The sequence below is a fragment of the Allorhizobium sp. nf9_anc genome (assembly GCF_056323085.1).
In genome coordinates, this window is sequence record NZ_CM150481.1 from 2,428,346 (window position 1) to 3,326,606 (window position 898,261).

878 protein-coding genes, 6 tRNA genes, 6 pseudogenes, 2 riboswitches and 1 other annotated feature (1 of these 893 only partly in view) are annotated in these 898,261 nt (G+C 62.0%); of the genes and pseudogenes, 373 read left to right on the plus strand and 517 right to left on the minus strand.

Annotated elements, in window-relative coordinates:
- Positions 1–3 precede the first annotated feature (3 nt).
- Positions 4–1,668, minus strand: a complete 1,665-nt coding sequence (locus tag AC02Y0_RS11770) for an electron transfer flavoprotein-ubiquinone oxidoreductase (RefSeq protein ID WP_476379102.1) — start codon at positions 1,666–1,668, stop codon at positions 4–6.
- 143 nt (positions 1,669–1,811) lie between these two features.
- Entirely contained in the window at positions 1,812–2,432 is a 621-nt protein-coding gene (locus AC02Y0_RS11775) for a TetR/AcrR family transcriptional regulator (protein WP_476379103.1), read from the minus strand.
- A gap of 196 nt (positions 2,433–2,628) precedes the next feature.
- Between AC02Y0_RS11775 and AC02Y0_RS11780 the strand changes: the two genes are divergently transcribed.
- From AC02Y0_RS11780 to AC02Y0_RS11805, 6 genes are all read left to right on the plus strand, one after another.
- Positions 2,629–3,507: an SDR family NAD(P)-dependent oxidoreductase gene (locus AC02Y0_RS11780; protein ID WP_476379104.1), complete on the plus strand. Its 879-nt coding sequence runs from the start codon at positions 2,629–2,631 to the stop codon at positions 3,505–3,507.
- 205 nt (positions 3,508–3,712) lie between these two features.
- Positions 3,713–4,624, plus strand: coding sequence for an NAD(P)-dependent oxidoreductase (locus AC02Y0_RS11785; RefSeq protein ID WP_476379105.1), 912 nt, complete (start codon positions 3,713–3,715; stop codon positions 4,622–4,624).
- Positions 4,625–4,714: 90 nt separating this feature from the next.
- Entirely contained in the window at positions 4,715–6,118 is a 1,404-nt protein-coding gene (locus AC02Y0_RS11790) for an FAD-binding oxidoreductase (RefSeq protein ID WP_476379106.1), read from the plus strand.
- 92 nt (positions 6,119–6,210) lie between these two features.
- A complete protein-coding gene (locus AC02Y0_RS11795) occupies positions 6,211–6,996 on the plus strand; it encodes an SDR family oxidoreductase (RefSeq protein WP_476379107.1) in 786 nt (261 codons plus the stop codon).
- Positions 6,997–7,122: 126 nt separating this feature from the next.
- Complete coding sequence (locus AC02Y0_RS11800) at positions 7,123–7,350, plus strand: hypothetical protein (RefSeq protein WP_476379108.1); 228 nt, start codon at positions 7,123–7,125, stop codon at positions 7,348–7,350.
- A gap of 116 nt (positions 7,351–7,466) precedes the next feature.
- Entirely contained in the window at positions 7,467–8,258 is a 792-nt protein-coding gene (locus tag AC02Y0_RS11805) for a hypothetical protein (RefSeq protein ID WP_476379109.1), read from the plus strand.
- A 63-nt stretch (positions 8,259–8,321) separates the two neighbouring features.
- On the opposite strand, the gene AC02Y0_RS11810 is transcribed toward AC02Y0_RS11805, so the two are convergent.
- Positions 8,322–8,519, minus strand: a complete 198-nt coding sequence (locus AC02Y0_RS11810; RefSeq protein WP_476379110.1) for a hypothetical protein — start codon at positions 8,517–8,519, stop codon at positions 8,322–8,324.
- A 261-nt stretch (positions 8,520–8,780) separates the two neighbouring features.
- Between AC02Y0_RS11810 and AC02Y0_RS11815 the strand changes: the two genes are divergently transcribed.
- The 4 genes from AC02Y0_RS11815 to AC02Y0_RS11830 all read left to right on the plus strand — a co-directional run bounded on the left by AC02Y0_RS11815 (position 8,781) and on the right by AC02Y0_RS11830 (position 11,867).
- Positions 8,781–10,073 (plus strand): Hsp70 family protein, encoded by a 1,293-nt coding sequence (locus AC02Y0_RS11815; protein WP_476379111.1) that lies wholly within the window; start codon positions 8,781–8,783, stop codon positions 10,071–10,073.
- A 257-nt stretch (positions 10,074–10,330) separates the two neighbouring features.
- On the plus strand, positions 10,331–11,221 hold the full coding sequence (locus AC02Y0_RS11820; RefSeq protein ID WP_476379112.1) for a uracil-DNA glycosylase: 891 nt from the start codon (positions 10,331–10,333) through the stop codon (positions 11,219–11,221).
- A 143-nt stretch (positions 11,222–11,364) separates the two neighbouring features.
- Entirely contained in the window at positions 11,365–11,556 is a 192-nt protein-coding gene (locus AC02Y0_RS11825) for a hypothetical protein (protein ID WP_476379113.1), read from the plus strand.
- A 152-nt stretch (positions 11,557–11,708) separates the two neighbouring features.
- Complete coding sequence (locus AC02Y0_RS11830; RefSeq protein WP_444558666.1) at positions 11,709–11,867, plus strand: hypothetical protein; 159 nt, start codon at positions 11,709–11,711, stop codon at positions 11,865–11,867.
- Positions 11,868–11,967: 100 nt separating this feature from the next.
- On the opposite strand, the gene AC02Y0_RS11835 is transcribed toward AC02Y0_RS11830, so the two are convergent.
- Positions 11,968–12,864 (minus strand): hypothetical protein, encoded by an 897-nt coding sequence (locus tag AC02Y0_RS11835; RefSeq protein WP_476379114.1) that lies wholly within the window; start codon positions 12,862–12,864, stop codon positions 11,968–11,970.
- Between the two features lie 332 nt (positions 12,865–13,196).
- Here AC02Y0_RS11835 and AC02Y0_RS11840 point away from each other — a divergent pair, with 332 nt between their 5' ends.
- The gene (locus AC02Y0_RS11840; RefSeq protein WP_476379115.1) at positions 13,197–14,432 is read left to right on the plus strand and encodes an MFS transporter; all 1,236 of its coding nucleotides are present in this window, start codon (positions 13,197–13,199) and stop codon (positions 14,430–14,432) included.
- 3 nt (positions 14,433–14,435) lie between these two features.
- Here the strand turns inward: AC02Y0_RS11840 and AC02Y0_RS11845 are convergent, their stop codons facing one another.
- On the minus strand, positions 14,436–15,374 hold the full coding sequence (locus tag AC02Y0_RS11845; RefSeq protein ID WP_476379116.1) for a DMT family transporter: 939 nt from the start codon (positions 15,372–15,374) through the stop codon (positions 14,436–14,438).
- A 288-nt stretch (positions 15,375–15,662) separates the two neighbouring features.
- Between AC02Y0_RS11845 and AC02Y0_RS11850 the strand changes: the two genes are divergently transcribed.
- The 4 genes from AC02Y0_RS11850 (at position 15,663) to AC02Y0_RS11865 (ending at position 23,915) form a co-directional block, all read left to right on the plus strand.
- Positions 15,663–16,772: a methyl-accepting chemotaxis protein gene (locus tag AC02Y0_RS11850; RefSeq protein ID WP_476379117.1), complete on the plus strand. Its 1,110-nt coding sequence runs from the start codon at positions 15,663–15,665 to the stop codon at positions 16,770–16,772.
- Positions 16,773–17,019: 247 nt separating this feature from the next.
- Positions 17,020–19,668 carry an aminopeptidase N gene (gene pepN / locus AC02Y0_RS11855; protein ID WP_476379118.1) on the plus strand — a complete coding sequence of 883 codons (2,649 nt, stop codon included), beginning with the start codon at positions 17,020–17,022 and terminating at the stop codon, positions 19,666–19,668.
- A 264-nt stretch (positions 19,669–19,932) separates the two neighbouring features.
- Entirely contained in the window at positions 19,933–22,287 is a 2,355-nt protein-coding gene (locus tag AC02Y0_RS11860) for a PAS domain-containing sensor histidine kinase (RefSeq protein ID WP_476379119.1), read from the plus strand.
- Between the two features lie 137 nt (positions 22,288–22,424).
- Positions 22,425–23,915, plus strand: coding sequence for an oligosaccharide flippase family protein (locus tag AC02Y0_RS11865; protein ID WP_476379120.1), 1,491 nt, complete (start codon positions 22,425–22,427; stop codon positions 23,913–23,915).
- 9 nt (positions 23,916–23,924) lie between these two features.
- Here the strand turns inward: AC02Y0_RS11865 and AC02Y0_RS11870 are convergent, their stop codons facing one another.
- The 4 genes from AC02Y0_RS11870 to AC02Y0_RS11885 all read right to left on the minus strand — a co-directional run bounded on the left by AC02Y0_RS11870 (position 23,925) and on the right by AC02Y0_RS11885 (position 30,758).
- Positions 23,925–26,885, minus strand: a complete 2,961-nt coding sequence (locus AC02Y0_RS11870) for a bifunctional [glutamine synthetase] adenylyltransferase/[glutamine synthetase]-adenylyl-L-tyrosine phosphorylase (RefSeq protein ID WP_476379121.1) — start codon at positions 26,883–26,885, stop codon at positions 23,925–23,927.
- A 52-nt stretch (positions 26,886–26,937) separates the two neighbouring features.
- The gene (locus AC02Y0_RS11875) at positions 26,938–28,353 is read right to left on the minus strand and encodes a sensor histidine kinase (RefSeq protein ID WP_476379122.1); all 1,416 of its coding nucleotides are present in this window, start codon (positions 28,351–28,353) and stop codon (positions 26,938–26,940) included.
- Between the two features lies 1 nt (position 28,354).
- Positions 28,355–29,113 (minus strand): response regulator transcription factor, encoded by a 759-nt coding sequence (locus AC02Y0_RS11880; protein ID WP_476379123.1) that lies wholly within the window; start codon positions 29,111–29,113, stop codon positions 28,355–28,357.
- 97 nt (positions 29,114–29,210) lie between these two features.
- Positions 29,211–30,758, minus strand: a complete 1,548-nt coding sequence (locus AC02Y0_RS11885) for a Do family serine endopeptidase (RefSeq protein WP_476379124.1) — start codon at positions 30,756–30,758, stop codon at positions 29,211–29,213.
- Positions 30,759–31,041: 283 nt separating this feature from the next.
- Between AC02Y0_RS11885 and AC02Y0_RS11890 the strand changes: the two genes are divergently transcribed.
- Both AC02Y0_RS11890 and AC02Y0_RS11895 read left to right on the plus strand, forming a co-directional pair.
- A complete protein-coding gene (locus tag AC02Y0_RS11890) occupies positions 31,042–31,212 on the plus strand; it encodes a hypothetical protein (protein WP_444558677.1) in 171 nt (56 codons plus the stop codon).
- Complete coding sequence (locus AC02Y0_RS11895) at positions 31,209–31,613, plus strand: type II toxin-antitoxin system death-on-curing family toxin (RefSeq protein ID WP_476379126.1); 405 nt, start codon at positions 31,209–31,211, stop codon at positions 31,611–31,613. The genes AC02Y0_RS11890 and AC02Y0_RS11895 overlap by 4 nt, the downstream gene beginning before the upstream one ends.
- A 40-nt stretch (positions 31,614–31,653) precedes the next feature.
- Here the strand turns inward: AC02Y0_RS11895 and AC02Y0_RS11900 are convergent, their stop codons facing one another.
- The 10 genes from AC02Y0_RS11900 to AC02Y0_RS11945 form a co-directional block, all read right to left on the minus strand.
- Positions 31,654–32,076 carry a cytochrome c-type biogenesis protein gene (locus AC02Y0_RS11900; protein WP_476379127.1) on the minus strand — a complete coding sequence of 141 codons (423 nt, stop codon included), beginning with the start codon at positions 32,074–32,076 and terminating at the stop codon, positions 31,654–31,656.
- A gap of 176 nt (positions 32,077–32,252) precedes the next feature.
- On the minus strand, positions 32,253–34,241 hold the full coding sequence (locus AC02Y0_RS11905; protein WP_476379128.1) for a heme lyase CcmF/NrfE family subunit: 1,989 nt from the start codon (positions 34,239–34,241) through the stop codon (positions 32,253–32,255).
- Positions 34,238–34,690 carry a cytochrome c maturation protein CcmE gene (gene ccmE / locus AC02Y0_RS11910; RefSeq protein WP_102021536.1) on the minus strand — a complete coding sequence of 151 codons (453 nt, stop codon included), beginning with the start codon at positions 34,688–34,690 and terminating at the stop codon, positions 34,238–34,240. Before ccmE ends, AC02Y0_RS11905 begins: the two co-directional genes overlap by 4 nt.
- Positions 34,687–35,910 (minus strand): c-type cytochrome biogenesis protein CcmI, encoded by a 1,224-nt coding sequence (ccmI, locus tag AC02Y0_RS11915; protein ID WP_476379129.1) that lies wholly within the window; start codon positions 35,908–35,910, stop codon positions 34,687–34,689. Before ccmI ends, ccmE begins: the two co-directional genes overlap by 4 nt.
- Before the next feature lie 138 nt (positions 35,911–36,048).
- Positions 36,049–36,360, minus strand: coding sequence for an addiction module antidote protein (locus AC02Y0_RS11920; protein WP_476379130.1), 312 nt, complete (start codon positions 36,358–36,360; stop codon positions 36,049–36,051).
- Entirely contained in the window at positions 36,357–36,695 is a 339-nt protein-coding gene (locus AC02Y0_RS11925; RefSeq protein WP_476379131.1) for a type II toxin-antitoxin system RelE/ParE family toxin, read from the minus strand. The genes AC02Y0_RS11920 and AC02Y0_RS11925 overlap by 4 nt, the downstream gene beginning before the upstream one ends.
- A gap of 85 nt (positions 36,696–36,780) precedes the next feature.
- The gene (locus tag AC02Y0_RS11930) at positions 36,781–37,194 is read right to left on the minus strand and encodes a hypothetical protein (protein WP_102021538.1); all 414 of its coding nucleotides are present in this window, start codon (positions 37,192–37,194) and stop codon (positions 36,781–36,783) included.
- 123 nt (positions 37,195–37,317) lie between these two features.
- On the minus strand, positions 37,318–38,712 hold the full coding sequence (locus AC02Y0_RS11935; protein ID WP_476379132.1) for an ATP-binding protein: 1,395 nt from the start codon (positions 38,710–38,712) through the stop codon (positions 37,318–37,320).
- Entirely contained in the window at positions 38,709–39,374 is a 666-nt protein-coding gene (locus tag AC02Y0_RS11940) for a response regulator transcription factor (protein WP_102021540.1), read from the minus strand. The genes AC02Y0_RS11935 and AC02Y0_RS11940 overlap by 4 nt, the downstream gene beginning before the upstream one ends.
- Before the next feature lie 46 nt (positions 39,375–39,420).
- On the minus strand, positions 39,421–39,660 hold the full coding sequence (locus AC02Y0_RS11945; protein WP_102021721.1) for a hypothetical protein: 240 nt from the start codon (positions 39,658–39,660) through the stop codon (positions 39,421–39,423).
- Positions 39,661–40,359: 699 nt separating this feature from the next.
- Between AC02Y0_RS11945 and AC02Y0_RS11950 the strand changes: the two genes are divergently transcribed.
- Together AC02Y0_RS11950 and AC02Y0_RS11955 are read left to right on the plus strand one after the other, a co-directional pair.
- Entirely contained in the window at positions 40,360–41,298 is a 939-nt protein-coding gene (locus AC02Y0_RS11950) for an IS110 family RNA-guided transposase (RefSeq protein ID WP_476384014.1), read from the plus strand.
- Between the two features lie 273 nt (positions 41,299–41,571).
- Positions 41,572–42,795: an MFS transporter gene (locus AC02Y0_RS11955; protein ID WP_476379133.1), complete on the plus strand. Its 1,224-nt coding sequence runs from the start codon at positions 41,572–41,574 to the stop codon at positions 42,793–42,795.
- Between the two features lie 116 nt (positions 42,796–42,911).
- On the opposite strand, the gene AC02Y0_RS11960 is transcribed toward AC02Y0_RS11955, so the two are convergent.
- The 7 genes and pseudogenes from AC02Y0_RS11960 to AC02Y0_RS11990 form a co-directional block, all read right to left on the minus strand.
- On the minus strand, positions 42,912–43,310 hold the full coding sequence (locus AC02Y0_RS11960) for a DUF3168 domain-containing protein (protein WP_476379134.1): 399 nt from the start codon (positions 43,308–43,310) through the stop codon (positions 42,912–42,914).
- Positions 43,307–43,504, minus strand: coding sequence for a hypothetical protein (locus AC02Y0_RS11965; RefSeq protein ID WP_476379135.1), 198 nt, complete (start codon positions 43,502–43,504; stop codon positions 43,307–43,309). The genes AC02Y0_RS11960 and AC02Y0_RS11965 overlap by 4 nt, the downstream gene beginning before the upstream one ends.
- Positions 43,501–43,836 (minus strand): phage head closure protein, encoded by a 336-nt coding sequence (locus AC02Y0_RS11970; RefSeq protein ID WP_476379137.1) that lies wholly within the window; start codon positions 43,834–43,836, stop codon positions 43,501–43,503. The genes AC02Y0_RS11965 and AC02Y0_RS11970 overlap by 4 nt, the downstream gene beginning before the upstream one ends.
- 2 nt (positions 43,837–43,838) lie before the next feature.
- Positions 43,839–44,408 carry a head-tail connector protein gene (locus AC02Y0_RS11975; protein WP_476379138.1) on the minus strand — a complete coding sequence of 190 codons (570 nt, stop codon included), beginning with the start codon at positions 44,406–44,408 and terminating at the stop codon, positions 43,839–43,841.
- 421 nt (positions 44,409–44,829) lie between these two features.
- A pseudogene (locus AC02Y0_RS11980) lies at positions 44,830–46,169 on the minus strand (phage major capsid protein).
- 5 nt (positions 46,170–46,174) lie between these two features.
- Positions 46,175–46,750 carry an HK97 family phage prohead protease gene (locus tag AC02Y0_RS11985; RefSeq protein ID WP_476379139.1) on the minus strand — a complete coding sequence of 192 codons (576 nt, stop codon included), beginning with the start codon at positions 46,748–46,750 and terminating at the stop codon, positions 46,175–46,177.
- A gap of 527 nt (positions 46,751–47,277) precedes the next feature.
- Entirely contained in the window at positions 47,278–47,598 is a 321-nt protein-coding gene (locus tag AC02Y0_RS11990; RefSeq protein WP_444558700.1) for a DUF6107 family protein, read from the minus strand.
- A 316-nt stretch (positions 47,599–47,914) separates the two neighbouring features.
- On the opposite strand from AC02Y0_RS11990, the gene AC02Y0_RS11995 reads away from it, so the two are divergent.
- The gene (locus tag AC02Y0_RS11995; RefSeq protein ID WP_476379140.1) at positions 47,915–48,778 is read left to right on the plus strand and encodes a phosphatase PAP2 family protein; all 864 of its coding nucleotides are present in this window, start codon (positions 47,915–47,917) and stop codon (positions 48,776–48,778) included.
- 66 nt (positions 48,779–48,844) lie between these two features.
- Here AC02Y0_RS11995 and AC02Y0_RS12000 read toward each other — a convergent pair whose 3' ends face one another.
- Both AC02Y0_RS12000 and AC02Y0_RS12005 read right to left on the minus strand, forming a co-directional pair.
- Positions 48,845–49,183: an alpha-ketoglutarate-dependent dioxygenase AlkB gene (locus tag AC02Y0_RS12000; protein WP_476379141.1), complete on the minus strand. Its 339-nt coding sequence runs from the start codon at positions 49,181–49,183 to the stop codon at positions 48,845–48,847.
- 27 nt (positions 49,184–49,210) lie between these two features.
- Positions 49,211–49,432: a hypothetical protein gene (locus tag AC02Y0_RS12005; RefSeq protein WP_476379142.1), complete on the minus strand. Its 222-nt coding sequence runs from the start codon at positions 49,430–49,432 to the stop codon at positions 49,211–49,213.
- 70 nt (positions 49,433–49,502) lie between these two features.
- Here AC02Y0_RS12005 and AC02Y0_RS12010 point away from each other — a divergent pair, with 70 nt between their 5' ends.
- Positions 49,503–50,597 carry an NAD(P)/FAD-dependent oxidoreductase gene (locus tag AC02Y0_RS12010; protein WP_476379143.1) on the plus strand — a complete coding sequence of 365 codons (1,095 nt, stop codon included), beginning with the start codon at positions 49,503–49,505 and terminating at the stop codon, positions 50,595–50,597.
- A 198-nt stretch (positions 50,598–50,795) separates the two neighbouring features.
- Here AC02Y0_RS12010 and AC02Y0_RS12015 read toward each other — a convergent pair whose 3' ends face one another.
- Both AC02Y0_RS12015 and AC02Y0_RS12020 read right to left on the minus strand, forming a co-directional pair.
- Positions 50,796–51,968, minus strand: a complete 1,173-nt coding sequence (locus AC02Y0_RS12015; protein WP_476379144.1) for a phage portal protein — start codon at positions 51,966–51,968, stop codon at positions 50,796–50,798.
- A 97-nt stretch (positions 51,969–52,065) separates the two neighbouring features.
- Positions 52,066–52,692 carry a TetR/AcrR family transcriptional regulator gene (locus tag AC02Y0_RS12020; RefSeq protein WP_476379145.1) on the minus strand — a complete coding sequence of 209 codons (627 nt, stop codon included), beginning with the start codon at positions 52,690–52,692 and terminating at the stop codon, positions 52,066–52,068.
- A 141-nt stretch (positions 52,693–52,833) separates the two neighbouring features.
- On the opposite strand from AC02Y0_RS12020, the gene AC02Y0_RS12025 reads away from it, so the two are divergent.
- Positions 52,834–53,808 (plus strand): alpha/beta hydrolase family protein, encoded by a 975-nt coding sequence (locus tag AC02Y0_RS12025; protein WP_476379146.1) that lies wholly within the window; start codon positions 52,834–52,836, stop codon positions 53,806–53,808.
- 161 nt (positions 53,809–53,969) lie between these two features.
- Positions 53,970–54,215: a hypothetical protein gene (locus AC02Y0_RS12030; RefSeq protein WP_476379147.1), complete on the plus strand. Its 246-nt coding sequence runs from the start codon at positions 53,970–53,972 to the stop codon at positions 54,213–54,215.
- A 113-nt stretch (positions 54,216–54,328) separates the two neighbouring features.
- On the opposite strand, the gene AC02Y0_RS12035 is transcribed toward AC02Y0_RS12030, so the two are convergent.
- Together AC02Y0_RS12035 and AC02Y0_RS12040 are read right to left on the minus strand one after the other, a co-directional pair.
- Complete coding sequence (locus tag AC02Y0_RS12035) at positions 54,329–54,634, minus strand: Dabb family protein (protein WP_476379148.1); 306 nt, start codon at positions 54,632–54,634, stop codon at positions 54,329–54,331.
- Between the two features lie 91 nt (positions 54,635–54,725).
- Positions 54,726–55,346 (minus strand): glycoside hydrolase family 19 protein, encoded by a 621-nt coding sequence (locus AC02Y0_RS12040; RefSeq protein WP_476379149.1) that lies wholly within the window; start codon positions 55,344–55,346, stop codon positions 54,726–54,728.
- Positions 55,347–55,556: 210 nt separating this feature from the next.
- Between AC02Y0_RS12040 and AC02Y0_RS12045 the strand changes: the two genes are divergently transcribed.
- Positions 55,557–55,682, plus strand: coding sequence for a hypothetical protein (locus AC02Y0_RS12045; protein WP_476379150.1), 126 nt, complete (start codon positions 55,557–55,559; stop codon positions 55,680–55,682).
- Positions 55,683–56,073: 391 nt separating this feature from the next.
- On the opposite strand, the gene AC02Y0_RS12050 is transcribed toward AC02Y0_RS12045, so the two are convergent.
- The 11 genes from AC02Y0_RS12050 to AC02Y0_RS12100 all read right to left on the minus strand — a co-directional run bounded on the left by AC02Y0_RS12050 (position 56,074) and on the right by AC02Y0_RS12100 (position 66,468).
- Positions 56,074–56,799, minus strand: a complete 726-nt coding sequence (locus tag AC02Y0_RS12050; RefSeq protein WP_476379151.1) for a hypothetical protein — start codon at positions 56,797–56,799, stop codon at positions 56,074–56,076.
- Positions 56,800–56,881: 82 nt separating this feature from the next.
- Positions 56,882–58,186 carry a DNA-packaging protein gene (locus AC02Y0_RS12055; protein WP_476384015.1) on the minus strand — a complete coding sequence of 435 codons (1,305 nt, stop codon included), beginning with the start codon at positions 58,184–58,186 and terminating at the stop codon, positions 56,882–56,884.
- A 672-nt stretch (positions 58,187–58,858) separates the two neighbouring features.
- On the minus strand, positions 58,859–59,332 hold the full coding sequence (locus tag AC02Y0_RS12060) for a hypothetical protein (RefSeq protein ID WP_476379152.1): 474 nt from the start codon (positions 59,330–59,332) through the stop codon (positions 58,859–58,861).
- Between the two features lie 175 nt (positions 59,333–59,507).
- A complete protein-coding gene (locus tag AC02Y0_RS12065; RefSeq protein WP_476379153.1) occupies positions 59,508–60,011 on the minus strand; it encodes a hypothetical protein in 504 nt (167 codons plus the stop codon).
- Positions 60,012–60,136: 125 nt separating this feature from the next.
- Complete coding sequence (locus tag AC02Y0_RS12070) at positions 60,137–61,330, minus strand: GGDEF domain-containing protein (RefSeq protein WP_476379154.1); 1,194 nt, start codon at positions 61,328–61,330, stop codon at positions 60,137–60,139.
- A gap of 195 nt (positions 61,331–61,525) precedes the next feature.
- Entirely contained in the window at positions 61,526–61,876 is a 351-nt protein-coding gene (locus AC02Y0_RS12075) for a carboxymuconolactone decarboxylase family protein (RefSeq protein ID WP_476379155.1), read from the minus strand.
- Between the two features lie 318 nt (positions 61,877–62,194).
- Positions 62,195–62,398: a heavy-metal-associated domain-containing protein gene (locus AC02Y0_RS12080; protein WP_476379156.1), complete on the minus strand. Its 204-nt coding sequence runs from the start codon at positions 62,396–62,398 to the stop codon at positions 62,195–62,197.
- A gap of 77 nt (positions 62,399–62,475) precedes the next feature.
- Complete coding sequence (gene cueR, locus AC02Y0_RS12085; RefSeq protein ID WP_476384016.1) at positions 62,476–62,919, minus strand: Cu(I)-responsive transcriptional regulator; 444 nt, start codon at positions 62,917–62,919, stop codon at positions 62,476–62,478.
- Positions 62,920–63,103: 184 nt separating this feature from the next.
- Positions 63,104–65,800 (minus strand): heavy metal translocating P-type ATPase, encoded by a 2,697-nt coding sequence (locus AC02Y0_RS12090; RefSeq protein WP_476379157.1) that lies wholly within the window; start codon positions 65,798–65,800, stop codon positions 63,104–63,106.
- An 87-nt stretch (positions 65,801–65,887) separates the two neighbouring features.
- Positions 65,888–66,172, minus strand: a complete 285-nt coding sequence (locus AC02Y0_RS12095) for a type II toxin-antitoxin system RelE/ParE family toxin (protein ID WP_476379158.1) — start codon at positions 66,170–66,172, stop codon at positions 65,888–65,890.
- A complete protein-coding gene (locus AC02Y0_RS12100; RefSeq protein ID WP_476379159.1) occupies positions 66,169–66,468 on the minus strand; it encodes a type II toxin-antitoxin system RelB/DinJ family antitoxin in 300 nt (99 codons plus the stop codon). The genes AC02Y0_RS12095 and AC02Y0_RS12100 overlap by 4 nt, the downstream gene beginning before the upstream one ends.
- A gap of 505 nt (positions 66,469–66,973) precedes the next feature.
- Between AC02Y0_RS12100 and AC02Y0_RS12105 the strand changes: the two genes are divergently transcribed.
- A complete protein-coding gene (locus tag AC02Y0_RS12105) occupies positions 66,974–67,762 on the plus strand; it encodes a hypothetical protein (protein WP_476379161.1) in 789 nt (262 codons plus the stop codon).
- Positions 67,763–67,966: 204 nt separating this feature from the next.
- Here the strand turns inward: AC02Y0_RS12105 and AC02Y0_RS12110 are convergent, their stop codons facing one another.
- Genes AC02Y0_RS12110 through AC02Y0_RS12120 form a run of 3 tightly spaced genes read right to left on the minus strand, consistent with a single transcriptional unit; the run spans position 67,967 to position 69,093 of the window.
- Positions 67,967–68,296, minus strand: a complete 330-nt coding sequence (locus AC02Y0_RS12110) for a type II toxin-antitoxin system RelE/ParE family toxin (protein ID WP_476379162.1) — start codon at positions 68,294–68,296, stop codon at positions 67,967–67,969.
- Positions 68,293–68,571: a ribbon-helix-helix protein, CopG family gene (locus AC02Y0_RS12115; RefSeq protein WP_476379163.1), complete on the minus strand. Its 279-nt coding sequence runs from the start codon at positions 68,569–68,571 to the stop codon at positions 68,293–68,295. The genes AC02Y0_RS12110 and AC02Y0_RS12115 overlap by 4 nt, the downstream gene beginning before the upstream one ends.
- A gap of 57 nt (positions 68,572–68,628) precedes the next feature.
- Entirely contained in the window at positions 68,629–69,093 is a 465-nt protein-coding gene (locus AC02Y0_RS12120) for a YcgN family cysteine cluster protein (protein ID WP_102021729.1), read from the minus strand.
- A 280-nt stretch (positions 69,094–69,373) separates the two neighbouring features.
- On the opposite strand from AC02Y0_RS12120, the gene AC02Y0_RS12125 reads away from it, so the two are divergent.
- The 4 genes from AC02Y0_RS12125 to AC02Y0_RS12140 all read left to right on the plus strand — a co-directional run bounded on the left by AC02Y0_RS12125 (position 69,374) and on the right by AC02Y0_RS12140 (position 74,563).
- Complete coding sequence (locus AC02Y0_RS12125; RefSeq protein ID WP_476379164.1) at positions 69,374–71,629, plus strand: transglycosylase domain-containing protein; 2,256 nt, start codon at positions 69,374–69,376, stop codon at positions 71,627–71,629.
- 312 nt (positions 71,630–71,941) lie between these two features.
- Positions 71,942–73,132 (plus strand): GGDEF domain-containing protein, encoded by a 1,191-nt coding sequence (locus AC02Y0_RS12130; protein ID WP_476379165.1) that lies wholly within the window; start codon positions 71,942–71,944, stop codon positions 73,130–73,132.
- Between the two features lie 178 nt (positions 73,133–73,310).
- Positions 73,311–73,892 carry a hemerythrin domain-containing protein gene (locus tag AC02Y0_RS12135; RefSeq protein ID WP_476379166.1) on the plus strand — a complete coding sequence of 194 codons (582 nt, stop codon included), beginning with the start codon at positions 73,311–73,313 and terminating at the stop codon, positions 73,890–73,892.
- A gap of 137 nt (positions 73,893–74,029) precedes the next feature.
- Positions 74,030–74,563, plus strand: a complete 534-nt coding sequence (locus tag AC02Y0_RS12140; protein ID WP_476379167.1) for a DUF4269 domain-containing protein — start codon at positions 74,030–74,032, stop codon at positions 74,561–74,563.
- A gap of 129 nt (positions 74,564–74,692) precedes the next feature.
- Here the strand turns inward: AC02Y0_RS12140 and AC02Y0_RS12145 are convergent, their stop codons facing one another.
- Entirely contained in the window at positions 74,693–75,472 is a 780-nt protein-coding gene (locus tag AC02Y0_RS12145) for a class I SAM-dependent methyltransferase (RefSeq protein ID WP_476379168.1), read from the minus strand.
- Between the two features lie 454 nt (positions 75,473–75,926).
- Here AC02Y0_RS12145 and AC02Y0_RS12150 point away from each other — a divergent pair, with 454 nt between their 5' ends.
- Positions 75,927–76,610, plus strand: coding sequence for a permease (locus AC02Y0_RS12150; protein ID WP_476379170.1), 684 nt, complete (start codon positions 75,927–75,929; stop codon positions 76,608–76,610).
- An 18-nt stretch (positions 76,611–76,628) separates the two neighbouring features.
- On the opposite strand, the gene AC02Y0_RS12155 is transcribed toward AC02Y0_RS12150, so the two are convergent.
- Positions 76,629–76,880: a hypothetical protein gene (locus AC02Y0_RS12155; RefSeq protein ID WP_476379172.1), complete on the minus strand. Its 252-nt coding sequence runs from the start codon at positions 76,878–76,880 to the stop codon at positions 76,629–76,631.
- Between the two features lie 245 nt (positions 76,881–77,125).
- On the minus strand, positions 77,126–78,019 hold the full coding sequence (locus AC02Y0_RS12160; RefSeq protein ID WP_476379173.1) for an NAD-dependent epimerase/dehydratase family protein: 894 nt from the start codon (positions 78,017–78,019) through the stop codon (positions 77,126–77,128).
- 149 nt (positions 78,020–78,168) lie between these two features.
- On the opposite strand from AC02Y0_RS12160, the gene AC02Y0_RS12165 reads away from it, so the two are divergent.
- Positions 78,169–78,648, plus strand: a complete 480-nt coding sequence (locus AC02Y0_RS12165; protein ID WP_476379174.1) for a DUF3833 family protein — start codon at positions 78,169–78,171, stop codon at positions 78,646–78,648.
- A gap of 89 nt (positions 78,649–78,737) precedes the next feature.
- On the plus strand, positions 78,738–79,115 hold the full coding sequence (locus AC02Y0_RS12170; protein ID WP_444558728.1) for a PH domain-containing protein: 378 nt from the start codon (positions 78,738–78,740) through the stop codon (positions 79,113–79,115).
- A 77-nt stretch (positions 79,116–79,192) separates the two neighbouring features.
- Here AC02Y0_RS12170 and lepB read toward each other — a convergent pair whose 3' ends face one another.
- A complete protein-coding gene (lepB, locus tag AC02Y0_RS12175; protein WP_476379175.1) occupies positions 79,193–80,146 on the minus strand; it encodes a signal peptidase I in 954 nt (317 codons plus the stop codon).
- A gap of 398 nt (positions 80,147–80,544) precedes the next feature.
- On the opposite strand from lepB, the gene AC02Y0_RS12180 reads away from it, so the two are divergent.
- From AC02Y0_RS12180 to AC02Y0_RS12190, 3 genes are all read left to right on the plus strand, one after another.
- A complete protein-coding gene (locus AC02Y0_RS12180) occupies positions 80,545–80,868 on the plus strand; it encodes a helix-turn-helix domain-containing protein (RefSeq protein ID WP_476379176.1) in 324 nt (107 codons plus the stop codon).
- A gap of 379 nt (positions 80,869–81,247) precedes the next feature.
- Entirely contained in the window at positions 81,248–81,832 is a 585-nt protein-coding gene (locus AC02Y0_RS12185) for a DUF1214 domain-containing protein (RefSeq protein ID WP_444558729.1), read from the plus strand.
- Positions 81,829–82,380 carry a DUF1254 domain-containing protein gene (locus AC02Y0_RS12190; RefSeq protein ID WP_476379177.1) on the plus strand — a complete coding sequence of 184 codons (552 nt, stop codon included), beginning with the start codon at positions 81,829–81,831 and terminating at the stop codon, positions 82,378–82,380. The genes AC02Y0_RS12185 and AC02Y0_RS12190 overlap by 4 nt, the downstream gene beginning before the upstream one ends.
- Before the next feature lie 13 nt (positions 82,381–82,393).
- On the opposite strand, the gene AC02Y0_RS12195 is transcribed toward AC02Y0_RS12190, so the two are convergent.
- Complete coding sequence (locus tag AC02Y0_RS12195) at positions 82,394–83,320, minus strand: HD-GYP domain-containing protein (protein WP_476379178.1); 927 nt, start codon at positions 83,318–83,320, stop codon at positions 82,394–82,396.
- Positions 83,321–83,598: 278 nt separating this feature from the next.
- Positions 83,599–83,811, minus strand: a complete 213-nt coding sequence (locus AC02Y0_RS12200; RefSeq protein WP_476379179.1) for a hypothetical protein — start codon at positions 83,809–83,811, stop codon at positions 83,599–83,601.
- A gap of 324 nt (positions 83,812–84,135) precedes the next feature.
- Here AC02Y0_RS12200 and AC02Y0_RS12205 point away from each other — a divergent pair, with 324 nt between their 5' ends.
- A complete protein-coding gene (locus tag AC02Y0_RS12205; RefSeq protein WP_476379180.1) occupies positions 84,136–85,275 on the plus strand; it encodes a DUF2336 domain-containing protein in 1,140 nt (379 codons plus the stop codon).
- A gap of 132 nt (positions 85,276–85,407) precedes the next feature.
- On the opposite strand, the gene AC02Y0_RS12210 is transcribed toward AC02Y0_RS12205, so the two are convergent.
- From AC02Y0_RS12210 to AC02Y0_RS12235, 6 genes are all read right to left on the minus strand, one after another.
- Positions 85,408–85,755, minus strand: coding sequence for a DUF1491 family protein (locus AC02Y0_RS12210; RefSeq protein ID WP_444558732.1), 348 nt, complete (start codon positions 85,753–85,755; stop codon positions 85,408–85,410).
- A gap of 85 nt (positions 85,756–85,840) precedes the next feature.
- The gene (locus AC02Y0_RS12215) at positions 85,841–86,167 is read right to left on the minus strand and encodes a hypothetical protein (RefSeq protein ID WP_476379181.1); all 327 of its coding nucleotides are present in this window, start codon (positions 86,165–86,167) and stop codon (positions 85,841–85,843) included.
- Between the two features lie 10 nt (positions 86,168–86,177).
- Positions 86,178–86,747 carry a hypothetical protein gene (locus AC02Y0_RS12220; RefSeq protein WP_476379182.1) on the minus strand — a complete coding sequence of 190 codons (570 nt, stop codon included), beginning with the start codon at positions 86,745–86,747 and terminating at the stop codon, positions 86,178–86,180.
- 117 nt (positions 86,748–86,864) lie between these two features.
- Positions 86,865–88,328, minus strand: a complete 1,464-nt coding sequence (locus AC02Y0_RS12225; RefSeq protein ID WP_476379184.1) for a methyl-accepting chemotaxis protein — start codon at positions 88,326–88,328, stop codon at positions 86,865–86,867.
- A 92-nt stretch (positions 88,329–88,420) separates the two neighbouring features.
- A complete protein-coding gene (locus AC02Y0_RS12230) occupies positions 88,421–89,413 on the minus strand; it encodes a peptidoglycan-binding domain-containing protein (RefSeq protein WP_476379186.1) in 993 nt (330 codons plus the stop codon).
- Positions 89,385–90,911: a sensor histidine kinase gene (locus AC02Y0_RS12235; protein ID WP_476384017.1), complete on the minus strand. Its 1,527-nt coding sequence runs from the start codon at positions 90,909–90,911 to the stop codon at positions 89,385–89,387. Before AC02Y0_RS12235 ends, AC02Y0_RS12230 begins: the two co-directional genes overlap by 29 nt.
- Positions 90,912–91,387: 476 nt before the next feature.
- Between AC02Y0_RS12235 and AC02Y0_RS12240 the strand changes: the two genes are divergently transcribed.
- The 6 genes from AC02Y0_RS12240 to AC02Y0_RS12265 all read left to right on the plus strand — a co-directional run bounded on the left by AC02Y0_RS12240 (position 91,388) and on the right by AC02Y0_RS12265 (position 93,932).
- Positions 91,388–91,852 carry a DUF5330 domain-containing protein gene (locus tag AC02Y0_RS12240; RefSeq protein WP_476379187.1) on the plus strand — a complete coding sequence of 155 codons (465 nt, stop codon included), beginning with the start codon at positions 91,388–91,390 and terminating at the stop codon, positions 91,850–91,852.
- 261 nt (positions 91,853–92,113) lie between these two features.
- Positions 92,114–92,374 (plus strand): CopG family ribbon-helix-helix protein, encoded by a 261-nt coding sequence (locus AC02Y0_RS12245; RefSeq protein WP_476379189.1) that lies wholly within the window; start codon positions 92,114–92,116, stop codon positions 92,372–92,374.
- Positions 92,371–92,691 (plus strand): type II toxin-antitoxin system RelE/ParE family toxin, encoded by a 321-nt coding sequence (locus tag AC02Y0_RS12250; RefSeq protein WP_476379190.1) that lies wholly within the window; start codon positions 92,371–92,373, stop codon positions 92,689–92,691. Before AC02Y0_RS12245 ends, AC02Y0_RS12250 begins: the two co-directional genes overlap by 4 nt.
- A gap of 109 nt (positions 92,692–92,800) precedes the next feature.
- Complete coding sequence (locus AC02Y0_RS12255; protein WP_476379191.1) at positions 92,801–93,217, plus strand: SufE family protein; 417 nt, start codon at positions 92,801–92,803, stop codon at positions 93,215–93,217.
- A 44-nt stretch (positions 93,218–93,261) separates the two neighbouring features.
- Complete coding sequence (locus AC02Y0_RS12260) at positions 93,262–93,696, plus strand: putative toxin-antitoxin system toxin component, PIN family (protein WP_476379192.1); 435 nt, start codon at positions 93,262–93,264, stop codon at positions 93,694–93,696.
- Positions 93,693–93,932: a hypothetical protein gene (locus tag AC02Y0_RS12265; RefSeq protein ID WP_476379193.1), complete on the plus strand. Its 240-nt coding sequence runs from the start codon at positions 93,693–93,695 to the stop codon at positions 93,930–93,932. Before AC02Y0_RS12260 ends, AC02Y0_RS12265 begins: the two co-directional genes overlap by 4 nt.
- Positions 93,933–93,950: 18 nt before the next feature.
- Here the strand turns inward: AC02Y0_RS12265 and AC02Y0_RS12270 are convergent, their stop codons facing one another.
- From AC02Y0_RS12270 to AC02Y0_RS12315, 10 genes are all read right to left on the minus strand, one after another.
- Entirely contained in the window at positions 93,951–94,853 is a 903-nt protein-coding gene (locus AC02Y0_RS12270; protein ID WP_476379194.1) for a DUF6456 domain-containing protein, read from the minus strand.
- Positions 94,854–94,869: 16 nt separating this feature from the next.
- Complete coding sequence (locus tag AC02Y0_RS12275) at positions 94,870–95,313, minus strand: helix-turn-helix domain-containing protein (protein ID WP_476379195.1); 444 nt, start codon at positions 95,311–95,313, stop codon at positions 94,870–94,872.
- Between the two features lie 217 nt (positions 95,314–95,530).
- The gene (locus tag AC02Y0_RS12280; RefSeq protein ID WP_102021598.1) at positions 95,531–95,959 is read right to left on the minus strand and encodes a Ros/MucR family transcriptional regulator; all 429 of its coding nucleotides are present in this window, start codon (positions 95,957–95,959) and stop codon (positions 95,531–95,533) included.
- Positions 95,960–96,373: 414 nt separating this feature from the next.
- Positions 96,374–96,703: a monovalent cation/H(+) antiporter subunit G gene (gene mnhG, locus AC02Y0_RS12285; protein WP_102021599.1), complete on the minus strand. Its 330-nt coding sequence runs from the start codon at positions 96,701–96,703 to the stop codon at positions 96,374–96,376.
- A complete protein-coding gene (locus AC02Y0_RS12290) occupies positions 96,700–97,107 on the minus strand; it encodes a cation:proton antiporter (protein ID WP_476379196.1) in 408 nt (135 codons plus the stop codon). Before AC02Y0_RS12290 ends, mnhG (AC02Y0_RS12285) begins: the two co-directional genes overlap by 4 nt.
- Complete coding sequence (locus AC02Y0_RS12295; protein ID WP_102021601.1) at positions 97,107–97,580, minus strand: Na+/H+ antiporter subunit E; 474 nt, start codon at positions 97,578–97,580, stop codon at positions 97,107–97,109. The genes AC02Y0_RS12290 and AC02Y0_RS12295 overlap by 1 nt, the downstream gene beginning before the upstream one ends.
- Entirely contained in the window at positions 97,577–99,160 is a 1,584-nt protein-coding gene (locus AC02Y0_RS12300) for a Na+/H+ antiporter subunit D (protein ID WP_476379197.1), read from the minus strand. Before AC02Y0_RS12300 ends, AC02Y0_RS12295 begins: the two co-directional genes overlap by 4 nt.
- A gap of 20 nt (positions 99,161–99,180) precedes the next feature.
- Positions 99,181–99,558, minus strand: coding sequence for a Na+/H+ antiporter subunit C (locus AC02Y0_RS12305; RefSeq protein WP_112242120.1), 378 nt, complete (start codon positions 99,556–99,558; stop codon positions 99,181–99,183).
- Positions 99,558–99,977: a Na+/H+ antiporter subunit B gene (locus AC02Y0_RS12310; RefSeq protein WP_102021604.1), complete on the minus strand. Its 420-nt coding sequence runs from the start codon at positions 99,975–99,977 to the stop codon at positions 99,558–99,560. The genes AC02Y0_RS12305 and AC02Y0_RS12310 overlap by 1 nt, the downstream gene beginning before the upstream one ends.
- Positions 99,974–102,379: a putative monovalent cation/H+ antiporter subunit A gene (locus tag AC02Y0_RS12315; RefSeq protein ID WP_476379199.1), complete on the minus strand. Its 2,406-nt coding sequence runs from the start codon at positions 102,377–102,379 to the stop codon at positions 99,974–99,976. The genes AC02Y0_RS12310 and AC02Y0_RS12315 overlap by 4 nt, the downstream gene beginning before the upstream one ends.
- A gap of 302 nt (positions 102,380–102,681) precedes the next feature.
- Here AC02Y0_RS12315 and msrB point away from each other — a divergent pair, with 302 nt between their 5' ends.
- Both msrB and AC02Y0_RS12325 read left to right on the plus strand, forming a co-directional pair.
- Positions 102,682–103,095, plus strand: coding sequence for a peptide-methionine (R)-S-oxide reductase MsrB (gene msrB, locus AC02Y0_RS12320; RefSeq protein WP_102021606.1), 414 nt, complete (start codon positions 102,682–102,684; stop codon positions 103,093–103,095).
- Positions 103,096–103,364: 269 nt separating this feature from the next.
- Positions 103,365–103,760 carry a hypothetical protein gene (locus AC02Y0_RS12325; protein ID WP_476379200.1) on the plus strand — a complete coding sequence of 132 codons (396 nt, stop codon included), beginning with the start codon at positions 103,365–103,367 and terminating at the stop codon, positions 103,758–103,760.
- 143 nt (positions 103,761–103,903) lie between these two features.
- Here AC02Y0_RS12325 and AC02Y0_RS12330 read toward each other — a convergent pair whose 3' ends face one another.
- Together AC02Y0_RS12330 and AC02Y0_RS12335 are read right to left on the minus strand one after the other, a co-directional pair.
- Positions 103,904–105,193, minus strand: a complete 1,290-nt coding sequence (locus AC02Y0_RS12330; protein WP_476379202.1) for an MFS transporter — start codon at positions 105,191–105,193, stop codon at positions 103,904–103,906.
- Positions 105,194–105,259: 66 nt separating this feature from the next.
- On the minus strand, positions 105,260–105,832 hold the full coding sequence (locus AC02Y0_RS12335) for a nucleoside 2-deoxyribosyltransferase (RefSeq protein WP_476384018.1): 573 nt from the start codon (positions 105,830–105,832) through the stop codon (positions 105,260–105,262).
- A gap of 200 nt (positions 105,833–106,032) precedes the next feature.
- On the opposite strand from AC02Y0_RS12335, the gene AC02Y0_RS12340 reads away from it, so the two are divergent.
- From AC02Y0_RS12340 to recQ, 3 genes are all read left to right on the plus strand, one after another.
- Positions 106,033–106,335, plus strand: a complete 303-nt coding sequence (locus AC02Y0_RS12340) for a type II toxin-antitoxin system MqsR family toxin (protein WP_476379203.1) — start codon at positions 106,033–106,035, stop codon at positions 106,333–106,335.
- Between the two features lie 2 nt (positions 106,336–106,337).
- A complete protein-coding gene (locus AC02Y0_RS12345; protein ID WP_476379204.1) occupies positions 106,338–106,745 on the plus strand; it encodes a type II toxin-antitoxin system MqsA family antitoxin in 408 nt (135 codons plus the stop codon).
- Positions 106,746–106,817: 72 nt separating this feature from the next.
- Positions 106,818–108,677, plus strand: coding sequence for a DNA helicase RecQ (gene recQ, locus AC02Y0_RS12350; RefSeq protein WP_476379205.1), 1,860 nt, complete (start codon positions 106,818–106,820; stop codon positions 108,675–108,677).
- Between the two features lie 131 nt (positions 108,678–108,808).
- Here the strand turns inward: recQ and AC02Y0_RS12355 are convergent, their stop codons facing one another.
- From AC02Y0_RS12355 to AC02Y0_RS12365, 3 genes are all read right to left on the minus strand, one after another.
- Entirely contained in the window at positions 108,809–109,234 is a 426-nt protein-coding gene (locus AC02Y0_RS12355) for a type II toxin-antitoxin system VapC family toxin (protein ID WP_476379206.1), read from the minus strand.
- Positions 109,234–109,476 (minus strand): type II toxin-antitoxin system VapB family antitoxin, encoded by a 243-nt coding sequence (locus AC02Y0_RS12360; RefSeq protein WP_476379207.1) that lies wholly within the window; start codon positions 109,474–109,476, stop codon positions 109,234–109,236. Before AC02Y0_RS12360 ends, AC02Y0_RS12355 begins: the two co-directional genes overlap by 1 nt.
- Before the next feature lie 139 nt (positions 109,477–109,615).
- Positions 109,616–110,824, minus strand: a complete 1,209-nt coding sequence (locus AC02Y0_RS12365; protein WP_476379208.1) for a helix-turn-helix domain-containing protein — start codon at positions 110,822–110,824, stop codon at positions 109,616–109,618.
- A 50-nt stretch (positions 110,825–110,874) separates the two neighbouring features.
- Here AC02Y0_RS12365 and AC02Y0_RS12370 point away from each other — a divergent pair, with 50 nt between their 5' ends.
- From AC02Y0_RS12370 to AC02Y0_RS12380, 3 genes are all read left to right on the plus strand, one after another.
- Positions 110,875–111,621: a hypothetical protein gene (locus AC02Y0_RS12370; RefSeq protein ID WP_476379210.1), complete on the plus strand. Its 747-nt coding sequence runs from the start codon at positions 110,875–110,877 to the stop codon at positions 111,619–111,621.
- Between the two features lie 274 nt (positions 111,622–111,895).
- Positions 111,896–112,933 (plus strand): NADP-dependent oxidoreductase, encoded by a 1,038-nt coding sequence (locus tag AC02Y0_RS12375; protein ID WP_476379212.1) that lies wholly within the window; start codon positions 111,896–111,898, stop codon positions 112,931–112,933.
- Between the two features lie 181 nt (positions 112,934–113,114).
- Entirely contained in the window at positions 113,115–113,789 is a 675-nt protein-coding gene (locus AC02Y0_RS12380) for a type 1 glutamine amidotransferase domain-containing protein (protein ID WP_476379213.1), read from the plus strand.
- A 210-nt stretch (positions 113,790–113,999) separates the two neighbouring features.
- On the opposite strand, the gene AC02Y0_RS12385 is transcribed toward AC02Y0_RS12380, so the two are convergent.
- A complete protein-coding gene (locus AC02Y0_RS12385; protein ID WP_476379215.1) occupies positions 114,000–114,503 on the minus strand; it encodes an N-acetyltransferase family protein in 504 nt (167 codons plus the stop codon).
- A gap of 134 nt (positions 114,504–114,637) precedes the next feature.
- Here AC02Y0_RS12385 and AC02Y0_RS12390 point away from each other — a divergent pair, with 134 nt between their 5' ends.
- Together AC02Y0_RS12390 and AC02Y0_RS12395 are read left to right on the plus strand one after the other, a co-directional pair.
- Entirely contained in the window at positions 114,638–115,117 is a 480-nt protein-coding gene (locus tag AC02Y0_RS12390) for an ABZJ_00895 family protein (RefSeq protein ID WP_476379216.1), read from the plus strand.
- A gap of 122 nt (positions 115,118–115,239) precedes the next feature.
- Positions 115,240–115,680 (plus strand): hypothetical protein, encoded by a 441-nt coding sequence (locus tag AC02Y0_RS12395; protein ID WP_476379217.1) that lies wholly within the window; start codon positions 115,240–115,242, stop codon positions 115,678–115,680.
- Positions 115,681–115,777: 97 nt separating this feature from the next.
- Here the strand turns inward: AC02Y0_RS12395 and trhA are convergent, their stop codons facing one another.
- Positions 115,778–116,437: a PAQR family membrane homeostasis protein TrhA gene (trhA, locus tag AC02Y0_RS12400; RefSeq protein ID WP_102021617.1), complete on the minus strand. Its 660-nt coding sequence runs from the start codon at positions 116,435–116,437 to the stop codon at positions 115,778–115,780.
- 200 nt (positions 116,438–116,637) lie between these two features.
- Between trhA and AC02Y0_RS12405 the strand changes: the two genes are divergently transcribed.
- Positions 116,638–117,021, plus strand: coding sequence for an MAPEG family protein (locus AC02Y0_RS12405; RefSeq protein ID WP_476379219.1), 384 nt, complete (start codon positions 116,638–116,640; stop codon positions 117,019–117,021).
- Between the two features lie 34 nt (positions 117,022–117,055).
- Here the strand turns inward: AC02Y0_RS12405 and AC02Y0_RS12410 are convergent, their stop codons facing one another.
- Entirely contained in the window at positions 117,056–117,499 is a 444-nt protein-coding gene (locus AC02Y0_RS12410; protein WP_102021619.1) for a MarR family winged helix-turn-helix transcriptional regulator, read from the minus strand.
- 259 nt (positions 117,500–117,758) lie between these two features.
- Between AC02Y0_RS12410 and AC02Y0_RS12415 the strand changes: the two genes are divergently transcribed.
- The 3 genes from AC02Y0_RS12415 (at position 117,759) to AC02Y0_RS12425 (ending at position 119,475) form a co-directional block, all read left to right on the plus strand.
- Entirely contained in the window at positions 117,759–118,721 is a 963-nt protein-coding gene (locus tag AC02Y0_RS12415; protein ID WP_476379221.1) for an MBL fold metallo-hydrolase, read from the plus strand.
- Between the two features lie 188 nt (positions 118,722–118,909).
- Complete coding sequence (locus tag AC02Y0_RS12420; RefSeq protein ID WP_476379222.1) at positions 118,910–119,134, plus strand: antitoxin MazE family protein; 225 nt, start codon at positions 118,910–118,912, stop codon at positions 119,132–119,134.
- Positions 119,131–119,475 carry a type II toxin-antitoxin system PemK/MazF family toxin gene (locus AC02Y0_RS12425; RefSeq protein ID WP_476379223.1) on the plus strand — a complete coding sequence of 115 codons (345 nt, stop codon included), beginning with the start codon at positions 119,131–119,133 and terminating at the stop codon, positions 119,473–119,475. Before AC02Y0_RS12420 ends, AC02Y0_RS12425 begins: the two co-directional genes overlap by 4 nt.
- Positions 119,476–119,577: 102 nt before the next feature.
- Here AC02Y0_RS12425 and AC02Y0_RS12430 read toward each other — a convergent pair whose 3' ends face one another.
- The 3 genes from AC02Y0_RS12430 to xylF form a co-directional block, all read right to left on the minus strand.
- Positions 119,578–120,363 (minus strand): ATP-binding cassette domain-containing protein, encoded by a 786-nt coding sequence (locus tag AC02Y0_RS12430; protein ID WP_102021623.1) that lies wholly within the window; start codon positions 120,361–120,363, stop codon positions 119,578–119,580.
- Between the two features lie 14 nt (positions 120,364–120,377).
- Positions 120,378–121,691 (minus strand): sugar ABC transporter permease, encoded by a 1,314-nt coding sequence (locus tag AC02Y0_RS12435; protein ID WP_476379224.1) that lies wholly within the window; start codon positions 121,689–121,691, stop codon positions 120,378–120,380.
- A gap of 245 nt (positions 121,692–121,936) precedes the next feature.
- Positions 121,937–122,977, minus strand: coding sequence for a D-xylose ABC transporter substrate-binding protein (gene xylF / locus AC02Y0_RS12440; RefSeq protein ID WP_476379225.1), 1,041 nt, complete (start codon positions 122,975–122,977; stop codon positions 121,937–121,939).
- 238 nt (positions 122,978–123,215) lie between these two features.
- Between xylF and AC02Y0_RS12445 the strand changes: the two genes are divergently transcribed.
- From AC02Y0_RS12445 to AC02Y0_RS12460, 4 genes are all read left to right on the plus strand, one after another.
- The gene (locus AC02Y0_RS12445; RefSeq protein ID WP_476384019.1) at positions 123,216–124,427 is read left to right on the plus strand and encodes an ROK family protein; all 1,212 of its coding nucleotides are present in this window, start codon (positions 123,216–123,218) and stop codon (positions 124,425–124,427) included.
- 207 nt (positions 124,428–124,634) lie between these two features.
- Positions 124,635–124,847 (plus strand): hypothetical protein, encoded by a 213-nt coding sequence (locus AC02Y0_RS12450; RefSeq protein ID WP_245408035.1) that lies wholly within the window; start codon positions 124,635–124,637, stop codon positions 124,845–124,847.
- A gap of 77 nt (positions 124,848–124,924) precedes the next feature.
- Positions 124,925–125,632, plus strand: coding sequence for a haloacid dehalogenase type II (locus AC02Y0_RS12455; protein ID WP_476379226.1), 708 nt, complete (start codon positions 124,925–124,927; stop codon positions 125,630–125,632).
- Between the two features lie 97 nt (positions 125,633–125,729).
- Positions 125,730–125,978, plus strand: coding sequence for a DUF982 domain-containing protein (locus tag AC02Y0_RS12460; protein WP_102021628.1), 249 nt, complete (start codon positions 125,730–125,732; stop codon positions 125,976–125,978).
- 31 nt (positions 125,979–126,009) lie between these two features.
- Here AC02Y0_RS12460 and AC02Y0_RS12465 read toward each other — a convergent pair whose 3' ends face one another.
- The 6 genes from AC02Y0_RS12465 to AC02Y0_RS12490 all read right to left on the minus strand — a co-directional run bounded on the left by AC02Y0_RS12465 (position 126,010) and on the right by AC02Y0_RS12490 (position 132,021).
- On the minus strand, positions 126,010–126,447 hold the full coding sequence (locus AC02Y0_RS12465; RefSeq protein ID WP_476384020.1) for a YqaA family protein: 438 nt from the start codon (positions 126,445–126,447) through the stop codon (positions 126,010–126,012).
- 196 nt (positions 126,448–126,643) lie between these two features.
- The gene (locus tag AC02Y0_RS12470) at positions 126,644–126,949 is read right to left on the minus strand and encodes a hypothetical protein (protein WP_476379227.1); all 306 of its coding nucleotides are present in this window, start codon (positions 126,947–126,949) and stop codon (positions 126,644–126,646) included.
- A 123-nt stretch (positions 126,950–127,072) separates the two neighbouring features.
- On the minus strand, positions 127,073–127,366 hold the full coding sequence (locus tag AC02Y0_RS12475; RefSeq protein WP_476379228.1) for a hypothetical protein: 294 nt from the start codon (positions 127,364–127,366) through the stop codon (positions 127,073–127,075).
- A gap of 322 nt (positions 127,367–127,688) precedes the next feature.
- Positions 127,689–129,377, minus strand: a complete 1,689-nt coding sequence (locus AC02Y0_RS12480) for a methyl-accepting chemotaxis protein (protein ID WP_476379229.1) — start codon at positions 129,375–129,377, stop codon at positions 127,689–127,691.
- A gap of 243 nt (positions 129,378–129,620) precedes the next feature.
- Complete coding sequence (locus AC02Y0_RS12485; RefSeq protein WP_476379230.1) at positions 129,621–131,396, minus strand: hypothetical protein; 1,776 nt, start codon at positions 131,394–131,396, stop codon at positions 129,621–129,623.
- Positions 131,397–131,628: 232 nt separating this feature from the next.
- On the minus strand, positions 131,629–132,021 hold the full coding sequence (locus AC02Y0_RS12490; RefSeq protein ID WP_054151115.1) for a DUF937 domain-containing protein: 393 nt from the start codon (positions 132,019–132,021) through the stop codon (positions 131,629–131,631).
- A gap of 263 nt (positions 132,022–132,284) precedes the next feature.
- On the opposite strand from AC02Y0_RS12490, the gene AC02Y0_RS12495 reads away from it, so the two are divergent.
- The 6 genes from AC02Y0_RS12495 to AC02Y0_RS12520 all read left to right on the plus strand — a co-directional run bounded on the left by AC02Y0_RS12495 (position 132,285) and on the right by AC02Y0_RS12520 (position 136,311).
- A complete protein-coding gene (locus AC02Y0_RS12495; protein ID WP_476379231.1) occupies positions 132,285–133,844 on the plus strand; it encodes a helicase HerA-like C-terminal domain-containing protein in 1,560 nt (519 codons plus the stop codon).
- Between the two features lie 154 nt (positions 133,845–133,998).
- Positions 133,999–134,805 (plus strand): EAL domain-containing protein, encoded by an 807-nt coding sequence (locus tag AC02Y0_RS12500; protein WP_245408036.1) that lies wholly within the window; start codon positions 133,999–134,001, stop codon positions 134,803–134,805.
- 55 nt (positions 134,806–134,860) lie between these two features.
- Positions 134,861–135,181, plus strand: a complete 321-nt coding sequence (locus AC02Y0_RS12505; protein ID WP_476379232.1) for a YnfA family protein — start codon at positions 134,861–134,863, stop codon at positions 135,179–135,181.
- 60 nt (positions 135,182–135,241) lie between these two features.
- A complete protein-coding gene (locus tag AC02Y0_RS12510) occupies positions 135,242–135,490 on the plus strand; it encodes a BrnT family toxin (RefSeq protein WP_476379233.1) in 249 nt (82 codons plus the stop codon).
- The gene (locus tag AC02Y0_RS12515; protein WP_476379234.1) at positions 135,487–135,795 is read left to right on the plus strand and encodes a BrnA antitoxin family protein; all 309 of its coding nucleotides are present in this window, start codon (positions 135,487–135,489) and stop codon (positions 135,793–135,795) included. The genes AC02Y0_RS12510 and AC02Y0_RS12515 overlap by 4 nt, the downstream gene beginning before the upstream one ends.
- A gap of 6 nt (positions 135,796–135,801) precedes the next feature.
- Complete coding sequence (locus AC02Y0_RS12520; protein WP_476379235.1) at positions 135,802–136,311, plus strand: GNAT family N-acetyltransferase; 510 nt, start codon at positions 135,802–135,804, stop codon at positions 136,309–136,311.
- A gap of 8 nt (positions 136,312–136,319) precedes the next feature.
- On the opposite strand, the gene AC02Y0_RS12525 is transcribed toward AC02Y0_RS12520, so the two are convergent.
- Positions 136,320–136,955 (minus strand): LysE family translocator, encoded by a 636-nt coding sequence (locus tag AC02Y0_RS12525; RefSeq protein WP_476379236.1) that lies wholly within the window; start codon positions 136,953–136,955, stop codon positions 136,320–136,322.
- Between the two features lie 122 nt (positions 136,956–137,077).
- Between AC02Y0_RS12525 and AC02Y0_RS12530 the strand changes: the two genes are divergently transcribed.
- Positions 137,078–137,782, plus strand: a complete 705-nt coding sequence (locus AC02Y0_RS12530; protein ID WP_476379237.1) for a helix-turn-helix transcriptional regulator — start codon at positions 137,078–137,080, stop codon at positions 137,780–137,782.
- Positions 137,783–137,817: 35 nt separating this feature from the next.
- Here the strand turns inward: AC02Y0_RS12530 and AC02Y0_RS12535 are convergent, their stop codons facing one another.
- A complete protein-coding gene (locus tag AC02Y0_RS12535) occupies positions 137,818–138,195 on the minus strand; it encodes a tautomerase family protein (protein ID WP_476379238.1) in 378 nt (125 codons plus the stop codon).
- Between the two features lie 95 nt (positions 138,196–138,290).
- On the opposite strand from AC02Y0_RS12535, the gene AC02Y0_RS12540 reads away from it, so the two are divergent.
- Positions 138,291–139,133, plus strand: coding sequence for a LysR family transcriptional regulator (locus AC02Y0_RS12540; protein ID WP_476379239.1), 843 nt, complete (start codon positions 138,291–138,293; stop codon positions 139,131–139,133).
- A gap of 5 nt (positions 139,134–139,138) precedes the next feature.
- Here the strand turns inward: AC02Y0_RS12540 and AC02Y0_RS12545 are convergent, their stop codons facing one another.
- Complete coding sequence (locus AC02Y0_RS12545) at positions 139,139–140,188, minus strand: fatty acid desaturase (protein WP_476379240.1); 1,050 nt, start codon at positions 140,186–140,188, stop codon at positions 139,139–139,141.
- Between the two features lie 428 nt (positions 140,189–140,616).
- Positions 140,617–141,108, minus strand: a complete 492-nt coding sequence (locus AC02Y0_RS12550; RefSeq protein WP_476379241.1) for a histidine kinase — start codon at positions 141,106–141,108, stop codon at positions 140,617–140,619.
- Between the two features lie 462 nt (positions 141,109–141,570).
- Here AC02Y0_RS12550 and AC02Y0_RS12555 point away from each other — a divergent pair, with 462 nt between their 5' ends.
- The 3 genes from AC02Y0_RS12555 to AC02Y0_RS12565 all read left to right on the plus strand — a co-directional run bounded on the left by AC02Y0_RS12555 (position 141,571) and on the right by AC02Y0_RS12565 (position 142,641).
- A complete protein-coding gene (locus AC02Y0_RS12555; RefSeq protein ID WP_054156754.1) occupies positions 141,571–141,780 on the plus strand; it encodes a cold-shock protein in 210 nt (69 codons plus the stop codon).
- Positions 141,781–142,013: 233 nt separating this feature from the next.
- Positions 142,014–142,256, plus strand: coding sequence for a 30S ribosomal protein S21 (gene rpsU, locus AC02Y0_RS12560; protein WP_102021643.1), 243 nt, complete (start codon positions 142,014–142,016; stop codon positions 142,254–142,256).
- Between the two features lie 157 nt (positions 142,257–142,413).
- On the plus strand, positions 142,414–142,641 hold the full coding sequence (locus AC02Y0_RS12565; protein ID WP_102021644.1) for a hypothetical protein: 228 nt from the start codon (positions 142,414–142,416) through the stop codon (positions 142,639–142,641).
- Between the two features lie 75 nt (positions 142,642–142,716).
- Here the strand turns inward: AC02Y0_RS12565 and AC02Y0_RS12570 are convergent, their stop codons facing one another.
- The 4 genes from AC02Y0_RS12570 to AC02Y0_RS12585 all read right to left on the minus strand — a co-directional run bounded on the left by AC02Y0_RS12570 (position 142,717) and on the right by AC02Y0_RS12585 (position 145,651).
- Positions 142,717–143,493 (minus strand): VOC family protein, encoded by a 777-nt coding sequence (locus tag AC02Y0_RS12570; RefSeq protein WP_476379242.1) that lies wholly within the window; start codon positions 143,491–143,493, stop codon positions 142,717–142,719.
- A 121-nt stretch (positions 143,494–143,614) separates the two neighbouring features.
- Positions 143,615–144,391, minus strand: a complete 777-nt coding sequence (locus AC02Y0_RS12575; protein WP_476379243.1) for a VOC family protein — start codon at positions 144,389–144,391, stop codon at positions 143,615–143,617.
- A gap of 29 nt (positions 144,392–144,420) precedes the next feature.
- Positions 144,421–144,906 carry a DUF1579 domain-containing protein gene (locus AC02Y0_RS12580; RefSeq protein WP_476379244.1) on the minus strand — a complete coding sequence of 162 codons (486 nt, stop codon included), beginning with the start codon at positions 144,904–144,906 and terminating at the stop codon, positions 144,421–144,423.
- Between the two features lie 13 nt (positions 144,907–144,919).
- Positions 144,920–145,651, minus strand: a complete 732-nt coding sequence (locus AC02Y0_RS12585) for a DUF899 domain-containing protein (RefSeq protein ID WP_476379245.1) — start codon at positions 145,649–145,651, stop codon at positions 144,920–144,922.
- Positions 145,652–145,701: 50 nt separating this feature from the next.
- On the opposite strand from AC02Y0_RS12585, the gene AC02Y0_RS12590 reads away from it, so the two are divergent.
- Complete coding sequence (locus AC02Y0_RS12590; RefSeq protein WP_476379246.1) at positions 145,702–146,148, plus strand: MarR family winged helix-turn-helix transcriptional regulator; 447 nt, start codon at positions 145,702–145,704, stop codon at positions 146,146–146,148.
- A gap of 8 nt (positions 146,149–146,156) precedes the next feature.
- On the opposite strand, the gene AC02Y0_RS12595 is transcribed toward AC02Y0_RS12590, so the two are convergent.
- Both AC02Y0_RS12595 and AC02Y0_RS12600 read right to left on the minus strand, forming a co-directional pair.
- Positions 146,157–146,372, minus strand: a complete 216-nt coding sequence (locus AC02Y0_RS12595; protein WP_476379247.1) for a hypothetical protein — start codon at positions 146,370–146,372, stop codon at positions 146,157–146,159.
- A 188-nt stretch (positions 146,373–146,560) separates the two neighbouring features.
- Entirely contained in the window at positions 146,561–146,983 is a 423-nt protein-coding gene (locus AC02Y0_RS12600; RefSeq protein WP_476379248.1) for an organic hydroperoxide resistance protein, read from the minus strand.
- Between the two features lie 145 nt (positions 146,984–147,128).
- Between AC02Y0_RS12600 and AC02Y0_RS12605 the strand changes: the two genes are divergently transcribed.
- The 4 genes from AC02Y0_RS12605 to AC02Y0_RS12620 all read left to right on the plus strand — a co-directional run bounded on the left by AC02Y0_RS12605 (position 147,129) and on the right by AC02Y0_RS12620 (position 149,551).
- Positions 147,129–147,584, plus strand: a complete 456-nt coding sequence (locus AC02Y0_RS12605; protein ID WP_476379249.1) for a MarR family winged helix-turn-helix transcriptional regulator — start codon at positions 147,129–147,131, stop codon at positions 147,582–147,584.
- A gap of 147 nt (positions 147,585–147,731) precedes the next feature.
- Complete coding sequence (bla, locus tag AC02Y0_RS12610; RefSeq protein WP_476379250.1) at positions 147,732–148,628, plus strand: class A beta-lactamase; 897 nt, start codon at positions 147,732–147,734, stop codon at positions 148,626–148,628.
- Complete coding sequence (locus tag AC02Y0_RS12615) at positions 148,625–149,017, plus strand: hypothetical protein (RefSeq protein ID WP_476379251.1); 393 nt, start codon at positions 148,625–148,627, stop codon at positions 149,015–149,017. Before bla ends, AC02Y0_RS12615 begins: the two co-directional genes overlap by 4 nt.
- Positions 149,018–149,146: 129 nt before the next feature.
- On the plus strand, positions 149,147–149,551 hold the full coding sequence (locus AC02Y0_RS12620; protein WP_476379252.1) for a host attachment family protein: 405 nt from the start codon (positions 149,147–149,149) through the stop codon (positions 149,549–149,551).
- A gap of 105 nt (positions 149,552–149,656) precedes the next feature.
- Here AC02Y0_RS12620 and AC02Y0_RS12625 read toward each other — a convergent pair whose 3' ends face one another.
- Complete coding sequence (locus tag AC02Y0_RS12625) at positions 149,657–150,364, minus strand: L,D-transpeptidase (protein WP_476379254.1); 708 nt, start codon at positions 150,362–150,364, stop codon at positions 149,657–149,659.
- Positions 150,365–150,522: 158 nt separating this feature from the next.
- Complete coding sequence (locus AC02Y0_RS12630) at positions 150,523–151,350, minus strand: L,D-transpeptidase (RefSeq protein WP_476379255.1); 828 nt, start codon at positions 151,348–151,350, stop codon at positions 150,523–150,525.
- A gap of 314 nt (positions 151,351–151,664) precedes the next feature.
- On the opposite strand from AC02Y0_RS12630, the gene AC02Y0_RS12635 reads away from it, so the two are divergent.
- Complete coding sequence (locus AC02Y0_RS12635; RefSeq protein ID WP_476379257.1) at positions 151,665–153,875, plus strand: HAMP domain-containing methyl-accepting chemotaxis protein; 2,211 nt, start codon at positions 151,665–151,667, stop codon at positions 153,873–153,875.
- A gap of 71 nt (positions 153,876–153,946) precedes the next feature.
- On the opposite strand, the gene AC02Y0_RS12640 is transcribed toward AC02Y0_RS12635, so the two are convergent.
- The gene (locus AC02Y0_RS12640) at positions 153,947–155,554 is read right to left on the minus strand and encodes an MDR family MFS transporter (RefSeq protein ID WP_476379258.1); all 1,608 of its coding nucleotides are present in this window, start codon (positions 155,552–155,554) and stop codon (positions 153,947–153,949) included.
- Positions 155,555–155,675: 121 nt separating this feature from the next.
- On the opposite strand from AC02Y0_RS12640, the gene AC02Y0_RS12645 reads away from it, so the two are divergent.
- Positions 155,676–156,227 carry a MarR family winged helix-turn-helix transcriptional regulator gene (locus tag AC02Y0_RS12645; protein ID WP_476379259.1) on the plus strand — a complete coding sequence of 184 codons (552 nt, stop codon included), beginning with the start codon at positions 155,676–155,678 and terminating at the stop codon, positions 156,225–156,227.
- A gap of 147 nt (positions 156,228–156,374) precedes the next feature.
- On the opposite strand, the gene AC02Y0_RS12650 is transcribed toward AC02Y0_RS12645, so the two are convergent.
- The gene (locus tag AC02Y0_RS12650) at positions 156,375–156,578 is read right to left on the minus strand and encodes a hypothetical protein (protein ID WP_102021659.1); all 204 of its coding nucleotides are present in this window, start codon (positions 156,576–156,578) and stop codon (positions 156,375–156,377) included.
- Between the two features lie 210 nt (positions 156,579–156,788).
- Between AC02Y0_RS12650 and AC02Y0_RS12655 the strand changes: the two genes are divergently transcribed.
- On the plus strand, positions 156,789–158,174 hold the full coding sequence (locus tag AC02Y0_RS12655) for a TIGR03808 family TAT-translocated repetitive protein (RefSeq protein ID WP_476379260.1): 1,386 nt from the start codon (positions 156,789–156,791) through the stop codon (positions 158,172–158,174).
- Positions 158,175–158,292: 118 nt separating this feature from the next.
- Positions 158,293–160,131: a bifunctional diguanylate cyclase/phosphodiesterase gene (locus tag AC02Y0_RS12660; protein WP_476379261.1), complete on the plus strand. Its 1,839-nt coding sequence runs from the start codon at positions 158,293–158,295 to the stop codon at positions 160,129–160,131.
- A 54-nt stretch (positions 160,132–160,185) separates the two neighbouring features.
- On the opposite strand, the gene AC02Y0_RS12665 is transcribed toward AC02Y0_RS12660, so the two are convergent.
- Complete coding sequence (locus AC02Y0_RS12665) at positions 160,186–160,740, minus strand: DUF2087 domain-containing protein (protein WP_476379262.1); 555 nt, start codon at positions 160,738–160,740, stop codon at positions 160,186–160,188.
- A 303-nt stretch (positions 160,741–161,043) separates the two neighbouring features.
- Here AC02Y0_RS12665 and AC02Y0_RS12670 point away from each other — a divergent pair, with 303 nt between their 5' ends.
- A complete protein-coding gene (locus AC02Y0_RS12670) occupies positions 161,044–161,703 on the plus strand; it encodes a glutathione S-transferase family protein (protein WP_476379263.1) in 660 nt (219 codons plus the stop codon).
- A gap of 23 nt (positions 161,704–161,726) precedes the next feature.
- Here the strand turns inward: AC02Y0_RS12670 and AC02Y0_RS12675 are convergent, their stop codons facing one another.
- From AC02Y0_RS12675 to AC02Y0_RS12685, 3 genes are all read right to left on the minus strand, one after another.
- Positions 161,727–162,134 (minus strand): DUF2442 domain-containing protein, encoded by a 408-nt coding sequence (locus AC02Y0_RS12675; RefSeq protein WP_476379264.1) that lies wholly within the window; start codon positions 162,132–162,134, stop codon positions 161,727–161,729.
- On the minus strand, positions 162,127–162,354 hold the full coding sequence (locus AC02Y0_RS12680) for a DUF4160 domain-containing protein (protein ID WP_476379265.1): 228 nt from the start codon (positions 162,352–162,354) through the stop codon (positions 162,127–162,129). Before AC02Y0_RS12680 ends, AC02Y0_RS12675 begins: the two co-directional genes overlap by 8 nt.
- Before the next feature lie 73 nt (positions 162,355–162,427).
- Complete coding sequence (locus AC02Y0_RS12685; RefSeq protein WP_476379266.1) at positions 162,428–162,784, minus strand: DUF4406 domain-containing protein; 357 nt, start codon at positions 162,782–162,784, stop codon at positions 162,428–162,430.
- Between the two features lie 121 nt (positions 162,785–162,905).
- On the opposite strand from AC02Y0_RS12685, the gene AC02Y0_RS12690 reads away from it, so the two are divergent.
- Positions 162,906–163,661 (plus strand): DeoR/GlpR family DNA-binding transcription regulator, encoded by a 756-nt coding sequence (locus AC02Y0_RS12690; protein WP_476379267.1) that lies wholly within the window; start codon positions 162,906–162,908, stop codon positions 163,659–163,661.
- A 3-nt stretch (positions 163,662–163,664) separates the two neighbouring features.
- On the opposite strand, the gene AC02Y0_RS12695 is transcribed toward AC02Y0_RS12690, so the two are convergent.
- From AC02Y0_RS12695 to AC02Y0_RS12705, 3 genes are all read right to left on the minus strand, one after another.
- Positions 163,665–165,014 (minus strand): oligosaccharide flippase family protein, encoded by a 1,350-nt coding sequence (locus AC02Y0_RS12695; RefSeq protein WP_476379268.1) that lies wholly within the window; start codon positions 165,012–165,014, stop codon positions 163,665–163,667.
- Positions 164,999–166,207, minus strand: a complete 1,209-nt coding sequence (locus AC02Y0_RS12700) for a GNAT family N-acetyltransferase (protein ID WP_476379269.1) — start codon at positions 166,205–166,207, stop codon at positions 164,999–165,001. Before AC02Y0_RS12700 ends, AC02Y0_RS12695 begins: the two co-directional genes overlap by 16 nt.
- Positions 166,208–166,416: 209 nt before the next feature.
- Positions 166,417–167,424 (minus strand): asparaginase, encoded by a 1,008-nt coding sequence (locus AC02Y0_RS12705; RefSeq protein WP_476379270.1) that lies wholly within the window; start codon positions 167,422–167,424, stop codon positions 166,417–166,419.
- 72 nt (positions 167,425–167,496) lie between these two features.
- Between AC02Y0_RS12705 and AC02Y0_RS12710 the strand changes: the two genes are divergently transcribed.
- A complete protein-coding gene (locus AC02Y0_RS12710; protein ID WP_476379271.1) occupies positions 167,497–168,231 on the plus strand; it encodes a DUF3750 domain-containing protein in 735 nt (244 codons plus the stop codon).
- Positions 168,232–168,649: 418 nt separating this feature from the next.
- On the opposite strand, the gene AC02Y0_RS12715 is transcribed toward AC02Y0_RS12710, so the two are convergent.
- The gene (locus tag AC02Y0_RS12715) at positions 168,650–170,431 is read right to left on the minus strand and encodes a DUF262 domain-containing protein (protein WP_476379272.1); all 1,782 of its coding nucleotides are present in this window, start codon (positions 170,429–170,431) and stop codon (positions 168,650–168,652) included.
- Between the two features lie 283 nt (positions 170,432–170,714).
- Here AC02Y0_RS12715 and AC02Y0_RS12720 point away from each other — a divergent pair, with 283 nt between their 5' ends.
- The gene (locus AC02Y0_RS12720) at positions 170,715–171,020 is read left to right on the plus strand and encodes a hypothetical protein (RefSeq protein ID WP_102021673.1); all 306 of its coding nucleotides are present in this window, start codon (positions 170,715–170,717) and stop codon (positions 171,018–171,020) included.
- A 143-nt stretch (positions 171,021–171,163) separates the two neighbouring features.
- The gene (locus AC02Y0_RS12725) at positions 171,164–171,544 is read left to right on the plus strand and encodes a VOC family protein (RefSeq protein WP_476379273.1); all 381 of its coding nucleotides are present in this window, start codon (positions 171,164–171,166) and stop codon (positions 171,542–171,544) included.
- 16 nt (positions 171,545–171,560) lie between these two features.
- Here the strand turns inward: AC02Y0_RS12725 and AC02Y0_RS12730 are convergent, their stop codons facing one another.
- Together AC02Y0_RS12730 and AC02Y0_RS12735 are read right to left on the minus strand one after the other, a co-directional pair.
- Positions 171,561–172,292, minus strand: coding sequence for a COG3904 family protein (locus tag AC02Y0_RS12730; protein WP_102021743.1), 732 nt, complete (start codon positions 172,290–172,292; stop codon positions 171,561–171,563).
- Positions 172,293–172,354: 62 nt separating this feature from the next.
- The gene (locus AC02Y0_RS12735; RefSeq protein WP_476379274.1) at positions 172,355–173,662 is read right to left on the minus strand and encodes a hypothetical protein; all 1,308 of its coding nucleotides are present in this window, start codon (positions 173,660–173,662) and stop codon (positions 172,355–172,357) included.
- Between the two features lie 1,262 nt (positions 173,663–174,924).
- On the opposite strand from AC02Y0_RS12735, the gene AC02Y0_RS12740 reads away from it, so the two are divergent.
- Together AC02Y0_RS12740 and AC02Y0_RS12745 are read left to right on the plus strand one after the other, a co-directional pair.
- Positions 174,925–176,049 carry a diguanylate cyclase domain-containing protein gene (locus AC02Y0_RS12740; protein WP_476379275.1) on the plus strand — a complete coding sequence of 375 codons (1,125 nt, stop codon included), beginning with the start codon at positions 174,925–174,927 and terminating at the stop codon, positions 176,047–176,049.
- A 76-nt stretch (positions 176,050–176,125) separates the two neighbouring features.
- Positions 176,126–177,151: a hydroxyacid dehydrogenase gene (locus AC02Y0_RS12745; RefSeq protein WP_476379276.1), complete on the plus strand. Its 1,026-nt coding sequence runs from the start codon at positions 176,126–176,128 to the stop codon at positions 177,149–177,151.
- A 58-nt stretch (positions 177,152–177,209) separates the two neighbouring features.
- Here AC02Y0_RS12745 and AC02Y0_RS12750 read toward each other — a convergent pair whose 3' ends face one another.
- On the minus strand, positions 177,210–178,211 hold the full coding sequence (locus AC02Y0_RS12750) for an NAD(P)H-quinone oxidoreductase (RefSeq protein ID WP_476379277.1): 1,002 nt from the start codon (positions 178,209–178,211) through the stop codon (positions 177,210–177,212).
- Between the two features lie 230 nt (positions 178,212–178,441).
- Here AC02Y0_RS12750 and AC02Y0_RS12755 point away from each other — a divergent pair, with 230 nt between their 5' ends.
- The gene (locus tag AC02Y0_RS12755; RefSeq protein WP_476379278.1) at positions 178,442–180,142 is read left to right on the plus strand and encodes a flagellin N-terminal helical domain-containing protein; all 1,701 of its coding nucleotides are present in this window, start codon (positions 178,442–178,444) and stop codon (positions 180,140–180,142) included.
- Between the two features lie 22 nt (positions 180,143–180,164).
- Here the strand turns inward: AC02Y0_RS12755 and AC02Y0_RS12760 are convergent, their stop codons facing one another.
- Positions 180,165–181,964: a bifunctional diguanylate cyclase/phosphodiesterase gene (locus tag AC02Y0_RS12760; protein ID WP_476379279.1), complete on the minus strand. Its 1,800-nt coding sequence runs from the start codon at positions 181,962–181,964 to the stop codon at positions 180,165–180,167.
- Between the two features lie 343 nt (positions 181,965–182,307).
- Here AC02Y0_RS12760 and betI point away from each other — a divergent pair, with 343 nt between their 5' ends.
- On the plus strand, positions 182,308–182,955 hold the full coding sequence (gene betI, locus AC02Y0_RS12765; RefSeq protein WP_476379280.1) for a transcriptional regulator BetI: 648 nt from the start codon (positions 182,308–182,310) through the stop codon (positions 182,953–182,955).
- Positions 182,956–183,061: 106 nt separating this feature from the next.
- A complete protein-coding gene (gene betB / locus AC02Y0_RS12770; RefSeq protein ID WP_476379281.1) occupies positions 183,062–184,525 on the plus strand; it encodes a betaine-aldehyde dehydrogenase in 1,464 nt (487 codons plus the stop codon).
- 214 nt (positions 184,526–184,739) lie between these two features.
- Here betB and AC02Y0_RS12775 read toward each other — a convergent pair whose 3' ends face one another.
- Together AC02Y0_RS12775 and AC02Y0_RS12780 are read right to left on the minus strand one after the other, a co-directional pair.
- Entirely contained in the window at positions 184,740–185,090 is a 351-nt protein-coding gene (locus AC02Y0_RS12775) for a helix-turn-helix domain-containing protein (RefSeq protein ID WP_476379282.1), read from the minus strand.
- Positions 185,091–185,093: 3 nt separating this feature from the next.
- Positions 185,094–185,291, minus strand: coding sequence for a type II toxin-antitoxin system RelE family toxin (locus AC02Y0_RS12780; protein ID WP_476379283.1), 198 nt, complete (start codon positions 185,289–185,291; stop codon positions 185,094–185,096).
- Between the two features lie 100 nt (positions 185,292–185,391).
- Here AC02Y0_RS12780 and betA point away from each other — a divergent pair, with 100 nt between their 5' ends.
- A complete protein-coding gene (gene betA, locus AC02Y0_RS12785) occupies positions 185,392–187,044 on the plus strand; it encodes a choline dehydrogenase (RefSeq protein ID WP_476379284.1) in 1,653 nt (550 codons plus the stop codon).
- Positions 187,045–187,047: 3 nt separating this feature from the next.
- Here betA and AC02Y0_RS12790 read toward each other — a convergent pair whose 3' ends face one another.
- The 5 genes from AC02Y0_RS12790 to AC02Y0_RS12810 all read right to left on the minus strand — a co-directional run bounded on the left by AC02Y0_RS12790 (position 187,048) and on the right by AC02Y0_RS12810 (position 191,776).
- A complete protein-coding gene (locus tag AC02Y0_RS12790) occupies positions 187,048–187,353 on the minus strand; it encodes a type II toxin-antitoxin system RelE/ParE family toxin (RefSeq protein ID WP_476379285.1) in 306 nt (101 codons plus the stop codon).
- Positions 187,350–187,628 (minus strand): prevent-host-death protein, encoded by a 279-nt coding sequence (locus AC02Y0_RS12795; RefSeq protein WP_476379286.1) that lies wholly within the window; start codon positions 187,626–187,628, stop codon positions 187,350–187,352. Before AC02Y0_RS12795 ends, AC02Y0_RS12790 begins: the two co-directional genes overlap by 4 nt.
- A 64-nt stretch (positions 187,629–187,692) precedes the next feature.
- Complete coding sequence (locus tag AC02Y0_RS12800) at positions 187,693–189,105, minus strand: virulence factor family protein (RefSeq protein WP_476379287.1); 1,413 nt, start codon at positions 189,103–189,105, stop codon at positions 187,693–187,695.
- Entirely contained in the window at positions 189,102–190,424 is a 1,323-nt protein-coding gene (locus AC02Y0_RS12805; protein ID WP_476379288.1) for a phosphatidylglycerol lysyltransferase domain-containing protein, read from the minus strand. Before AC02Y0_RS12805 ends, AC02Y0_RS12800 begins: the two co-directional genes overlap by 4 nt.
- A 209-nt stretch (positions 190,425–190,633) precedes the next feature.
- The gene (locus AC02Y0_RS12810; RefSeq protein WP_476379290.1) at positions 190,634–191,776 is read right to left on the minus strand and encodes an alpha/beta hydrolase; all 1,143 of its coding nucleotides are present in this window, start codon (positions 191,774–191,776) and stop codon (positions 190,634–190,636) included.
- Positions 191,777–192,166: 390 nt separating this feature from the next.
- Here AC02Y0_RS12810 and AC02Y0_RS12815 point away from each other — a divergent pair, with 390 nt between their 5' ends.
- The 3 genes from AC02Y0_RS12815 (at position 192,167) to AC02Y0_RS12825 (ending at position 195,120) form a co-directional block, all read left to right on the plus strand.
- Positions 192,167–193,201, plus strand: a complete 1,035-nt coding sequence (locus tag AC02Y0_RS12815; protein ID WP_476379291.1) for a TRAP transporter substrate-binding protein — start codon at positions 192,167–192,169, stop codon at positions 193,199–193,201.
- 69 nt (positions 193,202–193,270) lie between these two features.
- Positions 193,271–193,810 carry a TRAP transporter small permease gene (locus AC02Y0_RS12820; protein WP_444558831.1) on the plus strand — a complete coding sequence of 180 codons (540 nt, stop codon included), beginning with the start codon at positions 193,271–193,273 and terminating at the stop codon, positions 193,808–193,810.
- Complete coding sequence (locus AC02Y0_RS12825; protein WP_476379292.1) at positions 193,810–195,120, plus strand: TRAP transporter large permease; 1,311 nt, start codon at positions 193,810–193,812, stop codon at positions 195,118–195,120. Before AC02Y0_RS12820 ends, AC02Y0_RS12825 begins: the two co-directional genes overlap by 1 nt.
- Before the next feature lie 19 nt (positions 195,121–195,139).
- On the opposite strand, the gene AC02Y0_RS12830 is transcribed toward AC02Y0_RS12825, so the two are convergent.
- On the minus strand, positions 195,140–195,394 hold the full coding sequence (locus AC02Y0_RS12830) for an Ada metal-binding domain-containing protein (protein WP_476379294.1): 255 nt from the start codon (positions 195,392–195,394) through the stop codon (positions 195,140–195,142).
- Between the two features lie 17 nt (positions 195,395–195,411).
- A complete protein-coding gene (locus AC02Y0_RS12835; protein ID WP_476379295.1) occupies positions 195,412–195,945 on the minus strand; it encodes a phosphatidylglycerophosphatase A family protein in 534 nt (177 codons plus the stop codon).
- A gap of 104 nt (positions 195,946–196,049) precedes the next feature.
- Between AC02Y0_RS12835 and AC02Y0_RS12840 the strand changes: the two genes are divergently transcribed.
- Both AC02Y0_RS12840 and AC02Y0_RS12845 read left to right on the plus strand, forming a co-directional pair.
- Positions 196,050–196,343, plus strand: a complete 294-nt coding sequence (locus AC02Y0_RS12840; RefSeq protein ID WP_476379296.1) for a hypothetical protein — start codon at positions 196,050–196,052, stop codon at positions 196,341–196,343.
- A 145-nt stretch (positions 196,344–196,488) separates the two neighbouring features.
- A complete protein-coding gene (locus AC02Y0_RS12845; protein WP_476379297.1) occupies positions 196,489–197,151 on the plus strand; it encodes a DUF2161 domain-containing phosphodiesterase in 663 nt (220 codons plus the stop codon).
- Positions 197,152–197,385: 234 nt separating this feature from the next.
- Here the strand turns inward: AC02Y0_RS12845 and bdcA are convergent, their stop codons facing one another.
- The gene (bdcA, locus tag AC02Y0_RS12850; RefSeq protein WP_476379298.1) at positions 197,386–198,099 is read right to left on the minus strand and encodes an SDR family oxidoreductase; all 714 of its coding nucleotides are present in this window, start codon (positions 198,097–198,099) and stop codon (positions 197,386–197,388) included.
- 186 nt (positions 198,100–198,285) lie between these two features.
- Here bdcA and AC02Y0_RS12855 point away from each other — a divergent pair, with 186 nt between their 5' ends.
- Complete coding sequence (locus AC02Y0_RS12855) at positions 198,286–198,765, plus strand: TetR/AcrR family transcriptional regulator (protein WP_476379300.1); 480 nt, start codon at positions 198,286–198,288, stop codon at positions 198,763–198,765.
- A 64-nt stretch (positions 198,766–198,829) separates the two neighbouring features.
- Here the strand turns inward: AC02Y0_RS12855 and AC02Y0_RS12860 are convergent, their stop codons facing one another.
- The 5 genes from AC02Y0_RS12860 to AC02Y0_RS12880 form a co-directional block, all read right to left on the minus strand.
- Positions 198,830–199,201, minus strand: a complete 372-nt coding sequence (locus AC02Y0_RS12860; RefSeq protein ID WP_476379301.1) for a hypothetical protein — start codon at positions 199,199–199,201, stop codon at positions 198,830–198,832.
- A 115-nt stretch (positions 199,202–199,316) separates the two neighbouring features.
- Positions 199,317–199,754: a DUF6644 family protein gene (locus AC02Y0_RS12865; protein ID WP_476379302.1), complete on the minus strand. Its 438-nt coding sequence runs from the start codon at positions 199,752–199,754 to the stop codon at positions 199,317–199,319.
- Between the two features lie 38 nt (positions 199,755–199,792).
- Positions 199,793–200,170 (minus strand): DUF6152 family protein, encoded by a 378-nt coding sequence (locus AC02Y0_RS12870; RefSeq protein ID WP_476384021.1) that lies wholly within the window; start codon positions 200,168–200,170, stop codon positions 199,793–199,795.
- Positions 200,171–200,344: 174 nt separating this feature from the next.
- Positions 200,345–201,832: a SulP family inorganic anion transporter gene (locus AC02Y0_RS12875; protein ID WP_476379303.1), complete on the minus strand. Its 1,488-nt coding sequence runs from the start codon at positions 201,830–201,832 to the stop codon at positions 200,345–200,347.
- A gap of 73 nt (positions 201,833–201,905) precedes the next feature.
- Positions 201,906–201,961 (minus strand) — a sequence feature (sul1 is cis-regulatory element that is thought to sense ions involved in sulfur or methionine metabolism; They are found in Alphaproteobacteria).
- 147 nt (positions 201,962–202,108) lie between these two features.
- Entirely contained in the window at positions 202,109–203,125 is a 1,017-nt protein-coding gene (locus AC02Y0_RS12880; protein WP_476379304.1) for a sulfate ABC transporter substrate-binding protein, read from the minus strand.
- Between the two features lie 555 nt (positions 203,126–203,680).
- Between AC02Y0_RS12880 and AC02Y0_RS12885 the strand changes: the two genes are divergently transcribed.
- The 5 genes from AC02Y0_RS12885 to AC02Y0_RS12905 all read left to right on the plus strand — a co-directional run bounded on the left by AC02Y0_RS12885 (position 203,681) and on the right by AC02Y0_RS12905 (position 205,371).
- A complete protein-coding gene (locus AC02Y0_RS12885) occupies positions 203,681–203,923 on the plus strand; it encodes a hypothetical protein (RefSeq protein ID WP_102020326.1) in 243 nt (80 codons plus the stop codon).
- Between the two features lie 126 nt (positions 203,924–204,049).
- Positions 204,050–204,298, plus strand: a complete 249-nt coding sequence (locus AC02Y0_RS12890; RefSeq protein ID WP_112241935.1) for a hypothetical protein — start codon at positions 204,050–204,052, stop codon at positions 204,296–204,298.
- A gap of 103 nt (positions 204,299–204,401) precedes the next feature.
- Positions 204,402–204,650, plus strand: a complete 249-nt coding sequence (locus AC02Y0_RS12895) for a hypothetical protein (protein ID WP_444557712.1) — start codon at positions 204,402–204,404, stop codon at positions 204,648–204,650.
- Positions 204,651–204,767: 117 nt separating this feature from the next.
- Complete coding sequence (locus AC02Y0_RS12900) at positions 204,768–205,016, plus strand: hypothetical protein (protein ID WP_444557712.1); 249 nt, start codon at positions 204,768–204,770, stop codon at positions 205,014–205,016.
- 106 nt (positions 205,017–205,122) lie between these two features.
- A complete protein-coding gene (locus tag AC02Y0_RS12905; RefSeq protein WP_476379307.1) occupies positions 205,123–205,371 on the plus strand; it encodes a hypothetical protein in 249 nt (82 codons plus the stop codon).
- Positions 205,372–205,464: 93 nt separating this feature from the next.
- Here AC02Y0_RS12905 and AC02Y0_RS12910 read toward each other — a convergent pair whose 3' ends face one another.
- A complete protein-coding gene (locus tag AC02Y0_RS12910) occupies positions 205,465–205,896 on the minus strand; it encodes an RrF2 family transcriptional regulator (protein WP_444557711.1) in 432 nt (143 codons plus the stop codon).
- Positions 205,897–206,091: 195 nt separating this feature from the next.
- On the opposite strand from AC02Y0_RS12910, the gene AC02Y0_RS12915 reads away from it, so the two are divergent.
- The 5 genes from AC02Y0_RS12915 (at position 206,092) to AC02Y0_RS12935 (ending at position 212,412) form a co-directional block, all read left to right on the plus strand.
- Positions 206,092–206,865, plus strand: a complete 774-nt coding sequence (locus tag AC02Y0_RS12915; RefSeq protein WP_476379308.1) for a phosphoadenylyl-sulfate reductase — start codon at positions 206,092–206,094, stop codon at positions 206,863–206,865.
- Between the two features lie 192 nt (positions 206,866–207,057).
- Positions 207,058–208,014, plus strand: a complete 957-nt coding sequence (gene cysD, locus AC02Y0_RS12920; RefSeq protein WP_476379309.1) for a sulfate adenylyltransferase subunit CysD — start codon at positions 207,058–207,060, stop codon at positions 208,012–208,014.
- A 1-nt stretch (position 208,015) separates the two neighbouring features.
- Positions 208,016–209,494: a sulfate adenylyltransferase subunit CysN gene (gene cysN, locus AC02Y0_RS12925; RefSeq protein WP_476379310.1), complete on the plus strand. Its 1,479-nt coding sequence runs from the start codon at positions 208,016–208,018 to the stop codon at positions 209,492–209,494.
- Between the two features lie 175 nt (positions 209,495–209,669).
- A complete protein-coding gene (locus tag AC02Y0_RS12930; RefSeq protein ID WP_476379312.1) occupies positions 209,670–210,548 on the plus strand; it encodes a MerR family transcriptional regulator in 879 nt (292 codons plus the stop codon).
- A gap of 172 nt (positions 210,549–210,720) precedes the next feature.
- On the plus strand, positions 210,721–212,412 hold the full coding sequence (locus tag AC02Y0_RS12935) for a methyl-accepting chemotaxis protein (protein WP_476379313.1): 1,692 nt from the start codon (positions 210,721–210,723) through the stop codon (positions 212,410–212,412).
- A gap of 45 nt (positions 212,413–212,457) precedes the next feature.
- On the opposite strand, the gene AC02Y0_RS12940 is transcribed toward AC02Y0_RS12935, so the two are convergent.
- Together AC02Y0_RS12940 and AC02Y0_RS12945 are read right to left on the minus strand one after the other, a co-directional pair.
- A complete protein-coding gene (locus AC02Y0_RS12940) occupies positions 212,458–213,450 on the minus strand; it encodes a LacI family DNA-binding transcriptional regulator (protein WP_476379314.1) in 993 nt (330 codons plus the stop codon).
- A 346-nt stretch (positions 213,451–213,796) separates the two neighbouring features.
- A tRNA-Pro gene (locus AC02Y0_RS12945) sits at positions 213,797–213,873 on the minus strand.
- A gap of 359 nt (positions 213,874–214,232) precedes the next feature.
- On the opposite strand from AC02Y0_RS12945, the gene AC02Y0_RS12950 reads away from it, so the two are divergent.
- From AC02Y0_RS12950 to AC02Y0_RS12960, 3 genes are all read left to right on the plus strand, one after another.
- Positions 214,233–214,652, plus strand: coding sequence for a hypothetical protein (locus AC02Y0_RS12950; RefSeq protein ID WP_476379315.1), 420 nt, complete (start codon positions 214,233–214,235; stop codon positions 214,650–214,652).
- Positions 214,653–215,097: 445 nt separating this feature from the next.
- Positions 215,098–215,358: a hypothetical protein gene (locus AC02Y0_RS12955; RefSeq protein WP_102019580.1), complete on the plus strand. Its 261-nt coding sequence runs from the start codon at positions 215,098–215,100 to the stop codon at positions 215,356–215,358.
- Between the two features lie 159 nt (positions 215,359–215,517).
- Complete coding sequence (locus tag AC02Y0_RS12960) at positions 215,518–217,296, plus strand: flagellin N-terminal helical domain-containing protein (RefSeq protein WP_476379316.1); 1,779 nt, start codon at positions 215,518–215,520, stop codon at positions 217,294–217,296.
- A gap of 17 nt (positions 217,297–217,313) precedes the next feature.
- On the opposite strand, the gene AC02Y0_RS12965 is transcribed toward AC02Y0_RS12960, so the two are convergent.
- A complete protein-coding gene (locus tag AC02Y0_RS12965) occupies positions 217,314–217,997 on the minus strand; it encodes a helix-turn-helix transcriptional regulator (RefSeq protein WP_476379317.1) in 684 nt (227 codons plus the stop codon).
- Between the two features lie 258 nt (positions 217,998–218,255).
- Between AC02Y0_RS12965 and AC02Y0_RS12970 the strand changes: the two genes are divergently transcribed.
- Complete coding sequence (locus tag AC02Y0_RS12970) at positions 218,256–219,428, plus strand: GGDEF domain-containing protein (RefSeq protein WP_476379319.1); 1,173 nt, start codon at positions 218,256–218,258, stop codon at positions 219,426–219,428.
- 18 nt (positions 219,429–219,446) lie between these two features.
- On the opposite strand, the gene AC02Y0_RS12975 is transcribed toward AC02Y0_RS12970, so the two are convergent.
- Positions 219,447–220,235 (minus strand): phosphate/phosphite/phosphonate ABC transporter substrate-binding protein, encoded by a 789-nt coding sequence (locus tag AC02Y0_RS12975; protein WP_476379320.1) that lies wholly within the window; start codon positions 220,233–220,235, stop codon positions 219,447–219,449.
- A 35-nt stretch (positions 220,236–220,270) separates the two neighbouring features.
- Positions 220,271–221,194 carry a fatty acid desaturase gene (locus AC02Y0_RS12980; RefSeq protein WP_476379322.1) on the minus strand — a complete coding sequence of 308 codons (924 nt, stop codon included), beginning with the start codon at positions 221,192–221,194 and terminating at the stop codon, positions 220,271–220,273.
- Between the two features lie 23 nt (positions 221,195–221,217).
- On the opposite strand from AC02Y0_RS12980, the gene AC02Y0_RS12985 reads away from it, so the two are divergent.
- The 12 genes from AC02Y0_RS12985 (at position 221,218) to AC02Y0_RS13040 (ending at position 235,470) form a co-directional block, all read left to right on the plus strand.
- A complete protein-coding gene (locus AC02Y0_RS12985; protein ID WP_476379323.1) occupies positions 221,218–221,415 on the plus strand; it encodes a hypothetical protein in 198 nt (65 codons plus the stop codon).
- Positions 221,416–221,466: 51 nt separating this feature from the next.
- Positions 221,467–221,982, plus strand: coding sequence for a sigma-70 family RNA polymerase sigma factor (locus AC02Y0_RS12990; protein WP_102019574.1), 516 nt, complete (start codon positions 221,467–221,469; stop codon positions 221,980–221,982).
- Positions 221,983–222,136: 154 nt separating this feature from the next.
- Positions 222,137–223,144 (plus strand): FecR family protein, encoded by a 1,008-nt coding sequence (locus tag AC02Y0_RS12995; RefSeq protein WP_476379324.1) that lies wholly within the window; start codon positions 222,137–222,139, stop codon positions 223,142–223,144.
- Between the two features lie 141 nt (positions 223,145–223,285).
- On the plus strand, positions 223,286–225,586 hold the full coding sequence (locus tag AC02Y0_RS13000) for a TonB-dependent receptor (protein WP_476379325.1): 2,301 nt from the start codon (positions 223,286–223,288) through the stop codon (positions 225,584–225,586).
- A 151-nt stretch (positions 225,587–225,737) separates the two neighbouring features.
- Positions 225,738–227,552, plus strand: coding sequence for an IucA/IucC family protein (locus tag AC02Y0_RS13005; protein WP_476379327.1), 1,815 nt, complete (start codon positions 225,738–225,740; stop codon positions 227,550–227,552).
- Positions 227,536–229,260: an IucA/IucC family protein gene (locus AC02Y0_RS13010; RefSeq protein ID WP_476379329.1), complete on the plus strand. Its 1,725-nt coding sequence runs from the start codon at positions 227,536–227,538 to the stop codon at positions 229,258–229,260. The genes AC02Y0_RS13005 and AC02Y0_RS13010 overlap by 17 nt, the downstream gene beginning before the upstream one ends.
- Positions 229,257–230,525, plus strand: a complete 1,269-nt coding sequence (locus tag AC02Y0_RS13015; RefSeq protein ID WP_476379330.1) for an AMP-binding protein — start codon at positions 229,257–229,259, stop codon at positions 230,523–230,525. Before AC02Y0_RS13010 ends, AC02Y0_RS13015 begins: the two co-directional genes overlap by 4 nt.
- Positions 230,522–231,835: a DUF6005 family protein gene (locus AC02Y0_RS13020; protein WP_476379332.1), complete on the plus strand. Its 1,314-nt coding sequence runs from the start codon at positions 230,522–230,524 to the stop codon at positions 231,833–231,835. Before AC02Y0_RS13015 ends, AC02Y0_RS13020 begins: the two co-directional genes overlap by 4 nt.
- 33 nt (positions 231,836–231,868) lie before the next feature.
- The gene (locus tag AC02Y0_RS13025) at positions 231,869–232,792 is read left to right on the plus strand and encodes a siderophore ABC transporter substrate-binding protein (protein ID WP_476379333.1); all 924 of its coding nucleotides are present in this window, start codon (positions 231,869–231,871) and stop codon (positions 232,790–232,792) included.
- Positions 232,792–233,769, plus strand: a complete 978-nt coding sequence (locus AC02Y0_RS13030) for an ABC transporter permease (protein WP_476379334.1) — start codon at positions 232,792–232,794, stop codon at positions 233,767–233,769. Before AC02Y0_RS13025 ends, AC02Y0_RS13030 begins: the two co-directional genes overlap by 1 nt.
- Complete coding sequence (locus AC02Y0_RS13035) at positions 233,762–234,706, plus strand: iron chelate uptake ABC transporter family permease subunit (RefSeq protein ID WP_476379335.1); 945 nt, start codon at positions 233,762–233,764, stop codon at positions 234,704–234,706. Before AC02Y0_RS13030 ends, AC02Y0_RS13035 begins: the two co-directional genes overlap by 8 nt.
- On the plus strand, positions 234,703–235,470 hold the full coding sequence (locus AC02Y0_RS13040; protein WP_476379336.1) for an iron ABC transporter ATP-binding protein: 768 nt from the start codon (positions 234,703–234,705) through the stop codon (positions 235,468–235,470). Before AC02Y0_RS13035 ends, AC02Y0_RS13040 begins: the two co-directional genes overlap by 4 nt.
- Before the next feature lie 24 nt (positions 235,471–235,494).
- Here the strand turns inward: AC02Y0_RS13040 and AC02Y0_RS13045 are convergent.
- Positions 235,495–235,569, minus strand: a tRNA-Gln gene (locus AC02Y0_RS13045).
- Positions 235,570–235,740: 171 nt separating this feature from the next.
- On the opposite strand from AC02Y0_RS13045, the gene AC02Y0_RS13050 reads away from it, so the two are divergent.
- Positions 235,741–236,301 carry a type 1 glutamine amidotransferase domain-containing protein gene (locus AC02Y0_RS13050; RefSeq protein WP_476379337.1) on the plus strand — a complete coding sequence of 187 codons (561 nt, stop codon included), beginning with the start codon at positions 235,741–235,743 and terminating at the stop codon, positions 236,299–236,301.
- Between the two features lie 95 nt (positions 236,302–236,396).
- Here the strand turns inward: AC02Y0_RS13050 and AC02Y0_RS13055 are convergent, their stop codons facing one another.
- A complete protein-coding gene (locus tag AC02Y0_RS13055) occupies positions 236,397–236,723 on the minus strand; it encodes a hypothetical protein (RefSeq protein WP_476379338.1) in 327 nt (108 codons plus the stop codon).
- 109 nt (positions 236,724–236,832) lie between these two features.
- On the opposite strand from AC02Y0_RS13055, the gene AC02Y0_RS13060 reads away from it, so the two are divergent.
- Both AC02Y0_RS13060 and AC02Y0_RS13065 read left to right on the plus strand, forming a co-directional pair.
- Positions 236,833–237,852, plus strand: a complete 1,020-nt coding sequence (locus AC02Y0_RS13060; RefSeq protein WP_476379339.1) for a hypothetical protein — start codon at positions 236,833–236,835, stop codon at positions 237,850–237,852.
- An 86-nt stretch (positions 237,853–237,938) separates the two neighbouring features.
- The gene (locus AC02Y0_RS13065; RefSeq protein ID WP_476379340.1) at positions 237,939–238,880 is read left to right on the plus strand and encodes a DUF1499 domain-containing protein; all 942 of its coding nucleotides are present in this window, start codon (positions 237,939–237,941) and stop codon (positions 238,878–238,880) included.
- Between the two features lie 66 nt (positions 238,881–238,946).
- Here the strand turns inward: AC02Y0_RS13065 and AC02Y0_RS13070 are convergent, their stop codons facing one another.
- From AC02Y0_RS13070 to AC02Y0_RS13080, 3 genes and pseudogenes are all read right to left on the minus strand, one after another.
- On the minus strand, positions 238,947–239,873 hold the full coding sequence (locus AC02Y0_RS13070; protein WP_476379341.1) for an MBL fold metallo-hydrolase: 927 nt from the start codon (positions 239,871–239,873) through the stop codon (positions 238,947–238,949).
- A complete protein-coding gene (locus tag AC02Y0_RS13075; protein WP_476379342.1) occupies positions 239,870–240,166 on the minus strand; it encodes a cupin domain-containing protein in 297 nt (98 codons plus the stop codon). Before AC02Y0_RS13075 ends, AC02Y0_RS13070 begins: the two co-directional genes overlap by 4 nt.
- 177 nt (positions 240,167–240,343) lie before the next feature.
- A pseudogene (locus AC02Y0_RS13080) lies at positions 240,344–240,913 on the minus strand (sigma factor-like helix-turn-helix DNA-binding protein); the annotation flags it as partial.
- Positions 240,914–241,124: 211 nt separating this feature from the next.
- Between AC02Y0_RS13080 and AC02Y0_RS13085 the strand changes: the two are divergent.
- Together AC02Y0_RS13085 and AC02Y0_RS13090 are read left to right on the plus strand one after the other, a co-directional pair.
- Positions 241,125–241,436, plus strand: coding sequence for a hypothetical protein (locus tag AC02Y0_RS13085; RefSeq protein WP_476379343.1), 312 nt, complete (start codon positions 241,125–241,127; stop codon positions 241,434–241,436).
- Entirely contained in the window at positions 241,433–242,581 is a 1,149-nt protein-coding gene (locus AC02Y0_RS13090; RefSeq protein ID WP_476379345.1) for a caspase family protein, read from the plus strand. The genes AC02Y0_RS13085 and AC02Y0_RS13090 overlap by 4 nt, the downstream gene beginning before the upstream one ends.
- 253 nt (positions 242,582–242,834) lie before the next feature.
- Here AC02Y0_RS13090 and ppdK read toward each other — a convergent pair whose 3' ends face one another.
- Positions 242,835–245,501, minus strand: a complete 2,667-nt coding sequence (gene ppdK / locus AC02Y0_RS13095; RefSeq protein WP_476379346.1) for a pyruvate, phosphate dikinase — start codon at positions 245,499–245,501, stop codon at positions 242,835–242,837.
- A gap of 223 nt (positions 245,502–245,724) precedes the next feature.
- Between ppdK and AC02Y0_RS13100 the strand changes: the two genes are divergently transcribed.
- The 3 genes from AC02Y0_RS13100 (at position 245,725) to AC02Y0_RS13110 (ending at position 249,723) form a co-directional block, all read left to right on the plus strand.
- Positions 245,725–246,726, plus strand: a complete 1,002-nt coding sequence (locus AC02Y0_RS13100) for a VOC family protein (protein ID WP_476379347.1) — start codon at positions 245,725–245,727, stop codon at positions 246,724–246,726.
- A 154-nt stretch (positions 246,727–246,880) separates the two neighbouring features.
- Positions 246,881–248,194, plus strand: a complete 1,314-nt coding sequence (locus AC02Y0_RS13105; protein ID WP_476384022.1) for an enoyl ACP reductase FabMG family protein — start codon at positions 246,881–246,883, stop codon at positions 248,192–248,194.
- Between the two features lie 362 nt (positions 248,195–248,556).
- Positions 248,557–249,723, plus strand: a complete 1,167-nt coding sequence (locus AC02Y0_RS13110) for an MFS transporter (RefSeq protein ID WP_476379348.1) — start codon at positions 248,557–248,559, stop codon at positions 249,721–249,723.
- Positions 249,724–249,726: 3 nt separating this feature from the next.
- Here the strand turns inward: AC02Y0_RS13110 and AC02Y0_RS13115 are convergent, their stop codons facing one another.
- The 3 genes from AC02Y0_RS13115 to AC02Y0_RS13125 all read right to left on the minus strand — a co-directional run bounded on the left by AC02Y0_RS13115 (position 249,727) and on the right by AC02Y0_RS13125 (position 254,432).
- Positions 249,727–250,146 carry an Ivy family c-type lysozyme inhibitor gene (locus AC02Y0_RS13115; RefSeq protein ID WP_476379349.1) on the minus strand — a complete coding sequence of 140 codons (420 nt, stop codon included), beginning with the start codon at positions 250,144–250,146 and terminating at the stop codon, positions 249,727–249,729.
- Positions 250,143–253,607: a chromosome segregation SMC family protein gene (locus tag AC02Y0_RS13120; RefSeq protein ID WP_476379350.1), complete on the minus strand. Its 3,465-nt coding sequence runs from the start codon at positions 253,605–253,607 to the stop codon at positions 250,143–250,145. Before AC02Y0_RS13120 ends, AC02Y0_RS13115 begins: the two co-directional genes overlap by 4 nt.
- Before the next feature lie 78 nt (positions 253,608–253,685).
- Positions 253,686–254,432 carry a DsbA family protein gene (locus AC02Y0_RS13125; protein ID WP_476379351.1) on the minus strand — a complete coding sequence of 249 codons (747 nt, stop codon included), beginning with the start codon at positions 254,430–254,432 and terminating at the stop codon, positions 253,686–253,688.
- A 419-nt stretch (positions 254,433–254,851) separates the two neighbouring features.
- On the opposite strand from AC02Y0_RS13125, the gene AC02Y0_RS13130 reads away from it, so the two are divergent.
- Genes AC02Y0_RS13130 through AC02Y0_RS13140 form a run of 3 tightly spaced genes read left to right on the plus strand, consistent with a single transcriptional unit; the run spans position 254,852 to position 261,028 of the window.
- On the plus strand, positions 254,852–256,249 hold the full coding sequence (locus AC02Y0_RS13130) for a tetratricopeptide repeat protein (protein ID WP_476379353.1): 1,398 nt from the start codon (positions 254,852–254,854) through the stop codon (positions 256,247–256,249).
- 10 nt (positions 256,250–256,259) lie between these two features.
- Positions 256,260–258,800, plus strand: a complete 2,541-nt coding sequence (locus tag AC02Y0_RS13135; RefSeq protein ID WP_476379355.1) for a FecR family protein — start codon at positions 256,260–256,262, stop codon at positions 258,798–258,800.
- Positions 258,797–261,028, plus strand: a complete 2,232-nt coding sequence (locus AC02Y0_RS13140; RefSeq protein ID WP_476379356.1) for a CHASE2 domain-containing protein — start codon at positions 258,797–258,799, stop codon at positions 261,026–261,028. Before AC02Y0_RS13135 ends, AC02Y0_RS13140 begins: the two co-directional genes overlap by 4 nt.
- A gap of 7 nt (positions 261,029–261,035) precedes the next feature.
- On the opposite strand, the gene AC02Y0_RS13145 is transcribed toward AC02Y0_RS13140, so the two are convergent.
- The 3 genes from AC02Y0_RS13145 to AC02Y0_RS13155 all read right to left on the minus strand — a co-directional run bounded on the left by AC02Y0_RS13145 (position 261,036) and on the right by AC02Y0_RS13155 (position 266,287).
- Positions 261,036–263,309 carry an SLC26A/SulP transporter family protein gene (locus AC02Y0_RS13145; protein WP_476379358.1) on the minus strand — a complete coding sequence of 758 codons (2,274 nt, stop codon included), beginning with the start codon at positions 263,307–263,309 and terminating at the stop codon, positions 261,036–261,038.
- Positions 263,310–263,325: 16 nt separating this feature from the next.
- The gene (locus AC02Y0_RS13150) at positions 263,326–265,596 is read right to left on the minus strand and encodes a SulP family inorganic anion transporter (RefSeq protein WP_476379359.1); all 2,271 of its coding nucleotides are present in this window, start codon (positions 265,594–265,596) and stop codon (positions 263,326–263,328) included.
- Between the two features lie 199 nt (positions 265,597–265,795).
- Positions 265,796–266,287 carry a DUF721 domain-containing protein gene (locus AC02Y0_RS13155; protein ID WP_476379360.1) on the minus strand — a complete coding sequence of 164 codons (492 nt, stop codon included), beginning with the start codon at positions 266,285–266,287 and terminating at the stop codon, positions 265,796–265,798.
- 82 nt (positions 266,288–266,369) lie between these two features.
- On the opposite strand from AC02Y0_RS13155, the gene mutY reads away from it, so the two are divergent.
- Positions 266,370–267,476 carry an A/G-specific adenine glycosylase gene (gene mutY / locus AC02Y0_RS13160; RefSeq protein WP_476379361.1) on the plus strand — a complete coding sequence of 369 codons (1,107 nt, stop codon included), beginning with the start codon at positions 266,370–266,372 and terminating at the stop codon, positions 267,474–267,476.
- 3 nt (positions 267,477–267,479) lie between these two features.
- Positions 267,480–268,091, plus strand: coding sequence for an HAD family hydrolase (locus tag AC02Y0_RS13165; RefSeq protein ID WP_476379363.1), 612 nt, complete (start codon positions 267,480–267,482; stop codon positions 268,089–268,091).
- Between the two features lie 52 nt (positions 268,092–268,143).
- Here AC02Y0_RS13165 and AC02Y0_RS13170 read toward each other — a convergent pair whose 3' ends face one another.
- The 3 genes from AC02Y0_RS13170 to AC02Y0_RS13180 form a co-directional block, all read right to left on the minus strand.
- Positions 268,144–269,145, minus strand: coding sequence for an OmpA family protein (locus AC02Y0_RS13170; RefSeq protein WP_476379364.1), 1,002 nt, complete (start codon positions 269,143–269,145; stop codon positions 268,144–268,146).
- Positions 269,146–269,527: 382 nt separating this feature from the next.
- On the minus strand, positions 269,528–270,658 hold the full coding sequence (locus tag AC02Y0_RS13175) for a site-specific DNA-methyltransferase (RefSeq protein WP_102019540.1): 1,131 nt from the start codon (positions 270,656–270,658) through the stop codon (positions 269,528–269,530).
- A gap of 153 nt (positions 270,659–270,811) precedes the next feature.
- Complete coding sequence (locus tag AC02Y0_RS13180) at positions 270,812–271,024, minus strand: hypothetical protein (protein WP_476379365.1); 213 nt, start codon at positions 271,022–271,024, stop codon at positions 270,812–270,814.
- Positions 271,025–271,183: 159 nt separating this feature from the next.
- Between AC02Y0_RS13180 and AC02Y0_RS13185 the strand changes: the two genes are divergently transcribed.
- On the plus strand, positions 271,184–271,432 hold the full coding sequence (locus AC02Y0_RS13185) for a type II toxin-antitoxin system ParD family antitoxin (RefSeq protein WP_476379366.1): 249 nt from the start codon (positions 271,184–271,186) through the stop codon (positions 271,430–271,432).
- A complete protein-coding gene (locus AC02Y0_RS13190) occupies positions 271,429–271,722 on the plus strand; it encodes a type II toxin-antitoxin system RelE/ParE family toxin (protein WP_476379367.1) in 294 nt (97 codons plus the stop codon). Before AC02Y0_RS13185 ends, AC02Y0_RS13190 begins: the two co-directional genes overlap by 4 nt.
- 81 nt (positions 271,723–271,803) lie before the next feature.
- Here AC02Y0_RS13190 and AC02Y0_RS13195 read toward each other — a convergent pair whose 3' ends face one another.
- From AC02Y0_RS13195 to AC02Y0_RS13230, 8 genes are all read right to left on the minus strand, one after another.
- Complete coding sequence (locus tag AC02Y0_RS13195) at positions 271,804–272,145, minus strand: MmcQ/YjbR family DNA-binding protein (RefSeq protein WP_476379368.1); 342 nt, start codon at positions 272,143–272,145, stop codon at positions 271,804–271,806.
- 130 nt (positions 272,146–272,275) lie between these two features.
- Positions 272,276–272,698, minus strand: a complete 423-nt coding sequence (locus AC02Y0_RS13200) for a DUF1284 domain-containing protein (protein WP_476379370.1) — start codon at positions 272,696–272,698, stop codon at positions 272,276–272,278.
- Positions 272,699–272,724: 26 nt separating this feature from the next.
- A complete protein-coding gene (locus tag AC02Y0_RS13205) occupies positions 272,725–273,315 on the minus strand; it encodes a biotin transporter BioY (RefSeq protein ID WP_476379372.1) in 591 nt (196 codons plus the stop codon).
- Between the two features lie 594 nt (positions 273,316–273,909).
- Positions 273,910–274,590: a GntR family transcriptional regulator gene (locus AC02Y0_RS13210; protein WP_476379373.1), complete on the minus strand. Its 681-nt coding sequence runs from the start codon at positions 274,588–274,590 to the stop codon at positions 273,910–273,912.
- 55 nt (positions 274,591–274,645) lie between these two features.
- On the minus strand, positions 274,646–274,960 hold the full coding sequence (locus AC02Y0_RS13215; protein WP_476379374.1) for a type II toxin-antitoxin system RelE/ParE family toxin: 315 nt from the start codon (positions 274,958–274,960) through the stop codon (positions 274,646–274,648).
- Positions 274,947–275,192 carry a type II toxin-antitoxin system ParD family antitoxin gene (locus AC02Y0_RS13220; RefSeq protein ID WP_006728090.1) on the minus strand — a complete coding sequence of 82 codons (246 nt, stop codon included), beginning with the start codon at positions 275,190–275,192 and terminating at the stop codon, positions 274,947–274,949. Before AC02Y0_RS13220 ends, AC02Y0_RS13215 begins: the two co-directional genes overlap by 14 nt.
- Before the next feature lie 13 nt (positions 275,193–275,205).
- A complete protein-coding gene (locus AC02Y0_RS13225) occupies positions 275,206–275,598 on the minus strand; it encodes an antibiotic biosynthesis monooxygenase family protein (RefSeq protein WP_476379375.1) in 393 nt (130 codons plus the stop codon).
- On the minus strand, positions 275,595–275,924 hold the full coding sequence (locus AC02Y0_RS13230) for an NIPSNAP family protein (RefSeq protein WP_476379376.1): 330 nt from the start codon (positions 275,922–275,924) through the stop codon (positions 275,595–275,597). Before AC02Y0_RS13230 ends, AC02Y0_RS13225 begins: the two co-directional genes overlap by 4 nt.
- A 168-nt stretch (positions 275,925–276,092) precedes the next feature.
- Between AC02Y0_RS13230 and AC02Y0_RS13235 the strand changes: the two genes are divergently transcribed.
- Positions 276,093–276,779, plus strand: coding sequence for an ArsR/SmtB family transcription factor (locus tag AC02Y0_RS13235; RefSeq protein ID WP_476379377.1), 687 nt, complete (start codon positions 276,093–276,095; stop codon positions 276,777–276,779).
- A 60-nt stretch (positions 276,780–276,839) separates the two neighbouring features.
- On the opposite strand, the gene AC02Y0_RS13240 is transcribed toward AC02Y0_RS13235, so the two are convergent.
- Positions 276,840–277,574 carry a carbonic anhydrase gene (locus AC02Y0_RS13240; protein WP_476379378.1) on the minus strand — a complete coding sequence of 245 codons (735 nt, stop codon included), beginning with the start codon at positions 277,572–277,574 and terminating at the stop codon, positions 276,840–276,842.
- A 220-nt stretch (positions 277,575–277,794) separates the two neighbouring features.
- On the opposite strand from AC02Y0_RS13240, the gene AC02Y0_RS13245 reads away from it, so the two are divergent.
- The 3 genes from AC02Y0_RS13245 (at position 277,795) to AC02Y0_RS13255 (ending at position 279,533) form a co-directional block, all read left to right on the plus strand.
- Complete coding sequence (locus AC02Y0_RS13245) at positions 277,795–278,139, plus strand: DMT family transporter (protein WP_112241825.1); 345 nt, start codon at positions 277,795–277,797, stop codon at positions 278,137–278,139.
- Complete coding sequence (locus AC02Y0_RS13250) at positions 278,139–278,729, plus strand: TetR/AcrR family transcriptional regulator (protein ID WP_476379379.1); 591 nt, start codon at positions 278,139–278,141, stop codon at positions 278,727–278,729. The genes AC02Y0_RS13245 and AC02Y0_RS13250 overlap by 1 nt, the downstream gene beginning before the upstream one ends.
- A 114-nt stretch (positions 278,730–278,843) precedes the next feature.
- Positions 278,844–279,533: an HAD family hydrolase gene (locus AC02Y0_RS13255; protein WP_476379380.1), complete on the plus strand. Its 690-nt coding sequence runs from the start codon at positions 278,844–278,846 to the stop codon at positions 279,531–279,533.
- Positions 279,534–279,551: 18 nt separating this feature from the next.
- Here the strand turns inward: AC02Y0_RS13255 and AC02Y0_RS13260 are convergent, their stop codons facing one another.
- On the minus strand, positions 279,552–280,472 hold the full coding sequence (locus AC02Y0_RS13260; protein ID WP_476379381.1) for a diacylglycerol/lipid kinase family protein: 921 nt from the start codon (positions 280,470–280,472) through the stop codon (positions 279,552–279,554).
- Positions 280,473–280,643: 171 nt separating this feature from the next.
- Complete coding sequence (locus tag AC02Y0_RS13265) at positions 280,644–282,008, minus strand: LLM class flavin-dependent oxidoreductase (protein WP_476379382.1); 1,365 nt, start codon at positions 282,006–282,008, stop codon at positions 280,644–280,646.
- 119 nt (positions 282,009–282,127) lie between these two features.
- On the opposite strand from AC02Y0_RS13265, the gene AC02Y0_RS13270 reads away from it, so the two are divergent.
- Positions 282,128–282,721 (plus strand): helix-turn-helix domain-containing protein, encoded by a 594-nt coding sequence (locus AC02Y0_RS13270; RefSeq protein ID WP_102019525.1) that lies wholly within the window; start codon positions 282,128–282,130, stop codon positions 282,719–282,721.
- A 37-nt stretch (positions 282,722–282,758) separates the two neighbouring features.
- On the opposite strand, the gene AC02Y0_RS13275 is transcribed toward AC02Y0_RS13270, so the two are convergent.
- Entirely contained in the window at positions 282,759–283,319 is a 561-nt protein-coding gene (locus tag AC02Y0_RS13275) for a hypothetical protein (RefSeq protein ID WP_102019524.1), read from the minus strand.
- Positions 283,320–283,622: 303 nt separating this feature from the next.
- Between AC02Y0_RS13275 and thrC the strand changes: the two genes are divergently transcribed.
- The 4 genes from thrC (at position 283,623) to AC02Y0_RS13295 (ending at position 289,930) form a co-directional block, all read left to right on the plus strand.
- The gene (gene thrC, locus AC02Y0_RS13280; protein WP_476379383.1) at positions 283,623–285,029 is read left to right on the plus strand and encodes a threonine synthase; all 1,407 of its coding nucleotides are present in this window, start codon (positions 283,623–283,625) and stop codon (positions 285,027–285,029) included.
- Positions 285,030–285,049: 20 nt separating this feature from the next.
- Positions 285,050–286,348, plus strand: a complete 1,299-nt coding sequence (locus AC02Y0_RS13285) for a M16 family metallopeptidase (RefSeq protein WP_476379384.1) — start codon at positions 285,050–285,052, stop codon at positions 286,346–286,348.
- A gap of 61 nt (positions 286,349–286,409) precedes the next feature.
- The gene (locus tag AC02Y0_RS13290; protein WP_476379385.1) at positions 286,410–287,021 is read left to right on the plus strand and encodes a GNAT family N-acetyltransferase; all 612 of its coding nucleotides are present in this window, start codon (positions 286,410–286,412) and stop codon (positions 287,019–287,021) included.
- Positions 287,018–289,930, plus strand: coding sequence for an EAL domain-containing protein (locus AC02Y0_RS13295; RefSeq protein WP_476379387.1), 2,913 nt, complete (start codon positions 287,018–287,020; stop codon positions 289,928–289,930). Before AC02Y0_RS13290 ends, AC02Y0_RS13295 begins: the two co-directional genes overlap by 4 nt.
- A gap of 12 nt (positions 289,931–289,942) precedes the next feature.
- Here AC02Y0_RS13295 and AC02Y0_RS13300 read toward each other — a convergent pair whose 3' ends face one another.
- Complete coding sequence (locus tag AC02Y0_RS13300) at positions 289,943–290,578, minus strand: LysE family translocator (RefSeq protein ID WP_476379388.1); 636 nt, start codon at positions 290,576–290,578, stop codon at positions 289,943–289,945.
- Positions 290,579–290,755: 177 nt separating this feature from the next.
- Between AC02Y0_RS13300 and AC02Y0_RS13305 the strand changes: the two genes are divergently transcribed.
- Positions 290,756–291,607, plus strand: coding sequence for an AraC family transcriptional regulator (locus AC02Y0_RS13305; protein WP_476379389.1), 852 nt, complete (start codon positions 290,756–290,758; stop codon positions 291,605–291,607).
- Complete coding sequence (locus AC02Y0_RS13310; RefSeq protein WP_476379390.1) at positions 291,604–292,032, plus strand: DUF1801 domain-containing protein; 429 nt, start codon at positions 291,604–291,606, stop codon at positions 292,030–292,032. Before AC02Y0_RS13305 ends, AC02Y0_RS13310 begins: the two co-directional genes overlap by 4 nt.
- Positions 292,033–292,062: 30 nt before the next feature.
- On the opposite strand, the pseudogene AC02Y0_RS13315 reads toward AC02Y0_RS13310, so the two are convergent.
- Positions 292,063–292,269 (minus strand): annotated as a pseudogene (locus AC02Y0_RS13315) (YqgE/AlgH family protein); the annotation flags it as partial.
- 63 nt (positions 292,270–292,332) lie between these two features.
- Between AC02Y0_RS13315 and AC02Y0_RS13320 the strand changes: the two are divergent.
- Both AC02Y0_RS13320 and AC02Y0_RS13325 read left to right on the plus strand, forming a co-directional pair.
- Positions 292,333–292,641, plus strand: a complete 309-nt coding sequence (locus AC02Y0_RS13320) for an AbrB/MazE/SpoVT family DNA-binding domain-containing protein (RefSeq protein WP_476379391.1) — start codon at positions 292,333–292,335, stop codon at positions 292,639–292,641.
- Positions 292,635–293,012, plus strand: a complete 378-nt coding sequence (locus tag AC02Y0_RS13325) for a type II toxin-antitoxin system PemK/MazF family toxin (RefSeq protein ID WP_476379392.1) — start codon at positions 292,635–292,637, stop codon at positions 293,010–293,012. Before AC02Y0_RS13320 ends, AC02Y0_RS13325 begins: the two co-directional genes overlap by 7 nt.
- Before the next feature lie 35 nt (positions 293,013–293,047).
- On the opposite strand, the gene AC02Y0_RS13330 is transcribed toward AC02Y0_RS13325, so the two are convergent.
- A complete protein-coding gene (locus AC02Y0_RS13330; RefSeq protein ID WP_476384023.1) occupies positions 293,048–293,653 on the minus strand; it encodes a YqgE/AlgH family protein in 606 nt (201 codons plus the stop codon).
- Positions 293,654–293,839: 186 nt separating this feature from the next.
- Here AC02Y0_RS13330 and AC02Y0_RS13335 point away from each other — a divergent pair, with 186 nt between their 5' ends.
- Together AC02Y0_RS13335 and AC02Y0_RS13340 are read left to right on the plus strand one after the other, a co-directional pair.
- Complete coding sequence (locus AC02Y0_RS13335) at positions 293,840–294,688, plus strand: protein-disulfide reductase DsbD domain-containing protein (RefSeq protein ID WP_476379394.1); 849 nt, start codon at positions 293,840–293,842, stop codon at positions 294,686–294,688.
- Positions 294,689–294,760: 72 nt separating this feature from the next.
- A complete protein-coding gene (locus tag AC02Y0_RS13340; RefSeq protein WP_476379396.1) occupies positions 294,761–295,252 on the plus strand; it encodes a redoxin family protein in 492 nt (163 codons plus the stop codon).
- Positions 295,253–295,320: 68 nt separating this feature from the next.
- On the opposite strand, the gene AC02Y0_RS13345 is transcribed toward AC02Y0_RS13340, so the two are convergent.
- From AC02Y0_RS13345 to AC02Y0_RS13365, 5 genes are all read right to left on the minus strand, one after another.
- Positions 295,321–295,629, minus strand: coding sequence for a Dabb family protein (locus AC02Y0_RS13345; protein WP_444557638.1), 309 nt, complete (start codon positions 295,627–295,629; stop codon positions 295,321–295,323).
- Positions 295,630–295,721: 92 nt separating this feature from the next.
- The gene (rnhA, locus tag AC02Y0_RS13350; RefSeq protein WP_476379398.1) at positions 295,722–296,192 is read right to left on the minus strand and encodes a ribonuclease HI; all 471 of its coding nucleotides are present in this window, start codon (positions 296,190–296,192) and stop codon (positions 295,722–295,724) included.
- Positions 296,189–297,154: a homoserine kinase gene (locus AC02Y0_RS13355; protein WP_476379399.1), complete on the minus strand. Its 966-nt coding sequence runs from the start codon at positions 297,152–297,154 to the stop codon at positions 296,189–296,191. The genes rnhA and AC02Y0_RS13355 overlap by 4 nt, the downstream gene beginning before the upstream one ends.
- A 114-nt stretch (positions 297,155–297,268) precedes the next feature.
- Complete coding sequence (locus AC02Y0_RS13360) at positions 297,269–297,703, minus strand: type II toxin-antitoxin system HicB family antitoxin (protein WP_476379400.1); 435 nt, start codon at positions 297,701–297,703, stop codon at positions 297,269–297,271.
- 4 nt (positions 297,704–297,707) lie between these two features.
- On the minus strand, positions 297,708–297,896 hold the full coding sequence (locus AC02Y0_RS13365) for a type II toxin-antitoxin system HicA family toxin (RefSeq protein ID WP_476379401.1): 189 nt from the start codon (positions 297,894–297,896) through the stop codon (positions 297,708–297,710).
- Between the two features lie 126 nt (positions 297,897–298,022).
- On the opposite strand from AC02Y0_RS13365, the gene AC02Y0_RS13370 reads away from it, so the two are divergent.
- Positions 298,023–299,729, plus strand: a complete 1,707-nt coding sequence (locus tag AC02Y0_RS13370; RefSeq protein WP_476379402.1) for a putative bifunctional diguanylate cyclase/phosphodiesterase — start codon at positions 298,023–298,025, stop codon at positions 299,727–299,729.
- 16 nt (positions 299,730–299,745) lie between these two features.
- Here the strand turns inward: AC02Y0_RS13370 and ispH are convergent, their stop codons facing one another.
- From ispH to coxB, 11 genes are all read right to left on the minus strand, one after another.
- The gene (ispH, locus tag AC02Y0_RS13375) at positions 299,746–300,744 is read right to left on the minus strand and encodes a 4-hydroxy-3-methylbut-2-enyl diphosphate reductase (RefSeq protein ID WP_476384024.1); all 999 of its coding nucleotides are present in this window, start codon (positions 300,742–300,744) and stop codon (positions 299,746–299,748) included.
- Positions 300,745–300,754: 10 nt separating this feature from the next.
- Positions 300,755–301,120, minus strand: a complete 366-nt coding sequence (locus tag AC02Y0_RS13380; protein WP_476379403.1) for a DUF1304 domain-containing protein — start codon at positions 301,118–301,120, stop codon at positions 300,755–300,757.
- Between the two features lie 71 nt (positions 301,121–301,191).
- Positions 301,192–301,935: an SURF1 family protein gene (locus AC02Y0_RS13385; protein ID WP_476384025.1), complete on the minus strand. Its 744-nt coding sequence runs from the start codon at positions 301,933–301,935 to the stop codon at positions 301,192–301,194.
- A 19-nt stretch (positions 301,936–301,954) separates the two neighbouring features.
- Entirely contained in the window at positions 301,955–302,338 is a 384-nt protein-coding gene (locus AC02Y0_RS13390; RefSeq protein ID WP_476379404.1) for a DUF983 domain-containing protein, read from the minus strand.
- Positions 302,335–302,694, minus strand: coding sequence for a L,D-transpeptidase family protein (locus AC02Y0_RS13395; RefSeq protein WP_476384027.1), 360 nt, complete (start codon positions 302,692–302,694; stop codon positions 302,335–302,337). Before AC02Y0_RS13395 ends, AC02Y0_RS13390 begins: the two co-directional genes overlap by 4 nt.
- Before the next feature lie 277 nt (positions 302,695–302,971).
- Positions 302,972–303,847: a cytochrome c oxidase subunit 3 gene (locus AC02Y0_RS13400; RefSeq protein ID WP_444557630.1), complete on the minus strand. Its 876-nt coding sequence runs from the start codon at positions 303,845–303,847 to the stop codon at positions 302,972–302,974.
- Between the two features lie 55 nt (positions 303,848–303,902).
- Positions 303,903–304,490, minus strand: coding sequence for a cytochrome c oxidase assembly protein (locus tag AC02Y0_RS13405; RefSeq protein WP_476384028.1), 588 nt, complete (start codon positions 304,488–304,490; stop codon positions 303,903–303,905).
- 34 nt (positions 304,491–304,524) lie between these two features.
- Positions 304,525–304,662, minus strand: a complete 138-nt coding sequence (locus tag AC02Y0_RS13410) for a hypothetical protein (protein WP_162695047.1) — start codon at positions 304,660–304,662, stop codon at positions 304,525–304,527.
- Entirely contained in the window at positions 304,659–305,615 is a 957-nt protein-coding gene (locus tag AC02Y0_RS13415; protein ID WP_102019505.1) for a heme o synthase, read from the minus strand. Before AC02Y0_RS13415 ends, AC02Y0_RS13410 begins: the two co-directional genes overlap by 4 nt.
- A gap of 90 nt (positions 305,616–305,705) precedes the next feature.
- Positions 305,706–307,373 (minus strand): cytochrome c oxidase subunit I, encoded by a 1,668-nt coding sequence (gene ctaD, locus AC02Y0_RS13420; RefSeq protein WP_476379405.1) that lies wholly within the window; start codon positions 307,371–307,373, stop codon positions 305,706–305,708.
- A 14-nt stretch (positions 307,374–307,387) separates the two neighbouring features.
- Positions 307,388–308,275: a cytochrome c oxidase subunit II gene (gene coxB, locus AC02Y0_RS13425; protein WP_102019656.1), complete on the minus strand. Its 888-nt coding sequence runs from the start codon at positions 308,273–308,275 to the stop codon at positions 307,388–307,390.
- Between the two features lie 326 nt (positions 308,276–308,601).
- Between coxB and AC02Y0_RS13430 the strand changes: the two genes are divergently transcribed.
- The 4 genes from AC02Y0_RS13430 to AC02Y0_RS13445 all read left to right on the plus strand — a co-directional run bounded on the left by AC02Y0_RS13430 (position 308,602) and on the right by AC02Y0_RS13445 (position 311,696).
- The gene (locus tag AC02Y0_RS13430; protein ID WP_476379406.1) at positions 308,602–309,132 is read left to right on the plus strand and encodes an invasion associated locus B family protein; all 531 of its coding nucleotides are present in this window, start codon (positions 308,602–308,604) and stop codon (positions 309,130–309,132) included.
- 111 nt (positions 309,133–309,243) lie between these two features.
- Positions 309,244–310,659: a metalloprotease TldD gene (tldD, locus tag AC02Y0_RS13435; protein ID WP_476379407.1), complete on the plus strand. Its 1,416-nt coding sequence runs from the start codon at positions 309,244–309,246 to the stop codon at positions 310,657–310,659.
- Positions 310,660–310,734: 75 nt separating this feature from the next.
- Complete coding sequence (locus tag AC02Y0_RS13440; protein ID WP_476384029.1) at positions 310,735–311,367, plus strand: HAD family hydrolase; 633 nt, start codon at positions 310,735–310,737, stop codon at positions 311,365–311,367.
- A 77-nt stretch (positions 311,368–311,444) separates the two neighbouring features.
- Positions 311,445–311,696 (plus strand): hypothetical protein, encoded by a 252-nt coding sequence (locus tag AC02Y0_RS13445; protein ID WP_476379408.1) that lies wholly within the window; start codon positions 311,445–311,447, stop codon positions 311,694–311,696.
- A gap of 421 nt (positions 311,697–312,117) precedes the next feature.
- Here AC02Y0_RS13445 and AC02Y0_RS13450 read toward each other — a convergent pair whose 3' ends face one another.
- Entirely contained in the window at positions 312,118–313,428 is a 1,311-nt protein-coding gene (locus AC02Y0_RS13450; RefSeq protein WP_476379409.1) for a serine hydrolase, read from the minus strand.
- A 213-nt stretch (positions 313,429–313,641) separates the two neighbouring features.
- Positions 313,642–314,085, minus strand: coding sequence for a redox-sensitive transcriptional activator SoxR (gene soxR / locus AC02Y0_RS13455; protein ID WP_476379410.1), 444 nt, complete (start codon positions 314,083–314,085; stop codon positions 313,642–313,644).
- A gap of 79 nt (positions 314,086–314,164) precedes the next feature.
- Here soxR and AC02Y0_RS13460 point away from each other — a divergent pair, with 79 nt between their 5' ends.
- Together AC02Y0_RS13460 and AC02Y0_RS13465 are read left to right on the plus strand one after the other, a co-directional pair.
- Positions 314,165–315,646, plus strand: a complete 1,482-nt coding sequence (locus AC02Y0_RS13460; protein ID WP_476379411.1) for an MFS transporter — start codon at positions 314,165–314,167, stop codon at positions 315,644–315,646.
- 84 nt (positions 315,647–315,730) lie between these two features.
- Positions 315,731–316,777, plus strand: coding sequence for a polysaccharide deacetylase family protein (locus AC02Y0_RS13465; protein ID WP_476379412.1), 1,047 nt, complete (start codon positions 315,731–315,733; stop codon positions 316,775–316,777).
- Between the two features lie 15 nt (positions 316,778–316,792).
- On the opposite strand, the gene pdxH is transcribed toward AC02Y0_RS13465, so the two are convergent.
- Positions 316,793–317,407: a pyridoxamine 5'-phosphate oxidase gene (gene pdxH / locus AC02Y0_RS13470; RefSeq protein WP_476379413.1), complete on the minus strand. Its 615-nt coding sequence runs from the start codon at positions 317,405–317,407 to the stop codon at positions 316,793–316,795.
- 65 nt (positions 317,408–317,472) lie between these two features.
- On the opposite strand from pdxH, the gene AC02Y0_RS13475 reads away from it, so the two are divergent.
- The 4 genes from AC02Y0_RS13475 (at position 317,473) to AC02Y0_RS13490 (ending at position 321,027) form a co-directional block, all read left to right on the plus strand.
- Positions 317,473–317,928 carry an RT0821/Lpp0805 family surface protein gene (locus AC02Y0_RS13475; protein WP_476379414.1) on the plus strand — a complete coding sequence of 152 codons (456 nt, stop codon included), beginning with the start codon at positions 317,473–317,475 and terminating at the stop codon, positions 317,926–317,928.
- A gap of 223 nt (positions 317,929–318,151) precedes the next feature.
- A complete protein-coding gene (locus AC02Y0_RS13480) occupies positions 318,152–319,432 on the plus strand; it encodes a J domain-containing protein (protein ID WP_476379415.1) in 1,281 nt (426 codons plus the stop codon).
- Positions 319,433–319,601: 169 nt separating this feature from the next.
- A complete protein-coding gene (gene fabI / locus AC02Y0_RS13485) occupies positions 319,602–320,420 on the plus strand; it encodes an enoyl-ACP reductase FabI (RefSeq protein ID WP_476379416.1) in 819 nt (272 codons plus the stop codon).
- Between the two features lie 16 nt (positions 320,421–320,436).
- Positions 320,437–321,027 (plus strand): histidine phosphatase family protein, encoded by a 591-nt coding sequence (locus AC02Y0_RS13490; RefSeq protein WP_476379417.1) that lies wholly within the window; start codon positions 320,437–320,439, stop codon positions 321,025–321,027.
- 42 nt (positions 321,028–321,069) lie between these two features.
- Here the strand turns inward: AC02Y0_RS13490 and AC02Y0_RS13495 are convergent, their stop codons facing one another.
- Positions 321,070–321,330, minus strand: coding sequence for a DUF1344 domain-containing protein (locus AC02Y0_RS13495; RefSeq protein ID WP_102019491.1), 261 nt, complete (start codon positions 321,328–321,330; stop codon positions 321,070–321,072).
- A gap of 306 nt (positions 321,331–321,636) precedes the next feature.
- Here AC02Y0_RS13495 and AC02Y0_RS13500 point away from each other — a divergent pair, with 306 nt between their 5' ends.
- The 3 genes from AC02Y0_RS13500 (at position 321,637) to ribB (ending at position 327,071) form a co-directional block, all read left to right on the plus strand.
- Complete coding sequence (locus AC02Y0_RS13500) at positions 321,637–324,690, plus strand: bifunctional diguanylate cyclase/phosphodiesterase (RefSeq protein WP_476379418.1); 3,054 nt, start codon at positions 321,637–321,639, stop codon at positions 324,688–324,690.
- Positions 324,691–324,865: 175 nt separating this feature from the next.
- Complete coding sequence (gene aroC / locus AC02Y0_RS13505; RefSeq protein WP_476379419.1) at positions 324,866–325,960, plus strand: chorismate synthase; 1,095 nt, start codon at positions 324,866–324,868, stop codon at positions 325,958–325,960.
- 10 nt (positions 325,961–325,970) lie between these two features.
- Positions 325,971–327,071, plus strand: coding sequence for a 3,4-dihydroxy-2-butanone-4-phosphate synthase (ribB, locus tag AC02Y0_RS13510; RefSeq protein WP_102019488.1), 1,101 nt, complete (start codon positions 325,971–325,973; stop codon positions 327,069–327,071).
- A 223-nt stretch (positions 327,072–327,294) separates the two neighbouring features.
- On the opposite strand, the gene AC02Y0_RS13515 is transcribed toward ribB, so the two are convergent.
- The 4 genes from AC02Y0_RS13515 to AC02Y0_RS13530 all read right to left on the minus strand — a co-directional run bounded on the left by AC02Y0_RS13515 (position 327,295) and on the right by AC02Y0_RS13530 (position 330,151).
- On the minus strand, positions 327,295–327,993 hold the full coding sequence (locus AC02Y0_RS13515) for an RES family NAD+ phosphorylase (RefSeq protein ID WP_476379422.1): 699 nt from the start codon (positions 327,991–327,993) through the stop codon (positions 327,295–327,297).
- Positions 327,994–328,425 (minus strand): antitoxin Xre-like helix-turn-helix domain-containing protein, encoded by a 432-nt coding sequence (locus AC02Y0_RS13520; protein ID WP_476379423.1) that lies wholly within the window; start codon positions 328,423–328,425, stop codon positions 327,994–327,996.
- Positions 328,426–328,512: 87 nt separating this feature from the next.
- Positions 328,513–328,872: a GNAT family N-acetyltransferase gene (locus tag AC02Y0_RS13525; RefSeq protein ID WP_476384030.1), complete on the minus strand. Its 360-nt coding sequence runs from the start codon at positions 328,870–328,872 to the stop codon at positions 328,513–328,515.
- Positions 328,873–328,963: 91 nt separating this feature from the next.
- The gene (locus AC02Y0_RS13530; RefSeq protein ID WP_476379424.1) at positions 328,964–330,151 is read right to left on the minus strand and encodes a winged helix-turn-helix domain-containing protein; all 1,188 of its coding nucleotides are present in this window, start codon (positions 330,149–330,151) and stop codon (positions 328,964–328,966) included.
- Positions 330,152–330,332: 181 nt separating this feature from the next.
- Between AC02Y0_RS13530 and AC02Y0_RS13535 the strand changes: the two genes are divergently transcribed.
- The 6 genes from AC02Y0_RS13535 to AC02Y0_RS13560 all read left to right on the plus strand — a co-directional run bounded on the left by AC02Y0_RS13535 (position 330,333) and on the right by AC02Y0_RS13560 (position 337,564).
- Positions 330,333–331,013 carry an energy-coupling factor ABC transporter ATP-binding protein gene (locus tag AC02Y0_RS13535; RefSeq protein WP_476379426.1) on the plus strand — a complete coding sequence of 227 codons (681 nt, stop codon included), beginning with the start codon at positions 330,333–330,335 and terminating at the stop codon, positions 331,011–331,013.
- On the plus strand, positions 331,007–331,612 hold the full coding sequence (locus AC02Y0_RS13540) for an energy-coupling factor transporter transmembrane component T family protein (protein ID WP_476379427.1): 606 nt from the start codon (positions 331,007–331,009) through the stop codon (positions 331,610–331,612). Before AC02Y0_RS13535 ends, AC02Y0_RS13540 begins: the two co-directional genes overlap by 7 nt.
- A gap of 27 nt (positions 331,613–331,639) precedes the next feature.
- A complete protein-coding gene (locus AC02Y0_RS13545; RefSeq protein ID WP_444557609.1) occupies positions 331,640–332,203 on the plus strand; it encodes a biotin transporter BioY in 564 nt (187 codons plus the stop codon).
- Between the two features lie 81 nt (positions 332,204–332,284).
- A complete protein-coding gene (locus tag AC02Y0_RS13550) occupies positions 332,285–333,313 on the plus strand; it encodes a DUF4424 domain-containing protein (RefSeq protein ID WP_476379428.1) in 1,029 nt (342 codons plus the stop codon).
- A 225-nt stretch (positions 333,314–333,538) separates the two neighbouring features.
- Positions 333,539–335,545: a methyl-accepting chemotaxis protein gene (locus AC02Y0_RS13555; protein WP_476384031.1), complete on the plus strand. Its 2,007-nt coding sequence runs from the start codon at positions 333,539–333,541 to the stop codon at positions 335,543–335,545.
- A 174-nt stretch (positions 335,546–335,719) separates the two neighbouring features.
- Positions 335,720–337,564, plus strand: coding sequence for a methyl-accepting chemotaxis protein (locus tag AC02Y0_RS13560; RefSeq protein WP_476379429.1), 1,845 nt, complete (start codon positions 335,720–335,722; stop codon positions 337,562–337,564).
- Between the two features lie 89 nt (positions 337,565–337,653).
- Here the strand turns inward: AC02Y0_RS13560 and AC02Y0_RS13565 are convergent, their stop codons facing one another.
- The 3 genes from AC02Y0_RS13565 to AC02Y0_RS13575 form a co-directional block, all read right to left on the minus strand.
- The gene (locus tag AC02Y0_RS13565; protein ID WP_102019478.1) at positions 337,654–337,911 is read right to left on the minus strand and encodes a DUF2188 domain-containing protein; all 258 of its coding nucleotides are present in this window, start codon (positions 337,909–337,911) and stop codon (positions 337,654–337,656) included.
- An 8-nt stretch (positions 337,912–337,919) separates the two neighbouring features.
- Complete coding sequence (locus AC02Y0_RS13570) at positions 337,920–338,327, minus strand: hypothetical protein (protein ID WP_102019654.1); 408 nt, start codon at positions 338,325–338,327, stop codon at positions 337,920–337,922.
- 147 nt (positions 338,328–338,474) lie between these two features.
- Positions 338,475–339,077, minus strand: coding sequence for a superoxide dismutase (locus AC02Y0_RS13575; RefSeq protein WP_054148921.1), 603 nt, complete (start codon positions 339,075–339,077; stop codon positions 338,475–338,477).
- 194 nt (positions 339,078–339,271) lie between these two features.
- Between AC02Y0_RS13575 and AC02Y0_RS13580 the strand changes: the two genes are divergently transcribed.
- Positions 339,272–339,601, plus strand: a complete 330-nt coding sequence (locus AC02Y0_RS13580; protein WP_476379430.1) for a hypothetical protein — start codon at positions 339,272–339,274, stop codon at positions 339,599–339,601.
- Positions 339,602–339,605: 4 nt separating this feature from the next.
- Here the strand turns inward: AC02Y0_RS13580 and AC02Y0_RS13585 are convergent, their stop codons facing one another.
- From AC02Y0_RS13585 to AC02Y0_RS13605, 5 genes are all read right to left on the minus strand, one after another.
- The gene (locus AC02Y0_RS13585) at positions 339,606–339,947 is read right to left on the minus strand and encodes a YkgJ family cysteine cluster protein (RefSeq protein WP_476379431.1); all 342 of its coding nucleotides are present in this window, start codon (positions 339,945–339,947) and stop codon (positions 339,606–339,608) included.
- 4 nt (positions 339,948–339,951) lie between these two features.
- Positions 339,952–341,136 carry an MFS transporter gene (locus AC02Y0_RS13590; protein WP_476379432.1) on the minus strand — a complete coding sequence of 395 codons (1,185 nt, stop codon included), beginning with the start codon at positions 341,134–341,136 and terminating at the stop codon, positions 339,952–339,954.
- A gap of 340 nt (positions 341,137–341,476) precedes the next feature.
- A complete protein-coding gene (dxs, locus tag AC02Y0_RS13595; RefSeq protein ID WP_476379433.1) occupies positions 341,477–343,396 on the minus strand; it encodes a 1-deoxy-D-xylulose-5-phosphate synthase in 1,920 nt (639 codons plus the stop codon).
- A gap of 90 nt (positions 343,397–343,486) precedes the next feature.
- Positions 343,487–344,413, minus strand: a complete 927-nt coding sequence (locus tag AC02Y0_RS13600; protein ID WP_476379434.1) for a pirin family protein — start codon at positions 344,411–344,413, stop codon at positions 343,487–343,489.
- Between the two features lie 117 nt (positions 344,414–344,530).
- Positions 344,531–345,001 (minus strand): Lrp/AsnC family transcriptional regulator, encoded by a 471-nt coding sequence (locus tag AC02Y0_RS13605; protein ID WP_102019653.1) that lies wholly within the window; start codon positions 344,999–345,001, stop codon positions 344,531–344,533.
- Positions 345,002–345,183: 182 nt separating this feature from the next.
- Here AC02Y0_RS13605 and AC02Y0_RS13610 point away from each other — a divergent pair, with 182 nt between their 5' ends.
- The 7 genes from AC02Y0_RS13610 (at position 345,184) to AC02Y0_RS13640 (ending at position 351,688) form a co-directional block, all read left to right on the plus strand.
- A complete protein-coding gene (locus tag AC02Y0_RS13610) occupies positions 345,184–345,978 on the plus strand; it encodes an ABC transporter ATP-binding protein (RefSeq protein WP_476379435.1) in 795 nt (264 codons plus the stop codon).
- Positions 345,979–346,018: 40 nt separating this feature from the next.
- Positions 346,019–346,789, plus strand: a complete 771-nt coding sequence (locus tag AC02Y0_RS13615) for a transporter substrate-binding domain-containing protein (RefSeq protein WP_476379436.1) — start codon at positions 346,019–346,021, stop codon at positions 346,787–346,789.
- Positions 346,790–346,810: 21 nt separating this feature from the next.
- A complete protein-coding gene (locus AC02Y0_RS13620) occupies positions 346,811–347,536 on the plus strand; it encodes an ABC transporter permease (RefSeq protein WP_476379437.1) in 726 nt (241 codons plus the stop codon).
- Positions 347,537–347,549: 13 nt separating this feature from the next.
- Complete coding sequence (locus AC02Y0_RS13625) at positions 347,550–348,239, plus strand: ABC transporter permease (protein WP_476379438.1); 690 nt, start codon at positions 347,550–347,552, stop codon at positions 348,237–348,239.
- A 22-nt stretch (positions 348,240–348,261) separates the two neighbouring features.
- Positions 348,262–349,494 (plus strand): trans-sulfuration enzyme family protein, encoded by a 1,233-nt coding sequence (locus AC02Y0_RS13630; RefSeq protein ID WP_476379440.1) that lies wholly within the window; start codon positions 348,262–348,264, stop codon positions 349,492–349,494.
- Positions 349,495–349,517: 23 nt separating this feature from the next.
- Positions 349,518–350,429, plus strand: coding sequence for a homocysteine S-methyltransferase family protein (locus AC02Y0_RS13635; protein ID WP_476379441.1), 912 nt, complete (start codon positions 349,518–349,520; stop codon positions 350,427–350,429).
- Between the two features lie 305 nt (positions 350,430–350,734).
- A complete protein-coding gene (locus AC02Y0_RS13640; RefSeq protein ID WP_476384033.1) occupies positions 350,735–351,688 on the plus strand; it encodes a TerC family protein in 954 nt (317 codons plus the stop codon).
- Between the two features lie 104 nt (positions 351,689–351,792).
- Here the strand turns inward: AC02Y0_RS13640 and AC02Y0_RS13645 are convergent, their stop codons facing one another.
- Both AC02Y0_RS13645 and AC02Y0_RS13650 read right to left on the minus strand, forming a co-directional pair.
- Entirely contained in the window at positions 351,793–352,047 is a 255-nt protein-coding gene (locus AC02Y0_RS13645) for an exodeoxyribonuclease VII small subunit (protein WP_102019466.1), read from the minus strand.
- A 2-nt stretch (positions 352,048–352,049) separates the two neighbouring features.
- The gene (locus AC02Y0_RS13650; RefSeq protein ID WP_476379442.1) at positions 352,050–352,985 is read right to left on the minus strand and encodes a histone deacetylase family protein; all 936 of its coding nucleotides are present in this window, start codon (positions 352,983–352,985) and stop codon (positions 352,050–352,052) included.
- Positions 352,986–353,166: 181 nt separating this feature from the next.
- On the opposite strand from AC02Y0_RS13650, the gene AC02Y0_RS13655 reads away from it, so the two are divergent.
- Complete coding sequence (locus AC02Y0_RS13655; RefSeq protein WP_476379443.1) at positions 353,167–353,568, plus strand: acyl-CoA thioesterase; 402 nt, start codon at positions 353,167–353,169, stop codon at positions 353,566–353,568.
- A gap of 36 nt (positions 353,569–353,604) precedes the next feature.
- Here AC02Y0_RS13655 and AC02Y0_RS13660 read toward each other — a convergent pair whose 3' ends face one another.
- Complete coding sequence (locus AC02Y0_RS13660) at positions 353,605–355,329, minus strand: methyl-accepting chemotaxis protein (RefSeq protein ID WP_476379445.1); 1,725 nt, start codon at positions 355,327–355,329, stop codon at positions 353,605–353,607.
- Between the two features lie 566 nt (positions 355,330–355,895).
- On the opposite strand from AC02Y0_RS13660, the gene AC02Y0_RS13665 reads away from it, so the two are divergent.
- From AC02Y0_RS13665 to AC02Y0_RS13675, 3 genes are all read left to right on the plus strand, one after another.
- Positions 355,896–356,699 carry a TlyA family RNA methyltransferase gene (locus tag AC02Y0_RS13665; protein ID WP_476379446.1) on the plus strand — a complete coding sequence of 268 codons (804 nt, stop codon included), beginning with the start codon at positions 355,896–355,898 and terminating at the stop codon, positions 356,697–356,699.
- The gene (locus tag AC02Y0_RS13670) at positions 356,696–357,946 is read left to right on the plus strand and encodes a class I SAM-dependent RNA methyltransferase (RefSeq protein ID WP_444557586.1); all 1,251 of its coding nucleotides are present in this window, start codon (positions 356,696–356,698) and stop codon (positions 357,944–357,946) included. Before AC02Y0_RS13665 ends, AC02Y0_RS13670 begins: the two co-directional genes overlap by 4 nt.
- A 103-nt stretch (positions 357,947–358,049) precedes the next feature.
- The gene (locus AC02Y0_RS13675; protein ID WP_476379447.1) at positions 358,050–359,633 is read left to right on the plus strand and encodes a peroxidase family protein; all 1,584 of its coding nucleotides are present in this window, start codon (positions 358,050–358,052) and stop codon (positions 359,631–359,633) included.
- Between the two features lie 40 nt (positions 359,634–359,673).
- Here the strand turns inward: AC02Y0_RS13675 and AC02Y0_RS13680 are convergent, their stop codons facing one another.
- The 5 genes from AC02Y0_RS13680 to AC02Y0_RS13700 form a co-directional block, all read right to left on the minus strand.
- Positions 359,674–360,495, minus strand: a complete 822-nt coding sequence (locus AC02Y0_RS13680; RefSeq protein WP_476379448.1) for an alpha/beta fold hydrolase — start codon at positions 360,493–360,495, stop codon at positions 359,674–359,676.
- 106 nt (positions 360,496–360,601) lie between these two features.
- Entirely contained in the window at positions 360,602–360,907 is a 306-nt protein-coding gene (locus tag AC02Y0_RS13685) for a hypothetical protein (RefSeq protein ID WP_476379449.1), read from the minus strand.
- A gap of 194 nt (positions 360,908–361,101) precedes the next feature.
- The gene (gene mcpU, locus AC02Y0_RS13690; protein WP_476379450.1) at positions 361,102–363,192 is read right to left on the minus strand and encodes a methyl-accepting chemotaxis protein McpU; all 2,091 of its coding nucleotides are present in this window, start codon (positions 363,190–363,192) and stop codon (positions 361,102–361,104) included.
- Positions 363,193–363,378: 186 nt separating this feature from the next.
- Positions 363,379–364,140: a crotonase/enoyl-CoA hydratase family protein gene (locus AC02Y0_RS13695; protein WP_476379451.1), complete on the minus strand. Its 762-nt coding sequence runs from the start codon at positions 364,138–364,140 to the stop codon at positions 363,379–363,381.
- Positions 364,141–364,295: 155 nt separating this feature from the next.
- Complete coding sequence (locus AC02Y0_RS13700; RefSeq protein ID WP_476379452.1) at positions 364,296–366,074, minus strand: acyl-CoA dehydrogenase; 1,779 nt, start codon at positions 366,072–366,074, stop codon at positions 364,296–364,298.
- A 401-nt stretch (positions 366,075–366,475) separates the two neighbouring features.
- Here AC02Y0_RS13700 and AC02Y0_RS13705 point away from each other — a divergent pair, with 401 nt between their 5' ends.
- A complete protein-coding gene (locus AC02Y0_RS13705) occupies positions 366,476–368,386 on the plus strand; it encodes a PhoX family protein (protein ID WP_476379453.1) in 1,911 nt (636 codons plus the stop codon).
- Positions 368,387–368,495: 109 nt separating this feature from the next.
- On the opposite strand, the gene minE is transcribed toward AC02Y0_RS13705, so the two are convergent.
- The 7 genes from minE to AC02Y0_RS13740 form a co-directional block, all read right to left on the minus strand.
- Entirely contained in the window at positions 368,496–368,756 is a 261-nt protein-coding gene (minE, locus tag AC02Y0_RS13710) for a cell division topological specificity factor MinE (protein WP_006726700.1), read from the minus strand.
- Positions 368,753–369,568 carry a septum site-determining protein MinD gene (minD, locus tag AC02Y0_RS13715; protein ID WP_102019455.1) on the minus strand — a complete coding sequence of 272 codons (816 nt, stop codon included), beginning with the start codon at positions 369,566–369,568 and terminating at the stop codon, positions 368,753–368,755. The genes minE and minD overlap by 4 nt, the downstream gene beginning before the upstream one ends.
- A 29-nt stretch (positions 369,569–369,597) precedes the next feature.
- Positions 369,598–370,368, minus strand: coding sequence for a septum site-determining protein MinC (minC, locus tag AC02Y0_RS13720; protein WP_476379454.1), 771 nt, complete (start codon positions 370,366–370,368; stop codon positions 369,598–369,600).
- Between the two features lie 189 nt (positions 370,369–370,557).
- The gene (locus AC02Y0_RS13725) at positions 370,558–371,052 is read right to left on the minus strand and encodes a BA14K family protein (protein WP_476379455.1); all 495 of its coding nucleotides are present in this window, start codon (positions 371,050–371,052) and stop codon (positions 370,558–370,560) included.
- A 204-nt stretch (positions 371,053–371,256) separates the two neighbouring features.
- Positions 371,257–371,676: a BA14K family protein gene (locus tag AC02Y0_RS13730; protein WP_476379456.1), complete on the minus strand. Its 420-nt coding sequence runs from the start codon at positions 371,674–371,676 to the stop codon at positions 371,257–371,259.
- Between the two features lie 228 nt (positions 371,677–371,904).
- The gene (locus AC02Y0_RS13735; RefSeq protein WP_476379457.1) at positions 371,905–372,987 is read right to left on the minus strand and encodes an FAD-binding oxidoreductase; all 1,083 of its coding nucleotides are present in this window, start codon (positions 372,985–372,987) and stop codon (positions 371,905–371,907) included.
- A gap of 2 nt (positions 372,988–372,989) precedes the next feature.
- Positions 372,990–374,234 carry an aromatic ring-hydroxylating oxygenase subunit alpha gene (locus AC02Y0_RS13740; RefSeq protein WP_476384034.1) on the minus strand — a complete coding sequence of 415 codons (1,245 nt, stop codon included), beginning with the start codon at positions 374,232–374,234 and terminating at the stop codon, positions 372,990–372,992.
- Between the two features lie 101 nt (positions 374,235–374,335).
- A riboswitch (cobalamin riboswitch) is annotated at positions 374,336–374,538 on the minus strand.
- A 303-nt stretch (positions 374,539–374,841) separates the two neighbouring features.
- Between AC02Y0_RS13740 and AC02Y0_RS13745 the strand changes: the two genes are divergently transcribed.
- A complete protein-coding gene (locus tag AC02Y0_RS13745; RefSeq protein WP_102019449.1) occupies positions 374,842–375,447 on the plus strand; it encodes a DUF6656 family protein in 606 nt (201 codons plus the stop codon).
- A 16-nt stretch (positions 375,448–375,463) separates the two neighbouring features.
- On the opposite strand, the gene AC02Y0_RS13750 is transcribed toward AC02Y0_RS13745, so the two are convergent.
- A complete protein-coding gene (locus AC02Y0_RS13750) occupies positions 375,464–376,543 on the minus strand; it encodes a GGDEF domain-containing protein (protein WP_102019448.1) in 1,080 nt (359 codons plus the stop codon).
- 218 nt (positions 376,544–376,761) lie between these two features.
- Between AC02Y0_RS13750 and AC02Y0_RS13755 the strand changes: the two genes are divergently transcribed.
- From AC02Y0_RS13755 to AC02Y0_RS13765, 3 genes are read left to right on the plus strand one after another with little or no spacing between them, the layout of a single operon-like run.
- Positions 376,762–377,754 carry an L-threonylcarbamoyladenylate synthase gene (locus AC02Y0_RS13755; protein WP_476379458.1) on the plus strand — a complete coding sequence of 331 codons (993 nt, stop codon included), beginning with the start codon at positions 376,762–376,764 and terminating at the stop codon, positions 377,752–377,754.
- Between the two features lie 5 nt (positions 377,755–377,759).
- Positions 377,760–379,187, plus strand: a complete 1,428-nt coding sequence (locus tag AC02Y0_RS13760; protein ID WP_476384035.1) for an FAD-binding oxidoreductase — start codon at positions 377,760–377,762, stop codon at positions 379,185–379,187.
- Between the two features lie 4 nt (positions 379,188–379,191).
- A complete protein-coding gene (locus AC02Y0_RS13765) occupies positions 379,192–379,578 on the plus strand; it encodes a winged helix-turn-helix domain-containing protein (protein ID WP_476379459.1) in 387 nt (128 codons plus the stop codon).
- A 17-nt stretch (positions 379,579–379,595) separates the two neighbouring features.
- Here the strand turns inward: AC02Y0_RS13765 and modC are convergent, their stop codons facing one another.
- From modC to AC02Y0_RS13785, 4 genes are all read right to left on the minus strand, one after another.
- Positions 379,596–380,684 (minus strand): molybdenum ABC transporter ATP-binding protein, encoded by a 1,089-nt coding sequence (gene modC / locus AC02Y0_RS13770; RefSeq protein ID WP_476384036.1) that lies wholly within the window; start codon positions 380,682–380,684, stop codon positions 379,596–379,598.
- Positions 380,681–381,382 (minus strand): molybdate ABC transporter permease subunit, encoded by a 702-nt coding sequence (gene modB / locus AC02Y0_RS13775; RefSeq protein ID WP_476379460.1) that lies wholly within the window; start codon positions 381,380–381,382, stop codon positions 380,681–380,683. Before modB ends, modC begins: the two co-directional genes overlap by 4 nt.
- Before the next feature lie 24 nt (positions 381,383–381,406).
- A complete protein-coding gene (gene modA, locus AC02Y0_RS13780) occupies positions 381,407–382,204 on the minus strand; it encodes a molybdate ABC transporter substrate-binding protein (RefSeq protein WP_476379461.1) in 798 nt (265 codons plus the stop codon).
- A gap of 94 nt (positions 382,205–382,298) precedes the next feature.
- Positions 382,299–384,482 (minus strand): DUF1217 domain-containing protein, encoded by a 2,184-nt coding sequence (locus AC02Y0_RS13785; RefSeq protein ID WP_476379462.1) that lies wholly within the window; start codon positions 384,480–384,482, stop codon positions 382,299–382,301.
- Positions 384,483–384,835: 353 nt separating this feature from the next.
- Here AC02Y0_RS13785 and AC02Y0_RS13790 point away from each other — a divergent pair, with 353 nt between their 5' ends.
- The gene (locus tag AC02Y0_RS13790) at positions 384,836–385,402 is read left to right on the plus strand and encodes a DUF6101 family protein (protein ID WP_476384037.1); all 567 of its coding nucleotides are present in this window, start codon (positions 384,836–384,838) and stop codon (positions 385,400–385,402) included.
- Between the two features lie 133 nt (positions 385,403–385,535).
- Here AC02Y0_RS13790 and ubiA read toward each other — a convergent pair whose 3' ends face one another.
- Both ubiA and AC02Y0_RS13800 read right to left on the minus strand, forming a co-directional pair.
- On the minus strand, positions 385,536–386,489 hold the full coding sequence (gene ubiA / locus AC02Y0_RS13795; RefSeq protein WP_476379463.1) for a 4-hydroxybenzoate octaprenyltransferase: 954 nt from the start codon (positions 386,487–386,489) through the stop codon (positions 385,536–385,538).
- Between the two features lie 80 nt (positions 386,490–386,569).
- Positions 386,570–387,367 (minus strand): MipA/OmpV family protein, encoded by a 798-nt coding sequence (locus AC02Y0_RS13800; RefSeq protein WP_444557567.1) that lies wholly within the window; start codon positions 387,365–387,367, stop codon positions 386,570–386,572.
- A 305-nt stretch (positions 387,368–387,672) separates the two neighbouring features.
- Here AC02Y0_RS13800 and AC02Y0_RS13805 point away from each other — a divergent pair, with 305 nt between their 5' ends.
- The 3 genes from AC02Y0_RS13805 (at position 387,673) to AC02Y0_RS13815 (ending at position 391,298) form a co-directional block, all read left to right on the plus strand.
- The gene (locus AC02Y0_RS13805; RefSeq protein ID WP_102019440.1) at positions 387,673–388,560 is read left to right on the plus strand and encodes a branched-chain amino acid aminotransferase; all 888 of its coding nucleotides are present in this window, start codon (positions 387,673–387,675) and stop codon (positions 388,558–388,560) included.
- 102 nt (positions 388,561–388,662) lie between these two features.
- The gene (locus AC02Y0_RS13810; RefSeq protein WP_476379464.1) at positions 388,663–390,771 is read left to right on the plus strand and encodes a S9 family peptidase; all 2,109 of its coding nucleotides are present in this window, start codon (positions 388,663–388,665) and stop codon (positions 390,769–390,771) included.
- A 209-nt stretch (positions 390,772–390,980) separates the two neighbouring features.
- The gene (locus AC02Y0_RS13815; RefSeq protein WP_476379465.1) at positions 390,981–391,298 is read left to right on the plus strand and encodes a hypothetical protein; all 318 of its coding nucleotides are present in this window, start codon (positions 390,981–390,983) and stop codon (positions 391,296–391,298) included.
- 57 nt (positions 391,299–391,355) lie between these two features.
- On the opposite strand, the gene AC02Y0_RS13820 is transcribed toward AC02Y0_RS13815, so the two are convergent.
- Entirely contained in the window at positions 391,356–392,096 is a 741-nt protein-coding gene (locus tag AC02Y0_RS13820; RefSeq protein ID WP_476379466.1) for a cation efflux transmembrane domain-containing protein, read from the minus strand.
- A gap of 80 nt (positions 392,097–392,176) precedes the next feature.
- On the opposite strand from AC02Y0_RS13820, the gene AC02Y0_RS13825 reads away from it, so the two are divergent.
- Positions 392,177–392,590, plus strand: a complete 414-nt coding sequence (locus AC02Y0_RS13825; RefSeq protein WP_476379467.1) for a MerR family transcriptional regulator — start codon at positions 392,177–392,179, stop codon at positions 392,588–392,590.
- A gap of 44 nt (positions 392,591–392,634) precedes the next feature.
- On the opposite strand, the gene AC02Y0_RS13830 is transcribed toward AC02Y0_RS13825, so the two are convergent.
- Entirely contained in the window at positions 392,635–392,952 is a 318-nt protein-coding gene (locus AC02Y0_RS13830; RefSeq protein WP_476379468.1) for an HVO_A0114 family putative DNA-binding protein, read from the minus strand.
- A complete protein-coding gene (locus AC02Y0_RS13835; RefSeq protein ID WP_476379470.1) occupies positions 392,936–393,274 on the minus strand; it encodes a toxin-antitoxin system TumE family protein in 339 nt (112 codons plus the stop codon). The genes AC02Y0_RS13830 and AC02Y0_RS13835 overlap by 17 nt, the downstream gene beginning before the upstream one ends.
- 260 nt (positions 393,275–393,534) lie before the next feature.
- Here AC02Y0_RS13835 and AC02Y0_RS13840 point away from each other — a divergent pair, with 260 nt between their 5' ends.
- On the plus strand, positions 393,535–394,026 hold the full coding sequence (locus AC02Y0_RS13840) for an N-acetyltransferase family protein (RefSeq protein WP_476379471.1): 492 nt from the start codon (positions 393,535–393,537) through the stop codon (positions 394,024–394,026).
- A 31-nt stretch (positions 394,027–394,057) separates the two neighbouring features.
- Positions 394,058–394,627: a DJ-1/PfpI family protein gene (locus AC02Y0_RS13845; RefSeq protein ID WP_476379472.1), complete on the plus strand. Its 570-nt coding sequence runs from the start codon at positions 394,058–394,060 to the stop codon at positions 394,625–394,627.
- A 14-nt stretch (positions 394,628–394,641) separates the two neighbouring features.
- Here the strand turns inward: AC02Y0_RS13845 and AC02Y0_RS13850 are convergent, their stop codons facing one another.
- The 6 genes from AC02Y0_RS13850 to AC02Y0_RS13875 all read right to left on the minus strand — a co-directional run bounded on the left by AC02Y0_RS13850 (position 394,642) and on the right by AC02Y0_RS13875 (position 399,605).
- Positions 394,642–394,866 (minus strand): hypothetical protein, encoded by a 225-nt coding sequence (locus AC02Y0_RS13850; protein ID WP_476379473.1) that lies wholly within the window; start codon positions 394,864–394,866, stop codon positions 394,642–394,644.
- A gap of 76 nt (positions 394,867–394,942) precedes the next feature.
- Positions 394,943–395,860, minus strand: a complete 918-nt coding sequence (locus tag AC02Y0_RS13855) for a c-type cytochrome (RefSeq protein WP_476379474.1) — start codon at positions 395,858–395,860, stop codon at positions 394,943–394,945.
- Between the two features lie 88 nt (positions 395,861–395,948).
- On the minus strand, positions 395,949–396,392 hold the full coding sequence (locus AC02Y0_RS13860; RefSeq protein WP_476379475.1) for a c-type cytochrome: 444 nt from the start codon (positions 396,390–396,392) through the stop codon (positions 395,949–395,951).
- 166 nt (positions 396,393–396,558) lie between these two features.
- A complete protein-coding gene (locus tag AC02Y0_RS13865; RefSeq protein ID WP_476379476.1) occupies positions 396,559–397,434 on the minus strand; it encodes a metallophosphoesterase in 876 nt (291 codons plus the stop codon).
- Between the two features lie 63 nt (positions 397,435–397,497).
- Positions 397,498–398,574, minus strand: a complete 1,077-nt coding sequence (locus AC02Y0_RS13870; RefSeq protein ID WP_444557555.1) for an AI-2E family transporter — start codon at positions 398,572–398,574, stop codon at positions 397,498–397,500.
- Between the two features lie 149 nt (positions 398,575–398,723).
- Positions 398,724–399,605 (minus strand): VOC family protein, encoded by an 882-nt coding sequence (locus AC02Y0_RS13875; protein WP_476379478.1) that lies wholly within the window; start codon positions 399,603–399,605, stop codon positions 398,724–398,726.
- 212 nt (positions 399,606–399,817) lie between these two features.
- On the opposite strand from AC02Y0_RS13875, the gene AC02Y0_RS13880 reads away from it, so the two are divergent.
- Positions 399,818–400,228, plus strand: a complete 411-nt coding sequence (locus tag AC02Y0_RS13880) for a universal stress protein (protein ID WP_444557553.1) — start codon at positions 399,818–399,820, stop codon at positions 400,226–400,228.
- A gap of 25 nt (positions 400,229–400,253) precedes the next feature.
- Complete coding sequence (locus AC02Y0_RS13885; protein ID WP_476384038.1) at positions 400,254–400,574, plus strand: TraR/DksA family transcriptional regulator; 321 nt, start codon at positions 400,254–400,256, stop codon at positions 400,572–400,574.
- Positions 400,575–400,639: 65 nt separating this feature from the next.
- Here AC02Y0_RS13885 and AC02Y0_RS13890 read toward each other — a convergent pair whose 3' ends face one another.
- The gene (locus tag AC02Y0_RS13890; RefSeq protein ID WP_476379479.1) at positions 400,640–402,958 is read right to left on the minus strand and encodes a Tex family protein; all 2,319 of its coding nucleotides are present in this window, start codon (positions 402,956–402,958) and stop codon (positions 400,640–400,642) included.
- Between the two features lie 173 nt (positions 402,959–403,131).
- Here AC02Y0_RS13890 and purD point away from each other — a divergent pair, with 173 nt between their 5' ends.
- The 3 genes from purD to AC02Y0_RS13905 all read left to right on the plus strand — a co-directional run bounded on the left by purD (position 403,132) and on the right by AC02Y0_RS13905 (position 407,070).
- A complete protein-coding gene (gene purD / locus AC02Y0_RS13895) occupies positions 403,132–404,403 on the plus strand; it encodes a phosphoribosylamine--glycine ligase (protein ID WP_476379480.1) in 1,272 nt (423 codons plus the stop codon).
- A gap of 125 nt (positions 404,404–404,528) precedes the next feature.
- Positions 404,529–404,978: a plant virulence effector HPE1-like domain-containing protein gene (locus tag AC02Y0_RS13900; RefSeq protein ID WP_476379481.1), complete on the plus strand. Its 450-nt coding sequence runs from the start codon at positions 404,529–404,531 to the stop codon at positions 404,976–404,978.
- Between the two features lie 271 nt (positions 404,979–405,249).
- On the plus strand, positions 405,250–407,070 hold the full coding sequence (locus AC02Y0_RS13905) for a methyl-accepting chemotaxis protein (RefSeq protein WP_476379482.1): 1,821 nt from the start codon (positions 405,250–405,252) through the stop codon (positions 407,068–407,070).
- A gap of 59 nt (positions 407,071–407,129) precedes the next feature.
- On the opposite strand, the gene AC02Y0_RS13910 is transcribed toward AC02Y0_RS13905, so the two are convergent.
- From AC02Y0_RS13910 to AC02Y0_RS13950, 9 genes are all read right to left on the minus strand, one after another.
- The gene (locus tag AC02Y0_RS13910; RefSeq protein ID WP_476379483.1) at positions 407,130–407,624 is read right to left on the minus strand and encodes a 2-thiouracil desulfurase family protein; all 495 of its coding nucleotides are present in this window, start codon (positions 407,622–407,624) and stop codon (positions 407,130–407,132) included.
- Between the two features lie 5 nt (positions 407,625–407,629).
- Complete coding sequence (locus tag AC02Y0_RS13915; protein ID WP_102019420.1) at positions 407,630–407,944, minus strand: helix-turn-helix domain-containing protein; 315 nt, start codon at positions 407,942–407,944, stop codon at positions 407,630–407,632.
- A 1-nt stretch (position 407,945) separates the two neighbouring features.
- Positions 407,946–408,194 (minus strand): type II toxin-antitoxin system RelE/ParE family toxin, encoded by a 249-nt coding sequence (locus AC02Y0_RS13920; RefSeq protein WP_476379484.1) that lies wholly within the window; start codon positions 408,192–408,194, stop codon positions 407,946–407,948.
- A 141-nt stretch (positions 408,195–408,335) separates the two neighbouring features.
- Entirely contained in the window at positions 408,336–410,651 is a 2,316-nt protein-coding gene (glyS, locus tag AC02Y0_RS13925) for a glycine--tRNA ligase subunit beta (RefSeq protein WP_476379485.1), read from the minus strand.
- A gap of 97 nt (positions 410,652–410,748) precedes the next feature.
- On the minus strand, positions 410,749–411,054 hold the full coding sequence (locus AC02Y0_RS13930) for a HigA family addiction module antitoxin (protein WP_476379486.1): 306 nt from the start codon (positions 411,052–411,054) through the stop codon (positions 410,749–410,751).
- A 14-nt stretch (positions 411,055–411,068) separates the two neighbouring features.
- On the minus strand, positions 411,069–411,350 hold the full coding sequence (locus tag AC02Y0_RS13935) for a type II toxin-antitoxin system RelE/ParE family toxin (protein WP_476379487.1): 282 nt from the start codon (positions 411,348–411,350) through the stop codon (positions 411,069–411,071).
- Positions 411,351–411,402: 52 nt separating this feature from the next.
- Positions 411,403–413,337, minus strand: coding sequence for a DUF2207 domain-containing protein (locus AC02Y0_RS13940; protein ID WP_476379488.1), 1,935 nt, complete (start codon positions 413,335–413,337; stop codon positions 411,403–411,405).
- Positions 413,334–414,599, minus strand: a complete 1,266-nt coding sequence (locus AC02Y0_RS13945) for a 3-phosphoshikimate 1-carboxyvinyltransferase (RefSeq protein WP_476379489.1) — start codon at positions 414,597–414,599, stop codon at positions 413,334–413,336. The genes AC02Y0_RS13940 and AC02Y0_RS13945 overlap by 4 nt, the downstream gene beginning before the upstream one ends.
- A 124-nt stretch (positions 414,600–414,723) precedes the next feature.
- Complete coding sequence (locus tag AC02Y0_RS13950; RefSeq protein WP_102019416.1) at positions 414,724–415,275, minus strand: LemA family protein; 552 nt, start codon at positions 415,273–415,275, stop codon at positions 414,724–414,726.
- A 203-nt stretch (positions 415,276–415,478) separates the two neighbouring features.
- On the opposite strand from AC02Y0_RS13950, the gene AC02Y0_RS13955 reads away from it, so the two are divergent.
- Both AC02Y0_RS13955 and AC02Y0_RS13960 read left to right on the plus strand, forming a co-directional pair.
- The gene (locus tag AC02Y0_RS13955; protein WP_476379490.1) at positions 415,479–417,491 is read left to right on the plus strand and encodes a sensor histidine kinase; all 2,013 of its coding nucleotides are present in this window, start codon (positions 415,479–415,481) and stop codon (positions 417,489–417,491) included.
- Positions 417,492–417,518: 27 nt separating this feature from the next.
- On the plus strand, positions 417,519–417,920 hold the full coding sequence (locus tag AC02Y0_RS13960) for a response regulator (protein ID WP_102019644.1): 402 nt from the start codon (positions 417,519–417,521) through the stop codon (positions 417,918–417,920).
- Between the two features lie 16 nt (positions 417,921–417,936).
- Here AC02Y0_RS13960 and AC02Y0_RS13965 read toward each other — a convergent pair whose 3' ends face one another.
- The 7 genes from AC02Y0_RS13965 to AC02Y0_RS13995 form a co-directional block, all read right to left on the minus strand.
- Positions 417,937–418,686, minus strand: a complete 750-nt coding sequence (locus AC02Y0_RS13965) for a DUF3800 domain-containing protein (RefSeq protein ID WP_476379491.1) — start codon at positions 418,684–418,686, stop codon at positions 417,937–417,939.
- Between the two features lie 77 nt (positions 418,687–418,763).
- Positions 418,764–419,696, minus strand: a complete 933-nt coding sequence (locus tag AC02Y0_RS13970; protein WP_102019642.1) for a glycine--tRNA ligase subunit alpha — start codon at positions 419,694–419,696, stop codon at positions 418,764–418,766.
- 124 nt (positions 419,697–419,820) lie between these two features.
- Positions 419,821–420,960, minus strand: a complete 1,140-nt coding sequence (locus AC02Y0_RS13975) for a PAS domain-containing sensor histidine kinase (protein ID WP_476379492.1) — start codon at positions 420,958–420,960, stop codon at positions 419,821–419,823.
- A 105-nt stretch (positions 420,961–421,065) separates the two neighbouring features.
- Positions 421,066–421,260: a hypothetical protein gene (locus AC02Y0_RS13980; RefSeq protein ID WP_476379493.1), complete on the minus strand. Its 195-nt coding sequence runs from the start codon at positions 421,258–421,260 to the stop codon at positions 421,066–421,068.
- A 36-nt stretch (positions 421,261–421,296) separates the two neighbouring features.
- A complete protein-coding gene (locus AC02Y0_RS13985) occupies positions 421,297–422,160 on the minus strand; it encodes a S49 family peptidase (protein WP_476379495.1) in 864 nt (287 codons plus the stop codon).
- A gap of 93 nt (positions 422,161–422,253) precedes the next feature.
- Complete coding sequence (locus AC02Y0_RS13990; protein WP_476379496.1) at positions 422,254–423,060, minus strand: tRNA1(Val) (adenine(37)-N6)-methyltransferase; 807 nt, start codon at positions 423,058–423,060, stop codon at positions 422,254–422,256.
- Positions 423,061–423,067: 7 nt separating this feature from the next.
- On the minus strand, positions 423,068–423,298 hold the full coding sequence (locus AC02Y0_RS13995; protein WP_102019410.1) for a putative signal transducing protein: 231 nt from the start codon (positions 423,296–423,298) through the stop codon (positions 423,068–423,070).
- Between the two features lie 124 nt (positions 423,299–423,422).
- On the opposite strand from AC02Y0_RS13995, the gene AC02Y0_RS14000 reads away from it, so the two are divergent.
- From AC02Y0_RS14000 to moaB, 4 genes are all read left to right on the plus strand, one after another.
- Complete coding sequence (locus tag AC02Y0_RS14000; RefSeq protein ID WP_102019409.1) at positions 423,423–424,439, plus strand: polyprenyl synthetase family protein; 1,017 nt, start codon at positions 423,423–423,425, stop codon at positions 424,437–424,439.
- 120 nt (positions 424,440–424,559) lie between these two features.
- The gene (locus AC02Y0_RS14005; protein ID WP_102019408.1) at positions 424,560–426,371 is read left to right on the plus strand and encodes a tetratricopeptide repeat protein; all 1,812 of its coding nucleotides are present in this window, start codon (positions 424,560–424,562) and stop codon (positions 426,369–426,371) included.
- A gap of 5 nt (positions 426,372–426,376) precedes the next feature.
- The gene (locus AC02Y0_RS14010) at positions 426,377–427,273 is read left to right on the plus strand and encodes a 4-(cytidine 5'-diphospho)-2-C-methyl-D-erythritol kinase (protein WP_476379497.1); all 897 of its coding nucleotides are present in this window, start codon (positions 426,377–426,379) and stop codon (positions 427,271–427,273) included.
- Positions 427,273–427,824 carry a molybdenum cofactor biosynthesis protein B gene (gene moaB, locus AC02Y0_RS14015; protein WP_476379498.1) on the plus strand — a complete coding sequence of 184 codons (552 nt, stop codon included), beginning with the start codon at positions 427,273–427,275 and terminating at the stop codon, positions 427,822–427,824. Before AC02Y0_RS14010 ends, moaB begins: the two co-directional genes overlap by 1 nt.
- Here moaB and AC02Y0_RS14020 read toward each other — a convergent pair whose 3' ends face one another.
- On the minus strand, positions 427,825–428,346 hold the full coding sequence (locus tag AC02Y0_RS14020; RefSeq protein ID WP_476379499.1) for a glycosyltransferase family protein: 522 nt from the start codon (positions 428,344–428,346) through the stop codon (positions 427,825–427,827).
- A 129-nt stretch (positions 428,347–428,475) separates the two neighbouring features.
- On the opposite strand from AC02Y0_RS14020, the gene AC02Y0_RS14025 reads away from it, so the two are divergent.
- Together AC02Y0_RS14025 and AC02Y0_RS14030 are read left to right on the plus strand one after the other, a co-directional pair.
- Positions 428,476–429,633 carry a PA0069 family radical SAM protein gene (locus AC02Y0_RS14025; protein WP_476379500.1) on the plus strand — a complete coding sequence of 386 codons (1,158 nt, stop codon included), beginning with the start codon at positions 428,476–428,478 and terminating at the stop codon, positions 429,631–429,633.
- A gap of 142 nt (positions 429,634–429,775) precedes the next feature.
- Positions 429,776–430,459 (plus strand): ribonuclease HII, encoded by a 684-nt coding sequence (locus AC02Y0_RS14030; protein WP_476379501.1) that lies wholly within the window; start codon positions 429,776–429,778, stop codon positions 430,457–430,459.
- Between the two features lie 139 nt (positions 430,460–430,598).
- Here AC02Y0_RS14030 and AC02Y0_RS14035 read toward each other — a convergent pair whose 3' ends face one another.
- The 5 genes from AC02Y0_RS14035 to AC02Y0_RS14055 all read right to left on the minus strand — a co-directional run bounded on the left by AC02Y0_RS14035 (position 430,599) and on the right by AC02Y0_RS14055 (position 433,224).
- Positions 430,599–431,078, minus strand: coding sequence for a F0F1 ATP synthase subunit B (locus tag AC02Y0_RS14035; RefSeq protein ID WP_444557529.1), 480 nt, complete (start codon positions 431,076–431,078; stop codon positions 430,599–430,601).
- 5 nt (positions 431,079–431,083) lie between these two features.
- Complete coding sequence (locus AC02Y0_RS14040; protein ID WP_476379502.1) at positions 431,084–431,674, minus strand: F0F1 ATP synthase subunit B; 591 nt, start codon at positions 431,672–431,674, stop codon at positions 431,084–431,086.
- 81 nt (positions 431,675–431,755) lie between these two features.
- The gene (locus AC02Y0_RS14045; RefSeq protein WP_006726635.1) at positions 431,756–431,983 is read right to left on the minus strand and encodes a F0F1 ATP synthase subunit C; all 228 of its coding nucleotides are present in this window, start codon (positions 431,981–431,983) and stop codon (positions 431,756–431,758) included.
- Positions 431,984–432,055: 72 nt separating this feature from the next.
- Positions 432,056–432,805: a F0F1 ATP synthase subunit A gene (locus tag AC02Y0_RS14050; protein WP_102019641.1), complete on the minus strand. Its 750-nt coding sequence runs from the start codon at positions 432,803–432,805 to the stop codon at positions 432,056–432,058.
- Positions 432,806–432,861: 56 nt separating this feature from the next.
- A complete protein-coding gene (locus AC02Y0_RS14055) occupies positions 432,862–433,224 on the minus strand; it encodes an AtpZ/AtpI family protein (protein ID WP_476379503.1) in 363 nt (120 codons plus the stop codon).
- 382 nt (positions 433,225–433,606) lie between these two features.
- Here AC02Y0_RS14055 and AC02Y0_RS14060 point away from each other — a divergent pair, with 382 nt between their 5' ends.
- Positions 433,607–433,801 carry a hypothetical protein gene (locus tag AC02Y0_RS14060; RefSeq protein WP_476379505.1) on the plus strand — a complete coding sequence of 65 codons (195 nt, stop codon included), beginning with the start codon at positions 433,607–433,609 and terminating at the stop codon, positions 433,799–433,801.
- Between the two features lie 5 nt (positions 433,802–433,806).
- Here the strand turns inward: AC02Y0_RS14060 and AC02Y0_RS14065 are convergent, their stop codons facing one another.
- The 5 genes from AC02Y0_RS14065 to AC02Y0_RS14085 all read right to left on the minus strand — a co-directional run bounded on the left by AC02Y0_RS14065 (position 433,807) and on the right by AC02Y0_RS14085 (position 440,482).
- A complete protein-coding gene (locus AC02Y0_RS14065; RefSeq protein WP_476379506.1) occupies positions 433,807–435,000 on the minus strand; it encodes a cell wall hydrolase in 1,194 nt (397 codons plus the stop codon).
- Positions 435,001–435,172: 172 nt separating this feature from the next.
- Positions 435,173–437,074, minus strand: a complete 1,902-nt coding sequence (locus AC02Y0_RS14070; protein ID WP_444557526.1) for a potassium transporter Kup — start codon at positions 437,072–437,074, stop codon at positions 435,173–435,175.
- Between the two features lie 15 nt (positions 437,075–437,089).
- Entirely contained in the window at positions 437,090–438,067 is a 978-nt protein-coding gene (locus AC02Y0_RS14075; protein WP_476379507.1) for a magnesium transporter CorA family protein, read from the minus strand.
- Positions 438,068–438,223: 156 nt separating this feature from the next.
- The gene (gene apbC / locus AC02Y0_RS14080; protein WP_476379508.1) at positions 438,224–439,399 is read right to left on the minus strand and encodes an iron-sulfur cluster carrier protein ApbC; all 1,176 of its coding nucleotides are present in this window, start codon (positions 439,397–439,399) and stop codon (positions 438,224–438,226) included.
- A 345-nt stretch (positions 439,400–439,744) separates the two neighbouring features.
- Positions 439,745–440,482, minus strand: a complete 738-nt coding sequence (locus AC02Y0_RS14085; RefSeq protein ID WP_476379509.1) for a helix-turn-helix transcriptional regulator — start codon at positions 440,480–440,482, stop codon at positions 439,745–439,747.
- 384 nt (positions 440,483–440,866) lie between these two features.
- Between AC02Y0_RS14085 and AC02Y0_RS14090 the strand changes: the two genes are divergently transcribed.
- Together AC02Y0_RS14090 and AC02Y0_RS14095 are read left to right on the plus strand one after the other, a co-directional pair.
- Positions 440,867–441,721, plus strand: a complete 855-nt coding sequence (locus AC02Y0_RS14090) for an SMP-30/gluconolactonase/LRE family protein (protein WP_476384039.1) — start codon at positions 440,867–440,869, stop codon at positions 441,719–441,721.
- Between the two features lie 212 nt (positions 441,722–441,933).
- Positions 441,934–442,626 (plus strand): PRC-barrel domain-containing protein, encoded by a 693-nt coding sequence (locus tag AC02Y0_RS14095; protein ID WP_476379510.1) that lies wholly within the window; start codon positions 441,934–441,936, stop codon positions 442,624–442,626.
- A gap of 78 nt (positions 442,627–442,704) precedes the next feature.
- On the opposite strand, the gene AC02Y0_RS14100 is transcribed toward AC02Y0_RS14095, so the two are convergent.
- Positions 442,705–444,066, minus strand: a complete 1,362-nt coding sequence (locus tag AC02Y0_RS14100; protein ID WP_476379511.1) for a putative bifunctional diguanylate cyclase/phosphodiesterase — start codon at positions 444,064–444,066, stop codon at positions 442,705–442,707.
- Positions 444,067–444,177: 111 nt separating this feature from the next.
- Positions 444,178–445,923, minus strand: a complete 1,746-nt coding sequence (locus tag AC02Y0_RS14105; RefSeq protein ID WP_476379512.1) for a response regulator — start codon at positions 445,921–445,923, stop codon at positions 444,178–444,180.
- Positions 445,924–446,201: 278 nt separating this feature from the next.
- Here AC02Y0_RS14105 and mutL point away from each other — a divergent pair, with 278 nt between their 5' ends.
- Together mutL and AC02Y0_RS14115 are read left to right on the plus strand one after the other, a co-directional pair.
- Positions 446,202–448,049: a DNA mismatch repair endonuclease MutL gene (gene mutL / locus AC02Y0_RS14110; protein ID WP_476379513.1), complete on the plus strand. Its 1,848-nt coding sequence runs from the start codon at positions 446,202–446,204 to the stop codon at positions 448,047–448,049.
- 94 nt (positions 448,050–448,143) lie between these two features.
- Positions 448,144–448,374 carry a DUF2093 domain-containing protein gene (locus tag AC02Y0_RS14115; protein ID WP_006726618.1) on the plus strand — a complete coding sequence of 77 codons (231 nt, stop codon included), beginning with the start codon at positions 448,144–448,146 and terminating at the stop codon, positions 448,372–448,374.
- A 3-nt stretch (positions 448,375–448,377) separates the two neighbouring features.
- On the opposite strand, the gene lpxK is transcribed toward AC02Y0_RS14115, so the two are convergent.
- The 6 genes from lpxK to AC02Y0_RS14145 form a co-directional block, all read right to left on the minus strand.
- Positions 448,378–449,412: a tetraacyldisaccharide 4'-kinase gene (gene lpxK, locus AC02Y0_RS14120; RefSeq protein ID WP_476379514.1), complete on the minus strand. Its 1,035-nt coding sequence runs from the start codon at positions 449,410–449,412 to the stop codon at positions 448,378–448,380.
- Between the two features lie 113 nt (positions 449,413–449,525).
- Positions 449,526–450,233 carry an HAD family hydrolase gene (locus AC02Y0_RS14125; protein WP_476379515.1) on the minus strand — a complete coding sequence of 236 codons (708 nt, stop codon included), beginning with the start codon at positions 450,231–450,233 and terminating at the stop codon, positions 449,526–449,528.
- Between the two features lie 21 nt (positions 450,234–450,254).
- Positions 450,255–451,574 (minus strand): lipid IV(A) 3-deoxy-D-manno-octulosonic acid transferase, encoded by a 1,320-nt coding sequence (gene waaA / locus AC02Y0_RS14130; protein WP_476384040.1) that lies wholly within the window; start codon positions 451,572–451,574, stop codon positions 450,255–450,257.
- 155 nt (positions 451,575–451,729) lie between these two features.
- A complete protein-coding gene (locus AC02Y0_RS14135) occupies positions 451,730–451,966 on the minus strand; it encodes a DUF4170 domain-containing protein (protein WP_476379516.1) in 237 nt (78 codons plus the stop codon).
- Between the two features lie 62 nt (positions 451,967–452,028).
- On the minus strand, positions 452,029–452,859 hold the full coding sequence (locus AC02Y0_RS14140) for a 3'(2'),5'-bisphosphate nucleotidase CysQ (RefSeq protein WP_476379517.1): 831 nt from the start codon (positions 452,857–452,859) through the stop codon (positions 452,029–452,031).
- Positions 452,846–454,192, minus strand: a complete 1,347-nt coding sequence (locus AC02Y0_RS14145; RefSeq protein WP_476379518.1) for a TldD/PmbA family protein — start codon at positions 454,190–454,192, stop codon at positions 452,846–452,848. The genes AC02Y0_RS14140 and AC02Y0_RS14145 overlap by 14 nt, the downstream gene beginning before the upstream one ends.
- A gap of 135 nt (positions 454,193–454,327) precedes the next feature.
- Here AC02Y0_RS14145 and AC02Y0_RS14150 point away from each other — a divergent pair, with 135 nt between their 5' ends.
- Entirely contained in the window at positions 454,328–456,136 is a 1,809-nt protein-coding gene (locus AC02Y0_RS14150) for a monovalent cation:proton antiporter-2 (CPA2) family protein (protein WP_476379519.1), read from the plus strand.
- Between the two features lie 3 nt (positions 456,137–456,139).
- Here the strand turns inward: AC02Y0_RS14150 and AC02Y0_RS14155 are convergent, their stop codons facing one another.
- From AC02Y0_RS14155 to AC02Y0_RS14165, 3 genes are read right to left on the minus strand one after another with little or no spacing between them, the layout of a single operon-like run.
- A complete protein-coding gene (locus tag AC02Y0_RS14155; protein WP_476379520.1) occupies positions 456,140–457,015 on the minus strand; it encodes a patatin-like phospholipase family protein in 876 nt (291 codons plus the stop codon).
- Positions 457,016–457,041: 26 nt separating this feature from the next.
- A complete protein-coding gene (gene rsmD / locus AC02Y0_RS14160) occupies positions 457,042–457,602 on the minus strand; it encodes a 16S rRNA (guanine(966)-N(2))-methyltransferase RsmD (RefSeq protein ID WP_476379521.1) in 561 nt (186 codons plus the stop codon).
- A gap of 6 nt (positions 457,603–457,608) precedes the next feature.
- A complete protein-coding gene (locus tag AC02Y0_RS14165; protein ID WP_476379522.1) occupies positions 457,609–459,657 on the minus strand; it encodes a pseudouridine synthase in 2,049 nt (682 codons plus the stop codon).
- A 69-nt stretch (positions 459,658–459,726) separates the two neighbouring features.
- Between AC02Y0_RS14165 and AC02Y0_RS14170 the strand changes: the two genes are divergently transcribed.
- Positions 459,727–460,179 (plus strand): nucleoside deaminase, encoded by a 453-nt coding sequence (locus AC02Y0_RS14170; protein WP_476379523.1) that lies wholly within the window; start codon positions 459,727–459,729, stop codon positions 460,177–460,179.
- Positions 460,179–460,499 (plus strand): hypothetical protein, encoded by a 321-nt coding sequence (locus AC02Y0_RS14175; protein WP_444557512.1) that lies wholly within the window; start codon positions 460,179–460,181, stop codon positions 460,497–460,499. Before AC02Y0_RS14170 ends, AC02Y0_RS14175 begins: the two co-directional genes overlap by 1 nt.
- Before the next feature lie 21 nt (positions 460,500–460,520).
- Here AC02Y0_RS14175 and AC02Y0_RS14180 read toward each other — a convergent pair whose 3' ends face one another.
- The 3 genes from AC02Y0_RS14180 to ileS form a co-directional block, all read right to left on the minus strand.
- Entirely contained in the window at positions 460,521–461,003 is a 483-nt protein-coding gene (locus AC02Y0_RS14180) for an N-acetyltransferase family protein (RefSeq protein WP_476379524.1), read from the minus strand.
- Positions 461,004–461,071: 68 nt separating this feature from the next.
- Positions 461,072–461,704 (minus strand): hypothetical protein, encoded by a 633-nt coding sequence (locus AC02Y0_RS14185; RefSeq protein WP_476379525.1) that lies wholly within the window; start codon positions 461,702–461,704, stop codon positions 461,072–461,074.
- A 136-nt stretch (positions 461,705–461,840) separates the two neighbouring features.
- A complete protein-coding gene (gene ileS / locus AC02Y0_RS14190) occupies positions 461,841–464,744 on the minus strand; it encodes an isoleucine--tRNA ligase (protein ID WP_476379526.1) in 2,904 nt (967 codons plus the stop codon).
- A gap of 317 nt (positions 464,745–465,061) precedes the next feature.
- On the opposite strand from ileS, the gene AC02Y0_RS14195 reads away from it, so the two are divergent.
- Both AC02Y0_RS14195 and AC02Y0_RS14200 read left to right on the plus strand, forming a co-directional pair.
- Positions 465,062–465,346 (plus strand): YheU family protein, encoded by a 285-nt coding sequence (locus AC02Y0_RS14195; RefSeq protein ID WP_476379527.1) that lies wholly within the window; start codon positions 465,062–465,064, stop codon positions 465,344–465,346.
- Positions 465,343–465,630: a type II toxin-antitoxin system RelE/ParE family toxin gene (locus tag AC02Y0_RS14200; RefSeq protein ID WP_476379528.1), complete on the plus strand. Its 288-nt coding sequence runs from the start codon at positions 465,343–465,345 to the stop codon at positions 465,628–465,630. Before AC02Y0_RS14195 ends, AC02Y0_RS14200 begins: the two co-directional genes overlap by 4 nt.
- 15 nt (positions 465,631–465,645) lie before the next feature.
- On the opposite strand, the gene AC02Y0_RS14205 is transcribed toward AC02Y0_RS14200, so the two are convergent.
- The 6 genes from AC02Y0_RS14205 to chrA form a co-directional block, all read right to left on the minus strand.
- Entirely contained in the window at positions 465,646–465,885 is a 240-nt protein-coding gene (locus AC02Y0_RS14205; RefSeq protein WP_476379529.1) for a BrnA antitoxin family protein, read from the minus strand.
- Between the two features lie 102 nt (positions 465,886–465,987).
- Positions 465,988–466,431 carry a DUF6691 family protein gene (locus AC02Y0_RS14210; RefSeq protein ID WP_476379530.1) on the minus strand — a complete coding sequence of 148 codons (444 nt, stop codon included), beginning with the start codon at positions 466,429–466,431 and terminating at the stop codon, positions 465,988–465,990.
- Positions 466,431–466,859: a YeeE/YedE family protein gene (locus AC02Y0_RS14215; RefSeq protein WP_476379532.1), complete on the minus strand. Its 429-nt coding sequence runs from the start codon at positions 466,857–466,859 to the stop codon at positions 466,431–466,433. The genes AC02Y0_RS14210 and AC02Y0_RS14215 overlap by 1 nt, the downstream gene beginning before the upstream one ends.
- A gap of 112 nt (positions 466,860–466,971) precedes the next feature.
- Positions 466,972–467,952: a bifunctional riboflavin kinase/FAD synthetase gene (locus tag AC02Y0_RS14220; protein WP_476379533.1), complete on the minus strand. Its 981-nt coding sequence runs from the start codon at positions 467,950–467,952 to the stop codon at positions 466,972–466,974.
- 13 nt (positions 467,953–467,965) lie between these two features.
- Positions 467,966–468,814, minus strand: coding sequence for a TIGR01459 family HAD-type hydrolase (locus AC02Y0_RS14225; protein ID WP_476379534.1), 849 nt, complete (start codon positions 468,812–468,814; stop codon positions 467,966–467,968).
- Positions 468,815–468,922: 108 nt separating this feature from the next.
- On the minus strand, positions 468,923–470,278 hold the full coding sequence (gene chrA / locus AC02Y0_RS14230; protein WP_476379535.1) for a chromate efflux transporter: 1,356 nt from the start codon (positions 470,276–470,278) through the stop codon (positions 468,923–468,925).
- Between the two features lie 151 nt (positions 470,279–470,429).
- Here chrA and groES point away from each other — a divergent pair, with 151 nt between their 5' ends.
- The 4 genes from groES to AC02Y0_RS14250 all read left to right on the plus strand — a co-directional run bounded on the left by groES (position 470,430) and on the right by AC02Y0_RS14250 (position 474,363).
- Positions 470,430–470,726, plus strand: coding sequence for a co-chaperone GroES (gene groES / locus AC02Y0_RS14235; protein ID WP_076392581.1), 297 nt, complete (start codon positions 470,430–470,432; stop codon positions 470,724–470,726).
- Positions 470,727–470,794: 68 nt separating this feature from the next.
- Positions 470,795–472,435: a chaperonin GroEL gene (groL, locus tag AC02Y0_RS14240; protein WP_102019372.1), complete on the plus strand. Its 1,641-nt coding sequence runs from the start codon at positions 470,795–470,797 to the stop codon at positions 472,433–472,435.
- Between the two features lie 796 nt (positions 472,436–473,231).
- A complete protein-coding gene (locus AC02Y0_RS14245) occupies positions 473,232–473,672 on the plus strand; it encodes a hypothetical protein (protein ID WP_102019371.1) in 441 nt (146 codons plus the stop codon).
- A gap of 241 nt (positions 473,673–473,913) precedes the next feature.
- Positions 473,914–474,363: a DoxX family protein gene (locus tag AC02Y0_RS14250; RefSeq protein WP_444557503.1), complete on the plus strand. Its 450-nt coding sequence runs from the start codon at positions 473,914–473,916 to the stop codon at positions 474,361–474,363.
- Between the two features lie 74 nt (positions 474,364–474,437).
- Here the strand turns inward: AC02Y0_RS14250 and AC02Y0_RS14255 are convergent, their stop codons facing one another.
- From AC02Y0_RS14255 to hisS, 4 genes are read right to left on the minus strand one after another with little or no spacing between them, the layout of a single operon-like run.
- Entirely contained in the window at positions 474,438–475,037 is a 600-nt protein-coding gene (locus AC02Y0_RS14255) for a class I SAM-dependent DNA methyltransferase (RefSeq protein ID WP_476379536.1), read from the minus strand.
- A 7-nt stretch (positions 475,038–475,044) separates the two neighbouring features.
- Positions 475,045–475,740, minus strand: a complete 696-nt coding sequence (gene hisG, locus AC02Y0_RS14260) for an ATP phosphoribosyltransferase (protein WP_476379537.1) — start codon at positions 475,738–475,740, stop codon at positions 475,045–475,047.
- On the minus strand, positions 475,737–476,858 hold the full coding sequence (locus AC02Y0_RS14265) for an ATP phosphoribosyltransferase regulatory subunit (protein WP_476379538.1): 1,122 nt from the start codon (positions 476,856–476,858) through the stop codon (positions 475,737–475,739). Before AC02Y0_RS14265 ends, hisG begins: the two co-directional genes overlap by 4 nt.
- A 1-nt stretch (position 476,859) precedes the next feature.
- A complete protein-coding gene (gene hisS / locus AC02Y0_RS14270) occupies positions 476,860–478,380 on the minus strand; it encodes a histidine--tRNA ligase (protein WP_476379539.1) in 1,521 nt (506 codons plus the stop codon).
- Between the two features lie 153 nt (positions 478,381–478,533).
- Between hisS and relB the strand changes: the two genes are divergently transcribed.
- The 6 genes from relB to AC02Y0_RS14300 all read left to right on the plus strand — a co-directional run bounded on the left by relB (position 478,534) and on the right by AC02Y0_RS14300 (position 481,479).
- Positions 478,534–478,767 carry a type II toxin-antitoxin system RelB family antitoxin gene (relB, locus tag AC02Y0_RS14275; protein ID WP_476379540.1) on the plus strand — a complete coding sequence of 78 codons (234 nt, stop codon included), beginning with the start codon at positions 478,534–478,536 and terminating at the stop codon, positions 478,765–478,767.
- Positions 478,751–479,020 carry a type II toxin-antitoxin system RelE family toxin gene (locus tag AC02Y0_RS14280; RefSeq protein ID WP_476379541.1) on the plus strand — a complete coding sequence of 90 codons (270 nt, stop codon included), beginning with the start codon at positions 478,751–478,753 and terminating at the stop codon, positions 479,018–479,020. Before relB ends, AC02Y0_RS14280 begins: the two co-directional genes overlap by 17 nt.
- 3 nt (positions 479,021–479,023) lie before the next feature.
- Positions 479,024–479,770, plus strand: a complete 747-nt coding sequence (locus AC02Y0_RS14285; protein WP_476379542.1) for a hypothetical protein — start codon at positions 479,024–479,026, stop codon at positions 479,768–479,770.
- A 106-nt stretch (positions 479,771–479,876) separates the two neighbouring features.
- Positions 479,877–480,212, plus strand: coding sequence for a hypothetical protein (locus tag AC02Y0_RS14290; protein WP_476379543.1), 336 nt, complete (start codon positions 479,877–479,879; stop codon positions 480,210–480,212).
- 65 nt (positions 480,213–480,277) lie between these two features.
- Positions 480,278–480,676 carry a CopM family metallochaperone gene (gene copM / locus AC02Y0_RS14295; protein ID WP_476379544.1) on the plus strand — a complete coding sequence of 133 codons (399 nt, stop codon included), beginning with the start codon at positions 480,278–480,280 and terminating at the stop codon, positions 480,674–480,676.
- A 98-nt stretch (positions 480,677–480,774) separates the two neighbouring features.
- Positions 480,775–481,479: an HAD family hydrolase gene (locus tag AC02Y0_RS14300; RefSeq protein ID WP_476379545.1), complete on the plus strand. Its 705-nt coding sequence runs from the start codon at positions 480,775–480,777 to the stop codon at positions 481,477–481,479.
- Here AC02Y0_RS14300 and AC02Y0_RS14305 read toward each other — a convergent pair whose 3' ends face one another.
- Positions 481,480–482,109, minus strand: coding sequence for a DNA-3-methyladenine glycosylase I (locus tag AC02Y0_RS14305; protein ID WP_476384041.1), 630 nt, complete (start codon positions 482,107–482,109; stop codon positions 481,480–481,482).
- A 212-nt stretch (positions 482,110–482,321) separates the two neighbouring features.
- On the opposite strand from AC02Y0_RS14305, the gene AC02Y0_RS14310 reads away from it, so the two are divergent.
- The 3 genes from AC02Y0_RS14310 (at position 482,322) to AC02Y0_RS14320 (ending at position 484,743) form a co-directional block, all read left to right on the plus strand.
- Positions 482,322–483,149 carry a L,D-transpeptidase gene (locus AC02Y0_RS14310; protein ID WP_476379546.1) on the plus strand — a complete coding sequence of 276 codons (828 nt, stop codon included), beginning with the start codon at positions 482,322–482,324 and terminating at the stop codon, positions 483,147–483,149.
- A gap of 148 nt (positions 483,150–483,297) precedes the next feature.
- Positions 483,298–483,927, plus strand: a complete 630-nt coding sequence (locus tag AC02Y0_RS14315; protein WP_476384042.1) for a L,D-transpeptidase — start codon at positions 483,298–483,300, stop codon at positions 483,925–483,927.
- Between the two features lie 153 nt (positions 483,928–484,080).
- Positions 484,081–484,743, plus strand: a complete 663-nt coding sequence (locus tag AC02Y0_RS14320) for an outer membrane protein (protein WP_476379547.1) — start codon at positions 484,081–484,083, stop codon at positions 484,741–484,743.
- 3 nt (positions 484,744–484,746) lie between these two features.
- On the opposite strand, the gene AC02Y0_RS14325 is transcribed toward AC02Y0_RS14320, so the two are convergent.
- The 5 genes from AC02Y0_RS14325 to AC02Y0_RS14345 form a co-directional block, all read right to left on the minus strand.
- The gene (locus AC02Y0_RS14325; protein WP_102019358.1) at positions 484,747–485,220 is read right to left on the minus strand and encodes a hypothetical protein; all 474 of its coding nucleotides are present in this window, start codon (positions 485,218–485,220) and stop codon (positions 484,747–484,749) included.
- A 61-nt stretch (positions 485,221–485,281) separates the two neighbouring features.
- Positions 485,282–486,595: a glycolate oxidase subunit GlcF gene (gene glcF, locus AC02Y0_RS14330; protein ID WP_476379548.1), complete on the minus strand. Its 1,314-nt coding sequence runs from the start codon at positions 486,593–486,595 to the stop codon at positions 485,282–485,284.
- Positions 486,596–486,644: 49 nt separating this feature from the next.
- Positions 486,645–487,025: a DUF4870 family protein gene (locus AC02Y0_RS14335; protein ID WP_476379549.1), complete on the minus strand. Its 381-nt coding sequence runs from the start codon at positions 487,023–487,025 to the stop codon at positions 486,645–486,647.
- A gap of 12 nt (positions 487,026–487,037) precedes the next feature.
- The gene (gene glcE, locus AC02Y0_RS14340; RefSeq protein ID WP_476379550.1) at positions 487,038–488,231 is read right to left on the minus strand and encodes a glycolate oxidase subunit GlcE; all 1,194 of its coding nucleotides are present in this window, start codon (positions 488,229–488,231) and stop codon (positions 487,038–487,040) included.
- A gap of 8 nt (positions 488,232–488,239) precedes the next feature.
- A complete protein-coding gene (locus AC02Y0_RS14345) occupies positions 488,240–489,673 on the minus strand; it encodes an FAD-linked oxidase C-terminal domain-containing protein (RefSeq protein WP_476379551.1) in 1,434 nt (477 codons plus the stop codon).
- 139 nt (positions 489,674–489,812) lie between these two features.
- On the opposite strand from AC02Y0_RS14345, the gene AC02Y0_RS14350 reads away from it, so the two are divergent.
- Both AC02Y0_RS14350 and AC02Y0_RS14355 read left to right on the plus strand, forming a co-directional pair.
- A complete protein-coding gene (locus AC02Y0_RS14350; protein ID WP_476379552.1) occupies positions 489,813–490,709 on the plus strand; it encodes a LysR family transcriptional regulator in 897 nt (298 codons plus the stop codon).
- A gap of 39 nt (positions 490,710–490,748) precedes the next feature.
- The gene (locus tag AC02Y0_RS14355; protein ID WP_476379553.1) at positions 490,749–491,279 is read left to right on the plus strand and encodes an STM3941 family protein; all 531 of its coding nucleotides are present in this window, start codon (positions 490,749–490,751) and stop codon (positions 491,277–491,279) included.
- 6 nt (positions 491,280–491,285) lie between these two features.
- On the opposite strand, the gene AC02Y0_RS14360 is transcribed toward AC02Y0_RS14355, so the two are convergent.
- Positions 491,286–492,701 carry a DUF6880 family protein gene (locus AC02Y0_RS14360; protein ID WP_476379554.1) on the minus strand — a complete coding sequence of 472 codons (1,416 nt, stop codon included), beginning with the start codon at positions 492,699–492,701 and terminating at the stop codon, positions 491,286–491,288.
- 132 nt (positions 492,702–492,833) lie between these two features.
- On the opposite strand from AC02Y0_RS14360, the gene AC02Y0_RS14365 reads away from it, so the two are divergent.
- On the plus strand, positions 492,834–493,088 hold the full coding sequence (locus tag AC02Y0_RS14365) for a type II toxin-antitoxin system HicA family toxin (RefSeq protein WP_476379555.1): 255 nt from the start codon (positions 492,834–492,836) through the stop codon (positions 493,086–493,088).
- A complete protein-coding gene (locus tag AC02Y0_RS14370; RefSeq protein WP_476379556.1) occupies positions 493,085–493,420 on the plus strand; it encodes a type II toxin-antitoxin system HicB family antitoxin in 336 nt (111 codons plus the stop codon). The genes AC02Y0_RS14365 and AC02Y0_RS14370 overlap by 4 nt, the downstream gene beginning before the upstream one ends.
- On the opposite strand, the gene AC02Y0_RS14375 is transcribed toward AC02Y0_RS14370, so the two are convergent.
- A complete protein-coding gene (locus AC02Y0_RS14375) occupies positions 493,421–494,692 on the minus strand; it encodes a DUF3422 family protein (protein ID WP_476379557.1) in 1,272 nt (423 codons plus the stop codon).
- Between the two features lie 171 nt (positions 494,693–494,863).
- Here AC02Y0_RS14375 and AC02Y0_RS14380 point away from each other — a divergent pair, with 171 nt between their 5' ends.
- The 8 genes from AC02Y0_RS14380 to AC02Y0_RS14415 all read left to right on the plus strand — a co-directional run bounded on the left by AC02Y0_RS14380 (position 494,864) and on the right by AC02Y0_RS14415 (position 503,638).
- The gene (locus AC02Y0_RS14380; RefSeq protein WP_476379558.1) at positions 494,864–495,694 is read left to right on the plus strand and encodes a FadR/GntR family transcriptional regulator; all 831 of its coding nucleotides are present in this window, start codon (positions 494,864–494,866) and stop codon (positions 495,692–495,694) included.
- Positions 495,695–495,895: 201 nt separating this feature from the next.
- On the plus strand, positions 495,896–497,230 hold the full coding sequence (locus tag AC02Y0_RS14385) for a glycosyltransferase family 4 protein (protein WP_476379559.1): 1,335 nt from the start codon (positions 495,896–495,898) through the stop codon (positions 497,228–497,230).
- Complete coding sequence (locus tag AC02Y0_RS14390; protein ID WP_476379561.1) at positions 497,227–497,985, plus strand: HAD-IIB family hydrolase; 759 nt, start codon at positions 497,227–497,229, stop codon at positions 497,983–497,985. Before AC02Y0_RS14385 ends, AC02Y0_RS14390 begins: the two co-directional genes overlap by 4 nt.
- Before the next feature lie 175 nt (positions 497,986–498,160).
- Positions 498,161–498,670 (plus strand): NUDIX hydrolase, encoded by a 510-nt coding sequence (locus AC02Y0_RS14395; RefSeq protein WP_172450095.1) that lies wholly within the window; start codon positions 498,161–498,163, stop codon positions 498,668–498,670.
- Between the two features lie 172 nt (positions 498,671–498,842).
- Entirely contained in the window at positions 498,843–500,348 is a 1,506-nt protein-coding gene (locus tag AC02Y0_RS14400; RefSeq protein ID WP_476379563.1) for an inorganic phosphate transporter, read from the plus strand.
- A 19-nt stretch (positions 500,349–500,367) separates the two neighbouring features.
- On the plus strand, positions 500,368–501,105 hold the full coding sequence (locus AC02Y0_RS14405) for a 16S rRNA (uracil(1498)-N(3))-methyltransferase (protein ID WP_476379564.1): 738 nt from the start codon (positions 500,368–500,370) through the stop codon (positions 501,103–501,105).
- A 142-nt stretch (positions 501,106–501,247) separates the two neighbouring features.
- A complete protein-coding gene (locus AC02Y0_RS14410) occupies positions 501,248–502,621 on the plus strand; it encodes a glutamate--cysteine ligase (protein ID WP_476379565.1) in 1,374 nt (457 codons plus the stop codon).
- A 114-nt stretch (positions 502,622–502,735) separates the two neighbouring features.
- Positions 502,736–503,638: a DUF937 domain-containing protein gene (locus tag AC02Y0_RS14415; protein ID WP_476379566.1), complete on the plus strand. Its 903-nt coding sequence runs from the start codon at positions 502,736–502,738 to the stop codon at positions 503,636–503,638.
- 81 nt (positions 503,639–503,719) lie between these two features.
- Here the strand turns inward: AC02Y0_RS14415 and AC02Y0_RS14420 are convergent, their stop codons facing one another.
- Together AC02Y0_RS14420 and AC02Y0_RS14425 are read right to left on the minus strand one after the other, a co-directional pair.
- Positions 503,720–506,227: a methyl-accepting chemotaxis protein gene (locus AC02Y0_RS14420; RefSeq protein WP_476379567.1), complete on the minus strand. Its 2,508-nt coding sequence runs from the start codon at positions 506,225–506,227 to the stop codon at positions 503,720–503,722.
- Positions 506,228–506,436: 209 nt separating this feature from the next.
- Positions 506,437–506,748 (minus strand): YjiS-like domain-containing protein, encoded by a 312-nt coding sequence (locus AC02Y0_RS14425; protein ID WP_476379568.1) that lies wholly within the window; start codon positions 506,746–506,748, stop codon positions 506,437–506,439.
- Between the two features lie 192 nt (positions 506,749–506,940).
- Between AC02Y0_RS14425 and AC02Y0_RS14430 the strand changes: the two genes are divergently transcribed.
- The gene (locus AC02Y0_RS14430; protein ID WP_444557471.1) at positions 506,941–507,894 is read left to right on the plus strand and encodes a LysR substrate-binding domain-containing protein; all 954 of its coding nucleotides are present in this window, start codon (positions 506,941–506,943) and stop codon (positions 507,892–507,894) included.
- Positions 507,895–507,904: 10 nt separating this feature from the next.
- Here the strand turns inward: AC02Y0_RS14430 and AC02Y0_RS14435 are convergent, their stop codons facing one another.
- Positions 507,905–508,531: a TetR/AcrR family transcriptional regulator gene (locus tag AC02Y0_RS14435; RefSeq protein ID WP_476379570.1), complete on the minus strand. Its 627-nt coding sequence runs from the start codon at positions 508,529–508,531 to the stop codon at positions 507,905–507,907.
- A gap of 135 nt (positions 508,532–508,666) precedes the next feature.
- Positions 508,667–509,818 (minus strand): DUF3734 domain-containing protein, encoded by a 1,152-nt coding sequence (locus AC02Y0_RS14440; protein WP_476379571.1) that lies wholly within the window; start codon positions 509,816–509,818, stop codon positions 508,667–508,669.
- 153 nt (positions 509,819–509,971) lie between these two features.
- Here AC02Y0_RS14440 and AC02Y0_RS14445 point away from each other — a divergent pair, with 153 nt between their 5' ends.
- Complete coding sequence (locus AC02Y0_RS14445) at positions 509,972–510,451, plus strand: hypothetical protein (protein WP_476379572.1); 480 nt, start codon at positions 509,972–509,974, stop codon at positions 510,449–510,451.
- 66 nt (positions 510,452–510,517) lie between these two features.
- Here AC02Y0_RS14445 and adhP read toward each other — a convergent pair whose 3' ends face one another.
- The 5 genes from adhP to guaB all read right to left on the minus strand — a co-directional run bounded on the left by adhP (position 510,518) and on the right by guaB (position 515,180).
- Positions 510,518–511,546, minus strand: a complete 1,029-nt coding sequence (adhP, locus tag AC02Y0_RS14450; protein ID WP_476379573.1) for an alcohol dehydrogenase AdhP — start codon at positions 511,544–511,546, stop codon at positions 510,518–510,520.
- Between the two features lie 165 nt (positions 511,547–511,711).
- Positions 511,712–512,587: a dienelactone hydrolase family protein gene (locus AC02Y0_RS14455; protein ID WP_476379574.1), complete on the minus strand. Its 876-nt coding sequence runs from the start codon at positions 512,585–512,587 to the stop codon at positions 511,712–511,714.
- Positions 512,588–512,671: 84 nt separating this feature from the next.
- Positions 512,672–513,085, minus strand: coding sequence for an MAPEG family protein (locus tag AC02Y0_RS14460; RefSeq protein ID WP_476379575.1), 414 nt, complete (start codon positions 513,083–513,085; stop codon positions 512,672–512,674).
- A gap of 38 nt (positions 513,086–513,123) precedes the next feature.
- Positions 513,124–513,693: a hypothetical protein gene (locus AC02Y0_RS14465; protein WP_476379576.1), complete on the minus strand. Its 570-nt coding sequence runs from the start codon at positions 513,691–513,693 to the stop codon at positions 513,124–513,126.
- Entirely contained in the window at positions 513,690–515,180 is a 1,491-nt protein-coding gene (guaB, locus tag AC02Y0_RS14470; RefSeq protein ID WP_102019333.1) for an IMP dehydrogenase, read from the minus strand. Before guaB ends, AC02Y0_RS14465 begins: the two co-directional genes overlap by 4 nt.
- A 301-nt stretch (positions 515,181–515,481) precedes the next feature.
- Between guaB and AC02Y0_RS14475 the strand changes: the two genes are divergently transcribed.
- Positions 515,482–515,793: an ATPase inhibitor subunit zeta gene (locus tag AC02Y0_RS14475; protein WP_476379577.1), complete on the plus strand. Its 312-nt coding sequence runs from the start codon at positions 515,482–515,484 to the stop codon at positions 515,791–515,793.
- Positions 515,794–515,846: 53 nt separating this feature from the next.
- Here the strand turns inward: AC02Y0_RS14475 and AC02Y0_RS14480 are convergent, their stop codons facing one another.
- Positions 515,847–516,827, minus strand: a complete 981-nt coding sequence (locus tag AC02Y0_RS14480; RefSeq protein WP_476384044.1) for an MBL fold metallo-hydrolase — start codon at positions 516,825–516,827, stop codon at positions 515,847–515,849.
- Between the two features lie 241 nt (positions 516,828–517,068).
- Here AC02Y0_RS14480 and AC02Y0_RS14485 point away from each other — a divergent pair, with 241 nt between their 5' ends.
- Positions 517,069–518,475, plus strand: coding sequence for a DHA2 family efflux MFS transporter permease subunit (locus AC02Y0_RS14485; RefSeq protein ID WP_476379578.1), 1,407 nt, complete (start codon positions 517,069–517,071; stop codon positions 518,473–518,475).
- Here the strand turns inward: AC02Y0_RS14485 and AC02Y0_RS14490 are convergent, their stop codons facing one another.
- Genes AC02Y0_RS14490 through AC02Y0_RS14500 form a run of 3 tightly spaced genes read right to left on the minus strand, consistent with a single transcriptional unit; the run spans position 518,476 to position 521,396 of the window.
- A complete protein-coding gene (locus AC02Y0_RS14490) occupies positions 518,476–518,859 on the minus strand; it encodes a VOC family protein (protein ID WP_476379579.1) in 384 nt (127 codons plus the stop codon).
- 54 nt (positions 518,860–518,913) lie between these two features.
- Positions 518,914–519,696 carry an RlmE family RNA methyltransferase gene (locus tag AC02Y0_RS14495; RefSeq protein WP_102019328.1) on the minus strand — a complete coding sequence of 261 codons (783 nt, stop codon included), beginning with the start codon at positions 519,694–519,696 and terminating at the stop codon, positions 518,914–518,916.
- Between the two features lie 2 nt (positions 519,697–519,698).
- Positions 519,699–521,396, minus strand: coding sequence for a Ppx/GppA phosphatase family protein (locus tag AC02Y0_RS14500; protein WP_476379580.1), 1,698 nt, complete (start codon positions 521,394–521,396; stop codon positions 519,699–519,701).
- A gap of 287 nt (positions 521,397–521,683) precedes the next feature.
- Between AC02Y0_RS14500 and AC02Y0_RS14505 the strand changes: the two genes are divergently transcribed.
- The 4 genes and pseudogenes from AC02Y0_RS14505 (at position 521,684) to AC02Y0_RS14520 (ending at position 523,875) form a co-directional block, all read left to right on the plus strand.
- Positions 521,684–521,757 (plus strand) — tRNA-Gln (locus AC02Y0_RS14505).
- An 89-nt stretch (positions 521,758–521,846) separates the two neighbouring features.
- Positions 521,847–521,969: pseudogene (locus tag AC02Y0_RS14510) on the plus strand (DUF6538 domain-containing protein); the annotation flags it as partial.
- 54 nt (positions 521,970–522,023) lie between these two features.
- Positions 522,024–522,278 carry a hypothetical protein gene (locus AC02Y0_RS14515; RefSeq protein WP_476384115.1) on the plus strand — a complete coding sequence of 85 codons (255 nt, stop codon included), beginning with the start codon at positions 522,024–522,026 and terminating at the stop codon, positions 522,276–522,278.
- A 58-nt stretch (positions 522,279–522,336) separates the two neighbouring features.
- Positions 522,337–523,875, plus strand: coding sequence for an IS3 family transposase (locus AC02Y0_RS14520; protein ID WP_476379581.1), 1,539 nt, complete (start codon positions 522,337–522,339; stop codon positions 523,873–523,875).
- Between the two features lie 41 nt (positions 523,876–523,916).
- Here AC02Y0_RS14520 and AC02Y0_RS14525 read toward each other — a convergent pair whose 3' ends face one another.
- Positions 523,917–524,714 (minus strand): hypothetical protein, encoded by a 798-nt coding sequence (locus AC02Y0_RS14525; protein ID WP_476379583.1) that lies wholly within the window; start codon positions 524,712–524,714, stop codon positions 523,917–523,919.
- Between the two features lie 50 nt (positions 524,715–524,764).
- On the opposite strand from AC02Y0_RS14525, the gene AC02Y0_RS14530 reads away from it, so the two are divergent.
- A complete protein-coding gene (locus tag AC02Y0_RS14530; RefSeq protein WP_476379584.1) occupies positions 524,765–526,072 on the plus strand; it encodes a DNA cytosine methyltransferase in 1,308 nt (435 codons plus the stop codon).
- Here AC02Y0_RS14530 and AC02Y0_RS14535 read toward each other — a convergent pair.
- The 7 genes from AC02Y0_RS14535 to AC02Y0_RS14565 form a co-directional block, all read right to left on the minus strand.
- The gene (locus AC02Y0_RS14535; RefSeq protein WP_476379585.1) at positions 526,005–526,907 is read right to left on the minus strand and encodes a hypothetical protein; all 903 of its coding nucleotides are present in this window, start codon (positions 526,905–526,907) and stop codon (positions 526,005–526,007) included. The two genes, AC02Y0_RS14530 and AC02Y0_RS14535, sit on opposite strands and share 68 nt — an antisense overlap.
- Entirely contained in the window at positions 526,907–529,243 is a 2,337-nt protein-coding gene (locus tag AC02Y0_RS14540) for an ATP-binding protein (RefSeq protein ID WP_476379586.1), read from the minus strand. The genes AC02Y0_RS14535 and AC02Y0_RS14540 overlap by 1 nt, the downstream gene beginning before the upstream one ends.
- A gap of 884 nt (positions 529,244–530,127) precedes the next feature.
- Entirely contained in the window at positions 530,128–531,762 is a 1,635-nt protein-coding gene (locus AC02Y0_RS14545; RefSeq protein ID WP_476379587.1) for an FGGY-family carbohydrate kinase, read from the minus strand.
- Between the two features lie 55 nt (positions 531,763–531,817).
- Positions 531,818–532,546, minus strand: a complete 729-nt coding sequence (locus AC02Y0_RS14550) for an SDR family oxidoreductase (RefSeq protein WP_476379588.1) — start codon at positions 532,544–532,546, stop codon at positions 531,818–531,820.
- A gap of 21 nt (positions 532,547–532,567) precedes the next feature.
- Positions 532,568–533,830: a sugar ABC transporter permease gene (locus AC02Y0_RS14555; protein ID WP_476379589.1), complete on the minus strand. Its 1,263-nt coding sequence runs from the start codon at positions 533,828–533,830 to the stop codon at positions 532,568–532,570.
- Positions 533,827–534,648 (minus strand): ATP-binding cassette domain-containing protein, encoded by an 822-nt coding sequence (locus AC02Y0_RS14560; protein ID WP_300890342.1) that lies wholly within the window; start codon positions 534,646–534,648, stop codon positions 533,827–533,829. Before AC02Y0_RS14560 ends, AC02Y0_RS14555 begins: the two co-directional genes overlap by 4 nt.
- Before the next feature lie 72 nt (positions 534,649–534,720).
- Positions 534,721–535,767 (minus strand): ABC transporter substrate-binding protein, encoded by a 1,047-nt coding sequence (locus AC02Y0_RS14565; protein ID WP_476379590.1) that lies wholly within the window; start codon positions 535,765–535,767, stop codon positions 534,721–534,723.
- Between the two features lie 276 nt (positions 535,768–536,043).
- Here AC02Y0_RS14565 and AC02Y0_RS14570 point away from each other — a divergent pair, with 276 nt between their 5' ends.
- A complete protein-coding gene (locus tag AC02Y0_RS14570) occupies positions 536,044–537,057 on the plus strand; it encodes a LacI family DNA-binding transcriptional regulator (protein ID WP_476379591.1) in 1,014 nt (337 codons plus the stop codon).
- 574 nt (positions 537,058–537,631) lie between these two features.
- On the opposite strand, the pseudogene AC02Y0_RS14575 reads toward AC02Y0_RS14570, so the two are convergent.
- Positions 537,632–537,768: pseudogene (locus AC02Y0_RS14575) on the minus strand (IS5 family transposase); the annotation flags it as partial.
- Between the two features lie 208 nt (positions 537,769–537,976).
- On the opposite strand from AC02Y0_RS14575, the gene AC02Y0_RS14580 reads away from it, so the two are divergent.
- From AC02Y0_RS14580 to AC02Y0_RS14605, 6 genes are read left to right on the plus strand one after another with little or no spacing between them, the layout of a single operon-like run.
- A complete protein-coding gene (locus AC02Y0_RS14580) occupies positions 537,977–538,984 on the plus strand; it encodes a 3-oxoacyl-ACP synthase III family protein (protein ID WP_476379592.1) in 1,008 nt (335 codons plus the stop codon).
- A gap of 5 nt (positions 538,985–538,989) precedes the next feature.
- Positions 538,990–539,967 carry an NAD-dependent epimerase/dehydratase family protein gene (locus tag AC02Y0_RS14585; protein ID WP_476384045.1) on the plus strand — a complete coding sequence of 326 codons (978 nt, stop codon included), beginning with the start codon at positions 538,990–538,992 and terminating at the stop codon, positions 539,965–539,967.
- Positions 539,964–540,785, plus strand: coding sequence for an MBL fold metallo-hydrolase (locus AC02Y0_RS14590; RefSeq protein ID WP_476379593.1), 822 nt, complete (start codon positions 539,964–539,966; stop codon positions 540,783–540,785). The genes AC02Y0_RS14585 and AC02Y0_RS14590 overlap by 4 nt, the downstream gene beginning before the upstream one ends.
- Positions 540,782–542,053: a CoF synthetase gene (locus AC02Y0_RS14595; RefSeq protein WP_476379594.1), complete on the plus strand. Its 1,272-nt coding sequence runs from the start codon at positions 540,782–540,784 to the stop codon at positions 542,051–542,053. Before AC02Y0_RS14590 ends, AC02Y0_RS14595 begins: the two co-directional genes overlap by 4 nt.
- Positions 542,050–543,171 carry a GNAT family N-acetyltransferase gene (locus tag AC02Y0_RS14600; protein ID WP_476379595.1) on the plus strand — a complete coding sequence of 374 codons (1,122 nt, stop codon included), beginning with the start codon at positions 542,050–542,052 and terminating at the stop codon, positions 543,169–543,171. The genes AC02Y0_RS14595 and AC02Y0_RS14600 overlap by 4 nt, the downstream gene beginning before the upstream one ends.
- A 2-nt stretch (positions 543,172–543,173) precedes the next feature.
- Positions 543,174–544,157 (plus strand): Rieske 2Fe-2S domain-containing protein, encoded by a 984-nt coding sequence (locus AC02Y0_RS14605; RefSeq protein WP_476384046.1) that lies wholly within the window; start codon positions 543,174–543,176, stop codon positions 544,155–544,157.
- Here the strand turns inward: AC02Y0_RS14605 and AC02Y0_RS14610 are convergent.
- A complete protein-coding gene (locus tag AC02Y0_RS14610) occupies positions 544,127–545,263 on the minus strand; it encodes an ATP-grasp domain-containing protein (protein WP_476379596.1) in 1,137 nt (378 codons plus the stop codon). The two genes, AC02Y0_RS14605 and AC02Y0_RS14610, sit on opposite strands and share 31 nt — an antisense overlap.
- A 261-nt stretch (positions 545,264–545,524) precedes the next feature.
- On the opposite strand from AC02Y0_RS14610, the gene AC02Y0_RS14615 reads away from it, so the two are divergent.
- On the plus strand, positions 545,525–545,782 hold the full coding sequence (locus AC02Y0_RS14615; RefSeq protein WP_476379598.1) for a diguanylate cyclase domain-containing protein: 258 nt from the start codon (positions 545,525–545,527) through the stop codon (positions 545,780–545,782).
- A 313-nt stretch (positions 545,783–546,095) separates the two neighbouring features.
- Complete coding sequence (locus AC02Y0_RS14620) at positions 546,096–547,217, plus strand: trypsin-like peptidase domain-containing protein (protein ID WP_476379599.1); 1,122 nt, start codon at positions 546,096–546,098, stop codon at positions 547,215–547,217.
- Between the two features lie 637 nt (positions 547,218–547,854).
- Here AC02Y0_RS14620 and AC02Y0_RS14625 read toward each other — a convergent pair.
- Together AC02Y0_RS14625 and AC02Y0_RS14630 are read right to left on the minus strand one after the other, a co-directional pair.
- The gene (locus AC02Y0_RS14625) at positions 547,855–549,048 is read right to left on the minus strand and encodes an IS91 family transposase (protein WP_476379600.1); all 1,194 of its coding nucleotides are present in this window, start codon (positions 549,046–549,048) and stop codon (positions 547,855–547,857) included.
- Between the two features lie 3 nt (positions 549,049–549,051).
- Positions 549,052–549,954 (minus strand): site-specific integrase, encoded by a 903-nt coding sequence (locus tag AC02Y0_RS14630; protein WP_298469940.1) that lies wholly within the window; start codon positions 549,952–549,954, stop codon positions 549,052–549,054.
- A gap of 849 nt (positions 549,955–550,803) precedes the next feature.
- Here AC02Y0_RS14630 and AC02Y0_RS14635 point away from each other — a divergent pair.
- Complete coding sequence (locus AC02Y0_RS14635) at positions 550,804–551,361, plus strand: hypothetical protein (RefSeq protein WP_476379601.1); 558 nt, start codon at positions 550,804–550,806, stop codon at positions 551,359–551,361.
- A 28-nt stretch (positions 551,362–551,389) separates the two neighbouring features.
- Entirely contained in the window at positions 551,390–551,875 is a 486-nt protein-coding gene (locus AC02Y0_RS14640) for a hypothetical protein (protein WP_476379602.1), read from the plus strand.
- A 148-nt stretch (positions 551,876–552,023) separates the two neighbouring features.
- Here AC02Y0_RS14640 and AC02Y0_RS14645 read toward each other — a convergent pair whose 3' ends face one another.
- On the minus strand, positions 552,024–552,914 hold the full coding sequence (locus AC02Y0_RS14645; protein ID WP_476379603.1) for a LysR family transcriptional regulator: 891 nt from the start codon (positions 552,912–552,914) through the stop codon (positions 552,024–552,026).
- Positions 552,915–553,072: 158 nt separating this feature from the next.
- Between AC02Y0_RS14645 and AC02Y0_RS14650 the strand changes: the two genes are divergently transcribed.
- The 7 genes from AC02Y0_RS14650 to AC02Y0_RS14680 all read left to right on the plus strand — a co-directional run bounded on the left by AC02Y0_RS14650 (position 553,073) and on the right by AC02Y0_RS14680 (position 560,023).
- Positions 553,073–553,519, plus strand: coding sequence for a (2Fe-2S)-binding protein (locus tag AC02Y0_RS14650; protein WP_102019311.1), 447 nt, complete (start codon positions 553,073–553,075; stop codon positions 553,517–553,519).
- Positions 553,520–553,533: 14 nt separating this feature from the next.
- The gene (locus AC02Y0_RS14655) at positions 553,534–555,777 is read left to right on the plus strand and encodes a xanthine dehydrogenase family protein molybdopterin-binding subunit (protein ID WP_476379604.1); all 2,244 of its coding nucleotides are present in this window, start codon (positions 553,534–553,536) and stop codon (positions 555,775–555,777) included.
- Positions 555,774–556,148, plus strand: coding sequence for a c-type cytochrome (locus AC02Y0_RS14660; RefSeq protein WP_476379606.1), 375 nt, complete (start codon positions 555,774–555,776; stop codon positions 556,146–556,148). The genes AC02Y0_RS14655 and AC02Y0_RS14660 overlap by 4 nt, the downstream gene beginning before the upstream one ends.
- Positions 556,149–556,328: 180 nt before the next feature.
- A complete protein-coding gene (locus tag AC02Y0_RS14665; RefSeq protein WP_476379608.1) occupies positions 556,329–557,516 on the plus strand; it encodes an MFS transporter in 1,188 nt (395 codons plus the stop codon).
- The gene (locus AC02Y0_RS14670) at positions 557,513–557,962 is read left to right on the plus strand and encodes a cyclophilin-like fold protein (protein WP_476379610.1); all 450 of its coding nucleotides are present in this window, start codon (positions 557,513–557,515) and stop codon (positions 557,960–557,962) included. Before AC02Y0_RS14665 ends, AC02Y0_RS14670 begins: the two co-directional genes overlap by 4 nt.
- Before the next feature lie 23 nt (positions 557,963–557,985).
- Positions 557,986–559,002: a zinc-dependent alcohol dehydrogenase family protein gene (locus tag AC02Y0_RS14675; RefSeq protein ID WP_476379612.1), complete on the plus strand. Its 1,017-nt coding sequence runs from the start codon at positions 557,986–557,988 to the stop codon at positions 559,000–559,002.
- A gap of 112 nt (positions 559,003–559,114) precedes the next feature.
- The gene (locus tag AC02Y0_RS14680) at positions 559,115–560,023 is read left to right on the plus strand and encodes an XdhC family protein (RefSeq protein WP_476379613.1); all 909 of its coding nucleotides are present in this window, start codon (positions 559,115–559,117) and stop codon (positions 560,021–560,023) included.
- A gap of 132 nt (positions 560,024–560,155) precedes the next feature.
- On the opposite strand, the gene AC02Y0_RS14685 is transcribed toward AC02Y0_RS14680, so the two are convergent.
- Positions 560,156–560,560, minus strand: coding sequence for a (R)-mandelonitrile lyase (locus AC02Y0_RS14685; protein ID WP_476379614.1), 405 nt, complete (start codon positions 560,558–560,560; stop codon positions 560,156–560,158).
- A 95-nt stretch (positions 560,561–560,655) separates the two neighbouring features.
- Here AC02Y0_RS14685 and AC02Y0_RS14690 point away from each other — a divergent pair, with 95 nt between their 5' ends.
- Complete coding sequence (locus AC02Y0_RS14690) at positions 560,656–560,793, plus strand: hypothetical protein (RefSeq protein WP_476379615.1); 138 nt, start codon at positions 560,656–560,658, stop codon at positions 560,791–560,793.
- 78 nt (positions 560,794–560,871) lie between these two features.
- Positions 560,872–561,960, plus strand: coding sequence for an alpha/beta hydrolase (locus AC02Y0_RS14695; protein ID WP_476379616.1), 1,089 nt, complete (start codon positions 560,872–560,874; stop codon positions 561,958–561,960).
- A gap of 210 nt (positions 561,961–562,170) precedes the next feature.
- On the opposite strand, the gene AC02Y0_RS14700 is transcribed toward AC02Y0_RS14695, so the two are convergent.
- The 5 genes from AC02Y0_RS14700 to AC02Y0_RS14720 form a co-directional block, all read right to left on the minus strand.
- Positions 562,171–562,974 (minus strand): inositol monophosphatase family protein, encoded by an 804-nt coding sequence (locus tag AC02Y0_RS14700; RefSeq protein WP_476379617.1) that lies wholly within the window; start codon positions 562,972–562,974, stop codon positions 562,171–562,173.
- Positions 562,975–563,008: 34 nt separating this feature from the next.
- The gene (locus tag AC02Y0_RS14705; RefSeq protein WP_476379618.1) at positions 563,009–564,067 is read right to left on the minus strand and encodes an ABC transporter ATP-binding protein; all 1,059 of its coding nucleotides are present in this window, start codon (positions 564,065–564,067) and stop codon (positions 563,009–563,011) included.
- Positions 564,064–566,295 (minus strand): ABC transporter permease, encoded by a 2,232-nt coding sequence (locus AC02Y0_RS14710; protein WP_476379619.1) that lies wholly within the window; start codon positions 566,293–566,295, stop codon positions 564,064–564,066. Before AC02Y0_RS14710 ends, AC02Y0_RS14705 begins: the two co-directional genes overlap by 4 nt.
- A 77-nt stretch (positions 566,296–566,372) precedes the next feature.
- Positions 566,373–567,398, minus strand: a complete 1,026-nt coding sequence (locus AC02Y0_RS14715) for an ABC transporter substrate-binding protein (protein WP_476379620.1) — start codon at positions 567,396–567,398, stop codon at positions 566,373–566,375.
- A gap of 108 nt (positions 567,399–567,506) precedes the next feature.
- Positions 567,507–568,529, minus strand: a complete 1,023-nt coding sequence (locus AC02Y0_RS14720) for an ABC transporter substrate-binding protein (RefSeq protein ID WP_476379621.1) — start codon at positions 568,527–568,529, stop codon at positions 567,507–567,509.
- A gap of 214 nt (positions 568,530–568,743) precedes the next feature.
- On the opposite strand from AC02Y0_RS14720, the gene AC02Y0_RS14725 reads away from it, so the two are divergent.
- Entirely contained in the window at positions 568,744–569,484 is a 741-nt protein-coding gene (locus AC02Y0_RS14725; protein WP_112240679.1) for a response regulator transcription factor, read from the plus strand.
- Positions 569,481–571,631: a sensor histidine kinase gene (locus AC02Y0_RS14730; protein WP_476379622.1), complete on the plus strand. Its 2,151-nt coding sequence runs from the start codon at positions 569,481–569,483 to the stop codon at positions 571,629–571,631. The genes AC02Y0_RS14725 and AC02Y0_RS14730 overlap by 4 nt, the downstream gene beginning before the upstream one ends.
- A gap of 63 nt (positions 571,632–571,694) precedes the next feature.
- Here the strand turns inward: AC02Y0_RS14730 and mnhG (AC02Y0_RS14735) are convergent, their stop codons facing one another.
- From mnhG (AC02Y0_RS14735) to AC02Y0_RS14760, 6 genes are read right to left on the minus strand one after another with little or no spacing between them, the layout of a single operon-like run.
- Positions 571,695–572,060: a monovalent cation/H(+) antiporter subunit G gene (gene mnhG / locus AC02Y0_RS14735; protein ID WP_476379623.1), complete on the minus strand. Its 366-nt coding sequence runs from the start codon at positions 572,058–572,060 to the stop codon at positions 571,695–571,697.
- A complete protein-coding gene (locus AC02Y0_RS14740; RefSeq protein ID WP_476379624.1) occupies positions 572,057–572,338 on the minus strand; it encodes a K+/H+ antiporter subunit F in 282 nt (93 codons plus the stop codon). The genes mnhG (AC02Y0_RS14735) and AC02Y0_RS14740 overlap by 4 nt, the downstream gene beginning before the upstream one ends.
- The gene (locus tag AC02Y0_RS14745) at positions 572,335–572,811 is read right to left on the minus strand and encodes a Na+/H+ antiporter subunit E (protein WP_476379625.1); all 477 of its coding nucleotides are present in this window, start codon (positions 572,809–572,811) and stop codon (positions 572,335–572,337) included. The genes AC02Y0_RS14740 and AC02Y0_RS14745 overlap by 4 nt, the downstream gene beginning before the upstream one ends.
- Positions 572,808–574,442, minus strand: a complete 1,635-nt coding sequence (locus AC02Y0_RS14750) for a monovalent cation/H+ antiporter subunit D (protein ID WP_476379626.1) — start codon at positions 574,440–574,442, stop codon at positions 572,808–572,810. The genes AC02Y0_RS14745 and AC02Y0_RS14750 overlap by 4 nt, the downstream gene beginning before the upstream one ends.
- A 2-nt stretch (positions 574,443–574,444) precedes the next feature.
- Positions 574,445–574,777: a Na+/H+ antiporter subunit C gene (locus AC02Y0_RS14755; protein ID WP_165222373.1), complete on the minus strand. Its 333-nt coding sequence runs from the start codon at positions 574,775–574,777 to the stop codon at positions 574,445–574,447.
- Entirely contained in the window at positions 574,777–577,698 is a 2,922-nt protein-coding gene (locus AC02Y0_RS14760) for a monovalent cation/H+ antiporter subunit A (protein ID WP_476384047.1), read from the minus strand. The genes AC02Y0_RS14755 and AC02Y0_RS14760 overlap by 1 nt, the downstream gene beginning before the upstream one ends.
- 109 nt (positions 577,699–577,807) lie before the next feature.
- Between AC02Y0_RS14760 and AC02Y0_RS14765 the strand changes: the two genes are divergently transcribed.
- Positions 577,808–578,071, plus strand: a complete 264-nt coding sequence (locus AC02Y0_RS14765) for a helix-turn-helix domain-containing protein (RefSeq protein ID WP_476379628.1) — start codon at positions 577,808–577,810, stop codon at positions 578,069–578,071.
- A gap of 41 nt (positions 578,072–578,112) precedes the next feature.
- Here AC02Y0_RS14765 and secD read toward each other — a convergent pair whose 3' ends face one another.
- The 29 genes from secD to AC02Y0_RS14910 form a co-directional block, all read right to left on the minus strand.
- Positions 578,113–580,629, minus strand: coding sequence for a protein translocase subunit SecD (secD, locus tag AC02Y0_RS14770; RefSeq protein ID WP_476379629.1), 2,517 nt, complete (start codon positions 580,627–580,629; stop codon positions 578,113–578,115).
- 82 nt (positions 580,630–580,711) lie between these two features.
- Entirely contained in the window at positions 580,712–581,116 is a 405-nt protein-coding gene (locus AC02Y0_RS14775) for a hypothetical protein (protein ID WP_476379630.1), read from the minus strand.
- Between the two features lie 140 nt (positions 581,117–581,256).
- Positions 581,257–582,882, minus strand: a complete 1,626-nt coding sequence (locus AC02Y0_RS14780) for a GMC family oxidoreductase (protein ID WP_476379631.1) — start codon at positions 582,880–582,882, stop codon at positions 581,257–581,259.
- Between the two features lie 60 nt (positions 582,883–582,942).
- The gene (locus tag AC02Y0_RS14785) at positions 582,943–584,442 is read right to left on the minus strand and encodes an FGGY-family carbohydrate kinase (RefSeq protein ID WP_476379632.1); all 1,500 of its coding nucleotides are present in this window, start codon (positions 584,440–584,442) and stop codon (positions 582,943–582,945) included.
- Positions 584,435–585,277 carry a class I fructose-bisphosphate aldolase gene (locus AC02Y0_RS14790; protein WP_476384048.1) on the minus strand — a complete coding sequence of 281 codons (843 nt, stop codon included), beginning with the start codon at positions 585,275–585,277 and terminating at the stop codon, positions 584,435–584,437. The genes AC02Y0_RS14785 and AC02Y0_RS14790 overlap by 8 nt, the downstream gene beginning before the upstream one ends.
- Positions 585,277–587,004 carry a glycerol-3-phosphate dehydrogenase/oxidase gene (locus AC02Y0_RS14795; RefSeq protein WP_476379633.1) on the minus strand — a complete coding sequence of 576 codons (1,728 nt, stop codon included), beginning with the start codon at positions 587,002–587,004 and terminating at the stop codon, positions 585,277–585,279. The genes AC02Y0_RS14790 and AC02Y0_RS14795 overlap by 1 nt, the downstream gene beginning before the upstream one ends.
- Before the next feature lie 61 nt (positions 587,005–587,065).
- Complete coding sequence (locus AC02Y0_RS14800; protein ID WP_476379634.1) at positions 587,066–588,064, minus strand: aldo/keto reductase; 999 nt, start codon at positions 588,062–588,064, stop codon at positions 587,066–587,068.
- Positions 588,065–588,068: 4 nt separating this feature from the next.
- Positions 588,069–589,034: a sugar-binding transcriptional regulator gene (locus tag AC02Y0_RS14805; protein ID WP_476379636.1), complete on the minus strand. Its 966-nt coding sequence runs from the start codon at positions 589,032–589,034 to the stop codon at positions 588,069–588,071.
- 32 nt (positions 589,035–589,066) lie between these two features.
- Positions 589,067–590,068 (minus strand): ABC transporter permease, encoded by a 1,002-nt coding sequence (locus tag AC02Y0_RS14810; protein ID WP_476379637.1) that lies wholly within the window; start codon positions 590,066–590,068, stop codon positions 589,067–589,069.
- Positions 590,069–590,081: 13 nt separating this feature from the next.
- Entirely contained in the window at positions 590,082–591,638 is a 1,557-nt protein-coding gene (locus AC02Y0_RS14815) for a sugar ABC transporter ATP-binding protein (RefSeq protein WP_476379638.1), read from the minus strand.
- 75 nt (positions 591,639–591,713) lie between these two features.
- Positions 591,714–592,727, minus strand: a complete 1,014-nt coding sequence (locus AC02Y0_RS14820; RefSeq protein ID WP_476379639.1) for a substrate-binding domain-containing protein — start codon at positions 592,725–592,727, stop codon at positions 591,714–591,716.
- Positions 592,728–593,116: 389 nt separating this feature from the next.
- A complete protein-coding gene (locus AC02Y0_RS14825; protein ID WP_476379640.1) occupies positions 593,117–594,436 on the minus strand; it encodes an ABC1 kinase family protein in 1,320 nt (439 codons plus the stop codon).
- Complete coding sequence (locus AC02Y0_RS14830) at positions 594,433–595,614, minus strand: FAD-binding domain-containing protein (protein WP_476379642.1); 1,182 nt, start codon at positions 595,612–595,614, stop codon at positions 594,433–594,435. Before AC02Y0_RS14830 ends, AC02Y0_RS14825 begins: the two co-directional genes overlap by 4 nt.
- A 138-nt stretch (positions 595,615–595,752) precedes the next feature.
- Entirely contained in the window at positions 595,753–596,919 is a 1,167-nt protein-coding gene (locus tag AC02Y0_RS14835; RefSeq protein ID WP_476379643.1) for an AGE family epimerase/isomerase, read from the minus strand.
- Positions 596,920–596,953: 34 nt separating this feature from the next.
- Positions 596,954–598,267: a glycoside hydrolase family 130 protein gene (locus tag AC02Y0_RS14840; RefSeq protein ID WP_476379644.1), complete on the minus strand. Its 1,314-nt coding sequence runs from the start codon at positions 598,265–598,267 to the stop codon at positions 596,954–596,956.
- 38 nt (positions 598,268–598,305) lie between these two features.
- On the minus strand, positions 598,306–600,585 hold the full coding sequence (locus AC02Y0_RS14845; RefSeq protein WP_476379645.1) for a glycosyltransferase family 4 protein: 2,280 nt from the start codon (positions 600,583–600,585) through the stop codon (positions 598,306–598,308).
- 97 nt (positions 600,586–600,682) lie between these two features.
- Positions 600,683–600,886, minus strand: coding sequence for a hypothetical protein (locus tag AC02Y0_RS14850; RefSeq protein WP_444557423.1), 204 nt, complete (start codon positions 600,884–600,886; stop codon positions 600,683–600,685).
- A 77-nt stretch (positions 600,887–600,963) separates the two neighbouring features.
- Positions 600,964–601,227: a hypothetical protein gene (locus AC02Y0_RS14855; protein ID WP_476379646.1), complete on the minus strand. Its 264-nt coding sequence runs from the start codon at positions 601,225–601,227 to the stop codon at positions 600,964–600,966.
- Between the two features lie 669 nt (positions 601,228–601,896).
- A complete protein-coding gene (locus AC02Y0_RS14860) occupies positions 601,897–602,184 on the minus strand; it encodes a DUF1488 family protein (RefSeq protein WP_476379647.1) in 288 nt (95 codons plus the stop codon).
- 2 nt (positions 602,185–602,186) lie between these two features.
- Complete coding sequence (locus tag AC02Y0_RS14865) at positions 602,187–602,432, minus strand: hypothetical protein (RefSeq protein WP_102019245.1); 246 nt, start codon at positions 602,430–602,432, stop codon at positions 602,187–602,189.
- A 204-nt stretch (positions 602,433–602,636) separates the two neighbouring features.
- Positions 602,637–603,689 (minus strand): AI-2E family transporter, encoded by a 1,053-nt coding sequence (locus AC02Y0_RS14870; protein WP_476379648.1) that lies wholly within the window; start codon positions 603,687–603,689, stop codon positions 602,637–602,639.
- A gap of 89 nt (positions 603,690–603,778) precedes the next feature.
- The gene (locus AC02Y0_RS14875) at positions 603,779–604,585 is read right to left on the minus strand and encodes a transglutaminase-like domain-containing protein (RefSeq protein WP_476379649.1); all 807 of its coding nucleotides are present in this window, start codon (positions 604,583–604,585) and stop codon (positions 603,779–603,781) included.
- Between the two features lie 111 nt (positions 604,586–604,696).
- Positions 604,697–606,481: an SLC13 family permease gene (locus AC02Y0_RS14880; RefSeq protein WP_476379650.1), complete on the minus strand. Its 1,785-nt coding sequence runs from the start codon at positions 606,479–606,481 to the stop codon at positions 604,697–604,699.
- A gap of 99 nt (positions 606,482–606,580) precedes the next feature.
- Positions 606,581–607,684 carry an FAD-dependent oxidoreductase gene (locus AC02Y0_RS14885; RefSeq protein WP_476379651.1) on the minus strand — a complete coding sequence of 368 codons (1,104 nt, stop codon included), beginning with the start codon at positions 607,682–607,684 and terminating at the stop codon, positions 606,581–606,583.
- Complete coding sequence (locus AC02Y0_RS14890; protein WP_476384049.1) at positions 607,677–608,348, minus strand: ATP-binding cassette domain-containing protein; 672 nt, start codon at positions 608,346–608,348, stop codon at positions 607,677–607,679. Before AC02Y0_RS14890 ends, AC02Y0_RS14885 begins: the two co-directional genes overlap by 8 nt.
- A 2-nt stretch (positions 608,349–608,350) precedes the next feature.
- The gene (locus AC02Y0_RS14895; protein ID WP_476379652.1) at positions 608,351–610,039 is read right to left on the minus strand and encodes an ABC transporter permease; all 1,689 of its coding nucleotides are present in this window, start codon (positions 610,037–610,039) and stop codon (positions 608,351–608,353) included.
- Positions 610,040–610,081: 42 nt separating this feature from the next.
- A complete protein-coding gene (locus tag AC02Y0_RS14900) occupies positions 610,082–611,311 on the minus strand; it encodes an ABC transporter substrate-binding protein (RefSeq protein ID WP_476379653.1) in 1,230 nt (409 codons plus the stop codon).
- Positions 611,312–611,398: 87 nt separating this feature from the next.
- The gene (locus AC02Y0_RS14905) at positions 611,399–611,644 is read right to left on the minus strand and encodes a zf-HC2 domain-containing protein (RefSeq protein ID WP_476379654.1); all 246 of its coding nucleotides are present in this window, start codon (positions 611,642–611,644) and stop codon (positions 611,399–611,401) included.
- Between the two features lie 35 nt (positions 611,645–611,679).
- Positions 611,680–612,471, minus strand: coding sequence for a TVP38/TMEM64 family protein (locus AC02Y0_RS14910; RefSeq protein ID WP_476379655.1), 792 nt, complete (start codon positions 612,469–612,471; stop codon positions 611,680–611,682).
- A 154-nt stretch (positions 612,472–612,625) separates the two neighbouring features.
- On the opposite strand from AC02Y0_RS14910, the gene AC02Y0_RS14915 reads away from it, so the two are divergent.
- A complete protein-coding gene (locus tag AC02Y0_RS14915) occupies positions 612,626–613,234 on the plus strand; it encodes an RNA polymerase sigma factor (protein WP_476379656.1) in 609 nt (202 codons plus the stop codon).
- A gap of 17 nt (positions 613,235–613,251) precedes the next feature.
- Here AC02Y0_RS14915 and AC02Y0_RS14920 read toward each other — a convergent pair whose 3' ends face one another.
- A complete protein-coding gene (locus tag AC02Y0_RS14920; protein WP_476379657.1) occupies positions 613,252–613,869 on the minus strand; it encodes a CDP-alcohol phosphatidyltransferase family protein in 618 nt (205 codons plus the stop codon).
- On the minus strand, positions 613,866–615,377 hold the full coding sequence (locus AC02Y0_RS14925) for a dihydrolipoyl dehydrogenase family protein (RefSeq protein ID WP_476379658.1): 1,512 nt from the start codon (positions 615,375–615,377) through the stop codon (positions 613,866–613,868). The genes AC02Y0_RS14920 and AC02Y0_RS14925 overlap by 4 nt, the downstream gene beginning before the upstream one ends.
- A gap of 34 nt (positions 615,378–615,411) precedes the next feature.
- Here AC02Y0_RS14925 and AC02Y0_RS14930 point away from each other — a divergent pair, with 34 nt between their 5' ends.
- From AC02Y0_RS14930 to AC02Y0_RS14940, 3 genes are all read left to right on the plus strand, one after another.
- On the plus strand, positions 615,412–615,591 hold the full coding sequence (locus AC02Y0_RS14930) for a hypothetical protein (RefSeq protein WP_476379659.1): 180 nt from the start codon (positions 615,412–615,414) through the stop codon (positions 615,589–615,591).
- A 92-nt stretch (positions 615,592–615,683) separates the two neighbouring features.
- Complete coding sequence (locus AC02Y0_RS14935; protein WP_476379660.1) at positions 615,684–616,601, plus strand: FecR domain-containing protein; 918 nt, start codon at positions 615,684–615,686, stop codon at positions 616,599–616,601.
- Positions 616,602–616,640: 39 nt separating this feature from the next.
- A complete protein-coding gene (locus tag AC02Y0_RS14940) occupies positions 616,641–619,475 on the plus strand; it encodes an EAL domain-containing protein (protein WP_476379661.1) in 2,835 nt (944 codons plus the stop codon).
- Here AC02Y0_RS14940 and AC02Y0_RS14945 read toward each other — a convergent pair.
- Positions 619,450–619,812 carry a YbaN family protein gene (locus tag AC02Y0_RS14945; RefSeq protein ID WP_476379662.1) on the minus strand — a complete coding sequence of 121 codons (363 nt, stop codon included), beginning with the start codon at positions 619,810–619,812 and terminating at the stop codon, positions 619,450–619,452. The two genes, AC02Y0_RS14940 and AC02Y0_RS14945, sit on opposite strands and share 26 nt — an antisense overlap.
- Positions 619,813–619,977: 165 nt before the next feature.
- Here AC02Y0_RS14945 and AC02Y0_RS14950 point away from each other — a divergent pair, with 165 nt between their 5' ends.
- The 4 genes from AC02Y0_RS14950 to aguB all read left to right on the plus strand — a co-directional run bounded on the left by AC02Y0_RS14950 (position 619,978) and on the right by aguB (position 625,063).
- Positions 619,978–621,231, plus strand: a complete 1,254-nt coding sequence (locus AC02Y0_RS14950) for an NAD(P)/FAD-dependent oxidoreductase (RefSeq protein ID WP_476379663.1) — start codon at positions 619,978–619,980, stop codon at positions 621,229–621,231.
- Between the two features lie 284 nt (positions 621,232–621,515).
- Positions 621,516–622,874, plus strand: a complete 1,359-nt coding sequence (locus tag AC02Y0_RS14955) for a glutamine synthetase family protein (protein WP_307369511.1) — start codon at positions 621,516–621,518, stop codon at positions 622,872–622,874.
- A 9-nt stretch (positions 622,875–622,883) separates the two neighbouring features.
- Positions 622,884–624,182 (plus strand): NAD(P)/FAD-dependent oxidoreductase, encoded by a 1,299-nt coding sequence (locus AC02Y0_RS14960; protein WP_476379664.1) that lies wholly within the window; start codon positions 622,884–622,886, stop codon positions 624,180–624,182.
- A gap of 11 nt (positions 624,183–624,193) precedes the next feature.
- Complete coding sequence (gene aguB, locus AC02Y0_RS14965; RefSeq protein ID WP_476379666.1) at positions 624,194–625,063, plus strand: N-carbamoylputrescine amidase; 870 nt, start codon at positions 624,194–624,196, stop codon at positions 625,061–625,063.
- A gap of 3 nt (positions 625,064–625,066) precedes the next feature.
- Here the strand turns inward: aguB and AC02Y0_RS14970 are convergent, their stop codons facing one another.
- From AC02Y0_RS14970 to rirA, 3 genes are all read right to left on the minus strand, one after another.
- Positions 625,067–625,600 carry a gluconokinase gene (locus tag AC02Y0_RS14970; protein ID WP_476379668.1) on the minus strand — a complete coding sequence of 178 codons (534 nt, stop codon included), beginning with the start codon at positions 625,598–625,600 and terminating at the stop codon, positions 625,067–625,069.
- A gap of 50 nt (positions 625,601–625,650) precedes the next feature.
- Positions 625,651–627,315: a GMC family oxidoreductase gene (locus AC02Y0_RS14975; RefSeq protein WP_476379670.1), complete on the minus strand. Its 1,665-nt coding sequence runs from the start codon at positions 627,313–627,315 to the stop codon at positions 625,651–625,653.
- A gap of 183 nt (positions 627,316–627,498) precedes the next feature.
- Positions 627,499–627,975, minus strand: a complete 477-nt coding sequence (gene rirA / locus AC02Y0_RS14980; RefSeq protein WP_102019226.1) for an iron-responsive transcriptional regulator RirA — start codon at positions 627,973–627,975, stop codon at positions 627,499–627,501.
- A 170-nt stretch (positions 627,976–628,145) separates the two neighbouring features.
- Between rirA and AC02Y0_RS14985 the strand changes: the two genes are divergently transcribed.
- The gene (locus AC02Y0_RS14985; RefSeq protein WP_102019225.1) at positions 628,146–629,183 is read left to right on the plus strand and encodes a Fe(3+) ABC transporter substrate-binding protein; all 1,038 of its coding nucleotides are present in this window, start codon (positions 628,146–628,148) and stop codon (positions 629,181–629,183) included.
- 90 nt (positions 629,184–629,273) lie between these two features.
- On the opposite strand, the gene AC02Y0_RS14990 is transcribed toward AC02Y0_RS14985, so the two are convergent.
- From AC02Y0_RS14990 to AC02Y0_RS15010, 5 genes are all read right to left on the minus strand, one after another.
- Positions 629,274–630,332, minus strand: coding sequence for a M48 family metallopeptidase (locus AC02Y0_RS14990; protein ID WP_476379672.1), 1,059 nt, complete (start codon positions 630,330–630,332; stop codon positions 629,274–629,276).
- Positions 630,322–631,389: a YjgN family protein gene (locus AC02Y0_RS14995; RefSeq protein WP_476379674.1), complete on the minus strand. Its 1,068-nt coding sequence runs from the start codon at positions 631,387–631,389 to the stop codon at positions 630,322–630,324. Before AC02Y0_RS14995 ends, AC02Y0_RS14990 begins: the two co-directional genes overlap by 11 nt.
- A gap of 121 nt (positions 631,390–631,510) precedes the next feature.
- Positions 631,511–631,903 (minus strand): GFA family protein, encoded by a 393-nt coding sequence (locus AC02Y0_RS15000; RefSeq protein ID WP_476379676.1) that lies wholly within the window; start codon positions 631,901–631,903, stop codon positions 631,511–631,513.
- Positions 631,904–632,116: 213 nt separating this feature from the next.
- Complete coding sequence (locus AC02Y0_RS15005) at positions 632,117–633,613, minus strand: CoA-acylating methylmalonate-semialdehyde dehydrogenase (RefSeq protein ID WP_476379678.1); 1,497 nt, start codon at positions 633,611–633,613, stop codon at positions 632,117–632,119.
- 106 nt (positions 633,614–633,719) lie between these two features.
- A complete protein-coding gene (locus AC02Y0_RS15010; protein ID WP_476379680.1) occupies positions 633,720–634,625 on the minus strand; it encodes an NAD(P)/FAD-dependent oxidoreductase in 906 nt (301 codons plus the stop codon).
- 134 nt (positions 634,626–634,759) lie between these two features.
- Here AC02Y0_RS15010 and AC02Y0_RS15015 point away from each other — a divergent pair, with 134 nt between their 5' ends.
- The 6 genes from AC02Y0_RS15015 to AC02Y0_RS15040 all read left to right on the plus strand — a co-directional run bounded on the left by AC02Y0_RS15015 (position 634,760) and on the right by AC02Y0_RS15040 (position 639,587).
- Entirely contained in the window at positions 634,760–635,221 is a 462-nt protein-coding gene (locus tag AC02Y0_RS15015) for an Rrf2 family transcriptional regulator (protein WP_476379682.1), read from the plus strand.
- Positions 635,222–635,253: 32 nt separating this feature from the next.
- Positions 635,254–636,135 (plus strand): LysR family transcriptional regulator, encoded by an 882-nt coding sequence (locus tag AC02Y0_RS15020; protein WP_476379684.1) that lies wholly within the window; start codon positions 635,254–635,256, stop codon positions 636,133–636,135.
- Positions 636,136–636,232: 97 nt separating this feature from the next.
- Positions 636,233–636,838 (plus strand): HupE/UreJ family protein, encoded by a 606-nt coding sequence (locus AC02Y0_RS15025; RefSeq protein ID WP_476379686.1) that lies wholly within the window; start codon positions 636,233–636,235, stop codon positions 636,836–636,838.
- 158 nt (positions 636,839–636,996) lie between these two features.
- The gene (locus tag AC02Y0_RS15030) at positions 636,997–638,100 is read left to right on the plus strand and encodes a branched-chain amino acid aminotransferase (RefSeq protein ID WP_476379687.1); all 1,104 of its coding nucleotides are present in this window, start codon (positions 636,997–636,999) and stop codon (positions 638,098–638,100) included.
- Positions 638,101–638,275: 175 nt separating this feature from the next.
- Positions 638,276–639,139, plus strand: a complete 864-nt coding sequence (locus AC02Y0_RS15035; protein WP_476379689.1) for a DUF6671 family protein — start codon at positions 638,276–638,278, stop codon at positions 639,137–639,139.
- A gap of 232 nt (positions 639,140–639,371) precedes the next feature.
- A complete protein-coding gene (locus AC02Y0_RS15040; protein ID WP_476379690.1) occupies positions 639,372–639,587 on the plus strand; it encodes a DUF6074 family protein in 216 nt (71 codons plus the stop codon).
- On the opposite strand, the gene AC02Y0_RS15045 is transcribed toward AC02Y0_RS15040, so the two are convergent.
- The 3 genes from AC02Y0_RS15045 to AC02Y0_RS15055 all read right to left on the minus strand — a co-directional run bounded on the left by AC02Y0_RS15045 (position 639,574) and on the right by AC02Y0_RS15055 (position 640,743).
- Entirely contained in the window at positions 639,574–639,876 is a 303-nt protein-coding gene (locus AC02Y0_RS15045) for a PilZ domain-containing protein (RefSeq protein ID WP_476379692.1), read from the minus strand. The two genes, AC02Y0_RS15040 and AC02Y0_RS15045, sit on opposite strands and share 14 nt — an antisense overlap.
- A gap of 185 nt (positions 639,877–640,061) precedes the next feature.
- A tRNA-His gene (locus AC02Y0_RS15050) sits at positions 640,062–640,138 on the minus strand.
- Between the two features lie 164 nt (positions 640,139–640,302).
- Positions 640,303–640,743, minus strand: coding sequence for a phasin (locus AC02Y0_RS15055; RefSeq protein ID WP_102019213.1), 441 nt, complete (start codon positions 640,741–640,743; stop codon positions 640,303–640,305).
- Positions 640,744–640,991: 248 nt separating this feature from the next.
- Between AC02Y0_RS15055 and AC02Y0_RS15060 the strand changes: the two genes are divergently transcribed.
- Positions 640,992–644,681, plus strand: coding sequence for an ATP-binding protein (locus tag AC02Y0_RS15060; RefSeq protein WP_476379694.1), 3,690 nt, complete (start codon positions 640,992–640,994; stop codon positions 644,679–644,681).
- Positions 644,682–644,702: 21 nt separating this feature from the next.
- Here AC02Y0_RS15060 and AC02Y0_RS15065 read toward each other — a convergent pair whose 3' ends face one another.
- Genes AC02Y0_RS15065 through AC02Y0_RS15075 form a run of 3 tightly spaced genes read right to left on the minus strand, consistent with a single transcriptional unit; the run spans position 644,703 to position 647,945 of the window.
- On the minus strand, positions 644,703–645,722 hold the full coding sequence (locus tag AC02Y0_RS15065; protein WP_476379697.1) for a sensor histidine kinase: 1,020 nt from the start codon (positions 645,720–645,722) through the stop codon (positions 644,703–644,705).
- On the minus strand, positions 645,719–646,417 hold the full coding sequence (locus tag AC02Y0_RS15070; RefSeq protein ID WP_476379699.1) for a response regulator: 699 nt from the start codon (positions 646,415–646,417) through the stop codon (positions 645,719–645,721). The genes AC02Y0_RS15065 and AC02Y0_RS15070 overlap by 4 nt, the downstream gene beginning before the upstream one ends.
- 46 nt (positions 646,418–646,463) lie before the next feature.
- Positions 646,464–647,945 carry a DUF4153 domain-containing protein gene (locus tag AC02Y0_RS15075; protein WP_476379701.1) on the minus strand — a complete coding sequence of 494 codons (1,482 nt, stop codon included), beginning with the start codon at positions 647,943–647,945 and terminating at the stop codon, positions 646,464–646,466.
- A 337-nt stretch (positions 647,946–648,282) separates the two neighbouring features.
- Between AC02Y0_RS15075 and AC02Y0_RS15080 the strand changes: the two genes are divergently transcribed.
- Complete coding sequence (locus tag AC02Y0_RS15080; protein ID WP_476379703.1) at positions 648,283–648,924, plus strand: LysE family translocator; 642 nt, start codon at positions 648,283–648,285, stop codon at positions 648,922–648,924.
- A 202-nt stretch (positions 648,925–649,126) separates the two neighbouring features.
- On the plus strand, positions 649,127–650,701 hold the full coding sequence (locus tag AC02Y0_RS15085) for an ABC transporter permease (RefSeq protein ID WP_476384050.1): 1,575 nt from the start codon (positions 649,127–649,129) through the stop codon (positions 650,699–650,701).
- 243 nt (positions 650,702–650,944) lie between these two features.
- Here AC02Y0_RS15085 and AC02Y0_RS15090 read toward each other — a convergent pair whose 3' ends face one another.
- A complete protein-coding gene (locus tag AC02Y0_RS15090) occupies positions 650,945–652,897 on the minus strand; it encodes an acetoacetate--CoA ligase (RefSeq protein ID WP_476379705.1) in 1,953 nt (650 codons plus the stop codon).
- A gap of 149 nt (positions 652,898–653,046) precedes the next feature.
- Between AC02Y0_RS15090 and AC02Y0_RS15095 the strand changes: the two genes are divergently transcribed.
- On the plus strand, positions 653,047–654,918 hold the full coding sequence (locus AC02Y0_RS15095) for an AsmA family protein (RefSeq protein WP_476379707.1): 1,872 nt from the start codon (positions 653,047–653,049) through the stop codon (positions 654,916–654,918).
- Between the two features lie 84 nt (positions 654,919–655,002).
- Positions 655,003–655,245 carry a DUF6460 domain-containing protein gene (locus tag AC02Y0_RS15100; RefSeq protein ID WP_476379709.1) on the plus strand — a complete coding sequence of 81 codons (243 nt, stop codon included), beginning with the start codon at positions 655,003–655,005 and terminating at the stop codon, positions 655,243–655,245.
- Positions 655,246–655,266: 21 nt separating this feature from the next.
- Here AC02Y0_RS15100 and AC02Y0_RS15105 read toward each other — a convergent pair whose 3' ends face one another.
- The 5 genes from AC02Y0_RS15105 to AC02Y0_RS15125 form a co-directional block, all read right to left on the minus strand.
- Positions 655,267–656,088 carry an ABC transporter permease gene (locus AC02Y0_RS15105; RefSeq protein WP_476379711.1) on the minus strand — a complete coding sequence of 274 codons (822 nt, stop codon included), beginning with the start codon at positions 656,086–656,088 and terminating at the stop codon, positions 655,267–655,269.
- Between the two features lie 10 nt (positions 656,089–656,098).
- Positions 656,099–657,004 carry an ABC transporter permease subunit gene (locus AC02Y0_RS15110; RefSeq protein WP_476379712.1) on the minus strand — a complete coding sequence of 302 codons (906 nt, stop codon included), beginning with the start codon at positions 657,002–657,004 and terminating at the stop codon, positions 656,099–656,101.
- Between the two features lie 12 nt (positions 657,005–657,016).
- The gene (locus AC02Y0_RS15115) at positions 657,017–658,171 is read right to left on the minus strand and encodes an ABC transporter ATP-binding protein (protein ID WP_476379713.1); all 1,155 of its coding nucleotides are present in this window, start codon (positions 658,169–658,171) and stop codon (positions 657,017–657,019) included.
- Between the two features lie 84 nt (positions 658,172–658,255).
- Positions 658,256–659,356 carry a polyamine ABC transporter substrate-binding protein gene (locus tag AC02Y0_RS15120; protein WP_476379714.1) on the minus strand — a complete coding sequence of 367 codons (1,101 nt, stop codon included), beginning with the start codon at positions 659,354–659,356 and terminating at the stop codon, positions 658,256–658,258.
- Between the two features lie 138 nt (positions 659,357–659,494).
- The gene (locus AC02Y0_RS15125; protein WP_476379715.1) at positions 659,495–660,922 is read right to left on the minus strand and encodes a helix-turn-helix domain-containing protein; all 1,428 of its coding nucleotides are present in this window, start codon (positions 660,920–660,922) and stop codon (positions 659,495–659,497) included.
- Positions 660,923–661,160: 238 nt separating this feature from the next.
- On the opposite strand from AC02Y0_RS15125, the gene aceA reads away from it, so the two are divergent.
- Both aceA and AC02Y0_RS15135 read left to right on the plus strand, forming a co-directional pair.
- A complete protein-coding gene (gene aceA / locus AC02Y0_RS15130) occupies positions 661,161–662,450 on the plus strand; it encodes an isocitrate lyase (RefSeq protein ID WP_476379716.1) in 1,290 nt (429 codons plus the stop codon).
- Positions 662,451–662,631: 181 nt separating this feature from the next.
- The gene (locus AC02Y0_RS15135; RefSeq protein ID WP_136556549.1) at positions 662,632–662,880 is read left to right on the plus strand and encodes an SMc00767 family acetate metabolism repressor; all 249 of its coding nucleotides are present in this window, start codon (positions 662,632–662,634) and stop codon (positions 662,878–662,880) included.
- Positions 662,881–662,983: 103 nt separating this feature from the next.
- On the opposite strand, the gene AC02Y0_RS15140 is transcribed toward AC02Y0_RS15135, so the two are convergent.
- On the minus strand, positions 662,984–663,859 hold the full coding sequence (locus AC02Y0_RS15140; RefSeq protein WP_476379717.1) for a LysR family transcriptional regulator: 876 nt from the start codon (positions 663,857–663,859) through the stop codon (positions 662,984–662,986).
- Between the two features lie 89 nt (positions 663,860–663,948).
- Here AC02Y0_RS15140 and AC02Y0_RS15145 point away from each other — a divergent pair, with 89 nt between their 5' ends.
- Positions 663,949–664,170 carry a hypothetical protein gene (locus tag AC02Y0_RS15145; RefSeq protein WP_476379718.1) on the plus strand — a complete coding sequence of 74 codons (222 nt, stop codon included), beginning with the start codon at positions 663,949–663,951 and terminating at the stop codon, positions 664,168–664,170.
- Between the two features lie 54 nt (positions 664,171–664,224).
- On the opposite strand, the gene AC02Y0_RS15150 is transcribed toward AC02Y0_RS15145, so the two are convergent.
- The 3 genes from AC02Y0_RS15150 to AC02Y0_RS15160 all read right to left on the minus strand — a co-directional run bounded on the left by AC02Y0_RS15150 (position 664,225) and on the right by AC02Y0_RS15160 (position 668,537).
- Complete coding sequence (locus AC02Y0_RS15150; RefSeq protein ID WP_476379719.1) at positions 664,225–666,750, minus strand: methyl-accepting chemotaxis protein; 2,526 nt, start codon at positions 666,748–666,750, stop codon at positions 664,225–664,227.
- A 283-nt stretch (positions 666,751–667,033) separates the two neighbouring features.
- The gene (locus AC02Y0_RS15155; protein ID WP_172450079.1) at positions 667,034–667,183 is read right to left on the minus strand and encodes a hypothetical protein; all 150 of its coding nucleotides are present in this window, start codon (positions 667,181–667,183) and stop codon (positions 667,034–667,036) included.
- Positions 667,184–667,355: 172 nt separating this feature from the next.
- Entirely contained in the window at positions 667,356–668,537 is a 1,182-nt protein-coding gene (locus tag AC02Y0_RS15160; protein WP_476379720.1) for a BaiN/RdsA family NAD(P)/FAD-dependent oxidoreductase, read from the minus strand.
- A 121-nt stretch (positions 668,538–668,658) separates the two neighbouring features.
- Between AC02Y0_RS15160 and AC02Y0_RS15165 the strand changes: the two genes are divergently transcribed.
- The 7 genes from AC02Y0_RS15165 (at position 668,659) to AC02Y0_RS15195 (ending at position 678,072) form a co-directional block, all read left to right on the plus strand.
- Positions 668,659–670,095, plus strand: coding sequence for a glutamine synthetase family protein (locus tag AC02Y0_RS15165; RefSeq protein ID WP_444559447.1), 1,437 nt, complete (start codon positions 668,659–668,661; stop codon positions 670,093–670,095).
- Between the two features lie 13 nt (positions 670,096–670,108).
- Entirely contained in the window at positions 670,109–671,395 is a 1,287-nt protein-coding gene (locus AC02Y0_RS15170; RefSeq protein WP_476379721.1) for an NAD(P)/FAD-dependent oxidoreductase, read from the plus strand.
- 2 nt (positions 671,396–671,397) lie between these two features.
- The gene (locus AC02Y0_RS15175; protein WP_476379722.1) at positions 671,398–671,781 is read left to right on the plus strand and encodes a hypothetical protein; all 384 of its coding nucleotides are present in this window, start codon (positions 671,398–671,400) and stop codon (positions 671,779–671,781) included.
- A gap of 86 nt (positions 671,782–671,867) precedes the next feature.
- On the plus strand, positions 671,868–673,340 hold the full coding sequence (gene zwf, locus AC02Y0_RS15180; protein WP_102019190.1) for a glucose-6-phosphate dehydrogenase: 1,473 nt from the start codon (positions 671,868–671,870) through the stop codon (positions 673,338–673,340).
- An 11-nt stretch (positions 673,341–673,351) separates the two neighbouring features.
- On the plus strand, positions 673,352–674,050 hold the full coding sequence (gene pgl / locus AC02Y0_RS15185) for a 6-phosphogluconolactonase (RefSeq protein ID WP_476379724.1): 699 nt from the start codon (positions 673,352–673,354) through the stop codon (positions 674,048–674,050).
- 122 nt (positions 674,051–674,172) lie between these two features.
- Entirely contained in the window at positions 674,173–675,990 is a 1,818-nt protein-coding gene (gene edd / locus AC02Y0_RS15190) for a phosphogluconate dehydratase (protein ID WP_476379725.1), read from the plus strand.
- A gap of 276 nt (positions 675,991–676,266) precedes the next feature.
- Positions 676,267–678,072 carry a methyl-accepting chemotaxis protein gene (locus AC02Y0_RS15195; protein WP_476379726.1) on the plus strand — a complete coding sequence of 602 codons (1,806 nt, stop codon included), beginning with the start codon at positions 676,267–676,269 and terminating at the stop codon, positions 678,070–678,072.
- 43 nt (positions 678,073–678,115) lie between these two features.
- Here AC02Y0_RS15195 and AC02Y0_RS15200 read toward each other — a convergent pair whose 3' ends face one another.
- A complete protein-coding gene (locus AC02Y0_RS15200; protein ID WP_476379727.1) occupies positions 678,116–678,823 on the minus strand; it encodes an anti-sigma factor in 708 nt (235 codons plus the stop codon).
- The gene (locus AC02Y0_RS15205; protein WP_476379728.1) at positions 678,820–679,371 is read right to left on the minus strand and encodes a sigma-70 family RNA polymerase sigma factor; all 552 of its coding nucleotides are present in this window, start codon (positions 679,369–679,371) and stop codon (positions 678,820–678,822) included. The genes AC02Y0_RS15200 and AC02Y0_RS15205 overlap by 4 nt, the downstream gene beginning before the upstream one ends.
- A gap of 263 nt (positions 679,372–679,634) precedes the next feature.
- Here AC02Y0_RS15205 and AC02Y0_RS15210 point away from each other — a divergent pair, with 263 nt between their 5' ends.
- On the plus strand, positions 679,635–680,420 hold the full coding sequence (locus AC02Y0_RS15210) for a DUF4394 domain-containing protein (RefSeq protein WP_476379729.1): 786 nt from the start codon (positions 679,635–679,637) through the stop codon (positions 680,418–680,420).
- An 86-nt stretch (positions 680,421–680,506) separates the two neighbouring features.
- On the opposite strand, the gene AC02Y0_RS15215 is transcribed toward AC02Y0_RS15210, so the two are convergent.
- From AC02Y0_RS15215 to AC02Y0_RS15250, 8 genes are all read right to left on the minus strand, one after another.
- The gene (locus tag AC02Y0_RS15215; protein ID WP_476379730.1) at positions 680,507–681,838 is read right to left on the minus strand and encodes a DUF2778 domain-containing protein; all 1,332 of its coding nucleotides are present in this window, start codon (positions 681,836–681,838) and stop codon (positions 680,507–680,509) included.
- A gap of 186 nt (positions 681,839–682,024) precedes the next feature.
- Positions 682,025–682,729: an SDR family oxidoreductase gene (locus tag AC02Y0_RS15220; RefSeq protein WP_476379731.1), complete on the minus strand. Its 705-nt coding sequence runs from the start codon at positions 682,727–682,729 to the stop codon at positions 682,025–682,027.
- Between the two features lie 124 nt (positions 682,730–682,853).
- Entirely contained in the window at positions 682,854–683,261 is a 408-nt protein-coding gene (locus AC02Y0_RS15225; RefSeq protein ID WP_102019181.1) for a hypothetical protein, read from the minus strand.
- 155 nt (positions 683,262–683,416) lie between these two features.
- Positions 683,417–684,505 carry an ABC transporter ATP-binding protein gene (locus tag AC02Y0_RS15230; protein WP_476379732.1) on the minus strand — a complete coding sequence of 363 codons (1,089 nt, stop codon included), beginning with the start codon at positions 684,503–684,505 and terminating at the stop codon, positions 683,417–683,419.
- A 14-nt stretch (positions 684,506–684,519) separates the two neighbouring features.
- Positions 684,520–686,175 (minus strand): beta-galactosidase BglA, encoded by a 1,656-nt coding sequence (gene bglA, locus AC02Y0_RS15235; RefSeq protein ID WP_476379733.1) that lies wholly within the window; start codon positions 686,173–686,175, stop codon positions 684,520–684,522.
- Positions 686,176–686,212: 37 nt separating this feature from the next.
- Complete coding sequence (locus tag AC02Y0_RS15240) at positions 686,213–687,376, minus strand: carbohydrate ABC transporter permease (protein ID WP_444559437.1); 1,164 nt, start codon at positions 687,374–687,376, stop codon at positions 686,213–686,215.
- A gap of 13 nt (positions 687,377–687,389) precedes the next feature.
- The gene (locus AC02Y0_RS15245) at positions 687,390–688,631 is read right to left on the minus strand and encodes a carbohydrate ABC transporter permease (RefSeq protein WP_476379734.1); all 1,242 of its coding nucleotides are present in this window, start codon (positions 688,629–688,631) and stop codon (positions 687,390–687,392) included.
- Between the two features lie 96 nt (positions 688,632–688,727).
- Positions 688,728–690,080 (minus strand): ABC transporter substrate-binding protein, encoded by a 1,353-nt coding sequence (locus tag AC02Y0_RS15250; RefSeq protein WP_476379736.1) that lies wholly within the window; start codon positions 690,078–690,080, stop codon positions 688,728–688,730.
- A 281-nt stretch (positions 690,081–690,361) separates the two neighbouring features.
- Between AC02Y0_RS15250 and AC02Y0_RS15255 the strand changes: the two genes are divergently transcribed.
- Positions 690,362–691,387, plus strand: coding sequence for a LacI family DNA-binding transcriptional regulator (locus tag AC02Y0_RS15255; RefSeq protein ID WP_476384051.1), 1,026 nt, complete (start codon positions 690,362–690,364; stop codon positions 691,385–691,387).
- A 27-nt stretch (positions 691,388–691,414) separates the two neighbouring features.
- Here the strand turns inward: AC02Y0_RS15255 and folD are convergent, their stop codons facing one another.
- The 38 genes from folD to flgF form a co-directional block, all read right to left on the minus strand.
- Positions 691,415–692,317: a bifunctional methylenetetrahydrofolate dehydrogenase/methenyltetrahydrofolate cyclohydrolase FolD gene (gene folD, locus AC02Y0_RS15260; RefSeq protein ID WP_476379738.1), complete on the minus strand. Its 903-nt coding sequence runs from the start codon at positions 692,315–692,317 to the stop codon at positions 691,415–691,417.
- 122 nt (positions 692,318–692,439) lie between these two features.
- Positions 692,440–693,264 (minus strand): WecB/TagA/CpsF family glycosyltransferase, encoded by an 825-nt coding sequence (locus tag AC02Y0_RS15265; protein ID WP_476379740.1) that lies wholly within the window; start codon positions 693,262–693,264, stop codon positions 692,440–692,442.
- Between the two features lie 132 nt (positions 693,265–693,396).
- Positions 693,397–693,936, minus strand: a complete 540-nt coding sequence (locus AC02Y0_RS15270; RefSeq protein ID WP_444559434.1) for a flagellar basal body-associated FliL family protein — start codon at positions 693,934–693,936, stop codon at positions 693,397–693,399.
- Complete coding sequence (locus AC02Y0_RS15275) at positions 693,936–694,301, minus strand: hypothetical protein (protein WP_298466333.1); 366 nt, start codon at positions 694,299–694,301, stop codon at positions 693,936–693,938. The genes AC02Y0_RS15270 and AC02Y0_RS15275 overlap by 1 nt, the downstream gene beginning before the upstream one ends.
- Before the next feature lie 28 nt (positions 694,302–694,329).
- Entirely contained in the window at positions 694,330–694,890 is a 561-nt protein-coding gene (locus AC02Y0_RS15280; RefSeq protein ID WP_476379742.1) for a rod-binding protein, read from the minus strand.
- A 33-nt stretch (positions 694,891–694,923) separates the two neighbouring features.
- Positions 694,924–695,334, minus strand: coding sequence for a hypothetical protein (locus AC02Y0_RS15285; protein WP_102019171.1), 411 nt, complete (start codon positions 695,332–695,334; stop codon positions 694,924–694,926).
- 10 nt (positions 695,335–695,344) lie between these two features.
- A complete protein-coding gene (fliR, locus tag AC02Y0_RS15290; RefSeq protein WP_102019170.1) occupies positions 695,345–696,094 on the minus strand; it encodes a flagellar biosynthetic protein FliR in 750 nt (249 codons plus the stop codon).
- Positions 696,091–698,178, minus strand: a complete 2,088-nt coding sequence (gene flhA / locus AC02Y0_RS15295; protein ID WP_476379744.1) for a flagellar biosynthesis protein FlhA — start codon at positions 698,176–698,178, stop codon at positions 696,091–696,093. The genes fliR and flhA overlap by 4 nt, the downstream gene beginning before the upstream one ends.
- Positions 698,179–698,283: 105 nt before the next feature.
- Positions 698,284–698,550, minus strand: coding sequence for a flagellar biosynthetic protein FliQ (locus AC02Y0_RS15300; RefSeq protein WP_102019168.1), 267 nt, complete (start codon positions 698,548–698,550; stop codon positions 698,284–698,286).
- 58 nt (positions 698,551–698,608) lie between these two features.
- Positions 698,609–699,073, minus strand: a complete 465-nt coding sequence (gene flgD, locus AC02Y0_RS15305) for a flagellar hook assembly protein FlgD (protein WP_476379747.1) — start codon at positions 699,071–699,073, stop codon at positions 698,609–698,611.
- The gene (flbT, locus tag AC02Y0_RS15310) at positions 699,064–699,513 is read right to left on the minus strand and encodes a flagellar biosynthesis repressor FlbT (RefSeq protein WP_006726382.1); all 450 of its coding nucleotides are present in this window, start codon (positions 699,511–699,513) and stop codon (positions 699,064–699,066) included. The genes flgD and flbT overlap by 10 nt, the downstream gene beginning before the upstream one ends.
- Complete coding sequence (flaF, locus tag AC02Y0_RS15315) at positions 699,510–699,857, minus strand: flagellar biosynthesis regulator FlaF (protein ID WP_102019166.1); 348 nt, start codon at positions 699,855–699,857, stop codon at positions 699,510–699,512. The genes flbT and flaF overlap by 4 nt, the downstream gene beginning before the upstream one ends.
- Before the next feature lie 36 nt (positions 699,858–699,893).
- Positions 699,894–700,958 carry a flagellar hook-associated family protein gene (locus AC02Y0_RS15320; RefSeq protein ID WP_476379749.1) on the minus strand — a complete coding sequence of 355 codons (1,065 nt, stop codon included), beginning with the start codon at positions 700,956–700,958 and terminating at the stop codon, positions 699,894–699,896.
- A 6-nt stretch (positions 700,959–700,964) separates the two neighbouring features.
- Positions 700,965–702,419, minus strand: coding sequence for a flagellar hook-associated protein FlgK (gene flgK / locus AC02Y0_RS15325; RefSeq protein ID WP_444559430.1), 1,455 nt, complete (start codon positions 702,417–702,419; stop codon positions 700,965–700,967).
- A 21-nt stretch (positions 702,420–702,440) separates the two neighbouring features.
- Positions 702,441–703,649 (minus strand): flagellar hook protein FlgE, encoded by a 1,209-nt coding sequence (locus AC02Y0_RS15330; RefSeq protein ID WP_102019163.1) that lies wholly within the window; start codon positions 703,647–703,649, stop codon positions 702,441–702,443.
- A gap of 143 nt (positions 703,650–703,792) precedes the next feature.
- The gene (gene rem, locus AC02Y0_RS15335) at positions 703,793–704,464 is read right to left on the minus strand and encodes a transcriptional activator Rem (RefSeq protein WP_102019162.1); all 672 of its coding nucleotides are present in this window, start codon (positions 704,462–704,464) and stop codon (positions 703,793–703,795) included.
- A gap of 280 nt (positions 704,465–704,744) precedes the next feature.
- Positions 704,745–705,326 (minus strand): transglycosylase SLT domain-containing protein, encoded by a 582-nt coding sequence (locus tag AC02Y0_RS15340; protein ID WP_102019161.1) that lies wholly within the window; start codon positions 705,324–705,326, stop codon positions 704,745–704,747.
- On the minus strand, positions 705,250–706,647 hold the full coding sequence (locus tag AC02Y0_RS15345; protein WP_476379750.1) for a flagellar hook-length control protein FliK: 1,398 nt from the start codon (positions 706,645–706,647) through the stop codon (positions 705,250–705,252). The genes AC02Y0_RS15340 and AC02Y0_RS15345 overlap by 77 nt, the downstream gene beginning before the upstream one ends.
- A 2-nt stretch (positions 706,648–706,649) precedes the next feature.
- Positions 706,650–707,978, minus strand: a complete 1,329-nt coding sequence (gene motC / locus AC02Y0_RS15350) for a chemotaxis protein MotC (protein ID WP_476379751.1) — start codon at positions 707,976–707,978, stop codon at positions 706,650–706,652.
- 2 nt (positions 707,979–707,980) lie between these two features.
- Complete coding sequence (locus AC02Y0_RS15355) at positions 707,981–709,327, minus strand: MotB family protein (protein ID WP_476379752.1); 1,347 nt, start codon at positions 709,325–709,327, stop codon at positions 707,981–707,983.
- Positions 709,324–709,977 carry a FliH/SctL family protein gene (locus tag AC02Y0_RS15360; protein ID WP_476379753.1) on the minus strand — a complete coding sequence of 218 codons (654 nt, stop codon included), beginning with the start codon at positions 709,975–709,977 and terminating at the stop codon, positions 709,324–709,326. The genes AC02Y0_RS15355 and AC02Y0_RS15360 overlap by 4 nt, the downstream gene beginning before the upstream one ends.
- Before the next feature lie 263 nt (positions 709,978–710,240).
- On the minus strand, positions 710,241–711,200 hold the full coding sequence (locus tag AC02Y0_RS15365; protein ID WP_102019156.1) for a flagellin N-terminal helical domain-containing protein: 960 nt from the start codon (positions 711,198–711,200) through the stop codon (positions 710,241–710,243).
- A 304-nt stretch (positions 711,201–711,504) separates the two neighbouring features.
- Positions 711,505–712,503: a flagellin N-terminal helical domain-containing protein gene (locus AC02Y0_RS15370; protein ID WP_476379754.1), complete on the minus strand. Its 999-nt coding sequence runs from the start codon at positions 712,501–712,503 to the stop codon at positions 711,505–711,507.
- Between the two features lie 222 nt (positions 712,504–712,725).
- Positions 712,726–713,721 (minus strand): flagellin N-terminal helical domain-containing protein, encoded by a 996-nt coding sequence (locus AC02Y0_RS15375; RefSeq protein WP_476379755.1) that lies wholly within the window; start codon positions 713,719–713,721, stop codon positions 712,726–712,728.
- Positions 713,722–714,123: 402 nt separating this feature from the next.
- Positions 714,124–715,032 (minus strand): flagellin N-terminal helical domain-containing protein, encoded by a 909-nt coding sequence (locus AC02Y0_RS15380; protein ID WP_476379756.1) that lies wholly within the window; start codon positions 715,030–715,032, stop codon positions 714,124–714,126.
- Between the two features lie 248 nt (positions 715,033–715,280).
- Positions 715,281–716,018: a flagellar type III secretion system pore protein FliP gene (gene fliP, locus AC02Y0_RS15385; protein WP_476379757.1), complete on the minus strand. Its 738-nt coding sequence runs from the start codon at positions 716,016–716,018 to the stop codon at positions 715,281–715,283.
- Positions 716,015–716,533, minus strand: a complete 519-nt coding sequence (locus AC02Y0_RS15390; RefSeq protein ID WP_476379758.1) for a flagellar basal body-associated FliL family protein — start codon at positions 716,531–716,533, stop codon at positions 716,015–716,017. Before AC02Y0_RS15390 ends, fliP begins: the two co-directional genes overlap by 4 nt.
- A 20-nt stretch (positions 716,534–716,553) precedes the next feature.
- Positions 716,554–717,273, minus strand: a complete 720-nt coding sequence (gene flgH / locus AC02Y0_RS15395; RefSeq protein WP_102019150.1) for a flagellar basal body L-ring protein FlgH — start codon at positions 717,271–717,273, stop codon at positions 716,554–716,556.
- Complete coding sequence (locus AC02Y0_RS15400; protein ID WP_444559420.1) at positions 717,270–717,806, minus strand: MotE family protein; 537 nt, start codon at positions 717,804–717,806, stop codon at positions 717,270–717,272. Before AC02Y0_RS15400 ends, flgH begins: the two co-directional genes overlap by 4 nt.
- Complete coding sequence (locus AC02Y0_RS15405; protein ID WP_476384052.1) at positions 717,803–718,885, minus strand: flagellar basal body P-ring protein FlgI; 1,083 nt, start codon at positions 718,883–718,885, stop codon at positions 717,803–717,805. The genes AC02Y0_RS15400 and AC02Y0_RS15405 overlap by 4 nt, the downstream gene beginning before the upstream one ends.
- Positions 718,886–718,920: 35 nt before the next feature.
- On the minus strand, positions 718,921–719,397 hold the full coding sequence (flgA, locus tag AC02Y0_RS15410) for a flagellar basal body P-ring formation chaperone FlgA (protein ID WP_444559418.1): 477 nt from the start codon (positions 719,395–719,397) through the stop codon (positions 718,921–718,923).
- 17 nt (positions 719,398–719,414) lie between these two features.
- Entirely contained in the window at positions 719,415–720,203 is a 789-nt protein-coding gene (flgG, locus tag AC02Y0_RS15415) for a flagellar basal-body rod protein FlgG (protein ID WP_102019146.1), read from the minus strand.
- Between the two features lie 15 nt (positions 720,204–720,218).
- Positions 720,219–720,557 (minus strand): flagellar hook-basal body complex protein FliE, encoded by a 339-nt coding sequence (gene fliE, locus AC02Y0_RS15420; RefSeq protein ID WP_102019145.1) that lies wholly within the window; start codon positions 720,555–720,557, stop codon positions 720,219–720,221.
- On the minus strand, positions 720,554–720,976 hold the full coding sequence (gene flgC / locus AC02Y0_RS15425) for a flagellar basal body rod protein FlgC (RefSeq protein WP_102019144.1): 423 nt from the start codon (positions 720,974–720,976) through the stop codon (positions 720,554–720,556). The genes fliE and flgC overlap by 4 nt, the downstream gene beginning before the upstream one ends.
- On the minus strand, positions 720,976–721,371 hold the full coding sequence (gene flgB, locus AC02Y0_RS15430; RefSeq protein WP_102019143.1) for a flagellar basal body rod protein FlgB: 396 nt from the start codon (positions 721,369–721,371) through the stop codon (positions 720,976–720,978). Before flgB ends, flgC begins: the two co-directional genes overlap by 1 nt.
- Before the next feature lie 75 nt (positions 721,372–721,446).
- A complete protein-coding gene (locus tag AC02Y0_RS15435; protein WP_476379759.1) occupies positions 721,447–722,013 on the minus strand; it encodes a flagellar protein in 567 nt (188 codons plus the stop codon).
- A gap of 2 nt (positions 722,014–722,015) precedes the next feature.
- Positions 722,016–723,404: a flagellar protein export ATPase FliI gene (fliI, locus tag AC02Y0_RS15440; RefSeq protein WP_444559416.1), complete on the minus strand. Its 1,389-nt coding sequence runs from the start codon at positions 723,402–723,404 to the stop codon at positions 722,016–722,018.
- Between the two features lie 18 nt (positions 723,405–723,422).
- The gene (gene flgF, locus AC02Y0_RS15445; protein ID WP_476379761.1) at positions 723,423–724,157 is read right to left on the minus strand and encodes a flagellar basal-body rod protein FlgF; all 735 of its coding nucleotides are present in this window, start codon (positions 724,155–724,157) and stop codon (positions 723,423–723,425) included.
- 225 nt (positions 724,158–724,382) lie between these two features.
- On the opposite strand from flgF, the gene motA reads away from it, so the two are divergent.
- The 6 genes from motA to AC02Y0_RS15475 all read left to right on the plus strand — a co-directional run bounded on the left by motA (position 724,383) and on the right by AC02Y0_RS15475 (position 729,674).
- Positions 724,383–725,261, plus strand: a complete 879-nt coding sequence (gene motA, locus AC02Y0_RS15450; RefSeq protein ID WP_102019139.1) for a flagellar motor stator protein MotA — start codon at positions 724,383–724,385, stop codon at positions 725,259–725,261.
- A 2-nt stretch (positions 725,262–725,263) separates the two neighbouring features.
- A complete protein-coding gene (locus AC02Y0_RS15455; RefSeq protein ID WP_476379762.1) occupies positions 725,264–726,211 on the plus strand; it encodes a FliM/FliN family flagellar motor switch protein in 948 nt (315 codons plus the stop codon).
- A gap of 61 nt (positions 726,212–726,272) precedes the next feature.
- Positions 726,273–726,899, plus strand: coding sequence for a flagellar motor switch protein FliN (gene fliN / locus AC02Y0_RS15460; protein ID WP_476379763.1), 627 nt, complete (start codon positions 726,273–726,275; stop codon positions 726,897–726,899).
- A gap of 28 nt (positions 726,900–726,927) precedes the next feature.
- Positions 726,928–727,965, plus strand: coding sequence for a flagellar motor switch protein FliG (gene fliG, locus AC02Y0_RS15465; protein WP_102019136.1), 1,038 nt, complete (start codon positions 726,928–726,930; stop codon positions 727,963–727,965).
- Positions 727,966–728,145: 180 nt separating this feature from the next.
- Positions 728,146–729,228, plus strand: a complete 1,083-nt coding sequence (gene flhB, locus AC02Y0_RS15470; protein WP_476379765.1) for a flagellar biosynthesis protein FlhB — start codon at positions 728,146–728,148, stop codon at positions 729,226–729,228.
- Positions 729,229–729,233: 5 nt separating this feature from the next.
- Positions 729,234–729,674, plus strand: a complete 441-nt coding sequence (locus tag AC02Y0_RS15475; RefSeq protein WP_476379766.1) for a hypothetical protein — start codon at positions 729,234–729,236, stop codon at positions 729,672–729,674.
- A gap of 7 nt (positions 729,675–729,681) precedes the next feature.
- Here AC02Y0_RS15475 and visR read toward each other — a convergent pair whose 3' ends face one another.
- From visR to AC02Y0_RS15540, 13 genes are all read right to left on the minus strand, one after another.
- Complete coding sequence (gene visR, locus AC02Y0_RS15480) at positions 729,682–730,431, minus strand: transcriptional regulator VisR (RefSeq protein ID WP_102019133.1); 750 nt, start codon at positions 730,429–730,431, stop codon at positions 729,682–729,684.
- A 10-nt stretch (positions 730,432–730,441) separates the two neighbouring features.
- Positions 730,442–731,191, minus strand: a complete 750-nt coding sequence (visN, locus tag AC02Y0_RS15485; protein WP_476379768.1) for a transcriptional regulator VisN — start codon at positions 731,189–731,191, stop codon at positions 730,442–730,444.
- A gap of 265 nt (positions 731,192–731,456) precedes the next feature.
- Positions 731,457–733,151 carry a flagellar basal-body MS-ring/collar protein FliF gene (gene fliF / locus AC02Y0_RS15490; RefSeq protein ID WP_444559414.1) on the minus strand — a complete coding sequence of 565 codons (1,695 nt, stop codon included), beginning with the start codon at positions 733,149–733,151 and terminating at the stop codon, positions 731,457–731,459.
- A 160-nt stretch (positions 733,152–733,311) separates the two neighbouring features.
- Positions 733,312–733,701: a chemotaxis protein CheT gene (gene cheT / locus AC02Y0_RS15495; RefSeq protein ID WP_102019130.1), complete on the minus strand. Its 390-nt coding sequence runs from the start codon at positions 733,699–733,701 to the stop codon at positions 733,312–733,314.
- 13 nt (positions 733,702–733,714) lie between these two features.
- Entirely contained in the window at positions 733,715–734,269 is a 555-nt protein-coding gene (gene cheD, locus AC02Y0_RS15500; RefSeq protein WP_054150868.1) for a chemoreceptor glutamine deamidase CheD, read from the minus strand.
- Positions 734,266–734,655, minus strand: a complete 390-nt coding sequence (locus AC02Y0_RS15505; protein WP_006726293.1) for a response regulator — start codon at positions 734,653–734,655, stop codon at positions 734,266–734,268. Before AC02Y0_RS15505 ends, cheD begins: the two co-directional genes overlap by 4 nt.
- Positions 734,655–735,701: a protein-glutamate O-methylesterase CheB gene (gene cheB, locus AC02Y0_RS15510; RefSeq protein WP_476379769.1), complete on the minus strand. Its 1,047-nt coding sequence runs from the start codon at positions 735,699–735,701 to the stop codon at positions 734,655–734,657. The genes AC02Y0_RS15505 and cheB overlap by 1 nt, the downstream gene beginning before the upstream one ends.
- Positions 735,701–736,603: a protein-glutamate O-methyltransferase CheR gene (gene cheR, locus AC02Y0_RS15515; RefSeq protein WP_444559413.1), complete on the minus strand. Its 903-nt coding sequence runs from the start codon at positions 736,601–736,603 to the stop codon at positions 735,701–735,703. Before cheR ends, cheB begins: the two co-directional genes overlap by 1 nt.
- The gene (locus tag AC02Y0_RS15520; protein WP_444559412.1) at positions 736,600–737,070 is read right to left on the minus strand and encodes a chemotaxis protein CheW; all 471 of its coding nucleotides are present in this window, start codon (positions 737,068–737,070) and stop codon (positions 736,600–736,602) included. Before AC02Y0_RS15520 ends, cheR begins: the two co-directional genes overlap by 4 nt.
- Before the next feature lie 4 nt (positions 737,071–737,074).
- A complete protein-coding gene (locus AC02Y0_RS15525) occupies positions 737,075–739,333 on the minus strand; it encodes a chemotaxis protein CheA (RefSeq protein WP_476379770.1) in 2,259 nt (752 codons plus the stop codon).
- Between the two features lie 16 nt (positions 739,334–739,349).
- A complete protein-coding gene (cheY1, locus tag AC02Y0_RS15530) occupies positions 739,350–739,715 on the minus strand; it encodes a chemotaxis response regulator CheY1 (RefSeq protein WP_006726298.1) in 366 nt (121 codons plus the stop codon).
- Positions 739,712–740,011, minus strand: a complete 300-nt coding sequence (locus tag AC02Y0_RS15535; RefSeq protein ID WP_102019613.1) for an STAS domain-containing protein — start codon at positions 740,009–740,011, stop codon at positions 739,712–739,714. The genes cheY1 and AC02Y0_RS15535 overlap by 4 nt, the downstream gene beginning before the upstream one ends.
- A 135-nt stretch (positions 740,012–740,146) precedes the next feature.
- Entirely contained in the window at positions 740,147–741,784 is a 1,638-nt protein-coding gene (locus AC02Y0_RS15540) for a globin-coupled sensor protein (RefSeq protein WP_476379771.1), read from the minus strand.
- 414 nt (positions 741,785–742,198) lie between these two features.
- Here AC02Y0_RS15540 and ku (AC02Y0_RS15545) point away from each other — a divergent pair, with 414 nt between their 5' ends.
- Entirely contained in the window at positions 742,199–743,041 is an 843-nt protein-coding gene (gene ku, locus AC02Y0_RS15545; protein ID WP_476379772.1) for a non-homologous end joining protein Ku, read from the plus strand.
- A gap of 2 nt (positions 743,042–743,043) precedes the next feature.
- The gene (gene ligD, locus AC02Y0_RS15550) at positions 743,044–745,623 is read left to right on the plus strand and encodes a DNA ligase D (protein ID WP_476379773.1); all 2,580 of its coding nucleotides are present in this window, start codon (positions 743,044–743,046) and stop codon (positions 745,621–745,623) included.
- 5 nt (positions 745,624–745,628) lie between these two features.
- On the opposite strand, the gene ku (AC02Y0_RS15555) is transcribed toward ligD, so the two are convergent.
- Positions 745,629–746,438, minus strand: a complete 810-nt coding sequence (ku, locus tag AC02Y0_RS15555) for a non-homologous end joining protein Ku (RefSeq protein WP_476379774.1) — start codon at positions 746,436–746,438, stop codon at positions 745,629–745,631.
- Positions 746,439–746,724: 286 nt separating this feature from the next.
- On the opposite strand from ku (AC02Y0_RS15555), the gene AC02Y0_RS15560 reads away from it, so the two are divergent.
- Positions 746,725–746,988 (plus strand): DUF2934 domain-containing protein, encoded by a 264-nt coding sequence (locus AC02Y0_RS15560; protein ID WP_102019121.1) that lies wholly within the window; start codon positions 746,725–746,727, stop codon positions 746,986–746,988.
- A gap of 128 nt (positions 746,989–747,116) precedes the next feature.
- On the plus strand, positions 747,117–748,568 hold the full coding sequence (glgA, locus tag AC02Y0_RS15565; RefSeq protein ID WP_476384053.1) for a glycogen synthase GlgA: 1,452 nt from the start codon (positions 747,117–747,119) through the stop codon (positions 748,566–748,568).
- A gap of 115 nt (positions 748,569–748,683) precedes the next feature.
- Here glgA and AC02Y0_RS15570 read toward each other — a convergent pair whose 3' ends face one another.
- A complete protein-coding gene (locus tag AC02Y0_RS15570; RefSeq protein ID WP_476379775.1) occupies positions 748,684–748,962 on the minus strand; it encodes a hypothetical protein in 279 nt (92 codons plus the stop codon).
- 91 nt (positions 748,963–749,053) lie between these two features.
- Here AC02Y0_RS15570 and AC02Y0_RS15575 point away from each other — a divergent pair, with 91 nt between their 5' ends.
- Positions 749,054–749,374 (plus strand): hypothetical protein, encoded by a 321-nt coding sequence (locus tag AC02Y0_RS15575; RefSeq protein ID WP_476379776.1) that lies wholly within the window; start codon positions 749,054–749,056, stop codon positions 749,372–749,374.
- An 83-nt stretch (positions 749,375–749,457) separates the two neighbouring features.
- On the opposite strand, the gene AC02Y0_RS15580 is transcribed toward AC02Y0_RS15575, so the two are convergent.
- Positions 749,458–749,661, minus strand: a complete 204-nt coding sequence (locus AC02Y0_RS15580) for a hypothetical protein (RefSeq protein ID WP_476384054.1) — start codon at positions 749,659–749,661, stop codon at positions 749,458–749,460.
- Between the two features lie 87 nt (positions 749,662–749,748).
- Entirely contained in the window at positions 749,749–751,452 is a 1,704-nt protein-coding gene (locus tag AC02Y0_RS15585) for an HWE histidine kinase domain-containing protein (RefSeq protein WP_476379777.1), read from the minus strand.
- 101 nt (positions 751,453–751,553) lie between these two features.
- On the opposite strand from AC02Y0_RS15585, the gene AC02Y0_RS15590 reads away from it, so the two are divergent.
- Positions 751,554–751,829: a BON domain-containing protein gene (locus AC02Y0_RS15590; protein ID WP_476379778.1), complete on the plus strand. Its 276-nt coding sequence runs from the start codon at positions 751,554–751,556 to the stop codon at positions 751,827–751,829.
- Between the two features lie 151 nt (positions 751,830–751,980).
- Here AC02Y0_RS15590 and AC02Y0_RS15595 read toward each other — a convergent pair whose 3' ends face one another.
- Together AC02Y0_RS15595 and treZ are read right to left on the minus strand one after the other, a co-directional pair.
- Entirely contained in the window at positions 751,981–752,235 is a 255-nt protein-coding gene (locus tag AC02Y0_RS15595; RefSeq protein WP_102019115.1) for a hypothetical protein, read from the minus strand.
- 86 nt (positions 752,236–752,321) lie between these two features.
- Positions 752,322–754,172, minus strand: coding sequence for a malto-oligosyltrehalose trehalohydrolase (gene treZ, locus AC02Y0_RS15600; protein WP_476379779.1), 1,851 nt, complete (start codon positions 754,170–754,172; stop codon positions 752,322–752,324).
- A 192-nt stretch (positions 754,173–754,364) separates the two neighbouring features.
- Between treZ and AC02Y0_RS15605 the strand changes: the two genes are divergently transcribed.
- Positions 754,365–754,544 (plus strand): hypothetical protein, encoded by a 180-nt coding sequence (locus tag AC02Y0_RS15605; RefSeq protein WP_143708311.1) that lies wholly within the window; start codon positions 754,365–754,367, stop codon positions 754,542–754,544.
- An 18-nt stretch (positions 754,545–754,562) separates the two neighbouring features.
- Here AC02Y0_RS15605 and AC02Y0_RS15610 read toward each other — a convergent pair whose 3' ends face one another.
- Positions 754,563–755,651 (minus strand): glycoside hydrolase family 25 protein, encoded by a 1,089-nt coding sequence (locus AC02Y0_RS15610; protein ID WP_476379780.1) that lies wholly within the window; start codon positions 755,649–755,651, stop codon positions 754,563–754,565.
- A 234-nt stretch (positions 755,652–755,885) separates the two neighbouring features.
- Here AC02Y0_RS15610 and AC02Y0_RS15615 point away from each other — a divergent pair, with 234 nt between their 5' ends.
- The 3 genes from AC02Y0_RS15615 (at position 755,886) to AC02Y0_RS15625 (ending at position 758,189) form a co-directional block, all read left to right on the plus strand.
- Positions 755,886–756,455: a histidine phosphatase family protein gene (locus tag AC02Y0_RS15615; RefSeq protein WP_476379782.1), complete on the plus strand. Its 570-nt coding sequence runs from the start codon at positions 755,886–755,888 to the stop codon at positions 756,453–756,455.
- A gap of 284 nt (positions 756,456–756,739) precedes the next feature.
- The gene (locus tag AC02Y0_RS15620) at positions 756,740–757,588 is read left to right on the plus strand and encodes a hypothetical protein (protein WP_476379783.1); all 849 of its coding nucleotides are present in this window, start codon (positions 756,740–756,742) and stop codon (positions 757,586–757,588) included.
- A gap of 91 nt (positions 757,589–757,679) precedes the next feature.
- Entirely contained in the window at positions 757,680–758,189 is a 510-nt protein-coding gene (locus tag AC02Y0_RS15625; RefSeq protein WP_476379784.1) for an acyl-CoA thioesterase, read from the plus strand.
- 55 nt (positions 758,190–758,244) lie between these two features.
- Here AC02Y0_RS15625 and AC02Y0_RS15630 read toward each other — a convergent pair whose 3' ends face one another.
- Positions 758,245–758,895 carry a GntR family transcriptional regulator gene (locus AC02Y0_RS15630; RefSeq protein ID WP_476379785.1) on the minus strand — a complete coding sequence of 217 codons (651 nt, stop codon included), beginning with the start codon at positions 758,893–758,895 and terminating at the stop codon, positions 758,245–758,247.
- Between the two features lie 319 nt (positions 758,896–759,214).
- On the opposite strand from AC02Y0_RS15630, the gene AC02Y0_RS15635 reads away from it, so the two are divergent.
- Genes AC02Y0_RS15635 through AC02Y0_RS15655 form a run of 5 tightly spaced genes read left to right on the plus strand, consistent with a single transcriptional unit; the run spans position 759,215 to position 765,484 of the window.
- On the plus strand, positions 759,215–760,474 hold the full coding sequence (locus tag AC02Y0_RS15635) for an NRAMP family divalent metal transporter (protein WP_476379786.1): 1,260 nt from the start codon (positions 759,215–759,217) through the stop codon (positions 760,472–760,474).
- A gap of 22 nt (positions 760,475–760,496) precedes the next feature.
- A complete protein-coding gene (locus AC02Y0_RS15640; RefSeq protein WP_476379787.1) occupies positions 760,497–761,261 on the plus strand; it encodes a LamB/YcsF family protein in 765 nt (254 codons plus the stop codon).
- 21 nt (positions 761,262–761,282) lie between these two features.
- The gene (locus AC02Y0_RS15645; protein ID WP_476379789.1) at positions 761,283–762,089 is read left to right on the plus strand and encodes a putative hydro-lyase; all 807 of its coding nucleotides are present in this window, start codon (positions 761,283–761,285) and stop codon (positions 762,087–762,089) included.
- Between the two features lie 8 nt (positions 762,090–762,097).
- Entirely contained in the window at positions 762,098–763,699 is a 1,602-nt protein-coding gene (locus AC02Y0_RS15650) for a 5-oxoprolinase subunit B/C family protein (protein ID WP_476379790.1), read from the plus strand.
- A gap of 48 nt (positions 763,700–763,747) precedes the next feature.
- Positions 763,748–765,484 (plus strand): acetyl/propionyl/methylcrotonyl-CoA carboxylase subunit alpha, encoded by a 1,737-nt coding sequence (locus AC02Y0_RS15655; protein WP_476379791.1) that lies wholly within the window; start codon positions 763,748–763,750, stop codon positions 765,482–765,484.
- Positions 765,485–765,567: 83 nt separating this feature from the next.
- Here AC02Y0_RS15655 and AC02Y0_RS15660 read toward each other — a convergent pair whose 3' ends face one another.
- The 3 genes from AC02Y0_RS15660 to AC02Y0_RS15670 form a co-directional block, all read right to left on the minus strand.
- Positions 765,568–765,759: a CsbD family protein gene (locus AC02Y0_RS15660; protein ID WP_076392028.1), complete on the minus strand. Its 192-nt coding sequence runs from the start codon at positions 765,757–765,759 to the stop codon at positions 765,568–765,570.
- 176 nt (positions 765,760–765,935) lie between these two features.
- Entirely contained in the window at positions 765,936–766,763 is an 828-nt protein-coding gene (locus AC02Y0_RS15665) for a p-hydroxycinnamoyl CoA hydratase/lyase (protein ID WP_476379793.1), read from the minus strand.
- Positions 766,764–766,814: 51 nt separating this feature from the next.
- Positions 766,815–768,371: an AMP-binding protein gene (locus tag AC02Y0_RS15670; protein WP_476379794.1), complete on the minus strand. Its 1,557-nt coding sequence runs from the start codon at positions 768,369–768,371 to the stop codon at positions 766,815–766,817.
- Positions 768,372–768,533: 162 nt separating this feature from the next.
- On the opposite strand from AC02Y0_RS15670, the gene AC02Y0_RS15675 reads away from it, so the two are divergent.
- Positions 768,534–769,046 (plus strand): MarR family winged helix-turn-helix transcriptional regulator, encoded by a 513-nt coding sequence (locus AC02Y0_RS15675; RefSeq protein WP_102019099.1) that lies wholly within the window; start codon positions 768,534–768,536, stop codon positions 769,044–769,046.
- Between the two features lie 64 nt (positions 769,047–769,110).
- On the opposite strand, the gene AC02Y0_RS15680 is transcribed toward AC02Y0_RS15675, so the two are convergent.
- Positions 769,111–770,556, minus strand: coding sequence for an aldehyde dehydrogenase (locus tag AC02Y0_RS15680; RefSeq protein WP_476384055.1), 1,446 nt, complete (start codon positions 770,554–770,556; stop codon positions 769,111–769,113).
- A gap of 199 nt (positions 770,557–770,755) precedes the next feature.
- The gene (pobA, locus tag AC02Y0_RS15685; protein ID WP_476379795.1) at positions 770,756–771,928 is read right to left on the minus strand and encodes a 4-hydroxybenzoate 3-monooxygenase; all 1,173 of its coding nucleotides are present in this window, start codon (positions 771,926–771,928) and stop codon (positions 770,756–770,758) included.
- A gap of 104 nt (positions 771,929–772,032) precedes the next feature.
- Between pobA and AC02Y0_RS15690 the strand changes: the two genes are divergently transcribed.
- Positions 772,033–772,974 carry a helix-turn-helix domain-containing protein gene (locus tag AC02Y0_RS15690; RefSeq protein ID WP_476379796.1) on the plus strand — a complete coding sequence of 314 codons (942 nt, stop codon included), beginning with the start codon at positions 772,033–772,035 and terminating at the stop codon, positions 772,972–772,974.
- Here AC02Y0_RS15690 and AC02Y0_RS15695 read toward each other — a convergent pair.
- Positions 772,961–774,565: an alkaline phosphatase family protein gene (locus AC02Y0_RS15695; RefSeq protein WP_476379797.1), complete on the minus strand. Its 1,605-nt coding sequence runs from the start codon at positions 774,563–774,565 to the stop codon at positions 772,961–772,963. The two genes, AC02Y0_RS15690 and AC02Y0_RS15695, sit on opposite strands and share 14 nt — an antisense overlap.
- Positions 774,566–774,696: 131 nt before the next feature.
- On the opposite strand from AC02Y0_RS15695, the gene AC02Y0_RS15700 reads away from it, so the two are divergent.
- Positions 774,697–775,617, plus strand: a complete 921-nt coding sequence (locus tag AC02Y0_RS15700; protein ID WP_476379798.1) for a lysylphosphatidylglycerol synthase transmembrane domain-containing protein — start codon at positions 774,697–774,699, stop codon at positions 775,615–775,617.
- Between the two features lie 8 nt (positions 775,618–775,625).
- On the opposite strand, the gene AC02Y0_RS15705 is transcribed toward AC02Y0_RS15700, so the two are convergent.
- The 3 genes from AC02Y0_RS15705 to ribA are packed head-to-tail and all read right to left on the minus strand — an operon-like array spanning position 775,626 to position 778,325.
- Positions 775,626–776,384, minus strand: a complete 759-nt coding sequence (locus AC02Y0_RS15705; protein ID WP_476379799.1) for an FkbM family methyltransferase — start codon at positions 776,382–776,384, stop codon at positions 775,626–775,628.
- Positions 776,381–777,190 carry a CDP-alcohol phosphatidyltransferase family protein gene (locus AC02Y0_RS15710; RefSeq protein WP_476379801.1) on the minus strand — a complete coding sequence of 270 codons (810 nt, stop codon included), beginning with the start codon at positions 777,188–777,190 and terminating at the stop codon, positions 776,381–776,383. Before AC02Y0_RS15710 ends, AC02Y0_RS15705 begins: the two co-directional genes overlap by 4 nt.
- A gap of 28 nt (positions 777,191–777,218) precedes the next feature.
- Complete coding sequence (gene ribA / locus AC02Y0_RS15715) at positions 777,219–778,325, minus strand: GTP cyclohydrolase II RibA (RefSeq protein ID WP_476379802.1); 1,107 nt, start codon at positions 778,323–778,325, stop codon at positions 777,219–777,221.
- Positions 778,326–778,484: 159 nt separating this feature from the next.
- Here ribA and AC02Y0_RS15720 point away from each other — a divergent pair, with 159 nt between their 5' ends.
- From AC02Y0_RS15720 to AC02Y0_RS15735, 4 genes are read left to right on the plus strand one after another with little or no spacing between them, the layout of a single operon-like run.
- Positions 778,485–779,486: a zinc-dependent alcohol dehydrogenase gene (locus AC02Y0_RS15720; RefSeq protein ID WP_476379804.1), complete on the plus strand. Its 1,002-nt coding sequence runs from the start codon at positions 778,485–778,487 to the stop codon at positions 779,484–779,486.
- A gap of 13 nt (positions 779,487–779,499) precedes the next feature.
- Entirely contained in the window at positions 779,500–779,898 is a 399-nt protein-coding gene (locus AC02Y0_RS15725; RefSeq protein ID WP_476379805.1) for a 6-pyruvoyl trahydropterin synthase family protein, read from the plus strand.
- A complete protein-coding gene (locus AC02Y0_RS15730; protein ID WP_476379806.1) occupies positions 779,895–780,938 on the plus strand; it encodes a glycosyltransferase family 4 protein in 1,044 nt (347 codons plus the stop codon). Before AC02Y0_RS15725 ends, AC02Y0_RS15730 begins: the two co-directional genes overlap by 4 nt.
- A complete protein-coding gene (locus tag AC02Y0_RS15735) occupies positions 780,935–781,738 on the plus strand; it encodes a class I SAM-dependent methyltransferase (RefSeq protein ID WP_476379807.1) in 804 nt (267 codons plus the stop codon). The genes AC02Y0_RS15730 and AC02Y0_RS15735 overlap by 4 nt, the downstream gene beginning before the upstream one ends.
- Here the strand turns inward: AC02Y0_RS15735 and AC02Y0_RS15740 are convergent.
- The 3 genes from AC02Y0_RS15740 to AC02Y0_RS15750 all read right to left on the minus strand — a co-directional run bounded on the left by AC02Y0_RS15740 (position 781,685) and on the right by AC02Y0_RS15750 (position 784,370).
- Positions 781,685–782,494, minus strand: a complete 810-nt coding sequence (locus tag AC02Y0_RS15740) for a RibD family protein (RefSeq protein ID WP_476379808.1) — start codon at positions 782,492–782,494, stop codon at positions 781,685–781,687. The two genes, AC02Y0_RS15735 and AC02Y0_RS15740, sit on opposite strands and share 54 nt — an antisense overlap.
- Before the next feature lie 17 nt (positions 782,495–782,511).
- Positions 782,512–783,048: a cytochrome b gene (locus tag AC02Y0_RS15745; RefSeq protein WP_476379809.1), complete on the minus strand. Its 537-nt coding sequence runs from the start codon at positions 783,046–783,048 to the stop codon at positions 782,512–782,514.
- A 143-nt stretch (positions 783,049–783,191) separates the two neighbouring features.
- Complete coding sequence (locus tag AC02Y0_RS15750) at positions 783,192–784,370, minus strand: type 1 periplasmic-binding domain-containing protein (protein ID WP_476379810.1); 1,179 nt, start codon at positions 784,368–784,370, stop codon at positions 783,192–783,194.
- A 328-nt stretch (positions 784,371–784,698) separates the two neighbouring features.
- Between AC02Y0_RS15750 and AC02Y0_RS15755 the strand changes: the two genes are divergently transcribed.
- Complete coding sequence (locus AC02Y0_RS15755) at positions 784,699–785,661, plus strand: transglutaminase-like cysteine peptidase (RefSeq protein WP_476379811.1); 963 nt, start codon at positions 784,699–784,701, stop codon at positions 785,659–785,661.
- Positions 785,662–785,694: 33 nt separating this feature from the next.
- On the opposite strand, the gene AC02Y0_RS15760 is transcribed toward AC02Y0_RS15755, so the two are convergent.
- From AC02Y0_RS15760 to AC02Y0_RS15785, 6 genes are all read right to left on the minus strand, one after another.
- Positions 785,695–786,351: a ribbon-helix-helix domain-containing protein gene (locus tag AC02Y0_RS15760; RefSeq protein ID WP_476379812.1), complete on the minus strand. Its 657-nt coding sequence runs from the start codon at positions 786,349–786,351 to the stop codon at positions 785,695–785,697.
- 3 nt (positions 786,352–786,354) lie between these two features.
- Positions 786,355–787,647 (minus strand): HlyD family type I secretion periplasmic adaptor subunit, encoded by a 1,293-nt coding sequence (locus tag AC02Y0_RS15765; RefSeq protein ID WP_476379813.1) that lies wholly within the window; start codon positions 787,645–787,647, stop codon positions 786,355–786,357.
- On the minus strand, positions 787,644–789,797 hold the full coding sequence (locus AC02Y0_RS15770; RefSeq protein WP_476379814.1) for a type I secretion system permease/ATPase: 2,154 nt from the start codon (positions 789,795–789,797) through the stop codon (positions 787,644–787,646). The genes AC02Y0_RS15765 and AC02Y0_RS15770 overlap by 4 nt, the downstream gene beginning before the upstream one ends.
- Positions 789,798–789,818: 21 nt before the next feature.
- Positions 789,819–791,171, minus strand: a complete 1,353-nt coding sequence (locus AC02Y0_RS15775) for a TolC family outer membrane protein (RefSeq protein ID WP_476384056.1) — start codon at positions 791,169–791,171, stop codon at positions 789,819–789,821.
- A 539-nt stretch (positions 791,172–791,710) separates the two neighbouring features.
- Positions 791,711–800,719 carry a DUF5801 repeats-in-toxin domain-containing protein gene (locus tag AC02Y0_RS15780; protein WP_476379815.1) on the minus strand — a complete coding sequence of 3,003 codons (9,009 nt, stop codon included), beginning with the start codon at positions 800,717–800,719 and terminating at the stop codon, positions 791,711–791,713.
- Positions 800,720–801,048: 329 nt separating this feature from the next.
- Positions 801,049–801,846 carry an NAD-dependent epimerase/dehydratase family protein gene (locus AC02Y0_RS15785; RefSeq protein ID WP_476379816.1) on the minus strand — a complete coding sequence of 266 codons (798 nt, stop codon included), beginning with the start codon at positions 801,844–801,846 and terminating at the stop codon, positions 801,049–801,051.
- Positions 801,847–801,999: 153 nt separating this feature from the next.
- Between AC02Y0_RS15785 and AC02Y0_RS15790 the strand changes: the two genes are divergently transcribed.
- The 9 genes from AC02Y0_RS15790 to AC02Y0_RS15830 all read left to right on the plus strand — a co-directional run bounded on the left by AC02Y0_RS15790 (position 802,000) and on the right by AC02Y0_RS15830 (position 810,989).
- Positions 802,000–802,743 carry a FadR/GntR family transcriptional regulator gene (locus AC02Y0_RS15790; RefSeq protein WP_444559371.1) on the plus strand — a complete coding sequence of 248 codons (744 nt, stop codon included), beginning with the start codon at positions 802,000–802,002 and terminating at the stop codon, positions 802,741–802,743.
- A gap of 69 nt (positions 802,744–802,812) precedes the next feature.
- A complete protein-coding gene (gene kdgD, locus AC02Y0_RS15795; protein WP_476379817.1) occupies positions 802,813–803,718 on the plus strand; it encodes a 5-dehydro-4-deoxyglucarate dehydratase in 906 nt (301 codons plus the stop codon).
- A 17-nt stretch (positions 803,719–803,735) separates the two neighbouring features.
- The gene (locus AC02Y0_RS15800; protein WP_476379818.1) at positions 803,736–804,875 is read left to right on the plus strand and encodes a mandelate racemase/muconate lactonizing enzyme family protein; all 1,140 of its coding nucleotides are present in this window, start codon (positions 803,736–803,738) and stop codon (positions 804,873–804,875) included.
- Positions 804,872–805,750, plus strand: coding sequence for an amidohydrolase family protein (locus AC02Y0_RS15805; protein ID WP_476379819.1), 879 nt, complete (start codon positions 804,872–804,874; stop codon positions 805,748–805,750). Before AC02Y0_RS15800 ends, AC02Y0_RS15805 begins: the two co-directional genes overlap by 4 nt.
- 61 nt (positions 805,751–805,811) lie before the next feature.
- Positions 805,812–806,786, plus strand: coding sequence for a TRAP transporter substrate-binding protein (locus tag AC02Y0_RS15810; RefSeq protein WP_476379820.1), 975 nt, complete (start codon positions 805,812–805,814; stop codon positions 806,784–806,786).
- 65 nt (positions 806,787–806,851) lie between these two features.
- Entirely contained in the window at positions 806,852–807,379 is a 528-nt protein-coding gene (locus AC02Y0_RS15815; RefSeq protein ID WP_476379821.1) for a TRAP transporter small permease, read from the plus strand.
- Entirely contained in the window at positions 807,379–808,659 is a 1,281-nt protein-coding gene (locus AC02Y0_RS15820; RefSeq protein ID WP_476379822.1) for a TRAP transporter large permease, read from the plus strand. The genes AC02Y0_RS15815 and AC02Y0_RS15820 overlap by 1 nt, the downstream gene beginning before the upstream one ends.
- A gap of 188 nt (positions 808,660–808,847) precedes the next feature.
- The gene (locus AC02Y0_RS15825) at positions 808,848–809,900 is read left to right on the plus strand and encodes an ornithine cyclodeaminase (RefSeq protein ID WP_476379824.1); all 1,053 of its coding nucleotides are present in this window, start codon (positions 808,848–808,850) and stop codon (positions 809,898–809,900) included.
- Positions 809,901–809,990: 90 nt separating this feature from the next.
- Positions 809,991–810,989, plus strand: a complete 999-nt coding sequence (locus AC02Y0_RS15830) for a sensor domain-containing diguanylate cyclase (RefSeq protein WP_476379825.1) — start codon at positions 809,991–809,993, stop codon at positions 810,987–810,989.
- A 10-nt stretch (positions 810,990–810,999) separates the two neighbouring features.
- Here AC02Y0_RS15830 and AC02Y0_RS15835 read toward each other — a convergent pair whose 3' ends face one another.
- Genes AC02Y0_RS15835 through AC02Y0_RS15845 form a run of 3 tightly spaced genes read right to left on the minus strand, consistent with a single transcriptional unit; the run spans position 811,000 to position 813,581 of the window.
- On the minus strand, positions 811,000–811,557 hold the full coding sequence (locus AC02Y0_RS15835) for a regulatory protein RecX (protein WP_476379826.1): 558 nt from the start codon (positions 811,555–811,557) through the stop codon (positions 811,000–811,002).
- 60 nt (positions 811,558–811,617) lie between these two features.
- On the minus strand, positions 811,618–812,340 hold the full coding sequence (locus AC02Y0_RS15840; protein ID WP_054149007.1) for a response regulator transcription factor: 723 nt from the start codon (positions 812,338–812,340) through the stop codon (positions 811,618–811,620).
- Positions 812,337–813,581: a GAF domain-containing sensor histidine kinase gene (locus tag AC02Y0_RS15845; RefSeq protein WP_476379827.1), complete on the minus strand. Its 1,245-nt coding sequence runs from the start codon at positions 813,579–813,581 to the stop codon at positions 812,337–812,339. The genes AC02Y0_RS15840 and AC02Y0_RS15845 overlap by 4 nt, the downstream gene beginning before the upstream one ends.
- A gap of 257 nt (positions 813,582–813,838) precedes the next feature.
- On the opposite strand from AC02Y0_RS15845, the gene AC02Y0_RS15850 reads away from it, so the two are divergent.
- From AC02Y0_RS15850 to AC02Y0_RS15870, 5 genes are all read left to right on the plus strand, one after another.
- Positions 813,839–814,855: an ABC transporter substrate-binding protein gene (locus tag AC02Y0_RS15850; protein WP_112245892.1), complete on the plus strand. Its 1,017-nt coding sequence runs from the start codon at positions 813,839–813,841 to the stop codon at positions 814,853–814,855.
- An 86-nt stretch (positions 814,856–814,941) separates the two neighbouring features.
- Positions 814,942–816,408 (plus strand): ATP-binding cassette domain-containing protein, encoded by a 1,467-nt coding sequence (locus tag AC02Y0_RS15855; protein WP_476379828.1) that lies wholly within the window; start codon positions 814,942–814,944, stop codon positions 816,406–816,408.
- Complete coding sequence (locus AC02Y0_RS15860; RefSeq protein WP_476379829.1) at positions 816,405–817,352, plus strand: ABC transporter permease; 948 nt, start codon at positions 816,405–816,407, stop codon at positions 817,350–817,352. The genes AC02Y0_RS15855 and AC02Y0_RS15860 overlap by 4 nt, the downstream gene beginning before the upstream one ends.
- Positions 817,349–818,302: an ABC transporter permease gene (locus tag AC02Y0_RS15865; protein WP_476379830.1), complete on the plus strand. Its 954-nt coding sequence runs from the start codon at positions 817,349–817,351 to the stop codon at positions 818,300–818,302. Before AC02Y0_RS15860 ends, AC02Y0_RS15865 begins: the two co-directional genes overlap by 4 nt.
- A 20-nt stretch (positions 818,303–818,322) precedes the next feature.
- Positions 818,323–819,234 carry an SMP-30/gluconolactonase/LRE family protein gene (locus AC02Y0_RS15870; protein ID WP_476379831.1) on the plus strand — a complete coding sequence of 304 codons (912 nt, stop codon included), beginning with the start codon at positions 818,323–818,325 and terminating at the stop codon, positions 819,232–819,234.
- A 19-nt stretch (positions 819,235–819,253) separates the two neighbouring features.
- Here AC02Y0_RS15870 and vapC read toward each other — a convergent pair whose 3' ends face one another.
- The 10 genes and pseudogenes from vapC to AC02Y0_RS15920 form a co-directional block, all read right to left on the minus strand.
- Positions 819,254–819,664, minus strand: coding sequence for a type II toxin-antitoxin system tRNA(fMet)-specific endonuclease VapC (gene vapC, locus AC02Y0_RS15875; RefSeq protein ID WP_476379832.1), 411 nt, complete (start codon positions 819,662–819,664; stop codon positions 819,254–819,256).
- Positions 819,664–819,894, minus strand: coding sequence for a type II toxin-antitoxin system VapB family antitoxin (gene vapB / locus AC02Y0_RS15880; protein ID WP_476379833.1), 231 nt, complete (start codon positions 819,892–819,894; stop codon positions 819,664–819,666). The genes vapC and vapB overlap by 1 nt, the downstream gene beginning before the upstream one ends.
- A 100-nt stretch (positions 819,895–819,994) precedes the next feature.
- Complete coding sequence (atzF, locus tag AC02Y0_RS15885) at positions 819,995–821,794, minus strand: allophanate hydrolase (RefSeq protein WP_476379834.1); 1,800 nt, start codon at positions 821,792–821,794, stop codon at positions 819,995–819,997.
- Positions 821,794–825,330 (minus strand): urea carboxylase, encoded by a 3,537-nt coding sequence (uca, locus tag AC02Y0_RS15890; protein WP_476379835.1) that lies wholly within the window; start codon positions 825,328–825,330, stop codon positions 821,794–821,796. Before uca ends, atzF begins: the two co-directional genes overlap by 1 nt.
- A complete protein-coding gene (locus tag AC02Y0_RS15895) occupies positions 825,330–825,983 on the minus strand; it encodes an urea amidolyase associated protein UAAP2 (protein WP_476379836.1) in 654 nt (217 codons plus the stop codon). Before AC02Y0_RS15895 ends, uca begins: the two co-directional genes overlap by 1 nt.
- A 14-nt stretch (positions 825,984–825,997) precedes the next feature.
- Positions 825,998–826,825 carry an urea amidolyase associated protein UAAP1 gene (locus AC02Y0_RS15900; RefSeq protein ID WP_476379837.1) on the minus strand — a complete coding sequence of 276 codons (828 nt, stop codon included), beginning with the start codon at positions 826,823–826,825 and terminating at the stop codon, positions 825,998–826,000.
- Positions 826,826–826,829: 4 nt separating this feature from the next.
- Positions 826,830–827,652, minus strand: a pseudogene (locus tag AC02Y0_RS15905) (ABC transporter ATP-binding protein); the annotation flags it as partial.
- The gene (locus tag AC02Y0_RS15910; protein WP_476379838.1) at positions 827,649–828,467 is read right to left on the minus strand and encodes an ABC transporter permease; all 819 of its coding nucleotides are present in this window, start codon (positions 828,465–828,467) and stop codon (positions 827,649–827,651) included. The pseudogene AC02Y0_RS15905 and the gene AC02Y0_RS15910, both read right to left, overlap by 4 nt.
- Before the next feature lie 72 nt (positions 828,468–828,539).
- Entirely contained in the window at positions 828,540–829,613 is a 1,074-nt protein-coding gene (locus AC02Y0_RS15915; protein ID WP_476379839.1) for a putative urea ABC transporter substrate-binding protein, read from the minus strand.
- Positions 829,614–829,688: 75 nt separating this feature from the next.
- Positions 829,689–829,796: riboswitch (guanidine-I (ykkC/yxkD leader) on the minus strand.
- A 278-nt stretch (positions 829,797–830,074) separates the two neighbouring features.
- Positions 830,075–830,974: an SDR family oxidoreductase gene (locus AC02Y0_RS15920; RefSeq protein WP_476379840.1), complete on the minus strand. Its 900-nt coding sequence runs from the start codon at positions 830,972–830,974 to the stop codon at positions 830,075–830,077.
- A 128-nt stretch (positions 830,975–831,102) separates the two neighbouring features.
- Between AC02Y0_RS15920 and AC02Y0_RS15925 the strand changes: the two genes are divergently transcribed.
- On the plus strand, positions 831,103–831,564 hold the full coding sequence (locus AC02Y0_RS15925) for a winged helix-turn-helix transcriptional regulator (RefSeq protein WP_476379841.1): 462 nt from the start codon (positions 831,103–831,105) through the stop codon (positions 831,562–831,564).
- Between the two features lie 94 nt (positions 831,565–831,658).
- The gene (locus AC02Y0_RS15930) at positions 831,659–832,951 is read left to right on the plus strand and encodes a TadE/TadG family type IV pilus assembly protein (protein ID WP_476379842.1); all 1,293 of its coding nucleotides are present in this window, start codon (positions 831,659–831,661) and stop codon (positions 832,949–832,951) included.
- A 27-nt stretch (positions 832,952–832,978) separates the two neighbouring features.
- Here the strand turns inward: AC02Y0_RS15930 and AC02Y0_RS15935 are convergent, their stop codons facing one another.
- Positions 832,979–834,058, minus strand: coding sequence for a PAS domain-containing protein (locus tag AC02Y0_RS15935; RefSeq protein WP_476379843.1), 1,080 nt, complete (start codon positions 834,056–834,058; stop codon positions 832,979–832,981).
- A gap of 309 nt (positions 834,059–834,367) precedes the next feature.
- Here AC02Y0_RS15935 and AC02Y0_RS15940 point away from each other — a divergent pair, with 309 nt between their 5' ends.
- Positions 834,368–834,535 (plus strand): hypothetical protein, encoded by a 168-nt coding sequence (locus AC02Y0_RS15940; RefSeq protein ID WP_476379844.1) that lies wholly within the window; start codon positions 834,368–834,370, stop codon positions 834,533–834,535.
- Positions 834,536–834,550: 15 nt separating this feature from the next.
- Here the strand turns inward: AC02Y0_RS15940 and AC02Y0_RS15945 are convergent, their stop codons facing one another.
- From AC02Y0_RS15945 to AC02Y0_RS15960, 4 genes are all read right to left on the minus strand, one after another.
- On the minus strand, positions 834,551–835,465 hold the full coding sequence (locus AC02Y0_RS15945) for a sugar kinase (protein ID WP_476379845.1): 915 nt from the start codon (positions 835,463–835,465) through the stop codon (positions 834,551–834,553).
- A gap of 31 nt (positions 835,466–835,496) precedes the next feature.
- Positions 835,497–836,252 carry a 2-dehydro-3-deoxy-D-gluconate 5-dehydrogenase KduD gene (gene kduD, locus AC02Y0_RS15950; protein WP_476379846.1) on the minus strand — a complete coding sequence of 252 codons (756 nt, stop codon included), beginning with the start codon at positions 836,250–836,252 and terminating at the stop codon, positions 835,497–835,499.
- A gap of 36 nt (positions 836,253–836,288) precedes the next feature.
- The gene (locus AC02Y0_RS15955) at positions 836,289–837,023 is read right to left on the minus strand and encodes a GntR family transcriptional regulator (protein ID WP_476379847.1); all 735 of its coding nucleotides are present in this window, start codon (positions 837,021–837,023) and stop codon (positions 836,289–836,291) included.
- A 132-nt stretch (positions 837,024–837,155) separates the two neighbouring features.
- Positions 837,156–837,959, minus strand: coding sequence for a class I SAM-dependent methyltransferase (locus tag AC02Y0_RS15960; protein WP_476379848.1), 804 nt, complete (start codon positions 837,957–837,959; stop codon positions 837,156–837,158).
- A 125-nt stretch (positions 837,960–838,084) separates the two neighbouring features.
- Between AC02Y0_RS15960 and AC02Y0_RS15965 the strand changes: the two genes are divergently transcribed.
- The 4 genes from AC02Y0_RS15965 to AC02Y0_RS15980 all read left to right on the plus strand — a co-directional run bounded on the left by AC02Y0_RS15965 (position 838,085) and on the right by AC02Y0_RS15980 (position 842,227).
- Complete coding sequence (locus AC02Y0_RS15965) at positions 838,085–839,215, plus strand: ABC transporter substrate-binding protein (RefSeq protein WP_476384057.1); 1,131 nt, start codon at positions 838,085–838,087, stop codon at positions 839,213–839,215.
- 65 nt (positions 839,216–839,280) lie between these two features.
- Positions 839,281–840,414 carry an ABC transporter substrate-binding protein gene (locus tag AC02Y0_RS15970; RefSeq protein WP_476379850.1) on the plus strand — a complete coding sequence of 378 codons (1,134 nt, stop codon included), beginning with the start codon at positions 839,281–839,283 and terminating at the stop codon, positions 840,412–840,414.
- Positions 840,414–841,481 (plus strand): FecCD family ABC transporter permease, encoded by a 1,068-nt coding sequence (locus AC02Y0_RS15975; protein WP_476379851.1) that lies wholly within the window; start codon positions 840,414–840,416, stop codon positions 841,479–841,481. Before AC02Y0_RS15970 ends, AC02Y0_RS15975 begins: the two co-directional genes overlap by 1 nt.
- Positions 841,475–842,227, plus strand: coding sequence for an ABC transporter ATP-binding protein (locus AC02Y0_RS15980; protein ID WP_476379852.1), 753 nt, complete (start codon positions 841,475–841,477; stop codon positions 842,225–842,227). The genes AC02Y0_RS15975 and AC02Y0_RS15980 overlap by 7 nt, the downstream gene beginning before the upstream one ends.
- 15 nt (positions 842,228–842,242) lie before the next feature.
- Here the strand turns inward: AC02Y0_RS15980 and AC02Y0_RS15985 are convergent, their stop codons facing one another.
- Together AC02Y0_RS15985 and AC02Y0_RS15990 are read right to left on the minus strand one after the other, a co-directional pair.
- Positions 842,243–842,869 (minus strand): DUF6198 family protein, encoded by a 627-nt coding sequence (locus AC02Y0_RS15985; protein ID WP_476379854.1) that lies wholly within the window; start codon positions 842,867–842,869, stop codon positions 842,243–842,245.
- A 4-nt stretch (positions 842,870–842,873) separates the two neighbouring features.
- Positions 842,874–844,046 (minus strand): amino acid aminotransferase, encoded by a 1,173-nt coding sequence (locus AC02Y0_RS15990; RefSeq protein ID WP_444559338.1) that lies wholly within the window; start codon positions 844,044–844,046, stop codon positions 842,874–842,876.
- A 162-nt stretch (positions 844,047–844,208) separates the two neighbouring features.
- On the opposite strand from AC02Y0_RS15990, the gene AC02Y0_RS15995 reads away from it, so the two are divergent.
- Together AC02Y0_RS15995 and AC02Y0_RS16000 are read left to right on the plus strand one after the other, a co-directional pair.
- Positions 844,209–844,679, plus strand: a complete 471-nt coding sequence (locus AC02Y0_RS15995; RefSeq protein WP_102019049.1) for an Lrp/AsnC family transcriptional regulator — start codon at positions 844,209–844,211, stop codon at positions 844,677–844,679.
- Positions 844,680–844,884: 205 nt separating this feature from the next.
- The gene (locus AC02Y0_RS16000) at positions 844,885–846,597 is read left to right on the plus strand and encodes an alpha/beta hydrolase (RefSeq protein ID WP_476379856.1); all 1,713 of its coding nucleotides are present in this window, start codon (positions 844,885–844,887) and stop codon (positions 846,595–846,597) included.
- Positions 846,598–846,648: 51 nt separating this feature from the next.
- Here AC02Y0_RS16000 and AC02Y0_RS16005 read toward each other — a convergent pair whose 3' ends face one another.
- The 8 genes from AC02Y0_RS16005 to AC02Y0_RS16040 form a co-directional block, all read right to left on the minus strand.
- Positions 846,649–847,500: a dipeptide ABC transporter ATP-binding protein gene (locus AC02Y0_RS16005; protein WP_476379857.1), complete on the minus strand. Its 852-nt coding sequence runs from the start codon at positions 847,498–847,500 to the stop codon at positions 846,649–846,651.
- A complete protein-coding gene (locus AC02Y0_RS16010) occupies positions 847,497–848,345 on the minus strand; it encodes an ABC transporter ATP-binding protein (RefSeq protein WP_444559334.1) in 849 nt (282 codons plus the stop codon). The genes AC02Y0_RS16005 and AC02Y0_RS16010 overlap by 4 nt, the downstream gene beginning before the upstream one ends.
- A gap of 2 nt (positions 848,346–848,347) precedes the next feature.
- Positions 848,348–849,256 carry an ABC transporter permease subunit gene (locus AC02Y0_RS16015; RefSeq protein ID WP_102019045.1) on the minus strand — a complete coding sequence of 303 codons (909 nt, stop codon included), beginning with the start codon at positions 849,254–849,256 and terminating at the stop codon, positions 848,348–848,350.
- Between the two features lie 14 nt (positions 849,257–849,270).
- On the minus strand, positions 849,271–850,275 hold the full coding sequence (locus AC02Y0_RS16020; protein ID WP_102019044.1) for an ABC transporter permease subunit: 1,005 nt from the start codon (positions 850,273–850,275) through the stop codon (positions 849,271–849,273).
- 162 nt (positions 850,276–850,437) lie between these two features.
- On the minus strand, positions 850,438–852,036 hold the full coding sequence (locus AC02Y0_RS16025; protein ID WP_476379858.1) for an ABC transporter substrate-binding protein: 1,599 nt from the start codon (positions 852,034–852,036) through the stop codon (positions 850,438–850,440).
- Between the two features lie 533 nt (positions 852,037–852,569).
- Positions 852,570–855,641: an efflux RND transporter permease subunit gene (locus AC02Y0_RS16030; protein ID WP_476379859.1), complete on the minus strand. Its 3,072-nt coding sequence runs from the start codon at positions 855,639–855,641 to the stop codon at positions 852,570–852,572.
- 35 nt (positions 855,642–855,676) lie between these two features.
- On the minus strand, positions 855,677–856,828 hold the full coding sequence (locus tag AC02Y0_RS16035) for an efflux RND transporter periplasmic adaptor subunit (protein WP_476379860.1): 1,152 nt from the start codon (positions 856,826–856,828) through the stop codon (positions 855,677–855,679).
- A 22-nt stretch (positions 856,829–856,850) separates the two neighbouring features.
- Positions 856,851–857,453 (minus strand): TetR/AcrR family transcriptional regulator, encoded by a 603-nt coding sequence (locus AC02Y0_RS16040; protein ID WP_476379862.1) that lies wholly within the window; start codon positions 857,451–857,453, stop codon positions 856,851–856,853.
- Positions 857,454–857,831: 378 nt separating this feature from the next.
- On the opposite strand from AC02Y0_RS16040, the gene AC02Y0_RS16045 reads away from it, so the two are divergent.
- From AC02Y0_RS16045 to AC02Y0_RS16055, 3 genes are all read left to right on the plus strand, one after another.
- The gene (locus AC02Y0_RS16045; RefSeq protein WP_476379863.1) at positions 857,832–858,611 is read left to right on the plus strand and encodes a hypothetical protein; all 780 of its coding nucleotides are present in this window, start codon (positions 857,832–857,834) and stop codon (positions 858,609–858,611) included.
- Between the two features lie 176 nt (positions 858,612–858,787).
- Positions 858,788–859,492: a hypothetical protein gene (locus AC02Y0_RS16050; protein WP_476379864.1), complete on the plus strand. Its 705-nt coding sequence runs from the start codon at positions 858,788–858,790 to the stop codon at positions 859,490–859,492.
- 3 nt (positions 859,493–859,495) lie between these two features.
- Positions 859,496–861,343 carry a hypothetical protein gene (locus AC02Y0_RS16055; protein ID WP_476379865.1) on the plus strand — a complete coding sequence of 616 codons (1,848 nt, stop codon included), beginning with the start codon at positions 859,496–859,498 and terminating at the stop codon, positions 861,341–861,343.
- Positions 861,344–861,718: 375 nt separating this feature from the next.
- Here AC02Y0_RS16055 and AC02Y0_RS16060 read toward each other — a convergent pair.
- The 10 genes from AC02Y0_RS16060 to AC02Y0_RS16105 all read right to left on the minus strand — a co-directional run bounded on the left by AC02Y0_RS16060 (position 861,719) and on the right by AC02Y0_RS16105 (position 867,883).
- Positions 861,719–861,794 (minus strand) — tRNA-Phe (locus AC02Y0_RS16060).
- Between the two features lie 205 nt (positions 861,795–861,999).
- Positions 862,000–862,212 (minus strand): DNA gyrase inhibitor YacG, encoded by a 213-nt coding sequence (gene yacG, locus AC02Y0_RS16065; protein ID WP_476379866.1) that lies wholly within the window; start codon positions 862,210–862,212, stop codon positions 862,000–862,002.
- Positions 862,213–862,214: 2 nt separating this feature from the next.
- Complete coding sequence (locus AC02Y0_RS16070; RefSeq protein WP_102019032.1) at positions 862,215–862,835, minus strand: Maf-like protein; 621 nt, start codon at positions 862,833–862,835, stop codon at positions 862,215–862,217.
- Between the two features lie 39 nt (positions 862,836–862,874).
- Positions 862,875–863,093: a translation initiation factor IF-1 gene (gene infA / locus AC02Y0_RS16075; RefSeq protein ID WP_004435948.1), complete on the minus strand. Its 219-nt coding sequence runs from the start codon at positions 863,091–863,093 to the stop codon at positions 862,875–862,877.
- Between the two features lie 143 nt (positions 863,094–863,236).
- Positions 863,237–863,698 carry an arsenate-mycothiol transferase ArsC gene (locus AC02Y0_RS16080; RefSeq protein ID WP_102019031.1) on the minus strand — a complete coding sequence of 154 codons (462 nt, stop codon included), beginning with the start codon at positions 863,696–863,698 and terminating at the stop codon, positions 863,237–863,239.
- A gap of 5 nt (positions 863,699–863,703) precedes the next feature.
- A complete protein-coding gene (locus AC02Y0_RS16085; RefSeq protein ID WP_102019030.1) occupies positions 863,704–864,177 on the minus strand; it encodes a UPF0262 family protein in 474 nt (157 codons plus the stop codon).
- 3 nt (positions 864,178–864,180) lie between these two features.
- On the minus strand, positions 864,181–865,479 hold the full coding sequence (gene hisD, locus AC02Y0_RS16090) for a histidinol dehydrogenase (protein ID WP_476379867.1): 1,299 nt from the start codon (positions 865,477–865,479) through the stop codon (positions 864,181–864,183).
- 94 nt (positions 865,480–865,573) lie between these two features.
- Complete coding sequence (locus tag AC02Y0_RS16095; RefSeq protein ID WP_476379869.1) at positions 865,574–866,011, minus strand: DUF2948 family protein; 438 nt, start codon at positions 866,009–866,011, stop codon at positions 865,574–865,576.
- Between the two features lie 138 nt (positions 866,012–866,149).
- Positions 866,150–867,442, minus strand: a complete 1,293-nt coding sequence (murA, locus tag AC02Y0_RS16100; protein WP_102019027.1) for a UDP-N-acetylglucosamine 1-carboxyvinyltransferase — start codon at positions 867,440–867,442, stop codon at positions 866,150–866,152.
- 126 nt (positions 867,443–867,568) lie between these two features.
- Positions 867,569–867,883, minus strand: a complete 315-nt coding sequence (locus AC02Y0_RS16105) for a hypothetical protein (RefSeq protein WP_476379870.1) — start codon at positions 867,881–867,883, stop codon at positions 867,569–867,571.
- A 154-nt stretch (positions 867,884–868,037) separates the two neighbouring features.
- Here AC02Y0_RS16105 and AC02Y0_RS16110 point away from each other — a divergent pair.
- Positions 868,038–868,112, plus strand: a tRNA-Thr gene (locus AC02Y0_RS16110).
- A 109-nt stretch (positions 868,113–868,221) separates the two neighbouring features.
- Here the strand turns inward: AC02Y0_RS16110 and AC02Y0_RS16115 are convergent.
- Positions 868,222–868,848, minus strand: coding sequence for a TetR/AcrR family transcriptional regulator (locus tag AC02Y0_RS16115; protein WP_476379871.1), 627 nt, complete (start codon positions 868,846–868,848; stop codon positions 868,222–868,224).
- Positions 868,849–868,940: 92 nt separating this feature from the next.
- On the opposite strand from AC02Y0_RS16115, the gene AC02Y0_RS16120 reads away from it, so the two are divergent.
- Genes AC02Y0_RS16120 through AC02Y0_RS16130 form a run of 3 tightly spaced genes read left to right on the plus strand, consistent with a single transcriptional unit; the run spans position 868,941 to position 874,179 of the window.
- On the plus strand, positions 868,941–870,020 hold the full coding sequence (locus AC02Y0_RS16120; protein WP_476379872.1) for an efflux RND transporter periplasmic adaptor subunit: 1,080 nt from the start codon (positions 868,941–868,943) through the stop codon (positions 870,018–870,020).
- Complete coding sequence (locus tag AC02Y0_RS16125; protein ID WP_476379873.1) at positions 870,017–871,102, plus strand: efflux RND transporter periplasmic adaptor subunit; 1,086 nt, start codon at positions 870,017–870,019, stop codon at positions 871,100–871,102. Before AC02Y0_RS16120 ends, AC02Y0_RS16125 begins: the two co-directional genes overlap by 4 nt.
- Positions 871,099–874,179 (plus strand): efflux RND transporter permease subunit, encoded by a 3,081-nt coding sequence (locus tag AC02Y0_RS16130; RefSeq protein ID WP_476379874.1) that lies wholly within the window; start codon positions 871,099–871,101, stop codon positions 874,177–874,179. The genes AC02Y0_RS16125 and AC02Y0_RS16130 overlap by 4 nt, the downstream gene beginning before the upstream one ends.
- 119 nt (positions 874,180–874,298) lie before the next feature.
- On the opposite strand, the gene AC02Y0_RS16135 is transcribed toward AC02Y0_RS16130, so the two are convergent.
- Entirely contained in the window at positions 874,299–875,510 is a 1,212-nt protein-coding gene (locus tag AC02Y0_RS16135) for a serine hydrolase domain-containing protein (protein ID WP_476379875.1), read from the minus strand.
- A 46-nt stretch (positions 875,511–875,556) separates the two neighbouring features.
- Here AC02Y0_RS16135 and AC02Y0_RS16140 point away from each other — a divergent pair, with 46 nt between their 5' ends.
- Entirely contained in the window at positions 875,557–876,519 is a 963-nt protein-coding gene (locus tag AC02Y0_RS16140) for a helix-turn-helix domain-containing protein (protein ID WP_476379876.1), read from the plus strand.
- Here the strand turns inward: AC02Y0_RS16140 and AC02Y0_RS16145 are convergent.
- On the minus strand, positions 876,506–877,414 hold the full coding sequence (locus AC02Y0_RS16145) for a hydrogen peroxide-inducible genes activator (RefSeq protein ID WP_476379877.1): 909 nt from the start codon (positions 877,412–877,414) through the stop codon (positions 876,506–876,508). The two genes, AC02Y0_RS16140 and AC02Y0_RS16145, sit on opposite strands and share 14 nt — an antisense overlap.
- 262 nt (positions 877,415–877,676) lie before the next feature.
- On the opposite strand from AC02Y0_RS16145, the gene katG reads away from it, so the two are divergent.
- A complete protein-coding gene (gene katG, locus AC02Y0_RS16150) occupies positions 877,677–879,854 on the plus strand; it encodes a catalase/peroxidase HPI (RefSeq protein WP_476379878.1) in 2,178 nt (725 codons plus the stop codon).
- 227 nt (positions 879,855–880,081) lie between these two features.
- On the opposite strand, the gene galE is transcribed toward katG, so the two are convergent.
- The 3 genes from galE to mscL all read right to left on the minus strand — a co-directional run bounded on the left by galE (position 880,082) and on the right by mscL (position 883,017).
- On the minus strand, positions 880,082–881,113 hold the full coding sequence (gene galE / locus AC02Y0_RS16155; protein WP_476379879.1) for a UDP-glucose 4-epimerase GalE: 1,032 nt from the start codon (positions 881,111–881,113) through the stop codon (positions 880,082–880,084).
- Between the two features lie 177 nt (positions 881,114–881,290).
- Positions 881,291–882,460, minus strand: a complete 1,170-nt coding sequence (locus AC02Y0_RS16160; protein ID WP_476379880.1) for a pyridoxal phosphate-dependent aminotransferase — start codon at positions 882,458–882,460, stop codon at positions 881,291–881,293.
- A gap of 131 nt (positions 882,461–882,591) precedes the next feature.
- Positions 882,592–883,017 (minus strand): large conductance mechanosensitive channel protein MscL, encoded by a 426-nt coding sequence (mscL, locus tag AC02Y0_RS16165; protein ID WP_102019015.1) that lies wholly within the window; start codon positions 883,015–883,017, stop codon positions 882,592–882,594.
- A gap of 204 nt (positions 883,018–883,221) precedes the next feature.
- On the opposite strand from mscL, the gene AC02Y0_RS16170 reads away from it, so the two are divergent.
- Entirely contained in the window at positions 883,222–886,728 is a 3,507-nt protein-coding gene (locus AC02Y0_RS16170; RefSeq protein ID WP_476379881.1) for a hybrid sensor histidine kinase/response regulator, read from the plus strand.
- Between the two features lie 36 nt (positions 886,729–886,764).
- Here AC02Y0_RS16170 and AC02Y0_RS16175 read toward each other — a convergent pair whose 3' ends face one another.
- Entirely contained in the window at positions 886,765–888,237 is a 1,473-nt protein-coding gene (locus AC02Y0_RS16175) for a pyruvate kinase (RefSeq protein ID WP_476379882.1), read from the minus strand.
- 85 nt (positions 888,238–888,322) lie between these two features.
- Positions 888,323–890,038, minus strand: coding sequence for a GH32 C-terminal domain-containing protein (locus AC02Y0_RS16180; protein WP_476379884.1), 1,716 nt, complete (start codon positions 890,036–890,038; stop codon positions 888,323–888,325).
- Positions 890,039–890,195: 157 nt separating this feature from the next.
- Here AC02Y0_RS16180 and AC02Y0_RS16185 point away from each other — a divergent pair, with 157 nt between their 5' ends.
- Entirely contained in the window at positions 890,196–891,227 is a 1,032-nt protein-coding gene (locus AC02Y0_RS16185; protein ID WP_476379885.1) for a glycerophosphodiester phosphodiesterase family protein, read from the plus strand.
- A 72-nt stretch (positions 891,228–891,299) separates the two neighbouring features.
- Here the strand turns inward: AC02Y0_RS16185 and AC02Y0_RS16190 are convergent, their stop codons facing one another.
- The 5 genes from AC02Y0_RS16190 to AC02Y0_RS16210 all read right to left on the minus strand — a co-directional run bounded on the left by AC02Y0_RS16190 (position 891,300) and on the right by AC02Y0_RS16210 (position 897,159).
- On the minus strand, positions 891,300–893,513 hold the full coding sequence (locus tag AC02Y0_RS16190; protein ID WP_476379886.1) for an FAD-dependent oxidoreductase: 2,214 nt from the start codon (positions 893,511–893,513) through the stop codon (positions 891,300–891,302).
- 34 nt (positions 893,514–893,547) lie between these two features.
- Positions 893,548–893,745 (minus strand): hypothetical protein, encoded by a 198-nt coding sequence (locus AC02Y0_RS16195; RefSeq protein ID WP_476379888.1) that lies wholly within the window; start codon positions 893,743–893,745, stop codon positions 893,548–893,550.
- A gap of 10 nt (positions 893,746–893,755) precedes the next feature.
- Complete coding sequence (locus AC02Y0_RS16200) at positions 893,756–894,964, minus strand: acetyl-CoA C-acetyltransferase (protein WP_076391895.1); 1,209 nt, start codon at positions 894,962–894,964, stop codon at positions 893,756–893,758.
- A 164-nt stretch (positions 894,965–895,128) separates the two neighbouring features.
- Positions 895,129–896,922, minus strand: coding sequence for an acyl-CoA dehydrogenase C-terminal domain-containing protein (locus AC02Y0_RS16205; RefSeq protein WP_476379890.1), 1,794 nt, complete (start codon positions 896,920–896,922; stop codon positions 895,129–895,131).
- A 3-nt stretch (positions 896,923–896,925) separates the two neighbouring features.
- Entirely contained in the window at positions 896,926–897,159 is a 234-nt protein-coding gene (locus AC02Y0_RS16210; protein WP_476379892.1) for a hypothetical protein, read from the minus strand.
- A gap of 156 nt (positions 897,160–897,315) precedes the next feature.
- Between AC02Y0_RS16210 and AC02Y0_RS16215 the strand changes: the two genes are divergently transcribed.
- Positions 897,316–898,261, plus strand: partial view of a peptidoglycan-binding protein gene (locus tag AC02Y0_RS16215; protein ID WP_476379894.1) — the start only. 2,828 nt of this gene lie beyond the right edge of the window; 946 of the gene's 3,774 nt are visible here — the first part of the coding sequence; it begins with the start codon at positions 897,316–897,318; the stop codon falls past the right edge of the window.

Here is an 898,261-nt window from a genome sequence, read left to right on the forward strand (position 1 = left end):
CATTTACATGTTCGGATAGACCGGCCCTTCGCCGCCTTGGGGCGGCACCCAGGTGATGTTCTGGTTCGGGTCCTTGATGTCGCAGGTCTTGCAGTGCACGCAGTTCTGGGCGTTGATGACGAAGGTCTCTTCGCCGTCCTTCTCCACCCATTCATAAACACCCGCCGGACAGTAGCGCGTCGAAGGGCCGGCATAGATGCCGAGCTCGGAACGCTTCTGCAGGTCCATGTCCTTGACCTTCAGATGGACCGGCTGATCCTCTTCATGGTTGGTGTTGGACAGGAAGACCGAAGAGAGACGGTCGAAGGTCAGCACACCATCCGGCTTCGGATAGGCGATCGGCTTGTGATTTGCGGCCGGCTCGAGGGATTGCGCATCGGTCTTGCCATGCTTCAGCGTGCCGAAGAAGGAGAAGCCGAGGAGCTGGTTCATCCACATGTCGATGCCGCCGAGGCCAACGCCAAGCGCCGTGCCGAGCTTGGACCAGAGCGGCTTGACGTTGCGCACGCGCTTCAAGTCCGTGCCGATATCGGTCGAGCGCCATTCGTTCTCGATCTCGATCGGCTCATCATTGGCGCGGCCGGCGGCGATGGCCGCAGCGATCTTCTCAGCCGCCAGCATGCCGGAGAGCACAGCGTTGTGAGAGCCCTTGATGCGGGGCACGTTGACGAGGCCCGCGGAACAGCCGATCAGCGCGCCGCCCGGGAAGGATAGCTTCGGCACAGACTGGTATCCGCCTTCGGTAATCGCGCGCGCGCCGTAGGAGAGCCGCTTGCCACCTTCGAAGGTCTTGGCGATCGCCGGATGGGTCTTGAAGCGCTGGAATTCCTCGAAGGGATAGAGATAGGGGTTCTTGTAGTTCAGGTGCACGACGAAGCCGACGGCGACCATGTTGTCTTCGAGGTGATAGAGGAAGGATCCGCCACCGGTCTTCATGCCGAGCGGCCAGCCGAAGGAGTGCTGCACGAGGCCTTGTTTGTGATGCTCGGGCTTGACCTGCCAGAGTTCCTTCAGGCCGATGCCGTACTTCTGCACATCGCTTTCACGGGAGAGATCGAACTTGGCGATCAGCTGCTTGGCGAGCGAGCCGCGCACGCCTTCCGAGATCAGCACATATTTGCCGAGCAGTTCCATGCCGCGGGTATAGGCCGGACCCGGTTCACCGTTCTTCTCGATGCCCATGTCGCCGGTCGCGACGCCGATGACAGCACCCTCATCATTGTAGAGCACTTCCGCTGCTGCAAAGCCCGGATAGATCTCGACGCCGAGCGCTTCCGCATGGGCGCCCAGCCAACGACAGACATTGCCGAGCGAGACGATGTAGTTGCCGTGATTGCTCATCAGCGGCGGCATCAGCATGTTTGGCAGACGGATGGAGCCTGCGGGACCGAGGAAGAGGAACTGGTCGTCGGTGACTGCGGTCTTGAACGGGTGATCGGCCTCTTCGCGCCAGCCGGGGATCAGCTTGTCGACGCCGATGGGATCAACCACGGCACCGGACAGGATATGCGCACCGACTTCGGCGCCCTTTTCGAGCACGACGACGGTCAGGTCCGGATTGACCTGCTTCAGCCGGATCGCAGCCGACAGACCGGCCGGGCCTGCGCCCACGATCACGACGTCGAATTCCATGCTTTCGCGTTCAGGCAGTTCCATCTCGGTGCTCATCGGTCATTCCTCGCCAGGCGGTGCGTTCCGCCTTCCTCCTTGACAAAACCCAGCCGGATTGTCGAGCCGAAGCGCGACGCGCCAAGGCGCAAATTCCGGCAGGGCGGTGTGAAGTCGCAGAATATCTTACGTGCACGTAAGGGTCAATGCGCTGATTGGTCCTCGGTCGATGCGATCAAGGCGGAAAGGCCGTGGATCATGTGCGCGTCGCTGCGCTCGATCAGGGCGGGCGGCAGATCGAGGGTGTGGAGCACCGACGAACTCTTCACCGAAGCAAGACCATGCAGCGAAGACCAGATGACAAGAGCATCGAGCAGAATAGCGTCGTCGCTGCGCTCCGTGCCGGTCAGATCCGCCCTGCGCTTCAAGCCCGAGACGAGAAGCGAAAAGGCGTGCTTGGCCTTGGCCATCATCTCGGGAAAGGCCTCGCCATCCGGCAGCGGCGTCCCAAACATCAAGCGATATTCGAGCGGGCGCTCTTGGGCATACCGCAGATAGTCCGCGCCCATGTTCGCCATGTCCTGATCCGGATTGTCGGATTTCGGATGGGCATCTAGGAACGTTGCGAAGGCGTCGAAGGCCCGCGAAACCATCTCCGCCAGAATGTGGTCGCGGCTGGCAAAGTGCTTGTAGGGCGCCTGATGCGACACGCCGAGCCTTCGCGCCACCTCGCGCAGGCTGAGCTTCTCCAGACCGTCACTGGCGATGATCGCCATGCCCTCGGCAAGACAGGCTTCGCGCAGATCACGTCGAGTTCTCGGCATATTGGCTCCCGCATCGTGTTGACCGGCGCCCGCTGCGACACCGCTCCGTCGTCCCCAAACTGTCTCCCTGACGGCGCCCGCGCAAGGTAACACGGGAGAGCAGCCTCGATCTTGTAGAGCACCAACGTTGACAGCGTCAACTTCCATCGCTATCGGTAAAGTAGACAGTGTCAACAATGCCTGTGAGGATCGTGGAATGACCGACGCAGCGAGAGCCCTCAGCCACATTAATCGCCGGGGCAGCCTGAAATATGGACCACTGGCGCTGGTGACCGGCGCCTCGGATGGCATCGGACGGGAATTTGCCCGCGAACTGGCGCGGCGCGGTTATGGCCTCGTGCTTGTCGCCCGCAGGCTCGACCGGCTGGAGGCACTGGCCGAGGAACTGGCCAAGGCCCATGGCGTCGCGGTCGATGTCCTGCCGGTCGATCTGTCGCGAGCAGACAAGGTGGAGGAGCTGATCCGCACCACGGCGCATTACGACATCGGCCTTCTGGTGGCCGCCGCAGGCTTCGGCACCTCGGGCCCCTTCACACGCATTCCCGTCACGACCGAGCTCGACATGATAGACGTCAACTGCCGCGCGGTCGTGCAGCTCAGCCATGCCATGGCCCAGCGCTTCGTGCGACGCGGCTCGGGCGGCCTGGTGCTGATGAGTTCGCTGCTCGCCTTCCAGGGCGTGGCGCAATCCGCCAATTATGCCGCCACCAAGGCCTTTATCCAGACCTTCGCCGAGGGGCTGCGCGCCGAGCTTCGCCCGCAAGGGGTCGATGTCATCGCCTGCGCGCCCGGCCCGATCGCCAGCGGCTTTGCTGCTCGGGCCGATATGATCATGGGCATGAGCCAGCCGGCCTCGGTGGTCGCGGCTGCCACGCTCGATGCGCTCGGGCGTCGTGGCACGATCCGGCCGGGGCTGCTCGCAAAGGCGCTGGAGGCCTCGTTCACCGGCATGCCCCGCTGGGGCAGAACGCTGATCCTGTCGAAGATCATGGCCGGCATGGCGCGGCCGGATAAGCGGACCGCCGCCGGGTCTCCCCAACAAACAACCACAGTCGAGCGCAGCGACCTCACCTGAGGACGAACCGGCTTCGGCTCTAGCGGCTGCAAGACCATCGCTTTGCCGGGCGAAGATCCTCGCACCGGCCGCCCTGCCCGGCCCAGAAAAAAGCGCCGTAGACCTGTTCTCTCCGCGTCATCTCGCGTCGCTCGCCAAAATCTGCCTTTGAACCCTTTGCCGCTTTGTCGCAGTCTCTGCCAAAACGCCAGCAGGGGAACACGACATGGCACTCACATATGGTTTCATCGGGCTTGGTCATCTTGGCCGCCATCTCGCCGGCAGCTTGGTCAGGGCTGGCTTCACCGTCGTGGTCAATGATCTCGATCCCGACAATGCCAAGGAGCTGGTCGCCGCCGGTGCCCGGTTTGCCGCCGATCCTCAAGCGGTGGCCGAAGCCGTAGATGCCGTCATCACCTGCCTGCCCTCTCCGAAAGTCAGCGAACGGGTGCTGATCGGCGAGCGCGGCATTCTGAAAGGTCTGAAGCCCGGCGCCACCTGGATCGAGATGAGCACGCTCGACGAGCAGGAAGTCCTGCGTCTCGGCAAGGTCGCCGCAGAGGCCGGCGTTCGCATGCTGGAATCCCCCGTGACCGGCGGCGTGCATCTGGCGGCTTCCGGCGAGATCACCGTGATCATCGGCGGGGACAGTGATCTCTACGACTTGCATCTCCCGGCCTTCCAGGCCATGGGCAAGCAGATCTTCCGCGCAGGCCCGCTCGGCAAGGCAGCGGTGATCAAGGTGATCACCAACATGCTTGCCTTCATCCACCTGATCGCCACCGGGGAAGCCCTGATGCTGGCGAAGAAGGGCGGCATCGACCTCACCGACGCCTTCAACATCATCAAGGCCTCCTCCGGCAACAGCTTCGTGCACGAGACCGAGGGCCAGGTGATCCTGAACGGCAGCTACAACATCAATTTCACCATGGATCTCGCCGTGAAGGACCTCGGCTTCGCACTCGGCTTCGGTCGCGAGTTCGGCGTGCCGCTCGATCTCGCCGGCCATGCGCTGCAGACCTTCATCCGCGCCCGTTCTGCCTATGGCGGTGACGCCTGGTCGTCGCAGGTCGTGAAGCTCTTGGAAGACGCGACCGGCACGGACCTGCGGGCACCCGGCTTTCCGGCAGAGCTTTGAGGGCAGCCAACAGGGCGGGAAAGGCCGCTGGGTGACTTGCGGCGACAAAGCTTTACGGCGAAGAAAGCGCAAACAGATCAGGCTTGCCCCATGTCTTCGCACCCCACCCTTTCGCCCCATGACCTTGCCCGCGCGCTTGACGGCCTGCATCCGGACCTCCGGATCCTCGGCCCCGACGCTCTTGCCGGTCGGCATCCCGGTGAAGACCCGGCAAACCTCAACGCCGGCGTGATGGCGCAGCCTGCTTCAACAGAAGCGGCTGCCGCATTGATTTCCTGGTGCCGGGCGAACCATGTCGCCATCGTCCCGCAGGGAGGCTTGAGTGGTCTCGTCGGCGGTGGCGCAAGTCGGGCCGGAGAAGTTCTCCTGTCCAGCACCCGGCTCAATCGGATCATTGCCATCCATCCCGACGAAGAGACCGTCGAGGTGGAAACCGGCGTCACGCTGGAGGCCCTGCAGGCAGCGCTCGCGCCACATGGCCTCACCACCGGCATCGATCTCGGATCGCGCGGATCCGCCACCATCGGCGGCATGGTCTCCACCAATGCCGGCGGCATTCATGCCTTCCGCAATGGAGTGATGCGTCACCAGATACTCGGGCTGGAAGCTGTGCTGCCTTCGGGAGAGGTATTTTCGGATATGACCCGCGTGGTCAAGGTCTCCGCCGGCCCTGACATCAAGCAGCTTTTCATCGGCGGAGAAGGCGCCTTCGGCTTCGCCACCCGGGTAGTCATGAAGGTCGAGCCGATCCGGCCGCATCGCGCCGTCGCACTTCTCTGCGTCGAGAATGCTGCCCGTGCGCTGCAGGTCGCCGCACGGCTGCGCCGGCATCCGGCACTTCTGCTTGAAGCCGCCGAGATGATGTGGCCGCGCTATGTGCGCGATCATGCGGCCCTCAAGGGTTTCGATCTCTCCTGGCTCGAAGGTGATGCTGCCGTGCTTCTGGTCGAAGTTTCCGGTGAGACGATGGAAGCGGCAACGACATTGCTGGAAGACGAGCTTGCCGCACTCTGGGAAGAAGCAGATCTCAAGGGCGGGATCGTTGCCCAGTCCTCCGACCAGACCCGCCGCTTCTGGGATCTACGCGAGGATTCTGGCTTCTATTTCGCTGAATTCCCCAATGCGCCCTCCTTCGACGTCTCTATGCCGCCGTCGGCGCTCGACGCCTACGTGGCGGACTTCACCGCAGGCCTTGCAGCCATCGGCAATGGCCTCGATGCCTATGTCTACGGCCATATCGCCGATGGCAATCTGCATATCGCCATCGCAGCCCCGGGCCCCCTGCCCCCGGATCTGAAGGCGCTTGCGGAAGACGCCGTCTATGCCGGCATTCACGCCTCCGGCGGAAGCTTCTCCGCCGAACACGGTGTCGGCCTGGACAAACGCGCCGCCTATCTCAGCCATGTCGATCCGGTCAAACAGTCGCTTTCCCGGCAGTTCAAGGCGATGCTTGATCCGGACATGCTCTTCAACCCGGGCAAGGTCCCGTTCTAATGACGGTTCATCCACAGATGATCGGGCTTCCGATCCAGTCCCGCGCCCGATAGACTGCGCGCAAAGACATCATATCACGGAAGGATACACCCATGGATCTCGGCATTTCCGGCAAACGCGCCCTCGTGCTCGCCGCCTCGCGCGGCCTCGGCCTCGGTATTGCAAACGCGCTCGCGGCCGAAGGTTGCCATGTGCTGATCTGCGGGCGCACGGAAGAGAAGCTGAAGGCCAATGTCGAGGCGATCAAGGCTGCCGGCGGCAAGGCGGACTATGTCGTGGCTGACATCGCCGATGCCCATTTCGTCGACCAGATGCTGCACGCGGTTCATCATACGCTTGGGGGTATCGACATCCTCGTCAACAATACCGGTGGCCCGACGCCCGGCACCGTCGAGGATATGGATGCCGAAAAGCTCTATAATTTCTTCCAGTCGATGGTCGTCAGGGTCATCACGCTCACCAATGCCTTGGTGCCCTTGATGAAGACGCAAGGCTTTGGCCGCATCCTCACCGTCGCCTCCTCAGGCGTTTTCGAGCCGATCCCCAATCTCGCCCTGTCCAACACGCTGCGCGGCGCGCTGGTCGGCTGGAACAAGACGCTATCCTCGGAGCTCGCCTCCTATGGCGTGACGGCCAACATGCTCCTGCCGGGCCGCATCCATACGGACCGGATCGACGAGCTCGACGGGGCCAATGCCAAGCGCACCGGCCGCAGCCTCGACGAAGTGCGGGCCGCCTCGGTCAAGTCTATCCCCGCACAGAGGCTCGGCCGTGTCGAGGAGTTCGCTGCCGCCGGCGCCTTCCTCTGCTCGGTCCCGGCGAGCTATATCACCGGCACCATGCTGCGCGTCGACGGCGGTGCGGCCCACTCGATCTGACGATCGGGACTTGCTCTTCAGGTCGCCAAATTCGCATTGCCTAAAATGCGAATAATCGACTGAACGGGTTGGAAATCTCTTGCGTTTACTCCAAAGCGAGAAACCTGGGAGATGAGAGTTCCCGTGATGACCGATGCCGGACATGAAGACCGGATGCTGCTGGCGCTCGAGCCTGCCGCTTTCGTACCCGATCTCGAGCCAGCCGTCGAAGAGCGCCCGCGCGTCCCGCGCTCTCGAAATGCCACCTATGGCCGGATCATCGACCACTTCCTCGCCAAGCTTGAAACCTTCGACGATGAGTTAGACGGGCTGGAGACCGCGCCGATGGCCGCGCGCCTCTATCAGGACGTCTGAAACGCCCCTCAATATCGAGGGTATTTGACATAAACTGCATGAACGAAAGCGACGATCGTTCAAGAGATTGCTTGTATTAGGGCTGGCGACAATAAACCCCAACCCTATGGTCAATCATGCTCGCCCCCTTACTTCTCGGTTCAGGTTCATCCGGAACCACAACCCGTCCGTCGTCTGGCACGACCTCGGGATCCGGCAGCAGCACGTCGGGCTCGACGTCGCAGCCGCCACCGTCGGAAACCACCCAGCCGTCCTACCAGGAGCCGGAAGCGGCAGCGCCCGACGATATCGACGATGGCACCTATCAACCGACACCGGTTGCGGAAGAGCCGGCCACTGCCGAGACCGAAGCGCAGGCAGCTCCTGAAGAAGTTCCCGTTTCTGACGATGCGGCTCCTGCCGAAGAGGCAGCTGACGCTGACGACGCTGCCGCCACGGTCGAAGAACCGGCCGCCGACGCTGCCGATGCGGAAGCGCCGGCTGACGACGCCGATGCAGCGCCCGAGGCAGACGCCGCGCCTGAGGAAGATCCCGCAGCCGAGGCAAGCACGCCCGCGACCACGCCTTCACCCGTTGCGAACGACCGCCCGGTCCCAACGGCACCGGCGAGCGAGCGCATCTCGGAAGAGGACGCGATCGAGGCTGCAGCCCTGGCCGAGTATCGTGGTCCGCAGGTGGCCGCTGAAAACGAAGTTAGCAACTTCGCACAGCAGTTGACCACGCTGATCGAGCAGAGCCTGAACAGGGCGCGTGAGCGGGCACTGGAAGTCTCGCAGGCACGGATCATCGCCGGGCTGCTTTCAGGCGCCGAGACCCCGCAACCGTCCGCGACCTCTGCCCTCACCGCAGATGCCGAGCGTCAGCCCGTCGACGTCGCCGAAGCCATCCGGGCTTATCGCCAGGCCTGAGTTCGACCGCCGCAAGGTTGAAAGGGCCCGCCCAGCGGCGGGCCCTTCGCATTTCTGCCAGCCTCAGCGCCGACGCAGCATCACCAGACCGGCGACACCCACGACAGCCAGGATGGCCCCATACATGATCCACGGGCTCTGATCGATCATGAAGCTCGACGCCGGATAGGGAAAATGACCGGACCCCTGCCCTATCCATACGAAGCCCAACAGGATGGCGAGAGCGGCGAGGCAATGCAGGGCGATGCGCATGGGTGACATCTGTCGATCTCCAGGGTGAAGCCGACCATAGACCCTGTCGCGAACAACAGCCAGAGCGACCGCTTCGCTGTGGCCGTCGATGCCGTAGATCGTGTCTGCGCTCCCACCTGCGTTCCCATCACAGACGTCACAAAAAGGTCGCTTGCCCTCGCCGCCCCCCTGTGGCATCAGGCGCCCTCTTTCATGTCTCGGCATCCGCCGAGCACGACCGGCTCGCCGGTTCTCACAGACAATCAGGCATAAATAAAAGGAGCGATGGCCATGGCTGAAGCGCTTGGGCTCGATTTCGGCACGACCAATACCGTGATCGCCGTCGCGGAAAACGGAGACGACACACGTTCGGTCTCCTTCACCTCTCCCGCCGGCACCGCCGACAGCATGCGCACCGCGCTCTCCTTCCTCAAGGATCCGCAGCTCGGCGCAGGCGCCCTGAAGGTCGAGGCGGGCCAGGCCGCCATCCGCACCTTCATCGACAATCCGGGCGACTGTCGCTTTCTGCAGTCGATCAAGACCTTCGCGGCCTCCGCTCTCTTCCAGGGCACGCTTGTGCATGCCCGCCGCTTCCAGTTCGAAGACCTGATGGAGGTTTTCCTGAAGCGCCTGCAGGCCTATGGAGGCGATGGCTGGCCTGAGGGGGCGAAACGCCTCGTCGCCGGCCGCCCTGTGCATTTCGCCGGCGCGAGCCCCGATCCCGCCCTTGCCGTCACCCGCTACAACGAGGCGCTGACGCGGCTTGGTTTCCCCGAGATCCACTATGTCTATGAGCCGGTTGCGGCCGCCTTCTACTTCGCCCGCACACTGAAGCGCGATGCGACCGTCCTGGTCGCCGACTTCGGCGGCGGTACGACCGACTTTTCGCTGATCCGCTTCTCGACGGAAGCCGGCAAGCTGAAGGCAACCCCGATCGGCCAGTCCGGCGTCGGCATCGCCGGCGATCAGTTCGATGCCCGCATCATCGACCAGCTGGTTGCCCCTGAAATCGGCAAGGGCAGCCAGTTCAAGAGCTTCGGAAAGCTGCTCGATGTTCCCAGCAACTACTATCTCGCCTTCTCCCGCTGGAATCAGCTCTCGGTCTTCAAGACGCTCAAGGAATTCGCGGATCTGAAATCGCTGGTGCGCCAGGCCGAAGAGCCGGAGAAGCTGGAGCTCTTCATCGACCTCATCGACCATGACGAAGGCTATCCGCTCTACCAGGCGGTCTCGGGCACCAAGATGGCGCTTTCATCCGCCGAAGAGGCCGATTTCCGCTTCGCGCCGCTCGGCAAAGCCGGCGAAAAGCGCGTGACGCGCCGCGATTTCGAAAGCTGGATCGCCGACGATCTCGTCCGTATGGAAGAGGCGCTCGACGATGTCCTGACCAGAACCAGCACCGAGGCCGGCAGCATCGACAAGATCTTCCTCACCGGCGGCACATCCTTCGTGCCCGCCGTGCGCGACATCTTCCACCGCCGCTTCGACGCATCCCGCATTGAGACCGGCGGCGAACTCGTATCGATCGCCCACGGGCTTTCGCTGATCGGCGAACGCGACGACATCGAGCAGTGGGTGGCGTGAGGTCAGCTTCATGAGGGCGCCGAAGACGAGCGCCGTCATAGCATTCCACTGCCCCTCACCCTACCCTCTCCCCGCAAGCGGGGAGAGGGAGGAGCGCCGCGGCGGCCGTATCGGCCTTCTCCCCGCCTGCGGGGGGAAGGTGCCCGAAGGGCGGATGAGGGGCATCCCGCCCCACCGTCAAGATGAAGGCTGATCGGTACCACCTTCCCCGCGCTTTCCATTTGCCTTCCGCCTGCCGAAGGCACTAGAACGGGGCCATGATCCAAGCCCACGACATGACGCCCGCAGAGCTTGCAGCGCTTCTCGCATTCCATGCGGAAGCGGGCGTCGAATGGCTTGTGGAAGACGATCCCGTCGACCGGATTGCAGCCTTTGCGGCAGAGAAGGCGGCGCGTCAGGTGGCGCGCCCTGCAGCAGAGACATCGTCGGCGCAGGTGCCGGCGCGCGTCGCACCTTCGCGGAGTACCGCCCCCTCCGAACGCCAGCCTGCACGGGCGCAGCCGTCTCAGGGTTCGGCCCTGCCGGCGATCCCCGACGAGAATGCTGTTGCCGAGGCGCGTTTTGCAGCCGAAAGCGCCCGATCGCTCGCCGAGCTGAAGATGGCCATCGAAGGCTTTACCAGCTGCAATCTCAAAACGTCGGCGCGTTCGACGATCACGGCACAGGGCGACGGCTCTTCCGGCATCATGGTGATCGGCCCCATGCCCAATGCCGATGATGACCGCGAAGGACTGGCATTTTCCGGCCGGGCCGGTCTGCTGCTCGACCGGATGCTTTCGGCCATCGGCCAGACGCGCGAAAATGTCGTCATCTCGACCGTCATCCCCTGGCGTCCGCCGGGCGACCGCATGCCGTCGACCCCGGAGACCGCCATCTGCCGGCCGTTCATCGAGCGACAGATCGCGCTCGTCGAACCGCGCCTCGTTCTCGTGCTGGGCAATTTCGCTGCCCGCTTTTTCTTCGGCGAGACGGGCACGATCCATGCGCTGCGCGGCAAATGGCGTGAACTTGGCGCCGGCGGCCATGCGGTGCAGGCCATGGCAACGCTGCATCCACAGGAGTTGCTCGCCGCTCCCGCCAGCAAGGCGCTTGCCTGGATGGACCTGCTTGCCTTCTCCGAGCGGCTGCAGACACCGTCAAACGACTAAATTTCGGGCAATGTAAACAAATTATGAAATCTGCCATGCGCCAAACGCATGGCAGGCACGCTATCACGTCGGTTGCCGAATCTATGCTGCACTGCGATATTGAAAGGGCAAAGTGGGAGGGACACTTTACAAGGAAGACCGCCGTGAGCCTTCGGACCCGCCCCATCCACTGCAAGTTCGAGACCCTGCGTCTGGCCGGTGAACATGGCCGCAGCAGCAACCCTTACAACCGGTCGAGCCCTTCCGTTGCCGTAGAGCAGCTGAGCGCACGTTTCGCAGGCCATGCCGGTCGCATTGCCCGCCCCGCGAACAGCTTTGCCGAAAGCCGCTTCTAAGCGCCCTCTCTCGCAGCAGCACGCGGGCTTTGCGCACGCGCTTTGCTCCCCTCGCATAGCAGCCCTTCCGCATTGTGCATTGCAATAACGGTTCATCACTGAACTAATAAGGGCATCAAATTTGCCATGCGTCAAAAGCAGAGGACACGACCATGAACATTACATTTCATCCCGTCCGCAGCCTGCGTCAGGCCATGCACCAGATCGGCCATGCGGTGAACGCCTCGGCTGAGCTGTCCCAGGCCGCCCGTAAGCGCCAGCAGGCGCAGGATCGCGGCGAACAGCGGGCGCTTCAGCCGCTCGGCTTCTGATAGACTAGAGATTCACTGGACGATCTGCCAAAGCCCGCACCTGTGCGGGCTTTTGTCGTTATGCGTGTCAGAAGAGTGCGTCCTACCTTGCCCCCAGGGCTCAGGCTTCGCGCGCCACGCCGAGGCGCGGATCATGCTTTCCCAGGCGGACGGGCCCGCAGATCTTTTCGTGTGCGAAATCGACGATCGAGAACTTGATCGCCTGCCAGCCGCAATATTCGTCGAGAAAGTCACGACGCAAAATGCAGTGATTGCGGTCGCCGTCGGGCCAATGGAGACAACCGGTCTCCACCGCGCGGCGGAAGAGGCGTTGCAAGTGCGTCCGCGAAATCATGAAATGCTCGGCCATGATACGCGCATCGATGCGGCCGATATTGTAGCCCTCGCCATCGGGGGCGAGCTCCATCGCGCGGCGCACCAGTTCGTCCATGACAAGGCCGCCGGCTTCGGTCCAGAGGAAAAGCGCCACCCGCGGCGGCGGCTCCAGCCAACTCTGGTTCAGACAGGCCCGCCGCGCGATCTGCGGCTGGATCAGGCGGAAGAGATCCGGCTGGGCAAGAAGCGTGGCGGCGCGGTCGCCGCCATCGAGATGGTCAAGCAGCTCGAAATTGGTCACCAGCCACTGAAACATGGCATGTGTGGGAATCTCTGTCGCCTCGTAGCGCTTGGGCCGGCGATTGGGATCGCCGACGATGCGCACGAATTTATAGCTCAGCAACTGATCGAGAAAGTTCAGGACCGTGTTGCGGCTTGCGGCATTGTTGGAGGTGATGATCTCGCGCAGATTGGTCGTGGTCAGCCCGCTTCCCGGCTGCGACGGATCATATTCGAGCTGCAGGGCAAAGGCCGCCTGGCTGAGCAGCCAGCGCTGATGCGAGGCAAGCATGCGCGACAGGCGCGGGCTTTGGTCGAACTGACTGCGCAACTGTCCGGCATAGGCGCGGAGCGCCGGAATGAATTGCGGATGACCGGCGATGTCTGCGGACGAAAGCGTCATGACACGCCTCCGTATCCAGTCGAAGGCTGAGCCAAGGCGACGAGCGACGAGACAAGCGGGCGCATCGGCCCCCGGTCTGTCATGTATCGCTTCGCCTTTATCAGCGCCATCAGATCCCTTTGACCGGCACCTGCTCGTTCGCCGGCGCCTCTCTTTTCATGATTGTTGTCAAGGTAAACGAATTCCTTATGACGTTTCAATCCTTTATTACCGATCGGCGCGGGAAGATGCGTCTTGCACCCGCAATGCGCCGCGTCGCGTCGTATTCAACATTTCACACATCCGGCGATGCTGGCACTATTCTGGTCCAGAATGCGCCCCGGGGAGGCCCCATGCTGTCCAGTCTCGCATCGATCGCCACCCTGATGCTGTCGACTTTGTTGATGATGGCCGGCTTCGGATTGATGGGCTACATGCTGCCGATCCGGTCGCTGAACGAGGGCTGGTCGACCGTCATCATCTCGGTCATCGCCACCGGCTATACCTTTGGTTTCACAGTTTCCTGCATCGTCACCCCGATCTTCGTGCGGCGTGTCGGGCATGTGCGCGTCTTCGGCGCGTTGATAACGCTGCTGACGGTCTCCATCCTGCTGTGCGCGCTTGTCGTCGAATGGTGGGCCTGGATGATCTTCCGCGGCCTGTCGGGCTTTGCCATCGCCGGCGCTTATCTCTTGATCGAAAGCTGGCTCAACGAGCGGGTGACGAACGAAAATCGCGGCGCGCTCTTCTCGGTCTACATGGTGACCTGCCTCGTCGGCTCGATCGGCGGCCAGTATATCGTGCCGCTCGGCGACGTGAACGGGCCGGACCTGTTCATGATCTGCGCGCTGATCTTCTCGCTCGCGCTCTTCCCCGTTGCGCTCTCGACTGCCCAGTCCCCGACACCGATTGCGGAAGCCCGCTTCGACTTGAAGCGGCTCTATCGCCGCTCGCCGATCGCCTTCTTCGGGTCGCTGCTGTCAGGCGCCTTGTCCGGCACCTGGGGCAGCCTCGGTGGCGTCTATTCGCAAACTATCGGCATGAGCACGGCGCAAGGCGCGACCCTGCTTGCCGCCTTCCTTGCCGGTGGTGCGCTCTCCCAGGTGCCGATCGGTCGTATCTCGGACCGCATGGATCGTCGTCTGGTGATGATCGCGTCCGGCCTCTTTGGTGTCGGCGCCTGCGGCCTGATGATCAGTTTCGGCGCGGAAGATCCAACCGCGCTTTACGTGGCCGGCTTCTTCGTCGGCACCGTGCTTTACCCCGTCTATTCGCTCAACGTGGCGCATGCGAACGACCTGGCCGAACCGGACGAATATGTCACCCTGTCCAGCGCCATCATGATCCTCTACGGCATGGGCACGGTCACCGGGCCGATCATGGCCGGCACGCTGATGCAGTGGCTCGGGCCGAATGCGCTGATCGGGTTTCTCGGCATGGCCTTTGCGCTTTATGCCGGTTACGCCGCCTGGCGCATCACGCGACGCCCGGACAATGTCACGCCGGCCGACAAGTCAGACTTCCAGGCGACCATCCTGCCGATGCAGGGTGCCGACAATGCCTCGCCGATGGCCGACACGGACCGCTGAACCTCAGCCCTGGGGTGTCGATGCCTTGCGTGCGGCGCGGCGCTCAAGGCCGAGCTGGTGTTCGCGGTAAATGATGAAGATGCCTGCTGCAACGACAATGGCCGCCCCGATCAACGTGGTGGCTGTCGGCACCTCCGAGAACAGGATGTAGGCGGCGATCGAGCCCAGGATGATCGAAATGTATTCGAACGGGGCGATCGTCGAGACATCGGCGAAGCGATAGCTTTCGGTGAGCAGGATCTGTCCAAGGCCGCCGAGGAAGCCGGCCATGGCGAGCAGCCCGAGTGCCCGCCAGGACAGTTCGGCCCAGCCGAAGAACCAGGTGAGCGCCGATAGCAGTGCGGCCGTCAGGGAGAAGAAAAGCACGATCGTTGCAGTCTTTTCCTCGCGCACGAGCTGGCGGACCTGCAGCATCGCGCCGGCTCCCAGCATTGCCGAGATCAACACGGCCACCGCGCCGACGGCAGCCTCCGAGCCCATGCCCTCGTCGCCGAACAGGGTCAGCTTCGGCAATGAAATGATCAGCACGCCGACAAGGCCGATGAAAACCGCCGTCCAGCGATAAAGGCGCACCGTCTCCTTCAGAAAGATCGCGGCAAAGACAACGGCGATCAGCGGCATGGCATAGCCGATGGCGATCGCGTCCGGCAGCGGCAGGTGCACGAGCCCGTAAAAGCCCGCACCCATGGCGCAAACGCCGAGCAGGCCGCGCTTCACATGCCCGACCGGATTGTCGGTCTGCACCGCCATCCGCAACTCGCCGCGCCAGGCGAGATAAACGACGATCGGAACGATCGCGAAGGCGGAGCGATGAAAGCTGATCTGGCCGGGTGGGATTCCGCTGCCGGCAAGCTTGATGCAGGTCTGCATGGCGACGAAGACCGAGACCGAGCAGACTTTCAGCACGATACCGCGCAGGGGATTGGGGTCGGCAAAGGCCATGGTGACTGCTGTCTTGGATGCGGCGGGCGCCTGACGCGCCGTGAACGGGAGGGCGGCAAAGGCGATCGCCTTTGAATCATCTGGGAATAGCTTGCATGCCCACCAGGAGGGCGCAAGTCCGCAATTGCGGGCATTACCCCCAGAAATGACCGTAAAAACCCAAGCTTTCCGCCATTTTTTGTTAACCAGCCGTTTAATCGGGGAAAATATATTTCCTGCCAATAAGTCATATTTATTCGCGATCGACTGCAATTTTTAGAGGTCTCTTTTCAACCGGGGTTTGGCGCCATGCCGCAGGCCGTTTCTCAGACCAATCCGATTTCAGAGATCCGCGCCACACCCCGGTCCATGCGCCTGGTCACCGAAAGCATCGGTTCAGACCTAGAACATTTCAGCACCGACAACGCCCTTATCGTGCGCCAGATCCGCTTGCTGGCAATCAATGCCCTGATCGAGGCCGCCCGTGCCGGCGAGACCGGCAAAGGTTTTCACGTCGTTGCCAACGAGGTTCAGCGCCTGGCGCAGGGTGCCAGCGAAACCGCCGAGCGCTTCCAGCAGAACGTGCTCGGCCGGATCCGCCAGAGCCGCAGCATGGCAGACGATCTCGTCGAGCAGATGGAAGGTCTGAGGCTGATCGATCTTGCCCAGACACTCGTCCAGTTCATCGTCCGCAACCTCTTCGAGCGCACCGCCGATGTGCGCTGGTGGGCGACCGACAGCGCGCTCTGGGAAGCGCTCGAACAGCCCTCGCCCGAACGCGCCCAGCATGCAGCTGCCCGCCTCGGCGTGATCAACCGGTTCTACACCGTCTATCTCGATCTCGTCATGACCGATGCGCGGGGCGTGGTTATCGCCTCTGCCAATCCGCGCTATCAGCGCAACCTGAAGGACAAGGACCTCTCGTCCGAAGCCTGGTTCCGGACGGCGCGCAATTGCCGGAGCGGCGACGACTACATCGTCGACACCGTCAAGCGCAGCGGGTGCCACGATAACCGCGATGTCCTTATCTATGCCACCGGCATCCGCGCAGCCGGCCGCACGGATGGCGCGCTTGTCGGCACGCTCGGCGTCTATTTCGACTGGCAGGCCCAAGGCCAGGCGATCGTCGAAAAAGAGGCGAACCTTCCGCCGCAAGTGGCCGACAAGACCGAAGTGCTGTTGCTCGACGGCGCCAATATGGTGATTGCCTCCTCGCGCCCCGAGCGGATCTACACGCATTTCGCGCTCAACAATCCGCAGCAACTCGCCAAGGGCAGCTATTATGACCAGAGCGGCGCCATCGTCGCCTTCGCCAAGACGCTGGGCTACGAGGACTATGACGGGCTCGGCTGGTCCGGCGTGATCATTCAGAGCATGGATAGCGATGAAGAGCTGCGGCAGCAGCTCAGGCTGAAGTGACGAAACGCACAGCCAACACCTCTGTCTAACTCAAGATCAGTTTTGACTATTCTTGGATTTCAGCCGGCATCGGCCTGGTTTTGGCGAAGAAAATTGCAAGCCTTGCCAAGAGCATCGCCGAAACTAGCTCGCGTTTTAACAATCGTTCAGAAATTGCTGCAATCATCCCCGGCAACTTGACCCCATTCGGCTCCGAGCATTCCAGCTCGTGCCGGGGTGGCCAACCCCGCAGCGACCAGGACACACAATGCGCACAGACACGGGCCGGATCGTTCATCTGGCAGACTACCGCCCCACCGACTTCGTTCTGGAACGGGTTGATCTGACATTCGAACTGGACCCGACGGAAACCAAGGTGGAAGCCCGGCTGATCTTCCACCGGCGCGAAGGCGTCGATGTGAACGCGCCCCTGGTGCTCGACGGTGACGACCTCACCATGACGAGCCTGCTCTTCGACCAGATCGAACTGGATCCGGCGCGCTACACCGCGACGCCTGAGAGCCTTGTCATCCGCGACCTGCCGGAATCCACCCCCTTCGAGATCACCGTGGTGACGATGATCAATCCGGAAGCCAATACGCAGCTGATGGGTCTCTATCGCACCAACGGCATCTATGCGACGCAGTGCGAGGCCGAAGGCTTCCGCCGCATCACCTATTTCCCTGACCGGCCTGACGTGCTCGCCGTCTACACAATCAACATCATCGCCGACAAGGCCGCCAATCCGCTGCTGCTCTCCAACGGCAACTTCCTCGGTGGCGCCGGCTTTGGCCCGGACAAGCATTTCGCTGCCTGGTTCGACCCACATCCGAAGCCGTCCTATCTCTTTGCGCTGGTCGCCGGCGACCTCGGCATCGTTGAAGACACCTTCACCACCATGTCGGGCCGCGAAGTCGCGCTGAAGATCTATGTCGAACATGGCAAGGAGCCGCGTGCGGCCTACGCCATGGATGCGCTGAAGCGTTCGATGAAATGGGACGAAGAGGTCTTTGGCCGCGAATACGATCTAGACATCTTCATGATCGTCGCCGTCTCCGACTTCAACATGGGCGCCATGGAGAACAAGGGGCTCAACGTCTTCAACGACAAGTTCGTGCTGGCCGACCCCGAGACCGCGACCGATCAGGACTACGCGAATATCGAGGCGATCATCGCGCATGAATACTTCCACAACTGGACCGGCAACCGCATCACCTGCCGCGACTGGTTCCAGCTCTGCCTGAAGGAAGGCCTCACCGTCTATCGCGACCACGAATTCTCGGCCGACATGCGCTCGCGCTCGGTCAAGCGCATTGCCGAAGTCCGCCATCTGCGCTCCGAACAGTTCCCGGAAGATGCTGGCCCGCTTGCCCATCCGGTACGCCCGACGAAGTATCGCGAGATCAACAACTTCTACACGACGACCGTCTATGAGAAGGGTTCCGAGGTCACTCGGATGATCGCGACCATTCTTGGCCGCGATGGCTTCAAGAAGGGCATGGACCTCTACTTCGAACGTCATGACGGTGATGCCGCAACGGTCGAGGATTTCGTCAAGTGCTTCGAGGATGCGAGCGGCCGCGACCTCACCCAGTTCTCGCTCTGGTATCACCAGGCCGGCACACCGCAGATCACCGTCTCCTCGGCCTATGACGCCGGTGCCAAGACGCTGACGCTGTCGCTCGAGCAGATGATCCCGGCCACCCCCGGCCAGAGCGCCAAGGAGCCGATGCACATTCCGCTGCGCTTCTCGCTGCTGTCGGAAACAGGGGCAGAAGCCACGGCGTCTTCGATCTCCGGCGGCGAAGTCGCCGGCGACGTTCTGCATCTGACGCAGCGCGCCCAGACCTTTACCTTCTCCGGCATCACCAGCCGTCCGGTCGTCTCGCTCAACCGCGGCTTCTCCGCCCCGGTCACGCTGCATTTCGCCCAGAGCACTGAGGACCTCGGCCATATCGCCCGCCATGACAGCGACCTCTTCGCCCGCTGGCAGGCGATCACCGATCTTGCCCTTCCTGTGCTGACCGATGCTGCCAAGACTGCCCGCGACGGTGGCTCTGTCACGGCCAGTGCCGCCTTCGTCGATGTGCTGCTCGCGGTTGCCGCAGACGAGGCGCTCGAGCCCGCCTTCCGCGCCCAGGCGCTCACACTGCCGAGCGAGGCCGACATCGCGCGGGAACTCGGCGGCAATAACGATCCGGATGCCATCCATGCCGGCCGCCAGGCCGTGCTCACGGCCATCGCGACGTCGGGCGCGGACATGTTTGCCAAGCTGCACGCCACCCATGCGGCAAGCGGCCCCTTCTCGCCGGATGCCGCCGGTGCCGGCAAGCGGTCGCTGAAAAACATCGCCCTGTCCTTCCTGACGCTGGCGCAGAACACGCCTTCGCTGGCCGCTGATGCCTTTGCCAAGTCCGACAACATGACGGACATGTCCCAGGCGCTCACCATCCTTGCCCACCGCTTCCCCGATGCGACCGAAACGAAGGAGGCGCTTGCCGCCTTCGAGACACGCTTCGCCTCGAACGCTCTGGTGCTCGACAAGTGGTTCTCGATCCAGGCGACGATCCCGGGTTCCGCCGGCCTCGACCGGGTCAAGGCTCTGATGCAAAGCCCGCATTTCGCCCCGACCAACCCGAACCGCGTCCGCTCGCTGGTCGGCACCTTCGCCTTCGGCAATGCGACCGGCTTCAACCGCGCAGATGGCGCTGCTTACGCGTTCTTCGCAGAGCAGATCCTCGCGATCGACCCGCGCAATCCGCAGCTCGCTGCCCGCCTCCTGACCGCTATGCGCTCCTGGCGCCTGCTGGAACCAGGCCGCGCCGACAAGGCACAGGCAGCACTTGCGACGATCGAAGCCTCGCCTTCGCTCTCGACGGATGTCCGCGACATCGTAGACCGCATTTTGAAGGGCTGAGACGCCCCTCCGCTCTGATGCAAAAGGCGCCGGCAAAACCGGCGCCTTTTTCGTCCACAGAGGTTTTTCCGCAACCGGATCGCTGCCCATTTTTCCATGAGATTCAGCCTCTTGCCGCAGCGCCAATAAAAAAGCGGAGTCGGAGCAAGGGGTTAATATTTTCTTTACCCACCGGCTCTGGACAAGGCGAATCGGCCATGATTCCTTGGCGTCAGATTCGAGCGAGCGGCGCTTCGAATCACACGAGGGATAGAGGCAGGGACGATGTTGGACGCGCGGCGGGTCACCGCAGCCGATGAGCGGCTGCGCATCAAATTTTCGGACATGGGGACATTTTTTCGAAATCTCGGCGAGGCGCTTTTCGGCGGCACGCCAGCGCTTTCCGGTCAGGCTTCCGTTCGGTCGAGGCGCATCGAGACGATCCTGCGCCGGGCCATTCCCGTCCTGATCCTCGCCTTTCTCGCCGTCGTGGCGCTCGCCCGGACGATCGGCATCGTCAACGAGCACCAGCGCATGGAGACCGCCGTCCGGCAGTCGACGGCGCTCATCGCAGCTACGGTCAATGCCGCCCTCGGCGAGCGTCCGGAACTGTTTGAAACGCGCAACCGCACTGAGGCCGAGAAGCGCCTCTCGCTCTTTCTTGATCGCGAGCATTTCTCGAACGGCGCCTTTGTCCTGCTCGTCGATCCCACAGGCCGGGTCTTCGGATCCTCGCCCGAGGCTGCAGCCCAGGTTGGCCTGATGTTGTCCAGCCTCCTGCCCGAGGTCATGACCATTCGCCAGTCCGGCAGCCGCACCGGCGCGATCGAGACCGATCTCAACGGCGTCCTGCATCACGCGATCTTCACGCCCATCGGCACCGATGGCGCGATGATCGTCACCGCCCATTCATTGCAGGCGGTCGAAGACTTCTGGCGCCGCGAGCTCTCGCTCAACGTCACGCTCTTCACCTGCATCTCGGTGATCCTCTTCGTCATCCTCTACGCCTATTTCTACCAGGTGAAGCGAGCGCGGGATGCGGACGACACCTTCCTCGAATCCAACCTGCGCGTCGAAACGGCGCTCGCCCGTGGTCGCTGCGGTCTCTGGGACTTCGATCTGGAGAGCCGCAAGCTCGTCTGGTCGCGTTCGATGTACGAAATGCTCGGCCTTGCTCCCTCTTCGCAGCCCTTGGCCTTTGCCGATGCCGCCCGCCTCATGCATCCCGATGACGGCAATCTCTATGCGCTGGCCCGCTCCGTCGGTCGTGGCAGCTCCCGCCACATCGACCAGATCTTCCGCATGCGCCACGCCCAGGGCCATTACGTCTGGATGCGCGCCCGCGCCCAGATCATCTCGTCCAGCACCGGCGACCTGCATGTCATCGGCATTGCCATGGACGTGACCGAGCAGCACCGCCTCGCCCAGCGCTATGCCGAGGCCGACCAGCGTCTCGCGGACGCCATTGAATGCACGTCGGAAGCCTTCGTGCTCTGGGACAAGAATGACAAACTGGTCGCCTGGAACGGCCATTTCCAGAAGGTCTACAGCCTCCCCGACGCCGTGCTGGTCCCGGGCAAGGAGCGATCCCTCGTGATTGCCGCAGCCGGTAAACCGATCATCCAGCGCCGCATTGCGGACGCAGACGACGGCACCAATTCGCGCACCTCGGAAGTGCAGCTCGCCGACGAGACCTGGCTGCAGATCAACGAACGCCGCACCCGCGACGGCGGCCTCGTCTCCGTCGGCACCGACATCACGCTTCTGAAGCGCCACCAGGAGCGCCTGCGCGACCAGGAACGCCGCCTGATGAACACGATCAGCGATCTCTCCGCCTCGCAGCGCATCCTCGAGCGCCAGAAGACCGAGCTGTCCGACGCCAACGAGAAGTATCTCGCCGAAAAGCAGCGCGCCGAAGCCGCCAACAAGGCGAAGTCGGAATTCCTCGCCAATATGAGCCACGAGCTCCGCACGCCGCTCAACGCCATCCTCGGCTTCTCGGAGATCCTGCTGGCCGGCATGTTCGGCCCGGTCGGTTCGCCGAAATACGAGGAATACGCAAAAGACATCCACGAGAGCGGCAAGCACCTGCTCAACGTCATCAACGACATCCTCGACATGTCGAAGATCGAGGCAGGTCAGATGAAGATCCGTTGCGAAACGATCGATCTCTGCCCGCTGATCGAAGAGAGCATGCGCCTCACTGCGATCCCGGCCGAAGAGAAGAACATTACCGTCGAACAGCGCGTCGAGCCCGGCCTTTCCGTTGTCGCCGACCGCCGTGCGATCAAGCAGATCCTGCTCAACATCCTCTCCAATGCCGTGAAGTTCACCGATGACGGGGGCCGGATTGCGCTGCGCGCCCGCCAGGTGGAAGGGGCCGTGATCGTCTCCATCGTCGATACCGGCATCGGCATCCCGAAGAGCGCGCTTGGCAAGATCGGCAATCCCTTCGAGCAGGTGCAGAGCCAGTATGCCAAGTCGAAGGGCGGATCCGGTCTCGGCCTTGCCATCTCCCGCTCGCTGGTGGCGCTCCATGGCGGCTCGCTGAAGATACGCTCCCGCGAGGGCCATGGCACCGTGGTGTCGCTGCGCATCCCCGACGTCGTGGCAGCCCAGGGCGTCAAACGGCGGGCTTGACGCCCGCCTGCCCGTTCACCCGCCCTTAACCCTTCCCGCCGAATAGAAGCCCGGGCTTACCCATCCGTAAGGGTCGCCGGGCCATGACAGGCTCGGGACAGTCCGGTGACAAACCGGAGGGACAAACAGGGACCGCAATGGCCAGTGAAGGCAAGCCGCGCAATCGGCTCTATGTCAATTTCATCATCAACCTGATCGGCGCCCTGTTGCCGATCCCGGTGATGATCCTGACGGTCCCCGTCTATATCGATTATGTCGGCGACGCCCGCTACGGCGTCATTTCCCTGATTTGGGTGATGATCGGCTATCTCGGCTTCCTCGAGCTTGGCCTCGCCCCCGCCACCATCAATGCACTGGCCCGCCTCGACCATTCCGCCCAGCGCGAACGTGCCCGCGTCATCGTCACGTCCTTCACCATCAATGCGTCGATGACCTTCTTCGGCGCCTTTCTGCTCTATCTGCTCGGCTCCTATATCGTCGGCGGCGTGGTGCAGGTGCCGATTGAGATCGAGGATGAAGTGAAGGCGGCCATGCCCTGGATCGCGCTTCTCCTGCCGCTCGTCATCCTCAACGGCGCCGGCATCGATGCGATCGAGGCGCGCGAGAATTTCGCGCTCGCCAATGTGTTGCAGGTCTCGGGTGCGATCTTCGCGCAGATCCTGCCGCTCGCCTTTGCCGTCTTCGTCTCGCCCGATCTCGGCACAGTGATCCCGGGCGCCGTGCTCGCCCGGGTGATCCTGATGCTTGCCATCTTCGTCGCCATCAACCGGATCGAGGGCCCGATCCGGATCACCGATTTCGACATGGACCGGGCGCGCAAGCTTCTGTCCTATGGCGGCTGGGTAACGGTCTCCTCGGTGCTCACCCCCATCCTCGGCTCGCTTGACCAGTTGATGGTCGGCCGCTTCTTCGGCGTCGCCGCCGTCACCTACTACGCCGTACCACTCAACCTGATCTCCCGCAGCCAGATCATCCCCGGTGCGATCTCGCGCGCGATCTTCCCGAGGCTTGCCAGTTCGGAGGCCGAAGAGGCCAAGGCACTCAGCGCCCGTGTCCTCGTGGTGACAGCCCTCCTCTATGGCGGCATCTGCGCCTCAACGATCCTGCTCATGGATCCGCTGCTCACCCTCTGGCTGGGCGAGGCCTTCGCCGATCGTGCTGGCGTGCCGGCAACGATCCTCGTGACTTCGATTTGGCTGAATTCGATGATCTTTGCGCCCTACTGGCTGATCCACAGCCAGCACAGGCCGGATCTGATCGCCAAGCTGCATCTTGGCCTTCTCCTGCCCTTTGCCGGCGTCCTCGTCCTGCTCACCATGGAATTCGGCATCGTGGGTGCCGCAGTCGCCGCTGCCCTACGCTCGCTCTTCGACTTCGGCGGTCATCTGACCCTGAGCGGCATCCTGCGCCGCGTTGCCTTCCCGCTCGCCCTGCCCTTTGCGCTCCTGGGTGCCGCAACACTCGCCCATCTGACGATCGACGACTGGCTCACCGCCTTCATCCTCGCCTGCGCCGTCTGGCCCCTGGTGGCACTGCTCGTCTTCCTGCTCGACCGCACAACCTTCAATTTGCTGGTGGGCTTTGCGCTGAAGCCGCTCAGGCTGATCGGCAATCGGCCGGCCGAGTAGCCGGAATTCTCAGGCCGAGGCGGCCACCACCCGCGAAAACACCTTGCGCACAGCCTTGGACAGCCGTCTGATCTCGGCCTCGGCGGTCTTCATGTCAGGACTGTCGGCAGCTCGTGCAACGCGGTCGGTGAGGCCCGCCGGAACGGTCGAGGGATCGAAGGGGCCGTCGATGCAGAGGCGAATGACCTGCGAGAGATCGGTATAGAGCTTCAAGGCTGTGAGGCAGGTGTCGAGGTCGTTCGGGTCGATGAGATCCCCTAAGGCCTTCAGCGCATCTGCGGTCGAGAGTTCGTTTGTCCGCACGCGATGCCCCTTCGCCGGGGCAACCAGCGCCAGATATTGGGCGATGAACTCGATATCAACAAGGCCACCGGGAATGAGCTTCAGGTCCCAGATATCCTTCGCTGGCTTCTCCTGCTCGATCAGCGCCCGCATTTCCAGAACGTCCTTGACGGTCTTCGCCTGGTCGCTCGGCGCTGCCAGCACCTCCTCGATGATCGTCTCCGCCTCCGCGATCAGGCTCTGATCGCCGGAGAGCATGCGTGCCCTTGAGAGCGCCATATGCTCCCAGGTCCAGGCCTCCTCGCGCTGATAGCGGGCAAAAGACCTGAGCCTTGTCGCGACCGGCCCCTTGTTGCCGGAGGGGCGAAGCCGCATGTCGACTTCGTAAAGCACGCCTTCCGCCGTCGGCGCCGAAAGCGCCGCGATCAGGCGCTGCGTCAGTCTCGTGAAATAGCGCACCGGATCGAGGGGCTTCGCGCCATCCGATTCTGCCGCCTCGTCGTCATGCTCGTAGAGCAGGATCAGGTCGACATCGGATCCCGCCGTCAGCTCGTAGGAGCCGAGCTTGCCCATCCCGGCCAGTGACACCCGCCCACCGGGGATCTTGCCATGGGCGGCTTCCATTTCGGCCACCACTGCCTTCAGCGCTTCATCGATGACGAGGTCGGCGAGATCGGTGAAAGCGTGGCCGGCTTGCGCTCCGCCGATGGAGCCGGTCAGCAGGCGTATACCGATGAGGAAGCGCTGCTCGGCGGCAAAAATGCGCAGCCGGTCGAGGATTTCCTCGTAATGCCTAGCACTCGATAGGAAACTCTTCAGCCGCTTGCCGAGATAGTCACGGGTGGGAAGTTCGACCAGGAGGCCCGGGTCCAGCATGCCATCAAAGACATGCGGTCGCGCGGCGATGATCTCGGCGAGCCTTGGGGCGGCCGCCATGATGTTGACCATCAGGTCGAGAAGGGCGGGATTGTTGCCGAGCAGCGAGAAGAGCTGGATGCCGGCGGGGAGGCCTGAGAGGAAGTTGTCGAAGCGCAACAGCGCCTCGTCCGCGCGACGGCTCTCGCCGAAGGCCTTCAAGAGATCCGGCGTCATCTCGGTCAGCCGCTCCCGCGCTTCCACCGATTGCGTCGCGCGGTAGCGGCCGTAATGCCAGGTGCGGATAACGCGGGAGATATCCTCCGGTCGCTCGAAGCCGAGCCCTTTGAGGGTCTTCAGTGTATCCGGATCGTCCTTCTGCCCGGTGAAGACGAGATTGCCGGTTGCGCTCGACAGGCCCTCTTCCTTCTCGAACAGGCGGGCGTAGCGCTTCTCCACCGTCTTGAGCGCCGTTTCCAGCGCGCGCGAGAAGGCCGTCGTGTCGATGAAACCCAGCATGAAGGCGATGCGCTTCAGCTCGGCTTCCGTCTCCGGCAGCACGTGCGTCTGCTCGTCGTGTACCATCTGGATGCGGTGCTCGACATCGCGCAGGAACCAGTAGCAGTCGGTGAGTTCTTCCGCCGTCTGCTCGTCGATCCAGCGGGCGGAGGCGAGCGCCTTCAATGCCTCCTCAGTGGGACGGCAGCGCAAGTCCGGCATACGGCCGCCGGCGATCAGCTGCTGGGTCTGGGCGAAGAATTCGATCTCGCGGATGCCGCCGCGTCCGAGCTTGACGTTGTGACCCTTCACCGCGATCGCGCCGTGGCCCTTGTGCACATGGATCTGACGCTTGATCGAGTGGATGTCGGCAATCGCCGCATAATCGAGATATTTGCGAAAGACGAAGGGCACGAGTTCGCGCAGGAAGCCTTCGCCCGCCTTCAGGTCACCTGCCACCGGCCGCGCCTTGATGAAGGCAGCCCGTTCCCAGTTCTGGCCCCTGCCCTCGTAGTAGATCAGCGCCGCCTCGACCGGCACGGCAAGCGGTGTCGAGCCCGGATCGGGCCTCAGCCTCAAGTCGGTGCGGAAGACATAACCATCCGCGGTGCGCTCCTGCAGGATGCGCACGAGACGGCGCATCATCCGGCCATAGGTCTCCATGGCGTCGTCAGGATCCTTGAGGATCCCGGCTTCCGGATCGTAGAAGATCACGAGGTCGATGTCGGAGGAGTAGTTGAGTTCGCGGGCGCCGTGCTTGCCCATGCCGAGCACGATCAAACCGCTGCCTTCGGCCGGATTGTCCCGATCCTTCAGCGTCAGCTTGCCGCCGTCATGGCCCGCAAGCAGCAGATGATCAATCGCGGCTGCCACGGCCGCATCGGCGACGGCGCTCAGCCAGGCGGTCGTGTCGCGGGCGGTAAAGACACGGGCGAGATCGGCAAGCGCGGTGAGGAAGGCAACCTTGCGCTTGGCGCGCCGCAGCCGCGCCATGACTTCGGCCTCGGCGGGGACGGCACCGGATGCGTCAGGCCGCCAGGCATGGCGCGCCTCGTCGATCGCATCCAGGATCTGCGGCTCCAGCGGAGAAGCGACAGCCTCAAGCAGCAATGATGGCTTCAGGTTCGCGACATCGCGCAGATAGGGCGAAAGCGTAAAGGCCGAGAGCACGAACGTCCGAAGCGGACCGTCCGTCGATAGATGCTCGGCCAGTGCCGGCTCCTGCTTGGTGAGGTCCTTGAGCAGCGCTACCGCCGCCTTCAGCTCCGTCTGGTTCAGCGGACGGATCACTCCATCGGCCACCTCGGACAATCTGCTCGTCCTGCCGTTCCCCATCAGCATCTCCTCTCCCGGTCGAGATTTCTTGCGAATCTCAAACCGGAACAGGTTACGGCTTCATCCCGGGAAAAACCATGGTGGCCGTCAGACCCGGGTAATCGGGGTGATTGCGGGTGTCGGACAAAACCAGCCGCCCGCCATGCAGGGCCATGATCGCCTCGACGAGCGACAGGCCTAGACCGGTGCCAGGCTTGGAGCGGCTCTTGTCGAGCCGCACGAAGCGTTTGACGACCTCGGCGCGCTTGTCTTCGGCAATACCAGGCCCCTGGTCGGAGACCGCGATCTCAAGGCCGTCGGTCCCACGCGACACGCGCACCCGGATCTCGGATCCCGCATCACCCTGGCTGCCATATTTGATCGCATTGTCGATCAGATTGGCGATTGCCTGGCCGACCAGTTCGCGATTGCCCCGCGCCGAAAGTCCCGGTGCGATCTCGCAGACCATCGCCTGCCCCGCCTCTTCCGCCACCGGCTCGTAGAGTTCGGCGCTGTCAGCCGCGATCGCGGAGATGTCGATATCGGTGAGTTCGGCCGCGATCGAGCCGGCCTCGACGCGGGAGATCATCAGCAGCGCGTTGAAGGTCCGGATCAGCTGGTCGGATTCGGCAATGATCGTCTCAAGTGCCGCCTTCTTGGCCTGCGCATCGTCCTCGTTCAGCGCATCGGCCGCCTTGTTGCGCAGCCGCGTCAGTGGCGTCTTCAGGTCATGGGCAATGTTGTCGGAGACCTGCTTCAACCCCTCGTTCAACTGCTCGATACGCCCTAGCATGCCGTTCAGCGATGACGACAGCCGGTCGAACTCATCGCCGGAGCCTGAGACCGGCAGGCGCTGGGAGAGATCACCAGAGATGATCTTCTCGCTTGCCGCCGAGACCCTGTCGATGCGCTTCAAGGCATTTCGCCCGATCGCAAACCAGATGACCACCGCTCCGATCCCCATGATCAGCAGCGCCACCATCAGTGCCTGACGCACGAGAAGCCGCAGCTTGCCAGGCTCACCGAGATCCCGTCCGACAAGCACTCGAATGCCATTGTCCAGCATGAAGACGTGACCGGTCGCGAGATGGCGCTTCACGCCCCCACTGTCGGTGTATCGCTGGTAGCGGAAGGGGAAATTGGTCCAGCCCTCCTCGTCGAAGACGCCGGGCTGCAGGGAGGCGACATTGCCGGCCAGGATCTCGCCATTGGGGCTTGCGATCACATAGAGGTTTGCCCCCGGCTGGCGGGCGCGGCGCTCCATGGTCCGCAAAAGCTGGTTGATGCCGCCGCGCTCGAAGGCACCCTGGATCTCCGTCACTTCCTGGCGCAGCGCCTCGCGCGTCTGGTTGTTCAGGATACGCTCGGCGAGCCCCGTGACGTAAAAGACAAGGAAAGCGGCGCAGAGCGCGAAGAGAATGATGTAAAGGGCCGAAAGCCGGACAGCCGTCGACTTGGCGAGCACGCCCAGGCGGGACTTCAGCCGCATGTCAGCCTTCGTCCTTGATCATGTAGCCCGCACCGCGCACGGTCTTCAGAAGTGGCCGGTCGAAGTCCTTTTCGATCTTCGAGCGCAGCCGCGAGACATGCACGTCGATGACATTGGTCTGCGGGTCGAAGTGATAGTCCCAGACGTTTTCGAGCAGCATGGTGCGGGTCACCACCTGGCCTGCATTCTTCATCAAATATTCGAGCAGGCGGAATTCGCGCGGCTGCAGCAGGATCTCCTTGCCCGCGCGCTTCACCTCGTGGGAAAGCCGGTCGAGTTCGAGATCGCCGACGCGGTAGACCATGTCCTGCTCGGGCTTTCCCTTGCGCCGGCCAAGAACCTCGACACGCGCCAGCAGTTCGGAAAAGGCGTAAGGCTTCGGCAGATAGTCGTCCCCACCGGCGCGCAGGCCCGTCACGCGGTCATCGACCTGGCCAAGTGCCGACAGGATCAGCACCGGCGTGTCGATGCCGCGCTTGCGCAGCTCGCTGATGACAGAGAGGCCATCGCGGCGCGGCAGCATGCGGTCGACGACCATCACGTCATAGGTATTCTCAGTGCCCATGAAGAGGCCGCTTTCGCCATCGCTCGCATGATCGGCGACAATGCCCGCCTCGCGAAAGGCCTTGGTCATATAGGCAGCGGCTTCCAGGTCGTCTTCAATAACAAGTATCTTCATGTGCGCGACATTAGCGTCGGCGCCTGCCACCGTATAGCCGGTTTCGCCGGACTTCGGCTGTCCTTGTTCCGCGATCCCCATGCTTCGTCCTTTCCTGAGACTTGGCGGTCGACAACCGCCAGATACGACAAAGGGCGCCGCCGGTCCTCGACCGCCGGCGCCCTCCGTCAGATCACAATCAGCCCTGGGCGATCGGCAGTGCCACGAAGCGGCTACCGCTCTCCGATTCGACCTGGAAGAGCGCCCGGGTGCGGCCGTCCTTCTTGGCCTGGTCCAGGACCTTCTGGACATCGGCAGTCGAGGAGACTTCCTGGTTGTTCACCGAGGTGATCGTCTCGCCGGCCTTCAGGCCCTTGTCTGCGGCATCGCTATCCGGATCGACATCGACGATTGCCAGACCCTTGCCGCCGTCAGCAGGGCGAACCGAGAGGCCAAGGCCCGACAGTTCCTGCTCTGCTTCCGGAGCCGGGGCTGCGTTGTTCTCGGTCTCGGCGCTTGCAGCCTGATCGGCCGGCAGTTCGCCGAGCTTGACCTTGAGTTCTGTTGCCTTGCCATCACGCCAGACGGACACGTCGACCGTGGTGTCAGGGGCATAGGCTGCAATGCGGCGGGCGAGATCGCGGGGATCCTTGACCGGATCGCCGTTGACGGCGGTCACGACGTCACCCTGGCGGATGCCAGCCGCTTCACCGGGCGAACCGGCCTGCGGGGCGACAACGAGGGCGCCTGAGTCTTCGGAGAGACCGAGGCTATCGGCGATGTCCTGCGTGACGGGCTGGATCTGCACGCCGAGCCAGCCGCGCGACACGGTTCCGGTTTCCTTGAGCTTGGCGATAACGTCGGTCGCAACCGAAGCCGGGATGGCAAAGGCGATGCCGACATTGCCGCCCGAGGGCGAGAAGATCGCGGTGTTGATGCCGACCACTTCGCCGTTCAGGTTGAAGCCGGGACCACCCGAGTTGCCACGGTTCACGGCCGCGTCGATCTGCAGGTAGTCGTCATAGGGGCCGGAGCCGATGTTACGGCCGCGGGCCGAGATGATACCGGCAGTCACCGTGCCGCCGAGGCCGAAGGGGTTACCGACGGCGACAACCCAGTCACCGACGCGGACCTTCTCGTCATCTGCGAACTTCACATAGGTGAACTTGGTATCCTTGGCATCGACCTTCAGCAGGGCCAGATCGGTGCGGCTATCCTTGCCGACGAGCTTGGCATCATATTCCTTGCCGTCGTTCATCACGATGGTGAAGGCGGCACCGTCGTCGATGACGTGGTTGTTGGTGACGATATAACCGTCCTCAGAGATGAAGAAGCCGGAGCCCTGCGAGGTTGGGCGCAGACGGCCTTCGCCACGCTCGGCACGCGGGCCACGCTCACGCGGACCACCTTCCATGCCGGGGCCGCCGAATTCACGGAAGAAACGCTTCAGCGGGTGATCGTCCGGCAGGTCTTCAAAGCTGCGACCACCAAAGTTGAACGAGTAGCCGCTTTCGTCATTCGAGGCCGGCTGCACATTCGACTGGACGCGGACCGATACGACAGCGGGCAGAACCGCCTGCACGACATCGCCGAAGCTCGGGACCTGCGGCGCGTTAACTTCAACCGGGGCAGCAAACGCCGGAACTGCGGCGAAGGGAGCAGCGGTCACCAGCATCATGGCGGCGAGGCCTGCTGTGGTGGAGGTCTTCAGGATCGACTTCATCGAACGACCTTTGTTCTCGGACATTTGATCTACCTTCATCTGTTCTTCTGACTGGAGCCGCCGGACAACCCGGCGGTGGGAAGCGGTGGATGACGAGAGATATAGGAGCTGTCAGGTTACGGCGAACTGTACGGCAGATGAATTCTTCGTAATCTTTGGTGCCGTACAAGCCGGGCGCCTCAACAAGGCGATGAACCGGTTGTCCTGGGCCTCCAAGACGCCGGAAAACCCTGATCTATTTTAATGACTTACCGAGGAATGTGGAAAAGCGACCTGATCAAGGTTATGTTACTGACGAGGTGAACTGATGGACAAGACCAGCGTCGACAAAAAGCCTGCCGAACCTGTCATGCCCGCGCCGACAAAACGTCAGGCGCGCCAGCCTTCGCATGGGCAGAATGTGAGGCCAGATGCCGAGGAAGTCGCTCGGCTCGAGCACGAGCGGCACAAGCATCTCATGGATCTACTCGCCAAGTGAGCGCTCAACCCGGATGGATCGAACTGTCCGAGGTCATTGCTCTCAATCGAGCTGCAGTCGCCATAACTGGCGAGAAGCATCTTCTGACCAATCCAGTCACGCTCGAAAGCGCGGTCATGAGTCCGCGAAACCTCTTCCACTACGAAAACGAGGATGACATCGGGGTACTCGGCTGCCGGCTCATCGTGGCCCTCAGCCGTGCCCATGCGTTCATCCAGGGCAACAAGCGAACCGCCTGGTTATCCGGCATCATGTTTCTGAACATCAATGGATATGACGTCATCCTGCCGTCGGCGGAGGCGAACACGTTTATCGCGGAGCAGATCACAAAAGTCATTCAGCGAGATGTGAGTGAATCCGATTTCTTCAGGAACCTGGATACCTTCATCGTGCCTCTTTAGTTTAGAAGCCGTTGCGCTCCGCACCAATCAGACTGTGCGATCACTCCCGATCCAGCAACTTCCCCAGTCGCGCTTCTTCTTCCGGCGAAAGCTTCGCCACCGGCTGCACAGCCCGCCTGCGCGTGTAGACCACAGCCACAATCAGACCAATGATCGCGAGCGCCGCCGGCGCGCCCCAGAGCGCGATCGTGCGCATGCTGAGCCGCGGCTTCAACAGCACGAATTCCCCGTAGCGCGACACGACATAATCGAGCACCTGCTCGTCGCTATCGCCACCCACCAGCCGCTCACGCACCACCACCCGCAGGTCGCGAGCCAGCTCGGCGTTGGAATCGTCGATCGACTGGTTCTGGCAGACCATGCAGCGCAGCTCGGCCGACAGTGCCCGGGCCCGCTGTTCGAGGGCGGGATCAGCGAGCACTTCGTCGGGATTGACGGCAAAGGCGTGGATGGGGGTGAACATCAGTGTGAGAAGCAGGAAAAGGCGCTGGAATGTCCGGCGCCGTTGCCCCTCATCCGGCTGCCGCCACCTTCTCCCCGCAAGCGGGGAGAAGGACGAAGCCACAAGCGCCTGCCGTCCCCTCTCCCCGCTTGCGGGGAGAGGGTCAGGGTGAGGGGCAATCTTCTGAAACCACGCCATCACTCCGCAGCCTCCAGTGCCGGCTTCGCCGCCACCTTGGCACGCTTCGGCGCGCCGACACGCAGTCTGCGGTCCGACAGCGAGACGATACCGCCGGCCATCATCACGATCGTGCCGTACCAGATGCAGAGGATCCAGGGCTTCCACCAGACGCGCACGACAATCCCGCCATCCGCCATCGGGTCACCCAGCGAGACATAGAGCTGGCTGAAGCCGAAGGTGACGATGCCGGCTTCCGTCGTCGGCATCTGGCGGGCCGTGTAGAGCCGCTTCGACGACCAGACATCGGCCACTTCGACACCGCCCTCACGGATGGTGAAATGCCCCTGATCCTCGGTGTAGTTCGGTCCGGTCGCGGCGCGAATGCCATCGAAGGTCACGACATAACCGCCGGCCTCCGCCGTCATACCCGGCTTCATCTCGACCACGGTTTCCGTCTCGAAGGTGGTGACGGCGACGACGCCGAGCACGGTCACACCCATGCCAAAATGCGCGAGTGCCGTGCCGAAGGCCGAGCGCGGCAGGCCCTTGAGGCGGCTCCAGGCCGTCGACAGCGGGTGCTTGCCGAAGCCGGCGCGGTACCAGAGATCGGCAATTGCCCCGCCCATGACGAAGAAGGCGAGCGCAAGGCCGGCCACCGCCATGACAGGACCGCCATTCTGGGCGTACCAGAGGCCAAGTCCGAGAACGAGCGAGAGTGCAGCCGCCACGTAGAGGCGCTGCAGAGCGCCTAAGAGATCGCCGCGCTTCCAGGCGAGGAAGGGCCCGAAGGGCACAGCCAGCAGCAGCGGGATCATCAGAAGCCCGAAGGTGATGTTGAAGAAGGGCGGACCAACCGAGATCTTCTCGCCGGTCAGCGTTTCCAAGAGCAGCGGATAGAGCGTGCCGATCAGAACCGAAGCCGTAGAGACGGTGAGGATCAGGTTGTTGAGCACCAGCGCGCCCTCACGCGAGATCGGCTGGAACAGGCCGCCAGCTTTCAGCATCGGCGCACGCAGCGCAAAGAGCGTGAATGCCCCGCCGATGAAGATGACGAGAATGCCGAGGATGAAGACACCGCGCGTCGGGTCGGTGGCAAAGGCATGCACCGAGGTCAGCACGCCCGAGCGCACCAGGAAGGTACCGAGCAGCGACAGCGAGAAGGCAATGATGGCGAGCAGCACCGTCCAGATCTTCAAGGCATCGCGCTTCTCCATCACCAGCGCCGAATGCAGCAGGGCCGTGCCCGCGAGCCAAGGCATGAAGGAGGCATTTTCGACCGGATCCCAGAACCACCAGCCACCCCAGCCAAGCTCGTAATAGGCCCAGTAGGAGCCCATCGAGATGCCGGCGGTCAGGAAGACCCAGGCCGCCAGCGTCCAGGGGCGCACCCAGCGGGCCCAGGCAGCATCGATGCGGCCGTCCATCAGAGCGGCGATCGCAAAGGAGAAACAGACGGAGAAGCCGACATAGCCGAGATAGAGCAGCGGCGGATGGATCGCGAGACCGATATCCTGCAGGACCGGATTGAGGTCCTGCCCCTCCGCCGGAATGGGCGACAGGCGGATGAAGGGGTTGGAGGTCAACAGGATGAAGAGTGTGAAGGCGGTCGTGATCCAGGCCTGGACGGCCAGCACATTGGCCTTCAGCCGATCCGGCAGGTTGGTGCCGAAGAAGGCGACCATGGCGCTGAAGAAGGCGAGGATCAGCACCCAGAGCAGCATCGAGCCTTCATGGTTCCCCCAGACGCCAGAGACCTTGTAGATCATGGGTTTGAGCGAATGGGAGTTCTGATAGACGTTCTGCACCGAGAAGTCGGAAACGACGTAGCCGTAGGTGAGGACCGCAAACGAGAACGCGACGAGCAGGAACAGTGCATAGGTGCCTGTTGTCGCGACCGCCATCATCGCCGCGTCCCCGCGCCGGGCGCCGATCACGGGCAGAATGGAGACGACAAGACAGGTGGCGAGTGCCAGCACGAGAGCATAATGGCCAAGCTCGATGATCATTGGATCTCTTCCTTGCCGCTGAGTTCCACCCCTTGCGCCTTCAGACGGTCGGCCACATCCTTCGGCATATAGGTCTCATCATGCTTGGCGAGCACGGTATCGGCAACAAAGACCTTGTCGATGCCTTCGAAGCGCCCTTCCGCCACCACACCCTGCCCCTCACGGAACAGGTCAGGCAGGATGCCGGTATAGGTGACCGGCAGCTCGCTCAGCGTATCCGTGACGGTGAAGGTGATCGTCGAGCCTTCGCCCCGCACCACCGAACCCGTCTCCACCAGTCCGCCCAAACGGATGCGGGTGCCCGGCTGCAGGTCTGCCTTGGCGAGGTCGCCCGGAACGTAGAAATAGGCGATCGACTGACCGAAGGCGAACATCACCAAAAGCACCGCCGTCAGAATGAAACCCATGCCACCGGCAATCACCGCGAGGCGTTTCTGTTTGCGGGTCATTGGCTCACCTCCTCGACATCAAGGCCGAGCTCTTTTGCCATCGCAAGCAATTGCTGGCCCTCGGCGCCCGCAGCCGGGAAGGCTTTAAGGCCATCCTGCAGCGCGGCTTCCGCCTTCTGCTTATCCTTGAGCATCGCATAGGAGCGGACAAGCCGCATCCAGCCTTCGAAATTGTTGGGATCTTCCTTCAGGCGCGCATCGAGGCTCGCCACCATGCCGCGGATCATCTCGCCGCGATCGGCCTCTGACATCGCTTGCGCATTGGCAATGTCGTCTGCTGAAGGATTGCCCGGTGCTGCCGGATTGGCGGCGGCCGGTGCCTGTGGTGACGCCGCGGCAATCGCTGGCGCATTGGCGAGCGGCACACCGGTACTGTTGGCCGCAATATGCTGGTTGACCAGCTCCATCCAGGGCGCGGTCGGCGGAGAGGCGGCGGCAATTGACTGGAACGCGGCAAGCGCCTCGGTACGGCGGCCAGACTGCTCGAGCGCCAGCGCCAGATAGAAGTCGGCGCGCGGATTGTTCGGCTCGAGCTTCAGCGCTGCCTGAAAGGCCATCTGGGCATCGTCGGTGACGATCCCGTCATTGCGCACGACGATCGTTTCGCCGAGGCCATTCATGCGCTCGGCATCGGGGCCGAGAATGCGGATTGCATTGCGATAGGCAAGCTCGGCATCATCAAGGCGACCGATGCGGAAATAGACGGGCGCCAGCACGTTCCAGCCATTGCCGTCGCCGGGGTTGCCCGCCAGATGCTGCTCAACCTTGGCGACCAGCAGATCGACATCATCACCCGGATTTTCAATACGCGCGGCAAGCGGCGCGTCCGGCGTTCCGGGGCTACCGATTTCGAGATAGCCGGCAAGGCCGATGACGGGAAGACAGAGGAGAATGAAGGCCTGGGAGAAGGTATAGCGCCGGCGCTTGGAGCGCCCGCCGGCTGCGGCCTCTGATGCCAGCTCATCGCCCTCGCCCACTGATTTTTCGCGGCCGGCAATCGCCAGCAGCCGGCGTCCGATCTCGGCGCGGGCATAGTCGGCATCCTCGGCGGAGATCAGGCCTCCCGCCTTGTCCCGTTCCAGCTCCCGCAGCTGGTCGCGATAGACCGCCGCCTCGCCTTCATCATAGCGTGTCGCCCGGGCCGAAGCCCGCAGCAGGGGAGAGAGCAGGACGACGGCAACAATGACCGTCAGCAGGGCGGAGATGATCCAGAACAACATGAAACTCAATTACGTCAAGGACGGGTGCATTCCAACAGTCAAACACCCCCTGACGGAAAGTTGAGGCGTTTGGCCGCAAGAATTCTCTAGGTCGCCATAACCTGCCTAGCCTTGACCCAAGTCAAGTGGGGAAACCGTTCACGACTGTTGATGTGACGGCGTGATCGTGAACTGCAGCCCCATCGCGGCCAGAATCTTGGCCAAGGTTTCAAATTGTGGCTTGCCGTTCTTCGATAGTGATTTGTACAGGCTGCCCCTGTTTAAATCCGCTTGTTCTGCCACCCCGGCCAGTCCGCCGGCCTGTGCCTTGGCAACGTGACGGAGGGCTTCCTGAAACAGCTCCATGTCACCGCTTTCAAGAAACTCCGCCAGATAGATGGCCGCGTTCTCCGGGTCCCGCAACAGTTCTTCATAGCGGTCGAAATCGAACGGTCTGCTCGGCTTGTTCACGGTTTCATCCTCTTGCGATAGTCATCCAGATAGACCTTGGCCTTTTCGAGCGTCCGCCTCTGATCCTTCTTCGTCGCGCCCGCCAACAACAACACCACCGTATTGCCGACGAACGTGTAGAAAACGCGGTAACCGGATCCGGCATGGATACGCATCTCGAAAATCCCAGGCGCACCGGCCAATGGTTTCCAATCGCCAAAATTGCCCAAAGATGCGCGGCGGATGCGGGCGAAGATTTGGGTTCTGATTTCAGAACTGGCGATTGCATCGAGCCATGCCTGAAAAGGCGCCTCGCCATCTTCCGTCAGATACACCTCGATCTCAAAGCGCGTCATGTCTGCAGTGTACGCCAGAGCAGACACTTTGGGAAGATGCATCAGATGAGAGGGCTATTCGCTAAGGTGCGGCTCCACCCAAGCCTCAGCTGAGTGGCGTCCAGGTGCCGTTCGGGTTGCGGCAGGCCGCACCGCGGGCCTGCAATTCGCGACCACCGCTCACCACCTTGTGGGTGAACTGGCGACAATTCTGCTGGCCAACCTGATAGGGGGCCGCTGCCACGACCTCGCCGCGCACCTCGCCACCGGCCCAGGTCACGGGCTGGCCGCCAGGGGCTGCTTCCAGTGCCCGGTATTCGGCCTCAAGCGCGCGCTGGGTTTCGCTGCGCGACAGTTTCACGCCCGTGCGTGCAACGATGCCGCCCTGCAGGGCTGCGATATAGACGGCGGAATTGGCCTTGGCGGTCGCGGTGCGTCCGCCGCCCGACGTGGTGCAGCCCGCAAGCGCGAGCGACACCAGAGCGGTGGCTGCCAGTATTCCGAAGCGCTTCACACCCATAAGACCGTTCCAAGTGCCGTCAATTGTTGCCGCCGTCAGGCGCCTGTCCCGCTTTCGGAAGCGCGCATCGCCGGCGCGCCGAAATCAGTCCTATACACCTATGTAATTTCACAGGAAAATCAATCACGCAGTGTCCTTCGTCACAGCCGGTAGGATCAACTGTGCGCGAAGTCCGCCGATCCCTGCCCGCGACAGGCCGAATGCGCCCTGATATTCCCCGGAAATCTCCTTGACGATGGAGAGACCAAGGCCCGTTCCCGGCTTGCTTTCGTCGAGCCTGCGGCCGCGCTTCAGCGCCTCGCCGATCTGCTCGGGTGCAAGCCCCGGTCCGTCGTCTTCCACCACAACCTCGATCCAGCCGCGTCGCCCATCCGTGGCATCGTCCTCGCGCGTCGTCATCGTCACCTTGGTCACCACCTTGGTACGGGCAAAACGGGACGCGTTTTCCAGGAGATTGCCGACGACTTCCTCGACATCCTGCTGCTCCATGGCAAAGGTCAGATCCGGCGCGACATCGAGTTCGAAGGCCACCTCGCCGTTCAGCTTGCGCATCACGCGCACCAAACGTTCCAGCACCGGCTGGGCTTCTGTGCGGGCGAGCACGCTGTCGCGCTGGGCGGCAATTCGGGCACGGTTCAGATAAGAGGTCACCTGCGCCTGCATGGCCTCGGCCTGAGCCGCAATCACCTCGGCATGGGTCTTGTCGAGCGTGCGCGCCTCGTTGAGCAGCACGGCAATCGGCGTCTTCAGCGAATGGGCGAGATTGCCGACCTGCATGCGGGCGCGCTCGACGATACGGCGGTTGCTGTCGATCAGCGCGTTGATCTCGCTGGCAAGCGGCATGATCTCCCGCGGAAAATCGCCCTCGATCCGCTCCGCCTCGCCGCGCCGGATGCGCTCCAGCCCGCGGCGCGCGCGGTCGACCGGCTTCAGGCCGTAGAGAATGGCCAGACCGTTGACGATCAGGCCGCCGATGCCGACCACGGCAAGTGCGCCATAGAGCCGGCTGGTGAAGAAGGTGATCTCGTCCTCGATGACCTGCAGATTTCCGGAAACGCGGAAGCGTGCCGCCCGTCCCTGATCGTCGAGCACCACTTCCGTTTCCGCAATGCGGATCCGGTTGCCGACATCGTCGGTCATCTCGTAGTAGCGCTCGTAATTCTGGTCGAAGGGCGTTTCCTCGACATCGGGCACGGCGAGATTGGCAACCCCCAGCGAAGCCGACGCCAGCGGTGCCGTCGCATAATTGCCGAGCGGTTCGACCAGCCAGTACCAGCCGGTCTCGGGCTGCGAGAACCGGAGATCGCCAAGGGCCGGCGAGCCGGTCAGGCTGTCGCCATCGCCGATCGAGACGGAATTGACGACGTTGTAGAGCTGGGCTCTCAGGAGGTTGTTGAAGCCGCGCTCAACGCCTTGGCGATACAGGGCGGAGATCGCCACCGCGATCGTGACCAGACCGAGTGCAGACCAGAGGGTCGCAAGCAGCAGGACGCGCGCGGTGAGCGAGCGGATCTTCATTTCGCGGGGGCTTGGATGCGGTAGCCGAGGCCGCGGACCGTTTCGATCATGTCGACGCCGAGCTTCTTGCGCAGGCGTCCGACAAAAACCTCGATCGTGTTGGAATCGCGATCGAAATCCTGGTCGTAGAGATGCTCGACCAGCTCGGTGCGCGACACCACCTCACCCATGTGATGCATCAGATAGGAGAGCAGTCGATATTCGTGCGAGGTGAGCTTCAGCGTCACGCCCTCGACCGTCGCCTTTGAGCTCTTGGTATCGAGGCGCACGGGTCCGCAGACGATCTCGGATGAGGCATGACCGGCCGCACGACGGATGAGCGCGCGAATGCGGGCAAGCACTTCCTCGACATGAAACGGCTTGGTCACATAGTCGTCGGCGCCGGCATCGATGCCGGCCACCTTGTCCGACCAGCGATCGCGGGCCGTCAGGATTAGCACCGGCATCACCCGGCTTGCGGCACGCCATTTTTCGAGCACGGTGATGCCGTCCATTTCCGGCAGGCCGATATCGAGGATCACGGCGTCGTAAGGTTCGGTATCGCCGAGGAAGTGGCCTTCCTCGCCATCAAAGGCCTTGTCGACGACATAACCCGCTTCCTGCAGGGCCTCGACGAGCTGGCGGTTCAGATTGACATCGTCTTCGACGACGAGAATGCGCATATGGTTCACCCCTCGGTGCGGAGAGCTCTTCAGTCCCTGCGGCCGCTCACTCAGCGACCCGCATGGTGACCTTGCGCGGACGCTCGCTGCCATTGCCGGGAACGAGCACGACGATCACGCATTCACCGCCCGATTCGTGTACGGAAAGCAACTGCCCGCCGACCTCTGCCACGACGCGCGCCGCCGCCGCCCGGCAATCCGCCGCCACGGCATCGCTCCCGCCCACCGGCAAAGCCGCCACGGTCAAGGCCAGCGCCAGGCCCGTGTATTTCATGAAAGATGCCATTGCTGCTTCTTCTTGGATGACGTCCACTCTAGGCAAATTATGTACCGCAAGGCGTCTGAATGGCAAATGAATGCCTCGTAATCTTATGGGGATGGCTGTTGAGAGCCGGGAATTTAAGTCCGCCGACACCGGCCTTCACGTCTTCCTGTCCCTTTGGATTTTGGCCCTTGGACATAACGGGTAGCGCGGAGGAAATGCGGCCAGCTCACCGATCCCCTCACCAACAAAATCTGAGGTTTAGCCCTGATCGGGCTAAGCCCTCTCATCGCCTTCGCGCGGCGTCGCGCTCAGGCCTTCGTTCGCTGAAACCGATTCACTGGATCGATTTCTGGCCTTTGACCATCGCTCCGAAGCCTCTCCCAAAAGAGGAGAGGGGACCAGGCCGCTGGCCCCGCGTTCTCTCTCCCCCCTGTGTGGGGGAGGTCGCCGCAAAGCGGCGAGTAGGGGTGGCGACGGCTAGAAAGGCCACAGTCCGTAAGCGGCGCTCACCCCACCCCGGACCTGCGGTCCGACCCTCCCCCTTGTAAGCAAGCTTCGGCCGGTTTTGATAGAACTATCATAGCGGCTCCGGATGGCAGCCCGGCCCCCCTCAGGTCGTTTGAGACCGTAAGTGAGCAAGGAGCGCCATCCGGCAATCCATTGAGCCCGCACAGTCGCCGGGGCCGCAATGCGAGCCCGCTTCAGCAAGGATGCGTGATGATGGATCAGGTCGTTGTTGGTATTGATGTCTCCAAGGACAAGTTGGATGTCTGCCTGCTTCCCGGTGGACAGTTATTTGTCGTCAGCAGGAATGCCGCAGGTCTTTCGGAGTTGATCGAGCGACTGAAAGGTCTCTCGGTTGGTGTCATCGCCCTTGAGGCGACCGGCGGGTTCGAAACGGTTGTGGCCGCGTCCCTGGCTGCAGCCGGCTTGCCTGTTGCCGTCATCAATCCGGCGCAGATCCGGCACTTTGCCCAGGCGCTCGGCAAACGTGCCAAGACCGATCCGATCGATGCGTTCGTGATCGCCCGCTTTGCCGAAGCCACTAAACCAGAGGTCCGACCACTTGATGACGAGGCCACGCAGCTCCTGTCTGCGCTGATCACGAGACGGCGCCAAATCATTGATATGATTGTCGCCGAGACGCATCGTGAGCGCTCCGTCACCGACAAGACGCTGAAGAAGAGCATCGCCCAGCTGAAGATGGCACTTGAGCGTGCACTGTCCGACATCGACTCCAAGACCGATGAGCAGATACACTCCTCACCCTTGTGGAAGGCCAGGGAAGACCTTCTGTCATCGGTCCCCGGCGTCGGCCCCATCACCGCCCGTACACTGATTGCCGACCTGCCGGAACTGGGACGCCTGTCACCTAAGCAGATCGCAGCGCTCGCGGGACTGGCACCCTACACGCGGCAATCGGGAAAATGGCGAGGCAAGGCATTCACCAGCGGTGGACGCTCAACGGTTAGACGCGTCTTGTTCCTCGCGGCTATGGCCGCCTGTCGCTACAACCCAGTCCTCAACACCTTCCGCAAACGTCTTCTCGATGCCGGCAAACCTCCAAAGGTCGCCATCATCGCGATGGCCAGGAAACTCCTGACCATTCTCAACGCAATGATCCGCGAGAACCAACCATGGCAACCACAAAACACTTGACCGTCTGCACAGTCGCTCAAGGGCAGGGTGTGAGCCCACTACCCAAAGCGTCCCCTCACCCTGAGGTGCCCGGCTCTGCCGGGCCTCGAAGGGTCGAGGCCACCAACAGGACGGATGCTTCGAGGCCCGCGGGCGCGGGCATCTCAGCATGAGGACCTCTTACTGGGCACCACCCAACAGCACAGCCCAAGATTTCGCCCTATCCCGCGCCCCACAACCGGCCTAGAAGATGCACTCCCGCCGATTGCAAACGCTCCCCTCCCGAGTCTGCCCATGAACATGCCCCGCACCACCCTCGTCGCAGCACTTGCGGTTTCGCAGATCCTTGGCTGGGGCACGACCTATGAAATGCCGGCGGTCTTCGGCCGGGCCATGGCTGCCGATCTCGGGCTTGCCAATGAAATGGCCTTTGCCGGCCTCACGGTCATGATGCTGACCATGGCCTTTCTCGGTCCCTGGACCGGCCGGATGATCACCCGCCACGGCGCCGCCAAAGTGCTCGCCATGGGCTCCGTGCTGATGGCCTCAGGCCTTGTCATGCTGGCGGTCTCCACCGGCCTTCTCACCTATGCGATCGCCTGGCTGATCCTTGGTGCCGGCGGCTCCTTTGCACTGACGGTGCCGGCCTTCGCCGCCGTCGTCGAACGCGAGGGCCGCGATGCGCGCCGCGCGATCGGCATACTCATGATCTTCACCGGTCTATCCTCCGCCGTATGCTGGCCACTGCTGACGCTCGCCGGCGAGGCCTTCGGCTGGCGTGGCGCGCTTCTGACGGCCGCCGCCGCCCAGCTGCTGCTTGCTCTGCCGATCCATCTGGCGCTCGGCCGAATCGCGATCACCCGCTCGGACGAAGATCGCGCCGCCGATCAGATCGAGCCGCTCGCCATGAGCCGCCGCATGGCAACGCTGGCCTTCCTCCTGATCGCGCTGTCGACGTCGCTGGCCAGCCTCATGACCTTCGGCCTCTCGCCGCAGCTCCTGCATATCCTCGAACTCTCGGGCGCCACGCCGGCACTCGCGCTGCAGCTCGGATCCCTGCGCGCCGTCTTTGGCATCGCCGCCCGCGCCTTCGATCTCGTCCTCGGCAAGCGCTCCTCGCCTGTAACCACCGGCCTTGCCGGCATGGCCATGCTCACAGGCTCGAGCCTGCTCCTGATCTTCTCCTCCGGCACACCGTCGAGCCTGCTCGTCTTCACCGCCCTCTACGGCTTCGGCTCAGGCGTCACGACACTCGCGCGTGCCACGCTGCCGCTCTCCTTCTTCTCCGCCAGCCGCTTCGCCCGCCAGTCGGCGCGCCTGTCACTGCCACAAAACCTCGCCAATGCCACCGCCCCCGTCTTGATGACCGCCGTCATCGACCGCGCCGGCATCGACGCCGGCCTCGCCCTCGCCACCGCCTTCGCCGCCACGGGTTTTCTGGCCATCCTGGCGCTGGCTTTGATCGCAAGGCGGGGAAGCCAGGACACCGTCTCGCCCACCATCAGCCCCTCATCCTGAGGTGCCGGGCAAGGCCCGGCCTCGAAGGATCGAGGCCACACAGAAAGGGCATAGGGATCCTTCGAGGCCCGCGCGTCGCGCGGGCACCTCAAGATAAGGTCGCGATCACCTGAAGCTCACTCCACCACCGCCCGAAAACCCGCCTCGGCGACAAACAGCCCCGCCTTCACCTCGCGCCGGCTGACCGTCCGACGATGCCGGAAATTCACCAGCCGAAACCCGTCGAGCATCTCAGGCAACCCGTCTGCCACGCGCTTGAACTCCGCCACCAGCCCTTCGGCCTCGCGCCGCGACACCGCACTCCAGGCCTCAAGCGTCAACAGTATCTCCGCACCGTCCGCCTCGCCCGTCGAGAAATCCCGCGCCTCGACCGACCCGACCGCCAATGCCGGAAAACGTTGCGGCCGGACCGTCCGGTCGGAGATCCCCTGCGGCCCGAGCACCGCCATCAGCGCCGCATCCGCCTTCACCGCCTGTTGAACGGCTGCCAGCAAGGCATTGACCGCATTCGTCATGTCGGCTCTCCCTGTCGATCGGTCGAATTTGTGGCGGCGCCCTGTCTTGCGGCGTTCTCCCCCGCAACAGCAGCAGTCGACAAGACATCCATCCGCCGCGCCCGCCGATATGCCAGCGCCTGGCGCAGCATCTCGCCCAGTCGCCTGCCACTCTCCTCCAGCGGTGTCTCGTCTCGCGCTCCGCCGCCGCTCATCCCTTCACCTCGCGGCAAAGCGCCACCTGAAACCGCCCCGTCTCATCCGGATCGCGCAAAGCCAGGATGTCGAACACCCGCGCGCCCTTGCGAAACCGCTGCCGGGCCGCCAGATCCCCGCGCGCCCTCACCGTCACATGATGCGTCACGGTCGAAACCAGCCCCGGCCCCTTCTCGTCCTCGGCAAAACTCCGCGGCTCAATCAGCGCCCAGACACGGGCGAGTTCGACGAAGTCGGTCTCCGCCCCGCCCTGGGCGTCTTCGATAGCCTCCGGCCGCTCCAGCACCAGCCGCGCCGTCAGCCGGCCGGCATCGATATCGAGAAGCGCCATGGTCAAAGCCCCCTTCGGCAGAAGGGCGCAATCAACCGGTCATAACCCGGCGGCACCACCGCCGGCTGTGCGTCTGCCGCCACGACCCCACGGCAGGCATACATCGCCGCCACATGCAGCAGCATCGCCCGCTTCAGCGTCTCGGGCACATCCGCGCCGCTCTCGCCGAAGCCGGCCGAGAACTCCACCTCGATCCCGTTCATCGCCCGCCCCGGCGCCGGCGTCTCGCGCAGCCAGAGCCTTACCGGCCGCGCCTGCCCATCGAGAAGATGCCCGTCGAGATCCACCGCCTGCGGCTCGCCCTCACCGTCGTAAATCGTAACCGACGTCACCGCCTGAACCGGCCCGCGCGCAATCGTCAGGATCCCGTCTTCCGGCCAGTCGTCGAGGCACAGCCGGAACTCCCGCGCCGCCAGCACCAGCCCCGTCTCCCGCTCCAGATGCTCGCGCGCCACGGTGGCAAGCGCCACGAGAAGGACGTCCTCCTCCTCGCTATCCAGCCGCAGATGCGCCCTGATCTCGACAAGCGTCAGCGGCTCCACCGGAGGCGGAGTAAGTTCGATGATGGTCATGGGAGGTTCCTTGAAAACGAATTGCAGGTAGCCCCTCACCCTGAGGCGCCGGGCCATGCCCGGCCTCGAAGGGCGAGGCCACAGGTGGATCAGCAGAGGGATGCTTCGAGGCCCTCGCAAGGCGAGGGCACCTCAGCATGAGGGAGCTGAAGTGCTCGCGGGGGCCACCTCCCCCCACTGTGGGGGAGGACGGAAAATCGAAGGCTTAGGCGAGCGCAAGCCGCCTAAACTTCAGATTTTCCAGGTGAGGGGATCGGTTCCGATGGCACGAGATAACAGACACCCTGGCGGCCCTCCACCGAGGGGTCCGTTCTCCGTGCCACTATTACCGATCCCCTTACCAACAAAATCTGAGGTTTAGCCCTGATCGGGCTAAGCCCTCGATTTTGTATCCTCTCCCACAAAGGGGAGAGGGAGAGGGTCACACCCCAAACTTCACCAGCTTGATCGCCTCGAAGTCCTGCACGCCGCCACCGACACGTTTCGTCGTGTAGAACAGCACATACGGCTTGGCCGAATAGGGATCGCGCAGAACCCGCACGCCGACGCGATCCACCACCAGATAACCCGCCCGGAAATCACCAAAAGCGATCGCCGTCGCATTGGCCGCAATCTCCGGCATGTCCTCGGATTCGGCGACCGCAAATCCCATCAGCGAGGCGGGATCACCGGCGCGCGCCGGCGGTGCCCAGAGATAGTTGCCGTCGGCATCCTTCAGCTTGCGCACCGCGCCCTGGCTGCGGCGGCTCATGACGAAGGTGCCGTTCTGGCGGTGGCCGGCCTTCAGCGCATAGACCGTATTGATCAGCACGTCGGATGCGCCGCTTGCCGCGAAAGCCCCCGCCGCCCCGGTCGCAATCGTGCCGATCTTGCCCCATTCCCAGGCGCCATCATCCACCTGGTCGTAGGACAGAAACCCCTTGGGCTTCAGCACGCCGTCACCCGACACGAAGGCCTCGCCCTCCTGTTCGGCAAAGGCGATGTCGACTTCGGCGGCAATCCAGGCCTCGATGTCGACGGCTGCATCGTCGAGCAGCGCCTGCGTTGCCGCCGGCATGGCATAGAGCTCCATGGTCGGGAATGCGAGTCGGACAGCTCCGGCGTGCCGGTCTGGCTGCGCGCCGCCGTCTCCGCCACCCAGCCGCTGGCAAATCCGCTCGCGGCGAAAGGCTTCTTCAGCACAGAACCCGAGACCTGCCGCACGGTCGCAAGCGACCGGATCGGCGAGATGACCCGCAGCCTGCGGCCGATTTCCTCGTCCACCTGCGGCGGTACCAAATACCCGCCATCGCCAGACACACCCGCCGACAGCGCCTTCTGGTCGAGATCGCGCAGGGCCTGATCATCGCCGCGCCGCATATAGGCCTCGAAGGCCGCCTTGTGTTCGGCAAGCCCCGCCTCGTCGCGGCCGGGCCGTTCCAGCGCCGGGCGGCGCTTCTTCAGCACAAGTTCGTCGAGCAGCCGGCTCTGATCGTCGATCGCCTTGTTGATCCGCTCGACCTTGTCGCGGGTCACGACATCGCTGGAAAGCTTCTCCTCGATCTCGCCCAGCCGTTCGTCATTCGCATCCTTGAAGGCCTCGAAGGCGGTCATGAATTCGGCAAAGGCCGAGGTCACCGTGTCGGGTGCCGCCTTCACCTCGGGTGCTGCCCTTGCCGCGGCGGCGCCGCCTGTCCTCTTGCCGCTGCGCCCGCCTGGGGCAGTCGCCTCATGCCCGGCCGCATCCGTCCTGCCCTCTCCTGCCATCGTCGCGTCTTCCATGTCGCTCATCCTTTCGTGAAGTGATTTTTCGCCATCGACCGGGCCGCCCGGCGCATCAGCCGAACGAGCTCGGTTTCCCTGTCGCGGTAGAACCGCCCGTGCTTGACGTTTGAGACCCTCGCCGTCGGCAGCATGGGAAAGGTCACCACCGAGATCTCCCAGAGATCGGCCTCCAGAATCCGCCGCACCCCGGTCTTCCGGTCGCTCCTCGTCTTCACCGCCCGAAAGCCGATCGAGAGACCATCGAGTGCCCCCGCCTTCATCAGCGCATGCACCTCGCGGGCACGGGCCACATCGGTTGCGAGCTTGCCCTCGACATAAAGCCCCCGCTCGTCCTCGCGGATCACGGTCCAGCGGCCGATCACCTCGGCCGGATCATGCTGGAAAAGCATGCGGACACCGCCCGCCCCGCGTTTGCCGAGCGACGCGGCAAAGGCCCCCGGCTCGATCGCATCGCGGCCGAGATCCACCTCGCCGAACAGGCTGGCATAGCCCGAAAACCGCCCGTCGCCGGCCACCCCCTTCAGCGTCAGCCCCGCATAGCAAAACCGCGGCGCGCCTGCCGTTTCCAAAGCCTGCATGGCTCGTCTCCTCGTCATGTTGATATGTGTTGGTCGGCATCCGCCCGATGAGAGGGGAGCCCGGCGCGAGCGGCACCCGCCCTTCTCCCCGCTCACGGGGAGAAGGTGGCCCGAAGGGTCGGATGAGGGGGAGCGAAGCCAAAGCTGAGCCTTCAGCGCCTCGCCGATCCGCCCCCTCACCTCGCCTCCGCTGCGCTCGGCGATCCTCTCCCCGAGGGGAGAGGCGGTCACGCAGCCGCCGCCGCCGCCCACCTCCCCCTTGAGGGGGGAGGTCGCCGCGAAGCGGCGGGTGGGGGTGACCCTGGCTACGAGTGGAATGCTGAACTGAGAGAAAGGCGCCGCACCCATCACCCCACCCCGGAGCTTCGCTCCGACCCTCCCCCTCAAGGGGAGGGTGGATAGCCGCTCCGCCCACCCTGAGGCGCCCTCGCAAGGCGAGGGCCTCGAAGGGTCCAGGCCACCCTTTGCATCCGCACGGGATCCTTCGAAGCCCCTGCTTGCGCAGGCGCACATCAGGATGAGGGCGGTCACCCACCCACCTTGTCCCCCGCCCGCCCCGTCAGCCGCACCAGCACGCCAAGCCCCCACCAGGCGGTGAAGGAGGCGAGCGTGGCCCCTGCCAGCATGATCTCCGCTGGCGACAACCGGCCCTCCAGACCCAGCTGTCCCGCCCCCCAGACACCCGTCGGTCCGCCGAAAATCAGGCCGCAGGCAAGCCCGGTCAGGAAGCGCACCGCCGCCTCGCGGCGATGTTTGGGAAGCAGGTAGACGAGCGAGATCGCCGAGCCCGCGACAGCGCCAATCAGGCGCGCGGATGTCACTCCGCCGTCGTGTCCGAAATCAGTCATTTGTTCATCTTTCGCGATTAGCTTTTGGTCGAGCGCCGGCCGGAACGATCCCGCCCAAAAGGCTGCGGCCGGCGCCGCTTCCGCCAAACTTGCGCTCTTCACGTCCCACATGAAGTGGACGACGATTGTCGAATCGTCTGAATCGTTTGGCAGCCGATGCTCCCATCCTGATTCAGGTTCTGCGCCCCTCCATCGACGCAATCATCAACAGCGCCGACCCTCCCGATCGCACGAAAGCGCCCCCTTGCGGGCCAAGGTCATCAGGGCTTCACAGAAGACGGCTTTAGTGCCCCCGGGTGAATTTCGGGGGATTTTCATGACCTATGTATCTGATCTGTCGCGCGCGCCACGTGGCAGCGTTGAGGAGAAACCGCTTCTTCTGTCGCTCTTGGTGACGCTGACTTTGTCTGCCGTTTTCGTCTCGTTTCCGCAGATCGACATCGCGCTCAGCCGCCTCTTCTATGTCGAGGGCGAAGGCTTCCCGGCGAGCAAGATCACCGCGCTCAATACCTTCCGTGCCTTCGGCCAGTATTTTCCACTGACGCTCACCATCGTGCTCGTCTTCGGCCTGGTGCTGAAACTGATCTATCCGTCGCGCCCTTCGCTCTTTCCGCCGCGCTTCACGCTCTATTTCGCCAGCCTCTTCCTGCTCGGCCCGGCACTGCTGGTGAACGGCATCTTCAAGCCCTTCTTCGATCGCCCGCGCCCGCGCAGCACCGTCGAATTCGGCGGCCAGGATCTGTTCGTGCATGCCTGGGGCCTCGGCGGCGACTTCTTCGATGATCGATCCTTCGTCTCGGGCGAAGCCGCCGTCGTCGTCTGCCTCATCCCGCTCGCCTTCTTCGTGCCTGTTGTCTGGCGCCGCTGCGTCTTGGTTCTGCTCAGCCTGTTTGCGGCCTTGACCGCCCTCAACCGGATCGCTTTCGGCGCACATTTCCTCTCCGACGTGCTGATCGCCGCCGGCCTGATGGCGACCCTGTCGATCGCGCTCGCCTATGTCTTCTACGGCCGCTCAGGTGCTGCGGCCTGCGACATCAAGCTCGAAGCCGCCATGACCGATCTCGGCCACAGGCTGCATGCTGGGCGTCGATCCGCCATCGCTGCGATCAGCCGCCGGCTGGCTGTCGCGCCACTGTTGCTCGCGCCGGCGCCGTCAACGGGCGAAAACGACAAGGGCTGAAAGGTCTGCGATTGTCTTGCTTGATGGCATCCCTCTGTCCCGGATCGAAAGGTTCGGGACAGGCCATTAAAACCGCATGGTCCGGAACGTCAGCGACACCCGCCGTCCGCGCATCACCCGCACGCCGCCACTCACATCAGACCGCCGCGCCGGGATCGAATGCGTCCAGTCGCTCCGCGCCGGTCCGGCGAGCACCAGCAGCGAGCGCGGCGGCAGTATCACCGCCCGTGTCTCTCCGCTTTCAAGGCAAGCAAACCGCATTTCGCAGGCCGAGAGCAGACTGAGCGAGGCGACCACGTCGCCGAAACACGGCTCGCAATCGACATGCGCACTGATCCCCTGACCCGGGAGATACTCGTTGGCGATCACCTGGTCCGGCACGGCGGCAAAAAGCCCCTCCGCCACCAGCCGCTCCGCCAATGCCTGCAGCGCCTACGGCAGCGGCCCGATCCGGCTGTCCCGCGTGGCGCTCCTTGCCCGGTAGTTATAACGATAGCCGAAATGCCGCACGCGACGCTTCAGCTCGCCGCTCCATTCACCGGCATCAAGGAAGGCAGCAAGCGCGGCTTCCTGCGCAGGGGTGATCCAGTCTGGGATGAGACCGGCACCGGGTGGAAGGGTTATGCTGGATGTTTGACGTCCTGCAACCGTCATCTGTGTGTTACCCGCAAAGGCTAGCTAGCGCCCATCATTGCACGCATTCGTCGCATTTCAAGGTGCCATCATGCCATTGCAGAAACGCCGTATCGTGATCATCGGGGCTGGCATCTTCGGGACGGCGATGGCCTATCACTTGGCCTCATCACGAACGGATGTCGTCTTAGTCGAGAGCGGCCCGAAACCTGCCTGCGGTGTCACCGGTCGCGCCTTCGGCTGGATCAACACGGTGCACGGGGTGCCCGGCAGCGAAAGTCACGCCCTTTGGCGGAGGGCTGTCAGCGACTATCCAGCGCTGATCCAGGATCTCCCTGAAATGTCTGGTTTCTCAAGACATGGCTCGCTTCTCTGGCACGCCACAACGCAAGAGACCGAGCAGCTCTTCGCGACGCGACAGGATGCCGGCGAGGCTGTCGAGCTTGTAGACCGCACAACGATCGGCCGGCTGGAACCGCATCTGCGTAACGTGCCTGACGCAGCCGTCTTTTCAAGTGACGACCTTGCTATCGATCCGATCCGATTGGCCGGAACGCTTCTCGATGCGGCTCAAACCCGCGGTGCCGCAGTGCGCTTCGATGAAGCCGTCACGTCCATCGAAACGACGAATGGTCACGTCAGTGGTATCAGGACCTCGGCAGACTTGATCGAAACCGACTGCGTCATCCTCGCCGCCGGCCCGGGAACGGACATGCTGGCGAAACAGCTCGGCATCGATATCGGCATGGCTATATCCCCGGCGCTCCTGCTCCGCTATGCCTGCGACAGCCCGTTCATCCGCCATATCCTCGACGGCCCGCGTGTCGAAGTCCGTCAGAGCCTTGATAATACCGTGTTCATCGCCAAGTCCTGGTCTGCGGACAGGGAAGAAACACCCTCGATCATCGGCGAACGCGTCCTGTCCGTCCTTGCCGACGAATTCGATCTGCCATCCCCTTTGTCGCTGATCAGCGCAGAGATCGGCAATCGACCCACCTTCGCGGACAGTCTGCCGCGCCTCGGCTTTCTCCCTGACGTCGAGGGACTTTATCTCGCGACCGGCCATCCCGGCCTGATCTTAGCTCCCTATCTGGCGCGTTTGGCAGCGCGGGACATCCTGCACGGGGAGGTGCCCGCCGCACCCAAACGCGCCAATGGAACCGATCCCCTCACCAACAAAATCTGAGGCTTAGCCCCGATCGGGCTAAGCCCTCGATTTTGTAACCTCTCCCACAAAGGGGAGAGGGGCCGTTGCCGCCGACCCCGCTCTCCTTCTCCCCCCTCTGTGGGGGAGAAAGCGAAATCGAAGGCTTAGGCGAGCGCAAGCCGCCTAAACTTCAGATTTCGCCAGTGAGGGGATCAGTTCTGTTGGCACAGCGAAACCTCAATACCCCACCGCCTCGCGCTTCTCCTCGTCCGTCAGAAACCCCGCCGCGCCAACTCTCGCCCAGAGCGCATCCCGCTCCGCCGAAAGCCCCGCCACCGTGTCGAGATCCGGCACCAGCCTCAGCCCCTCCCCGGTCAACTCGCCGAGAAACACCGAAAGCGACGCCCCCGTCCGCGTCACCAGCGGCAGAACGGTCAGGCGATAGAAGGCGCGGTTGGCCTCCTGGTAATTGGCATAGGTGTTGTCGCCGGGAATGCCGAGCAGCATGGGCGGCACGCCGAAGGCGAGTGCTATATCGCGGGCAGCTCCATTCTTCGCCTCGACGAAATCCATGTCCTTCGGCGAGAGCCCCATCGACTTCCAGTCGAGCCCACCCTCAAGCAGCAGCGGTCGCCCCGCCCGCATCGGGCCGGAATAGCCCTCGTCGAGCTCGACCTTCAGCCGTTGATACTGGTCGGCGGAGAGATTGCCGCCCTCCTTCGGCTGATAGACCAGCGCGCCGGAAGGCCTTGCCGAATTGTCGAGCAGCGCCTTGTTCCAGCGCCCCGCCGCATTGTGCAGATCAAGCGCCACTTGCGCTGCCGCGAGCGGCGCAAAACCCTCGTGGTCGTCGAGCGGGTGAAACAGCTTCAGATGCAGCAGCCCCTCGAGCGCGATCCGCCTTGCCCTGGTGCCAGCGCGATAATCATAAGCCGACGGCCAGCCGTCCGCCCCGGTCACCACGCTCACCCGATCCGGCCGAAGCAAATGCAGCTCCGCCGCTCGTTCCGAACTGCGCCCGCCGGCCGCCACCGCCTCGACATATGCATTGCCCGAGAGCAGCAGCTGGCCATAAAGCGTTTCGAGAAAATCCGCTCCCGTCATCGCCCCGTTCGGCCGCGATAGCAGCGCCAGCGCCGGATGCTCCGGCCGCTCGGTCTCGCGCTGATAGGCGAGGAACGCGATGCTGGCCGCGGCTTCGGAGACCAAACGCACACAGCGATGCGCCACCGGGTTCTTCATGAAGCCTTCCCGCGAAAGCGCCGCATAGTTTCGCCCCGTCCATCGCGCCTCACCCTCGCCCGCAATCAGCGCCAGTGCCGTTCCGGGCCGAGGATGCAGCGCCTTTTCTTGAGCCACAGGGGTTCGATCCCGGGCTTCAGCCCAGGGCAGACGGAAGGGGAATTTCATGGGATCTGTTCCTCGACAGGAATGAAAACGGATCGGGCCGCCTTCAACGGTCGGCCCGGGTCTCGTCTGCGCACACTCTCAGATTGATCTGGCCGCTTCAGCCAGAAACGGCCTTGCCCGCTCCGAAGCGCAAACCATCGATCAGAAGCTCGACCATGACAGGCGTCTCGCCCTCCTGCTCCGCCCCCTTGATCGCCGATAGATTGCCGATGGCCCGCAGCAATTCGTAGGGTTCGATGCCAGCACGAACGGCGCCGACCGCCACCGCTGCGTCGAGCAAACGTCTCAGCGCCGGCTCGAAATTCTGGCGAAAGTAGTCCGGCAGCGCCTGGAAGGCCGGATCGCCGGAATGCAGGGCCTGCGCCAGCCCGCGCTTGGCTGCAATAAACCTCGTGAAACGGCGCAGCCATAGTGCCAGCGCCTCGCCCGGCGTATGTCCTGCGGCAAGCACCGCCGCCTCCGCCGTGCAGGCGTCCACCTCACGCTTGAAGACGGCGATCACCAGATCCGCACGGTTCGGAAAGCGCCGATAGAGCGTGCCAACACCGACACCCGCGCGGGACGCGATCTCGCGCGCCGGCGCATCGACGCCGCTTGCCGCAAAGATCGCCTTGGCCGCCTCCAGCAGCGCATCCTCGTTGCGCCGCGCATCGGCGCGCACCCGCGGCGTGCCTGCCTGCGGCTCGCTTTCCTGATGGTTTTCGGCCTCATCGCCCATGCGCATTCTCCTGCCGCACGCCAAAAATCCGCGCAGCCCTTGCTAAACGGAACATCGTTCCGTATATCCATCCAGCATTCGGAACAGCGTTCCGATTAATCCCTAGCCCGATCGCCCGTTTAAATCCAGAGCCCGGAGGCTCCTTCCATGAACGATCTCATCACCAAAGCCCGCGCCATCCCGACGCCACCGCCACAACCGACACTCACCATCAACCCCGTCACCCTGCCGGCGCCCGGTCGCGGTCGTCCGCTTGAGCTGCGCATCACCGCGCCGATGTCAGGCGACAACCTGCCGATCATCCTGCTCTCGCATGGCCACGGCCCCTCGCTCTATATTCCCTCAAAGGATGGTTATGGCCCACTCGTCGATTTCTACGCCGCCCATGGCTTCGTCGTCATCCAGCCGACCCATGCCAATTCCAAGGTCGCAGGCCTCAGCGCAGACACGCCCGGCTATCCCTTCTTCTGGCAATCACGCCTCGACGACATGACCTTGATCCTCGACAGCCTCGCCGCCATCGAACAGGCTGCCCCCATGCTCGCCGGCCGGCTCGATCATAGCCTCGTTGCCGCCGTCGGCCATTCGCTCGGCGGACAGACCGTCGGCATGCTGCTCGGCGCCGGCCTCACCGACACCGCCGACCCGGCCGTGACCCGTGTCCGCCGTCCGGAACCGCGCATCAAGGCCGGCGTGCTTCTCGCCGCCCCCGGCCTCGGCGGCGACAGCCTCAGCGATCACGCCCGTCAGAACTACACGACGCTCAACCCGGATTTCTCGACGCTCACCACCCGCACGCTGGTCGTCGCCGGCGACGCCGACGACAACCCACACCTGACGCCGCGCGGCGCCGACTGGCATGTCGATCCCTATCGTCACGCCCCCGGCGCGAGAGCTTTGCTTACCCTCTACGGCGGCAAACACGGCCTCGGCGGCATTGCCGGCTACGACGCCAAGGAAACCGACGACGAAGATCCCGACCGCCTCGCCGTCACTCAGCGCCTGACGCTCGCCTGGCTGAGGACCGCGCTCGACATCGACGCGCGAAGCTGGCCTGAGGCGATGGCGGCACTTCAGGCCCATGCCGCAGACGTCGGCAAAGTCGAGCAGAAGCAGGCTTAAGTGGATTGGTCCCGCTGCGGCGCGTCTCTCGTGCCGCGGCGGGACAGTCTCAGCGAACGCCTCTGCGTGAAAACTTCCGAAGCATCGGCACTTGGTTGAGCCCCGGCAATCATCTACAATCCATGACGTGCATTCCACCTCCACCGGAGAGATACCGGGCGATGACCGAACAGAAGAGCAGTCTGACGGTGCTGATCCGTAACGAAACTCAGAAGCTGACGGCAAACTTCGTGAATACCTGCGGGACGACCATGGTGGCCATTGGTGTGCTCACGCCGACGATCAATGCGATCCTGACAGATCCGAGAACGCTCAGCCCGCTTGCCGTCTTGGGATTTTCGACATTCGGCGTTATACTACATTTGTGGGCACGCACATTTCTTTTGGATCTGGAGGAAGCAGCATGATGGACATCACCGCCACCAGCGGCTTCTTCAACCAGGCCGGCCTATTCCTGCTCGGCTTATCGATCCTTGCCGGGATCTAACTTTTGCTGCGTCGACGCCAGAGCCGCTGAGGCTCACAGGCTCTCCCGCACCGCCTCCTCCACCACATAATCCGCCGCAAACCGCTCCTCGCGCAGCGGCTTCACGCGCCGGATACTCTCCTCATACAGCGGATGCGCCTTGTAAGCTGCAAGTGCCGCCTCATCCTCAAACTCACCATAGACGACGAGGTCGATGCTCCGGTGAAAGCCGTCGGTCTTCACATTCGCGCCGATCTCCAGCCGCGTCGCGCTGGGGATCTCGGTCAGGATCGACAGCCCTGCCCTGACTGCCTCGACATTCTCGGGGCTCACCGTGAAGAAGACGATGTGGCGGATCATGGGGCACCTTTGACAACCTGTTGCAGCGCAAAAGCCGATAGCATCGCGCAGGCCCCCGCTCAATCCGCCAAGCGGCCGCATCGGGCTCCGCTCACACCATAAGCCCGGCCCTGATCGCCGCATCGAAGGTTCTGGCCGTCACCGCGATCTTCGCCGCCCGGTCCCGCCCGTTGACGATTTTCCGCGCGCCCGTCCAGTCCGCCTTCGCGCCGGAGAAATGATCGGAGAGCCGCGCGCCGGAGAACAGCCCCTCGGTCATGCCGACGACGAGAATGGTCGCCGCGACATCGAGCCTAAGCGCCAGGTCCGGCTGCCCCACGAGATCGAGCCCGGTCACCCGGCTCATCTTTTCATAATTCTCGCGATGCGTGATCTGCACCAGCCCCCGGCCATAATAGCTCAAGCCATGCGCATCGCGCCGCCAATAGGGCGTCGACACCGTCGGCAGCTTGCCCGCACGCCAGGCCCGTTCGAGCCTTGCCACCGCATCCTCGTCGGTCGCAGCAAACGTCTCGCGCACCGCCTGCATGGTGCCACCAGTCTCGTGATGCGCGGTCGCCAGCATATAGGCGAGCCAGCGCGGATCGGCCCAGCCGCGCGCCGAAAAGCGCGTCAGCACCGCCTCCACGCCCTCCACCTGCCCCTGGGTCAGCCGCCCGCCGAACACGGCATTGCGCAGCCCCGCGAAGACGATTCGCCGGTCGATCCGCATGGTGAGATCCTCGATTTGGGGAGGGTGTGCCGCGTCGCGCCCATTCAAGCGCCGGGTCGGGCTCAAAAAAACTTCAGAACTAAAACGATTGAAGAAATTTCAATCGTTTAGACCGCGTTCCGTTCACATTTACAAAGCCTTAACAGTGTGGAACTTTCCGCCCATGAAGACGTTTTGGAAGCCGATACTTCCAACATGAGGAGGGAAGACATGCAGACGACCACTTCGACCAAAACCGCCGCCCCGGCAACGATCCCGGCCCATGTCCTGCAGCGCCTCGAAAACGAATGGCGCCAGGTCCGACAGCCGGCCGCGCAGCCCGCTCAGGCCAAGTGAACCGATCCACCGCATTGCGTGATCAACCGGCGTCCGAAAGGGCGCCGGTTTTTTTGTTTTTGGGGCCGAATGCCCCTCATCCGCCCTTCGGGCGCCTTCTCCCCGCCTGCGGGGAGAAGGTAGCGCCGCCGCCGATCGAACCCGCCTTCTCCCCGTTCACGGGGAGAAGGTCCCGGTAGGGGGATGAGGGGCCAAGCCTCGCACCCCATTTCCCCTCACCCTGAGGTGCCCTCGCTCTGCGAGGGCCTCGAAGGGTCAAGGCCGTCAAGATTGAAGTCGGATGCTTCGAGGTCCGCACTGCGTGCGGACACCTCAGCATGAGGGATCCAATTCATGCCAGCGATGCCGCGTGGCAATCATGGCCTGCGTTCATCACGCCTTGGTTTCATTCTTACTCGGAAGGGTTGTCCGAATTCTTAAGTGTAAAGATCTCAAGGTTCCGGAAGCTCTCCCGCTTCAGTTCCTGGGCAGTCGCTTTGGGTTTCGGCATCGAAACAGAGATTGATAGCTTATTCGTATCGGCCGACGATGCGGTCAGCCCCAAGCTGGCGGTCAGATGAGTCAAGGTCCAGGTGGGGCCAAAGGCTTTCACACCACGAGTCACCTTGAACGTCGTCGATCCTGTGAACCCGCCTGACGTATCGGGGGCGTTTTCAATCCATGGCGGCACCGATCCACCTCGCAACTGCTCCATGGTGCGATATTCGGCAAAGAGTTCGGAGATGCCGAGACTTCCTCCGACCCATTTCTCCGCCTCAGCGCCGCAATCGCTCGCCGGAACTCGCTGCACGTTAATTGCGACTTTCTGATTGTAAATGCGATCAACGTCGCGGGAGTAGTCCAGCGGAAACGCGAAGGCAAAGGTCCCATTTGAGACGCTATCCTTGCCGGTGCCGCTCCCACCAATTCCAGCGCTGGTCGCCGAAGTCAGCTGCAATTCCGCAGTTATGGCCCACCCTTCGGATACAATTGCCGAATTCCTGTCAGCCTCAGCTTTCAGCTCACAACCGAGCTTGCGGAAAATGTCCGCTGCAGAAATCGGCGTCACATTCCCCCGCGGATTGCTGACACAGCCGCTCACCCCCGCGCAAAGCGCGAGCACAATTATCTTCCGCATTCCCCTGCCCCCAGAAAGATTGACGATAACCTAGGATTGCATGAATCAACCATTTATCAACCATGTGAAAATTAGGGTATCATCACACCCCCCGGATCCGCGGCTCGCCTCCGCCCTCTAGCATCAGCGCCGTCAGCGCCCAGACCAGCGCATCGAGCCGATCCGGCGAGCGCCCGTTCGACAATCCCTCCGGCCCGAAGTCACACATCTGGTCCTCGAGCTCGACAAACCGGCCGGCATGAACCACCCGCCCCTGCTCATATAAAGCTGCCACCGGTTCCGCCCGCAAGAATTTGCCGCGCGTGGCTCGGACCGTCGTTACCGGCAGCCGCGCCTCGATGCCTTCCAGCACCGCGCGCACCATGTCGCCGCCCTGGTTCACCTCGGCCACCACCCGGTCGGCCTCGAACCGCCGGAACGCACACACCACCGCCCGCGCCCAGCCCGCCGGGCCGGCGCCTTCCACCGAACAATCCGAGAGCACCACTGCCTGGCCATTTTCCTTCAGCCCGGCAATCACGATGCCGCAGCAAGCCGAAACGCCACCTGCCGGCGGATCGACAGCCACCACGATCCTTCTCAACGGCTCAGCCAGTTTCACCACGATCTCGTCGAGCCGCGCGCGCTTCCACAAGCCATCCGCCCGGTCCTCGATCAGCTCGCCGTCGAGTTCCTGCCGCCCGAGCCTTGTCCCGCCATAGCGGGCCTGGAGCGCGCCCAGAAACCCCGGTGCCAGATGCGCCGCATTGGCCGAGGTTGCCATGCGCGTCAGCACCGTCCCCTCATCCGCCATCAATCGCTTCAGCAGCGGCACCGGCCGTGGCGTCGTCGTCACCACCTGGCGCGGATCCTCGCCCAGCCGCAGCGCAAACTGCAGCATGTCATAGGTCTCGTCGGCATGTTTCCATTTGGCGAGCTCGTCGCACCAGGCGAGGTGAAATTGCGGCCCGCGCAGGCTTTCGGGATCTTCCGAGGAGAAGATCTGCGCGATCGCCCCATTCGGCCAAACGAGCCTGCGCCTCGAAATCTCCACCTCCGGCCGCATGCGCCGCGCAATCCGCGAAAGCCCCGAGGCCCCGTCGATCATCACCTCGCGCGCATCGCCCAGCGTTTCCGCCACCAGCGCAATCCGCAAATCCGTCCGCCGTCCCGCTGCCAGCACCTGCGCCTGCACCCATTCGGCCCCAGCCCGAGTCTTGCCCGATCCCCGCCCACCCAGGATCAGCCAGCTCAGCCAGTCGCCCTCAGGCGGGAGTTGTTCGCGCCGGGCCAGAAGCCTCCAGTCGCGGGCGAGAAAGGCGAGATCGGAGGGGTTAAGTTGCGAAAGGTCGAGCCGCCCCCGATCCTGTCCAAGCTGCAAACCTCCGTGCGCTCCGACCGGGACCATCAATCCCGCCCGCGCCCGGGTTTCAGGTGCGGTAGCCTCGGTGATCGCCCCACCCAGCACTTTCGACCTGCGGATGCCGTCCGCGATCCCGCCCAGCCCCTGGTTCAGATCTCCAACAATGCCTAGCGCCGATGTCTGCGCTTTCGCCGTCCGATCCCTTTCCAGCCTGCCCAGGGATTTCGGCGTCATCGGCAGTCTCCTGAAAGCATCCGCTGGCCGTGTGGCAAGCGCGAGGCCAGCCGCGTCGACACCTCTCCCCTCTGTGGGAGAGGTTACAAAATCGAGGGCTTAGCCCGATCAGGGCTAAACCTCAGATTTTGTTGGTGAGGGGATCGGTTCAGTTGGCAATCCATCAACAAGACGTCGCGAGAAAGGGTCAACTCAGTTTCCCTCTCATCGCAGCCATCCCCCGAAGCCTCTCCCACAAAGGGCACGAGGGAAGACACCGAAACCGCGCACCCACCTCCCCCTTGAGGGGGGAGGTCGCCGCAAAGCGGCGGGTGAGGGTGATCCCGGCAGGCGTCTGACTGACCGAACTTGCCTCGACCGTCGACACGTCACCCCACCCCGGAGCTACGCTCCGACCCTCCCCCTCAAGGGGAGGGTGAAGGCCGGTTCACCAGGCAATCCATCAACAACACGTAGCGAGAAACGGTCAATTCAGTTGCCCCCTCACGGCGGCCCCCGCCCCTCGGCCAGCCCGGCAACCTGCGCCATCCGCGCCGCCAAGGCCGCATCCAGCCGCTCGGCCACCCCAACCTCGACCCGGGCCTCAATCAGCGCCTCGACCTCACCGCGCAGTGCCTCAGGATCGCGCGCCTCCAGCGCCCGCTCCTCGGCATCCACACGGTCGCGCTCCAGCTGGCGCAACAGCGCATCGATCTTTTCCAGCGTGCGCACGATCAGCGCAATCGCATCGGTCGCCGCCTTGATATCGGCGCGCGCCTGCTTGGCCAGCGCCTCGTCGGCCCCGTCGAGCACCGCCTCGGCGCCCGCCCGCAAGCGGCGACAGAGGTCGAACTGGGCGCGCATCTCGGTGGTGAATTCGTTGAGCAGCGCATCCAGCTCGCCCGCTCCCGCAGCCTTCACCTCAATGACATCAGGCAGCGCCTCGTCCAGATCCCCCCGTCGATCCTCGCCCAGCATGCCGCCCTCCGAAACGAAAAAGGGCCCGCACAGCGGACCCTCACCAAACCTTCACCGGAAGCGCCTCAGCCCTTGCGGCCACAGCTTTCCGATTATGTCAAAACCCTAGCGAATGACCGTCACGGTGTCAAGGATTATTTTCCTATCTTAATTCTTCAACTGGAGAATTTCGTTGCTATGCCTTTTCGCCGAGCAAACGTTGAGTGAGGCTTTGCCCTTGCTTTGCAAGGTCTTTGACATCTGTTCCAGCCTTAACCAGCGCAGTCCCAAGTATGCGCATATGGCCGATGACGTGTTGCCTTTTGTCCGCGGTAGTGTCGATTTTAAGGAAAACGAATGAAGCATCGGCAGGGTCGAATTCAGTGAGAACGCCATGTGCAACGTAATGTCTAGTTCGTGCTAGTTCCTCAGCCTTTTCAACAAAATAGAGTATCTCAGGTTTGAACTCTGATAGGCTTTGCAGCTCCTCGCAGCATCTTTTCAAGAATGCAGTTTTTGTCGAAAACTGCTTGGGCAGTTTTGTTGAGACAGCGTCGCCACCATGATCGTGGAACGCAATGGCGACTATCGCATCGATGGTGTTTTCGAGGAACGTCCAACTTACGATAATCATGCCTACGCACGAGAACAAATGCGGCATAATCTCCTCGGGCACTGGGCGCACATCAACTTGTGTCAATTTGAACCACTCGTCCCTTCAAATTCCAGACGCTTTGCCCTTGGAATGTACCCGACATCACTGACACAGTTTCGCCGATTATTGAAAAGTACGTAAAGAGGTATTTGCGAGGCCACCCAAAGGCCTCAGCCCGCCTTAGACCGGTTCCGCCCCGCGCTCTTCGCCTCATACAGCGCGAGATCCGCCCGCGTCACCAGATCGCGCGGGTCGCGCAGATCACCCTCCCCCGTGCCGGCATAGCCGACGGAGACGGTGACATGGCCCAGGCCATCGGCTCGGGCGGGATGGGGAATGGCCAGGTCGCGCACGCTGCGCACCAGGCGGTCGGCGAGGAAGGCCCCGCCGGTCTTCGCGTCGACGGCAAAGAGCAGGGTGAATTCCTCGCCGCCATAACGGGCGGCAAAGCCGTCATGGCGGGCGGCGAAAGTGGAGAGCGCAGTGGCGATCCGGCGCAGGCAGTCGTCGCCGGCGACATGGCCGAAGCGGTCGTTGAAGGCCTTGAAGTGGTCGACATCGACCATCAGCAGCAACACCTCCTCGCGCTCGGAAAACAAGGTCTCCAGCGTCTCGTCGAGATGCCGGCGGTTGGGGATGCCGGTCAGCATGTCGGTCAGTGTCAGGTCGCGCAGGGCCGCACCGCGGCGCTCGGCCCGGTCGGCGCGGTTTTGCGCGTCATAGCGGGCGAGATAGGTCAGACAGCGCTGTCGCTCCACATGCCAGTTGCCATAGAGCGTGAAGAAGAGACCGGTGACCACCTGCACGGTCAGCGGAAAGATCAGGTTCTCGTCCAGCCCCGGCTTGTTGTAGATGACCCAGAGCGCCGCCAGACAGGTGACGCTGGTGAAGACCAGAGCCCAGCGATAGCGCAGCACAAGCAACATGTTGCCGAAGAGCAGCACGAGCGGCAGTTCGCCCAGCGTATAGCTCGCATAGGCCGATTGCGAGATGTAGAGCAGGTAAAGCGGCAGAAGGCTCGCGACGAACATGCCCTGTAGCAGCAGCAGCTCGCGAAAGGCCGGCGGCAGGCGCGGCACGAGATAGAAGATCGCCAGCGATCCCGGGACCAGAACGAAGAGCCGCATCGCCACTGTGAAGGGCTGGATGTCCGCCATCAGGTAGAGGCTGGTCAGATTGTAGATGTTGTAGACGATCAGGCCGACGATGATGGCGTGGCGCAGGTGCTTGATGCGCTCGCCGCCGAAATCGCGCTCCTCGGCGCGTTCCACCTCGGGCGGCATGCGCAACAGCCAGTCCAGCCGGCTCTTCATGCCGGCAGCCCCGGCGCTCGCCCCGCGGGGGCTCGCTTCTGCGTCTGTCAAACCCGTCGTTCCCCGTCCGGCACCGCCCCATGGCAGGCCTTTGACAATCATCGACGAGGTTTGCGAAAATTTCGCTAATTTAGGATGGCAAAATTGTCCGATACGACAGAGATTGGCGCATCCCGCGAGCCTGGACACGGCCTGCGGGCCTTGCGGCCGCGGGCAGCTCCCGCCGCCGCCGTCGCACAGCCTGCCTTACGCCTCCGGCCCACCGAACTGCTCCCAGGCGGTCATGGCGTCGCCCGCATACATCAGCGAGGGTCCGCCGCCCATATAGACGGCCAGCCCCAGCGTCTCCTCGAATTCCGCCTTGGTGGTGCCGAGCTTGATCAGCGCCTCCGTATGGAAGCCGATGCAGCCATCGCAGCGGGTGGAAATGGCGATGCCGAGCGCCACCAGTTCCTTCACCTTCTTCGACAGCGCGCCATCTTTCGTCGCCGCCCCCGCCATGGCCGAAAAGCCTGACATCACATCGGGAATGTCCTTGCGCAGGGTCTTGATCCCGCTCGAGATGTCCCGGGTGATGGCGATGTAATCCTTGCTCATGGCAGTGTCTCCAAAAATATATACGATAGTTCATATATATTGAGGTTTGTGGAGATTGCAAGGGAGGGAGTAGGCAGTAGGCAGTAGGCAGTAGGCAGTAGGCAGTAGGCAGTAGGCAGTAGGCAGTAGGCAGTAGGCAGTAGGCAGTAGGCAGTAGGCAGTAGGCAGTAGGCAGTAGGCAGTGAGATTGGATTGATTCTCCAGCCGCGTGGCAAACTTTTAGAGTTTTCGCCCTTCACGGCGGACGAACTCCAGCCCCCTATTGCCTATTGGCTACTCCCTACTCCCTACTGCCTACTGCCTACTGCCTACCCCCACTCACCCTTGCCGCACCGGCGTATAACCCGCCTCGCGGATCGCCTGCTCGGCAAGCACCGCATCACCCTCGACAAAGGCCTTGCGGGCGGCGAGATCGATCGTCACGGCCTTGCCCGGCAGCACCTCCGCCAGCGCCTTGACCACGGTTTTTTCGCAATGCCCGCAGGTCATGTCCTCGATCTTGAAAACCGTCTGTCCGATCATGGTGTTATCCTTCCTTATCTTGGCCGACATCTGCCGGCCTTATCGTTTTCATTGTCAGCCTTCCTACAGGGGCAAGGTCAATCCCCGCAGCAGTCGCCACCCGTCGTCTCGGCGGCGGTCTTTTGCCGCAGTGGCCGGCCTTCGAGATCGGCGAGGATCGGGCAGTTGGGCCGGTCGTTGCCCTGGCAGCGTTCAGCGAGATGATAGAGCGTATCGCGCATCGCCTGCATCTCGGCGATCTTCGTCTCCAGCTCCTCGACATGATGAAGCGCGAGCGCCTTCACCTCGGCACTGGCCCGCGCCTTGTCATCCCAGAGCTTCAACAGCCGCTCGGTCTCCTCCAGCGAAAAGCCGAGCTTTCGGGACCGCCGCACGAAACGCAGCCGATTGACGCTGTCGGCGTCATAGACCCGGTAATTCGAGGCCGTCCGCCCCGCCGGTGCAATCAGCCCTATCTCCTCATAATAGCGGATCATCTTGGCCGACACGCCCGAGGCGGCGGAGGCTTCGCCGATGTTCATCGTCATGGTCGTTTCTCCTTGTTTTACCCTACCTCCCCCCATGCGGGGGAGGACGGAAAATCGAAGGCTTAGGTGAGCGCAAGCCACCTAAACTTCAGATTTTCCTGGAGAGGGGCAAGGTTCCGCTGGCACCAACCTAACTGGGCTCCTCTCTTGCAAAATCTGAGGTTTAGCCCTGACCGGGCTAAGCCCTCGATTTTGCTTTCTCCCCCGCAAGGGGGGAGATCGTTTCCGTCACCTTCGCCGTTCTCAACCGCAACGCATTTGTCAGCACAAACACGCTCGACAGCCCCATGGCCGCCGCGCCCAGCATCGGCGAGAAGGTCACGCCGAAGAGCGGATAGAGCACACCCGCCGCCACCGGGATCAGCGCCGCATTGTAACCGAAGGCCCAGAACAGGTTCTGGCGGATATTGCCCATCACCCGGTCCGAAAGCTCGATCGCATGCAGAGCGCCCATCAGATCGCCGCCGACAAGCACCACATCGGCGCTTTCGATCGCGACATCCGTGCCCGTACCAATGGCAATGCCGACATCGGCGGTGGCCAGCGCCGGCGCATCATTGATGCCGTCGCCGACAAAGGCGACCCGACCGCCCTTGGCCTGCAGCTCCTTGATCGCGCTCACCTTTCCCTCCGGCAGCACTTCGGCGACAACAGCGTCGATACCGGCCTTTTTCGCCACGGCCTCTGCGGTACGCCTGTTATCGCCGGTCACCATCATCACCTTCAGGCCCCGGGCCCTCAGCGCCGCAGTCGCCTGCGCACTCGTCTCCTTGATCGGATCGGCCACCGCGATTGCCGCAGCGAGCTTACCGTCGATGGCCACATAGAGCGGGCTTGCCCCCTCGTCGGCGAGACGGGTCACGGCGGCGGTGAGGTCAGCGGCAGAGACAGCCCCTCCCCCCTCGTTGGGGAGAGGTTCCAGCAGCACCCCGAGCTTCACCATGAAGCGATCCGCACCCGCAGCAACCCGCCGCCCCTCGACCAAGCCGGTCACGCCAAAGCCCGCCACGGCCTCGACATTCTCCACGGCCGAAAGCGCGATGCCGCGCGCTTCCGCTGCCCGTACAATGGCATCCGCCAGCGGATGCTCCGAGCGCGCCTCAAGGCTCGCCGTCAGCCGCAGCACCTCTGCGCCGTCAAAGCCCTCAGCCGTCACAATCTCACTGACTTCAGGCTTGCCCGCCGTGATCGTTCCGGTCTTGTCCATGACCACCCAGTCGATGCCAGACAGGCCCTGCAGCGCCTCGCCCTTGCGGAAGAGCACGCCCAGTTCGGCGGCCCTCCCCGTGCCGACCATGATCGAGGTCGGCGTGGCGAGCCCCATGGCACAGGGGCAGGCGATGATCAGCACCGCGACAGCCGCCACCAGACCATGGGTATAGGCCGGGTCCGGGCCGAGAAGCAGCCAGATCAGGAAAGTGACGACGGCAATGCCGATGACAGCAGGCACGAACCAGGCCGTGACCTCGTCGACCAGCTTCTGGATCGGCAGCTTCGCCCCTTGTGCCTCCTGCACCATGCGGATGATGCGCGACAGCATCATGTCGGCGCCGACACCCGTCGCCTCGAAGCGGAAGGAGCCGGAGCCATTGACCGTACCGCCGATGACGGTGGCGCCCACGCCCTTTTCGACCGGGATCGGCTCGCCCGAGATCATCGCCTCATCGACGGCGCTCGATCCATCGATCACCCGGCCATCGACCGGAATGCGCTCACCGGGCCTGACCACGACGACATCGCCGAGCCGGACTTCGGAGAGCGCCACGTCGCGCGTCGCGCCGTCGCGCTCGACCCGCGCAGTCTTCGCCTGCAGCCCCGCCAGCTTGCGGATGGCTGCCCCCGTGCGGCCCTTGGCCCGCGCCTCAAGCAACCGCCCGAGCAGGATCAGCGAGACGATGACGGTTGCGGCTTCATAATAGACATGCCGCGCATCCACTGGCAGCAGGCCTGGCGCAAAAGTCGTCACCAGCGAATAAAGATAGGCGGCCCCGGTGCCGATCGCGACCAGCGCGTTCATGTCGGGTGCGAGCCGCAAGAGCGCCGGAATGCCCTTCACATAAAAGCGCCGGCCGGGACCAACGAGCACCGCGGTCGCCAGCGCAAACTGCAGCAGATACAGCGAGTTGCCGGGGAAAACATCCATCAGGACATGATGCAGCGGCGGGTAGATATGCGCGCCCATTTCGACAATGAAGAGCGGCAGGGTGAGCACGAAGGCAATCAGGAAATCACGCTTCAGGCCTGATATCTCCTTCTCGCGCCGCGCCTCGCGGCCATCCACGGCCGCCCTTGCCGAACCCGCCCGATGGTTCGGCACAGTAGCTGCCGCAGCGCCTGCATCGCCGCCGTCGTCGGTTGCGCCTTGCGGCAGACTGAAGTCAGCAGTAGCGGCACCGCCCTCGGAAAAAGCGGTGTCCGGACCGCCTGACAGCCGGACGACATAGCCCACCTTGGAGACGGCAGCGGCGAGCGCCGGCAGCGCCTGGACGCCGCCCAGCACCTTCACCATCGCCTCGACCGTCGCAAGATTGACGCTTGCCGTCTCGACCGACGGCACGGATTTCAGCGCCTTCTCGACCCTTGAGACGCAAGAGGCACAGGTCATGTCCTCGACCTCGAGCACCAGCGTTTCGGCCTTGGCCTCGTAACCGGCCTTGTCGATCGCGGCGAGCAGTGCTGTTGCCGAAAACCCGGCAGCCGGCGTGACGCTCAGCGTCTCGGTCGCAAAATTCACCGCACTTTCGGCCACACCCGGCACGGATGCCGCAGCCTTCTCGACCCGTCGCACACAGGATGCGCAGGTCATGCCCTCGACGGGCAGAAGGATCGTCTGGTTCGTATTCTTGGCCCCATCGGGCCTGGACTGCATGTTCATGAGCGGTCACCTCCGCCACCCTACATGGACCTTCCCATAATGGGAGGGTCAAGGGGTGGGGTGACGATTTCTTTTTGGGGACTGTTTTCAAAGATTTTCCGGCCAGACCTGCGCGCCGTGCAGAACGCGCAAGACTCGGATCCGATCTGGATACACCGCATAGGCGGCGATGTAGGGCGTGCCGGTAATCACCAGTTCCCGGGTACCGGTCACCCGCCCATGCCGCCCGCTCTCTGGAAAGCTCAGGAGTTGCTTGACACTCGCCTCTATCCTTTCGTCGATCCGAATGGCGGCGGCAGGGTTTTGGTCTTCGATAAAGTCAAAGATTGCCATGCGGTCAGCAACAGCCAGAGCTGACCATGTCAGCCTCACCGGCGACCATCCCTGGATGCTGCTGCGGTCCGACGGGCGGCGAACAGCTCTGTCACCGCGTCATCGTCCGCGTCCTCCTGCGCATCCTCCAGCGCCTCGCGCACCTTGGCGCGAAACCACGCGTCGTGAACGGCAGGATCGGCGAGAAGCTCGATCGGCAGGGCGCCTTCCTGCGCGGTTCGGGTCAACAGGATCCGCACGGCATCCGACACCGTCAGGCCCATGCGTTCAAGCACGGCGGCGGCGCGGTCGCGGATTTCCGGGTCTATGCGCGTCTGGACGAGTGCGTTGGTCATGACTGTCTCCTGCGAGAAACTGTACTGCAATTGAATGACGGCGGCAATCGGCTGACAGGCGCCATTAACGGGAGCGGCCTCCACCCTCCCCTTGAGGGCAGGGCTATCGCATATGGGACACCTGTGGCGGTTCCGGGCTCCCTCTTCTCCCCTCGGGGAGAAGTGCCGAGCGTATGCGAGGCGATGAGGGGGCTACCCGGCACAGCTTTAGCGCTTCGCGCCCCCCTCATCCGGCGCTTCGCGCCACCTTCTCCCCGCTGGGGAGAAGAGGGATCCCGCTTCGTGCGCCGCTCAAAATCCATATGCAATTGCCCTCCCCCTCAAGGGGGAGGTGGGGGACTCGGGCAGCCGCATCCTTCAGCAATCCTTGATATTGTGGTTAACCGATCACTTCACCCCTGCCCTGCCGAGACAGGGCGCGGTTTTCATCGTAGCTTTCCATCCTCAAAACCCCTGTGGTTGCGGTCTTCGCGCAAGGCGGAAGACATTGAGACGGAGATTGCCAATGTCCTTGTTGCGTGCCGCGTTGTCCCCGCTCTTGGTGTTGGTTCCTTGCCGCCGCGCGCTCGCGGTCGCCATGCTGTCGCTGCTTGCCGCCTGCCAGGCGCCCCCCGCGCCGCAGATCAAGAGCGTTCTCAACCAGTTTTCGCTCGCCGAGATCACGGTCGAGTATTCCAGGCTGAACCAGCCGCTCCTGGTGTCGGATCTGGAGGGGGACATCAACCGGTCGGTTTCGTCTTCCGCGGTCGATGGGCTCGGAACGCGGCTCGGGCTGACCAACCAGGCGGCCAAGCAGGCAGCGATGCAGCAGGCGATCAATGCCCACATCACCCCGCATGTGCGCGATCAGCTGACACCACTGTTCAAGGGGACGCGCCCGGCGCGCGCCGAAATCGTTGTCTATTCCGTCTTCCTCCGCAGCCGGCTCAGCCTGCAGCAGCTGACCGGAGCGGAAGTCACGATCGATGGCGTGCGGCGACCGGACGGGCCGCAGCTGGTTGCGGGGCTTCGCATCTATGACGTCCAGACCGGTGAGCCCCTGCAGGAGATCCCGCCGATCACCAAGACCGATGACGGCTCGATCACGGTGGCCCTGAGCGGGCCCAAGGCGCCCGAATACGGCACCTCGCCCCGGCTGAACAAGCTCTCCTTCGACTTTGCCCGCGAGGCGGCCTACGCGCTTTCGAACGCGCCCCCTGCGGCCGGGTTCGGCCCCGGCTCCGGTGCCGGCTTGGGCCTTGCCCCTGGTGGGAGCGACGTGAAGACGCTGTGGTCGATGCAGAAGGTGGAGTGAGCTGAGCCAGGAACCTATCCCACTGTCTAGCACGCCCCAGGCAACGCACCTGCGGAAGCCGGGAACTGAGGCTTGACGGCGCCGAGCATGATCTCGTCGGTCGACTGGTGCTGCCGGATGCGTGGATGCGGCCGGAATTGTGGGGGTGATAGAAGGGCCCCAACGATCCTGGAAGGCTCAAGGATTGACCTCGTGTGACGGACGTCATTGATCGTCGTCCGCGCCCGGTACGTCTAAGCTTGAACCGGGATCAAATTGCTTTCCGCCATAGTAGATGCCGACAATGTCAACGGTCCCATGGCCGACCTCGAACAAGATCGTCACGCGGCGGCGGAAGCCGATTGTTCTGAGACCTGGGCGCAGATCGTCGCGCGCAGTGCCCCGAATGGGAAAGGCTGTCAAACGATCACAGTTGTCGATGATGGCATCAATGTATTTCGCGGCGCGAAGCGGAGATGACGCTTCTGCGATGTAGTCTTCTAGCTCTTCAAGCTGCTGCAATGCCTCTGGTGAAAAGCGAAGCGTGTAACTCACCTTGCGGCTCGCGCCTCGCGTCGGGCGGCCAAGCGCTCGCGGACAGTCTCCAACGCCAGCGCTCTGTCAGGGTCGGCCTTTAGCCGATCATATGCGGCAACACCGTCCGTGCGCAGCCAGTCCTCCAGGGACGCCTTTTCAAGCTCAGCTTTCTCAAGGCTCTCAAGCTGGGCTGCAATCGCCTCTTCCACAAGTGCGGCCTTGCTCTGACCGGTTGCGCGGGAGAGTTCGTCGAGACGGGCATCCAGCTCTTCGGGCAATGACAGTGCCAACATGACAGAGACCTCCTTAGAGCTTGAGCATACCATCAACAGCGACCCCTTGCGAGATCCCTACCGCCGCTCCTCACCCACATGCATGGGCCAGTCTACCACGTAATTCTCGAGATCTTCGACATCGAGGCCCTCTTCGGAAATCGTGCGGCCGCGGGCGGAGATGCCGGCCTGGTGCACGGTTTCGGGGTCGCCGGAGACAAGCGGGTGCCACCAGTAGAGGTCGAGGCCTTCGTCGATCAGGCGGTAGCCGCAGGTCGGCGGCAGCCACTGGATTTCGCGCAGGCCCTGCAGCGTCAGCTGGATGCAGTCGGGCACGGTTGCCTGACGGTTTTCGTAGTCGGAGCAACGACAGCTGTCGCCGTCGAGCAGGCGACAGGCAACCGAGGTGAAGACGACCTCGCCGGTGTCCCAGTCCTCGAGCTTGTTGAGACAACAGAGGCCGCAGCCGTCGCAGAGGCTCTCCCATTCGGCATTGCTCATCTCGGCGAGCGTCTTGGTTTTCCAGAAGGGTTGTTCGGTCATCGGCTCGTTCAACTGACTGTCGTTTCCAGGGCCATTGGCGCTTTGTGATCACAGCCCCGGCGGTTGCCCGCTTCGGGCCGGTGGCAGGGGTGCAACGCTTATCGCCAAAAGCGCGCCCTCACCTCGACCGGGTTCACCATGGCCCGTGAAACCGCTTGTTCTTTGGCGGCAAATCGCCCATCACTCATGGAAGACGACATGCCCCTTGATCCCCTGGGTCCTGATCCCAATCGGCGGGCGCGTCAAGGGAGCGGACAACAAGTTTTCGGGAAAAGCCACGGTGGCCGATAGCGACAAGCCTGACGATCTGGACCCGGTTGAGCGCCTGGGCGCTGCCGACGGAGACGATCGGCTAACCTCCGCACGGCCCGAGGCGAAGGCCCAAAAGCCGCAAAAGCTAAAGCGCCACGTCTTCCTCAAGATCGACAGCTGGCTCGATTCCACCCTGTGGAATGCCGGCTATGACCTGGCCGAGACCTGGGAGGAGATCAGCATCTTCTTCCGCCGCTTCCGCGTGCGGGGGCTGAAGAAGCTTGGCTTCGAGATTGCAGGCGAAGCGATGACACTCGGCACGGCCGGTATGGTCGTTCTGCTGGCGCTGGCCCAGCCGGCCTTCGAGGAGACGAAGAAAGACTGGCGCAACCACGACAATTTCGCCGTCACCTTCCTTGATCGCTACGGCAACACGATCGGCCATCGCGGCATCATTCATGAGAATTCCGTGCCGGTCGACGAGCTGCCGGACCATCTGGTCAAAGCCGTGCTGGCCACCGAAGACCGGCGCTTCTTCGAGCATTTCGGCATCGATTTCTTCGGCCTTGCCCGCGCCATGAGCGAGAATGCCAAGGCCGGCGAAGTGGTCCAGGGCGGCTCGACGCTGACGCAGCAGCTGGCGAAGAACCTCTTCCTCACCAATGAGCGGTCGATCGAGCGCAAGATCAAGGAAGCTTATCTGGCGCTCTGGCTTGAGGCCAACCTCTCGAAGAAAGAGATCCTGTCGCTCTATCTCGACCGCGCCTATATGGGCGGCGGCACGTTTGGCGCGGCGGCCGCGTCGCAATTCTATTTCGGCAAGAACATCACCGAGGTGACGCTGGCGGAAGCCGCGATGCTGGCCGGTCTCTTCAAGGCGCCGGCGAAATATGCGCCGCATGTCAACCTGCCGGCGGCCCGTGCGCGTGCCAATGACGTTCTCACCAACATGGTGCAGAGCGGGCTGATGACCGAGGGCCAGGTGGTGGCTGCGCGTCGCAACCCAGCCTCCGTCATCGACCGCGACGAGAAGGAAGCGCCTGACTTCTTCCTCGACTGGGCGTTTGAGGAAGTGCAGCGGATTGCCGCCCGCTTCAAGGATCATACGCTCGTGGTGCGCACCACGATCGATCTTGGCCTGCAGCAGGCGGCGGAAGAGGCGGTTGCCTCGTCGCTGCGCGAATATGGCGAGAGCTATAATGTCCGCCAGGGCGCGCTTGTCATGATCGAGGGCGGCGGCGCGGTCCGGGCCATGGTCGGCGGGCGGGACTATGGCGAAAGCCAGTTCAACCGAGCCACACGGGCGCTGCGTCAGCCGGGCTCTTCGTTCAAGATGTACACTTACGCGCTTGCCATGGAGAACGGCTATACGCCCGAGACTGTCGTGACCGACGGCCCCGTCTCCTGGGGCAACTGGAGCCCGCAGAATTACGGTCGCAGCTATTCCGGCCGGGTGACGATGGAAACGGCGCTGGCGAAATCGATCAACACGATCCCGGTCAGGCTCGCGAAGGAGAAGTTCGGCATCGATGCCATCATCCAGACCACCAAGGCCATGGGTGTGGAGACGCCGATCAAGAAGGACGTGACCATTCCGCTCGGCACCGCCGAAGTGACCGTCATGGACCAGGCAACGGCCTATGCTGTGCTGCCGGCCGGCGGCAAGGCCTCGCGCCGGCACGGCATTGCCCAGATCAGCAATTATGCCGGCGAGGTGCTCTACGACTTCGAGCGCGACGCGCCCGTGGCCGAGCAGATCCTGACCGAGCAGGCCGCGCTCTACATGAACCAGATGATGACCAAGATCCCCTATATCGGCACGGCGCGGCGCGCCGCCGTCGACGGAGTTTTGACCGCCGGCAAGACCGGCACGACGCAGGCTTACCGCGATGCCTGGTTCGTCGGTTACACCGGCAACTACACGGCGGCCGTCTGGTTCGGCAATGACGACTATACCTCGACCAACAACATGACCGGTGGCTCGCTGCCGGCAATGACCTTCAAGAAGCTGATGGATTACGCCCATCAGGGCATCGACCTGAAGCCGATCTTCGGCATCGACCAGCCCATGCCGGAGCGGGAAGAAAAGCCTGAAGTGGCCGACGCCGCCAATCCGGATGCGCTGCCGCCGATGGTGCGCCCGCGCTCGCTCTCGGCGCAATCGACTCGGCTGATCCGCGACATGGCCGCACGGCTGAAAGCAGCGGAGGCGCTTGCCGCACCCGCCGCCGGCACCGCCCAGGCGACCGTCGAGCCGCAAACGACCGGCGCAACCACACGTTAAGACAATTGCAGGTTTACGGGCGGGTAACGAGCCCGCCCCTGATTTGCGACGTCGACAGGTCTGATTCGGCTGTCCTTGCGCCCGTTATGCCCCGCCGAAGCCGCCGGACACCCAATACCATCCTGAATTGAAACAGCTTTGCGCGACGACCGCACAGATTAGCGCGCAGATTTACTTTTCATTCACCATAGGCTCTTTGTTCATCCATGATTTCTCGTATTGGCACAGGGCCTTCACCCCAAATTAAGGGGGCCGCCCCTAGCTTGGCCTCGTTTTCGAATGACCCATATTTCAATCGGTGATTGGACATCCATGATGAGATGGCTCGGACTTCCCGCACGACCCCGCCTTACGGTGGAGCAATATGCGGCCTTTCTGGAATCCCGTGCCCCACTGCGTAGCCGAATGTTGCGTGCTGCCGTGTTCTGTGTCCTCGTATTCTATCTCGGCTGTTTTCTTTTCGATCTCTGGTTGCTGGGCGACGTCACCATGCTGTCGGCGACGCTGCGCTTCGGCGTCATGCTGCCGATCGCCATCGGCCTTCTCGCCTATATCGGTGCCGACCATCCGGTGGAGAAGAAGGAGATCGCCGCGATCCTCGTGGCGCTCTTTGCCAATGTTTGCTGGTGCGTGATCCTCGTGTCGAGTTCGAGCCCGGGCGTTCTCACCTATTTCTACGCCGCGACGAGTTTCCAGATGGCGATCACCATTGCGGCCGCCTCGCCCTTCCGGCCGGCGCTGCGCGCCAGCATCTTCACCTTCTGCCTGAATTATTCGGCGATCTGGTTCATCGAGGGTGCCACGCCCTCCTATGTGATCCAGCATCTGGCAGTCTACATGCCGACCGTCATCATGACGCTACTCGTTTCCTACCAGCTCGAGGTGGAGGCGCTGACCAGCCATCTGCAGATGGAAGAAAACGAGGCGCTGAAACGCGAACTTTCCCGCCAGAACAAGGATCTGGCCCGGCTGTCCGTCACCGATCCGCTGACCCGCCTGTCAAACCGCCGCGGCACCGAGATGGAGCTCACACGGTTGATGGCCGAGACGCCGGATGCGGCGAGACGCGTGGTGCTGCTGGTGGCTGATGTCGACCACTTCAAGGCCTATAACGATGCCTATGGTCATGGCGCCGGCGACGACTGCCTGAAGCGCGTGGCGCGCGCCATGCGACGAGCGCTACCGATCGAAGCCCATCTCGCCCGCCATGGCGGCGAGGAATTCGTGGCGATCATGGCGGATGCCGATCCTGATACGGCAGCAGCGCTCGCCGAAAGCCTGCGCCGCGCCGTCCGCCAGCTTGGCGTCGCGCACGCCTATACGGGCGACCGCAATGCGCATGTCACGATCAGCGTGGGTGCGGCCTGCGGGCCGATCCAGCACGAGGGCGATTTCGAACGCCTGCTGGACGCTGCCGACCGCGCGCTCTACGCCGCCAAGGGCGACGGCCGCAACAGCTGGCGTGTGAGCGTGCCGGATGAGGAGCAGCGCGTGGTGGCGTAACCGTCGCGCGCTGGAGCGGGCCCGAGCCTGATGCATGCGTCGAGGTGACTTCGGACTGTTTGGCTTACCCGCCGGGGTCGGCAGTGCAAACGGTGAGATTGTGCGGTTTGCTGATATCCGATGCCGCCCCGAAGCGTAGGTCGTTGACTTGACTTACAACAAGCCAATATCAGCCCCCATGACCGACATATCGACCCTACCGCTGGATGACCTGAATTTGCATGAGGCAGCCCGCCCCAAGGCCCCGCCGGTGCCGGAGGCAACAACAGTACATCGCCGTCAAGGCCAACAACTCGCTGCTATCCATAGTCATTATCTCAAAGAAATGGGCCAAATCGGTGCGATCCTTCAGAGGATTGAAGCGCGGGATGCCCCGCCTGAACATCTCAAGCAGCTCGTGCTTTCACTCGATATGGCTGAGAATTTTCGCGCGTTCGGATCGCTTTGCGGCCGTGAGTGCCACGTGCTCAAGTTTCACCACGACATTGAAAGCGCCGACATGTTTCCCCGCATCGAGGCCGCGGGTGGCGGCAGGTTTCGCGAAATTGTGGCAAAGCTGAAGGAGGAGCACGAGGTCGTCCATGAGTTGATCATCCGCCTGGCTCGTGCGGCAGATGCATTGGCGGAGACGCCCTCGGAGGCAAATTTCATTCAGGCCGGAAACACATTCCGAAAACTGGAAGAGGTCGTGCGCTCCCACTTCGGCTATGAGGAAACCGAGTTGGAAGAGGCCATCGGATATTATCTCGGGTCGATCTGATGCCGCCGAATTGTTGCCGGCACAGGCAGTCTGCTGGTGTCTGGCAATCATCTCAGCCAGACATTAGACGGACCCAGCTTGATGCGCTCTACAGCCGGCAATGGGTAGCAAAGTCGATCATGTTACGGGATCCTTCAGTGTCACGGACCGATTATCAGACTGCCGTGCAACAGATCGGCATCCTCAAGACCCTTGCGGCCTATGATCCGCATATCGCGGGCACCCCGCCGCTCGGGGTTGAGGTCGAGACCAGCGACATCGACATTCTCTGCTGTGCAGCAGATGCCGAGGCCTTTGTTGCCGATGTGCTGCGGTCCTATGGCGAGATGAGCGGCTTTCGCATCTGGCAGTGGGTATCGAAGGACCGGCCTGTGATTGCGACGTTTCGAGCATGCGGGTGGGATTTCGAAATCTTCGCCAGCCCCCTGCCTGTCGCCGAGCAGTTCGGGTGGCGCCATTTCGAGATGGAACAGCGGCTGCTGGCGCTCGGCGGAGACGGGTTCAAAAGCGCCATTCAGGCGCTGCGCCGACAGAGCATTAAGACCGAACCGGCCTTCTGGACCGCGCTGGGTCAAGAGGGCGATGCCTATCTCGGCCTGCTGTCTCTGGAACAGGCGACAGAAACAGAGCTTCGCGCCATGCTGGACGCGGCCGGCTTCGGGTCAAGTTGATCCGCACTGAGGTGCCGGAAGCCGCAAACCTGAAGCGCCAACGGTGCCGCATACCGCCAAGCTTGGCGTACCCTGCCCCTCATCCGGCCTTAGGCAAGGCTACCCCGCCCGAGGCGAGAAGGCAAAACCTCATACCTCCTTCGCCTCGCCGATCGGATAAAGGAAGAGCCTTGTCTTGCGGCTGTCCGACAGTTCCCAGATCTCGTCCGGGTCGATATCCGGCACGGCAAAACTGTTGGAGACGAAGAGGCTGCCGGGTTTCATCTCGGTGGAGAGCTTTTGCCACAGCGCCGCCATGGCCGCTGGTGACAGGAAGGCGTAGACGATGTCTTCCTGTGAGACATCCGTCTTCCAGAGGTCGCCGCGGCGGATCTCGCCCTTGCCGGTGAGGACGGAGAGAAGGCGTGCGGCGAGATAGACGGCGGGGGCGTTTTCCACCCCGCGCACCCGCCTGCCCTCGCCATCAAGTGCGCGGACCACACCGCCCAGCCCGCAGCCGAGATCGAGCACGCGGGTCGAGCCTCGGTCGCGCATCATGTCCGTCAGCACCGAGGCGGTCTCGCGGTTGGTGAGGTAGAGCGGCACGCGGCCGCGCGTGGTGTTGGAAAAGACCAGCGCCAACACGAGGAAAGCAAGACCGAAAGGCCAGGCCGGCAGATTGCCGATGAGGAAGGCGGAGCCCATGGCGAGTGGAAAGAGGAAGGCGATCAGGAGCCACCACCTGGCGAGACCCAGAACCCGCGTGATGCCGGCGGCAATCAGGCCCTGCAGGACAAGGGCAATCGCGATCAGCGGCAGGCGCTCCACCGAGGTCGACAACGGCGCAGTGACGGCCGCCACCACCGGCAGGGCCACGACCTGGGCCAGAAGCGCGCCGAGGATCGGCGTCTTGCGGAAGAGTACGAGCATCGGGTCTCCGGTGGCATTGCGACCGCGCGACACTGGCAGGGGGTGGGGTGATTCTCAAGGGCCGGGTTCGCCCTCCCCTTGGAGGTGGGGGTGGGATGATCCGTGGGGGCGGACTGCGACCGGGGTCACCCCCACCCGCGCGTGCCGCGCGACCTCCCCCCTCAAGGGGGAGGTGGGTGGCCGCCGTCTGCGTCACCTTGGCGAAGATGATCGGTCGCTCGGATGGCGGGCATCCACCCTCCCCTTGAGGGGGAGGGTCGGAGCAAAGCTCCGGGGTGGGGTGACCCTTGCGGCTGGCTCGATCGGGGTCACCCCCATCCGCGCGTACCGCGCGACCTCCCCCTCAAGCGGCAGGTGGGTGGCTTGCGCCGGGCTGCCACGGCTGGCATCGTCAGAGGCTGAACCTTGCCGTGCCCGGATGTGTTGGCGGGGTGGTCCCTATCGAGGAAAACGCATGGATTTCATGAGGCTGCTGAAGTCGCTGGAGGAGTTGCTCTATGAGCTCGTCTCCTGGCTGGTCTTCTATCCCCTCACCTTCTGGCGGGCGCTGACGCGGCCGCTCAGCATGATGCGCTATGCGGATATCGAGCTCAGCGATCGGCTGGAGGACCAGTATGACGATACGGTGAGCCCGCCGCTTTTCCTGTTGATCACACTTCTCCTCTCGCAGGCCTTGTCGACGGCCTTTCCGTCGACGAGTGCGGCCTCTGCCGAGGTGGCGGCGCTGACGCATTCGACTTCCAACCTGCTGATCGCGCGCGGCGTGATCTTTGGGATCTTTCCGATGGCGATGGCGGTGATCCTGCTCAAGCAAAGGCGGGTGCCGGTCACGCGATCGACGCTCCGGCCGCCCTTCTTCAGCCAGTGCTATGTGGCCGCTCCCTTTGTCTTCCTTGTCGGATTGGCGGTTGATCTGCTCGCCATGCCAGGCGGGCGGGGGCTGGAGCTTGGCGTGTTGGCGCTCGCGATCGCCATCCTCTGGTATGGTCAGGCGCAGCTTCGCTGGTTTCGGCAAGATCTCGGGATCGGCTTTGTGAAAGCCGGCGCACTTTTTCTTCTGGCCTTCATCCTGGCGACGATCTGTTCGTTGGCCATCGCGATTGCGGTCGCCACCCAGCTGCCGCGCTGGAATGCCTGAAGGCGCGGATTGGCGGATTCAGTGACGCCGTTCGGCGTCACCAGACGGTGGCGCGCGCGGTGCGAGCACCCGGTCGACCTCCGCCTCCAGAAGGACCTTCTCGCGGCTGTCGAAATCGCGGAAGCCATGAATGGCGGCATGCGACCAGAGGATGCGGCCGGAGAGCAGCGGCGCGTCGACCGTGGCAATCAGATGCCCGTTCATCGCCACGTCGAAGGTGACGAAGTTCTGGCCGCGCATCTCACTTTGCGCGACATTGGCAATCTGCATACGGCGCTCCGCCAAGGCTCCCCCCGATCCACTGACGCACCCCCGCTAATGCAGGGGTTTCGAATGTCCTTATATACAGAAATACCCGCGCCGGTTGGGTCTTTTTGGATTTTTCCAGTCAAAAATTGCAGGCCAAACGCCGGGCGTTCTGGGGGAAGCGCGGTGAGGCCACGCCGGCTGAATTCCGCCCGGTCGGAACCGGGCGGCTGACATTCGAGTGAGCGAGACTAGATCCCCTTGAGGCCTCAGACCTTCACATATTTGCGCCAGTCGTGCTCTTCCTTGAAGCCTAGGACATCGCGGATCTTGGCGTTGGAAAGCGGGGCTGCAAAGCCGTCGAGATCGCCCGTGATCGGCGTGTTCGGCGCCCATTTGGCCAGGAATTCGCGGGTGGGTACGGTCGCCGTAATCGTGTCGTTGACGGCGTTGAAGACCTGGAAGCCGAGGCCGTCCTTCGCCACGCAGAGGTCGACGATCTGGCCGAGGTCGCGGGCGTCGATATAGGACCAGGCATTGCGCTTGCGGCATGGCGGATCGGCAAGATAGCCGGGGAAAGCGGCGTAATCTTCGGGCGCGATGACATTGCCGATGCGGAGCGCATAGACGTCGATGCCGTAGCGCATGGCGAAGGCGCGCGCCGTCTTTTCGTTGACGACCTTGGAGAGGCCGTAGCTATCCATCGGGTCGGTGTCGTAGTCTTCGGTCAGCGGAAATTCGTGGTAGTCCTTGTCGCCTTCGGCAAAGCAGACGCCATAGGTGGTTTCCGACGAGGCGATGATCACCTTCCTGATGCCGAGCTTGGCGGCCGCCTCGATGACGTTGTAGGTCGAGACGGTGTTTTCGGCGAAGGTCTTGTTGTCGGGATGCATGAGGATGCGCGGGACGGCGGCGAAATGCACGACCGCATCGACCGGGTTCGGGCCGCCCGCCTCTTCATAACCGTCATAGCCGAAATGGCAGGACAGCGCGTTGAAGACTTCGCCCGGATCCGTGACGTCGGTGAGCAGCGTGTGCACGCCCGGCACGTCGAGCACGGCGCGGTCGACGTTGAGCACTTTGTGGCCCTTGTCCAGGAGGTAAGGCACGACATGGCGCCCCGCCTTGCCGCTGCCGCCGGTAAACACGATCCGCTTGCCCATGGTGATCCTCCTCAGAGATTGGTTGTCTGACGACCAGATAGCGCGGCGCGGGGAAAAGGGTAAGGGGGAAAGCGGTGTGTTCCGGCTTCAGGGAACCTCAGCCGCAGCCCCCGTGTTTATGCCGTCACACCCAACCCAGGAGAGATGCCGTGAAACTCGAGGATTTTGCAAACAGAGAGCCCAGGTTCATTCTGGAGGAGTTCTTTTCCGGCACGCTGCGCGGCTGGGGCGTGACCATCGGCCGGCTCGGCGGCTTCCAGAACCGCTTTACCATCGACGCCCGCGGGCGTTTCGACCCGGAGGCAAACGTCCTGTCTCTGACGGAGGACTATTTCTTCGATGACGGCCATTCCGACACCCTGACCTGGACGATCCTCAAGCGCGAGGAGAACCGCTACGAGGGGCGCGAAACCCTGATCGACGGCGTGGCCGAGGGCGAACAGGCAGGCTCTGCCTTCCGCTGGCAATATGCCCGCGACGTGCCGGATGCAGACGGTGCAAAGACCCGTTTCGGCTTCGACGACTGGTTCATCCTGCATGACGACAAACATATGAGCGTGCATGCGTCGCTAACGAAGCTCGGAGTGGAAGTCGCGACGATCGAGGCGTTTTACGAGCGGGTGGGCTGAGCGGAAGGATGGGGAATGGACGGCCGAACCGGTCTTGACGGCTTCGCGCGCCCTCCCCATCTCCGCTTCGACACCACAGGAGGATGACGATGGGACTGTTCGACGGATTGCTGGGCCATGGATCGAGCGTCGACCCGGGTGATCTCGCCAAACGCCTGGACGGCGTGTTGATCGACGGCGAGCAGGTTTCGCTTGCCTTCAAGGTCATCCGCGATGTCTTCGTCTTCACCGACAAGCGGCTGATCCTGATCGACGTGCAGGGCATCACCGGCTCCAAGGTGGATTATATGTCGGTGCCCTACCGGGCGATCACCCGCTTCTCCGTCGAAACCGCTGGCACCTTCGATCTCGACAGCGAGTTGAAGATCTGGGTTTCCGGCGCGCATGATCCAGTGACCAAGACCCTCAAGAAGGGCACGGATGTGCGCGGGATCCAGCGGGCGCTGGCGGCGGGGGTTTTGCGGTAGGGCTCTCGGGGTTAAGGGTCCGCCAGGCTCCGTTTCTTGGAGGCCTTTAGCTGGATGCGTGGTAGCGCGAAGGTCTATCAGCGCACCGGCAGCCACCATCGTTGTGGGTCCGTCTTGTTGGCGACGATGACAAGTGGCCTTGCCTCGATGTTTGCCTCCGGGACGAAGCCCAAGTCAAAACGGCTGTCCAGACTGTTGTCACGGTTGTCTCCCATGACAAAGTAGTGCCCGGCAGGAACCAGCCATTCGACCGTATCGTCACCCCTCGAGACGTCATTTGTCTCGATGATCGGATAGGCCAAACCGTCGGGAAGATGTTCCATGTAGAGCGTTTCGCCAGCCTCTAACGGGATGGTCGAATTCGCAAGCGGCTGGCGATCGACCATCGCGCCGTTCAGATACAGTCTTCCGCCACGCAGTTCGACCCGGTCCCCGGGCAGGCCGATGACGCGCTTGACATAGCTGGTCGTCGGATCCGGCGGATAGGCAAAGCTGATGATCTCGCCTCTCTGCGGCAAACGACCGCCCCAACGCGGCTCCGGTCCGAGCCCGAAGATGATGGAGTATCGGCCGAGCCCATATGTCAGCTTTTCCGCGAAGAAATAATCGCCGGACTGCAGCGCGGGTCGCATGGAACCGGACTGTATGGTGACGGGCTGGAGCAGAAGATTGCGCACGAGCAAAGCGAGAAGCAGTGGGGCCAGCCAGAAGAGCAGGATCCAGTTGTAGAACCGGGCGTACCAGGGATAGCGGGCGCGCGGCGGCTGGCGTGACGCCACGACATACACATGGACGCTTGCTGCGATGCGATAAACAACCACCACAAGAACCGACATCCAGAGCGGATAGTCGATCGCCTGGTAGGAAAGCACAAAAGGCAGCGCATAGGCGAGAAGGATGCCGATTGCGCCATAGATCAAACCCAGCCAGCCTCTTGCCAGATAGAACATCCCCAATGCGGGAGACAGAAGCAGGCTGATGAATGCCGCCCAGGCGGGATGGCGACTGCGGTAAGCTGCCAATAGACGCATGAAATTACCTTACGTGAAACTTGGACAGTGGCGCTGGAACCAGCGAAATGGATTTTTCTGTTATGTCTCCAAGAAACACCATGTTCCGCGGCGTGTCATCCTCCGAGATCGAACTTCAATTGGGCGTATCGGGCGCGCCTCCTGCGCGGCGTTGGCGGCGGGGTGTTAAGCCAGCTTGCACCGAAAACGCGCTCTCATGCTCAGAAATGCCCCTCACCCTGCCCTCTCCCCGCAGGCGGGGAGAGGGTGGAACAAGCTGTCTCGATCTCGGCCTTCTCCCCGCGTGCGGGGAGAAGGTGCCGGCAGGCGGATGAGGGGCTGTTGCCAGCCCCTCGAAATCACTTATGGTTGCATTTTCGCAGGGGAACTAGCCAGCGGAGCAATAACGGAAATCTGCCATGACAGTCAGAAGAGCCTATAAGTCGGACGCTTTCGAGGCTATCCACAGCGCCGTGACCGGCATGATGGATGCCGGAACGATCGACAAGCAGACGATGCGTCGCTTTGACGAGACATGTCTCGTGTCTCCCGATCCGATGCCCCCCGAAGCGATCAAGGCTCTGCGTGAGCGCAACCATGTGAGCCAGCCGGTCTTCGCCCGCTATCTCAACATCAGCCCCTCCACCGTGCAGAAATGGGAAAACGGCTCGAAACGTCCGAGCGGCCCGGCGTTGAAGCTTCTTGCGATCGTGGAGAAGCATGGGATCGGAATACTGGGGTGAGGTTCTGGCCACGAAGTTCACTCACACTTCGCGCGACGCTTTGCCTCGTCAAAGATATAGCGTCCTGAGGTTTCGTCGGCGCAAAGGTCAATCCATTCGTTGACACCCAGTCCAGACCATATCAGCAGCGCCACGAGGCCCAGGGCCACGACCAAAAACGTCCAGAGGACCAACTGCAAAACTCTCGACAACTTCCCTCTCCAGCCTTTCCAATATGCTCGCTTGGATAGTTGCCTTTCGAAGGCTATCCGCCACGCAACCTGCGTCAAGATCCCCCTCCCCCACACCCCCAAACTTCCCTCACTCCCGAATCAGTGATACCCCTCGGGCACTGCCGCCTGGCGTCTTGCGCCCGTGTTCTCAAGGTTTCGTCCCGCCCGTGTTTCGTGTTCCGCTCATCGTCGCCACTGCGCTGATCATCGCCTTTGCCGGCGGGATCCTGTCGGCGCTTTCGATGCTGAATGCGTCGGTTGGTTTCGGGGCTATCGAGGTGGCGGGATGGCGGGCGTTTCCGGCGGCGCAGACGGCTTCGGCGGATCCTTATGCCAAGGCGCATCGGGCAAAAGGCGGGCGGCTGCTTTATGGCTCGGCGGAAGGTTTGCAGTTTACTGCCGCGCGGGATGCCCAGGGGCTGACGCTGACGGGGACCTGTTCCTACCGCATGAGCGGGCGCACGCCCGCAACCCGGCTCTGGACGCTTTACGCGGCGGATGCCGATGGAAATCGGCTCAATGCTGGTGCCGAACTGCCGACAGCGAAGAATTCGCAGACGGTTCTGCGGCGTCGCGACGGGTCCTTTGACATCGTGATCTCGCGCACGGCAAAAGCCGGGAATTGGCTTGCCATCCCCGATGCCGGGGCCTTCCAGCTGGTGCTGACGCTGCTCGATACGCCGGCTGCGGCCTCCACGGGTCTGTCGGGGCTCTCCATGCCCGTGATCGAGCAGATTGGGTGCGGCCAATGAGCAAGTTTCTCTATGCCGTTCTGACCGGTCTTTTCGGCGCCGTGCTGCTGCACATCATCATCATTCTCGGCGTCCCGCATTTCACTGGTCGCGACGCCTATACCCGGGTGACGTCGGAAGGCGTGCCCTTCGTCTTCCATCCGCTTTCGGCAGCGCCGGATACGGCCGGGCTTTCCAGCCTCGATCCGTATCTCCGGGTCGCGGTCTGCCATTTCGACATCGAGCGTCAGCCGCTGTCGCTCGTGGCGCTGGGGGGCGGCGTGGATTTCTGGTCGGTCGCGCTTTACGACCGGGATGCCAATGAGGTGTTTTCGATGAACGATCGCACCTCGGTCGCGGGCGATCTCGATGTGCTGGTGGCAACACCGGTGCAGGTGGCGCAGCTTCGAAAGACGCCGATTGCGGCACTTGCCGAGACGATCCTTGTCGAGCATCCGGGAACGGAAGGCTATGTGGTGCTGAGGGTGCTTGCCCCGCAGGAAAGCTACGAGGCGGATGCGAAAGGCTTTCTGGCGGATGCCGAATGCCTGCCGTTCACCGGGCGCTGATCAAGGCTGGAGCTTAGTGTAGCGGCGCATCGGCGATGACGCTGCCGAGGCGGATGACCATCTTGCGATCGAAGAAATGCGGTCTCGCGAACATCCAGTCCAGCGCTTCCGTCGATGTCCAGGGGCGCTTGTAGGGCCGGACTGACGTCAGTGCCTCGAAGACATCGCAGACGGTGCTGAGCCGGACCGGCACACTTAGATCCTTCTGCTTCAGACCCAGGGGATAGCCGGAGCCATCGAGCGCTTCGTGATGCAGGCGGCAGATATCGAGGACGACGGGCGGCAGGTCCGGATAGGACTGGAGCAGCCGATACCCGGCTTCGGGATGATTGCGGATGACGATGCGTTCCTGATCGGTGAGCTTGCCGGGCTTGGTCAGGATCTCGCTTGGGATGAGCAGCTTGCCGATATCGTGCAGCATGCCGGCGACACCGAGGATGCCCGTGGTTTCTTCATCCATCTCGAGCGAGCGCGCCAGAAGCGTCATCATGCCGCTCACCGCCAGCGAATGCACATAGGTCGTTTCGTCCTTGCTCTTCAGCCGTGTGACTTCGAGCGCAACGACCGTGCTATCGGACCAAATGCCGGCATTGTTTTCCGCGGCCTGGGTCAGATGCGCCATATCGACGGAGCGGCCGGCGACGAGATCGCCGAGGCTGGTCTTCAGCGCCTTGGCCGATTGGGAGATTTCGTTGCGGACCTCGGCACGGGCCCGATCGGACTTCGATTTTGATGGTCGAGCCTCGGGAGCGCGGCCGTCCGGATCGAGGCCCAGCAGCACATTGATCGACACCTCGACGGCAGAGGTTGCCATGATGTCGTTCAGCTCGGCATCGGTCTTGATGAGAAAACGGCGTTGTGCAAATTCCCGGCTGGGACAGGCAACGCTCTCAACGAACATGCCCTTGCGGATGCGGTCCTTGGCAATCTTCACCAGCATTTAGGTCAGCGGGGCTCCGCGGGATACAGGACCTGAAGCAGGGCCTGGAGGCATTGCAGCGACATACCGCAATTTCTTTGTTTATTGTATGTTATAAAAGTAATTGATACTCCGTGAATGACTTCGACGACGTCCAAAGATTGTGCTGAACGCGGGCGAGACAACCGGATTCTGCTGCGATGAGGTATGGCACGCCAAGCCTTTGACACGCGCGCGGTCTTGCTTGATCCCGCAGACGGACAGGGGTCAGACAGCGCTCGGAGCGGCATCCCAACTCTTCAGTAGGGCCGGCGTCCGGGGCCGAATAAGGGGCCTTGCGGGGCAGGCAATGCCGGCAGGGTCGGCAGTTCCACCCGTGGCCAGATGGCGTTGGGGTCCAGCCGCTCGTAGCGAATGCCGGTGAAGAAGAGGATCTCAGCCTTGTGGCCGCCCGTGCGGACCGTGCGGCGCGCGAGGTTCAGCCGGTCCGAAATCCTGATGATATCCGCCATGCTCGTCTCCTTTCGAGAAGAAAGATCGAGAGGGTCGAGAGGGTCATCTCGCCCTGCCCTCCACTTACGAGGGCCGGCACAATCCGGTTCATGCTGCGGAAAGTCTCACACGCACCGGGTCATCTGCGCCTTTCTCCGACGCGTTCCCCCTGTCGCGGTTCACCCCACGAAACGGGGTACGCATATGCCTAATATCGGAAACATGCGGCGAATCGTCTGTCTTGGCCATCCGCCTGTGCACAAGAAGCCATAGGTTAGTTAACAGCTTGCTAACAAATTCGTTCTAATCTGGCGCACATCTGTATTGCGTTGGAGTGGGTAGTCGTGAGCGAACAGTTCAGGGAGCTTGAGAGGCCGGCCGGCGCGCGGAACAAGGATGTCGTTCTGATGGCCACGGTCACGAGTTTCCAGGCGCTCTCCTTCCCCGGCAAGTCGGAGCTCCGACAATTTGCCGAGCTGTTCCAGCCGCTGTTTGCAGGGTCGTCCATGGAAGCCCGGCGCGAGGCCGTGGCGGCTCTTTCGCAGAGCCCGAGCCTGCCGCTTTCGGTCGCGGCCTTCATCGCCTCACAGCCCATTTCGATCGCCGCACCCTTCCTTGCTGCCTCGCCTGCGCTCTCGGACGACATGCTGATCATGATTGCCCGCACGCAAGGCGCCGATCATGCCCGCGCGATCGTCAAGCGTGAGCGGTTGTCGCCGACCGTGATCGATGCGCTGGTGTCGTTGCGCCATGCGCTGCCGCCGCGCCCGGAAAAGGCAAAGGCGGAAGAGGTCAAGGTCGAGCCACCGCAAAAGACTGCCCCGTCGAGCTTCGACAAGGTGATGGCGGATCTCGAGATGAGTGATCTGTCGGGTGCGTTTGCCCCCCAGAAGACCGTACCAGAGCCTGTGGCGCGGGAAGAGGCGCTGCGCCAGACCATCAAGCGCATGGCCGCTCAGCAACGCCCGGCGGCCAGCGACCGGCTTGGTCGTCGCCAGGCGACGCCGGTGCAGACGGCGCTTCTCGTTCGCTTTGCGCGGGCCCATGACGGCGGCTTCTTTGCCGCGACGCTGGCCGACATGCTGTCCTCCAGCCGTTGGCTTGCCGAGCGCATCCTGCTCGACATTTCCGGCCGGCAGCTTGCCACGACGCTTTCAGGCGTTGCCATGGACGAACGCGAGGCGATCTTCATCCTCGAACACATCTATCCGCATCTCGCACGGCGGGAGAATGATGCGAGCCGGGCGGAAAACCTGCTGTTCAGCCTGGATCCGGATCAGGCCGAGGCCCGGATCGATAGCTGGGTCCGCGCCGACCGCTACACCTTTGCTGGCGAGGAACTGCCGGTCGAGCCGCGCGATGCCGGCGGGCGCGAGACGGCCTCAGCCGTCACCCCGCTTGCTGCGGCCAACCAGGTCTCGCCCAAGCGCCAGCCGGTGGGCGACGAGCATGGGCGCCAGGTGCTGCGCGCGCGCAAGCGGTAAGGCACAGGCTTCAGGCAGTCGAGCGATGGTGGTCGACCTGGGCCGCTGTCGGCGCGGTGGCCACCCCACCCCGGCGCTTTGCGCCAACCCTCCCCCTCAAGGGGAGGGTGCATGCGATGGCCGACGCGGCCGTCAATCCTGCTGATCTGTCAGGGTGATGTAGGTCCCGAGATCCTCCACCTCGATTTCAACCAGCCAGAGATCACTGTCGAATTTCTGCTCGCGGGCAATCAGCGCCTCGACGGCCTCGGGTTCGGAGCGCGTCAGGCGCGGCTCGAAGATGCGGTCGTCGCGATCCCCCTCGCCGATCATGGCCTGCGGTGCTGGGCCATACAGCGTCTCCAGGCCATCGCGAAAGCGCTGGCGCACGAAGATGGCACCCGATGCTTCCGAGCCCTTGGCGACGATCGCCGCATAGCCGCCGTCAGAGAAGACGCGGCGGGTGAGTGCGGAGACGAAGATGTCGGAGCGGATGCGCATTGGGACGTTCTAGGGGAATGCGGGGGTGGCGTCGAGGGTGGGAAGGGGTGTTCAAAGCGCCGACATCGCAGCCGCAGTTCGCCTTTTACTCGGCCGCGTCGCGCACACGCATTTCAAGAAAAGATCGGGCAACCGCATCCGGCATGCCTGATGTGAAGGTGAGAAGCACCTCCGATGAGATCTGGCCTGCGCGTCTCATGACATCCGCGGGCTGGAGAAAGTCCCAGACCCTCGCATTGCTGAGCTGTAGACCGACGACGTAGAGCCGATCAGAATCCACACCGCCATCTGGGGCCGCACTCGCCAGATAACTGGCTAGACTCGCAAGGACTTCCTCCGCGTAGTCCGGATCGGCCAGGTTCTCATGCAACTTCCGGAGAAGGGAAGGACGCATGTTCGCGATGTCAACCATAACTACCCTGTCAGTATCGAGGTGTCTGGAAGTCTAGCCAGAAATGTAGGCCATTCTCTGCGAATTTACTAGCGACAGCCTGAAGATGCTCAATGCGTTGCCCGGGTCGCAAACCATATCGTCCGGAAGCGTTGGTGAGACAGAAGGTCCGACCGCTGCCATCCGGATCATCCGGATCTAAAACCAGCTCTCCGCCGATGCGGGCCAGCTTGAGTTGATCGCCGATCAGTGTCGGGTGTCCCAGCTTCTGCAAGTTGAGCGGACGGGCTTGGACTGACTTTGGAAGGATGCCAATGGTTGCGCCGCTTCCATCAATGACTTCCTCAACGGAAAACCACAGGTCACCGTCTTCGTCGACAATCCAAAGCAAATGGAAGATCTCTGGGAATAGGTTACTGAGGTGCAGATCTGATAGCTGCGCAAGATATTCCGCGAGGCCTACAGCAGATCTCTGGTCGAGCTTCTGACGGCTTCGCGGAGAGAAGGACATCTCGTGGGGCTGGATACCGTTTCCACCGGCAGGAAGAGCGGGCCCAAAAAGCATGTCGAGCCTTCCGCGCTCATCATCACTCCGCGACATCGCCAAGCTCCAACAGTCTCGCGGGCGCAATGTCTCACAACCCAGGGATGTAGGCAACTTATCCGAATTGCGCAAACGCGGACATACGGCACATGACACAAGGCGTGAAGCCAAGCCTCACACCTTCACGGCCAGTCGCAACCCGCCCCAATGGCGCCCTGCCACGAAGATCGGGGCGGAGATGTCTTTCATCAGGACAAAATTGCCGCCGCCCATGTCGCGGCGGTAGGTCTGGACGAGGAAGGGGGCGGTGGAGCGGCCGGCGGCGAGGCCGACGCGGTCGTTGAAGATGCGGCGGTTGCGGCAGTTGGCCGTATTCCAGACCGTGTCGCCCGGGCGCTGCGGCGCGGAGAACTTCTTGTTGTGGGTCGGCAGGTAGCCGTTTTCGTCGATGGCGGCGCAGAAGCCGATGCGGTCTGACGAGGCCGCAATCGGTTCGATGATGGCGGGCAGAACCTGATCGGTGAAATCGGTGAAGGCCGTCATCATCTGCACCGGATCGGTGCCGGGGATCGGGCGGTAGTTGCGATCGAAGAGGTCGCTGGTTCTGATGCGGCCGCTGTCGATCGCCTGCTGGAAGACCTGGGCAATGCGGGCGGCGACATCAACGGCGGTGTCGATCCAGTCGCTGTCGGCGGTGCGGATGCCGGCACTTGCGGTCAGCTGGATCAGGGTTTCGGAGAGCGCCACGACCTTGTCGACGCGGCCAGCGGTTTGCTGCAAGTGGTGGTCGGACTGGCGGACTTCCGCGGACATGTCGCTCAAGGTGGCGACGAATTCCGAGCACTGGCGGTCAACCTGGTCGGTCGTCTGGGCCATGGCCGAGGAACCGTCGAGAATGCGGGTGATGACCTGCTCCATGGCGGAGAAGGAATTGTTCATGGCCTGCGAGGTCTCGCGCACGTCGCGGGCGCTGGCGGTGGCACCCCGGCCGGCATCGGTCAGGCGAACGATCTTGACGCGAATCTGATTGAGGGTTTCCTGGATGGCGCCGGTGGCCTGGGAGGTCTGAAGTGCCAGCGCGCGCACTTCTGCGGCGACGACGGCGAAGCCCTTGCCGGCTTCCCCTGCCCTTGCCGCCTCGATGGCGGCATTCAAGGCGAGAAGGTTGGTCTGGCGGGCGATCGTGCCGATCTCCTCGGCGACCTTGTCGACCTCGGCGAGCGACTGGGAGAAGCTGCCGATCTCGGTGCCGATCTCTTCCGACGTCGAGACCATGTGGTCGATCTTGTCGACGGCGCCGGTCAGGCGCGTGGCGCTGTCGGTCAGCATGCGGCGCGCTTCGCCGGCCGTCTGGTCGGTCTCGCGAAGGGTGGAGGCTACGTCCCTATTGGTTTCGGCGATGGACAGCGCTGTCCGGGTGATGCCGTCGAAGGTGACCGCATGGCGCTTGGAAATGCCGGCGACATCCTGAATGGCGCCGGCGATATCGACGAGGTCGACGCCGAGGGTGGAGGCTTCTTCGGCCAGGCGCAGGACAATGCCCCGCAGTGTGGCGGCGTCTGCCTCCGGGCGCGGTGCTGTCACCGGCTCCCCGGAATGCCCGTCGTCGTCAAGGTGCGCGATCATCGCAGCTGTCATGGTTCATCCTCCTCCAATCGGAGAAGGATAGCATTCGTATGATTAATGAGAACTTACTTTAGGGACTGTGAAAATTCGCTTAGACAAAAGGCTCAGAGAGCCCCGATGTCCCTGAGCTTCTTGAGCACTGCGGCACTCGGCTCACCGGTCTCGGGCAGCTGGTAATGGCGCTCGAAGCGGCGGATGGCGGCGCGGGTATCCTCGCCGGGAACACCGTCGATGGTGACGTTCTTGTAGGCCATGTTGGAGAGGCCGCGCTGGATTTCCATGACGAGACCGGGATCGAAATTGGCCTGCTGCACCGGCGGTGGGGCGGCCGCTTCGACAGCGCGTGGCGGCAAGGCCTGGACGGGTACGACCGGACGGCGGGGCGCAGTGACGACCTGGGTTTCGGCGCGGCGGATGGCGGCAGCGACGGGATCTTCACCGCTGGTATTGACGTCCATCACCGGGCGCTGGGCGGGTACGGCGGCGGTGACGCCTCGGTCGAGGGTGAGCGCTGCCAGAAGCTCGGGGGTCACGAGGCCGTTTGCCTCCATGCCGACGGTCTTCTGGAAGACGGCAATCGCCGTTTCGGTGCGCGGGCCGATCACGCCATCGGCTTCGCCGTCATAGAGGCCACGGCGCAAAAGCTCGGCCTGGACCTGACGGATGAGGTCTGCGGTCTTTTCGGCGTTGGCGGGCAGGCTTGCGGGCAGTGCGGCAAGCGTCTCGGCTGCCGGCGCGGGTGCAGCCGGATCGGCAGCGGGCGTTGCCTCGGCATCCGGCTTCTCACGCTCGATGCGGAAGGTGGTGACGGTCTCCGGATCGCGCTCGCTCAGGAGCGGTGCGCGCGGCACGCCGGCAAGTGCGGTGAAATCCTCGGCGTTGCGGGTGCGCAGGAAGGGCGACGGATGCTGGCCGGGTTGATACCAGAGAGCATTGGCGGCGATGGTGCCGAAGACGAGGGTAAAGCAGAATGCGCCGCCGACGGCGCGCGGATGGCGCCCGGCCAGGCGCACAAGTGCGCCTGCGCCCTTCGACAGAACGAAGAGGGCCTTGTTGCCCGCCTTCTTCTCAGGCGATTTTCGCTTTCGCTTCGTCATGCCCCGGTGCTTTCCCACCCCTCTTGCGATCTGCTCCCGTCTCGGCCAGGCGCGGCGGGAATTCGACCATGTTCGTTTCACAGGCAGCCCTGGCGCCAGAGCCGTCGACCGGCAGCGTCACCATGACCACGGTGCCCTCGCCCGGACGGCTTTCGATCCGGAAGCTGCCGCCGTGGAGGGCCGTCAATCCCTTTACCAGCGAAAGCCCCAGGCCGGAACCCTCGTAGTTGCGATTGAGATCGTTCTGCACTTGTGCGAAGGGGCGGCCGAGCAGCGCCATCTTCTCGGGTGCGATGCCGATGCCCGTATCGCTGATGCTGATGGTCACCTCGTTGCCGCTTCTGATAGCGTCAATGGTGACGGCACCGCCGGCATCGGTAAACTTGATGGCGTTGCCGACAAGATTGATGACGATCTGGCGCAGCGCCCGGCCATCGGCCGTGACCTCGCCGAGGCCCTTGGGCAGGCGGCTCGTCAGTTTCAGCCCCTTGGTTTGGGCCTGCAGCGAGAGCATGCGTTCGCATTCCGTCAGGGTGTCGGCGAGATCGAAATCCTCAAGCATGAGTTCGTAGCGGCCGGCTTCGATCTTCGACATGTCGAGCATGGTGTTGACGACAGACAGGAGATGGGCGCCCGACTGGCGGATCAGCTGGACATATTCGCGCTGGCGATCATTCTCGAGCTTGCCGAAATACTCGCCGATGAGGATGTCGGAAAAGCCGAGAATGGCATTGAGCGGCGTGCGCATCTCGTGGCTCACGGCGGCGAGAAAGCGGCTCTTGATCTCGTGGGCGGCACTTGCCTCTTCTTCCTTGCGCACGACTACATCGCGCATCGCCATTTCACCCTCGATGTCGAGCATCTGGGCACGGACCGAGGCGAGCGTGCCGTCTTCGGCGCGCACGGCGGTCATGTCGAGGCGGACGTTGAGGAACTGGGCCTGATCGAGGCCGATCACCGGGCGGTCGAGGCGCAGATCGGTGACGACCACATCGGCGCCGAGGCGCAGCTCATCGAGCGCCTGGACGAAGGCCAGACGGTCGGAGACATGCACCTGCTCGACGAAAGGACGCGACAGAGGCTCGCGCAGGAAGGACAGGAACATCTGGCGATCGCGGCCGCCGGCCTGGCGGACGACACCCGTGGCGTCGAGGGCCAGGAACAGGCCCGGGCAATACTCGTAGGGATCACCGGCTGCATCGTCAGCCAGCAGGGGACGCGCCTCTGCGCTATCGGCGCCCAGGCGGCGACCGGCAACAAGGGCGACGGCTGCGAGCAGATAGATGGCGGTGGCAAGGGCAAAGCCGATCGGCAGGCCGGTTGCTGCGCCAAAGAAGAGCGTGAGGCCGACGGGCACGGCAATGAAAGCCGGCGACAGGGCGAATGTCAGCTTGCGCAGGGCTGCGATCTCGGCCCGTTCGGCCGGACGGCCAGCGGAATGACGCGACAGGAGCCGGGCCAGCAGCCCGTCCGTCGTTCTCGTCAGTCCATCCGACATTTTACGCAATACAACCACGCCAGAAATCCGCGACCGGTTCATCTGATTTATCGCCAGACGATAGGCCGGACGCGCTTAAGGAATAGATAAGGCAGAGCCCCGGATGGGGCCTTCAGAGGCCGATCTGATCCGAAACAGGACAGGAGAATGATGCTTTCAGCAACATGGTTAATGGGGCGTAAGCGCTGAAATCATTCAACTTTTCAGAAGGTCGTTAAGACTTGTGGTCGGCGATGCCGGCGAGAAGCGGTGGATTGTCGGGTCGCCGCCACATTTATGCTTAACGCCAACGGCTAAACTTTTAGACATGCGTCCCGAAACGGCGAGATCACTCAAATTTTAGTCAAAATCGCATCAAAACCGAGCGGCTTTCGAAAAGCGATTTTGGCGAATCAAACCTAGGGTCGTATCCATGAGTTCGGGGAGAAACCCGGACCGTTCCGGCAAAGACCGGCAACAGGGATTTGGTGAAGACCATGTGGTTTCTGATCAAGGGAACTTTCTATTGCACCGCGACGCTGGTCGCACTGTCCTTCCTCGCGGCACCGCCGGCCGAGGAGCGCGATGGCGCCGGCTTCGACATGGGTGCAGCCATGACCGCGGCGAGCGGTGCCTATGAGTATGTGACGTCGCTTTGCGTCGAGAAGCCTGAGGTTTGCGAAAAGGGTGCCGAGACATTCCAGGCACTCGGCCAGCGGGCTCGCGAAGGGGCCCTTGTCGCCTATCAGCTGCTCGACAAGCAGTTCACGGACGACGGCGCGACTGCCGTTGCGGACGAGAGTGTTGCGCCGAAGCGCGGCGTCGTCGAGATCGTCCAGCCGGCCGTCGCGACACCTGAGATCGCCAATGTCGAGGCCGAGGCGCCTGTCATCACCGGCACGGTGACACCGACCGAGCGGCCGCGGCACCTGCCGAAACCCTACCAGCCGCCGAAGCCCTGAGGGCTCAAGCGCTTCCTTCGATTGCCGTTGCGCAATCACCTAAGAATTCCGGGGCGGTTGCCCGCCCCTTCTCCACTTGCAACCGGCCCTGCCATGGACCGGATGCCTGTCTGCCTGTCCCTGACTGAATTCGGCATTTGCCGGGCCGCGTAGCGCAAGCTGCGCGGCTTTTCTTTTTGTGGGTGCGAGGTAAGGGGCTTGAGGCTGTTGAGATGGACAATGATTTGTCTTACATTGTCTTTCACACAGCAGGAGCATGCCATGGCCGAGGTAAAGCAAACAGAGTCCGTCACGCTGCGGATACCGTCTGACATCCTCTCCGACATCGATCGGATTGCAGAGGCTACGGAGCGCTCCCGGAGTTACATCATTCTTCGCGCCTTGAAGGGTTACCTTCTTCATGAGGGGGCCGATGTGCTCGCGGCCATGGAAGGGCGCACACAGCTGGGCGCGGGCGAGCATGAGGACTTCGATGCCGTGCTCGCCGAAATGGACCGTATCATCGCCGGTAAGGTGGCATGATCTCCATCCGGCTTTCCCGCAAGGCCGCAGACTATGTAAGGCGCGAGAGCACCTATCTCAGAGAGCGAAGCCCCTCCGCCGCAAAGGCTTTCGTCCAGTCGATGAAGCGGGCACGCACGCTCCTGCAGGACTTTCCGGATGCCGGCAACACTATGCACGGGCTCCAGATCGCGGGCTTTCGCACCCTCGTCGTGGGCGAATACCTGCTCGACTATCGATTTCGAGACGCTGTTATCGAGATCGTGGCGATACGCCATGGACGTATGCAGATAGCCATGCCTGAGATCGATGATCCGGACACGCTAGCGGACAAGTGACGTCTCAGTCTGTGTTGGACTGACCATCGACAGGTTTCCTTGCCGCAGGCGGTTCAAAAGCTTGTGGGTCTGGCCTATATCGGTCCGACGAAACGTATCGGTGGGCAGCATGGCGACTTTGGACGAAATGATCGACGACTTCGGCTTCCTGGATGATTGGGAGGACCGGATGCGGTACGTGATCGAGCTCGGCAAGGCGCTGCCCGACCTGCCGGATGCGGACAAGACGGCCGAGAACAAGGTGCAGGGCTGTGCAAGCCAGGTCTGGCTCTCGGTCTCCTCCGGCGAAGGTCCCGATCCCGTGATGCGTTTTCGCGGCGACAGCGATGCCTTCATCGTGCGGGGGCTCGTGGCCATCGTGCTGGAAGCTTACTCGAACAAGAAGGCCTCCGACGTGGTCGCCTTCGACGCGCTCGACCTGTTCAAGCAGATCGGACTTCTCGAACACCTGACCGCCCAGCGGGCCAATGGCCTGCGCTCGATGATCCAGCGCATCCGCGAAGAGGCAGCCCGCCGGCTGGTGTGACGTTGCGGCTTGACTGATATCTCATGTGATATCACAATCCGTAAATGATCGTCGTCGATGCGAACATCGTGCTTTCAGGTCTGCGCTCCTCGCTCGGGGCGTCGCATGTGGTGCTTCGCGCCATGATCAAGGGCGAAATCGCATTTGCAATCTCGCCCGCTGTGGCTTTCGAATACGAAGACGTTCTCACGCGTCCGGGCATTTTGGGCGCGCATTCGACAATTACAGCGAGGGATATCGATACGGTGCTGAATGCCTTGCTGAGGCAGGCAGAGCTAATCTCGCCCCGGATACGCTATCGACCTTTTCTCGATGATCCGAAGGACGATCTTTACATCGAATGCGCATTGAACGCGGGTGCCAACAGGATTGTCAGCAACGACAAACATTTCCGACATCCGGCCGTTGCCGGCTTTGGAATCCTCGTCTGCCGTGCCGCGGACATCGCATCGGAACTGCGAAGGAGACATCAGATATGAGCAGCTATCCGCTTCGCTTGCCGGACCATGTGTTGGAAGAGGCACGTCAAGCCGCGGCAGAGGACAATGTTTCTTTGAACCAACTCCTCTCCAGCCTGATCGCAGACGGCATCGGCCATCGGCGTGCAATTCTTGCGCTACGTCGACGGGCCGAGGATGGCGATCAAGGAGCAGCGCTTTCCGTGCTCGACAAGGTGCCGGCCAATGTGCCCGATCCCGGAGATGCTCTGCTCTGAGCGTGGGGCCGAGCCAGACTACCCGATACGTGGCCGGAAATCGTCGTCGCCCCAGTGGCGCGGCCGGGCGTTTGGCGGCGGGGGCGCGTAGTGGCGGGCGAGTGCGAGAAGGGCTGCGCGCAGCATCAGCTTGGCGGAGCGGGCCGGCCATTGGCGTTCGCGCTCGACGGTTTCCAGGCCCTTGCCGAAGCAGCAGATGTCGAGCGCCACGCCTGACAGTTCCGGTCCCATGGCATCCAGAGCGCGATTGATGCGGGTTCTCGCGGCGATCCTGTTGTCGGCGAGTTCGACGGCTGGGGGCGGTGCGCCCTTGGCCCGGGCAGAGAGACGCGGCTGCCAGCTGGCGGTGATCCTGGGCTGGAGGCCGGCAAAGTCGAAATCGGCGGCGAGCCGTTCGCCGGCTGCCAGCGCATCCTTCGACAGGAAGGGCCGGCCGTCCTTTTCCTTCAGGCGCAGCAGCGGGAAGAGTGGCGATTCCTGCAGGTTGCGGCGCACCGGCTGCCGGCCTTCGGGCGTGACCAGCGTCTCGACCTCGATTGCGCGATGCTGGGTGGCGTGGGCCTCGTCGGGCATATCGCAGAGGTCCCGGCGCAGCCAGGCGGCCGTCTCGGCGGTCGCGGTGTAACCTTCGGCGGATGGTGTCAGCAGGCCCTCGGAGATCAGGCGGGCGAGAAGATCTTCTGTCGGCTGGTCGCCTGTCGGATCTTGCATCGCCGCCGGCTCGATCGGGCCTGACAGCGCGCGTCGGAGGATCTGGCGGATCTGCTTGCGCTCGGTGCGCGTCACTGTGGAGGCAAGGACGCCGGCTGAGGACATGGCGGGAGATGCGGGCGCTCGGCCTCGATCCACGGCAGTATGGCTGCCGGCCAGGTTGCCCGTTTCGATGCGGTTTTCGTTGATCTGGCTGTTCTTGTTGGTCATCGCTTCCCCCTCCCCTTCACACAGGCCGGCCGGCGAGCAGATGGACAGCGCTTGCCATGCGCTCGACGATGGCGACGAAGGTGTCGTAGGCGCGGTCGTCGCGGCGGTCTTCGACCATGCGGCAGGCGTGCCTAACCGTGGAGCGATCACGGCCAAAGGCATGCGCGACCTCTCCCATCGGCATGGAGTAAGCGACGTGGCAGACATACATGGCCACCTGCCGGACATGGCTGGTGGCGCGGCGGCCGGGATCCTGGTCGTGTTCGAGGCCGGTCGCGCGCAGCAGCTCCTCCGTCAACTGGCGGACGATCATGCAGAGCAGACGCCGTTCGGGGGTGAGCGGGCGGATACCGTCAGGGTCGAGTTCATCCAAGGCGATGTCTGCCGGGTCCCATTCGACGGCGTTCGCTGCAGAGAGGGCTCCGGGTGACAAAGGGGGAGATTGGGGATCGATGGCCATAGCTCACCTCGTAATAGGATATTCTTCCTATTCAAGCTAGCAAGTCTGGCGGGTTTGAGAACCCCATGATTTTAGGGTAATGGCAATTTCTTGAGGAGTCGCGGTCAATCTGCGCAGGGGACAAAGGAGATGTAGGTATATTTTCCTTGCGCCAGATATGACAAAGGCCGGTCAAAGACCGGCCCATATCGAGATCGCCGTCTTGACGGCAGAGGGCTTACTTGGCGCGCTTGCGGCGCTGGCCGAGGCCCATTTCCTTGGCGAGGCGCGAGCGCGCTTCGGCATAGGCCGGAGCAACCATCGGATAGTCGGCCGGCAGGCCCCACTTCTCGCGATATTCTTCCGGGGTCATGTTGTAATGGGTCATCAGGTGGCGCTTCAGCGACTTGAACTTCTGACCATCCTCGAGGCAGATCAGATAGTCGTCCTCGATCGACTTGCGGATCGGAACCGGCGGCTTCGGCTTTTCAACAACAGCCGGCACCGGGGTCGGCGAGGCAGTGTTGTTCAAGGCCTGATGGACGTCGGCGATCAAGTTTGTCAGATCGCTGACCTGGACCATGTGGTTGCTGACATAGGCCGCGACGATGTCGGCTGTCAGTTCCACGAGCAGCTGCTGGCTCGGTCCCTGCTGTACTTCACTCATTCACTTCTCCTGTTCTCATCCTGCGAGGATCCGCCGTCCCTCGTAGACAACATTCCACTTTCCTGCCCAACTGCTTACGCAGACAGACAAGATCAAACTCAGCCCCACAAAGATCACCAATCGTTCCGGCACGGTCCCCAAACCGTCCGTTTTTCTGTTCGCCGGCTTTGGAGAAGATCAGCTGAGTTTCGGCACTAAAACCGGCAACTCAACTTCGCCAACAGACCGGGAACGCAACAGGTCAGCGCCCTTGAGAGTGAATTAACATCCCGAGCGCAAATGTCCACCAGTTATTTCTACTAGATTTGACGGGTATAAATCTTTTTTATTAGACGTTGGTCCATGTTTGCAGTTCAATCAGACAGTTCCGATTTCAGAAAACACGCGAACTCAACCAGCAATACCCAATAATGATTATCTAATCATATCATCACGTGCCGATTTCGACCAAAGCCTGTATCCAACCTTGTGGGCGGAGCGGGCGAGAAGATGCGCGGAGATGGGTGCTGTCAAGATAAAGAAGACAATACCGGCCAGCGCACGGCCAAAGGTCGCGATATCTGCGGCGTGCAGACCGACGGCGAGGAGCAGAAGACCGGAGCCGACAGTGCCTGCCTTTGAGGCCGCATGCATGCGCGTGTAAAGGTCCGGCAGGCGGTTGAGACCGATCGCGGCGACCAGGGAAAACAGGGCGCCGCCGATCATCAGAACAGCGATGGCGATGGCTGCGAGGAGCGAGATCATTTGGCCTCCTTGCCGAGCGACTTGCCCGATTTTACTGCTTTGGTCTTTGCGGCGGCTTTCGACGTACCCTTTGTCGGTGCAGCCTTGGATACTGGAGGGCCGGCCTGGACCTCCTCCCCTTCTCCGACATAGCCACGCGCCAGGATGAAGCGGGCGAAGGCGACAGTCGCCAGGAAGCCGACGAGGCCAAGCGCAATGGCGATGTCGATGTAGAGCGTATAGCCGGTTCTAAGCGCAATGACGGCGATGAAGCCGATGACGATGCCGACCAGCATGTCGAGTGCGATGATGCGATCCGGCAGGGTCGGGCCGATCACGGCGCGATAGACGGTAAGCAACAGGGCGACGACGAGGATCGCAATGGCAGTGACGGAGGCGTATTCGACGATGAGTTCAGGGGTCATCAGGCAAAGGCCTCCATGATCTTCTTCTCGAAGCCTTCGGCGATGTCACGACGGGCGGCCTCGACGTCCGAGCAGTCGAGGGCGTGGACATAGAGCGTCTGGCGATCCTCGGAGACATCGACCGAGAGTGTGCCTGGTGTCAGCGTGATCAGATTGGCGAGCAGCGAAATTTCCCAGTCGCTCTTGACCGTCAGTGGATAGGCGAAGATGCCGGGCTTCAGATCCATGTTCGGGCTGAGCACGAGCGTTGCGACCTTCCAGGCGGACTTGGCAAGCTCGACCAGGAAGAGCAGGACGAGCGACAGGATGCGCCGCGCGCGGCTGGTATAGCCGGCGCCGACGAAGCGCTCGCGCAGCAGATAGAGCGTCAGCAGAGACAGGACGAAGCCGAAGATCAGGTTGAGGAGCGTGAAGCTGCCCGACACGGTGGCCCAGATCACCGCCATCAGGATGCTGATTGCATAAAGGCTCATCGGGCACCTCCTTCAGGGAAGACCGAGCGGATGTAGGTCGTCGGATCGAGCAGGCCGGACGCGGCATCCTGGGTGAGGACGATCAGGCTATCCGGGAAAAGGCCGAACCAGACCACGAAGCCGGTGAGGATGAGGATCGGCGCCATGCGCCATCGCTGAGCGCCGACACCGATTGCGGGCGCCGATGTCGCGGCCACATTCCCCTCGACCGCCACAGGGCGCCAGAAGGAGAAGAGGAAGACGCGGCCGAAGGCGATCGTCGTCAGGAAGCCGGAGATCAGTACGGAAGCCGCAAGCCACCAGGCGCCGATGTCGATGGATGCCTTGACCAGCAGCGCCTTCGGCCAGAAGCCCGAGAATGGCGGCAGGCCACTTGCGGCAAAGAACAGGGCAAGCGTTACGGCACTGAAGACGGGGGCAATCGTCCAGAGACCGGCGACCCGATCGAGACGGTAATGGCCACCGATACGGGCGATCTCGCCGCCGACGAGGTAAAGGGCCGTCATCAGCAGGATCGAATGCAGGGCGTAGAAGATCGCCGCACCAACCGCGAGATTGCTGCCGATCGCAATACCGACCATCATGTTGCCGATGCCGGCCACCACAACGAAGCCGAGGAAGCGGCGGATGTCGTTCTGGGCGAGCGCACCCATGGCGCCGAGCAGCATGGTGAGGGCGGCGACCACGGCGATGACGAGGCTCAGCGCCTCACGCTCAACCGGGAACAGCATGACCACGACGCGCAGCAGCGCATAGACGCCAACCTTGGTGAGCAGGCCGGCGAACAGGGCCGACACGACGACGCGTGGCGTGTGATAGGAGGCCGGCAGCCAGAAATTGACCGGGAAGGCTGCGGCCTTCATGGAGAAGGCAAGAACGAAGAGCGCCGTCAGTGTCATCAGCGGCGCGGTGTCGGCATAGTCCCGGACCTTCATGGCGATGTCGGCCATGTTGAGCGTGCCGAAGATGGCATAGAGATAGCCGACCGTGATCAGGAAGAGCGTCGTCGCCATCAGGTTGAGGACGGCATATTTTAGCGCACCGTCGATCTGCTCGCGCTCGGATCCGAGGATCAGGAGGCCGAAGGACGAGATCAGCAGGACTTCGAACCAGACATAGAGGTTGAAGATATCGCCGGTGAGAAACGCACCGCAGACGCCGGCCATCAGCAGCATCAGGAGCGGATAGAAGCCGTAGCGGCGGCCGCTGGTACTGATCTCGACATGGGCATAAAGCGCGCCGCAGAAGGCAACGATGGCGGCCGCTAGCGCCATCAGCGCGCCGGTCAGATCGACCGTGATCGCGATTCCGAAGGGCGGCAGCCAGCGGCCCATCATCATCGTGATCGGGCCATCGGCCATGACCTGCATCAGCAGCAGCACATTGTTGAGGACGAGCAGTGCCAGACCGGCCAGCGCCACCGGCGGATGCCAGTGGGTGCGATGGCGGATCATCATCAGGATGGCACCGACGGCGATGCAGAGCGCCATGGGGGTGACCGCCAGCCAGTGGGCAGCCGTCATCGGCTCCATCACATAGGCGCTAGCGTAATCGGCAGGTGTCGTTGTGGGGGCAGCCATGAGGTCCTCGTGTCTCCTGCTCAGTAGCCGCTCGGCGGCAACGGATCGTCCAGCGGCTCGGCGACGCGCATTTCACCCGTGTCGTCGGTGCCGAGGTCCTGATAGGCGCGGTAGGTGAGCACCAGCAGGAAGCAGAAGAAGGAGAAGGAAATAACGATCGCCGTCAGGATGAGAGCCTGCGGCAGCGGATTGGCAGTGCCGGCCGGCAGCACGTCGACCCCACCGGGGATGATCGGCGGGATGGCAGGCGTCAGGCGGCCGGCTGTGAAGAGCAGCATGTTGACGGCATTGCCGAGCAGGACGATGCCGAGCAGGATCCGGATGATCTTCTTCGACAGCATCAGATAGACTGCGGCGGCAAAGAAGATGCCGACGACGAGTGAGAAGATGACTTCCATCAGCCGTCATCCCTTTCTTCAAGTGCAAGTGCGATCGAGGCAAACGTGCCGACGACCACGAGATAAACGCCGATGTCGAAGGAGATCACGGTGGCGAGCGGCACTTCGATGCCGGCAAGGCTCGGATAGATCCAGATGCCGGTCATGAAGGGGTAGCCGAGCGGCGCGGAGATCACGCCCGAGAGGGTCGAGACCAGAAGGCCGAAGCCCGCGATCGACATCGGATGAAAGACCATGGCGCGGCGCACGGCCTGGACGCCAAAGGCGATGCCATACATGGCAAAGGCTGCCGCGCCGATCAGGCCGCCGATGAAGCCGCCACCGGGCTCATTGTGGCCGCGGAGCAGCACGAAGATCGAGAAGATCAGCATCAGCGCCGTCAGAAAGGGCGCGAAAGTGCGGAAGATCAGAGTGTTCATGAGCGCTTGCCACCTTTCGTCTTGGACGGACGCACCACTTCGGCGGACGCATCGGTCGGCGCCATGACCGGTGCTGCCGGTGCGCCGCCGACGCGGATGCGGATCAGGGCGAGGATAGAGAGACCGGTGATCATCACGACCGCGATCTCACCCAGCGTATCGACGCCGCGGAAGTCGACGATGATGACGTTCACCACATTGGCGCCGTGGGCGATGATCTTGGAATGCTCGGAGAAGAAGGCCGAGAGCGAGCCATCGAACGGGCCTGCCGTCGAGGCGGCGAGCATGAGGGCAAAGCCGAGGCCGCAGGCGATCGCGAGCGAGCCATCCAGCAGGCGGGCCACCATGGGCCGGTGATCCGAGGGCGAGAGCTTGAGCCGGGTCATGGCCAGCGCCAGGATGACGACCGAGAGCGTTTCGACCATGAACTGGGTAAAGGAGAGATCCGGCGCGCCATAGAGCAGGAAGATGACGGCGACGGCGAAGCCCTGGATGCCGAGGCAGACGATTGCGGTCAGGCGATCCTTGGCGGTCAACACCGCGATCACCCCGATCACGGCAATGGCGAGGATCGCCATTTCATGGAAGTCGAATTCTGCCGGCATGGCGAGGTTCATCGGCAATTCGCCATAGAGGATGGGCGTTGCCAGAAGCACGATCGCGACGAAGATGAAGGAGAGCGTGATGTAGGTCTCGAGCTTTCCGTTCTGCACGAAGCGGGTGACGCGGGTCGAGAGCTGCACCAGGCCGCTGACAAAATGGTCGAAGCCGCGATCCGGGCTGATGCCAAGGCCAGTGACGAGACGGTCGACGGCGGCGCGCAGACGGTCGAGGCTAAGATAGAGAACGACGCCAAGGATCACTGTCAGCACGGAGAGTGCCAGAGCCGCACCGAGGGACGGGATGAGGCTGATGCTGACGGACTGCAGTTCGCCATCCACGGCGGATGCCATAGGCGAGGAGATGAAGCGATGGGCGATGCCGGAGAAGAGTGCGCCGGCAAGCGACAGGACGGCAAGCGTCAGCGGTCCGAGCCAGAGGAGCACGGGGCCTTCATGGGCGTGCTTGGGCGTATCACCCTCTTTGCCGATGAAAGGCTTGAGGCCGACGGCAAAGGCGATGACGAACATCAGCGCATTGCCGATGACGGCGACAGCCGTGAAGAGGATGGCGCGCGGACTTGTGCCCGCCAGCGCATAGTAGATCTCTTCCTTGGCGAGGAAGCCGAAGAGCGGCGGCAGGCCTGCCATCGAGATGCCCGACAGGATGGCGGCGGCAAAGGTGATCGGCATCAGCTTGCGCAGGCCGCCGAGGCGGGTGATGTCGCGGGTTCCGGCTTCATGATCGATGGCGCCGGCGACCATGAAGAGCGCGCCCTTGAAGAGCGAATGGGCGACAAGATAGAGCACCGCAGCCTCGACCGCATGTTCGGTATCGAAGCCGGTCAGCATGACGAGCAGGCCGAGCGAGGCGACCGTCGTATAGGCCAGCATCAGCTTCAGATCCGTCTGGCGCACAGCCATCACCGAGCCGACCAGAAGCGTGATGCCACCGAAGAAGGGCAGCAGGATTTCCCAGGCAGGCGTTTCGCCCATGACCGGATTGAGGCGCATCAGCAGATAGACGCCGGCCTTCACCATCGTCGCCGAATGCAGATAGGCCGAGACCGGGGTCGGCGCTTCCATCGCGTTCGGCAGCCAGAAATGGAACGGAAACTGCGCCGACTTGGTGAAGGCGCCGCCGAGCACCAGAAGAAGGGCTGCGAGATAGAAGGGGCTTTCGCGCAGCGCATCGCCGGTGGACAAGAGCAGCGAGAGCTGGCTCACACCGGTGATGTTCCAGATGAAGATCATGCCGGCGAGCAGGATGAGGCCACCGCCGCCGGTGACGACCAGCGCCTGCAGGGCCGCACGGCGCGAGGCTTCGCGGGTGTGATCGAAGCCGATCAGCAGGAAGGAAGTGATCGAGGTGAGCTCCCAGAAGACGAAGAGCATCAGGAAGCTGTCGGAGACCACGAGGCCGAGCATGGCGCCCATGAAGAGCAGGATGAAGCCGATGAAGCGGCCCTGCTGCGGATGGCCCTTCATATAACCGCCGGCATAGAGCACGATCAATGCACCGATGCCGGTGATCAACAGCGCGAAGGTGAGCGACAGACCGTCGAGGAACCAGGAGAAGGAGAGATTGAGGCTCGGCACCCAGGCGAAACCGCCGGTCACCCGCTCGCCCGCGGCGATTTCCGGCAGGAAGCCTGCGAAGTGGGCGAAGGCCAGTGCCGGTGCGAGCGCCAGCAGCCAGGCGGCATTGGCTCCTGTTCGGGCCGTGAGCCAGGGTGCCAGAAGAGCGGCGGCGAAGGGCAACAGCATCGCGACCCAGGTCAGGTCGCTCGTCAACTCAGGCATTCCATCTCCCCGTGGGCATCGGATCGGGTCTCGATCATCTGTCGATACAAGGTGCGACCGTGTTAGGACAAGCCAACCTTCGTCTCAAGCAAAAACGGACATTCGCGCCTTCACGGACGCGTCAACCCACGTTTCGGTGAAAAGGGGCCCATGTATTTCAGCTTTGCGTGAAAGGACGGGCCGCGCCAGACGACCAAAGGCATGAGAGGGACAATTGCCGCTCGGCATGGCGCACCCTATCTATAGTGCAACATCGGACGGGCTTTGCTTGTCGCCCGTCCGCCGCTCACAAGGAGAACATCATGACCGCTTCCACCACCGCTCCGAAGATCGTCAAGTCGGATGCCGAATGGCGCGACCAGCTGACGCCGGAGCAATACCGGATCCTGCGCGAGCACGGCACCGAGCGCGCCTTTACCGGCCCTTACTGGGATAACTTCCAGAAGGGCCTCTATAGCTGTGCGGCCTGCGACGAGCCGCTCTTCGTCTCCGACACCAAGTTCGACGCCGGCTGCGGCTGGCCGAGCTATTTCGAACCGGTGAAGCCGGATGCCGTCACCGAACATCGCGACACCGCCTTCGGCATGGTGCGCACCGAAATCCGCTGCGCCAATTGCGGCGGGCATCTGGGGCATGTGTTCCCGGATGGGCCGAAGCCGACGGGTCTGCGCTACTGCATCAACGGGCACTCGATGGTGTTCACGCCGATCGAGTGAGCGGGCTACCCTCGCCTTCGAGGGGGAGGGTCGGAGCGGAGCTCTGGGGTGGGGTGAACCCTGTGCGCGCCGGTCACCCCCACCCGCCGCTTTGCGGCGACCTCCCCCCTCAAGGGGGAGGTGAAGCTCTCGTCAGTTGCAGCGCAGCAATATCTCCAGCCCACTTTTGGTTGTGGACACCACAGCCGTTTGCCCAAGTCTGCGATCTTTGGCTTTGACGAAGCGCGACCAATGCGACACCCGGGATACATTCACAACTGGGGGTCAGCATGAAAAAGTCTATCGCAATCACTGTGGCAATCGCTGCAGCCTTCTCGTCTTGCGCCAGCAAACCATCCGAGATCGAGGCAGCCTATGTCTCGCCGGCACTCTACGAGAGCCTTTCCTGTGATCGACTGCGCGAAGAAGCGACGGCCGTTTCGGCCCGCGCGATCGCTGCCAGCGGCGCGCAGCAGAAGAAAGCCGACAATGATGCGGTCGCTGTCGGCGTGGGACTGGTCATCTTCTGGCCAGCGCTGTTCTTCGCCAAGGGCGACGGGGCATCGGCAGCCGAAGTGGCGCGCCTGAAGGGTGAAATGAAGGCGATCGAGATGGCGTCGATCAAGAACAATTGCGGAATCCGTTTCGAAGATCCGAGCGCGCAGCCGGCGAAGAAGAAGCCGTAACGGGGCAAACACCCTCCCCTTCAAGCGGGAGGGTCGGAGCGCAGCTCCGGGGTGGGGTGGTGGGTTGCGGCGTCTTCGCCGCCCTGCCCCTCATCCGCCCTTAGGGCACTTTCTCCCCACAGGCGGGGAGAAGGACGCACCCCTCACCGCCCGTCGAATGCGGCCAGCGCCTTTGGCGATACGCGGTTCCAGATGCCGATCAGCAGCAGGGCGGAGAGGACGGCTCCAAGCGCGAAGGGCATGGCGAGGGCCTGGGCGCGGGGGATGAAGGTCTCGGCGGCGCTGACGCTCGCGCCTGCCATCAGCATGCCGACCGGCATCGTGCCAAGCCCGAAGAAGCGGTAAACGCTGTTGACCCGGCCCAGCAGATGCGGCGGGATGAGGCGCTGGCGCAGCGATACCGTGATGATGTTCCAGACCATGCCTGTGACGGCCGACAGCGCGAGAGCCGCCCAGACCAGCACCGGCACGGGCAGGAACAGGACGACCAGCGCCCAGATCAGGCAGCCGGCAATGGTTGCGCGCAGGCAGGCCGACGCGCCCAAGCGGCGGATGATGCTCTCGCCCAGCAAGCCGCCGAGCAGCCCGCCCGCCGCAAGGCCTGTCAGGAGCAGGCCATATTCAGCCGAATTCAGGCCCATGACCTCCTGCGCATAGAGGACCAGCCCCATCAGCAGCATCACGTCGATGGCATTCAGCACGCCGAGCCCGATCGCGAGATCGCGCAATAGCGGGCGCGCGAAGAGATAGCGGGCGCCCTCACGGATCTCGGCGATCCAGGGACGCGGCTCCGGCCGGTGTGTCTTGAACGTGCCGGGGATCGACAGGATGAGCAGGCCCGCAAAGGCGAAAGCGAGGCCATAGAGACCGAAGGCCAGCGGCAAAGCGAGCCCGATCACCAGCCCGGCCAGCGGCGGGCCGATCATCATGTTCATCACGGTCTCGACGCTGCCCATGCGACCATTGGCGGTTTCGAGCCGCGCATGGGGGACAATGGATGGCAGCAGCGTGACGGCGGAATTGTCGCGCAAGACTTCGGCGAAGCCGACGACCAGAGCCGAGAGGAGCAGCAGGCCGTAAAGCAGGTCGGCTGGGAAATCCTCGACAGGCGCCTCGGGCAAGAGGCCGGGGATCAGCATTGCCGCCGCGAGTGCTGCCAGCGTGACAAAACGCAGGAGATCCATGGATATGACGAGCCGCCGCCGATCCAGCCGGTCGGTGATCACGCCCGACGGCAGGGCGAAGAGGAACCAGGGCAGTTTCTGCGCGACGCCGACCAGCGCGATCGCCAGGGGATCGCGGGTGATCAGCGAGGCAAGCCAGGGCCACGCGACGACGCCGATGCCATCGGCCAAGTTGGCAAGGCCGCTCGACAGGAGCAGGCGATGGAAGTTGCGGCCGAGGGACGGCTTCGGCGTCACATTGTGATTCAAGGGGTGTCTCCGGTCGGGCGGCACAAGCGTGACGGCAGATAAAGCAGAGGCAGCAAGCCCCTGAATTCAGACTCTTTCCGCCAGCGCCTTCAAGCATTGCTCGAAGGCCGTGAGGTCGGTGAAGAGCGTGGCTGGATCAGCCGCATGGACACAGACCGGGCCGCCGCGGCGGGCGACGCCGCCATGCAGCATGAGGTTTTCGATCATGTCGAAATCCTCCAGCGAATGGCCGTCCGGCCCGCGCATGCGGCCTTCGGCATCACGGCTGAGCGCGCCGCCATACCAGGCGAACGTGCGCTGATAATGGGTCTCTGCGACATTGGTGTAGCAGGCCACGATCTTGCCCGCGCCGCACATATAGCCGAGTTCGAAGACGGTGCCGGGATCGGCGGCGATGCCGCGAAACGGGGTCAGATTGGCAATGACGACATCGGCGCGGTTCATGAAGCTCTCGTCGATCTCGGAAATGTTGAGACCGAACTCGTGCTTGGTCGGGGCCGGCGGGATGGTGAGGTCACCGGGGCAGATCGGCTCGAAGCCATAGGTGCGGGTGAGCGCTGCCTTGGCATCAAGCACGGCGCGGGCATCGGGCAGGAAGACTTCGGGGCCGGCGAGATAGAGTTTCAGGGGCGAGGACATCAAGGGAGGATCCGGGTGGTTGGGAGTGGGTGATGAGGAGCAGCCGGAGGGCGGGCTGGCAAGGGTGGGCCAACCCAGAGACCGCGATGTGCACAGGGTTTCGGCGATGTCGCGTAGTAACGGCGATCGCAGCGGTCGGACCCTGCTCGACTGAAAAGGTACTGCCTTGTAAAATTTACCCTCAAAGGGTAATTTAAACCATGGAGAAGCGGATCGCTCATCATGACCTGGCTGCCGTGATCCTGCTGGTACGGACAAGAAAGGTCGCGGCATTCACAAAGACGGCGCTCGACGGCGGACGACAGATGGGATTGACCGTGGCCGAGATGGTAGAGGCGGTCTGTACGCTGACGGCGCGGGACTTCTTCAAATCGATGACAACCTATGCCGACAGCCGTGTGTGGCAGGACGTCTATCACGCCGACACACCGGCAGGAAAAGCCTACGTGAAGATAACGATGCGGGTAGACGGCGCACCTGTGATCCAGTTCAAGGAGTTGTAGACATGGGCACAGATTGCATCAGTTGCGGTTCTGTTGGAACGATGGTTCGCTTCGAGAACGCAACGTACCAGGTGAACTTTCGTGACTTGAAGACAGATGTCGGAGGGCTCTCGGGGTTTCGCTGTGGCACTTGCGGCGAGATCGAATTCGATGCCGACAGCGCGGAGCGCTATGCGGCCGCGGGCGACTCCTTGGTCTTGCAAGCGAGGCGAGAAGTGGGCGAGGAGCTACGCCGCATTCGCAAGAAGCTTGGGCTCAATCAGGCAGAGGCATCGGCCCTGACGGGCGGCGGACACAATGCCTTTTCGCGCTACGAAACAGGCAAGGTGGTCCCGGCTCCTGCAGTGATCAACCTCTTTCGCATGCTGGATCGGCATCCTGATGAGCTTCGCAGCCTGAAGCGCGCTTGATATCCCATCATCCGGGGAGAAGCCGGCCGCCCCCTGTGGCCATCCCCTCCCCTGTCGGCTAAACCTTGCCCCATGCCGACTCACTCCCTGACCGACCCGTTGTTTTCCGACCAGGCTCAAGAGAGCCCGCTTGCCGTCTTGAAGCGCGTCTATGGCTATCCGGCGTTTCGCGGGCGGCAGGCGGAGGTGGTCAGCCATGTCGTGTCGGGTGGCGATGCGGTGGTGCTGTTTCCGACGGGGGCTGGCAAGTCGCTGTGTTTCCAAGTGCCGGCGCTCTGCCGGCCGGGCGTCGGCGTGGTCGTTTCGCCGCTGATTGCCTTGATGCGCGACCAGGTGGAGGCGCTGAAAGGTCTGGGTGTCAGGGCCGCCGCGCTGAATTCGACGCTGTCGCGCGAGGAATATGTCGAGATCCGCCGGGCGCTCGATCGCGGCGAACTCGACTTTCTCTATGTGACGCCGGAGCGGACTGCGACACCGGGTTTCATCGAGATGATGCAAGGGGTGGAGATCGCGCTCTTTGCCATCGACGAGGCGCATTGCGTCTCGCAATGGGGGCATGACTTCAGGCCTGAGTATCGCGAACTCGGCAAGCTCACCGACCTCTTTCCCGGCGTGCCGCGCATGGCGCTGACGGCAACCGCCGATCCGCATACGCGGGAAGACATCATCGAGCGGCTGCGGCTCGACAGCGCGGAGGTCTTCACCACCTCCTTCGACCGGCCGAACATCGCCTATGAGATCGTCGAGCGCGACCAGCCGCGCCAGCAGCTCTTGCGTTTCCTGTCGCGCCACAAGGGTTCGAGCGGCATCGTCTATTGCCTGTCACGCGCCAAGGTCGAGGAGATCGCCACTTGGCTCGACGATCAGGGTATCAGGGCGCTGCCCTATCATGCCGGCATGGACCGTGCGCTGCGCGACGCTAATCAGGATGCGTTCCTGAAAGAAGAAGATCTCTGCCTCGTGGCGACCGTCGCCTTCGGCATGGGCATCGACAAGCCGAATGTGCGCTATGTCGCGCATCTCGACCTGCCGGGGTCTGTCGAGGCCTATTACCAGGAGACGGGGCGTGCGGGGCGCGACGGACTGCCATCCGAGGTGTGGATGGCCTATGGCATGGCCGATGTCATCCAGCGCGGGCGGATGATCGACGAAGGTGGCGCCGCCGACGAGATCAAGCGGGTGGAGCGGGCGAAGCTTAACGCGCTGCTAGCGATCTGCGAGACGCCGGGCTGCCGGCGGCAGGCGATCCTCAAGCATTTCGGCGAAGCGCATTCCGGCGGCTGCGGGAATTGCGACACCTGCCTGAAACCCGTCGAGACCTGGGACGGGCTGGACGCGGCGATCAAGGCACTGGCGGCGATCTACCGGACCGGCGAACGTTTCGGCACCGGGCACCTGATCGACGTGCTGCTCGGCACCGAGAACGACAAGACGCAGCGCTTCGGGCACTCTGACATGCCGGTCTTCGGGGCGGGCAAGGATCTGCCGTCGAAGACCTGGCAATCGGTGTTTCGCCAGTTGCTGGCCGCCGGATATGTCAGGGTCGACCATACGACGTTTGGCGCGCTGAAGCTTGAAGAGACGGCACGGGCCGTGTTCAAGCGGGAGGTGGAGGTGCGCTTCCGCAAGGACCGACCGACCACGGGCAAGGCAGCACGAGGTGCAGCTTCGTCCCGCACCGCCCAGGCCAAGGCCGGGCTCGACCAAGCGGATCAGGAATTGTTCGAGGCGCTGAGGGCGAGACGCATGGAGCTTGCCCGCGAACAGGCGGTGCCACCTTACGTGATCTTCCCCGATACGACGCTTGTCGCACTCGCCACGGAGCGGCCGATGGACGACGACGAAATGCTCGGCATTTCCGGCATCGGGCAGTCGAAGCTGGAACGCTATGGCGATGCGTTTCTCGAGGTGATCACGGCCTATTCGCGGTGAGTTTTTGGCCTTCCCTGGGATGGGAGGGGCGGAGTGAAGCGCCAGGGTGGGGTGAACTTCGAGGGGACGACTTTGGTCACCCCCAGCCGCGCATTCCGCGCGACCTCCCCCCTCAAGGGGGAGGTGGGAGTTTACCAACCGAGATCGGTGTGGACGAAGTCATCACCCTTGTAGGCGATCCTGGACTTCGAGGCTGCGGCACAGGCGTAGGTGAGGCAATCGCCGAGGTTCAAACGCGCCGGATGGTTGACGATCTTTCCGAACTGCTTGGCAGCGTCCAGCGCCTTCGCTCCGATGTCGCCCGTCACATCGATTTCGCGGGCTTCGAGATCCGCAATGAACTGGTCAACAAGGCGGCGTGCCGTCGCGACCATGTCCGGGGTGGCCGGCGTGTCGCTGGCCGCCAAGCGGCGCGCAATGGAAAGCGTCGCCTCAAGCCGCATGATGGCGGAGACGTAGAATGGGCCGCCCTGCCGCTCCAACTGCTCCATCAGGGCATCGGCATCGTCTTCCCGAGTGATGATCGCGACGGCGACGGAGGCATCGATGAAGAGCATCAGCCGGCCTCGTCCCAAATGTCATCTGTTTCCTGCTTGTGGTCTCCGGGATGAAAAGGACCCGCAGCCTCGGCCATGGCGAGGGTCTTGGCCAGCCGGTTACGCATCGACAATTTCGCCTTGCGGCTGGCGATCGCGTCTTTCAGTGCTTCCCTGACGGCATCGACCTTGCTCGTTTGCGTGAGGCCGATCAGTTCGGTGGCAAGCCGGTCCACTTCGGGGTCCTTAATGTAAAGCGGCATGGCAGCATATCCTCTCGAGGGCTTTATCATATCCTCGAAGAGAGATTGATTCCAGTGTGGTGAAGCTGCGGGGTGGAGTGAACCTTTCAGAGGGCGCTTTTGGTCACCCCCACCCGCGCGTGCCGCGCGACCTTCCCCCTCAAGGGGGAGGTGGGAGTGCACGTCGGCGCCAGTCGCTTGGGTTCTCGCCCGTTACGCGCAGGAATTCGCGGTTGAAGTTGGACTTGGTCATGAAGCCCGCCTCAAAGAGGATGCGGGTGACCGGCAGATCAGTGTCGGCGAGCAGGCGGCAGGCCTCGGTGATGCGGTGGTTGTTGACGTAGTGGGAGACGCTGACGCCGTGGACGCGGTTGACGGCTTCCGAGACGGCACGGGCGGGTGTGCCGAGGCGGCGGGCGAGACGGGCGAGGTTGAGGTCGGGATCGGCCCAGAGGCGTCTTTCCGTCATCAGGCGATCGAGATCGGCAGCGAGGCGGCGATGGTCGTCCGTGGCGGATTTTGTTGAGGCCGGAAGATTGGCCGGCGAATGTGGTGTTTCGAAGCCATGCCCGTCATCAGGCGCCTCTCCCTCTCCTGCTTCTTCCTCTCCCACCTCTTCCTGGCCAGCGGTCACGGCGCCGATGCCGAGCAGGAGCAGGATGAGCGTCGTGGCCGCCGAGACGACCATCGGTGAATAGCGGCCGCCGGACCAGAGCATGTCGAGACTGATCGCGACATCGGTGATGGCCGAGGCGATGAGCGCGAGGCCGGTCAGTTGCAGCGCGCGGTAGGAGCGCAAGGCACCATCGAGGCGGGCGGCGAGCAGACCGTCGGGACCGAGGCGTGCGAGCCAGAGCAGCGCCAGACCATAACCGAAGAAATTGGCGATGATGACGAGATCGACCGGCGCACGACCGATCACGAGGAAGATCAGCGTCGCCAGCATTGGCAGAAGATGCGGCCAGTCCGTCCAGGAGAGGCCCGGGCTTTCCCGGGTGAGATCGCGGAAGGCGAGGAAGGACAGCGCCGGCACCAGGCTCGCCATGACAGGCAGAACCGGCAGCACCGCCATCACCCCATAGCCCCAGCGCAGGCCGACCAGCAGGCTCTGCACGACATAAAGCGCAAGCAGCGCGAGAAAGAGGCCGTTGCGGCTCCAGCTCTCGCTGCCCTCGCGCAGCAGTCGCACGAGAAAGACGGCGAGGAACAGGGCAACGAGAAAGGAGAGCGGGACGAAGAGCATGCGGGCGTTTTCAATGTGGGGAGATCGGAATGGGATGCCGCGACCATGACCGAAAGCGCGATCCCGGTCGACCCGGATCGTGATCGAGGTCGCGGATGATGTGCCCCAGGCAGCAGATGGAGGCATCGAAACCGGCCTGCCGATGCGGCACGGCCAAAGCTCAAGAGGTGAATTCCATGCGCAAGAAGACGATCTTTCTCTCCATCCTCGGCGGCCTTGTCGGGCTCGCGATCCTTGATGGCAGCGTGCAGATGATCCAGGCCAGCGAGGCGATCTCCGGCCCTGTTGACCTTACCGGCGTGACACAGCTTTCAGTGACGGGGGCGGCCAGCGATATCAGCATCTCGACCCGGGGCGATGGCGCTCGGGAGGCGGTGCTCTCCGGCACGCGGCATGGCTGGGGCGCGATCTGGCGCTCGGGCTGGTTTGCCGGGGGCTGCGCCGGACAGGCGCGGATGACGCGTGACGGCGCGACACTGACGGTCGACATGGGCGACCGGGGCGGCTTCTTCGGCTGGAACGACTGGGACGAATGCACACTGACCTTCACGGCAGAGCTTTCGCCCGAGGCGCGGGTGTCCATCCGGCAGAATGCCGCGCGCATGCAGCTTTCGGGGGACTTTGCGGAGATCGATGTAGAGAGCGATGCGGGCGACTTTGCCTTTACAGGACATGCGGCGACTGTTGCGGTCTCCGGGGCGGCGCTGCGCGCCAAGCTCGCCTTCGAGCGGGTGATGAATACGGAGGAAATCCGGATCTCGGGCAAGATGCTCGACGCATCGCTGCGCTTCCTGACGCCAACGCCGATCAGCTACGGCGTCGATGCGGTCGCGTCCTATGTCGACAGCGCCTTGCCGAACACGCCGGGGGCAAAACCGTCAATCTCCATCCGGGGCGAGATGGTGCATGCGACGATCCGGTGACTCGGGATTAGCGGCATTCAGAGGGCGTCGGATTGCTCCGGCGCCCTCTGTGTTCTGGGCTCTCCTCGCAGGAGACATCCCGCCGGAAGGCTGGCTTCATGGCCATGGCGAAGCGTCATCACCGCGACAGGATGGCATGGAACAACGGTCGGGGCGTGCCGTTGTATGGAACATCGAGGGTGCTCTGCGGTCTTCACGCAAGAGATGACCAGCCCAAGCGCTGCAGCCGATGGCGGCAGGGCGAGAGACCCGATCCCGAATACAGGAGATATCCATGCCCCAAGCGACCACCACCAATCGCCGTTTCGTCCTGGCCGAGCGCCCGAAGGGCGAGCCGGATGAGCGGACACTGCGGCTGGAGACGGCGGATATTCCCGAGCCCGGCGACGGCCAGATGCTGCTCCGCACCGTTTTCCTCTCGCTCGACCCTTACATGCGCGGGCGGATGAGCGATGCGCCGTCTTATGCGGCACCGATCGAGATTGGCCAGACCATGGTGGGCGGCACGGTTTCGCGTGTGGTCAAATCCCGGAATGAGGGTTTCAGCGAAGGCGACTGGGTAGTCGGTTTTACCGGCTGGCAGGATTACGCGTTGTCCGACGGCAAGGGCGTGACATCGCTCGGCGCAGCCCCTTCGCATCCCTCCTGGGCGCTCGGCGTGACCGGCATGCCGGGCTTTACCGCCTGGTCGGGTCTAAAGCAGATCGGCCAGCCGAAAGCGGGCGAGACGCTGGTTGTCGGCGGTGCGACGGGGCCTGTGGGCGCGACCGTGGGCCAGATTGGCAAGATCCTCGGCCTCAAGGTCGTCGGCATTGCCGGCGGCCCGGACAAATGCGCCCATGCGGTCGAGACGCTCGGCTTTGATGCCTGTGTGGACTACAAGGCGGACGACTTTGCCGAGCGGCTGAAGGCGGCAACAGACAATGGCATCGACATCTATTTCGAGAATGTCGGCGGCAAGGTTTTCGACACAGTTGCGCCGCTCCTGAACACGGCTGCGCGCATTCCGCTCTGCGGCTTGATTGCGCAGTACAATGCGACGAGCCTACCCGATGGCCCGGACCGCCTGAGCTGGCTGATGGGCATGTTCCTGAAAAAGCGCATCACCGTGCGCGGCTTCATCGTCTTTGACGATTTCGGGCATCTCTATCCCGAATTTGCCAAGGAGATGGCCGGCTGGGTTGAGGCCGGCAAGATCAAGTATCGCGAAGAGATGATCGACGGGCTGGAAGAAGCACCCCGTGCTTTCATCGGCCTGCTGCGCGGCGAGGCTTTCGGCAAGCGGGTCATCCGCGTCGGGCCGGACGACTAATCCTGGCGACGGATCCTTCGAGGCCCTCGCTCTGCGAGGTCACCTCAGGATGAGGGCGTCTGCGGCCGGCACACATATTTCCCCTCATCCTGAGGCGCCCGGCACAGCCGGGCCTCGAAGGGCGAGGCCCCCGATCACGGACATGAACACCCGATCAACACAACACAAAGGACTGACACCCATGAAAATCCTGATGGTTCTCACCTCCCACGACCAGCTTGGCGATACCGGCAAGAAGACCGGCTTCTGGCTGGAGGAATTTGCAGCTCCCTATTACGTGCTGAAGGATGCGGGCGCCGAGATCACGCTCGCCTCGCCGAAGGGCGGCCAGCCGCCGCTTGATCCGAAGAGCGACGAACCGGATGCGCAGACCGAGGCGACCGACCGGTTCAAGGCGGACCAGATGGCGCAGCAGCTGCTCGCCTCGACCACGCCGCTCTCGCATATCGATCCCGCCGATTTCGACGCCGTCTTCTATCCCGGTGGCCATGGCCCGCTCTGGGATCTCGCCGAAGACAAGGACAGCATCGCCCTGATCGAGGCCTTCGCCGCCAAGGACCGACCGGTCGCCACCGTCTGCCACGCGCCGGGCGTTCTGCGCCACGTGAAGGGTCGGGACGGGAAGCCGCTTGTTTCGGGCAAGAAGGTGACCGGTTTCACCAATTCGGAAGAAGAGGCCGTCGGCCTGACGGAGGTCGTGCCCTTCCTGGTCGAAGATATGCTGCAGGAGCGCGGCGGACTTTATGAAAAGGGCGCCGACTGGAGCGTGCATGTCGTCACCGACGGCAAGCTGGTCACCGGCCAGAACCCGGCCTCGTCGGAAGAGGCGGCCAAGGCGCTGCTCAAGCTGCTGTAAGGCAATGGGTCCACCCTCCCCTTGAGGGGGAGGTGGGTGGTTTGGCATCCCCTCATCCTGAGGTGCCTGCGTCAGCAGGCCTCGAAGGATCGAGGCCGGGATGCCTCCACCCGCCCTCGTCCTTCTGATATCGCTTCGCTCCCACCTCAGGATGAGGGCTGAACGTTCGCGCGGAGATTCCACCCTCCCCTCAAGGGGGAGGCGGAAGCCTCAGTCGAGCTTCAGCTCCATCATCGTCAGGTCCAGCCAGCGGCCGAATTTCTGGCCGACTTCGTGGTGGGTGCCGACGAGGCGGAAGCCGAGGCTTTTGTGGAGGGCGATGGAGCCGGTGTTGCCGGCTTCGATGGCGGCGACCATGACGTGGATGTGGCCCGCCCTCGCGCGCTCGATCAGGGCCGTCATCAGCGCCTTGCCGAGGCCGCGGCCGTAAAAATCCTTCTCGACATAGACGGAATGCTCGACCGTGTGGCGGAAGCCGTCGAAGGCGCGCCAGTCGCCATAAGAGGCGTAGCCGGCGATGCGGCCGTCGATTTCGGCGACCAGGATCGGGAAGCCGCGCGTCTGGCGCAGCTCGAACCAGGCCTTTCGGTTGTCGAGGTCAACCAGGGTCTCGTTCCAGATCGCGGTGGTCTCGGCGACGGCGTGATTGTAGATGTCGAGGATGGCCGGCAGATCGGCTTGCGTTGCGTCGCGGAGGATTGGGAGCATGGTCATGATTGGACTTTTGCAGTTTGCAGCGGAAAAGGCGCCGCGCGAGACGATGATGTGACGGGCGATACTTCGCCGCGTCGACACATCGGGCAACAAGGGGCTAAAGGCAAGACCACGACAGACGGAAAACAATCATCATGACCTCACTCCTTCCCGGCCTCCTGACACGCTTCACCGTCGTCTTCATCGGCGCGCAGCTCTTCATCTATCTGCTGGTGCTGGTGCTCGATCGCTTCGGCTGGGGCGACAGCCTGTCATCGGCCGGCAATGTGGCGGTGCTGATCGCAGCAGGTTCCTCGGCCGGCAGCTTTGTTGCCGAACGGCTGAAGGCAAGGCCGAGCTGGGGGATGAGCCTCAAGCTTTCCGCCCTGCTCGCCGTCGTCGCCGTGCTGCTCGGCGGGCTCATCCTCGTCGGCGTGGTCATGATCAACGGGATCACCGGGGCAGAGCTTGAGATGCTTGCCGGCCAGATGGACATGACGCCGATCACGGCGGCACTGGTGCTGGCGGGTGTTTCGCTGGCGCTCAGTTTTCCGGTGACGCTGGCGGGCTTCCGCATCGGGGCCGGTCAGGTCGCAAAGCACCTCGAAAAGCAGGCGAAGCTGACGGAGATCTGAGTACGGTGCGGCGAGCATAGAAGTATGTAAGTCCGCTTGAGGCTACCTCTGCTTGCCGCTGACACAACCATAGGCAAATATCCGCATATTAAGCATTCGAATCGGCGGGGAGACATTCGCCAATGCCCAGCTTCATCGGATCCATGGCGATGCGGTTCTTCTTCATCAACCTTGGCTGTGCCATCGTCGTGCAGGTTGCGGTTGATCATTTCGCTTCACCGACATGGCAACAATCCATTGTTCGGAACGCGAGCCTCCTCATTCCATTCTTCATTGGGGGATATTGGTCAGGATGGTTCTTCCATCGGAGCACGGGGCGTTCGTCGGACTGGACCGAAGCGTGGACTTCAGGTGCAGTGCTCGCCTTGATCTTCGTAGCCACAATCTGGCTTTCCGCAGTTGTCTACCTAACGACGGGCCAGGAAATCGCTATCGGTAAACGTGCCTGGGCGACGGGACCAGTTGCGGGGATTTTTTACTCGCTGTTCTTCTATCCGGTGGCTTGGCTCGGTCTCTCTTCGATGCTGCATTCAGCTTCCAAGGCATTCGCGGTCAAGGCGTGATCGCTGCGAAACGCATACTCTTGTACCTGGCGGCATTGGCCTAACCGGCCTCTGCCTCAGAACTGTTTTGCTGGAAGCAAACCGCCGAATGCGCCCCTCAGCCGAGGCTGATCGCCGTAAACACAGCCGAGTAATGCACGATGGCGGCTGTTACCACGAAGGCGTGCCAGATGGCGTTCTGGAAGCGCAGGCGTTCCCAGACATGGAAGACGACGCCGGCGGAATAGATGCAGCCTCCGACGATGATCAGGGTCAGCGTGACGCCCGGGATGATTTCCGAGAGCGGGCCCATGGCGAGCGCGCCGCTCCAGCCCATGCCGAGATAGAGCAGAATGGCGAGGCGGTCATAGCGGCCGGGGAAGCGGAATTTCAGCCAGATGCCGGTAAACGCCGTGATCCAGATGCCGATGAGCAGCGCCAGGATCAGCGGGCGATCGGCGCCCTGGACGAGGAAGGGCGTGTAGGTCGAGGCGATCAGGATGAAGATCGCAGAATGATCGAAGCGGCGCAGGATCCACTTCACGCGCGAATGCGGCCACATATTGTAGGTGAAGGAGACGCCGAGCGAGATGATCAGACCAAGGCCATAGATCCAGCTGGCGGCGATATTGGCATAGTCGGAATAGACGGTCGCGTAGAAGATCAGCGCAGTCGCGCCGACCAGCGCGAAGACGACACCGATGCCATGGATGATCCCGTCGGCGACCAGCTCATGCAGGTCGTAGGCGCGGCCAAACTTGAAGTTCTCGGTATTCATCTGGTCTCTTCGTCTTTTCTCAGGGGGCGTCGGTTTCGGGTGGCGAAGCAATGCTCGGGATGATGGCGGAAATGGCCCGGTCTCACAAGCGGTGCTGACTTCACAAACGCACCGTGATCGTAACCTTCCTTGCTTGCGCAATCGTGACACGGCGCCTACCAATCAATGGTTACCATGCCAATTTGTTGCCGAGAAAAATCATGCGCTTCACCATCCTTGCGACCTTTTCCGCATTGCTCACCTATTGCTGGTTCCTGCTGAAAGTCGGCCAGGCGCGCCGCAAGTTTGGCGTAGAGGCACCGAAGACGACCGGCAATGCGGATTTCGAGCGGATCTTTCGCGTGCAGCAGAACACGGTGGAGCAGATGGTGCTCTTCCTGCCGTCGCTCTGGATCTTCGGCTTTTACGTGTCCGATATGCTGGCCGGGCTGCTCGGCCTCGGCTGGACCGCGGCGCGGGCGCTTTATGCGGCCGAGTATTACGACGATACGAAAAAGCGTGGGCCGGGGGCCGCACTCACGTTTCTGATCGGCATCGTGCTTCTCGTGGGCGGGACGATCGGGGCGCTGATCCAGGGGGCCTGAACGCCTTCAAGGCTCAGGGATCAGGGATCAGGGATCAGCGGCTGTCGCCGACAAGCACCTTGCGCAGCGACTGAAGCGTTTCGACGAGGTTTTCGTCATCGATGAAGCGCGGGCCGACCAGAGCCTTCAAATCCTCGTTCAGGCGGTCGGCGACCGGTTTCAGCGCGATGCCCTTCTCCGTCAGATGGACATTGACCTGGCGCTCGTCGATGCGCGAGCGGCAACGGGTGAGTAAGCCTGCCTGCTCCAGGCGCTTGATCAGCGGGGTGACCGTGCCGGATTCCAGCGCCAGCCGTTCGGCAAGCTGCCCGACGGTGAGGCGATCTTCGGCCCAAAGCAGCCGCATTGCCAGATATTGCGGATAGGTGAGATCAAGCTCTTCCAGCAGCGGGCGATAGGCGCGGGTGAAGGCAAGCGAGGTCGCATAGATGGCAAAGCACAGCTGGTGGTCCAGGCTCTTTTCATCCTTGTCCGCCATGCGTCCGTCTCCATCCGGGTGCCGCGCCCTTCACCGACCGGGCTGGTCACCGCCTGCACTGACAGCATCCTGTCATCGGCAGGTGGTATAGGCTGGGCGACCCGACACAGGCAACCTCAAAGCAACTTATATCACGTCAGGCGACATTTCGACTTGTGCGCAAATCTCTCGCGTGACAGATATGTTCGCGCAACCTATTGCGCGCGGTGCCCGCGCGACGGAACTGGTGCTCCGAGCTATCTCGAATGGGAGATCTACCATGCTGATCAATCGTCGTTCCCTGCTGCTGACCGGGGCTGCCGCCGGCCTTGGCGCTGCCCTTTCCACCTCGGCATTTGCCGCAGCACCGCTTGCGGGTGTCCAGGCGCCGGGCTTCTATCGCCGCAAGGTCGGAAGCCTCGAAATCACCGCCCTGCTCGATGGCTTTGCCCCGCTGTCGGTCGACAATTTCTCCGGCGCTGACAAGGCCGACCTCGTCGGCATTCTCAACCAGGCCGGCCTCACCGAAAGCCTGCCGACCTCGGTCAATGCCTTCGTCATCAATTCCGGCGAAAAGACCTATCTCGTCGATACCGGGCTTGGTGCAAACCAGATGTTCGGCCCGACGCTTGGCCGCACGGTCGCGAACCTCGCTGCCGCCGGCATCACGCCCGACCAGATCGATGCGGTGATCCTGACCCATGCGCATCCCGACCATGCCGATGGCCTGGTCGGCGCGGATGGCGCGGCAATCTTTGCCAATGCCGAACTCGTTCTGCACGAGAAGGAAGCAGGCTTCTGGCTGGATGACGGCGCCCTGTCCAGCGCCCCCGACGGCCTGAAGCCGATGTTCGATCTCGCCCGCAAGGCGCTGAAGCCCTATGAGGCGCGCACGCGTCTGGCAAAGGATGGCGAGATCTTCCCGGGCGTCGAGATGATCCTGTCTGCCGGACATACGCCCGGTCACAGCATCCTGCGCGTCGCCTCAGGCGCCGACCAGATGCTGATCGTCGGTGATACCGTGCACAATGCGGCGATCCATGCCGTGAAGCCGGATGTCGGCTTTGCCTTCGACATGGATCCCGCCGAGGCAGCCGCCAGCCGTCGCCGGATCTTCGACATGGTCTCGGCCGACAACATGCTGATCGCCGCCACCCATATCGCCTTCCCGAGCTTCGGCCGGATCTTCGTTGATGGCGACCACTACCGCTTCCAGCCGGCGGACTACGCATACACACTGTAAGGCATCGCGCTGACGCGAGTGCGAATGGCAAAACAGATGGAACCGGGCCTTGTGCCCGGTTCTTTACGTTGGGGCGGACGGTGTGCATCGTGACATGTTAGGCGGAGGGCAGAGCGTATATCGGGGCACCTTGGCGTGATTGCATGTACGTGATAGGTTACATGTAACCATGCTTGTAGGAGCCTTACATGACATCGGCATCCAAGCCTAAGTCGTCACGCATCAAGGTCGCCGAGCATCGCCAGCGGCTGCGTGCCCAGGGATTTCGTCCCATCCAGATCTGGGTGCCGGACATCCGCTCGCCTTCCTTCAAGGCGGAAGCCAGCCGGCAGTCGTTGGCTGTCGCCAAAAGCGAGCAGGCAAAAGCCGACCAAGACTTCATCGACGCGGTTTCCGACTGGACCGATGAATGAGACGCGGAGATATCTGGACGGTGGCCGGGGGCAATGACTATGCCGGAAAACCGCGCCCGGCGGTCATCGTGCAAGACGACAGTTTTGACCAGACTGGGTCGGTCACCCTATGCGCCTTCACCTACGACGAGACCGAAGCGCCTTTGTTCAGGCTCCCGGTCCTCCCGACCACCGGCAATGGCCTGCGGCAGCCCTCTCGGCTGATGGTGGACAAGATCACGACGGTTTCGAAATCCAAACTCGGTGAGTGGGTCGGGCGACTGGATGACGAGGACATCGTACGGCTTAATCAGGCAATGCTTGTCTTTCTCGGACTGGCGGGGCCTCAGCGCCAAAGGTGACCGGTTAGGCTACCGACTTCGGCGTGCGTAACAGTGGCGCCCCAAAACGAAAACGAGGGAGCTTAACGCCCCCTCGCCTGTCTCACGTCACTGTCTCTTGGCTCACGCCGTCTGCATGGCGCCCGGTCCCGGAACTGCACCCGGAGGGCACTTGCCGAGGATGATCATGCCGAGCACTTCGTCCTTGGTGACATCCTCGGTGCGGGCGTGGCCCACGACGCGGCCGTTCTTCATGACGAAGACGCGGTCCGCAAGGTCGAAGACGTCGTGGATGTCGTGGCTGATCAGGAAGATGCCGATGCCGTCCTTCTTCAGCTGCTGGATGAGCTCGCCGACCTGGGCGGTTTCCTGGGGCCCGAGGGCGGCCGTCGGTTCGTCCATGATCAGGATCTGGGCGTCGAAGAGGATCGCACGGGCGATCGCCACCGACTGGCGCTGACCACCGGACAGAGCCTTTACCGGCTCCTTGAAGCGCTGGAAGTTGGGGTTGAGACGCCCCATGACTTCGCGGGCCTTGGCTTCCATCGCGACGTCGTCGAGCGTGCCCCAGGCGGTGCGCAGCTCGCGGCCGAGATAGAGGTTGGCGGCGGCATCGACGTTATCGGCGACGGCGAGCGTCTGGTAGATCGTCTCGATGCCATACTTCTTGGCGTCGCGCGGGTTGTTGATATCGGCGAAATCGCCACGGACCAGGATGTCGCCGTTGTCGCGCTTGTAGGCGCCCGACAGGATCTTGATCAGGGTCGACTTGCCGGCACCGTTGTGGCCGAGCAGTGCCACGACTTCACCTGGGAAGAGGTCGATCGAGGCATCATCGACGGCGTGAATGCCGCCGAAGGAGATGGAAACGTTGCGCATTTCCACGAGGGGGGTACGATTTTCCGACATGAGTTCAACTCCCCTTACTTCGCACGGGCGCGGTAGACGGTGTCGAGCCAGACCGCGACGACGAGCACGATACCGATGACGATGCTCTGGAGCGGTGTGTCGAGACCGAGCAAAACCATGCCCGAATTCAGTGATTGCATGACGATGGCACCGAGCATGGCACCGGCGATGGTGCCGACGCCGCCGGCAAGCGAGGTGCCGCCGATGACGGCTGCGGCGATGGTGTAGAGCTCGTCGAGCGTGCCCTGCGCATTCGTCGCAGCGTTGAGGCGGGCGGTCGAGATGGCAGCGGCGATGGCGCAGAGTGCACCCATCAGCGCGAACATCTTGACGGTGACCCACTTGACCTTGATGCCGGCGAGTTCAGCCGCTTCCGGGTTGCCGCCGATCGCGAAGACATAGCGGCCAAAGCGGGTGCGGTTGGTGATGAAGGCCATGACCATGGCGATGCCGATGGCAATGAGAACCGGAACGGCGATGCCGAGACCGATCTGCAGACCACCTTCCGGCCAGGCAATGCCATTGGCTTCGGCATATTTGCGAGCGAGATTGACCGGCATGTAGTAGCTGTTGGCCACCCAGACGGCGCCGAGCACGGCCACGCAGCCGGAGGCGACGAGGAAGTATTCAGCCCAGATCGGACGCAGCGGGAAGCCGAAGCGGCGACGCTGACGGCGGGTGTTGAGAATGGTGAGCACGATCATCAGGCAGGCGACGAGGCCGACGATCCAGCTGGCGGTGACACCGATCGAACCATCCGCACCACCACCCATCAGGCGGTAGGTGGTGTCCATCGGGGCAACCGTCGCACCTGATGTGACCATCCAGGCCGCACCGCGCCAGACGAGCAAGCCGCCGAGCGTGACGATGAAGGCGGGCACGCCGAGGAAGGCGATGATGACGCCATGCAGGGCGCCGATTGCGGTGCCGACGAGGATACCGGCGGAGAGCGCGATGATCCACATCATCGGATGCTCAAAGCCGATGATCGGCGGCAGGATGCGGGCCTGAAGGACCGCCATGATCATGCCGACGAAACCGAGGATCGAGCCGACCGAGAGGTCGATATTGCGGGTGACGATGACCAGCACCATGCCGGTCGCCATGACCGAAACCGAAGCCGCCTGAACCGAGAGGTTCCAGAGGTTACGCGAGGTCAGGAACAGGCCGTTCGACAGGATGTCGAAGCCGACCCAGATGATCCCGAGCGCGATCACCATGCCCAGCAGGCGCGTGTCGATTTCCGTGGCTTGAAAGAAGCGTTTTACCGCTGAAACATTGGATGCCCGAGCACCATGTGCGGGCGTGGCAAGGCTGTGATCCGCCATACGAATAATTCTCCCCAGTCGTTTGTCGGCTTGCGAAGGGCTCGCGTCTCGCGCGGGCGTTCGGGCGTTCTACCCGCCATGCGAATCGAGGCATCTCATTCTTCGGCGGCTCATGGATCACGCCGGCGATGGCCCCTTGAAGCCGTCCGACACTCTCCTGCTGCCATGCTCTCGATCAGTCGAAACGCCGCAGCGCAAATGGCTGCGGCGTCCCGGCTCAAGCTCTGTGGTCAGTCACGTCAGGATCAGTTGCAGGCAGCAACGGAACCGGCGGCAACGCCCTGGCATGCTTCTTCCTTGGAGATCCAACCCGCGTCGATGACGGTGTTGAGGTTTTCCTTGGTGATCGGCAGCGGAGCGATGAAGTAGGAGTTCATTTCGACGCCCTTCGGGCCGCCGGAGAACTTCACGGTGCCTTCGACTTCGTCCATCGACTTGCCAGCGGCCAGTTCGTTGGCGATTTCAGCAGCCTTCTTGCCGAGTTCGCGGCTGTCCTTCCAGACAGACACGGTCTGGGTGCCGAGAGCAACGCGGTTCAGAGCGGCCTTGTCGCCGTCCTGACCGGAGACCGGAACGGCGCCGGCGAGACCCTGGGCTTCCAGAGCTGCGACAACACCGCCGGCCATGCCGTCGTTGGACGAAACAACGGCGTCAACGGCGTTGTTGTTGGCGGTCAGGAACTGCTCCATGTTCTTCTGGGCAGCTTCCGGCTTCCAGCCGTCGGTATAGGCTTCGCCAACGTTCTTGATCTTGCCGGCGTCGATGGCTTCCTTCAGGACTTCGATCTGACCCGAATAGAGGAAGTCAGAGTTCGGGTCGGTCGAGGCGCCCTTGATGAAGACGTAGTTGCCTTCCGGCTTCGCCTTGAACACTTCGCGAGCCTGCATGCGGCCCACTTCCTTGTTGTCGAAGGTGATGTAGTAGGCGTCCGGGTTCTCGATCAGACGGTCGTAACCGACGACCGGGATACCTTCAGCAGTGGCCTTTTCGATGGCCGGGCCGATGGCTTCCGAATCCTGGGCCAGAACGATCAGGGCGTTTGCACCCTGTGCGATCAGGCTTTCGATGTCGGTCAGCTGCTTGGCGGCAGACGTCTGGGCGTCGGCAGAGATGTACTTGTTGCCGGCGGCTTCAAGGGCTGCCTTGATCGCGGCTTCGTCTGTCTTCCAACGCTCTTCCTGGAAGTTCGACCAGGAGACGCCGACGGTCAGGCCTTCGGCATTGGCGACAGAATGCAGGCTCACGATGACGGCAGTTGCTGCCATCAGCTTCATAACGGATTTCATTTTAAACCTCCCAAGGTGATAGCGGACCGTCGGAAGACCTCCCAACCATACGACCCGCTGCGAAACTGCCCTTACCCCATGGACCCCCGTCCAATGGTTTTTCTCGACAGTCGAGAAAATAACTGTCAGAAGATTCTCACGCTGTCAACACGGCCCGGAGGAGGCTTGCAAAGACAGTGACCAAATGCTTTGGGAGGAGCATGCGGTGGATCAGACGAGAGCGGGCGACAAGCCCATCATGACAGCCAGTCCGAGGGCGAGCACGGAGGCCGTTCGCCACCAGAACAACGGATTGGTATTGAAGGTGCTCCGGCGTGAGGGGCCGCTGGCGCATACCGATCTTTCGGCAGCGACGGGGCTTTCGTCCGCCACGGTTTCTGCGATTACCGCCCATCTCGAAAAGAATGGATTGCTGGATCGGCGCGAGGTTTCCAACCCCGGACAGCGCGGGCGGCCACGCGCGCTCTTTGCCCGGCGGCGGGATGCAGCCCATGTCATTGCAGTGCGGATCTCCTCGCATGCGGTGCAGTATTCGCTGGCCGATTATCGCGGCACGATGATCGACCGGTTTGAGGAGGCGCGCGAACAGGGGCCGGAAACACCCAGACGGTTTCTCGACGGGTTTCGCGCCGCGATCGGCCGGCTTATCCAGCGCTCGCGCCTGCCGGCATCCGCCATCTCGACGATCTCGATTTCCAGCAAGGGGCTGGTCGATCGGGAAGGCGCGAAGCTCCTGTGGTCGCCGGTCTTCGGCTATGAGGAGCTCGACTTCGAGACGGCGCTTTCGGATTTCGGCAACAGCCGCATCCATCTGTTCAACGAGAGCCTGCTGGTGACCCATGCGCTGGCGCTTCGGCTGGCGAAGAACCGCGCCACGCCGCTCGCCTCGCTTGCCACGCTGTCGCTTGGCCATTCGATCGGGCTGGGGATCGCCTATCGCGACCAGCACGGCGATCTCGAAATCCGCGCGCCGAATTTCGGCCATATGCTGCATGCCGATGACGGCAAGCTCTGCCGCTGCGGGGCGATTGGCTGCATCGAGGCCTCGGCCGGTTTCTACGGCATCCTGCGCATGGCATTCGAAGTGCCGCCGGATACGATCCCGGCGAAATTCGTGCCGCTTGCCGAAATGGAAAAGATCGCCAGCCGCGCCCGCCAAGGGCATCGCGCCTCGCAATATGCCTTCCGCCAGGCGGGCCTGGCACTCGGTCAGGGATTGTCGCGCATGCTCAGCCTTGCCGAGGAGACAATGCCGATCGCGATCACCGGGCCGGGCACGCGCTTCATGGATCTCTTGACCCGCGGCCTCGACGAGGGGCTGGCGCAATCGCAGCATGTGCGCGTGCGCGGCGCGCCGGAGATCCTCATTATCACCGAGGAAGAGACGCTGGTGTTCGAGGGCCATGTGGACCGGGCGCTGACGGAGATTGACCAGGATCTGGGTGGGTAATCATTCCGGGCGGCCGTCTCAATGCCCAGTGAAGGGTGGAGCGCTCGCGAAAATTCGAATCGACGCTTGCGAAAAGCTCAGGCATAGCAGCACGCAATTCACGTTTTGACGCGCCGGCGGATATTCGCTGTGCCCGCGTCATCCGATCTGCGGCCTGGGCTCAAGACTGGGACGGCTGCGATCGACATTGTCCGGAGAGAGACCCCGATGATCAAGATCATGGTATTGCTGCATGCGGCTCAAGGCCGAGACTGGCAGACGCCGCCGAAGGGCACGAGCCTGAAGACCTTGGCCGAAGCCGAGGAACAGGGTCTGATCGAGATCCGGGGCGAGTTTCAGAAGCGCCAGTTCCGGCTGACGACGCGTGGCTTTTCGACCGTCGAACACGACCGAAAGCGGCTTGCGGCACGCCTCAGCTGATTGCGGCCTCGCGCGGGGACCTGCCCGCTTGAACGGCGGACGCCTGCGCCCTACCCTCCTTTCAAGGAGGACGCTTCATGACAGACGCAATCGCATCGCAGAATGAGGCCGGGGCCAATGCCGGGTCAGCGGCTTATGTCTTCGATGCCTATGGCACGCTCTTCGACGTGCATGCGGCCGTGCGCCGGCATGCGGAGGCGATCGGTCCGGATGCGGCGGCCTTTTCCGATCTCTGGCGGGTCAAGCAACTCGAATATACCTGGGTGACGAGCCTGATGGGGCAATACCGGGATTTCCAGGCGCTGACCGAGGATGCGCTCGACTTCTGTCTGGCCCGGTATCCGGCAGTTAATCCTGCCGTGCGGGCTGATCTCATCGAGGCCTACAAGCGGCTCGATTGTTTTGCCGAGGTGCCCGCGGTTCTCGGAGCGATCAGGGAGACCGGCGCGAAGATCGCCATCCTCTCCAATGGCACGCCCCGGATGCTGGACGAGGCGGTGGAAGCGGCCGGCATCCGGCATCTGATCGACGACATCTTCTCGGTGGATGCGCTGAAGATCTATAAGACCGCACCTTCCGCCTATGCGCTTGTCACCTCGACCTACAGGATCGCTGCACCCGACATCGCCTTCCAGTCTTCCAACCGCTGGGACATGGCCGGCGCCAAGGCCTTTGGCTTTCGCTGCCACTGGATCAATCGATCGGGCGCGCCGCAGGAATATGCGGGGTTTGCGCCGGACGAGATCTTCTCATCGCTCGACGGGCTGCTGCCGAGACGGGCTTGAGTGGATCGGCGATGGCGGAAAAGCGATTTGACCTTTATAGAGCCGCCACGAACAGGCGCTGAGGCGCCGCTTGAGACGACAAGAAAGACGCGAAGACATGAGCCAGACCTGGAGCAAACCCGTGATCCTGCACGGGATCGGCGAAGAGGGCGAAGACGTTGTGGTCGACTGCTCGCTCGGCGCGTCCTGGGCGCTGATCGAGGACTGGCCGGAGGAAGAAAGCGAGGCGCTGGACAAGGCGCTGCTGGTGCTCGGCGCTGTCGCCCAGGGCAAGGCCAAGGAAGAAGACGGACGCAAGGCGCTGATTTCGGCAGCACTCGCGGCCGGGGTGAAGATCACCGCCTGAGGTGGAAAGCGCCCGCCCCCTGCCCGTCAGGTCACATGAGGCCGAGGGTGATTGCAGCCAGCACCAGATAGCGGCCGGCCTTTGCGATGGTGACAAGGACGAGGAAGGTGAGGAAGGGCGTGCGCAGGACGCCGGCGACGACGGTCAGGGGATCGCCGATGATCGGCACCCAGGAGAGTAGCAGCGACCAGATGCCGAAGCGGCGATACCAGGCCTCGGCTTGGGCGAGCCTTGGCCGGGACACCGGAAACCAGGGCCGGTCGCGGAAACGCTCGATGAAACGGCCGAGCAGCCAGTTGACCACCGAACCCAGCACATTGCCTGTTGTTGCGACGAGCAGCAGAAGGACGAGCGAGCGATCGCCTGCGACGATCAGGCCGACAAGCACGGCTTCCGACTGCGCCGGAACGATGGTCGCGGCGAGGAAGGCAGCCAGAAACAGGGCGAGATAGGAAGCAAAAGCGGTGATCACGCAGCCGGTCTAGCGCGGGTATTCGGCGCTGGCAATTGGCGGTGAGCGGGCACCACAGATCTGCTGCTCACAATCGGGCGAGGCAAGACTGCACAAACCGGATGCCAAACATGGAATGGCCGCCATGCATCCGGGGGACGATGCATGGCGGCCGCGATGGCCCGGGGGCTGGCCATCAGTACTCTAGGGTCGGTCAGACGACGCGACGGGCGGCCTGTTCGATGCGCTCGGCAGACGACATCTCATCGGCATCGATGACACGCGTGCCTTCAACCCGGGCACCGGGCTGCAGACCGTCGAAACCAACGTCGCGAACCTGATGCGGCGAAGGCGTGGTGATCGCACCATGGTTCGGATCGTTGACATCCTGGCCTTTCACGCCGTCTTCGGTGCGCACATATTCGCCCGGGGCGTTGCGCGTCTCGCGCTCGCTGGTCGCATCGGCGATCAGCTGGTCGAGTTCGTCGGCGGTCATGGCGCTCAGATCGAAATCCTGCATGGGTCTCTCCCTTTGTTTGTCTGTTGAAAGCTTCAACGCGCGAGTTGGAAAAAGGTGCCACCGGGCCCGCACGATCCTTGTAATTGATCGACGGGCGTCGGGCGCAGGGTGCCAACCCCGTGCTCAGCGCTGCGCATTGTCGGCATTGGCGAGTGGCGAGGGACGACCGTCGGGTCCATCCGGGGCTTCGCGCTGGTCGACGTCTTCCATGTCCTGGTCCACCAGAAAGGTGTCGGTGCCGCCGAGGCGGCCTGCCTCGCGGGCGGCATCCTGGCGGGTGGCATCGATTTGCTCGTCGAGGCCGCCGTCGACCGGCTGGCGATCGTTGCCTTCGCCGGTGCGGTCGGCGGATGGGCTGGTCTGATCGGCCGGATTGCGGGGATCGTTTTCCGGGTGATTGCTGTTGTCGCTGGTCATCGATGTTCTCCGTCCCTGGGTTTGGATGTTTTCCGCTCACCCAACGACAGGCTGCCGGATTTCGTTCCGCAGGAGACGGTTGGAACTGATGGAGGGGACGGGAGATGGGTTGCCCGAGGGCATCCTGAATTCGGCCGGGCGCGCTTCGCCGCTGGCGTGATGGGATCGGCATGCCGCAGGACGCGGCGCTCCGGCCCGAGCCTGGTCGATGCCTTCTTGCGGCAGGTCAGCGGAAAACGTCCCGCCAGGTGGATGGCGGGACGCGCTATGTCAGAGGGTATGCGGTGTTAGGCTCAGCCGTCGCGGCGCTGAGAGCGCCGGGTCAGGCCGCCCGCCCCATCGATCGCGGCGCCTGGCCGCTCTTCGCTCCCGTCGTCTGGAAGCGGGAAACCATGGTGAAGAGTTCGTTCGCGCTTTCGGCAAGCGAGGCTGCCGTGGCGCTCGCCTCCTCGCCGGTCGCCGCACTCTGCTGGGTCACCTTGTCGAGCGTGGTGATTGCGCCATTGATCTCGCCGATGCCCTGCGACTGCTCACGGGCGGCGACGGCAATCGCGTCGACATTGGCATCGATTTCCTGCACCTGGTCGACGATCGACTGCAAGGCAAGGCCGGTCTTGTCGACGAGGCTGACGCCGTGCTGGACGGCATCGGAGGCTTTGGCGATCAGGCCCTTGATATCCTTGGCGGCACTGGCCGAGCGCTGGGCAAGCTCGCGGACCTCCTGGGCGACCACCGCAAAGCCCTTGCCGGCCTCGCCCGCACGGGCGGCTTCCACGCCTGCATTGAGAGCGAGAAGGTTGGTCTGGAAGGCGATCTCGTCGATCACGCCGATGATGTTCTCAATTTCCTTGGACGAGCTGGCGATTTCGCCCATGGCCGAGGTCGCCTGCTTGACGACGAGACCGGAGCCTTCGGCATTCGAGCGCATCTCGCCGACCAGCCTGGTGGTTGCCTGGGTGCGGCCCGTCGTGTCCTTGATCGTGGTGGTAATCTCGTCGAGGGCAGCGGCCGTTTCCTCCACCGTCGCCGCCTGACGCTCGCCATTGGTGGCGATACCGTTGGCGATATCATTGATGACGGTCGCATTCGCCGACAGGGCCTGGACAGCATGGACAATGCCGCTCAACGTTTCGTCCAGGGCATAGGCGGCGGTGTTGACGTCAAGTCTCGTCGCCTCCAGCACCGCGTCTACGGGATCGTTGAGGCGCACGGTCAGGTCGCCTTCGGCAAGTTTCTTGATCGCCGCGCCGATGATCTTGACGGCCTTCATGCGGCCGCTGATGTCGGTTGCGACCTTGATGACCCGATAGACCTTGCCACGGGAATTGAACACCGGCGTGTAGGCCGCCTGGATCCAGACCTCCCGGCCGCCCTTGCCATAACGCACGAAGTTCGACGAGGTGAACTTGCCGGCGCGCAGGTCGTCCCAGAAACCGGCATAGTCGGAGGTCCCGACATAGGTCGGGTCGCAGAACATCCGATGTTGCTTGCCGATGACTTCCGAGCGGTCATAGCCCATGGCCTTCAGGAAGTTGTCGTTGACCTCGACGATGGTGCCATCGGGTTCGAATTCGATGATCGCCTGCGACTGATCGATGGCGCGCAGCCGATTGTTGTCATGCAGGGCGACGATCTTGGTCGCGGTGATATCGGATGCGATCTTCAGAATACGAGTTACCCGGCCGCCAGAATAGACGGGATTGTAGGTCGCCTCGATCCAGACATCTTCACCAGCCTTGCTCTGGCGGCGGAACTGGCCACCCTGGAAACGGCCTGCGCCAAGATCGGACCAGAAGCGCTGGTAATCCGGCGACTGGCGGATGGCGTCCTCGCAAAAGATGCGGTGATGCTTGCCGACGATCTCGTCGAGACGGTAGCCGAGCGTTTTCAGAAAGTTCTCATTGGCATCCAGGATCGTGCCATCTGGCGCAAACCAGATCATGGCCTGGGTTGCTGAAAGCGCTTTCATGTCGTCGGCAAGCTTATTCGCGTTCAGGATGTTCGACAGCATTGGCAGCGCCCTCATTGCACATTGCCACAATCTAAAACACGGTCGCGTTAATGGTTACTGAATGTAATCTTGCGAATTGTTAAAAATAGCAAACGCGATGCGCGAGCACCATCAGGACTGTGCACAGAGGTTGAATCCGGGGACGCTCACTTGCCCTGATGTGCCGGGCGGGAGGGGGATTTTCGGCTTGGCGTGGCGGGTTGGGCGGGATGGGGGTTTGGTTCCGGGTTCAGGTGTGAGGTGTCAGTCATCGCGGCGGATCATGCCGGAGATGGCGGCGGCAGCGATGGCGGTGACGACCCAGCCGGCGACGATGAAGATCTTCTGGAGGTAGAAAAGGCGCTTGCCGGCATCACCGCGCGCCGGGGACGGCGCCCAGGCATCGGTCTGGCCGAGATCGAGCACAGGGACGACGACGTCGAGGGCATAGGCGAAGGAATAGAAGGTTTCGTAGTCCTTGCCGGGGGCAAGGGCGTCACTCCAGTCGGCGGCGGGGTTTTCCGAGGGGCCGTCGGCGATGGTCTTCCAGTCTTGGGATGTGAGGACGACGGCGGAGTTGGGGGCGAAGTCGCCGGCGTTCCAGGTGAGTTGCGCCATGCCCATCATGACGGCGACCAAGCCAGCGAGCCACCAGAGTGAAAGCCAGGGCTTGTAGCCATAGCCGGCCACAGATGCAGCCGCCGCATCCCAGAGCCGGACGAGAATGCCTGTCTTTCCCGCCTTGCGCTGTTCCTTTTCCTTCTCGATTAAGATTTCCCGCGCCTCTCGGCGATGGCCGGTTTCGCGGTAGAATTTGGCAAGTTGCTGGTAGGGTTGGGGGTGAAACTGGCCGTTGAATTTGGCACCTCTCAGGAGCCACTTTGTTCTAAACTCTAAATCCAAAGGACCGTATATTTCTTGATAGGTACAGCCTACTAGGCACAGATTTTCAATCTCATTCCAGCTCGACGCGTCGTCAACCAGCTGGCGAAAACGCGAGGAAGCAAACTCCGCGCGTCCTTTGATTGATTTAACGCGTCGGATGTACAATCCGCCTTCCACCTCAGCATTCTGGGCATTCAATGTATTGCCCCCAACGGAACGCATGACAGCGCCGCCAAAGGAAATGCTACCGCCGATCTGCGCTCCACTAAGGCTAACTTCGCCGCTGCTGTTTATGTGGGAAAAGTCCACTGAGCCGCCTACGCTGGCAGATTGAATGGAAAAAGCGAGCTTAAGGTTGTCCTTTAAATTGGCTCCCTGGCAATTTAGCTGCCCCCCAATCTTGGCGCTGGAAAAATTTATTTCTCCGGTACTCACGATACCACTTAGGAATACTCCGGCCCTGATGCTTGCTTGTTGCGCATTGAGTGCAAAGCCGCCAAGGCCATTCAACACCGTCTCACGACAGTTTAGCTGCCCACCAATCTCAGCCCCGGCGAGCAGCACTTGTCCGTAGACTTTGGAGCGATCCAGAAACACGCTATCGCCAATCAAGGCCTTTTGCGCATTTAAAGCGCAGTCAGTTTCGCCATGCAAAACTGCGTCCATACAAGATAGTTGACTACCGATCCGTGCGCCAGCAAACGAAACCATCGTGCCACTTTCGAGTCGATCAATCACTACATTGCCGGCCACCTGCACCCGTTCAAAATCCAACCCAGGCGTTTTACTACCCTTCATTTGCACAGACTGAACATGCGCCTGCTGCGCGTTAATCTGATCCGTGAAGTTGCAGTTTGTAAAGTTGATCGCGCCCTTCACTGTCAAATACCGAAGGTTCAACTGTCCGCGCACCCAGGCACCAACTACACGAACCCCAAGCTCATGAACCCCACAGTCCGCGCAGCCACCTAGAACCAAGTAGCGCAGCAACTCAGCGCGGATCGCCCGATCGCTACTGGATTTAACAGGAAGTAAGCCGTCGCCTAACACCGTCGGCTCGCCGATCCTGCAGTTCTCGATCAACAACCTCTCAGCCTCGCTGAGCGCATCCTCGCCTTGCAGCTTCTCGATATCAGCATAGGTTCGGATCAGCATGGTCGCCCCAGGGGTTCAAGTTGATGGCGACACTAGCTGCGGGTTTCGGCGTCCGCAACCATAGGGCGGCAAGGCGCTTGTGGCTCCCCCTCACCCGGCCTCCGCTTCGCTCGGCCACCCTCTCCCCGAGGGGAGAGGAGCAGTCGCCGGCGTTGTGGCGCCGGTGACCAAAACGCAAAAAGCCGCCAGGTTGCCCCGGCGGCTTTTGTCATTTCAAAGCCTGCTGCTCGTCTCAGACGAACTGGCTGAGGCCCGGGACGGAGGCGACGACTTCGTCGACCACGTCGGCGCCGGCGTATTCGCGGGCGACGGCCATGGTTTCCTTGGCGAGGGTGGAGATTTCGCCCATGCCGAGGCCTTGAGACATCAGCTGCTGGCCGAGGCCCATGATGCCGCCGCCGCCGATGGCGCTCATCAGGCCGCCGAGCAGACCGCCGCCGCCCGAGCCTTCGCCATTGTGCTTGGCGACGAGTTCAGCGGCACCGGGGATGGCTTCGATCATGCGGGCGACCGGGCCGTCGGCTGCTTCGCGCTGCAGGAAGCCGAGCATCATGCCAAGGGCCGTTTCAGCCTTTTCCGGGGAAATGCCGACGCTGTCGGCGATGCGGGTGACGATTTCGCTCATTCTCGAAGTCCTCCTGAGGCGATTTTGACGTTAACGTCAACGTAATGGAAGTCGTTTCCGAACTCAAGCACCCGGGGCCGCCTCCGGCGAAAATTGCCGGGGATGCGACGGCTCCCGCAGTCGATCTGCGAGGCACGACGGGGGCACCTGTGAGGGTCCTGGCCGGGCCTGTTTCAGCTTGAGACATCCAACCGTTGTCGATGTTCCACACTCCTCCTATAAGAGCAAGCTGAAGTGTTGATGACGCAGGGAGAAACGTCCGCATGCTGCAAGAAGGCTCGCTCTATCTCGGCACCAGCCGCAACCCGGACGACAGCCTGAACAAGGCCGAATATCTGGCGCTGAAATACGGCAACCGCCACGGCATCGTGACCGGGGCCACCGGCACCGGCAAGACGGTGACGCTGCAGGTGCTGGCCGAAAGCTTCTCCGAGGCCGGGGTTCCGGTGTTTGCCTCCGACATCAAGGGCGACCTTTCCGGGATTGCCGCCATGGGCGAGCCAAAGGACTGGATTACCCAGCGCGCGGAGCAGATCGGCTTTACCGATTATGCGCCGGCCGAGTTTCCCGTCATCTTCTGGGATCTCTACGGCGAGAAGGGTCACCGCGTGCGCACCACGGTGGCTGAGATGGGGCCGCTTCTGCTCTCGCGGCTGATGAATGCTTCGGAAGCGCAGGAAGGCGCGCTCAACATCGCCTTCAAGATCGCCGACGAAGGCGGGCTGCCGCTGATGGACCTCAAGGACCTGCAGGCGCTGCTCACCTATATGGCCGAGCATGCGACCGAGCTTTCGAGCCAGTTCGGGCTGATCTCCAAGGCCTCGATTGCAACGCTGCAGCGCGGGCTGTTGATCCTCGAGCAGCAGGGGGCGGAGAATTTCTTCGGCGAGCCGGCGCTCAAGGTGACCGACATCATGCGCACGACGAATGACGGGCGGGGCGCGATCTCCATTCTCGCTGCCGACAAGCTGATGATGAACCCCAGGCTTTATGCCACCTTCCTGCTCTGGCTGCTCTCGGAGTTGTTCGAGGAGCTGCCTGAGGTGGGCGATCTCGACAAGCCGAAGCTGGTGTTCTTCTTCGACGAGGCGCATCTGCTCTTCAACGACGCGCCGAAGGTGCTGATCGAGCGGGTGGAACAGGTGGTTCGCCTCATCCGCTCCAAGGGGGTGGGTGTTTACTTCGTCACGCAGAACCCGCTCGATGTGCCGGAAACCGTGCTCGCCCAGCTCGGCAACCGGGTGCAGCATGCGCTGCGCGCCTATACGCCGCGCGAGCAGAAGGCGGTGAAGACGGCGGCCGATACCTTCCGGCCCAACCCGGCCTTCGACTGTGCCGACGCCATTACCCAGCTCGGCATCGGCGAGGCGCTGGTCTCGACGCTGGAGGCCAAGGGCATTCCCTCCATGGTCGAACGCACGCTGATCCGGCCGCCATCGGGCAAGGTAGGCCCGATCGATGATGCCACACGGCAGAAGGTGATGAACCTCTCGCCGGTCGCCGGGCAATACGACATCGATCTCGATTCGGAATCGGCCTACGAAATCCTCACTGCCCGCGCCAGGAAGGCGGCGGAGGCGGAAGCGGCCAAGCGGGCTGCCGAGGAGAAGGCCGAAGGTGGCGATAGCGCGGCCGGACGCTGGACGCTGCCGGGATTTGGCGACGAGCCTGCCGACAAGGAAGGCACGCGGACGACGAAGCGCAGCTCCGGTTATCAGCGCGAGACGGTGATCGAAGCGGCGATGAAGAGTGCGGCGCGTTCGGTTGCGACCTCGGTCGGCCGGGCGCTGGTGCGCGGCATTCTGGGCAGTCTTCGGCGGTGACGTTGCGGTTTATCGGCAAAACACAAGAACTGAGTGGCGAAAGCTCGCCATTCACCCCCAGTTTTTGTTCACTTCCGTGCAACCATCCCTGATATAGAATGAAGATCACCACAATTCTCGGGCAGATGCGCCCGGGGGTTACATGGGGTTGAGCGTGGACAGCAGTCTGGATCACATCGTTCTGGTCAACAACGCGAAGCGCGCGCTTGAACGCGGCCGCTTTGAGCTCACCTATCAACCCATTTATTCCGTCGACCACCGTGAAGTGGACAGCGTCGAGACGTTGCTGCGCTGGCGCATTTCGCCCGGCCGGCTGGCCGTGGCGCAGGATTTTCGCTCGGTGTTTCGCGACCCGATGTTATCACTGTCGATCCGCGACTTCGTGCTGTCGACCACGCTGCGCCAGGCGGCGCGCTGGCGGGCGGAGGGCCATGACTTCGGGCGGATCAGCGTCAATGCCACGGCCTTTGACCTCTGCGCCGGCGATTTTGCGCTAAGACTCAGTGACATGGTGCAGGATTTCGGCCTGACGCCCGACATGCTGGAGATCGAAGTGGCGGAGCCGGCCTTCTACGGCCCGCTGTCCAAGGCAGTCGGGCTGGCGCTCGAGGCTCTGCATTACTGCGGCTTCTCGCTTGCCATGGACAATTTCGGCGCGACCCATGCCGGGCTTTCGGCGCTGCGCAATCACAGCTTCCGGCGCCTGAAGATCGACCACGGGCTGATGCGCTCAGCCTCGACCAATCCGGTCGACAAGGCGATCGTGCGCCATGTGATTGCGCTTGGCCATGATCTCGGGATGATCGTGACGGCAGCCGGTGTCGAGAGCGAGGCACAGATGGAAACCGCCGTGCAGCTTGGCTTCGACAGCGTGCAGGGCTTCTTCGTCTGCTTCCCGAAGGAAGCGGAGCTTTTGCCGCGCGTCTGCCATGTCCTGAACCTGCAGGGCCGCTCCGGCTGAGCTTGCCCGCCCCCTGCCCTTTCGCCCCTCGGCCTTACATGGCAGGATCGGCGCCATGACCCTGATCCTCTACCCGCTCGCAGCCCTTGCCGAAATCGCCGGATGTTTCGCCTTCTGGGCCTGGCTGAAGCTCGACCGTTCGCCGCTCTGGATAGCACCCGGCATCTTGTCGCTCGCGCTGTTCGCCTGGCTTCTGACGCTGGTGCCATCTGATGCCGCAGGCCGTGCCTATGCCGCCTATGGCGGGGTCTATATCGCGGCCTCGCTTGGCTGGCTCTGGCTAATCGAGGGGCAAAGGCCTGATCGGTTCGACCTCACGGGGGCCGCGATCTGCCTTGTCGGGGCAGCGGTGATCCTGTTGCCTTCAAGGGGCTGAGCGGAATTCCCCTCAAAAGGCAGGATGCCGGCTTGCAGAATTTCCGTATATACATAAACTATGGTAATCGTCTGGGATGAACCGAAGCGGCTCGCGAATATCGACAAGCATGGGTTGGATTTCACCGACCTGTCGCTTGAGTTTTTCCAGCGCGCGCTCATTCGCCCGGCGAAACGAGGCCGGCTGCAGGCGATCGGACGTCTGGCAGACGGGACGGTGGCCGTGATTTTTGTGCGGCTCGGAACAGAGGGACTCTCCGTGATTTCGATGCGTGCGGCCAATCCGGCTGAAAGGAGGGCATTGCGATGAAGAAGACAAAGCCAGTGTCGCCCGGTTTTCGCGAAGGCCGCGGCTATACCCAGGCCGATTGGGACGAAGTAGAAGACAATCCCGAACTGACCGAAGAGGAGCTGAAAGAGATGCGGCCCTTCCGAGAGGTCTTTCCCGAACTCGCAGCCTCGATCGAGCGGAAGCTTGGGCGCCCCAAGGCCGAGACGCCGAAGAAGGCGATCAGCCTGAGGCTCGACCAGGATGTGATCGAGCGGTTCAAGGCGACCGGTGACGGCTGGCAGTCGCGGATGAACGAGGCACTGCGCAAGGCGGTGGGGCTGTAAGGCCCCTTGGCTTGCTCAATTGGACTTCACGCAAACCAGGATCGTAACCTGCAGACCACGTTCGCAATCGCCCTTGAGCCACCGCGCCAGCCTGGTGTCATCCGGCTACTTGCGCTGTCGAGCGCCTATGCGGCCTCCCTCTATCCAGCGGAGAGCAACCATATGCTGCCGCTCGACGAGCTGGAGCAGGACAGCGTGTCCTTCTTCGTCGCACGATCGGGCGAAACAGTCCTGGGCTGCGGGTCGCTGGTTGGTCATGCCGACGGTACCGGTGAGATCAAGCGGATGTTCGTGGCCGAGGCTGCGCGCGGAATGAGACTTGGCAAGCGCCTGCTCGAAACGTTGGAAAAGGAAGCGGAGCAGCGCGGCATATCGATCATCCGGCTGGAAACCGGGATCTACCAGCCCGAGGCGATCGGGCTTTACCGCAAGGCGGATTATCTGGAAATCCCACCCTTCGGCGACTACAAACCCGATCCACTCAGCCTGTTCATGGAAAAGCGGCTCAGCGACTAACGCTGCATTTACAGCGCTTTCCACCCTTCCACAAGCATCAGCGCCGCCACGGCGACCAGCAGCCAGCCGGCGGCGCGGCCGATCCAGATGGTGATCTTGGGCTTCGAGACCAGCGCATCGCGCCCCTTGGCTGCAGCAAAAGCCAATCCGCCATAGACGAGCGCCTGAAGAATGAGAGTAAGCGCGCCCATGACCAGCGCCTGGCGCCAGAAGGGGCCGTATTCGGGGCGCATGAATTGCGGATAGACGGCGAGGATGAACAACCAGGCTTTCGGGTTGAGCAGGCAGGTGATGAGGCCCTGGCCGAAGATACGGGCCGTCCGGTGCAGCTTGGAGGCCTCGATGCCGTCGATGACGATGGCGCTTTTGGCCAGCGTATAGCCAATCCAGATCATGTAGGCCGAGCCGATCACCAGCATTGGGCCTGCAAGCTGAGGCACGAGCGTCGAGAGCGCTGTGACGGCGACGGTGCCGAACAGGGTATGGAAGGCGCCGCCGAGCATGATGCCTGATGTCGCGGCAATGCCTGCGCGTCGGCCGCCGGTCAGACCGTTGGCGATGACGAAGATCATGTCCATACCGGGAACGATGATGATGCCCGCCAGCAGGGCGGAAAAGAGCCAGAGGTTTTCGGCATAGGTCATGTCAGTAGGATCTCCTTGGAAAGGCCGGCACTTCGCGGGGAATGGCCTATTTTCAATGCGTTGGAGATGCTTTAGACAAGGGCTACTGACAAAGCTGTGTCAGTTGAGATCGAGGATCCCCCATGCGCAAGGCGTCCCGGCTGTTCGAGATCATCCAGATCCTGCGCCTTGCTGCCCACCCGATAACGGCGCAGCAAATCGCGGAAAAGCTGGAGGTGACGCAAAGGTCCATCTACCGGGATATCGCAGCCCTTCAGGCGATGCGTGTGCCGATCGAGGGCGAACGCGGGATCGGCTATATCCTGCGCCCCGGATTTCATCTGCCGCCGCTGATGTTCACGCCGGAGGAAACCGAGGCGATCGTGCTCGGCATGGCGCTGACCAAGCGCACGGCGGATCTAGAGCTGCGCGAGGCATCGGCCCGCGTGCTCGACAAGATCGCGGCTGCCCTTCCCGACCCTTTGCGCGACGCGATCCTGTCGCGGTCGCTCTATGCCTGGGGGCGCGTGGCGGAGGCGCCCGAGGCGATCGACTTCTCGATGATCCGCCGGGCAATCCGCGACGAGGAGAAGCTCGACATCGACTATGTCAACGAACAACAGCAGGCGACGACTCGGCGGATCAGACCGATCGCGGTGATCCATTATGCCGAGGCTGCCGTCATCGTCGGCTGGTGCGAGTTGCGGGAGGCGATCCGCAATTTCCGCGTTGATCGGGTCAGGGCGTGTCGGACAACAGGGGCGCATTTCCGGCGTGAGGGCGATCGGCTGCGCAAGCTCTGGGTGGCGGGTTGGAACACGTCCGGACAGACGGCAGCGCGCGGCTGACCGGATGCAACGACAACCGTCTGGAATGCTAAGGACTATCGTGCCGCCGCCCGGTCGGCCTGGCTTCGGCCATCATAACCCCAATCGGTGGCCGGCAGTTCATGCACCACAACATAGGTCGCGGCAGGGAGGTCCGGCCATTCGGCGCGCAGCAGGGCCATGGCGCGCTCCTGGAAGCGCCGCTTCTGCTCGACCGTGTTCGTGCCGGCGGTGACGAAGACCTCAAGATGCGCCGCTGCGGCCTCCGCCTCGCCGCCAACCGTCCAGGTCTGCGCGGGCGTCGCTTCGATCCTTACGGAGGTCAGATCGTGACGCTTGGCGAGATCGGTTGCGATGAGGTCGGTCAGGGCGCGCGCAAGATCGAGTTCACGACGTGGATGGGGCGGGTGATAGGTCAGGCGGGCAAAGGGCATAGCGGGATTCTCCGAAACAGGGTGACGGAGGCAGGATAGTCGCGCTATGCTCAATTCATATCAGCATAAAACCAAGTCTGACTTGAGGAAAACTCATGCTTCCCGATCTTCCTTCGCCACTGTTGCGCAGCTTCGTCGCCGTGGCTGATTGCGGATCGCTGGCCGCCGCCGCGATCCGGGTGAACCGCAGCGAGTCGGCGCTCAGTCTGCAGATGCAACGGCTGGAGGATCTTGTCGGGCAACCGCTTTTCGATCGGGACGGGCGGGCGCTGAAGCTCAATGGCACGGGCAGCTGGCTGCTCGCGCATAGTCGGGCGATCCTGGCACGGATCGATGCGGCGCGAGCGGAGCTCGATGCGGCATCTCGGCCACCGATCCGGCTCGGCGTGGTGCAGGATTTCGTCAGCCAGGTGTTGCAGCCGACGCTTGCCGACTTGCGCGGGGACGATGGCGCGGCGCGGTTTTCGATTGTCATCGGCAGCACCAGCGAATTGCTGCAGGCCATGAGCGAGGATCGCATCGATACGGCAGTTTGTGCCGGCGATTTGGTCGCCGGGGGGATGGGCGGGACCGCTCTTCCGATGGCGTGGTTTGGTGATGCGCGGCTGCTGGAGGACGAGGTGGTGGCGCTTGTCAGCATCACGCCGCCCTGCCCGTTTCTCTCGGCAGCAACGCGCGCGCTGGATGCGATCGGCCGGCCATGGCGGCTTTCGCTGGTCACGCCGAGCCTCGACGGGGTAAAGGTTGCTGTGGCGGCCGGACTCGGGCTTGCCTGCCGGACAGAGGCCGGGATGGGTCAGATTGCCCTGGCTGGAGCCGGATTGCCTGATCTTTCCGACATCCGTTACTCGGTGATCGAAAAACGGCCCGGAAAAACCGGGCCGTCAAAGGCAGCAGTCAGAATGGCTGCGCATCTATCGATGCTGGGCCAGGCCTGACACGTTCAGGCCACAGCCATCCGGCGCGCCTCGCGGAACGAGACGAGACGGCCGCGGGCTTCGTCCCAGAGGACGAGTTTCACGCAGGCGAAGCTTTCCTTCAGCGTGATGCGGCTGATGGTCTTCAGCTCCGGATGGTCGCGCAGGACTTCCGGCAGACGGTAGAAGGGGATCTTGCTCGACAGGTGATGCACATGGTGCACGCCGATATGGCCAGTCAGCCAGCGCAAGCCCCAGGGCAGATCGTAATGCGAGGCGCCATGGAGGGCCGCATGCTGGAACTGCCATTCCGGAGGGTTCGACCAATGAGTGTCTTCGAACTGGTGCTGGACATAGAAGAGCCAGATGCCGAGCGCGCCGGCGAGCAGGACGATCGGCAGATGCACCACGAGGAAGGCATCGAGACCGGCGAGCCAGATCATCAGCGCAGCCATGGCGACCATGCCGGCATTGGTGGCCATGGTGGAGACCCAGGGCAGAGCCCCGTCCTTCATCATGCCGAAGGGCAGACGCTGCTTGAGCAGGAAGACCCAGATCGGGCCGATGCCGAAGAGCACGATCGGATTGCGATAGAGGCGGTAGCCAAGGCGGCCGAGCGGCGAGAGCGCGCGGTATTCGGCAACGGTCAGCGTGGTGATGTCACCGACGCCGCGTTCCTCGAGATTGCCGGCGGTCGCATGATGTTCGGCATGCGCGCGGCGCCAATAGTCATAAGGGGTATAGGTAAGGACGCCGAGCAGGCGGCCGGTCCAATCGTCGACCGAGCGGCGGGCGAAGAAGGCGCCGTGGCCGCAATCGTGCTGGATGATGAAGAGGCGCAGCAGGAAGGCTGCAGCCGGCAGGACCAGAACGAGGCCCGGCCAGAAGGCGAAATGGAAGCTTGCCCAGGCGCCGGCCCAGAGCAGGATGAAGGGCACGAGCGTGATGCCGAGTTCGAAGCTGGACCGTGTCAGGTTCGGCTTGCGATAGGCATTGACGATCTTCAGCCAGGCCTTGGCATCAGGGGTCTCGTTTTCGGGGATTTGATCGTCGCGGTAGTCGAATGCAGCGCTCACAGGCCGGCCTCCGAGAGGTTGATTGGATCGGGGAAGGCGGCGGAGGGGCTCGATACGCCCAAAATCGGGGCGCGCGACACGGGGCATCCGAAGGAGAGGCCCACAGCAATGGTCATGGTCGGCTGGCTTTCGTGGCTTAGAGATCGCCCGTCACTCCAGCAACGGGTGGGCTGTCCTAGCAGATCGCAGCCGACTTGTCGCCATGGAACTCCCACACGACGGGGGCTGCGGCATTTCGTCGGGTCTGGAGAGCGGTGGCGTTCATCATGGGGGCCGGATCGTGTCGCGAGATCGGCGGACGACGCCCTGTCGCTTTGCGCTGATTCGGCGACAGGCCGGAACGAGAAAGCCCCGCGTCAGAAGACGCGGGGCCAAGAGGTATCAGCAGACCTGCGCGGCGGCCGTCAGTCGCGGACGCCTCGGGGCGATCACTCGGCCGGCTTGATCGATTCGAGGATCTTGTTGACCTCGGGGATGTTCTTTTCTTCCGTTTCGGCCGATGCCCAGTAGGTGACGATCGCGGCCTTCTCGTCCGACAGCGTGATGAAGCCGACGCCGATGGTCACCGGGCCGTCCTTGTCCGTGCCCTTCCAGGACAGCGTCTCATAGGGCATGCCATTCTGCTCGCCCTTGCTTTCGGTCTGGCTTGCCGGATCCGGCGTGACGCCGTTCTCTTCGAGGAAGGCGAAGACGTCGGTCATCACCTGGTCCATGTCATCGGCACCGGCGATGTCGAAGGAGATATAGGTGCCGGCGTCGGGCGAATTGCCTTCGATGCCGTAATCGGTCGGGGTTGGCTGCCAGTCGTCCGGAATTTCAACGGTTGCTGCCGGCTCGTCGGCCGGGAAGGTGAAGCTGCCCGCAACGGAGGCGGATGCGGTGATCAGGAAGATTGCGGTGGCGGCAAGGAACTTGTTCATCGGATGAGCCCGTGGATGAGTGATAAGGTGAGCCGGCGCGAGCGCGTGACCAACGTGCCGGGCGAGGTTTCCTAGCAAGCAGCGGTGAAGATTGTCGTACTGTTTTTGCGTGGAATCACCGCATCCTTATGAAATATTGCTGATGTTCGCGATATAGCTAAAAGAAGCCAAACAGACCTGCCATACTGGCTCCCACGGCGTTTTTTGGCTTCCCGGCGCGTGGAGATTCAAGCTTTTGAATCAGGGGCTTGAACCATACATCCCCGACATTTTACCGCGACGAAATGGCAGTTTTGCCCATTTTGGCTTGTGTCGCGGCGACCGAGCCTCTATATTGCCGCCATCGAAGATTGCGAGCGACTTTGTCTACGCGCCTCCGGCGCACGCCAGATTTCCTTCAACGTCGATATACCAGCCGTCGAATGTCTCGCCGGCAAGCCCAACGATTGAAAGGAAATCGTTATGAACACAGGTACCGTAAAGTGGTTCAACAGCACCAAGGGTTTTGGCTTCATCCAGCCGGATGAAGGCTCTGCCGACGTGTTCGTCCACATCTCTGCCGTTCAGCGCGCCGGCATGCGCGACCTGGTCGAAGGCCAGAAGATCGCATACGACATCGTTCAGGACAAGCGTTCGGGCAAGAGCTCGGCCGACAACCTGCGCGCCGCTTAATAATTTGTCGCTCGCCCTTGCTGATAACGGTATTACCGACTGCGAGGGCTGAGTGGCGAGGAAAGGTCGGGTTCCGCCCGGCCTTTTTTGTTTGCGTCGAAGGCTGCCCGCGTTCGACTTTCCATTTCTCCCGATCCGATCGGGATCTTCGCCGGGGCGTCGCGCGTTAGCTTGTCGTATCCCCTCTTTTGCAACCCAGTTAAATCGGGCTCACGCCCGGAAAGGAAACGACCGTGCAAGTTCTCGTTCGTGACAACAATGTCGACCAGGCGCTTCGTGTGCTTAAGAAGAAGATGCAGCGCGAAGGCCTCTTCCGCGAAATGAAGGCTCGCAGCGCCTTCGAAAAGCCTTCGGAAAAGCGCGTTCGCGAAAAGGCTGAAGCCATTCGCCGCCAGCGCAAGCTCGCGCGCAAGAAGATGCAGCGCGAAGGCCTGCTGCCGGCCCCGAAGAAGGCTGCAGTTCGCGGCGCTCGCTAATTTCGACCCCTCCGTGCGCCTTCGGGCGCGCGGATGTCCGACCACGAGGAAGGCGTGAAGCCTCGCCTCGGTCACCGGCCCTGGCCACCCGGCCAGGAGCGGACGGACCTCAACCCCATGCCGAGACAGGCAGCCAGGCTGCAGGAAGGACCCGGACATGACCGCGACTAAAGAGACATTTTTCAAGCCTGAAAAGGTTTCGCCGCAGGACAAGGCCGCGACAACCGACAGCGTTGCTCGTTCGCTCATCGCTCAGGAAGCAACCGCGCGCGATCGCAAGACCGAAGCGCTGAAAGCGCTACGTCTGGAGCGCGAGGCGCTTGAGGCCGAAAACGCGCCCGCACCGAAGAAGCGCGCCGTGAAAAAGGCCGTGAAGCGCGGCTGAGGCCAGCGCACACGACCGATGACTTGAGAATTCGAGAAGGCCGGAGCCGCCATGGAGCGCTCCGGCCTTTTCGCGTTATCGGGTGGCCGAGGTCAAGTTGAAGTAGGCGCCCTGCGGATCCTGGCAGGCGGCGATCCAGGAGCCACCCGGGACCTCGTGGGGACCCATCAGGACCGCGCCGCCGAGAGATTTCACCTTGTCGATCGCCGAATCGATGCCCGGCACGATGAAGTAGAAGCCCCAATAGGCCATCGGCATTTCCGGGCGCTTGGTCATCATGCCGCCGACCGGACGATCGCCGAGCTTGAAGGTCTGGTAGGTACCCATGGCATCCATGTCGACAGCGATGTCCTTTTCCCAGCCGAAGCGAGCGGCGTAGAAATCCCAGACCTTCTCCCAATCACCCGCCATCAGCTCGTTCCAGCCGACGGTGCCGGTGCTGCCGGGGATGGGCCAAGTGGCCGAGCGCCAATCTTCCTCAACTGGCGTCATGATGCTGACGATTGCGCCTTGCGGATCGGCCACAACGGCAAAACGCGCAACGCCGGGGATATCGGCAGGGGGACGGCAGATCACACCGCCGCCACGCTGAAAATCCAATGCCATCGCGTCGACATCATCAACCGCGATATAGCCGGCCCAGTGGGGCAGAACGCCCCAGCCTTTCATCTCATCCGACAACCCCATCATGCCGGCGACGCCGAAGGGATGTCCCGGCACGGCCAAGGTGGTGTACGTGTATCCGCCCATGTCGATTGTGGTCGGCTCCCAGCCGAGCAGCGCGACGTAAAAGGCGGTGGCGCCTTCGGTATCCGGCGTGATCAGCTCGTGCCATATGAAGGTACCGTGCATGGAAACCTCTCCGCTTGAAGACGGGCAATAGGCGACAGCGTGACGGGCTTGTCCCGTTACGTGACGCGGAAGGTCCAGGGAGGTTCGGAGCCACCCTGGGGCGCTCCGGCCTTTTCAGGTTTTATCGGGTGGCCGAGGTCAGGTTGAAGTAGGCACCCTGCGGATCCTGGCAGGCGGCGATCCAGGAGCCGCCGGGGACCTCGTGAGGCCCCATCAGCACTTGGCCGCCGAGCGACTTCACCGTGTCGATCGCCGAATCGATGCCCGGCACGATGAAGTAGAAGCCCCAATAGGCCATCGGCATTTCCGGACGCTTGGTCATCATGCCGCCGATGCCGCGATCGCCGAGCTTGAAGGTCTGGTAGATACCCATGGCGTCCATGTCGACGGCCATGTCCTTTTCCCAGCCGAAGCGGGCGGCGTAGAAGTCCCAGACACTCGCCCAATCACCGGCCATCAGCTCGTTCCAGCCGACGGTGCCGGCGCTGCCGGGGGTGGGCCAGTTTCCGGTTTCGCCGTCGGGCATCTGCGGCGCCATGATGCAGATAACGGCGCCTTGCGGATCGGCAACCACGGCGAAGCGGCCAATGCCGGGGATATCTTCGGGCGCGCGGTGGATCGCGCCGCCGTCACGTTCGAATTCGGCCGCCGTCTTGTCAACGTCGTCGACCTGGATATAGCCGGTCCAATTCGGCGGGATGCCCTGCTCTTTCATCTCGTCACCGAGCGCCATCATGCCCGTGACGCCCGAGGGGAAGCCGGGGATCGCAAAGGTGGTGTAGGTGAAGCCCTCCATCACCATATCGGTCGGCTCCCAGCCGAGCAGCGCGCCGTAAAAGGCCTTGGCTGCCACCGGATCGGGCGTCATCAGTTCATGCCAAATGAATGTCCCATGCATGCGCAGTCCCTCTCTTTGTTATTCGCTCGTCAGCCGATGCGTTTTGCTTCGCTGGCCATGAAGGTTTTGAAGCTGCCATCCGGCTGGCGGACGCTGCCGGAAAAGGTTCTCCTGTCATCATCGATGAAGTGGATGACATCGCGATAAAGCTCGGTGCGGGAGGGATCCTGCATACTTGGGCCTTCGGCCTCGAGGATGAGCGTCTGGCCGTCATCCTCCAGCCAGCCCTTGTAGATCCAGAACTTGTCCATCATCGAGCCGATCCAGCTGCCGACATAGTGACCTTGGCGCGGATCGTAGCCGAGCGTCATGATCATGGTGGCGGTGTCGTCGCCCATGCCGCCCTGCCCTTCGGCGATGACCCAAAGGCCGCCGATCGAGCGGACCTTTTCGGTCCAGCGCTTCAGCGGATCCTCGGGATCATAGCCCTCCATGCCCGTCGAGGTAACATAGAGCCAATCGCCAACGAGGCGGTCGAGCACGCGGTGGTGTTCGCTCGGTTTCGGGAATTCCATGACACGCCCTCCCTCAGTGGCAGCAGCCGGCCTTTTCAGCCGGCTTTGCGACATACTCGTCCTTGCGCTTGACGAAGCTCAAGGTGCCCGTCTCGTTGCGGCCGAGCGGAGCGTGGTCGAGGATCATCAGCGTGCCGAGCGCCTCTTCGCCACCGCGGGCATATTGCGAATAGGTGTGGAAGATCTCGCCCTTGTCGTTCTTGTAGAAGGCCGACAGGCCGGGCAATTCGTCATGGGCCTGTTCGCGCGGGGTTTCGCGGAAATTGTAGGTGACCGAGCCCGAGGCAAGCTGCTCCGGCGTGAAGGAGACGTTGAAGTCGTAGTTGAAATCACTGCCAAAGGACGAGATCCAGGGGAAGCGCCAGTTCATGCGGCGTTTGTAGGCATCGATCTTGTCGAGCGGCGCGCGCGAGACGGTGACGAAGGTGACGTCGTGATTGTTGAGGTGAGGCAACATGCCATCGATATGATCGGCGAAGAAGGAGCAGCCGGGGCAGCCCGCATCCCAGTCGGGTCCGAACATGAAATGGTTGATCATCAACTGGCTGCGGCCATCGAAGAGATCGGCGAGCGTCTTTTCGCCTGACGGCGTCTGGAACCGATAGTCCTTCTCCACCCTCACCCAAGGCAGCGCGAGGCGTGCGGCGTTGACCCTATCCCGCTGGCGCGTCAGTTCTTTTTCCTGCTGCAGCAAGGCCTTGCGGGCCTCTAGCCACTCCTCCCGAGAAACAGTCGAATATTCCATTTTCCCGATCCTCCTCTTGACTTTTACGTTGATATCAACATATTTGCTCGATGTCAAACATGCCCGTGATTCCCTATTCCACCACCATCCATGTGCGCGATACGTGCCTCTGCCTGCATGCCCAGCGCGCCGCACGGGCGCTTGCCCGCCGCTTCGACATGGCATTGAAGCCGACTGGCCTGACCAACCAGCAATTTTCCCTGATGATGGCGCTGAACCGGCCCGAGCCGCCGCCGATGGGGCCTGTTGCCAGACTTCTGGCCATGGATCGCACCACTTTGACAGCGGCACTCAAGCCTCTGTCGGCGCGCGGTTGGGTGGCGATCGAGCCGGATCCGAAGGACAAGCGCGGCAAGCGCCTGCGGCTTACGCCGGAAGGTTCGAATGCGCTCGCGGACGCCGTGCCGATCTGGCGGGACCTGCACCGCGTCATCGAGGCCGGCATGGAGAGCGACCCGTCAGCCCTGCGCACAGGGCTGATCGAGGTGAGCATCTGACGCTCGCGTCAGCCGCCGAAGCCGAGCGGCAGCACGGCGAGCGGGCCGATCAGCATGATCGTCGCCATGGCGAGCGCAATCCGGTCGCGACCTTCGAAAAGCGGACCGTAAAAGGCCGAGGCCGGATACTGGCGGTGGAGCTCGTGGCGGGTTTCCTCACCGACCGGCAGATCCGGCGAGAGGCGGTGGTCTTCGTGGATTTCGTTCACAGTTGTCGCGTGCATGGTTTCATCCTCTGTTGACTGGTGCGAAGTCCAACAGAGTTCGGGGGGAAGTGTTCCCCCAAGGATGACGGCAAGGATTTTCCTGCCAGTCAACGGGCCGGTAAACTACCCCCCCCTCGCCTCAACGCAAAAAGGCCGGCACGAGGCCGGCCTTCGGGCGGTGGAGCAGATGGCTCGCGGTGTGGCGATCAGATTACCGAGACCGGGACTTCGGTCGATGTGCGCATGGCGTGGCTGTAGGGGCAGACGATGTGGGCAGCGGCGACCAGCTTCTCGGCCAGCTCGCGCTCCATGCCGGGGATCTCGACGGAGAGCTTCACCTCGATGCCGAAACCGGTGCCGTCTTCGCGCGGACCGATGCCGACGTCGGCATGGACCTTTGTATCTTCCGGAATTGTGGCCTTTTCCTTGCGGGCAACGGCCTTGAGAGCGCCGAGGAAGCAGGCGGAATAACCGACGGCGAAGAGCTGCTCGGGGTTGGTGCCGGTGGCGCCGTCGCCGCCGAGTTCCTTCGGCGTCGTCAGGGTGACGTCAAGCACGCCATCATCGCTGGCGCCATGGCCGGAGCGGCCGCCGGTGGCGTGACCGTGTGCTGTGTAGAGAATTGCCATTGTCGTGTTCTCCTTGTTTGCGGGGTGGTGACTACATATATAGGACACAAATGAATTGCGCGCAATTGTTTTTTGCGCATTGAAATCCGGGCCAGTTTTGGCCACTGTAGAAACAATAGATGCCGACAGGGGTTCATCAAGGGCCATGACCGACGAAACGCTCGAAAAGGAATTGAGGCTGGACAAGCAGCTGTGCTTTGCGCTTTACGGCGCGGCGCATGCGTTTACCCGTGCCTACAAGCCGCTGCTATCGCCGCTCGGCCTCACCTATCCGCAATATGTGGTGATGATGGCCCTGTGGGAGGAAGACGATCTCTCCGTGAAGACGCTGGGCGAAAAGGTCGGCCTCGATTCGGGCACGCTGTCGCCTCTGCTGAAGCGGCTCGAGCAGATCAACTATGTCTCCCGCCGCCGCGACGCGGCCGACGAGCGCGTGGTGTTCATCACGCTGACTGCCGAAGGACGGGCCTTGAAGGCGCGCGCGCTCGAGGTGTTCTCGGCGATCGGCAACCAGACGGGCTATGAGATTTCCGAGATCGAAAGCCTGCGCGAGAGCCTGAAGCGGCTGAAGGGCCACCTCGAAGCCATTCCGGAGCCTTGAGTTCTCCCTACCGGCGGCGCATCGTCCCGCCGCCTGCGGGCGACGTCCGGAAGTCACCGGACCTGAGATACAACGCAGGATAAACGCGCTGCGCCTCGCTATCGCCTTGATCGCCTCCGATTTCAGGAGCGCATCAGGGAGAAACGCATGACCCACATTCCATCCTCCGCCCCTTCCCGGACCACCGCCCGCCTGCTGAGGCTGGTATTCCCCGCTCTTCTCATGACGGCTGGGCTTGCGCCTGCGAAGGTCGCAGCAGCCGAGCCGGTTATGGCAGCCGCACAGCGGGTCGAGACCGAGCTCGGCATGCGCGTCGGCTTTGCGGTTATCGATACCGGCAGCGGCGAGATGCGCAGCTACCGGGCGGATGAGCGTTTTGCCATGGCCAGCACCTTCAAGACACTGGCCTGCGCCACGGCCCTTTCCGCAGGCGAGGCCGTGCTCGCCAAGGAGACGAAGATCCGCAAGGCCGACCTCCGCCCCCATTCTCCGGTGACGGAAAAGCGGGTGGGCACAAGCCTCTCCACCCGCTCCCTCTGCGAGATCACGCTCAGGACCAGCGACAATGCCGCGGCCAATGCTGTCCTGAAGTCGATCGGCGGCCCCTCGGAACTGACCGCCTTCCTGCGGCGCGTCGGTGACGGCACGACCCGTCTTGACCGCTACGAGCCGGAACTCAACGCGGCGACACCCGGCGATCCGCGTGACACCACGACACCGCAGGCCATGGCCGAGACGCTGCAGCGGCTGTTGCTCGGCACTGCGCTCGAGCCTGAGGCCCGCGACCAGCTGGAAGCCTGGATGGCTGCCAATGCCGTGGCGGACGGATTGCTGCGGGCAGAGCTGCCGGAGGGCTGGAAGATCGCCGATCGCAGCGGGGCCGGAGGGCACGGCACACGCGGCGTTGTAGCCCTGCTCCACCGCCCCGTTGGCGCACCGCTCGTCGTTGCGATCTATATGGACGGGCGAAAGCACCCGCTGAAGACACGGGATGTCGCGATTGCCTCGATCGGCAAGGCGATCTTTGCGGAGTATGCGCGGTGACAGGGGATAGGAGAACGGGCTGGACGGCTGTTCGGCTTGGCCTCGCCCTCGCCTTCGTTGCAGCCGGTATTGCCTCCATCGCGGTGCCCGGCGGGTCGGCGCTGGCGCAGGAGGCGGGCGTCACGGCTGAGGAGCGCTCCGACTGGCAGCGGAAGAAATGCGACGTCTACACCAAGGCGCTCGCCGAGATCCTCGATCACGTCGGACGCGACGGTGTGTCCGAACACTTCCTCGCCCGGAACCAGGAATTCATCGACAGCGGCTGCCTTGCAGATGTTGATGCCTGCCCTGAGACCGAGGATGATATCGAGGTCGCCAACGGGCTGACCATTGCCACGATGAATGCCGGGGCGGCGAGTTCGTTCAGCCCGTTCCGCTGTCGCGGTTGAGGCCTGATACGAGATCGGTTTACCGGGCGACGGCAAGGGAACCGATGCAGCCCCGAGGGGTTGTCCTTTGGTCAACTGCGGCAGCGCCACCGATGGTGGACGCCGCGCAGAGTACCAAGGAGAATATTCATGCAAGTGCCCCAGAACACCGTGATTGCCGTCGCCGACGGCGAGAAGCTGAGCCTCTTCCAGAACGAGGGCAACGCGCTTGATATCAAGCTGAAGGCCATGCCGGCGGAAGAGATCGACAGCTCGAAGATCGCATCCGGCGCCCGCCATTCCAGCAGTGCGGCCAATCCTGACGACAGCCAGCAGGAAGAAGACGGTTTCGGCAGCGGCATCACCGACATGCTGAACCGCCAGGTGCTGGAGGGCAAGATCAAGAACCTTGTCATCATCGCCGCCCCGCGGACGCTGGGCGAAATGCGCAAGGGCTATCACAAGCAGCTCTCGGCCGTTCTGATCGGCGAACTCGACAAGGATCTCACCGGTCATTCGGTGCAGGACATCGAGAAGGCGCTCGAAGCGGCCTGATTTCAAAGCCGAGATCCCAGATGCAGAAAGGCCCCGCCATCGCCGGCGGGGCCTCTTTTGTATGTGACTGCATTCGATCGCGACGTGACCGAGATCGGTCAGCCGTTACTGGCGGACGACGATCCTGGCCTTGTTGGGCACGCGCTCGTAGAGGTCGATGATGTCCTGGTTCATCAGGCGCACGCAGCCCGACGACACGGCCTTGCCGATGGAATTCCATTCCGGCGAGCCGTGCAGGCGATAGAGCGTGTCTTCGCCGTTCTGGAAGATGTAGAGCGCGCGGGCACCGAGCGGGTTGTCGAGGCCGCCGGGCTTGCCGCCGTTGCGGACCGAATAGATCTCGAGTTCCGGCTGGCGGGCGATCATTTCGTCCGGCGGGGTCCATTTCGGCCACTTCTGGCGCCACTGGATGACGCCGGCGCCACCCCAGGCAAAGCCGTCGCGGCCAATGCCGACGCCGTAGCGCATGGCGGTGCCGCCGCGCTCGACGAGATAGAGGTAGCGGTTGGGCGTATCGACGACCACGGTGCCGGGGGCTTCGCCGGTGGGATCGACGACCTGCTGGCGATAGAAGCGGTCCGGGATCTTCCAGTAGGGAACGGCCGGAATGACGTAACCGCCGTCATAGACCTCGCCATACATGGCGTCGAGTTCGGGGGTGCGACCTGCGGGGGCAGCGGGGACGACGGGGCCATCGAGGCGTACGCCCGGCGGCAAAGGACGGGAGGTGGTGCAGCTCGCAAGCAGCGAGGCAGCGCCGAGGCCTGTCAGCGACAGGAGCGATCGGCGGGTCAGGTGAGGCGTTGAGGACATGTAATCTATAAATTTCCTGTGGCAGCGCTGCGGATGAAGACGCTGGGAGGTGCGCTTTGTTCCGCGATGATGCGATGCAAACAGGAAAGCTTCCATTAAAGCAACGCTATCCCCCTTTCACGATTTGGAGAGAGGGGCACCGTCGCAAATGAGTGTCGCTAAATGACAACAATCGGGGTGTTGTCGGGCACTCTTTCGAAGAGATCGATGACGTCCTGATTGAACATGCGCACGCAACCCGAGGAGGTCGCCTTGCCGACGGACTGCCAGTCGGGCGTGCCGTGGACGCGGTAGAGCGTGTCCTTGCCATCCTGATAGATGTAGAGGGCGCGGGCACCAAGGGGATTGTTGAGACCGGCGACGAGACCGCCGCGGGCGGCCGAGACGGGCTTGAGGTTCGGGTTGTTCTCGACCATCTCGTCGGTCGGGGTCCAGTGCGGCCACTTCGCCTTGCGCTGGATGACGCCCCTGCCCGACCAGGCATAGCCGTCGCGGCCGAGGCCGACGCCGTAGCGGATCGCCTTGCCGCCCGGCTGGACGAGATAGAGGTAATGCGCCTTGGTATCGACGACGATGGTGCCCGGGGCTTCCACCGTCTGGTAGCTCACCTCCTGGCGCAGCATGTCGGAGCGGACCCGATCGAGCGGGATCGGCGACAGCGTGTGCCCCTCATCCACGACCAGGCCGTAGATCGTCCGGTGCAGCGGGTTGGAGACCGGCAGACCATAGGTCTGGTGGAACTGGGTGCGATAGAGATCGCGCTTCTGCGGTGCTGCCTGTTCGGCGGCCGGCGGCGTGCGGGCCGGGTCGTACCAGACGGGAGCGACCTCATCCTGGAAGACATCGATGTTCATGCGGCTGGTGTCGGCCATCAGGATACAGCCCGACAGTGAGCCGACGAGTGCCGTGCCAAGCCCCAGCGACAGGAGGCGCTTCGACAGGAGGGAGGCCGTAGCGGCCTGACCGGAGGGCGAGAGCTTGGACATGCGGTACCTGATCATACTGACAGCGTTATCTGCATTCTGTCAGGCGCGGCTGGCGCGAAGCTTATGGCCGGGGGGTGATTTGCACGCGCCGTCAGACTGCGCGAGCGATTGCAGGTGCCCCGTTTTGGGACCCGCATGTGGAGCATTTTCCCGGATAGACTTGTACAAAAAGTCCTATTTCACCGTGCGACCGGCGCTTATGTATGACTTTTAGTATTAGAGATATTAGTGTTTCATAACTTTTTAAGGCGTTTCGATCACGATCCGTTCAGCATTTCACATCTGGGCAGGGACGAATTCACGTGCTTCACAACATGAAAATTGGCAGCAAGATCTATCTGGGCTTTGGGTCGGTGCTGGTCGTGCTCGGCGTCATCGCCGGGGCTGGCGTCTATTCGAACCTCACCAACAAGGCGTCGTTCGCCGACTACCGCGAGAGTGCGAAGCAGACGAATGAAGCGGGCCGTATCCAGGCCAATATGCTGGAAGCGCGCCTCGCCTTCCGCAAGTTTCGCGCCGAACCCTCAGACGAGCTGAAGCAAGATGTGACCACACGTCTCGCCACCACAAAGGCCTCCATCGACACGATGCTCGGCTACAGCCTGACGGATGCCACGAAGACGACCGTGTCGGGCTTCCACGGCAAGGTCGACACCTATGGGCAGGGCTTCGACAAGGTTGTCGCGCTGCAGACCCAGCGCGAAGAACTCGTCGACGGGACGCTCGACACACTCGGGCCGAAGATGGCCGAAGAACTGGAGGCGATCAGCGAGCCTGTCGCGGCCTCAGGGAATGCCGAAGCGGTCGCGACGCTCGAACGCGTCAAGTATGAAATCAGCAGCCTGCGGCTCGGGACCAACAAGTTCCTGCTGAACAACAGCGATGCCGCATTCGAAAACGCCAAGACGTTTGCGGAAACGGCGCGCGCGGAAGTCGAAAAATTCAAGGCGAGCTCTACGGATGCCACCGTGACGGCCGCGCTGGATACGCTTTCGACCGAACTCGCGACATACGAGACCGCCATCACGTCGGTGCATGAGGTAATCAAAAGCCGAAACCAGATTATCGACGAGTCGATGAACGTCGCCGGGAACGAGCTGTCCACGTCTGTGGAGCAGCTCAAGCTCGACCTGAAGAAGCAACAGGATACGCTGGGGCCACAGATCCAGTCGACGATGGAGACGGCCGTCGTGATCGGCAGCGCGCTGGCCGCGGTCGGCCTGGTCATGGCCGGCTTCATCGCCTTCTTTATCGCCCGCAGCATCACCGTCCCAGTCGGCCAGATCACCAGCGCGATGGGTTCGCTCGCCGACAACAAGCTCGACACCGTCATTCCGGGGCTCGACCACAAGAGCGAAATCGGCCTGATGGCCAAGGCCGTCGACGTCTTCAAGCAGAACGCCATCAAGATCCGCGATCTCGCGGCCCAGGAAGCGGCGCTGCAGGAGAAGAATGCCGATCTGCAGTCCAACATCGCGACCGTGGTCGATGCCGCCGTTGCCGGCGACTTCACCCGCCGTATCACCAAGAAGTATGACAATCCGGACCTCGACCGCTTTGCGGCCAACGTCAACACGCTGGTCCAGTCTGTCGATACCGGCATTGCCGAGACCGGCCGCGTGATTTCTGCGCTTGCCCAGGGCGACCTGACCGAGAGCATGGAAGGCCGCTACCAGGGCGTCTTTGCGAACCTGCAGACCAATGTGAACGAGACCATGGCCAGCCTGCGCAACCTGATGCAGCAGGTTCGCCAGTCGGCCGATGCGATCAATGGTGGCGCTGACGAGATCCGCCAGGCCTCGAACGACCTGTCGAAGCGCACGGAAACCCAGGCCGCCTCGCTGGAGGAAACCTCCTCGGCACTCGAGGAAATCACGGTCGCCGTGAAGACCTCGACCGAGCGGGCGCAGGATTCCAGCAAGATGGTGACGGAAGCGCGCCAGTTCGCCGAAGCCTCGTCCGGCGTCGTCGGCGAAGCGACCTCCGCCATGAGCCGGATCGAACAGGCCTCGAAGGAAATCTCGCAGATCATCAATGTGATCGATGAAATCGCCTTCCAGACGAACCTTCTGGCGCTGAATGCCGGCGTTGAAGCGGCACGCGCCGGGGAAGCGGGCAAAGGCTTTGCTGTCGTCGCGCAGGAAGTTCGCGAACTTGCCCAGCGCTCGGCAACGGCTGCCAAGGACATCAAGACGCTGATCACCAAGTCGTCACAGGAAGTGCAGACCGGCGTGGATCTCGTCAGCTCCACCGGCCAGGCGCTGAGCGACATCCAGGTGAAGGTGGTTGGCATTGCCAGCCAGGTGACCTCGATCGCGACCGCCGCCCAGGAACAGTCGACCGGCCTCCACGAGGTCAACATGGCCGTCAACCAGATGGACCAGATGACCCAGCAGAACGCCGCGATGGTGGAAGAAGCCGCCGCCAGCACCGCCAAGCTTGCCGAGGAAACGGCGCATCTGCGCTCGCTCGTCGCCCGCTTCAAGGTGCAGAAGGACGGCAACGCCCAGCGCTACGCGGCCTGACAGCGTCACTGTCTGGCAAAGAACAGCCCCCGGTCGCCCTGCGGCCGGGGGCTTTGTCGTTTTGGATTGGTTTATTCGCTGACAGGGGCCACTGACGCCTTGCCCTCGCCTTCGCGCGGCAGGCGAATATTGGGGAGCGCGAGTGCTGCAATCAGGCCGATCACCATCATGCCGGAGGCCGTGAGGAAGAGCGGCACGAAGGCGTCGGAATAGGCGTTGGCGACCAGCGCGCGGGCGGCATCCGGCAGGGCGGCTAAGCCCTCGGGAGTGAGGTTTCGGAAGTCGACGCCGCCGGGTAGCGCGATCTGGACATGGGTGAGGCCGGAGCTGACGATTGCGCCATAGATGGAGATCGCGATCGCCGCGCCGCCCATGCGGGTGAGCGTGACGGTGCCGGTGGCGGCTCCCACATCGGCCCGCGACGCGGCGTTCTGGACGCCGATCACGGGCACCTGCTGGCCGATGCCAACACCGAAGCCCTGCAGCAGCATGACCAGCGCGATGAACATCAGCGGGGTTCCGGCATGCATGAAGGAGAAGATGCCGAGACTGATGACGCCGAGCGCTGCCGAGGCGATCGAGAAGGGCTTGTAGCGGCCGGACTTCGCGATCAGGCGACCGGCGGCGATGGAGCCGATGGCGATGCCGCCTGTCGTCGCGACGAAGAGCAGGCCGGCCATGGAGGGCGAGAGGCCCGTCGTCGTCTGCAGGAAGAGTGCGATGTAATTGACCGAGCCGATGCCGATGGCGCCCGAGACGATCGAGATGATGAGCAACAGGTTGATGGTGGGCTTGGAGAAGAGCGAGAGCGGCACGACGGGTTCCGGTGCCCGGCGTTCGACGAGGACCCAGCCGACCGCGCAGAGGGCACCGAAGGCGACGACGGCGAGGCTTTGCCAGGCGATCAGCGAGCCGAAGATCTGGCCGCTATCGGCCCAGAAGACGATGGAGGCGACGGCACCGGCGAGCAGGATGGCGCCGGCGTAATCGATCTTCGGCTTGCGGTTCGGTTTGCGATAGGGGAGCAGGAAGGCGAGACCGATGAGGACGGCGATGCCGATCGGCAGGTTGACGAGGAAGATCGAGCGCCAGCCGAAGAGGTCGGACAGCGTGCCACCAAGCACGGGACCAAGCGCGCCCGAGGCCATCAGCACGAGGCTGGAATAGCTCTGGTAGCGCGCGCGTTCGCGCGGCTCGAAGAGATCGGCATTGATCGAGAAGATCGAGACCATGATGCCGCCGCCGCCGAGCGCCTGCAGGACGCGAGCGGCAATCAGCGTGTCCATGGAGACGGCGAGACCGCAGACGAGCGAGCCTGCCGTGAAGATCGCGATGGCGGCCATGATCACATATTTGCGGCCGAAGAGATCACCCAGCTTTCCATAGAGCGGCATGACGGCGCTGGTCGTGAGCAGATAGGCGGAGCCGACCCAGCCGAAGCGCTCGAGTTCGCCGAACTCGCCGACAATGGTCGGCAGCGCAGTTGAGACGATCTGGTTGTCGAGGGTCGCCATGAACATGGCGGACATCAGGAGGAGATAGACGAAGAGGCGGAGCCTGGGATCGGTGACCAGTGGCGTGTTGTCGAGATTTGCACCGCCCCTGCCCTTGGCCGGTGTCGGATGCGGTTCGAAACGGGGTTCTGGGCCGGATGGGGCGGCGGTGCTGAACTTGGTCATGGATCGGGGGCTCCTGTCTGACCTCAAAATGTGCCTCTCGCAATTATATGTCAATAGCACATATTTGCTGACAGCATGCATTTTGCTTTTCCCGGCCGAGAGGCTCTGCTATGCTTCGCTCATGACCTCTGCTTCACATCTCACGCCCGTGGCTTCCGACCACGCCCCCGAAACCTTGGACGGATCGGCCGCCAGCGGCTCGCCGCTCTCTGACATCGGCCAGGCGATGACGCGCATGCGGCTGTTGATCGGCCGCCGCTTCATCGGGCGGATGGCGCTGAAACGCATGGAGACGGGGCTTGAACTCTCCGACATCGACGCGATCGGCGTTATCAAGCGGATCGGCAGCCAGCAGGAGGTGACGGTGGGCACGATCGCCGAGCAGCTGCGGATCGACCCCTCGCGCGGCAGCCGGATCGTGGCGGATCTCGTGAAGCAGGGCCTGCTGGAGCGCGCCGCCTCGCAGGAGGACGGTCGCCGCAGCCTGGTCAGGGTGACGGCTGCAGGCCGGAAGGTGCTGGACGAGATCGAGGCGATCAAGCGCGAGACGATCACGGAGGCGACCGCCGGATGGTCGGCCGAGGACGTGGCGACCTTCGGGCGGCTCTATATGCGGTTTACCGAAGGGCTCGAGGCGCAGTTCGACCGGTTCGAACAGGATGAAAATCGCTAGCGCGCGACGGCTGTCGGCAGGAATCGACCCGACCGGCACTCCCTCCCCCGAGAAAATGCCGGTCGGTCGTCATGGGACTGGTTCTTCACCACCCTTCCCGCTCCGCCAGGACAGGAAGGGCTTGCGTCCCACGCCGAAGGGAATGGTTCAGACGGGCTTCGGCCCCTGAAGCGCGTTGTAGATCTTCTTGCCCAGTACGGCGGCGATCGGAATGGAGATCACCAGACCGGCTGCGAAGGCCGCTGCGATCTGCCAGCCCTCGCGCATGTCGAGCGACAAGACCGCGACCACCGCCGCACCCGCCACGGCGCTGGCGACGAGGATGTAGAGGACTGCGGTCAGACGAAGCATGATCAGTCTCCTTCGTGTTCATGTCTTTCGAGGATCACCATAGGCGGCCTGCCGGGGTTTTCCTTGATCTGGCTCAAGTCCTTGGCGCCTGAGGCTTAGACCAAAGGCGAAGTGGCTCATGTCCGCCGTTAACACTGTTTTAAGCCTGTTGTTGCCGGTCCAGTCCGCTTCGGCCAAGGTCGCGCATCGGATTCTGCCAGGAACGACAAGATGATTTCTCGACGCTCGGTGATTGCCGGACTGGGCGGGCTGCTCGCCACTGCGGGGCTGCCCATGGGTCTGCGCACGCCGCGCGCCCAGACGCTTGCCATGGCGGAGTTGCGTGGCGGGTTCGATGCGGCCGAAGCCGGCATTCTGCCGGGGACGGAGGACGACCAAAGCCGCAAGCTTCAGGAGCTGATCGATCGGGCAGCCGCCGTGGGCCAGCCGGTCTTCCTGCCGGCCGGGACCTATGAGGTCGCCAATCTGGAGCTGCGCGACGGCAGCCGTCTGACCGGCGTGCCGGGCCTGACGCGGCTCGTCTATCGGGGCGACGGGCATCTGATCGCGGCCCAGGACATCCGGCGTGTCAGCCTTTCCGGCATCACCTTCGATGGCGCCAATCGCTGGCTGGCCGACTACACCGAGGGACTTCTTGCATTCCGGAGCGTTGACGAGGTCTCGATCGACGCCTGCGAGATCGTTGGCAGCCGCAAATGCGGGATCTATCTCGCGCGCTCCGGCGGGCGGGTCGAGGGCTCGCGCATCTCCGGTGCTGCCGAGGCCGGGATCTGGGCGATCGAGGGCCGCGCCTTCACCATCCGCGACAATGAGGTCTTCGACTGCGGCAATGGTGGGATCCTGGTGCATCGCTGGACGAAGGGCGAGGACGGCAGTGTCATCTCGGGCAACCGGGTGGCGCGGATCGCAGCCACCCATGGCGGCACCGGGCAATATGGCAATGGCATCAATGTCTTCCGCGCCGACAATGTGCTCGTCTCCGGCAACCATGTCTCCGACTGCGCCTTCTCGGCAATCCGGGCAAATTCCGCCTCCAACATCACGATCAGCGGCAACCAGGCCTTCCGCTCGGGCGAGACGGCGATCTATGCGGAGTTCGAATTCGAGGGCGCGCTGATCGAGGGCAATGTCATTGATGGGGCGGCCATCGGCATCTCGGTCGCCAATTTCGACCATGGCGGACGGCTCTCGACGGTGAGCGGCAATATCGTGCGCGGCATCGTCGACAAGGGGCCTTACGAGCCGACCGTCAGCGGGTTCGGCTTCGGCATCTCGGTCGAAGCCGACACGCTGGTGACCGGCAATCTGGTGGATGGGGCGGAGACGGCAGCGCTCGCGATCGGCTGGGGGCCTTATCTGCGCAATGTCATCGTCAGCGACAACATCCTGCGCGGCAGCCCGGAAGGCATGCGGATCAGCGTGGTGGAAGGTGTCGGCGAGACCGTGATCCGCAACAATATCGTCGACGGCGCAGCGGATGGCGCAGTCGTCGGATATCGCTGGAACGACCGCGTCGGTGGGCCGATCGCCGATGGGGAGACCGGCTTTGCGCATCTCACGCTTTCTGGCAATCGGGCGGGTGGCGGCGGACCGTAGAGGTCCGGACTGCGAGTGTTAAGAATTCGGAAACCAACATGAGACCTTCCGAATTGTCGTAATTTCTGTTTAAGGCCGTTCTGATCTACTCTGCGATAACCAAACTATCGCGGGTCCCATGCTTCTACCCTTGCAGAACACCATCCTGGAGAAGATTGCGACTGGACAGTCGCTGGCGGAGACCGTCGATTATCTCTGTCGCGAAGTGGAGACCATGACGGACGATATCGTCTGCTCCGTCCTGCTGCTCGACGAGGAGCAGCGCCTGCGCCACCTCGCCGGCCCTTCCCTTCCGCTCGAATACACATCCGCAATCGACGGCGTCGCGATCGGCCATGGTGTCGGCTCCTGTGGGACGGCTGCCTTTCACGGGGAACCTGTTCTCGTCGAGAACATCGATACCCATGAATACTGGCAGCCCTACAAGCAGCTTGCTTTGCCGCTGGGGCTGAAGGCCTGCTGGTCGACGCCGATCATCGGCTCGGGAAAAGTGCTCGGCACCTTCGCCTTCTATTATCGCAACATTCGTGGGCCATCTGACCCCGAACGGCAGATCGTCAATGCCTGCGTGCATCTCTGCGCCATTGCCATGGAACGCGACCAGCGCATGGCAGAGCGCCGGCGGATGGCCGATACCGATGGCCTGACCGGCCTGCCGAACCGCAGCCGGTTCAACGAGGTGATTGCCGATGTCTCGCGGCGGGATGCCGATTGGGCCCTGATGCTGGTCGATCTCGACAATCTGAAGATGGTCAATGACACGTTCGGCCATGGGGCCGGAGACGATCTGATCCGGATTGTCGCCGAGCGCATGAAGCAGGAATGCACGCCGGGCATGGCCTTCCGCCTGGGCGGTGACGAATTTGCCGTGATCGTGCCCTGTCTTGCGACATCAGAACCGGCGGCACTTGCCGAAAAGCTGATCCACCGGATCAAGGAGCCTGCCGATTGTGCGGGGCACCTCATCTATCCCGCAGCGACGCTGGGCGGCGCCCGGGCCGGGCTGGAGCGAAGCCCGCAGCAGGTGCGCCAGAACGCCGACTACGCCCTCTACCACGCCAAGGAACGGGCGCGCGGTCGCTATCTCGAATATCAACCGGGTCTCGGCTCCTCGATCGTCAAGCGTTTCCGCTCGGTCCAAGAAGTCGACCAGGCCCTGCGCAACGACCGGATCGACGCGCATTACCAGCCGATCATCGAGCTCGCCAGCGGGCGGATCATGGGCTTCGAATCCCTCTGCCGGATGCGGATGCCCGACGGCCGCCTGATCGAGGCTGCGCATTTTCACGAAGCGATGAAAGACGCCCATGTGGCGATCGAGATCACCGAGCGCATGCTGGAACGCATTGCCTCGGCGGCCAGCGACTGGAAGCGCGAAGGACTGCTGTTTTCGCGGGTTGGGCTCAATCTGAGTGCGGCCGATTTTCACCGGGGCGGGTTGACGCGCCGGATTGTCGACGCCTTCGAGCGGGTTGGGCTTGCCCCAGGTACGGTTGTGGCCGAGGTGACGGAATCCGTCTATCTCGCCCAGAAGGACAACGTGATTGCCGACGAGATCCACGCGCTGCGCGAAGCCGGAATCAAGGTGGCGCTCGACGATTTCGGCACCGGCTTTGCCTCGCTCACGCATCTTCTGACCGTCCCCGTCGACATCATCAAGATCGACAAGTGCTTCGTGCGGCGTCTGGCGGATGCCGGCAGCGGCAGCGTGATCACCAAGGGCCTGCTCGATATCGCCAGGGGTCTCGGGATCTGGGTCGTGGCTGAGGGCATCGAGGAGGAAGCACAGGCAGAGCAACTGGTGTCGCTCGACTGCAAGGCCGGCCAGGGCTATTTCTTCGCCCGTCCTATAGATCGCGACAGCGTGCGCGAGATGCTGGAAGTCAGCAATTACCACGCAGACTGGATGAGGATCCTGCGCGAGCGCCAGCACCTGGCACTCGACAAGGCGAGCTGAAGTGCGGCAGCTGAATACCGCCGCGCTCCCTTCGCATTTTCCCCTAACCCTTGATCAGACGGCAGTCCGTGCGCTCGTGACCAGACGGATCAGCGCGCGCGCTTCGGGCGGTGGCCGCTTCTCCATGCGGCGATAGACACGGCAATCGGGGGTGCGGGTGAGCAGCCCCATATTTACCAGTTCGCGGCGGATGAGGACATGATCGCCGAAGCCGTTATGCCGCATCAGAACCGCGTTCACGGTCTTTTCCGGCATCTCCTCCCCTTCCGGCAGGAAGGACCAGAGCACCCAGAGCGCCAGTTGCTGCTGGTTGAGCTTGCCCGGCCAGCGGACGAGACGATCCGTGCCGGCAAAGCAGCGGGCGGTGAGCTCGACGCGGCGGAAATCGACGGCGGGCTCTGCTTCGACCACGGGCGGGTTGGCGAGGCGCTCTTCGGCGGCGCGGCTTGCCTTGAAATGCTGGTAGTTGCGGAAGCCGACCGCGCGGGTCAGCATGTTCAAAAGCTCGACATGGCCGGGCAGCTCCGCCCGGGCTTCGAGTTCGCGCTTCAGGTTTTTGGCCAGCGCCGACAGATCGGGCGCGGCATAGGCATGGGTCATCCTCGACATCGTATGTCTCCTGGTCGTGCCCGGCTGCCTCAAGCAGCCAACATGGCCGGTGGTCACCGACTTCCGACGGGGCACGGGAAAACGAGCCGACATCGACAAGAGAAAAGCAGGTTTAGCTCCCCTTATCGGGGCGGTGACGCCTGGGTGGACTGCAGACCCTGGAAGCTCAGAGATAAGCGCGGCAGACCTGTGCTGTCAATTCCGCCGGCGATCAGCAAATTTCATCGGTCCCATCAGCGCAACCGTCTTTCCCGGAGACCTGACGCGGGATAGCCTCCGCGGCAACAATCACGGGAGTTCCATATGCTGAAGATCTACGGCGTCTACAAATCGCGCGCGACACGCATTCTCTGGCTGCTGGAGGAGCTTGGCGTTCCCTTCGAGCTCGTACCGGTGCTGCAGGCCTACAAGCTCAAGGACCCGATGGCGCCGGACGCAAGGCTCAACACGCGGTCGGACGAATTCCTCAAGATCAACCCGATGGGCAGCATTCCGACGATCGAGGATGACGGGCTGGTCTTGAACGAGTCGCTCGCCCAGACGCTTTATGTGGCGCGCAAGCATGGCGGGCCGATCGGGCCGCGTGATCTCACCGAAGAGGCGCAGATGCTGCAATGGTCGCTGTTTGCCGCGACCTCGATCGAAACGGAAGCGCTGAAGATCTCGATGGCCAACAATGAGGGGCGGCTTGGCACCGAGGCCGGCGCTCTGGAAGCCAAGGCCGTCACCCGCATTCTCGCCCGTCCCTTCGGCGTGCTGGAAAAGCACTTTGCCGCCAACGACTATGCCGTCGGCGGCCGCTTCACCGTGGCCGACATCAACCTGGCCGAGATCGTGCGTTATGCGCAGGCCTATCAGCCGCTGTTCGACGCCCATCCAAAGACGGCGGCCTGGCTCGCCCATGTGCAGGCCCGCCCGGGCTTCAAGGCGATGTGGGAAAAGCGGCTGGCAGAGGTGGAGTGAGGGGGCGGGAGCTCCCTGACCACTTAGCCGACAGTTTTCCTCGGTCGTCCGCCTTTGGCGCCATTGGCGCGACTGGCGGCGACCTTGGCCGGGGAGCGTGACTGTCCACCCCGGCGCTGGGCCTCAAGAAAGGCGCGGGACCCGAAGATGCCGGCCATCAGGCCCTGGATGGTATAATCGGCATCGAGCGTTTCCCAATGCAGGCCCGTTTCGCCCAGCAATTCAACTTCAGCAAGTTCATCGGAAGTGGCATGTTCGAGGCCTTCGAGAGCTCGGGCTGGGACTAGGAATGTCGCGCCATTGGCGAAATCGACGACGATTCGCTCGGTTTCGCGATCGAAGCGTACACCAACCGGAATCGGTCGCCCTGCCCGCTCCTCTGCCCAGCGGGCCTTGGCGCTCCGCAATTCTGCGTCGGTGACCTCAACCATGATACTGCCTCCACGTTTCCAGAAAGAGCACTTGCTGTGTCTTGATCTCCTCGACGGCCTTGCGAACGTCCCGATCCGAAAGGCCGCCTTGCGTCATGACCCTCAATGTCACGATGTCTATCCGGGCTTCGCCATCGCCATAGACGTGGATATGCGGTGGCTCGTGATCTGCTGTGTAGATCACGAAGCGCATGCCATGCTTGCGAAGTACGGTGACCATGCCAAACATTAACCCATGAAGTTGGGTTTTTCAAGCATTGCCCGCGTTAGCCCCTGCCACTGCCCCCCGCCCCTCAGCCGCAGCCGGGGACGTCCTTGAGGCTGTACCAGACCGGGATGCAGCGTTCGGTGGCGATGCGGACATCGTTGTCGGCGCCCTTGGAGGCGCCGGGCAGGCGCAGGACGCCTTCGCAGAGTTGCAGCAACCGACCGGCGACCGGGTGGAAGATTTGCTCGTAGAGATCGTCGCCGACCGTCTTGCCGCCGGCCGCGTGCCAGATCGGCAGCGCCACCCATTCACCGATCATCGGCACATGGCCTGCCTTGAACAGGGCGTGCGAAGGCGCTTCCAGGACTTTCAGGTTCGCGGCCATTTTTTCAGGGTCGTCTCCGGTGCCCGAACGATAGGGACCGGCAATCAAAATCAGCATGTCATTCTCCTTAGATGTGCCCCGCCTCATGCGGCAACGTGCCCATATCCGCACGATTCTTCTGGATTGTCGAATCCATTTCGTTATTATCATGCATTAACTTGAACATTCGGGCAGAAACATGCTGACAGAACAGAGACGCCGGCAGATCCTTGATGTGCTGAAGCGCGACGGGCGGGCGGTGGCGGGCGAGCTTGCGCGGCTATGGAACGTGTCGGAGGACACGATCCGGCGGGACATGCGCGACATGGCTTCGGCGGGTTTGCTGAAGCGCGTGCACGGGGGCGCGCTGCCGGTTGCGGCGCCCCTGCCCGAGCTTTCCGTGCGGCGCGGGCTTGCAACCGAGGAAAAGCGGCGGCTGGCGGCGGCAGCGGTGCGGCTGATCGCGCCCCGGCAGGTGGTGTTCTTCGACGGCGGCACAACGACGTCGGAAATCGTGCGGCAGATCCCCCGGGATATGGAGCTCACCGTCGTCACCCATGCGCCGACGATCGCCGCCGAACTGGAATCCCATGACGCTGTGGAGGTCATCCTGATCGGTGGGCGGATCTACAAGCATTCGATGGTGGCTGTTGGCCCGACGGCGATTGCGGCGATCGAAAGGTTGCGGCCGGATGTCTTCTTTCTTGGTGCGACGGCTGTTCATCCCATGGAAGGCCTGACGACGGGTGACTTCGAGGAGGCTGCGACCAAGCGGCGGATCCTGGAGCGGAGCCTAGTCACCTATTGCCCGGTGACGCTGGACAAGCTCGACAGTGTCTCGCCGTTTGGCATCGCATCTGTCTCCGAGCTGACGGGACTGATCGTGGCCTCGGAGACGGCCCCTGAAGTGCTTGACGGCTACAGGGCGGCCGGTGCTGCGCTGATCCTCACCTGACCGTCAGCCCGCGTCTGTGACCCGCGTGAACGGCCGGACCAGTACCCAATAACCGGTCTGGCGATGGACCAGGAAGGTAACGACCGCAAGACGCAGCAGTTGCACGAGCACCATGGCGGCGGCTGCACCGTTGATGCCCCAGAGCGGCACGAGGAGGAGCATCAGCAGAATGCAGGTGGTGACCGAGATGGAGACGATCAGGAGGCTCAGGCGATAGCGGCCCTGGACCACCAGGAGCTCTGCCGCCTGGCCGGTTGCGCCGCGGATGACATAGGCAAGGCCGAGCAGGACAAGGCAGGGATAGGCGGCGACGAAGGCCGGACCGAAGAGGTGGAGCAAGGGATAGCCGGCGACCAGCGTGAGGGCGACGGAGGGGATCGTCAGCCAGAAGGTGGCATTGGTGGAGCGGGTGATGCGAGCCTGCAGCCCTGCCCTGTCGGCGGAAGCGAGCGACAGCGAAAAGCCGCGGGCGGCGACAAGCATGAAGCCATATTGCACGAAGGCTGCAAGCGAGAGCGAACGCTGGGCGGCAAAATAGAGCGAGGCCTGTTCGGGGGCGACGAGGAAAGCGAGGATGAGCACGTCGATCCAGACGAAGAGCTCTTCCGCCGTCATTGCCGGCATCATCAGGACAGAGGCCAGAAGCCAGAAGCGGCGGCGCTCGCGGTTGGTGGTCGGGCGCGCTCGTTTCGGCAGGCGGGCGCGCAGGAGAAGTGCCTGGACGAGCAGGACGATGATGGAGGCGAAGACGACGATGGCGAGAACCGTGACCGCATCGAGGGGAAAACCTGCCGCGCTTGCCAGGCCGACGCCGAGCATGATCAGCGCCGGGCGCAGGATGTAACCGGGGACGGTGGAGAGCGCATACCAGCCGAAGCCGCGGGCGATACCGGTCAGATAGGTTTCGAGCGAGAGAATGGGAAAGCCGAGGGCCAGAACCCCGAGCGGCAGGAGGAAGGCCGGATCAACAAGACCCGGCAGAACGAAGAGGAAGACGAGCGCTGCTGCCGCGAGCAGGCCGGAGCCTGTGATGACGGCGCGAAAGCCGGTCGCGAGATAGCCGGCGAGATGGTCATGGCTCTCGCGCCTGCCATAGCGGGGAATGAAGCGGGCAGCGGAATCGTAAAAGCCGAGCACGCCGATCTGGCCGACGACGCTGACCCAGGTCCAGAGGATGACATAGATGCCGTAGTCCTCGAGCGCCATCAGGCGGGCGAGCAGGATCTGCAGTCCAAGGCCGACAAAGGCTGCGGCAATACGGACGGATATACTGACGAGAGCACCGCGCAGGCCGGGATCGCTGAGGAGATCAAGGGCCTTGCGCCGCAGCTTGCCAATCATGGCATGCAGCACAGCACGAGGCTCACCGTGCCGCCGCTGCGGCCGGCGAGGCGCTGAAGTGCATCGGCAATACCCCGCACCCTCGTTCTCCAGGCCGGACCAATGCCCTGATAAAACGCGCGAAGCCGCGGACGCAGGCCCGCCTTCCAGTGGCGGCAATAGAGCTGGCCGAGACTGGTCAGCGGAATGTAGCAGGCGGTGAGCGGCTCGGTGGTGTTGGTCCAGCTCGACTTGTAGGTGGAGGGATCATTGAGGAAATCGAAGCGGCGGATGCCGGTCTCAATGGCCCAGCGCTGGGCGTTTTCCATCTGCACCTTGCCGGGCGAGTATTTCTGATAGGCAAGGTCGATGGCGCCGAGGAAGCAGTAGTAGTCCTCATGGAAGCGCATGCCGAGTTCCATGGCGATCGGGACACCGTCGAGCGTCAGGGCATGCAGATAGACGCGCCCCTGATCCGCGGCCTCTACCGCGCCCAAGTCTCGCAGGAAGGCGGCAAAGCGCGGGTCGAAGAGATCGCGACCCAGGCGGCCGGTGCCTTTCAGCCAGTCCTGCTTCATGGCGATGCAGCGGTCGATGTTTTCGGCAAAACCATCACTGCCCGGCGACCAGATCCGATAATCGAGCGCACCCAGCTTTTCCAGCTTGTTGCGGCGGCTGTTGCGCTGCAGGCGCTGCTTCTTGGGCAGTGCGCGGTGGTAGCTCTCCCAGTCGGCGATGCCGGACAGGTCGAGGATCGAGGACTGCTGCATCAGATCTGGCGCATATCCCTCGCCTTCCAACATCTGCGCCAAGAGCGCGGATTGCGGCACATGATCCAGGCAGACCGCGTCTGGCCCGCCGCCATTCCGGATCTCGTCGAAGACCATGCGGCCGAGGGTCGGATCGAAGCGGGCGGGATCATAGAGAAGGGTGGCATACTGGTTCATCGGTGCCGTCAGCGGCACCAGAACACTGATGGCGGGGCTTACCCGGCGCGTCATCAGCGGCCAGATCATCAGGCATTCGGCACCATCCCAGAGGACATAGACCTTCGGGCCCGCGCCGGAATTTGACGCATCTGAAAGGAAGGTTCTGGCCCAGTTCAGGCACCAGTCGGCGCTCTGGAAATAGGTGAAGGGTTCGGGACAGCGCCTTCCCAGGTCCCGCCAGGTTTCCTCGAGATCAGCCAGTTCGCCAGGGCTTTCGCGGCATTCCAGTTCGAGCATGCGGCCCTCGAACGCGATGCGCCCGATGGAAGAACGGAGAGCGGTTTCGCCTTGGGGCCTTTGTCGGCCTCTGGTCGAAGCATCCATGGTGATCGGGCTCGTCGGTTGCGCGCGATGGGTCGAGGCGGCAGTCTATCCGCCAAGGGTTAAACCTCCCTTGAGGCAGAGGCTTGTCCCCTTCAACCGATGGGGAGGGCAACGGTGCGCGATCAGGACAAGAGCACGTCCGTCACCCTGATGGTGCCGACATGCAATCCGTTCCAGTTGGTCATGCCATGGCGGGACAGTGCAAGCAGGGCGGATTTTTCTGCGCTGCCCTCCTCGAAATGGCGGGCAAGAAGGGCCGCGATCATGGCTTCTGCGGCACGGGTCGCACCATCCTCGGCCTTGACGGCGAGGGACAGGCCCTTGTCCGGCAGGAGCGCGCAGAAGACACCCTCGGCGCCGGTCTTGGCGAAGATCTTGCCGGGTGCGACTTCCATCAGCTTCGTGCAGAAACGCTTGGTGCCGGCGACATAGAAGGGTTCGGCCATGCAGGCATTGATCAGCCTGCGGGCGGCAGCGGCGCGGATCGGCTCGAGCCCCTTGCCCGTTGCAAGCTTGCCGAAGCCGCGGGCAAGGCCCGACAGCGGCACGGCATAGGTCGGGATCGAGCAGCCATCGGTACCGCAATTGTCGCGCGAGAGGACAGCGCCGGTCAGGTCCCCCATGATGGCGCGGATCGCCTGCTGCAGCGGATGATCGAAGCCGGCATAGCCGCGCGGATCTTCCCCGGTGTGGCAGCAGGTGCAGATGAAGCCGGAATGTTTGCCGGAGCAATTGTTGTGAAGGGCCGTCGGCTTGTCGAGTGTGCGGGCCTGGTCGATGAGCACGGACTGGTGCGACGACCAGTGGGCGCCGCATTCGAGCACGCTCTCGTCGCGACCGGCAGCCTTCAGCATGGCGGCAGCCGTTGCGACATGTTCCGGCTCGCCGGAATGGGAGGCGCAGGCGAGTGCGAGTTCGCGATTGCCGAAGCCATAGGCGTCAGCAGCGCCGCTTTCGACGAGCGGCAAGGCCTGCATGGCCTTGCACGCGGAGCGCGGGAAAACGCCGGCATCGACATCACCGGCGGAAAAGACGGTTTTACCCTCGGCATCCACCACGATCGCCAGACCCCGATGGCGGCTCTCGACGAGTTGACCGCGCGTGACTTCAACCGTGATCGGATTTTCCATGCTCTGCCTCAAAATGCCAATATTCTCGGAGACTTGTTAAAGCATGCATCGCCATCGCGTTCGAGGTCCGGATTGAAATTTCTGCTGCGCATCGTCTCCGTCATCCTGCTGGTCTTCGTGCTTCCGACCCTGGTGTCTGCCGGGCTGTGGGCTACACGGGAGCATCCGGACGGCTGGAGTTCGGCCAAATGGGGCTCGTCGGGCCTGCTGCCCTCGGCGGAAGAGAGCCCGGAAGCGGCGATCTACATCTTCTCGGCAATGACCGGTGGCCTGAAGGGCGCGATCGCCAGCCATGCCTGGATCGTCACCAAGGACGAGAACGGCGCTTATCAGCGCTATGACAAGGTGGGCTGGGGCTCGCCGATCCGCCGCAACCATAGGGCACCCGATGCCTTCTGGTATTCCAACCCGCCGCGACTGGTGGCGGAGGTGAAGGGTGAAGACGCCAAGCGGCTGATCCCGATGGTGGAAGCGGCGATTGCCGGCTACCAGTATGGTCAGCCGGGCGGCTACCGGATCTATCCGGGGCCGAACTCGAACACCTTCGTCGCGCATGTGCTGCGCGAGGTGCCGGAACTCGGCGCCGTGCTGCCGGCTGATGCCGTCGGCCGCGACTATCTGGCGGGTGGAGCCTTCTACCATCTCGACAAGGATGGGCGTGACCTGCATTTGAGCCTCGGCGGTTTTGCCGGGCTGTCCGTGGGCGTACGCAGCGGGCTGGAGGTGAATTTCCTCGGGCTGGTGGCCGGCGTGGATTTCGCAAGGCCTGGCATCAAGGTGCCGGGCTTCGGCACCATCGGGCTTTGAGCGCCCTGCCCTCGAAACAAACCCCATGAATCAAAAGAGCCACCCGCGAGGGTGGCTCCCATGAGTTTAGTCCTTTGTCTGGACCCGGACGGGGAAACCGTCCGAAGGAAGGCTGGATCAGGCCGAGGGCTGCCCCGTCAAAACCACACCCTTACCAAAGTCACACACGCAGACCGAAATCTCATTAGACATTGGATCACCTTCCTTTCGTTACGTTGCCGATAATCAGAAGGTAGGGTGGTCGAGGGGATTCGACAAGGCACGTTGTGTGACGATTTGTTGGGATAATTGTGTTGCGTTGCGGCAGGTTTCGTTCACAATTCGCGCGCTGACTTTGAAGCTGATGTTTTACAGTCCTCCGGATGGAATTTTGCCTGCGCGAGATGATGCACAACTGCCGGCTGCTTCAGCAGCTAGCTCACGCCTCATCACCCAAGGCACTGAAAATGGTACGCTGGAGGTGCCGGACGATGAGCTTTTCACGTTCCTTCACAAATTTGGGTAATTGGGTAGCTTGGTAGAGCGTCTCGTTCTCGGGAATTAAATGCCGCGCCCGGAAACCCAAGTCTCGAGTCCTGATCCATTGATCGAATGGCTGGTTGTTTTTTTCAAGGTTTTCCTGACCTCGAAGAAGCTGCAAATTCCCAATTCGGTTTACCGCCGCCTGAATGTTCGCAATTATCAATTCAGGAACGTTAGCCTGCATGAGCGCTTTTCGATCCGCTAATGATCTCGGAATTATGTGGTCGATATGATAATTTGTAAGACCCCAGGTTGTGGTGTCGTACAACATCGAAAGCGCCAAAAAGCATGTGCGCTTGCCATATGTCGTCTCTAAAAATGTATCGATATTGTTTTCATCAAACTCGGTCAGGCGCCCTCGCAGAGCCAGACCGTCCACTAGCGCACTAAATGGAAATTCTTTACTTTCACGAAGCTTCTCCTTTATTATCAGCCTCGCTTGACCAATTGTGTTGTCGGAAGTCCCTCCAAACACACCGTTAAGCAAAGCGCCAAGAAGCCATCGCTGAATTAGACGCGCGTTTCTTGCGTTTTCTGGCGTCGAAGACGCTAGGTCATCCTGATCCGTTTTGAACAAGTAGTATGCAATCGGCAGGACCGCATTACCAGACGTCAACGTATCTTGATCAATTCCAAATCTGTTAATCAGAACAAATGTCGATTCAAGACTTCTCTTGATTCCCGGCCATTTCTGCTCGATGATTTCCAGATTGCGGACGGTAAAATTCCCTACTTTGTACACGTGATCTAGATCACTAAGCACAAGGCATGCCTTCATGATAAGATCTTTGTCGATGCTATTTCTTCCAGGCAGCCCAGTATTTATTCTATTTACAAAATTGTATATCTCTTCACGCGCACTGACACCCTCCCACTTGGACGTGATCATTGAAAGCAAGAGATCGGACTTGCTGAGTTTTGTACCGCCATCATTCGCACGAATGAAGATGTCTAGAACGCGGTCGTATGATTGATCAGTTTCCGTGTAGTACGAGATGACTTCGTCTTTCCAGACCATGCGATATAGCCGATCCAGATTATCCTGGAGGATGCGCATTTCGCCTCGGGTCGCAGTTTCCGGTAGCGAGTCAAGCAATTCATTGCGAAGGCTATAAAATTGATCGTCACTGGTACAATCGAGGATGCGACCCACTCTCAACCACAACTGACCGCGTGTTTGCGGCGGGATATCGGGCGAGAACTTAAAGCCGTATGTGACACCAACCTCGACATCATCAGAATCATCTGCAGCTTCAATATTCGGGCTCCGAAGTAGGTCAATGTACAGCTTTTGTCGCAACCATTTACCGCGATTGTCCTTCCGCGCATATTTCGGCCTTGCCGTATAACTGCCTTGCAAGCCGATGACCAACGAAGTTAACCGCTGCTGGCCATCCAAGATCAGGGTAATGTCGCGACCGCTGGTTTCCGCCATTTCATTGTGAACATCCCCCTGTCTGAAGTTTTCCATGAATTTATAGATATCCCAATCTTCGCGGCGCGAAGGTTCTAGGGCCCAAAATAGAAAAGAACTGATCGGGTACCCCTTCATCAGGGAATCGAAAAGAGCAACGATCTGCTCTGGATGCCAAACATATGGCCGCTGAATTGCCGGAAGAAAGAAGCTTCTGTTAATCTGACCAATAGCGCGCGCGATTGTCGTTGATGAGTATGCCATAAGTGCCCCGATAACTTCACATTGTGATCACACGTATGCACACGTTATCGGGGCATTCAACATTTAATCGCCCGTAGAAAATAGGATTGCACAAGCAATGATGGTGACCGTTTTGCGAGGCCTTCAACGATATGCAACGAATTGCCACGTGGGATCTGGACGCAAATCCTTTGAGTTATTCTCGCGACATCCCCTCGTGCAGATCCGCTTGGCCTCAAGCATTCCATATTGACCGCCCCCGCTCCGGCGGTGACACTCCTCTCTGCAATGGGAGGAGTACATCATGGAAGAACCGATCCGCTGGCGGAACATGCTGAGCGCGCCGAGGGACGGCAGCCGCATTCTGGTGACCATCCGCGCGTCCGAACAGGGACCGGGCGCCGTCGATCTCGTCTACTGGTCCAAGGGCGACCGCTTCGGCGCCGATGGCTGGCGGTCGTCGGATTCGACGCCGGGACTGATCATCGCCTATGCGGAGCCGGAGCTGAAATGCTGGATGCCGCTGCCCGGTGTCAATATGGAAGCGATGGCCCGCCCGCCGGCCTGGGAGGGCGAGGACGAGAAGGAACTGGATGGCTCGGGGATCTGAGGGAGCCCTCCATCTCGACGCATTGCCGGCAAAGCGAAACCACCGGTGTTCAGAGGGAGCCGAGCGTCCGGAACACTTAGTGGTGCGCGGCTGTTCTCAGCGGACCGAACCATTTTTGAATACCCGCAATTCTGGAGATAGGCATGTTCACCCACATCATGATCGGCAGCAACGACCTGCAGCGCTCGAAACGCTTCTATGACGCCACCTTCGCGGCCTTGGGCGGAAAGCCCGGCGATACGGACGCGCGGGGCAGGCTGATTTATCTGCACAACGGCAGCCGCCTGATGGTCACGGCGCCGATCGACGGCAAGCCGGCGACTTCGGCGAATGGCGGGACGATCGGCATTCTGGCCGCGAGTGCGGATCATGTGCGCGCCTGGCATTCCGAAGGCGTCGCACATGGGGGCACCTCGATCGAAACCCCGCCGTCGGAGCGGCCGGACGGCTCGTTCGTCGCCTATATGCGTGACCCTGATGGCAACAAGCTGACGGTGCGCTCGCTCCCCGGGGCCACCAAATGAGCCACGACGCTCAAGCCTAATCCGCCTGCTTTGCCGTGGTGACTGGTGCGGTGATCAGCTTGAACTCCACCATCTCCTGCGGCGTCAGGTAATAGAGCCGGTCCGGGGGGGTTTCGAGCGCGTGGATCCAGAGACCGTCGCCGATGCCCATCTCGTCGAGATGCCGGGCGATGCGGGCGGTGGTGCGCTGCGCTTCCGACATCGCCTGTTCCGGCGATGGGCGTTCCTCGCCTGCATTGAAGACCTGGTGGACGCCGAGGATGGCATTCTCCTCTGCCTCGCGCGCGACGCCGCCGGCAAAAATCAACGGGCAGGATGAGGCGCAGAGCGCCTTGGTCGCCACTCTCGTATCCAGACCCTTTTCCCGGATCAGCCGGGACATGGCGAGCGCATCTTCGACGGAGCCGCCCGGCGAATTCAGCAAGACTGCCTTCACATATTCTCCGCGTGCGCCAATCTCTTCGGCGAAGCGGTCGGCAGAACCGAGATCGATTGCGCCTTCCGCCTTGAGCAGGCCACCGGGCAGCAGCTCGAAGCGCATCGGCTGGCGCAGGATCTCGCGCGAGGTTTCCGGCTCGACCGGCGGCGCCTGTGGCACACCGTCCGTCAGGGCCGGTGGAAGCACCGGCGCGTCGGTCGTCATCGGATCATGGCCCGGCAGGGCGGCGTTTGCGAGGCTCATTTCCCGCAGGTCGACGAACAGGAAAGCGCCTGCCGCCGCCAGAAGGCCGAAGAATGCGCCGCGCATCAGGAGCCCGTCATCGGCCCTGAGAAAGGCTGCCTTCAGGCGCTGGAAGAGCGAGGAGGGTTTCACGCCGGCGGACCCTTTCTGGGGGCCTTCGCCGACATGTCGAGGCTGGTGATGTTGGAGTCCGCCCGGCTTCGCTCATCGTCGGTTTCTGCGGCCTGCAAGGCCTGCTCCACATCGATGCCCTGGCGGCTGAGTGCACGCTGCACCTCAAGGGCCTCAAGCAGTTCTGCCGCCGTGATCCGCTGGGCGAAGGGCATGCGCTCTTCCTGCCGCCGGATGGCGCCATGGACGACGGCCAGAATGAAGACGAGAACGGCGGGAAGCAGGTCAATGGAGATTGCGCCGGCCCAGGCGGGGATGAAGTCGGCGGCATAGCGCAGCACGGCTTCGGCTGAAGACAGCGGTACGAAGCGGCGCTCGGCCACCGGTTCGCGGGCGAGAATGTCGTCCGCCGCCTGCGACAAAACTTGGGACTGGGCCGAGACCGAGGCGCGGATCGTTTCCATGACCTGGTCCTGGCGGTCGGCCAGATCGGCCGCCCGTCCATCGGCCACCGGGGCGATAAAGCCGAGCGAGAGGTCTTCCGCCGCCCGCTTGACGGAGGGGGCAATCGAGGTCTGCTCCAGAGAAGTGATGACGCCTGAGAGGGCGACGACTTCCGCCGAGAATTCATCGCTGCGGGGTGCGACGGCGCCCGGCGCCGAGACCAGCGTGCGCATGGTTGCCAGATGCGTCCGGCCCTGGTCGAAAAGGGTTGTGACGCGTTCACGCGAGGCGACGATGCCGGTTTCCAGCTCGTTCAGCTGCGCGGACATCTGGGTCAGAAGCTGGACGACACTGCCGGCCCCCGTCGTTCCCGTGAGCGCACCGTTCTGGCGCTCATCTTCGGCAAGCCGCGAAAATCGCTCCGAGGTTCGCTGGATATCCGGCAACAGGCTTTGGGCGGCCAGCGCGTTTTGATGCGCCTGGTCGAGGTCGGCGGTGTAGTCCTGAACCGTCTCGGCGAGATGCTGTTCGAGCGCTGCAGAGCCCGCGAGTGCTGCCGCATTCAGCCAGCTCGACATGGCGATGATCATCGCGCAGCCAAGCGCCATGACGCCGATCATCGCGCCGCGACCGGCAGCGCCTGTCACATGCGGATAAAAGCGCGCCATGTAGGACCAGAAGGCATAGATCGCGACCGAGACCGAGGCCGCATAGATGATGGCGGCGAAGAAGACCGCGGTCGCCGAGCCATCCAGGAGGCTGCGGACCCCGAGATAGGTATAGACACCGGAGGCAAGAGCGAGAACCGCAAGGGCAAAGCGGGTCATGGTTTCGACGGCCAAGACGCCGTCCTGCAAACGATGCGAAGCGCCAAGCGCCATGAAGACCTCCGACAGGATGTAAGTCTTAACAAGCTCTTAAGAAGCGGGCGAAATGAAGGCTTGGGGGGTGGTTTGTTGCCGGGGGTCCCGTGCGACGGCGAAACACGGAACGCAGCGGGCTGGGAAATGAGGACCGCTTTGCGCAAATAGCGGACATTCGCTTCGATCGAAGGACGGTTAGCCCCAAGGTCACAAGGCTGAGGATAAAATGAGTGAGCAGACGTTGAGCGCGACACTACGGCCGGCCGACACTAGGAACTCTTCCTGCTCTGGGACCTCCAAGAATAGTAAAAATTCCTGATGCGCAACATTATGCTGAGGAGGAATGCAGATGCCAGAACAAGTCCGATAAAGTCCTTTGCGAACACATGATCGTAAGAAAGAATCGGAAGAAAATTTGAGCACTTCCGATTAGGGCAAGCAAAGTCTCGGTCGCCAATCAACGATACGCTCATCGCCACTAGAAAACTGATTACGATAAGTGCAAAAAGAATTTTAGGGCCATCCGCTTTGGGTAGGGGAAAAGGCTCCGAGTGTGAGCCGCTGAACAACATGAGTGGCAAACTGGCAAGAGCGAAGCTAGCCACCGTACTGATCCCCACCGACGCTGCGCCAGATGAATAAGTTGCCCAAGCATCATGATTTAGCCACTGCAAAGCCGTAGCTACTAGATAAGAGGGAATAACCGTTGAAGTGAACCAAATGCTCTCGGAAAAAGAACGGGAGTCCCTAAACTGCTTGGCGTACAAGACCAACCCAACGAGAAACCCAAACAGAGCTAAGAGCACGGTTTATTCCTTACACGTTTGCGATTCCAAGCACATCGGTGGCGTAGATGATACACGCCGCTGCTCTTCTTGAAAGCCATTGCCCGGTTTGCGATCGCCGTCAGCTTCGTTCGGCTTGGGCCGTGCTGACAATAGAATCCCCGCAATGCGCCGAACTCGGGCAGAGGCACCGGATGCTCAGATGTCCGCTCTCGCTCTCCGTGAGCCCCACATCGGGCGGTCCCCCTCACGGCCCCACGGCAGCCCATTGAGTACGACAGGGAAGACGCCGTCGCGTTCAACGCGGAGAACCGCAGCTTGCCAAGCGCCGTCACGGGGATGCGGAGCAATCAGGCCCCTTGCAAGGAGCCGCTATCCCATCGGGGTATCAGATTTTGGTGCGCGGCCTGACCGAATGTTAAGCTCACTCGCCTCACTATGCTGGCAGCTATGGGCCCATCAAAGGGTCCGAAACCGGTGCTTGAGGGGTTTGGAGTGCGTTACAGAGAGGCAGACGATGTGTTCACGACGCTGGTGTCGGAGCTGCACTCGACGCTGACCCCGACGACGATCATGGGGATCACCATTCTTGCCGTCGGGCTGTTCGCCTATGAAAGCCTGGGCAGCACGCCGATCCTGGTTGCGACGATCGGCGGAGCCATTGCATCGCTTGGCAAGATCGCCGTTTCCCTCGCCCACAGACGCGCTGAGACCACGAAGCGCTCAACGGTTGCGGATGCCGCCCGCTGGGAGAAGGTGCAGGGCTTTTTCATCTTCCTGATTGCGGCCTGTGTGGGGACGATCGCCACGATCGCCTTCTCATACAGGGACCTGTCGGTCCACATCCTCGCCGCATCACTGACCTTTGGATACTGCGCCGGGGTGACCGTCAGGATATCGGTCCGGCCGTTTATCGCCGCGACGACCATCCTGATTGCAGCCCTGCCGACGACAGTCTCGGTCATGCTCTATGGCGATACGGTCCACTGGATCCTGGCGGCGATGTCTGCGATCTTCCTGTTCGCTGCGCTGCAGAGCGTGCTGCATGTCTATCGCACGACCACGCGGGAGATCCGCCTGCGTCTGGAGATGGAGCATCAGGCACGCCACGATGCGCTAACAGGGCTTTACAACCGGACAGCGCTGCGCGAGGCCTATTCCAGCCTTGGCCGGGCGGACGATGCCCTCACCTGCGTGCATTGCTTTGATCTTGATGGGTTCAAGGAGATCAATGATCGCTTTGGTCACGCGGTCGGAGATGCGCTGCTGGCGGGGATCGCCGAGCGGCTGCGAGAGAGCCTGGAGCCGCCTGCAATCGCGGTTCGGATCGGTGGCGACGAGTTCGTCATTCTCCAGCCTGATGTTCGCGATCCCGCCAAGGCCGAGATACTGGCACGGCGGATCCTCTCTGTGCTCGCCCTGCCCTATCCTCTTGTGGCTGAGGAGATCACCATCGGCATCAGCCTCGGCTATACGATGGCCCTATCCGGCTCTGCGGAGCTGGAGCAGATGATGGCATTGGCGGACAAGGCCTCCTACCGCGCGAAGCGAAATGGCGGCGGCATCGACCGCGAACTGCCACCCACCCTGGACCTGGGCAAGTTTTCCCTGGTCGCGTGAGATAGCGGAGGCCTGCCCAGCGAGAGGCTTTTCGAGCTAAGCTCCGATAAAGCCGAGATTCTCGAGGGAGGAAACAATGCGCCGCGATATGATTCTGGTCGATCCACTGCCGAGGACGCTTGATCTGATCATGGAGCCGTCCGTCAGGGCACGGCTGGAGGCACTCGGCGAGGTGATCGTATCGGAAGACCGAGCGATGCCCGCCGAAGACGTCGAGCGGTATCTTCCCAACACCGTGCTGATCTTCGGCCAGACCGACATGCCGAGAGAGCGGCTGGACCGGGCACCGCGGCTGAAGGCGATCATCAATGTCGAGTCGAATTTCCTGCCGAACATCGATTATCAGGCCTGCGTCGAGCGCGGGATCTGGGTGATCACGCCGGCCTCCGCCTTTGCCTCGCCGGTGGCGGAGGCAGCGCTTGCCATGGCGCTCGATCTTGCCCGGGGGATCACTGCGGCGGATCGCGACTTCCGTCAGGGTATCGAGCGCTATGGGCTGGAGGGCAATGCCAAGACCTTCCGCTTTGCCGGCGCCTCGGTCGGGATCATCGGCTTCGGTGATCTCGGCCATGCGTTTCGCGACCTCATTCGCCCGTTCAAGAACAGGGTCCGCGTCTTCGATCCCTGGCTTCCAAGTGAGATCATCAAAGGCCAGGATTGCGAACCGTCGACGCTCGACGAGGTGCTCGGCGAAAGCCAGGTGGTCTTCGTCTTTGCAAGCGTCACCAGCGAGAACGAGGGCTTCATCGGCAAACGCGAGTTCGCGATGATGAGGCCTGGGGCAGCGTTCCTGCTGATGAGCCGCGCCGCCGTCGTCGACTTCCCGGCGATGATCGAGGCTGCCCAATCCGGCCATATCCAAGTGGCGACGGATGTGTTTCCGGAGGAACCAGTCGCCGCCGACGATCCCGTGCGCCAAGCGCCTGGCATTCTGCTCTCCGCCCACAGGACCGGCGGCACGCGGGACGCCTTCTATGCGCTCGGCTCCATGGCCGTTGCCGATGCCGAACTGATCATGAAGGGCCTACCGCCCCGCCTCTGCCGCCGCGCCGACCCGGGGACGGCCAGCAAGTTGAGGTCGAAGCCGGTCAGCGTGTCGTGAAGGCTGGGCGGGGTCGTTTGGAATCCTAGGCGGGCTGCTTTTCTTCGAGGTAGCCCCCTCACCCCAGCTTCAGCACGATCTTGCCGATATGTGTGGAGCTTTCCATCAGCCGGTGCGCCTCAACGACCTGATCAAACGGCAGCACGGTGTGGATGACCGGGGCCAGTTCGCCGCGCTCCAGGCGGGGCCAGACTTCTGTCATCAGGTCGTCGCGGATGGCGCGCTTCTCTTCGGCGGTGCGCGGGCGCATGGTGGAGCCTGTCACGGTGAGGCGCTTGACCATGATCGGGGCGAGGTTGGCCTTTTCCACCATGGATCCGCCGAGGAAGGCGATGATCGAGAGACAGCCGTCCTTTGCGAGGACCTGCAGGTTGCGGTCGAAATAGGCAGCCCCGATCATGTCGAGAACGACATCGACGCCCTTGCCTTGTGTCTCTTCCTTGACGATCTCGACGAAGTCTTCGAGCTTGTAGTTGATGGCCCTTGCTGCGCCTAAATCCATGCAGGCGGCGCATTTTTCGGCTGAGCCGGCGGTCGTGTAGACGGTGGCGCCGAAGGCCTTTGCGAGCTGGATGGCGGTGGTGCCGATGCCCGAGGAGCCGCCATGGATGAGCACGGTCTCGCCTTCGGTGAGGCCCGCCATCTGGAAGAGATTGGCCCAGACGGTGAAGAAGGTTTCCGGAAGTGCGGCCGCCTTCACGGCGTCATAGCCCTTGGGGAATGGCAGGGCCTGGGTGGCGGGCACCGTGCAGTATTCGGCATAACCGCCGCCGTTTGCGAGCGCACAGATGTGGTCGCCGATCTGAAAGTCGGTGACGCCTTCCCCGAGTGCGACGATCTCGCCTGCGATCTCCAGGCCGAGGATCGGGCTTGCATCCTTCGGCGGCGGATAGGCGCCCTGGCGCTGGGCGACATCCGGCCGGTTGACGCCTGATGCCTCCACCTTCACCAGCACTTCGCCCCTGCGCGGAACCGGCAGCGGTCCCTCGACGAGGCGCATGACCTCCGGGCCGCCATGGGTGGGCAGGTCGACATGGCGCATGGTGGCGGGCAGTGACATGGGGGGGGGGGGAACTCCAATTGACTGGGATGATAGCTAACGCACGATACCGTCAGCAGAAATGTGGTGAATTGCCTCGGCTGGCAAGGTGATCATTTTTGGTTGCAAAGCCCAAAGCATGAAACCTCGCATAGACCGCGTTACGTTTCGTTAACCATGCGCGCACTTAAACAGATGTCACTTATCGACGCATGATGCGTCCCCTTCTTCTCCTTCCGAGAGTCTTTTTCATGACCAGTATTCTTACGAATCTGGGCGCGATTGCCGCGCTCCAGACACTGCGGAGCGTTGCCGCAGACCTGACGGTCTCCCAGCAGCAGGCAGCCTCCGGACTACGGGTCTCAGTCGCGGCAGACAATGCAGCCTATTGGTCGATTTCGACCACGATGCGCTCTGACAACATGGCGATTTCCGCGGTCTCCGATGCGCTTGGCCTCGGCGCCGCCAAGCTCGATACGGCCTATGCCGGCACCTCCGCGATCGTCGACGTGCTCGGGGAATTCAAGGCGAAACTGGTCGCCGCCAAGGAGCAGGGCGTCGACCGGGCGAAGGTCCAGGAAGAGCTTTCGCAGCTGAACGCACAAGCCGAATCCATCGTGGAATCGGCGAGTTTCAGCGGAGAAAACCTGCTGAAGACGAAATCCACTCTGCCCCTTCTCGAAGAGGGGCCGATGACGACGAGCGTGGTGTCTTCCTTCGTCCGCGACGCCAACAGCAATGTACAGGTCAAGACCATGGATATCGACTTGAAACATTCCAGCATGCTGAACGAAGGCGGTGGTGGCGGCATCCTGCAGAAACAGATCCACAGCGTCGGCGATATCGGCGGCTTCCGCGGCACCGGCGTCAATTCCGTTGCGCATCAAGGGCATGAGCGTCACAAGTTCACCGGTGGCGTGACCTTTGGCGCTAGCGATACCATTACCTTCGACATCAATGTCGATTCCGGAACCCATACGACGGGCACTGATTACACGCTGACGATCGACAAGGCTCTTGTGGACGCAGCCCTCGGGACCACGGACGGAAACGTGACCAATACCGCGCAGTTGCGTACCGTTCTGCAACGGGCATTCACCGACAACGGCGTTCCGGCGACGGCTTACGAAAGCCTGTTTTCCGGCACTGGTTCCACGACGCATTTCGAGATCGGATCGCTGGAAACCTCCGGTCATCCGGGATCCAGCATCACCATCTCGAACGTTGGCTCCAGTTTCGCCGGAGGCTTCGCGATGGGTCTGGAGGACGCCCCGGATCAGAACCACGACAACATGTATCCCGAGGCGTCGATCTCGTTCACCACGGGGTTTACCGTGTCTCCCCTGGCGGAGGTCTATTTCGATGTGCAGGTCGGCCCTGGGGCCGTGACGACCTATACGATCAACCGAGGGGTCGTCGATGCGGCACTCGGCACGGTCGACGGCTATATCGGCAGCGCGGCAGATCTCGCCACCGTCATCAGCCAGGCCTCCACCGGCAGCAATCTGATGGCGGTTGCGAGCGGCGATACGATCACCTTCTCCGCCGACCAGACCGTCTATCCGGAAGCCGGCAATCGCGCTGCACGCGTCTATGTCGGCAATGTTCAGTCTAACCCGCCCTATGCGCCTGATTTCGATCTGGCAGAGGTCGACATCACCCAGAACGTCCGGACCATCGACCAGTATCTGAGGGGAGTCGACCACATGGAGAAGCTGGCGATCAGCAGCGCCAGCCGGCTGGGCGCACTGCAGACGCGGATCGAGATGCAGGCGGAGTTTGCAGAGCGGCTCTCCGACAGCATCGACAGCGGCGTCGGCCGCCTTGTCGATGCAGACATGAACGAGGTTTCGACCAGGCTAAAAGCCCTGCAGACCCAGCAGCAGATCGCTACGCAGTCCCTGTCGATCGCCAACAACAACAGCGAGACATTGATGCAGCTGTTTCGCTAGCCGAGGGTGAGATGTTTCGAGCTCAGGCGCCGATCAATCCGAAGGAGAGGCCGCCTTCGTTCTCCTTCGCCTGCTTCTTCAATTCGGCGATCTCGCCGCTGATGCGGTTGACGTCGTCGATCACGAGACCGGCGGGGAGTTCAAGCACGCCGATCGAGCAGCGCATCAGGGGGAAATCGCGTTCCAGGCCCTGACGGTCGAGGCCCTTGATCTGGCCCGCCTGACGGTCGTCCTCGGAATAAAGGTCGATGACGTCGTCGTGGAAATCCGAGAGGAGACGGTCGAGGATTTCGGTCAGTTCCTCGCGGGTCCAGTCGCTGACGCCGATGAAGAAATCATCGCCACCGACATGGCCAAGGAAATCGCCTTCGGAGAAGAAATAGCGGCGGAGAAGAGCGGCAAAGAGCGAGATGGCGTGGTCGCCCTGGTGGAAGCCGTAATGGTCGTTGAACGGCTTGAAGTGGTCGAAATCGCAGTAGCAGAAGAAGCGGGAGCCATCGCCATCGAGCGCTGCAGAGCGCATGAAATCGCGGATGGCGCGGTTGCCGGGCAGGCCCGTCAGCGGGTTCTGATCCTGCGCGGTCTTCAGCTGCTTCTCACTCATGATACGGATCAGCGAAGCGGCGGAAACGACGCCGGCATAGCGCATGTTTTCCGTCAGGATGACGCAGTCCGAGCCCTCCATATTGGCAAACATCGTCATCAGCCGCTCGGCATCGGCGTCGAGGCCGACGATCGGGGCACGGTCGACAAAATGCGAGATGGAGCGCTCGTAGAGCTTGTTCTTCAACAGGTCGCGGCCGAAGGGCTGGTAGATGTATTCCTTGAGATGCCGCTCGTTGATGATGCCGCGCGGTTCGCCGTTGGCGTTCAGCACCGGGAAGAAGGACTGGCCGGGATTGCGGCGGAAGAGATCGAAGACGTGGTCGATGTTTTCGTGTTCGAAGACGGTCGGCAGCGTCTCGATCTGCTTGCGGATCAGGATCTCGTCGAGCGACTGGGTGGCGCGGCGGGCCTTGCCGACATCCTGGAGATGGGGAAAGGCGCTCTTCAGTTCGGACACGATGGTGCTGGGGCGGGCGATATACCAGCCCTGGACGAGATCGACGCCGAATTCGCGGCAAGCGAGGAACTCGCCCTCCGTCTCGATGCCTTCGGCGATGACACGCACACCCAGCACATGGCAGAAGTTGACGATGTTCTTGACGAGGTGGCGCTTGCGCGGATTGCTGTCGAGGCCGGCGATGAAATGGCGGTCGATCTTCACATAGTCGACAGGATAGTCGCAGAGAAGTTTCATCTCGCCATGGCCGACGCCGAAATCATCGATCGCGAGCTTGAAGCCGGATCGGCGCAGGCGCTCGACCAGGGCTGCGAATTCCGGAACGCGGGTATTGTCGAAGCGCTCTGACAGTTCAAAGCAGACGGAGGACGGCGGCACATGGGCCTTGCGCAGCTGGTCGAGCAGCGTATCGACGAGCGCATTGCCTTCAGGGATCAGGCGGACGTCGAGATTGAGAAAGAGAGTGGCGCCGGCGCAATCGGGAAGCGTCGCAAATTTGGCGAGCGCCCGGGTGGCGACCATCTGCTCGAGCGGCAGAAGCTGGCCGGTGGCGGCGGCCTGATCGAGCAGATCGAGCGGGCTTTCGAAGCCGATGCGGTCCTGGCCGCGCATCAGGCTTTCATGGCCGAAAACGGCGCCGGTGCCGACCTCGACGATCGGCTGGAAGGCGTTTTCGACGACGAGTTTGGCCAGCGTGACGAGCTGGTCACTGGCAAAACGCCGCAGCGCGCCCAAATCTTCCGCGACCCCCGCACCCATACGCACTACTCCAGTATGCATTTGTTTTTATGGGCGGAAATGTGGCGGACCAATCGTCAACAAAGGCTTTCCCTTGTGTGACAGCGGGATGAAAGTTTCATGGCACAACGGATGCAGAATTGGCGGCGGATCGCAGCAGTATTTGCCTGGAAAGCCCTGCGTGTCATGCTTTGTGGACGGTTTTTCGGGACACTGCGCGCCATACTTCAGCAGATCCGAATAGGCTTCACTGCACACGGTTTACGGTTAAACGGCTGGCGCTCTCGCTACGGTGCATGTCGCAGATTTTTTATTGATTGATCAGTCAATCAAAATTATCATGGGTCAAGATAGGGGATATCAGATGCCGAAGGTCGGAATGGAGCCGGTGCGCCGCAAGGCGCTTGTTGATGCCGCGTTGAAGACGATCGGTCATCACGGCTCGCTGACCGTGACCATGTCGGAGATCGCCCGCGAGGCGGGTGTGTCGGCGGCGCTTGCGCATCACTATTTCGGCTCCAAGGACCAGTTGCTGATCGAGACCATCCGTTCGCTGCTGCGCCAATTGCGCACCGATGCGGGGGCGGCACTGAGCGAGGCGGAAACACCGCGCGAGCGGATCTCGGCGGTCATCCGGATCTCCTTCCAGGCCGACCAGTTCGCGCCAGAAGTCGTCGCCGCCTGGCTCGCCTTCTATTCGGAAGCGCAGCGTTCGGAAGAGGTGCGCCGGCTGCTCGCGCTCTATGCCCGGCGGCTGCAATCGAACCTGATCTCGGGCCTGAAGCCGCTCTGTGGCCCCGCCGACGCGAGCCGCATTGCCGATGGCGCAGCCGCGATGATCGACGGGCTCTATATCCGGCAATCTCTGAAAGCTGCCCCGCTTTCCTTTGATGCGTCTGTCGCATTGGTCGAGGACTATGTGACGGGGCAGCTGCAAGCCGTGACCGCCGAAACAATTGCCCCTCACCCTACCCTCTCCCCGCAAGCGGGGAGAGGGAGAGGCGACCGCTAGCGCCGGAGAATCCTTCTCCCCGCCTGCGGGGAGAAGGTGCCCGAAGGGCGGATGAGGGGCCCTTAATAGCAAGATGCACATTCGAACACCCGTCTGGAGACAGGACATGAAAGCCCAACCGCAAGCCTCCCATTTCATCGACGGGGAGTATGTCGAGGATACCGAAGGCACCGTTATCGAGAGCATTTATCCCGCCACCGGCGAGGTGATCGCAAGGCTGCATGCCGCGACCCCTGCGATCATCGAAAAGGCGATTGCGTCCGCCAAGCGGGCGCAGAAGGAATGGGCGTCGTGGAGCCCTTCGGCACGCGGGCGCGTATTGAAGAAGGCCGCCGAAATCATGCGCGAGCGCAATCGCGAGCTTTCCGAGCTTGAGACGCTCGATACCGGCAAGCCGATCCAGGAAACGATTGTCGCTGACCCGACCTCGGGGGCTGACAGTTTCGAATTCTTCGGCGGCATCATCGCGACCGCGATGAACGGCAGCCAGATCCCGCTCGGCGGTGACTGGGCCTATACCAAGCGTGTGCCGCTCGGCGTCGTCGTCGGCATCGGCGCCTGGAACTATCCGCAGCAGATCGCCTGCTGGAAGGGCGCACCCGCTCTTGCCGCCGGCAATGCGATCGTGTTCAAGCCGTCGGAAGTGACGCCGCTCGGTGCCTTGAAGATCGCCGAGATCCTGATCGAGGCGGGCGCGCCGAAGGGCGTCTACAATGTCATTCAGGGGGACCGCGAGACCGGGCCGCTGCTCGTGTCGCATCCCGATGTCGCCAAGGTGTCGCTGACCGGCTCCGTGCCGACCGGCCGCAAGGTGGCGGGGGCGGCTGCCAGCCAGCTCAAGCATGTCACCATGGAGCTCGGCGGCAAGTCACCGATCGTCGTCTTCGACGATGCCGATATCGACAGCGCGATTTCGGGCGCGATGCTGGGCAATTTCTATTCGACCGGCCAGGTCTGCTCGAACGGCACGCGCGTCTTCGTGCACAAGGCAATCAAGGAGACGTTCCTGTCACGCCTCAAGGCCCGCACCGAGGCGATCTTGATCGGCGACCCGCAGGACGAGGCAACGCAGATGGGGCCGATGGTATCGCTTGCCCAGCGCGAGAAGGTCTTGTCCTATATCGACAAGGGCAAGGCGGAGGGTGCGACGCTCATCACCGGTGGCGGCATTCCGAACAGCGTGACCGGTGAGGGCTTCTACATCCAGCCAACGGTGTTTGCCGATGTCACCGACGACATGACCATCGCCCGCGAAGAGATCTTCGGGCCCGTCATGTGCGTACTCGATTTCGAGGATGAGGCAGAGGTGATCGCGCGGGCCAACGCCACGGAATTCGGTCTTTCTGCCGGCGTGTTCACGGCCGACTTCTCGCGCGCGCATCGCGTGGTCGATCATCTGGAGGCGGGCACTCTGTGGATCAACACCTACAATCTCTGCCCGGTCGAGATTCCCTTCGGCGGATCCAAGCAGTCCGGCTTTGGCCGCGAGAATTCGGCAGCAGCGTTGGAGCATTATTCCGAACTGAAGACGGTTTATGTCGGCATGGGCAAATGCGAGGCGCCGTATTGAGATGAGCGGGGCCGTCGCGCAAACTCACCCCCTCATACGCCCTTGGGGCACCTTCTCCCCGCTAGGGGGAAAAGAAAGCGCGCGGCGACTACGTCAGCTCCTCTCCCCTCGGGGAGAGGATGGCCAAGCGAAGCGGAGGCCAGGCGCAACGAGTTGCGCCGCGGGTGAGGGAGCCGGGCGGTTCAGGCTTCAGACATTCGGTCGTGACAAACGTTCACACCACGATATCGTCGAGATCGACCTTCAGCGCGGCTGCAATGCGCTTCAGCACATCGACGGAGCCGGTTTTCTTGCCGCTCTCGATCTCGGAGAGGTAGGGCTGGGAAATACCGGCAGCGGTCGCGAGGTCGGAGACGGACAGCTTTCGGTAATTGCGGTAGGTGCGGATACGGCTGTCGGTTTCCCAGAGCTCGTAAACGAGCTCGGCCGGCCAAGTCTCCTCGCCGGCCCTGACGCGCGCCAGGATCTTCTCGGCCTCAATGCCATCGATCAGGTCTTCGTAGTCGTCCTCGGGAACGAGAACGTAGGTCTCGCCGTCGATGACGGTCTTTCGCAGCTCGCCCATGGTTCACTCCTTGTAGATGCCGCCGCGCGGCCCGACCTCGACAACGATAACCAGCATCGTCTGCTCATCGATGATGACCCTGTCATCACCGACACGAATTCTGAGAAGTGCGCTGCCCGTCAACTTCTTCACGTCAACACGCTCGCCGCGCGCGAAGGCATCGACCTTCGACCGGATTGCATCCCGTCGCTTGGGCTGCATACGGTCCAAAACTTTGCTGGCCGCCTTGGTGTACTCCACCCTCTTCATCTTGCGATTATAGCAAATAGCTATAACTCTTCAACCACTCGGATCTGAGACCATGCACAGCGCAGATTTCGTCATCATCGGTTCCGGCTCCGCTGGGGCAGCCATGGCCTACCGTCTTTCAGAAGACGGCAAGAATACGGTCATCGTGCTGGAATTCGGCGGCTCCGATATCGGGCCCTTCGTGCAAATGCCGTCCGCCCTCGCCTATCCGATGAACATGGAGCGCTACAACTGGGGCTACATGACCGAGCCCGAGCCGCACCTCAACAATCGCCGGATGATTGCGCCGCGGGGCAAGGTGATCGGCGGGTCGTCGTCGATCAACGGCATGGTTTATGTGCGCGGGCACGCCGAGGATTTCAATCGCTGGGAAGAACTGGGCGCGACCGGTTGGGGTTATGCGGACGTGCTGCCCTATTTCAAGCGGCAGGAAACATCGCATGGCGGCGAAGAAGGCTGGCGCGGGACCGACGGGCCGCTGCATGTGCGGCGCGGCGAGGTGAAAAACCCTCTGTATCGTGCCTTCATCGAAGCCGGGCAGCAGGCCGGTTTTCCGGTCACCGAAGACTATAACGGCCGGCAACAGGAAGGCTTCGGCCTGATGGAGCAGACGAGCTGGCAGGGGCGGCGCTGGTCGACGGCGAATGCCTATCTCAAGCCGGCGCTGAAGCGGCCGAATGTCTCGCTGATCCGCTGTTATGCCCGCAAGGTCGTGATGGAGGGCACCCGTGCTGTCGGCGTCGAGGTCGAGATCGGTGGCAGAATAGAGATCGTCAGGGCGAACCGCGAGGTGATCGTTGCGGCATCGGCCTTCAACTCACCCAAAATCCTGATGCTTTCGGGCATTGGGCCGGCGGCACATCTCAAGGAGATGGGCATTCCTGTTGTCGCCGATCGCCCGGGTGTAGGCCAGAACCTGCAGGATCACCTGGAATATTACCACCAGTTCAAGTCGAAGCTACCGATCACGCTGCACTCGAAGAACAACTGGTTCTGGATGGGAATTGTCGGGGCGCAGTGGCTGTTCTTCAAGAAGGGTCTGGGCACCTCCAACCAGTTCGAGGCGGCGGCTTTCATCCGGTCGGCGGCCGGCGTCAAATGGCCCGACATCCAGTATCACTTCCTGCCGATCGCGATCTCCTATGACGGCAAGTCGGCGGTGGGTGGCCACGGTTTCCAGGCGCATGTCGGCTACAACATGTCGAAGTCGCGCGGCTCGGTAACGCTGCGTTCGCCTGACGTGAAGGACACGCCGGTCTTGCGTTTCAACTATATGAGCGACCCGGAGGACTGGGTAAAATTCCGCCATGCGGTGCGCGTCACCCGTGAGATCTTCAACCAGAAGGCCTTCGATCCCTATCGCGAGATCGAGGTGGCGCCGGGGCCGAATGTGCAGTCGGACGAAGAGATCGACGCCTATCTGCGCGAACATCTGGAAGGCGCCTATCATCCCTGCGGGACCTGCAAGATGGGCCGTGCGGACGACCCCATGGCGGTCGTCGATCCGACGACCAAGGTGATCGGCGTCGAGGGGTTGCGCGTGGCGGATAGTTCGATCTTCCCGCATGTCACGTACGGCAATCTCAACGGCCCCTCGATCATGACGGGGGAGAAGGCAGCGGATCATATCCTCGGCAAGCAGCCCCTGCCCCGCAGCAATCAGGAACCGTGGATCACCCCGCGCTGGGAGGTCAGCGACCGGTAAGGATCAGCGATAGTCGTCTTCGCGCTGGTGGCGGATGGCGAGGATCGAGAGGGTCTCGACGTCGACGATTTCAAAAAGGATGATGTAGCCAGCCTGACCGAAAGGCACGAGAACTTCGCGTAGCATGATTGTCTCGTCGTCTGTTTCAACGCGTCGCCCGATCATCGGAAAGTCGGCCAGAAGATCCAGGTGACGGGCAACCGCGTCGTAAGCCTTGTCGGCGGCGCGGGGGTTGAGGCTCGCGAGATGACGGTAGTAACGCTGCATGTCACGAAAAAAGGCTTCGGAATAATGCAGCCGCCGGCTCATCGCGATTTCACGGCCTTTGCCTTCGCCTCATCGCGGATCTCGCGCATCATGCCAAGCACCTCGTCGGTCGTGTAAGAAATGCCGGTGCGGGCCATGTGTTCGCGCGCCGCCAAGCCTCGTGCAACAAAGTCCGCCTGTTCCCGCCGATACTCCACCTCCGCCCGTGCCGAGCGGTCGATCAGATCGGCCACGGTCTCGCCTTCGCGCAGCACGCTTTCGGCGGCGGCGTGGAAGTCCTCGTCGTCGAGGACTGATGGCTTGACGGTTTCGTTCATGGGCTGGCTCCCTGATCTCACGGGATCATACCGCGAAAACGGTGGGCTGATAAGGCGGTCGGGTTCAGCGGGACACAATCCGCGCCAGGATACGGTCTGCCACCAGTTCGTAATTATCATCGAAATGGTGGCCGCCGGGGCGGGCGATGAGTTCGAGGCCGTCCTTGACGCGGCCGGCGAGCGCCGGGCAGCCGCTGTCTTGCTCGTCCAGGCCGTAGACGCACTGGACGCTGGCTGCGTCGATGGTGGCGAGATGGTCGACGGGGTCGCCGTGCTTGGCCGTGCCTGCAACGCCCACCCAGCTTCCAAGCACGATCTCGAAATCGGCCTGGTGCGAGAGCGCCAGCAGCGAGAGGACCGTGGCGGCTTTGCGGTCTGGATCCGGCAGAAGGTTGTAGACCTTGGGCAGGAGGTTGGCGCCGAAGGAGTAGCCGATCAGCACGACTTTGGAGACACCGAGGCGCTTGCGATAGTGCCCGATGATGAGTGAGAGGTCGGCGGCCGTCGCTTCCGGGGTCTTTTCGCTCCAGAAATAGCGCAGTGCGTCGACGCCGATGACGGGCACGCCTTGTTCGTTGAGCCGGGCGGAAATGCGCTGGTCGATGTCGCGCCAACCGCCATCGCCGGAATAGAAGATCGCCACTGTATCATGTGCGGGCGTGACGATGTCCTCCACCAGCGGCAGATCGAGAGCCACATCGTCGGGCTTCAGGCGGGCGACAAGGCCCGTCGCTTCAGCCGAAAGGATGCGCGCCGGGCCGCCCTCGCCGTCGGCGATCACCACATCTGGATGGCTCGCCCGAAGCGATGCCGCATGCCGGACGGCCTCCGGGTTAACGGCGACGGAGAGGGTGATGCGGACAGGATTGGGCAGCTTCCCGGGGGAAAGGCCGTAGGCCGTGCCCTCTGCAGTCTCGCGGCGCGGGGCCGGCGTGCAGAGTGGCTTCGGCAGGGCGATGGCCTCTGTCGGGTCGACGGCAACCGTCTCGCCGATCGTCTCAGCAAAGCTTCCATTCGGGGTCTGGGCGGCGATGGCGAGCGCCAAGGCCCCGCCTTCGCCGAAGCCGAGAATGCGCGGCGGGCGATAGAACTCCGCCGTATGGCTGCGATGCAATTGCCGGGTCAGGCGTTCGATATCGGCGGGCAGGAAGAGGCAGTCGCGCTCGGTCTCGCGCGAGAGTGCGGCACGCCAGGTTCGCAGATCAACGCCCACGCCAACCGCGCCTGCGAGCACCACGCTCTCCAGGGCGGCCTGCTCGACCGCGTCCCAGCCATTGGCATCGGAGAGGATCAGCACCACGCCCGTCATGCTGCCGTCATCGGGGGCGGAGATGCGGTCCTGCGGCAGGCTGACAATGCCATCGGCTGCAGAAGAGACATCCGGCACGGCCGCGACTAGGGGCAAGACGAGGCCACAAGTGGCGAGCAATCTTGCCATCCGGGTCCGGATCGGGCCCTGCCCGCGCGGGCGGGTCATTTGCGCAAGAGGCTCTTCAGGCCGCCGCCGATCAGAAGCGTCACGTCGATCAATGACAGGATGGGCAGCCCCTGGCCGGCAACAGCGAGATAACGCGGCTGCCAGTCGGGATCGAATTTCTCCTTGAAGGCGCGCACGCCGCGGAAATTGTAGAAGCGTTCGCCGTGTTCGAAGACCTGGCGGGCAACGTGGTTCCAGGCCGGCGCGCGTCTATGGCTGGAGAGTCCGGCCAGCGGCGCCATGCCGAGATTGAGCGTGCGGAACCCCTGCCCCTTCAGCGCCTCCATGATCTTCACGAAGAGCAGGTCCATCATGCCGCGATGGATGCCTGGGACATGGCGCATCAGGTCGATGAAGGCATCGCCATCGGACGAGGCGGTCATCAGGCTGGCGAATGCAACGATCCGGCCTTCAAGGCGAATGACGGCAACCGGGCCTGCGGCAACATAGGCGCGATCGAAGGTGCCGAGCGAAAAGCCCTTTTCGCCGGCCTTGTGGGCAGAGAGCCAGGTGCCGGAGACGGTTTCAAGCTCGTCGAGGACGGATGGCACGGCTTCCTGAGCCAGGAGTTCGAAGGCAAGCCCGTCGCGCTCGGCGCGGTTGATCGAGCGGCGCAGCTTCAGCCAGTCGCCGCCAGCCAGGGTGAAGGTCGTGAGATCGACGACCGCCTGCTCACCAAGCTTCAGCGCCTGGAGGCGCATGTCGACGGCGACCGGCAGAAAGTCGGCTGAGACCTGGTAGAACACCGGCCGGCTGCGGGTGCGGCGGGCCTCGGCGATGAATTTTTCGACCAGCGACGCCCAGAGATGTTTGGGACCCACGGGATCGAAGAGCGCGACCAGCGAGCGACCCTGGCGGGCATACATGATGAAGCCCTGGCCGCAGTCGGAAAAGAGGATGCGCTTGTCGCCGAGGCGCACAAGGCCGGCGCTGGCGTTCTCCTGCTGCGGCAGAAGTGCTGTGGCGCGAGCGACATCGTCGGCGGCATCGTCTTCCTCTTCTCGCTTGCGGCGCGGGTTGCGCACCAGACCGCGCGAGGCGATGACACCGAGCACCATGGAAAGGCCGAGCGTGCCCTCGGTCGCATCGATGCCATGGCGGGCGAGCACCAGACCCCAGCCGAATTTCAACAGGTTCTCTTCAACAAGAACCGGACCAAGCAGTGCCAGCATGGCAAGCGCGCCAAGCACCATGCCGGTGCGCGGCGCCCGCAGGACGAGCTTCGGAATCAGCGAGAGAGCGACGACAGACAGGGGCTTGGTGCGACCTGATGAAGGTGCAGGAGCCGCCGCCTCGGCATCGGACAGAGAAGAAGCCATGAACCGGACCACGAACAAAGGGAAACGGAACGCTTATTAGCGCCCATGCATGGACCGAAGCTTGTGACACCAACGGGTAAACGAGTCGGTAAGCCAACGCATAAATTGCGCAAGACACCGGATTTCTTCGTCGGTCAAGCTGACGAAACGCAAGACTGCCCTGCGTGGCGAGCGGACCGATGCCCCCTCGCCGCGTCAAGATCAGACTGTCAGCGCTGGCGCAGGACTGTTGCGGCGAGCGAGAAGGGGCTCGACACGGTTTGTGCCGCGGCATCGAAGACGAAGGCTCCGGCATCGCCCAGCGTTGCGACAGATGCCGGCTTGCTCAGCGTCGTTGCCAGCTGCTTCACATCGAAGAAACGGTTGTGATTGGTGGCATCGATGGATTCCAGCGAGGAGATATCGACGATGGTGATGCCGTAGCGCTTTGCCGCCTCGGCCACTTCGGGATTGCGCGCATCGAGCGCGCCGACACGCTGGGTGCCGGCACCGAGAACGCTGGACACGAGCAAGGCGCGGTCATCGGGTGCGACCAGAATGGTGATCGGGGTCTTCATGCGGCCGATGACATCGAGCTGGGCAGTGAACACATCCTCGTCGATATCGGGGGCTGCCATGATCACGCGGAGGCGGTCGAGTACATCGCCCTTGCCTTCCAGCCTGAGCTGGCGGAGCGCTTCGACAGTCAGCCACCCGCCCATGGAATGGGCGAAGACATCGACCTCGCCTTTGCGGGCGCGCACGACGTCGGTCAGCATGTCGGCCAGGGCGTCCCGCGAATAGGTGGCGGATTCCTTGTCGGCGACATAACCCGGCAATGCCGCGAGCGAGGGCCAGGAGAAGAGGATGGGCGTTCCATCGAAATTGCTGTCAGTTTTCAACTGCGCCAGCCGGAACAGCGATTCCTGGAAATTGTAGTTGTAGCCATGGACGAAGACGACAGGCGCGCCCTTCTCACGACGGCGAACGGCCTGCAGGAGGCTTTCCCGGTCAAGCACGGATTGGGACACAACTGCAAAATCGGTTTTGGGGTTGACCTTGCGACCGGGCTTTGGCCATTCGATATTGGCCGCCACATGGGTCGGCGGAATGGAGACGTCGAAGCTTGCATAATTCGGCTCACGCGTCTTGTCGGTGGTGAAGACGTTCTTGCCGGGCTCGGCGCGGTCGCGGGTGGTGACCGAATAGAGGGTTTCGACCCGTGTCGGCTTGAAGTCACCCACGGCGACGGTATCCAGCGTTTCCGGTCCGGGCCTTCCGGCGCAGGCGGTGAGGCCAGCGGTTGAGACCACGCAGAGCGCCATAAGGGCCAAACGCGACCGGCCATGGCCGCCGAGGGTCGGAAAACGCATACAGGATCATCCTTGCAGATCGACAACCGCCGCCACGCGTCCTCATGACCGGGCAGCCGCGCGAGCTATAACCGCAGAACGAATTTGCGCCAAGAGCCAAGGCCTGTGGAATGCCGGAAGTGCAGCCGACAGACACGTGTGAGACAGCGGACGAACCCGGCTTTGCACAGGTGGATACATACCAATTCGGTTATGGTTTCCGGCCACATAATTATTTGCCTGCCTGCATCCCTTCTGTAATCATAACTGACAAGGAAGAGTCTGCCGGATGGGAGTGAGGAACCGGGCGACGCGATCTTTACATGACTAGACTAGTCATGTTTTTTGATTGCTCCGTTGCCTCGAGCCGGTGGATATTCCCAGCTGAACAAAACATGGGAGGAGGAAATCATGTTGCGCCAATTTTTGATCGCCGGACTGTCCGGTGCTGCACTTTGCCTGACCGGAGCCGCAACTTTCGCTGCGGACGTTACCCTCAAGCTGCACCAGATGCTGCCGCCACAGGCGACGATCCCGGCGAAGGTGCTGCAGCCTTGGGCCGAGAAGATCCAGGCTGATTCCGGCGGCCGCATCGCCGTCGAGCTCTATCCGGCGATGCAGCTGGGCGGCAAGCCGTCCGACCTCGTCGACCAGGTCAAGGACGGCGTTGTCGACCTTACCTGGACTCTGTTCGGCTACACGCCCGGCCGTTTCCCGAAGTCGGAAGCCTTCGAGCTGCCGTTCATGGTGACGACGGCGGAAGCGACCTCGGTTGCCTTCCAGGACTATGCCGACAAGCACCTGAAGGACGAACTGGCGGAATATCACGTGCTCGCCGTCCATACGCATGGTCCGGGCCTCATCCATACCATCGCCTCCAAGCCGGTTCAGAAGCTTGAAGACATGCAGGGCCTGAAGCTGCGCGGCACCTCCAAGGTGGTCAACCAGATGCTGGAAGCCATGGGTGCCTCCGCCGTCGGCATGCCGGTCACGGCCGTGCCGGAAAGCCTGTCGAAGAGCGTCATCGACGGCTCCGTCGTGCCGTGGGAAGTGACGCCGGCGATCAAGATCGCGGAACTTGCGCCGAACCACACGGCCTTTTCGGGCGCCACCGGCCTTTACACCGGTACCTTCGTCTTTGCGATGAATAAGGACAGCTATGACGCCCTGCCCGACGACCTGAAGAAGATCATCGACGACAATTCCGGCAAGGAACTGGCTCGTCTCTTCGGCAAGGCGATGGACGAAGGCGACGTGCGCGGCAAGGACATTGCCGACAAGGCCGGCAACACGACCTATACGCTCGATGAAGCGGAAACTGCCCGCTGGAAGGCGGCCGGCGAGGCCGTGACCAAGGCCTGGATTGCCGAGATGGACGGCAAGGGGCTTGATGGCACCACGCTTTACAACGACGCTCTTGCCCTGATCCAGGCCAACAGCAAGTAACCTCCCCGACTTGTCCGGGCGCTTGTCGGAAGGCGCCCGGACCTTTTGAGCGTATCAGAGGACTTATTGATGGCACCTGCCACTTCAACCAGCTTCGACAGACTGGAGCGGGGCTGTCATGCCCTGGCCACGGGCCTTGTTCTGTTCGGCGGCTTCTGTCTTGTGGTCGCCTGCGGCCTGACCGTAGCTTCCATCGTCGGCGGCCTGACGATCCGGCCGCTGCCCGGGGAGATCGAACTTGTCGAGGCGCTGTGCGGCCTTGCCGTCTTTGCGTTTCTGCCCTTCTGCCAGCTGAAGCGCGGCCATGTGGGGGTCGACATCCTCATCTCCGCCTTCGGACCGAAAGCCATGAACTGGACCCAGCTGATCGGCGACGTTGTTATCACGCTGCTGATCGGCCTGGTCACCTGGCGCCATGCCGTCGGCACGATGGACAAGATCGGCAATGGCGAGACCACGCCCCTGCTGCTGATGCCGGTCTGGTGGGGCTTTGCCATCGCGCTTGCCATCCTGATTGCCAATGTCATCGTCTGCCTCTTCGTGATCGCTGCCGACATCCGCGACATCCGCCGTGGCAAACCAATTGTTGCTGCGATGGGAGCGCACTGATGAGCAGTATTGAAATCGGCCTCTGGTCCTTTCCCGTCCTTATTCTGTTGATTTTCCTGCGCGTACCGATCGGGGCTGCCATGCTCGGCACCGGCATTGTCGGGACCTTCCTGGTGCTCGGCAAATGGACGCCTGTTCTGGCGCAGATGAAGGTTCTCGCCTGGAACACCAATGCGAACTATTCGCTGTCGATCATTCCGCTCTTCCTGCTGATGGGCCAGTTTGCGGCGCGCGGCGGCATGAGCCAGGCCTTGTTCAATGCGGCTGCGGCGTTTCTCGGGCACCGCAAGGGCGGGGTTGCGATGGCCGCGATCGGTGCGTCTGCCGGCTTCGGCTCGATCTGTGGCTCCTCGCTGGCAACGGCTGCCACCATGGCGCAGGTCGCACTGCCGGAGCTGAAGCGCAATGGCTATGCCGGCGGGCTCGCCACGGCGTCGCTTGCCGCCGGCGGCACGCTCGGCATCCTGATCCCACCGTCTGTCGTGCTCGTCATCTATGCGATCCTTGCCGAGCAGAACATTGCCAAGCTGTTCCTCGCCGCCTTCGTGCCCGGCATCATCGCAGCAATCTCGTATCTCATCGTGATCGCCATCTATGTGCGTGTGAAGCCGGAATCGGCGGGTCATGCAGCCCGCGTTGCCTGGAAGGACCGGGTGCCGGCGCTGATCGCGGTCTGGCCGGTTGTGGCGATCTTCTTTTCCGTCGTCGGCGGCATCTATCTCGGCTGGTTCACGCCCACCCAGGCGGCGGCCGTGGGCGCGGTCGGTGCAGGCCTCGTTGCCTGGGCCAATGGCGGCCTCGACCGCAAGTCGCTGTACGACTGTTTCAAGGAGACGGCTGTTTCGACCGGCATGATCTTCTTCATCATCCTCGGCGCTACGGTGTTCAACTCCTTCCTCGCCTTTTCCCGCCTGCCGCAGATGGGCGCGGAATGGGTGACGGCGCAGGGCTATGCGCCGATGACCGTACTGATCATCATTCTGGTGCTCTACATCATCTTTGGCTGCATCATGGATTCGCTCTCCATGATCGTGCTGACGATCCCGATCTTCTTCCCGATCGTGACGGCCATGGATTTCGGCATGAGCCCGGAGCATTTCGCCATCTGGTTCGGCATTCTGGTGCTGATGGTGGCTGAGATCGGCATGATCACGCCACCCGTGGGGCTCAATCTGTTCATCATATCGGCGATGGCCCGCGATGTACCGATCCGCGAGACCTATAAGGGGATCGTGCCTTTCGTCACTGCCGACCTCTTCCGTATCATGCTGCTCACGGCCTTTCCGATCATCTCGATCTTCCTTGTGTGAGGAGGTTCGAGGTTAGCCCCTACGTTTCGGGCTGATCCGGATAACAGCGCAGACAGGCTCGGAAGCCGCCCTCACGGGCGGCTTCTGCAGTTTCATGGAAGACAACGCTTTCCGGTCGCGCCGGACGCGAGGCGCAGGACGGGCGGCAGAAGATGCCGGTGGAGAGGGTGCCGTAGACGAAGCGGCCATCCATGGCCCGGTCGCGGTCGAGGATGGCATTCCAGCGGGCATCTCCCACAGGCAGTTCGGGTGTCGTCGTGCGGTCGATTTGCATACTGTCTCCGGTGGTTTTCAAGGCGCAGGATCCGTGTGAAACCCTCGCCGCGCCACCCGTTTCCTGCCGATTTGAACACCCGCAAAGAGAACGCCGACCGCAAGCGCTGGAACGAGATCATCCAGCATCACGCCCCAGCCTGACGGCACCTGCTCGACATAGGCCATCGGCCAGGGTTTCAGCCTGTCGAGAAAGAGGAAGAGCGCGGCAAAGGGCACGAGCATCTTCCAGCCGGCCTGGCGAATGAGGGATGCACCGATCAGGAAGGCAGCCACTTCGTCGATAACAATCCGGCGATCATCCTTCACGCCCGTCGCCAGATCGATCGCTGAGGCGGCATAAACGCCGATGGCGAAGATGACGACGCCCAGCACCGGCACGACATGCCTTGGCAGTTTGATCGACAGCAGCAGGAGCGGCAGAAGGGCGAAGACCGCAAGCCCTGCCCTGAAGGGAACCACCAGTCCCGCACCGAACCAGGTGGCCAAAAGCCACTGCCAGGCTGGAACCAGACCAATGCCCGGGGGCTGCAATATCTCGATTTCGGGCATGGGCTCTTAAGGTCGAGGGTTCAAAATTCCGATTGTCCGACGGGCCGGACCGGGTATACGCGTTGCAGATATGCGTCCACAGTTGCAAATTCGAGGCAGGTAACGTGAAGTTTTTCACCGATAGGCTGGCCAGTCGGGTGTCTCTCCGGACCCTGTTCTGGCGCGACATGATCGCCGTCGGCACGACGATGAGCCTGGCCTGCCTTGCCGGAGCCCTGTTTCTGGCGGCTGCGGAGGCTCCGATCTGGCTTGTCGTCCTCGTCTTCCTGCTGCCCCTGCCCTACAACGCCTTCATGTGGCACTGCGTGTGGACCGGGGCTGAAGCCGTCGATGGCACCGCACGTATCCTTGTGCGCGCCACGGCAACCGTCTGGCTGATTATCGTCCTTTTCATCTGATCGTGGTCGCCGGGATCCGAGCGGATCGGCCGAGCCAGCCTTTGAACTCACCGTTGAATGCCGGCGTCATCAGCTATATCGGGGTCTCGGGCAGACAGAATTCGCTGTCGGTGTCACCGATTCTCTCCCAGGCGCAGTCAGACCCATGGAAACTTCACTCTACCTGCCGGTCAAAGGCTTCCTCGAACAGGCAGGCTATGCCGTGAAGGGCGAAGTCGGCGGCTGCGACGTGGTGGGCGTTCGTGATGACGAGCCACCCGTCGTGGTCGTCTGCGAACTGAAGCTCAGCTTCAACCTCGAACTCATCCTGCAGGCCGTCGACCGCGCCGCGGTCGCTGACGAGGTCTGGATTGCCGCGCGCGTCTCGGCCAAGGGCCGAGGGCGTGAGAGCGACAAACGCTACCGCGATCTCTGCCGCAGGCTCGGGATCGGCATGCTCGGCATATCCGATCGCGGCGAGGTCAGCGTGATCGTCGGCTCGGTCACGCCGATGCCACGCACCAATCCGAAACGACGCTCACGGCTGATGCGCGAACATCAGAAGCGGAAAGGTGACCCGGCCGTCGGCGGCAGCACGCGAACACCACTGATGACCGCCTACCGCCAGCAGGCGCTGGCTTGCGCCTCCGCGCTTTCCGCAGGTCCGCTCAAGGTGCGGGAGATCCGCGACCATGTGCCGGAAGCTGCCAAGATCCTGCAGGGCAATGTCTATGGCTGGTTCGAGCGCGTGGATCGCGGTATCTATGGGTTGACGCCTGTGGGGTTGGAGGCGCTTGCGCGGTGGCAGCCGCAGGCGTCACTGCCATGACCGTTGCGCCTACGTCAGCAACCGCTCCCACCGAGGGCGCGGGCGAAGCGCAGATGGAAGGGAAAGCCCCCTCCCAAACCCTCCCCACAAGGGGGAGGGCTTAACCCGGCCGCGCCCTTTTGTGGCCGGAACCGAGGGCGTGCAGCGAGTTCTCTCCCCCCTTGTGGGGGAGATGGCCGGCAGGCCAGAGGGGGTCTTGCTGCACATGCGATTGCCCTGCTCGAAGGCAGGTGTTCAGGCGCCGAAGGCCCCGTCGATCGTGTGCATTGCACCCGTTACGAAACTTGCCTCAGGGCCTGCCAGCCACGCCACCATGCCTGCGACCTCTTCCGGCCGACCGTGGCGCTTGATCGCCATGAAGCTGTGCATCAGGTCTTTCATCGGACCACCCTCAGGATTGGCATCGGTGTCGATCGGCCCAGGCTGGACGACATTGATGGTAATGCCGCGTGGACCGAAGTCGCGCGCTAGTCCCCTGGCAAGTCCTTGCAGCGCAGACTTGCTGACAGCATAGGATGCCATGCCCGGAACCGGCATGCGATCGCCGTTGACGGAGCCCATAACGATGATGCGCCCGCCTTCCGGCATCTGCCGCGCCGCTTCCACCGAGGCGTGATAGGGCGTCTGGATATTGATCTGGAACAGCCGGTCGATGGCGTCGACGTCCTGTTCCAGCGCATCGCCGAAGAGGGCGATTCCGGAGTTGACGACGAGGATGTCGAGGGGGCCGCTGTCGCGGACCCTTGCAATCACGGCATCGCGGTCCGCACTGTCGGTGACGACTGCCGTGCTTCCGGTCTCTGACGCCAGTTGTTCAGCGGCAGCCTGCGATCCGGCATAGGTGAAGGTGACGTTTGCGCCAGCGCTTGCGAACCGCTGGACAATGGCTGCTCCTATTCCACGGCTGCCGCCAAGCACCAGTACGGATTTGCCTTCAAAATTGGACATTTCTGCTCCTTGAGAGTTTACGTAACGAGCGCTACATAAATACTAGATCTCAAGCTTCAAGGTTTTTTTATAGTGATCACTACAAAAAAGATGCAAACGCGAGGCAGACCGCGTCGCTTCGATCCCGAGGAAGGTGTGGCGGTAGCGCAGCAGCTATTCCATGCTCGCGGCTATGATGCGGTTGGAGTGGCGGACATTACGGCCGCCCTCGGCATCAACCCGCCGAGCTTCTATGCCGCCTTCGGCAATAAGATGGGGCTCTATGGCCGGGTTCTGGACCGTTATGCGGCAACCGGCGCGATCCCGCTTGCCGATCTCCTGCGTCCCGACCAAGGGGTGGCCGCGTGCCTCGGTGCCGTGCTCGAGGAGGCCGCCCGCCGTTACGCTGATAATCCCGAGGCGACCGGATGCCTGGTGGTTGAAGGCGCGCGATCGGACGATCCGGAGGCACGGGCTGCAGCCTGTGTCTTTCAGCGGGGTGCCGAGGACGTGATCCGCAGCTATATCGCCGCACGCCATCCGGACAGAGCCGATGAGGTGACGGATTTTGTTGGTGCGACCATGGCCGGGATGTCGGCCAAGGCGCGGTCGGGCGTTTCCTTCGACCGGCTGATGGCTATTGCGAAGCTCGCAGAAACGGCGCTGGAACAGTCACTGCAGGAATGAACTGTTTCCAGACGGATGAACGACGGACTGGGGAGAGTGGCGGCCCGAAGGGGCCGCCCTTCCCTCAGGCCTTGCGCGTAAACAGGATCACCGCAAACAGCAGGACACCGGCGAAGGTGACCAGCGAGGAGACCGCGACGACGGGTTCGAGCGCCGGATTGCCGGTCAGCATCAGGAAGAGCGCGGGCGCCATGACCAGGATGCCGATCGTGTAGAGCATGTACTGGATCTTGGCGATGCGGCTGGCGGCCTGAACCGGGTTCAGCGCGTAGTAGATGCCGAAGATCGCCATCGTCACCCAACCGAGCAGGTTGATATGGGCATGTGCGCCGGTCGCCTCGAACTGGTGGGTGATCGACATGTAGAGGCCGACACAGATGCCGGCGATCAGGAACAGGATCGCCGTGCGGAAATAGCAGACAGATAATTGTGGCATGTTGAAATCCCCCGATACAACAAGCCCGCAGGATAACACTGGTTCAGCCGGGCGCAATCGGCTGACAATCGTCATTTTCGGCAGGATCTAGGCCCTTGTTCCGGTGCGGAAACACTCAGAGAAACCCGATCCAGCGACCGGCCAAAAGGGCGGCGGGCCAGAGGATGAGCGAGGCGAGTGCGGCCAGCCGCAGCGGTGAGGTTGAGGGCGCGCCTGCGATCAGGGCCCGCCAGGCACGGGACTGATGCACGGCAAGCGCATTGGCCGTGCCGATGAGGACGAGCAACAGCTTGATCACGAAGGCTGGGTTCGCAGCATATTCGAGCGGGCGCACGGAGAAGAGGAGCACGCCCGTTAGGACCGCAAAGCCGAGTGCTATGGCCGCGATGCGCGACAGTACGCTCAGTGTATCGGCAATCGGCAGGCGGGCGAAGGCGCCGAGCAGGCGCAGGTCGAGGATGACGCTCGCGCCGATCAGCATGGCAAGCGACAGGATATGGCCGGCATTGGCGAAGATGTAGAGCGTCGGCGAGCGGGTGAGCGCTTTTGCCACTGCGCTTTCGCCGAGAGGGGCCAGCCACTCCATGACCGTCAGTTGGTGACGATGCGGTTGGGGTAGATGTCGTAGTTCTTGCCCGAAACGATGACACGCACGGCCTTCAGCCGCTTTTCATTCGGATCGAGCGAGCGATTGCCGCGCACGGTGATTTCATCGCCGACGGCGACCACGCCTTCCACAAAGCCGGAACGCTGGGTGAGGCCGGGATTGCCGAGTTCGATGCGCCAGGCACCGTCGGCGGTGTCGAGTTCAAGGGTCGGATGCGGCGGGGCAAAGGAGATCGCGGTGAGCTTGCCGGTCAGGTTGATCTGGTCGGCTTCGGCCCAGGACCAGCCGTGATGGGCCATGGCCGCACCGGCGAGAAGGGCTGCACCGGCCAAGGCCGAGAGGGCAAGCGTGGGTTTGGTCATAGTCGGCAGGGAGAATGAGCGGGTCATGATCGTCTCCGGATTGGGTCACACCTACCATCAAGGGTAGTGCGCGGATCCGGTTTTGCGACCTCACCTTTGCTTGATCGCAAGGTGAAGTCAGCCAGGGGCGCCGGTTTATGGGCGCCCCCTGCCCTCATTTCAGTGCAAGGCAGGTCAGTGCAAGGCAGCACTGGCTGCGAGCCGCTCATCCTTGTCGTGCAGGGCGAAGCGGTCGACCATGTCGGCGCTGGCCGCGTTGAAGCCGAGGACGTCGACCTCGATGCCGGCCTTGCGGTATTTCAGCACGATCTTGTCCAGCGCGCCGACGGCGGTGATGTCCCAGAGATGGGCGGCGGTGACGTCGATGACGACCTTCTCCGCAACATCCGTGAATTCGAAGGCGTGGATGAAGCTCTCGGCCGAGGCGAAGAAGATCTGGCCGGTGACGCGATAGGTGACCGTGCCGGATGCGCCATCGGCAAGGCGGGTTACGCGGAAGAGCTTGGCCACCTTGCCGGCGAAGAAGATGCCGGAGAGCAGCACGCCGACGATGACGCCCTTGGCGAGGTCGTGGGTGGCCACGACCGTGACGACGGTTGCCAGCATGACGACCGAGGACTGCCAGGGATTGCGGCTGACATCGAGGATCGAGCGCCAGGAGAATGTGCCGATTGAGACCATGATCATGACGGCAACGAGCGCTGCCATGGGGATGATGCGGACGAGATCGTCGAGCACGACGATCAGGAACAGCAGGAAGGCGCCGGCAACGAAGGCGGACAGGCGTCCACGGCCGCCGGAGGTGACGTTGATGACCGACTGGCCGATCATGGCGCAGCCGCCCATGCCACCGATGAACGCGGAGGCGATGTTGCCCGTGCCCTGGCCGATACACTCCTGGCTTTTGTTGCTCGGCGCATCCGTCATGTCGTCAACGATCTGGGCGGTCAGCAGCGATTCCAGCAGGCCGACGGCGGCGAGCGTGATCGAATAGGGCAGAATGATCTGCAGTGTCTCCCAGGTGAGCGGCACATCCGGCAGCAGGAAGACGGGAAGCGTCGAGGGCAGTTCGCCGAGGTCACCGACTGTGCGCAGGTCCATGCCCGTCCACCAGGCAAGCGTGGTGAGCACGGCGATGGCGACCAGTGGCGATGGGATCGCCTTGGTCACATAGGGGAAGAGGTAGATGATCCCCAGGCCGGCGGCGATCATGGCATAGGTCAGGCCCGGCACGCCGATCAGCTCCGGCAGCTGCGCCATGAAGATGAGGATGGCGAGCGCGTTGACGAAGCCGGTGATCACAGAGCGGGAGACGAAGCGCATGACGCGGCCGAGCTTCAGGAAGCCGGCGAGGATCTGGATCACGCCCATCAGGATGGTGGCGGCGAAGAGATATTGCAGGCCGTGTTCCTTGACCAACGTCACCATGATCACGGCGGTGGCGGCGGTGGCCGCCGAGATCATGCCGGGACGGCCGCCGACAAAGGCGGTGACGCAGGCAATGGCGAAGGAGGCGTAAAGGCCGACCTTGGGATCGACGCCGGCGATGACGGAAAAGCCGATTGCCTCGGGGATGAGGGCAAGTGCTACGACGATGCCCGAGAGGATATCGCCACGGATGTTGGAGAACCACTCGCGGCGGTACTGATTGAGAGTTTGCATTGTTGATTTTTCACAGTTGTTGCAACGGTCCGAGAGGGTCTCGGGCCAGGAAAATACGATGGTTGCGTTGCTGTGTTGTCTGGCGGATCGGCGGCCAGAAGAGCCACCCGGATTTGCACCGGGTCCATGCGGATGAGGTTTTCTAGCGGAAAAGGTGCTGCGGCGCAACGACGGGCGACGGCTGGCCGGTGGGAGGCTATCTCTTCACTTCATCTACAAACAGAAAAGGCGGCCCTTTCGGAACCGCCTTCCTGACCCTTGGGAGGATCCGGCCCGTTAGGGGCGGTAGATCTGATCGAAGACGCCGCCTTCGCCGAAATGCTCAGGCTGTGCCTTGGCCCAGCCGCCGAAGAGCGGATCGTCGATGGTGACGAGATCGAGCTTCGGCAGTTCGGGACCGGAGCCTGCGGCGACGAGGTCCGGACGCGAGGGGCGGTAGAAGTGCTTGGCGACAAGCGCCTGGCCTTCTGCCGAGTACAGGTAGTTCAGATAGGCTTCAGCCTGTTTGCGGGTGCCTTTCTTGTCGACATTGACGTCGACAACGGCGACCGGCGGTTCGGCGAGGATCGAGAGCGAGGGCGTGACGATGTCGAAACTGTCGGCGCCAAATTCCTTGCCGGCGAGATAGGCCTCGTTCTCCCAGGAGATCAAAACGTCACCGATTTCGCGCTGGGCAAAGCTTGTCAGCGAGCCGCGGGCGCCGGTGTCGAGCACGGGTGCGCGACGATAGATCTCGGCGATGTAGTCGCGGATCTTCTGCTGGTCACCGCCAAATTCCTTGTTGGCCCAGGCCCAGGCGGCAAGATAGTTCCAGCGCGCACCGCCCGAGGTCTTCGGGTTGGGCGTGACGATCTGCACGTCACCCTTCACCAGATCGCCCCAATCCTGGATGCCCTTCGGATTGCCCTTGCGCACGAGGAAGACGATGGTCGAGGTATAGGGGGACGAATTGTTCGGCAGGCGCGTGCGCCAGTCCGGCGCGATCAGCTTTGCCCGCTCGGAGATGATGTCGATGTCGCTCTGCAAGGCGAGGGTGACGACATCGGCCTCAAGGCCCTCCATCACGGCGCGGGCCTGGCGGCCGGATCCACCATGCGACTGGCTGACCGTCACGGTCTCGCCGGCCTCGGTCTGCCAGTGTTTGGCAAAGGCGGTGTTGTATTCGGCGTAGAACTCGCGCGTCGGATCATAGGAGACGTTCAGGAGCTCCGCAGCACCCGCCGGCAGCACAAGGCCGGTGGACAGGCTCAAGCCGACGAGAAACGCCGCAAGATTTTTCCCAATGCACTTCATGTCTGTGCCTCCTCTCTGGCGTTAACGATTTAAGACTACCTGACTAGTCGTCTTAGTCAACGCAGGGGAAACAGTTCGCAAAAGCGTTTCCCCTGCCCCCGCCACAGGCGCGACGGTCATGCTGCCTGGGGGCGTGGTTTTGGTGAAAGCTTCCGCGGAAGACGGGTTCGGCAGAACGTGAGGGTGGCGATTAGGGGCGCGAAGAGGCATTTCGAATGCGGAGACGAAATGCTGTTTGGAGGGGCGCAAGCGTCGGACCGAGTGCGACGGGTAAGCCCCCGCCACCCTTAAAACTGCTCAAACGGCAGTCACAAAAGGGTGAAAAGAATAAAAAATAATCGTTGTATGTCATAGTTAAATGACAGCAAAAAGACAGCCTAAGCCTCTGATTTTCCTCACTCCATTTTTCAAGTGCCAACCGGGATACCGGGTATTTTCACCGAACCAATCAGTTCGATTGTGCGCAAAGGGGTATTGTAATCCCAAGCGTTCTGCGCCAAATACATCTCATCGAACCGAGCAGTTCGATTAGCAAGGTTCTAAAGGTACACCACAATGAAGATCATCGCAGCAGCACTCCTTACCACCCTCGCAGGCACATCGGCCGCCTTCGCGGTAGAGCCGATCCCAGGCTCGATCACCTATGGCGGTGCGCAGCCAAGGCTCGAACAGGCTCCCACCGGTTCGAACTTCTTCCATACCTTCTACGCCAATGGATCCGAGGTCCACGAGATCTATCAGGTGAATGCAGACCGGACCGTCTCCCTCGTCTCGCGTTCCGTATCAAACAGCGACTGAACGCCCCGACGACCAGAGACACATCTCTGAGACTGACGACCGAGACTACAGACTGATCATACCCACAACCACAATCCTGAGCTGAACACAAAGCGTGTCGCTCAATTCAAGATAAGGAAAACGACCATGAAGACCATCATCTCCGCAGCCCTCATCACCCTCGCAGCTGGCTCGGCCGCCTTCGCCGCCGTCCAGCCGATCCCGGGCTCGATCACCTACGACAACGCAAACGTTCAGCTGGAAAAGGCTCCGGCCGGTTCGACCTTCTTCCACACCTTCTCCAACGGTGACGGTCGCGACGTTCGCGAGATCTACAAGGTCAACGCCGACAAGTCGGTGACCCTCGTCAACCGCACTGTCTCGAACGCTTCTTAATCAACGCGCCTCCCAAGACGCACAGAAGACCCCGGCGGCTGGCTCGGCCCCTCCCCCCCGACACTGAGCCGCCGCCTACCCAAACGCACAAAGGAACACGATCATGAAGACCATCATCTCTGCAGCCCTCATCACCCTCGCAGCTGGCTCGGCCGCTTTCGCCTCCGTTCAGCCGATCCCGGGCTCGATCACCTACGACAACGCCAACGTTCAGCTGGAAAAGGCACCTGCCGGTTCGACCTTCTTCCACACCTTCTCGAACGGTGACGGCCGTGATGTTCGCGAGATCTACAAGGTCAATGCCGACAAGTCGGTGACCCTCGTCAACCGCACCGTCTCGAACGCTTCCTAATCCGAAGCGCCTGAACGAACGCGCCTCCCAAGACGCAAAAGACCCCCGGCGGCTGGCTTGGCCCCTCCCCCCTGACACTGAGCCGCCGCCAACCAAACGCACAAAGGAACTAAGATCATGAAGACCATCATCTCCGCAGCCCTCATCACCCTCGCAGCTGGCTCGGCCGCTTTCGCATCCGTTCAGCCGATCCCGGGCTCGATCACCTATGACAACGCAAACGTTCAGCTGGAAAAGGCTCCGGCCGGTTCGACCTTCTTTCACACCTTCTCCAACGGTGACGGCCGTGACGTCCGCGAGATCTACAAGGTCAATGCCGACAAGTCGGTGACCCTGGTTAACCGCACGGTTTCCAACGCTTCTTAATCAACGCGCCTCCCAAGGACGCACCCCTCGGCGGCCGGCCCGGTTCCCCTCTCCCCCTTCCCCCAACCGGGTCGCCGCCAACCCAACGCACAAAAGGAATATCACCATGAAGACCATCATCTCTGCAGCCCTCATCTCCCTCGCAGCTGGTTCGGCCGCTTTCGCCTCCGTCCAGCCGATCCCGGGCTCGATCACCTACGACAACGCCAACGTCATGCTGGAAAAGGCTCCGGCCGGTTCGACCTTCTTCCACACCTTCGCAAACGGTGACGGCCGCGACGTTCGCGAGATCTACAAGGTCAATGCCGACAAGTCGGTGACCCTGGTTAACCGCACGGTTTCCAACGCCTCCTAATTCAAGGGTGCGTGGTGGGCCTCGGGGCTTCGGCCCCGGGGCCTTTTTTTGCGTTTTAGAGGGATGGCGTGAAAGACCTTCGACAGGTCGAGTTCAGTGGGGAGGTTCGCTGACTTCGCCGGCGGCATCCGCAAGGCTCGTCGAGAGCAGCACTGCGCGAGTTTCATCTGCGACGCGGGCAAAGACCCGGCGGATCTCGCAATCGGTCTCGCCATCGCAATCCTCGCAGCGGCGATAGGCCGTCAGCGACAGGCACGGCAAGGGCGCGACGGGACCGTCGATCAGGCGCAGCACTTCGCCATAGGTGATCTCGCTTGCCGGCCGGTGCAGAAGATAGCCGCCCTGCTTGCCACGACGGCTTTCGACCATGCCGCCGCGTTTCAGGTCGAGCATGATCTGCTCGAGGAACTTCTTCGGGATCTTTTGTTTGTCGGCGATATCAGGGATCTGGATCGGCTCACCCGGCTCGGCACGGGCGAGAAGTGTCAGCGCCCTAAGCGCATATTTGGCTTTCTGTGTGATCATCGATCGTCATTGTCCGCCAGGGCCGGCCCGGAAATCGTGCCTCCGGCCATAGCGCAATTCGCCATGCCGTTCCACGTGTCATTTGAGCCCTGCGGCACGAATTGCCGCGATATCTCTCTGCGAGAGAGATATTTGCTCTTTGTTCGCGGCTCGGCGCACGTCGATTTCTGTCCGCACCCCTGCTCTTGCCGGATAATGGCGGCACTGAGCAGGGATCCTATCATGACCTTCGACACTTCCGCAGACCTGGCCAGGGCGCTGGACCAGCAGCTGGCATCCGCAAACCTCACCGACCGCTTGCGCATCGTCGCCGCCCTTGAGGGCCGTGCCGTTTTCACCACCTCGCTTGGCATCGAGGATCAGGTGATATCGGCAGCGATCGGCCTTGCCGGGCTTCCGATCGACGTCTCGACGCTGGAGACAGGACGGCTCTTCAAGGAAACGGTCGACCTGATCGCCGAGACGGAAGAGCGTTTCGCAATTTCCATCAAGCGCTTTTACCCCAAGCCTGACGATATCGATGCCTATGCAGCGAAGTATGGTCTGAACGGTTTCTATGAAAGCGTCGAAGCCCGCCATGCCTGCTGTCATGTGCGCAAGCTGGTTCCGCTGGCGGAGGCGCTGTCAGGTGCCCGCTTCTGGATCACCGGTTTGCGCCGCTCCCAGTCCGGCAACCGCGCGGCCACGCCCTTTGCCGAATATGACGCGGAGCGCGACCTGATCAAGGTGAACCCGCTGGCCGACTGGTCGCTCGACGACATCAACACTTACGTCGAAGCCGAAAGCGTGCCGATCAATCCGCTGCATGCCCGAGGCTATCCGTCGATCGGTTGCGAGCCCTGCACCCGTGCGATCAAGCCCGGCGAGCCGGAACGCGCCGGCCGCTGGTGGTGGGAAAATGACGAGAAGCGGGAATGTGGGCTGCATGTTCCGGAGGCGGCAACGTCTCTGGTGCCGACGCCGGCTTGAACTGAATTAGCCCTGCCGGTGCCCCTCATCCCCCTGCCGGGACCTTCTCCCCGCAGGCGGGGAGAAGGGGGAGCCGCCAACGGCGCCGCGAGTCTCTTCTCCCTGCTCGCGGGGAGAAGGTGGCGGCAGCCGGATGAGGGGCAACTCGAACGAGGACTGAGGGCGACAAGCCCAGTGAAAGAAAAGAAGACCATGCACACCCATACATCCGAATTCGATCCGCACTCCAAGGATCCCGTCACCAAGCCGCCGCTCGATCCGCATCTGAAGGCGCTTGAGAACGAAGCCATCTACATCTTCCGCGAAGTGGCGGCCGAGTTCGAGAAGCCGGTCATGCTCTATTCGATCGGCAAGGATAGTTCGGTACTGTTGCATCTGGCGCGCAAGGCCTTCTTCCCAGGTCGCGTGCCCTTCCCGCTGCTCCACATCGACACGGGCTGGAAATTCCCCGAGATGATCGCGTTTCGCGATGCGACGGCGGAGAAGTTCGACCTCGATCTGATCGTGCATACCAATCCGCGCGGCAAGGAAGAGGGCATCGGCCCGTTCAGCCATGGCTCGTCCTATCATACCGACGTGATGAAGACGGAAGCGCTGCGCCAGGCGCTCGACGCCGGCAAGTATGACGCGGCCTTCGGCGGCGCGCGCCGCGACGAGGAAGCCTCCCGCGCGAAGGAGCGCATCTACTCCTTCCGCACGCCCGATCACAAATGGGATCCGCGCAACCAGCGTCCAGAGCTCTGGAACATCTATAACGGCATGATCCGCCGCGGCGAGAGCGTGCGCGCCTTCCCGCTGTCGAATTGGACCGAAGTCGACATCTGGCGCTACATCCAGGCCGAAAACATCGAGCTGCCGCCGCTCTACTACGCCAAGAACCAGAAGTATGTCGAACGTGATGGCATGCTGATGTGGGCGGAAGATCCGCGCTTCGAAGCACTGCCCGGCGAGCAGGTCCAGGAAGGCATGTTGCGCTTCCGCACGCTGGGCTGCTGGCCGCTCACCGGCGGCATCCGGTCCCACGCGACCACGCTGGATGCGGTGATCGCCGAACTCGAAATCGCCACCGTCTCCGAACGCCAGGGCCGCGCCATCGACCGCGACCAGGCCGGATCGATGGAAAAGAAGAAGCGCGAAGGATATTTCTGAGATGACCGCCCAAGCCAATACCGCCCTCGCCTCCGAGGCTCCGCTCGCCGACACTGCACCGGTCATCCGTGATAGCCGCCCGCTGCGCCTCATCACCTGCGGCTCCGTCGATGACGGCAAGTCGACGCTGATCGGTCGCCTGCTGTGGGACACCAAGGCCGTCAAGGAAGACCAGGCCGCGACGCTGCGCCGTGATTCCGGCCAGCAGAACGATCTCGGCCTGCCGGATTTCGCGCTTTTGCTCGACGGTCTGCAGGCCGAGCGCGAACAGGGCATCACCATCGATGTCGCCTATCGCTATTTCGCCACCGACCGCCGCTCCTTCATCGTCGCCGACACCCCCGGCCACGAGCAGTATACCCGCAACATGGCAACCGGCGCCTCGACGGCGGATCTTGCGATCCTTCTGGTCGACGCCCGCGCCGGCCTGCTCGAACAGACCCGCCGCCACGCCACCATCGCCTCGCTGATGGGCATCAAGCAGTTCGTGCTGGCGGTCAACAAGTTCGACCTCGTAGGTTATGACCGCGCCGTGTTCGACCAGATCAGCACCGATTTCAAGGCGCTGGCGCTGTCGCTCGGCGTGCGCCAGGTGACCGCCATCCCGATGTCGGCGCTGAAGGGCGAAAACGTCGTCTATTCCGGCAAGTCTGTGATCCCGTGGTATGAAGGCCCGACACTGGTCGAGACGCTGGAGCTTGCCACGCTGCGCTCCGGCCAGTCGACCGGTTTCCGCCTGCCCGTCCAGCGCGTCTCGCGTCCGGGCGAGAGCTTTCGCGGCTATCAGGGCACGGTTGCCGGCGGTGCGGTGAAGCCCGGCGACAGCGTCGCCATCCTGCCCTCCGGCCAGGTGGCAAACGTCAAGCAGATCGTCACCTTCGACCTCGTGCGCAATGCGGCCGTTTCAGGCGATGCGATCACGCTGGTGCTCGACCGTCAGGTGGACGTGGCGCGCGGCGACATGATCGTTTCGCTCGACGCCCAGCCGCAGACGGGCCTTGCCTTCGACGCGCAGATCGTGGCGCTTCAGCCAGACGGCATCGTGCCCGGCAAGCGCTACTGGCTGAAGGCCGGCTCGCGCCGCCAGCGCGTGCAGGTGCAGCCGGTACAGCAGCTTGAGCTCAAGTCCGGCAAGTGGCAGGCGGCCGAGATGCTGCAGATGAACGCGATCGGCAAGGTGCATCTGTCCTTCGACGAAACCGCGATCTTCGACCCTTACGAGCTGAACCGTGGCACCGGCGCCTTCATCCTGATCGATCCGGATACCAACAACACGATGGCGGGCGGGATGATCACCGCCAAGCGCACCGAACTCGGCGGTCTGAACGCCCATGACGGTCGCGTCATCCTGTCGCTGCCATCCGATCTCGCCGAACAGCTGCTGGCAACCGAACTGCTCGCCAGCCGCCGTGACGAGGTGGAAACCCGCCGCGTCACCACGGCTGCTGCCCGGCAATTGCTCGACGATATCGACGGCTGATAGCCTGGCCCAGAATACACCGCCAAACGGTGTCAATCGGCCCGCCCTTGCGCGGGCCGATTGCATTTCAGCATCGGTCAAGCAAGCCCGCTTTTCTTCCTGAAATGCCACGCTAATATATGGTGCAAATCAGTTTGGGGTGGGCATGCATCGAAACAGGCATCAGGAAAGGGAAGTGCTGATTGGCCTTGCCGAAACACTCGCCACGAGCGGCGTTTCGAAGCTCCTGCTGCATGCCTGGGAGCGGCGCTACGGGATCACACCTGCCGAACGCAGCCCGACGGGACGGCGCTTCTACACCCGTGAACAGGTGGAACGCCTGAGATTGCTGAAAAGCTGCAGCGATGCAGGCCACCGGATCGGCTCTCTTGTACCGCTCTCGACAGAAATGCTGTCGCGGCTCGAATATGAGCTGGAAGCCCGCAACGCCCTCTCCGACATTCTGGAAGCCGTGAAGGCCCTGGATAGCGAACGGCTGCAGAGCCTGCTGCAGACGCGGGCGGAACGGGATGCGCCCGAGCATTTCATCCGCGCAACCGTGTTGCCGCTGATGCGGGAAATCGGCTCGCTGTGGGCGGCGGGCGATGTGACCATTGCCGCCGAGCACATGACGACGGCGCAGATCAAGCGCATACTTGGCGGGCTCTTCGATCGCTGTCCGCCGCCTGCCATCAACGCGCCACGTCTGATCGCGACGACACCGGAAAAGGAAGAGCACGACATGGGGGCGCTGGTCGCCACCCTGCTCGCACGTCTCAAGGGCTGGAATGCGCTGTTTCTGGGTGCCAACCTGCCCGCCCGCGAGATCGTCGATGCCGCCCACCGGCGCAATGTCCGCTGCGTCTGCCTGAGCGCGCTCACCGGTCGCAAGGCGCCTCTCGAGCGACATCTGGGCGAATTACGCGCGGCGCTCTTGCCAAGCATCGCGATCTGGATCGGCGGCGCCGCCTATATGGCAATGTCGGAGATGCCGGGCGTCTTGTTTCTCCAGGATCTCGATACATTCCTCGACATGCTGGCGGCAAAAGCTTCGGACCTTCGCGAAGCCGTCTAAGCGGTCCCTCCTCACCTGACCCCATTTTTTTTGCACAGACTGCCTTTTCGCCCCGAAAAGGTAGACAAGCGACGCCTGTTTTAGCGTTTCGTTTATTTATTGTATGCATTTTCACGATATCTAATTTTCGCAACGCCAGTGGGCAGGACCGCTGGCACCAGTCGGAGGGGCTATGGGACTGTCTGCTTTCGTGAATACGGGGAACGCTGCCAAGATGCTTGCGCTCGATGCGCTGCAAGCCAATGTCATGATCGCCGATGCCAAGCTCAACATCAAATACATGAACCCGGCGGTGGTGGACCTTTTGAAGGAAGCCGAGTCGGATCTGAAGAAGGAGCTGCCGAAGTTCAGCGTGGCCTCCCTGATCGGCAGCAATATCGACGTCTTTCACAAGAACCCGTCCCACCAGCGCAACATGCTGGCGTCGCTGAAGAGCCGCCACAGCGCGACGATCACCGTCGGTACCCGCGTCTTCGACCTTCTCGTCACGCCGCTGCAGCAGGGTGCAAAGACCGTCGGCTTCGTCGTCGAGTGGGCCGATGCAAAGGCACGCCTGCTGAATGTGGACTACACGGCGCAGATCGCCGCGATCAGCCGCTCTCAGGCCATCATCGAGTTCTCGGTCGACGGCAAGATCATGAGCGCCAACCAGAATTTCTTTACGCTGATGGGCTATGCGCCGGGGGAAATCATCGGACAGCATCACAGCATGTTCGTCGACAAGGGCCATTCCAATTCCGAGGAATACAAGAAGTTCTGGCAGACCCTGCGCGAAGGCCAGTACATCGCGGCAGAATTCCCGCGCCTCACCAAGAACGGCAAGGAAGTCATCATTGCCGCTTCCTATAACCCGATCCTCGATATCAACGGCAAGGTGGTGAAGGTGGTCAAGTTTGCGACCGACGTCACGGCCCGCGTGCGCACGGTAAGCTCGCTCGGCGACGCGCTGAAGCGTCTCTGTTCCGGTGATTTTGCCTTCCAGCTGACCGAACCCTTCGCGGCTGAATTCGAGTTCCTGCGCCATGATCTCAACCGCTCGGTGTCCCAGCTTTGCGACACGTTCCGCGAGATTTCGGCCAGCGTGGAGGTAATCAGCCAGGGCACGCAGGAAATCGGCCAGGGCGTGGGTGACCTTTCGCGGCGCACCGAAAGCCAGGCTGCCAATCTCGAGGAAACGGCAGCCGCCCTCGAAGAGATCACCGCAAATGTCGGCTCATCTGCCCAACGCGCCCAGGAAGCGCGCGATGTCGCGGGTTCTGCAAAGGCGAGCGCCGAGAAGTCCGGTGAAGTCGTGTCGCAGGCCGTGGACGCCATGAGCCGCATCGAGGATTCGTCGTCCAAGATTTCCAACATCATTGGGGTGATCGACGAAATCGCCTTCCAGACGAACCTGCTGGCGCTCAATGCCGGCGTCGAGGCAGCCCGCGCCGGTGAGGCCGGTCGCGGCTTTGCGGTGGTTGCCCAGGAAGTTCGCGAACTCGCCCAGCGCTCAGCCAAGGCGGCGAAGGAGATCAAGGACCTGATCCAGAACTCGGCCAGCGAGGTTTCGAGTGGCGTGAAGCTGGTCAGCGATACCGGCGGGGCGCTGAAATCGATCAGCAAGTTGATCGTCGAGATCAACGACCATGTGGTGGCCATTTCCACGGCTGCTCGCGAGCAGTCGTCGGGCCTGGTGGAAGTCAACAGCGCCGTCAACGGCATGGACCAGACGACGCAGCAGAATGCGGCCATGGTGGAAGAGAGCAGTGCTGCGGCGTCCACCCTTTCCAGCGAAACGCAGAAGCTGCGCGGCATGATCAACCAGTTCAATCTGGGCAATCACCATGGCGGCAGCGCAGTGCATCGCAGCGCCCGCGCCGCCTGATCAGCCCAAGAGAAGCAGAAGAGCATGCGCAGGGGTGGCCTTTGGTCACCCCTGCCGTGCTGTGGAGCCCCGCTGCACGAGCTGATAGCCGAGATCGACCAGCTTTGCCGGAGACGCGCCCGAGCCGGCCGCCCGGATGATCATGTCGACTGCGCGATAGCCGATCTCGTAACGCGGGACGCGCACGGAAGTGATCGCCGGGAAGGCAAAGCCCGCATAATCGAGATCATTGAAGCCGCAGATGCCGAAATCCCCGGGAATGGAGAGCCCACGCCGCTGGCATTCGAAGAGCACGCCGAGCGCGATGTCATCGTTATGGCAGAAGGCGGCATCGGCATCCGGGGCTTCGGTCTTCAGCCGGTCGAGAAGATGGCATCCCAACCCCACACTCGTATTGCCATCGATGGAAAGAACGAGGGACGGGTCGAACAGGCCGGCCTCTTCCAGCACCGCCTGAAAGCCTTCCAGACGGCGGCGGGCGCGGAAATCCCAGGCGCCGCCCAGCATGGCAATGCGCCTGTAGCCCTTTTCAATCAGATGCCGCGTTGCCGTCTCGGCCGCCAGACGGTGATCGATGCCGATCGCCATGTCCGAGGGTTGCCGGCTGACATCCATGATCTCGACGACCGGACAAGGCGCCCGCCGCAGGAGATCATCGATCGCGGCATCGCCGATCTGGCCCACATGGATGAGGCCGGCCGGGTTTTGCGAGAGAAAGAAGCGCAACTGGCGAAGCTGATCCTCGGCGTCGGTATCGGCGCTTGCATATTGGATGCGCAGATCGGAGGAGCGGACGCGATCCTCGATGCCCCGGATCAGGGCCAGGAAGGCATGGCTGGTCAATCCGGGCGACATGACGCCGACGAGACCGCTGTTCTTGCTGGCAAGCGCCCTCGCCGCGAGATCGGGCACATAACCCATCTCCTCGACAACCCTGAGGATTGTATCGCGCAAATGGGGTGAGACTTTTTCAGGATCGCGCAGGGCACGGGAAACGGTGATGGCGCTGACACCCGCCTGATGGGCGACGTCAGACAAAGTGACCTTATCCTGGCGCTGACGACGTTTTCTCGTACCTGGAATCATGCTCACCGAACCAGCCTGGATTGCAATCATTGGTGGCAATTGCAGTTATAGAGCGCCGCGAGGTCTGACGCTCCATACAATTCAAGATAGCCTAATCTACATGCCTCAGCAACGACTTGCAGGGTTTTCCCCCAAGCTTTGAGTTGAAGTGGAGATACGTGTCCACTACCACTGTTTGTAGAATATACAATGTTACGCAAACAAACTGCGAGGGCCAGGATCCAGCACAACATGCGCGCCCTCGGCCAGGCTGCGTCAAACGTCTTTTCGGTGCGGGGGATTGTTCGGGAAAGTAAGCTGGTCGGAGTGGAGTGATTCGAACACTCGACCCCCACGTCCCGAACGTGGTGCGCTACCAGACTGCGCTACACTCCGTGACCAGCGGCGCCTCTATAGACCAGCGATTTTCGTTGCACAAGCAGGGAAACGCAAAAAGCGGCGAGAAAGTTGAAATATTCGTGACAGCCTTCGGCATCCCACTGATTTCATTTCCATATGAGCGAGTGCTCGATGGCCAGCACAGCGCGGTAACCGATGCCCCGGCCCCGCCTGTTGCGCTTCGCGAGCGTGCCGTTGCTCAGAAGTCACCGGTGGAAAAATTGCGGATACACTTCCCTCTTTCCATTTCGTCTCGAAGCGTTTCGCAGTAAAGCAGTCGTGGGTCGGTTGTACTGGACGATGCGTCTTGGACGATTGTCGAGGCCGACCTTTGAGGGGTTCCAGGGACAGTGACAATGAATTTGCTGAAGAGCACGACAACGGGATTGATCGCCGCACTTTGCCTTGCCGCCGCAGGCTGCACGACGACGGGAGGCCTGCCGAAAAACGAGATCGAAACGCGGTGGAACGGCCAGCAGGCCGGCGCCTTCTTCGCCAAGTTCGGCCCGCCGGTCTCGGATGCCGCATCCGGCGCCTCGACGCTCTATATCTGGCGCGGTGGCTTCAACAACCGCGTCGTCCCGGCCACCTATGAAGATCTCGGCGATGGCAAGAAGGGCAAGCTCCTGACCCGCGCGCGCACCGAATATCTGCGCTGCGAAGTCCAGCTCACGGTCTCCTCGGATTATGTCATCCGCGGCGTGCGCACTGTTGTCGATCGTCCGGGCACGAATGGCGGCAAGAGCTATTGCGCAGAATTCCTGACGGCCGAGTGAGATCGGCTGACTGACGAGCACGACCGAAAGCCTCCCGCCTGATGGCGTGGAGGCTTTTTCGTGTCTTCAGATTGGAAGATCGGTGATTGCCGTGTCTGGAGACGGCGCTTCTCGCCCGAAGGGCCTCATGCCCTTGCGACGCCCGGTCAAGGCGGATGTGGGAGAGCGCCGTGGATGACGCTCTCCCCAATACGCAATACAGAAACCGAGCGCTTCGCGACGCATTACCTTGGTGGAAGCGACTTCTTTATAGAGAGATCAAGGTTAACAGTTGGCTTACAGACCGCAGAATTTATAGTTAATTTTCAGTGACCTAGGCAGATCGATCCGGGACGTGTGCGTCAAGCGCCAGAGCTTGCAAAAAGCCTTGGAAACCAGCGCCTGCAGCGTTTCGTGATCATCTCAGCACTTGACGATGTTCTTGTTTTGTTCAAGATCATATTCCATGACCCAGACGATCGACACGCTTGGAAAAGCACTTCGCCACAACATGCTGGTGGTGACCACCTGCCGGGAGTGCCAGAACCAGGCCCGCTTCATGGCGAAGGACCTCGCGACCTTCTACGGCCATGGCCGCGACCCCTTCTCGCTCAAGTTCCGCTGCAAGCAATGCGACACGCGCAACTGCAAGATCACGCTAATGGACAACCCTTATGACCGCACACCGGAGACGATCGTCTGGCGGCCGGTGAAGGTGAAGCTTTGAGGGTCAAACCCCGATCTAGAGGCGACGTGAAAGTGCGCCAGGTCCGTATTTCTACGGAGACACCTTCACCAAGGCGTTAAGGAATTCGAAACCATATAGATCGCGACGGTCATTTCTCGTGAATGATTTCTGAGTTCTCTTTTCAGGCGGTCTATTTCCATGACGAGCATCCTCACCAATCTTTCGGCCATTACCGCATTGCAGACGTTGAGAAGTCTTGCCTCCGATCTTCAGGGAACCCAGGACCGCGTCAGTTCCGGACTGCGCGTCGGAGCAGCGGCCGACAACGCCGCCTACTGGTCAATCTCTACCACCATGCGCTCCGACAGCATGGCCATCTCTGCGGCGGCGGATGCGCTGGGCCTTGGGGCAGCAAAGGTGGATACGGCCTATGCCGGCATGACCTCGGTGATCGACGTGCTGACCGAATTCCAGGCGCGTCTGGTGGCGGCGACCGAAGAGGGCGTCGACAAGGCGAAGGTCCAGGCAGAACTGGACCAGATGAAGGATCAGGTGAAGTCGATTGCCGAATCCGCCAGCTTTTCGGGGCAGAACTGGCTGACCACTGACATCGCCGACATGTATGACGTGGACATCAACAAGACACAGGTCGTCTCCTCCTTCGTGCGCGATGCCAGCGGCGGGGTTGCGACCAAGACCATGTCCGTCGACCTGTCGAAGATCTCGCTGTTCAACAGCACCCAGGGCGGCCTGCTGCAACGGGACGGCCGCGACATCAATACAATTGGCATGATGCGCTCCCTGGCGACCTACAGCGACGGGACGGAGGTCTGGTACCCCGAGTGGAATAGCTCCTCCAACGCAACACTTGGGGGGCAGGTATTCTCCGGCCCTCTCGACCTTAGAGGGCCCGGTGATGCCATTACCTTCGACATAACCGTTGACAAAGATGAGCCTTCGCACGGAATTTCGGCGCCTTACCACCCAGGTAAGACAACAGTCGGCGTGACAATCGACAAAGCCTTCCTCGACGCTCAGTTCCCGAGCTGGAATGGCGTGATCGACGACTACCGGGACTTTTCACAAGCCATGGACCGCGCGCTTTCGCTTGCCAATACTGGCGCATCTGCCGGCTTGTATTACGGCTCCGGCTATCCGAACGGCACCTATCCCGATCACTACTGGGTTATGACAGACGAGAACTCTGGACTCGACGGTTCCTATATCGAGATCAGCAACCTGACCTCCCAGGTTTCTTCCGGCTCACACGGTATCAGTAACGATTTCGTCCAGGCCCCGCGTGGCTCACAGATGACCATCCCTTTCACAAGCTTTGAAGTCTTCCGCGATGGTGAGGATCCTGACGGTATAGAGGTCAGTTTCGATTTTTCGGTCAACTATCAGACCCCCAAGAGCTATTCCTTCGACCGCACTTATGTGAACAACCTGCTCGGCAAGACAGACGGCACCGTGTCAGACGCCAACGAAATGGTGACGCTGCTTAGCTCGCTGCTTCAAGCTGATTGGCCGGATGTGATCATCAGCGACGCCGGATCCAGCGTTTCTATGGTCCTCGATCCTCTGGTCGACCGAAAAGCCGGCGGCGGCACGCGTATAGGCTTCAGCAATATCAACGTCAGCCACGAACCGATTCCGACGCTCAATTTCCTCGAGATCGACATCGTGCAGAACCCTGACATGGTGCGGACCTATATCGACTACATGGACAAGGCGACGGCGCGCGTGGTGGATGCGGCAGCGACGCTCGGTGCGTTGCAGACACGCATCGACATGCAGGCGGAATTTGCCGCACGGCTCGCTTCCAACATCGACAGCGGAATCGGCCGCTTGGTTGATGCCGACATGAACGAAGAATCGACAAAGCTGAAAGCCTTGCAGACTCAGCAGCAGCTCGCAGTGCAAGCATTGTCGATTTCCAACACCGCGCCGGACATGCTGGTTCAACTCTTCCGCTGAGGCAGCATGGGTTTAACTCAGCGAAGAGCGGATCGGTCGATATGCGCGGCGATCAGCATCGCCACGAGATGCACCGTGTTGCGCGCGCCATAGCGCTGTTTCATCTTGTCCAGCCGATGCTCGACCGTACGATGCGACAGGCCGAGCAGGACGGCGATCTCCTTGGCGGTGGAGCCCTCAATCAGGAGCTGGACGATCGCTTCATCGGAGGTGTCCAGCGTCTCGCGGGTCTGCGGCTGGCCGAGAAGAAATTGCGCATAGGACGACGATATCACCCATTGCGAGCCATTGGCATTCTTCTGGGGCAGCAAGATGCGATCATAACCGAGGCTGACACCGAGCAGGCGCGTCTTGACCAGCTCAGTTGCCGGCTGCTGGCGCTCGACCACTTCCCTCAGTCGCGGGATGACAGACTGCTCCATGTAGGCGCGGTCCTTGAAATCGCCGACACGACAGTCCGTGAAGAGCCCGTTGATGTTGAGGATGCGGGACGTGAAACCAGAATGGCGGACGGTACGCATGTACCAGTCGAGCGGATCCGGACCGGTGACCTCGAACAGTGTCAGGCGCATCTTGATGGACAGAAGATCGAGCACACCGCGATAGATATCGTCGGCCCGGGCGGGCCGCTCCGGTGACGTCAAGATCCAGGCGTCGAGCATGCGGCCGACTACGACAGAAAAGGGTGTTACGCGGGCCATGAACTCAATGCGGGAATCGATTGCCTCATCTTGGTACAGCCCAAAGTCGCAACTCGCAATCTTCGAATGTGTTCATCTTAAAAAATACAACCACACTCGCCGGCAGGTTGCGCAAAGGTCCCAAGCGTCGAAAACCAAGATGGATAAACGCGTGATGCCGATCACTTCTGTCGTTTATTCTCCAGCGAATTCAACAAACTTTAACCATAAGCATAAATAACGGTTTTAAATGAAACCAACCAATTTCGTGGGGAAACGGTGGGGGAAAGTTCGGTCATCGTTTATGTTCCACCGGTCCTGTTTGGCCTGGTTGCAGTGACCTTCCTCGTTCTGTGGCGACAGAAGATCGTGACCAACTGGCAGTGGGGTGCAGGCTTCGGTCAAACTGCGCTAGGCTTCTCGCTCTCGACCTTTCCAATCGAACCGATCTTCGACGCCTTTACCTCCGGCATGATCTTCATCGGTGCTGCCTATTGTTACAGCAGCGCGGTATTCGAGCATTTCCAGGCACCCTCCTTCGACCGCGAACGCCGGTGGTTCGTCGGCGCCTACACGCTTCTTCTGGTCTACTGCATCTTCATCCTGGAAAGCCTGCGCTACCAGATCTTCCTGACAGACATTGCCTTTGCCTGTCTCATCGGGCTCGCACTCACCATGGCTATCCCAAAAGCGCGGCGCAGCGTCGACAAGATCCTCCTTGCGTCGATTGGGCTCGCCTTCGTCGATACGGTGGCGCGTGCGGTCTATTTCTTCTTCTTTTACGGCGATGCCAGCGACGACTTCGCCGATTTCGTCGACTCCGCCTATAATCTGGCGGTCCATATCACGACGATCACCATCTGCATGACCTTCCCCTTCTCCGCACTGGTGGCGAGCGGCGTTTCGGCCATGGAACGCCACCGGCAGGCGGCGGAGCGGGACCCGCTGACTGGCCTGTTAAACCGCCGCGGCTTCGAGACGGCGCTGACCGAGTTCGGCGTATCCGGACTGCGTGAGGGTGCCGTTCTGGTCTGCGACATCGACCATTTCAAACAGATCAACGATACGCTTGGTCACGCCACGGGAGACGCCGTAATTTCGGCTGTTGCCGACATGCTGCGGCAGGTAACCGATGCTAGCGCCGTTACCGCACGTTTCGGCGGGGAGGAATACGTGGTGTTTCTGCCAAGCAGCTCCGTTGCCGAGGCGCGCACGTCAGGCGAGCGGATCCGGCAGACAGTGTCCGAGAAGGACTGGCGCTTCTTCGGTCTTGCCAGGCCGGTCACCCTCAGCATCGGGATCGACCGGATCCGCCTGGATGAAACCGATCCGCATGCCGCCATCGCGCGGGCTGATCGGGCGCTTTATGCTGCCAAGGCTGCCGGTCGGAACCGGGTTTTCGAGGCGGGCGATGGGGCGAATTTGCACGCATCGGGTTTGGCTTCCGCCTAAGCCACCTCACGGCTTAGATCACGGCAGATCCGGATAGCCCGCGGCGATCGCTGCCTGCTCATGGTCCAGCAGGATGTCGTAGGCGCCCTCTTCCAGCACGACTACATCCTTGAGGCCGAGGATTGTGCGGGCATCAGCGAGCGCGGGGGCGATGATGGCGGCCTTGAGGGCGGCACGGAGAGCGGCGAGTTCATCGTCCGAGGCAGACGAGCGGGTGATGAAGGGGAGATTGGGGCCGGAGGGGGTTCTGCCCAGGACTGTGAGGCCCTCCAGGCGCTCCGGGGAGTGGCGGCGCAGGAGGTCGAAGGTGACGCAATCGATGGCGGCGATATATGCCTTGCCGCTCAGCACCGCCTCCATGCTTGCCAGATGGCCACCGGTCTCGATGACGCTAGCGAAGAAGGGCTTGCCCCCGGCATGGGGGGCGACGGCGGCGCGCAGGAGATTGTAGCCGGAATTGCTGCCGCGCTCGTTGATCGCGACCTTGAGGCCAGCGGCGGCGGCGAGATCGGGCGGGGCGCCCTCCTTGCGTACCACGATCACGCTCACCATGGTCGGACCATCGCAGCCCGGCGCTTCATAGACAGGCGTCGCGACCAGGCGCACACGCCCCCTCAGATGCTTGACGAAGGGAAAGCCGCAGGTCTGGGCGAGAAGCAGGCGGGGATCGAGCCAGGCCTCGTGATGCGGGATCGCTTCATCCAGCACTTCGGGCACGCCGGACACACCCGACTGGCGGAGCTGGTCGCGGAGGAAGCTCCACAGTTGGCGCTGCGCTTCCACCACCGCCTGAGGGGCGACATACATCGAGAGGCTGGCGAGCCTCGTCTCGGACGCGCCGGTCAGGAGTGCCTCGGATGGGTCGGCCGGTCGTGCTTGCGGAAGAGGAAGCGGCGGGCGACATCGCTATAACCGCGATAGACGAGACCGCCATTCAGCCGCACGAGGAAATCACGATGCCGCTCGTAAAAGTCGGGCAGCATGTACCACGGAAGCGCCGGCACGCGGTGATGCAGGACATGCAGGTTGTTGTAGAGGAAGAGCAGGCCAAAGAGCGGGGTCTTCTCGACGATCGCCGTGCGCTCCTCATGGTCATCGGCGAAGCGGTGCTCGGCATAGGAGCGCAGGCGCGAGAGCGCCGTGCCGCAATAGATGAATCCGAAGAAGAAGAGCAGGAAAGGCATCTCGCAGACGACGAGCACCCACCAGAGCACGACGGCGACACCCAGACCATGCCATGCCCAAAGGCGCCGGCTGTCGCCTTCGCCGCGGATCACCTTGATCGCCTCATGCCAGAGGAAGGAGCCGAGGATGATGGCCGGGCCGACGGTCAGGCGGCCGGCCAGCGTCAGGTTGAACTCGCGCAGCGTGCGGCCGAACCAACCGAAGCGGTCCCAGTCCTTTGCCGTGAAGTAATAGGATTCCGGATCTTCGATCGGATCGGTGAGATGCTCGTCGCGGTGGTGGGCAAGATGGCTCTGCTTGTAGACATGATAGGGCAGCCAAAGCGAAATCGGCGGAACGCCGATCGCATCGTTGATCCAGACATGGCGGGTCGGATGATTGTGGATCACCTCGTGCTGCAGCGAGCCATGCCAAGCAATCAGCCAGGCGCCTGATGGTATCAAGATCCAAAGCGGGATGTCGCGCCAGAACCAGGTGAGGCCAAGGAAGCCTCCGTAGATCAGAGCGGCCAATGCGACGGTCGGCCATTCGATGCGCGCGATGCGCGGTATTGCGATCTCACCTTCGGCAAGATGTGCCATGCAGTCCCCGTATGAAAGTCCCCATGGAACCTGAAGCTAGCGAGTTTGCAGATGATTCGCTCCAGCAAATGCGCCACGTCGCGCCGCGAAAAGAGCAGGAAACGGCGAAAACCGACCAAAAATCAGCTCTTATCGCGGGAAAGACGCCTGATCTGGACCGGGTGAAACTGAGAACGGCATTCCATCCGGCACGGATTGCCACCCCCGGCCTAATCGGCTAGAGCGAAAGCTTCCTGCATCTCTCATATTTTAACCGGTGACGTCGACGCCCCATGGCTGCAGAACCCCAGAGCCAGCTCGAGGTTTTCCTGGAGAACAGGTCGGCCCTGGTGAGCTATGCCGCCCGGTTGCTGGGTTCGCGTGACCAGGCCGAAGACATCGTGCAGGACGCTTTCCTCCGGCTGACGCCGATCGATTCGGGCGATTATGCGCCGCGTCAGGTCTTGTCCTATCTCTACAGCATCGTGCGCAATCTGGCCCTTGATCAGTTGAAGCGCCGCAATATCGAGACGCGTGGCCGTGACACGGATCCGCCGTTCTGGATTCTGCCACAGGACCCGGGTTCGCCGGAGGAATCGGTGCTTTTCGCCGATCAGGCACGGGTTGCGTCGGAGACGCTGGATGCATTGCCGCCCGAGACCCGCCGGGCCATCGAGCTCTACCGCATCGAAGGCTGGACGCTGGAGGCGATCGCCTCCGAGCTCAACGTATCGGTCGCGACGACACACCGGATGATCCGCAGCGGCATGGTGAAGATCGCCCTGTCGCTCGATCGGGCGAGCCATTGAAAAATGTCGGGGGGCACATGAAAAAACACTTCGATCCGATCGTATATCCTGCAGGCAGAGATGAGTTCGCCGCCACGGCGGATCACACTCGCGCCTGCATCGCGCGCTGCCTCAAGGTGGTGGCGAGCCAGAGCCAACAGGGGACAGCCACGCGGTGAGTGTCACGGATCAGCCAGGACAGCAGGACGCCATGCTTCTTGAAGAGGCGATGGACTGGTTCATGTTGCTGCGTGATGCGCCAGCGGACCCTGCGCTGACTGCCGCCTGGGGAGACTGGCTGCACGCTTCGGACGCCCATGCCGCGGCCTGGGCCCGGATCTGTCGCACCTGGGCGGCGCTCGGCGAAACGCCGGTTGCGTCGCCCGAGATCGCGCCGAAGGCTTCTCGTCCTTCGCCCGCACCTCACGTCCCGATGCGGAACTCGGGATTTCTCAGCCGCGGTCTTGGCCTTGCCGGCGCAAGCCTGATGTCGCTTGCGCTGATTGCCGGTGCTTTTGGACCGGCGCTGCAGATCAGGCTGGAGGCGGATTTCCGCACGGGCGCCGGCGAGACGGAAATCATCACGCTTGCCGATGGATCGCGGGTGACGCTCGCGCCGGAAACCGCGCTGGCCGATGACTTCGACGGCACATCCCGCCATGTCCGGCTGCTCTCTGGCGAAGCCTTTTTCGAGGTGGAGCGGGATGCCGCCCGCCCCTTCGTGGTCGATGCGCAGGATGCCTCCGTGCGGGTGCTTGGCACAGCGTTCAGCGTGCGTGACACGGGCCATGGCACGCGGGTGGAACTGGCGCATGGGTCGATTGCGCTTCGACCGCAGGGTGCGCCAGACGCCGAAGAACTCGCGCTCGTGCCCGGCGATGTGGTGACCGTGGATAGGAAGGGTGGCAAGGCGGAATTGAGCCGCATCGAACCCTCCGATATCGCGCTCTGGCGCGAGGGACGGCTGGCCGTTACCGATCAGCCGCTCGGCGATGTCGTGGCACTCATCCAGCGCCAGCACCCGGCCTGGATCATGTTGCCGGAAAGCGATCTGGCATCGCTCAGGGTCACCGGTCTCTATGACCTCAGCGATCCCGACCGGGCGCTGATGGCGCTGGCTGCGGCCTTCGGCCTGCAGGTGAGGACGGCGTCTCCCTATCTCCGCATCGTCACCAGCCGCTGAAATAACGTCAATAATTCAGAAACTTAATCATCATTTCGCGAACCAGTCGCAAAAAGATGAATGTTGTCTGAAAAACTTGTCTCTTTCACTCGTATTTAACCTCGAACACGGCGTTGAGCCAGTTTGAGTATGGGGACGAGTATGACTGTGACGAGACTTTCTGCGGATCGCGACGCCTTAATCGGGGCTGCGTCGCGCCGGCTTCTGACCACAACGGCCTGCGCGCTGGCGCTTCTGGCGGGGCCATTCACGATGCCCGTCGTGGCGCAGACGGCGCCTGTGAGTGCGGCGACCCGCGCCTATGACATTCCGGCACAACCGCTTGCCAATGCGCTGAGAGCCTTCGGCCGCCAATCCGGCCTGCAGGTTTCCCTGCCGGCAGAGGCGGCCCGTGGCGCGAATTCCGCCGCCGTCTCCGGGACGCTTTCGACCGAGGCCGCGCTGTCGCAACTGTTGTCCGGCACCGGACTTTCCTATCGCATCAGCAATGGCACGGTCGTCGTCGGCGATCAGTCTTCTGCCGTCACCGGTGGCGCGCCTGCAGCCGATGGCTCAACCGTAATCGGTGAAATCAACGTCACCGGCCAGCGGGCCGAGACCAGCGTCAGCTCCGTCAACATCGGCGCCGAAGAGCTCGCGGCGCGCAATCCGACCAGCGTCGCCGACGTCTTTCGCGACGAAGCGGGGGTCAGCGTCGGAAGCTCAATCCCGACCTCGCAGAAGGTCTATGTCAACGGGTTGGAAGAAACGACGCTTGCCGTCAGCATCGACGGCAGCCGCCAGAACAACCGCGTCTTCCACCACAATGCCACCAACCTGATTGACCCGTCGCTCTTGAAGGCCGTCGACGTCGACGCCGGCATCGCGCCAGCCGATGCAGGTCCGGGCGCGCTTGCAGGCTCGATTGCCTACGAGACGAAGGACGTGAAGGACATGCTCACCGCCGACGGCTTCGGCGGCATGGTGTCGGAAACCTACAATTCGAACAGCAACACCTTCACCACCGGCCTCGGTGGCTGGGCAATGCAGGACGGCTTCGAATTCCTCGGCTTCCTGAACTATGGCAAGGGTGACAACTACGAAGCGGGCAATGGCGACGAGGTCCGCGGGACCGAGACGAACCTATTGAGCGGGCTCGGCAAGTTTGCCTATGAGGCCGAAAGCGGCGACCGGTTCGAGTTCAGCCATGAGCGGGTGCGCGACGATGCGGAGCGGCCGTTCAGGGCGAATGCGAGTGCTGTCGTAACAACCAAGACTTGGGAGCCGAAGTACCGCAACTACCTCTTGCAACGTGACAACACCGTATTCACCTATACGGACACGACGCCAGAAGGCTGGTGGGACCCGACCTTCCGTCTGGCCTACAGCGGCAGCTCTGTTGACATGCTCTACTACTACTCTCAGGGCGGCGTTCTCAGGAACTACCCAGTCTCCGGGGACAGTGGCAGTCTGAACGGCAAGTTCGAGAACAAGTTTGCGCTCGAAAACGGCGATATCGTTGCCGGCTTGGATTTCTATAGCGACGAGATCGAATTCAGTTCCTTCTTCCCGGAAGAAAACGCTTCTGAGAAGGCTCAGAACGTTGGCCTGTACGCCCAAGCGCGAATTGAACCGATCGATGCCATGCGACTGTCCTTTGGCGGTCGTGCCGACCAGCAATGGTTCGAGGGCACCACTGGCGAGAAATGGGACCATGCCGGTCTGAGCGGAAACGCGTCGATCGAATATGACCTAACAAGCTACCTCACGGCCAAGGCCGGCGCCTCCCATGTCTGGGGCGGCATTCCGCTCGCTGAGAGCTTTATCATGAACCCCGGTTGGAATTATGGGACCGAAGGACCGGAGGTCACCACCGCGAACAATATCATGGCAGGGCTTGAGTTCCACCATGATGGTTTCACGGTTGAGGGTAGTGTGTTCCGCAATAGAATTCAGGATTCCCGTGTTGCCAAATACGCAGCCGGATCAGCGAACAAGAATTCGGATGTCGATTCCGAAGGCTTCGAGGTCGGTTTGGGCTACGAATGGACGGGCGGCTTTATCAAGGCCAAATACGCCCACGTCGACGCAACGGTTGATGGCCTACCCATCAATGCGAATGACGAAGATACCGGTTACTATCTCGCCACTCCCGTGGGCGACATCATCACCGTGTCTGCGGCGCACACATTCCTTGACTGGGGTCTAACAGTCGGTGGTGACGTCGAGATCGCTCCTGAATTCAACTCTGGAGCAGCATCTTTCGACGCTTACGAAGTGGTCAATCTCTACACCGAGTGGAAGCCAGAACAGCTTTCGCACATGACCTTCCGCGCAGAGGTTCAGAACCTCTTCAACGAAACCTATGCGAGCCGCGCCACTTACGGCCAGGAGTTTGGCAACGTAACCCCCCTCTACGAGCAGGGCCGGACATTCCTGCTCTCGGTCAAGGCGACCTTCTGATCAGACAAGACAGCCCTTCGCCGGGAGACCGGCGGAGGGCTTTTCTGTATCGAGTGACGAGGACAACCTCGATGAGCGAGTTGGAACCCAATCGGGATTTCTGCCACGGGCTTCGCGGACCGGATGCTCGGCCGACGGGAGCGTGGTCGTGATGGCGCGCGCCCAAACCCCGGCACAGGCCCAAGCCCAATCTTGGCACGATCCGCATGCGATCGCAGCCGCCGCCACATTCCAGAGCTTTGCCAATTGCTATATCCGCGAGATCGATGCCGGCTGCGCGGGCTGCATGGCGCTTGATGGCTGCGAGCGGCGCTGCCTCGACTGGTATCTCACAGCACAGCGGCTGCATCTGCGCGCGGTTCTTGAGGCCGAAAGCCAGGTAGGCCCGAAGGCCTTCGGGCCGCTCTTCAGCCGCCAGCAGGGGGAAACAGGCTGGCAGCCGATCGATCCGCTCTGGGCCGTGCAATGCCTGGTGCAGGACCTTGCCGAAAAGACCAGGGGTGAAAGCCGCCCGGGCGCTGGGCTCGAGCTGATGCTCAGAACACTGCAGAGCTGCGCCCGGATCGCGACGCTGGCAGACGGTGCGCAGGATCGGCGCGACAACCAGCCAGAGGGTTTCCTAGAAAGCGAGCAATCGCTCACCTTCGGGCACTGGATGCACCCGACGCCGAAGAGCCTCACCGGCATGAGCGACTGGCAATCAGCAGTCTATGCGCCAGAAGGCGGCGGGCGTTTTGCGCTCAGCTATTTCGCCGGACCGCGCGATATGGTGCGGGCCTGCTCAGTCGCGGGCGATCTCAATGCAATCGTGGGCGCAATGGCGGGCGATCTGCTCGATGCAGGGGCGCTCAGCGACGACGAGATGCTCTTGCCGATGCATCCGCTGCAGGCCGAGGCACTGCTGCTTCAGCCACGCATCCAGGCGCTGATCGAGGTAGGCCTTCTGCGTCCCCTGGGCAGTGGCGGGGTCCTGTTCACCGCGACATCTTCCGTGCGCACCATCGCCTCCGACGACTGCGACTGGATGCTGAAATTCTCGCTGCCGGTGAAAATCACCAATTCGCTGAGACTCAACCGCCGCCACGAGCTGGAAGCGGGCGTCGTCATGGCGCGGCTGGTCGAGCTGCTCGATCTTGAGACCCGACTGCCGAAGCTCGGTTTCCTCCGCGATCCCGCCTATCTCACGCTCGATCTGCCGGGATCGAGCGAAAGCGGCTTCGAGGTGATCCTGCGGGAAAACCCCTATCGCGGCGAAAAGGGCGAGGGCGTGGTGAGCCTTGCGGCGCTGACCGCACCGGCACTTCCCGGGCGGTGCCAGCGGCTTGCAGCGCTTATCGAGCGGCAGGCCAATGAGGCCGGGATTTCCCGAAGCGAGGCAGCGCATCAGTGGTTCGACCGCTATCTCGACTGCGCCGTAACGGCCCTTGTCCGTCTCTATGATGAGACCGGCATTGCACTCGAAGCCCATCAGCAGAACATGCTGGTCGATATGTCCCAGGGCTGGCCGTCGAAGGTCGTCTATCGCGACAGCCAGGGTTTCTATCTCTCGGAGCGGCACAGGCCGGCACTGACCTCCGCCCTGCCCGAACTGGCCGAGGTCTGCGACCTCTTTTACCCCGACGCCGAGATCCGCCGGCGTTTCGGCTACTACCTTGTCGTCAACCAGGTCTTTGCCGTGATCCACCGGATGGGCGCCGAGTGCCTCGCCGACGAAACCTGCCTGCTGGCCCGGCTGCGCGGTCATCTGACGGCGCTGAGCAGGACATTGCGCGGCAGCGGGCTCGATTTCGTCCGGCATCTTCTCGACGACCGGACGATCATCACCAAGGCCAATCTGGGTGTGCGCATCGCCGGCATCGATGAGCTGGAAGGCGGGGCGGGAGCCTCACTCTATCGCGAGATGCCGAACCCGCTGCATCCCGCCAACCTCAAGACCGCGAGGCTCGACGATGCCCTTGCCTCTTGACCTGCCCGGCCAGCCGGAGGAGCGCGTGCTCCGTCAGCTTGTCTCGGCGCTCATCTTCGAAGGTGTAGCATGGGTGGACGATGCCGGTTCGAACGACGGCACGACGCGGCTTGTGATCGGCAGCGGCGAGGCCCGTGCGCGGCTGCATCAGGGGCCGTTCGGTCGCCCCCGCATGGCGCCCGGCTCGCTACAGCTGCGCTGCCCGCAGACACGCGAATGGACCGTTGGCGCTCTTGACCAATTGGTCGATCTCGTACCGGCCCCTGAGGCGTCACGGTTGACGCTGCTCAAGGAATTGCAAAGCACCATCGTCTTTCTGGAGCAGGACAGCACCCTGCCCCAACCCATTGACCGCCGGTCGCTGCCCTTCGACCGCCTGGACTGCGCGCTTTCCGAGGCGCATCCCTATCACCCCTGCTTCAAGTCGCGCACCGGCTTCAGCTTAGAAGACAATGCGCTATTTGGCCCGGAGGCTGCCCGGCCCTTCCGGCTGCATTGGCTGGCTGTGGCGCGAGACCATGTGCGCGAGGCGCTGCCCGTCGATCCGGAAACCTTCTGGTGGAAGGAGCTGGGTGAGGCGCATGCGGCCCGGCTGTTCTCGCGGATGAAGCGTAAGGGCGTCTCGCTCGACAGCCATGCGCTCGTGCCCCTGCATCCCTGGCAGTGGCGGCATCTGAAGGAGGGGTTGCTGGCCGACTGGATCGCCGATGGGCGTGTGGCGTCGCTTGGCGAAAACGGCGATCCCTACCGGGCGACGCAATCGATCCGGACGCTCATCAACCATGCCGATCCGGCCCGTGCGCATGTGAAGCTGCCGCTCGACATCGTCAACACTTCCTCGATGCGCGTGCTGGAACCGCATTCGATCGTAACCGCACCGCATCTCAGCCGCTGGCTGGCGGAGCTGGTTGCCGCTGACCCGCATTTCCGCAGCCGCTATCCGCTCGACATCCTGCAGGAATATGCCGGCATCCGCGTCGATGCGCATGGCGCGCTAGATGGCAAGCTCGGGCTGATGCTGCGCGAAAGCCCGAAACTCCTGCCCGGCGAACAGGCAGTGCCCTTTAACGCGCTGATGATGCTGGAGGCGGACGGCAAGCCGTTCATCGCGCCCTTCATCGCGCGGCATGGGCTCCTGCCCTGGCTGCACCGGATGCTGGGGGTCGCGGTTCTGCCCGTCTGGCATCTGATGGTGCATCACGGCGTGGCGCTGGAAGCGCATGGGCAGAACATGATCCTCGTGCTGCGCCATGGCTGGCCGGAACGGCTGATCCTGCGCGATTTCCACGAGAGCGTTGAATTCTGCCCGGCACTTCTGCGCCAACCGGAGGGCCTGCCGGATTTTGCCGCCATTGACCCCGTTTATGACGGGGCGCCGTCGGATGCCTATTACTGGACCGACCATGCCAACGAGCTGCGCGAGCTGGTGATGGACTGCCTGTTCATCTACTGCCTGACGGAGGTCTCGCTGTTGATCGAGACGGCCTATGGCCTTTCCGAACAGGCCTTCTGGGATCTGGTGAGCGAACTGCTCGACAGTTACGGCGAGCACTATCCCGACAAGGCGCGGCTTCAGCTCTTTGCCCATGACAGCACGGAAATTTCGACGGAATCGCTGCTGTCGCGCAAGCTTTTCCGCGACCGCAACCTCTATCGCCACCGGGTGCCCAATCCGCTTGGGCTCAAAGAAAGGAGCGACCAGCCATGATCCTGATCGACGGGACCTTCCATAGCCAGACCGAGATCGATGCCAAAGGTGAGGCCTTCCTGGCCGCAACCGGGATCGCGGACCCGCGCCTCAGCGTCGCCGTCTGCCTGCCCGAAACCATCGACTGGCTGTCCGCCTTCTTTGCCATCAAGCGGCTTGGGGCAAGCATCCTGCCGCTTCTGCCCGGCACGCCGCTTGCCACCGCCCGCAAGCTTGCCAAGGAGGCCGGCTGCCACCGGCTCTATCACGGCGGCACGACCGCCGAATGGCTGGGCGAGCCGGACGACGGGAGCCCGCGCGGGCGGCTGTTGCAAATGAGTTCGGGCACCACGGGGGCTGCAAAATGCGTGGCGCGCGGATGGGACGATATCGAGCGGGAGCTGGAAGACTATGTCGGCTTCTTCCGCGAGCCCCAGGACATGACGCCCGTCGTCGCCTGCCCGACCACCCATTCCTACGGGCTGATCTGCGGGCTTCTGGTCGGCTTGAAGCGCGGACGCGTGCCGCATGTGGTGAACACCGCCAATCCCAAGCATCTGATCCGGGTTTTGCACGAAACCGAGCGGCCGATCCTCTATTCGTCTCCAGCCATGCTGCACACGCTGGCGCGGCTTCTGCCATCCGGCGAAAAGGTGCATGCGATCATGACCTCGGGCACGCTGTTGCCGGAGAGCTGGTTTTCCACCATCCGCGCCAAGGCCGAGCGCTTCTACCAGCAATATGGCTGCTCGGAAGCCGGCTGCGTGGCGATCAACAGCGACCTTGCCCATCCCGCCGACATGGGCCGCATTCTGCCGCGTTTCTCGCTGGCTGACGGCGGCACGGCGGATGCGCCGGTCGAGATCGTGCTGACCGGGATCACCAGGATCGAGACCAGGGATCTCGGCTATCGCAGCGCCGACGGCATGCTGGTCTTCATCTCGCGGCTCGATGACACGGTGAATGTCTCGGGCCTCAACGTCTATCCCAGCGATGTCGAAGACCAGGCGATTGCCGTCGACGATGTCACCGATGCGGTGGCCTTCCGCGTGCCCGACAGTTTTGCCGGCGAGCGGGTGGCGCTGGTCTATTCGGCGAACCGGATGATGCCGTCATCCGAGCTGCGCGAGCGGCTGATCGCCGTTTTGCAGCCGCATCAGGTGCCGATGCATCTCATGCAGGTGGCCGAGGTGCCGCGCCAGGCGAATGGCAAGATCAGCCGCCGCGAGATCGCAAGGCGCTTCCTTGCCGGAGAGTTCAACGATCAGAGGGAGTGCGCCTCGTGACCCGAAGCGACATCATCGACGCCATTGCACAGGTGCTGGCCGGCCCCATGCAGCATCGGCATATGGAGGCGTTTTCGCCGATGGCACGGCTCAACCAGGACCTCTATCTCGATTCCGTCCTGATCCTGCAGATCTTCCTCAATCTCGAGCTCGAGCACGGGTTGATGGTCGATGATGCCGTGATCAGCCGAAAGGACGTGGTGACGGTCGCCGATCTCGCCGATCTCTTCCTGCCCGAGGACGACGCGGCACCCGCCGAACCGGAGCCTGTCGCAGAGCCGATGGCGGAATTCGAAGGCGGGGTGCATGGCGAGGACTATTACGACATCAAGGTCCACTGCTTTGTCAGCTGCCTTTGCGATGGCTTGAAGCGGCGCGGCATCGACCACCGGCCCTTCTATTTCGGCATCTGGGACGCGCCCTTCGGCATCAGCCCGCGCCACGAACTGCTCTATCACGACGCGACCGTCAGCCACGAGCCCTTCCGTCTCTGGTTCGAGCGGCTTTACCGCGCGCCCGTGACACCCTGGTACGACCACTCCCGCTCCAAGGACGAGAATATCGCGACCTTCCTCGACCTTCTCGAAAAGCGGCGGGAAACCGCGGGCGTGATGGTGATGCTCGACCTCTTCCATCTGCCGGAGCGGGAGAACAAGTTCAACCAGAACCCCTTCCCGCATTACCTGATGCCGGAGATGACCGAAGACCCTGATGTCTGGTTCATCCGCGACCCCGACTATCGCTGGGAAGGGCCGATCGAACGCGCGAAGGTCCTGAACGCGATTGCCCAGCCGTCCGTCGCCGGCGGCTATCATTTCGACCGCGCCGCCTTCCAGCCGGCTGCCGATGCCGATGTCGCGGCCTATCTGAATACCTGCCTGATCCGCGGCCGCAACCCGCTGATCGACGCGCTGCGATCGATCCTCGCCGCCCATGTCGAAGGGCGCGACGGGCTGACGCTTCAAGACCTTACATCAGGACTTCGCGAACTGCCGGTGCTCGGCATCCGCAAATATGCCTATGAGCATGGCTTTGCCTTCATCTGGCGGGCGGCAAAGCTTTCCAACAGCGAATTCGAGCACTGGTGCACCGAGATCGAGGCGCTGCATCAGGAGCTGAAGAACATCCATTTCGCCGCGATGAAGCTCGCCCAGACCGGCGACCGGCGGCTGATCGAGGACGTGACGCGCCGGCTCGACCGCGCCGACCGCTTCGAAACCTCCATCAAGACCCGGCTGGGCGCTGCCTTCGACGCCTGGAGTGCCGGCTTTCAAGACACAGCGGCTCCGCGCCTGAAGGCGCTGGGCTGAACCATGACCATCTGACATCTGGGAGAAACGACCATGACCATCCGCCCCTTTACCCGACCCCTCATCCGATGGGCGCTGATCGCGGCCGGCCTCACCCTTGCCGCCCTGCCGGCGCTGGCGCTCGATGTCGAGACCTATGCCGGCAAGGTTACCGTCGAGGGCACGCCGTCGAAGGTTGCCGTCTTCGACATCGCGGCGCTTGATACGCTGCTCGCCATCGGCGTGATGCCGGCGGGCATTCCGGAAAACCTCTATCTCGCCGAACTCTCGGATCTGAAGGGCAAGGCCGAGGTGGTGGGCGATATCTTCGAGCCCAATCTCGAAGCCTTGAGCGCGCTTGCCCCTGACCTGATCATCGTCGGCGGCCGCTCCTCCGGCAAGGAGAAGGAAACGGGCAAGGTCGCGCCCTCGCTCGACATGACCATGGACGGTGTCGATGTGGTCGACCAGGCGCGGGAGCGGGCAACGACCTATGGCGCGATCTTCGGGAAACAGGCGGAGGCCGAGAAGGCGGTTGCCGAATTCGACGCGGCGCTCGCCCGCGCCAAGGCCGCCGTTCAGGGCAAGGGCAATGGCCTGATCCTGATGACCAACGGGCCGAAGATCACCGCTTACGGGATCGCTTCCCGATTCGGCTGGGTGCACAAGGCGCTCGACCTGCCGCCGTCAGTCGAAGACGTCGAGGCCGCCACCCATGGCGAGCCGGTCTCCTTCGAATTCATCGCCAAGGCCAATCCCGACTGGCTGCTGGTGCTCGACCGGGCCGCCGCCATCGGCGCCAATGACCAGAATGCCAAGGCAACGCTCGACAATGCGCTGGTCGCCGAGACCAAGGCCTGGAAGAGCGGTCAGGTGATCTATCTGCCGTCGGCGGACTTCTACATCGCAGCCGGCGGATTGAAGGCCACCGAACGGGTGCTGGCCACGATCGAGGCCGGTTTCTCCGCCAGCCAGTGATGTCTGCCATCGCTGATACACCACATCGTCGCGTGATGATTGGCGCCGGGCTCTGCCTGGCGCTTCTCGTCGTGTTGAGCCTTGCCATCGGCGTGCAGGAACTGTCGCTCTCCGGCACTGGCAGTGCGATGCCCTTTGCCGATCTCATGGCCATCAGCCGGCTGCCGCGCACGCTTGCCGCCGTGCTCTGCGGTGCGGGTCTCGCCGTTGCCGGCCAGATCATGCAGACGCTCACGCGCAACCGCTTCGTCGAGCCCTCGACAGCGGGAACCGCCCAGAGTGCGGCCCTTGGCATCCTGATCGTGACGCTCTTCCTGCCGGCCGCAGGTTTGGGCGTGAAGGCACTGGTCGCCAGCGGCTGTGCGCTCGCCGGCACCGCGCTGTTCCTCGCCACCGCCCATCGCCTGCCGCCGGAACAGCCGCATCTCGTTCCGCTTTTCGGCCTTGTCTATGGCGGTGTGGTGGGGGCGGCCGTCACCTATGTCGCCTGGCAGACAGATCTGATGCAATATTTGGACATCTGGACCAATGGCGAATTCTCCGGCGTGCTGAAGGGCCGCTACGAGCTGCTGTTCGTCGCCGTGGTCATCGTCGCGGCGGCGATCCTGATTGCCGACCGGCTGACGATCATGGCGCTTGGCGAGGACCAGGCGACCAGCCTCGGCATCGACTATCGCCGGATGACGCAGATCGGGCTGGTGCTGGTCTCGGTGATGTCGGCGCTCTCGGTCGTTGTCGTCGGCCTCATCCCGTTCGTCGGCCTCGTCGTGCCCAATCTGGTGTCGCGCATCTTAGGCGACAATCTGCGCGGCACGCTGCCGCTCGTGGCGCTCGGCGGGGCGATCCTCGTTCTCGCCTCCGACATTGCCGGGCGCGTCATGCGCTTCCCCTACGAGATCCCCGTCGGCACCGTGATGGGCGTGATCGGACCGGCGGTCTTTCTCTGGTTCATCCTCAGGGAGAGAAGCGATGCGTGACCGGATCGTCATCGGCCTTCTCCTCTGTCTTGCGCTCTTAGCCATCATCGCCTTCATGACGGTCAACCTGCGCGGCAATATCGCCTTTGCGCTGGAGCTGCGCGGCATCCGGCTTGCAGCGCTGGTGACCGTCGCGGTTGCCATCGCGCTCTCGACCGTCACCTTTCAGACGATCACCGGCAACCGCATCCTCACACCGTCGATCATGGGCCTCGATGCGCTCTACCAGTTTGGTCAGGCGGCCCTCGTCTTTGCGCTTGGCGGGCTGGGTTACGTCTCGCTCTCACCGCATCTGAAGTTCGGCATGGAGGCATCCTCCCTGATGCTGCTCGCCATGCTCATCCTCTGGCCGGCGCTGAAAAGCCGGATGGACCTGACGCTGATGCTGCTGGCTGGCGTCGTCATCGGCGGGCTCTTCCGCAGCCTAACCAATCTTCTGGCGCGGCTGATCGATCCGCAGGAATTCGCCGTGGCGCAGCGGGCGATGTATGCGAATTTCTCCGCGCCGAACACCGATCTGCTCGCCATCGCAGCGCTCGTCACGATGCTGGCCGGCGGCTTCCTCTTCTCGCGCCGCCATCAGCTTGATATCGCCGCGCTCGGACGCGACACGGCAATCGGCCTCGGTCTCGACTGGAACCGGTTGGTGCTGGTGCAGCTCATCACCGTGTCACTGCTTGTTGCCGTCTCCACCGCGCTCGTCGGCCCCGTCACCTTTTTCGGCCTGTTGATCGCAGCGCTTGCCGAACGGCTCACATCCTCGCGCCGGCATGCTTCCGTCTTCGTGGTTGCCATGGCTCTCGGCGTCATCGTGCTGGTCGGCGGCCAGACGCTGTTGCAGCACGGGCTTGGCCAGGCCGGCACACTCTCTGTTGTCGTCGATTTCCTCGGCGGCCTTGTCTTCATCCTGCTTCTGTTTGCGAGGCGAACCCGATGATCGAAATCCAATCCGTCAGCCTGGATCGCCAGGGCCAGCGCGTGCTGGACGACATCGACCTCGTTCTGCCGAGGGGTGGCCTCACCGCCCTGGTCGGCCCAAACGGTGCCGGAAAATCCACCCTGCTCTCGCTTGCCGCCCGGCTGTTGCCGCTGCAGCAGGGATCCGTCACCATCGACGGGCTTCCGGTCGGCTCGACACCCGGCAAGGTGCTCGCCAAAAAGCTTGCGATCCTGAGGCAAGACTCTGGCCCGCCGCCGCGCGTCACCGTGCGCGAAATGGTCGGCTTCGGCCGCTTCCCGCATAGTGGCGGGCGGATGACGGCGGAGGACAGAGCGATGGTCGAGGAGGCGCTTGCCCGCTTCGAACTCGAAGGCCTAGCCAACCGCTCGCTCGACCGGTTGTCGGGCGGCCAGCGGCAGCGGGTGATGGTGGCGATGACCTATGCGCAAGGGACCGACTATATCCTGCTCGACGAGCCCCTGAACAATCTCGACATGTATCACGCCCGCCAGCTGATGCTGGAGCTGCGCCGCCTCGTCGACGAGACCGGCCGCACCATCGTCATCGTGCTGCACGACATCAACCACGCCTCGGCCAGCGCCGACCGGATCATCGCGATGAAAAACGGCCGGATCGCAGCCGACGGCACGCCTGACGCGATCATGCGCTCGGACGTGCTGGAGGCGATCTACGGGTTCGCCATTCCGGTTGTGGAGGCGGGCGGCATGCGGCTTGCGCTGCAATATGCGCGGGTGGGGTGAGCTGAGGTTGAGCAGATTTGACGGTGGCTGGGGCGCCAGGATTCGAACCTGGGAATGTCGGTACCAAAAACCGATGCCTTACCGCTTGGCGACGCCCCAACAGGATTGCGGGGCCGCGGGCGGCGCTGCAAATCGCGGCCTGATTATCAAAGCCTAAGCCGGGCGGCAACACCTTCACGCTGGGACTTTGCAGTTTTTCCCGGAACGATGCGGCGGGCAGGTCGTTTCTCTCACATCCCCACGAGAGAAACCCCGACGAAAGGACATCTCATGCCCTCCATTACTTCAGCCCGCATCCTGATCATCGCCACCCATGGCTATGAGCGCTCCGAGTTGCGTGTGCCGCTCGAGCAGCTGACGGCCAAGGGTGCATCGGTCAGCATCGCGTCGCTCGAAAAGGCGCCGATCAAGAGCTGGGATGCTGAAAACTGGGGCGATACTGTCGACGTCGATCTGACCCTCGACGAGGTCAAGATCGATGATTTCGACGCGCTTATCATTCCCGGAGGCCAGATCAATCCGGACCTGTTGCGCAAGGAACAGAAGGCCGTTGACCTGGTGAAGAGCTTCATTAACTCCGGCAAGACGGTTGCGGCGGTCTGCCATGGTCCGTGGCTGCTGATCGAGGCCGGCGCCGTCAAGGGCCGCAAGGCGACTTCCTTCTCGTCGATCAAGACGGACATGATCAATGCCGGTGCCGACTGGCGCGACGAGGCTGTGATCACCGACCAGGGCATCATCACCTCTCGCAATCCAGACGATCTCGATGCCTTCGTGGCGAAGATCGTCGAGGAGATCGAGGAAGGCCGCCACGAGCGCCGCGCGGCCTGATCTCTCAGGCCCGATCTTGAGAACAATGCAAAAACCCGGCGGGCGACTGCCGGGTTTTTGTCGTATCCGGGCGGCAGCACGACCGTCTGCTCGCGCTAGCCGGGGACGGCCGGTATTTCCCGTTTCAGATCCGGCTCTTCGTGAATGAAGGTGAGCTGCAGGGTCGCCATGCGCTCGGCGGCGGGATCACGGATCTCGCTCAAGCCCTCCGGCGGGTCGACGGCAATGCCCGCCTCGCTGAGGACCGTGACCAGCTCGGCAAAGGCACCGGCCGGGAGCGTCAGGCGGATCGTGTTCATCAGGTTGGAATACATGCGCGTGTCGTCGATCCAGCCGCCGAGGCGGTTGACGGTGTCGAAGACGAAGCTTGTTGCTGTCTTTCGCTCCACGCGCGTGACAGCCGACAGCATGACAATGGCCATAAGACTTCCCTTCCCTCTGATCAGAGAGTGCAGCAGGCTGCAGTGACAAATCAAGCGTGCTGTGGAATAGGCATGCACACGCCTTCCGGCGCCAGATCAGGTCACGGACATGAAGAAGCAGAAGCAGCCACACAGGAAGACGGGACGCAATGGCGCAGGCGTGGGCCATGGGCAGGCGGAGAAACCTGCGGCTGGCGCTCCCGCTTCAGTCTCTCGCGCTCTGGCGGCAGATGCTGGGCTTTCACCTCGGCCCGAGAACGGCGCGGCGCAGGGTGGGCGCGCGCGCTTCCTGGCCGGGGTCCGAACACGGGCCTTTAAGGTCGCGTTTTTCGTCTTTCTTCTCGGCGTGGCAACGGTCGCTGCCTCCCTCGTCATTCCGCATGAATTCGCCTTCTTCGAGCTCGGCTATCTCTTCACGCTCTCCATCTACGACCTCGTGCTGGCCATGCTGGGCCTATCCGTCGCCATCGGCATGGCGGAGCGTCGAGGCGAGGTCCTGGCGATCGCGCTGGCCTTCCTCGGCATCGTCGCGCCCATGCTCGTCTTCTTCGACCCGATCTTCCATGCGATCCTGCAGAGCCCGCTCGGCCACGAGCTCTTCCTGATCGCACCCGTCGCCGTGATGCTGTCGGGTGTGGTGCTCTGGCTGCCGGCATCTCTGCGGCGGTTTGTGGCGCCGGTGGCGGCGGTCGTGGTCGGCTTTTCTCTCTCACTCTTCATCGGGCTTGATGATTTCGGCATCGGCATCAAGGAGTTTGCCTTCTCCGCCGTCCTTGGAGCCTTGTGGATCCTGCTCGTGCCCGGGCTGATGCTGCGGCCCTTCCGGGGTGGGTGGCTCACAATACCGGCGCGGATCATCGGCTCCTGGCTGATGGTGATCGCCGTCATCGTCACCGTCTCGCTCTATGTGCCGCTTGCTCCGGATGCGCCGCCGCTTGCCGATCCGAGCCTGCCGGACGGCGGTGTGACGCTTGACGCCCCGGCGCTGCCGCCGCTCGATCCCGCGATCGAGGAAGGGCTGATGGAGGCGCCGGATGGTTTTGACGGCGCACCGCCAGACGGCGGCATTCCGGCACCGGAACTCGGCGACAATCCGCTTCTGGGTGGCGGGCGCAATAACCAGCCTTGAGCTTGGTCGCTCGCTTTGTCTGTCGACGCCCTTCGCGCAAGCCGTTACACCTTGGGCGAAACGCCTCCTGATTCCGGTAGATCCGCATGCTCGTCCGCTATGACCGTCCGGTGTCCCGCTCCGCCTTTCTTGCGCGGCGGCTGGCCCTGTTTGCGCTCGGCATGCTGGTTGTCGTGGTGCTGGCGCATCGCTTCGGGCCACTCGCCACGCCGGACTTCGTTTTGCTGGTGCTGGCTTGCGCGGTGCCGGCCGCCCTCTCCGTGCCGCTTGCGCTTCTGGGACTGGCGCGGCTCTGGCAGGTCGGGGCCCTGGGCGGGGTCGCGGCTGCCTGGGCGCTCATCTATGCGGCGCTCCCGCTCGGACTGCCGGCCTATGGCTACTATCTCTCCATAACCAAGCCGCCGCTCACCGAAGTGGCAACCGATCTGTCCGACCGGCCCGCCTGGGTTTCCGTGCCGACAGCGGAGCAGCATCTGCTGCCGCGCCCTGCCCTGCCCGAGAACGCCGATGCAGCCCAGCTTGCCGCCTATCCCGGTCTCAACGGTCGCCGCTACGAAGGGGCGATCGACCGCGTCTATGAGGCCGTGCGCAAGGTGGCGGCGGAAAACCGGCTGGTGGTGACGGCAAGCCGCGGCGAGGAATATGGCCTGCCGGCTCTGGAGCTGCGCCCGACAGCGGAAAGCCCTGTTGTGGCGGAGACCCCCGGTGGTGCCACGCCACCGTCCGCCGACGAGGCGCTCCCGGAAAGCGGGCCTCTGCCCACCGCGCGACCGGAGCCCAGCCTGCTTGTGCCGCTTTCCGACGGCGAACCGGAAGGCACGGCGCGCCTGCAATTTTCCACCCGCACGCTGGTGTTCGGCCTGCCATTCGATGCGGTGGTGCGCTTGCGCGAAGAGGCGGAGATGACCCTGGTCGATATGCGGGTCGCTTCGCGCTACGGGCCGCATGACCTTGGCATCAGCGACCGGATCGCCGAGGATTTCCTGCATGCGCTGGATGCGGAACTTTTGGGGATTGCGGGGAACTGAGGTTCGCCTGACGCTGTGCAAGCGCTCTCCCAAGACAAAGGTCGGCTTGAGAGCAATCTTGCATGATCAGCCCGCACGATATTCGCCCAAAAGCTTCGGCGGGCCGTCCGTGGCGACGAGGCCCTTTTCCACGAGATCCTCGATATGGGCGAGCACTGACAGAGCGGCCGCCCCATGCAGGCGCGGATCGGTGGTGGCGTAAATCACCTTGACCATGTCGGCGATCAGGCGATCGCCCTTGCGGATCCGCTCCAGCACGGCGCGTTCGCGCAGGCGACGGTGGGTGCGCAAGGCGCGGACGAAGGCGTGGGGCTCGGTGACCGGGCCGCCATGGCCCGGCAGGTAGAGACGGTCGTCGCGCTCCAGCAACCGGTCGAGCGAGGCCATGTAGTCGCTCATGGCGCCATCCGGGGGCGCGACGATCGAGGTCGCCCAGGCCATCACATGATCGGCGGAGAAGAGGATGCCGGTGTCTTCGAGGGCGAAGGCGGCGTGGTTGGCCGTATGCCCCGGCGTGTGCACGGCGGTGAGGCGCCAGCCGTCTCCTTCCAGGGCCTCGCCATCGGCAAGCGCCAGGTCGGGGACGAAATCAGTGTCGGAGCTTTCGGCGAAGGGGTTCACCTCGCCCTCGAAGAGCGGACGGGCCGGACGATGCGGGCCTTCGGCGACGATGGTGGCGCCGGTTGCGGCTTTCAGCCGGCGGGCGAGCGGGGAATGGTCGCGATGCGTATGGCTGACGGCGATGTGGGTCGCCTCCCTGCCCTCAAGGGCTGCCATCAGCGCTTCAAAATGTGAATCGCTCTCGGGGCCGGGATCGATGACGCAGACGGATTTTTTCCCGACGATATAGGTGTTGGTGCCGTGGAAGGTAAAGGGGCTGGGATTGGGCGCGGTCAGGCGCTGGACGCCCTCGGCCACGGGTACCGCCACCCCATGCTGCGGCTCGAAATCGGTGACAAATTGAGGCACTACCTGATCGTCGCCTAAGCTCATTTGTACTCGATCTCGATGAAGCTCATCGGCTGGTCGCCGCCATTAATGACATTGTGCTCGACGCCGGCATCGCGGCGATAGGCCTCGCCGGCTTTGGCAGTGACGCGGCGCTCGCCCGAGGCGTCCTCGATGAGGAAATGGCAATCAGTCATCGGCACGACGACATAGCCGAGGCCATGGCTATGATGCCCGGTCGCAGCACCGGGCTCGAAATCCCAGCGGGTTATGCGGGTGACGGCATCATCAAGCACGACGGTCGGGATGGCGGGCGGACGGGCGGAATAGCCGGGCATGGGTGTCTCCGGGTGGGTGGCGGGCACGGGTGTCCGGACGTTAGCCCCTGGCCGGCCCGGGGGCAATCGCCCCTTGGCAAAAGCGGATGGTTACGCGCAGCCCCTGCGATGTGCAGGTCGCGGGCGCGTACGGTCCAGTTCTTCCGGCTGCAGAACCGCCCTCCTCCCCACCCTTCGATGCAGATGCTTGAGCTTGTCGGGATTGCGCATGACGTAGATGGCGACAATTGCACCGTCTTCGATCTGCAGCGCCGTCGTCTGCAATTCGCCGTCCGCCTCGCGGGTGACAAAGCCCGGCAGACCGTTGATGAGGCCGACACGCAGGAGTTCCGATCCCGCAGGCCAGATCTTCTCCGCGAGATAGGTGTGAACCTTCATCACAGCGGCATGGCCGAGGATCGGCGTGATCGCCGCCTGTCGCTTGCCGCCGCCATCGGAATGCAGGCCGACATCGGCCGCCAGCATGGCGGAAAGCGCCGTCATGTCGCCGCTGCGGGAGGCGGTGAAGAAGGCCTGCGCCATCTCCAGCCCGCGCTTGGCGTCGACGGTGTAGCGGGTTCGTGCTTCCCGCACGTTGCGGCGGGCCCTTGCTGCCAATTGCCGGCAGGCGGCGACGTCGCGGTCCAAGGTTTCGGCGATCTCCTCGAAAGGTAGGCCGAAGACATCGTGGAGCAGCAGGGCTGCCCGCTCCAGCGGGGACAGCCGCTCGAGCGCCAGCATCAGCGGCAGGGTGACGTCCTCGGGCTCGATCATACCGCCCGAGAAAATTCTAATTTTGAAGCCCGTTAATTGGCGGGAGGATTACCGAATGCGATGGAAATTTATGCAAACCTGGGGAGACTAAAACCGGAAACAAATATTGCACCACCAATGCAAGAATGTATTGATTCCAACTTTAAGTAGTGTCTACTCTCGCACTGGGACTAGCGCGTCTCACATCTCATAGGGGGAATCAGATATGTCGAAGCGAATTGTCGTCACAGCCTTATGCTTGAGCCTTTCTGCCTGTACAGTAACAGAACCGGGAACTCCTCAAAGTACGCCAACAAATAATAGCAAAGAGATTGGAGATGCTCGTAGTGGAGCCGTAAAGCTTTGCAACTTTCTTCCTACTGTTGGAACTATCATCGAGATATTGGATCTGGGACTTCCTGGTTTGTCGAAGGGGGTAAAGATTGCAAATGCGATCTGCGAAAAAGTCAAAGAAGGGAAGAAGGGCGAGATACCAAAGATTAATGGCGTACGAATCAAGGGCGAATTCGTTAGATGATGTGGTTCATCCGCTCTCTGTGTCTCTCCGTTCTTCTCTCGGTCGGCTCGTCGGCTTGGGGCAGTGATAGGGTTGCTCTTGTCATCGGCGTTGGCAGCTATCCTTATTTGGGACCGCTGCAGCGTCCTCCAAATGATGCAGAAGACGTTGCAGATTTTTTGGATTCCAAAGGCTATCATGTCCACGTCGTACACAACGCGCGTACCAAAGACGAGATTCAGCAGAAAGCTGATGAATTTTTAGCGGATTTGAGAGCCAGAGCAAAAACTGGGCCCACCGATGGCTTGATATACTATTCAGGGCATGGGTTTGAAGCAGAACATAATAATTGGCTTATTGCTGGAAATTTCGATCCCACAGGCTACCGTCCTGGCGATCGCCGTGAGGTGTTCAAGAAATACGCGATTTCGCTGAATAGTCTTTTGACATCCACTTCTAAGACTGGCGCTAACGCTGTTGTTGTTGTGTTAGATGCTTGTCGCGACACGCGAGTAGAGTTTGCTGATAGCACGATGGTAAGTGTAGGTTTTGACATCGCAAATTCGGCAATCCCCTCCCGCTTTTTCACAATATTGGCCTCTTCACGAGAGCTGCCCGCATATAGCAGCTATCCTGGAGATGCTGGTCGCAACAGCGTATTTACTCACTTCTTTCTCTCAAGGCTCGAAGAAGAGAGTTATGAGCTGTCTGCATTATTGAACAAGCTGCAGGACGACGTCGAAAAAGCGACTGCATCAAAAAAACCCATTCAGTCTCCGGCTGGATTTGATGGAATTTCCGGCAACTATTTCATATACCCGCCTGTAGAAAATCAGACTGCGCCTTCCATTTCACAGCAGGGCCCGACTATTAATGTCTTTTATAATAATGGCAGGGAAAGCGACGCTCAATCTGTAACAAATGGACTAAGAGAAGCGGGCGTTTTCTATGGTGTTAGCTTTGACAACTTTAGTCAGGTGAAAGTTAAACTTCCGTCAGGTAGCTACCGAATCGTCAGATCATCAAAATTCAGTCCAGCAGATCAAATTGCGTTCGATAAGACAATTAAGGTGCTGGAATCGCAAGAAGGAAGCCCTCACGTGGTTGTTCAGGTTGTCGATCCAGCAAATATCATTAACAAGCCATTCCAAGTTCAGCTCTACTGACTGAGATCAAGCGCCACAGAGATACACTCTTGGCCAAGCATCCGACAATTTTGGGAAGCGTAAAACCGTTACAGTCTTTCGATCTGAATAACATTCTCCGCAAGCCAAAACTTCCGGGTTCGCCAATCCGGAAGGTGTTTTGGTCTGATCCAAAAACTGGACCGTTCATAAGTGGAGTTTTCCGCAGTTTTGCGCCAATAACACAATTGAGCCTGCCACGCCTGCCGCCCACCAACTCTCCAGCCCTGCGAAACTACCCCCTCGCCTTGATCGCCGCCTGGGCTGCCGACAGTCTCGCAATCGGCACACGAAACGGCGAGCAGGACACATAATCCAGCCCGACATCCTCGCAGAAATGGATCGAGGTGGGGTCGCCGCCGTGTTCGCCGCAGATGCCGAGTTTCATGTCGGGGCGCGTGCGGCGGCCGCGTTCGGCGGCGATGCGGATGAGTTCGCCGACGCCGTCGAAATCGAGCGAGACGAAGGGATCCTGCACGATAATGCCCTTCTTCTGGTAGGTCGGGATGAAGCGGGCGGCGTCGTCGCGGGACATGCCGAAGGTGGTCTGGGTCAGGTCGTTGGTGCCGAAGGAGAAAAATTCGGCGGCCTCCGCGATGATATGGGCGCGGATGGCGGCGCGCGGCAGCTCGATCATCGTGCCGACGAGATAGGAGATCTCAAGTTCGGCTTCGCCCATGACTTCCGTTGCGACGCGGTCGATCACGGCCTTCACGTAATCGAGTTCGGAGCGCAGGCCGACCAGCGGGACCATGATTTCCGGCACGACGGGGGCGCCGGTTTCGCGGGCGGCAGCAACGGCGGCCTCAAAGATGGCGCGGGCCTGCATTTCGGCGATCTCGGGATAGGAGATGGCAAGTCGGCAGCCACGATGGCCGAGCATGGGGTTGAACTCGTGCAGGGCATCGATGCGGCGGCGCATGAAGCCGGGTTCGAGGCCCATGGCGTTGGCCACTTCCTCGATTTCCTCGTCCGACTTGGGCAGGAATTCGTGCAGCGGCGGATCGAGCATGCGGATGGTCACCGGCAGACCATGCATGATGGTGAAGAGCTCGGTGAAGTCAGAGCGCTGCATGGGAAGCAGCTTGTCCAGCGCTGCGCGGCGGCCGGCCTCGTCTTCGGCGAGGATCATCTCGCGCATCACATGAATGCGCTCGCCCTCGAAGAACATGTGTTCGGTGCGGCAAAGGCCGATCCCCTCTGCCCCGAAGGACCGGGCGGCGCGGGCGTCGGCAGGCGTGTCGGCATTGGTGCGCACCGTCATGCGGCGGGTGGCGTCGGCCCATTGCATCAGCTGGGCGAAATCGCCCGAGAGTTCCGGCTGGAGCATGGGCACTTCGCCCTTCAGCACCTGACCGGAGGAGCCATCGATGGTGATGATGTCGCCCTTGGTGAGCGTAACGCCCATGCCGACCAGCTTTTCGTTGCGCAGGTCGACGCGCATGGTGCCGGCGCCGGAGACGCAAGGAATGCCCATGCCGCGGGCGACGACCGCCGCATGGCTGGTCATGCCGCCGCGGGTGGTCAGGATGCCCTGAGCGGCATGCATGCCGTGAATGTCTTCGGGGCTGGTTTCGACGCGGACGAGAATGACCTTTCGGCCTTCGCTTTCGGCTTCAACCGCCTCTTCGGCGGTAAAGACGATGGCACCGGTCGCCGCGCCCGGCGAGGCGGGAAGGCCCGAGCCGATGACATGGCGGGTAACGCGCGGGTCGATGGTCGGGTGCAGCAGCTGATCGAGCGAAGACGGCTCGATGCGCATCACCGCCTCTTCCTCCGAGATCAGGTCTTCCGCCACCATGTCGACGGCGATCTTCATTGCGGCCTTGGTCGTGCGCTTGCCTGAGCGGGCCTGCAGCATCCAGAGCTTGCCGCGCTCGATGGTGAATTCCAGATCCTGCATATCGCGATAGTGCGCTTCGAGCCGGTCGCAGATCGCGCAGAATTCGGCAAAGGCCTGCGGCATCAGCTTTTCGAGGGAAGGCTTGTCGGAACCTGAATCGATGCGGGCGGCCTCGGTGATCGATTGCGGCGTGCGGATGCCAGCAACGACGTCTTCCCCCTGCGCATTGACCAGGAATTCGCCGTAAAGCTCCTTGGCGCCGGTCGAGGGATTGCGGGTGAAGGCAACGCCGGTGGCGGAGGTGGAACCCAGATTGCCGAAGACCATGGTCTGCACGGTGACGGATGTGCCCCAGCCTTCCGGGATCGAGTGCAGCATGCGGTATGTCTGGGCGCGCGGGTTCATCCAGCTGGCAAAGACCGCGCCGATCGCCCCCCAAAGCTGGACATGCGGATCCTGCGGAAAGGGCTCGCCCAGTTCCTGCTCCAGCACTTCCTTGTAAAGTTTCACGACATGTTGCCACTCGGCAGCGGAGAGATCGGTGTCGAGTTCGTGGCCGAGCCGTGCCTTCTCGTCCTCCAGGATTTCCTCAAAGACCTCGTGATCGAGGCCCATGACGACATCGCCATACATCTGGATGAAGCGGCGATAGCTGTCCCAGGCGAAACGGGCATCGCCCGAATGCTCAGCGAGCGCCTCGACCGTGTGGTCGTTGAGGCCGAGATTGAGGACGGTGTCCATCATGCCGGGCATGGAGGTGCGGGAGCCGGAGCGAACGGACAAGAGAAGCGGCTGGCTGGTGTCGCCGAAGGCGCGGCCGGTGGCGGCCTCGATGCCGGATATCCCATGGAGAACCTGGGTCTTCAGCTCGTCGGCGAGGGTCTTGCCACTCTTGTAGAAAAGGCCACAAGCATCTGACACGATCGTGAGGCCGGGCGGAACCGGAAGGCCAAGCGCCGCCATTTCGGCGAGATTGGCACCTTTTCCTCCCAGCTGCTCGATCTCGGCCCTACTCCCCTCGGCCGCTCCTCCGCCGAAGGTGTAAACCCACTTACGCATTGCCCTCTCCACCCGAACAGGCTTGTTTTTCCACCGTTTACAGCAATTGTGACGGATTGGAAACGTTCAACAGACAAGTTTATGCTGCAATGCATCATAATTGCGGCAGATCTGACCCCGAAGGCTCACGCGGATGTGAAATTGCGTGGAGAGACGTGAAAGACGGATTTCGAAGCGACATTGTAAGCAAAGCCTACAAGTACGGGGACATTAGGGGACCAGAATGACTGTTCACTGGACGCGGCGCCAGCTTTTGCGGCTGGCTGGGACGGCAACACTGACGGGCGCGCTCACCGGGGCGCTGAAGGCCGAGGGGATCGAGATCCAGACCGAGCTTCCAGCCGCGCAGACGCCGCAGCTGCCTTTCGGCCTGACGCGACCGGTGCATGTCGGCGAGGTCTGCCTGCGGGCGAAAGATGTCGCGCGGCTGAAGGCCTATTACACCAGCATGCTGGGGCTCGACGTGCTGAAGGATGGGACGGATGCCGTGACGCTCGGGGCCGGTGGGACGCCGCTCCTGCATATCCTGGCCCGACCGGATGCGACGCCTGAGGCGCCGGGTCAGGCGGGCCTTTATCACACCGCCTTCCTGATGCCTGACCGCGCCGATCTCGCGCGCTGGCTGGTGCATGTGGCGCGCACACAGGTTCCGCTCACCGGTTTTGCGGATCACTCGGTATCGGAGGCCGTCTATCTGACGGATCCCGAGGGCAATGGCGTCGAGGTCTATAGCGACCGACCGCAGGAGACCTGGCTTTGGGCCGGCAACACGGTCACCATGGGAAGCAAGGAACTTGATATCGATGACATCTTCCTCAAGACGAAGACGCGCACGGACCGCGACGACTATACGAGCGTTCCGGCCGCGCTGCGGATCGGCCACATTCATCTGAGGGTCGGCGGGCTGGAGACGGCGCGGGCCTTTTATGCCGATGCGCTTGGCCTCGACGTGGTGGCCGGCAGCGACGAGCGCGGCGCGACCTTCCTGTCGTCGGGGCGCTATCACCACCATATCGGCGCCAACATCTGGGAAAGCCGGGATGCCGGCCCGCGGCAGGACGCCACGACCGGGCTCGACTGGTTCTCGCTGCACGCGAGTGATCAGGCGATCCTTGATGCGCGTCGCGCGGATCTTCAGGCGAAGGGGTTTGCCGTCAGCCCTATCGACGGCGGGTTCGAGGCGCTGGATCCCTGGGGAACGCGGGTTCGGCTGCTCAACGTTTGACGTGTCTCAACCGGGCAATTGTTACAGGGTCATCACGCAATGCAATAAACGGTCACGCAAAATGACCAGACAAATCAATTGAGGGTGATGCGCTCCGGGCCAGCGTTTGCTAGGTGGCATTCTAGTAAATTGTAATCCGGAATCAAAAATGACCCTGACCAGCCCGGTTTCCCTGACTGAGATCCCGCAGAACAACCTTTACCGCAAGGGCGACGTCTTCGTTCTGTTCGGCGAATTGTTCGGTCGTGGCTATGTCACGGGCCTGCTCGACCAGGCCAAGAAGGCCGGCATGGAGATCATCGGGATCACCGTTGGCCGCCGCGACGAGAACAACAAGCTGCGCCCGCTGACCGAAGATGAACTCGCCCAGGCCGAGGCCAATCTCGGTGGCCGGATCATCAACATTCCCGCCATGGCCGGCTTCGACCTCGACTCGCCTGAGGGCGAGCCGACGCCGACGGACCTTCTGTCCTCGCTGACGCTGGAAAACTGGGAAACGGAAAAGCTCGACTGGGCGCATATCGAAAAGTGCCGCCAGGTTGGCGTTGAACGTTTCCAGGATGCGGTCGCCAAGATCATGGCCGAGTTGGAAGGCATGATCGCCGATGGCAAAAACGTGCACTTCGCCCACACCATGGCCGGCGGCATTCCGAAGGCCAAGGTCTTCCTCGTTCTTGCCAACCGCATCTACAAGGGCCGCGGCGCCCGTCACATGTCCTCGCAGGTGCTGCTCGACAGCGATCTCGGCAAGCTCATCCTGCAGAACTTCGACGAAGTCTCGGCCAACACCTTCCGCCACCTGATCGAAGGCAGTGCTGCAATCCGCACCCGCATTGAAAAGAGCGGCGGCCAGGTGCGTTACTCGGCCTATGGCTATCACGGCACGGGCATCCTGATCGGCGACGAATATCGCTGGCAGACCTACACCAACTACACCCAGGGCTATGCCAAGATGAAGCTCGAGGCGATTGCCGAAGAGGCGTTTGCTTCCGGTATCAAGGCGACCGTCTTCAACTGCCCCGAGATCCGCACCAATTCGTCTGACGTCTTCGCCGGCATCGAGCTGCCGCTTCTGCCGCTTTTGAAGGCGCTGAAAAAGGAAAACGGTGGGGCGCGGGCGCAGAAGGTTTGGGCCGATTGCGAAGCGCTGCTGGTCGAGGGTGCGACCATCGACGACGTTCTGCAGAAGATCGCCGACTTCCAGGCCAGCGACGTGATGATCCCGTTCTACAACTTCAACAACTGGCCGATGCCCAACAGCCAGGGCCAGTCGGACATCACCATCGGTACCTCGGCCGAAATCGCCCAGATGCACAAGGACAGCAAGGCGCTGATCTCGGACTATCTGAGCGTGCTCGTGGTCGAGGCGACCGGCGCGCTGATCTTCGGCGAAGTGGCTGATCCGTCGGCGCCGGTGCTCTGGCTGAACCATGACATGGTTGCGCGGCATATCAATTCGGCTGGTTGAGCGAATTAGGCAGTAGCCGATAGGATTGTGCCGGGAGCCTTGCTTCCGGCATTTTCGTTTCACGAGGTCACCCTTCCTTCGTCATCCTCGGGCTTGTCCCGAGGATCTACTGCCGCTGGTATTGGCTCGACGTCTAAGGCCTTCCCTTAGGTCTCCCCTTCGTGACCACCCTTGGCAGATCCTCGGGACGAGCCCGAGGATGACGGCGGGTGTGTAGGGCAATGCCAGCCATTGACCGTGAACCGCCTCCTTGAGACAGAGCCTTTTCCGGGGGCGAACCGATCGCCGGTTTGCACGGCTGGACTTGGTTCACCATTGCTGGCAGGCAGATGACTGGTCATCAGACAAATCGAGTCTTCCCGATGCATTTTCAGCCGCAGTACCGCGTCTATATCGCCTTCTTTCTCTTCGCCATGTCGACCGGCTCGCTGTTTTCGCGCCTGCCTGACCTGCAGGTGCAGCTCTCCGTCAACAAGGCGGAGCTGGGGCTGACGTTGATCGGCATGGCGATCGGCTCGCTGATCTCGCTCACCCTCTCCTCCCCGCTGATCGTCCGGCTCGGTTCGCGCACGACGCTGGCCATCTCGCTGCTCGGCGTGATGGCGCTCTTGTCGCTCATCTCGCTTTTGCCGTCCGCCCCCTTCGTCTTTGCCACGCTCTTTGCCGTCGGACTTCTCGCCGGTGCGCTGGAGATCTGCCTCAATGTCGAGATCGGGCGGATTGAGGCGCAGGCGGGTTTCGGCATCATGAACCGCGCGCATGGCTGCTGGAGCCTCGGCTTCTTCGTCACCGCCGTGACCGCCTCTCTGGTAAGGCAGGCAGGCGTGACGATGCAGGTGCATATGCATGTGCTGCTGGGACTGATGTTCATCATCGGCGCAATCACGATCGCGGGCATGAAGAATGCGCCTGTCCTCACCACCGCCGGAGCCGAGGACAAGGCACCGCATTTTGCCCTGCCGACGCTGACTCTGCTGCCGCTCTGCATCATCGGCACCTCTGCCTTCCTGATCGAAGGTGCGGGAATCGACTGGTCGACGATCTACATGGAGGAAGTCTTCGACGTCTCGCCCTTCATCTCGGGTTCGGGACTGACACTCTTTGCCTTCTTCATGGCGCTCGCCCGCCTCACCGTCGACCCGGTGGTCGATCGCTACGGGGCACGGCTTGTCGGGCGGGTACTGCTGACGGTCGCGGCTCTCGGCATCGCCATGGCCTGGCTTGCGCCCTCCCCCTCGCTCGCACTGATCGGCTTTGCGCTGATGGGCGCCGGCTGCAGCGCGGTCTATCCGATGGCCGTCTCGGCCGCTGCCCAGCGCACGGACCGGCCGGCCGTCATCAATGTCGCGGCAATCGCGCAGATGGCCTTCGTTGTCTTCTTCCTCGGCCCGCCGCTGCTCGGCTTCGTCGCCGAGGCCTTCGGCATCCGCAACGCCTACCTCGTCTGCCTGCCACTGGTGCTCGGCTCGATCCTGGCGAGCGGCGCGCTGCCAGCGGGGCCGGCCCGGCGGGAGAAGCTGGCGGCTTGACCCTCAGCGGGTGAGGAAAGTCAGCTCTTCCGGCGTCGGATCGCCGAAGATCTTGATACCGAGCTTGGCGTCGGAGATGTAAAGCAGCGCTCGCTTGCCATCTTCGGAATAAAGCACGCGGATCCAGCTCGTTTCGCAGGTCCGGGGCTCACAGGCGCGGAAGAGCTGCATGCGCCTATCCTTGACCGCGACCTCCTCGGAAGCGAGCGCGACATAACGCGGCTGGCGAACCAGCGCGCGCACCCAGAAGGGCAGCCCGGGCTTTCCCTTGAGCATCTCCATCAGGCTGTCGCGATGGGCCGGGGACGTGGCGAGCACGCTCGGCAGGTAGTTGCCGGCGAGCGAGGTGGAGGCCGTTTGGGCGTGGAGGGGTGCGGCGCCAAAGGCCAGCAGGATGCCGATGACAAGGACGTGTTTTCTCACACCAGATCTCTCTCGCGCAACGCCTCCGCCGTCTGCAGGTCAACGGAGACGAGTTGGCTGACGCCTTGCTCCGCCATGGTGACGCCGAAGAGGCGGTTCATGCGGGCCATGGTGATGGGGTTATGGGTGATGATGACGAAGCGGGTCTCGGTGGAGGCGGCCATTTCGTCCATCAGGTTGCAGTAGCGCTCGACATTGTGGTCATCAAGCGGCGCGTCGACCTCGTCCAGCACGCAGATCGGTGCGGGGTTAGTCAAGAAGACCGCGAAGATCAGGGCCATGGCGGTCAGCGCCTGTTCGCCGCCTGACAGCAGCGTCATGGTCTGCGGCTTTTTGCCCGGCGGGCGGGCGAGGATTTCCAGGCCGGCTTCCAGCGGGTCGTCGCTTTCGATCAGCTGCAGTTCGGCCGTGCCGCCATTGAAGAGGTGGGTGAACAGGCGCTGGAACTGGGCGTTGACCACATCGAAAGCGGCGATCAGGCGTTCGCGGCCTTCGCGATTGAGGCTCTGGATCGCGCCGCGCAGCTTGCGGATGGCATCGATGATGTCGTCGCGCTCCTTGATCATGGCGGCGAGCTTGTCGGACAGTTCCTTCTGCTCTTCCTCGGCGCGCAGGTTTACGGCGCCTAAGCGCTCGCGCTCCATCTTCAGCCGGTCGACATTGCGCTCGACTTCGCGCAGGTCGCCGATCTGGGAGGGGTCTTTCAGGCCCGTCAGGCGGAAGGCCTCATGCGGGGGAACGTTGAGGGCTTCGGCAATGCGGGCCTCGGCATCGACACGCCATTCGCGGGCGGAGACGAGGCGTTCTTCAGCGCGGCCGCGCTTCTCTCTGGATTCGGCGAGTTCAGCCAAGGCGGCGGCGGCCTTCTGGTCGGCCTCGCGCTGGCGGGTCTCGGCCTCGATCAGGCGGTCAGCGGCGTCGCGGCGGTCCTTCTCGGCCTTGTCGAGTGCGGTCATCAGGTTGCGGCGCTTGTCCTCGAACTCGTCGGGCGCCATTTCGAGATCGGTGATCTCCTCGCGGGCTTCCGCCTCGCGCTCGCGCAGCGTTGCGATATGCTCCTCGGCGGATTTTGCCCGGCTCTGCCAGTTCTGCTTTTCCTGGCGGATCGAGAGAATGCGGCGGCGGCGCATCTCGTCTTCGCGGGCAAGCCCTTCGAAGCGGGCACGGGCTTCGGCGAGCAGGCCGCGGTCGCGCGCGACGACGGCTTCGGCATCGCGCAGGCGGGCGTCGAGAGCGGAGAGGTCAGGCGTCTCCTCCATCTCGATACGGGCAGTTTCCTCCTGCTCTACGATCTCCTCGATCTGGGCTTTCAGACCGTTGACCGCCTCCTCGATCACCTCGCGGCGGCGGATGAGATCGCCCGAGGCGCGTTCGGCCTGAGCGAGAGCATCGCGGGCTTCGGCGAGTGCGCGAACCGTCAGGCGGCTGCGGTCGCGGGCGTCGGTCAGGCGGGCTTCCTCCGTGCGGATGCTATCGGCGGCCTCAGCCAGGCGATCCTCGGCCTCGACCATCTGGTCGCGGGCTTCCTCGGTTTCGGTTTCGATTTCGGCAAGCCGGTTCTTCTGGGCAAGACGCAGGGCGGCGGCACTTGGGGCATCGGCGCCGGTGACATGGCCATCCCAGCGATAGACGGCGCCATCGCTAGTGACGAGGCGCTGGCCGGGGGCAAGGCTTGCCATCAGGCGGAGCGCGTCAGCTTCTTCGACCACGCCGATCTGGCGGAGTGCGCGGGTGAGGGCTGCGGGGGCGCGGACATGGGCGATAAGGGGCCTGGCTCCGGGCGGCAAGGCCGGGTCCCCTGCCCCGTCGCCATTGCCGTGCCAGTGTGCAGGAGCGGATTGGTCGAGCGCGCTGTCGAGGTCGTCGCCGAGAGCGGCACCGAGGGCGGTCTCGTAGCCGCGATCGACGGAGAGGTCATCGGCGACCGGCGGGAAGTCGCCTGTGGTCGTTGACGCCAGGATGCGGGCGATGGTGCGGGCTTCGGTCTCCAGACCGTTGACGCGGGCACGGGCTGCTTCGAGCGGCTGGCGCAGGTGGCTTTCGGTGCGGCGCGCTTCGGTCAGCGCTGCCTCGGCCTCCATGGCCGCACTCTCAGCGTCGGCCACCGCCTGTTCGGCGATCTCGACCATCTCGCGCTTTTCGTCCGGGTCGGGGAGAGCGGCGATGCGATCAGAGATCTCAGAGAGTTCGCGAGAGGCGTCTGAGACCTGGCGCTCGAGGCGGGCGCGGCGTTCGGCCAGATCGCGGATGGCACGTTCAAGCTGGTTGCGGCCGGCAGCGGCTTCGGCGCGTTCGGCAGTCAACCGGGTGAAGTCGCGTTCGCTGTCGGCAAGCGTAGCGGCAGCGGCGTCAAAGGCCTCCTTTGCCTCTTCGCCAAAACGTCCGGCATCGGCGAGGATTTCTTCGAGCTCGGCCTCTTCCTCGGCTAGGCGATTGATGACCTCGGCATTCTCCGAGACGAGACGCTCCTCACGACGGATATCCTCGTCAAGCTGGGCGAGACGGCGGGTGAGTTCGTCGCGGCGGCGGAGGATACGGCTTGCTTCCTCGTCCAGCTGGCTGCGCGCGATCTGCAGGCGTTGGAGGGCGGCGGCGCATTTCGCCTCCTCCTCGCGCAGTTCCGGCATCTTGAGGCTCGCGACGGCTTGAAGCTTGGCCGCCTCCATCTGGTGGTTGGCCTTTTCTGCAACCGTCGACATGGCCTGGTTCAGGGCGCTTTCGGCCTCGCCCTCGGCCTGCTTGGCTTGCGCCCAGCGGATATGCAGCAGCATGGCCTCGTGCGCCCGGATATCGGCAGACAATTGCTTGAAGCGGTTGGCCTGACGGGCCTGGCGCTTCAGGCTTTCGATCTGGCTTTCGAGCTGGGCGGTGATGTCTTCCAGGCGCTCCAGATTGGTTTCGGCCGCACGCAGGCGCAGTTCCGCCTCGTGGCGGCGCGAATGCAGGCCGGAAATGCCAGCGGCCTCTTCCAGCAATTGCCGGCGGGCCTGGGGCTTTGCCTGGATCAGCTCGCCGATGCGGCCCTGGCCGACCATGGAGGGCGAGCGGGCGCCGGTCGAGGCGTCGGCGAAGAGAAGTTGCACATCCTTGGCACGGGCTTCCTTGCCATTGATGCGATAGACCGAGCCATTGCCGCGCTCGATGCGGCGCGTCACCTGGATCTCGTCGGCATCGTTGAAGGCGGCGGGTGCCGTGCGGTCGGAATTGTCGAGATAGAGGCCGACTTCCGCCGAGTTGCGCGCCGGGCGATTGCCGGAGCCCGAGAAGATGACGTCGTCCATGCCGGACGCGCGCATGTTCTTGTAGGAATTCTCGCCCATCACCCAGCGGAGGGCCTCGACGAGATTGGACTTGCCGCAGCCATTCGGCCCGACAATACCGGTCAGGCCGCGCTCGATGATGAATTCGGAGGGTTCGACGAAGGACTTGAAGCCGACGAGGCGGAGGCGGTTGAATTTCATCGTACCATGCCCCGCGCCATCGCATGAAAAACGGGCGCACGGGTTTCCCCGGCGCCCGTCGTCAGAACGGAACGTCGATCAGAGCAGGCTGTCGATGAGGGCCGACATGGAGTCAACCGACATGTCCCCCGAATAGGCCTTGCCATTGATCAGGAAGGTCGGGGTCGACTGAACTCCGAATTCCTCAGCACCGCGATCGCGGACTGCCGACACATCACCGGCAAGCTGTGCGTTCGTCAAGCAGGCGTCGAAGGTCTCCTGTGTAAAACCACCGAGCTTGGAAAGCTGCAGCATGGCGCCACGGACGTCGCCATCCGTCGGTGCCGCCCAGGTGCGCTGCTGCTTGAGCAGCATGGAGACGAAGGGGAAGAACTTGTCTTCGGTGGTGCAGCGGGCCAGCATGAAGGCCGCGAGCGAGGCGGTGTCCTGCGGGAACGGGAATTCGCGGAGCACGAAATAGACCTTGCCGGTGTCGACATACTTGGTCTTGATCGCGTCGAAGGTATTTTCATGGAAATGCGCGCAGTGCGGGCAGGTCATCGACATGTATTCGATCACCTTGACCGGGGCGTTCGGATCGCCGAGCGCCATTTCCTTGAGCGAACCCGGCTTCAGCGCCGCTTCCATATCGACATCGCGGTCAGCGGTCGGGATCTCGGCAGAGGTGGTCGAGGCCGTGGTCTCGTTGCTGACGGCAGGCTTCGGTTCAGCACTGGCGGCCTTGTCTTCAGCGTCGCTGCAGGCGGTGAGCGCGATGCCGACGGCGGCGATGGCGATGCCGCCGAGCAAACGGCGCTTGGTGATCGAGAGTTCGGAAGTCGACATGGGTCAGTTACCTGCTTGCAAGGGTCTTGGATGGGTCCACCGTTATAACGGCAAAAGGCGCCAAACAAGGCAGGCACCCCCTCGAAAAATCAAAGTTCCGTGACCTTTTCACTGCCAGCCCCGGAGGAAGATGCGCGTTCTTGGCCGGGCATGGGAAAACCGCCTGCGAATTTCGCTTGCCGCCAGCGCTAAGCGTAACGGATGATGCGGGACCTTCACGGGCTGAAACCGGAGCTCTGATACTAGTGACAGACAGATCTGATCCGCCGTCAGGGCTGCGGATGGATCGCGGTCATCCTGGCTGACGAAGGCATGGGAAAAACCCAATGTTGGCCGCTGGTTTCATGTTTTACACCTTCTAACAAGAGGTTAACCTGCTTAAGGGAATTCATCCATTCATTGTCAAAGTAGCTTTTCAGATGCTGTTGCCGAAGAGCCGGGGGATCGCACCCCTCCCCGCCTATAGTTTGAGCCTCGCGCTTGCCGCGCTCTGCCTGACCGTCACGACCGTTCCAGCCGCTGCCCAGCAGTCGCAGAACGTCGCGCCACGGGCGGGAGCAACGTCGCTCGAGCAGATCGAAGCGCAGCGCCGCCAGCTCTTTGCGCGCATGATGGCGGCACCCGACGATCTCGACACGGCCTTCGAATATGCGGCTCTCTCGTCTCAGGCGGGCGATCTTGAGGGGGCAATCTCGACGCTGGAACGCATGCTGATCTATGCGCCCGGCCTGCCCCGGCTGCAGCTCGAACTTGGCGTGCTCTATTACCGGCTCGGTGCCTATGAGACGGCGCGGCAATATTTCGACGGGGCGAAGGCTGCCGGAGATGTGCCGCCGGAGGTCGCCGCCAAGGTCGACCAGTATCTTGCCGCGATCGACCAGAAGAGTGATCCCTCGCAGTTTTCTGGCATGCTGCGCGCCGGGCTGCGCTACCAGAGCAATGCCAATGCCGGACCCGGCAATTCCACGGTCACGCTGAACGGTCTTTCCTACACACTCGACAATCTGAGCGTCGCAGGAGAGGACTATAATGCCTTCGTCAACGGGGCCGTGCGCTATCGCCACGACACCGACATACAGGGGCTTGCGCTGGAAGCCGGGATTTCCGGCTATGCGGCGGGATATCGCGACCGTGACACGCTGAACACGGCGGCGGTCGAGGCCTATGCCGGACCCGTCTTCGATCTCGGCCGCTTCGGGCTGGACGACCGGTCGGTCTCCGTCATGCTCTTGACCAGCGGCGTCCTGATCGAGGGCGACCGCTATCTCGCCTCGGCCGGCATCTCGACGAATTTCGACTGGCAGGTGACGCCGGTCGACAGCCTCTCGGCGAGCCTGCAATATCGTTATGAGGACTATTCCAACACCAAGTCGCGCAAGACGGCGGAGCTGCAGAGCGGCAACCGCTTCGATGCGCAGGTCTCCTGGTCGCACAATGTGACCGCAGATTTCAGCCTGACCGGCCGGCTGCTCGCGTCACGGCGGGATGCCGAGACGGGCTATCTCTCGTCCACCGAATTGGGCGGCGCGATTTCTGGCACCTACCGCTATGCGGCGCTGATCGGCGATGGTCCGGCCTGGATCGTCGGGCTCGAAGCGGCCGTGGCAGGTCGTGGTTATGACGATCCCGACACCATGATCAATTCGGAGGAAAGCCAGCGCGACACCGAATTCAGCCTGAACTTCAAGCAGATCACGCCCTTTACCGACCGCGTGGCGCTGGTCGCCGAGGCCGGCTACCGCAAGGTCTGGTCGAATTATGACATCAAGTCCTTCGACAACATCTCGGTGTCGATCGGCATCCAGTCGGCTTTCTAGGAGCATCACGATGAAGACGAATACGCGTCATGCCCTGCTTTGCACCTCTGCCGCGCTGCTGATGCTCGCGGGGGCTCCGGCGCTGGCCGAGACCGACGTTGCCGGCGTCACCGCCGCCGTCAATCCGCAGGCAACGGCCTTTGATGCCTCGGGCAAGCCTCGCCTGATCTCGCTCGGCGACGCCGTGATCCGCAACCACCGGATCGAGACGAGCGGCGAAGGGCTGGTGCAGATCCTGCTGGCCGACGGGACATCTTTCACCGTCGGACCCAATTCCTCCGTGGTGATCGACAGCTTCGTCTACGATCCGGAGAAGAACACGGCCTCGCTGGCGGCCACCATGACCAAGGGCGCCCTGCGCTTCATCGGCGGCAAGGCCTCGAAGGCGAGCGGCAATGTGAAGATCGACACGCCGATCGGGACAGCCGGCATTCGTGGTGCCGTGGTCGACATCAATCTCAACGGCCAGACGGCGGACGGTCAGCCGCTGCCGCCGCATATGACGCTGGTCTATGGCAAGGAAGTGCAGCTCTCCGGCAATGGTTCGCCGCAGCGCCTGTTCAAACAGGGCTTCTCGATCGTCGTGGGCGACGGCCAGCCGCGTGTGCAGCGCACGCCGCCGCAATGGGTGAGCGGGCTGCAACAGACCCTCGCCGGCCGGCCCGGCCAGGGTGGTGGCACCAGCAATGCGCCGACCGACCAGACGGTCGCGGGCAGTTCGGTCAGCCAAAGCAATTCGGCGCAGCTGCCTTCGGAAAACACGATCCCGGTGCCGCAACCGCGCCCGATCGTGACGACGCCAGTGGAAGAGGTGGCGGGAGAATCGCAGAGGGATGTGGGGACGCGGCCGGAGGTGCCGGTGGATCCTGTTGACCCGGAGCCGGAGGAGCCTTGGGATGGGTCTGTGGGCATGGCCTATGAAGACCTAGATTACGGCGAACTGTACAACAGCTACGGAGAGATGACGCAGGAGACCGACGGCAGTTGGTCCGGTGTCGATGGTGATGGCGAGACCTTTGCGCTCGATGGCATCGCCGCATCGGACAGTCTGACCAGTGCGAGTGTTTCTGGCTCCAGCTCAAACCTCGGCAACCTCAGCGGAAAGGCTTATGCCGGCAGTGGCGACTTCGTGGCCTATCTGATGCACTCCGCCAGTGATGTCCGCTTCCTCGTGGTCGGTGGCAAGACGGCAAGCATGGCCTCGACGTTTACGGGGACCAAGGTGCAGCACTACGTGGTGCAGGCCGATCCGGCGACAGGGGCGGTCACCATCGGGGCCGTAGCACCCGCGCTCGCGGCGGCGCTCTCGACAACCGATACGGTCAAGAGCGACCTGCTCGTCGTGGCCGCCTCCGGAACCGACGGTGAAGACAAACCGGTTGCCGGCAAGGCGATCCAGGCCGCTCTGTCCATCACCGGTGACGCAAACAGTCAGAAGAGCGCGATCAACGTTACGGCCGGCACGTTCCTCCGGCCCGACGACGGCGGCTACGGGCTTGAGGCCCAAAGCACCGGTGGGTATCTCACGAGCGCATCCGCGACTGTGCAGAATGAGCAGTCGACCGTTCAAACCATCGGCAGCAGCACCGAGAGTGACCAGCTCTTCGGCGACGACGGCGAGTATATGGTGATCGTCGGCAGTGGGGACACCTATGACACGGGCACGCGCGTCTTTAAATCGGCCGCTAATGTCGTCAGCCGGGACGACACCCGGACGGAGACAAACGTCAAGCGTTTGTTCGCTGACCAGACGATTTCGGGCTTCGCCGCGGGTGCTGTCAACACATCAAGCGGTATGGAGCTCGACACGGGCACCATCTCCCTCGACTTCGACGGGACCAGCAACAGCTTCACCGGCGACATCGACATCGAGACCTCCGATGAAGGGGATGAGATATACCTGACCTCGTCCAATTCTCAGACGGCCTATCTCACCGATCAGCTGATCGCCGCCTCCAGTGACGTCGACGGCTCCTATATCGTCTCCAGCAGCGTCGTGCCGGTCGAAATCTTCACTAACACCAGCGGGGGGACGACGACGTCCAGCAGCCAGATCTGCTCCAATTGCGACTTCATGACCTGGGGATGGTGGGGCAAGGCGGATGGATATGAGAGCAGTTCTTCCGTTCATCTCGGCAACTGGATCATCGGTGAGAGGCCGGATGATTCAGCGCTCCAATCGCTGACCGGCACCGCCACTTATGCTGGCCATGCCGTGGGCACCGTCGTGAATGCCGGATCGCAGTACATCGCAACCGGCCTTCTGTCGGCCACGATGGATTTTGGCGCGCGGAGGGGGACAATCGAGATCAGTGACTTCGACGGAAAAGCAACTTTCGGAGCGGAAGTCAGTTTCGCGTCCGGTGCCAATGCTGTCTCGACCATGACCAGCACATCCATGATCGGGATTGCCACCAGTGTCACCGGCGCCTTCGCTTCCAATGGCACAGACCCCGTCAAAGGCATCATGGGCAACTTCACCGCCAACGATAATGCTGGCTGGTCCTCCACCGGCATCTTCGCCGGGAGCACCTCGGGCGTAACCCAGTGACAGCGGACGCGCCGGGGCGCCCGACGTCGGCCAAGGCCCCCAGCCCGCGCCATCGCCTCTCGTCCTCGCAGCGGCGCAAGCTCGGGGTGATGCTGATGGGGGTGGCCGCACTCGTCGCGGTCATCACCGCGCATGCGGCCTTTGCTCCCCAGGCCTTCCGGCTGACTTCGCTGGTGTTCGATACCTATCAGACCATCAAGCCGCGTGACGCGACCGATCCGCCGGTTGCGGTCATCGATATCGACGAAGCCTCGATCGGCACGCTCGGGCAATGGCCCTGGTCGCGCCGGACGGTGGCGGAGATCGTCACACGGGCAAGCGGGCTGGAAGCCGCGGCAATCGGCTTCGACATCGTGTTTTCCGAACCGGACAGAACGGCACCTGCGCGGCTGGTCGAGGAGATGCGGCGCCAGGGGATTGCGATCGAGGTTGGGCCTGATCTTCCGGATCCGGATGCCCAATTGGCGGATGCCGTCGCCGCGAATGCCGTGGCGCTCGGGATCGCGCTCACCAACGAGACATCGGCACCGCCCCCTGAACCGAAGGCCGGGTTCTCCTTTGTCGGGCCGGATCCGCAGGCGCGGCTCATGCCCTATTCCGGCGCGCTCTCCAATCTTCCCATGCTCAACGAGCGGGCGACGGCGATGGGCTATTTCTCCTTCCCGCCGACGCCCGACAACATCATCCGGGCCTTTCCGCTGATCTCCAAAAGCGGCGACAGGCTCTACCCGGCGCTGTCGATCGAGACGCTCCGAATTGCCCAGCAGGCGGGGTCTTTCGTGTTGCGCTCGGCCGGCACGGCCGAGGGCTCGGCGATGACGGACTTGAGGGTCGGGGCGCTCGACATTCCCGTGTCAGCCGATGGCGAGATCTGGATCTACTATTCCGGCCTGCCGAACATGCCGGTGATTTCGGCTGCCGATCTCTTCGATCCCGCCAATGCGGCGACACTCATGGGCCAGATCCAGGGGCGCATCCTGCTGGTCGGCACCAGTGCGGTGGGCCTGCGCGATATCGTGGCGACGCCCGTCGATCCGGCGATGGCGGGCGTGAAGGTGCATGCCGAGATCATCGACCAGATCGCGAGCGGCGTCTTCCTGCAGCGTCCGGACTGGATTATCGGCGCCGAGCGGGCGGCGGCAATCGCCGTCGGGCTCGTGCTGCTTCTGGTGCTGGCGACCGCCACCCCTGCCCTTTCGGTCATCGTCGCGTTGATGCTTGGCAGCCTCATTGGCGGCGGCTCGTGGCTTGCCTTCTCTCGAGCCCTGACGCTCTTCGATCCGCTGTTGCCGCTGGCGAGCCTCGGCGCGGTGCTGCTCACGGCTCTGCCGCTCCTGCTGATGCTCACCCACCGGGAAAAGCGCTTCGTGCGCGAGAGCTTCGGACGCTATCTTTCGCCAACGCTGGTCGAACGGCTCTCGGAAAACCCGGAAGGCCTGACGCTCGGCGGCGAGGACCGGGAGCTCACCATCCTGTTCTCCGACATTCGCGGCTTCACCACGCTTTCGGAAAAGCTGACCCCGACCGAGCTTACCGGGCTTCTCAACAACTTCCTGACGCCGATGACCGACGTGCTTTTGCAGCGCGAGGCGACGATCGACAAATATATCGGCGATGCGGTCATGGCTTTCTGGAACGCGCCGCTGGACATTAGCGACCATCCGCAAAAGGCCTGCCTTGCCGCGCTCGATATGATCGCAGCGCTGGAGCGGTTGAACCGCGAGAGCGGCATGGACCTCAAGATCGGCATCGGGCTCAATACCGGCATGGCCTGTGTCGGCAATCTCGGCTCCGACCAGCGCTTCAGCTATTCCTGCCTCGGCGACAGCGTCAATCTCGCCTCGCGTGTCGAGGGCATGACCAAGCTCTACGACGTCTCGATCCTAGTGACCGAAGATGTGCGGGTGCGGACGACGGGCCTGCTGTTTGCCGAAGTCGACCGAGTGCGCGTGGTCGGACGGCAGGCGCCAGTGACGCTGCATGCGCTGGTGGGGGCTTCGGGGGAAACCGCCGCAGGGCAGACCGAGCTGCTCGAACGGCACAAGAGCTTCCTCGCCGCTTGGCAGGCTGGCGATCTGGGCGTGGCCCGCGAGCATCTGCGGGTGTTACAGGCCCTGCCGCAAAATCCACTTTCCGGCACGCATAAGCTCTATCAGGAGCGCCTCGAGACGCTGCCTGAGACGGCACCGGATGGTTGGGATGGCGTGTTCACGGCAAATACCAAGTAGCTCGCCTTCACTCGTGCAGTGCCTGGACCACGCGGTTGGCGATAGCAAGGCGTTCGGCAAGCGTGGTGGCGCAGAGACGGTGAACGAGGAGCGCCAGTTCCGGGTCTGCCTGTTCGAGATAGCGCAATTGCTGGCGGGAGAGGCGATAGACCGTCGAGGGAAGTTCGGCGACGACATCGGCCGTGCGCGGGCCCCCGCGGTAGATGGCGATCTCGCCCAGCACCACGCCGGGTTTGACCGTGCGAAGACGCAGGCGTTTGCCGTTTCCGAGGACTGCCTCCACCTTGGCGCGGCCGGTCCAGAGCAGGAAGAGGTCGTCGCCGGCCTCGCCTGCGCGGATGAAACGATCGCCGGGCTGGAGGCGGATTTCCTGCATGGAGGCGACGAGATCTTTCAGCCTCGTGCTCGGGCCGATCGTCTGGGCCAGATAGTCCTCGACATCCTGCCAGGTCTCTTCGCGGGCGATTTCGCCGAGCAGTCGCTGTTCGCAGTATTTGATGGCGTGATCGAGATCAGGCTCGAACCGCGTGGTCACGTCGCCCTGCCCGTCGAGCCCGTTGCGGCGGAGCGTGGCCTCGGCTTGTGCCGTGAGGCCACTCAACAACAATTCGGCGCCATCTGCCGCAAGCAGATTGCGGATCTTGACGAAGGCGGCAGCAGCGGCAGTGTCCATGCCGCTCACCCGACGGAAATCGAGGACGGCGAAACGCAGTTTCGGGCGGTCGGTATCCTTCAGGCGGCTGCGCACAATTGCCACCACCTGTTCGGCAGTGCCGAAAAACAGAAATTCCTGGAGTTCGAGAACTTGGACCTGATCGCCTTCGGCCTCTAGGCGTTCGCTTTCGACGAGCGGACGATCGATGCTGCTGCGGCGGATGCGGAGTGATGTGTCGCTTCGGATCACCGAGAGGCGGGCATAGTTATAGACGAAAGAGAGGATGGCGAGACCAAGCCCCATCATCATCCCGGTCAGGAAGCCGAAAGCGAGCATGCCAGCGGGGATGGTCAGCACCACCAGCCACTCATTGCGCGGCAGTTGGCGGCGGGCGCCCCAGAGCCATTCCTCGGCCATGTCATAACCAAGTGTGATCATCAGACCGGCGGCAACGAAGGTCGGCATGGCACCGGCAAGCTGTCCGGCAAACGGCAACATCAGCACCAGAACCAGCGTGGTGGCAAAGCCCGGCAGGCGGCTCGCGCCGCCCATCCGGGTTGCGAGCAGGGTCATGCTCATGCTGCTGAAGCCCGGCGCGCCGCCGAAGCCACCCGCAAAGAGGTTGGCGAGGCCCGTGGTGCGCAGTTCCGAATCCGCATCGATCTCGCGACGGGTGGCGACCTCCTGGCCGCTCGTGTTGAGGAGGAGCCCGACCATGCTGAGAAGCACGACGGAGGCAATGGCCGGCGCGGCATGGGCCACGGCAGACCAGTCGGCCTGCCACAAGATCGACAAGGGAGACGGCAGTTCCAGCCCCGTCTGGAGCGGCCGCGCCGGCAGCCAGTGGAAGGCGCGTGCGGCCTCCGGATCGATGCCAAGCACGGATAGAAGCCCATAGAACAGCAGGGCTGCGGCGATCATGATGCCCGGTGCGATCAGCGGGCTGGAGGATCGCCTGAGCGAGAAGTTCAGGATGAAGGCGAAGATCAGCGCGATATGCAGATTGGCGAAGGCCTGACGACCGTCCACCGTGGCAAACATGTCTGATATCACCTGGGCTCCGAGCAGCATGTTCACCGCCCCCTGGATCATCAGGCAGCCGGAGCCGGCGAGAAATCCAGCGATGACCGAGAAGGGCATGAAGCGCACCAGCCGGCCAAAGCCGAAGGCGCCCGAGACCACAAAAACGAGACCGGTTGCGACGGCGCTCGTGCCGAGGATGGCAAAGGCGGTCATGATGCGGACCTCATCCGGCGCGTCCAGCAGCGTCGGAGAGGCGAGTGCCGCGGCAATTGCGGCGGCAAGGATCGCGACATTCGGCTTTCGAACCTGGCCGATGCTGGCCGGGTAGCGGCTGCCGATGGTAATCACGAGGGTGAGCAGGATGCTGGACATGAGGATGGCGCCCACCCCCATGCCGAAACCGGCGGAGACCGAGCCGGTAAAGATGAGAGCGGCAAAGGCGATGCTGGTCCCCAGACCGTCAATGCCGGCGATCACCGCAAAGAGCAGTGGCGCGAGGAGCGCGGTGACCGTTGCCGGGCGCAGACGACCGGAGGACACTGTATGTGTGCCACCCGGCAGTGCAGCCGGTTGTGGCGATAGGGGGGTGTCCTGCAGGCTCACGGTCCGTCCGATCCTGTCACTCGTGCAGTGCCTGGACCACCCGGTTGGCGATCGTCAGGCGTTCGGCAAGTGTGGTGGCGCAGAGGCGGTGGACGAGAAGGGCCAGTTCCGGATCTGACTGTTCGAGGTAGCGCAATTGCCGGCGGGAAAGGCGGTAGACGGTCGAGGGCACTTCGGCCACCACGTCTGCCGTGCGCGGACCGCCACGGTAGATGGCAATCTCCCCCAACACCACGCCCGGTTTGACCGTGCGAAGACGCAGGCGTTTGCCGTTTCCGAGGACTGCCTCGACCTTGGCGCGGCCGGTCCAGAGCAGGAAGAGATCGTCGCCGGCCTCGCCTGCCCGGATGAAGCGATCACCGGGCTGGAGGCGTATTTCCTGCATGGAGGCGACGAGATCTTTAAGCCGCATGCTCGGGCCGATCGTCTGCGCCAGATAATCCTCGACATCCTGCCAGGTTTCCTCGCGGCTGATCGCGCTTAGCAGGCGGTCCTCGCAGCGCTCCAGCGCATGGTCGAGGTCGCGTTCTCGCCCGACGGAAGGGTCGGCGGAAAAATCGATGCCGTTTCTCGCCAGGGCCTGCTCGATATCCGGTGACAGACTGCTGAAGATCAGTTCCACCTCACTTCCTGCGAGCAGGTTACGGATCTTGACGAAGGTGGCGGCAGCGGCGGCATCCATGCCGCTCACGCGGCGGAAGTCGATGACCACAAAGCGGAGCGACAGGCGGGCTCGATCCAGCAGGCGCTGGCGGATCGCCTCGACCACCTGTTCGGCGGTGCCGAAGAAGAGGAATTCCTGCAGCTCCAGCACCTGGACCTGCTCGCCTTCCAGCTCGATCAGGCTGTTTTCTGCCGGCGGCCGATCGATGCTGCTTTTGCGCTCGCGCAGTGAGGCATTGACGCGGATAACCGAGAGGCGGGCATAATTATAGACGAAGGTGACAATGGAGAGGCCGAGGCCGAGCGCCATGCCGCCCATGAAGCCGAAGGCGGCCATGCCGAGCGGAATGGCGAGCACGACCAGCCACTCCATGCGCGGCAACTGCCGGCGCGTGCGCCACAGCCAGTCGTGGATCAGCTCGACCCCGAGCGCAATCATCAGGCCGGCGGCGACGAAGGTCGGCATGGCACCGGCGAGTTCGCCGGCAAAGGGCAGCATCAGGGCCAGCATCAGGGCGGTCGCGACGCCGACGGAGCGGGCCTTCGCCCCCATGCGATTGGCGAGCAGGGTCATGGAAAGCCCGGTGAACCCGGGGGCGCCACCAAAGCCGCCGGCAACCAGGTTGGCCATACCGGTGGTGCGCAGTTCCGCATCCGCATCGATCTCCTGGCGGGTGGCGACTTCCAGCCCGCTGGTATTGAGCAGGAGGCCGACCATGCCGAGAAGGGCGACAGAGATGATTGCGGGCAAGGCCTGCAGGACGACCGCCCAATCCGCCGTCATGACGACGTGAGCCGGTTGCGGCAGGGCAAAGCCGTCACCGGGCGGCAGGGCGGGCAACCATTGCATGGCGCGCGCCTGGTCGCTGTCGACGCCGATGACGGCCAGCATGGCATAGAACAGCAGACCACCACCGAGCAGGACCAGCGGCATGGTGAGCGGGCTTGTCGAGCGGCGCAGCGCAAAGACCATCACCACCGCAAAAACGACTGATACATAGAGATTGGCGAGCGCCTGCTGGCCGTCGGGTCGGACCAGAAGGTCGACGATGGCGCGGTCACCGACGACCATCATCACGGCACCCTGGATCAAGAGCCAGCCGGAGCCGGCGAGAAAACCCGCGACCACCGGATAGGGCATGAAACGCACGAGCCGGCCGAAGCGGCAGAGGCCGAAGATCCAGAAGACGAGGCCGGTGACGACGGCACTTGAGCCGAGAATGGCAAATGCCGTGGCGACCTTGACCTCTTGCGGGGCGAATTCCAGATGGGCAGCGCTCGCCGCAATCGCCGTGGCCAAGATGGCGATGCTCGCTTCCTGCACCTGACCGATGCTGGAGGGATAGCGGCTGCGGAGCGCAATCCAGAGCGCCATCACGATGCTCGACAGGAGGATGACCCCGACGCCCATGCCGAAGCCGGCCGCGAGGGGCCCCGCGAAGATCAGCGCGGCAAAGGCGATGCTGGTGCCGAGGCCATCAATGCCGGCAATGACCGCGAAGAGCACGGGCGCCATGAAGGGCGCAGATATGCCCGGGACCGGGAAACGCCATCCCTGCCGCTGTGGGACGGCAGCGATCGCGCTTTTGCGATCCGGGATGGGGGTCGGATTGTGGAGGTTCACGGCTTTTCCTGCTGCTGAAAGGCATTCGCGGCCGGACATCGAAGTCCGATCGGACGAGTGGTAGACCCGGCAGCAGTGGCGGGCAACGCGACGAGCCGGATCGGCCCAAACTTGGCCGCAGACGTCAGCAGATAGGCGGACGGGAACCGGGAAAACCCATGTCTTTCAAAGGATCAAGCCGTATGCTGGGACCGAAGGGCTACTTCCGCTTGGCCTGTAGGACGGCCGTGCCGAGACGCTCGACGGCGCGGCGGAGATTCTCGTTCTCGATGCCGTCCATCATCGCCTCCAGCCGCTTTGCCTTTTCGCCTTCCAGCTTGCGGATGCGCGGTCTGACGCTTGCGGTCGAAACCGGTTTCTGGACGATACGGACCTGGCCGATGGCGGGATAGCCGAAGAAGCCATTGATGCGAGCAATCAACTCGCCCTGGGCATGGGAGAGGAAGAGCGCGCGGGCACCCTCGCAGGCAATCGTCAACACGCCGGGGCGGTGGCCGCCATCCTCGGGCAGGTCCGAGCGGCGCGGCCAGGCGATCTTTTCCGGCCGGGTGCAATCGGCAAAGTTTTCGCCGACGATATCTTCCCAGGAGCCGAGCAGTGCCGTGTTGATGCCGGCACGGCGCGCCAGCACGGGATCGACGATCCCGTTGGCGATGTCGGCAATCTGGTTTGCGCCCTTGAAGGTGGCCATTGCGTCTGGGGATCCTTCACATCGGCCCTTGAACGGGCGACTGCTTTGGCCAGATATAGGCCATCTCGCCCTCTTTTCGCAAATGACCGATTTGACGCTCCCCAGCAAAGCCCTGACACGACCGACGGCGCCCGCACTGCTTGCCTGGTATGACCGGCATCACCGCGAGTTGCCCTGGCGGATTTCGCCCTCAGCGGCGAAGCGCGGCGTGACGCCGGATCCCTATTACATCTGGATGTCCGAAGTGATGCTGCAGCAGACGACGGTTGCGGCAGTGAAGGCTTATTTCGCCAAGTTCATCGCCCGCTGGCCAACGGTCAAGGATCTGGCCGATGCGCCGAACGAGGACGTCATGGCCGCCTGGGCGGGGCTCGGCTATTATGCCCGCGCCCGTAACCTGAAGAAATGTGCGGAGGCCGTGGCCTTCCAGCATGGCGGTGTCTTTCCCGATACCGAAGAGGGTTTGCGCGCGCTTCCCGGCATTGGCGACTATACCTCGGCAGCGGTTGCGGCGATCGCCTTCAACCGGCCATCGGCTGTCATGGACGGGAATGTGGAGCGGGTGATCTCGCGGCTCTTTGCGATCGAGGCGCCGCTTCCGGGATCGAAACCGCAGATGAAGGCAAAGGTGGCGGAACTCACGCCGACCGATCGGCCGGGGGACTTTGCCCAGGCGATGATGGATCTGGGCGCTACGATCTGCACGCCCAAGCGGCCGGCCTGTGCGCTCTGTCCGTTCAACGATGCCTGTCTGGCGCTCGCCACCGACGAGCCTGAGCGTTTCCCGGTCAAGGCCGCCAAGAAGGCGAAGCCCGTGCGGCTCGGGGCCGCCTTCATCGCGGTGGATCGCGACGGACGGCTTCTGTTGCGCAAGCGCGTGGAGAGCGGGCTCCTGGGCGGCATGACCGAGGTGCCGACAACGGACTGGACCTCGCGACAGGACGGAGAGACGGGGACAGAGGCAGCGCCCTTCCCGGCCAACTGGCAGGCGGCGGGCAGCATCTCCCATGTCTTCACGCATTTCGAACTGCGGCTCTCGATCTTCCGAGTCGGGCCGATCGACCGTCCATCTGTTAATCACGGTTTCTGGGTGCCGGTCACCGAACTTGATGGGGAAGCGCTGCCAACTGTCATGAAGAAGGCAATTACGGCCGCTATTCCAACCGCCTTTCCAACTCCTAAGGGCTAAGACATGACCGAAATCCGCCATATCGTCTTCGACATCGGCAAAGTGCTCATCCACTACGATCCGAACCTGCCTTTCTCGCGGATCATCCCGGACGCCGACGAGCGGGCGGATTTCTTCGCGCGGGTCTGCACCCATGACTGGAACATCGAGCAGGACCGCGGGCGCAGTTGGGCCGATGCAGAAGCGCTGCTGATCAACCAGTTTCCGGAACGGGAAGAGCATATCCGCGCCTTCCGGAAATACTGGGCCGAGATGGTGCCTCACGCCTATGACGACAGCGTTGCCATCATGACCGGCCTGATCGATGCGGGTCGGGACGTGACCATGCTCACCAACTTTGCAGCCGACACCTTCACCGAGGCGCGGAAGATGTATCCGTTCCTCAACCTGCCGCGCGGCGTCACGGTTTCGGGCGAAGTCGGGCTGATCAAGCCTGATGTGGCGATCTACAAGCGGCATGTCGCGGATTTCGGCCTGTCGCCCGAGCATTCCGTCTTTATCGATGACAGTCTGCCCAATGTCGAAGGCGCGCGCGCTGCCGGCTGGCATGCGGTGCATTTTACGGGGGCGGAAAAGCTGAAGGCGGATCTGCAGGGGCTGGGTGTCAGCGTTTAATCATCCGCACGAAGGCGCATCGGGCGGCGGCTGAGGCGGCCGCTCCTTTGCTTCAGCCGGGTCGTTCGACCAATTCCACGCGGCGGTTCATGGCGCGACCCGGCTCGGTCTGGTTGCTGGCGCGCGGTGCCAGCATGCCCATTCCGGCAGCGGCGAGGCGTTCTTTCGAGATGCCCGCCGACACCAGGGCGGCCATGACCGCTTCAGCCCGCTCTTGTGACAGCGACAGGTTCGTCTCGGCATCCCCGATCCAATCGGTATGGCCGACGATATAGACCTTCAGCCCCGGGTTCGAGGTCAGGAGCTTTGTCATCTCGGCGATCGCCGGTGCGGCGTCGGGCGACAGGTTGGCGGTGCCGAAGTCGAAATAGACATTGTCGAGGGCTATATGCCCCTCGTCCGAGATCCCCTTGGCCATGGCTGCGGCATCGATCATGCGGGTTTCGAGTGCGGAAGACGTGACGAAATCCAGATGGACAGCCGTGCGTTCTGATGCATTTTCCGCAAGTGGTGCTTTCTGGTTCTGCGCAACGTAGAGCGCTAGATGGCGCGTACCATCCGCCGAAACGGCTGCCATGTAATGCTCGCCATCCTTGATATAGAGCGCGAACTCCGAGGCAGTCCCCAGATTGCGTAGCCTCCGATTTGCCGGATAGATGACCACCTTGCCCAAGAGGGCATTGTTGCTGCCGCAGGCTCGGCCGGCACATTCGAACAGGGGCGAAAAACCGGCGCCTATCAATGATGTGCGATAGTTGAGAAAGACGTCGGCAGCACTTGCGCCTTCCGGAGCGACATAGAGGCGACGCTGCAACTGACCTTCGACTGCCTTGAGTTCGGAGGGGGCCCGACCCTTCATCGGGCCGACTGGCAGATCAAAGCGCACAAAGCCGGCGTCTTCCGCGCCGTAGAGGCAGGCACCTTCGTAGACGGCCATGTCCTCAAGCGGGGCAAAGCCGTCCAAGGTCGGACAGGTTTCCGCAGACGCATTATGCGCCAATCTCAGAAGCGCGAATACAAGAATGGCGAGGAATTTCCTGGAAAGCCGGACCATGCTGCACCTCTGACCGGGCAATCCCCCAATGGCCTGCCGCCCGGCCGGATGGTGGCGTGTGCACAACGCCTGATCAAGTGTTTCCTATCACTCGGCATGCGTTTCCGGCATGCAGAACACGATCCAGGACAAAATGGGAAGATGGAGGGGGTCGGGAAACACCAGGCTCTGGGCGTAACGGCCTGAGAGTGAGGCGCTGGCGCGGGTGGAGTTGGCGGACCCCTGCCCGCGCCAGATCGATCTCAAGAGATCGAATTCAGCCCGATTAAAAGCTTCGACTTGCACGAAGCTGATCACAAGTATGTGATGTTATTCTAATATTTTTATTGTGGTACTCCACCGGCGCGCGGAGACGCGCCGGCTGCTCGCTGTGTGAAACTGCTTATTCCAGGCCGCCCATGCGGCTGCGGATGACCGCGCGCAAGTCGTCGATCGGCTTCAGGGCGCCCTTCTCTTCGACATGCCAGAAGGTCCAGCCGTTGCAGGCATCCATACCCTGGACGCGGGCGCCGACGCGGTGGATGGAGCCGGCCTCGCCGTTTGCCGTCAGCGTGCCGTCGGCGCGGATGATGGCGGAGTGGCGGCGCTTGGCATCGGTCAGGACCTGGCCGGGCTTCACGAGACCGGCTTCCAGCAGAACATTGAAGGCGACGCGGGGCTCGGCCTTCTTGCCGGTGAGGACGGTCAGCTCGACCTTGCCCAAAGGCTCAACGGCGGCGATGCGGGCCGAGGCTGCATCGATATAATCCTGCTCGCGTTCGATGCCGACGAAATGACGGCCGAGACGCTTGGCGACTGCCCCTGTCGTGCCGGAGCCGAAGAAGGGGTCGAGCACGATGTCTCCGGGCTTGGTGGAGGCCATGATAACGCGGGCCAGCAGAGCTTCCGGCTTCTGGGTCGGATGGACCTTCTTGCCGTCGTCGCCCTTCAGGCGCTCACCGCCCGAGCAGATCGGGAAGAGCCAGTCCGAGCGCATCTGCACGTCGTCGTTGGAGGCCTTCATCGCATCGTAGTTGAAGGTGTAGCCCTTGGCCTTCGGATCGGGCGAGGCCCAGATCATGGTTTCATGGGCGTTCTGGAAACGGCGGCCCTTAAAGTTCGGCATCGGGTTGGTCTTGCGCCAGACGATGTCGTTGAGGATCCAGAAGTTAAGATCCTGCAGCGTCGCGCCAACGCGGAAAATGTTGTGATAGGAACCGATCACCCAGATCGTGCCCGTCGGCTTCAATACGCGGCGGCAGGCCAAGAGCCAGGCGCGGGTGAAGGCGTCATAGGCTTCGAACGAGGCGAACTGGTCCCATTCGTCATCGCAGGCATCGACGAGCGACTGGTCGGGACGATGCAGGGCGCCGCCGAGCTGAAGATTGTACGGCGGATCGGCGAAGATGACGTCGACGGATTTGTCGGGAAGGGCTTCGAGGGCGGAAACGCAATCGCCCTTGATGATGCTGTCGACCCAGGCGAGCGGGTCGGACGAACGGCGGAGTTCGGCAATCGGAAATACAGAAGCCATCGGATACTCACTCTTACGCTGACGCAGCACGGGATGTGAGGCTTATGGTTACCGAACTTGGTTACCGAAGGGTGAAGAGGGGCTGAGAATTTATGTGGGGGTGGGATGTGGGGCGGCATTTTGCGGAGGCGGAAACTGCAACACTCACGGCAGCTAGGTTAAGAGCTGCAGTAAGATCGATGGATTGCTCAGCAACATACCTACGATCAAGCCAGCCGCACCGAGGCCGATGGCGCCTGCAAGGCCGTGCGTCTGCAAACCTATGTAGGCTCCCACAGCGCAGGCAGTTAGCATAACCGTTGATGTCCAGATGATGCCTAGAAAATGCAGCCAACGAGATTTTGAAGGCTCTGTCTGTTCTGTCATCAGCTTGTCCAAGACCTCTCAATCTCAACCTAGAGCATACGCGCAAGCGCTGACACTGAAATTTATGGTCAGCCGCCTCCATTGTTAGATAGGAACTGGGGCCGAACTTGCCTTCCCCCACCGGGTATTATATGTTGGTACAAGCAAGGAGAAGCGCTTATGTCCCGCAATACGTCCGTGACGCTCGGTGACCATTTTACCAGCTTCATCAACGAGCAGGTGGAGACCGGACGTTACGGCTCCGCGAGCGAGGTCATGCGGGCAGGACTTCGGCTGCTCGAAGAACACGAGGCCAAGGTCAAGGCGCTGCAGGATGCCTTGATTGAAGGCGAACAGTCCGGCGAGCCTCGACCCTTTGATTTTGAGGCCTTCAAGGCGCGCAAGCGAGCTGAGTTCAAAGGCAAATGAAGGCGCTCGCGCTTTCGCCAGCCGCAGAAGCCGATATTGACCAGATCTGGGACTATACAGCCGAGATATGGGGCGCGGACCAAGCCGACGCCTATACGGATAAGATCCGCACAGCCTGTGTCCGGCTTGCCTCAGGCGTCTTACGAGGTCGCCCGGTGGATGTTCGTGCAGGCTATCTGAAACAGTCCGTCGGATCGCATGTGATCTATTTTCGGGACAAGAAGGACAGAATTGAAGTCCTTCGTATCCTGCATCAGAAGCAGGATGTCAGCCGAAACCTGCTGAACTAAGAATTTCCCCCTCATCTCGGCGCAATAAGTTGCACCTGAACGCTGCGCGCCACCTTCTCCCCGCTGGGGAGAAAAGGACCGCTACCGCCCCGCATCCCAGGCCTTCACCACCGCCTTCTTGGCCTGCGCCCGCCATACGCGGGTGAGGTTTTCCCGCGCCCATTCGATATCGAGCCGATCCGGGCGGGCGAGCACCAGCCGATGGGGCCGGTGGTGGTCGGTGGTGAAGAAGGTGTCGGGGTCCATCTCGATCAGGTGGTCGCGCTCCTCGAAGGGGACCTTGAAGACCGGGCAGTCGTGGATCGGGTTCCAGAAGAGCATAGCCTTGCCGTTGACCTTGAAGGACACGGCTCCCCAGGAGGTGGTTTCCTCCGTTGTCGGCAGAGCGAGGATGATCTGGCGCAGCACATCAAGGGTGATCATGGCGGGAGCCTCCGGGCGAGTAATCTGCCAGAGGTTGCGGGACCTGTCATCTTCTGGGCAGCCGCCCCTTGTCCGACGCTGCCCGTCCCCTCTCACCGCCAAGCTGGGCTAATAAGTGCCCTTGCCGACCTCAGGGCGCGACGCGCACGCCAGCATAACCTCCATCCGCGACATGATCGCATAGGCCCGCCCATTCGCAGCCGGAACAGGCGGTGCGGATCTCGCCGGTGGCGAAGGTCTTCCGGAGGCGGGCGAGCAGTGCGACTGATGGCGTGAGGCGGGTGCCTGGCGGAAGCGGGCTGCCGAGGAGACGGGCGACGGCGTCTGCTGCTGCCCGGTCCCGCTCGACAACGCCTGGCCCGTAGCAATGGGCCTCCGGATCTGCGGTGAGCGGGCCGCAGATGTCGTCCGGCCCCGCCACCAGCTCGATCTCCTCGCCGGCCGAAAGACGGGCGGCAATCGCCTCGTAATTCTCGACGAAGGCGGGAGAATAGCCCTTGCCGACATAGGTCAGCATGCAGAGCAGGTGGTGGGCGCGGAGCCGGACGGTCATGCGTGTTTCAGTCGGTTATCACAAACTCAGAGGTCGAGCGGCTGTGTGTTGCGGCGAGCAAGCGCCATCAGCAGGGCGGCGGCGAGTGCGGATTTCAGCACGGCACCCAGGATGAAGGGTGTGACGCCGAGAGCCAACCCCTTTTCGGCACCGATGAGATAGCCGAGCCAGGCGCCGCCGATCGCAAGGCAAAGGATGTTGCCGGAGAGATGGGCGAGGAAGCTCTTGATCACATGGCTGCCCGTCCAGCCCTTGTTCGCGAGATAACCGGCAAGTGCAGCGATCATCGGGAAGGCTGCGAGGTAACCGGCCGTCGGGCCGACAAAAGGCGCGAGACCGCCGCTGCCACCGGCCAGAACCGGCAGGCCCATCATGGCTTCCCCCAACCAGGCCAGCACGGTCAGCGCGCCGAGGCGCCAGCCATAGAGTACGCCGATCATGGTGATGGCGAGGGTCTGCAGGGTGATCGGCACCGGCACCATGGGCACCGATATCTGCGAGGCGAGTGCGAGCACACCTGTCCCGAAGAGGAGAAGCGCGGCCTGCATGGGCAGTGATCGGCCTGAGATGCCGAGCGGATCGAAACCGCGGACGGCGGGCGCGAGGATGGTCGTCATGGGCAATCTCCATTTTATAGATAATCTGAAGTGACGGAGAGTCTTTTATCTATGGAATCAGGTGCTGCCAAGGCGGCAGGGGGAGGGATCTTGAGGGAAAATTGTTAAATTAGGGATCAGATTTGCCGATCGCAGCGCGATCTGGCATCAGCCATTCAAGTTTATCTATAATTTTTCGCTGGGGAATGGACCTTCCCGCTCACCCTTCCCTATCCCCGGGCGAGAGGGTGCCGGCATGCGAATGAGGGCCGAAAGCTGCAAGCGCGACACCCATCTCCCCCTTGGTGGGGGAGAAAGCGATTTCGATGAATTAGGCGAGCGCAAGCCGCCTAAACATCAGAAATCGCAAGTGAGGGGGTCGGTTATGTCGTGCCCGCTGCACCGATCCCCTCACCAGCAAAATCTGAAGTTTAGGTGGCTTCCGCTCACCTAAACCTTCGATTTTGCAACCTCTCCCACAAGGGGAGAGGTGGGAACTGGGCTACCCGTCCTTCGCCCAGATGGGCAAGGCCGAAAGCCTCACCCCCACCCACCGCTTTGCGGCGACCTCCCCCTCAAGGGGAGGTGCGTCTCGGCGTCCCGGCTCGGCGAGGCTCACCCGACGATGGCGAAGCCTTCGGTCTCTGCGCGGCCCGGAACCGGCATGGGCGCGCGGCCGATCCATTGGACGTGGCGCTCCAGGATGCGGGCGGCTTCCGCAGCATCGCCGGATTTCAGCGCTTCGAGGATGGCACGGTGATCATGGTCGGTGCGGGCTTCCCAGGTGGCACGCCAGGCGACGAAGAGGAAGCGGGCGGAGACTGCATGCAGGTCGTCGATGACGGAGAGAAGGCGCGGCATGCCGCAGGTGGAGACAATCAGGCGGTGGAAGCGGCGGTTGGCTTCCTCCCAGGTGCGAACATCCTTGGCGTTGTCGGCATCAGCCGCGGCCTGTTCGGCAGCGGCCAGCACATCGACCGTGAGGTTCGGGGCAGCGTGGCGCAGCGCCAGAACCTCGAGGGCGGCGCGCATCTCGGCCACTTCGCGCACCTGTTTCAGGTCGAAGCTTGCGACACGCACGCCGCGACGGGGAATGCTGACGACGAGGCCTTGCGCTTCCAGCCGCCGGAAAGCCTCGCGCACGGGCACATGGCTCGCGCCGAATTCCTCGGCGATATGATCCTGGGCAAGGCGCGAACCGGGCACGAGTTCGCCATGGATGATACGCTCCGCCAGCGCACGGCTGATGCGGCTCGCAATCGTATCCTCCGGAGAATCTTCGGGCTTTTTCGGCATGGGTTCCTGCATAGTCAGCGGCTGCCGGCTTGTCGAGGGAGAGGCGGAATGCGCGTCAGTCGAGCGCCCGCAAGATCGCCTGCCAATCCTGCCGACCGCCGAGAATGCGCAAGATGGTCACCTGCCCTTCGAGATCGAGATAAACGATCAGATGGCTTCGAAAGGGATAAATCCGCACTGGCGGCGTGAACTCGAGACGCTGGCGATGCAGCGCGGGAGACTGGGCTACTCGCTCGAAGGCCAGGACGAGTTCGTCGAGATAGTGATCAGCCCGGTCGGGGGACCAGGTTTCAGCGCCATAGGCCCAGACGCTTTCCAGGTCGCGCAGGGCTTCAGGCGCGATCGTATAACCGCGACTAGCGGGCGCCATGGCTCTCGCGCATCCGCCGCTTGAAGGCTTCGGGATCGAAAGTTTCCGGCGGACCGCTTTCGATCCCCTTGGTGATGGCAGCCTGAAGCTGATCAAAGGCTGCAAGGCGCTCCTGGTCCTTGCGAATGAGGTCGCGAATGTAGTCGCTGGCATTGCCGTAGCGACCGCTCTCGGCCTGGCGCTCGACCCAGGCCTTCATCGGATCGGGAAGGGATACGTTCATCGTTGCCATGGTCTGCCTCCAGTCATGCGACCAAGATGGCGGCAATGGCAAAGTTTGTCAAAGCCTTCCCCTCACCATGCCTTGCGCGACTATCCTCCGGCGCCTCGGCGCGATCGTCGAGGCCGTAGTCGCGCAGGACATCGGCGACGCGGAGGCGATAGGCGGCGAAGACGCCGCCGCGCCCAGCGGCCTGGGCGGCGCGGTGTTCTTCCGTTTCGCGCCAGCGGCGGACGGCCTCCTCGTCGCGCCAGAAGGAGAGCGACAGGAGCTTGCCGCGGGTCGTCAGGCTTTCGAAGCGCTCGACGGAGAGAAAGCCGTCCATCGTTTCCAGATGGGTGCGCAGTTCTCCGGCCAAATCGAGATAGCGGTGGCGCTCGCCGATGAAGGGGATCACCTCGAAGATGACGGCGATCATGGCTGGACCTTCAGGGACGCCGGGCTGGAGACGTTCTTCAGGAAGAGCCGGTCTTCCTCCAGGATGAAGCGGGCGTTTTTGGCAAAGTCGTAATTGGCCTTGCCGAGCGGATCGGCGGCGAGCCGTGCGCGGTAGGCTTCATAAGCTGCCAGGTTTTCGATGTTGTAGATGCCATAGGCCGTGGTCGCAGACCCCTCATGCGGGGCAAAATAGCCGATGAGATCGGCGCCGCAGCGGGGGATCGCTTCGCCCCAATTGCGGGCATAGGTGGCGAAGTCGTCGCGGCCGAAGGGGTCGATGCGATAACGGATGATGCAGGTAATCATGGAGGGCTCCTCGTGGTTGACGAGGTGGGTCTTGCCACGGCGCCGAGAGCTGATGCTTCGATCGCGGTCGAAGTCTCGCCGGTGTTTTCCATGCTTTCATAGTTCGACCGGGATCGAAGCATTGGCTACACTGGTCCTGCAGAATGCTGTCACCTCAAGGAGACGAACATGGCGGAAGGACCTGATATCGCGCGGATTGCCTCGTTGATCGGCGATCCTGCGCGCTCGAACATGCTGCTGGCACTGCTTGGCGGGCAGGCGCTGACGGCGACGGAGCTTGCGGGGGCAGCGGGCGTGACACTTCAAACTGCGAGCTCGCATCTGTCGAAGCTCGAAGAGGGTGGTCTTTTATCCCAGCGCAAGCAGGGGCGGCATCGTTATTTCGCGCTGGCCGACGGCCATGTCGGGGCGATGATCGAGAGCCTGATGAGCTTTTCGGCCACGCGCGGCCATCTGCGCCATCGTGCGGGCCCGAAAGAGCCAGAGCTGCGCAAGGCGCGGATCTGCTACGACCATCTGGCCGGGGACTATGGCGTGCGCATGCTGGACAGCCTGATCGCACAAGGGGCGATCCGCGCCGAGGACGAGGCGCTGACGCTGACGGGCGACGGTGAGGTCCTGTTGCGGGGTCAGGGGCTCGATATCGGCAGCCTTCGAGCCAAACGGCGGCCGCTGTGTCGGGCGTGTCTCGACTGGAGCGAAAGGCGCACGCATCTGGCCGGCGCTCTCGGTGCGGCACTTCTCTCGCATTTTTTGGAGCGGGGCCATGCGAGGCGGGCGGAGGAGAGCCGGATCATCCGGTTTTCGCCTGATGGCGAGCGGCGGTTTCTGGCGATGTTTCCGGCAGCGGACTGAACGGGGAACTACGCGCGCATCGGCGTGGGAGGGGGCATTGCTGCCCCCTGCCCTTGTCATTCAGATGTCTTCGATGAATTCGACTTCGCCACTGGCGATGTCATAGACCGCTGCCACGACGCGGACCGCGCCCGAGGTCACGAGTTCGCTGACGATATGGCTTTCATCGGCGATGCGACGAGCGCCGGAGATTGCGTTCAGACGGACAGTCTCGGCGACGAGCCCCTCCCCCTTGTCCTTGGCGGAAAGCACGACGGGGAGGATCGGCTGGACCATCTTGCCGATCGAGCCACCGGGCACTGCACCCTTGGTGACTTCATCGCAGGCGGCGGTGACGGCACCGCATTTGCTGTGGCCCATGACGACGACCAGCGGCGACTTCAGATGTTCGGTTCCGTATTCGATCGTGCCGAGCGCACCGGTGTCGAGCACGTTGCCAGCATTGCGGATGACGAAGAGTTCGCCGAGGGTCGAGCCGCCGAAGACCAGTTCAGGGCTGACGCGACTGTCGGAACAGGTGAGGATGGTCGCCCAGGGATGCTGGCCGCCAGCCAGTTCGCCGCGGACCGAAACAAGATTGGAGGCGCAGGCCTCCGCGTCCTCGACGAAACGCCGGTTGCCTTGCTTCAACCGCGCGAGCGCGTCTGCCGGCGTCGTCACCGGAGAGGTGGCGGGCGCTGTCGTGGCGGCGCGCGCGGGCGCACTGCCGATGAGGGCGGCGGTGGTCAGGCCGACGCCGGCGAGCTTGAAGAGGTTGCGACGGTTAAGGCCTTGCGTTTCGCATTCCTGGCACATGCTGGATGTCCTGTTGATGATGGGGTGGCCGGACGGCCGAGGGCAAACTCGCTCGCCGATCCCGGCGAAATTGTGATATGTCAATATTATGATCTATAATTAATGTTTTGCGCCGCAGAGGTTGCGGGAATGCGTTTCCATTGCATCCAGAAGGCGCTTTTAAAACAAACCTACCGTATGGTATGTTTATTCTCGATCGTAACCCAAGGATGTGTTTATCATGAGCCCCGCCCTCACCGCCTATGGCGCGCTTGCCGCCGCGATCGTACTGGAAGTCATTGGTACGACGCTTTTGCAGAAGTCGGCGCAATTCACCAAGCTCCTGCCGACGGCCGGCATGGTGATGTTCTACGTGGCCTCCTTCTATCTGCTGTCCCAGGCGCTGAAGGGCATGCCGCTCGGCATCGCCTATGCCATGTGGGGCGGGCTCGGCATCGTTTTGACCGCTCTCATCAGCGTCTTCTATCTCAAGCAGAGCCTCGACCTCGCAGCCTTGGCCGGCATCGCCCTGATCGTCACGGGCGTGATCGTGATGAACACGCTGTCGAGCACGGTGTCGCACTGATGGCGGCTTCCCCTCCGCCGGCCGACGGAACCTTGTCTGCCCATCACCGCAAGAAGCAGCCGGAGCAGGTGCGACGGGCGCTGCTCGATTGCGCCGCCCAGATCGCGGCGGAAGACGGGGCAGCCGCGATCACCATCCAGGCGGTGGCGACACGGGCGGGCGTCACCAAGGGCGGCTTGCTGCATCATTTCGACAGCAAGCAGGCGCTCCTGGCGGCCGTCTTCAAGGATCTGCTCGACAAGATGGATCAGGAAATCGACCGGACGCTGGCGGATGATCCGGCCTCGCGCGGACGCTTCACGCGAGCCTATGTGCGCGCCTGCTTCTCCGACCGGCTGCTGGGCGACCGCAGCCTCTGGGGCGCGCTGTCGGTCGCGATCGTCTCGGAGCCTGCGCTGCGCGCGCTGTGGTCGGCCTGGCTCGACCAGCGCATGGCGCGGCATGCCGAAACCGACGGTGATCCGAGGCTCGTTGCCGTGCGGCTTGCCGCCGACGGTGTATGGCTTGCGGACATGATGGAGAAGGACGGCGGCCTGAAGCGCTACCCTCAGGATTTCGAGGCCGTGCTGCTGGCGATGGCTGAGGCTTGAGACCAGGCGGCCCCCGCGACCTTCCGCACGGCAGACCTGCATGACGCGTGATTGTCCTTGCCCTTCCGATCGTGTAGGGAGCGACTTTCCCTGGACCACATGACGGATGTTTCCATGAGCGGCTTCGACCTCACCCTTTTCGATTGCGACGGCGTGCTCGTCGATTCCGAGATCATCGCGGCCAAGGTCGAGTCGAAGCTTTTGACGGAAGCCGGTTACCCGATCTCGGTCGAGGAAATGGGCGAACGCTTTGCCGGCATGACCTGGAAGAACATTCTTCTGACGATCGAGAAGGAAGTCGACATTCCCCTGTCGGCGAGCCTGATCGACAAGTCGGAACAGCTGCTCGACCAGAAACTTGCGCGCGAGGTAAAGGCGATCGAGGGCGTGCAGTATGCGCTGTCCCGGATCACTGGCCCGCGCTGCATCTGCTCCAACTCGTCCTCGCATCGCCTCGACATGATGCTGACCAAGGTCGGGCTCAAGGAATTCTTCGCGCCGCATATCTATTCGGCCAAGGATCTCGGCGCCGACCGCGTCAAGCCGAAGCCAGACATCTTCCTGCATGGCGCGGCACAGTTCAACGTCAGCCCGTCCAAGTGCATCGTGATCGAAGATTCGGTGCATGGCGTGCATGCGGCGCGCGAAGCCGGCATGCGGGTGATCGGCTTTACCGGCGCCTCGCACACCTATCCTTCGCATGCGGACAAGCTGACCGATGCGGGTGCGGAAACGGTCATCGCCCGCATGCAGGACCTGCCGGGCGTGATCGCGGCCATGGCCGAATGGGAAGGCGTTTTCTGAGCCAGACCAGCTCGGTCATTACGTCCTGATCGTCAGGGCGCCTGGCATGATTTCCGCGACGAAGCCGCCGCGGACCGGAGCTTCGCCGTCGACATCGATCGGAAAGCGGGCGGCGTCTCGCGGTCGAACCTCCACCCGACGGCCCTTGTGGAAACTGAGGAGCGGATGGCCGACATGACCGGCCTTATGCAGGCGTCCCAGTAAATTCAGAAGACCGAAGACACTCTCTTCGCGCATGACGGCAATGTCGAACAGGCCGTTGGCGACATCGGCATCCGGCGTTATGTGCATGCCGCCGCCGAACCAGCCGCCATTGGCGATCGCCGTCAGGGCGAGCTTGCCGTGATGCACCCGCATCCCATCGATCAGCACCTCGAAGTCATAGGGCCGGTAGCGCAGGATCGCGAGTGCTGAATGGACGAGGAAGCGCAGCGGGCCGTTGAGTATGCGCATGCGACCCGGCGCGTTCACAGCCTCGACGATCTCGCCGGAAATGCCGACACTGGTGATATTGGCGAAGTAGCGGCGTTGCTCTTGGCCATTGGCATCGTGGCTTGTCAGGAGCCCGGCATCGATGCGGCGCAGAGGCGCGTTGGCGATATGGTCGGCAAGGGCCGCGGGATCAGCCGGAAGCCCGAAGTTGCGGACGAAATCACAGCCCGTGCCGATCGGCAGGAAGGCGAGCGGCATATCGGGGCGCGAGGAGGTCAACACGCCGTCGACGACATCGCTGATCGTGCCATCACCGCCTGCAACCAGCAGGAGATCGTAGGGACCTGCGGCAAGCTCGCGGGCAAGCCTGCGAGCGTCGCCACTGGAGCGGCTCTCGTGGATCTCCATATCGGGAAAATGTCTGCGGAAGGCGGCGGACAACGGCGCCCATTGCTTCCGGCCCAGACGACCGCCCGCAATGGGGTTTCTCACGACTGCAATTTTCAATCAGGTCTCCCCCGGAAGGCACCCCATTTAGGGCACTTCCACGCGCGCAAATGCCGGCTTGCGAATGTTCCCCACGGCAAGCGTCGGGTCGCAAACTAGCATTCGGCGAGGCGCGAGAGCAAGGCGAGGCGGCTCACCCGGACTATGCCTTGCACAGGGTTCGCGAGGCGTTCAGCCCTGCTGCCACCTGTGCGTCGAGGCGATGTGCCGGTTGCTGAGACGTGGCTCGCCGAAGAGCTTCTGGCGCAGCGGTCCCTGGCGATATTCCGTCTTGTAGAGGCCGCGCTCCTGCAGGCGGGGGACGACGAGTTCGATGATGTCGTCAAAGCATTCCGGCACGACCGTGCGGGAGAGGTTGAAGCCGTCGACGCCGGTGTCTTCGACCCAGTCGACCAGCCATTCGACCACCTGGTCAGCCGAGGCGACCAGCGGCGGCTGGCGGCTGCCGAGCACCATCTGCTCGATCAGCTTGCGCTTGGTCCATTGCGGCCCTGCGGCGCGGTCCATGGCCTTGATGTTGGAGGTGATCGCCTCGCTCTTGCCGGTCTCGACAGGCTCGTCCATGTCGAACTTGTCGAAGTCGATGCCCATGGATGCGGCAGCATGGGTGAGTGCTGCCTCGGAGCTGACATAGCGCTTGTAATCCTCGAACTTGTCCTGCGCCTCCTTCTCGGTGCGGCCGGTGACGATGGTGGCGCCGAGGAAGACCTTGATGTCGTCTCCGCTCCGGCCGAAACCTTCAGCCCTCGCCCTGATATCGGTGACGATCTCGCGCACGCCCTCCTTTTTCTGGCCGTTGACGAAGACGCATTCGGCATGGGTGGCGGCGAACTGGCGACCGCGCGGCGAAGAACCGGCCTGGTAAAGCACTGGGGTGCGCTGCCGCGAGGGCTCGCTCAGATGATAGGCATCCACCTGGTATTGCCGTCCATGATGGTGGACGGGGTGGACACGCGACGGGTCAGCATAGACCTGCGCGGCCTTGTCGGCGACCACGGCGGCATCTTCCCAGCTGCCTTCCCAGAGCTTGTAGACCACCTCCATATATTCATCGGCGAGATCGTAGCGATCGTCATGGGCCATCTGGCCATCGAGACCAATCGCGCGGGCCGCGCTGTCGAGATAGCCGGTGACGATGTTCCAGCCCATGCGGCCGCCGGTCAGGTGGTCCAGCGTCGCCATCCGGCGGGCAAACAGGAATGGCTGCTCGTAGGTGAGGTTCGCCGTCACGCCGAAGCCGAGATGGCTTGTGACCGAAGCCATGGCCGGGACGAGCATCATCGGGTCGTTGACCGGCACCTGGACTGCACCACGCAAGGCCGGCGCGGGGCTGCCGCTCAAGACGTCATAGATGCCGACGACATCGGCGAGGAAGATGCCATCGAAGAAGCCGGCTTCCAGGCGCTTGGCATAATCGGTCCAGTAGGCGAGGCTGTTGTATTCCATCGACCGGTCGCGCGGATGCGACCAGAGGCCCTGCTGGATGTGGCCGATGCAGTTCATGTCGAATGCGTTGAAATGGATCTGGCGTGCCACTTGTATTTCATCCCTCTTCCATGGCTCGATAGACTCGATGGCTTGTGGACGCCCCGTCATCTATCTTATGTTCCCGTCCACTATAGAAGACGCACAAGACAGATTTGGCAAGGGCTGAGATGAACGATACGGCAGGTAAGTTCGAGAGCCATGATGAGCATCGCCAGGCGCGGGCCATCGCCGAGCGTGTGCGGCTGGAACGCGATAGCCGCGGCTGGTCGCTGGCGGAGCTATCCGTGCGGTCCGGCGTGTCGAAGGCGATGATCAGCAAGGTGGAGCGCTGCGAGGCAAGCCCGACGGCCACGGTGCTCGGGCGCTTGTCGGGCGCATTCGGCCTGCCGCTTTCAGTGCTGCTGGCGCTTGCCGAACGGGAGGGAGACCAGTTGGCCCGCCATGCGGAACAGCCGGTCTGGACCGATCCGGATACGGGCTATACGCGCCGCACCCTGTCTCCCGCCAATGGCGGCCAGCTTGAGCTTCTGGAGGTTGTGCTGCCGGCTGGAGTCAAGGTGCCCTACCCGGCTTCCGCTTTCAGCTTCCAGCATCAGCAGATCTATGTTCTCGAGGGAAATCTCGACTTCATCGAGGGTACACGCAGCCATCGGCTTTCGACCGGCGACTGCCTGCAGCTCGGCGCGCCCGCTGACTGTGTCTTCATCAATGCCAGCGATCGCGCGATCCGCTATCTGGTGGCGCTGACGCGGCGGGTGTAGGCGCCGATCTTCGGATTCGGCGCCTATCGTTAGGAACTTACTTCTTCTTCGGCTGTTCGAAGCCGATGAACACACGGGTCATGCCGGAGACATTGCCGGGCACGTTGATCGCCTTGGTGTAGACGAACTGGGTCGGCGTGTTCACGTCGGCAAGCGATACCGGATACTGCTCAAGTTCGTTGAAGACTTCCTGGCCGCCATCGGTGACGGTGACGCGGACCGGCAGGTTGATCGTGCCGGCCTTGCCCTGCGGACCGGAGACGAGACGTCCCTGGATGAGCGCGTTGACGGTGAGTGTGGTCTCGGTGCGGGCGCAAGAGCGCGTCGAGTCGGCGAGCGAGGCCTGGAACACGACCTGCTCTGCATCGCCTTCCTTGCCCCGGGCATAGGAGCGATAGACAGCGGTGCCGTCACGGAGCGAAATCTGGGGGCAGAAACCCTGTACGAAAGCCTGTTGGGCCGGCGCTGCGGCGGGCGTCGCGGCAGCCGGTTCAGAGGACGAAAGCCCAAGACCGCCACCGAGGCTGCCGGCATTGCAACCCGAAAGAACCATCATCAGCGAAACGGCGACAACACCGCGCGACACGTTTACAGACACGAGACTTCACCTTCCGCATGCTCGGCCAAAGGCCGAAAAACAGTCAAACTTGAGGCTTTTCAGCGCCCTCGCGGATGGTCTATACCAGCGGCCACGACAAAAATCGATTGGGTAGCCGGCAATTTGCGTCAAATTTCAACCGGTCCTCAACCTCAGGCCTGCGGGCCGGCTCCGGCAAGGCCGCTTGCGATTGCCGGGCTTGCGAAATCTTGGCGAGCGCACTGGCGCAAACGGGCAAACCTCACTATCCGAAACGCCATAGATTTGACGGCGGCTTCGGCTCCGACTTTTTGAACGATAGGGATGAGCGACGTGGAATATATCTCGACCCGCGGCGAGGCTCCGAGCCTCGGCTTTTGTGACGCACTTCTGGCAGGCCTTGCCCGGGACGGCGGGCTCTATGTGCCGCGCGAATGGCCGCAGATGTCGAAAAAGACGATCCGCGGGTTGCGCGGCAAGTCTTATGAAGAGGTCGCCTTCGAAGTCCTGCTTCCCTTTACCAATGGTGAGATCGAGCCGGAGATCTTCCGTGGGATGATCGACGAGGCCTATGCGACCTTCAAGCATCCGGCTGTCGCGCCGCTGGTACAGACCGGGCCGAACGCCTTCGTGCTTGAACTCTTCCATGGCACGACGCTCGCCTTCAAGGACGTGGCGATGCAGCTGCTCGCCCGCCTGATGGACCATGTGCTGGAAAAGCGCGGCGAACGGGCGACCATCGTCGGCGCCACCTCGGGTGATACGGGTGGAGCCGCCATCGACGCCTTTGCTGGCCGCGCCCGCACCGACATCTTCATCCTCTTCCCGCATGGCAAGGTCTCGCCGGTGCAGCAGCGCCAGATGACCTCGTCGAAGGATGCGAACGTGCATGCCATCGCTCTTGAAGGCAATTTCGACGACTGCCAGAACCTGGTGAAGGCCATGTTCAACGACGTCGCCTTCCGCGACCGCGTCAAGCTTTCCGGCGTGAACTCGATCAACTGGGCGCGCATCATGGCGCAGGTGGTCTACTACTTCACGTCTGCCGTCGCGCTCGGCGCACCGGACCGCAAGGTGTCCTTCACCGTGCCGACAGGCAATTTCGGCGACATCTTCGCCGGTTACGTCGCCAAGAAGATGGGCTTGCCGATCGACAAGCTGGTCATTGCCACCAATGACAATGACATCCTGGCGCGCACGATGAAGACAGGCCGCTACGAGATGAAGGGTGTGTCGGCAACCACCTCGCCCTCGATGGATATCCAGATCTCGTCGAACTTCGAACGCCTGCTGTTCGAGGCCTATGGCCGCGATGCATCCGCCATCCGCTCGGCGATGGAAGGGCTCAAGCAGTCCGGCTCTTTCGAGATCAAGCAGGAGGCCTTGAAGTTCATCCGCAAGGATTTTCGCGCTGGCCGCGCGACGCAGAAGGAAGTGGCAAAGACGATCCGGGCCGTGCTCGACGAGACCGGCTATCTGCTTGACCCGCATACCGCCGTCGGCGTGCATGTCGCGAAGAAATTCGAGAAGCCGCAGAGCCCGATGGTGGTGCTCGCGACCGCCCATCCGGCGAAATTCCCGGCGGCAGTAAAATCGGCCTCCGGTATTGACCCCGCGCTTCCGACATGGCTTGCTGATCTGATGGACAGGGAGGAGCGCTTCGAAATCTTGCCCGCGGACCTTAAAGCCGTCGAAAGCTTTGTCGGCGCACATGCCCGTGCGGACAGTTGAGAAGCGCAGAAAGACGGACCATGAATGTTGAGTGCACCCGGCTTGCCTCGGGTTTGACTGTTGTAACCGAGAACATGCCGCATCTGGAAAGCGTGGCTCTCGGCACCTGGATCAAATCCGGATCGCGCAACGAGACGGAGGGCGAGCATGGCATCGCGCATCTGCTCGAGCACATGGCTTTCAAGGGCACGAACAAGCGGACCGCCCGGCAGATTGCCGAGGAAATCGAGAATGTCGGCGGCGAAGTGAACGCCGCGACCTCGACCGAGACCACGTCCTATTACGCCCGCGTGCTGAAGGACAATGTGCCGCTCGCGGTTGATATTCTTGCCGACATCCTGACCGACAGTGTCTTCGACGAAGAGGAACTGGAACGCGAAAAACACGTCATCCTGCAGGAAATCGGCGCTGCCGACGACACGCCTGATGATGTGGTCTTTGATCGCTTCTCCGAAGAGGCCTATCGCGGCCAGACCATCGGGCGCAGCATTCTGGGCACGCCTGAAACGGTGCAGTCCTTCTCCAGCGACCAGATCCGCGCCTATCTCTCGCGCAATTACACGACCGACCGGATGTTCGTGGTTGCGGCCGGCAAGGTCGACCACGACGCCTTCGTCAAGCAGGTCGAGGAGCGCTTCGCCTCACTGCCGACGACCCCATCGGCCACGCCGGTCATGGATGCGGCCCGCTATACGGGCGGCGAGTCACGCGTTGAACGCGACCTCATGGATACTCAGGTCCTGCTCGGCTTCGAGGGCAAGGCCTACCACATGCGCGACTTCTACTGCTCGCAGATCCTGGCCAATATCCTGGGCGGCGGCATGTCGTCGCGTCTCTTCCAGGAAGTGCGCGAGATCCGCGGTCTCTGCTACTCGGTCTATGCTTTCCACTGGGGCTTTTCCGATACCGGCATCTTCGGCATCCATGCCGCGACCGGCGGCGAGAACCTGCCGGAACTGGTGCCTGTTATCATCGACGAGCTGCGCAAGTCTTCCGAGCGCATCGACCAGCAGGAAATCGAGCGCTCGCGGGCGCAGATCCGTGCGCAGCTGTTGATGGGCCAGGAAAGCCCGGCTGCCCGCGCCGGCCAGATCGCCCGGCAGATGATGCTCTATGGCCGCACCATTCCGAACCAGGAGATGATGGAGCGGCTTGCCGGCATCACCACCGAACGCCTGACCGACCTCGCAGGCCGCCTGTTCTTCGACACGGCCCCGACACTCTCGGCGATCGGCCCTGTCGAACACCTGGTTTCGCTTGATGAAATCGCAGGCGCCCTCACCCAACAGCCGGCCGGTATCCGCAAGGCTGTCGGCTGAACGCCGCATCCAATGAACAGGACCGGCGGGATCTTCGCCGGTTGTCGCTCGGGGATTGACCATGACGCGTTCGGTCTTTCGGTTTTTGTCCCGGCAGTCGGACATGCCGGAGCTTCACGGCGACCGGCATATGCTGCGCCTGCCGCGCTTTCGCGATTTCGAGCCATGGCACCAGTTGCGACGGGAGAGCCGCGCCTTCCTGCAGCCGTGGGAACCCCTGTGGCGTCCGGATGAACTCACCGAGCGGGCCTTCCGGCAGCGCGTCCTGCGTAATGAACAGGAATTTCACTCCGGCATGGCGGTGCCATTCTTCCTCTTCGACAGAGAGGAAAACACCTTGCTGGGCGGGCTTACCATCGGTCTTATCCGGCGCGGTGCGGCGCAAAGCTGCATGATCGGCTACTGGATGGGCGAGCGCCATTCGCGGCAAGGCCACATGTTTGCCGCACTTCAACTGGCTATTCCCTACATCTTCGGGCCACTCGAGTTGCACCGTATCGAGGCAGCCTGTATTCCGGACAACGTCAACAGCCTGAGGCTACTCGAAAAGACGGGATTTGAGCGGGAAGGTCTTTTGCGCGACTATCTTAAAATCAACGGGGAATGGCGCGACCATCTGCTCTACTCCCGGATCGGCGCTCCGAAGGCGCGGAACGGCAAGACGTCCTCATGACACATACCGCAAACCGATTGCGCGCCGTGCCTCGCCTGGCCGCTCTCTGCATGGCTGCGTTCGCAGCGCTTTATGTCGGGCTCGCTGCCTCGGCGGCACTGGCCGTCGAACCCGTGAAGATCGCGCGTGACGACAATGCGCTGGATCTAACGGCGACGACCGAAATTTACACGAACCAGGGTGAGGCCTTCCAGGTTTCCACCGCGGCCGGTGCAGACGGCATCCGCCGACGCATCGAGGTGCGCTCGTCCACCGAAGGGCACCAGGGCGACTGGGCCGTCTTTGCGCTTGCCAACGTCTCGGAAGAGCAGCTCGAGCGCGTGATCGTCGCGCCGCATTTTCGCCTGTCGGGCTCCCGGATGTTCTGGCCGGATCTGGGCTCGCAGCGCATCATGGCGATCACGCCATCGGAAGGCTTTGCGCTCGACCGCGTGCCGAGCCCGGATGCCGACGTGTTCCGCATCACGCTGAACCCCGGCACGGTCATCACCTTCGTCGCCGAACTCGCGACGCCGGAATTGCCGCAGATCTATCTCTGGGAACCGGATGCCTACAAGGACACGGTCAACGCGTTCACGCTCTATCGCGGCATCGTGCTTGGTATTGCCGGCCTGCTCGCGGTGTTCCTAACCATCCTCTTTGTCGTCAAGGGCACGTCCATGCTGCCGGCGGCGGCAGCGCTCGCCTGGGCAGTACTCGCTTATATCTGCGTCGACTTCGGCTTCCTCGAAAAGCTGATCTCGCTCACCGCGTCTGATGTTCGAATATGGCGCGCCGGGGCCGAAGTTGCGCTCGCCTCATCCCTGGTCATCTTCCTCTTCACCTACCTCAATCTCAACCGCTGGCACGTGCATCTCGGCTATGCGACCCTTGCCTGGATGCTGGGTCTGACGGTGCTGTTCGGCGTGGCGATCTTCGACCCTTCGGTCGCAGCCGGTATTGCGCGCGTCTCCTTCGCGCTGACGGGCGTGGTCGGGATCGGCCTCATCATCTATCTCGGCATCAACCGCTATGACCGCGCCGTGCTTCTGGTGCCGACCTGGGCACTGATCCTGGTCTGGCTGTTCGGCGGCTGGATGACGGTTACCGGCCAGCTCGACAACGATATCATCCAGCCGGCGCTCGGCGGCGGGCTGGTTCTGATCGTTCTCCTGATCGGCTTCACGGTCATGCAGCACGCCTTTGCCGGCGGCGCCTATCAGCAGGGCTTGTTCTCCGATCTCGAGCGCCAGTCGCTGGCGCTGACCGGCTCTGGCGACACCGTGTGGGACTGGGATGTAGCGCGCGACCGCGTGGTGACGAGCCCGGATGTTTCCATCAGGCTCGGACTTTCGCCAGGGACGATGCATGGACCTGCGCGCAACTGGCTGCCACGCCTGCATCCCGACGATCGCGACCGTTTCCGCGCCACGCTCGACGTGCTGCTTGAACACCGCAAGGGCCGCCTCAGCCACGAATTCCGCATTCGCGCCGAGGATGGCCACTTCCATTGGCTGAAGATCCGTGCGCGGCCAGTGCTGGGATCGAACGGCGAAGTCATCCGCTGCGTCGGCACGATCATCGACGTGACCGAGCAGAAGAACTCGATCGACCGGCTGCTGGTCGATGCCATGCATGACAACCTGACGGGCCTGCCGAACCGCGAGGTCTTCCTCGACCGGCTGCAGGCGATCCTTTCGCTCGCCTCGACATCCGAGAGCGTGCGCCCGACCGTACTCGCCATCGACATCGACCGCTACAAGCAGGTGAACGACGCGCTCGGCATCGCTGCCGGCGACAATATACTGATCGCGATCACGCGGCGCCTGCGCCGCCTGCTCAAGCCACAGGACACGCTGGCGCGGCTTTCCGGCGATGAGTTCGGCCTGATCCTGGTCTCCGAAAAGGACCCTGCCAAGATCGCCGACTTTGCCGATGCGGTCTCCAAGGCAATCATGGTGCCGCTCAACTTTGCCAATCGCGAGATCAGCCTGACGGCCTCGATCGGCCTTGTTTCCTGGGTGGACCAGCAGGAGAGCGCTGCAAGCCTGCTCGCCGATGCGGAGCTTGCCATGTACCGGGCGAAGCGCACCGGCGGCAATCGCGTCGAGCCCTTCCGTCCGGCCTTCCGCACCGTTAGCACCGACCGGCTACAGCTGGAGACGGATCTGCGCCGCGCCATCGAGCGCAAGGAACTGTCGATGGCCTATCAGCCGATCGTCAAGCTCGCCAATGGCGAGATTGCCGGCTTCGAGGCCCTGATGCGCTGGGACCACCCGAAGCGCGGTACGATCTCGCCGACCGAGTTCATTCCGATCGCCGAGATGTCTGACCTGATCGAGCCGCTTGGCATGTTCGCGCTGGAACGGTCATCCAGCGACCTGATGGAGTGGGAACGCCAGACGGGCGAGCTGCCGATCTTCGTCTCGGTCAACCTGTCGTCGGCCCAGCTGATTTCGAGCGAGATCTACAACGACATCCGCGCCATGCTGGTAAAGACCCAGTGCGATCCGAAGCGGATCAAGCTGGAGCTCACCGAAAGCGTGGTGATGGAGAACCCGGAACAGGCGCGCCTGATGCTGGAGAAGCTGAAGGACACGGGCATCAGCCTGGCGCTCGACGATTTCGGCACCGGCTATTCCTCGCTTGCCTATCTGACCCGCTTCCCCTTCGACACGATCAAGCTCGACAAGGCGCTGGTCTGCGACCAGTCGGACAAGAAGTCCGTGCTCCTGCGCTCCGTCGTCTCGATGGCGCGCGGGCTCGACATGCAGGTGGTGGCCGAGGGCATCCAGACCGACCAGGATGCTGCCGATCTTGCGATGATGGGCTGCGACTTCGGCCAGAGCTACCTGTTTGGCCCGCCGCTCGGGTCGGAATCGGTGCTCAGGCTGCTCAAGGAGCGGTTTCCGCTGATGAAGCGGGCGTGAGGCGGAAGCGCTTCACGTACGCTGGAGGGCGACGTGAAGGCCGAGGCCGACGAGGATTGCGCCCCCTGCCCTTTGCAGATTGCGTTGCAGTGATGAAACCCGCGCCAGGCGTCTGGTGACGGTGCTGGCCGCGAGAACGCAGGCCACGTCGGCGATCGTGAACATCACATTGACCAGCGTTCCCAGGATCACGAACTGTAGCCAGACGGGGAAGCTCGCAGCAGGATCGATGAACTGCGGCAGGAAGGCGAGGAAGAAAATCGCCGTCTTCGGATTGAGCACCTCGACCAGCATGCTTTCCAGGAAAGCACGGCCCGTCGACTTCTGCGCCAGCAGCGCGACCGGAGTTTCGCCAACTGCCCGCGCCGCGCGAAACATGCGAACGCCGAGATAGATAAGGTAAGCAGCCCCTGCCAGTTTCACCGCCAGATAGAGCGTTGGGACGACATGGAAGAGCACCGACAGACCCGCGGCTGCGGCCACCACATGCACGTAACATCCGACATGAATTCCTGAGGTCGCCATCAACCCCGCGCGGCGGTCCGCTGCGAGCGTCCGGGCTGCGACATAGAGCATGGCGGGGCCCGGGATGAAGGCGAAGATGGCGGTGGTGATGAAGAAGGCGATGAGGATGTCGGTGGAGGGCATGGGGTGGTTTCACTGTGATCTGAGCATTATGGCCAGACGGTGGGAACATTGACCCCTCAGGTGGCGAGATGCAAGCCTTGCAACCGGGTCGACGACAAAGCATGGGCCAGTTCCGCAGGATTTGCCGGTCCAGGACGTGCAAGACTTCAGACACATTCAGCACGCCAGGGGGTTCTCATGCATCACCAGAAAGCCTATCGCGATCGTCTTGATCGGGTCCTCGATTATATCTACGCCCCTCTGGACGACGATCTCTCCTTCGATAGTCTGGCGGAAGTCGCCTGCCTGTCGTCCTATCACTGGAGCCGGATCTATTCGGCCATGCGTGGAGAGACAATTGTCGCAACGATCCGGCGGCTGAGGCTCCAGCGTGCAGCGGATCAACTCGCGAACTCCGATGCGGATATGCAGGCCATCGCCCGGCAGGCCGGTTACAGCTCCAGCGACAGTTTCGGGCGGGCATTCAAGGAGACCGTCGGGACGAGCCCGACTACTTACCGCGAGATGGGCTCGCATGCCACATTCAAGGCCGCAAGCATGGCCAGCGACGGCAGTGGCTTTCCCGTCACGGTGGAAACTTTACCGGAGCGGCGTTGCGCCGGGATCGATCACACAGGGTCTTACATGACGATCGACCATGCCATGGGCAAACTGTTTGCCGAACTTGTCCAGCGATCTCTTCTACCGGCGGAGCCTGCCATGATCGGCGTGTTCTTTGACGATCCCGATCTCGGACCCGAGCACGCCCTGCGTTCGCGGGCCTGCTTGCCGATACCCGTTTCCATTGCCATCGAAATGCCGCTGGTGGAGACAGTTCTGCGCGGTGGTGCCTATGCCAAGCTCAGCTACAAGGGGCCTTATGCCGATATGCGGGGTGCCTATCGCTGGCTGCTCGGCACCTGGTTGCCCGCCTCCGGTTACGAGCCTGATGATGCTCCCATCTTCGAAGCCTATCTCAGCGACCCGTGTCACGTGCCGCAAGCGGAACTGCGCACAGACATTCACCTGCCTTTGAAGACGGTGCCATGACTGTGCCGCCTGTGCCGGACGCCGTTTACCGCGCACTCTCGCGCCACCTAGACACTGTGCGGGCGCGTCTTCTGGAGATCCGCCTGCTGATCTTTGCGGTGGCGAAAGACATCGGAGATGTCGGCCCTCTGACGGAAACGCTCAAAGGGGGCGAGCCCGCTTACCTGACCGAGATCAGCCGAAGCGGAACCACGATTCGACTGGGCGCCACCAGAGAGGCGCCCCATAACAGCGCGCTGCTGTTCAACTGCAAGACAAGCCTCATCGACATGTTTCGCAACACGTTTACAGCGGACTTCACGTTCGAGGGAAACCGCGCACTGGTGATCCCGGCAGACCGAGAGCTGCCCCGCGCGCCGTTGCTATTCTGCCTGAGTGCGGCTTTGACCTATCATCGGCGGAGGTGCACAGGCTCTCGCAACTGAAGAGAGGGGAAGATCAAGGACGCCTGCCCCTCAAGCGTGCCCCGCATCCATCGACAGCATGACCGGGTTGATGCCCATCAGGGCCAGCGCCCGGTCGTATTTGTTGTCGAGGCTGCGGTCGAAGATCAGGATTTCGGTGGCAGCGCAATGCAGCCAGCCATTCTGGACGATTTCCTCTTCCAGCTGGCCCGGTCCCCAGCCGGCATAACCGAGCAGCATGGTCGCGTGGCGCGGGCCTCGCTTGAAACCACACCTTGAGCATGTTATACAAAAGTTCGACTTTTGGGGCGAGCGAACATCATGAGCAAGGCGCAGGCAGCATCCGGCTTCTCCACTAGATCCAAACTGAAGAAGGCCGGTGGATCGCTGGTCCTCACTGTGCCGGCTGCGGCACGGAACATGCTGGGCTTGACGGAAGGGCAGGAAATGATCGTTTCCGTCGTTGGGCAGCAAGTCATAGCAGAACCCGTCACGGCGCCCGCGAAAACGATCAAGGTTCGCAAACCAAAATACACACTCGACGAGCTGGTCGAGGGCTACGACAGTGAGCTCTCAGCCGACGAACGTCGCTGGATGGATGCTCCACCGGTAGGAAACGAAGCTTGGTAAGGCCCAACGTCCCTTCGCCTGGTGAGATCTGGTGGCTGGACATGCACCCGTCCGCCGGCAAGGAGCAGCGTGGGCGGCACGCTGGCCTCATCGTGTCGGCAAACAAGTTCAACCTCGCGACCGGATTTGCCTTTATCGCTCCAATCACCACTGTCGGCACTGCTTCACGTGTCAATGGGTTTGCGGTCCCGTTGGCTGGCGCAGGCACGGGTGTGACAGGTATAATTCAGGTCGATCAGATCAAATCAATGGACTGGCGCAACCGCCACGCAGAAAGATCGAAGGATCGAGTACCAAACGATATACTGACTGAGGTCCTAGAGCGCTTTGCGCCGATCTTCGGTCTGGTATTTGCCGATGCAGAGGACTAGGGCTGAGCTCATTCCGGAGCTGCACCAGCCTGACCTCAAGCGTGCCCCGCATCCATCGACAGCATGGCCGGGTTAATGCCCATCAGGGCCAGCGCCCGGTCGTATTTGTTGTCGAGGCTGCGGTCGAAGATCAGGCTTTCGGTGGCCGCGCAATGCAGCCAGCCGTTCTGGGCGATCTCTTCTTCCAGCTGGCCCGGTCCCCAGCCGGCATAGCCGAGCAGCATGGTCGCGTGGCGCGGGCCTCGGCCATCGGAGATGGCGCGGACGATATCGAGGGTGGCGGTCAGCGAGATGTCGTCGCTGACGGGGATTGAGCTGTCGGAGAGATAGTCATCGGAATGCAGGACGAAGCCGCGGTTCTGCTCCACCGGGCCGCCGCACTGGATGGGGAAATGACGGGCGTGATCGGGCAGCATGATCGCATCGTTGCGATCGATGAGTTCGAGATGCAGGAGAAGATCGGCGAAGGTCACCGATTGTGAGCGGTTGATGATGAAGCCCATGGCGCCGGCATCCGAGTGGGCGCAGATATAAACGACGGCGCGGGCGAAATTGCCGTCCGCCATGCCCGGCATGGCGATCAGCAGGTTGCCATCCAGGAAACCGCGTTCTCTCAGACTGGTTTTCGACGACAATGCCATGCCCGCCTCCTTGGCTGCCTCGACGGCAATCGGCTTCATGCGTGGTTCAGATGTGGTCTCTTATCCAAGATGAGGCAGAAGCGGATTGTGATCAACCCAAAATGATGAGCATGAAGCAAGCGTGACTGGCCAAGGCGAGAGTGATCTTTTAGAGCCGGGTAAATGAACTCTAAAACGGCAGTAGACATGTCTCGTTTCAGCCTGCCATGCGGCTTGCGCAGCGCGCGGCTCATGATGCTTTCCCTTGCGATCGGGCTTGCCTCGCTGGTCACGGCGGGTCCCGTGGCGGCTGCCAGCAGCGAATGGGCTGTCAACGAAGGTGGGCGGATGCGGCTGATCCTGCTGCCCGACACCGGCGACGGCGTGCGGCACGGAGCCCTGGTGATCGAGCCGAAGCCGGGCTGGATCACCTATTGGAAGGAACCCGGCGACGTCGGGATCCCGCCCGCCATCACGCCGGCTCCGGGCGTCTCCTACACGGTCAACAGCGTCGGCTTTCCGGTGCCGAAAGTGCTGATGAACGGTGACATGATCGATGTCGGCTACGACCATCCCGTCACGCTGCCGCTCACTCTGAAGGATGCGCCGAACACATCCGGCGTGACACTGAGTGCCTTTGTCGGCGTTTGCCAGAACATCTGCATTCCCTTCCAGGCCGACCTGACTGTTCCGGCGGATGAAGGCGGCACCGCCAATCCGGTGGAGGCGGCACTCATTGCTTCCGCGCAGTCGAAGGTACCACCCGGCCCTTCCCCGGACTTCCATGTGGTCGGGCATGAGCTCAAGCTGGACAGCAAGGAGCTTGTCATTCGGCTGAAGATGCCGGTTTCCGCGGAGGTGCCGCGCGTGTTTGTCAGCGGTCCGAGCGGGCATGTCTTCGTCAAGGCCTCGATGACTGCGGGGGCCTCGGGGGAAACGGTGCTGACATTGCCGATCAAAAAGCTGCCGAAGAAGTATCGGATCGCCGGGAAGCAGTGGGGCATCCTTGTCGTCAGCGACAGCCGCGCCATGGAAACCGTGCTTGCCTTTGAATGACCTCCACCTATATTCGCCTCGACCGCCGTCCGGAGGGGTTTCGGGCGGTTCAACGCAAGCGAGGACGATTTCATGACCATTGCCATTGGCGAAAAGCTGCCCCAGGCCACCTTCAAGGAAAAGACCGCTGACGGCCCGGTGGAAGTCACCACGGAACAGCTGTTTGCCGGCAAGAAGGTCGTCGTCTTTGCCGTCCCCGGCGCGTTTACCCCGACCTGCACGCTGAACCACCTGCCCGGCTATCTGGAAAACCGCGATGCGCTCATGGCGCGCGGCGTCGACGCGATTGCCGTGGTCTCGGTCAATGACTGGCACGTGATGGGCGCATGGGCGCAGCATTCGGGCGGCATGGGCAAGGTCCACTTCCTCGCCGACTGGGACGCCGGTTTCACCAAGGCAATCGGCCTCGACATCGACCTGTCGGGCGGCGGCCTCGGCGTACGCTCCAAGCGCTATTCGATGCTGGTCGAAGACGGCGTGGTGAAGAGCCTCAACATCGAAGAAAACCCCGGCCAGGCGACCGTGTCTTCAGCAGCCACGATGATCGAGCAGCTCGGCGCCTGAGCGGCAGAACCGATCCTCAATGTTCGGAGGCCCGGGGAACCGGGCCTCTTTTCGTTTGTCACCCGAGATCAATGAGCAAGGTCGAAGACAAGAATGCCGGCCAGACCGCCATCGGTGGCGCTGACGATACGCTCGCCGACCTCGATGTGCTTGGGGTGCTTGAGATAGTAGTCGCGCACCATCTCGTCCTCGAAGGTGACGATGAAGCCATCGTTGTAACCGCCGCTCAGGCCCTCGGGCGAGACATTCGGTCCTGCCTTGACCTCCAGCATCCCCGGGACCACGTCCCTCAAGGCCGCAATCGCGGCATAGATCGCCTGCTTCTCGGTTTCCTGAACTGCCGCCTTGAAGCGCAGGAATACGCAGTGCTGGATCATGGATGCCTCCCGTCGTGTTGTTTTGCGGGGAGCATAGGGTGAACGGGGGAAAGGGCAAGAGGGCGGCGCTGAGCACCATCCTTGCCCGACGCTCACTTCACCAGCAACGACTTCGGAAAACCACCCGTCTTTTTGAAGGGCTCCATGCCCTTGCGGGCAAGCTCGTCGGCGCGCTCGTTCTCAGGATGGCCGGCATGGCCCTTGACCCAGTGCCACTTGACCTTGTGGCGCTGGTTGGCGACGTCGAGCGCCTGCCAGAGTTCGCCGTTCTTGACCGGTTTCCTGTCGGCGGTCTTCCAGCCGTTCTTCTTCCAGCCGAAAATCCACTTGGAGATGCCGTCCATGACGTATTTGCTGTCGGTGTAGAGGTCGACTTCGCAGGCGTCCTTGAGAGCGTTGAGCGCCGTGATGGTGGCCAAGAGTTCCATGCGATTGTTGGTGGTATCCGCCTCGCCGCCGCAGAGCTCCTTTTCGGTCTCGCCATAGCGCAGAACCGCGCCCCAGCCACCAGGGCCGGGATTGCCCGAGCAGGCACCGTCGGTGAAGATGTCGACATGTTTCATGAAATCAGTCCGTATTCGGAGGCATTGGTGACGGCGCGGTGGAAGCGCAGCTTGCGCAGATATTCGAGCGGGTCCTTCTTGACCACCAGCGCGCCTTCCGGCGTCGTCAGCCAGTCATAGAGCCGCGTCAGGAAGAAGCGCAGCGCCGAGCCGCGGCAGAGCACCGGCAGGCTTGCGATCTCATCGGCAGACAGCGGGCGCACAGAGAGATAACCCTCGATCATCGCCTTGCCCTTGGTGATGTTGTAGGCGCCGTCCTTTTCGAAACACCAGGCGTTCAGGCAGATCGACAGGTCATAGACCAGGAAGTCGTTGCAGGCGAAATAGAAGTCAATCAGGCCCGAGAGATCGTCGCCAAGGAAGAAGACGTTGTCGGGAAAGAGGTCGGCATGGATGACGCCTGACGGCAGTTCCTTCGGCCAGTGGGCGGCGAGGAAATCGAGTTCGGCGCCGATCTCGTCTTCCAGCCCGGTCTCAACCTCGTCAGCGCGGGCTTCGGACTTTGCCCAGAGCGTCTGCCAGCCTTCGAGGGACAGAGCATTGGTACGGGTGAGTTCAAAGCCCTCGCCCGCCACATGCATGCCCGCGAGCGCCTTGCCCACTTCGCGGCAGTGCTGGGCTTCCGGCTTGCGCAGCCACATGCCTTCGAGGAAGGAGATGAGGGCAGCGGGGCGGCCGGAGAGTTCGCCAAGCAGCGCGCCATCCTTGCGCGGCAAGGGCAGCGGGCAGGACAGGCCGCGTTCCGACAAATGGTGCATCAGACCGAGGAAGAAGGGCAGATCGTTGCGGTCCACGCGCTTCTCATAAAGCGTCAGGATCAGCGGCTGCTTCGTCGTGTGCAGCAGGAAATTGGTGTTCTCGACGCCCTCCGCGATGCCCTTGTAGGACAGGAGGTCGCCCGCGTCATATTGCGCGAGGAAGGCCTTGAGATCGATTTCGTTGATGTCGGTGTAAACTGCCACAGCTTTGAGGTTCCGTGCCGCTTCGGGGATGGGCCGAGTCCTATAACGGGTGTGGCGCGCATGCCAGCCCTGGAACGACACGGGGCACAGGAAATGGGGCGTGCGCCAGCTGCATCAGGCTGACAGCGCATAGCCCTTGGCGTAATTGTGGTTCTCATCGTCCTTCATATGGCGCTCTGCTGCCTGCGCGAGGAAGCCGGAGCGTGTCAGACCATGCGCTTCTGCATGGGAATCAATCGCACGCAGCAGGTCCTCCGCCAACGTGATGTTGACGCGGACTGCCTTCTTGGCTGGGCCTCTCAGCGGGATAAGAACGGCCACGGCATCGCTGTTTTCCGGATCAGACATGATCGCCTCGAGCGAAGAAGGCTCGGGGATCGCCTCACCGTCCTCGATCATGCCTTCGACATGAAACGCCAGCGCCTCCTCCGCCATTCGGCGTGCATCGTCCAGATCCGTGCCAGCCGTGGCTACGCCCGGAAAGTCGGGAAAGGAGACGCCATAGTCGCTGTCAGGATCCTTGTGGATCAGGCCGATGAAATTGTGCATGTGATCACCTCAGCTTCAACGCAGACTGCTTCTCGATGTTCTTCAGAGTGCCGATCGGCAGATCCCTCTTTGGATGAGGCACAGTCACGCGGCCGGGCTTTGTGTCATGTTTGAATTGGACATGACTGCCCTTGGTGGAGACTTCGTACCACCCGTCCGCCTTCAAGGCGGCAATGACTGCTGAACTCCTCATCAGACAATTATACACACTTGATGCGCACTGCTCAAGTTACTCAGCCTGTCCCAAACCGACCCAAATTTTACAGCTCGCTAATATTATTCCTGTAGTATTCCCTCAAATAATGACCGGAATGACGCAATGGACCTTCCGCCAACCGCCCGCATGGCGCATGACTTTGCCGCGGCCATGAGCCTCGCGCTGATTGTGGTCGACAGTCACGGCGACATCCGCTTTGCGAATGACGCGTTCTGCAGCATGTTCGGCTACGAACCGGATCAGATCCGGGGGCATCCGGTTACCATGATTATTCCGGAGCGCATGCGCGGTGCGCATACGGTGGGCATGGCCAATGTTGCAGGCGGCGCCAAGCCGGGGCTCGGTGGCAAGCCGGTGGAAGTCTCCGCGCTGAGGAGCGACGGGTCCGAATTTCCGATCGAGATCACGCTTTCCACCTGGACGGCCGAGGACGGCTTCTGGGCGGGTGCTGCGATCAAGGACATATCGGAACGGCGCGAGCGGGATGCCCGCCTGATGCGTCTTGCCTCGCACGACACCCTGACCGGTCTGCAGAACCGTCACGAATTCATGACCGTGCTTGCGCAAAAGATGGCTTCTGGCGAGCCGTGCAGTCTGATCCTGATGGATCTCGACGGCTTCAAGGAGGTGAACGACACACATGGCCATGTGATGGGGGACAGCCTGCTGCAGGCGATTGCTGTGCGCATACCCTATCTGCTGGGCGACACGGCGCGTGTAGCACGCCTCGGCGGTGATGAATTCGCCATTCTCTATGCGCCGTGCAGCGATCCGCTGCTCGTGCAGCAGGAGGCCGTCAAGATCCTTGAGGCGTTTCGAAAACCGTTCAGCCTCGGCGGGATGCATCTGGAACTGGGCGCGAGCCTCGGCATTGCGATTGCACCTGAGCATGGGGCTGACGCGGACGAGCTGCTGGCTTCGGCCGATTTTGCACTCTACTGCGCCAAGGCGGCAGGGGGACGGTCCTACCGCTTCTTCGAACCCGCCATGCGCAGCGAGAGCCAGGCGAAGCGGGATATGCGCGACGAGCTTCGTCACGCCATGCGCAACGGCGATCTGGAGCTCTATTATCAGCCCCAGGTGGAGCTGAGCTCACGACGGATCGTCGGTTTCGAAGCACTCATCCGCTGGAACCATCCGCAGCATGGACTCCTGCTGCCCGGTCGCTTCCTGCCGGCGCTGGAGCAGAGCACGCTCGCTGCCGAAATCGGCTGGTGGACGATCGACGAGGCCTGCCGGATGGCGAAGTCACTCAACGCAGGTGGCGGTGATTGCAAGGTCGCCGTCAATCTCTTCCCGCAACAGTTCCGCGCCGCGAACCTGCGGGATCGGGTGGTCGAGGCCGTCCAGCGACACGACATCTCTGCCAATTGGCTGGAGTTAGAAGTTACCGAGGAAGTGACGCTGAATGACGACGAAGCCAGCCTGCTGACGCTGAAGGCCATTCGCGACATCGGTGTCGGCGTCGCCTTCGACGACTTTGGCACCGGCTATGCCTCGCTGTCTTCGCTGCAGCGCTATCCTCTTTCGACGTTGAAGATCGATCGGGGGTTCATCCGCGATATCCAGACCTCCCCGTCAGACGCTGCCATCACCCGCGCGCTGGTTGCCATGAGCCGCGAAATGCGTCTGGACACCGTGGCAGAGGGGATTGAAACGGAAGCTCAGGCCGCCGTGCTGTTGGCCATGGGATGTCTGCAAGGCCAGGGTTATCTCTTCGGTCGGCCGATGCCGGCGCGGGATGCGCTGTCGCTCTATCAGCAGACGGCAGGACTTTACCGGGATACGCGCGCAGCCGGCTTCCACTAGCCGCCGGGACCAGACCTCAGCCGTTGACCCAGGCCATGTCCTCGCGCGTCAGTTCGACATCGCGCAGCTCGCGGTTGACGAGGAAATGCTCGTTTTCCTCGGCCGTGATTGCCAGCTCCACCTTGGCGTCAAAGCGCTCACGGAAGGCGTCGATGATCTCGTCGACGATGACCTCAGGCGCCGAGGCGCCGGCGGAGATACCGAGCGTGCCGATTTCACCGACATAGTCCCAATCGATCTCGGAGGCGCGCTGGACGAGCAGCGAGCGGGTGGCCCCTGCCCTCAAGGCCACTTCGACGAGGCGCTTGGAGTTAGACGAATTCGGTGCACCGACGACGATGAAGAGATCGCAGCCGGGGGCAGCGTGTTTCACCGCTTCCTGGCGGTTGGTGGTCGCGTAGCAGATCGAGTCTGCCGACGGCGCGGTCAGGTTCGGGAAGCGCTCCATGAGGCGGGCGATAACGCCGGCGGTATCATCGACCGAGAGCGTGGTCTGGGTGACGTAGCCGAGATTGTCAGCGTCGAGCGGCTGATAGGCATCCGCGTCTTCAACGGTTTCGACGAGCGAGACCGTGCCTTCCGGCAGTTGCCCCATGGTGCCGATCACCTCTGGATGCCCGGCATGGCCGATGAGGATGACATGGCGACCGAGACGCTCATGGCGCATGGCCTGCTTGTGGACCTTGGAGACCAGCGGGCACGTGGCGTCGAGATAGAAGAGGTTGCGGCTTGCTGCATCCTCCGGCACCGATTTCGGCACGCCATGGGCGGAGAAGACCACCGGCTGTTGGCGATGCTCAGCCGGGATCTCGTCGAGCTCTTCGACGAAGATGGCGCCCTTGGCTTCCAGACCTTCGACGACATAGCGATTGTGGACGATCTCGTGGCGCACATAAACCGGCGCCCCGTAGCGCTTGAGAGCGAGCACGACGATCTGGATGGCACGGTCGACGCCGGCGCAGAAGCCGCGCGGGCCGCAAAGCCTGATCGTCAGAGGGGGGCGGTTCAGGTGCATGTTCATCGGATCAACCGGCTATCAGGACAGCGATAATGGCGAGGGCAGCGGGAAGCGCCTGGATGACGAAGATCTTCCGCGAGGCCGTTGCACCTCCATATAGGCCGGCGACCAGCACGCAGCCAAGGAAAAACAACTGAATTTGAGTGCCGACGGAAACATCCGGGTGGAGCAGGCCCCAGATCAGGCCGGCGGCAAGGAAGCCGTTGTAGAGGCCCTGGTTGGCCGCCATGACCTTGGTCGCGTCCGCCTGCTCGGGCTTCATGCCGAAGGCGCGGCGCCCGGTCGGGGTGGTCCAGAGGAACATCTCGAGGATCAGAATGTAGATGTGTTCGAGCGCGACGAGCGCCACCAGCGTAGAGGCGAGATAGGACATGCAGTTTCCCCGACACGGCGGTCTATTCGCCGTCTTCATCCGGTCCTTCTAGCGGAAAAACTTCTGTGGCTCTATCGGGATTTCCGACGGATCAGGCCTGCAAGGACGACCGCGACCAGGGCAAAGGCAAGGCCATACCAGGTGATGACATATTGCAGGTGGTTGTTGGGCAGGTCGATCTGGGTCACGCCACCCTTGGGCAGACCGCCTGCGACCAGCGTCGAATCGGCATCGAGGAAGAAAGGCAGGACGCGGTCTGCCGGCAGATCGACGGAAGCCGCCATGCGGGTGCGGTCCTTCCAGTAGAAGATGTTCGCCGTCTCGTCATTGTCCGGAACCAGCGAAGACGGCTTTTCGGTCAGTTCTGCCCGGGCGAGACCCGTGATCGTCTGCTCCCCCTCGACCAGGCTCTCCGGCCGGGTTGCCGGATCCTTGCGGTCATAGGGGACAAAGCCCCTGTTAACGAAGAGGTAGCGCCCGTCGGCAAGCTCGAGCGGCGTGTAGAGGTAGAAGCCCGACTGGCCCCGGAAGGTTGCGAGGAAGTGGCGTTCCTTGTCGTTCAGGTAACGACCGCTCGCCGTGGCATGCCGATAATCGACCGCTTCCCCTGCTGCCAGCAGCCGTTCCAGTTCGGCGATATCGACGGGCGCGGCAGTGCTGCGTTGCTGGATGTCGGCAAGCAGGGCTTCCTTCCAGTGCAGACGGCTGACCTGCCAGGTGCCGAGCGTGAGGAGGATGACAAGCGCTGCGGGAACGAGCACCAAGGCAATCCAGAAACGGCAGGTGCGGCGGCCGGTCCCGCTCCCATCTCCCATGCCCTCACCCATGCCCATGTCAGCCACGGTCGATGACCCCTTGCGAGGCGTTGTGCTTGTATTGGAGGGCAATCAGCAGGGCTTTCAGGAAGCGCATCAGCCACAAGGTCAGCGCCACGCCGAGCGGCGCGAAGACGAGGATGTGGAGCCACATCGAAGGCTGGTAGGTCAGCTCCACCCAGACGGCGAAACCGACGACCAGAAGGTCGGCCAGCAGGATGACGAAGATTGCCGGGCCATCGCCCGCATCCACCCAGGAGAGATCGAGGCCGCAGGAATTGCAGCGGGCCTTCGGCTTGCTGAAGCCATCAAACAGCTTGCCGTTGCCGCAGCGCGGGCAGGACGCCGTCAGCGCCGCCTTGACCGGATCAACCGGCGGAAATTTCGCTTCGTCTTCGGTCATGGTGTGATCTCGATCGGCGTGCCATCAGGCACGGAATTCCAAATAATATCCATATCCGCATTGGTAACGGCGATACACCCATCCGTCCAATCGAAACGCTGCGTCAAATACGCCAACCAGCCCAGATAGTTCCTCTGGCCATGGATCATGATCATGCCGCCCGGGTTTTTTCCTGAAGCTTCGGCACGGGCTATGTCAGCGGCATCTGGATAGGAAATGTGCAAAGAGAGATGATAGGCACTTTTGTCATTGCGCCAATCGATCCGGTAGCGCCCCTCCGGTGTGCGCTGATCGCCCTCTTCGCTCTTGTGCCCCTCCGGTGCGCCACCAAGTGCAATGGGAAACGTCGCCAGTATCGTTTGTCACTGCATCAGGGAAAGACGCCGATCGGATTTGTCGACCAAGATATGGCTGGCGATTTCGGTCGCTGCGGAGGATGTAGTAGTCTGAGACCACACCGCAACAGTGGATGCGGCGGCCAAAACTGACGCACAGAATAGACTTGAGACGTTCATTGCCATGGCTGCATCTTCCGTGAGCATCCAAAGCGCATTCCGTGACCCGAGCAGATGGCAAAACAAAGGCGGCTGGGTTGCAGCCGCCTTTGTCAAAATCAACCTGAAACCACATGCCTCAATGGGCGAGCGGTGCGCCCCAGTCGCCCCAGATATAGATGGCGAAGAAGAGGAACAGCCAGACGACGTCAACGAAGTGCCAGTACCAGGCGGCAGCTTCGAAGCCGAAATGCTGCTGCGGGGTGAAGTGGCCGGCCAGCGCACGGAACAGGCAGACGATCAGGAAGATCGTGCCGACCAGAACGTGGAAGCCGTGGAAGCCGGTCGCCATGAAGAAGGTGGCGCCGTAGATCGAATTCTTGAAGTCGAACGGCGAGTGCATGTACTCGTAGGCCTGGACGAACGAGAACAGAATGCCGAGCACGACCGTCAGTGCGAGGCCGGAGACCAGGCCCTTGCGGTCATTGTGGAGCATCGCATGGTGCGCCCAGGTCACGCAGGTGCCGGACAGCAGCAGGATGACGGTGTTGTAGAGCGGCAGGTGCCAGGGATCGACAACCTCGATGCCCTGCGGCGGCCAGGTGCCACCGGTAAACTCGACGCGGCTTGCCTGGATCGCTTCGTTGGCGAAGAGGCTGGCGTCGAAGAAGGCCCAGAACCAGGCAACGAAGAACATCACTTCAGAAGCGATGAACATGATCATGCCGTAGCGCAGATGCAGCGAGACGACGCGGGTGTGGTGGCCTTCGTGGGCTTCCTTGATGGTATCGGCCCACCAGGCGAACATCGTGAAGAGCACGATGGCGAGGCCAATATAGAAGAGCCACGGGCTGGCGAAGTTGATGCCGAACAGGTTCAGCGAGCCGCCATTCAGGTAGCGCATGTAGCCGACGCCACCGAAGGTGAGGACGAAGGCGCCGATCGAGGCCAGGAGCGGCCATGGGCTCGGATCGATGATGTGGTAGTCGTGGTTCTTCTGGTGCGCTTCGGCCATTTCAGCAATCCCCGAATGTCAATTTCATTACGAGTTCCGGCGAACCGGAGCCCTCTCACAGTTTCGGCTGTTCCTTGTCTTCACCGACCGACAATGCGGCCACCGGCTCCTGATCATCGCGCGGATAGAAGGTGTAAGACAGGGTAATCGTTCCGATGCCCTTTGTCTCTTCCGCCTCGACGATGGCGGGATCGACGAAGAAGACGACCGGCATTTCCAGTGTTTCGCCCGGCTGCAACGTGGTCTTGGTGAAGCAGAAGCACTGGACCTTGTTGAAGTAGGCACCGGCTTCGCCGGGGGTGACGTTGAAGATCGCCTCACCGGTGACCGGATGAGGCGAATTGTTCGTCGCGGTGTAGGTGATCTGGACGGTTTCGCCGATCTTTGGCGTCACCTTCTTGTCGACCGCCTTGAAATCCCAGTTCAGACCGGGAGAGGCATTCGCATCGAAGGTCACGTTGATCGTACGGTCGAGCACGACGTCGGACACCTGCTCGACGCGCTGGGTCGTGCCACCGTAACCGGTGACCTGGCAGAAAAGCTGGTAGAGCGGCACAGCCGCATAGGCCATGCCGACCATGGCGCCGACGAAGACAACGCAGGCGCTCGCCACGCCGAGATTGCGGCGGCTGGATTGCTGGATATGGTCGTTCGATTCGGTCACGATCTTTGCCTCGTCAGCCCACGTTGCCGATCTTGATGATGGTCACGACATAGAAGATCACGACGAGAGCCGCGAGCACGACGCCGAGGGCAATGTTGCGGCCACGTCGCGACTTGCGCTGCTTGTCGTTGAGTTGAACGGTTTCGATCAAAGGGCACCTCCGAGCGAGCCGACAAACGGCGCGAGGTAGAAATCGATCATCAGGGCCGCGAAGATCGCGAAGAGATAGAAGATCGAATAGGCGAAGAGCTTTTTGGCCGGCACCATCTTTTCGTCGCCGTCGGCCATGCGCCAGACGGCGATGGAACAGTGCACGAAATAGGCGCCGAGCAGGCCGGCGAAGATGCCGTAGCCGATGGAGGCGAGACCCGTGACCGTCGGCAGCACGCCCGTGACGGCCGTCAGGACGGCATAGACGGCGATCTGGCGCTTGGTCGAGGGGATGCCGGCAACATTGGGCATCATGGGGACGCCGACTGCGCCATAGTCCTTCATCTTGAACAGCGCGAGCGCCCAGAAATGCGCCGGTGTCCAGAGGAAGATGATCATGAACATGATGACGCTGTCGAGGGCGACGCCACCGGTGACGCAGGCCCAGCCGACCATGGGCGGGAAGGCGCCGGCCGCACCGCCGATGACGATGTTCTGCGGGGTCGAGCGCTTCAGCCACATCGTGTAGACGACTGCGTAGAAGAAAATTGTGAAGGCGAGCAGACCGGCGGCAAACCAGTTGACCGCAAGGCCCAGAATGCCAACGGAGAACACCGAGAGGACGAGGCCGAAGGCGAGCGCCTCATGCGGTGTCACGCGGCCGGCCGGAACCGGACGGGTCGCGGTGCGCGTCATGATCGCGTCGATGTCGGCGTCGTACCACATGTTGAGCGCGCCGGATGCGCCAGCGCCAACCGCGATGCACAGGATCGCGATGAAACCGATGACCGGGTTGATCTCGCCCGGTGCAAGCAGCAGGCCGGCCAGCGCCGTGAAGACGACGAGCGACATGACACGCGGCTTGAGAAGCGCGAAGAAATCGCGGGGACCGGCCTCGGAGAGGCGAACCTCACCTTCCATGCCGAAAACGTCGCCACTGTCGATAACCGTCATACTCTCGAATTCCGTCTTGCTTGCTGTTTTGTCGAGCGCCGCGATCCCTTGGACCGCGGCGCCCGAACTCTTTTCAGTGAGCCTTCCGGCTTACTTGATCTTCGGCAGCTGTTCCCACTGGTGGTACGGCGGCGGCGAAGACAGCTGCCATTCCAGCGTGGTCGCACCTTCACCCCAGGGGTTGTCGCCAGCGACGCGCTTCTTGGCGAAGGCTTCGAAGACGCCGTAAAGGAAGACGAGAACCGCAAAGGCCGAGATGTAGGAGCCGATCGACGAGACATAGTTCCAGCCGGCATAGGCATCCGGATAGTCGATGTAGCGGCGCGGCATGCCGGCGAGGCCGAGGAAGTGCTGCGGGAAGAACACCAGGTTGACGCCGACGAACATGACCCAGAAGTGCAGCTTGCCGACAAACTCGTTGTACATGTAGCCGGTGATCTTCGGGAACCAGTAGTACCAGCCGGCGAAGATCGCGAAAACGGCGCCGAGCGACAGCACGTAGTGGAAATGGGCCACGACGTAATAGGTGTCATGCAGCGAACGGTCGAGACCGGCATTGGCGAGCTGGACGCCCGTCACGCCACCGACGGTGAACAGGAAAATGAAGCCGATCGCCCAGACCATAGGGGTCTTGAAGGTCAGCGAACCACCCCACATCGTCGCGATCCAGGAGAAGATCTTGATGCCGGTCGGCACCGCGATGACCATGGTTGCGAAGAGGAAGTAACGCTGGGCCGAAAGCGACAGGCCGACCGTGTACATGTGGTGTGCCCAGACGACGAAGCCGACGGCGCCGATACCGACCATGGCATAGGCCATGCCGAGGTAGCCGAAGACCGGCTTCTTCGAGAAGGTCGAGATGATGTGGCTGACGATGCCGAAGCCGGGCAGGATCAGGATGTAGACTTCCGGGTGACCGAAGAACCAGAACAGGTGCTGATAGAGAATCGGGTCACCACCGCCTTCAGGCGAGAAGAAGGTCGTGCCGAAGTTACGGTCGGTCAGCAGCATGGTGATGCCGCCGGCGAGAACCGGGAGCGACAAAAGAAGCAGGAATGCGGTGACGAGCACGGCCCAGGCGAAGAGCGGCATCTTGTGGATGGTCATGCCCGGAGCGCGCATGTTCAGGATCGTGGTGATGAAGTTGATCGCACCGAGGATCGAGGACGCACCGGAGACGTGGAGCGCGAAGATCGCAAGGTCGACCGCCGGACCGGGCTGACCCGAGGTCGCAAGCGGCGGATAGAGCGTCCAGCCGCCACCGACGCCGTAAGCGCCTGCCGGACCTTCGACGAACATCGAGAGCACGAGCAGCAGGAAGGCCGGGACGATCAGCCAGAAGGAGATGTTGTTGAGGCGCGGGAAGGCCATGTCCGGAGCGCCGATCATGATCGGGATCATCCAGTTGGCAAAGCCGCCGATCAGCGCCGGCATAACCATGAAGAAGATCATGATCAGTGCGTGGGCCGTCGTGAAGACGTTGTACATGTGCTTGCCGCCATCGATGGCAGCATCACCTTCGAAGCCGTAGACCATCTGGGCCAGACCGTGGAAGATCTGGATGCCCGGGTCCTGGAGCTCCATACGCATGGCAACCGAGAGAGCGGCACCGATGATACCCGCCACGATCGCGAAGATCAGGTAGAGGGTACCGATGTCCTTGTGGTTGGTCGACAGGAACCAGCGGGCGAAGAAGCCCGGCTTATGGTCGTGATGTGCGCCGTGCGCGTGTTCGTCGTGGGCAACAGAGCCAGCCATTGTCTGCACTCCTCTCAGTTCGTGATGTTTTCAGCAGTCTGGACGGCGGCGGGAGCGCCATCGACAGCAGCCATGAGAGCGCGATTGGCGCCGGAGAGATCCGAGGTCGCGGCCTGCAGCCAGGTCGCGTACTGCTCGTCGGTCACGACGCGGATCGCGATCGGCATGAACGCATGGTCCTTGCCGCACAACTCCGAACACTGGCCGTAGTACAGACCTTCACGGTCGGCGCGGAACCAGGTTTCGTTCAGACGACCCGGGATGGCGTCAATCTTGATGCCGAAGGCCGGCATGGCGAAGGCGTGAATGACGTCGGTCGGTGCTGCGGTTACCAGCAGACGAACGGTCTTGCCAACGGGAACGACGACTTCGTTATCCACAGCCAGAAGGCGCGGATAACGGGCGACGTCTTCCTTGCCGATGGCAGCGCGGTCGGTTTCCTTCAGCATGTAGCTGTCGAAGGACACGGCCTGCTCGCCTTCATACTCATAAGACCACAGCCACTGGGTGGCGGTTGCCTTGATGGTGATGTCCGGGTTTTCCGGCATCTTCAGCTGGTAGGTCAGCAGGTTGAAGGACGGGATCGCAATCGCGAAGAGAATGAGAACCGGAGCAACCGTCCAGACAATCTCGATCGCCGTGTTGTGGCTCGTCTTCGACGGCACCGGATTGGCGGCAGCGCGGAACTTGACGACCACGAGGATCAGAAGAATCAGAACGAAGATGGTGATCGGAACGATGAACCACAGTGTGTACTGCTCGAACCAGCTGTTGAACTCCATGATGGAGGTTGCTGGTTCCTGCATACCCATCTGCCAGGGCTTCGGCTGATCGGCGAAGCCTACAGAAGCGAAAAGCAGACAGGCCAAAGCGGCCAAGGCTGCATAGGTTCTCTTCATCACGGTTTGGTCTCCCACAAGCGCTTGATCCACATCAAACCATAGCGCAAAAATCATGCTAGTGTCGCCGTTTCAAATCACAGATTGGCCGCAATCGCAATACGCCCGGACGAAAGCCGGTGCGGCATTTTTGCGCTTCATCAAATACATGCGACCTCGATGCACAGGCTTTAACCAGTTGGGGCACCATGAGGCGCATGATTGCGCTTCCACATCCAAAACGCAGTCCCAATTATGCCGTAGTCGGCCTTAAAACAGGCGTCGGGGCTTCCCATTTGCACACCCCGACGACAAGAATGTCGGCAATGATTCGTTTTCCAGAGGTTTTCATGGGTCTGCCTAGACTTGCCTGGTCCAGCCTGACCGCGAGCGCCGTGCTGATCGCCGCTCTCGCGACGCCGGCGCTGAGCCAGCAACCGCAACAACAGCCGGGTTCGATCCGCTCCAACCACGGGGCTTGGTCTGTCATCTGCGACAAGCCGGCCGGCGCATCCGAAGAGCAATGCGCTCTGATGCAGAACGTCATTGCGGAGGATCGTCCGGAAGTCGGGCTCTCCGTCGTCGTCTTGAAGACCGCCGACCGCAAGGCGCGCATCCTGCGTATCCTCGCCCCGCTCGGCGTCCTCTTGAAGGATGGCATGGAGCTCTTCGTCGACGGCAACAATATCGGCCGCGCCTATTTCACCCGCTGCTTCTCCGAGGGCTGCTATGTGGAAGTGGAGATCGACGAGGAATTGATGAAGATCCTGCGCGCCGGCAAGGCTGCCGTGTTTGCGCTGCGCGAATCCGCCGACCAGGATCGTGTCGGTATTCCGATCGAGCTTGCCGGCTTCGGGGAAGGTTATGACAAGCTGCCCTGAGCGGCCGGTCGCCGGATCGTGATGACATTATAGATAAGGGGCAAGTCCGGCGGGCTTGCCCCTTTTTCGTTGCGCGCCTACATGCAGAGCCAGCGACCCAAGGAGACCCGCATGACCCAGGACCTTCTCTCCCTCTTCGATTGCGATGAAGGCACGCTGACGCGGCGCGTCGCGGATGCCTTGAAAGGTGCCGATGACGGAGAGCTCTTCGTCGAGCATGCCCAGGCGGAATCCCTGACTTTCGACAATGGTCGCCTCAAGGGTGGCTCGTTCAACACAGACCAGGGCTTCGGGCTTCGCGCTGTGGCCGGCGAGGCTGTCGGCTATGCCCATGCCGGCGAGCTTTCGCTGTCCGCCCTCTCTCGCGCCGCGGATGCCGTCGGCGCCGTGACCCATGGCCATTCCGGCTCCTATGCGGCTGCCCCGCAGCGGACCAATGCCAAGCTCTATGGCGACGGCAATCCGATCGGCTCGCCGACCTTCGAAGAGAAGGTGAAGCTGCTCTCCGAGATCGATGCCTATCTGCGCGACAAAGACCCCAAGGTGCGGCAGGTGACGGCGACCGTCGGCGCAAGCTGGCAGGTGGTCGAGATCCTGCGCGCCGATGGACACCGGGTGCGCGATACCAGACCAATGACCCGCATCAACATCTCCGTCGTGACAGGCGAAGGCGACCGCCAGGAGAGCGGCTCCTTCGGGGTCGGCGGCCGCATGGGCTTCAACGATTTTCTCACACAAGAGAGCTGGCAGCGCGGGGCCGACGAGGCATTGCGCCAGGCGCTGGTCAACCTCGAAGCCCAGGAGGCGCCTGCTGGTACGATGGATATCGTGCTCGGCAATGGCTGGCCGGGCGTGATGCTCCACGAGGCGGTCGGCCACGGGCTGGAAGGCGACTTCAACCGGAAGAAGACCTCGGCCTTTGCCGGCCTGATGGGCGAGATGGTGGCAGCGCCCGGCGTCACCGTCGTGGATGACGGCACGATCACCGATCGGCGTGGCTCGATCACCATCGACGATGAGGGCACACCATCGGCCTATAACGTGCTGATCGAGAACGGCAGGCTGGTTGGCTACATGCAGGACCGCCAGAACGCCCGCCTGATGGGCATGAAGGCCACCGGCAACGGCCGCCGCCAGGGTTACGCCCACCAGCCCATGCCGCGCATGACCAACACCTACATGCTTTCCGGCGACAAGAGCCCCGAAGAGATCATCGCCTCCGTCAAGAAGGGCATCTACGCCGTCTCTTTCGGCGGCGGCCAGGTGGACATCACCTCCGGCAAGTTCGTCTTCGGCTGCACCGAGGCTTACCTCATCGAAAACGGCAAGATCGGCGCCCCGGTCAAGGGCGCCATGCTCATCGGCAACGGGCCGGACGCCATGCGCCGGATCTCGATGATCGGCAACGACACGAAGCTCGACACCGGGATTGGCAATTGCGGCAAGGCCGGCCAGTGGGTCCCCGTCGGCGTCGGCCAGCCGCATCTGCGGATGGACCAGATCACCGTAGGTGGGACGAAGGCTTGAAGGACGTACTCCCTACCCCGCTGAAAAGGTAAATTCTTGAAGCTTCCGCGCCCGCCCAAGGCCGTCGTTTTCGACATGGACGGCCTGTTGCTCGATACCGAGATCCACTACCGCGCCTCGGTCATCTCGGCGGCCCGGGAGCTTGGTCTGGCGATCGATGAACGCGTCTATGAAGGCATGCTGGGCCAGCCCTGGGCCGGGATCTCGACGCTCTTCAAGCGCACCTGGGGTGACGATTTCGACGCCGATGGTTTCCGGGTTTTGTGGCTTGAGCATTTCCACACGCTTCTGGACAAAGATCTCAGGCTGAAGACGGGCGTGGTCGAACTTCTCGACCTGCTCGACCTGCTCGGTCTTCCGCGGGCGATCGCCACGTCGTCGGCGCATCATCAGGTGGAGCATCACCTGGCGGGCTTCGACCTGCATCGACGCTTCGATGCAGTGATCGCACAAGGTGATTATGCCAGGGGCAAGCCGGCGCCTGATCCCTATCTCGTGGCGGCCGAGCGGCTGGGCGTGGCGCCACAGGATTGCCTGGCGCTCGAGGACAGCCACAACGGCATCCGCTCGGCGCATGCCGCCGGGATGATGGCGGTCATGGTGCCGGATCTGCTGGCACCGACCGAGGAGATCGAGGCGCTTTGCGCGCATGTGGCGCTGGACCTGACCGAGTGCATGCGGTTCTTTGCGGTGACCGAGGTGGGCTGAGCAGCCAAATCATTGGCAAGCGGCTGGCCGCATGGCAGACTGCCACCTTGCCTCGCAAACCACGGAGTGTATCCATCATGGAGCGCCGCCACCTCAACATCATCCTCGATGATGATCTCGCCACGCATCTCGATCGCAGGGTTCAAGGTGATGGCGCGTTCAGGTCAGCCGATGACTATGTCGGTGAGTTGATCCGTCGGGACATGGCGGAAGATACCGACGCCGCACAATTTCTCGACAACCTGCTGTCGGAGGCCTTGATGGACGGCGATCATGCTTTTCGCTCAGTAAGTGCCGCAGACGTTCTACGCCGCAACGCGAAGTCATGACATGGGGTCCGTCCTGTTTCACCCGATCGCTGACGGTGATCAGGACGAAATCTATCGATGGACGGTTGAAAACTGGGGTGAAGCCAGGCGGCCGCCTACTTGACGGGGCTACACGCTCATCTGCATCTGCTCGCGCAATCACCAGGCCTCTGGCGACCGCTTTCAAGCAGGCTCACCGTTCTGATCAAAACGGATGAACCGATTTATGTCTCACGCTATCGAATGCACTACGTGTTCTTCCGCAGGCTCCCCGAGGATAGGCTGGGTGTGCTCAGGCTGTTCGACGTTCGTCGCGATATGCCAAGGAAGCTCAGAAGAGAACTGATCCAGATGGCAAGGGATCCGCTGCAGTAAACCTAGTCCGGCGTGGTTTGACGTCACGAACGGGATACACTTGGCGATGGCTCCGCTATACGGCCAATCACCCCCGTGCCGGCATCAGCACGCAGTCGTAGCGCTGGCGCACAAGCTTGTCGCAGGCGATGCGGGCTTCTTCCTTGGTCTCGAAACCGGTGAAGCGGGCGCGGTAGAAGGTGATGCCGTTGCGGGTCACCATTTCGGTGTAGGTGTCGAGATCCTGAAGCGGGGTGCCGACCTTCTGGCGGGCCTGGGAGAGGAGATCCATGGCGGCCTGGGCGGAGGTGGCGGCGGCGATCTGGATCTGCCACTTGCGATCGATGGCCGTCGGCGTGCTGGCCGTGTGCTGCGGGTCGACCGGGGCAAAACGGCTTGCCGGAGTGGCGACCAGCTCTGCGGCAGCCGTTTCCGATGGGGCATAGGCAGCGGCGGTCCCGGGGGACGAGGTGCCGGTGGCGCCGGCCATGCCCTGCACGGCGGCGACTGCCGACTGGCGCGAAGCGGGAACCGGAATGTCGTCACCCAGGCGGGCGAGATCCATCTGAACGCCGGTCGAGCGCGAAACCAGCAATTGCTCGCCCGACGAGGCCTTCTTGATGTTGGCGTCGATCAGGCGTTCCATGATCTTATCGCGGCTTGCAGCCGTTCTGCCGCCCATGACGACGCCGATCACGCGGCGGCCATTGTGTTCGACGGCACTCACGAGGTTGAAGCCGGAGGCATTGGTGTAGCCGGTCTTGATGCCGTCCATGCCCTTGTAGCGATACATCAGGTTGTTGTGGCCATTGATGGTCTTGCCGCGGAACTTGAAGCTCTTGGTGGCGAAGAGTTCGTATTCCTTCGGAAAGTCACGCATCAGGGCGACGCCTAAGGTCGACATGTCGCGCGCAGTGGTGAACTGCTGTGCATGCGGAAGGCCCGAAGCGTTGAAGAAGGTGGTGTTCATCATTCCGAGCGAGCGGGCCTTGCGGGTCATCAAGGCGGCAAAGCCTTCTTCGCTGCCGCCGAGCTTCTCGCCGATTGCGGCGGATGCATCATTGGCCGACTTGACGATCATCGCCAGCACGGCTTCGCGGACCGTGATGCTGTCGCCTGCCTTGACGAAGAGTTTGGTCGGCGGGCGGGAAGCTGCATGTTTCGAAAAGGGAACGGGGCTGTCCCAGCTCAGCTTTCCGGCGCGGATCGCGTCAAAGACCATGTAGACCGACATCATCTTGGTGAGCGAGGCCGGGTGATTGAGCTCATCGGGGTTTTCGGAGGCGAGAACTTCACCGGTGCGGGCATCGAGGAGGAGTTGGGCGCTGCCGGCATGAGCGGTGCTCGAGAGGGAAAGGATCGCTACGCAAAACGATAACGCGATCAGCAACTTGCTCATGAAAACTCCAATGCCGCCGGATTTCAATGATGACAGAGACTGGTCCTATTCGATCGACCCGCCGTCTTGTGGTTGAGGCCCTATGGCAAGAATGGGGCGACAATCAGCCGATCGGAATCAAATGCAACCATCAGTCCACAGAAGGTCGCCCGATCATGGTGAATGGAGGGTTAATCCACAGGGCGAATGCTCGCAGTGCCGGTCACGATACCGTCAGCGGGCAAGTGATACCGCGCCTGTGCCTTCCTCTGCGAGCCTGTCCGCGGGATTGACGAGCTGGCAGCGCTGAAGAGACAGGCAGCCGCAGCCGATGCAGCCGTCAAGATCTTCGCGCAAGCGCTGGAGGACACGGATGCGGGCATCGAGCCTTTCGGCCCATCCCGTCGCGATGCGGCGCCAGTCTTCGGGCGTTGGCGTGCGGCCTGCCGGAAGAGCCGACAAAGCATCCGCGACCTCCGACAGCGGCAGCCCCACCTCCTGCGCGGCGCGGATCAAGGCCAGACGACGCAGGACGTCGCGGCCATAGCGGCGCTGGTTTCCACCGGTTCGATCGGCAGAGATCAGGCCCTTGCGCTCGTAGAAATGGATGGCCGAGACCGCCAGTCCGCTGCGGCGGGCGACGTCTCCGACGGTCAGATGCATTTTTTGGCTCGCCATGGCTTTACCTCAACTTGGGTTGAGGTTGTAGCATGGCCGGAAATCGCATTCTATCGCATCCCGCAGAGAGAGTTCCTTCATGACCGATACGACCGAGATCCTCGACGGCACGCCCGCAACAGCCCGAGACGGCACCGGGACAACCCAATCGGCGACCGTTGACGAAGGCGGCTGGCTCGATCTGCTGCAGCCCGCCCATCTCGCCACGACCCTGATGCTGAGCATGGGGGTCGCGCTCTTTGCATTCAACGGCTTCTTCGTCTCGACCGTCTTGCCGAGTGCGATCGCGGAGATCGGCGGCGGGCACCTCATCGCCTGGTCGGTTTCGCTTTACCTGATCGGCTCGATCGTCGCCGGGGTGACGGCTGCCCAGCTGAAGCAGCGCTTCGGCGCGCGGCGGGTGCTGATCGTGGCCACCCTCCTCTTCATCGCTGGCACGGTGGTTGCCGCCATGGCGACGTCCATGGAGCAGGTGCTTGTCGGCCGGGTCGGACAGGGGTTGGGCGAAGGCGTCGTGGCGGCGATCTGCTATGCGTTGATCCCGGCGCTCTTTCCTGCGCGGTTGGTGCCCAAGGTTTTCGGGGTCGAAGCCCTGGTCTGGACCTGCGCCTCCTTCGGCGGCCCATTTGCGGCCGGCTGGATGGCCGAGAGCTTCTCCTGGCGTATGGCTTTTCTGATCAATGTCCCCTTCGGGCTCATCTTCATCGTGCTTGCCGCCTTTACCGCGACGAGACGCGAAAAGGGTCTCGAGACTTCGGGGCTGCCACTCTCGCCGCTGGTGCTCCTGTCGCTCGGCATGCTGATGGTCCTCTACTCCGGCATCGTCGGGCAGGCCTTGATGTCGGCAGCCCTGGTCTTTGCGGGCCTCGCCCTGCTCGGCTTCAGCGTCATCAGGGACCGCCTGTCCCCATCCAGCCTGATGCCGCACAGCGCCTTCGGTCTCAGTTCCACCGTCGGCACGGGTCTCTGGCTGGTCCTCCTGATGCCGGTCGCCCAGGCCACGAGCAGCGTCTACTTCGTCTTCGGCCTGCAGCGCGGCTTCGGCTTCGGTCCGATGGCGGCGGGCGGCCTCGGCGCCGTCATGGCGATGAGCTGGAGCCTCGTCGCCGTCTTGATCGCCCATATCGGAGCGGGGTCGGCCCGGCGGCGAGCCATCGAGGCGGGTCCCGTTCTGCAATGTGTCGGAATGATCCTCGTGGCGCTCGGCTTTCATCAGGGGTCTCTGGCCCTCCTGATTGCCGGGCAGATCGTCGTGGGTGCGGCCTTCGGCGCAAGCTGGGCATTCCTCAGCCAGATGCTGATGGAGGCAAGTGCCGCTGGAGAGCGTGACAAGACTTCGGGCCTGATCCCGACGCTGCAATCGGCCGGTTTCGCGATCGGGGCAGCCTTTGCCGGACTTGCGGGCAACAGCCTTGGCCTTGCCGAGGCTTCGACCAACGAGACGACGAGTATAGCATTTGCTGTCAACTTCCTTATCCCCGTCCTGTGGACAGTCCCGGCGGTTCTGCTCGCCAGACGCTCCACCCGGCTTGCCGAGGGCGTTTTGCCGCCTTCAGCATAAATTGAGGCGACCTGTTGAACCTAGTTTAAAGACTTGACGGGTAGCCTCCCGGCCATTGTGACCAAGGCTATTTCAGGCAGGGCGATGGCGGGACGGATCGGACAGCGGTTGAAACAGGCGGTGATTACCGCCGGGCTGGAGGCGTCCTTTCTGATGTCGCGGCTCGGGGTTGCCCGAGGTCTCAAAGGGCGCGGCGTGATCTTCACGCTGCATCATGTCCGGCCGGACGAGGCGGGTGCCTTCCAGCCGAACCGGCATTTGTCGATCACGCCGGAGTTTCTCGATTCCGCCATCCGGGCGCTTGCTGCGCGCGGCTATCGGTTCTTGCGGTTGCAGGATGTGCCGGCAGCTCTTGCGGCACCGGAGGGGGGCGCACCTTTTGCCGTCTTCACGCTTGATGACGGCTTTCGCGACAACCGCGATCACGCGCTGCCGGTCTTCGAGCGCCACGGCGTTCCCTTCACCATCTTTGTCTGCAAGGGGCTTTCAGAGCGCAGCCACACCATGTGGTGGGACACGGCGGAAGCGCTAATTGCGGCGAAGTCTCGGGTGGCGCTCTGCCTGCCGGCAGGCCGGATCGACCTGGATTGCGGGACGGCGCGTGCAAAGTCGGCCGCTTTCGATGCCGTCGCGCGTGCGCTGATGGCGGGCGACGAAGCAAAGGGCGTGGCGCTGCTCAACGCTGCAGCCAATGCTGTGGGGATCAATCCGCATGCCCTCGTCGCCGAGGCTGTGATGGACGGGCAGGAGCTAAAGGCGCTGGCCAGTCACCCACTCGTCTCCTACGGCGCCCATACCGTGAGCCACCGGGGCCTTGCCCAACTGACCGATACCGAGCTTTTGTCCGAATTCAACGAAAGCGCCGAATATGTCGGGGCGATTACCGGGCAGCGACCGGTGACCTTCGCCTATCCCTATGGCGATGCCCGCAGCGCAACGGTGCGCACGGCCGGCTATGCCGACTGGGCGGGCTTCAAGCTCTCGGTGACAACACAGCCGGGCACATTGACGCCGGCCTCAATGGCGAGCCCGCAACTCCTGCCGCGGATCTCGCTCAACGGGCTCTACCAGAAGGGTCGTTATGTCGAGGCTCTGGCATCGGGGCTGCCGTCGAAACTCGCCGGCGGCTGAACTCCTCCCCTCGCCTCAAGGATACATGCGCACCTTCGACCAGCCGTCTCCATCACGCCGAAACTCGATGCGGTCATGCAGGCGGAACTTGCGGTCGTGCCAGAACTCGATCGAGCTTGGAATGATGCGGAAGCCCGACCAGTGGGGTGGGCGCGGCACATTTCCGAGCGCGTATTTCGCGGTGTATTCGGCAACTGCCTTCTCCAGCGCGAAGCGGCCCTCGAGCGGACGGGACTGTTTCGACGCCCAGGCACCGATGCGGCTGCCGAGCGGGCGCGACTCGTAATACTCGTCCGCTTCCGCGTCGGAGACGACCTCGACCTCTCCTCTCAGGCGGATCTGGCGGCGCAGCGATTTCCAATGAAAACACATTGCCGCCTTTTTCTGGCCGAGAATTTCCTGTCCCTTCTGGCTCTCGAAATTCGTGTAGAACACAAAGCCTCTGACATCGACCCCCTTGAGAAGCACCATACGCACATTCGGTAGACCATCCGCATCCACGGTGGCGAGCGCCACCGCGTTGGGATCGTTGATCTCCGAGGCTTCGGCGTCCTTCAGCCAGGTGGCGAAGAGGGCGAAGGGTTCGCTCTCTTCCGTGAAGTCACCAGTTGTTAACCCGATATCTGACATATTGTGTAAAATGCTCCCGATATGCATATTGGCCGCCGATGACGAAGCACTGGATCGTAGGCCCGTTGAAAGACATAGCAAAGTCGGTCGAGCGTACAAAGGGTTGGTGCATGCGTAGAAGCTCGATCTTGCTCATCATCACTGCGACACTTCCGCTCAGCGGATGCTTTGGCAGCAGCATGGACCTGTTCGGTTCGGATACCGTCGATAGCTCGATCTCCACCTCCACCGTTGCCAAGAAGGGCAATGGAACCAGCCATTCGGACGAATTGACGGTGCAGAGCGCCGTCTCGTCGGCCGATCTTTCCAAGACCGAAGGCAAGCCGCTCCCCTGGGCAAATGCGACCACGGGCAGCGCCGGCGTGGTGACGGCGATCCAGGAAGAGAAGGGCGACGGCGTGATCTGCCGCAACTTCTCGACCACACGCCATTCCTACGAAGGCATCGCCTACTTCTCCGGCAAGACCTGCACGGCAGGCTCGGGCAGCTGGCAGTTGATGAACTTCGACCGCCAATCGTAAACGCCGAGGCGATTTCGGTCGCATTCGAAAGAATTGCTTAAGCTAACCCGAAGAAATAGGCCTCCCTGCCCTCACGCTGCGTAACCTTCGATTAGCACTCGCGTGCGAGGCTTTCTCCCAACTGTAGCGACCGGACCCGCATGTATCAGAGGGGACGGCATGAGAGTTCGCGGACAAGGCGCCATGATCGGGCCTTGCCGCCTGAGGTGTGTTGGTGTCCTCGATGCGTGATTTCTACTCGATCCTCGGCGTGAAGCGTGATGCGGGCGCGGACGAAATCAAGGCTGCATGGCGCACGAAAGCGAAATCCGTGCATCCGGACCAGAACCGGGACGATCCGCTGGCGAACAATCGCTTTGCCGAGATCGGCCGTGCCTATGAAGTGCTGAAGGATCCGGCCAAACGCAGCCGGTATGATCAACAACGCATGAAGGTGGAAGCCTTGGAACGCGAGCAGACGATCATGCAGCAGCGCCAGTCGGCGCGCGAGGCAGCCGAAAAGGCCAAGCAGGCCAAGGCGAATGCCGAACGCGTGCTGGAGGAACTTGCGCGCGCCGAGGCCGAGAAGGCCAAGGCCGATGCCGCGCAGGCCGCCAAGATGAAGGCCGCGAAGGAACAGGCCGCTGAAGCCAAGGCCAAGGCTCAAGCCCAGACCGGCGCGAAAGAAGAGACCGCGGACGCGGCAGCTTCCGGAGCCTCCACAACTGGTGCCGACAAGGCAGCGGGTACGGCTTCCGGAGCAACAGGTAGCTCGACCACCGGTCCGAGCGCTTCCGTTGGCGGCACGGCATCCGGCCCCGAGGAAACCGTCTCCCGCATTTTTGGCGACAGCCCGGAAGCTGCGGCGGCCGCCGAGAACCTGCGTCGTGAACAGGAAGCGGCTGATCTCGCCGAGGGAATGCCGCTCAAACCGGCAGCCTCTCCCCTGCTCGCACCAATCGAACTTCTGAGCTCGTTCGTCCGGCGCCTTCGCGGCGCCCCGCCGCCGCTGCCGGAAAAAGCACCGGACATCTTTGCTGATGCCGTTGTCGCGATTGCCGACCTGCTCGAACAGAAATCCGTGTCGATCACGCTCAATGACGGCCGCGAAGTGCGCGTGCCGCTCGACGGCGTGACCGAGGGGCACGTCGTGCGCCTGAAGAACCAGGGGCTGAAGTTCCAGGGCCTGCAGCGCGGCGATGTGGCCGTCACCATCAAGGTTCTGAAGGCAGAGCGTTTCCTCGTCGACCAGTTCGACATCCGCACCGTGTTGCCGATCACACTCGAAAATGCCGTGCTTGGCTGCGAAAGCCAGGTGGAGGGACCGGATGGAACCATGGTTCCCGTGACGGTGCCGGCCTGGTCGAATTCCGACCAGGTGATCCGCATCGACGACCTTGGCCTGCCCAATGGCGAAGGCGGACGCGGTGCGCTCGTCGTCGAGCTGCGCGTCATGCTGTGGGAAAAGCCGGACGAGAAGGTGACGGACCTCATGCGCCTTATGCGCGAGGGGCTTTACATCTAGCCCCGCCTCCCCCGCCTGAACCCACGGCGTTTTTGCCTGACATATGAAGGATTTCTGACGGAGGCGGCGATTGTCGAGGGACCGATCGACGGATGTCGGGCTGCAATCTTGAACGCCGGAACGGCCTATGCCATAGGCAATTCCACAGAAAGCATCAAAGGGTCCCGATATGGTTCAAGGTTCCGGCCTTATGGCAGGCAAGCGCGGCGTCATCATGGGTGTCGCCAACAATCGCTCGATCGCGTGGGGTATCGCGAAGGCCTGTCGCGACCAGGGTGCCGAGATCGCGCTGACCTGGCAGGGTGACGCGCTGAAGAAGCGTGTCGAGCCGCTGGCCCAGGAACTGGACGCCTTCCTTGCCGGCGATTGCGACGTGACCAATCTCGACAGCATCGACGCCGTCTTCACCAATATCGAGGCACATTGGGGCAAGATCGACTTCGTCGTGCATGCGATCGCCTTCTCCGACAAGGACGAGCTGACCGGCCGCTATATCGAGACGAGCCGTGACAACTTCGCCCGGACGATGGACATCTCCGTCTACTCGTTCACCGCCGTCGCTGCCCGCGCCGAAAAGATCATGAACGATGGCGGCTCGCTGCTGACGCTCACCTATTACGGCGCCGAAAAGGTCATGCCGCATTACAACGTCATGGGTGTGGCGAAGGCCGCACTCGAAGCGTCCGTGCGTTATCTCGCCGTCGACATGGGCGGCCGCGGCATTCGCGTCAACGCGATCTCGGCCGGCCCGATCAAGACGCTGGCGGCCTCCGGCATCGGCGACTTCCGCTACATTCTCAAGTGGAACGAGTATCACTCGCCGCTGAAGCGCAACGTCACCACCGACGAGGTGGGCAAGTCGGGCATGTATCTCCTGTCCGATCTTTCGACCGGGGTTTCCGGCGAAGTGCACCACGTCGACTGCGGCTATCACACTGTTGGCATGAAGTCGGTCGACGCGCCCGACATCGTGCTCGGCAAGGACTGACATCGGAGACTGCGCCGTGCTCATCTACATGATCCGTCACGGCCAGACCGACTGGAATGCCGAAGGCCGCATGCAGGGGCAGAAGGATATCGGCCTCAACGATATCGGCCGCCAGCAGGCATCCGAAAACGGGCGCAAGATCGCGCAAATCCTCGGCAGCCATGCCGGGGATTTTGACTTTGTCAGCTCGCCGCTCGGACGCACCCGCGATACGATGGAACGCGCGCGCACCGCCATGGGCCTGGCCCCTGGCGAATACCGGCTCGATGACCGGCTGAAGGAACTTTCCTTCGGCGCCTGGGAAGGATCGACGCTGCCGGAACTGGCCGAGGTCTCGCCCGAGCGCGTCGCTGAACGGGCGCGGCAGAAATGGGGTTTCATTCCTCCCGGCGACGATGCGGAAAGCTATGAGATCCTGTCGTGGAGGATTGGGGCCTGGCTGAAATCGGTGGAGCGCCCCACCGTCTGCGTCAGCCATGGTGGCGTCATCCGCAGTTGCTTCCGCCTGATCGGCGATGTCAGCGAGGACGAGGCCTGCGAGATGAACATCCCGCAGGACCGGATATTGAAGATCGACCGCGATCAGAAGACCATCGGCTGGCTCTGATCGCCGATCCCGGCCGCCCTTTTCAGACGACCGCTGCCTGCATTACTGCAGGACTTCCAGATCGTCGACGACGCGCTTGCCGTCCACTTCCGTGTAGAACACGATGACCTTCTGGCCGGGCTCCAGCCCTTCGAAGTTGAACTCCGCCGGAACCGCATAGGTCTTGCCGTCCTCGAGGACGAGGCTCATTCCATCGACATTCACGTCACGGATCGTCGACTCGACATCGGCGCTGCCAGCGAGCACTGCGACGGGGGAAAGGAAGCTTGCCGTGGCAAGAAGCAGGGATATCACGACACGCATGCGAACCACCTTCGACCAAATCGATGCTGAAAACGACTGCAAAATAGCCTCCCGAATGTGGCGGAATTCGCCCGTGATAGTGACATTTCAAGGGGATTGTGGACCCGAATGGCAGCCGGGATCAAGCGCTATCAGGTGGTTATCCTTGGGGGAATGTTCGGTTTAAGCTCTGTGAAGGCATGATCGGAAGAAATGTCATGGTGATCGACAAAGTACAGGGAGGGGAAAAAGCTCGCGTCTACCGAAATCCTAAATTAACCGCCACACCATAGACTTAGCGCAGTTGGGATCAGGGGAAACCTAGACTTGCGTAAATTGATGAAGGACCCGCGGGCCGAGAGCAGATGGGGCAACGGCATGCTCTGGCTGATCGGCGGCGCCTTGCTGAGTGTCCTGATCGTGTCGGTTGGGCTGATGATCGATCGGAAAACCGCGCTCAGCGAGCGGGGCCGTATCGAGCATACGGTTCTGGATCGCCTGCTGCATGTGAAGTCCCAGATCAAGAACAGGGTTCAACTGGACCGGGATCTGGTCCTGTCGCTCGCAGACGACATCGCAGATGACAGCGCCTTGTCCCCGACCGAGCTGAACCGCACGATCCGGCAGATCCTCGCCAACAATCCCCATATGAAGGCCATTCATTTCCTGCCGCTGGATGATCCCGGGCGCATGGCTTTCACCGCCTCGATCAGCAACCGAGATCGAACCTTCCTCATCGACGTTCCCGTGCCTCCCCTGCCTTGGCAGACGACGACCGAATGGGTCTCGCTGGTCGCAGAAGTCGACGTGGATCGGTTTTTTGCCCATTATGAGCTGCTGACTGACGCCGAGCTGCCCGACCATGAAGAGCATGACCACACCAAGCTTGCGGTGACGCTGCCGCCGGTCGCTGGCACCGAACGCATCTTTGGGGATGCGTCGATCTTCGCTGAACAGCCTGTCACGGTGTCTGTCGAGGATACAGGCCTGCCCTTCGAGATCTATGGCGTGCCCGGCGATGGCTGGGACGCGGCGATGAACCGTCTGCTGCCAAGCCGTCTTCTAGTGTTGGCGGGCGTGGTGGCGATGATGATCTCGGTGCTGCTGGCCGTCTTCCTGCTCAGCGAGCGCAATATGAACATCGCCCGCCTCAGGGGCCGCGAACAACGGCTGCTCGAGCTGTCGCAGCGTTTCCAGCTGGCTCTCGAGACGTCCAATATCGGCATCTGGGAAATCGACAGCACGACCCATGCCCTCATCTGGGATAGCCGAAGTGCCGGCCTGCATGGGTTGCCGGAAAGCCTCTCCGACGACGAGGATCGGCTTGCCGACTGGTTCGCCTCGTTGCATGCCGATGACATCGGCAAGGCCGAACAGTTCTATTTCGACTGCGTTGTTGCCGGCAAGGCCGACCAGTGGGACGTCAGCTACCGGATCCCTCTGTCCGACAACAGCTTCCGCTATCTTCGCTCCGTCGGTGCCCGCACGCTCGACGGCAGCATCACCGGCATCGTCTGCGACGTGACAACCGATACGCTGGTCACCCAGTCGCTCAGCCGGGCAAAGGAGAACAGCGACATCAAGAATGCCGAGCTGGAACTGGCGCTTGAGGAACTCTCGAGCCGTGAACACCAGCTGGCCGAAGCCTCGCAGCGCCTGGATCTGGCGCTCGGCTCCTATAGTTGCGGCACCTGGGAAGGTGATCCGGTGACCCGGAGCGCCAACTGGGACGAACGCATGCACCAGCTTTACGGCGTGCCATTCAGCGAGAAGGCCGTTCCCGAACATGTCTGGCTCTCTCGCCTCCACCCCGATGATCGCGGCGATATCCAGCTCGCCACGAAGCGGGCTGTGACACTCGACCAGGTGATGAACACGACCCAGCGCGTGGTCCTGCAGAATGGCGAGATCCGTTACATCCGCTCCGTTGGCCAGCCGCATATCGGTCGCGACGGCAAGAAGAAGCTGATCGGGATTGCCTTCGACGTGACCGCCGATGCGCTGCTTGCCGAGCAGCTGCGCAATGCCAAGGCGGAAACCGACATGCGCAACATCGAGCTGGAGCTCGCGAAGAACCGCATCGAGTTCAACGCGCTCCACGATCCGCTGACCTCGCTTGCCAACCGTCGCAAGCTCGACCTCGAACTCGACCTGCTGGTCCGCAATGGCGACCGGCCGGCGAACAAGTTCGCCTTCCTGCATCTCGACCTCGACCGGTTCAAGGAAATCAACGACACGCTGGGCCATGCAGCTGGCGACGCCATGCTCGTGCATGCCTCACGCATCCTGATGAAACACGTGCCGCGCGGCGATCTCGTCGCCCGTATCGGCGGTGACGAATTCGTCGTTCTCGCTCGTCGTCAGACCACCGTCGATGAACTGGCGGCACTGGCCAACAAGATCATCGAGGAAATGCGCCAGCCGCTCGACTTCGAAGGGTTCGACTGTCGCTGCGGCGTGTCGATCGGCATTGCCCAGGCACAAGGTGCCTCTCCCGATGCGCGCAAGGTTCTCATCAACGCCGACATCGCCCTTTATCAGGCCAAGGAAAAGGGCCGGAACTGCTACGAGTTCTTTACGCCCGATCTGCAGGCGAATATCGTCGCCAAGAAGCGCATGGCCGACGACATCCTCGCGGGCTTCGACCGGGACGAGTTCATCGTCTACTACCAGCCGCAGTTCGAGGCTTCGAACATGCAGCTCTGCGGCGCCGAAGCGCTGATCCGCTGGCGCCATCCGGATCGCGGGATCCTTGCTTCCGGCAACTTCCTGAAGGTCGCCGAAGACCTGAACGTCATGGCCCGGATCGACGAACTGGTGCTGCAGACGGCGCTGAAGGATCAGATGCGCTGGACGGCGCTTGGCATGCAGGTGCCGCGCATTTCTGTGAACGTGTCCTCGAAGCGCCTGCACGACGACAACCTCATCGAACAGTTGCGCGGCCTGCAAATTTCGCCCGGCTCGATCTGCTTCGAACTGGTGGAATCGATCTTCCTCGACGAGAGCGACACGCTCGCCTCCGAGAATATCGAGAAGATCAAGGCGCTCGGCATCGACATCGAAATCGACGATTTCGGCACCGGCCATACCTCGATCGTCAGCCTGTTGAAGCTGAAGCCGAAGCGCCTGAAGATCGACCGTCAGCTCGTCATGCCCGTCACAGTGCAGCCGCAGGAACGCAGTCTCGTGCGCAACATCGTCGAGATCGCCCGCTCACTCGGCATCGAGACCGTGGCGGAAGGCGTGGAAACGCAGGAACATGCCGGCATTCTGCGCCAGCTCGGCTGCGACTATCTGCAGGGCTATGCCTTTGCCAAGCCGCTCTCGTTTGACGATTTCACCCGTTTCGTCGACCGTCTGCCGCAGCGCAAGGCGTCTTGAGCACACGCGGCGGTGGATCATGCCGCCTGTGGTGACACAGTGTTGTCGCAAATCGGCGGCAACGGGCGCAAAAGCGCTTCACAGAAATTGTGGATTTGCTCTATGAGTGACGCCATCCAAGGCAAGGCCTGCCGGACGATGTTCCGGCGGGAGAGAATGGAACGGTAGCTCACGCATGTCGCACAATACCTTCGGTCACCTCTTCCGCGTCACCACCTGGGGCGAAAGCCACGGGCCGGCGCTCGGCGCTGTTGTCGACGGCTGCCCTCCGGGCGTCCGTTTCGCCCAAGAAGACCTGCAGGTCTTCATGGACAAGCGCAAGCCCGGCCAGTCCCGCTTCGTCACCCAGCGGCGCGAAGACGATATCGTGAAAGTGCTCTCCGGCGTCATGCCGCAGGAAGACGGCACGATGATCACGACCGGCACGCCTGTGTCGCTTTTTATCGAGAATACCGACCAGCGCTCCAAGGATTACGGCGACATTGCCAAGCGCTATCGCCCCGGCCATGCCGACTATACCTATGACCTGAAATACGGGATCCGCGACTATCGCGGCGGCGGACGCTCGTCCGCGCGCGAGACGGCTGCACGCGTGGCAGCCGGTGCGCTGGCCCGCCTTGCCATGCCGGGCGTTACCATTCGTGGCGCGCTGGTGCAGATTGGCACGCACAAGATCAACCGCGACAACTGGGATTGGGCGCAAGTCGACCAGAACCCGTTCTTCTGCCCTGACGCAGCCATAATACCCGTCTTCGAGCAGTATCTCGACGGGATCCGCAAGGCAGGCTCCTCCGTCGGCGCTGTGATCGAAGTCGTGGCCGAGGGTGTACCTGCCGGCATCGGGGCGCCCGTCTATGGCAAGCTCGACCAGGAGATCGCCGCCGGCCTGATGTCGATCAATGCGGTGAAGGGCGTCGAAGTCGGCAACGGCTTCCAGGCAGCCGAGATTACCGGCGAGGAAAATGCCGACGAGATGCGGATCGGGGCGGACGGCAAGCCCGTCTTCCTGTCGAACCATGCCGGCGGCGTGCTGGGCGGCATTTCGACCGGCGAGCCGATCGTCGCGCGCTTTGCCATCAAGCCGACTTCGTCGATCCTGACCGAGAAGCGCTCGATCGATGCCGACGGCAATGAAGTCGATGTGCGCACCAAGGGTCGCCACGACCCCTGCGTTGGGATCCGCGCCGTGCCCGTCGGCGAGGCGATGCTCGCCTGCACCATTCTCGACCATATCCTGAGAGACCGCGGCCAGAACGGCCGGACCAGATGAGGACTTCCCCATGAGCTATGACCAGAAGCGCGTCGTCGAGGCGATCCGCGCCTTTGAAGCCGGCGAAATCGTCGTCGTCACCGACGATGACGGCCGCGAGAACGAAGGGGACCTGATCGTTGCTGCCGTCCACTGCACGGCCGACAAGATGGCCTTCATCGTGCGTCACACCTCGGGCATCGTCTGCACGCCAATGCCGAAGGAAGAGGCCAAGCGCCTGAACCTCTCGGCGATGGTGGCCGAAAACGATAGCGCCCACACCACCGCCTTCACCGTTTCGGTAGATTTCAAGCACGGCACGACAACCGGCATTTCGGCAGACGACCGGACGCTGACGGTGCGCAATCTGGCCAACCCGAATGTCGGCCCTGCCGATTTCGTGCGCCCCGGCCACATTTTCCCGCTGGTTGCCCGCGAAGGCGGCGTCCTGATGCGCTCCGGCCACACGGAAGCCGCCGTCGACCTCTGCAAGCTTGCCGGCCTGCCCCCGATCGGCGTCATCTGCGAACTCGTCAATGACGATGGCACGGTGACCCGTGGCCAGCAGGTTGCGGACTTCGCCGTCAAGCATGGCTTGAAGCAGGTGTCGGTCGCCGATCTCATCGCCTATCGCCAGCGCAAGGAGACGCTGATCCAGCTCGTCTCCAAGTTCGACCTGCAGACCCCCTATGGTCCGGCGATGGCCTATGCCTATTCGCTTCCCTGGGATCCGATGCAGCATCTGGCTGTCGTCTTCGGCGACATCCGGGACGGCGAAGACATTCCGGTGCGCCTGCATCTTGAGCATGTCGGTCAGGACGTCTTCGGCACCAACCGGCAGGTCGATGGCATCATGAAGCGGATCGCCGACAAGGGCCGCGGCGTGATCGTCTATCTGCGCGAAGGCTCCGTCGGTGTCGGCGTCTCGACCACCGCGCGTGGCGGCAAGCATGACCGCGAAGATCATTCGGAAGCGCAGGCCCGCGAGAGCGAATGGCTGGAAATCGGGCTGGGCGCACAGATCCTCAAGGATCTCGGCGTCACCTCCATCCGGCTCTTCTCATCGCGCGAACGCCATTACGTGGGCCTCGAAGGGTTCGGCATTCGCATCGCTGCGACCGAGATCGTCTGAGGTTTTAGCGGGGCCTTCAGTCTCGATTGATGTGATGTGGCGGTTTACCGCCGCATGATCACCCCACCCCGGACCTGCGGTCCGACCCTCCCCCTCAAGGGGAGGGTGGAGTGTGGCCGCTTGCGCCTGCACCAAGGCAACCGGCGGCCACCCACCTCCCCCTTGAGGGGGGAGGTCGACGCGCAGCGGCGGGTGGGGGTGACCCGGTTGTCGCCCAACTAACTCAAGACCCGATCGGCCCGTCGACCATCGGCTCCGGCTTGCCCTTCCAGCTCAGCCGCCAGACATCGCCCTGGCGGACAGACTGGACGGCGGCGGGGCGGAGGATGGCGAAGCAGGTGCCGCCTTGATGGCGGACGGAAGGGTAGATAATGCCGTTCAGGCCTGCCCGTCTTGCCTCGAGGGCCAAGTGGTTTCCTTGCGGATAGCCGACAGACTTGTCCGACGACAGCGCCGGATGTCCCGGCGCATCGCTTAGGTCGAGAAAGGCGCCGGAGACGCTGCAGAGCATCTCGGCATAGTCAGCCACAGCCTGATAGGCGCTGGTTCGGGCCAGAAACTCCGTCATGTGAAAGGTGATTTCGGCCAGGCAGGTCTCGACCGCAAGCGCTGCATACCAGGCACCGCGCGTCTCGCCGTTGAAGCGATTAGCCTCGCGGGGCTTGGCATAGGCGAAGCTCGCATTAATGAAATGCGCATGCGGCACATCGTAGACGAGTTCGTTGGCCGCCAGTCCGGAAATGCCGGTCGCCTGTGCCTGCATGCGGGTCGAGGTTGCGGCCTCGATTTCGGCAAGCTCGGCCAGTTCCTCGGCCGTGTCAGCGAGCGGGGCCAGCACCGGCGGGCGCGGGCGCGCGGTGGAAACGAGCCGCACGGTCCGCGGATAAGCAACCGTCGAAACCGGCAGGCCGGCGATCAGCACTCAGAGTCCCCCGCGCACGGCGTCGACGTAGCGGCGAACCTCGAGCATGTGGGGAATGCCGCCCTCGATCATGGCGGCGACGGGGGTACGGCGATCAAAGAGCGGGCCAGAGTTTTCGAGGCTCGGCCAGCGATCGGCCATGGCATCGACGAAGAGCAGATGCAGCGCCTTGTAGATGCCCAGAAGCGCCGAGATCCGGGTCATTTGATCCTGGCTCAGCGTTTTGGTCACACTCTCCGGCTTCAACCGCTCCCAGGTGCTGAGGGAGACCCCGAGCAAGGCGGCCGCTTGCTGGCTGGTCAAGTCCCACTGGACCACGAGGCGACGGAACGCCTTCAGCGCTGCGGCCGAGAGCCGTTTGCGGTCCGCCTCGGAGGCAAAGCCTTGCGAGACTGGGGATGGGGCGGTGTGGCGTTCTGCGATGTTCAACACGCTAGAGCTCCTTCAGATGACATAGGAAATATATGTCATTTGAAGGCGTTTACAAGCCTGGGTATTATTAGGGCGATCTTATGGGAGCTAGACCACCCGACGCGCCATGCCGACAGAGCGTGGGGCTGTCTCATCGAAGCCGAACTGCGAATAGAGGCGGTTGGCGGGGACGTCGGCGATCAGGCTGACATAGGCAGACTTCGGCAAGGTGGCGATGAAGTCGGACAGGGCTGCCATGATCTGCTTGGCGAGGCCCCTGCCCTGATGATCCGGCAGGATGGCGATGTCTGTCACCTGAAAGAAGCAGCCGCCGTCGCCGATGATGCGGCCCATGCCGACCGTCTCGTCGCCCAGCATCAGGCTGACGCCGAAGATGGAATTGGGCAGGCCCTTTTCGGCGGCTTCACGGGAGAAGGGCGTGAGGCCGGATTGCAGGCGCAGGCGCATGTAGTCATCAATGGCGGGCACGCGGGTTTCGATGCGGTAGGCGCTGTTGTCGGTCACGTCGGATCTTTCTGTCTTAGGTGTTTGGGTTTGTTCAGCCGAGCCAGCCGGGCTGCAGGCGCACGGCTTCCATGCCGGCGAAGCGGGAGACGCGCTGGAGTTCTGCCTCCAGCTTCTCCAGACGGCCGGCGCTCGGCTTGATGCCCGGCTCAAGCCAGACGCGGCGGACATCCAGCACGCCTTCTCGGCGCTCAGCCTTCATGTCGATGCGGCCGATCAATCGGTCACCTTCGAGCAGCGGAAAGACGTAATAGCCGTATTGGCGCTTCGGCTCGGGCACGAAGACCTCGATGCGGTAGAAGAAGCCGAAAAGGCGTTCGGTGCGGTTTCGGTCGCGGATCAGGGGATCGAAGGGCGAGAGAACGCGGATGCGCCCCGGTGGCTCGGGGGCGTCGAGCAGTGCAGGAACCTGCGCGGCGAAGGCGAAGGAGGCGCGCGGTTTCCCGTCGACGGTTTCGAGCTGCAGCTCTTCCAACTCGTCGCGATGGGAGGCCACCCAGGCCTTGGCTTCATCCGGCGTGACGATGTCGAAGAAGGCGGCGATCTCGCCAGATGTCGCGAAACCGAGCCGGGTGAGAGCTGCCCGGCAGGCCCAGTCGACGAAGGTCTCGTGGTCGACTTCGGCTGCGTGATGGTCGGCGGGGATCACGCGCTCAGCGAGGTCATAGACTTTCTGAAAACCCTCGCGCCGCGCGATCGCAAGCTTGCCGGTGTGCCAGAGGAATTCGAGTGCCGTCTTCGAGGGATGCCAGTTCCACCAGCCGCCGGACTTGTGGTCTTCGGCCTTCACGTCCCGCGCCATGACCGGACCATGGTCACGGATTCGGGCGTAGGTTTCTTCAAAGGCCTGATCGAAGCCCTCCCCCTGCCATCTCGCCCAGTTCTGCCGAATGCGCTCCTCGCGGCGGACGAAGCGGTGCTTCCAATAGGGGAAGAAGGCCGAGGGGATGACCGAGGCATCATGCGTCCAGTGCTCGAACAGTGAGCGATCCTTCTCGGCCAGATGGGCAAGATCGGACTGGCGATAGGTCTGGTTGCGGGAAAAGAGGATCTGGTGATGCGCCCGCTCGACCCACTGGATGCTGTCGACCTGAACAAAGCCGAGGTCATGGATCAGATCGTAGAGCCCCTCACGCCCGAGCGCCTTCGTCGGCGAGCGGGACAGGCCCTGCCGTTCGAGGAAGATTTTTCGTGCAAGGGCGTTGGGGACCGGAATCGACATGGAGGCAGGCTAGGGCATGTTCGTGGTTTGTTCAATCGCTGAATATCGGAGGTTGTGGATTGCGGGTGCTGTTGATGGCAGAGGGCAGCCCCGCCCCGCTAGCGGGTGGGAGTTATGACCTCTGGCACCGCCATCCTCGTCGGTCTATAGGATCACAAACTGCCCTCGGAGACCCCACACATTGCACATCCGCTTCGATAACGCAGACCTGCGCTTCGGCGACCGCGTGGCCTTGCAGCCGCTTTCGCTGTCGCTTGTCGAGCCGCGTGTCGGCGTGATCGGGCTGAATGGCTCCGGCAAGACGAGTTTCGCGCGGCTGATTGCGGGGCTCGCCAAGCCCTCCTCCGGCACGGTGACGCTGGATGGGCTGGATACCGTGACGGACGAGAAGGCGGCGCGGGCGAAGACTGGATTTATTTTCCAGAACCCCGGCAATCAGATCATCCTGCCTGTCATCCGTGATGACGTGGCGCTCGGGCCGACGTCGCGGGGGCTTGATGCCGCGGAGGTCGAGCGGCTGGTCGATGAGGCGCTGGCCCGCTTCGGCATCAGCGATCTTGGCCCGCGGCGGCCCCATGAGCTCTCCGGCGGGGAGCTGCAGCTTGCCGCACTCGCCTCCGTCTGCGTCAACCGGCCTGACGTCGTCATCTTCGACGAGCCGACCAATCAGCTTGATCTCAGGAACCGTGCCCGGGTGAAGGCGGCGATCGACGGGCTTGGCGAACAGGCTGTGGTGATCAGCCACGACCTGGAGCTCGTTGCGGATTTTTCCCGCGTGCTGGTCTTCCATCAAGGCGCGCTCGCGTTCGACGGACACGGAGGCGAGGCGATCGCCCGCTACCGGGAGATCGCCGGATGCTGACGAGCCTGCATGTGGAGGGGCAAAGCCTGCTGCATCGTATCCCGGTGAAGCCGAAGCTTTTCGGGTTGATGGCCTTTGGGCTGGCGCTCTATTTCGTCGACCAGTTGGTCGTGCTCGGGGCCGCCACGGTGCTGACCGGCTTGCTCTATCTTTCCACAGGTGTCGGACTGGCCGAGGGCTTCAGGCGGCTCCGGCCCGTGCTGTTCACGATCGGCTTTCTGGCGGCGGTCAATCTCCTGCTGCTCTCGCCGCTCGAGGCCTTGGTCACAACGCTCAGGCTCATTGCGATCCTGTTTGTTGCGGCGGCCGTGACGGCGTCCACGACGATTGCCGATTTCATGGCTGCGGTCACCGATCTCGCCCGGCCACTGGAGCGGCTCGGCCTCATGAAAGCCGCCGATCTGGGTCTCGCGCTGGGGCTGGTGCTGCGTTTCGTACCGGAGATTGCCGGGCGTTACGAGGCGCTGAGGGAGGCGCATGCGGCGCGGGGCATCCCGGTGAAGCTGTCGCGCATGCTCGGGCCGCTGATCATTTCGACGTTGAAGGATGCGGACAGGATCGCGGAGGCGATTGACGCGCGGGGCATTCGGGGCCAGTAACGGAGCGATCTTTTTCGGGGACCTTTCATGACCACCAGAGACCTCGTGCTTGCCGCACTCTTCACCGCCATCATCATTGTGCTCGGCTTCATTCCGCCCGTGCCGATCCCGCTGCTGCCGGTTCCGATCACGGCCCAGTCGATGGGCGTCATGCTCGCCGGCTGCATCATCGGCGCCAAGCGCGGGGCGCTGTCTTACGCACTGCTCGTCGTGCTCGTCGCCGTCGGACTTCCAGTGCTTTCGGGCGGTCGGGGCGGTCTCAACGTGCTGATGGGGCCGACCGGCGGCTATATCTTCGGCTGGATCATTGGCGCCTTCGTCACTGGCTTCCTCGCTGAAAAGCTGGTCCGCGAGGGCCAGTCGGCCGTCAAGCAGATGACCGGCTTCTTCGTGGCCAGCGTCGTCGGCGGTATCGGCGTCGTCTATCTCTGCGGCATGCCGTGGCTTTCGGTCGTGGCCGGCACGCCGTTCGACAAGGTGGTCCTCGGCTCGCTCGCCTTCATCCCGGGCGATCTGGTCAAGGCCGCGATCGCCACGCTTGCAGCCCGCGCCGTGATCGTCGGCTATCCGCTTCTGCCGGCGCGCGCGTAACACCCAGAAAGCGTCGTTCAAGAATCGAAATGCCACCGCTAAGGTGGCATTTTCCGTTTTAGGTTCCGGGGGATTTGAACCGTGACGACACTGCCGAGAATTCTGCTCGCCTGCGCTTTGCAAGCGCTTGCCGCCACGTCCACGATGGCAAATGATTCCATGGCCACGCTTGAAGCCGGTGGACTGGTGTTCACGCGCAGCGAAGAGATCACCATGGCGAAGGAAGATCTCTACATCTCGCCGGAAAAGGTAGAGGTGAAGTATCTCTACCGCAACACTACGGACAAGCCCGTGAAGACGATCGTCGCCTTCCCCATGCCGAAGATCGGCGGACCGGTGGAGATCATGTCGGCAGTCCCCGACGAGCAGAGCGACAACTTCATGGACTTCTCCGTGGTCCAGGACGGCGAGGCGATCGAGGCGAACCTGCAGCAGCGCGTGCTGGTGCGCGGCATCGATTTTACCGCTGACGTCGAAAGCCAGGAGATCCCGCTCCAGCCGCTCCTGAAGGAAACGACGGAAGCGCTGAAGACGCTGGAGCCCGACGTCATCAAGGACTGGCTGGCCAAGGGACTGATCGTCGACCTCAACTACGGGATGGGCGGCACATCCGAGCCGGAATACGTTCCCGTCTGGGAGCTTGAATCCATCTACTGGTGGGAGACGACCTTTCCGGCCGGCGCCGAGGTCGAAGTCGAGCATCGCTATCGCCCGAGCGTCGGCGGAAGCGCGGGCCTCGTCTTCATGTGGGACGGCAAGCCTTCCGATTCCTATGCCGACTACCAGAAGCGCTACTGTGTCGATAAGGACTTCCTCAATGCCGCGATCAAGCTCGAAAAGAAGCAGAACCCCGATGCCGGCGTCTATTATTTCGAGCAGTGGCTCTCCTACATCCTGACGACCGGTAACAACTGGTACGGACCGATCGGTGACTTTCACCTGACCGTCGACAAGCTGAATGAGGATTCGATCGTCAGCTTCTGCGGCGAAGGCGTGAAGAAGACAGGGCCAACCACCTTCGAAATGCGGGCCAAGGATTACTATCCGTCGAACGATCTCAACATCCTGCTGGTCGTTACAAACAAGGTCGCGATGCAGGACCAACCGTAACAGTTACGCTTGCAATCGAATCTCACCGGTCAGGCAAATTCGCGCATGATCTGGTAACGGCTTGTAAAATCGTTTCGAAGAGGATCCCGGCTGATCGGTCGTTTCCGGTGTCCCCCTGAGCGCTCCATGACGGAGACGCAAACGCCCGAACGGATCATGTCACCGCTGCATCGCGACGCCGGGTCTCCGGCCGTCTGCCCATTTCGCGCGCCCGAAAGTCACGACATGTTTCTCAACAACCTTTCTCTCAGCAAGAAGCTGATCCTTACCTTTTGCACCATCATGGCCGGATGTTTCCTGGCCTCGGTTGTCGTCTTCGTCCAGGCTTACACGGCAAAGACCACGCTGATCGAACAGGATCGGGCACAACGCATCGTCAACCTCGTCGATGCGGCGGCCACTGCCATGGCCGAGCAGGCAGCCAATGAGCGCGGCTATCTGCTGTTCGGCAGCGAAAGCACGCTGGCGGCGGTTGCGACAGAGCGCAAGGCGCTCGAGGCAGCCCTTGGCGAAGCCCGCACGCTTGCCGGAAATGACAGCGCGCTTACCGCGCGTGTGGACGCCATGCGCGCTGCCGCAGACGCCTACGCCAATAAAGTGGCCGAGCCGCAGATCGCCGCCCGCAAAGCGGGTCAGACGGCCATTGAAGACATCGCCGCGATCGGCACGTCTGACGCGGCAGGTGCTCTGGATACGTTCCGGGCTGCCGCCACGGATATCAAGGGCGTGCTCGCCACCGAGACGGCAGCGACCCGCGCGCGTCTCGAGGCTGCGCACTTGGCGCTGGAATTGGCGCTGGTGCTCGGTGCGGGCGTTGCCGGCGTGTTTGCCGTCGGCCTGATCTGGCTGCTTGCCCGCTCTATCGTCACACCGATCACCGGCATGACCAATGCCATGACGCGGCTGGCCGCCGGCGACCACGCCGTGGATGTGCCGGCTGTCGACCGTGGCGATGAAGTGGGCCGCATGGCCAAGGCCGTGCTCGTCTTCAAGGATGCCGCGATCGAGAGCGCGCGCATGTCCGACGAGCGCCGTAGCTTGCGCGAACAGGCCGAGGCCGACCGCCAGCGGGCGGAAGCGGAAAAGGCCCGCGAGGCGGAAGAAGTGCGCTTTGCCATGACCGAACTCGCACAGGGCCTTTCGGCGCTGTCCGACGGTGACGTGGTGTTTCGCCTGGAGAAACCCTTCGCGGCTCATCTCGACAGCCTGCGAGGGAATTTCAACGAGTCGCTCGAGAAGCTGCATGCGGCGCTGAGAACAGTGGGTGCCAATGCGCAGGCGATCCATGCCGGCGCAGCCGAGATCCGCTCTTCGGCGGACGATCTTGCAAAGCGCACCGAGCAGCAGGCGGCCTCCGTCGAGGAAACCGCTGCCGCCGTCGAACAGGTCACCAAGACCGTGCGCGACACGGCAAAGCGCGCCGAAGATGTCGGCCAGTTGGTCGAAAGCACGCGGTCCGGCGCCGAGCGCTCCGGCGAGGTGGTGCGCAATGCCGTGTCTGCCATGACAGAGATCGAGCAGTCTTCCCAGTCGATCTCCAACATCATCGGCGTGATCGAGGATATTGCCTTCCAGACCAATCTGCTGGCGCTCAACGCCGGCGTCGAGGCCGCACGCGCTGGCGAGGCGGGCAAGGGCTTTGCGGTCGTTGCCCAGGAAGTGCGGGAACTTGCCCAGCGCTCCGCCAATGCCGCGAAGGAGATCAAGGCGCTGATCTCGAAATCGACCGCCCAGGTCGGAAATGGCGTGGCACTCGTCGGTGAGACCGGCACGGAGCTCGAGAAGATCGTCAACGCCGTCCAGGAGATCAGCCACCACGTCGGCGCGATCGTCACTGCGGCGCGCGAACAGTCGACCGGTTTGCAGGAGATCAATCTCGCGGTAACCGCCATGGACCAGGGCACGCAGCAGAATGCGGCCATGGTCGAGGAGCAGACGGCGGCCTCGCATACGCTGGCGGCAGAAGCGGACTCGCTGAACACGCTGCTTGCGCAGTTCCGGCTCGGTCAGTCTGGTGCAGCGCCTGCAGGAAGAATGGCGCAGCATCGTGTAGCCGCAACCTCGCCCGCCCCTGTTCGACAGCCCGCTCTCCGTCAACCGGCCGCGGCTTCCGCTTTGCATAACCCGGCCCCCTCGCCTGCCCGGGCACTGGCCGGCAAGCTCGGTCGCGCCTTCGGCATCGCTTCTGCGGCACCCGGCGAACCGGCAAAGCAGGACTGGACGGAATTCTGATTTCAGGGCCGGGCTGTGAAGCCCGGCCGTCTCCCGCAGGCGTGCCGTTATCCTCAATGAGGGTTTAAGAAATACCGCAAAATTTAGCGGTTCTTGCCCAAAGAATTAACGATATCTCGCCATCCTGCCGCGATTGACGGGGCCGTACCAGCGGCCGTGGGGATGGGACAAAACATGCTGAATTCGTTGAAGAAAATACCGCTCTCGGTGCAGATGGTGCTCGGGATCGGGATCGCGGTGGCCGCCATACAGGCAGGCACCGCAGCCTATGAGATTTCCGCCGAGCGGCTGAGCCTGACGGACAAGGCGGCCATGCGCGGCGACGCTGCACTTGATATGCTCGAGTCCGTGCACACCCAGGCCATGCTGAACCGCAAGGAAGTTGGCGAGGACGATCCGGCAATCGAGACGCTCGATGGGACGATGGAGCAGTTCTCCAATGCCGGCGGCAGCGTCAAGATCTGGCTGGTGATGGGCCCGAAGGTCATCGACTTCCAGAGGGCGCAAGGAGAGACCGAGTTCGAGAGCCCCCGTGACGCGCTCGACCAACAGACGATCGACAAGCTGCAGACGCTGAACAGTCTCGAAGGCGAGACTTTCCGCATGACCCGCCCGGTCGTGCTGGGACAGGGCAGCGCCTCCGACGAAAAGTGCGCGGCCTGTCATACCGCACAGATGAATATTCAGCCGGGAGAGGTCATCGGCGTCTACAGCGCCGAGGTCAATCTGGCCCCGGAACTCGCCGCCTGGCGCGCCAATGTCTGGACGCGGGTGTGGATGGGCGCCGGCGCGATCGGCCTGATGATCGCACTCGTGGTCGCCATGCTGCGCATCACGGCCATCAACCCACTTCGCAACCTGACCCAGGCGACGGAGAAGCTTGCGGGCGGCCAGCTGGACATCGAGATCGAGAACCGCGAGCGGCGCGACGAACTTGGTATCATGGCCCGCGCGCTCGAAGTCTTCCGTGACAATCTGCGACGCAACAAGGCACTGGAATCCGAAGCGGACCAGGCCCGGCAAAAGGCCGAGGCGCACCGTCTCGAAGTCGAGCGCCGCGCCGAGGATGAGGCGGCCGAACGGCTGCGTGTGGCAACGGCCGGCCTTGCTGGGGGTCTTCGTCGTCTTGCGACCGGTGATCTCGCCTTCCAGATCGAACAGCCCTTTGCTGAGAGCTTCGAGGCGCTGCGGCATGACTTCAACTCGTCTGTTCGAGAACTCGCAGCCACGATGGACATGATCCGCCAGACGGCAGGCATTATCGATGGTGGTAGCGCGACCATCGCCGGTGGCGCACGAGACCTCGCCCGCCGAACCGAAAGCCAGGCGGCATCGCTTGAGCAGACCGCCGCATCGCTGAAGGAGATCAACGCGACTGTCGCTGCCGCCAACCAGCGGGTGGCGGAAGCGCAGACCGTTGCGAAGAAGGCCAATGGCAGCGCGCTCACCTCCGGCAAGGTCGTGACCGAGGCGGAAGAGGCGATGCATCGCATCGAGGAAAGCGCCCAGCAGATCTCCAACATCATCGGTGTGATCGACGAGATTGCCTTCCAGACCAACCTCCTGGCACTGAACGCCGGTGTCGAGGCAGCCCGTGCAGGCGAAGCCGGCAAGGGTTTTGCCGTTGTCGCCCAGGAGGTCCGCGAGCTCGCCCAGCGCTCGGCGAATGCGGCGAAGGAGATCAAGACACTGATCCAGAACTCCACGTCTCAGGTGGAGAACGGCGTGCGCCTCGTGCATGGCACGGGTGAGACCCTGCTGGAAATCGGTACGCTGATCCAGACGATGAACGAGCACATGGACGCCATCGCCGACTTCACTCAGGACCAGGCGAGCAATCTGCGCGATATCGGCGGGGCGGTCGACACGCTCGACATCGTCACCCAGCAGAATGCGCAGGTCTCCGAACAGTCGAGCAATGAAGCGACCAGGCTTGCGACAGAGGCCGGCTCGCTCAGCCAGATGATCCAGCGTTTCAAGCTGCCATCAACGCGTGACGGACACCGCCGGGCCGCCTGACAGGCATTACTGTCAACCACATAAAAATGAGAAAGCCCGTGGCTCGCGCCACGGGCTTTCCTTTGGCCTGAACTCAAAAACGATCAGGCTTACCGGTCGTCTTCGACATCATCGACGACGTCCGTCATGGGGCGGTCCGCACCGTCCGCATGTTCGTGGATCCACTCACCTTCGGCATTCTGCCAGCTGATTTCGGCGTCGCCATCGGTCAGTTGCTGGGCGCCTGCGGCCTTGCGGGCTGCAGCCACCGCTTCGTCGTGCGTCGGGTAGGGTTCCGAATAAACGTTGCCCAGACGGTAGGCATAACCTTCGTCATGCTCCACGACGTGATAGGTCACCTTGACCATGGCTAGTCTCAGTTCCAGCGCCAGCGGCTGTCACGGGCCGGCGGAGTGGAATTGGCAAGCAGGTAACCGACGACACCGCCGACGATACCGAGCGTGATCAGGCCAGCGGAGGTGGCGGCAGCCGGATGACGGCGAACGACGCCAGCGACCGTGTCTGCGCCTTCGCGGGCGTAGTCAGCCACGACATGGGCCGTGCGGGTCGCGCCGTTGACGACGTCAGACGCGCGGTTGCGGATGTCATCGCGATCGTAGCCGGTGACGGAAGAGGCCGCGCGGCCAGCTTCGTCCAGCGCTTCGGAGGCACGGTTGCGTACGTTGCGGCTGCTGCGGCCAGCTTCGCGGCTGATCATGTCCTTGAGATCATTCATCTGTTCGCGCAGTTCACGAAGTTCTGCCTGGAGGTTGGAAGACGCCATGGTGATACCCTTTCCGTTGTTCGTGGTGTTGCCGAAGAAACGTTGCGAATGCCGGATGGTTCCATTTGCAGAATTTCAGAGCGCGTCTGGAACGAAAAACGCCCGGTGCGAGGCACCGGGCGTCGAAAAGCGAAGTCTGCGGGACGATTACTTCGTCGCGGCTTCGTACATTTCGAGCACGTAATCCCAGTTGATCAGGCTGTCGACGAAGGCTTCGAGGTACTTCGGACGGGCGTTGCGGTAGTCGATGTAATAGGAGTGTTCCCAGACGTCGACGCCGAGGATCGGGGATGCGCCGTGGATCAGCGGGCTTTCGCCGTTCGGGGTCTTGGAGATTTCGAGCTTGCCATCCTTGACGGAGAGCCAGGCCCAGCCGGAGCCGAACTGGGTGGTGCCGGCTGCGACGAAATCGGCCTTGAACTTGTCATAGCCGCCGAGATCGCTGTCGACTGCAGCCTGCAGCTTGCCCGGAAGCTTGTTGCCGCCGCCATCCTTCTTCATCCAGTTCCAGAAGTGGATGTGGTTGTAATGCTGGCCTGCATTGTTGAAGAGGCCGGCGTTCTTGCCATAGGACTGCTTGACGACTTCTTCGAGCGACAGGCCTTCGAGGCCCGAATCCTTCAGGAGGTTGTTGCCATTGGTCACATAGGCCTGGTGGTGCTTGTCGTGGTGAAACTCCAGCGTTTCAGCCGACATGAACGGTGCCAGCGAGTCGTAAGCATACGGGAGGGCGGGCAATTCGAAGGCCATGTGAGATCTCCTTTTGGCAAATGGATTGCGTTTTGGCAGGTGACGGGAACATAGGTGCGGAACATCGCTCAGGCAACCTTTGCCCTTCCAAAATCCGGCCTTCAAGCGAAAGAAATGTCTTCCGTTTTTGGACTTGCGCGACTTGGTGTTCCGGCCGACGCTCCGCGCCACAATGCACCCAACCGAGGTTCCCCATGTTCCGTTCCCGCCCGCCTCTCGCGGCTACAGCACTTGCCTTGATCAGCCTTCCCTCACCGGCGTTCGCCTCGTCGAGCGATGCCTGGGACGAATTCGCCAAGGATGTCGCCGCCAAGTGCACTGTGCTGGCCGAGGGACGTATCGAGCAGCCGAAAGTGGTCGTCGATCCCTTCGGGACGGAAAGCTACGGGGTTGCTGTTCTGACCGGCAAGGCGGTGGGCGCGGACGCCACTGTCAGCTCGATCTGCGTCTATGACAAGAAGAGCCAGGCGGCAGAGATCGGCGGCGAGCTGCCGGCCGACCAGGTGACGATCACTGTGCCCTAAGGCCTCAGGCGTCGTAGACCTCGGGCTCCGGCAGGCCATCGATCGGAAAGCCGAACTCGGCGCGAGCAATCTTGCATTCCTCATCGCCGGGCATGCAGGTGCGACAGACATGCGGGCGCACGAGATAGACGGCGCAGCCGACATGCTTGCCGACTTCGCCGGTGAGTGCCGCACAGCGCCCATTCTCGAACTTCATGCCGCTCTCATCCTTGGCGATCATCGCTTCGGGGATGGCGGCGATCTCTTCATCCGTCTCCATCGAAAAGCGCGGCCACTCGGCAGAATAGGCGCAGCAGGCGCCGCAGGCCTGGCAATCAAAGATGTCGGGCGGAGAGGTTTCCAGCATGGGTTCACCGCCTCGCGGCGCGGACGCGCATCAGGTTGAGGGCGAAGAAGCCGGTGAAGCCCAGCATCAAGAGGCCAACGAATACCGGGCCGGCATCGACCGAGATCAGATCCATGGTGAGGCCCGTGCTGCCGGAGCCGGCGGCACTGCCGATCGCGTAGGCCAGCGCAAAGACCGCGCTGCCAGAGACGAGAAGACCGCCACGGAAACGTTCGCCGAGCAGGGTAAGCGCTGCGGTGTAGAGCGAGAAGCTGGCTGCACCGAGGATCGAGATGGTGATCAGCAGGGCCGCCTGGGATGTCATGAAAGGCAGTACGAGGAAAGCGGCAGCGGTGATCAGCGATCCGGAGACGGCGATGACGGGCCGCGACAGCCGGTCGAGCAGCCAGCCGACGAAGGGCTGGGCCAGCGCCGTTGGCAAGGCCACCATTGTGACGACGAAGGCGGCGAAGTTCTGGCTGTAGCCACGCTCGACGAAATAGAGCGGGATCATCGAAATCGCCGCAATATCGGAAAAGCCGAAGGCGACGACCATCAGCGTCAGGACCGGCGCGAGCTTGACGAAGGTGAGAAGGCCACCGGCTTCCGAGGCTTCCGGCTTGGTCTTGGCATAACGGCCGAGCATGACCGAGGCGAAGGCGACGAGTGCGACATAGGCCGCCGTCAGCGCAAAGGCGAAGCCGTCCTCAATGCCGACAAGCGGAATGGCGAGCGGACCTGCTGCAAAGCCTGCACACATGCCGGCGCTATAGGCCCCCGACACGCGGCCACGCAGGCGGTCCGGACAGGCGGTGTTCAGCCAGGCTTCGGAGACCGTGTAGATGATGCTGGTGCAGAAGCCGAGCAGGAAGCGGGCGACGAACCAGATCCAGAGCTGGTCGAAGACCGAGAAGGTGGCCAGGCAGACGGAGACGCCGAGCAGCGAGGCGACGATCAGCCGGTCACCGCGCATCCTCTGGGTCAGCGTCCCGATCATCAGCGTCGACGAGGCTAGGCCAAGCGCAAAGACCGAGGCGTTCAAACCCGCCATGCTGGAGGAGACACCCCGGCTTTCCAAGATCAGCGCGATCAGCGGATAGGTGAGCCCCTGCCCCACAGCAAAGGCGGTGACCCCAAGGATGACGACCGCGATCGCTGCCCAGTCGGGCGCGAAGTCGGGTGCGATATCCGTGGTGTGTGCCGTGTGCATAGAGCCTCCGGAACCCTTGTTCAGGGTCTAATGCTGGAAGGCCCGGTCTAACGGGGGGATCGGGGGAAGTCCAGAGAGAGGCTTTGGACGTCTGCCTCTGAGCCCTGATGATTTGAAGTGATACGTTCCATGTACCGAACAAAAGCATCCCGAAGCGCGACGGTCGGTGCCGGCGGGTTGTCTATTGCGTCAAAGAAGACCGCATGGTCCTCAGGCTTGAGCACTGTGACATGCTCCCTGCTGAAATGAAGCTCGCAGTTGCTTGTGCTGTTGCCTGGCCGGTCTCTGTTGCTCATACAAGATTGTCTCGCACGCTGCGTCAAAGATCAACCTTGCCGCCTCAGCCCGCCGTAATCACACCCGGCACATCCTGGCCCAGCGCCGCAAACACCGTCTTCAGGATGCCTGCGGAATCCAGTCCGGCCTTGGCATACATGGTTTCGGGCTTGGCCTGGTCCATCCAGACGTCGGGCAGCACGAGCGAGCGGACCTTGAGGCCGTTGTCGAGCAGGCCCTCGTTGACGAGGAAATGCATGACATGACTGCCGAAGCCGCCGACGGCGCCTTCTTCGACCGTCACGACCACCTGGTGGTGGCGGGCGAGCTGGCGGATCAGGTCGTGGTCCAGCGGCTTGGCGAAGCGGGCGTCGGCAACGGTGGTCGAGAGGCCTGCGGCGTCGAGGTCTTCGGCGGCCAGCAGACAGTCGGCCAGACGCGTGCCGAAGGAGAGGAGTGCGACCTTCGAGCCCTGCTTGACGATGCGGCCACGGCCGATCTCAAGGATCTCGCCGCGCTCGGGCATGGGAACACCCACACCTTCACCACGCGGATAGCGGAACGAGATCGGGCCTTCGTCGTAGGCAGCTGCCGTACGCACCATATGCTTCAGCTCTGCCTCGTCGGCCGCGGCCATAACCACGAAGCCCGGCAGTGCTGCAAGGAAACCTGTGTCGAAGGAGCCGGCATGGGTCGGGCCGTCGGCGCCGACGAAACCGGCGCGGTCGATCGGGAAGCGCACTGGCAGGCCCTGGATGCCGACGTCGTGGACGACCTGGTCATAACCGCGCTGCAGGAAGGTGGAATAGAGCGCGCAGAAGGGCTTGAAGCCTTCGGCGGCAAGGCCGGCTGCGAAGGTCACCGCATGCTGTTCGGCGATGCCGACGTCAAAAGTGCGCTCGGGGAAGAGCGACTGCAGCTTGTCGAGGCCGGTGCCGTTCGGCATGGCGGCGGTGATGCCGACGATCTTGTCGTCGTGGCGGGCTTCCTCGACCAGGGCATCGGCGAAGACGGCGGTATAGGCCGGTGCGTTCGGCTTTGCCTTGGCCTGGGTACCGGTGATCACGTCGAACTTGTTGACGCCGTGATACTTGTCGGCAGCGGCTTCCGCAGGTGCATAGCCCTTGCCCTTCTGGGTCACGACATGGATCAGCACCGGACCCTTGGCATTGTCGCGAACATTGCGCAGCACAGGCAGAAGGTGGTCGAAGGAATGACCATCGATCGGGCCGATATGGTAGAAACCGAGCTCCTCGAACATCGTGCCGCCGGTCACATACCCACGGGCATGTTCGACGGCGCGGGTGATCGCGCGGTCGACGGTCTTGCCGAGATAGGCTGTCAGCTTCTTGCCGAACTCACGGAAGCCCATGTAGCTGCGACCGGAGGCGAGACGCGCGAGATAAGCGCTCATCGCGCCTGTCGGCGGGGCAATCGACATGTCGTTGTCGTTGAGGATGACGATCAGGCGTGCATCGAGGGCGCCGGCATTGTTGAGCGCCTCATAGGCCATGCCGGCGGACATCGCGCCATCGCCGATGACGGCGATCACCTTGCGGTCGGTCTTCGACAGTTCGGCGGCGACTGCCATGCCGAGGCCGGCGGAGATCGAGGTCGAGGAATGGGCAGCACCGAAGGGATCGTATTCGCTCTCGGCGCGCTTGGTGAAGCCGGAGAGGCCGTCTTCCTGGCGCAGCGTACGGATGCGCTCACGGCGGCCGGTCAGGATCTTGTGCGGATAGCACTGGTGTCCGACGTCGAAGATCAGCCGATCCTCCGGCGTCTCGAAGACCTTGTGGATTGCGATCGTCAGCTCGACGACGCCGAGGCCTGCCCCCAGATGACCACCCGTTTTCGACACGGCATCGATCATCTCGTCGCGCACTTCGCGCGCCAGCTGCGGCAGATCGCGGTCCTCGATGGCCTTCAGATCTCTCGGGAACTCGACCTTGTCCAGCAGCGGCGTATCGGGCATGGATGTCACGGGGCTCTTGCCTCTTCAACTCGTTTGGGTGCGCGATAGCATCCCAAGACGAACTGGGCAAATATCCGACACCACGCTGTTATATAGACGTCAACGGCCCTCCGGCAAAGGCACGAACTCCTCTTCGTCCCCCGGAACGATGTCGAATCGGCCAGTTCTCCACTCCTCCTTGGCCTGTTCGATGCGCTCCTTGGACGAGGAAACGAAGTTCCACCAGATATGTTTCTGCGTGCCGAGTGCAGCACCGCCGAACAACATGACGTGACAACCGGTCGCGCCGCCGATGAGCGTAATATCGTCGCCGGGGCGGAAGACGAGCAGCTGGTCGGGGGCAAAGCGGTCACCGGCAATCTCGATCTCGCCCGAAAGAATATAGAGCGCGCGCTCCTCCTGGCTTGCGTCGAAGGGGAAGCGGGTGCCGGCTTCGAGCGTCAGGTCGACATAAAGCGTTTCGGAGAAGGTCTTCACCGGAGAACGCAAGCCGCCCATGGATCCAATGACAACGCGACCCGAGGCGCCGCGATCGGCAAAGGTCGGCAGTTCGCGCTTGGCCGTATGGGCAAAAGCCGGGTCGATCTCTTCCAGCTGGTCGGGCAGCGCGATCCAGGTTTGTAGGCCGGACATGGAGAGCGGATGGCCGCGCAGGTTTTCCGGCGTGCGCTCGGAATGCACGATGCCGCGCCCTGCCGTCATCAGGTTGATATCGCCAGGCGCGATGACCAGCTCGGTGCCGAGGCTGTCGCGATGCTTGATCTCCCCGTCGAAAAGATAGGTGACGGTAGAGAGGCCGATATGCGGATGCGGGCGCACATCCATGGCCTCGTCCGCCTTCAGGATCGTCGGCCCCATGCGGTCGAAAAAGATGAAGGGGCCGACAAGCCGGCGGCGGACAGAGGGCAGCGCGCGGCGCACGGAAAAACCGCCGATATCGCTGGAGCGGGGAATGATCAGATGTTCGATGGCGTCGCAGGCAAAGGCGTCACCTGGGACGGGATCGGTTCCGGGAAAGAAGGACATGGGAAACCTCTTCGTTCAATCCAGTGAAGACTAACAGGTCTCGATGAGGATCATAGAACGGATCGACTGCGCGCGCAGTGACGCAGCGTTCAGTATTCGTCGGAACGGAGGAGACGCCTATTCCTTGACCGGAATGTGCAGGCCTACCTTCACGTCGCGGAGCACGACATTGGTGTGCATGCGGCGGATTTGCGGGTTCTCGGCCATCAGCTGGGCGCTGATATCGTCGTAATGCTCAACATCGCGGGCGGTGATGATGGCGACGAGATCGACCTGACCGGTGACGTAGTAGACTTGCTGGACATGCTCCTGCTTGTCGGCCCAAGCGCGGAAGCGCGTGAGCGCATCATAGTTGTCACGCTCGATTTCCATGCCTGTGATGAAGGTCATTGGAAAGCTTGTCGCCTTGCGGTTCACCACTGCAATCTCAGCGGTGATGATGCCCTCGTCGCGCAGACGGCGCAGGCGGCGCTGTACAGCCGAGGGGGACAGGCCCACTTTGTCGGCAATCGCCTCAGCCTTCAGCTGGCAGTCCCGCTGCACCACTTCGAGGATGCTTCGGTCGAATTGATCGAGCTTGTCCGGCATGCGTTCTCCCTCCTCGCGCACCGCATTTTTCGCTGCATAACCGATTGCGGCGGATTGCGCCATCTTTCCGCAGCATTCAACGCATTCATGCAGGATTTTCCCGCCATGCGTCGGAAATGCGCTCGAAATCCGCAGCTTCGGCCTCCTATGGTCTCGGAATTGCCAAACTACCTGGGATCAAGATGACAGGAACCGCCCCGGCCGCGCTCGACGTGCAGGACATTCACAAGAGTTTCGCCGGCATTGAGGTTCTGAAGGGCATCTCAGCCACAGCCCATCGTGGCGACGTAATTTCGATCATCGGCTCGTCCGGCTCGGGCAAGAGCACCTTCCTCCGCTGCATCAACCTTTTGGAAGCGCCCGACCGCGGCCGCATCGTGGTGGGCGGTGAAGAGCTGAAGCTCAAGCCCTCCCGCAAGGGCAGCCTCGAAGCCGCCGACCGCAAGCAGCTGGAGCGGCTGCGCACCGGGCTTGGCATGGTCTTCCAGAGCTTCAATCTCTGGGCCCATCGTACGGTGCTCGAAAACGTCATCGAGGCGCCCGTCCACGTTCTTAAAATGCCGCGCCGGGAGGCGGTCGAGAAGGCCGAAGCGCTGCTTGCCAAGGTCGGGCTCTACGACAAGCGTGACGCCTATCCCGCCTTTCTCTCCGGTGGCCAGCAACAGCGCGCGGCGATTGCCCGCGCACTCTGCGTCGATCCGGCCGTGATGCTGTTCGACGAGCCGACTTCGGCGCTCGATCCCGAACTTGTCGGCGAAGTGCTGAAGGTCATCCGCGATCTGGCCGAAGAGGGCCGCACCATGCTTCTCGTCACCCACGAGATGAGCTTTGCCCGCGAGGTCTCCAGCCATGTGATGTTCCTCGACAAGGGGCGCGTCGAGGAACAGGGACCGCCGGACCAGGTCTTCGGCGACCCGAAAAGTGCCCGTTGCCGAGACTTCACCCGCAGCCTTGGTGGGCGCGGAGCCAATGCCTGAACACCCTTCTCAAACTTCAATCCAATCGGGGAAAACGACGATGAAACTGATCTCCCTTCTTCTAGCCGGTGCCGCCTTTGCCGCGACCGCCGTCACCGCCCAGGCTGAAGTCCGCTTCGGCATCATGAACGAGGCCTATCCGCCCTTCTTCGCCAAGGATGCCTCGGGCACCTGGAAGGGCTGGGAAATCGATCTGATGAACGCCGTCTGCGCGGAAATGAAGGAGACCTGCTCGGTCGTCGATGTTTCCTGGGACGGCCTGATCCCGGCGCTGCAGACGAAGAAGTTCGACGTCATCTGGTCGTCGATGTCGATTACCGAGGAGCGCCTCAAGACCATCGACTTTACCGACAAATACTACAATACGCCGAGCAAGCTGATCGGGCCGAAGGATGCGACGCCGGGCGCGACGCCTGAAGCCGTCGACGGCAAGACCATCGGCATCCAGGTCTCGACCGTGCAGTCGGCCTACTATGCGAAGCACTTTGCCGACAAGGCCGAGGAGCAGACCTACGCCACCCTGGACGAAGCCTTCCAGGATCTTTCCGCCGGCCGCATCGACTATGTCTTCGGCGACGCGATCCCGCTTGCCGACTTCCTCAAGACCGAATTCGGCAAGGATTGCTGCGCCGACATGGGCGACGTGGCGGCTGATCCATCCGTTCTCGGCACCGGCATCGGCGGTGGCCTGCGCAAGGAAGACACCGAACTCAAGGCCAAGCTGAATGCGGCGATCGCCGCCGTCCGCGCCTCCGGCAAGTATGACGAGATCACGAAGGCTTACTTCACCTTCGACGTCTACGGCCAGTAATCGGCAGGGATTGCGGACGAGATGGCGACAGGGTCGATGACGGCATGGCAATTGCTGGCGCTTCAGCCTCCGGGCTGGGGCGGCGCGCTGTTGACCGGTGCTGCGACGACCGTTGCCATCTCGGCCTGCGCCTTCTCCATCGGGCTGGTCATTGGTCTCTTCGGAGCGATCGGCAAGCTTTCCGACAACCGCCCGGTGGGACTGCTCCTCAAGGGCTATACCTCCGTCATAAGGGCGGTTCCGGAACTGATCCTGATCGTCGGGCTCTATTATGCCGGCACCGATGGCCTCAACCGACTGCTGATGGCCTTCGGCCTGCCGCCGATCGAGGTCAATGGTTTCGTTGCTGCCGTCGCCGTGCTCGGCTTCGTGCAGGGCGCCTATATGACTGAGGTTCTGCGTGGCGCGATCCTGGCGATCCCCACCGGACAGCTCGAGGCGGCGCGGGCCTTCGGCATGTCGCCATTGCTTCGCTTTCGTCGCGTGACGCTGCCGGCACTGCTTCCCAACGCCCTGCCCGGCATGGCCAATCTCTGGATGTCGGTCACCAAGGACAGCGCGCTGGTCGCCGTCGTCGGCTATCAGGAACTGGCGCTGACGACGCGTCTCGCCGGTGCCAATACCAAGGAATATTTCCTGTTCTTCCTGGCGGCCGCGGTCCTCTATCTGGTCATCACGCTTCTCTCCAACCTCGTCTTCCATGGCATCGAGCGCCGCGTGCGCCGGGGCCAGCGGCCGGCGCATTGAAGGAGGGACGCGCGTGAATTTCGAATGGATCGCGAAATACTGGCCGCTTCTGATCGAAGGCGCCTTCCAGACGGTGGCACTGCTGGTCATTTCGGTCGGCTTTGGCTTCGTGCTGGCGGTCGGTCTGGCCTTTGCCCGGGTCAGCGGCGGGCCAATCCCCCGCAATCTCGCGCTTGGCTATTCGACGGTGTTTCGTGGCACGCCGCTGCTCATCCAGCTCTGGCTGCTCTATTACGGCGTGGGCTCGCTGCTGCCGATGGTGCCGGGCTTGAGGCAGAGTTTCCTTTGGCCGATCCTGCGTGAAGGCTTTTTCTTCGCCGCCCTCTCCTTCACGCTCAACTTTGCTGCCTATCAGTCGGAAGTACTGCGCGGTGCGCTACTCTCAGTGCCGAAGGGTGAGCTGGAAGCGGGACGCTCGCTCGGCATGAGCCCCTTGATGCTGATCAGACGCATCTGGCTGCCGCGGGCGATCCGCACGGCGCTGCCAACGATTGCCGGCGAGATCGTACTGCAGCTGAAAGCCACGCCGCTCGCGTTCACCGTCACCGTGATGGATCTCTATGCGGTCGCCTTCAAGGTTCGCCAGGACACGCTTCTCGTCTACGAGCCGTTGCTTGTGGTCACCCTCTTTTATGTCGCGCTGACTGCGCTGATCACCCGTGCCTTTGGCGTGGTTGAGGCGCAGGTGCCGATCCGCCGCTGAGGCGGCCCGAAAGTGTAATGCCATGACGAAAGTCTTCGCAGCCCATCCCCTGCCCGCGACTGCCGGTCCAGAAACCCGGGCGCTCGACGCTGGCCTGGTGATTGATCCAGCGACCGGGGCGATTGCGCCCAATGTCTCGATGTCGGTCAACAATGTGCTGATGCCGGGCGATGGCGCGTTCTCCGCCGATGGCGTCGCTGACCTCGCCGATCTGCCCTATCTCTACGCCCGCTGGACCAACCCCACCGTGCGGCAGCTGGAACAACGGCTGGCCGCCCTCGAGCGGGCCGAGGATGCGCTGGCGACGGCAACGGGGATGGCGGCGATTGCCGGCACGCTGTTCACTTTCCTCAAGGCCGGCGATCATCTCGTGGTATCGGATGTCTGCTACGCGGGCGCCGCAGAACTCACCCAAAGGGTGTTGCCGGATTTCGGCATCGAGGTGACACCGGTCAACATGGCGCGGCTCGATCTGGTTGAGGCAGCGATGCGACCGAACACGCGGCTCGTGCATTGCGAGAGCCCCGTCAATCCGATCCTGCGCCTCGTTGATCTCGAAGCGCTGGCGGGGATCGCCCATAGACATGGCGCGCTGATCTCGGTCGATTCCACCTTTGCCACACCGGTTGCCACACGGCCGCAGTCCCTCGGCGTCGATCTTGTCATCCATTCGCTGACCAAGTTCATCAATGGCCATGGCGACGTGCTGGGCGGGGCCGTGATCGGGCGGAAGGAGCTGATCGCCCGCATTCGCGGACGTGCCGGCGTCTATCTCGGGGCATCACTCTCGGCCCAGTCGGCCTGGCTGATCATGCGCGGCATCGATACGCTTTATCCGCGCCTGCGCATGGCGTCAGACAGCGCCCTTGCCGTCGCCACCTTCCTGGAAGGACATCTGGAGGTCGAGCGTGTGATCTATCCGGGTCTCGCCTCCCATCCGCAGCATGATCTCGCCGAACGCCAGATGGATGTGTTCGGCGGCATGATTGCGTTTCGCACGCGCAACCCGAATGCCGCCGCCGATCGGCTGGCGACAAGGCTGCGTGTCATTCACTACGCCTTTTCGCTCGGTCACCAGCGCAGCCTCGTGGTGCTGCTCGACACCGAGGAGATGATGAGCTCGACCTTCCGCCTCACCGGCGACGCCCTCACCGATTACCGCGCCTATGCCGGCGACGGGCTCTTCCGCCTGTCGATCGGGCTGGAGACCCCGGCAGATCTCATTGCCGATCTCGACCAGGCGCTCACCCCCTGACCGCATCCGACGGAGACTTAGCCATGACAGACACCATGATCCTCGACGGCGGCATGAGCCGCGAACTCTTGCGGCTCGGCGCGGAGCTGAAGCAGCCGGAATGGTCGGCGCTGGCCCTGATGAACAGCCCTGAGATCGTCCGCCAGGTGCATGAGGAATTCATTGCCGCCGGTGCCGACGTCGTCACCACAAACTCCTATGCGTTGGTGCCCTTCCACATCGGCGAGGAGCGGTTCCAGACTGAGGGGCCGGCGCTGATCGCGCTTTCCGGCAGACTGGCGCGGGAGGCTGCGGATGCGGCGGGCCGCAAGGTGGTCGTGGCCGGCTCCCTGCCGCCGATCTTCGGCTCCTATGAGCCTGAAAATTTCGATCCCTCGACCGTACAGGACTATCTGAAGGTGCTGGTCGAGAACCTTGCCCCCCATGTCGATGTCTGGCTCGGCGAGACGCTCAGCCTGATTGCCGAGGGCGAGGCCGTTCGCAAGGCGATCCAGGCCCAGCCGAAGCCGTTCTGGATCTCCTTTACGCTGGCCGACGATGCCGCCCAGATCGCCGGGGACGAGCCGAAGCTGCGCTCGGGCGAGACCGTGCGGGCGGCTGCCGAGTGGGCGGCAGGCTCGGGTGCCTCGGCGTTGCTCTTCAACTGTGCCAAGCCCGAAGTGATGAAAAAGGCAGTCGAGACTGCAGCGGCCGTCTTTGCCGAAAAGGGAGTGAAGCTGAAGATCGGCGTCTATGCCAATGCCTTCGAGACCGACACCGACGACAAGGCCGCGAACGAAGGGCTGCACGATACCCGCGGTGACCTGACCGGCGACGTCTATTCGCGCTTTGCCTGCGACTGGGCCGAAGCTGGTGCGACCATGATCGGCGGCTGCTGCGGGATCGGGGCTGAGCATATCCACCGGGTGGCGGGGGCGCTTCGGGCGCGGGCGTGATCGGCGGTGGCGGCGCCTAAGCCGACACCCGAGCAAATGACCAATTGTGTCATTCCTGTGTTTTTTTCTCGTCGGCGGCCTTGAACTCCGGATGACAGGCCCCATTTGAGGATTTGCGGACCGGGCCCCTCTGACGACGGATTACCATCGTGATGTCGGACCGCATCGAGCACGCTCGATGCCATGCCCGGACCGGACCTCTCTTCAGCGAGACCGTGCGCGCGTTGCATCGAGCACCGGTCAATGCAACAGAGGTCACACAATTGGAACTCCTGCTCATTCTGTTTCTCGGCAAGCCACTCTGGATGTGGTTGCTGTTCATTCTCCTCGTCGTGGCACTTCTTGCCTTCGACCTTGGCGTCCTCAACAAGAAGGACCATGAAATCGGCATCGCCGAAAGTTTGAAGCTTTCGGCCATGTACATCACGCTGGGCGTGCTCTTCTCCGGCTTCATCTACTGGCAGATGGATACGACCGCGACCGCGCAGTATCTGACCGCCTTCGTGGTCGAGAAGACGCTGGCGATGGACAATATCTTCGTCATCGCGCTGATCTTCAGCTTCTTCGCCATCCCGCGCGAATATCAGCACCGCGTGCTGTTCTGGGGCATTCTCGGGGTCATCGTGCTGCGCGGCATCATGATCGGGCTCGGTGCGACGATCGTCGACCAGTATCACTGGGTGCTATATTTCTTCGCCGGCTTCCTGATCCTGACGGGCGTCAAGATGCTGTTCGTCGCCGACAAGGAACACAAGATCGAGGACAATGCCCTGATCCGCTTCCTCAAGCGCCGGATGAACGTGACGGAGGAGATCCACGGCCACGCCTTCATCGTCAAGAAGCCGGATCCGGTGACGGGAAAGATCAAGCGTTTCGCCACGCCGCTCCTGCTGGCGCTCGTCATGATCGAGATCGCGGACCTGGTATTCGCCGTCGACTCCGTGCCGGCCGTCTTCACGATCACGACCGATCCGTACATCGTCTACACGTCGAACATCTTCGCGATCCTCGGTCTGCGCGCCCTCTACTTCGCGCTGGATGCCATCCTGCACCGCTTCGCCTATCTGAAGTATGCCCTGTCGGTGCTGCTGATGTTCATCGGCTCGAAGATCTTCATCGCCTGGGGCATGGGCTGGGAGAAGTTCCCGCCGGAGTGGTCGCTGGGCGTTACCTTCCTCATCCTCGGCGTGGGCGTCGGCTACTCGCTGTGGAAGACCAGCGGCCCCAAGGCCGTGGAAGCGAAAAACCCGGCCGAGTAAGCTCGGAATTCAAGACCCGAAAACGACAAATGGCCCCGAAAGGGGCCATTCTGCTGTGTGCGGCTTAGTGTTTGGTAATCGGCGACGTGATAGCCGCCCTTAGATCACGCGCCGTCGAGCGGCTCGCTACCGGTCGGCTTGCCGGCCCGGTCAAGGCGGATCTTCTCAATGCGGTTTTCGGCAGCGGAGAGCAGTTGCTCGCAATGCTTCTTCAGAAGCTCGCCGCGCTCGTAGATGGCAATGGATTCGTCGAGCGCCACGTCACCGCGTTCCAGCCGCGCCACGATGCTTTCGAGCTCGGCCACGGCCTTTTCGAAGGAAATGCCGGTGAGATCGGCGGGAACAGTGGCGTCGGACATACTCAACCCTTCATCAGTCTCAAGATGTGCAGGCCTGCCGATTCGGCGAGGCCTTCGAGATCATAGCCGCCTTCGAGCAGGCTGACGACCCGGTTATGGGCGAAACGGTCGGCGACTTCCAAGAGCCTGCCTGTCGCCCAGTCGAAATCCTCGCCGACCAGATTGATCTGCGCCAGCGGATCGCGGTGATGCGCGTCGAAGCCGGCCGAGATCAGGATGAAGTCGGGCGAGAAATCGTTGAGTGCCGGCAGAACGCGGCTCTTGAAGGCTTCGCGGAAATGATCGGAGCCGACATTCGGCGATAGCGGCGCGTTGACGATGTTGCGATGCGTGCCCGTCTCGTCCTTGGCGCCACTGTAGGGATAGAGCGGCATCTGGTGGGTCGAGCAGAACAGCACCGACGGATCGTCCCAGAAGATGTCCTGGGTGCCATTGCCGTGGTGGACGTCCCAGTCGACGATCGCGACGCGCTCGACGCTGTAGGTCTTCTGCACATGGCGGGCAGCAATCGCCACCGTGTTGAACAGGCAGAAACCCATGGCCTTGTTCTTTTCCGCATGGTGGCCGGGCGGACGGCCAGCGACGAAGGCGTTGTCGGCCTTGCCGGTCATCACGTCATCGACGGCTGACATCGCGCCACCGATTGCGGTCAGCGCCACCTGCAGGCTCTTCTGCGAGGCATAGGTATCGGCCTCGAGCTGGTTGATGCGATCCTCCTCTTCCGGGATCTGGCGCATCACCGCGAAGAGATGCTCCTCGGGATGGGCGAGCGTCACCGCATCCTCGTTCGCCTGAACAGCATTGATGCGCTCAAGGCGGGCAAAGTTCGGATGCTCCAGCGCGATGTTGAGCGAACGCAAGCGATCGGCGCGCTCTGGATGGCCCTCGGGCGTGTTGTGCTCGAGGAAGATCGGGTTCTCGTAGAGACGGGTGGCCATGGGGCATCCTTCCTGGGTCGGGGGCAACATAATGCGCTCGGCCGTCATCTTCCACCTCGCATCCCGGTTTTACCCAACCCACTGCGGCATCACGCCAGCACAGGGCTGCCGTGCAGACCTTGTGAAGGCGACGGCGATGCCGTTAGATGCCGCTAACACTTGGATAAGATTGGGGGCGCGCATGGACGAGATGGAACGGGTGGAGGTGAGCGCACTTGTCGTCGCCTATCGTGACATCGGCCCGACAGGCGAGATGCGCGCTTCGGCCTATGTTGACCATGCCGAGGAAGCCCTGCGGCATTTCTGGCGTTATCGCCCCCCGCTGGAAAACGAGCCACTTTACAGCCCCGCCAAGTTCGAGGTCCGCCTGCACCAACCGCTGCGGGTCGAGGATGCCGTACGGATGATCGTCCAGGTCGACAAGATTGGCGGCAAATCCGTGGGCTTCGAGGTGGCGATGGAAAAGGACGGGCAGACGGTCGCCGAGATCGACGTCACCTGGACCGCGCGGGACGCAGATAGCGGCGAGCCGGTCGCGCTGCCAGAAGACATACGCGACTGGCTCTATCGCTACGTTCCCTGAGAACCGTACACTTGCTGCGGAGTAGGTCGAATTCGCTCAGGCCGCGATGGTCTGGCGGCCGCGCATATGCGCCCCTGCACCTGCGGCCGGCGAGCCGGGCTCTCGTCGGGCTGTGCGACGGTTGAGCTTGAAGATGTCGACCAGCGTCTTCATCTTTACGGCCCCAAGCGCCATGATGTCACTGGCCGTCGAGATACTGGATACCAAACCAGCATTCTGCTGGGTCGCCTGATCGAGTTGATTGACGGCGTTGTTGATCTCGCTAAGGCTCGAGGCCTGCTCATTGGCTCCGGTCGCGATGGCATCGACATTGACGTTGATCTCATTGACGAACCGTTCGATCCGCTCGAGAGACGAGCCCGTGGCATTGACCAGGCGCACGCCTTCGGCGACCTCGTTCGTCGAGTTGAGGATGAGGGCGGAGATCTCCCGGGCGGCGGCAGCAGAACGCTGGGCCAGTTCGCGCACCTCCTGCGCCACGACTGCAAATCCCTTGCCGGCGTCACCTGCTCGCGCTGCCTCGACACCTGCATTCAGCGCCAGGAGATTGGTCTGGAAGGCAATCTGGTCGATGACGTCGATGATGCTGCCGATCTCTTTCGAGGCGTTTTCGATGCGCCCGATCGCCTCGACCGTGGAGCGCACGACTTCGACAGACTGACCGGTCGCCGTGCGGGCCTCTTTCACGATGTCACGGGTATCGCGGGCCCGAACCGAGGCCTCCTTGACCGTGGCGGTGATCTGCTCGAGCGCGGCGGAAGCCTGTTCGAGGGCCGCGGCCTGCTGTTCGGTGCGACGGCCGAGGGCTTCGGCATCGTCCTTCAGGCTCTGGCTGTTTTCGGTCAAAGCTCCTGTCTCGCCAAGCACGCTTTCGAGGGTCTTTTGGAATTCCGCGATTGCGGTGTTGAAGTCGGTGCGCAGGCGTTCGAATTCTGGGATGAAGGGGTCGTCGATCGTTACGCGGATATTGCATTCGGACAAACGGGCAAGACCTGCGGCAATGGCATCCACCGCCCGCACGCGCCCCGTAACGTCGATTGCAAACTTCACCACCTTGAAGACCCGGCCATCCTCGTCGAAGATCGGGTTGTAGGAGGCCTGGATGTAAATCTTGCTGCCATCCTTCCGGATGCGGGTGAATTCGCTCGACTTGAACTCCCCGGCCCGCAGGTCCTTCCAGAAGGACTGGTATTCAGCGGACTGCGCATACCCGCCATCACAGAACATCGCATGATGCTTGCCGACGATTTCGTCCAGCCGGTAGCCGACGGCCGTGAGGAAATTCTGGTTGGCGGTGAGGATGTGGCCGTCCGGGGTAAACTCGATCGTTGCCTGGGCGCGAGAAATCGCGTCGAGCTTGCCGCCGTTTTCCAGTTCGGCCAGTTTGCGTTCGGTGATGTCGGTCGCGAACTTGATGACCTTATAGGGCTTTCCCCCACGCATGATCGGATTGTAGGAGGCCTCGATCCAGATTTCGCGGCCTCCCTTGCCGTAACGCTTATACTGCGCGCTGAAGAATTCTCCTCGACCCAGGCGTGTCCAGAAATCGCGATACTCGGCTGACTGCGCGTAATGCTTGCCAACAAACATGCTGTGATGCTTGCCGACGATCTCGTTCAAGGAATAACCGACGGCGCCGCAGAAGTTCTCGTTTGCCGAGAGAATGGTGCCGTTGATTTCGAATTCGATGACGGCCTGGGATCTGTCGAGGGCGTTGAGAACAGCGCGGGGTTCGTTTCTGAAAAAGGTCATGAGGGACATGGTTGCACCTATCGCTTTTGATGTACCTATAGTTTAATGCCACCCATCTATATAAATAGTTACTAAAATTCACGAGAACGTGCTTGAGGTGAACATTCGCGGTGAGCATTGGTGCGGAATCGCCACTGCTGGCGCGGACAGACCCACACCCAGTCAGGGCAAGGATCGGCACGGATTTGGCCGAGGCCGTGAAGCGACCAGAAATTATCATCCTCGGCTTCCGGGGGTATGGGGGATGGGCTTCGGAGGGCAGTCCGACCGCAAATATGCGGCGGTTAAAAAACGAAGCCCCCCGGGCCCGAAACCGGAGGGCTTCTAATCCTGCAGGCCTGAAGGAGGAGGAGGAGGGCCCGCAGTGTTTTGTCGGAGCGCGCTGCTTGGGAGGGGATGATCGCATCGCGCCGGCCAGTGAACATTAGCTGCAATTGCTTAAAGCATCGCTAATAAAACCTGGAATGGCCATCCCGTTGAAAATCGCAACCCTCTTTGCCCTTGAGGGACGGGTCCTGAGGCTGGACCGCGAAAAAGACTTGCGCGGCGGCGCATCTCACCGCATTGACGGGGGCATGAAGAAGCTCCCAGAACCCCAGCGCCTCGACCAGCTCCTGGTCGCCCTCGGCCTTTTCGCCAGCCGGTCCCGCTCCCGTGACGCCATTCAGCGTGGCACGGTGAAGGTGGACGGCAAGGTGGTGGCGAAGCCCAGCCTCGTCTTTGCCGCCACGCACCAGTTCGATATCGATGATCCTGCCCAGGATTACGTCTCGCGCGCGGCGCTAAAACTCGACGCCGCGCTTGATCATTTCGACCTCTCGCCCGAGGGTTGCCACTGTCTGGACGTCGGCGCCTCCACCGGCGGCTTTACCGAGGTCCTGCTGAAGCGTGGCGCTGCCCACGTGACGGCGATCGATGTCGGCCACGACCAGCTGCATCCGCGGCTTGCCAGCGACCCGCGCGTGACCAATCTGGAAGGATTGAATGCGCGTTACCTGGAGCCCGAGGACTACGACGATCAGCCTTTCGACTTTCTCGTCTCCGACGTCTCGTTCATTTCGCTGAAGCTGGCGCTAGCGCCCGCCCTCGAGCAGGCCGAGCCTGGCGCCCATTGTCTGCTGCTGGTCAAGCCGCAGTTCGAGGCCGGCCGCGAGGCGATCAGCAAGGCGGGGCTGCTGAAAGAACCGGAGACCGCACCGGTGGTCGCCGCCGAACTGGAGCGCTGGCTGACGGAAGACATGGGCTGGACGAGCCTCGGTCTCATCCCCTCCCCGATCGCTGGTGGCGATGGGAACGAGGAATTCCTGCTTGCCGGCGTAAAGCCTGATGATGCCAACGATGGCGACGACGATCAGGACGACGAAGAGGACGCAGCATGAGCGCCGAAACCGTCACGATTTCGAGCCTCGGCGCCAAGGGCGACGGGGTGGCACATGGCGCCGATGGGCCGGTCTTCGTGCCCTTCGCGCTGCCCGGCGAAACAGTCTCGATCGCGAAGGTGAAGAACGAGGGCACGATCATGTCCTTCGCCACCACCTCGCCTGATCGCGTTCAGCCGCCTTGCAAGCATTTCGGTCCTGATGGCGTCGGTGGTGTATGCGGCGGCTGTTCGCTGCAGCATATGGCGAAACCCGCCTACAATGCCTTCAAGCGGCAGGTGCTGATCGACGCCCTGAAGTCGAAGGGGATCGAGGCGCCCGTGGGCGAGATCTTCGAGGCGCATCCGCATCAGCGCCGCCGCCTCGTCTTCACCGCCCGTCGGCGGGAACAGGGCCTCGTCATGGGCTTCATGCAGGCGGAAACGCATCATGTGGTGCCGGTCGAGGAATGTCCCATCGCGTCGGACGGGCTCATTTCCCGGTTGGACGCGATCAAGATCATTGCCAATGCCTGTGGTGCCGAGCACTTTCGCATCACCGTGACCGAGACGACGACTGGCCTCGACATCTCGCTCGACGGGCTGCGCGGCGGGCTGGGCGACCAGGAACGGCGCGCGGTTACCAATGCCGTGATCAAGCTCAAGGGCATCGCCCGCGTGTCTGCCAATGGCGAGATCGTCATCGAGCCGCACAAGCCGCTGCTCGACTTCGCCGGCGCCCGCGTGGTCCTGCCGCCCGGCGGCTTTACCCAAGCGACGCACGAGGCGGAGGAGCACATGGCCGCACTTGCGAGCGCCCATATCGGCAAGGCGAAGAAGGTCGTTGATCTCTTCTCCGGTGTCGGCACCTTTGCGCTTAGGCTCGCCCGCGCATCCTCCGTGCTCGCTGTCGAATCGGACGAGAAAGCTGTGAAATCGCTGGATCTTGCCGCCCGCAATACGCAGGGCTTGAAGCCCGTGACGGTCGAGCGCCGCGACCTATTTCGTCGTCCGCTGATGACCTCGGAGTTCAAGGGCTTCGATGCAGTCGTCTTCGACCCGCCGCGCGCAGGTGCCGAAGTGCAGTGTGCGGAACTCGCAAGGTCACAGGTGAAGAAGGTCGTCGCAATCAGCTGCAATCCGCTGACGCTTGCCCGTGACCTGTCGATCCTGATCGCGGGCGGCTACCGGGTCGACAAGGTGACGCCGATCGACCAGTTCCTCTGGTCTCCACATGTCGAGGCCGTCGCGACGCTCAGCAAGGGCTAGTCCGCAACCACAATCAAAGGTTGCCTCCGGTTTCTTGCGCCATTCCTGATTTTATCCTTTGATCTCGCTATTCATAAATAACGGGATCAAAGGGGGAATGACGATGTCTGAAATCGCAGCCCATGGGCATGGCGTTCGCGGAATGAGCCGCGAATCCCTGCAGGCGCTTGCCGGCAATGCCGATCCGGGCAAATTCGGCAAAATGTTTCCGCGGCTGGCGCCACTGCATGCCGAGGATGATGCTCTCTTCGCACTTGCCAAGGCGATGCGGGACGAAAAGGGTGGCACGGGCGATCACCCGACCTTGCCGGCCGGCTATACCTATCTCGGCCAGTTCGTCGACCACGACATCACGCTCGACACAACACCGCTCGACAAGCAGCGCGCCGATCCGCTGGCGACGCAGAATTTTCGCACACCGGCTCTGGATCTCGATTCCCTCTATGGCGACGGACCCGGACTGCACCCTTATCTTTATGCGAAAGACGCGGTCGGCAAACCGCCGGGGCCCAGGTTCCTGATCGGGAAAGCGCTGCGCTCCGAAGCATTTCGCAAAGAGGATCCGGAAACTGACAAGAAGATCCGGCAGCTCGACAACGACTTGCCGCGCAACGCGCATGGGCGGGCGCTGATCTTCGACGAGCGCAATGATGAGAACCTGCTGGTGGCGCAGTTTCATCTGCTGATGCTGAAGTTCCACAATGCGGTGGTCAAGCATCTGGAAGATACGAATGCCGGCTTGAAGGGCATGGCGCTCTTTCTAGAAGCACGGCGCATCGTCACCTGGCACTATCAGTGGATCGTGCTCTTCGACTTCGTCGAGCGCCTGACGGAACCGGGACTGGTCCGCAAGATCAAGCATGAGGGGCGGCGTTTCTATCGCTTCCGCAGTCGGCCCTATATGCCGGCGGAGTTCGCGGCGGCCGCCTATCGCCTCGGGCATTCCATGGTGCGGGAAGCCTACAGTCACAACGCGGTCTTCCGGCCGGGCGGTCGCGCGAACGGTACGCTCGGCCTGATGTTCAACTTCACCGGCAAGTCCGGGCAGATCGTTGGCGAACTCGCGCCGGAGGATCCGCCCTCGCCGCTTGGCCCCTTACGGTCTCTCCCCTCCAACTGGGTGATCGACTGGCGCCGTTTCTTCGATCTCCAAACGCCGCCTGAAGCCGATTTCACGCTCAATCATGCTCGCAGGCTCGATCCGCTCATCGTGCCGGCGCTCCACACACTGCCGGGCCACCCGGACGACATGGAGACTGTTGCCGCCCGGGAGTTCGTTCTGCCATTCCGCAACCTGAGGCGCGGATCGCAGATCGGATTGCCATCGGGCCAGGATGTGGCGCGCGCCATGGGTTTCGAGCCGCTGAGCGACATGCAGCTTTCGCGCGGTGCCGACGGCGAGGCTGCCGCGCAGAACGGGTTCCTCAAGGCGACGCCGCTCTGGTACTACGTCCTGAAGGAGGCCGAGCAGTTGCATGAGGGCCTGAGGCTCGGGCCTGTCGGATCAACGATCGTCGCCGAGACCTTTCTCGGGCTGGTGCATGGCGATCAGAACTCCTTCATCTGGCAGAGATCCGACTGGACGCCGCATTTGCCATCCAAGACGCCCGGGCATTTCACCATGGCGGATCTCGTCACCTTCGTCGACGACATCAATCCGGTCGGTGACGGCAGGGGGGAAGATTGATCTGGGGGCCTCCCCGGCGTGACCGGGGAGGCCCAATGGCTCAGCGGTGCAGGAATGCCAGCACGTCATCGATGAAGCGCTGCCTGTGAGTGGCAAAGAGCCCGTGTGGAGCGCCCTCATATTCGATGAGTGTCGACTGGCTGATGCCGGCGGCAGCCGCGCGACCTGCGGCATCGATCGGCACCGTCTTGTCGTCCGTGCCATGGATGATCAGGGTCGGCACGTTGAAGGCGGCAAGATCCGGACGGAAGTCGGTGGTCGCGAAGGCCTTGGCGCAGGCAAGCGTCGGCTTGAGCCCCGCCATCATCGCCTGGCGGACGGACCAGTCGAGCACCTCGGAGCTGACCGCCTTGTCGAACATGCCGACGCCATAGAAGTCCTTGAAGAAGCTGGCAAAGAAGTGCGCGCGGTCCTCGACCATGCCCTCCGTCATCTCGTCAAATGTCGATTCCGGCGTGCCGTTCGGATTGTCCTCGGTCTGCAGCATATAGGGCACGACAGAGGACACCAGGACGGCCGAGCGTAGGTTGGCGCCACCGTGGCGGGACATGTAGCGCGCCACCTCACCGCCTCCCATGGAAAAGCCGAGAATTGTCGCGTCATTGGCTCCGGTCGAGGCGATGACGTCAGCCAGATCGTCGGCCATCGTATCGTAGTCATAGCCGTTGAACGGCTGTTCCGAGCGGCCAAAGCCACGGCGATCATAGGCTATGGCGCGCATTCCCGCATCGGCGATGGCCATCGACAGATCATCGAAGGTGTCAGCGGTCAGCGGCCAGCCATGCAGGAGGATGACAGGGCGGCCCTGCCCCCAGTCCTTGGCATAGAGTTCGACACCGTCACGGGTCTTGATGCGGGGCATGGTCACGTCCTTTTCTGTTTCTAGACAGGACGAACGGCTGCTACCTGCAGCAGGTTCCTAACGAATGTCGCGGGCTTCCAGAAACAGAGAACCCGCGTATGGCCATTCAGTAGGTCAGAAGCGTTCCGGAACCGGTGACGTTGGCGCAGCGGCAGCGGCCGCCGACGCGACCGGGTTTTGCCGGGCAAGACACCTGCCCACCGCCACCGACGCTGCCGGACTGATCGACGACACAGACATACCGCTGCGGGCGGACGCCTTGCGTCTGACGCGGGGTCTTCTGGCTTTCGATGATGACGCCATTGGCATCATTGATCAGCACATAGGGAGCGTGGCCGCTTGCCAGCGTTTCGGCCGATGATGGGGAGACGATGAACAGCAGGCTGAGTGCGACACAGAACAAACGCAACATGAAAACCTCGATAGGACGGCTCGATTTCGACGGACCGCGATCAGATGGGACGCGCAGCTAAAACCGAACGCCCTAGATGGCCCAGAGTTGCCGAGAGTAGCGGCAAAGACTGAACACAGGCTGAACCAAGTCTTGCCTGAAACGGAAAACGGCGCCACGCGGGCGCCGTTCCAGGGTTAGGCAAGTGCGCCTGATCAGGCGGCGCGACGGTGGCCGGACGATGTGCCGGAGGCGCGCTCGTCGATACGGAACTGGTTGAGCAGAGCCGTGAGCGCTGCCGCTTCCTGGGCGAGGCCGTGGCTGGCCGCCGTCTGTTCCTCGACCATGGCGGCGTTCTGCTGCGTGCCCTGGTCCATCGTGTTGACGGCCGTGTTGATCTCCTGCAGGCCGGTCGACTGTTCGCGCGAGGCGGTGACGATGGCGTTGACGTGGCCGTTGATCTCCTGGACCTCGCGGACGATGACGTCGAGCGCCTTGCCCGTTTCGTTGACGAGTTCGACGCCGTGCTTGACCTGGGTCCCGGAGGCGCTGATCAGGGTCTTGATCTCCTTCGCAGCGTTCGCAGACCGCTGTGCGAGTTCACGGACTTCCTGGGCGACGACGGCGAAACCCTTACCGGCTTCACCGGCACGTGCGGCTTCGACACCGGCGTTCAAGGCGAGCAGGTTGGTCTGGAAGGCGATTTCGTCGATCACACCGATGATGTTGGAGATCTCGCCGGAAGACTTTTCGATGCCCTGCATCGCATCGACGGCCTTTTCGACGATTTCGCCTGACTTTTCGGCACCGGCACGGGCACGGGTGACCAGCTGGCCGACTTCCTCGGCGCGGCGGGCGCTGTCCTTGACGGTGGTGGTGATCTCTTCAAGGGCTGCAGCCGTCTCTTCGACCGAGGCTGCCTGCTGCTCGGTGCGGCGGGCGAGATTGTCGGCAGAGGAGCGGATTTCGGCAGCACCGCCATCGATAGCGCGGGCATTGCGGCCGACGGTGGCGAGCGCATCATGCAGCTTTTCGACGGAGGCATTGAAGTCGACGCGCAGGCGGTCGAGGTCGCCGGCAAAGGGCGTTTCGATGCGCGAGACGAGGTCGCCATCTGCCAGACGGCCGAGGCCGTCAGCCAGCGAGTGGACCGCGAACGAGACCTGCTCTGCTTCGCGCGTCCTTGCGGCTTCGCGCTCGCGGCGCTCCTGTTCGGTCATGGTGCGGGTTTCATCCGCTTCGCGGGCAAGGCGACCGCGCTCGATGATGTTGTCGCGGAAGACGGCAACGGCAGCGGCCATCTGGCCAATCTCGTCCTTGCGCGCTGTCCCGGGGATTTCTGCGGAGACGTCGCCACCGGCGAGCTTGCCCATGACGCCGGTCATCTGGACCACCGGACGAACGACGAGGCCCGACAGGAGGGCTGCGAGAATGCCGATCATCGCGACAACGCCGACGAGGGTGGCGACGGCTGCGGCCGTGCGGAATTCGCCGATCGCCGCAAAGGCGAGATCGCGATCGATCTGGACACCGAGATACCAGTCTTCGCGCGGCAGGCCCTTGATGGGCAGGAAGGAGACGAGGACATTGGCGTCGGCGAAGGTGGTTTCCGTGATGCCGGCGCCAACTGCGGGTGTCTGGTTCGGGAAGGCATCCTTTAGCGTCTTGGTGACGAGGTTGCCGTCACGATGGACGAGGATCGTGCCGTCCTGCTTGACGAGGAAAGCGGAGCCCTTGCCGCCCATGTCAACCGAGTTGACCATGTCGACGAGCGAGGTCAGCGAGAAGTCGGAGGCCGCGACGCCGTAGAGCTTGCCGTCCTTCTTGACGGGAATGGCAGCGCTGATGATCAGGTTGCCGGTCGAAGCGTCGGCATAGGGGTCTGTCAGGACCATCTTGTCCGCCTTGACGGCGTCCTGGTACCACGGGCGCTTGCGCGGATCGTAGCCTTCCGGCAGCGGCTGGTTCGGCACGCTGGTGAAGACGCCCTGCTCGTCGCCGACATAAGTCGACATGAATTCGCGGATCAGGACCGGATTGTCGAAGGCGGCGATGATGGCGGCCGCATCGGGCGCCTTGGCTGCGGCGTTGCCGGCAAGCTCGGTCAGCATCACACGGGCGCCCAGCCAGTTCGCGATACTCTGAGAGGCCTGGAGACCGGAGCTATCGATCTCGCTCTTGACGGCGGCGCTTGTCGCGTTGCGCTGCAGACTGTCAATGTAAAAAGAGAAACCGGAGAGAGCGGCAACCACCACGAGGGAGGCGACCACCAGGATCTTGGTCATCAGGTTGGAACTGGTCTTCACGATACGGTCCTGCAAAAACTCTTCGCGCCACTTCGGCGGGAGGGGTCACGGGGCATTGTGTGATCACGGCACCATCATGGTGCAGGAACGGTCGATTTGCCGCTCCTTCACAGATACCCCGCAGGATTTAACGGGTGTTTAAGCGAAACCGGAAAAATAAGTAGGCCTCACTTACGGCCGACTGTTTTATCCGCGGCCCTTCATGAAGGCTTCGAAGGCAGAGCGCGCTTCGGCGCTTTTCAGCTGGGCGACGAAATGTACGAGTTCTTCCTGCATGCGGGTTCGCACCTCGTCGGCGCTGCCCTTCACCAGAGCGCGGGCGATCTTCATCGCGGCAGGCGGCTTGGACGCGAGCGAGGAGGCGATCTTCAGGGTCTCAGTCTCGACCTGATCCGGCGCGACGACCTTCCAGATGAGGCCTGCCTCGCGGGCCTGTTCAGCGGAGAAGCCTTCGCTGGCGGCGAGCATGGCAAAGGCGCGCTGGTGGCCCATGATGCGCGGGGCAATCAGGCTGGAGGCGGCTTCGGGCACGAGCGCCAAGTCCACGAAGGGCGTCTTGAACAGGCTGCGGTCGGAGGCCACCGTCAGGTCGCAATGCATGTGCAGCGTCGTGCCGATGCCGATTGCGAGACCGTCGACGCCGGAGACCAGAGGTTTCGTGACTTCGGTCAGCGCGCGCAGGAGGCCGAAGGCAGCGGGTTCGCCGACAGCGCCAGCCATGGCGAAGCCCAGGAAATCGGCCATGTCGTTGCCGGCGGAGAAGCAGCCCTCAGTGCCGAGGAAGACGATGGCGCGGATCGTGTCGTCCTGCTCGCCCTCCAGCAGACCTGCGGTCAGCTTCTGGTACATGGCTTGCGTGATCGCGTTCTTCTTGTCCGGGCGATTGAAGCGCAGGACGAGGACGCCGGGATGGGCTTCTGGGCGGGTGATCTGGATGTGGTCGGTCATCTCGGCTTCCTCGGGTGGTCCCCACCCTCCCCTTGAGGGGGAGGGTCGGAGCGCAGCTCCGGGGTGGGGTGAACAACGACATATGCTGGTTTTGGCAGGGTCACCCCCACCCGCCGCTTTGCGGCGACCTCCCCCCTCAAGGGGGAGGTGGGAGATCAGGCAAACAGCGCGCGTGCCGCTTCCAGGCTCGCGGCACCATTGACCACACGATCCTTCAGCGCCGCCGTCTCGGCGATCAGGTTCTCGGCGGCGAAGCGGCAGAGCGCCAGGCGGTTGTCGCGGCCATGGTCCTCGTCGGCAAGGGCGCCCTTGGCGAGGTAGACGCCGGTCAAAGCGAGGCCGAAAAGGCGCTGGTAGGGTGTGGCACCTGCCAGTGCTGCGGACGCGTTGCCTGCGGCCAGCTGCGAGAGCAGCCATTCGGTGGTGTCTTCGAGATCGACAAGGCTCGCGTCAAGGCGGGCGGCGGTGTCGCCGAAGCCTTCGAGATTGGAGGCGCGCACCGCGTTCACCACCTGCTTGAGCTCGGTGATGTAACCGCGGACATGGTTGCCGTTGGAAAGCGGCAGCTTGCGGGTGACGAGGTCTGCGGCCTGGATGCCGTTGGTGCCTTCGTAGATCGGGGCGATGCGGCTGTCGCGCCAGTAGCGGGCAGCGCCCGTTTCCTCGATGAAGCCCATGCCGCCATGGGTCTGGATGCCGAGCGAGGCGACATCGACGCCGGCGTCGGTGGCGAAGGACTTGGCGATCGGGGTCAAGAGGGCCGCGCGCTCGGCCCAATGGCGGGCCTCGTCGCCGTCGGCGTGATGGCTCATGTCGGTCGCGTGGGCGCAGACATAGCAGATGGCGCGCGAGCCTTGGGTCAGCGCCTTCATGGTCACCAGCATGCGGGCGACATCCGGATGCTCTATGATCGGCGACATGCCGGAGCCGGTCCAGCCGGGAGCCTTCCCTTGGGTGCGGTCCTTGGCATATTGTACGGCCTTCTGGGTCGCGGCTTCGCAGATCGCGACGCCCTGCATGCCGACGGCCAGACGGGCATTGTTCATCATGGTGAACATGCAGGCGAGGCCCTTATTCTCCTCGCCGATCAGCCAGCCGATCGCGCCGGCTTCATCGCCATACTTGCCGTCGCCATAGATCATGGTGCAGGTCGGCGAGCCGTGGATGCCGAGCTTGTGCTCCAGCGAATGGCAGTGGAGATCGTTGCGGGCGCCGATCGAGCCGTCGTCGTTCACAAGATACTTGGGCACGAGGAAAAGCGAGATTCCGCGGGTGCCGGCCGGCGCATCGGGAAGACGCGCGAGAACGAGATGGATGATGTTCTCGGTGATCTCGTGTTCGCCCCAGGTGATGTAGATCTTCTGGCCGAAGATGCGGTAGGTGCCGTCATCGCGGCGCTCGGCGCGGGACTTCATGACGCCGAGATCCGAGCCGGCATGGGGCTCGGTGAGGTTCATGGTGCCGGTCCATTCGCCGGAGACCATCTTGGGCAGATACTTCGCCTTCAACTCGTCGGAGCCGTGGGCGGTCACGGCATCGACGGCGCCCATCGTGAGCGTCGGTCCGAGGGCAAAGCCCATGGAGCCGGAATTCCACATTTCGAGCGCGGCGACATTGAGCATATGGGGAAGCCCCTGCCCGCCGAAGTCTTCCGACGCTGTCAGAGAATTCCAGCCGCCTTCGGCCCAGGCGCGGTAGAGATTGTCCCAGCCATCGGGAACGAAGACCTTGCCGTCGACCATGCGGGCGCCCTGCTTGTCGCCGATTTCGGCAAGCGGAGCGACTTCATCACTGGCGAAACGGCCGGCTTCGGAGAGGATGGCATCAACGAGATCGTCACTCAGCTCGCCTAGCTTGCCGTCTTCGATGGCCTTGGTCAGGCCCGCGACATGCTTCAGGGTAAACGCGATCTCTTCAACGGGCGCCTTGTACATGACGTGCTCCTCCAACTGGCGTATGGTCCAAAGCCACGCCCAGTCTCCACCCAGGAAGCGCGGCACATTCTTCCCTTTGGCTAATTGATTTTTACGTAAACGTCAAATCTTTTGGATGCGGCAGGAGGTCTCGTCCACCATCGAAATGGGGGCACCAGAAGTTCGCGGGCGAAGCCTCAAACAAAGATGCGTGAAAGCCGGGCAGCGACGGAAGCGCGGATCGACGGCACCTCCCCGGAAAGACAAACAGCGACAAGGACTTGAAGATGAGAGGATCGCTGCCATCCTCGGGTCTCCTCAATGAGCAATTTGCGATGCACTGGCTTGCCCGGATTTCGTCACATGACTGTTACCCGCGATGGCTAGTCCGAGGTGAACTTCAACCCATAGGAGGCTCAGCGATGACCGAGACCAACACCAATCACCTGTCCTGGGACGAGTGGGACGAGCTGCACAACCCGCCGCCGGCCGTGACCGATTTCGACCGCGTCGTCGAACGCGCGATCTCGCGTCGTGGATTCCTCGGCGTGCTGGCCATGGGCTCGGCTGCCGTTGCCATGGGCTCGGTCGGCAACCTGATGAGCTCGACCTCAGCCGTCGCGCAGGAAGCCGCTTCGCGCTTCCCGTTCAAGCCGATCGCCGCCCAGACGGACGCGACCGTGCATGTGCCTGAAGGCTATAGCTGGAAGCCGCTTGCCAAGTGGGGCCAGCCGCTGTTTTCGACCGCCTCCGACATCGATCCGATGAAGGGTGTTTCGCTTGCGAATTCGGACAAGGTCTTCGGTGAAAACACCGACGGCATGGAAGCCTTTGCGATCGGCAATCATCAGGTGATCGCGGTCAACCACGAATACGTCAACAACGAAACCAACCTGCCGCACGCGCCGGAAGGCATGCCGCAGTCGATGGACGACGTGAAGATCCTGCAGAACATGCAGGGCGTTACCGTCATGGAAGTGACCGAAGGCGCCGACGGCTGGCAGATCGTTGTCGACAGCCCGTTCAACCGTCGCATCCATCACAACACGCCGATGAAGCTCTCGGGTCCGGCTGCCGGCTCCGAACTGGTCAAGACGGCTGCCGATCCCAATGGTGTCGACTGTCTCGGGACCTTCAACAACTGCGGCGCCGGCAAGACGCCGTGGGGCACCTACCTCACCTGCGAAGAAAACTTCAACGGCTATTTCGGCTCGACCGTCGCCGACTTCGCGATGCCCGACGACTTTAAGCGCTACGGCATCGCAGCCGAGACCCGCTACGGCTACGAGAAGTTCGACGAGCGCTTCGACGTTTCGAAGAACCCGAACGAGCCACGCCGCGCCGGTTACGTCGTCGAGATCGATCCGTCGGATGCATCTTCGACCCCGATCAAGCGCACTGCACTCGGCCGCATCAAGCATGAGAACGCCGCTGTGGTCGTGGCCCGTGACGGTCGCGTTGTCGTCTATATGGGCGATGACGAGCGCGGCGAGTTCCTCTACAAGTATGTCTCAAACGGCATCTACGTGCCGGGCGGCGACACGTCCAAGCTGCTCGACGAGGGCATGCTTTACGTCGCCAAGTTCTCCGACGAAGGCACCGGCGAATGGCTGGCACTGACGGAAGAGACGACCGGCATGAAGATGGACGAGATCTGCGTCTTCACCCGCCAGGCCGCGTCCAAGGTCGGCGCCACCACCATGGACCGTCCCGAATGGGTCGCGGTCAACCCGGTCGCCATCGAAGCCTATTGCGCGCTTACCAACAATTCGAACCGTGCCGTCCTGAAAGACGGCAAGATGCGGACGAATGCCGGTGGCGACGTGATGGAGATCAATGCCGTCAACCCGCGCGAAGGCAACGAGTTTGGCCAGATCGTGCGCTGGTATCCTGAGAATGACGACCATGCCGATGGCAAGTTCAAGTGGGACCTGTTCGTCATGGCCGGCAATCCCGATGTGCACAAGGACAGCCCTTATGCGGGTTCGTCCAACATCAATTCTGGCAACATGTTCAACTCGCCTGACGGCATGATGTTCGATTCGACCGGCCTGCTCTGGATCCAGACGGACGGCGAAGATTCGAACGAAGGCGATTTCGTCGGCCAGGGCAACAACCAGATGCTCGCGGGCGATCCGGCAACGGGCCGCATCGAGCGCTTCCTGACCGGCCCGAAGGGCGGCGAAGTAACCGGCATGACCTGGTCTTCCGACAAGCGCACCATGTTCGTCGGCATCCAGCACCCCTCCGCCCCCTTCCCGGATGGCGAAGGCAAGCTGCCGCGCTCGACGATTGTTGCCATCAAGCATGACGACAATGCGCTGATCGGCTGATCTCGGGATTGGCGGCAGGGCGGATAACCGCCCTGCCCTTCCAGCATACGAAGAGGCCGCCGACCGGGGATACCGGCGGCGGCCTTTCTCATTGCAAAAGATCGTCAGATCAGGCGGCTAGGCGCTGCGCGTTGCGCGGGATCTCGACGTCGATCTCGAGGATCGAGACGTCTTCGTCGCGGTCCATCTTGATCTGCACCTTGTCACGATCGAATTCGACATGCTTGGCGATCACGGCGAGGATTTCCTCACGCAAGATAGCCACCAGATCGCTTTCCAGCGACGCCCGTTCATGGGCGAGCAGGACCTGCAGTCGCTCGCGCGCCATCGGGGCGGAACGCTGCTTGCGGAACAGGGAGAAAATGCTCATGCGGCCCTCCGCGCGAAGATCTTGTCGAGGAGGCCACGCTTCTCGCCAGGGATGGTGATCGGAACGGTCTCGCCGGCCAGACGACGGGCAGCGTCGAAATATGCGAGCGCAGGCGCGCTGCGGGCGTCGGCCAGCGTCACCGGAGCGCCGATGTTGGAGGCGCGCAGCACGTCCATGCTTTCCGGGATGATGCCGAGCAGCGGGATCGACAGGATCTCGAGCACGTCATCGACCTTCAACATGTCGCCGCGCTGGGCGCGAACGGCGTCGTAGCGGGTGAGCAGGAGATGCTTTTCCATGCGCTCGCCGCGCTCGGCCTTGAGCGTCTTGGAATCGAGCAGACCGATAATGCGGTCCGAATCGCGGACCGAGGAGACTTCCGGATTGGTGACGACGACGGCCATATCGGCATGGCGCATCGCAAGCGTCGCACCGCGTTCGATGCCGGCCGGGCTGTCGCAGATGATCCAGTCGAAATACTTCTTCAGTTCGTTGATGACCTGCTCGACGCCTTCGGCGGTCAGGTTGTCCTTGTCGCGGGTCTGCGAGGCGGGCAGCAGGAAGAGCGTTTCCAGGCGCTTGTCGCGGATCAGCGCCTGCGGCAGCTTGGCATCGCCCTGGATCACGTTGACCAGATCGTAGACGACGCGGCGCTCGGCGCCCATCACCAGATCGAGATTGCGAAGACCGACATCGAAATCGACGACGACGACTTTTTCATTGCGCTGTGCCAGCGCTGCACCGAGAGCGGCCGTCGAGGTGGTCTTGCCGACCCCGCCCTTGCCGGATGTCACGACTATAACCTTGCCCATGTGGTTCTCCTGTCTGTCCCCGCTCAAGTTCACGTCATTCTCTCTGTCATGATTGCATCCCCCTCCAGCCAAAGCTGAACTGGATGCCCTTTCAATTCTGGATCCATGTCGTCGGTCATCGCGTAGACGCCGTCGATTGCAACCAGCTCGGATTCGAACTTACGACAGAAGATCCTTGCGTCGGCATTGCCAACGCATCCGGCGAGTGCTCTGCCGCGCAGCGCGCCGTAGATATGGACGGAGCCACCGGCGATCACTTCGGCGCCAGACTGGACCGAACCGATGACCGTGACGTCACCCTGGGTGTAGATGACCGACTGACCGGAGCGGATGGTTTCGCGCACGATCATCGACGGGGCCGAAACCGGGCTCTGCTGCACCACCACTTGCGGCGGTGCCTGCTCTGCCGGCTGCTTCTCCGCCTTGCCCTTGGGCTTGGCGTCCGAGGCTTCAGGCGCTTCTTCGCGCGGCACCTCGTAGTCGGCGGCGGGCTTGCCACCCTTCAGCTGCGGCGGCATGCCCGGCTCGACCAGCGACGGGCGACCACCCTCGATGCCCATGATCGAGACGTTGCGCGCTGCGAGTTCGGCGATCAGCGCCTTCAGCTGCGGACGGTCGATCTCGATCTCGGACACGTCGAGAACGACGGGGCGACCGAGAAAGAAACCGGCCGAGCGAGCCGCGAGATCGTCGAGCCGGACGAGCCAGTCGTCGAACGGCGGATCCGGCGTCAGAACGACGGCCAGGAAGGATCTACCCTTGATGCGGATGGAGCGGGGTTCGGTTAGCACTTTGGTCATCTACGTAAACAAATCGTTGATGAAAGGAGTAGCGCCGATTTGGTTAACAAATGGTTAACGCGGTGATTTTGCCGTTAGGAAACAGGCGGATCGGGCTTACGAAAAAACCGCCCGCGGCACGGGGCCGGGGCGGTTCGATGTTAACCCTTTCCGGCCTCTCGAGGAAGCCGGATCAGTCAGCACGGTCGATCAATAGTAAGGCGACAGGCACTGCTGGCGTGGGCCGTTATACGGCTGGAAGGTGTTCGAGTAGCTGTCGTATGAGCGATAGCGAGCCTGGCACCAGTCGTAGTGGCTCGGGTTGAGGCCTGCTGCGCGCGGAGCGACGGGCGCCGGACGCGGCTGGGCAATCGCACCGCCGATGATGGCGCCGGCTGCGAAGGCTGCGAGCGGATACCAGTAGCCGTTATGGTAACGGTAGCCCGCGCGGCGCTCGCTGTAACCGCGGTGGCCATTCCAGTAGCGAGCGCGCTCGTAGCGGTCGATGCGGCGATCGATACGGCGCTCTATGCGACGGTCGAAACGGCGCTCGTAGCGGTCCCGATACTGAACGGTTGTGGCATCGGTGGTCGCTGCGATCGGAGCCACCGGGCGGATGACCTGAGCCTGGGCCGGGACCATGCCGGTGATGGCGAGGATCGACGCGAGCGCTGCTATGGCCGTCGTCTTCAATGCAGTCTTCATGGTGTTTCTCCCTGCATGTTTTCAGGGTCGTCCGGGGCGGGCGAAACCCGTCCCTCGACCTATGAAAATCAACTTATTGGAGCCAGCCTGAACTCAAAATTAACATGTCGTTCATGACCCGCGCTTCGCGCGCCAAGGCTTTGAGGCCACTTGCGCGCGCAAGTGACCGTCAACGGAGAAAGCCAGGTTTTGTTCCTTAGAGCCTCAATAATAGGGCGAGTAGCACTGCTGGCGCGGGCCGTGATACGGCTGGAAGGTGTTGCTGCGCCAGTGGTAGGACCGGTAGCGTTCGGCGCACCAGCTGTGGTGACGCGGATTGATGCCGCCGGCGTAATTCACCACATGGCGGCGCGGGATGGGGCGATCGACGATGACGCCTGACCGCATGGAGCGCGGCGAGATCCAGAGGCCGTTGTGATAGACATAGCCCGGGCGGTGCAGCCGATAGCCGTGCGCGCGATGGCCCTGGTGGCGCGACACGACGGTGACGCGTTGATAGTGCCGGTAGCTGGTATGGCTTTCATAGATGCGGACTTCGATACCGCCGGCATGCGCCTCAGGACCCGACACCATGACACCGGCAACGGCGAGGCATGCGGCAGCGAGAGCAGAAACAAGCTTCATGCGTGATCCCCCTTGACCCGGAGCCACCCATCGCCCGCGCCGACCCTCATGGCCGACGCCTGGCCGGACCGCGACAGCGGTCGGGCAGCCTCCACCAGAAGATGCTAAACGGCCAGAGAAGCGGCTGCAAGTGGCAGGTGCGCCGTCGCGCCATCATGCAAAAGGAAGAGGGCGAAACCGCTGCGGTTCCGCCCTCTTTTCACACGCAATTGATCTGAGATCGTCGGCTCAGACTTCGATCTCGATATCGCCCTTGGGCCGCGAACAGCAGGCGAGGATGTAGCCCTCGTCGATCTCGTCGTCGAGGATGCCGCCATTGTGGTCCATCTCGACCTCGCCTGACAGTTTCATGACCTTGCAGGTGCCGCAGAGACCGGATTCACATGCCGCCCCGATGCGGACGCCCGCCGCACGGGCCGCCTGCAGAACCGTGTGGCCCGGCGCGCAAAGACCGTCCTTGCCGGACATGGCAAAGGTGACCTTGGTCGGCTGTTCGCCATCGGCATAGATGACCACTTCCGGCAGTTCCGGCTTGACCGGCTGGAAGGCCTCCTCGTGATACTGCTTCATATCGAAGCCGGCACCTTCGAGCGCTTCGCGCACGGTCGCCATGAAGGGCGCCGGGCCACAGCAGAAGACGGTACGCTCGAGGAAGTCGGGTGCCAGAAGCGCAATCTTCGCCTTGTCGATGCGGCCCTTCAGGCCCGACCAGAGCTGGCCGCGCGAGACCTGCTCGACGATGAAGCCAAGCGTCAGATGCGGCATCTCGCGGGCCTTGGCCTCAAGCTCCCAGCGGAAGATGATATCGTCAGGCGAGCGGGCACAGTTCAAAAAGGTTATGTCGCTGTCGGGGGCCCGGTCGCTCATGTCGCGGGTCATCGACACCATCGGCGTGATGCCGGAGCCGGCCGAGATGAAGAGATACTTCTTGCCGGGATACTTGGCATAGGAGAAGTCGCCGAGCGGACCGAAGGCCTTCAGCGCCATGCCGGGCTTCAGGTTGTCGAACATCCAGCGCGTGCCGATACTGTCCTTCTGCGCCTTGACCGTTACCGCGACCGTGTAGGGCCGCGAGGGGCTGGAGGAGAGCGTGTAGGTGCGCATCACCGGCTCAGGCCCGACCGGGACCTCCAGCGTCACGAACTGGCCTGGCATGTAGCGGAACCACAGGTTCGGCTTGTTCGGCTTGAAGGTGAAAGTCATCACGTCGGCGGCTTCCGGCGTGACGGCGACGCATTCGAGGAGATGCTCCCGGTCGGACCAGGGGCGCATTTCGTCGACATGGCGATACTGGGTGACGGCGATGTTCATGGTCAAGCCACCGCAGACAGGCGGGCCTTGTCGCCCTGAAGGCGGCCCGTCATGAAGTTGGAATACCATTCGACAAACTGCATGACGCCACCTTCGTGATCGACGGAATAGGGACCGGGCTCATAGGCCGGCGAGCGGATGCCGAAGGCGTTTTCCTCGACGATTGAGCGATCCTGATCGTTGGTCATGTTCCAGACATGGGTCAGCTCTTCGAGGTCGTAATCGACGCCTTCGACCGCATCCTTGTTCACCAGCCAGGTGGTGGTGACGGCCGTCTCTTCGGCCGAGAGCGGCAGAACGCGGAAGGAGATCGCGTGATCGCCGAGAATGTGGTTCCAGGTCGTCGGGTAGTGGAAGAGCAGCATGGTGCCGATATGGCTGATCGGCACATCGGCGGAGAGCGGCTTCTTCACCGCGCGCTTGCCGGACATGGTGTAGCTCTCGGCATCCTGGATCAGCGGCATGCGGGCGGTACGGAACTGGCCAGTCGGGTCCATGTTGAAGGTGGACGGCAGGCCTGCGGCCTCGCAGCGCGCCCAGTGCTCGGAGATGAACGGGTCATCGCCGGCACCCTGAACGCCGGTTGCGGTCGGGGCTTCCGGATAGGTGCGGCAGAGTTCGGGATGGTTGCTGGCGCAGTGGTAGCACTCGCGGTTGTTTTCCCAGACGAGCTTCCAGTTGCCCTTCTCGATGATCGTGTTCTTGTGGGCTACTTTGGCTTCCCAGAGGCGATGCGGCGCAAGATACGGCTCGATGGAAGCGCGCATCGGGGCGAAGTCGGGGGCCTCATTGGCGAGGCAGACGAAGATGTAGCCGCCAACGCTTTCGCAATGGACGGTCTTCAGGCCGAACTCGGCCTTGTCGAAGTTCTCGCCCATCTGGCGGGCAAAGACGAGCGAACCGTCAAGGTCGTAGGTCCAGTTATGATAGGGGCAGACGAGCTTGGCAGCGGCACCCTTGTCCTTGGTGCAGACGCGGTGGCCGCGATGGCGACAGGTGTTGTGGAAGGCGCGGATGGCCTGATCCTTGCCGCGCACGATGACGACAGGGTAATCGCCGATCTGGGCTGTGAAGTAGTTGCCGGCGCGCGGGATCTCGCAGTCATGGCCGATGAACAGCCAGTCGCGATACCAGATCATCTCCATGTCGAGTTTGAAGTAATCCTGATCGATATAGAATGGCTGCTCGAGCGAGAAGCCTTCGCGGCGGTTCTTCAGCTGGCGCAGCACGTTGGCCTGCAGGTCCATGTCGTCCTCGTTTTCAAAACTCGGGGGAGAAAAGAGCACAGCCTGCCATCGCCCTGGGAAGGCGGTTTGCATGGCTATCTCCGGTCGCCCTCCGCAACCTCAAATGTCCATCTGCCGAGGCTGGTTTCCGGGCTCAGGAGTGGTCCATTTGCGGACCGCGTCGGCGCCTTCCCAGGGTCACCCCCAGTGGCCTTTTGCCAAAACGCATTCTCCACCACCGTTGCGGGGGCAGCGCCGGATTTCGACCGGCTTCCCGATTTCCCGCCCTCCCTAGAGTGACAGCACCTCGAGCTCACAATTATCTAATCACAGGGCGCAGGCCGACGCTGCATTGCGGAACGACACGCCCGAAATCGTTTGCGACATGGCGACAGAATGCCCGTGAAAACAGAGGGAGACGAATTCTCCTGCAATTTCCGTGGCGTAGAGTAGAAGCAAAGAAATTCCCGAAGACGGGATGGCGCAAACGCGCGATCAGGGGGCGGCTTTCAAGATTTGCAGTGCGGCAAGCCTCGCGAAACCTCGCTCATGTAGAATACCATCAAATCATGATTAACCATGCTGCGCTAAGCTCAAGCAATCAGTCCGGGTACGTCAGAGCGTCAAGATGCAGAAACTGAGATACTACGCGGCTCCCAAAGCGGAAACGAAAACGCCGCCATCCTCAAAGGCAGTCCATACCGAGTTCCTCAGAACCGGTCGGATCTCGCGTAGCCGCGAGGACTGGCTGCCGGACGAGCGACGCTATCTTTCCTACGAGGAGGTGGCGGCACGGACGGGTCGGCGGCTTGAGCGGGCGGCAGAGACAACTCACGAGCGGATTAACGGCTTCCATCGCTCGATCAAGTTTCCCAAGGTCATCTTCCACCGTACGCTGAACAACAGCCCGCATCTCGGCTACTGTCATGTGACGGCGGCGCGCACGAATTTCGCGCAATATGCCGATGTAAAATGGGCCTTCTACATCGCCAATTTCTTTGCCGAGCTTGGCGGTCAAGAGGTGTTCTTCGAGCAGATCAAGCAGAATTACGGACGGATGTATTTCGCCGTGGCGATCAAGCCTGAGGCGGAGGCCAAGTCGATGGCTATCGACCGTTCGTTCCGCAACAATGGCCTGCTGTTCCAGACGGTGGATCCGAAAGAGGCGCTGCGGAACGTGCTGATGCTCGGCGCACGAGACGCCGAGCTCAGGAAGATCATCGCAAAGCTTTGAGCGTGGAGTTCGACGCTCAGGCGCCGAAACCGCCGACCGGCTTCTTCTTGTAGAGCAGCCAATCCTTTGACACATAGTCGCTTGCGCCGTAGATCGTCACGGTGTCGCCGCCGGCTGCCTTCGAGGTGGCGAGCGCCTTTTCAGCGAAGTTGGTGAAGTCGAATGCGTTCGGGGCCTGCTCGGAGAAGCAGATGCCGAAGGACATGCCGAGCTGGCCCATGCGGGCACCGGTCGACGAGCCGACGAAATTGGTGGCCTTGAGCTTGGCGCGAACGAGATCGACGACGCGGCTGATCTCTTCCTGATCCGACGTGTAGAGCAGCAGGCCGAAGCGGCCGGCATCGAAGCGGCAGGCGAGATCGCCACCGCCGGACACGGCTTCCAGCACCTTGGCGACCTGCATCAGGAAGCGCTCGGCAACAGCCGGGCCCATCTGCTCCTGGATGCGGGCGTAATCGTCGATCTCGCCGATCGCGACGCCGCAGAGCACCGGCATTTCCGGGTTTGCATAGATCTTGGCGACGGCCTTGTTGAAGGCGCGGCGGCTGGCAAGGCGGGTGACCGGATCCACGAACTTCGCGGCTTCGGCCTCTTCCGCCTCACGCTGCAGGTCGGCGAGCGATGCCGTCTTGTCGACGACGGCGCGCACGACATTGCTGTTCTGGTGGGCGCGCTTTTCGGTCGCCGCCTTCAGCATCTTGATCGACTGGCCAAGCGGCGTGCCTTCGAGATCGGCTTCCGTCAGGATGGTCTTGGAGGCATGGCCGATGACGCGGCCGTAATCGGTGAGCGAGATCTTCTCCTCGTTGAGGAGCGAGATAAAGTTGCTCATCTCGGCGCGAACCTGGCCATTCTGGCGGCTCAGAAGCCCGTCTTCGTGGTGATGCGGCAGATATTTGCGGCCGAGTTCGTCGAGCGCTTCCTGGGACTTGATCTTGCCGAGGGCGATGAATTCGCGCACGAGTTCCGGATTGCTGCCCGAATAGGCCTCGTAGACCAGTTCGTAATTGCGCGGCAGACCGTCTATGCCCATCTGATGCATGGCGGTCGCGACGCGTAGCGCAATGCTTGCGGCCGGATTCTTGACTTGCTGCATCTGTCCACTTCCCCGAATGACGCTTTTCAGTCTCTTGGCTAAACCATAGGCGAACAACTCTTTCTTTCGGTTACGTCGGTAGTTAAAATTCGAACGGTTTACGCACCCCCTTAAAAAAATAGGGTGGAATCTGGGGTTGCTTGCGCCGAAAAAGAGGTTTGCCGCCTTGCCCGGCTCGGGATATGGACGGGCAAAGGCAGACTGGAAGGCTCGGAGACATGGCGCGGATCATCCCGATCGCAACAGATACGGACAGAGCGGAGGCGATCGCAGCTGCCACCGACGTGCTGTTGCGCCATCGGCCCGTGGCCATCCCCACAGAGACCGTCTACGGGCTTGCCGCCGACGCCACCCATCCGGCAGCCATCACTTCCATCTACGAGACCAAAGGGCGCCCGCACTTCAACCCGCTGATCTGCCATATGGCGGATCTTGCCATGGCGGAGCGTTATGCCGTGTTCGACCCGATCTCGCGCAAGCTGGCCGAGGCCTTCTGGCCCGGGCCGCTGACGCTGGTGCTTCCGCTGAAAGAGAACTGCGGCATCCACCCGCTGGCCACGGCAGGGCTCGAGACTGTCGGCATTCGCGTACCCGTCGGGTTTACAGCAGAGCTCATCGGCAGCCTGGGGCGCCCACTTGCTGCACCCAGCGCCAACTCATCCGGGCGCATCAGCCCAACCACCGCTCACCATGTCGAGGCCGATCTCGGCGAGAAGATCGAGGTCATCGTCGATGGCGGCCCCTGCCCCGTCGGGGTGGAATCGACGATCGTGAAGGTCGAGGACGGCGAGATCCGGCTTCTGCGACCCGGCGGGATCGAGGCCGAGGCGATCGAAGCGGTAACGGGCAAGACCGTCATCCGGCCCAAGGCGTCCGGCACTGCAGCGATCGAAGCGCCCGGCATGCTCGCCTCGCATTATGCGCCCAACGCTTCGGTGCGACTGAATGCGACAGAGGTGTCGAGCGCGGAAGCCTTGATCGCTTTCGGGTCCGACGACATATCCGGAGCATCGACCGCAACGGCCGTGTTCAACCTCAGCCCCGATGGCGACCTTGCCGAGGCCGCCAGCAATCTCTTCGATTTTCTGAAGCGTGCGGATGCGAGCGGGGCTGCGGGCATTGCCGTGGCACCGATCCCGGACGAGGGCCTGGGCGAAGCGATCAACGACCGGCTGATGCGGGCGGCGGCACCCCGCGGGACCGAGGGATGACTGAGATGACCGTGACCATGAGCCTTGCTGAGCGTCTGCGCGCCTTTGTCGACATCGTCGGCGAGGCCAATGCGCTGACCTCCGCCCATGATATCAAGCCCTATCTGATGGAGAACCGGGGGCTCTATCACGGCGCCTCGCCGCTGGTGCTCAAGCCCGGCTCGACGCACGAGGTTTCAGCCATCCTCAAGCTCGCCTCCGAGACGGGGACGTCGATCGTGCCGGTCAGCGGCCGCACCGGGCTTGTCGGCGGGCAAGTGCCGCGCGAAGACGGACACGACGTGCTGCTCTCGCTGGAGCGAATGAACAAGATCCGGGAAGTCGATCCGGTTGCCGACGTGATCGTCGCCGATGGTGGGGCGATCCTTGCCGATGTGCAGAAGGCGGCCGAGGCGCATGACCGGCTGTTTCCGCTGTCGCTGGGATCCGAAGGCTCGTGCCGGATCGGCGGCAATCTTGCGACCAATGCCGGCGGAACGGCCGTGCTCGCCTATGGCAATATGCGCCAGCTTTGCCTTGGGTTGGAAGTCGTTCTGCCGACGGGCGAGATCTGGGATGGCTTGAGGCGGCTGAAGAAAGACAATAGCGGCTATGACTTGCGCGATCTCTTCATCGGCGCGGAGGGCACGCTTGGCGTGATCACTGGCGCCGTGCTGAAGATGGTGCCGCGTCCGCGCGGGCGGCAGGTGGCCTATGTCGGACTTGCATCGCCGGATGCGGCGCTCGCACTGTTCGAAAAGGCCTCGCAACGCTGCGGATCGGCACTGACCGGCTTCGAGCTTATGCCGCGCATCGGCATCGAATTTACCACGAAGCATATCCCCGGCGTGCGCGATCCGTTGGCCTCCATCCATCCCTGGTATGCGCTGGTCGACATCTCGACCTCGGATTCTGCCGAGGCAGCAGACGCCATGATGCACGAGCTGCTCGCCGAGGCGCACGAGGCTGGACTGGTGTCAGATGCGGCGATCGCCAGTTCGATCGCCCAGCAGGATGCCTTCTGGCACCTGCGCGAAAGCATGTCGGAGGCGCAACGCCCCGAGGGTGGATCGATCAAGCATGACGTCTCCGTGCCGATCTCGCGCATCCCGGCTTTCCTTGCGGAGGCCGACGCTGCGGTGCATGCGCTGATGCCGGATGCCCGCATCTGCGCCTTCGGGCATCTGGGCGATGGCAACATCCATTACAATATCAGCCAGCCCGTCGGCGCCGACAAGGCCGCCTTCATCGCGCGCTGGCGGGAGGTGAATGCCATGGTGCATGCGGTCGTTCACAAACATACCGGCTCGATCTCGGCGGAACACGGTGTCGGGCAATTGAAGCGCGACGAGCTTGCGGCCAGCCGTCCGGCCATCGAAACCGAGCTGATGCACCGCATCAAGCAGGCCTTCGATCCGGCCGGCATCATGAACCCCGGCAAGGTGATCGGCTGATCCGATGACCGGCTCCCCTCGCCTTTCGCTCCGGATCGATCTCGCCAATGGCGCCCGGCTCGGGCCGGGCAAGGCACAGCTTCTGGCGCTGATCGAGGAGCATGGTTCGATCCGGGCCGCGGGTGCCGCGATGGGCATGTCCTATCGGCGGGCCTGGCTTTTGGCCGACGAGATCAACCGCATGTTCCGCGAGCCTTCGATCTTCACCCGGCACGGTGGCAAAAGCGGTGGCGGCGCGGGTTTGACGCCGTTCGGCGAGACGCTGCTCGGCGCCTGCCGACGGATGGATGCGGAGAGCCGCAAGGCGCTCTCGACGGATCTGGACTGGCTCCAGAGTGTCGAGGCCGTGGATTTCGTTGCCGAAGGACGCAAGGTCGAAGACGACGGCTGAAGGGTGGTCAGCCTCGTTCAGCCCAGGGCCCGCCTGAACAGGCCTTCCGAGGCAATCGAGACGGTCTTGAACAGAAGATGTACCGGCTTGCCGGGTGCAAGCGCCAGCTGGCGCAGGGAACGACGCGTGACCTCGGCCACCATCGTCTGGCCCTGGCAGTCGACTGTTATGGTTGCACTTCCGCCCGCCCCATCCCCCACTGCCACAACATGACCCGAGAGGCGATTGAGGGCCGAGAGGCCTTCTCCCGGTTCGGTGGCGACGACGATGTCGGAGACGGGAACGAAGACGCGCACACGGGTGCCCACGGGCAGATGGGTTCGCCGCAGAAGAAGGGGGCCGGCGGGCGAAAGCGCTTCGGTGAGGCCGTCTTCCTCATGGTGACCGGTGATCTCGGCCTCGATGAAATTGCCAGCCGGAAGATCGCCGGAAGCGCGGGCAACAGTCGCCAAGGCCTCGTCGGGTCTGCCGACGGCCTGCGCTTTTCCATCGGCAAAGGTGACCACTGCATTGGCGAGCCGCGCCACCTCCTCAACGGAATGGCTGACATAGAGGATCGGCACGCCGAATTCGTCGCGGATGCGCTCGATATAGGGAAGGATCTGCGCCTTGAGGCCGCTGTCCAGCGCCGACAGCGGCTCGTCCATCAACAGCAGCTTCGGGCTTGCCATCAGGGCACGGCCGAGGGCCACGCGCTGTTTTTCGCCGCCGGAGAGATTTGCCGGGCGGCGGGTGAGCAGGTCGGCGATTCCAAGCAAAGTGGCGATGCGGTCGAGATCCTCGCGACGCTCCGTGCGCGGCAGGAGGCGTTCGCCGTAGCGGAGGTTCTGCAGAACCGTCAGATGCGGAAAGAGACGGCCCTCCTGGAAGACATAGCCGATACGGCGGCGGTGCGGCGGCAGGAAGGTCGAAGCATCACTCCAGACCTCGCCGTTGAAGGTGATACACCCCTCCTCCGGGCGGATCAGGCCGGCGACGATGTTGATCAGCGTCGTCTTGCCAGAACCGGAGGCGCCGAAGAGGGCCGTCAGTCCCTCGCCCAGCGTCAGGTCGGCTGCAAGCGTGAAGTCGCCCTGACGGTGACGGATTGCGAGCTCCAGCATCAGGTGGCTCCCACGCGGGCGGCGATGCGCCGGGAGAGGAATTCGGAGGCAATCAGGGCACCTAGCGAGAGGACGATGGAGATCACCGTCAGGCGCATGGCGGCGAGGTCACCGCCCGGCACCTGGGTATAGGTGTAGATTGCCGAGGCCAGCGTCTGGGTTTCGCCGGGGATGTTGGAAACGAAGGTAATCGTTGCGCCGAACTCGCCCATCGACTTGGCGAAGGCGAGGATCGCGCCGGCCACAATGCCCGGCAGGATGAGCGGCAGGGTTACGGTGAAGAAGACGTAAGCCGGCGGAGCGCCGAGGGTCGCGGCAGCGGCTTCCAGGCGGCGGTCGACGGCATCCATGGACAGGCGGATGGAGCGCACCAGCAGCGGAAAGCCCATGACGGCGGCGGCGAGTGCTGCACCTGTCCAGCGGAAGGAAAAGACGAGGCCGAAGGTTTGTTCGAGGAGGGCGCCGACCGTGCCCCGCCTGCCGAACGTAATCAGCAGCAGGTAACCTGTGACAACGGGCGGCAGAATGAGGGGCAGATGGACGAGGCCGTTCAGAAGCGACTTGCCCCAGAAGTCCTTGCGCGACAGCAGCCAGGCAACGAGAAGCCCCAGCGGCAGCGAGAAGGTGACGGCCACAGCCGCAACCTTCAGGCTGAGCAGCATCGCGGTCCATTCTTCAGCCGTCAGGGTCAAAAGGGGCATCCCGGATGCATGGTCAAGGTGGGTTCAGTTGGTCTTGGCAAGCACGGTAAAGCCGGCGGCGGCGAAGATGGCATGGGCGTCTGCCCCTCGCAAGTAAGCCAGGAAGTCGGCTGCAGCAGGGTTCTTTCCGTCCGTGGTCAGGGCCGCCGGATAGATGATTGCCGGGTGGCTCTGCTCGGGGAAACGGTCGAGGATTTTCACGGATGGGTCGACCCTCGCATCCGTCTCATAGACGATGCCGAGCGGCGCCTCGCCGCGTGAGACGAGCAGCAGGGCGGCCCGGACGTTCTCGGCTTGCGCGACCTTGTCCTTCACGCTTTCCCAGACACCGAGGGTTTCGAGTGCTGCCTTGCCATAGGTCCCGGCGGGGACGGCATCGACATTGGCCATGGCGAGGCGCTCATCACCGAGAAGGGTGGCGAGCGGAAAATTTGGAGCGATGGTCATCGTCAGCACCGAGTCCTTCGGGGCTACGAGCACGATGCGGTTGCTGAGCAGATCGATACGGCTTTCGGTCTTAATGCGGCCAGCCTGATCGAGGTGATCCATCCATTTGTGATCGGCCGAGATAAAGATATCCGCTGGCGCACCCTCTTCGATCTGCTTGGCGAGGGCCGAGCTTCCGGCAAAGGAGAACCTGACATCCGTACCGCCTGCGGCCTTCCAGGCCGTGGCCACTTGCTCGATGCTTTCCTTGAGGCTTGCGGCTGCAAAGACGGTCACAGGGTCTTGCGCGCGGGCGGGTGCTGCAAATGCTGTTGCCGCTGCTACCGCCCATGCCGCAAACAATGCGGCGGTGATTGGCTTGAAAGACCTGACCAAGTTCGCCTCCCATTCGATATATCCCGATGGATATATCGATAGCCAAAAACAAACCCGCCGACAAGAGCCGGCGGGTCGCGTTGAGAGGTCGTGATCAGGCTTTCAGCTGTGCCAGGCTGAAGAGGAGATCGGCAGAGATGCCGGCACTTCCACCGCTCAGGATGGAAAGCGCTGGGCTGTTGGAGGTGGCGTTTTCAGTGTCGTACATGGCGGAATAACGCTGCAGGAAACGCTCCAGCTTGGCCGGATCCTGAAGATCCGACAGTTCCATGTTCTCGCCGATGATGCGCGCCTGCTGGTCGACATCCATGTTGGAGAACTCGTCCGAATAGCCGAAGGTGGTGCGGAAGACCGCCATGAGCGCGTCGTCGGCGATGAGACCGTAGGCATCGGTGATGGTCGGCGCGGTGCGCTGGAAATAGAGCGCCAGGCGGACGGCTTCGTTGCTCTCGCCCTCGGTCTCTTCCAGTGTCTGGCGCAGATACTTGTTGACCGTCTCCATGGTCTCGCCGCGCTGCTGAATCGTGCCCATGGTCTGGCGGGTCAGATTGCCGCTCGCATCGAAATTGAAGGAGGCGACGAGCTCGGCCCAGCGATTGTCGGTCTGCTGGTTGACGAAGCTCTTGCGGTCGGACAGATCGGAAGCGAAGGCCTGCTTGAGGAAGTCGTCGGTCACCTCTTCGGGATCGAGACCGAAGGCGCCAATGACCACGTCGAGCACTTCGCGATCCGCGAGCAGCTCGGACACGGTGTCGATCGACTGGATCTTCTCCTGGTAATTCTCTGCCTTCTTGGTCGCGGCTTCCTGTGTCGAAGTCTTCTCGGTGCCTTCGAGGAAGCGAACCTCGTTGATCACATATTGCTTGGCGATCATCGTCGCGGTCAGCGTATTGTGGGGCGCCAGCGGCACCGCGGCATTGCCTTCGCTGTCGAAGTTGAACAGCTTCGACATCTCGATCAGACGGCTGTCCTTCGATTTGTTGGCATAGCTATTCGGGTCGGTGAAATCGCTGGTCAGCGCCTGCTTCAGCTCACGAACCGAGAACTCGTTGGCCTCGAAGCCGAAAGTGCGCTGCAGGACAAGACGCATGGTCGTGTCGGCGAGCAGCGCATCGACGTTTTCGACCTCGGCGATATTGGTCTTGAAGAGTTCGGTCAGGGCGTCTTTGCGCTCGAGATCGGCGTCGTCATAGAAAGTGGCAAAGCCCGAATTGGTCGATGCGAGCTGCGTCGAGCCCTGAGCCGTCATGCCTGAGTCGACCGTGCCGTCGCTCGCAAAGTTGAACTTGCCTGCTATGGCGACCCAGGCATCGCCACCATTGGTGGCGGCATAGTTGGCCGGATCGGAGGTGTCGCTCGTGACGATCAGCTTGAAGGTCGAGGCACCCATGGAGCCGAGTTCGAAAGCCGTCTTGACGTAGTTGAACAGGCGCGTGTCTGCGGTCAGCTCATCGACCGAAGTGATGGTCGAGATCTTCTGCTCGTAATAGGCGCGCTCGCGCTGACGATAGTAGTCGGTGACGTAGATCTGCTCTTCCTCGACATAGAGCGAGACGATCGCTTCCTTCTGCGCCGCCGTCTGGGCGGTCGTGCCTGACAGGGTGCCGTCGGTATTGAAGCTGAAGGCCTGGGCGAGCTTGAGGAAGCTCGAGGCATTGGCCGCGCCGTTCGCGACCATCTGATTGACGTAGCTGTCCGGATCCGAGGTGTCGCTGGTCAGGATCTGGGTGAGGTGGTCCTTGGTGTAATAGGTTCCGTCGATCCCATAGGCATCGAGCGCGAAGGTCATCAGGCGGCTGTTGTTGACCAGACCGCTGACATTGGTGACCTTGTCGATCATCGTCTCGTAATAGAAGGCCTCGGCCTCAAGCGTGTCGCCCTGGGCGGTCAGCGAGGCCTCGTATTTCTGGAGCATCTCTGCCTGTTGTGCGTCGGTCTGCAGATCGGTCTTTTCCGCCGAGAACTGGAAGGAGGCGGCGAAGTTGCGGTAGCGCTCGTCAGTCAGCTGATTGGCGAAGCTGGCATCATCCGAAAGGTCGCTTTCCAGCACCTTCTTCATGAAGGCCTTGGCATAGGTCATCTCTTCGAGACCATGGGCCTTCATCGCATAGGAATAGAGCTGGTAGTCGTCGAGGAATTCCTCGAGCGTCGTGACCTTGCTGATGTTTTCCTTGAAATACTCCGTCTGGCGCGCAACCACAGGGTCGGACTCAGTGCGATTGAGACTCGCCTTGATGTCACGATTGACGAGATTATAGCTCAGATAGGTCGAAACCATCAGATTTCCCTGCAGGACGGAACGCGCGCGAATCACAGTATGACGCGAAATCCTTGCCTCAAGCTTTATGAAATCATGAAGAAGCAAAGGGTCGGTCTGGCGCTCGAACGGTGCCTTCGGCCCTCGTCAGCCCTTGATCGTTTCGGGATGAAACAGACCCCCTGCATATTTCACCATTTTGAAACCGTGACCGGTACGACAAAACTAACCATTTGACCGCGCAAGGTTTTCTTTACCGCATCTTTTAAGCTGTCTCCAACAGCGGCTGGCTATGTTCCAACCCACAGAGGACGAAAAGTCCCGAACAGACGAGCACATGACGCGCTCTCGGGTAAAACAAGGGTAGCATGAAGATGACGAACACCGTTTTGAAGCCAGCATGGGCCGGCGCCACTCTGCGTCTGGATCCGTCGCGGTTCCCCCAGCAGGTTACTTACGCATTGCGCGGTGCGCTGGGCGACGTCACGATCACGATTGACGAGCGCGGCGCCGTTCTGCGCAAGATCCTTCCCGGCAGCGGACTGCCGCTTTCCTTCGCTCTTCCGGCCCGCGCCTTCAAGGGCGTTGCGGCGCGTGCCATCGACCACGGCGACGGCGAAGTCACCGTGACACTGGAACTGCATCACGAGGACCCGGATCTCTGCATTCCACTGCTCGTCGCCCACGATCTCTGCGATATCGCCGCCGACTGGCGCGGCTGGGCTGATGCCTTCCGGATCCCCATGCTGATGGTGGAAGCCGATGGCGTTGCCCGCCCGCTCGAAGAGCATCTTGGCGATGTTCGCACCAAGGAGACGCAGCCGCGTCGCCGCCATTCCTATTTCGCAGAGCGCCGTCCGCGCTTCCTGGTTCGCCGCACGACCGGCAAGCTGGGTGTAACCATGAAGATTTCCGGAAAGGAAATCATCGCAAGAAACTGATCCTGTCCCAGGACTGGACATGCAAGAGGCCCGGAAGGCGACTTCCGGGCCTCTGCTTTTGAGGGTCTTTTGCCGACAGACGTGCCGAAATGACACGAGCGGACAAAGCTTATTAGCGCGACCTGAAGAGAGGTCAAGCGAACGGGATGGCCGCGACAAGCCCGAGAAAAATAATCAGGCCGACGCGATTGTTCGACTTGAAGAGCGCCAAGCACTGGGCGCCGTCGTCGATATCCAGCACCTTGATCTGCCAGGCAAAGAGGGCAGCTGCCACAAGCAGGCCTGCAATCGCGGGCCAGGCGGCACCGCCGACAATGACCGCGGACACCAGCAAAACCAGCGTTAGGCCGTAGAGACCCGTGAGCCAGATCTTGGTGTCGCGGTCGAAGAGCCGTGCCGTCGATCGTACGCCGACCAATGCGTCATCCTCGCGGTCCTGATGGGCGTAGATCGTGTCGTAACCGATCGTCCAGGCGACAGCGCCCATATAGACAAGGATGGCGGCCAGCGAGAGATTGCCGTGCAGTCCGGCCCAGCCCATCAGGCCACCCCAGGAAAAGGCAAGGCCCAGGAAGAATTGCGGCCAGTCGGTGAAGCGCTTGGCGAAGGGATAGATCGCGACGATGGCCAGCGACAGGATCCCGAGCACGATCGAGAAACCGTTGAAGCAGAGCAGCACGGCAAGCCCGACCAGCGACTGCACCACCATGAAGATCTTGGCATTGCGACGCGAGATGCGGCCTGACGGCAGCGGGCGGGACCGCGTGCGGGCCACCAGGTTGTCGATGTCGTGGTCGACGAGGTCGTTATAGGTGCAGCCGGCGCCGCGCATGGCGACCGCGCCGACGAAAAACAGGAAAAGGTGGAAGGCAAAGAGCGCGAGGTTCAGACGGCCTTCAGCCGTGAGCGCATTGGCCGCGAGTGCCGAGGACCAGAAGCAGGGCCACATCAGAAGCTGCCAGCCGATCGGACGATCCCAGCGCGCGAGCTGGGCATGCGGCCAGAGCCATCGCGGCAGAATGCGATAGACGAAATTGTCGGAGGGCGCGTCGATGACGCGGTCGATGTTTTGATCGGCGGTGCTCATGCCCCTTTTGATAGAGCATGGGCGGGGCCAAGAAAACTGCCCCCTGCCCTCCCGCCTCGAAAATCGGCTGCGGCCTATCGTCAGTCGAAGCTGACGCCGAACTTGTAGCTGGCGGAGACGCCGAACATCAGCTGGTTCTTGGAGCCGCGCTCTTCGACGAGGCTCGAATCGGCAGCCGGGCCTGAGAGGCGCTTGTATTCGGTAAAGGCGCTCATCGAGATCTTGTCGGTGGCGTCCCAGGTGATCGCACCGCCGGCGCCGTAGGAGGTGATGCCGCCATCGGGATCATATTGGCTGAGGCCAGAGGCAGCGGATTCCGCAGCGTTCACCCCGTAGTAGGCGTCCGTATAGCCGCTCGTGGCAAAGGTCATGCGCGGGCCGGCAGAGACGCGCAGATTGGGGGCGATATCGGTGAAGGCATCGACCGCGATATCGGCAACAAGGCCATCATGGGCGCGGATGCCCTGGCGCAATTCGCCACGGGCGCGCATCCAGTCGGTGACATAGACATCGACGAAGCCGCCGAGCTCGCCGCCCCATTTGACTTCGGAGAGGCCGCGCAGGGCGTCGTCGGTGCCATCGTCGCGGCCAGGCACGAACTTGCCGACAACACCGGCGCGGAGCACGTCCGTGTCGTAGATCGCAAAGCTCGGATTGTCGTTGCGCGAGGAGAAGCGCGGCGCGCCGCCGCGACCGACCGAGATGATCGGCGAGAAGAAGAATTTGTTGTCCTTGGCGCCTTCGAAGGTCGGGGCCGAGATGCCGGCGCCACCGAGCGTCACATACCAGTTGCCGGAGAAGAAGCCTTCCGCGTGTACTGGCGAAGATATAACCGCAGTCGACGCGGCAAGAAGGGCGACGAGACGCACCTTGTTCATGATGACCCCCAAGAAAACGCAGAACACATGACCCGCAGATCACGACTTCATCTTCGTTCAATATTTCAGAAATGCGTTACGGGAACTTTAACCACGTCGCCGCCTCCCCCGCCGATAAAAGACAGGCGACATCATCAGCCGCTTTGATCGGTCCATCAGGCAAGTTTCTGGATTTACGTCGAAATCGGGATTTTTCCGGCCTGCGGACCCTCTTGTCTGCGGATTCGTGTTTCCATGGCGTGTTTCGCCTTGACCTCGCCGCCGGCTGCGACTTTGCTGCAAAGCAACGAGAACAGGAGACCATCATGGCCGTCGACACATCTGCCCGCACACCCACCTTCACCTATGTCGATGGAGACTGGTTTACCGGCAATCCGCCGCTGATCGGCCCCGTGTCGCATGCGATGTGGCTGGGCTCGACGGTGTTCGACGGGGCGCGCTGGTTCGACGGCATCGCGCCTGATCTCGACCTGCATTGCCAGCGCGTCAACCGCTCGGCCGAGAACATGGGCATGAAGGCGGTGATGGCTGCCGAGGAGATCGAGCGCCTCGCCTGGGAGGGCATCGCCAAGTTCGACGGCAAGACGGCGATCTATATCAAGCCGATGTATTGGGCCGAACACGGCCAGATGGGCTCGGTCGTCGCGGCCGATCCGGAGTCGACCCGGTTTGCGCTCTGCCTCTTCGAAGCGCCGATGCACACCGCCAAGCCTTCCTCGCTGACGCTATCACCCTTCCGCCGGCCGACCCCCGAATGCGCCATGACCGATGCGAAGACCGGCAGCCTCTATCCGAATTCCGGCCGCATGATCATCGACGCGCGCAAACGCGGCTTCGACAATGCGCTGGTGCGCGACATGAATGGAAACGTGGTCGAGACCGCCTCCTCCAACGTCTTCATGGTGAAGGACGGCGTTGTCTACACGCCCGCTGCCAACCGCACCTTCCTCGCCGGCATCACCCGCGCCCGCGTCATGGGGCTGCTGCGCGAGGCGGGCTTCGAGGTGCGCGAGGCAACCCTTTCGGTCGAAGACTTCATGAATGCCGACGAGATCTTCCAGACCGGCAATTATTCCAAGGTGGTGCCGGTGACGCGGCTCGACGACGCGCAGTTCCAGGAAGGGCCCGTCACCCGCAAGGCGCTGGACCTTTACATGGACTGGGCAAAGTCGACGGCCGGCACGGACGGCTGATCGGCACGCGCCGACCTTCGCCCCTCTGGGCCGCTTGATCGCGGCCCCTCGCCTCTCTATCTCTCGCTAAGCTGAATGTTTCCATTCCCGGAAGGATGTCCCTTGTCCGTCTTCAAGAACCTGCCCTCCCCGCCCGTCGTCGCCCAGAAGCCCGTCTCCGACACCCGCCACGGGATCACCCGCACGGACGACTATGCCTGGCTACGCGCCGACAACTGGCAGGCGATGTTCAAGGATACGTCGATCCTCGATCCGGAAATCCGCTCATACCTGGAAGCCGAGAACGGATATATGGAAGCGGCGATGGCCGACACCAAAGCGCTGCAGGGCCAGCTCTTTGCCGAGATGAAGGGACGCATCAAGGAGGACGATTCATCGATCCCGATGAAGGATGGGCCGTTTGCCTATGGCTCGGCCTTCGTCACCGGTGGCGAGCAGCCGCGCTATTTCCGGATTCCGCGCGACGGCAGCCCGAAGGACGAGACGATCCGCGACCTGCTGCTCGACGGCGACAAGGAGGCTGTCGGCAAGGATTACTTCCGTCTGTCGGGCATCGACCATACGAGCGACCACGCTTTCGGCATCTGGGGCTATGACGACAAGGGCTCGGAATATTACACGCTGCGCATTCGCGATCTCGCCACCAAGCAGGATCTCGACGACGTGCTGGAAAACACCGCCGGCGGTGGCGTCTGGGCGCCCGACGGCAAGAGCTTCTTCTATACCCTGCAGGACGAGAACCACCGTCCGTCCAAGGTCTTCCACCACATCGTGGGTCAGCCGCAATCCTCCGACCGCCTGGTCTATGAGGAGAAGGATCCCGGCTTCTTCATGGGCGTCGGCGGTTCGCTGCTCGACGACTTCATCTATATCGACATCCACGACCACGAGACCTCGGAATATCGCCTGCTTTCGACCAAGGACCTGACGGCTGAACCTGTTCTGGTCGCTGAGCGCGAGGAAGGCGTCGAGTATTCGATGACCGAAGGCGGCGATGTCTTCTACATCCTGACCAATGCCGACGGTGCCAAGGACTTCAAGATCGTCGAGGCGCCGGTAACGGCTCCTGGCAGGGAGAACTGGAAAGAGGTCGTGCCGCACGAGCCGGGCCGTCTGATCCTCAACCACATGGCCTTTGCCCGCCATCTCGTCTGGCTGGAGCGCCGCGAGGGGCTGCCGGTCATCATGATCCGCGACCGCAAGTCGGGCCAGGAGCATTCGATCGCCTTTGCCGAGGAAGCCTATTCGCTGGGCTTGCAGGGCGCTGCCGAATACGAGACCGATGTCATCCGCTTCTCCTATTCGTCGATGACAACGCCTTCCCAGCTCTTCGACTACAACATGGCGACGCGCGAGCGCACGCTTCTGAAGACCCAGGAAGTGCCGTCCGGTCACAAGCCGGAGGACTATATCACCCGCCGGGTGTTTGCCGAGGCGCATGACGGCGAAAAGGTGCCGGTCACCCTGCTCTATCGTCGCGACACCAAGCTCGACGGCTCCGCGCCCTGCCTCCTCTACGGCTACGGCGCCTATGGCATGACCATTCCCGCCGGCTTCAACACCAATTGCCTCTCCCTGGTGGACCGGGGCTTCGTCTATGCCATCGCCCATATTCGCGGCGGCAAGGACAAGGGCTTTTCCTGGTATGAAGACGGCAAGATGGAAAAGAAGGTCAACACCTTCAAGGACTTCATCTCGGCTGCCGACCACCTGGTGAAGGAGCAGTTCACCTCCTACGACCGGATCATCGCCGAAGGCGGCTCAGCAGGCGGCATGCTGATGGGGGCGGTTGCCAATATGGCGCCGGAGAAGTTTGCCGGCATCATCGCCGCTGTGCCCTTCGTCGATGTCTTGAACACCATGCTCGACGACACGCTGCCGCTCACCCCGCCGGAATGGCCGGAATGGGGCAACCCGATCGAGTCGGAAGAGGAATATCGCTGGATCGCGGCCTATAGCCCCTACGACAACGTCGAGAAAAAAGCCTATCCGCCGATCATCGCGCTGTCCGGCCTCACCGACCCGCGCGTCACCTATTGGGAGCCGACCAAGTGGATCGCGCGGCTGCGCGCCACGGCCCCGGAGGCCGGCCCGTTCCTGCTCAAAACCAACATGGCGGCCGGCCATGGTGGCAAGTCGGGCCGTTTCCAGCGACTGGAAGAGATCGCGTTCGAATATGCCTATGCGATCAAGGTGGCGGGGAAGATGTGAGGCGGTGACGTTGATCACATTCTCCAAGCAATAACGGGTGTGTTTTGGGCATTGCTTCGGCAATGATGGCTGAAGATCATGATTCGGCGCGCGTACTTTCACTCGGGCCGTTTCGCAAGGGCCAATCGTCATGACGCAATGCGGGACGCAAGCTTCGCGCAAGGTTGAAAGGTTAACAAAAGGTTAATTCTTCAACCGAGGTGTCCGCCATGAGGATTGAAAGCGGCCTAAGCGGCTACTCCTACCAAAGCCGATACGTGCCGAACACGGCAGGCGCGGAGGATGTCGCCCCCGAAACGTCCAATACCAGCGCGCCCCGCGCGAGCGGTGCCAGCACTTTCTCCAGCACCCTCCTGTCGAACCAGCTCGCCTCGGCACTGTGGACCGTGGAAGGATCGCGCAAGGCTGCGGTCGAGATCAGCGCAAACCAGAACCGCAGCCGGCTTGAAGACACCTCGCGCATTCAGGCGGTCGAGGCGGCTTACCGGGAATACGAAATATCCCCTTCGGCCTATCAGGAATTCTGATCTGACGATGTGGTCAAGAAGGCCGGCCGGCATGATGCCAGGCCGGCCTTCTTGCGTTCAGCCTTCAGTTTTCAGGCCATGCCTGTGATCTGAAGCCTCTTCGTGAGCGTGGGCGTGGCCCTCGTGATCATGTCCATGGCTCGTCTCGCCGGCACCGCAGCAGGACGAGGACAGTGTGACCGGCTCACCGGCCCGCCATTCGGCAAGGCTCTGCGAGAGGATCTGGACCGAGGAGCTGAGGAACAGGCCCGCCATGATGCCGGCGACGATCAGGTCGGGCCAGGCGGTGGCTGTGCCCCAGACACCGACGGCGGCAATCATGACGATGACATTGCCGATCGCATCATTGCGCGAGCAGAGCCAGACGGAGCGTACGTTCGCATCGCCGTCCTTGTAGGACATCAGCAAGAGCACGCTTGCGACATTGGCCGCGAGCGCCAGGAAGCCGATCACTCCCATGACAGGCGCTTCAGGGACGCCGCCCTGAAAGACACGCCAGATGGTGGAGCCGAAGACCCAGAACCCCATCAGGAAGAGGCTGACGCCCTTGGCGGCGGCAGCCATGCTGCGGGTTTTCAAGGACGCGCCGATGACGGCGAGCGAAATGCCATAGGTCACGGCATCGGCGAAGAAATCCAGCGCATCGGCCTGCAGCGCCTGGGAACGGGCGAGCTGTCCCGCCGTCATCTCGACGGCGAACATTCCGGCATTGATGGCGATCACCATCCACAGACGGCGTTTGTAGGTCTCCGACATACCGTCGAAAGGGGCGTGGGCATGGCCGCAAGAGGCACTCATTCTATCGATCCTTCAGGTCTTGATGTGGTCACGCATCAATCTTAGGATCTCTAGTGACTAGAGGTTCAAGAGGTTTTTTCATGTATTCGATTGGAGACTTGTCGCGGCGTGCCGGGGTGAAAGTCCCAACCATCCGCTATTATGAGCAAATGGGGCTGATCTCGGCGCCGGACCGCACCGAAGGCAATCAGCGGCGCTACGAGAAGGGGGAGCTCGATCGGCTGACGTTCATCCGCCATGCGCGGGATCTCGGTTTCCCGATCGACGCGATCCGGGAGCTGCTGACGCTCAGCCGGCATCCGGAGGAGCCCTGCGAGCGGGCGGATCATATCGCGCGGGAACAGCTCGACGATGTCAGGGAAAAGATCACGCGGCTGAAGAAGCTGGAAGCGGAGCTTGCGCGTATCGTCTCGCATGGCGAATGCCATACGGTTGGCGATTGTTATGTGATCCGGGCGCTGTCGGATCACGGGTTGTGCGAGCAGGAGCATTGAGGGGAACGCCTGGGGCGCTGCATATCGCGCCCTGATCGGTGGGTTCACGCCGCAGATCGGATTTCGAAGTCGAAGTGGATCCGGTCATACGGAAAGACAACGCCACCCTCCGCCTTGTCGATCACGCCGCTTTTTACGAGGGTGTCGATATCGGCATGGACGGCTTTGAAGTCTCGACCGACGCGGCGAGCGACTTCGCGCATGGCCAAGGGCCCCTGCCCCGTCAAGACCCTGACGATCTCCAGCCGCTTGGGGGTCAGCACTCGGTGCATGGTTTCCCAGGACGGAAAGCTCAGACTGAACTCCCCGTTGAGTGGCATTTGCCCGGTAGAGGCCTTCATTGCGTCAGCGACTGCCGCCATCGTCTGATCCAGGCTTTCGATTTTCACCTTCAAGGTTGCCATCCAACCATCCTTCCACATCCGCAAGAAAGTCTGCAATCAGCGTTTCGATCCCGGAAAACACATAGGGTGCCTCGGTCGCTCCTAAGTGCCGATGGTCACCCTTGCCGGCCTCATTGTCATATCTGAGAACACACTCGCCGCTCGAGACAAGCGCCAGGCTGTATTTGAATGCATGCAGGCTTCCACGGACAGCAACCGGAACATGCCAGATCAGGACCTCGACGAAGACCTCGTCTCGCACGAAACTGCGCATCCTACGGATCAACGTCGCCTTGGCCATCTTCGTCTCGCGCGATCTGATGGAGCATACTCCATCACGCCTCGGCCGGAAAGATCCCCCGTTGACAATCGATTCAATTCGGCGCATCACAGCCGCCATGATCGACATTCGCGCAAACATCACCTGCACGTATTTTTGGGCCTACCGGTAAACGGCGGCCTGACAAGATCACATTGTCAACAGGCCGCCGTCAGGCGGCCTTGTTGTTTTCCGGACGACTTTCCCCCTGACGGCACGAAATGAGACCAAGGGAAAGTGACATGACCGAAGATACAGACCTGACCCTCCCCCGCCCGCCGATCGTGGCCATTCGCCACGCCAAGTCGCGCGACCTGCCAGAACTCAACGCGATGATCCTGGCGCTCGCCCAGCACCACGGCGATGCCTCGGCCATGACGCCTGAAGTGCTGGAGCGCGACCTGTTCGGGCCGATGCCCTGGATCCAGGCGCTGGTTGCCGACAGTGGCGAAGAAGGCCTGATCGGCTACGCCATCCTCGTACCGCTCTACAAGGCACAGGAAGGCAAGCGTGGCATGGAACTGCATCATCTCTTCGTGCGTGACGGCCAGCGCGGCAACGGCATCGGCCAGCATCTCGTCGACCGCGCCAAGCAGATTGCGCGTGCCTCGGGCTGTGACTTCCTCTCGGTCTCCGCCGCCACCGGCAATTTCGCCGCCCATCGCTTCTATGAGAACATGGACTTCATTCCGCGGCCGGTGACCGGCATGCGTTACCTGCAGGCACTCAGCTGAGCCGTAACTGACAGACGCGAGGAGAGTGATCATGGCCCGCATCGTGATTGCCCTTCAGAACGATTATGCCGACTGGGAGCCTGCGCTCCTGATGGCGGCCACGCGATACTGGCTCGACTGCGAGGTCGTGACGGCGAGCCCGGATGGGCGGCCCGTGATCTCCATGGGTGGATTGAAGGTGACGCCCGACATCGGCTTTGACGCGATCGATGCCGAACAGTTCGACGCGCTGATCATTCCGGGCGGCTATGCCTGGGAAAAGGGTGTGGCGTTTGACTTCACGGCACTTGCGACTGCGTTTCGTGACAAGGGCAAGGTGCTGGGCGGGATTTGTGCGGCCGCCAGCGCACTGGGCGCGACTGGCGTGCTGGATGGTGTGGCGCATACCGGAAATTCCCTCGCCTCGCACAAGAAGTATCCAGGCTATCGCGGAGAGGCCCGTTACATCGATCAGCCGCAGGCAGTCGGCGATCGGAAGATCGTCACGGCAGCGGGCTCGTCGCCGGACACATTCACGATCGAGGTGCTGAAGGCGCTGGATCTCTATGGGCCAGAGGCCGAGGCGGAGCTAGCAGCCTTTGCCGCCGAACATCGTCGCTGAATAAACGCCCCGCGTCAGTGCTTGACGGGCGGGTTTTCCGACCACTTCTGCAGTGTCGTCTTGATCAGGATCAGGGCTGCCTGCTGGGCGTGATCTCGCTCACGCGGATCGACGATGGCCGAGAGGCGTTTTTCGAAGGCGCCGACGGTCTCATGCACCCATCGATGCAGAGCAGGATCGGGATAGTTGTCGAGCAGGGACCGGAGCGCATACTCCATCCGCCGGCGTTCAATGCTCATATCCCCTCCACAGTCTTTTCGACGATAGAAGGATGACAGGCAAGGCTTGCGCGATGCTGAACAGAATCGTGAGAGGTTACTGCACGGCGGGTATGGCCTTGAGATAGGCGGCAATCGCTTCGCGGTCAGCGGCAGTCAGCTCCGCCATGTTCTTCTGGACCTCGACCATGGAGCCGCCGACGCTGTCGTAATCGGGCGTGAAGCCACTCTCCAGATAGGTGACGATATCGCCTTCGCTCCAGGAACCCATGCTTTTCGAACCGGGCGTGATGTTCGGGATCGAGCCCTCACCTTCCGGATTGGGACCACCAGCAAGCCACTGCTCGGACAGGAAGCCGCCAAGCGCATTGCGCGGCGTGTGACATTCACCGCAATGACCGGGGCCTTCCACGAGATACTGGCCACGCTTGACCATGTCGGATGCATCGGCCAGCTCGACGCGCGGGGCATCGGTAAAGAACAGGAACTTCCAGCCACCGAGAACGACCCGCTGGTTAAAGGGGAAGCCGAGCTCATGCGGCGCGGCGACGGCATCGCTCGCGGGCAACGTCTTCATGAAGCCGTAGAGATCGTTGATGTCTTTGGGCGTCATGCGCACATAGGAGCCGTAGGGGAAGGACGGGTAGAGATGTTCGCCCTCGCGGCCCACACCACGGGTCATCGCATCGCCGAATTCGGCGAGCGTCCAAGCGCCGATGCCGGCCTCCGGATGACTGGAAATGTTAGGCGCATGGAAGGTACCGAAATCGCTCTTCAACGGCGCACCGCCGGACAGGATGAGCCGCGCATCGCCGGTCGCACCGGCCGGGGCATGGCAGCTTGTGCAGCCACCGGCGAAAAAGACCTCCCGACCATGGGCGAGATCAGGTTCGCCGAGATTGGCCCAGACGGCAACATCCTGACGATCGGGCGCTGTAATCAGCAGGAACGCGCCGAAACCGGCAACGCCGAGCGCGGCCAGCGTGCCCAATCCCTTGACCAAAGTCGATGCCATCGCGGCCTCCATCGTCTCAATGCTGCGCCCGGTCGAGCGCAATGCGGCGGGCGATCCGGTATGCCGGATAACGCCCGCCGGGAGGTTCTTACTTCTTCAGGCGGTAGGTCTGGTGGCAATCGCCGCAGGTGGCGCCAACGGCCTGCATGGCGGCGCCAACGCCTGCCTGGTCGGCCGGCATGGATGCCAGCTGTGCTTCGGCAGCGGCGGTGAGCTTGGCGGACTTGGCCTTGAAGTCATCCATGTTCTGCCAGATTGCGGGGGCAGCTTCGGAGTCCATGCCGGTTTCGCTGCCAGCGGGGAAGTGATCCGGGAAGCTCTTGCTGACCTCGGCCAGTGTGGTGAGCGCGGCTGTCACGGCCGCTGCATCATAGGGCTTTTCGCCCTTGGCGATGGCGCCGAGCGCACCCATGGCACCGCCGACCTTCTTCATCTCTTCCTGACGGACGACTTGCGGTTCGCCCGCAGCGATCGCTGCGGACACGCCAAGACAGATCGCCGCCGCGGCGGACAGAACGACTTTCAACTTCATCAGCTTTTCTCCAGAGTTCCGCCGGGCGCACCGGCGATCGTTAGCGGGCGTACATGTTTGCAACCTCGGAACTGTCGTTTGAAGTCACAAAGGAGTGATGAGTGAGGGCGCCATCAACTTTCGGATATCTATGACGAATTTGCGTCAAGTTGCTGTCAGCGATTTGTCAGGAAAGGCTGCTTACCCGCTGCTTGGTCGCCTCCAATGCAAGACGTCGATTTGGCTCGCGGCCATGTCCGGCAATCTCAATTCGATCGTCGAAGACCGAGAGGACGGCGAAGGCGTTTTCATGCTCTGTGTCGACCATGCCGCAAAAATTGACGAAGTGGACGCCGTTCAGCTCGGCATAATTTCCGACGTGATGGTGGCCGCAAAGATAGGCAAGGGCGGATGAGGACCCGGCGATCAGCCCGGCGAGCTCCTCGGCATCCCAGAGCGTGTGATCAGACGGCGGATAGACGGGATAGTGACCGAGAAGGATGACATCTGCGCCGCTTGCCTCGGCGTCGGCGAGCCGCTCGGCGATCCAGGTCATCTGGCGATCGGAAATGCCGGCATTCCAGTGATGGGCGTTCGGCGCGCCCTTCTCCTTCAACTCAGCCAGACGTTTCTCAGCCTCGGCACGCCGTTCATCCCCTTCTGGCGGGGCAAAGAGCGAGATCTCGCTGCCGTCGGTCACCAACAGACGCACGCCCTTGAGCTCCACTTCGTAATAGGGAGCGGGCATGCCGAGTGCTGCATGGATATCCGTCAGGCGATCGGGTTCGACCAGGAAGTCGTGGTTGCCGGGCAGAAGGATCCGGGGTGCTTTCAGACCGTCGAGTATCTCGAGGACGGGCCCAAAGTTCTCCCACCCGCGATCGATGAGATCGCCCAAGACCACTACTGCATGCAGATCCTGGCTGTTGAAGTGATCGACAGCTTCCCGAAGCTTGTCGAGCGAGCGGCGGAAGTAGCGATCGGCGACAAGATTGGGGTCAAGGTCGGCATATTGCGGATCGGCAATGATGCCGAGCCTCAGGCGGGGAGTGTCAGTCGTCATGGGTTGCACCGCTTGCTGTTCGGGGCGGAGCCTTACGGATGGCCCATGACGACCGGATGACACTCAGCCCGGCAGATTGGGCTGGAGCTTGGTCTGAGGCATGAGACCCGAATAAAGCGTCATGCAGATCAGCGTGAGCGGCACGGCGAGCATCGCGCCCACGGCACCCCAGAGCCAGGTCCAGAAGACGATGGCGATGAAGAGCATGAATGCGTTCATCTCCAGGCGCTTGCCCATGACAGACGGGATCAGCAGGTTTTCCAGAACGCCGTCGAGGATGAAGAAGATGAAGGCAGGCAGAAGGCCGATCAGCACACCTTCATGGACCAGCAGCCCGCTCACCGCCATGGCGACGGTCACCATGGCAATGCCGAGAAAAGGAATGAAGCTCAGAAGGAAGGCCGCAACGCCCCAGAGCACCGGATTGCCGAGGCCACCGACAAAGGCGACCACGCCGGCCACCGCGCCGAACAGGCCGTAGACGATGACGGCTGTGGCGAAGTAGTAGCCGAGCGATTCCTCGACTTCGTTCAGCATGCGGATTGCCTTCAGGCGGCGATCACGTCGCGAAAAGGCGCGGATCAGGGCGCGGCGCAGTGGCAGGCGCGACGACAGGAACAGCAGAAGGCCCGCGATGAAGATGAAGAGCTGGACCAGTGCCGGCCCGACACCCGTCGCCACGGTCGACAGGATGGTGCCGGAGTTCTGCAGCATGGCTTCCATCGAGTCAGGGCCACGCGAGAGCGCCGCCATCGGGCGCTCCAGCCACGGAATCTGCTGCAGATACTCGACCGTGCGGTTGATCATATCAGGCCCGTTCTCGATCAACATATTGACCGGCGTCCAGACGATACTGACCAGGAACAGGATGATCACCAGGAAGAGGCTGGAGAGAATGATCGCCGTCAGCGTCGGGGGAACGCCAAGGTTTCCCAGGCGGTCAGCTGCAAGTCCGAGGATCAGGCCGACAACGATCGCCATGGTGAGCGGGATCAGCACGAAGGAGGCGAGGTGCAGCGAGATCAGGGCGAAGATGGCGAAAAGACCGACGACGCTCCAGGAAACGACGTAATCAAGGCCCGTCTTGTGGAAACGGACCTTGCGGGACGGCTTTGCCTCTTGAGGAACTTCAATGTTCACCGGACGTCCTCCGATGAGAATTGGCATGCTGAGTTGACTTGGACACGACGTTGTTCCCCCTTCGAGATGCCTCTCAACGTTCGGGAACAATTTCCGTTCCACCGGGGGAAATGGATGGTGTGCAGGGGCCGATTCCGGCCCCTGTCGGGTCAGGCATTTCCGCCGACGAGGGTGATGCCGATGCCCCAGGGATCTGTGAGACGATGGCCTTCGGCGCTGCGGTCGACCTTGATCTCCAGTCCTTCCAGCGCTGCCAGAACCTTGTCGAGGGTTTGCTTGTCGTTGAAGGCGAGCGTGTAATCCTGCAATCCGGCCATGGCGGTGGTGCGGGCGGGTGCGTTGCGGCTGTTCCAGACATTGGCGGCGACATGGTGGTGATAGTCGCCAGCCGCAAAGAAGCTCGCACCCGGATAGCTCGCCATTTTCTTCAGTCCGAGCACGCCTTCGTAGAAGCGGTCCGCCTCCGGCACACTGCCAACCTGGAGATGGATGTGGCCGAGCGCTGTCTCGGGCGACATGCCGCCCCATGGGGTCTTGGCGGCACTGTCGTAAAGCGCCTGGAGGTCGAGACGGTTGGTTGCCATCTCCACCGTGCCATCGGCGTGGTAGGTCCATTCTGTCGGACTGCGGTCCCGGTACACCTCGATGCCATTGCCTTCCGGGTCGGACAGGTAGATCGCCTCGCTCACCAGATGGTCGCTTGCTCCGTCGAACTGCAGGCCTAGATGGGCGGCATGGGCAAGCCAATGGGCGAGCTCGGCACGATCCGGCATCAGGAAGGCATTGTGAAACAGGCCTGCGGCATTGCGGGGTGCCGGGGCAGCATCGCCGCGCGTCGTCAGGGTCAGGAGAACGCGGCTACCGGCGCCGAGTTCGACACCGCTCGCGCTCTGTTCGAAGCGCTTGAGGCCGAGCGCCTGCTCGTAGAAGCCAGCCATCGTTTCGAGGTCGCGGACAACGAGATGGGCACGCCCGACATGGACGGGGCGGCTCAGGGCAAAGGATTCGGTGTGTTCGGATACGGCGGTCATCGTGTCTCTCCATCTGCCGCTTGGCGGCGATATCTCCTTATATGGTGCAAACCATCGTTCACATAAGCGGGCATTTTCTCGAAAGATCGTTCGATAAAGATTGACGACTGCGAGCGCGTCAAAGTTGATCCTGATCAATGCGGCGCGTGCTGCCCGGACGCATTGTCTCGCCATAAAGAGGAAACACCCGGCGGGTGACAAAGGAGAGAACAATGTACAAGAAGATCATCGTTCCAGTCGATCCGGCTGCCATCGCCATTGGCGAGAAGATCCTGACCAAGGCCAAGTCCCTGCTCGATGACGGCGGCGAGATCGTGCTTGTGACCATCATCGAGGACATTCCTGGCTATCTCGCCATCGATGTGCCCGTCGACCTGATCGAAGGCGCCATCAACGACGCCAAGGCCAAGCTGGTCACGCTCAAGCAGAAGACCGGTGTTGCAGCCCATATCGAGATCCGCTCGGGTGCCCCTGCCCGCGAGATCCTGGCAACGGCCGAGGAGCACAAGGCCGACCTGATCGTCGTCGGCTCGCATGTGCCCGACTTCTCCAACTATTTCATCGGCGCGACGGCCGACCGCTTGGTCCGTCACTCCAAGATTTCCGTGCTGGTTGACAGGTGAGATGATGGACAACCCGGTACAGGCCATGGACACAGCCCATTTCGAACGCATCCTGCTGGCTCGCAAGGACGAGATCGAGCGGCGGCTGAAGAAGATCGACACCGACCTCGGCACGCTGAAAAGCGCCGATAGCGCGGAGCGCGCCACCGAAGCGGAGAACGACGAAGTGCTGGAGGAGTTCGGTCAGGTCGGCGAGGAAGAGCTGAGAGCAATCGACGCCGCGCTGGATCGGATCACCAAAGGGCAGTATGGTCAATGCATGACATGCGGCGAGCCGATTTCGGTCGAACGGCTGAAAGCCGTGCCGCACACACCCTTCTGCAAGGACTGTGCAGCCTCCCATTGAGAGGCCGTTTTCGAGGGGCGATGGGCAGGCCGGAGTGATGACTCCGGCCTGTTTCTGTTTTGCGGTTATTTCTTGCGCATGGCTTCGGCGAGTGCAGCACCAAGGCCACCCATCGCCGGCTGCTCCGGCTTCGGCGGGCGGGCGTTGGAATGCTTCATGGCGCTGGCATTGCCCTTGGCATCGCCGCGCATGGAGGGTTGTTGCGCCTCGCCGCCGTCTTTCCGCATGGTGAGCGCGATGCGCTTGCGCTTCACGTCGACTTCGACGACGCGGACCTTCACCACATCGCCGGCCTTGACCACCTCATGCGGATCCTTGACGAAACGGTCGGCAAGCTGGGAGACGTGGACCAGTCCATCCTGATGCACACCGATATCGACGAAGGCGCCGAAGGCGGCGACATTGGTGACCGTGCCTTCCAGCGTCATGCCGATCTTCAGGTCGGTGATCTCGTCGACGCCTTCGGCAAAAGTCGCGGTCTTGAAGGACGGGCGCGGGTCGCGGCCGGGCTTTTCCAGTTCGGACAGGATGTCCTTGACGGTCGGCAGACCGAACTGCTCGTCGATGAAGCGCTTCGGATCGAGGCTTTTCAGGGTGGCGCTGTCGCCCATCAGCGAGCGCAGGTCGCGGCCGCAGGCAGCGACGATCTTCTTGGCTACGCCATAGGCTTCCGGGTGGACCGAGGAGGCGTCTAGTGGCTCCTTGCCGTTCGGAATGCGCAGGAAGCCGGCGCATTGTTCAAAGGTGCGGGCGCCGAGGCGCGGGACTTTGAGCAGATCCTTGCGGCTGCCGAAGGGGCCGGTCTCGTCGCGATGGGCGACGATGGCTTCGGCCGTCGTCTTGCCGAGACCCGAGACGCGGGCCAGCAGCGGGGCGGAGGCCGTATTCACATCGACGCCGACGGCATTCACCGCGTCTTCGACGACGGCATCCAGCGAACGGCCGAGGCGTCCCTGATCGACGTCATGCTGATACTGACCGACGCCGATCGACTTCGGCTCGATCTTGACGAGTTCGGCGAGCGGGTCCTGAAGGCGCCGCGCAATCGAGACGGCACCGCGCAGGGAGACGTCAAGATTGGGGAATTCCTTGGCAGCGGTTTCAGAGGCCGAATAGACCGAGGCGCCGGCTTCCGAGACGATCACCTTGGTCGGCTTCGGTGCGGTCGCGGGGAACTGGGCGAGCATATCGGCCACCAGCTTTTCCGTCTCGCGGCTGCCGGTGCCATTGCCGATCGAGATCAGCTCGACATTGTGCTTGCGGATGAGGCTCGCGAGTTCGGTCTGGCTGCCCCTGATGTCGTTGCGCGGCGGGAAGGGATAGACAGTCGTCGTTTCCACCACCTTGCCGGTACCATCGATGACGGCGACCTTGACGCCGGTGCGGATGCCGGGATCTAGGCCCATGGTCGGACGGGAGCCTGCGGGGGCGGCGAGCAGCAGGTCTTTCAGGTTACGCGCAAAGACGTGGATCGCCTCTTCCTCCGCCCGCTCGCGCAGTTCGCGCATCAGGTCGAGCGACAGCGACACGGAGAGCTTCACACGCCAGGTCCAGCCGGCGACCTCAAGGAGCCACTGGTCAGCAGGGCCCTTGCCCGCAACCTGGTAGGCGGTGGCGATCATGCGCTGGCTGGTCTTGATCGGGGACGTGTCGTCGCGATCAACTTCGATGGAGAGCGACAGAAACTCCTCGTTCCAGCCGCGCAGCATGGCGAGCGCCCGGTGGCCGGGCACCGTTGCCCAGCGTTCGAAATGGTCGAAATAGTCGGAGAATTTCGCGCCGGCCTCAGCCTTGCCGTCGACGAGCTTCGAATAGAGGATCGCGCGATCCTTCATGTCGTTGCGAAGGCGCCCGATCAGATCGGCATTTTCCGAGATCTGCTCGGCGATGATATCGCGCGCGCCTTCGAGGGCGGCCTTCACGTCGAGGACTTCTTCGGTGATGTAGGCTGCGGCCAGCTTCTGCGGATCGCTGGTGCGGTCGGCAAGGATCGCGTCGGCGAGCGGCTGGAGCCCCTTTTCGCGGGCGATCTCGGCGCGGGTGCGGCGCTTTGGCTTATAGGGCAGGTAGAGGTCTTCCAGCTCGGCCTTGGTGGTGACCTGGGCGATCTTGCGGGCGAGATCGTCGGTCATCTTGCTCTGACCGTCGATGCTTTCGAAAATCGATTTGCGACGGGCGGCAAGCTCGCGCAGATAGATTAACCTTTCGGCCAGATTGCGAAGCTGCGTATCGTCGAGACCGCCGGTCACTTCCTTGCGGTAGCGGGCGATGAAGGGAACCGTGGCACCCTCGTCAAGCAGGCCGACGGCCGATGTGACCTGGTCGGGCCGGGCGTTGATCTCGGTGGCGATAAGGGCGGCAATGGATCTGATGTCGTCGGCCATGGGTCATCCGTCTGATCTGGTAAGCGGCGGACCATAGCGGGCGAATGCGGCAAGGCAACGGGCATGCGGCCCACTTCACAGGAAAGCGGGGCCTTTGAAGGTCAATTCGGCTTGACCTTTGCCCCCTTCCCCCTTAACCGCCGGGCATTCCCTTGTGGCACTGGAGGCTGGTGATGAAGGTTTTGTTGATCGGATCGGGTGGACGCGAGCATGCGCTGGCCTGGAAGATTGCCCAGTCGCCTGATCTCACCAAGCTCTATGCAGCCCCTGGCAATCCCGGCATCGCCGAAGAGGCGGAGCTCGTTTCGCTCGATACAGAGGATCACGGGGCGGTCGTGCAGTTCTGCAAGGACAAGGCGATCGACTTCGTTGTCGTCGGGCCGGAAGCGCCGCTGGTGGCCGGCATTGCCGACCGTCTGCGCGAGGCGGGCTTTGCCGTCTTCGGGCCGTCTGCGGCTGCCGCGCAGCTTGAGGGCTCCAAGGGCTTCACCAAGGATGTCTGCGCCCGGTTCAACATTCCGACCGGCGCCTATCAGCGCTTCAATAACGCGCCGAAGGCGAAAGCCTATGTGCGCGAACAGGGCGCGCCCATTGTCATCAAGGCCGACGGGCTTGCCGCCGGCAAGGGCGTGACGGTTGCGATGACGCTGGAAGAGGCGCTGGCGGCCATCGACGACTGCTTCGAGGGCGCGTTTGGTGCCGCGGGTGCGGAAGTCGTGGTCGAGGCTTTTCTCGATGGCGAGGAGGCAAGCTTCTTCTGCCTCTCCGACGGCAAGTCTTTGCTGCCACTCGCCACTGCCCAGGACCACAAGCGTGTGGGTGATGGCGATACCGGACCTAACACCGGTGGCATGGGTGCCTATTCGCCAGCTCCCGTCATGACGCCCGAGATGGTCGAGCGAACGATGAAGGAGATCATCGAACCGACGATGCGCGGCATGGCCGAGATGGGCCATCCCTTCCAGGGCGTGTTCTTTGCCGGGCTGATGATCACGGCCAAGGGTCCGGAGCTGATCGAATACAATGTCCGCTTCGGCGATCCGGAATGCCAGGTTCTGATGATGCGGCTGAAGAGCGATCTGCTGCCGATCCTCTACGCGTCTGCCACCGGCACGCTGGATCAGGTCACGGCCGAATGGAGCGATGACCCGGCGCTGACCGTCGTTCTCGCCTCCAAGGGCTATCCCGCCTCGTATGAAAAGGCGACGCCGATCGCTGCTCTGCCGGAAGCCGGCCAGGGCGCCAAGGTTTTCCATGCGGGAACGGCGCTGAAGGACGGCCAGCTTGTTGCGACCGGTGGGCGCGTGCTGAACGCCACGGCGCGCGGGGCGACGGTTGCGGAGGCACAGGCTGCCGCATACCGGCTGGTCGACGCTGTCCAATGGGACAACGGTTTCTGCCGCCGAGACATCGGCTGGCAGGCCATCGCCCGCGAAAAAGCCTGATATCACGGGGTTTCAGTCGGATTTCGATCGGGAATCCGTCCGTTCGTTCAAATTTTATCGATGCTTCTGACCGGATCGAAAGAAACGGTTGCTAATGTTCTTCCCAACAATCGGGGAAAAACGTGATGCGCCGTATCGTTTCAACATCCATGATCCTAGCCGCCAGCATGCTGGCCATGCCCGCCATGGCAGGCTCGATCTTGACCGTTACAGGACTTGCGACGACCCAGCCGAGCATTCTTGACGTTGAATGTGGCCACTGCCCGGCTCCGGAACAGAGGATCGGCAAGTCGGACTACACGGTGCCCGCCATCCCGGCTGGCAACCAGACCGCCGAAGTGGTCGATGTCGATGGCGAAAAGAAACTGAAGCGTGTCGAAAGCTGGTTTGGCGGTTCGCCCGTGGTTGTCTACAGCTCGGCTGCCGGCTGGGCCACCGACGGCTCGATGGTCGTGGCCGGCGCCCTGCCTGCGCCGAGCGAGATCGACCATGACGCGACGACCGCTGCGGTCGATGTGCCCGCTGACCAGAAGGCCGCGCCTGCGCTTGCCGGCTTTGAGCTTCGTCTCAACTGATCCCCATCCGCCCGCCAAACGATCCGGGCGCGGCGGTTTCTCGTGGTCGACACGGACATAACGCCCGGCCCAGTCCCGGGCGTTATGCCGTTACCCCCCCAATTATTCACCCATTCATTCTAATAGCCCGATATTCGAAGGTGCTTAAACCCCTCTCAATCTTTGAGGGCGAGACTGTGTCCCAAATCTTCGGGACATGACGTGCCGATCCGTTCGACTGATCCATCTCACTGGCGCCCGAACCGCTCGACAGACGAAAGCTCTCTCGCCCATGAAAAATCTCCGGATATCGCTCCAGCTGATCCTGCTGATCGGCGGGCTTATGGCGGCCTTCGCCGCCGCCACCTATTTCCAGGTCCGCTCGTCGACGACGACGATCTACCAGCAGCGCTACGAACTTCTGCGCACCCAGGTCGAAACTGCACTCTCGGTTCTGAAGGACTTCAACGACCGTGCGGTCGCAGGCGAGTTCACCGTCGAGGAAGCCAAGACCCGGGCTTACGACATGCTGAACAAGATGCGGTTCGAGCCGGACGGCTATTTCTTCGGTTACGACTACGACGTCGTGATGCTCTTCCATCCGACCTCGAAGGATGTGGGCAAGAGCAACAAGGGCAAGCCCGACGCCAATGGCTTTGCCTATCGTGACGAACTGGTTCGTCTGGGCCAGCTGGGCGGCGGCTTCGTCGAGTTCATTGGCCCGAAGCCAGGCAAGGATCCGGAGGATCGCTCCTATCCGAAGGCATCCTACGGCAAGGCCTTCGAACCCTGGAAGGTCGTCATCGTGACCGGCCTTTACACCGACGACCTGAAGGCGGAAATCCGCTCCAGCGTGATCAAGACGATCAGCTGGTCTGCCGGTATCTTCGTGCTGGCGCTGATCGCGGCCTACATCGTCATTCGCAACATCACGACGCCACTCAAGGCGATCCATGATGCGCTGGAAGCGGTCGCGGACGAAAATGTCAGCATCGCTATTCCGCACACCGATATGAGCAACGAAATCGGCATGATGGCCAAGGCCACTAAGAGCCTTCAGGACAAGGTGCGCGAGCGCCATGCACTGACTGCCCGCCAGGAAGAACAGCAGCGCGAGCTTGATGGCGAACGCAGCCAGAATGCCGAGGCACAGCTCGCCGAAGCCCGCCAGCAGGCGCATGTGGTTGCCACCATCGGACAGTCGCTCGAGCAGCTCGCCCATGGTGACCTGACCGTGCGCTGCGCGGATCTCGGATCGAAGTATGCCGGTCTCCGCGACAACTTCAACGATGCGCTCGCCCGCCTCGAAGAGGCCATGGCTCGCGTCAACCTGAAGGGCAACGACATCGCCGTCTCGAAGGAAGAGATCCGCCGCGCCTCGGGTGAACTTGCGACGCGGACCGAACGCCAGGCAGCGAACCTCGAAGAGACTTCCGCAGCTCTCGACGAGCTCACCGTCGCAGTTCGCCAGACGGCGGATGGTGCGCGGGAAGCTGCCAACCGCGTGGGCACGGTCAGCGCTGAGGCTCGCCAGAGCGACGAAATCGTCGGCAAGGCGATCAATGCGATGAGCGGCATCGAGCAGTCTTCGGCGGAGATCACCAAGATCATTGGCGTGATCGACGAGATCGCCTTCCAGACCAACCTCCTCGCCCTGAACGCCGGCGTCGAAGCGGCCCGTGCGGGCGAAAGCGGCAAGGGCTTTGCGGTAGTTGCACAGGAAGTGCGTGAACTCGCCCAGCGCTCGGCAGCGGCTGCCAAGGAAATCAAGGACCAGATCGCCCGCTCCTCGGCCCAGGTGGAACAGGGTGTGCAGCTGGTCGGTCAGACCGGTGAGGCGCTGAAGCGCATCTCCGACCAGATCGCCAGCGCAAACGACATCGTCTCGAAGATCTCGCACTCCGCTCAGGAGCAGGACACGACCCTGCGCTCGATCTCGGCCTCGATGAACCAGCTCGACCAGGCCACCCAGCAGAACGCAGCCATGGCGGAGGAAACCACGGCCTCTGCCGAGGTTCTCGCAAACGACACCGGCGACCTGCTCAGCCTGATCCGCAGCTTCAAGACCAGCCAGTCCGGCGCCGGCCAGCAGCAGTATCGCATGGCGAGCTGAGGCCAGGACATCATTGGAAACAAAGAGGCCGCCGGGGCAATCCGGCGGCCTTTCTCGTTTCAGGTGGCTCTATCGATGTGGGCCGCGAGACGATCGAGTTCGCGATCGGAAAAGACCTCGATCCCGGCCCGGCGCATAAGGGCTGCGGTGACGCCGAAGCCGGGATGGCGGGTAGCGGAAAACGAGCCATCGTAAATGAAGCCGGATCCGCAGGACGGACTGCCATCAATCAGCAACGCGAAGCGGCAATCCTGCTCGCGGGCGAAGGCCACGGCCTTATTCCCACCCTGGATGAACTCCTCGGTCACATCGCCGCCCGTCACTTCCAGCACCCGGGCGCGACCGGCCAGCACATCCTCTCCATTCATGCCGCCTTCGATCTCGGCGGGTGGACGAGGTGTCGGCAGGCCGCCGGCCTGCTCCGGACAGAAGCCGACGAGCCGGCCTTCGGCCTTCCAACGTTCAACCAGGGGATCGTGGAGGGGTTTACCCTTGCCGTCGTAACGGACGGGGCGGCCGAGAAGGCAGGCGCTGATGAGGATTTTGGGGGGCATCTGAATTATGCAGCCTTCACTGCGATCTGAACGCCGGTTTCGTCCTGCAGCAGGCGGATGACCGCAAAGAGATTGTCGGCACGCGGGTTCCCGGAGGGACCGAACATCCGCATCAGGCTCTTGGGCGGCAGACCGGACTTCTGGCCTAGCTCGATAAAGCCGATGGTGGCGTTGATATAATCGCGCAAAAGCGCCCGACCGGTTTCGACATCACCCGACAGCAGGAGCTCGATGGCCTCGCTCAGCAGTGCGGCGCGAAAAGCCGGATCCGATTGCGCTCGATCGCGAACGGTTTCCTTGAAGTCTCTCGTCAAAGCCATCTCAGCCTGCCTTCCGCTTTTTGTATTCTGCCCAACGAGCCTGCGCCGTCTTGATATCTGCCTGTTGCCGCTTCTTGGTTCCACCGGCGACCAGGATGACGAGTCTGTCGCCGTCTTTGCCGAAATAGATGCGGTAGCCAGGGCCATAGTCGATCCGGTATTCCAGAACACCCTCGCCTAAGCCCTTGGCATTGGAGAAATTCCCGAGCGACATTCGCGTGATGGCCGTCGTGATCTTCACAGCAGCCATGGGGTCCAGCCCCTCGAACCAGTGTCCGAAGGGACTGCGTCCTTGATCATCCAGGAACTCACGGATCTCCATGAGGCGATAGTACCATATAGGACACCACCATCAACAGAGAAAACCCCGCCGAAGCGGGGTCTCACATCGTCAGCCTGTGATCTTGGAGAAGTCCGCGACCGTCGCAGTCGCCTCGCGGATCGCCTTCAAGAGCGCCAAGCGGTTGGCGCGGATGGCGGCATCCTCGTCATTGACCAGGACGTCCTCGAAGAATTTGTCGACGGGGCCGCGGAGCGTCGAGAGCGCCTGCATGGCGGAGCGGAAGTCTTCCGATGCGACTGCTTCGGCTGCCGATTTCGAGGCGGACTGGATGGCGGCGAAGAGGGACTTCTCCGCGTCGAGCTTCAGCAGCGCTTCCGAGACGCCATCGGCGACGACGGTGCCCTTCTTCTCTTCTGCGGCCAGCAGCTGCGTGGCGCGCTTGGTGCCGGCGAGCAGGTTCAGGCCGTCTTCCGAGGTGATGAAGGCGGTCAAGGCTTCGGCCTTGCGGGCCACCATCAAGAGGTCGTCGGCCTCGGGCGTCAGCACGGCATCGATGATGTCGTGGCGGGCGCCCTGGTCGCGCAAGTAGACCTTCAGGCGGTCGTGGAAGAACCACAACAGGGAATAAACCGACGGCTTTGGAGTGAACTTACCATTGGAAAATGCATCGTCTTCCGACATGCGCTCGTAAATGGCATCCTCGTCCTTCGGACCGCGCCCTGCGTAAATGTGAGAAAAGAGCTGCTCCGCGTTCGCTCTCGCGGCGATCGGATAATGCGATAGATTCAGCGCACGGATCATTGGGGCGAGATTCGCTTTGATCCCTTCTTCAAGGAGAATCCGCACCACACCCAGCGCCGCACGACGCAGCGCATAGGGATCCTTCGAGCCGGTCGGCTTTTCGTCGATGGCCCAGAAGCCGACGAGCGTGTCCAGCTTGTCGGCGAGCGCGACGGTGAGACCCACCTTGTCTCCCGGCAGACGGTCCGAGGGGCCGTTCGGTTTCCAGTGATCCTCGATGGCTGCGGCAACGGAGGCATCTTCGCCCTGCAGAGCCGCATATTTGCGGCCCATGGCGCCCTGGAGTTCGGGGAATTCGCCAACGGCTTCGGTGCGCAGATCGGCTTTCGCGAGCACCACGGCGCGGTCGACGAGGGCTACATCGGCGCCGACGATCGGCGCCAGCACCTTCGCCAATTCGCGGATGCGCGCCACGCGCTCGCCCTGCGTTCCCAGCTTGGCGTGGAAGGTGACGTTGAGCGCGTCGAGCTTTGCCATGCGCTGGTCGAGCGGCTTCTTAAGGTCCAGATCGAACTTGGCGGCAGACGCCTTCAGCGTGTCGAGATCCGGAAGGTCGCCCTGGTCGCGCTTCCAGAAATGCAGCGCATCCGACAGGCGGGCGCGCACGACCTTGCCGTTGCCGTGCATGATCTCGCGGCCGCCGTCGGTGGCCTGGATGTTGGAGATCAGGATGAAATGGTTGGAGAGCTTGTCGGCCTCACCCTGTGGGCGCACGACAAAACACTTCTGATTGGTCTTGATCGTCAGGCGGATGATCTCGGCCGGAATGGAGAGGTAATCCTCTTCGAAGGTGCCGAGCAGAACCTGCGGCCATTCGACGAGGCCGGAGACTTCCTCCAGCAGGCCTTCGTCCTCGACGAGGTCGAGACCATTGGCAAAGGCAATGTCGCGGGCGTCGTGCAGGATCATGTCCTTGCGGCGTTCGGCATCCAGGATGACCTTGGCGCGTTCCAGGCTCGAAACGTAGTCGTCGAAGCGCTTAACGGTGATGGCCTCAGGCGCATGGAAGCGGTGGCCATAGGTGACGTTCGAGGCAACGATACCATCGATCTCGAAGGGGATGACCTGAACTTCGTCATGTTCGGGGCCGAAGGTGCAGACGATGGACTGCAGCGGGCGCACCCAGCGCAGGCTCTCCATGCCCTTGCCCTCGATGCCGCCATAGCCGGAGCCCTTGGGCATAGAGGCAAAACCAGAGCGCATCGACTTCGGCCAGGGGAAGGCCCTGATGATACCGGGCATGGCATCGGCGATGATTTCTTCGGCCGCACGACCGGGCTTTTCCATGTAGGCGACGTAGAAATCGCCCTTCTTCGGATCGGTCTTGACGATGGCCTGGTCGATCGAGGTGAGGCCCGCGCCGCGCAGGAAGCCGTCGATGGCACCTTGCGGTGCTGAGACGCTCGGACCCTTCTTCTCTTCCTTGATATCGGCCGAGCGGGCCGTGAGGCCGCGGATATCCAGCGTCAGGCGGCGCGGCGTCCAATATTCGCGTGCACCCTCATAGGTCAGACCTGCATCGACAAGCGCATCGGTGACCATCTTCTTCAGATCGCCAGCCGCCTTGCGCTGCATGCGGGCGGGGATTTCTTCGGAGCGGAGTTCGAGCAGGAGATCGGGCATCGATTGAGACTTTTTCGCTTGTTGCAGAAGGCTGCGGCGGACTTAGCAAGCCGCGCGGCAAAAGTCATCCATGGATGCGTGCAAAATGGCGGGTGGATCAGGCGGCGGACAGATCGGTTCGGACGGGAATGGCACCGAGTTCATCTGCCTTCGCGGCTGCTTCCGTCTTCAGATCGTAGCTTGTCTGCAGGTTCATCCAGAATTGCGGCGACATGTCGAAATAGCGCGCGAGCCGGAGCGCGGTGTCTGGCGTCAAGGATGTCTGCTCGGAAACCAGACGCTCGATCCGGGTGCGTGGCACGTTCAAGAGGCGCGCAAGGGCGCCAGCGCTCAGGCCCATGGGCTCCAGAAACTCGTCGCGCAGAATTTCACCGGGATGGACGGGCGGCAGGACGATGGTCATGGCATGTCTCCTTCTCAGTGATAGTCGACGATCTCGACCTGATCGGCACCGTTGTCGGACCAGACGAAGCAGATCCGCCATTGGTCGTTGATCCGGATCGAATGTTGCCCACCCCGGTCGCCTTTCAGAAGTTCCAATCGATTACCCGGAGGGCGGGCCAGGTCATTGAGCGAAGTCGCATTGTCTATCAGCGTCAGCTTCACGATTGCGCGTCTCAACAGATCCGCCGGGAAACCTTTCGGTGCCTTCCCAGATGCCACGGCCTCCGTCATTGCGTTGGCATAGGACCGGATCATCTGAAACCTCCGAGATCACAAATGTATCACCACGCGATACATTTGTCGAGGACTACCACCCTCCCCCACCGCCACCACCACCGCCACCGCCAGAAGAGCCGCCGGAGAAGCCTGAGGAGGACGAGGAGCTGGAAGGCGGTGGCGTCGGGATGGTGGAGGCAATCGTCGAGGCCATGGACGACGAAAAGCCGCCGATGCGGTCTCCGAAGCCGCCGGGATTGCTGCCGTGATACCAGCCGGGGCTGTAGGCAGCGGCCGCGGCGCCGGCCGCGGCCGTGGCGAGCCAGGTTTCGAAGGCTTGCGACCAAGGCTTTTCGACGCCGAGGGCCACCGCGTATGGCAGGAGCTTTTCGAAATGGCTAGGCGACATGGTCGGGGCGCCGGCCATGTTCATCCGGTCTTTCTCGGCGAGGGTCAGATAGATGCGCAGGCCCTCGATGCCGTCCATCAGCTTGCGGCCGAGCGGGGTCGGGGCGCCCATCAGGAAGAAGAAGAGCATATTGATCAGAAGGATGCCGCCGAAGGCAATCAGGACCGGGAACTGGTGGGTCGCCTCAAGATCCATCCACATCGAGATCAGCATCAGCCCGAGCGTCGAGAGCGCGACGAAACCGATCAGTGCGAGCGCGAGTACGGCAATGATCTTGCTGAACAGCGAGCGACCGCCGCGGAACATGTTGACGAGGCCGATGGTAAAGGTGCCGAAGAAGATCGAGAAGAAGGTCGGTACGAAGATCAGCGCGTAGACGTCCTCGCTCAGGTCGCCGAAGATGAAAAGCGAGGCGACGACGGCGATCGAGAGGCCGATGCCAAGCGAGGTATAGCCGGCATTGCCTTTGTAATACTTGTTCCGATGTTCCTTCTCGATGGCCTGGCGGAAGCGGTTGCCAACCGATTGCACCTTCTTGCCGTTCGCCTTGTCGATGACCAGTGCATCGTCTGCCGAGGGAATGGCGGCGATAAGGGCGGCTTCGCCGGCCTGAAGCTTGCCCTCGATGCGCTTGTCCGTGCGGCGGATCGTGATGCGGCTGTCGAGATCGTCGAGCGCAACGTAGCCCTTGACCGCGAGATCGAGAGCGGCGGCGGACAGTGCCGTCCAGCCTGCACCGGAGAAGCCCTTGTTGTCGATGTAGTTGACGAGCGCCGGGGAGATGCCTTCCGGCGGATCCCAGCGCGGCACGACGACACCCTTCGGCGGGTCGCGGCCGACCGTTGCCCAGGAGCGCAGGTAGTAGAGGAAAATCACGGCCAGGCCACCGAAGCCGATGATCGTGTTGAGATTGTCGCGAATGAACCACCAGGTGCTGTCTTCCGAAGAGGGGGCGGCGACCACGCCTTTGTCGAAGGCGAGCACGATTGTCAGGCCTTCGCCAGGGCCGAGTGGCCGTGTGGTCTGAAACTCAAGGCCATCCGATCCCGGGACTTCACGGGCATTCTGAGCCTGCGAGCCAACAGGCCCGGTGAAGAAGGTGGTCTTTGTGGGGACCGCACCATCGGGCAGCGAGACCGAGGCGCTCGCCTCTTCGATCGGGAAAAGCCAGCCATTGCCCGTGACGTTCCAGTAAAGCTCATCGTGGTCGTCGAAATAGCGGATCTGTCGGCCGGTGCGGTAGGTGATGGTGTAGGTGTATTCGCCCGGCTTGAGGAAGACGTCACCCGAACCGGCATAAATGCGGATGCCGCCAGTAATCGTTTCGGTGTGGTTGGCTTCGGGCTGGCCGTCCCGCTCGACCGAAATCAGGTCGAAATCGACCTTCTGGCGAAAGCCGCGTGCGTCCTGGGCGTAGAGCGGAAAATCGCGGAAGATGCCGCGCTGGATCTTGTCACCCTCAGCATAGACGGTGATCGTTTCCGTTACCTCGATCGTGGCATCGGGAAACACCGTGATATCGGCGTGGTAGTCGCGGATGACTTCCTCGGCCTGGGCGCCGCATGCCATCCAGAGAACAAGAAGGAAAGCGGAGCACAGGCGGAGGAGAGACATCATTTCTGGTCGTTCCTGACGAGGTCGACGCCGAGCGAGGTGAGCGCATCCCAGTAGCCGGGATAGGTTTTGCCAACGCAGGCGGGGTCGAGAATGGTGATGTCGCGGATCTTCAGGCCTGCGAGCGCAAAGCTCATGGCGATGCGGTGATCGGCGAAGGTGTCGATTTCAGCCGGCAGCGACTGGCCTGCGAGCGAGGGGTCGGAGAAGACCAGGAGGTCGTCGCCCTCCTCCCCCGCCAGGCCCTCACGGATGTTGTTGAGACCTGTCGAGACGGCGCGGATGCGATCGCATTCCTTAACGCGCAGGTTCTCGATGCCGACGAAGCGCACCGGCGTCTCGTTGAAAGCAGCGAGCACGGCAATCGTCGGGATCGCATCCTGCATCTGGCTGCCGTCGATGACGGCGGGCATGTTGGGGAACTGCGCGATCACGTCATAGGCCTTGGCATCCGGCTGGGTGAAAGCGTCAGACGGTGTGCCGATGTCGATCTGGCCCTTGGTCAGCACTTCCGCGCCCCAGAGATAGGTGGCAGCAGACGCATCCGGCTCGATGTGGAAATCGGTTGCGGTGTAACCCGTCGGCTCGATGCGCCAGGAGGCCGGCGTCGGCTGCTCGACCTTGGCGCCGAAGGCACGCATGGCCGACATCGTCAGGTCGATGTAACCGCGGGCGCCGATATCGGCACCGGCAAGCTCGATGGTGAACGGCTCGGAACCACAGGCCGCTGCCATCTGGAGGGCCGAGACATACTGGCTCGACAGGCCGGCATCGATGACGACGTGGTTCTTCTTGAAGGCGCCATTGGCATCGATCGCGACCGGCGGGCAACCCGAGGGCGCGGCGATGGCCACGCCAAGTGACTGCAGCGCTTCAACGAGCGGCTTGATCGGACGCTTGCGCATATGCTCGTCGCCGTCGACGACGTAACGGCCCTTGCCCAGCGCAAGTGCTGCGGTCAGGAAGCGGGTGGCGGTTCCGGCATTGCCGAGGAAGAGCGGGGCGGAAGGGGCCTTCAGTTCACCGGAGCTGGTGACGACGAAAGTGGTGGCATCCGGCTCTTCGACGGTCACGCCCATCTGGCGCAGCGCGTCCGCCATGTAACGGGTGTCGTCGCTCTTCAGGGCGCCGGTCAGGCGGCTGGTGCCTTTCGCCAGACCTGCCAAAAGCAGGGCGCGGTTGGTGATGGATTTCGAACCCGGGGGGCTCACCTTGCCGGTCAGGGCATGGGTGGGCGGAAGGATGGTCACACTGTCAGTCGTCATTGATCTCAGTCTCTACACATCGTCCCAGGCAGGCTTGCGAATGAGCCTGCCTCGTTTTTTCTTCTGTCGCGGGTTCTGATCGGAAAACCGCAGGACACTTTTCCGGAACCCGCTCTAGCGGACGTCAGAACTTGACCGTCGGTACCGCACGGTCGGCCTCGTTGGCAATCTCGAAATAGGGTTTCTTCGAGAAGCCGAACTGGCCGGCGACGAGGTTGTTGGGGAAGCTCTCGACCTTGACGTTCAGATCACGGGCAGCGCCGTTGTAATAGCGGCGCGACATCTGGATCTCGCCTTCGACGGTTTCCAGCGACTTCTGCAATTCGAGGAAGTTCTCGTTGGCCTTGAGATCCGGATAGGCTTCGGCGAGCGCAATGATCTTGCCTAGCGCGGCTCCAAGCAGGCCTTCCGCCTGGGCGCGGCCCGCCACATCGCCTGCCGGCACAGCCTGAGCCTTGTTGCGCAGCTCGATGACGCTTTCGAGCGTGCCCTTCTCGTGGCCGGCATAACCCTTCACCGTCTCGATGAGATTGGGGATGAGGTCTGCACGGCGCTTCAGCTGCACATCGATGCCCGACCAGGCTTCCTCGGCCATCTGCCGGGCCTTGACCAGGCCGTTGTAGATGAAGACGAGGTAGGCGCCGATGGCGGCAAGGATGGCAAGTGTCGTGAACATGGTGTGCAAGGCTCCCCAGCTGAATTGGCCGCACGTTAGCGGGTCATGGATGCAAAGTCATGAAGCAAGTTTCATTCGATATCCGCCGAAAGCGTGCGGGAATGACACGGCCGATGGTTCAAATTGAGAGGAATCGGGAACCGCTCCATTAATCCGCAACCACTAATATGGGATTTCAAGAGGTTTTGCAGCGGAGCTGTCGCATGCAAGCAACGACCTGGAACAACCTGCCCATCTGGGCGCTACTCGCAAGCCGAGACATTCTCAAGGCGGCGATACCCGAACGACGGCTCAGCGACACGCTGAAAAGTATTCTCGGCGTGCTGACGTCATTGCCGCAGCTCGATCTCTCCGACATGGCAGCCATCTATGTCCGCGAGGCGGGTCAGGATCGGCAGCGGCTCTTTCACAACAATACGGCGGACCAGATGGAACTGCCGCTCGACCTGCCATCGGGCGCACGCATGCCCGAATGCATCGCCGAGCGCGAGGACCTCATCCCTTACTGGATACCAATCTCGGTTGCCGGCGATCCGGATTTCGGCACGGCCGTCTTCTTCAGCCGCAGTGAAAGGCCGATCAATGTCGAGAGCCTGTCTGCGCTCAGAGTGCTTGCCCAAGAGTTCGGCCCAATCATCCAGCAGCGCAATGGCTGCACCGCCTCACTGATCGACATGGTGGAGTTGTCGACCGACGAGATCTACATATTCGATCCACTGCGGTTCACGATCAGCCGGACGAATGCGACGGCGAGCGTGCGCACCGGCTATTCGGCAGAGGCGCTGTGCGACATGACACCCGCCTCGCTGAAGGTCGGGCTATCGGAGCTGGACTACCGCGCCAAGCTGATGCCGCTGGTCGACGGGAGTGCCCGCAGCATCACCTTCGATGCGATCCAGCGGCGTCGCAACGGAACGGTCTATCCGGTCAAAGTGCATGTCTGGCGCATCCGCGGCCCCTCCTCCGACCTGTTCGCCGAGGTGGCAATCGCGACCGCCGACCAGCGCAAGGCCTTCGGGCTTCTGGAGCAGGTCTTCGATGCGATCCCGGGCGGGATCGGCGTCTTCGACAATCGCTCGCGGCTGTTGATGGCCAATCGGCGGCTCTACGACCTGATGAACATTCCGCCCGAGATGTTCCCGCCGGGGTCCAAGTTCGAGGACATCCTGCGCTACAATGCCAGCCGTGGCGAATGGGGCGACGGTGACCCCGAGGCCATGGTGCGCGAGCGGGTCGAGCAGGCAGCCCTTGGGCTTCCCTACAGCTTCGAGCGCGAGCGCAAGAGCGGCAAGGTTCTGACCGTCCGATCCGAACCGCTGTCGAACGGCGGCTATGTGCTGAGCTACAGCGACATCACGCTGCGCAAGCGGGCGGAGAAGGAGCTGATCCGCAACCGCGACGAGCTGGAAAAGACGGTGCGCCAGCGCACGGCAGAGATCGCGGCCCAGGCGGCGGCGCTCGAAGAGGCGCTGCAGCAGGAAAAGAACATCAATGCCATGCAGCGGCAGTTCGTGGCGATGACCAGCCACGAATTCCGCACGCCGCTTGCGATCATCGATGGCGCCGCCCAGCGCATCCAGCGCAAGAAGGGCGAGATGGACGTGCGCTTCCTCACCGACAAGACCCAGCAGGTCCGCTCGGCAGTTGCCCGCATGGTGGAGTTGATGGAGAGCTTCCTGTCGGCCGGCAGGATCGATACCGGCAAGGTCGAACTCTCGCTCGTCGACTGCTCGCTGCACAAGCTGATCGAACAGGCGCTCAAGCGGCAGAAGCTTTCATCGCAGCATCACCGCTTCGATGCTCAGATCGAGGACCTGCCGCCGGTGATCCGTTGCGACGCGCTTGGAATCTCGCAGGTCCTGACCAATCTGCTGTCCAACGCGGTCAAATATGCGCCGCGCGCGCCTGACATCACCATTCGCGGCTGGGAGGAGGATGGTTTTGTCTTTCTTTCGGTCAAGGACGAAGGCGTCGGCATCGACGCCGAGGATGTGCCCAAACTCTTCCAGCCCTATTTCCGTGCCCGCACCTCGACCGGCATTGCCGGGACGGGCATCGGCCTGTCGCTCGTCAAGCAGATCGTGACGCTGCATGACGGCGACATCTTCGTCGAAAGCGAACGCGGCAAGGGCACCTGCTTCACCCTCGTGCTGCCGGTCCAGGGACCGGTCATCCCAGAAACGATCGAACCGGCGCCGGAGGTCAGCGTCGCTTGATGTGTCGTGATCAGAAAGGACAATACCATGATCACAGTGCTTTGCGTTGAAGACGAAAGAGACGTCCGGGAACTGATCGTCGAGGAACTCGAGGAGGCCGGCATCCGCGTGCTGCAGGCGGAGAACGGTAAGGAGGGCCTCGACAAGATCCTGACCCAGCGTCCCGATATCGTCATCTCTGACATCACCATGCCGGAAATGGACGGGATCTCCATGCTCGGCGAATTACAGATCAACCACCCGCAATTCGCCAACATGCCGTTCCTGTTCCTCACAGCACTGGCAGACCGGGAAAAGATGATCGAGGGACTGGGCGCCGGCGCCGAGAGCTACCTCACCAAACCGATCGACTTCGATGTGCTGATGGCGAAGATCAACGGCCTGGTGGTCCGGATCGAGAACCGGGTGGCGGCGGGGCTGGAGTTTTAAGGGGAGATGCTCCGGCCTATTCGGCATCTGATAGGCTGACGATGTGGAGGCCATGAATAGCCTCGCCAATTCTGTCGAACCTGAGCTTTATCAGATCAAGGAACTGGTGGTCCTCATGCTCATAGGCACGCCAAAGGGCATAAGCGACCATATCTGCGTATTGGACCAGACGAGTAGCCTTGGAATCGACGAAGAACGGCACATCCACAAGGTTTCGCAGTTTGCCCCAGCGATGACCGTGGGTGCGAAAGTTCAGCGCCAGCTCCTGAAGGCGGGTCTCTTTGGTGGACTCATCCATGATGATGATCCCACGCTGGGTATTGCTTCGTCGGTGCATTCGCCCGAGGAAGTGATCGAAACGGCTACACAGCTGCTCGAAGCAATACTCCATCACATCTTCATTCTGCATCGCCGCCTTTTCAACGACGACACCAAAGAGTGCCCATTCCCCTTTGAGACCTTCCGATGTTCTCAGCGCATCGCATAGGTAGGAGCGTCGAACGTCTCTTGAGCCGAGGCGGCGCCAGCGGTTACGGACGGACTGCATCTCGTTGGCGTGAAATTCCAGATGACGCGGCTCTTCGGGAAAGATGGAAGCCGCTAACTCGTTCAGAAGAGAATCGAGGTGATAAACCTGCCGTTCGAATACGGCTATGCCCGCCAGAACGAAGTGCTTTTCGCTATTGTTCGGTATCGAACCCGCATCATCGACATAAAGCAGATACATGAAGGCGGCCGAGTGAAACAGAGTTTCGTTGAACTGCAAAGGCAGCTCTCTCGACCGCGCTCTACATATAGTAGAACATTGCAGAAAAGTCAATTTCGCGCAATGCGTGTCCGGACTTACGCAGCCCGACCGAAATTGGCGCCGCCTGCATCCGTCAGCAGGAAAGCCTCGCCGCAGCTTTTGGCGAGCGCACGTACGCGGCCGATATAGGCCTGGCGTTCGGTGACCGAGATCACGCCGCGGGCGTCGAGCAGGTTGAAGATGTGGGAGGCCTTGATGCACTGGTCATAGGCCGGGAAGACGCATTTGTGCAGGCGCTGGTTTTCGCTGTCGGCGGGAGCGCCGGCGGCGAGCAGGGCCTGGCATTCCTTCTCGGCATCGATGAAATGGCGATGCAGCATTTCGGTGTTGGCGAATTCGAAGTTGTGGCGGGAATATTCCTGCTCAGCCTGCAGGAAGACGTCGCCGTAGGAGATCTTCTCTTCGCCTTCGCGGCCATTGAAATTGAGGTCGTAGACATTGTCGACGCCCTGGACATACATGGCGAGGCGCTCGAGGCCGTATGTGAGTTCGCCCGCGACCGGCGAGCAGTCGATGCCGCAGACAGCCTGGAAGTAGGTGAACTGCGAGACTTCCATGCCGTCGCACCAGCATTCCCAGCCGAGGCCCCAGGCACCCAGCGTCGGGCTTTCCCAGTCGTCTTCGACAAAGCGGATGTCATGCAGCAGCGGGTCCAGTCCAATCGCCTTCAGCGAGCCGAGATAGAGCTCCTGGAGGTTGGATGGGTTGGGCTTCAGGATGACCTGATACTGGTAATAGTGCTGCAACCGGTTCGGGTTCTCGCCATAGCGGCCGTCGGAAGGACGACGTGAGGGCTGGACGTAAGCGGCGCGCCAGGGCTTGGGGCCAAGAGCCCGCAGCGTGGTCGCCGGATGGAAGGTACCGGCACCGACTTCCATGTCGTAGGGCTGAAGCACAGCACAACCCTTGTCTGCCCAGTAGGCGTGCAGCGTCAGGATCAGCGCCTGAAAGGAGCGCTTTGGGTCCATGTGCGGGGCAAGGGGCGTGTTCATCGGGCTATCCATCGGCTTGGCTCATTTCGAGGCCCGTCTGGTGCCATGAGTGGGCGGAAGGGTCAAGCGTCTCGGTTTCTGGCGTCCTCGCCAGTGCCGATCACACGTCGAGTTCGTCCGCGTTCTGCAGCTTGCCGACCAGGGAAAAGGCCACGCCCATGGGCTCGAAGCGGATCGCTGCCTGCCCCTGGAAAAGAACGGATACGACGCGTTCCGTCAGGCGCGAACCAAAGCCACGGCGGGTCGGCTCGGTCACCGGCGGGCCGCCGCTTTCCTGCCAGTCGAACGTGAAGCCGTTTTCCGACTGCTTGTCCCACTGGATGGTCACGCGGCCTTCCGGGCGGGACAGCGCGCCATATTTCGTGGCGTTGGTCGCCAGTTCGTGGATCGCCAGAGACAGGCCAAGCGCCTGCTGGGCCGAGAGGTAGACCTGTGGGCCATCGATCGCAATCCGGTCGTCGCCATCGACATGCGGCGCAACAGCGGTTCGCGCGATCGCCGAAATTTCGGCAGCCGTGACACTCATGCCGGTTAGCACATCCTGTGCCTTTGCCAATGTCTGGATGCGCGCACCGATCGTCGTTGCCGCTTCGGAAATCGACGTCGCGCCGCGCAGGCTCTGGCTGATGATGGATTGCACCATGGCCAGCGTATTCTTCATGCGGTGGGCGAGCTCCCGGTTGAGGAGCCTCAGCTCGTCTTCATACTGTCCACGCTCGGCCAGATGCTTCTGGGCCTCGTGATAGGCCTCTTCCAGGGCATTGCGGTCGACAACCGCCTGGGTTGTCTCGGTGACCGTGTTCAGAAGACCCACAATCTTGCCGTCATCGTCATGGAGCGGGCTGTAGGAGAAGGTCCAGAAGGTCTGCTCGTCATAGCCGTTGCGCTGCATGACGAGCGGCAGATCTTCCTGCCAGGTGCCTTCGCCTGAGAGCGCTGTCTGAATGAAGGGATAAACGGCGTCCCAGACATCGGACCAGACTTCGCGAAAAGGCCTGCCCATGGCGTGATCGACGCGGTTGCCGAGCATCGGCGCATAGCCGTCGTTGTGGAACTGCAGCAACTCCTCGCCCCACCAGAAAGACATGGGCTGGCGGGTGGAGAGCACGGTGCGCACGACGGATTTGAGTGAAACGGGCCAGCCTTCGACAGGTCCGAGGGACGTCGCAGACCAATCGACCGCATTCAAATGCCGCGCGACGCCACATCTGACGCCCAGGAACTCCTCGCCGATCTTCATCAAACTCCCGCGTCACGCTTTATGGCAAGCCTATAAAGCGCCCAGTTAGAAATTGTTCCATCGCCAAGTCAAAAAAGTCCGGGCTCTCTCATCTGGCGAGCCAGCCTAGTCGTCATTCTCGCGACGCGGGCGGTATTCGCCCGTTTCGGGATCCTCGATCAGCGTTCCCACGGCATCATTTTGACGTTCCTTTTCTTCGGCCCGCGATTTCGCCGCAAGCTTCTCCGCATCGGATACGAAACGGCGGTAGAGCAGCCAGGCGCCGCCCACCAGGATCGTCATAAATATCAGCTGCGCCATGTCCCCTCGCCTGTCAGCCCTCGTCCTGTGCTACGGTCAGAGACCGTAGCGGCCCCATAGTGCCTTTTCTTCAAGCGTCTCGGCAAGACCGGCGACGGCCTGAACCGCGATCTCGTCTGGAGCGGCAAAGGCACCGATGCCAGGAGCGCGGCGACCGAAGAGGCCCTTCGGTGCGCCCACGAGTTCGAGGCGTGCGTCCTTGCCGTAGCGCGTCTTGATCTCCTCGCGCATGCCGCCCAGACGGTCGACGAGGCCGAGCTCAAGGCCTTTGCGGCCGGTCCAGAACAGGCCGGAAAACAGGGCGGGATCATCCGCCAGCTGTGTGCCACGGCGCGCCTTGACCATGTCGATGAAGATCTCGTGGATCTCTGCCTGCAGGGTCTTCAGATATTCGATGTCGCTCTCCTTTTCCGGCTGGAAAGGATCGAGGATCACCTTGTTCTCGCCGGAGGTGTAGACGCGGCGCTCGACGCCGATTTTCTTCAGGAGCTCGGGGAAGCCGAAGCCGCCGGAGACCACACCGATCGAGCCGACGATCGAGGTTGCGTCAGCAATGATCTCGTCACCTGCAATGGCGATCATGTAACCGCCGGAGGCCGCGACATCCTCGACGAAGACGATCACGCGCTTGTTCTTCTCTTCGGCGAGCGCACGGATGCGGTCGTAGATCATGCGCGACTGGACGGGAGAACCGCCCGGCGAATTGATCGAAAGCGCCACGGCAGGGCTGTCCTTCATCGAGAAGGCCTTTTCCAGCTGGCCGGCGATGGAGGCGAGGTTCAGGGCGGGGCGGAAGCGGGAGCCGCCGCTCATGATCGGCCCGTGCAACCTGACGACCGGAATGACGATGCCCTTTTTCTGGAAGCGCTTGGGAACCAGCCGTTTCAGAAAGTCTGCCATGGTCGCGTTTCAACTCCTCACAATCTCAAATCTGACCCGAGATGTAAGGAGCCGGGGGCCGAACACAATGGTTCGGGCGAAAAATCAGCCTTTTCAACGTAGCCGTGAATAACCGCTGCGACCATTGTTGAGATCGTCGACCACGGGGGCAAAGGCGTGGCTGTCCGGCCGGTCGTGCATCAGGAGCGGTGCGCGCATCTGCAGACGGGCCCGCGATCCCTTGATTGCCGTGACGAGGATGCGGGTTGCGTTTTCGCCCTCGCGCGGATGGATGGCGGTGATCTCGACACCGCCGAAGCGCCTGCCGCAGGCCGCGATGATTTCACCGATCGACTGGGGCCGGGCGATCAGCGAGAGCTGGCCACCCGGCATCGCGATCGCACCGGCCGTGCGGATCCAGCTTTCAAAGAGGTTTTCGGTCATGGCATGGGCCTCGGCCTTCAGGATATCCGGCGTCTTGCGGTCGCCGGGATCGTTGAAGGGCGGGTTCATGATGACGTGGTGGAAGCTGTTGTCGGCAAGCCCGACTGCGAGGCGCGCCCGGCCGGTCAGCGTGACATCGGCTTCGATGACCTCGGCCCGCGAGGCAAGCTCGGCGTTTTCGGGCAGAGCCAGGCTCTTGCGGGCGAAACCGGCCATGTCGGCGGAGCGTTCGACAAGCACGACGGAGGCCTTCGGCAGACGGGCCGCCACGGCAAGCCCCGCGGCCCCTGCCCCCGCTCCGAGATCTGCGACCCTGATCGGTCGGTCATCGTCCACCAGGCAGGCAAGCATCATGGCATCCATGCCGGCACGGTGTCCGCGCCCGACGGGCTGAACGAGATGGAAGCGGCCGCGATGAAAGGCGTCGATCGTCTCGGACACGGACTTGTCGAAGATGGGGTCTACGCTTGCCGCCATGGCACACTCACATCTCGCGGTCGCGCAGTTCTGCCCCGAGGCCGGCATCGGTCAAGATGCGGCGGGCCTGATCGACGCAATCGGAATCGACCAGCAGGCGACGCTGCAACATGCCGAGCGAACCTTCCAGGATGCTCATCGACTGGTCGGCGATCATCGAGGCGATGCCGGCGTCGCGCATCAGGCTTTCGGCGAAGGAGAGCAGGACGACGTCGTTGCTGCGAATGATCTCATGCATCGATTTCAGAACTCACTGTTAACGGCAAAACCGTGTTCAAGCCTGCAACCGAGGCAATTCGCCCCTTGCCGTGGCCTTCCCGGCTTTTTATTGTCGGCGACCAAACTGAACAGGAGTCCGGTGCGTGGGCGTAGTCATACCGCTTGAGGAAAGCAAAAACAAACAGGCATCCGTCAAGCCTCTGGTGGACCTGACGAAAAGCGGCATGGAGCGCGTCAATCAGCTGATCCTGTCGAAGGCGGGCTCCGATGTGCAGATGATCCCGGAGGTTGCCAACCACCTGATCTCGTCCGGCGGCAAGCGCTTGCGGCCTATGCTGACGCTCGCGACTGCGGCGATGTTCGGCTATGAGGGCGACCATCACATCAAGCTCGCGACCTCGGTCGAATTCATGCACACGGCGACGCTTCTGCATGACGACGTGGTCGACGAGAGCGATCTTCGCCGTGGCAAGAACACAGCCCGGACCATCTGGGGCAACCAGGCCAGCGTGCTGGTCGGCGACTTCCTTCTCGGCCAGGCGTTTCGCATGATGGTCGAAGTCGGCTCGCTCGAGGCGCTCGACGTTCTGTCCACGGCGGCCTGCGTGATCGCCGAGGGTGAAGTCCTGCAGCTTTCCGTCGCCAAGAACATGGAGACGACGGAAGACGACTATCTCGCCGTCATCCGCGCCAAGACCGCGGCGCTCTTTGCAGCGGCCGCCGAAGTCGGCCCGATCGTTGCCGGCACGGATCGCGCGACGCGCAGCGCGATGAAGTCCTATGGCATGAATCTGGGCCTCGCCTTCCAGCTGGTCGATGACGTGCTCGACTATGGCGGCAAGGCTGCGGAAACCGGCAAGAATGTCGGCGACGATTTTCGCGAAGGCAAGATCACGCTTCCGGTCATCCTCTCCTATCGCCGCGGCACGGCTGCGGAGCGGGACTTCTGGAAGGAATCGATCGAAGGCGGGCAGAACGACGACGCAAGGCTTGAGAAGGCGCTCGGCCTGATCGGCAAGTATGGCGCGCTCAACGACACGATCCAGCGAGCGCAACATTATGGCACGATCGCCAGGGATGCACTCGCGCCCCTGCCGGAAACGCCGTGGAAGAGCGCGCTGAACGATGTGATCGATTTCTGCATTTCCCGCGTGAATTGACGCAGACACTGCGATCGCCTTGCGGGGCTGCTTCAAAAAAGCCATTCTATTCGTGAATCATCGCGTATCGTCCGTGCGCGGGCGACACGCGCTCGTCTTCGGTTGTTGAAAGGCTCTTTCATGCGGCAAAGCTCCGCCCTTCGCTATCTCGCCGGCACAGCGCTCGCGCTGCTCCTCAGCGTCTCGCAGGTTCCGATGGCGGCCGCCCAGGCAACCGCCCAGCCGGAAGAGACGGAGAGCTTCGATGTCGACAGCGTCGATTCCTTCGCAGGCGCCTTTCTGGCGGCCCGGACGGCTGAAACCGATCGCGACTACGCAAACGCGGTGAAGCTCTACAAGAAGGCGCTTGATATCACGCCGAACGAGCTGGAGCTGCAGCAGCGCCTGATGATCGCGCTGATCATGAACGGCGAATTCGACGAGGGCGCAGAGCTTGCCGAGGTCCTGGAGAAGGATCCGGCGGTGGAAAGGGTGACCTCGGTCGCGCTCGGTTTCCGCGCGATCCGTGACGGCGACTATTCCGAGGCGCTCAATCACTTCAAATATGAGGGCCCGAACGATCTCGACCGTCTGATGAATCAGCTTCTGATCGCCTGGACCATGGTCGGCGAGGGCAAGGGCAAGGATGCCCTGAAGCTCGTTCAGGATCTCAACGGGCCGAGCTGGTACGGCATTTTCCAGAATTACAATCTCGGCATCATGGCTGCCATGAGCGGCGACCTCGATACGGCCCGCAAGGCGCTGACCGAGACGGTGACCGATCGCAATGGCGGGGCCACGGCGCCTGACACCTTTGCGCGTGCCGTCATTGCGCTTGCCACGCTCGAGGCCGGCGCCGGCAACAAGCAGAAGGCGCTCGATGCGCTTGCCGCCGGTGACGAACTGATCACCAATTTTGCGCCCTTCAAGGCACTGCGCGATGAGATCGAGGCCGGTCGCCAGCCGAAGCCGGTCGTCGCCAATGCGGCACAGGGTGCAGCCGGCGTGCTGTTCTCGATCGGCGGTGCGCTGAACCGCGAAGGCGCCGAAGACACGGTCATGCTCTATCTCCAGCTGTCGCACGCATTGGACAAGGACGCGGCCGACACGCTGATCCTGCTCGGCGGCATCGCCGAGAATGCCAAGCAGCCGGAAAAGGCAATCGCCTTCTACCGTCAGGTGCCGGAGACCTCGCCGATGCGGCGCATTTCCGAGCTGCAGCTTGGCCTGACGCTTGCCGAAACTGGCAAGGTCAAGGAAGCCCGCGAACATCTGCAGGGCCTGATTGCCTCTGATCCGAACGATATCCGCAGCTACCTCGCCTATGGCAGCGTTCTCTCCGACGCCAAGGATTATGCGGCGATGGCGGAGAATTACGACAAGGCCGTCGACATCATCGGACCCAACCCGGCGCGGAACCACTGGTCGGTCTTCTTCCAGCGCGGCATCGCCTATGAGCGTCTGAAGAAGTGGGACAAGGCAGAGCCGAACTTCAACAAGGCTCTGGAGCTGAACCCCGACCAGCCGCAGGTTCTCAACTATCTCGGCTATTCCTGGGTCGACATGAACCGCAATCTCCAGGAAGGCCTGGAGATGATCAAGAAGGCCGTCGAACTGCGCCCCGATGATGGCTACATCGTCGATTCGCTTGGCTGGGCCTATTACCGCCTCGGTCGCTTCGAAGAAGCGGTAGTGGAGCTGGAGCGGGCAATTGAGCTGCGCGCCGGCGACGCCACGATCAACGATCACTTGGGCGACGCCTATTGGCGTGTGGGTCGCAAGCTCGAAGCCAAGTATCAGTGGAAGCGGGCGCTGGCCTCAGAGCCGGAAGAAACCGAGGTTCCTAAGATCCAGGCGAAGATCGAGAAGGGCCTGCCGCCGATCGAGGCGGACGCTGCCAAGGTTGACGCGAAGCCCGCTGAAGAGCCCAAGAAAGACGACAAGAAGACCTGATCCGCATGAACCCCGTTTCAGAGCGCAGGCCGGAGCGTGTTGTCGAGACGGCTCTGGCGAAGATCAACCTCGCGCTGCATGTGACGGGCCGGCGGGACGATGGCTATCACCTGCTGGACAGTCTCGTGACCTTTGCCGAGGACGGCGACGAGCTGGTCTTCGAGCCATCCGACAGCGACAGTTTTCGGGTGATTGGGCGTTTTGGTTCGGAACTCTCGCCTTACGACAATCTGGTTCTGAAGGCACGCGACCTGCTGCGGGCAGCGCTAGATGAAAACGGCCAGCCACATGGCCCCGTCTCCATTCTCCTCGACAAGAGCTTGCCGATCGCATCCGGCATCGGCGGAGGTTCCGCGGATGCCGCAGCGACGCTCCGGGGGCTTCTGAGGCTCTGGAAGGCGGAACTACCGGCCGAGAGGCTGCAACAGATCGCGCTCCAACTCGGGGCCGATGTGCCGATGTGCCTTGCATCGACGCCGCTACGCGCCCGCGGGATCGGTGAGGCGATCGACCAAGTTGCCATGCCTTCCGTACCGCTGGTGCTGGTCAATCCGCTGAAGCCGGTATCGACGCCGGAGATCTTCCGCAGCCTCAAGCGGCGCGACAACGATCCGATCGGCGAGATGTCGATGCCAGCTGATGTCTCTGCGTGGATGCAATCGCTCTCGACGCTCCGTAACGACCTGCAGCCGCCGGCAGAAGCGCTGGTGCCGGAGGTAGCCGAGGCCTGCGATCTGCTTCGTCAAAGTCTTGCGGGATACGTGCGCATGTCCGGCTCCGGGGCCACCTGTTTTGGCCTCTACGAGACAGAGGCGGCGGCGATGAAGGCAGCGCTCGCGCTATCGGTCTATCGGCCGAACTGGTATGTGCTGCTCACACGCACCGTTCCGGGAGACGCCTGATGAGCCGCATCGACGAGAGCCGTCCCTTCATCCCCGTGGGCATTGCCGTGCTCACCGTTTCGGATACGCGCGGCCTTGCCGACGACAAGTCGGGGGATACGCTCGTCGCACGCATCGAAGAGGCCGGGCATCGGCTCGTCGCCCGCGCCATCGCCAAGGACGACAAGGCCGAGATCCGCAGTCAGGTCGAAGCCTGGACGAAGGATAAAGAGATCGATGTCGTCATCACGACCGGTGGCACGGGCTTTACCGGACGCGATGTGACGCCGGAGGCGCTGGAGCCCCTGTTCGAAAAGCGCATGGATGGCTTCGCGGAAGTCTTCCATCGAATCTCCTATGACAAGATCGGGACGTCGACGATCCAGTCGCGGGCGACGGGGGGCGTGGCGAATGCCACCTTCATCTTCGTGCTGCCGGGCTCGCCCGGCGCCTGCAAGGATGCCTGGGACGGGATCATCAAGCTGCAGCTCGACTATCGCCACATGCCCTGCAATTTCGTGGAAATCATGCCGAGGCTCGACGAGCACCTGCGGCGCGGTGGACAGGGCTGATCAGCGACGAGCTTCGCGGGCGACCCAAGAGGGGATGATCTCGGAGGCGAGACGACGCGGCTTGTGGCCCTTTGCCAGCTGAAGCAGTTCCCTGCCCTCGCCTGCCAAACCCTGCGCCTGGCGCTTGGGAATGAGCAGACCGTTTTCGAGGAGCGGACGGCTGCGCGTCAGGCGACGGTAGAACGGCAGGCGGTAAAGGCGCGATTCGGAAAAGCGCGCGGGCGCCTTGTTGAGCGCCACATATTCCGCGACCTCATCCACCCATCCCTGCCCCAGACGGGCACCCGGCTCGATCAGCAGCAGCCACTCGCCACGCGCCGTCGCCAGCACGTGCTTCATGTCCCATTGCTGATAAAAGCGGCAACCGGCAGCGTCAGCCACCACGGATGAACCGTCCTTGGATCCGTGATCCAGCACGATGACATCGCTGACAAGGCCTTCGACCGCACCGGCAACCAGCACGGACAAGGTCTGTGCGAGCTCGGGTTCCTGGTCGTGGCATTCCATGATCACTGTCAGCATTGCCTACATCTATCGCATTGCACAAAGTTTTGCCACAAACAGTTTCTTGAAGTTTGTTCTTGCATTGTTCTCATTTTGGCGCTAGGAATAAAGTCATCAAGCGGGGCGGAAAACCTGCGAGGAGCAAACATGAACGAGCTGTCTCTTGTGAGCCAGGCTGCCTTTCAGCCCGGCAATACGGCAGATATTGCCGATGCCCTGATGAGCGCTTCGGGCATGCGGATCGAGATCGATCGGCGTCGCGGACGCGCGGCCGGCATCAATCCGGCAGGCCGGTTCGAGACACTGGAGCGTGTGGCCGTCGATGACGGCTGGCGGATGCTCGAGGACATGCCACCCTTCAAGACCGAGGTGCAGGTCGAAAAGCCGCGCACGGTCATCACCCGCAACGATTCACCCGACATCCCTTTCGACCGTTCGATCAATCCTTACCGGGGATGCGAACACGGCTGCATCTACTGCTTCGCCCGGCCGACACATAGCTATATGGGCCTGTCTGCCGGTCTCGACTTCGAGGCCAAGCTGTTTGCCAAGCCGGACGCACCGCGTCTGCTGGAGCGGGAGCTATCGAAGCCGGGTTACAAGGTGAAGCCGATCGCGATCGGCACCAACACTGATCCCTACCAGCCGATCGAGCGGGAATGGCGGATCATGCGCCAGGTGCTCGAGGTGCTGGACAAGGCAAACCACCCTGTCGTGATCGTGACGAAGTCGGCGCTCATCCTGCGCGACATCGACATCCTGAAGTCCATGGCCGAGCGCGGCCTGGTCAAGGTCGGCATTTCGGTGACGACGCTCGATCGCAAGCTGGCACGGACGATGGAGCCGCGCGCTTCGACGCCGGCAAAACGGCTGGAAGCAATCAAGACTCTGTCGGAGGCTGGCATTCCCGTGGCCGTGATGATGGCGCCGGTCATTCCGGCCCTCAACGACCACGAGATCGAACGCATTCTCGACAGCGGCAAGGCTGCCGGCGCGTCCGAGGCAAGCTATGTGCTGCTGCGCCTGCCGCTGGAGGTGAGCCCGCTGTTCCGCGACTGGCTGCTGCAGAACTATCCGGACCGCTACCGGCATGTGATGTCGCTGGTGCGCTCGATGCGCGACGGCAAGGATTACGACGCCGAATTCGGCAAGCGGATGAAGGGCGCCGGTCCCTATGCCTGGCAGATCAGCCGCCGCTTCGAGATGGCGACCAAGCGGCTCGGTCTGATGCGCCGCAGCCTGCATCTGCGGGAAGATCTGTTCATCTCGCCCAATAGCGACGGGGTGCAGCTCTCTCTGCTCTGACTTGGGTTTGTATTCGTATTCCGGTGCTGTTGTCCGCCGCCTCGCACCGGATGTCGTCCCTGGTAAGCCGCCCCTGTCGCCATCATCTGCGATCGGGACCGGGGACTTGCAGGAGGTCGGGTGCGCGTGCGATTTCTGCCGCATGAAACGACGCACGCCACCCGATTCTCCTGGCCTCTTTCCAGACCTGCCTCTCGTCCCGGATTTCTCGCTGGAGACCCGGGCGAGGCGAAAGGATCTCTGGCCGGTCGCTGGGACCGATGAGGCCGGCCGTGGGCCTCTGGCAGGGCCTGTCGTGGCAGCAGCCGTCATTCTTGACCCGAAGCGCATCCCCGAAGGCCTCAACGATTCCAAGAAGCTCTCTGCCGCGCAGCGCGAGGTGCTTTACGAGCGCATCCTTCTCGACGCCACCGTCTCCATCGCGTCGTCTTCACCGCGACGCATCGATCTCATCGACATCCGCAAGGCGAGCCTTGATGCCATGCGCCGGGCGGTAGCCGGCCTTCAGCTGGAGGCACGTCATGTGCTGGCCGACGGGAGGGACGTGCCCATGGGGCTCATCTGCAGCGGAGAAGCCGTCGTCAAGGGTGATGCGCGTTCGGTGTCGATTGCCGCGGCTTCGATCGTCGCCAAGGTCATGCGCGACCGGATGATGGCCCGGGCCGGCCTCGTTTATCCGGACTATGGATTTGAAGTGCATGCAGGATACGGCACAGACCGCCACCGCAGCGCCATCGTCACCCATGGCCCCTGCCCGCTGCATCGCATGAGCTTCCGGCCGCTGAAGGCCGTTGTGGCTGATGACAGCGAGATCCTGCAGGACTGACGGTCAAGATGCCTGACTCCTCCGGAGGGGCAACCGCCATTCCCATAAAGCACCAGTAGACGCCCCAATAGAAAACGCCCCGATCGTGAAATCGATCGGGGCGTCAAATAGACGGTATTTTCGTTGCGGTCGGCTGAACTCAGTTCAGGCGCGACTTGACCTCACCGATGGAGGCCTTGAACAGCGCCTGCTGAACGCCGTCATCGGCCTTCTTCGCCAGCACCTTCTCAGCAGCAGCGATGGCCAGGTCGACGGCAGCAGCGCGAACGGCGTTCACGGCTTCGGTTTCGGCCTGCTTGATCTTCTGCTCCGAAAGGGCGTTGCGACGGGCAACGAATTCCTCGGTCTTCTGCTTGGCTTCGGCGGTCAGGGCAGCGGCTTCGCGTTCGGCGGCAGCGACGATCGCTGCAGCTTCGGCTTCGGCTTCCTTGCGCTTGCGCTGGTATTCGGCCAGCAGGTGCTGGGCCTCTTCACGCAGGCGCTTGGCTTCGGCGAGTTCGTCGCGGATCTTGTCCGCACGCTCGTCGAGGGCCTTGGCCATCATGCCCGGAACCTTCAGGTAGGCGAGCAGGACGAAGAAGAGAACGAGGGCAACGAGTGCGAAAAATGAAGCGTCCATGATGCTTACGCTCCCTGCTTTGCGATGCCGGAGACGGCAGCCTTGATGTCGGCTGCGGTCGACTTGGTACCGATCAGTTCTTCAACGATCGTACCGACGGTGTCGATGGCAATCGTGTCGACTTCAGCGAATGCACGGGCCTTGATGTCGGCGATCCGGCTTTCGGCAGCAGCGATCTTGGCGGAGAGTTCCGTCTCGATGGCTGCGCGCTCGGCGTCGGCCTTGGCCTTGGATGCATCACGCGCGGCGGAAGCGATCTGGCCGGCTTTCGCCTTGGCCGCGGTCAGCTCGCGCTCGTATGTTTCGATGGCTGCATCGGCTTCGGACTTCAGACGAGCTGCCTCGTCGAGATCCTGGGCAATGCGGTCGTGGCGGTTTTCGAGAATGCCGCCGACCCGCGGAACGATGACCTTCTGCATGAGCATGTAGAACACGCCAAAAGTGATCACCAGCCACAGAAGCTGCGACGGATAGGTCGAGAAATCGAACGGCGGGAACACGCCGCCGCCATGTCCCGCGTCTTGGGCCACGCCGGTCTCGGTGTGAAGCTGGCCTTTTGCCGGAGTTTCCTCTGCAAAGGCGGGGGTCACAAACATGCTCACCTCCAGGTGTATGCTCAAATGCGCGAGATCACGGCTGCCTTGTCGGCGCGCCGTGATCCCAAACTCCAGCCGTTATTAGACGGCGAACAGGAGAAGGAGAGCGATGAGCAGCGAGAAGATGCCCAGAGCTTCCGTAACGGCGAAGCCGAATACCAGACGGCCGAACTGGCTGTCGGCAGCCGACGGGTTGCGCAGGGCGCCCGTCAGGTAGTCACCGAAGATACGGCCGAGAGCGAGGGAGGTACCAGCCATGCCGAGGCATGCGAGACCCGCGCCGATGTACTTTGCTGCTTCCGCTTCCATATGGATACTCCTTCGAATGGGTTGTTGCGGCTGTTTTTGACGCCCGGTTGGCCGGGGCCAGCGACTTTATTCTCAGTGACCACCATGCACAGCGTCGTTCAGGTACATGCAAGTCAGTACCGCGAAGACGTAGGCCTGCAGGAAGGCAACGAGAAATTCGAGACCGGTCATGGCGACGGTCATGATGAGGGGCAGGATGGAGCCCGCGACGCCGACGGCACCGGCAGCACTCATCGACACGACGAAGCCTGCGAAGACCTTGAGCGTGATGTGACCGGCCAGCATGTTGGCGAAAAGACGAACAGAGAGGCTGATCGGGCGCGACAGGAAGGACACGACCTCAATCGTCGAGACCAGCGGCAGAAGCGCTACCGGCACGCCAGACGGCGCAAAGATCGAGAGGAAGTGCAGTCCGTGCTTGTAGAAGCCGTAGATCAGGACCGTCAGGATCACGAAGAGCGCCAGAGCGAAGGTGACGATGATCTGGCTGGTGATCGTGAAGAAGTAGGGGAACATGCCGAGCAGGTTTGCGGTCAGCACGAACATGAACAGCGAGAAGACCATCGGGAAGAAGTGCATGCCCTTGGAGCCGGCGCCTTCGCGCAGCATGGAGGCGATGAACTCATAGGCCATTTCGGCGACCGACTGCATGCGCGTCGGGATCAGACCGCGATTCGAGGTCGAGAAATAGAGGAAGCTGGAAGCGGCTGCGACAGTCGCAACCATGAAAAGCGAAGCGTTGGTGAACGAGAAATCAATTCCGCCGATTTCGATCGGGACAATCTTCTGAACCAGGAACTGATGAGTAGGATCGTTTGCCACGTTCTGCTCTTTCGCTTTCGCCGCCGAAGCGGTCAATTCTCATTCAGGCTGGCGCGTCAGCGGCCGTCGCCCTTGTCTTTAAAGTCCATCCTGCGATCGGCCGGATGCGGCGAGGCCACGATCCCGACAACGCGCATGACGTTCAACACGCCGGCACAGAAGCCAATCAGCAGCATGATGATCATGCCCCAAGGCCCCGTACCCACAAAGTAGTCGAAAAGATAGCCCAGAATCGCACCAACGATGATCGCAGAGATGAACTCGCTCGAGATCTTCATCGCCAGACCATAGCCCTTGCGGGTCTGATCGGCGTTCACCTCGGCGCGTTCCTCGTCCCTGACCTTGCCATCCCGCACTGCGAGTTCGGCGGCCAATCGTCTACGGCGCTCTTCCAGATCTTCTTCCCGGTGGTCCGTCATGGCTCTCTCCGTCCGTTACCTGTTTCAGGGGCCGTTTATGCGCCCGATTTGAATGCAGAAACGGCGAGATAGAAAGCCTTCTGGCCCGCTTTGAAGTCGGCCGCACCATAATTTTGAGGCCCTGCATAGTCAAGGCGTGACAGCACCAAGTTTCACCACAAATTAACCCCGAAAAATCATAGACTTAAGTCCAAGATGCCGATTCATCGCAGATGACGGACGGCAATTCCGGTCAATTGGCCGCAAGGCTGGGCCAGAATCTGCCACATTGGTAGAGAACGGGCGTGCATCACGTCCGCGATGGCAGGCCGTTCGGCAGTAACGGTTGCGTGGGATGCACCGACATGGGAGGCTGCATGACCTTGCCCGCCCCGAGACGACCATGACACGCTTCCTTATCCGCATTGGAATCAGCATCGTGATCGGCTGGATGATCGGTGTGCAGGCGGCCTTGGCCTTCGGTCCGGAGGGCAACCTGACTCCGATGCTCTACATCTTCGGCGCAGTGCCGCTCACCTATCTCGCGACGTTCCTGATCGTGCCGCTTCTCAGCGGCTGGCTCGATCGGCTGCGCTGACCGGATCAGCTCCAGCCGCCGCCATAGGTGCGGTAGAAGATGTGCTTGCCGATCTTTTCCACGCGCTTCATCGTCGGGCCCCAGGCCGGGCGCACATAGGTGGCGTGGTAATGCGTGGCCGAGCCGACGTCCTTGAACCAGATCTTACCGGCGGTGACGGCCATCGCGATTTCCTTGGCGATCTTCCAGTGGCGTGGCGAGGCAACGATATCGGGGATGCGATCGCAGGCGAAGGAGAACTGGCAGCGGTTTCGCCAATCTTCGTTCTGATAGACGACGCCGCAGATGGAGTCAGGATAATGCGGATTGCGCACGCGGTTCAGGATGACTTGGGCAACAGCTGCCTGGCCCTTCACCGATTCGCCGCGGGCCTCGAAGTAGATGCCTTCTGCCAGGCACTTCTGTTCCTTGTCGGAGAAGACGTTGGCCGGCAACGGCGTTGCCGCCCAGGCGTGATCCAGCGGGTCGATATCGGGAATGAAGCGACCCTGATCCGGCTGCTTGTCGGTGAGGATGCTGTCGAAGGGCGAAACCGAGGCATAATCCGGCGGCGGCGGAGCGTAGGCCGTGGCCAGCACATCCGGAACGCTGTTGGTGACGAGATCGGCGATCATCGGCGTCAGCGAGGGATCGACCGGGGGCTTTTCGCGCTTGAAGTAGAAGCTCGCGAGCTCCACAGGCTTGGCCTTGTCTTCCTCGCGGGCGAAGACGGACGGGGTCTTGAGTTCCGGCTCCATGAGAGAGCTGGTGCGCTGCAGGATGGATCCGGCGGAGAAGGCGCGCGGCGGGAGCATCTGCTCGACGGCAACCACCCTGCCCTTCTTCTGATCGCGGGTAACGCGCATTTCATCCGGGAGAGAAGCGGGATCCGCCTTGCCGCCGTCAAAGGCGATGCGGCGACCATCGGGCAGGATGAGGCCGGCACCACCGGACAGCGCTTCCGAGGCCTCGCCTTCCGAGAATGCGAGATTGGCTTCGTGGATCGAGCCCGCCGGCGTTGTGGTCATAACCATGCGCCAGTTGCTGGCGCCGCGATCGACACCGGTCAGAAGCCCTGCCAGATCGGCCTGGGCGGCAACGGAGGGGAAGATCAGCCAGGAAGCAAGGCCGAAGACCAGGGGAGAGGTCCAGTTCTCCAGCCGGGAGAGGACCTTCTTCGAAGGACGAAACTTGGGACGCAAGGCCACACTCCAACTCATACCGACACGGGTCCGGCGTTCCGGAACCCGACAGGATTACATTAGAGAAATATCTCCTGTTAACCTTGATGCTTGGTTAACGACGGATCACAGCTTCGGGAGCTGCAGCCGATAAACGCACAAGGCCGCCGACAAAAATCGGCGGCCTTGTAGTCATCCACAGGTGTGTCGCTCAGATGATGACGTGCGAACCGAGCTCGATGACGCGATTGGCTGGCAGGCGGAAGTAATCCGAGGGATCGGCAGCGGCCTCTGCGAGCGCGATGTAGAGGCGGTCTTGCCAATGGGGCATGCCCATGCCGGCACCGGCAACGAGCTTGCGGCGACCGAGATAGAAGGAGGTCGACATGATGTCGAACTTCAAGCCGCCCCGGCGCAGACTTGCGAGTGTCTTGGAGACGTTCTGCGTTTCCATGTAGCCGAAGCGGATCTCGACGCGCGAAAAACGCTCGGACAATTCCTCGACGGCAAACCGCTCCTCCTCCGCGACGCGCGGGCGCCCGAGCGTGCGGATGGTCAGCACGATGTTGCGCTCGTGGATGACGTGATTGTGCTTCAGATTGTGCATCAGCGCCGCCGGGGCCCGGGTGGGATCGCTGGTCAGGAAGATCGCCGTCCCGGCCACGCAGGCGGGGCCATGCTCGCTCTTCCGCTCGATCATCGCGATGAAATCCTCCAGCGCCACATCATCCCGACGGGTCTTCTGGAAGATGATCGCGGAGCCGCGGCGCCAGGTCCACATGACGACGGTGAAGGCCGCCGCGAAGAGAACCGGAATATAGCCGCCGTCATGGATCTTCAGGAGGTTTGCCCCGAGGAAAACCAGTTCCAGGATGAGCAGCGGGGTGAGCACGGCGACCGCAAGCGGCAGGCTCCAGTTCCACTTCTTGCGAACGAATTCGAAGGCCATAATGGTGGTCACCACCATGGCACCGGTAACGGAGATGCCATAGGCGGTCGCCAGCGCCTCCGAGCTTTCGAACAGCAGGACGAGTGACAGCACGCCGACGAGCAGTAGCGTGTTGACCGAGGGCAGATAGATCTGACCGGTCTGGGTCTCGGATGTGAAGAGGATCTGCATGCGCGGCAGGAAGCCGAGATGGATCGCCTGGCGCACGAGCGAGAAGGCGCCGGTGATGACCGCCTGGCTGGCAATGATCGTGGCAAAGGTCGCGAGGATGACAATCGGCAAAAGCGCCCAGGATGGGAACATCAGAAAGAACGGATCGGAGGCCGTCGAGGGGTCGCTCAGGACAAGTGCGCCCTGGCCGAGATAGTTCAAGACAAGTGCAGGGAAGACCAGCGCGAACCAGGCAAGCTGAATGGGCTTGCGTCCGAAATGGCCGAGGTCCGCGTAAAGGGCTTCCGCACCTGTCACCGTCAGGAAGACGGCGCCGAGGACGACGATGCCGAGAAAGCCTTCGCGCACCAGGAAGGACGCGGCATACCAGGGATTGAAGGCAGCGAAGATGCCGACATCATCGAAGATGTGATAGATGCCGCCGGCTGCCATGACGATGAACCAGACCGCGGTGATCGGGCCGAAGAAGCGGGCGACTGCGCCCGTACCGCGCGACTGGACCGCAAAGAGGCCAATCAGGATCGCCAGCGAAATGGGGACGATGAAGTCCGACAGGTTCGGGGCAACCAGCTTCAGGCCCTCGACCGCAGAAAGAACCGAAAGCGCCGGTGTGATCATGGAATCGCCGAGGAAGAGGGCAGCGCCGATCAGGCCCAGCACCATCAGGATCGGGCCATGGCCATTTGCCGTCTTCGACAGTAGGGCCAGCAGCGACAGTGTGCCGCCTTCGCCGTCATTGTCGGCGCGGAGCAGGAAGAGCACATATTTCAGCGTGACTATGATTGTCAGCGACCAGATCATCAGCGAGATCAAGCCGATGATCTCGACACGGGTGATGCCGTCGACGCCGATCGGCTTCAAAGCCTCGCGAAAGGCATAGAGCGGGCTCGTGCCGATGTCGCCGTAGACAACGCCGACTGACCCGAGAGAGAGGAGAAGAAGACTGCGTACATCCTTCGGGCCAGCCTGCGGCTGGTGATCGATCTGCTGCATGGGGTTCCAGGCTCGTCAGAGCCAGCCTTTCCAACGGAAAAACAGGAAGGGGATGATGGCGGACAGGAGCATGGCAAAGAGTGCCATGGGGTATCCGAAGCTCCATCCCAGTTCCGGCATGAATTTGAAGTTCATGCCGTAGATTGATGCGACCAGGGTCGGCGGCAGAAAGACCACCGAGGCGATCGAGAAGATCTTGATGATGGCGTTCTGCTCGACATTGATCAGGCCGAGCGAGGCATCCAGCATGAAGGTGATGTTGTTGCCGACAAAGGCTGCGTGCTCGCCGAGCGACTGGATGTCGCGCGCGACGATGGTACAGAGTTCGGCGGCATCTTCTTCCCGTCGCACAATCGGCTGCGACTGCAGGAAGATGACGAGACGCGACAGGGAGACGAGGCTGTCGCGCAGTTTGCTGACCATCTGGTGATGGCTCGCAATATCGAGAAGCTTGTCTTCCAGGAAGCGCGGCGGGCGGCGCTTGGCGGCCTTGCGATTGACAAAGATGGTGATCGACAGCGCATCGAGGCGGCCAGCCAGTGTTTCCAGGATCTCGGCGGTCCGGTCGACGATTGTCTCCAGCAGATGACCAAGGAGCTTCGCGCCGGTGTCGCACTGGCCATTCAGCCGAAGGAGGCTGGCGCTGAACAGGGCGAAGGATTTCGGCTCGGCATAGCGGATGGTGATCAGCCGGCCGCGATAGAGAATGAAGGCGACGTCCGTCAGCAGCGGATAACTGGAATCTGCCCGGTAGAGCAGTGAGGCGGTCATGTAGATCGCCTCGTTCTCGACATAGAGGCGGCTGGACGGCTCGATATCCTTCAGCTCTTCCGGAGTCGGGAGCGGAATGCCGATCTTGCCCTCAACGAGGTGTTCTTCCTCGATGGTCGGTTTGATCAGGTCGATCCAGATGATGTCTTCGGGGAATTCGCCAAATGTCGGCTCGATGCCGATGACTTCGACACTTCCGTCTCTTCGATAGGCCCTTATCAAGGACTGGTCACCTTCATGGCACGCCGCGCGTTGAAGTCGTGGACACAATCATAGACCCGGAATGAAAGCCAAATCAATTGCTGCAGCACAGCAATGCAGCCGACGCACGGCTGGTGGCTTACACGCACCGAATCTTGCGGCTCTATCTGCCTGATATCACTCGAAGACGATCGCGGGGGCGGCACGGCCGGAACGGGCCTTGACCTGCTCCCAGACCTTGGTCGCGATATCGCGATAGACCTTCGCCTGCGGGCCGTCGGGCTCGCTCACGACAACAGGTGTGCCTGCGTCCGAGGTCTCGCGGATCGAGATCGTCAGCGGGACTTCACCGAGGAAGGGCACGCCGATGGTCTCTGCTTCCGCCTTCGCGCCGCCATGGCCGAAGATGTCATAGCGATTGCCGGTATCCGGCGCGATGAAGTAGCTCATGTTCTCGACGATGCCGAGGACCGGCACCTCGACCTTGTTGAACATGTTGAGCCCCTTGCGGGCATCAATCAGGGCCAGATCCTGCGGCGTAGAGACGATGACGGCGCCTGATAGTGGCACCTGCTGGGCCATGGTCAGCTGTGCGTCGCCGGTGCCCGGCGGCATGTCGACCACGAGTACGTCGAGATCGCCCCAGGCCACTTCGCGCAGCATCTGCATGAGCGCCGACTGGACCATCGGTCCGCGCCAGATCATCGCCGTGCCCTCGTCAACAAGGAAGCCCATGGACATGACCTTGATGCCGTAATTCTCCATGGGCACGATGATGCGGTTTTCGATCTGCTGTGGGCGACCGGTGATCCCGAGAAGGCGCGGCATGGACGGACCATAGACGTCGGCGTCGAGGATGCCGACGCGCAGGCCGTTGGCTTTCATCGCAAGCGCGAGATTGACCGCTGTCGTCGACTTGCCGACGCCACCCTTGCCGGAGGCAACCGCAATGATCGCATCGATGCCCGGGACGCCCGCCTTGGTGCGCTGCTGGCCGCTTGGAGCGGGACCGTGATTGTGGGCGGGGCCATGATTGTGAGCATGTCCGTGGCCCTGGGCGGGAGCGGCCGGCTGCGGACGCGGCGGCGGGGCGGCCCCCTGCTTGCGCTCTGCCGTGAGGCTAACCACGGCGCCGTTCACGCCGGGGATGGCCTTGACAGTACGCTCTGCCGCCTGACGCAGCGGCTCCAGTTCCTGGGCGCGCTCGGCCGGCACATTGATCGAGAAATAGACCTTGGCGTCGGAAATGAAGACATCGGAGACCATGCCCAGGTCGACGATGTTGCCCTCGAGATCCGGTCCCCGGATCCCCTTCAGCGCCTCAATCACCCGATCACGCGACAATTCGGTCATTTCGATATTCTTTCCGCTCGGACATTCATCTGTGCACGTTCAGATAATGGAGCGGGAGCCTTTCGCCAACTGCAAATGCGATGGCGAGGGTGCGACCATTGCCGCAGAAACAGACAAGCCGCCTGCGGAGAGCACCCCCCGCGGCGGCTTGTCAGGCTGCACCCGTTCACGGGTGTCACGCTACGTCCCCTCTGGACTGACACTTTGAATGCAGGAAGCGTGCCAGACGCGAATATCCCGCAGCACAGGCGTTTCGGCCTGTGGAAGATCTCAAAAGCTGGAGGGGATGGCGTGAAAAAGGGCGGCGGCGCAGAGAGCCGCACAAAAAAGCACCAGCGTTTACACTTACTTGATCAAGCCGAGGCGCAGGGCCTTGGCGACCGCCTGGGTGCGGTTCACCGCGTCCAGCTTCTTGGTGGCGCGGTTCAGGTAGTGGTTGATCGTGTGTTCCGAGAGCGTCAGGATCTCGGCGATCTCGACGCTGGTCTTGCCGGCTGCAGTCCAGTTGAGGCAGTCGAGCTCGCGATCGGTCAGCATATCGCTGTTGCGGCTGTCCATCTCGCGGATTTCAGCGAGACGGTTGAAGACATGCGCGGCGATATAGGCGAGCTGCATCATCTCCAGCGTGTCGAAAAGCTCGCGGTCACCGATAAAGGAGACGGCGCCGCGTGCGCCGGTGGCATCGTGGACCGGGAAATAGGCACCGCGGGTCATGCGGAAGCGATGGAAGAGCGCCTTTGAGACCTCACCCGACTTGGGATCGCGCTGCGTTGCAACGTCGTCGATGTCGAACCGCAGCGGAATGGAGGCGCGGCGCAGATGGGCAAGCACCGGGCTGCCGGACAGAAGCGCCACCTGATCGAATTCGGTCAGCAGATCGGCGGGCCAGTTGGTGATGATGGAGCTGCTGCCGAGTTCCTGGGCGGTTGCGCCAGGCATGTTCAGCACCATGAAGGCGCGGGCCCCATAAAGCTCGGTCACGCGTTTCATGAAACGGAAGACGTCGAACTGGGTCTTGAAGCCCTTCACATCCGTGATCAGGCCTTCGACGCGTGCAGAGGTTGCGATATCCGGGGTCGTCATCACATCCACGTCCTGACCGGGTTACCGGCCATGATTATCGGGGAGATTGTCCAAGACGTGTTCGTCAATTTCTGCTTCACCTGACATTGGCCAAGATCGGGACCGCGTGGCGAAACTTGAGCTTCCACCAATCTCTCCGAACCCGCATAGGTAATTCTTCTTCGGACCTGCATAGAGAATGAGTGAGGAACACCCAAAGGCGATACCAACGCCGAATCTGTTCCCTTGGGTTGCCGAAGCATAGACTTGTAAAGCGCCAAGGGTCCAGATACCCCATGAATTTTACCGTAAACCCCTGTCTGCGACGTTAGTCGCACGACAAGGTCAAAATGAATAGCGACAAGGAGGACATCCGTGATCTCAACCGAAAGCTTCAACGGCAGAATGCTCACCGAAGAGGTGATGGAACTGGGTGAAGGCCCGGCCTACGATCCGATCTCGGGTTCGCTCTTCTGGTTCGACATCCTCGGCAAGACGCTGTGCGAACTGGATGTCGAGGGCGGACGGCTGAAAAAGCACGCCCTGCCCTTCCTCGGCAGTGTGATCGCGGTTATCGACGACAAGCGCCAGCTGATCGCCACCGACCAGGGTCTGTTTCTCCGCGACAGCGCAAGCGGCACGCTTTCTTCCTATGCCGCCATCGAGCACAAGCCGCAGAACCGTTCGAATGACGGGCGCGTGCATCCGAGCGGCGCGCTCTGGATCGGCACGATGAGCCGGACGGCGGAGACCGGTGCGGGCGCGATCTATCATGTGAGCGGCACGACCGTGACGAAGATCTTCGATGCCGTCAGCATCCCCAACGGCATCTGCTTCTCGCCGGATGGCTCGGTTGGCTATTTCAACGATTCCAAGGTCAATCACATGATGCGGGTGGCCCTCGATCCGGCAACAGGCCTTCCGGTTGGCGCACCCACAGTGTTCATCGACCAGTCGCAGCGACAGGGTGTCATCGACGGATCGGTTGTCGATCTCGAAGGCACGATCTGGAACTCGAACTGGGATGGCGGCGCTGTCGACCGTTACTCACAGGATGGCCGGCATATTGCCCGCTATGCAGCACCGGTCCGTCGTCCGACATGCCCTGCCTTTTATGGCAAGGCGCTCGACCGGCTTGCCATCACCTCCTGCTGGGAGGGGCTCAGCGACGAGGAGCGCGCCGAGGACAAACTGGCGGGCGTGACCTTCGACCTCGGCGTCAGCGTCAAGGGAAAACCCGAGCCGCTGTTCAAGCTCTGACACGCGCACCACGCAGCATGGACGGGGTCGCAAGCGGCCCCGCAAACCAGTTTTCCGGCTTTTTGTTCCGGTCGATCTGCTAAAATATTCAATGACTAACGGGCGGAACGATCATGGCCGCCGGACATTTTCCTCTCGAACCGACGCCGCCGAGCCACTCAATGCGAGGCAGCGTCAGTCGCAGACCATCTCAGAGGAAAGGTAGGTCCACCATGAACAAGTCCTTCAAGACGCTCGCCGCCGCCGTACTGCTCGGCTCGACCGCAATCGCTCCGTTCGCCGTCGCCCAGGATGCCACCCCGGGTGCCACCACCACGCCGCCAGCCGCTACTGAAACGGCTCCGGCTGGTACTGTAGCCCCTGACGCCACCACTGGCGCCGCTTCCGGCACCATGGGCACGACCGCTGCAGCGGGCACTGCCACGTATCTGACCGAACAGGCCGAGAACCACATCTCTGTGGCCGACTTCATGGGCCAGGCAATCTACACTGCCGACAACCAGTCGATCGGTGACATCAACGACCTGCTCGTTGATAAGGAAGGTGGCGTTGTTGCAGCCGTAGTTGGCGTCGGCGGCTTCCTCGGCATCGGCGAAAAGAACGTCGCCGTTCCGTTCGAAAACATCACGATCACCCGCGTGGTTGATGATGCAGAGACCACGACGACGACCGATGGTACGGCAGCGACCGGCACTTCGACGACGACCACGACAACGACGGCTACCACCGACAACACCGCAACCAACGCGGAAGAAGTCGCTGACGCTGAAGTTCGTCTGACGACGACCGAAACCGCAGACAGCCTGCGTAACGCTCCCGAGTTCCGCACTCTGGACGACCAGGCTGCTGATGCCGGCACGATGGGTACCACCGACGGCACCACCACCTCGTCCACGGATAACTAATCCGGATACGAGGGACGTGTTACAGTCCTGACGGGCGGCGCTTCGGCGCCGCCTTTTCTTTTGCGTAGATTTCAGGGATCAGGCGGTGGCGCGGTCGACGAGCGCGAAATCGTGATGGTTCTCGGCGAGATAACGCAGGGTCGCGGCGGCATCGACCGGCTTGCCGAAATAGTAGCCCTGCCCCATGCCGCAGCCGAGTTCGCGCAGCTTCCGGGCTTCGGCATCCGTTTCGATTCCTTCTGCCACGACTTCGAGATCCAGGCCCTCGCACATGCTGACGATGGCCTTGATGATATGCTCGGAGGTGCGGTCCGTGGTGATGGCCGAGACGAAGGCGCGGTCGATCTTCACCTTGTCGAAGGTGAACTCCCGCAGGCGTCCAAGGCTCGACTGTCCCGTGCCGAAGTCATCCAGCGAGATGCGGATGCCGGCATCCTTCAGTTCCTTGATAATCCGCCGGGCCGTATCGGCCGAGGACATGACGGCCGTTTCCGTGATCTCAAGCTCCAGCCGTCGCGGGTCGAAACCGACGGAGTTGAGGATGGAGAGCGTGTTGAAGGAGGTTCTCAGGTCCATGAGCTGGACCGAGGAAAGGTTGAAGGAGAGGAAGAGATCACGCGGCCAGGCAAGCGTGGCTTCGGCAGCCTTGCGCAGCAGGGTTTCCGACAAGGTATCGATGAAGCCGCGTTCTTCGGCGAGCGGTACGAAGACGGCAGGTGAGACGAAACCGAGATCCGGATCGATCCAGCGGGCAAGCGCTTCGAAGCCGACGACGCGGTTGTCGCGCAGGCGCACGATCGGTTGGAAGTGGACGTCGACCGTATCGTTGATGATGGCGTTGCGCAGCGCCTGTTCAAGCTGCGTCGCCTGTTTCATCTCCTGCGCGATCTCGCGGGAATAGACGGTAATCTGGCCGCGCCCACGGCGCTTGGACCGATAGAGAGCGGTCTCGGCGCTCTTCATCAGCTCCTCGAAATCTTCGCCGGCAAAGGGATAGACGGCGAAACCGAGGGAAGCGGAGAGGCGCACATTGCGGTCGCCGAGATCGTAAGGGGCGGAGAGGACATCCTTGATCAGCTGGCCGGCACGCTCGGCGCCCAAGCGCTCGAAGACCAGCGGCAGCACGATCGCAAATTCGTCGCCGTCATGTCGGGTGACGATTGCACCATCGGGCACGCAGGCCTTGAGGCGATGTGCGACCTGGCAGAGGATTTCGTCGCCGGAGGCCTGACCGAAGAGATCGTTGATCGGCTTGAAGCCATCGAGATTGACGATGCCGACGGTGAAAGGTGCAGGATCGGCGGCGCGGTCGGCGGCGAGCTGGCGCACCTTGTCGCCCAGCCTGTGGCGGTTGCCGAGGCCGGTCAATCGATCGGTATAGCCTGTCGTCTTCTGGTCGCCATGGCCATGCGGCTCAGGCGCTCGTCCGGCGGGACCCATTCATGCTTCCTGGTACGGTTCCTTGCACGTGCCAGAATGGGTCTAAAACATTAAAATAATCATATCGATACTGCGGAAGGCGGCTCCCTGCCCTCCCCAAAAATCGGGTAATCAGGCGGTGGAAGCAAGCCTGGCAATGTCCGGCACCAGCCGTCGGATCGCCTGATCCACGACATCAGGGCTGAGCGGCTTGAGGATCACATCGTTCATCCCGGAGGCAAAACAGGCTTCGCGGTCGCGATCGAAAGCCTGGGCGAGCACGCCGATGATCGGTGTCTGCAGGTCCATGTCCTCGGGCGACTGGCGGATCCGGCGCGCGGCCTCAAAACCATTGATGCCGGGCAGCGTCACATCCATGAGGATGATGGCGGGGTTCAATTCCGCACGCAGTCGAACGGCCGTCTCTCCATCTGCGCAGATCCGGTACGCAAAGCCGAGGCCCTCGAGGATCTGCGAGAAGACGATCTGGTTGATTTCGTTGTCTTCGGCGACAAGGACGAGCGACGACGTCGACGGCGCGGCAGGCTGCGGCGCAGAGGCAGCCTTCGGCACACCAACGGGTGCAGTTGAAGGTGCCGCTGCAGGCTCCTCTTCGGTGGTGATTTCCCAGTCGTCGGTCGGCATGGGCGGCTGGCGCAGCGCGGTCAACCGGTCAAGGACGCTGAAGGCGAGGTCACTCGCGATGTCGAAGACCGGCAAGGTGATGTAGTCGACATCAACAGCCTGCAGGAGTTCCAGGCACCGCATGTCGAGATCCACATCGACAATCGCGAGGTCGATGACGACCCCCACCGATTGCGCCACGGTCAGGAAGGCATCGAGCTCCGACTGATCGCGGACACAGCAGCTATCGAGGCCGAGGAGTTGCAGGATGTCGAGTGCCCTTGCCTCGAAGTCGCGGTCGGCAGTGACGAGAAGCGCCTTGCGTCCATTCAGGCGCCCATCGATCAGGCTGTGACCGGCGCCCTCATCGCGCTGCGGAGGATCAAATGCTGCCTCCTGAGAAGCGGGCAGATCAGCAGTGCCACCGACTTCACCGAGACTTGCCACCACCAGATAGCGCCCCGGCTTGCCGACGCGCTGGACATGAACAAGGATCGGGCGCGGCGGATCTCCGTAAAGCCGCATCGGAAGGGTGAGCGAAGATGTGACGCCGGTGTCCAATACATGGCGCGAGACGGTGACCAGCCGTTCGGCGACATCCGGTTCAAACAGTGTCGCGATCGTGCCGCCGAGCGCATTGTCGGGCCCCACCGAGGTGGCCGAGCAAAAGACCTTGTTGACGGCCACGAGCTGGAGATTGCGATCCTGGACGAAGACTGGATGGGCAAGATTGTCGAGGATCTCCTCGGTAAGCTGGACGCGCTCGATATCCGCACGCCACTGCTCCTCCCGGCGCTTCTGCTCGGTGATATCAGTCATCACGCAGAAGCCGAAGCCGGATGGCAGGCGACGCTTGGAGAACTTGGTCCAGCGCTTGTCGTCGTCGCAGGCCTGGATCTCGTAGCGTTCCTTCCAGTGGGCCGCGATCTGGCGGGTGAGCCATTCCTCACGGCTGAGGGCTGCACCGTCGGCCTGACCGCTGGCAGCATGGCGCAGGCCGAGGTCATATGCGGCTCCGAGGATATCCCTCAGGCGCGAACCGGGCTCGAAGAAGGGTGCGGGCAAAGGCAGAAACTGGCGGGCGCTGCGGCTTGCGAAGATCAGGTGATCGTTGCGGTCATAGACGATGAAGGCCGAGGAGAAGGCCTCCGACACGGCGTCCAGCAGGGCAGCGTCGAGAGCGGTCTCGGCCGACGAATTGTCGGGCCCCTGCCGTCGCTTGTCCTGGCCGGGGGCCTGTGGAAACTCGCTCACACTGCTGCCTCTAGGAACCTCGCCATCCGCAGACGACGAGAATTGGGGGGCTGATGCCATGATGGAGACATGCCGGACCGCGTTCCAGGCAGGGAGATATGCGAGGGACACTCCGGCCCGTATCCTCATTCCACCGCCAGCAGACCTGCTGAAGAGACATTGCAAGTCATTGTTCAAACTAGAGACATTCCGTTAAAGCCGGCTTAATGATGGGCATGGCGGCAACCGCGATACGATTTCGTCTTTCGTCGGAGCTCCGAATCCGGGAAAATGGCCGCATGATCATCAAGCAACTCTCCGAGACCCTCATCAACCAGATCGCTGCCGGCGAGGTCATCGAACGACCGGCCAGTGCAGCGAAGGAACTGATCGAGAATGCGATCGACGCAGGCGCCACCCGTATCGAGGTGGCGACGGCCGGCGGCGGCAAGACGCTGTTGCGGGTCATCGACAATGGTTGCGGCATGGGTCCGGAGGATCTGGCGCTCGCCATCCGCCGGCATTGCACATCGAAACTCAGCGAGACGCTGTTCGACATCCGCTCGCTCGGCTTTCGCGGCGAGGCCCTGCCCTCGATCGGATCGGTCGCGAAGCTGACGATCACCAGCCGTCCCGCCGGTGCCGACAGCGGTGCGGAGATCGCTGTTGTCGGCGGCAAGGTGGGGGACGTGCGACCGGCAGCAGCCAATCCGGGCACGACGGTCGAAGTGCGCGACCTGTTCTTCGCCACGCCAGCGCGGCTCAAGTTCATGAAGACGGAGAAGGCGGAAGCGGGTGCGATCAGCGAGATCGTCAAGCGTATGGCGATCGCCTTTCCGGCCATCCGCTTCGTGCTCTCAGGCACCGACCGCTCGACGCTGGAATTTCCCGGCACCGGCGACGACCACCTGGCGCGCATCGCCCAGGTGCTGGGCGCCGATTTCAAGGACAATGCGATCGAGCTCGATGCCGAGCGCGAGGATGTGCGACTGACAGGCTTTGCCGGGGTGCCGACCTTCAACCGGGGCAATTCGGCCCATCAATATGCCTTCGTCAATGGACGCCCGGTGCAGGACAAGCAGATCCTGTCGGCGATCCGTGGCGCCTATGCCGAAACGATCCCGCAGGGTCGTTATCCCGTGGCCGTGTTGTCGCTGACGCTCGACCCGGCGCTGGTCGACGTCAACGTGCATCCGGCGAAATCGGATGTGCGCTTCCGCGATCCGGCGCTGGTGCGCGGGTTGATCGTCGGGGCCATCCGGCAATCCCTTCAGCGCGAGGGGGACAGGGCAGCGACGACAGGTGCCGGCGGCATGCTGCGCGCCTTCCGCCCCGGGTTCTCACCGCAGCCGGCGCAGGCGTGGTCACCGGCCAGTTCGCCATCGCGACCTCTCTATGGGGCAGCGCCGAGCTTTGGCGGTGGGTTTGCGGCCGCTGCCGCACCGGCTGCGCGCGGTTTCGGCGAGGCGACGCAGGCGGCATTCGACAGCCTGTCCGTACCGACAGCCAGAAGCGAACCGATCCCATCCCCTGCACCACAGAGCGCCACCGTCGAGGCGATCGCCAGCTATCCGCTGGGTGCCGCGCGGGCGCAGGTGCATGCCAACTATATCGTGGCGCAGACGGAGGACGGTCTCGTGATCGTCGACCAGCATGCCGCCCATGAGCGGCTCGTCTTCGAGCAGATGCGTAAGGCGCTGACCGGTCGCCGGCTGCCTTCCCAGGGTCTTCTGATCCCCGACATTGTCGACCTACCCGAAGAGGATTGCGACCGGCTGATGGTCCATGCGGAAAGCCTGGAGCAGTTGGGACTGGCGATCGAGCGTTTCGGGCCGGGTGCAATTGCCGTGCGCGAGACCCCGGCGATGCTCGGTGAGATGGATGCGACCAAGCTGGTGCGCGACCTCGCCGACGAGATTGCCGAATGGGATACGGCCGACCGGCTGTCGGCCAAGCTCGAACATGTGGCGGCGACCATGGCCTGCCACGGGTCCGTGCGCTCGGGCCGGCGGCTGCGGGTCGAGGAGATGAACGCGCTTTTGCGCCAGATGGAGCAGACGCCGGGCTCGGGTCAGTGCAATCACGGGCGGCCGACTTATGTGGAGCTCAAGCTCTCCGATATCGAACGGCTGTTCGGACGGAGCTGAGCGTGCCACGCACGGGTTTTGACGCGAGCCATCTTTCATTCGCCGGGAGGGCGCTGTATTGCAGTTCCGTGACACGCGGCGCAGGAGAAGAGTGATGAACCGTTTCGAAGGCGGCGGAAACCGCGAAGCCAAGATCCGCTATCTCGATGCCGATTTCCAGATTCTGACACCAGGGACCTTCGTCACCTGCGCGATCACCGGGCGCCCGGTGCTGGTCGACGAACTGAAATACTGGAGCGTCGCGCGGCAGGAAGCCTATGTGGATGCCGCCGCTTCGCTGGAAGCGGAAAAGCGCGCAGGCGCGCTTCCCAACCAGCGCCGCTGAGCCTCAGGCCTTCTTGCCGAGGCGCCTGCGCCGGCAGGCTTCGATCGCCCGGTCGATGATCAGGTCCGGAGCCTTGGGGTCATCAAAGACCATGTCGATCTCCACCACCCGCGATTTTTCCGACAGCTCTGCCGACCGGCCGTGACCGCCTGACAGGCGGACACTGTCCTTCGCCGTGGTGACCAGTTGCAGGCCCTGACGTTCAGCGCGTGCGAGCAGATCCGCAATCTCGTCGTCTGCGAGATGATGATGGTCGGGGAAGTCCGCGCGGTCGACGATGACAGCGCCGAGTTCTTCCAGCGTTCGATAGAACTTCTTCGGATCGGCGATGCCTGCGTAAGCGAGCACCGACCGACCGGCGAGATCGTCCGCCGCCTGGGGCGTTACATTGGCGACCAGAACCGGCTTGCCGCTGCGGGACGCCTGGCGGACAAAGCGGTCTGCGGCGTCGCCCTTGCCGACCTTGAGGATTGCATCGAGATGGCGCATCTGGACCTCGATCGGCGCGCGGACGGGGCCTGAGGGCACGACCCAGCCATTGCCGATGCCGCGCCGGCTGTCGACCACGATCAGCGCGTAATCCACCAGAAGCCGGGCGCTCTGGAAACCGTCATCCATGATGACGAGATCAACACCCTCGGCCACCAGCTTTTCGGCGCCCGCGACCCTGCGGCGCGAGATGACGGTCAGCGCCTCGCGGGCGAGCAACAGCGGCTCGTCTCCGACAGCGGTGGAGCGATGGTGATGCGGGTCAACGACGGTCGTCACATCGAGCGAGCCACCATAACCGCGGCTGAGGAAACCGGGGGTCAGCCCCCTCGCCTTGGCGGCGCGGGCAATCGCGATGGCGGTCGGGGTCTTGCCGGCACCACCGACGGTGAAGTTACCGATGCAGACGACCGGCACTGCTAATGCGTGGCGGCGGCGATGCTGCATGATGGCACCGGAGATGCGGCCATACACAAAGGAGAGCGGATAGAGGTAGATCGCCTGCCAGCCGGTCTTGGTCCACCAGAAGGGTGGTGCCTCGGATACCATTCTCGTCCCTGTCGTGACCCCGGCGCCCCTCTGGCACCGCCTCATGCGCGCAACAAGAACCATTGCAACGCCGAACCGTCAAGCACAGGGGTGCCGAAATGGCACGAGCGCTGTCAGTTGAGGACGGCTTCGAGCTCGGTGATATCGGCGAGCACCATGTCGGAATGCAGGGTCAGCGTCTCCCGCGAGCCGGTTCCGGAGAGCACGCCGATCTTCAAGCCGGCGCCGGCATTCTTGCCCATATGCAGGTCGTGATTGTTGTCGCCGACGACGGCGACTTCTGCCGGTGCGAGCCCGGTCGCGGCACAGAAGCCGAGCACCATGCCGGCTTCCGGCTTCTTGCCATGACCGCTGTCATAGCCGGCAACGAAAGCAATATAAGGCAGGATGCCGAAGCGTTCGGCGGCGACCCGGATCGAGCGCTCATTGTCGCTGGAGGCGATACCGAGGCGAAGCCCCTTGCCGTGCAGGCGGGCGAAAAGCGGCTGGAGTTCGGTCACAGGCACCGACAGTTCGGCGGCCTTGGCGAAGCAATCATCGATCTTCGGCACCAGAGCTTCGAGCGCGAAGGGCGAGCCGGCATTGATCATGCCTTCTGCAATCTCGACCGTGTTGCCGGCAGCGAACAGGCTGTCCGGCACGATGGCACCGCTTAACGGATCCATGCCGCAGGCGAGCAGCAGACGATCGGCGAGTTTCTCGTCGCCATCGGCGGCCATCAGCGCCACCTCGCGATTGACCGGCCCCCAGCTCGCGTCGAAATCGAGAAGCGTGCCGTCCTTGTCGAACAGGATGCCGGCAATCTTTTGCTTCTGCTGCATGGGGAAGATCCTGTTGGAGGGTCAGCTCTGGCTGGCGGTGCGCGGCTCGAGCTTGGCCTTGACGGAGAGAGGGCTGATATAGGGCTCGAGACCCTTCAGCGTCGCGCTCAGGGCGCCGCGCATTTCTTGCATGCTTTCAAGGCCTGCATCGATCATCTTCGAGCGCGCCACCTCGTTGTTGAGGAGGAAGTGGACGGCCTTGGCCAGCATTTCGGCATCGCGGACGATTCGAGCGGATCCCTTGCGCACGAGGCGCTGGTAGCTTTCGCGGAAATTGCTGACCTGCGGACCGGAGAGAACCGCGCAGCCGAGCATGGCCGGCTCCAGCGGGTTCTGGCCACCATCGGCGGCAAGCGAACGGCCGACGAAGGCGACTTCGGTCAGGCGCAGATAAAGGCCCATCTCGCCGATCGTGTCGCCGAGGAAGACATCCGTCTCGGGCGTGATGACATCGCCGCGCGTGCGGCGGGCAACCACGAGGCCCTTTTCGACCAGCATGGCCTCGATCTCGTCGCTGCGCTCGGGATGGCGTGGCACGAGCACGGTCAACATGCCCGTGTGGGCTTTCAGAGCCCGATGCACCATGGAAGCGATCTTCTCTTCGCCATCGAAGGTGGAGATGGCGGCCCAGGTCTTGCGGTCGCCGATCTGCTGGCGGTAGCGCTCCAGAACCTGCTCGTCGCACGGCGGTGCATCGCTGTCGACCTTGATATTGCCGGAGACGCTGACCGGCCAAGCGCCGAGATCGCGGAAGCGCTCGGCATCGAGATCGGACTGGGCGATGACCAGCGCCAGCTTGCCAAAAAGCGTTTCGGCGATCGACGGATGCCGCTTCCAGCGATCGAAGGAACGATCGGACATGCGGGCATTGACGAGGATCTGCGGAATATGGCGGCGATGGAGTTCTGCCAGCGTCGTCGGCCAGATCTCGGATTCCACGCCGATGGCGATATCCGGCTGCCAGTAATCCAGGAAGCGGCGGATCGATGGCAGGAGGTCGAGCGGCACGTATTGGTGAAGGACCATGTCGCCGAGACGGTTCTTGGCCACTTCGGCCGAGGTCACGGTGCCGGTGGTCAGAAGCACGTGGATATCGCGGCGGCGCAGTTCGCGCATCAGCGCGACAACGGCTGTGGTTTCGCCGACGCTTGCGGCGTGGATCCAGACGAGCGGACCGGCGGGGCGCGCAAGGCTCGCATGGCCGAAGCGCTCTCCGCGGCGGGCCTTGTCTTCCTTGCCCTTGGCCGCACGATAGGCAAGCATTGGCCCCGACAGCGGATAGGCCGCAAGGCCTAGCCAGCCATAGGATGTTAAGGCGAAGGAGGCTAGGCCATCGCTCAGTGCCATCGATCGGACCTGCTCATCTTCATCGACAATGCCATTCTTCCCGGTCAGGAGGCGTCGCTACGCAACAAGAGAGATGCAAGAAGACTGAGTTCAAAACGTGACCCTTACGGGTCGTCCGGGCGGTCTTTGGAAAACCGCCGGCCTTCGACTTACTTGTCCGAAGGGTTCAGCATTCGGTGCATGTGGACGATGAAATAACGCATATGCGCGTTGTCGACCGTCGCCTGAGCCTTCGCCTTCCAGGCGACCAGGGCGCTGGCGTAGTCGGGGAAGATGCCGACAATGTCGAGAGCGTTCAGATCACGGAACTGGACCTCTTCGAGGCTCGACAGTTCACCGCCAAAAACCAGATGGAGAAGCTGCTTGTTTTCGTTGGTTTCCGTCATAGTTGCGGCCTTTTCTCATTCTCAGTCAGTCGGCTTTCATCTGCGCGATTTCGCTGCAAAGGTCAACTCCGAGGAATTCGCGTGATGTTCTTGAGCAATGCCGGAAGAAGCTCCGCCGATGCTGCACAGAGCACCGGATGGGTCACGTCTTCGCGATTATATACCAGCGCCTGCCCGTCGAGATCGGTGATCGAACCGCCGGCGCGCGCAAGGATCAGATCGGCCGCCGCCAGGTCCCAGTCGTGCGAGCTCTTCTTGACCAGGGTGGCGTCGATGCGCCCGTCGGCCACGAGCGCCAACCGGTAGGCAAGCGACGGGATATGCTCGACGCGTTCGATGCGGGGCCTCAGCACCGGGCTGAAGCTGGCAACCATGTCCTGGGCCGAGGCGACCTTCAGGCTGCCTTCGATACCGGCCGTGGAGACCGTGATATCCTGGCCGTTGCGGCGGGCGGGGCCATCGGCTGTTGCGGTGAACTCCTCCCCAAGCGACGGTGCCACGAGGATGCCAGCGACGGGTTTGCCCTTGTGGACGACAGCCACCGAGACGCACCAGGTGTCCTTGCCGGCCAGGAAAGCGCGGGTGCCATCGATCGGATCGATGACGAATAGGGTCTCGCAGGAGAGGCGCGCCGGATCGTCGTCTGTCTCCTCCGACAGCCAGCCGTAATTGGGCCGGGCGTGGCGGAGGATTTCCTCGAGGATCTTGTTGGCGGCGTAGTCGGCGGCGCTGACCGGCGAACGGCCCTCGTTCTTCCACCAGACTTCCGGCGACTGGCCGAAATGGGCCATGGCCACCTTGCCCGCTTCCCGGGCTGCGTCGGTGATCAGGGCGAGGTCGGCCTGCCAGTCGAAGCGCAGCCCGTCCTTTGTCTGTCCGTCAGAGCCCGGCAAGGGTCATGCCCTCGATGGCGAGCGTGGGGGCGGCGACACCGAACTTGCGGTCGATGTCGTTCGCCACCGTGATCCGCATGAACATGTCCTTGAGGTTCGATGCGATGGTGATCTCCGACACCGGATAGGTGAGCTCGCCGTTTTCGATCCAGAAGCCGCTGGCACCACGGCTATACTCGCCAGTGATCATGTCGACGCCCTGGCCGATCATGTCGGTAATGTAGAGGCCGGTACCGACGCTGCGGATCAGCTCTTCCGGAGAGATGTCACCGGGTTCCAGCGCCAGATTGGTGGAGGACGGAGACACCGAGGTGCCGCCACGCACGCCACGGCCATTGGTCTTCAGACCAAGCTCGCGGGCGGCAGACGAGGACAGGAACCAGTGCTTCAGCACCCCGTCCTCGATCATCGTCAGCGGCTTGCCGGAGATGCCTTCGCCATCGAAGGGACGCGACGAGGAGCCACGGACCTTCAGCGGATCATCGGTGATGTTGAGGCCAGCCTTCAGGACCTGCTGGCCCATCTTGTCGCGCAGGAAGGAGGTCTTGCGGGCGACCGAGGCTCCATTGATGGCGCCGGCAATGGTACCGGCGAAGCCGCGCGCGACGCGCGGATCGAAGACGACGGTGAGATTGGAGGCCGTCGGGACCTGGCGCGGGTTCAAGCGGCGGATCGCCCGCTCGGCGGCGCGGCGACCGATTTCTTCCGCGCTGTCGAGCTCGGCGAAATAGAGACGGCTGTCGAAATCGTGGTCACGCTCCATCTTCGTGCCCTCGCCGGCGATGACGCCGACCGAGCGGGAGAAACGCGAGCCGGCATAGCTGCCGGAAAAGCCGTGCGAGGTGACAAGCACGAGGCCACCCATACCGGCCGAGGCACCGGCGCCGAGCGAATTGCTGACACCGTTTACCGAACGGGCCACCTCTTCCATGGCGAGCGCGCTTTCGCGCAGCTGGTCGCTCGACACCTCGGTATCGTCGAAGAGCTCAAGATCGGGGATGTCGCGGGCAAGGTCGCTCTCGTCGGCAAGGCCGGCAAAGGGATCCTCGGGCGAGACTTTGGCCATCGCGACCGCGCGCTCGGCAAGCGCCGTGAGGTCGAAGCCTGGATTGGCCGAAACGCTCGCCACCTGGCGGCCGATGAAGACGCGGAGCGAAAAGTCGTCGCTCTCGGAAGCCTCGGTCGACTCGACCTTGCCGAGGCGGACGCTGACGCCCTTGGAGCGGGAGCGCACGACCACCGCATCAGCCTTGTCCGCACCCGCCTTTATGGCGAGATCGACAAGCTGTTCGGCGCGTTCTAGGAGATTGGCGGAATCGATTTGATTGGGCATGGGTTGGCCTTTCCTTCCTGCTCCATTTATTGTGCCTGAGATGGGGCATCAAGGGCGGTTCGGGCTTTTCCGTTCACTTGCCCGGCATAGGTTCCATTCCAGTCCGCTCGATCCCGGAAAACGAGGAGAATACCCTTGGCCAGCGCAACCGAAGCCCTGTTCGCCCAACCGCTGCTTCTTCTCGGGGGAGCGGTCATCGCAGCGCCGATCTTTCGCAAGCTGGGTCTCGGAACGGTGCTCGGCTATCTGGCCGCCGGCGTGGTGATCGGCCCCGTCCTGCACCTGATCGGCGGCTCCGGTGAAATCCTCGCGGTCGCCGAACTCGGGGTCGTGCTGCTGCTCTTCATCATCGGGCTCGAACTGAAACCGAGCCGCTTGTGGCACATGCGACGCGACATCTTCGGGCTGGGCACGAGCCAGGTGGTGCTGACAGGTCTCGTCGTGACGGCGCTGGTCTATGCGGCAGGTCTGCTCGACTGGCGCGGCGCGCTGGTTGCCGGCTTTGGCCTCGCGCTGTCATCGACCGCCTTTGCGCTGCAATTGCTCGAAGACTATGGCGATATGAACAGCCGCTACGGGCAGCGCTCCTTCTCCATCCTGCTCTTCCAGGATCTCGCCATCGTGCCGCTGCTGGCCATGGTCACGGTCCTGAGCTCCCAAGGCGGCGAGGCGCAGCAATCGCCGCTGATCGAAATCGGGATCGCCGTGGCTGCCGTGATCGGGATGATCCTTGCCGGGCGCTATCTGCTGACGCCGATGTTTCAGATCATCGGCCGGACGGGTGCCCGCGAGGTGATGATCGCAGCCGCCCTCTTCGTCGTGCTCGGATCCGCCTACCTGATGCAGGTGGCCGGACTTTCCATGGCCATGGGCGCTTTCCTTGCCGGCGTCATGCTGGCCGAATCCTCCTATCGCCACGAGCTGGAGGCGGATATCGAGCCTTTCCGCGGGCTGCTTCTGGCGCTCTTCTTCATTGCGGTCGGGCTATCGATGGAGCTGCAGGTCATCGTCGACAACCTCGCACTTATTGTCGTCGCCGTGCCCGTGCTGATGGCGGTGAAGGCGCTTGTCATCTACACGATCTGCCGCCTCTCGGGATCCTCGCGCAACGACGCCATCCGGATCGGCATGCTCTTGCCGCAGGGCGGCGAATTCGGCTTCGTCCTCTTCACCACCGCCGCGGCCGCCGGCCTCTTCTCGGGCGCGCAGTCGTCGCTTTTGATCTCGATCGTGACGCTCTCCATGGCGCTGACGCCGCTGACGGCGAAGATCGGCCAGCGCCTCCTGGTGCGGGAGACGGGCGAGAAGGAGGAGATGGAAGAGGATTTCGAAGGTGCAGGCTCCGACGTGCTGATGGTCGGCTTTTCCCGCTTCGGACAGATTGCCGCCCAGATCCTGCTCGCCAGCGGGCGCGATGTCACCATCCTCGACGACAGCCCCGACCGCGTGCGACAGGCGTCGACCTTCGGTTTCCGCATCTATTTCGGCGATGGCACCCGGCTCGACATGCTGCGCGCCGCGGGCATCGAGAGGGCGAAAATCGTCGCCGTCTGCACCCATAAAAAGGAGATCACCGACAAGATCGTCGATCTCATTCGCTCCGAATATCCCGACGTGCGCCTTTTCGTCCGTTCCTATGATCGCATCCACAGTCTCGAACTGCGGGCTCGGGACGTGGAATACGAAGTGCGCGAAACCCTCGAATCCGGTCTGCTCTTCGGCCGTCGCACGCTCGAAGGGTTGGGTGCCACGGAGGACGAGGCCTATGAAATCGGCGAGGACATCCGTCGCCGCGACGAGGAGCGCCTGAGGCTTCAGGCCCAGGAGGGCATTCTCGCGGGCCGGGAACTGATTCACAAGCGGCCGGTGAAGCCGGAGCCGCTGATCAAGCCGAAGAAGCCCATCCAGACCGTGGAAGCGGAAGAGGAGGTCCCCGCCGCCTGATCCTCAGCGGCGCACGAAATCTTCCATGCGCGCGGCAAGCTCCCGCTTCAGCGGGTCCTTGAGGCGATCGGAGATTTCGAGGATCTGGCGCGCCTTGAAGAAGTCGAGGACCTTGTAGGCGTTCACCTCAGGCCGGATGTAGATGTCCGGCTGGCAGATCTTCATCTTCAGGGCGATATGCGACTGCATCATCAGCTGAGAGGCGCCGAACAGGCTGTCGATGCGGTTGGGGACCGCCGAGCCGTCTCCCTCGGGCGCGCCGATCACGTCGATGGCGACCATGATGTCGACCTTGCCGACCAGGTGATCGTAGGGCACCGGATTGAAGATGCCGCCGTCGATCATCAACCGACCGTCGATGGTGACCGGGGCGAAGAGTGCGGGAATGGCGGCAGATGCCGACAGCGCCTCGTAGAGATCACCTTCGCTGCGCATCAGTTCGCACTGGCCGTAATAGTCGGTGGCAATGACCGTCAGCGGCAGTTTCAGGTCGGCAAAGGTGTCGGGGATCTGGGGCGGCAGGAAGGCCCGCAGCAGGCGCGGCAGATTGAACTGGCCGAAGCGAAAGCCGCCAAGAGCACGGATGCTGGCGGGCCTCAGGCTCCAGAAGCGGTTCAGCACCAGCGACCTGTTGTCGGCGAGTTCGAGCGCATAGTCGCGGATGTCGCGGCCGCTCATGCCGGCGGAGTAACCGGCGCCGAGGATCGCGCCCATGGAGGAGCCGGCGATCAGCGCGGGCTTGATGCCCAGTTCGTCGAAGACCTCGAGCACCGCGATATGCGAGAAGCCGCGCGCGCCCCCTGCCCCGAGGGCGAGGCCAATGGTCGGATCGGCCTTCACGGCTGTTGACGGGATCGGGGTTTCAGCGACGAGATCCATGGGCCAGCTTTTCTCCGTTTGGGGGATCAGGCTGGCCTATAGGAAAAGAAGTACATTTTCGTGTCACCGAAGGTGCGCTCTTCCAGGAAGGCGAAAACAGGATCGACGGAAACCTGCACGTCGCCGCGCTCTTCGAGGATGACGAGGGCGCCCGGCGCGATCCAGCCGCCCTGATGGGCCGACGTGAGCGCCTTTTCGCCGAGACCCTTGCCATAGGGCGGATCGGCGAAGACCAGTTCGAAGGCGTCGATGTTGTTGGACGGGCCGAGATCGGTGGCGTCGCGCCTCAACATGCGAGCGCGGCCATGCAGGCCGAAGGCATCGATGTTTTCCCAGAGCAGGCCACGGCCCTCGACGCTGTTCTCGACAAACAGGGCCGACTTGCAGCCCCGCGACAGCGCTTCTATGCCGACCGCACCTGTGCCGGCGAAGAGGTCGAGGATGCGGGTGCCATCGAGCACGCCCGGATGGGCGTGCGCGAGGATGTTGAACAGGCTTTCCCGTGTCCGGTCGACGGTCGGCCGGATGTCATTGGACTTGGGCGTGGCCAGCGTGCGGCCACGAAACTCACCGCCAACGATGCGCATGACGGCTTACCTCTTGCCCTTGGGCGCGCCCGTGCGGGGACCGGAGGGCTTGCCGCCCGGGCCACCAGAGCGTGGGCCACCGGCAGGCCGTCCGCCCGGCTTGCCGCCGAAGCTTTTGCCGCCACCAGGCTTGCCGCCAAATGACTTGCCAGCAGGTCTGCCAGCCGGCTTGCCGAAGGACTTGCCAGCGGGCCGGTCACCGAATGGACGGTCGCCCGCAGGTCTTGCGCCACGCGGCTTGTCGCCGAAAGGCCTGTCGCCGGCCGGACGCTCGCCCCGGGGACGATCATCACGGGGGCGGTCATCACGCGGTCTGGCGTCACGGGGACGGTCGTCACGCGGCCTGTCATCGCGGGCGCGATCCGGCGTGAACCGTTCCGTGCGCGGACGATCCGGCTTGTCGCCGAAAGGTTTGCGAGGACCGCGATCGCCAAAATCCTTGCGGGGGCCGCGGTCACCGAAATCTTTGCGTGGACCACGGTCTGCACCTTCACGGCGCGGCGCGCGGTCATCGCCTTCGCGGCGTGGTGCGCGTTCTGCGCGATCGCCGAAATCACGGCGCGGGCCGCGATCGGTTCCTTCGCGGCGCGGGCCACGGTCTGCGCCCTCGCGGCGCGGAGCACGGTCGTCACTGTCGCGACGGGCGGGACGGTCGCCGAAGCCACCGCGCTTTTCGCCACGGCCGCCATCGCGACCGCCGGGCTTCTGGTCCGGGCCGTCGGCGCGGATCCAATCACCCTCTTCGTCACGGGCGCGGGTGATCTGGACCGTGGAGGTCGGACGGTCGTCAAAACGTTCGGCGGGCTTTGCGCCACGCGGATCGGGCTTGCGGCGGGCAGCGGCAGCGGCTGCCTTTTCTCCGAGCGGACGGGCGCCGGGCGCCATCCAGACGTTTGCGGTCCGGCCCTTGGTGTTGGTCACCGGGCGCTTCGGCTTGTCGCCAAACTTGTCGCCAGGCTTGCCATCGTCGCGGCGGGTGTCGAGACGTCCAAGCGCGCGCTCGCGCTTGTCACCCTTGTCAGCCCAGTCCTTCGGCGCGGCGCGCTTCTTGTCTGCCGGGCGCTCGTCACGACCCCAGTCGGCCTTCGGCTCGCGGCCAGGCTTCTTGGCCGGTGCGGCAGGTGCGTCCTCGTCGTCCGTTTCGACGCCATGGGCGTAGATCGGCGCGTCGAAATTGGCCTTGGATTCCTCGATCAGGCGGGGGCCGAGCTGGTCGCGCAGCATGCGGCCACGGACTTCGAGCACCTGGCCTTCCGGCAGATCGCCGAGCTGGAACGGGCCATAGGAAATGCGGATCAGGCGGTTGACCTCGAGACCGAGCGCGCCGAGCACGTTCTTGATCTCGCGGTTCTTGCCTTCGCGCAGACCCATGGTGATCCAGACATTGTGGCCCTGCTCGCGGTCGAGCGTCGCATCGATCGCGCCGTAGAGCACGCCGTCGACGGCAATGCCTTCCTTCAGCGCATCGAGTGCCGGCTGATCGACATCGCCATAGGCGCGCACGCGGTAGCGGCGCAGCCAACCGGTGGTCGGCAGTTCCAGAACGCGGGCGAGACCACCGTCATTGGTGACCAGCAGCAGGCCTTCGGTGTTGATGTCGAGGCGGCCGATGGACATGACGCGCGGCAGGTCTTCCGGCAGGTTCTCGAACACCGTCGGACGGCCTTCCGGATCGGAATTGGTCGTCACCAGGCCGGCCGGCTTGTGGTAAAGCCACAGACGGGTGCGTTCGATGCCGCGGATCGGCTGGCCATCGACCTCGATCTTGTCGGCCAGCGTCGCGTTCAGCACGGGTGTTTCGAGCACCTTGCCGTTCACGGCCACGCGGCCTTCCATGATCATGCGCTCGATATCGCGACGCGATGCAACGCCAGCGCGGGCGAGGAGCTTCGAGATGCGTTCGGGCTTCATCGTGTCGTCGCCAGCCGGCGCCTCGGCGCGCGGGGCGCGGGCGGGCTTGTCTGCGGAGGCTGCGGACGGCTTTCTGGTTTGCGGCTTGCCGCTGCGGTCGGAGGGCTTGCCCCCCGGACGCCTGGACTTGTCTTTGAATGTCATTTGCTGTTTGCCTGTCGTTTGGGCTGTCGTATCAGAGCGCGCGGCTCTGGTTAAGTGGAAAGTTCGTGCATGGGGAAGACAAACGGCTTCATGGAAGCGGCCTTTGAGGAGGCTCGCGCCGCAGGCGAGCGCGGCGAGGTTCCGATTGGCGCCGTGGTCGTGCATGACGGCGAGATCCTCGGGCGCGCCGGCAACGAGACGCGGGCGCTGAACGATGTCACCGCCCATGCCGAGATCCTCGCCATCCGGCGGGCGGCAGCCGCCATCGGTGACGAACGGCTCATCGACGCCGATCTCTATGTCACCCTCGAGCCCTGCACCATGTGCGCTGCGGCAATCTCCTTTGCCCGGATCCGGCGACTCTATTATGCTGCCGGGGATGTGAAAGGTGGCGCGGTGGAGAATGGCGTGCGTTTTTACCACCAGCCGACCTGCCACCACGTTCCGGAAGTCTATTCCGGCATTCGCGAAAGCGAAGCTGCCGAGATGCTTCGGGGCTTCTTCCAGGAAAGGAGGGACTGATGATCTTTGTTGCGCTCATCGCGTCTGTCGCCGGCATGGTCGCCATTGCGGTCTGGGCCTATCGCCATGTGGCGCCGGATACCGATCGCCTGCCGATGCAATGGTCGGCCAACGGCACCGTCAACTGGCGGGCACCGCGGCTGGTTGCGATTGCCGCGACCCCAGTCCTGATGCTCACACTGATCGCGCTGATCTTCGTGTTTTCCCGCCATGACCATGCCGAACGTGACATGGCTCTGCTCTGGATATCCTTCATCGCGCCTGCATTGCAGGCGCTGCATATGGCGCTGGTGGCGCGCACGGTCGAAAACGAGGAATAGGAGCGCGGGCTGCTCGCTGCTTCAGGCGATGCCGGCAAAGTCCCTGAGCGCCTGGCCGGCCATGCGGTAGCGGATCCATTCCGACTGCGGCTCGGCACCGATGGCATCATAGACGCGGATCGCTGGCTCGTTCCAGTCGAGCACGCTCCATTCGAAGCGGCCACAGCCCTTTTCGACGGCAATCCTTGCGAGATGTTTCAGCAACATCTTGCCGGCACCCGTGCCGCGATAGTCTGGCGAGACATAGAGATCCTCGAGATAAAGACCGTTTTTCGCTTGCCAGGTGGAATAGCTGTAGAACCAGACGGCAAAGCCTGCCGGTCGACCATCGCTTTCCAGGATCACCGCCTCGGTGACCGAGCCTTCGCCGAAGATCGACGCGCGGATCGTCTCTTCCGTCGCCTCCACCTCGTGGCCCGCCTTCTCATAGACGGCGAGCTCGGTGATGAAGCCGAGAATGGTGGCGGCGTCTTCAGGCGTGGCGGCGCGGATGGTGAAGGACATGGAAACACCTCAAGCAAAAGGGCAGGTCGTTTCCGCCCTGCCCTGGAGAATTTGAAATCGAAATGCGCTTATTGGAAGGGCATCCACCAGGAGCTGTTCTGCTGTGCAGCCTTGGCTTCCTTCTTGCGGCGCTTTTCCTTCTTCTGTTCCGGCTCACCGAGATCGGTCAGCGCCACGTCCTGGGTCTGGCGATATTCGGTCGGCGGATCGGAGAGAAGACGGCGCTGGTCGAGATAGGCGCCCTTCTGCAGCTGGCGGGCGTCGCGGAAGGCCTGCCACTTCTGGGTTTCCGTCATCGTGCCGGCGGTGCCGTAACCGGCGAGCAGCGGCGAACGATAACGCGGGTTATCGGCATTCGCGTCGGCTTCGGCCACGAGACGTTCACGCGCCTCTTCCGGCGATTCCACCCATTCCGGATTGTTTTCGCGGCTGGCGACGGATGCCTGCGGCGCGACGAGCGCTGCGGTCTGCGTGCCGCCCGGGGGAAGCACGAGGTCAGGACGCGGATTGTACTTGGTACCCTTGTTGGCAGCCTCGCGCGGGGCGATCGACACGGCCGAGCCGACGTCGTCCACCAACTGCTCCATCGCCGTCTTGTCGGTGCCATAGGTCGGGCTGCCGACGCAGCCAGACAGGCCAGCGGTTGCGCCGAAAAGACCAACCACACCGAGGCCAACTCTGAACAAATATGCCGAATTCATGAATGCCTACCAGCCTCGCCGCAGTTACATCAGTCATGCCGAATGCTAGCGACCAGCCCTGCCGGTCGATTTCGGCCAATTTCAGGCAGTTTTACCGGATGACCCACGAAAGCGCAAATCATCCGGTCACATTTCCTTATCCGAGTGCTGCAAGCTCGCGCAGCGCCTGGGCGTCGCGGGCCGAAACATCGGGGTATTCAGCGTCGGAGCCGACATCCCTGGTGATCTTCCAGGAGCGGGCGCACTTGGTGCCCTCGGCCAGCTTCGGCTCGACGGCGACCTTCGTGCCATCATCGAGACGGAACGCTTCATCAGGGCCTTCGCCTGCGACAACCTGGATATCCGAGGTGATGCAGATCTCGGCGAAGTCGAGGCCATCAAGCGCCTTCAGAAGCTCGGCATCGGCGACATGGACGACCGGGGCTGCTTCCAGCGAGGAGCCGATGCGCTTTTCCTTGCGCTCGATTTCCAGGGCACCGGTGACGGCACGGCGGACGGCGCGTACGCCCTTCCACTTTTCGGCAACCGCCTCATTCGACCAATCGGACGGAACCGTCGGGAACTGTTCGAGATGCACCGACTCGGCGTTCGGATCGCGCGACAGCCAGGCCTCTTCCGTCGTGAACGGCATCATCGGGGCAAACCACAGGACCAGGCAGTCGAAGAGCTTGCGGATGACGAAGAGGGCCGAACGGCGCTTCAGGCTCGACGGGGCCTCGCAATAGAGCGTGTCCTTGCGGATGTCGAAGTAGAAGGCCGAGAGCTCGACATTGGCGAAATCCGAGAGTGCACGGACGATGCGCTTGAAGTCGAACTCGTCATAGCCCTTGCGGACGATCTGATCGAGCTCGGACAAGCGATGCAGCATCAGCTTTTCGAGTTCCGGCAGGTCGGCATAGGCGATCTCGTCGCCATGGTCATGGGCGAGCGTGCCGAGCATCCAACGAACCGTGTTGCGGATCTTGCGGTAGCTGTCGATATTGGTCTGGATGATCGTCTTACCGAGACGCTGGTCTTCCCAGTAGTCGGTGTTCATGACCCAGAGGCGCAAGATATCGGCGCCGGATTCCTTCATCACGTCCTGCGGCGTCACCGTGTTGCCGAGCGACTTCGACATCTTGCGGCCGTCCTCGGCCATTGTGAATCCATGGGTGACGACGGCATTATAGGGTGCACGGCCACGGGTGGCGCAGCTTTCCAAGAGCGACGAATGGAACCAGCCGCGATGCTGGTCGGAGCCTTCGAGATAGACATCGGCCGGCCACTTGAGGTCCGGACGATCTTCCAGCGTGAAGGTGTGGGTCGAACCAGAATCGAACCAGACATCGAGGATGTCGGTGACCATCTGCCACTTTTCGCCGTCATGCTCGCCAGCCAGGAAACGCTCCTTGGCGCCTTCGGCGAACCAGGCATCGGCGCCTTCGACTTCGAAGGCTTCGAGGATGCGGGCGTTGACCGCCTCATCCTGCAGAACATTGCCTTCGGCATCGGCGAAGACGCAGATCGGCACACCCCAGGCGCGCTGGCGGGACAGCACCCAGTCCGGACGCTGCTCGATCATGGCGCGCAGACGGTTCTGGCCGCCGGCGGGGACGAAGCGGGTCTGGTCGATCGCGGAGAGCGCGCGGGTGCGCAGCGTCGTGCCGTCGGCGAGGTCCTTGTCCATGTAGACAAACCACTGCGGCGTGTTGCGGAAGATGACCGGCTTCTTGGAGCGCCAGGAATGCGGGTATTCGTGCTTGATGCGGCCACGGGCGAACAGATTGTTGGCCTTGATCAGCGCGTCCATCACGCGCTTGTTGGCATCACCCTTCTTGCCGTTGTCGTCGAGCACGCGGGCAGCACCGCCTTCGGCCGACGGGCCGAAACCGGGGGCGTCTTCGGTGTAGAAGCCGGCATCATCGACCGGGAACGGGATCTTGACGTCGATGCCGCGGGCTTCGAGCGCGCGGACATTCGCCATCCAGGCTTCAAAGTCTTCGCGACCATGCGACGGCGCAGTATGGACGAAACCGGTACCGGCGTCATCGGTGACGTGGTCGCCGTCAAGCATCGGGACGGCAAAGGTGTAGCCGAGGTCGGCCAGCGGGTGCGCGCAGGTGATGGCGCCGAGTTCAGCACCGGTCACGTCGCGGACCAGCTTGAAGGTGACCTTGGCCTTGGTCGCAGCGTCTTCCGCGAGGCGCTTGGCGAAGATCAGCTTTTCGCCCGGCTGCGGGCCGAAGTCATTGGTGGCTTCAGTGATCTCGTAGAGGCCGTATTCGATCTTCGAGGAGTAGGAGATCGCCCGGTTGCCCGGGATAGTCCACGGGGTGGTCGTCCAGATGACGACGGCAGCCGACTTCAGATCGGCGGCGCCCTCGACCACCGGGAACTTCACCCAGATCGTGTCGCTCTCGACCTCGGCATATTCCACTTCCGCCTCAGCCAGCGCAGTGCGCTCGACGACCGACCACATGATCGGCTTGGAGCCGCGATAGAGCTGGCCGGACATGGCGATCTTCAGGAGTTCGCCGGCGATGCGGGCTTCCGAGTGGAAGGCCATGGTCGTGTAGGGATTGTCGAAGTCACCCTCGATGCCGAGACGGCGGAACTCGTCCGACTGGATGTTGATCCAGCCTTGCGCGAACTCACGGCATTCCTTGCGGAATTCGTTGACCGGGACCTCGTTCTTGTCCTTGCCCTTCTCGCGGTACTTTTCCTCGATCTTCCACTCGATCGGCAGGCCGTGGCAGTCCCAGCCGGGCACGTAGTTGGAATCGAAGCCGCGCATCTGGAAGGAGCGGGTGATGACGTCCTTCAAGACCTTGTTCAGCGCATGGCCGATATGGATGTTGCCGTTGGCATAGGGCGGACCGTCATGCAGGACGAATTTCTCGCGGCCGGCAGCCGAGGCGCGCAGGCGCTTGTAGAGGTCCATCTGCTTCCACTTCGCCGCCATTTCCGGCTCCTTCTGGGGAAGGCCGGCGCGCATCGGGAATTCGGTCTCGGGCAGATAGAGGGTCTTGGAGTAGTCGATCTTTTCAGGGGTATCGGTCATGGATCAGCCATCGAATGGGGCGACCTCAAGCGGTCGCGGAATTATGTCATGGATTGGCGGCAAGCGGGCGCTAAGGCTTTCAGACCCAACGCCAAAAACCCGGACCTTCCCGCAGCTCTTCAAGCCGCCGGGAGGGCCGGGCCAATAATTCGAATGATCCGGGCCGCCGAAAGATACGTCATGGCCGCGTTCTTTAGGGGTTTTTCGCGCCAAAAGGAAGGGGCAAGATGGGCGAGATGGACAGGCAGATGGGACATGCCTAGACTGTGTTCATCACCCCATGTCAGCGGGCCACACAGGATCAGGGCGGAGACGGCATGACACGCAAAGCGCAGCTCCAGATCGACCTCGACGCCAAGCTCGCCGATGATTTTGCTGCGGCGGTTTCATCCCAACAGACGTCCGAAAGCGAAGTCCTGCGCGAGATGGTGCAGGATTATGTCGAGCGGCAGAAGGTCGATAGCGGCTATCGTCAGTTTCTGGAGGCCAAGGTCGCGCGTGGCCGCGAGGACGTGGCGGCCGGGGAGGTCATCGCAGCAGACGACGCCGAACGGATGTTTGCTGAGCGACGGGAACTGGCTCTCAAGGCGAGCCGCCCATGATCGTTCGATGGACGCGCCAGGCTGTCAGTGACCGCGCTTCCATCTTCGACTACCTCGTGGCGAAGAATCCGCTGGCCGCACTGTCCATCGACCACAGCTTCGAACAGGCCGCCATCCAGCTTGGTCAGTTTCCTCATTCCGGCAAAATCGGCTTGGTCCTTGGCACCCGCGAACTTCTGCCGCATCCCAGCTATCGGCTCATCTATGAGGTAACTGACGGCCAGCTCGCCATCCTCGCGATCGTCCATACCTCACGGCAATGGCCACCGACCGACCGCGATTAACGGAACCCGGCGACTTTACTCGCCACCGTTTGCTTCAACGACCGCGCGCAGGGCGTCGTTGATCCGGTCCTGCCAGCCGGGGCCGTCCTTCTGGAAATGGGCGAGCACGGCGCTGTCGAGCTTGATCGAGACGAGTTCCTTGACGTCGGGTGCCGCGCGGCGTTCGACCACCGGAGCTGCCGGCTTCTTCACGGGCTTGAACAGCGCCTCGGCGGCATCCTTCGGGTTTATGGGTCTGCGTGGCGTCATGGCCATGGGGTGCCTTTCCGGCTGTCTCAAGTGATTTGCTGGCCGCACTAGGCGGCAATGCGACCTAACCGTCAAGCGGTGATGGCCGGCGTTTCCACCGGGCACTGCTCAGCCTGAGCGTGAAAGGTCGGCGAAGAAATCAGCCTTCGCGAGCCTTCGGGCGATCAGAATACCGACAAGCAGGGCTGCCACGAAGATGGCGGCCGACGCGTGGCCGAGGCCGAGTGCGGGGATCGAAGCGCCGGGGCAGAAGCCGGCAATGCCCCAGCCAATACCGAAGACGGCAGAGCCGCCGATCAGCTTTGCATCAATGGCGCTCGCCTTTGGCAGGCGGAAGCCCTGATCGAAGAGCGGCTTGTTGCGCATCCGGAAAAGGAGGGCGTAGCCGGGGGCTGCCACCGCCAGCGCACCGGCCATGACGAAGGCGAGGCTCGGATCGAAACTGCCGGCGAGGTCGAAGAAGTTCAGGACCTTGGCGGGGTTCGCCATGCCGGACAGGGCGATACCGGTTCCAAAGAGGGCACCGATCAGGAAAACGATGAGGAAGCGCATCAGATCGTGGCCCCGAAGACGTGACGGATGAGAAACACGGTGAGGATGGCGAAGGCCATGAAGGTGGCGGTGGCCGCGATCGAGCGCCGCGAGAGGCGCGCCATGCCGCAGATGCCGTGGCCGGAGGTACAGCCGGAGCCGAAGGTGACGCCGATGCCGGCGATCAGCCCGCCGACGATGAGAGCTGTGGTGGACACAGGAACCGCGTATTCGACCTCGTAGCCACTAAGCGTCAGCGCAAGCGGTGCGAGGATCGCGCCGGCGAGGAAGGCTGTTTTCCAGGACCAGTCCGAGCCGAGCGGCGGCAGGATGCCACCGATGATCGCGGTCATGCCGGCAATCCTGCCCCAGGTGAGCATCAGGAGCAGCGCCGAGAGGCCGATCAGCAAGCCTCCGGCAAAAGACATCAATGGGGTGAATTCGGTCAAGGCAGTCTCCAGCGTCGCCCGTTATTCACGAGCCTATCTTACATATCGCCATGCATATGTGACGCTGAGCGTATCGGCAACTCACATCGCTGAAAACGCTTGGGGGCCTTGGTCAGAAGGCGATTGCGGCGTCCAGCGGACCAATCGGCGAAACGGCCGCGAGAAGCGCCCTCGCCTCCTCCGCATCCTTGTGGATCTGGGCGACGAGCGGTTCCAGCCCATCAAACTTCCATTCGTCGCGCAGGAAGCCGAAGAGCGAGACGGAGCAGACCTCGCCATAGAGATCGCCGGAGAAATCGAAGACGAAGGTTTCGAGCCAGGGATCGCCATTGCTGGTGACGGTCGGGCGATAGCCGAAGCTTGCGACGCCATCGCGGATGGTGCCATCAGGGCGGCGGAAGCGGACGGCATAAATGCCGGGCTTGAGCGTCGCTTCCGGCGGTAGATGCATGTTGGCGGTCGGGAAACCGAGGGTCCGGCCAAGCTGCTGGCCCTTCATGATCTCCGCTTCGACCGTATAGCGATAGCCGAGGAGACCGGCGGCCTGGGCAACATCGCCGTCTGCGATCAGGCCGCGGATACGGCTCGAGGAGATGACCTCGGCCCCCTCGTCACGGAATGCATCGACAAGGCTGACGCCGAAGCCGTGGCGGCTTCCGGCCTGCATCAGGTAGGCGGGACCGCCCTCCCTGCCCTTGCCGAAATGGAAGTCGAAGCCGGTTACGACTTCGCGTGCACCCAGCCAGTCGCCGAGGATCGACTGGACGAAATCTTCGGCCGAGCGCTGCGAGAATTCGCGGTCGAAGGGATATTCGATCACCGAATGAAAGCCCATGGCTTCGAGAATGCGAGCGCGCAAGGACGGCGGCGTCAGGCGGAAGACCGGCTTGTCGGGATTGAAAACGGTGCGCGGATGGGGCTCGAAGGTCAGCACCAGAGCCGGCACACCGAGCGCTTCGGCACGCTCCAGGGCGCGGTGGAGCACCGCCTGATGGCCGCGATGCACACCATCGAAATTGCCGATCGCCACCACGCCGCCGCGCAAGGCAGCCGGCAGTGGTTCTTTCTTCTCGTTGCGGTGAAAGACGGTCATCGCAGGTCCCGCCTCATGCCAGCCTGTGCATCCAGAATTGCGGCGCGACCTTTTCGCGGTCGAGAAAGAGCTTGAGCCGCGCCTCGTCGGTCACATTATTCGTCGCGTAGTCGGCAGCGTGGATGCCACCGGAGATGTAGAGGAGATCGAGGCCGGCATCGACGGCACCCTTGACGTCGGTCGGCATGCCGTCGCCGATGGCGAGCACGCGGGACTTATGGAATTCGCCGCGGGCTTCGCGGGCGGCCGCCAGCGTCGCCTCATAGATCGGCGAGTGCGGCTTGCCGGCAATGCGGGTCTCGCCGCCGAGTACGGTGTAGAAGGCGGCAACGGCGCCGGCGCAGGGGATGATGCGGTGGCCGCGCTCGACGACCAGATCCGGATTGGCACAGATGAGCGGGACCTTGCGGGCGACGAAGTCCGTCAGCATCTCGCGGTAGTCTTCCGGCGTCTCCACCTCGTCATCGAAGAAGCCCGTGCAGACGACGCAATCGGCCTCTTCCTTCGACACCACCTCGACGTCGAGACCGTCGAAGAGCGGCAGGTCGCGCTCGGGGCCTAGCAAGTAGACCTTCTTCGGGCCGGCGGCGATCAGGGTGCGGGTGACATCGCCCGAGGTGACGATACGGTCATAGGCTGTGTCGGGAACGCCGATGGCACGCAGCTGCGGGATGACGCCGATGGCAGGCCGCGGCGAGTTGGTGATCAGCACGACCGTGAGCCCCTTTTCGCGGGCGGCCGTGAGGGCTTCGCCGGCGAGCGGGAAGGCGTCGATGCCGTTATGCAATACGCCCCAGACGTCGCAGAGAATGACGTCGTAAGCGTCGGTCACGTCGCCGAGGGTGGTAATGCTGCGGGTCATCATCTGTCCTGACTGCTGAATGTGTGTCCGGTGACATGGCAAAGGACGGGCGGCAAGGCAAGGGGCAAGCGTCGCGACGCCCGAAAATGGCAGCCGTTGCCTTCAGCGTCAGAGAAGGAAACGGGCCGCCAACCCGAGTGCTCCTGCTGCGATCAGCGTCTTGCCGATGCCGAGATGGAAGCGGAAGATCATGACGGCCGAGATGACGGCGATGACCAGAGCCTGCCAGTCGAGCGAGGACCAGACCGGCTGCGGAACGGAGAGTGTCAGCGGTCCAAGATTGACCAGATCGACAGGTTCCACCCGGGTGAAGACGACATGCAGTGCGAACCAGACGGCGAGATTGAGGATGACGCCGACGACGGCCGCCGTGATCGCCGAGAGGGCTGCACTCAGCAGTCGGTTGCCGCGCAGGCGCTCGATATAGGGGGCACCGGCGAAGATCCAGATGAAGCTCGGGATGAAGGTGGCCCAGGCGGCAATGAGACCGCCAAGCAGGCCGCCGACCAGCGGATCGAGCGCCCCGCTCTGACGGAAACCGGCCAGGAAGCCGACATAGGAGAGCACGAGCACCAGCGGTCCCGGCGTCGTTTCCGCGAGTGCGAGACCATCGAGCATTTCGCCGGGTTTCAGCCAGGCATAGTGATCGACCGCGACCTGGGCGACATAGGCGAGCACCGCATAGGCGCCGCCGAAGGTGACGAGCGCCATCTTGGAGAAGAATAACTGGATCTCGGGAAGTGCGCTTTCCGGAAGGGTCAGCCACAGGATTGGCAATGGTGCCAGCCAGACGGCGATCCAGAACAGAAGTGCCGCAAGTTGGCGCATGAGGGGTGGCCGCGCGCTTACATCTTCGACGATCTCGCCAGCCGCCGAGGGAGTGCCGCGGGCATGGACAAGGCCAATTGCGGCAGCGGCAAGCACGACGAGCGGGAACGGCAAAGAGAAGAAGAAGAGCGAGATGAAGGCCGCGGCAGCGAGGCCTCGGTGAAAGCCGGTCTTCAGCGCCCGCTTGCCGATGCGGATGACAGCCTCGACGACGATGGCAAGCACGGCAGCCTTGAGCCCGAAGAAAAGGCCGGCGACGAGGCCCGTTTCCTGATAGAGCGCATAGAGCGTGGAGAGACCGAGGATGACGGCGAGGCCCGGCAGAACGAAGAGCAGGCCGGCGACGATGCCGCCGCGCACGCCATGCAGGAGCCAGCCGATATAGGTGGCGAGCTGCTGGGCTTCGGGTCCCGGCAGGAGCATGCAGTAGTTCAGCGCATGCAGATAGCGTTCCTCATTGATCCAGCGCTTTTCCTCGACGCAGATCTTGTGCATCAGCGCGATCTGCGCCGCCGGGCCGCCGAAGGACATCAGGCCGATGCGGGCAAAGGCGGAGACGAGTTCGGGAAATGTCGGTGAAACGGAAAGATCGCTGGAGGCTTCGGTTGCGTGAATGTCGGTGGATTTCGCCGGCATGCAGCAGTCCCTTTTTTCACGAGCGCGCTTGACTCGTCCGCAGGCTGTTCTTATCTCAGCCTCGCTGGCACTCTCCAGGGGGGAGTGCTAACAAAATCGATGCGATGCCCTGTCAGGGATCGCGAATGTCATTTGATCGAGGGATTAGACAATGGCAAGCACAACTTTCCGTCCGCTTCATGACCGCGTTGTAGTCAAGCGCGTCGAGTCCGAAGCCAAGACCAAGGGCGGCATCATCATTCCCGATACTGCCAAGGAAAAGCCAGCTGAAGGCGAAATCGTCGCCGTTGGCCCGGGCGCCCGCGACGAAAGCGGCAAGCAGATCGCTCTCGACGTCAAGGTCGGCGACCGCGTCCTGTTCGGCAAGTGGTCCGGCACCGAGGTCAAGCTCGATGGCGAAGACCTGCTGATCATGAAGGAAGCCGACATCATGGGCGTGATCGGCTGATTTAGCCGGATACCCCTTCTTCCTTTTTAACCAAGTCAACAATGGGCTAGAAGCCCGGGAGTTTGAACATGGCTGCTAAAGAAATCAAGTTTGGCCGCACCGCGCGCGAAAAGATGCTGCATGGCGTCGACATCCTCGCAGACGCCGTGAAGGTAACGCTCGGCCCCAAGGGTCGTAACGTCATCATCGACAAGTCCTTCGGCGCACCGCGCATCACCAAGGACGGTGTGTCCGTTGCCAAGGAAATCGAACTGGAAGACAAGTTCGAGAACATGGGCGCCCAGATGGTCCGCGAAGTTGCTTCGAAGACCAACGACATCGCCGGCGACGGCACCACGACCGCAACCGTTCTTGCCCAGGCCATCGTTCGCGAAGGCAACAAGGCCGTTGCTGCCGGCATGAACCCGATGGACCTGAAGCGCGGTATCGATCTGGCCGTTGCTGAAGTCGTCAAGGACCTCCAGGCCAAGGCCAAGAAGATCTCGACTTCGGAAGAAGTTGCCCAGGTCGGCACGATCTCGGCCAATGGCGACACGCAGGTCGGCAAGGACATTGCCGAAGCCATGCAGAAGGTCGGCAACGAAGGTGTTATCACCGTCGAAGAAGCCAAGACCGCTGAAACCGAACTCGAAGTCGTCGAAGGCATGCAGTTCGACCGCGGCTACCTGTCGCCCTACTTCGTGACCAACCCGGAAAAGATGGTCGCCGATCTCGACGACGCCTACATCCTCCTGCACGAAAAGAAGCTCTCGAACCTCCAGGCCATGCTGCCGGTTCTCGAAGCCGTCGTTCAGACCGGCAAGCCGCTCGTCATCATCGCTGAAGACGTCGAAGGCGAAGCTCTTGCAACGCTCGTCGTCAACAAGCTGCGTGGCGGCCTGAAGATCGCTGCCGTCAAGGCTCCTGGCTTCGGCGATCGCCGCAAGGCCATGCTGGAAGACATCGCCATCCTCTCGGGCGGCACTGTCATCTCGGAAGACCTCGGCATCAAGCTCGAGTCGGTCACCCTCGACATGCTCGGCCGCGCCAAGAAGGTCTCGATCACCAAGGAAAACACCACCATCGTTGATGGTGCTGGCCAGAAGTCCGACATCGAAGGCCGCGTTGCCCAGATCAAGGCGCAGATCGAAGAAACCTCTTCGGACTACGACCGCGAGAAGCTGCAGGAACGTCTTGCCAAGCTCGCTGGTGGCGTTGCCGTCATCCGCGTTGGCGGCTCGACCGAAATCGAAGTCAAGGAACGCAAGGACCGCATCGACGACGCGCTGAACGCAACGCGCGCCGCCGTTCAGGAAGGCATCGTACCGGGCGGTGGTACCGCTCTGCTGCGTTCTTCCACGAAGATCACCGTCAAGGGTGCAAACGACGACCAGGAAGCCGGCATCAACATCGTTCGCCGCGCCCTCCAGTCGCTGGTTCGCCAGATCGCCACCAACGCTGGTGACGAAGCTTCGATCATCGTCGGCAAGATCCTCGACAAGAACGAAGAAAACTACGGCTACAACGCCCAGACCGGCGAATTCGGCGACATGATCGCCATGGGTATCGTCGATCCGGTCAAGGTTGTCCGCACGGCCCTGCAGAACGCAGCTTCGGTTGCTTCGCTGCTGATCACCACCGAAGCCATGATCGCCGAACTTCCGAAGAAGGAAGCTGCTGGCGGCATGCCGGGCGGCATGGGCGGCATGGGCGGCATGGACATGATGTAAGACCTCCGGGTCTTACCATCAGGTCCATAAAAGCCGCCCATCACTTAAAGTGCTTCAGCGCGTCAAGCGCGCTGAAGTGGCGGCATGGACATGATGTAAGACGTCATGGTCTGACATCTGAGCCATCCGGTTCAGTCTTTCGGAAGGGCGGCCCTCGGGTCGCCCTTTTTGCGTTTTCGGCTCAGCCACCGCGCCCAAATTTAGCATCGGTTTTGGCTGGGTCCGACGGTTGACACCAAAGTCTCTAATATAACAATGTATGGGGAATCGCAGGCAACATGCGAGATGTGAGGAACCAATGCATGGCATCGCCATCATTATTTCATATATTTCTAATACTCGTCAAAGATAGACTTGGGAGAGTTCTGCACCAAAACGAGGCATCGACCGTTTTCACGCTGAATAAATCGTGGTATCCAAGTCGTTAACTCCGGCGTGTTCAGAATGTTCGTCTTCAACCTTCTTGTGGGGGAAGGTTGAAAAACTTGCTTGGTGCAACGTGCACCACCTGATGACGTGCGTCTCTGCGGCCGGAGCAGCACGCGACGATGCAGACCGTCCAGCTTTGTCAGTCGGGTCGACTGTCGGGTCTGGCGCTCGATGGCATGCCTTCCCGAACAGGGGCGGGAGAGCATGGTTCAGGCGGTTCCGATTGGAATCGCTTGCAGAGCATGGCGGACGGATATCCGTTCGTTGAAGTGGTGCCGGCCTGGCCGGATGGGGGTTCGGCTGAGGGGTAGAAAACTCCCGGCCGTAGGAATTGGGGCCAGTTCTGGCTATCGACTTGGGGAAAGCCTTGTTCAAAATAGCAAATGCAGATCTTGCGACCACCTTCAGGGTGAGCGAACAGGATGGAGACGGCCTGCTCGGACAGCACGCCTGCCGCTTTGGCCTGTCGGAAGACTGGACCGGTGACCTGACCAACGGGCTGTTGAAGCTCGGCAACCACGCCAAGACCCTGCATGGGCTCGAAAACCATGAATGCGGCCTGCTGACGGTGATGCGTTGCTACGAACCGGGTGACCGTGGGCACATCCTGCGGCTTTTCGAACAGGCCGCCACACAGCCGTCGCGCTTCTGCTATTCGACAACGATCGTCTCGGGCTCGCAGCATCGGCAGCCGGTGTTCTGCATCGGCGAGTCCTCCGGCTTCGAGGGCAGCAGCGGCAACATGGTCGGGCTCTTCATCTTCCCGCGTTTCCAGCTTCCACCGACGGTTTCCGTATTGCCGGTCTGAGCTACCTGCTTTCGCAGACATGGTGTTTTTGACGAGCGGACGTCCGCTGGGCGGCCAATGCGCGCGGTTGTAACTTAAATCCGAATAGCGAACGAGGCTTGCACTGTCGTTTCGTTTTTGTGAACGAACAGTCAAAGACTGTTAACCTATGCCTGTGACAAAAAAGCAGGCATCAAGGCGGCAGTTACTGGAACCGCCACGGCTGGGGGTTTCAGCGTCAACGCTAAACGGAGTTCCCCCAATGTCCGCCACCAACAATGGCCTTCTCGTTCTCGTCCGCATTCTCCTGTCCTTCATGTTCATCATGGCTGGCTACGGCAAGCTCGCCGACCCGGCTGGCACCGCCGGCATGATCTCGGGCGCCGGCCTGCCTGCCGCCGACCTCCTGGCCTATGCTGCCGGTCTCTATGAACTGGTTGCCGGTCTCTTCATCCTCGTTGGCTTCCAGACCAAGATCACTGCCTGGACCGTCGCTCTGTTCTGCGTCTTCACTGGTCTCGTCTTCCACACCGGCACCGTTGCCATCGAAGGCTGGCCGGAAGGCGCTCTCGGCTGGATCAACACGCTGAACCAGATCATGGTCATGAAGAACGTCACGCTGGCCGGCGGTTACATCGCGCTTGCCATCACCGGCGCCGGCGCCTACTCGATCGACGCCCGCCGCGGTTCGGCTTCTGCCGTCGCTGCCTGATATCCCTGCCCCAAAAGGCAAAAAGAAACCCGCTGGAGCGATCCGGCGGGTTTTTTCGTGTCTGTGATTTCGACTTAAGACTTTCGCGCGAGCCAGACAGTCGCGCAACCGCATGAGGGATCTTCGACCACGTGTCGCAGGACCTCAAAGCCGTGCTCCGACAGGAGCGACCGATACTCCTCGGGATCGAGGCTCGCGTGATACATCGGCTCGCCCTCGAACTCGCCGATTGCCACGGCGGCTGCCGGTCCCGATGTGAACATCAGGGTGCCGCCGCTTGCGGCATGGGATGCAAAGCGCGGAAACATCGCCCGCTGGGCATCGGGCGTGAGATGGAAGAAGCTGTGCCAGGCGACGATGGCATCGAATGTCCGCCCCAGCGCCAGCTCCCGCATATCGCCGACATGAAAATCATGTGCCGGAAACCTTTCCCGGCAAAGGCGGATGAGGGGGGCGGAGACGTCCAACCCGGTGACGACAAAGCCCCGACTGATCAGGTCCGCCGCGATGGGTTCGCCGGAGCCGCATCCGATGTCGAGTACATGGGCACCGGGAGACAATGGCGCTACAAGCAAGTCCAGCCAGGGGCGCTCGAAGCCGTTCTTCCCGCGCACGCGATCAAAGGCCTCTGCATGACGCGCATACAATCCGGGGATGGCATCCGCGTGTGACATTGGCCCCTCAGAGTACGCCGCTGATGGCCTCGACGATGCGGCCGATCATGGGATTACCGTCATGCTCCGGCTTCCTCGCCCGCACCAAGCAGGCCTCGGAGCGCAGGATCACGCCATCCGACAGCACCTTCAGATGGTTGGCGCGGAGCGTCGAGCCGGTCGAGGTGATATCGACGATGATATCGGCCTGGCCTGCAGCGGGGGCGCCTTCGGTAGCGCCCAGGCTCTCGACGATGCGATAGAGCTGGATGCCGTGCTGGCGCGAAAAATGCTGCTGCGTCAGGCGCCAGTATTTGGTGGCGATCGCGAGGCGGCGGCCATGGCGCGTGCGGAATTCGGCGGCGACATCGCCGAGGTCGGCCATGGTGTCGACGTCGTACCAGACCTCGGGAACGGCAACGATGACATCGGCATGGCCGAAGCCGAGGCGAGCCGCAATCTCGACGCGGCTGTCTGCCTCTGCCAATCCCTCGCGGATCAGGTCTTCGCCGGTCACGCCGAAATCCACCGTGCCATTGCCGATTTCGCGCGAGATCTCGGAGGCCGAGAGATAGGCGATCTCGACATCGTCGAAGCCTTCGACGCGGCCGCGATAGGAGCGGTCATTGCCGACGGCGACGATCTTCATGCCGGCTTTCTCGAAGATGGCGGAGGCATCGTCCTTCATGCGGCCCTTGGAGGGCAGACCGATGGTGATGGTCATTTTGCGCTCCTTTCCGAGTCAATTCGGTCGAGCCAGAGCGAAAAGCCGACGGCCGGGATATGCGTCTCGGCGCCGAGCAGCGTCAGCAGCCGGTCGAAGCGGCCGCCGCCGGCAAGCACCGCGGGTTTGCCCTTCACCGCCACCTCGAAGACGAGGCCGGTGTAATAATCGAGCGGACGACCGAAAGCGGCGCGGTAGGTGATCAGGTCGAGATCGACGCCGGTGCTGGCAAGCGCTGCGACGCGCTCGTCGAAACGGGTGAGCGCTTGCCCGAGCTTGAGGCCCGCGGCATCGGCAAAGCCGGCAAGGGCTGCCGACGCATCGCCAAGCGGCAGCTCAAGCGAGAGGAATTCGCGCAGTAGCAGCAGGGCAGCGCCATCGAGGCGCGTCTCCGAGAGCTCCAGCTTTTCCTGCAGGCGGCGGGCAATCTCCGCCGGGGTGCGGCTGGCATTCGTGAGATAGCCGGTTTCCTGCATGGTCGCGTCGATATGGGCAATCAGGGCGTCCTGGTCACCGGTTGCGAGCATTGCCGAGACTTGCGGATCGAGGCCGGGTACCGGCGTCGGGGTTGCGAGCCGGCGCAGGAGCTGGTCGATCTGATCGGGATTGCCGAAAGCCTGGATCAGGCGCTTCTGCCAACCGGCAGGCAGGCCGAGCGCCTTGACCACCGCCTCAAAAACGGACTGGTCGCCCAGGGTGACGGCAAGCGGCTTGGTCGGCAGCAGGCGGGTGAGGATCGCGACGCTGTCTGAAATCGCGCGGGCATCCGAGGCGGCGACGGCGATGTCGCCGAGATCCTCGATGCCGGCCTGGTAGAATTCCTGCGGGCCTTCACGACGCTGGCGGAAGACTTCACCAAGATAGGCATAGCGCTTCGGCGTGCCGGTCGCGGTTTCGATGTGGCGCAGGCAGACGGGAATGGTGAATTCCGGACGCAGGCAGAGGCTTTCGCCACGCTCGTTTTCGGTCAGGAAGATGCGCCGGCGCAGGTCTTCGCCCGCCATGTCGAGGAAGGGGGCGGCCGGCTGGATCACGGGCGTGTCGACGCGAGTGGTGCCGCGCGAGACGAATTCCTGCAGGATGGTGCCGGCGAAATCGGGCATGTCGGTCAGGGGCATTTCAGCCGCCCTTCGCCCGACGGCGATCTTCCGCCTGTGCGGCCAAGATCTCCTTGACCTTGGCGACCAGGTCCGACTCGGCCACGACTTCCTGCGCCACGCGGGCCTCGCGCCATTCGGCGTTGTCGGTGATTTCGCCGGAGAGGCGCTTGCCCTCGATCAGGTCCTTGATCTGCACGACGCCTTGCGCGCGCTCGTCGCCGCCCTGGATGATGGCGATCGGGGCGCCACGGCGGTCGGCATATTTCAGCTGGTTGCCGAACTTCTTCCAATTGCCCTGGTACATTTCGGCGCGAATGCCTTCGGCCCGCAGTTGTTGCGTGAAGCGCTGGTAGCGGCCCATGCTCTCGACATCGCCATCCATGACGGTGACGAGGACCGGGCCGAGCACGTCGTCCTGACCGAGCTTGCCGAGGTTCTTCAGCGCCGTCATCAGGCGCGAGACGCCGATGGAGAAGCCCGTGGCCGGAACCGGCTGGCCCATGAAGCGCGAGACGAGGCCGTCATAACGCCCGCCGCCGCCGACCGAGCCGAAGACGACCTTTTCACCCTTTTCGTTGGTGACGTCGAAGGTGAGTTCGGCTTCGTAGACCATCCCGGTGTAGTATTCGAGGCCGCGAACGACGGAGGGGTCGATCTTGATGCGGGTCGCATCGTAGCCAGCGCCAGCGACGAGCGCGCCGATCATGTTCAACTCCTCGACGCCCTCTTCACCCTTGGAGGTTCCGGTGACAAGAGCGGCCAGTTCGGCAGCGCTTTCACCATACGACTTGATGCCGACGAAGAAGAGGACCTTAGCAATCTGCTCCTCGTTCAGCCCCGCACCCTTCGTGAAGTCGCCGGACTCGTCCTTGCGGCCTTCGCCAAGGAGAAGCTTCACGCCTTCCGGGCCGAACTTATCGAGCTTGTCGATGGCGCGCAGCACGCCCAGACGCCGCCCGGCATTCTCCTCGCCGCCAAGGCCGATCGCCTCCATGACGCCGTCGAGAACCTTGCGGTTGTTGACGCGGATCACGTAGTCGCCGCGCTTGATGCCGAGCGCTTCCAGCGTGTCAGCCATCATCATGCACATTTCGGCGTCGGACTGGACGCCCGGCGCGCCGACGGTGTCGGCATCGAACTGCATGAACTGACGGAAACGGCCCGGGCCCGGCTTCTCGTTGCGGAAGACGTAGCCGGCGCGGTAGGTGCGGAAGGGCAGCTGGATTTCCTGGAAATTCTCCGCGACATGACGGGCCATGGGGGCGGTCAGGTCATAGCGTAGCGACATCCACTGCTCGTCATCGTCCTGCAGCGAGAACACGCCTTCATTCGGGCGGTCCGAGTCTGGCAGGAACTTGCCGAGCGCATCGGTGTATTCAAAGAGCGGGGTCTCGATCGGGTCGAAGCCGTAGCGCTCATAGACCTCGCGGATCGTCTCCATCATCTGGTTGGCAGCACGGATGTCGGCAGCCTCGCGATCGACGAAGCCGCGCGGCAGGCGGGCCTTCAGCTTCTGGGGCTTCTTGTTCTTATCGCTCATGATGACAACCGGAATTTCGTTTCAAAAAGGTGCCGGTGTCTTAGAGGATCAAGGATTTGGCGGCAAGGGCGAAGGCGGGTGGGCGCGAGGCCGGATGCTGGAAAATGAGTGTGTTCGGTGGTATGTTTGCACGCGAAACCAGAGGTTGGACCGATGAACAAGCGCGTCACGCTCGAGATGCCGGAAGAAATGCACAAGCTGGTGCTGCAGTACGCGGCAGAAGCCGGGGCTGAACCCGATGCCTATCTGCTCGAAATGATCGAGGAGCAGCTAGAGGATGCTTATTTCCTGCGCCGGGCCCAGGAAGTTCTGGAAGCGCGGGCGCGTGGAGAAAGCCGGACCTATACCTGGGATGAGATGGAGCGCGAACTTGGCGTGGACGATTGAGTTCGACGACAAGGCCATCAAACAGCTTAAAAAGCTGGGCGACACTGAGGCGCAGCGCATAAGAGATTATCTACACACTCGGATCAAACCCCTCGACAATCCTCGCCAGAAAGGACGTGCGCTGCAGGGGCCGGAGTTCAATCATCTCTGGCGCTACAAGGTTGGCGACTACCGCATCATCTGCGATATCCAGGACGGCAAACTCATCGTGCTCGTGGTCGCGATCGGCCATCGCAGCTCCGTCTATCGGTAAGACATGATCCTCGAAGCCCTTAACTACGCCGCGAGCTGGCCGCTGACCTCGGCCGCGCACCGTCCGTTCATCCGCTCCTCCGTCAATCTCTGGGCGCGGGCAAACCGCTGCGCCTCGGCCTGGGTCGAGCATGAGAGCCGGACGAAGGCGGCCATTGTCGCGGCGGCTGAAGGATGCCGGCAGCGGCGGACGGTGGTGGTGCTTGGGTCCGGACTGTTGCGCGACGTGCCGGTCGCCGAGCTGTCGCGGCTGTTCGATACGGTGGTGCTCGTCGATCTCGTGCATCTCGCCAGTGTAAGAAGCTGGCTCTCGATCAAGCGGCTGAAGAATGTCCGTCTGATCGAACGGGATCTCTCGGGGCTCGATGCGCTGCTCGGAGCCAAGCCTTTCGAGCCGCTCGCGTTTCTCCGGCAGGTGCCCTATCTCGATCTCGTCGTCTCCGCCAATCTGCTGTCGCAGATCGGGATTGGCGCCGCACGACGGCTGGACGGTCATGCGGACAAGGGTCCGCTCCTTCGTCAGGTGATCGGCGCACATGTCGAGGGTCTGGCGCAGGTTTCGGCCGAGACCTGCCTAATCACGGATATCAGCTATACGGTCATCGACCGCAGCGGGGGACGTCACGAAACGGTCGATCTGATGCACGGAGCAGATCTGGGGCCTGCCCGGGCCGCGTGGGACTGGCCGGTGATCCCCTTCGGCGAGGAAAGCCGGGACTACCAGATCCTGCATCATGTGATTGCGCGGTAAATTGCACGGCCTTGCTTTCGTCCTGATCACCGCCCATCTTCCCTCCATGACATCACTCGCCCGCCTTCTGTTACTCATTGCTGCCCTTGCATATGGCGCCATGCCCATGACTGGCATGTCGGCCATGGCGATGCCGGCAGCGCATGCGATGGAGGCGAGCGGCGATCTTAGCGAACCGGTCGCTGAATCAACGGCGATGGCGGATATCGATTGTCCGCATTCGACTGCGGGACTTTCGGTTACGGATGGTGCTGATGGCGATTTCGATCATCCGTCCAAGCCGATGAAATCGGTCTGGCACTGTGCAGCCTGTCTGACGCTGCCCGCCCTGCCCTCTGTTGCCGACAGCGGCAAGCCGGCGCGCGCTGCAGAAGCGTCAGCGCTTCCCTCAAGGCTCGTGTCACAGCTGCGTGCTCCGGCAACGCCCCCTCCCCGCGCCTGATCCGATGAGACCGCGCAGCCTTTGGCTTCGCGCAATTCGATCATTGATCAGCACAGGAGATTTCAATGCTGAAGAGCTTTTTCGTTGCGGCATCGCTTGCGACCGCGCTTTCCGCGTCCGCCGTCCTTGCCCAGGACAACACCATGCATCAGGGCCACGGCATGTCCTCCATGGACCACAGCACCATGGATCACGGCGCGATGGACGATAGCCCGTCGTCCAAGGCCTTTGCCGAAGCCAATGCGAAGATGCACAAGGACATGGCCGTGCCGCTTACCGGTAATGCCGATGTCGACTTCGTGCAGGGCATGATCCCGCATCATCAGGGCGCGATCGACATGGCGAAGATCGTGCTCGAACACGGCAAGGATCCCGAAATCCGCAAGCTCGCCGAAGAGGTGATCGCTGCCCAGGAGGGTGAGATCGCCATGATGAAGGCGTGGCTGGCCAAGAACGGCCAGTAAGCTCGGCCGACACCCGAAACTGCAATGGCGCTCAAGGGCGCCATTGCTTTGCCCGAGAGACGGATTAGTCTGCCGCTCCTGATCGATAAGGAGGCGTCATGTCCAACCGCCCTGTCTCCGTGATCGGCTTTGATGCCGACGACACGCTCTGGCAGAACGAGCAGTATTACAAGCTGACCGAAAGCCATTTTCGCGGCCTGCTCTGCGAGTTTGCCGAGGGCGATCATGTGTCTGAACGCTTGCTGGAGGCCGAGAAGCGCAACCTCGCCCATTACGGCTTCGGCATCAAAGGTTTCACGCTCTCGATGATCGAGACGGCGCTGGAGATCACCGAGGGCCGGGCGCCCTCCTCCGTGATCAGCGAGATCCTGGCAATCGGGCGTGATCTCTTGAGCCACCCGGTCGAATGCCTGCCGCATGCCCGCGATGCCCTGGAGGCGCTTTCGGGCAAATATTTCCTGGTGCTGATCACGAAGGGCGATCTCTTCGACCAGGAACGCAAACTCGCGCAATCCGGGCTCGGCGACTATTTCGATGCGGTCGAGATCGTATCCGACAAGACGGCCACCACCTATCGGCGGATCTTCGGCAAACATGGCGAAGGACCGGAGCGGGCGATGATGATCGGCAATTCGCTGAAGTCCGACATCGTGCCGGCGATCGCGGCCGGCGCCTGGGGCGTGTTCGTGCCGCATGAGCTGACCTGGGTGCTGGAGCATGTCGACAAACCCGAGGAGGCGCCGCGCTTCCGCGAGATCCCGGATCTCGGGCATGTGCCTGAGCTCGTGATGAGCCTCGCCTGATCAGGGCCGCACGAGCCGGGTGCGCAATTCCTCCGTTGGCGCGCGACGGCAGCAGCCTTCGATGTGGTCGTTGACCAGTCCCATGGCCTGCATGAAGGCATAGACGGTGGTCGGGCCGACAAAGGTCCAGCCGCGCTTCTTCAGGTCCTTTGACAGGCGGATCGAGGTCGGAGAGGTCGGATTGGCCCTGAGTGTCGCATAGTCCATGCGCGGTGGGCGCTCCAAGGCGTCGGGTTCGTAACTCCAGAAGTAGCGAGAGAGCGAGCCGAATTCCGCCGTGAGGTCGATCGCGCGGCGGGCGTTGTTGATGGTCGAGACGATCTTGCCGCGGTGGCGGATGATGCCGGCGTCTGCGAGGCATCGGGCGATGTCGTCGTCACCGAAGCGCGCGACCTGATGGAAGTCGAAGCCGGCGAAGGCTGCGCGGAAGTTTTCGCGCTTCCTCAGGATCGTCAGCCAGGAGAGGCCGGACTGGAAGCCTTCGAGGCAGATCTTTTCGAAAAGCCTGACATCGTCCGTGACCGGGCGGCCCCATTCCTCGTCGTGGTAGTGGCGATAGTCTTCAAGGCTGCCATGCCAGAAGCAACGGTCGAGACCGTCCTCTCCCCGGATCAGGCCTTCCGCGATCATGTCCATGCGATTCTCCCCCTATGCGGGAACGCGTTTACCATTTGTTCACGATTTTTCCAAACCGGGCGCTAACCCTTCCGAAAGGTTTACAGCCTCGATCGCATTTTCATGAACGCCTCTTTACCAATTGGCGGGCCTCGCTCTGGCACGATCCGGTGGAATTGGTGGCATATCCTGCCGCCGCATCCGGTCCCAAGTTCATGAGTTGTCCGATGTCGAAGAAATCTCTGCTGTTGGCCGTTCTGGCCTGCCTGCCGCTTGCCCTGCCCGCCCATGCCAATGATCGCTATCAGAGCCGTCCGCCCGTGATGGTGAGCCCTGATCTGCAGGCGTCCTGGGTGCTGCAGCTGGGTGGCGTTCCCGCGCAGACGCGCAGTTCTGCGATGCCACAGCGCCAGCGCCAGGTCGTTCCGGCTGGCCGCCAGCGGGTGGTCGTGCGGCCGCAGCAGGTGCTTCGCCAGCAGCCGGTGCAGCAGCAGCGCCGGGTCGTGCAGCAGCGTCGCGTGCTCTTCCCGCAGCAGCAGCAGCAGCCGGCAGCACAACAGGTCGCGATGCGGCCGGACAAGCCGGTGCGCACCCAGATCGATCCGCAGTTCCTGCCGCAGATGGTTCAATACCAGACCGAGCAGAAGCCGGGCACGATCGTCATCGATACACGCGAGCGCTTCCTCTATCTCGTCATGGCAGACGGCATGGCCAAGCGTTATGGCGTCGGCGTCGGCAAGCCGGGCTTCGAATGGGCCGGCACGCACAAGGTCACCTCGAAGCGCGAATGGCCGGACTGGCGTCCGCCGCAGGAAATGATCGCCCGCGAGGCGGCCAAGGGCCACTTCCTGCCCGCGCATATGCCCGGCGGCCCGGAAAATCCGCTCGGTGCCCGCGCGCTCTATCTCGGCTCGACCCTTTACCGGATCCATGGGACCAACGCCCCATGGTCGATCGGCAACGGCGTTTCCTCCGGCTGCATCCGCATGCGCAACGAGGACGTCACCGATCTCTACGAGCGGGTGAAGGTCGGCACCAAGGTCATTGTGATCTGAGGCACTGCCCAGATCACATATCGTGGATTAGCCCTTGCTTTGCAAAAGGAAGAAGCTAGGCTCCAAACCCTGCAAATTCAGGGGACAGAATATGCTCAAGACGATTTCGAAGAGCGTCACCGCTGCCATTCTGGCGGTGACCTTTGCCATGCCGCTGCCGGCGTCTGCCATCAGCCTCGACCGCATCCAGACCACCAGTGACGTCAAGCTTGTTGCGCAGCAGCGCAAGGAAGTACCGGAGAAGTTCAAGCGCAAAGTCGTGCGCCTGACCACCGACGAAAAGCCGGGCACGATCATCATCGATACGAACAACAAGTTTCTCTACTATGTCGAAGGCAACAACCGCGCGACCCGCTACGGCGTGGGCGTCGGTCGTGAAGGCTTCGGCTGGTCGGGCGTGGTGAAGATCGGCCGCAAGGCGGAATGGCCCGAATGGCGCCCGCCGGCAGAGATGCGCCGCCGCGAAGCCGCCAAGGGTCATATCCTGCCCGTCGTGCAGGAAGGCGGTCCGGACAATCCGCTCGGCGCGCGCGCCATGTATCTCTACAAGGGCGGCCGCGACACGATTTTCCGCATCCATGGCACCAACCAGCCCTGGACGATCGGCCTCAACATGTCGTCCGGCTGCATCCGCATGATGAACAAGGATGTCGAGCATCTCTATGATCGCGCCGATATCGGCTCCAAGGTCATCGTCATCGGTCCGGGCAACCGCCAGGGCGACGTGTCCTTCGACGACAAGGGCGTGGATATCCTGCGCACGATCTTCGGCGGCTGAGACCAGCCTCCTTTCCGATGCATGAAAAGGCCGCGCCGATTAAGCGCGGCCTTTTTCGTGTCATGAAGCTGTTGCCTCCGCGGTGCAGTCTCCGCTGGCAACGGGGTTCGGGGCCCCGATGTCGACATGCATCGTTTTCGGGGACTTCAGTTCATGACCTATCGTTCGCTTGCACTCGCCCTCACCGGTGGGGTCTTCACACTGATTGCCGCCGCGCCGGCGACCGCTGAAATGGGTGTCTCCGTCTATGGCGGCTTTCAGACGGCGCCGCACAGCGATATCGAGGTCTCGGACGGACCGGACTTCCGCGCCGGCTGGGAAGGCAAGTCATTTCAGACACCGCCCTATTACGGTGTTCGCGGAACCTGGTGGATGACCAATCTGGGCAAGCCCAATCTCGGTCTCTCTGTCGATTTCACCCATGCCAAGGTCTATGCCAATAGCGAGACGCTAGCCTCCTCCGGCTGGTCGCATTTCGAATTCTCAGATGGCATCAATCTGCTGACGCTGAACGCGCTCTATCGCATGCCGATCGAGGGGACGAAGTTCGTGCCTTATGTCGGCGCGGGTGCCGGCATCAACGTGCCGCATGTCGAGGTGACGCGTGGCTCTGGCCGGACCTTCGAATATCAGCTTGGTGGTGCGACCGTGCAGGCGCAGGCCGGTGTGGCCTATGATTTCAACGAGAACTGGTCGGCTTTCGTCGAGTACAAGGGCAACTATTCCTGGGTCGATGTCGACATCGATTCCGGCGCGTCGCTGAAGACCAACATCCTGACGAATGCGGTGAATGTCGGGGTCAGCTACAGGTTTTGAAGCTCAACGCTTCACATCGCAGAAGATCGAGCCCTCATGGGTGATGATCGTCTCGGCGCCAGCGGTGCCGCCCATTTTCAGCTTCTCGACCTTCATCGCGTAGCGGCCCTTGAAGCGCATCTCGGTGTCGGAGCTGCGGTCGGTGATCATCGACATGGTCACCCGGTAAAGGGGTTCCCTTTGCGGGGCAAAGGCATGGATGCTGAAGCGCAGGTCTCGATCGTCGATCCAGTATTGTCTCAGCATTTCCGAAGTGATCTGGAAGCGCCGGAAGCCTGAGGGTGCTGCCTTGTCCTTGACGCCGGCCATGCCGCGGAAATGCACCAGCTTTTCCTGGTCCTTGTTGCTGAAGCCGCTCTCCAGAGACATGTCGATCACCGTGTCGGATGCGGCACAGTATATGCGCTCGATCGCCTCCGCCGGCGTCACGAACGGACAGAGGAATGCGAAAGCGACGACTAGACTCTTGTTTGCCATGAAGGCCTCCCGGGATGCCCCATCCCAGGACAGTTATTGCAGAAATCGCTTAACAATTCGCTCAGGCCGACACGCGGCGATCAAGCGCTGCGGGGCGCGGGCCGCCATAGGCCCAGTTCAACAGTTCCACCGTATGAACGACCGGAATGCCTGTGGCTGAGCCGATCTGTGTCATGCAGCCGATATTGCCGGCGGCGATGACATCAGGTTTCGTCGACTCGATGTTCTTCACCTTGCGGGCCTTGAGCCTGGCGGAAATCTCGGGCTGCATGATGTTGTAAGTGCCAGCGGAGCCACAGCAGAGATGACCTTCCGGCGGGTCCTTGACGGCAAAGCCGGCTGCCTTCAACAGCAGTTTCGGCGCCATCGTCACCTTCTGGCCGTGCTGCAGGGAGCAGGCGGAGTGATAGGCGACCGTCATGCCCTTGGTTTCTGCGATCGGCAGATCGAGGGTGGAGAGATATTCGGTGACGTCCTTCGCGAGCGCCGACACCCGCGCCGCCTTTTCGGCGTAAGCGGGGTCGAGGCGCAGCATGTGGCCGTAATCCTTGATGGTCGTGCCGCAGCCCGAGGTCGTGACGATGATCGCATCGAGGCCTCCCGCTTCGATGGCACGGGTCCAGACGTCGACATTGCGGCGGGCGCTTTCGAGCGCCTGTTCCTCACGGCCCATATGGTGGACGAGCGCGCCACAGCAGCCCTCGCCTTGGGGCACCACGACCTCGACACCGAGACGGGTCAGAAGCGAGATGGCCGCTTCGTTGATGCCGGGATCGAGGACGGGCTGGGCGCAGCCGGTGAGGATCGCGACGCGGCCCCGACGCGCAGCGGTTGCGGCATGGGTGGCGGGCTTGGCGAAGTCCGAGGCTGGCGCGACCTGGGTGGGCGCGAGCCTCAGCATGGCGGCCATCGGCTTGAGCGACTTCACCTGATCGAAGAGGCCGGCGAAGGGGCGGCCGAGGGCGGCGAGTTTGAGCGCCAGGCGGAAGCGGCCTGGATAGGGCAAGACCATGGCCAGCATGTTGCGGGTCAGCCGGTTCATCAGCGGGCGGCGATAGGTCTTTTCGATATGGGTGCGGGCATGGTCGACCAGATGCATGTAGTCGACGCCCGAGGGACAGGTCGTCGTGCAGGCAAGGCACGAGAGACAGCGGTCGATATGCGTGACGATCTGCTCGTCGGCGGCGCGGCCGTTTTCCAGCATGTCCTTGATCAGGTAGATCCGGCCGCGCGGGCTGTCGAGCTCGTTGCCGAGCGTCACATAGGTGGGACAGGTGGCGGTGCAGAAGCCGCAATGCACGCATTTGCGCAGGATGCTTTCGGCTTCCGCGACATGGGGATCAGCGAGCTGCTCGGCGGTGAAATTGGTCTGCACGCTTTTCCTCCCCCGGAGCGGCCTGCATGGCCGCTCCCACGACTTCTATTCAGATCCACCAGCTGGTGGGACGGGCAATGGGTTCGCCGGCAGACGCCTTCTGCAGGCCGATGACGCAGCGGACCACGATCCAGATGGCAACGCCGAAGATCAGGATGACGCCGACGGCCACGAGCATCAGGAAGGAGGCGATCAGCGCATAGAGCAGACCGATCCAGAAGGTGCGGATGGCGTAGGTGTAATGCGTATCGATCCAGGCCGGCCCCTTGCCGCGGTTCACATAGGCCATGATCAGCCCGACGATGCCGGTGAGGCCGACGACGAAGCTGACGAGATAAAGGACATAGACGACCTGGACATTCATGCGGCCAGGGGAAAACCAGCCCTCGCCGCCAGAGGTCGTGGGCGGCTGGTATTGCGGATCAGTCATGACAAAACTCCTTCACGTCATAAGACCGGGATTGAAGATCCCGTGTGGGTCGAGTTTTGCCCTGACTCGGGCGGAAAGCAAAGCGACGGCGGGTGCTTGCGGCTCGAAGGCCGGGATTTCGGAGCGGATCTGCGGTGCGGCTCGGAGCAGCGTGGCATGGCCGCCGCCCAGGGTGCGAATGCCATGGCGCAAGACATCGGCCTCGGGATCGGCCTCCATGCGCATCCAGACAAGGCCGCCCTGCCAATCGTAATAGGCGTCGATTCCGGCCCGGAGCCGAAGACCCGCAACCAGCTTCCAGGCTTGCGATGGCGCCATGGACAGGCGCCAGAGCGGCCGGGCCGTGCCATCGGCGTAGGGCATGACATCGCGGATTTCGGCCCAGAGCGCTTTGGTGTCGTCGGCGTCGAGACGGCTGACCGGGCCGAAGCCAGCAACGGCCGCCATGAGCTTTTCGGCACGCACCGCGACAGAGGCTTCGAGGCCCTCCAGGCGCATGACGGTGGCAGCGCCCTCGGGAAGCTTGCCGCCGATGAAGCGACCACGCACGCTTTCCGGCAGATGGGCAGCACCTGAGACCTCTACGGAGAGGGACAGGGCTGCGGCGAGCGCCTTCATCGCTTGCTCATCTTCGAGGCCTGAGATCACGATGGTCGCAGCCGTCTTCGGCACGGGCAGGACCTTGAAAGTAACTTCGGTGAGGAAGCCGAGCGTGCCATGCGAGCCGGCGAGCAGCTTGACGAGGTCGAGGCCCGTGACGTTCTTCATCACCTTGCCGCCGGCCTTCACCACCTCGCCTGCGCCGTTGACGAAGCGGACGCCGAGCAGATGGTCACGGGCAGCACCTGCCGTGAAACGGCGCGGGCCAGAACTGTTGACGGCAAAGAGGCCGCCGATGGTGGGTGTGCCCGACGTGCCCATGGCGCCGCGATGGTCCATCGGTTCGAAGGCCATGGCTTGCCCGTTTTCGGCAAGGGCTGCCTCGATCTCGGCCACGGGCGTTCCGGCGCGGGCGGTGATGACCATTTCGGCGGGATTGTATTCGACAATGCCAGACAAGGCTGCGGAGGACAGCACTGCCTCTGCGGCAACCGGGTTGCCGAAGCCCGCACGGGTGCCACCGCCACGGATTTGGAGCGGGGTTTTGCGGGCGGCGTGCTCGCAGATGAGGTCGGCAGCTTCCGTTTCGGTGGTGGGGGTCAGCATGCTTGGCATCATCCCCTGCCCTCCAGCGGAAACACCTTCGACGGATTGAGGATCCAGTCCGCATCGAAGGCGGAGCGCACGGCCATCTGCTGATCGAGATCAACCTGGGTGAACTGGTGCAGCATGAGGTCTCGCTTCTCGATGCCGACGCCGTGTTCGCCGGTGAGGCAACCGCCGGCATCGACGCAGAGCTTGAGGATCTCCATACCTGCGGCTTCCGCTTTCGCGGCATCTTCCGGGTCGTTGATGTTGTAGAGGATCAGCGGGTGCATGTTGCCGTCGCCGGCGTGGAAGACATTGGCGACGCGCAGGCCGTAGCGGTCGATGATCTCGGAGGTCTTGCGCAAGACGTAAGCGAGTTGGCTGAGCGGCACTGTGCCGTCCATGCAGATGTAATCGGCGATGCGGCCGGTGGCGCCGAAGGCGGATTTGCGGCCTTTCCAGATGAGGGCGGCCTCGTTGGCCGACTGGCTTTCGCGCACCGTCTTCACGCCATGGCGCTTGGCGATCTCGACGATGGCGGCCAGCATCGCGTCCATCTCGGCCTCGGAGCCCTCGACTTCGACGATCAGCAGAGCCTCCACGTCGAGCGGATAACCGGCCTTGGCGAAGGCTTCGCAGATCTCGATCGCGGGCTTGTCCATGAACTCGATGGCGACGGGAATGATGCCGGCGCCGATGACATCGGCGACGCAGGAACCGGCTTCCTCCGCGCTATCAAAGCCGAAGAGCACCGGGCGCGCACCCTCGGGCTTCGCCAGAAGGCGCACGGTTGCTTCGGTGACGATCCCCAGTTGGCCCTCCGAGCCACAGACGAGGCCGAGCAGGTCGTATCCCTCGGCGTCCAGATGCTTGCCGCCGAGATCGACGACAGTGCCGTCGACGAGAACCATTTTCACGCCGAGCAGGTTGTTGGTGGTGACACCGTATTTCAGACAGTGGGCGCCGCCGGAGTTCATGGCGATATTGCCGCCGATGGTGCAGGCAAGCTGCGAGCTCGGGTCGGGGGCGTAGAAATAGCCGTCGCCACCGACGGCATCCGAGATGGCGAGGTTGGTGACTCCGGCCTGGACCGTGGCGCAGCGATTGGCGTAGTCGACCTCGATGATGCGGGTCATGGCGGAGAGGCCGAGCACGACGGCATCTTCCTGCGGGATCGCGCCACCCGACAGCGAGGTGCCGGCGCCACGCGGCACGACAGGGATGCCGTAGCGATGACAGTATTTCATGACGGCCGCGACCTGGGCTGTCGTCTCGGGCAGGACGACGGCAAGCGGGCGGCGGCGATAGGCGATGAAGCCATCAGTCTCGAAGGGCACGAGCGCGTTTCGCTCTTCGACGAGGCGGCCTGCTGGCACCAGCTCCTTCAAGTCGGCGAGGATCTCCGCACGACGCGAGAGAACCTCTGGTCGCGGCGGCAAAAAGGCGATGGCCTCGCTCATGTCGGTCTCCTCCCTGATTGCCCGCGATCCTAGCCGCATCGAGGCCAGCGCTCAACTGGTCAAATTTTCTTACCAATAGGACTTTCGCAGGGCAAATGCTATGCACTTATGACCAAATCGGAAAAAGTAGCACGCACTCATGACCAATCTCGGTGATCTTGAAGTCTTCGTCCGGGTGATCGCGGCCGGCAGCATGTCGACGGCGGCGCGCGACCTCGGCCTTTCGCCCGCCGTTGTCTCCAAGCGCATCAAGCGGCTGGAGGACAAGCTCGGCACCCGGCTTCTGCAGCGCACGACGCGGCAGATCTCGCTGACGGAAGCCGGCCAGGGATTTCACGAGCGGGTGCTGACCGTGTTGGGCGGGCTGGAAGAGGCCGAAGCCTTCGCGTCAGGACGCTCTTCGGAGGTCAATGGGACGCTGAAGATCTCGGCATCGACCTCCTTCGGCCGCATGCATGTGGCGCCACACTTAAAACCCTTCATGGAGGCTCATCCGGATCTCGCGATCCATCTGGTGCTTTCGGACGAGTTCACCGACATCGTCGGCGGCGGCTTCGATCTGGCGATCCGCATCGCGGAGCTGAACGATTCCTCGCTGGTCGCACGCAGGCTCGCCCCCGTACGCCGCGTGCTGTGTGCGGCGCCAAGTTATCTTTCCGAATACGGAACGCCTGAAACCCTCGACGACCTGAAGAAGCATCGCTGCCTGCCGGCCCACAATCACGAATCCTGGCGCCTGGAAGGGCCCAACGGACCCGCGGCGCTAAGGCCCGAGGGCATGCTGATCACCAATTCCAGCGAGGTGCTCCGCGAAGCCGTGATCGCCGGCCTCGGGATCGCGCTGCGCTCCACCTGGGATGTTGGGGCGGAGCTGAAGAGCGGCAAGCTCGTGCAGGTGCTGCCGCAGTATGAAAGCTCGCGCAACGTGGCACTGTCGGCCGTCTATCCGAGCCGACAGTTTTTGCCGGCCAAGGTGCGGCTGTTCATCGACTATCTGGCGGAGCTTTATGGACCCGTGGCCTATTGGGAGCGATGACGGATTGCGCGGCAGCGAACTTCGAGGACTATAAGCACTATGGCCCGGATCGATACCACTGTCACACGCAGCTATCGGCAATCACCCGGGAAGACGGGTTTGCTGCTGCTTGCCGCAGCCGTCTTCGTCGCCGGCGGTCTTTTCGGCGCAGTTAATCTCGATCCCCTGCAAGACGGCCGCGCCTACGTCGCCTATCTGACGCTCGCCTTCTTCGGCCCCTGCGCCCTCGTGCTGACGTACCGGATTTTTACTCTTCGTGGTGATGTGCTGGTCATCTCGCCAGAAGGCCTTCTAGACCGGCGACTTTCCGAACGAACAATCCCATGGACTTCGATCTGGGACATATCCATCTTCGCCTATCAGGGGCAGCGGGTGATATTCCTCCGCGTCGATCCGGATGTGGAGCCGCTCCTCGGCCTGAACTGGCTCGCACGGCTCAATCGCCGCGCCAATTCTGCCATCGGGCTGAATGGATTGGCCGTGGCGGCCGTCGACTTGAACGTTCGATTCGAAGAGTTGCTGGCCGTAACGCGCGCCTATGCGGCCGCGGCCGCCGAGCAGCAGGCCTGAGCCTCGTCAGGCGCTCGGCAACCCACCCGGCACCGAACTCCAGAAGCCATACTTCTTCGAATGATTGCGCCGTAGCTCCGCGAGGAAGGCGGCATGTGTCGAGAGGCCGTGGCCTTCGGGCAGGTTCGGCATGAGGCGGGCCAGTTCGCCGACATAGCGGCCAGCATGGGGATAGGCCATGCCGATGCCACGCCGCAGGATATCTTCGACGAGCACACGGTAGAGCACCACGGCGGCCAGCGGCTCTTTGGCAGACAGCGCTTCTGCTGCGGGGGCGAGGTCGTCGTAGTGGCGACCTTCCCAGTCGTGTTGATGGCGCAGCACATGGGCGGCGGCGAGATCGAGGCGCGGCCAGGCGAGAAAGAAGTCGAGGCCGAGATAGATGTCCTCGTGCTCCTTCGCCAGAGCCAAGGCACGGTCGAGTTCGTCGAATTCGGCGAAATCGTCGAGCTTCGACAGGTAGAGCTTGAGGACGGCTGGATCGAGGGTTTCGCCGAATTCCCGCCAGCGCAGTTCCTGCGCGTCTTCGCGGCGCTTCAGCTTGTCCAGGATCTCGGCTTCCAGCAGGCGGCGTTCATGGGCGCCGTAATCCGGACCGACGGAGGCGAGCACGCCATTGACCGGGATGAGGCGCACACCGCGGGGGCGCTCGCGCACCCATTCCAGCGCATCTTCGAAGCGGCCAGCCTGATGCAGCATGTCGGCGACGGCCAGCGTGTCGCGGCGGTTGTCGGGCTTCTGGCGTTCGAGCGCCAGGAAGTCGTCGATGTCACCCTGATGAAGAGCGAGCGACTGCAGCAGATCGAGCGCGCCGAGCTTCAGGGGTTCGGATGGCAGGAGCGCGCCCAGCACCTTTCGCCAGGCAGAGGCTGCCGGTGCCGAGACGACGCCCGTGAGTGCACGCAGAAAACCGGTGTGCTCGCCGTAGCGATCCCGCAGCCGCAGGCGTTCCAGATGCGGCACCAGCAGAGCCTGCTCCTCGGCACCAACGGTCCTGATCAGCTCAAGCGTGGCCACTTCCGTATCTTCGAAGACCTTCCAGAGACGGGCATTGTCGGTCGCGAGACGGGCGGAGACGGGGAAGCGCAGGCCAAGGAAACGAACAATACGCTCGGCTGCGGCCTGGGGATCGGCCGCCCCGAGTTCGGAGAGAATGTTGCGGGCAAGGGCTGCGAATTCACCGGCGAGATCGCGGGCGCGTGCCCTGTTGATGCGGGTCGTCGACTGGTCGATCGCATCGAGGCGCTTGTCGATCAGGCGCGCCATCTCGTCCGGACCGGTTTCGCCGGCCAGCGCCGTCTGGAGCCTTGCCTTCAGCGCCTTGTTGGCGGCGGACTCCTCCAGGAGAATATCGACCAATTTCTCGAGCCCAAGGCCTGTTAGCCCCTTCTTGTCGAGTTTCGCCTTGGTCTGCTTCGCCATTCTGCCTGCCATCCATTTCCGCGTGCCTTATATCGAACGGACGGCAAGGCTCGGCAAGGACAAAAGACGCGGCAGCGGTGCGCCGCATCGAGGTCCGGTTGAATTGGTACTGCTTTATGGTATCATTTCCTGATGAAGAAGAAGCATCGCGCCACACTGGAGCAGATCTTCGCCCGGCCGGTCAGCGGCACCATCCGCTGGCAGGACATCGAGGCGCTATTCGTCGCGCTTGGCGCCGAGATCAGCGAACGCGAAGGGTCTCGAATCGGGGTCTTCCTGTTCGGGCAGATCAGGGTCTTTCACCGACCGCACCCGACGCCGGAGACGGACAAGGGTGCGGTGGCCAGTATCCGGAAGTGGCTGGAAGAAAATGGAATTTCGCCATGAACAATGTGATTGAAATCGATGGCCACAAGGCCGTTGTGTCGCTCGACCCGGATCTCGGCCTGCTGCGCGGCGAATTCCTGGGCCTTAATGGCGGGGCCGACTTCTACGGCGAGAGCATCGAGGCACTTCGCAAGGAAGGTGCGATCTCGCTCGCCGTGTTTCTGGACATGTGCGCCGAGAAGGGTGTCGCGCCCTACCGGGAATTCTCCGGCAAGTTCAATCTGCGGCTCGATCCAAAGCTGCACGAGGCAGCCGTGATTGCCGCTCGCGCCGAAGACAAGAGCCTGAATGAGTGGATCACGGACGTCATTGCGGAGGCGGCCGAGCGCTGATCAGCCTTCCCGATCATGACTGCGGCGGATCCGTCTGACGATCCACCAGACGCCGAGGACGGCGAGCGGCACCGAGAGGCCGGTGATGATCGCGGGATCGAACGGCAGGGTGTCGTGCGGGATGGCTTTGACGGCATAACCGACGAGGCCGACGACATAATAGGAGATGGCGGCGACCGAGAGGCCTTCGACCGTCTGCTGCAGACGAAGCTGCATTTCGGCGCGGCTGTTCATGGCGGTCAAAAGGTCGGAATTCTGCCGCTCCAGCTCGACGTCGATCCAGGAGCGAACCAGCGCTGTGGCGCGCGAAAGCTTGCGCGAGAGGTTGGCCTGACGTTCCTCGACCGACTGGCAGGTGCGCATGGCGGGCGCGAGGCGCCGCTCGAGGAAGGCGCCGAGCGTCTCGTAGCCAGGCACCGGTGTTTCATCGAGCGTCTTGATGCGCTCGCGCACGATGCCGTCATAGGCGCGGCTGGCCCCAAACCGATAGAGGCTCAAGGCGGCATTGGCTTCAAGCTCGGCAGCCAGGCGCGTGAGTTCCGAGAGCATCTCGTCGGACTCGTCGCGGGCATGGGCCTTCATGCGTTGGGTAACAGCCGTCAGGCCGTCTTCGATGCGGCGGATCTCTGGTGACAGTGTCTGGGCAAGCGGCAGACCGAGCATGGCCGTTGTACGGTAGGTTTCGATGTCGAGCAGGCGCTGGACGACGGCGCCGCGACCGGCCTCGGTCATGCCGCGATCAATGACGAGGATCTGGGTCAGGCCGTGGCCATCCTGGCGGAAGTCGGTGAGGACGGCGGCCTGACCGTTCTTGAGTTCGCTATAGCAGAGGCTTGCCGGATCGAAGGCGGCGCGGGCATCGGCGATTTCAGGACCATCGGGGCGCAGTTCGAGGCGGATCCCCGAAATCAGCGGGCCAGGGGCGATGAAGCCGTCGCCGAAGGGATGGATCGGCACCTCGCCGCCGAAGCTTTCCGGCAGCGGCCCATCCCAGAACCAAGTGGAGAATTCGGTGTGGCGCTCCCAGCGCAGGGTGCCCTGCCCCCAGGCGAGCGAATGATAACGTCCATTTTTTTCCGGCGGCGCAACCCCGCGTGCACGCGACAGTTCGGAAATGGCTGCGTGATGCACGGCCGATCCGCCATCCATCATGAAGGCGAGCTGGAAGATGACCCGGCCGGATTTTACCAGCGCATAGGGCCGCGCGTGGATTTCTCCGAGCGCCAGTGCGCGCTCCGGTGCCATCGGAAATGCGAAATCACCCTTTGCCACGCCGACCGTCTCCCTTGCCCTGCCTCAAGCTAGCAGCGACCGGGGAGAACCGCAAAGGCGCATTCGTCACAGTGCGGCAGGACCGGGTGTCGCACATTGCAGCTGATGCAACTGGGCAAATTATTTGACCAATTCTGGCCCTGCTTGTTAAGTGGCACCATGGAGGCCGCGATGAGCGAGAGCGACGACAGACTGTTTTCAGGGGTAAGCCACAGCCGCACGGCCGACGAGGTGGTGCAGCAGATCGAGCTTCTGATCCTCGACGGGGTGTTGCGCGACGGCGACCGGCTGCCGGGCGAACGCGAACTTGCGCAATCTCTGGAAGTCTCGCGGCCGATCCTGCGCGATGCGTTGAAGGAGCTGGAGAACCGGGGGCTGCTGGTCAGCCATCATGGCGGCGGCACCTTCGTCGCCGATATCATCGGCCAGGTCTTTTCCAAGCCGATCATCGATCTCATCTCCCGGCACGCGCGGGCGACGCGGGATTATCTCGAATATCGCCGCGAGCTGGAGGGGCTGACGGCCGAACTTGCGGCGCAGCGCGCAACAGAGACCGACAAGGCGCTGCTGACGCGGATCATCGACGACATGCGGCGCGCCCATGAGGATCTGGACCCCGAAGCCGAACTCGCGGCAGATGTGGACTTCCACAATGCGGTCGGCGAAGCGGCCCACAACATCATCCTCCTGCACACGATGCGCGCCTGCTACAGGCTTTTGTCGGAAGGCATCTTCTTCAACCGCAAGGCCGTCTTCTCGCTACCCAATGCGCGCGAACGGCTGCTGGAACAGCATGTGGCCATCCATGATGCGATCCTTTCCGGCGATCCGAAAATGGCCAAGGCTTCGGCCGAGGCGCATATCGACTTCGTCATGCGCTCCGCCGACGAAAGCGCGCGCGCCGATGAATGGGGCCGCGTGGCCAAGCTCCGGCTGATCCAGCGGGACGGCGGGCGGGCGACCCGGACGGGCGCAAATTCCCGGACTGACGGGAAAACTTAAGCCCGCATTCACGCCATCCTCGCAACCGGCCAAGCGGTTGGAATCGCGAGGGGATGGCGCGACTACATCGTTTGCTAGCCACAGCCCGTTTGCGACAAATTCCGCTGTTCGCGAAATTTTCATCTCACATTCGAAACATTTATATCCTTATCGCGTTATCATTCCCACTTGTTTCGAACGAAATTTTCAAGAGTGGGGATTATGGCATTACCAACGCCGCATGAGACGCCGCGCATTGCGCTCGTTTCCACGCATGGCTACGTGGCTGCACAGCCGCCTCTCGGGGCCGCCGATACCGGCGGCCAGGTTGTTTACGTTATTGAACTCGCGAAGAAACTCGCCCAGCTTGGGCACAAGGTCGACATCTTTACCCGCCGCTTCGAGGATCAACCAGAGATTGACGAGGTGGACGAAAACGTCCGCGTCGTGCGCATTCCCTGTGGCGGGCGCGACTTCATTCCAAAGGAATATCTGCAACGGCATCTCAATGAGTGGAACGAGACGGCGCTGCGCTGGATCAAGCGTGAAGGCCTGAGCTACCTCTTCATCAACAGCCACTACTGGGATGCGGGCGTTGCGGGCCAGCGGCTTTCGGAGGCGCTTCGCGTGCCGCATATCCATACGCCCCATTCGCTGGGCATGTGGAAGAAGCGGCAGATGGAAACGGACTATCCGGAGCAGGCGGACAAGTTCGAGCAGGAATTCAACTTCAAGGAACGCATCCAGCACGAGCTGATCGTCTATCGCAGCTGCCAGCTGGTGATTGCGACGACGCCGATCCAGCTGGACATGCTGACCGAGGATTACGGGCTGCCGCGCAATCGCGTGCACATGATCCCGCCCGGTTATGACGACAACCGCTTTTATCCGGTGTCAGAATCCTCCCGCCGGATGGTGCGCCAGCGCTTCGGCTTCGAGGGCACAACCGTGCTCGCGCTCGGCCGGCTCGCGACCAACAAGGGCTATGATCTGCTGATCGACGGATTTTCCGTGCTGGCCGACCGCGTGCCGGAGGCGCGGCTGAGGCTGGCGCTTGGTGGCGAAAACCTGGATGCCCAGGAAGAGACGATCCTAGCCCAGCTCAAGCAGCAGGTCGCTGATCTCGGCTTGACGGATAAGGTCGAGTTTACCGGCTTCATTCCCGATGAAGACCTGCCGGATATGTATCGGGCGGCCGACCTCTTCGTACTGTCCAGTCGTTACGAGCCCTTTGGCATGACGGCCATTGAGGCGATGGCGAGTGGAACGCCGACGATCGTGACAATCCATGGCGGCTTGTTCCGGGCCGTCAGTTACGGTCGCCATGCGCTGTTTGCGGATCCCTTTGACAAATATGATCTTGGCATCACCATGATGAAGCCGCTCAAGCATCCGCGGCTCTACGGACGGCTGTCGCGCATGGGTGCTCACAAGGCGCGTAGCCTGTTCACCTGGACCGGAATTGCCCAGCAGCTTGTCGCTCTTGTGGAAGGCCGCCCGGTGGCGCAAGCTCTCGAAGAAAGCGACTGGGCAGAACCATGGAACGACGGGGATTGAAACCGATACGCCTCTTCTCCTCCGATCTCGACGGGACGCTTGCGGGTGACCGCGACGCGTCGCTTGAGTTTGCGCGATTGTGGGAGGCTTTGCCCGAGGCGGCGCGCCCGCTCCTCGTCTACAACAGCGGCCGTCTGATCGAGGATATCATCGAGTTTACGGCGGAAGAGGGATTGCCGGCAGCGGACTTTCTCATCGGCGGCGTTGGCACCATGGTGCATTCAAGCGCGCATCCGCACCTCACGATGGAATATCAGAGCCTGATCGGGGAAGGCTTTGACGTCGACCTCCTCGAGGCCGAGCTCGTGATGATGGAAAGGCTGAAGCGGCAGCCGGCGCCATACCAGCATGACTACAAGTCGAGCTGGTATCTGCATGACGCGACATCGGAGGAAATCTCGGAACTGGAGCAATTGCTCGTCCGTTCTGGACATCGCGCACGCATCATCTATTCGAGTGCGCGGGATCTGGATGTGCTGCCTGATATCGCCGACAAGGGACAGGCGCTTGCCTGGCTGTGCCAGCGGCTCGATATCGGCCTCGACGAAGTGGTCGTTGCAGGGGACACCGGCAATGACCGGGCCATGTTCGAGCTGGACTCAGTGCGCGGGATCCTGCCCGGCAATGCGCTGCCGGAACTCGCCAGCCTCGCACAGGCAAGGGCCGGCATGGTCGCAACACAGGGGAATGCTGCCTGGGGCGTGATCGAAGGATTGAGCCTGTTTGGCGTGTTTGCGTCGTCTGATGCGGCTTGAATGTCGGAAAAAGCGACTTTTGGGCACAGAATGTCGCATTGTAATGAACGCATCGCGCGCGCACCTGATAGGCAAGCAATAACCATCGCGTGAGAAGTGCCGTGAGGCGGCAACATCAGGCATATTATGACAGCATTTTGGCGTATTCTAATCAACGAATCGAGGTGACAACTCCTTGGGTATCATTGGCCGCATCACATCCGACCTCAAGCTCATGCTGCAGCGTCCGCCGCGGCAGCAATTTGCTGCGATCTGCCATCGCACCAAGAAGAAGACGGGCGATCTGGAGGTTCTGCTGATCACGAGCCGGGATACGGGCCGTTGGGTCATTCCGAAGGGTTGGCACATGCCGGGCAAGCAGCCGCATGCGATTGCCGAGCGGGAGGCTTTCGAGGAGGCCGGCATCAAGGGCAAGGCGTCGCTGGAGCCGATCGGCTATTACACCTACATGAAAAAGATGCGCGGCGGGCACAAGGTGCCGACGCGGGTGCAGGTCCATGCACTCGAAGTAAAAAACCTGATGAAGGAATTTCCGGAAAAGGGAACGCGCCGTCTCGAATGGGTCAGCTGCGAGGAAGCCGCCTCTCGTGTCGACGAGCCGGAGTTGAAATCGCTGTTCGCAGACTTTGCCAAAATGGCCCTCCCTGCCGCACCAGCGATGAAAAAGGCTGTAGGACAAGCCTAAAAAGCACTGTCACAAAACTGTCATATTGCGAGCCGGCGCCTTTGCCGCTAGGGGCTTCTGCAATTCGATGAATTCGTCACACGTGGCCTGTTGCCCACGGACCAGGCTTCATCATCACCCGTTAGACTGCAGACTGAGGATCCGGACAGGGCCTCTGCCGGAGACACACAGCATGGGCAAAACCAAGCCGAAACTCGTCAAGCCAACCCTCGACAAGGATCTCGACAAGATCGCTCATGTCGAGGAAGCGGCACATCACGTCTCGCGTGGCTTTGCGCCGCTCGGCATCGCGCTGATCTTCCTGGTCCTTGCAACCGTGCTTGCAGGCGCAGCCGTCATGGATCGGCCGGGGGCTACCGTCATCATCGCGGCAGCGGCGATCGGCGCCTATATGGCGATGAATATCGGCGCAAACGACGTGACCAACAATGTCGGTCCGGCCGTCGGTTCGCGCGCCATGACCATGGGCGTGGCTCTTGCGATCGCCGTCGTATTCGAAACTGCCGGAGCGATGATCGCCGGTGGCGACGTCGTGTCCACGATCTCGCGTGGCATTGTCGATCCGGGCAAGATGGCAGATGCCGATACCTTCATCTGGGCCATGATGGCCTCGCTCCTGTCCTCGGCGCTCTGGGTCAACCTTGCGACCTGGATCGGGGCGCCCGTGTCGACGACACATGCCGTTGTCGGTGGTGTTCTGGGTGCCGGCATTGCTGCCGCCGGCATGTCGGCAGTGGATTGGGGTGTCATGGGCGGCATCGCTGCGAGCTGGATCATCTCGCCCGTGCTCGGCGGCATCATCGCGGCGCTGTTCCTTGCCTTCATCAAGGAATTCATCATCTACCGCGAGGAGAAAATCGCCGCAGCTCAGCGCTGGGTGCCCGTGCTGATCGGCATCATGACCGGCTCCTTCATCGCCTATCTCGCGCTCAAGGGGCTGAACAAGCTCATCGCCATCAGCCTCATGCAGGCCTGCCTGATCGGCCTTGCCTTCGGCATCCTATCCTGGTGGCTGAGCGTTCCCCTGATCCGCCGTCAATCGCGCGGGCTCGACAATCGCAATCAGTCGCTGCGCAAGCTCTTCCAGCTGCCGCTCATTTTTGCAGCCGCCCTCCTCTCCTTTGCCCATGGCGCAAATGACGTCGCGAACGCGATCGGGCCGCTCTCGGCCATCGTGCATGCAGCGCAGGACCATGAGATCTCGGGCGAGGTTGCCGTGCCGCTCTGGGTGATGGTGATCGGTGCTGCCGGCATTTCGCTCGGCCTGCTGCTCTTCGGTCCGCGCCTCATCCGCCTCGTCGGCGAGCAGATCACCAAGCTCAACCCGATGCGCGCCTTCTGCGTGTCGCTCTCGGCCGCCATCACCGTCATCGTTGCTTCGGCACTCGGCCTGCCGGTGAGCTCGACGCATATCGCTGTGGGTGCTGTCTTCGGCGTCGGCTTCTTCCGTGAATGGTACACGCGCAATTCGAAGCGGCGCATGGCCTATATGCGCAACAAGGCGGAACGCTTCGAGATCGAGCCGAAGCCGGAACGCAATCCGGAAGAGATCCGCCGTCGCTATCTCGTGCGTCGTTCGCATTTCATGACGATCGTCGCGGCGTGGATCATCACCGTTCCTGCCTCTGCCGGCCTTGCAGCCGTCCTGTATTGGGTTATGTCTCACCTCGTCATTTGATCCCGGAGACGAGACTTCCATGCGTGCCAACTACCGGATGCAGCGGCTCTATGTGACCGCCGATCTCACTGAAACCCAGGCCTTCGAGGCGACGGCGGAGCAGTTCAACTACCTCGCCAATGTCTTGCGGTTCGAGGACGGGGCCGAACTTCTCGTCTTCAACGGGCGGCATGGTGAGTGGCGGGCGAGCGTGCATTTTCCATCGCGCAAGAAGATCCTGCTCACTCCGGTGGAAGAAACGCGTCCGCAGCCTGACGATTGCGACCTGCATTTCCTCTTTGCGCCGCTGAAGGTGGGCCGGATGGATTATCTGGTGCAGAAGGCTGTCGAAATGGGTGCGGGGCTGCTGCAGCCGGTCATGACCCAGCATGTGCAGGGCAGGATCGGCAGCGTCGAGCGTTTGCAGGCGAACGCCGTGGAGGCGGCCGAGCAATGCGGCATTCTCGCCATTCCCAGGGTCGTCGAGCCGGTGAAACTGCGCGACCTGCTCGAGCGCTGGCCGGCGGATCGCCGGATCATCTACTGCGACGAGGACAGCGCGACGCAAAATCCCCTTCCCGCTCTCTCCCGCATCGAGGAGAAATCGCTGGCGCTGCTGGTCGGGCCGGAGGGTGGTTTCTCGGAAGACGAGCGGGTTCTACTGCGCTCCCTGCCCTTTGTCACGGCCATTCCGCTCGGCCCCCGGATCCTGCGCGCCGATACGGCCGCGGTTGCCGCGATGGCCGTCGTACAAGCAGCCATCGGTGACTGGCGCTAGCCGTCTGCAGCGCCATTCCACGTTCCGGATTTTTGAGCGGTGCTTGAGAGAATTTCACTTGCGCGGCACATAAATCCGGTTCAATCAGCCTCTATGATGGGCCTTCTCGTGCCCTCCTGCGACGCCCAGCAAGGTAGCTTTCATGGCCCGTGACACGACCGACCAGACCCCTCTCGGCACCCTCGATGACATGGCGGCCTATATGGACGCAGGGTCGAAGCCGAAGGAGCAGTTCCGGATCGGCACCGAGCACGAGAAGTTCGCCTTCTTCCGGGCCGACAACAGCCCGGTCCCCTATCATGGGGACGCCAGCATCTCGGCGCTGCTGACGGGCATGCAGTCCAAGCTCGGCTGGGAGCCGATCATGGATGGCGAGAACATCATCGGCCTTGGCGAACAGCATGGCATGGGCGCGATCTCGATCGAGCCGGGCGGCCAGTTCGAACTGTCCGGCGCGCCCGTGGAAACGCTGCATCAGACCTGCAAGGAATCGAACCAGCATCTCGCGGTCCTGCGCGATGTGGCCGAACCCATGGGCATCCGTTTCCTCGGCATTGGCGGCAGCCCGAAATGGACGCTGTCCGAGACGCCGCGCATGCCGAAGTCGCGCTACGACATCATGACCCGCTACATGCCGAAGGTCGGCAGCCAGGGTCTCGACATGATGTACCGGACCTGCACGATCCAGGTGAACCTCGACTTCTCATCCGAAGCCGACATGCGTCAGAAGATGCGGGTGTCGATGAAGCTGCAGTCGCTGGCGACCGCGCTTTTCGCCTCCTCGCCGTTCACCGAAGGCAAGCCCAACGGGCTTCTCTCCTGGCGCGGCGACATCTGGCGCGATACCGACAACCGCCGCGCTGGCGTTTTGCCCTTCACCTTCTCGAAGGACTTCTGTTTCGGCGACTACGTCGCCTGGGCGATCGATGCGCCGATGTATTTCATCGTCCGTGACGGGCGCTATCACGACTGCACCCACATCACCTTCCGCCAGTTCATGGACGGCGCGCTGAAGGGCGAGATCGCCGAGTGGGAACCGCAGCAGGGCGACTGGACGAACCACCTCTCCACCCTCTTCCCCGACGTGCGGCTGAAGCGTTTCCTCGAAATGCGTGGCGCCGACGGTGGCCCCTGGCGGCGGATTTGCGCGCTGCCGGCGCTCTGGGTCGGCCTGCTCTATGATGAAACCGCGCTTGCTGCGGCTGACGATCTCACGGCAGACTGGACGGTCGAAGATGTCATCGCGATGCGCGACGCAGTTCCGGCTCAGGGGCTGAAGGCCTCGGTTGCCGGACGTCCGCTGATGGACGTGGCGCGCGACGTCGTCGAGATGTCACGCTCCGGCCTGAAGGCTCGGGCCCGCGTGAATTCCGAGGGACAGGACGAGAGCGTTTTCCTCAACACGCTGGACGAGGTGCTCGCCAAGCGCACCACCTTGGCCGACGACATGCTGGCGCTTTATCACGGCCGCTGGAACGGCTCCGTGGAACCCGTCTTCGAGGAATATCAGTACTGAGGCGCCCGTAGCCCCCTCGCCTCGCCATTTCAGCAAGGTGGCAAAAAGCGGTTTGCCTGGAGGCCTTTCCGGATATAGTGCTGAATCATCTGCACGCATCCGGGGAGATTTGCTATGCTGCCACTGTTCGACATGATGCTGCAGGCACAAAATGGCATGGCGATGGACGCCATGGCCAAGCAATATGGCTTGGCGCATGAACAGGCGGCCAAGGCCGTTGCGGCGCTGATGCCGGCCTTTGCCTCGGGCTTCAAGCGCAACACCACCAATCCTTACGATTTCTCGGCCCTCGTCCAGGCGATGACTTCCGGGAACTATGCCAAGTATTTCGAGGATATGAGCTCGGCCTTCACCCCGCAGGGCATCGCCGACGGCAATCAGGTTCTCCAGCAGCTCTTCGGTTCGAAGGAAGTCTCGCGCGCCGTGGCAGCACAGGCGGCGCAGCTGACCGGTATCGGACAGGACATTCTCAAGCAGATGATGCCGGCCATGGCCGACACGCTGATGGGCGGGCTTTTCAAGCAGACGACGGGGCAGTTCCCAGGTGCCAACGCATTCGCCGGGACGCCGATGGCAGCGATGATGCAGCAATGGCTGGAAAGCACCGGCCTGCAGCCGAAGCCACAGCCCCAACAGGCGGCCATGGCAGCCGCGATGTTCGACAACCCGTTCATGCGCGCCTTCCAGGAGATGATGGGCGGGCAAAAGAAGCCGGAACCGCAGGCTGCCGCAAACCCCTTCCTCGACAACCCCTTCACCAAGGCCTTCCAGGACATGGCGACGGCGTACACCGCGCAGATGACCGGGCAACCTGCCGAAGCGCCCAAGGCCTCGCCGGAGCCTGCAAAGACGCCGGAAAAGGAAGCGCAGGAAGGCTTTGCCGCGATGATGAACACCATGTTCGACAGCGGGCTTGAAGTCCAGAAGAGCTACCAGAAGAGCATGGAACAGATCTTCGACACCTATCTCACCGCGTCGCGGAAGGACGAGACGGCAGCGCCACAGCCGAAGGGCTGACGCGCGCCTCCACTTTTCCCATTCTCAAACGAAAACGGCGCGGTCTCCCGCGCCGTTTCGCATTTCAAAGCTCGTTTGACCTCAGAATTCTTCCCATTCGCCATCGGACTTGTTGTCCTTGGCCTGGTTCAGCTTGGCACCGAGACCGATGGAAATCTTGTCCATCAAGGAGCGGGCCGGAGACGCGACGGCGCGGTTGCCGGCTTCAGCCGGGGCTACCTTGGGCTTGAGGAAAGACCGGGAGGCCGGTTTGGCCGCGTTGGCCGCGTTGGCCGCAGGCTGCGGTGGTGTCGGCTGGGCCGGACGGCCGAAGCTCGTGTCGCGTTGATCGGCGAAACGGTTCTGGATGGTGGAGGCATTGGCCTCAAGGGTGAACTGACCGACGAGGCCCGAGAGCATTTCGGCGTCGCGCGTCAGACCGGACATTTCGGCATTCGTCTGTTCAGCCGCCCGCGCGTTCTGCTGGGTAACGTTCTCCATGCGCGCCACGGCGTCATTGATCTCGTTCAAGCTCGCCGACTGCTGCTTGGAGGTCGAGGCGATCGAATGGATGTGGTCGCCAATCTGCACGACCTGACCGGCGATCGACGAGAGCACGGTTCCGGTTTCACGCACGAGGCCGACGCCACTTGCGACTTCCTCGCCGGACTTGGTGATCAGGCTCTTGATGTCCTTGGCCGCGGTTGCGGATCGCTGGGCAAGCTCGCGCACTTCCTGCGCGACGACGGCAAAGCCCTTGCCTGCCTCGCCTGCGCGGGCTGCCTCGACACCGGCATTCAGCGCCAGGAGGTTCGTCTGGAATGCGATCTCGTCGATGACGTTGATGATCTTGGAGATCTCGCTCGACGCATTTTCGATGCGCTGCATGGCGTCGACGGCACCGCCGACAATCTGACCTGAGCGGTCCGAATTGGAGCGTGCCTCGCGAGCCAGGCGCGATGCGTTTTCGGCGCGCTCAGAAGAATGGCGGATCGCCTCCATGATCTGGCGGATAGCGGTCGAGGTCTCGACTAGCGCTGCCGCCTGCTGCTCGGTGCGATGGCTGAGATCGGCCGTCGCCGAGCTGACCGTGCCGCTCTTGCGGTTGATCTCGGCGACATTACCGTGGACGGCGGAGACCGTGTCGGAAAGGCGCTCCAGCGATGCGTTGAAATCGAGGCGGAGCCGGTCGAGGTTGCCGGCCAGCGGCTTGCGGATCGTGCCCGTCAGATCACCATTGGCCAGTCGCTGCAGACCGGTGCCCAGAACGTCGATGGCCTCGGTGAGCTCGGCTTGCGCGGCAGCGCGTTCTGCCTCGCGCTGGTGGCGTTCGCTTTCGGTAGCCGAGCGGCGGCTTTCGTTTTCTGCTTCAAGCTCGCGCTTGTCGATTTCGGCCTTGCGGAAGACGGCGACGGACCGGGCCATGTCACCGATTTCGTCGGAACGGTCGATGCCCTTGAGGTCGAGGTCGGTATTGCCATCCGCAAGCTGGCCCATCGACGTGACCAGTTCGGAGATCGGGCGGGTGAGGCTGCGCGAGAAGACAAAGCCGACAAGCGAGCCGATGAGAACGAGGACGGCGCCGATGCCGACGGATTTCAGGCCGGCGGAGACGAGCTGCGCGGTCACTTCTTCTTCACCGATCAAGGCAACGACCGACCAGCGTACATCGCCGAAATCCAGCGGCACACTCGCGGCCTGGCTCGTGATGCCGCGATAGCCCTCAATGGCGCCGCTCGCATCCTGGCCGCCCATGACGGTTGCCAGCAGCGGAGAGCTCATGGTGACCTTCATGCTGTCCACGTCAGGCGTGCGCGCGCTGTCGGAGACGAGCAGACCGTTCTTGTCCACAAGCACGGTTTCACCGGTTTCGCCGAGGCCGCGTGTATTGGCGAAGATGCCATTCAGCTGGTCGTTCGGCAGCTGATAGGCCAGCACGCCGAGCTTGCGCTCGTTCATGATGATCGGGACTGCGACGAAGGCTGCCGGGGCACCCATGGAAGGCTCATAGGCCTCGAATTCGGAATTGGCGAAAGTCTCCGGGTCGTCGCTTTCCACGACTTTGCGGAACACCTGTGCCAGTCCGGTATCCTTATAGGGTCCGCTGAGCAGATTGGTGCCGAAATCCCTCTCCTTCATGACCGTGTAGACGACATTGCCGTCGGCATCGATCAGGAAGATATCGTAGTAGCCCTGCGCCTGGAGGTGTTTCAGGAAGGTCGTGTGGCCCTGACGATGGGCGCGGTCGTAGCTGTCCTTCTTGGCGCTATCGAGATTGAACTTCTCGCCGACCGGATTGGGATTCTCGTCGATATAGCGTTTCTGAAGCTCGGCTGACGGATTGTCACCCAGCTTCGGCCAGGCACCCGTGATGCCGAACAGCGCCTGCTGGGTCATCATGTCGGCGGCGGTTGCGCGGGCGTCGAGACGGATGGCCTCCAGGAAACGCCGCGCCTCGTTGCGGCGGCCGTCTGCGGTCGCCTCGAGCTTCTGGTAGACCTGTTCATCCAGGATCCGGCTTTGCTGCACAAGGCCGATCGCCACAGAGGCGCTCAGGATGACGAGAGCGAACAGCGTGGCCGCCAGGGGCAGCTTTGTCGATATACGCATGAAGGGTCTCCGCAAGAGGTAGCGACGTCAGGCGTCTTCATCGCTGACATATGGCCGTTAGCAACAGGTTACTTCCCGCTGCTTATCCCTTCATATTTCACAACACGCATCGTTATTTTAGCGTTTACAAAAAAGCCCGGTCCGAAATAATCGGGACCGGGCAAGATGCAGGGCTATTGGCTGTCACCCTGCGGGGATGGGAGGCGGGCTCAGTCGCTCTTCTGGCCGCGCAAGGATCGCTCGGCGCGGCGGCGCGCCAGGCGGGTCAGTTGCAGCGAAGGATCGTCAGTCAAACCGTGGCGGCGCAGCACGTCCTGAACATCTCCCCGGCTGAGGCCGAGGTCGTTCAGCAGACGTTCGTCGAGATCGGCAAGGCTGTTCGCAGCAAGACGATTGCGAAGCGCAACGCGAAGGGATCCGAGCCACACGTTGAGACGAGCGAGGCGCGCGGCAAGCGTCCGGCTCGGCGGTGCAGTGACAAGCTCGAGGTCAAAATCGAGGATCCGATCGTTCGTGCGCATAGCGTTATCCTTTCAGCGGGCACGAGAAGATTGCCCCGTCCGCGCAAGCGGACAGGCGATGAGGTTTGGGGGTGGAAGCTTGGCCGGAAACCGGTCGGTGAGGATTGCAACCGCGAAGATGCCGAAAGCATATTGATCAGTCCAACGAATGTTTCTAATGGTAATCATCAACACTTCTGATGGACCATTGCCATGTCGGCTCCTCTCGATATCGATCAGCTTCAGACATTCATCGCCATCGTCGACACCGGCAGCTTCACAAAAGCTGCGGGACGCGTGTTCAAAACCCAATCCGCCGTCTCCATGCAGATGCGCCGTCTCGAAGAGCGGGTCGGCAAGCAGCTCTTCATCAAGGATGGACGCGGCAACCGCCTGACCGCCGATGGCGACAAGCTGCTCAACTACGCGCGGCGCATCATCCGGCTGAACTCAGAGGCGATCGCCGCCTTCGACGACAACCGTCTGGAAGGTACGCTGCGGATCGGGACGCCGGATGATTATGCCGACCGCTACATGCCCGAGATTATCGGGCGCTTTGCCAAGACGCATCCGAACGTAGAACTCTACATCGTCTGCGAACCCTCGATGGACCTAGCCGACAAGATGGCCAAGGGCGAACTCGACATCGCGCTCGTCACCCACAATCCGCTGCTTAGGCAGTCCGATGTCGTGCGCACCGAACCGCTTTGCTGGGTGGGGTCTGCGAACCATCCGCTGAAGGACGATGCACCCGTACCGCTTGCCGTTGGACGTCGCGATTGCCAGTGGCGGCAGCTTGCCTGCTCGGCGCTCGATGCGGACGGACGCGAATACCAGATCCTGTTCACGAGCTGGTCCTCGACCGTCGTTGCGGCGGCGGTGCTTGCCGGCATGGCGGTTTCGATCCTGCCGGAATCGGCGCTTCGGACCGGCATGAAGGTGTTGACAGCGAATGACGGTTTTCCGCCGCTCCCGCCCGTGCAGATCGGCCTAATGAAGCGTCCGGGGCTCTCGACCTCGCTGGTCAATGCGATCACCGACCACATCACCGCCTGCCTCGACAACATCACGCCGGCGCAGGTGGAAGATGACATGGACGGGGAGCCGAAGACCTATTCGCGCTACTATCCGCGCCTTCGTGCCGGAAACATGATCCCCGGCTGGTGAGATCCGCCGCTCAGTAGGCGAAGATCGACGACCTGATGATGCGGCGCCATTGGTCGAGATGGGCACTCGCTATGTCTTCCGGCTGCTGGGTTGCAAAGCGGATGACTTCGCCGGTTGCCAGGATCATCAGCTTGAGATTGACGCGGAATCGCTCGAAGTCGCTCTCCGGGATAATGTGCGACAGATCGCGGTAAAAGCTTGCGATGATCTGCTCGTGGAAATCGCCCGAGAGCTGGGAGAGATCCCGGTCCGTGACAATCGCTTGCCAGAGCGCCATGTAGATCCGTTGCTCCCGAAACATGGCATGCAGCTCCAACAGGCTTTCGGATGCCCGGTCTGACGCTTCGTCCACGGTCTGGACGCCCGCAAAGATCTGCCGGATGAAGCCTTCGAGCTGGCCCGAGAAGCGGTCATGCAAGACCTTGATGACCGCCACCTTCTGGGGAAAGAACTGGTAGAGCGAGCCGATGGAGACGCCGGCCCGCTGGGCAATCTCGCTCATGGTCGTCTCAGCAATCCCCTTTTCCAGGAAAAGCGCCACCGCTGCCTCGAGGATCGCCTCAAGCCGCTGGATGCTGCGTTCCTGTTGCGGGGTTTTGCGCGGCTGCAGTCGACCGTCCATGGTGTGCTCGCTCAATGCTGTATCGTCCGAGGGATCATCCCGCGGTTTCATGTCGCTAAACGGATAGGGAGCGGTTCTGGCCAAAAGGTTAACACTGGCGCTTCGTCCCCGACCTCTTAACCTTTACACAAAAAAGGTCGGTCGAACGCGTCATCCTTCGATGCGCAGATGTCGCTCACGCGCAAGGTCGAAGATCTGGATGCCGTCCTTTGGACGACCGCGACGGCGCCATTTCGGATGCTTGAGCGTGTAGGTCGCATCGTCGTAGCCCGCCTTCCAGTGCTCCTCAATGGAGGTGCGGGAGAACTCCGCATCCATGGCATGGGTGGCATGCGAGGCACGGCGGTGGATCAGATGGACGATGGTCACGTCGTATTCGTGGCCAATGGAGCGCAGGATCTTCGCGTCTTCGTCATCGCGGAATTCCGGCGGCAATTTTTCGAGCAGGCGCTTGGCTGCGCGGCGGACGATCTGGCGTCGGGCAAAATCGTCGGTATTCATGCGGGTTCGGCTGGAATAGCGGATCTCCTTGATCCGGCTCTCGACCTCAAACTGGTCGCGCGGCATGTCACCGCGCGCGTTGAACAGGTCGACCTGGAAGATCTCCAGATCACGCGAGGCGTCGTTGACGTTAAGCACATGCTGCAGTGGCGTGTTCGAAACGAGACCGCCATCCCAATAGTGGCGACCGTCGATCTCGATCGGCGGAAAGCCTGGCGGCAGGGCGCCGGAGGCCGCCACATGCCGGGCATCCAGGCGCGTCTTGCGGTTGTCGAAATAGGCGAAGTTGCCGGAGCGGATCTCGACCGCACCCAGACTTAGGCGTGTCTGGCAGTCGTTGAGGAGATCGAAGTCGACCAAGCGCTCCAGTGTCCGCATCAGGGGTTCGGTGTCGTAGGCGCTCAGGCGGACATCGGGATTGGTGAGCAATTGATACGGTGTGGGAAGGCGCGGCGAGAAGAAGCCGGGAATGCCGAATGCCGTTGCGGCAAGGGCTGCTGCATCGTTCTGGATGCGCCTCAGACTATTGTCTTCTGCTGTCCAGCCGAAGTTCAGGCTGGAGGAGACCGTGTGCCAGAAATCCCGGAGATTGGCGATCCGCCGCTCGCGCGGGCTACCGGCAATGATCGCCGCGTTGATCGCTCCGATTGAAATGCCCGCCAGCCAGTCAGGCTCTACCTCGTTTTCATGCAGGGCTTCATAGGCACCGGCCTGGTAGGCCCCAAGCGCACCGCCGCCCTGGAAGACGAAGATGCGATCGGTTGCGGTGTTCGTGCCAGTGTCGGCGCCAGTCTCTGCCATGTGCCTGCCCAATGATTGCTGCAGTGCAATAGATAGGCCTGCCGTGTCTAGGATGCCAGTCCGATGGCTTCAATCAGCGTTCACTTTTGCAGCATGTCTTTCACATCAGACCCAAAAGAAATTCGACGCGCTCATCCCGTTTCGGATTATGACATGGCCAGTGCATTCTCCATCAAGGAAAGCCCGATGATCCGCTCGCTTGCCACCGCCCTGATCGGCGCCACTCTTCTTGCCTCCTCTCCTTGCCTGGCCGACGAGGCCTCTGTCGACCAGCAGATCGAAAACCTGCTCGGCGACGCTGCCGATTACAAGGAACTCTTCTACGCCTTCAAGGTGGCGCTGGAGGAGGAGAAGTCCGACATCGTGGTCAGCCTCATCAACTATCCGCTGACCGTGAACATCGACGGCGACGAGGCCACTTACAGCTCGGAACAGGAATTGCTCGACGCCTATGATTCCGTGTTTACCGAGACGATCGTCGAGGCCGTGTCCAACCAGGAATACGGGGATCTCTTCGTCAATTCCGAGGGCGTGATGATCGGCAACGGCGAAGTGTGGATCTCCGGCATCTGCGAAGACAGCGCCTGCACCAGCGCTCTGCCGCGCGTTGCCGTCATTCAATCGGGCAACTGAACCGCATCTACAGATGCATGAAAGGCGGCATCCGGGATGCCGCCTCTCCACGTTTGAAAGCCGAGATCAGGCGGCGAGATCGAGCACGATGCGGCCGTCGATTTTGCCCTCTTTCATGCGGTCGAAGATCGCATTGATGTTTTCGAGCTTGTCCCAGCTGAAATGCGAGGCGACCTTGCCTTCACCGGCAAATTGCAGGCTCTCCTCGAGATCCTGACGCGTGCCGACGATCGAGCCGCGCACGGTGATGCGCTTCAGAACGGTCTCAAACACCGGGAGCGAGATGAAGCCGGGCGGCAGGCCGACGAGCGACATCGTGCCCTTGGAGCGCAGGAAGCCGTAGGCCTGTTCCATGGCCTTGGGCGAGACAGCCGTCACCAGCGCGCCATGCACGCCGCCGGTCGCCTTCTGGACCTGCTCGATGGCATCAGCCGCCGTGCCGTTCACCACCATGTCCGCGCCGAGGTCGGTTGCGAGCTTCAGCTTGTCGTCGAAGATGTCGGCGGCGACCACATGCATACCCATGGCCTTGGCGTATTGCACCGCCATGTGGCCAAGACCGCCGATGCCGGAGATGACGACCCATTCACCGGGCTTCACCTCGGTTTCCTTGAGGCCCTTGTAGACGGTGACGCCAGCGCAGAGCACGGGTGCTGCCGGGCCGAATTCGAGATTGTCCGGCAGGCGACCGACATAGTCGGGATCGGCAAGACCATACTGCGCGAAGGTGCCGTTGACGGAGTAACCGGTGTTTTGCTGGCTGCCGCAGAGGGTTTCCCAGCCTGTGCGGCAGGGCGAGCAGCAGCCGCAGGCGGTGTGCAGCCATGGCACGCCGACGCGGTCGCCTTCCTTGATACGGGAGACGCCGGAGCCGAGCTTGGCGACATAGCCGACGCCCTCATGGCCGGGAATGAGGGGGGGCTTGGGCTTGACCGGCCAATCGCCATTGGCGGCATGCAGGTCGGTGTGGCAGACGCCTGTTGCCTCGTATTTCACCAGGATCTGGCCGGGGCCGGGATCCGGGATGGGCATTTCCTCGATCACCAGCGGCTTGCCGAATTCGCGGACAACCGCAGCCTTCATCATCGATGCCATGTCACTCTCCCGTGGGTTTCTCGTCATTCCCGCAGCGCTCGAGCGGCGGGTATGGGGAGAAGGTATGCGCGGGATGGGTGCGAGCAGTTGATCGGTGTCAAACGGCCAGAGATTTCATCGGATTGTCATGATCGGGAGCCTCAGGGAGGCTCCCGACACAGATGCTCAGGCGAGGTTCTTCTTCAGGAACTCCACCGTGCGCGACCAGGCGAGATCGGCGGCGGCCTTGTCGTAGCGGGCAGACGAGGTGTCGTTGTTGAAGGCGTGGTTCACGCCGTCATACATGTGCAGCTCGTAGGTCTTGCTGTTGGCATCCAGCGCCGTCTTGTAGGCGTCGATGCCGGCATTGATGCGCTCGTCGAGACCCGCATAATGCAGCATCAGCGGAGCCTTGATCGACGGCACCTGATCGGCCGGGGCCTGCGAGCCGTAATAGGCGACGCCGGCACCAAGTTCCGGTAAGGCTACCGCCATGCGGTTGACCATGCCACCGCCCCAGCAGAAGCCGATTGCACCGACCTTGCCATTGGTCTTCTCATGGCCTGCCAGGAAGGCGCGTGTCGCCTCGCCATTGGCCGTGGCATTCGCCATGTCGAGCGACTGGAACATCGCACGCGCCTCATCCTCATTGGCCGGCGTGCCGCCGTTCGGCGACAGGAAATCGGGGGCGAGTGCTACGAAGCCTTCCAGCGCCATGCGGCGGGCAACATCGCGAATATGCGGGTTGAGGCCACGGTTCTCGTGAATGACGATGACTGCGGGAAGCTTCTCCGCTGCGTCCTTCGGGATCGCAAGGTAGCCCTTCATTTCGCCTGCGGCACCGGGATAGGTGACGTCTGCGACGTCGAGGCGCGCGTCGGTCTCTTCGACCATGGCGGCATTCGCCTGGTTGGCAGCGAGCATGGGCATGATGGCGGCGGCAGCGGCACCGGAGCCGGCGAGCGCCGTCAGCCTTTGCATGAAGCCACGGCGGTCGAGGGTCAGGTGGGTGTATTCGTCATAGGCTTCGATCATGGCCTGCGTGATTTCGGGCTTCGACATGGCACTCTCCTTGGGGGACGAATTGGATGCCCTCGCAAGATAGTGCCGCGGCCTTTTGCGCCCACACACGTTGCCGTGAAGGCCTCAGCTGGTGGCCATCCAGGCGGCGAGCCACAGCCAGAGCAGAAAGAGCGATACAAAGCCCAGCATAAAGAACAAGCGGCGCAGCGGCAGATTGCCAGTGAGCTGCATCGCGGCCTGGACATAGCGTGCGACGACGAAGATCCAGGCGAGCACGACGGCGACGAGGTTGTCCGCCTCCGTCATGAACAGCAGGACCGACACGGCGTAGAAGAGCACCGGCAGCTCGAACTGATTGGCAATCGCGCGGTTGACCACGCGGCTCTCTTCCGGCTCGGCGAGGTTCTCGCGGAAGGCAATGCGCTCGACCTTGCCGGCGCGCACCACGGCGGCGCGACGGATGACGAGCAGGGCATAAAGACAGAAGACGAGAAAGGCATGGGCCACGAGGGGCCAGAACATTTCAAAACCGGTCATGGGAAAATCAAATCCTCAAAAGTGCGGCGTGCAATGCATCATTCATCCTTTGCCGGCTTCGGACCAAAGGCCAGTCGCAGGGCGAGGATGGCGGAAATGACAAGGGCGGCAAACTTCAGGCGCGTCAGCCAGGCATGCGCTTCTGCGAGAAGATCAGCATTCCCGGGCGCAGGCACGGATGGCGGAAAGAGCAGGATGCTGACGACGTTCTCGGCATAGTCGACGACGACATAGGCGATCGGCAGGGCCAGAAGAGCGGGCAAAAGCTGCGCGGCCGGTCGGCCGTAGAGGCTCGCACCCGGCGCTGCGCGACGGATGAGCAGAACGAGAAACAGGCCGAGTGTGGCCGGCAGCAGGAGATCGGGGCCGAGATGCATGCTCCGCAGAAGTGCTGCGGCCTCCGGCCTGCTCTCCAGCACCATCTTGAGGGCCAGCAGCCCCTGCCCCGTGCTCTCGATGTCGAGATCGGGCATCGGCCTTCCGCCGGTCACTTCAGCGAAAGGCCAGGCGAAGCTCAGGTTCATCCAGGCGAGGAGCGCGGCCGAAAGGACGCCGCTCACCCAGAGGAGCGGCGCCTTGGTTGGTCCGGGCAACTGCCCCAGGATCATGCTGCGCCCGGATAGTTGGGGCTTTCGCGGGTGATCGTTACCCCATGCGGATGGCTTTCACGCAGACCGGCACCGGAAATGCGCACGAAGGTCGCCTTTTCCTGGAAGTCCTTGATGTCCTTGCCACCGACATAACCCATGGCGGCCTTCAGGCCACCGGCGAGCTGGTGCAGGACGGCCGAGACCGGACCCTTGTAGGGGACCTGGCCTTCGATGCCCTCAGGCACGAGCTTCAGCGTGTCGCGCACTTCCGCCTGGAAGTAGCGATCGGCCGAACCGCGGGCCATGGCACCGACAGAGCCCATGCCGCGATAGGCCTTGAAGGAGCGGCCTTGGTAGAGATAGACCTCGCCCGGGCTTTCGTCCGTGCCGGCGAGCAGCGAGCCGACCATGACGGCGGAAGCGCCGGCGGCGATTGCCTTGGCAACGTCGCCGGAGAACTTCAGGCCACCATCGGCAATAACCGGGATGTCGAGCTTGTTGGCTTCCTCGACGGCGGCCATGACGGCTGCGAGCTGGGGAACGCCGACGCCGGCGACGACGCGGGTGGTGCAGATCGAGCCTGGGCCGATGCCGACCTTGACGCAGTCAGCGCCTGCATCGATCAGCGCGCGGGTGCCCTCGCCCGTTGCCACATTGCCGGCGATGATGCGGATGGCGTTCGACATCTTCTTCACATGGGCGACGGCATCCAGAACCTTCTGGCTGTGGCCGTGGGCGGTATCGACGACGATGACATCGCAGCCGGCGTCGATCAGGCGCTCGGCGCGCTCCACGCCGTCATCACCGGTGGAGATGGCAGCAGCGACGCGCAGACGGCCCTGGGCGTCCTTGGCAGCATGCGGGTTGAGCTGCGACTTTTCGATGTCCTTGACGGTGATCAGACCGACGCAGCGGCCTTCGTTATCGACCACCAGTAGCTTCTCGATGCGGTGCGAATGAAGGAGACGCTTGGCTTCCTGCTGGTCGACACCGTCCTTGACCGTGACCAGGTTTTCGCGGGTCATCAGTTCGTAGATCTTCTGGCTCGGATCAGACGCGAAGCGCACGTCGCGGTTGGTCAGAATGCCGACGAGGCGGCCGGGGCGGCTTGCGCCCTCAACGACCGGAATGCCGGAAATGCCATGGGCGCCCATCAGCGCCTTGGCTTCAGCAAGCGTTGCTTCCGGGCCGATGGTCACCGGATTGACGACCATGCCGCTTTCGAACTTCTTCACCTGGCGAACTTCTTCGGCCTGTTCGATGGGCGTGAGGTTGCGGTGGATGACGCCGATGCCGCCAGCCTGGGCCATGGCGATCGCGAGGCGGCTTTCAGTGACCGTGTCCATGGCGGAGGAGAGAATCGGCAGCGAGAGATCGATGTCCCGGGCGATGCGTGTCGCGATGTTGGTCTGCCCCGGCATCACTTCAGAGTGCCCCGGCTGCAGGAGGACGTCGTCAAAGGTGAGCGCTTCTGCGCCTGTTGCCGACATTACGATGCGTGCCATTGCCAATTCCTTCGTTTGAATAGACAGAATCCGCCCGGAAAACGGGGATCCCCGTTCGGTCGCTTCTGCATGAAATGCTTGGAAGTTGGCGAGGGCTGGTAACACGTTCATGACAGGAAGGGAATAGCAAAACGTGGAGGCATGCCGCCGTGATTGGTCACGTCGCGGCCCATACAGAAAAATCGACGATCATTAGAATTTTAAACAGCGCCTACACGGTCTTTGAAGCCCTCGCTTATATAAGGGACCTGCTCTCGGGGCTGGGGGCACAAGCAAAAACAAGAAGACCAGGGGATCCAGTATGACTGCATTGAAGAAGCGTGCTCAGGCACTCGAAAACCAGTTTGCCCATCAGGCGGAAATCCAGTTCAAGGCGCGCGTTCGCGGCAGCAAGATGCTCGGCCGCTGGGCCGCCTATACGATGGGCCTCGACGATGTCGAAGCCTATGCGCGCACCGTGGCCGTAAAGCAGGTCGTCGAGCCGCACCGGCTGCTCGAGCAACTGCGCCAGGACTTCAGCATCGCTGGCGTTGATGTGAGCGACGCCGACATCGACAGCCGCATTCACAATTTCATCGAACAGGCGACAGACGAGATCTTCGCCGGCAAGTAAGGCAAGGGTTGAGGGGCCGCAGCTTTGCCGCGGCCCCTTCCTGGCTGTCGATATCAGATATCGAACTGATAGGCCTTGGGCACGAAGCGATAGCCCTGATCGACCTTTTCGACAAAGCCCACGGCCGGGAACGGCATGTGGTAGCCGAGGAAGGCGAGCTTGTCGGTCGCCAGCATGTCGAAGACCTTGGCACGCGTCGCTGCTGCTGCTGCCTTGTCCATGTCGAAACGCACTTCCCAATCCGGGCGCTGAAGCGACAGCACGAAGTGGTTTGCCGTATCCGCAGTCAGCACCAGCTGTCGGCCTTCCGATTCCAGGCGGTAGATCATGTGGCCCGGCGAGTGGCCGAACGCCGCCATGCCGGTGATGCCGGAGACCACTTCGCCACCGTCGCCGATGAAGGTCATCTTCTCGGCCATCGGCGCGACATTGGCGAGCACACCCTTGTGGCCGTTCTCGGCCGGGGTTCCGACGCGGGCCGGATCAGCCCAGAAGTCGTATTCCGCCTGGCCCGTCACATAACGCGCATTCGGAAAGGACGGCTGGCCGCCTTCCATCAGGCCGCCGATATGGTCGCCATGCATATGGGTGAGCACCACGGTCGTCACGTCTTCGCGCTTGTAGCCGGCAGCCGTCAGGCCTTCGACCAGTCGGCCGAGACCGTTTGCACGACCGCCTTCACCGAGACCGGTGTCGAAGAGGATGACGTCAGATCCGGTGTTTACGAGCACGGGTGCGAAGCTGTTGACGAACTTGTCGGAGGGCAGGAAGTTCGCCTCGAGCAGCGCGCCAACCGTTTCGGGCGACTGGTTGGTGCCGAAGGTCTCCTGGGGATTTTCCGACGGGCGCGCGCCATCCTTGACCACCACGACCTCGAACTTGCCGACATTGAAGCGGTGGGTTTCGGGCGGCATGGCGTGGTCGATATCCATCGAGGTCTCCGAACCCGACTGCTGCGCCACGGCAGCCCGGGTCATGATCATGGGAGCCGCCAGCGCTACACCGGCACTTCCCAGAAGCATACGTCTTTTCATCGAAATCATCGAAATCTCCTCAATCAAATTCCCTCGCCCCTGATGAGGCTGACCTCGACATAGGGGAAAGCGGGGCTGCGAGTAGCGCCCTCACACCATCGTGATGCGGATGGAAACCCAAGACGGGAACAGCACCGGTGCAAAGAGGCTTCCCGGCTTCGACCTCTGCGGTTTCAACCGCAGATCGTTTGCGCTATGAGAACCCGTATCCACCGCTTCTGCGGTCCTGTCCGGAATGCCGATGAACCGCATCACGCCCCTCATCCTTGCCGTCGCGCTCTTCATGGAGCAGATGGATTCGACCGTGATCGCCACCGCCCTGCCGACCATCGCGACCGATCTCGGCGTCGGGCCGATCACGCTCAAACTGGCGCTCACCTCCTATATGGTGGCGCTCGCGATCTTCATTCCGGTGAGCGGCTGGATGGCGGACCGATACGGGGCCAAGCGAGTGTTTCGTGCGGCAATCCTCGTCTTCATGCTGGGTTCGTTGTTCTGCGCGATGTCGGACTCGCTCCTCACTTTCGTCGCCGCGCGTTTCCTGCAGGGCATGGGCGGCGCGATGATGACGCCGGTCGGGCGGCTCGTTCTCCTGCGCACGACGAAGAAGAGCGACCTTGTCTCGGCGATGGCCTTGCTCACCATTCCAGGCCTGCTCGGTCCGATCACCGGGCCACCCGTCGGCGGTTTCATCACCACCTTCTTCAGTTGGCACTGGATTTTCCTGATCAACATTCCGATCGGGCTTGTTGGCCTGTGGCTTTCGAGCATCTACCTGCCCGAGATCGAACCGATCGAGACGGGACGTATCGACTGGACGGGTTTCCTGCTCAGTGCCGCCGCCGCATCCGGCCTCGTCTTCGGCCTGTCGGTCATGAGTCTGCCCGCCTTGCCCGTCTGGGTCGGTGCTGCGGCGACCTTGGTCGGCATCCTGTCAATGATCCTCTATGTGATCCATGCCCGGCGGCATCCGGCCCCGCTACTCGACCTCACGCTCTTTGCCAACCGCAGCTTCTGCGCCTCGATCATCGGCGGCACGCTGTTTCGCATTGCAGCCGGCGCCACGCCGTTCCTGTTACCCTTGATGCTGCAGCTCGGTTTCGGCATGTCGGCTTTCGAATCGGGAATGACGACCTTCATCGCCGCCGTCGGCGCGATCTCCACCAAGTTCATCGCAAGGCGGGCCTTTGCCGCTGCCGGCTTCCGCAATGTGTTGATCCTCGCCGGCATTTTCGGTGCGATCACCACGGCTGCCAACGCCGTCTTCACGCCGGCGACACCCATTCTCGTGATCATGGCGGTGCTGTTGATCGGCGGCTTCTGCCGTTCCTTCTTCTTCACCGGAGTCAACACGCTGGGTTATGCCGAGATCGAGGACCGGGCGGCATCGCAGGCGACCTCGCTCACCTCAGTGCTGCAGCAGGTGAGCCTTGCCCTTGGCGTCGCCGCCGCTGCATCCATCCTCGAGGCGAGCACGCGGATCACGGGTGAGGCGCTATCGCTTTCAGACTTCCACCTCGCCTTCGCCGTTGTCGCCGGCTTGTCGATCTTTGCGATCCTGCCGTTCTTCGGACTGCCGCGCGATGTCGGTTCGGCCGTCTCCGGTTATCGCCGGATACCCGAAGACGAGACGATCAGCGTGAAGTGACTATTCAGGGCGCTCGCACAGAGCCGACAGCTTGTTGCCATCGGGATCGCGGACGTAACAGGCATAGAAATTGGGATGAAAATGGCGAATGCCGGGGGCCCCGTCATCCGTGCCGCCATGGGCGATTGCCGCTGCATGGAAGGCATCGACCGCCGCCCGCGAAGACGCCTCGAATGCCGGCATGGAGCCATTGCCGACGGTTGCCGCGCGGCGATCGAAGGGATGATTGATCCAGAACCGGCAGCGGCTGTCACCGGCTGGGGCATAACCCGCCTCGTTCTCGTCCGTTTCGCGACGCTCGACGCCGAGCGTCGCCAGGACCGCATCATAGAAGCGGATGGCGCGGGGCAGATCATTAATGCCGACGGTGATGTAGGTAAACATGACGAATGCTCACTCCGCTTTACCTTGGCCTAAGCCACCGGCTCTGCCTTGCCCTCAGTCCTGATCCAGATCCTCGGTGGCGGGGACATCCTCGCGCGGATCACGGGCGAAACCTTCCTCGTCGAGCTCGACCACGCCCGGGCCATTGCGACCCTTGAAGCCCTTGGCCAGCAGGAACATCTCGACCGACTCCTGTCGCGACGACGCCGGCTTGATGTGCAGCACCTGGCGGAAATTCTGCTTCAACATGTTGAGCAGATCCTTCTCCGTGCCGCCCTGGAAGGTCTTGGCGAGGAAATGCCCGCCTTCGGCCAGAACCTCGACGGCAAAGTGTGCCGCGACTTCGCAGAGATGCATGGTGCGGATGTGGTCGGTCTTCTGGTGGCCAGTGGTGGGGGCCGCCATATCCGACAGAACGAGGTTGGGCGTACCGCCGACGGCCTCGATCAGCTGGCGCGGGGCGTCGGGATCAAGGAAGTCGAGCTGCAGGATCTTCACACCCGGGATCTGCGCCATTTCCAGGAAGTCGATGGCCGCAACGCGGATATCGTCATCGGAGGAATCGGTGACCTTGGCGGCGATCTGCGACCAGCTGCCGGGGGCGGCGCCCAGGTCGATGATGCGCTTCGCCCCTTTCAGGACCTGGTGCTTCTCGTCGATTTCCAGCAGCTTGAAGGCTGCACGGGCGCGGTAGCCCTCGAGCTTGGCGCGCTGGACATAGGGGTCATTGATGTGGCGCTCGAGCCAGCGACGCGACGACGCCTTGAGCTTGCCCTTCTTGACCTTCTGGCCAAGTTTGCGGCCGGTTCTGTTACCGGCAATGGGTGGTTTTGCCATGGTCAGCGCTCCCTGGAAACTGGAGGACGGCGGTTGCGGCCGCGGCGCCAGACGCCGTCATCAGCCATCATATCGGTTAAAAGCCCCTCGCGCAGACCGCGATCAGCAACGCGCATGCGGCTCGACGGCCAGCGGCGACGGATCGCCTCAAGGATTGCGCAGCCAGCGAGCACGAGATCGGCGCGATCAGGGCCGATGCAGGGATTGGCGGCACGGCCGGCATAATCCCAGGAGAGGAGCTTGGACTGCATGGCGGTCACCTCGGCATCGGAAAGCCAGACGCCATCGACCTTGCGGCGATCGTAGCGCGGCAGATCGAGATGCACGCCGGCCAGCGTCGTGACTGTTCCGGAGGTGCCGATCAGGTGGAAGTCCTGCGGGAAACCGTCAGGACCCGCGGGCAAGTCCGGGCAATCGAAGCGGGCCAGCATGCCTTCGACCTCGCGGGTCATCGCCTCGAAAATGTCGGGCGTCACGTCGCGGCCGCCATGGCGCTCGGACAGCGTGACCACGCCGACCGGCAGCGACGTCCAGTGGGTGATGTGATTGGCAAGCCGGCTGGAGCGATTGTCGCCGATCTTGATGACCGCGATTTCCGACGAGCCGCCGCCGATGTCGAAGAGCACGACGGACCGCGCCTCACGCCCGACCAGCGACGAGCAGCCGGACACGGCGAGACGGGCTTCGGTCTCGCGGTTGATGATCTCGAGGTTGAGACCGGTTTCCGCGGTCACCCGCTCGAGGAAGACCTCGCCGTTTTCGGCCGCGCGGCAGGCTTCCGTTGCAATCAGCCGCATGCGCCTGATCTCGCGACCAGCGAGCTTCGAGGCACAGATGCGCAAGGCCTCGACCGCCCGGTCCATCGCGTCTTCGGACAGGCGACCGGTGGCGGCCAGCCCCTCGCCAAGACGAACGATGCGCGAGAAGGCATCAACGACGCGGAATTGTCCGGGACGCGTCGGCTGGGCAATCAGCAGGCGGCAATTGTTGGTGCCGAGATCAAGGGCTGCATAGAGGTCATCAGGCGCGCCATCCTGGACGGAGCGCCAGCGACCCTGCGCCTGGATCTGTGCATTTTGCGGAACCGAACGCGGCTGAGACGCGGGGGCTGCCTGCGGCTCCGGTCTGAGTGGCTTGGCGACGGCCGCCGACGGCGGCTCGGAACCAGCGAGCGGGCGCACATGACCCGGCTTCGGGGCTGCGGCATGGCGGTTGCGATTGCGTTTGCGCTTGCGGCCGGAGCGTTGGCCGGACGGATCGGACAGGCCGGCGGCATCGTGGCCGATGTCTTTCTGCAGATGGCGCCTGGGCTCGACGCCCTCGCCACGCCTGCCATCGCCGCGATCTGCTGACGAAGCGGACACAGCATTTGCGAGACTGGCCGAAGCCGCGCCTGCGCCCGGGCCTGCTAGGGACGTGTTGCCGTTCTGATTGTCGCGCTGGTGTTCCGACGGCGCAACGCCGCCTTTGCCGCGCCTGCGGCGCTTTCGTTTGCGGATGGGACCATCCGCAAAGGCTGATTCGGAACGTCGCTCGGCCACCGGCGTGCCCGCCGATCCTGCCGAGGCAGAAGCATCGTGACCGTTCCTAACCGGTCCCGACTTCTTGCCCTTGCCGCGCCGGCGAGGAGACCCGCCCTTGCGCTTGCCTGTCGACGCCCCCTCGCTGTTCGGCTGTCCGCCGCGATTGGGGTCTGTCACTGAAGTTATCCACTGCACCGCGCAAGGCGCCAAAACCGACGCATGCCGCTGGTGTCATCATTCGTTTCGTTGGACAAAGCATACCAGCGCCTGCCCCGCGCGCCAAACGGTTTTTCAGAAGCGCTTCAAAGGGCTGCCTGCGCGACGCCGCCCCGGCCTCTCCCCCCTCCAACACGCCTGCGCGTGGACCACTTTTCGCCTCCTGTCATTTTTTTGAAATTCGGTCTTTGCAATGCCGGATGTTTTGGCTATAAGCCCGCTCACCGGTCGCCGCGGCGACACCCTGGTGGGGAATAGTTCAACGGTAGAACGACGGACTCTGACTCCGTTAATCTTGGTTCGAATCCAGGTTCCCCAGCCAAAAACATTGTTTTCATTCAGATATTTAGCTCGAAGTCGCCAGTGTAGGGACTAACCCCACATTGCACCCCCACAGAGGGCGCAAAGGCTATGACTGAATACCTGAGGCGAGAAGCTGATTCTTTTGTCTTTCGGAGACGGATCCCTCCGCACCTGCATCTGCGGCTTCGCCGTAAGGAGATATATAGGTCGTTAAACACAACCGTGCGAAAAACAGCGAAAGCAAGAGCAGCACTGCTTTTCTTGCAAACTGAAAGGCTGTTCAGCATGCTTGATGATGACGATGAGTACGTTCCCACGGATGAAGATATCCGTGCAGCCGTGCGCCTTAGCCTTAGCACTGAGCGCTGGCAGGAACGTCTCAAATTCCTTGAGCAGATAACACCTGGAGCGCTGCGGAGGCGACAGGATGATCTGGCGCGGTCGCTTATGATCTCCCTGCAAACAGACCAGTTTTTCACTGAAAAAGACGTGATGTACATGGAGGCTGAGTACGTCCTGTTGATTTCCATTGAGAGCTGACCCGGCGCAGCCAGATAGGGGATGCGGACGAAAACTTGGACCACCAAGGAGGTAGTTCATGTATTCCTATTCAGACAGACTTCGAGCAGTGGAGCTCTACATACGGCTGGGCAAGCGCCTCAACCCGACCCTTCGTCAGCTGGGATATCCCACAAAGAATGCGCTGAAGGGTTGGTACCGCGAGTACGTCGAGAATCTCGATCTGCGTATGCAGCCGGTAGCGCGAGCGCCAAAGTATTCCGAGGCACAGAAACAGGCGGCACTTGAGCACTTTCGCACCCATGATCGTTGCATCTCTGCGACGATGAGGGCGCTTGGCTATCCCGGACGAGGAACTCTGACCGCCTGGGTCCGAGAGGCCTTTCCGGAAACGCAAACATCAATGGTTGGTCGATCGTGGCATCCTGGCTATTGCGAGGAGGTCCGGCAAGCCGGCGTCATCGGACTATGCTGTGGAGATGAAACCGCTCAACAGTTAGCTGATCGGCTAGGCGTCTCAAGGCCGACATTGTACAGCTGGAAAGACCAGCTACTCGGTCATGAGGCTCCTTCATCCATGAAACGCCGCAAAGCCAACTCCAAAAAGCCAGAACGTGAGGAACTCGAGCGACAGCTTGAAGCTCTCCAGCGTGATGTCCGCCAGTTGCAACTCGAGCATGACCTCCTGAAGAAAGCCAACGAACTGTTAAAAAAAGGCCTGGGCGTCGATCTGCAGATCCTGAGCAATCGGGAAAAGACACAGCTGATTGACGCCCTTAAAGATAGCTATCGCCTGCCAGAACTCCTCGCCCAGCTGCAAATTGCCCGGAGCTCCTACTTTTACCACCGCACACGGATATGTCTGGCAGATAAGTATGCCGCCATCCGGCACAGCCTTGCGAAAATATTCGAAGCAAACCGTCGTTGCTATGGTTATCGCCGATTGCAGGCGTCGCTTGCCAGGCAAAGCGTGACAATCTCGGAGAAGGTTGTGCAGCGCTTGATGAAGCAGGAGCAGTTGGTCGTTGCCAGGCCGCGTCGACGGCGTTTTGGATCATATCTGGGAGAAATCAGCCCGGCGCCCGAGAACCTGATCAATCGCGACTTCCATGCAAAAGCACCGAACGTGAAATGGCTGACAGACATCACCGAGTTCCAGATCCCAGCTGGGAAGGTGTACCTCTCGCCGATCATCGACTGCTTCGACGGTATGGTCATAAGTTGGTCGATTGGGACGCAGCCAGATGCAGGCCTGGTCAACACAATGCTGGATGCCGCCATTGAGACCGTGACCAAAGGAGAGGAGCGGCCAATCGTCCATTCCGATCGTGGAGCCCATTATCGCTGGCCCGGCTGGCTGACACGGATCAGCAACGCGCAGATGGTTCGCTCGATGTCCCGCAAGGGCTGCTCACAAGACAACGCTGCGTGCGAAGGCTTCTTCGGCCGGTTGAAAACGGAACTCTTTTATCCACGGGATTGGAAGGCCATCACAATCGAACAGTTCGTCGCCGAGGTGGATGCTTACATCCGCTGGTACAACGAGAAGCGCATCAAGATATCACTGGGATCACTCAGCCCGGTCGAATATCGCAACAGCCTCGGCCTGAGCATTTAGAACAGTCCAACTTTTTGTCCGCACCCCCGCCGGGTCAGCTCTCAGTGGAAATCAACACTTAGTGCTTGTACGATATCGGCATCGCGTTCTGCATGACACTGTCGAAGGTCGGAGGGATCGGTCACGTAGGCTTCGTCCAAATACTCGTGGACATCTGGCGGTGCTAGAAGCCGTAGGGCTTTGAAAGCGTCTTCCTTCCAATAAGGAGCGGATAGCTCAGCCATAATCTGGCCTAGATGAGGACGGTGACCCCAAATCTGATACCTTTCCGGAAATTGTCCGTGATCCGGCGAGGCTCTCCAGCCATCCTTAAGTTCCTTTTTGCGCCTGAGCGTAATCCCACGGTGAGACATTAGTCGTTGCCATTGATCTACGCCGTATCCATCACAGTAGTCATCATAACCGGGTTGCGGAGAATAGTCCTGATTTGGGTCGGGCATCCACTCGCCGGGCTTCGGTTGGAAATGAGGTGCGGACCAGTCGAGGTACGATAGGCGAATGGCAGAGAAAATCGAACGCTGAAGAGCAATTAAGACCAGCAAAACAAGCATGTAGAGCCGCTGTCGGCGCTTGCGTGCCTCCTCGATCCGGCGGCGCAACTGGATAACGCTCCGACGGTGCTTGTCTTCCAATTGCAAGCGCCTGCGAATACGGGCCTTTTGTGCGTCACGTCGCCTCTGTGAGCTGGACATAAACTGGGGCATCGCGATCTCCTTTGAAAGAAGATCGCTGTCGGCGGCGCATGACACAACATCAACACGTGTTTTGAGGCCGAAGCATACGAGCAATGCGTGGTGCCGAATGTGGCATACCCGGCTGGCGGCCTGGTGAATTGTCATCAGAACTGCAATAAGGGATAGTGAAGTTCATTCGAAACGCGATTCAAAGTATGAAATCGAAAAATCCTCCTGTTTTTATTGATGTTTTTGCTGGATGCGGTGGCCTGAGCCTTGGACTGCTGCAATCAGGCTGGTCGGGCCTGTTTGCTGTTGAGCGTGATAAAAACGCTTTCGAGACCCTAAACCACAATCTGATACATGGTGAACGACTGAATCGGTTCCAATGGCCAACATGGCTTCCTGTTGAACCTCTCAGCGTCACTGACTTGCTAGAGCAGTACGATGATCGCCTGCGAGGGCTCAAAGGTCAGGTTGACATGCTTGTTGGCGGCCCCCCGTGTCAGGGATTCTCAAGCGCGGGAAAACGGAATCCCGCTGACCCTCGGAACACACTGGTCGAAGCGTATCTCGAACTGGTAAAAACTATCGAGCCAAAGCTAGTTCTGATAGAAAACGTGAGGGGCATCAACTCTAACTTTTCGCAAGATATTGACGGTAAAGCTCCCATTAATTACGCGCGCCGGATCATCGAGAGACTTGAAAAGCAGTACCACGTAGCCACGGAACTGGTTGATGTGTCCAGGTTTGGTGTTCCGCAGAAGAGGCATAGGTTTTTTATCTTAGCTCTTCGCAAGGACCTTACAAACGAGGCCTTTGAACCATTCTCGCAGTTAGAAGCCTATAGGCAAACATTCTTACGCCAAAAAGGCATATACTCCGTCCCAGTTAGCACACGCATGGCTATCTCAGACCTTGAGGTCGGTCGCAACGGCACCGCCCCAAGTCGCGAGTCTTCAGGATTCAGTGAGATCAAATACTCCGGCCCGATCACAAGCTATCAGGCTATGATGCGTGGCGACTCTCCAATCGGCATCACAAACACAAGGCTCGCGAATCATCGTCAGAACATTCAGGAACGCTTCAAGCAATTTATTGAATTATGCCATTCTGAAGGACGTTTAAACACATCCCTATCCCCGGAAATCAAAGCTGCCTATGGTCTTAAGAAGTCTGCAATCCGAGTACTGGATCCCGACCGGCCATCTCCGACGATAACAAGTATGCCTGACGACTTAATCCACTACTCCGAACCTAGAACATTGACCGTCAGAGAAAACGCTCGAATTCAAAGTTTTCCAGACTATTTTGACTTCAAGGGTAAATACACCACGGGCGGCGAACGCAGGAAGGCTGAAGTGCCGCGCTTTACGCAAGTAGCCAACGCGGTGCCGCCTCTTATGGCTGAAGCTCTCGGATGCGTTCTGGCAGAAATAATCAGTGAGACAACAACTATTTCGGAAACAAGTCCTCAAACAAATCTTGAAATTCCAAAAGGCCGGATCGCAGTTCTCGCATAACCTCGACAGTTAACTCGTTACCTTTGCTATCGTACAGTCGACGAGAAAAACCCTCCCGCTCGACAGTGACATGCCCGAGAACGTTTCTCTTAGGCATAATCTTTTGTCGATATGCCTCGAACTTCGGGGCATGTTCCAAATGAAGCTTCAAAGTCTTGAGTATTTTTACAATTAATCGGAAGCGCTCATCACTTGAATAAACTAGATGATGACTTCCCAATTCGTTGAAGTGAATTATTTTCTCAATGTCGTCGAGCGCCTTGCCTAGCGTCTCTCGCTTATCCTTGATTCTACCTTTCACCAGATCCAGGAACTCTTCGCGAAAGGCTTCGTTATTTTCAAACAAATGCGAAAGACCCTCAATCACCATGTGATCGATGTCACTGGTCGCCCCCATCACTATGCCACGCGAATGATCAATATCCAGCACCTTTCGAACAAGATTCTCAAACACCCCCGTGACGACATCTGGCAGATCTGAACGATGAGAAGTAAAAACGCCAGGTATCCGGCGCTCAGCAATCATTCCTGCGAGACTTCCAGTAGTTTGCCCTGAATAGAAAATTATGTCCTTGTACTCGAAAACCCCACGGACTTCTGCGACACCTTCGTCTCCCTTCTTCCCTGCACCAAGGTCGTAATCCATCAGGACCAGATCGATATGGTCCCCGTAGATGGAGCTTGAAAGATATTTCGTGGCCTCATCCACGGATGCTGCAAATTGCACCACTAAGCGGAAGCCCTCTTTTCGAAGCAAACTCCGAATGCGATCTCTTTGAGCCTCAACAGCTCCTTGATTATCTTCGACCCACAAGACGTTGAAATCCAGCCGCATTACTTTGCAATCCTTATCAAGAAAGCGGCCCCTCTAACGCCGCTGATTTCAACCACTTCGATTGTTCCATTCATTTCACCGAGAACATGCTGGACGTGGTACAGTCCGAGCCCAGAACCATCTGTTTTTGTAAATCCCTTCTCAAACACACGCGCGAGTTGATCAATTCCTGGATCAAAGCCGCGACCGTTATCTTCGACACGGATGTGTATTATGTCCTTGGCGGGATGACTTATTTCGAACTCAACCTTTGTGGCGCGGGCCTTCCGTGCGTTCGTAATCAAGTTGTCTACGACAACTGCAACGTCAATCGGTTTGAATTTTTTCTCAAACGACTTACCATCTGATTGGACAGACAACTGCATGGGACCCGAGAGAAACTGCCGAGCTACCTGATCTATGTATTGCTCTACGTAATTCCCGATATCTGCCTCAATTTTTTCCGATTCCAGACGAAAATTTGCCTTTGTAGCAAACTTGGTTACACCCATTATTCTTCTATTGAGAAGGGATATACCGTCCAACACCGCAAGTACTTCTGACCTCGATATACTATCTCTTCCCTCTAAGCTGACCATGAAATTTTCAATGCGTTGCTGCACGTCAACTGCATACATCGTGACTTGATGGTGAAGATTTAAAATTGTATCGGTGTCTAAATTTGATACTGAGGCAAGGAAGAGGTTTCTTTTCTTTTCTTCCTCGAAACGGGTCGTCACCTGTTGGACGATTTGTTCAGCGACCGTTGCCCGCTCTAGAGCCGCTTCTTTCGCCTTTCGTTCTTCGTCAGCTTGTTTCCGCGCTCGCTCCTCCGATTCACGCATCTCGCGAAATCGGCGCTCAGCCTCCTGAATATTCGAAAATAGGCCGCGATCTTTGGTTTTTTCTGCGATAGCTCTTAAGCTTGCAAGCGAGTTTTCGAATTGAGAAGATCTCTCGCTCAAAATTCCGATTAGCTTAGTGCTATATTCGAGAAGCTCTACATCTCGGTCATCAACTAGCTTCGCGACCGCGCTTGCGACCCTTGCGCGGCCAGGGTCAGTCATTAGGCGCGACACATCACCAAAATTTTTATCTTCAGCGTCCACGAAAGTTACAGGAACTACATACTTTTCCAACCTGACCAGACAGTTGTCCCTAAAGCAGCGCTTCAACTGAGCAACGGCCTCGGTCTGGATCAAGCCTGTGTTGCGACTAGAGGCCTCCTGAAAATCGCTTTCCGCGCCTGATACGTCCAGACGCCCTATCACATCACGGGTGCCAAGAAACCGCGCATAGCCCTGCTGCTTGCGACGATCCATACCAAACCAATCGTCGCTTTCTTCGCCAATTGGATAGACTCTGAAACCGTTTCGGAACACAAACACAGAGCCGAATTGGACAGAAGGCACCCCCATCCTCTTCGCAAAAGTTATCTTTGCGGAATGGTTCAGGAAAAAAATCTGACACCGAAAACCAGACGGACGAAGTAGATCGTATGTATTTGGCTCCCTTATACGATAAATTAACTCTCCACGGTCAATTAACGTCGTTTCGATTAAATTATCTTCCTGATTAATGGACACCTCAATGGATGTTGTTTTTTCTGCCAAAGTAGAGAATATAAAATTTCCAACTTCGCCATTAACAATTCGGCCGTGATTTATCTGCTCATTACGCTTAAGCGCGTTTTGCTTCTCCAGCTCGTCAGCCTTGAGTTCGCTTTCAGCATGCAGGAATATTTTGAAGCCGTCAGTCGATGCGCCAAATGGATTGATCAACTTGGCGAGCGCCGACTTGAGTAGGAGTATCTTTTCCCGCCCCCAAACCTGACGGGTCCTTTCGATTTTAATTACCGTGCCATGCTCAATTTTCGGCAAGGTTGGCGGAACATCAAAACCATTATCGTTTTGCGTGTAGTCCAACAAAATAGAGTCGAAGTGTGCCTTATGATCAGCGTCAAATCGCGACCAATCAACCACGACAGAATGAACTTTGCTGCCGATTTCTCGCCTTGAAAGCGTCTGCAGGCGGACCGCTGACCCCAGACGATCAGAAGAGAACCGCCCGATCCCCTTACTGCCCGCGTAGTGCTTGCGGTCCGCAATACTGTCACGAAAGTCGGCTGTTCGGTTCACATCTTTCTTGGCGGAGTAGGCAACGAAAAGCCACTTTTCGCGGATGTCGGCGTACGACATCCCAATTCCATTGTCTGCGATCAGGATCGATTGCTTATCGATAACGATATCGACACGACTTGCTTCGGCGTCAAACGAGTTCTTGACCAACTCAAAGATAGCGACCTCATCATCTGTGATCAGGTCGCTTCCCAGAACGCTTTTGAGCCCGCTGCTCACATCAAAATGAAGGTCGGACAGTTGGATACCTCTATCGAGCCGGTTTCGTTCATTTAACGAAGTTCAACATGGCCCAGAAACGCATCGATTCTCAACCATCGCGACAGTGATGCCACAACTTTACTGACCAAAGGGATGTTGAGAGATCCAGGCGGCCATTTTGGTTTCAAAGGGGAGACACAGGAAGTTAGTCAGCCGGGACAGACCGTCCGTGAGACCAAAGAAAAGCGTTAGGAGGAGGTCTAAAAAGAAGTGGTGTTGACAACACCGAATCCCGCCCCCCAAAGTGGCGCTGCTGCTTGAGCTAAGCCTCTGACGAAACTGTTTTTTTGACCGAGGTCGGTGGGGCTCCAGGTTCCCCAGCCAATTCTCCCAGAAAGCCTTGATTCTCGTGTTTTTCCGTAGTGCCGGATCCCGTTTTGGCGTCATCGGCGACCTGATGCCCAAAACTGATGCCCAAAGGTGAGACCCAAGCCGAAATAGGCACGGGGTAACCTTCGGGCCTGATTCAGGGTGTCTACGTCATGGCAGTCCGCCACGGGGTCGAAAATCTTATCCGCCGAGGAAACATCTTCTACTGGCGGCCACGCATTCCAGCAGCCTTCATTCACTGCCAACCCGGCAGCCGACTTTCACTGACCCTTCATTGTTCGGATCATAGGAAGGCACAGATGATCGGCCGCAAGCTCAACACGCGGCTCGCTGAACTGAAGATGCGGTCGAAGGAAACGATGTCCACGCAGCAGCTCCAGAAACTCTTTGAACATGGGCGCGACAAGGAACTCCAGCGAAAATGCGGGCACAATACCCAATGGCGGGCCCATACAAGCCTCAGGCCGCAGTATCACGAGTTGCACCCGCAGCCCGATTGCTGCCTAGCAATGCTAGAACGACCTTATGGTCCGCGAAACTTCCTGAAGGGTGAGGAAGGCTTGATAGCGTCCTTCATGAAGTGTCGCTACACGCTCGCCGCTTGGCGTGTGGATCGAAGCACTCCTTGCGAGTTCACGCATGGCATCGCGAACATCCGGGAAGGCGCCAGCAGCGACGCTACCAAGAATGGCAGAGCCGAGCAGGACAGGTTCGTCCGCTTCAGTCGCGACAACAGGCTTGCAGCAGGCGTCCGCAAGGATCTGGCGCACCAGCGGGCTTGCACCCGCGCCACCGCTGATCACCACCCGCTCGACGGACGCTCCGGACTTTGCCTGCGTCTCGATGATCTGGCGCAGTCCGTAGCCGATCCCACAGAGTCCGGCGATGTAGAGAGCGATCAGACTGTCGAAGTCACGTTCCATTCCAAGGCCAGCAATGACGGCGCGGGCATGCGGATCGGCAAAGGGCGCGCGATTGCCGAGAAATTCCGGCACCACATGCAGGCCAGCAGCAAGGTCGACGGCCTCTGAGGCATCGGCAATCTTGAGTGCTGCCTGCTCGGCCATGAAGGCGGGCAAAGACTTCCCCTCGGCCTGTGCCCGGGCGGTCGCCTCGGCGGCCGCAGGATGGAACGAGAGGAGTTGGTCGATCGCCGCGCCAGCGGCACTTTGTCCGCCCTCGTTCAGCCACATGCCAGGTACCATGGCCGAATAATACGGCCCCCAGACGCCGGGCACGAAAACTGGCTCGGCCGTCGACGTCATGGTGCAGGAGGAGGTCCCGAAGACGTAAGCCAGGTTCTCGGCCGGCTTGCCGCCGATGCCGACCGTGCCGATGCCACCCGCATGGGCGTCGATCATGCCCGCGGCGACCGCCGTGCCGGGTTTGAGCCCCATGGCTTCGGCCGCCTCTGCGGTCAGCCCTTGCCCCAATCGGGTACCGGGCTCGACGATGTCAATACCGATGCGGGCAAAGCCCTCCTTCGCCAGTTCGGCCAAGCCGATCTGATCGAAATAACTTTGATCCCAACGCGCCTCATGGGCGAGATAGGTCCACTTGCAGGTTACCGTGCAGGTCGATCGCGCGAGGTCGCCGGTCGATTTCCAGGTCAGAAAATCAGCGAGATCGAAGAACTGCCAAGCGGCTGTGAAAGTCGCCGGGCGATTTTCCTTAAGCCACAGGATCTTCGGCGTCTCCATCTCGGGCGAGATGCGGCCACCGACATAGCGCAGGACATCGTGGCCCATGGCGTTGATGCGCTCGGCCTGAGCCACGGCACGGTGATCCATCCAGACGATGATGTCACGCTTTGCCTCTTCCGAGGGGCCGACTGCAAGCGGCTGGCCGCCCTCGCCCAGGACCACCAGCGAGCAGGTCGCATCGAAGCCGAGCCCGATGACCTGATCCGGCGACACGCCGGCTGCCTGCACCGCCTCGCGGATGATCGCACAGACGGCATTCCAGATCTCGGTGCTCGACTGCTCGACGATCGAGCCTGCCTCGCGGTAAAGCGTGATATCGCGCTTCGCGACCGACAACATGCGGCCCTCAAGGTCGAAGAGGCCAGCACGCGCGCTGCCCGTTCCGACATCGACGCCGATGACGTAACGGGTGGCTCCCTCGGTCGAGTTCTGTGCTGAGGTCATGGTCTTCTCGTCTGTTTCGGCATTGCAAGGCAGGCTGGTGAGAATCAAGCAGGCGTCAAAGATCGACGCTGTTGGGCAGGATCACCAGGTCACGAATGGTCACATTGCGGGGCCGCGACAGCATGAAGAGAACAGCGTCGGCCACCTCCTTCGGCTGCATCAGGCTACCATTGGCAAGCGCCTCTTCCATCTTGGCCTTCGGCCAGTCATCGAGGAGTGCTGTAACAACGGGACCCGGCAGAACCGCACCGACGCGCACGCCATGGGGCGCCACCTGGCGGCGGGTCGAATGGACAAAGGCCTGAACCGCGAATTTCGAAGCCGTGTAGATCGGCTCCCAGACGACCGGAACGACGCCGGCGATTGAGCTGGTGAACAGGATGTCACCGGACTTCTGCGCGATCATGTGCGGCAAGACTGCATGCACGGAGCGGAAGGCAGCGTTGATGTTGAGGTTCAGCATACGGTCCCAGGCATCAGGATCGCCTTCCGCGACTGGACCGCCGATATAGGCACCGGCATTGGCGTGGAATATATCCAGACCGCCTGCCAGCTCAAGAATGCGCGGCAGCATGCTGGAAACGGCAGGCCCGTCGAAGAGATCGACCACCAGCGGCTTGGCACGCTCGCCGAGTTCCTTGCACAAGGCCTCAAGCTTGTCCTTGGCGCGGTCGATCAGGACAACCGTCGCGCCTTCGGCGATCAGTGTGCGGGCGCATTCGAGGCCGATGCCCGAGGCCGCTCCGGTTATGGCGGCAACCTTGCCCTTCATCAGTTCAGTCATATCAAGTCTCCAGTCTTGGGATCAGGCGCGGCCATGGCTGACGCGCGAGCGGCGGGCAAGCGAGTCGACGATGACGGCGATGGCGAGAACGGCACCGGTGATCATGTAACGAAGCGACGAGCTGAGGTTGAGGAGCGTCAACCCGTTCGAGATCGCCTGGATGACGATGATGCCAAGCAGTGCCGAATAAGCGCTGCCGCGTCCGCCGAAGAGGCTGGTGCCGCCAATGACGGCTGCTGCGATCGCGTTGAGGTTGACGTCACCCGTGCCGGCCTGCTGGCTAGACGAGGCGAGACGCGATGCGGACAAAGTGCCGCCGAGAGCGGCCAGCGTCGAGCACAGCATGAAGGCGCTCATGTAAATGCGGCGGACATTGATACCCGAGCGGCGTGCAGCCTCACGGTTGCCACCGACGGCAAACATCGAGCGCCCCCATTTGGTCTTCGTCAGCGCATAATTGAGGATCACGACCAGGGCCACGAACAGGCCAAACATCCATGGCACGCCGCGCCCGAGGTTCAGGTAGTAGACTGCGGCTTCAAGTACGACCGTCAGGACCACGGCCTTGACGATGAGGCTGCTGATCGGCTGCGAGGAGAGATTGACCGCCTGTCGGCGCTGACGGATGACCATACCGGCGACAATCAGGACGGCACCAGGCACAAGTGCCAGCAGGTAGGACAGCCAGTCAGGCATCACGAGGATCTGGCCGAACCGGACGAGCGGCGAGGCGTAGGGCAGGTTGATGCTGCCCGTCGGACCCAGGATATAGAGCTGTAAGCCGAGCAGTGCGAGCAGACCGGCAAGCGTTGCAACGAAGCTCGGCATACCCAGGCGATTGTACATCATCGCGTAGAGCGCACCGACGCCCGCTCCTGTCACCAGTGCCGCACCAATGGCGAGCGGCAATGAGATACCGGAGTTGACCCAGAGCACGCCGATAATTGCCGAGGCGAGGCCGCTCATCGAGCCGACCGACAGGTCGATCTCGCCGAGGATGAGCACGCAGACGATGCCAAGCGAGATGATGCCGACTGTCGCGCAGTCGAACAGCAGGTTTACGAGGTTGTTCGGCGCAAGAAAGATCGGATTGAGGATGCTGAAGACCGTCGAAATGACGATCAGACCAATGGCGACCGGCAACATTCCGAGGTCGCCGGAGCGAACTCGGCTGACGAAGGCGCGGACCATACCACCGATGCCATCGGCGTGGCGGACGCGCTCATCGCTACGATCGAGAGCAAGCGGGGTGGATTTGTTTTCATTCGACATCTGAGTGCTCATGCGGGGCTCCCGCCGATTTCGGCCTGTTCGACGGCCTTTCGGCCAGCCCGGCGCGAGACAGAGTTTTCCGTGGCGCCGGTAATGGCGGCCACGAGTTCGTGGTTAGAGGCGTCAGGCGAGAAGACGCCGTTGTTCTTGCCGAGACGCAGGACGACGACGCGGTCGGCAACGGCACGGACGTCTTCCATATTGTGGCTGATAATGATGACCCCGAGACCGCGCTCACGGACGCGTTCGATCAGGTTCAGGACTTCGGCGGTCTGGGCAACGCCAAGTGCTGCCGTCGGCTCGTCGAGCATGATGATCTTCGGGTCGAGCAGAAGCGAGCGGGCAATCGCGACCGTCTGGCGCTGGCCACCGGACAGCGAGGCAATCGGCTCACGCACCGATGGAATGCGCGCGGCGAGTTCGCGCAGCAGCGTCCATGCACGCACCTCCATCGCCACCTCATCGAGGTTCCAGGGCGAGAGTTCGTGTCCAAGAAAGAGATTGGCGACGACATCGAGATTTTCGCAGAGCGCCAGATCCTGAAAGACCGTCGCGATGCCGAGTTCGAGCGCGCGGCTCGGGCTGTCGAGCGAAACTTCCTGACCCATGAACTCGATCCGGCCGGAACTGGGCTGGTGGACGCCGGCCAGGACCTTGATCAGTGTCGACTTGCCGGCACCATTGTCACCGACGAGAGCTACGACCTCGCCCGCCTTCACTTCAAGCTCGATGTCGCTCAGCGCGGAAACCGCACCGAAATTCTTCGAGACATTGCTCAGCTTCAGGATGGTCGTGCCCTTGGGTGGCAGACCGATGTCATTTCGTTGCATGACGGGGCTCTTCTTTGGGAAATGGGATACGCCCGGCCGGAGCAAGCCCCGACCGAGCGCCTTGGGAGATCATTACTGAGTGATGCCGAGCTTCTTGCAACCCTCTGCATATTCACCGGTGCAGACATCTTCGGGCTTCTGGATGCCCTTATCGAAGATCTCTGCCTTGATGTTTTCCGCAGTCACAACGGCCGGCACGAAGAGCTCGGACGGCGTGTTGTAGAGTGTCGTCTTGGCTTCGACCGTCTCGCCCTTCAGAAGCTTCACAGCCACATTTGCTGCTGCGGCCGCGACGATTTCCGATGGCTTGGAAATCGTGTTGTACTGGTCGCCCGAGATGATCAACTGCAGGGCTGCGATCGTCGCGTCGTTGCCGGTGACAGGCGGGACAGGGTTTACGCCTGCGGCCTTGAAGGCAGCAATCGCGCCACCGCCTGTGCCGTCGTTGGCAGCAACGACGCCCTTGATCTCGGCGCCAAAGCGGGTGATTTGGCCGGCGGCCCATTCCTGTGCCTTTGGCGGCGCCCATTCCGGCGTGTCGAATTCGGCAAGCGTCTTGTAGCCGGAGTCCTTCAAGCCGCGATGGATGCCGTCACGGATCAGGCCAGCCGCCGCGTCGGTTGGCGAACCGTTGATCTGCAGCACGCCCGCACCTTCGGGAACGCCACTGGCCTTCAGATGGTCAACCAGCGACTTGGCGATCGCATGGCCGATGCCTTCATTGTCGAAGGACACGTAGTAGTCTGCAGCCTTGTCCGGGATCGGGCGGTCATAGGCGATGACCTTGACATCCTGGGACTGGGCGATTTCGACGAGAGCGGCGGCGGCCGCGGAATCGACCGGATCAAGAACAACGACCTTGGCGCCCTGCGCAATCACCGAATTGAACTGCTGCTGCTGGAGTGCGACATCCGCATTGGCATTCTGGTAGATGACGGTGCAGGTCGGGCAGAGCTTTGCCATCTCTGCTTTGAAGCCCGGATAGTCGTGCTCTTCATAGCGCGTCGATGCCTGGTCGGGCATCAGGAAGGCGACTGTCGCCCCTTCCTGCGCGAGAGCAGAACCGGAAAGCATTGCGGCGAGACCGACGGTCGCCAGCAGCATGGAACGAATTTTCATATCTCATTCTCCTCCTTGAATGGGAACAGCTCGCCTTGTGAGGCTGCTCCGGACTGTCATTCTCCCGCCCATTCCGCGTCGCCCAACATGAGGACGCAGCGCATCGTTCGTCGCCGAACACATCGGCGCCGCAAGACATGGGCACTGGCAGAACGCCTCCCGGTCGACCCTCCACAGCCAACCTGTATCATCGATTGAGCACCACTGCTCAATCGATGAAGCAAGAATTGCCACTTCTCTCGTTTGATGTCAAGTTGGGTCTCGTAGGAGGATTTCGTGAATCAGCAGCGCCCGCAGAAAAAGACGACGATCTATGATCTGGCCGAACTTGCCGGAACCTCGGCGAGTGCGGTGAGCGCCGTCCTGAACGGCAACTGGAAAAAGCGCCGGATCAGCAGCCAGTTGGCGGAAAAGATCACCCGGATTGCCGAGGAACAGGGCTATGCCATCAACATGCAGGCAAGCCTGCTGCGCCGGGAAAAGTCCCGGATCATTGGCATGATTGTTCCCAAATACGACAACCGGTATTTCGGCTCGATCGTCGAGACCTTCGAAATCATGGCGCGCGAGCGCGGGCTGTTCCCGATCATCACCTGTACGCTCCGCGATCCGGACTTGGAGCTGGAAGCGGCACGCACAATGCTGTCGTATCAAGTGGAATGGCTGATCTCCACGGGTGCAACCGATCCGGATCGTATAACCGACATCTGCTTGGCTGCAGGCGCTCGTAGTTTGAACCTTGACCTTCCAGGCACCAAGGCGACGTCGATCATCTCCGACAACTTCGCCGGCGCGCGCGAACTAACGCGGCGCACACTGATCAATCATCACATTAAGACCGGTGTCATGGCGCCGCTGCTCTTCATCGGCGGTCGTGGCAGTGACCATAACACCGCCGAACGTATCCGTGGCTTCCGAACTGCCCATCAGGATCTCGGCGTGCCGATCGAGGAACACCATGTCCTCGCCTGCGGCTACGCACCCGAAAAGGCAGCGCAGGCGCTGAGCGCCATGGCGGACAGAGAAGGAAGCGTGCCGCGCGGCATGTTCGTCAACTCAACCATTTCGCTCGAAGGCGTCATGCGCTGGATCAAGTCCTCAGCCCACTTTCAGGGTGAGCAACCCATCATCGGTTGCTTTGACTGGGACCCCTTCGTCGCCCTGCTTAGCCACGACATCGAAATGGCACGCCAGGACGTGCCCGGCATGCTTATCGCCGCCTTCGACATTCTCGAGAAAGGAAGCAGCGACGGCCGCAAGCTGATCGAGATCCCGCCGATTTTCGCATAAGCCAAATAGATCAGCCAATCTGAAGCGTTTGGTAAATCTAAAGTCGGGGGTGCAAACATCTGCACCGTCCAGAGCGGCGGGACATATTGCGATATAGCAAACTGTCTCTGCGCAATCATTTGCGCTCTAATACAGCGCACTAAGGTACCCGCGTAGGTATGCCGATTCACCTCCGGCTCGGCGCTCCTGAGCGGAAATAATTGCCGCCCTCCCGCCATGTTGACGTCGGCCCCAAAGCCAGGGCACAAAGTTGGCATCCACGGTCGCTCGCGGCGGGAAAACAGAGGAAAATCAAAGGCGAATATTCTAAGTCTTTGAAATAATGCGAGAATCTAGACTCTCTAAGCAGGCCATTTTAGGCCGGTTTTTCGCTGAAAATCAGCGACTATTTCTCACAGAAAAAAGCGAGGCCTTCTCAACAACTTGAGCAATCCCGGCTGCTGTTCTTAGTCCATCTGTCGTTCCGAAACGGGTCTCGCAAAAATTGGCTGGGGACCCAAGAACGATATCTGCAAAGGGGCCGAGAGCGGACTGGGTGCTGGGTTGCTGCATTCACCAAACGGATCGATGATTACTAGGTCCTGTTAACAAAGCAAGGCAGCCAAATTTTTGCGGCGGCCCGAGCAAGAAATGCGGAGAAGGATTCTCGGGTTTTGTCAAATCGGGTCGCACGCGACGAAACTGTTTGAGACGATTACACATCCGCTCGATGCTCGTGTCCCGCCGCGAGCCCAAATTGCCTGCCAAAAAAAACGGTCTTGAATTACGTTTCCCTTGATTCGGGAACAAATTTTGAAAACAGTTCCGGCAATTGACCCGGGACAGCCAAACTCTGCTTTCGCCGAAGCCTATGCAGTTCCGGCCTTGTTTGCGAAACCGGATGTGACCAAGTAAAGCTTCCAACATGGACCTTGGTCGAATGAGCGGCGATATTCGTCGGTTGCGTATAGCCGGGACGGGACATTTTGTTCCGTCGCGGGTCCTTTTGTCGACGGACCTCGATCGAGAACTGGGCTTTGAAGAGGGTTCTCTTCAGCGACTATCCGGCGTGTTCAGCCGACATGTCTGTCAGGGAGAGGACGATCAGATCGCAATGGCTGTCGCCGCTGCTAATCTGGCCATGCAAAAGGCGGGCATTGGCCCTGAGGACATTGATCTTGTCATCGGTGCTTGTGGTGTTCCCTATCAGCCATTGCCGACAACCGCCCCGCTGGTGATGGACCGGCTCGGCATTGCCGAGGGTCGTGCTGCCGCCTTCGATGTCAATGCGAGCTGTCTCAGCTTCCTGGCCGCTGTTGATCTGGCCGCCGACCGTATCGCGATGGGACGGGCACGGGTCGCCATTGTCTTTTCTGCAGATATTGCCTCGAGGGCGCTGCCTTGGCACGATCAGCCGGATGTTGCGGCATTGTTCGGCGATGGGGCGGCTGCAATCGTCCTGACGGCGGCTTCCGAGGGCGACAGTTCGATCCGTGCAAGCCTCATGCGCACCTATCCTTCTGCCTATGACGCTTGCGGAATCGGTGCGGGCGGTACGCGCTTCGATTTTCACCGGCAGCCGGATGAATTCGCCGCCCATGCCTCCTTCCGTATGGATGGCAAAGCGCTGTTTCGCGTCACGCATCGCCATTTTTCCCGCTTCGTCGATGAGCTTCTCGTCGAGGCCGGATGGTCCCGCGACGATGTTGATCTGGTCCTGCCTCATCAGGCAAGCCCTCTGGCTTTGGAGCATATGATCAGTCAAACCGGTATGTCGGCTGATCGGGTGGTCAACATTACAGCGCGCTTTGGCAATCAGATAGCAGCCTCCATTCCGACTGCGCTCGATATCGCCTGGGCTGACGGGCGGATCAGAAAGGGATGCAAGCTTCTCATGCTCGGCACATCGGCCGGTGTGTCCTTTGGCGGCATGGCGATAGAGGTTTGAATCCCATGCGTGTTCTCGTCACAGGCGCCACGGGTTTTTTGGGCGGTCGGTTGATCCGGTATCTGGCGGCCCGCGGATTTGAGACGATCGGGCTCGGTCGAGACCAGGCCCGTTGCCGCCATCTGCAGGACTTGGGTTTCGCGACCTCTTGCGCGGATATATCCCGACCCTTGTTTCACTTGGTCGATGACATCGGCACCGTGGATGCTGTCGTGCATTGTGCAGCACTCTCGGCATCCTGGGGGAAACTGGCAGCTTTTCGTTTGGCCAATGTCGAGGGCACACGACATGCGCTTGATCTGGCCGACGCCCTCGGTGCACGTCGCTTTGTCAATGTTTCCTCGCCGACTGTTTACTTCGAACTCAAGGACAAGACCGAAGTCGCCGAAACGGCGCCGCTGCCGCCTCCGATTAACCCCTATGTCCATACCAAGGCCGAGGCCGAAGCAATAGTTCTTGCCCAAGGGAGTGTCGGCCCGGTGAACCTGCGGCCCCGTGGCATCTATGGCCTTGGCGACCAGACGCTGCTGCCACGGATTACCGCTGCCGCCCGCCTTGGCCCCCTGCCGCTGTTGCGGTCCGGCGCGGCTGCCATCGATCTTACCCATGTTGATGATGTTGTGCATGCCATCGAGGCGGCACTCTCGACCAGTGATGTCGAGGGGCAGACCTTCAACATTTCGAGTGGTGAAATGGTGCCGGTGCGCGACATCGTCGAGCGTGTTTGTTCAAGGCTTGCAATCGAGCTCAGCTGGCGACGAATGCCGTTTTATCCGGCGCTGGCGGCTGCTCGGCTGGTGGAACTGGTGAGCCTTGCTCGTTCGGTGTCAACCGAGCCCTTGGTTACGCCCTATACAATTGGTCTATTTGCGTTTCGCCAGAGCCTCGATATCTCCAAGGCCCGCCGGATGCTTGGCTGGCGCCCTCAGATCTCATTCGAAGAGGGGCTTGCAATGACGATTGCAAAGGGGCGCGCGCCATGAAGCCGGTGTTTGCCAACAGCGCCTTTGTCAGCGCGCCGGAACGCTTCTATCTTCGCGGCGGAGGCTGGCAGCCCGTGCCTCTGAGGGTGCGCTATGGTCTTTTCGAGCATCCGACAGCGGGGCTTGTGCTGATCGATACAGGTTATGGGCCGCGGGTAACGCAGGGGAAGCGCAGTCTGGGATTGCGCCTCTATAACGCGATCCTCGGTCCAGATCTGGTGACGAGCGGGCAGCCCGCAGCGGTTTTGGAAAGGCTCGGCTTTACGCCGGATGATGTCTCTGTCGTCATCGTCACCCATTTCCATGCCGATCATGTCGCGGGTCTCGACGCGTTTGCCAATGCGCGGATCATCTCAAAGCAAGAGATGCTGGGACGCGTCCTCAAGGCGCCCGTTCGGGCCAATCTGCGCCACGGCATATTCACCGAGCTCCTGCCCGCCGGCATTCTTTCGCGAACGGTCGATGTCGACGGATCGGCCCTGATCGAGGCGCCGCTTGGTCTCGGGAAAGGCCGCGACCTTTTCGGTGACGGCAGCGTGCTTGCCATCGATCTTCCGGGGCATGCCGCCGGCCATTTCGGTCTGTGCTTTAGCGCCATGCCACGGCCACTTCTCTATGCGGTCGATGCACAATGGTGCGGGGATGCATTGGTGCCGGAGCGGCGTCCGGGCTTTCCCGCAAGCCTCGTGGCTGACGATCCCTTGGCCCTTGCCGAGAGCACCCGTCGCGTCCTTGCCTTTCAGGAGGCGGGCGGTGAGGTACTTTTGTGTCACGATCCTGCGGTCAGCCCGCACGATCTGAGTGAGGGCATGCCGTGAACTCCCGCCTTCGCATTGCATCCGCCTTTGCGCAAACGCTCTGGACCACGCGGGCCGGGCGCTCGCGTGCCGCGTTCAAGCGCTGGCAGTCCTTGGCGCTTCAGCGCTGGCTCGACCACAGCCTCCCCGCCGCCGATTTCTACCAAGGTGCAGCACATCGGCTGGAGATGCTGCCCATCATAGACAAGGCCGTGGTCATGGCAGATTTTGCCGCCTTCAACAGAGGGCGGATCAGCGCTGAAGACGGATGGCGCGCTTTCGAGACCACCGGCCAGATCGGGGAGGTCAGTCTTGGCGCAAGCACCGGCACGAGTGGCAATCGTGCGCTTTATGCTGTTGACGTCTGCGACAAAGACCGCTGGCTGGGCACTATTCTCTCAAAAGCCGTACCGCGGTTCCTCGTTGATCCCGAGAGGGTTGCTGTCATCCTGCCACAGAACTCCGCGCTTTATGACGGTGCCAATCGCTCCCGCTTGCTGCGACTGATGTTTTTTGACCTCAACCGGGGTATCGAAGCCTGGCTTGACGATCTGGAGCGGTTTGCACCCACCACCATCGTCGCGCCGCCTCGGGTTTTGCGCCATCTTGCCGAGCACGCCGAACGGCTGCAGCCCAGACGCATCTTTGCCGGTGGCGAAACGCTGGATCCCATCGACCGCACGATCATCGAGACCCACTTCGGCAAGAGGCTGGGGCAGATCTATATGGCGACGGAAGGACTTTTTGCTGTCACCTGCTCGCACGGGCGCCTGCATCTTGCCGAAGACGCCAATTTTTTCGAATTCGAGGCGGTGGAGGGCGGGCTGGTTTCGCCCCGTGTCACCTGCTTCCGGCGCCGGTTCCAGATCATGGCACGGTACCGCATGAACGACCTTCTGCGCCTGTCCAACAGCCCCTGCCCCTGTGGATCGCCGCTCCAGGTTGTCGACGAGATCGTCGGTCGGCTGGATGACGCCTTTGTTTTTTGCCGCGCGGATGGCATGCGGCTTCTGGTGACGCCTGATGTGATGCGCAATGCCGTGCTTGAGGCCGATCGCTCGATCACCGATTTTCGCATCTTGCGGGAGGGGGCCGAGCAAATCGCGCTTGTGCTGGAGCCGAAACTTGCCGCCCATGGTGCAAAGGCGGCCCGGGATGCACTCGCCGATGTGTTTTCGCAGCGCGGGCTGTCCCCGACAATCATCCTTCGACAGGAGGCGATAGAATTTGAGCCTCACCGGAAGCTTCGACGGGTGGAAAATCGGCTTCCGCATGAGGATGCACGATGATGACACTTTCTGGAGCGGGTAGCGCGGTGTCCAATGAGCCGGAGGCGGTTCGTCGTTTCGTCACGCTTTTCAACGCCTATCCCGTCCCGGACCTCATTGGCAACCTCTCGACAAACGTTGATGCAATCGACGTGGAAGGGCGTCATTTGCCGATTACCCTCAACGAGCAACGCGATGCTCCGACCTGCTATATCTGTTGCCCAAGCAGCGCCTATATCGACTATGCCCTCGACGAGACACGCAATTTTGCCAGCGCTCCCCTCTTGCGTTGGGCTGCATCTGGCCTGATCCGTGCCTGCGGCCCGCTTTTGAGGGCCAGTGGGCTCGATCAGCAGGTGCAGGTCAACAACTGGCTGCTGTCCACCAATCCGGTGCCGGCCATCAGCGCCTCGGGGGCCTCCGGGCTCGTGGCACAGTTGTGCGCACGATATCCCAATCGGGCGATTATCATCCGGTCACTGAACGAGATGGCTGACGGGTCTTCGATCCGCCATCTGACGGCGGCGGGATTTCGCATGATCGCGGCGCGGCGGATCTATCTGTTTTCCGGCAATGACGGACGCAAGACGCAGAACCAAGGGTATGACCGCAAGCTCATCAGTCGGACAGGCTACCGGTTTGCTGCCGGAGAAAGCTTTACCGAAGCGGATTACGAGCGTGCAGCCGAGCTTTACGCGCTGCTGTATCTGGAAAAATATACCCCGCTCAATCCGCAATATACCGCGCTTTACATCAGGGAGATGCACAGGCGCGGCCTGTTTGACCTCGTGGGCTTCCGGGACGGCGCGGGCAGGCTTGCGGCGGTGTCCGGCTTTTTCGCCAATGGTCGCACGCTGACGCAACCGATCGTCGGCTATGATACGAGCCTGCCGCTGAAGGATGGACTTTATCGGCTGGTCATGGCGACAGGCCAGATGATCGCGGCCGAGCGTGGGCTGTTTTTCAACATGAGTGCCGGGGCGGGCCGTTTCAAAAGCCTGCGCGGAGCGGTACCCGTCATCGAATACAATGCCGTCTATGTCGCGCATCTTCCGGCACGCCAGCGCCTGGCGGTGCGGGTCATGGAGGCGTTGCTGCGGCGTATAGGCATTCCGCTTCTGGAGGGTTTTGACCTGTGAGCATGTCTCCCGACACCTGGCAGGCCGTTGCCATTGCCTCTGAGATTGGCAAGAGACCGCGGCGGATATTGCTGGCAGGACTGCCTGTGGTGCTGTTTCGCAGCGGCGAGACGATTGCCGCTTTGCATGATCGCTGCCCCCACCGGCATGTGGAACTCTCGAAGGGCAAAGTCAAAGACGGTGAGATCGAGTGTCCGTATCACGGCTGGCGATTCAACGCGGCAGGTTTCTGTACGGCCATTCCCGGTCATACGGGTGCCGTGCCCGGCTATCGCGTGCCACGATTGACGACATTCGTGAAGGAGGGTGTGGTGTTCGTGGCAAGCGGCGCGCCCAAGGACGAGCCCTATCTGCACTGCGCCGAGGGGCAGAAGATCATCGTCAAGCTTGTGAGCAGCAGCACGCGCTCGACGCTGGTCGATGCCGCCGAGAACATTCTCGATGCAACACACACCCATTTCACCCACAAGGGCCTTCTGCGCGGATTGAGCAGCGAGCGGCAGCGCGTGCGTGTCGATGTCACCGGCGGTCCCGGCTGGGTCGAGGCGTGTTATACCGGCGAAGAACGGCAAAACGGCCTGATCAGCCGTTTGCTGGAGGGGGAGCGGGTGAGGACGATTGGGCGTTTCCGCTATCCCGGTATTGCCGAACTGGAATACTGGGGGCCGAAGGGCCTGGTACTTGCGACGACATTCCATCTCCGTCAGGCGGCGGAGAGCCAGGTGGATGGGATCGGTTGCCTGATCGGGCCGCAGGGCGGTCTGCTTGATCACCTGAAGTCTCTGGCTTTCCGGCCCATGTTCCGCATTGCCCTAGAACAGGACCGGCGGGTACTGGCATCTGCAAGCCGGAATGCGGCTTACTGGCCGCAGGCATCGACGATCATCGGACCGCTTGATTTCCTGCGTCGAAGCATCGAGGCAATCATGGACGGTGCAGCGCCGCCTGCTGCCAATCAGCCGGAGAGTTTCTCTTTCGAACTCTGATCCGGCCCGTCCCATTCGATATCGCGGGTGGAGGCGCGTTGAAGGGAAATGCGGTGGCGAAGGGCGAGCGCCGCGATTTCGCCAAGCGCACGCCATTGCGCGCGTTTTGGTTCAGGGTCTTGCGGCCAGTCGAGAAGCTCCTCCGCGCTTTTGAGGTCATGCATAAAGCTGCGGAGATCGCCACGGCGCAGAGCTGCTGGCAGCCCGTAGATCCACAAGGCAAGGCGGACTGTCTGCGGGCTGGATATATCCGGTTTCAGGCTGCCTTCGCCTGTCCAGATCGCCTGTGCGAATGGCTTTGGATCGCAGAAGAAATGCAGCCCGCTTGTAGCGCGCGGATTGCATTCAAGCGGCAGTACGGCACCGTCGGTCTTGAGGATCAGGTCGAAGGAAAGCTGGCCCGTCCAACCGGTGCCGGCGGCAAAATCCGTCACGAAAGCCTTGGCCGCCTCGTTCTCAACAGGCTTGAAATAAATGCCCGCGCCCTTGCCGGCACGGTAGATTGAGCTGTAGAGCGAAAGCGCCTGCAGACGGCCATTCTGCGCGATGGCGTAGGCACTGATCTCCTGTCCCGCGATGAATTCCTGGGCGAGCCAGGGTGCCTGAGGCGTTGGCGCAAGAGCGTCTACCTCTTCAGCTTTCGGCTGAAGCAGCACCCGGCTCGCAAAGCGCGACCAGGCGGGTTTGAAAACCATCTGAGACGCCATCGAGCGGATAGAGGCAAGGTCGGCTCTGTTCTGCAGGAGCACGGTATGCGGCGCTGCCAGTTTGAGGCTTTTGCAGATTTCGATGAAATCAAACTTGTTGTGCGCCCGTGTAAGGACATCTGCGTCTGGCGCGAACAGCCGTGCCGTCATCCCCCGTTCGCGCCAGAGTGCAGCCAGATAAAAGATCTCCTCGCAGGTCGGCACGACCAATGAGACATTTTCCCGTTTCACCAGGTCTTCGACCACATCGGCATAGCGTTTCGGTTCAAAACGCGGCGGTGGCAAACGAAAATAGCCATCGCAGGCACGGCTGGCGGCTGAAATCGGTTTGGCTGGCGTGTCGGCAAGCAGCACGCGCCAACCTGCGCCGTGGAAGAGCCGCGCGAGGTGCAATGCCACCGGTGCCCTCGCCCCGGTGATTAAAACTGACCGACTTAAAACCGAAGCCACCATCGTTGCTGCGTCCTACTGTGCTGGTGTCGTAGCGGAGATACTGGCATGCCGCACAGTTTTGCCTGACGCATTAGCCAACAGACGTTCCAGGCACAAGATCATCGAGCCGCAACGTTGCGGTTGCTAGGCCCTGTTGACAAATTGGCGGCTTCACGACGAAAATCCACGCCCGAGCAGACGGTCATCCTTCTCATTCGAGGTCAGGACGTGGATGCACAGGCCGAGTTTAGCCGCCAAGCGATCCCAGCCACCGTCGCCAATGCGGTTCCGGGTCTCGCAGGGTCCGTGACAACGAGCATGGGCATCACACCTATCTCTAACGACGATGCCTTGACGACCTTGTATGAACGAGCGGACAAGCTTCTTTACGAAGCCAAGAGTGCGGGACGAAATAGAACCCGCAGCGCGATAGGTCCCACGCATTCATCGAAATCCGCCCAGATCGATAGGGTCATGATTGCATAGCCCGCGGCAGCGCCGGCCATGCGGTTCATAACGACGAACTGTTTTGCAGAGATCTCACTGTCTGCAAGTGGCGGAAAGGCTACGAGCCACTTGCGCGAGCCGCGTCTGATTTCAGGTGCCTGCCGCGAAGTTTCTACGACCGAGATGGTGGAGGGTTTCGGGTGCCGTCAGGCGTACGAAAGCATCCACCATTGCCGTCATTCGCTTTTGCAATTCGCTAAATCGAAAGCTGTCGTTCAATTATTTGCGCTGGTAATAGGATGAAACGGGGGGAAACCCTCGGCGTTTGGGCCGAAACAACAGAGACTAATCGATGGTATTGCCCACGGTGTATTGCGACTATTGGCTGTGGGCCAAGGGGCAAGACCATCGCCTCCAACAGCCGTCCCCCTTCACCCAACGTACCGCTGTTCGAGGCGCACGGCTTTGTCTCGCGCGAAGCTGGCATCGCCCCGACACCCTGCATTCTGAATACCAACCGGAGCGGACCATTGCACAAATCCCCAATGAGACACCCAAGGGGAGAGGCATGAAACCGAGAATCGTATCGGCCCTGCTGGGCGTGGCGCTGCTGAGTTTGGCTGCGGCTGGTCCAGCCCAGGCAGTGATCATTCTCGACAGCACCTGGGCCGATCAGGGCGGGGCGGCTGGTGCGGAAGGCGACGGATTTGGCGCCGCCAAGGCGCTGGCCATGGAGCCGCAATTTTGCGCCATCATGAGCTTTTTCGACGGTGAGCAGATTGGCGCCTCCGGCACCTGGATCGGCAATGACCAGGACGGCACGGCTTATGTGTTGACTGCGGCGCATAACTTCGGCGACGGCGACGAACCAAACACCTGGACCTACTACACCCGCGCTGGTGCCGAATTTACCGGCAAGTCGGTGCATATCCATCCCAATTACGACCCCAGCAGTGACGAATCGCCGGGCTACGACTTGGCCATCGTGGAATTGAACGGACCGGTAAAGGATTGCGATGCGCCGCCGCTCCTTTATGGCGGGGACGATGAACTGGGGCAACGCGCCACCATGGTCGGATTTGGCTCGAGGGGCATTGGCTCGGTCGGCCAGGATGACAAATACTACAATAGCGAAGACGCCGCTGGGGCGCGCAATATCATCGACGTGGTGGAGGAGCCAGCCCCTGACGGCCAAGGCGGCAATCAGTTGCTGATCGACTTCGACAGTGAGGACGGTTCCACCAATGTCTTCGAGGACGGCAATTCTCTGCCGGTTGATGAATATGAAGGGGTGCTGGGCTCAGGTGACAGCGGCGGCTCGCTCTGGATCCAGACCGACAAGGGCTGGGCTATTGTCGGGGTCAACGGCTGGGGCGACGATGTGGTTTATGGTTCGACGGGCGGTTTCGGCCGTATCAGCACGCAATATGACTGGGTCAAGTCCATCTTCGATGCGCGTTTCACCAACGAGTAAGCACCGGTGCGGCGAACGCCGCCTGACCGTTGGCGACCCACCACGAGCCTTTCGCCCTTGAGACATTTGCAAGCACGACATTCGGTTACCGGAGCCATTGAACCACCAGGTAAAACGTACCGGTACCACCGTTAAGCTCGGCCAGGGATCATGGCTGATAGGGCGATTTTCTGCCTGTCCGCCGGCAGCCCTCTTTCGCCCATCTGCCTATGTCCGCTTTTCAAGCAGTGGAACCATTAACGGACAGGCAGGAAACCACCCCATCACGGACATCGGAGTTACGCAAACAGACCAGCAGCTTTCCACTATTTGGCGTTTCTGCTTGAATGGCCGACATGGTGGAGGGTTTCGGGTGCCGTCAGGCGTACGAAAGCCTTTCATGCAGGAACCCGCGGTCTGCACTTGCTGAGCTATGGGGTTTTCTGGATTGGAGCCTCTGGCGGTCTGGCGATCGCCACGACCATTGTCAGTCCGGGCGGGTCCCGAGTGATGGTTTCCAGTGGAGTTGCGAAGGCTTTCCAGGTGAGTGGAAACATGTTCGTCGTGCTGGACGCCCTCATCATGGGTGCTGGCGCAGGCCGTCCCGTTGGCCTGCTCTGCTGTGAGTAGACCATATGAATGGATCGGCCATGCCGGGTCATGACGCACTCTCCCGGTTCGTTGTTGCCTCGTCTGGTGGTCCACGCGGTTGCCGCCAGCGCTTGAGCACTTCGATGACGACCATGCGTCCACCGCAGCATGGGCATGGCGGCCGGATGTCGGTCGGTTCGTCGTCCGCCTCGTCAGGGGGCGGCGGGGCAGCGTTGAGGAGCTCGCGCGCACGAGCGATGCTCGTCCTTCGAGAACTGCCGGCGAGCAGGCCGTAATGCCGGATGCGGTGGAAGCCACGCGGCAAGACATGGAGCAGGAAACGGCGGATGAACTCGTCGACCGCGAGCGTCATGACCTGCTGCCGATCGCAGCCGTCACGGCGGTAATCCTTGTAGCGGAAGGTGACGTCCGTTTCGTCGAACGCGATCAGGCGACTGTTCGAGATGGCGACCCGGTGCGTGTAGTGCGACAGATAGGCAAGCACGGCTTCCGGCCCCGCAAAGGGCGGCTTGGCATAGACGATCCAGCGCTTCCTGCGGACTGGCGACAGGTATCTTACAAATGCACCGCGATCAGCCAGAGGCGCAGCCGAACCGAAGACGGTGAGCTGCCCGGCATCGTGGAATTGGAGCAGCCGTGTCAGGAACAAGCGTCGGAATAGCTTGGCGAGCACACGAACCGGCAGGAGGAATGCCGGACGTGAGGATATCCAGCATGATCCATCGAGCGCGATGCCACCACCTGGCACGATCATGTGAACATGGGGATGATGGGTCATGGCCGATCCCCATGTGTGCAGGACGGCAGTGATGCCGACGCGCGCGCCGAGATGCTTCGGGTCGGCAGCGATTGTCAGCATCGTCTCGGATGCAGCCTTAAAGAGCAGATCGTAAACCAGCGCCTTGTTGTGGAAGGCAATGGCGGCGACTTCGGCTGGCAATGTGAAGACGACGTGGAAGTATCCGACAGGCAGGAGATCGGCCTCCCGTTCGGCAAGCCATGTGCGTGCCGCGGCGCCCTGGCACTTCGGGCAGTGCCGGTTGCGGCAGGAATTGTAGGCGATGCGCCACACTCCACAATCCTGGCAGGCCTCGATATGTCCGCCCAGTGCCGCTGTGCGGCAGCGCTCGACCGCCGACATAACCTTGAGCTGGCTCAAGCTGAGATGTCCCGTATGGACTTTGCGATAGTTCGGCCCTGCAGCACGGAAGATATCGGCGACCTCGATCGAGGTACGCATGGTTCAGCCGTCGGGCGTTTTGCCTTCCATCAGCGCCATCAGCCGATCAAGAGGTCCGGCGACCGCGTGAATGGTTCGGGTGGAGACCTTCGCATAGAGAGCTGTCGTCTCCAGCTTGCTATGACCGAGCAGAACCTGGATGACACGGATATCGGTGCCATCCTCCAGAAGATGGGTGGCAAAGCTGTGCCTCAAGGTATGGGGGCTGACGCGCTTGTGGATGCCGGCAACATCGGCAGCTTCCTGAACCGCCCGATGAAGTTGCCGCGACGAGATCGGATCGGTGCGGCTACGCCCCGGAAACAGCCAGCCGTGAGGCAGCATCACGCCGCGCCGCTTTCCTTCGCGCCACCAAAGCCGCAGCAGTTCGAGGAGCTGCGGAGAAAGCATGGCATTGCGATCCTTGCGTCCCTTGCCTTGTTCAACCCGGATCAGCATGCGTTTGGAGTCGATGTCATCGACCTTGAGATGGGCGACCTCGGAGACGCGCAAGCCCGCACCATAGGCCACACCGAGGGCGGCCTTGTATTTGATGCCAGGTGCCGCTTCCAGTAAGCGGGCAGCTTCCTCAATACTGAGCACATCAGGCAGCTTGCGCGGATTGCGCGTTATAACCAGGGCTCGCGCCAGATCCCGCCGCTTCAGCGTCACCGTAAACAGAAAGCGTAGCGCCGAAACCGTGCTGTTTATCGTCGCAGGACCTACGCCGTTCTCATGCTGATGCAACTGGAAACGTCGTATGTCCTCGACCGTCGCGGTGTCGGGGGCACGCCCAAGAAACGTAGCGAAGCGCCGGACGTGACGGATGTAGTCCTGCCGAGTGTGGGATCCTAACCCTCGCATCAGCATGTCTTCCTGCATGCGCTGGCGGAGCGGTGTGGTCGGGGCGTGTTGAAAGCTGGCCATTGAACGTTCCTCTCGTTGAAGGGAACGTCATGGTCAGGCAACACCAACAGCCTGCCTAGAACCTCAGATAATCATGCGAAACTAGCCGCGCACTCCCTCCCGCGAAGCGGGTTCGTGCATGAAGGCGCAAAGCTGCCACGCGAAAATGCTTACCTCACCTCCGGGTTAGCGCTCCCGAGCGGAAATAATTGCCGCTCTCCCGCCATGTTGACGTCGGCCCAAAGCCAGGGCACAAAGATGGCCTCCACGGTCGCTCGCGGCGGGAAAACAGATGAAAATCAAAGGCGAACTTTCTAAGTCTTTGAAATGATGTGAGAATCTAGACTCTCCAAGCAGGCCATTTTAGGCCGGTTTTTCGCTGAAAATCAGCGACTATTTCTCACAGAAAAAAGGGACGCCTTCTCAACAACTTGAGCAATCCCGGCTGCTGTTCTTAGTCCATCTGTCGTTCCGAAACGCGTCCCGCGAAATTGACTGGGGCCCCGCAATCTAAGTCCGGACACCGACCGTACTTGGCCGTCCATTCGATCTCGCAATCGAATGGCGACATAGCAATGGCGTGGCGCTTCAGACGGTGGCGCAGTTCAGCTCGCGCCGTTGTGTCTGCGGGATACTCGCAAACCCATTTCTTTAGCCGCCTCTTCTCCAGCCCGAGAGCGGGACATGGGATACTCCACTTATGTCCCAGGCCCATAAGCCTGATGAGTTCCCCCAGGCTAATCATAAGTCTGCACGGCATCTAGGATGACTGTCGAAATCAGAGGGGGTGGTGAACCGAGGGCCGGCTAGGCCAAATCCCACAGACCCGCCTGATGACAAAATCGATTTCTCATCTGGAGTTTGAGCACCATGCCTCGCAACAACATGGCGGTAGCCAATCTTATCAGCGCAAAACGATGGACGGTTGTTCTGGGACTTGCCGTGGCTTTCGCGTTCACCAGCGTTCCGCTCGCGCTGAACACTGCGTCGGCCCACCATGGCTGGCCAACCTTCGACACCAGCAGGCTGGTTTACATCGCCGGAACCGTTTCGTCCGAGGGCGTTTGGGGCAATCCGCACTCGGAGTTCGATGTAAAGCTGGATGCGAGCCTGCCACCCGATACGCCCGAGCTTCCCATACCGGAGGAATTGCAGCATCCGGAGGACAGCGTGCGCGTCAACCGCGCTCTGGCCTATGACGGCAGCCTTGGGGAGCTGGAGATCGTCATCGCACCACCGGCATGGTCTGGGCGGTGGGGGCTGGATCGCCCGCTGAGGGTCGGCGAGCGTTTCCAAGCCGTCGGCTACATCAACCGCAGCGATGAAGGTCTCTTTCGTCCGGTGGTGTTCTGGTACGGGGATGATGCGACACCGGTGAACCAGGTTCTTGGCAACACGCTCCCCGAACGAGCCCCTTTGCCGGACTAAGCGCCAACACTAAAGAGAACCGAAACCCGTGTTGAACTCAGCTCTCGAACTCCTTCAGACTTCGAGCCTCGGCCAGACCGTTCGGTCTGCAGGCTATCTGTACGCCGCGCTCGAAACCTTTCACGTCCTCGGGATAGGGCTGCTGATCGGGTCGATCTTTGCTATCGACCTGCGGCTCCTGGGTCTCGGCAGACAGTCTGTGTCTTTGACATCAGCCATGCGGCACCTGCTGCCAGTGTCCTATGTCGGCTTCATCACGGCATTCATCACGGGTGTCGCGTTGCTGAGCGCCCAGGCAATGATGATCGCGGCCTCCGGGGCGGCGCCCTGGAAATTCTGGCTCCTGGTTGCGGCAGGCGCAAATGCACTGGCCTTCCATTTCGGCGCTGGCCGCGGCATGGCGCAATGGGGCGAGGCTTCGATGCCACCGTTTTTCGCACGTGTCGCGGCCTTGCTCTCCATCTCAGCCTGGACCGGCGTGACGTTCGCAGGCCAGATGCTCCCCTACACCTGACAGACGGAGCCGTATCATGACCGAATTCCTGAAGATCCACGCCCGCCACTTCCAGAGGCTCCTGATGATCGGCGGGCTCCTCGGTTCGCTTGCATATTCGGTGTTCTGTGCGCCGGTCATCGCCTTTGCGTGACACGGCAAAGGGCTGCTACTTCTGCCGCAAGGCGTCGACGACAACCCGGAAGGCGGGCGCGTTTTGGTGGCGGCTCGGATAATACAGGTAGTAGCCCGGAAAGGGCGGCGTCCAGTCCTCAAGGAGCGTCACGAGCGTGCCGGCTGAAAGTTCAGCAGCAACCAGATCGTCCGGAACGTAGGCGACACCAAGACCTTTTACCGCCGCGTCAACCATGGGATAGGACGTGTTGAACGTGAGCTGGCCCATTACCCGAACGCGCAGTTCCTGCCCATCTTTCTCGAATTCCCAGGCATAGAGCCCTCCGCCGGTTGCCTGGCGCATGTTGATGCAGTTGTGGCTGACCAGATCCTGCGGGTGCTGAGGCATGGGTTTGTCCGCGAGATAAGCCGGCGATGCGACGACCAGCATGCGCCAGTCCGGGCCGATCCGAACGGCAATCATGTCCTTTTCGATGCTCTCACCGAGCCGCACGCCGGCGTCGAACCCGTCTTCAACGATGTTGCGCAAGCCATTGTCCCGGCTGAGTTCGACCCGGACATCCGGATAGTCCTTGAGGATCGGCTGCAGTTTCGGCCAGACCACTGTTTCAAGCGCGTGATCAGACAGCGTGATGCGAACGGTGCCAGCCGGTTTGTCACGCAGGTCCGAGAGAGCTTCCAGCTCGCCTCGGATCGCCGTGATGCGCGGCAAAAGCGCATTGAAGAGACGCTCACCCGCCTCTGTCAGCGAAACGCTGCGCGTGGTCCGGGTGAGAAGGCGCAGGCCCAGACGCGTCTCAAGGCGCTTGATCGTGTGGCTGAGAGTCGACTGCGTGATCCCGAGCTTGGCCGCCGCTTTGGTGAAGCTGCGATCTTCAGCCAGCGCCAGGAACCAGAGCAGGTCGTTGAAGTCTTCACGGGCCATTCAGCATCCTCGCTCTTCGCCATTCATGGTCGTCTTCGATAAATCTAAGCGACCAGCGCCGACTAATGCATATCAAATGCACTTGATAGTGTGTCACATGGAATAGTCCGCAGACTGTTCCCGCCCCTTCTCCCCCGAACCGATCGAAGGACCCCACCATGGAACTCAACATCAACGGAACACCGCAGCAGGTGGATGTCGAAGCCGACACTCCCTTGCTCTGGGTGCTGCGCGACACACTCGGGATGACCGGCACCAAATATGGTTGCGGTCTCGCGCAATGCGGCGCCTGCACGGTCCTCGTCGACGGGCAGCCGACCCGCTCCTGCGTCACAACGATCGACACGGTGGTTGGGACGCAGATCACCACCATCGAGGCCATCACCGAGGATCCCGTCGGTCAGAAGGTGGTCGAGGCCTGGGTAGCAAATCAGGTGCCGCAATGCGGCTACTGCCAGTCCGGCCAGGTGATGGCCGCGACCGCGCTCCTCAAAGAGACACCCCAGCCGACCGACGACGACATTGCGGCTGCCATGGTCAATCTCTGTCGCTGTGGAACCTACAACGCGATCGCTGCCGCCGTGCGCGAAGCGGCCCAGGCTTGATTGGAGGGATCACGATGAACCAGATTCATATCGATACACCCGCAAACACTGCCAGTGATGACAAGCCATTCAAGATCTCGCGTCGCGGCTTCCTCGGCACGGTTGCCGGTGCGCTTGTTCTCGGCGTGACGGTACCCGGCGCAATCCGCCCCGTGATGGCTCAGGCCGCCGCAACTGTCACCCCCGGGACCCGCGTCCCGGCCTTTATCGAGATCCGGCCCGACAGCACGGTGTTCTTCCGCAGCGCCTTCATCGAAGGTGGTCAGGGCATCTTCACGGCGATGGCACAGATCGTTGGCGAAGAACTCGATGTCGACCCCGCCAATTTCGTGGTCGAGGCAGCACCGCCCGGCCCGGACTACGGCCTGATCGGCGGCTTCCGCTTTACCGGCGGCAGCTTCTCTGTCCGCTCGAGCTACGACATCATGCGCAAGCTTGGCGCGTCTGCGCGTGGCATGCTGCTTCAGGCCGCCGCAGAGCGACTGTCGGTCCCGGTTGCAGAGCTTTCGACCGAACCAGGTCGCGTGGTGCATGCCGCTTCGGGTCGCAGTGTCGCCTATGGCGAAATCGCCGAGGCCGCCGCAGGTCTGTCTGTTCCAGAAACGGTTACACTCCGCGCATCCAAGGACTTCCGCTGGATCGGAAAACCGGTCGAACGGCTGGACATCAGAGCGAAGGCGACGGGCAAGGCCCAGTATGCGATCGACACTAAGGTCGACGGCATGCTCTTTGCGGCCGTCCAGCACAGCCCGCGGCTCGGTCAGGAACCCGGCACGATGACGAACGAGGCCGAGATCAAGGCCCGGACAGGCGTCCATTCGGTGCACACGCTTCCCGGAGCCGTCGCCGTCGTCGCCGATAGTTGGTGGCGCGCGCGCATGGCCGTCGAAGCACTACAGGTTTCCTGGAATGAAGCCGCTTCCGGGACAGCGCATGCCATGCTCGCTGACTTCTCCAGCACCGGCCATATGGAAAAGTTGAAGGCAACGACCGGGGACGGCGTGACCTTTGAGGAAGAAGGGGATACCGCTGCCGCCCTTTCGTCGGCAGCGATGGTTGTCGAAGCAACATATGACGCGCCACACCTCGCCCATGGTCAGTTGGAGCCGCCCTCGGCCGTCGCCCGCTGGAATGAGGACGGGACGCTCGAACTCTGGATTCCCAACCAGGCGCCGGAAATGTTCCAGGGCGATGCCGCCAAGGTCGCCGGTATTGCGCCGGAGAAGGTCATCATCCACTCGCCGATGCTGGGTGGATTTTTCGGTCGCCACTTCCTCTACCAGAGCGCCAATCCCTATCCGCAGGCGATCCTGCTTTCAAAGGCGGTCGGTCGTCCTATCAAGCTGGTCTGGAGCCGCGAGGAGGAGTTTCTGCGCGACACGCTCCGTCCGATGGCAGCAGTCCGCTTCCGCGCGGGTCTGGACCAGGACGGCAATCCGACGGCGTTCTCGGCGGTGGCCGTCGGTGAAGGTGCCACGGGACGCTGGTATGGCCGCCAGCCCGACAAGGTCGACAGTTCGGCGGTCGAGGGCATCGCCGGCAAGGTCTATGCGATCCCCAACAAGCGGATTGCCCAGATCCATGTCGACGATCCCGCGATCATCGGCTTCTGGCGCTCGGTCGGCCATTCGATGAACGACTTCTTCTCGGAGACCTTCTTCGACGAAATGGCGGATGCCGGAGCCAAGGATCCCTATGAACTGCGTCTTGCGCTCCTCAAGAACAGTCCGCGCCATCTGACGCTGCTGCAGGCGGTGGCCGAGCTATCCGGCGGCTGGAAGCGGGGTCCCTTTGCAGCCGAGGATGGAACCCGCCGCGCCCGGGGCGTGGCTATGGCCTCGCCCTTCGGCAGCGAAGTGGCAACGATCGCGGAAGTCTCGCTGTCGGATGGCCAGGTCGTGGTGCACGACGTCTGGGTCGCAATCGACCCCGGCACCGTGGTCAACCCGCGGGTGATCGAGCATCAGGTCAACTCGGCCGTGGCACTCGGGGTCTCCTCCGCACTTCTGGAAGAAGTCGTCTATGTCGACGGCCTTCCCCAGGCTCGCAACTACGACGGCTATCAGATCCTGACGCCGGACCGCATGCCGAGAGTGCATGTCCGCATCATCGAAAGCGGCGCACCGATCGGCGGCATTGGTGAGCCCGGTCTTCCGGGCGTGCCTCCCGCCATCGCCAATGCCGTGGCCGTCCTTGCCACAGCACGACCGCGCAGCCTGCCGCTGTCGAAGACGACATTCCAGGAGAAGCAGGGATGATACAGAGTACTTTCAAGCATATCGCCGCCGCAGTCATCGCCACCGTCCTGCTGGCCCTTCAGGCTCATGCACAGGATGCAGCGGACGGACAGAGGCTGTTCCAGCAGCGCTGCGGCACTTGTCATCAGGTGGACAGTACGCGCAACGGCGTCGGCCCCCATCTGCAGGGCGTGATCGGCAGGGTAGCGGGGAGCCTGGAAGGCTTCCGCTATTCGCCTGCAATGCAAAGCTCGGGTATCACCTGGGATGCGACCCAGCTCGATACCTTCCTTACCAATCCGGCCGGGTTGGTAAGGGGAACGCGGATGACCCAACGCTTCGCCAAGGCCGACGAACGCAAGGCAATCATCGACTTCCTCGCCACGCGCTGACCCATGCGCACCAAATCCCACAACGCGATCTCCCGCCCTGAACCACAAGGCGGAAGATCTTCATTGATGGTCTCCATCGATAAATGCATGCGAGCCAGCCCGGCTAATCGACCCAATTGAAACTGGCTACAAGGGACGCGAGGGAGGGCATGTCGCCGCTTTCGAAGGATGATGTAGACCATGGCCGAGCTGACCTATCGCGACACATTGAAATTACCGGCAGCCTGGGGTGCCGTCGGCTCCATGGCACTGACTGTTTCCGTGCTCATCGCCTCGGAATTCATGCCCGTCAGCCTGCTGACACCAATCGCCCGCGATCTGGCCATGCTCGAGGGCCAGGCTGGACAGGCGATCTCGATTTCCGGGTTCTTCGCCGTCGTCACCAGCCTGTTCGTTGCACGGCTGACGGCAGGCATCGATCGCAAGACGGTTCTCACTTGGTTTTCCGTACTGCTGGTGCTTTCCGCCGTGGTGGTGACCTTTGCCCCGAACTACTGGATCCTCATGGCAGGTCGTGCGCTGCTTGGTATTGCGATTGGCGGCTTCTGGTCCATGTCCACGGCCATCGTCATGCGGCTCCTGCCGACTGATCAGGTGCCCAAAGGCCTGGCCGCACTGAATGCCGGCAACGCCATCGCCGCGACGATATCCGCGCCGCTTGGCAGCTTCCTTGGTGAGTTGATCGGCTGGCGCGGCGCCTTTTTCCTCGTGGTGCCGCTGGCTCTGGTCGCTCTTGCCTGGCAGTGGATGACCATGCCCGATCTTCCGGCAGAGGACGAGAAGCGGACGGCCAACGTCTTCCGCTTGCTGGCTCGCCGTCAGGTCGCACTCGGCATGACGGCCATCCTGCTGCTGTTCATGGGCCAGTTCGCACTCTTCACCTATCTCAGACCATACCTGGAGAGCGCCTCGGGGTTCGATGTGGCATCGCTCTCTCTTGTGATGCTGCTGATGGGACTGGCGGGCGTGGCCGGAACCTGGAGCATCAGCCGCCTGCTGCCGCACTGGCTCTATGCGCTCGCGATCGGCATGCCGCTGACGATGGCCCTCCTTGCCGTCGGGCTTGTGGCGGCTTCAAGTTCGTCACTTGCAGTGACGCTCCTCCTGGGTGCCTGGGGCTTCGTCGGCACGGCCGCTCCCGTCGCCTGGGGGACTTGGCTCGCCCAGGTTTTGAGCGACGACGCCGAAGCCGGTGGCGGTCTGCAGGTTGCTGTCATCCAGTTCGCCATCACGCTCGGTGCTGCACTCGGCGGCCTGCTGTTCGATCATGTCGGCTGGTGGAGTTCATTTCTCTTTGCGGCATTCTTGCTCGCTGGCTCATCGTTGGCCGCTTGGGCCGCGCGCTCCAACTGGGAGAACGCAAAATGAGCAGGGATCATCGACTGACCCGCAGAACACTGCTCCTGACCGGGGCACTGAGCCCCATCCTCCCTCACGTCACCCATGCGCAGGACCGCAACCTGATGAAGATACATTTCAGCTTCAGCGACCAGGATTTCACTGCCACATTATACGACAGCGTATCGGCGCGCGATTTCGCGTCCATGCTGCCACTCGACGTCGAGGTGTCGGATTATTCGACGAACGAGAAGATTGCCTACCTTCCGCGCAAGCTCAATCCTGAGGCACGGGGTCCGTTCCCCAATCCCGCAATTGGCGACATCTGCTACTACGTGCCCTGGGGTAATCTCGTTCTCTATCACGGGGACTATTCGTCGATCCGCGATCTCGTTCGCCTCGGACGCATCGATGGTGGTGTGGAACCCATCCTCACGCGCGGCACCTATCCGATGCGCATCACCCGTATTTCCTGACAACCGGCGAAAGGACAAGACCCATGCTGGCCACCATACTCCATGGCAAAGGCGACATCCGCTGCGAAGAGGTCGCTGAACCCACGATCCTTAAGCCGACCGATGCCATCATCAAGCTTGCGGCTTCCTGCGTCTGCGGCTCCGATCTCTGGCCCTATCGGGGCCTGCAGCCGATGAATGGGCCCGCCAACATGGGCCATGAGTATTGCGGTGTCGTCGTCGAGGTCGGCGAGGCCGTGAAGACGATCAAGCCCGGCCAATTCGTCGTCGGCTCGTTTTGCCTTTCGGACAACACCTGCCCGCATTGTCGCTTCGGTTTCCAGTCCTCCTGCGAGCAACGGGAGTTCATGACGGGGGCGCAGGCGCCTTACGCCCGCGTCCCGCTCGCCGACGGCACACTGGTCGCGACCCTGCACATGCCCGATGAGGATCTGATCCCCAGCCTGCTGGCCGTTTCGGACGTTCTCGGCACCGGCTGGTATGCCGCCGATGCAGCCCGCGTTTCGGAAGGCTCGACAGCCGTCGTCGTTGGCGATGGGGCCGTCGGCTTGATGGGTGTTCTTGCCGCCAAGCAGATGGGGGCCGAACGGATCATCGCCATGAGCCGCCACAAGAGCCGCCAGGATCTGGCGCTCGAATTCGGTGCCACGCACATCGTTTCCGAACGCGGAGATGACGGCGTGAAGCGGATCAAGGAGATCACGAACGGGGTCGGCGCCGAATCCGTGCTTGAATGTGTCGGCACGCAGGAATCCATGTCCCAGGCGATCAGTTCCGCCCGCCCAGGCGGCCATATCGGCTTCGTCGGAGTTCCCCATGGAGTCCAGATCGCCGGTCAGGACCTGTTCTTCGCCCAGAAGAGCCTGATGGGCGGCCCTGCCCCCGTCCGCCGCTTCCTACCCTATCTCATGGAGCTGGTGCTCAAGCGGGAGATCAATCCGGGCCGTGTCTTCGACCTCGAAATCCCGCTCTCCGATGTCGCAGAAGGCTACCGTGCCATGGATGAAAGGCGGGCGGTCAAGGCCCTGCTGCGACTGTAACGGCTGCTGCCTGCGCTGTTTGCAAAGACAATCGGACTCCACTCATCAGCGTTGCCGGAAATGATTTCCGGTGGCGGGAATGTACCTTTATCAAGCGTGACTTGGCTCAAAAATGCTCATCCATCCACACAAGGCGTTCGACAGCGATGATCCGCAGGAGCTATTAGGCTTTGCCCTGGAGGTCTCGCGGACACATCCCTGTGCGCTGGCAACCCTGGTCGATATCAAGGGCGGCGCGGCCAGATCGCTGGGATCACACATCGTGGTCGCAGCCGACGGACGTTATGCCGGATACGTCTCGGGAGGATGTGTGGAAGCGGCGATTGCCGCAGAAGCCCTCCTCGCGATCCAAGATCGGAAAGACAAGCTCGTCAGCTTTGGCAAAGACTCGCCCTTCAAGGATATCGTCTTGCCATGCGGCGGCAGCATCACCGTTGCCATTCATGTGTTGAAGGATGTTGCAAGTTTGCAATCGGCTGTCATCCGTCTCAGCGAGCGGCATCCTGCGGCTCTTTCCTATGACCCGAACGCGGAAAGCCTTACCCACTCGGACCTTGTGCAAGAGACTGGGTGGAAGGACGACATCTTTACCACCGTCTATCATCCACAGATCCGAACACTTGTGTCGGGTGGATCCTCCGAAGTCGCTCGCTTCACCGCCTTGATGAGAGCCGCAGAGATGGAGGCCATCACTGTTCCGGACAGATTTCAGAGCGCGGATGTGAAACAATTGGTCGACGGCTATACGGCGATCGTCCTGATGCATCATGACGTGGACAAGGAAATGGGACTCCTGACGGTCGCTCTGGAAAGCGACGCGTTCTACATCGGCGCACTTGGCAGCAGACGGACGCATGAGAGACGCATCCTTCGTCTTCGTGAGCTTGGCTACGAACAAGCCGTGATCGACCGCATCAAGGCTCGCATCGGGATGTTTGGCCCAGCCCGCCATGCGACCTCACTGGCAATTTCCATACTGGCGGACGTGGCGGTTGCCCGCGAGAAGACACTCGGCCATTAAGGCCAAGCATCCGTCTCACATGTCGCTGAGACAAAAGCTGCGTGGCTAGCATGTGCGTAGCAGACCTCCTTGATATCATGCTCCTAGGCGAGAGCATCTCCTTCCCATGGCGGGTCTTCAAGATCCGTAGAGTTACGTTGATGACGCTGAATAGTCAGCGTCGCTGACCTGCTCCAGCCAGTCGACCGCCTTTCCGTCCAGGCTCTCCTGTATGGCGATGTGCACCATCGCGGTCCCGGGGGCCGCGCCATGCCAGTGCTTTTCTCCAGGTTCAAACCAGACGACATCTCCGGGGCGGATCTCTTCAACCGGTCCGCCCTCGCGCTGCGCGCGGCCGACGCCGGAAATCACAATAATGATCTGCCCCAGGGGATGCGTATGCCAGGCGGTCCGCGCACCCGGTTCGAATGTGACGGTGTTGCCCGCTGCCGAAGCTGGTTCCCGGACTGGGAACAGGGGATCGATCCTGACTGCACCGGTGAACCAATCCGATGGTCCCTTCACGGAAGCCTGACTACCAGCTCTGCGAATGTCCATAAGTATTCCTTTTGCGATCATGAGGTGCTGCGATTGACGCAGAATGCCATGCGACGACGCAAATGATTAGTTCTCATTCAGGCTGACGCCTATCGATGCAGACCATGAGCCAGGGATGCGAACGCGGCTGGGATCCTCACGTTGTTCTCCCAACAGACATCGGCAAGGACGATTGCGAGGTGGATTTCATGAGCGCCCGACGATTGATCGACCAGACCGATAAGTTCAAGTGAGATGCGGGGACTTATGTTCGAGACGGTAAGCGCGCACTTGAGGGTCGTGAAATCAACCTCAATCCGGAGACCCCCGACATGAACAGCAATGTACCCACCACGCAGAACGGAAATGATCAGTTGGACCTTGCACGTCGCGACCTCCTGAAGGTTGCCTCTGTCGGGGCAATTGCATCCGCTCTCATCCCCTATGCCTCGGCCGCATCGGCTCAGACCGAAGACGTCTGGGACAAGGTCTTCCCGAAGAGCGACAGCGTTGACCACCGAAAGGTGCGCTTCACGAACCGCTACGGCATTGAACTGGCAGGCGATGTCTACATGCCAAAGAGCCGCGGAACCAGCATGCCCGCGATCGTCGTCGGAGGTCCCTTCGGCGCTGTCAAGGAACAGTCTTCGGGCCTCTACGCACAGGTGATGGCGGAGCGCGGCTTCGTGACGGTCGCCTTCGACGGATCCTTTACCGGCGAAAGCGGAGGCCAGCCCCGCAACATCGCGTCGCCTGATATCAACACCGAAGACTTCAGCGCGGCGGTCGACTTCATCGGAAAACTGCCCGACGTCGACCAGGAGCGCATCGGCATGATCGGTGTCTGCGGCTGGGGTGGCATGGCTCTCAATGCAGCAGCCGTAGACAAGCGTGTGAAGGCCGTGGTTGCCAGCACCATGTATGACATGACCCGCGTCATGTCGAAGGGCTACAACGACGTCGTCACGCTTGAACAGCGGACCCAAAGCCTAGAGCAGATGAGCCGGCAGCGCTCTGCCGATGCGAAGGCCGGCAGCCCGGAATACATGAAGGACTACAACGTCCTCAAAGGCGGCGAGCCGCAGTTCCTGGTCGACTACCACGACTACTACATGACACCGCGCGGCTACCACAAACGCGCAGTCAACTCGGGCAACGGCTGGTCACTGACCACACCCTTGTCCTTCATGAACATGCCGATACTCTCCTATATCGCCGAGATCTCGCCGCGACCGCTGCTGCTCGTGCATGGCGAGAATGCCCATTCGCGCTACTTCAGCGAAACGGCGTATGCGGCAGCGGCTGAACCGAAGGAACTGCTGATCATGCCCGGCGCAAGCCACGTTGATTTGTATGACAAGGTGGAGATCATCCCCTTCGACAGGTTCGAGGCGTTTTTCGAACAGCATCTGGGCGCTTAACGGCAAGCAGTGCATGCGGAGGAACTTTCACCTCCGCATGCTGTTTCAGAGGCGGTGATCTAGGTACGGACGAGTGTGCACTGACGTAGTGCAGCCCTCTAAAGCCAACCGACCGACGCTTGGATCCCTGCACCACGAGCCACAGAGCAACACCGCTATAGTCAACGTCGGCGCAGTTGTCCGCAACTCGTCATCGGGACCCCGGAGGCGTCAAAGATTGCCCAGGTGAAGCTGCACTAGTTCATCATAGCAGGACTGGTTTGCGGCAAGAACCGGATGTCCGTTCAGGAACTCGGGACCGCTTGCGGGAAAGGCAAGGGTCTTGCCGCCGGCTTCGCGGACGAGGCAGAAACCAGCCATGCAGTCCCACGCTCGCATATGCGGTTCGTAATACCCAACCAAGCGGCCTGCTGCGACATAGGCCAGCATCAGCGCACCGGACCCGTTGCGGATGAAATTACCGCCCTGCTCCATGAGGCCTGCGATGATCGCTCCGACGCGTTCGGGTGTAACGTAGTTGTTGCAGCCTATCCCCGTCATTGCATTCTGCAGATTGCGGGTGGGATCGAGGCGCAGGGACTTGCCATTCAGCGTCGCACCGAAACCGAGCGCCGAGGCGTAAAGCTCATCCGAGCAGGGCACGTGGATCACGCCCACGACAGGCTCCCCATCCCGGACGACCGCGACGGAAACACACCAGGTCGGCATGCCGTTGACGAAGGGAGCGGTGCCGTCGATCGGGTCGACAACCCAGGTGAAGCCGGAGGAGCCTTCGTCGTGGCCGAACTCCTCGCCTAAGAAGCCGTCATTGGCGTAGATTTCGGCGACGCGTTCCTTGAGGAAGGTCTCGACGTTGCGGTCGGCGATGGAAACCACATCCTGTAGGTCGCGCTTCGTTTCGATCACCAGCGTGTCGCGCCGGTTGAAATAGTCGAGCGCCAGGGCGCCCGCTTGCGCTGCCAGCGTCTTGGCGAGGGCAAAACGCGCTGCGAGTGCCGTATCATTCATTGTCATTCTCTTCTTCCTTGGTCTTCTTTTAAAAAAATCTTCAGCCGCTGATGACGGCAATGCCACGGTTCTTGAACGCCAATGTGACGTCGCTCGTGGCGGCATGAGCATGATCAACGTCGTGATCTATGACAAAGAGCGTGCCGACATCGGTCTCGACCTCATATTCGACATGACCGCCGAGATAGGCGGAGTGCAGGACGCGGCCCCTCAGGCCCTCTGCGCCGGCAGAGTCGATCCGGATGGCACCGGGCCGCACGGCGAGTTTGGCAGGGCCCCGGCCCGCCTTGGACTGCAGGCGATGCTCGAGATTGCTGACACGCACCAAGACTTGGCCGCCCTCCGATTGGACCACTTCACAGGGCAGCACATTCGCCTCCCCCATGAAGTCGGCAATGAAGGGCGAGGCCGGCGCTTCGTAGAGTTCGCGCGGTGCCCCTGACTGGGCGATCTCGCCATCCTTCATCACGATGATCCGGTCGGAGACGGCAAGCGCCTCGTCCTGGTCATGGGTGACATAGACGGCTGTGAAGCCCAGGCGTTGCTGGAGATCGCGGATCTCCGTGCGGACGCGGCGGCGCAGACGTGCATCGAGGTTGGAGAGCGGCTCGTCGAGCAACAGGACCTGAGGTTCGAGAACCAAGGCGCGCGCGACGGCCACGCGCTGCTGCTGGCCGCCGGACAGTTCTGCCGGAAGGCGATGGCCCATGCCGGCGAGGCCGACGAGCTTGAGGCCTTCCTCGGCCTTCTCACGCGCCTCGTTCTTGCCCAATCCTGACGATTGAAGGCCGTAGGCGACGTTTTCGAGCGAGGTCATATGTGGAAAGAGCGCATAGGACTGGAAGACCATGGACACGTCGCGTTCGTTGGCCGGCAGCATGGTCACATCCTTGCCACCGATCAGGATCTTTCCAGACGTCGGGTGCTCCAGACCCGCCAGCATGCGCAGCGTCGTCGTCTTGCCGCAGCCGGAGGGGCCAAGCAGGGTCACCAAAGTACCGGGCTCGATGGTGAGTGAAAGTTCATGAATGGCGGTGAAGGCGCCGAAAGTCTTGCGAACATTCTGGAATGTGACGGATCCGGCTTTGACGGTGATCATGCGGTTTTCTCCTGACCGAGAGGAACGGGACTGTTGTTGCCGAGACCGGCGATACGGTTTTCGCGACGCAGCTTGCGTTCGCCGACAAGGAGCTGGAACCCACCGATGACAGTGATCATCACGACGATCAGCATCGAGGAATAGGCGATCGCCACACCGTATTCGCCATTCTCGACAAGGCCGACGATGTAGGAGGTCGCCATGTTGTGTTCGGCGCTGACGAGGAAGATGACCGCACTGATCGAGGTGATGGCTCGCACGAAGGAGTAGACGAGTGCGGCGGTGATCGCTGGACGCAAAAGCGGCAGGATAATCTTGCGCACCGTGCGGAAGCTGTCGGCTCGAAGCGTGAGAGAGGCTTCATCCAGGCTCTTGTCGAGCTGGCTCATCGCTGCGATCCCGCCGCGGACACCAACCGGCATGTTGCGGAAGACAAAGCAGGCGATGAGGATCAGGGCAGAGCCGGTCATTTCGAGCGGTGGCAGGTTGAAGGCCATGATGTAGCTGACGCCGATGACCGTGCCGGGGATGGCAAAGCTCATCATCAGCGCAAACTCGAAGAGGTTCCGACCGGCGAACTTCTGCCGGACGATGATGTAGGCGGTCAGAAGTCCGACGGCTGCGGTCAACGGCGCGGAGATCAGCGAAATCTCCATAGTCGTCCAGAAGGAATTCCAGGCCACGCCCGTCCAGGCGATCGAGCCGTTCTGGATGCTGACCGAAAACGCGCGGGCGTAGTGTTCGAGGGTCAGCGTGTTGTCGAGGCCCCAGGTGGTGACGAAGCCGCCCACGAGGATCATGCCGTAGATGACGACCGTGAAGATCATCCACGGGATGACGAGAGCATGTACGCCAATCGAGATACCGCGCGGCAGGGCAATATGGGCGCCGCTGTCGCCCTTGCCGGTGACGGTTGCGAAGTTCTTCCCCGACAGCCAAAGACGCTGGGCAAGAAAGGCCGACAGCGTGAAGAAGAGGAGGACCAGCGCCAGCACCGCGGCGCGCGACGGATCGTTCTGCGAGCCGACAACGGCGAAGAAGATTTCGGTCGAGAGCACACCATTGCTGCCGCCGAGCACCAGCGGATTGCCGAAATCGGCCATGCTTTCGATGAAGCCGATCAGGAAGGCATTGGCGAGGCCCGGCTTCATGAGAGGCAGCGAAACGCGCCAGAAGGTGCGCCAGCGATCGGCTCTCAGCGTCTGCGAAGCCTCTTCCATCGATGGGCTGACGCCCTCGACGACACCGATGAGGACAAGAAACGATATCGGTGTGAAGGACAGGACCTGAGCGATCCAGATACCGGTCAGGCCATAAAGCCAGCGGCCAGGCTCGATGCCGAACAGGCTGGACAGGGTCTCGGTAACTACACCAGCGCGACCGAACAGCAGCACGAGGGCAAGGCCAATGACAAAGGGCGGAGTGATGATCGGCAGGACGGTGAGAAGGCGCAGGCCCTTCTTGAACGGGAAGCGGGTGCGGGTCGCCACGAGTGCGAAGGCAAGGCCCAGCAATGTGGAGGCGGACGCCGTCATGATGGCGAGCGTGAAGGTGCGCCAGGCGACGCCGCAGCGGCCCTCACCCACTAGGCAGCTCAGGCTCCAGATGCCCGGATCCTGCAGGTTGCGGATGAAGCCATCCGGCTTGAAGGAACCGTCGAAATCCTGGACGGCCGCCACCAGCATGCTGCCGATCGGATAGAAGACGAAGACGAAGACGAGGAAGACAAGGAGCGAGATCGACCCGACGACGAAGGCATCGCCCTTCATCACGCCGCGTTCGACCAGACCGAAGGCGAACATCAGGACGAAAACGATTGCCATAGTGACGGCACCGGCACCCATCGAGGGTTGCCCGTCGGACAGTGCTCCGAAAAGCGTTTCGCTGATCCCCCAGGTCCAGCCGGAGAAGCCGACCGCCAATCCCTGCAGGCAGAGATAGACGAGGCCTGCCGCACCTGCTGCCGCAAAAAACGCACCACGGCGCATCGGGTCGGCAATGAAACGTGCTGTGAAACCGAGACCGAAGAAGAGCACGACACCGAGAAGCCAAAGGCGCCCGTGAACCACCAACTGCAGAACGCCTGGCGCAGTGCTCTCCGTGAAGGGAAAGTCGCCGAGCCAATCAAGGCCGAAGAAGCCGGATTCCAGCCTGTACCAGGGAAGTAGAATGAAGGACGCGGCTCCAAAGGCCAGCAACAGGTCCAGTCTGCGGTTGCCATGTCTCATGGTCGACCTCATCAATAGATTCGCGGGAAGAGAAATGGGCCGGCGGTCCAGAGACCGCCGGCTGATAGGGTCAGGCGTCAGTTGGCGACAGCGCCGATCTCACGATCCCAGCGCTCAAGCAGCGCCTTGCGCTTTTCCGGATCGCCATAAGTCTTGAAATCGTAATCAATCAGCTTGATGTCCTCGAAGCGCGGCGCTTCCTTGGGGATCTCCGCCGTCTTGTTCGAGGGAAGCTGGAAGGACTTGGCGTCCTTCATGCGCGACTGCACTTCAGGCTGCAGCGACCAGTCGTACCAGGTCTTGGCATTCTCCATGTTGCGAGCGCCCTTGACGATCGACATGGAGCCGATCTCGTAGCCGGTGCCTTCGCAAGGTGCGATCGACTTGACCGGGAAGCCCTCGGCCGTCTGGGCCACCGCATCATGCATGAAGACGATACCGAGGCCGGTCTCGCCGCGGGCAGCAGCCTTCACCGGCGCGGAGCCGGACTTGGTGTATTGCGAGATGTTGGCGTTGAGGGACTTCAGATATTCGAAGGCCTTGTCTTCGCCCATGATCTGCACGAGCGAGGCGAGCGCGGTATAGGCGGTTCCAGACGAGTTCGGGTTAGCGATCTGGATCTCGCCCTTTAGTTCCGGAGCCAGTAGGTCGGCCCAGCACACCGGTTCCTTATAGCCCTTCTGCTTGAAGATCTCGGTGTTGTAACCCCAGCCGAGCGCGCCGGCATAGACGCCGACGGTCTTGAAGCCCGAGCTTTCGGCCTGGTTCTTTGCCCAATCCTGCAACTGGTCCAACATCGGCGACTTGTATTCTTCCGTCAGCCCTTCGGAAGCGGCCTGGAGATGAGGGTCGCCGGTGCCGGCCCACCAGAGGTCGGTCTTCGGATTGCGGGCTTCGGCGCGGATCTTGGCGTAGGCCTCACCGGAGGACATGCGGACCATGTTGACCTTGATGTCGTATGCCTTTTCGAAATCGCCCTGCATCTGTTCGCAGATCACGACGTCGGCGGCGCAGATAAGGTTGAGCTCACCGGCAGCCAGAGCCGAACCGGCAGACAAGCTCGTGCCGGCGAAGAGTAGAGTCGAGAGTATTGTCAGTCGCATGGGTATCCTCCTGTTGCTTGCGTCTGATGGAAGTCGAAGAAAACGGACAAGCCTTCGGCGGCGGTGCCTGGAAGGCACCGTGTCTGAGATCGTCCGGTCGTGGAAAAATCAGTTCGTCGGGTTGATCTCGCTATCGAAGCGGCTCAGGAGCCGACTTCGCTGTTCGGGTGATCCGAAAGTGGCAAAATCATAGTCCACCATCTTGATCATCGAGATATCGGGAGCGGCGGGCGGCAGCACGGCCCGGGCATTGGATGGCACCTGGTTCTGGCCCGCGGCAGCACCGGTCGCCTGCCCTTCGGGGCTCAGCGCAAAATCGACGAATCGCCGCGCCTCTTCCAGATTGCGACTGCCCTTGACGATACTGACCGCTCCGATTTCGTAGCCGGTGCCCTCGCAGGGCGCGACGATCACGAGGGGAGCGCCCGCCTCCTTTTGCGTGACGGCATCATGCATGAAGGAGATGCCGATCGTGATCTCTCCCCTGCCCGCCGCCTTGACCGGCTCTGCACCGGCCTTGGTATATTCGGTGATGTTCTGGCCGAGTTCGCGCATATAGCCAAAAGCCTCGTCTTCGCCAAGCAACTGCACGAGCGTCACCAGCGTTGTGAAGGCGGTGCCTGACGAATGCGGGTTTCCAGACAGGATGTGGCCGCGATAGATCGGCTTGGCGAGATCCTTCCAGCAGTTGGGCGCCGGCAATCCTGCAGCCGCCAGAAGCTCGCCGTTGTAGGCAAATCCGAGTGCCCCGGCATAAAGGCCGACGGACGTGCCGCCGGACAGGGAGAAGAAGTTCCGAGCCCAGGGCAGAAGGTCTGCTTCCTGCTGGGGACGGTAGGGTTCGAGCAATCCTTCGTAGGCTGCCTGCAGATGTGTGACGCCGGTCCCGCCCCACCAAACATCGACCGTCGACGCATCTTTCTCAGCCCGCACACGGTCGAGTATTTCGCCAGTGCTCATCCGCGGCATGTTGATGGCAAGGCCGGTCCTCGCCTCGTAGGTCTTCTGCATGACGGCGCACCAGACCTCGTCGACACCGCAGAGAATGTTCAGCGTGTCGGCTGCCCGGGATCCCGTAGCCGTGGCGAAGGTCACAAGTACCCCGGCGCCGATGGCGGTCAATAACTTCACGTCGTCCTCCCTTGGAACCTCCCCGTTCCAATGACTGAAGCATGTCCATATCGGCCCGGGCTGGCAACCCGGAGAATGGTTACCGATCTTTCACCGTGACGTCGTCACTCGTTGCAGAGATTGCAAATGTTACAATTGTGACGTTTGCCGATAACCACCAAGTCTTTGGCGTTTTTGCCCTGCCCGGTTATGATGCCGCCGGGAGGACTGCAACGTGTTGAACCAGAAGGTGAAAATTCTGATCGTCGAGGACGATCCGGATATGGCGGAGCTTATCTGTGACCTGGTGGAGGCAGAGGGTTGGATACCCGTGACGGCGCCCTCCGCCGAGGCAGCGCAAGATCGATTGCTGCACGAGACGGTTCAACTGGTTCTTGTCGACCATAACCTGCCGGGCCTTTCGGGCCGAGCCTTCGCCCAGCGCCTGAGAGCGCAGACCGATGTCGGCATCGTCATGGTGACGGCTGCGGGAAGTGCGACCGATCGGGTGCTGGGACTGGAGACGGCCGCAGACGACTACGTGGTCAAACCGTTCGAACCGAACGAACTCACCGCCCGGATCAAGGCGGTTCTCCGTCGTACCCATCCCCAACTACGCCACGACAGGGAGAGTGAGCGCGAACAGCCGTCAACGGCGCTCAGGCTCGGCGAATGGGCCGTCGATCTCGGTCAACGCCGTGCCGTTTGCCTCGCCGATCCAACGAAGACGCTGACGTCCGCCGAATTTGCCCTGCTGGAAATCCTCGCCGAGACGCCGAACACCCCCGTGAGCCGCGCCCAGATTCTCGACCGTATGGGCGCTGACTCCGATCGTTTCGTTGATCGCAACGTCGATGTTCTGGTCCTGCGGCTCAGGCGTAAGATCGAGCGTAACCCCGACCTGCCCCGCCATATCCAAACGCGACGCGGCAAAGGTTATGTGCTGCACACCGATGAAGCCGGATTATCGCCTTGATCAACCGCGCCTTCCTCTCCTCCATCGCCTTTCGATTGCCCTTCGCAATCGCATTCATCTGCGCCTCAGTTCTCCTCCTGTCGACCGTCGCCATTTATGGTCTGCAGAGGGCGCGCAGCGAAATGTCGGCCTACAGCGTGCAGGCTTTCTCAAGTCTCGCCAAGGCTTCGCTCGTCTCAAGGCAGGTTTCCGACCTCGTTTCGAGCGCACCTTTCCTGATGAATGCAACGTCCCCCTACCGTGTCTCGAGTGAAAGCCGCGCCGTGGTGGCCCAGGTCGGCACACTTCTTCAGACCATGGCACCGGATCAGCCGGGCACTGCCATGCCAGGCACCGGCGCGCACCGGATCATTGAACTGCTTGAGAGCATCGAGGACCAGACACTGGCACTTGCGGCAAATGCAGATGCCGCACAGGCACATAAGGCCGAAGCGGCCGTCGCACTCGGAGAGATAGCGACCGCTCGCGCCATTCAGGATCAGGAGCTACGGCAGCGCCTGAACGATATCGCACAATCAGCCTCCACGTCGGACAGTCTCTTCCAGCTTGGCGAACTTCAACGACGCTTCGTGGCCGAGACGACCGTCCGAATGCTGGTACCAGGCCCCAATCTAAGGGTCTCGCCTGAGCAACTGGAACCCTACCGTCGGATCTTTGAGGCACAGACCCGTTACCTATTGGAGATGTTCACCATCCGCGCATCGGTCTCACGGCTGCACACCGTCTCGCGCGACCTCTCGCATGCAACCGAAACCCAGAGCGCATTCGTTGCCAGCGCGCTGAACAAGAATCTCGAAGCCACCTCAAGCGCATTGCGCCAACTGCTTGTCATGATCGTGCTTGCATCCTTCGCGGTCGTTATCCTAGCTATTCTCTCAATTCGCTCAGTTATGCGCGTTTCACACGGAATAGGTGACCTCTCGCGCGGCATGAATGCGCTGGCTCGCGGAGAGGAAAATGTCGGGCCGCCGGTTTATGCCGGGACTGAAACGGAGCTGATCCGCTTGCTTGACGCATTTCGCGCTTTCAAGGAGAGCGTCGATCGCGTGTCCCGTCTGAGACGCACGGCAGAAGCGGCTGCTCGGACGATCCGATCCACTTTCCGGACAATGAATGAAGGCATTGCCCTCTTCGATCCGACAGGTCGGCCGATCACCATGAACCGCCGCATCATCGAACTGATGCGCCAAACGGGATCCTCGCGAAAAATGTCGCTGAGACGGTTCGTTGGAACGGTCCCGGAGATCGATCCCCTTCTTATGCCCACCGAAAATGAGAGCGGCTCGCTTGTCGAGCGTCAAATGCTGCGGCACCGGTTTGTTGACGACCAGGTGGTGGAGATTTCTGCATCAAGGCAACCTGACGGCGGCGTGGTCCTGCTCGCCCGAGACGTGACGGCCATGGATCGCCAGGAGATCGAGGCGGCCCGCGCCCAACGCCTGGATGTGGTCATGCGCATGACGCATCAGGTAAGCCACGAGGTTGGCAATATGATTGGCATCATCACCGGAAGTCTTGGCCTACTTGAGCGCGAACCAGGGTTCACCGAAAGGCAGAAGCGTCACCTGGGACGCATACGGAAGGCCGCCGAGCGTGGGCGAGCGCTCGCATCCAGCATGTTGTCCGTCGGCAGTCAGCAGCAGATCCGTCCAGCATCGATCGAGGTTGCCACGATCCTTCAAGGGATGGCGGATGTTCTGGAAATGGCTATTGGCGCCCGCAATCGTCTGGAGCTGGAGCTTGGAGCCAATCTGCCAACCGTCAGTCTCGATCCTGCGCTGCTCGAGCAATCCATTCTGAATCTTTGCCTGAACGCGTCGGCCGCAATGCCAGATGGCGGAACAGTCCGAATTGAAGCAAGCGGGGAGGTAAACACGGTCACCATCGCAGTCATCGACGAAGGTGTCGGTATGTCGCCCGAAGTCCTCGACAAAGCGTTGGAACCCTACTTCACCACGAGATCAAAAACCGGGGGGTCTGGCCTCGGGCTCGCCATGGTCTATGGGTTCGTCCGCCAGTCTGGTGGCGAAGTCAGAATCACCTCTCGTTTGGGGGAAGGCACACGCGTGGAGCTTTGTTTCCTTGCGTCGAAGTCCGATGCAACGCCGTGGCAGGCTGAACACGAGCGGGTCCGACTGAGCCATTGAACGCCCGTCGCCCTCGCCGCACGAATTCAACAGCACCGCAAACTTGTCTGCGATGAGCGAAAATTATTGCCGCTCTCCCGGAGAACCATCCTCCGGAACAGTTGGGTTGCCCTCTGCGCGATCGCGGTGCAGGGCTGCTCTCGCCAGCAGAATGAGGGTGATAGGCGTTGTGAGTGTCACGAAGATGCCGATCAGGATCTCATGGACGACGGCTCTCGATCCGACAACTGAGAAATACAGGATGGAGGCTAGCATGATGCCGCCCACACCCCAGCTCGTTCCGAGCGTGGGCGCGTGGATGCGCTCGTAGAAGGTCGGCAGGCGCAAGAGGCCGAATGCGCCGAGCAGTGTCAGGCTAGAGCCGAGAAGAAGCAGGGCGGAGACGGTAATGACCATCCACAGCGGGAGGTCGGCGATGGGCATGGTCATTCGATCACCTCTCCGCGCATGAGGAACTTGGCGAGTGCCACCGTTGCCACGAAACCGAGCATGCCAATGACCAGAGCGGCCTCGAAATAGACCGTGCGGCCACTGCCGATGCCGAAGGTGACGAGCAGCAGCATGGCGGTCACGTAGGATGCATCGAGTGCCAGAATCCTGTCCTGGGCGCGCGGGCCGATGAAGACGCGCACGACGGCAATCATCAGGGCAAGTGCCAGGAGCAGTTTCGAGATCGATACGGCGGTGAAGAAAATGATGGCGCTCATTCGATGATCTCCAGCAGCAGGCTTTCGTAGCGGTCCTTGATGTTCTTCACCCAGGCCTCCTCGTCGATCAGATCGAGCACATGGATCAGAACCGTCTTGCGGCGACCATCATAGGCGAGCCAGGCCGAACCCGGCGTGCTGGTCAGGATCACAGCCATGATCGCAAGCGCTGTCGGGTGTTCGATCTCGAGCGGCACGGTGATGAAGCCGGCTGTATGTTTCTGGCGCTTGCCGCGCAGGATGAGGAATGCGACGGCGGCATTCGAGCGGATGATATCCGTGAAGACACGCCACATCAGCGTGGGCACGAGATACCACTTCTTCAGTTTCGGCTTGTCGGGCCTGAGCGACGCCATGGCCCAACCGCCAAACATGGCAACGACCGATCCGAGGATCAGATGGCCGAGCGTGAAGTCGTTGAGCAGCAGCCACATCACGAGCAGCGACAGGCTTAGGAGCGGATAGGGCATCATGGCGCGCCCTCCCCCTCGCCGACCGCCACCGGGCTCGCATCCCTGACCACGGTGGCGTTGCGGACCGCGTCGATATAGGCCGAAGGATTGGCAAGCGTCCTGATCGTCGTGTCCATATAGGTCATTGCCGGGCGTGCCTGGATGGTGAGGACCAGCGTCAGTGACAGCAACATCATGACCGGTACCAGCTCCACGACCAGCACGCGCGGCACCGCTCCCTCGATCGAACCCCAGAAGGTTCGGATGCCGGCGCGGGTCATCGAAATCAGTGCGGCGATGCCGGAGAAGATGACGAGCACGATCAAGGTCCAGACGGCGAGATCGGGCGTCTGACCGATCGATCCTGTGCCCATCATTGCCGATAGCATGGCGAATTTGGAGATGAAGCCGGAGAGTGGCGGTAGCCCGGCCAGCAGGATGCCGCAGGCGGCAAAGCAGATGCCAAGGATCGCCATCGTGCCCGGCATGGTCGTGCCGTTGCCATCCTCGATATCGGCTTCCTCTCCGTCGCCATAGGCTTCCATGGTGACTGCAAGGACGTTGGCGCCGGCATCCTGCCCGCGCTCCACCAGCTCGATCAGCATGAAGAAGGCGCTGATGGTCAGGGTGGAGCTGACGAGGTAGAGCAGCGCGCCGGACGACACGACACCATCATTGATGCCCAGCACCATCAGAAGCGTGCCGGATGAGACGAGGACCGAATAGCCGGCAAGCCGACCAAGTGCCTGGGAGGCAAGCACGCCGATGGTTCCGAACACAAGTGTCGCCATTCCGCCGATCAACAGCACTTCAGCGCCAAAGCCTGCCGATGGACCATCGCCGAAGAGAAGCATGGTGAGGCGCAGGATGACATAGATGCCGACCTTGCTGAGGATCGCAAACATGCCGGCGACCGGCGCGGAGGCTGCACTATAAGCGGTGGGCAGCCAGAAGCAGAGCGGCCACATGCCGACCTTGATGAGGAATGCCACGCCCAGAACGGCTGCACCCGCCTCCATCAGGATAAGCCGATCCGGCTCCATCTCCGGCATGCGCAGGGCAAGATCTGCCATATTGAGCGTGCCGGCCGTACCATAGACGAGGCTTACCCCGATGAGGAAGAACAGAGCCGCGACAAGATTGACGGCAATGTAATGCAGTCCCGACTTGACGCGCAGCGTGCCCGTTCCGTGGAGCAGCAAGCCATAGGAGGCGGCGAGCATGACCTCGAAGAAGACGAAGAGATTGAAGAGGTCGCCGGTTAGCAGTGCGCCGTTGACGCCCGCTAACAGCAGCTGGAACAGGCTGTGGAAATGGGCGCCCACGGCATGCCATTTGGCGAGAGAGAAGACCAATGCTGCCAGCGCAAGGATCGATGTCAGCAACAGCATCATTGCCGACAGGCCGTCGATGACCAGAACAATGCCGAAGGGGGCGGCCCAATTGCCGAGCAGATAGACATTGTCGAAGCCGTTCGGACCGCTTTCGATCGCGAACAACAGGATGGCATTTGCCAGCAGCAGGATGACCCCAGCAAGGCTGACGAGTGCCTTGGCGGTTCTGTTGCGTTCGTCGATGAACAGCAGGAGAGCGGCTGTCACCATGGGTATCAGGATCGGCGTGACGATCAGGTGGTGGCTCCAGGCAATCATGGCTACTCGTTCCTCCCATCGACATGGTCATTGCCAGTCAGGCCGCGGGCGGCGAGCAGCACGACGAGGAAGAGCGCAGTGGTCGCAAAGCCGATGACGATGGCGGTAAGGACCAGTGCCTGCGGAACCGGATCGGTGAGTGTCGTCGACACCACCCCATCCTCAAGGATCGGCGGCATGTTGCTCTTGACGCCACCAACGCCGAAGATGAACAGGTTGACGGCGTAGGAGAGCATCGACAATCCGATGATCACCTGGAAGGTGCGCGGACGCAGGATGAGCCACACGCCGCAGGTGGTCATCAGACCAATGGCCAGGGACAGGATGATTTCCATCAGCGTTTCTCCCCCTTTGCTTCCTGCGCCCTCAGGCGGTTGATGCGGATCGACTGGTGGGCGAGCGCCACCAGGATCAGGACCGTTGCGCCGACCACGAGCAGGAAAACACCGAGATCGAAGAGCAAGGCGGATGCAGCCGGCACCTTGCCGATGAGCGGAATCTCCAAATAGCGGAAGTGCGAGGTGAGGAACGGATGGCCAAGCAGCCAGGCCCCGATCCCTGTTGCTGCCGCGATCAGGATCCCGGCCCCCATCCAGCGCAGCGGCAGGATGCGAATGCGATCCTCCGCCCAGCGCGTACCACCCGCAAGATATTGCAGGAGGAAAGCAATCGACAGCGTCAGGCCTGCCGAGAAGCCGCCGCCCGGCATGTCGTGGCCCCGCATGAACAGATAGACGGCAAAGGTGATGATGACAGGGAAAAGCCACTGCATCAGCACCGAAGGCACCAGCAGATAGTCGCGCATCATGTCACCCGGCGAGCGCTCCGGCTGGTCGGCGTCGAAGCGGTTCTGGGTCAGCTGCTGCTCGGGCAGCTCCATGCTGTCCTCGGCGGGACGGAAGCGGCGCAGCAGGCCATAGACCGTCAGGCCGACAATGCCGAGCACGGCGATTTCCCCGAAGGTGTCGAAGGCGCGGAAGTCGACGAGGATCACGTTGACGACATTGCGACCGCCACCCTCCGTATAGGCATTCTGCAGGAAGTAGCTCGCGATGGCATCGGGCACCGGCATCGTCATGACCGTGAAGGCAACGACGGACATGCCGACACCGCAGACGATCGCAATCGCCAGATCGCGGAAGCGGCGGAAGCGGCTCCGCAGGGTCATCACCTCGCCGATCCCGGGTGAGCGCTTGGGCAGCCAGCGCAGGCCAAGAAGGATCAGGACGGTCGTGACGATCTCGACGAGCAACTGGGTGATGGCAAGGTCGGGCGCCGACAGCCAGACGAAGGTCATGCAGACGATCAAGCCCACCCCGCCCAGCATGATGAGTGATGCCAGGCGATGATACTTGGCGGACACGGCGGCCCCTATCGCCAGCGCCATGCCGACCAGCCAGATAAGCGCGAAAGCCGGATCGACTGCCGAGAAGACGACGGGTCTGCGCTCGAAGCCCGAGAGATAAAGCGGCAGGGTTGCGGCGAGGAAGCCGGTGACGACAATCCATCTGAGCTGCGGCTGCAGATTGCGGGTGCCGAGCCGGCTTTCCGCCAGACGCGCCCAGCGCCAGGAAACGGTGACGAGGACACGTTCGAACAGGCGCTGTCCTTTAAGTCGGCGCAGATAGGGCGGACCATCCTCGGAGCGGGAAAGATAATCCCGCATCGCCATGTAGAGCAGGAAGCCGCCGACCAGGGCAACGAGGCTCATCAACAACGGGACATTGAACCCATGCCAGATGCTGAGGCTGTATTCCGGTGTCCGATCGCCAAGCACGCTTTCAACCGCCGTCTGCAGGAAAGGCCCGATCGAGATCGCGGGAACGATGCCGACCACAAGGCAGACGACGACGAGGACTTCGATCGGAACACGCATCCAGCGCGGCGGCTCATGCGGCGTTTCCTTGGGCAGTCCGACCGGTGGAGGCCCGAAGAAGACGGTGTGAATGAAGCGCAGCGAATAGACGACGCTGAAGATGCCGGCGAGCGTCGCGACGTAGGGAAGGATCACGTCGAGTGTCGAATCCGCATGGGTTTCGACGGCTTCCGCGAAGAACATCTCCTTCGACAGGAAGCCATTGAGCAGCGGCACGCCAGCCATGGCGGCGCTCGCGACCATGGCGAGCGTCGCGGTTGCCGGCAGGAAACGGTAGAGGCCGCTCAACCGCTGCATGTCCCGCGTGCCCGTCTCGTGATCGATGATGCCGGCCGCCATGAAGAGCGAGGCCTTGAACGTCGCGTGATTGAGCATGTGGAAGATCGCCGCCGCCGTCGACAGCGGGCTGCCAAGGCTGAGAAGCGTCGTGATCAGGCCGAGATGGCTGATCGTCGAATAGGCTAGCAAGCCTTTGAGGTCGCGCTGGAACATGGCGAGGAAAGCGCCGAGCAGCAGTGTCGAAACACCCGCCAGGCCAACGAGGATGAACCACTCATAGGTGCCTGAAAGCACCGGCCAGAAACGCACGAGCAGGAAGACACCTGCCTTCACCATGGTGGCGGAATGCAGGAAGGCCGAGACGGGCGTCGGGGCTGCCATCGCGTTCGGCAGCCAGAAATGGAAGGGAAACTGGGCGCTCTTGGTCAGCGCGCCGAGCAGGATGAAGATCAGGGTCGGCAGATAGAGCGGATGCTCGCGAATGAGCTGGCCGGAGGCGAGGATCTTGTCGAGGTCATAGCTGCCGACGATCTTGCCAAGAAGCAACATGCCGATCAGCAGGCAAAAGCCGCCGATCCCCGTGATCGTCAGCGCCATACGGGCACCATCGCGGGCCGCGGCACTGGTGTGCCAGTAGCTGATCAGCAGGAACGAGAAGATGCTGGTCAGTTCCCAGAAGATCGACAACAGAATGACGTTGCCGGAGACGATGATGCCGAGCATCGCGCCCATGAAGGCCAGCAGGAACGAGAAAAAGCGCGGGATGGGGTCGTCCTTACCCATGTAATAGCGGGCATAGAGGATGACCAGGAAGCCGATCGAGGTGACCAGCATGGCAAAGATCCAGGCAAAGCCATCTAGTCTCAGAGCGAAATCAAGCCCGAACTGCGGCAGCCACTCTGCGGTGAACCGCAGCACGCCGTTGTGCATGACGAGGGGATAGGCACACGCAGTGACGATCAACGTCAGGAGCGTCGTGGCGCCTGCGACGAAGACCGGCAGGTCGCGTGACGTCGTGTTCAGAATGAAGGCCGAGGCGACGCTCCCCACAAATGGGAGCACAAGGACCAGCAGCAAGAGGATCGAAGCGTCCAGCGTTATCCCAAATCCAGTTCCTTTCAACGATGCGACCGAGAAAAATGCCTCGGACTAGAAATTAAAGAATTTCAACCTAAATGGGCGATATCACCCAATCTAGGCAAGTTTAGGCATGGATCAACCCCAAAACGAACCGGTTTTTTCGCCAGCACTGTGTCGCGCGGCTCGCGGCTACCTCGGGTGGACACAAGAGGACCTGGCCACACAGTCGCATGTGTCCCGCAGCACGATCCGTGATTTCGAAGGTCTGCGACATGGCTTGCATCGGTCGACGGAAGCACAATTGAAGCTGGCCTTCGAAAAGGCAGGGCTGCGTTTCACCAACACGGATGGTTGCCCCGGCATTTGCGGGTCAGCCACCGTGACCGTGGTTTGAGTTGAGGCGGGCCTGGCTCAGACAGGCCCGCCTTGAAGGCTTTAGGCTACCTGTTCTTCGGCTGCGATCTTGTCCAGCCGTGTCTTCCTCCGGCTGCGCCAGTCTCCGAGGAATAGCAGGATGGGTGCCGCGATGAAGACCGACGAGGACGCGGCGATGAAGATGCCGAAGACCATGGGCACGGCAAAACTCTCGACCGCACTGCCGCCCCAGATCGCCATGGGTAGCATGGCGAGGAAGGCGGTCGCCGAGGTGTAGATGCTTCGGGCGAGCGTTTCGTTGATCGAAAGATTGATCAGGTCGCGGAAGGGCATGGTCTTGTAGAGGCGCATGTTCTCTCGCATCCGGTCGTAAACCACCACCTTGTCATTGACCGAGTAGCCGACCAGCGTGAGCAGGGCTGCGATCGCCGTCAGATTGAAGTCGAGACCCGTCAGCGCAAAGAAGCCGATCGTCTTCGTCACGTCGAGGATGAGCGTGGCGATCGCTCCGACGGCGAAGGGCCAGTCGAACCGCACCCAGATATAGACGAGCATGGCGAGCGACGCGAGGATGACCGAGGTCAGACCGGCAGTCGCCAGTTCGCCGCTCACCTTCGGACCGACCACTTCGGTCCGTTCGATCTTGGCCGAGGGATCGATCGTCTGGATCGTCTCGCGCACCTTTGAGACCGCATCGGTCTGGGCCTGTTCGCCGCCCGGCTGGCGCTCGAGACGCAGCATGACGTGGTTGCTATCGCCGAATTCCTGCAAGGCGACTTCGCCCAGGTTCAGGCTCTCGATGCCGGAGCGCAGACCGGAGAGGTCGGCCGGCCCCGATGTCGAGAGTTCAAGCTGGATGCCGCCCTTGAAATCGACGCCGTAGTTGAGGCCCGGCGTGATGAACAGGATGATCGAGGATATCGACAGGAAGGCCGAGACACCGATGCCGAACAACCGCGCCTTCATGAAGTCGATCTTCGTGCCGTCCTTGATCAGCTTGAACGGCAGGAGTGGCTTGATGGCAATCGTCTTCAGCTTGTAGCGGCGGGCAATCGCGACCATCGCGACCCGCACGACCGAGACGGCCGTGAACATCGAGATTGCGATGCCAAGGCCCATGGTGACGGCAAACCCACGCACGGGCCCGGAGCCGAACCAGAAGAGCAGAACGGTGGCGATGAGGGCCGTGACGTTGCTGTCGATGATGGTGGAATAGGCCTTGGCAAAACCGTGGTCGATGGCCGCAAGGGCCCCTCGCCCCTTGCCGACCTCCTCGCGGATACGCTCGTTGATCAGGACGTTCGCATCGACGGCCAGGCCGATGCCGAGCACGATGCCGGCGATGCCTGGCAAGGTGAGCGTCGCCCCGAGCATCGTCAGACCGGCAAAGGTCAGGACGACGTTGAGCGTGAGGGCCAGCACCGCGAGCAGGCCCCAGGTGCCGTAGAGGGCGAGAATGAAGGCGACGACGAGGCCGAAGCCGGCGAGGCCTGACATGATCCCCATTTCGATCGCATCGCTGCCGAGATCGGCGCCGACCGTGCGTTCTTCGATGACGGTTAGCTTGGCCGGCAGGGCGCCCGCGCGCAGCAAGGCCGCGAGCGTGTTGGCCTCATCGACAGAGAAGTCTCCGGATATCTGTCCTGCGCCGCCGGTGATCGGCTCTCGGATGACAGGCGCGCTCAGCACCTTGTCGTCGAGCACGATCGCGGAGGGACGGCCGACATTGTCCCGGGTGATGCTGGCAAAGCGGTCTGCGCCGACGCCATCGAAGCGGAAGGAGACGACGGGCTGGCCGCCCTGAGGGTCGAACTGCACCCGCGCATCGGTGAGCCGGTCACCGGCGAGGAGGACCGTCGACTGAACGGGATAGGCCCGGCCGTCGTCATCCTCCAGCGTCTCGACACCGGCTGCTCCTTGTTCTCCCAGCAGGTGGAAGCTCATCTTGGCGGTGGTTCCGAGAAGCGCGCGCAGTCGCGACGGATCCTGCTCGCCGGGAAGCTGGACGAGAACGCGATCGGCGCCGACGCGCTGGATGGTCGGCTCGGCAACACCGACCTGGTCGACGCGCTGGCGAATGACTTCAAGGCTCTGCTCGACCGCCTGGCTCATGCGTGCGGTGATGCCCTGCTCGCTCGGCGCCAGTCTCAGGGTGTCCGCACCGCTGGTGGAGACATCGAGTTCGGGCGCCCCACTCCCTGTTAGCGTGACCGTCGGGTTGTTCAAAACCGCGAGCGCTTCGGTCGCAGCACTTATCTGTGCGGGATCGGCAAGGGCCACCACCACGGCGCCGCCGTCGCGACGAATGCTGCGGGTCTGTATGCGGGCTTCGAGAAGGGTCGAACGAACCTCCTGGGTGAGGCTCTGGAGCCATTCGTCGGTCAGCGCCGGGCGGTCGACCTCGAGAACGAGATGGGAGCCGCCGCGCAGGTCAAGGCCGAGCGATACGCGCTCATGCGGCAGCCAGGAGGGAAGTCGGGAAAGGGTCGTATCGGGCAGCACATTCGGCAATGCGACGAGCAAGCCGAGCAGGATGACGAGCATGTAGCCCACCACCTTCGAGAGGGAGTTTTTCATATGGAATCCAGCATGTTGCGACCGCGGCATCCAAGCCGTGGCACAAACGGGTCGAGCCATCGGCAAGATGGCGGCGAAACGGTCAGGCGGTGTGCTGGATGAAAGGCGGTGCGCGCGAGCGATAGGCTAGCGGCAGGAAGAAGGAGGCGCTGTCGGTGCAAGAGCGCTGGACAAGATCGCCGTGGCGGCACATCCAGAGCGTCTGGATGTCGGGAGAGAGAAAGCCATCGCCTGAGCCGGATGGCCGGAGTTTCGGGCGCGAGGATTGCTCGGAGACCGTCAGGAAACGTGTGTCACCAGCTCCACGGGCTGCAACCTGCCCATTGTCCGAACGCGACATGGCGCCGGCATTCGACTGGCCAGGATTGAAGCGACCAGAAGCGTCCCCGCCCAGTAACAAGAGCAGTGACGCGAAGAGGCTGGCGATAACGGCTAAGACGTGTCCGCGCTGTGGCGGCATGTCTTGCCTCAGGTTTCGTTCGTCCATGGACATCCTTCCAAGGGAGGATGTGGCACATCACGAGACCTTTTTCCACCCGGCAATCGCGCAGACGCGGTCACGTCGGGTCGTCGGCGTGCAAATCAGGCGAGCAGAGCCCCGATCCTTGGCGCGCGCTCACAGGGTGCCTAGCGCGCAGTCAGACGCGCCTGGCGGATCAGATCTGCCGCCTTTTCGGCGATCATTACAACCGGTGAGGCGGTGTTGCCTGAAACGATTCTGGGCATGATGGAGGCGTCGACGACGCGTAGTCCCTGAAGGCCGGTCACGCGCAATGCGGGGTCCACGACGGCATCCGGATCCGGCCCCATGCAGCAGGTTCCGACGGGATGGAAGATGGTGGTGGCGATGTCGCCGGCCTTTTGTAGCAGGGCTTCGTCGTCCTGGAACTCACGTCCAGGCAGGATTTCCTCGGGCTGGAAGGGACGCAGGGCTGCAGCCGACATCACCTGTCTTGCCTGCCGGATGGCGGCGATCGCCACGGAACGATCCTGGTCGGTCGAGAGGTAATTCGGACGGATCTCCGGCTGCAGGGCCGGATCAGCCGACGTTATGTGGCAGGTACCGGCGCTGGTCGGGCGCAACTGGCAGACCGAAACCGTGATCGCCGGGAACGGGTGCAGCGGATCGCCGAGCTTGTCGGTGGAGAGCGGCTGGATGTGATATTCGATGTCGGGCCGGTCTTCTTCCGGACTGGACCGGGTGAACATGCCGAACTGGCTGGGTGCCATCGACATGGGACCGGAGCGGTAAAGGGCATATTCGGCGGCGATCTTCATCTTGCCGCGCCAGGAGTTGGCAAGCTGGTTCAGCGTCACCGTGTTCTTCACCTTGAAGACCGTGCGGATCTGAAGATGATCCTGCAGGTTTGCACCGACGGCTGGCTTCGCCATGGCAACATCGATGCCAAGCGACCAGAGGCGGGTGGGGTCGCCAATGCCCGACAACTCCAGGAGCTTCGGCGAGTTGATGGCGCCGGCAGCGAGGATCACTTCGCCTGACGCTTTCGCGGAGAACGCGCCTCCCGGCGTGCGATAGTGGACGCCGGTCACGCGTTTGCCTTCGAAGGTCAGGCGTTCAACCAGGGCATGCTGGACCAGGCGCAGGTTCGGGCGCTTCAGGGCCGGCCTCAGAAAGCCGCGGGCCGTGTTCCAGCGCACGCCCTTGTGCTGGTTGACGTCGAAGAAGCCGGATCCTTCATTGTTGCCGTCGTTGAAGTCGGCGCGCGGTTCGATGCCGAATTCACGGGCGCCTTCCTGGACGGCTTCGAGGATATCCCATTTCAGGCGCTGGCGGCTTACCTTCCACGGGCCACCCTTTGCGTGCGTTTCTCCTGACGGCCCGTGATAGTCCTCGGATTTGCGAAAATAGGGCAGCACATCCGACCAGCCCCAGCCGGGGTTTCCGAGGTCGCGCCAGCCGTCGTAATCTGCGGCCTGGCCGCGCATGTAGATCATGCCGTTGACCGAGGTGCAGCCGCCGAGCACCTTGCCGCGCGGATAGGCGAGGCTGCGGCCGTTGAGGCCGGGTTCGGATGCGGTGCGCATCATCCAGTCGGTGCGCGGATTGCCGATGCAGTAGAGATAGCCAACGGGGATCTGCACCCAGTGATAGCGGTCCGAGCCTCCGGCTTCCAGGAGCAGCACGCGGGTCTTCGGATCCTCCGTCAGGCGGGCGGCGAGAACGCAGCCTGCGGTCCCTGCCCCGACGATGACATAGTCATAGTCGCCATCGAGCCGTGTCGTGTCCGGCATGGTTCTGTCCTTTCGCTGGCGATCAAGATCGCCGATGTTCGTTTGTGATACGCGGCCGAGCTAGGGCTTCAGGCGTAGTGCGGCCCAAAAGTCCCGCATCTGGTCGGTCAGGGCCGTGTAGAGCCCGTATCGCCTGCGAAAATGCTCCGTGTGTTCCGTATTCGGCTGGAAGTCTCTGGCAGAGCGGGTCATCGCCGCCACGGCCTCTTCGTAGGAGGCGTAAAGGCCGATCGCGACTGTGGCACCGATTGCAGCCCCCAGAGCACCGGTCTCCCGGGCCTCTGCCACGGTCAGCGGGATCTCCAGGACATCGGCCATCATCTGCGGCCAATGGGGGCTGCGCGAGCCGCCGCCGGACATGACTGCGCGATCGACGGCCAGACCGGCATTGCGCAACACTTCAATGTGGCGTCGATGCTCGAAGCACACGCCTTCGAAGAGCGCCCTGATCATGTGACCTTCGCCATGCCAACCGGCGAGACCGTAGAAACCGCCGCGAAACTCGGCACCGAGGCGCGACCCGAAGATGAAGGGATGGAAGAAGGGGTCGTCGGCGCGGGGTACGACCTTACCGACCTCTTCGTTGCAGCGATCGAAGGCCTCGCCGCCATGGTCGCCGCGCATGCGATGCACATACCATTCGAGATTGGCGGCGGAGGTCGCGCTGGATTCGATGTTGACGTATCGCCCCTGCCCGAAGGTCGTGACCATGAAGACGTCGGGGCTGATGACGGGCTCATCGGCAAAGACCTGGTTGATGCTCCAGGTCCCCGCGATGACCGAGGCTTCACCGGCATGGATGACGCCCGAGCCCATCGCGCTTGAGACGACGTCGAAATAGCCACCGATCACAGGCGTGCCTTCCGCGAGACCCGTTGCCTTGGCGGCCGCTGCGGTGACCCGGCCGACAATGTCTGCGGACTGGACGCGATCGGGGAAGAACGGCAAGGCATCCTCAAGGTGATAGAGGCCGAGCAAATCAGCGTCGAGTTCGCCCTCCGGCATGGCGAGGAGGCCTGCGCCGCTGAGGTCCGAGATATCGTTGGCCAACCGTTCCGTCAGGCGGAAGTTGATGTAGTCCTTGCAGAACAGGACAGCGCCGATCTTGGCATAGGTCTCAGGCGCGTGGCGCTTGATCCAGGCAAGCAGGCTCGGGGTCTGTGATGGCCAGGGGCGCTGGAGGCAGCGTGCCTGCAGGGCGTCCCCGTGTCCACGATCGAGTTCTGCGGCAATGTCAGCCGCACGGCTGTCCAGCGACTGGATGCCCTTGAGCGGTTGGTGGGCCCTATCAAGCAGGTAAAGGCCGTTGCCATGGCCGGCACATCCGATCCCCAGAATCCGGGTCGGATCGACGCCGGACCTCGCGATGACCTCTCGGATCGCCGCACAGCCGTTTTCCCAGAGTTCGGAGAGATCACGCTCGACATGGCCGGGTTCGGGAAAGCTCGACTGGCCGTCGATGGCGCAGTGTGCGATCTGATGGCCCTCTGTGTCGAAAAGCACGGCCTTAATGACCGTGTTTCCGACATCGACGCCCAAGATGTAGTTCTTCTCAGCCACGGTTATAAATGTCCCATGCTTCTTCGCCGCTGGCGCGCTGGTGGATGATCGCCATCAGAGCCTTCACGACAGCCTTCGGATTGTCATGCTGATAGATGTTGCGTCCATAGACCATCCCGTTTGCGCCTTGAGCCATCAGGGCCGCTGATTTGGCGAGCACGACGCGCAGATCTTCGCGACCGCCGCCACGGACCAGAACCGGGCAGCGCGCCGCTTCGATGACCTTGTGGAAATCCTCGGGATCGCTGGTCGGATCGGCCTTGATGATGTCAGCGCCCATTTCAGAGGCCAAACGGACCAGCGTGACGATCTTCTCGGCGTCGCCGTCCACCTGATAGCCGCCCCTGATATCATTGGGCAGCATCACCAAAGGCTCAATCATCAGCGGCATGCCGTAGCGATGGCAATCGGCGCGCACGCGGGAAATGTTTTCGACACATTGGCGGAAGAGTTCCGGCTCGTCCGGCAGCATGAACAGATTGACGACGACACAAGCCGCATCCATCTCCAGCGCGCCGATGATCGGTTCGTCATGGTTTTGCAGTAGCGACCACATGCTGCGGTGTCGCGTGGAATTGTAGGGGTTGCCCATGTCGATGCGCATCACCAGAGCCGGCTTGTCGCGCTCGGGTCTCGCCTGAAGCAGGTCTGCCTGGCCATAGGCCATCTGGATGGCATCGGGGCCTGCTTCGACGAGCTTGCCCACCACGCCTGCCATGTCCTCCAGGCCGACCAGGAAGCTCGGCTCGTTGCAGACACCGTGATCGATGGCGACGTCGAGGCAGCCGCCCTGACGAAACAGCCTGTTCATTCGTGCCTTCTTGGATATTCGCATCATGACGCCTTGTCCTTTTCCTTGCATCTGTCCTGAAGCATTGCGACCGAGACCCCGTAATAGGTCCCGAGTTCATCGATGAGTTGCCGCCGCTCCGCCAACATCTGCTCGCCCGACCAGGCGAACTCGCGGGCCATGATGGTCAGCAGGGTGTCGAGAATTTCGAGATCGATCTGGCCGGTGATCGCAAGGCTCGTGCGGCGGAGCACGATATCGGCCAGGTGATGAACGTCTTCGCCCCGGATGAGCCAGAGGATTTCGGCGAGCGTCATCACAGTTGTGGAGGACAAGGGAACGTCATCCGGGTGTCCGTCGCAGAAGGCCATCACATCGAACGCCCGTGATCCATAGGTGGATGCCAGGTGATCGGCGCGGGCCTTGCCGATCGGAAACTCGCGGGAGAGCAGCGCCGACAACCGCTCGCCATCCGCCGGGTAGTTCCGGCCGCCACCGATGGGACGGTCGGCGGTCGTCGCGATACGGGGACGGCCGAGGAAGGCGAGCACCTCGTCGGTCACCTGTTCGCCGAAGGCGCGGAAGGTCGTCCACTTGCCGCCGACCATGCAGAGCTGGGGCGGATCGCTCTCGACGCGATGAATGACATGACTGCGCGATATCTTGCCCGTGAATTCCGCATCGCTGCGCGGCAGCGGACGGATGCCGCTGAAGCTGAAGACGATATCGGAGGCAGCGATGGCGAGATCCGGAAAGACCGTGCGGATGGCGGCGAGGATGTAGTCGCGTTCCTCGGGCTCGCAGCGCGTCCGGCCCGGCTTGTCGACCTTGATATCCGTCGATCCGGCCAGCACGCGACCGAGATAGGGAAAGAGGATACAGACCCTGTTATCGGTATTCTCGAAGAAGATCATGTGGCCGTTCAGAGCCTGATAAAGGGCGTCATTCGCGAGGATGAGATGTGAACCCTTGGTGCCAGTCACCGTCTTTTCGGCAGGTGCTGCGCCGTCGCTCAGCGCCGTGATTGTCTTGTCGATCCAGGCGCCTGTGGCATTGACGATCATGCGGGGACGCACGACGATGAGTTCGTTCGAACCTTCTGCCGAGAGCTGGTAGCTGTCGCCGATCCGCAGGAGTTTCGCGTAGTTCAGCGCGATCGCCTGGGGCGCGTCGCTTCGCGTGTCGAGGACGAGTTCGAGCGCCAGGCGCTCCGGCTGACTGATCCAGGCATCGTAATAGGTCGCGGAATAGCGAACCTTTGACGTCAAGGCCGGCCAGAGGGCTCGGGTGCTGCGGGCATTGCGGAACTGGTGGCGCGGAAGAAGCCGGTTCTTGCGGGTGACGAAATCATAGAGCGAGAGGCCCGCCTTGATCGCGAGCGCCCCACGGCTCGATGGTTTGCCGGCCGAGCCGAAGAAGGTGGCAGCCGCGTTGAAGAAGCCGCTGAAGATCGAGTGGATCGGGATTGTCGTCGGCAGGGGGTGGACCATGTGGGGAGCGAGCCGCAGCAGGGCGTCACGCTCGGCCAGGGATTCCCGGACGAGATTGAATTCGCCATTTTCGAGATAACGCAGCCCGCCATGGATCATGCGCGAGGGGGCGGCGCTGCAGCCCGAGGCGAAGTCGTCCCGCTCGACCAGAAGCACGCGCAATCCCTGCAGCGCCAGATCGCGATAGGCGGCAATGCCATTGATGCCGCCGCCGACCACGACGACGTCGAAATCGCCGTCCTGTCGTATTCGCCTGAGCGCGTCCTCGCGGAATGTGGACATGGAAGTACCGTTCGCTGGTTTTGACGCCAACGTCCCAATTCTCTGTTGTGGTCTGTGATGGTTACCGGTCGAGTTCGACCAGATGGTCTCTTATGCCGGCCGTGATGGCCGATACGTCGTTCTCAGTGAGGCGAAGTCGCGCCGCACCGGCATTCTCGATCGCCTGGGTGGGGTCGCGCGCACCGCAGAGCGAGAAGGTGATGCCCGACTGGGCCACCGTCCAGGCGATCACCACCTGGGCGACCGACGCCTGATGCTGGTCGGCGATCGGGCGGATCACGTCCATGAGCCGAGCGACCTTCTCCCGATTGCTCAGGCTGAAGCGCGGATTTCCATGCCGCTGGTCGTCATCAGCAAAGACGCGGTCCGGACCGATCTTGCCCGAGAGCAGGCCGAGCGCCAGCGACGAATAGCTGAGAATGGAGACCCCGTTGTCGATGCAGGTCGGAACGAAGCTCGTCTCGATATCGCGCTTCACCATGGAGTATTCCTCCTGGATCGCGTCGAGCGCACCGGTTGCGAGATAGGCGGCCAGATCTGCCTCAGACACATTGCTCGCACCGATCGAGCGGATCTTGCCCTCGTCCTTGAGGCGGAGCAGTTCTCCGACCGTCGCGGCAATCGGCGTCGTCGCATCCTGCCAGTGGGTGACATAGTGGTCGATATAGTCGGTGCCCAAACGGCGCAGGCTTTGTTCAACTTCGTAGCGGATGGAGGACGGCCCCAGATAGCGGTGAACCGGCTTGCCAGCCTGCTCGAAGAAGTAAGTCCCCTCTCCCACATGCCAGACGAGACCGCATTTGGAGACGAGCACGACCTTGTCACGCTGGCCTGCAATCGCCTTGCCGACGATCGTTTCTGCGAGCCCCATGCCATAGGCGGGTGCTGTATCGATGAGCGAGATGCCGGCATCCACCGAGGCTTTGATGGCGTCGATCGATTGCTGCTCGTCGGTGCCGCCCCACATCCAGCCGCCGATCGCCCAGGTGCCGAGCCCGACCGCAGATGCCTCAATGCCGCTTCGGCCGATAGGCCTGGTTACAATGCCTTTGTCCGTCACCGGATCATCCTTCCCCATGTGTATCGAGTGCCCGGGCGATTTCTTCGTCCACCACGAGCGAGGTCAAAAACCGTCCGGCAAGGGTCGCTGCCACCGGGCCCGCCTTCAGGCTGCCAGCCGCCACGCCGATGATGGTCGGGCAGTTGGCAAGGTCTGCCGGGTCGAGTGCCACGACCCGCGAATTGAGATCGATCTCGGCAAGCGAACCATCCGCCTTGATCAGATGCGCCAGGAATTCTCCGGCAATGCCCGCGTCAACAAGCGCCTGGCCACCCCGCGCCGGATCCGGCAACAGGTCGTAATAGCCGGAGCCCGGTGCCTGGACGGAGCCGATGCCAACCAGAGCCACGGTGGCCTGGCGTGCCAGATCGAAGACTTCCCGGATCGAGGCGACATTCATCAGGAGGTCGCGCTGCTGCTCGTCCTCGGCAAACAGGGGGGCGTGGACGAGTTGCGCCGTGCCGCCGAGCTTGTCGGCCAGTTGCGTCGCCAGGTGGTTGACGTCGGTATAATGCTTGCCCTGCACGCCGCCGGTCAGCGGCACGACCCGGACATCGAAGCGACGCTCAGCCTCGAGGTTTTCGACCACGGCACTCACCGCCTTGCCGCCGGTGATGGCGATGACGTCGCCATCACGAAGCGTTTCGAGAAGATGGTTGGCCGCGACCCGTCCGACCATCTGCAGCGTCGTCTCCGGATTGTCGGAGACGGTGGGCGTGACCACCGACTGCTTCAGGCCGAAGCGCTGGGTGACGTCGTTTTCCATATCGACCAGCCGCTGAAAGGGGCTGGAGATGCTGATCTTTACCATGCCCGCCTTGCGGCCAGCGGCGATCATGCGGTTCACCTTCGTATGGGAGAGGTTGAGCTTCTCGGCGATCTCCGACTGCTTCACACCCTCGATGAAATGCAGGACGAGGACCGAATACATCTGGCGCTGCTGATCAAATTCATCCCTGTTATCCACCATGACGCGTCGTCTCCTCGTTGCTTCCCGGCTGCTCAGCGGCGGCGCTTGACCAGGTAGTGGTCGAACAGCACGGCGGTGAGCAGAATGCTACCTTTGATGATGTCCTGCCAGTAAACGGACACATTGAGCAAGGCGAGCGAGCTGGAAACCACCGAAAGCAGGACCGCGCCGAGGATGGCACCGAAGATGGTGCCGGCACCGCCCGAGAGGCTGGCGCCACCGATGACGGCTGCCGCGATCACGTTCAACTCCATGCCGACGCCGAAGCTGGGCTGGGCAGAGCCGAAGCGAGCCATATAGATGACGCCGGCCACACCGCAGAGCGCAGAGCAGAGCGTGGTGGTGGCGAAGACGACGCGGCCGACGCGGATGCCGGAATAGGCTGCCGCCTTGGGATTGCTGCCGGTATAGAAGACCTTGCGGAAGACCGTGGTCCGGCGCAGCAGGAAGTCGAAGGACACCACGACAACCACGAAGATGATGATGACGAGCGGGATGCCGTAGACAGCGCCCTGGCCGATGAACTTGAACTCCGGCGGCAGGGAAAAGAGCCCGAGCGGTCGACCACCCGTCGCCAGCAGGCAGACGCCGCGGGCAATCACCATGACGCCGAGCGAAACGATGAAATGGTGCAGGCCGACCACGGTGGTCAGAAAGCCCATGAACATGCCGATGCAGGTGGTGACCGCGATGGCGAAGGCGGCTGCGGCCCAGGGATCGATCCCGTTCAGGAAAAGCCATCCGGCAACCACCATGGCGAGCGCCGTGACCGAGCCGACCGACAGGTCGATGCCGCCCGAGATCAACAGGATCGTCATTCCCACGACCACGATGCTCTCCACAGCAAAGGCCATGGCCATGGCGCGGAGATTATCGACGGTGAGGAAGTAGGGCGAGATGAAGGACATCACCGTGAACAGCGTCAGGATGATGACGATCAGGCCCGTCTCGCGCGCCTTGATCGCGGGTGTCCACCACTGAACCCGGCGCTCGGCGGCCGAGCCTGCGTGCTGCTGTGTGTCGATCGTTACCATTTGTCCCACTCCCTCATGCTTTGCCCTGGGACGCGGTAACGTCCACGGGCGAAGTATCGCCCTGGGTCAACTGACTGCTGATCGATGCAAGCTGCATGATCCGTTCTTCGGTCATCTCGGCACCGGTGACCTCTCCGGTGATGCGCCCCTCGCGCACCACCAGCACCCGGTCGCTGACCCCGATCAGTTCGGGGAGCTCGGAGGAGATGACGATGACGCCGACGCCCTCATTGGCGAGATCCCGGATCTGACGGTGTATCTCCGCCTTGGCGCCGACATCGACACCACGGGTCGGTTCGTCGAGGAAGACCACCTCAGGCTCGACCGACAACATCTTGGCGAGCGCGACCTTCTGCTGGTTGCCGCCGCTCAAGGTGTTGACGGCGTCGCCCACCCCGTTGGAACGCAGCTTCAGCCGTGTCCCGTAGTGCTCGGCGCGTGTCGTCTCCTGGCGGCGGCTGATCAGGCCGAAGGGATTGGCCACGCGTTTCAGATCAAGCGCCGAAACGTTGCTGGCGATGGACATGTTGAGGAACAGGCCGTCGCCCTTGCGGTCTTCGGAGACATAGACCAGCCCCTCGCGGATGCTGTCGCGATAGTCCCGAAGGGAGAGTTTACAGCCCTTGAGCACGACCTCCCCCTCGGCCTTGCCCTCCAGCCGGCAGATGGCGCGCACGATCTCGCTGCGCCCTGCGCCGATCAGGCCGGCCAGGCCGAGGATCTCGCCCTTGCGTAAGTCGAAGCTAACGTTGAAAACCCTTCGCCCTTCGGTCAGATTGCGCACCGAGAGAATGACATCATCCGACTTGGCGTCCGGCGCCTGCTTGGGCGGATAGAGCTTGTCGAGCACGCGCCCGACCATGCTGTTGACGACGTCTTCCGGGGTGATCGCCGCGATATCCGCCGTCTTGATGTGGCAGCCGTCGCGCATGATGGTGATGCGGTCGCAATGCTGGAAGATCTCCGCCATGCGGTGGGAAATGTAGATGATCGCAATACCCCGATCGGCCAGGCGCCGCATGATCTTGAACAACGTCTGCGCTTCGGTTTCGGTCAGGGCCGCGGTCGGCTCGTCGAGGATCAGAATACGGCAGTCGAGCGTCAGCGCCTTGGCGATCTCGACGATCTGCTGCTGCGAAATCGAGAGATCGCCCGCACGGCGCCTCGGATCGATATCGCCGATTTCCTTGAGGATCTCACCGGCGCGGATGACCAGTGCGCGGTAATCCATCAAGAGGGTACGGCTGCGGCCCGTTTCGGCCATGAACATGTTTTCGGCGACCGAGATCTCCGGGCAGAGGGCGATTTCCTGGTGGACGAAGCCGATGCCGAGCCGGTTGGCGGCATTCGGCGAAGCGATACGAACGGGGGTACCGTCGAGACGGATCTCGCCGCGATCAGGCTGCAGAATGCCGTCGATGATGTGCATCAGCGTCGACTTGCCCGCACCATTTTCGCCGGCCAGCGCGTGGATCTCGCCGCGGCGCAGTTCCAGTTGGGCGCCACGCAGGGCCTGGACCGGTCCGAACGACTTGTGCACATCCGTCATGCTGAGGACGACCTCGGCCATGACACCCCTCCCCTTCCATCACTTCGACTTCCCCGGCGCCGCGAGACGCGCCGCCGGGGTCATGCAGGTCGGCGCTCAGCGCCCCTTCATGTATTCGTTGAGGTCGAAGGATGCGGCGTTGGCCTTGGTGATGACCGCAAATCCATTGTCCATCGACGGCACCTGCATCGGGTTGAAGCCCGAGACCTTGTAGTCGTTGAACGGATCGATGAGTTCCGGATGGGCGCCGAGGAAGGTGTTCATGAAGCCCATGAAGCCCTGGATGCCCTGGTTCGGGTTAACCGAGATGTGGATGTTGCCCTGCTTGATGTGTTCGAGCGTGGTGGGCGTGATGTCTGCGTGCAGGATCAGCACCTTCTTCTTGGCTTCGAGAACAGCCGCAACCGCACCTTCGGCAGAGCCGGCTTCGGGGATCCAGAGCGCGCCGAGGTTCGGATTGGCCTGCAGCATGGCGGCGACCGCCTGATAGGCCGCGTTGGAATCCTGGTTCGTCGCCTGGCGACCGACCAGCTTCATGTCCGGATGGGTCCGCTCCATGTAGTCGATCAGCGCGGTCACACGCAGGTCGTGGTTGCTCTGGCCCGGGTTCTCAAGAACAGCGTATTCACCCTTGCCGCCCAGCGCCTTGACGATCTCTTCGGCCGCAAACTTCGCCTCGGCGACGTTGTCGGAGGTGATGTAGGCGGTGCGCTTGGACTTCGGCGAATCTGCCGCAAAGGTCGTGACCGAGATGCCGGAATCGATGGCCCGGTTGATCGGCTCGATGAAGGGGTCCGACTGCATCGGATGCAGCAGGATGCCCTTTGGCTTCTTCACGACTTCCTGCTCGAAGGACGCGATCTGCTTGGTGATGTCGTATTCCGGCGTGCCGGTGAAAGCAGCCTCGCAGCCGAGTGCATTGGCGGCCTGCTTGAAGCCTTCGAAGACCGGGACCCAATAGGGATGGCCGGAGACCATGACGTTCATGACATAGGTTTCACCCGGCTCGCAGGCAAACTTTCCTTCCGCATGGGCCGGCAGAACGGACCCGGCGATGGCGGCGGCGGCAACCAGGCCGATGGCGGTGGCGGCCTTCAAAGACTTCAGCATTTTCCCCTCCCAGAGATCAAAGACAATCGCAATAAAATTCATCTGTCAGAATTTATTGCGTGACGTCATCTCTAATGCACGCCGTTCCTTGCGTCAATCATGTCCGCATAATATTTTTATAGCTGAAATTTATTTCAATCAAGGGCAGCGCAACGGAGAGATCGGAGGGGGACTAGAGGCTTTTCGGAGGAACGACGGCATGCTCGGCACAGGGGAAAAGCGGCTCCGCGAGACGCAAATCGAGCCGTTGGCGGCCGCTTCGCGGCTGATACCGTGAGGATGCCTTGTGAATGGCTGTCGCCATTCAGGCTACTGGCTGGGGCCTCATCTGGCTGCAGGGTGCATCGTGAGCCACGGCAGGCATCTGGCAGAGGGACAGACCCCGGCCGTCAGGCGTAATCGGCGAGCATCGCCGATAGTGGCAGGCGGACGCGCAGTTTCATGCAGAGAAGGGCGAGGCCAGTGATCTTGCGCTGCAGGAACATCTTGTCGGGCGACGGCAGGGCCCAGAGTGCCCGGTCGGCGAAGAGCGGCACGGACCGTTCCCGAACGGCGACAAGCGGTCCCCGATCGCTGAAATCGACAAGGCCTCCTGGACCCTTCAGGACATGATCCAGCACGATGGAGGTCATATCGTCCAGCGTGCGCCCATGGCGATCGCTCTGTGCCGTCGAAAGGTACTGCATGTCGACAAGCGCATCGCGCACGGACTTGACGCTCCCGGCAAGTGTGGCCCGCAGCAGGACGCGGTAGGCTTCGGCGCTTTCGGCGGAAACGGGGCGCACGGCGCCGAAGTCGAGCAGGACGACGCGCCTTTGCTCAGGCTGCCAGAGATAATTGGCAAAGTTCGGATCGGTCTGCATATGGCCGAAGGTGAAGAGTTCGCGCAGCGCCAGATCGGACATTGCCGTCATTGCTGCGTCGCGGTCGGCCTGCGGCGCAGACGCAAGCGTTTCGAGCGGAACGCCGTCAACGAAATCCATCGGAAGCACCGTCGGCCGCAAGAGTTCTTCGACCGGCGAAGGCACGACGAAACGAGGATCACCAGCAAGCAGTCCGCCGAACCTGCGCATTTCCTCAGCCTCACGCAGGTAGTCCGCCTCCTCGCGCAACTGACGCTTGGCTTCGGCCAGATGCGGCGCGATGTTGAGGCTGCCCGGAAGCAGACCCGATAGGCGCAGAAAAGTCGCCACGTTGTCGATGTCGGAATCGATGCTCCTGGCAACGCCCGGATATTGAACCTTGACCGCAACCTTGCGACCGGAGGCAAGCACCGCCCTATGCACTTGCCCGATCGATGCTGCCGCGATCGGGGTCATCTCGAACTGGCTGAAATGGCGACGCCAGTCCGGACCCCAGGCACTGGAGAGTGCTGATGTAAGCTGGCCCGGCGGCATGAAATGAGCCGACGCTCGAAGCTGCGAGAAGATGGCCTGTAGCTCCGGCGGCAGAAACTCGCCGGGCTCCAGCGACACCATCTGGCCGAGCTTCATGGCGGCGCCCCGCATGCGCGACAGCTGGTCGGCCGCCTTCAGCGCATTCGACGGCGTCAGCAGAAGATCGCGAAGATGGGGCCTTTCGCCAGCCGCAAGCCGGCTTAAACCTTCCGCGACCATTCCCGAAGCAACGCCGCCGGCGATCTGGCCAAGTGCCGCCAACCGGCTCAATCGGCCCTGCGGGACCGGTCGGTAGCGATCACGGTCACTCATGGCGACGCCTGCAGGAGGGCTGGAATTTTCTCCTTGAGCCCGAAGAAGCCTTTTCGGCAATGGGGCCAGCTCCTTCGGTCCCAGTCCCGCAGGTGTTCTGCAAACACGATGCCGCATTGGGCGAACTCCGCCTGCAGCGGCGCGATGGATGAAGCGACTGGTCCCACCGGAAGGAAAGCGGTCGCAATCTGCGTGCAGCCGCTCGCTGTCGCCATGTCCGACAGGTCACTGGGCGAAAGGGCTTGAGCGATTGCCGTATCCGGCCAGACCTCGGAGGCGCGTGCGAGGCCGTCGGCAAGCGCTATCCGGTCCCAGTCATTCCGGCCGTCGAGAACCGCGATCGCCTTGACCGGGAGCGCGCGGATCTGGTCGATCCGCTCCACCGAAAGGTCTTCGGTGGTGAGCAGGAGCAGCGTCGCGGCTGAAGGGTCCGGCTCACGCATCTGTCGAATGGGTGTGGGCTGCGGCACCTCCAGGCTATCTGCGGGAATGCGGGCCGTGCGGGCGAGGTCCTTCGGGGCGAAGCGGCCATCGGTCATCGACTTGATACGCTCGGCATCGGCAAGATAGGCCTTGCCGGCTGTATGAAGGCCGGCGACCCAGCGCCAGGACAAAGTGTTCGATGCCGGATCGGCGTCGATCAAACGATCGAACATCAGGGCGGCGCCGAGTTCCCAGGGCAGGCCGAAGGTGAAGATCCAGATCGAGGCAAACTGCATCCGCGCCCAGTTGTGCAGGTAGCCGGTTTGCTCGAGCTCGACGGCCCAGGCGTCGAAACAGTCTATTCCGGTGCGACCTTCCACCGCCGCTGCGTAGCGCTTCCGGACATCGTTCGACGTCTCCAGCCGCTCATGCGCGCGGTCGAGCGCTTTGCCGTAATCCTCCCAGAGGAAAGGCCGCTGCTCCAGCCAGCCTTTCCAGTAGGTGCGCCAGAACACCTCGCTCACGAACTTTTCGGCCGGGGCCAAACCATGCCGCCCAAGCACAGCGTCGACGACTTCTTGTTCGCTGACCAAACGCCTGCGCAGCGCGGCAGACAGCTGCGATACATGCACATGGCCGCCCTGCCCGTTTTCCTTGTTGCGCAAGCGCGCATAAGCCCCTGCCGCAGCCGGCAGGAAGGCATCGAGACGGCGCAGAGCGGCGTCGCGGGTCAGGGGAAATGCGGTATCTGCCATGCTGGCTCCAAGCTCTTTCAATGCCGATGGCAGACGCTTCCGCAGTCCGGAGTGGGGCGAGTTGCCTGCCACATCCTCTACGGATGTCGGAGGCAGACGGACTTTGGGGTGGAGAAAGATCGGGAGCGAGAAAGGCCTCTAGCAGGCTTTTGCTTCTGATCTCATGGGGGCCATCTGCCTGTCGCTCTCGACCAGGTCTGCGACCATCGTCCAGAGATGATAAAGCGAGCTCGCCGGGATCGTGCCGGCGATCGGCTTATTCGCGAGATCCAGGCAATCATGCCAGCAGCCGGCGGGTGCATCGGCCATATAGGTGGCCAGCATCGCCGAGGCCGCGTCGTCCGCCTGAGCCAGATAAATCCCAAGCCCGAGACGCTCGTGGAGCGCCAGGAATGCCTTCAGCATCTCAACCTGCGGCCAGAGCCGACGCGACGGGCTGACTGGTCTTGATGCGGAAACGGCATCGACCAGGAAGAGCGAGCCATTCGTTCGTCCAATCGTGAGCGCGGTTGACAGCAGGTCCAGGCAGATCGCGGTGTGGTCACTGTGCGCGAGGGTGTCGTGGCGCTTCGTCAACCAAACCCATTCGCACATGTGGCCGGGCTCCAGTCGGTCCGACCCGTATTGCTCGGCCAGTTCCCAACGGGGGCCGAAGAATTCGTGCAAGGGCCCCTTCGGTCCGACGAGGAAATGCGAGCGCAGCAGGGCAAACGCCTTGCTCTCCGCCCGCATATGCGTGGAGGTCCGGTTGTTTTCGCAGAGTGCCAGCGTGGCTTCGAGGTAGTGCATGTGCGGGTTCTGCCGGCGTGGCAGGGTACCGTCACTGTCTTCGGCCCAGCCGCCGAAGGCATCCTTCAACGTCCGGTCGATCGCGATTACCATCTGGTCGATCTGACGACGATAGAGGTCCTTGCCCGTTGCCGTTAGCAGCCAGGAGAGGGCGAGAAGGACGCAGGCATTGTCGTAGAGGTCCCGCACGGGATCGGTCACGGTCTCAGTGCGGCGGTCGAAGGCGCGCGCATAGCCACTGCGCTTGCCCCCGACCCAGGCGACCCTGTGGAGATTGGCGAAAGCCCGCTCGGCCATGGCAAGCGACCCGGACGGGGCGACGCGAAGATGGGCTGCATGGGCGTGCACATAGATCTGGCGTGCCACCGTGCGTGTTCGGACCCCACCTGATCTCTGGGGCGATCCGTCGAGCTCGAGATGCTCGACGAACTGTCCGCTGCTGTCGTCAAAACCGGACTTAGCCCAGGTCGGGAGGATCTCTTCCAAGAAGCAGGATTTGAGCAAAGCGAGGGTCATGGCCCGGAGCCTTTCGGACCAAGCCCCTCGCCGCTCACGATGTCGCGCCAATCGGGCGCATGGTCTCCAGAAGCCGGCTGATCTTGATCGTGGTGAAGTTGGAATAGGTGTCCGACACCGCATAAGGCAGGGCGATCAGATCGCCATGGCGCATGGCACCGCAGGAGTAGACGACGTTCGGGACATAGCCTTCCCGCTCTGTCGGTTCCGGCTGCAGCAGCGGTTCGACCGTGCGCGAGAGGATGATGCTCGGGTCGTGCTTGTCGAGCAGCGTCACGCCGATCGCATAGCGCCGCATTGGTCCCACGCCGTGGGTGAACAGAAGCCATCCCTCGTCGATTTCGACCGGCGAGCCACAATTGCCGATCTGGACGAACTGCCAGGCGAATTCCGGCTTCATCAGAAGCCGTCCCTCGTCCCAGTGGTGCAGATCGTCGGAATAGAGCAGGAAGAGGTTCTCGCTGTCTTGCCTGGCAATCATCGCGTAGTGCCCGTCGATCTTCCGGGGGAAGAGCGCCATGCCCTTGTTGCGGGCGGCCGAGCCATGAAGCGGCGTCAGGGTGAAGTTCAGAAAATCAGTGGTCTCGAGAAGCTCCGAGCGGATCGAGGAGCCGCTATAGGCGGTATAGGTCGCGAAATAGATCGTCTTGCCCTCGTCATCGAAAGCCACGAAGCGGGCATCCTCGATGCCGTTGGATTGTGCCTCGGTGACCGGGAAGATGACCCGCTCGCTCAGTTCGCTTTCGCTCTTGAAGGCAAGCCCGATGCAGCCGGCGGGCGCCAGGCCATCGCTTGCATGGATGTCGGGCAGGCCCGCCAGCCGCGTCGGGGCATCTATCGTCACCGCCCCCTTCGGATCGATGACGCCGGAGCGGAAGGTCAGGGACGAGATATGCCCCTCGCCGACGGCCCTCAGACTGATGATCACCCGCGTGCTGCCAGCCGGAATGTCGGATTGATCCGGATGGGGCACGATGCTCGGATTGAACAGGGCAGCTGATTCAAACGAATATTCGTTCATGAAGTAGGCGCCGACCAGTTGCCGCTCCTGCTGACTGAACTGCTGGTGGTGCTGGAAGGCATCTTCCATGGCGTCGGCCCGCAGCTCGAACTGGCGCAGCAGGTTGCGATGCCGGCCGTCGAAATTGGCAAGGATGTCGCGCAGCTGGTTTGCCGTGGCCGTCGGGTCGAGAGACAGCACGCGGTCGACGATTTCGTTGGCCCTCGTCTTGTCACGCGGGTTGAGATGCCGCGGCTCGGTCGACGGTTTGAAAGGGCGAACGATGACCCTCGTGGGATCAGGCTTCAGATAGAGGGCCTGCCGATTGAGAAGGCTTGAATGGGGCAAGGAAGATCCTTCGGAGTTCTGGGCATGGGAGGGTCGGGTCAGGACAATTGCCTGACGCCAATCCTCGGAAGCACGGGGCGCAGCATCTGGTTGGCGCGGCCGATCTCGATGCAGGAGATCAGGTAGCAGAGGACGGATTCCGCCCCTCGGTTTTCGTTGGGACGATCGGCATGCAGCCCGTCCCGGCAACTGCCCGTCTCGGGGTCGACGAGCGAGATGCCATGATCATTGCTGCCGGTGAACCAGTCGAAGGCCTTGTTGGCAGCCTCGATCCAGGTCTTGTCGGAGGTCGCCTCATAGGCAGCCAGACAGGCTGACACCGTGGCCGTCGCCTCGACCGGCTGCTGATCGAAGAGTTTCGGGGCCTGCCCGATCTCGAAGAAGCCCTCGGTGCCGACAGCGCGGAACTGGCCTGCCTCCCCCGTCTGCTGGGTCATCAGCCATTGCAGGGTCGCCACACCGGTCTCGACAAAGGCCGAAACCTTGGTCGCTGCACCCGTGATGATCAGGGCCTGGCTCAGGCGGGCATTCTCATAGGAGAGCCCCTCCTCGAACCAGCGGCGCTCGCCTTGCGACACCCGGCGTTCCAGGTCCATCAGGTTTTCCGCGTGCCGGACGCGCAACATGCGGGCGTGGGCATCTTGCGGGTTGGCGGTGCAGTAGTCATTGAGGCCGAGCAGGGTGAAGGCCCAGGCGCGCGGCGAGCGGAAATCGAGAGTGGCGGTCATTGCCCTCGCGAAGAGGGCACTCGCCCAGCGACGACGAGGTGCATCTGTGTCCGAGAGCGTGCAGGCACCGAGCGCCCAGAGCGTGCGCCCATGGCTGTCCTCGGATCCCTCGTCTTCGAGCCAACGGCGATCGAAGCTCATGAAGTTGCGGAAACGGCCGGTATCCGGGTTGAATGCGTGTTCGACGAAGGAGGCGAAGGAGGCCGTCATCCGGTCCGCAATGCCGGTCTCGCCGACTGCGGAAAGCAGCGAAGACAGAAGCAGTGCCCGGGCATTGTCGTCGACGCAGTAGCCGTGGGAACGGTCCGGGACCGAGAACACAGCATGCTGGAAGATGCCCGTATCGTCGCACATCGTGCGCAGATGGCCGAGCTTCAGCGCCGTCTGTTGTGGCGGTCGCTTGATCCGCAGGGAAATCAGATCGCTGACCAGCTTCGGTCGATAGGCAGCGCGGGCTTTCGCCATGCTGTCGAGATAGAGTGTGGCGACATGCGACCAGATCATCGATCGGCCGGCGTCGTAGGCCTGCTTTCGCATCGCCGTCCTTGCAACATCATCCCCGAGCAGGGAGGCGATTGCCTCGCCGGTGGCGGCTGCATCGCCGAAGGGCACGAGGATACCGCGGCCATCCGCCAGCAGGTCGCATGCGTGCCAATAGGGCGTTGATACGACCGCGCTGCCCATGCCGAAGCTATAGGCGAGCGTGCCCGAGGTCATCTGCGCCTCATCGAGATAAGGCGTCACATAGACATCGCTCATGGCGATGAAATCGAGAAGCGTCGGCAGATCGACGAAGCGATTGAGGAACTGGACGGCGTGATCGACGCCGAGCCGCTCGGTGCGCTGGCGCAGGCCGTCGCGATAGCTGTCGCCCTGCGTGCGCAGAAGGGTCGGGTGGGTCGCGCCGAGCACGACATAAACTGCATCCGGGCTCTGCTTCAGGATCGCCGGCATGGCGTCGATGACCACCTCGATGCCCTTGTTCGGAGAGAGCAGGCCGAACGTCAGGATGACAGGGCGGCCGGCATAACCGCGCTCGACCTTGGCGATGTCAGGATCGTGGAAGGGGCGATCGGGAATGCCATGGGCAATGACATCGATCTTCTGGGGAGCGACGCCATAGATTTCCGTCAGCAGGGTGCGCCCCTTCTCAGCCATGACGACGACACGGCTGGAGTGGGCGGCGACCTTCTGCAAGACGCGGTGTTGAGAGGGCGTGGGTTCGGCAAGGATGGTATGGCAGGTGGTGACGACCGGGATGCGCAGGTTGTCGAGGAGCGCGAGGATGAATTCGCCATCGGGGCCGCCGAAGATGCCGAACTCATGCTGGAGCGAAATCGCATCGAAGCGCCCCTCATTGAGCACGCGTGCGGCCGTCACGTAATCTTCGATCTCGTCTTCACGGATCTCGAAGATCACTTCCTCCGGATAGGCATAGCTCTGCTTCGGGTCGGTCACGGCGACGATGCTCGTGCGGATCGGCTCCGCCGCATCGGCCATGGCCTGGGAGAGATCGCTGGTGAATGTCGCGATCCCGCATTGGCGCGGAAGGGAATTGCCGATGAAGGCGATACGTGTCGGGTTTGTCATCTGCGTTCCCTTCAGAACTTGGTGGCGAGGTCTCGCCGAAAATTGCCGGGGCGCAACGCGCGTCCAGATCGTGGATACATGCGCCTCGGCTCAGGGATCAGAGCGATCCGACGGCCTCGAGATCCCGCTCCAGGGCGACGCGTCCCTGATGCAGTTCGGCATTCCAGAGCCGGTATTGCGGGCTGTTCTGGTATGCCGGCATGGGGGCTTCGATCGTGTAGGTGACGGCGGCAGCCGGCGAGAGGCCCTTGGTGGTGACGAGGCGAACCATCTGTCCAATGGTGAAGCGATGAGAGGGCATGAATTTCTCCATTCGTGTGAGAGCGAGTTGTTTTCGGTCGCGGATTAAAGGCCCGAATGCGTGGGCCAGAGGCGCAATCAGTTTTTCTGCGTGGCCAACTGCTTGTCTTTTTCGAGCGCTGCGTCGAGGTCGGAGGGATCGATATCGATGAGGCTCTTCTTCTTGCCGGTCACGACCTCGATCACGGTTGAGATCCGCCGATAGGCGAGCCAGGAGATGCCAGTGATCTGTTCTTCATCGTCCTGAACCTGGTAGTCGCCTGCCGGATAGGTTCCATCGAGGCCCGCCAGCGTGAAGGGGCCATCGAAATGCACCGTCCTGGTCTTCGTTCGGGTAAACATGCAAAGCTCCATTCTCTTGGTCGATCCAGGGGGCAAACGCTGGCGGATATCGCCGCGTCATCAGGACCTTCATGGTTTCGGCGTCTGAAAGGGCCGTTTCCTGTGCGCGAACAGGAGAATGCTGCAGACCTCGCGTGGATCGATGGGGCGCCTGATCTTGATGACGTTCCGCATGGAGGCACGCGCGGCGTCGAGGCTTGATCGAACATCGGCCAGGACGACGATTTTAGAGTGTTTCTCCATCGTCGACCTCCGACGCGGAGGTCCCGGGTGTGCGCAGCCCTGAAGCACTGCCACCCTCGTTTTCCCACCGCGACAAGGCGATCTCCTGTAAGAGACCACCCGGCCTCTTCGGTAAGGAGAAACCAATCCGCATGGTCCTACGCTCGCCAATCCGGGCAGCCGGTGCGTGTTCCTGCAAACCGTCCGCGCCGTGCCCGACCTCCTGACCGGAAGCCGTGTGGGCGGGCCGCTTGCGAAGCGCCGACAGGATGCGCGGATCGGTGATCGAGCCGACAGACCTAGAGCTCAGCCGGACTACCATGACGATGCGAAGAACCGTCCTTCAGGACGTTCGCCGGTCTCCGTCTTCATGATTGGCAACACGATTTCCAAATGCATGGACGTCTCCTCAGCCCGAAGGCACGGGTATGCGTGACCTGCCTGAAATCAGTTTGCGGTCCGAAAGGACGAACCTACCGCACCCGCGTCCAGTTCGATCATGGACCGGTTGTTCTGCTTGTACATCGCCTGCGCGATCGCGATGATCTTGGTGCGGTATCGATCAAAGGCCATCAGGTAGCCCTGCTCATGCAGTCTCGGCGCTGGAGCAGCCTGATCGAGCAGTTCGACGGGAAACAGAAACAGGATCTGGTTCAATCCGTCGTGACCGATAAACCGGATGACACCGCGGCGCTCGTCATAGCTTCTGGTCGGGTTGTTAAAGGACAGCGTCATGGTTAGATCTCCACAGACTTGGATTGATACCGTGTTGTCGAGACACTTGTTGCCCAGGCGCTGAGCGCAGCAATTAGACGGTCGGGCTCCCGAATTCCCTTCTGATAAAGCTCCATGACATGGCGTGCGGCGATCCGGTCAAGCTCAGCCATGGGCTCTTCAAACTGAAAACCCGTTTGTCGCAACACATCTCTGATGATGCTGACGTCCGCATTGTCGATGGACTGCTTGATGTCGTCGGAAGACATGTCGTCCTCCTTTGTTGGGGCTCGGGTGAGTGCCGCCCGGAAAATGACAACGCCCTTACAATGGCTGTCATTGCACTCAATATGGCGCCTAAATCAAAAATTGCAAGGACAGCAACCTTCGTTCAAAAGGTGTAACCGCGATCACCCTTGTTTTGTTCCGCTTATGAATGGCGACAGTCCGATTCAGTTCGGAACTGCGGAATTCTATGCCTTCGGCGACTGCGTTTGCTGCTGGGTAAACAGCGACCAGGCGGAGATGAAGAGAGCCGCAATCAAGGGGCCAATGACGAAACCACTGATGCCGAACAGCGAGATCCCGCCGACGGTCGATATGAGGACTACATAGTCCGGAAGCCTCGCTCCCTGCCCCACCAGTGGCGGGCGAAGCAGGTTGTCGACCAGCCCGATGACGAGCGCGCCGATCACCACCATGATGATGCCCTTGATCCATGCGCCGACAAGGAAAAGCCAGATCGCAGCGGGGATCCAAACGATCGCGGCGCCGACGGCCGGCAGCATCGACAGGAAGGTCATGACCACACCCCACAGAAGGGCCGCCTCGATCCCGAGCGCCCAGAAGCTGATGCCGCCAATCGTGCCCTGGATGATCGCGATGATAACATTGCCGCGGACGGTCGCACGGACCACGGCCGCGAACTTGTCGAGGAACTGCCGCGTGTAGTCGTCGCTCAGCGGGATGGAGTGGCGCATCATCCGTCCCAAGGAGGCACCGTCCCGGAACAGGAAGAACAGGAGATAGAGCATCAGGCCCATGCTGATGAAGAACTGCAGCGTGTTCTGCCCAAAGCTCAATACACCACCCGCAATCGACTGCCCCGCCTCCATGACCCCGGAGGAGAGTTTGGCCCAGAGCTCGGCAAAGCCACCGATCTTGAGCGAGTTCAGCCAGTTGTCGAGGAATGCGGGAAGCACGGCCTGGAGGCGCAGGAGGTGCGCATTGAGGTCGATCTCGTTGCTGCTGATGCGCTGATAGAGGCTGGTTCCTTCCTGGACGAGCGAGGCCAGGATAGCGAGTGCCGGCAGGATGACGAGGCATATGCAAAGAAGGACCGTCAGCAAAGCCGCGATGGTGCTTCGGCCGCCGAGAAAGCGCTCCAGGCGCTTGTGCAGCGGGAAAAACAGGATCGCCAGAATGACGGCCCAGAGCACGGCCGTGTAGTAGGGAACGAGAAGCCAAAGGAAAGCGACCGTCACGACGATAAGGAGCACATAGAAGCTCGCTCTCTGGATGGACATGGCGGCACGTTCCTTCTGTCAGTGCTTGCAAGAGCATCTGGAATTCATCGAGGCTCACTGGTCACCCGGCTCACGCCCTGCGTAACCCGTCACACAATCTCTTCCGTCACGACCTCGAAATGGGTGAGTGTAGCCGGTCCAAACGCGGTCGAGAGCGCGACATCGGTGGCATCGCGGCCTCTCGCCATCAGGATGCGCCCGATACGGGGCTTGTTGTGGCGCGCGTCGACGGTCCACCAGCGACCACCGAGATAGACCTCGCACCAGGCGCTGAAATCCATGGGATGCGGATCTTTGGGCACGCCGATATCGCCGAGGTATCCGGTGCAGTAGCGCGCAGGGATGTTCAGGCAGCGGCAGAGCGTGATGGTGAGATGCGCGAAATCGCGGCACACACCCGTCCGGTCGATGAAGCCACCATGGGCGGTGCGCGTCGGGTCGGCCCTGTCATAGTCGAAAACGAGATGGCCGTGGACGAAGTCGAGTATGGCCTTCACCCGCGGCCAGCCCAAAGGCGTCTTGGCAAACTGCTGCCAGGCGAAATCGGCCAAGCGGTCGGTGTCGCAATAGCGGCTGCCCAGCAGGAAGACCAGGACATGATCGGGCAAGTCCTGGATCGGGAGTTGCACGGCCTGTTCGGGCAGAAACTCCGGCAGCCCGCTATCGCTCACCTCAAACTCGGCCGAGATCATCGTCCTTCCGGGCGGCGCCAGGATCCGGCTGCAGGCATTGCCATACTCATCGAGATAGTCGCGATGGGAGATCGGACGGCTGAAGGAGAGGTTTTGCTCGGTGCAGAGATCCCGTTCTCGCGATGGGTGAATTTTCAGGACGAGCAGCATCGGCGTCTCGTTCTGACATTCATATTCGATGTGAAACCCTGCGCGGATCCTCATGGCACCGCCTTTCTGCAATAGCTGGCCGGACTCAAAGGACTCAACGATCGGCAGCCGCTGGCGTTCCGTTCAATCGCTGCGTTGGTCCCGGACAGTTCCGTGTCGGCCTCCTCAAAGACCATAGTACAGATAGATTGCATAACACGACGCAAAGCCCACGATGATGTTCATCGGCAGTCCGATCTTGACGAAGTCACTGAAGCGGTAGTTGCCCGCACCATAGACAAGCGTGTTTGTCTGATAGCCGATCGGCGTCGCAAAGCTGGCGCTTGCACCAAACATCACCGCCACGACCAGCGCCCGCGGCTCGACACCCAGTTGCTGCCCGAGACTGATGACGATGGGCGTCAGAATGACGGCAACCGCATTGTTGGTCACGCATTCCGTCAGCGTCGAGGCAAGCACATAGACGAGGAGCAAGACGACAAAGGGCGACACCGTCGACATGATCGGCATGGCCGCATCGACCACGAGAGTGACCGCACCTGTCTCCTGCAGACCCTGGCCGATGACCAGCATTGCAAAGATGAGGATCAGGATCCCGCCCTCGATCGACCCCCAGGCCTCGTCCGCATCAATGCAGCGGAGGATGAGGATGGCCGGGACAGCGATCATCGCAAGGATCGCAATGTCCATGACGTTGAAGGCTGCAAGCATGACGACGAGGCCCAGCGCCAGAAGCGCAAGCGGCGCCTTGGTTGGACGGAAGGCACGGGCCGTCGAACGGGTGACGGATACCAGATCGCTTTCGTGCGACAATTCGTCGAGCGCTTCGGCGGTCCCTTCGAGCAGCAATTTGTCTGCCGGGCGCAAACGGACATTGCCGAGATCGGGTCCCGGAACATGCCGGTGACGATGGGCGCCCAGGATGCGGACGCCGAAGCGGCGGCCAAGGGACAGACTGGAGAGGAGCGTGCCATAGCTGAAGCGGCCGGGTGCGACGACGGCTTCCACGACAATCTTTTCGCCGTCGCCCGCCGTGCCGCGCCGTTGCCCAACCCGCAACCCTTCGAGATTGTTCAAGGTGAGCAACTCAGGGGACTTGGCAAGCACGATCAGCGCGTCACCTTTCTTGAGCGTGAGGGACGGCACGTCCTTGCGAACGACATTGCCGTCCGACCGCAGACCGACGATCCGCAGGCCGGGCTGCTTGAATTCCGCGATCTCGCCGATGGTTTTTCCGGTTAAGGGACCATCGGTCATCACGGTCAGCTCCGAGAGATATTCGGCGTCATCCTGGCTTGCCAGTTCGCTGCCTTCCTCGCGTCGATCCGGCAGAAGGAACTTGCCCAGGACTAGCATTGTGAGGATGCCCGTTCCGGCCGTAGCGAGACCAACGGGCGTGATCTCGAAAATCGAGAACGGCTCCATGCCCTGGCTGCGCGCGACGCCATCGACCAAAAGGCTGGTAGAGGTGCCGAGCAAGGTCAATGTACCACCCAGGATCGCTGCATAGGATACGGGGATCAGCAGGCGCGTAGCGGCGATGTCGAGCGCTGCCGCAAGCCGGATTACGATCGGGATCAGCACCAGAACCACCGGCGTATTGTTCATGAAGGCGGAGGCTGCGAGTGCAGTCAGCAGGAAGACAGCCAGTGCCAGCTTCGGATAGGTCTTGGCGCGTTCGAGAACGATGCCTGCGACGCTTTCCAGCACCCCTGTGCGGACCAGTGCGCCCGTCAGGACGAACATGGCGGCGATGGTCAGCGGTGCGGAATTGGAGAAGACCGCCATCGCCTTGTCGGTCGGCACAAAACCGAGCACGATAAACAGCGCCGCACCGGCCGAGGCTGTGACTTCGGCCGGATATTTCTCCCAAACGAACATCGCAAAGAGCAATACCACCAGCCCAAGCGCAACCTGAGCCTCATAGCCCGCGAAGTACGTCATCATCATTTATGTAAAGCCCCCGATAATCACGTTGCTAAACGCGCAACCCCGATGCTGGCTCCACGGGTCGGAAAAAATATCAGCGGCCGGCGCTTGGGGCCTCGTTCAGCGGTAGCGCCGCATGAACCGGCTATCGATGCGGTGCTTCCAAAGGGCCACCCAGCGGCCGAGGATCGCGAAGCCCCATTTGTCGGCAATGGCCCGTCCGTCGGCGAGCGAGATCAGGACCAGCCAGGAGGTCTGGGGGCGATAGGGCTTGAGGCTTTTATCCACGAGGCTGCGATGGATATTCTCGGCCAGCACCGGCCCCTGACGGACAGCGAAAACGCCGGCCTTCGGACGGGGGCTCGGCAGGGATGCAACGTCACCGGCCGCGAAGATCTCCGAATGCGATAGGGATCTCAAGGTCTCGTCGACACGGATGAAACCCTTTTCGTCGAGTTGGAGGCCGGTCTCGCGCAGGAAGGCGGGCGCTCCGCTCGACGTCGTCCAAACGACCTCGTCTACTGAGAGCCGCCGCCCGTCACGCGCGACCAGTTCGCCGTCGCTGAAGGCCACGACATCGAAAGCGGGGTGGTGGGCGATGCCTGCTTTTCGCATTTCCCGTTCCAGCAGTCGTCGTGACCAGCGGCTGCGTTCCGGAACCGGCTCCGTCGCCCGACCGACGAGGGCAATACCGATACCGCGTCGCTCCAACCGGCGCTTCAGCGCAAAGGCTACCTCGACGCCAGCGACCCCCTGCCCGACCACCGCCAGTGTCGAGAGCCGTCCCTCTCTCGCCAGCGCATCAAGCCGCGCAAGCCGATCGGCAAAACTCGCGATCGGCTTCACGGAGATGCCGGTCGATATGCCCTTAGGCAGTGATGGGGTGGAGCCGATATCGATCGAGAGCAGGCCGTAGCCGAGGCTTTCGCCGCTCGCGAGCGAGACCACGTGGTGTTCCGGGTCGATGCCGGTTGCAGCGGTTTCGAGGAAGGTGACGCCGGCGCGTGTGCACAAGGCAGCCAGGTCGATATGGAAATCGTCGAAACTGTATTCCCCGGAGATATGGCCCGGCAGCATGCCGGAATAGGGCGCATGGCGAGAGGGTGAAACCAGCGTGATCTGCGCGCCGAAGCCGAGCTCGCCCAGCCGGCGCACCACTTCGACATGAGCGTGGCCACCGCCGAGAAGGACGACCGGGACGGGCATTTCGCGTCCCTCAGCCATCCAAGGCGTCCTTCATGCCGATACGGTGAACGGGACCTCGAGCAGCAGCTGCATCCGCCTCATCATGGGTAACGAGAATGACCGGCAGGCCGGCGGTCCTTGCGCGCTCGAACACCAGGGTCCGCATCTGGGCGCGCAGCTCCATGTCGAGTTTGGAGAAGGGTTCGTCGAGCAGCAGCAATCTGGGGCGGGACACGAGAACGCGGGCAAGCGCCACCCGCGCCTTCTGCCCGCCCGAAAGCGTGGCCGGGTCGCGGTCGGCAAAACTTGTGAGGTCCATTTCAGCCAGAATGTCTGCTGCGATCTGCCGGCGCTGGCGGCGATCCGACACATCAGCGGGTATGGCGAAGGCAACATTGGCCCCGACCGACATATGCGGGAAGAGCAGTGGGTCCTGAAATAGGATCCCCGCGCGGCGTGCTTGCGGCTCCAGTGACAGGAGGTCAACGTCATCGACGGAGACGGTCCCCTCGGCGCGGAACGCCGGATCGAGGAAGCCGCCGATGAAGGACAGCAAGGTGGATTTCCCCGATCCCGACGGTCCCATGACGGTAAAGACCGAACCGGCAGGCACATCTGCGGTCAGCTCGATCAGGCTGACATCATCGAGGCGGATCAGGATATTCGAGAGGGAGAGGCCGTTGGCGGGCGGTCGTTGGAGCATCATCACACCCTCATGTCCCGGCGATTGCGGTGGAGTGCTGCGGGGATCAGCGCGGCAAGCGCGAAGGCGAGGAAAGGCAGGATGGTCTGCAGCAGGGCATAGACTCCGATGACGCGACGGTTGTTTCCGGAGGCGAGAGCTACGGCCTCCGTGGTGATGGTCGAGAGCCGCCCCTCGCCGATCAGCAATGTCGGCAGATACTGCCCGACCGAGACGGCAAAGCCAACGGCGAGCGCCGTCAGGATCGGACGGATCAGCATGGGCAGGCGGATCGACAGGAGCACCGAAATCCGCGACCGGCCAAGGGCTGTAGCGATAATCTCGTAGCGACGGTCGAGTGCCCGCCAGGGATCGGCCAGCGAGAGGAAGACATAGGGCAGCACGAAGACGAGGTGGACGAGCACAAGGGCTGTGATCCTGTGTTCGCCGCCACCGCTGCCAATGAAAAGAAGCTGCAGGCCGAAAACGAAGGTGATCTGCGGCACGATCAGCGGCAGATAGAGCATCAACAGCGCCTTCTCGCCGACTCTGCGTCCCGTCTGAAGCTCCCGTTCGAGGCAACCGATGGTCAGCAGGATCGCCATGAGCGTCGAGGCGAGGCCCGTCACCAGCGTCGTCACCAGCGGGTCGGCAATGCGCGGCAGGGCGCTCATCCAGCTTCTGAGCGCAAAGCTCTGCGGCAGGAGATCGGGAAACTGCCAGAGACCGGCGAGAGACCAGACGGCGAGAATGGCAAGGCCTGCAAACACCGCGCCGCCGATCAGGCCGACGACCAGGACCGATGCGCGGCGCAGGAACTGGTCGCGGAGGAACCGCCAGCCTTTTTCTCTCGTGCCGCGAAGCAAGACGGACGCCAGACGTTCGAGGGCAAACCAGGACAGCAGTGCGACAAGGGTAAGGCCCAGTTGCAGAACGGCACCGGCCGAGGCGAGGAAACGCGCCGACAGATCCGGATCATTCATCCACTGGACGAGCCGGGTTGCCAGCGTGCCGGGCAGGTTGGGTCCGAGGATAAGGGCCACGTCCACCACCGAGGACGAGTAGGCAATGACGGCATAGACGGCGAAACGGATCTGCCGGTAGAGCGCCGGCCAGAGCAGGTAGATAAAGCCCGCGATCCGCCCATAGCCGAAGGAGGCGGCAAGCCTTCGAGCCGCGGCGAGTTCGACCTGCGGCAGGGCTGCAAGCGTCACCAGAAAGAGGAACGGCGTTTCCTTGATCACCAGGCCCGCGATCATCGTCAGCCCCATCGGATCATGCGGGATGAGAATATCCGGCGGCCGGTCGATGCCGAGAAGTGGCGCGACGAGGCGGATGAGGAAGCCTGATGGAGCTATCAGGAAGGCAAAGCCGAAGGCGGCGGCCGCATGCGGAACCGCCAGCAAGGGCGACAGCAGATGCTGCAGGCGCGACAGCGTCGGTGTGCCCGCGTAACTCGCAATGAAGATCAGCGTGATGCCGAGAGAGATGAACGTGGCGGCAAGCCCGGTTGCCACACTCAAGACTGCGGCTGTCGCCAGGCCCGGTGTCGCCGCAAGGTCTCGAAAGGGTTGCAGGCTGAGATGATCTCCGCCGAGCGCTGGCAGATAACCGAAGGCCGGCAGCAGCGTCCCGAGAAGCCCGAACGTAATCGGCAATACCAGAAGGCCAAGCGTGAGGGCGACCGCACTCCTCGGGAGACGTGCGGTCAATCCGTTCACCAGAGAGCGATCGGTCGTGCGGACTGCCACAGCTCAGTTGCCGCTGGCATAGCGCCGGCGCCACTCGACCTCGATGCGCTCTATCCAGCTCGCATGCGGCTCGGCAATCACGGGGCCGAGCTTGTCCGGCGAGAGCGTTGCGACGCCGAGGTCAAGCGCTGCGAAGGCGGCACGATCGGCTTCCGGAAGCTTCGGCATGGCGAGAACGGTTGGATCCCCCCAATAGGCCGGGTCCTGCTTGCGAAGCTGGGCTTCCGGCGAGATCAGGAAGTTCGCCGTCAGCAGCGCCCCCTCCTTGGCACTGGCATTGTAGGGAATGGCGACGAAATGGGTGTTGCCGAGCGTGCCGCCAGAGAAGGTGAAGGAGCGTACGGTCTCAGGCAGTTCACCCGCCTTGATGCCGGCAGAGGCTTCGGACGGATTGAAGGCGAAGATGATGTCCAGTTCGCCGTCAGCCAGCTTCTGCTTCATGTCCGGATAGTTCTGCGGGAAGGTCTTGCCCGAACGCCAGGCCACCGGATGCAACTGATCGAGATAGGCGAACAGCGGCTCGACATCCTGCTCGAAGCTCTCCTCGACCACCGGCTTCGCCAGCTTGGCGGGATCGGCGATCACTTCGCTCAGCACCTGCTTGAGGAATGAGGAGCCGATGAAATCCGGAGGCGCGGGATAGGAGAAGCGGCCGGGGTTGTTCTTCGCCCAGTCGAGCAGTTGGCTGGCATTGTCCGGCAGGTTTGATGCTTCGGTGCGGGCGCTGTCGTAGAAGAAGACCATCTTCGCGCCGCCCCAGGGGCTTTCCAGCCCGTCCGTCGGCTCGGTAAAGTCGGTCAGGATGGTGGGCTGGTTCTCGATATCGACATAACGCCAGTTGGGCAGCGTGGTTGCCCAACCGGGGGTAAGAAGCAGATCCTGCTGCTTCATCGAGACGAAGTTCTCGCCATTGATCCAGATGAGATCGACCGACCCGCCCTCGTTCTTGCCGGCGGCTTTCTCGGCGATCACCTTGGCAACGGCGCTTGCGGTATCCTCGAGCTTCACCTGCACCACGGTCACACCGTAGCGCGACTGCATTTCGGCGCCGACCCATTCGAGATAGGCGTTGATGTTTTCAGACCCGCCCCAGGCGTTGAAATAGACCGTCTGGCCGGACGCTGCCTTTTCGATGCCAGCCCAATCGGTCAGCTCGGGGCCAGCAGCCTTCGCCGGAACGATACTTGTGGCTGCCATCAGTGCGGCGGCGAAAATCCCTGTCATCAATCGCATTGTGTGCCCTACTCCTTCAAAGTCGACCGCCGGACGCTGAAGCGTTGCGGCTCCTGTTTGAACTACGGTTCAGAGATCCGGCGGATCTCACGTTTTCTTGCCAGACCCCATCTGTCGTCGCGCAAGTGCGGCCTTGATCTCCTCGCCCGGCACCGGATCATGCATGGCATCTACTATTGCGGTCAGATCATCGGTGATGCGCATCTGCTCGATAAACGCCCGGCATCCCAGGCACATGGCCAGATGAAGCTTGATGTTGAGTCGCGGCCAGAAGCCGAGGTCGCCATCGATCAGAAGGCTGGCGCGCTCGGCGACTTCACTGCATCGAAACATGGCTCAGCCCTCCCCGGACATGGTGAAACGAAATCTCATGGCGACGTCCTGCGCTTGCGGATCTGGCGCACCAGCGTCGGGATCAGCGCCACTAGCGCCAGCGCGAAGAAGGCGAGCGTGATGTCGCGCGTTACGAGATCCGAGATCTGCGCTTCCCGGCCACTCGCCTGTGCCGCCACCAGCACACTATCGACGCCCTGGCCGAGATAGGCATAGGCGAAGGTGCCGGGCAGGATGCCGAAGAACGTGGCGGCGATGAACCGGCCGAGGCTGATGTCGAAGAGGGCAGCCGCAATGTTGACGACGAAGAAGGGAAAGACCGGGGCGAGACGGATGACGAAGAGATAGCCGAAGGCATTCTCGCGAAACCCATCCGCCATCTTCTTGACGACGCCATCGACCCGGTGGCGCAGAAAGTCGCCGAAGGCAGAGCGCGTGGCGAGAAACAGGAGCGCCGCACCGATTGTGGCACCGATAGCAACCAGCGCGCCGCCGATCATCCAGCCGAAGAGAAAGCCGCCGAAGATGGTCAGCACGGAGGCTGCCGGAAACGAGAAGGCGACAGCCAGAATGTAGACGGCGAGGAACAGCAGCGCGGACCAGAGAGAATTGGCATCCACATAGGCCCTCAGAGCCTGACGTTGTTCCGCCAGAAATCCGAGGCTGAGATAGTCCTGCAGACCGAGGGCATAACCGAGTGCAAGCCCGGCGACGACGAGGACGACAGGCGTATAGCGCCAGAGGCTGCCTCGACCAACAGCCTCCTTCGAGGAAGTGGGTTCGTCCTCCGGGGGACGGCCGTGCTGCGGGGGACGGCTATCATTCATCGCAGTTTCCTTGATACGCCCGCGCGCCCTGTAAGATCACCGGTTCCGGCGCGACTGATCCCACATGGTCACTATGGCTTGATGGGGTCGAATGCTGCTGGACATGGAAGGCGATTGTTTTGCTAATGGCGCCCGAGCTGAGGCAGGGGGCGGCGTGGCGCAGGATGAAGGTGACGATCTGGCTCTGGCGCGGCACCTCGTTGATGGGGATGCTGCAGTCTTCGAGCTGCTCTATCGCCGGCACAATGCCGCGATGATCCGCTTTTGCGCGGGCATCGTCCGGTCGCGCGACATCGCGGAAGAAGTGGTCCAGGACACCTGGGTGGCTGTGCTCGGCCGCATCGATCTCTTCGAAGGACGCGGGTCGCTCGCAAGCTGGATCTATACGATCCTCCTCAACAAGGCCCGCAGTCGCGCTCGCCGCGAAGGCCGCATCGTGTCCTTCGACGATCTGGGGGATGGCAATGGTCTCGGCGAGGCTTTTGACGGGCGCGGACACTGGCGCACCGTACCCGAGCTCTGGGAAGATCTGACGCCCGAGCGCCACATCGAGGGTCGGAGCGTTCTGCAACACGTCGAGGCGGTCATCGAAACGCTGCCGCCGGCGCAACGGGCGGTGCTGATCCTGCGCGGCCAGCAGGAGCTCGATCCGGCAGAGGTCTGCGCTCTGCTCGACATCTCCGAGGGCAATATGCGCGTGCTTCTTCACCGGGCGCGGCTGAAGGTTCGCAATGCGCTCGACCGGCTGAATGTTGGCCTCTGACCGAGACTGGGCAAGGCTCATCGGTCTTCTCCCGAGAATGCAAGCCAAGCCTGACGCCAGCGAATGACTGTCGTCAGCGCGCAAAGAGCGGCAAAGCCATAGGCAATCAGCGGGAAGTTTTGCGGCAGGAGGCACATGACGACGAAGATCGCGATCGTCTCGAAGCCTTCGGCCAGACCGCCGGCGTAGTAGATGCCCTTGGTGGGGAATTCCGGCGCCTTGCGACCAAGCTTCGCAGCGACAGCCGAGAAGGCAAGGAAAGACGATCCGGTGCCGACGAAGGAGACGATCAGAACGGCTGCGGGCAGCGCATTGGCCTCAGGGATCGCCACCGCAAAGCCGAGCGGGATCAGCGCGTAGAAGACCATATCGAGCGCGATATCGAGATAGGCGCCACGATCCGTTGGGCCATGAATGCGGGCGACCGCGCCGTCGAGGCCATCCAGCGCACGGTTCACGAGGATCAACAGAAGTGCTGCCAGGAAAGAGCCGAAGCAGAGTGCAGCGAAGGCGCCGAGCCCTGCGAGGAAACCGACAAGGCTGATCTGATCTGCCCGCACCCCGCGATGCGCCAGGAATTCGGCGACCGGCTGCAGGGCCGCCTTCTGCAGCGGCAGGATTTTCGCATCGATCATCCGCGCCTCCAGGTCTGGAAGCGTTCGAGCAGTGACAGGAGAAAGCCGTTGATGTGATTGCGGCGCCACTGGCCGGCGACCATCTTGTTGGCCTCGGCCAGCGTCGGGTAGATGTGGATCATGCCGAGGATCTTGCCGAGGCCGTGGCCGTGCTTCATGGCAAAGACGAATTCGGTGAGCAGGTCGCCGGCGTGTTCACCGACGATCGTGGCGCCCAGGATCTTGTCCTTGCCCGGCACGGTCAGCACCTTGACGAAGCCGCGGGCGGAACCATCGGCGATCGCGCGATCGAGATCGTCGATGCCGAAGCGGGTCACCTCATGCGGGATCTTCTTCTCCCTCGCCTCGGCTTCGGACAGACCCACTCGCGCCACTTCCGGATCGGTGAAGGTCGCCCAGGGGATGACGCTGTAGTCCGCCTTGAAGCGCTTGAGATCACCGAATAGCGCATTGATCGCCGCGAACCAGGCCTGATGGCCGGCGACATGGGTGAACTGGTAGGGCCCTGCGACATCGCCGGCCGCCAGGATGTTCGGATGCAGTGTCTGGAGGTATTCGTTGGTTTCGACGACCCTGTCCACCTTGATGCCGAGGTCTTCGAGCCCGAAGCCCTTCAGCCGCGGCGCGCGTCCCACCGCAACGATGATCTCGTCGAAGCCGATGCGGAACTTGGCGCCGTCCTTCTCGACCTCGATCCACTTCTCGCCGGCATCCGCGCCACAGGCGACCGCCTTGTGGCTGGTCAGGACATTGACACCGTCCGCCTTCATCGAAGCCTCGACCAGCGCGGCTGCATCCTCGTCCTCGCGCATCATAAGACGCGGTGCCATCTCGATCTGCGTGACCTTGGAGCCAAGCCGCGCAAAACTCTGCGCCAACTCGCAGCCGATCGGCCCTCCGCCCAGAACGACGAGCCTCTGCGGCACGGCGGGGCGATCGCGAAGGCGTTCCCACAGGGTGTCCGAGGTGAGATAGCCGATCTCGGCAAGGCCTGGGATCGGCGGCACGAAAGGCTGCGCACCGGTTGCGATGATGATCGCGCGCGTCGTCAGACGCTGCGTGCCGCCGTCGTTCAGCGCGATCTCCACCGTCCAGGGATCGATCAGCTTGGCATAGCCTTGCCGAACTTCCACGCCGAGGCCGGTGTAGCGCTCGACGCTGTCATGCGGCTCAATCTCGGCGATCACCTTGTGGATCCGCTCCATCACGGCGGAGAAAGGCACCTTCGGCTCGACCGGCTCCAGACCATAGTGGTCGGCATGGCGCATCTGGTGGGCGACCCTGGCGCTCTTGATCAGCGCCTTCGAGGGTACGCAGCCGAAGTTGAGGCAATCGCCGCCCATCTTGTTCGCCTCGACCAGCGTCACCTTGGCCTTGGCGGCGGCGGCGATGTAGGCCGAGACCAGGCCGGCAGAGCCCGCACCGATGACAACAAGGTTGCGATCGAAGCGCTTGCGCCGTTGCCAGTCGGAGCCGGGTCGGGTCGTTTTCGGCTCTGTGCGGTCCATGCGTGCCTCTGCGCGTAAGGGGGCTTGTAGTGACATGACACTCAACGAAGCCGATTGTTACACAGCGACGGTCATTTTTCTGCAGATGGTGGAAAACGGGCAGGCCAAGCGTCGCCACCAGCGGTGCGAGCAGGCTTTCGAATCGTCGGCGGCTGCAAACATAGACAAAAGCGATGCACGGCCGTCCGCTTTCCCTGAACCGTCCAACTCGTGACCAAAAATGGGGCGCTTTGTAAAACCGCGCCACCAAATTCAGAAGAATCTTAAGGAACAGATGCTCAATTAGCACTCAAGGGAGTGCCCAACATGCGCGTTATCGTTTCCACCATCGTCTGTCTTGTTTTTGCGTGCCTTTCCGTGTCCGTTGCGGCGGCCGCCGAGGATTGGGTCGCAGCGCGCGCCACGAGCGAAGTCTCTTACACGACCGACAAGGAAACCTGGGTTCCGCTGCGCAAGGGCATGGCAGTGCCGAACAAGGCCTGGATATCGACCGGTCCGCGCGGGCGCCTGCAACTGGTGCGCGGCGCCGAGAGCATCGCCTTCCAGCCCAATACGCTCGCTTCGATCATCACCCGGGGCAGCACGATCAACCGCAAGACAGAGGTCGTGCAGCAGGTTGGCGAGATCAGCCTGGAAATCGAGAAGCGCCAGAAGCCGCATACGACTGTGCAGACACCTTTCCTCGCCGCCGTGGTGAAGGGAACGCGCTTCACCGTCCAGGTTGGCAAGAGGGATGCGGCCGTCGCCGTCGATCGTGGCCTCGTGCAGGTCACCAGCTTCCGCAGCGGCGAACGCAGCGAGCTATCCGCGGGTCAGGGTGCTCGGGTCGATGCAACGGGAATGACGGTCGCGGGGATTTCGCAGAAACCAAGTATCAGCCGTGTCGCTCCCTCGTCTCCTGCTGTGCCTGCCGTCGGAAGTGTGAAGAGCGATGCCGCAACGTCGGACAAAGGCAGCAGCACATCGAATGGCAAGTCCAAGGCCGAGAGCGCGGGCAAATCCTCGGACAAGGACAATTCCTCGTCGAACAGCAATGCCGGCGGCAACGGCAAGGGCAATTCCGGCGGTAATGGCAATGGCAATTCCGGAGAAAACGGCAACAACGCTGGCGGCAATGGTGGCGGCAATGGCAACGCTGGTGGCAACGGCAACGGCAATGCCGGCGGAAACGGCAAGGGCAAAGGCAAGGGCGGTAGCGATGACGATGACGGTGACGATGACTGATCCGAGCGATTCAGCCGTCGGCAAGCCTTCGGTCTGCGCATGACGGGTCGCGCCACAACATTGCGCGGCACCCTGTCGTCCCTGACGTCGCTCAGACTCGCCATGATCGCGATGATCATGGCGCTCCCCTTTCTGCTGCCGTCACTCTCCGTCGTGCAGCATGTCGACAACGAGTTGATCGCCTTCCGGGCCGCTGCGGCTCCTCGTGACGCCAGCGGCGACTTCGTCTTCGTCGCCATCGACAAGAAAAGCCTGATCGAGGTCGGCACCTGGCCATGGCCGCGGGACGTGCATGCCGAGCTGATCGACCGGCTGGTTGCGGCCGGCGCCCGAGACATCTTCCTCGACATCGATTTCAGCACACCTTCTCGGCCGGAAAGCGATGCGCGGCTGGCCAAGGCCCTCGAGGATGCCGGCGGCGGCGTGATCCTGCCGATGTTTCGCCAGCAGTTCGGAGCACAATCGAACGCTCCGCTGACGCTGACCTCGCCCATTCCGCTCTTTGCAGACAACGCCTGGACGGCACTGGTGGACGTTTCACTGGATGCAGACGGCCTGATGCGATCCTTTCCGGTGACGGATGTTGTTGACGGCATCCCGACCCAATCGGCACCGGCGGTCCTGGCCGGCTACAGCGATGCCCGCACCGCCCGGCTCGACATCGACTTTTCCATCAACCCGGAGACCGTGCCCACCTATTCCGTCGCGGACGTCCTGTCCGGGGCAGTGGCAGGCGAGGCTCTGAAGGACAAGGCCGTTGTGGTCGGGGCCTATGCCACCGAACTGAAGGATCTCTTTGCAGTGCCGGTCTATGGCATCCTCAGCGGGCCTATGCTGCATGTGCTTGCAACGGAGACACTGGTGCAGGACCGGTTGCTGACGCGCCTGCGGGCAGAGCCGATCGTGCTTCTGCTCGCAGCCCTGATCATCGCCTATACGCTGACCTTCCATCGCCTTTCGCTGGCCGTACCGCTCGCAGCTTCGGCGTCGATCGTGACCCTCGGAGAGGCGGCGGCCTTTCTCCTCTACAAGAACGAAGCGATCGTCTTTCAGACAGCCACGATCTGGGCCGTGCTGGCCTTCGGCTTCCTGATGCTGATGGCGGAGAAGATCGGTCTTAATGGCTGGCTTGCCGAATTGGCGATCACCGAGAACCGCGACATTCGCCGCGTGCTCAAGCGGGTGATCAACGACAGCGTCGACCCGGTCATCGTGCTCGACCAGCAGCGCAACCTGCTGGATGCCAGCCACACTACGACCGACATGCTGGAACTGGACGAGCCGGTAACCCGGGGCACCAATCTGAGCAGCTTCGTGCCGCGCGCGTTGATGGACGCGGTGCTTGCGCTCGAAGCAAACCATGCCGCCGAGCCCGACCGGGCGCATAGCGCGCCTCTGTCCTTCAGCATGCCGGGGCGAACCGGGCGCCGGCATCTCGAAGCTGTCATCACCATTTCGCCCTATGAGAGCGGCAGGGGCAAAGGCCATTCCTCGGTCGGAACCCATGTCACCTGCATCAGCCTGCGGGACATGACTGCACGGCATCTTTATGAAACCAAGCTCGAGGAGATGGCCCGCGTCGACGACCTCACGGGGCTTCTCACCCGGCGGGGCCTTGGCGATGCCATGGCGAAGGTTGGTCGTGGTTTCTCGGTTTTTGCCATCGATCTTCACCGCTTCGGCCACCTGAATGAAACGCTCGGTCGGGAAAAGGGTGACAGCGTGCTGCAGGCCGTCGCCGCGCGGCTGCGTCGCCATGCCGGCATCGATGGCCTTTGCGCACGGCTGGCGGGGGACGTGCTCTGTCTGGCAACGCCGGGCATCGAAGGTGAGCCCGCTCTGGCCGAAAGCGCCGAACGGCTGCTTGCCCTCTTCGATGCGCCTTTCGGTGTCGAGGGCATCAAGATCGAACTGAATGCGCGGGTGGGCGCCTGCAGCGGGTCGCTCGATCTCGGCGATCCCGGCAAATGGGTGGAGGCAGCAGAACTCGCGCTGATCGAAGCGAAGCGGGTCGGCGGCAGCGGCTGGCGGGCCTATGATCCGTCGTCGGCGCTGCGCCGGGCGCGCTCGCGCCTTCTGGAAGCGGAGATGCGCGGCGCCCTGGAACAGGGCCAGTTCTTCCTCCTCTATCAGCCGCAGGTCGCGCTGAAGACCGGGCGGTTGGTCGGCGCGGAGGCACTGTTGCGGTGGCAACATCCGACACTCGGCATGATCTCGCCGGCCGAATTCATCAGCATCGCAGAAGCCAACGGCTTCATCTGCGATCTCGGCCAGTTCATGTTCAAGGAGGCCTGCAAGGCCGCCACCAGCTGGCCGGCGCATGTCAGCGTCGCCGTCAATATTTCACCGGTGCAGTTTCTGCGCGGCGACCTGCTTTCCGATATTCGCGCGGCGCTCACCATCAGCGGGCTCGCACCGCACCGCCTCCATGTCGAGATCACGGAATCGATCTTCCTCGAAAAGTCAGAGGAGCTTCTGGAAAAGCTGGAGGCGCTGCGCGGTCTCGGCGTGACCATCGCGCTCGACGATTTCGGCACCGGCTATTCGTCGCTCAGCTATATCTCCAGCTTGCCGCTGGACAAGCTGAAGATTGACCAGTCCTTCATCCGCGAGATGGTGAGCGACAGCGCGGCGCAGACCATCGTGCAGACGGTCACGACACTTGCGCATGGTCTCGGTCTCAAGGTTGTCTGTGAAGGCATCGAGAATGCCCTGCAGTGTGAAATGCTGGCCGCGATGCAGTGTGAAGAAGGACAAGGCTATCTTTTCGGGCGACCGCAATCTGCCAGCCAGATCCAGGCGCTTTCGGCAGCCCATTCGCTGCTGGCGAGCAGCGATGCGATCGGTGTCAGTGGCCTGGCGCAGGCCGGGTGAGCACGAAGGCCGCGCAAGCGACGAGGATCAATCCGATCAGCAGCTTCAGCCAGAGCTGCGGCGGCCCGAAGAAGATAACGATGCCGTAGCTTACCGCCATCAGCGAGACCGAGGCGATCTTTGCCCTTTGCGAGATCGCACCCTCACGGCGCCAGTCGATCAGCGGCTGGCCGAAACGCGGGTGGTCGAGCAGCCATTGCTCGAAGCGCGGAGATGAGCGCGCGAACAGCGCTGCCGCCAGGATCATGAAGGGTGTCGTGGGCAGGACCGGCAGGAAGATGCCGATGACACCGATCCCGACCATCAGCCAGGCGCAGCCAAGAATGAGCAGGCGCATCAAATCCCCTTCGCTGGCTGCCGTCGCTTCGACTGGAGATATGGCATGATTCGGGATCGGCAAGGATTTTGAGGATTGCGGCAAATGCGGCGATTTTTCGTTTGCGCCGCAACAGGCTGAAATGCATCCTTGCCCGGCAATCCCACCTTCAGGAATTCAACTGACATGTCCAAGGTTACCCTCGTGCTCGGCGCCGGCATTATCGGCGTTTCCACAGCCATCCATCTCGCCCGTCGCGGGCGCTCGGTGGTGCTGGTGGACCGCCGGGGTGCCGGTGAGGAAACCTCTTTCGGCAATGCGGGTCTCATCCAGCGCGAGGGCGTGGTGCCCTATGGCTTCCCGCAGGACTTGAGCCTGCTGATCCGCTACGGCTTCAACAACCGGATCGACGCACATTACCATGCAAGCGCCATCCTGAAGCTCGTGCCGTTCCTGTCGCGCTACTGGTGGCATTCGAACAAAAGCCGGCATGAGGTGATTGCCCGCGCCTATGCGCCGCTCATCGAAAACTCGATCACCGAGCATCAGGACCTGATCCAGGCTGCCAAAGCGGACCACCTGATCCGCAAGGACGGCTGGATGGAGATCTTCCGCACGACGGCCAAGCGCGACACGGAGCTTGCCGAAGCGGCTCGCCTCGCCCGCGAATACGGCGTCAGCTACCGGGCCTTGAACCGCGAAGAGCTGGCCAAGGAAGAGCCGCATATTCGCGGCGATTTCGTCGGTGGTCTGAAGTGGAACGACCCCTGGTCGGTCACCAATCCGCATGGTCTGACGCAGGCCTATCTCACCTATTTCCAGTCGCTCGGCGGACGCTTCGTCAAGGGTGATGCCACATCGCTGGAAACAGGCGCTTCGGGTAAAGGCTGGCGCGTGAAGACCGATGACGGCTTGGTCGAGGGCGACGATGTGGTGCTGGCACTTGGCCCCTGGTCTGAGGAAGTCACCCGCAAATTCGGCTACCGCTTCCTGCTTGGCGTCAAGCGCGGCTACCACATGCATTATGCGCCCGAAGGCAATGCCGTCCTCAACAACTGGACCATGGATGCCGAGCGCGGCTATTTCCTCGCGCCAATGGAAAAGGGCATTCGCCTGACGACGGGGGCGGAGTTTGCCAATCGCGATGCGCCCAAGTCTCCCGTCCAACTCGCCCGGGCGGAAAAGGTGGCGCGCGAGATCTTCCCGCTGGCCGACCGGCTGGACGCCGAACCCTGGATGGGCGCCCGCCCCTGCACGCCCGACATGATGCCGGTTATCGGCAAGGCGCCGCGCCACGAGGGCATGTGGTTCGCCTTCGGGCATGCGCATCACGGTCTGACGCTTGGGCCTGTGACTGGTCGTCTGATCGGGGAAATGATGGACGGGGAAAAGACATTCATCGACGCCAAGGCCTGGAGCCCTGAGCGTTTTCGCCCCTGAAAAACAAAGCTTTTCTAGCCCCCTTCTCAGGGGGCTAGCCTTTTTGGCGCCGAGGTGGTAGTCATTCCGAATAATTTGATCAAATTGTTTCCCGGTGGAAACAGGCCGGAACGAAGCACGCGTCGCAAGAACGCCGCCGGTCGAGGGGATCAGGAAGAGACGGACAGTGGCATGCGCCGGTGTTTGATCCATAACGCGAAAAGCGTCTATCGTTAGCGGACCAGCATCCGTTCGCGCTCCATTGCGCGTTTCGAACCCGATCGACATCAGCCACACGGTGATCCATGGACATGGCCGAAGAGGCACGCGAATTCTTCGCGGCAAATCCCGATATTGAAGTACTTGAAGCATTCGTCATCGACGTGAACGGCGTGCCACGCGGCAAGTGGATCCCGCGCGAGCGGGCCATCGACGTCTTGACCAAGGGCATGGCAATGCCGCGCTCGGTCTATGCGCTCGACGTCTGGGGCCGTGACGTGAATGCCGCGGGGCTTGCCGAAGGCACCGGCGACCCTGATGGCATATGCTTCCCCGTTCCCGGCACGCTTTCCCGCGTGACCTGGCTGTCGCGCCCGACGGCGCAGGTGCTGTTGCAGATGTACACCCCGGAAGGCGAGAGTTTCTATGCCGACCCGCGCCAGGTGCTCGGCCATGTGCTCGACCGCTTCAAGGCGGCGAAACTGACGCCGGTCGTTGCCACAGAACTCGAATTCTACCTGATCGACCCGGTTCGCTCAGCGCTCGACCCGGTGCGCCCGCCGAACACGCGTGACGGTCGCTGGCATACCGGCCAGACGCAGGTTCTCTCGATCTCCGAGCTGCAGGATTTCGAAGAGGTCTTCCACGGCATTTCGACGGCCGCCCGCGCCCAGAATGTGCCAGCGGATACGACGCTGCGTGAAAACGGCCCTGGCCAGTACGAGATCAACCTCAACCACGTGCCGGATGCGCTGGCGGCTGCCGACTATGCGGTCCTCCTGAAGCGCATCGTCAAGGGCGTGGCACGTGCCAGCGACCTCGACGCCACCTTCATGGCCAAGCCCTACGGCACCCAGGCAGGCAGCGGCATGCATGTGCACTTCTCCGTTCTCAACGAGAAGGGCGAGAACATCTATGTCGGCGAGAACGGCCCATCGGACGCCCTCTTCCATTCAGTCGGCGGTCTCTTGGAAAGCATGGGCGAGAGCATGGCGATCTTTGCCCCGCACCAGAACTCCTATCGCCGGCTGCGCCCATCCGAACATGCGCCGACCTATGCGTCCTGGGGCTTCGACAATCGGTCTGCCGCCGTTCGCGTCATCACTGCGTCGAAGCCTGCGACCCGCATCGAACATCGCGTCGCGGGATCCGACACCAATCCCTATCTCGTCCTGGCGATGATCCTGTCGGCGGCGCTCGCCGGCATGAAGGAAAAGCTTTCGCCCGGTGGCGCGATCTCCGGCGACGACCATGCCGTCAACCACGAGCCGCTGCCGACCAACTGGGACTACGCCCTGCAGCGCTTTGCCAAATCGAGCTTCGCCTATGCGGCGCTCGGGCCGAAATATCGAAGCCTTTATACCGCCTGCAAGCAGCAGGAACTCTCGGAGTTCTCGCTGCGCGTCACCGACGTCGAATACGACGCCTATATCCGGACCGTGTGAGGTGAAGCCATGACGAAGTCGATCGGACCCAATCCCGGCCATGCGGCCACCTATTACGCAGCCTCTGCCCGCGACAAGCGGGTGCGCCCGAAGCTGGATGGCCAGCACACGGCCGATATCTGCATCATCGGCGCTGGCTTTACCGGCATTTCGGCAGCCCTCGAGCTCTCCGAAAAGGGCTATGCCGTCATCGTTCTCGAAGGCGATCGCATCGGCTTTGGCGCCTCGGGTCGCAATGGCGGCCAGATCGTCAACGGCTATAGCCGCGATCTCGAAACAATCGCCAAGCGCTACGGCCAGGACAGGGCGGATCGGCTCGGCGAGATGTCGCTGGAAGGCGGCCGGATCATCCGCGAGCGCGTGGCCAAATACGGGATCGAATGCGATCTCGTCGACGGCGGTTTCTTCGCAGCCTTCACCGACAAGCAGGTGAAGGAGATGGCAGACGTCCGGGCGCACTGGATGAAGCATGGTCATGACGGGCTGGAGATGGTCTCCAAGGCCGAGGTCGCCAAGTATGCGAAAACCGATCGTTATGTCGGCGGCATGATCGATCGCCATGGCGGCCATATCCATCCGCTCGATCTGGTGCTCGGCGAGGCGGCAGCGGCCGAAAGCCTCGGCGCCAAGATCTTCGAGAACTCAAAGGTCGTGCATCTCGATACCGGCCCGCAGCCCTTCGTCTGCACCGAGGGCGGCATCGTCAGGGCCAAGCACATCCTCGTCTGCGGCAATGCCTATATGGCCGGGATCGCGCCGAAGGTGACAGAAAAGATGATGCCGGTTTCCAGCCAGGTGATGGCGACCGAACCGCTGGACGCTAAGCTGATTGAGGAGCTGTTGCCGTCCAACTACTGCGTCGAGGATGCCAACTACGTGCTCGACTACTACCGTCGCACGGCCGACAACCGCCTGCTTTATGGCGGCGGCATCGGCTATGGCGGCCAGGATCCGAAGAACCTGACGGGCGTCATTCGGCCAAACATGCTGAAAACATTCCCGCAGCTGAAGGACGTTAAGATCGACTTTGCCTGGAGCGGCAATTTCGCGCTGACGCTGACGCGTATCCCGCATATGGGCAAGCTGTCGGACACCGTCTACTTCTCGCATGGCGACAGCGGCCACGGCGTGACCACGACGCATCTGCTTGGCAAGATCCTCGGCGAGGCCGTGCATGGCCAGATGAGCCGCTTTGATGTCTGGTCGTCGCTGCAGGCCTATCCCTTCCCGGGTGGGCGCATGTTCCGCGTGCCGTTCACCGCGCTTGGTGCATGGTATTACGGCATGCGCGACCGGCTCGGCGTATAAGGAGAGATCAGATGACCCGCACCGTTACCGTCGCCGCCACCCAGATGGCCTGCAGCTGGGATCTGCCCGGCAATATCGCACGGGCCGAAAAGCTCGTGCGCGAGGCAGCATCCAAGGGTGCGCAGATCGTGCTGATCCAGGAGCTGTTCGAGGCGCCCTATTTCTGCCAGGACCAGATCGCGGAATTCTTTGACCTCGCCAAGCCTGCCCATGACAACGCGCTCATAGAGCACTTCGCATCACTCGCCGAAGAGCTCAACGTCGTCATTCCCGTCAGCTTCTTTGAAAAGGCCGGGCAGACCTTTTTCAACAGTGTCGCCATCGTCGATGCGACCGGCGACGTGCTCGGCATCTATCGCAAGAGCCATATTCCGGATGGCCCTGGGTATACCGAGAAGTTCTACTTCTCGCCCGGCGATACCGGTTTCGAAGTCTGGGAAACCCGACACGCGGCGATCGGCGTCGGCATCTGCTGGGACCAGTGGTTCCCGGAGGCGGCCCGTGCCATGGCGCTAGCGGGCGCCGAACTTCTGTTCTATCCGACTGCGATCGGCTCGGAGCCGCAGGATGCAAGCCTCGACAGCTCCGGCCATTGGCAACGGGTGATGCAGGGCCATGCGGCGGCCAATATCATGCCGGTCATCGCGTCGAACCGCATCGGCAAGGAGGACGGTCGCAAGGGCACCTCGCTCACCTTCTACGGCTCGTCCTTCATCTGCGACCAGACTGGCTCAATGGTGGCGACCGCCGACCGGGAGACGGAGACCGTGTTGACGGCGACCTTCGACCTCGACGGCATTGCCCGTCAGCGCGCCAGCTGGGGCCTGTTCCGCGACCGCCGTCCGGAGCTTTACGGCCCGCTGTTGGGTTACGAAGGCTGAGGCTCAGGCTTCCGCTTTCAGGCCGTTGAGCGCATCGGTAACGATGCCCTCGACCGGCTGGTCGATGGAGACAGTGACAACGCGGGGTTCGCCGGTCGGCACTTCCAGCGTGGCGAGCTGGCTGTCGAGCAGCCCGAGCGGCATGAAATGGCCGGTGCGGGCGCCCATGCGCCGTCCGAGCAGCTCGCGAGATCCGTGCAGATAGACGAAGGAAAGTCGGTCGCCGGTCGCGGCGCGCAGATGCTCGCGGTAGATCTTCTTCAGCGCCGAGCAGGACACGATGATCCCCTCCCCGCGCGCCAGAGCGTCCGCAATACGCTCGCCAATCACGGTCAGCCAGGGCCAGCGATCCTCATCGGTGAGCGGTGTTCCAGCCGCCATCTTCGCGACATTGCTTTCCGGATGCAGCACATCGCCTTCGATGAAGGCAAGCCCGAGCCGCTGTGCCAGCGCCTCACCGACCGAAGATTTGCCGCAGCCGCTGACGCCCATGACGATCACCGCCTGCGGGGCGATTGGCAGAATTTCTGGCGGCATTCTCTTCCTCTTCATGCACCCTCATCCAAGGGTGGCGACAATAGGAAGGTTCAGGCGAAATGCAATCCGCTCTCGCTGTTCGCGCCCTTTGTGGCCACCCGTTCCCTTGCCGGTCGGACCTCCGCCCGGATAGCGGCCGCGATCTTTTCCGCCATCATGATGACAGGTGCATTGGTGTTGCCGCCGATCAGGCGCGGCATGACGGATGCGTCGACGACGCGTAGCCCCTCGACGCCGTTGAGCTTGAGGCTGACATCGACGACCGCGGCCGGATCCGAGCCCATGCGGCAGGTGCCGACGGGGTGATAGATCGTATCGGCGCGGGCGCGGATGGCTGCGTCGAGTTCGGCGTCTGTCGGTCCGGCGGGATAGAGTTCGGCACCGCGATATTTGTTGAGCGCTGGCGCCGCCACGATCTGCGCCATCACCCGGGCGCCCTTGCGCAGAGCATCCATGTCGCGCGCATCCGAGAGGAACGCGGGGTCGATGAGCGGGGCGGCCATGGGATCGGCGCTCGCGAGGCGTACAGTGCCGCGCGAATGGGGGCGCAGCACGCAGACATGGCAGGAATAGCCGTAGCCCCAATGCATCTTGCGCACGTGGTCGTCGACCATGGCGACCAGGAAATGCAGCTGGATATCCGGCCGGTCGAGTGACGGATCGGTCTTCAGGAAGGCTCCCGATTCCGCGCAGGTCGAACGCAGGTGACCCATGCGCTCGGTGCGCCATTCATTGGCCGCGCGCATCAGATCCCGCGCAGCCGTCAGCCCCATGCCGAACATGTCGGTGTCCGGCGAGCGGAAGATCATCGTGTAATCGAGATGGTCCTGGAGGTTTGCACCAACCTCCGGGCTGCCGGCAACGACGCTGATGCCGAGAGAGGTCAGATGATCCGCGGGACCGATGCCAGACAGCATCAGGATCTGCGGCGATTGCAAAGCGCCTGCGGACAGCAAGACTTCGCGGCCGGCGCGGACGACCCTTTGCTCCTTGCCATGGCGATAGGCGACACCGACCGCCCTGCCCCGCTCGACGATGATGCGCGTGACCTGAGCCTCGGTGATGACAGTCAGATTGCGGCGCGTCATCACGTCGTGCAGATAGGCGCCCGAGGCCGAGCATCGCTCGCCGCGTTTCGGACCGTTCCAGAACTGTGTCGTCTGATAGACGCCGGCCCCCTCCTGAACTGGGCCATTGAAATCGTCGTTCTGACGATAGCCGGTCTGTTCGCAGGCTTTCAGAAAGGCCTGGTTGATCGGGCGCGTCCAGTTCTGGTCGCAGACCTGCAGCGGTCCGCCGCGTCCGTGCAGATCGTCAGCACCACGAATATTGTCTTCCGACTTCCTGAACCAGGGCAGCACATCGTCCCAGGACCAGCCCTCGCAGCCGAGTGCGGCCCATTCGTCATAATCGCGTGCATGGCCGCGCACATAGAGCATGGCATTGATGAGGCTCGACCCGCCAAGGCCCCTGCCTCGCGGCTGGTAGCCCCGGCGGCCATTCAATCCGGGTTGCGGCACCGTGGAGAAACGCCAGTTGGCGCTCTTCACATGGCCCGGCACGACCGCGGCTGCAGCCATGGGCACACGGGCAAAGATGCCGTCGCCGCGCCCCCCGGCCTCGAGAAGGCAGACGGTGAGAGAGGGATCCTCGCTCAGTCTCGCCGCAAGGACCGACCCGGCCGAGCCCCCGCCGATGATCACGTAATCGTACATGCTCTCCCCCAGAGACCACCGGCAGCACAGCATTTCCACTGCGCCTACATTAAGCAGATTTAAATTGCCGTGAACGTAAGCGTAGCATAGCGGCGGGGGGACGCAAGACCGTCTCAAAGGCTTGCGGCGCAAAGAAAAACCCGCCTTGCGGCGGGTTCAACCAGACTGATGATTTTGGATGGTTCAGGCGGCCGGTGCGGCTGCAACACGGCGCGGCTGCAGTTCGTCGATGCCGAGCAGGAAGTTGATCTGCGGGCGGGCCTTGACCAGGTCATCGATCGTGTATTCGGAGAGCACGTCGAAGAAGGCATTGAGCGCCTTGCGCAGCGCCGAGTTGAGACCGCAGCTATCGATCAGCGGGCATTCGACGTCACCGTCGTCCTCAAAGCACTCCGCCATGGCGAAGCTGTCTTCGGTCACCTTCACGACATCGAACAGCGTGATCTTTTCGGCCGCACGGCCCAGACGCACACCGCCGTTACGGCCACGCACGGTTTCCACCAGACCGGCCTTGTTGAGCGGCTGCAGAATCTTGAACAGGAAGAGTTCAGAAACGCCATAAGCCCTGGCGATTTCCGGGATCCGGCTCAGCTGGTCGCTGTTGGCTGCGCAATACATCAGCATGCGCACGGCGTAATTTGTCTGCTTTGTCAAACGCATGCACGATTCCTCTGTTTTGTTGGCCCTTATATAGCGCCTTTTGCAGTTTTGAACAATTCCAAAATACTCAAGTTCACGACTCACGTGTCCGTGATTAAAGTCGAGTGCAATTGACAGCTTATATGGATTCATGAATATGCCCCTCAACAATCCAAGAGGGAGGCTATGCCATGACATCTATTCGCACACTCGCACTCGGTGCTGTTTCCGTTCTGGCTCTTTCGGCCGGCGCTGCGCAGGCCGAAGGCGAGGTCAACATCTATTCCTACCGCCAGCCGGAACTGATTCAGCCGCTGATGGATGCCTTCACCAAGGAAACGGGCATCAAGACCAACGTGCTCTTCCTCGACAAGGGCCTCGTCGAGCGCATCACGGCAGAAGGCGCCAACTCGCCTGCCGACGTGATCCTGACGATCGACATCGCGCGCCTGACGGAAGCCAAGGACGGCGGCGTGACCCAGCCGCTCAACGATGACGACATCAACAAGCAGATTCCGGCGCAGTATCGCGATACCGACGGCAACTGGTTTGGCCTGACGACCCGCGGTCGCGTGGTCTACGCTTCCAAGGACCGCGTTTCGGAAGATGCGATCACCTATGAAGAGCTTGCCGACCCGAAGTGGAAGGGCCGCATCTGCATGCGTGATGGCCAGCACTCCTACAACATCGGCCTGTTTGCCTCGATGGTCGCCCATCACGGCGCCGACTACACCGAGAAGTGGCTCGCTGGCCTGAAGCAGAACCTCGTCAAGAAGCCTGACGGCAATGACCGCGCCCAGGCCAAGGCGATCCATGCCGGCGAATGCGATCTCGGTCTCGCCAACACCTATTACCTCGGTCTGATGAAGACCAATGAGAAGGAGCCGGAAGAGAAGGAATGGGCCGCTTCGGTCAAGGTTCTCTTCCCGAACGCTGCCGATCGCGGCACGCATGTGAACATCTCCGGCATGGCGCTGGCCAAGAATGCCCCGAACAAGGACAACGCCGTCAAGCTGATGGAATTCCTTGCGTCGGACGAAGCTCAGTCGATCTACGCCGAGCAGGTCTTCGAATATCCGGTCGGACCGAACGCAAAGGTCTCCGAAATCGTCGCCGGCTTCGGCCCGATCAAGGCAGACCCGCTGCCGCTCGTCGACATCGCCGCCAACCGCAAGACGGCTTCAGAACTGGTCGACAAGGTCGGCCTGAACGAAGGCCCGACGCAGTAAGCTTCGGCAGAACCCAAAAATCAGAAGGGGCGGTCTTGGACCGCCCCTTCTTGCATTTCGGCACAGGGAATTGCGTTTCCGTTAGGTCGTCTAGGACCCGCCGGCTCCGACCTCGCGAGCATGATCGTCGATCGCCTTGCGCCGCTCGGCTGTGCCCGGATGAGTGGAAAGGAAAGTCGAGTCTCCATCGAGCCCGAGTTTTTCCTCCAGCAGCGCGAAGAAGCGGCCAATGGCACGCGGATCGCGTCCTGCCTTCGCCATCAGTTCCACCGAGATACGGTCTGCCTGATTTTCCGCATCGCGCGAATGCGAGAGCGACATAAGGGCCGCACCATTGGTCAGGATATCCTCACCGGCCGCCCCAACATCGCCTGCAATCAGCATGATCAGGCCTGCCATGCCAGCGGCGCGGTACAGCTGCCGAAGCGAATGCTCTTCCTCGACATGGCCGATCTCGTGGGCAAGCACCCCGATGATCATGTCCATGTCGCCATCCGCCAGTTCGATCAGCTCATCGGTGATCACAAGCGTGCCATCCGGCAAGGCGAAGGCATTGGGACCAATGACGCCGCCATGGCGGAAGTTCAGGTTGTAGCCTGCACGTCCGTGCGACGAGAGGTCTGCGATGCCGTTGAAAGCCTCGCGGATTTCGGCCTGCCGGGCATCCGGCAGCTTGCTGTCGTCGAAGAGCGCCTGATCAAGCGAGAGCAAGGTGCCACTCGCCATCCATTGGGTAACCGCCGGCGGTGTCACCAGGACGGCAACCTCGACCAGCGCCGGCACCGCATAACGATAGATCAGGCCGGCAAACAGGAAGACGGCAAGCACGAATGCGATCAGCCGCGGATGAAAGCGCTCCAACTCGTGGACGAAGCCGCTTTTCCCATGCCTTTTCAGCCAGAGATCGACGGCATCGTTGTCTTCGGTCTCAAACATAGAGCCGTCGACAAAACTGATCCTGCGCGGAATGCGACCGACCCGGGCGGATATCTCCGTCCGGGCCAGATCTCCGATAGAAACCGGATCGCTCCCTGCAGCCAGCCGGACATAGAGCGTCTTGCTCTCGCCCAGCAGGGCGGCTGGTTCCGCGCGGCTGGAGCCGGGCGGATGCCAGCGACCGGAGGCGATGCGCTTGTCGTCAGAAGCCAAAGTCGAATCCTTCGAGATCGAGATATTCTGCCGTCACGGCAGAACCGGAGGCCTGCATCGACGATACCACATCATCGAGTTCACCATCGACCACGATGCCGGAATGCTCGATCACATACCGATGTTCGCGGACCGCTGCCCAGGGGCGCATCAGGCTGAGAGTGAGGACCGTGACCACCAGGTTCGAAATGACGATCCAGAAGTAGCGAAGCCGTCCGAGATCGGAGAACAGGGTGTGGCGGCTATCGAAGCGGGTGGCGTTCATCACCACGTTGCGAACGCCGATGCGGTAGAAGATTGCGGCCACGCCCCAGAGTACGATCGCGGGGACCAGTGCGCCGTAGATGCCGAGAATGAGATCCAGTTCCGGGTCCATGCTGGTACCGGCACCTTCGACCGCGCTGTAATAGGCCGCGATGCCGAGCAAGCCACCGACGGCAGCACCAACCAGCATCAGCAGGAAGGCCGGCAGCCAGACGCGGTAGAGCGCGCCGATCTTCGGATCGGTCTCGAAAGCGCGGTCGCCATAACGCAGGTTGTTGAAGATATAGCGATAGAGCCAGCGGCTGGCGAAGGGTGCCAGAATGCCGAGCGAGAAGAAGGACACGAGACCGCCGACGATGATCGCGAAGAAGGCGCCGCCGGTCTTGCCGACGAAGTCGAAGCGGATGTTGCGGTAGCTCGTGACGCGGGCGTTGAAGCGCAGGCTGCGCATGACAATCCACGGCAAGAGGACCAGCATCAACAGCGCCAGGATGCCGCCGATGATCGGGCTGAACGTTAGAAGCACGTTGTAGGCGACGATGTAGCCGAAGACGATGGCACGGCCGATGAAGATCTGCAGGCCCCGGGCATGGTAGTCGAAGGAGTGACCGTCAATGAACGAGTTTCCGTAGAAATAGCGATTGCGCCGGACCTTAGCCCAGGCGGAATAGATGCCGACTGTAATGATGGTCAGCAGGATGTTGACGATCCAGATGCCGAAATACTCACCGGCGCTGCCACGAAACTCGCCGCGGCGCAAATTGGCCGCACGGCCAAAAACTGCCTCTTGCATGAAATGTCCCTCATGAAATCAAAACCGGCACGTCGCTATCCCCCGCGACGCGCGCCTGAACATTGATCATGAGACATCCATGCACTCAAGTGCGCTAGGACACTTCGGACGCCTGCAGGCCTCAGGTTTCGGCGATCTCGATGCACCACCATTTCGGCCGGCCACCCTTGTAGGAATGATAGGCGGGTTTGAGATCGGCGGCACTTGTCCGATCGAAGCTACCGAGCAGGAGCGCCACCGTGGGCTGGTCATCGATGGCGCCGAGCGAGGAGCCACACGTGCTGCAAAAGGCGCGCGACGAGATGTGGGATGAGCGCCAGGTGGAAGGCTCCCCTGATGGGCCAATCCAGCGGACGGCTTCGCGCGGGAATTCGACCCAGCTGGCCGTCAGGCTTCCGGTGTGGCGCTGGCACATCTTGCAGGAACAGGTGTGTGGTTTGGCGGCCGGCGCGTCGGCTTCGAAGCGCACCGCTCCGCAGAGACAGCCTCCGGTGTGGATCTTCTTTTTCGGCATGGTCAGCCCTCCCGACAGCAAAGCTATCAAGTGGCAACAGGCTGACAAGAGAACGCCACCCCGTCTTTCGACGGAGTGGCGCAAATGTGATCGAACGGATGGTTCGCTTACTTCATCGTCGGCATGACGAATTCGGCAACGTCCTTGATGCCCGCCCGACGCCCGCAGCAAACGAAGTGCCGCGAGGACGTCGAAACTAGCAATCGTCCGGCATCACTTCATCGTCGGCATGACGAACTCGGCGCCATCCTTGATGCCCGACGGCCAACGGCTTGTGACCGTCTTGGTGCGGGTCCAGAACTTGATGGAGTCCGTGCCATGCTGGTTAAGATCGCCGAAGGACGAGGACTTCCAGCCACCGAAGGAGTGGTAGGCGAGCGGAACCGGGATCGGCACGTTGATGCCGACCATGCCGATGTTGATGCGCGAGGCGAAGTCGCGGGCGGCATCACCATCGCGGGTGTAGATCGCAACGCCATTGCCGTACTCGTGCTTCATCGGCAGGTCGAGGGCTTCTTCATAGGTCTTGGCGCGAACGACCGAGAGGACCGGGCCGAAGATCTCGGTCTTGTAGATGTCCATGTCGGGCGTGACGTGGTCGAAGAGGCAGCCGCCGACGAAATAGCCGTTCTCATAGCCCTGGAGCTTGAAGTCGCGGCCATCGACCACGAGCTTGGCGCCGGCTTCGACGCCGCTATCGATCAGGCCCTTGATGCGCGCCTGGGCTTCCTTGGTGACGACGGGGCCGAGATCAGCCTTGTCATCGGTGTAAGGGCCGATGCGCAGGCTTTCCACCATCGGGGTCAGCTTTTCGATCAGGCGGTTGGCGGTTTCCTCGCCGACCGGAACGGCAACCGAGATTGCCATGCAGCGTTCGCCGGCCGAGCCGTAGCCTGCACCCATCAGTGCCTGGGCGGCCTGGTCGAGGTCGGCATCCGGCATGATGATCATGTGGTTCTTGGCGCCGCCGAAGCATTGGGCACGCTTGCCGTTGATCGCAGCCGTACCATAGACGTAACGGGCGATCGGGGTGGAGCCGACGAAGGAGACGGCCGAGATATCAGGATGGGTCAAAATGCCGTCGACGGCCGACTTGTCGCCATTGACGACGTTGAGGATACCGGCCGGCAGACCTGCCTCGATCATCAGTTCGGCGAGACGGATCGGAACGGACGGATCGCGCTCCGACGGCTTCAGGATAAAGGCGTTGCCGCAGGCGATGGCCGGCGCAAACATCCACATCGGGATCATGGCCGGGAAGTTGAACGGCGTGATGCCCGCGCCGATGCCGACAGCCTGGCGGATCGAATACATGTCGATGTTCGGGCCGGCGCCTTCGGTGAACTCGCTCTTCGACAGATGGGGGATGCCGATGACGAATTCGCAGACTTCGAGGCCACGGATGATGTCGCCCTTGGCGTCTTCGATGGTCTTGCCGTGTTCGCGCGAGAGGGTCTCGGCGAGGCTGTCCATGTTGTCGTTCAGGAGCTGGACGAATTTCATAAAGACGCGGGCGCGGCGCTGCGGGTTCGTGGCGGCCCACTTGGCCTGAGCGGCCTTGGCGTTCTCGACGGCAGCATTCAGCTCGTCGGCGCTGGCGAGCGAAACCTCGCCCTGCACTTCGCCGGTGGCCGGGTTGTAGATCGGCTGCTTGCGACCCGAGGTGCCGGCGACATGCTTGCCGCCGATGAAATGACCTACCTGATACATGGGTATCCTCCTGGATTGTTATGGAGGCAGTATGCGCTTTGATTTCCACAAATCAACGCGATGATTTACGCATCTGTTGTGCGCAGATTGAAGCAAGATGGCTTTCTTATTTCCATAGAGAGGCCTCGATCAGGGCACGATGGGCGTGAATGCCGGCCATGGCGCCCGACGCGCTGGCCAGTGTCGCATTGTGCATGGGACTTGCCGCGTCGCCGGCTGCAAAGACGCCGGGCTCGCTGGTGCAGCCCAGTTGGACCTTGATGTGAAAGCCTTGCGGCCCCTCTTCCAGTTCCAGACCGACCTGGGATGCAAGCGGCGAGGCGATGGACACCTTTGATTGGGCAAAGAGGGCGTGGACTTCCACAATGCGTCCGTCCGCCAGGCGAACGGCTTCAAGCCCCTGCCCTTCGCCGATCAGTTCCACCACGCGCTCGGTCTCGATCGTGACACCTCGGGCGGCGAGCATGGCCTGCTGTTCTTCATCGAAGGTTACCCCGGGTTCGACAAACATGGTCGTGCGGCCCCAATCCGGCAGGATGCTGCCTTGATGAGCCGCAAGCGGTGACGAAGCGAGGATGCCGATCGGGCCGCCGCCGATTTCGTAGCCGTGGCAGTAAGGGCAATGCAGGACTGTCCGACCCCAGCGCTCGGCGAGGCCCGGGATCGACGGGAGCGTATCGGTGACGCCGAGAGCAAGCACGAGAACCTGCGCCTCAATGACACGGCCGTCGGCCATGCCGACCCTGAACCCGCCCAGGCAGCGCTCGGCGCTCTTCGCCTCCCCTTCAAGAAGGGTGAAGTTCGGATAGCGGGCAAGCTGCTCCAGAGCCCGGCGGCGGATCTCTGACGGAGCCACTCCATCCTGTCCGAGGAAGCCGTGCGAAGCTTCGGCAAAACGATTGCGCGGGCGCGCCGCATCGATGAGCAGAATGTTGCGGCGGGTGCGGGTGAGCTGCATAGCGGCCGAGAGACCGGCGAAACTTCCACCCACGACAACGGCATCATACTTCATGCGAGACCCTCATGTAACTTTTGATGTTATGTATCTTATTAAGTTACGTGAAGCCTCGCCGTCAAGTGATGTAACTTGACTTGTTGCATGACGATGGCTGCGCTACGGATCAGTCAACACTGGAGGAAACGCCGATGCGCGGGGATAGCCGCCTGTCCCGCATGCTGCATGTGCTGATCCATCTCGGACGCCGCAGGCAAGCGGCGACGTCGGAGATGATCGCCAAGATGCTCAACACCAATCCGGTGGTCGTTCGCCGGACGATGGCAGGCTTGCGCGAGCGCGGCTATGTGCAATCCGAGAAGGGACATGGCGGCGGCTGGAAGCTCACCAAGAGCCTGGACCAGATCAGCCTGTTGGACGTCTACGAGGCGCTTGAGCGACCGGAACTCTTCTGCCTCGTCAGCGCGTCCGACCATCCGGGTTGCCTTGTGGAGCTGTCGGTCAACGAGGCACTCGAGGATGCGCGGCGGGAGGCGGAGGCACTATTGCTCTCGCGTTTCGCGACGCTCAAGCTCTCGGATATCGCTGGCGACTTCGACAGGCGGATGGACATGCTGGGCTTGAGTAGCGGCGCGCATGGCTTCGATACGTGATCCCCTAAGCGACAGACGGAGGAGGCCTTGGCATGAACTGGGATGACGTTCGCATCTTTCTCGCCGTAGCCCGCACCGGCCAGATCCTGGCGGCCTCGCGCCGTCTGGGCCTCAACCACGCCACGCTGTCGCGCCGGCTGACGGCGCTGGAGACGGCGCTCAAGACACGCCTCTTCATCCGCCGCACGAATGGCTGCGAACTGACCGCCGAGGGCGAAGCCTTTCTCGCCTCTGCCGAGCGCATGGAAACGGAAATGCTGGAGGTGCAGGCACGGCTCGGGCGCACCGATACGCAGGTTGCCGGCACGGTCCGCATCGGTGCCCCCGATGGTTTCGGCGTATTCTTCCTCGCGTCCCGGCTCGGCGCGCTGATCGAGCGGCATCCGGAACTTAAGATCCAGCTGGTGCCGGTGCCGCGCTCCTTTTCGCTGTCGCAGCGCGAGGCGGATATTGCCGTGACGCTGGAGCGGCCGGATCAGGGGCGGCTCGTTTCGTCGAAGCTCGTCGACTACACGCTCGGGCTCTATGCCTCGAAGGGTTATGTGGAGGCGAACGGCTTGCCGGGAACGCCGGAGGAGCTCAAGGCCCATCGCCGCATCGGTTATGTGGAGGACCTGATCTTCACGCCGTCGCTGAACTTCACCGGCGAGGTGATGCGCGACTGGAATGCGGGTTTCGAGATCTCCTCGGCGATCGGCCAGACGGAGGCTGTGCTGGCGGGTGCGGGCATCGGAATCCTGCACAGCTATATCGCGCGCCAGCACGAGAGCCTCGTGCGCGTCCTGCCTGATATCACGCTCCGGCGCGCCTACTGGACGACCTTCCACGAAAGCGCGCGGGAACTCGTGCGCGTCCGGGCGGTCGTGCAGTTCCTGCAGGACGCCGTCGAGCAGGATCGGGCGATCTTCAGCTGATGCAGCTGGCCAATAAGCGGAGCGCGGTTTGAGGACGCTTTTCCGTCATGATCGACGCAGATAGACTGCGCCGATCTCATCACCCATGGACACTCACATGCGCCAGCCCTCGCTTCATCTCGGCCTTCCCGCCTTTCTGCTTGCACTCCTCTCCGCCGTGCCGGCCAGTGCCCATGTGATGGACGGGCCGCTCGGCGGGTTCGGCTCGGGTTTCGGGCATCCGCTCGCCGGTTTCGACCATCTGCTTGCCATGCTCGCCGTCGGTCTCTGGGGCGCGCAGATGGGCGGGCGCTCGGTCTGGACGCTGCCGGCCACCTTCCCGATGATCATGTGCGTGGGCGGGATCATCGGCATGACCGGCGTCCTGCCGGACCAGCCGATCGAATACGGGATTGCCGTTTCGGTCATCGTACTTGGCGGTGCGATTGCGGCCGCCTGGCGGGCGCCGGAATGGGCGGCGCTGGTGCTGATTGCAGCCTTTGCGCTGATGCATGGCTATCCACACGGCGTGTTGGCACCCCGCGCCAGCGACCCCGCAGCCTTCACTGTCGGCTTCGTGGTCTCGACCGGCGTGATCCATGTGATCGGGATTGCGATCGGCGCGGCGCTGAAGCCGATCGGCGGCGGGCGGCTGGTGCAAGGCTTAGGCGCTGCCATCTCGCTTGCCGGCGTCTGGTTCCTGTTTGGGCTCGTGACAGGCTAAACTGGCTCCCGGCCCTGCAGACCAAGCGTTTTGCTGCAACGCGATCGCACGGTTTCTGTTGACAAACCTGGATCAAACCGCACAAACGACGGCACCGGCCGCGACCGTTTCATCGGCGTGGCCAGCGCAACCGTGAACAGCTCAGGCACAGGCTCTCTATGACCACGAATACCGCACTTCTCGACTTCCAGATCGTTCCGAATGCCGCGCCCATGCCGGAAGCCGAGCGGCTCGCGGCTTTTGAAAATCTGGGCTTCGGTACGCTGTTCACCGACCACATGGCGGTCGTGCATTGGCATGTCGACAAGGGCTGGCACAGCCCGGAGGTCACGGCCCGCAAGCCGTTCCAGGTCGATCCGGCCGCAAGCGTTCTGCACTACGCCCAAGAAATCTTCGAAGGCATGAAGGCCTACAAGGCTGCCGATGGCCGCATCACGCTTTTCCGCCCGGAAGAAAATGCCCGCCGCTTCAACAGGTCGGCCGAGCGCATGGCGATGCCTGACGTGCCGGAAGAGCTGTTCCTCAAGGCGGTCGAGGAACTGGTGAAGATCGACGCAAAGTGGGTTCCGGAAGGCGAAGGCAGCCTTTATCTGCGCCCCTTCATGTTTGCGAGCGAAGCCTTCCTCGGCGTCCGGCCTTCACGCGAATACATCTTCTGCGTCATCGCCTCGCCGGTTGGCCCCTATTTCAAGGGCGGCAGCAAGCCGGTGACCCTGTGGGTCAGCGAACACTACACGCGCGCCGCTCCCGGTGGCACGGGTGCTGCCAAGTGCGGCGGCAACTATGCGGCAAGCCTCCTCGCCCAGAAGGAAGCCGCCAGCCGCGGATGCGACCAGGTCGTCTTCCTCGATGCCGCCGAGCACAAGTGGATCGAAGAGCTGGGTGGCATGAACGTCTTCTTCGTCATGGACGACAACACCGTGGTCACGCCGCCGCTCTCGGGCACGATCCTGCCCGGCATCACGCGCAACTCGATCATCAAGCTTGCCAACGACAATGGGCTAAAGGTTGTCGAGCGTCCCTATTCCTTCGACGAATGGATGGCGGATGCCCGCAGCGGCAAGCTGCGTGAGGCCTTTGCCTGCGGCACGGCTGCCGTCGTTGCCGCGATCGGCACCGTGCGCCATCCGGGCGGCGAATTCGTCATCGGCAATGCCGGCACGGGGATCGAAACGGAAAAGCTGCGCAACCAGCTTACCGGCATCCAGCGCGGCTCGGTTGTCGATGCGCATGGCTGGGTGAAGGAAGTCACGCGGGTCTGAGGCCTCTGCAGCCGTCGCCGAAGTTTGAACCCCGCTACGGTCCCGTGGCGGGGTTTTTCGTTTGCTGGATACAACGACGTTCTAGAAAATGGAACGATGGCCCGCGAACAATGAATTTTTCAAACTCGCTCCTATGCGCCCAATGGCGGATGTGCAGGGGAAACGAGGAAACTGGATGAAGGATGTGAAGACCGGTTCGGGCATGACGCCCCCAAGGCGGGTGGCCATGGCAACGATGCATGGCAAGGAGCAGGTATTGATTCCGCCCTTGGCTGCCATCGGCATAGAGCTTGTGCTGCCATCGAGCCTCGACACGGACCAGTTCGGCACCTTCACCCGCGATCGCCCCCGGGCCGGCTCGATGCTGGAGGCCGCCAGAGCCAAGGCGGTGGCTGCGATGCAGGAAACAGGGCTACCGGCGGCGATCGCCAGCGAAGGCGCTTACGGGCCTCACCCGACCATCCCGTTTCTCGCGGCTGGCCGCGAGTTGATCCTGTTTATCGATCGCGAGCAGGGTTACGAGATCGCCGAAATGGCGATCGACGACCGTCCGACCTTCGGCCATTGCCAGACAGCCTCGATTGCGGATGCCCGAGCCTTCCTCGAACGGATCGCCTATCCCGGACAGGGTGTCATCGTCGCGCCTGTGGGCCGGCTGGCCGAACCGGTGGCAAAGGGCATCCGTGACGACCGGGAACTGGAGAATGCGATCTCGGCAGCCGTCAGGCTCTCCACCCAGGGCATGGCGCATCTCGAAACCGACATGCGGGCCTTCATGAACCCACGCCGGATGGAGGTGATCGGCGCGCTCGGTGCGCAGTTGGCATCTCGGCTGGCCACACCTTGCGCCACCTGCTGCCATCCGGGCTGGGGCAAGGTGCGGACCGAATACGGCCTGCCCTGCAGCCTCTGTGGCAGCCTGACATCCCTGCCGCGGCGCGATGTCTATGGCTGCGTGTCCTGCGACGCGGAGGAGAAGCAAGAGCTTTCCCCGGAAGCCTTGGCCGACCCCACTAACTGTCAGCTTTGCAATCCCTGACGAGATCATTCCAAGGCACCTTAATCCTTGGGGAAATATGTCAACCGAAGTTGACAATCAAATTTGCCTTTTATTAAGTTCTAATGAAAGCGAGTCTTTGTTGCCCACCGTGTCGCAGTCGCATGCATGACGCATAAACCTTGCACCGATGGAGCTCCCCTTGCAGGCAGATCAACACGCCCAACCACCGTGTTCCCTCAACTTCTTTCCACTGATGCACCGGAAGGATCTGGTGCATCAGGCCGCACAGGCGCTGGATCGCCTGAATGGGGCAAGCGCCGACCGCTACTGGATATCACTATGCCGTTCGCTCGGCGCCGAGTTGACATCGCTCGGCTGTCCGCATGAGCGCGCTGGAGGAGAAATCCTGGCGTTTCAGGAGGCTGTTCTGACAGCCCTTGTGGCGATGAACCGAGACAACCGGTCTTCGGCCATCATGCAGGCATGAGGGTGGTGAGCTGTGGCGCGAGCCGCTGCATGACAGCGGCAGATCTGGCGTTGCGAATTCGGGCGCCGATCTGACCGTCTTCAGACCAGATGACTTCGCCATGCAAGACGCCGAATGCGTTGCCATGCAGGATGAAGGCTTCGGCCTCCTCCAGCCTCAAGCCATCGCTGAGGACCAGTCGCAAGCCGGTTTGGCTCCAGTCGGATATGGATGCCTGGAAATGGCACCCGTACAACAGCACCAGGGCATCCATCTCGCACTGCGAACGCTGCTCGTTTCGACGCTCCATCGGCTCTCCCATTGTTCGGGACAGTCAGAGCATCAAACAGGGCTGCCAGAAAGCGGGAAGTGCCCGAACCCTTGTTTTCGGGTAAACGCAAAGGATCGAATTTTAATTGATCGTTGCGCCGCAAAGCTGCAAACGCACGCAATTGCGGGGATAGGCCAATGACATATTTGGGCTTTGGGAGAGAATGGTACGGTTGGGGGGTCTCGAACCTCCGACCTCAGGTGCCACAAACCTGCGCTCTAACCAACTGAGCTACAACCGCACATGACCGCGTCGCTGACGCCGTCGAGGGGTCACATACGAGCAGATGGATTTTTTTTCAAGCCCTTTCTGCGCATTGCGTGAAAAGGCTCGGGATAAGGAAAAGGCCGGGCTATGCGCCCGGCCCGAGATCCTTGGGAGGATTTCTGAACTCGCGTCAGGCGATCAGGCAACCTTGAGCGAGGACATGACCTTTTCGGCGGCTTCCTTGCCAGGCTTCGTCATCGTGTCGGCAACCTTCTTGGCGGTTTCCTGGATGGCCTTGGCCTGTTCGATCGTCACTTCAGCCTGCTTGCGGATGAAAGCGGTCTGCAGCTCAACGAGCTCGGCAACCGACTTCACGCCGAGAAGCGCTTCCATGTGGGACAGCGAAAGGTCAGCATTGGTGCGCATGGCGTCGATGGCCTTGAGGCCGAGTTCGACGGTGCCGGCCTGGGCCGTCTGGACGGTGGCTTCCACGGTCTTCGTGGCTTCTTCCGTGGCAGACTTCATCTTGGCATAGGCTTCCTTCGACTGGGCTGCACCCTTTTCGGCGAAGTCACGGAAGCTTTCCTGCATCTTCGAAGGATCGAAGGAGGAGAAAGAGAAGATATCCTTGGTGTTCATGGCGCATTTCCTCTTGTCGCGGGATCCTTGGTGACCCCTCATGTTTCATTCATGAACCCTATATAGCACCGGGTATTGTGCATTGCAATATCATTGTGCGCTGCACAATTAGATTTTCTGCATGTTGATAATCCGGCCGGATTAACCTTATCAACCGAAAGGCGCCCCACTTTCTGGACCCAAAGGCACTGCCTAGCTATTAAAAATCTGTTAATTTGCTTGCAGGCCATGAAGTGACAGGTCCCGAAATGCCCGCTCAATATCCGTTTATCGACGTCGCCGTGCACGACCTCATACGACCGCGCCTGGCGCGCGGCGAGGCGCTCGTGCTGTTTGCGCCGCGTCTGGAGCGGGTGCTCTGGTGCAATGGGGCGGGTGCGCGCTTCTTCGGCGCTCAGTCCATCTACGACTTTCTCGAGGAAGGTCCCAATCGCGGCGACATCACCTTCCGGCAAATCGAAACAGCGACCCAGCAGCTGGTGGCGGTGGGCGATACCCGCAGCCTGATGCTGCGCATCAGCTCCGGTTTCCAGAAGGTGCCGGTGACGGCGGTCGCGGAATGCGTGGAAATCCGCAAGGGCGAGCCGACGATCCTGCTCGCCGTGCCGCCGCTCAAGCGGACCGATGGCAGCTTGCGCCAGCTTGCTCTCGAATTGATGAGCGGCTTCGACGATCCCGACACGCATATGGCCGTCCTCGACGGCGACGGCGGTCTGGTCGCGAGCTCCGAAGGTTTTGCCGGCCTTGGCATTACGCCTCAGACGGCGCGTATGCTGGTGAACCTTGTCGAAGCCGATGCCGACCGGTTGGTGAAGCGTCCGATCCCGACCGGCCGCGGCTATCTGCCGGCCGCAATCGGCAAGATCGCCGATGAACCCGGCCTGCATCTCCTGTTCACGGTCGAAACGATCCTCGGTCAGATGGACCCGAGCGACGACTTTTCGAGCGACGCGGATGAAGACCTTCCGATCGCAGTGGCCGAGCCGGTCCGCGCCGACGATACGGTTGCGGATGACGTCAGCGCGCCGTCGGCCGAAGATCTCGACATACAGTCTGCCGATGAGAGCGAAGCGGAAGCTCCAGCCCAGGACGAAGACATGCCCTCGCCGGCCGTGCCATTCGAGAGCGTGATGGCGGCGATCGGCGACATCGAGGAAATCGAGGCCGGAACGGACGATCTGGACGAGATCGATGCTGCTGAGGAAGAAGCGTCGGAAGAGGCTGATGATTTCGTCGAGCCTGAGCTCGAGAGCGTTTCGGTCGAGCCGACGGAGAGCCCGGAGACGCTGAGCGAGGACGCATCTGTTACTGTTGACGTTGTTGCAGAGGAACTCGCTCCGGTCGCCGAGACGGTGCCCGCCCCTCGCCTCGCGGTCCCACCAGTAACGCCTGAACCTGTGGCAGAGGCCGAGCGCTTCATCTTCAGCCAGGACCGGCGCGCGACCCGTTTCGTCTGGAAAATCGATTCGGAAGGCCGCTTCAGTGAGGTCTCCTCCGAGTTTGCCCAGGCCGTCGGCCCGCGCGCGGCCGATATCAACGGGGTTGCCTTCTCGGATCTCGCCGCTCTCTTCAACCTCGATCCCGAGGGCAAGATCGGCGAGTTGCTGAAGAAGCGCGACACGTGGTCGGGCAAGACGATCTACTGGCCGGTCGAAGGAACAACGCTCGTCGTTCCCGTCGATCTCGCGGCCCTGCCGACCTATACGCGCAATCGCGATTTTGACGGTTTCCGTGGCTTCGGCATCGTGCGCGTCGCGGATGCGCAGGAGGATCCCGATGCGATCGGCATGACTTTCGTCGAGCCGGAGGTTTCGGACGACGAGTTGTCGGACGAAGTGCCTTTGACCGACAGCGAACGGGCTGAAGAGCTCGCCGAATTCTTGAGCGAGCTCAGCGAAGGCGAGAACCATCCGCCGGAAGACTTCGTCGAGGAACAGGTTGCAGAAGCTGGTGAGCAGAGGCTCGACGCCCTGGTGGACGACGCGGAAGACAGCGGCGACGACCTGGAGCCTGATTCTGAAGACGACATCGAAGCCGCGCCGACGCACCAAGCCGACGAACCCGCTCCGAGGCCTGCCGGCTTCGAGCCGCCGGTGCTCCGGGTCATGGAACCGCGCAAGCCTGCCATGCCGGACAAGGTGGTGCAATTGCAGGATCATCGTCAGCGCCAGCGCGACAGCCTGACGCCCGGCGAGCAGGCGGCCTTCCAGGAAATCGCGCGCAAGCTCGATCCGCTGGGGCTCCGCGCCAAGGTGGAACAGTCGCTGACGGCGTCGGAACCACCCGTCTTGCGCACTGAGCCGACCGCTCCGGTCGCGAAGGCACCCGAACCGCCGGCAACGCCTGCCGCCCCGATTGCCGCAGTCGAGCCGACTTTGCCGGAACCGCAGATTGAGCGGCCGACGGGCAAGCGCGAGCGTAGTCTGACGGCCGAGATCATTGACCTGATGCCCGTGGCGCTGCTCGTCCATGTCGGCGACCGGCTGATCCATGCCAATCCTGAATTCTTCAGCCTCACCGGCTACAAGACACTTGCCGAGCTCGACGAGGCCGGTGGTCTCGACACGCTGATACAGCGCCGTGATCTCGAAACACCCGGCGACGAGGCGGGTCAGGTTGTGGCACTCTGTGCCGATGATCGCCTGTTGCCGGTCACTGCCCGACTGCAGTCGGTGCGTTTCGAGGAAACGAGCGCGCTGATGCTGGCGCTGATCGCCCAGCCGGAACTGCAGACGCAACCGGAGCCGGATGCCGAGCCGGCAGCGGTCACACCAGCGCCTGTCACGGCGCCGGTCCAGACAGTGGAAGTCGCCCGCCTCAAGGTGGAAGTGGACGAGCTGCGCTCGATCCTGGAGACGGCGACCGATGGCGTCGTCATCCTCGATGCCGATGGCGATATCCGCTCGATGAACCGGGCGGCAAGCGCGCTGTTCAACTTCGACGACATGGAAACGCGCGGCAAGCCGTTTGTCATGCTGTTTGCCCATGAAAGCCAGAAGTCGATCCTCGACTATCTGAACGGGCTTTCCGGTCATGGTGTTGCAAGCGTCTTGAACGACGGGCGTGAAGTGATCGGCCGCGAGGCCTCCGGTGGCTTCCTGCCGCTGTTCATGACGATCGGGCGCCTGAACTCGTCGAACGGTTACTGCGCCGTCATCCGTGACATCACCCAGTGGAAACGCACTGAAGAAGAATTGCGCAATGCCAAGCGAGCGGCCGAGACGGCAAACGCGCACAAGACCGACTTCCTCGCCCGTGTCAGCCACGAGATCCGCACGCCGCTCAACGCGATCATCGGCTTTGCCGACATGATGGCGAACGAGCATTTCGGCCCGGTCGGTCATCCGCGCTACGGCGAATATGCCCATGACATCGTGCGCTCTGGCCGCCACGTGCTCGACATCGTCAACGACCTCTTGGACATCTCGAAAATCGAAGCCGGGGAGATGGAGCTCGACTTCTCCTCCGTGGGCTTGAACGAGATGGTGCAGGCGGCGGTGTCGATCGTGCAGCCGCAGGCGAACAGCCAGCGCGTGATCATCCGCACGGCTTTGTCGCAGGCCGTTCCGAACGTCGTGGCCGATGGCCGCTCGATCAAGCAGATCGTGCTCAATATTCTCGCCAACGCGATCCGCTTCACGCCGTCCGGCGGGCAGATCATCGTGTCGTCCGCTTATGAACCGAACGGCAGCGTGGTGCTCCGGATCCGTGACACAGGCATCGGCATGTCGCGTAGCGAGCTGGAGCAGGCGATGAAGCCGTTCCGCCAGGTCTCGACCGGCACGCCGCGCAATCGTGGCGACGGCACGGGTCTTGGCCTGCCGCTCACCAAGGCCATGGTCGATGCGAACCGGGCACAGTTTGCGATCTCCTCGACGCCGAACGAAGGCACATTGGTCGAGGTGACCTTCCCCTCGCCGCGCGTGCTGGCCGATTGAGGTCTGTGCGGGCGGCGCATATCAGGCGTCGCGTGGCATCCTGATTTCGAAGGCAGCGCCGTTTCGATACGCCGGATCGAGGCGGATCGTCGCTCCGTGGGCGGCAAGGACTGCCTCGACGATCCGGAGCCCCATGCCCGTTCCGCCCTCCTCTGCGCGGGTTGTGAAGAAGGGGCGGAAGATGGCGTCTGCACTCTCCATGGGAATACCGGATCCATTGTCTTCGATGCGGAGACAAAGCCCGCCCGCGTCTTCCCTCAGGGTGAGGGTCAGGCGTGTCGCACCGTGCTGGAGCGCGTTTTCCGCCAGGTTCGCCAAAGCGATCGTTGTCGCCTCGACCGGCAAGGGGATCGACCATGATCCGGCTCCGTCGTCGACAATCTGCAGATCCGGGAAGCGGCCAGTGAGTGTCGCGACGACGCCGGAAAGCTGCGAACTGCCGCCGGCAACGGGCGTCTCGGCATGGGCCAGCTCGCGCAGGCGGATCAGCAAACGATCAAGGCGGCGAGCGTCGGAGACGATATTGTCGAGAAACAGGCGCCGCTGCGCTGGCGTCATCGGCTCGCTGTCCGTCTCGCTCTCCCGCAACAGTTCTGCCGCACCGGCGATGGCGGTCAGCGGCGACTTAAGTTCATGGGAGACATGGGCGGCGAAGGTTCGGACATAGTCCGTTCGCTCGACCAGATCGCAAGCGAGATCGAAAATGCCTTGGGAAAGCGTGGCAACCTCTCGGGTGCCATAACTTTCGAGCGGGCGGATGGCTTCGCGACCATCGAGAGCAATCTCCCGGCTGCGCGCGACGAGGGCATCGAGCGGGGCCTTGATTGCACGGACGAGCACGTAGCCGATGACCATGGTGAAGGCGAGGACGACGCAAAGGGCTCCGAGCTCCGTGATGCTCAGAGGTTTCACATCGAGTGCCGCCGGGCGAAACCAGGCCAGCAGGAGGACGGGAAGAGCCATCACCGTCAACAGGACGGAATAGATGACAAGCGCCAGCGGTGGACGCCATTTGGGAATGATGATCAGGCGTGATGTCATGATGTGGCACCGGCCTGGTGAAAGCGGAAGCCGACCCCGTGCACGGTCGCAATGACCGGCTGGGCGGTAACTTCGGCGGCTTTGGCGCGAATGTTGCGGATGTGGCTGTCGATGGTGCGGTCGGAGACATGGACGCCGGGATCGTAGGCCGCCTGCATCAGCTGCTCGCGGGTGAAGACCATGGCAGGCCTGGTCATCAGGGCGTCAAGGATGGCGAATTCGAGGGCCGTCACCTGGAGAGCGCAACCGGCCAGATGAACCGTTCGCCCTGCCCGATCGAGCACGACCTCACCCACAGTGAGCACTGCGGAAGCGTCGGCGGCGCCATTGCCCGTCCCTGTGCGCTTGAGAATAGCCTTGATGCGGGCGATCAGTTCGCGCGGGCTGAAGGGCTTCGTCACATAATCGTCGCCGCCCATTTCAAGACCGAGGATGCGATCGATCTCCTCGTCGCGCGCCGACAGGAACAGGATCGGCAGGGCGGAGGTCTTGCGGATTTCCCGGCAGACCTCGAGGCCGTCAATGTCCGGCAGACCAACGTCGAGCACGACGAGATCGGGACGGGCGCGACGAAAGGCAGTGAGAGCTTCCTGGCCCGACCGGGCGACGACGGGCCGCATACCGGCGCGCTCAATGGCAAAGCAGATGACATCGCGGATATGCGGCTCGTCGTCGACCACCATTATCTGCTGCATGTCTCCGTCCCCTCCCCGCGTCTTCCGTCTGCCTGACCTCATGCTCTTAATCTGCCGTCCCGAACCTGGCGAGGTAATTTTCGAGCCTCTGGGCCCGCCATGTCCAGCTGCGCCAATCGCGCGAGCGGATCTTGAAATCGAAGAGAAGGTCGCTGCGCAGTGCTTTCATGCGCGCCAGCTTGAATTGGGGAATGTGGTGAAACGAAGCGCGTTCGAGATAGAAATCGATCGCCGGGAGGGCCGTCGGACCGAGGGAGCGCAGATAGTAATCATCGAGCCACACGCCGCCACCATCCAGATCGCTGGAATGCTCGACATTGTAGCTTGCGACTAGGGCTGGAATATCGGTGACGGCCACCCCGTAGAGCACCACGAGCAGGCTCGCGCCGTTCGTCGCAAAGAGCCAGAGGTTGCTCTTGTTGAAGAGGATCCGCATCATGATCAGGGCAAGGCCAATAGCGACCAGAAGCATCCAGAGGCCTGCGGCCACGCGCATGCCGGTCAGCGAAAAGGCTTCGACATAGAGGTCGAGCCGCAGAATCGCTGAAATGCAGAGCAGGATGTTCTGGCCGATCCAGAGATAGACCAGGCCCCGGATCAGGCGCGCGCGGGCGCCATCTTCGCCGCGCCCAATGGCCACCAGCACGAAGAGGGCGGCGAGCAGCGCCGTGACCACCAGCGGATAGGCGCCGCGATGGGCGTATTGGGCATGGGACATGCCCTCCGGCAGGTCGAGACCGCCCCAGAGATAGGCCGCGTCCAGAACGGTCTGGATGGCGAAAAGCAGGTTGAAGAGCAGAAGCGCCCGGAGCACGACGGGCTCGCTGATATGCGAGGCGCTGCCGATGCGGATGTCTTTGTCAGCGCGGTTGCGGTAGCAGCGACGGGCGAGCTTCGGGCGCAGGAGCACCCAGACCATGACGGCCATCACCAGCCAGAGGAAGATGCGCTGGATGTTGATGTAGGACAGGAGCGCCGCGAGGTCGATCGCATGAAGGGCGCGCTCAATCAGGGGATTGGCGCCAGCGAAGAGACCGACGAAAATGGTGCCGAGCGCCAGCGGCAAGACCCAGAAGCGAAGCTCAGTGCCGATGCCGCGGGCGGTTGCCGGGATCGTTCCGGCCGTCATCAGCCGTCCCGTGCCACGGATGGTTCGAAGCGGGATCGCCAGTGTGAACCTCGCCAGGACGGCGGGAATGGCGGAGGGCAACCGCGGCAGCAGACCTGCCGCCGCCAGCGCCAGCAGGGTGATCGCAAAGGCCGATACAATCCGCGACGAAAGCGTTGCGGCTTCGATCATCGGGAGCGTGCATAGAAGCGTCAGCAAGGCGAAACGCACCACTCTCGTCGGGCTGACCACTCGCGCCACCTGCACGATGGAGGCCACAAGCAGCAGGCAGAACACGAAGCGATTGATGCCGGGCTCCTGGCGGAAGAACAGGAAGTCTGCGGAAACGACCAAGCCGACAAGCAGGAGAGGAGCGAGATGCCCCTTCAATCGCGGGAGAAGGGAATGACTGTTCGGCACATTGTGCTCCTGTGTTCTTTCGATGGGAGGCTGAGGGACGCGCATTTGGACGCTGCTTCTGGATGATCGGGGTGCGGATGCGGTGGTTCATCCACGAGCCACCAGCCCTCGCGAATGAGGCGAGCCGGCAAGCGGGGGACGGGGAAATCGGGATCGTTGCGGAGTGAGGTCATGGGCGCAGAATGCAGACGGTGTTTGCAGATCCTGTGCAGATGGCGCGCAGCTTGTGAGGATTAGTCCTGGCGTGACCGACCGTTGCAGACGACTTGCCAGCGCGCGTTGCGCCCAATAGCCTCTGACCTTATTCAAGCGGACCACGGGCGGAGACGATATCGGCATGACAACCTTCAGCGTTCTCCTCGGCATCATGATCGCGATCGGGATCGGCGCGATGAGTCCCGGCCCGAGCTTCGTGCTTGTGTCGCGCATATCGGTGGGGAATTCCCGCCTGCATGGCCTCGCGGCGGCAATCGGCATGGGCCTTGGCGGGGCGTTCTTCGCCGTCCTGGCACTGGCCGGTCTCGTTGCGCTTCTGGAAAAGGTCGAGTGGCTCTATCTTGTTCTCAAATGCGCCGGCGGGCTCTACCTGGTCTATCTCGGCATCGCCATCTGGCGTGGCGCACGTGAACCGATTGAGCTTGCCTCTGCCAATGGACGCGGCCCGCTCAGTGTGCCGCGCGCGCTCGTTCTCGGTCTCGTCACCCAGGTCAGCAATCCGAAGACCGCCGTGGTCTATGCCAGCATCTTCGCCGCGCTCATGCCGCAGGAACCGCCCCTGGCGCTCGTTCTCTCCCTGCCTCCCCTGATCCTGCTGATTGAAGCCGGATGGTACGCCGTGGTCGCGATCGCATTTTCAGCGCCGCGGTCGCAGCGCGCCTATCTCAACGGAAAGCTCTGGGTCGACCGGCTGGCGGGAGCCGTGATCGGCGCGCTCGGGCTTCGGCTGATTGGCGAAAGTCTGGCGGTCCTGCGCAGGTAAGACAGGCGTGACCTTCCGGCAGGTTTCCATCGCTGCCGCTTTCGGCTAGAGGAAAGCCATTCCCGCATTTGCAAGGGCCGAACGCTTGTCCACACTCCCGCGCCCGGGCACAGCCCACCCCGCCATTTCCTCCGGTGCACCCGCCGGAAAGCGGATTGGTACGGCGACCATCGCCGCACTGATTGCTGCCGCGATCGTCTCCATGCCTATCGTCGCCATCTTCGTCATCGGCTTTTCGGCGGACCCTGAGAACTGGCGGCACATGATGACGAATGTCATCCCTCGGGCCGGGATCCGCACCTTCTGGCTTCTGCTATTCACCGGGATCGTCACGGCTGTTGTCGGCATCGGGAGTGCCTGGCTGGTCGCGGCTTGCGAGTTTCCGCTGCGGCGGCTCCTCTCTCCGGCGCTGGTGCTGCCGCTGGCCATTCCATCCTATCTGGCAGCCTATGCTTTCGGCGAATTTCTCGATTTCACAGGGCCAGTGCAGACCGGATATCGAGCGCTGTTCGGCTACACCTCGTCCCGCGAGTACAGTTTCTTCGACGTGAAGTCGCTTTCGGGTGCCGTGCTGGTCATGTCCGCGGTGCTTTACCCTTACGTCTATCTCGCCTGCCGCTCGATGTTCCTGATGCAGGGCCGCGCGGCAGCGGATGTGGCCCGCACGCTCGGCTCCAGCCCCTTGCGGGTCTTTGCCCGCATCCAGGTGCCGATGGCGCGGCCAGCCATCATGATCGGCCTGACGCTGGTGATGATGGAGACGCTGAACGATATCGGTGCGGTGGAATATCTCGGCGTGCAGACGCTGACCTTCTCGGTCTACGACACCTGGCTCAATCGGGGCAGCCTTGCCGGTGCGGCGCAGATTGCCTGCGTGATGCTGGTGATCGTTGCGGGTCTGCTGATCGTCGAGCGCATGGCGCGGCGACGTCAGCGTTTCACGAGCCACAAGACAACAGCCGTCGTGCCGGATGCGGTGCGGCTTCGGCTGACCGGAATGAAGGCGGCGTTGGCCGTGCTCTTCTGCACCGTCCCGATCCTGATCGGCTTCTTCGTGCCCGTCTTCGTGCTCGGTGGATTTGCCCTGCGGCGTGTCGAGGATTTTCTCGAACCGCGCCTCCTGGACGCGCTCTGGCATTCGACGCTGGTCTCGTCCGCGGCGGCGCTGATCACGGTGGTTCTGGCCTTTGTCTTGTCCTATGCCGCACGCACTGATCGCTCGCGTCTCGCCAAGGGGGCCGGACGGCTGGCCGCCCTCGGCTACGGCATTCCCGGCACCGTGCTCGGCATCGGCGTACTGATCCCGCTTGCGGCCTTCGACAATGCGCTGGATGGCTGGCTGCGCCAGAGCTTCGGTATTTCGACTGGCCTTCTGCTCTCGGGCACGGGCTTTGCCATTGTCTATGCCTATACCGTGCGCTTCCTGACCATGGCCGAGGGGACCGTCGATGCGGGCTTCCAGAAGCTCTCACCGCATCTGGACATGGCGGCCCGGACGCTTGGTCGATCGGGTCTGCAGACGCTCCGGCAGGTGCTTCTGCCAAACCTGCGACCGGCGGTTTTGACGGCTGCCCTACTGGTGTTCATCGAGACGCTGAAAGAGCTTTCGGCAACGATCCTGCTCAGGCCCTTCAACTTCAATACGCTCGCCACCCTCGTCTACGAAGATGCCTCGCGCGGCATGGCGCAGGACGCGTCCGTGGCCGCGATGATCATCATTGCGGCGGGCCTCATTCCCGTCATCCTGGTGTCGCGCTCACTCGACGAGAAGCGCTGATCGGCTTCATCTCGAATAAAAAAAGGGCGGCCGAAGCCGCCCTTAGTCAATGCTGTCGAACCGGAGTGGTCGAGCGATCGACATTCTGTCGGAGGCGAGGCCTCGCCGTGTCTGATCGCGCATCTCCAAGTTGGGCTCAGTCTTGCCGAATGCCAGTTAAGAGAAACTTACCGGGCGGGCCGCCCGGCTACCCAACATTTGAGGTATTGCCCTGAAATTGCTGTGTTTCGGGACAGATTTTCGTCAGGAGCGCAGCTGTGGGAGGTCGGCGAAAAGGGAAAGCGCTTCCGGATTGGCGAGTGCTTCCTTGTTCTTGACCGGGCGCCCATGCACCACTTCGCGCACTGCGAGTTCGACGATCTTGCCGGATTTGGTGCGGGGGATGTCCTCAACCTGAATGATCTTGGCGGGCACATGGCGGGGCGATGCGCCGGTGCGGATCTTGGTCTTGATCTGCTTGTCGAGGTCTTCCGTCAGGCTGAGCCCTGGCGCCAGACGCACGAAGAGAATGACGCGCACGTCGTCCTCCCAGTCCTGACCGATGCAGAGCGCCTCGACCACTTCGTCCAACTGCTCGACCTGGTTATAGATCTCCGCCGTGCCGATCCGCACGCCGCCGGGGTTGAGCGTCGCATCGGAACGGCCGTGGATGACGAGGCCATGATGCTCCGTCCATTCGGCGAAATCGCCATGGCACCAGATGTTGTCGAAGCGCTCGAAATAGGCTGCCCGGTATTTGGCTCCATCGGGATCATTCCAGAACATGACCGGCATGGAGGGGAAGGCGCTCGTGCAGACGAGCTCGCCCTTTTCACCGCGTACCGGCTTGCCGTCATCATCCCAGACATCGACGGCGAGGCCGAGACCCGGGCCCTGTATCTCTCCGCGCCAGACGGGCTTCAGCGGATTTCCAAGCACGAAGCAGGAGACGATGTCGGTGCCGCCGGAGATCGAGGCGAGCTGGATATCGTCGCGGATCCCTTCGTAGACGAAGGAGAAGCCTTCGGGCGAGAGTGGCGAACCGGTCGAGGTCATCAGCCTCAGGCTCGACAGATTGTGCGAGGTCTTCGGCGTCAGCCCACCCTTGCGCACTGCGTCGATGTATTTGGCCGAGGTGCCGAAGATCGCGAAACTCTCGTCGGCGGCATAGTCGAAAAGCACGTTGCCGTCGGGATAGAAGGGCGAGCCGTCATAAAGGCAGAGGGTTGCGCCACAGGCGAGGCCGGACACCAGCCAGTTCCACATCATCCAGCCGCAGGTGGTGAAGTAGAAGAGCTTCTCACCGGCCTGTAGGCCACAGTGGAAGCGGTGTTCTTTCAGCTGCTGCAACAGGGTGCCGCCGGCGGAATGCACGATGCATTTCGGGACGCCGGTCGTGCCGGAGGAAAAGAGGATGTAGATCGGGTGGGAAAACGGCAGACGGCGGTATTCGATATCCCGGACGGAGAAATCAGAGATGAACTGGTCGAAGCTGCGACCATCCGGCAGTCGGGTAAGGAGTGCTTCGGTGTCACCGGCATAGGGTACGACCAGGACCGGGACGTCGAGCTTGGCGGCGACGTTGACGATCTTGTCCGCCACGTCCTGGCGCTTGCCATTGTACCAGTAGCCATCGCAGGCGATGAAGAGCTTGGGCTCGATCTGGCCGAAGCGGTCCAGCACGCCCTGGTCGCCGAAATCGGGCGAGCAGGAAGACCAGATGGCACCGAGCGACGTCGCCGCCAGCATCAGGGCCACGGTTTCAGGCATGTTCGGCATCATGGCCGCGACACGGTCGCCCTCGCCGATACCCATGGCTGCAAGCGCCTGTTGAAGGCGGGAGACCGTGGCGGTGAGGCGCGACCAGGACCAGCGGTCCGAGACCTTGTTCTCGCCCCGGAAGATCAGCGCATCGCCATCGCCGGCATGGGCCAGGAGGTTTTCAGCAAAGTTGATCTGCGCCTTTGGGAAGAAGCGTGCCTTGAGCATATCGCCATCATCGGCGAGTGCGAGATCCCCCTTGTCTCCTACCACACCGCAATAGTCCCAGACGGCCGACCAGAAGGACGCACGGTCCTCGATGGACCAGGCGTAGAATGCGTCGTAGTCGGCGAAGCTCAGTCCCTCGCGGGTGGCGCACCAGGCCATGAAATGGGTCAGGGGCTGTGCCGCCTTGAAAGCGTCGGACGGCGTCCAAAGGGGTACCTGTTCAGTCATTCCGCTCCTCCTCGTCATGTCTTTTCTATAGCATACCGCAATGCGATACAAAGCCGTGAAACCAATGGACGACCGTCCATTCGTTGCACGGGCGGCGGAATTCCTATATCCGCCACAAGAACTAGACGAAGCTCTTGGACACGGCCAGAATGACATTCTTGCGACGCGCCGGACAATCTGAAAGCCCTGGATCCGCAGGCCGTGGCCGTCGTACCCGACGGCTGCTGAAGCTCGGGCTTGTGGTGCTGGCTCTGGGCGCCATCGTCTCCATCTCCTTGCGCGTCGCTGCCCCCTATCTGATTTCGAGCTCGGTGGTGCGCTCGGCGATCGAGTCCGCCATGGCGCAATGGGCGGGCCACCCGGTGTCCATCGAGGATGTTTCGGAACTGCGCTTCTGGCCGCGGCCCGAGGTGACCATTGAAGGCGTGACCATCCGGCGTGACGATCTGCCTTTCGTCGAGATCGAGAGCCTCACTGCCGAGTTCAGCCTGTTGTCCGCGGTGAAAGGTCAGCCCGATTTCAACGACTTCCGTTTCGAGCGCCCGCGGATACGGATCGAGCGGGATATCGATGGTCGGCTGGACTGGAGTGGCGACGGGCTTTTGAACGCCGCCGTCCGGAGCGCGCAGACCGGGCAGGTGGACGAGCCGCTACGAGACGGGGCGGATGAACCGGAGATCGGATCGATCGAGATCATCGATGGCGAGGTGACCCTGATCGATGCGAAGAGCGGCTCGACGATCGTGGCTGATGGGATGAATGCCAAGATCGATTGGCCGCGTCTGACGGCGGCTCTTTCCGGTCAGGCGACGTTCACTGTTGCAGAGCGTCGGATGTCACTCACCCTGGCCACGCCGACCCCGCTGCTTCTGCTCGGGGGTGCTGCCAGCGAGGTAGACCTTTCCGCCACGCTTCCCGGCCTCAGCGGGCAGGTCAAAGGCTTGATCGACCTCAACCAATCGAGCCTGGATGAGGCAGATCTTGAGCTGCGCATCACGGACGTGCCGCAGGCCGCCGCAGCACTCGGACTGCGACTTGCAGGCACCGAACGGTGGCAAACCGCCTCGCTCACCGCGCAGGTAACGAATGCCGAGGAAGAGTGGCGGTTCGACAACCTGGCATTCGAAATCAATGACAGTCGCGGCGACGGCAGTCTGACTCTCAAGAAGCGGGGCGATGGAAAGCCGCTTCTGAGCGGAACGGTGGCCGTAGACCTGCTCAATCTCGACGATTTCCTGCAGGCGCTGTCGATCAGCCTTGAGGATCGCACCGATGTGCGGCTGCCGAGCCTCACTCGCTGGGTCGACGTCGACATGCGGCTCTCTGCCAATTCCGCGACATTCGCGAGCTTTCAGCTCGAAGACCTCGGCGCAAGCCTCATCGGTGGCAACGAGTCCCTGAAGCTGGTGATCGGAGACACGCAATTGATGGGCGGCACCTTGTCCGCGCTGCTCAGCGGCAGCGGCGAAGGCTTCGACAAGGGGGCTGATATCGCCATCATGCTGGACCGCGTCGATCTGGGATCGCTGATGTCCCGGGTGGCGCCTGCAAGCCTTTCGCTCAAAGGCATCGGGTCGGTGACGCTCAATGCCAAGTTGGTGGGGCCCGGATGGCGTCGCAATATCGAGGCGATGTCCGGCAGTCTCAGCATCCGTGCCGACAATGGCGCACTCCTCGGTTTCAACGCAGACGGGCTGCGACGCTTGTCGTCCGATCGGGCCTATTTCCAGCTGAGTGCTGCCGGTTCGGGAGAATTCGACTATCAGACGCTGGACATAGCCGTCCGGTTTTCGGACGGGTCGGCGGAAGTGGGCAAGGCGCAGATCGTCGGCGAGACAGGGACCTTCGTCCTTTCCGGGATCATCCCCTATAGCCGTCAGGCCCTTGCCCTGACGGGCACGCTTTCGCAGCCGGGGGCAGTACCGCAATCGGATTCGCCACCCTTGCGCTTCTTCATCGGTGGAGCGTGGCATGACCCCGTGATCTCGCCGATCCCGCCCGTTCCCGCCACGGGTCAATAAAGGTCTCGCCCTGCCCTCACCTGCTGTTTCATTCGAGACTGCAAATACTAGAATGGACCGAGTCGGGGATCCGGGGGACGAGACGTGCAGTCAGTGTTATCGGGGTTTTTCAAACTGGCGCTAGCCTCGCTGCTGGCCGGCAGTCTGTTGTCGTTCTTCGGCATCACCCCGAGGGCGGTGCTCGACAGCATGGGCGTGACGGCGGAAGACCTGCACAATGGCATCATATCGGCCTTTGCCTGGGCCGCGCCGCGCATGGTGATGGGGGCAGTTGTCATCCTGCCGATCTGGCTCACCACCTATCTCCTGATGCCGCCCCGGGGTTGACCGGGGCAGCCTTCAAGAGCTTCAGGCCAAGGTTCCACGGGCGGCGACGTGCTCATCCCGCTGGCGCTGGAGTTCACGCTGCTTGGTGCCGATGGAGGCGATGATGACGCCGATGGTGACAATGCCGATCAGGATGGTGCAGATGGCGTTGATCTCGGGCGTGACGCCAAGGCGGACCTGCGAATAGATCTTGATCGGAAGGGTCGTGGCACCCGGCCCGGTGGTGAAGCTCGCGATCACGAGATCGTCCAGCGACAGCGTGAAGGCCAGCATCCAGCCGGAAATGACGGCCGGCAGGATGAGCGGCAGGGTGACCTTGAAGAAGGTCTTGACCGGCGGGCAGCCGAGATCCTGAGCTGCTTCTTCAAGGCTCGTGTCGAAGGTGAGCAGGCGAGACTGCACGACGATCGCCACGTAGCACATGGTGAAGGTGGTATGGGCGATCACCACCGTCATCAGCCCTCGGTCGATACCGATTGCGACGAAGAGCAAGAGCAGCGACAGGCCGGTGATCACCTCGGGCATGACGAGTGGTGCATAGACCATGCCTGAAAACAGCAAACGTCCCTTGAAGCGCGTGTAGCGGACGAGCGTGAGGGCCGCCAATGTGCCGAGGATCGTGCCAAGCGTCGCGCTCAGGAGGCCGACCTGCAGCGTGACCCAGGCCGCACTCATCAGCCCGTCATTGCGCCACATCTCGCCATACCATTTGAGCGAAAAGCCGCCCCAGACCGTGACCAGTTTCGACTCGTTGAAGGAGTAGATGACCAGGATCAGGATCGGGATGTAGAGAAAGGCGAAACCGAGTGTCAGGATCGTCGCGTCGAATTTTCCAGGTCTCATCGGTCCGCCCTCACACTTTCTGCTGCTGGTTCTGGAAGATCGCGATGGGGACGACCAGAATGAGGAGCAGCAGGACGGCAACGGCGGAGGCAAGCGGCCAGTCGCGATTGCCGAAGAACTCGGTCCACAGCGTCTTGCCGATCATCAGCGTATCGGCGCCACCGAGCAGATCGGGGATGACGAATTCGCCGGTGATTGGGATGAAGCAGATCATCGAGCCGGCGATGACACCGGGGATCGAGAGGGGGAAGGTGATCTTCCAGAAGGCCTTCCAGGGCGGGCAGCCGAGATCGCTTGCTGCCTCCAGGAGCGTGCCATCCATCTTTTCGAGTGCCGAATAGAGCGGCAGCACCATGAAGGGCAGATAGGAATAGACGATGCCGATGAAGACGGCGATTTCGGTGCGGAAGATCTGCACCTGACTGCCTTCATCCATCAGTCCTACCGATTGCAACAGCACGGTCAGCAGGCCCTCCGGCTTCAGGATGCCGATCCAGGCGTAGACGCGGATCAGGAAGGAGGTCCAGAAGGGCAGGATCACCAGCATGACCAGGGTCGGTCGAACGGAGACGGAGGCGCGTGCCATGGCGAGCGCCATGGGGTAGCCGATCAGCAGCAGCAGCAGGGTCGAGATCGCCGCGATCCGCAGTGAGGACATGTAGGCGTTGACGTAAAGCGGGTCTTCCGTGAGGAAGAGATAGTTCTCGAAGTCGAGTTGCGAGATGAAATCGCCGATCGCCGAGAAGCTTTCCAGCACCGGCGTATAGGGTGGCATGGCAATCTCGGTGTCGGACAGCGAGATCTTCACGATGATCAGGAAGGGCGTCAGGAAGAACAGCACCATCCAGAGATAGGGAATGATGACGACCAGCCATCGGGCTAACCCTGGTTTGGAGGCGGTGACACTATCGGCCATGGGGCGCCCTCCTCAGCGGGTCAGAACGAGGCCGGCATCGGCCGACCAGGACAACCAGACCATGTCACCGAAGGTGATCGGGCGATCGACGAGACGGGCGACATTGGCCTGTGCTGCGCGGAACATGCGACCATCGTCGAGCCGGACGATGAAGACCGAGAAGTCCCCGAGATAGCCGATGTCCCAGACCTCGCCATGCAGCGAGTTGGCCACAGTGCCCTCAGGTGCGGTAGTGGATATACGGACCTTTTCCGGGCGGATCGCGAAGGCGACCGCATCGCCTTTCGCCGCTTCGCAGGCCTGATCCACGGTGATCTTCACGCCGTCGCTGTCGATGTGGACGAGCTCAGCGGCACCATGGCTTTCCTTGGTTTCGACCTTGGCCTCAAGGATGTTGATGTCGCCGATGAAGTCCGCGACGTAACGCGAATTCGGTGCCTCATAGATTTCTGCGGGCGTTGCCACCTGGACGAGGATGCCCTTGTCCATGACCGCGATGCGGTCGGACACGGTCATTGCCTCTTCCTGGTCATGGGTGACGATCAGGAAGGTGAGACCGAGCTTGGTCTGGATGTCCATGAGCTCGAACTGGGTTTCCTCGCGCAGCTTGCGGTCGAGCGCGCCGAGCGGTTCGTCGAGCAGCAGGACCTTGGGTCGCTTGGCCAGCGAACGGGCAAGCGCCACGCGCTGGCGCTGGCCGCCGGAGAGCTGGTTGGGCTTGCGCTTGGCGAACTGGTCCAGCTTGACCAGCTTCAGCATTTCCTGAACGCGCGCCTCGATCTCGCTCTTCGGCAGATTGTCCTGCTCGAGGCCGAAGGCGATGTTCTTCTCGACCGACATATGCGGGAAGAGCGCATAGGACTGGAACATCATATTGGTGGGACGCTTGTAGGGCGGCACGCCGGAGAGATCCTGCCCCTGAAGCAGGATGCGGCCCGATGTCGGCGCCTCAAAGCCGGCGAGCATGCGCATCAGCGTGGTCTTGCCGCAGCCCGATGGTCCGAGCAGCGAGAAGAACTCGCGCTCGTAGATATCCAGGCTCAGATTATCGACCGCGATGAAATCGCCGAAACGCTTGGTGACATTTTCGAAGCGGATGAACGGTACGGCATCCGGATCAGTCCAAGGAGAGAATTTACGCTTAACAGGCCCCAGTGTCTTCGCCATTACCCGATCCCAGCCGTTTTTCTTGTTGCCCCTATCCGCAAGTAAATCGCCGGGCGCTTTTGGCGCCCGGCGATCTGTGTCTGGTCAGCTACCGGTCTTGATCGTCGTCCAGACCCGGTTCAGCACGCGTTGTTCGCGCGAGCCGTAAGGCGAGATCGTGAAGAGCTTCGCCATGACATCTTCCGGCGGGTAGACGGCCGGGTTGTCCTTCACTTCCGGATCAAGCAGATCCTTGGAGGCCAGATTGCCGTTGGCATACTGGACATAGTTGGAGGCCTTGGCGATCACGTCCGGCCGCATGAGGAAGTTGATGAACTCATGCGCTTCGGCAACATTCTTGGCATCCGCCGGGATCGCCATGTTGTCGAACCACATGTAGGTGCCTTCCTTCGGGATGACGTAGTTGATCTCGACGCCATTCTTCGCTTCCTCGGCGCGAGCCTTGGCCTGCAGAATGTCGCCCGACCAGCCGATCGTCACGCAGAGGTCGCCATTGGCGAGATCGTCGATGTAGGCGGAGGAATTGAAGGTGCGCACCGACGAGCGGATGTTCTGGTAGACTTCGCCACCGGCTTCCAGATCAGCCGTTTCCTTGCTGTCTGGATCCTTGCCGATATAGTTCATGGCAATGGCAAAGGTCTCGTCCGAGGCGTCGAGGATATTGATGCCGCAGGACTTCAGCTTCTCGGCATTCTCAGGCTTAAAGATCGCATCCCAGCTGTCGACGACGAAATCTGCGCCGAGCGCTTCCTTGACCTTGGCGACGTTGTAGCCGATGCCCGTGGTGCCCCACATGTAATTGACGGCATATTCGTTGCCGGGGTCGTATTTCGCCAGACGCTCACTGACCATCGGCCAAAGATTGGTGAGGTTAGGCAGCTTCGACTTGTCGAGCTTCTGGAAAACGCCGGCCTGGATCTGACGCGCGAGGAAAGGCGCTGTCGGCACGACAACGTCGTAACCCGAGCCGCCGGCGAGAAGCTTCGTCTCAAGCAGCTCATTCGAATCGAAGACGTCGTAAACGACCTTGATGCCCGTTTCCTTGGTGAAATCGGCAAGGACGGATTCGTCGATGTAGTCGGACCAATTGTAGACGTTGACGACGCGTTCCTGCGCCTGGACAGCCGATGCGAGGAAGATCGTCGCCAGGGCTACCGACGCCGTACGGATGAAATGAGCCTTCATTTTTTCTCCTGTTCCAGCCTGCGGGAGCAAGGAGCTCCCGGTGCCATTCCCGTTATTTTTTAAGAGACTAGAAAGGAATTGGACGGGCGACAAGCGAAATTCTTCGCAGTCGCGAATGCTTTATCGGGGGGATTTCACTTACTGGAAATCGAAAGCGGAGAGGCCCGTGACCATTTCGTCGAGGCCGAGCGGCCGGGTGAGCGGTGGCTCGGCACGGGCGAGACAGCCGGACCTTTCACACAGACGACAGGCCGGACCGATGGCGATTGCCGGCACCGAGCGGTCCGGAAGGGCTGCCGCATAGGCGACCTCGTCCCGGCTCGATGCATCGCAACCGACGAGCAGCGCCGTGCGGCGGATGCGCTCACCGAAGCTTGCCTGCGGGCCCTCCAGCGTGCGCGACATGGTCAGGAAGGCGCTACCATCCGGCATCTCGACCTGCTCGACAAGCACCTGCCCCGGCTGGGAAAAAGCAGCGTGGACATTGAGCTTGGGACAGCCGCCGCCGAACTTCGAATGCGGGAAGCCGGCCGCGCCCGCCCGGCGGAAGCGGTTTCCGGCATTGTCGATCTCCATCATGAAGAAGGGCACGCCCGTAGAACCTGGGCGCTGCATCATGGTCAGCCGGTTCGCGGCCTGTTCGAAGGAGACATTGAAACGGGCACGCAGCACGTCGATGTCGTAACGGGCGCGGATGGCCGCCGAAAGGAAGGCGGCGTAGGGCATCATCAGGGCATGCGCCGTGTAGCGCGCCAGCTCAAAACGGGCAATGCGGCGCGCCTCACCGGAGGAAAGTTCCAGAAGCTCAAGCTCTGACTGGACATGTTCGCCGAGCGCCAGAAGCACCACCTCCATGGCGACCTCGCGCAGCTGATCGAAGGGTGACAGGCGCTCCGAGAGGAAAAGACGCATGGAATGGCGGTCATAGCGGCGCCGCAGCGACGGCATAGTCTGGACAGGAAGTGCGCGCACCACGATGCCATGGGTCGAACGAAGCCAGGCCTTGAGTGCGACGGCCAGATCATCCCCGGCTGACAGGCCAAGTCCGGCGTGGAAACTCTCGGCCGCCTCGTCGAGCCGGGCGAAATAATTCGGCCGGCGCTCGAAGACTTCGCGGACTTCATCGATCGGCAGGCGGGCACCTGACAGAGAGGTCTCGTGCCCCTCGCGGGCGAGGAGATCGGCGAGATCGGAGAGCCGGGCCGCCTGTTCTCGATAGGCACGGTAGAGCTTGACGATACCGCTCGCGGCATTGGGTGCAGCTTCTGCCACTTCGATCAGCTCCTGATCGCCGGGGAGTTCGCCCGACAAGAGCGGATCGGCGAAAACTTCGCGCAGCTGGCTGGTCGAGCCGCCCGCTTCGCCCTGCAGTTCGTCCAGATCGACCTTGTAGACGGAAGCGAGCTTGAGCAGCAGCTGGACCGTGAGCGGGCGCTGATTGCGCTCGATCAGATTGAGGTAGGAAGGGGAAATTTCCAGCGCCTCGGCCATGGCCGTCTGAGTGAGGCCAAGGCCGTTCCTGATACGGCGGACACGGGGGCCTGCGAAGATCTTGCGCTCTGCCACTTTACAGCTCCTTTACAAGATTTGCCGAACTCGGCGCCTCACTCTTCTTGACTGAATTTACAAATTTACACGCGCGCCTTGTCAAAGACAAGACAGCCTAACCTCTTTCATTTCGTTGTTTATCGAATTTTCTGGCCGTATTTTGCAGTGCGATGTAAATCTAGTCACATAAGAAGCGACCAAGACAACCCGAAGAACTTTACTTGGTCAGCGCCGCGCAGTGACAGGGAGACACGTCATGACTGAATTTTACAATCTCGTTCCGAACGCCCCGAAGGGCCGCTATGACGGCATCGATCGTCCCTACACTGCAGCCGACGTGCAGCGCCTGCGCGGCTCCGTCGAGATCAAGTACACGCTTGCCGAAATGGGTGCGAACCGCCTGTGGCAGCTGATCAACGAAGAGCCCTTCATCAATGCGCTCGGCGCGCTCTCCGGCAACCAGGCCATGCAGATGGTTCGCGCTGGCCTGAAGGCCATCTACCTCTCCGGCTGGCAGGTTGCCGCCGATGCCAACACGGCCTCGTCGATGTATCCGGACCAGTCGCTCTATCCGGCGAATGCCGCACCGGAGCTTGCCAAGCGCATCAACCGCACGCTGCAGCGCGCCGACCAGATCGAAACGCAGGAAGGCAAGGGCCTTTCCGTCGACACCTGGTTCGCGCCGATCGTTGCCGATGCAGAAGCCGGTTTCGGCGGACCGCTCAATGCCTTCGAGATCATGAAGGCCTTCATTGAGGCTGGCGCTGCTGGCGTTCACTTCGAGGACCAGCTCGCGTCTGAAAAGAAGTGCGGCCATCTCGGCGGCAAGGTTCTGATCCCGACGCAGGCCCATATCCGCAATCTGACGGCAGCGCGTCTTGCCGCCGACATCATGGGCGTCCCGACGCTGATCGTTGCCCGTACCGATGCGGAAGCAGCAAAGCTTCTGACCTCCGACATCGACGAGCGCGACCAGCCTTTCGTCGACTATGATGCCGGCCGCACGGCGGAAGGCTTCTACCAGGTCAAGAACGGCATCGAGCCCTGCATTGCGCGCGCAATCGCATACGCTCCTTACTGCGACATGATCTGGATGGAGACCGGCAAGCCGGATCTCGAACAGGCCCGCAAGTTTGCCGAAGCCGTGCATAAGGTCCATCCGGGCAAGAAGCTCGCCTATAACTGCTCGCCTTCCTTCAACTGGAAGAAGCATCTCGACGACGCGACGATCGCCAAGTTCCAGCGCGAGCTCGGTGCCATGGGCTACAAGTTCCAGTTCATCACGCTCGCCGGCTTCCACCAGCTGAACTACGGCATGTTCGAACTGGCGCGCGGCTACAAGGATCGCCAGATGGCGGCCTATTCGGAGCTACAGGAGGCGGAATTCGCCGCCGAGGTTAACGGTTACACCGCGACCAAGCACCAGCGCGAAGTCGGCACCGGCTACTTCGACGCCGTCTCGCTCGCCATCACCGCCGGCCAGTCCTCGACGACCGCGATGAAAGAATCCACCGAAACCGAGCAGTTCCGCCCGGCGGCGGAGTAACCTGGGCGATAGCCCCTCACCCTACCCTCTCCCCGCAAGCGGGGAGAGGGAGCCTTGAGACCGACGCGTCGTAGTGCGTCTTCTCCCCGCTTGCGGGGAGAAGGTGGCGGCAGCCGGATGAGGGGCCGAGCTTCACGAGATCAACAGTTCAAAAACCCCTGACACCAAGAGGAGAAATGCCATGACACCCCAGACCCGAGTCAAGGAACGCGCCGAAGAACAGTCCTCGGCAATGAGCAGCGATCAGCAGGCGATGATCCGCATGCTGGCCAATGACCTGCACCGGCTCAACCATTCGATCATGAAGGCCGTCGATGCCGGAGTGTCCGTCGAACTCGTCCGTTCAGCCCGCCATCATGGCGGCGACGGCAACTGGGGTGATCTGCTGATCCCCGTCATCGTGACCCAGGGCAACCATCAGGCGGCCTGAGCCGAAGTCCATCCCTCGTCCGGCACCTGACCTCCGGACCGGTTCCCGCACGATGCCGCCTCTTTAGAAAGCGCCGGTCGTCGTGCGGGTTTTTCGTTGGGCTTTAGCTGGTGGTGCTCGGGCGCTTGCCGGCCAGGATATCCCGGTGAGACTTCAGCAGTTTCGCCAGGCGATCGGCGACGGTTCGGATATCGCTTCGGTGGCGATCGTCATTGTTCATGACGATCCATTGGCGATGGCGAAGGTCCGCTATCTCGTCTCCCACCCGTTCCAGGGTCGGATCGAGATCGCCGACGAAACAGGGCAACACGCCGATACCGGCCCCTGCCCTCACCAGATCCCTCAGCGAGCGCGGGCGATTGACGGTGGCGACAATCTGCTCCGCCGCTTGCTGGCGCGGCCAGCGCAGATAGGCGGAGACGGCATTCTCATCATCGATCGCGACCCAGGGCTCCGGTCCCATCCACTCCCTGTTGCGCGCCTTGTAGGCCGCATAGGCGACCTCACCTGCTGCAATCGCGGCGAGGTTCGGCTCCTCAGGCTCAAAAGCGCGAATGCCGATGTCGCTTTCCCGGTGCGCGAGCCTGGCACGCTGTTCGGCGACATGCAGGTCGATGCGGAATTCGTCACGCGGGATGCGGATCAAGGACATGTTCTGGCACAGCAGCCAGGCGATCCAGGTGCCGAGACTGATGCGCACCAGCGACTGGCCGGCCGTGCCGCGCCGCCACTCCTCCACGCGCCTGCTGCCCGCCTCCAACTCGACCAGATGCTCCAGCAACTGGCTACCGTCACTGGTCAGGCGATAACCGGTCTGGCTGCGCAGGAAGAGTTCGCGGCCGAGGGCCTGCTCGAGTTCGACCATGCGCCGGCCGAGTGTTGCCGCACTCAGACCCGTGGTTTCCGCAGCCGCAGTCAGGCCGCCCTGACGGGCGACTGCGAGAAAAAGCTGATAGGCGTCCCAAGCTATGTCTTTCATGGATGAAAGACGTAGCACGTTCTTGTCTGTTCATGCAGCCAAATATGGAGACTAAAAGAGAGGACGGCATCAACGAGAGGAGATCCGTCATGCATGAAACCTATGTCGCCCTGGCCATTGCCTCACTGCAGAAAGGGTTCGGCGATCGCGGTCGGCTATCCGAGGATGAGTTCTATGCCCGCTACAGCGAGGCGCCGTGGCAGCGGTTGGCGCGCTTCGGCCATAGTCTCCTTGATCGGATACGCCCCAGAAAGCCAGTAGCGCTGACCGTCACGGCCGTTCACGACGCTTGCCGCCTGGCGAAAGCCTGAAACGAAAAAGCCCGGCGCGATACGCCGGGCTTCTGGTCTTGCACATCATTTCATTCAGGCAGCGCGGCCCATAGAATGCTGGCGCTCCGCTTCGATGCGGAACTGCTGCAGGAGATCGCGCAGAGCGTCGGTCTGGGCCGAGAGGTCCTGGGTGGCTGCCGTTGCTTCCTCGACCATCGCGGCGTTCTGCTGGGTCATCTGGTCCATGCGGCCGACGGCACCGTTGACCTCGTGCAGGGCGCCGGACTGTTCGCGGCTGGTCTCGGCGATCTTCTCGATGTGTTCGCTGATCGTCGCGATCTGGCCGCCGATGCGCGACAGCACCGTGCCTGTTTGCTGCACATGGGTGGAGCCGCTCGACACTTCTTCAGCCGAGCGATTGATGAGCGCCTTGATCTCCTTGGCAGCGCCGGCAGAGCGCTGGGCGAGTTCGCGGACTTCCTGGGCGACGACCGCAAAACCCTTGCCGGCTTCGCCTGCGCGGGCTGCCTCGACGCCTGCGTTCAGAGCGAGCAGGTTCGTCTGGAAGGCGATCTCGTCGATCACGCCAATGATGTTCGAGATCTGGCGCGAGGCTTCCTCGATGCGGCCCATGGCCGAGATGGCGCTGCCGACGACGACAGCAGATTCATCGGCATTCTTCTTGGCTTCGCGGACGACCCCGTTCACCATTTCTGCGCGCTCCGAGGACGAACGGACAGCGGCGGTGATTTCATCGACGGCGGCGGCGGTCTCTTCGAGCGACGCCGCCTGCTGCTCGGTGCGGCGGGCGAGATCGAGCGCCGACTGGGCCATCTGGCGACCGTTGTTCTGGATCTGGTCAACGTTGCCGGAGATCTGGTGCATCGTATCACGCAGACGGGATAGCGACAGGTTGAAGTCGTTGCGCAGCTGTTCAAGGCGACCGTGGAAGCGGCCTTCGATCTCGAAGGAAATATCGCCGTTGGCGAGACGCTCCAGTGCCTGGGCAAGCTTGCCAACGGCATGTTCGATCTGCTGGTCGAGCGCCTGCTTTTCCTCGTCATTGCGGCGGCGCTCGGCTTCCGCCTCCATCTGCTCACGCTCACGCTCGGATTCGATTTCAAGCTTGCTGCGGGCATTGGTCTTGAAGACGGCGAGCGCGCGGGCCATGGCGCCGATTTCGTCACCGCGCTTGTCGCCGGCAATGCCGGCCTCGAGGTCACCTTCGGCCAGTCGCTGCATGGTGGCTGTGATACGCGCGATAGGACGCTGGAGGGTCATCACAAGGGCGATGCCGCCGATCACGGCGAGCACGACGCCGGCGATCATGGTGCCAATCGACAGGCGGTTCGCCTCCTGGCGTTCGGTGCCGGCGACATCTTTCTGAAGGTCGGCAAAGGAGGTCAGCGAGGCCCAGATCGAATCCATGGTGCGGCTGGCTTCATCAAAGCTCGCGATGCGCTCGGCGCTGGTCTTCACCAGACCTTCCGTGTCGGTCGTCAAATTGGCCAGCAGCGGTGTGATGGCTGCGCTGAGGCTGTCGTAGAAGGCCTTGTCGGAGATACTGCCGCCCAGCACGGCGAGATTGTCGCCGATCAGCTTGATCTGACGCAGGATCGGCTCGCGCGTCTTGTCGTCCTTCACATTGAGGAAGGTCGCGGTCATGATGCGCAGATCGTAGACATCGGCGATCAGGGTGCGGCTGCCGACGAGGATGTCGGCGGCCTGCACGGCACCGGTCTCGACCGCTGCGAATTTCTGGACGGATTCGGCGTATTTGGTGGCGGCGCTCTCCTGCAGAATGGCTTCGAAACCGCGGAAGCGGGCGAGGATGCTGCCCACAGCGCGGCCAGCTTCCATGCTGGTGTCGCCTGCTCCAACCACCTTCTTGATCTCGTTGATCGCCGTCTGAAGCTCCTTGCCCATGCCCTTGTGCTCGGGGGGAAGCGCATTGGCGATCTTGCGATGGGTCTTAACGAGTTCTGGCACCTGCTTTTGCAGATAGGGGAACTGGGCCTCCGGCAAGCCGGCGGAGAAATATCCCTTGCTGACATCTGCAAGCTGTCGGGCGGCTGCGGAAAGGCGGTCAGCCTCCTTGAGCGCGCTCTTGGCGTCGTTTTCACCGCCAAGCACGGCGCGCTGCAGTTTTTGCGCCTCGTCGGAGACGCGGATCTGCTGAGCCATCAGGCCCTTGAGATGTTCCTGAATGGCGGCGGCGAGCTTGACCTCGGCTTCGTGGAATTGCCAGAGCGTGTCGATTTTCTGATTGACGTTGCCCGTGCCGGCAATTGCCTCGTCGAGGAAGTTGCGGCCCGTGCCGTCGCTGCCGATCTCGGCAATGTTCTGATTGAGTGTCGCCTGCTGGCCCGAAAGTTCGGAGATCACGACGCTGCGCGTTTCCTCCGAGGTCTGGTCGAGGAAGCGGGTCATTGCAGCGGTGACGTTCTTGAAACCGTTCAGCGACCGCATGGTGCCGTTGGAGATCTCCATGCGCTGCTGCAGGAGGCCCGAAGCATAGAGCCCCATGAGACCGACAGCGGTGATCGAGAAGACGAAGGGAAGCACAAAAGCCAGCACCTTGGTCGAAATCGAAAAGCGCGAAAGAATATGGTCGATCAAAACAGTTCCTCCAACAACAAGGTGCTGCGCTCCCGGCGCGTGCCCCTCAAAATCTCGACAGCACCAATCAGCATCGGCGCCGTCTACACTCCACTCCGAAGACTAGGGTTGCAGTAAAAGTCTCAAGACGGAGTTAAGGTGGTGGGAGGGTCCCGGCGCGGGAGAGGACAGCCAAGACGGGGCGAGGCTAGCGCCGCATCGGCGCTGAGCATGCGCGCGGGGTCAGCTAGACGCATGCGTCAGGGTGCACGCGGGCCGCCTTCAGTTCATCTAAAGCTTGGGATTAGCCGAGGAGACCGATGGCGAGAGCGGCAACGGCGCTCGCGGCATAGAGGCAGAGAATGGTCACCTGACGAAAGCGGGCGCGCTCTTCGTCACGGGCACGGGTTGCGGCAATGGCGATGGCACGGGGCTTGCGGGTCTCATGGTTCATGGGGCGCGGTCCTTGATGCGGCCAGGGAAGGTCATGCCCTTGCGGGCGTTTGCCGGCCAGACCTCATGTCGCGACATCTGGGGATGTCACACCGGCATTCAGGCAGGATGACCGACGCATGTTAACAAGTCCTGAATTACCAAGGAAAGCTTGCCCGGAGCGGGAGAGACGATCAGACGCTTTCGCCGGCCGCATGGCCCGAAGCCCAGGCCCACTGGAAATTATAGCCGCCCAGCCAGCCGGTGACGTCGACGCATTCGCCGATGAAATAGAGCCCGGGCACGGTTTTCGCATGCATCGTCCGGCTATCGAGCGCGTTTGTATCGACTCCGCCAAGGGTCACTTCCGCCGTGCGGTAGCCTTCCGAACCCGCCGGCTTGATCGGCCAACGGCGGATGCGCTCGGCAAGCGATGACAAGGCCTTGTCGGGGAGATCCGCAAGCGGACGTTCCAGCTTGGCAGTCTCCGCCAGATATTGCGCGAGGCGCTTGGGCAAATGCTGGGCAAGCACCGTCTGGACCTGCTGGCGGCCGTTTTCGCGCTTCGCCGCCTTCAGGTGTTCGAGGAAATCCACGCCCGGCTCCAGAGAGAGCAGGATCTCGTCCCCCTCGCGCCAATAGCTCGATATCTGCAGGATCGAGGGGCCGGACAAGCCTCGGTGGGTGAAGAGCAGCGCCTCGTTGAAGCGGGTCTTGCTGCAGGAGACATCGGCATCGACCGCGACGCCCGAAAGCTCCGACAATTCGCCGAGCAGATTGGGTTCGAGCGTCAGCGGCACCAGCGCCGGCCGGGTGTCGGTCACGGGCAGGCCGAACTGCTCGGCAATCCGATAGGCGAAACCTGTCGCTCCCATCTTGGGGATCGACTTGCCGCCTGATGCCATCACCAGGCTTGCAGCCAGGATCGGACCTTCGCTCGTGGAGAGGCGGAAACCGTCCGGGCCGTTCTCGACATCGGAGATCTCGCAGGAGAGCTTCAGGTCGACATGCACCGCGCGCATCTCTTCCAGCAGCATGCGGATGATGTCTTTCGCGCTGTCATCGCAGAAAAGCTGCCCGAGGGTCTTTTCGTGCCAGGCGATCTTGTGGCGATCGACCATGGCGATGAAATCGGACGGCGTGTAGCGGGCCAGCGCGGATTTCGCAAAATGCGGGTTCTGCGAGATGTAGTTCTTCGGCGCGGCATGGATATTGGTGAAGTTGCACCGCCCGCCGCCGGAGATGCGGATCTTCTCGCCCGGGGCCTTGGCATGGTCGAGCACGACGACGGAACGGCTGCGCCGACCTGCCGTGAAAGCCGCCATCATGCCGGCGGCACCGGCTCCGATGATCGCGACGTCATACTTCCTGGCCATTATGCTGCTCCCGGGGATCTGCCGCCTGTCTCGACAAACTTATGATCAAAGTCAACGCGTCCCCCTCGCCAAAGGCCAAAGTCTGGCTATGATGGCCCCATTAACAACCAACCGGTGAGACATGCCCGCGAAGAAGTCCATGCTGAGACCCCAGAACGCGTCCTCGAAGAAAGCGGCCATCCCGCCGGATCCCGGATCGAAGCGCGGCGTCTCGAGCTGGAAGGAAGCGGCAACCTGGCTGCGCGCTCGCGGCATCGAAGACATCGAATGCATCACGCCTGACCTTGCCGGCGTTCCGCGCGGCAAGATGATGCCGTCGTCGAAGTTCACGTCGAACACGTCGCTGGCGCTGCCCTCCGCACTCTACCGTCATACGATTTCGGGCGAATATCCTGACGAGACGGAGAACTTCCGCTACGAGCCGCGCGACAGCGACCTGAAGCTGCTGCCGGATCTTTCGACGCTTTCCGTCGTGCCGTGGGAGACCGATCCCACCGCCCAGGTGATCTGCGACATCGTCGATGTCGACGGCAAAAACGTCTCCTACACGCCGCGCAACGTTCTGAAAAACGTGCTGCGCCTCTATGACGAAAAGGGCTGGAAGCCGGTCGTCGCGCCCGAAATCGAGTTCTATCTGGTCGCGATGAACGACGACCCTGACTATCCGCTGCATCCGCCGAAGGGCCGCTCCGGTCGATCGATCATCGGTGGCCAGGGTTATTCGATCGCCGCCATCAACGAATTCGACGAGTTGATCGACGATATCTACCACTTCTCGGAAAAGCAGGGGCTGGAGATCGATACCCTGATCCACGAGGAGGGGCCGGCGCAGCTGGAAATCAACCTGCGCCACGGCAATCCGATCGAGCTTGCCGACCAGGTCTTCATGTTCAAGCGCACGATCCGCGAGGCGGCGCTGAAGCATGGGATATATGCCACATTCATGGCCAAGCCGATGCAGGGGCAGCCGGGGTCGGCCATGCACATCCACCAATCGGTGGTCGATGCGAAGACGGGCAAGAACGTGTTTTCCAATCCCGATGGCTCTGCCTCGCGGGAGTTCTTCCACTTCATCGGCGGCATGCAGAAATACGTGCCGAGCTCGCTGGTGATGCTGGCACCTTACGTGAACTCCTATCGCCGCCTGACGCCCGACATGGCCGCCCCCGTCAACAATGCCTGGGGCTATGACAACCGCACGACGGCCTTCCGCGTGCCGGTTTCGGATGCCGCCGCACGGCGTGTCGAAAACCGCCTGCCGAGTTCGGATGCCAACCCCTATCTCGCGCTCGCGGCTTCTCTCGCCTGCGGCTATCTCGGGATCATCAAGGAGATCGAACCGACGGCAGCAGCCGAGGGTTCGGCGAATGAAGGATCCGTTGATCTGCCGCGCGGCCTCCTGGAAGCGGTCGCCCTGCTCGAAGGTGAAGCCGACTTCAACGAGGTCTTCGGTCCCGAATTCATCGGCCTCTATGCCGGTGTGAAGCGCGGCGAGTTCGAGACCTTCATGCAGGTGATCAGCCCGTGGGAACGCGAATTCCTCCTGCTAAACGTATGAGGACAGCGATCCGATGACATGGCAAAGCCCGATTGCGCCGGGGATCTCCTGGTATCAGGCGAGCGTTGGTGAGCGGCCGGAATATTCGGCCTTTGACGGCTCTGTCACGGCTGATGTCGCGATCATCGGCGGCGGCTTCACGGGGCTGCAGGCGGCCTACAATCTCGCACGGCTCGGTGTTTCGGTCGTCCTGATCGAGGGCAGCCGCTTCGGCGACGGCGCTTCAGGGCGCAATGGCGGGCAGCTCGGCACCGGCCAGCGGGCCTCGCCGGCTGAGCTGGAGGCAGAGCTCGGCTTCGAGCGTTCGAAGGCGCTGTTCGAGCTGGCGGAGAATGCCAAGCACTATCTGCTCGATTTTGCCGAACAGCACGGAATCGATATCGAATATCTGCCCGGACAGATGAATGTCTCGCACAAGCGCAACGGCGAATCCGACTACCGGCACGAGGCCGAGATCATGGCGGTGCGCTACGGCTATCCGCATGTCTCCTTCATGGACAGGGAGGAAACGCATGATCGTATTGGCTCCACCCGCTATCACTTCGGCGTTCGCGATACAGGCACCGGGCATATCCATCCGCTGAAGCTGCTGGTTGGCCTGGCGAAGGTCGCGGAAGCTGCCGGCGCGCGCATCCACGAGATGACGCCGGCAAGCGCGATCCGTCAGGCTGGTGGCAAGACCGTCATCGACACGCCGAAAGGCACGATCACTGCCGACCGTCTGCTGATCGCGACCAATGCCTATATCGGCAATCTTGAGCCGGTGACGGCAGCCCATGTGATGCCGATCCGGTCTTTCATCGGGGCAACGGAACCGCTCGATCGCTTCCCACAGGTGCTGCGCGGCTCGGAGGCCGTGGCCGACAGCCGGTTCGTGGTGCGCTACTTCAGAAAAAGCCGCGACGGGCGGCTGCTGTTCGGCGGGCGCGAGGCTTATACGGCCGACAGCCCGCGGGATATTTCCAGCCATATCCGCCGGCAGATTGCCGAGATCTATCCGGATCTGAAGACGATCGAGATTACCCATGGATGGGGTGGCTCCGTTGGCATTACCCTGCCGCGCAAGCCTTTCGCCCGGGATGTGATGCCGGGTGTAACCTCGCTTGCGGGTTATTCGGGGCACGGCGTGATGCTCTCCAACTATTGCGGCAAGATGTATGCCGACATGGTGGCCGGCAATGCGCGGGAGCTTGAGCTGTTGAAGGACCTGAAGATCCCGCCTTTCCCCGGAGGCGCCAGCCTGCGCAAGCCGCTGCTCTTCCTGGCGCTCACCTGGTATGCCCTTCGAGACCGTTTCTGAGGATGGCAGCTCGGCGGGCCGATGCACTGGTGCGCGTGGCGACCGTGTTCAACGCCGCCGAGTTTGGCGTGACCCGCTCGTTCCTTGCTGCGCATGGCATCCTCATTGCGGCCGAGCCGATCCATCTGATCAACAACTACTCACACCTTGCGACCGCGCTGGGTGGCATTCCGATCCTGGTCCCCGCCTCACAGGCAGGCGAGGCAGCGGAATTGTTGACCGTGATCGACGAAGTCGGGCAAGACGGCAGGATGAGCCCCTTCCGCACGCTGGGTTACATCCTTCTGTTTGGTGTTCTCTGTGGCCTCGGCGTCGCGCCGCCGTCATCCGGGCGTGTGATTCATTGTCGCAGAACGGCGCTCGCGCAGGGCTTCGAGGCCGTGTAAAGACAAAATCGCTGCCGTGAGGGTGGCTTTTTTAAATCGATTAGATTAGAACCGGTCCAACCAGATTGCCGAACGAGAGATGCCGCATGAGCAGCCAGATCATCCCCGTTGAACCCTTTGACTATGTCGTCTTCGGCGGCACCGGCGACTTGGCTGAGCGGAAGCTTCTGCCGGCCCTGTTCCATCGCCAGCTCGCGGGCCAGTTGACGGAACCGACCCGTATCATCGGCGCATCGCGCACAGCGATGACGCATGAGGAATACCGGAAGTTCACGCTTGATGCCCTGCACGAGCACTTGAAGGCCGAGGAGCTTGACGAGGCCGAAGTCGCGAAGTTCCTCGAGCGCATCTATTACATCCCTGTCGACGCCAAGTCGGATCAGGGCTGGGAAGACCTGAAGAAGCTGCTCGACCAGGGCAAGGACATCGTACGGGCCTTCTACCTCGCCGTTTCGCCGTCGATCTTCGGCGACATCGCCGACAAGATCCGCGACCATAAGCTGATCACCAAGTCGACCCGCATCGTCGTCGAAAAGCCGATCGGCCGGGATCTGGCTTCGGCCCAGATCCTCAACGACACGATCGGCAAGGTTTTCAAGGAAGAGCAGATCTTCCGTATCGACCACTATCTCGGCAAGGAGACGGTGCAGAACCTGATGGCGCTGCGCTTCGCCAACGCGCTCTATGAGCCGCTGTGGAACTCCGCCCATATCGATCACGTGCAGATCACGGTCGCCGAATCCGTCGGCCTCGAAGGCCGCGTCACCTATTACGACAAGGCCGGTGCGCTGCGTGACATGGTGCAGAACCATATCCTGCAGCTGCTCTGCCTCGTCGCCATGGAAGCGCCCTTCTCGATGGATGCCGAGGGCGTACGCGACGAGAAACTGAAGGTGCTGCGCTCGCTGAAGCCGATCACCGAGGCCAATGTCGAGAAGCTCACGGTGCGCGGACAGTATCGCGCTGGCGCCTCTGCCGGCGGTGCCGTTAACGGCTATCAGGAAGAGCTGGGTTCGGCATCGGACACGGAAACTTTCGTCGCGATCAAGGCCGAGATCAACAACTGGCGCTGGGCCGGCGTGCCCTTCTACCTGCGCACGGGCAAGCGTCTGGCGACCCGCATGTCGGAAATCGTCATCGCCTTCAAGCCGATCCCGCATTCGATCTTCGGCGATGCTGCTGGCCGTATTGAGGCCAACAAGCTCGTCATCCGCCTGCAGCCGGACGAAGGCGTCAAGCAGTGGCTGATGATCAAGGATCCGGGTCCGGGCGGCATGCGCCTGCGCCACGTGTCGCTCGACATGAGCTTTGCCCAGGCCTTCGACGTCCGCAATCCGGATGCCTATGAACGCCTGCTCATGGACGTCATCCGCTCGAACCAGACGCTGTTCATGCGCCGCGACGAAGTCGAGGCGGCGTGGAACTGGTGCGATCCGATCTTGAAAGCCTGGGAAGAGATTGGCCAGAGGGCGCAGGGCTATACGTCCGGCACCTGGGGTCCGAGCCAGGCTATTGCGCTCATCGAGCGTGACGGCCGTACCTGGCACGAAAACGACTGAGGCCGGGATCGATGGCGCATCAGATGAAGACATTCGAAAGCGGAGCGGTTCTTGCAGCGGGCCTCGCTGATGCGGTCGCTTCGGCCTTGTCCGCAGCGATTGCACGAAGCGGCGAAGCGACGCTTGCCGTCTCCGGCGGCTCGACGCCCAAGGCTTTCTTCGAGGCTCTGTCGACACGGGCCCTCGACTGGGCCAAGGTGAAGGTGACGCTGGTCGACGAACGTTTCGTGCCCGAAGACAATCCGCGTTCGAACCATCTTCTGGTGAAGACGCATCTTCTGAAGAATGCCGCGGCGGCCGCCCAATTCGTGCCGCTCTACCGGCCGGAGGCAACGATCGAGGAGGCTGCGAAAACGGCATCCGGGATCGTGCCGGGTATGAGCCAACCCTTCGACGTGGCGATCCTCGGCATGGGGACGGATGGGCATACGGCCTCCTTCTTCCCCGGCGGCGATCACCTTGCCGCAGCGCTTGATCTTTCGCTGCCCCGCCGCGTCATGACCATGGAAGCGCCGGGGGCGGGCGAGGCTCGCCTCACCCTCTCCTTCTCGGCGCTTCACGATGCCGGCCTTCTCGTGGTTCACATCGAGGGTGCCGAAAAGAAGGTCGTGCTGGAGAAGGCGCTTGCCGGCACGGACGAGGCAGAGATGCCGATCAGGGCCGTTCTTGAACGGGCCCAGACCGCAACCGACATCTATTGGGCGCCCTGAGGGAGAGCCCTCGCCTGCCGAAGTATTTCGGCAGGTGATGCGCATAAGACGAGTTTCACGGCCGAGGAGGCCTTTGCGCGATGTGCGCCTCAGCGCCCGCGCCAGATGAGGAGCCATATCTCATGAGTGCAGACAGCCGCATCGAAGCCATTACCAAGCGGATCGTCGAACGTTCCAAGCCGACGCGCGAAGTCTATCTCGACCGCACACGCCGTGCCATTTCCAAGGGCGTGCACCGCTCGACGCTGTCGTGCGGCAACCTTGCCCATGGCTTTGCGGTCTGTTCGCCCAGGGACAAGGAAGCACTGGCCGGCGACGTGGTGCCGAACCTCGGCATCATCACCGCCTATAACGACATGCTCTCGGCCCACCAGCCTTTCGAGACCTATCCCGCGATGATCCGCCAGGCGGCCTCCGAAGTCGGTGGTGTAGCCCAAGTGGCGGGCGGCGTTCCCGCGATGTGCGATGGCGTGACCCAGGGCCAGCCGGGCATGGAGCTCTCGCTCTTTTCGCGCGATGCGATCGCCATGTCCGCTGCCATCGGCCTGTCTCACAACATGTTCGACAGCTCCGTCTATCTCGGCGTCTGCGACAAGATCGTACCGGGGCTGATGATCGCGGCCCTTACCTTCGGCCACCTGCCCGCCGTCTTCATTCCGGCCGGACCGATGACCTCGGGCCTGCCGAACGACGAGAAGTCGCGCATCCGCCAGCTTTATGCAGAGGGCAAGGTCGGCCGCGCCGAGCTGCTCGAAGCGGAGTCGAAATCCTATCACGGCCCCGGCACCTGCACCTTCTACGGGACGGCCAATTCCAACCAGATGCTGATGGAGATCATGGGCTTCCATCTGCCCGGTGCCTCCTTCATCAATCCCGGCACGCCGCTGCGTGACGCGCTGACCAAGGAAGCAACCAAGCGCGCGCTCGCCATCACCGCACTTGGCAACGAGTTCACGCCGGCCGGCGAGATGATCGACGAACGCTCGATCGTCAATGGCGTGGTCGGTCTGCATGCGACGGGCGGCTCGACCAACCACACGATCCATCTGATCGCCATGGCCCGCGCCGGTGGCATCCAGCTCACCTGGCAGGATATTTCGGAACTCTCCGACATCGTGCCGCTGCTCGCCCGTGTCTATCCGAACGGACTTGCCGACGTGAACCACTTCCATGCCGCAGGCGGCATGGGCTTCCTGATCAAGCAGCTGCTCAAGGCCGGTTACGTGCATGACGATGTGCGCACCGTCTACGGCCAGGGTCTCGCCGCCTACACGATTGATCCGAAGCTTGCCGAGGACGGCACCGTGCATCGCGCGCCGTCCGCCGAGGAGAGCGCCGATCCGAAGGTCCTCACCACGATCGACAAGCCGTTCCAAGCGAATGGCGGATTGAAGATGCTGACCGGCAATCTCGGCAAGGCGGTCATCAAGATCTCCGCCGTCAAGCCGGAGCGCCATGTCATCGAGGCCCCCGCGATCGTCTTCAACGACCAGCAGGCGCTTCAGGATGCCTTCAAGGCCGGCAAGCTGGAGAAGGACTTCGTTGCCGTTGTGCGCTTCCAAGGTCCGAAGGCCAACGGCATGCCGGAACTGCATCGCCTGACGCCGCCGCTCGGCGTGCTGCAGGACCGCGGTTTCAAGGTGGCTCTCGTCACGGACGGCCGCATGTCCGGCGCATCGGGCAAGATCCCGGCAGCGATCCACCTGACGCCCGAGGCTGTCGACGGCGGAGCGATTGCGAAGATCAAGGACGGCGACATGGTGCGGCTGGATGCCGTGGCCGGGACGCTTGAAGTTCTGGTCGACGCCGCCGAGTTCGATGCACGGCCAAACGCCACGATCAATCTCGACGACAACGAATTCGGCATGGGACGCGAATTGTTCGCCAGCTTCCGTCGTATCGCCGGTCCGGCCGACCAGGGCGCCAGCGTCCTGTTCTAAGCGCCTCAATTCAAAAGAGAACGTCAAAGGCCGCGAGCGATCGCGGCCTTTTTAGTATGCTCTTTTTTGCACCAATTTCGTGTAGAGGCGTGCCGCTACGCGTCACATTAACACATTCGACACTTCTAATTTTGTATATCTTATTCCAGAAACACACGCGATATCAACAAGTTGTACAAACAGACGATCCTGCATCAGCATCCTCGCCCTTTGTCTACCTTTTGAATGCGCGGTCCGGTTTCTGAAGCAGGAAATTGGCCAAAGGACCAAGGCAATATGTTTGGAATGTCCAGCAACACGCGCTCGCAACTCGAATCGCTTGAAGTCATCACCGCGAACATCATGATCGCCGACGAAAAGCTCAACATCCGCTACATGAACACCGCCACCAAGGCGCTTCTGAAGGAAGCGGAAAGCGACCTGAAGAAGGAACTGCCGCGCTTCGACTTCGACAAGCTTATCGGCAGCAATATCGATATCTTCCACAAGGATCCCGGCCATCAGCGCAACATGCTGTCGAGCCTCAAGAACCAGCATAAGGCAACCATCTGGGTCGGGCACCGCGCCTTTGACCTGATCGTCACGCCGCTGAAGAATGGCGCCAAGACCACCGGTTTCGTCGTGGAATGGGCGAATGCCAGGGAGCGGCTGCAGAACCTCGATTACCAAAACCAGATGGAAGCCATTAGCCGTGTTCAGGCGATCATCGAGTTCACGCCAGAAGGCGAGGTCGTTTCGGCCAATCAGAACTTCCTCGACGCCCTCGGCTACCGGATGGACGAGATCAAGGGCAAGCAGCACAGCCTGTTCGTCGATCCGGAATTTGTCCGGTCGCCGGACTACGCGGAATTCTGGAAAAATCTGCGGGCCGGCAAGTTTCAGGCGGCCGAGTTCACACGCTATGGCAAGGGCGGGAAAAAGGTCGTCATCAACGCCTCCTACAATCCCATCCTCGACGATCGTGGTCGCGTGACCAAGGTGGTGAAGTTTGCAACCGATGTGACCGAACGCGTACACGCGGTCGACACCATCGGCGATGCGCTGGGACGCATGGCCCATGGTGACGTCAGCTTCACCCTCGACAAACCTTTTGCCACGGATTTCGAGGCCCTACGGACCAATCTGAACGAAGCCGTGACGCAGCTGGCAACCACCCTCGGTGCCGTTGCAAAGTCGACCGACCAGATCGACAGTGGCAGCCGCGAGATCAGCTCCAGCGCCGAGGACCTGTCGAAGCGGACCGAACAGCAGGCGGCATCGCTGGAAGAGACGGCAGCCGCGCTCGACCAGATTACCGTCAACGTCAACAATGCGTCCAAGCGTGCCGAGGAAGCCCGTCACGCCACGCAGGCAGCCGACACCAGCGCCACCCGCTCCGGCCAGATCGTGGCTGAAGCCGTGGGCGCGATGGCTCGCATCGAGCAGTCATCGAACCAGATCTCGAACATCATCGGTGTGATCGACGAAATCGCGTTCCAAACCAACCTGCTCGCGCTGAATGCAGGCGTCGAAGCGGCGCGCGCGGGTGAAGCGGGCAAGGGCTTTGCGGTTGTCGCGCAGGAGGTGCGTGAACTCGCACAACGCTCGGCGCAGGCGGCAAAGGAGATCAAGGAACTCATCCGCAACTCGTCGGACGAGGTCAAGAACGGCGTGAAGCTGGTCAGCGAGACCGGCGAGGCGCTGAAGACGATCCAGGACAACATCATCGCGGTCAATGATCACATGCAGGCGATCGCGAGCTCGGCCCGCGAACAGGCGACCGGCCTTTCCGAGGTCAACTCGGCTGTCAACCAGATGGACCAGGTGACCCAGCAGAACGCCGCGATGGTCGAGGAATCCAACGCTGCGAGCGCGACACTGGCGACGGAGACCCAGCGACTGCGTCAGTTCATCTCGCGGTTCACGCTCGGCAAACATTATGCCGGACAGCAGGCGCCTGCAGCCGCGTCCCACGGTGCGGCAAGAGCCCATGCTCCTGCGGCTCCGTCAGCCGCCACCGCTGCACCTCGTCGCGCAGCCGGGCGACCAGCGCCGACGCATGGCAATGCTGCGCTGAAGCAGGACGACTGGCAGGAGTTCTAAGCCGATAACCGGTCGCGCCCGCTTCGGCAGGCGCGACGTCCATTCAAGGCCTCGGCGCCTTGGCAAATCCCTTGCCGAGGATTGGACCGGTCGGTTTGCCCGTCGGCGATCCACCCAGCGGCTCCACGGTGATCTCGTAAAGCTGCTCTTCCAGCGGGCCTGGCAGGTCGGGGCCATCGACCGTTGCGGTGCGCCAGCCATCGAGAACGCCGAGCGAGACGGGGCCGGTATCCTTCGAAGGCAGGGTCCAGAGCTGGAGGGACTGATCTGCCGCTACCGATACGTCGGAGAGCGGCGTGACCTTGGCGGTGTCGTTGCCGAAATCCTCGATCATCACAACGGGTTCGCCTGCGGCATCCATCAGGATCGCGATGACCTGCGGCTCGGAGCGTGTCACGAGCGTATAGGACAAGGCGCCGACGAGCAGCAGGGAGGCGGCCGCCGCCGACATGCCGACACCGCGCCACCAGGCAAGGCGGTTGTCATTGACGGCGGATGGTGGGGCCGACTTTACGACCGGGCGCTGCTGCGGTCCGAGCTGCGCCTCGATTCGGGTCCAGAGATCGGCTGACACTGACGCTGTCGGTCCGACGAGGTCGAGTTCGAGAAAACGGTCGCGCGCCTCACCGACAGCGCGGGCGAGGTTTTCATCCGTTTCCATTTCCGCGTCGATCGCACGTCGCTCGGCCTCATCCACGAGGCCAAGGACATAGGCGTCTGCGCGTTCAGCAAGCGTGTACCAGGTGCTCATGCCATGCACTCCCTCAAGGCCGAGAGTGAACGCCGGATCCAGGCCTTCGCGGTTCCGAGCGGCAGTTTCAGCCGACCGGCAATCTCGCCGTGGCTGTAGCCGGAGACGTAGGCCATGATCACCGTCTTGCGGCGCAGACCGTCCAATCGTCCGAGGCAAGTGCGCAGACGGCTTGCGGTATCCAGCTGATCAAAGAGATCGTGATAGAGCGCGTCGGCGCCCTCATCTTGCAGGCGCTCGAGGCTGTCGGTTTCGGCCAGATCTTCACGGCCACCGTCTCGAAGAGCATTGAGCGAGCGCGAGCGCACGATCGAGAATATCCAGCCGCGCGCGGAGCCCCGGGAGGGATCGTACTGCCAAGCCTTGTTCCAGATCTGCAGGAAGGCTTCCTGCACGATTTCCTCTGCCAGATCGTGGCGACGCAGGATACGCTCGGCGACTGTGACCATGCGCGGCGCCTCGCTTTGGTAGATGACGGCCAATCCCTTGCGATCACCCGCGGCACAGGCTTTCAGCGCCGCGCCGAGCTCGTCTTGCTCATTCCCCATCCAGCTTCCTTCCAAGGTCCTGTGCGGAAAGTAGCTCGCACGTCTGATTTGGCAACCTGCCCCGCGCGCACCAATGGAGGAGCCGCTCGCTGTCATCGTCACATCCATCGCTTTTCTCCTTCACCAACAAGACACCGGAGGCGCCTTTCTGGATGCAGCAGAAAAAAATCTTTCGGGCGCTGCATCCAAAACGCAGCTGCCGTGTGTCTAGGGATCAGGAGGCACCAGACCGGTGCCACCGCCATTCAAATGGGAGAGTTTTCATGACCAGCATCCGTATCCTCAGCCTTGCCGCCGCCACCGCCCTGACTGCCTTCGGAGCGCAGGCCGCCCAGGTCGTCGGTCTCGCCGGTGACAAGACCCTTGTCATGTTCGACACAGCCAAGCCTGAAGTCTCCAAGTCGATGGATGTCACCGGCGTTGACCGTCTCGTCGGCATCGACTACCGCCCAGCCAACCAGACCATCGTCGGCGTGACGGCAGACAACGTGATCGTCACCATCGATCCGGCAACTGGCGCTGCGACCGAAGTCGCCAAGATGGACAAGCCGCTGACGATCGGTGACGCGCCTGTCGTCGTAAACTTCAACCCGGCCGCTGACCGTCTGCGCTACATGACAGGTACGACCAACCACCGCGTCCACCCCGATACCGGCGCCGTGACCGTCGACGGCAGCCTCGCCTTCGAAGAGGGCGACATGCACAAGGGCGAGACCCCGAACACGGTCGCGGCCGCCTACACCAACTCGGTCGGCAAGCCGGAAAAGACCGCGATGTATAACATCGACGCGACAATCGGTGCGCTCATCCAGCAGACCAAGCCGAATGACGGCACGCTGAAGGCGATCGGCAAGCTCGGCATCGAAGGCAGCCCCGCGTCCTACGCCTTCGACATCGAAGCGGGCGCCGACGGCAAGAATACCGCCTGGCTGATCGCTGACAGCGCCCTTTACACGGTAAACCTGGAGACGGGTGCCGCCACGAAGGCCGGCGACATCAGCGGCGCCCCTGCCGCGATCAAGTCGATCACTGTGATCCCGGCGATGTAAGCCGAACAGGCCCCGTGATGCGGGGCCTTAAGAAACTGCGCTAAAAACAGGAAGGCCTCCGTGACACTGTCGCGGAGGCCTTTTCGTCAGAGCATTGCCATGTATTTTGGCAGATCCCGCATGCTCGGGACAACGATCAGGGTGTGGACGTTCCCGCGCTTGTAGGCGTTCAGGAAGCGATTGTAGTCTTCGAAGACGACGCAGCCCGAACTGTCCCCGCGGCGGCGGAGCAGATAGGTGTGGGTCAGGAAGCCATCGCGATTGTACATCTTGGCGTCACCGACCGGGTTCATGCGGATCGCCTCGATACCGTGGAATCGGGCTTCGCGCATGCGCAGCTTGTAGACGTTGGGCGGGGTCGGGCCGTAGTTCTTCACATGCACGAACTTGGGATTGTCGCGCATATGGCCACGCCCGGAATGTGCCTTCAGCTTCTCGCCGTTCGGCATATGCACGACGGAATCCTCGATAACGTAGACGGCGATGCGGCTTCCGGGACCCGGCAGGCTGTTCTTACGCTGGAAGATGCCGCCTGCCCCGTCATCCGTGGTGACCGGATTGTCGGGCTTGGCATAGGCCAGCATGTCCATCAGTGTTTTTTTCTTCGGCTTTTCCGGCGCCGTGGCAACAGCCGGGGCCTCTGGCGCCGGCACGCGCTCGACACGGGGCTTCGCCTGCGGCTTGGCGCCGGGAAGCGGGCCATCATCCGGCAGCGCACCGTGATCTTCGGCCGCGGGCTCGGACAAGAGCTCCTGGAAGGGCTCTTCACGCGGATCGGCGGCCGCCATCATCTCCGGCGCGGAAGGCACGGCGGCATAGCCGAGCGCAACGGGGGTGGCAGATGTCGTATCGCTCGGGATGGAAGCAGTGACGACCGGATCAATGTCATCGACGCCGCTGCGGCGCTCACCGGCTGCAGTTGCGAGGGAAGCCTGCTGGCGGCCTGCCTCTGCCTGCAGAAGGGCGTCGCGCAGAACGGCAAGTGCCTGGGAGCCCGTCACGCTTTCGACGCGGGCGAGGAGAAGCCGGTCGGACTTGTCGACTTCCGCAAGCCGCATGGCGGCCGGGAGCATGAGAAGACCGAGATGGTCGGTCGCGGCCATCGCCTCGGCGAAGCGATTGTGCATCTCTTCGAGAGCCGCAAGGTTCGCGGCTTTTGCCGGCGTCGCCTGCGAAGGGACCGGCTTGACGAGAGCAAGGTCCGGCTTCGGCAGGCTGTGACCTGCAATTGCCGGTGCCTGGATGGTGGAGGATGAGAGGCCCTTGAAGACGGCGAGGCTCGCGGTGCCCCAGAAGAGGCAGGCGAGTGAGATGCCCAAGACCGTCGGCAGGCTGGAGCCGCGCGCCTTCCTGCGCGACTTCGTCTTTTGAACGGCGGCACGATCGCCACCGGTGACCTTCAGGGTCGAGGACGCCATGATACTTGAACTCGCTTACCAAAACTCTGGAGAGCCGATCGCCTAACAGCGGAAACCGACTTTACTGGGACAGCCAACCGCAAGGTCGTCCTGTCGACTGTCCTAAAGAATGAAGAAGTTTGGTAACCAAGAGGTTTACGCCCGGAGGTTTCTTGTCACATTCCGGGCGTGGCGTTCGAAACAGTCTCAAACGTGACGGGTTAGTCCGCCGTCGACCTTGAGGTTCTGGCCGGTGATGTAAGCCGCGCCATCGGACGCGAGGAAGGCGATGGTGGCGGCGATTTCCTCGCTCGTCCCGTAGCGCTTCATCGGAACACCATCGCGACGCTCCTCGGTGGCGGGCAGGCTGTCGATCCAGCCGGGGAGCACGTTGTTCATCCGGATGTTTTCAGCCGCATAGGTATCGGCAAAGATCTTGGTGAAGGAGGCGAGGCCTGCGCGGAAGACGGCAGAGGTCGGGAACATTGAGGATGGCTCGAAGGCCCAGGCGGTCGAGATGTTGATGATCGTGCCTGACTTCTGCGCCTGCATGATCGGGGTAACGAGTCGGGTCGGGCGGATGACGTTGAGCAGGTAAACATCCATGCCCTTCGCCCACTGCTCGTCGGTGATCTCGAGGATCTGGGCGCGAGGCCCATGGCCGGCACTGTTGACCAGAACATCGATGCGGCCATAACGCTCCATCGTGCCGTCAACGAGGCGTGCGAGATCCTCCGGGGACTGGTTCGAACCCGTGATGCCGAAGCCCCCGAGCTCGGCGGCAAGCGCCTCACCCTTGCCGGAGGACGACAGGATGGCGACCTTGAAGCCATCTGCGGCGAGACGCCTTGCAGCGGCCGCCCCCATGCCGCTTCCCCCTGCCGTGACGATGGCAACCTTTTCACTGGACATGCATGCTCTCCCATTTCTGTTTCAGGAAGATCGGAGGTCCGCTCGGTGATGTCCAGTCAGAAAAGCTGAAGGCCGATGCAGCCTTTACTGCACCGGCCCAGCCGAAAACTCTGAAGGTGTGGTGTTACCAGCTGCGGACGTCGAGCACGCGGTCCTTGTGCGCCGGGTGGGTCGAGAAGACGAAGATGCGGTCGAGCTCCTTCTGCGTCAGCAGGCGCAGGAAGCGGATCTCGGCGGTGTTGTTGGCAAAACTCTTCATCAGGATAGCACCGACCTTGTTGATGCGGGCGTCCGGGATGTCGAGATAGAACTGCTTGGGCAAGTTGACCTGCGTGATCAGGCTGATCACGGCACCGCTCAGCGAGATGCGCAGCACGTCGCAACGGCGCGCTGCCATGTGGGTCATGCCGTTCTCTGTGTATTCGAGGCGCCCGGCATTCATCGTATCCTCCATGCGATACCGGTTTTCCCGGTCGTACATGAAGGATTCCTCCTTTTTCAGGAAATGAGATCCGCCACCTGCCGTTCTCATCGTTTCATGCCCTCGTCTTTTGTCCGTTGTTATGGGCAAAAAGCTACCAGCCACTGTTTAACAGTCGGTGTTGGCGGAGGGGTCATTCCTGACAGCAAAAAAGCCCTGTCATCGGTAAGGATAACAGGGCCTTAAGCAAGGCAACGGCGAAACGTTCAGCGGCGATAGGTCTGACCGTCGGCGTCGAAGAGATGCAGCTTGGTCTTGTCTGCGGAGAAGCGCAGTGTCTGACCCTTCTTCACGTCCACGATACCGGGCAGTTTGACCACGATGGGCTCTTCCTCGACCGGGCCATTTACATAAAGCAGCGTGACTTCGCCGAGCGCCTCGACGATATCGACGACGCCCTCGAAGAGGAATTCGTCGCCGGTGGCGATCGACAGATCTTCCGGGCGAACGCCGAAGCTTGCGGCCTTGCCCTGGTCAGACGCAGACGTGGCCACATCGACGGTCACTTCCGAGCTGTCCTTCAGCTTGATCCGTGTTGCATCCCCCGTGCCGATCACGATCACCGGCATGATGTTCATGGCGGGCGAGCCGATGAAGCGGGCGACGAACAGGTTTGCCGGGCGTTCGTAGAGTTCGAGCGGCGGTCCCACCTGCTCGATCCGGCCGGCCGAGAGCACGACGATCCGGTCCGCCAGCGTCATCGCCTCGACCTGGTCGTGGGTGACGTAGATCATCGTCGTATCGGGCATGCTTTCGTTCAGCTTGGAGATTTCGATACGGGTCGCAACGCGAAGGGCTGCATCAAGGTTGGACAGCGGCTCGTCGAAGAGGAAGACCTTCGGGTTGCGGCAGATCGCGCGGCCGATCGCGACGCGCTGACGCTGGCCACCGGACAGGGCCTTGGGAAGGCGGTCGAGATAGGGGCCGAGCTGCAGGATATTGGCAGCCGAGCGGACGCGGCGGTCGATCTCTTCCTTGCTTTCGCCCGCGATGCGCATGCCGAAGGCCATGTTGTCGTAGACGGTCATATGCGGGTAGAGCGCATAGGACTGGAACACCATGGCAATGCCACGCTTGGACGGGGGAACGTCGTTGACAAGCTGGCCGTCGATGTAGAGCTCACCGCCGGTGATGTCCTCAAGGCCCGCGATCATGCGCAGCAGTGTGGACTTACCGCAGCCCGATGGGCCGACGAAGACCACGAACTCGCCTTCCTTGATCTCCAGATCGATACCGTGCAGGACCTTGACCTGCCCGTATGCCTTGCGGATGTCCTTGAGAACCAGACCCGTCATGCTATCCTCCCCTGTCAGGCGTGACGCGCGAAATAGGCGCCCCAAGCCGGCAATTCTACCTTGTTATCGTTGACGTTACTGACAAACCCATGGCCTTCCAGCTCGACCCAGTTGCCTGCCGGCATGGCGAGCGAGGCCTGATCCGCGCCCATGTTGAACATGCAGAGCAGCTTCTCGTTGCCGAAGTCGCGGGTGTAGACGAGCGTGTCTTCGCCCGCCTCATGGAAGGTGATGTCGCCCTTGGCAAAGGCCGGGTACTGGCGGCGGAAGGCCAGGAAGCGGCGATAGTGCTCAAGCACCGATTCCGACTTGCCGACCTGAGTGTTGACCGAGCGAAGCACATGCTCCACCGGGATCGGCAGCCAGGTCTTCTGCGCCGTCGAGAAACCGGCCTGAACGGCATGATCGTCCCAGACCATTGGCGTGCGGCAACCGTCACGGCCCTTGAATTCCGGCCAGAACTGGATGCCGTAGGGATCCTGCAGATCCTCAAAGGCGATTTCGGCTTCGGTGAGGCCGAGTTCTTCGCCCTGATAGATGCAGACCGAACCGCGCTGGGTGAGCAGCAGGGCAGACGTCATCTTGGCATAGGCATCGCGGTCGAGGACGGTCGCGCCCCAACGGCTGACATGGCGCACCACGTCGTGGTTGGAGAAGGCCCAGCAGGCCCAGCCTTCGGGGGCAGCGGCCGCAAAAGCATTCTGCGTATTCTGGACAACAGACGGGGTCAGCGGTTCCGGCGCAAGGAATTCGAAGGCGTAGCACATCTGCATCTTGTCGTTGCCGGAGGTGTATTCGCCGACAATCTCAAGACCACGCTGGCTGTCACCGACTTCTCCGACCGCTGCAATCGCCGGATATTCGTCCAGAAGCGCGCGGAAGCGCTTGAGGAAGGCGATATTCTCAGGGCGGTTCTTGTCGTAGATGTGTTCCTGGAAATTGTAGGGATTGACCGCAGGCGCCGTCGAGGCATTGCGGCGCTCAGGCGCCAGTGCCGGGTTGTCCCTCAGTTCCTTGTCGTGGAAATAGAAGTTGATGGTGTCGAGACGGAAGCCATCGACGCCGCGGTCCAGCCAGAAGCGGGTGGCGGCCAAGAGCGCATCCTGCACTTCCGGATTGTGCAGGTTCATGTCGGGCTGCGAGGTCAGGAAGTTGTGCAGGTAGTACTGCATGCGGGTCGGATCCCACTGCCACGCAGAACCACCGAAGATCGACAGCCAGTTGTTCGGCGGCGAGCCATCCGGCTTCGGATCAGACCAGACATACCAATCGGCCTTGGGATTAACCCGGCTGGACCGACTTTCCACGAACCAGAGATGCTGATCCGACGAATGCGACATGACGAGGTCGATCATGACGCGAATGCCGAGGCGATGGGCTTCGGCGATCAGGCCGTCGAAATCGGTGAGCGAGCCGAACATCGGGTCGACATCGACATAGTTCGAAACGTCGTAGCCGAAGTCCTTCATCGGCGAGGCGAAGAAGGGCGAGATCCAGATCGCGTCCGCGCCGAGCTCGGCGATGTGCGACAGACGGGCGGTAATGCCCTTCAGGTCACCGATGCCGTCGCCGTTGGAATCCTGATAGGAGCGCGGATAGATCTGATAGATCACCGCGCCGCGCCACCAGTCCTTGTCGGGCGTCATGACGGGATTTGAAACTGCACTCATTTAGACATTCCTGTTGGCTTGGTCTTTCGTCCCGGCGTCAGCCACCCTTGACCGAACCGGCAAGGAGGCCACGCACGAGATAGCGTTGCATGAAGAAGAAGACGAGGAGCGGCACGGCGATCGACACGAAGGCCGCCGTTGCCAGAATTTCCCAGTTGCCGCCGCGGGTTCCCAGCAGTTCGACGATCTGGTTGGTCATAACCGTGGTGTCGCCGGTCGCATCGATCAGGAAGACCTTGGCGACGAGGAGATCGTTCCAGGTCCAGAGGAACTGGAAGATGGCGAAGGAGGCGAGTGCCGGGAAAGAGAGCGGCAGGATGATGCGCGTGAAGATCTGGAAATCGGTCGCACCGTCCACCTTGGCGCATTCGATGATGTCGCGCGGAAGCCCGACCATGTAATTGCGCAGCAGGTAGATCGCGAGCGGCAGACCGAAGCCGGTATGGGCGAGCCAGACGCCGAGGTAGCCCTTGCCGATGCCGATGGAGAGGTGAAGGCGCAGCAGCGGGATAAGCGCGAGCTGCAGCGGCACGACGAGAAGCGCTACCACGGCTGCGATCAGCAGTGCGCGTCCCGGAAACTCCATCCAGGCCAGCGCATAAGCGGCAAAGGCGGCGATCACGATCGGGATGATGGTCGCCGGAATGGTGACGGTGAGCGTGTTGAAGAAGGCCTTGGCCATCGAGTCCGTCGTGGAGCCGGAGAAAAGCACCGTCTGATAGTTGTCGAGGGTGAATTTCGGCGGCAGTTCGGCCGTCACGAAGATGCGATCGCCGCGGCTGCCGGTCAGTTCGACATCACTTTCCAGGCGGTAGTCGCCGTTCGCCTGCACCGTCACGCGGCCGCTGTCGCCGAGGGTAGCTGTCGCGCCGGGTTCGTATTCGCTGATGGCGCGCGAGGAGGTGCCCCAGGCCGAAATTTCCGCCTCGGCAGTGGCTCCGCCTTCGCTCAGCACATTGCCTTCGATGACCCAGAGATTGCCCTCCTGGCGCTGTGTGGAGGGCGCAGCTGTTCGCAGGACAAGGTTCTGTTCCTGTGAAAACAGCGAACTCCACCAGCCGCTGGTGGATATCTGATCCGCGGTCCGGAAGGACGAGATGAAGAGGCCGGTGGTCGGGAGCAGCCACAGGATGACCAGTGCCGCTACCGAGATATGGACGGTCCAGACGAGACCGGATTTCTTGCCTGCGATCTTTGCCATGGTCCGCCTCCCCTCAGCGCATTTCTTTTCGAGCGTTGTAGACGTTCCAGACCAGGATCGGCAGAACCAGCAGCATGATGACCATGGCGCTGGCCGAGCCGACACCCCAGTCATTGGCGCGGAACAGCTTGTCGAACATGTAGTTGGCGAGGACCTGGGTCTCCCACTGGCCGTTGGTCATCGCAAAGACGATGTCGAAGACCTTGAGCACGACGAGCGTGATCGTCGTCCAGACCACGACGACGGTTCCCATGATCTGCGGGATCTTGATCTTGAAGAAGATCTCGAAATCATTGGCCCCGTCGATGACGGCGGCTTCGATGGTTTCCTCCGGGATGCCACGCAGGGCAGCCGAGAGAATGACCATGGCGAAGCCGGTCTGGATCCAGATCAGCACCACCATCAGGAAGAAGTTGTTCCAGAAGGGCACCGTCAGCCAGGTCTGCGGTTCACCATAGGGATAGGCGAAGGTGAGCACGGAATAGATCGATATGACGGCGCGGTAGGCGAGCCAGACACCGGCAAGCGTGACGGCCGCGCGGACGACCACGCCGAACTTCGAGCTGCCGCCACGATAGCCGATACCGCCGGCGAGCGGGCGCAGCAGCTGGTATATGCCGTAGGCGACGAAGGCGATGAAGGCGACCAGCAGGAGTGCGGGAAGCACGCGCAGAACGAGGACGGTGCCCATTCCGCCATCGAAGGAGAGCCAGAGGGCGTTCAGGATGCCGATCTGCTCCTCGCCTGCAGGGCGCGTGTCATAGACCAGCTTGAAGATGACGGAGGCGCCGACGAAGGAAATCGCCATCGGCATGAAGATCAGCGATTTGGCGATGTTGCCCCAGGAGATCCGGTCGGTGAGCTGTGCGGCGAGCAGACCGAATGCGGTCGACACGGCCGGAACGACCGTCAGCCACAGCAGATTGTTGCTGATCGCTTCCCAGAACTTCGGTTCGCCGACCATCCTCTGGTAATTGTCGAGGCCGACAAATGCGCCACCCGCGCTGCGATCGGTCACCGAAAGCCAGAGTGTGGCCACCACCGGATAGGCCAGATACATGCCAAGAGCGAAGATTGCGGGAAACAGGAACAGCCAGGGCCGAACCATATTGGCGCGGTTGATGTTGCGCCCGGCATGCTCACCCTTTGCGGGGAACAGCACCCTGTCGATGAACATGTTCGACAGATAGAAATAACCGACACACCCACCGACACCGATGACGATCGTGATCAGAGCCTGCAACGCTGGATTCATGATGGTCTCCCCCTCCGCATGCCTTCTGATTATTTTGTGCGAGCGCCCGGACCCAATGGCCCGGACACTCGTGAGGCAGCTCTGCTCTACGGCAGCTTACTTGATGCCGTCCCAGGACGTCTGGATCGACTTTGCAACATCTTCAGCAGACTTGCCACCGACATAATCGACCATGCCGGTCCAGAAGCTGCCGGCACCAACGGCGCCCGGCATCAGGTCGGAGCCGTCAAAGCGGAAGGTGGTTGCCTGCAGCAGGATGTCGTTCATCTTGCGGACCGTCGGGTCGGTGAAGACTTCCGGGTTCACGCCCTTATGCGGGGTGAGGAAGCCCTTCTGTGCCATCCAGATTTCATGGGCGATCGGCGACTTCAGGAACTCGATGAAGGCGCGGGCAGCCTTGCTGTCCTTGGTGATGGTGAAGGTGGTACCGGCACCGAGAACCGGGTTGCCGAGGTTCTTTTCGGCATAGGCGGGGAAGTAGAAGAAGTCAGCATCTTCACCGACCGACGTGCCTTCGGGGAAGAAGGACGGGATGAAGGAGGCCTGGCGGTGCATGTAGCACTGCGGCGGCGATGCGAAGAGACCCTTCGGGCTGTCGCGGAAGTCGGTCGATGCAACGGCACCGGCGCCACCGACGACGAACTTGTCGTTCTTGGCGAACCAGCCGAATTCGTTGATGGCGTTGACGACAACCGGATCGTCGAACTTCATCTCGTTGGAGACCCACTTGTCGTAGTCTTCCGGCGATGCGGTGCGCAGCATCATGTCTTCGACCCAGTCGGTGGCCGGCCAACCGGTGGCGGCACCCGAGCCGAGACCGATGCACCACGGCGTACCGCCGTCAGCAACGATCTTCTCGGTCAGAGCCTTCAGCTCTTCCATGCTCTTGGGCACTTCGTAACCGGCATCTTCAAAGTTTTCCGGCGAGTACCAGACCAGCGACTTCAGGTCGGTCTTGAAGGGGAAGCCGTAGAAAGCCTTGTTGCCTTCTTTGCCGGCATAGGTGCCGAGGTCAACCCAGGACTGACCAGCTGCATAGTTGTCCTTCAGCCAGGATGCGTTTTCAGCACCAAGGTCGGTCAGGAAGCCGCGCTTTGCCATGTCGGATGCGAGACCTGGCTGCGGGAAGATAGCAATATTCGGAGCGGAGCCTGCTTCGAGGTCGACAACGACCTGCTGTTCGAAGCTGTCGGAACCGGTGTAGCGAACATCAGCGCCGGTCGCGGCTGCAAAATAGGCCAGAACGCTTTCCACGAGCACCTGGTCCGGGCCGAGCCAGGGTCCAAAGATCGTGATCTGTTCGCCAGCAAGCTGGGTCTTCTTCAGTTCTTCAAAGCTCGCCCAGTTGAACTTGGCGTCCTCACCCGGCGCGAACTTCAACTCCTGCGCGCCGACAGAGCCGGCCACGAGCGCAGCGGCTGCCACGGTCATCAAAAACATCTTCTTCATGTGATTTACCTCCCATCACATCGGACGGCCAAACGTCCTTGGTCAGCGCATTATCCTCAAAGCGCTTTGGCCCCTATTTCATCCCATTGGGTTCCATATTGAGTCAAGCGCTTTTCTGGTTCTGCCGCATTTTGGCGCAACGCCTCGCACCCCTGGCGGCATCTGCATTGATTTAAAGCATTTTTCTCTTGTCGCCGGCCCGGCGTCTGCGCCATAGTCGAAGCGCTTTGGCCGTCTGTGGAGGGGAACCGGCGGTCCAGCGAGGGAGAGGAATGCCTGCAGTGAACTTGAAAGAATTGTCACAGATGCTCGGCCTGTCGCAGACGACAATCAGCCGCGCTCTCAATGGCTACCCCGAGGTCAACGAGGAGACACGCCAACGCGTACTCCAGGCTGCCAAGGACACCGGCTATCGTCCGAACCGGGCGGCACAACGCCTCGCGACCGGCAAGGCGGGATCGATCGGGCTGATCATGCCGATTTCTCCCGACCATAGCTCGGACATGCACTTCGCCGAATTCCAGAGCGGGCTGGCTGAGGCGTCGATCGTCCATGATTTTCATTTCGTCATCATGCCGTCCCGGGCAGAGGAAGAGGAACAGGCGATCCGCTGGCTCGTCTCAAGCGGCAGTGTCGATGGCTATTATCTCGCCTATGTGCGCGAGAAAGATCCGCGGATCGCGATGGCGAAATCCCTGTCCCTGCCCTTCATCGTGCACGGTCGATCGTCAGGTCTCGATCTGGACTACCCCTTCCTCGACGTGGACAACGAGGGCGCCTTCTATGATGCGACGCGCTTCCTGCTCCAGCTCGGGCATAAGCGCATTGCGCTCCTGAACGGTCAGGCGGAGCTCGATTTTGCCTATCGGCGCCGACTTGGAACGGAGAAGGCGCTCGCTGAGAAAGGGCTCCTCCTCGATCCCCGGCATACCCGGCACAGTTTCATGGGCGACGAGCAGGGCTATCGCGGCATGAAGGAAATCCTGGGCTTGCCCGATCGTCCGACCGCGGTTCTGTGTGCCAGTACCGTGCTTGCGCTCGGGGCCGTCCGGGCGATGAACGAATTCGGGCTGAAGCTCGGGACCGACATCTCGCTGATCGCCCATGACGACGAGTTGCCACTGCTGAAGCCGGAGAACTTCTCGACGCCGCTGACCACGACCCGCTCCTCGCTACGGGCTGCAGGAAAACGGGTCGGTGAGCGCCTGATCGCAATGATCAACCAGAGCGAACCAGCCTTGCCGGAGCAGGAATTGTGGAGGGTGGAGTTGGTGGTGCGGGCCTCGACGGGGCCAGCGCCGGCTTAAGTAAGGCACGGCGCCCAGTCCAATCCTTCAGAAGCTTGGCGCTGCCACACCCGCCCGACGATGGGCGGCGATCACGGTGTTGGCCATCAGCATGGCGATGGTCATCGGGCCAACGCCGCCCGGAACCGGGGAAATGGCCTTGGCCACAGGCTTGCATTCGGCAAAGGCGACATCGCCCACCAGCTTGAACTTGCCCTCGCCCTTTTCGGGTGCCGCCACGCGGTTGATGCCGACGTCGATGACGGTCGCACCCGGCTTCAACCAGTCAGCCTTGACCATTTCCGCGCGGCCGACGGCTGCGACCAAGATGTCGGCCTGACGGGCGAGTTCGGGCAGATCCCGGCTTCGCGAATGGCCGATCGTGACGGTGGCATTTGCATTGAGAAGGAGCTGCGCCATCGGCTTGCCGAAGAGGTTTGAGCGGCCGATGACCAGGGCATTGAGGCCCGAGAGATCGTTGCCGTGGATCTGGCGCACCAGGATCATGGCGCCGGCCGGCGTGCAGGACAGAAGTCCGGTCTTCAGATCGCCGGTCGCCAGCTTGCCGGCATTGACGATGTGCAGGCCGTCGACATCTTTTTCCGGCAGGATCGACTGGATGACGGGCTCGCTGTCGAGATGCTTGGGCAGCGGCAGCTGGACGAGAATGCCATCGATGTCTGGATCGTCATTGAGCGAGGCAACCAGCGCCATGAGGTCGGCTTGAGAGGTATCCTCGGGCAGCGTGTGCTGGATGGAATTGAAGCCGCACTGCTTGGCCATCCGGCTTTTTGCGCCGACATAGGCATGGCTTGCCGGGTCATCGCCGACGATGACGACTGCAAGGCCCGGCTTGCGGTGGCCGGAGGTCTTCAGCGTCGTCGCCGCTGAGGTTACCGCTTCGATTACCGAAGCGGCGGCTGCCTTTCCATCGATTACCGTGGTCGTCACTGTGCTCAATCCCCGTCTTCCACTGGCAGCAAGCTAGCGCCAACGCAGGGGCACCATTTGCCTGTCACCGTCCTATGCTGTCAAATTGCGGCATATTGCAAGGCAGGAATTTGCGGGGTGCCTCAGGTGGTGGGCGTGTTTTGATGGCGCAGCCGGTAGCTCACCACATGAGCAAGGAACACGGGAATGCCGAGAACATAGCGCCGCCAGAGACGCGAGGGCTCAAGCCAGAGGCGGAAGAGCCATTCGGAGCGCAGCCGTCGCATCCAGCGCGGCGCACGTGCCACCCGCCCCGAGACGAAATCCAGCAATGCGCCAACGCTGATCACAACACGGGCATGTTCACTGGTCAGGTGCCGGTCGACCCATTTTTCCTGCAAAGGCGTGCCCATGGCAACGAGCAGCAGGTCGATGCGGGCAGTCTCTATGCGTTTCAGGATCAGGGCCGGATCGGCCCGGTCGAAATAACCATCCGAGATTTCGACGAATTCGTGCCAAGGCGTCTGTCGCCGGAGGTTGGTCGCCGCAGACTTCAGAACGGCAGAGGTTGCTCCGAGCAGCCCCACCCGGAGAGGCCTGGAGATGAATGTCAGCGCTGCCGGCACGAAATCGGTGCCATTGAGATTGGCGGTGAAGCGACCGCCGTGCAGGAAATGCGCCGCGATATCCACCCCAATGCCATCGGGCAGGACCAGGGAGCGCTCCAAAACCGCGCGGTACTCCGGGTCGCCCACCATGACGTTGGCGTTGTTGGCGTTCAGGAAAGCAATGTGGGTGAAACCGTCGCGAGCAACCAGCTTCTGCTCCAGATGCACCAGAGCCTCGTTCCAGCCGAGATCGCGGACCGGCATTCCGAGAATGGGCAGCACAGGAACAGCAGGCTGGGCGGAGCCGACCGCAGAAATTTCTACCGGCTGTTTCCGGGCAGAAGATGAAGAAGCTGGCATGGCGGGTCCCGAAGATCTGAGCCTCGGAACCTATCAGCCATCGCTGAAATTCAAGTGAAAAACGGTGCTAAAACTCTCAGGATCTGATCAAGGCTTCGTTCACCATGTCGGCAAAACGAAGCCTAGGCCTGATCAGTGGCCAGACGAGGCTGGAGCTTCTTCGACCTTCTCACCCTCGACGACCGTGGTCATTTCCATGGGCTTGGACCCACCGTCAGCGGCCTTGCGGGCGGCGTCCTTCGAGACATAGTCGAGCTGCTCGATCAGAACCTGATCGACCATGCCTTCGCCCAGTCGCTCATTCATCTCGACCTTGATCTTCTCGCGGAAGTCGTTGACGTCGAAGGCCGAGACGTTGCCGATGTCGACCATCTTGTTGCCGACAAGCAGGGTGAAGAGCTGGTCGGTCATCAGCTCGGTCGTGGGCAAGTCCTGTCCCTTGACCTTTTCCTTGTCCATCATGAAGGAAATGCGGGTCAGGAAATAGCCGGTGACATCACCATTTCCGATGACGGGAATGGTGATCGGCTCGCCCCGGATCAATTCCAGGGCGGCCTTCTTGGTTTCTTCCTCGCTCGGGCCGGCAGGGGCTGTCGCCAGGAAGATCGAGCCGTAGACGGCTCCCAGCGTGACGATGCAGACCCAAAGGCCGATTCCGAGTATCTTGCCCATCAGAACTCGCTGAACTGGAACTGTTCCTGAGAATAGGTGCCGTCACCATCGGCGTCACGGACAGCATTCTTCAGGAGATCGGCGACGGCGCGAACGGCTGCGAGGTGAGCCTCGACACGGCGCGCATTGAGGGCGAGCTTTTCCTTGAGAACATGGAGCTGCTCGACATAGTTGACGGCGAACTCGCGCGGATCGGTGTCACGGAACAGCATCGTCAATTCGTAGAGGCAACGGCTCTTGTGCGCGTTGGAGACCTTGAAGTCGAATTCCGGATCCTTGCCGATGCGCTCGTTTTCGTTGTCGATGATGCGCTCCAGGCGGCTCAGTACCGTCTTGACGCGATATTCGCTCGAAACAACTTCCATGAAATTCTGCCCTATCTTCCTAAAACAATCAGTTGTTGCCGTCAGCGCCAGCACCCAGGGTGCGGCGCTCAAGATCTGTTACCCAGCTCATCGCCAGACCGCGATCAGTCTCGTCGGTCGAGGCATTCACGGCTTCGGCGTCCTCACCACGAACGCGCTGAAGGGCGGTCTCATACATCTGCTCTGCGATGCCCACGCCGCCTGACTCAGCAATGGTCGAGCCGAGCTGTTCGGCCATCATGCTCTTCCACATCTCGCCGGCATTGCCCTTGCCGTACACTTCCTCGCTCTCGTCCGGCAGCATGCTCTGGACGAAGTTGGTCAGATAAACGGCTTCGAAATCGCGATAGATCTTCGGTGGCTTGCCGGTGTCTTCGATCTTTTCCGCCGTCGCTTCCGTGCGGGCTGCATTGGTGGTGCGGTTCAGGATGTCGACGGTCGCGCCGAAGCCTGCGCCCTTTTCAGCGAGACTGGACGCCATGAAGTTGGCGCGGTTGATCTTCAACTGTTCCTGGGCGGCGGCGACTTGCGCCGGATCGGCGGCGCGGATCACGTCCAGCACCAGATCGCTCGGAGGAGAAATGGCCATGGTGACATCCTCGATTTTTGTTCGAGACGACTATCACTCGTGAAGCTTGCTGGAGGCTGGTGTGGCGAACTTGATGTCGATCAGGTCGTAGATGGCGTCGTCGTCCCGCTCGCGTTCTTCGTGATCGCGGGCATCCTTCATGTTTTCTTCCAGCCGGTCGCCCTTGGCACGTTCGCGCATCAGCTTCATTTCCTGAACCTGCTGGAGCCCGTGTAACTGCTTGTCCGTGTTGGAGAGGCGGTCGAAGCGGTCGGCATAGTTCTGCGCGAACAGCCGGTGCAGCGGCTCGAGCGAGCCGATCGCCTCCATGACGTTTTCCATCGAGCGGGCGTTCTCTTCGATGCGCTGGGCGGTGATTCCGAGATCGCTTTCGGCCATGCGCTCCATATGGCGCTGCACGGCGACGAGACGCTTCAGCTTGTCGGATTTCTTCTGCGTTGCCATGGCGTCCTCTTCAGAAGTTGAAGATCATCGGAAAATACTGACCGAACTGCATCACCATGGCAGCAATGGTGAAATAAACCAGTATCAGGCCGCCGAGCAGCAGATACGGGGTCGAGATGTAGAAGACCGGCACCTGGGGAGCGAGCTTGTTCACCAGGCCTACGGCGAAGTTGAACATCAAGCCGAAGATCAGGAACGGACTGGCGAGGCGCAGCATCAGCATGAAGGTCTGCGACAGCGTGTCGGTCAGCGTGATCAGCATCTTCTGGCTGTCCGGCATGCCGCCCAGTGGCATCACGGTGTAGGAATCGACCAGCGCGCGGAACACCACGTGATGGAAATCCAGCATGAATAGGACGAGAAGCCCGCTGAACGAGATGAGGTTGGTCATCTGGTTTTCGGAGGTGTCTTCGAGAATGTCGGTGGCGCCTGGTGTGTTGAGACCGATCGCCATCGATATCGCCGAGCCGGCAAACTGCAGTCCCAGCACATAGAGGCGCGGCACGAGACCATACATGACACCGATCAGCAGCTCAGCGAAGATCACGCCGACGAGGGTCGCTGCGGTGCCCTGGACGCTCGGGTAGATCGTGTCGAAAAGCAGCGGCGTCATGGCCATGGAGACGGCAAACGCGAGGAAGAACCGGATCGTGGTCGAGATACGGGCGGAGGAAAAACCCGGAAGGGTCATGATGCAGGCGCCGATGCGACAGAAAATCGCCACCAGCACCAGCACAGTCCCCTGCGGGTCAGCAATCATGAAATGGAGCCCAAAATCTTGATCTCGATGCCCTTGGCCAGTTCGACATGGGACAGAACGGGCAAGGTCGCAAAGAGTCGTTCGATGATCATGCGCACATAGGACCGCGTTTCGGGCGATGTGACAAGCACGAAGGGCAGACCACGGTCCATGAATTCACGGATTACCTGGCTTGCCTGCTCGGAAAACTCTTCCAGGCTGCGGGGATCGATGTCGAACTCGACGATCTCGCCCTTGGCGTCGCGCTTGAGGGCCTGGTGGAAGACCAGATCCCACTTGGAGCCGAGTCGCAGGACACGCAGGACACCGTTGTCGGTGAGGTCGCCGCAGAGCTGCTGAGCCATACGGACACGGACGTGCTCGACGATCTGCTCAGTCTTGCGGACATGCGGGGCGAGCTCTGCCACGGCTTCCAGAATGAGGTGCAGGTTGCGGATCGAGACGCGTTCGGCCAGCAGCAGCTTCAACACGGCCTGCAGGCCCGAATAGGACATGTGCGACGAGCAGATCTCGTCGGCAAGCTTCTTGTATTCAGGATCGAGGCGATCGATCAGGACCTTGACGTCCTTGTAGGACAGGAGCTGCGGCAGGTTGTTGCGGATGACTTCCGAGACATGGGTCAAGACAACGGAGACGTTATCGATCGGGTGGAAACCTTCGCGCTTCAGTTCTTCGGTGAAGGTTTCGAGGACCGAGACCGCCGGCATGCCGAAGGCGGGTTCGCGTATTTCGTCGCCTGGAACATTGGGCCTGCGGCCGGAGCCGGTGACGACAAGGACTTCGCCAACGCGCAGGTTGTTGGAGGCGACCGTCGTGCCGTGGATACGGATCTGGTAGGCCTTTTCCGGGATCATGATATCGTCGGTCACCTTGATCTCAGGCACGACGAAGCCGTACTGGCTGGCGAACTTCTTGCGCATCTTGCCTACGCGGAAGGCCAGTTCCTGGTGTGCACCCAGAAGACGGGTGGACACGAGCTTGCCGAGCGCGAGTTCGATTTCCGAGGTCTTGAGGACGGACTTGACCGAATCCTTCTCGGCTTCCTTGTTCTGGATGACCTTCTTTTCTTCCTGGTCGCGCTTGAGCTGGTTTTCCGCTTCAAGCTGGCGGGGGATGAACCATCCACCGAAGGCCATGAGGCCACCGAGTGCGACGAAGGGAATGAACGGCAGGCCCGGCACGAGAGCGAGGGCGCCCATGAGGCCGGCAGCGACGAACAATGCGCGCGGGTAGCCGCTCAGCTGGTTGACGACGGCCTGGTCGGTCGAACCCGGCGTGCCGCCGCGCGAGACCAGAAGGCCGGCTGCGAGCGAGACGATCAGGGCCGGAACCTGCGAGACGATACCGTCACCGACGGAGAGCTTGACGAAGACGTCAGCGGCTTCGCCGAGTTCCATGTCGTGGCGGAAGTAGCCGATGATGATGCCGCCGGCGACGTTGATCGCGGTGATGATGAGGCCGGCGATGGCGTCGCCGCGGACGAACTTCGAGGCACCGTCCATGGCGCCGAAGAAGGAGCTTTCCTGCTCGAGTTCGCGACGTCTGTGCTGGGCTTCCTTCTCGTCGATGATGCCGGCGGACAGGTCGGCGTCGATCGACATCTGCTTGCCGGGGATGGCATCGAGGGTGAAGCGGGCGCCGACTTCCGCGATACGGGTGGCGCCCTTGGTAATGACGATGAAGTTGACGGTGATCAGGATCAAGAAGACGATCAGACCGATGACGAAGTCGCCGCCCATCACGAGGTTCGAGAAGCCTGCAATGACGCCGCCGGCTGCGTTATGGCCCTCGTGGCCATGGGTCAGGATCACGCGCGTCGTCGCAATGTTGAGCGACAGGCGGATCATGGTGGCGATCAGCAGGATGGTCGGGAAGGACGAGAAATCGAGCGGTCGCTGGATCCAGAGCGAGACCATCAGGATCAAAACGGAAAGGGCGATCGAGAATGCGAGACCGACGTCGATGAGGAAAGGCGGGATCGGCAGGAACAGGATGCACAGGATCATCACGATCCCAAGCGCGAAGCCGATGTCACGCCCGCTGGGGCTTACCTTCGGAATTACGAGTGCAGGAGGTTGCGCCATATCCGTTCCATCTCTTCATGAGAAGTCATCCGGAAGATCATGCTTCCGGCAGTCTGCCCCAGAGAGATAACGGTCGAAGCTTGCGCGAGGGTGTCAGGCGCCCAGCTAGAAGCCGGATTGTATTCGCGAGAAGACCAGCGTTGTGAAGAGATTGATCTGCGCCCCGACAAAGGGGGCCGAAATGCCGATGGTGATCATGATCGCGAGGATCTTCGGCACGAAGGTCAGGGTCATTTCCTGAACCTGGGTCAGCGCCTGGATGAGAGCGATGACGACGCCGACGATCATGCCGGCCGCAACCGCAGGGCCGGACGCGATGATGATGGTCCAGATTGCAGCCTGGAGAATGTCGAGAGCGTCTGCCTCATTCATGAGACGGTATCCTTTCGGAGCGGCGAATCATGCCCTCCACTCCGAAAGGCCTAGCATATCAGGAACCGGTCGTCGTGCCGGTCGTCGGCTTGGTGCCGACACGAACGCCAACCACGATCGGGACTTCCTTGCCATCGGTCGTGGTCGCGATCATCGTGTCGCTGTAGACGCGAACGGAGGCGACGACACCGCTGGTCTTTTCATCGGCGCTGGTAATGGTCTTGCCGATGTAGGACGAGGCATTGGTCAAGGCATTGCCGGTGATCAGAGTCTCGAGGTTCGAGTTCATCTGGATCGACTGCTCGACCTGCGAGAAGGTGGCAAGCTGGGCGATCTGCTCGCTGGCGTCCATCGGATCCGTCGGATCCTGATTCTTCATCTGGGCGATCAGGAGCTTCAGGAAACTATCGTAGTCGATCGATGCTTTTTCGGCAGCCTTGCTCGCCGTGCTGCTCGATGTCGAGGACGTGGTCGTCGTGGCCGTCGTGGCAGCAGTTGTGGCTGCTACACCGTCTACCGCCATGGTGCGATCTCCTTGCGGATCTGTTCGATCGTTGCCGGCGCCATTTCCTGATTGTTCAGGATGCGGTCCTCGATCGGATACAGCTGCCGAATGGCCTTGAGAGCATCAAAGGCGCGACCGGATGAAACCATGCCGTCGATGCGCTTGAGCTCGGCGAGGATCTCTTCGTTCTCGAAGCACGACAGCAGCATGATCACGGACTTGCGGAACATCGCAAGCGACTGATCCTTGCCTTCCGGGTTGATCAGCATCATCTGAGCGATGAAATACAGCTGACGCAGCGGGGTCGTGGCCTGTTCGGGCTGGAGAACGTGGTTCTCAAGCAGGAAAGTCACATCGTTCAGGAACTCGAGGGCAACCTTGCGGTCGACGCGCAGAACCGCTCCATTGATGAAAATACGTTCGCCCGACTTGAGCGAGATGCGCAAAGTGCTCTTCATTTAAGTCCATCCCTGATGATGGTTGTCACGTCGATAATGCCCTGGAAGTTTTCCGACTCGCGTTTGCGGATCCGGTCACATTCTTTCAAAATCCAGATGGCGATGGAAATCAGGTTGGCGCGGATTTCCTCGCCCAACTGGTTTTCCGGGTTTTGCAGATCTTCGATCAGCCGGACCCAGACCCGGCGCGTGTAGAAAAGTGCCTCGATCGCTTCGCGGGAGTAACCCTTCTTGTCCCGCGCCGCGCTTAGAAGCTGGATGCAACGGTCAAGGGCCTGACGTTCGCGATCCTTGGCGTCAGCGACGCCATCCTCCATAATTTCGGCATATGAGAACTGGTACATTCAGTTGCCCTTCAGGTTCATTTCACCCTTTGCTCATCAAAGGTAGTTGACAAGGCTCAGCGCCTGGATCTTCGAGGTCAGCGTGTAGGATGCTTCCACCATGGAAAGCAGAGAGTTAACGCGAGTCGAGGCTTCGTACGCATCTACTTCAATTTTGCTCGACAGGCTGGTCTCGATTATATCCACCTGAACCTTGAGCGAGGCATCCGCCTTCTCAACTCGGTTCTGAGAAAGACCGAGTTCGGAGCGCGTGGAGTTGATGCCCGTGATCGCGCGGCCGGTGTAGTCGATCGCCTTGTTGATCGCGGCCGTTACAGCATTGGCCGGAGCCCCGATGCTCATCAGTTCCGTGGTCAACACTGCGGCCAGCGCGAAGTAACGGAAGCCGTCTTCATTCGCGGATGCAGAGGTCTGGACGGTTTCGGACTGCGTGATGCGGCTCGTCATCGCCTCATCGGTGGCGCTGGACCAGTTGGTGTTCCAGTCCGGACCGGTGAACATCGGCTCGAGCGTGGAGGTGATGAAGTCCTCCATGCTGGGCGCTGCACCGCTTGCCGCAATCGTTGCCGTATTGGCCGTGTCGGTGGGCGCAAATCCGAAATAGGCAGTGAATGCCGTGTCGAACGCAGTCTTTGCGGCCGAGGTCTCGGTGTATTCGGCGAGCGGCTGGACGTCGGTGTTGATGCCGGCGAACAGGAATTCGCCGTTGGCCGACTGATTGGCCATGCTGGTCATGGTCGACAGCGAATTCTTCACCGTCATGACTGTGGTTTCGATCGTGTCGCTGTTCGATGAACCGGAGATGGTGATCAGCGCGTTGTTCATATCCTCGGCGGCCGTGGCAATCTGCTTCAAGGCTTCCTGGGAGGCCGAGAGACGCTGGGTCGCGATGGAGTTGTTGCTGATCATCGAGTTCAGCCGCAGGCTTTCCCGGTTGAGGTCGACCACCGTCGACGTCTTGCTGCCGAGCTCGGCGCCGATGTCGGCATAGAAACCGGTGCTGACTTCCTGCTGGGACTTCAGGAGTTCGTTCTGCGCCTGCCGGATGGTCAGGCGCATCGATGTCTGGGTCGATAGATTAGAAACGCTGGCTGTCGACATCAGGGATTACCCCGCCATTTCGAGAACGGCCTTCAGCATCTCGTCAACGGTAGAGACGAGCTTGGCCGCGGCCTTGTAGGACTGCTCTACATCGAGCAGCAGCGATAGTTCTTCATCGAGGCTGACTGCCGTCTTGGAAGAGTAGGTCTGGAAGGTCCGCTCATAGAGCGCCTGCTTGTTTTCGTTCGCCGTCGTCGCGTTCGAGCGCAGTTCTTCGAGCCAGCCGATCGAGTTGCTGGCGAAGGACAGGACACTTGCATCCGTCTTCAGGTCGGCATCGGCGGAGAAGCTGCGGTTGGCCGCAAGCTCATCCACGTAGGAGTTGATGAGGTCGGTGAAACCGGAGGACCCATCGACGTTCTGAACATAGGCCGCACCGTTGATCCCGCCGTCGCGGATCAGCATCGGGTCGCCACCGGCATCCGAGCGAACGGCCGGGTTGACTTGAATGAGGGCAGCCAGTCCAGGTTCGACAGTGCCTGTTGCCGGAACAGTGCCGGTCGGCCAGGTGAACAGGCCGGGCAGTTCACCGCCGCCACCTGTGTCGGTTTCCTGGAAGGCCTCAACCAGGCCACGGGCAATTTCGTCCAGCTGGGTCTGGAAGGTCGGAGCGATGACATCGCGGATCTGAACCAGGGAAGCCAGCGAACCCTGGCCATCCGTATTGCCACCGACGCCGGCGCGGACCGGTGTGCCATCGATGTAGATCGCGTTGCCGGAGACGGTCGCATCGTAAGTGTAGGTGCGAACGAAGCTGACCTCACGCGGATCGGTCTCGAACAGCGTCGTGCCATCATAGGTGTAGAGAACCATGTCGCTGTTGTCGCGCATGTTCACGGAAACGCCGATGATCCCGGAGATTTCCTTGAGCAGCGTGTCGCGGCGATCGAGATAGTCGTCGGCAGCCCCGCCGGTTGCCGTCTGGCGCACCACCGTGTCGTTGACGATCTTGAACTCAGCGAGCAGCTTGTTCAGCGTTTCCACCTGCTCGAACATCTGAGCGTCGGTGTCTTCGCGCAGTTCCTGCGTCGTGGTGGTCGCGTTGTTGAGCGAGTTCACCACGTCGATCGCATCCGTCACCACCGTGGAGGCGAGTGCATATTCGCCTGGTGATGCCGCAAACGACTGGAGGCTGCTTTGCAGATTGGCGAGATAGGCGGACGGCGAGAGTTCGTAGTCATTGCCGCCGAGCGCATCGGAAAGCGTGGTCAGTCCGTCGAGCAGAGTCGACTGCGCACTTTGCTGCGCAGTCGAGGATGACATCTGCCGCAACAGTGCCATCTGCTGCGACCGCTCGTTCTGCACCGACGAGAAACCGTATACGGACTGCGTGACCACCGCGTCACGGCGAACGTAGTTTTCGTTGCCGGTGTTGGCGATGTTCGTCGAGATCACGGACGTCTGCTGCGACGTGTTCCGGAAGATCGAATTGGCCGTATTGAGCGACGATGCAAGCGACATAGGACTAACCTACTCTTTCGATTATCTCTTCAGGTTGACCAGGACTTCCATCAATTCGGAGCCGGTCTGGAAAACCTTGGAGTTTGCGGTGTAATTCCGCTGGGACTCGATCATGGCCGTCAGCTCTTCAGCGACGTCCACGTTGGAGTCTTCAAGAGCGCCGGACAGGATCGTGCCAAAGCCGCTGGAGCCGGCATAACCGAGGATGACGACACCGGAATCGTTCGACTGGGTGTACATGTTGCCGGCCACCGGATTGAGGTTGTCGGGGCTCTGCACGCTCGCAAGAGCGACGCGGAACTTCGGCACCAGGTCGCCGTTTTCGTAGGCGATCGAGACGACACCCTTGTCGTCGATCTCGTAGCCCTTGACCTTCGAGGCAGCGTTACCGTTGACCTTGCCTTCTTCAACGGAGAAGGCAGACGCGAGCTGCGTCGTGTCGCCGATTTCCAAGGTGATATCCGGCACCACTGCACCGTCGATATCGAAGGTCTGCAGCGTGAGGGGCGTCGGGCTCAATGCCGTATCAAGCTGGCCGTCCGTGGTGAAGAAGAGGCTGGTTACGCCGAGTACCGTGGCCGGAACACCGGGACCGGTTGCTTCTACCGTCCACTCGTTGTCGGTGACTTTCGTGTAAGTGAATTCAATGAGGCGGCTGGAACCCTGGCTGTCGAACACCTTCAGAGAGGTCGTCTGCACAAAACCGTCTTCCGCACCGTTGGGCAGGTTGACGTTGAGGGTACCGGTCGTCGAGGCGACAGCGGAGATGCCCGAACCGGACAAATCAACGTCTTCAAGTCCATCGAAGCCGTTCACGACGATGGTCGGATCAGCCGTGGAATCGTATTCATAACCCTGGAGGGTATAGCCTGCGGTGTTCTTGAGCGTGCCGTCATCCTGCAGGACGAAGGAACCCGCACGGGTCATGTAGGGAGTGCCGTCGTCGCCCTTCACGATGAAGAAGCCGTCACCATTGATGGCGAGGTCCGTCTCGGAGGTCGTGTAGCTGAAGGTGCCCTGGCTCGAAATCGAGTAGCGGACATCGGTCTCGACGCCGCCGGAATTGTAGGCGCCGTTCGTGGTCGGCAAAATCATGGATGAAAACTGCACCGAGGCCTTCTTATAGCCGACGGTGCTGGAATTGGCGATGTTGTCAGCGACAGTGCTCAGCCGGTTCGACTGGGCGTTCATGCCGGAGACACCCGTTCGCATGGTTCCGTAAAGGCTCATGTCAAAATCCTCGTTTTATAGTCAATGGGAGAGTATGAGGTGGGCCTTGCGTGAAGCTGTCTGGCTGGAGGGCCCTGCCGTTTTTTCACCTCGTGGCGAGGAAAAAACTGCGGCCGCACAAGGGCGGCCGCGGGATGTAATCATCAGCTCCAGTCGATGCAGTAACCGAGGAAGCGTTTGGAATCGACAGGGTCGAAACCGAGCTTCTTGCGAAGCTTCTTGCGAAGCTTGGAGATGTGGCTTTCGACGACGTTCTCTTCGACTTCTTCGTCGAAGATGCCGTAGATCGCGTTGAAGATCTGGGTCTTCGAGACGCGACGACCGCGGTTGGAGACCAAATATTCGAGAATGCGGCGCTCGCGGCGCGGCAAGGGGAAGACGTCGCCGGCAATCTCGGGATCGCGGCCGTCGGAGAAGACCTTGATCGGGCCGATCTCGGTGAAGTTGGTGATTGCCCGCAGACGCCGGCGGATAGCCGCAGCGCGTGCCAGGATTTCGCGAGGATGGACAGGCTTGCGCACGACATCATCGACGCCGCAGTCGAAGAGTGCAAGGGTTGCCTCCAGGGATGGCTGATCGCTGACTGCGATCACCGGTGCCTGGGTCCGGTCGCGGATTGCCCGCGGCAGTTCCAGGGTCGCTTCACCCTGTCCGAGCAGGAACGCTTCAACCGCCGCGATGTCGGAATCGGCCGCCGTATTGACCCATTCCCCGAACTCGCGTGGGTCGAAACCCGTCGAGGGAATTCCCTCGCGCCCAAATAGTGATGTGTATCCGTCTTTCACGAGCTCGCGCTCATCTACCACGACGATCATTCAGCCGCCTCCGAATCAGTGTGGTGTTTCGATGCACCATGGGTACGAATCGGGGGATTCATGAACAACTAGGAGAACTTAACCATAGTAATTAACGATTGATTAACCATTTGGTGCCGATTTGAACTAGATATAGTATCTATCCGAGCTATCAGGCACTATTTTCCAGTGGAAAAGTTAACGCAAGTTTCGCACAAGCTCTTGCTAATGCCTCTTTCATCGCAGTCTCGCCACATTTGGCAAATCGGCACAATCGTGGCTGTCAAACAACCCTCGATTGTTATTCACCGCAAAATTGTCGCGCATTGGGCGTCCAGCTTCCATAGCCCGTCGCCACCAGATTTGCGATCACGCGACACACATAGCGCTTCTGGGCCGGGTCGTTGTTCGGCCCAGCGTGGTACCTTGCAACTGCCATGGTCCACGTTTCGTGACGGCTGTGCAGATTGCTGAGAAAGCGCGCTGCATATTCCACGTTACGCCGAGGGTCAAACATGGCTTCTACGGAGCTGAAATGCTCTCCGTGGAAGTGCTGGTTGATCTGCATGCAGCCGACGTCGATGAGGACCGCGCCGCCTTCCCTCGCCCGCTGGAAAGCCTCGAGCGCTTCCTCCAGTTCATCGAAGTAATAGGCTTTGCCTTCGACATTCATGGCGAAGGGCTGAAGGCTGCCCTTGCGCCCCGTCTCGGTGAGACCCACCGAATAGAGGATGCCTTCGGGTATGCCGAACTTGGCTGCGGCCGCACTGATGGCGCCCTCACAGGCACCAAGGCTTGCTGCTGCCTCAGACGTAAAGCTGATCAGGGCGAGTGCCGCGAGCGTCGGTAGCCGGAGTATCCGTCGTTTGAACCAGGCGCTCATCTGCCGTCCGTACCCCGTTTCCTGCAGCCTCACCCTGCTGCTGCCGTTCACTGCCACCCTGGTTTCCGGACTGGAACGTCTGCTGGCCGGCTTGCTGGTTCTGCGCACTGTTCTGACCGGTATCGGCGCTGCGATCGACAGTCGCGACCTGCATGTTCACCTGCACCTGGTCGACCACCAGACCCTGCGCACGCAGGGCCTTCAGGATGTCGCTCTGATCGTTGGAGAGCTGGCGGAGCGCTGCCGGATTGTCGACGGTCAACTGGACGCTCAGCTCCTCACCCGATAGCCGCAAGGTCGCGGTGACGCTTCCAAGGTCGATTGGTGTCATCTGGATCTTCAAGGTATGCACGACCTTGCCCTGGCTGGACTGGGTCGCGGCGTTAGCGAGTTCAGAACCCGGCGACATGGCACCGACCCACTCGCTGTCGCCCAGCATGGCCGCTGCGATCGACGCGCCGTTGGTCGTCGAGACCGGCGCGATATAGCGTCGGCTGTCGACCACGGTAACTGTCTCGACCGCCTTCTGCTCGGTCTGTTCGGATCCTTCGCTGCGCAGAAGCACCGGCTCACCCTTGCCATCCGCCCGGACGAAGCGGAAGTCGCGATTGCCTTCCGAGCCACTGTCATCCGAGGTCGAGGCGTCTGCCTCTCCCTCTGAGACGGCAGCCACGGCAAGGCCATCAACCTTCTGATCTGCCTTGGCGCTCTTCTCACCCTTGACGGGTTCATCGTCCTTTTCGGAGATCTTGGCTTCTCCACCGGCCAGAAGCTGCAGCACATCTGCAAGGTCAGCGGCCGTCGTCTCGGCGCCTGCAGTCTCGCCGGATGCCTGGTCGGCCGGAACCTCCTCGGTGCCCTCCTCGCCCTTGCGGTCGCGAACGGCGGCCATGGCCTTGGCGAGCTCCGCCTTGAGTGCGGGATCGAGACCCTCGATCTCGACCTCGGGCTCCTTGCCCTCCTTGGCGCTTCCCTTGCCCTGTGCCTTGGCGTTTGCCAGAAGGCGCACAAGCTCGCCCATGGAGACATCGTCCGGCAGAGCTTCGAGCTCTGCAAGCAGGGCATCGTCGATGCCAAACAGGGATGGGTCGGCGTTGCGCGTGGAGGTCTTTGCCGCCGGAAGATCGCTGTCGGCGTCTACGCTTGCCGCGTCTTCGTCAGAGTTTCCGCCCTGCGACGTGCCACGCTCCTGCTCTCCAGAGCTCGAAAGTACCTTCGAGAAGCTGCCGCCGTCTTCCGCCCTGTCACTACGACCGGAGGCGGATTGCGAGGCTGCGCCATCCGAAACAGGCAATCTAGGAGCTGAGAGTGCATCCATCATGATCAGGGGCCTTCTTTCTGGAGAAGATCGTCTATGGCATCGAGTTTGGACCGCCCCGCATCGACGAAGGTTCGCAGTTCGGGATCGATCTCGGCCTGGTCGACCGGTGGCGTACCGGGCTCTGCGGCAGCGGGCTGAACTTCGGCCTCAGCTGGGGCAGCGTCTGCGGCTTGCGGCTGGGCAAAGGGATCCTGCAGCTCCTGGTCGGTCGCAGCAGCCTCAACCGCTTCGCCTGCCTGCGGAGCGTCGACCGGCGGGGGCGCCTGCGGGGCGGTGACGGGTTCCGGTTTGCGCAGAACCTCCTTGGCCACGGTTTCGGCGGCCTGGCGCAGCGCGCGGTCGCGAGGCGAAAGCGCGTCTTCCGGGATATTCATCAGGACAGCCATGGCATCGTCGACATTCTCGGTCGGGACGCCGACGAGGCTGCCATAGAGCTTGGCTAGGGCGTCTGCACCCTCCTCGCTGCCGGACAGGAGCTTTGCCTGATCGGCTGCCATGGTGGCGAGTTCCTTGCGCCCGGCGATCGCCGCTTCACGCGCAACCCGGAGGTAAACCTCACGGCGCCGGTCGATATCCATGTAGCCGAGCGTGGCGTCGATAGCGGCGGGCTTCAGCACATCGTAGTGCTCGACGACGAACCGGACGAAGAGATCGGCAAACTGGCTGGCATAGGGCGAATAGAGGAAGCGGCGTGCGTAGCCGTTCGCATAGAGCGACGCCTTGTCGACGATCTTGGCGTCGACGGCGACGGCGAGCGAACGGCGAAGGGCTGCCTCTTCGACAATGGTGCCGGGAGCCGTCAGACGCGCCCAGTCGTAGAACTTCAAGGCGGCAGCCGGATCCTTGGCGAGGGTGACATTGCCGGCAACGAGCGCGAGATACGGGCCGATCTTGGCGTTCTTGTATTCGACGGCCATGTCGCCCAGTGTCTTGGCGATCAAGGTGCCCTTACCGGTCAGATACTTGCGTAAGGCATCGCTGACGCGGTTGTCGAAATTGCCTTCGATATCACGGGCAACCAGCAATTCCAGCGTCGCGGGATTGCCGCCGCTCATCGCATAGATCAGGGCCGCATCGACGTTACGCGGGTCCTGGAAGATCTTCGGATCGGCGGTGCGCAGCCGCTCGTCGATCGTGCCCAGCATGAAGCGCTGCATGTCTGCTGCGGAATGGTCACCCCGGATGACCGTGTCCTGGACGAATTGCAGCGAACGCAGCATCCGGTAAGGTTCAAGCGTCTCGTCCACCGACTGCGCATGGCTCGGCGATCCGGCAGCAAATGCCGCCAGACCGGAGAGCAGAACGCAGAGGGACAGTCGCCGAATGGCCATGCTCACCCCTCGTCCGCTTCGATCAGGATTTCGATGCGGCGGTTGGCATCCGCGAGCGGATCTTCGGCAACTTGTGGGCGGCGATCCGCAAAGCCGGAAACCTGTTCGACCCGGTCCTCGCTCAGGCCGCCACGTACCAGCATGTAATATGCACTGTGGGCGCGGGCCATGGAGAGGCGCCAGTTGTCGTTTTCCGTACCCTTGAACTGGCGGGCGTCGGTATGACCGCGGATGACGATCCGGCCAGGCTTGTCCTGCAAAAGCTTGCCCAGTCGTTCCATCGCCAGCACCAGTTCGCGGCGCGGCACGGCTGAGCCGACATTGAACATGGCAGCGTCGCTCTGATCGCTGATGGTGACGAGCAAGCCGCCTTCCGAAGGCGTAACGAGCAGGCCCTCGGCGAGCTTGCCAGCCGCGCCGCCGAGCGTTTCCTCGATCTCTGCCTTCAACTTGTCGGCCGCGGCGAGCTGGACCTCCAGCTGTGCCTCTGCCGTGGGATCCACCTTGGCGGTCTCAACCTTGTCTTCGGTCTTGGTCTCGGACTGGTCGGTCTCGCCGACGTCGCTCTTCGGCATATCGGCTTCCGGCGGCTTGTCACCGGTCAGTGCCTCGGAGGGGGTTGCCGGATCCACAGGCTTCTGTCCGGGAACGACAAGGGCGATCTGCTGCTCAGGCTCGGTCGAGGGATCAACCGGTTCGGTCGCCGGCTGTGCTGCGGTCTGGGCCTGCTCTGCCGGTGTCGGGGCATCGGTCGGCTCACCCGGCGGGCCGTTGGCCGTCTGCACCTGCTGGGTCCAGAAGTCGGGATCGAAGGGATCGCGATAGGCTTCACCGCCCTGCGCACCGGTCGACGGGCCGGAATCGGCTGCACCGCCCTCGCCCTTGGCGCTGACATTGGCCTGCTGGCCGACTTCCTGCGCGATTTCGGCCAGAACGGAATAGGGGTTTTCGAAGAAATCGGCCTCGGAATAATTGGCCTCGTCGCCGGAGGACGCCGTCTGATCGTCGCCAGTTGCGGCGGCCGAACCGACCTTGTCCTCGTCCTCGTCGACTTGGGACCGTTCCTTCTTCTCTTCGCCTTCGCTGGTCTCGACTGGCTTCTCCAGGCCCTTTTCGGTGGGCTTTTCGTCAGAGAGCTTGATCGGATTGAAGTAGCTGGCGACCGAGGCCTTGGTCTCCTCGTTCGCGGCGTTGACCAGCCACATGACGAGGAAGAAGGCCATCATCGCGGTCATGAAGTCGGCATAGGCGATCTTCCAGGCGCCACCATGCGCACCATCGTGGTCGCCCTTATGGCGCTTGACGATGATGATCTCGTTTTTTCCGTGGTGGTGATTTTCGTCGCTCATGCCAGCACTTTCTTCAGGCTCGCCGTAAAGGCGGAGATGCGGGTCACAAGCGCCGCGTCACCGAACTCGGCCGTCAAGTCGAGATCGTCATCCTCCGTATGGCGAAGGAAGCTGGTGTGCTCTGGCATTTCGGACTGCAATTTCTGGAACAGCAGGCGCGGCCCCTTCACTTCGATCGTACCCGCGTCGCCAGAGGAGATGGCTGCCTGGAGCACGACGGCGAGATCCTTGACCGCCTTTTCCGCAAGCGCCTCACCGATCACAGGCGCCAGGGCAACAGCCGCCTGTTCGCTGACGGCAAGTGAAAGCTTCTCGATCAGCTCGGGCAATTTCGTGCCGACGATGGCCGCGAACTCGTCGCGAAGCCGTTGGTCGCGCTCCGCGAGCGCCTGGGCATGGGCAATCTCCATCGCCTGTCGGTCGACCTCGAAACGCTCGGCGGCAGCCTTTTCGCCAGCCTCATGCCCTTCGGCATAGGCTTCGCGCCTGAGGGCTTCGACATCAATCGGGTCAGGTTCGGGCAGTGCCGGAAAGTCCATGTCGAACGCATCGACGCTCGGCAAATCGAAAGTCGGCGCCGAGGTCGGCGGTGCCGGCGGCGCGACGTCGCTGGAAAAATCCTTGAGATAACGGGCCAGAGGCATGCTCATCGGCAATCGCCTCCATCGGCGACATGGCGAGGCCAGGAAACACGGCCTTGCGCGAGAAGAAGATCAAACTTCAGCATATCCGTACGCGTTCTCTCATCTTCCGAAATTGTTCGAAGCTCGTTCGGCACGGATTGGCGCTCTTGTGCCACGTGCTTTCCTAAAACTAGGGGTTCAAACTTGCGCGAAGATGAATGATGTTTGCGGCCACCTGCTTCAAATCGACACGAGTGCGCCGGACGCTTGCGCGTCCGGCGCCTCAACTGTTAGCGCTGGAAGAGGGTGAGAAGCTTTTCGGCGCTGCTGTTGGCTATCGAGAGAGCCTGGATGCCGAGCTGCTGCTGGGTCTGCAGGGCCTTCAGGCGTGTCGATTCCTCGTTCATGTCGGCATCGACCAGACGGCCGATACCCTTGTCGATCACGTCCATCAGGTTGGAGACGAAGTTGTCCTGCATCTCGATACGCGAGGTGATCGCGCCGAGCGTGGCGGCGGCATCCGTCAGCTGCTGGATGACGTCGTCGACGACGGCAATCATGTCGTCGAGCTGTTCCTTGGTCGTGTTGGTGTCGATCGCGATTTCATCGCCGCTGGTCGGTGCGCCCATGTCCAGGAGATAGTATTCGCGCGCGCCCGTGCCGGTGTTGCGCAGCACATCGGCGTCGATCGACTTTGTCAGAAAGCCTCGCGAGGCATCCTGGATGTCGATCAGGACCGATTCCTCGGTATCGAAGTCGAGTGTCGTGACCTGCACGCTGCCATCGGCACCGCGAACGAAGGACGAGACAACCTGCTTCGTGCCGAGCTCTGCGGCATTGGTATTGTAGAGCCAGTTCTCGCCGGAGAAGGATGCGGATTGTGCCGCGGAGATCAGCTGATTCTTCAGCTGCGTCATTTCTTCGTTGATCTTGTTCTTGTCGACGCCCGGCTCGCTGGCGGCCACAAGCTTTGCCTTGATGCTCGACATAACGTCGACGACGTTGTCGAGGGCCGTGTAAGCGGTATCAACGGTCGCAGCACCGAGGCCGAGCGCGTCGGAAACGGTCGAGAGCGCCGCGTTGTCGGAGCGCATCGTGGTGGCAATGGACCAATAGCCGGCATTGTCGGCTGCGGTTTCTACCCGGTAGCCCGAGGAAACACGCCGCTGCGTTGTCTCGAGGTTGTTGTCGATCGAACGAAGCGTCTGCAGCGCCGCCATGGCGGCCGCATTGGTCATAATACTGGTCATGCTTGGTGCCCCTAAGCGTTCAGGACTGCGCATCCGGCGCTGGCCGGCAAGACGGGAGGGCATCATGCAGACCGCTTAAGCGCGCGGTCCCCGTCACTGTTAACAAATCGTTAACAGTGGCAGTTAACAAAGAGACCAAGGGCATGGCAAGGCATCGGATTGTCTTTTGTAGTCCAAACGAAAATGCCAAAAGTTTCGCGCAAGGCTCAAACGAAAATCCGCGCCTCTTGCGAGGCGCGGATTCACACCGATAACATCCGACACAGTCAGGGCGGGACGAAGTCGCCCCTAGCCAGAGCGCCGCTTACTGACGGAAGAGTGTCAGGATGCTTTCGGAAGAGGTGTTGGCGATCGAGAGCGACTGGATGGCCAGCTGCTGCTGGGTCTGCAGTGCCTTGAGGCGGGTCGATTCTTCGTTCATGTCGGCATCCACGAGGCGACCGACACCACTGTCGATCGAATCGGTGAGAGCCGCGACGAAGTCTTCCTGCATGCCAATTCGCATGGAGATCGAGCCGAGAGCGGCAGCCGCGCTGGTCATCTGCTGAAGGCCGTATTCGACGAGTGACAGTGCTTCCTGCATGCCGGCGGTCGTCAGGCCGGTGATGTCGAGCTGGTCGATCGAGACGCCTGCGATTTCGACGGGTGAGGTACCCGTGGCACCGTCGTTGTCCCAGTCGACAAAGGCGTCGAAGGTCTCAGATACACTGCCGATGATACCGGAGCTGTAGTCGATCAACCCCGTCGCATCACCACCGAACAAGACGGTCATGCCATCCGGCGTCGTTGCATCGAGAGAATATAGCGTCGTCGAAACGGAGACATTGCCGCTCGAGTCGCGGATGAAGCCGGAAACGACCGTCACGTCGACAGGCTGGGTTACCGTGTCATTGCCTGTCGCGACCCAGTTCTGGCCGCTGAAGCTTGCGGATTCGGAGATCGAGCGAAGCTGCTCTTGCAGCTGGTCGATTTCTTCCTGGATCTTGGTCTTGTCGACGCCTTCTTCGGTGGCGGCAACAACCTTGGCCTTGATTTCCTTCATCACCTCGATGGAGCTTTCCATCGCGGCGTAGGCGGTGTCGATTTTCGCGGCGCCGAGGCCGAGAGCGTCCTGGACGGCGGAGAGCGCCATATTGTCGGAGCGCATGGTGGTTGCGATCGACCAATAGGCGGCGTTGTCGGAGGCATCGCCGACACGCAGACCGGAGGATACACGCGCCTGGGTGTCCTGCATCTTCGAGTCGATCGAGCGGAGTGTCTGAAGTGCAGCCATCGCTGCGTTGTTTGTCAAAATGCTGGTCACGGTCGTGTCCCTTAATGGCTAGATCTGGGGACATCCCGGTCTTTCCGGGAACGATGACGCGGCGTAATGCCCTTAACCATTTCTTCGTCTTGGTTAACTCATCGTTACATGACCTCATGTAACCGGCTTATGGTTAACGCATGGTTAATCGAAACTGTAAAAATCCTTAATACGAAAAAAAGCCGCCCCGGAGGGCGGCTTCGATATTGGAGCTCTTCAGTCTTAACGGAAGAGCGAGAGAATGACTTCCGAAGAAGAGTTGGCGATCGAGAGCGACTGGACGGCCAGCTGCTGCTGGGTCTGCAGTGCCTTGAGGCGGGTCGATTCTTCGTTCATGTCGGCGTCAACGAGACGGCCAACGCCAGAGTCAAGCGAGTCGGACAGCTTGTTGACGAAGTCTTCCTGCAGGTCGATGCGCATCGAGATCGAACCAAGGTCAGCGCCGGCGCTTGTCATGAAGGCCAGGGCTGCATCAACGAGCGTCAGGGCTTCTGCCATGGCGGCGCCGTCAAAGCCGGTGATGTTGAGGCTGTAGACGGACATGCCACCTACGGCCGTCGCGGCGGCGTCAACCCCAACAGCGGTTGAGTCGAAGTCAGTGGTCGTGAAATCGGCTGCATTCGTACCGAGGATGCCACTGGTTGTATCAACTGCACCGGTCGCGTCCCCACCGAACAGAAGGGTCATGCCACCAGCCGTTTCGGCATCGAGCGTGTAGGACGTGGTCTTTACGGCAACGTTGTTGGAGGCATCACGGACGAAGCCGGATACAACGGTCACCTGGGCGGCGGTCGTCGAAGTGTCAGTGCCACCAGCGATCCAGTTTTCACCGGAGAAGGAGGCCGAGTCGGCGATAGACTTCAGCTGGCCCTGCAGCTGCGTGATCTCTTCCTGAACCTTGGCCTTGTCGACGCCCTCTTCGGTGGCGGTGACCAGCTTGGCCTTGATTTCTTTCACGACGTCAATGGCGGACTCCATACCGGCATAAGCGGTATCGATCTTCGAGGCGCCTAGGCCCAGAGCGTCCGAGATGGCGGAGAGCGCCATGTTGTCAGACTTCATAGTGGTAGCGATCGACCAATAGGCAGCGTTGTCGGAGGCTTCGCCGACGCGCATGCCGGAGGAAACGCGTGCCTGGGTGTCTTCCATGCTGCTACCGATCGTGCGCAGCGTCTGGAGTGCCGACATGGCGGCGACATTGGTAAGAATGCTCGTCATAGTTGTATTGCCCCTTGAATGGCTGACTAAGAAGGGACATTCCGGTCTCTCCGGTAACGGCGCACAGCATCATGCCTGCTAACTGGCTGATTTTTAAAAGTTAGCTCGCCGCTTCGATAGGCCTAGATAAAACTATCAAGGTTAATGAAGGCCTAAACGAAAACGGGAAATCGAATTTTTCTGAAAATTTCTGCAACCTTCACGCGTGCGCGCGCGTAGCAAATTATGTTTAACAAAACGGAAAGGCCGCATTCGTTTCCGAATGCGGCCTTTGCCTTGCCTCGTGTCCAGGTCAGCCCCCGGATGTTGAAGCTCTCCCTTCGCACGCCTCTGGTCAGCCACCAAGGCATATCGGCGTCGGGACAGTCTAGCCGGCCCTTACGGGCCGGCCTTGTCTTTCGATTAACGGAAGAGCGACAGGATGTTCTGCGAGTCGCTGTTGGCGATCGAGAGCGCCTGGATTGCCAGCTGCTGCTGGGTCTGCAGCGCCTTGAGCCGGGTCGACTCTTCGTTCATGTCGGCGTCTACGAGACGGCCAACGCCCGTTTCGATGGCGTCAGACAGCTTTTCGGAGAATTCGGTCTGCATATCGATACGCGAAGAGATGGAGCCCAGCACTGCACCAGCGCTGACCATCGAGGTCAAAGCTGTCTCGACATCCGTCAGAAGCTCGTCGATTTCCGTGCCGGTCGTCGTATCCGAGATCGCAAAGCCAACGACGCTTTCGCCGCTCGCCGTGCCACCGGCGCCGAGGATGCCAGTAGTGTCGTCGATTACGCCAGTGGCGTCCGCGGTGAACAGAAGGTTCGTCGTTGCGTCCAGAGTGACAGTAGTCGACTTGACCGATACCGTGTTGTCAGCGGCACGGACGAAACCGGTTACGACCGTCACATCGCCAGCAGTGGCCGCAAGCCAATTCTGACCGTTGAACGATGCCGACTCGGCGATCGAGGTCAGCTGCTCCTGCAGCTGCGTGATTTCTTCCTGGATCTTGCCCTTGTCGACGCCTTCTTCCTTGGCGGCGACGAGCTTGCTCTTGATCTCCTTAACAACGTCGATCGCTGTCTCCATACCGGCATATGCGGTATCGACCTTCGCAGCGCCGACACCGAGAGCGTCGGTCACGGCAGACAATGCCATGTTGTCGGACTTCATGGTCGTCGAGATCGACCAATAGGCAGCGTTGTCAGAAGCCTTGGAAACCTTCATGCCGGTCGAGATGGCGTTCTGCGTCGATTCCATGCTGGACGAGATCGAGCGCAGGGTAGAAAGCGCGGACATCGCGCTGGAGTTGGTCAGAATGCTGGCCATGTCAATTTGTCCCTTAAACGAGATACAAGAGGGGACATACCGGACTTACAAAAACTTACCGGTCACGGACGTTCGGCATCATGCCTTTGGTATTTTTCGTTGCTACCAGACCCGTCGTGCGAGCTCCAAACTCGCAGCCAATCCTTGCCAACTTCTTTACATTTTGAGGTAGCCCAAGGGGCCCTCAGGACGTGGTAAATCGTCCGTAAGAGAGCGTGGTGAAGCAATCGTAAGCGCTTATAGTTAACTCAAACGAAGGACCGGACCAGGCTGCCGACAAGCAGGTTCCAACCGTCGATCAGGACGAAGAACAGGATCTTGAACGGCAGTGAGATCGAGGTGGGCGGGAGCATCATCATACCCATGGCCATGGTGATGGTCGCGACCACCATATCGATGACCAGGAACGGCAGGATGATGAGGAAGCCGATCTCGAAACCGCGGCGGATTTCCGACAGCATGAAGGCCGGGATGAGCACCCGGTAGTCTACCTTGCCGTCGACGATGGTTGCCTGGCCGCGCTCGTTGGCGATGTCGACGAAGAGCGCGAGATCCTTGTCACGCGTGTTCGCCGTCATGAAGGTCCGGAAGGGCTCTGCGATGAGGGCGACGGCCTCACCTTCCGTGATCTGATTGCTGAGCAGCGGCTGCACCCCTTCGCGCCACGACCGGTCCATGGTGGGCGCCATGACATAGAATGTCATGAACAAGGCCATGCTGGTCAGGATCATGTTTGAAGGGGTGGTCGAAAGCCCCATGCCGGAGCGAAGGATCGAAAAGGCGATCAGGAAACGCGGGAAGCTCGTGACCATGATCAGGATGCCCGGCGCCACCGACAGCACCGTGAGCAGACCGAAGGTACGAATGATCCACGCCGCCACCGATCCATCGATCGGGGTGTTGAAGATATCCGTCGGGAACTGCTGGGCCACAGCCAGTTCCGGCGCCATCATCATGACGGCGACGAAGATGAGAAACCGAATCATTCGATCACGAGCGTTCTGAACATCACCTTGGATACGCGGCCTTCCGAGCGCAGGTCAACTCGCTCCTGAAGGTCATCCTTGAGATATTGAAAGCCCCGTGGGCCCTCGACCTGTTGCAGTGATACCGTGCGCAGATAGGCCATGATGTCCTGGTGGACATCCTCGGCAATCTTGACGTCCGGAGGGCCGTTGAACATCAACGCGACCTCGAGCCGGATCCAGTTCTCCGAGGGGTAGGCAAGGTTGGTGGTGATCGGCTCAAGTGCGACCACGCCATTGGCTTCCGTCGAGATCGGAGGGAGCCCCTCCTCTTCCTTCTTGGCCTCGCCCTCCCCGCCAGCCGCAGCCGCTTCGGCTGCCTTGGCTGCATCTTCGGCCTGCTTCACCTGCGGGGCGAGCATATTGCCGATGACCCAGCCGCCACCGCCGCCGACAGCCGTCAGCACGACGAGGGGGATGACGAGCGCCATCATGCCCGACTTCTTCTTGCCTTCGCCTTCCTGAGGTTCTTCCATGTGACTGTCCTCGGATCCGGTCAGAAGGGCGAGTAGATGTCGACGACCTGCTGGCCGATCGGCGGCTGCTGGACCTCGGTCAGACGGCCACGGCCACCGTAGGAGATGCGCGCTTCGGCGATCCGGTCGTAGGAGATCTCGTTGTCTGCATTCACATCCTGCGGACGAACGATACCGGCGACGTTGAGGATGCGCAGTTCGTGGTTGACGCGCACTTCCTGGGAACCGCTGATCAAGAGGTTGCCATTCTCGAGCACGCCGGTGACGACGGCTGCGACGAGGAGGTTCAGGCGTTCCGAGCGCTCGGTCGAGCCCTTGCCGGACGAACTGGTGGTGGAATCGGTCGAGAGATCCCCCGACGTCCCGGTATCCGTGGAGAAGCCAAGGAAGTTCGAGATCTCCGCACCCCAGGACAGGCCGGTATTGTTGTCACGGCTCCGGTCCGTTTCGTTGTTGAACGAGGCGCGGTCGTTGATCTCGATGTTAACAGTCAGGATGTCGCCGATGTTGAGAGCACGGGCGTCCTTGAACAGAGCCGACTGGCTGTCACTCCACAGCGAATAGCCGCTGGCCGTCTGCGCCTGCTGCTTCGGATACATGGCCATCTGCGGCGTCTGGCTATAGCGCAGTCCGGACCCGATCGGGCTCATGGAAGGCGCGTTGCCGATTTCCTTGATGGTCTGGCTCTGGCAGCCAGCGAGGAGGAGAACGGCCAGCAGAGCCGGGAAACGCTTCATCATGATGGGTCCTTCGATGTATTGGGGTCGCCGGCGCTCGACATGATCGAGGCGACTTCCGCTGCCTTGTCCGGGCTCATCTCGGTGAGGATGAGGCTCGACTGGCGGGGCGGCAGCTTCATGATGATGGCCGCGGCGAGGATGACATTGGTCTCCTCGAGCTGGGGTGCTGCCGCATCCGGCGCCATCTTCTTGTAGATCTCCACGAGCTGGCCTTCGGCCTGCTTCATGAATTCGTTGCGACGCGTGAGCCAGTCCTCATACTCGGCGCGGCGCTGCTCCAGGATTGCGATGCGGCTGTCGACATCGGCCTGGAGCTTTTCCAGCTCCTGCTTCTGCAAGAGGTAACGCTGATCGCGTGCCGCATCGGCGATGCCGGTGCAGAACTGGCGGATTTCGGCTTCCGTCGCACTTTCCGGCGGCTGCTGCTGGCCAAGGGCGGTCTGCGCGAAGGCCGGAAGGGTGACAATCGCGAGAACTGCCACAGCGTTGCGCAATACCACGCGAGAGAAATGAAGCTGGTTCGGCTTGATCATTGCAGGACGAGCTCCGCTTGCAGGGCGCCGGCCGACTTGATCCCCTGAAGGATCGCGATGACGCCGTCCGGCTTGACGCCGATGCTGTTGAGGCCGCTCACGAGGGTTCTGAGATCAGGGCCATCGACGATGGCGATCTGGTCACCTTCCTGGCGGATGGAGATGTCGGTCTGCGGCTGGACTGCCGTTTCCCCTCGGGAGAACGGGCCCGGCTGAATGACCTGCGGTGTTTCCTGGACCTGCACGGTCAAGGTGCCGTAGCTCACGGCAACGCGCGAGACGCGGACGTCTGCGCCGATAACGATGGTGCCCGTGCGCTCGTTGATGACAACGCGGGCCGGCGAATCGGTCGCCACGACGAGATTTTCGATGTCGGCCATCAGTCTTGCGAGGTCGGCGGTCCGGGGCTTCTGGACCACGATCTCCAGACTGTCGCGCGCTTCGGCGATCGGTGCGCCGTAATTGGCGGCGGCATAGGCGTTGATGGTGTCGGCCACGCGCAAGGAGGTGGTGAAGTCCGGATTGCGGAGCTGCAGCACGAGATTGACGCTGTCCTTGAACTTGGACGGCAGCTCGCGCTCGATGATCGCGCCCGTCGGCACGCGGCCGGAGGTCGTGATGCCCTGCTGGACGGCTGCAGCATCACCCTGTGCATTGACGCCCGAAACGACCACTGAGCCTTGAGCCACAGCATAGATCTGGCCGTCAGCACCGGTGAGCGAAGTCATGACCAGTGTTCCGCCGCGCAGCGAGGTCGAGTCACCCAGCGAGCTCACGGTCACGTCGATGCGGCTGCCGGGGCTCGCGAACGGCGGCAGATTGGCCGTGACCATGACGGCCGCCACGTTTTTCGCGTTTGACTGCCCGCCCTGGGTGGAAATGCCGAGGTTCTGCAGCATGGCGCGCATGGACTGGTCGGTGAAGGGCGAGGAGCGCAGGCTGTCGCCGGTTCCCTGCAGACCCACCACGAGACCATAGCCGATCAGCTGGTTATCACGGCCAGACTGAAGCGAGGCGATGTCCTTGATGCGCGAATTGGCGCCGAGTGCCGGCTCAAGAGGAGCCAGAACCAGCGCCATTGCACAGAATGCGATCCGTATGGGTGCAATCAGTCTCATTTTGCCATCACCTGTACGGTACCATCGGCCATGACCGTGCCGGAGACGATCGAGCCGGAATCGATGTTGCGGACCTTGACGACCTCGCCGACGGAGGCGTCGGTCAAAGGCGTGCCGCTTGCGCTGATCAACATGTTGCCGATGGCGAAGGTCAAACGAACGCTGCTGCCGCGCTTCACCGCAAAGGCTTCTCGCAGCCCATGCACCGGAATAGTTCGACCGGGGAGCAGCGTGCGCTTGGCGACCATGCCGACCACTTCTTCCCGCACACGAGCGTAGCCGCCCGCGAGGTTGGGATTGGTGACGGCGACGACGTCGATCTGCTCGGCGGAAATGGTTTCGCCCGGATAGATCACCTGTTTGGGGATCACGGCCGTGTTTTGTGCCAGCGCAGTGCCGGCGGCGAAGCCAAACGCTGCGGCGGCGATTGCCGCCGCCCGCAGGGCATGTCCGAATATCCGGCGAAACCTCATGTTTGCCTCCAGTTGTCTTACTTGAGGTTCTTGCTGACGATCTGAGCCATCTCGTCGGCAGTGGTGATGACCTTGGAATTCATCTCGTAGGCTCGCTGTGCGGAGATCATGTCAGTGATCTCCTTCACCGAGTCGACGTTCGATGCTTCCAGATAGGACTGCTTGATGTAGCCAAAGCCCGGATCTTCCGGCGCGCCGACGATGGCGGCACCCGAAGCGGCAGTCTCGGCAAACAGGTTGTCACCGAGCGGCTTCAAGCCCGCCTCGTTGACGAAGTTGGCGATCGTCAGCTGTCCGAGGTCGGTGTAGTCGGCATCGTTGCCAATACGCGCCTGAACCTGGCCGGTGCGGCTGATGACAACTTCGCTGGCGTCCTGCGGAATGGTGATCTGCGGCGTGACAAGGTAGCCGTCGATCGTCACGAGCTGGCCTTCGGCATTCATGTTGAATGCACCGGAACGGCTATAGAGCGTGGTGCCATCCGGGCTCTCGATCTGGAACCAGCCGCGACCGATCAGCGAGAGGTCGAGTTCGTTGCCCGTCTGGGTCAGCTGACCCTGGGTATGGATATTGCGGACGGCCGCCGTCTGCACGCCGAGACCGATATTGGCGCCTTCCGGCACGATGGCCTGGTTGGCACGGTTCGGCACGCCCTGGGCGCGCTCCGTCTGATAGAGAAGGTCGGAAAATTCAGCACGCGCCCGCTTAAAGCCGGTCGTGTTGATGTTGGCGATGTTGTTCGCGATGACCTCAAGATTGGTCTGCTGGGCGTCCATACCCGTGGCTGCGATGGCGAGCGCTCTCATAGTTTGGTACCCCTGTCAGATCTGCATCTTGGTGATTTCGAGATAGGCGTTGACGATCTTGTCGCGGAACGCGATCGCCGTCTGGAGCGACTGCTCGGCCTGCATAACGGCATCGACCACCTCACGGGTGTTCGCCTTGCCCATCAAACCGTCGAAGGAGGTCTGTTCGGCCTGCTTCAGATTGTCGGATGCTTGCATCGCCATGCTGTTGAGCGCCGAGAGAAAGGTTTCTCCGGTCGCCGTACCAGGCGTTGTGCCCTCGGCGGTGAGGCCCTTGGTCGAGAAGGAGCTTGAAAGCGAGTCCAGGCCGTTGATGCCTGAAAGAGCGCTGGTCTTGGTCACGGATTCAATCATTGCGAGGCCTTCAGGAGCGCTATGGTCTGGGAAATCATCTCGCGTGTCTGCTTGATGGTCTGCAGATTCGCTTCGTAGCTGCGGTTGGATTCGCGCATGTCCGCCATTTCGATCAGGACATTGACGTTTGGCATCTTGACGATGCCCCGCTCATCCGCGGCCGGGTTGCCCGGGTCGTATTCCTCGATGAAATCGGCCAGATCGACGCCGAGCTTCTTGACCTCGACGGTCTCTGCACCGGTGATGCGATCGAGTTCGGCACCAAAGCTCACCGTCTTGCGGCGGTAGGGGTCGGCGCCGGGCGTGTCACCAGTGGTACGAGCGTTGGCGATGTTTTCGGAAACGATGCGAAGGCGGGTCGACTGGGCTTCAAGCCCGCTTCCGGCAACCTTCAGCGTTGCGAGCAATGGATCGGTCATCAGCGTTTCACCGTCATTAGCATCATGCGATGGAAGGAAGACATCAGCGAGGTATTGAGCTCGTGATTGCGCTTGATCTCACCGGTCTTGCGCAACTCGTCCGACAAGGCGACGGTGTTGCCGGATTCCTGGATGCCGATCTCCTTGTTGAGATCTTCTTCTTCGACAGCGATGTTACGGTCACTGTAATCGGCAGCGGCCATATGACCCGGCTGCGTGACGGCCATGCCCTGCACCATGCCGGTCTTGTCCAGAACCGCGCTGAAGGGCGTGATATCCTTGGCCATGAATTTCGGCGTGTTGACGTTGGCGATATTGGTCGCAACAACCTGCTGGCGCACCGAGAGCCACTCGGCCTGTCGGGAGGCAAGCTCGAACAACTGGATGGGATTCATTCACATCACTCCGTCTATTATTGATCGGAGCCTAGGCCAGTAATCTTGCGTGGGACTTGCCCGCCCCACACTTCTTCAATTGTTTTGGACAACCTCACCCGTAGAGGTGACGATGACCCACTTGCCCTCACGCTGTTCAAGCGTCGCAACGCGGCTGTTGTCGGGCAGGATGGAGCCGATGCGGACCAGATACATGCCGGCCTTGTCCTCGATCAGCGCACGACCGTTGGCGACATGCAGCAGGCGGAAGCCGGACTTGCCCGGGAAGGGCTGCGCGGCCGCGGTGTCCAGCCCCTCGGGTCTTTCCAGACCGAGGGTCGGAACGGTCGCGGTGACGATCTGATCAACCTCGGGGTCGCCTTCACCATCGCCGCCCTCGTCGTCACGATCGACCAGCGCAAGCGGCGAAACGCTGAACACGTCTCGGCCCGGGCCCTCCGGCAGATCGCGGGTGCGTTCCCAGTCGGCAACCTGGATGCCGAACTTCTCTTCGTTGAAGAAGACGTACCAGGGAAAGAAGGCCGCGCCGCAGGCGAGCGCGATGCCGGTCATGGCCAGCACGCGGTCGATTGTCGGGATCCGGCGACGGGTGAAGACCGGGCGCAGCGGAGCCACGGGCTCGTCAGCATCGAAATCGGTCATGGTCAGCCCCTTTGTCTCATACCCTGCCCGCCGGCGGCCGCCTTCAAGGCATTGGCCAGATCGGCATAGGCATCGAGCGCCGGCTTTTCGCCGGGCGTCTGCTTCAGAATGTCGTAGATGACCGGCACCTGCTTGATCGCCATGTCGAGATCGGGGTCGGAACCGTTTCGGTAACCGCCGATCAGGCGCAGATCGCGGGTTTCCTCGAAGCGGTGGATCAGCGCCTTGAGGCGCGACACCAGCTTTTCCTGCTCGGAGGTCCAGGCCTTGCGGGCGAGACGCGAAATCGAGGTCAGCGGATTGATCGGCGGGTAGCGCCCTTCGTCGGCGAGCGCACGGTCGAGCACGATGTGGCCATCGAGAATACCGCGCGTGGAATCGGCGATCGGGTCGTTGTGGTTGTCGCCATCGACAAGGATCGAGATGATCGCGGTGATGGTGCCTGCACCTTCGGCTCCCGGGCCGGCGCGCTCGAGCAGGCGGGGCAGCTCGGTGAAGACGGAAGCGGGATAGCCACGGGCGATCGGCGGCTCGCCGGCTGCGGTCGCGACTTCGCGGATCGCATGGGCGAAGCGGGTGACGCTATCGACGATGAAGAGAACGTTCTGGCCCTTGTCGCGGAAATGCTCGGCAATGGTGATCGCCGTCAGCGGCGCCATCTTGCGCAGCATCGGGCTCTCATCGCTGGTGGCAACCACGGCAATGGACTTCGCCATGTTGTCGCCGAGCGTGTCCTCGATGAATTCCCGCACTTCGCGGCCGCGTTCGCCGACCAGGGCGATGACGACCTTGTCGAAGGCATCGGCGCGGGCAAGCATCGACAGCAACGTGGACTTGCCAACGCCGGAGCCGGCGAAGATGCCGAGACGCTGGCCAAGGCAGAGCGGCGAGAAGATATCGATGGCGCGGACGCCTGTCTTGAAGCCCGTTTCGACGCGGCTGCGGGTCATGGACGGTGGTGCCGTCGTCGAAATCGGCCGCCGCTCCGGTCCGGGCGCCAGCGCCGGTCCGTTGTCGATCGGGTCACCCAATGCGTTGATCGTGCGGCCACACCAGCTGTCGTCAGGGGCAACACGGAAGGCGCCCTTGCGGATCACCACATCGTGGATGCCGATCGGTTCGCCCGGTTCGATGGGGCAGACATAGCAAACGTCAGGCTCGACGCGGACGACTTCGCCCAGATGCACGCCAGTGGCCGAGCGATGGGCGACGAATTCGCCGAGGCGCACATGCCGCGACAGACCGGTCACCGTGTAGTGGCCGGCAGCGATGGTGCGGACATGCCCGCCCTGGGTCACGGAATTAGCCGGGCGCGAATAACGCTGCGCCAATGCCGCCAGTTGTCCGAGCTTGGGGGAAAGCGGAAATTCGTCTGGTGTCGGCGCGCTCATGTCCATCCGATCTCAGGCTCAGTTGCCGCCGCCGAGGACCTTGATCGCCTCGCTCGTGGTGCTCTCGCTGGTGCTGATCAGGGCACTGATCGCCTCGAAGGCGCGGTTCACCTGAATAAGCTGCGTCATCTCGCTGATGCCGTTGACGTTGGAGTTCTCGACATATCCCTGCATGATCGAGATTTCCGGGTTGTCGACAACCGGCTGCGGGTCGTCGACCGTGGTCACGCCGCTGTTTTCGAAGCGGAGAAAGCCGTTGCGGACGTCGGCCGTGAAGACACCCAAAGTGGCCACCACACGACCGTCCTGCATGATCTGACCGCTGGCACCGACTTCCGGCGGGCCGCCGGCGCGGTTGAGCTGGATCGGCGCGCCGCCGGCGTCCAGGACGGGATAGCCGCGGGTAGAGACGAGTTCTCCGGTATCGGTCATCGTGAAACGGCCGTCCCGCGTCAGAACCTGACCGACCGGCGTATCGATCGCGAACCAGGCGTCTCCCTTGATTGCGAAGTCGAGGACGTTCCCGGTTTCCATCAACTCTCCGCTCTTCGTGGAGAGATAGTCGTTGCCCTGGCTGACGAAGGCGATCTTGGCATTCATTTCATTGCCAGTGCGGCTCAGCATCTCGTCGAACTTCACATCCGTCGAGCGAAAACCGACCGTGTTCACATTGGCCATGTTGTCGGCGATCGTGGTGAGACGGCGCTCGAGGGCCATCTGCGACGACAGGGACACGTAGATACCGGATTGCACTGTTTTGCCTCCGCAGGTGAAGAATATCAGTAAATCATTATTTAACGCAGGATAGCCTACGCTCCATTCCACTCTTCTTGCGGCAAAAGGCTTGCGCGAAACTGTCGAGGGAACGCCCGGAAATCCGGGGGGAAGCGCAGCCCAAAATTGGCTCCGTGATTCAGCCTCACGCAAGGCAGGGGCTCTATCGCTTACGGTGAATAGTAACGTTCGGGTGCGGGCAAAATGAACTTAATCGTCGGTTTCATCATCACACTGGGCTGCGTTCTCGGCGGCTTCATGGCCATGGGCGGCCACCTAGACGTCCTCGTCCAGCCGTTCGAGCTCGTCATTATCGGCGGCGCCGGTGTCGGCGGCTTCATCATGGCCAATCCGATGAAGGTCATCAAAGACACCGGTAAGGCCATGGGCGAGGCCTTCAAGCAGACGGTTCCGAAAGAGCGCGATTATCTCGACGTGCTCGGCGTTCTGTACTCCCTGATGCGCGACCTCCGCACCAAGTCGCGCAACGAGATCGAAGCGCATATCGACAACCCGGAAGAGTCCTCGATCTTCACGGCAGCGCCGAACCTCCTGAAGAACAAAGAGCTCACCGCCTTCATCTGTGACTATGTCCGCCTGATCATCATCGGCAACGCCCGAAGCCATGAGATCGAAGCGCTGATGGATGAGGAAATCGAGACCATCCACTACGACAAGATGAAGCCCTATCACGCCATGACCGCCATGGGCGACAGCTTCCCGGCGATCGGTATCGTCGCGGCCGTTCTCGGGGTTATCAAGGCGATGAGCAAGATCAACGAATCCCCGGAAGTCCTGGGGGGCCTGATCGGCGCCGCGCTCGTCGGCACCATGCTCGGCATCTTCCTGTCCTACTGCCTTTGCAACCCGATCATCGCCCAGATCAAGATGGTTCGCACCAAGCAGCACCGCCTCTACATCATCGTGAAGCAGACATTGCTCGCCTACATGAACGGCTCTGTTCCGCAGGTGGCCCTGGAATACGGCCGCAAGACCATCTCTTCCTACGAGCGTCCGTCCATCGACGCCGTTGAGCAGGAAATGATGAACCCCGGTGGCGGCGGCGAGAGCAAGGCGGCCTGATCATGACGGAAGCACAGACTGACACAGCACCGCAGATGGACCGCGCCCTTCTCGCCAAGCTGACCGGCGGGCTGGGTGATTCCAAAACGCTGCAGAAGCTTTGCGCAGATTTCGGCCAGCTTTACGTCGAGTTCCTGCCCGACGTCTTCCACAGCGAGACGGGGCTGACGATGCAGGTCCATTATAACGGCCACGAAAGCGGCCTCATGACGGACCTGATCGCCGATCTCGGCGACAATGTCTCGCTGGCCGACGGACAGCTGCGCAACTGGTCGCCGAACTTCGTGCTCGCCTGCGGCAACAGTTTCGTCATCACCTTGATGGAGAACCTGCTCGGCGCGCTCCCCGAGACCATTCAGGAGCCGATCGAACGTCCGCTTTCCCAGATCGAGCTCGATCTGGCCGTGATGGTCTACGACAAGATCGCCAATGTCCTGCGTTCGGGCGTCAATGCTGCAGGGGGCTTCGAGCCGCTGCTCGAGAAGGCTCACAACGCTGAAGATCGGCCGAAGCTGGACGAGGATCACGTTGACGAATACGCCGTGACTGTCAAGCTCGGTATCACGCTCGGCACGGTGACCTCCGAATTCTACCTGGTCATTCCGCAGAAGGCGCTGCTGAAGACCGTTGTCACCATGCCGAAGTCGAAGGGCCAGGCCGGCAAGTCGAAGAAAGAGTGGCAGGAGCAGATCGCCGAACAGGTGCGTCGCTCCCAGGTCACCCTGGAAGCGCGGATCCGGCTCGATTCGCTGACGCTGGCCACCGTCTCCCGCCTGATCGCCGGCGATGTCATCCCGTTCCGCGACAAGGGCGACGTGATGGTCGATGTCAGCGCCAACGGTAAAAACCTCTACGTCTGCGAATTCGGCCGGGCGGGCGACCGCTACACCGTCCGCGTGAAAGACAATGTGAGCAGCGAAGATGAAATTCTAAAACATTTGATGAGCTAGCAATTTACCCGGGCTTGACCCACGGCAGCTTGAGGCAAGTTTCAAGAGGAATAATCAATCCATGGCAACGAAGAAGACACCACCGAAGGATGACGACGCGCTGGCGATGCCGGGCGCGAGCGACAGCGATTTCGACCAAGCGGTCGATGACCTTCGCGGCGTCCTGAAGGCAGACTCAGACGGCGGACTGGGCGATTTCGGTCCCGATCTCGGCCTCAAGGACGATCCGCTGGCAGCGTTCGAATCGGATTTCGGCGGCGGCGCTGCAGCGGCCCCGAGCGATGACTTCGGACTGGGCGATTTCGGCGGCTCCAGCGATCTCGGCGGCGGCAGCGACTTCGGCGGCTCCAGCGATTTCGGCGGGTCGAATGATTTTGGCGGTGGCGATTTTGGCGGCTCGACCGGCAGCCAGCAGGAGCCAGGCAGCGGTCTCAGCGCCAATCTCGACCTGATCATGGACATCCCGATCGAGGTCCAGATCGTGCTCGGATCCAGCCGCATGCAGGTTTCAGGGCTTATGAACCTCGAGGAAGGCGCCATCATCGCGCTGGACAAGAAGATCGGCGAGCCTGTCGAGATCATGGTGAATGGCCGCCGCATCGCGCGGGGCGAGATCACCGTTCTCGAAAACGACGATACGCGATTTGGTGTCAAACTGATTGAAGTGATGGCGACCAAGACATCCTGACCCATGATGGGCCAGAGAGGACAAGACCATGATGGACTTTGACGATTTTGGCGGCCCCTTAACCGGAAAACCCCTCTCCCAGGCCGATAAGGCAGCCGCAGTGCTGCTGGCCATGGGAAAGGGTGTCGCCGGCAAGCTGCTCAAGTATTTCACGCAGGCCGAGCTGCAGACGATTATCGCGTCTGCGCAGACCCTTCGCACGATCCCGCCGGATGAACTGACCGAACTCGTCAATGAATTCGAGGACCTCTTCACCGAGGGCGCCGGCCTGATGGACAATGCGAAGGCCATCGAGAGCATTCTCGAGGAAGGCCTGACGCCGGAAGAAGTCGACGGGCTGCTCGGTCGTCGCACGGCCTTCCAGGCGTTCGAAGCATCCATCTGGGATCGCCTTCAGGATGCCGATCCCGATTTCATCGCACGCTTCCTGATGCGCGAGCATCCCCAGACCGTTGCCTACATCCTCTCGATGCTGCCCTCCTCCTTCGGTGCAAAGGTTCTGCTCAAGCTGCCGGAGAGCCGGCGTGCTGACATCATGAACCGCACGGTCAACCTGAAGAACGTCAGCCCGAAGGCAGCCCAGATCATCGAAAACCGGGTCCATGACCTGATTGCGGAGATCGAAGCCGAGAAGAATTCGACCGGTTCGGCCAAGGTCGCGGAACTGATGAACGAACTGGAAAAGACCGAAGTCGATACGTTGCTCACCTCGCTCGAATCGATCAGCAAGGAATCGGTCAACAAGGTTCGCCCGAAGATCTTCCTCTTCGAGGACCTGCTCGTAATGCCGCAGCGCAGCCGCGTTCTGCTCCTCAACGACATCTCGGGCGAAATCCTCACGATGGCGTTGCGCGGTGCCAGCGCGGAAATCAAGGAATGTGTGCTGGCCTCCATCAGCCCGCGCTCACGCCGCATGATCGAATCGGACCTGCAGGCAGGAACTGCCGGCATCAATCCGCGCGAGATCGCCATCGCACGGCGCGCCGTCGCCCAGGAAGCCATCCGTCTTGCGAATGCAGGTCAGATCCAGCTCAAGGAAACCGAGGGCGATACGCAGGCGGCCTGATCGGTCACCTCTGTTGAAAACCACAAGCTTTCTGTCACCCGCCGATTGAACCCCAATCGGCGGGTGTTTACGTTCGGGTGGCCGGTATTTCTCCGGCGAGCCGTCGGCGCCCGGCACCGGTGACTGGATCAGCCAGGGCATCGATCCCGCCCGGTGCACGCCTCCTGGAGGGCAGCGGTCATGGCCGAAGATGACGACGAAGACAGCAAGACTGAAGACCCGACCGAGAAAAAGCTTCGGGACGCGCTCGAGAAGGGCAATGTGCCGACCTCGCGCGAGGCGCCGCTCTTTGCCACCGCGCTCGGTTTCTATCTCTATGCCGTCTTCTTCCTGCCCGATGCCATTGGCCGCCTCGGGCAGACCCTGAAGGACATCTTTGAGCGTCCCGACCAATGGTATCTCGGGACGGCCGTCGACGTGGTGTCGCTCTTTACCCACCTGGCTTGGGAAATCGGCGCGTTCCTGGCGCCGATGCTGATCATGCTGGTGCTGTTGGGGGTGAGCGCGAACGTCGCCCAGAACATGCCCTACTTCGTGCTCGAGCGAATCAGGCCGCAGATGAACCGGATTTCGCTGTTCGCCGGCTGGAAGCGGATCTTCAGCGCCCAGGGCATGGTGGAGTTCGGCAAGTCGATCTTCAAGATCGTCGTGCTCTCCGTGATCATGGTCTTTGCCCTGAAGAGCGACTATTTCGGCGTCATCGACACGATGTTCTCCGACCCGCAGGTCATTTTCGTCAAGTTCTCGGAAATCCTGAACAAGATGATGATCATCGTGGTGATGGCAACGGCGTTTCTTTCGACCGTCGACGTCTTCTGGACGCGCTATCACTGGTATGAACAGCTGCGCATGACCAAGCAGGAGGTCAAGGAAGAGTACAAGCAGGCGCAGGGTGACCCCATCGTCAAGGCGCGTCAGCGATCGATCGCACGTGACCGCGCCCGCAAACGCATGATCGCGAGCGTGCCCCGTGCGACGCTTGTTATCACCAACCCGACCCACTATGCCGTGGCACTGCGCTATGTCCGTGAGGAAGGCGATGCTCCGGTGGTCGTTGCCAAGGGGCAGGACCTGGTTGCACTCAAGATTCGCGAGATTGCCCGCGAGCACGACATTCCAATTTTTGAAGACCCGCCGCTCGCGCGCTCCATGTTTGCGCAAGTCTCGGTGGATAGCGTCATTCCGTCAATATTTTACAAGGCAGTCGCAGAACTCGTGCACCGGGTCTATGCGTCGAAGGCCCCCAAAAGACGGATACGCTAGGCCCGATGAAGAAATGCTCATATACCAACCAGCGTGAACGCATCGTGGCCGAGGCGATCAGCCCCGTCGCGAGCGAGTTGCGCCTTCTCGATGCTGCCGACCTTATTTCACTTCTGCGTTTTGAACTTTATGGCAATCTGTCGGACCTCGTCTCGTCGGCAGCAGAGCTCTATTTCCACCCGGGCACCGTGGTTTTCGGCGCAGGTGGGGATTATCGGCTGGAATGGGGCGGCCCACCGGAAATCGTGCTTGATCTCGAGATCAAGCCGCGCGGCATCACGATCTATTCCCAGCTGACGCTCACCAACGAGCAGGCGGGGCTCGACATCAAGCATATCGCGTTTCACGATTCGTCCGGCGATCCGGACACCAATACGCGCATGCTCGAAGACCGCCTCCAGGAGGCGCGCTTCGTCAAGGGACAGACGTCCCCCCTCTACGGATGAGGATTGATCAGGTGATGTAGCCGAGGCGGATCGCCTTGGCGATCGCCTGGATGCGGTTGACCGAATCAAGCTTGATCGTGGCAGAGCCGAGATAAGCGTTGACGGTATGGACCGAGAGGCCGAGGCGCTCGGCGATTTCTTCACTGATACGACCGTCGCCGGCCAATTGAAGGCAGGCGATCTCGCGTTCGCTTAAGGTCTCCGACGGCGCTGCACGCCGCTCGTCCAGCGACAGGATGTCCGTCATCACCTTGTAGCAACGGCTGTGCACGGCAAGGATCAGCTCGCCCGGAAGATCGGCCCCACCGATCGTCGGGAAGACAACATAGCCGTTTCCGACAGCGCCGAGGCGAACGGGGAATGCGACGCCGGAATAGGGCAGCAGGCGCTCCTGCAGCTGGACGGCAAACGGGGTGAAGTCCGAAGCATCAAGGAAGCTCGTCTTCTCCTCTGCGCTCCACAGCAGCGGCAGGGTCGATGTTTCGATATGTGCGAGCAGGATGTCACCATAGGCGGCCACAAAAGCGTCACGGCCGCTGCTGAGACCGCTGCTCCAGTTCTCGAATTCAGGGTCGAGGCGCCGCTTGTGCGGCAGGCTTGCGCCTCCGACACGAAATGCTGCGAAACCGCGCGCGTTCAACGACCGTTGCAGGGACACCAGTTTCGGGAAGATGTCCGAGCGGGATGTAACTGGGCGCTGGCCGGACCAAGTCGCATCTTCGAGGATGGCTCCGCCTGGTCTGGTATTGGTGGCCATTCCTGCTCCCTTAGACGAGATTGTTGCGGACCGCATAAGCGATCGCTTCCGAGCGTGTCTTCGTTGCTGTCTTACGCATGACGCTGGTGATGTAATTGTTGATCGTATTGCGCGAGATGCCAAGGATCGTCGCGATTTCGTCGCTCGTCTTGCCTTCTGCAATCCAGAACAGGCATTCCAGCTCGCGATCGGTCAGGTCGAAATCACGATCGCTCTTGTGGCCCTTGTTCGTGGAGAGGCTGAGCGCATAACCCGCGAGCAGGCCAACTTCCCGAAGCCTTTCGGGCGAGAGCACATAGTCCTGCGGGAACAGCAGCATCAGGGCCAGACGGGTGCGGCCGACATTCATCGTCACCGTGCAGTACTGACGGCTGATGCCGAGCGGCACATGCGCGTCGTCTGGCAGGATCGCGTATTTCGGCTGCAGCACCGAGAGGCATTTCTCCAGCTCGGTCGATTGGGAATAGGTGGTGGCCAGTTCGCTTTCGAGGCGCCGGACGAGGTCGAACGGCCAGTCGGCAGCGACCACGAAATCGAGACCTTCTTCCTGGACAAGGTCGTAACGCGCCAGAAGGTGATGCGAGGCGCCGACATAGTCACACAGAACCCGCAGGCACTGTCCCATATTGCCCGAAAGCGCCGGCGTTGCCAGCTTTCGGATCAAAACGTCCTTCGACGAAGAGCCTTTTTGCGGAGGCTCCATAGGAACAGCCGCACGGGCCCGCCCCTCTTGGCCCTCCGTAGTCAGCTCGGCATCCATTCAATGTGCCCCTTTGAACAGCCTTGCAGTATCGCAGTCTTCCCCGCGAAAGATCACGGCCGACTCAGACCGCTCCGTAATCTCAAGCTACCGAATCATGTTCACTGTAAAATATAAAGTGGCAAAGGTCACAGGTGTCTTCGGTAATCTTGGACGGCTGGAAGCATGCCCGTCTGTGGGCCATGTTGCAATCCCGCATGCCGATGGGATTACAACGCAAAACCGCGCCCAGGGGGCGCGGTTGGTACTCGTTTGTTCTTGATTGTCAGGCTGCGTTGTCCACAGCCCATTTGCGAAGGATCTTGGCGGCACGCTCTTCCGAGATTTCCACCATGCGCGACAGGCGCCGCTCGGGACCTTCCTTGACCCGGCGGTTGAAGCCGCCATTCGGATCGTCGTCCATGGTGAGAAGGTCGTCGGTCGAGTCGAAACCGAAGTCGGAACCGAAGCCATCCATGAGGCCACCGCTCGATCCACCGCCCAGCGCCGGAGAAAAGTCCGGAAGCTCGAGACCTGCGGCCTGCTCGCCGATACCACCGGCGAGTGCCGTGTCTGCGCCGCCGCCGCCTGCGGTGCGGATCATCGGACGGATGCCCATCCAGACGATCAGGAAAGCGACTGCAACGAAGGCGAGCGAGTTGATGATGCCACCGAGGTTGCGGCTCAGGATTTCCATGAAGCCGGGGCCGGTCGCGGATTCTTCCAGCAGCTGGTTTTCGAGGAAGTCCATGGCGGTCAGGGTGACCACGTCGCCGCGCTCGCCGTCGAGGCCGGCAGCCGAGCTGACGATCTTCTGCATCTCGGCAAGATAGGCGTCGATCTTGGCCTGGTCGACGGGCTCGCCGACCATCTTGGCGATGCGACCGCGGTTGACGACAACCGCAACCGACAGCTTCTCGACGGTGTAGCTATTCTTAACCGTCGCGACAGTCTTGCTGTTTATTTCGTAGTTGGTCTGCTCTTCCTTCTTGTCCTGCTCATCCGAGGACTGAGGACCGCCGCCACTTGCTTCGGGCGCCGCCTGGGGAATGTTCTGCTCGACGGTTGCGGCTGTATCGGACTGGCTCTGCAGCGACTTCTGCTGCTCCTTGGTCACGCGGACAGAACGTTCGACGCGCGATTCCGGATCGTAGATGGTTTCCTGGATCTGCTGGCTGTCGGTGTTGATCTGGGCCGTGACGCTGGAGCGGAAGTTGTCCATGCCGAGGAATGGTGCAAGCGCCTTGTCGATGTTCGTCTCGATCTCGCGCTGGACGGACTGGACAACGCCGAGCGAACGGGAGGCTTCGCCGCCCGTCTCGTCGCCGGCTGCCAGAAGCTGGCCGGTCGAATCGAGAATCGTGACGTCCTCGACATCGAGCCCTGGGACCGAAGAGGCCACCAACTGACGAATGGATGCAGCAGCCTTGCGGCCGGCATCCGAGGAGGCACGAATCATGACGGAAGCCGTCGGCTTCTGTTCGCCTCTTCGAAAGTTGCCGATATCCGGCATGACGATGTGAACGCGTGCTGCGGCAATGCCCGAGATCTGCTGGATGGTGCGTGCGACTTCACCTTCCAGAGCGCGAACCCGGGTTACTTCCTGCATGAACGAGGTCAGGCCGAGGGAGCCGACATTGTCGAAGAGTTCATAGCCGGCATTGGCGCTGTTGGGCAGGCCGCGTTCGGCGAGCAGAAGACGCGCCTTTCCGGTCATGCCGGCGCGCACACTGATGCTCTGGCCGTCCGCACCCGTTTCAAAATCAATGCCCGATTCAGCCAGCGCAATGCTGATCTGGTTCAGATCGACGGGTTCCAGACCGACGTAGAGGTTCTCGTAGGAGGGTTTGTTGACGTAGAGGGCGCCGGCAATGATGATCGCAAAGGAGACAACGGCCACACCAGCCATCGCCAAAATCTTCGCCTGACCCATCGCCGCGAAATTTTTTGGTATCTGAAGTAATTGATTTAACAGATTCATTCTGTCTCGCACCATCTACAAGAAGGTTCGGGCGTTTTTGCCCTTGGCGCGACAATAGAAATCGAAACTTGTGCGAACGTTTCGCGGGGCGGGAAAGCCGAATTCATTTCGGCTGATCGCAAACGCAGAATCTGCGGCCCGGCCGTCCTTTAGAGGACGGTTAGAAGAAGTCGAAGTCGCCAGCCGCCTTGACGAGCGGTTGGGAATGTCCATGACGAAGACCTGCCCCCAGGGCCTTCTGCATGTCGGCAAGTTTCACCAGGCTCAACGCCGTCGTCATGTCGATCATCCAATCGGACGGAATTGTCGCCGTGATGGTGTCGACGAATTCGGCCAAGCCCCGTGTCTTCTGAACAGCCAGGTCAATGCCCTGCAATACTTTCAGGCTTTCGGGATGCTGCAGCACCGTTGGACCACCAAGTTCAAGGAGGTGCGGCTCCACGCGCTCGATCAGATAAGCTACGTCGTGCAGCTCGCTGACGATGCGCATGAGGATCTCCGGAAGTTCTTCCTGAGTGTCCTGATTTCCCGCCAAGTGTTCGTTTTGCATCCGATGTCCAGTACTAGAAGAACTCGATTGAAGTTTCCACCGGCTTCGAAACAGGAACTGGACGCTGCTCCAGCGCCACCGTCTTCTGTGTTTCTGCGCCCGTGAGCGGATACTGTCTTGCCCGACCGCTGACCGGCCAGAATTCCAATTTGCGGCCGTGGTCTCCGCCCGTGGAGGACCCAACCACCTTGATGCCTTCGTCGCGCAGGAACTGCTGGGCGAAGGCGGCATTCTGTTCGCCGACGTTCGAGAAGGTCGCGATCGTCTTGGCGCCACCGAAGACCTTGGCCTCCAGGCGGTCCCTGCGGGCGCCCTGCTTCAGAAGACCGTTGATCAGGAGTTCCATCAGGTGAACCCCGTAGCGGGTGGCGTCACCGCCACCGGCTCCCGGCACGGCCGAACCCGGCAGCAGGAAGTGGTTCATGCCACCGACCCCTGCAATCGGATCCCGAATACAGGCAGCAACACACGAACCGAGGATCGTCGACAGGACCACATTCGGATCCTTGCTGACCTTCCACTCCCCTTGAATAATGTGGACGCGCTTTGCTGCACCGTCTTCAGTCATTTTAGGGCTCCAAATACGGCCTCGATGGCCGCCTTCATTTTTTCGATGGTGAAGGGTTTGGCCAGGACGTTGTTGGCGCCCAGCTGTGCGGCCTTCTGGACCAGCGCGCGGTCGCCCTGCGCGGTCAGAATGATGAAGGCCGCCTTCTTCGTATTCGGGTTGGTGCGCACGGCCTGCAGAAGGCCCAGACCGTCCATCTTCGGCATGTTGAAGTCCGAGATGACCAGGTGATGGGGCTGCTGCTCCATGATCTTCATGCCCTGCTCGCCGTCGCCGGCGGCAGTGATCTGCTTGAAGCCGAGCTGGGTCAGCGCGTCGCTGAGCAGCAGGCGACTTGTGACCTGATCGTCGACGATCAGAACTTTGATTTTTTCAGCTAGGGACATTATTCGATACCTTCTTTTCGGGCAGCAGTGAGTTTGAGGATTTCCTCGCCAATGGAGGTGAGAGGTAGTTGATGCTCGACAGCGCCCAGCTCATAGGCGACTCGAGGCATCCCATAGACCACACAGGTCTTTTCGTTCTGGCCAACGGTGCGAGCACCGGCATGACGCATCTTCAATAGGCCGGACGCACCATCGCGCCCCATGCCCGTCAGGATAACCCCGACGGCGTTCCGGCCGGCGAGTTCTGCGACGGAATCAAACAGGACATCCACCGATGGGCGATGTCCGTTGACCGGCGCGCGCTCGACGAGGCGGCAGCAGGGAGCCGAGGCATTCGACACCTGCAGATGCCGTTCCCCACCCGGAGCCAGATAGATCTTGCCGATCTCAAGCCTTGCACCATCCGTGGCCTCCTCCACCACAGGGGCACAGAGACGATTGAGACGTTCCGCAAAGCTCTTGGTGAAGGTCGGCGGCATGTGCTGCGTAATCACCGTCGGGGGGCAATTACGCGGGAACTTCTGCAACACGGCGATCAGTGCTTCCACGCCACCTGTCGATGAACCGATAGCGACGATCTTGCGGCCGACACGGAAGTCCGCAACCGGGGCTGCCGACACGGGTTGCACATGTGGTGCGGCATGGTGGCGGTGCTGAGAGCGGGCCGCAGCCTTTACCTTTTCGGCCAGTTCGCCGAAGGGACGGGCATCACCCGGCTGCGGCTTCGCCACGCAGTCGAAAGCACCGATTTCCAGGGCCGCAAGCGTCGCTTCGGCGCCGCGGTGGGTCATGGTGGAGACCATGATCACCGGCATCGGCCGGAGCTTCATGATCTTTTCCAGGAACTCCAGTCCGTTCATGTTCGGCATCTCGATGTCGAGTGTCACGACATCGGGATTGAGCTGCTTGATCGCCGCGCGGGCTTCCATGGCGTCGCCGGCCTGGCCGATGACGCTGACATCAGGATCCTGACTGAGCACGGCCGTGATCAAGCCGCGCATGGTCGGGCTATCGTCGACGACGAGAACGCGAGCAGGTGCGGCCATTATTTGCGCCCTCCGTTCTTGCCCAGGTAGCGATAGGTCGTGATGCCGATGTTGTCGAAATCGTTCTTCGAGTCGCCGGAGACACGCTCCGAATGGCCGATGTAGAGATGGCCGCCGACCGGGAGCAGTTCCCCAAAGCGGGTCCAGATCCGCATCTGTGTCGGCTCGTCGAAGTAGATCACGACGTTGCGGCAGAAGATGACGTCGAACTTGCCCTTGAATGGCCATTGGGCCATCAGGTTGAGCTCATTGTAGGTGATCAGGCGCTTCAGGCGGTCGTCGACCTGGAACTTGCGACGTCCGGCGATCTCGACTTCCTTGAACCACTGCTTGCGCATGGCCGGCGACACCGTCTCGAGCGCCTGCTCGTCATAGGCACCCTGTCGGGCGATGGCGAGGATCTTGGGGTCGATGTCTGTCGCGAGGATCTTGAAGTCATAGTCGAGGACGTTCGGGAAGGCCTGGAAGACCGTCAGCGCGATCGAATAGGGCTCCTGGCCGTCAGAACTTGCAGCCGACCAGATACGCACCCGGCCACCCGACTTCGCCCGCTGGATCAGACCCGGCAGAACCTCGTCGCGCAGATGCTCGAAGTGATGGTTCTCGCGGAAGAAGCGGGTGAAGTTGGTCGTCAGATGCGACAGCATTTCGCGGCGCTCGCCTGCCCCTTCCTGAGAGGCGACGAGCTGGCAGTAGGCGCGGAAGCCGGAGAGTCCGAGATTGCGGATGTGCTTGGAAAGGCGCGAGTAGACGAGCGAAGCCTTGCTGTCGTTCAGCGCGATCCCCGCATCCGAATAGATCATGGCAGCAATCTCGTTCAAATCCCGCCGGGTCAGCGGGTATTCGCCACTGGCCAGGACCTCGTCGTCCGATTGACGGGATGTACTCATTGCAAAGGTCATGCAGCCTCGCTTTCGGCGGCTTCGTTGAAAAGTGCACCAAGCTCGATCAAGCAGATCATCCGCTTGTCGATGGCGAGAATGCCTCGGGCATATTGTCGTTCGAGGTCGGAGGAGACCTCCGGCGTCGGCTGTATGTTGTCGTCGGTCACCGTCAGGATGTCCGAGACTGCTTCGACGAGCAGTCCCACGATCCTGGACTTGACCTGGGCCACAATGATCACGTGGCGGGCAGTCGGTTCGGCGGGCTTCATGCCCAGACGCAGTGACAGGTCCATGATCGGCAGGACAGCACCACGCAGATTGATGACGCCCAAGACATAGTGCGGGGAGTGCGGCAGCGGGGTCGCCGGGGTCCAACCCCGGATCTCACGCACCGCCATGACGTTCACGCAGAACTCCTGATCGCCGATACGGAAGGCGATGAGTTCACGGTTTCCCTGACCTAAGTTTTTGACCGCATACGACATACTATTACCCTGCGACGGCTAACGACATTTCCTGCTTGAGTGAATGACCACGCGAGGCGGCGACGACGGCATCCACGTCCAGGATGAGTGCCACTCGACCATCGCCGAGGATGGTTGCGGCTGCGATGCCCGGGACATGGGTGTAGTTGGCTTCGAGCGACTTGATGACGACCTGACGCTGGCCCTGGATCGCATCGACCATGAGGGCGCGCTGGCCACCGCCTTCGGATTCCACCAGGAGGGCGACGCCTTCCATGGGGTTTGCCTGAATGCCGCGGAAGTTCAGGATCCGGCCTACATCCACCAGCGGGCAGAAGGAGTTGCGGATCGAGATCAGGCGCTGGTTGGCACCGAAGGAGTGGATGTTCTGCGCTTCCGGCTGCAGCGTTTCGACGATCGCCGTGAGCGGGACGACCAGGGTCTGGCCGGCGACCGTGACCACCATGCCGTCGAGAACGGCGAGCGTCAGCGGAAGGCTCATGGTGAAGGTCGAACCGAGGCCCGGACGCGAGGTGATCGAGATACGACCGCCGAGTGCCTGGATCGAACGCTTGACCACGTCCATACCGACGCCACGGCCGGAAATGTCGGAGATCTTGTCGGCGGTCGAGAAGCCCGGTGCGAAGATCAGGTTGTCGATTTCTTCGTCGGTCAGATTGGCGTCGGCAGCGATGAGCTCGTTGTCGATGGCCTTCTGCCGAACGCGTTCGCGATTGATGCCGGCGCCGTCGTCGACGAGTTCAATGACGATACGGCCCGAGCGATGCTTTGCCGTCAGCTTGATCGTGCCTTCCGGCTCCTTGCCGGCGGCCGCACGCTTTTCGGGGCTTTCGATGCCGTGGTCGACGGCATTTCGGATCATGTGGGTCAGCGGCTCGGCAAGCTTGTCGATGACCGTCTTGTCGACTTCGGTGTTTTCACCTTCCGTGACCAGGCGGATCGACTTGCCGACCATGTCGGCGACTTCGCGAACGATACGCGACATGCGCTGGAAGACCGGCTTCACCGGCTGCGCGCGGATCGCCATGACCGAGTCCTGGATCTCGCGGGTGAGCTGCTGCAGCTCTTCGAGGCCCATGTTGACGGCGGACGTGCCGGTTGCGTCGTTTTCGATAACGCTCTGCGAAAGCATTGCCTGGTTGATGACGAGCTCGCCCACCAGGTTGATCAGGCGGTCGACGCGATCGAGATCAACGCGGATGGTCTGGCCGGCCGTGTTGTTGGCCTGGGCGGCGGCAGCGGCTGCTGCGGCTGCTGCGGCGGCGGCAGGCGATTCCTTCTTCTCAGTCTTGGCAGCACTTGCCGCCATCTTCATGACGTTGGAGGCCGTCTCGGCAGCTTCCACAGCTGCTGCTACGGTTTCTTCCGGAGCGTCGGCGCTGTCGTCGAGAGCCGACAGGTCGAACGGAACCGGTACCATCGGCAGTTCTTCAGTCGGGGCAGCGGCTTCCGGCTCGCGAAGCTTGACGTCGAGATCACAATCCCACTCGGCAAATTCGAAGACCTGGCGGATGCCTTCTTCGCCCTTTTCCGCCTTGATCTGGATGGTCCAGTGGAAATAGGCGGCTTCCGGATCGATGTCGTCGAGCGACGGCAGGTCGTCCATGTTGCAGTTGATGCTCATCTCGCCGAGGCGGGACAGATCACGCAGGAGGAGGGCTGCTTCATTGCCCTTCGAATAGAGGTCGCGGCGTGGCTTGAAGGTCACGTCGAATGTGGAGATTTCAGCTGCCGCTTCATCTTCGCCGCCGAAGCCGTCGAAGGTGAAGGGGATCGGCTGGAAGCCACTGTCATCGCTCGGCGCGGCAGCTGGGGCCGGTGCAGCGGCCTTCGGAGCCGGCTTGGCTGCAGCGACGGGCGCCGCAGAGGGAGCTGGCATCTCGCCGTTGGCGAGCGCTTCCAGTTCCTTGACCAGGCCGCTCGAACGGCTTTCGTCGACACTTCCGCCGTCGCGAGAGGCACTGACCAAGTCGGCCAGAACGTCGGCCGACTTCAGCATCACCTTCATGACTTCAGGGCCGGGTTCCAGCTTGTTGGAACGAACGCAATCAAGAGTCGTCTCGAAGACGTGTGCAAAGGCGACCAGGTCGTCGAGACCGAAGGCGCCAGCACCGCCCTTGATGGAGTGGACCGCGCGGAACACGGCGTTCACCGTTTCCGGATCCCGATCTCCATCATTCATTTTCAGAAGACCGGATTCCAGTTCGGCGAGCTGCTCCTCGCACTCCTGGAAAAAGATCTCTTTGATTTCGTTCATATCCATAGGAGAAAATCCCGGCTTAGGCGGTTACACGCTCGATGGCATCGATCAGTTTGGTCGGATCGAAGGGCTTCACGATCCAGCCTGTCGCGCCGGCCTGGCGAGCGCGGTTCTTCTTTTCGGCATCGCTTTCCGTGGTCAGAACCAGGATCGGGACAGCGCGGTACTTTTCGTTCCGGCGGACGCCCTCGATGAAGCCGAAGCCGTCAAGACGCGGCATGTTGATGTCGGTCACGATGACGTCGGGATTGCATTCCTCGAGCACTTCCAGGCCCTCGACGCCGTCTTCGGCCTGGATGGTCTCGAAGCCAGCATTGTTGAGGGTGACCAGAAGCATGTTTCGGATGGTTCTGGAGTCATCCACTGTGAGCACTTTTTTCTTCATTGCCGGATCTCCTTAGCGAGCAGATGGTCGATGTTCACGCCAATCAGTTGAAGGGTTTTCAGAAAAGCCTCAGAGGCCTTTCCGTACGAGAAGGGGTGCTTTTCGGCTTCCCAGGTCTTGGCCGCGGCCATCAGAACCTGCACGCACTGAGCACCGACACGTTCGACGCCGGACGCGTCGATCGTCAGAGGAGCACCGCGCATCGAGAGAATATTGGCCTTGAGATTGGAGGCCTCATTAAGGTCCAACACAGCGGCCAGCTTCAGGGCCTTCTGTTCGCCTTTCTTACTTGCCATCATTTCTTTCCTTGTGTCCCGAGGCTGCGGCAACCAGGCCCAAACGTGGGTCCCGGGAGAACCATTCCCCCGGACAGATTGCCGAAATTCCCGCCCTTAGCTTCCTTTTGTAGCGCATGGTGGTAAACAATCCCCTCACCCTCCAAGCCCCGCGATATGAACCGGAAAGCCGAAATCCGCCGTTTCGTCTTCCAGCATTTCTGATGTCCGATATGGCGCGCTCGCTGCTGTTGCAGACGCCTGCTCCCGATGGGTCGAGAGCTGGATGCGCGCAGTCTGCGGCTTCGGAGCACGCGTCTGGCGCTCGATGTGGAACTCGCGGATCGTTGCGCCGAGTTCCAGAATGACCTTGTGGAGATCATCGGTACCTTCGAAGGACTGCCGCGCCACGACGGCGTTGCTGCCGATCTCGGCGCCAAGGCCGGCAACGGTCCCGGCAATGCCTGCGAGCTCGGTCGCCTGACGGTCGGTGCGGGCTGCAATATCGGAAACCGTGCCGCTGATATCGCCCACCTGGAGAACGATGTCGGCGATGGCGCCTTGCGTTTTCGCCACCATATCGACACCGGCCTCAACCTGGTTCTTGGTGGTCGCAACCAGCGTCTTGATTTCGCGGGCAGCATCGGCGGAGCGCTGGGCAAGCGCCCGGACTTCCTGGGCAACGACCGCAAAGCCTCGGCCACTGTCGCCGGCACGGGCGGCCTCGATGCCGGCGTTGAGTGCCAGAAGATTGGTCTGGAAGGCAATTTCGTCGATCGCGCCGATGATGTGGCCGATCTGTTCGGCGGAGGCCTCGATGTCAGCCATGGCTGAGATTGCCTGGCCGACGACTGCGCCACTTGCTTCGACGGATGTGCGGGTTGCGGCAACGGTCGCTTCGGCGCGCTTCGTCTGGCCGGCACTGTCGCGGACGCTCGATGTCAGATCCTGGAGGGCGCGGCTGGTCTCGTCCAGAGCGCCGGACTGGTCTTGCGCGCGGTCCGCATAGGTACGAGCGGTCTCGACCATCTGGCCAGTCGCACCGCGGAGATGGGCGAGCTTTTCTTCCGAGGATAGGAAGGCGGTCTGGAGCTGTTCCAGCGCCTCGTTCATGCTTCCGGCGAGATCGGCATAGGCCTCTGGAACGTCTGAGGCTGCGCGCACCGTGAGGTCACCGGCAGCCAGGCCATCAACAACAGGGCGGAAGACAGCTTCGAATTCGGCGCGGTCGTGCTCACGCTGTGCTGCCAGATCCCGGTGATGCTTCAGACGTAGTTCGTTGAAGCGCAGCGATACGGCGATTTCGACATCGACCATGACGAGCCGGACGAGCGCGGCAACGAGGTCCGTGACCTCGCGCTGGCGGCGGCGGCTGGAGGGAAGGAGACCCCCACTATTCGCGTCACCGATGGCGGCTGTCAGCAGATGCTCAAGCACCACTGCATGGCCCGCGACATGCCAGCGCGGATCGAGACCCATGCGGCTTTCGCTGTCCGAAAGCACCTTGACCCGCTCGGCATAGAGAGCATCGAAACGGGCATCGGTGAGAACGTCCCAATGGGACGAAAGAAGATCGTGCAGCCGGTCGTACTGGCGCTCGCTGGAGAAGACACGCGCGGCATCCGGCGACGACTGAAGGCGCTGGAAAAGGTCGCGAAGCGCTGTCTTCAGAGGCTGGGAAAGGACATGGCGGTTCTGGCGCAGAAGCTCGCACTGGGCCTCATCGAGACCGGCAAAGCGCAGTCGGTCACGCAGGCTGCCCGCCTGTGATCCCGTCGCCCGCTCCGTGGACATCCCCTGACCCGTCATTCGTCCCGCACTATGGCCACCCAGAGGGGGCCTTCCATCGGTCCAATGATCGTGCAGTCAAAAATGCGGGTTCACTTGTGCTCGGGATCCGATCCCTATCGCCGTCCGCATCATGTCTGCAGGTTCATCGAACTGCTTCCATGTGAAATACAGACCGGACCAGAACCGGTACGACGGGATGGCGTCATGCCCGAAGGAAACTCATCAGCGAGTCCCACTCCGACGTGTCGCCCAATCTTTATGGTTAATTCCTTGCTTGAAGGTTAATGAAATCTCCACATCAAGCCGCAATCTCTAATATGAGAAAATAATGTTTTAATTTGTCCTGAGAGGCCTTCGGGCTTCGCGGAACAAAGCCGACGCTTGCCTCGTTGCGCCGAAAAGCGACAGGAGTGAAGCGTGAACGCGAGAGCTATCTGGAAAGGCCACCTTTCGATCGGCGATCTGGGATGCGCGGTGGCACTTTACTCCGCCGTCAACGGTGCAGAACGCGCCGCGTTCCACATCATCAACCGGGATACCGGACATCGTGTGCGGCGCGAATATGTGGACGGGGACAGCGGACGCCCGGTGGACAAGGATGACCTGGTCAAAGGTTACGACACGTCCGAAGGCCAGACCGTGATCCTCGAGCCCGACGAGATCCGCGATGCCGTACCGGAGAGCGACAAGCGGCTGGAGCTATCGGCCTTTCTCGCCTGCGACCAGATTGATACGCTTTACCTGGAGCGACCCTATTTCTTGGCGCCGGCCGATCGGCAATCGGTCGAGGCCTATGAATTGATCCGCAACACCATGGAAACGCAGAGCGTGGCGGCCATTGCCCGCACCGTGCTGTTCCGGCGTGTCCGCAGCGTGCTCATCCGGCCCCAGGGAAAAGGTCTGATCGCCACCACGTTGAACTATGATTACGAAGTGCGCGATCCGGCGGAGAGCTTCGAGGGCATTTCGAAGGTCAAGATCGAAAAGGAGATGCTCGAACTGGCGCAGCACATTATCGGCACCAAGATGGGCGAATTTGATCCGGGCCAATACGAGGACCGCTACGAGGCGGCTCTCACCGAGCTCGTCAAAGCCAAGATCGCCGGTCGCAAGCCGAAGAAATTGCCGAAGCGCAAGGCCGAGAACGTCACGAGCCTTCTCGACGCTCTGCGCAAGAGTGCGGGCGCAACGGAGGAGAAAACTCCGGCTAGACGCAAGGCGACGGTCGGGTCCGGTGCGAAGCAGAAGAAGGCCGGCTGACAATGTCGCTCTCCGAGTATCGCCGCAAGCGCGACTTCAAGGCCACGCCTGAACCCAAGGCTGCCAAGGCCAAGAACAAGGGCAACAGCTTCGTCATTCAGAAACATGCCGCACGGCGTCTGCACTACGACCTGCGGCTGGAGATGGACGGCGTTTTGAAAAGCTGGGCGGTAACGCGTGGCCCGAGCCTCGTGCCAGGTGAAAAGCGCCTCGCGGTGCATGTCGAGGACCATCCGCTCGCCTATGGTGACTTCGAAGGCGTGATCCCGCCGGGGCAATACGGATCGGGCGAGGTCATCGTCTGGGATCGCGGCACGTGGGAACCGCTCTTCGATGTGCGGAAGGGTTACAAGAAGGGCCATCTTGAGTTTTCGCTTGATGGCGAGAAGCTCGGGGGACACTGGCATCTCGTGCGCATGGCCGGAAAAGAGGGCGAGACGCGCGAGAACTGGCTGCTGATCAAAGGCGAAGACGAGCTGGCACGAACACCAGACGATCCCGATATCGTTGAAGAAATGCCGCTCTCGGTGAAGAGCGGGCGACCGATCGAGAGCCTGAAGGGTGACGGCAAGGCCGCCGTCTGGAACTCGCGCAAAACCTCCAGCAAGACAGCGAAAACGGCCGCTGCTCGGAGCGCGTCTTCGAAGGCGGAAGATCTGAAGATCAAGGGGGCGAAAGCGGGCAGCCTACCGGAGTTTCTTCCCCCTGCCCTTGCGACGCTCGTCAAGACGGTTCCCAAGGGAGACCGCTGGCTGCATGAAATCAAACTGGATGGGTATCGCATCGAGGCGCGGATCGACCATGGCAAGGTGCAATTGCTGACACGCACGGGGCTGGACTGGACTGACCGCTTCGGGAAACGGCTGGTCTCGGCGCTCAAGGCGCTGCCGATCCAGTCGGCGCTGATCGACGGGGAGATCCTCGTTGAAAGCGGCAATGGCAGCAGCGACTTCTCGCTTCTCCAGCAGGATCTGAGCGAAGGACGAGACGACCGCTTCACCTATTATGTCTTCGATCTCATGCATCTCGACGGGCAAGACCTGACAGGTGCGTCTCTCACCGATCGCAAGGCAGCGCTGGAGCCGCTGATCACGGAGGCCGGAGAGCCGTTGAAGTTTTCCAGCCATTTCGACGAAAGCGGCGAGCTGGTGCTGAAACACGCATGCCGCCTCAGCCTCGAAGGTGTGATCTCAAAGGTCGCATCCGCGCCCTATCGGTCTGGCCGAGGGCGAGACTGGGTGAAATCGAAATGCACGGCCCGCCAGGAGCTGGTGATCGGGGGGTATGTCCCCTCCTCCGTCTCGGACCGGACGATCGGATCCCTGATCATGGGCGTGAACGAGGCGGATGGCCTGCGCCATGTCGGGCGGGTGGGGACCGGCTACACGCAGAAGCTGGCGCGGCAAGTTTTCGACAGGCTTCAACCGCTCGTTCGAGAAAAGAGCCCGTTCAAGGACAAACTGACCGGCCTCGAGCGCAAGGATGCTGTCTTCGTCGAGCCGGAAGTGGTGGCGGAGATTGAATTCCGCGGCTGGACCGGGGACGCCCATCTGCGCCACGCCTCGTTTCGCGGGCTGAGAGAGGACAAGGCCGCAAGTGACGTCGTGCTGGAGGCACCCGCTCCGAGCACGCCGACCCAGAAGACCGGCAGTCGCAAAGGCGGCTCGGCAGAGACCAAGAAGGAACAGGCGGTCGCCGAGGCGGCCCGCCGGCGCATCACCCTCACACATCCTGCCAGGCTTTACTGGCCGGAGGCGGGTGTCACCAAGGAGGGGCTGGCCGATCACTACGCACTGGTCTGGCCGCGCATCGCGCCATTCATCGTCGATCGGCCGCTCGCGCTCCTGCGCTGCCCGGAGGGACATGAGAAGACCTGCTTCTTCCAGAAGCATGGCTGGCGCGGCATGCGTAAAGAGATCATCACCATCCGTGACCCAAAGGACGACGAGGCATTGGTTGCCATTCGCGATCTCGACGGGCTTTTGGCGCTGGTGCAGGGCGCAGCGCTCGAGATCCACCCCTGGGGATCACGCGGCGGAGACTTGGAGCGGCCAGACATGGTGAACATCGATCTCGATCCCGGTCCCGATGTGACCTGGGAACGCGTGATCGAGGCGGCTTTCGAGGTACGCCAGCGCTTCACCGATCTCGGGCTCAAAGGCTTCGTCAAGACATCCGGCGGCAAGGGCCTGCATGTCGTTGCCCCGCTCAAGCCGAAGGCCCAATGGCCGGAGGTCAAGGCGGCGATGAAGGCGCTGGCGGAGAGCATGAGTGCCGACAGCCCAGAGGACTATGTCTCGACGATCAGCAAGGCGAAGCGCAAGGGCAAGATCCTGATCGACTATCTTCGGAATGGTCGCGGGGCAACGGCTGTTGCACCCTATTCCACGCGCGCCAGGCCCGGCGCGCCGGTGTCGATGCCGCTCTCCTTCGACGAACTCAGCCCTCAGATCCTGCCGAACCACTTCACCGTCGCGAATGTGCCGGCGCGGCTTGCCGAAAGCGATGGGGACCCCTGGGAGGATTTCAGGAGCGCGGAAGTACCTTTACAAGAAAAGCCAAAGTTGAAGACGCGCCGCTGAACCTGCTACTTGCGCTGAGACGGCTTTTTCTCGGACGCGAGGCTGCGGCGCAGCGCCTCCATGATGTCGATCACATTGTCCTTGCGCTCGGGCTCGGCCCCCTTCTTGGGCTTGGTCCGCTTCGACTTCTTGGTGCGGTTTTCGATGATCTCGTGGAGACGTTCCTCGACCGGATCGCGCACCAGCTTCGGGTCCCAGTCGCGCTGGCGTGCCTCCACCAGCTTCTTCATCATGGTCTTGGCGCCGGTTGCTGGTGATGCGTCTTCGGACAGCTTGAAGAACGGGGCGGGATCGCGGACTTCATCGCCGTAGCGGAGTGTCCAGACCACCATGCCCTGATCCCGAGGAACGAGCAGCACGGCATGCTCGCGACGATAAAGAACGAGACGGGCAATGCCGCCTGTGTCGGTCTTCAGCATGGCTTCGCGAATGACGGCGAAGGCCTCCTCGCTCACCTTGTCGGCCGGTGCCAGATAGTGGGGGCTGTCGTACCAGATCCAGCCGATCGAATTGCGCGGGACGAACGTCTCGATGTCGATGGTGCGTGTGCTTTCGAGCGCGACATCCTCCAGCTCTTCGTCTTCGAACAGGACATAGTCGTCCTCTGCGCGCTCGTAGCCCTTGACCTGGTCCTCGTCGTCGACGGGCTTGCCGGTTTCGGAATCGACATAGCGGCTGACAACCCGGTTTCCGGTCTTGCGATTGATGTTGTGGAAGCGGAGCTTGGCGCTTTCCGTCACAGCTGGCGTCATGGCGACGCGGCAGGTGACCAGGGACAGCTTGAGATAGCCTTTCCAGAACGCGCGCTGCGCCATGTCTCTCTCCTTCGCGAAGCGGTCTGTCCGCAGCGCTGCCCCGGAAAACGCGAGCAGGACGGAACTGTTCCGAGGAGCGTTCAAATCGGCGGTTGCACCGGGAACCGTTTGCCCTTCCTGGCGTTCATCTGATGCCTGTTCCTCTTCAATGATGAACCGGAGGATCTAAGGTCGATACGGGGGTATCGCAGACAGATCCGACCGGGGAGCCGGCGGGCGCGACGAGACCGCGCTCGGCGGACGTTTGGGCATGTGGAACGGAAAGCGGCGACGACGGAGATTTACCATGGCTGAACGAGACTATGACTGGATTGCCCGGCGAGCCTACTCGCTCTGGGAAGAAGAGGGTCGCCCAGATGGTCGGGACGAAGATCATTGGCAGACCGCTCTGAGCGACTGGGAGACCCTGAATGCTTCAGCGACCGAGACAACGGCGAAGGCCGGCCGGCGCATTGCCGAGGCACAGGCATCCGCAGTGCAGGAAGGTCTTGTGATCACAGAGGAGCCGGTTCAACCGGTCCGCAAATCGGCAAGGAGCCGGAAAGGTTGACGAAGGTGGCCGGAGTCGATCTTTCCCTAGCCCTCAGCCGAGCGCAATTCATTCAGCGGGTGCGTGATGCCTATCATCGTGAAGATGAGGAGCTTCGCCCCCGCCGCAATTACCCGACGCGCGTGCCGTTGCATGTGCTCGCGGTGACCTCGGAAATCTATCCCCTGATCAAGACCGGCGGCCTCGCCGATGTGACCGGCGCGCTTCCGAAGGCGCTGTCCACCTATGGCATCGAAACCCACACGTTGGTGCCCGGCTATCCATCGATCCTCGCGCTTGCACGGCTGCACCCGCCGCTGATGGAGTTCGATGATCTGCTCGGTGAGAAGGCAACGCTGCGCCACCTGGAGATCGACGGTCTCAGCCTGTTTGTGCTCGATGCGCCGGCGCTCTATGAGCGGCCAGGCGGCCCTTATGTCGACGACCACGGTGTCGACCATGCCGACAACTGGAAACGCTTCGCCGTGCTTTCGCTGGCGGGCGCCGAAATTGCGGCTGGCGCGCTTCCCGGCTGGAAGCCCGACCTGGTGCATACCCATGACTGGCAGTCGGCACTCACTTCCGTTTATCTCCGCCAGATGGGATCTGATGTCCCCGTCGTTCTGACGATCCACAACCTCGCTTTTCAGGGCCAGTATTCCGCCTCTCTGCTGCCCTATATCGGCTTGCCGCCCGAGGTCTACTCGGTCGAGCAGATGGAGTATTTCGGCGACATCAGCTACCTCAAGGGTGGACTGGTGACGGCCGATCACATCACCGTCGTGAGCCCGACCTATGCGCGCGAGATCCTGTCGCCGACCTTCGGCATGGGCCTCGACGGCGTGCTGAACGCCCGCATGGACCGGCTTCAGGGGATCGTCAACGGCATCGACAACGAGGTCTGGAACCCGGCCACGGATCCCTATCTGCCGTTCCGCTACGACATGAAGACGCTGCGCAACAAGAAGAACAACAAGGCGCTTTTGCTCGAGCGCTTCAACCTGGAACCGGGTGACGGCCCCCTGTTCTCGGCTGTCACGCGCATCACCTGGCAGAAGGGCATGGATATGCTGGCCGAGGTGGCGGACGAGATCTTCCACTGGGGTGGGCGATTGATCGTTCATGGCCAGGGAGACCATGACATCGAGGATGCGCTGAAGGCCACCGCCGCCCGCTTCCCGGGCCGCATGGCAGTCTCGATCGGCTTCAACGAGCCGACCGCGCACCTGATCCATGGCGGCTCGGATGCCATCATTCAGCCATCGCGGTTTGAGCCCTGTGGTCTCACGCAGCTGTACGGCTTGCGTTACGGCTGCGTGCCAGTGGTATCGCGGACAGGCGGTCTTTCCGAGACGATCATCGATGCCAATGATGCGGCGATTTCGGCACGCGCGGCAACCGGCTTCCAGTTCCATCCGGTAAGACCGGAGGGCCTTCGCCATGCGATACGGCGTGCGGCTGAGGCCTATGGCGACAAGCGCAAATGGGCGCGCCTTCAGTTGCAGGCGATGCGGGCCGACTATTCTTGGGATCGAAGCGCCGAAAGCTATGCCGAGGTTTATGGCCGGCTCACGGAAGCCGCGGCGGAACTGCGTCACTGAACGGACCAAGCGCCAGATAGTCATGACAAAGGGCCCGGAACTGATCCGGGCCCTTTGCTTGTTGAAGGGTGGTTCACGGGAGTGTTTCCGCGTTAGATCAGAGAAGGTGTGAACCTCATCTCCAATCATCCATATGCTGATCTCCATCCGCGGTGAACCGCTCGCGCGCGGCGATGGTCCGCTCCAGCGCGGCAATGTCCTCGCCGACGGCGGGGACGGGATCATCGGCTATGGCTTCGAGGACGGCGGGATCGATGGTGCCTGCGCGGATTGCCATGCGCAGGGTTTCCCGCGCCTGGCGCTCCGCCTCCAGTTGCGCAAAGAGCGCGATGATCAGCCGATCGCGCGGATCGGGAAAGCGGCGCCAGCGTGGCGGGCGCACCGTATCGGACATGATGCACTCCTTTTCGACAGAAGAAATTGCTCCCTGAGGAAACATTTGGAGCCGCCCAATGTTCCCCTCTCGCACCATAGGAGACGGGTTCATGGAAACAGATTTGAAGACACTCGAGGCAAGGCTGAACGCTCACCGTGAGATCCTGATTTCACTGTTGAGCGACATCCTCATCACCCCGCAAAAGGCTCCGGAACTGCTGCGCAACCTGGAGCAGGAAGTGGTGCTGCGGGACGGCGCCGAGGATCCGGGCGCCGAGCCCTCCGCCGGCATCGGGCGTGGTCATGAAAAGGGTGAGGCTATTCGCGATATCCTGGAGACGGCGAAGGCGCGGGCATCGGCCCTGCGACGGACTTCATCCGACCTTGGCGAACCCAACGGCTTCACCGAGGCGCTGACCAAAAGCGATTGATCGCTTGTGGAGGCGGCTTGCCCTGCCTCTTCGCCTGATAGCGGTCGCTCGGACGCACACGGTCCTCCGAGCGACCTGCGGGGTTACTTGTCCTGAGAGTGGTCGCTCACATCGAAATTGGCGTCCCAATCCTTCGGCGGATCCTTCTTGCCGGGCGGCCACTTGTTCACGGTCGCATCTTCGGAGCCGGTGATGACAGTCGGCTTTGCGCTGACGACACCGTCGCTTTCGCCCCCGGCCTGCGTGCCCGCGAACTGGCCTTCGGCATCCTTGTGAACGCGGTCTATATCTTCATCTCGACGATCTTCAGTCATGGCAGCTTCCTCCGGTCATATCCCGGTCAACACGACACCGACGCCAAAGGTTCCGAGCTGTCACTCACCGTTATCAGCGGATGCCTGGGCAAGGAAGGAAGACAGCGGGGCGACGAGGCTCCAGCGTAGCCCTGCCGGGTCGAAGTCGACCGAGACCTCGCCCCCAAAGGAGCTTGCCGCGTGACGCTCGATGACCGTCGAGCCGAAGCCGCGGCGGGTTGGCCGGCTGACCGGCGGTCCATGCTGTTCGGACCAGATCAGGCGCAGCCTTGGCTCCTCCCCTTCCTCCAGCGGCGCCAAGATTTCCCACTCGATGCGGAGTCGCCCTTCGAGAACGGACAGGGCTCCGTATTTCACCGAATTGGTGGCGAGTTCGTGGAACACGAGGCCGAGGTTCTGAACGGCATTCGCATTGACCAGGAGATCGGGACCGCGGCGGGAGATCCGATCGCTTGAGCCTGTCACGGTCGTCAATTGCAGGTCGACCAGCGAGGCGAGCGGAATGCCGCCCCATTGTTGTTTTGCCAGCGCTTCGATCGACTGGGCGAGACCCGCCAGGCGGCCGCTGACGGCACGTTGAAATTCCTCGACGTCGTCAGTGCCGCGCGCAAGCTGCCGCATCATCGCCTGCACCAGCGAGAGGATGTTCTTCGTTCGGTGCACGAGTTCCTGAAGGATGAAGTGGATGCGGTCTTCGGCTTCGGCACGATCGAAGGAGGCATTGGACAGGGCGACAGCGACCTGGTTTGCCTCGACGATCTTGGTCCTCTCCGGTGAGACAATGTCTCCGTGACCGATCCGGTCGGCCATGCTGGCGATCTTGCGGATCGCCGAGCGGAGGTGATGGGCGGCGACCATGACGACACCGAGCATCAGTGCGAGGAAAACAAGACTTCCGATTAGCAAGCTCTTCCACAGCGCGACGAAGGAGCTGTTGAGACTGTCCACGGGTCCCCAGACGATCGCACGCCAGGGCCAGTCCGCGACCTTGGCATAGCCCATCAGGTGTTGCCTGCCGTCGCGATAGAAGACGGCGCTGTTGTTGGATCCATACATGAGTTCAAGCCAGCTCTGGTCTACCTGAGTACCGGACGGTCTATTGTCCGCTCCGCTCGACACAACGATGCGGCCCTCGCCATCCACAAGGGCTGATGACCAGCCCGGTGGGAGCGCGTTTCGGGATGCCAGACTTCCGAGGCTGGCGGCATCCTGGGTCAGAACGACGGCGTCCACACCGGCCGGGCCGCGCTCGCCGAGCGGCATTGTGAGATTGACCACCCAACGCTGGCTGGTTGCGCCCAGAAAGACGTCTGAAATTTCAACATTGCCGGACCTGAGGGCCGAGCGCACGGAGTCCGGGTTGGCCATGGGTCGAAGCGGCGTTCCCCAAGGCAAGCGGGTGTTGACGATCTGGCTCCCGTCACGTCGCGCCAGGATCACATAGAGCGAGCTTGCCTTGAGGCTTTCCCCTACCCGCGTGTGGAACGCCTGGAGATCGCCCTGTTGGAGCTCCACCGAATTGGCCAAGAGGGCAAGCGTGGTTTCCATATCTGCGATCTTGCGTTCCACCGACTGGCTGATCGCATGCGCATCATCCGCCACGTTGGTGCGCAGCGCCTCGAACTGTGAGCGCTCAAGCTGCATCAACAGGAAGGCTACAAAGGCGAGGAGCGGCAGCGTCGAAAGCACCGCCATGACCGCGAGATATGAGCCGATGGAGGCGGTGGGAAAAGCGCCCAGCAATGATCTGGCCAGCCGGTTCACACGACGACCCTCCCGAGGGACTGATGCAGATTGATGATTTTCACACCGAACCAAATGGCCATGGCGGCGTTAGGACCATGAGACTGAACGAGGAGGCTGCCATGATCTTCAAACCGCAACGTTTCCACGGCGAAGCGCCGGTGGTGGCGGACGAGAATCCGCCCGAGACCACGCTCGAACAACGGGTGGCAGACGCGCTCGCCTTGACGGCCGGCACAGGTGCGGAGGGGCTGAAGGTAGTCGCCAGCGGAGGCGAGATTTTTCTCTTCGGCGCCGTCGCCTCTCGCGACGAAATGGATCGTGCGGTCGAGGTGGTCTTGACGGTGCGAGGCGTGGAGAAGGTGACGGTCCGTATGCAAACAGACGAGGCGCCCTGACAGCCGCCGCCGTCGGGCATTTCGAGCTCTGCGATTTTCAGGCCAGCGCTCACGCAAATGGATGGCTGAATACCATTCATGCATGCCTCGCCGGGCCGCGTCTGCGCTGATCGAAGTCACTGATATTCCGATACCTTCAGCCGGACTTAAGTCAGGCACGCCCACCCATTTTCGAAGAATTCTCCTGACCCCAGGCATGAACGATGCCGGCTACTTCCAGCATTCGCCCCTTCAGGTCCTGCTGACGCAGCACAGGTATCTTGCGCTTGTCGACCTGGCTCTCGGAATAGCTGCGGGCTGCTTCAACAGCGAGCCTATGGCTCGGATAGATGGGCGATTGGCCTTCCTCGGACAAGAAGCACCAGCCACCGGCCTGAGGGATGATGTCACAATATACCTGGGTCATGCCGCAGTCCTCCTGATTTCCGCCAAACGTCCGGGTGCGGGCAAACGTTCCCGCCGCCAACAGCTATTTTTGTCTGCAAGTTTTGCTCATCCGCACGCCACGATGAGCGAATGGGGCGGAAAGTTTGCGAGATCCCGGATATCCGACGCCGCCTCGCGCGGCATGACATGGATGGTGTCGCCATGGACCGGAGGCAGCGTGACCTGGGCGTCGCTGAAGTTGCAGCGCAACTGCCAGCGCCTGTCGCCCAGTTGCCAGTCGATCGCCAGCCGCCCTTCTTCCGCGGTCAGCAGGTGGCCAACACCGCCACCGACGTTCTCAAGAAGAGGCACGAGGTGATCGCGTCGCTTCCCAAGCAACTCCTGAAACCGGGCGGCTGCGCTTCGGCCAGCGGCGGTGTCAGCCTCGTGCCAATCGAGTTTCGACACGCGGACGGTCTCGACGTCATTGGGATCGCGGATTTCCTCCAGGGTCAGATCTTCGGCGCCGAAATCGCGCGCCTGGCGTAATCTGTCTTCGGGTGCGTTCTGGTCGAGATCCGGAGGATAGTCGCCGAAAAAGAAAAACCGGCCTTGAGAGCGGAACTCGTCACCCATGAAGAGAAGCGGGATCTGCGGTGAGAGCAGAAGGAGCGCCAGCAACCTTTCTCCGAGGTCGGGATCGACGAGGCTCCAGAGCCGCTCGCCTCGACCACGATTGCCGATCTGATCGTGATTTTGCAGGAAGTTGACGAAGGTAACCGGAGGCAGGTGTCCACTCGGCTCTCCGACCAGATCGTCTCCCTTGCCTTCGATCCTTTCCCCCTGGATGGTAAAACCAGTTGCGAGCGTCTTTCCGATCCGGGGCCAGAAGTTGTCGGCGAAGACGCTGAAATGTCCGCCATGTTCTCCCGTGGCCCAGGCATGGATCAGGTGGTGATAGCCGTCGTTCCAGACGCCGTCATAGAGCCGGACGGAGTTGTCTTCTTTGCGCTCGTGCAGTTTCGTGATGTTGCGGCCGTCCTCGACCACGAGATGCACGTGGCGGTCGGACAGCGTGTCCCGGATACGCAGCGCCATTTCCTCCAGGATGTGGGGATCGCTCGCATCGTCTTCGATGTGATGGACAGCATCGAGCCGCAAACCGTCGAGCGCAAATTCTTCCAGCCAGTAGAGGGCGTTTTCCAGGACGAGGTCTCTGGTCGCCGGCTGAGAGGCATCGAACCTTGGCCCCCAGGGGGTGCCCTCGCTGGTAAAGACATAGGGCGCATAGCGAGCGAGATAGTTCCCGTCAAAGCCGACGTGATTGTAGACAACGTCCAGGATCACCATGAGGCCGAGGCCGTGCGCTGTGTCGACGAAAGCCTTCATGTCGTCGGGCGAACCATAGGCTGGATGCGGCGTGTAGAGCAGGACGCCGTCATAACCCCAGCCGCGACTGCCGCCGAAGGCGGCTACCGGCATCAGCTCGATCATCGTGATGCCGAGCTCGGCAAGGCGGGGCAGTTTCGTTGCTGCGGCGGCAAAGGTCCCCTCATCCGTGAAGGTGCCGACATGGATTTCGTAGATTACAGCCTCGGACCATGGCCGGCCCTTCCAGCCGGTGGTCTTCCAGCGATAGGCCGTTGGGTCGACCACAAGGGAGCGGCCATGCACATCACTTTCGAGAGCGCGGCCCGCCGGGTCTGGAACACTCGTCCCATCGGGCAGAATGAAGGAATAGGGGGTGCCCGGTGCAATCGTTGTGGCGATCAGTTCGTACCAGCCGTCCCCCACGGGCGACATCGGAGCGTCCTCATCGATCAGGCGAAGACTCAGGGTTTGGACCGCCGGCGCCCAGATCCGGAAGCGAACCTCACCGGGCGCGGTGTATTCCGCTCCCCAGCTTTTCGGAGACACACGATGGTCGCACTGGATGGTTCGTTCCTCGGCGTATGCTCCCGGTCGCCGCTCGTCCATCGCTCGTCCTCTCGCTGCTATTATCAGCGCAAAGAACCATGGGGCATGCGGAAGGTTCCGAAGCGAGTGCGGTGCCTGGAATACGACGCTAGCTAGGTTGGTTCAGGAACAAAGCGTAGGTTCGGCGAATTGGTCTTCACCGGACGGCCTCAACCGCATCCCGCGGAAAGGCGTCCCACAAGGGAGATGACCATGCCCATCAACGATCCATCATCACCGTTTGGCGATCAGCCGCCGATGCCGGCCCCCACCTGGGCACCGGAGGTCCCGGTCGAAGAGCCGGAGCCGGACCTGCTTCCCGGCGAATTGCCGAACCCCAATCCGGACGAGACACGCGACCCGCCGGTGACAGAACCCGGCGTCGGAATCTGAGCAAAGGCCGCGCGGGCCTCAGCGCAGGCCCGCGACCCTTTCCCAGCCCTTCTTGCCGGCAACCCAGTTCTGCCAATCGGACACCGAGCCGTAGAAGACGTTCAGGTCGATCTTGCCGTTGACGCCCTGCGAGAGGCCCGAGCCGGAATACTGCCAGAAGACCCACTTGCGATCCGGATAGATCTTGGAGGGATGGGCAGCGACCGAACGCAGCCAGAAGGGATAATCAAGGAACTGACCACGGAGGTTGTCCTTGTAGAAATCGGGAGCCGTGTAGATCACGGGACGCTTGCCGTAGTGGCGCTCGAGGCGGTCCATGAAGACCTGCATCTTTTCGCGGGCCTTTTCCGGAGACAGCCGGAAGCGGCAGCTGGATTCGCCGTTGTATTCGACATCGATGACTGGCGGCAGAGCATCCGGATCGCGCGGAACATTGCGAATGAACCAATCGGCCTGTTCGGAGGCGACGCGGCACCAATAGAAGAAGTGATAAGCGCCGCGCTTAACGCCGGCTTCCTTCGCCCGCTTCCAATTGGTGTGGAACATAGGATCCAGATGATCGCCACCATCGGTCGCCTTGATATAGGCGAAGTTGGCGCCCTGACTGCGCAGCGTTGCCCAATCAATATTGCCCTGCCAGCGGGATACGTCCACGCCGTGAACGGCATGGTGCTTCGGCTTGACCTTGCCGAAGTTCATCGGCTTGGCATCGCTGAAACGCTGATTGTAGACCCGGTGGCGCCCTGCGGATCGCGCGGGAGACTGTTCCGGTGCGGCCAGCGGTGACACCGGCGGCGCAAGCATGGCGACCGGACGCTGATCTGGCACTGGCATTCCAGCCGTCATCGTCGCGGATTCGAAGTGGGCCTGGTTCGACGTGTCACCAGCCCAGGCGAGCGCTTGCGGTTGTCCGCCTGCAGGTGCTGCTGCGATCGACCCTGTCTGCTCGTTCACGGCGACGGCCGGAGTGGGCGCGGCAGATGCGGCCTGGACCGGTTGTGCGGAACGGGATTGCAGCCCCAGAACTTCGATCGGATTGGTGCGCGCACTGCAGCCGGCGAGCACCATACAGCCGAGAAGGAGCGAGGAGAGGACCTTGGAACGCATGGTACACGGACTCGAACACTTGGGCCGGGCGCATGCGAAGGCGGACACCCGGAGCTTCTGGGAATTGCTAACAAAGCTTTACCGGACAAAGGTGAATGCAATCTTTACGCGGTGTAGCCGGCCCAAGCAGGCGGCAGCCGTTCACGGATATGTGCGTTTAAGCTGCAATCCCGAGTGCGCGGCGTGGCGTAACGGTTGCAGTCATCCGATCCACTATCTTTGAAAGTCTTGCCCATGCTGCACAGGCGATCCTTTCTTCTGACCTCACTCCTTGCGATCAGCGGCGGCACTCTCGTCGGCGCGGCCGAAGATCATTGGGAGGCCTTGAGGTCGGGCAACGCCTTCGTGCTCCTTCGCCACGCGATTGCACCGGGTACGGGCGATCCGCCGGGCATGCGGATCGGCGCGTGCGAGACACAGCGGAACCTGTCGGCTGAAGGGCGTGAGCAGGCTGGGCGGATTGGCGACCTCTTCCGGGACAATGGTATCCGCGAGGCATCCGTCCAATCCAGCCAGTGGTGCCGGTGTCTCGATACGGCAGGCCTGCTCGGCCTTGGGTCCGTCTCGCAGCAGCCGCTTCTCAATTCCTTCTTTGGCGAGCCGGAGAACGGCAGGGCGCAGACCGAAGCGCTGAGAACATGGCTGACGTCCCGTCCGTCAGATCTTCCGCTGGTGCTTGTCACCCATCAGGTCAACATCACCGGCCTGACATCCATCGTTCCCCGCAGCGGGGAACTCGTCTTTGCCACGTTCGATGCGGGCGGTGCTGTGAGCGTTATCGGTCGGCAGTCCGCCGGGGCATGACGGGGAAAAGGTCGCGGCGAAAATAAGAACCGCCCGTGATGAAAGACCTTGCAACAAGTTTAGGTGCGGCGGCAATCCGGACGTGCCCCGGCGGACGCAGCCGGCAGGGTCCGGCGTTTGCATCATTCTCCAAAACCAAATCGGCGAGGAGTCTAAAATCTGCATCCTTCGAGTGCAGACGCGTTGTTTTCGTTCCCATGGGGGATGGACGCGGTGTAATCGCCGTCACGGCGGAGCCACGCGCGGCATGCTAGCTTCGCCCTGCAATTGGAGAGCGGTAGGGAATGGATGTTTCGCGGGCGCGACTGGACGACCAGGCCTATGAGGATGCCATCCGCTATTGCGCCAACAGCATCCTTCCGATGCATTTCGGCGAAAAGCTGATCAACAAGATCTTCGGCCGCAATCTCCAGTCCCATGCCGCAGGCCTGCTCGCCGTGATGCATTGCGAGGCAGAGCTCGGCCTCGGCGAGCGACCGACACTGACCCGAATCCAGGCGGAAATGGGCCGCTCGCGCACCCTTTCGGGCTTTTTCGCGCTGCTGCGGTTTGCCCGCTTCATCGAGACGATCGACCATGCCGAAGATCGGCGCGCCAAGATGCTGATCGCGCGACCACCCCTGCTCGATGGCCTCAAGACCTGGCTTTCCCATCACATGACCTGCGCCGAAGTGGCGGGTCTCCTGCCGACGGGCAGCACCCACAGGCTCAAGTCGGACGACGATTTTGCGCTGCGCTACATCGCAGCGGCCCGCTTGATGCTGGACAGGGTCAGGTCGCACATCGCGTCCCGCCGCGATGCCTGGTCCTGGTTCGACAGTTTTGATTGCGGCGACCGGATCGCGCTTGCCCTGTTGCGTGCCCATTACGAATACCCCGGCGAGCAGGAGACGCGCTGGTTCCTGCTCGAGACGCGGCAACTGGCCGAGAGGCTCGGTATCTCGCATTCGCACCTGCGCAATGTGCTGAACGGGGCAGAGGGATGCGGCTTCATCCTGCAGGATCGTCGGACCCACCAGATGGCACTCACCTCACAGATGCTGGATGATATCCGCGAATTTCATCTCTCCTTCTGGAGCTGGGTGGCCGAGAGCGCCGATCAGGCCGACAATCTCAAGCGCTCCGCTGCCTGACGGTTTTCAACGATAGCCTCCGTCCGCAGACTTGCGGCCATGACGCGGCGCACAATAGGATGGCGAGAGCAACGAAAGCAGAGGGGATCAGATGGACGAAGCGCATGACACCAGCCAGCTTGAAATGGTGGTCCTGATGACACCCGACATGGCAAACTTTTCCGGCAAGGTGCATGGCGGCGCCCTTCTCAATCTCCTCGACCGCGTCGCCTATTCCTGTGCCTCGCGCTATTCGCAGCAATATGCGGTGACATTGTCCGTCGATCAGGTCGTGTTCCGCCAGCCGATCCATGTCGGCGAACTCGTCACCTTCCGCGCCTCGATCAACCAGGCTGGCCGAACCTCGATGGAAATCGGCATTCGGGTCGAGGCCGAAAATATCCGGACCGGCGAGCGGCGCCACACCAATTCCTGCTACTTCACGATGGTCGCCGTGGATGCCGAAGGTCGGCCGACGGCTGTTCCCCGTTATGTACCGGAAAGCGAAGTCCGCAAGCGCCGGCAGCGGGCTGCCGAAACCCGGCGAGCGCTGCGTCTGGAATTCGAGGCGCGCTTCAAGGAAGCGAGCGAAACTGCCGAGGAAGCGCATCGGATCGGCTGAGCTAGCGGCGGGATCACCGCGTCGCTGTAGGCGCGCACGTGAGATCGGCGATCGTCTAGATGCGTGAGAAGGCCGCCAGGACCGTGCGCTCGGATTGCAGGAGATAGGCTTCGAGCGCGGCGGCAGCCGCTTTCGGGTCGCCCGCCTCCAGCTTTTCGAGAATGGCGGCGTTCATCTCGACATACGGCGCGTGCAGGAGTTCGGGCTCCTTGAGGAGACCGAAGCTCAGGCGCAGTTCTGCTGCGATCTGGGCATAGAAACCGTTCAGCCGCTGGCTGTCGGCAAGGTCTACAATGGCCGCATGAAACTTCATGTTCTCGCTGCCGACAGCCGTCCAGTCGTTTTGCCTGGTCGCGGCGCGGGCTGCATCGACAGCCGAGCGCATGCGGTGGACGGCTGGATGATTGGGATAGGCATTGGCGAGCGCCTGGCCTTCGACCACGCGGCGCACGCGGTAGATGTCGATGATCGAGGCCATGCTTGGCGTCGCGACGAAAACACCCCGGTTCGGCTCGTGCTGAAGCAGGCCTTCCTTGGTCAGCAGGCGAAATGCCTCTCGCAGCGAATTGCGGGACACCTCGAAATCGGCACTGAGGGCAGCCTCCGACAGACGTTGACCCGGTTTCAGTTCGCCGCGGATCAGTCTGTCGCGGATTGCTTCCGCGAGGCGTGGCGCCAAGGCTGCCGTCGTGTCCGTCTCTGCCATCAGTTTCCCCAGTGACCGGATCGCCCGGCATATTTGCGACCGATCACCGACACATTGATCGGCTCACAGCTCCGCTGCCTTATCCTCCAGTTGCGAAATCGCAGCAAGACGGCAGCCAAACACGGCCAAAAATTGTCCCCCATTGTCTGAAAACTGCTGATCCGAGCATCAATCTGCTCAACATTGCGGCAACAAAGTAGAACGATCAAATAAAATCGTTGAACAATATTGACAGAATTGTGAAACCGGGAGACGCTACTCTCGCAGGTGAACAACAAGCTCCGCGCAAAGCCGGGGCCAGGTCAACCGAGAGGGAACCATGAAACAGACAACCACTACGGGCGATCAGGCCCCAACAGGCGGTATGTCCGCCAAGACGCGTCGCGGCGCTTTGATCGCCGCAATCTTCCTTATGGCAACCTCCGCCATTGGACCGGGCTTCATCACCCAGACCGCGACCTTCACGACCAAGCTCGGCTCCGCCTTCGCCTTCGCGATCTTGGCTTCGATCCTGATCGACTTCGTCGTGCAGCTGAACATCTGGCGGATCGTGACGCTGACTAAAATGCGCGCGTCCGACATTGCCAACGCCGCCATTCCCGGTACCGGCTATATTCTCGCTATTCTTGTTATCGTCGGTGGTCTGTTCTTCAACATCGGCAATATCGGCGGCGCCGGTCTCGGCCTGAATGCGCTTCTCGGCCTCGACGCCAAGCTGGGCGGCTCGATCAGCGCGCTGATCGCGATCGGCATCTTCCTGTCACACCGCGCGGGTGTCGCGATCGATCGGCTAATCGTGGTCGCCGGCATCGCGATGATCATCCTGACGGTCTACGTGGCCTTCGTATCGCAGCCACCTGTCGGTGATGCGCTCTACCAGACCTTCCTGCCGTCCACGATCGATTTTGCCACGATCACCACGATCGTCGGCGGTACGGTCGGCGGCTACATCACTTATTCGGGCGCGCATCGTCTGCTCGACAAGGGCACTGTCGGCATCGAGAACCTCGGCGCCGTGAACCGCGCGGCTCTCTCCGGCATCGCGGTCACCGGCGTCATGCGCTACGTGTTGTTCCTCGCAATCCTCGGCGTTGTTGCAAGCGGCGTCGTGATCGACGTCTCCGGCAAGGGTGCAAACCCGGCGGCACAGGCCTTCCAGGCTGCGGCTGGCGACACGGGTCTTCGCATCTTCGGCGCCGTACTCTGGTTTGCCGCCATTACCTCGGTCATCGGTGCGGCCTATACCTCCGTGTCGTTCGTCACCGTGTTTAAGCCTGACATCACTGAGCGTGGCCGCAACATCGCAACGGTCATCTTCATCGCCGTCTCGCTGTTATTCTACGTGATCATCACGACACCGCCCGCACAGATGCTGGTCTTCGTCGGTGGTCTGAACGGTCTGATCCTGCCGATCGGCCTGTCGATCTTCATCTATGCCGCCTGGGCACGTTCCGACCTGATGGGTGGCTATCGCTATCCGCGCTGGCTGCTGATCCTGGGGGCGCTGACTTGCGCGCTAACCTGGTACATGGGCTACAAGTCGATCGGGCCGATCTTCGCGCTGCTGACCGCGGCCTGAGAACGAGAGAAGGGAGGACGACATGACTACCATCGATCTCAACAGTGACCTCGGCGAAAGCTATGGCGCCTGGGGTATGGGCGACGACGAGGCGATGCTCGCCATCGTCTCCAGCGCCAATGTCGCCTGTGGCTTCCATGCCGGCGATCCGCTCGGCATCTGGAAGACCGTGAAAGCTGCCGCCAAGCGCGGTGTTTCGATCGGGGCACATGTCTCCTACCCGGATCGCGTCGGCTTCGGCCGGCGCGACATGGATGTCACTTCGGCTGAACTGATCGCTGACGTGATCTATCAGATCGGCGCGATCAAAGGCGTGGCGGCGGCAGCGGGCGTCACCGTCGGCTACGTCAAGCCGCACGGGGCGCTCTACAACCGCATCGCGCATGACGCCAAGCAGGGCCAGGCCGTTATCGACGGCATCAAGGCGATCGATGCTGATCTTGTGATGATGGGGCTGGCAGGCTCACCGATCCTCGAGCTTGCCCGTGCCTCCGGTCTCAAGGTGGTTGCCGAAGCATTCGCCGACCGTGCCTACACGCCTTCGGGCGCGCTCGTATCCCGGCGCGAACCGGGCGCCGTGCTGCATGATGCGGGCCTTATCGCCAAGCGCATGCTGCAGCTTGCGCATGACGGCACGATCGAGGCGATCGACGGGTCCACGATCAAGATCGATGCGCAGTCCATCTGCGTGCATGGCGACAGCCCCGGCGCCGTCGCCATCGCGCAGGAAATCCGACAGGCCTTCGAAAAAGACGGCATCGCGGTGCGCTCCTTCCTCAATCGCTGACATCCGCAAGGAGAGACTTCGATGATCGATCTTGAGACCTTGCGCCATGTCGATACGACCGCCGCACGGACGGCCCGCGAACGCTACCGGGCGGGTGCCGTCGAGCCGACATCCGGCGTGGCACCGGGCTTCACGCAGGCGAACATGATCGTCTTGCCGCGCGACTGGGCTTTCGACTTCCTGCTTTATGCGCAGCGCAATCCGAAGTCCTGCCCGGTGCTCGATGTGTCCGATCCCGGCTCGCATGAGACGGTGCTTGCCAAAGGTGCCGACTTGCGTCGCGATGTGCCGCTCTACCGGATCTGGCGGGATGGCAAGCTCGCAGAGGAAGTGACCGATGCGACGGAAGCCTGGGCAGAACATCCTGACCTCGTCAGCTTCCTGATCGGCTGCAGCTTCACCTTCGAGACGCCGATGATGGAGGCGGGCATCGACATTCGCCACATCACCGACAAGTCGAATGTGCCGATGTACCTCACCAACCGCGCCTGCCGCCCGGCGGGCCGGCTGCATGGCAATCTCGTGGTTTCGATGCGCCCTATTCAGGCCTCTCGCGTGGCAGATGCGGCCACCATTTCGGGGCGCTTCCCGGCAGTGCACGGCGCGCCTGTGCATGTCGGCGCGCCGGAAGAGCTTGGAATTGCAGATCTCGGCAAACCCGAATTCGGCGATGCCGTGCGGATCGAACCGGGCGAAGTGCCTGTCTTCTGGGCCTGCGGGGTGACGCCTCAAGCCGCCGTGATGGCATCTAAAGTCCCATTTGCCATAACCCATGCGCCCGGGCACATGTTCATCACCGACATTCCCGATTCCGCCTATCACGCCTGAGGCTTCGAATGCGCTTTCTCCCCGTCAGCCTGACCGTTCTGATCGTCGAATTGAAAGATCTCGACGAGACGCTCGCGCTCTTTGCCTCGCTGGAAGCCGATCCGGTTGAGGGTGTCGTCGACATCGTGCCTGCGGCGCGCACGCTGATGATCCGTTTCCGTCCGGACATGCTGACGGCAGAAGCGCTTGCTGCGGCCATCTCCCATCGCGATCTCTCGGCCAAGATCCCGCCCTCGGACATGCTGGTCGAGGTTCCCGTCACCTATGACGGCGAGGATCTGCGCGATGTTGCTGAGCTGACAGGGCTATCCGTTGAAGAGGTGATCGAGCGGCATACGGCGAGCGAATTCACGGTTGCATTCTGCGGTTTCGCCCCCGGCTTCGGCTATCTCGTCGGTGGTGATCCGGCGCTCCAGGTGCCGCGCCGGCAGAGCCCGCGCACGAAGATCCCAGCGGGATCCGTGGCGCTCGCCGGCGCATTTTCCGGCGTCTATCCGCAGGCGAGCCCCGGCGGCTGGCAGATCATTGGCACCACGCCGGTGAAGATGTGGGATCTGACACGCGAGCCACCGGCCCTCTTCCAGCCGGGCTATCGGGTGCGCTTCATCGATCTGGCCAAGCGTGCGCAGACGACGATTGCCGAGACCGCTCCGGCGAGGGTCGAGACCCGGACGGTCGAGCATTCAGCATCCACCAGCATCACGGTCACGGCAGCGCCCATGCCGGCTTTGGTGCAGGACCTCGGCCGCTTCAGCCAGACGGGCCAGGGCGTATCGTCCGCAGGCGCACTCGACCAGGGTGCATTTCGTGCTGCCAACCGCATCGTCGGCAACCCGGTAGAGGCTGCCTGTCTGGAGATCACGCTCGGCGGTTTTGCGTTCGAGGTCTCAGGCCCCACTGTCATGGCACTCACCGGTGCGCCCTGCCCGCTGACGATCCGTGACGTCAAAGGTCGCGTGATCGAGGCTGCAAGCTATCAGCCGGTCTCGCTGGAAACCGGCGACAAGGTCACACTCGGCTTTGCCGCCAGAGGCGCTCGCAGTTACCTCGCCTTCCGGGGCGGTCTTGACGTCGCACCGGTGCTTGGCAGCGCTTCGACTGATACGCTGGCAGTCGTCGGTCCCGACCCGGTCGGCGCGGGTGCTGTGCTTGCTATCCGCGCCGCTCATCGCAGCCTCTCTCCCGTGTCGCTCAATGAGAGCCCGGCCTTCGACTGCCCGGCGTCCGGCGAGATCGTCACGCTCGACGTCGTGATGGGTCCGCGGAGCGACTGGTTCACCGAACGAGGTATCGAGACCCTGGCGAGCCAGGTCTACGATGTGACGCCACAGTCGAACCGGGTCGGCATCCGGCTTTCAGGGCCGGAACCACTTGAGCGCAAGGACAAGGCAGAACTTCCCAGCGAGGGCACTGCTACCGGCGCGATCCAGGTTCCTCATAGCGGGCAGCCCGTGCTGTTCCTCGCCGATCATCCTCTGACCGGCGGTTATCCCGTCATCGGCACGGTTGCCGAATATCATCTCGATCTCGCCGGGCAGATCCCGGTGAATGCCAAAATCCGCTTCCGACCCATCACCCAGTTCGCCGAGATCACGCCCGCAGAGGCATGATCTCGCGCCGAGGACGATGGCGCCCAAAAAGACAGTGAGGAGACCCCGATGAAGAAAGTGCTGATTGCCAATCGCGGCGAGATTGCCGTGCGCATCATCCGCGCCTGCCGCGACTACGGGCTCCAGTCCGTCGCGGTCTATGCAGATCCTGACATGGATGCGCTGTTCGTGACCTTGGCAGACGAGGCCTATGGTCTTGGCGGCAGCCGTCCGGCAGAGACCTATCTCGATATACAGAAGCTCATCGACATCGCTCGCCGCTCCGGCGCGAATGCGGTGCACCCCGGTTACGGCTTCCTCTCCGAGCGGGCGGAATTCGCCCGTGCGGTGCAGGAGGCAGGGCTCACCTGGATCGGCCCAGACCCGCATGTGATCGAGGCGCTCGGTGACAAGGTCGAGGCGCGGCGGATCGCGCTTTCCGTTGGCGCACCGCTGGTGGCCGGCAGTGAGGGTCCTGTCGAGACGGCCGAAGAGGTTGTGGCTTTTGCCAAGCAGTACGGGCTTCCCGTCGCGATCAAGGCTGCCCATGGCGGCGGCGGTCGTGGCCTCAAGGTCGCCTGGAAAATGGAAGAGGTAACCGAGCTCTATCACTCGGCCGTCCGCGAGGCGGAGGCCGCCTTCGGGCGTGGCGAGTGTTTCCTCGAGCGTTTCCTTGATCGGCCACGCCATATCGAGGCGCAGGTTCTGGCCGACAAGCATGGCAATGTGCTGGTGCTCGGCACGCGTGACTGCTCGCTGCAGCGGCGGAACCAGAAGCTTGTCGAGGAGGCGCCGGCACCGTTTCTGAGCGACGTCCAGCGCCAGTCGATCCATGACGCGGCGCGGAAGATCTGCGCGGCTGCGGGTTACTCCGGTGCCGGCACGGTCGAGTTCCTGCTTGGCGTCGATGGCACCATCTCCTTCCTCGAAGTGAACACCCGACTGCAGGTCGAGCACCCCGTGACCGAAGAGACCACAGGCATCGACCTCGTCGTGGAGCAGTTCCGGATTGCAGAGGGCAAGGCGCTCGAAGTCTTGGAGACGCCTGCCCCGCGTGGTCATTCGATCGAATTCCGCATCAATGCCGAAGATCCCGGTCGTGGCTTCCTACCGACGCCGGGGGTAATCACCCGCTTCGACCCGCCGTCGGGTCCGGGTGTGCGTCTGGACACGGGCGTCGTCAGCGGCTCCACCATTCCCGGGACCTTCGATTCCCTGATGGCGAAGCTCATCGTGACCGGGGCTAGCCGCGAGCAGGCGCTGGTCCGCGCCCGCCGCGCACTGGCCGAATTCAAGATCGAAGGGGTTGCGACCGTTCTTCCCTTCCATCGCGCGGCGATGGAAGCCAGCGACTTTACCGGTGAAGACGGTTTTCGTGTTCACACGCGCTGGATCGAAACGGATTTTGCCGAGACGCTGGGATCGGCTTCCCGACCGGAGCCACTATCGGACACATCGCTGATCCGCACCCATGTGGAGATCGACGGCAAACGTCATGAACTCGGCATTCCGGCCGTGTTGCTGTCAGGTCTTGGCGGCCTTGCCGGCGCTGGGGGGAATGTCGGCGGACAGACCTCGGCGAAAGCCGAAGACGCCGACAGCATCTCTGCGCCGATTTCCGGGACACTTCAGGCCTTCAAGATTGAGGACGGGACCGAGGTCCAGGCCGGAGATCTGATCGCCGTCATGGAAGCCATGAAGATGGAAACTCAGGTGACCGCGGCACGCACCGGTCGGGTCAGGTTCAAGGCCGAAGCCGGCGCTTATCTGCAGGCCGGTCATGAGATCGCGCGCTACGAAGGATAAGGCGAAGCGGCACAGCAGAAGTCGCCACCGCTAAACGACAAAAGGCCCGCCTGAGGCGGGCCAGATGTTCAAACATATAAGGCTTAGGCCTTGTCGACGACGTTCTTCACGGCGTCTTTTGCCTCGCCCTTGGCCTGCTGGCCATGGCCCTTGGCTTCCTGGGCAGCGCCCTTGGCTTCCAAGCTGTGATTGTCGGTAGCGTCGCCAACGGCCTGCTTTGCCTTGCCGGCCAGTTCATTCGCCTTGCCGGAAATCTTGTCGGATGTGGAACCCATAATCGTTCTCCTTGTTTGCGATATCGCCCAGCTTTCAAGTCGCTATCCGGTCATGTGCCGGGTAAGTCCGTCTCTGGCTGCTCTACGATCCGCTTACATCTACAATGCTTGAGGGAGACGATCGTTCCGGTGACGCGCTCACGCGCCACCGATCTTTTGGGTTCTTAGTCCATTCCTCAGCGCTTGTAGGCGCCGAGACCGGGGCGATAGGTCTTGTCGTCGAGGAACTGTTTCAGGCCTTCAGCGCGCCCATTGCTCTTGTCGAGGAAGAGCATCTGCTCGAGCTTGGCATAGATATAATCGTCGGCCTGCTCCCAGGGCATGTTGCGCACACGCTTGAACGTATCCTTGGCAGCCTTGAGAACCACGGGGTTCTTCTCCAGCAGGCTCGCGCAAAGCGCCCGGACGCGGGTTTCCAGATCGGCGAGCGGCACGGATTCGTTGACCAGACCCATCTCGCGGGCCTTCTGGCCGCCAAAGTTTTCGCCCGTCATGATGTAGTAGAGCGAGTCACGGTGGTTCATCACCTCGGCCACGGCGCGGGTGACATTGCCGCCCGGCAGGATGCCCCAGTTGATTTCGGAAAGTCCAAACGTGGCTTCGTCAGCGGCGATCGCGAGGTCGCAGGAGACCAGCGGCGTGAAGGCACCGCCGAAGCACCAGCCGTTGACCATGGCGATGGTCGGCTTTTCGAAATACATCAGGCGGTTCCACCAGCCGCCCGACTGGCGGCGGCTCTTCAGAACGGCCGCACGGCCCTTGCCGTCGTTCTCGCGGAAGTACTCCTTCAGGTCCATGCCGGCAGACCAGGACTGGCCGGCGCCGCGCAGGACGAGCACACCGCAGCGGTCATCGGCTTCCAGTTCGTCCAGCACTTCGAGCATGCGGACATTCAGCTTCGGGTTCATCGCATTGCGCTTTTCCGGGCGGTTCAGCGTCACGAAGGCGATGCCGTTGTCGAATTCGACCAGAACCGGATCTGGCGTGGTGTTCGTATCAGTCATGTTTGGCTCCTTGAGGCATTTCGTTGGGCGCTGTGGCCTGTTCAATGGTGTTCAGCTGTTGGCGTGGGTCTGGCGCAGGATATGCTTTTGCGCCTTGCCCGATGCCGTTCGCGGGATCTGATCGAGGAAGACGATGCGGGCCGGGCGCTTGTAGGACGCCAGGCGCTCGGCGCAGTGAGACAGGATCTCGTCTGCCGACGGGCTCTCGCCATGGGCCACGATAAAGGCCACGCCGCATTCGCCCCATTTGGGATCCGGCAGCCCGAGCACGGCCACGTCCCTGACCTTGGGATGGGCGCCGATGACGGCTTCGACCTCGGCCGGGAAGACGTTTTCGCCGCCGGAGATATACATGTCCTTCAGACGGTCCGGGACATGAATCACGCCGCCTTCGGCGCGGCGCCCGAGATCGCCGGTGCGATACCAGTCGCCAACAAAGGCGCGGGACGTCTCGCCTGGCTTGTTCCAGTAACCGGGGGTGACCGAGGGGCCCTTTACCCAGATCTCGCCGACATCTCCGTCAGCGACATCCTGGCCATCGTCGCCAACGAGGCGGACCGCGAGGAGCGGTGCCGGGAAACCGACGCTGCCGGGGTGGCGTGCGACTGCATCGCGGTCCAGCGGCATATGGATCGTCGTGCCGGCTTCGCTCATGCCGTAGCCGTTGACGAGCGGGATGCCGTCTTCGAGGAAGGTTTCGATCAGTGCCGGAGAGAGCGGTGCTCCGCCGATGAAGATCGCCTGCAGGGCTTTCAGCGCCGTCGGATCCCAGGCCGGCGCATTGCGCAGTGCTGCAGCCATCTGGGGAACGGCAAAGTAATGCGTGACGCCGAGGGCTGGATCCCCGAGGACCGAGAGCGTCCGCTCGGGCAGGAAGCGATCCGAAATCACGAGGCGACCGCCCATCATCAAGGTCGTGCGCCCGATCGCGACGAGGCCGATCGTGTGGAAGAAGGGAAGATCGCAAAGCGCCACGGAGCGGCTCGTGACCTCTCCGACAAGGGCAAAATTCACAGCCGAGGCAAGGGCATTCCGGCGGGTGATGATGACACCCTTGGGGCTACCGGTGGTCCCTGACGTGTAGAGCATGATGCAGGGTGCATCCGCTTCCGTGGGGGCCGGCTCAGCGCGCTCGGTGCCAGCCAGCCTTCCGACCCACCCGCCTTGCCCCTCGAGGGCGATGGTGCGCGGCAGTTGCTGCTCGACGTCTTTGAGAACCGCGGAGAATTCGACGTCATGCAAAAGCAGAGCAGGCTCGCAATCGGCGATGATCTGTCCGAGCTCGGATGCTCCGAGGCGCCAGTTCAGGGGGACAAAGACGTGGCCCGCGCGCTGGCAAGCAAGACACACTGTGATCTGTTCGATCGAATTGCGCCCGAGAAAGGCAATGCGCTGCGACGCCGGCAGACCGCTTGTGAACTGGCCGATCAGCGCGGCTCCGCGGCCGACCGCCTCATCCAGCGCTGCGTAGGTCTCGGAGCGGCCGGTCGCGACTTCGTAGACCGCCTGCCGCTCGGGGCTGACCATGGCGCGATAGATCAACGGATCATCCGTCTCCAGTCCGACGGATCCCACTTCCATCGCCATCGCTTGGAATTCAGGCTGCATATTCATCCTCCCATCGCCACCCATAAGGGCCTCCTTGGCGAATTGTATGTTTAACATACTAATTACGCGCTCCGCATTTGACAAGTGGGAATTTGACTGTTGCAGTCGAAAGTGATCATGAATGATTTGCAAGTTCCATGCCGCATGATTGGAAGAGGAGCCATGACTCGACATAATGACCTGAAGCCGGCCAATGACGACGACGTATTCGAAGTCGGCGCTCCCTTGCGCACGGGCCGTCTCGACGAAATTCTCGGCTTCCATCTGCGCATGGCCAATGTCGCCATCTATCAGGACTATACGGCGGCGATGGGGGACATCGGTCTGACCCAAAAGCAGTTCGCCGTCCTTGAGCTGATCGCGGCCAATCCGAAAGTCAGCCAGATCGATATCGCCAATCAGCTGAGCATGGACCGTGCCACGATGATGGCGCTGGTTAACCGGCTGGAGGGCCGAAACCTTCTGGAGCGCCAGCCATCGCCGGTCGACCGGCGGCGCCAGGAATTGCTGCTGACGGGCGATGGGATCGAGATCCTGAAACAGGCACGCAACATTCAGGAACAGCACGAACTGCGCTTCACATCGCGGTTTTCGGCCGAAGAGCTGGAGCAATTCATCGACGGGCTGAAGCGCATCTACGCAGATATCATGCCGCGCTCGAACCAGACCGACTGATCTGGTCTATCGCCATCCCCAAACAAAACGGCCGCCCAGAGGGCGGCCGTTCCTGTTTTAAGGATCAGAAGGGGTAGTGCTGGTTCGGATCTTCGATGGTGATCCAGCGCAGCTCGGTGAACTCGGCAATCGCTGCCTTGCCACCGAAACGGCCGTAACCACTGCCCTTGACACCACCGAACGGCATCTGCGGCTCGTCGAATACGGTCGGGCCATTGATGTGGCAAATGCCAGACTCGATGCGGGCAGCGACAGCCAGCGCGCGTCGGATGTCACGGCTGAAGACGGCACCGGACAGGCCGTATTCCGTATCGTTGGCGATGCGGATCGCCTCTTCCTCGCCGCTGACCCGGATGATCGGCTTGACCGGGCCGAAGCTTTCTTCCTGGTACATCCGCATATCGGACGTGACGTTGTCGAGCAGGGTCGCTTCGACGACGCTGCCTTCGCGCTTACCACCGGCGACAAGCTTGGCGCCCTTGGAAACGGCGTCTGCGATCAGTTCGTCCATCTTCTTTGCGGATTCAAGGCTGATGAGCGAGCCGAGGACGACATGACCCTTCGGGTCACCGGCCGGCAGCTTCGAGGCCTTGGCTGCGAGCTTGGCGACGAACTCGTCGGCGATCTTCTCGTCGACGATGATGCGTTCGGTCGACATGCAGATCTGGCCCATGTTAGCAAAGGCGCCGAAGGCCGCAGCGTTCACGGCCGCATCGATATCGGCGTCGTCGAGGATGACGAGCGGTGCCTTGCCGCCGAGCTCCAGCAGAGCTGGCTTCAGGTTGCGGCCGCAAAGCTCGCCGATGATCTTGCCGACCTTGGTGGAGCCGGTGAAGTTGACGCGCTTGACCGCCGGATTGGTGATCAAGGCTTCAACGATCTTGCCTGCATCTTCCGGCGCATTGGTGATGACGCTGATTGCACCCGTCGGCAGACCGGCTTCAACGAGGCACTGGGCGATCAGGCGATGGGTGCCGGGGCACTGCTCGGATGCCTTGAGGATGACGGTGTTGCCGCAGGCGAGCGGCATGGCGACGGCACGGGTGCCGAGAATGATCGGTGCGTTCCACGGCGCGATGCCGAGGCAAACGCCGACGGCCTGACGCATGCCCATGGACAGGGAGCCCGGCTTGTTGGACGGGATGACCTCGCCGGAGATCTGCGTCGTCATCGAGGCAGCCTCGCGCAGCATGCTGGCGGCAACCATGACGTTGAAGGCGCCCCAATGGCCGGTCGCGCCGGTTTCTGCGATCACCAGCGCAGAAAACTCCGCTGTTTTCGATTCCATCACATCCGCTGCCTTGAGCAGGATCTTGCGACGCTCGCCGGGGCCAGTCTTTGACCATGCCGGGAAGGCCGCAGCCGCGGCGTCGACCGCAGCGGCGGCGTCTTCCAGGCTTGCGGCCGAAGCGGTCGTGGCCACTTCCTGCGTGAAGGGATTGATGCGGGTAAAGGTCTTTCCGCCTGAAGCCTGCTTTTCGGCTCCGTTGATCAGCAGCGATATATGCATATTCATGGGTATACCTCCTCCATTGTTGTAACGTTCAGAACCCACGCCACCAGCCGGTGACGTTGCCAGATCACCACTCTCGATTGATCATCGAGCCCCCGGGCAAACGGCAAATTCAGGTACCGGGCGTCTCCGCCGCCCGGCTATTTTGTAAGTCTAACAAACAATTGAATTTTGACAAGTGGCGCTGGACCGGTGATCAGTAGGGAAGCCCGACGTAATTCTCCGCCATTGCCGTGGACGCGGCTCTCGAATGGGTCAGGTAGTCGAGTTCCGCCTCCTGGATCTTCTGGCCAAAGTCTCCCGTATCAGGGAAACGGTGCAGCAATGTGGTCATCGACCACGAGAACCGAACGGCCTTCCACACACGTTTCAGGGCGCGTGCGGAATAAGCATCGATGCCGGCGTCGGACTTCTCCTGATAGTGCTCCAGCAGGCCGCTGATGAGGTAATGCACATCGGAAGCCGCGAGATTGAGGCCCTTGGCGCCCGTGGGCGGCACGATGTGGGCGGCATCGCCGACCAGGAAGAGCCGACCGAAACGCATCGGCTCGGCCACGAAGGAGCGCAGAGGCGCGATCGACTTTTCGAAGCTCGGGCCGGTGACCATGGCTTCGGCATGGTGCGCAGGGAGACGGCGACGGATCTCATCCCAGAAGCGATCGTCGGACCACATGTCGACCGTGTCTTCGAGCGAGCACTGGACGTAATAACGGCTGCGGGTCTCCGACCGCATCGAGCAAAGCGCAAAGCCACGCGGGTGGTTGGCATAGATCAGTTCGTGATTGACTGGTGGGACGTCGGCGAGAATGCCGAGCCAGCCGAAGGGGTAGATCTTCTCGAAGGTCTTGATGGCACCTTCGGGCACCGCCTTGCGGCTTGCACCATGAAAGCCGTCACAGCCCGCGATGAAGTCGCAATCGATTCTCTGGGCGACGCCGTCCTTTTCGAAGGTCACATAGGGATGATCCCCATCGAAACCGGAGGGGGAGACATTGACGGCATCATAGATCGTGAACCCACCATCGCGCTCGCGACGGTCGATCAGATCGCGGGTTAGCTCCGTCTGGCCATAGACCATGACACGCTTGCCACCGGTCAGGTCGAAGAGGTCGATGCGGTGATCGCGGTTGTCAAAGGTCAGCGAATAGCCGTCATGCGGCAGACCTTCCCGGTGAAGGCGTTCGCCGACGCCTGCACGATCCACGAGGCCAACGGTACCTTCCTCCAGCACGCCGGCGCGGACACGAGCCAGAATGTGATCCTTGCCGACGCGATCGATGATGACATTGTCGATGCCGGCATTGGTCAGGAGTTGTCCGAGCAGAAGGCCTGACGGGCCCGATCCGATGATGGCAACTTTGGTCCGCATGACTTTCCTCCCATGGCGCACGCAACTTGTCTTTCGCCAAGTTTTCGGCCGAAGAGCGAACCGTCACAATGGACGCATCGCGTCTTTTGTTGCACAAATCGAACATGACCAAACGCAAGTCTCCGGCGAAAGCGCCGATCCCGACCTATGAGCTCTACGGCGAAGACGATCCTGCGGGATCGCGCTTCTGGGTGCATTGCGAAACGATTCCGGCCCGAAGCGCCCTGCATCACTGGGAAATCGGCCTTCACCGTCACGAGCGCTACTTTCAGATCCTGCTGGTGACCGGCGGGTCCGGCGACGCGGTCTTCGACGGCGAAGTTGCCCGTTTCGAACCCGTTTCCGTCGTCACCGTGCCGCCGGCGATCGGTCATGGATTTCGCTTCTCCCCCGATATCGACGGCTACGTCTTCACCTTTCTCGCGAGCCGCCTGCCTGTCCGTCCGGGCGAGCCGAATGCGCTTGGACGGTTTCTCTCGACGCCGCTGATCACGCGGCTTACGCCTCAGGACCCGGACGGCGACCTCGTTCTTGCTCACCTGCTGCGGGTCGCGGCCGAGTGGCAGGGGCGCCTGACGGGACGAACGGTCCTGATGGAGACGGGGCTTGCCGCAGCGCTTGCGCTCACCGCTCGCCTTGCAGCGCAGGACCGGATGGAGACTGAAGGGGCGGATGACAACGACCGGCGTCTTGAGGCTTTTTCTTCGCTCCTGCACCGCGAAGTGCGCAACCATCGTCCGGTGTCGTTTTATGCGGATGCGCTCGGGATCACCCCCACGCATCTCAACCGCGTTCTGAAGGCGAAGACCGGATTTGGCACGCAGGAGCTCGTGGCACAGCGCCTGATCGAGGAAACCCAGCGCGAGCTTCTTTTCACACCCGGGAGCATCAAGGAAGTTGCATTCCGTCTGGGCTTTTCGGACCCGGCCTATTTCTCCCGCTTCTTCAGCCGTCAAACCGGCCTGACGCCCGGTGCATGGCGTGAGCAGGAACAGGTGCGGCTTGGTTCCCGCGAAGAGAATGCAGACGGCGTCAGCGTGCGCTGAAGAGGTCGACCAGCACCTGGCGCATGGCATTCATCGGCCATTCGCGCGTCTGTGCCGCAGGCAACATGCCGGGTTGGAAGCCCTCGCTTTCGAAGCGGGCGATCAGTTCCCGGTCGGCGGAGACGACATGTAGCGGGACAGCCCGCGACGCATTGGGTCCGGTAATGATGGCGGCGGGCTGGTGATCGCCGAGAATGACGAACACTGTGTCTTTGCCGAAGCGGGCCATGTAACTGCCCAGCGTTTCCAGCGAGTAGTCGATTGTCTGGATGTACTGGCGGCGCACACGCTCCGGATCTGCCCAGACCACGGAGGGCGGATCGCCACTTTCTGCCTGGGCGTTGAAGACCGACCCATCGCCGACCGCTTCCCAGTCAAGGAGGCGAGGTACGGGCGTCCAGGGCGCATGGCTTGATATGAGTGCGATCTCGGCCATGACCTTTTCCCCCGCTGCGCGGGCAGGCGCACGACCGAGACGCTCGAAGGCCGAGAGCGTGTACTGGTCCGGCATCGTCACCCAGTTGAAGGGCTTGCCTCGATATTCCAGGTCTACGGCCGCCAGAACCTGTCGGTAGCCGTAATAGGCTGCTTCCGGCCAGTCCATCGTGATGGCCGGCATGGCGGCGACGGGTTTCCAACCGGCTTGGCCAAAGAGCTGGTTGAGGCTCGGCTGGCGGCTGATCATCAGGCGGTCGTAACGCGCCTGACTGTCGACCCAAAGACCTGAGAGCAGCGTGCCATGGGCAAGCCAGCTCAGGCCGCCCACCGTGGGCGATGTGACCCAGGCACTTGCTGAAGTCAGACCCGCCGCTCGGATTTCCGCGTCCACCTGTTCCAGGCGCGGCCGCGTGATGTCGGCGTAGCGTGGATCTTCCACAGCGGAACGACCGTAGGATTCGACGAAGATCAGGATGAAGTCCTTGTCCGCCAGGCCTTCGAACAGACCCTCGCCGCGGCTTGGTCCCTCCCCCTTCGAAAGCGCCGCCTCGAAGACATGCATGTCCTGCACCGAGCGGACGACAAGGGCGAGCCGATTGGTGAGATAGGACGGCATGCGGGCCTCGACCCGCGGCATGCCGAGCAAGGTCGCGGCGCCGCCCAGGACGACAATCACTGCGAGCCCGAGGATCAGCCAGGATCGACCGGGACGCGGGATCTCCGCCAGCCAGCGGGCCGCGATAAGGAAGAGGACCAGCAGCAGCACCAGACCGAAAAGTGCTGCTGCCACGCCGGCGAAAGCCGCCAGTGTTCCGAGCGTACCGGACATCAGGTTCCAGCCGTCCGCCAGCATCTTCACGTCGAGATAGGGATTGAAGGGCCGCTGGAAGGCGGCCTGGGTGCCGATGTCGGCGAGCTTCAGAAAAAGGATGAGGAGGAGCAGAATTCCGCAAAGCAGCGCTGGCGGCCGGCGCCAGGTTCTGGGGACCAAGAGCAGCAGGAGCATGACGAGAGGCCATTCGAGCGGCAGCCGGGCGAAGGCCTGGAGACCGATGGCATCGGGATGATCCGGGAGGTTGAAGGCAAGCCAGGCAATGGCCGTCACGATGAGGGCGCCGGCAAAGATCCGGATGCTGCTGACAGGCCGCGTCATCGGCAAACACTCCATCCTCGGAACTCATGATCGTGGCACAGGGACGTTTCTGCCGTCATCAAAGTCTGCCGCCTTACCTTTTGCGTATAGTTGTGTGACAGCTCATTCACGATCCACGGAATTCTTCCTGTTTGTCCATCCTTCGCATCCTCACACCGCTCGCTCTGATCGCTCTTCTGGCCTTTCTGTTGTCCAGTATCGACCTCGGCGCGCTGCAATCGGCATTTTCGCAGGTCTCGCCTGTCCATGTGATCGCCGGCCTTGCTCTGGTGCAGGTGCAGATCGCCGTGTCCGCACTCCGTTGGCGGTTTACCGCTGCCCGGCTTGGCGGGAGCTTCCCCGTTTCTCTGGCCATCCGTGAATATTATGTCGCGAGCTTCCTGAACCAGAGCCTGCCCGGCGGCGTGGCGGGTGACGCCATCCGCGCGTTTCGCATGCGCAGTGCGGGCCCCGGCGGTTGGAAGGCTCCGGCTAAGGCCGTGCTCTTCGAACGGCTCTCGGGGCAGATGGCCTTTTTCCTGCTGGCACTTGCCGGCCTGTTCGTCTGGCCCCTCGTTCTCGGCGGCGAGACTGAAGGACGCCAGGCTTTTCATCTGGTGCTCGGCTTCTTCCTCATCGTGGCGGTGATCGCAGTTTGTATCTTCGTCGCCAGACGCCGCCTGACATGGGTGACCCGGATCATGGGGGATGTCACCGATGTCTTCCTTCGCGACCGGGCCCTTCTGGTCCAATCGGGCACAAGCCTGCTGATTGTCTCGACCTATGTCGCGACCTTCTTCATCGCGAGCGATGCTGTGGGGGCGCCGCTCCCCTGGGAGGCCGCGCTGACCATCGTGCCGCTTTGCCTGATCGCCATGCTGATCCCGGCGGGGTTCGGTGGCTGGGGTACGCGCGAGGCGGCAGCGATGGCGCTGTGGCCGATCATGGGTGCCTCTGCGGCCGAGGGGCTGGCAGCCAGCATCATCTATGGCGGGCTGTCTCTCGCCGGCGCGCTGCCTGGCCTGGCGCTTCTCTCGCTTGAGGCGATCAAAGCCCGGCCGCGGCGCGCCTGACGCGCCCATCATGGGGCCTCAATGCGGGCGTAGACATCGCCGGATGGCGCATCAGGCGGCATCTGCGAGAGTTCAACGAGAATTTCATCTGCCGTTTTCCAGCGATCCCAGACGAAGCGATGTTGTTCACCCACGACACGATTGAAGCGGTAGCCGCCGAGACCCATCAGCCGATCAATGGCATTCGAGGCCACCGACGGCATGGCGGGGATGTATTCGAAGGCGATCAAGGGGATCGGCTTGGAGAGGCCATGAAGGATCTCTGCCTCCGCGCCTTCGACGTCGATCTTGCAGAAGGTCGGCAGGCCGTATTTCGAAATCAGGTGGTCGAGTGTCACCATGGGAACCGTAACCTTGCGGTCCCAGACCACCTGGGCAAAGCCCTTGCTCTGCTTCACCGTCTCTACAAAGCTGCTGGAGATGCTGGTCACCGTCGGGTGACGGCTGGAGATCAAGAGATCAATCTCGCCGGCCTTTCGCCCCACGGCCACCCGTTCGAAGCCTGTCAGCGCGCCTGAAAACCGGCTCTCGATGAAATCCGCAAAGGCCGGCTGCGGCTCAACCGCAACGACGCGCGCGCCGAGGTCAAGCAAGGTGCGGCTGCGGCTTCCGACATGGGCTCCGATGTCGAAGACCAGATCGCCGGGCTTGACGATGGAGGCGTAAAACCGCCGCAAGGCGGAGCGCCGCCAGGGTTGGCCGTAATAGACGACCAGAGAGCGGGCGAGACCGAAGGAGGTGGAGAGGCGCTGGACGACACCACTCATGGAGCGACCGGCCTTCGTAAGAGGTAGATGACATCCACCGAGAAGGAATAGACCAAGGCCACCAGGGCAACAGCGGCGGCTGCGGTGGAGTATGGTGGGGTGACAAACGGGATCAGGATCAGGCAGAGCGCCGAGATCTGGATCACGCAAACCAGCTTCCGGCGGAAGGATGGGAACAGCTCCCCGTTCAATCTCGGCAGCATGATACCGGCTGCGACGAAGCCGTAGCGCATCAGGCCGATTAAAAGCACCCAGAGCCCCGCCTTTTCCAAGAGCGCTGCCGCGACCGACAGGACCAGGATCAGGAGCGCATCGATTTCCATATCGAAGCGGGCACCGAGTGCGGATTCGTGGCCGTAGCTGCGGGCGAGATAACCATCGGCACCGTCCAGGGCGAGCGAGATCAGCACCACGCCGACAAGTGTCCAGAGTGCGATATCGGCCCCTGCCAAGCTCTCAAAAAACAGAATGGTCGCGCCCGTCAGACTGACGAGACATGCCCGAAACGCCGTAACCAGATTGGCGGGACCAAAGCGGCGATGGGGATGATCGGGCAGCGCATAGACGACAAGCGCAAAGATCAGCGCCAGCGACAGGATCACGGAGGCAACGAAGTCCCAACCGAGCGGCAGTCTGAAAGAAACCGCTACCGCGACAACGGAGGTGCCTACAAGCAGGCCGGAGAGGCCGCCGAGGGTATCCCTCAGCAGCCCGCGACGCTGCCGCATCATCGACGCCCAGTCCACTGGCGCATGCGTCCAGGGGCGACCAAAGCCATCGCCAAGCCGTTCAGGCTCGCTTGCCATCCTGTAATCCTCCCTGCCCGCTCGAAGCTTACTCTGCAGCGACCAGTGTTTCCAGATCCAGCATATGGCCGGCGCGCAGTGTCTTCGTGCGCAGGTAGTTTTCGTTCTCTGCGGTGACGCGTCCGGTCACGGGTGAGCGCGCCTCCACCTCGATGCCGCCCAGTTCAAGGCCGGCGATCTTGGTCGGATTGTTCGTGTAGACGGCGACCCGGGCGATCCCCAGATGACGAAGCATGGCGACTGCCGCCTCATAACGGCGGTGATCCTCGGCCAGGCCGAGTTCGGCATCAGCATCGATCGTATCGAGACCGAGATGCTGGTAGCCATAGGCGCGCATCTTGGCGCCGATGCCTGTGCCGCGACCTTCCTGGTCGAGGTAGAGCAATACGCCACCGCCGGCCTGCTTCAGCAGGGTCAGACCATTGCGCAGCTGGTCGCCGCAGTCGCATTTCAGCGAGCCGCAGAGATCACCCGTGATGCAGGAGGAGTGGATGCGGATCGGCACGGTCTTGGAGACATCCGGCTTGCCGACAATGATTGCCACCTGATCCTTCTGGGCCAGACCGCCGCGGAAGACGACGAAGTCAGAATCGCCGAGGTCCTTGAGCGGCACGCGGGTGCGAACGATCTTCTCGAAGCGCTGGCGGGCGACATCGGCGCCCTTCAGGCGGCTGGATGCAATCTCACAGCACGCAGCAAATCGATCGCCGATCGCAGTGACGTCAGCCAGAACCATGGCGGGAAGCAGAAGGGCCAGACGCGCCAGTTCGGTCGACTGCGTAGCCAAGGCATCGGCGGGCTGCCAAAGTGCCGGACGCTCAGCGCCGAGTGCGTAAGCCATACGCGACGCATCATCGAAGGACAGGCCTGCGAGCGGTGTCACGACGTCACGGTTGCCGGAGATACCGAGGCGCGTGGCGCGCGGTGCAGTCAGCAACAGGCTGTGGCGGTTTTCAGTGACTGCAGCGAACTGGTCGAAGAGAGAGGGCGCCACGCAATCCAGCGCCACGACCGCTAGCTTTCTCTCCCCCTCGGTGACAACGACGGGCCGCCCATAGCGGAGCTCGGCTACGGCGCGTTCGACTTCGATCTCGGCGGTCGGAAAATGAAAGGCGGGCTGGCTTGAAATGGACATGAGGCATACTCTCCCTATCAGTGGCAACCATTACGCCGGAGTTCCGGCGACGGTTTGCGCTACCGTCGTAAATTTATTTTGATGACGGCTATGGAACAAAATGCCCGCTGTCGCGATACGTTCCAGTCGGATGAGTAAATAGGGCGTGGGGGTCGCAGTTTGAAGTTCGAGATCAATGAACAAACCGTATCCGACGGTGAAACCGCGTCTGCGCTCTGGTTTGAAGCCAAGGAAATCTGCCGGCTGCGCCAGGAGCGCCTGCCCGCACGCTCTCCAAACGACGTCCTCGTGCGAACGCTTTACAGCGGGATCAGCCGTGGGACCGAGTCCCTGATCTTTCGTGGCGAGGTGCCGGAGAGCGAATTCGATCGGATGCGCGGACCGCATATGGAGGGCACCTTCCCCTTCCCGATCAAATATGGCTATGCGGCCGTCGGGCAGATTGAGGCCGGGCCGGCTGCGCTGGTCGGAAAGAACGTCTTTGCCCTTCACCCGCATCAGGACCGCTTCATCCTTCCCGTCGATCAGGTGACGCCACTGCCGGACGCGTTGCCGCCGCGTCGTGCCGTGCTCGCCGCCAATATGGAGACGGCGCTCAATATCGTCTGGGATGCCGGGATCCAGCCAGGGGATCGCGTGGCCGTCTTCGGAGCCGGCGTGGTTGGCTCGCTGGTTGCCTATCTCTCCTCCCGCATCGTTGGGACCGAGACCGTGCTTGTCGACCTGGATTCAAAAAGAGAGGGTCTGGCGGCGGATCTCGGCCTGACATTTTCCGAAGCAGAAGTTCTCGACGGCGAATTCGACGTACTGGTGAATGCCACGGCTTCAGCGGGCGCTCTGCAAAATGCCATCGCGCATGCCGGTGTCGAAGCGAGAATCGTGGAGGCCAGCTGGTATGGCGATCGGCCGGTGACGATTTCGCTTGGAGGTTCGTTCCATTCCAAGCGGCTCTCGCTCGTCAGCTCGCAGGTTGGATCCATTCCGGCCTCGCGAAAGGCTCGCTGGAGCTATGCCCGCCGGATGGCCAAGGCGCTCGATCTGCTGCTCGACGTCAAACTCGACCGTCTCATTTCCGGCGAGACCACATTTTCTGAACTGCCCGCCGCTTACGCACGTATCTTGTCCACACAGGACACCTTGTGCCATCGCATCCGCTACTGACGAAAGAGAGCTCATGTTCGCTGTTGAAGTCCGAGACCACATCATGATCGCCCACAGCCTGCCGCGCCCGGTCTTCGGTCCGGCCCAGGGAATGCACGGAGCGACCTTCGTCGTGGATGCCGCGTTCTTCACCCGGGATGTGGACGAGGATGGGCTGGCGGTCGATATCGGTGCTGCCACCACCGTGCTGTCCGAGGTGTTGAAGCCGCTCAACTACCAGAACCTGGACGAAGTCGAGGTCTTCAAAGGTAAGGTCAGCACGACGGAAGTCATCGCCAAGCACATCTTCGACCAGCTGGCGCAGGCAGTTTCCGACAAGCGTCTCGGGGCTGGCAGCCACCGCATCTGCCGGCTGAAAGTAACCCTACACGAATCCCATGCCGCCCGCGGCTGGTACGAGGCCGATCTTTGAGCCGTTCGCTGGTCTTTGCCTATCCGGGTGATCTTTCGCTTAAGACCGGCGGCTATGGCTATGATCGTCAGGTGATCGATGGGCTTCGGGCCCTGGGCTGGCAGGTGAAACTCCTGCCGCTTGGGGATGGGTTCCCGATACCGACGGCGGAGACGCTCCGCAGCGCAAGTGAGGCTTTGTCCTCGCTGCCGGACGGGGCGCTCGTCGTGATCGATGGTCTGGCCTTCGGTGTGCTCGATGCATGGGCTCAGGTCGAGGCTGACAGGCTGAGGATCGTGGCTCTCGTCCATCATCCGCTTGCGCTGGAGACCGGCCTGTCGGACGACGAACAGCGCCATTTTCGCGACCGCGAGCGGGCGGCTCTTGCGACTGTCCGTCATGTGGTCGTTACCTCACCGATGACGGCGCGCGAACTTGCGGCAAATTATAATGTCGAGGCATCGGATATCACAGTCGCGCTTCCCGGCACGAAAAAGGCCGCACCGGCGCAGGCCTCCGATGCCTTGCCGCATATCCTGTCGGTGGGAACGCTGTCACGCCGCAAGGGCCATGACGTGTTGCTGGCCGCGCTGGAGGCGGTGGAGGATCTGCCCTGGCAGGCGACGATCGTCGGCAGCAAGACGCTGGATCCGGCAACCAGCGCTACCCTGGCTCATCAGGTTGAGACGCTTAATCTTGGCGCGCGGGTAACGCTCGCTGGTGAAGTCGACGATCCTAGAACCTATTTCGCCACGGCGGATATCTTTGCGCTCGCCAGCCGCTACGAAGGCTACGGCATGGTCTTCGCGGAGGCGCTCTCGCATGGGCTTCCGATCGTGGCCTGCCATGCCGGCGCCGTGCCTGAGGTCGTACCTGAGGATGCCGGCATCCTCGTTCCTGTCGATGATGTCACGGCATTTGCGGCAGCCCTCCGCCGATTGCTCAGCGATCCGAGGGAACGGCAGGCACGGGCAACCGCGTCTCTGCAAGCGGGTGCGCTTCTGCCGGACTGGGCGCAGACGGCCGAGATCATTTCCAACACACTGGACAGAATAGCATGAGCGGTTTCGACAAGGACTGGCTGGCATTGCGCGAACCCGTCGATCTGAGGGCGCGCGACGCATCGATGGTCGAGAGGTTTACGCGGCATCTGGAGGACGTAGCGGCACCTGTAATCGTTGATATCGGCTGCGGAACAGGCTCCACCTGGCGCAGCCTCTCCGACCGTGTGCCGCGGACCGCGCAGTGGCAGCTACTTGATTACGATCCGCTGCTCCTGGCGGAAGCGGAGCGACGCGCCGGTGGCGCCGGCGACGTTACCTTTCGACAGTTTGATCTGAACCAGATCGAGGAACTGCCGCTCAGCGAGGTCACGATGGTCACGGCATCCGCCCTGTTCGACCTGTGCTCCGCCGACTTCTGCAATCGTTTTGCCGATACCCTCGCCCGCAGCAAGACCGGGGTCTATGCCGCGTTGAACTATGATGGGGTCATGGAATGGTCGATCCGGCATCCCCTCGACGGGCAGGTGACGATTGACTTCAACCAGCATCAACGCCTGGACAAGGGCTTTGGCCCGGCGCTCGGTCCCGACGCCACAGAGCATCTGAGGCTTGCGTTCGAGAACCTGCGTTACCGCGTTACCGTTGCGACCAGTCCATGGGTCATGGGGCCTGAGGATGCGGCGCTTCAGCTCGCCTTTCTAGAGGGGCTGGAGAAGCCATTGCTGGAGATCGGCAGCCTGACGACGGACGAGATCAAAGCCTGGTTGCAGTTCAGGCGGGAGAAGGTGGGGGAACCCGGGAGCTCATGCGTGGTCGGCCACACGGATATTCTCGCCCTGCCGCGACACGGAGCGTGACGGGCCCTTGAGGTCACAGTCGAAGAGGATGTCGCTGCCGAGGCCATAAACCTTGGCAGCGGGCCGATGGGCGCTGGAAAGCCGCTCAATTGGTGACAGCGCGATCCCGGCGGGGCCGGAACCGATGATCAGGGGCGCGATCGCCACATGCAGGCGGTCGACGAGCCCAGCTTCAATGAAGCGGGCGATCGTCCGGGCGCCGCCTTCCACGAGGATCCGCCTGAGACCACGGGCAGCGAGCGCGTCGAGAATATCCTGCGGATCAAGCCCTCCCTCGCCCCGCTTCACCCTGATCACGTCAGCGTCATAGGATTTCGTCGGAGCATCATCGGACTGGATGAGGATCACAGGTGCGCCGCCATCTGCGAATAATTGTTCGTCTCCGGTTAGTTCCGCACCGCAATCGACGACGACGCGAACCGGATTGGGACCCTTGACGGCCCGGACGGAGAGGCGCGGATCATCGCATTTGACGGTTCCGACGCCCACGATGACGGCCTCCACCAAGGCGCGACAGCGGTGCAGATGCGCAATGCCCTCAGGCCCTGAGATATCTCGGGCGTCGCCGGACGGGGTCGCCACGCGACCATCCAGCGATTGGCCGACCTGGGCGAGGACAAAGCCATCTTCGGCTACGGCAATGGGCGCGTAGAGCGCCATGACAGGGTCGGCATCATCCGATATCGCGTGGCCAGCGCTGCCGCGCATCGCAAGAAGGCGTGCCCAGAGCTGATCCGTCATGTCGATCTTACGCATCGAGATCCCTTCCTGACTTACAAAATACGATAGAGCGTTCTGTCGCGGCGGATTACATGGTGGAATATCACCGCCGCAAAATGCAACGCGAAGAGCGCCAAAAGGATCCATGCGCTCCATTCGTGGATGAACGACAGAGTGCCAGCAATATCCGGCGACTTGCCGATCGGGCTCCAGACGGTGAAAAGGCCGAACCAGTTCAGCGGAAAGCCGTGGGCGTTCGTCGCCAGGAAACCCGACACCGGCATGACGATCAGGAAGACATAGAGAAGGCCATGGACGAGGTGGGCGGCGGCCTTCTTCAGCGGCGGCGCCTCAACCAGCGGGGCCCCGCTCGTCAGCCGTGTTCCTATCCGCAGCAGCATGAGCCAAAGCACAAGGAAGCCGAGGCTCTCATGCACCAGATAGAAGTCGAGCTTCACGTCATCCTTGACGAAGCCGATCATGAGCCCGAGCGGCCATGTTGCCAGCACGAGACCTGCAATCAACCAATGGAGGACGCGCAAGCGCCCTGCATAGCGCTCGTCCCCAGCGGTCAGCTGTACTTCGCTCATCGGGCCATGCTCCACCTTAAACCGTTTGCGCCGCCAGCCTCCTCGCCAGCGCAGCGTCGGTTACTCCGGCACAGAGAATGTGTCGGTTCCACGACAATGTAAACGGAAGATGACGGTCGTTAGATCAGGTCACACTGTGGTGATCACAGTGTTGGCGGTGCTTTCTGGAAGAAGACATAGGAGCCCTTGGCGACCTTGAAGATATCGCAGTTGCGCCGAACCTTGCGCTCGCCTTCCAGACGGAAAACACCGAGCGACCCAGAGAACCCGTCCGGAGACATGATGCGCTCGGGTGCGAAGGCGACCTCGCCGAAACGTCCGGCAAGTCCGATCGCCATTGCCATGGCATCAAAACCATATCCGGCCTGGGCAGAGGCCGGCATGCCGTAGCTCGCCATATAACGGCTACCGATCCTTGCCTGCACATTCTGGTCGTAGCGACAGACGATCGCGCCGGTCAGCTTGGGTTCGTTCAAGTCCTGGGGCGTCAGCACGGAGCTGGCGACCACGCGACGGCCAGGGCGCGGAGGCTTGGCGGCATCGGCCTTCTTCAAGACTTCGCCGGGCGATTTGACGCCGGGCATCAGCACGACCATGTCGGCTTTGCTCCAGGAGGCCAGCGCCTTTGGCGGAAGAGCGCCGCCGGCAAGCTCGACGATCGGCTCGACCTTGCCGCCGAACGCCTTGACCTGGCGGGCAATCCGCTCGGCTTCCAGCTTCTCGGTCGGAGATGACGCCAGGATCACCGCATGGGTCGCACCTTCGGCCATGGCAAAGGACGCGCTTTCGATCAGGCTGTCGGCTGGGCTGGACACGAAAGCATAGACGTCCGGAGGCAGGACGGCGTCATTGGTCTGGAACGCGACCATCGGGACCTGAAGCCCGCCCAGACCGCGCTGGATGGCCTCGAATTCCGCACCGCGCGCGGTGGTTATGATGAGAGCGACCTGCTGGCGTGCGAGCGTCTTGGTGGCAGCCTCGATCGCCTCAGGCTTGTCCAGGGTCTCCAGCATCGTCAGCTTCACGACGTCGGGGCCGAGCGTGTTGACGGCCAGTGCCGCACCATCTCGATACTCGCTATCGGCCTGACGGCTATGCTGATCCTGGCGGCGGATGCCGAGGTAGGCAATCTTTACCGGACCGGACCCCAGTGTCTGATTGTAAAGCCCCGTCGTGCTGGCTGCTGTCGAGGCGGCAGCCCCGGCGCCTTCGCCGCTTGCAGGCTTGAAGTCGTCCGTCTGACAGGAAGCGAGACCGGCGAGCGCCAAGGCCAAAGCCCCGGCGCGCAGGAAGCTCCGCGTGGTAATTTCTGATCCGACCATGATTTCAGCTATGTTTCGCTTCCGATCCCAGTGCGGACCGTAAGCACTGACGCGCAGCGGCGCAAGAGTGAAGGCGTTCCATATCTGGGCAGATTGAGATCATGGTAACTTTAGCAGGCCTCCTCACTGGTGAGACGAGAGACGTGAGAAAACCGCGCATATCCCTTTTGTTGCGGGACCTGTGCGCGCCTTGGTTAAAACTGCATTACCGCAACCCAGCGCATTTTACTATAATATAGTTTTGCATATTTACAGTATATACTCCAAGCATCGGAACCAATAATTCAATCAATACAGCTATTCTACGATCAACAATCGGAGGATAGCGATGTTTAAGAAGAATAAAAACACTGTCGCAGTCTCGGCCTTCGCAGTTGCTTCGCTGCTTTCGACCAGTTCGATCGCTGCGCCCATCCTGCCGGGCACGCTCTCATCCTACTCCACGGTGGCGCAGACGCTGGTGCTGGGCATGAGCCCATTTGCCGCATCGTTCGGCCAGAACCTTCAGGCGACCATCGCCGAGCAGTGGCAGCAAGCGGCGAAGACACTTTCGCCGACCGCACCGATCCAGAACATTGCTCTGCTTCCAACCGACAAGGCACTGTCGACCGGCGCCGTTGCCTCAACGTCGAAGACCGCTCCATCGAGCCGCAACAAGCCGCAGACCGACGATGTCTTCGGGTCGGTCGCCATTCCCTTCAAGAAGCTGGGTGCGCTGAAAAAGGCAGCGCCGACCTTCGCCGAAATCGCCAAGGGTACGGCCCTGCGCTGCGGTGGCAAAGACTGCTTTGATACAGACGCCAGCGTGCATCGGACTGCAGCCGGCAGCGGCATGTCGTCCATTCGCGACAAGCTCAATTTCGTCAATCACGAAGTCAACCGCCGCATCACCTATCGGAAGGACACAGACAGCCATGGTCAGCTCGACAAATGGTCGTCGCCTTCGCAGACGCTGGCATCCGGCTTCGGCGACTGCGAGGACTATGCGCTTCTGAAGATGGCCGTGCTCGAAGCCCAGGGCATTTCTCTTCAGGATATGACGGTCGTCATTCTCTACGACAAGAAGCGCCACTTCTATCACGCCGTGCTCTCGGTCGAGGTTCAGGGCGCCCACTATATCCTCGACAACATGCGTGATCAGGTTCTGGTCGACAACCGCCTGCCTGACTATCAGCCTCTGTTCTCGATCTCGAATGGTCGCGGCTTCCTGCATGGGACCCGCACCAAGGGCAAGGCCATGGCAATGAAGAGCTTCGACAGCATTGCTCCCGGCGAGGGCGGCGAACTCTGAGCAAGGCGCAATCCGCGCCTCGCCGATGATCGCTCAGCCGCGCACGACGTAGCCGATCACCATCTGCTTCTGATGCGTTGGGGCCATTGCAAGGTTCATCTGTCCGGTCAGCTGTTTCCCGGCGCATGTTGCGGTGAAGCCGGTCGTCACCATCTTGCCCTTGGCTGACAGGCTCTGGATCGCGTCATCGACCTGCGTATCGAGGACGAAGCGGAAACCCGCCGAAAGCTGCGCGATGTTTCCAAGCACCAGCCGCTGCTTCAGCATGATCATGAATGGCTCATTGAAGAACTGGATCTTCTTGTCGCGCGTGAGCACGATGGCCGGCGTAGGGCAGGCCTGGATCAGGGTGTTCAGGTGATCCAGCGAGTAGACATTTTCCATGAGCGCCAGCCGACGCCACATCCAGCGGAAGGCAACCACCCGCAACATGGAAGCGAGATTGCTGTTCTCCCCGACCTGGGCTGCCGCCTGATCCACGACATCGCCGATCGACTGCCGTGAGCCGTTGAGCAGCCAGGAGAGGCCGTCCCAATAGATGGTTTCGAGCCGGATGCCGCGCCGGGCGCCACCCTTGCCGATGATGGCGCGGAACTTGGGCTCCGCGTCACTTTCCTCGATTTTCTGCAGCGCCGCCGGATTGAGATCGGGCTGCTCTGTCTGAAACAGATGCCGGTCCGGAAGCGACATGTTTCACCGTTCAGTGAGGGCGACGGACTGCGCCTTGTTGATCGGCTTCATCAGATAGCTGAGGATCGTCTTGCGACCGGTCATGATCTCAGCGGAGGCGACCATGCCGGGAATGATCGGATAGGACTTGCCGTCGCGCATCAGTTCCGACTGGTCGGTCTTCACGTGCACCAGGTAGAAGGTTTCCCCCTTCTCCTTGTCGACGATGCTGTCGGCGGACACATTCGTGACCTCGCCTTCCAAACCGCCGAAGATCGAGAAGTCATAAGCCGTCACCTTGACGATGGCCTTTTGTCCCCGGGTGATGAAGGCGACGTCGCGGGGCGAAATCTTGGCCTCGATCAGCAGCGTGTCTGCTGTCGGGACAATACCGGCCACCACAGTGCCCGGATCGACATAGGCGCCGATCGTATTCACTTCCAGCGTATTGACGATGCCGTCCACGGGCGAGCGAATATCCGTCCGGCTGACGCGATCGGTCGCGCCACGGATGGTTTCGTCGATCACCGAAAGCTCGGCCAGCGTCTGGGCCTTCTCGGTCAAGGCCTGCTGGCGCAGCTGCAGGGCCAGTTCTTCGACCTGCAGGCGCGCCTCTTCGACCGCGCCGCGCAGACGCTCAAGGCTTTCCTGATAGACTGTAATCTGGCCGCGCTGATCAGTGAGCTCGCGCTCCAGGGTAATCAGCTCCGTCTGGGCCACGAGGCCTCTCTTGGCGAGAGGGCTCATCAGATCGTACTGGCGGGTTGCCTGCGCGATGTTCTGCTCGAGGCGGACGATATTGGCCTGCGCCTCGCTCAATTCATTCTCGCGCTGACGCACGCGTTCGCCCAGCACGCCGGCCTTGTTGAGATAGGCTGCCTTATTGGCCGCAAACAGCCGTTCTTCGTTTTCGCAAACCTTGCCGGCAACCGACTGAACTTCGTCGGGGCAAATGAAGGCCGTGTCATAGGCACCCACTTCTTCCAGGGCCAGGCGAGCGATCTTCGCGCCCAGGGCCCGGGCCTTGGCGACGGATTCACCGAGCGAGGATTCCGTCGTGGTGTTGTTGAGCTGGACGATAAGTTCGCCCTTGCGAACGACCTGACCAACCTGCACGGAAATGGTTTCCACGACACCGGCTTCCGAAGACTGAATGATCTGGGTCTTCGAAACGGGGATGACCTTCCCCTCGCCGCGAGCAATCTCATCAATCTCGGCGATGGCAGCCCAAGCGAGGAAGATGACGATCAAAGCCGCGACCAGGGCGACGATCATGCGGGCCATGAAGGGCGGGGTATCTGCAACAGGGCGGCTCATGGCTTAATCCCCTTCTTCTGCATCGCTTCGATGACCTGTTTCTTCGGCCCATCAGCCACGATGCGCCCCTTGTCGAGCACGATCAGGCGGTCGACAAGGTCAAGCATGGTGAAGCGATGGGTTGCGATCAGCAGCGTCGTATCCTTGTCGAAGGCAGTGCTCAGGCGATTGATGAGATGGCGCTCGCTTCCCAGGTCCATGGCGCCCGAGGGCTCATCGAGGAAAACGATCTTCGGCTTGGTGAGCAGCAGACGGGCAATCGTCATGGCCTGCTTCTGGCCACTGGAGAGGTTCGACCCGCGCTCGCCGACCGGCATGTCGAAGCCGCGCGGATGGCGGGAGACAAACTCCTCGACGCCGGTCATGCGCGACACTTCGAGCAGTTCTTCATCGGTTGCATCGGCGCGGCCGATCAGGAGGTTTTCCTTGACGGTGCCGGAGAACAGATCCGAGGACTGGCCAGCGACAGCCACGGCCGAGCGAACCTCCGACATGTGATACTGGCGAATGTCGACGCCGTCGATCAGCACTCGGCCCTCTGTCGGCACGAAGAGGCCATCGAGCAGGCGGCCGAGCGTCGTCTTGCCCGACCCGATACGGCCGATAATCCCGACCTTTTCACCCGGCGCGACCGAAATCGACAGCTTGTTGATCACCGGATTGTCGGATCCCGGATACTGGAAGGTCACATCCTGGAAGCTGAAACCGCCATGCTTGATTTCGCGGTTGACGAAACCGACGGTCGAGGGCCGGTCTTCTGGCTGCTCCATGACTTGATCGAGAATGCGCAGCGACAGCGTTGCCTGGCGGAAGCGGGCGAGCGTCATGGCGATCTGCCCAAGCGGCGCACCGGCGCGGCTGGCAAGCATGACGGTTGCGACGATCGCACCCATGGCGAGGCGGCCTTCGGAAAACTCATAGGTCCCGGCAATCACGATCAGGACGCCGACGATCTGCTGGATCAGCGCCGTCAGGTTGATCGCGTTGGTAGAGATATGCTTGATCTCTTCGCTGGTGCGGCTGGAATGCTTCATCAGCTCCTGCCAGCGGCGCAGCATCGTCGCCTCCGCGCGCAGGCTCTTCAGCGTCTCGATGGTGGAAATCGTTTCCACCAGCAGCGACTGGCGCTTGGAGGCCTCATTGGAGGCTGCTGCCATGCGGTGGCCAATCTGGGCCTGGGCACGAAAACCAATGGCGACCGACAGGATCAAGGCAATGGCTGGAATGATCGCAAGCCAGCCGGAGATCAGATAGATAACGATCAGGAAGATAAAGACGAAGGCCGTATCGATCATCAGGCCGATCGTATTCGACGTGAAGAACTCGCGCACAAACTCGTATTGCATCACCCGGTTGGCGTATTCCCCCGTCGACATCGGTCGCGATGCGAGCGTTGTATTGAGCACCTTATCGAAGATCATCTGTGACAGGCGCAAATCGGCATTGCGTCCTGCATGATCGATCAGCGCTGCGCGCGCTTCTTTCAGCAGATAGTCGAAGAGGTAAGCGAGCAAGATACCGACAGCGAGCACCCAGAGCGTCGGGATCGCCTTGTTGGGCAACACGCGGTCGTAGACGTTCATCGTGAAGAGTGGCGAGCCGAGCGCAATCAGGTTGATGAACAGGGCCGCGACGATGACGCGCAGATAGGTTCGCCAATAGGGCATCAGCGCCCGCACCAGCCAGTGGCGCTTCTCGATCTGGTCGGCGGCACCAATCACGGCTTCTTCGCCATCATTGCGATAGAACAGCGTAAAGGCGAAGGCGGACACGGGCGCAAGGGCCAGAAGTTCTTGATGGGTCAGGCGGGCAGCGGCCGTACCTTCGCGAATGTCGAGCGTGTAGATACCGTCATCGCTGACTTCGAGCAGCGGCAGCGTGCCGCCATCCTTGAGGACGACGATTGCGGGACAGTCGAAGTCATTCTCGCGAATGGCGCGTTCAGCGACATTCATGACCTGCAGGCCGATACGCTCGGCAACATGCTCTACGTCGTCGAGCTGCAAAGACTCGACGATTTCATCCGGCAATCCGGAGAACAAGACGGTATCCGAGCTGGGCCGACCGTAAAATGTGGCGACAGCCTTGAAGGATGCACGAAAGCTCAGGCGGGCACGAGGGCCCGCCGGTTCGATTAACGAATTTAACATGTCATCCTATCGGATGGGCGTTTACTGGAGCGGCGCCAGGAGGTCCATCGGAATTCCTGCCTTTTGCCGCGGATCCCGCTCGACATAAGCCCCATTGGGGGTGGTCTTTACGGAAAACTCGTTGCGGGCGTAGCCTTCAGCCTGGCCAACCGCCTTAACGTTCATCGTCTTCAACAGCGAGCCAGAGGCTGCCAGGATCTTGTACTCGGCGAAGAGCGCGGCCACACGGGCAGTCTCGGCGACGATGCTGGTGTTGAAGCGCGTGTTCTGTGCATCGAGCACGTCGAGCAGCGAGCGCTGGCCGATCTTGAACTGCTCGCTGTAGGACGAGACGAGCTGGGCGTTCTGCGACGACTGCGAATTCAGGATCTGAGACAGTTCGCCACGGCTGCTGCGCTCGTTCCAGGCCGAACGAACCGATTCCTCGAGTTCGCGATGAACCTGGTCGGATGCATAGCGCTGTTCGCTGGCGCGGCGGATCTGCTCCTGCTCGCGGGCCTGATCGATGCCGCCACGATAGAGGTTCCAGCGGGCGACCAGGCGGACCTGGACGTCGTTGGTGTTGCCCTGGCTGCTGCCGACATCATTGCCGACGCTGGCGCGGCCTTCGAGGTCGACGGTCGGGGCGTAGTTGGAGCGGGCGGCACGGACGGCTGCATCAGCCGCATCGATATCGGCGCGGGCCGAATAGATGCGCGGATTGTTCGACTTTGCTGTCGCAATCGCATCCTGCAGCGAACGCGGAATGAACTTGCCAACGGAGCCCGGAACCTTGGCATTGGTGATCGGCTCGCCAACGGTCTTCAGGAAGCGGATCTTCGTCAGCTCCAGCTCTTCTTGTGCTTCACGCAGACGGGCGCGGGCCGCCTCGAGGCGCTCACGGCCCTGCAGTGCGTCGACTTCGGTCAGCGCGCCACCGGAGATACCCTGGTTGATATCGCCGAGAATGCCATTGTGGAAGTCGACGTTCTGCTTGGCGACGCCGACGATCTTGGTCTGCAGGATGTATTCGAGGTAGTCCTGGACGACCTGGAGAGCGACCGTTTCCGAACGCTCGAGAACGCGGAAGGAGGCGCCGTCGACGCGGGAGGCCTGCTGGTCGAGCTGTGCACGACGCCCACCGCCATCGAGCAGGCGCTGCGTGATCGTCAGGCCGACTTCGGAATTGCTAAAAGTCTCGTAGTCCTGGGTTGCCGATCCCGTGCTGTCGTTCGACAGACGGCGCTTTCCCACGCTTGCCTCGAGATCGACGGAGGGGAGGTAGAGACCGCGCGCCTGGCGCAGTTCGAACTCGACCGCCTCGCGGTTTTCGACCGCCTGCGAAATCTGCGGGTTGGTGGTCAGAGCCTTCTGGATCGCTTCCTGCAGCGACATCGCGCTCGCGGGCGTCACAGACGCAATGGCGAAGGCTGCCGAGGTATACAAGGCTGCGAATAATGTCTTTTTGGTCAACAACTGAGTGCCCCTACCCAAATCTTCCGTGGGCCAACATATATACCGGGGCGATGACTGCTGGGAAGTCCAATCGACCTGTCCAAAAGATGCACCCAATTTTGATCTGTTGAAACAAAATTGCGCCGGGGAACAAAAGTCGGATTTTTTTACCCTGAGGTCGCCACCCAAGCGCTTGCAATATCTTTGAAACAACTCTTTTTCCGAATTGTTTTGCTCGCCTTCGCAATTAACCCTTTGAGAATGTTCCCACACTTCCTTGCCGTAACGTTAAAGTTCCAGCGGAACTGTCTCCCAGACGCAACAGAGGCTGCACGCTTTCGAGGGAAAGACGCCAGCATCGTTCACGCTCGGCGCGAGTCTTTCCGACTCGGAAGGCAGTAAAAACCGGATCTGTTCGCCAGGAAAACAAAAAGGGCGCCGATACGGCGCCCTTTTCACTCGCGATATTCTTCGACCCATCAGTCGTGCGGTGTGACCACCGCATGCTTGTCGTCAAAGAGGACCTTGATGGCGGTGTCGTGGTTCTGCAACTCGACGACATCCTTCCAGACGCCCGGCTCGGCCTGGACGCTGACGGTGGTGTTGCCGCCCTCAACCGTTGCCCGCAGATGCGTTTCCACGGTTGCGTCAGGCTGCTCGCCCAGCAGCCTGTCGAGCAGGGCCGTCACATCGAGCACATCGCCTTCTTCCGTGCTGAAGTCGGTGATGACATCGGCGACGTCGAGCTCGTCGAGTGCCGTGCCGTCAAAGACGAAGGTGTCGGCGCCGGCGCTGCCGGTCATAACCACCTCGCCCATGCCGCCATGCAGCGTCAGGCCATCGTTTTCCGATCCGAAGATCGTGTCGAAGCCGACTTCGAGGAAGTTGCCGGTCGAGCCATCGGCGAAGGTGAACTCACCCTCGGCGAAGACCGTCTGACCGTCTTCCTCGCCGCCCGTCTGGTCGGTCGTCAGCGAGATGCTGGCAACACCATTGGCAGAGAGGCTCGAAAGCTCGCCCTCGTCGCTGATGCCGTCATTGTCGGCATCGACCCAGACCTGCAGCTCGGAGAAGGCATCGTCGCTTGCGTCGATCTTGCCATCCTTGTTGCTGTCCAGCGAAGCGAGAGCCGCCACGCCGCTGGCAAACTTGCCGCCGTTGAATTCAGGCGTGAAGATCTCCGAGCCGTTGTCGATCAGGCCGTTGCCGTCAACGTCATAGGCCAGGATCCCATCGTCGCTCGTCCAGGCGATCTGGTCACCCTTACCATCGGCGTTAATGTCGAAGGTGACACCGTCGCCGATCGACGAGAAGGCGAAACCGTTCTTGTCGAGGTCAAGGATGATCGGGTCAATGGCATCATCACTTACGAGGTCATTGAAGTTGATGATCGTCGTCGCGCGAAGGGCAACGAGAGTGTATCCCGAAGCTGCTCCCCGTTCAGTGCCTGACTGCTGATACACGAATGTGCTTGCAACGCCATCAAATGTTGCATGGAAGGCCACAGTAGTTCCAGCACCTCCAAGGTCGTTCCTCTGGAGATACTGCACAACCATTCCCAAGCGCTCGCTAGTGTCAACCGAGAGAGCAGAAGCGAAATCATCCAGATCATCAAATGTAATGATGCCGTTGGCAATCGAATGAGATCGTATTGCCACGTTCTGGGACCAAGCACGGTCTGAATTATACTGCCCGTCGACTTTAGCCGCATCAGTTGCAACCCTTACGGCAACCGGCAATTCCAATTTATCATGCGATACATTGAAGTCTCTAATGACATCAAAATCCGAAATACCACGCACATAGTCGACTTTATTGAACTTCTGCGTAGTCACGTCTGCGGTTGAATCACCCGAGGCATATGCGAATATGTCTCGACCGGCACCACCAGTCATTGTGTCTTTACCCGCGCCGCCCGCGATCCAGTCGTTACCTGAACCGCCGTTGATGGTGTCATCGCCGCCGAACCCGTAGATCACCTGATCACGACTGGTTGCGGAGCCATCGATGCTATCATTTCCGTTGTTGGTTCCGAGGCGGAGTGTCATGCTTTCAGTGTGGCTTCCGTTTGAAGTATCAACAGAACGGATGTTGGAAATCGTTATGGTCTGCACCCCATTGTCGAAGTCAATCTTGTAGCGATTCTCAACTTCACCGTCCGCGCTTCCAATCTCGATGTTGCCGTTCTCACCATCGGTGGAAATGCTAGTCGTTGACGCGCCGTTGAAACTGTAGGTGAACGCGCCACTGTCCGCATCAGTGGTAGAAGTGGTGAAAAGCACCTGATTTGGGTTGATCTCAGTGTCTGGATGGCTCTGACCAACGCCGGTTGTCTCAACCTTTAAGTTCACATTTCCACGGAAGGTTATATCCGTCGGCGCCTGGTTCACGAGCGTATCAACAGCTTGCACGAACGACGTAGCAGCAACGTTCGGGTTCGACGCCGCGTCCGTTGCAACATTCGCCGCGACGCCCACAGTCAGGTTGCCGGCGAAGTTGACATTCGGCGTCACGACCAGCGTGTAGGTGTCGGCGTCAACCTGGCCAAAGGTTCCCTTGGTGCCATTCTCGACAGAGATGTCATCTGCCGTAAAGCCGCTGACAGCTTCGCTGAACTGGAACGTATAGGTCACCGTGCCATCGGCTGCAGTGACCGTACCAAGGTCGCTGCTCGTGATGGTGACCGTCGGCAAAGCCAGGTCAACCGGCTGAACATATGGCGTCGCCGCAACGTTCGGGTTCGAGGCTGCATCCGTGGCAACACCTGCAGCGACACCAACCGTCATGTTGCCGGTGAAGCCAGCGGTTGGCGTCACCACCATCGTATAGGTATCCGGGGTAACCTCGGTCAACGTGCCCTTAGTGCCATTCGCGACAGTAATGTCATCTGCCGTGAAGCCAGACACCGCTTCGCTGAACTTGAAGGTGTAGGTCACCGTGCCATCGGCTGCATTGACCGTACCGAGGTCGCTGCTCGTGATGGTGACCATCGGCAAAGCCAGGTCAACCGGCTGAACATATGGCGTCGCCGGAACGTTCGGGTTCGACGCTGCATCCGTGGCAACACCTGCAGCGACACCAACCGTCATGTTGCCGGTGAAGCCAGCGGTTGGCGTCACCACCATTGTATAGGTATCCGGGGTAACCTCGGTCAACGTGCCCTTAGTGCCATTCGCGACAGTAATGTCATCTGCCGTGAAGCCAGAAACCGCTTCGCTGAACTTGAACGTGTAGGCCACCGTGCCATCGGATGCATTGACCGTACCAAGGTCGCTGCTCGTGATGGTGACCATCGGCAAAGCCAGGTCAACCGGCTGAACATATGGCGTCGCCGCAACGTTCGGGTTCGAGGCTGCATCCGTAGCAACACCTGCAGCGACACCAACCGTGATGTTGCCGGTAAGACCAGCGGTCGGCGTCACCACCATCGTATAGGTATCCGGGGTAACCTCGGTCAACGTGCCCTTAGTGCCATTCGCGACAGTAATGTCATCTGCCGTGAAGCCAGAAACCGCTTCGCTGAACTGGAACGTATAGGTCACCGTGCCATCGGCAACGTTGATCGGACCATCTACGTCGCTTGTGATCGTCACCATCGGCGGGGTGGTGTCCGGCGCAACAACCGTCACGACGAACTTACCGGCGGTCAGTCCAATGGCATCACCGTCATGGTCTTCCGCCTGGATTACCGACGAGAAGTCGATGTTCACATCGCTCGAGCCGAGCGGCTGGAAGAGCGTGAAGGTGCCCGTGCCGTTCTCAGACAGGGACAGGGTGAAGACGATGTCGTTGCCCGCCTTTGCCGTCAGGACACCATCTGGAAAGGTATAGTCTAGCTCAATCCCATCGATTTCAGACGGGAGGCCAGACGTACCGTCCTTGAAGCTGAAGCTCAGGTTTTCGTCTGCGCCAACTGCGACCAGTTTGCTGAGGTCGAAGCCCTTGAAGACCGACTGGCCCGGGGTCGTCGTTGTCGTGCCGCTTAGGCCGTCGATGACGTCCTTGAGGGCCTCTGCCAGAGTAGCTGCACCGTTCAGGTTGTCAGCCTCGCCATTTGGACCCTCGACATCATCCAACCTTCCGAGTTCGCTCTGCCCCACGTTGAGGCCATAGGCTTCGATGGTGAAGGCCTGCTGCGGCCCGGTTGCATCAGAGTCAGTCTCAATGGCAGTGATCTCATCACCACTGCGAACGATTGCCGTGCCAGTACCTACTTGTTGCGGCTGACCATTTTCGCCGAAGGCGCGATTGGGGTCACCATCGGCGATGAAGATGACCTTGTTGATATCCGCATTCAGCAACGGCGCATCGCCCGTTATGACCGGCGTTGTCACCGTCTGCAGATCGATATCGCCCTGGCCGTTACCAGAGGCGATGGTGAACTCGACATAGGCAATCTGCTTGCCTGCATACTCGCCCGTGCCCGTCAGTGTCAGGTAAGTGGCATCATTATCGACGTTGACATTGTCGTTCTGGGAACCACCGCCGACGAAGTAGATCTTGTAGCCGAAGTTGGTCCCGTTGGAACCGTTGCGATTGTCATCGAGCTTGAATGTGGCACTGAGAACCGGGATACCGGCAAAATTTCCAGCGTTGTTGTAAACACCGGAGTCGCCGTCAAAGTCGTTGAAGGCTCCGAAGTCGAAGCGAAGCATCTGACCAGGATTTACATCAGTGTCAGTGTCGCCGCCCGCTGGGCCCCAGCCATTATCGACAGACCCATTGGCGTTGATGAGCTGTGTCCCAGAATTCTGCCAGCCAGAGACCAAGGCAACCTGCGTCGAGCCATTTCCGACGATGCTCGCATAGTCGCGATTGTCGTCGTAACCGGGATAATATGTTGGAGAAGCAGAATTTGCGTCAAACTCGTTGCCAACTCTGCCGGTGATCTCCACCGTATCAACGCCGTCGATCCACTCCATGGCCTTCTGCAGGCCAGCTTCGAAGTTGGTATCGCCTTGCTTATCAAGTAATTTGATCGCAGTTAGTGCGTCTGAGAGTTCACCTGCCTGTTTGACACCACCGGAGATCAGATCGAAGGTGCCAATGGACGAGCCTCGATCGGCGAATTCCACAATATGCACGCGCACATCCTGGGCGCCGGAATCAGCCACCTTATTCAGGAAATCCTCTACCTGATCCTGAAGATCCTTGATTGTCACACTGCCCGAGGTATCCAGGACCAGCACGAAGTTGGCCACCTGGCCAGCAGTTGTTTCAGTCGGCTGAGGAGCTTCCAGCGAAATGGTCTCCACCTCGTCGGTCTGCACCGAGATATCGTCTCTGATGTCGATGACGAACTTGCCTTTGCTCAGTGCAAACGTATCGCCGTCGCCATCCTTGCCGATGATGAACTCGGAGAGATCGAGTGACTTCAGGTTTTCGGTATTGTCTCCGATCGCGTCGTCCAACGAGTCGTGATCGATCTGCTGCTTCAAGGTGAAGGTATAGGAGCCGTCCACATTCACCAGAAGTTCGAAGACGACTTGCCCATCGGCCATGCCGACCAGCTTAGTTCCGTCAACGGTGACGGAGATGGGCTCGCTCTTCGAGGTCCAACCTTCCAACTCGACATCGGTAGCAGCCTTCAACGAGATCGCTTGCGACGCGTGGGCACCGTCAGAACCAAAGTTGAAGAGTGCGGTCAGCGCTCCGGCCGAAGCCGAAGCGGAGGCTTCACCGCCGCCATTTTCTTCGCCAGGACGCTTGTTGTCCTTGTTACCAGGCAAGCCATCTTCATCGATTTTCACGATCAGGGGATCGGCATTGCTCATGCTCGGACCATCGTCCTGGAACTGGATGACAGTTCCCAGATCGATGCTGTCGCGATCCATATCGCCGTCACCATCCTTGACGGTTGCCGTCAGCTGAAGCTTGCCGGCAGCAATCGCGGTCGACAGCTCGTTGTATGAGTTCTCGTCCGAGTGCTCGACGGCCCGGAGCTGAGTGACGGTCACCGCACCGGTGGAAGAGTTTACGGAAATCGAGAATACCAGCTGGCCCTGGCTGCTCCCGGCGCGGCCTTCGATCACACCATTGTTGTTGAACAGCAGAACCGAGGCGTCCGTTCGGGTATCAACGAGGCCGGAATCTGTTCCTCTTGCGCTGACCGACAAGGAATAGACTTTCGCGCTCGACGTGGCTGCGCCATCAGCACCGTAGCCCAAGGCTTCGGTAAAGATCTTATCAGCCCCAACCGTAATGATTCCCAGGGTGTAGCCTTCGATGTCCAACTCACCTGGGGCGCGACTGTTATCGGTTTCGTCGATGACAATCGATGCCCCCTGCTTCAGGGTAAGGTCAACGCTCGGACCGTCATCCTGGAAGACGATACGGCTGCCGATCTCCACAGTGTCAGTGGCCTTATCGCCATCGAAGTCTTCGACGGTGACTTCTGCTAAGACCTTGTTCGCAAGGGTCTGCTGAATCGGATTAGGTGAATCGTTGAGGCCGTAATCCTGAGAGTCGTTCGAGTTGGTGCCGTTGTCGTTTGCTTCGTCGTTGTCGCCGCGATCATCATGCTTGATCGAGACATACTGGACCATCGACAGCGTGCCGTCGTTTGCAATGTGGATTGCAAAGGCAGCCGGATCTTCGTCGTTGCCGTGTGCACCGCCGCGATGATGATTGTGCACCTTGCCATCATCGTAACGGCCGACGACCAGTCCATCCTCGATGAAGAGGTAGATGTTGCGACCATCGGTTGTCTGCAGACCCGAATAGGTGCCATTCCCATTGCTGAGCTTCAGCGCCCAAGTCACACTGGCGGTATCATCGGCACCTTCCTTGATGGCAGCCGTGACCATGCCCTGCTGCGAAGCATATTGAGGCCGCATATCCCAATCCCGACCGGGCGCATCGACGCCGACGAACAGACCCGCGACTGTGTTCGTTTCGTCGTCACCCTCATCAGAACCCGCAGTCTCGTCTACCACAAGGCGCTCATCGCCGCGCTTTGCGTTAACTTCTGGAATGTCATCGCGAATCTTGATCGAGAAGGCACCATCGAGAGAGATGCTGTCGTCGTCACCATCGGTCGCCTTGATGAGCGCGCCGAAGTTAATGTTGGTAACCTCAACACCTGGGATGTCGTCCTGCAGGTCGACGTTCTCGTCTGCGTCGGGCTTGTGACGCCCTTTCTCATCGTCGCCCGGCGCGTCATGATCGAGCTGATCGAAGAGTTCGAATTCGAAGGAACCGCCCGGCTGCAGGGTCAGGGAGAAGACAACACGTTCTGGGCCATCTTCGCCGCCAGCAACATAAGCTTCAAGCACGTTTCCGGATATCCGATAGCTTAGCGCGTCGCTCTTGGAGTACAGGCCGAGGTCGGCGAGAGTCTTGAGTGCCTCAGTCGCTTTGGTGCCGGTGACGAAGGAAAAGGAAACAGGGCCATCAGCACCAGCCTTTACGAGGCTCGTCAGCGAACCCCGGATGTAGGCCGGTCCGCGATCGTTTCCGAGGTTTGGGTTACCTGTATATGAGTCATCCCAGAACGCGGTGTCGTTCGGGCTCGTTCCGGTCGACAGGTCAGTCTTGATGTCGTCTTCATCAACCGTGAAGACAAGCTTGCAGCCGCTTGGGACAGGAACGTCGTCTATGACGGCCAACGTGAAGTTACCGTCGATGCTGTCGCCGTCAGAATCCGTCGCGGTGAATGGAATGTTCAGGCTCAACACCTCGTCGGCGCCTGGCAGTTCGGATACCAGCATTGGGGACGGAACATTACCACCGTTGTCGCCAGCGCCCTCGGGCGGAGCAGCATGGTCAAGATTGCCGATCAGCTTGAACGTGTAGCTGCCGGTCTCGGAGGTGGGATCCAGGGTGATGACGAACACCGTACCCGGTGCGTATTCGCTTTTCTCGTTCACTACGACCTTGGCGGCCTGCTCGCTTTCATTGGCTTCTTTATAAGCGATGAGGACATAGCCACCGTTCCAATTGCCCTGCTTATCCCTCGCATAATCGATGCGATAGCTCAGATCCACCTTGTCGGAACTAAGCCCCACCAGATCCGGGATCGCGTCTGCGATTTTCTTGGACGTTGACGATGTATCCAAGCCGGCAAAGCTCAGGGTACGACCGATTGGATCGTCGCCGCTCGGCATCAGATTCTCGCCGGGAGCCTCAGACTTGACGAAAGCCTCCGATTTAAAGTCATTGTCGGCACCCCAACGGATCCCAAGATCTTCAGAAGCGGACTTATAGAGGTCCTCGGGATTCCCTTCGTCGACATTTCCATTCCGGAGGTAATCTTCAGAGACCACACCGTCAGCGTCGACTTTGTCGTCGATAACCGGGCTGTCGTCGTTCACCGTCACCGTGAAGGTCGACGAAGCCTGATCGCCATCGCTATCCTGCGCGGTGAACGGAAACTCGATGGTGATGTCGTCTTCAGTCGAGCCATCCGGATGGTCCAGATTGCCCTTAAGCGTGAATGTATACGATCCGTCTGCAGCATCGGAAACCGAAACCTCGAATACGTCTTCTCGGGAGACGATCGGCTGCTCGGCCGAGTCGCCAGGCGCTTCAACAAGAAGCTGAACGCCGCCACCTTCACCATTGCCGCCCTTAACAACAAGCTTGTAGGCAATGATGGTCGTGCCATCGGCAGAGAGCTCATATTGGAGCTCGATGCCATCCGAAGTATAGCCCTCGGAAATCAGAGCATCCAGTGTTGCCTGCGTGAAGGCAACGCCACGATCAAAGGGATTCGAGAGACCCGTATTGCCGTCGACGTTATCGTCGTCCGAACCCCAATCGATGCCGAGCGAGCCCGTGAAGCTGGATGCGCCACCGGTCTGCCCGTCGTTGATGTTGCCACCCTTCAGATAATCCTCGTCAACGCCGCCGGCGGTTGCGCCAAGGAACGTGGGCTCCGTATCACCTTCCGCGCCTAAAATAACCGCCGTGCGCAGCTCATCGCCGAAGCTCGTGTCGCCGAGCAGCTCAGCCAACGCCAGATCTTCCGGGGTGGCATCGATCTGATTGTCCACCAGATTCCGGCTGGCACTTGGCGAACCTTGAGCGGAAAAAGTACCATCCGTGCCAGCTGCTACGTTGATGTTGCTTTCTTCAAGTGCAGCAAATAGCGCAACTTGCGGCAGCTCCAGTTCGCCGATCACGAAGGTCGGGATGTTGGCTGCACCGCCGAGAACGACGATCTCGGTGCCGTCGGCGAGGACGAGAACCAGGTTCTCACCGTCGACTTCGAATTCCAGGTTGTCGAGTTCGATGCCGGCCGGCAGCGTCACGACATTCTGTTCGTTCGGCTTGACTTCGGTCGGGATGGTTGCCGCCGCGACTTCAACCGGAGGCGTCTGCGCCGGCAGGCGGTCGGTGCGGGTGGCGTCAGGCGTTTCGGCCTGAGCGACCTCGATGCCGCCTACGGTCTCGCTGGCGTAACCCAGATGCTGCTCGACCGCAGAGTCGAAATCGTCAGCTGCGGAAGTATTGTCGATGCTGGACAGGCGCGGATCTTCGATGGACATGGTAACTCACCCCTTAACAAGTTGATCGCAGTTAAATCGCGGTCTCGGGGCGGGCGCAACGGTTTCTTAACCCTGAAGATATAACCGGTTATGCTTGCAGCGACCATTATTGAAAAAGAAGTTAATTTCGGGCCGAAAAACCCTTTTATTTCTGCAATTTACTCAAATTTTAGCGATCCGACTGCAGCCAATTCCGCCGCCTGGATCTACCCCGTGTTATTGCCTGTATGGGCCGGTCGCCGGCCAATCTGCAGGCGCCCTTCCCCATAGACGCAAAAGCCGGGCTCTGCGGGAGCCCGGCCTGAACGACAACTGGAGCTATACTTGGCTCAGTCTTCCGCGAAAATGGGATCGTTGACGAAGGGGCCACCCTGATAGATGGCGATGGCATCATCAGGCTTCGGCTTGGGGACCGTTGCATCGATCTCGGCGCGGAAGCGCTCAGCATTGTCCTTCGGATGCCAGCCCAGGTAGGACACATGGGAATTATCCCACCAACGGGTATCATTGTCGGAGCAGCCCCAGATGACCGGGCAGCCGAGACGTGGGGCGCGGAAGATGCATTCGATCATCGACAGAAAGTCGTCATAGCTCATCCAGGTGGAGAGCATGCGGTGGTTCTTCGGCTTTTCCATGCAGCTGCCGATGCGCACCAGCGCGGTCTCCTGGCCGAACTTCTCAAAATACATGCGCGCCAGCGCCTCGCCGAAGCATTTCGAGACACCATAGAGACCGTCCGGTCGCAGCGCGGCTTCGTGGTCAAGGTATTCGTCCTGACGGTAAAAGCCGATCGTGTGATTGGAGCTGGCAAAGAGAATGCGCGGCATGCCGTTGGCGCGTGCCGCTTCGTAGAGATTGTAGAGGCCAAGCAGATTGGCATTCATGATCTTGGAGAACTTGTCCTCAACCGAGATGCCGCCGAGATGGATGATGGCGTCGCACCCTTCAACGAGCCTGTCGACGGCATTGCGGTCGCCGAGATCGCAAACCACGGCCTCCTCGTGATCCCCGATTGCACCGAGTTCGACGATATCCGAGACCCTGACGATCTCCGCGAGCCCCTTCAAGCGCCCACGCATCGCACTGCCCAATCCGCCGGCAGCCCCCGTCAGCAAAAGTCTCTTCACGCCGTTTTCCTCCCTGATGTGATTTGTCAACTTATCATACAGGTTGCCCTTACCCGGTCAATATCGTAGACCTTGGGGGGCTACAGGCTGGCCAAAGCAGGCGCAAGCATGGAATATTTGCAGCCGGGGCGTTTCGAAGACGGGGAAGTACGGATGGCATTGCAAGCAAGGAACGAAGCGGGCGCGGGCACCCTGGTGCAGAGACTTGGCGATACGCTGAGAAAGGCGATCGGTGCCGGCCAGTTTCCGCCAGGCAGCAAGCTGCCGAGCGAAGCCCAGCTGTCGGAAGCCCATGGCGTGTCGCGCACCGTCGTGCGCGAGGCAATTGCGTCGTTGCGGGCCGACCGGCTGGTTGAGGCCCGCCAGGGCGCCGGCGTTTTTGTGCTCACCCCTCAGGAGCCGACGCCCGCCCCCTTGCTGATCGGCAATGTGGATCCGGCGCGTGTTTCGTCCATGATTGAACTCCTGGAGCTCAGAACTGCCGTCGAGGTCGAGGCTGCAGGCCTCGCCGCATTGCGACGCTCCCCCGCCCAGGAAGAAGTCATTCTTGAACGGCATTATGCCATTCGGGCCTGCCTTGAGGCCGGACAATCGACCACGGAAGCCGATTTCGCCCTGCATCTTGCCATCGCCGAGGCAACCAACAATCCGCGCTTTCGCGAATTTCTGGCCATGATCGGCAAGAATGTCATCCCTCGCGCCGCCCTCCGCGACGAGGACAGCGAAGAGGATCAATCGGCCTATCTGCGCCTGATCGACGCCGAACATGCCGATATCGTCGAGGCCATTTCGATCGGAGACGAGGACGCTGCGCGTGATGCCATGCGCCGGCACCTGCGGGGCAGCCAGGGCCGCTATCGCGCGCTTTTGCGAGAGCAGCGCCAACCTGTACGATAACATTTGACATAGGCACCATGAATACGTATGACAACTTGGCCGGAGGAGGCCAAGAGAGGACATTCGAACATGACGCCGCAAGACATCAAGGCCGCGCTCGGCGCCGGCCTTCTCTCCTTCCCTGTCACGCATTTTGACGATGCAGGGAATTTCAAGTCCGACAGTTATGCCGAGCATGTGCATTGGCTGTCTGGTTTTGATGCACCGGTGCTGTTTGCAGCCGGCGGCACGGGAGAGTTCTTCTCGCTGACGCCATCTGAGGTTCCGCGTGTCGTTGCCGCCGCGAAGGAGGCCGCCGGCAAGACGGCAATCGTGTCAGGCTGCGGCTATGGCACCGAGATCGCCATCGAGATCGCTCGCTCCGTCGAAAAGGTCGGCGCCGATGGCATCCTGCTCCTGCCACACTACCTGATCGACGCGCCGCAAGAGGGCATGTACCAGCACGTCAAGCGCATCTGCCAGTCCGTCGGCATCGGTGTCATGGTCTATAATCGTGACAATTCGGTTCTCGGCGTCGAGACGCTGCAGCGCCTGTGCGACGAATGCCCCAACCTGATCGGTTTCAAGGATGGCACGGGCGATATCGGTCTCGTGCGCCAGATCACCGCGACGATGGGCGATCGGCTCACCTATCTGGGCGGCATGCCGACAGCAGAACTCTTCGCCGAGGCCTATCTCGGGGCCGGCTTCACGACCTATTCGTCTGCCGTGTTCAACTTCGTGCCCGGTCTCGCTGTAGACTTCTACAAGGCGCTGCGTGCCGGCGAACGCGAGCGCTGCGAGACGATCCTCAAGGACTTCTTCTATCCGTTCATGGCCATCCGCAGCCGACGCAAGGGTTATGCGGTCTCGGCCGTGAAGGCCGGCGTGCGTCTGCAGGGCTTCGCAGCCGGCAAGGTGCGCCCTCCGCTCGATGACCTGACGGCGGAAGAAGAAGAAATGATGGCCAAGCTTATCGCGCCGTGGAAGCGCTGAGCAAAGGACGCGCAGACATGAAGATCGCAGAGGTTCGCACCCATCTTCTCGAGCACAGGCTCTCGGTCCCGTTCCAGAGCGCTTCCATGCGCTTTGATCGGCGGGCGCATGTACTCGTGGAGATCATCTGCGACAACGGGTTGACGGGCTGGGGCGAATGCCTCGGTCCGGCCCGGCCGAATGCTGCGGTGGTTGCGGCCTATCGCAACTGGCTGATCGGCATGAACCCTCTGGAGACCGAAAAGATCTGGGCGGTGCTCTATAACGCCCTGCGCGACCAGGGCCAACGTGGTCTGACGCTGACCGCGCTTTCCGGCATCGACATCGCGCTCTGGGATATCAAGGGCAAGCATTTCGGCGCATCGGTGTCGACGCTGCTCGGTGGGCGCTTCCGCGAAAGCGTGAAGGCCTATGCCACGGGTAGTTTCAAGCGCGACGGTGTCGACAGGGTCGAAGACAACGCGAATGACATTGCACTCTATCGCTCGCAGGGTTTCCACGCCTCCAAGATCAAGGTCGGCTTCGGAATCGAGGAAGATCTGCGCGTGATCCGGGCTGCCCGCGACGCCGCGGGTTCGGACATGCGGCTGATGGCGGATGCCAATCACGGCTACGGCGTTCTGGAAGCCGTCGAATTCGGTCGCCGGGCGGCAGACTATGGCCTCGACTGGTTCGAGGAACCTGTCGTCCCCGAACAGCTTGCCGCCTATCGCGAAGTGCGGGCCAAACAGCCGATCCCGGTCGCGGGCGGCGAAACCTGGCACAGCCGCTGGGGCATGAAGGAGCCGATTGAGACCCGGGCGATCGACATCGTGCAGCCGGATCTCGCTGGCGTCGGCGGGTTCACAGAGGCAAAACGCGTAGCCGATCTCGCCGCGCTGCATGGCGTGCGCCTAGTGCCACATGTCTGGGGTACAGCCGTCCATATCGCAGCGGCACTGCAGTTCATCGCGGCGATGGTGCCGGATCCCGTCCGCGTCAATCCGATCGAGCCGATCCTGGAATTCGACCGCACAGACAATCCGTTCCGCCAAGCTGTCATCCAGACGCCGATCGAACACGAGAACGGCGTGGTCAGCATCCCCAACGCTCCCGGGCTTGGCATCGAGATCAACCGCGATGCCCTGCAGGAATTCAAGATGAAGGACGAGGCATGAGCCTGATCCGCCCCCTCTCCGGTCGCAAGCCTGCAATCGCCCTGCCCAAGGGTGCGATCGACACGCAGATGCATGCCTATCTGCCTGGCTATCCTGCTCTTCCCGGCGGGCCCGGCCTTCCAGCCGGTGATCTGCCGACACCCGAACAATATCGCCAATTCATGGACTGGATCGGCATCGATCGCGTCATCGTCACGCAGGGCATGGCGCATCAGCTTGATAATGCAAACCTGGTCGCCTGCCTTGAGCAGTTAGGTGATATCGCCTGGGGCATCGCAGCGGTCGATGCCACCACCAGCGAAGCCGAGCTCGACCGCTTGTCTGCGGCCCGCGTCCGTGGCGCGCGCATCATGAACCTGCCGGGTGGTGCTGCCAATCTGACCAAGCTTGAAGAGGTGGACGCGATCGCCGCCAGCCGCGACTGGATGATCGCCATCCAGTTCGATGGCAGTGACATCCTCGACTACGAGGTGCGGCTCTCAAAACTGAAATCCCGCTGGGTGCTCGACCATCACGGCAAGTTCTTCTGTGGCGTCACGCCCGACAGCCAGCAGGTCAAGGCCACCAAGCGGCTGATCGACGGCGGTCGCTGCTGGTTCAAATTCGCCGGCGCCTACGAGTCCTCGAAGACAGGCGGGCCTGACTTCGACGACGTTGCGGCCGTCGCCCGCGATATCGCGGCCCACGCGCCCGAACGCATCGTCTGGGGATCCAACTGGCCGCACAATCTGGCGCGCGCACAGGCCGACTACCCCGACGATGCTGACCTTGCCGACACCGTACTCGGCTGGCTGCCCGACGAGGCTGCCCGCCAGCTCGCGCTCGTGGACAATCCGACAGAACTTTTCGGCATCGCGCCTTCAGGAGACCGATAGCCGGACTGCAATCCGCCGGAACGGGAGGTTTCGGCGGTTCAATCAAAGAGGAGGAAGACCAATGAAAACTGCCGCAATGCTCAGCCTCGCGATGGGGCTCACCCTCGGCGCAGGCGCTGCCTTCGCCCAGGAAATCACCCTGCGCTCCGCCGACATCCATCCGGACGGTTATCCGACGGTCGATGCCGTGAAATTCATGGGCAATCTTGTCAAGGAACGCACCAATGGCCGCATCGCCATCCAGGTGATGAACAATGCCGCGCTCGGCACCGAGAAGGACACGATCGAGCAGACACGCTTTGGCGTCATCGACATGAACCGCGTCAACAGCGCGCCGTTCAACAATCTTGTGCCGGAAACGGTCGTCTTCGGCCTGCCCTTCCTTTTCCGCGACACCGAGCACATGCATAAAGTGGTCGATGGCGAGATCGGCGACGAAGTGCTGGCTGCCTTTGAACCGCATGGCCTGATCGGACTTGCCTTCTACGATTCCGGCGCCCGCTCCTTCTACTCCACCAAGAAGCCGATTCAGAGCCTCGCCGACCTCAAGGGTATGAAGGTCCGCGTTCAGCAGTCCGATCTCTGGATCGCGATGATGGAAGCCTTTGGTGCGAACCCGACGCCGATGCCCTTCGGTGAAGTTTACTCGTCGCTGGAAACCGGCGTCGTGGACGCAGCCGAAAACAACTGGCCGTCTTATGAATCCTCGCGTCACTTCGAGGTTGCCAAGAACTACACGCTGACCGACCATTCGCTGACGCCGGAAATCCTCGCGATCTCGAAGGTGACCTGGGACAAGCTGACACCGGAAGACCAGAAGGTCATCCGGGAAGCTGCCAAGGAATCCGTCGGCAAGATGCGTGAACTGTGGCAGGCCCGCGAAAAGGCATCGGAAGAGAAGATCCGTGCATCCGGTGCAAACATCATCACCGTCGACAAGGCAGAGTTCGTCGCCGCCATGCAGCCGGTCTACGACAAGTTCGTCACCGATCCGAAGATGAAGGATCTCGTCGAGCGCGTTCGCGCCGTCAAGTGAGACAACAGACCGGCCGCATCCACGATGCGGCCGGTTTTTTCTTATTCTGGATTTCGGAGGGATCCATGTTGCGTTTCATGCGGGCCATCAGGCCCGGCCTACACTGGCTGAGCCTCGCCTGCCTCTATCTGGCCGGTATCGGCGTGGTCCTGATGACCGTGATCATCGGTTGGCAAGTCTTCGGTCGCTACGTCCTCAACGATACCCCGAGCTGGTCGGAGCCGCTTTCGCTGCAGCTGATGTCCTGGTTCATTCTGCTGGGGGCTGCCGTCGGTGTGCGCGAAAGCGTGCATCTCGGGCTCGACATCGTGCGCTACAACATGGCGCCCCGCGTCCAGCGCCTGATGGATCTGATCAGCCTTGGCCTCATCTCCGGCTTCGGGGTCGCCATGTCCTACTACGGCGCGCAACTGGCGGCCGGCACCTGGACCGCACGGATCCCGGTTCTCGGATGGCCCGGCGGGATCGACTTCATCCCGCTCATCGTCGGCGGGGCCTTGATCTCCATTTTTGCGCTGGAACGCTTCATCGACACGCTGATCGCGCCCGCTGCGGTGGTCGCTGACGACGTGGCCAAGGCCGAGGTAATCTGATGGCTTATTCGATCCTCTTCGGCACCTTCGCGATCCTGATGGTCCTCGGCATGCCCATCGCGTTCTGCCTTGGCATCGCGTCGTTTGCCACGGTGCTCTATCTCGGCATTCCGCCGATCGTGATTTTCCAGCAGCTCAATTCCGGTATGAACGTGTTTGCCATGATGGCGATCCCGTTCTTCATCTTCGCGGGCGATCTGATGGTCCGCGGCGGGATCGCCTTCCGGCTGGTCCGCTTCGCGTCGGGTTTCGTCGGCCACATGCGCGGCGGCCTCGGACAGGTCAACATCGTATCCTCGACCCTGTTCGGGGGCATTTCGGGCTCGGCCGTGGCCGACGCTTCGGCGATCGGTGGTCTCATGGTCCCGCAGATGGCGGCTCGCGGCTACGACCGCGGTTATGCCGTCAACGTCACGATCAGCTCGGCCCTGATCGCCCTGTTGATCCCGCCGTCGCACAACATGATCCTCTATTCGATCTCCGCGGGTGGTACCGTCTCGGTCGCGGACCTGTTCACGGCCGGCATTATTCCGGGCATCCTGCTGACCATCGCCCTGATGATCACGGCCTATGTCGTGGCACGCAAACGCGGCTATCCTGCCGAGCCTTTCCCGGGTTTCGGCAAGCTGCTGATCTTCTTCTTCGCCGCTCTGCCAGGATTACTGCTGATCGCGATCATCTTCGGCGGCGTCCGCTCTGGCGTGTTCACGGCCACCGAGAGTTCATGCATCGCCGTCATCTATGCCTTCCTCGTCGCCGTCTTCGTTTATCGCGAGCTCGACTGGAGCGGCTTCGTCGAGGCGATCCTGGGGGCCGTGAAAACGACCTCGCTTGTTCTGCTCGTCATCGGCATGGCCGCCGCCTTCGCCTGGCTGATGTCGTTCCTGCAGGTCCAGCTGACGCTCATCCAGGTGGTCAAGTCGATCTCGGACAATCCGATGGTCGTGCTGCTTCTGATCACCGTGGCGCTTCTGGTGCTCGGCACCTTCATGGACATGGCGCCACTGGTTATCATCACGACGCCCGTCTTCCTGCCGATCGTCCAGGCCTTCGGCATCGATCCGGTGCATTTCGGTGTGATCATGATCCTGAATGCCGGCATCGGGCTAATCACGCCGCCCGTCGGAACCGTGCTCTTTGTCGGCTGCGCCGTCGGCAAGATCTCGATACGGGAAGCCATGCAGACCATATGGCCGTTCTTCGGAGCCTGCGTCGTGGTGCTGCTGATGGTCACCTTTATCCCGGAACTCTCGCTCTGGCTTCCGGCACAGTTCAAGTGATCCTCCGTCCTCCCCGAAGAGGATCCTTCGACAGGGGCTTCGGCCCCTGTCTTTCTTTGCGCTGACACTATGCGCGAAGCCTCATCGCAATTTGCACATCAAGCTGCGCAAACTGACAGATTATCGCCGTTTCGATTGTGCCTGAGCCTCGCTAGACTGGCTGCACCTTCCTTTTCAACCGGTGGATCATGACAGCGCCAGCCCCTTCGGACAAAGCCCTCGTCCCCTTCGTCAGCGTCGAGAACATGATGCGGCTCGTGCATCACATCGGGATCGAGCGTGTGCTCACCGAACTCACTGACGTGATCGAAGCCGATTTCCGCCGCTGGGCTCTGTTCGACAAGACTCCGCGTGTCGCCTCGCATTCGCGGGAAGGCGTGATCGAACTGATGCCGACCTCGGACGGCGAGATCTATTCGTTCAAATATGTGAACGGCCATCCGAAGAACATGGCGGAGGGCCTGCAGACGGTCACTGCCTTTGGCCTGCTCGCCGATGTCTCGACAGGCTATCCAGTCCTATTGACCGAGATGACCCTGCTGACGGCGCTGAGAACAGCGGCAACGTCCGCCATGGCAGCGCGCCATCTGGCACCGAAAGGTGCGACCACCATGGCGATGATCGGCAACGGAGCCCAGGCGGAGTTTCAGGCGCTGGCGATGAAGGCGGTGCTGGGGATCACCCATATCAGGCTCTTCGACATCGATCCAAAAGCAACGGAGAAGACCCGGCGCAATCTTGAGGGCTCCGGCCTGCAGGTCACGGCCTGCGCTACGTCACAGGCCGCGATCGAAGGTGCGCAGATCATCACCACCTGCACCGCAGACAAGCAGTATGCCACCATCCTGACGGACAACATGGTCGGCGCCGGTGTGCATATCAACGCGATCGGTGGCGACTGCCCCGGCAAGACCGAGCTGCATCGCGACATCCTGTCCCGCGCCGACACCTTCGTCGAATACCCGCCGCAGACGCGGATCGAGGGCGAGATCCAGCAGATGGATCCCGACTACCCAGTCACCGAGCTCTGGCAGGTGGTGACAGGCGAGGTCGAGGGGCGGCGGAGTGACAAGCAGATCACGCTGTTCGACAGTGTCGGCTTTGCGATCGAGGACTTTTCGGCCTTGCGATACGTGCGCGAGCGGGTTCGCGGGACCGCCTTCTTCCAGTCTGTCGACCTGATCGCCGATCCGGACGATCCGCGCGACCTGTTCGGCATGCTCCAGCGGGCCAAGGACTGATGCCCCCACGATTCAGGGGGTTCCTGGCGAATTTAAGCCGACGGAAATATTTGCGGTCTAGTGTCCTCGACATCGGAGGAGCCCGATCGGATGAATGAAGTCGAACGCCTGAACATTCTCAATCAGTACGGCATTCTCGACACGCCGCATGAAGAGCCTTTCGAACGGATCGCCGCTCTGGCGCGCCTGATCTTCGACGCGCCGATCGTGCTGATCTCGCTGGTCGATGACAAGCGCCAATGGTTCAAGTCGAATATCGGCCTGGATGTCCGCGAGACACCGCGCGAGCACGCCATATGCAACGAGACAATCTGCAGCGACGACGTTCTGGTTATTGCGGACGCAAGGCACGACATCCGAACGGCGAAAAACCCATTCGTCACGGGAACTCCGCATGTGGCGTTTTATGCAGGCGCTCCGCTGGTGACCTCCGAGAAAGCACGTCTCGGCTCACTCTGCCTCATGGATCGTGAACCGCGACACTTCGACGACCGGCAAATGGCGATCCTGCAATCGCTTGCAGCGCTGGTGATGCGGGAGATGGAGCTCAGGCGCCAGATCGATCAGGACTGGCTCACCGGCGCCACATCTCGCATGGCTTTCCATGGAACTTTGGAGAGGCTTGTCGAACGTATGACACGTCCGTCGATCGGCCTGATCAGCTTTGACATCGACCACTTCAAGCAGATCAATGACCGGTTCGGCCATCTGGCTGGCGATCGGGTGCTGGTCGAGGTTGTGGAGGTCTGCCGGGGCGTCTTGCGCGATGGCGACGTTATCTCGCGGATGGGAGGCGAGGAATTCGCCGTTCTCCTGCCCGGGGCAACTCCCAAGAGTGCGCTTGCCGTCGCCGAGCGGCTGCGGCAGGCCATCGAGACCTCTCGGCGGCCAGAGGTGGATGCGCCGGTCACTGCAAGTTTCGGCGTCACCATGCTCGAGCAGAGCGATCTGGGCCTCGCAGATCCGTTGCGTCGCGCCGACGAGGCTCTCTATCGTTCCAAGGGGAACGGCCGCAATCAGGTCACCTGTTCATGGGCCATGCCAGCGGAGATTAGGCCCGGCGGCATGAGTAGGCAGTCTGCTCTGTAGGCAGTCCCGTTCACGCCGGCCCGAGGAGAATGTCCTCGGCTTCTTCACGGTCCATGTCGAGCACACGCTTGGCCAGATCGAAGCCGAAACCCTGGCGGGCGAAGGACGCGATCTCCTTGCTCCAGCGGGCGTCGTCGGCTTCCACATCCGGCCGGCGGAAGGGCCCAAAAGCCTTCTTGCGCGCATAGACGACAGCGGAGCGAAAATCATCCGCGTCCACGAGGACGGCCTCGACGATACTGCGTTCCACACCCTTCTCAGCCAGCTTGCGGGCAATCGCACGCTTGGAGCGACCGCTGCGTGCCGCTGAATTCGCCCGGATCTCGGCATAGTTCTGGTCGTCCAGCGCCTTCATGCTGCGACCAAAGGCAAGGGCCGTCTCTGCCAGCGCATTCAGCTGCGCCTCGCTGATGTCCTCGAACTTGCTGCGCGCCTTGCGCCTGATGGCGTCGGCGAGTTCGCGTTCGGTCATCATGCGCTTGGCGAGCCGGTAGGCAGCCGAGTTCTTGGCCCAGGCCAACATGCGTGGCGTTGGCTGATCTTCAGTGGCTTTCGACGGTTCGTCCATTGCCCCGGTCTCCCAACTTCGCGGGCGATCGTCAACAGCCATCTGAACCCCTTGGATGGATCAATGAGACCGCAGCCACTCCGCAAGCTCGGCTTCCGCGCGCTCCAGGGCGCTGTAGTTCAACAGCTTGCGCAAAAGCGCGACCGTCACCGCCCTTGCCCGCAGATTGAAGCGCCCCTCGTCGCTATCCTCGACCGACATCTGGTAGACGCCGAGTTTTTCGTAGAGCTGCTGAAGGCGGTTCTGGACGCTGCGGATCGACAAGCCACGACGGCGGGCGATCGTGCGGTCTGTGAGGCCGAGCGCGATGTCGACGAGGATCTCATATTCGCTGTCGCTGAAGCCACGCACCTGGCCAAGGCTCTTCTGCTGCATGCCGCGCACCTCGCGGTCGATGACGCATTGCGCCTCGACGAAAATGCTGCGGAGCGCGAGTTTCAGGCGCTCGTCGGAAGCCGATTTGAGTACGTAGCCATAGGCCGCCCCATCCGGCACGATGCGAGAGACGCCGCGCACATAGGCCTCGTCGGAATAGTTCGACCAGAAGAGAATGCGTGTATCGGGTCGTTCCTTCCAGATTGTGCGCGCCGCCTCGATGCCGTTGCGGGCGTTCATCTGCAGGTCCATGACGACATGGGCGGACTTGTGGTCGCGGGCCAGGCGCTCGCCTTCCGCCCCATTGCCGGCTTCGATGACCTTGTCGCATTCGGGAAGGGCGGCACAGACGGCCTCCAGCAAATAGGACCTATGCAGCGGATCGTCTTCGACGATGAGAACCTTCACTTGGATTCCTCCAGCAATCCAGCCTTGGCGAGGGTAAGCGGCATCTGCACGCGCATTACTGTCCCTTTGCCCTCGCGCGCCGTGCCCAGCGTCAGCTTTGCGGAAATCAGCCGCGCCCGCGTCACCATATTGTCGATCCCGCCGCCGGCGCTGCGATCCGAGCGGGAAAGCCCCTGCCCGTCATCGGCCACCTCGATCGTCAGGGCATGTGCCGTACTCTTCAACTTCAACTCCAGGACATTTGCCTGAGCATGGCGCACGGCGTTGTTGATGGCTTCCTGCGCAATCCGGAACAGGGCGATGCGGACAGACTGGTCGATGGTGTCGATCAGACCGTCCGTGTCGTCGCTGAGGCTCCAGGCAAGCTGGGAGCCGTGATCGCGCACGGCACGGTCGAGATGGTTCTCGATGGCGTGGGCAAAACCGAAGAGCTGAAGCACCGAGGGCTTAGCCTCCTCGATGATTTCGCGAAGATCCTGCATGCAATGCTGCAGGCCGCGTCCGACCTGCTCCAGCGCCTCGCCCTTGACCTCGCCTTCCTGCATCAGGCGGTCAATACGCCGCGACAGGCGGGTGAGGTCGGCGAGCGTCTGGTCGTGCAGATCCATGCCGATGCGCTGCCGTTCGCGTTCCAGCGCTTCCGTCAGGCTCAAGGCACCGGCACGCAGCCCCTCCTCGCGGGCCCGCGCCTCGGCTTCGACGATCGCTGATTGTTTGGCCTGTTCGGCGGCTCTCAAGGCAAAGAAATAGGGCGCCAGCAGATCGGCGATCGACTGGGCATTGGCCACGTCCTGCTCGGTATAGAAACCGACCGCATGCGACGAGCAACTGAGCGCACCGATAACCTCACCGCGCACCTTGAGCGGCACATGGAGACGGCTGCGCAGATTGTGCTCGAAGATCGGGCGGGTGAAGGGCGTGTCGACGTGGTAGCGCGTCTCCTGCTGCGCATCATCCGTCAAAAGGAAGTCGATCTCGCCCCAGAGGAGGGTGCGGATCGGGCTGCTCTCTACGGGAGCCGGCGTGGTCTGGCCCCAGAAGGTATCGAGGCCGGTTTCATAGGCCGTGTGGTAGAGGCCGTTGACCATGGTGATGCAGACATCGAGGTGGTCATGTGGGACAATATGCGATACTTCAACGCCCACGGCCTTGATGGCCGAGCGGAAATCGAGTTGACCGGCCAGGAGCCGCGAAATGCCGAGATAGTGATCGAGCAGCGCTGACGGCGCGATCTTGAGCATGATGTCCTCCCCGCGACCACTCCCACGGCCGCATCTCTCCATAACACATCTCGATAGGGTGGTCGTCCTGCGGGATCCCGCAGGACTTTGCGTAATTCCCGCAAACGTCCTGCCGTCCCCAACCTGTACAGGCCTCGCCGTTCGATCCATCCTGATCCTGCCGAGAAGAGGAACTCGGCGGGGAATTCAGACCGGGCCACGTCCGGCTGTTTGGAGGAAACCGGCGCCAAGAGTGCCGGACAACAGGGAGTGAGATCATGAAGACCAGCAGATACCTTCTGGCGAGCGCGGCACTGTGCCTTATCGCCACATCCATGCCCGCAATGGCCGATACCTCGGCCAAGAAGATTGCCCTTTCGAACAACTATGCCGGCAATTCCTGGCGCCAGGCCATGCTGACCAGCTGGGAAAAGGTCACCGGTGAGGCCGTGAAGGCCGGACAGGTCGCAGCCGCCGACGCCTTCACGACAGCCGAAAACCAGGCGACCGAACAGGCAGCCCAGATCCAGAATATGATCCTGCAGGGCTATGACGCGATCGTCATCAACGCCGCTTCGCCCACGGCACTCAACGGCGCCGTTAAGGAAGCCTGTGACGCCGGCATTACCGTCGTTTCCTTCGACGGTATCGTCACCGAACCCTGCGCCTGGCGCATCGCCGTCGACTTCAAGGAAATGGGCCGCAGCCAGGTCGAATATCTCTCCGGCAAGCTGCCGCAGGGCGGCAATCTGCTCGAGATCCGCGGCCTGGCCGGCGTCTTCGTCGATGACGAAATCTCGGCCGGCATCCATGAAGGCGTGAAGCAGTTCCCGCAGTTCAAGATCGTCGGCTCCGTGCATGGCGACTGGGCGCAGGACGTGGCGCAGAAGGCCGTCGCCGGCATTCTGCCGAGCCTGCCGGAACTCGTCGGTGTCGTGACCCAGGGTGGCGATGGCTATGGTGCCGCCCAGGCGATTGCGGCTGCCAACCGTCCGATGCCTGTCATCGTCATGGGCAACCGCGAGGACGAGCTGAAGTGGTGGAAGGAACAGAAGGACGCCAACAAGTATGAGACCATGTCGGTCTCGATTGCGCCCGGCGTTTCCACACTTGCCTTCTGGGTCGCCCAGCAGATCCTCGACGGCAAGGAAGTGAAGAAGGACCTCGTCGTTCCCTTCCTGCGCATCGACCAGGACAACCTCGAGGCCAACCTGGCCAACACCCAGGCCGGCGGTGTCGCCAATGTCGAGTATTCGCTCGAAGACGCCCAGAAGGTGATCGCGTCCGCCAAGTGATCGAACGGAACCCTCCCCGGACCGTCCGGCCTTCGGGCCGGGCGGGATGGGGAACCCTTGGCGCATGAGTGAGAGAGTTGTTCAGGATGAATGCCATGCTCGATAAGGGCGATGGACGGCCCGTCGTCAGCGTTACTGATGCGAGAGTGAGTTTCGGCGCAGTGAAGGCGCTCGACGGCGTCACGCTGGAGATCGGCGCTGGAGAATGCGTCGGCCTTGTTGGCCATAATGGCGCCGGCAAATCCACCATCGTCAATGTCATCAATGGCGGGCTCAGCCCGCATGAGGGGACCATCCGATACGGTCACGGCAGCGGAGGCCATAGCATCAACGCTGCGCGCGAGGCCGGTATCCGTTGCGTCTTCCAGGAACTGTCGCTCTGCCCGAACCTGACGATCGTGGAAAACACCCGCGTCATGCATCGCAGCCTGAAAGGCTGGGGCTGGCGCAAGCGGGGGGCAGCCCTGATCGAGAGCAAATTGCAGGAAATCTTCCCAGGCCATTCGATAGACTGCCATGAGGCCGTCGGCACTTTGACCATCGCGGAACGCCAGATGGTGGAGATCGCGATCACCTTCTGCGATATCGGCAGTCCCGTCCGTCTCGTCATCCTCGACGAACCGACATCGTCGCTCGATGCGCGGCTTGCCGAGCAACTGCTCGCCTATGTGGAGCGCTTTGTCCGCGATGGTGGGTCGATCCTGTTCATCTCCCATATTCTCGGCGAGATACTCTCGGTCTCCAGCCGCATCGTCGTCATGAAGGACGGCAGGGTGGTCAGCCAGAGGCCGGCCGAGGAATTTTCAGAACACGGCCTGATCGAGGCCATGGGCAGCGTGGTGAAGACGCGAGAGGCCCGCACGCACTTGCAACGGACGGATACGGCCAGTGTGCTGACCGCAGCGCCGGTGCGTGGGCGCGGGCTCCCCTTCCAGGCAATGAAGGGTGAAATCGTCGGTTTCGCCGGTCTCGGAGGGCACGGCCAGACCGACATGCTGGTCGGCCTCTTCGAATCCCGAACCGGCAACTGGCTGCGGGCTGATAACCCCGAAGTCGCCTTCGTCGCCGGCGACCGTGCCGTCAACGGCACCTTCACGCTGTGGAGCATTCTTCGAAACCTCAGCATCGGCATCCTGCCGGATCTGTCGCGGCTGCAGACCCTGGATTTCGATCGGGAGGAGACGCTGGGCCAGACCTGGAAGGAGCGGATCGGCATCCGCACTCCCGACATGGACAATCCCATCCTGTCGCTCTCCGGCGGAAACCAGCAGAAGGTTCTGTTCGCCCGGGCGCTGGCCAGCCGCGCACCCGTGGTTCTGATGGACGACCCGATGCGCGGCGTCGACTTCGGCACCAAGCAGGAGGTTTATGCAATCCTGCGTCAGGAGGCGGACGCCGGGCGGACCTTTGTCTGGTACTCGACCGAGATGGACGAGGTCTGCCTCTGCGATCGCGTCTATGTGTTCAACAACGGCATGATCGTTGCCGAACTGAAGGGCGACGAGGTGACAGAAGAAAACATCCTCTCCGCCTCCTTCCAGGAGGCCGCATGACGAAGTTCTTCTCCGCCGACGGGTTGCGCCTGCTGATCCCGGCCCTTTCGCTGGTCGGGCTGCTGGCTGCGGTCTTCTATCTCCAGCCGCGAGCCATGAGCTATACGGGGCTCAACCTGCTGTTCAATCTGGCCGTCCCGATCGCACTCGCCACCATTGCGCAGATGCTGATCATGACGGTCAACGACCTCGATCTGTCGATGGGCACCTTTGTCAGCTTCGTCGCCTGCGTGACGGCGACCTTTCTGCAGTCGTCTCCCCTGCTGGGCGTCCTCATTCTGATGGCAGCGATCGGCGTCTATGCCCTGATCGGTGTGATGATCCATCTTCGGGATCTGCCCTCGATCGTGGTGACGCTCGGCATGAGTTTCGTCTGGGGTGGGCTTGCGGTTCTGATCCTGCCGGCGCCCGGCGGTGAGGCACCCGGCTGGATCCGTGCGATCATGACGGTCAAGCCGCCGCTGCTACCCATGGCGATCGTCGCCAGCATCCTGATCGCCGTTATCAGCCACTATGTCATCATGCGCTCGTCCTTCGGCGTCGTCTTGCGCGGGGTGGGCGGCAATAGCCGCTCGGTTGCCCGGGCCGGATGGTCGATCATCGGAGCACGGGCGGCCGTCTATGGTTTCGCCGGCTTCTTTGCAGTGCTCGCCGGCATGGCGCTGGTGGGGCTCACCACCTCGGCGGACGCCAATATCGCGCTGCGCTATACGCTGCTCTCGATCGCCGGTGTCATTCTCGGCGGCGGTGAATTCGTCGGCGGGCGCGTCTCGCCGATCGGTGCTGTTATCGGTGCACTCACCCTGACACTGGCCGGCTCCTTCCTGTCCTTCCTGCGGATCTCGCCGGACTGGCAGATTGGCGCTCAAGGGGCGATCCTGATCCTTGTCTTAACGCTGCGTCTTGCCCTCAATCGCGCCGAAGGCCGGAAGGGCAAGTCATGACCCAAGCACTCTCCACACTCTTCTCCCGGACCTGGATCTGGTCCTTTATCGCGGCCGCCAGCGTCTTCCTCGTCACCATTGTCTTCACGGGCGGGGCGAGCACCGTCGGCCTCGCTCAGGCGGCCCTCACCTTCGGGGCCTTCTCGGTGCTGGTCGGCCTCGGCCAGATGCTTGTGATCACGCTCGGCCCCGGGAATATCGACCTCTCGGTTCCCGCCAACATGACGCTTGCCGCAACCGTCTCGCTCAAGGTGATGAATGTCGAGAACAGCATGATCCTGACCGGGCTTGTCGTTGCCATCGGTGTCGGGATCGCGATCGGCATCGGCAACTATGCGCTCATCAAGCTGCTCCGCATTCCGCCGATCATCGCAACGCTGTCGATGAGCTTCATCGTTCAATCGACGGCGATCTGGACAAACCGGGGCTTGCGCATCAAGCCGCCAAGCTGGCTTGCCGACTTCACGACCTCCTCGACTGTGGGCATCCCCAATGTCGCGCTTGTTGCTTTGGTACTCTCCGCGCTCGTCTGGTATGTGATCAATCGCACCGTCTATGGGCGCTCGATCGCCGCGATCGGTCAGAGCATCCGCGCCGCCCGCATGGCCGGCATCCCGATCGACGGCACGCGACTGGTCACCTACCTGCTCTGCGCCGTGCTCGCCTCCCTCTGCGGCTATCTGCTTGCCAGCTTCTCTGGTGGTGCGGCGCTCAATATGGGCACGGAATATCTCCTGATGTCGATCGCCGTCGTCGTTATCGGCGGCACGGCGGTTGCCGGAGGCAATTCGAATGTTCCGGGGATATGGGGCGCCTCGCTCTTCATGTTCCTTGTGGTTTCGATGCTGAATACCTACGGTTTTGGCGCAGGCATCCGCCTCATTCTCACCGGTCTCATCATCATCGCCGTCATCATGCTGCCGACCACGCGCAGCGCCGGCAAAACCTGAAGCCCTGCCAGGATCGTCCCATGGAAAACCCGCATTACGAGATCCGTGACCCCCGCTTCTGCGACTTGCTCGTGTCCAGCGCCGGCCTGGATGAACTTTACACCGGCTGCCGATGGGCCGAGGGTCCCGTCTGGTTCAACGATGGCGGCTATCTGCTGTTCAGCGATATTCCGAACGAGCGCGTGTTGCGCTGGATCGAGGGGGCCGGCATCTCGGTCTATCGCGCGCCGTCGCAGTTCATCAACGGCAATACGCGCGACCGCGAGGGACGGCTCGTGTCCTGCGAACACGGCGGGCGTCGCGTCATCCGTACCGAGATCGACGGGACGATCGCGACGCTTGCCGATCGCTACGAGGGCAAGCGGCTGAACTCACCCAACGACGTGGTGGTCAAGTCCGACGGCAGCGTCTGGTTCAGCGACCCGTCCTACGGCATCCTCTCCGACTACGAAGGCTACAAGGCCGACGAGGAACAGGCGAGCCGCAATGTCTACCGGCTCGAACCTACCACCGGCGAACTCACCATCGTGGTCGACGACTTCCTGCAGCCGAACGGGCTTTGCTTCTCGCCCGACGAGACGTTGCTCTACGTCGCCGATTCCGGCGCCAGCCACAAACCGGATGCGCCGCGCCATATCCGTGTGTTCGATGTGACAGATGGCAAGCGGCTGACGAATGGTCGCGTCTTTGCCCATATCGACAAGGGCATTCCCGACGGGATGCGGACGGATGCGGATGGGAACCTCTGGTCGAGCGCTGCCGATGGCGTGCACTGCTTCCATCCCGATGGCACGCTGCTCGGCAAGATCCTGGTGCCGCAGGCCGTCGCCAACCTGACCTTCGGCGGGCCACGCCGGAACCGCCTGTTCATCACCGCTTCGACCTCGCTTTATGCGATCTATACCGCGACGCGGGGCGCGCAGATGCCCTGAGGGGTAAGTAGCTGGAAGGTCACGGCGCGCTTGTTGCCCAGTCTTCGACGCGAAGCCCCGGGACACGGTCGAATTCCCGACGGTTGTTGGTCACGATGATCAGCCCACGCGAGCGGGCGTGGCCCGCGATCATCTGGTCATAAGGGCCAATCGGTGTGCCGGACTTCGCCAATTCTGCTCGCAATTGGCCTGTGTGACTGGCAGCGATCTCATCGTATGGGAGAACATCGAGGCGCGCTGCGAAACCCTCGACAACAGCCAGGTTGCGTTCCGGTGACGCGGATTTCTCCGCTCCGTAAATCAGCTCCATCAGGCTCACAGCGCTGATGCACATCTGACCATGATGCCGGTTGAACACCTCGCGCATATGAGCGGGACGGTTCTTCACCGTGAAGATGCAGATGTTCGTATCGAGCATGTATTTGAGCATCAGAGCGCTTCCCGCTCTTGCTCTCCTGGCTGGTCGCGATCGGTCATGAAGTCATGGGGCGCGGCCTCGCCCTCGAACCAGTTGTCCCAGATTTCTCCTGCAGGCGCGATGATCCGGGTCCGTCCCACGGCGACGATATCGACGCGCTTCACATCATCCGGCAAGGCGACCGCCTTCGGCAGCCGGATCGCCTGGCTGCGATTACTCTGAAAGACTGCACCCTTTTCCATATCCCAACGCCCTCGCCATATACCACGGACATATCCCACATCCTGGCATGGATGCGGGATATGTCAACGGGATATACGCCGGCCGCAGGACAACTGCCGATCACTTCCCCGACGCGATATAGGCGCGCCAGCCGCCGAGATCAGTTACCTCATGCGCGCCCACTATGGCGTAGGGCTCGCAGAGGAAGCCGGAGACTTGGGCGCCGTCGTCCAGCGTGACCTTACCGATACCGAGCGGTGCGGGGATGTTCTGGACGAAGCGGCCGAAGGCTGCGGGCGTTACCTTCCAGACTTCCACCTCAAGCCCCTTGCCGGCAAAACCCGGTTCGCGGATCAGGCCCGGCTTGGGCGGCGTGGTGTTGGGCAGGACGAAGAGGCGGTAGTCGCCGGCGGTGCGGCAAGTCTTCACCAGCTTGCCGCCGGGGCCTGTCAGTTCGTGGTTGAGCGGCATGCCGGTCAGATGCGCGCCGACGACCATGATCGTGACGAGGCCATCATCGGGTTCGGCAACCTTCGAGGCTTCCGGCAGGACTGCAGTCTTGTCCTTGCCCATGCCGCAGGCGCAAGCGCGGTGCATGGCGTCGGCAAAGGGGGCTAGCGCATCGTCGGAGAAGGAGGGGCCAAAGAAGGTGACACCGCTTGGCAGGCCATCCGAACCGAAGCCGCCGGGCACGGCGATAGCTGCGTAACCGAAGAGATTGGCGAAGTTGGTGTAACGCCCGAAATGGCTGTTCTTGACGATCGGGTCTGCCAGCATCGCCTCGACCGTATAGGTCGTCGGCGATGTCGGCAGCATCAGGACGTCGAGCTTTTCCCATTCGACAAGCGCCTTCTGGCTGAGATGGCCGAGCTTATATTGGCCCTCGAAAGCCGCGACCGCGTCGTAGGCCTTCGCGCCTTCGATGATGGTGCGCACCGTCGGGTCAAAATCATCGGCATTGGTGCCGATGAACTCCTTCACCGCTGCGAGACGCTCGGCGACCCAAGGGCCGTTGTAGAGCAGTTCGGCGGCCTGGCGGAACGGCGCGTAGTCGAAGGGGACGATCACAGCGCCGAGCGACTTTGCCCGCTCGATTGCCTGATCGTAGAGGGCTTCAACGGCCGCGTTGCCGAAGAACTCGCGCTCGGCACCTTCAAGCACGCCGATGCGCAGGCCTGAACCCGGCAGGGCCACTGGCGACGCCTTGCGGGAATAGGGATCACCGGCGTCATAGCCGTCCATGACCTTGCGGATCGCGACGCCATCGCCGACGGTCGCGGCAAAGACCGTCACGACGTCGACGCTGCGGCAGGCCGGCACGACGCCGACATTCGGCACGAGGCCAGGCGTCGGCTTGATGCCAACGAGGTTGTTGAAGGCGGCGGGCACGCGGCCGGAACCAGCGGTGTCCGTGCCCAGCGCAAAGCTCGCCAGCCCCGCCGCGACCGTGACGGCAGAACCGGACGATGAGCCGCCGGAGACATAGGCCTTGTCGAAGACGGAGCGCGGCGCACCATAAGGAGACCGCGTGCCGTTGAGGCCTGTCGCAAACTGGTCGAGATTGGTCTTGCCGATGACGAGGGCGCCGGCGGCCTTCAGTCTGGCAACGACCGTTGAGTCCATCTCCGGCTGGTAGGCGAAGGCAGGGCAGGCTGCAGTGGTCGGCAGGCCGGAGACATCGATATTGTCCTTGACTGCAAAGGGCACGCCCCAGAGCGGCAGACTGTTCGGCACCGGCGCGCGTTCCATCAGGGCCTTTGCGGCTGCCCGCAAGTGATCATCCGGCGTCTGCGTGATGAAGACCGCCGGATCGTCCGAAGCCTTGCGGCGGGCGATCACCTCTTCGACGAGGTCGAGCGGGGTCAGCCCGCTGGCATAGGCGGCCTTGAGCGAAGCAAGATCGAGAATAGTCGGCAGCATTACAGATCCTCCAAGATGACCAGGACATCGCCGGCCTTGACGTTGCGCCCCGGCCCGGCACGCAGATCTCGGACGCGGCCGGCGGCATGGGCGGCGACGGTGATTTCCATTTTCATCGACTCGATGATGGCAAGCGTATCGCCAGCCTGCACGGACTGGCCTTGCTCGACCAGCAGTTTCCAGACATTGCCGGGCACAGCACTTTCCACCCCGAAGCAGCCTTCGGGGATATCGCCGCCGAGGCTGACGCCTGCGCCGTCATCGACCTGGAACGAGTCGAGCCCTTCGTCCTTCCAGCGCTTTCGCTCTGCCTCGAAGGCCGCCTGCTGTCCCTGCTTGAAGGCGCCGATGCTGTCTGCATTGCGAGCAAGCTCTGCCTCGTAGTCGGCATAGGAGAAGGTGCCCTCCTCGATCCGGATCGGATAACCGCCATGCGGGAAGGCCGCGCGGGCCTCCGTCAGCTCTTCATGGCTCACCGGGAAGAAGCGGATCTGGTCGAAGAAATCGAGCAGCCAGGGCTTGCCCTTGGCGAAGACATCCGTCTGCCGCCAGGTGTTCCAGACCTGGATCGTGCGGCCGAAGAGCTGATAGCCGCCCGGCCCTTCCATGCCATAGATGCACATATAGGCACCGCCGATGCCGACGGCGTTTTCCGGCGTCCAGGTGCGGGCCGGATTGTACTTCGTCGTCACCAGCCGGTGGCGCGGATCGATGGGCGTTGCAACCGGCGCGCCGAGATAGACATCGCCGAGGCCCATCACGAGATAGGAGGCGTTGAAGATCGTATCCTTCACCGCCTGCTCGTCGGGGAGCCCGTTGATGCGGCGGATGAACTCGATGTTCGATGGGCACCACGGCGCGTTGGGGCGCACGAGTTCCTGATACTTGCGCATGGCCAGTTCCGCATCCGGATCGTTCCAGGAGAGCGGCAGCCAGACGGTCCGGCTCGGTACCTTGACGGCGGAGACCGGAAGCAGGCTCTTCTCGATCTCGGCGAGGGCGGCAAGAAGTTTTGAGCGCGACAGCGTGGTGCTGTCGTAGTGGATCTGCAGCGAGCGGATGCCGGGTGTCAGATCGATGAGGCCCTGAAGTTTTGCCTCCTTCACCGCCTGCATCAGCAGATGCACGCGCATGCGGATGCCGATGTCGAGCTGCATCGGGCCGTATTCGACCAGCAGATTATCGTCACCCTGGCGGCGATAGACGACAGGCACGCTGCCTGCCTCAGTCGCTCCGATCACTGCCGACCCGGCTGCTTCGGATATGCGCTTGACCGTCGGTCCCGCCAGCGGATCGATTGCGCGGGCCACGGCATGGAATCGGATCTTATCCCCCGGCTTGAATTGACCCATCTTCCACTGCTCGTCGCGGGCGATCACTGCCGGGCAGACGAAGCCGCCGAGGCTTGGGCCGTCGGGGCCAAGGATGATCGGCATGTCGCCGGTGAAATCGATGGCGCCGATCGCATAGGCGTTGTCATGCAAGTTGGAGGGATGAAGCCCCGCCTCGCCGCCATCCTCGCGCGCCCATTTGGGGGCCGGGCCGATCAGGCGGACACCTGTGCGCGCCGAGTTGAAATGCACCTCGTAAGGCGTCGAGAACAGGGTCTCGATATCCTCCTCCAGGAAGAAGTCGGGCGCGCCATGCGGACCGTAGAGCACGCCGACGGACCATTCGCGGGTCAGTTCAGGCGGCTGGGTTGCCGGCAGGACATCGGTCTGGCTACGGCGGGCCAGGCGCAAGACATGGCCTGCGCGCAGTGTGCCGGTGGCATTGCCGCCGAATTGGCCGAGGCCGAAGGTGGCGCGGGAGCCCATGACCAAGGGGGCATCGAAGCCGCCGGAGACCGCCAGATAGGCGCGTTGACCGGCACCGGCAATGCTGCCGATGGCCAGCGTCTGGCCGGCCTTGACCTGGACCGCCTGATCATGGGGCAGCTCGACGCCGTCGAGCTTCATCGGCATCACCGCTCCGGCAAGCGCAATCACGGTATCGGAGAAGAATTTCAGCATCGGCCCCGAGACGGTGAGTTCCAGAGCCGCCGTGTGATCGTGGTTGCCGACCAGCCGGTTGGCGTGGCGGAAGGAGCGTTCGTCCATCGGGCCCGATGGCGGCACGCCGACATGCCAGAGACCCAGACGGCCCGGCAGTTCCTGCAGGCTCGACTGCGCGCCGGGGGCGATGACCTCGACGACATCGGGCACGAAGGCGAAATCCTTGAGCGCCGTGGTCGCGACATCGCCGCTGCGGAACAGATCGGAGGCGGCGATCGCCTTCAGGTATTCAAGATTGGTCTCGATACCGGCAAGCGAGGTTTTTTCCAGCGTGGAGGAGAGCGCCGCAATGGCCGTATCGCGATCCGCGCCCGAGACGATCACCTTGGCGAGCATGGGATCATAGAAAGGCGTGACTTCGGTTCCCGTCTCCACCCAGCCATCGACGCGAATGCCGTCGGGGAAGACCACCTCGGTCAGCAGGCCGGCACTTGGGCGGAAACCGGCATGGGGCATTTCGGCATAGAGACGCGCTTCGATCGCGGCACCCCTTGGCACGAGGTTTTCCTTGCCGGTCAGCACGTCTTCGCCGGCTGCCTGACGGATCATCCATTCGACGAGATCAACACCAAAGACGGCTTCCGTCACCGGATGCTCGACCTGCAGTCGCGTGTTCACCTCCAGAAAATAGAATTCTTCGCGGGCGGGATCATAGATGAATTCGACCGTCCCGGCGGAGGCGTAGGCCACCTGCCGGCCGAGCGATACGGCTGCCGCATGCAGGCGCTGGCGCACGGCATCGGACAGCCCCGGGGCAGGAGTTTCTTCGATCACCTTCTGGTTCCGGCGTTGTAGCGAGCAGTCGCGCTCGCCGAGCGCAATGACCCTGCCCTTGCCGTCGCCGAAGATCTGCACCTCGACATGGCGGGCCTTGGAGACGAAGCGTTCGAGATAGACGCGGGCATCGCCGAAACTGGATTTTGCCGTGCGCTGGACCGTGTCGAAGGCTGCGGCCAGGGCTTCGGCGCTATCGCAGAGCTGCATGCCAATGCCGCCGCCGCCGGCTGTCGACTTCAGCATCACCGGATAGCCGATCTCCTCAGCTACGGAGAGAGCCTCTTCCCGGCTGTCGAGCAGGCCGGAGCCGGGCAACAGCGGCACGCCGCTCGCCTTGGCCAGTTCGCGCGCCGTGTGCTTGAGGCCGAAGGCGGAAATGTTGTCCGACGTCGGACCGATGAAGGTGATGCCTTCCGCCTCCAGCCGCTCGGCAAAGCCGATGTTCTCCGAGAGAAAGCCATAGCCGGGATGAACGGCTTGCGCACCCGTCTGACGGCAGGCGGCAATCACGGCGTCGACGTTGAGGTAGCTTTCGCTGGCGGGTGCGGGGCCGAGGCGCACCGCCTCGTCGGCCATGAGCACGGGTTTCGAAAAGCGGTCGGCATCGGAATAGACCGCAACGCTTGCGATCCCCATTTTTTGCAGCGTCTTGATGACGCGCACGGCGATTTCGCCGCGATTAGCAATCAGAACCTTTTTGAACATCAGACTGCCTCGTCGTCCCAGACGAGCACCCGGATCGGGGTCGGATCGAAGCCATTGCAAGGGTTGTTGATCTGCGGGCAATTGGAGATGACGAGCAGCACATCCATCTCCGCCTTCAGCTCGACATAGTCGCCGGGGGCGGAGATGCCGTCGACGATTGTCATCTCGCCTGAAGGTTCGATCGGCACGTTCATGAAGAAGTTGATGTTCGGCACAACGTCGCGCTTGCTCATGCCATGTTTGGAAACCTCGATGACGAAGTTGTCGCGGCAGGCATGCAGGTATTTCGTGTAGTGGCCGAAGCGGACCGTGTTGCTTTCACAGGAGCAGGCGCCGGCAGAGGTATCGTGCCGGCCACAGCTGTCGGCGGTCACCGTCAACATCACCCGGCCTTCGTTGGAGATCACCTTGGTGCCGGTCGAGATATAGGCCGCCCCCTGTTCGCGCATGGTGTCCTGGCTCGAATAGCGCTCGGAGAAATCATGGGCATTGTAGAAGAGCGTATCGACGGCCTGCTGGCCATAGCTGTCCTCGATGCGCACCACCTGACCCTTTTTGATAAAGCTCGAGAAGGGCGCTTCGGCAGCGATATAATGATCCTGCGCGGTGTTGGAGAGTGTGCGGGCGGGAGAGGTCTGGATGAAACTGGTCATGGTCGCCTCTCCTCTCACAGCGCCGCAAAAGCGTTGTTTTCAAAGCCACGGACGGCTTCTGCAGTCGCGGTCCGGCACAGATCATCCGCCGCTGGCTCGGTGGCCGCGACCCTGAGGATGCTGACGGGATTGGGGGCATAGACCGGGTTGGGATCGAGCGGATGCGGGCAATTGGAGAAGCCGACGATCATGTCCATCTCGGCGCGCAGATAGACATAGTCGCCCTCGGCAACGAGTTCCGGCTTCCACTCGAATTTGCCGTCGGCATTAACACGGACGGGTGCGAAGAGGGCGAGAGCCGTCGGAATGTCGCGCTTATCGAGGCCGGCCTTGGTGGCGATGAGCACGAAGTTGTCGCGGGTGTTGCGCAGCGCCGGACCATTCTGCCCGGCATATTTCTTTGCGTTCGAGGAGGCTGTCGAGCCGCCCATCAGCACGTCATGAGCACCGGAGCTGTCCTCGGTGATCGAGAACATGACCTTGCCCATGTCGGAGAAGATGACACGACCCTTTCCAAGCCCGGTGGTCCACTGCACCTTGACGGTATCAGGCAGGTTCATGCGCTCGGTCGGGTCCTCGGCATTCCAGGCGACGACCGATACGGTCGACAGACCTTCATCAAGCGCGATGCGCAGCGTCTCGCTGGCCTTGACGCGGGTCCACCAATACCAGCCGCCGGGCAGCTTCTCCTGGTGCACGATCTTGTCAGCAGCGATTGCGGGCGCAGGCTTTACGCTCTTACCCGGTAATGCCTTCGGTGCGAATTCCAGCCCCTTCTTCTGATGCTCCTCGTAGCGCGCCCGGTTGGCGGCGATCTCTTCGGGGGAACGTCGGATATGCATTGTCATCTCCAGTGGTTTCGTTGGCCGGGTCGTCCCGGCTATTGACCCTTTGAAGAGACCGGGCCGTCCCGGTCGGGGCGAAAGAGGGAGGCCTCGCCCGCCTTGCGGGGCGGCCAGATGGCGATGTCGCGGGTGATCGTCGCGCCGTAGCGGAGCTTTTCTTCGGGGCGGTCGCGGGGCCGCTCGAAGGCAACGACGCGGGTCGCAAGCGTGAAGGCCTCGCGCATGTCATGGGTGACCATGACCACGGTCATCGGCGCCTCGTGCCAGAGCTTTTTCATCAGCATATGGATCTCAGCCCGAATACCGGGATCGAGCGCGCCGAACGGTTCGTCGAGCAGCAGCACCTTAGGCCGCATGATCAGCGCCTGGGCGAGCGCCAGTCGCTGCTGCATGCCGCCGGAGAGTTGGGCCGGATACTTGTCCTCGGACCCGGCAAGCCCGACCGCCGCGATCATCGCGCGGGCTTCGTCCTCCACCGCGCGCTTCGCGGCACCGAACAGGCGGGCGGCGAAGCGCGAGGCTTTCAGCTCCTTGCCGAGCATGACATTGCCGAGCACGGTCAGATGCGGAAAAACGGAGTAGCGCTGGAAGACGACGCCGCGGTCCGGCCCTGGCTCTTTCGGCAGAGGGGTGCCATCGAGCAGGATCTCGCCCTTCGTCTGGCGCTCCTGGCCGAGCAGCAGGCGCAGGAAGGTCGACTTGCCGCAGCCGGAGGGCCCGACAAGCGCGACGAAGGCTCTGGATTCGATCTCGATCGAGACATTCTCGAGCACGATCTGGTCGCCATATTCCTTCCAGAGGTTCTTGACGGAGAGCGCGCTCATTTGCCCTTCTCCAGTTCGGACCAGGGGAAGACGGCGATGCGCAGGCGATCGAGCAGGATGTCGGTGAGGATCGCGAGCAGCGTGATCCAGAGCACATAGGGGAAGATGACGTCCATCGAGAGATAGCGACGCACCAGGAAGATGCGGTAGCCGAGGCCGCTGTCCGAGGAGATCGCTTCGGCGGCAATGAGGAAGAGCCAGGCGGGGCCGAGCTGCAGGCGGAGCGTGGTGATGAGGCGCGGCAGGATCTGCGGCAGCACGACGCGCAACGCGATCTGCCAGGACGAGGCCGAGAGGGTTTCGGCTTTGACGATCATTTCACGCGGCAGGGATGTCGCCGTCAGCGCCAGATCGCGGATCATGATCGGTGCGACACCGATGACGATCAGCGCAATCTTCGACGCCTCGCCGAGCCCCATGACGATGAAGAGGATTGGCAGGAGCGCCAGCGGCGGGACCATTGAGATGGCACCGACAAAGGGGGAGAGGGCTGCCCGTGCATAGGGCAGGATGCCGATGACGAGGCCGAGGAGCAGCGCGATCGCGGTGGCGATGCCAAGCCCGGCAAAGAGGCGCCCCAAGCTCGCCCAGGTGTCCGACCAGAGCAGGTATTCGCCGGTTCGGACGTCAGCCGTGAAGGCCATGCGGCTGATACCCTCCCAGAGGGCAGCGAAACCGGGCAGCAGCTTGTCGTTCGGGTTTTCAGCCAGCCGCTCCGCCGAGCCGATCATGTAGGCGCCAAGCACCAGCACGAAGGGCAGAAGCACGAGCGTCAGGCGCGCGCCATTTCCGGGATGAGCATTGATCCAGCGCATCGACCACTCCAGGATTTCAGGGAGGCGGGAGCCGCCCGGACGACAAGGTCAACCGGGCGGCATGGATCTGCCTCAGAGAGCGCCCTTGGCGGCCGCGTCCATGTAGGTGGTGGTGAAGCGGAACTTGACGTTCTCCTTGTCGCCAAGAACGGAGCCATCTGCCAGTTCGATACCGATGACATCGGCAGACGGCGCGCCGCTGCCAAGAAGGCCCTTGTCGAAGAGGAAGGTACGCACGAGATCCATGGTCTTGGACAGATCCGGCGAGGCGGTGAAGGCCACCGCATCAGCCGGCTTGTCGAAGAGCTTGGTGGCGGCCATCTGGGCTTCGAAGCCGGCGAGATCCGTTCCGGAAGCCGTTCCCATCGCGGTCCGGGCTGCCTTGCCCTCTTCGGTATCGGCGGTCATGACGACCATTGTGTCGTACCAGATGCCTGCCAGCGCCTTGCCGAAATCCGGGTTGTCCTTGAGCACGTCGGTATTGGCGACCATCAGGTCGATGATCTCGCCCGGGATCTGCGCGCTATCAAAGACCTTCTTGGCGGAGGCATCTTCGAGAATGGAGGAGACCAGCGGGTTCCAGGTGACGACCGCCGTCACATCAGACGTCTGGTAGGCGGCAACCATATCGGCATCCGAGGTGTTGACCACCTTCACGTCGCGCTCGGAGGAACCAATGCTTTCAAGCGCGCGGGCGAGCAGATAATGGGAGACCGAGAACTCGACAAGATTGACGTTCTGGCCCTTCACATCCTCGAGCTTGTCCTTGTCCTTCAGGATGAGGGCGTCATTGCCGTTCGAAAAGTCCCCGACGATGACGGCGGTCGTATCGACGCCACCGGCGGCAGGGATCGACAGGCCATCCATGTTGGTGAGCGTCACGGCGTCAAAGGCACCGGCGGTATACTGGTTCATCGATTCCACGTAGTCGTTGAACTGCGTGACCTCGATGTTGATGCCGTATTTTTCGGCCCACTTCTTCACGATGCCGGTGTCATTGGCATAGCCCCAGGGCATCCAGCCGACATAGATCGACCAGGCGACCTTGAAATCCTTTTTCGGCGCGGCCTCGGCCGGTGCCATCTGGCTGAGGGCGAGCGCGCCGGCCAGGGCGGTGATCGACAGGAGTGTCTTGACAGTCTGCATGTAGAAATTCCCCTTTTGCGTCTTCGAAAAGGGATCGGCATGGACCATCGCGCCGCCAATCCCTTGGCTTACGAGGTCTCCCGGGCTTTTGTCCCGCCGTGCACCCGATGGGATGTCTCTCCATCGGGAGCCGCTCTCGGACCAGCCACGCCCTGCGGCGCCGGAACCCTAGCGGCTAACTCTGCCGGTAGAGGAGCAAGGGGCGTGCCAAGTCTGCTTCTGGCTCCAGACACGGCAAAACCGGCTCTCCAGCCGGTTCTGATCATCGCCGATGCATGTGTTGAAGGCAGCCATGCCTGAGAAAGAGGCAGAACGAACGTTTGCGCCAATCAGGAGGTTTTCGCAGACAATACTCGATTCATGCGAAAACCGCCCGTCCAGGGGGGACGAGCGGTCCTCGGTCATGCCACGTGTGGGATATGACATGTCCGGATCGGCCCGGCGGAGGCCGATAGGGAATGTCAGGCGACCATGGATTTGAAAGCGCCGGACTGGCTCTCGACCCATGCCTCGAAGCTCTGGGGTTCAACGCCCGTCAATGCCTTGAAGTCACCGGTGATGTGGGCGAGGCCCCCGTGCCCGATCATGGTATCGACCGACGCGAAAACGCGTGCCACGGGTTCCGGCAGGCCTGCACCGACCATGCCCTGGACGAGCCCCTCGACCGGGACATCGATGACCGCGATTTCCTTGCCGGCGGCGGCGGAGATCAGCGAAGCCATTTCGCGATGCGTGTAGGACGTGGATCCCGTCAGCGTGTAGACTTTCTTCTCGCTGCCGGCTGCAACGAGTGCTGCGGCGATGGCACGCGCGATATCATCGCGCAGGATGTGGGCAACCTTGCCTTCGCCGGCCGCCGAGTACCAGTGGCCCGAGGCGAGTGCCGGACCGGCGCTCATCATCACGTTTTCGAAGTACCAGTTGTTGCGCAGGATCGTCCAGGCCGGCAGCGCGCTCGCCTCGATGGCAGCTTCGGTGCCTTCATGGTCGGGTGCGAAGAGCAGCGGCGAATTCTTGGGCTCGGGCATCGAGGTGTAGAGCAGATGTTGGACGCCAGCCTTCTCGGCAGCGGCGACAGCTGCACGATGCTGCGCCAGACGGTGGCCTGGGCGATCGAGCGTGTCCGTGCTGATGATCAGCACGCGCTGAGCGTCTGCGAAAGCGGTCTGCATTGACGCTGCATCATCGAAATCCACGCGACGCGTCTGGACGCCCTTGGCGGCGAGATCTGCCAGTTGCTCAGGCTTGCGGCTTGCTGCGATGATATCGGAGGCCGTGACGCCTTCCGTGGCCAGGAGGTGATGAAGAACGCGCTGGCCGAGCTGGCCGGATGCGCCGGTGACGAGATACTTGGCTGTCATGTCAGGTCCGTTCGATGTGCCCATGAATTTTAGGGCTGGTTTAAATTTCAGAGTAGGTCTAAATTGCAGATCAACATTCTGCCGTAAAGTAGGCAGTTTTTTAGAACCAGGTTCTGAGGACGATACCCATGACCGCACATGCCAAGACACAGCCCGATTTCACAGCGGCGATCGGAACGGCGATGGCCATGATGAGAGAACCGATCAATACGGTGTTCGACGCGGCGAACTGCCCGGTGCGCGATGTCTTCTCTCACATAGGCGACAAGTGGGCGTCGCTCATCCTGCAAACACTCGGCTTGAAGCCGCATCGCTTCGGGGAGTTGAAGCGGGCGATACCCGACATCTCGCAGGCGATGCTGACCGGCACGCTGAGAAGCCTGCAGCGTGATGGGCTTGTCCACCGCGAGGTGTTTCCGACACAGCCGCCGAGCGTCGAGTACCGACTAACGGAACTTGGACAATCCTTGCTGGGGCCGGTTGCAACGCTCGTCGTGTGGACGGCAGAACACCACGGACGCATTCGCGAAGCGCGCGCCAACTACGATGCGGAGAACCCGCCTGCGAAGAAAAAGGTGACGGCAGCCTGAGCGAACAGGGCCGATAGCATTTCCGTAACCATGCCGATGAACGGAATCGACACAAGACGCCTCTAAATTACCCATGACTTTATGGGGGTAATTTATGCTAGGGCGTTTTTTCCGTGACCGCAGCGGCAACTTTGGTGTGATGACGGCGCTGATGCTGGTGCCTGTTATCGGGGTTGCCGGTTTTGCGATCGATATCAGCAATGCACTGATGGTGCGAAGCACGCTGCAGGCTGCCGCCGATGCGGCGGCGATTGCTGCCGTCGCGGAAACCTCTGCAGGTGTCATGCAGGCCATGCAGATGAAGTCTGATGGGCAATTGTCCGCGGCCATCGAGGACGCCAAGAAGGTGTTCATCGGCCATGCCAAGATGTCTGAAGAGTACGAGCTCAAGAACTTCGATGTGGATGTGGTGAAAACCGGCACGCAGGTGAAGGCGATCTTCACCTTCGATGCGACGGTTCCCACATCGCTTGCCCGCATCCTTGGCCAGTCCGATGTCACCGTTGGCGGCAGGGCGGAGGCCGTCTTCCAGACGGATACGTTCCGCGATTTCTACCTTCTTCTCGACAACACGCCATCCATGGGCGTCGGGGCCACCCCGGCCGACGTGACAAAGATGGTCGACAACACGAGGGACAAGTGCGCCTTCGCCTGCCATATCGTCAAAGATGGCGTGGAGGACAAGAACAGCTACTACTACCTCGCCAAGAGGCTTGGCGTCACCATCCGCATCGATGTCGTGGCCAAGGCAACCGCGGCCTTGATGGAGACGGCAAAGAGCTCGCGCAAGAGCTCCAACCAGTACCGCATGGCGGTCTATACCTTCGGCGAGAAGGCCGAGGACACCAAGCTTCTTCAGGTCGCGTCCCTCACCGACAATCTCGACCAGGTTAAGGCGAGCGCATCCGGGATTGGGCTCATGTCGATCCCGTACCAGGGATATGACAACGACCAGCAGACCGATTTCGACCGGGCGCTGAAGAACATCGGCGAGCTTATGGGGACGGCAGGAACCGGCTCGTCGGCCGGCAATCCGGAGAAGATCCTTTTCTTCGTCTCCGACGGCGTGGGTGATGCCTACAAGCCCAGCAGCTGCACCAAGAAGACGACGAACGGGCGCTGTCAGGAGCCGATCGACACCACGCAATGCGAGGCGTTGAAGAGCAAGGGCTACCGGATCGCCGTTCTTTACACCACCTATCTGCCGCTGCCGACCAATGATTGGTACAACAAGTGGATCAGCCCGTTCCAGAGCCAGATCCCGACACGCATGCAATCCTGTGCATCGCCGGGGCTGTTCTTCGAAGTCAGCCCGAGCCAGGGGATCACCGAGGCGATGAACGCGCTCTTCCTCAAGATCGTGACGACACCGCGCCTTGCGAGCTGAGCGTCGCCGGCCAGTTCATGCGAATGATCAGGCTGGGCCCATCGAAATGCCATTGCCATCCGAGAAGATCAGGCCGTGGCGTTCGAGCGCCTGGCGGATCGCCGAAAGCGAGGTGGGGCGCGTGGAGCGCTCCCCTTCACCCTCGATACGGCGGATCGAGGAGACGGACACGCCGGATTCCCGGGAGAGATCGTCCAGCGTCCATTGCAGCATGGCGCGACCGGCACGGATCTGCATCGGCGTGAGCGTTGCGCCGACGGCGGGTTTTCCATTCGCCAGTCTCTTGAACTCGCGGTGGTCGATGATCATGCCCAGCCACTCGTGCGGGCGGCCGCTCTTGTGCAGGATCGGAACTGCGCGGGCGTGAAACCACTCATACTCGCCATCGGCCTTGCGTATCCGCTGGTCGGCCTCATAGGGCGTGAGATTGGCCACGGCATATTGCCAAGCCGCCATCATCGGCTCCCGATCGTCCGGATGAATGGCGCTTAGCCAGTTGCCGTTCAAAAACTCGGATTCCCGCTGGCCCGTCAGTGCCGTCCAACCATTCGAAAACACGGGTTCGCCGCTGGCAGTTGCCCGCCATTCCATGGTCGCGACGGCGCCGATTAGCGCCCGGTAACGCCCGAGGCTCTCATCCAGCGCCTGGCTGTTCTCATGCTCCTGCGAGACATCCTGCAGCAAGCCGATGGCCCGCACGGGGCGCTGGTCGGCATCGAGCACGACTTCCGAACGAAACTCGACCCAGCGGACCGTTCGATCGCCACGAATGATCCGGAAATTGCGGTTGACCGGCACGCCTGAACGAATGAGGGGCCAGAGGTCCTCGCAGCGCGATCTGTCTTCGGGGTGAACCTGATCGAGAAGATCCTGCATCCGGAAGGGTTGCGGCGTCTCCAGGCCCATCACTCGCAGGAGCCCCGGGCTGCTCGTGCATTGCCCCGTGAGGAGATCGCAGGTCCAAAATCCGGTGGTGCCGCGCTCTTCCAGCAGTTTCAGGAAGTGAGCCGATGAGACGCCGGAAACTCTGCGAGCCGTCGCATACAGATCCCCATCCTGGCCTTGGTTCGCTTCAGCCTGGGCGGAAGGTTCAAGAAAGCTTCTCATGTCAGTCTAGTCGCGTCCATCATGCCGTCTGCGAAGGGCTATCGACGTCTGGGCCGTAACGCCTTCTTCGCCTGCCAAAGAACGCTAACGGCGCCGGGGGCGGTCGACAAGTGCCAATTGACACATTGGTATTAGACAGGCGCAACCCTGCGGCAAGTCAACACAGCTGGCGTCTGCGAGGGCGTGTAGCGCCGTCGAATTGTTCTTGATGCAGAGAACGGTGGCGGCCGATTGAGCAGACTTGTCGCGGCCCCGCGATCGTGGCAGGAAGCTGATGAAGCGCCCGAAAGCAGCATGAGAGAAACCTGAATGTCGAACGTCATCAAATTCGAGCGTCCACCCGAGGAAAAGCCGCCGAAGCCGAGAATGACGGTCTCGCCGACGGCCCGGAAAGCCCTCACCTGGGTCGGCATCGCCGCAGCACTCGTGGCAGCCTGGGGCTATTTCACGCTGTTTGGCGGTGGAGCCCCGATCTGACGCATCGTTGGGCCATTACGACGGCCTGACTGCGTCCGGGACCAACGCGCCGCGCGCGCCGATGACGTTCGCTGCCAATCTCGCCCCGGCCGCAATCGCATCCTTGACCGACCCGCCGGCGAGTTCAGCAGCCAGATAGCCCGCATTAAAGCTGTCGCCAGCCGCCGTCGTGTCGACGATGTGCTCGACGGGCGGGACGGCAGATGTGGATATTTCGCCATTGCTGCCCGAATAGGTCACGTCACCCGCCCCATTCTTCACAACCACTCGCCGCGCACCCTCTGCCAGATAGCGTTTGATCGTGGATTGAGGATCGGCATCGCCGAACCAGGTCGCCTCATCTTCGAAGGAGGGAAGGCAAAGGTCACTGACTGCCGCCGCACGGTGGATCCAGCCGCGCATGCTCTCCGGATTATCCCAAAGCCGCGGCCGCAGATTGGGATCGAATACGACTGTGCCCCCGCGACCAGCGAACTGGCTCAAAGCCTCGATCAGGGCGAGGCGATCCTGGTTTGACAGGATGGCCAGCGTGATGCCGGACCAGTAGGCCAGATCGGCCCCGTCCAGTGCGCGGGCAAGGGCTGCGGGATCGCTCGCAAGCTTCTTCGCGGCGCTGTCGCTCCGCCAATAAGTGAAGCTGCGCTCACCGTCCTTCAGGGTGATGTAATAAAGGCCGATCGTCTTGTCGGCGAGCTGGGCGATATGGTGGGTACCGATATCTTCGGCCTTCAGAAATTCCAGCATACGCTGAGAGAGACCGTCGGTACCGACGGCGGTGACATAATCCACCTGCCAATCCGGCCCCAGGCTGCGGCGCAGATAATAGGCCGTATTCAGCGTGTCACCGGCAAAGCCCATATTGAGGGTTCCGGGCGTGCCGGTTTCCGACAGCTCCCCCATGCATTCGCCAATCGATACGATCCGTCCCATGCCTTCCCCCCTCCTGTCCTTCTGATTCTGCTTAACGCGCCAGCCAGCCGCCGTCGACGGGCAGGATCGTGCCATGAACATATGCAGCTGCATCCGATGCCAGGAAGACGGCCGCGCCGCCGAGCTCCTGCGGGTCTCCCCAGCGGCCGGCGGGGATGCGCGCGAGGATATCGCTCGAGCGCTTGGCATCCTCGCGCAGGGCCGTCGTGTTGTTCGTGACAAAATAGCCTGGGGCAATCGCGTTCACATTGATGCCCTTGCCTGCCCATTCGCAGGCAAGCAGCCGGGTCAAACCCGCAAGGCCACTCTTGGAGGCGGTGTAGGACGGAATCCGGATGCCGCCCTGGAAGGAGAGCATGGATGCGATGTTGATGATCTTGCCTTGGCCGTTCGGGATCATGCGCTTCGCCACGGCCTGGGACAGGAAGAACGCGGTCTTGAGATTGACGTCCATGACCGCATCCCAATCCGCCTCGGTGAAATCGATGGCATCGGCACGGCGGATGATGCCGGCATTGTTGACCAGGATGTCCACGGATCCGAACGCGTCGGCAGCAGCGTCAACAATGGCGTCAACGGGCTCGATCGTCGAGAGATCGGCGGAGAAGGACGCGAAGCGCCCACCGACATCAGCGATCTGCGCCTCCGTTTCAGCCATGCTTGATCGACCCACGCCGAGAACAGCCGCTCCGGCGCTTGCCAGCGACACGGCAATGGCCTGACCGATGCCGGTATTGGCACCGGTGACGATGGCCGTGCGGCCGGAAAGGTCGAAGTTTGGCTTCATGGTGCAACTCCCGGAATATGTCGCAAGGTGTGCGCTCTAGAGGTCGAGAAAGAGGTTGGGGTCGAGGTGCTCGATGTCTTCAAGCTCCTCGGTGAGGCGTCCGACATGCTGGGTCATCGCCAGAACGGCCGCACCGTCATCCCGGCGACGGATGCCGTCGATGATCGCCGCATGCTCGGCGATCACGATGCCAAGGCGGCCCTTCTGCGGCAGGGTGAAATAGCGATAGCGGTCGATCTGGACCTTGACCTGCGCGACGACTGCCCAGATCCCGGGATAGCCGGCGATCTCGGCGATCAGCTGATGGAATTCGGTATCGATCTGATGGAAGCCCGCAATGTCGTTGGCTTCAGCCGCCTTCACCAGGGATGCCTGGTTGTCCTCAAGCTCCGATAGCCGATCATTCTCTTTCATCGCAACGATTGCGAGAGACACCGTGGTTGCCTCGAGCGCCCGGCGGATGAGGATCGCCTCGTAAAGCGCCCGGCGCGGGATGCGGGACACAAAGGTTCCCGACTGGGGATAGATCTCCACCAAGCCCTCGTCCGCCAGGCGAAGAAGAGCCTCGCGCACCGGCGTGCGGCTAACGCCGAAGCGTTGCCCGAGCTGTTTTTCATTCAGCATGTCGAGCGGCTTGAATTTCATGCAGACGATTTCGTCCCGCAATGTCGCATGGATTTGCGTCGCAGCTCTGCCGGCGCGGGTCCTGCCGCGCTGGTGCTCTGCCGGAACCGCCCTGGTTTTCAAGCCTCTGACATTCTGTTCCGACATGCGTCCTCCCGCAACTGAGATACTAGTATATCAGTTGCGGGCGTGTGTAAATCCACGCGCTGGCAGGCACCTGCGACCACGCCGGGGCGACCATGAAAATCTACCGTCGGTCAAAGGCACCCAAGGTTCCGATCACTTCTCCGCGCAGATCGCGTAGCGGTGCTGCGTGCCGCGCTCCAGTCCCTTGAAGAAAGAGAAGTTCTTGCGTTGGGCTTTATGGATCGCCCGCATGTCCTGATCGATCGTGACCTTGGAGAAGCCGGCTTCCTTGAGCAGATCTGCGACCGCATCGGCATGGGCACCGCCGGAGAAATGCACCCGGGACAGGATCCGGTTGTGGGTCTCTGCCATATCGGCATTGGGCGCGCCATGCATGGCATCGCGGGCAAGGCCAATACGGCTTGCGAACCTCGTCGCTGCCTTGAGCAAGCGGGTGAGCCTGGACGTGTTGACGAAGTCGCCGTCGACGATCAACAGCTTGCCGCCCGTCTTCAACACGCGGTGCCATTCCCGGAAGCAAGCGAGAGGATCGACGAGCGTCCAGACAAGGTGGCGATTGGTGATCACATCATAGGAGCCATCCGCCTCCATCGTGCGCTCAGCGTCGCCCATGAGAAAGCGGATATTTCGGCCGCGAGCCACAGCCTTCATACGCGCCCGCTCAAGCATGGGCTCCGCCCAATCGAGGCCAGTCACCTTGAAGCCAAGGTCGTCGAGCAGATGGGAAATGACGGCCGTGCCACAGGCGAGATCGAGGGCCGCTCGCGATTTTCCTTCTCCCAAATGCTTGCGGAACAGGGCGTGCCAGGCAGCCCTCTCCTCTTCGGAAAAGATCTCATGACCTGGCTGGGTGTCGAATGTCTCGGCGCGGAGCGACCAGTAGGCTTTGATTTCGTCGCGAAGGTCATGGTTGGAAAGGGAGCTAACGGCCTGCATTTTCGTGTTCTTTCGGATCGGGGCGGAGAGGCTGGAACACTTCTAAAAGATAATTCTTGACTGTTAAAGTCATAAAAATCTAGATCACGTCATAATCACAAGCAGGAGAACTGATCGTGTTCAAAATGGAGAAGGTGGCGTCCGCCGCCGCGATTTCGCTCGCCCTTTTTTCAGGCGTCGCGCTGGCCGGCGAGACGGTGAAAATCAAGGACATCACCGGTCGTGAAGTCGAAGTGAGCGTTCCGGTAGAACGCGTCATCCTGGGTGAAGGTCGCCAGATCTATTTCACCGCAGCGCTCGATACCGACAATCCCTTCGGCCGCGTCATCGGCTGGCGCGACGACTTCAAGAAGGCCGATCTCGACGGCTACAACATCTATCTGAAGAAGTATCCGGAGATGGAGAAGATCCCGACCTTCGGCGGGATGAAGGACGGTACCTTCGACATCGAGCAGGCGGTGGCGCTGAAGCCTGACGTCATCATCATGAACACGGAAGCGAAGTCGGCGACCGAGGAAAGCGGCTATATCGAAAAGCTGGCTGCCGTCGGCATTCCGCTCGTCTATATCGACTTCCGCGAGAAGCCGATGGAGAACACCGACGATTCCATGCGGATCATCGGCAAGCTGTTCGGCGAGGAAGAGCGCGCCGAGGAATTCGTGAAGTTCCATGACGAACAGATCGCCAAGGTCACCGACGTTCTGGCCAAGCAGTCTGACCTGAAGAAGCCTGTCGTCTTCATGGAACGCGCCGGTGGCTATTCCGACGATTGCTGCATGTCCTTCGGCAACGAGAACTTCGGCAAGATGGTCGAACTCGCCGGCGGCGTGAACATGGCCAAGGACTTCATTCCGGGCACCTTCGGCACCGTCAATCCTGAGCAGATCATCGCCTCCAATCCCGACCAGGTCATCGTGACCGGTTCCAACTGGGAGCTTTACGTTCCGGGCGGCAAGTGGATCGGCGTGGGTCCGGGCGCTGACAAGGCAGAGGCTGAACGCAAGCTCTCCGAACTGATGAAGCGCCCCGGATTTACTGACATCAAGGCGGTGAAGGACGGAAACGTCCATGCCATCTGGCACCAGTTCTACAATAGCCCCTACCAGTTCGTTGCCGTCCAGCAGATCGCCAAGTGGCTGCACCCGGATCTCTTCAAGGATCTCGATGCGGACGCCACCTTCAAGGAAATGCATGAGCGCTTCCTGCCGGTCGAATACAAGCCGGGCTACTTCGCCTCGCTGAAGGCCGGATCCTGACCGACCAAGCGACCGGTACCCCTTCAACGAGTGGGTGCCGGTCCTCTTTCGAGGATTACATTTTGATGCTGACCAAGTTTTTCGGGGCGTTGATCGCCCTTTCGACCGTTCTGGTATCGCCTCTGCTGGCGGCAGAAATCACCGATATTGCGGGCCGCAAGGTGGAGATCAACCTGCCGGCCAAGCGCGTGCTGGTCGGCGAAGCCAGGCAGATCCATACAATCGCGGCGCTGACAGGCGAGCACCTGCTCGATCATATCGTCGGATGGCGCGACGACTTCTTCACCAAGGATCCCGACAGTTACGAGGCCTATGTGGAGCGCTTTTCCGCGCTCGCCACACTCCCGCGCTTCGGTTATGTGCCCAACAACACCTTCGACCTTGAAGCTGCGATTGCGCTTAGCCCCGACGTGATCACGCTCAATCTGGAATCCCAGAAGGTGGCCGTCGAGAGCGGCATCGAGGAGAAGGCCGCCGCCGCCGGTATTGCCATCGTCTATGTCGATTTTCGCGTCGATGCGGCGAAGAACAGCGAAAACAGCATCCGCATCCTTGGCCAGGTCTTTGGCGCCGAAGACAGGGCCAGCGAGCTGATTGCCTACCGTCGCGAGCAGCTGGCGCGGGTCACCGATCGGCTGGCGACGGTCGCAGATCTCGTCCGCCCCAAGGTCTTCATCGAGCGGGCGCCGGGGAATGATGCGGAGAACGGTTGCTGCCGCAGCTTCGGCCCCTTCAATTTTGGCGAGATGGTCGAGCAGGCAGGCGGACACAACATCGCTGCCGACGTGATCAAGACCACTTTCGGTGATCTCAATCTCGAGAAACTGATCATCGAAAATCCGGATGTCTACATCGCTACCGGGTCGAACTGGGCAGCCGAGTCCAAGACGAACCGTTTCGTGCATGTCGGTCGCGGCGCCGATCCAGCAGCTGCACGCGAGAAGCTGAAGTCCCTGATGGAACGCACAGGCTTTGCCGAACTGAAGGCGGTGAAGACCGGCAATGTGCATGCCGTCTGGCATCAGTTCTACGGCGTGCCCTACGAGTTCGTGGCAGTCCAGCAGTTTGCCAAATGGTTCCACCCGGATCTCTTCGCCGACCTGGATCCGGACCAGACCTTCCGCGACTTCCACGAAAAGTTCCTGCCGGTCTCCTACCAGCCGGGCTACTTCGCCAGCCTGGTCGAGGAGACAAACTGATGGCGGTCACCCTCGAAGGCACAGACATGACAGAGGGACGCACGCGTTACCGTGCTATCGCCGCGCGCCGTACAGGCATCCTCTGCTTACTCGTCCTGGCCTTGCTGGTCAGCATCGCCGTCGACATGGCTTATGGTCCGGCGCGCTATAGCCTTTCCGAGGTCATCTCGACCATCTGGAACCCGGCTGGCGCCAGCAACCAGCTGCGCGTGGTCATCTGGGACATCCGGATGCCAATCGCGCTGATGGCCGTGACGGTCGGTGCCTGCCTGTCCTTGGCCGGCGCGCAGATGCAGACGATTCTCGCCAATCCACTGGCAAGCCCGTTCACACTGGGCATCTCGGCCGCCGCCGGTTTTGGAGCAGCCCTTGGCCTCGTCGCCGGCGTCGCGGTCTTCCCCGCCGCCGTGCAATATATGGTGCCGATCAATGCGTTCCTGATGGCCATGCTCGCCTCGCTGTTCATCTACAGCGTCTCGACGCTGCGCGGCGTGACGGTCGAGACGATCGTGCTGCTTGGCATCGCGCTCGTTTTCACCTTCAACGCGCTTCTGTCGCTGCTCGAATATCTGGCCTCCGAACAGGCGCTGGCCGCCGTTGTCTTCTGGACCATGGGCTCGCTCACCAAGGCGACCTGGGCCAAGGTGGCGGTGACATTTGCCGTGCTGGTGCTCTGCGTACCGCTCTTTGCCCGTCGCGCCTGGGCGCTGACGGCGCTTCGCCTCGGTGACGACAAGGCGGCTTCCTTCGGCGTCAACGTCAAGGGCTTGCGGCTTGAGACCATGATGCTCGTCAGCCTCCTGGCGGCGATCCCCGTTTCCTTCGTCGGCACCATCGGCTTCATCGGACTTGTCGGTCCGCATATCGCCCGCATGCTGGTCGGTGAGGACCAGCGCTTCTTCCTGCCCGGTTCGGTGATTTGCGGCGCGCTGCTTCTGTCCGTCACTTCGGTTGTCTCGAAGATGCTGATCCCCGGTGCCATCCTGCCGATCGGCGTGATCACGGCACTGGTCGGCGTGCCCTTCTTCTTCTCCCTCATCTTCACCAACAGGAGGCGCGCATGGTAGCCCTCAGGCTCGAAGCAGTCGGCGCACAGTATGGCCGGCACCGGGTGTTTTCCGAGATCACGACCTCGGACATCGCAGGTGGGGCACTCACCGCCGTGATCGGCCCCAATGCGGCGGGGAAGTCCACCCTGTTCAAGCGCATTGCCGGATTGTTGAAGGGCGACGGCGTCGTGCATGTGAGCGGCGAGGAGAGCCTGCGGCCGATCTGTTACATGCCGCAGGACACCGGCGCGAATGCCGTGCTCACCGTCTATGAGAGCGTGCTGCTCGCTTCCAAGCAGGGTTCCGGCTGGAAGGTCGCCGATGATGAGCTGCTCGAGATCGACCGGATCCTGCACGCGCTTCGCATCACTGATCTCGCTTTTCGCGACCTTGGCGAATTGTCGGGAGGCCAGCGGCAGCTGGTGGCAATCGCCCAGGCCCTGGTGCGCAAGCCGGAAATTCTGCTGATGGACGAGCCGACTTCAGCGCTCGATCTCTTCCGCCAGATCGAGGTGTTGCAGTTCATGCGCAAGCTCGCGGAGGAAAGTGGGATCGCCGTCCTCATCGCTCTCCACGACCTGAACCATGCGATGCGCTATTGCGATCAGTCGCTGGTGGTGGCGGATGGCCGGCTGATCGCGAGCGGGTCGACCACCGAGGTGATCACCCCTGCCCTGCTTCGAGACGTCTACCACGTCGACGCCCGCATCGAAGCCTGCACGCAAGGGCGCCCACTCGTCATCGTGGACGCAGCACTGGCATGAACCTGAAGCGGGCTCTCAGCTGAGCCCCATGTAACGGCCGGGCTTGTGGTTGATCGCCAGGATCAGGTTGGCGATCGCCGCGCCGAGGACCGAAAGCGCCAAGCGATCGGCAGGTAGCACGAAGAAGGCTATGGCGAGGATCGTCAGATCCACGCCGAGCTGGAAGTAACCGGCGCGCAGCCCCGTCTTTTCCTGCAGATACATGGCGAGGATGTTGATGCCGCCGAGGCCGGTGCGGTGGCGGAAGAGCATCAGCAAACCCGTGCCGATCAGCCCGCCGCCGATGACGGTGGCATAGAGCGGATCGAGATGGGAAAAGTCGATCCACTGGCTGTTCAGCTTCGATAGCACGGACACGAGCGCGACGGCCGTGAAGGTGCGGAGCGTGAAGGCCCAGCCCATGCGCTTTACCGCAAGGATGTAAAACGGCAGGTTGACGATGAAGAAGATGATGCCGAAACCCAAGCCGCTGACATAGGACAGGAGCAGCGCGAGGCCGGCACTCGAGCCGACCGTCAGCATGGTCTCGGTGTAGATCAGCGTGCCGAGCGATACTAACATCGTGCCCGAGATCATCGCAAGCACGTCTTCGTAGAGGCGATGGCGCTCAGCGCCCGCCTGGTTCACGGTGGTGGTCGTCATGATCTCAGCCCAGAAGCGGTTTCAGCACATTGGCAACGCGCGGGATGTCAGCGCTTTTCAGGCCCGCAATGTTGATGCGCCCGGAAGTCGGCATGTAGATGCCGTGATGCTTGCGCAATGACAGGACATCGGCCTCCTTGAGAGGCAGCAGCGAGAACATACCCTGCTGTTCGGCGATCTGCGGCGCCAGCTGCCAGCCGTCCCCGAGTGCTGCCGCCAGCTCGCGGCGCAGGCCGTTCAAGCGGTCGCGCATGCTGTTCAGCTCGTCGATCCAATCCTGGCGAAGGCTCTCCGTCGACAGGATCGTGCGGACGACGGCGGCGCCATGGTCAGGCGGCATGGAGTAGCTGGTGCGGGCCATGGTCACGAGATTGGAGCGGGCAGTATCGGCCGCTTCCTGGGTCTCGGCGACGGCGAAGATCGCGCCCGTACGCTCGCGGTAGATGCCGAAAGACTTGGAGCAGGAGACGGCGATCAGCGCTTCAGGTGCGGCCGCAATGATCGTGCGCAGGCCGGCGACGTCTTCCTCGATACCGACGCCGAAGCCCTGATAGGCGGAATCGATCAACGGTATGAGACGCCGCTCCGCAATCACGGCGGCAAGTTCATCCCATTGTGCCGCGGTGAGGGCAGCACCGGTCGGGTTGTGGCAGCTTGCATGGATAAGCACAGCATCGCCACGGGGCGCGCTGCTGAGCGCCTTCATCATGCTGGCAAAACGCACATCCTGGGTCGGCACATCGAAGTAGGGATAAGTTTCGACTGCAAGGCCAGTCGCACCGAAAATGCCGGCATGGTTCGGCCAGCTTGGCAGGCCAAGATGCAGGCGACCGCTGCCTGCGCGTGCAATGAGGTCCGAAGCGAGGCGCAGCGCGCCGGAGCCGCCGGGCGTCTGTACACCGGCTGCAAACTTGCCATGACCCTTGCCGCCAACGAGATCCCAGAGCAGCTCAAGAAACACCCGGTCGCCTTCCGGCGCGACGTAGGACTTACTTTCCTGTTTCTCCAGGAGTTCCTTCTCCGCAGCCTTGACCGAGCGCATCACCGGCGTGCGGCCGAGATCGTCGCGATATACGCCGACGCCAAGGTCGATCTTGTCGCTGCGTTCATCGGCATTGTAGAGCCCGATCAGGGCAAGCAGCGGGTCATTGGGCTGGGAGGCGAGCTTGTCGAACATCGGGAACCTTCATCGGAGAGCGATTGTGCTCGAAGATATCAATAATTGCGCGCAAAGTCTCTGCGGATTTCGGCATCGGGCAGATGCCAATGCTTAGGTTATTGCGGCTATCCATTAAAATGCGATAGAAATTTGCGCGTAACCGCTCAAATGAGAGAGATGATGGAAGCCGGCGCTATCACTTTGGACAAGATCGATCGCAGGATCATTGCCTGCCTGCTCGACGACGCGAGCCTGAACAATGCGGAGCTGTCGGAGAAGGTAGGCCTTACAGCTGCACCACTGTCACGACGCCTCGCACGGCTCTATTCAAGTGGCATCATTCGCCAGGCTGTGATCATCGAGCCTTCGCGCGTGGGGCTCGGTTTGCAGGCCTATGTGGAAATCACCCTCGACCGTACCACGCCTCAGGTCGGCGAGCGCTTTATCGAGCATGTCGGCAAGCTGTCGGAAGTTGTCGAAATTCATGCGGTGGCGGGAGATTTCGATTTTCTGCTGAAGATCTCCGTGCGTGACATGGCCGACTTCAAGCGGCTGATCTGGCAGGAATTCGATCGGCTGGCGGAGATCAAGACCATCCGGTCTACCATGGTGTTCGACAGCCCGAAGATCTCGCATGGCTACCTGCCCTGAAGGAACGCAACGCCGTGATCTGGCGGCGTTGAGATACGAATTTCCGCTCGGGCTTTGCTAATGTGTTAAGGGGTTTTGTCCATGGTGAGCGCTGGTACGAGCGCGCTCGTTTCTGACATCAGACCCCATGGTAGCCTCCTTGACGCAATCTGACCTCGCACGCGGAAATCCAGGCCTCTTGCACGGCACCGGACTATCTCCTGCCATGGCGGTGACGATGGACGGCGTGATGGCACATCTGCACCATGCGTCGGGTTCGACTGGGATCGTGTTCTGCTCGCCCTGGGGCTTCGATGCGCTGTGTACGGTCAAGTTTCACCGGCTGATCGCAGACGACCTCGCCCGCCGGGGATTTCCCTCCATCCGGTTCGACTATCCCGGCGAAGGCGATTCACTGCCGGTCGACGAGGGAGCGACTTTTGCGACCTGGGTCAACGCCGCAGTCCGAGCAGCAGCGGAATTGCGCAGGCGGACAGGCTGCACGCAGATCCTCTACTACGGCATGGGCATCGGTGCTGCGGTCGCGCTCCAGGCCGGACGGCAAGACGAGAGACTGGCCGGCTATATGCTTGCGGCCTCTGCCCTCAGCGGACGGCGCTATCTTCGCGAGGTGGCACTTCGGGAAAAGGTCATCGAGGACGGTATCGGCATCGACTTCGGTTATCCGCCGGGCTCGACCGTTCTGGCCTCCTTTATCATGGACCCTCGACTGGCGGCCGACCTGAAGGCCTTCACTGTGGCCGCCGATACCGTTTCGCCCAACCTGCCTGTGCTCGTTCTGGCCAGGCCGGAAAATGCGGCCGACAGGGATCTCGCGGAGGCGCTGGGCGCTGCCGGAGCTTCCGTCACCTGCACGGATTTCATCGGCTATGGCGCCATGCTGGACGGGGTCGTCACATCGCCGATGCCGATGACGCTCATCGAGACGATCGGCGACTGGACCAGCCGCACCATACCGTCCGAGGCCGTCTCCGGAGCTTCCGATACGGTGGAGACTGAGCCTCCAGTGCTCAGCACAGCCTCATTTCGTGAGCGGGCGGAGATCGTCGATCCACGTCTCTTCGGTGTCTTGTGCCAGCCTGCCTCCAGCACCGAAAGTGCCGTGATCATTCTGCTCAACATGGCCTATGCGCCGCATAACGGCTGGGGCAACATCTGGGTCGACACCGCACGGACGCTCGCGCATCAGGGCGTTGCCACGTTCCGGGTCGATCTCTCCAATATCGGCGAAAGCCCCGCCGACCCGCGCGAGCCCGATCAGGTCGTCTATTCCGAGACGCAATTGAACGACGTGCAGGCCGTCATCCGCCATGTCCGCAGCATGAGCAAGGCACCGATCCTTCTCGTCGGCATTTGCAGCGGGGCGCATTCGGCTCTGTATGCCGGGGCTGCCAATTCGGAGGTGGCGGGCATCGTCTCGATCAACCAGCTGCGGCTCGTGCTCGATCCCGATGAGGACGTGGAATCGCTGTTGATGGCAGGCGCGCGGCCGCTCAGCGACTACAAGCGACGCGCCTTCAGCCTCGGCACCTACAAACGTGTTCTGAGCGGTGATGTGGACGTTCCCAAGGCGGCTCGAAATATTGCCAGCCACGCCAAGGACAGGCTTTCGCGCGGGGTCTCCCCCTATCTCGGAGGACTGACCAAACTCGGACGCTTGCGCGGCCAGTTGTTCGGCATCCTGAGGCGACTGGAGGAGCGGAAGGTTCCGGTCACCTTCATCTCATGCCGCACCGATGGCAGCCTCGACCAGCAACAGCTCTATTTCGGCAAATCGCTATCCGGGCAGCGTGCCTTTCAGGGCTTGAAGCATATTCTCTTGGAAAACGCCGACCATACGCTGAGCCCACCCGCCATCCGTCGGCAGCTCATCGACATCCTCGCCGAGGCGGCGGTAGAGTCGTCAAGGCGGGGTTGATGGCGAGAGGGAGTCGTCTCGAAAACGCTCCCTCCGGCCTTTTCATTTCAGTCAGCCGGCTACGACCAGCTTGCGCTTTGCCATGCGGGCGCGGATCGATTCCACGTCTGCACGCGGCGTCGCGGTGAACAGCGTGCGGGTGTATTCGTGCTGCGGGTCGGAGAAGACCGCATCGCGCGTGCCGTATTCGACCGCCTCGCCGTAATACATCACCATCACCTCGTCGGCGATGTAGCGAACGACCGAGAGGTCGTGGCTGATGAAGACGTATGTCAGACCAAACTCTTCCTGCAGGTCGGCGAGCAGGTTGAGCACCTGGGCCTGGACCGAGAGGTCGAGTGCAGACACCGGCTCGTCGAGGACCAGCAACTTCGGGTTCAGCATCAAGGCACGGGCGATCGCGATGCGCTGACGCTGGCCGCCGGAGAACATGTGCGGATAGCGGTTGTAGTGCTCCGGACCAAGGCCAACCTTGATCAGCATTTCGGTTGCCCGTTCGCGCCGTTCGGCAGCGCTCATCTTGGTGTTGATGAGAAGCGGCTCGCCGAGCACGTCACCGATCTTCTGGCGCGGGTTGAGCGAGCCATAGGGGTTCTGGAAGACGATCTGCACCTTCTGGCGCATGTCGGCTGTCAGGTGGCCCGGACGGGTATCCACCTTCTGGCCATCGATCAGCAGTTCACCTGCCGTCGGTTCGTCGATGAAGGTCAGGATGCGGGCAAGGGTCGACTTGCCGCAGCCGCTTTCGCCGACGATGGCGAGCGTCTTGCCCTTGTCGAGCTTGAAAGAGACGCCCTTCACCGCATGGACGATCTTGTCCTGCTTGAACATGCCCTGCGGCACGCTGTAGTCGCGCTTGATGTCCCGGATCTCGAGCATCGGGGTTTGGGTTGCGGCGGTCATGCGGCACCTCCCGTTTCAGCGGCGGCCAGGAAGTCGGAGACCGTGGTCAGGCGGTCGCCGGTGGCGTTTTCCGGAAGTGCGGAAAGCAGCGCGCGGGTGTAGGGGTTCTTCGGGTTTTCGAAGAGCGAGAGCACGTCGGCTTCCTCCATCTTCTTGCCCTTATACTGGACGATGACGCGGTCGGCGGTCTCGGCCACCACGCCCATGTCGTGGGTGATCATGATGAGGCCCATGCCGGTCTCGGCCTGGAGCTTCATCAAGAGATCGAGGATCTGCTTCTGGATCGTCACGTCGAGCGCGGTGGTCGGCTCGTCGGCGATCAGTAGCTTCGGATTGCAGGCGATCGCGATGGCGATCATCACGCGCTGGCACTGGCCACCCGACATCTGGTGCGGGAAGTGGTTGAGGCGCTCCGCCGGATCGGGCAGGCCGACCAGCTTGAAAAGCTCGATGGCGCGCTCGTGTCGCTCCTTCTTGCCGAGGCCCATGTGCAGGCGCAGGACTTCCTCGATCTGGAAGCCGACGGTGAAGCAAGGATTGAGGCTTGCGACCGGCTCCTGGAAGATCATGGCGACATCCTTGCCGATCAGCTTGCGCCGTTCGGCGGCCGAGATCTTCTGGATGTCGCGGCCCTGGAATTCCATCTTGTCGGCGGTAATCTTCGCAGTCCAGGGCAGAAGGCCCATGACGGCGAGCATGGCAACCGACTTGCCGGAGCCGCTTTCGCCGACGATGGCGAGAACTTCGCCCGGCTCGACCGACAGCGAGACGCCGTCGACCGCCTTGAACCAACCGCTGGCCGTCTCGAACTGGACGGTGAGGTTCTGGATATCGAGAAGTGCCATGATCAGGACCTCTTCAGCTTGGGATCAAGCGCATCGCGCAGGCCGTCACCCATGAGGTTGATGGCGAGCACGGTGATCAGGATGGCAAGACCCGGGAAGGTGACAACCCACCAGGCGCGCAGGATGAATTCGCGCGCTTCGGCGAGCATCGTGCCCCACTCCGGAGCCGGCGGCTGGGCGCCCATCCCGAGGAAGCCGAGAGCGGCTGCGTCAAGGATCGCGTTGGAGAAGGACAGCGTCGCCTGTACGATCAGCGGTGCCATGCAATTCGGCAGGATCGTCTTGAACATCAGGCGAAGCGGGCTTGCACCGGCAAGCCGTGCCGCCGTCACATAGTCACGCGTCTTTTCCGACATCACTGCAGCGCGGGTCAGGCGGACGAAATGCGGCTGCAGGACGAGCGCGATTGCGATCATGCCGTTTGTGAGGCCTGGTCCCAGGATCGCGACGAGCACAAGTGCCAGCAGCAGCGACGGGAAGGCCAGGATGATGTCCATCAGGCGCATGATCGCCGTGTCGAGCCAGCCACCGTAGTAACCGGCAATGACGCCGATCGCGATGCCAGTCGTCAGCGACAGCGTGGTGACGAAGACGCCGATGAAGAGCGAGTACTGGGACCCGTAGATCAGGCGCGAGAGAATGTCGCGGCCGACCGGATCGGTGCCGAGCACGAAGCTCCAATTGCCGCCCTCGAGCCAGGCCGGCGGAAGCAGAACGGCTTCACGATACTGCTCGAATGGCGAATGGGGTGCGATCACGTCGGCAAAGACGGCGATCAGCACGAGGGCGACGAAGACGACGAGGCCGATCACGGCACCGCGGTTTTCGGAGAAGTAGAACCAGAATTCGGCCAGCATCTGGCGGCGCATCTGAGCGCTCGAAACCGGCTGGCTGGTTGGTGTCTCTGCCATGGGACTTTATCCTTCTAGTGGCGGATGCGCGGGTTGATCAGGCCGTAGAGCAGGTCAACGATGAGGTTCACGACCATGATAATGCCGGCGATCAGGAGGAGGCCTCCCTGGATGACCGGGTAGTCACGGCGGAACACACTGTCGACCATCCACTTGCCGATGCCCGGCCAGGAGAAGATCGTCTCGGTGAGGATGGCACCTGCGAGCATGACGCCGATCTGCAGACCGATCGTGGTGATGACCGGGATCATGGCGTTGCGCAGTGCATGCAGACCGACGACGCGGAAGGGCGAAAGGCCCTTGGCCCGTGCTGTGCGGATATAGTCTTCCGACAGCACCTCGAGCATGGCCGAGCGGGTCTGGCGCGCGATGACGGCGAGCGGGATGGTGGCCAGCACGATCGAGGGCAGGATTAGGTGGCTGACGGCCGAGCCGAAGGCGCCCTTCTGACCCGACAGCAGGCTGTCGATCAGCATGAAGCCCGTGACCGGGGGGAAGAAGAACATCAGCGAGATACGGCCCGATACCGGTGTCCATTGCAGGATGCCGGAGAACAGGATCATCAAGAGAAGGCCCCACCAGAAGATCGGCATGGAGTAGCCGACGAGCGCAATGCCCATCATGGTCTGGTCGAAGACGGAGCCGCGCTTGATGGCAGCGATGATGCCGGCGGGAACGCCGATCGCGACGGCCAGCAGGATCGCACAGAGCGACAATTCAACGGTGGCCGGAAACAGCGCGAAGAACTGGTCGATGATCGGGCTCTTCGAGACGATCGAAGTGCCGAAGTCACCGGTCAGGACGCCGCCGAGATAATCGAAATACTGGACCACGAGCGGACGGTCGAGGCCGAGCTGGGCGCTGATCTGCGCATGGCGCTCGGGCGACATGACGCGCTCGCCAGACAGCAGCGCGACCGGATCGCCCGGCAGAAGCCGGATGAAGGCGAAGGCAATGATCGAGACGCCGATAAAGGTCGGGATCAAGACGGCGAGCCGTCGCAGGAGAAAGCCAAACATGTGTGAGACCTGTTGTTTAAGGGAGGTCGAACCGCGGCACCAAGGCCGTCTGTGGTTACCCGAAATGCTTCACCTGAGCTTTCGAGCATGACGCGAGATTGGTCTTGCATCAACGACAAACGCCGCGGGCCAAGGCCCGCGGCGAAAGATTGCGTGTTTCGATTACTCGGCGATGTCGACGTTTTCGAAGGTGAAGTCGCCAAGCGGGCTCTGAACGAAGCCAGAGACTTCCTTGCGCATCGGGACGATCGAGAGCGAATGGTCGATCGTGGCCCAGGGTGCTTCGCGCTTGAAGACGACCTGTGCTTCTTCGTAGAGCTTGGCGCGCTCGGCCTGGTCAGAGGTGACCTTGGCCTTCTTCACCAGGGCGTTGAACTCCTCGTTGCACCACTGAGCACGGTTGTTGCCGCCAACGGCTTCGCAGCCGAGCAGCGTGTCGAGGAAGTTGTCCGGGTCGCCGTTGTCGCCGGTCCAGCCGAGCATGACGGCGCCGTCACGATCCTTGGCCTTCGAACGGTCGAGGTATTCGGCCCACTCGTAGGAAACGATCTCGACGGTGACGCCGATCTTGGCGAAGTCGTCCTGCATGATTTCAGCGGCGCGACGTGCGTTCAGCATGTACGGACGCGAAACCGGCATGGCCCAGATCTTCATCGACAGACCGGTAACGCCGGCTGCTTCGAGTTCCTTCTTGGCAGCATCCAGATCGTATGCATCGTCCTGGGTCGCCTGGTTGTAGGACCACATCGTCGGCGGGATCGGGTTCTTAGCCGGTGTCGCCATGCCCTGGAATACGGCGTCGACGATGGCTTCCTTGTTGATCGCCTTGTTCAGAGCCTTGCGGACTTCCGGCTTGTCGAACGGAGCCTGGGTCGTGTTGTAGGCGAGGTAAGCCACGTTCAGGCCTTCCTGCTCCATAACCGTCAGAGCCGGGTCGGACTTCATGGTCTCAACGTCGGCAGCGTTCGGGAACGGCATCAGGTGGCATTCGCCAGCCTTGAGCTTCTGGTAACGAACGGCGGCGTCCGTGGTGATCGCGAAGACGAGATCGTCGATCTTCGGTGCGCCACCCCAGTAGTCGGCGTTCTTCTTGTAGCGGATGACGGCGTCCTGCTGGTAGCCGACGAAGGAGAACGGACCCGTGCCGACCGGCATCTGGTTCAGCTGTTCCTTCTTGCCTTCAGCTTCGAGCTTGTCTGCATATTCCTTCGACACGATCGATGCGAACGGCATTGCGAGGTTTGCGAGGAACGGCGCTTCCGGCTTGTTGAGCGTGATCTTGACCGTCATGTCGTCGACCTTTTCGATCGACTTGATCAGTTCCGGGAAGCCCATGCCTGCGGCATATTCCCAGGAGGAGCCAGCAACATACTGGTTCCACGGATGATCAGCCTTCAACTGACGCTCCAGCGAGAACACGACGTCGTCAGCGTTGAATTCGCGCGACGGGGTGAAGAACTCGGTGGTGTGGAACTTGACGCCCGAACGCAGCTTGAAGGTATATTCGGTGCCTTCAGCGTTGACTTCGTAGCTCTCGGCCAGGCCGGCTTCAGCTTCGGTCGTGCCAGGCTTGAATTCCATCAGGCGGCTGTAGATCGGATGCGCAGAGGCATCGAAGGTGGTGCCGGCGGTGTACATGCCGGGGTCGAAGCCCTCAGGCGAACCTTCCGAGCAGTAGACAAAGGTCTTGGCGCTGGCAGCGCCCGACAGGAAGGTGGCCGCGGCAAGTGCTGCGGCGGCAAGTGCGAACTTGGTTTTCATGAGCAGTCTCCCAAAGGCGAAAGGCAGATGCCTTCGCCGGTTCTTTTGGTCCCGCGGCGCGTGGATCGCGCCCGTGTTTTGAGAAGGTCGGGTTTCAACCGGTCTTCCGGCGATCGAAGGACGGCAGTCGCGCGTCGTAAACTGACAAGCGGCAAAGACCATCCATCTGATCACTGACGCAGTGTCTTATCGCCTTCGGAAACGTTGTAAAGAGAGATTCGGCTCAATTCCGTCACAGAATTGGTCTGGTTTTCGCCACAATGGCTTCGATGCAGTGCGGAAATTTTGTCGCAATGGCGATCAGCTAATGAAGCCATCAAAAGTTAGCGATTCAAGATAGTGCCGCAGAATCAAGGCCTCAGGCTTTGCGAGTCGCAAAAAGAAAACTCATGATTGCCTGACGGTGCCGATGTAGCAACGCGACAAAAACTTATCAACCGATCAAAAAAAAGAACATATCGGACGGGCGTCCGCCCTGTGAATCAAGGGGGAGAGGAGGAGGGACTTGGGGAACCCCTCCTCCTCTCTTTCGGTCACGCTGTGTGGGGAGAGCGACCGAAGAAGAAGGCATAGGCGGCCGGCAGCACCAGAATGGTGAGCACAGTCGCAACCAGGATACCGCCCATCATCGCGTAGGCGAGCGGACCCCAGAAGATGCCGCGAGAGATGGGGATGAGCGCGAGCACCGCCGTGAGTGCCGTCAGCATGATCGGGCGGAAACGGCGCACGGCCGAGCCAATGATCGCTTCTCGTCGGTCCATGCCGGCCGCGATATCCTGGTCGATCTGATCGATCAGGATGATCGAATTACGGATGATGATCCCGAGCAGAGCGATGACGCCAAGGATCGCGACGAAGCCGAAGGGGGAACCCGAGATCAGCAAGGCAGCGGCAGCACCGATGATCCCGAGCGGACCGGTGGCGAGCACCAGCATCGCTTTGCCGAAATGCTGCAGCTGAACCATCAGCAGTACGACAATGACGAGCAACATGATCGGGGCCTTGGCCGCAATCGAGTTCTGGCTCTCGGCACTGTCTTCCGCACCACCCTGGATCTCGATGGAATAGCCGGCGGGCAGGCTGTCACGCAGCGGCTGCATTTCCGAGAACATCTTCAGGGTCACGTCATTCGACTGGACGCCATCCGGCAGCGTTGCACGAACGGTGATCGTCGGCAGACGATTGCGCCGCCATTCGATGCCCTGCTCGAGCGTCGGCACGACCCGGGCAATCTGCGACAGCGGAATGAAAGCGCCCAGATCCGTCGGCACATAGATCGAGTTCACAGCCGTCAACAGGCGACGGCTCTCCTCCGGCTCGCGCGCCACGATCGAGATCGTTTCTTCACCCGCACGGACATCGGCCAGCGGCGCGCCGCTCATTGTCGCCTGCAGCATCTGGCGCAGGCGCTGCGATGATACGCCAAGCGCACGGGCCCGATCCTGATCGACGACCAGCGTCATCGACGGAACCGGCTCCAGCCAGTCGTCATGCACGGCTTGCAGCAGTTCGTTCTGGTTGAACCGCGCCTTCACCTGATCGGCGATGCGGCGCACCTCCTCACGCTCGGGACCGCTCACGCGCATCTGGACGGCCCATCCCGTCGGCGGGCCAAGGAAGAGCCGGTCGACCTTGCCACGCACCGAGGGGAACTCTTCGGCAAGCATCATCCGGAGCTTGGTAATCAGCCTTTCACGGGCCTCTTCATCCCTCGCCATGACCAGAAGCTGGGCATAGTTCGGATTGCGTAGCTGCTGGTCGAGCGGCAGGAAGAAGCGCGGCGCGCCCTCGCCCACATAGGTCGCGACAAAACGCTGGTCTTCATCGGCAAGGATAGCAGTTTCCAGGCGTTTCGCCTCGGCTTCAACCTCCTTGATCGAGGTGCCCTCGGGCAGCCACATGTCGACCAGGATTTCCGGGCGCGAGGACTGCGGGAAGAAGTTCTTCGGGATGAACTGGAAGGACCACAGACTGACCGCAAAGATTGCGAGCGTCGAGCCGATGACGATGATGCGATGCTCGACGGCCCAGGACACGACCGAACGCAGGCGGCGGTAAAAGGCTGTGTCGAAAGCGTCGTGATGGCCGCCGGTATGCGTCCTCTGCTTGAGGATCATGTAGCCGAGCCAGGGCGTGAAATAGACCGCGACAAACCAGGAGATGACCAGGGATATGCCGACCACGTAGAAGAGCGAGCGGACATATTCACCGGCAGTGGATTCAGCGAAGCCCACGGGAATGAAGCCAGCCGTGGTGATCAACGTGCCGGTCAGCATCGGGAAGGCTGTCGAGGAATAGGCAAAACTCGCCGCATCCAGCTTGTTGAGCCCCTCCTCCAGCTTTCGCTCCATCATCTCGACAACGATCATGGCGTCATCGACGAGCAACCCAAGCGCAATGATCAAGGCGCCGAGCGAGATGCGCTGCAGATCGAGGCCGAATTCGTACATCACGGCGAAGGTGGCCGCGAGCACCAGCGGGATGGCGATCGCGATCACCAGACCCGAGCGCCAGCCGATCGACACGAAGGAGACGACGAGGACGATCAGAAGCGCCTCTCCGAGGGCCTTCATGAACTCGCCAATCGCTTCGCGCACGACTTCGGGCTGATTGGAAATCTGCGAGACTTCGAGGCCGATCGGCAGGGTGCCCTCGAAGCGTTCCAAAGTCTGCTCCACAGCGTCGCCAACGTCGGTGACCTTGAAGCCCTTGGCCATGACCACGCCGACCTGGACGGAATCCTTGCCGTTGAACCGGAATTTGCGCTGATAGGGATCTTCCAGACCTTCTGTCACTGTCGCGATGTCGCCGAGGCGCGTGACCTGGCTGCCGGAATTCAGCCGAAGTTCGCGAATGTCCTCCGCCGCCGAGAAGCCACCGTCGACCGAGATGCGCACCGAGCGCGACCCTGTGTCGATGGATCCTGTCGCATCGATGGCATTTTGCCCGGCCAGCGCGTTCTGCAGATCGGCGAAGGTGAGGCCGCGCTCGGCCAGCGCCTTGGATGAGACTTCGATGAAGATCTTCTGTGGCTGGTCGCCCAGGATAACGGCCTTTTCGACACCCTGGGTCGAGAGCAGCACATCGCGGGCCTGGATGGCATATTGCTTCAGCTCCGGATAGCTGTAGCCATCGCCGGTCAGGGCATAAAGCGTGATATAGGTATCGCCGAATTCATCGTTGAAGTAAGGGCCGAGCAGCCCTTCCGGCAGCTCGTTCTCGATATCGCCGACCTTCTTGCGAACCTGGTAGAAGGCATCCGCCACATCATTGGCATCCGTGTTGCCCTTGACCTGCAGGGTGATGATGGCGGAGCCCGGGCGCGTGTAGGACTTCACCCAGTCGAGATAGGGCGTTTCCTGCAGCTTGCGCTCGATCTTGTTGACCACCTGATCCTGCATGTCGGTCAGCGAAGCGCCTGGCCAGAAGGCCTGAACGACCATCACACGGAAGGTGAAATCGGGATCTTCCTTCTGCCCCATCCGCATCAGCCCGAAGAGGCCGGTCAGCAGGATCAGGCCGAAGAGGAAGCGCGCGATGCTCGGATGGCCGATCGCCCAGCGGGACAGGTTGAACGAGCCCGGCTCTGCAGGAGAGTGTGTCATGATATCTGGATCCAGAAGCTAAAGGGGCGCTGGGCTCAGCGGGTGGCGGCGTCAGGCTTTGCTGCGTCGGCCTCTGCCTCGGCTGCCTGCGGCAGGTTTTCATCGGCAAGCCGCACCTTCATGTCTTCCGTCATGAACTGCGTACCGGCGACGACCACGAGATCGCCCGGGTTGAGGCCTGCGGAGACCTGGATTCCCGTGTCGGAGAAGGTGTCGATGGTGACCGGGCGGGCATGCACCGTGGCTGCCATCTTGTCGACCGTCCAGACGATGGTCTGATTTGCGCCATCGCGGGTCAGCGCTGAGAGCGGCAGCTCGAAGAAGCTCTTGTCCGACGGTGCAGTCGCGGTCACGCGCGCGGTCATGCCCAGCAGGATCTGCGGGTTGTCGGACAGCGAGATACGGACCGCAAAGGTGCGCGACGTGGCATCGGCGCTGCCAGCGACCTCGCGGACGGTGCCATCGAGGGCGAGCCCATCCTTCGACCAGAAACCGACCTCGACCTTCTTGCCCGGGGCAAAGGCGAAGATCTCGTTTTCCGGCACGGCGATCAGTACTTCCTTCTCGCCGTCCGCAGCGACCGTCACCACCGGGCTACCCGCTGCAACCACCTGGCCAGCATCTGCACCAATCGTCGTGACGATGCCGGGCTTGTCAGCCTTCAACTCGCCATAGGCGACCTGGTTGCGGGCCTGCTCCAGAGAGGAGCGCTGGCTGTCACGCGTCGCAAGTGCCTGATTGTAGGTGAGCTGCGCCTGTTCCAGCTGTGCCTTGGTGGTGACCTGCTGGCGATAGAGCGCATCCGCCCGCTTCAGGGCGAAATCTGCCGTCTCGAGCTGTCGCTCGGCGGCGGCCAGGCTTGCCTCGGCGCTGCGCATCTGGAGCTGATAGTCGGTAACATCAAGGCGCGCGAGCACGTCGCCTGGCGCCACGCGATCACCGATATCGACAAGGCGCTCGATGATCTTGCCGGCAACCCGGAAGCCAGCGGCAGCTTCGCTGCGGGCCTTGACCGTGCCTGAGTATTTCAGCTCCCGATCCGTCGACGGGGCCTGAACCTCAACCACCTTGACCGGCCTCAGGCTCGGTTCCTGGACAACTTCCGCCCCTCCTTCGGTACAGGATGTGAGACCGAGGGTGACGAGCAGAGGCAGGGCAATCAACGAAAGGCGTACGCTGGCGGACATGGTGGTTCCTCCCCGGAGGGGCTCAGACTTTGAGGGCTCGGATGGCGAATTCGGTCAGGTCTTCAGGGGCGGCCCGATTGCTCTTGCCGATGCATTGGGCCACCATCTGGGGATGATGGAGAGGCGAGGTTGCGGCGCCGAAGCAACGGGCGACATGGGCCGGATCGCCCTTGACGAATTCGCCGTTTTCCATGCCGTCGGCGATGATGCCGGTGAGGATGGCCTGGATTTCATCGATGTGCTTGTCGATGACGCCCCAGCTCTGCTCAATGGCAACCACGACCATTTCATGCACCTTGCGCTCATCAAGCATGGTCGACACGGTGAACTCGAAGTGGTTCATGGAGTAGCGACGCAGCCTCTCCTCGGCACTGACCGGGAGGTCGGCCGCGGCCTTGGCGATCATCAGGCTCTGTTGCAGCATGCGGGCGCAAACGCCCTCCAGCAGTTCGCCCTTGGAGCCGAAGAAGCGGTAGATGTTCGCTGGCGACATGCCGAGTTCCTTCGCCACATCGGCGACGGTCGTCTTGCTGTAACCATAGTGACGAAACTGCGCCTCCGCAGCCTCAAGGATGCGGGTGGACGTATCGGCTATATCGGGTAACGGCGAAGCATTTTGGGTCATGGCGATTTACGACTGACGAATTTTGAATTTCGTCAGTCGTAAATCATAAATCAGGATCGGTCAACACTGGCTAAACCTCTAAGATCTGCCAACGCGTGCAATCGTATAAGGCGCAGCCTCGGATAAGGAGCTACTTTTTAGTTAGCAAACTTTTACAGAAGGCTTGCCACGGAGCACATCCTCACAAACTTTCTGCCCTATGCACCGAAGATGTATTCTCGCTAACTGGGGAGTATAGTCCGCTGCCGCTGCTCATCCGTTCAAGCCACGCACAAGATTGCTGATGCACTACGGCTGTTGGGGACTGAAAGGGCTGCTATCTGCGCAGTTGGGCTAGAGAAGCTTCCGCTCAGGTGCCTCGATAACCGGAGGCCTTTCATGAATCGCGTGATACTCGCCCGCTACTCGGAACCGTTGGAGTGGATCAAGCTGATCCCGAACGACTTCGAAGTCGTGATCTACAACAAAGGCGAACCGATAACCTCTCCGGAGATCATCCAGCGCGCCACGCGGATCATCGACCGTCCGAATGTGGGCCGGGAGTCGGAAACCTATCTCAATCACATGCTGAATGAGACCGAGGATAACGACGATTTCACCGTCTATGCGCAGGGCGACCCCTTCGAGCACAGCCCTGACTTCATCAATCTTCTGCATACCTGGAAGCATTGGCAGGACTTGCAGCCCATGTCCTGGCAATGGCTCGAGGACAAAATGGTCCCGCCGACCACGCTTCTGGCCGAATACCAGCGCGGCCTGTTCGGGCGCCCGCGGGTCAGGGTGGAGCGCTTCTCGCTGCTGACATGGGGCCCGATCGATTTCGTCGACCAGGGTGCCTGGGGCATGGGCAATGTCTACCGCGTCATTCACGGCGGACTGCCTGACGGTACCAACATCGCGGCGCACTTCCTGCGCCTTGCAAAGCTCGATGAACTGGCCGCCAAGGCAGACCAGCACTCGATCGGCGTCTTCTCGTACGGCGCGATCTTCGCGGTGCGCAACAAGCGCGTGGCCGCGATCTCGCCGGAGGCGCTCAGCACCATGCTGAAATACACCGTATCCGGTGTGACGGTCTATGGATACATCCTGGAGCGCCTGTGGCTGCACCTGCTCGGCGAAGACTTCGTCCTGCCGAAGATCTCGCCGCCACCGCTGTGAATACATTAATTGTGCATCTTCCATCGACCAGGCCGAAGCCTTCTATTCCCGCGCATCTGCAGGCTTTGATGAAATTGTGCAGTTTTCCATAGTACCAAACCGTTAAATTGGATCAAGCTGATCCCCAACGGCTCTAAGCTTAAATTAGTCTGTAGATCCAGAGACGGAGAAATAACTTGTTAACCCCTGCCCCGAACCTGACAAAACTTGCCAACCATTTTGGATCTGACAAGGGGGACGTAGTACACCACGCGCACAATTACGCGCCGCTTTATTCGTTCCTGTTCGGCGGATTTCGTGAGCAGCCGTTTTATATGCTTGAGATTGGCCTTCAAATTGGTCCGCAGAACCAGCAGCTCGCTGCAAGCCGTGTTTCAGCGAGCGCGCCATCCGTCGAGATGTGGCTTAACTTTTTTCCGAATGCCTATGTCTATGGGGTAGACATCTCAGACTTTTCGGCCCTGAACGGACGCGAACGGTTCACCTTTTTCCATTGTGATGCGGGCTCACGCGAATCTCTGATGGCGGTAAAGAGTAATACACCGCCGCTCAAGATCATCGTTGATGATGGGTCACATTGCCCATATCACCAGCAAGTCGCCTTTTCGGAGCTTTTCGAGAAACTGCTACCTGGTGGATTCTACGTTATCGAAGACCTTCACTGGCACAATACAGAAGTCGACGATATTCTACCTCCCACCCCAAGGACCGAAGAGGTATTTCAGAAGTACCTTCTGACAGGAGTACTGAACAGCCCTCACCTCAGCGAAGCAAGGCGCGAGCTGATTCAGTCCCAGATCGCCAACGTGTTTGTGCATTGGGATGAGCGCGGCGGGACCGACAGCTGGCGGGTCAAGATGATCGCGATCCAGAAAAGATAACATTTGCCTTTCAACATTCGTCTGCCCGCAGCGTTCCGGGTGGACGCCACCGATGTCGATGCAATAGCCCGGAGCGATCCTGTGAACCTGCCTGCCCCCCCCTTGATATCTTTGCAAATGGAACCGCCCGTCTCACCCACACCTGAGAAAGCTTCCCTGTCGGCCGATTGGCTTACACGGCATGTATTCAGTTTCGAAGTGGGGCCGCAGCGCAACCAGATAACGCCCGCGCTCACCTTCGAGAAGGACGGCCGAATTGGTGGCTACAAGCATCCGAATGAGGCAGGCTGGCGCATAGATGACGACAAGCTGTTAATTCTGCGGGAGGATGGGACACCCTCGTGCATCGGAATTCTAATGGGAGCGGCTGACGGCAGCCGAGAGATAGTCGGACCCTTTCTGTTACAGAAGGAGGTGCGCCTACACTACTTCAGACCTCTGACGCTTAGGGATGATTTGCCGGCTGTGCAGACCTTCGACCTGTTCGACACGCTCGTAGCTCGGTATTGTGTAGATCCACTTGCAGTTTTTCATATCGTTGAAGCAAAGGCCCGGGCTCCCGGCTTTGCTAAGTTACGCCAGAATATTGAGGCGGATCTCTGGCGCAGCGGAAACTACACACTCGACGACATCTACGCGAAGCTGGCGGGGGCCACAGGTTGGGCTGGCGAGCTAATAGACCAGGTGAAGATGCTGGAACTTGCCGAAGAGTGGGAGAACCTCTTCCCAATTCAAGAAATGGTCGCCCGAGTGCGTCACGACGATCTGATCATCTCCGATATGTATCTGCCGCAATCCTTCCTGCGGAAAATAGTGGACAAGAAATGCGGGCTGCCGGGCCTAGAGATTTATGTAAGCAACCACGGCAAACATCACGGCACGATATGGCCTTCCATCCTAGCGCGGCATCGTATCCTGCGCCACTATGGCGACAATCACCACTCCGATGTCATACAGGCCCGCAAGGCCGGGATTGAAGCCGAGCACGTTACGACCTCTGGCTGGTCGACGGGCGAGACCGTCCTTTGCTCTGTCGGACTCTCCGACTTCGCGAAGGCGGTCCGGAAAGCAAGACTTACAAGCTTTTCCTTTGACAGAACGGCACGCCAAGCCCAACTCGCTCAATACGATGCGAACATCCCGCTTCTAATAATCGCCAGTCTGCTTCTGATCCGACGGGCATATGCGGTTCAGGCGGACACGTTGCTGTTGTGTGGTCGAGATTCCAACATGTGGGTCCATCTGCTGAAATGGATGCTCAGCCTTTTTCCCCGGAAGCTAGCTGTGCACTATTTTCCTTCGTCACGAGACCTTTTTCTTGCCAACAGCCCAGCCTATGCGGCCTACTTCTCGGGGCTGCGAGGGCACCGCACGATCATCGCCGACATCTCCGGCACCGGCCGTAGTCCGGCGCACTTCATCGCTAGTCGCGAGGCGCAGCAGGATACCAGCGTCTTCGTGGTCCTAAAGTCGAACCGGATTGATCAGGCGATGGAGGCCCGCGCACCGGCCCGTGACGATGTGCTTATCGATGCCGGGATCACAACTGATTTGGAACGCTTCCTTTTCGAACGGTTTAACACGGCCGTGTGCGAGGACCGCGCGATTGGAATGGAGTTCCTTGGCGAGCAGTTCAGCGTTCAGCGCGAGCATAAGCCGCTGGATGCGGCAACGGGTATTCTGATCGCCAAAATGCAGGAAGCCTTCGCCCTAGCCCTGCGCATCCTGCAGGAATCGCCCATCACACTGCCACCAAAAGAGGTCAATGACGAGGAACTGAAGGAGGCTCTGCGGAACCTAATGCAGGTGGGCATCCAATACATCAATGTCGCGAAATGCCTGCCAGAGTGAGCGCTAGGACGGGTGAGTAGCCCGCAACCACCTCCCTGTAGGCTGCCAAATTGAACGTTACTCCACCTAGCGCTTCTTTATCACGGAGGATGACAGGCACGAAGGGATGGACGTATCATAACCGTCGTGGGCTTTAGTGCGACCAGGGCTACTTCGCGGCGGAATTCAGAGTAGGATATACGAACTCAAGGCCATACACCCTGTCTCCCATATCGGCCGGGATACGCTTTGCATGTTAGGCATTGGATGAGTTGCTTCGCTTCATGCAACTAGCCCGCCTAATGCGCAATGTCACACACCTTTGTCGCGACTAGGCGATGCGCAGTTTATCGAAAGGGCTTAAGTATCTGCCTCGACTTATGTCGGCAAGAAAAATGGTGCCCGGAGGCGGATTTGAACCACCGACACGCGGATTTTCAATCCGCTGCTCTACCAACTGAGCTATCCGGGCATCTCGGCTTTTTGAAAGCCTGCCGGTCTTTATTTCAAGACCGCCGGGGCATTTCCCCGGGAGCGAGCGGGGTTATAACATCTTGTTCGGCCATGTCCAGCGCCTTCGGCCACTTTTTTGAAGAAGATGTGAAAATCGCAGAAAGGTGAGCGGGAACAAAGGGATCGCAGAGGATGGGCGACCGGCTTTCCGGGCGCTAGAGCCGTCAGTCGCGGTAGTCGTCGTCGGCCCTGGCTTCATCGTCTGCCACGGGAATGGCATAGGAGCCCTTCAGCCAGCGCGACAGGTCGAGATTGCGGCAGCGGTCCGAGCAGAAGGGATAGTTCTCGCGCGTCGAGGGGCGACGGCATTCGGGGCAAGGCAGTGCCTTGCGCAGCGGCTCGACCTTGGCGGTCCGCTGTTCGTCTCCTTCCGCCATGGTCAGCCCTCCGTCCAGCCCGTATGCACGTCATAGCCCTCGCCCGAGAGCATTTGCAGCGTCTCGAAGAGTGGCAGGCCGACGACATTGGTGTAGGAGCCGACGATCTTCTGGACGAAGCTGCCGGCGATGCCCTGGATGGCATAGGCACCGGCCTTGCCGCGCCATTCGCCAGAGGCGAGGTAGCATTCGATGTCATAGCCGGAGAGGCGCTTGAAGCGGACCTTGGTCTCGACGATCTTCTGGCGCAGCTTGCCATCGGGGGCGATCAGGCAAACGCCTGTGAAGACCCAGTGGCTGCGGCCCGACAGAAGATGCAGCGCCGAGGAAGCCTCCTGCATGAGTTCTGCCTTGGGCAGAATGCGGCGCCCGACCGCGACTACGGTGTCGGCAGCGATGATGTAACTTCCGCCCCAGGTCAGATCCTTGCGGACCTGCTGATAGGCCGCACCTGCCTTGTCTGCGGACAGGCGGCGGGCGAGCGTGCGCGGATGTTCTGATTTCTTCGGCGTCTCGTCGAGATCCATCGGCATCAGGCGTGCGGGCTCGATGCCCGCCTGCTTGAGGAGATCCACGCGGCGCGGCGACCCGGAGGCCAAAATCAGCTTCTGTCTCAATTCCATCCGAACGCGCTCCTCAAGCCTCAGCTTTTGGCCTAAGGCTTACTTGAAGCGGTAGGTGATACGGCCCTTGGTCAGGTCGTAAGGGGTCATCTCGACTAGGACCTTATCGCCGGCGAGAACGCGGATACGGTTCTTGCGCATGCGGCCGGCGGTGTGGGCAATGATTTCGTGTTCGTTTTCGAGCTTTACGCGGAAGGTGGCGTTCGGCAGCAATTCGGTAACGACGCCGGGGAATTCGAGGACTTCTTCTTTTGCCATAGAGCGGTTGTCTTTCCTGGGGTTTTAAAGCGGGGCGCGCGAAGGGCCCCGAAAATGTGGGCGGAAACTACACAATCGCCCGGCATTTGTGAACCTTGTAGATTCGGCTTTTGGAATTTGTTTCAAGAGGGGCAAAACCGCCCCTAATCCGGCGCGAGAACCAACCTGTCGCGGATCAGCTTTGTCAGGCGATCCCGCACGTCACGATAGGCGGAAAGCCGCTGCTCGCGGCTGCCGGTCTCGACCGTCGGATCCGGCATCGGCCAGTATTCCACCTCGACCGCTGAAGACCGCGTCAATTCGAGCGCTGCGTGATGGGCTTCTGGGGTCAGGGTAATCACAAGGTCGAAGTAGTCGTCTTCCATATCCTCCAGCGTCTGGGGCTGGCGGCGGCCGAGCGACAGGCCGATCTCGTCGAGCACGACATCGACGAAGGGATCGCGCTCGCCCTTCTTCACCCCGGCAGAGGCGACCCAGGTGCCGGACGGCAGGGCCTGTCTTGCAATCGCCTCGGCCATGGGGCTGCGGATGACGTTCTGGCCGCACATGAAGAGGATCGCGCCGGGCCGCGACGGACGGCGGCTGTCGTCTGCGCCCTCGCTCATCGATCCTAGCCCCGCCAATAGAGAACACAGACCAGCGTGAAGAGGCGGCGTGCCGTATCGAAGTCGATCTTGATCTTGCCAGAGAGCCTGTCCATCAGCGTCTGGGAGCCATCGTTGTGGATGCCGCGGCGGCCCATGTCGATCGCCTCGATCTGCGACGGGGTCGAGGAGCGGATCGCCTCGTAATAGCTTTCGCAGATCATGAAGTAGTCCTTGATGATCCGCTGCAGGGGCGTCAGCGACAGGATGTGCACGGCGACATCCTCGCCGGCTTCCGTCTTGATCGAGAAGACGAGCTTGCGATCCATCAACGACAGAAAGAGATGGTATGGGCCGCCAGGATGGCCTGCCGGCTCAAACGTGTTTTCCTCGATCAGGTCGAAGATGGCGACAGCCCGCTCGTGCTCGACATCGGGGGTCGAGCGCCCGATGGTCTCGTCCAGCACGACATCTGAGAGCCGGAAGTCGCCCGCCGCCATGAGCTAGTCCCCGAGATTGAGGCGAATGGCGACTGACCGGGCATGGGCTTCGAGCCCTTCCGATTTCGCGAGCGCAATCGCAGCCGGTGCCAGCTTGCGCAACTGCTCCGGCCCGAGCCGCAGGATCGAGGTTCGCTTGACATAGTCCAGCACTCCCAGCCCCGAGGAGAAGCGGGCTGAGCGCGCCGTCGGCAGAACATGGTTCGAACCGCCGACATAGTCGCCGATCACTTCCGGCGTATGGCGGCCGACGAAGATTGCGCCGGCATTGCGGATGCCTTCGATCAGGGGTTCCGGATCGTCGACGGCCAGTTCCAGATGTTCGGCGGCAATGCGGTTGGCCAGAGGTATCGAATCCTCGAGCTTCTCGACCATGATGATCGCGCCGAAATCGCGCCAGCTGGCCGACGCCGTCTCGGCACGCGGCAGGGATTTCAGCTGCCGCTCGACGGCCGCCTCCACTGCCTCGCCGAGGGCGCGGTCATCGGTGATGACAATCGACTGAGCGCCGGGATCATGTTCCGCCTGGGCGAGAAGGTCGGCCGCCAGCCAATCCGGATCATTGTCCTTGTCGGCAATGATGAGAACTTCGGAGGGACCGGCGATCATGTCGATGCCGACGGTGCCAAAGACGTGGCGCTTGGCCGCCGCAACATAGGCATTGCCCGGGCCAACGATCTTGGCAACCGGGGCGATCGTTTCAGTACCATAGGCAAGGGCTGCAATCGCCTGGGCGCCGCCGATGCGGTAGATCTCGGTGACTCCGGCAATGCTGGCTGCGGCCAGCACCGTCGGGTTGATGGCGCCACCGGTTGCCGGGACGACCATGACGACGCGCGGAACGCCTGCCACCTTAGCCGGCAGCGCATTCATCAGCACCGAGCTCGGATAGCTTGCCGTGCCGCCCGGCACGTAAAGGCCGACGGCATCGATCGCCGTCCAGCGCGAACCGAGACCAACGCCGATCGCGTCTTCGTAGATGTCGTCCTTCGGCATCTGGCGGGCGTGATGACGCTCGATGCGCTCGGCGGCAAGCTTCAGGGCGTCAATCAGCTCAGGCGCCGTAGAGGCGAGTGCTGCTGCAATCTCTTCATCCGTCACCCGCATGGAAACGGTCGAAAAATCCACGCCGTCGAAACGTTTGGAATAGTCTGCGAGTGCCGCATCGCCACGCGCACGCACATCATCGATGATCTTGCGCACGACATCGTTGACGTCGTCGGAGACTTCACGCTTGGTCGTCAGGAAGGCCGCAAAACGCGCCTCGAAATCTCCCGATGCCTGATCCAGCCAGATTGCCACGCCCCGTATTCCCTCTCAAGCAGTCTCAATTCAATCAAGCCGCGACGATTGCGCGCCGCTCGGCCTCATCAGCCAGCCCCGTGAGCCAGCCTTGTCAGCCAGCTTCGTGTTCCGGCCGTGTCGTCGTTTCCCAGGCACCGCCTGTATCTGCCAGCTGGGCCTCGATGCATTCCACTTCCAGCGCGATCGTGCCGCCACCGGCGAGCAGCAGTTCGACCACACCATCAGGCCCCTCGCCCTTCGGCAGGTAACGGATCGCGAGAAGGCTCATCACTTCGTCGGCCTTGCTGCGATCGAAACCGATTGAGCGAACTGCCTCGACGCGCTTGAAGCTCAGAGCCGCACGACGGCGCTCGAAGCTCTTCGAGGCACGTGCCGCCTTTTCCCAGACGAAGCGATTGGCCGCGAGCGAGAAAAGACCGGAGCGAGCCGAGAAGCTCAGATCGCCGACCTTGAACACGGCGTCCTGCATATGGGCCGAGATGATCGCGAGATCATCGGCATCGAGCGCCAGCAGTTTCAAGTCCGTCATGTCACCTCACAGTATCGCCTTTCGGCGGTGCCCGTCGAATTTCATGTTTTCGACATAGGTTGCGGCTTGTCCAGTGGCAACGGGGCAAAAAGACTTTTCGCCCCGCATCGCTGCGAAAGAGTGGGACCGAGCCGAGGCTCAGTCGCTGATGCGCTCAACAATCGCGCCGCAGCGGGTCAGCTTTTCTTCCAACCGCTCGAAACCGCGATCAAGGTGATAGACGCGGCTGACCATGGTTTCGCCTTCGGCAGCAAGACCGGCGATGACAAGCGACACCGAGGCGCGTAGGTCGGTTGCCATGACCGGAGCGCCACGCAGGCGAGTCACGCCTTCGATGCGGGCGGTCTGGCCCGACAGCGTGATCTTGGCGCCGAGGCGGGCCAGTTCCTGCACATGCATGAAGCGGTTTTCAAAGATCGTCTCGGTAACATGCGAGACGCCGTTCGCACGGGTCATCAGACCCATGAACTGCGCCTGCAGGTCGGTCGGGAAGCCCGGGAAAGGTTCGGTCACGATATCGACCGGGCGGATCTGATCGCCATGGCCGATGACCCGGATGCCGCCCTCGACGGCCGAGACTTCGGCGCCGGCGCGACGGATTGCCTCAATCGCGGTGTCGAGCAGCGTGATGTCGGTGCCCGACAGGGTCACATCGCCACCAGTCATGGCGACAGCCATGGCATAGGTGCCGGTCTCGATGCGGTCGGGCAGAACGCGGTGACGCGCGCCCGAGAGGCTGGTGACGCCCTCGATCGTGATGGTGGAGGTGCCGGCGCCTGAAATCTTCGCGCCCATGGCGTTCAGGCAGTTGGCGAGATCGACGACCTCAGGCTCGCGAGCGGCGTTGCCGATCACGGTCGTGCCGCGGGCGAGCGAAGCTGCCATCAGCATGACATGGGTCGCGCCGACCGAGACCTTCGGGAAGGTGTAGCGGGCCCCGATCAGGCCGCCCTTCGGCGCCTTGGCATTGATGTAGCCGCCGTCGATTTCCATCTCTGCGCCGAGCGCCGTCAGGCCCTCGATGAAGAGATCGACCGGACGCGTGCCGATGGCGCAACCGCCCGGCAGCGAGACTCGGGCCTGGCCTTCGCGGGCAAGCAACGGGCCGATGACCCAGAAGCTGGCGCGCATCTTCGAGACCAGCTCGTAAGGTGCTGTGGTATCGGCCACGGTGCGGCAGGTGAAATGCACGGTGCGCGAATAGGAACCGTCCTGATGCTCGCGGCGACCGTTGACGGCGATATCGACGCCATGATTACCGAGAATGCGGATCAGGCCTTCGACGTCGGCGAGATGCGGCACGTTTTCGAGCGTCAGCGTATCGGACGTCAAAAGCGAGGCGATCATCAGGGGCAGCGCTGCGTTCTTGGCGCCCGAGATCGGGATGATCCCGTTCAACGCATTGCCACCAACAATCCTGATGCGATCCATGAGAGCCTGCGATACGGGCGAGAAATGCCCGCCTTTCCTTGAGAAGGTGTGAGGGGAAGCCAATCCGGCGAGGCTGGCTCTTTAGACGAAAAGTACAGAGGGTTCAATTGACGCTGCAACGCTCGGTTAATCACCGGGTTTGGACGAATTTGCGGCAGGATCGGCATTGCTCACATCCCGATCACCGCCCTCGCCCGCCGCCGCGGCCTCCACCGACGTCGCCTGCGCCGCTGGCAGCCCCACACCGTCTTCGGCCTCACCGGCCCGCCGCGCCCGCGACTGCTGTTTGCGACGGGCAAGATTTTCCCTGAGTTTCGCCGCCGCGCGTTCACGCCGCCGCTGTTCGGCGTCGGAGAGCGCACGTTTTCCACGATCGGCGAGCGGCGCGGCTTCGGGCCGGCCTTCGTCCGCTTCGCCCTTGTTTTCCGGGTCATTTGTCATGAGCGCGTGATATCCGATCGGATAAAAATCGAAAAGTCCCTTCCGCCCCCGTCACAAAACTTGGCCACACAAACGCTTTACGGCTTGCGCTGCCCGAAACTCTATGGCAATAGGCGCCTCGTTCCGGGCCGACCACATGCGTCGCCCGCCAGATGCTGCTATAGCTCAGGGGTAGAGCACTCCCTTGGTAAGGGAGAGGCCGAGAGTTCAAATCTCTCTAGCAGCACCATTCTTTCCGCCCCTCCCCAGCCGATATACTTCATCACCCGCAAATCGCAGTCGTTCGCGAATCCGTGGCTTGCGTCCTCGCGACCTGTCGGTACGACCCGCTCTCGCCCTTACGCCCCTCGCGGTGAGAGGCCGTTGAACACCAAATCCAGATGTGATCTCACATAAGCGGCAATGTCGACCGAACGTCGGCCGTCGAAGATCAGGTGATCCATCATCAGCGCCAGGATCGGGGCGACGATGATTTCGGCGTTGGCGCCTTCGCAGTCACGGAATTCGCCGGCAGCGACCCCCTCTTCCAGAAGTCTTTGCGTACACGTGATGAGAGGGTCGACAAGTTCTGCGTGGTGCATGTCGATGACCTGCGGGAACCGCGCGCCTTCGGAGATGACGAAGCGGAGAAGTTCCCGCGCCCGGCGGTCCTGGGTGATGCGATCATAGGCGAGCAGCAGAAAGGACCGCAGACGCTCGGCATAGCCGCCCTTGAGCGTCTCCATATTCCGGAGAAGCTCTTCGAGCGGCACCGAAATATGCGCAATCATCGCCGAGAAGAGATCCTCCTTCGTCGGGAAATAGACGTAAATCGTGCCCTTGGTCACCCCTATCCGGTCGGCGATATCTTCGACCCGGGTCGCGGTGAAGCCATTGGCGACAAACTCTTCGAAGGCGGCATCGAGGATTTGTTTGGGTCGAAGCGCCTTTTGCGCGGCCCTCGTTAACTTCTTTTCGTTCAGCATCAATATACCTTGTTCCGCAGGCTGCGCAAAAATTCATTGACTAACCGGTCATTCAAATATAGCTCTGAACCATCAAACTTCAAGGGGCATCCATGCGACGGTTCCGTTCAATCCTGATGGTGGCGTGCTCCTGCGCCTCCCTTATTGCCTGCGCTCCCACCGAAGACGCCGCCGAAAAGCCCGCCAGACTGGTGGAAACCGTCACGGTGAAGGCGGAGCCCTGGTCGGAGAGCATTACCAGCACCGGCGAGATCAACGCCCGCGTCCAGTCGGAATTGTCTTTCCGGATCAGCGGACGGATCACCGAACGTCTGGCCGATGTCGGCGACAAGGTCGAGGCGGGTCAGGTCTTGGCGCGTATGGATGCCGAGGAGCAGGAGGCCGATCTGCAGGTCGCACTCGCCTCGTTGCAATCTGCCGAGGCCCAGCGCACCCAGGCGCAGCAGGCGCTGGAGCGCCAGGAAAGTCTCTTTACCACCGGTGTTTCGACACAGGCGGCGCTGGATGAAGCGCGAGAAGCACTGCTCCGTGCAAAGGCGACGGTCGATTCGGCGCAGGCGCAGGCCGACACGGCCCGCGATACCCTTGCCCAGACCGAATTGAAGGCCGATGCGGACGGCGTGATTACCACACGCAATGCCGAAGTGGGCCAGGTCGCACAGGCCGCGCAATTGATTTTCACGCTCGCCCAGGATGGACCGCGGGACGCCGTCTTCAATGTCGACGAATCGCTGCTGCTCGGCTTCGGTCGTGAGTTCGAGAGCGAGGTCGACATCGTGCCGCTCAGCGGTGGCGATCCGCTGAAGGGGACATTGCGCGAGATTTCACCGACCATCGACCGCAGCACCGGCACGATCCGTGTCAAGTTCAGCGTCGAAGAAGGCGCAAAGGTCAGCCTTGGAAGCCCCGTCATTGCGGTGGCGCGCTATAAGCCGGTGACGGCAATCCGACTTCCCTGGTCTGCGATTGCCTCGGATGCGGGCCGCACGGCCGTCTGGGTCGTTGATCCCAAGACGTCGAAAGCCTCGCTGCGTCCAGTCGACATCATCACCTATGGCAACGGATATCTCTCCGTCAGCTCGGGCATCACACCGGGAGACATCGTCGTGACGAGCGGCAACAAGTTCATCAGCAACGGCGAAGTCGTGGCATTTGAGGGAGCAGGCCAATGAACAAGCTCTCGAAGTTCGCCATGCTCCTCCTGGCCGGCAGCGCCCTTACGGCCTGCCAAGGCGAGCAGGAGCCTGAGGCCACCGCTCCCCGCCCGGTGCTCTCCCTCGTCGCCCAGATGGAGCCTGCCGTTCAGCTGTCCCTGTCGGGAACGGTGGAGGCCCGCGTCGAGACCGAATTCGGCTTCCGCATCCTCGGCAGGGTCGTTGCGCGCAACGTGCAGACAGGCGATCTCGTGAAGAAGGGTGACGTGCTCGCGGCCATCGATCCGCTGGCGCTCGAACTCGCCGTCAAGAGCGCCCAGTCCGATCTCGCCAACAGCGAGGCGCAACTGGCCAATGCCATCACCACCGAGCAGCGCCAGAAGACGCTGTTCGAAAGGCAGTCCGGCGCCAAGGCGGCGTACGAGACGGCGCAACTGGAGCTGAAGACCGCCGAAGCGGCGGTCGCCAAGGCCAAGGCCAATCTGGGCAAGGCAACCGAGCAACTCGGCTATGCGCAGCTTATCGCCGAGTTCGACGGTGTGGTGACCTCCACGTCCGCGGAGATCGGCCAGGTCGTCTCGGCTGGTCAGGCGATCGCAACGGTTGCCCGGCCGGAGGTGCGTGACGCCGTCATCGACGTTCCAGAAGTGCTGGGCGCAAGCTTGCAGGCGGGCGCGCCTTTCGAGGTGGCCCTGCAACTCGACCCGACACTGCGCGCAAAGGCCGTGGTCCGCGAAATCGCGCCGCAGGCCGATGCGATCACGCGCACCTATCGCACGAAACTGACCCTTATCGATCCGCCCGATGTCATGCGGCTCGGTTCCGTGATCACGGCAACGAGCAGCAATGGAACGGCACCCGCCATTCGCCTGCCCGCCTCGGCCATCAGGACCGAGGATAACAAGACCTCCGTCTGGATCGTCGATCCAACGAGCAAGACAGTCGCCTCGCGCGCCGTGACCATCGAAGAAGCCCCGGCTGCCGGCGGCAGCGTCGCCGTGGTCTCCGGGGTGGAGGCCGGTGACCGTATCGTCACTGCCGGCGTCAACAGTCTCGAAGAAGGCCAGTCCATCCGCGTCGATCAGGAGATGACCCAGTGAAATCCTTCAACCTCTCCGATTGGGCGCTCGAACACCGTTCGCTCGTCTGGTACTTCATGATCGTCTTCGTGTTGGCCGGGACCTTTTCCTACCTGAACCTGGGGCGTGAGGAAGATCCGGCATTCACGATCAAGACGATGATCATCAATGCCCAATGGCCGGGCGCCTCTGCCGAGGAGGTAACTCTGCAGGTCACCGACCGGATCGAGAAGAAGCTCGAGGAACTCGATGCGCTCGATTACACGAAGAGTGTGACCAAGGCCGGCCAGACCACGATCTTCGTCGAACTCCTGTCGTCCACGAAAGCCAGCGAAGTCACGGAGAACTGGGTCCGGGTCCGCAACATGATCGCGGACATCCAGGGCAATCTGCCAAGCGGCGTGCTGGGACCCTTTTTCAACGACAGCTTCGGTGACGTCTACGGCAATATCTACGCCTTCACCTCGGATGGCCTCAGCCAACGCCAGATGCGCGACCTCGTCGAAGATGCCCGCGCCAAGCTGCTGACCGTTCCGAATGTCGGCAAGATCGACGTTATCGGGGCACAGGACGAGGTGATCTATCTCGAATTCTCTACGCGCAAGATCGCAGCGCTTGGGATCGACCAACAGCAGATCATCGATACGCTCCAGGCCCAGAACGCCGTCACGCAATCGGGCGTCGTCGAGGCGGGTGCCGAACGCATCGCGCTTCGCGTCAGCGGCCAGTTCACCTCCGAGGAGAGCCTGAAAGCGATCAACCTGCGGATCAATGATCGCTTCTTCCCGCTCACCGACATCGCGACGATCAAGCGCGGTTATGTCGACCCGCCGTCCTCGCTGTTCCGGTTCAAGGGCGAGCCCGCGATCGGCCTCGCCATCGGCATGAAAACCGGCGCCAACCTGCTGACCTTCGGCGAACAGCTCGATGCGCAGCTCGACCGGGTCGTCGCCGACCTGCCGATCGGCGTCAATGTCGAGCGCGTGTCCGACCAGCCGGCGGTGGTTGAGGAGGCCGTCTCGGGCTTCACCACGGCCCTGTTCGAGGCGATCGTCATCGTTCTCGCCATCAGCTTCATCAGCCTTGGCGTCAGGGCCGGACTGGTGGTTGCGATTTCCATTCCGCTGGTGCTCGCCATAACCTTTGTCTTCATGGAATACACGGGCATCTCGCTGCAGCGCATCTCGCTCGGGGCCTTGATCATCGCGCTTGGCCTGCTGGTCGACGACGCCATGATCGCCGTCGAGATGATGGTCTCTCGTCTGGAGGCCGGCGATACGCTTCGGAGTGCGGCGACGCATGTCTATACCTCCACCGCCTTCCCGATGCTGACCGGAACGCTGGTCACGGTCGCGGGCTTCATCCCGATCGGCCTCAACAACAGTGCCGCCGGCGAGTTCACCTTCACGCTGTTCGTCGTCATCGCCGTATCGTTGATCGTGTCCTGGGTGGTTGCCGTTCTCTTCACACCGCTGCTCGGTGTGACGATCCTGCCGAAGACCATGAAGTCTCACCACGAAACGAAGGGCCGCTTCGCCAGCATCTTCGCGTGGCTTCTCGCACTTGCCATGCGCTGGCGATGGATGACGATCCTTGCGACCGTCGTGACCTTCGCGGTGTCGATCGGTGGCATGAGCCTCGTGCAGCAGCAGTTCTTCCCGGCCTCGGATCGCTCCGAACTGATCGTCGACTGGGAACTGCCGCAAAACAGCACGATTACCGAGACCAATCGCCAGATCTCCCAATTCGAGAAGGAAAAGCTGGTCGGCAACCCCGATATCGACCACTGGTCGAGCTATGTCGGCGAGGGCGCGCCACGTTTCATCCTGTCCTATGACGTCTCGACTCCGGCCGCATGGATGGGACAGGTCGTGATCGTGACCAAGGATCTCGAAGCGCGAGATCGCGTGCGGGCGGATCTGCAGGACTACCTCTCCAAGACCTTCCCCGGAACGGATGCCTTCGTGAAGCTGCTCGATATCGGCCCGCCAGTCGGCAAACCGGTCCAGTATCGTGTCGCTGGACCCGATATCCAGAAGGTCCGTGACCTCGCGCGTGAATTCGGCGCGATCGTCAACAGCCATCCCGAGCTGACCAACATGACGTTCGACTGGAACGAGCCCTCACGCGTGGTCAAGATCGACGTGCTGCAGGACAAGGCCCGTCAGCTCGGCATTTCTTCCCGTGATATCGCCAATGGCATCAACGGGATCGTGGAAGGTTCGTCCGCGACCAAGGTCAAGGATGACATCTACCTCATCGATGTCATCGGGCGGGCCCAGGATTCCGAACGTGGCTCGATCGAAACGCTGAAGAACCTGCAGCTTCCGAGCTCCAGCGGCAATTCCGTGCCGTTGTCGGCAGTCGCCAAGTTCCGCTACGAACTCGAACAGCCCTTGATCGCGCGGCGTGACCGCATTCCGACGATCACCGTCAAGGCGGCGGTCATCGGGTCCACCCAGCCGGCGACTATCGTCGAAGAGCTGAAGCCGCAGGTCGAGGCTTTCACCAAGACGCTGCCCGTTGGTTACACGGTCGAAATCGGGGGTTCGGTCGAATCCAGTGCCGAATCTCAGGGGCCGATCATCGCCGTTGCTCCGCTGATGCTGTTTGCCATGGCAACGATCCTGATGATCCAGCTGCAGAGCTTCAGCCGCCTGTTCCTGGTCTTCGCCGTCGCTCCGCTGGCGCTGATCGGTGTCGTGGCGGCACTGTTGCTGAGCAATGCGCCGATGGGCTTTGTTGCGATCCTCGGCATTCTGGCGCTGGTCGGCATCCTGATCCGAAATTCGGTCATCCTGGTTGTCCAGATCGAGCAGTTGAGAAGCGAGGGCATGCCGCCCTGGCGCGCCGTCGTCGAGGCAACGGAACATCGCATGCGGCCGATCATGCTAACCGCGGCGGCGGCGACGCTGGCCCTGATCCCCATCTCGCGTGAGGTCTTCTGGGGTCCCATGGCCTATGCCATGATGGGCGGCATCGTAGTCGGCACCGTGCTGACGCTCCTCTTCCTGCCGGCACTGTACGTTGCCTGGTTCAGGATCCCCGCCGACGAAGAGGCCGCACAGCCCGAGACGCCGAAGGCAGAGGCGGTCTGACAGAACATCGAGTCACGGACTGCGGCGGGAAGCTGGCCCAGTCAATGGATTGAAAAGAAAAGGGTCGGCTGCAGCCATCTGGCAGCAGCCGACCCTTTCATCATTTGAGTGCTGGCCTTTTATCTCGTCGCGAGCGTTTCCGAGATGCGCTTGAAGAAATCCAGGTTCTCGCGCTCGTAGCCAAGCGGGCTCGCGGGGGCTGCGAGCTTGACGATCACCAGATTGTTCGACCGATCGACATAGGTGAACTGATTGTAGAGGCCGACGGCGGAATAGGCGTCAGAGCCGCTGATCGTCCACCACTGGTAGCCATAGCCATAACCCACCTCAGGATCGACCACCGCGGAATCGGCGGGCGCAACGGTCGAGGCTTTAACCCAGTCTTGCGGGACGACCTGCGTTTCCCCGACCTTGCCGTTTTCCAGCATCATCAGACCAAATCGGCCGTAGTCGCGAAGGGTGGCGTTGAAGCCGGCACCATAGAACTCGCGACCAACCGCGTCCGAACCGTCGAGCACATAGAAGGCCTGCGCTTCCATGCCAGCCGGCTTCCAGATCTTTTCGCTCATATAGTCCGCGCCCTTCATGCCGGTCGCGGCTTCGAGGACGCAGCCGAGAACGGACGTATCGAGGGTCGAGTAGTTGAAGGTGCTTCCCTGTTCGTTCAGCGGCTTTGCCTCGTTGCGTGCATAGTCGCACCAGCGGTACTTGTAGCCGACCAGCGAATTGTCATGGACCTTGGTGAGCTGGGTTTCACTACCGAACTCGTAGATCTCCTTCCAGTCGATGCCGGAGCGCATGCGCAGGAGATTGAGGATCGTGACATCGGCATAGGCCGTGCCCTTCCAGTCGGGCAGGTAGTCGACGACCTTGTCGTCGACGCTTTTGATCTTGCCTTCGGAGATCGCGATGCCGATCATGGTCGCCAGCATGGACTTGGCCATGGAAAAAGACATGAAGCGGGTCTGCTCACCGCTGGTGTTGCGGTAGATCTCCTTGACGATCTTTCCGTCCTTGATGACCAGCAGCGCGTTCGTCGCCGTGCTTTCGAGGAAGGCTTCCAGACCCTGCTCCTTGCCTTCGAAGACGAAGCTGTCGCCGATGTCACGCTCCTCGCGCGGCAAGTCTCTCCTGGTGTCCCCCGCAGCCACAGGCCGCGTTGCGAAAAGCTGATCCATGTGCTGGAAAGTCAGGTAGTTCAGTTCCGGCATGAGCATGGCGGCCCGGCCGTTGATCATCGTCGGCGTCTCCCAGCGCGACGGTTCGGCCGCCATGGCGGTGGTCGAGATTGACAGCGCGAGGCCGACAGAACAGGCTAGTTTCGATTTCATGAGAACTCCTCCTTTGTTCGCAAGACATACAAACTAGGTGAAGCGCATGGGGCACTCTATCCAGGTCCCTTCAGGGGATACGCTCAATAATTGGGCAGGAGCTGCATGGTCCTATCGGAGCCAGGCGTTCGACGACGTGACCGAACAGGCGGGCGCCGCCGGAGGATGGCAGATCGCCAGCAACCAGTTGGGGCGGGGCCGCTATGCGGCGCTCTCGGAAACGCTGTCGATCGGACAGGTCACCATCACGCGCGACCGCATTAATCTTCCGATCGGCCAGGAAACGATCAGCCCCGGAGGGCGGGTGTCGCTGTTCTTCCCGCTTCGATCCGAAGGGGGTTGGCGCGTCGATGGCCGGTGCGAGACGGACGCCGTCATAGCCATGCGGCAGGGGCTGACCCATCTGCTTGTAGCGCCCGGCAGCGGCAGCGAACTCCTGCATGTGGAAATGCCGGCCTCTTTGCTCGCTCTCGATACAAACGAATCCGTCGTCCAGTCGAGAAGGCTGCGGCCCGAGGACGAATTTCTGCGCGACTGGCTTCTTTGCCTCCTCGGCCAGGCGCGAACTGGCGGTGGGCTCGACATATCCGCGGCGGCTGCGCTGGAGGAGGTTCTCCTGATGCGCCTTTCAAGCTGTACCGGCGCTTTTTCACCCTCACCCGGCCAGAGGATCAGCCGGTCTGCTGCGATCGATCTTGTCAGCCAACTCGAACGCGCGCTCCTTGAAGTAGACGATATCCCCGAGACCTTCGGAGCGCTCTGCGAACGCTGGTCCCTTGCACAGAGCGAAGTTGCGGCAGCAACACTCGCCGCCTTTGGACAAGCCCCTGATCGATGGTACCGGATGGCGCGGTTAAACGGCGTTCACCGTGATCTCAGAGCGCGGTCTCGTGGCCTGACCGTGACCCGGGCTGCCACGCGCTGGGGCTTCTTTCACCTCGGGCGCTTCTCCGGTGATTATGCATCCTTCTTCGGCCGCCATCCGCGGGAAACGCTCAAGGCAAACTGACGCCGAAATCGGCGGCGGCCTTGCGAACCACGTCGGACACCTCCGTCAATTGCTTGGCGATCGGGCTCGTCTTGCGCCAGATCATGCCGATGGTTCGCGAAGGCTGCGGGTCCTCGAAGCGGGCGATGGAGACATCGGCGGAGCGTGTTTCAACCGGCATGGCGATTTCGGGGATCAGGGTGACACCGATCCCGGCGCCGACCATCTGGACCAGCGTGGAGAGCGAGCTGCCATCCAGGATCTCGCGCGGACGCACCGAGCCCATGTCGCAGAAGGAAAGCGCCTGTTCCCGAAAGCAATGCCCCTCTTCCAGCAGCAGCAGGCGCATTTCGCGCAGCATGTCGCTGCTGGGGACAGGTTTGTCGGCGTCCGCCCTTGGGCGAACGAGCACGAAGTTCTCCTCGAACAGCGGCATCTCGGTGAGCGATGGCTCGGAGACCGGCAAGGCGACGATCGCGGTGTCCAGGCGGCCCTCTGCCAGTTCCTGCAGAAGTTTCGGCGTCACGGTTTCGCGGACATGGATATCGAGATCGGCATTGTCACGGGTCAGAGCGGAGATCATGCCGGGCAGCAGATAGGGAGCAACCGTCGGAATGACACCGATGCGCAGACGCCCCACCAGATGCCGACGATGGGCGCGGGCGAGATCACCTAGTTCATCGACCGACCGCAGGATATCGCGCACCCTGAGCAGAAACTCCTCCCCGAAGGCCGAGAGGCGCAGCTGTCGCGCAGCGCGCTCGAAAAGCTCAGCGCCGAGGGCCTCTTCGAGCTCCTTGATCTGCACGGACAAGGCCGGCTGGGAGATCGAGCAGGCTTCGGCCGCGCGCCCGAAATGCCCGTGCCGGGCCAGCGCCTCGAAATAACGCAGCTGCCGGAGGGTGAAGTTTATCATAACCATATCCTATGGAACTGATCACATTTTCCAACTTACATTAATCGTTCCACTTTGCTAGAACAATTCCAGAAGTCGTCGGGGGGCCACCTCAGTGGTGCTATTCTCCAGCTTGCCCCTGCACGGGACCAAGCGGACGGCTGATCAGGCGGGGCGGTCCAAAGTCCTGCCGCCAGTTCATCGGATTGTGATGCGGACGTGCTCTTCAAGGGAGTGTCAGCAATTCGATCCTGGAAAAGCGGTTTCTTCAAGGAGGTACACAATGGATACCCTGAGCAACAAAGGCACCGGCAAATGTCCGGTCATGCATGGTTCGAACACGGAAAGCGGCGCGACCGTCATGGCCTGGTGGCCGAACGCGCTGAACCTCGACATCCTGCATCAGCACGACACGAAGACCGACCCGATGGGCAAGGGCTTCGATTACCGTGAAGCCGTCAAGCAGCTCGACGCCGCAGCCCTGAAGGCCGACATGAAGGCCCTGCTGCGCGACAGCCAGGAATGGTGGCCGGCTGACTGGGGTCACTACGGCGGCCTGATGATCCGTCTCGCCTGGCACTCTGCCGGCTCCTACCGCCTGGCCGACGGCCGTGGCGGCGGCGGCACGGGCAATATCCGTTTTGCTCCGCTCAACTCCTGGCCTGACAATGCCAGCCTCGACAAGGCACGCCGCCTGCTGTGGCCGCTGAAGAAGAAGTACGGCAACAAGATCTCCTGGGCCGACCTCATCCTCTTTGCCGGTACCGTTGCCTATGAAGACATGGGTCTGAAGACCTTCGGCTTCTCCTTCGGCCGTCCCGACATCTGGGGCCCGGAAAAAGACGTCTACTGGGGTGCTGAAAAGCAGTGGCTTGCCCCCTCCGACAGCCGCTACGAAGACGTGACCAAGCCGAACACGATGGAAAACCCGCTCGCCGCCGTGCAGATGGGTCTCATCTACGTGAACCCGGAAGGTGTGAACGGCAAGCCTGATCCGATGGCGACCGCCGCTCAGGTGCGCGAGACCTTCGCCCGTATGGCGATGAATGACGAAGAGACCGCAGCGCTGACCGCTGGTGGCCACACCGTGGGCAAGGCACACGGCAATGGCGACGCCCAGGCACTCGGCGTCGAGCCGGAAGCCGGCGACCTGGAAAACCAGGGCTTCGGCTGGATGAACCCGAACCAGAACGGCAAGGCGAGCCTCGCTGTCACCTCGGGCATCGAAGGCGCATGGACCGCCAACCCGACCGTCTTCGACATGGGCTATTTCGAACTGCTGTTCGGCTATGACTGGGAACTGACGCACAGCCCCGCTGGTGCACAGCAGTGGCAGCCGATCGGCATCCGCGAAGAGCACATGCCGGTGGACGCCACCGACCCGTCGATCCGTCGAATGCCGATGATGACCGATGCCGACATGGCCATGAAGGTTGACCCGGCCTACCGCGCCATCTGCGAAAAGTTCATGGCAGATCCGGCCTACTTCCAGGACACGTTTGCGCGCGCCTGGTTCAAGCTGACCCACCGCGATCTCGGTCCTAGGGTTCGCTACATCGGTCCGGAAGCCCCGACCGAAGAGCTGATCTGGCAGGATCCGGTCCCGGCCGGTGCAAAGAACTACGACGTCGGCGCCGTCAAGGCGAAGATCGCCGCTTCCGGTCTTTCGGTCGCCGAACTGGTTGCCACCGCCTGGGACAGCGCCCGTACCTATCGCCAGTCCGACATGCGCGGCGGTGCAAACGGTGCCCGCATCCGTCTCGCCCCGCAGCGCGACTGGGAAGGCAATGAGCCGTCCCGTCTCGGCAAGGTTCTCTCGGTGCTCGAACTGATCGCCGAGGAATTCGGCGCCAGCGTTGCCGATGTCATCGTGCTGGCCGGCAATGTCGGCGTCGAGAAGGCTGCCAAGGCTGCCGGTTACGACGTGACCGTGCCGTTTGCTGCAGGCCGTGGCGATGCCACCGCCGAGCAGACGGATGCCGCAAGCTTCGCCCCGCTCGAGCCGCTGGCCGATGGCTTCCGGAACTGGACCAAGAAGGACTACGTCGTCAGCCCCGAAGAGATGCTGCTCGACCGTGCACAGCTGATGGGCCTCACAGGCGCTGAAATGACTGTCCTGCTTGGCGGCATGCGCGTTCTCGGCGCCAACTATGGCGGCACCAAGCATGGCGTGTTCACCACCCGAGAAGGCCAGCTGACGAACGACTTCTTCGTCAACCTGACCGACATGGGCTTCACCTGGAAGCCGACGGGCAAGAACTCCTACGACATCTGCGACCGCAAGACCGGTGAGAAGAAGTTCACCGCGACCCGCGCCGATCTCGTGTTCGGTTCGAACTCGGTCCTGCGTGCCTATGCGGAAGTCTACGCCCAGGACGACAACCAGGAGAAGTTCGTGAAGGACTTCGTCGCTGCCTGGGTCAAGGTGATGAACGCCGACCGCTTCGATCTCGAAGCCTAAGAGCTAAGGCTCCGAGGCTCGTGCCCGAGCACCGGAACCGATAGAGGAAGCCGGAGATGCGACCAGCATCTCCGGCTTTTTCTTTGCTCTGAGCCGAATGTGCGCTGACGCTTTGCGGCGAGCGGACGAAGACGATCCGCCAGAACCTTTCCTTGCAGCCGCACGGATAAAACAACACCGCCCCGGCAGGCCGGGGCGGTGTCTCTCTGGCGCAACGAACTGCGTATTCAGAAGCCGCTGGCAAGCCGACGGCGAAGATCCTTGATATCGGGTTCGGCGACCTGCGCCAGGCGGCGCTCCCAGGACAAGGCGGTTTCGACGATCACCCCGAGGTCGTCATAGCGCGGAACCCAGCCAAGAACCTGCTTGGCAAGGCTGGAATCGGCCACGACCAGCGGCGCGTCTCCCGGGCGGCGGGGCGCATAGTCCACCTTGAAGTCGACATTCGTGGCGCGGCGCACCGCCTCGACGATATCGAGCACCGAGTAACCCTTGCCATAGCCGCAATTGGCGACGAGCGGACCGCCACCTTTGCGCAGATAGGTCAAGGCCTGCAGATGCGCGTCGACGAGATCGTTGATGTGGATGTAGTCGCGAACGCCTGTACCGTCAGGCGTGTCGTAATCCGTGCCATAGACCGACATCGCGGATCGCTTGCCCAACGCTGCCTCGCAGGCCACCTTCAGCAAGTGCGTGGCACCGGCCGCGGAATTGCCGGCGCGGCCCTTCACATCGGCACCGGCGACGTTGAAATAGCGCAGAGCGACGTAGCAGAGACCATGGGCGCGCGCCGTGTCGCGCAGCATCATCTCGCTCATCAGCTTGGACTGACCGTAAGGCGATTCCGGCCGGAGCGGCGCATCTTCGCGCACCGGCAGCGGCTTGTCCGGCAGTCCGTAGACGGCAGCCGTCGAGGAGAAGATGACCTTGTCGATGCCGGCCTTGACGGCCGCCGCGAGCAGACGCCGGGTATTCTCGGTGTTGTTCTCGTAGTAGTTCAGCGGATCCGAAATCGATTCCGGCACTACGATCGAGCCCGCGAAATGAATGATCGCCTCGATGTCGTTTTCGGCGAAGACCTGTTTGAGTACGTTCGGCTTGCCGATATCGCCGAGATAGAATCGTGCTGCTGGCGGCACCGCCCACCGAAAACCGGTCGACAGCCGATCAACGACGACGACCTCCTCGCCCGCGTCGAGGAGAGCCCAGACCATGTGGCTGCCAATGAAGCCGGCGCCACCCGTCACCAAGATCGCCATGACTTTTCTTCCCGTTGTTCTTGTTATCGGGAACAGAAAAGCAGGCACATCTTACAGAGTACTTATGGACAGCACTCAAGCTCTTGAAACAGCTTCACTTTCGGGATTCGTTGTTAAGTCTGGGTGAGGACATTCGCTCAAATTTTAGCGAATGTCCTGATCTCATCCGATCTCTGCCTAGAGAGCCTTCACATATTGGCTCAAACGCTCGGCGGCATCGGCGATCTGCGCGGGGTTGCGCAGGAAGCAGGCGCGCAGAAAGGGCAGCCCGCCCTCGCCGAAGGCCGTGCCGGGTGCCATGCCGACCCCCGTCTTGTCGACGATGTCGAGAGCTGCCTGGCGGCTGTCGGTGATGCCGTCGAGTTTCAGGAAGGCGTAGAGCGCGCCTTCGGGTTTCAGGGTTTCGACTCGGTTGGTGGCAATCAGGGCATCGCAGAGAATGTCGCGAGAGGCGGTCGCTCGTGCGATGTTCTCGCGAATGAAGTCGTCGCCCTGATCGAGGGCGACGACGGCGCCCCGCTGCATGAACTGGGCGACGCCCGAGGTCGAATACTGGATGAGGTTTTCGAGCGTCTGGCCGAGTTCCGGGGGAGCAACGATCCAGCCGACTCGCCAGCCGGTCATGGACCAGTTCTTCGAGAAGGAGTTGGCAAACATCACCTTGTCGCCCGCCTCCATCACGTCGAAGAAGGACGGCGCGCGTTCTTCAGTGCCGTAGTAGTAGAGCGCGTAGATCTCATCGGCGAGGATCCAGATCCCGTGACGGCGGGCGATCTCGAGGATCGCCTTCAGGTCTTCGCGGCTTGCCGTCCAGCCCGTGGGATTGGACGGCGTGTTGATGAACAGCGCCTTCGTCTTCGGCGTGATCGTCTTTTCCAGCCGCTCCAGATCGAGCGTCCAACGACCATCGGTGAAGGATAGCGGTACGCAGACGGACTTCGCGCCGGCAAGATCGATCGCAGAGACGATGTTCGGCCAGCAGGGCGACAGATAGATCATCTCGTCGCCGGGCGAGGTCAGCGCCTGGACAGCAAGCGCGATCGCCTGCATGCCCGAGGCCGTGACATAGAAATGCTCGACCGGCAGGTCGACGGCGAAATGGCGCTGATAGTATCGGGAAAGTGCCTGGCGAAGCTCGGGAATGCCGCGCTGCCAGGTGTAGAAGGTCTCGCCGCCGAGCAAGGCTTCGCTTGCAGCGCGATTGATAAAGTCGGGTGTCGGCAGATCACCCTCGCCCGCCCAGAGCGGCAGCAGACCGTCGCGACCCCGCGCATAGTTGATAATCTCGACGATACCGCTTTCCGGGGCGGCGAGTGCGCGGGGGCTGAGGCTGTCCAGCAGGGTCATGGCGTCTTCACTCCTTCGATCAGTGCGGCATGTCTAGCCGATCGCCGGGCAAAAATCCCATGATATTCCTTGAGGCTGATATCGATCTCGCTGATGGGTTCGGCGACCCGCAAGCGGGTCACCTTATGTCTTCAGCGGGTCTTCAGCAGGTCCCGGATCTCGGTGAGGAGCTGAATGTCAGCCGGCGGCGGTGCAGCTTCCTCGGCCTTCTTTTCTTCCTTCTCCATCGACTTGCGCAGGGCGTTCACGCCCTTGACCATCAGGAAGATGATCCAGGCGAGGATCATGAAGTTGATGACGACGGTGATGAAGTTGCCATAGGCGAAGACTGCGCCCTGCTCGCGGGCCGCAGCCAGCGAATTGGCCGTAACGTTGCTGCTCAGCGCAAGGAAGTAGTTCGAGAAGTCGAAGCCGCCAAAGATGACGCCGACGACCGGCATCACGATGTCCTGTACCAACGAGTTGACGATCAGGCCGAAAGCGCCGCCAATGATTACGCCGACGGCGAGATCCATGACGTTGCCGCGCGCGATGAAAGTCTTGAATTCTTGTAGCATTATCCCCTGCTCCTTTATGGTCCTGACCGGAGTGGCCCCTGATGGCCGATCCCTCGGCCATGGTTAATGAAACTTTGTCCATTCGAAAATGGTGAATTTTCATTTCTGACGGTTTCGCTTCGACTAAGGTCAATATCCGAAACGATTTCAAAAGCCGCGGACTTGTCCTAAGGTTCCGCCTTGGGCGCAGTCGAGGAGGAAAAGGTGTTCCCAGGCTGGATCATCGTTGCGTCAGCGATCGGTTACCTCTTGTTCCTGTTCGCCGTGGCAAGCTACGGCGACCGGAAGACACGCGTGCATGGCGTTCCAGCGGGTGGCCGGCCGGTCGTCTATGCGCTCAGCCTTGCCGTTTACTGCACCTCCTGGACCTATTTCGGCGGCGTGGGCCTTGCTGCGGAGCATGGTCTGGAATTCATGGCGATCTATATCGGCCCGATCCTCATGTATACGCTGGGCATGCCGATCCTGAGGCGGATCGTCGAACTCGCCAAGACGGAAAAGATCACCTCCGGCGCTGACTTCGTCGCGGCGCGCTACGGCAAGAACCCTGTTGTCGGCATGCTGGTGACCGTCATCTATCTGGTCGGCATCATCCCCTATATCGCGCTCCAGCTGAAAGCCGTTTCCAGTTCGGTCGCGGCCGTGATGGACCCGACGGCCTATGGGATCGGCACCGGCAATCTCTATTTCATCGACCTGCCGCTGATCGTCGCTTTTATCCTCGCCTGCTTTGCCGTGATCTTCGGCACCCGACATACCGATGCCACCGAGCATCAGGACGGCTTGATCCTTGCCATCGCTATGGAATCCGTCGTCAAGCTGGTTGCCTTCTGGACCCTCGGCGTTTTCGTCATCTGGACCATGTTTGACGGCCCCGCCGACCTCTGGCAGAAAGCGACCGAGAGCGAGGCGGTCATGGCGGCGTTGTCGCATGAGACGCCGGCCAGCCGCTGGATCCTGCTGATCGCGCTCTCGGCCTTCGCTATCATCATGCTGCCACGCCAGTTCCACGTGACGGTGGTGGAGAACCGAACGCCGCGCGAATTGAAACTCGCGGGGATCCTGATGCCGATCTACCTGATCGCCATCAACATCTTCGTGCTGCCAGCGGCGATCGCCGGCATTCTCATCTTCGGCGGCAGCGGAGACGCCGACCTCTATGTGCTGTCCCTGCCGCTTGAGGCCGGATCCGGCTTCGTTTCGCTGCTGACCTTCATCGGCGGCTTCTCGGCCGCGACCGCCATGGTGATTGTCGCCTCCGTCGCGCTCGCGATCATGGTCTCCAACGACATGGTCCTGCCGATCTTCCTCCGGCAGAAGCTGTTGGGGCGGCCAAGCCAGCGCGAGGATTTTGCCAAGACGCTGCTGCATATCCGTCGCACCGCGATCTTCGGCGTATTGCTGCTTGGCTATGTCTATTTCCGGTCCGCCGACAACACGACCGGGCTTGCCAAGATCGGCCTCCTGTCCTTCACGGCCATCGCGCAGATCGCGCCTGCGATGTTCGGCGGGCTGATCTGGCGGCGGGCCAATGCGCGCGGGGCAATTGCAGGCCTGACCACCGGGTTTCTCGTCTGGGCCTATCTGCTGTTCCTGCCTAGCCTAGGCGCCGAGGACCATTCCTGGATCGCCTCTTCGGTGCTGGCTTTCCTGCTGCCGGGCCTTTCGATGTTCGAGCCGCAATATGCGGATCCGCTGGTCAATGCGACGATCTTCAGCCTGCTGATCAATACGCTCGCCTTCATCATCGGCTCGCTCAGCCGCAACCCGCGGCCGGTCGAGCGCATCCAGTCGGCAATCTTCATCAAACGCCAGCCCAGGTCTAACTTCGCCACGCGCGGCTGGAAGACCAGCGTCGCCGTCGGCGACCTGAAGGCGGCCATCGCGCGCTATCTCGGCAACGAGCGCATGGAGCGATCTTTCCGGTCCTACGAGCAGACGGTCGGGCGCAAGCTCGCGGACGACAGCCCGGCGGACATGGCTTTCATCCATTTCTCTGAACAGCTGCTCGGCAGCGCCATCGGCTCGTCTTCGGCGCGCCTGGTGCTGTCGCTCATCCTGCAAAAGGCGGAGGATCCTTCCGCCGATACCGTCTGGCTGCTCGATCAGGCATCAGAAGCGCTGCAATACAATCAGGACATGATGCAGACGGCGCTTGCCCAGATGGAACAGGGCATCGCCGTCTTCGACGCGTCTGACCGTCTGACGATCTGGAACCGCCGTTTCCGGACCCTTCTCGATTTGCCCGAACATGTCGGTCAGGTCGGTTTTCCGCTGCTCGACATGATCACGATGCTGGCGCAGAGGGGCGATGTGCCGGCGGGCGAGACGCAAGGTGTGATCCGCAGCTTCCATCAGTTCGACAGGCCGTTCCAGATGGTGCTCGGCGGCGGTAAGCGGATCATTGAAGTCCGCTGCAACCTGATGCCTGACAAGGGATTGGTCGCCACCTTCAGCGACATCACCGCCCGCGTGGAAGCCGATCAGGCGCTGAAACAGGCCAACGAAACCCTGGAACAGCGCGTCAGCGAGCGCACGGCAGAACTGACCCGAGTGAACCATGCGCTCGCAGAGGCCCGCGCGGCTGCCGACGAGGCGAATATCGGCAAGACCCGCTTCTTCGCTGCGGCCGGTCACGACATTCTGCAGCCGCTTAATGCCGCCCGGCTCTACTCATCCTCGCTCGTGGAGCGGCTGGGCGACTCGGAAAACAGCGCGCTGGTCGAGAACATCGATTCCGCGCTGGAATCGGTCGAGAGCATTCTCGGGGCCGTTCTCGACATTTCGCGGCTCGATACGGGCGCCATGAAGCCGCGCTTCTCAAGCGTGCCGCTCAACGGCCTGTTGCAGCGTATCGAGACGGATTTTGCTCCCATGGCGCGGGAGAAAAACCTGAAACTCGTGGTCATCCCCACGACGCTTTCGGTCCGCTCCGACCCCACACTCTTGCGCCGGCTCGTGCAGAACCTCGTCTCCAACGCGATCAAATACACGCCATCTGGCCGCGTGGTCGTCGGCGCCCGGCGCCAGGGCGACAAGGTGCTGATCCAGGTGACGGACTCCGGCATCGGGATTCCCGCGTCCAAATTCCGCACCGTGTTCAAGGAATTCGCCCGCCTCGAGGAAGGAATGCGGACCGCCTCTGGCCTGGGCCTCGGTCTGTCAATTGTGGACCGCATCGCAAAGGTTCTGCAGCACCCGGTGGAGCTCGCATCCAAGCCCGGCAAGGGCACGACCTTCAAGGTCGTGATGCCACTCGATATCGCCAAACCCGCCGCGAAGGGCGTCATCCCACTCGATGGCGGCAGTCGCTCCACGCCAACACTCCAGGGCTTCCGAGTGCTCTGCATCGACAACGAGCCGAAGATCCTCGAAGGCATGCAGCTCCTCATTTCGGGTTGGGGCTGCAATGTCGAATGCGCAGGATCGATTGCGGAAATGGACGAGCTTCTGAGAGCGGGCGACCCGCCGGATCTCGTCATTGCCGACTACCATCTCGGAGACGGCAGCGGCACCGGCGCGATCCTGCGACTTCGCGCGCTTACCCAGTCCGACGTGCCGGCGCTGCTGATCACGGCCGACCGCTCGGCAGAAGTGCGGGCAGAGGCCGAACGGCATTCGATCACGCTTCAGCACAAGCCGGTACGGCCGGCGGCGCTCCGCGCGTTCATCACACAGGTTTCCTCTCAGCGCCGCGCTGCCGCCGAGTGAACGGTTGCCTGAGCGCCGCCCAAGCTCCGGCCGCTCTCACCAGCTCTTCAGAGCGCGCAGGGTCGGCGTCTTCTTGAACATGTGGTCGTTCATCCGTCCCATGAGGCGGTCAAGCAGGGAAACAGCCTCGACCACGGCCGGCCCCTTGTTGAGCATCACACATTCTGCGCGCGCGGCCATGGCTGCATCGGTCATCTCGCCACGCGTCGGAATGCCTTCCTTGACCATGTCCTCCAGCACCTGCGTAGCCCAGATGCAGGGAACGGATGCCGCCTCGCAGATCCAGAGGATTTCCTCCTGCATCTCCGCCAGCCGCTCGAAGCCGATTTCGGCGGCGAGATCGCCGCGGGCGATCATGACGCCGAAAGGGCCGCGCCTGCGGGCTCTGGCTATCAGCTCCGGAAGGTTGGTGAGCGCGAGCGGTTGCTCGATCTTGGCGATCAGGCCGAGAGGCCGATCCTGCAAGCCATGTCGGGCAAGCACGGTGTCGAGGAGATCGATGTCCTCAGGGCGACTGACGAAGGAGTAGCCAATAAGATCGGCGCATTCGATGACGGTGACCAGATCGGTCTCGTCTTTTGCCGTGAGCGGCGAGAGGCCAAGTGCCGTATCGGGCAAGTTGATGCCCTTTTCGGGTTTCAGCTTTGTGCCGCCGGACTTGGTCCGCCGGATCAAGATGACGGCCTCGCCCTCGGCCAGACTTTCCACCACGGCTTCGAGCTTGCCGTCGTCGTAGCGCAGCCGATCCCCGACAGAAAGCCGGGTGACCATTTCAGGCAGTGAGACGGCCGCAGAGAAGGAGATGCGTTCATCGACGCGCGGCGCGCCCGACGCGACCAGCCGAACGCGGTCTCCCGCCTGCAGGCGGGCCTTCTTTTCGACGGAGGCAACCGCGCCGGTCCGGATCTTGGGACCTGCGATATCCATCAGTACCTTGATGTCCCGACCGACGATTGCTGCCGCATCCCGCACGAAAGCGGTCATCGCACGCCAGGCTTCAGGACCGTCATGGGCGCAGTTGATGCGCGCCACATCCATGCCTGCACGGGCAAGATCGAGCGTGAGGTCTGGGCCTTCGGCTGCCTGGCTGGGCAACGTGACCATGATGCGTGTACGTCGCCCGGCTGGCGGGGCACCGAACAGGGCGAGGCTTGCGGCTTCCAGTCTCGCCTCGCCGGCAAAGAAATCCTTTTCCAACGGCATCGCTGAGGCATTTTCGTTACTGTCCGCGAGGCAAGACAGGGCAGATAAGACCGCATCGATGGTGGGTATCACCCGGCCTTCGAGCCGCCCCATCGAGGAAAGGCCGAGTGCCATCAGCCGGCGTTGCAGGGAGCGTATGTCGTGGCGACGCAAAGCGAGATAATGGCCCAGATTGACGATGGCCGGATCGTCGGTTTGCTCAGAGCATACGGACTGGGCGGCTTCGGTCAGGATCGCCTGTCGAAGTGCCATCATCTCGGCATGGATTTCGGCTGCCCGGGTTGAAGCGTCCGCTGTCTCTTTCATGATCATCATCGGCCCTGTGTGGATCTCGCCGTGACCCTAATCCCGGCTCGTTGACAGGCAAATGACAGAGGTCAACCGGACAAACTCAGAGCCTGAGAGACCAGACCGTCGCGTTGCTGACGATGCCGGGCTCGGCGATCAGCCTCAAGGAGCGAACCGGCTCGAAACCTGCAATTCGCTTGGTGCCGGCGATCCGGCCTCCATCGGCAAAGACCTCCAGGGATCCATAGTCGAGGAATATGCGCAGGCGCCGGACATTTGCGGCACGAGACAGATAGCGCGGACCCGGCGGCTCCTCCGGACGGTCGAGATAGCCATGCAGGATTTCCAATCCCTCTTCGTGCTGGGCGATGGCCAGGCGGATTTCGGGATGATCGAACTCCAGACTGAATGCGCTGCCTCCTTCCGACAACTCGAACGTGATTTCCGCTGCACCGTTCGGCAGCGAGACCACCTGCCCCGCCGCCAGCCGTGTGCGGTCCAGCATGCGGGCGCGCAGGCTCTCGGCCGCTCCGATCGGCGGCGTGAGCAGTGTGTCACCTTCCAGCGTCAGCGTCCGTGGCAGCGTCATGGCGGAGGGAAAATCGATACTGGGGCCAGTATCGGCCCAGTTGCCCAGCCAGCCAATGCCGACGGGTGTATTGCCATCGACGAAGGCCTGGAAGGCATAATTGTCGGTGCCGAAATCGAGCTCACGGCCGAAGGATTTGGCGAAGCTTCGTCCATCAAACCAGCCGATATCGATCATGGTCAGGTTGCGCCTGCCGGTCTCCTTGTCCTCGCCATTCATCAATCCATAGATCAGCGCCCAGCGGGTCGCCGGGTCACGATGGTCTCCGTCCATGGGCAAGAGGCAGGGGCATTCCAGCGCAGAGGTCTGGTATCGGGTCTCGGTGTAGAGCTTGCCGACATAGGTCCAGCCATCTGCCGCCGTATTGTCCTCGGTCTCGTAAAGCAGGACGACACCGCCCTCGGCACTTTGGCTGCCGAGCAGCATCTTCCAGAGACCGTCAGGTCCCCGGAAGACATAAGGGTCGCGAAAATCGAAGGTGAGGCCTTCACCATCCGGTCGTCGGGGAAGAAGAACGTCAGCGGCACCGGCACTGAAAAGGTCCGTCGAGGTGGCCGTCAGCTGGATTTCCTGTTCGGGAATGCGGTCGGCAATCTTGTCGGTGAAGAAAACCCGGATACCCGGTCCTTCAGTGCGCGCGATAGCCGAGCCGGAAAAGGCGCCGCCGCGCTTGTCGGGCCGCACCGTCAACTCCTCCGAAGGGAAGAGGAAGACCGGCAGATGGCGCCAGCGCAGATAGTCCGAGGAAACGGCATGGCCCCAATGCATGTTGTTCCAGATCCGGCCATGCGAATAGTGCTGGTAAAAGAGATGTGGGCGTCCACCGAAGCGACCGAAGCCGTTGGGATCGTTCATCCAGCCGAAGGGCGGGCGGAAATGATAGCCATCGGGAAGATCCGGCGGCTCGTTGGCAGGGTTGGTGTGGATGACTGTGATGCCGGTTTCCAAGACGTCCGACGGCGTGAACCAGTAGGCGACCGAAACTGACGTCACTGCCGTGTCATAGGCGAGCGTCACCGTGCCGCCACCGAAGACATGGTAGATGCGGAAGGAGTTCTCCTCGGCATTGACCGCCTGGACCTCGCCGAACTTGCCGTTGACGCTGTAGAGGGAAACGGATCCCGGTTCATCCGGCGTGACCGCCTTCAGCCAGAGATGCAGCACCGCGTTGACGGGAAGCTCGACGTCGATGGCTCTCAGGCCGTCCGGTATGCCGTTCGCAGTCGTCATGCGCTTCTCCCTTACGATTGTTTCCGCACGTCTCAACGGCACCGCCGCCAGCCTGTTCCATTCTCCGTTGTCACAGAGGCTTCAGAAAACCGTCACGGCGGCTTCACTCGAAGCACCTAATGCGACGGGAACGACATTGAAGATCGGAGCCCTGCTCATGCGTCTCGCCGTTCTCGTCCTCGGCCTTTTGCTCTCCCTCGTCACCGGGGCCGCGAGCCTGGCGCCCATTCCGCCATCCAATCGGGCGGCTCTCATCCACGAACGGCTCACCCAGGCCAACCTCAACCGTGATCATGTCATGGTCGTGGCCCATCGGGCGGGCTGGAAGAAGGATGGCTTGACCGTTCGCGCCGAGAACTCGTTCGCAGCCATCGATCATGCGGCTTCCACCAGCGTGGAGATGGTCGAACTCGATGTGCGCCGTTCGAAGGACGGCGTGCTTGTGATCATGCATGATGAGACGCTGGACCGCACCACGACCTGTCGCGGCAAGGTGGCGGAGCATACGCTCACCGAGCTAAGGGCGTGTCGTCTCGTCGTGGAAGGTCAGCGGAGACTGACAGACGAGCATGTTTTCACACTCGAAGAAGCCATGCTACATGCACGCGGTCGCATCCTCATCAACATCGACAACAAGCTTGAGCCCGAAGCCTTGGTCGAAGTCGCCGATCTCGCACGCAGCCTTGGCATGCCGGATGGCGTGCTGCTCAAGCTCGCGGTCTGGAATGCTGAACGGCTGCAGCTCGCCCGCGACATCCGCCGCGCAATCGGCCCTGACATCGCCTTCATGCCGATCCTCGCCGACGACGCGGTGACTGAACCGGCCTTCATCGATCGCACGCAGTCTGCACTCGGCGCACCGGCAGCAGAGCTTGTGCATTGGTATCGGGATGCCTCGCAGCCCATCACTGCGGATGGCGGCCCCCTGCTCTCGCCGCTTTCCCGCGCAGCCGCGATCCGCAACGACGCGCATCTGTGGATCAATACCTACCCGATCACCGATCGCCCGGAAGGCATGGTCGCCGGTGGGCGCGGCGATTACCTCGCACTCTCGACCGGACGTCCTGAGGATGTCTGGGGCTTCTTCGTCGAGCGCGGTGTGACGATCATTCAGACGGACGAGCCGGAGGCTGTGATCGCCTGGCTTGAGCGCGAAGGCTTGCGTCGGTCGTATGAGTTGACGAACTGAGGCCTCACACTCGATCTGAAACAAAAAAGGCGGCCCGAGAGCCGCCTTTTCGAATCTATTCAAATCTCAAGTTCAAGCGGCCTTGGCAGCTTCACCGTAAGGGTTGAAGCGGCCGTAGAAGGTTTCGCCCTTGGCGGCCATGTCCTTGAGCAGCGGCGTCGGCGTGAAGTGCGCGCCATAGTCCTTGGCGAGACGTTCGCAGAGCTCGACGAAGGTCTTCACGCCCATGCCGTCGATGTAGGACAGGGCGCCGCCGGTGTAAGGCGCAAAGCCGAAGCCGAGGATCGAGCCGACATCGGCCTCGCGCGGATCGGTCACGATGCCTTCCTCGACGGTGCGGGCGGCTTCCAGCGCGATAGTGACGAGGAAACGTTCCTGCAGGGTCTTGACGTTGACGTCATCAGGCTTCTGCTGCGGATAGAAATCCTTCAGGCCCGGCCAGATGTGCTTCTTGGCGGGCTTGGCCGGATAGTCGTAGAAGCCCTTGCCATTCTTGCGGCCGAAGCGCTCTTCCTTCTCGACCATGCGGGCGACCAGCTCCATGTGGCGCGGGTCGACGGCCTTGTCGCCGAGATCGGCGACGGTGGCCTTCAGGATCTTGTAGGAGAGGTCGATCGCCACTTCATCGTTCAGCGCCAGCGGCCCGACCGGCATGCCGGCGAACTTCGCGGCATTCTCGATCATGACCGGCGGCACGCCTTCGATCAGCATGTTGTAGCTCTCGGCCATGTAGCGCAGGACGCAACGGTTGACGAAGAAACCACGGGTGTCGTTGACGACGATCGGGGTCTTCTTGATCGCGGCAACGTAATCGAGCGCCACGGCGAGCGCCTTGTCGCCGGTTTCCTTACCGAGGATGACTTCGGTCAGCATCATCTTCTCGACTGGCGAGAAGAAGTGGATGCCGATGAAATCAACCGGACGCTTGGAGTTTTCGGCGAGACCCGTGATCGGTAGAGTCGAGGTGTTGGAGGCGAAGATCGCGCCTTCCGGCAGGACGGCCTCGACCTTCTCGATCACGGCCTTCTTGACGTCACGGTCTTCGAAGACGGCTTCGATGACGAGGTCGGCATCGGCGAGCGTGCCATAATCGTCGGACGGGGTGATCAGCGACAGGAGCTTGTCGCCTTCGTCCTTGGTGAGCTTACCCTTACCGACGGCGCCAGCAACGAGACCTTCCGAATGGGTCTTGCCCTTGCCCGCTGCCTCCATGTCACGGTCGATCAGCACGACATTGATGCCGGCAGCGGCCGTGACATAGGCGATCGAGGCGCCCATGAAACCGGCACCGACGACGCCGACCTTTTTGATCTCGGACTTCGGCTGGCCGGCGGGACGACGGGCACCCTTGTTCAGTTCCTGCATCGAGACGAAGAGCGAGCGGATCATCGAATAGGCTTCGGTGGTCTGGACGATCTCGGTGAAATAGCGCTGCTCGATCCTGAGACCAGTGTCGAAGGGCACCTGCAGGCCTTCATAGACGCTCTTCAGGATGGCGAGCGCTGCCGGATAGTTGCCGGCGGTTTCTCGGCGCAGGATGGCGGAAGCCGCCGGCCAGAGCTGGGCAGCCGCCGGGGTCCAGATGCCGCCGCCGGGGACCTTGAAGCCCTTCTCGTCCCAGGGGGCGACCGGCTTCAGACCGTCTTTGATCATCTGCTTGGCAGCATTGATCAGTTCGCCGGGCTCGACGACCTGATGGACGAGGTTCATCGCCTTGGCGCGGGCGGCCGACAGCGTCTGACCCGTGGTCATCATCTGCAGGGCGTCCTGCGTGTTCGCAAGACGTGCGACGCGCTGCGTGCCACCGGCGCCGGGGAAGATGCCGACCTTGACTTCCGGCAGGCCGATCTTCACCGACTTGGCGTTGGACGCCACGCGGCCATGGCAGGCGAGCGACAGCTCGGTCGCGCCACCCATGCAGGTGCCGTTGATGGCGGAGACCCAGGGCTTGCCGTTGGTCTCGATCTTGCGCCACAGCCAGGTCATGCGACCGGCGGCGTCAAAGAGCTTCTGGACGGCAGCTGCCGGGTCCTTAGCCTTTTCCTCTTCGAGCATGGAGAACATGCCCTTGATCATGGTGAGATCGGCGCCGCCGGAGAAGGAGGACTTGCCTGACGTGAAGACCACGCCCTTGATGCCGTCATCAGAGACGGTCTGGTCGAGGATCTTCTCGATTTCGTCCATCACTTCGACGGTGAAGACGTTCATCGACTTGTCGGGCATGTCCCAGGTGACGAGGGCAATGCCGTCTGCGTCGGTCTCGATGGTGAAGTTCTTGTAGGTCATGATGGGATTCCTCTTCCCTAAAATCTCTTGTCGCTCAGAAGACGCCGAGAACGAAACACAGCCAGGTCACCAGAAGTCCGAGAATGACAACACTGAGCCAAAAGGTGATGCGGTTCGAAAGGACATCCTTCTTGGCAAGGATCGGAGGCCCCTTTTCGGCGGCCTCTTTCATGTCGCCTTCGATCTTTCTCAGCTCAAAGTGTCGTTTGGTCTCGTTGTGGTGACCGGCCATGGTGCGGTCCTCAAACGCGCTCGATAACCGTCGCCGTACCCATGCCAGCGCCGATGCAGAGCGTGACCAGCGCGGTGTTCAGATCGCGGCGTTCCAGCTCGTCCAGCACCGTGCCGAGGATCATCGCGCCGGTGGCACCGAGCGGATGGCCCATGGCGATCGCGCCGCCGGCGACGTTCATCTTCGAATGATCGACATTGAAATGCTGCATGAAGCGCAGGACGACCGCGGCGAAGGCCTCGTTCAGTTCGAACAGGTCGAAGTCGGAGATCTTCATGCCGGTGCGCTTCAGGAGCTTCTCGGTCACGTCAACAGGGCCGGTCAGCATCAGTGCCGGATCGGAGCCGATATTGGTGAAGGCGCGGATGCGGGCACGGGGCTTCAGGCCCATGCTTTCACCACCAGCCTTGGAGCCGACCAGAACGGCTGCCGCGCCATCGACGATGCCGGACGAGTTGCCGGCGTGGTGGATGTAGTTAATGCGCTCGATTTCCGGATGCGCCTGAATGGCGACGGCTTCGAAGCCACCCATTTCGCCGGGCATCTGGAAGGACGGGTTGAGGCTTGCCAACGACTGCATGTCGGTGCCGGGGCGCATGTGTTCGTCGCGGTCGAGAATGACTAGACCGTTGCCATCCTTTACCGGGATGACGGACTTGGCGAAGTTGCCGGCAGCCCAGGAGGCAGCCGAGCGCTTCTGGCTTTCGACGGCATAGGCGTCAACATCGTCGCGGGTGAAGCCATATTTTGTGGCGATCAGGTCGGCCGACACGCCCTGCGGCATGAAATAGCCGGGGAAGTTGACCGAGGGGTCCATGTACCAGGCACCGCCGGACATGCCCATGCCGACGCGGGACATGCTTTCGACGCCACCGGCGATGACGATGTCGTCCGAGCCGGCCACGACTTTGCCGGCGGCAAGGTTGATCGCGTCGAGGCCAGAGGCGCAGAAGCGCGAGATCTGGATGCCGGGGGCCGCGAAATCATAGCCGGCCTCGAAGGCAGCGGCCTTTGGGATGACAGCGCCGGCTTCCATGACCGGGTCAACACAGCCAAAGATGATGTCGTCGACGGTGGAGGTATCGAGGCCATTGCGGTCGCGCAGCGCTTCCAGCGTCTTGGCGGCCAGGCGGGGGGTCGGCACTTCGTGCAGCGATCCGTCCTTCTTGCCGCGCCCGCGGGGCGTGCGCACGTGGTCGTAAATGAAGACTTCAGTCATCGTCTCTCTCCCTTGGGCGCACGGGGCGCCGGAATTTTTTCCCTCTTCTCCCCAGCGGGGAGAAGTGCCGAGCGAATGCGAGGCGATGAGGGGGCCGATTGCGCAAGCACCCCCTCATCCGGCCCTAATGGGCCACCTTCTCCCCGCTGGGGAGAAGGGGAAGATCAAAACGCTTCCGCGGCCATTTCCATCAGGCTGTCGGCGCCGGTTTCGATGCGGGCCTTGCGCAGGGCCGTCTCCGGCATGACCTTTTCCATGTAGAAGCGGCCGGTCAACAGCTTGTTCTTGTAATAGTCCGCATCGCCAGACCCTGCGGCCAGGTTGTCGTTGGCGGCCTTGGCCATCTTCGCCCACATGTAGCCGAGCACGACGAGACCGAAGAGGTGCATGTAGTCGGTCGAACCGGCACCGGCATTGTCAGGCTTGGCCATGGCATTCTGCATGAACCACATGGTCGAGGCCTGCAGATCGTTCAGGCCCTTCTTCAGGCTCTTGGTGTAGGCCGACAAGTTCTCGTCGCCACGGTTCTCCTCGCAGAAATCGCCGATTTCCTTGAACAGCGCCATCACGGCGCGGCCGCCGTTGAGGCCGAGCTTGCGGCCGACGAGGTCGAGCGCCTGGATGCCATTGGCCCCTTCATAGATCATCGCGATGCGGGCATCGCGGACATACTGGCTCATGCCCCATTCTTCGATATAGCCGTGGCCGCCATAAACCTGCTGGGCCATGACAGCATGGTCGAAGCCCTTGTCGGTCAGGACACCCTTGAGGATCGGGGTCATCAGGCCGAGCACGTCGTCGGCCAGCTGCTTTTCGGCAGCGTCGTCCGAACGATGCGCGATGTCGGACTTCAGCGCGGTCCACAGCGTGAAGGCGCGACCAGCCTCGTTGAAGGCCTTGATGGTCAAGAGCACGCGGCGGATGTCCGGGTGGACGATGATCGGGTCAGCCTTCTTCTCGGGCGCCTTGACGCCGGAGAGAGAGCGGCCCTGGATGCGCTCGCGGGCATAGTTGGCAGCGTTCTGATAGGCGATTTCGGAGATCGACAGACCCTGCAAGCCGACGCCGAGGCGGGCCTCGTTCATCATGACGAACATGGCCGCGAGGCCCTTGTTCTCGGCGCCGATCAGGTAACCGGTCGCCTCGTCATAGTTCATCACGCAAGTCGCGTTTCCGTGGATGCCCATCTTGTGCTCGATAGCGCCGCAGGAAACCGTGTTACGGCTGCCAACCGAACCGTCGTCGCCGACCATGAACTTCGGCACGATGAAGAGCGAGATGCCCTTGGTGCCCTCAGGTGCGCCTTCGATACGGGCCAGCACCAGATGGATGATGTTGTCCGACATGTCGTGTTCGCCGGCCGAGATGAAGATCTTCTGGCCGGAGATCTTGTAGGAACCATCACCGTTCGGAACCGCCTTGGTGCGCAGCAGACCGAGGTCGGTGCCGCAATGGGGCTCGGTGAGGTTCATGGTGCCGGTCCAGATGCCCTCGACCATCTTCGGCAGATACTTCTGCTTCTGCTCGTCGGAGCCGTGTTCCAGGATCGCGGCGATCGCGCCCTGGGTCAGGCCCGGATACATCATCAGCGCCATGTTGGCCGACGACATGTATTCACCGACAGCCGAATGCAGGGTATAGGGCAGGCCCTGGCCGCCGTATTCGGCGGGCACTGCAAGGCCGAGCCAGCCACCCTGACAGTAGGCGTCGTAAGCCTGCTTAAAGCCCTTCGGCGTCTTGACCGAGCCGTCATCCGAGCGAACGCAGCCTTCCTGGTCGCCGGAGAGGTTGAGCGGGAAAAGCTGCTCTTCCGCGAGCTTGGCCGCCTCGCCGACGATCGCCTCGATCATGTCGGGGGTCGCATCTTCAAAGCCCGGCAGGTTGTTGTACCGCTCGAGACCAAGGACGTCGTTGAGAATGAAAAGCGTGTCGTTTACGGGGGCCTTGTAGACAGGCATCGGTCATCTTCCTCCAAAGACTTCGGTTCCGACGGGATCGGAGTGTTCTGGCTTATACAAATAATTGACGTGCGCGTAAACGTCAAAATTTTTAGGCGCGGCATTTTTGCGAAATTCAGCCGTCACTTTCGCTTTATCCGCTCGTCCTAAAGAAAGCCGCTTGTGCGGGGCGTGACGCGACAGCGCTGATGCACGCCGCATCGTTTTTCCGGAGAAGCTTAACGGCTTGTTTACCATGTTTCATGAAAGGTTGCGTTTGAAAGCTGGTGATCCATCCGCGATTCCGACTCGCCTGCCTGCCGTAACGTCAGGCACCTCTGTCGAAGCCGAAATGGACCACCCGGACGCATTCGGACGCTAGCGTTGTCCGGCATCATCGAGGCGAGCAGAACCATGAACGGATCGCGATCCCAGACCCAACGGCCCAGCAGCCCATCCTCCCTGGATGCGTTGAGCCGTACGATCGAAGGGCTTGAGGCGCGTATCGAAGGGCTGATCGGCCAACAGGCCGCCCGCAGCCGCGCCGACGATCCGGTGCGCAGCGATCGCGACCAGCGGCCGGATCCGCTCGCCGAAATCCGCCAGCGCCAGCGGGAGCTGGAAGAGAGCCGCAATCGTGGCGGTGACCGCAGCCTCTACAGCCGCAGTGATGAACCGCCAGCCCGGGCACCGCTGCGCCAGCCCCTGCCCCCGCTTGCCGACTCGCAGCCAGCCTATCCGCCACGCGCGGCCGCTCCGGCCCGTGGCCTCGAATTCACCGAAGCGCTGAGCGGGCTGCGCCAGGAGCTGAAGCAGGACATCGCCGAGAGCCTGTCGCGCGAGATCGCCGGGCTGCGCAACGAGATGCGCTCCATCCGCGTGCTGGCCGAAGAGAGCCGCCCGCAGGATGACATGCGCCAGGATATTGCACGCCTCGCCGAGAGCCTGCAGCGGCTCGAAGGCATCAAGGCCCCCGGCACGGACGGGTTACGCCAGGACTTCAACGAATTGCGCTCGCTGATGGACGGCCTTGCCCGCGAGGATTCCGTGCGTCGCATGGAGCGCCGCTGGGATGACGTCGAGGTTCGCCTTGATGGCCTCGACACCGGCGCGATGCGTGACGAGATCATTCGCATTGCCGACCGGCTCGATGACATCAAGTCACAGCTTGGCGGTATGGGCGACACGCGCGCAATCCGGGCGCTGGAAGAGAAGCTCGTCACGGTCGCAGCCGCGCTCGAGCACATCGGTGCGCATATCGACCCGAATGAACGCATGGTTATGGAGCAGTTCGCCGCTCTCGACACGCGCCTCGACGAGATCACCCGGGCGATTGCTGCCGGCAGCCGCAACAGCGGCC

Bases quoted from the DNA above. Each gene is read 5' to 3' on its own strand.
- AC02Y0_RS11770 (WP_476379102.1), bottom strand. From the start codon at position 1,668: ATGAGCACCGAGATGGAACTGCCTGAACGCGAAAGCATGGAATTCGAC.
- AC02Y0_RS11775 (WP_476379103.1), bottom strand. From the start codon at position 2,432: ATGCCGAGAACTCGACGTGATCTGCGCGAAGCCTGTCTTGCCGAGGGC.
- AC02Y0_RS11780 (WP_476379104.1), top strand. From the start codon at position 2,629: ATGACCGACGCAGCGAGAGCCCTCAGCCACATTAATCGCCGGGGCAGC.
- AC02Y0_RS11785 (WP_476379105.1), top strand. From the start codon at position 3,713: ATGGCACTCACATATGGTTTCATCGGGCTTGGTCATCTTGGCCGCCAT.
- AC02Y0_RS11790 (WP_476379106.1), top strand. From the start codon at position 4,715: ATGTCTTCGCACCCCACCCTTTCGCCCCATGACCTTGCCCGCGCGCTT.
- AC02Y0_RS11795 (WP_476379107.1), top strand. From the start codon at position 6,211: ATGGATCTCGGCATTTCCGGCAAACGCGCCCTCGTGCTCGCCGCCTCG.
- AC02Y0_RS11800 (WP_476379108.1), top strand. From the start codon at position 7,123: ATGACCGATGCCGGACATGAAGACCGGATGCTGCTGGCGCTCGAGCCT.
- AC02Y0_RS11805 (WP_476379109.1), top strand. From the start codon at position 7,467: ATGCTCGCCCCCTTACTTCTCGGTTCAGGTTCATCCGGAACCACAACC.
- AC02Y0_RS11810 (WP_476379110.1), bottom strand. From the start codon at position 8,519: ATGTCACCCATGCGCATCGCCCTGCATTGCCTCGCCGCTCTCGCCATC.
- AC02Y0_RS11815 (WP_476379111.1), top strand. From the start codon at position 8,781: ATGGCTGAAGCGCTTGGGCTCGATTTCGGCACGACCAATACCGTGATC.
- AC02Y0_RS11820 (WP_476379112.1), top strand. From the start codon at position 10,331: ATGATCCAAGCCCACGACATGACGCCCGCAGAGCTTGCAGCGCTTCTC.
- AC02Y0_RS11830 (WP_444558666.1), top strand. From the start codon at position 11,709: ATGAACATTACATTTCATCCCGTCCGCAGCCTGCGTCAGGCCATGCAC.
- AC02Y0_RS11835 (WP_476379114.1), bottom strand. From the start codon at position 12,864: ATGACGCTTTCGTCCGCAGACATCGCCGGTCATCCGCAATTCATTCCG.
- AC02Y0_RS11840 (WP_476379115.1), top strand. From the start codon at position 13,197: ATGCTGTCCAGTCTCGCATCGATCGCCACCCTGATGCTGTCGACTTTG.
- AC02Y0_RS11845 (WP_476379116.1), bottom strand. From the start codon at position 15,374: ATGGCCTTTGCCGACCCCAATCCCCTGCGCGGTATCGTGCTGAAAGTC.
- AC02Y0_RS11850 (WP_476379117.1), top strand. From the start codon at position 15,663: ATGCCGCAGGCCGTTTCTCAGACCAATCCGATTTCAGAGATCCGCGCC.
- pepN (WP_476379118.1), top strand. From the start codon at position 17,020: ATGCGCACAGACACGGGCCGGATCGTTCATCTGGCAGACTACCGCCCC.
- AC02Y0_RS11860 (WP_476379119.1), top strand. From the start codon at position 19,933: ATGTTGGACGCGCGGCGGGTCACCGCAGCCGATGAGCGGCTGCGCATC.
- AC02Y0_RS11865 (WP_476379120.1), top strand. From the start codon at position 22,425: ATGGCCAGTGAAGGCAAGCCGCGCAATCGGCTCTATGTCAATTTCATC.
- AC02Y0_RS11870 (WP_476379121.1), bottom strand. From the start codon at position 26,885: ATGGGGAACGGCAGGACGAGCAGATTGTCCGAGGTGGCCGATGGAGTG.
- AC02Y0_RS11875 (WP_476379122.1), bottom strand. From the start codon at position 28,353: ATGCGGCTGAAGTCCCGCCTGGGCGTGCTCGCCAAGTCGACGGCTGTC.
- AC02Y0_RS11880 (WP_476379123.1), bottom strand. From the start codon at position 29,113: ATGGGGATCGCGGAACAAGGACAGCCGAAGTCCGGCGAAACCGGCTAT.
- AC02Y0_RS11885 (WP_476379124.1), bottom strand. From the start codon at position 30,758: ATGTCCGAGAACAAAGGTCGTTCGATGAAGTCGATCCTGAAGACCTCC.
- AC02Y0_RS11890 (WP_444558677.1), top strand. From the start codon at position 31,042: ATGGACAAGACCAGCGTCGACAAAAAGCCTGCCGAACCTGTCATGCCC.
- AC02Y0_RS11900 (WP_476379127.1), bottom strand. From the start codon at position 32,076: ATGTTCACCCCCATCCACGCCTTTGCCGTCAATCCCGACGAAGTGCTC.
- AC02Y0_RS11905 (WP_476379128.1), bottom strand. From the start codon at position 34,241: ATGATCATCGAGCTTGGCCATTATGCTCTCGTGCTGGCACTCGCCACC.
- ccmE (WP_102021536.1), bottom strand. From the start codon at position 34,690: ATGACCCGCAAACAGAAACGCCTCGCGGTGATTGCCGGTGGCATGGGT.
- ccmI (WP_476379129.1), bottom strand. From the start codon at position 35,910: ATGTTGTTCTGGATCATCTCCGCCCTGCTGACGGTCATTGTTGCCGTC.
- AC02Y0_RS11925 (WP_476379131.1), bottom strand. From the start codon at position 36,695: ATGACGCGCTTTGAGATCGAGGTGTATCTGACGGAAGATGGCGAGGCG.
- AC02Y0_RS11930 (WP_102021538.1), bottom strand. From the start codon at position 37,194: ATGGGTGTGAAGCGCTTCGGAATACTGGCAGCCACCGCTCTGGTGTCG.
- AC02Y0_RS11935 (WP_476379132.1), bottom strand. From the start codon at position 38,712: ATGAAGATCCGCTCGCTCACCGCGCGCGTCCTGCTGCTTGCGACCCTC.
- AC02Y0_RS11940 (WP_102021540.1), bottom strand. From the start codon at position 39,374: ATGCGCATTCTCGTCGTCGAAGACGATGTCAATCTGAACCGCCAGCTC.
- AC02Y0_RS11945 (WP_102021721.1), bottom strand. From the start codon at position 39,660: ATGGCATCTTTCATGAAATACACGGGCCTGGCGCTGGCCTTGACCGTG.
- AC02Y0_RS11950 (WP_476384014.1), top strand. From the start codon at position 40,360: ATGGATCAGGTCGTTGTTGGTATTGATGTCTCCAAGGACAAGTTGGAT.
- AC02Y0_RS11955 (WP_476379133.1), top strand. From the start codon at position 41,572: ATGAACATGCCCCGCACCACCCTCGTCGCAGCACTTGCGGTTTCGCAG.
- AC02Y0_RS11960 (WP_476379134.1), bottom strand. From the start codon at position 43,310: ATGACGAATGCGGTCAATGCCTTGCTGGCAGCCGTTCAACAGGCGGTG.
- AC02Y0_RS11965 (WP_476379135.1), bottom strand. From the start codon at position 43,504: ATGAGCGGCGGCGGAGCGCGAGACGAGACACCGCTGGAGGAGAGTGGC.
- AC02Y0_RS11970 (WP_476379137.1), bottom strand. From the start codon at position 43,836: ATGGCGCTTCTCGATATCGATGCCGGCCGGCTGACGGCGCGGCTGGTG.
- AC02Y0_RS11975 (WP_476379138.1), bottom strand. From the start codon at position 44,408: ATGACCATCATCGAACTTACTCCGCCTCCGGTGGAGCCGCTGACGCTT.
- AC02Y0_RS11985 (WP_476379139.1), bottom strand. From the start codon at position 46,750: ATGCAGGCTTTGGAAACGGCAGGCGCGCCGCGGTTTTGCTATGCGGGG.
- AC02Y0_RS11990 (WP_444558700.1), bottom strand. From the start codon at position 47,598: ATGACTGATTTCGGACACGACGGCGGAGTGACATCCGCGCGCCTGATT.
- AC02Y0_RS11995 (WP_476379140.1), top strand. From the start codon at position 47,915: ATGACCTATGTATCTGATCTGTCGCGCGCGCCACGTGGCAGCGTTGAG.
- AC02Y0_RS12005 (WP_476379142.1), bottom strand. From the start codon at position 49,432: ATGACGGTTGCAGGACGTCAAACATCCAGCATAACCCTTCCACCCGGT.
- AC02Y0_RS12010 (WP_476379143.1), top strand. From the start codon at position 49,503: ATGCCATTGCAGAAACGCCGTATCGTGATCATCGGGGCTGGCATCTTC.
- AC02Y0_RS12015 (WP_476379144.1), bottom strand. From the start codon at position 51,968: ATGAAATTCCCCTTCCGTCTGCCCTGGGCTGAAGCCCGGGATCGAACC.
- AC02Y0_RS12020 (WP_476379145.1), bottom strand. From the start codon at position 52,692: ATGCGCATGGGCGATGAGGCCGAAAACCATCAGGAAAGCGAGCCGCAG.
- AC02Y0_RS12025 (WP_476379146.1), top strand. From the start codon at position 52,834: ATGAACGATCTCATCACCAAAGCCCGCGCCATCCCGACGCCACCGCCA.
- AC02Y0_RS12030 (WP_476379147.1), top strand. From the start codon at position 53,970: ATGACCGAACAGAAGAGCAGTCTGACGGTGCTGATCCGTAACGAAACT.
- AC02Y0_RS12035 (WP_476379148.1), bottom strand. From the start codon at position 54,634: ATGATCCGCCACATCGTCTTCTTCACGGTGAGCCCCGAGAATGTCGAG.
- AC02Y0_RS12040 (WP_476379149.1), bottom strand. From the start codon at position 55,346: ATGCGGATCGACCGGCGAATCGTCTTCGCGGGGCTGCGCAATGCCGTG.
- AC02Y0_RS12045 (WP_476379150.1), top strand. From the start codon at position 55,557: ATGCAGACGACCACTTCGACCAAAACCGCCGCCCCGGCAACGATCCCG.
- AC02Y0_RS12050 (WP_476379151.1), bottom strand. From the start codon at position 56,799: ATGCGGAAGATAATTGTGCTCGCGCTTTGCGCGGGGGTGAGCGGCTGT.
- AC02Y0_RS12055 (WP_476384015.1), bottom strand. From the start codon at position 58,186: ATGGTCCCGGTCGGAGCGCACGGAGGTTTGCAGCTTGGACAGGATCGG.
- AC02Y0_RS12060 (WP_476379152.1), bottom strand. From the start codon at position 59,332: ATGCTGGGCGAGGATCGACGGGGGGATCTGGACGAGGCGCTGCCTGAT.
- AC02Y0_RS12075 (WP_476379155.1), bottom strand. From the start codon at position 61,876: ATGAGCAAGGATTACATCGCCATCACCCGGGACATCTCGAGCGGGATC.
- AC02Y0_RS12080 (WP_476379156.1), bottom strand. From the start codon at position 62,398: ATGATCGGACAGACGGTTTTCAAGATCGAGGACATGACCTGCGGGCAT.
- cueR (WP_476384016.1), bottom strand. From the start codon at position 62,919: ATGAACATCGGCGAAGCCTCCGCCGCCTCGGGCGTGTCGGCCAAGATG.
- AC02Y0_RS12090 (WP_476379157.1), bottom strand. From the start codon at position 65,800: ATGAACATGCAGTCCAGGCCCGATGGGGCCAAGAATACGAACCAGACG.
- AC02Y0_RS12100 (WP_476379159.1), bottom strand. From the start codon at position 66,468: ATGACCAACGCACTCGTCCAGACGCGCATAGACCCGGAAATCCGCGAC.
- AC02Y0_RS12105 (WP_476379161.1), top strand. From the start codon at position 66,974: ATGTCCTTGTTGCGTGCCGCGTTGTCCCCGCTCTTGGTGTTGGTTCCT.
- AC02Y0_RS12115 (WP_476379163.1), bottom strand. From the start codon at position 68,571: ATGTTGGCACTGTCATTGCCCGAAGAGCTGGATGCCCGTCTCGACGAA.
- AC02Y0_RS12120 (WP_102021729.1), bottom strand. From the start codon at position 69,093: ATGACCGAACAACCCTTCTGGAAAACCAAGACGCTCGCCGAGATGAGC.
- AC02Y0_RS12130 (WP_476379165.1), top strand. From the start codon at position 71,942: ATGATGAGATGGCTCGGACTTCCCGCACGACCCCGCCTTACGGTGGAG.
- AC02Y0_RS12135 (WP_476379166.1), top strand. From the start codon at position 73,311: ATGACCGACATATCGACCCTACCGCTGGATGACCTGAATTTGCATGAG.
- AC02Y0_RS12145 (WP_476379168.1), bottom strand. From the start codon at position 75,472: ATGCTCGTACTCTTCCGCAAGACGCCGATCCTCGGCGCGCTTCTGGCC.
- AC02Y0_RS12150 (WP_476379170.1), top strand. From the start codon at position 75,927: ATGGATTTCATGAGGCTGCTGAAGTCGCTGGAGGAGTTGCTCTATGAG.
- AC02Y0_RS12155 (WP_476379172.1), bottom strand. From the start codon at position 76,880: ATGCAGATTGCCAATGTCGCGCAAAGTGAGATGCGCGGCCAGAACTTC.
- AC02Y0_RS12160 (WP_476379173.1), bottom strand. From the start codon at position 78,019: ATGGGCAAGCGGATCGTGTTTACCGGCGGCAGCGGCAAGGCGGGGCGC.
- AC02Y0_RS12170 (WP_444558728.1), top strand. From the start codon at position 78,738: ATGGGACTGTTCGACGGATTGCTGGGCCATGGATCGAGCGTCGACCCG.
- lepB (WP_476379175.1), bottom strand. From the start codon at position 80,146: ATGCGTCTATTGGCAGCTTACCGCAGTCGCCATCCCGCCTGGGCGGCA.
- AC02Y0_RS12180 (WP_476379176.1), top strand. From the start codon at position 80,545: ATGACAGTCAGAAGAGCCTATAAGTCGGACGCTTTCGAGGCTATCCAC.
- AC02Y0_RS12190 (WP_476379177.1), top strand. From the start codon at position 81,829: ATGAGCAAGTTTCTCTATGCCGTTCTGACCGGTCTTTTCGGCGCCGTG.
- AC02Y0_RS12195 (WP_476379178.1), bottom strand. From the start codon at position 83,320: ATGCTGGTGAAGATTGCCAAGGACCGCATCCGCAAGGGCATGTTCGTT.
- AC02Y0_RS12200 (WP_476379179.1), bottom strand. From the start codon at position 83,811: ATGGCGGATATCATCAGGATTTCGGACCGGCTGAACCTCGCGCGCCGC.
- AC02Y0_RS12210 (WP_444558732.1), bottom strand. From the start codon at position 85,755: ATGCGCATCCGCTCCGACATCTTCGTCTCCGCACTCACCCGCCGCGTC.
- AC02Y0_RS12215 (WP_476379181.1), bottom strand. From the start codon at position 86,167: ATGGTTGACATCGCGAACATGCGTCCTTCCCTTCTCCGGAAGTTGCAT.
- AC02Y0_RS12220 (WP_476379182.1), bottom strand. From the start codon at position 86,747: ATGTCGCGGAGTGATGATGAGCGCGGAAGGCTCGACATGCTTTTTGGG.
- AC02Y0_RS12225 (WP_476379184.1), bottom strand. From the start codon at position 88,328: ATGACAGCTGCGATGATCGCGCACCTTGACGACGACGGGCATTCCGGG.
- AC02Y0_RS12230 (WP_476379186.1), bottom strand. From the start codon at position 89,413: ATGACGAAGCGAAAGCGAAAATCGCCTGAGAAGAAGGCGGGCAACAAG.
- AC02Y0_RS12235 (WP_476384017.1), bottom strand. From the start codon at position 90,911: ATGTCGGATGGACTGACGAGAACGACGGACGGGCTGCTGGCCCGGCTC.
- AC02Y0_RS12240 (WP_476379187.1), top strand. From the start codon at position 91,388: ATGTGGTTTCTGATCAAGGGAACTTTCTATTGCACCGCGACGCTGGTC.
- AC02Y0_RS12245 (WP_476379189.1), top strand. From the start codon at position 92,114: ATGGCCGAGGTAAAGCAAACAGAGTCCGTCACGCTGCGGATACCGTCT.
- AC02Y0_RS12250 (WP_476379190.1), top strand. From the start codon at position 92,371: ATGATCTCCATCCGGCTTTCCCGCAAGGCCGCAGACTATGTAAGGCGC.
- AC02Y0_RS12255 (WP_476379191.1), top strand. From the start codon at position 92,801: ATGGCGACTTTGGACGAAATGATCGACGACTTCGGCTTCCTGGATGAT.
- AC02Y0_RS12260 (WP_476379192.1), top strand. From the start codon at position 93,262: ATGATCGTCGTCGATGCGAACATCGTGCTTTCAGGTCTGCGCTCCTCG.
- AC02Y0_RS12265 (WP_476379193.1), top strand. From the start codon at position 93,693: ATGAGCAGCTATCCGCTTCGCTTGCCGGACCATGTGTTGGAAGAGGCA.
- AC02Y0_RS12270 (WP_476379194.1), bottom strand. From the start codon at position 94,853: ATGACCAACAAGAACAGCCAGATCAACGAAAACCGCATCGAAACGGGC.
- AC02Y0_RS12275 (WP_476379195.1), bottom strand. From the start codon at position 95,313: ATGGCCATCGATCCCCAATCTCCCCCTTTGTCACCCGGAGCCCTCTCT.
- AC02Y0_RS12280 (WP_102021598.1), bottom strand. From the start codon at position 95,959: ATGAGTGAAGTACAGCAGGGACCGAGCCAGCAGCTGCTCGTGGAACTG.
- mnhG (WP_102021599.1), bottom strand. From the start codon at position 96,703: ATGATCTCGCTCCTCGCAGCCATCGCCATCGCTGTTCTGATGATCGGC.
- AC02Y0_RS12290 (WP_476379196.1), bottom strand. From the start codon at position 97,107: ATGACCCCTGAACTCATCGTCGAATACGCCTCCGTCACTGCCATTGCG.
- AC02Y0_RS12295 (WP_102021601.1), bottom strand. From the start codon at position 97,580: ATGAGCCTTTATGCAATCAGCATCCTGATGGCGGTGATCTGGGCCACC.
- AC02Y0_RS12300 (WP_476379197.1), bottom strand. From the start codon at position 99,160: ATGGCTGCCCCCACAACGACACCTGCCGATTACGCTAGCGCCTATGTG.
- AC02Y0_RS12305 (WP_112242120.1), bottom strand. From the start codon at position 99,558: ATGGAAGTCATCTTCTCACTCGTCGTCGGCATCTTCTTTGCCGCCGCA.
- AC02Y0_RS12310 (WP_102021604.1), bottom strand. From the start codon at position 99,977: ATGAACACTCTGATCTTCCGCACTTTCGCGCCCTTTCTGACGGCGCTG.
- AC02Y0_RS12315 (WP_476379199.1), bottom strand. From the start codon at position 102,379: ATGCCTGAGTTGACGAGCGACCTGACCTGGGTCGCGATGCTGTTGCCC.
- msrB (WP_102021606.1), top strand. From the start codon at position 102,682: ATGACCGCTTCCACCACCGCTCCGAAGATCGTCAAGTCGGATGCCGAA.
- AC02Y0_RS12325 (WP_476379200.1), top strand. From the start codon at position 103,365: ATGAAAAAGTCTATCGCAATCACTGTGGCAATCGCTGCAGCCTTCTCG.
- AC02Y0_RS12335 (WP_476384018.1), bottom strand. From the start codon at position 105,832: ATGTCCTCGCCCCTGAAACTCTATCTCGCCGGCCCCGAAGTCTTCCTG.
- AC02Y0_RS12340 (WP_476379203.1), top strand. From the start codon at position 106,033: ATGGAGAAGCGGATCGCTCATCATGACCTGGCTGCCGTGATCCTGCTG.
- AC02Y0_RS12345 (WP_476379204.1), top strand. From the start codon at position 106,338: ATGGGCACAGATTGCATCAGTTGCGGTTCTGTTGGAACGATGGTTCGC.
- recQ (WP_476379205.1), top strand. From the start codon at position 106,818: ATGCCGACTCACTCCCTGACCGACCCGTTGTTTTCCGACCAGGCTCAA.
- AC02Y0_RS12355 (WP_476379206.1), bottom strand. From the start codon at position 109,234: ATGCTCTTCATCGATGCCTCCGTCGCCGTCGCGATCATCACTCGGGAA.
- AC02Y0_RS12360 (WP_476379207.1), bottom strand. From the start codon at position 109,476: ATGCCGCTTTACATTAAGGACCCCGAAGTGGACCGGCTTGCCACCGAA.
- AC02Y0_RS12365 (WP_476379208.1), bottom strand. From the start codon at position 110,824: ATGCCTCCATCTGCTGCCTGGGGCACATCATCCGCGACCTCGATCACG.
- AC02Y0_RS12370 (WP_476379210.1), top strand. From the start codon at position 110,875: ATGCGCAAGAAGACGATCTTTCTCTCCATCCTCGGCGGCCTTGTCGGG.
- AC02Y0_RS12375 (WP_476379212.1), top strand. From the start codon at position 111,896: ATGCCCCAAGCGACCACCACCAATCGCCGTTTCGTCCTGGCCGAGCGC.
- AC02Y0_RS12380 (WP_476379213.1), top strand. From the start codon at position 113,115: ATGAAAATCCTGATGGTTCTCACCTCCCACGACCAGCTTGGCGATACC.
- AC02Y0_RS12385 (WP_476379215.1), bottom strand. From the start codon at position 114,503: ATGACCATGCTCCCAATCCTCCGCGACGCAACGCAAGCCGATCTGCCG.
- AC02Y0_RS12390 (WP_476379216.1), top strand. From the start codon at position 114,638: ATGACCTCACTCCTTCCCGGCCTCCTGACACGCTTCACCGTCGTCTTC.
- AC02Y0_RS12395 (WP_476379217.1), top strand. From the start codon at position 115,240: ATGCCCAGCTTCATCGGATCCATGGCGATGCGGTTCTTCTTCATCAAC.
- trhA (WP_102021617.1), bottom strand. From the start codon at position 116,437: ATGAATACCGAGAACTTCAAGTTTGGCCGCGCCTACGACCTGCATGAG.
- AC02Y0_RS12405 (WP_476379219.1), top strand. From the start codon at position 116,638: ATGCGCTTCACCATCCTTGCGACCTTTTCCGCATTGCTCACCTATTGC.
- AC02Y0_RS12410 (WP_102021619.1), bottom strand. From the start codon at position 117,499: ATGGCGGACAAGGATGAAAAGAGCCTGGACCACCAGCTGTGCTTTGCC.
- AC02Y0_RS12415 (WP_476379221.1), top strand. From the start codon at position 117,759: ATGCTGATCAATCGTCGTTCCCTGCTGCTGACCGGGGCTGCCGCCGGC.
- AC02Y0_RS12420 (WP_476379222.1), top strand. From the start codon at position 118,910: ATGACATCGGCATCCAAGCCTAAGTCGTCACGCATCAAGGTCGCCGAG.
- AC02Y0_RS12425 (WP_476379223.1), top strand. From the start codon at position 119,131: ATGAGACGCGGAGATATCTGGACGGTGGCCGGGGGCAATGACTATGCC.
- AC02Y0_RS12430 (WP_102021623.1), bottom strand. From the start codon at position 120,363: ATGTCGGAAAATCGTACCCCCCTCGTGGAAATGCGCAACGTTTCCATC.
- AC02Y0_RS12435 (WP_476379224.1), bottom strand. From the start codon at position 121,691: ATGGCGGATCACAGCCTTGCCACGCCCGCACATGGTGCTCGGGCATCC.
- xylF (WP_476379225.1), bottom strand. From the start codon at position 122,977: ATGAAATCCGTTATGAAGCTGATGGCAGCAACTGCCGTCATCGTGAGC.
- AC02Y0_RS12445 (WP_476384019.1), top strand. From the start codon at position 123,216: ATGACAGCCAGTCCGAGGGCGAGCACGGAGGCCGTTCGCCACCAGAAC.
- AC02Y0_RS12450 (WP_245408035.1), top strand. From the start codon at position 124,635: ATGATCAAGATCATGGTATTGCTGCATGCGGCTCAAGGCCGAGACTGG.
- AC02Y0_RS12455 (WP_476379226.1), top strand. From the start codon at position 124,925: ATGACAGACGCAATCGCATCGCAGAATGAGGCCGGGGCCAATGCCGGG.
- AC02Y0_RS12460 (WP_102021628.1), top strand. From the start codon at position 125,730: ATGAGCCAGACCTGGAGCAAACCCGTGATCCTGCACGGGATCGGCGAA.
- AC02Y0_RS12470 (WP_476379227.1), bottom strand. From the start codon at position 126,949: ATGCAGGATTTCGATCTGAGCGCCATGACCGCCGACGAACTCGACCAG.
- AC02Y0_RS12475 (WP_476379228.1), bottom strand. From the start codon at position 127,366: ATGACCAGCGACAACAGCAATCACCCGGAAAACGATCCCCGCAATCCG.
- AC02Y0_RS12480 (WP_476379229.1), bottom strand. From the start codon at position 129,377: ATGCTGTCGAACATCCTGAACGCGAATAAGCTTGCCGACGACATGAAA.
- AC02Y0_RS12485 (WP_476379230.1), bottom strand. From the start codon at position 131,396: ATGCTGATCCGAACCTATGCTGATATCGAGAAGCTGCAAGGCGAGGAT.
- AC02Y0_RS12490 (WP_054151115.1), bottom strand. From the start codon at position 132,021: ATGAGCGAAATCGTCACCCGCATCGCCGACAGCGTCGGCATTTCCCCG.
- AC02Y0_RS12495 (WP_476379231.1), top strand. From the start codon at position 132,285: ATGCTGCAAGAAGGCTCGCTCTATCTCGGCACCAGCCGCAACCCGGAC.
- AC02Y0_RS12505 (WP_476379232.1), top strand. From the start codon at position 134,861: ATGACCCTGATCCTCTACCCGCTCGCAGCCCTTGCCGAAATCGCCGGA.
- AC02Y0_RS12510 (WP_476379233.1), top strand. From the start codon at position 135,242: ATGGTAATCGTCTGGGATGAACCGAAGCGGCTCGCGAATATCGACAAG.
- AC02Y0_RS12515 (WP_476379234.1), top strand. From the start codon at position 135,487: ATGAAGAAGACAAAGCCAGTGTCGCCCGGTTTTCGCGAAGGCCGCGGC.
- AC02Y0_RS12525 (WP_476379236.1), bottom strand. From the start codon at position 136,955: ATGACCTATGCCGAAAACCTCTGGCTCTTTTCCGCCCTGCTGGCGGGC.
- AC02Y0_RS12530 (WP_476379237.1), top strand. From the start codon at position 137,078: ATGCGCAAGGCGTCCCGGCTGTTCGAGATCATCCAGATCCTGCGCCTT.
- AC02Y0_RS12535 (WP_476379238.1), bottom strand. From the start codon at position 138,195: ATGCCCTTTGCCCGCCTGACCTATCACCCGCCCCATCCACGTCGTGAA.
- AC02Y0_RS12540 (WP_476379239.1), top strand. From the start codon at position 138,291: ATGCTTCCCGATCTTCCTTCGCCACTGTTGCGCAGCTTCGTCGCCGTG.
- AC02Y0_RS12550 (WP_476379241.1), bottom strand. From the start codon at position 141,108: ATGAACAAGTTCCTTGCCGCCACCGCAATCTTCCTGATCACCGCATCC.
- AC02Y0_RS12555 (WP_054156754.1), top strand. From the start codon at position 141,571: ATGAACACAGGTACCGTAAAGTGGTTCAACAGCACCAAGGGTTTTGGC.
- AC02Y0_RS12565 (WP_102021644.1), top strand. From the start codon at position 142,414: ATGACCGCGACTAAAGAGACATTTTTCAAGCCTGAAAAGGTTTCGCCG.
- AC02Y0_RS12570 (WP_476379242.1), bottom strand. From the start codon at position 143,493: ATGCACGGTACCTTCATATGGCACGAGCTGATCACGCCGGATACCGAA.
- AC02Y0_RS12575 (WP_476379243.1), bottom strand. From the start codon at position 144,391: ATGCATGGGACATTCATTTGGCATGAACTGATGACGCCCGATCCGGTG.
- AC02Y0_RS12580 (WP_476379244.1), bottom strand. From the start codon at position 144,906: ATGGAATTCCCGAAACCGAGCGAACACCACCGCGTGCTCGACCGCCTC.
- AC02Y0_RS12585 (WP_476379245.1), bottom strand. From the start codon at position 145,651: ATGGAATATTCGACTGTTTCTCGGGAGGAGTGGCTAGAGGCCCGCAAG.
- AC02Y0_RS12590 (WP_476379246.1), top strand. From the start codon at position 145,702: ATGTCAAACATGCCCGTGATTCCCTATTCCACCACCATCCATGTGCGC.
- AC02Y0_RS12595 (WP_476379247.1), bottom strand. From the start codon at position 146,372: ATGCACGCGACAACTGTGAACGAAATCCACGAAGACCACCGCCTCTCG.
- AC02Y0_RS12600 (WP_476379248.1), bottom strand. From the start codon at position 146,983: ATGGCAATTCTCTACACAGCACACGGTCACGCCACCGGCGGCCGCTCC.
- AC02Y0_RS12605 (WP_476379249.1), top strand. From the start codon at position 147,129: ATGACCGACGAAACGCTCGAAAAGGAATTGAGGCTGGACAAGCAGCTG.
- bla (WP_476379250.1), top strand. From the start codon at position 147,732: ATGACCCACATTCCATCCTCCGCCCCTTCCCGGACCACCGCCCGCCTG.
- AC02Y0_RS12620 (WP_476379252.1), top strand. From the start codon at position 149,147: ATGCAAGTGCCCCAGAACACCGTGATTGCCGTCGCCGACGGCGAGAAG.
- AC02Y0_RS12625 (WP_476379254.1), bottom strand. From the start codon at position 150,364: ATGTCCTCAACGCCTCACCTGACCCGCCGATCGCTCCTGTCGCTGACA.
- AC02Y0_RS12630 (WP_476379255.1), bottom strand. From the start codon at position 151,350: ATGTCCAAGCTCTCGCCCTCCGGTCAGGCCGCTACGGCCTCCCTCCTG.
- AC02Y0_RS12635 (WP_476379257.1), top strand. From the start codon at position 151,665: ATGAAAATTGGCAGCAAGATCTATCTGGGCTTTGGGTCGGTGCTGGTC.
- AC02Y0_RS12640 (WP_476379258.1), bottom strand. From the start codon at position 155,554: ATGACCAAGTTCAGCACCGCCGCCCCATCCGGCCCAGAACCCCGTTTC.
- AC02Y0_RS12645 (WP_476379259.1), top strand. From the start codon at position 155,676: ATGACCTCTGCTTCACATCTCACGCCCGTGGCTTCCGACCACGCCCCC.
- AC02Y0_RS12650 (WP_102021659.1), bottom strand. From the start codon at position 156,578: ATGCTTCGTCTGACCGCAGTCCTCTACATCCTCGTCGCCAGCGCCGTG.
- AC02Y0_RS12655 (WP_476379260.1), top strand. From the start codon at position 156,789: ATGATTTCTCGACGCTCGGTGATTGCCGGACTGGGCGGGCTGCTCGCC.
- AC02Y0_RS12660 (WP_476379261.1), top strand. From the start codon at position 158,293: ATGCTTCTACCCTTGCAGAACACCATCCTGGAGAAGATTGCGACTGGA.
- AC02Y0_RS12665 (WP_476379262.1), bottom strand. From the start codon at position 160,740: ATGTCGAGGATGACCCATGCCTATGCCGCGCCCGATCTGTCGGCGCTG.
- AC02Y0_RS12670 (WP_476379263.1), top strand. From the start codon at position 161,044: ATGCTGAAGATCTACGGCGTCTACAAATCGCGCGCGACACGCATTCTC.
- AC02Y0_RS12675 (WP_476379264.1), bottom strand. From the start codon at position 162,134: ATGGTTGAGGTCACCGACGCAGAATTGCGGAGCGCCAAGGCCCGCTGG.
- AC02Y0_RS12680 (WP_476379265.1), bottom strand. From the start codon at position 162,354: ATGGTCACCGTACTTCGCAAGCATGGCATGCGCTTCGTGATCTACACA.
- AC02Y0_RS12685 (WP_476379266.1), bottom strand. From the start codon at position 162,784: ATGCTGATTTTGATTGCCGGTCCCTATCGTTCGGGCACCGGAGACGAC.
- AC02Y0_RS12690 (WP_476379267.1), top strand. From the start codon at position 162,906: ATGCTGACAGAACAGAGACGCCGGCAGATCCTTGATGTGCTGAAGCGC.
- AC02Y0_RS12700 (WP_476379269.1), bottom strand. From the start codon at position 166,207: ATGCTCGAACTGGAATGCCGCGAAAGCCCTGGCGAACTGGCTGATCTC.
- AC02Y0_RS12705 (WP_476379270.1), bottom strand. From the start codon at position 167,424: ATGGAAAATCCGATCACGGTTGAAGTCACGCGCGGTCAACTCGTCGAG.
- AC02Y0_RS12715 (WP_476379272.1), bottom strand. From the start codon at position 170,431: ATGGCATACTCATCAACGACAATCGCGCGCGCTATTGGTCAGATTAAC.
- AC02Y0_RS12720 (WP_102021673.1), top strand. From the start codon at position 170,715: ATGGAAGAACCGATCCGCTGGCGGAACATGCTGAGCGCGCCGAGGGAC.
- AC02Y0_RS12725 (WP_476379273.1), top strand. From the start codon at position 171,164: ATGTTCACCCACATCATGATCGGCAGCAACGACCTGCAGCGCTCGAAA.
- AC02Y0_RS12730 (WP_102021743.1), bottom strand. From the start codon at position 172,292: ATGCGCGGCGCATTCTTCGGCCTTCTGGCGGCGGCAGGCGCTTTCCTG.
- AC02Y0_RS12735 (WP_476379274.1), bottom strand. From the start codon at position 173,662: ATGGCGCTTGGCGCTTCGCATCGTTTGCAGGACGGCGTCTTGGCCGTC.
- AC02Y0_RS12745 (WP_476379276.1), top strand. From the start codon at position 176,126: ATGCGCCGCGATATGATTCTGGTCGATCCACTGCCGAGGACGCTTGAT.
- AC02Y0_RS12750 (WP_476379277.1), bottom strand. From the start codon at position 178,211: ATGTCACTGCCCGCCACCATGCGCCATGTCGACCTGCCCACCCATGGC.
- AC02Y0_RS12755 (WP_476379278.1), top strand. From the start codon at position 178,442: ATGACCAGTATTCTTACGAATCTGGGCGCGATTGCCGCGCTCCAGACA.
- AC02Y0_RS12760 (WP_476379279.1), bottom strand. From the start codon at position 181,964: ATGGGTGCGGGGGTCGCGGAAGATTTGGGCGCGCTGCGGCGTTTTGCC.
- betI (WP_476379280.1), top strand. From the start codon at position 182,308: ATGCCGAAGGTCGGAATGGAGCCGGTGCGCCGCAAGGCGCTTGTTGAT.
- betB (WP_476379281.1), top strand. From the start codon at position 183,062: ATGAAAGCCCAACCGCAAGCCTCCCATTTCATCGACGGGGAGTATGTC.
- AC02Y0_RS12775 (WP_476379282.1), bottom strand. From the start codon at position 185,090: ATGGGCGAGCTGCGAAAGACCGTCATCGACGGCGAGACCTACGTTCTC.
- AC02Y0_RS12780 (WP_476379283.1), bottom strand. From the start codon at position 185,291: ATGCAGCCCAAGCGACGGGATGCAATCCGGTCGAAGGTCGATGCCTTC.
- betA (WP_476379284.1), top strand. From the start codon at position 185,392: ATGCACAGCGCAGATTTCGTCATCATCGGTTCCGGCTCCGCTGGGGCA.
- AC02Y0_RS12790 (WP_476379285.1), bottom strand. From the start codon at position 187,353: ATGAGCCGGCGGCTGCATTATTCCGAAGCCTTTTTTCGTGACATGCAG.
- AC02Y0_RS12795 (WP_476379286.1), bottom strand. From the start codon at position 187,628: ATGAACGAAACCGTCAAGCCATCAGTCCTCGACGACGAGGACTTCCAC.
- AC02Y0_RS12800 (WP_476379287.1), bottom strand. From the start codon at position 189,105: ATGACCCGCCCGCGCGGGCAGGGCCCGATCCGGACCCGGATGGCAAGA.
- AC02Y0_RS12805 (WP_476379288.1), bottom strand. From the start codon at position 190,424: ATGGCTTCTTCTCTGTCCGATGCCGAGGCGGCGGCTCCTGCACCTTCA.
- AC02Y0_RS12810 (WP_476379290.1), bottom strand. From the start codon at position 191,776: ATGCGTTTTCCGACCCTCGGCGGCCATGGCCGGTCGCGTTTGGCCCTT.
- AC02Y0_RS12815 (WP_476379291.1), top strand. From the start codon at position 192,167: ATGTTGCGCCAATTTTTGATCGCCGGACTGTCCGGTGCTGCACTTTGC.
- AC02Y0_RS12820 (WP_444558831.1), top strand. From the start codon at position 193,271: ATGGCACCTGCCACTTCAACCAGCTTCGACAGACTGGAGCGGGGCTGT.
- AC02Y0_RS12825 (WP_476379292.1), top strand. From the start codon at position 193,810: ATGAGCAGTATTGAAATCGGCCTCTGGTCCTTTCCCGTCCTTATTCTG.
- AC02Y0_RS12830 (WP_476379294.1), bottom strand. From the start codon at position 195,394: ATGCAAATCGACCGCACGACGACACCCGAACTGCCTGTGGGAGATGCC.
- AC02Y0_RS12835 (WP_476379295.1), bottom strand. From the start codon at position 195,945: ATGCCCGAAATCGAGATATTGCAGCCCCCGGGCATTGGTCTGGTTCCA.
- AC02Y0_RS12845 (WP_476379297.1), top strand. From the start codon at position 196,489: ATGGAAACTTCACTCTACCTGCCGGTCAAAGGCTTCCTCGAACAGGCA.
- bdcA (WP_476379298.1), bottom strand. From the start codon at position 198,099: ATGTCCAATTTTGAAGGCAAATCCGTACTGGTGCTTGGCGGCAGCCGT.
- AC02Y0_RS12860 (WP_476379301.1), bottom strand. From the start codon at position 199,201: ATGCCACAATTATCTGTCTGCTATTTCCGCACGGCGATCCTGTTCCTG.
- AC02Y0_RS12870 (WP_476384021.1), bottom strand. From the start codon at position 200,170: ATGACCAAACCCACGCTTGCCCTCTCGGCCTTGGCCGGTGCAGCCCTT.
- AC02Y0_RS12875 (WP_476379303.1), bottom strand. From the start codon at position 201,832: ATGCAAACTCTCAATCAGTACCGCCGCGAGTGGTTCTCCAACATCCGT.
- AC02Y0_RS12880 (WP_476379304.1), bottom strand. From the start codon at position 203,125: ATGAAGTGCATTGGGAAAAATCTTGCGGCGTTTCTCGTCGGCTTGAGC.
- AC02Y0_RS12885 (WP_102020326.1), top strand. From the start codon at position 203,681: ATGAAGATCATCGCAGCAGCACTCCTTACCACCCTCGCAGGCACATCG.
- AC02Y0_RS12890 (WP_112241935.1), top strand. From the start codon at position 204,050: ATGAAGACCATCATCTCCGCAGCCCTCATCACCCTCGCAGCTGGCTCG.
- AC02Y0_RS12895 (WP_444557712.1), top strand. From the start codon at position 204,402: ATGAAGACCATCATCTCTGCAGCCCTCATCACCCTCGCAGCTGGCTCG.
- AC02Y0_RS12900 (WP_444557712.1), top strand. From the start codon at position 204,768: ATGAAGACCATCATCTCCGCAGCCCTCATCACCCTCGCAGCTGGCTCG.
- AC02Y0_RS12905 (WP_476379307.1), top strand. From the start codon at position 205,123: ATGAAGACCATCATCTCTGCAGCCCTCATCTCCCTCGCAGCTGGTTCG.
- AC02Y0_RS12910 (WP_444557711.1), bottom strand. From the start codon at position 205,896: ATGATCACACAGAAAGCCAAATATGCGCTTAGGGCGCTGACACTTCTC.
- AC02Y0_RS12915 (WP_476379308.1), top strand. From the start codon at position 206,092: ATGGCGGCACTGAGCAGGGATCCTATCATGACCTTCGACACTTCCGCA.
- cysD (WP_476379309.1), top strand. From the start codon at position 207,058: ATGCACACCCATACATCCGAATTCGATCCGCACTCCAAGGATCCCGTC.
- cysN (WP_476379310.1), top strand. From the start codon at position 208,016: ATGACCGCCCAAGCCAATACCGCCCTCGCCTCCGAGGCTCCGCTCGCC.
- AC02Y0_RS12935 (WP_476379313.1), top strand. From the start codon at position 210,721: ATGGGACTGTCTGCTTTCGTGAATACGGGGAACGCTGCCAAGATGCTT.
- AC02Y0_RS12950 (WP_476379315.1), top strand. From the start codon at position 214,233: ATGAATTTGCTGAAGAGCACGACAACGGGATTGATCGCCGCACTTTGC.
- AC02Y0_RS12955 (WP_102019580.1), top strand. From the start codon at position 215,098: ATGACCCAGACGATCGACACGCTTGGAAAAGCACTTCGCCACAACATG.
- AC02Y0_RS12960 (WP_476379316.1), top strand. From the start codon at position 215,518: ATGACGAGCATCCTCACCAATCTTTCGGCCATTACCGCATTGCAGACG.
- AC02Y0_RS12965 (WP_476379317.1), bottom strand. From the start codon at position 217,997: ATGGCCCGCGTAACACCCTTTTCTGTCGTAGTCGGCCGCATGCTCGAC.
- AC02Y0_RS12975 (WP_476379320.1), bottom strand. From the start codon at position 220,235: ATGTATGTCGCCCCTCAGGCGGTGGTGGAAGCGCAGCGCCAACTGTGG.
- AC02Y0_RS12980 (WP_476379322.1), bottom strand. From the start codon at position 221,194: ATGGCACATCTTGCCGAAGGTGAGATCGCAATACCGCGCATCGCGCGC.
- AC02Y0_RS12985 (WP_476379323.1), top strand. From the start codon at position 221,218: ATGGAACCTGAAGCTAGCGAGTTTGCAGATGATTCGCTCCAGCAAATG.
- AC02Y0_RS12990 (WP_102019574.1), top strand. From the start codon at position 221,467: ATGGCTGCAGAACCCCAGAGCCAGCTCGAGGTTTTCCTGGAGAACAGG.
- AC02Y0_RS13000 (WP_476379325.1), top strand. From the start codon at position 223,286: ATGACTGTGACGAGACTTTCTGCGGATCGCGACGCCTTAATCGGGGCT.
- AC02Y0_RS13005 (WP_476379327.1), top strand. From the start codon at position 225,738: ATGGCGCGCGCCCAAACCCCGGCACAGGCCCAAGCCCAATCTTGGCAC.
- AC02Y0_RS13010 (WP_476379329.1), top strand. From the start codon at position 227,536: ATGCCCTTGCCTCTTGACCTGCCCGGCCAGCCGGAGGAGCGCGTGCTC.
- AC02Y0_RS13015 (WP_476379330.1), top strand. From the start codon at position 229,257: ATGATCCTGATCGACGGGACCTTCCATAGCCAGACCGAGATCGATGCC.
- AC02Y0_RS13025 (WP_476379333.1), top strand. From the start codon at position 231,869: ATGACCATCCGCCCCTTTACCCGACCCCTCATCCGATGGGCGCTGATC.
- AC02Y0_RS13030 (WP_476379334.1), top strand. From the start codon at position 232,792: ATGTCTGCCATCGCTGATACACCACATCGTCGCGTGATGATTGGCGCC.
- AC02Y0_RS13035 (WP_476379335.1), top strand. From the start codon at position 233,762: ATGCGTGACCGGATCGTCATCGGCCTTCTCCTCTGTCTTGCGCTCTTA.
- AC02Y0_RS13040 (WP_476379336.1), top strand. From the start codon at position 234,703: ATGATCGAAATCCAATCCGTCAGCCTGGATCGCCAGGGCCAGCGCGTG.
- AC02Y0_RS13050 (WP_476379337.1), top strand. From the start codon at position 235,741: ATGCCCTCCATTACTTCAGCCCGCATCCTGATCATCGCCACCCATGGC.
- AC02Y0_RS13055 (WP_476379338.1), bottom strand. From the start codon at position 236,723: ATGGCCATTGTCATGCTGTCGGCTGTCACGCGCGTGGAGCGAAAGACA.
- AC02Y0_RS13060 (WP_476379339.1), top strand. From the start codon at position 236,833: ATGAAGAAGCAGAAGCAGCCACACAGGAAGACGGGACGCAATGGCGCA.
- AC02Y0_RS13065 (WP_476379340.1), top strand. From the start codon at position 237,939: ATGCTCGTCCGCTATGACCGTCCGGTGTCCCGCTCCGCCTTTCTTGCG.
- AC02Y0_RS13070 (WP_476379341.1), bottom strand. From the start codon at position 239,873: ATGAGCTTAGGCGACGATCAGGTAGTGCCTCAATTTGTCACCGATTTC.
- AC02Y0_RS13075 (WP_476379342.1), bottom strand. From the start codon at position 240,166: ATGCCCGGCTATTCCGCCCGTCCGCCCGCCATCCCGACCGTCGTGCTT.
- AC02Y0_RS13085 (WP_476379343.1), top strand. From the start codon at position 241,125: ATGTCGAAGCGAATTGTCGTCACAGCCTTATGCTTGAGCCTTTCTGCC.
- AC02Y0_RS13090 (WP_476379345.1), top strand. From the start codon at position 241,433: ATGATGTGGTTCATCCGCTCTCTGTGTCTCTCCGTTCTTCTCTCGGTC.
- ppdK (WP_476379346.1), bottom strand. From the start codon at position 245,501: ATGCGTAAGTGGGTTTACACCTTCGGCGGAGGAGCGGCCGAGGGGAGT.
- AC02Y0_RS13100 (WP_476379347.1), top strand. From the start codon at position 245,725: ATGACTGTTCACTGGACGCGGCGCCAGCTTTTGCGGCTGGCTGGGACG.
- AC02Y0_RS13110 (WP_476379348.1), top strand. From the start codon at position 248,557: ATGCATTTTCAGCCGCAGTACCGCGTCTATATCGCCTTCTTTCTCTTC.
- AC02Y0_RS13120 (WP_476379350.1), bottom strand. From the start codon at position 253,607: ATGAAATTCAACCGCCTCCGCCTCGTCGGCTTCAAGTCCTTCGTCGAA.
- AC02Y0_RS13125 (WP_476379351.1), bottom strand. From the start codon at position 254,432: ATGTCGACTTCCGAACTCTCGATCACCAAGCGCCGTTTGCTCGGCGGC.
- AC02Y0_RS13130 (WP_476379353.1), top strand. From the start codon at position 254,852: ATGCTGTTGCCGAAGAGCCGGGGGATCGCACCCCTCCCCGCCTATAGT.
- AC02Y0_RS13135 (WP_476379355.1), top strand. From the start codon at position 256,260: ATGAAGACGAATACGCGTCATGCCCTGCTTTGCACCTCTGCCGCGCTG.
- AC02Y0_RS13155 (WP_476379360.1), bottom strand. From the start codon at position 266,287: ATGGCCACCTTCAAGGGCGCAAACCAGATTGCCGACATCGCCAACGGG.
- mutY (WP_476379361.1), top strand. From the start codon at position 266,370: ATGACCGATTTGACGCTCCCCAGCAAAGCCCTGACACGACCGACGGCG.
- AC02Y0_RS13165 (WP_476379363.1), top strand. From the start codon at position 267,480: ATGACCGAAATCCGCCATATCGTCTTCGACATCGGCAAAGTGCTCATC.
- AC02Y0_RS13170 (WP_476379364.1), bottom strand. From the start codon at position 269,145: ATGGTCCGGCTTTCCAGGAAATTCCTCGCCATTCTTGTATTCGCGCTT.
- AC02Y0_RS13175 (WP_102019540.1), bottom strand. From the start codon at position 270,658: ATGGCTTCTGTATTTCCGATTGCCGAACTCCGCCGTTCGTCCGACCCG.
- AC02Y0_RS13180 (WP_476379365.1), bottom strand. From the start codon at position 271,024: ATGACAGAACAGACAGAGCCTTCAAAATCTCGTTGGCTGCATTTTCTA.
- AC02Y0_RS13185 (WP_476379366.1), top strand. From the start codon at position 271,184: ATGTCCCGCAATACGTCCGTGACGCTCGGTGACCATTTTACCAGCTTC.
- AC02Y0_RS13190 (WP_476379367.1), top strand. From the start codon at position 271,429: ATGAAGGCGCTCGCGCTTTCGCCAGCCGCAGAAGCCGATATTGACCAG.
- AC02Y0_RS13195 (WP_476379368.1), bottom strand. From the start codon at position 272,145: ATGATCACCCTTGATGTGCTGCGCCAGATCATCCTCGCTCTGCCGACA.
- AC02Y0_RS13200 (WP_476379370.1), bottom strand. From the start codon at position 272,698: ATGACCGTCCGGCTCCGCGCCCACCACCTGCTCTGCATGCTGACCTAT.
- AC02Y0_RS13205 (WP_476379372.1), bottom strand. From the start codon at position 273,315: ATGACGACCATCCTCGCGCCCGCCGTCCGCGGTTTCGATCCGCTCGGC.
- AC02Y0_RS13210 (WP_476379373.1), bottom strand. From the start codon at position 274,590: ATGCCGAAAAAGCCCGAAGATTCTCCGGAGGATACGATTGCGAGCCGC.
- AC02Y0_RS13215 (WP_476379374.1), bottom strand. From the start codon at position 274,960: ATGGCGCCCGCTAGTCGCGGTTATACGATCGCGCCTGAAGCCCTGCGC.
- AC02Y0_RS13220 (WP_006728090.1), bottom strand. From the start codon at position 275,192: ATGGCAACGATGAACGTATCCCTTCCCGATCCGATGAAGGCCTGGGTC.
- AC02Y0_RS13225 (WP_476379375.1), bottom strand. From the start codon at position 275,598: ATGATCGCCGTCATCTTCGAGGTGATCCCCTTCATCGGCGAGCGCCAC.
- AC02Y0_RS13230 (WP_476379376.1), bottom strand. From the start codon at position 275,924: ATGATTACCTGCATCATCCGTTATCGCATCGACCCCTTCGGCCGCGAC.
- AC02Y0_RS13235 (WP_476379377.1), top strand. From the start codon at position 276,093: ATGGCGGAAGGACCTGATATCGCGCGGATTGCCTCGTTGATCGGCGAT.
- AC02Y0_RS13240 (WP_476379378.1), bottom strand. From the start codon at position 277,574: ATGTGCCAGGAATGCGAAACGCAAGGCCTTAACCGTCGCAACCTCTTC.
- AC02Y0_RS13245 (WP_112241825.1), top strand. From the start codon at position 277,795: ATGAGCCCCGCCCTCACCGCCTATGGCGCGCTTGCCGCCGCGATCGTA.
- AC02Y0_RS13250 (WP_476379379.1), top strand. From the start codon at position 278,139: ATGGCGGCTTCCCCTCCGCCGGCCGACGGAACCTTGTCTGCCCATCAC.
- AC02Y0_RS13255 (WP_476379380.1), top strand. From the start codon at position 278,844: ATGAGCGGCTTCGACCTCACCCTTTTCGATTGCGACGGCGTGCTCGTC.
- AC02Y0_RS13270 (WP_102019525.1), top strand. From the start codon at position 282,128: ATGAACGATACGGCAGGTAAGTTCGAGAGCCATGATGAGCATCGCCAG.
- thrC (WP_476379383.1), top strand. From the start codon at position 283,623: ATGAGCGACGTGGAATATATCTCGACCCGCGGCGAGGCTCCGAGCCTC.
- AC02Y0_RS13285 (WP_476379384.1), top strand. From the start codon at position 285,050: ATGAATGTTGAGTGCACCCGGCTTGCCTCGGGTTTGACTGTTGTAACC.
- AC02Y0_RS13290 (WP_476379385.1), top strand. From the start codon at position 286,410: ATGACGCGTTCGGTCTTTCGGTTTTTGTCCCGGCAGTCGGACATGCCG.
- AC02Y0_RS13295 (WP_476379387.1), top strand. From the start codon at position 287,018: ATGACACATACCGCAAACCGATTGCGCGCCGTGCCTCGCCTGGCCGCT.
- AC02Y0_RS13300 (WP_476379388.1), bottom strand. From the start codon at position 290,578: ATGCCCTCCACCGACATCCTCATCGCCTTCTTCATCACCACCGCCATC.
- AC02Y0_RS13305 (WP_476379389.1), top strand. From the start codon at position 290,756: ATGCATCACCAGAAAGCCTATCGCGATCGTCTTGATCGGGTCCTCGAT.
- AC02Y0_RS13310 (WP_476379390.1), top strand. From the start codon at position 291,604: ATGACTGTGCCGCCTGTGCCGGACGCCGTTTACCGCGCACTCTCGCGC.
- AC02Y0_RS13320 (WP_476379391.1), top strand. From the start codon at position 292,333: ATGAGCAAGGCGCAGGCAGCATCCGGCTTCTCCACTAGATCCAAACTG.
- AC02Y0_RS13330 (WP_476384023.1), bottom strand. From the start codon at position 293,653: ATGGCATTGTCGTCGAAAACCAGTCTGAGAGAACGCGGTTTCCTGGAT.
- AC02Y0_RS13335 (WP_476379394.1), top strand. From the start codon at position 293,840: ATGTCTCGTTTCAGCCTGCCATGCGGCTTGCGCAGCGCGCGGCTCATG.
- AC02Y0_RS13340 (WP_476379396.1), top strand. From the start codon at position 294,761: ATGACCATTGCCATTGGCGAAAAGCTGCCCCAGGCCACCTTCAAGGAA.
- AC02Y0_RS13345 (WP_444557638.1), bottom strand. From the start codon at position 295,629: ATGATCCAGCACTGCGTATTCCTGCGCTTCAAGGCGGCAGTTCAGGAA.
- rnhA (WP_476379398.1), bottom strand. From the start codon at position 296,192: ATGAAACATGTCGACATCTTCACCGACGGTGCCTGCTCGGGCAATCCC.
- AC02Y0_RS13360 (WP_476379400.1), bottom strand. From the start codon at position 297,703: ATGCACAATTTCATCGGCCTGATCCACAAGGATCCTGACAGCGACTAT.
- AC02Y0_RS13365 (WP_476379401.1), bottom strand. From the start codon at position 297,896: ATGAGGAGTTCAGCAGTCATTGCCGCCTTGAAGGCGGACGGGTGGTAC.
- AC02Y0_RS13370 (WP_476379402.1), top strand. From the start codon at position 298,023: ATGGACCTTCCGCCAACCGCCCGCATGGCGCATGACTTTGCCGCGGCC.
- ispH (WP_476384024.1), bottom strand. From the start codon at position 300,744: ATGCACCTGAACCGCCCCCCTCTGACGATCAGGCTTTGCGGCCCGCGC.
- AC02Y0_RS13380 (WP_476379403.1), bottom strand. From the start codon at position 301,120: ATGTCCTATCTCGCCTCTACGCTGGTGGCGCTCGTCGCGCTCGAACAC.
- AC02Y0_RS13385 (WP_476384025.1), bottom strand. From the start codon at position 301,935: ATGGGAGATGGGAGCGGGACCGGCCGCCGCACCTGCCGTTTCTGGATT.
- AC02Y0_RS13390 (WP_476379404.1), bottom strand. From the start codon at position 302,338: ATGACCGAAGACGAAGCGAAATTTCCGCCGGTTGATCCGGTCAAGGCG.
- AC02Y0_RS13400 (WP_444557630.1), bottom strand. From the start codon at position 303,847: ATGGCCGAAGCGCACCAGAAGAACCACGACTACCACATCATCGATCCG.
- AC02Y0_RS13415 (WP_102019505.1), bottom strand. From the start codon at position 305,615: ATGACGGTTATCGACAGTGGCGACGTTTTCGGCATGGAAGGTGAGGTT.
- ctaD (WP_476379405.1), bottom strand. From the start codon at position 307,373: ATGGCTGGCTCTGTTGCCCACGACGAACACGCGCACGGCGCACATCAC.
- AC02Y0_RS13430 (WP_476379406.1), top strand. From the start codon at position 308,602: ATGGGTCTGCCTAGACTTGCCTGGTCCAGCCTGACCGCGAGCGCCGTG.
- tldD (WP_476379407.1), top strand. From the start codon at position 309,244: ATGACCCAGGACCTTCTCTCCCTCTTCGATTGCGATGAAGGCACGCTG.
- AC02Y0_RS13440 (WP_476384029.1), top strand. From the start codon at position 310,735: ATGGACGGCCTGTTGCTCGATACCGAGATCCACTACCGCGCCTCGGTC.
- AC02Y0_RS13445 (WP_476379408.1), top strand. From the start codon at position 311,445: ATGGAGCGCCGCCACCTCAACATCATCCTCGATGATGATCTCGCCACG.
- AC02Y0_RS13450 (WP_476379409.1), bottom strand. From the start codon at position 313,428: ATGAGCAAGTTGCTGATCGCGTTATCGTTTTGCGTAGCGATCCTTTCC.
- soxR (WP_476379410.1), bottom strand. From the start codon at position 314,085: ATGGCGAGCCAAAAAATGCATCTGACCGTCGGAGACGTCGCCCGCCGC.
- AC02Y0_RS13460 (WP_476379411.1), top strand. From the start codon at position 314,165: ATGACCGATACGACCGAGATCCTCGACGGCACGCCCGCAACAGCCCGA.
- AC02Y0_RS13465 (WP_476379412.1), top strand. From the start codon at position 315,731: ATGGCGGGACGGATCGGACAGCGGTTGAAACAGGCGGTGATTACCGCC.
- pdxH (WP_476379413.1), bottom strand. From the start codon at position 317,407: ATGTCAGATATCGGGTTAACAACTGGTGACTTCACGGAAGAGAGCGAA.
- AC02Y0_RS13480 (WP_476379415.1), top strand. From the start codon at position 318,152: ATGCGTGATTTCTACTCGATCCTCGGCGTGAAGCGTGATGCGGGCGCG.
- fabI (WP_476379416.1), top strand. From the start codon at position 319,602: ATGGTTCAAGGTTCCGGCCTTATGGCAGGCAAGCGCGGCGTCATCATG.
- AC02Y0_RS13495 (WP_102019491.1), bottom strand. From the start codon at position 321,330: ATGCGTGTCGTGATATCCCTGCTTCTTGCCACGGCAAGCTTCCTTTCC.
- aroC (WP_476379419.1), top strand. From the start codon at position 324,866: ATGTCGCACAATACCTTCGGTCACCTCTTCCGCGTCACCACCTGGGGC.
- ribB (WP_102019488.1), top strand. From the start codon at position 325,971: ATGAGCTATGACCAGAAGCGCGTCGTCGAGGCGATCCGCGCCTTTGAA.
- AC02Y0_RS13525 (WP_476384030.1), bottom strand. From the start codon at position 328,872: ATGCGCCTGCGCCTGCAATCCGGCCTCACGCCCTTCTCCCGTGAAGCC.
- AC02Y0_RS13530 (WP_476379424.1), bottom strand. From the start codon at position 330,151: ATGTCGATTCCGGTCCCCAACGCCCTTGCACGAAAAATCTTCCTCGAA.
- AC02Y0_RS13540 (WP_476379427.1), top strand. From the start codon at position 331,007: ATGCTGACGAGCCTGCATGTGGAGGGGCAAAGCCTGCTGCATCGTATC.
- AC02Y0_RS13545 (WP_444557609.1), top strand. From the start codon at position 331,640: ATGACCACCAGAGACCTCGTGCTTGCCGCACTCTTCACCGCCATCATC.
- AC02Y0_RS13555 (WP_476384031.1), top strand. From the start codon at position 333,539: ATGTTTCTCAACAACCTTTCTCTCAGCAAGAAGCTGATCCTTACCTTT.
- AC02Y0_RS13560 (WP_476379429.1), top strand. From the start codon at position 335,720: ATGCTGAATTCGTTGAAGAAAATACCGCTCTCGGTGCAGATGGTGCTC.
- AC02Y0_RS13565 (WP_102019478.1), bottom strand. From the start codon at position 337,911: ATGGTCAAGGTGACCTATCACGTCGTGGAGCATGACGAAGGTTATGCC.
- AC02Y0_RS13570 (WP_102019654.1), bottom strand. From the start codon at position 338,327: ATGGCGTCTTCCAACCTCCAGGCAGAACTTCGTGAACTGCGCGAACAG.
- AC02Y0_RS13575 (WP_054148921.1), bottom strand. From the start codon at position 339,077: ATGGCCTTCGAATTGCCCGCCCTCCCGTATGCTTACGACTCGCTGGCA.
- AC02Y0_RS13580 (WP_476379430.1), top strand. From the start codon at position 339,272: ATGTTCCGTTCCCGCCCGCCTCTCGCGGCTACAGCACTTGCCTTGATC.
- AC02Y0_RS13585 (WP_476379431.1), bottom strand. From the start codon at position 339,947: ATGCTGGAAACCTCTCCGCCCGACATCTTTGATTGCCAGGCCTGCGGC.
- AC02Y0_RS13590 (WP_476379432.1), bottom strand. From the start codon at position 341,136: ATGCACACGGCACACACCACGGATATCGCACCCGACTTCGCGCCCGAC.
- AC02Y0_RS13600 (WP_476379434.1), bottom strand. From the start codon at position 344,413: ATGTCCTTCTTTCCCGGAACCGATCCCGTCCCAGGTGACGCCTTTGCC.
- AC02Y0_RS13605 (WP_102019653.1), bottom strand. From the start codon at position 345,001: ATGCCGGACAAGCTCGATCAATTCGACCGAAGCATCCTCGAAGTGGTG.
- AC02Y0_RS13610 (WP_476379435.1), top strand. From the start codon at position 345,184: ATGACAGGAACCGCCCCGGCCGCGCTCGACGTGCAGGACATTCACAAG.
- AC02Y0_RS13615 (WP_476379436.1), top strand. From the start codon at position 346,019: ATGAAACTGATCTCCCTTCTTCTAGCCGGTGCCGCCTTTGCCGCGACC.
- AC02Y0_RS13620 (WP_476379437.1), top strand. From the start codon at position 346,811: ATGGCGACAGGGTCGATGACGGCATGGCAATTGCTGGCGCTTCAGCCT.
- AC02Y0_RS13630 (WP_476379440.1), top strand. From the start codon at position 348,262: ATGACGAAAGTCTTCGCAGCCCATCCCCTGCCCGCGACTGCCGGTCCA.
- AC02Y0_RS13635 (WP_476379441.1), top strand. From the start codon at position 349,518: ATGACAGACACCATGATCCTCGACGGCGGCATGAGCCGCGAACTCTTG.
- AC02Y0_RS13640 (WP_476384033.1), top strand. From the start codon at position 350,735: ATGTGGTTGCTGTTCATTCTCCTCGTCGTGGCACTTCTTGCCTTCGAC.
- AC02Y0_RS13645 (WP_102019466.1), bottom strand. From the start codon at position 352,047: ATGTCCGACGCCACTGTTCCCGCCGATCTCACCGGCATTTCCTTCGAA.
- AC02Y0_RS13650 (WP_476379442.1), bottom strand. From the start codon at position 352,985: ATGGCCACCCGTCTCTACGAGAACCCGATCTTCCTCGAGCACAACACG.
- AC02Y0_RS13655 (WP_476379443.1), top strand. From the start codon at position 353,167: ATGGACGAGATGGAACGGGTGGAGGTGAGCGCACTTGTCGTCGCCTAT.
- AC02Y0_RS13660 (WP_476379445.1), bottom strand. From the start codon at position 355,329: ATGTCCCTCATGACCTTTTTCAGAAACGAACCCCGCGCTGTTCTCAAC.
- AC02Y0_RS13665 (WP_476379446.1), top strand. From the start codon at position 355,896: ATGAAGAAGCTCCCAGAACCCCAGCGCCTCGACCAGCTCCTGGTCGCC.
- AC02Y0_RS13670 (WP_444557586.1), top strand. From the start codon at position 356,696: ATGAGCGCCGAAACCGTCACGATTTCGAGCCTCGGCGCCAAGGGCGAC.
- AC02Y0_RS13675 (WP_476379447.1), top strand. From the start codon at position 358,050: ATGTCTGAAATCGCAGCCCATGGGCATGGCGTTCGCGGAATGAGCCGC.
- AC02Y0_RS13680 (WP_476379448.1), bottom strand. From the start codon at position 360,495: ATGCCCCGCATCAAGACCCGTGACGGTGTCGAACTCTATGCCAAGGAC.
- AC02Y0_RS13685 (WP_476379449.1), bottom strand. From the start codon at position 360,907: ATGTTGCGTTTGTTCTGTGTCGCACTCAGCCTGCTGTTCATCGTCTCC.
- AC02Y0_RS13695 (WP_476379451.1), bottom strand. From the start codon at position 364,140: ATGACCGACCACATCCAGATCACCCGCCCAGAAGCCCATCCCGGCGTC.
- AC02Y0_RS13700 (WP_476379452.1), bottom strand. From the start codon at position 366,074: ATGTACAAGGCGCCCGTTGAAGAGATCGCGTTTACCCTGAAGCATGTC.
- AC02Y0_RS13705 (WP_476379453.1), top strand. From the start codon at position 366,476: ATGACCGAGACCAACACCAATCACCTGTCCTGGGACGAGTGGGACGAG.
- minE (WP_006726700.1), bottom strand. From the start codon at position 368,756: ATGAGCATTTTCTCCCTGTTCCGCAAGCAGCGTTCCGCCCCGATGGCG.
- minD (WP_102019455.1), bottom strand. From the start codon at position 369,568: ATGGGCAAGGTTATAGTCGTGACATCCGGCAAGGGCGGGGTCGGCAAG.
- minC (WP_476379454.1), bottom strand. From the start codon at position 370,368: ATGACCAAAGTGCTAACCGAACCCCGCTCCATCCGCATCAAGGGTAGA.
- AC02Y0_RS13725 (WP_476379455.1), bottom strand. From the start codon at position 371,052: ATGAAGACTGCATTGAAGACGACGGCCATAGCAGCGCTCGCGTCGATC.
- AC02Y0_RS13730 (WP_476379456.1), bottom strand. From the start codon at position 371,676: ATGAAGCTTGTTTCTGCTCTCGCTGCCGCATGCCTCGCCGTTGCCGGT.
- AC02Y0_RS13735 (WP_476379457.1), bottom strand. From the start codon at position 372,987: ATGAACATCGCCGTCACCCAGTATCGCCATGTCGACGAAATGCGCCCC.
- AC02Y0_RS13740 (WP_476384034.1), bottom strand. From the start codon at position 374,234: ATGGACCTGCAGGCCAACGTGCTGCGCCAGCTGAAGAACCGCCGCGAA.
- AC02Y0_RS13745 (WP_102019449.1), top strand. From the start codon at position 374,842: ATGCAGAAACTGAGATACTACGCGGCTCCCAAAGCGGAAACGAAAACG.
- AC02Y0_RS13750 (WP_102019448.1), bottom strand. From the start codon at position 376,543: ATGCAGCAAGTCAAGAATCCGGCCGCAAGCATTGCGCTACGCGTCGCG.
- AC02Y0_RS13755 (WP_476379458.1), top strand. From the start codon at position 376,762: ATGGCGCGGATCATCCCGATCGCAACAGATACGGACAGAGCGGAGGCG.
- AC02Y0_RS13760 (WP_476384035.1), top strand. From the start codon at position 377,760: ATGACCGTGACCATGAGCCTTGCTGAGCGTCTGCGCGCCTTTGTCGAC.
- AC02Y0_RS13765 (WP_476379459.1), top strand. From the start codon at position 379,192: ATGACCGGCTCCCCTCGCCTTTCGCTCCGGATCGATCTCGCCAATGGC.
- modB (WP_476379460.1), bottom strand. From the start codon at position 381,382: ATGCCCCTTTTGACCCTGACGGCTGAAGAATGGACCGCGATGCTGCTC.
- AC02Y0_RS13785 (WP_476379462.1), bottom strand. From the start codon at position 384,482: ATGGTTTCGACCTATCTGAGCTATAATCTCGTCAATCGTGACATCAAG.
- AC02Y0_RS13790 (WP_476384037.1), top strand. From the start codon at position 384,836: ATGACGAACACCGTTTTGAAGCCAGCATGGGCCGGCGCCACTCTGCGT.
- ubiA (WP_476379463.1), bottom strand. From the start codon at position 386,489: ATGAGCACCGCCGATCAAAACATCGACCGCGTCATCGACGCGCCCTCC.
- AC02Y0_RS13800 (WP_444557567.1), bottom strand. From the start codon at position 387,367: ATGAACAAGGTGCGTCTCGTCGCCCTTCTTGCCGCGTCGACTGCGGTT.
- AC02Y0_RS13805 (WP_102019440.1), top strand. From the start codon at position 387,673: ATGGCCGTCGACACATCTGCCCGCACACCCACCTTCACCTATGTCGAT.
- AC02Y0_RS13815 (WP_476379465.1), top strand. From the start codon at position 390,981: ATGAGGATTGAAAGCGGCCTAAGCGGCTACTCCTACCAAAGCCGATAC.
- AC02Y0_RS13820 (WP_476379466.1), bottom strand. From the start codon at position 392,096: ATGAGTGCCTCTTGCGGCCATGCCCACGCCCCTTTCGACGGTATGTCG.
- AC02Y0_RS13825 (WP_476379467.1), top strand. From the start codon at position 392,177: ATGTATTCGATTGGAGACTTGTCGCGGCGTGCCGGGGTGAAAGTCCCA.
- AC02Y0_RS13830 (WP_476379468.1), bottom strand. From the start codon at position 392,952: ATGGCGGCAGTCGCTGACGCAATGAAGGCCTCTACCGGGCAAATGCCA.
- AC02Y0_RS13835 (WP_476379470.1), bottom strand. From the start codon at position 393,274: ATGGCCAAGGCGACGTTGATCCGTAGGATGCGCAGTTTCGTGCGAGAC.
- AC02Y0_RS13840 (WP_476379471.1), top strand. From the start codon at position 393,535: ATGACCGAAGATACAGACCTGACCCTCCCCCGCCCGCCGATCGTGGCC.
- AC02Y0_RS13845 (WP_476379472.1), top strand. From the start codon at position 394,058: ATGGCCCGCATCGTGATTGCCCTTCAGAACGATTATGCCGACTGGGAG.
- AC02Y0_RS13850 (WP_476379473.1), bottom strand. From the start codon at position 394,866: ATGAGCATTGAACGCCGGCGGATGGAGTATGCGCTCCGGTCCCTGCTC.
- AC02Y0_RS13855 (WP_476379474.1), bottom strand. From the start codon at position 395,860: ATGGCATCGACTTTGGTCAAGGGATTGGGCACGCTGGCCGCGCTCGGC.
- AC02Y0_RS13860 (WP_476379475.1), bottom strand. From the start codon at position 396,392: ATGAAGTTGAAAGTCGTTCTGTCCGCCGCGGCGGCGATCTGTCTTGGC.
- AC02Y0_RS13865 (WP_476379476.1), bottom strand. From the start codon at position 397,434: ATGACGACTGACACTCCCCGCCTGAGGCTCGGCATCATTGCCGATCCG.
- AC02Y0_RS13875 (WP_476379478.1), bottom strand. From the start codon at position 399,605: ATGACCGCCGTATCCGAACACACCGAATCCTTTGCCCTGAGCCGCCCC.
- AC02Y0_RS13880 (WP_444557553.1), top strand. From the start codon at position 399,818: ATGTACAAGAAGATCATCGTTCCAGTCGATCCGGCTGCCATCGCCATT.
- AC02Y0_RS13885 (WP_476384038.1), top strand. From the start codon at position 400,254: ATGGACACAGCCCATTTCGAACGCATCCTGCTGGCTCGCAAGGACGAG.
- AC02Y0_RS13890 (WP_476379479.1), bottom strand. From the start codon at position 402,958: ATGGCCGACGACATCAGATCCATTGCCGCCCTTATCGCCACCGAGATC.
- purD (WP_476379480.1), top strand. From the start codon at position 403,132: ATGAAGGTTTTGTTGATCGGATCGGGTGGACGCGAGCATGCGCTGGCC.
- AC02Y0_RS13900 (WP_476379481.1), top strand. From the start codon at position 404,529: ATGCGCCGTATCGTTTCAACATCCATGATCCTAGCCGCCAGCATGCTG.
- AC02Y0_RS13905 (WP_476379482.1), top strand. From the start codon at position 405,250: ATGAAAAATCTCCGGATATCGCTCCAGCTGATCCTGCTGATCGGCGGG.
- AC02Y0_RS13910 (WP_476379483.1), bottom strand. From the start codon at position 407,624: ATGCCCCCCAAAATCCTCATCAGCGCCTGCCTTCTCGGCCGCCCCGTC.
- AC02Y0_RS13915 (WP_102019420.1), bottom strand. From the start codon at position 407,944: ATGGCTTTGACGAGAGACTTCAAGGAAACCGTTCGCGATCGAGCGCAA.
- AC02Y0_RS13920 (WP_476379484.1), bottom strand. From the start codon at position 408,194: ATGGCTGCTGTGAAGATCACGACGGCCATCACGCGAATGTCGCTCGGG.
- glyS (WP_476379485.1), bottom strand. From the start codon at position 410,651: ATGCCCGATCTCCTGCTCGAACTCCGCTCCGAAGAAATCCCCGCCCGC.
- AC02Y0_RS13930 (WP_476379486.1), bottom strand. From the start codon at position 411,054: ATGACCATCGTCCTGCCGCCCGTCCATCCCGGTGAAATTCTGCGCGAC.
- AC02Y0_RS13935 (WP_476379487.1), bottom strand. From the start codon at position 411,350: ATGATCCGGTCCTATGCCAACGCAATGACGGAGGCCGTGGCATCTGGG.
- AC02Y0_RS13940 (WP_476379488.1), bottom strand. From the start codon at position 413,337: ATGATGTCTCTCCTCCGCCTGTGCTCCGCTTTCCTTCTTGTTCTCTGG.
- AC02Y0_RS13945 (WP_476379489.1), bottom strand. From the start codon at position 414,599: ATGACGACTGACAGTGTGACCATCCTTCCGCCCACCCATGCCCTGACC.
- AC02Y0_RS13950 (WP_102019416.1), bottom strand. From the start codon at position 415,275: ATGTTCACGACACTTGCCATCCTTGCCGCCATCGGCGCCTACCTCGTC.
- AC02Y0_RS13955 (WP_476379490.1), top strand. From the start codon at position 415,479: ATGCAAGCAACGACCTGGAACAACCTGCCCATCTGGGCGCTACTCGCA.
- AC02Y0_RS13960 (WP_102019644.1), top strand. From the start codon at position 417,519: ATGATCACAGTGCTTTGCGTTGAAGACGAAAGAGACGTCCGGGAACTG.
- AC02Y0_RS13970 (WP_102019642.1), bottom strand. From the start codon at position 419,696: ATGGACCCAAAGCGCTCCTTTCAGGCGCTGATCCTGACGCTGCACGCC.
- AC02Y0_RS13975 (WP_476379492.1), bottom strand. From the start codon at position 420,960: ATGAAGATCGGCGAGGAGTTCCTGGGCGTCAGATGTGGCGTCGCGCGG.
- AC02Y0_RS13980 (WP_476379493.1), bottom strand. From the start codon at position 421,260: ATGGCGCAGCTGATATTTATGACGATCCTGGTGGGCGGCGCCTGGCTG.
- AC02Y0_RS13985 (WP_476379495.1), bottom strand. From the start codon at position 422,160: ATGGCAGACTTTCTGAAACGGCTGGTTCCCAAGCGCTTCCAGAAAAAG.
- AC02Y0_RS13990 (WP_476379496.1), bottom strand. From the start codon at position 423,060: ATGGCGGCAAGCGTAGACCCCATCTTCGACAAGTCCGTGTCCGAGACG.
- AC02Y0_RS13995 (WP_102019410.1), bottom strand. From the start codon at position 423,298: ATGCATGAGATCATTCGCAGCAACGACGTCGTCCTGCTCTCCTTCGCC.
- AC02Y0_RS14005 (WP_102019408.1), top strand. From the start codon at position 424,560: ATGCGGCAAAGCTCCGCCCTTCGCTATCTCGCCGGCACAGCGCTCGCG.
- AC02Y0_RS14010 (WP_476379497.1), top strand. From the start codon at position 426,377: ATGAACCCCGTTTCAGAGCGCAGGCCGGAGCGTGTTGTCGAGACGGCT.
- moaB (WP_476379498.1), top strand. From the start codon at position 427,273: ATGAGCCGCATCGACGAGAGCCGTCCCTTCATCCCCGTGGGCATTGCC.
- AC02Y0_RS14020 (WP_476379499.1), bottom strand. From the start codon at position 428,346: ATGCTGACAGTGATCATGGAATGCCACGACCAGGAACCCGAGCTCGCA.
- AC02Y0_RS14025 (WP_476379500.1), top strand. From the start codon at position 428,476: ATGAACGAGCTGTCTCTTGTGAGCCAGGCTGCCTTTCAGCCCGGCAAT.
- AC02Y0_RS14030 (WP_476379501.1), top strand. From the start codon at position 429,776: ATGAAACGACGCACGCCACCCGATTCTCCTGGCCTCTTTCCAGACCTG.
- AC02Y0_RS14035 (WP_444557529.1), bottom strand. From the start codon at position 431,078: ATGGACGCTTCATTTTTCGCACTCGTTGCCCTCGTTCTCTTCTTCGTC.
- AC02Y0_RS14040 (WP_476379502.1), bottom strand. From the start codon at position 431,674: ATGTTTGTGACCCCCGCCTTTGCAGAGGAAACTCCGGCAAAAGGCCAG.
- AC02Y0_RS14045 (WP_006726635.1), bottom strand. From the start codon at position 431,983: ATGGAAGCGGAAGCAGCAAAGTACATCGGCGCGGGTCTCGCATGCCTC.
- AC02Y0_RS14055 (WP_476379503.1), bottom strand. From the start codon at position 433,224: ATGACGGACCACCGGGAAGAAGATCTGGAAGAGCGCCGTAGACGATTG.
- AC02Y0_RS14060 (WP_476379505.1), top strand. From the start codon at position 433,607: ATGACACGCTTCCTTATCCGCATTGGAATCAGCATCGTGATCGGCTGG.
- AC02Y0_RS14065 (WP_476379506.1), bottom strand. From the start codon at position 435,000: ATGAGTTGGAGTGTGGCCTTGCGTCCCAAGTTTCGTCCTTCGAAGAAG.
- AC02Y0_RS14070 (WP_444557526.1), bottom strand. From the start codon at position 437,074: ATGCAGCAGATCGATCACCAGCCGCAGGCTGGCCCGAAGGATGTACGC.
- apbC (WP_476379508.1), bottom strand. From the start codon at position 439,399: ATGACCGAATTGTCGCGTGATCGGGTGATTGAGGCGCTGAAGGGGATC.
- AC02Y0_RS14085 (WP_476379509.1), bottom strand. From the start codon at position 440,482: ATGACGACCCCGGATATCGCAACCTCTGCACGCGTCGAAGGCCTGATC.
- AC02Y0_RS14090 (WP_476384039.1), top strand. From the start codon at position 440,867: ATGCTCACCGAAGAGGTGATGGAACTGGGTGAAGGCCCGGCCTACGAT.
- AC02Y0_RS14095 (WP_476379510.1), top strand. From the start codon at position 441,934: ATGAACAAGTCCTTCAAGACGCTCGCCGCCGCCGTACTGCTCGGCTCG.
- AC02Y0_RS14100 (WP_476379511.1), bottom strand. From the start codon at position 444,066: ATGGGTCCCGCCGGACGAGCGCCTGAGCCGCATGGCCATGGCGACCAG.
- mutL (WP_476379513.1), top strand. From the start codon at position 446,202: ATGATCATCAAGCAACTCTCCGAGACCCTCATCAACCAGATCGCTGCC.
- AC02Y0_RS14115 (WP_006726618.1), top strand. From the start codon at position 448,144: ATGAACCGTTTCGAAGGCGGCGGAAACCGCGAAGCCAAGATCCGCTAT.
- lpxK (WP_476379514.1), bottom strand. From the start codon at position 449,412: ATGGTATCCGAGGCACCACCCTTCTGGTGGACCAAGACCGGCTGGCAG.
- AC02Y0_RS14125 (WP_476379515.1), bottom strand. From the start codon at position 450,233: ATGCAGCAGAAGCAAAAGATTGCCGGCATCCTGTTCGACAAGGACGGC.
- AC02Y0_RS14135 (WP_476379516.1), bottom strand. From the start codon at position 451,966: ATGACGGAAACCAACGAAAACAAGCAGCTTCTCCATCTGGTTTTTGGC.
- AC02Y0_RS14145 (WP_476379518.1), bottom strand. From the start codon at position 454,192: ATGCCCAATCAAATCGATTCCGCCAATCTCCTAGAACGCGCCGAACAG.
- AC02Y0_RS14155 (WP_476379520.1), bottom strand. From the start codon at position 457,015: ATGGATCTCGTCGCTGAAACCCCGATCCCGTCAACAGCCGTGAAGGCC.
- rsmD (WP_476379521.1), bottom strand. From the start codon at position 457,602: ATGCGCATCGTTGGCGGTGAGTTTCGTGGCCGCACGCTGGCCACGCCC.
- AC02Y0_RS14165 (WP_476379522.1), bottom strand. From the start codon at position 459,657: ATGACATTCAAAGACAAGTCCAGGCGTCCGGGGGGCAAGCCCTCCGAC.
- AC02Y0_RS14170 (WP_476379523.1), top strand. From the start codon at position 459,727: ATGGGGAAGACAAACGGCTTCATGGAAGCGGCCTTTGAGGAGGCTCGC.
- AC02Y0_RS14175 (WP_444557512.1), top strand. From the start codon at position 460,179: ATGATCTTTGTTGCGCTCATCGCGTCTGTCGCCGGCATGGTCGCCATT.
- AC02Y0_RS14180 (WP_476379524.1), bottom strand. From the start codon at position 461,003: ATGTCCTTCACCATCCGCGCCGCCACGCCTGAAGACGCCGCCACCATT.
- AC02Y0_RS14185 (WP_476379525.1), bottom strand. From the start codon at position 461,704: ATGAATTCGGCATATTTGTTCAGAGTTGGCCTCGGTGTGGTTGGTCTT.
- ileS (WP_476379526.1), bottom strand. From the start codon at position 464,744: ATGACCGATACCCCTGAAAAGATCGACTACTCCAAGACCCTCTATCTG.
- AC02Y0_RS14195 (WP_476379527.1), top strand. From the start codon at position 465,062: ATGACACGCAAAGCGCAGCTCCAGATCGACCTCGACGCCAAGCTCGCC.
- AC02Y0_RS14200 (WP_476379528.1), top strand. From the start codon at position 465,343: ATGATCGTTCGATGGACGCGCCAGGCTGTCAGTGACCGCGCTTCCATC.
- AC02Y0_RS14205 (WP_476379529.1), bottom strand. From the start codon at position 465,885: ATGGCCATGACGCCACGCAGACCCATAAACCCGAAGGATGCCGCCGAG.
- AC02Y0_RS14210 (WP_476379530.1), bottom strand. From the start codon at position 466,431: ATGCGCTTCCTCATCGTTTTCCTGATCGGTGCCCTCTTTGGAACCGGT.
- AC02Y0_RS14220 (WP_476379533.1), bottom strand. From the start codon at position 467,952: ATGACCGTCTTTCACCGCAACGAGAAGAAAGAACCACTGCCGGCTGCC.
- AC02Y0_RS14225 (WP_476379534.1), bottom strand. From the start codon at position 468,814: ATGACCCGCAGCATTACCACCCTCGGCGACGTGACCGACGCTTACGAC.
- chrA (WP_476379535.1), bottom strand. From the start codon at position 470,278: ATGCCGGCGAAATCCACCGACATTCACGCAACCGAAGCCTCCAGCGAT.
- groES (WP_076392581.1), top strand. From the start codon at position 470,430: ATGGCAAGCACAACTTTCCGTCCGCTTCATGACCGCGTTGTAGTCAAG.
- groL (WP_102019372.1), top strand. From the start codon at position 470,795: ATGGCTGCTAAAGAAATCAAGTTTGGCCGCACCGCGCGCGAAAAGATG.
- AC02Y0_RS14250 (WP_444557503.1), top strand. From the start codon at position 473,914: ATGTCCGCCACCAACAATGGCCTTCTCGTTCTCGTCCGCATTCTCCTG.
- AC02Y0_RS14255 (WP_476379536.1), bottom strand. From the start codon at position 475,037: ATGTCACACGCGGATGCCATCCCCGGATTGTATGCGCGTCATGCAGAG.
- hisG (WP_476379537.1), bottom strand. From the start codon at position 475,740: ATGACCATCACCATCGGTCTGCCCTCCAAGGGCCGCATGAAGGACGAT.
- AC02Y0_RS14265 (WP_476379538.1), bottom strand. From the start codon at position 476,858: ATGCCCCTGACCGACATGCCCGATTTCGCCGGCACCATCCTGCAGGAA.
- hisS (WP_476379539.1), bottom strand. From the start codon at position 478,380: ATGAGCGATAAGAACAAGAAGCCCCAGAAGCTGAAGGCCCGCCTGCCG.
- relB (WP_476379540.1), top strand. From the start codon at position 478,534: ATGAACAAGCGCGTCACGCTCGAGATGCCGGAAGAAATGCACAAGCTG.
- AC02Y0_RS14285 (WP_476379542.1), top strand. From the start codon at position 479,024: ATGATCCTCGAAGCCCTTAACTACGCCGCGAGCTGGCCGCTGACCTCG.
- AC02Y0_RS14290 (WP_476379543.1), top strand. From the start codon at position 479,877: ATGACTGGCATGTCGGCCATGGCGATGCCGGCAGCGCATGCGATGGAG.
- copM (WP_476379544.1), top strand. From the start codon at position 480,278: ATGCTGAAGAGCTTTTTCGTTGCGGCATCGCTTGCGACCGCGCTTTCC.
- AC02Y0_RS14300 (WP_476379545.1), top strand. From the start codon at position 480,775: ATGTCCAACCGCCCTGTCTCCGTGATCGGCTTTGATGCCGACGACACG.
- AC02Y0_RS14305 (WP_476384041.1), bottom strand. From the start codon at position 482,109: ATGATCGCGGAAGGCCTGATCCGGGGAGAGGACGGTCTCGACCGTTGC.
- AC02Y0_RS14310 (WP_476379546.1), top strand. From the start codon at position 482,322: ATGTCGAAGAAATCTCTGCTGTTGGCCGTTCTGGCCTGCCTGCCGCTT.
- AC02Y0_RS14315 (WP_476384042.1), top strand. From the start codon at position 483,298: ATGCCGCTGCCGGCGTCTGCCATCAGCCTCGACCGCATCCAGACCACC.
- AC02Y0_RS14320 (WP_476379547.1), top strand. From the start codon at position 484,081: ATGACCTATCGTTCGCTTGCACTCGCCCTCACCGGTGGGGTCTTCACA.
- AC02Y0_RS14325 (WP_102019358.1), bottom strand. From the start codon at position 485,220: ATGGCAAACAAGAGTCTAGTCGTCGCTTTCGCATTCCTCTGTCCGTTC.
- AC02Y0_RS14335 (WP_476379549.1), bottom strand. From the start codon at position 487,025: ATGACTGATCCGCAATACCAGCCGCCCACGACCTCTGGCGGCGAGGGC.
- glcE (WP_476379550.1), bottom strand. From the start codon at position 488,231: ATGCTGACCCCCACCACCGAAACGGAAGCTGCCGACCTCATCTGCGAG.
- AC02Y0_RS14345 (WP_476379551.1), bottom strand. From the start codon at position 489,673: ATGAGCGAGGCCATCGCCTTTTTGCCGCCGCGACCAGAGGTTCTCTCG.
- AC02Y0_RS14350 (WP_476379552.1), top strand. From the start codon at position 489,813: ATGACCAATCTCGGTGATCTTGAAGTCTTCGTCCGGGTGATCGCGGCC.
- AC02Y0_RS14355 (WP_476379553.1), top strand. From the start codon at position 490,749: ATGGCCCGGATCGATACCACTGTCACACGCAGCTATCGGCAATCACCC.
- AC02Y0_RS14360 (WP_476379554.1), bottom strand. From the start codon at position 492,701: ATGGCGAAGCAGACCAAGGCGAAACTCGACAAGAAGGGGCTAACAGGC.
- AC02Y0_RS14365 (WP_476379555.1), top strand. From the start codon at position 492,834: ATGAAGAAGAAGCATCGCGCCACACTGGAGCAGATCTTCGCCCGGCCG.
- AC02Y0_RS14370 (WP_476379556.1), top strand. From the start codon at position 493,085: ATGAACAATGTGATTGAAATCGATGGCCACAAGGCCGTTGTGTCGCTC.
- AC02Y0_RS14380 (WP_476379558.1), top strand. From the start codon at position 494,864: ATGAGCGAGAGCGACGACAGACTGTTTTCAGGGGTAAGCCACAGCCGC.
- AC02Y0_RS14385 (WP_476379559.1), top strand. From the start codon at position 495,896: ATGGCATTACCAACGCCGCATGAGACGCCGCGCATTGCGCTCGTTTCC.
- AC02Y0_RS14400 (WP_476379563.1), top strand. From the start codon at position 498,843: ATGGGCAAAACCAAGCCGAAACTCGTCAAGCCAACCCTCGACAAGGAT.
- AC02Y0_RS14405 (WP_476379564.1), top strand. From the start codon at position 500,368: ATGCGTGCCAACTACCGGATGCAGCGGCTCTATGTGACCGCCGATCTC.
- AC02Y0_RS14410 (WP_476379565.1), top strand. From the start codon at position 501,248: ATGGCCCGTGACACGACCGACCAGACCCCTCTCGGCACCCTCGATGAC.
- AC02Y0_RS14415 (WP_476379566.1), top strand. From the start codon at position 502,736: ATGCTGCCACTGTTCGACATGATGCTGCAGGCACAAAATGGCATGGCG.
- AC02Y0_RS14420 (WP_476379567.1), bottom strand. From the start codon at position 506,227: ATGCGTATATCGACAAAGCTGCCCCTGGCGGCCACGCTGTTCGCTCTC.
- AC02Y0_RS14425 (WP_476379568.1), bottom strand. From the start codon at position 506,748: ATGCGCACGAACGATCGGATCCTCGATTTTGACCTCGAGCTTGTCACT.
- AC02Y0_RS14430 (WP_444557471.1), top strand. From the start codon at position 506,941: ATGTCGGCTCCTCTCGATATCGATCAGCTTCAGACATTCATCGCCATC.
- AC02Y0_RS14440 (WP_476379571.1), bottom strand. From the start codon at position 509,818: ATGGCAGAGACTGGCGCCGACACTGGCACGAACACCGCAACCGATCGC.
- AC02Y0_RS14445 (WP_476379572.1), top strand. From the start codon at position 509,972: ATGGCCAGTGCATTCTCCATCAAGGAAAGCCCGATGATCCGCTCGCTT.
- adhP (WP_476379573.1), bottom strand. From the start codon at position 511,546: ATGGCATCGATGATGAAGGCTGCGGTTGTCCGCGAATTCGGCAAGCCG.
- AC02Y0_RS14455 (WP_476379574.1), bottom strand. From the start codon at position 512,587: ATGTCGAAGCCCGAAATCACGCAGGCCATGATCGAAGCCTATGACGAA.
- AC02Y0_RS14460 (WP_476379575.1), bottom strand. From the start codon at position 513,085: ATGACCGGTTTTGAAATGTTCTGGCCCCTCGTGGCCCATGCCTTTCTC.
- AC02Y0_RS14465 (WP_476379576.1), bottom strand. From the start codon at position 513,693: ATGATCCTGGGGCAGTTGCCCGGACCAACCAAGGCGCCGCTCCTCTGG.
- guaB (WP_102019333.1), bottom strand. From the start codon at position 515,180: ATGGCACGCATCGTAATGTCGGCAACAGGCGCAGAAGCGCTCACCTTT.
- AC02Y0_RS14475 (WP_476379577.1), top strand. From the start codon at position 515,482: ATGACTGCATTGAAGAAGCGTGCTCAGGCACTCGAAAACCAGTTTGCC.
- AC02Y0_RS14480 (WP_476384044.1), bottom strand. From the start codon at position 516,827: ATGAAAAGACGTATGCTTCTGGGAAGTGCCGGTGTAGCGCTGGCGGCT.
- AC02Y0_RS14485 (WP_476379578.1), top strand. From the start codon at position 517,069: ATGAACCGCATCACGCCCCTCATCCTTGCCGTCGCGCTCTTCATGGAG.
- AC02Y0_RS14490 (WP_476379579.1), bottom strand. From the start codon at position 518,859: ATGTTTACCTACATCACCGTCGGCATTAATGATCTGCCCCGCGCCATC.
- AC02Y0_RS14495 (WP_102019328.1), bottom strand. From the start codon at position 519,696: ATGGCAAAACCACCCATTGCCGGTAACAGAACCGGCCGCAAACTTGGC.
- AC02Y0_RS14515 (WP_476384115.1), top strand. From the start codon at position 522,024: ATGCTTGATGATGACGATGAGTACGTTCCCACGGATGAAGATATCCGT.
- AC02Y0_RS14520 (WP_476379581.1), top strand. From the start codon at position 522,337: ATGTATTCCTATTCAGACAGACTTCGAGCAGTGGAGCTCTACATACGG.
- AC02Y0_RS14525 (WP_476379583.1), bottom strand. From the start codon at position 524,714: ATGACAATTCACCAGGCCGCCAGCCGGGTATGCCACATTCGGCACCAC.
- AC02Y0_RS14530 (WP_476379584.1), top strand. From the start codon at position 524,765: ATGAAATCGAAAAATCCTCCTGTTTTTATTGATGTTTTTGCTGGATGC.
- AC02Y0_RS14535 (WP_476379585.1), bottom strand. From the start codon at position 526,907: ATGCGGCTGGATTTCAACGTCTTGTGGGTCGAAGATAATCAAGGAGCT.
- AC02Y0_RS14545 (WP_476379587.1), bottom strand. From the start codon at position 531,762: ATGACCTCAGCACAGAACTCGACCGAGGGAGCCACCCGTTACGTCATC.
- AC02Y0_RS14550 (WP_476379588.1), bottom strand. From the start codon at position 532,546: ATGACTGAACTGATGAAGGGCAAGGTTGCCGCCATAACCGGAGCGGCC.
- AC02Y0_RS14555 (WP_476379589.1), bottom strand. From the start codon at position 533,830: ATGAGCACTCAGATGTCGAATGAAAACAAATCCACCCCGCTTGCTCTC.
- AC02Y0_RS14560 (WP_300890342.1), bottom strand. From the start codon at position 534,648: ATGCAACGAAATGACATCGGTCTGCCACCCAAGGGCACGACCATCCTG.
- AC02Y0_RS14565 (WP_476379590.1), bottom strand. From the start codon at position 535,767: ATGAAAATTCGTTCCATGCTGCTGGCGACCGTCGGTCTCGCCGCAATG.
- AC02Y0_RS14580 (WP_476379592.1), top strand. From the start codon at position 537,977: ATGAGCGGCGATATTCGTCGGTTGCGTATAGCCGGGACGGGACATTTT.
- AC02Y0_RS14585 (WP_476384045.1), top strand. From the start codon at position 538,990: ATGCGTGTTCTCGTCACAGGCGCCACGGGTTTTTTGGGCGGTCGGTTG.
- AC02Y0_RS14590 (WP_476379593.1), top strand. From the start codon at position 539,964: ATGAAGCCGGTGTTTGCCAACAGCGCCTTTGTCAGCGCGCCGGAACGC.
- AC02Y0_RS14600 (WP_476379595.1), top strand. From the start codon at position 542,050: ATGATGACACTTTCTGGAGCGGGTAGCGCGGTGTCCAATGAGCCGGAG.
- AC02Y0_RS14605 (WP_476384046.1), top strand. From the start codon at position 543,174: ATGTCTCCCGACACCTGGCAGGCCGTTGCCATTGCCTCTGAGATTGGC.
- AC02Y0_RS14620 (WP_476379599.1), top strand. From the start codon at position 546,096: ATGGTATTGCCCACGGTGTATTGCGACTATTGGCTGTGGGCCAAGGGG.
- AC02Y0_RS14625 (WP_476379600.1), bottom strand. From the start codon at position 549,048: ATGCGTACCTCGATCGAGGTCGCCGATATCTTCCGTGCTGCAGGGCCG.
- AC02Y0_RS14630 (WP_298469940.1), bottom strand. From the start codon at position 549,954: ATGGCCAGCTTTCAACACGCCCCGACCACACCGCTCCGCCAGCGCATG.
- AC02Y0_RS14635 (WP_476379601.1), top strand. From the start codon at position 550,804: ATGCCTCGCAACAACATGGCGGTAGCCAATCTTATCAGCGCAAAACGA.
- AC02Y0_RS14645 (WP_476379603.1), bottom strand. From the start codon at position 552,914: ATGGCCCGTGAAGACTTCAACGACCTGCTCTGGTTCCTGGCGCTGGCT.
- AC02Y0_RS14650 (WP_102019311.1), top strand. From the start codon at position 553,073: ATGGAACTCAACATCAACGGAACACCGCAGCAGGTGGATGTCGAAGCC.
- AC02Y0_RS14655 (WP_476379604.1), top strand. From the start codon at position 553,534: ATGAACCAGATTCATATCGATACACCCGCAAACACTGCCAGTGATGAC.
- AC02Y0_RS14660 (WP_476379606.1), top strand. From the start codon at position 555,774: ATGATACAGAGTACTTTCAAGCATATCGCCGCCGCAGTCATCGCCACC.
- AC02Y0_RS14665 (WP_476379608.1), top strand. From the start codon at position 556,329: ATGGCCGAGCTGACCTATCGCGACACATTGAAATTACCGGCAGCCTGG.
- AC02Y0_RS14670 (WP_476379610.1), top strand. From the start codon at position 557,513: ATGAGCAGGGATCATCGACTGACCCGCAGAACACTGCTCCTGACCGGG.
- AC02Y0_RS14675 (WP_476379612.1), top strand. From the start codon at position 557,986: ATGCTGGCCACCATACTCCATGGCAAAGGCGACATCCGCTGCGAAGAG.
- AC02Y0_RS14680 (WP_476379613.1), top strand. From the start codon at position 559,115: ATGCTCATCCATCCACACAAGGCGTTCGACAGCGATGATCCGCAGGAG.
- AC02Y0_RS14685 (WP_476379614.1), bottom strand. From the start codon at position 560,560: ATGGACATTCGCAGAGCTGGTAGTCAGGCTTCCGTGAAGGGACCATCG.
- AC02Y0_RS14690 (WP_476379615.1), top strand. From the start codon at position 560,656: ATGCAGACCATGAGCCAGGGATGCGAACGCGGCTGGGATCCTCACGTT.
- AC02Y0_RS14695 (WP_476379616.1), top strand. From the start codon at position 560,872: ATGAACAGCAATGTACCCACCACGCAGAACGGAAATGATCAGTTGGAC.
- AC02Y0_RS14700 (WP_476379617.1), bottom strand. From the start codon at position 562,974: ATGACAATGAATGATACGGCACTCGCAGCGCGTTTTGCCCTCGCCAAG.
- AC02Y0_RS14705 (WP_476379618.1), bottom strand. From the start codon at position 564,067: ATGATCACCGTCAAAGCCGGATCCGTCACATTCCAGAATGTTCGCAAG.
- AC02Y0_RS14710 (WP_476379619.1), bottom strand. From the start codon at position 566,295: ATGAGACATGGCAACCGCAGACTGGACCTGTTGCTGGCCTTTGGAGCC.
- AC02Y0_RS14715 (WP_476379620.1), bottom strand. From the start codon at position 567,398: ATGCGACTGACAATACTCTCGACTCTACTCTTCGCCGGCACGAGCTTG.
- mnhG (WP_476379623.1), bottom strand. From the start codon at position 572,060: ATGACCATGCCCATCGCCGACCTCCCGCTGTGGATGGTCATTACCGTC.
- AC02Y0_RS14740 (WP_476379624.1), bottom strand. From the start codon at position 572,338: ATGAGCGCCATCATTTTCTTCACCGCCGTATCGATCTCGAAACTGCTC.
- AC02Y0_RS14745 (WP_476379625.1), bottom strand. From the start codon at position 572,811: ATGATGCCCTATCCGCTCCTAAGCCTGTCGCTGCTCGTGATGTGGCTG.
- AC02Y0_RS14750 (WP_476379626.1), bottom strand. From the start codon at position 574,442: ATGATTGCCTGGAGCCACCACCTGATCGTCACGCCGATCCTGATACCC.
- AC02Y0_RS14755 (WP_165222373.1), bottom strand. From the start codon at position 574,777: ATGGAAATCATCCTGTCCCTGGCCATTGGTCTGATGACCACCTGCGGC.
- AC02Y0_RS14765 (WP_476379628.1), top strand. From the start codon at position 577,808: ATGGATCAACCCCAAAACGAACCGGTTTTTTCGCCAGCACTGTGTCGC.
- secD (WP_476379629.1), bottom strand. From the start codon at position 580,629: ATGAAAAACTCCCTCTCGAAGGTGGTGGGCTACATGCTCGTCATCCTG.
- AC02Y0_RS14775 (WP_476379630.1), bottom strand. From the start codon at position 581,116: ATGGACGAACGAAACCTGAGGCAAGACATGCCGCCACAGCGCGGACAC.
- AC02Y0_RS14780 (WP_476379631.1), bottom strand. From the start codon at position 582,882: ATGCCGGACACGACACGGCTCGATGGCGACTATGACTATGTCATCGTC.
- AC02Y0_RS14790 (WP_476384048.1), bottom strand. From the start codon at position 585,277: ATGCGAATATCCAAGAAGGCACGAATGAACAGGCTGTTTCGTCAGGGC.
- AC02Y0_RS14795 (WP_476379633.1), bottom strand. From the start codon at position 587,004: ATGTCCACATTCCGCGAGGACGCGCTCAGGCGAATACGACAGGACGGC.
- AC02Y0_RS14805 (WP_476379636.1), bottom strand. From the start codon at position 589,034: ATGGTGGATAACAGGGATGAATTTGATCAGCAGCGCCAGATGTATTCG.
- AC02Y0_RS14810 (WP_476379637.1), bottom strand. From the start codon at position 590,068: ATGGTAACGATCGACACACAGCAGCACGCAGGCTCGGCCGCCGAGCGC.
- AC02Y0_RS14815 (WP_476379638.1), bottom strand. From the start codon at position 591,638: ATGGCCGAGGTCGTCCTCAGCATGACGGATGTGCACAAGTCGTTCGGA.
- AC02Y0_RS14820 (WP_476379639.1), bottom strand. From the start codon at position 592,727: ATGCTGAAGTCTTTGAAGGCCGCCACCGCCATCGGCCTGGTTGCCGCC.
- AC02Y0_RS14825 (WP_476379640.1), bottom strand. From the start codon at position 594,436: ATGAGTGACCGTGATCGCTACCGACCGGTCCCGCAGGGCCGATTGAGC.
- AC02Y0_RS14830 (WP_476379642.1), bottom strand. From the start codon at position 595,614: ATGGCAGATACCGCATTTCCCCTGACCCGCGACGCCGCTCTGCGCCGT.
- AC02Y0_RS14835 (WP_476379643.1), bottom strand. From the start codon at position 596,919: ATGACCCTCGCTTTGCTCAAATCCTGCTTCTTGGAAGAGATCCTCCCG.
- AC02Y0_RS14845 (WP_476379645.1), bottom strand. From the start codon at position 600,585: ATGACAAACCCGACACGTATCGCCTTCATCGGCAATTCCCTTCCGCGC.
- AC02Y0_RS14850 (WP_444557423.1), bottom strand. From the start codon at position 600,886: ATGCCCTCTCATCGCTTCACCATTGGACAGATGGTTCGCCTCGTCACC.
- AC02Y0_RS14855 (WP_476379646.1), bottom strand. From the start codon at position 601,227: ATGTTTACCCGAACGAAGACCAGGACGGTGCATTTCGATGGCCCCTTC.
- AC02Y0_RS14860 (WP_476379647.1), bottom strand. From the start codon at position 602,184: ATGACGCTGTCCTTTAACAACCCGACCAGAAGCTATGACGAGCGCCGC.
- AC02Y0_RS14865 (WP_102019245.1), bottom strand. From the start codon at position 602,432: ATGTCTTCCGACGACATCAAGCAGTCCATCGACAATGCGGACGTCAGC.
- AC02Y0_RS14870 (WP_476379648.1), bottom strand. From the start codon at position 603,689: ATGTCCATCCAGAGAGCGAGCTTCTATGTGCTCCTTATCGTCGTGACG.
- AC02Y0_RS14875 (WP_476379649.1), bottom strand. From the start codon at position 604,585: ATGAGGATCCGCGCAGGGTTTCACATCGAATATGAATGTCAGAACGAG.
- AC02Y0_RS14880 (WP_476379650.1), bottom strand. From the start codon at position 606,481: ATGATGATGACGTACTTCGCGGGCTATGAGGCTCAGGTTGCGCTTGGG.
- AC02Y0_RS14885 (WP_476379651.1), bottom strand. From the start codon at position 607,684: ATGGCTGAGGGACGCGAAATGCCCGTCCCGGTCGTCCTTCTCGGCGGT.
- AC02Y0_RS14890 (WP_476384049.1), bottom strand. From the start codon at position 608,348: ATGCTCCAACGACCGCCCGCCAACGGCCTCTCCCTCTCGAATATCCTG.
- AC02Y0_RS14900 (WP_476379653.1), bottom strand. From the start codon at position 611,311: ATGCGATTGATGACAGGGATTTTCGCCGCCGCACTGATGGCAGCCACA.
- AC02Y0_RS14905 (WP_476379654.1), bottom strand. From the start codon at position 611,644: ATGTTTCGATGCAGTGAAGTCGCCGAGCGCGCCAGCCTTCTGATCGAT.
- AC02Y0_RS14910 (WP_476379655.1), bottom strand. From the start codon at position 612,471: ATGAATGATAGCCGTCCCCCGCAGCACGGCCGTCCCCCGGAGGACGAA.
- AC02Y0_RS14920 (WP_476379657.1), bottom strand. From the start codon at position 613,869: ATGATCGATGCGAAAATCCTGCCGCTGCAGAAGGCGGCCCTGCAGCCG.
- AC02Y0_RS14925 (WP_476379658.1), bottom strand. From the start codon at position 615,377: ATGGACCGCACAGAGCCGAAAACGACCCGACCCGGCTCCGACTGGCAA.
- AC02Y0_RS14930 (WP_476379659.1), top strand. From the start codon at position 615,412: ATGACACTCAACGAAGCCGATTGTTACACAGCGACGGTCATTTTTCTG.
- AC02Y0_RS14935 (WP_476379660.1), top strand. From the start codon at position 615,684: ATGCGCGTTATCGTTTCCACCATCGTCTGTCTTGTTTTTGCGTGCCTT.
- AC02Y0_RS14940 (WP_476379661.1), top strand. From the start codon at position 616,641: ATGACGGGTCGCGCCACAACATTGCGCGGCACCCTGTCGTCCCTGACG.
- AC02Y0_RS14945 (WP_476379662.1), bottom strand. From the start codon at position 619,812: ATGCGCCTGCTCATTCTTGGCTGCGCCTGGCTGATGGTCGGGATCGGT.
- AC02Y0_RS14950 (WP_476379663.1), top strand. From the start codon at position 619,978: ATGTCCAAGGTTACCCTCGTGCTCGGCGCCGGCATTATCGGCGTTTCC.
- AC02Y0_RS14955 (WP_307369511.1), top strand. From the start codon at position 621,516: ATGGACATGGCCGAAGAGGCACGCGAATTCTTCGCGGCAAATCCCGAT.
- AC02Y0_RS14960 (WP_476379664.1), top strand. From the start codon at position 622,884: ATGACGAAGTCGATCGGACCCAATCCCGGCCATGCGGCCACCTATTAC.
- aguB (WP_476379666.1), top strand. From the start codon at position 624,194: ATGACCCGCACCGTTACCGTCGCCGCCACCCAGATGGCCTGCAGCTGG.
- AC02Y0_RS14970 (WP_476379668.1), bottom strand. From the start codon at position 625,600: ATGCCGCCAGAAATTCTGCCAATCGCCCCGCAGGCGGTGATCGTCATG.
- AC02Y0_RS14975 (WP_476379670.1), bottom strand. From the start codon at position 627,315: ATGTACGATTACGTGATCATCGGCGGGGGCTCGGCCGGGTCGGTCCTT.
- rirA (WP_102019226.1), bottom strand. From the start codon at position 627,975: ATGCGTTTGACAAAGCAGACAAATTACGCCGTGCGCATGCTGATGTAT.
- AC02Y0_RS14985 (WP_102019225.1), top strand. From the start codon at position 628,146: ATGACATCTATTCGCACACTCGCACTCGGTGCTGTTTCCGTTCTGGCT.
- AC02Y0_RS14995 (WP_476379674.1), bottom strand. From the start codon at position 631,389: ATGCAAGAGGCAGTTTTTGGCCGTGCGGCCAATTTGCGCCGCGGCGAG.
- AC02Y0_RS15000 (WP_476379676.1), bottom strand. From the start codon at position 631,903: ATGCCGAAAAAGAAGATCCACACCGGAGGCTGTCTCTGCGGAGCGGTG.
- AC02Y0_RS15005 (WP_476379678.1), bottom strand. From the start codon at position 633,613: ATGTATCAGGTAGGTCATTTCATCGGCGGCAAGCATGTCGCCGGCACC.
- AC02Y0_RS15010 (WP_476379680.1), bottom strand. From the start codon at position 634,625: ATGAAGTATGATGCCGTTGTCGTGGGTGGAAGTTTCGCCGGTCTCTCG.
- AC02Y0_RS15015 (WP_476379682.1), top strand. From the start codon at position 634,760: ATGCGCGGGGATAGCCGCCTGTCCCGCATGCTGCATGTGCTGATCCAT.
- AC02Y0_RS15020 (WP_476379684.1), top strand. From the start codon at position 635,254: ATGAACTGGGATGACGTTCGCATCTTTCTCGCCGTAGCCCGCACCGGC.
- AC02Y0_RS15025 (WP_476379686.1), top strand. From the start codon at position 636,233: ATGCGCCAGCCCTCGCTTCATCTCGGCCTTCCCGCCTTTCTGCTTGCA.
- AC02Y0_RS15030 (WP_476379687.1), top strand. From the start codon at position 636,997: ATGACCACGAATACCGCACTTCTCGACTTCCAGATCGTTCCGAATGCC.
- AC02Y0_RS15035 (WP_476379689.1), top strand. From the start codon at position 638,276: ATGAAGGATGTGAAGACCGGTTCGGGCATGACGCCCCCAAGGCGGGTG.
- AC02Y0_RS15045 (WP_476379692.1), bottom strand. From the start codon at position 639,876: ATGGAGCGTCGAAACGAGCAGCGTTCGCAGTGCGAGATGGATGCCCTG.
- AC02Y0_RS15055 (WP_102019213.1), bottom strand. From the start codon at position 640,743: ATGAACACCAAGGATATCTTCTCTTTCTCCTCCTTCGATCCTTCGAAG.
- AC02Y0_RS15060 (WP_476379694.1), top strand. From the start codon at position 640,992: ATGCCCGCTCAATATCCGTTTATCGACGTCGCCGTGCACGACCTCATA.
- AC02Y0_RS15065 (WP_476379697.1), bottom strand. From the start codon at position 645,722: ATGACATCACGCCTGATCATCATTCCCAAATGGCGTCCACCGCTGGCG.
- AC02Y0_RS15070 (WP_476379699.1), bottom strand. From the start codon at position 646,417: ATGCAGCAGATAATGGTGGTCGACGACGAGCCGCATATCCGCGATGTC.
- AC02Y0_RS15080 (WP_476379703.1), top strand. From the start codon at position 648,283: ATGACAACCTTCAGCGTTCTCCTCGGCATCATGATCGCGATCGGGATC.
- AC02Y0_RS15085 (WP_476384050.1), top strand. From the start codon at position 649,127: ATGCCTATCGTCGCCATCTTCGTCATCGGCTTTTCGGCGGACCCTGAG.
- AC02Y0_RS15090 (WP_476379705.1), bottom strand. From the start codon at position 652,897: ATGACTGAACAGGTACCCCTTTGGACGCCGTCCGACGCTTTCAAGGCG.
- AC02Y0_RS15095 (WP_476379707.1), top strand. From the start codon at position 653,047: ATGACATTCTTGCGACGCGCCGGACAATCTGAAAGCCCTGGATCCGCA.
- AC02Y0_RS15105 (WP_476379711.1), bottom strand. From the start codon at position 656,088: ATGAGACCTGGAAAATTCGACGCGACGATCCTGACACTCGGTTTCGCC.
- AC02Y0_RS15110 (WP_476379712.1), bottom strand. From the start codon at position 657,004: ATGGCCGATAGTGTCACCGCCTCCAAACCAGGGTTAGCCCGATGGCTG.
- AC02Y0_RS15115 (WP_476379713.1), bottom strand. From the start codon at position 658,171: ATGGCGAAGACACTGGGGCCTGTTAAGCGTAAATTCTCTCCTTGGACT.
- AC02Y0_RS15120 (WP_476379714.1), bottom strand. From the start codon at position 659,356: ATGAAGGCTCATTTCATCCGTACGGCGTCGGTAGCCCTGGCGACGATC.
- aceA (WP_476379716.1), top strand. From the start codon at position 661,161: ATGACTGAATTTTACAATCTCGTTCCGAACGCCCCGAAGGGCCGCTAT.
- AC02Y0_RS15135 (WP_136556549.1), top strand. From the start codon at position 662,632: ATGACACCCCAGACCCGAGTCAAGGAACGCGCCGAAGAACAGTCCTCG.
- AC02Y0_RS15140 (WP_476379717.1), bottom strand. From the start codon at position 663,859: ATGAAAGACATAGCTTGGGACGCCTATCAGCTTTTTCTCGCAGTCGCC.
- AC02Y0_RS15145 (WP_476379718.1), top strand. From the start codon at position 663,949: ATGCATGAAACCTATGTCGCCCTGGCCATTGCCTCACTGCAGAAAGGG.
- AC02Y0_RS15155 (WP_172450079.1), bottom strand. From the start codon at position 667,183: ATGAACCATGAGACCCGCAAGCCCCGTGCCATCGCCATTGCCGCAACC.
- AC02Y0_RS15160 (WP_476379720.1), bottom strand. From the start codon at position 668,537: ATGGCCAGGAAGTATGACGTCGCGATCATCGGAGCCGGTGCCGCCGGC.
- AC02Y0_RS15165 (WP_444559447.1), top strand. From the start codon at position 668,659: ATGCCCGCGAAGAAGTCCATGCTGAGACCCCAGAACGCGTCCTCGAAG.
- AC02Y0_RS15170 (WP_476379721.1), top strand. From the start codon at position 670,109: ATGACATGGCAAAGCCCGATTGCGCCGGGGATCTCCTGGTATCAGGCG.
- AC02Y0_RS15175 (WP_476379722.1), top strand. From the start codon at position 671,398: ATGGCAGCTCGGCGGGCCGATGCACTGGTGCGCGTGGCGACCGTGTTC.
- zwf (WP_102019190.1), top strand. From the start codon at position 671,868: ATGAGCAGCCAGATCATCCCCGTTGAACCCTTTGACTATGTCGTCTTC.
- pgl (WP_476379724.1), top strand. From the start codon at position 673,352: ATGGCGCATCAGATGAAGACATTCGAAAGCGGAGCGGTTCTTGCAGCG.
- edd (WP_476379725.1), top strand. From the start codon at position 674,173: ATGAGTGCAGACAGCCGCATCGAAGCCATTACCAAGCGGATCGTCGAA.
- AC02Y0_RS15195 (WP_476379726.1), top strand. From the start codon at position 676,267: ATGTTTGGAATGTCCAGCAACACGCGCTCGCAACTCGAATCGCTTGAA.
- AC02Y0_RS15200 (WP_476379727.1), bottom strand. From the start codon at position 678,823: ATGAGCACCTGGTACACGCTTGCTGAACGCGCAGACGCCTATGTCCTT.
- AC02Y0_RS15205 (WP_476379728.1), bottom strand. From the start codon at position 679,371: ATGGGGAATGAGCAAGACGAGCTCGGCGCGGCGCTGAAAGCCTGTGCC.
- AC02Y0_RS15210 (WP_476379729.1), top strand. From the start codon at position 679,635: ATGACCAGCATCCGTATCCTCAGCCTTGCCGCCGCCACCGCCCTGACT.
- AC02Y0_RS15215 (WP_476379730.1), bottom strand. From the start codon at position 681,838: ATGGCGTCCTCGACCCTGAAGGTCACCGGTGGCGATCGTGCCGCCGTT.
- AC02Y0_RS15220 (WP_476379731.1), bottom strand. From the start codon at position 682,729: ATGTCCAGTGAAAAGGTTGCCATCGTCACGGCAGGGGGAAGCGGCATG.
- AC02Y0_RS15225 (WP_102019181.1), bottom strand. From the start codon at position 683,261: ATGAGAACGGCAGGTGGCGGATCTCATTTCCTGAAAAAGGAGGAATCC.
- AC02Y0_RS15230 (WP_476379732.1), bottom strand. From the start codon at position 684,505: ATGACGGGTCTGGTTCTCAAGGACATCCGCAAGGCATACGGGCAGGTC.
- bglA (WP_476379733.1), bottom strand. From the start codon at position 686,175: ATGAGTGCAGTTTCAAATCCCGTCATGACGCCCGACAAGGACTGGTGG.
- AC02Y0_RS15240 (WP_444559437.1), bottom strand. From the start codon at position 687,376: ATGGCAAAGATCGCAGGCAAGAAATCCGGTCTCGTCTGGACCGTCCAT.
- AC02Y0_RS15245 (WP_476379734.1), bottom strand. From the start codon at position 688,631: ATGAATCCAGCGTTGCAGGCTCTGATCACGATCGTCATCGGTGTCGGT.
- AC02Y0_RS15250 (WP_476379736.1), bottom strand. From the start codon at position 690,080: ATGAAGAAGATGTTTTTGATGACCGTGGCAGCCGCTGCGCTCGTGGCC.
- AC02Y0_RS15265 (WP_476379740.1), bottom strand. From the start codon at position 693,264: ATGCCAGCTTCTTCATCTTCTGCCCGGAAACAGCCGGTAGAAATTTCT.
- AC02Y0_RS15270 (WP_444559434.1), bottom strand. From the start codon at position 693,936: ATGGGCAAGATACTCGGAATCGGCCTTTGGGTCTGCATCGTCACGCTG.
- AC02Y0_RS15275 (WP_298466333.1), bottom strand. From the start codon at position 694,301: ATGGAAGTTGTTTCGAGCGAATATCGCGTCAAGACGGTACTGAGCCGC.
- AC02Y0_RS15280 (WP_476379742.1), bottom strand. From the start codon at position 694,890: ATGGCCATTTCTCCTCCGAGCGATCTGGTGCTGGACGTGATCCGCGCC.
- AC02Y0_RS15285 (WP_102019171.1), bottom strand. From the start codon at position 695,334: ATGGCAACGCAGAAGAAATCCGACAAGCTGAAGCGTCTCGTCGCCGTG.
- fliR (WP_102019170.1), bottom strand. From the start codon at position 696,094: ATGATTGCTGACCCGCAGGGGACTGTGCTGGTGCTGGTGGCGATTTTC.
- flhA (WP_476379744.1), bottom strand. From the start codon at position 698,178: ATGGCGCAACCTCCTGCACTCGTAATTCCGAAGGTAAGCCCCAGCGGG.
- AC02Y0_RS15300 (WP_102019168.1), bottom strand. From the start codon at position 698,550: ATGAATGAGGCAGACGCTCTCGACATTCTCCAGGCTGCAATCTGGACC.
- flgD (WP_476379747.1), bottom strand. From the start codon at position 699,073: ATGGCGGTAGACGGTGTAGCAGCCACAACTGCTGCCACGACGGCCACG.
- flbT (WP_006726382.1), bottom strand. From the start codon at position 699,513: ATGAAGAGCACTTTGCGCATCTCGCTCAAGTCGGGCGAACGTATTTTC.
- flaF (WP_102019166.1), bottom strand. From the start codon at position 699,857: ATGTACCAGTTCTCATATGCCGAAATTATGGAGGATGGCGTCGCTGAC.
- AC02Y0_RS15320 (WP_476379749.1), bottom strand. From the start codon at position 700,958: ATGTCGACAGCCAGCGTTTCTAATCTATCGACCCAGACATCGATGCGC.
- flgK (WP_444559430.1), bottom strand. From the start codon at position 702,419: ATGTCGCTTGCATCGTCGCTCAATACGGCCAATTCGATCTTCCGGAAC.
- AC02Y0_RS15330 (WP_102019163.1), bottom strand. From the start codon at position 703,649: ATGAGCCTTTACGGAACCATGCGAACGGGTGTCTCCGGCATGAACGCC.
- rem (WP_102019162.1), bottom strand. From the start codon at position 704,464: ATGATCGTCGTGGTAGATGAGCGCGAGCTCGTGAAAGACGGATACACA.
- AC02Y0_RS15340 (WP_102019161.1), bottom strand. From the start codon at position 705,326: ATGAGCGCCTGGTTCAAACGACGGATACTCCGGCTACCGACGCTCGCG.
- AC02Y0_RS15345 (WP_476379750.1), bottom strand. From the start codon at position 706,647: ATGATGGATGCACTCTCAGCTCCTAGATTGCCTGTTTCGGATGGCGCA.
- motC (WP_476379751.1), bottom strand. From the start codon at position 707,978: ATGGCCATTCGGCGACTGTCCCTCTGCGTTCTGCTCTCCGGTCTGGCG.
- AC02Y0_RS15355 (WP_476379752.1), bottom strand. From the start codon at position 709,327: ATGAGCGACGAAAATCACCACCACGGAAAAAACGAGATCATCATCGTC.
- AC02Y0_RS15360 (WP_476379753.1), bottom strand. From the start codon at position 709,977: ATGAGCATGCCTCTGGCCCGTTATCTCAAGGATTTTTCCAGCGACGTC.
- AC02Y0_RS15365 (WP_102019156.1), bottom strand. From the start codon at position 711,200: ATGACCAGTATTATGACCAATGCGGCCGCCATGGCGGCGCTGCAGACG.
- AC02Y0_RS15375 (WP_476379755.1), bottom strand. From the start codon at position 713,721: ATGACGAGCATTCTTACCAATGTCGCCGCCATGTCGGCACTCCAGACG.
- AC02Y0_RS15380 (WP_476379756.1), bottom strand. From the start codon at position 715,032: ATGGCCAGCATTCTGACCAACTCCAGCGCGATGTCCGCGCTTTCTACC.
- fliP (WP_476379757.1), bottom strand. From the start codon at position 716,018: ATGATTCGGTTTCTCATCTTCGTCGCCGTCATGATGATGGCGCCGGAA.
- AC02Y0_RS15390 (WP_476379758.1), bottom strand. From the start codon at position 716,533: ATGGAAGAACCTCAGGAAGGCGAAGGCAAGAAGAAGTCGGGCATGATG.
- flgH (WP_102019150.1), bottom strand. From the start codon at position 717,273: ATGATGAAGCGTTTCCCGGCTCTGCTGGCCGTTCTCCTCCTCGCTGGC.
- AC02Y0_RS15400 (WP_444559420.1), bottom strand. From the start codon at position 717,806: ATGATCAAGCCGAACCAGCTTCATTTCTCTCGCGTGGTATTGCGCAAC.
- AC02Y0_RS15405 (WP_476384052.1), bottom strand. From the start codon at position 718,885: ATGGCGCTGGTTCTGGCTCCTCTTGAGCCGGCACTCGGCGCCAATTCG.
- flgA (WP_444559418.1), bottom strand. From the start codon at position 719,397: ATGAGGTTTCGCCGGATATTCGGACATGCCCTGCGGGCGGCGGCAATC.
- flgG (WP_102019146.1), bottom strand. From the start codon at position 720,203: ATGAGAGCGCTCGCCATCGCAGCCACGGGTATGGACGCCCAGCAGACC.
- fliE (WP_102019145.1), bottom strand. From the start codon at position 720,557: ATGATTGAATCCGTGACCAAGACCAGCGCTCTTTCAGGCATCAACGGC.
- flgC (WP_102019144.1), bottom strand. From the start codon at position 720,976: ATGACCGATCCATTGCTCGCAACGCTGAAGGTTGCCGGAAGCGGGCTT.
- flgB (WP_102019143.1), bottom strand. From the start codon at position 721,371: ATGAATCCCATCCAGTTGTTCGAGCTTGCCTCCCGACAGGCCGAGTGG.
- AC02Y0_RS15435 (WP_476379759.1), bottom strand. From the start codon at position 722,013: ATGACCGATTTCGATGCTGACGAGCCCGTGGCTCCGCTGCGCCCGGTC.
- fliI (WP_444559416.1), bottom strand. From the start codon at position 723,404: ATGAGCGCGCCGACACCAGACGAATTTCCGCTTTCCCCCAAGCTCGGA.
- motA (WP_102019139.1), top strand. From the start codon at position 724,383: ATGAACTTAATCGTCGGTTTCATCATCACACTGGGCTGCGTTCTCGGC.
- AC02Y0_RS15455 (WP_476379762.1), top strand. From the start codon at position 725,264: ATGACGGAAGCACAGACTGACACAGCACCGCAGATGGACCGCGCCCTT.
- fliN (WP_476379763.1), top strand. From the start codon at position 726,273: ATGGCAACGAAGAAGACACCACCGAAGGATGACGACGCGCTGGCGATG.
- fliG (WP_102019136.1), top strand. From the start codon at position 726,928: ATGATGGACTTTGACGATTTTGGCGGCCCCTTAACCGGAAAACCCCTC.
- flhB (WP_476379765.1), top strand. From the start codon at position 728,146: ATGGCCGAAGATGACGACGAAGACAGCAAGACTGAAGACCCGACCGAG.
- AC02Y0_RS15475 (WP_476379766.1), top strand. From the start codon at position 729,234: ATGAAGAAATGCTCATATACCAACCAGCGTGAACGCATCGTGGCCGAG.
- visR (WP_102019133.1), bottom strand. From the start codon at position 730,431: ATGGCCACCAATACCAGACCAGGCGGAGCCATCCTCGAAGATGCGACT.
- visN (WP_476379768.1), bottom strand. From the start codon at position 731,191: ATGGATGCCGAGCTGACTACGGAGGGCCAAGAGGGGCGGGCCCGTGCG.
- fliF (WP_444559414.1), bottom strand. From the start codon at position 733,151: ATGAATCTGTTAAATCAATTACTTCAGATACCAAAAAATTTCGCGGCG.
- cheT (WP_102019130.1), bottom strand. From the start codon at position 733,701: ATGCAAAACGAACACTTGGCGGGAAATCAGGACACTCAGGAAGAACTT.
- cheD (WP_054150868.1), bottom strand. From the start codon at position 734,269: ATGACTGAAGACGGTGCAGCAAAGCGCGTCCACATTATTCAAGGGGAG.
- AC02Y0_RS15505 (WP_006726293.1), bottom strand. From the start codon at position 734,655: ATGTCCCTAGCTGAAAAAATCAAAGTTCTGATCGTCGACGATCAGGTC.
- cheB (WP_476379769.1), bottom strand. From the start codon at position 735,701: ATGGCCGCACCTGCTCGCGTTCTCGTCGTCGACGATAGCCCGACCATG.
- cheR (WP_444559413.1), bottom strand. From the start codon at position 736,603: ATGACCTTTGCAATGAGTACATCCCGTCAATCGGACGACGAGGTCCTG.
- AC02Y0_RS15520 (WP_444559412.1), bottom strand. From the start codon at position 737,070: ATGTCGTATGCGGTCAAAAACTTAGGTCAGGGAAACCGTGAACTCATC.
- AC02Y0_RS15525 (WP_476379770.1), bottom strand. From the start codon at position 739,333: ATGGATATGAACGAAATCAAAGAGATCTTTTTCCAGGAGTGCGAGGAG.
- cheY1 (WP_006726298.1), bottom strand. From the start codon at position 739,715: ATGAAGAAAAAAGTGCTCACAGTGGATGACTCCAGAACCATCCGAAAC.
- AC02Y0_RS15535 (WP_102019613.1), bottom strand. From the start codon at position 740,011: ATGGCAAGTAAGAAAGGCGAACAGAAGGCCCTGAAGCTGGCCGCTGTG.
- AC02Y0_RS15540 (WP_476379771.1), bottom strand. From the start codon at position 741,784: ATGTCCACGGAGCGGGCGACGGGATCACAGGCGGGCAGCCTGCGTGAC.
- ligD (WP_476379773.1), top strand. From the start codon at position 743,044: ATGTCGCTCTCCGAGTATCGCCGCAAGCGCGACTTCAAGGCCACGCCT.
- ku (WP_476379774.1), bottom strand. From the start codon at position 746,438: ATGGCGCAGCGCGCGTTCTGGAAAGGCTATCTCAAGCTGTCCCTGGTC.
- AC02Y0_RS15560 (WP_102019121.1), top strand. From the start codon at position 746,725: ATGGCTGAACGAGACTATGACTGGATTGCCCGGCGAGCCTACTCGCTC.
- AC02Y0_RS15570 (WP_476379775.1), bottom strand. From the start codon at position 748,962: ATGTCCGATACGGTGCGCCCGCCACGCTGGCGCCGCTTTCCCGATCCG.
- AC02Y0_RS15575 (WP_476379776.1), top strand. From the start codon at position 749,054: ATGGAAACAGATTTGAAGACACTCGAGGCAAGGCTGAACGCTCACCGT.
- AC02Y0_RS15590 (WP_476379778.1), top strand. From the start codon at position 751,554: ATGATCTTCAAACCGCAACGTTTCCACGGCGAAGCGCCGGTGGTGGCG.
- AC02Y0_RS15595 (WP_102019115.1), bottom strand. From the start codon at position 752,235: ATGACCCAGGTATATTGTGACATCATCCCTCAGGCCGGTGGCTGGTGC.
- treZ (WP_476379779.1), bottom strand. From the start codon at position 754,172: ATGGACGAGCGGCGACCGGGAGCATACGCCGAGGAACGAACCATCCAG.
- AC02Y0_RS15605 (WP_143708311.1), top strand. From the start codon at position 754,365: ATGCCCATCAACGATCCATCATCACCGTTTGGCGATCAGCCGCCGATG.
- AC02Y0_RS15610 (WP_476379780.1), bottom strand. From the start codon at position 755,651: ATGCGTTCCAAGGTCCTCTCCTCGCTCCTTCTCGGCTGTATGGTGCTC.
- AC02Y0_RS15615 (WP_476379782.1), top strand. From the start codon at position 755,886: ATGCTGCACAGGCGATCCTTTCTTCTGACCTCACTCCTTGCGATCAGC.
- AC02Y0_RS15620 (WP_476379783.1), top strand. From the start codon at position 756,740: ATGGATGTTTCGCGGGCGCGACTGGACGACCAGGCCTATGAGGATGCC.
- AC02Y0_RS15625 (WP_476379784.1), top strand. From the start codon at position 757,680: ATGGACGAAGCGCATGACACCAGCCAGCTTGAAATGGTGGTCCTGATG.
- AC02Y0_RS15630 (WP_476379785.1), bottom strand. From the start codon at position 758,895: ATGGCAGAGACGGACACGACGGCAGCCTTGGCGCCACGCCTCGCGGAA.
- AC02Y0_RS15635 (WP_476379786.1), top strand. From the start codon at position 759,215: ATGAAACAGACAACCACTACGGGCGATCAGGCCCCAACAGGCGGTATG.
- AC02Y0_RS15640 (WP_476379787.1), top strand. From the start codon at position 760,497: ATGACTACCATCGATCTCAACAGTGACCTCGGCGAAAGCTATGGCGCC.
- AC02Y0_RS15645 (WP_476379789.1), top strand. From the start codon at position 761,283: ATGATCGATCTTGAGACCTTGCGCCATGTCGATACGACCGCCGCACGG.
- AC02Y0_RS15650 (WP_476379790.1), top strand. From the start codon at position 762,098: ATGCGCTTTCTCCCCGTCAGCCTGACCGTTCTGATCGTCGAATTGAAA.
- AC02Y0_RS15655 (WP_476379791.1), top strand. From the start codon at position 763,748: ATGAAGAAAGTGCTGATTGCCAATCGCGGCGAGATTGCCGTGCGCATC.
- AC02Y0_RS15660 (WP_076392028.1), bottom strand. From the start codon at position 765,759: ATGGGTTCCACATCCGACAAGATTTCCGGCAAGGCGAATGAACTGGCC.
- AC02Y0_RS15665 (WP_476379793.1), bottom strand. From the start codon at position 766,763: ATGACTGATACGAACACCACGCCAGATCCGGTTCTGGTCGAATTCGAC.
- AC02Y0_RS15670 (WP_476379794.1), bottom strand. From the start codon at position 768,371: ATGCAGCCTGAATTCCAAGCGATGGCGATGGAAGTGGGATCCGTCGGA.
- AC02Y0_RS15675 (WP_102019099.1), top strand. From the start codon at position 768,534: ATGACTCGACATAATGACCTGAAGCCGGCCAATGACGACGACGTATTC.
- AC02Y0_RS15680 (WP_476384055.1), bottom strand. From the start codon at position 770,556: ATGCATATATCGCTGCTGATCAACGGAGCCGAAAAGCAGGCTTCAGGC.
- pobA (WP_476379795.1), bottom strand. From the start codon at position 771,928: ATGCGGACCAAAGTTGCCATCATCGGATCGGGCCCGTCAGGCCTTCTG.
- AC02Y0_RS15690 (WP_476379796.1), top strand. From the start codon at position 772,033: ATGACCAAACGCAAGTCTCCGGCGAAAGCGCCGATCCCGACCTATGAG.
- AC02Y0_RS15695 (WP_476379797.1), bottom strand. From the start codon at position 774,565: ATGACGCGGCCTGTCAGCAGCATCCGGATCTTTGCCGGCGCCCTCATC.
- AC02Y0_RS15705 (WP_476379799.1), bottom strand. From the start codon at position 776,384: ATGAGTGGTGTCGTCCAGCGCCTCTCCACCTCCTTCGGTCTCGCCCGC.
- AC02Y0_RS15710 (WP_476379801.1), bottom strand. From the start codon at position 777,190: ATGGCAAGCGAGCCTGAACGGCTTGGCGATGGCTTTGGTCGCCCCTGG.
- ribA (WP_476379802.1), bottom strand. From the start codon at position 778,325: ATGTCCATTTCAAGCCAGCCCGCCTTTCATTTTCCGACCGCCGAGATC.
- AC02Y0_RS15725 (WP_476379805.1), top strand. From the start codon at position 779,500: ATGTTCGCTGTTGAAGTCCGAGACCACATCATGATCGCCCACAGCCTG.
- AC02Y0_RS15735 (WP_476379807.1), top strand. From the start codon at position 780,935: ATGAGCGGTTTCGACAAGGACTGGCTGGCATTGCGCGAACCCGTCGAT.
- AC02Y0_RS15740 (WP_476379808.1), bottom strand. From the start codon at position 782,494: ATGCGTAAGATCGACATGACGGATCAGCTCTGGGCACGCCTTCTTGCG.
- AC02Y0_RS15745 (WP_476379809.1), bottom strand. From the start codon at position 783,048: ATGAGCGAAGTACAGCTGACCGCTGGGGACGAGCGCTATGCAGGGCGC.
- AC02Y0_RS15750 (WP_476379810.1), bottom strand. From the start codon at position 784,370: ATGGTCGGATCAGAAATTACCACGCGGAGCTTCCTGCGCGCCGGGGCT.
- AC02Y0_RS15755 (WP_476379811.1), top strand. From the start codon at position 784,699: ATGTTTAAGAAGAATAAAAACACTGTCGCAGTCTCGGCCTTCGCAGTT.
- AC02Y0_RS15760 (WP_476379812.1), bottom strand. From the start codon at position 786,351: ATGTCGCTTCCGGACCGGCATCTGTTTCAGACAGAGCAGCCCGATCTC.
- AC02Y0_RS15765 (WP_476379813.1), bottom strand. From the start codon at position 787,647: ATGAGCCGCCCTGTTGCAGATACCCCGCCCTTCATGGCCCGCATGATC.
- AC02Y0_RS15770 (WP_476379814.1), bottom strand. From the start codon at position 789,797: ATGTTAAATTCGTTAATCGAACCGGCGGGCCCTCGTGCCCGCCTGAGC.
- AC02Y0_RS15775 (WP_476384056.1), bottom strand. From the start codon at position 791,171: ATGTCGCTGCAGGAAGCGATCCAGAAGGCTCTGACCACCAACCCGCAG.
- AC02Y0_RS15780 (WP_476379815.1), bottom strand. From the start codon at position 800,719: ATGTCCATCGAAGATCCGCGCCTGTCCAGCATCGACAATACTTCCGCA.
- AC02Y0_RS15790 (WP_444559371.1), top strand. From the start codon at position 802,000: ATGGCATTGCAAGCAAGGAACGAAGCGGGCGCGGGCACCCTGGTGCAG.
- kdgD (WP_476379817.1), top strand. From the start codon at position 802,813: ATGACGCCGCAAGACATCAAGGCCGCGCTCGGCGCCGGCCTTCTCTCC.
- AC02Y0_RS15800 (WP_476379818.1), top strand. From the start codon at position 803,736: ATGAAGATCGCAGAGGTTCGCACCCATCTTCTCGAGCACAGGCTCTCG.
- AC02Y0_RS15805 (WP_476379819.1), top strand. From the start codon at position 804,872: ATGAGCCTGATCCGCCCCCTCTCCGGTCGCAAGCCTGCAATCGCCCTG.
- AC02Y0_RS15810 (WP_476379820.1), top strand. From the start codon at position 805,812: ATGAAAACTGCCGCAATGCTCAGCCTCGCGATGGGGCTCACCCTCGGC.
- AC02Y0_RS15815 (WP_476379821.1), top strand. From the start codon at position 806,852: ATGTTGCGTTTCATGCGGGCCATCAGGCCCGGCCTACACTGGCTGAGC.
- AC02Y0_RS15820 (WP_476379822.1), top strand. From the start codon at position 807,379: ATGGCTTATTCGATCCTCTTCGGCACCTTCGCGATCCTGATGGTCCTC.
- AC02Y0_RS15825 (WP_476379824.1), top strand. From the start codon at position 808,848: ATGACAGCGCCAGCCCCTTCGGACAAAGCCCTCGTCCCCTTCGTCAGC.
- AC02Y0_RS15830 (WP_476379825.1), top strand. From the start codon at position 809,991: ATGAATGAAGTCGAACGCCTGAACATTCTCAATCAGTACGGCATTCTC.
- AC02Y0_RS15835 (WP_476379826.1), bottom strand. From the start codon at position 811,557: ATGGACGAACCGTCGAAAGCCACTGAAGATCAGCCAACGCCACGCATG.
- AC02Y0_RS15845 (WP_476379827.1), bottom strand. From the start codon at position 813,581: ATGCTCAAGATCGCGCCGTCAGCGCTGCTCGATCACTATCTCGGCATT.
- AC02Y0_RS15850 (WP_112245892.1), top strand. From the start codon at position 813,839: ATGAAGACCAGCAGATACCTTCTGGCGAGCGCGGCACTGTGCCTTATC.
- AC02Y0_RS15855 (WP_476379828.1), top strand. From the start codon at position 814,942: ATGAATGCCATGCTCGATAAGGGCGATGGACGGCCCGTCGTCAGCGTT.
- AC02Y0_RS15860 (WP_476379829.1), top strand. From the start codon at position 816,405: ATGACGAAGTTCTTCTCCGCCGACGGGTTGCGCCTGCTGATCCCGGCC.
- AC02Y0_RS15865 (WP_476379830.1), top strand. From the start codon at position 817,349: ATGACCCAAGCACTCTCCACACTCTTCTCCCGGACCTGGATCTGGTCC.
- AC02Y0_RS15870 (WP_476379831.1), top strand. From the start codon at position 818,323: ATGGAAAACCCGCATTACGAGATCCGTGACCCCCGCTTCTGCGACTTG.
- vapC (WP_476379832.1), bottom strand. From the start codon at position 819,664: ATGCTCAAATACATGCTCGATACGAACATCTGCATCTTCACGGTGAAG.
- vapB (WP_476379833.1), bottom strand. From the start codon at position 819,894: ATGGAAAAGGGTGCAGTCTTTCAGAGTAATCGCAGCCAGGCGATCCGG.
- atzF (WP_476379834.1), bottom strand. From the start codon at position 821,794: ATGCTGCCGACTATTCTCGATCTTGCTTCGCTCAAGGCCGCCTATGCC.
- uca (WP_476379835.1), bottom strand. From the start codon at position 825,330: ATGTTCAAAAAGGTTCTGATTGCTAATCGCGGCGAAATCGCCGTGCGC.
- AC02Y0_RS15895 (WP_476379836.1), bottom strand. From the start codon at position 825,983: ATGACCAGTTTCATCCAGACCTCTCCCGCCCGCACACTCTCCAACACC.
- AC02Y0_RS15900 (WP_476379837.1), bottom strand. From the start codon at position 826,825: ATGCATATCCGACGTTCCCCCGAAGAGATCGCCGCCAACCGGGCGCGC.
- AC02Y0_RS15910 (WP_476379838.1), bottom strand. From the start codon at position 828,467: ATGCGCTGGATCAATGCTCATCCCGGAAATGGCGCGCGCCTGACGCTC.
- AC02Y0_RS15915 (WP_476379839.1), bottom strand. From the start codon at position 829,613: ATGCAGACTGTCAAGACACTCCTGTCGATCACCGCCCTGGCCGGCGCG.
- AC02Y0_RS15920 (WP_476379840.1), bottom strand. From the start codon at position 830,974: ATGACAGCCAAGTATCTCGTCACCGGCGCATCCGGCCAGCTCGGCCAG.
- AC02Y0_RS15925 (WP_476379841.1), top strand. From the start codon at position 831,103: ATGACCGCACATGCCAAGACACAGCCCGATTTCACAGCGGCGATCGGA.
- AC02Y0_RS15930 (WP_476379842.1), top strand. From the start codon at position 831,659: ATGCTAGGGCGTTTTTTCCGTGACCGCAGCGGCAACTTTGGTGTGATG.
- AC02Y0_RS15935 (WP_476379843.1), bottom strand. From the start codon at position 834,058: ATGAGAAGCTTTCTTGAACCTTCCGCCCAGGCTGAAGCGAACCAAGGC.
- AC02Y0_RS15940 (WP_476379844.1), top strand. From the start codon at position 834,368: ATGTCGAACGTCATCAAATTCGAGCGTCCACCCGAGGAAAAGCCGCCG.
- AC02Y0_RS15945 (WP_476379845.1), bottom strand. From the start codon at position 835,465: ATGGGACGGATCGTATCGATTGGCGAATGCATGGGGGAGCTGTCGGAA.
- kduD (WP_476379846.1), bottom strand. From the start codon at position 836,252: ATGAAGCCAAACTTCGACCTTTCCGGCCGCACGGCCATCGTCACCGGT.
- AC02Y0_RS15955 (WP_476379847.1), bottom strand. From the start codon at position 837,023: ATGTCGGAACAGAATGTCAGAGGCTTGAAAACCAGGGCGGTTCCGGCA.
- AC02Y0_RS15960 (WP_476379848.1), bottom strand. From the start codon at position 837,959: ATGCAGGCCGTTAGCTCCCTTTCCAACCATGACCTTCGCGACGAAATC.
- AC02Y0_RS15965 (WP_476384057.1), top strand. From the start codon at position 838,085: ATGGAGAAGGTGGCGTCCGCCGCCGCGATTTCGCTCGCCCTTTTTTCA.
- AC02Y0_RS15970 (WP_476379850.1), top strand. From the start codon at position 839,281: ATGCTGACCAAGTTTTTCGGGGCGTTGATCGCCCTTTCGACCGTTCTG.
- AC02Y0_RS15975 (WP_476379851.1), top strand. From the start codon at position 840,414: ATGGCGGTCACCCTCGAAGGCACAGACATGACAGAGGGACGCACGCGT.
- AC02Y0_RS15980 (WP_476379852.1), top strand. From the start codon at position 841,475: ATGGTAGCCCTCAGGCTCGAAGCAGTCGGCGCACAGTATGGCCGGCAC.
- AC02Y0_RS15985 (WP_476379854.1), bottom strand. From the start codon at position 842,869: ATGACGACCACCACCGTGAACCAGGCGGGCGCTGAGCGCCATCGCCTC.
- AC02Y0_RS15990 (WP_444559338.1), bottom strand. From the start codon at position 844,046: ATGTTCGACAAGCTCGCCTCCCAGCCCAATGACCCGCTGCTTGCCCTG.
- AC02Y0_RS15995 (WP_102019049.1), top strand. From the start codon at position 844,209: ATGGAAGCCGGCGCTATCACTTTGGACAAGATCGATCGCAGGATCATT.
- AC02Y0_RS16000 (WP_476379856.1), top strand. From the start codon at position 844,885: ATGGCGGTGACGATGGACGGCGTGATGGCACATCTGCACCATGCGTCG.
- AC02Y0_RS16005 (WP_476379857.1), bottom strand. From the start codon at position 847,500: ATGACCGCCGCAACCCAAACCCCGATGCTCGAGATCCGGGACATCAAG.
- AC02Y0_RS16010 (WP_444559334.1), bottom strand. From the start codon at position 848,345: ATGGCACTTCTCGATATCCAGAACCTCACCGTCCAGTTCGAGACGGCC.
- AC02Y0_RS16015 (WP_102019045.1), bottom strand. From the start codon at position 849,256: ATGGCAGAGACACCAACCAGCCAGCCGGTTTCGAGCGCTCAGATGCGC.
- AC02Y0_RS16020 (WP_102019044.1), bottom strand. From the start codon at position 850,275: ATGTTTGGCTTTCTCCTGCGACGGCTCGCCGTCTTGATCCCGACCTTT.
- AC02Y0_RS16025 (WP_476379858.1), bottom strand. From the start codon at position 852,036: ATGAAAACCAAGTTCGCACTTGCCGCCGCAGCACTTGCCGCGGCCACC.
- AC02Y0_RS16030 (WP_476379859.1), bottom strand. From the start codon at position 855,641: ATGACACACTCTCCTGCAGAGCCGGGCTCGTTCAACCTGTCCCGCTGG.
- AC02Y0_RS16035 (WP_476379860.1), bottom strand. From the start codon at position 856,828: ATGTCCGCCAGCGTACGCCTTTCGTTGATTGCCCTGCCTCTGCTCGTC.
- AC02Y0_RS16040 (WP_476379862.1), bottom strand. From the start codon at position 857,453: ATGACCCAAAATGCTTCGCCGTTACCCGATATAGCCGATACGTCCACC.
- AC02Y0_RS16045 (WP_476379863.1), top strand. From the start codon at position 857,832: ATGAATCGCGTGATACTCGCCCGCTACTCGGAACCGTTGGAGTGGATC.
- yacG (WP_476379866.1), bottom strand. From the start codon at position 862,212: ATGGCGGAAGGAGACGAACAGCGGACCGCCAAGGTCGAGCCGCTGCGC.
- AC02Y0_RS16070 (WP_102019032.1), bottom strand. From the start codon at position 862,835: ATGGAATTGAGACAGAAGCTGATTTTGGCCTCCGGGTCGCCGCGCCGC.
- infA (WP_004435948.1), bottom strand. From the start codon at position 863,093: ATGGCAAAAGAAGAAGTCCTCGAATTCCCCGGCGTCGTTACCGAATTG.
- AC02Y0_RS16080 (WP_102019031.1), bottom strand. From the start codon at position 863,698: ATGAGCGAGGGCGCAGACGACAGCCGCCGTCCGTCGCGGCCCGGCGCG.
- AC02Y0_RS16085 (WP_102019030.1), bottom strand. From the start codon at position 864,177: ATGGCGGCGGGCGACTTCCGGCTCTCAGATGTCGTGCTGGACGAGACC.
- AC02Y0_RS16095 (WP_476379869.1), bottom strand. From the start codon at position 866,011: ATGACGGACTTGAAACTGCTGGCGCTCGATGCCGATGATCTCGCGATC.
- murA (WP_102019027.1), bottom strand. From the start codon at position 867,442: ATGGATCGCATCAGGATTGTTGGTGGCAATGCGTTGAACGGGATCATC.
- AC02Y0_RS16105 (WP_476379870.1), bottom strand. From the start codon at position 867,883: ATGACAAATGACCCGGAAAACAAGGGCGAAGCGGACGAAGGCCGGCCC.
- AC02Y0_RS16115 (WP_476379871.1), bottom strand. From the start codon at position 868,848: ATGCTGAACGAAAAGAAGTTAACGAGGGCCGCGCAAAAGGCGCTTCGA.
- AC02Y0_RS16120 (WP_476379872.1), top strand. From the start codon at position 868,941: ATGCGACGGTTCCGTTCAATCCTGATGGTGGCGTGCTCCTGCGCCTCC.
- AC02Y0_RS16125 (WP_476379873.1), top strand. From the start codon at position 870,017: ATGAACAAGCTCTCGAAGTTCGCCATGCTCCTCCTGGCCGGCAGCGCC.
- AC02Y0_RS16135 (WP_476379875.1), bottom strand. From the start codon at position 875,510: ATGAAATCGAAACTAGCCTGTTCTGTCGGCCTCGCGCTGTCAATCTCG.
- AC02Y0_RS16140 (WP_476379876.1), top strand. From the start codon at position 875,557: ATGGGGCACTCTATCCAGGTCCCTTCAGGGGATACGCTCAATAATTGG.
- AC02Y0_RS16145 (WP_476379877.1), bottom strand. From the start codon at position 877,414: ATGATAAACTTCACCCTCCGGCAGCTGCGTTATTTCGAGGCGCTGGCC.
- katG (WP_476379878.1), top strand. From the start codon at position 877,677: ATGGATACCCTGAGCAACAAAGGCACCGGCAAATGTCCGGTCATGCAT.
- galE (WP_476379879.1), bottom strand. From the start codon at position 881,113: ATGGCGATCTTGGTGACGGGTGGCGCCGGCTTCATTGGCAGCCACATG.
- AC02Y0_RS16160 (WP_476379880.1), bottom strand. From the start codon at position 882,460: ATGACCCTGCTGGACAGCCTCAGCCCCCGCGCACTCGCCGCCCCGGAA.
- mscL (WP_102019015.1), bottom strand. From the start codon at position 883,017: ATGCTACAAGAATTCAAGACTTTCATCGCGCGCGGCAACGTCATGGAT.
- AC02Y0_RS16175 (WP_476379882.1), bottom strand. From the start codon at position 888,237: ATGAAAGAGACAGCGGACGCTTCAACCCGGGCAGCCGAAATCCATGCC.
- AC02Y0_RS16180 (WP_476379884.1), bottom strand. From the start codon at position 890,038: ATGACGACTGCGAACGGCATACCGGACGGCCTGAGAGCCATCGACGTC.
- AC02Y0_RS16185 (WP_476379885.1), top strand. From the start codon at position 890,196: ATGCGTCTCGCCGTTCTCGTCCTCGGCCTTTTGCTCTCCCTCGTCACC.
- AC02Y0_RS16190 (WP_476379886.1), bottom strand. From the start codon at position 893,513: ATGACCTACAAGAACTTCACCATCGAGACCGACGCAGACGGCATTGCC.
- AC02Y0_RS16195 (WP_476379888.1), bottom strand. From the start codon at position 893,745: ATGGCCGGTCACCACAACGAGACCAAACGACACTTTGAGCTGAGAAAG.
- AC02Y0_RS16200 (WP_076391895.1), bottom strand. From the start codon at position 894,964: ATGACTGAAGTCTTCATTTACGACCACGTGCGCACGCCCCGCGGGCGC.
- AC02Y0_RS16205 (WP_476379890.1), bottom strand. From the start codon at position 896,922: ATGCCTGTCTACAAGGCCCCCGTAAACGACACGCTTTTCATTCTCAAC.
- AC02Y0_RS16210 (WP_476379892.1), bottom strand. From the start codon at position 897,159: ATGGTAAACAAGCCGTTAAGCTTCTCCGGAAAAACGATGCGGCGTGCA.